The sequence below is a fragment of the Actinoallomurus rhizosphaericola genome (assembly GCF_024055675.1).
In the GTDB taxonomy this organism is placed as follows: domain Bacteria; phylum Actinomycetota; class Actinomycetes; order Streptosporangiales; family Streptosporangiaceae; genus Actinoallomurus; species Actinoallomurus soli.
On sequence record NZ_JAMXMW010000001.1, the window covers coordinates 112,136 to 819,510 of the forward strand.

Below are 707,375 nucleotides of genomic sequence, written 5' to 3' on the forward strand. Positions count from 1 at the left end.
CAGCACCTGCACGGCGGGCTCGGCCTGGACGTCACCTACCCGCTGCACCGGTACTTCGCCTGGGCCAAGCACCAGGCGGAACTGCTGGGCGGCGCCGAGGCGCAGTTGGACGCGATTGGAGCTCTGGTGGCCTGATGTTCATCGACCTGACCGACGAGCAGAAGGCGCTGCGTGCCGAACTGCGCGCGTACTTCGCCTCGTGCCTGACCGACGCGCAGCGGAACGACATCGCCGACGACCCCTTCGGGACCGCGTACATGGCGCACTGCCGCCGGCTGGGCCGCGACGGCATGCTCGGCATCGCGCTGCCGCGGGAGTACGGCGGCGGGGGGTTCGGCCCCGTCGAGCAGCAGATCTTCGCCAACGAGATCGCCCGCGCCGAGGTCCCGTACCCGATCATCACGCTGAACACCGTCGCGCCGACGCTCGTGGAGTTCGGCACCGACGCGCAGAAGAAGCGGTTCCTGCCGGGCATCCTCGCCGGTGAGTGCCACTTCGCGATCGGCTACAGCGAGCCCGGCGCCGGAACGGACCTGGCCGCGCTGCGCACCACGGCCGTACGGGACGGCGACCACTACATCGTCAACGGCCAGAAGATCTTCACCTCGGGCGCGCACTACGCCGACCACATCTGGCTGGCCGCGCGGACCGACCCGGACGCCAAGAAGCACAAGGGCATCTCGATGCTCATCGTCGACACCAAGGACCCGGGCTTCTCCTGGACGCCGATCGTCACCATGGACGGCCGCCACCACACCAACTCCACCTACTACCAGGACGTCCAGGTGCCGGCCGACCTGCTCGTCGGCGAGGAGAACAAGGGCTGGAACCTCATCGTCAACCAGCTCAACCACGAGCGCGTCACGCTCGGCCCGGCCGGCAACATCGGCCACACCTACGATCGGTTCGCCCACTGGGCCCGGACGAGAACGGGCCCCGATGGCCGCCCGCTCATCGACCACCCCGACGTACGGCGCGCGGTCGCGCGGGTCCACGCGTACCTGCGGGTCAACGAGCTGCTCAACTGGCAGGTCGCCGCGAGCATGAATCTGGGCTGGCTCGGGGCGCCGGACGCGTCCGCCACCAAGATCTACGGGTCGGAGCGCATGCAGGACGTCGGCCGCGTGGTCGGCGAGGTCCTCGCCCGGTACGGCGACCCCGGCGACGAGGAGACCCGCGACCTCATCGAACGCCTCGACCACGGCGTGAAGGGCGCGATCGTGCTGACGTTCGGCGGCGGCGTCAACGAGATCCAGCGGGAGCTGATCGCGATGATCGGCCTCGGCCTGCCGAGAGCCCCCCGGTGACCGCCGCGAGCCACCGCGAAGGAGACACCTTGCACGATCGGCTGATGGCCCTCGCGGAGGAGCTGACCGCCCTGGGAGAGCGGCCCGCCGGCCCCTGCCCGGACCCGGTGAACGCCCCGATGATCCGCAACTGGACCCAGGCGCTCGGCGACCGCGACACCCGGTGGACCGGGACGGCGCCGCCCGCGATGATCCAGGTCTGGTCGATGCCCGGGCTGAGCACGGACAAGCCCGGCTCGGTCGCCGACCGGGTCCTGGCCCTGCTGAACGAGTCCGGCTTCACCGGCGTGGTCGCCACCAACTGCGAGCAGACCTACGACCGGTACCTGCGGCACGGCGAGGAGCTGCGCTCGACGATGCGCTTCGGTGGCGTCACGGGGCCCAAGCGCACCGGCCTGGGCGAAGGCTACTTCGTCACCTGGCACCAGACCTGGTACTCCGGGGACGAGCGCGTCGCCGAGATGATGTTCCGGGTGCTGAAGTTCCGTCCCCGCGCGGCGGGCGGCCGGACGGCGAAGGGCCGCCGGCCCCGGCCGGCCGTCGGCCCGGACACCCGGTTCTTCTGGGACGGGGTACGGGACGGGGAGCTGCGCGTCCAGCGCTGCGCCGAGTGCAGGCGGCTGCGCCATCCACCCGGCCCGATGTGCCCGGACTGCCACGCGACCAAGCGCGAGCACGTCACCGTGAGCGGGCGTGGCACGCTCCACAGCTACGTCGTCCACCACCACCCGCCGGTCCCGGGCTTCGACCCGCCGTTCGTGGTCGCGCTCGTCGACCTGGAGGAGGGCGTGCGCATGGTCGGCGATCTCCTCGACTGCCCGCCCGACCGCGTACGGATCGGCATGCCGGTCGAGCTCGTTCTCCAGAAGATCGACGACGACCTCACCCTGCCCCAGTGGCGCCCGTCCGGCTCCACGCCGGAACCGGCCGCGCGGGAGCCGGGCGCAGGGGAGTCGGTCGCGCCGGAGGCGCGCGACGCGGAGGCGGCGGCGGACCCGGCGGCGCTGAGCATCGAGCTGACGCCGACGTTCGTGATCGCCACCGCCCTCGCGACGCGCGACTTCACACCGGTCCACCATGACACCGCGCTGGCACGGGCCCAGGGGTCGAAGGACATCTTCCTGAACATCCTCACGACGATGGGCCTCGTCCAGCGCTACGTCCTCGAACGCCTCCCGGACGCGGTCCTGGAGGGCATCTCCGTACGCCTCGGCGTCCCCGCGTACGCCGGGGACACGCTGACCCTGACCGGCCGCGTCGTCGACGACCGCACCGTGGAGGTGCGCGGCGCCGTGAGCCTCGGCGACCACGCCATCGCCACCGTACGACTCAAGGGGGGATCATGAGCATCTCCGGTACGGCGGCGATCGCCGGGATCGGGGCGACCGAGTTCTCCAAGGAGTCGGGCCGCTCGGAGCTCCAGCTCGCCGCCGAGGCGTGCATCGACGCGGTCAAGGACGCCGGGCTGACGCCGGGCGACGTCGACGGCCTGGTGACCTTCACGGCGGACGTCAACACCGAGATCGCCGTGGCGCGTGAGCTCGGCATCCCGGGCCTGTCCTTCTTCTCCCGCGTGGACTACGGCGGCGGCGCGGCCTGCGGAACGGTCGCGCACGCCGCGATGGCGGTCGCGACCGGCCTGGCGGAGACGGTCGTGTGCTACCGGGCGTTCAACGAGCGCTCGGGGCGCCGCTTCGGCCAGGCGGCGGCCCGCTCCGAGCACGCCGCCGGCGCGGCGGACCTGGAGTTCTCCTGGCACCTGCCGTACGGCTTCGCGACCCCGGCCGCCTGGGTCGCGATGTACGCCCGGCGCTACATGCACGAGTACGGCGCGACCAGCGAGGACTTCGGGCGGGTGGCCGTGGCGATGCGCCGCCACGCGGCGACCAACCCGAAGGCGTGGTTCCACGAGCGGCCGATCACCCTGGAGGAGCACCAGGCCAGCCGGTGGGTCGTCGAGCCGCTGCACCTGCTGGACTGCTGCCAGGAGTCCGACGGCGGCGTCGCGATCGTCGTGACCGGCGCGGAGCGCGCCCGCGACCTGCCCCACCCGCCCGCGGTGATCAGTGCGGCGGCGCAGGGCTCGGGGCCCGGCCAGATGATGATGTTCTCCTACTACGAGGACGACCTGACGACGCTTCCGGCGATGGGCCGCGTGGGGGAGGCGCTCTGGCGGCAGGCGGGCCTGGGGCCCGCCGACGTGCAGGCGGCGATCCTGTACGACCACTTCACGCCGTTCGTCCTGGTGCAGCTGGAGGAGCTCGGCTTCTGCGGTCGCGGCGAGGCGAAGGACTTCGTCGCGGACGGCGGCATCGAGCTCGACGGCCGCCTGCCGGTCAACCCGAACGGCGGCCAGCTCGGCGAGGCGTACATCCACGGCATGAACGGCATCGCCGAGGCCGTCCGCCAGCTCCGCGGCACCTCCGTCAACCAGGTCCCCGGCGTCGAGAACGTCCTCGTGACCGCCGGCACCGGCGTCCCCACCAGCGGCCTCATCCTCACCCGCCCCTGACGCCCTCCGGCGCGCCGATCGGTTCGCCGCGACCCGTGGACGAGGCGCGGGCGGCATCACATGGTGGAGGCATGAACGGCGATCAGGATCGCGGAGCCGGCGCGGCCCCGAAGCGATGGCGCACTCTCCCGCCTCGAGCGGACCTCCGGGACACGGTCGCGGTCCAGGAGACGCCGCCCAAGCCGGCGGTGATCACCACCCCGGAGGACCCCCTTCGCGAGGCCGTCAACGTCGGCGGCTGACCGCGCGGACCCACGAAGCGAAGCGAGCCGCCGCCCCCGGCGTGCGCCGGGCCGCGCGCCGGTGCCGAGGATTTTCGCAGCTCACATCACCTGAATCCCCGGCACTGAGGTGCGGCCGGTGACGCGATCGCGAGCACGCTTCAGGTGTACGGCGCGGACCTCAGCAGCCGCACCGGTGTGCGCCGCACCTACGAGCGGCGGCACGCTCGCCGACGAGACCTGGGGCACGAGCCGTGAAGGATGTCGAGAATGCGGTGCCGGCTCCGTCCTCGGTAAACCAGCGGCCAAGATGGGCCGCGCGACGAAGAGGGAGAACCACCATGACGATCCAGCGGATGGACAACGTCGGCATCGTGGTCGACGACCTCGACGCTGTGATCGCGTTCTTCGTGGAACTCGGCATGGAGCTAGAGGGCAAGGCGCTGATCGAGGGGCGTTGGGCGGCGCGTGTCGTCGGGCTCGACGACCAACGAGTCGAGGTCGCGATGATGCGGTGCCCGGACGGCCACGGGCGGATCGAGCTGGCGAAGTACCGGACGCCGAAGGCGATCAGCGGCGTGCCGGAGGACGCCCCGGCGAACACGCTGGGCATTCGCCGCATCATGTTCGCGGTCGACGACATCGACGACGTCATCGCCCGTCTGCGCACCCACGGTGCCGAGCTCGTCGGCGAGGTGGTGCAGTACGAGGACAGCTACCGGCTCTGCTACATCCGCGGCCCCGAGGGCATCGTCGTCGCACTGGCCGAGAAGCTCGGCTGACCGCCCCTCGCGGCTGACCTGCGAGGACCGGCCCACACCGCGACCCGCGCGCCAGTGCCGAGGATTTTCGCTGCTCACGGCACGTAAATCCTCGGCACTGACGCGCGGTCGCCCGGTACCGGCCAGGTGATGGACGTCGTGGCGCATCAACCGGTCTGCGGTGGTGGCCGCCACGAGGGCCCGGACCCATGGGGGCCACCCGGCGAAATGGTCGCGGGCGGCGGCCGGCTCGTCGTCGAAGGGAGTCCCCTCGGGGTGCCGGAAGTAGCCGTACCAGTAGAGCTCCCGGTCGCTGATCCGGACGGCGCCGAATTCCGTGGCCGGCCCCCGAACCTGGACGAGGCGGCCGTCGAAGTCGGTGTCGGGGATGACCGCCCGCCAGCTCGTGCTGCCGCTGTAGCGGCGGCGGAGGCGGTGGAACAACTGGTCCCGTACGGTGCTGCGCACGCCGTCGGCGGCCACGACCAAACCGGCTTCGCGAGTGCGCTGCCCGGTCATTAGAGCAGCCCGGAGGGTTCGCCGGGCCGCCACCGGACGCCGGCGAACGGGTGCGGTCACCGCACGAGGCACTCGCGCAGGGCGGTGATCAGGCGGGTGGCGCGGGCGTCGCCGTGGCCGACCATGCGGTTGGCGACGTAGGCGAACCCCACGCCGTACTCGTCGTCGCCGAAGGCGAACTGGCCGCCGGCCCCGTCGTTGCCGAAGCTGCGCGGGCCCGGCATCGGCCGGAAGGGCGAGTCGAGCAGGAAGCCCGAGCCCCAGCGCGCCCCGGCGTCGAAGCCCAGCCACCCCTTGCCCGAGGACACCTCCCGGACCGCGTCCGTCACGGTGTCCGGTGTGAGCAGCCGCTCTCGGCCCTCGATCCCGGTGACCGCCGCCGCGTACAGCCCGGCGAGCCCGCTCGCCGACGCGGTGGCGCCCGCGCCGGGCAGTTCCATCCCGAGCAGTGCCGGGTCGTTCCAGCCGTGCGGCTCGTCCAGGCCGGGGAAGACCAGCGCGCCGTTCATCGTCACGATGCGGGTGAGCAGGTGCTCGGGCCCCGGCATCCCAGGGCGCCCTTCGGCCTCGACGAGCCGGGCCCGGCCGTCCATCTCCCGATCCGGCAGGCCGAGCCAGGCGCGCAGCCCCAGCGGTTCGCCCACGGCCTCCCGGAAGTAGGCGCCCGGGGTCAGCCCGGTGACGCGCCGGATCACCTCGCCGAGGAGGAAGCCGAAGACGTGGCCGTGGTACTCGTACGCCGTGCCCGGCTCCCACAGCGGCTTCTGCTCCTCGATGGCGCGGATCACCGGCGTCCAGGCGGCGATCTCCGTGAACGAGAGCACCTCGTCGAGGACGGGGACTCCCGCGCGATGCCCGAGCACCATGCGGGAGGTGATCGCCTCCTTGCCGTTCCGCGCGAACTCGGGCCAGTACCGGCCGACGGGCGCGTCCAGGTCGAGCCGTCCCTCCTGCGCGAGGAGGTGTGCGCACACGCTCACGATGCCCTTGGCGCAGGAGAACACCGGCACCACGGTGCCCTGCTCCCACGGCCGGCCGGTCCGTTCGTCCGCGACCCCGCCCCAGAGGTCGACGACCTTGCGCCCGCCGGCGTACACGGCGACCGCCGCGCCCAGCTCGGGGAAGTCCGCGAAGTTACGCGCGAACGCGTCGGCGACCGCGCCGAAGCGCTCGTCGGCCCATCCGTGATACCGCTCCACTGTCTCCGTCCTTCGCATGGTCGTCCGCCCCGGGAACGCCGGGGCGGGTCTTCGTTCGTCCGCCGCTGCGGGTTCAGTGCGACGGCCAGTTCTCCAGGAGGACGTGGAGCGCGTCGAGCGAGCGCGACCAGGAGTCCTCGACCTCACGCGGGTGCGCGAAACCACCGCTGAGCTCAAGGTGGATGTAGCCGTGGAAGGCGGCGCGCAGCAGGCGACCGGCGTCGGTCAGGTCCGGCTCGGTCAGGCCGTAGGCGCGGAGCATGCCGTAGGTCAGCTCGATGCTCCGGCGCAGGGCGACGGAGTCGGCGACCTCCTCCGGGTCGAACCGCATCTGCGTCGCGGCGTACCGGCCGGGGTGTTCCAGCGCGAACCGCCGGTAGGCGTTGGCGAACGCGACCAGCGCGTCCCTGCCCGCCCGGCCCGCCACCTCGGCGGCGATGCGTTCGGTCATCTCCTCCCCGCCGAGCAGGGCGATCCGGACGCGCAGCTCCCGCAGGTTCTTGACGTGCGAGTAGAGACTGGCGTCCTTCACCCCGAACCGCCGCGCGAGCGCGGAGATGGTGACCTGGTCGAGCCCGACCTCGTCCGCCATCTCCGCGGCGGCCTCCGTCACCTTCGCCGCACTCAGACCGACTCGGGCCATACGTCACCTCTTTCCGCTCCTAGGCCCTCTAGGTAGGAACCTAGCCTCACTAGGCGTTGGAGGCACGTGAATATCGGGGAGTCGTCGAGCGCGCCGGAGGTCGCCTGTCCGCCCCTGCCTGCTCATCGGGGCCGTGTACGGGGCGCCGGCCGGTGGACGGGCTACGGGAGCAGGGCTCTCACCAGCCCCAACGGCGCAATTCGGCGTCTTGTAGGAGCTCTCGCAATTTCTCCTGGCCGGCGCGCCATCCGACCAGATGGTAATAGTCGTCCGCGGTGAAGCCGATGACCGGAACGCCGGGGGCGTGGGCCCGCACCGCCTCCATGATGCGAGAACGTCGGTAGCTCCACCCGCGAACTTCGGTGTGCAGGCTGACCGCCGTTTTCATCCGCGCTTCCGGCAGGTCGCCGTCCAGTTCTCGAAGCTGTTCCCAGACGTGCAGCTCGATATCAGGCCGTGAGAGGATCTGCCTGAGTCGCGCGAAGTGGTCTTCGGGAGAGCCCGCGACGGACGGATTCAACCGTATCCCGACGCATTCGACGGTGCCGCGGAGGAATTCCGTACGCCGGGAGAACAGGATGAGCGCGTTGATCTCATCCCATGGGATTCGTCTTGCCAGGCCATCGGGCTCGGATCCGGGGTGGACGCAGTCGGCGAAGTAAACGCCGTCGGCGTCGATGGCAAAGGCGATCCAGTTCTTGGAACGTCCCCGAGCAAGTCTCATCAGGCCGAAGCCGACCATTCCGATCCCTGCGAGGAGTAGGGCGAGAGCCGGAGGGCCGTCTCCCAGACGCGCACTGTGAGCGGCCAGAACGAGCCAAATGGATGCCGCCACGATCGCGGCCCCGCCGACGGCGACCGACATGGTCGGCCCGAGGCGTCCGAAGCGCTCGATATACGGGGGCGGCGCGGCCCCACGGTGCTCGGCTGTCTCTCCGGCGATCACGATGAGAACCCTCCGGCCCGACCCTGCTCCACGCCACACCCTAACCGACCGGCGCACCGTACGCCGTGCCTCCGAGAGCACGTGTACGGTGCACCGTGAGCCGGCGGAATCACGTGCGCGTCATAACGGTGCACGTGATCCCTCGGCCGGGCTGTCGGCCGGTTCGCGCGGGGGCCCGACTCGCCCGCTATCGGTAATATTCGGCTCCCACCTGAACCAGGGTCTTGGTGCCGATCACGTAAACACCCACGTAGTACTTCGAGTGGGTGTTCGCGTTCCTGCATACGAGGTTCTTCCAGTGGCCATCGCAGCGCATGTTGTGGCTTTTGATCGGCACGGTGGCGCCGTAGATGGTGGCGAACATCGTGTCGCCGCCCCTCCAGTACCAGCATCTGAAGATGATCCCCAAGACCTTGCTGCGGGTCTTGAAGTGATTGGATCGCCACGAGTTGTACCGGCCGCTCGTCCAGGCTGAGGCCGGTCCCCAGAGCTGGTACCACTTCGCGCGAGCCGCGCTCACGGGGAGATCCCCCGGAACGGGAGTCGAATACACGGGCGGATTCGTGGCGGCGCTCGCCGGGAGCGCGGTCGGCGCTGTGGTGCAGACCGTCGCGACTAAGGTCGCGAGCGCGATGAGCACCATTTTGACTTTTCGCACAGGACATTCCCTTCGCGGACGCAGAGGAACTATCCGCGAAATTAGCATGATCACGCTCATATCGGTCGTCCGCAAGCGGTCGCCCGATTTTCCGGGAGTCAGTGTTCTCCACGATGTGCAGATGGACGCTCGCGCCTAGGACGGCCGGTGCCGGCCGTCAGGACATAGGACGGCGCCAGTGTGGCCATCGGCGACTACATGTCGGCAGGCCGACATGTCACCTGTGAGTTCTGGTTCTCTGGTACGGCGGCCGAGAGTGGGCGGAACCGTGTCGGCTCACGGGCCTGCTGGTAGGCCGGCGTCATGGGCCAGAATGGCGGCTTGGACGCGGTTGGTGCAGCCGACTTTGGCGAGTATGCGGCTGATGTGAGCCTTTGCGGTGCCTGTGCTCATGTGGAGTCGCTGGGCGATCTCCGCGTTCGACAGGCCGGCGGTGACCAGGCGGAGTACGTCGCGTTCGGTGTCGGTGAGCTGCTCGATTCGGCGTTTGGCCGGCTCGGCGTCCTGGGAGTCGGAAAGCAGGTGGCGTTCGATCAGCCGGCGGGTGATCTGGGGCGCCAGGATCGACTCGCCGGTGGCGGCTACGCGTACGGCTCGGATCAGTTCGGTGGGGCCGGTGTCCTTGAGCAGGAAACCTACGGCGCCGGCTCGGAGGGCTTGGGCGACGTTGTGGTCGTCGCCGAAGGCGGTGAGCATGGCGATGTTGGTCTTGGGGGATTCGCGGGCGATCACCGGAATGGCCGCTAGGCCGTCGCCGCCCGGCATGTGGACGTCCAGCAGGGCGACGTCGATCTCGTGTTCCCGGCAGACTTGGACGGCGGAGGGGCCGTCGGGCACCTCGGCCACGACCTCGATGTCGTCGGCGTTGTCCAGGATGAGGCGGATACCGGCTCGCATGAGCTTTTCGTCATCGGCGATCAGGGTCCGGATCACCCGCGTCATTGTAGGGCTCGCATGATGATCACCATGGCCGTGCCGGCAGCGACCGGAACGAGTACCAGCAACCCGAGGCATCCGGCACCCAGGGCTCGGGGCAGCGTGAGCACTTCGTCATCGAGTGGCCTGGGCCGTTCGGGTACATCGCGCTGCACCGCGGGGTCGGGGGGCATGGGGACGGGCGGGCGGAGAGGGAGGTCGGCCGTGACCAGGAATCCGCCCTCGGGCGTGGGACCGGCGGTGAAGGCGCCGTGGAGCAGGGCGATCCGTTCGTCCAGGCCGACCAGTCCCTGGCGGGTGCCGGGGAGCCGTTGGGGCGTGCCCGGTACCGGGCCGTTGATCACGCGTACGCGGACACGGCCGGCGTCGTTGGTGACTTCGACCCTGGTACGTGCTGTCCGGGCGTGCTTGTGCACATTGGTCAGGCCTTCGCGGACGACGCGGTGAACGGCGTGGCGCGTCCGCGGGTCCGCGTCGTCGAGGTCTCCGCCGGACCACGCCAGGTCGACGTCGATACCGGCCCGTCGGGACTCGGTCACGAGATCGGCGATATCGGTCCGGGTTCCGCTGCGTTCGCCGGCGGTTTCGGAAGGACCCTCCATGGGGTCACGGAGAACCTGGAGGATCTCGCGCAGTTCCGCAATCGCCGTCCCCGCCGTGGTGCGCAGAAGCTCCGCCTGGCCGCTCACCTGGGGGGCCTCTTGGGCGACGGTGATCTCCAGGGCTCCGGCGTGCAGCGATATCAGGGTGAGCCGGTGTCCGAGCATGTCGTGCATTTCGGCGGCGATGCGTGCGCGTTCCTTCATACGCGCCTTTTCCCCGGTGAGCACCTGCGCCCGCTCCAGGTACTCGTTGCGTTCCCGCAGCAATCGGACCAGCGGACGGCGTCGTCCCATCAGGCTCCCGGCCCACGCCGGTAGGAGGAGGAGAAGTACGGCGCTCAGCGCGTAATCGGCGAGCGTCTCGCCGAGTCCGTACGAGGCGGTCGTCTCCGCCACCACGCTGAGGGTAAGGCCGGCGCCCACGGTCGCCAGCACGATCGACCATCGGCGCCGGACGGGACTGATGCGCCGTGCCGTCGAGTACGCGATCACGGGCAGGACCGCCGACGCCCCGATATCGGTGCCGGCGATCACCGGCACCGTGGCCAGCAGCGCTCCGGCCGGCCAGCGCTTGCGGGCGGGAACCAGCAGCGCCGCCCAGAACGCGCTCGCCGCGGTGGCGATCACGTGGCGCGGCGACGGCGGTGACATCCAGAGCGGCAAGAATCCGATGGCGAGCGCCATCAGGAACATCGCCAGTTCGCCGACCACGACATGAGGCGCCGCAGAGCGTACGGCGGCCCACGCCTGTTCCGCCTCACGGGCGATGGACGTGCGGACGGAGCGAGCCCGTTCGACCAGCGGAGAAATCTGCGGACACCTCACTTTCGGCCGTGCACATGGCTCGTCGAACGCCGATCGGCTCGCTCATCATGGCCGATCGGCCATGGAGTCCGGATGATCGGCAGATGTCCCGGCACAAGGTGCGTTCCTAGGCTCCATCGTAATGATCAGGGAAGGGGACCGCATGATGAACGCATCGAGCACCGCTACCACCGACGCCTCCCGCGAGGTCGTGGAGTCGCTGGCCCGGGCGTATGAGAAGGCCGCCGAGACCGGCCGGACCGTGGGAACCCAGCATCTGCTCTTCGCGCTGCTCAAGGGCGAATCCGCGGCAGCGGAACTGTTGTCTCGCGAGAACGGCGGGCTGAGGGCGGTCATCTCGGCCAAGGACGACAGGGTCTGGCTCTGGCTGAGCGGGGACGATGGCAGGAACGACCCGCCGGCCCCACCCACGGTCACGGCGCTGTTGCATGAGGCCGCGTGGGTGGCTCGCCGGATGGAGAAGCCGCGTGACGAGTCGGCGTCGCCGGAGAACCAGCCCATGGTGCCGAGCGAAGCGCTGGCCGCCGCGCTCGGTCAGATGCTCGTGTGCGCTCACGAACTCGGCGTCACCTGGGCGAACGAGACCCACATGCTCATGGGACTGCTGCACGATCCCGGTAACCGGGCAAGTGAGGCACTGCTCGAACGGCGGCTGGATCGGGACGAACTCATCGCCAGGCTCGCCGTGCATCCGAGCGCGCGCCAGGACGGCGAACCGAACACGCGCAGCGTCGACGGGCTGCGTAACCTGGGCATGCTCGACAAACCCGCGGGCAGAGGGTGGGGAGGCCGCATCGCCAGGCGACTCACCAGCGGCGGCTTCGGGACGCCCGTCGTGCCCACGGTGCGCATGGAAGCCGAGCGCCAGGCCATCCGGCTCGGACATTCCCGCGTGACGACCGCGCATCTGCTCCTCGCCATGCTCGTCGTGGACGACCAGGTCACCACCGCCGGCCACCGGTTCCGCGACGGGGTGGCCCAGGTCAACACGGGTGCTGAGCTGCTGCGTACCCGAGGAGCCACACCATCCGCCGTGTTCGACGCCTTCGCCGACCTGATCCGGACGGGCGACCGGCCGCAGGCAGGTTCACTCGCCTTGGAGAGCAGCGCCGGGAAGGCGTTGACCCGCGCACGCCTGCTCGCCCATGAGCGCAAGAGCCCGTCCACCGGCACCACGCACCTGCTGGCCGCGGTGCTGGCGGACCCCGACGATCCGTGCCACTCGCTACTGTCCGCCGCAGGTGTGGACGTCGAGGAACTCCGCCAGGCACTCGGGTGACCATTCCCGTCCGATGTGGCGTTCCCCGAGCATTCGGTACGGCCGTGGCCGCTCAGGGGCCGAAGCGGGCCCAGACGACCTTGCCGGCGCGCTGGGAGGGGTACCAGCCGAGCCGCCCGCCGGTGAGTTCGTTGATGATGAACAGGCCGCGCCCGGTCTCGGCGGCCTCGTCGGCGGCGATGATCCTGGGGAGGTTGGCGCTGTCCGGGTCCCATACGCCGACCTCGCCGACGCCGTACCGCGGAGTCGCGACCCACGTGTGGATCACCTTGCCCGGGTAGAGCCGGCAGGCGTTCGTCGTGAGTTCGGTCAGGATGAGGCGGCCGAGGTGGCGGACCTCCTGCGACAGGCCCCATGAATCGGCGGCCTGATCGACGAGATTGCGCACCAAGTACACATTCTCGGCGCAGGCGTGCAATTCAAGAGTGAGGCGGGCCAGCGGTACCCATTCGTCCGGACTTGTCATGACCATGCGGCGTCCTTTCGGGAAAACTCCCTGCATTCGCGTGATGACGTGTGGTGACATGGTCTGTGGACAGAGAGGCCGCTGGTGACGACTGTCGTAGTCAGGGGCGAACGTGCCGACTCTCGCGACGTGAGTTGCGACGAGTCGCGAGACCGAAGAGGAGTGGCGAATGGCGATCGGCAGGAAGCGCCCCAAGACGCTCGAACTGTTCGGCTCCGAGGTGAAGCGGTACCGCTCGATGTCGGGGCTCTCGCAGGATCAGCTGGGAGAGAAGGTTCCCGTCTGCGGCTCCCACGTCGGCAAGATCGAGCGCGGCGAAACGCGCTGCGACCGGGCCATCGCCGTCAAACTCGACGAGATCCTCGACACCCGAGGCGCCCTCCCGTCCCTCTGGGACGAGCTCGTCCTCGACGCGGCGTTCCCCGTCTGGTTCGACTGGCCCGAGGTCGAGTCCGACGCCGACTTCCTCGGCACCTACCAGTGCCTGGTCGTGGACGGTCTCCTCCAGACCGAGGACTATGCGTCAGCCCTGCTGGGCGGCGACAAGGCCGCGACGGCTGCTCGAATGAAGCGTCAGGCGGTCCTCTTGCGCGAGGATCCGCCGCCGCCGCGAATATCAGCTCTACTCGCCGAAGGCGTCCTGCGGAACGAGGTGGGTGATCGTGACACCATGCGGGGCCAGCTAGAACACCTGTTGGCCATCACCTCGCCGCGGATATCAGTCCAGATAGTCCCCGGACCTCTTCGGCCGGGTGACACCGCCGGAGCTTTCGTCCTAGCAACTCTGCGGGATCGGTCAGAGCTCGCCTACGTAGAAACCGCCGTGCGCGGCATCACGGTGAGCGAAGCGGATGATATTCGCCTACTCTCGGAGGTATACAACGACATCCGGTCAAGAGCTCTCCCAGTGGGGATGTCGAAGGAGCTCATCGGCCGGATCTTGGAGGAACAGTGGACGTGACCGACAGTATCTGGAGAAAGAGCAGTCGTAGTGCTGGAAATGGCGGTCAATGCGTCGAGGTGACCGTCATCGGCTCCGTGAGGGTGGTCTCTGCGTAGGCCCTGCTGGAGGAACGTTGGACATGACGGCCGACATCTGGCGAAAGAGCAGCCACAGCGGGGGGAACGGTGGTGACTGCGTCGAGGTGACCGTCGTCACCTCATAGGCGACCGGGCTGCGTGATCACGGCTCGGAACGTTTGAGCAGCGTCGGGCGTGGGGTTGATTCGTGCTTCTCCCGGGCTTCCAGCAGGGCGGGGAGGTGGTCGCGGCTCCAGGCGCGGGCGGCGTCGATGAGGGTCAGCAGGCTCCGGCCCAGGTCGGTCAGTTCGTACTCGACGCGTGGTGGGTTCTCGTCGTACGCCGTCCGGGTGACCAGGCCGTCGCGTTCCATGGCGCGCAGGGTCTGGGTGAGGACCTTCGGGGTGATGCCGCGGAGCGGTCCGCGGAGCTCGGTGAACCGGCGCGGGCCGTCTTCGAGGCAGAGCACCACCATCGCGGTCCACTTGTCGCCGATCTGGATCGGCATGGCGCTCGACGGGCAGACGGGGTCGAACATCTCCGGGTCCAGCGGCTCGGCCATGGCTCCGCACTCTATCCCGGTATCGTTGAGGTAACCAGTATCCCGTGGATACCGTCCTCTTCCGGCGGCGAAGTACGCGGCCGGGAAGGGGAGCGGCGCCATGAGCAGGATCGCCATCTTCGGGGCCGGTGGCCGGGCGGGGCGGGCCATCACCGGCGAGGCGCGGAGCCGGGGGCATCAGGTGACGGCGGTCGTACGGGATCCGGGCAGGTACCCCGATCTCGCCGGGGACGGTGTGCGGGTGGTGGCGGGGGACGTCACCGACGCTCGTGCGGTGGCGGCGATCAGCGGAGGTCACGACGCGGTGGTCGAGGCGGTCACCCCGTTCTCCGGCCCTGACCATGGCTTGGACGAACTCGACACCGGCTTCTTCGTCACGGCGGCGGACGCGCTGCTGAGCGGCCTTGCCGAGGCCGGGGTGCCCCGGCTCGTCGCGATCGGCCTGTTCTCCACCCTCGAGACTCCCGGCGGCGGGCTGGTGATGGACGATCCCGAGGCGTACCCGCCCGAGTTTCGCCCGTTCGCGGAGCGGCTCCGGCCGTTCGCGGCCGCGCACGCGGCCGGTCTGGACCGGCTGCGCGAGGCGGACACCACCGTCGACTGGGTGATGCTGACCCCGCCTGCCCGGCTGGAGGCCGACGGTGTCAGGACGGGCGGCTACCGGATCGGCGGTGAGACGGCGCCGCCGCCGGAATCCCGCCTCTCGTACGCCGATCTCGCGGTGGCGGCGATCGACGAGATCGGGACACCGCGCCACCACCGCACCCGCGTCTCGGTCTTCGGTGAGTCCTGAACCACGACGGACGGTCGGCGGCACACGCCCTCACGACCTCGCCGTCTCGGCTCGGTCATCGGCCGACAGCATCCGGGACCAGGTCGTGCGGGCGGCCGCGGCCAGGGCCAGTCGTTCGCGCGGCGGCTCGGGTCCGACCGGACGCCAGACGAGGTCGGGGTCGTCGACCGAGCCGGTCCTCGTCCGCAGCGCGACGAGGTCGTCGTGGCCGAGGAGCGCGTGGCGGAACAGGCTGTGGCCGCCGTGCGTCTCTGGAACGGTCTCCGGTGTCCAGCCGTGCTCGCGGAGGCGAGTGAGGACGGCGGCCGCGTAGCCACGGGCGCGCTCGGCCGGGAACCACAGCAGCCGCTGGCCGGCCAGCTCCGACCAGGTGAGTGCCGGCCGGTCCGCGAGGGGATGGCGGTCGTGCATGACGATGCCGAGCGGCTCGTCATTGATCGTGCGCAGGACCAAGCCCGATTCGTCCATCGGTGTCCGCAGGATGCCGAAGGCCAACGTGCCCGCGCGGAGAAGGTCGCCCTGCCGCTGGGAGTCGGCCTGCTCGTAGGCGATTCGCAGCGGCCCACCGCGCGTCATGAGCCCCTCCGCGCGAGCCAGGACGGGTTGCGGCACTCCCCGGCACACTCCCACGCTCGCCGTGGGCGGGACGGCTCGCGCGGCCGCGACGGACGAGCGCAGTTCGCCGAGCATCCGGTCGACGCCGTCCCGCAGCAACCGTCCCGCTTCGGTCAGCTCCATCCCCTGGGGGACGCGCCGGAACAGCGGGGTGCCGATGCGCCGCTCCAGCAGCCGGATCTGCTGACTGAGGCTCGGCTGGGCGATGCGCAGCCGCCGGGCGGCCTCGGTGACCGTGCCGGCGTCGGCGACCGCCGCGAAGTAGCGCAGGTGCCGCAACTCCACGCCCGGAAGCTCGTCCATGTGCCCGCCCTCGTACCCCCGCCGCGATCAGCGGTTATAGGCGTGAGCCTATAGGGCAGCCACCGGCCGGTCTTGGCGCCGGCGCGGCGCCGTGCCCTTTGCTGAACCCATGTACGTGATCCTGCTGAGATACCACGCCCCGCTGGAGTCGATCGACGCGCTCAAAGAGGCGCACTACGCGAACCCGGACGGCGTCTTCGCCAAGGGGATGGTGCACCTGGCCGGTCCGTTGGAGCCTCGTACGGGCGGTGTGATCATCGCTGACGGCGAGAGGGCGGCGGTCGAGGCGGCGGTCGCCTCCGATCCCTTCGTCACGAGCGGTGCCGCCACCGCCGAGATACTCCGGTTCCATCCCACCTGGCGGGACGAGAACGGCACCTCGCGCCGCGCTCCTCAGTAGACGCGCGCGTCCGGACCGTCGATCACCAGGGCCTGCCCGTCGCGCAGGGCGCGGTGGGCGACGCCCTCGGCCCGGTAGCGCGCGGCGACGGCGGTCAGGACCTCCGTCTCGGGATGGCCGGGGGAGTCGACGTGCGGGACCACGGCGTGGTCGAGGACGCCCAGGCCCTCCCAGGTCAGCGGATCGCCGTAGGCGGCGGGTACCACCTGCGGATCGTCGCACTCCTCCAGGCCGCGCAGGCTCGGCGCGAGGACGCAGGCGCCGGCACTGTAACCGGCATAGACCGTCGCGTCCCGCCGCAGCAGTGCGGTCAGCGCGAGGTCCGCGCCGCTGCGGGCCATGGCGTGGCGCAGCAGGAACACGTTGCCGCCGCGCACCCAGATCATCGGGAAAGGGGCCAGGACCTCGCCGATGACGTCGCCGGGCCGGTCGAAGAAGTCCCGCAGATCCACCTCGGCCGGCCGCAGCCCCAGCCGGGTCAGTTCGTCGGCCTCACGCCGCACTCCGGCCGAGCGCTCCGGCTCGGCCTGGGCGTCCAGGGCGTTGGCGATGACGGCGACGTCGGCATGGGCCGGTCGCTCGCGGAGCAGCGCGAGCAGGCGGTCCGGATGATCTCCCATGCGGAAGGAGGACAGATAGAGACGCACCCGTGGACCTTAGAGCGCCGAGATCTGATCAGGGAGGCCCCATCCCGTGAGTCACGTGCGGCCGACATCATCGCCGTGTGGATCGACCCGAACGGCTGACCCCGCCATGATGCGGCGCGGGATCTCGACCGCCGGAGCCGGCGACTCCCGGCCGGCGGGTTCGCGGTCGCGGTACAGCCCCGGCGGGAGGCCGAACTGCCGCTTGAAAGCGTGCGAGAAGGCGTACGGGGAGCCGTAGCCGACCTGACGGGCGATGGCGTCGAGCGGCATCTCGGACGCGCGGAGGAGCCGGGCCGCGGTGGTCATGCGCCACCAGGTCAGGTACGCCATCGGCGGCTGCCCGGTGAGAGCGGTGAACCGCCGGGCCAGAGTGGCACGGGACAGGCCCACGTGTGCGGCCAGGTCCTCGATCCGCCAGGGCGCGGCCGGGCGTGAGTGGAGCGCCTCCAGCGCGGCGGCGATCTCCGGATCGCGGAGCGCGCGGGGCCACCCGGTCTCGGCGTTCTCTTCTAGCCAGGCGCGCAGCATGTAGACCAGCAGCAGGTCGAGCAGGCCGGTGATGACCGTCTCCCGGCCGGGCCCGTCGCCCCGTACCTCGGCGCCGAGCAGGTCGATGGCGGCGCGCAGCCGGGTGTGCCGGCCGAGGTCGGCGGGGAGGTGGACGACGTCCGGCATGCCGGTCAGCAGCGGGTGCGCCCGAGTCCGGTCGAGCCGGTACTTGCCGCACAGGAACTCCACCGGGCCGTCGGGCTGGGAGACGGCCGTGCCGTCGAACGGCGCCGCGCCCTCCGCGCTCGGCGAGTCCGACAGCACGTGGGCGGCGCCGTGCGGCACCAGGACCGCGTCGCCCACGGTCAGCGGGACCGGCTCGGCCCCCTTCGAGATCAGCCAGCCCGATCCACGCAGCAGCACGTGGAATCCGGCCCCGTCGTACGGGGCGAACCGGTAACGCCACGGCGAGGCGACGCTGAGGCGGCTGGAGGCCGGCCTTCCGGTGCGCATCGTCTCGATCGCGTCGCTGACCACGTCCATGCCGCCATGGTACGTCGCATCGATGAGACGATCACGCATCCGCAAGCTCGTATCGCGCATTGGAAAGCGCATCACGGGTGGTGAGCATGGTGTCATGAGTGATTTCCAGATCGGTGACGTCGAGGTCACCAAGGTGGTGGAGTGGCAGGGCGAGATAGCGCCCGCGCGGTTCATCGTCCCGGACAGTCCGGCCGAGCTCTGGCGGCGCAACGAGTCCTGGCTCGCGCCGGATCACTGGCACCCGGAGACCGACGCCTACCACGGTGCGGCGCAGACCTGGGTCCTGCGCAGCGAGGGCAAGGTCGTGCTGGTCGACACCGGAGTGGGCAACGACCGGGACCGGCCCCAGATCCCGCTGTTCGACCATCTGCGGACCGACTTCCTCGACCGGCTGGCCGCGGCGGGCGCACGACCCGAGGACGTGGACCTCGTGATCAACACGCACATCCACTACGACCACCTCGGCTGGAACACCGAGTTGCGCGACGGGGAGTGGGTGCCGACCTTCCCGAACGCGACGTATCTGATCCCGCGGGTGGACCAGGAGTTCTTCGATCCCCGCAACGAGCACCGCCGCCGCGCGCCCCGCGACGACCACGAGAGACGTCGGCGGGAGGGCGGCCGGCTCGTCTACGCCGACAGCATCGTCCCCGTTCTCGGCCGGGCCGTGCTGTGGAGCGACGGCCACCGCGTCGACGGGAACATCAGCCTGGAGCCGGCACCCGGCCACACGCCGGGCTCGTCGATCGTCCGGGTGGCGTCCGGCACGGACCGCGCCGTGTTCGTCGGCGACATCCTGCACAGCCCGGTGCAGATCCTCGAACCCGACTACAACAGCTGCTTCTGCGAGGACCCCGCGCAGGCGGCGGCGACCCGACGCAGGGTGCTCGAACGCGCGGCCGACACCGGAGAGCTCGTCGTGCCGGCGCACTTCGCCGGAGCCGGCGCGGCCGAGGTCCGTCGCGACGGCGGCCGCTTCGCCGTCAGGCGATGGGCCGTGTCGACCGGATGAGGCCGTACGCGGCAGGACGGAGCCGTACGCGACGGGGCGAGGCCGGGTGAGCCGGCCCTCGTACGGGCGGTGGGGCGTCTCCGTGGCCGATCAGTTCGGCGAGGAGGCCTCCACCGCGGCCGCGGCGGCGGGGAAGTTGATGCCGTCCTCCAGGGACAGCAGGAGCTCCGACAGCACGTCGGAGAACCGCTCGGCCCGTGCGATGCCGCTGCTGAGCAGCTCGAACGCCGTGTGGAACACGCCGTTGACGACGGCCGCGACCACGTGCGGGCGCAGGTCGGTGGCGGGGTCCACGCCCATGCGCTCGGCCACCAGGCGGGTCATCTCCGCGTGCTTCTTCTGGCCGTGTTCGAGGCTGCTGCCGAAGACGGCGGGGCTGGTCTCCATGAGCTGCTGAATGCAGCCGAACCGCTCGGGGTCGAAGCCGAACTCGCCGTCCTCGAAGGCGCGGATGACCGAGACCGCGGCGTGGCGCAGGGCGGTGATCACCGGCTCGTCGGCGGGCCGGGCGGTGTACGCCTCCGTCATCGCGCAGAACTGCTCGTCCTGGAACGTCAGGAGGACGTCCTCCTTGGACGCGAAGTAACGGAAGAACGTCCGGGAGGACACGTCGACCGCGTCGGCGATCTCCTCGACGGTCGTCGCCTCGAAGCCCTTCTCCGCGAACAGCCGGAACGCGCTGTCCACCAAGGCTTCACGGGTGCGCTGCTTCTTACGCTCACGGCGACCGGCCGTGGGGGAGCAGGCCTGAACTGCAGGGGTCGCCTCCATGCCCGCAGGGTAGCGGACGTTGGACGGTTCGGCCAATAGTTCCTTCACGAAGTGACACTCGTCATGTTGAGACTTAAGTCGTTTGACGACAACTGTCACCGTGTGACAGTTTGGAGGCCTCACGAACTCTCGGAGGCAGTTCATGACGTCCCCAGCGACGCTTCCGTCCCGTCCCGGGACGCACGAAAGATCTGGCCGTGCCGGGCACGGCCATCCCTGGCTCACCCTGCTCGCCGTCGCGCTCGGCGTGATGATGGTCGGCCTCGACGCGACCGTCGTGTCGATCGCCAACCCGGCCATCGCCAAGGACCTGCACGCCGACCTTTCCGGTCTGCAGTGGGTCACCAACGGCTACCTGCTCGCGCTGGCCGTCACCCTGATCCCGGCCGGTAAGATCGCCGACCGCTTCGGGCGCAAGCGCACCTTCCTCGCCGGAGTGATCGGCTTCGCCGTCGCCTCCGTCCTCGTCGGCGTGTCCGGCGGCATCGGCATGGTGATCTTCTGGCGGGTCGTGCAGGGCTTCGCCGGCGCGCTGCTCCAGCCCGCCAGCCTGGCCATCCTGCGCAACACCTTCCCCGCGGAACGGCTCAACGCCGCGATCGGCATCTGGGGCGCCACCGTCGGCATCTCGATCGCTGGTGGCCCGATCGTCGGCGGCCTGCTCGTCCAGCACGTGAACTGGGAGTCGGTCTTCTTCCTCAACGCGCCGCTCGGCCTGATCGCCCTCCTGGTCGGCCTGTGGGTGATCCGCGAGTCCCGCGACGAGGGAGCCGTCGGCTCGTTCGACTTCGCCGGCGTCCTCCTGCTCTCCGGCGCACTGTTCGCGCTGGTCTGGGGCCTGATCAAGGCCGGGACGTACGGCTTCGGCGACGTGGTGCCGCTGGTGTCGTTCGCCGCGTTCGCCGTGCTGATCATCGGGTTCGTCATCCGTGAGCTGCGGGCGTCCCACCCGATCCTGCCGATGAGCCTGTTCCGCTCGGCGTCGCTGTCGGCCGCGACCGGACTCATCGTCCTCGGTGCGTTCGCCCTGTTCGGCACGATCTTCTTCATCACCCTCTACATGCAGCAGGTCCACGGGATGTCCCCGGTGCAGGCGGGTGTCCGGATGCTGCCGATGACCGCGATCTTCATCGTCTCCTCGCCGCTGGGCGGCGCGCTGACGCAGCGGTTCGGGCCGCGCGTGCCGCTCGCCATCGGCATGGTGCTCACCGCGGGCGCGCTGTTCGGGCTGTCCCGCATCGGGGTCGACGCCTCGTACAACACCATCTGGCCCTGGTTCATCATGATGGGAATGGCGTTCGGCTTCATTCTCACCGCGGGCACTGAGGCGATCGTCGCGAACGCCCCCGCGCACCTCGCCGGCGTCGCGGGCGGTCTGCAGCAGACCGCGTTCCAGGTCGGCGGCGTGCTCGGCACCTCGGTCCTCGGCACGATCCTGTCCAGCCGCGTCGGGAACGTCCTCGTCGACCGGCTGACCGGCGCGGGGCTGCCGGCACCGGCGGCCCACCAGCTCACCACCGCCAAGGACTACATCGCCCAGGGCGTCGCCCCGGTGCCCCACGGAGCTCCGGGACCGGTCGCCAAAGCCATCACCACCGGCAGCCACCTCGCCTTCATGGACGGGTTCCAGACGTCGATGACCGTCGCTGCGGTGGTCGCCCTCGTCGCCGCGTTCGCCGCCCTCCTCGTACGGCGCGGCGAGTCCCCGGTCGAAGGCGCCATCGCCATCTGAGTCCCACCCGGGTACGGGCGGCCGCCGCCGCCCGTACCCGCGCCCCGAACGGAGTTCGACCATGTCCCACGCGATGGCGTTCCCCGCCACACCGTTGCCCGCGAGCGGCTGGGAGTTGCGCGTCGGCCGCGGCAGCCGCCGGCGTCCCGCCCTCGAGGTGCACACCGGCGACGGCCTCATCGACGTGGCCGTGGCCCGCGGCGTCGACACCATGCTGATCCGCGGCGCGGTACGCGGCCGGGGCTGGTCCGTCGCCTGGGGCGAACTGCCGCCCGGCGGTGAGGTGCTCGTGGAGTTCCACGCAGGGCGGTCCGTGCTGAAGGCCCCCGCGGTGGCGATCGCCGGGGCGTTCTGGGTCGCGGAGGTGCCGGGGAGGTTCCGCTCGGTCGTCGTCACGACCGCGGTCGGCCGGGTCTCCCTCCGCGTCCGGCGATTCCGCCAGGCCCGGCCGTCCTCGCGGTAGAACCCTCATCGACGAGGGGCACGGGCCGCGGGGGCGAGCGGCGGTCTCCCGGGCACCCCGGCGGTGGCCGGAGGGCCCGGGATGAACGGCTACCGTCGGCGGGCGATCACGGGGCGGTAATCACCGGCCGTGCCGACACTCCAGATGCCGCCGCCGGGAATCGGTGCCAGCGCCCAGAGGTCTGCCTCTCCTTCGACCGGGACCGGCTCGTGCTGCCAGCCGCTCGAGGTCCGGCGCAGCGCGTACATCGTGTAGTCGGGCTCGGAGGGCGAGAAGGTGTCGCCGACGGCCAGTGCCTGTCCACGGCTCACCGCCACGTCGTACAGCTCGCCGCGTTCGTCCGGAGCCTTCTCGCTGGTCCATTTGTGGCCGTTCCAGTGCAGGAGCATCGGGCGGCGGATCTCCTCGATGCCGGGGGCGTGTTTGCCCCAGCCGGCGATCCAGACATTGTTCTTGGCCACCGCCCGCACCGACATGAGAAATTTCGTCCATTCGCCGGTCTCCGGGGCGGGGAACCGTTTCCAGGTGCGACCGTTCCAGTGCAGGAGCAGAAGGGGGTCGGGGTGGACGTCGTTGTCCACGTCCACCGTTCCCGCGGCCCACACGTCGTTCGGTCTCCGCGCGTCCATGTTGTCTAGCGCGAAGTTGTCACCGAGTGCGGGCAGTGGTACGTCCCGCCACTTTCGGCCGTCCCACCGCTGGACGAACGCGCGGGTGACCTGCGTCGTGTTGTCGTACGTCGAGCCGGTGAGCCACGCTTCGGTGGGACTGATCGCCTTGATGGCCTCGGTTCCCACCTGCTGTGCGTGGACCGGGGCGATGGGGACGGCCGTCCAGTTTCGGCCGTCCCAGTGCAGCATGCCGCAGTCGGTGGAGGCCCATGCGTCGTTGGGGGTGGAGGCGCTGAGGTGGTTGATGCGGGCGGATGAGGGGACGGGGGTCTGCTGCCAGCTGTGCCCGTCCCAGTGCAGCATGACGGAGGTGAACATGCCCTTCGCGAAGGTGCAGTTATCGTCATCTTCGTCGGAGGCGGCCTTGGCGAGCTGCCGGAAGCCCTGGGAGGGGTCTTTGGCGAGCCGTCGAAGACCGGGAGTCTCGGGAGGATGTGGAGGGTTTTGCGGGTTGAGGAGAAGCCCGCCGGCCCACGCGTCATCTGTTCCCGTCGCGGCGACGCTGAGCAGGCTGACTTTTCCCTGAACGGGCACATCGAACAGCTGCCACTTCGGGGATGCCGCGGCCTTCACAGCCGGCGCGGCCTTCGCGGCCGGTGCCGCATTCGTTCCGGCGATCGCCGCCGTCGCCGGTACGGCCGCCGCCACGGCCGTCAGCGCGAGCCCTCCGGCAGCGGCTCGGATCGTTCTCCTTCTTACTTCACGCACGCGAAAGCCTTTCCTTGGTGAAGGTTCGTGGTTGGGGTGACTTGGCGCCGGTCAGGAGTTGGGGATGGCGCCGATGGTGTTCACCCAGCCCTGGCGTTCGAAGGCCCGATACTCGCTGACGCCGTGCGCCCCTGGCGTGCCGGGGCGGTTGCCGGGCAGGTACTCGACGTCGAGGAGCCGGGCGGTCTTCGGGTCGACCACCAGCCGCTCGATCGCACCGTCGGTGGTTCGGGCGGTGATGGCCACGCCGGACCTGCCCTGCCGGTCCGTGATCCGGCCGGTGACCTTGACGGAGGGGTGGTCGGCGAGGATCCGGTACAGCGCCGCTCGGGTGCCGGGCCTGATCGGCGCGCTGAACAGGCTTCCGGCGCCCTGGAAGACGTACACGCCGAAGTCGGCGGGGGCGACGTAGCCATTCGCGCCGCCCGTACGGTCCTGCTGCCACAGCCTCCGCAGGTAGGTCTCCAGGCTGCTCTTGGTCGTCGGCAGCGTCGGCATGGTCTTCCACTCGATCTCATGCGAGCCGATGGAGGGATTGACCAGATGCGAGACCTTGTACCCGTACGTCTTGTTCGTGGGCTTGTCATACGTGATCGTGGACGGCTTGGAGGCCGTCGTGCCGCCGTTGACGCTGAGCGGCGGCGAGCCCGCCGCCTTCCATGCCGCCTCATCCTTCTTGGTGGGGAAGGTGACCTTGATGTCCAGGGGGCCGCGGTTACGGAACCGCATGCCGGTCCCGCCCGGTGTGGTGCACGTCCAGTCCTCGCTGCTGCTGGCCGTCTGCGCCTGGAACATCTGGCGCTTGCCCTGGGGGATCGGGTTGCCCGGACCGGGCTTGTAGGGCATCAGGTCCTGCCACATGCGAGTCCGGGAGTACCAGCAGGTCCCCACGGTGGTGGGCTCTTTGGCGACCGTGTCCGCGCTGGCCAGCAGGAACGTCCGGGTGTCGATCGCTCCCTTCCGGCCGGAAGCCCCGTTCGACGCGGTGCCGCCGTCGTGACCCCCGGACAGGACGCCCGTCGCCAGCATCGCCGTGGCCGCCACCACCGCGGTTGCGCCGGTGGCGAAGGCCAGCCGCCGGACCGGGCGCCGTCCCGGGACCAGAGCCCGGCTCACGGGGCCGGTGCGCGCACGAATCAGGCTCGCGTCGGGGCGGCGCGCGTACGCCGCGTCGGCGAGTTCGTCGACCATCGCGGGCTTCAGAGCGCTGATCACAGTATCGACGTCGTTCTGCTTCACGGCTTCTCCTGGATTACTCGGGTGCGCGGGGCGCGTGCGGGCGCCTCCGCGCCGAGGTCATGGGATGCACCCAGTGCCCTGGCCAGTCGGCGGCGCCCCCGATGCAGCCGGACGGTGAAGGTGGCGCGGGAGCAGCCGGCGACCCGGGCCGCGTCGGCCGGATCGAGGCCGTGCCAGGCGGTCAGGGTGACCGCTTCGGCCTCCTTGGGGGACAGGGTGCGGAGGGCCGCCAGCGCATGGTCGCGGGCGATGACGTGGTCGGCGGCATCCCAGGCGTGCAGGTCCGCGTCGGTGGTCAGGCCGGCCATCCGGTCGACCAGGCGGCGCGTCTGACCAGCGGCACCATGGGACTGGCGGGCCAGGTTCCTGGCCACGGCCAGCAGCCACGGCAGTGCCCGCTCGGGGATCTCGTCAATCTTGCGCCACGCGACCGTGAACACCTCGTTGGTGACGTCATCGGCCGCCTGGGGCGCGACCCGCAGCACGACGTAGCCGAAGACATTGCGGTAGTACGTCTCATAGAGGCGGGTGAATCGGGCCTCTTGCTCGTCCACGCCACCTCCTCTCTTCTCGGGACACGAACGCCAAGAAGTCGAAGAAGGCGTCAGCGGATTACGCGGCGGATCGAAGATTCTCTGAGAGCCTCGCCCGTACGGACCGTACGAGGCGCCGGCCGGGGCGGGCCGGCCTTCTTCAGGGGGACCTCCTTGACGCCGATGGCGAGGGCGAACGCGGCGGCGCACAGTACCGCGATCACCAGGAAGATCTGCCCGGTGGCGTCGGCGACCCCGTCCGCGTAGGCGGCCCGGGCCGTGGCGGACAGCGTGGCCGGTGTTCCGGAGCCGGTGGCGCCGGGCAGGTGTGCCGGATCACGCGGGTGAACATCGATCCGAACGCCGCGACCGCGAGAGAGCCGCCGAGCGTGCGGAACAACTGGGTCGACGACATGGCGGCGCCCATGTCGCGCATCTCGACGCTGTTCTGCGCGATCGTGGTGGCCATCTGCATCAGGCAGCCGAGTCCGAGGCCGATCAGCAGCATGTAGGAGCAGGTGACAAGGCGGGACGTGCCGGTGTCCATGGTGGCCAGGAGGGCCGCGCCGACGGTCAGCAAGGCGTTCCATCAAAGCACACTCGATTAATAAGTGCAATCGTTAAACATTTTGCCTTGGTCAACTGGAAGAGTAGGATCGGCGGCATGACCGACGCGACGACGGAGCGTGCGCCACTCGGCCGGCGCGAGCGTAAGAAGGCCGCCACCCGCCAGGCCCTGGCGGACGCCGCGCTGCGCCTCTTCCTCGAGCGCGGCTACGACCAGGTCGGCATCCGGGACATCGCCGAGGCCGCCGACGTCTCCACGACCACGCTGTTCAAGCACTTCCCCGGCAAGGAGGCGCTCGTCTTCGACGAGGACGCCGAGCTGGAGGCCGCCCTGATCGCCGCCGTGCGCGAACGCCCCGAGGGAACGTCGATCCCCGCCGCCCTGCGCGACTACGTCCGGCGCTCCCGGCGGGTCAAGGGCGGCGACGCCGGCGTGAGCTTCACCCGGTTCGTCGAACTCGTCGAGAACACCCCCGAGCTGCGCGAGTACGAGCGCCGCATGTGGATGCGCCACGAGACCGCCCTGGCCCGGGCGATCGCCGAGGAGATCGGCGCGCCCGCCGACGACCCGACCTGCCGGGCACTGGCCCACTTCGCCCTGGAGACCCGCTACCTCCCCGGCGGGAGCGCCGACGCCGACACCGCCATCGCCTGTGCCTTCGAGCTGCTCGAACACGGTTGGAGCGCGGTCGCTCAGAACGCCCGAGATTGACTCACGCGACGGGACGGTCGCCTGTCCCCGGGGTAAGACCGGGCTGACGATCGTCCGGATGTCATGGAGCTCTCAGAAACAGCCCCTACGCTTTCCCGCGTGCATTCGTTCCTCAGGCGCTTCCCCCTGCCCATGGTGTTCATCCTGGCGTTCTGCGCCGTCTCGGCCGTGTACGCGTACGGCCTGGGGCCGGCCCAGCAGCGCTCGGTCGTCGCCACGACGGCCACGAACCTGGTCAACCTGAGGACCGACCCCGTCGGCACCATGGTCGCCTCGGCGTTCGTGGCCCAGGCCGTGCCGTGGATGTGGGTGGTCCTGGCGGTGATCGGACTCTTCCCCGTGGCGCACCGCTTCGGCAACGTCCGGACCCTCGTGCTGGTCGGCGCCGCCCAGGTCATCGGAACGCTCATCAGCGAGGGCCTGCTCGCCTGGCGGATCTCGGCCGGCGCCATGCCCGCCTCCCTGCGGTACATCGACGACGTCGGCCCGTCCTACGTCATCGCCTCGGCCCTCGTCGCCACGATGCTGTACGGCGCCGAGCCGCTCGTGCGCACCGCCCGGCACGGCCACCGGCTCTTCGACCGCGTGCCGAGCCGCTGGTGGCGCATCGGTGCCGGGGTGGCCCTGGCCTTCCTCGCTCCGCACCTGTTCAGCGGCCTGGACCGGCTGGGCGTGGCCGCGGTCGGGCACCTCGTCGCCATGCTCGTCGGCGCCGCCCTCGGCCTGATCTTCGTGCGGCGCGAGCGCTCGCGGACGGGCCAGGACGGCCCCGGCACAGCCGCCGGTGTTCCGCGGCGACGCGTCCTCAGCGAGGTCTGACCGGCGATCCGCGGCCCTCCCGGGCCGCGGTGGGCATCATGGCTTACGCCCCACGCCCGCGTAGCCGTCGACCGGCTCGCCGGTCAGGTCGGGGTGCACGGGCCGCCACCGGGTGATCTCGACCAGGCCCGGCTCCACCAGCTCCAGCCCGCGGAAGAACCTGGCGATCTGTGCCACCGACCGGGCCGTCATGGGCGTGGTGCCCTCGACCTGGTTCCACATCCGTATGGCCTGATCGGTGCGCTCGCCGTGCACCACGTTCGTCGTCGCGTACAGCGCCAGGTACGACCCGGCCGGCAGCGCCGCCACCAACCGGTCGACGATGTCGTACGCCTCCCGGTCGTCGGGGAGGAACTCGGTGATGCCCATGAGCATCAGCGCGATCGGCCGCTCGAAGTCCAGGGCCCGAGCGGCCTGGTCCAGGATCGCGTCGGGTTCCCGAAGGTCCGCATGGACGTAGTCGGTGGCCCCCTCCGCGGTCGAGGTCAGCAGCGCCTGGGCGTAGGTCAGGACCAGGGGATCGTTGTCCACGTAGACGACGCGGGTCTCGGGCGCGGAGCGCTGAGCGACCTCGTGGGTGTTGTCGGCCGTGGGCAGCCCGGTGCCGATGTCCATGAACTGCCGGACTCCGGCCTCCTCGACCAGGTAGGAGACGGCGCGGTTGAGGTACTGGCGGGACTCGCGGGCCAGCCGGACCACCTCCGGCAGCACCTGCACGGCCTGGTCGCCGGCCTCTCTGTCGGCCGGGTAGTTGTCCTTGCCTCCGAGGAGGTAGTTCCAGACGCGCGCCGGGTGCGGCACATCCTTGTCGATCTTCGGTTCGTTCACGGTGACCTCGATGGCTGCGAAGACGTTGTCGATCTTCGAACGTACGGGCCGCCGGCAAAGGTCCGGGATGGGGAGGCGCGAGCCGACGGCGACCGGATGTGGTCGCGCAGGACGCGGCCGTGCCGTGGGCGCGGCCGGCCGGCCCAGGTCCGCCCGGCTCCGTACCGCGTCGTTCGGCTCAGCCGCCGGCGGGATCGAAGACCGGCTGACCGCCACCCTGGCCGAGGTCCCCGGCCTCCGGGTCGCGGCGCCGGAGTCTCCTCAGGAGGTCTTCGGCGTCGGGGTCGCGGTCGGGCTTCCGCCGACCGGCACCGGGAGGGGGAGCGCCGACAGGCTCGGTGTGGGTGTGGGTGTGGGCGTCGGCGCTGAGGTGGTCGGCGACGGCGTCGGGGTGCCGGACGGCGTCGGGCTCGCCGGGGAGGCGGGCGGGCGGCTCGCCGTCGGCGTCGGCGAGGACGACGCGCGGGTGGCCGAGGCCGACGGAGACGCGGCGGCGGTCTTCGGCGCGGTCCCCGAACCGCCGACGCGCGAGGACCCGTCGCCCAGCGCCCCGGCGTCGCCGGGCGACGACGGACGGCTCGTGGGCGTGGCGTGCCGCATCAGCCGGCTGTTGTCGCCGACGTGGGAGACCCCCTGGCCCGGACCGGCCGGCCAGACCAGGATCGCGCCGACGACCGCAGCGGCGCAGGCGGCCAGGGTGAGCGTCTCGGTGAGCAGGGCGTTGCGCCGGTGCGGCCGGCGCCGGTGGCGGGCGGCCGCCGCGGTCTCGGGCCGGGCGTGCCTCGGGTGGTGCCCGGTCACCGCGTCGGCCGTGCCGAGCACGCCCTCGATCGAGAGGGGCAGCCCGTCGGCGTCGGACAGCGGCACGCCGGCGGTCGCCCACTCGGCGGCGGCGCAGGCGGCGACCACGTCCTCCCGCAGCGACGCGGGCGGCCCGGGCACCCGGCGGCTCACGAGTGCGGGCAGGCGGCCCTTCGCGAGCGCCGTCAGCAGCTCGTCGTCCGCCTCGGCGCCGGCCTCGAGCACGGTGACGACGGCCTGTTCGAGCCGGCGGCCCGCCATGCGGACCAACAGCTCGGCGGTGTCGTCCGCCACCCCGGTGATCCGCGCGAGCCCCTCGACGTCAAGCGCGTCGGCCAGCGCCAGCGCGTCGCGATGCTCGGGGCGCAGCCGGGCCAGGGCGCGCTCCAGCGGGGGCGCCATCGGGTCCGCCGCGACGGCGCGCGCCAGGGCGCCGCGCCGCAGCACCTCCGCCCGCGCCAGCGCGTGCAGCCAGAGGGGGAGCGCGTCGTCGTCGGACGGGGCTCCGGCGCGGTGGCGGGCGGCTGCGGCGAAGGCGTCCCGCGCGGCGTCGGCGGCCTCGTCACCGACCATGCGGTGGCAGTAGGCGTGGATCCGCGGACCGTGCTCGTCGTAGAGCAGGCCGAAGACCTCCGGCTCGCCGGCGCGCAGCGCCTCCGTCAGGGACACCCTTCGACTCCGTTTCACCGCTGGGCTCATCGTCACTACAAGTAAAGAGCAAGCTACCAGTGCGGCAAAAATCGACGCCAGAGGGTTTTACCCGGCGTTCAGGCGGCGGGGTCCAGCGGGCGGAGCTCGTCGGCGTAGCTGACCGAGACGCGGCGCATGACGCCGCCGTCGTCGATGGAGTACTGCCCCATGCGCCAGAGCGGGGGCGAGTAGGCGTGGATGGACACGCTACGGTCCGCCACCCCGACCAGGCGGTGGATGTGCTCGGGGCCGAAGCAGAACGACGTGCCGGTCTCGACCTCCACCTCGACGTGCTCGCCGCCGATCCGGGGGTTGCACTCCATGAGGACGCCGTCGACGACCGCGACCGCGCCGGAGGAGATGTCGTGGTCGTGCCAGCCCGTGTCGCTCTCCGGGGTCCAGCACAGCAGCCACACGTCGACGTACTCGTCCCGGTGCAGTGACACGTAGTGGCGGTGGCCGTCGGGGAAGTCGACCAGCTCGCGCCACTCCTCGGGGCGGGCGGCCAGGTCGTCGACGAGCCGGCGGAGCTCGTGCCGGTCGAGGCTTCGGTCGGGCAGGGACTCAAGGGCCACGGGGGGTCAGTCCTTTCCAGTGAGGAGCCGGTGCGGGTTGGCCACGCGGATGGCGTGCTCGGCGGCGTCGCCGACGCCGAAGTCGCGGGGGATACGGGCGTACGGGCGGTCGGAGCCGCTCACGATCGTGTCGATGCCGATCGCCCGGACGGTGGCGTCGACGGCGCGCGGTCCGTACGAGGACGTCTCGACGTAGGCGTTGGGGTCGACCAGGCCGCGTCCGCCACCGCGCGCGGCGAACCGCTCGCCGTGCAGGGGCGCGAGCCCGGCCAGCAGCGCGAAACAGACGCGGAGGCCGGGATGGCGCGGCCGGCCGAACGCGCGGAAGGCGTACCAGGCGGCGTGCATCTGGTGGACGTACGGCACGAGTGCGGGCCACCACGCCGGGCCGTCCGCGGCGGGGGCCGGGCCGGGGTGGACGAACAGCGGCAGCCCACGCTCCTCCAGCACGGTGAGGAGGGGCGCGCAGCGCTCGTAGCCGGCCGCGTCGAGCAGCGCGGTCGCGGGCAGCTGCAGGCCGACGAGGCCCTGGTCGAGGAGCCGGGCGAGGGCGGGCGCGTCGTTCTCGGCCAGGCCGGCGGCGGCCCATGCGCGGAACGGCTCGGGCAGCGCGAGCGCGTCCGCGTGGTAGGCGTCGAGGAGGGGAGCGGCCTGGTCGGGCGGCAGTGACTCCACGCCCAGGGGGGCGGACAGCGAGGTCAGCACGAGGCCGACGCCGTCCTGCGCGGCCTCGTCGGCGCGGCGCCGGGGGTCGTGGTCGGCGGGGTCGACGTCGTACGGGGCCTCGCCCGCGAGGAGGAGCGTCCAGCCGTCGAGCCGGGGAGTCGCCGTGCGCCGACGGAGGGCGTCGAGGAAGGCCGGGCCCCAGAGGTGCTGATGCACGTCGATCTGCACGCGACCGCTCCTTACTCCCAGGTCAGGAACCCTGAACCGGTTCACTGAACCGTATCAGTGTAGCGGTTCAGTGGAACGGTTCACACCCGCCCCGGTCACCACACGGACATCTCTCGCTTTATCCAACGAAAGGTGTTTTTCGGATTATTGATGCGGTTCAGTAGGGAAGGACCTTCGATCGTTCGCCCGATCGGAGGTGCCGCGTGAGCCGACTGACCATCGACGAGGTCTACGAACACGTCAACGGCGTCTGTTTCAAGACCGGTCCGCCCGGCCTGGTCGGGATCGAGACCGAGTGGTTCGTGATCGACCGGAACACCCCCTCGCGGAGCGTTCCGGTGTCGCGCGTCCGGGCGGTGATGGAGGCGGCCGGGCCGCCGCCCGCCGGGAGCCGCGTCACGTACGAACCCGGCGGCCAGCTCGAGCTCAGCTCGCCCCCGCGCCGGGGCCCCGCCGCGGCGCACGCCGCCATCGCCCGCGACATCGCGCACGTCACCGCGCACCTGGCCAAAGAGGACCTGTGCCTCGACGGCCGCGGCGCCGACCTGCGGCCGACCGTGTTCCAGGCGACGGCGGAACGCTACCGGCGCATGCGCGAGTACTTCGGCGACCACGGCCTGCGGATGATGTGCGGCACCGCCTCCCTCCAGGTCTGCCTCGACATCGGCGCGGACGGCGCGGACGCCGCCCGGCGCTGGCGGCTCGCCCACGCGCTCGGGCCGGTGCTGGCCGCGGCCTTCGCCAACTCGCCCGGACCGTCCGTACGGTCCCGGCGGCAGGTGGTCTGGGAGACGCTCGACCCAGGGCGTACGGCGGCGGTCGGCGGCGACGACCCCGTCGAGGCCTGGGTCCGATACGCCCTCGACGCGCAGGTCATGCTGATCCGCGACGGCTGGCGGGCGGCGCCGGGACTGACGTTCCGGGAGTGGATGGCGACGGGCCGCCCCGACCTCGGGGACCTCGCCTACCACCTGTCGACGCTGTTCCCGCCCGTCCGGCCGCAGGGCTGGCTCGAACTGCGGATGATCGACGCGCTGCCCCCGCCGTACTGGCCGGTGCCGGTCGCCGTCGCGGCCGCGCTGCTCGATGATCCGGTCGCGGCCGACCTCGCCGCCGAGGCCGCCGAACCCGCGCGGGACCGCTGGCGCCAGGCCGCGCGCGACGCCCTCACCGACCCGGTGCTGGCCCGCGCCGCGCGCCGCTGTTTCGCCGCCGCGCTGGACGCCCTGCCCCGGCTGGGCGGCGACGCGCTCGTCCCCCTGGTCGACGCCTACGCCGGCCGTTTCGTCGAACGCGGACGCTGCCCGGCGGACGAGCGACCGGGCCACGTCCCGATGCCCCCGAGACCCGAGATGTTCACGGCCGTGCCGGACGCGGGATCGCCCGCCACGGCCACCGAGGAGGAACCCACGTGGACCTGAAGGAACGGATCGCGACGGAGCTGATGGCCGCCCGCGACCGGAGCGTCGGCCTCACCCTGGAGGCGCTCGAGGAACCGGACCTGATGGTGCAGGTATCGCCGCTGATGTCGCCCCTGGTCTGGGACCTGGCGCACATCGGCAACTACGAGGAGCTGTGGCTGCTGCGCGCCGCCGCGGGCCAGGAGGCGATGCGCCCGGAGATCGACGACCTGTACGACGCCTTCGAGCACCCACGGGCCGAGCGCCCGAAGCTCCCGCTGCTCACCCCGGCCGAGAGCCGCGCGTACATCGACACCGTACGGGCCAAGGTGCTCGACTCGCTGGAGAAGGTGCCGCTGACCGGGCCGCTCGCGGCGGGCGGCTTCGTGTACGGGATGGTCATCCAGCACGAGCACCAGCACGACGAGACGATGCTCGCCACCCACCAGCTCCGCAGGAGCGGCCCGACGCTGCTCGACCCCTCGCCGGACGACGTTCCCGCCGGCGCCCCGGCCCTGGCCGGGCACGAGGTGCTGGTCGAGGCGGGCCCGTTCGTCATGGGCACCTCCGACGACCCGTGGGCGTACGACAACGAGCGCGGCGCCCACACGGTCGACCTGCCCGCCTTCTTCATCGACGTCACACCGGTGTCGAACGCCGCGTACCTGGCGTTCATGGACGACGGCGGGTACGACGACCCGCGCTGGTGGCACCCCGACGGCTGGGAGTGGCGCACGCGGACGGGCAAGCGGTCGCCCGCCTTCTGGAAGCGCGAGAACGGGCAGTGGCTGCGGCGGCGGTTCGGCCGGGTCGAGCCGGTGCCGTTCGACGAGCCGGTGCAGCACGTCTGCTGGTACGAGGCCGACGCCTACGCCCGCTGGGCGGGCAAACGGCTGCCCACCGAGGCCGAGTGGGAGAAGGCGGCGAGCTGGGACCCGGACGCACGCCGCAAGCGCCGCCTGCCCTGGGGCGACTCCGGCGAGCACGCGAACCTCGGGCAGCGGATGATGCGGCCCGCGCCGGTCGGCTCCTACCCCGAGGGCGCGTCGGCGTACGGCGTCCGGCAGCTGCTCGGCGACGTGTGGGAGTGGACGTCGAGCGACTTCCACGGGTATCCCGGCTTCCGGGCGTTCCCCTACAAGGAGTACTCCGAGGTGTTCTTCGGCACCGACTACAAGGTGCTGCGCGGCGGCTCCTGGGCGACGCACCCGCTGGCGTGCCGTACGACCTTCCGCAACTGGGACTATCCGATCCGCCGGCAGATCTTCGCCGGGTTCCGCTGCGCGAGGGACGCCGCCTGATGTGCCGCCACATCGCCTACCTCGGAACGCCGCGCACCCTGCACGAGCTGCTGTTCGCCCCGGACCACTCCCTGGAACGGCAGTCGTACGCGCCGCGCATGAACGCCAACTGCCTCATCAACGCCGACGGGTTCGGCGCGGGCTGGTACGACCCGTCCCGCGCCCGGCCCGTCCGGTACCGGCGGTCCCAGCCGATCTGGACGGACCTGTCCTTCGCCGACGTCGCCGAGGTCGTCCGCAGCACGTGCGCGGTCGCCGCCGTCCGCTCCGCGACGCCCGGCTTCCCGGTGGACGAGTCGTGCGCCCAGCCGTTCACCGACTTCGAGCGCCTGTTCAGCCACAACGGCGCGGTCGAGGGGTTCCCGGGCGTCGAGGCCAAGCTGCGGGAGCTCGCCGGCGATCTCGCGCCGATCCCGGACGCCCGCGCCCCCGTCGACTCGGCGCTGCTGTTCGCGCTGGCCGCCGGGCGCTGGCGGGCCGGGGGCGACCTCGCGGACGGGCTCGCCTACGCCGTCGGGGCCGTCGCCGCGCTCGCGCCGGGCCGGTACAACCTCCTCGCCGCCGACGGGCGGTCGCTGGCCGCGACGCGATGGGGCGACACGCTGTACGTCCGCCGGGGCGAGGATGTCGTCATCGCCTCCGAGCCGTACGACGAGGCGCCGGACTGGGAGGAGGTCCCCGACCGCTCACTGGTGACGGTCGATCAGCACGGGGTACGGGTGAGCCCACTGTGACGGGCCCGAGCCCACGGAAGCGGAAGACGGAAGAACATCGGGAGGCATACGTGGATCGCTTTCTCACCCCGGACGATCTCGGCAAGGCGCTGCGCCGGGACGTCGCCGACGGCCTGAGCGCGCGGCCGAAGACGCTGCCCGCCAAGTGGTTCTACGACGAGCGCGGCAGCGAGCTGTTCGAGGAGATCACCCGGCTGGAGGAGTACTACCCGACCCGCCGCGAACGCGAGATCCTCGCCGGCCGGGCGGGCGAGATCGCCGAGGCGACCGGCGCCGTCACCCTCGTGGAGCTGGGCGCGGGCTCGGGGGAGAAGACCCGGGTGCTGCTCGACGCGCTGGGCGGCACACTGCGAACCTATGTTCCGGTCGACGTCAGCGGGGACTTCCTCGCGCACGCCGCCGAGCGGATCGCCGCGGACCACCCGGACCTGACGGTGCGGCCGGCCGTGGCCGACTACGAGCGGCACCTGGCCCTGCTGCCCGGCGGTGAGCGCCGCCTGATCGTGTTCCTCGGCGGCACGATCGGCAACATGACCCCGGCCGAGCGGGTGTCGTTCCTCAGCGCGCTGCGCGCCACGATGAACGACGGCGACGCCCTGCTGCTCGGCGCGGACCTGGTGAAGGACGAGGGCCGCCTCGTCCGCGCCTACGACGACGCGCGCGGGGTCACGGCGGAGTTCAACCGGAACGTCCTGAACGTCATCAACCGCGAGCTCGGCGCCGACTTTGTGCCCGAGCGCTTCGAGCACGTGGCCGTCTGGAACGCCGGCGACGAGTGGATCGAGATGCGGCTGCGGTCGACCGAGCCGCAGGTCGTTCACGTTCCGGCCGTGGACCTGAAGGTGGAGTTCGAGGCGGGCGAGGAGATGCGCACGGAGATCTCGGCGAAGTTCCGCCGGGACCGGATCGAGGCCGAGGCCGGGGCCGCGGGACTCACGGTCGACCGGTGGTGGACGGACGAGGATGGTGATTTCTCGCTGAGTCTTGTCAGACCCGCTCTATAGGGTTGGAGCCGTGGCGCAGCAACGGAAGCGAGCGACCATCCGCGAAGTGGCGAAGGCGACGGGGCTGTCGCCCGCCGCCGTCTCGTACGCGCTGCGGGGCATCCAGACGTCGGAGGAGACGCAGCAGCGGGTCCGGCAGGCCGCCGCCGAGCTGGGGTACGAGGCGCATCCCATCGCCCGTGCCCTCGCCAGCGGGCGGACCGGCATGGTCGGCCTGCTGTGCGGCTCCCTCGAGGACCTCTGGCAGCAGTCGCTCGCGGTCGGCATCGGCCGCGCGCTGTTCGCCCGCGACCGCTACGCCATCATCCTCGACGCGGCCGGCGACCCCGAGCGGGAGGCCATGCTCGCGCGGCAGCTGCGCGACCAGCGCGTCGACGGGCTGATCGTGCAGCCGGTGGACCCGGCCGGCGACGTGTGGGCCGAGCTGGGGGAGAGCCTGCCGATCGTGTCGATCGGCGACTCGCTGCGCGGCGGGCACGCCTACGGCGAGGTGGTGTTCGACAACCGCGCCGGCGTCACGCTCGCGCTGGAGCACCTGCACCAGCTCGGGCACCGGCACGTCGCCGTGCTCACCCCCACGCGCGCCAGCACGCCCGACCGCCCCGCCGACGTGCACGTCAACGCCGAGGCCGAGCGGATCGGCATCAGGGTGGACGTGGTGACCTCGCCGCAGGCGCTGCACAGCGCCACCGAGACGGCCCTGGCCGTGCTCGGCCGGCCGGACCCGCCGAGCGCGCTGTTCTGCTTCTCCGACTCGATCGCCTACGGCGTCTACGCCGCCACCCGCGAGCTGGGCCTCAGCGTGCCCGGTGACGTGTCGGTCGCCGGCTTCGACAACCACCCGATGTCCGCGCTGCTCACCCCGCCGCTGACCAGCGTCGACTGGGACATCGAGGACATCGTGCACTCGGCGGTCCGGGTGATCGTCGGCGGCATCGAGGGCAAGCCGCGCCGCCGCCGCATCGTCTGCGAGCCCAGCCTCCTCCCCCGGGAGTCCACCGGCAAATGTCCTTCTCAGTAGGCGCCGTACGCCGCGATCCGGGGGAGCAGGTCCGCGGCGGCGGCGATGTCGGTGTCGAGCGGCCGGTCCTCGACGGCGGGGTCCAGCGCGTCGGCGGCCTGGGCGTACACCTCGCCGAGCCGGGCCGGTGGCGTGCGGCCCTGCATCCGCAGCGCCCGCACCGCCGCGACGAGCTCGCAGGCCAGCGCCGTCCGGTAGGCCGTGACGACATCGGTGGTGGCGCGCGCCGACTGGGTGGCGAAGCCCGCGTGCTCCTCGACGCCCCGCGACAGCACGGCGCTGCCGAGCGCCGCGGGGGAGGCCAGCCGCCGGATGTCGGCGATGGCCGAGTGCGCGACGTACTCCAGGATCATGATCCCCGAGCCGGGCTCTCCCGGCGCCGCCTGGAACGCCTCGAGCCCGGTGAAGGACGGCTCCACCAGCGTGCCGAGCCGGGCCGCCGACAGCGCCGCCGTCTGGAACAGCGCCGCGCGGACGGAGTCGAGCGCCAGGCCCACCGATGCGGTGTGGAAGTTGCCGTTGTGCCAGACCGTACGGTTCACGACGTCGACGAGCGGGTTCTCGGCCGCCGCGTTGATCTCCCGGGTGACGATCCCCTCGGCCTGCTCGGCGACGTCCACGGCCGGCCCGTGCACCTGGGGGAACGCCCGGTAGCCGTACGGGTCCTGGATGCGCGCGGGGGTGACCTCCTCGGGCAGCAGGCCGCGGACCGCCTCGGCGACCCGGCGCTGCCCGGGATGCGGGCACGCCTCGTGCACGGGTGCGGCGAAGGGCTCGGCGGAGCCGCGCACGGCCAGCAGCGACAGCGCGGCCACCGGGATCGAGGCGCGCAGCAGCTCGGTCACGTCCCGGACGGCCAGCGCGGCCTCGCCGAGGGTCGCGGCGTTCGAGCTGATGAAGGCCAGCGCGTCCGTGGGCCGCAGGGAGAAGCGCGGGCCGCCCGCGCCGCCCTGCCAGGGGCGCTCGCCGATCAGGCAGAGCGCGGTCGCGGCGAGCGCGGTCAGGTCGCCGGTGCCGATCGCGCCGTACACCGGGATCGGCGGGATCAGCCAGCGGTTGACCACCTCGGCGAGCGTGCCGAGCACCTCCGGGTCGACGCCGGAGCCCCCGGCGGCGATCTGGTTGAGGCGCACGACGAGCATCGCGCGGACGGTCTCGGAGGCGAGCAGCGGCCCGGCTCCACCGGCGTGGCTGCGCAGAAGACGCAGGCCGTGGGCGTCGTCGTCCTCGATCGTGACGTTGCGGTTGGCGCCGACGCCCGTGGTCCGGCCATAGACGGCCTGACGGTCCGCGACCTCGCGGGCGACCTCCCAGGCCTGCCGGGCCCGCTCCACCGCTTGTGGCGGAACTGTAACAAAGACGCCCTCTCGGGCGACTGCCGCTACGACCTCGCAGGTCAGGCCGCTACCGTGGACGGCTACGGATGTCGGACTCATCGGTGGAACCTTACGGCAAGCAGATAAATCACACTATCTTGACCTTTAATCCCGGATAACCCCAGGGGCTGAGCCACTCTTGATCCAATTCGATGGCGTAACGAAGCGCTACGCCGACGGCACCGTGGCCGTCGACGACCTCACGCTGCAGATTCCCACCGGCCAGATCACCGTGCTCGTCGGGCCCTCCGGCTGCGGCAAGACCACGACATTGCGGATGATAAACCGCCTGATCGAGCCGACCAGCGGCACCATCACCATCGACGGTGAGGACGTCCGCGCCCAGGACCCCGCCCGCCTGCGCCGCGGCATCGGCTACGTCATCCAGCACGCCGGCCTGTTCCCGCACCGGACGATCGTCGACAACATCGCCACCGTCCCGTACCTCCTCGGCTGGGACAAGAAGAAGGCACGGACGACGGCGCTGGAGCTGATGGAGCGCGTCGGCCTCGACACCAAGATGGCCAAGCGCTACCCGTACCAGCTGTCCGGCGGACAGCAGCAGCGCGTCGGCGTCGCCCGCGCGCTCGCCGCCGACCCGCCCGTCATGCTGATGGACGAGCCGTTCAGCGCCGTCGACCCGATCGTGCGCAAGAGCCTGCAGGAGGAGTTCATCCGGCTGCAGGCCGAGCTGCGCAAGACGATCGCGTTCGTCACCCACGACATCGACGAAGCGATCAAGCTCGGGCACACGGTGGCGGTGTTCAAGGTGGGCGGCGTCCTCGCCCAGCACTCCACGCCCGACGAGCTGCTGGCCGAGCCGGCCGACGACTTCGTCCGGGAGTTCCTCGGCGGTGAGAAGGGCCTCAAGCGGCTGCGCTTCAACCGCGACCTCGACCGCCAGGACGAGCCGGGCGCCGAACGGCAGGGCGAGCGGGGCGTCGCCGGGCAGGACCAGCCGGACGCCGAGGCGGCTGAGCGATGACCCTGGCCGCCGCAGGCGGCGGCGAGCCGCTGATCCGCTGGGACTGGATCGGCGACCATACCGGGCAGCTCGCCGACCTGACCGCCCACCATCTCAAGCTGGCGCTGCTGCCGATCCTGTTCGGCCTCATCGTCGCGATCCCGCTCGGCCTGCTGTGCGCGCGGTGGCGCTGGCTCTACCCGCCGACGCTCGGCGTGGCCAACGTCCTGTACGGCCTGCCGTCGCTCGCGCTGTTCATGCTGTTCATCCCCTACTTCGGCATCGGCAGCGGCGGCCGCGCGGACTTCACCATCATCGTGCCGCTGACGCTGTTCTCCCTGTCGGTCCTCGTGCCGAACGTCGTCGACGGGCTCCGGTCGGTTCCCGACCCGGTCCGCCAGGCGGCCACCGCCATGGGATTCGGCACGCTACGGCGGCTCATCCAGGTCGAGCTGCCGATCGCGGTGCCCGTCGTCATCGCCGGGGCGCGGGTCGCGGCCGTCTCCTCGATCAGCCTGGTCAGCGTCGGAACCCTCATCGGCAACGGCGGGCTCGGGCAGCTGTTCGTCGACGGGTACTCCCGTGACTTCACGACGCCGATCATCGTCTCCTGCGTGCTGATCATCGTTCTCGCGCTGGTCAGCGACGGCGTCCTCGTCGCCGCGCAGCGCCTGCTCACGCCCTGGGCCCGGAGGGGGACGCGATGAACCTGGCCGACCAGATCAGGGCCGCCTGCACCTGGCTCACCGCCTCGGCGCACTGGAGCGGCGGCGACGGCATCCCGCACCGCCTGCTCGAACACCTCGGGTACAGCGCGCTGGCCCTGGTGATCGCGGCGCTCATCGCGCTGCCGCTCGGTGCGCTCGTCGGTCACACCGGCCGCGGCGGGTTCGCCGTCGTCACCGTCGCCAACTTCGCGCGGGCCATCCCCACGCTGGGCCTGCTCCTGCTCGTCGTCACCGTGACGTCCATCGGCCTCACGCCCGTGATCATCCCGCTGATCGCGCTGGCGACCCCGCCGATCCTCGTGAACACGTACGAGGGCGTCCGCGGCGTCGACCCCGACATCAAGGACGCCGCCCGCGGGATGGGCATGACGGGGACCGGCATCCTGCTCAAGGCCGAGGTGCCGGTGGCCATGCCGCTCATCCTCCTCGGCCTGCGCACGGCCGCCATCCAGGTCGTCGCCACCGCGACCATCGCCGCGTACGCCGGCATCGGCGGGCTCGGCCGCTACATCGTCGACGGCCTCGCCCGCAAGGACTACCCCTCGGTCGTCGGCGGCTCGGTGCTCGTCGTCCTGCTCGCCGTCATCGTTCAGCTCGCCTTCGTCGGCATCCGCCGAGCGGTCGTCTCCCGCGGCCTGCGCAACTGAGACCTGATGATTCAACGGAAGGAATCAGCATGATCCGCATCGTTCGTGGCGCCGCCCTCGGCGTGACGGTCGCCCTCGCGCTCGCCGCCTGCGGAGGCGGCGGAGGCGACAAGAACGGCGGCAACCCCCTCGACCAGAAGTCCGGCGGCGGCGCGGGAAGCGTCGTCGTCGGCTCGGCCAACTTCACCGAGAGCCAACTGCTCGGTGAGCTGTACGCCCAGGCTCTGGAGGCCAAGGGCGTCAAGGTCACCAAGAAGTTCAACATCGGCAGCCGTGAGGTCTACTACGACCAGGTCAAGTCCGGCGCCATCACCGTCATGCCGGAGTACAACGGCGGGCTGCTGAGCACGTCGGTCGACAAGGCCAGCAAGGCCGTGACGGCCGACCAGGTGAACTCCGAGCTCAAGGCGAAGCTGCCCTCGACGCTGGAGATCCTCGAGCCGTCCAAGGCCGAGGACAAGGACTCGGTCACGGTCAACTCCCAGACCGCCGCCAAGTACCACCTGAAGTCCATCGCCGACCTGAAGGGCGTCGCCGGGCAGTTGACGATCGGCGGACCGTCGGAGTTCAAGACCCGGGAGCAGGGCCTGGTCGGACTGGAGAGCAAGTACGGCCTGAAGTTCAAGAAGTTCCAGCCGTTCGACGCCAACGCGCAGACGACGCTGGTCAAGTTGCTGAAGAACGACACGATCCAGGCCGCCGACCTGTTCACCACCGACCCGTCGATCGCCGCGAACAAGTTCGTCGTGCTGGAGGACCCGCAGAACGTCTTCAGCGCGCAGAACGTCGTGCCCCTGGTCTACAAGTCCGGCCTCAACGCCACGGGCCAGGACGCTCTCAACGCGGTCTCGGCCAAGCTCACCACCGCAGATCTCCAGGCCATGTTGGCCAAGGTCAACGACGAGAAGAAGGACCCGAGCGAGGTGGCCAAGGACTGGCTCAAGCAGGCCGGTCTCGCCTCCTGACCCCGATCAGGCACCGCGGCCCCTCGGCGATCGCCGAGGGGCCGCGTGGCCAGGGAAGAAGGCGTGTGAGGTGAGCGCACGGGAACAGGCTCGGTGGACCAGGACGCGGCTCGGCCGGGACGGGCCCTCGCTCGACCTGCTCACCGCCCGCTTCGACAAGCACGTCTACGCCCCGCACGCCCACGAGGAGCTCACCGTCGGCGTCTGCGTGGGCGGCGTGGAGTCCATCGACTACCGTGGCGGCCGCATCCGTACGGGCCCGGGCTCGATCATCGTCCTCGAGCCCGGCGAGATGCACACCGGCGGCCCCGCCACACCGATCGCCGGCTACGCCTACCTCGCCCTGTACGCCGACCCGGCCCTGCTCACCGACGGCATCCGCGGCGGCCTTCCGCACTTTCGTGAGCCGCTGCTCGACGACCCCGAACTCGCCGCGGCCCTGCGCGCCGCGCACGTCGACCTCGTCCGCCGCCCCGACCCCCTGGAGGCGGAGTGCCGCCTCCCCTGGCTGCTGACCGCGCTCGCCCGCCGGCACTCCACCGCCCGCCCGGCGAGCGACACGGTCCCGGGCGCCGCCCGGATCGCCCGTACCGTCCGCGACCGCCTGGCCGGCGACCTCACCGCGCCGCCCTCGCTCACCGGCCTCGCCGCCGAGCTGGACCTCTCCCGCTACCAACTCCTGCGCGCCTTCCGCACGGCGATGGGGGTCCCGCCGTACGCGTGGCTCGCCCAGTACCGCGTGACCAGGGCCCGCGCGCTCCTGGAGGCCGGGTTGCGGCCCGCCGAGGTGGCCGCACTCGTCGGGTTCGCCGATCAGGCGCACCTGACCCGGTGGTTCCGGCGGGTGCTGGGGGTGACACCGGCGGCGTACCGCACCAGCGTGGCAAGGGCGGCGTAGCCGCAACAGCGTTCAAGACGGCGTCCGGCGGGCGGCCCGATACTCGCCGCATGACTGCACGTGGCTGGTTCCTCTTCTCCCTGATGGGAGTGGTCTGGGGCATCCCCTACCTGATGATCAAGGTGGCGGTGGACGCGGTGTCCCCGTCCACGGTGGTGTTCACGCGCTGCGCGCTCGGCGCCGTCCTGCTGCTGCCCTTCGCGCTGCGGCAGGGCGGCCTGGTCCGCACCGCACGGGCGCACTGGCGGCCCCTGCTGGCCTTCGCGTGCACCGAGATCATCGTCCCCTGGTTCACCCTCAGCGACGCGGAGCGCCATCTGTCCAGCTCCACGGCGGGCCTGCTGATCGCGGGCGTGCCGATCGTCGGAGTCGTCGTGGCCCGCTTCTTCGCTGGCACCGACCGGCTCGGGCCCCGGCGGGCGGCCGGCCTGACGGTGGGCCTCGCGGGTGTCGCGGTCCTCACCGCACCGCACCTGACCGGCGGTGACGCCCGCTCCCTCGCCGAGGTGCTGCTGACCGTGGTGGGGTACGCCACGGCCCCGCTGATCGCCGCCCGCCACCTGAAGGGCGTCTCCTCACTCCAGCTCACGGCCGCCTGCCTGACCCTGTCCACGGTCGTCTACGCGCCCGCGGCCGCCGTCACCGGCCCGTCCGCCATGCCGTCCGCCGAGGTCCTGGCCGCCCTCGCCGGTCTCGGCGTCGTGTGCACCGCGATCGCGTTCGTGGCCTTCCTGGAGCTGATCAAGGAGGCGGGCCCCACGCGCGCCACCGTCATCACGTACGTCAACCCGGCGGTCGCGGTGGCGGCCGGGGCGGTGTTCCTCGGCGAACCGCTGACGCCCGGGGTCGTCACCGCCTTCGCCCTGATCCTGGCCGGATCGGTCCTGGCGACGGCGGGTCCCGCCGCCGCCGGTGAGCCGCGTACGCCTGATGCGGCGCGTACGCCCGAGGCCTTGGCCGGCGCGGTGGACGAGTCCGGCTGACGGCCGTTTCGAACCCCGGGGCGCGTCGTCACATCGCGCGCAGGCGGTCGCGGAGGGCACGCGCGACCCGTCCCATCAGCGCCTCGGCCTCGGGCTGGTGCAGGGCCGGCACCCGCGACTCGGTGAACGCCGCGACCCCGAAGGCCCGGCCGTCGGCGTGCTCGACCACCCCCACCTCGTGGCGGAGGTTGAGGAGCGTCCCGGTCTTGGAGGACCAGCGGGTCGCGTCGGACCGGAAATCGGGCGCGAGGCGCTGCCGCAGCACGTTGTCGCCCATGAGCTCCCGGACCCGCGCGGCGACGTCCGGGTCGATCTTCGACGGCGTCCACAGCGCCTGCAGCAGGTCCAGGTACGCCCGCGGGGAGCCGGAGTTGGCGAGGGTCACGTCGAGCTGCGGGATGCGGTGGCCCCGCCCGGTCGTGCCCGCCTCGATCGCCAGGACATGGGCCAGGTGCGCGTCCTCCGGGGGCAGCAGTTCGGCGAGCGTCCCGGTCAGCTCGCGGATCGTGTGCCGTACCGTGACGCCGCGCACGCCCAGCTCCTGCAGGATCGCGGCGACCTCGGCCGGCGGCGTGAGGGCGAAGAGCGCGTCCGTCGCGGCGTTGTCGCTGACGGCCATGCTGAGGTAGAGCAGGTCGTCGACGGCGATCCGCGTGGCGTGCCGGAACCTGCTCAGCCCGCTCGGCCCGGGTGCCGCGGCGCCCGGCTCGATCGAGATCCGCGCCGAGCCGTCGAGCTCCCCGCGCCGTACGCGATCGAGCGTGGCGATCGCGAGGGGGATCTTCACGAGGGAGGCGACCGGGAACTCCACGTCCGGATCGATGCCCAGCTCGTCGCCGGAGCGCAGGTCCCGGACCAGGAACGACCCGCTCAGCCCGGCGTCGTCCAGGGCCGTGCGCAGGTCACGGAGCAAGCCCTCGACGCCCGTCACCGTACCGCGCCTCCCCCGGTCTCGTCGGCGCCCAGGCAGCGGGCGATCTCCGCGCGCAGCCGGACCCGGACGCGCTCGGCGTCGTCGCCGATGCCCGCGGCGACCTCGAAACCGCGCCCGACGCGGACCTCGCCGATCGGGCGCCAGTGCAGCCCGAGCTCCCCGGCCTGGTGCGGCGAGCACAGGAGGAGATCCCCCGACGCCACCGCCTCCGCCGCCGCGGCGACGAGAGTACCGGCGACGGCGACCTGCGCGGGCAGCAGGCCGACCGCGTCGCGGACCCGGAACAGGCGGTCCCGGACGTGCGGTACGTCGTCCTCGGGCTGGATCCAGATCCGGCGCGGCCGTGCCGCGAGGGCGGTGCGGCCCGGCCGCAGGGTCTCCAGGTAGATGGTCCGGGCGGCGGGAGCGGCGGTGCCGGCCAGCCCGAGGGCCACGGACCAGGTGCCGTCGTCCGGCGGCACCGCCGTCAGGGCGGCGCGGACCTCACGGGACCGGACGAGCTCGGCGCGTTCGGCCGGTGGCGCCGGCTGGAAGTCCAGGTAGACGCCCTTGCGGCGCGCCTCGGCGGTGAGCAGGGCCAGGTCGCGCACGGAGCAGACATCGGGGACGGCGAGCCGGAGCGGGCTGAGCTTGGCGCGTTCGGCCTCGTCCTCCATGGCCTCGGCCAGCCGCACGAGGCGCTTGGCCGACGGCAGCATGTCGCGGCCGAATCGGGTGAGCGTCACCCGGCGCGAGGACCGGTCGAAGAGGCGCTCGCCGAGGTGCTTCTCCAGGGCGGCGATCCGGCGGCTCGCCACCGGCTGGGGGATCCGCGCCGCCGCGGCGCCCTCGGTGAAGCTGCCGTGCTCGCTGACGCTCACGAACGCACGCCACGCCCCGAGCAGATCCACGACCAGAGTCTATGTCGTTTTCGCATTGAATCGCGCGTTCACGTCTTTGACCGCATACGAGGCGCGTCGGAAGACTCCCCGGCATGAGGAACGCACGACAGAAGAAGCAGCTCCTGCGCCTTCGGGCTCCGCTCACCGCGGTCGCCGCCCTCGCGCTCATCCCGCTGAGCGGGTGCGGCGCGGACGGTGACGCCGCGACCGCGTCGGCCACGGTGACCACCGCGAGCGCGTCGGCCACGGTGACCGCCGCGTCGGCGCCCGCGGCGCGGCGGGACGACCAGGCCTTCCAGGCCCTGGAGAAGCAGTACGACGCCCGGCTCGGCGTCTGGGCGCTCGACACGGGCACGGGGAAGGTCGTCGCCTGGCGCGCCGACGAGCGGTTCGCCTACGCGTCCACGTCCAAGGTCCCGCTGACGGGCACCGTCCTGCGCCAGGACCCGATGAAGCGGCTGGACCACGTGGTGAAGTACACGGCGGACGACCTCGTCTCATACTCTCCGGTGACCGAGAAACACGTCGCCACGGGGATGACCATCCGCGAGCTGTGCGACGCGGCGCTCCGGTTCAGCGACAACACGGCCGCGAACCTGCTGTTCCGCGAGGTCGGCGGGCCGAGCGGCCTCGGCGCCGCCCTGCGGCGGATCGGGGACCGCACCACCCATGTCGACCGCACCGAACCGGACCTCAACACCGCGATCCCCGGGGACGTCCGGGATACGAGCACTCCTCGGCAACTGGGCAGCGACCTGCGCGCGTACACGCTCGGCCACGTGCTGCCCACGCCCAAGCGCGACCTGCTCATCGACTGGATGCGGCGCAACACCACGGGCGACAACGTGATCCGCGCCGGCGTCCCGGCGGGCTGGACCGTCGGCGACAAGACCGGGACCGGCGACTACGGCGTGCGGAACGACATCGCCGTGGCGTGGCCCCCGCACCGGGCGCCCATCGTGATCGCGGTCATGTCCAGCCGCTCGACGAAGGACGCCACGCCGAACGACAAGCTCATCGCCGGCGCCGCCGAGATCACCGCCGACCGCCTGACCTGACGCGCCGTCCCGGCACGTCCCGGTCCGGTCCGCCCGTGGGGGTGGGCGGACCGGACCGGGAATCCCGTCAAGCCGTGATCAGGCGTCGGATTCGCACGCCACGTGCCTCTGGCGCCTCGGCCGTGCGGTACGGCCGGTACGCAGGAGTGCGATCAGTGTCGCGACGGCGAACGCCACCACGAACAGCGAGTAGTCCCGCGTGGCGGCGGCCAGGCCACCGCCGTGCACGACGAGGACTCCGGCGACGATGGCCGGCAGGCCCATGCCCAGGTAGCAGATCACGTAGACCGTCGACAGGACGCCCGCCCGCTCGTGCTCGGCGACCAGTGGCACGACGGTGCGCATCCCGCCCTGGAACCCGGCGCCGAAACCGACCCCCGCCACGCAGGTGCAGGCGAAGAAGCCCACGATCGACGAGGACTCGACGGCCACGAGGGTCCCGAGTGAGCCCACCACGAGCAGTCCGATGCCGAGGAACATCACGGTCCTGGGCGGTGTGCGTTCGAGCGCGACGGTGGTGATGGTCGAGACCACGGTGAGGACGAACAGGCCGAGGCCGCCGATCACCATGGACGTCGAGCCCGAGAGCCGGCGGGCGAGCGCGGGGGCGAGTGAGCCGTAGAAGCCGCCGAGCGACCACACCGCGAACAGCACCGGCGCCACCGCGAGCAGGGGACCGCGCAGGTGCCGTGGCACCGCGAGTTCCGGTACGAGGGCGGAGCGCAGCCCGGGCCTGCGGCCGACGGTCTCCGGTAGCAGCGCCACTCCGGCGGCCTGGATGACGAAGATCCCGATGAGCATGACGTAGATGAGCCGCGTGGGTGCCGGCAGGTACTGGACGACCAGGCCGGACAGCAATGCGCCGGCCCCGGACCCCAGTCCCGGGGCGACGGTGTTGGCGCGTGTGCCGCGTTCGCGGTCGATGTCCAGCATCGCGGCGCCGAGTGTGCCCAGCGCGCCGCCGGTGGCGACGCCCTGCAGGATCCGCGCGGCGAGCAGGGCGCCGATGCCGCCGGCCGTGATGAACACGACCATGGCGACGATCTGCAACGCCAGCGCGGCCAGGAGCACCGGCTTGCGACCGAGATACTCCGACGTCCGGCCGAGCACGAGCAGCGCGGCCAGGACGGTGAGGGCGTAGCTGCCGAAGACGATGGTGGTGGTCATCGGGGAGAAATGCCATCGGCCCGCGTAGATGGCGTAGATCGGTGTGGGGGCACTCGAGGAGGCCAGGAACGAGACGATCATCGAGGCCAGCAGCGTAAGGCCGGCGAGGCCAGGCCGCCGGGCGGCCGCGGAGACGTCGTCGTCCTGCTGAGCCGAAGTCTTCATGACGAATCTCAATGCGATGGTGACGAGCTCCCGGGCTCGGGGCCGGCCCCGAGCCCGGGAGCGTCGGTCTATCGGTCTATCGGGCTGCGGTGTCGGGATAGGTGGCGACCGCGCGGATCTCGACCAGGAGACCCGGGCTGGCGAGGCCGCTGACGCCGATGATCGTCCAGGCCGGGTAGGGGGCTTTGATGAGGCGCTGTTTGGCCTCGAGGAAGCCGGACATGTTCTCGCGGATGTCGACGTGGTAGCTGGTGACGTCGACGAGGGCCGTGAGGTCGAGGTTCTCCAGTCGAAGGATCTCCTCGATGCGCCGGATGGCGATCTCGGTCTGTTCCTCGACCGTCTCCGCGATGGTTCCGTCGGCGCGGCGGCCGATCGTTCCGGCGATGAAGAGCTGGCCATGGGAGCGGACCGCGGCGGAATAGCCGAAGCTCGAGAAGGCGCTGGTGGTCTTTCCGAAGACTGCGGAGTCCTCGGGGATCTCGACGGTGTAGGTGGTCATCGGGGTGAATCCTTTTCTTTGTCGACTGAGTAGGGGTCGTGGAGTTCGGGGAGTCAGCCGCCCCATCGGGACGAACGGCAGGCATGCTCCAGCCGGGTCTGGCCGAAGGCCTCGCGTTCGCGGAGGAATTCACCGGGGATCGCGTAGCGAGGCGCGTTCTTCGGGTGCTTCGCGGCTTGTTCGACGATCGCGTCGGTGAGCGAGCGGATCATTTCCAGCCGTGGATAGGCGGCGTGGACGGCGTCGGCCTGCTCGTCGGTGAGGGCTTCGAGGTGGTCGCCGCCGAGCGGGCCGCCGAAGTCGAGGGCGACGCCTTCGCGGACGAGCAGGCACAGGGTGCCGCGGCGTTCCGCGATGCCCGAGGAGGTGTGCAGGGCGATGGCCTGCCAGACCTCATCGGCGTCGGCTGCGGACGTTCCGTGTTCGATGAGGAACTCGGCGGCCCGGTCGGCGCCTTCGACCTCGAACCGCTGACTGTGCGGGCCGTCCGACGCCACGCCGAAATCGTGCATCGCGCACGCCGCGAACAGCAGATCGTCGTTGTAGTCACGGTCGACGACCAGGGCGAGGCGAGCGGCCACCAGCCGGGCGAACAGATAACTGCGGATGCTGTGGTTGAACACCGACTGTGATTCCACAGGTCGGATGAGATCCACGATGGCCTCGGCAAGCGGTGTGCCGGGCAGCGCGAGCAGGTCGGCGGTCGCCGCGCCGGCCTGGTCGGTGGGGATCGGTCCGGTCATGGTCCCCAGGGTGGCCGTCACCGTCCTGACCTGGACAGTGGCAAGTTTGCCGACTTTCGTTAGGATATTGCCATGGCAGTCCATCGAGTCGCTGTGCTGGCGCTGGACGGGGTCACCCCGCTCGACCTGGCCATCCCGGCGCAGATCTTCAACGCCCGGCCGGAGACGCCCTATGAGATGACCGTGTGCGCACTCGACTCGAACGTGAGCACCACCGCGGGTTTCACTCTGGTCGCCGGTGGGGGACTGGAGCAGGTGCGCGCCGCCGACACCGTGATCGTGCCGGGATTCGAGCCGCTCCTCCGGCCGCCGGAGGCCGTGCTCGGCGTACTGGCCGAGGCCCGCGACCGTGGCCGGCGAGTGACGTCGATCTGCACGGGCGCGTTCGCGCTGGCCGCCGCGGGTGTGCTGGACGGGCTGCACGCCACGACCCACTGGCAGCACGTCGAGGACCTCGAGCGGGACTTCCCCGCCGTCAAGGTCGACCGCGACGTGCTCTACGTCGACGAGGGAGAGGTCCTCACCTCGGCCGGAGTGTGCTGCGGCATCGACCTGTGCCTGCACATCGTGCGCCGCGACCTGGGGGCGGTGGTGGCCAACCAGATCGCTCGCGGTCTGGTGGCCGCCCCGCACCGCGACGGGGGGCAGGCCCAGTACGTGCCCGCTCCCGTCGCGGAGGCCGGTGAAGCGTCGCTCTCCGAGACCCGCGAGTGGGCCCTGCACCGGCTCGGCGAGCCGCTCACCCTGCGCGTGCTCGCCCGGCACGCGGGGCTCTCGCAGCGTACGTTCATGCGCCGGTTCACCGAAGAGACGGGCACGACCCCATTGCAGTGGTTGCTGGGCGCCCGTCTCGGCAGGGCGCGGGAACTGCTGGAGACCACGGACTACTCGGTGGACCGGGTGGCGCAGGACTGCGGGCTGGGCACGGCCGCCAACCTACGGCTGCACTTCCGGCGCGCACTGGGCACCACCCCCACCGCCTATCGGCGCACCTTCACCCACTGACGTCGCCCGTTCGCCACGGCGAGCCCGCCGACAGGGGTGCGACGAACCGGATGTCAGCCCGTGGCCAGGAGCCGTCGGATCCAGGCCGATCGGGTCGCGGACGCGGTCTGTGACAGCGAAGCGTGCGGGACCATGGTGTCGAATCCGTGGAAGCCGCCTGGCCAGACGTGGAGCTCGGCCTGAACGCCGGCCTGCAGCAGCCGAGCGGCGTAGTCGACGGCCTCGTCGCGGAAGGTCTCGACGGAGCCGACGTCGACGAATGCGGTGGGCAGGCCGGTCAGGTCGGTCGCTCTCGCCGGCGCCGCGTAGATGCTCACGTCGCCGCCGCCTCTGCGTTCGCCGAGCAACGCCGTCCACCCGGTCGTATTGCTGGTGGCGTCCCAGATGCCCTCGCCGTCGAGTTCCCGGCTGCTCGGCGTGACGAAACGATCGTCGAGCATCGGGCACATGAGCACCTGACCGAACAGCCGCGGACCGCCGCGATCGCGGGCGAGCAGTGCCACGCCGGCCGCGAGCCCTCCGCCTGCGCTCGCGCCGGCGACGATGATCCGGTCCGGGTCGCCGCCGATCTTCGCGGCGTGTTCGTGGGTCCACAACAGGCCCGCGTAGCAGTCCTCGATCGGAGCCGGGTCGGGATGTTCCGGCGCCAGGCGGTACTCCACCGACACCACGACGGCGCCGTTGTCGACGGCCCAGTCGAGCGCGCCGCCGACTCCGGTGCGGTTGTTGCCGATGATCATGCCGCCGCCGTGCATGTAGTAGAAGACGGGCGCCCCGGCCGCCAGGCCCACGGGCCTGAGGACGAGCAGCGAGACCTCGGGAGCGCCCGGCGGGCCCGGTACGGAGATGTCCTGCAGTTCGACGGTCCCGTCGCGCGTCAGGTCCTCGTCCGCGACCGCGAACAAGGGATTGGCCCGCAGTCCCTCGATGTCCCCGGCGGTGATGGACGGTGACAGATGTTGGTGCACGACCGTCAGCACTGCGGCGAGCTCCGGATCGAGCGGTGGGTGGGTCATCGTCGTCCTCACTTCGAGTCGATCGTTGCCAGCGGGTTGCCGGCCGTGGTGAGGGAGTCGCGGGTGGTGGGCCACGCGTTGTCGTCGAGGCCGAGTGCGGTGCGCAGGTATGCCAGGGTGATCTGCTGGACGAGTGCGACGCGTTCGGGGTTTTCGTCGGTGGTCCGTGTGTCGTGGTGGCCCTGGATGCCTCCGAGTCCGTGTTCCGCGCCGAAGAGGGTCAGCAGGTCGGTGGCGCCGGGGCTGAGGTGGTAGCCGTCGGTGAACCAGTCCGCGCCTCGGACCGTCAGGGGGGAGTCGTCGTGGTCTCCGGCGACGATCAGGCTCGGCGTCTTCATCGCCGTGAAGTCGGGGTTCATGAAGGGGAAGTGCTGGGCGGCGAGCGGGCTCAGATCGTCGCCGCCGTTTCCGGGCAGGCAGAGCAGCACCGTGGCCCTGACGCGCGGGTCGGCCATGGTGTCGCCGGGTGTGCCGTCGGTCTGGAGGACCCGTGCTCCGGCGAGGGTGCTGGCGGTCTGCGCGCCCCAGGAGTGCCCGGCGGCTGCGATGCGGTCGTGGTCGAGGCGTCCGGCCAGGCCGGGCACGGCGGCTTCGACGGCGTCGAGCTGGTCGAGGACGCCGGTGAGGTCGTCGGTCCGTATGCGCCAAAGGTGCGGGGTGCGCGGGTCGTCGGGGGGAAGACCGAGGGAGTCGAGGTGGGTGGGCTGGATGACGGCGAATCCGTGGGAGGCCCAGTAGCCGGCCAGTGGCGCGTAGTCGTCCATGGTCAAGGTCATGCCGTGGGAGAAGACGACGACCGGCAGGTCGCGGCCGGTCGTCGGCGCGGTGACCCGTACCAGCAGGTCCTGGCCGCGGTCGGGGGCGGTGAGCCTGATCGGTGCGACCGAGACGACCGGCGCGGTCGGTTCGGCGGCAGGGGGTGATGCGGTGTCACTCATGAGGGGTCCTCGCCAGTAGGAGGGATGATTTGGGGTGAGCTGGCACAATCAGTTCCGGAGCGTCGCTCCGATTTCGAATATACGGAGCAACGCTCCGCTTGGCAAGCCTGGAGGTGTTCGCATGTCATCGGCTGACACGCCGTCGGTCCCGGGTGATCGGCGCAAGCGGTCCGACGCGCGCCGGAACGCCCAGACGCTGCTCGACGCGGCCGCGGCCGTCTTCGCCCGTGCCGGGGTGGACGCTCCGGTGCGGGACATCGCCGCCGAGGCGGGTGTGGGCATGGGCACCGTCTACCGGCATTTCCCCACCCGCCCCGATCTGGTGGTCGCGGTCTTCCGCCACCAGGTCGACGCGCTCGCCGCCACCCCGGCCGGCGCCTCCGGCGAAGGCCCCGAGAACCCTTACGACGCTCTGCGGTCCTGGGTGGCCCGATTCACCGACTTCCTGGTGACCAAGCACGGCCTGCCCGAGGCACTGCACTCGGATCAGGCGGGGCTGGAGAGCCTGCACGCCGAGTTCGTCGACCGCCTGGTCCCGGTGCTCGATCGGCTGCTGCGGACGGCCGCCGACGCCGGCCAGATCCGCGCGGACGTACGCCCCCTGGACCTGATGATCGCCATCGGCAACCTGTGCATCGGCGCCGACACCTTCCCCGGCTACCGCGCCCGCCACATGGTCGACGTACTCCTCGCCGGCCTCCTGCACGGCGCCCCCGCCTCAACCGACGCTGACCGGCCCAGGACGCCTACAGGGCCCTGAGTGACGTCGCCGTGCGGGAGCCGAGGTCAGGGGTGACGGCAGGGGGCGAAAAGCGTGACCGCGTCGGTGATCAGTGCGTCGGCTTGCGCGGCCTGGACCCGGTCGGAGGCGACGAGTGAGGCGATGCCCTGCAGGGTGGCCATGAGAAGCAGGCGCAGGCGCTCGGGGTCCCCAGGGGGAAGCGCGCCCCCTCGCTGCCATCGGCGGACCAGATCGCCGAATTCGGTGAACAGGCGTTCGGACGCCGCGCGCAGCCCGGCGGACCGCGTGGCGGTCTTGGCGCCGAACATCAGATCGAGCAGCGCGCCGTCTGTGGTCGCGAAGCGCACATAGGCGCCGGCCACCGCGCGCAGTTGAGCCCCGCAGTCCTCACCGGCCCCCTCCGTCGCCACGCGCATCTCCTCGCCCATGCGCGCGAAACCACTCTCGGCCAGGGCGTCGAGCAACGCCTGCCGGTCGGCGAAATGGCGGCGCGGCGCGGCGTGGCTCACCCCTGCCTGACGGGCGAGGTCGCGCAGCGACAGGGCCTCGATGCCCTGCTCCCGCAACGTCCGCTCGGCCTCGGTGAGCAGTGCGGTGCGCAGATTGCCGTGATGGTAGGGCCGATCGGACATGCGCCCCACCATAACACCCAATGTATCTGTTGACAGCATTGTTGTTGGTGCCTACATTGTTGCTCGTGACTACTTTTGACGTTACCGACATCCCTGACATGACCGGCACGACGGCGATCGTGACCGGCGCCAACAGCGGCATCGGCCAGGCCACGGCCCACGCCCTGGCCGCGGCCGGCGCACGCGTCGTGCTCGCCGTCCGCAACACCGGCAAGGGCAAGGCCGCCGCGGCCGCCATACCGGGCGACACCGAGGTCCGCGAGCTCGACCTGGCCGACCTGGAGTCCGTGCGGTCGTTCGCCGCGGGCTGGGACGGCCCGATCGACCTGCTGATCAACAACGCGGGCGTCTCGGGACCGACGCTGACCCGCACCGCCGACGGATTCGAGTCCAAGTTCGGCATCAACCACCTGGGGCACTTCGCCCTGACCAACCTGCTGCTCGAGCACATCACCGGCCGCGTCGTCACGGTCGCCTCACAGGCCGAGCGATACGCCAGGCTGGATCTCGACGACCTCAACTGGGAACGCAGGCCCTACCAGCCCTCCCGCGCCTACAACGATTCAAAACTGGCGAACCTGCTGTTCACCGCCGAACTACAGCGTCGCCTGACCGCCGCCGGATCGGCCGTGCGCGCCCACGCCGCCCACCCCGGCCTGGTCGCGACCGACATCTACCACCACGACGGCCCCCGCCGCCCGTCCGACATCCTGTGGTCGATCGCGCTCCGGCTGCTGGCCCAAGACGCCCGGCGCGGCGCGCTGCCGACCCTGTACGCCGCCGTCGCCGACCTCCCCGCCGACAGCTTCACCGGCCCCAACCACCTCGCGCACATGCGCGGCGCCCCAGAACTCATCGGCCGCTCCGGCCCGGCACAGGACACGGACCTCGCACGCCGCCTGTGGAACCTCTCCGAGCAGTTCACCGGAGTCGGATTTCCCCTCTGACCGGCCCCGCGGCCGCTGCCGCGGATGCTCCGACCGAACACGCGAGCACCGCGATGGCGACGGGTGGGCCGCCCACTCCAGCGCGGCAAGGTCCGAGACGTCCGCGCGTACGAGGGTGGGGCGGACCGAACCGGGAATCCCCGTGCGGGCACGATCGATCGGGCGCCCGCCGGCCGGAAGCATGAAGGCGTCGATCCCCACCTGCTCTCGAGGTGACCTTCATGCGCTTCTCCCTCCCGCGGACCTCCCGCCTCGTCGCGCTCGGCACGGCCCTCGCGTGCGCGGGCTCGGTCGCCGCCGCCTCCCCGGCCTCCGCCGGACCCGTCTTCCGGCCGGGTTCCCCCGGCGTCGGCGATCCCTGGTACCCGCTGGAGGGCAACGGCGGGTACGACGTCCGGCACTACTCCCTGGACCTGGCGTACGACCCCTCGACCCGGCGGCTCGACGGCGTCGTCCGTATCCGGGCGCGGGCCACCCAGGACCTGTCCCGCTTCGACCTGGACCTGCGCGGGCTCACGGTCCGGAGCGTCCGGGTGAACGGGGCGGACGCCCGGTTCACCCGCGAGGGACAGGAACTGATCGTCACTCCCCGCCACGGCCTGCCCGAGGGGGCCGCCTTCGTCGTCACCGTCGCGTACGGCGGCGAACCGAGGCCCATCGGCGGTGACACGCCGTACGGTTTCGTCCCGACCGACGACGGGGCGGTCGTGCAGAGCGTCGAGGACGGCGCCTCGACCTGGTTCCCCTGCAACGATCACCCGTCGGACAAGGCGACCTTCGACTTCCGGGTGCGCGTCCCCCAGGGTCTCGGCGTCGTCGCCAACGGCCGGCTCGTGTCGCGACGTACGGACGGCGACCGGACGACGTTCGCCTGGCGCGAGAAGGACCCGATGTCCACCTACCTGGCCACCATCGACATCGGGAGGTGGCAGGTGCGGACCGGGACGACGCCGGGCGGGATCCCGCAGTACACCGCCGTCGATCCGAGGCTGGAGGCGGCCCGGCCGGGCTCGGCGGCGTTCTTCTGGAAGACCACCGCCGAGGTCACCGACCTGTGGACGAAGACGTTCGGCCCCTACCCGTTCGACTCCACCGGCGCCATCGCGCTGAAGGTGAGCTACGACGGCAAGGAGCTGCCGTTCTCGGAGGAGACGCAGACGCGCCCGGTCTACTCCCAGGTCGACTCCGCCGGGACGGTCGCGCACGAACTGGCCCACCAGTGGTTCGGCGACAGCGTCGGCATCCGCGCCTGGAACGACATCTGGCTCAGCGAGGGCTTCGCCACCTTCGCCACCTGGTACTGGGACGAGGTCAAGGGCGGGCGGCCGGCGGCCGAGCAGGCCCGGCAGGTCTACGAGGCGTACCCGGCCGGCTCTCCGATGTGGCAGGTCGTGCTGGCCGATCCGAAGGCCCCCGACGAGAACTCCGGCCCCCGCGTCTACTACGGCGGCGCGATGGCCCTGCAGTTCCTCCGCGAGAAGATCGGCGACGAGAGGTTCTTCGCCCTGCTCCGCGCCTGGACGGCCGAGCACCGCCACGGCACCGCGACCACCCGCGACTTCACCGCCCTGGCGACCCGGATCTCCGGCCAGGACCTCAGCGCCTTCTTCCAGTCGTGGGTCTTCGGCACCGGCCGCCCGCCCCTCCCGGCGACAGCTCGGCCGTGACATCAGCGCCGAGGATTCTCAGGCCTGGGAGGACGAGAATCCTCGGCACTGATGTCTCCGGTCAGCCCTTCACCGTCAGGAGCGGCCGGAGCTCGGCCACCGGATCGGCGACGCCCGCGCGGCTCAGGCTGGAGACGACCGGGCCGATGTCCTTGTAGACCCAGGGCGCCTCCTGCTTGAGGTCGCGGCGCCACGCGGCCATCACGTCCGACCGGTGGGTGACGGCCGGGTCGCGGTGGTCAAGGGGTGTCACGACCCGGAACTCCCGCAGGAAGGCGTCGAGGTCGGCGTCGTTCCCGCGTGCGGCGGCGCCGCGTGGTACGCGCCGGCCCGCGCCGTGGCAGGCGCTCGCGAGCGTCCGCGGGTTCCCGTGCCCGCGCAGGACGTGGCTCGCCGCGCCCATCGAGCCGGGCACGATGACGGGCTCGCCCCACAGGGCGTACGGCCCGCCGGCCGTCTCGGCGTACCCGCCCGCCGGGGTCGCGCCCTTCCGGTGCACCACCTGGTCATCGCCGTCCGGCCAGAGCAGATTGTGCGGAGCGTCGTAGATCACCTGGCCCGACACCTCCCCGCACTCCGCCGCGAGCCCGGCCCGCATCATCAGGGCGAGGAAGAACCGGTTGCCCACCGCGAAGTTCGCCGCGTTCCCGAACGCGTCCAGGTAACGCCGCCGCGCCGGCTCCGATCGCTCGTCCAGCAGCAGCGGCAGGATTCCGTTGTCCGGCATCGGGACGCCGGCCAGCCACATCCGTCTCGCCTGTTCCAGGCCCGTGGCGTTCGCCTGGTGGCCGAGCGACAGGGAGCCGCTGTGCACCATCAGCACCACCTGGCCGGCCGACAGGCCCCAGGCGTACGCGGCCTGCCGATCGTGCACGGCCGCGACGTACTGCAGCTCCGCGAAGTGGTTCCCGCCGCCGACGCTGCCGATGATGCTGTCGTAGCTGGTGCCGCCCGCGCTCTCGATCCAGTCCCGGAACGCGTCCGCGGTCGTGGTCGGATACCGCGCCGCGTGCAGCCGTCCGGGGTCGGCGTCGCCCGGCCGCAGCGCCGACCAGACCCCGTCGGCGGGCGGGCTCCCGGCGTCCAGCAGGCCGGGCAGGCCGTCGCGCAGCAGCGCCTCGCGCTGCACGCCGGACAGGGCGATCCGGCGGCCGCCCTCGAAGAACAGGTGCCGGAGCCGCCGCTCGACGGCGTCCAGGTGCGGGCGTACCCGGTCGACGGTCAGCGAGGTCGTCTCCAGCCGCATTCCGCAGTTGACGTCGTTGCCGACGGCCTGCGGGATCAGCGCGCCGCGGGTCCGCAGCACGGTGCCGATCGGGATGCCCGCCCCTTTGTGCAGGTCGGGGGTGAGCGCGACCCGGTCGACGGCCGCCCCGGGATGCCCGGTCGCCGCCGCGAGCCGCTCCAGGGTGCCGGCGGTCTCCAGCACGGTGAGGATCTCGTCGACCGCGCTGGACTCGATCGGCACCTCCGGGCCCGCGCAGATGTCGACGGAGATGTGCCATGGGTTGGGCAGGGTGAGCCAGTGGTCGTCCACGCGGACGAGCCGCGGGTCGGGGGAGAGTGAGGCGGCACCGCGCCGCTTGACGGTCGTCATGGAAGCCTTCCTGGTGGCCGCTGAGGTGAGGACATGGGTCGATGTCGCCGCCATCGCGAGTCGATGGCGCACGGGACGGTCGCCGGACTCCTCCGGCGACGTGCTCCCCGGGTTCAGCAGCCGCAGGGACCACCCAGGTTAACGATCACGGGTGGCGTGGTCGACCGGATATCCCGCCGTTCAGGCGGGGGCGTGGCCGGACAGGCGGCGGGTGAGTTCGGCGGCGGCCTCACGGACGCGGGCGGCGAGGTCCGGCCACTCCTCCTCGTCGTGGGTCTCGCGGCGGAAGGTCACGGCCATCGCGGCGGCCGGGCGGCCGACGTGGTCGAAGCTGCACGCGGCGATGCTGGCGAAGCCCTCGGTCACGTGGCCGTCCTCGACGGCCCAGCCGCGCCGCGCGTCCTCGGCGAGCGCCCGGCGCAGCTCGCGCAGCGACCGCGGCCCGGCGCCGGTCCGGGTCACGAACTCGCCGGGGAACAGCGCGCGGACCTGCGCGGCCGGAAGGTGCGCCAGCATCGACCGGCCGCTCGCGGTGAGGTACGCCGGGAGCCGTACGCCCACGTCGGTGACGAGCGTGGCATGGTGCCGGGGCTGCTCCTTCAGCAGGTACAGCGTCTCGGCGCCGTGCAGCACGCCGAGCTGGCCGATCTCCCCGAGCCGGTCCACGAGGCGTACGAGGAGGGGGCGGGCGAGCCGTTCGAGCGGGCCCTGCCGCAGGTACGCCGAGCCGATCTCGAACGCCGTCACGCCGAGGCCCCAGAGCCGGTCCTCCGGAAGGTAGGTGACGAAGCCGTCCTCGGCCATGGCGGTGAGCAGGTGGTAGGTGCTCGACCTCGGCAGGGACAGCTCGCGGGCGATCGCGGACGCGGCGAGCGGCCGGGCCGAGGACGCCAGCAGGCGGAGGACGGCCAGCGCGCGCCGCGCCGCGGGCACCTGCTCGGCCGCCATCCTCGCCCCCCTCCTCCCAAGAGTCTCGCATCTCAGACACCACCGTCGCCCCCCGGTCCCCGTCACGCGGACCGGTCGAGTGCAATGGGCGTATGGAAACGACGAGTGATGCGTGTGTCGAGGTCGGAGTGGGTCCGCTCGCCTTCGACCAGGTCGTGGCCGTCGCCCGGTACGGTGCGCGGATCGCGCTGACCGAAGAGGCGCTCAAGGCGATCGCCGCGGCACGGGCGCACGTCGACGAGCTCGCCGCCCGGCCGACGCCCGCGTACGGCATCTCCACCGGGTTCGGCGCGCTGGCCACCCGGCACATCCACGAGGACCTTCGGGCCCGGCTCCAGCTGAACATCGTCCGCTCGCACGCCGCCGGCTCCGGCGCGGAGGTGGAGGCCGAGGTCGTCCGGGCGATGATGCTGCTGCGGCTGAGCACGCTCGCCACCGGCCGTACGGGAGTGCGGCCCGTGACCGCCGAGACCCTCGCCGCGCTCCTCAACGCCCGGATCACGCCCGTCGTGTACGAGTACGGCAGCCTCGGCTGCTCCGGCGACCTCGCCCCGCTCTCGCACGTCGCGCTCGCGCTGATCGGCGAGGGCGAGGTCCGCGACGCCGAGGGACGGCTGCGCCCCGCCGCCGAGGCGCTGGCCGAGGCCGGGATCGAACCGCTGAGCCTCGTCGCCAAGGAGGGCCTCGCCCTGCTGAACGGCACCGACGGCATGCTCGGCATGCTCGTGCTGGCCATCGAGGACCTGCGCCGCGTGTTCAGGGCCGCGGACGTCGCCGCCGCGATGAGCGTCGAGGCGCAGCTCGGCACCGACCGGGTGTTCGCCGCCGACCTGCAGGAGCTGCGGCCGCACCCGGGCCAGGCCGTGAGCGCCGCGAACCTCCGGGCGCTGCTCGCCGACTCGGCGATCATGGAGTCGCACCGGGGCCCGGACTGCACGCGCGTGCAGGACGCGTACTCGCTGCGCTGCTCGCCGCAGGTGCACGGCGCCGCCCGCGACACCCTGGAGTACGCCGCCCTCGTCGCCTCCCGCGAACTGGCTTCGGCGGTCGACAACCCGGTCGTGCTGCCCGACGGGCGGGTCGAGTCGAACGGCAACTTCCATGGCGCGCCCGTCGCGTACGTCCTGGACTTCCTGGCCATCCCGGTCGCCGACGTCGCCTCGATCTCCGAACGCCGTACCGACCGGATGCTCGACCCCGCCCGCTCGCACGGGCTGCCGGCGTTCCTCGCGGACGACCCGGGCGTGGACTCCGGGCACATGATCGCGCAGTACACCCAGGCGGGCATCGTCTCGGAGCTGAAGCGGCTCGCCGTCCCGGCGAGCGCGGACTCGATCCCCAGCTCCGCCATGCAGGAGGACCACGTCTCGATGGGCTGGAGCGGGGCCCGCAAGCTGCGGCGGGCCGTCGACGGCCTGACCCGTGTCGTCGCCATCGAGATCCTCACCGCCGCCCGGGCATTGAACCTGCGGGCGCCGCTGCGCCCCGGCCCCGCCACCGGCGCGGTCGTCGCCGCCCTGCGCACCCGGGTGCCCGCCCCCGGCCCCGACCGCTACCTGGCACCCGAGATCGCCGCCGCCGTGGACCTGGTCCGCGACGGCTCCCTCGTCGCCGCCGCCGAAGCCGTCACCGGCCCGCTGGCCTGAGTAAGGAGAACACCATGGGTCCTCGTCCCGTACGCGCGCCGCGCGGCACGACGCTGAGCGCCAAGGGCTGGCAGCAGGAGGCCGCCCTGCGCATGCTGATGAACAACCTCGACCCGGAGGTCGCCGAGCACCCCGACGAGCTGATCGTCTACGGCGGGTCCGGGCGGGCGGCGCGCTCGTGGGACGCGTTCGACGCGATGGTCCGCTCGCTGCGCTCCCTGGAGGCCGACGAGACGCTGCTCGTCCAGTCCGGCAAGCCGGTCGGCGTCATGCGCACCCACGAGTGGGCGCCGCGCGTGCTCATCGCCAACTCCAACCTCGTCCCGCAGTGGGCGACCTGGGAGGAGTTCCGGCGGCTCGAGGCGCTCGGGCTCACGATGTACGGCCAGATGACCGCCGGGTCGTGGATCTACATCGGCACGCAGGGCATCCTGCAGGGCACGTACGAGACGTTCGCGGCCGTTGCCGCCAAGCGGTTCGGCGGCTCCCTCGCCGGCACGATCACGCTCACCGCCGGGCTCGGCGGCATGGGCGGCGCGCAGCCGCTCGCCGTCACCATGAACGGCGGCGTCGCTATCTGTATCGAGTGCGACCCGTCCCGCATCGACCGCCGTGTCGAGCACCGGTACTGCGACGTGCGCGTCGACGACCTCGACGAGGCGCTGCGCCTGGCCGTCGAGGCCCGCGACGCCCGACGCCCGCTGTCCATCGGCCTGCTCGGCAACGCCGCCGACATCGTGCCGAAGCTGCTGGAGATGGGTGCGCCGATCGACGTCGTCACGGACCAGACCTCGGCGCACGACCCGCTGACGTACCTGCCGCGCGGCGTCGCGTTCGAGGACATGGCCGACGAGCGCGCCAAGGACCCCGAGGGCTTCACCACCCGGGCCCGCGAGTCGATGGCCGCGCACGTCGAGGCGATGGTCGGCTTCCAGGACGCCGGCGCGGAGGTCTTCGACTACGGCAACTCGATCCGCGGCGAGGCCCAGCTCGCCGGGTACACCCGCGCGTTCGACTTCCCCGGCTTCGTCCCCGCCTACATCCGGCCGCTGTTCTGCGAGGGCAAGGGCCCGTTCCGCTGGGCGGCGCTGTCCGGCGACCCGAAGGACATCGCCCGTACCGACAAGGCGATCCTCGACCTGTTCCCGGAGAACGAGCAGCTCGCCCGCTGGATCCGCATGGCGGGGGAGAAGGTCCACTTCCAGGGCCTGCCCGCGCGGATCTGCTGGCTCGGCTACGGCGAGCGCGACCGGGCCGGCCTGGAGTTCAACAAGCTCGTCGAGACCGGCGAGATCAGCGCGCCGATCGTCATCGGCCGCGACCACCTCGACTCCGGCAGCGTCGCCTCGCCGTACCGCGAGACCGAGGGCATGGCCGACGGTTCCGACGCGATCGCCGACTGGCCGCTGCTGAACGCCCTGGTCAACGCCTCCTCCGGCGCGTCCTGGGTGTCCATCCACCACGGCGGCGGCGTCGGCATCGGCCGGTCCATCCACGCCGGGCAGGTGTCGGTGGCCGACGGCACGCCGCTCGCGGCTCAGAAGCTGGAGCGGGTGCTGACCAACGACCCGGGCATGGGCGTCATCCGGCACGTCGACGCCGGTTACGACCGCGCCGCCGAGGTCGCGGCCGAGCGCGGCGTCCGCGTCCCGATGCAGGAGCAGTAGACCGGCGTTCCCGCCGCTCCGCCCGCCCTTCGTGGGCGGAGCGGCGCTCGCGTGAGGAGAGGCGATGGGCTACGAAGAGATGTGGCGGGACCTGCTGCCGATCGGGCGGGTCTCCGGCGGAGGCCACCGGCGGTACTCCTGGACGGCCGCCGACCGGGAGTGCCGCGCCTGGTTCACCGAGGAGGCGGGCCGGCGCGGCCTGACCCTGGAGGAGGACCGCAACGGCAACCTCTTCGCCTGGTTGGACGTTCCCGGTGAGCGACGGGACGCCGTGCTGACCGGCAGCCACCTGGACTCCGTGCCGGACGGCGGCGCGTTCGACGGGCCGCTCGGCGTCGTGTCCGCCCTCGCCGCGATCGACCTCCTGCGCGAGCGCGGCGTGACCCCGGCCCGTCCGCTCGGCGTCGCGGTCTTCGCCGAGGAGGAGGGCGCCCGGTTCGGTGTCGCCTGCCTCGGCTCGCGCCTGCTGACCGGCGCCATCGACCCGGTACGGGCCCGGGGCCTGCGCGACGCCGACGGGGTCACCTGGGCCGACGCGATGGCCGCCGACGGCCGCGACCCGGAGGCGATCGGACCCGACCCCGACCTGCTCACCGGCATCGGCTGCTTCGTCGAACTCCACGTCGAACAGGGCCGGGCCCTGGAGGTTCCCGTCGGGGTGGCGAGCGCGATCTGGCCGCACGGCCGCTGGCGGTTCGACTTCACCGGCCAGGGCAACCACGCCGGCACCACGCTGCTGCGGGACCGGCGGGACCCGATGCTGCCGTTCGCGCACACGATCCTGGCCGCCCGCGACGCCGCCGCCCGGCACGAGGCGGTCGCGACGATGGGCAAGGTCCACGTCACCCCGAACGGCGTCAACGCCATCCCGTCCCTCGTACGGGCCTGGCTCGACACCCGCGCGCCCGACGACGCCGCCGTACGCGCGACGGTCGCCGAGATCCACGCCGCCGCGGAGAAGGCCGCCGGCGAGCACGGCGTCGAGGTCGCGCTGGCCGAGGAGTCCTACACCGAGGTCGTCGACTTCCACACCGGGCTGCGCGACCGGCTCGCCGCGACGCTCGGCGGCGCACCGGTCCTGCCGACCGGCGCGGGGCACGACGCGGGGATCTTGTCCGCGCACGTCCCGACGGCGATGCTGTTCGTGCGCAACCCCACCGGTGTCTCGCACGCCCCCGAGGAACACGCCGAGACCGGCGACTGCCTCGCCGGCGTCGAGGCGCTCGCCACCGTCCTGGAGGACCTGGTCACCCGATGAAACTGCACGCCGAACACGCCTGGCTCGGCGACCGCGTCGCGGCCGACGTCCTCATCGAGATCGCGGGGGAGCGGTTCGCCCGGATCACGCCCGGCGTGCCGGCGCCGCCGGAGGCCGAACGCCTGCCCGGCCTGACCCTGCCCGGCCTGGCCAACGTGCACTCCCACGCCTTCCACCGGGCCTTGCGCGGACGGGTCCAGGCAGGGCGGGGCACCTTCTGGACCTGGCGCACCCACATGTACGAGGTGGCGGCCCGCCTCGACCCGGACTCCTACCTCGCGCTGGCCCGTGCCGTCTACGCCGAGATGGCCCTGGCCGGGATCAGCTGCGTCGGCGAGTTCCACTACGTCCACCACGCCCCCGGCGGCACCCCGTACGCCGACCCGAACGCCTTCGGCGAGGCGCTCCTGCAGGCCGCGCGCGAGGCCGGCATCCGGATCACGCTGCTCGACGCCTGCTACCTGACCGGCGGCATCGGCAAGGACCTGGAGGGCCCGCAGCTGCGGTTCGGCGACGGCACCGCCGACGCCTGGGCCGACCGGGTCTCGGAACTGCGCGCGGACGGCCACGCCCGGATCGGCGCGGCCATCCACTCCGTACGCGCCGTCCCCGGCGACCAGATCCGGACCGTCGCCCAGTGGGCCCGCAAGCGCCGTGCCCCGCTCCACGTGCACCTGTCCGAGCAGCCCGCCGAGAACGAGGCGTGCCTGGAGACGTACGGCCTGACGCCGACGCAGCTGCTGGCCGACAAACGGGCGCTCGGCGGCCGGACCATCGCCGTCCACGCCACCCACCTCACCGCCGAGGACATCGGCCTGCTCGGCGCGAGCCAGAGCGGCGTGTGCATGTGCCCGACCACCGAACGCGACCTGGCCGACGGCATCGGGCCCGCCCGCGACCTGGTCGGCGCCGGATCATCGCTCTCCCTCGGCTCCGACCAGCACGCGATGATCGACCTGTTCGAGGAGGCCCGCGCCGTCGAACTCGACGAGCGGCTCCGCACCCGCAGGCGCGGCCACTGGACCGCCGGGGAGCTCCTGGCCGCGGCGACCTGCAGCGGCCACTCGGCGCTCGGCTGGCCCGAGGCGGGCCGCATCGAACCCGGATCGTACGCCGACCTCGTCACCGTGGACCTGAACTCCGTGCGGCTCGCCGGCGCCGCCCCGGACCACCTCGCCGAGTCCGCCGTCTTCGCCGCCTCACCCGCCGACGTCCGCCACGTCATGGTCTCCGGAAAGCAGATCGTCCGCGACCGCCGCCACCTGCTGATCGACGACGTCCCCGCCGCCCTCTCCCAGGCGATCACGGCCGTGACCGCCTGACGGGTGCCCGGGTCCCCGACGCAGTCGGGGACCCGCTCGGCCACTCGAGTAATTCATTCGCCATTGAGCCGTTCGCTCTCGCCCAAATCTCGTGCAGGGTGTCACCGGCAGGGTTTTTCGGGGGAACCGCCCGGGCAGGTACGAACTTCGATCGCATGATATGAGCGGCACTCCTTTGTCACGAACGGTCCTATGGGCATGCATGCGAAGCCGGCCTTCCGGAAGAAGCCGCGATCGTCCGTTCGCGTACTCGGCGGGGCGGTGACGTTCTCCGTGCTCGGCCTGACGATGATCGATGCCGGATCGTCGCATGCCGTGTCGCGCGGCCCCGGCGCCGCGCAGCGGCCCATTCCGTCGGTGCCCGGGCTTCGTGTTCTGCGGGACCGGCCGGGGACGGCGCCGGGAATGATATTGATAACTCCGCAGAGTCTGCCCCCCGGGCCGAGGGACGGTAGCGAAATCCTCGACGGGCGGGGACGGCCGGTCTGGTTCAGGCGGGTCCCGGCCCGGCATTTCATGACCGACCTGCGCGTTCAGCGCTATCGGGGGCGACCGGTCTTGACCTGGTTTCAGGGCGCCCTCCGGGGCGATCCCCATGTTTTCGATTATCACGGCACCGGATACATCGCCGATGCGCATTATCACGTCATCGCCAGGCTCGAGCATCTCGCCGACCCGCACGAATTGCAGATCACGCCGAGGAACACCGCGCTGGTCATCGACGCCCGGCGTCGGCGAATGGACCTGTCACCGATCGGCGGCGCCCGAAACGACACCGTCCGCGACGGGATCCTCAGGGAGGTCGATCTCACGACCGGCCGGACCCTGTGGCGCTGGAGCGGCGCGGAGCACATACCGGTCACCGAGTACCACCGTCACAGACTCAAGCCGCGAGAGTCCCGTCCCTTCGACTACCTGCACCTCAATTCGGTCGAGGAGGGCCGCGACGGCGACCTGCTCATCTCGGCCATGAATACGTGCACCCTCTACGAGGTCGACCGGCGGACCGGGCGGATCATCTGGCGGCTGGGCGGGCGGCACAGCACGTTCCGGCTCGGACCCGGCGTGCGGTTCTGCGGGCAGCACGACGCACACTGGGCCGGGGAGAACCTGATCCGAGTCTTCGACAACGGAACCCTCGAGAAGCGGCACGCGGCGCGCGTCGCCTGGATCGAACTCGATCCCGTGGCCAGGACGGCGACGCTCGTCAGGCAGATCGTGCAGCCCCGGCACAGGTCCGTCGCCATCCAGGGCAACGCTCAGGAACTACCGAACGGCGACACCGCGGTGGGCTGGGGCTCGGCCGGCCGGATCTCGGAGTTCGCCCCTGACGGGAGCAGTCTGTTCGAGGCCGCGCTCCCCAGGGGCACGATCACCTACCGGATGTACCGGATGCCGTGGAACGGCCGGCCGTCCACACCACCGACCGTGATGACGCGGGGCGGCACCGTGCACGCGGTCTGGAACGGCGCGACGGGCGTCGCCCGCTGGCGCGTCCTCGCCGGTCCGACGCCGAAGGCCGTGAAACCGGTCGCGGAGGCGGCGTGGAACGGCCTGGACACCGCCATCGCGCTGCCCGGCGCCTCGGCCTCGGCGCCGTACCTCCAGGTCCAGGCGCTGGACGCCCGCGGCAGGGTGCTCGGCATCGGTACTCGTGGCAGGCGGTGATGTCTCCCGCGCGGATCACCCGGATCACGTTCACCTCCCCTCCTCTGATCAGGATGAAGGAGTTCGCCGAGTTCTTCGCCGACGACGCCGGCGGCCAGAACGTCGTGGACATGGTCCGCAACGCGGCGATAGAGACCAAGGGGATGGCGGTCAACCCGCTCGCCGACGACCCTCGCGGCTGGGGAACCGCGCGTCGCATGCAGGTCAGCCTGGCGGTGGCCCGCAGCCTCGGGATGGAGGCGGTTCGCCGGGCCCTGGCCGATGACGGCCTGCGACCCGACGACGTCGGTCTCCTGGTCACGGCCACCACCACGACGCACTCCGCCCCGGGCCTGGACGCGCTGATCACCCAGGTGGGGATGCGGCCTGACACCGAGTTCCAATCGCTCGGCCCGATGGGCTGCTACGCCGCGCTCCCCGCGCTGGCCACGACCCGGAACTGGGTCGAGACCCATGGCCGCCCGGCCGTACTCGTCTGTACCGACCTCTTCTCGCCGTACCTGCCGCCACCGCCGTACGACAAAGAGCAGGCCGTCGTCCTCACGATCTTCGGGGACGGTGCCGCCGCGGTCGTGGTGCGCCCGGGAATGGAGCACGTCAGGGGACTGGACATCCTCGACACCGAGACGTTCTATGCGCCCGAGTTCGCCGACGACCTGCAGATCCACGTCGGCGATGGCGGTCTGCGCGTTCGCCTCGCCCCCACCATGCCCGACGTCACCGCGGCGGCCGTCGCCGGCCCGACCGACCGCCTGCTCGGCCGGTACGGCCTCTCCCGCGCGGACGTACGGTGGTGGGCGCTCCACCCCGGAGGACGCCGGATCATCGACCGGGTGGCCGAGGAACTGGCACTGCCGGCGGGCTCGGTGGACGCCTCACGCGCGGTGATGCGGGAGTACGGCAACACCGCCGGGCCGGCCGTCATCTGTGTACTCGGGCGCCTTCAGAGATTGCGCCCGCTCGCACCCGGAGAACACGGCGTCGCGCTGGCGTTCGGGCCGGGAGCGACCATCTGGGCGGTCCTTCTCCGCGGCGCCTGAGACGAACGACCGGACCCTCCTGCGGGAAGGAGCCGCCATGCTGGAGGTCATCGGCGCCGGCTTCGGCCGTACCGGCACGCTCTCCTTGAAGATGGCGCTGGAGCGGCTCGGCTTCGCCCCCTGCCACCACATGCTCGGACTGCTCGAGAAGCCGGACGAGGTCCGGCTGTGGCGGAGGGCGGCCCGTGGCGAGGCCGTGGACTGGGACGAGGTCTACCGCGGATACCGCTCGACCGTGGACTGGCCGGGTGCACGGTTCTGGCGCGAGCTGGCGGAGCGTTATCCGGCGGCGAAGGTCATCCTCACCATCCGTGATCCGGAACGCTGGTACGACAGTGTCCTCGGCACCATTCACCGCGCCGCGATGGACGACTCGCCTCCCGCCTCACCCACTCTGGCCGAGATGCGCCTCATGGTCCGTGAGGTCATATGGGACGGAGTGTTCGAGGGGCGTTTCACGGACCGCGGGCACGCATTGCGGATCTTCGCCGACCATATCGAGGCGGTACGCGGGCGACTGCCCGGTGACCGGCTGCTGATCTTCGAAGTGGCTCAGGGCTGGGAGCCGCTGTGCGAATTCCTCGGCAGGCCGGTGCCGGACGCGCCGTTTCCCCACCGCAACCGCCGGGAGGACTTCGGCTCCCTGCTGCGAGAGCACGGCGGGACCGGCGCGAACGCGTCCGGTGCGGATTAGATCGGCCGCCCGTTCCTGTTCCCGTCGGCGCGATCGGCGGATCGGCGGAGTACTTGACGGAGTTCGTCGGTGTGCTGCCGGGCGAGTTCGGGCCGGCCCCGGTACCGCACCTGGATGTTGTGGAACAACGCGATCCGCCAGACCCCCGACCGCTGCTGGGCGACCAGTGACTGGACGGTGTTGGCGGCCGGATCCAGCACGGTCCGCCCTGGCGGGATCATGCCGGCGATGGCGCGCAGCAGGACCACCTCATCGCTCAGCGGCCGCACCTCACGCACCTTGAACACGTACGACGGAAGGGCGTCGTCCACGAAGACCGGGGTCAGGTGCTCCTCGATCCGGAGGCCGGGAACGTGGCCGCCGTCGTACTCGATCAGCGCGCCGTCGGGGGCGAACAGCGCCGCGTACCCCCGGGCATCGCGTCGGTTCCACGCGGCGAGCAGCTCCTCGTACAGCGTTCGCACGGCGACTTCGGGAGGCTTCACCTGGTCAGTGGTCTCCGCTTCATCGGCACGTGAAACTTTATCCGGTCAATCATTCCGTAATGGCGGGTCATTCTTTGGAAAAGCGTGGTAATCGCCTGGCCCGGGTGATGCCTTTCCGTGTTGTGGCGGGTTTCAGCGGCGGGTTGGCGGGCATTTCGTCCGGAGAAGACGCATCTCGACAGTTTTTGGGTGGAGGGCGTAGATGAACCTCACCATGTCAAGCGATTGTCGGGAGAGGTTTCTCGCGGACCTGCACGTGGGGGTGCTCGGGGTGACCGATCCGCGGGGAACGTCCGCCCCTCTGCTCGTGCCGGTCTGGTACGGCTATGAGCCCGGCGGTGTGGTGACCGTCCTGACGGCCCGGAGCTCGACCAAGGCCGATTTGATCAGGCGGGCCCGGCGGTTCAGTCTCTGCGCGCAGAGCGAGTCCCCTCCTTACCGCTATGTCAGCGTCGAGGGGCCCGTCGTCGCGGTGGAGGACGGCTTGGACAAGGCCGAGTGGGAGGCGGTCGCCCATCGCTATCTCGACCGGGACACCGCCGTCGCCTATCTCGCGGCGAACCGACACCAGCTCGAGGAGTACATGACCTTTCGGATGCGGCCCCAGCGGTGGAGAACGGCCGACTTCACCGCCTTCGCGCGGCAGTTCCAGTCGACCGAGTAATCGGTAGTTGCGCGTCGTGTCAATCATCGGTAAAGGAGTTCGGCATGTCTGTTCAGCGCTGCCGGACCGACTCCGCGCTGACAGAGTGGAACGACACCGCGACCGACTATCCGCGGAACGGCTGCCTGCACGGGTTGTTCGACGCCCGGGCGGTGGAAGAGGCCGGCGCGGTGGCCGCCGTGCACGCAGGCCGCCGGCTGACCTTCGGCGAGTTGCGGGACCGCTCCGGCGCCTTGGCCGCGCGCCTGCGTGGCGCGGGCGTACGGCAGGGGGACCCGGTGGCGGTCTGCGGCGGGCGCTCACTGGACGCTCTGGTCGCCGTCCTGGGGGTGTTGAAGGCCGGCGCCGCCTACGTCCCGCTCGATGACACGATGCCACCCGCGCGGCTGCGCGCCCTGGCCGAGGACGCGGGGGTGCAGACGGCGGTGGTCCTGCCGGGCGCGACGTGCCGGGTGCGCCGGTTGCGCGCCCGGGTCGACCTGTCCGACGACGCGGTCCCCGTGCCGAAGCCGGTCGACGGGCCACCGCCCGTGGAGGCGGCGCCGCTCGACTGCGCCTACGTGATGGCCACCTCGGGCTCGTCCGGTCGGTCCAAGGCGGTGGGAGTGCCGCACCGCGGCGTGGTCCGGCTCGCCTACGCCGACGTCGCGGGGTCACGGCCGCGATCCGGCGACCGAGTGCTCCACGCCTACGAGCTCTCCTCCGACGCGTCCACGATCGAGATCTGGTCGGCCCTGCTCAACGGGGCCTGCCTCGTGCTGGTCGACCGGGAGGATCTGCTGTCCCCCGCCGCGCTTCACCGGCGGCTGCGCTCCGAGCGGGTGACCGTGGCGTACCTGACCACGGGCGTGCTGCACAACGTGGCGCGGACCATGCCCGAGGCGCTGCGGTGTCTGCGCTTCGTCTCGGCGGGGGGCGAGGCGATGGACCCGGCCCTGGCCCGTGCGGTCCAGGCGGCCTGTCCGGACACGACCCTGGTCAACTTCTACGGGCCGACCGAGAACAGCGTCGTGTCCACCGCCCACGTGGTCCGCGACCTGCCGCCCGGAGCCGACGACGTGCCGATCGGCCGCCCGCTGGCCAACTCCACCTGCCACGTGCTGCGGCCGGACGGCACTCCGGCCGCGGTCGGCGAGCCGGGTGAACTCCTCGTCGGCGGAGACGGGCTGGCGCTGGGCTACCTCGGCGACCCGGAGCTGACCGCCGAGCGTTTCATCGACGATCCCCGCACACCCGGCACGCGCCTGTACCGCACGGGCGACCGGGCGTCCTGGCTCCCCGACGGCGCGCTCCGCTATCACGGCCGGATGGACCGGCAGGTCAAGCTGCGCGGTCACCGCATCGAACTGGAGGAGGTCGAGACCAGGCTACGGGCGCACCGCACCGTCGGCGAGGCCGTCGCCGAGGTCGTCCGCGACGCCGCGGACACCGAGCACCTGATCGGCTACGTCACACCGGCCGGCCCCAGGGGAACGGTGTCGCCGGTGCAACTGCGCCGATACCTGGCCGACTGGCTGCCCGCCCCGGCCCTGCCGTCTCGGCTGGTCGTCCTGCAACGCCTTCCCCTCACCTCCGCCGGCAAGGTCGACAGAGGGCGCCTGGCGGCGGAGGCGGCCGAGGACATCAGGGCCGGGCCGGGATCCGCGCCGTGCGCCGTGACCGGCCCGGCCGACGTCCTCGCCGAGATCTGGCAGCACACGCTGCGCGTCCGCCCCACGCCCGTCGACGATTTCTTCGCCCTCGGCGGTGACTCCCTGCTGGCCGCCGAGGTCGTCGCCCGCACACTGGCCGCACTCGGCATGGACGCGCGGCACGGCAGCGAACTGATCCGCCGGCTGTTGCGCGAACCGACCCTCGCCGGTTACGCCGAGGCGGTCGACGAGGTTCGCCGCACCGACGCGGCGGCCCCCGGGACGATGGACTTCGAAGCCGAGGCGGTCCTGGGTTTCGACCTCCCGCCGCGACAGGGCCCCGCGCCACGCTGGGACGAACCTCGGCACACCCTCGTCACCGGGGCCACCGGGTTCGTCGGCGCCTTCCTGGTCGACCGGTTGCTGCGGTCGACCTCGACCACGGTGCACTGCCCGATTCGAGCACGTGACGCGCGACGCGCGACGCAACGGCTGGCGGCCAACCTCGCCCGCTTCGGCCTCGCCCCACCAGGGGCGACCGAACGGGTGGCGTGCTTCCCCGCGGATCTCACCGCGCCCCGGCTCGGGCTGTCCGCCGAGCACGCGGCCGAGCTCGCCGGAGTGCTGGACCTGGTGTTCCACGCCGGGGCCGAGGTCAACTTCCTGTACCCCTACGCGCAACTGCGCGCGGCGAATGTGGACGGGACGCGGTCGGTGATCAGGCTCGCGGCTCCACGCCGGGTCCCGGTGCACTTCCTGTCCACCGTCGCGGTGGTCGCGGGCTTCGGGACGGCCGGGGTGCAGCGCGTCGATGAGGACCTGCCCCTCGCGCACGCGGACCGGCTGACGATGGGATACGCCGAGAGCAAGTGGGTCGCCGAGCGGGTGCTCCGGCAGGCCGCCGCCCTGGGGCTCCCGGTGGCCGTGTACCGCCCCTACGAGATCACCGGCGACCGGCGCAACGGTGCGTGCAACACCGAGACCGCGATCTGCTCGCTGTTCAAGACCATCGCCGAGACCGGCCTCGCGCCGGACGTGCCACTGCCGATGGACTTCGTCCCCGTCGACTACCTGGCCGACGCCGTCGTGCACCTCGCGACCAGCCGTCCCGCCGCCTGGCGGGTCTATCACCTGACGAACCCCCGGCCCGCCCGGCTGGCCGACATGCTCGACCGCATGCGCGCGGCGGGCTGCGACATCACCACACTCCCCTATCCCCGGTGGGTGGCCGAACTGGTGCGGCACATCGCCGAGCACCCGACCAGCCCGACCGCGCCCTTCCTGCCGCTGTGCGTCGACCGCAGCAACAAGACCGACATCTCGGTCAAGGAGATGTACTTCGAGGGCACCTTCCCGTCGCTGGGACGTGACAACGTCGACCGCGACCTCGCCGGCAGCGGCCTGCGCTGCCCGCCGGTCGACCAGGCGCTGCTCGACCGGTACCTCGCGTACTTCCTCTCGACCGGATACATCCCGCGTCTGCGGCAGGGCGCGGGTGACCGCCTGGCGGCCGGAAGGGGGACGAGATGACCGCGAGCGGAACACCGTCCGACCACGCGTCGCCGGCCGGGAGGACGGCGGACCGGGAACGGCCGCCGGTCGTGGACTTCCCGCTCGGACCGCCGGGGACGATGGGGCCGATCGAGGAGTACCGACGGCTGCGGCGGGAATGCCCGGTCGCCCGGGTCCGCACGCCGATGGGCGCCGCCGCCTGGTACGTCACTCGTTACACCGACGTCAGGGCGCTGCTCGCGGATGCCCGGCTGGTCAGGCCGACCATCAACGCCTGGCCCATCCGCCCTGAGGACGTCCCGGAGCCGGGCCCCGGCCTGACGACCATGATGGAGCTGGACGGCCCCCGGCACGCCGCGTTGCGCAGGGCGCTGGCCGACGAGTTCGCCATCCACACCGTGGAGGGTCGTCTGGCGCGAGTCCGGGCGCTGGCCGAGGGGCTGCTCGACGACATCGAGGCCGGTGGCCGACCGGCCGACCTCGCCCCCGACTTCGCCGAACCGTTCCCGCTCCTGGTGATGTGCGACCTGGTGGGCATCCCCTATGAGGACAGGGACTACTTCCTGCCCATGGCCGACGCCGCACTCGGCGCGCTGGTGACCCTCGACGAAGGACGCGAGGTCACTCACATGCTGCGGAGCTACATCGCCGAGCTGATCGCCCGGAAACGGCGCCGGCCGGGGGACGACGTGCTCACCCGGCTGGTGCGCCGATGCGACCAGGGCGAACTCGACCGGGAGGAGGTGATCTGTTTCGGCCTGTCCATGCTCATGGCCGGCTACCGGACCTGCACCATGTTCCTGGCCGACGCGATCCTCGTCCTGCTGACGCGGCCCGGCCAGTTCGCCCGTCTCCGCGACGACCGCGGGATCATGCCGCGGGCGGTGGAGGAACTGCTGCGCTACCTGCCGGTGATGAACGGCGTCGTCGTCCTGCAGGCGGCCCGGGACATCGACCTGCACGGACACACGATCCACGCCGGTGAGGCCGTGCTGCCGGTGCTCGCCGCCGCCAACCGGGACGGTTCCGTCTTCCCCGGCGCCGATCGACTCGACCTGCGGCGGGATCCCAACCCGCACCTGACCTTCGGCCAGGGCGCCCACTACTGCATCGGCGTGCACCTGGCCCGCGCCGAACTCGCGGTGGCGCTCGACTGCCTCCTCGACCGCTTCCCGGGCCTGCGCCTGGCCGTCGACGAGAGCGAGCTGCCGTGGGAGGACGAGTCACCGGCCAAGTCACCGCTGGCCATACCGGTCGAATGGTGAGCTCGATGAGCGGGCTCGACGGGTCGAGCGGATCACTGCGCGTTCTCTGGCGCTATGTGCATGACATGCGGTGGTTCCTCGCCGTGATGATGGTGCTCGAACTGGTGGGGAACGCGGCCGCGCTGTCCCAGCCCTTGATCGCACGCTGGGTCCTGGACGAAGTGAAGGCCGGCGGCAGCCTGTCCCATCCGCTGATGGTCCTCGGTGGGCTCGCCGTCATCGGGATGACGTTGTCGGGCACCTGCACGTTGTTCCTCGGCCGCGGCGCCCTGCGGCTCGTGACGAATCTGCGGTGCGCCCTGGTGCGGCGGGTGCTGGGCGGCAGCGTGGCCACGGTCGAGCGCAGGCCGGTCGGCGACGTCCTCTCCCGCATCGGCACCGACACCACTCTGCTGGGGGACACGGTCGGCGACGCCCTCGTACGCTCCGCCGCCACCCCGGTCGTCGTGCTGGCGGCACTCGTGCTGATGGGCACCATCGACGTGCTCATGCTCGGGGTGGTCGTCGGGGTACTCGTGATCACCGCTCTGGGAGAGATGGTCGCGGGACAGCGGATCAGAGAGGCCACCGAATGTACCCAGGGACGCGTCGCCGCGATGACCTCGTCGATGCAGCGCGCGCTGATCGCGTTCCGTACCGTCAAGGCGTCGGGCACCGAACAGGCGGAGTCGGACCACGCCTGCGCCGAGGCCGAGGCCGCCTTCCGGGCCGGAAGGCGGGCGGTGCGCGTCGAGGCGTTCCTCGGGATGCTCGCCGCGGTCTCCGTCGACGTGACCTTCCTGGTGGTCCTCGCCGTCGGCGGCGCGCGGGTCGTGTCCGGCGGTATCGGCGTCGGCGACCTGGTCGCGTTCCTGCTCTACGTGATGTTCCTCGGAGAGCCGATCGATTCGCTGGCCTTCACCATCCCCCAGATCGCCCAGGGCCTGGCGGCCGTCCGGCGGATCGAGGCACTGCGTTCCCTGCCGGCGGAGGCGGAGGAACTGCCCTCCAGAGGCCGCGGCACCGAGCGGGCCACCCGGACCGCTTCGAACGGCGGCCCGGCTCCCGAGGTGCGGTTCGACGGCGTGTGGTTCGGCTATGACGACCGGCCCGTGCTCCGCGATGTGAGCTTCGCGGCACGCCGCGGCCTCACCGTGCTCGTCGGACCGTCCGGCGCGGGCAAGACGACCCTGCTCGGCCTCATCCTGCGGTTCGCCGATGTGGACCGGGGCCGGGTCCTGCTCGACGCGGTCGACGTGCGTGAACTGGAACGTGACAAGCTGCGGCGGAGGCTCGCGTACGTGCAGCAGGAGGCCGCGCTGCTCGGCGAGACCGTGCGGGAGGCGATGTTGTACGGCGTGCCGAGTCCGGGCTCGGCCGACGTGCGAGGCGCGCTCCGCGCCGTGGCCCTGGACGACTGGGCGAGCTCCCTGCCGAGGGGCCTGGACACGCCGGTGGGGGAACGCGGGGTGGCGATCTCCGGAGGCCAGCGGCAGCGGCTGGCGGTCGCCCGGGCGCTGCTGCGCGGCGCGGACGTGCTGCTCCTGGACGAGGCCACCTCCCAACTGGACGCCGTCAGCGAGCGCACGCTCCTGGACTCGTTGGCGCGGGAGGCGGACAGCCGGGTGGTCCTGGCCGCCACCCACCGGGTGTCGGTCGCCGCGAAGGCGGATCAGATCGTGCTGCTCATCGAGGGCGGCGTACGAGCCGTCGGACCGCATGCGGCCCTGCTGAGATCCGATCCCGTCTACCGTGAGCTGGCCTCTGCTCCGTACTGGGCGTCGGAGGCCGAGACCGATCCATAGATCCGCGCGGGCGAGGCGGCCTAAGCCGGCGCGCGCGGTGACCGCGGGCGGCGGCCCGGCCGTCTCGTATCTCAGACGGTGTCCGCTTCCCGCTCCCTGGGGTTTCGCGGTGGGGGTGCCATGCTGGCGGGGAGAGGGAGGCGGGCGTGAGCATTCTGATCACGAACATCGGGGAGCTGGTCGGGGCCGACGCGGAGCGGTGGGCGATCGAGGACGCCGCCCTGGTCATCGACGGTGACCGGATCGGCTGGGCCGGCCCGGCGGCCGCCGCGCCGGCCGCGGACGAGGTCGTCGACGCCGGCGGGCGGGCGGTGCTGCCCGGGTTCGTCGACTCCCACGCCCATCTGGTGTTCGCGGGGGAGCGGGCGGAGGAGTTCGCCGCGCGGATGAGCGGCCGGCCGTACGCCGCCGGCGGCATCCGCACGACCGTCGCGAAGACCCGGGCCGCCTCCGACGACGAGCTGCGGGCCGGCGTACGGCGGCTGGTGGCGGAGATGGTCCGGCAGGGGACCACCACGATCGAGTGCAAGTCGGGGTACGGGCTGACCGTCGCCGACGAGGAGCGCGCGGTGCGCATCGCCGCCGAACTGGTCGACGAGGTCACCTACCTGGGCGCGCACGTCGTCCCGAACGGGACGGACGCCGGCGACTACGTCCGGCTGGTCGCCGGGGAGATGCTCGAGGCGTGCGCGCCGTACGCGCGGTGGATCGACGTGTTCTGCGAACGAGGGGCGTTCGACGCCGACCAGACCCGGGAGATCCTGGCGGCGGGCCGGGCCGCCGGGCTGATCCCGCGCCTGCACGCCAACCAGCTCGGCCATGGTCCGGGCGTCCGGCTCGCGGTCGAGTACGACGCCGCGTCGGCCGACCACTGCACGTTCCTGTCGGACGAGGACGTGGCCGCGCTGGCGGACTCGGAGACGGTCGCGACCCTGCTGCCCGGCGTGGAGTTCTCCACTCGCCAGCCGTACCCCGACGCCCGCCGTCTCATCGACGCCGGCGCGAAGGTCGCGCTGGCGACCGACTGCAATCCAGGGTCCTGCTACACCTCGAGCATGGCGTTCTGCGTGGCCCTCGCGGTGCGGGAGATGCGCATGACGCCGGAGGAGGCGGTACGGGCGGCCACCGAAGGCGGCGCGCGGGCCCTGCGACGGACCGACGTGGGGCACCTGCGGCCCGGTGCGCGGGCCGACGTGCTCCTGCTCGACGCTCCCTCGCACATCCATCTCGCCTACCGGCCGGGAGTGCCGCAGGTCGCGCGGGTATGGCGGTCCGGACTGCCCGCCTGACAATTCAGAAATGGCTTTCGTCAATTATCCTATTAATTGATCTTGTCGATGTAACCGGTTACTGACGCGGCCCGAGGTGGCCACGCCACGATGCGGGATTGACTGTTAACACGTCGTCATCCACTCTTGAGGGGATCGCCCCCAGCCCCTCGGGAGCCTCCTGATGTACCTGCGTGGCCACCTACTGCCTGAAGTCCGCCTCTCACGGTTAGTCGTCGGTGACCTGATGCACTGAGCCGGCGTACCAAAGGATTTCGCCGGACCCGGGGAATCGTCGGTTCGGTGGAATCGAAATGCCAAGAGGCGGGAATGATACGCGTTCTCATCGTGGAGAATACAAACCTGGTCCGTGGCGGCCTCGTCGCCCTGCTCAACGCACAGCCCGATATGACGGTCGGCGCCGCGTTAGAGTCCGCGGACAAGGCACTGCCCACTGCCCTGGAGACCGACCCCGACGTCGCCCTCATCGGCACCGGGTTAGCGGGGGGCGACCGCTTCGCGGTCGCGCGCGCGTTGCATGACGAACTGCCCTCCTGCGGGATCCTGATCATGGCCGACCGCCGCCGGCCGGGCGACCTGCGGCGTGCGGTGGCCGCCGGGGTGATGGGCTACCTCCTCATCGACACACCCCCGGAGGACCTCGCCGACGCCGTCCGGTGCGTCGCGCAGGGCGAGCGCGTCATCGACGCGGAACTGGCCTTCGCCGCCCTCGAGACCGTTGAAAGCCCCCTCACCGACCGTGAACTGGACGTCCTGCGGCTGGCCGCGCAGGGAGCGTCATCCGCTGAGATCGCGAACCACCTCTTCCTGTCGGTCCGCACCGTCCGGAACCACATGTCGCGCATCATCGGCAAGATAGGGGCGCGCAACCGGGTCGACGCCATCCGTATCGCCGACGACGCGGGCTGGCTCTGAGGAGACGCCGTCCGTCTCGACGGCGACGTGCTCTGGTACGACGCCATCCGCGTCGGCGAGGACGTGGGCCGGCGCCGGGCCGTCCGCCGCCCAGTGTCCGTGCAGGGCGCGGTACGGCTCGCAGCGGGCGAGCAGGTCCTCGTGGCCGCCGAGCCAGGCCCGCGTGCCGTCGAGCATGAGCACGCGGCGCGCGCGCCGCGCCGAGGTCATCCGGTGCGCGATGACGATGAGGGAGCCGGGCCGGGCGGCGAAGGCCGCTTCGGCGCGCTCCTCGGCCGCGGCGTCGAGATGACAGGTGGCCTCGTCCAGCAGGACGAGCCGCGCCGGGGACAGGTAGGCGCGGGTGAGCGCGATGAGCTGGCGTTCCCCGGCGGACAGCGCGGCCGGGTCGACCTCCGCGTCGTATCCGCCGAGGCGTTCGGCCAGGGCGGTCAGGCCGACGGCGTCCGCCGCGGCGTCGAGTTCGTCGTTGCCCGGCGTCTCGGTGTCTCCGCGCAGGTAGCACAGGTTGTCCCGCAGCGTGCCGCCGAAGACGTACGCCTCCTGCGGGATGAGCGTGCGGTATTCCGGGGCGACCTCCGAGGCGGGCGTGCCGCCCAGGAGCACGGTGCCGCGCGCGGGCGTGAGCAGCCCGGCGACGAGCAGGGCCAGCGTCGACTTGCCGATGCCGCTCGGCCCGACGATCGCGAGGTGGTCGCCGTCGGGCACCGACAGGGACAGGTCGTCGATCACGGGCTCGGCGTCCGGTCCGTACGCGAAGGTCACCCCGGAGATCCGCAGGTCGCCGCCGCCTCCGGTCGGGCGCGGCACGGCGGGGACCTCACCGGCCTCGATCAGGCGGGCGAGGGTCACCGCGAGGCGCAGTCCGCTGCCGCCCAGTCCCCGGATGGCGGTGTGCAGCGCCGGGGCGAGGCCCTGCAGGACGTACGTGAGCGCGCCGAGCACCGCGCCCGGCGTCGCGCCGTGCCGCAGCAGCCACGGCGCGGCGGCGACGATCGCCAGGAGCGGCAGGCGCCCGCCGACCGCCAGGGCGATCGTGCGGGCGGCGGCGAGTCGCGCCACCGACCGGGCGGCCGCGGCCTGAGCGTCGATCAGCCGCCCGGCCTCGGCGGCCATGGCGTCCTCGGTGCCGCAGGCGGTGATGTCACGGAGCCCCGCGGCGAGGCCGGTCGCGGACGCGGCGATCCGCTCCTCGGCGAGGATGAGCTCCCGCTGACGGGTCATCGCCCGCGACACGACGCCGAGGAACAGGCCGAGCCCCACCACGACCGGCGGGACCACGAGGAGCAGCGTCACCGGCATCAGGGCCGTCAGCCCGGCCAGCGCGCTCGCGAGGGTGAACACGAATCCGCTGACCAGCAGCAGCACACCCGAGAACGTGTCGCGGACGATCTCGACGTGCTGGGTGAGCCGGGCGACGGCCGCCTCGCCCGGGCGGCCGGTGCGGACGGCCTCGTTGACGGCGCTGCCGACGACCCGGCGGACCAGCGCGTCGCGGAACGGCTCGACGATCCCGGCCAGCGGCCGGTACGTCCCCGCGCTGCCGACCGCCCCGACGGCCGCGGTCACCGCCATCGCGGCGAGCCAGGCCAGCCCGGTCGCCATGCGGTGGGCCAGGAACGCGTCCGTCGCGCCCGCGACGGACCGGCCGAAGAGCAGGACGGGCGCGGCCTCGACCACCGACCACATCCCCAGCAGCGCCGCCTCGCGCGGATGGCGCCGCAGCGTGGTGACCAGCACGCGCGTGCCGGTGAGACGCGTGCGCCGCCGGAAGATCACCGGAACACCTCCCGGTACTCCGGATCGGCCCACAGCTCCCGGTGCGGCGCGCAGGCGCGGATCCGCCCCCCGTCGAGCCAGGCGACCAGGTCCGCGCGGGCCGCGGTCGCGGCCCGGTGCGCGATGATCAGGCGAGTGCGCGGATCGCGGGTGAGGGCCTCGCCGATCTGCACCTCGGTGACGGTGTCGAGGCTGGAGGTCGCGTCGTCGAGGACCAGCAGCCGCCCGGGATGGGCGAACGCGCGGGCCAGGCCGAGCCGTTGCAGCTCACCGCCGGACAGCGGAGCGGAGTCCGGAGGGGTCGCGTAGCCGGCGGGCAGGCGGCGGATGAACCCGTCCGCCCGCGCCGCGCGGGCCGCGGGGACGGCGTCCCCGCCGATGGCCTCGGCGATCGTCGCGCCGAACAGGGCGGGCCGGGCGAACGCGTAGCCGACCGCGCTCCGCAGCGCCGCGTGGCTCAGGTCCCGCAGCGGTACGTCGTCCAGCAGGACCTCGCCGGCGTCCGGCTCGGCGAGGCGGCCGGCCAGCGCGGCCAGCACCGACTTGCCCGATCCGGACCGGCCGACGACGGCGACGGCGCGGCCGCCGGGGACGGTGAGGTCCAGGCGCTCGATCGCCGGGGCGGCCGACACCCCGCGGAACTCCAGGCAGCCGGGCCCCTCGGGAGGCGAGGCGGTGCCGTACGCGGGCGGCTCCCGGTCGAGCACCGGCAGCAGGCGGGCGGCCCCGGCGCGGGCGCGGGCCAGCCGGCCGAGCTGGACGATCACCGGGCCGACGTCCGCGCCGAGCCCGGCGTACTGGGTGGCGGCCAGCAGGCCGCCCGGGGTCAGCCGCCCGGCCGCCAGTTCGTACCCCGCGACGGCCAGGACCGCGAGCTGCAGCAGCGGGACGGCGAGGGTGCCCCTTCCCGCGGTCGCCGCCTGCACCCGCCAGGTCCGGTGCCCGTACTCGGCGAGCTCGGGGAGGGGCTGGAGGATCCGGGCGGTCTCGCGGTCGGCCGTTCCGGCGGCCGCGACCGTCCGGTTGCCGGCCAGGGCCTCGACGAGCCGGCCGGCGATCGCGCCCTGAACGGCCAGGTAGCGGCCGACGACGGCGGAGGTGTCCCGGACGAACGCGTTCAGCACCGCGATGATGAGCGGCAGGCCCACCGCGAACGCCAGCGCGAGCCAGGGGTCGATCAGCAGGAGGGCGATCATCCCGCCGACCGGGGGCAGGACCGCGGTGACCGTGAGGACGAGGGCGGACGGGGCGAGGCCGGTGTCGGTGGTGGCCGTGACGGCCCGGCTGGTCATGTCGCCCGCCGCGAGGCCGGACGGCCCGGCCGACGGGCCGAGGGCCAGCAGACGGCGTACGAAGCGGTGCCGCATCCGCGCGGTCGCGGCCGCCGCGCTGGTCCCGATCGCGAGTTCGGTGAGGACGTCCCCGGTCATGGCCGCGGCCACCAGGGCGGCGTAGACGAGAGGCCAGGTGGACGCCCCGCCGTCGTGCAGAACGCCGTCCACGGCGCGGCCGAGGACGGCCGGCAGGAGCGTCTCCGCTCCCGCCCGCAGCAAAGAGGTGACGGCGAGCAGGCTCGCCCAGACGCCGCCGTCGCGGATCGCCCGAATCACGAGCCCACTCGCCGTCATCGGTCTCCCTGCCCGCATGGCCCGAGCCATGGCTCCCGGTGCCATGCGTTCGTCATCAGAGGCAGAGCGTGATGCTGTTGGAGCTGTGGCACAGCAGGCTCAGGCTGCTGTTGGCCTCGCCGCCGCCACCACCCGGGGTGGACTCCATGCCCTGCATGTCGAGAAGCGTCATCGTGTTTCACCTCCTCACCGTGTCCGTGTCTCCGACACCCGCGAGGGTTCTCGCGGGTAGCTCTGGTGCCGCGAGGAACGGCAGGTGGACCGGCTGGTCGTGCAGTGCCGCGCCGAGCGCGAGCAGGACGCCGGCGGTGCCGGTGCCCAGGTCCATCGAGAGCCGCAGCAGGTTCTCCCCGATGAACGCCAGGCCGTCCTCGTACGAGAGGGCGTGCCACGCCAGGTCGCGGATGTGCGCCGCCACCCGGGGATCGCCCTGGCGGGCGAGGTACAGCACCATCCCCGCGCGGCCGCCGAACAGCCCGGCCTGGGCGTAGTAGACCGACTTGGCGGCGAGCCGGATCCCCTCGCGGGCCGTACGCAACCGCTCGTCCTCGCGGTGCGCGAGGTAGTCGTCGATCACCAGGCCGATTCCGACGCTGCCCCGGCCGAGGTACGGCAGGATCCGCGACCCGTCCTCGACGTGCAGCGCGCCCTCCTTGTCGGTCACGCATCGCCGGAGGTCGAGCCGGATGGCCGCCGCGGCGAGGTCGAGGAGGTTCGGGTCGCCGGTGCGCTCGTAGAACCGGATGAACATCAGGGCGGGGCCCGCCATGCCGCGCAGCAGGCCCGGCCGAGCGGGGGCCTCCGTCGCCGCCAGGACCTGGTCGGCGACGATCTGGGCCGCTTTCGCCGCCGCGTCGCGCAGGGCCGGGGCCTCCAGAGGGCCGGCCAGCCGCTCCAGCGTGAGCGCGACGCCCGGCAGCCCGCCGTACAGGTCGGTGCCGAGACGCTCCCACCGCTCGCCGAGACAGAGATCGACGACCTTGCCCGCCGCCTCCAGGTGACCGAGGTGCGCGAGGGTGAACGCGGCGCCGTACAGGCCGTCGTACAGGCCGAGGCCGCTGCCGGGCTCCGGGTTCGTCGCGTGCCGGATCAGCCAGTCCTCGTGCTCGACCGGGCAGCCGGTGACGTCCAGGGCGTACAGGACGCCCGCCGCGCCGTAGGCCAGCCCGAGCGCGCCGCCGCCGAACTGCTGGATGTCGCCGGGGAAGAGCCGGTCGTCCCGCTCGGGCGTCGCGCTGGCGAGGATCGCCCTGCTCAGCGCCGAGCGCGCGTCCTCCCAGCCGGCCGCGTCGGGCCGCAGGGAGGGGCGGACTCCGACGAGCCGGGTTCCCGTGGCCACGTCGCGGGAGATCTCCTCGACGGCCGACTCCAGGTACCCCTCGGGCAGGGCGAACCACTCGCTGATCACGTCGGCCAGATGAGCGGCCTTCGTACGGTCGACCTGGAGCATCGTGGTCAGCGGCGCGAACAACGCCAGCTTCAGGCACGCCAGGCAGTACCGGTCGACCGCGGCGCCCCGGCGGTCGGGCGGGGCCAGGAAGCCGGGGTTGGCGAGGATCTGCCGGCCCTCGTCGGTGACGGGCGCCGCCGTCTCGAAGTCGATCAGCGCGACCGTGTCGTCCGGCCGCACCATGATGTTGAACATGTGCAGGTCGTTGAAGACGACGCCGCGTGCGTGCACGGCCTCGACGACGCGCTCGGTGCCCTCGTAGATCTTCAGCGCCCAGGCCGTGTACTCGGCGATCCGGTCCGGGTCGGGTTCCGGGTCGAGGAGCGGGTGACGTTCGGCGAAGAAGGTGTTGAGCGGCCGTCCCTCGACGAACTCCTGGACCAGGAACTCGTGGTCGCCGAGGGTGAAGTAGTCGTGGACCGCGGGCACGCCGTCGATTCCGGCGAGCCGCTCCAGCATCTCGTGCTCCCGGCGGAGGCGGGTGACCGCGTCGGCGCCGCCGGCGGCGAGCCCGGCGTGCGGCCGGCCCTCCTTGAGGATGACGCGTTCCCCGGTCCGGGTGTCCTCGGCGGCGTAGACGCCTCCGCCGTTGGAGAAGTGCAGCGCCTCGGTGACGCGGTACGGCAGGCCGGCCATCGTCACGGCGGCGCGGGCGTCGAGGTGCGGTCGCAGGCAGTCCGGCACGGTCACCCAGTCCGGCACCCGGAAGACCGGGTCACGGCGGTCCGGCACGAGCCGGCCGTTCCCGTCCTCGATGGCCGAGACGAGTCGCCCGTCCTCGTCCTTGCAATGGCGTTCCATGAAACCGCCGTAGCGCACGTAGAGGGGGCCGTCGCCGATGCGGAGATCGGTGAGGATGTACGGACCCGGCTCGCCCGCCAGAATCTCGCCGAGGTCGTCAAGAATCCGCTCGAGTTCGGCCTCGTCGCGGGGGTAGATGGTGACGAGTTTCCCGCTTCCGCCGCGCGGCGCGTATTTCGCGTTGCGCATGAAAAGGACGTCGGAACTGCGCAGGTGCTTGAACGAGATCGCCCGGGGAACGCAGTAGTCACGGACCCGGGTCAGTACGCCTTCGGCGTTATCGTGGCACGCGGAGACGTGGATCTTCCAACCCTGCTGGGGAATGTCCTGCGCCGGCGGAACGTAGATGAGCCATTCATTCCGGCGAACTCGCTGCCATCCTTCGGGGAGGGCCTCGTCGGCGATGGTGAAAGCCGGGCGCTCCTGACCGTCCAAGACGTCATAGAAGAGCCTGTCTTTCTGGCAATACAGTTCGTACTGCTTTTCCACCGCTGCGTCCTCTGCTCGGGATGGGCTGGTCGGGTGTTTCCCGGGCGCTACGAGAAGAAAGAATGGCAGGGAGCCCGATGGGCCGCCTAGGGACAAGTGTCACGAATGACCCGTGAACATGTCCTACGGCGACATGGGACTACTAACCGGGGCAAAGTCGTCCCATGCGGTATCCACGCAGATAGACGCCTTTCCGGAGAATGGCTACTGTGCGGTATCCGTGCGCGGCCGAGGCGCCGTCCCGGCCGGGGGACCGACGTGCGGGACGCGGCGCTCTGGCCGGCTCACCGACCCTGGTGGCGCTGTGGCGTACGAGCACGCGCAGAGGGAACACCGGCTGTGTCGAGGCCGCTCGCTGTGGCAGTGGCGGACCGCCGGCCGGCCCTCCGGCCCGGAGACGAGAGGCTGATGGACGCCATGCCCGAGACGCCGGGGGCCGCGACGGGGGAACCGGAGCGGGGGAAGGCATCCGCGGCCGGCCGTTCCCAGAGCCCGTTGGAGCGGGTCACCGTGAATCTGACCCCGCGTTCGGCCGCGGCGCTCGACGAGGTGGTCCGGTTGACCCGGGACACCAAGACCGATGTGATCAACCGGGCGCTCCAGGTCTATGCGTTTCTGGAAAAGGTCATGAATGAGGGCGGCGCCGTCTATATACGGGAAGCCGAATCCACGGACGTCGAGCGCCTGAAATTCTTCTGATGCTCGTCACTCGCTTCGCATCTCTTCGCGTAGAGAACCGGCCCGGGGGAGCGTCAGCGGTAGCGGCGGTTGACGCGGATCAGAGGCGGCCGTCCCGCGTCGACGTAGTCGATCGCGAGGACCTCGGCGATGAAGAGGACATGGTCGCCCGCCGGAACACGCTGCCGGGTCTCGCACTCCAGGGCGGCCGATCCTCCCTCGATCACCAGCGCGCCGGAACCCGCGCCCCGATGGTGGGGCTCACCCGCGATGAGCAGCCGGGCGCTCGGCCGGCCCGCCGCCGCGAACCGGCCCGCGATCACCCGCTGCGCCGCGGACAGCACCGTCACGGCCCAGCGGTCGCACCGCTGCAGGACCTCGCCGAGGTACGAGCCGGTGCCGACGCCGATCAGGACCATCGGCGGGGCGAGGGAGACGGAGCCGAACGCGGTCAGCGTCGTGCCGATGTCGTCGCGCCCGTCCCGTACGGTCACGACCACGACGCCGGTCGCGAACGCGGCCAGCGCCTCGGTGAACTCGGCCGGCGCCACCTCGCCCACGGTCACCGCGTGGCCGGCGCGGACACCCGGCCGGCCACCGTCAGCGCATCCGACATCAGCGGATCTCCCAGGCGCCCGGCAGCATCAGCGGGCCGCCGGAGGGCAGGCCCAGACGGGCGGCGACGCCGGTGAGCGGTCCCCACGCGTCGACGCGTGCGCTCGCGGCCGTACGGTCGTCGCTGGACTCGGCGGGGCGCAGGCGGTCGAGCGTCGAGACGCGCGGGTAGGTCCGGATCGGCGCGTCGGCGGCCAGCCCGGCCTTCTTCCGCGCCAGGTCGACGGCGTGGGCCAGCCCGCCGAGCTCGTCGACCAGGCCGCGCTCGTGGGCGTCGGCGCCGGTCCACACCCGTCCCCGTGCCAGCTCGTGCACGCGTTCGGGGGACAGCGCCCGGCCCTCGGCGACCTTGCCGACGAAGTCGTCGTAGACCCGGTCGAGGAACGTGTTGACCCGCGACCACTCCTCGTCGGTGAAGTCACGCGTCGGCGCGTACATCCGGGCGTGCGCGCCGTGCTCCACGCTGCCGAGCCCGATGCCGAGCCGGTCGAGCAGGTCACCGACGACCGGCTTGCCGATGACGACCCCGATCGAGCCGGTCAGCGTGCCCGGCTGCGCCACGATGACGTCGGCGGGAGCCGCGACGAAGTAGCCGCCCGAGGCGGCGACGTTGCCCATCGACACGATGACGGGCTTGCCGGCCTTGCGGGCGAGGATCACCTCGCGCCAGATCGTGTCCGAGGCGACGTACGAACCGCCGGGGCTGTCGATCCGGAACACGATGGCCTTGACCTTGTCGTCCCCGACCGCCGCGCGGAACGCCGCCGCGATGGTGTCCGAGCCGATCGACGCGCTCTGCCCCGGCAGGAGGCTGCGGCCGCTCCGGCCCAGCCGGATGGGCCCGTGCCCCTGGATCAGCGCGACGACGTCCTGCTGGGGGCGGGGGATGCGCTTGCTCACCCCCTGGGCCCGGTTGTACCGCGCGACGTAGCGCAGCCGGGCCTCCGCGCCGGGACCACCGGCCGCGGCGCGTACGTCGGCGTAGACCTCATCGCGGTAGGCGAGCCGGTCGACCAGCCCCGCCTCGAGGGCCTCGGGGCCCAGGAGCGGCGCCCGGTCGATCAGCTCGCGGACGCGGTCCTCCGGCAGCCCGCGCCCGGCGGCCACACCCGCGATCAGCTGCTCGCCGATGGAGGAGACGATGCGGTCGGACATCTCCCGGTGCTCGGGGGTGTACGAGCGCTCCGTGAAGGTGTTCGCGGCCGTCTTGTACTCGTGCCGTTTGGCGAAGCGCGGCGTGATCCCGGCCTTTTCGAGGGCCTCGTTGAAGAACGGCTCCTCAAGGGCCACGCCGGTCAGCGCGAGGTCCCCGGACGGCTGCAGGTAGATCCGCTCGAACGCGGTCGCCAGGTAGTACGGAACGGTCCCGCGGCCGGTCTCGCCGAAGGACTCGGCCCACGCCACCGTCAGCTTCCCCGCGTCACGGAACGCCTGGACGGCCGCGCGAAGCTCCTGGGCCACGGCGAGGCCGAGCCGGTTGCCGCCGATCCGTACGAGCAGTGCCCTGACGCGGGGGTCCGAACGGCCCTTGCGCAGCCCGTCCAGGACGTCCCGCAGGTGCGCCCGGCGCATCGAGAGCACCGCGGACACCGGGTCGGCGGGCGGCCCCTCGACGAGCCCGTCGGTCAGGTCCAGTTCGAGTATCAGCGGGGCGGTGCGCCGCTCCCGTGCGTCCTTCAGCAGGTCGACCACTGCTCCGGCATCCACCATGGGCCCAACCCTATGCCGCGTACGGGAGGGCCGGGACGAGTCCCGGTGAGCAGCGGCGATGGGCCGGAGCTCCCGGAGAGGCGGCGAAGGGCCGGCGCTCCCGGAGAGAGCGCCGGCCCGTACGGATCAGTGCAGGCCGCTGTCGAGGGCGGTCATCAGGGGACCGGTGTCACCGGACATCTCCCAGATCATCGCGCCGAGCAGGTTCTTGGACTTGATGTAGTCGGTCTTCTTGCCGATCGACCAGGGATCGTCGAAGGACCACCACTGGCCGTTCGCGCCGGTGTAGCAGTACGTCGCCACGGCCTGTTCGTCGTGGTAGACGGTGCAGCCCGGAACGTTGGCCGCGATGTTCTTGTACCCGCGCGTGCCCGCCTCCTCGGGGAAGTCGCCGGGCGCCGCGCCGTTCGCCGTCTGCCACTCGCCGTTCTTGCCGCCGTCGGCCACCTGCTGCCAGCCCCGGCCGTAGAACGGGATCCCGATGGTGAGCTTCCGGGTGCTCACTCCGGCGTCGGTGTAGACCTTCACGGCCGAGTCGACGCTGAAGTGGGTGGAGTACGGGTCGTCCGTGTCGACGTACAGGTTCGCCTGGTGGCCGGTGCGGTTCGGCTCCCAGGAGTTGTCGCTGCCCGAGCCGTGGAAGTCGTAGCCCTGCACGTTGGCGAAATCGAGGTAGTTGAAGATCTTGGACAGGTCCCAGCCCGCGTTCACCTTGACCGGGTCGGCGGGGGTGAAGGCGGTCAGCAGGTATCCGCTGCCGAGGGCGTTCAGCTGGCTGCGGAACTCCGCGAGCAGCGCGGTGAGGTTCGCCTTGTCGCTCGGGTCGTAGTGGTTGCCGGGATGCCCGTCCGGGCTGCCCGGCCACTCCCAGTCGACGTCGATGCCGTCGAACACGCCCGCGCCGGTGCCCGGCCCGCCGGTGCCGTCGGACGACGCGGGCAGGTTGCCCTTGATGAACATGTCGATGCAGGAGCTGACGAGCTTCTTGCGCCCGGCGTCGGTCTTGGCGGCGTCGGAGAAGAACTTGGAGTACGTCCACCCGCCGATCGACACGAGGACCTTCAGGTTCGGGTACTTCGCCTTGAGCTTCTTGATCTGGTTGAAGTTGCCCTTGAGCTTCTGGTCCCAGGTGTCGCCGACGCCGTCGACGCTGTTGGCCGCCGACACCGAGGCCCCGTAGTCGGCGTACGCGTCACCCGCGCCGGTGCCCTGGTCGGGGTCCTCCGGGTTGGACGTCGTGCCCTTCGTGGTCTCGGCGCAGGTCAGGTTGGTCGGGTCGAGGTTCTCGAACGCGTAGTTGAGCACGGTGAGCTTCCCGGCCGCGCCGTCGGTGTCGAGGTTCTTCACCCAGAAGTTGCGGCCGTAGATGCCCCACTGGGGGTAGTAGCCCACCTTCTGGTAGGTGCCCCCGCCACCGCCGCCGGGCTGCGTCGTGCCGGACACGGTGGCGCTCTTGGCGGACTCGTTCCCCGCCGCGTCCCGCGCGGTCACGGAGTAGGTGTGGCTACTGCTCGCGGCGAGGCCACCGATCGTGGCGCTGGTGGAGGTCGTCGTCGCCACCACCGTGGACCCCTCGTACACCCGGTAGCCCGTGACGCCGACGTCGTCGGTGGACGCGGTCCAGGAGAGGCTGATCGAACTCGACGTCGTGCCGGTCACGCGCAGACCGGTGGGCGCCGTCGGCGGCGAGGTGTCGCCGCCTCCGCCTCCTCCTCCGCTGCCGTCGCACGGCTGCCCGTTGAGCTTGCAGTTGATCGGCGTGGCCGACTCGGGAGCGCCGGTCCAGCCGAAGCTCGCAGAGGTGCCCGGCGCGAGCGTTCCGTTGTACTCCCGGTTGGTGAAGGTGTAGTGGGTGCCGCTCTGGGTCATCAGGGCGTCCCAGTACGCGCCGACCGAGCCGCCGGCGGGCACGTCGAACTCGACCTTCCAGCCGGTGAGCGTCGTGGAGCCGCCGTTGGTGATCGTGTACTTGCCCTGGTAGCCGGTGCCCCAGCCGGAGTCCTTGCTGAAGGTGGCGGTGGGGGCGGTGGCCGCGCGGGCGTACGGGGTCGAGTGGGGCAGGGCGAGGAGGGCCGTCGCCGCGAACGCGACGACGAGCCGGAGGATGATCCGTCTCAAGTTGGCTCCTCAGAGACTGGCGGGAGGAGCACGGCGCCGTACTCACTGAAAAGAAACTTTCTTTTCAGTGCTCGGAAGCTAACTCGGTCGGGAGACGCCGTCAATGCCTGAAAAACCAGTGGTCAGCCGGGTGGTAAGGGTGGTTTCCGCCGGCAGCCGTCCCTACCTGCCCGTTACCCTCACTGGTATGGGCGACGGGGACGGCTGGGTGAATTGCGACGCGGGCCACCGGCACTGGGGACGCCACGGCGCGGCCGGCCTGCTCCTGTACCACCTGGCTCCGGAGCCCCATGTGCTCCTCCAGAAACGCGCCCGCCTCTCCATCGGCGGCGGCACCTGGGGCCTCCTCGGCGGCGCGCGGCACAGCCACGAGGACGCGGTCGCCGGCGCGCTCCGCGAGGCCGGGGAGGAGAGCACGCTCGACCCGTCCGTCGTCCGCGTGCACGGCCTCATCGGCGAGCACCACGGCGGCCGGTCGTACGAGACGGTGATCGCGTCCGTCGCCGAGCGGCCCGACGTCCGCCGGGCGTCGTTCGAGACGGCGGCCGTCGCCTGGGTCCACGTCGACCAGGTCCCCGGCAGGAGGCTGTTCCCGGCGTTCGCCGACGGCTGGCCCCGGCTCCGCGCCGCGCTCGTCCGGCCGGTCCTGGTCGTCCACGCCGCCGCCCTCGACGGAGCGGGAACCGACCTCGCCCGGCTCCGTGACCGGCTCGCCGCGCTCGGCCCGGTCCCGAACCTCCCCGGCGCCGTCGCGGACCTTTCCTTCCCCGAGATCGTCCTCGCCGCCGAGGACGCCGTCCCCATCGAGGAGGAGGGCCCCGGCGTACGGATCGTCACCGTCCGGGACGGCGCGGGGGAGCTCGCGCGGCTCGTCGCGCCGCGGGCTCCGGACGAGCACCGGGTCGTCGTCACCGGCGACCCGGCACTGCGACGCCGCGCCGAGGCGGCGGGCGCGACGGCCGCCGACCCGGGCTGGCTACTCGGCCTCCTCTCCTGAGCGCTCCCTCACCAGGGCAGTGGGCCGTTCTCGTCGAAGTAACCGCACGTGGGTCCGTCCTCGCCCAGCAGCGCGAGGTCGATGGCGACCTTGGCGCTCTGGGCGGGCGTCCGCAGTCCCCGGTGTTCGTTCAGGTCGGTGGCGGTGTAACCGGGCTCGCAGGCGTTGACCTTGATCGCGGTGTTCCGCAGCTCCTTGCCGTACTGGACCGTGATCGCGTTCAGCGCCGACTTGGACGATGCGTACGCGAGGTAGGGCGGCATCGCCGAGTCCGGGGCCGCATAGGCGCTGATCGACGCGAGCCCGCTCGACACATTGACGATCCGCCCCGCCGGGGAGCGCCGCAGCAGCGGCAGCAACGCGTTCGTCACGGCCACGACCCCGAACACGTTCGTCTCGTACACGGCCCGCATCGCCGGCACGTCCGTCTCACTCGGCGGCCCGGGAACGGGCCGATCGGTGATTCCGGCGTTGTTCACCAGGATGTCGAGCCGGCCGAAGCGCTCCTCGATCCAGCGCGCCGCTTCGGCGATCGACGACTCGTCCGTGACGTCGACGCGCACGTAATGGAACTCACCGCCGTCGGCGCTCAACTCGGCGACGGCCCGCTCGCCTCGCGCCCGATCACGGGCGGCCACCAGCACGGCGCAGTCGTACCGTGCCAGCCCGCGGGCGATCTCGAATCCGATGCCCTTGTTCGCCCCGGTCACCAGGGCCAGTTTCGATGCCATGCGACGATCGAATCTTTTAGAGCGCGCTCGAAGTCAAACCCCGCTTTGGAACCGGGGCGCTCGGGCATGGGGGCCATATGACGGAGCAGCACCCGGGTGAGGCGCCCCGGAGACCGGTTCTGATCGTCGACGGGGCGAATGTCGTGGGCGCCACGCCCGACGGCTGGTGGCGCGACCGGGCCGGTGCGGCGGCGCGCCTCCGTGACCGGCTCGCCCGCCTCGGCGCGGTGGAGGGACTGCCGGGAGCCGGCTCCGGCACCGTTCAGCCGGAGGTCATCCTGGTCACGGAAGGCGCCGCCCGTGGCGTGCCCGGCGTGGCCGGCGTGCGCGTCGTCGAGGCGCCGGGCAGCGGCGACGACACGATCGCCCGGCTGGCCGCACCCGAGGCGGGGGAGCGGCGCACCGTCGTCACCGCCGACCGAGAGCTGCGACGCCGCGCCGAGGCGGCGGGCGCCTCGGTCGTCGGCCCCACGTGGCTCCTGGACCGCCTGCCCTGACTCCGATCTCGCCGAAGAAGCGGATCGGCGCCGGACGGCCGTGTTATTGTCACAATTGACAATAGGAGGCCCGGTGACGGCACCACGGCGCAGGCGCCGTTCGCCCGACGAGGCGCGCGAGGAGATCCTCGCCGCGGCGGCGGCACTGATCGCCGAGCGCGGCCCGGACGGTGCCGGCCTCCGGCAGGTGGCCGAGGCGGTCGGCGTCACGCACGGCCTGGTGACGCACTACTTCGGCACCTACGGCGCCCTCGTCAGAGAGGTTCTCCGACGCGAGAACTCGCTGCTGCGCGAACGCGTACGCGAGCGGATCCGGGCCGAGGCGGGCGTGCCGACCGCCGCGGGCATGATGAGCGTCCTGTTCGAAGCGCTCGCCGACGAACGGTACGTACGCCTGTTCGCCTGGGCCGAACTGCACGCCGATCTGGGCATGGCGGACCAGGGCCTCCGGGAGCTCGTCGACGCCATGGAACGGGGCATCCGCGCGGCACTGCCCGGACCGGAGGTGCCAGGCCGGGACCGGATCGAGGCGGTCGTGCTGCTCGGCCTGTCCGCCTCCTACGGGTACGCCATCGGCGGCCGGTCCTGGCTCTCCGCGCTCGGCCACGACCCGGCCGACCCGGACAACGAGGCCGCCTTCCGGTCGAGCCTGACGACCGTGCTCGCCGGCTACATGACGGAGGACTCCGGGCTGGTGCCCCGGGACAAGGAGGAGCGGTGAACGGCGTGACGGTCGACGTCGCCCTCGCGGTGGGGATCACCGCGCTCGTCATCGCCCTGCAGTTCACGACGCGGCCGGTGCGGTGGCAGGCCTGGATCTGGGTGCTGCTCTGCGTCGCCCGCGGCCTCGTCCCGCCGGGCCCCGCCCGGGCGACCACCGCGGGCATCGCCCTGCTCGTCGTCTCGCTGATCGCCTCCGCGTTCTTCGGCGCGGTGCGCGGCCGGACGATGCGGATGTGGCGGGGCCCGGACGGCGTCGTCTACCGGCGGGGCGGCGGTGTCACGTTGCTGCTGTGGCTGGCGACGATCGCCACCCGGCTCGTGCTCACCGCGCTGGGGCACGCGGTGTTCGACGAGCCGATCGACCTCGACGCCCTGTGGCTGGGACTCGGCGTGACCCTCGCCGCCCAGCAACTCGTCATGAGCCGCCTCGCCGCCCGCCTCCCGCAGCCGGACCCGCGGCCCGGCCGGGCCGCCCGCGCCCGCTGACCGCGGTCGAGCGGTACCGGCCCGGGGCGCGCATCACGGCGTTCCTCAGACGAGCCGGCCGCCGCCGTCGACGTGCAGCACGGTGCCGGTGACGAACGGGTTGCCGATGGCGAACAGGACGGCCTGGACCAGGTCGTCGGCCGTACCGACGCGCCGGGCCGGGTTGCGCTCCGCCACCCCGCGCAGGAACGCCTCCTTGTCGGCGCCCAGCCCGTCCCACGCGCCGCTGTCGACGATGCCGGGCGAGACGGCGTTCACGCGAACGGGCGCGATCTCCACGGCCAACGCCTGGACCAGGAAGGCCAGGGCCCCGTTGGTCGTGGCCATCACGGTCCGTTCCGGAGAAGGCCGCCAGGCGGCCACCCCGGAGAAGAAGGTGAAGGACCCGCCCTCGTTCACCTGCCCGGCCAGGTGCTTGGCGAGGAACAGTGGGCCGATCACCTTGGCGGCGAAGGCCCGCTGGACCGCGGCGAGGTCCAGGTCGGCCAGAGGACCGTTGGCGGGCACCGCGGCCGTGGACACCAGGTGGTCGAAGCGGCCCGTCTCCTTGGCGAACCCGGCGATCGACCCCTCATCGGTGATGTCCAGGGGGACCACCTGAGCCGAGCCGCCGAGCTCCCCGGCGGTCCATTCGAGCTTGCGGGGGTCGGGACCGGCCAGGACGAGGTCGGTGCCGGCCGCCGAGGCGGCCTGCGCGATCCGGCGCCCGGTGTGGGAACCCGCGCCGATGACGACGAGCCGCTGCCCGGCGAGAGTGGTGGTGGCGTTCGACATGACGAATCCTCCGCGAATCAGTGGACGGCCGCCCCGTTCGGTCCGCGGCGACCACGATCAAGATTCGTCTCGCTGGTTCGATAAGTCCAATGCTTGTTCTTTGACCGACCGATAAGTTTCCTTCATGGCGACGCTCCGGCAGTTCGAGTACCTCGTCACGGTGGTCGACACGGGCTCCTTCACCCGCGCCGCCGAGTCGCTGCACGTCACGCAGCCCGCCCTGTCCCATCAGATCCGGGCGCTCGAGCGCGACGTCGGCGGCCCGCTGCTCGAACGCCTTCCGCGATCGATCCGGCTCACGCCGCTGGGCCGCTCGGTGCTGCCACACGCCCGCGCCGCGCTCGCCGACGCCGAACGCCTCCACTCGGCGGCCCGCCGCACGGCGGGGCTGGAAGGCGGCGAACTCGAAGTCGCCACCGTCTACTCGATCAGCCTCGGCGTGCTTCCGCCCGTACTGCGCAACTGGCGCGAGCGTCATCCGGGAGTACGCGTCCGCCTCCGCGAGTACCCGCACGCCGACGCGTTGCAGGCCGCGATGAGCGCCGGACAGGCGGACCTCGCCGTCGGCCCGACGCCGCCGGACTGGGAAGGCCCCGTACGGGAACTCGGCACCGAGGAGTTCGTCGTGGTCGTGTCGGCCGACGATCCGCTGGCGCGAGAGACGACCGGGAGCGTCGCGCTCGACTCCCTCGCCGACCGGGCCTGGGTCCACTACGCCCCCGGGAACGGCCTCGCGAGCCTCTTCGAACAGGTCTGCGCGCAGGCCGGTTTCCAGGCGCGGGTCGCGATCCGCGCCGAGCAGACCGCCGCCGTCCCCCTCCTGGCCGCCGCCGGCCTCGGCCCCGCCCTGGTGCCCGCGAACATCATCCCTTCGGGCTTCGACGGTCTCCTGCTCCGCCCCGACCCCCCGATCCGTCGCGTCCTCAGCGCCTACAGCCGAATCCGCCCGGACCCCCTCACCGCCGCCTTCGCCGACCTGCTCTCCCGCCAGGTCCGCACGGACGCCGCACTGATCCGGCCCGTACGGAGCTGAACCCCCTTTGCCGATGCTTTGCGTAGTCGTTCAACTACCTATAGTGTTCGGCCCGTGCCCAGTCGTGACCACCAGATGGTGTTGGAGTTGATCCGCGGGAGCGCCCCGCGCTCGCGGCTGACCTGCTGGACTGCGTGTGCAAGGGGCTGGTGCCGTCGACCGCCCACGCGCGCCTCGAGTCCGCTGACCTCAGCGAGCACAAGGGACGTTCTCGGCTGAGGACCTCTGTACGTGAGCGGGCCCCGGGACGGTCGTCCCGGGGCCCGTCTCAGCTGCGGATCAGCGGAACTGGCGGGGTTGCTTGGGCAGCACGACGTGGGTCGGGCCGCGCCACTTCTGCTGGGCGGAGAAGGACGGCGCCGATGACGAACCGCCGATGATCACCGGGAGGGTGATCTGGCTGCCGGCCAGGTCGACGGTCACGGCCGCGCCGGTGGCGTCGTCGTCCTGGGTGTCGGCGTCGGTGCCGATGAGGACCAGGGCGAGCCGGTGCCCGGCCTTGAAGCGGTAGTCCTGCGGCAGGGTGTTCCAGCGGACCGTGTAGGTCTTGCCCGGCGTCAGCGGCGACGGGTGGCTGAGTGACGTGCGGTTCTGCGCGTCGAGGTAGCCGCGTGTCACCACGTTGACGTCGGAGGTCACGGTGTCCGTGACGACCTTGTAGTAGCAGGCGTCGTCGGTGGCCGTGCTCTCACCGTGGCAGTCCTGGGTGTTCAGCGTCTTGACGCCCGATCCGGCGCCCAGGTAGTTCACCCGGGTGTCGGTGCCGTAGTCGACGAGCAGCGCGCCGAGGTTCGCCGTCGGCTTGTCGAGCTTGATCTTCAGGCTCACCCGCGGCGAGCCGGACAGCCGTACGTCGGTCTTCAGCGGCGGGGTCGTGTAGGCCAGCCGGTACGGCTTCGCCGCGGTCGGGTCGGACACGGCGTCGTCCTCGGCCTGCTTGGTGTCGCTGTAGGTGCCGGCGCCGGTCCCGGCCTTGAGGCCGAGGGAGCCGTCCGCCTGGGGGCGCAGGCTGAGCTGCCGGGTGTGCGGCGCGGGCCAGTCGGACTGGGTGGCCCACTGGTCGGGCCCGACCTCGACGTCCGCGCGCGGCTGCTTCATGATGTCGTTCGGCAGCTTCCAGAGCCAGTGGTCGAACCACTGGTGCAGGGTGTCCACCCAGGCGTCGCGGCGGAAGTCGAACGGGTCGACGTGGCCGTACTGCGACAGCCATACCTTGCGGGGCACTCCGCGTTTCGCCAGGGCCGCCCACCAGGTGGAGAACTGGCTGGGCTTGACGTTCAGGTCGTTCAGCCCGTGGACCGCGAAGACGCTGGCGTGCACCCTGCTCGCGTCGGCGACCGGCCCGGTGCGGTAGTTGCGCTCGTTCCAGAAGGCGTTGTAGTCGCCGGTGGCGTCGTCCTGGCCCTGGGTGAGCCGCTGCTGGACGGCGGCGCACTTGGCGGGCGGGTCGGTGTCGACCACCTGCGCGAGGCCGTCCTCCTCGCCCTTGAACCAGATCACGCCGTTCATGCGGCTGTAGTCGTACCAGGAGCTGATCGCGGAGATCGGCACGATGGTGTCCAGGCCCTTGACGCCGGTGGCCGCGACGGCGTTGGCCAGGGTCCCGTCGTACGACTTGCCGATCATGCCGGCGTGGCCGGTGGACCAGGTGGCCTTGACCGGCCTGCCCTGGGCGTCGAAGGCCTTGGCCCGGCCGCCCAGCCAGTCGATGACGGCCTTGCCGCCGAGTACGTCCGAGGCGCCGCCGGAGGTGGGGCAGCCGTCGGACTTGGTGGTGCCGTCCATGTCGACCTGCAGGACGGCGTAGCCGCGCGGCACGAAGTAGTTGTCGTAGAACAGCGGGAACTTGACGGGATTGCCGTTCGCGTCGTACGTCTTGCGCTCGCCCTCGTTGCCGCGGCCGAGGTTGTCGTAGTACGGGCTCTCGTCGATGATCGAGGGCACCTTCAAGCCGGCGTCGGTCTCCTTCGGCCGGATGATGTCGACCCGGATGAGGTCCTTCTTGCCGTCGCCGTCGGAGTCGACGCTCGACTGCACCCGGACGAACTCCCGGATGGCGTTCTGGTACGAGAAGACGGGCTGGGTGACCCCGTCCGCCACCTTGATCGTCGGCTTCTTCGCCGCGTGGGCGGCGGGCGCCCCGGTCGCCGTGAGGGCGGCCGCGACTGCGATTGAGGCGAGAACTCCTCGCCGTGCTGAGATCCGCACGCGCTACCTCCTGGGGTTGCGCGCGAAATCTCTCGTACCACAGGGCCCTGCCACAACATCATTGCCACATGTGGCCCGGTGATCATCGCCACTCGCGCGGCCCCGGCCGCGCCGTTCCGTCGTGGCCGCGCCACCGGCACGGCCACGACGGTCATTCCGCGCGGGAGCGCGTCACTGCGCAGGGGTCTCCGGGGAGAGCCAGAGGGCGCCGAGCGGAGGCACCCGCAGGCAGGCGGAGGCCGGCAGCCCGTGGCTGGGGTCCTCGACCGCCTCGACCGCGCCGAGGTTGCCGACCCCGCTGCCGCCGTACTCGTACGCGTCGGTGTTGACCACCTCGCGCCAGCGGCCCGCGCAGGGCAGACCGAGCCGGTAGTTCTCGTGCGGGAGGCCGGAGAAGTTGACGACGCAGGCGAGCGGCGAGCCGTTCGGCCCGTACCGCAGGAACGAGATGACGTTGCCCGCGACATCGTCGGCGGCGATCCAGCGGAAGCCCGCCGGGTCGGTGTCCATCGTCCACAGCTGGGGCGACGCGGTGTAGGTGTGGTTCAGGTCGCGGACCAGTCGCCGTACGCCGACGTGGAAGTTGTCCTCGGCCTCGTCCAGCAGCCACCAGTCGAGGGAGCGGGACTCGGCCCACTCCGCGCCCTGACCGAACTCCTGGCCCATGAACAGCAGCTGCTTGCCCGGATGCGCCCACATGAACGCCAGCAGCGCCCGCAGGTTGGCGAACCGCTGCCACTCGTCGCCGGGCATCTTGCCCAGGAGGGAGCCCTTGCCGTGCACGACCTCGTCGTGCGACAGCGGCAGCACGTAGTTCTCCGAGTACGCGTAGACCATCGAGAACGTGATCTCGTGGTGGTGGTAGCCCCGGTAGAGCGGGTCCCGCTCGAGGTACGCCAGCGTGTCGTGCATCCAGCCCATGTTCCACTTGAACCCGAACCCGAGCCCGCCGAGGTGGGTGGGGCGGGAGACGCCGGGCCAGGCGGTGGACTCCTCGGCGATCGTCACGATGCCGGGGGAGCGCTTGTACGCGGTGGCGTTCATCTCCTTGAGGAAGTCGATCGCCTCGAGGTTCTCCCGGCCGCCGTAGATGTTCGGCGTCCACTCGCCCTCGGCGCGGGAGTAGTCCAGGTACAGCATCGAGGCGACGGCGTCGACGCGCAGCCCGTCGACGTGGAACTCCTCCAGCCAGTAGTTCGCGTTGGCGACCAGGAAGTTGCGGACCTCGGCGCGGCCGAAGTCGAAGATGAGGGTGCCCCAGTCCTTCTGCTCGCCGCGGCGCGGGTCGGCGTGCTCGTACAGCGGCGTGCCGTCGAAGCGGGCCAGGGCCCACTCGTCCTTCGGGAAGTGGCCCGGCACCCAGTCGATGATCACGCCGATGCCAGCCTGGTGGAGCCGGTCGACGAGGTGGCGGAAGTCGTCGGGGTTCCCGAAGCGGGAGGTGGGGGCGTAGTAGGACGTCACCTGGTAGCCCCAGGAGCCGCCGAACGGGTGCTCGGCCACCGGCAGGAACTCCACGTGCGTGAAGCCCATCTCGGTGACGTAGCCGACCAGCTGGTCGGCGAGTTCGCGGTAGCCCAGGTCGGCGCGCCACGAGCCGAGGTGCACCTCGTACGTGCTCATCGGCGAGTGCAGCGCGTCGTAGGACTTGCGGCGCGTCATCCACTCGGCGTCCTCCCACTCGTAGGAGGAGGTGAAGACCGTGGACGCGGTGGCGGGCGGCCGCTCGGCGTACCGCGCCATCGGGTCGGCCTTGCGCCGCCAGACCCGGTCGGCGCCGAGGAGCTCGAACTTGTAGTTCGTGCCCTCGCCGACGTCCGGGATGAACAGCTCCCAGATGCCCGAGGCGCCGAGCGAGCGCATCGGGTGGGCCCGGCCGTCCCAGTGGTTGAAGTCGCCGATGACCCGTACTCCGCGGGCGTTCGGCGCCCACACCGCGAAGGAGGTGCCCGAGACCGGGCCGAAGACCGAGGCGTACGTGCGGGTGTGCGCGCCCAAGACCTTCCACAGCTCCTCGTGCCGGCCCTCGCCGATCAGGTGCAGGTCGAGCTCGCCGAGGGTGGGCAGGTGCCGGTACGGGTCGTCCTGGATCACCTCGGGCCCGTCGTACGCCACCGCCAGCCGGTAGTCCGGCACCGCCTGGGGCTCGTCCCCGGCCAGGGAGGCGTCGGCCGGCAGCGTGACCGCGAAGACGCCCTCGTGCACGTGGCGCATCGGATGCCGGGCGCCGTCCGGGAGGACCACCTCGACCGTGGTGGCCAGCGGCCGCAACGCGCGAACGGTGATGCCGTCGCGCCCGGGATGGGCGCCGAGCACGCTGTGGGGGTCGTGATGATCTCCGCCGATCAACCGGTCGATCTCGTCGTTGGTGACCCGCGCCATGACGCTCCTCAGATGTTCTCGTATGCCCACGCTCTCCCTAAGCCTGCCCGACGAGCGTCGGCTAATCCTCGCGGGGTCCGGATCTTCGATCGGCGGAGGACACGGGATGAGCGTGCGCGTCAGGAGGCCAGGTAGCCGGACTCCGGGCGGGTGCTGAGGGCGGCGATCGACCCCAGCGGGATCGGCAGCCAGGAGGGCCGGTTGCGGGCCTCGTACAGCACCTCGTAGACGGCCTTGTCGAACTCGAAGGCTCGCAGGATCACCTCGTGCGCGGCCGGGTCGACGCCGCCGGCCTCGGCGTATCCGTGGCAGAAGGCGGCGCGGTTCCGGTCGGCCCACTCCTGGGCGCGGTACTCCAGCTGGTCGCGGTCGCCGCGGAAGGTCTGCCCGTTGACGAGCAGGTGACGGGCCGCGTAGTCGAACGAGCGCAGCATCCCGGCGACGTCGCGGAGCGGGTGGGCGGGCGCCCGGCGCTCCTCCAGGGACTTGACGGGCTCGCCCTCGAAGTCCAGCAGCATCCAGCCCGAGTCGGTCCGCATGACCTGGCCGAGGTGGTAGTCACCGTGGACGCGTTGCACGACGAGGGGCTCGTCGAGCTCGGCCAGCGCGTCGAAGGCGTCGGTGAGCCGTCCGGCGTACGGCCGGAGCTGCGGGACGACCTCACAGGTCTCGCAGAGCCGGTCGTGCATCCGCTCGGCGACCGCGCGGACCTCGGCCGGGGCCATCTCACCGGTGCCGAAGGCGGCGGCCATGTCCCGGTGGACGTCGGCGGTCGCGGCGCCGAGCCGTTCGGACTCGGCGGCGAAGTCGCCGCCGACCTCGTCGGCGCGCAGGTCGGCCTCGGCGTACAGGTCGCGGACGCTGGTGCCGGCGAGCTGCCAGCCGTCGGTGCCGCTGCGCAGGAACTCCGACATCATCGCGAGGGTGGACAGTGTGCCGCCGAGGTCGCTGGAGAACCAGCCGTACAGCTCGGGGACGTGCTTGCTGCCGGCGCGTGCGAGGCCGATGCTGACCTCGAGGTCGGGGTTGATGCCGGGGGTGAGCCGGCGGAAGAGCTTGCAGATGTAGGCGTCGCCGTAGATCAGCGAGGTGTTGCTCTGCTCGGCGGGGCTGGCGAAGCTCGACAGGTCGGTGTCGATGCCGGTGATGGAGCGGAAGGTCAGGGGGCCGACGTCGACGTTGCCGGCCATGTTCTCCAGCCAGACCCGGGTCAACCCTGGGTCGTGGACCGCGTCGTAGACGCATGATCCATTGTCGAGCTGCCCGATCGCGGCGTACTTGAGACGGCCGGGCAGCTCGCTGCGAACTCCGAGGGGCACCTGGTACCGGTCGGTGCCCCCCTCCTGGTGCACGGCGATGATCAGATGGTGCAGCGAGGGATCGCCCTCGACGAGCTCGGTGTCGGAGACGACGGATATCCCGTCGATCCTCCGATCTTTGCCCGCGAACCACCGCTGGCGCGGGAGCCAGTTCACCAACAGATCGTCGAGTCGTTCCAACAGCACTGACTATGTCACCTCGCCTGTGCCTCCTGTTTGCACGTCATGGCGCTTCGCCATCACCCCCGGGGCTCGGGGACAGGAGGAACCAGTAGAAACCATGCCCAGGAAGCGTCAGAAGATACGGGAGCTCCCCAATCGTGGGGAATTGCACTCCTCCCATGCACTCGACGGGGTTGGCCCCCTCGAACCGCCGCAGGTCGAGCTCGACCGGCTGCGGGAAGCGCGAGAGGTTGTTGACGCACAACACGCGATCTTGACCGTATTCCCGCACGAACGCCAACACGCTCGGGTTCGACGCGGTCAGCTCGGTGTAGTCGCCGACGCCGAAGACCGGATGCCGCTTGCGGATCTCGATCATCTTGCGCGTCCAGTGGAGGAACGACCCGGTGTTGTTCTGCTGCGACTCCACGTTGATCGCCTGGTACCCGTAGATCGGGTCCATGATGACCGGGAGGTAGAGCCGGGCCGGGTCACAGCTGGAGAAGCCGGCGTTGCGGTCCGGGGTCCACTGCATGGGCGTGCGGACACCGTCGCGATCGCCCAGCCAGATGTTGTCGCCCATGCCGATCTCGTCACCGTAGTACATGACGGGAGAACCGGGCAGCGACAGCAGCAGGGCCGTGAACAGCTCCAGCTGGTTGCGGTCGTTGTCCAGGAGCGGCGCCAGGCGCCGGCGGATGCCGATGTTGGCCTTCATCCGCGGGTCCTTGGCGTACTCGGAGTACATGTAGTCGCGCTCTTCGTCCGTCACCATCTCGAGCGTCAGCTCGTCGTGGTTGCGGAGGAAGATGCCCCACTGGGCGTTCTCCGGGATCTTCGGCGTCTGCGCCATGATCTCGGAGATGGGGTAGCGCTGCTCCCGCCGGACCGCCATGAAGATGCGCGGCATGACCGGGAAGTGGAACGCCATGTGGCACTCGTCGCCGCCCGTGGCCGGGTCGCCGAAGTACTCCACGACGTCGGCGGGCCACTGGTTCGCCTCGGCCAGCAGCACCCGGTCGGGGTACAGCCGGTCGACCTCGGCCCGGACCCGCTTGAGGTAGTCGTGGGTCTCCTTGAGGTTCTCGCAGTTCGTGCCCTCCCGCTCGTACAGGTAGGGCACGGCGTCCAGGCGGAACCCGTCGATGCCGAGGTCCAGCCAGAACCGCAGGACCTCCAGCATCGCGTCCTGGACCGCGGGGTTGTCGAAGTTCAGGTCCGGCTGGTGGTTGAAGAACCGGTGCCAGTAGTACTGGCCGCGCACCGGGTCGTACGTCCAGTTCGACGTCTCGGTGTCGACGAAGATGATCCGGGCGTCCTTGTACGCCTCGTCCGTGTCGGACCACACGTAGAAGTCCCCGAACGGCCCGTCGGGGTCCTCCTGCGACGCCTTGAACCACGGGTGCTGGTCGCTGGTGTGGTTCATGACCAGGTCGGCGATGACGCGGATGCCGCGCTTGTGCGCCTCCTCGACCAGCTCGACGAAGTCGCCGAGGTCGCCGAACTCCGGAAGGATCTTCATGAAGTCGCTGATGTCGTACCCGCCGTCGCGCAGCGGCGACTCGTAGATCGGCAGCAACCAGATGCAGTCGATGCCGAGCCACTGCAGGTAGTCCAGCTTCTGGGTGAGGCCCCGGATGTCACCGGTACCGTCACCGGTGGAGTCGTAGAAGCCCCTGATCAGAACCTCGTAGAAAACGCAGTTCTTGTACCAGTGAGGCTCGTTGGGCGTCTCACGCGTGAACGTGTCGGGAACCGGCTCGACGGGGCCGACTCCGGGTAGGGGATCCAACTGCGTCAACTCTCGCCTCTCGAGACCGTGAAGATGTGGGCAGGCCGGGTGTGGGGGTCAAGGCGTACGTAGTTCGCCTGCCGCCAGCGATACGACTCGCCGGAGAGCTCGTCGGTGACGACGAACTCGTCCGACCAGTCGAGTCCGAGCGCGGGCAGGTCGAGATGGACCGTCGCCTCGCGAACCTGATGTGGGTTGAGATTCACGACGACCAGCACGACGTCTCCGAGGCGATCGGAGCCGTCCGACACGCGTTTGGAGTAGCAGATCAGCTCGGGCTGGTCGACATGGTGGAATCGTAGGTCACGCAGCCTGTGCAACGCAGGATGCGCCCGCCGCACGGAGTTCAGCGTCTCGATGAACGGCGCCAGGCTGCGTCCCTCACGCTCGGCCGCCTCCCAGTCACGCGGCCGGTACTGGTACTTCTCCGAGTCGCGGTACTCCTCGCTGCCCGGCCGTACGGGGGTGTTCTCGTACAGTTCGTAGCCCGAGTAGACCCCCCACGTCGGCGACAGCGTCGAGGCGAGGACGGCGCGGATCGCGAACGCCGGCGGCCCGCCGTGCTGGAGGTACTCGTGGAGGATGTCCGGCGTGTTGACGAAGAAGTTCGGCCGCATGTAGGCGGCGGCCGCGCCCGACAGCTCCCGGAGGTACTCCTCCAGCTCGTCCTTGCTGTTACGCCAGGTGAAGTAGGTGTACGACTGGTGGAAGCCGATCTTGCCGAGGGTGTGCATCATCGCCGGGCGGGTGAACGCCTCGGCGAGGAACAGCACGTCCGGGTCGGTCGCGGCGATGCTGCCCAGCAGCCGCTCCCAGAACGCCACCGGCTTGGTGTGCGGGTTGTCCACCCGGAAGATCCGCACGCCGTGCGCCATCCAGAGCCGTACGACCCGCTCGACCTCCTCGTAGATCCCCTCGGGGTCGTTGTCGAAGTTCAGCGGATAGATGTCCTGGTACTTCTTCGGCGGGTTCTCCGCGTAGGCGATGGACCCGTCGGCGCGCGTCGTGAACCACTCGGGGTGCTTGCCCACCCAGGGGTGGTCCGGGGAGCACTGCAGGGCCAGGTCGAGCGCGACCTCCATGCCCAGCTCACGAGTACGGGCGACGAAGGCGTCGAAGTCCTCGAACGTTCCAAGCTCGGGATGGATGGCGTCGTGGCCGCCGTCCTCCGAGCCGATCGCCCACGGCGAGCCGGGATCGTGCGGCTCGGCGTGCAGGGTGTTGTTCGGGCCCTTGCGGAACTGCCGGCCGATCGGGTGGACCGGCGGCAGGTAGACGACGTCGAAGCCCATCTCGGCGATCGCCGGGAGCCGCCTCATCGCCGTTCGGAACGTTCCCGACTGCGGTGCCCGGTAGCCCATCGGGTCGTGGGTCGCGCCCTCCGACCGGGGGAAGAACTCGTACCAGGATCCGAACAGCGCCCGCTCCCGGTGCACGATCAGCGGATGCCACTCCGACGTGGTCACGTGGTCGCGCAGCGGGTGTTCGTCGAGGACCTCGCGGATCTCCGGTGCCTCCGCCGCCTCGAACCGCGTCATCGGCGGGATCGTCCGGTCCCGGAGCGTACGGGCCAGCGCGGTCAGCGCGGCCCGCTTCTTCGGCACGCCGACCTTCCCCTTGGGCAGTGCGGCCGTCGCCCGCTCGAACAGCCGGGCGCCCTCCTCGAGCATCAGCTCGGTGTCCTGACCGCGCGGGATCTTGATGCCGGCGTCGTGGTGCCAGTGCGCGATCGGATCGCCCCACGCCTCCACCCGGAAGTGCCAGAGCCCGGTCGTGGCCGGGGCCACCCACGCGGCGTACCGGTCGGTGCCTGGGGCGACCTCGGACATGCGGACGAGCGGCCCGACACGGCCCTCCGGATCCCGCAGGACGACGCCGGCGCCGAGCATCTCGTGGCCCTCGCGGAACACGGTGGCGCCGACCTCGAACTCCTCGTCGGGAACGGCCTTGGCGGGCCAGCGTCCGCAGTCGATCACTGGCTGCACGTCGAGAATGGGAATGCGTCCGATCATCGCAGGGGAGCGTACAGACGCGGATCCGCGATCACCCTGTTCTTCGGAAAGCTCTGATCTTTTCTGAGGCTTGCTGCCGCCGGAGGGGGTGGGGGTGCTCGGCGTGGGTTGGCGCATAACGTCTCCGTTGCCGGTTTCGTGGGTGTGAAACAGAGTTCGTCACGCAGGAGTGGTGACTGTGCTGCTGCGTCCGGTAACGCCCGGGATCGCCGCGTTCGGTGACCGCGCGCGCCGACCTCCGTCCGCGCTCGGATTCTTTCATCGCCGCGGGTGAGGCGCCGGGCGCGACGCGTACCCGGTATGCCTCGGCTCGAAGGGGTCGGGGGCACCCTCGCCGCCTTGTCGCTTCCATCCTCGCACTCAGGGAGCTAGCTCGCATTTCGGACCTAGCCGTACGGGTTTTCGGCGCCAAGTCGCGGCCAAGATGTGGCTCGCCGGGCGGGTTAAGGTCGCGAGCACCGGTCCGGACCGATTAGTGTCGCCGCACGTGAAGGCGATCCGCAGATTCACCGTCCGCTCCGTCCTGCCCGAGCCGCTCCAGCCGCTCGAGGAGCTCGTACTCAACCTGCGCTGGTCATGGCATCCGGAGACACTCGATCTCTTCGAATCGGTCGATCCGGACCTGTGGGAGGCGACCCGGCACGACCCGGTGCGCCTGCTCGGCGAGGTCTCGCCCGAGCGGCTGTCCGCTCTCACCGGTGACCGGCGCTTCCTGCGTGCTCTCGGCGACGCCGTCGACGACCTCCGCGAGTACGTCACCGCCCCGCGCTGGTACCAGACGCTCACCGACGCTCCCACGGCGATCGCCTACTTCTCCCCGGAGTACGGCATCGCCGCGGCGCTGCCGCAGTACTCCGGTGGCCTGGGAATTCTCGCCGGTGACCACCTGAAGACCGCCAGCGATCTCGGCGTGCCGATCGTCGGGGTGGGATTGCTGTACCGCCACGGTTACTTCTCCCAGTCCCTGTCGCCGGACGGCTGGCAGCAGGAGCGCTACCCCCCGATCGACCCGGCCGGGCTTCCGCTCACGCTCCTGCGCGAGGCCGACGGCACGCCGGCGCGGGTCGGCGTCGGCCTCCCCGAGGGCCGCACCCTCCACGCCCAGATCTGGGTCGCGAACGTCGGCCGCGTGCCGCTGCTCCTCCTCGACTCCGACGTCGAGGAGAACGACCCGATCGCCCGCGACGTCACCGACCGCCTCTACGGCGGCGGCACCGACCACCGCCTGCTCCAGGAGATGCTGCTCGGCATCGGCGGCGTCCGCGCCATCCGCGTGTACTCCCGCATCACCGGCCACGCCGCCCCCGAGGTGTTCCACACCAACGAGGGCCACGCGGGCTTCCTCGGCCTCGAGCGCATCCGCGAGTACATCGACGAGCACGGCCTGACCTTCGACGAGGCCCTCGAGGCCACCCGGGCCGGCACGGTCTTCACGACCCACACCCCGGTGCCGGCCGGCATCGACCGGTTCCCGCGCGAGCTGATCGAGCGCTACTTCGGCGGCTCCAACGAAGAGGGCAGCCTGCCCGCCGACCGCATCCTCGCGCTCGGCGCCGAGTCCTACGAAGAGGGCGACCCGGCCGTCTTCAACATGGCGGTCATGGGCATGCGCCTGGCCCAGCGCGTCAACGGCGTCTCCGAGCTGCACGGCCACGTCAGCCGCGAGATGTTCGGCGGCCTGTGGCCCGGGTTCGACACCGACGAGGTCCCGATCGGCTCGATCACCAACGGCGTCCACGGCTCGACGTGGGTCGCGCCCGAGATCATCGACCTGGCGCGCCGCGAGCTGCCCGACATCGTCGAGCTCGGCCGCGGCTGGGAGGGCGTCGAGAAGGTCTCCGCGGCCGAGATCTGGCGCATCCGCCGCACCCTGCGCGCCCGGCTCGTCGAGGACGCCCGCCGGCGGCTCCGGGAGTCCTGGCGCCAGCGCGGCGCCAGCGAGGCCGAGCTCACCTGGATCGACGACGCCCTCGACCCGGACGTCCTGACGATCGGCTTCGCGCGCCGCGTCCCGTCGTACAAGCGGCTCACCCTGATGCTGCGCGACCCGGAGCGGCTCAAGTCGATCCTGCTCGACCCCGAGCGCCCGGTGCAGATCATCATCGCCGGCAAGGCGCACCCGGCCGACGAGGGCGGCAAGCGGCTGATCCAGGACATCGTCCGGTTCAGCGACGACCCCGCCGTGCGGCACCGGATCGTGTTCCTGCCCGACTACGACATGGCGCTCGGCCAGTCGCTCGTCCAGGGCTGCGACGTCTGGATGAACAACCCGCTGCGCCCGCTGGAGGCCTGCGGCACGTCCGGCATGAAGGTCGCCCTCAACGGCGGCCTGAACCTCTCCATCCGCGACGGATGGTGGGACGAGTGGTTCGACGGCAACAACGGCTGGGCGATCCCGTCCGCCGACCGCGCCGACGACCCGGACCGCCGCGACGACATCGAGGCGCAGGCCCTCTACGAGCTGATCGAGGACCACGTCACCACGCTGTTCTACGACCACGCCGGTGAGGGCATGCCGCGCCGCTGGCTGGAGATGGTCAAGCACACGCTGGCCTCCCTCGGCCCGAAGGTGCTCGCCGGGCGCATGCTCCGCGACTACGTCCAGGACCTGTACGCCCCGGCGGCCGCCTCGGCCCGCCGCCTGTCCGCCGACGGCAACGCCGGCGCCAAGGCGCTCGCCACCTGGCGGCACCGGATCGCCAAGGCGTGGCCGTCCGTCTCGGTCGAGCACGTCGAGTCCACCGGCGCGGGCAAGACCCCGCACCTGGGCACGCGCCTGACCGTGCGGGCCACGGTGCAGCTCGGCGAGCTGCGGCCGGACGACGTCGCCGTCGAGGTCGCGTACGGCCGGGTCGACGACAACGACGCCCTGGTCCGGCCGTCGTACCTCGAGCTCGACCAGGCCGAGGACCTCGGCGAGAGCCGGTTCCGTTTCACCGGTGAGGTCCCCCTGGACCGGACCGGACCGTTCGGGTACAGCGTCCGCGTCGTGCCCCGGCACGAGCTGCTGGCCTCCCGCGCGGAGACGGGCCTGATCGCCCTGCCCCCGGCGCCGATCGGCATGACCAACGGCGACCTGCGCTGACCACCGCGAACGTCCCCGAACCCGGCACCGGGTTCGGGGGGCTCGCATGAGACGGCGGTTCTTGCCGATAAAGGGCGGGCCGATAGTGGGCCAGGTACACCCACGAACCGGGGGTCGGCCCCCTGCTTCTCCGCGCCGTCGTTGCGACGCTCGACTCACGAACCCGTGAGAGGAGCGACCATGACGGCGACGGCGGAGCGAACGACCGGGCGGCCGAACCGGGGCGCACGCGGACGGCGGCGTACGTGGCCCCTGGTGGTGCTCGGAGTCCTGTGTGCGGCCACCCTGGTATACGTCCTGCCGCCCTGCCTGCCACAGAATATGCTTGTGAGGAGTTCAGCGATCATCCGAGCGAGGATCGCATCGATCTCCAGGATCTCCATGAGGGGCGCGATGTACTTGGGCTTGGGCACCCGTCGACCTGTCTCCCATGCCGCGACGAGCGATTCCGACGCGTAGATCGCCTTGGCGAGGGCCGCCTGCGTCATTCTCGTCTGTTCGCGAACGCACGCGGAGTCATGTGGCTTCCACATCGAGGGTCGCGTAGAAGTCATCGATCGCACGCTGAAGATCGTTCATCGTCTTCCCGGCGCGATCACGTGGGCGATGTACCGTACGGCGAGGTCGATGCTAGTGGCCGGGCAGATCGGCTCCCCCCAACTCCACCACCACATCAGCTCCTCGTCACCGTCCGGATGGCAATGCACCGTCTCGGCGAGGCGCGAATGGGCACTCGCGCTCACGTGAACCCGCGTCGGGCTGAGAACCGTCGCGTTCAGCCCCACCTTGCCGCATTCCTCGGCCAGTCGTGTCGCGAGTGTGTATACGTCATTCCTGGGCCGCCTGGGGCGGATATGATTCCGATCCGGAGTGAACCCCGCCCACGCAGGAGAGGCGCATTCGTTTCGTGCCGTCTACTGACGCGAGAAATTGTCTCGCCCCAGTAGACGGCATCGAATTCGCGTGGCTGCCAGTGAGTTCGGGTATGGGCTCGTTGTCGAAAATTGGGGTTCTGATCCCTATTTTGGCTGCTCCAGTGTGGGAGGCGCGTCGTCACCCATGGCAGTCATCCCGGATTGCCGGAATCGGTGCCGGTACGAGCGCGAATGCTTGCCCGAGCAGGGCGTAAGAATGCCGCCGCGCATCCGGGTCGGCGATCAGATCTTGGATCATGAGTTCGTCGACGCCGGTGTCCGCCGCGATGCGCTCGAGAAGGTCTCGCAGTCGCTCGGGGGTTCCGGACAAGGTCGGGACGACGAGTACGCCGGAGTAGCCGGTCTCCGTTGGCAGGCCCAGTTCACGGACGGCTGTCTCCGCGGAGGGAACCTTCGGGAGTCGGCGGCCCCGGGCTGCCTCCTGGTAGACGAGTTCGGCGGACGCGCGCAGCCGTCGTGCCTCGGTCTCGGTGTCGGCGCATGCCACGTTGAGGGCCAGCAATGAGTGCGGCTCCGGGGTGCCGGTCGGCCTGCCGCTCGGCCGGAACTGTTCTCGGTAGGCCTGCAGCGCGGGTGCGGCCCCGGGCGGGTTGAGGAAGCCGGCGAAGGCGTAGCGCAGGCCGAACCGCGCGGCGAGGACGGCACTCGACCTGGTCGAGCCGAGAAGCCACGGTTCGGGCCGACCGTCGACCCCGGTCATGAAGGAGACGGCCGAGAAAGGGTGATCCGCTGGGAATCCCTGGTCCAGCCAGGCCAGGACCGCACCGATCTGGTCCTCATGGTCGACGGCTACTCGCGGACGAGTCGGGTGGATCTGCAGGGCCGCGTCGATGACCGGTCCCGCTGTCGCCCGGCCCATCCCCAGATCGATCCGGCCGGGGAACATCGCGTGCAGCTGCCCGAATGTCTCGGCGGTCCGGAACGCGCTCCGGTGATTGAGCAGGACAGCGCCGGACCCCACTCTGATCCGCCGTGTGCCGGCCGCGACGCGGGCGATCGCGACCTCGGGGGTGGAACCGGCTTGCATCGGCGAGCCGTGGAGTTCGGTCACCCAGTAGCGGAGGTAGCCGGCCTCGTCGGCGAGGGAGGCGAGTTCGACGGAGTGCCGAAGAGCCTCGACGGCGGACGAGCCCTCAGGGACGGGGGTCGCGTCGAGGATCGAGAGCCTCATGCCGGGGCCTCCGATCCGGTCGGGTCAGGCTCTCGTGATGCTCTCAGGCTGAACTCGAGGTACTGGTCGATGTCACGCAGCTGCCGGGTGCGGGCCCGGCGGATCTCCTCGACCGCGTCGGCACCGAGCGGCAGGCGGTCTGGCGGGTTTTCGAGGTCGACGAGTTCGGCGATCCCGTCGGCGATGGCCGCCGCGTCACTCGGCGCACCACGTACTCCATCGACGATGGCACGCAGCCCCGCACGCGCGTCGTCGTAGTCCGGGATGGTCGTGTCCGGCCCCAGGCGCCGGGCCCACCTGGCCCGGAATCCAGTCCGGACAGAACCGGGTTCGACGATCGTCACCCGGATGCCCAGCGGGCGCAGCTCGGCGGCCAGGGACAGCGAGAAGCCTTCGAGCGCGTGCTTGCTCGCGACGTAGGCGGCCATGCCAGGCGCGCCGATCTGGCCGGCGAGCGAGCTGATCTGGATGATATGCCCGCTGCGACGTCCCCGTAGGTGGGGCAGCGCGGCCCGCACGACGTTCCACGGCCCGAAGAAGTTGGTCTCGAATTGGGCGTGCAAGGCTGTGTCGGCAAGCTCTTCTGCCATGCCCGGCTGGGCGTAACCGGCGTTGTTGACCACGACGTCGAGCCGTCCGAACCGCGCCAGGGCGTTCTCGACCGCCACTCGCGCCTCGTCCTGGCTGGTCACGTCGAGCGCCACCGGCAGGATCGCGTCGCCGAAGCGCTCGACGAGCTCGGCGAATGCCCGGATGTCGCGGGATGCGGCGACTACGCGCTCGCCTGTGGTCAGCACCCGCTCGAGCAGGGCCATCCCGATGCCTCCGGCGGCGCCGGTGACGAGCCATACCCGGTCTGGTGCCGTCATGCCGCGGCCCCGGCAGACCGGCCATCGCCGATGCTGTCGGCGCCATCGGTGAGGACGCGGCGCTCGACGAACAGCCACCGGTCGCCGATACGGCGGAGATGGTCGGCGTACTCGCCGACCATCACGATGCTGCTCTCGCCTGCCGACCGGGTCGCGACGATCTGGAAGAAGCAGTGGGCGCGCGCCTCGTCACCGTCGACGTCGATGCGGATGTTCGACAGGAAGTGGCGGAGCCGCGGCATCCCCGTCGACTCGAGTTCGCGAGCGTGCGCGGCGAAGCGCTCCTTGTCCTCGACGGCCCGGAACGTGTCGTAGGCCCCGTGGAACACCCCGTCGGGGGTGAAGCATTCGGCCCACCCGTCGATGTCGAGCGCGTCGACGGCGACGTTGTAGGCGAACAGCAGGTCGGTGATGGCGGCGCGGTCGTCGTGGGGGGTCATGCTGTCCTCCGGTCTGCGAACTGAACAACTTTGTTCAGTATGGATGATATGAACAAAGTTGTCCACTTTGCTATGTTTGGGTTCATGGGTGCTCAGGACAACGGAGGTCGCGCGCCACGACGCGATGCGCTGCGGAACACCGCCCGGGTGGTCCAGGCCGCCCGCGAGATGGTCGCCGAGTGCGGCCTCGACGTCGGGTATCACGACGTCGCGGCTCGTGCGGGGGTCAGTGCCGCGACCGTCTACCGGCGCTTCCCCGAACGCGCCGAGCTGCTCGAGGCGGTCCTGCTCGACGTCCTGGACCAGCTCAACGAACTGAGCGACCGCCTGGCCGAGGAGGCCGATGCATGGGGAGCGTTCGAGCAGTTGTTCGTCGCACTGGCGTACGAGAACGCCCGCAACTCGGGGCTGTCGGGGTCACTGAAGGACCACGGCGGCCCCGCCGTCCAGGCCGCCCGGCAGCGCCTCCTGGCCGCGTTCGCCGCCGGCGTGCGGAGGGCGCAGGCGGACGGACGGATGCGGGAAGACGTGACCTGGCAGGACGTCCTCCTGCTTTCGCGGCTGCCGTCCCCGTCGAGCAGCTACATGGACGTGCACCCGCAGGACGACATCCTCGAGAAGGGCTGCGCCGTCGTACTGGCCGGACTCCGGCCCGCACCGGACTAGGGGTGCTGCGTCATTCGGGTTGTTCGAGGTCGGGGAGGGCCTCGTAGGCGGGTTTGAGGACGTCGATGAGGTCCCGGCGGCGGACCTTGACCTTGGGCGGGTCGAGGAGGCGGAGCAGCAGGGCCGGGGGGACCGGGGGAGCGGGCGGGCGGTCGCGGACGACGGCGGGCGCCCAGAAGTCCTCCATCCGCTCGGCCAGGGGCGTCTCCTCGATGGTCAGCGGGTCGACCTCGGCGGGTTCGAGGCGGCGGAGGCCGGCGAGGAGGTCGTCCTTCGTGCGGCCGTGCCAGGCGAGGATGAGGAACGGGTCGTCGTCGAACGCCTCGGCCAGGAGGTAGAGCACCGCGGCGGTGTGCTTGCACGGGTCGCCCCAGTCCGGGCAGCTGCACATCAGGTGCATGTCCGCCGACGACTGCGGGAACAGCGAGACGCCGAAGATGGCGAAGACGTCCTCGATCTCCGGCGGCATCTCCCCGGCCAGCAGCCGCGCCCGGAACACCGCCTGGGAGGCCAGGGCCTGCTCGATCGACTCCCAGACCGTGTCCGGGACCGGGTCGATGCCGATCGACACCTCATACGGCTCGGGGTCGGAGCCCTGGACGAGGGCGGTCACCTCGTACGCGTCGATCCGCAGCTTCATCACCTGGCCCTTGCGGGCGTACGTGCGGCCCCGCGTGAGCCGGCCGCGGTCGGCGAAGGACTCCAGGACGTCGATGAAGCGGCGTGACCACCACTCCTCGCCGATCGAGCCGCGCCCGCTCGACTTCGCCTTCAGGCCGCCCTCGACGGGCCGGGCCTTCCCGTAGATCGGCATCAGTCGCTCACCGCCTCGGGGTCGAGCCGCATGATCTCGCGCAGGTCGGTGACGGACAGCTCGGTGAGCCAGCCCTCGCCGGTGCCGACGATGCGCTCGGCCAGGGACTTCTTGCGTTCGATCATCTCGTCGACCCGCTCCTCGATCGTGCCGACGCAGATGAACTTGCGGACCTGGACGTTCTTGGTCTGCCCGATGCGGAACGCGCGGTCGGTCGCCTGGTCCTCGACGGCGGGGTTCCACCAGCGGTCGACGTGGACGACGTGGTTGGCCGCGGTGAGGTTCAGCCCGGTGCCGGCCGCCTTCAGCGACAGCAGGAAGATCGCCGGGTCGGCGTCCTCCTGGAACCGGCGGATCAGCTCGTCGCGCTGCTTCTTGGCGACGCCACCGTGCAGCCACAGCACCGGGCGGTCGAGCTTGGCCTCCAGGTGCGGCCGCAGCATCGCGCCGAACTCGGCGTACTGGGTGAAGACGAGCGCCTTCTCACCCTGCTCGACGACCTCGGCGCAGATCTCCTCCAGGCGTTCGAGCTTGCCGGAGCGGCCGTGCAGGCGCGAGCCGTCCTTGAGCAGGTGGGCGGGGTGGTTGCAGACCTGCTTGAGCTTGGCCATGGTGGCCAGCACGAGGCCGCGCCGCTCCATGCCCTCGCTGCCGCTGATCTGGTCGAGCATGTCCTCGACGGTCGCCTGGTACAGCGACGCCTGCTCCTGCGTCAGGTTGCACCAGACCTTGATCTCCTGCTTGTCCGGCAGATCCGTGATGATCGTCTTGTCGGTCTTGAGGCGGCGCAGGATGAACGGGCCGGTCGCCCGGTGCAGCGCGGCGGCGGCCTCCTCGTCGCCGTGCGCCTCGATCGGCACCGCGAACCGCTCGCGGAAGTACTGGCGCGGCCCGAGCACGCCGGGGTTGGCGAACTCCATGATCGACCAGAGCTCGGTCAGGTGGTTCTCCACCGGCGTGCCGGTGAGCGCGAGTCTGCTGCGCGCCGGGATGCTCCGGACCGCCCGCGCCTGCCGGGTGCCGCTGTTCTTCAGCGCCTGCGCCTCGTCGCAGACGACGCGGTCCCACTCGATCGCGGCGAGCGCCTCATGGTCCCGCGCGGCGGTCCCGTAGGTGGTCAGTACGAGGTCGGCCTCGGCCGCCGCCTTGACGAGGTCATCCCCGCGGTGCCGCCCACCGCCGTGGTGCACGTAGATCCGCAGCTTCGGCGTGAACCGCGCCGCCTCCCGCTGCCAGTTCCCGATCAGCGACATCGGCCCGATCAACAACGTCGGCCGGGAATTTGTCCGATTCACGAGCAGGGCAAGGGTCTGGGCGGTTTTACCGAGTCCCATATCGTCCGCGAGGATCGCGCCGAGGCCGAGGCGGTCGAGGAAGGCCAGCCAGGCGAGGCCGCGTTCCTGGTAGGGGCGCAGCGTTCCCTCGAAGTCGTCCGGGGTGCCGATCGGCTCCAGGCGGCGGTCGGCCTCGCCGGAGAACAGGTCGCCGAGCGGGCCGTCGGCGTCGACCTGGAGCAGCGGCAGGGCGTCGTCGCCCGCGTGGATGGCGGCGCGGACGGCCTGGGCCGCGGTCATCTCGCCGGTGCGGCGCTGCTGCAGGAAGTCGAGCGCTGAGGCGAGCTGCCGCTCGTCCAGCTCGACCCACTTGCCGCGCAGCCGTACGAGGGGGGCCTTGAGCCGAGCCAGCTCGGCCAGCTCCTCCTCGGTGATGTCCTCGCCCTCGATCGCCAGGTCCCACCGGAAGTCGACCATGCTGTCGAGGCCGAAGCCGGAGGAGGTGGCGGCCCCGGCCCCGTCGGTCGCGGTCTTGGCGCGGGTGGTGAGCTTCATGCCGAGCCGCGCCCGGCCCGCCCACTGCGGGAGCTGGACGCCGAAGCCGGCGGCGGACAGCAGGGGCGCCGACTCCCGCAGGAACCGGAACGCGCCCTCGGCGTCGGTCGTCACGCTGGTGGGCGTCGCGACCCGCAGCGCCTGGGCGAGGTCCGGGTAGAGGCGCAGCGCGCGGCCCAGGCCGGTGAGCAGGGTCTCCTCGGCGTTCGGCACCGAGGTGACCTCGCCCGTCCAGAGGGCGGCGGCCGGGACGTAGAGACTGGGGTCGTCGGTGCCCTGCACGGCGAACTCGACCGTCCACGGCCCCTGGACGGCGACCTCGCCCTCGGGCGCCGGCGGCTCGACGAGGCGGAAGCAGACGCGGAGCGGGCCGTGCGACCGGCGGGCCGCGGCCGCCCAGGCGTCCAGCTCGGCGGCGAGCGCGTCCGGGTCGTCGCCCGGCTCCCGGGACACCGTCGGGTCGGGCCCGGTGAGCGCGGCCGCCCAGCGCTCGGTGAGCGGCAGCCGGTCGGGCACCCGCCCCGCGCGCTCGGGCAGCAGCGGGTGCGGAACGACGCCGCGGACGGCGGCGTCGACCAGGCCGGACAGCGCGTCCAGCAGGACGTCGGACGCGGCGAGGTCCTCGTCGGCGGCGCGGCAGGCGGGCGGCATGGCGGCGGCCAGCTCACGGAACCGCACGGCGTCGTCGCCGGTGATCACCGGCCGCCACCGGGCCGTCAGGTCGCCGTCCTCGCGTACGAGCGCGGGCAGGACCCGGCCCCGGGCGGCGAGGTGGACCGCCTCCTCGGCGACGTGCGCGAAGAACCGCAGATCGGCGCCGCGTACGACGTCCTCGGCATCGGCGGCCGGGTGCAGCAGCGTCATCGCGGCTAGCGGGTCCAGCACGAGCGCCGGAATCTGCCAGGGATGCGGCTCGGGTCGTCCGGACGCGGGCTCGCGCGCCAGCTCGGGGGAGGGGAACGGGCCGATGGCGGAGCCGGGGAGGATCAGGGTCGGCTCGATCCGAGGCGCGCCGTGCGTCACGGCCGCGTACGACGTGCCCTCGAAGTCAGGGGCCGCGAAGGGGTGCGGCTTCGGGGACGTGCGGATCCGCGTGGTCGGCGGGAGGGTGGAGTCCTCGGCCCACAGGCACAGCGCACCGCCATGCCAGGTGGCATGCGCGACGAGCATGATCGCCCTGCCCCCCCGTGACGACGCTCCGGACCAGGTGAAGCTATCAAACCGGTCCGACAGCGTTCGTTACGCTCACGACGCGAGGCAGGCAGTCGATGAGGGAGGTCGTGTTGGGCGAGTTCGTACGCGTGGAGGTCGAGGAGGCCGTCGCCACCATCCGGCTGGACCGGCCGAAGGTGAACGCCCTGAACGCGCAGGTCGTGGCCGAGCTGGCCGAGGCGGCGCGGGCCGTGGACGCCGACCCGGACGTCCGGGCCGTCGTGCTGTACGGCGGTGAGCGGGTGTTCGTGGCCGGCGCGGACATCAAGGAGATGGCCGAGCTGCCGTACGCCCAGGCGACCGGGCACGCCCGGGCCCTGCAGGACGCGCTGAACGCCGTCGCGCGGATCGGCAAGCCGGTCGTCGCCGCGATCACCGGGTACGCGCTGGGCGGGGGCCTGGAGCTCGCGCTCTGCGCCGACTTCCGCGTCGCGGGGGAGTCGGCGAAGGTGGGCCAGCCGGAGATCCAGCTCGGCGTCATCCCCGGCGCCGGCGGCACCCAGCGGCTGCCCCGGCTGATCGGCCCGTCCCGTGCCAAGGACCTGATCTTCACCGGGCGGCACGTCGGCGCCGAGGAGGCTCTGGCGATCGGCCTGGTGGACCGGGTCGTGCCGGACGACCGGGTGTACGCCGCCGCGACCGAGCTGGTCGCGCGGTACGCCACGGGCCCGGCGATCGCGCTGCGCGCCGCCAAGCAGGCGATCGACACCGGCCTGGAGACCGACCTGGCCACCGGGCTGGAGATCGAGCGGCTGCAGTTCGCGGGCCTGTTCGCCACCGAGGACCAGAAGAACGGCATGCGCAGCTTCATGGAGGAAGGACCCGGGAAGGCCCGCTTCACCGGCCGCTGACGGAACCCGGCGGCCCGGTCGTACGTCACACGATCGTGAACGGGTCAGGAGGCGGGGCGCCCGGCGAGCCGCTGCCGCCCGCGGCGCAGGCGAGGCTCGGGCAGGCCCGCGGGTCCGGCACCTGGACCTCCGGCCTGACCGTGAACGAGTTCGCCGGGCTGCGGTCGGTCGGGTTCGAGCCGGTCGGTCAGGTCATGGGCAGCACGGTCCACAACCTGGCCTGGTGGTATCGCGCGTCGATCGACTGCGGCTACCGGCGCGCCTTCCTCGGCCCCGGCTCCGCGACGACGATCACGTCCGGGATGCAGGGCGCGTGGGGCGGTTATGGCGCGTACGTCGACACGCTCTACCGGGCCCGGCACACGGCGATGAGCCGGATGGCCGCCGAGTGCGCGGCGCTGGGCGGGGACGGCGTCGTGGCCGTACGGCTGACCGTCGCGCCGTTCCAGGGCTCGGCGCACCATCTGGAGTTCCAGGCGATGGGCACGGCCGTCCGCGCCGCCGGGGACGTACGCCCGGGCCGGGTGTTCCTGTCCCATGTGAGCGGCCAGGAGTTCGTGAAGCTGATCGAGACCGGCTGGGTGCCCGTGGACCTGGTGATGGGCACCTCCGTCGGCGTCCGCCATGACGACTGGCGGGTCAACTGGTCCACCGGCAGATTCGCGCCCGCGCAGGAGGTGGGCGGCTGGACGGAGCTGGTGTCGGTGACCCGGCACGAGGCCCGCGCGCGCCTGCTGGCCGACGCGGGGCGCACCGGCGCCGACGGGGTCGTCGTCTCCGGGGTCGACCTGCGCGTGAACGAACGTGAGTGCAGGGTGGCCGACAAGCAGCACGACCACGTCGTCGAGACCACGATCCTCGGCACCGCGATCGCCGAGTTCCGCGCTCCGCACCGCCCGATCCGCCCGTTGACGATCATGAGGTTGAGATAGATGACCGATCCCGTCGCTCAGGGAGTTCCCGCCGACGCGATGACCCGGCTCGCCGAGCTGCGCCCGGGGGCGCCCGGTGGGCTGTTCACCAGCGACCTGTCCGTGAACGAGTTCCTGCTCGTCCGGGAGGCCGGGTTCCGTCCGCTGGGGCTGGTGCTGGGCAGCTCGATCTACCACGTCGGCATCCAGGTCGGCCGGTGGAGCAAGAACATGGAGCTGGACCAGCTGTCCGGCGCGATGTACCACGCGCGGGAGCTGGCGATGACCCGCATGGAGGCCGAGGCGGACCAGCTCGGCGCGGACGGCATCGTCGGCGTCCGGCTGCGCGTGGAGTTCCGCGACTTCGGCAGCGACATCGCCGAGTTCATCGCGATCGGCACCGCGGTCAAGGCCGACGACACCTCCCAGACCTGGCGGAACAACAAGAACCAGCCGTTCACCTCCGACCTGAACGGCCAGGACTTCTGGACCCTGATCCAGGCGGGGTACGCGCCGCTGGGCATGGTGATGGGCACCTGCGTGTACCACGTCGCGCACCGCCGGCTCGGCTCGGTCCTCGGCAGCCTCGGGCAGAACGTCGAGATCCCGGAGTTCACCCAGGCGCTGTACGACGCGCGGGAGCTGGCGATGACCCGCATGCAGGCGGAGGCGCAGGCCCTGCACGCCGAGGGGATCGTCGGGGTCTACCTCGACCAGTTCCACCACCAGTGGGGCGGCCACACGATGGAGTTCTTCGCGATCGGGACGGCCGTACGGCCGCTGCGGGCCGATCACGTCATCGCCAAGCCGCAGATGGTGCTCGGGCTGGACCGCTGATTCACTGATGGCCATGGACTTCGACATGGTGGCCGCCGCGCTGCGCCGGGACACCGCCGACCTCGCCACGTACGCCCGCGTGCTCACCGGAACGCTCGCCGACGCGCTGCCGCCCGGCTGCGTGACCGTAGAGCACGAGCGGAGCCTGGGCGACCGGCTGCGGGGCCGTGACGGGCGGCCCCACCGGATCGTCGTCCGGCTCGGCGAGCGCACGCTGTCCCTCACGGCCGCCGCCGGCCGGCCGGTCGGGGAGATCCACCACGAGGTGCGCGGCGTCGTGCTCTCCCGCGACCAGGTGACGCTCGACGTGTGGGTGCGCGCCCTCACCGAGGAGCTCCTGGCCCAGGCCGAGGCGGACGCCCGTGCCGCCGAGGCGCTGCGCCGCCTGGTGGCCGGCGGCTGACCGGCGAAGGTCCACGCTGTACGGTCGAGGCGCCGTCTTCGTGAAGGGAGTCGTCAGTGCGGGTGTTCGTCTCGGTCGACATGGAGGGCGTGTCCGGGCTCACCGACCCGGATGAGATGCGGGCGGGCGGGCGCGGCTACGAGCGCGGCTGCGAGCTGATGACCGCCGACGCGAACGCCGCGGTGGCGGGGGCGTTCGACGCCGGAGCCGACGAGGTGATCGTCACCGACGCGCACGGCAGCACGAAGAACATCCGTGCCGACCTCATCGACGAGCGGTGCTCGCTGATCCGCGGGCCGTACCGCCCGCTGCGGATGGGGCAGGGGCTCGACACCGGCCACGACGCGGCGATGTTCGTCGGCTACCATGCCCGCGCGGGCGTGCCGCACGGCGTGCTCAACCACACGTGGATGGGTTACGAGATCCAGAACCTCTACCTGAACGGCGAGATCTGCGGCGAGATCCGGCTGATCGCCGCGCTGGCCGGGTCGATGGGCGTGCCGGTCGCGCTCGTGGCGGGCGACGAGGCGGCGTGCGCGGAGGCCCGCGAGGTGCTCGGCGACGTCGAGACGGTCGCGGTGAAGAAGGGCATCGACCGTTACTCCGCGCAGCTCCTGCCGCCCGCCCGCGCCCAGGCCCTGATCCGGGAGGGCGCCGCCCGCGCCCTGCGCGACCTGGACCGCCGCCGCCCGTACACGGTGCCGTCCCCGTACACGCTGGGCATCGACTGGGCGTCCACCGCGATGGCGGAGTCCTGCGCGATGATCCCGGGCGTCAAGCGGCTCGGCCCCCGGTCGGTCGAGTTCACCAGCGACGACTACGCCGAGATCATGGCGGTTCTGGGCATCTTGGCCTCGATCGGCGGAGACGTCGGCTGCACCGGCCGGCACTACGGCTGACGCCGGCGGTCCAGGAGACGTCGGTAGGGTGACGTCCCATGTGGGGACTGTCGCTCGAGCCCGCCCTCGACCGTACGGATCTGCTCGCCGCGCCCGTGGCGGAGGCGATCCGCGGGTGGAAGGGCGAGGACGCCTTCCAGGTGGCCGAGATCGACCCGGAACTCGCCGACACCGCCGCGTTCTGCGAGCGGTACGGCACTCCGCTGGACACGTCGGCCAACTGCGTGATCGTCGCCGCGAAGCGGGGCGGCGAGGTGCGGCTCGCGGCCTGCGTCGTGCTCGCGACGACGCGCGCCGACGTCAACGGCGTCGTACGGCGCCGGCTCGACGCGCGGAAGGCGTCGTTCGCGCCGCAGGAGCAGGCCGTGACGGAGACGGGCATGGAGTACGGCGGGATCACGCCGTTCGGCCTGCCCGCCGAGTGGCCGGTCCTGGTGGACCGGGCCGTCGTCGAGACCCCGTACGTCGTCGTCGGCAGCGGGGTGCGGCGGTCCAAGCTGATCGTCCCCGGCGCCTCGCTCGCCGCGCTCGGCTCGGCCGAGGTCATCGAGGGCCTCGCCCGCTGACGGACCCGGCGGGGCCCCTGAGCCCCGCCCGGTTGACACGATCCGGAACCTCCGGAGCGGGTTCGGCGTCAAACCCTGCATGAACGCGACGGGAGTTGCGCCGCTGGGCTCGTACGAGCTGCTGGAACGGGTCGGCGAGGGGGCCACGTCCGTGGTGTACCGCGCCACGGACCGGTTCGGGCGGACGGTCGCGGTGAAGGAGCCGCGGCGCGAGTTCGCGCACGACCCGGGCGTCCGCCGCCGCCTGGCCCGTGAGGCCCGGGCGATGGCGCGGGTGCGCAGCCCGTACGTCGCCGAGGTCTTCGACGCCTGCCTGGACGGCGACCGTCCCCACCTCGTCACCGAGTTCGTCGCGGGCGTGCCGCTGCGCGACCTGGTGACGACGTACGGGCCGTTGTGGGAGGAGGCGCTGTACGGCTTCGCGGAGCGGTTCGCGCGGGGCCTGGCGGCGGTGCACGGGGCCGGAGTGCTGCACCGGGACCTCAAGCCCGGCAACGTCATGGTGCTCGGCGGCGTACCCAAGATCATTGACTTCGGCATCGCGCGGGAGACGGGGACCGAGGAGGTCACCCAGCCGGGCGTGCTGACCGGGACGCCGGGCTACGTCGCGCCCGAGCTGATCGACGGCGGTCGCTGCAGTGAGGCGTCCGACGTCTTCTCGTGGGCCGCGACGGTCGCGTTCGCGGCGACGGGCCGCCCGCCGTTCGGGGCGGGCTCGCTGCACGGCGTCTGCTTCCGGGTGCTGCGCGGGGCCGCCGACCTGGACGGCGTGCCCGAGCCGCTGCTGCCGCTGCTGCGCCGTGCCCTGTCCCGCGACCCGGCCGAGCGCCCGACCGCGGCCTGGCTGGCGGGTCGTCTGACCGAGCGGCGGCCGGTTCCCGCGTGGTGACCGGTTCCGCCGGGAAGGCCGTGAGGTGACACATGCCCAGGTATCGTGACGCATCTATGGAGGGGGTCGAGACGTCCGGCGAGAGCATCGGCCGATACCGCCTGATCGAGAAGATCGGGGAAGGCGGTATGGGGGTCGTGCACCTCGCCACCGACCCCTTCGGCCGCAAGGTCGCCGTGAAGGTCCTGCGGCCCGGCGTCGCGTCCGACCAGACGGCCCTGCGCCGGCTCGCCCGCGAGGTCGACTCCATGCGCCGCGTCCACAGCCCGCACGTCGCGGAGATCGTCGACGCGGACGTGACGGCCGAGCCGCCCTATGTCGTCACCCAGTTCGTCCCCGGCCGGACCCTGGAGCAGGCGGTCCGCGACGACGGCCCGCTGCGCGGCGACGCGCTGCAGCGGCTGGCGACGGGGCTGGCCTCCGCGCTGGCCGCCATCCACGACGCCGGCATCGTGCACCGGGACCTGAAGCCCGGCAACGTCATGTTCCTGGAGAACGGCGAGCCGGTCGTCATCGACTTCGGCATCGCGCAGGGCGTCGACGCGACGCGGCTGACCGCGACCGGCCTCGTGATCGGCACCCCCGGCTACCTCGCCCCGGAGATCATCGAGGGTGAGGACGCCGGCGCGCCCGCGGACGTCCACGCCTGGGCCGGCACGATCGCGTACGCCGCGACGGGGCGGGCGCCGTTCGGCGGCGGCACGTTCGAGTCGATCTTCTACAAGATCATGGAGGGCCGTCCGGACCTGGACGGCGTGCCCGAGGCGCTGCTCCCGGTCGTCCGGGCGGCGATGGCGCGCAACCCGGCCGAGCGGCCGACCGCGCACGCCCTCGTCGAGCTGACCCGGCGCATCGACGTCAACAGCACCCGGCTGGACCCGCCGTCGTCCCAGACCAAACGGCTCACCGCCGTCTCGTCCCCGCCGCCGTCGCCACCGGCACCGGCCCGCCCGCGCGACTTCGTCGGGCAGCTGCCCCCGGCGCCGCCGCCTCCGCCTCCGCAGCAGTACGCGCGTTCCCCGTACGGCGCGCCGGGGCCGCAGCAGGGCTCGCCGGGGTACGTGCCGCGCCCGCCGAAGCCGCCGCGGCCGGACGAACCGAAGCCATACGGCGTCTACCGGTTCCTGAGCCTGCTGCTCCTCGTCGCCGCGATCGGGCTGTCCCTGGTGACGCCCACGCTGGCGCTCGTCGTCGTGCTCGCCGTGCTGCTCGTCCTGCGGACCGCCGACCGCGGCCACAAGGAGCTCACGTCCAAGCGCACCCGGCGCGGACCGCGCTCGGGCGACCTGGTCGCGGTCATCGCCAAGTCGCCGTTCACGGCGGTGCGCGCGGCGCTGGGCATGCTGCTGGTCAGCCCGCTGGCGATCATGGCCGGTGTCATCGTGCTGCTCATCGGGCTGGCCGCCAAGACGGCGCTGACGATCCCGCACGCGGTCGCGCTGGGCACCGCGGCGTTCGTGATCGTGCAGTGCCTGGGGCCTGGCAGCGAGCCCCCACGCCGTCAGCTCGCGCGGTTCTGGGGAGCCGCGCTGCCGAGGCGGAACCAGGCCCTGATCGCGCTGGCGGTCATCGGATTCGTCGTCTTCCTGCTCGTGTCGTTCGCGCTCAGCCAGACGCCGGACCTGCGGCCCTTCGCGACCGGGTCGTCGATGCGCGACCTCGCCCACCTCCGCTCCGGCATCCGGAGCCTGCTCGGCGGCTGACCAGAGGCAACCCCTGACCAGAGCCGACGCCTGACCAGGGGCGGCGCCCGACAGAGGAAGATCGAACGATGCCAGTGGAGGACGTCCCGGTGGACAAGGTCGGCCCCTACCGACTCGTCGCGGCCCTCGGCGAGGGCGGGATGGGCGTGGTCCACCGGGCGGTCGACGACGCCGGCCGCGAGGTGGCCCTCAAGGTCGTGCGGGCCGAGTACGCCGAGGACCTGACCTTCCGGCGGCGGCTGGCCCGCGAGGTCGACACGATGCGGCGGGTGCGCAGCCCGTACGTCGCCGAGGTCCTCGACGCCGACGTCGCCGCCGAACGCCCCTACATCGTCACCCGCTTCATCGACGGCCACCCGCTCGACGGTGTGGTCCGCGCGGCCGGGCCGCTGTCCGGCGGGCCGCTGGCACGCGTGGCGATCGGCCTGGCCGAGGCCGTGGCCGCCATCCACGAGGCGGGCGTCGTCCACCGGGACCTCAAGCCGAACAACGTCATGATGGTCGACGGCGCCCCGGTGGTCATCGACTTCGGCATCGCGCACGCGGCGGACGCGACGCGGCTCACCCGGACCGGCCTGGTCGTCGGCACGCCGGGGTACCTCGGGCCGGAGATCCTCGACGGCAGGCCGCCGGGCCCCGCCGTCGACGTGTACGGCTGGGCGGCGACCGTCGCGTTCGCCGCGACCGGCCGCGCGCCGTTCGGCGGCGGCTCGCTGGAGGCGGTGCTGGCCCGGATCCTGTCCGGCAACCCCGACCTCGACGGCGTGCCGCCGGCCCTCGAACCGCTGCTGCGCGCGACCCTCGCCCGCGAGCCGGAGGCCCGGCCGCCGGCGGCGGAGCTCGCGGGCCTGGTCCGCGCGCTCGACCTGGGCGCCCCACCGCCCATCGCCGCGACGGCCCTCGGCCCGGCCGTCGACGCCGCCGGTCCCGCCGGCGCGCCGCAGGACTCCCGGTCCTCCGGCGGCATCGGCACGCCGGCGGATTCCCGGTCCTCCGGCGGCACCGGCGGGCCGGCGGGCTCGCGGGCTTCCGGTCCCGCCGGGGCGGCGCCGGACTCCCCGGCCTCCGGCCCCGGCGCGGCGGCACGCGTTCCCGAGCCGCAGGCGAGCCCGGCGGCCGGGCCGGTCCCGGCCTCTCCCGGAGGGGCCCCGCCTCGCCAGGCGCCGCGCGTGGCGCTCGGCTGGTACAAGCTGCTCGCCTACCTGGCCATCGTCACGGCCGTGGCGGCCTGTGCCGTGGTCCCCATCGTCGGCCTGCCCGTCGTGGTGGCGGCCGTCTGGTACCTGCGGGCGGGGGACTCGGCCGTCCGGTCCCGCCGGGTGCCGGTACGCGGCGCCCAGGACCTCGTGCTGGCGCCCTTCCGCCTGCCGGGATCGCTGGGCCGGTCCACCGCGGCGCTGGTGCCCGCCCTGCTGTACGCGGCCGTGGCGGCGGCGGTGACCGGCGCGGCGCTGATCGCCTGGACCGCCTGGCACGACGTCGACTGGCCGGACGCCGTCATCCGGTGGAGCGCGGCGGTGTTCGCGGCGGTGACGCTCGCCGGGCCCGGCGTCATGGGGCCGCGCCGCCAGGCGGTCCGGCTGCTGTCGGCGCTGGCCCGGAGCCGGGCGCAGGCCGCGTCGGTGGGCCTGTGCCTCGCCGGGATCACCGCGCTCGCGGTCGCGGCGGGGTGGCTGCTCCGCCCGCGGTGGTGGCCGATCGGTGACCGGGCGGGCGCCATCGTCGATCTCACGGACACGATCGCCGGGCTCCTGCACCGGTGACGCGCGAGGCGTCCCCGCTCGGGGCGGCATGCGCCCTCCGGATGCGCGCGGCGTGTCGGCCGCGTCGCGCGGGATGGACCCCCGCGGCGCGGTAGTGTGGCACCGCCTTCGACGTCCGCCCGATGCGGGACCCCAGCGACTTTTTCCGAGGAGGGAACGGCGTTTCTCGCCGGCCAGGCGGCCGGGATGCGCGCCGCGCGCCGATGACGTGGGATGAGACATCCGGCGTGGTCTCCGACCCGCCTCGGGAGGGCGGGGAGACCGTCGACGCCGTCGTCGAGGGCTGGTCACGACTCCTCACGTACCTCGTCGTCGCCAGCGTGTTCGGGATCGCCGTCATCACGCCGTTCTTCGGGCTCCTGCTGGCGCTGGCGGGCGCGTCGTACCTGCGGGCCGGGCAGTTCCACGCGCGAAAACACCCCGCCACCCCGCTGCGGCTGACGGTCGGCCCGCTGACCGCGCCGCTGGACCTCGTCCGCGGTGTCGTCGGGACGCTGCTGACCGTGCCCTACGCCGCGGTGTTCGCCGTCCTGGTGCCGATGGTGATCATGGCGGCGGCGGCCGCCGACGTCCAGGTCGCCCCGCTGGTCGCGGCCGCCTGGGGGGCCGGGGCCGCGGCGTACGTCCTGCTGGCCGCGCCGGGCGTCCGGGCGCCGCGCCGGCATCTCCAGCAGGTCTTCACCGCGCTCGCGTACGGCCCGCGCCGGATCGCGGTCATCGGAGCGCTCCTGTGCGCGGTGACGCTCGCCGTCCTGGCCGGCGCGATCGTCCTGCGGCCGAGCTTCGCCCCCATGTACGAACTGGAGAACTCCATCGCCCAGGAGCTCTCGCGATTCCAGGACTCCATCCAGCAGCGCGTGTCGTGACCGGGGACCGGCCGGGCCGGGCATTTACGATCTTGCGGTAGCCCGTCGACCGCGGAATCCCCCCCATGACGTCCCTGCGCGAGAGTCTCGGCCCCTACCGGCTCCTGGAGGAGATCGGTGTCGGTGGCATGGGCGAGGTGCATCTCGCGCTGGCGCCGGACGGCAGCACGGTCGCGGTCAAGATCCTGCATCCCGCCGTCGCCCGCGACCCGCTCGCCCGCCGCCGCCTCGAACGCGAGGTCGCGACCATGCGCCGGGTCCGCAGCGCGTACGTCGCCGAGGTGGTCGACGCGGACTTCACCGGACGCCGTCCGTACGTCGTCACGAGGTACGTCCAGGGCCGCTCCCTCGACCTGCGGGTACGCCGCGAGGGCCCGCTCCGCGGCGCGGCGCTGCCGACGATGGCGCGCGGGCTGGCCCGCGCGCTGCACGTGATCCACGCGGCCGGGGTCGTGCACCGCGACCTCAAACCGGCCAACGTGATCATCGTCGACCGCGATCCGGTCGTCATCGACTTCGGTCTCGCGCACGTCCTGGACGCGACCCGGCTGACGCGTACGGGCATGGCGATCGGCACGCCCGGCTACCTGGCGCCGGAGATCCTCGACGGGGAGCGGGCCGGGCCGGCCGCCGACGTCTTCTCCTGGGCCGGGACGGTCGCGTTCGCGGCCACCGGCCGCTCGCCGTACGGGCCGGGGCCCGCGCAGGCGATCTTCTCCCGCGTGCTGCGGGGAAGGCACGACCTCCGCGGCGTCCCGGGCGAGCTGCGGGCGATGCTCGAGGCCGCGCTGGCGATCGACCCGGAGGCGCGCCCGGGCACCGGCGACCTCCTGGAGGCGTTCGCCGCACGGCGCCGACCCCGGCCGGCGGCGGTGTCGCGCGGCCCCCGGCCGGTCGCCGCCCCGGACGCGCGACCGGCGCGGGACCCTCGTGCCGCGCCCGACGTCGTGCCGGCGTGGGACGTCACGCCGGCGCGGGAGGTTCGGGGCGCGGCTGAGGGCACGCCGGCGCGGAGCGTTCGCGGCGCGCCGGACGTCGTGCCGGGGCCGGACGCTCTCGCCGTTCCGCCGGCGGGGGACGCTCCCGCCGCGCTCGACGCCTCGACGGACGCCCCGGAAGCCCCGGCGGCGGGCGGTGCTCCGGGGCCCGACGGTGTTCCGCCGGGGGAGCGGCCCGCCGGGCCGGGTGCCGGGGAGCGGCGCCGCGGCCTGCCGATGCGCCTGCTGCGCGGGGCGGCGGCGCTCGCCGTGCCGGCGGCCTGCTACGCCCTGCCGGTCCTGGCCGTCGGGACGATCCTGTCGGCCTGCGCCGCCGGCTACACGTGGGACGCCGTGGCCCGCGCCCGCCGCCGGACGGCGGCACGGGTCGGCCGGCTTGCCCGTCTCGGCTCGGTGCTCGCCGCGCTCGTCGCGGTCCCGGCGCAGACGGTGGTCCGGCTGGTGGCGCTGGTCGTCGCGATGGTCGTGGGGTACGGCGCTGTGCTGGGAATCACCTGGTGGTCGGTCGTGCCGCGCGAGCGGGCCCTGGCGCTGCCCCTCGGGGTGCTCATGGTGGTGGCGGCGGTCGTGCGCGCACGCTACGGCGGTGAGCGCCGCGTTGCCCGGCTGGTCCTGGCGGTCCTGGCCGCCGGAGCGCTGGCGCTGGCGGTGGTGGGGATCCCGTTTCCGGCGTGGTGGCCGTTCACCGCACCGTGAACGGGGTGGACGGACTTTTGCACAGTCGCTACCCGTGGGTAACATCGGGGGCGACACGAGGGGACGCCCCGGAGCCGAACCACCTTCGGGTGTTTGGCAGGCTTAGGGCGTCCAACGCGTCAGCCCGCGTCGCCCGCAGGGACGGCGCCCGTCGTGCCGGAGGAGCGCGTAGATGAAGTGTGCAGGGAGGGCGGACACCATATGAACATCGTCGTCTGCGTGAAGCAGGTTCCCGACACGGCGACCGAACGCAAGCTGCGGTCCGACGACAAGACCCTCGACCGCGAGGCGGCCGACGGCGTCATCAACGAGCTCGACGAGTACGCCGTCGAGGAGGCCCTGACCCTCAAGGAGGCCCACGGCGGTGAGGTGACCGTCCTCACCATGGGCCCGGAGAAGGCCACGGAGTCGATCCGCAAGGCCCTGGCCATGGGCGCCGACAAGGCCGTCCACGTGTCGGACGAGGCGCTGCACGGCTCGGACGCGCTGTCGACCTCGTACGCGCTCGCGCAGGTGCTCAAGAAGATCGGCTTCGACATCGTCATCCTCGGCGCGGAGTCGACCGACGCCCGTACCGGGCTGCTGGCCTCGATGCTGTCCGAGCGGCTCGGCGTACCCCAGGTGACGCTGGCGAACAAGGTCGAGATCGACGGGTCCTCGCTCAAGGCGCAGCGGCTCACCGACTACGGCTTCGACCGCGTCGAGGCGAGCCTGCCCGCCGTCGTCAGCGTCGTCGAGAAGATCAACGAGCCGCGCTACCCCTCGTTCAAGGGGATCATGGCGGCGAAGAAGAAGCCGGTCGAGAAGCTCGCCGTCGCCGACGCCGAGATCGACGCCGCCAAGGTCGGGCTCGCCGGGGCCTCGACCGAGGTCGTCGACTTCGCCGACGCGCCACCGCGCGAGAAGGGCCAGATCGTCAAGGACGAGGGCGACGGCGGCGTGAAGGTCGCCGAGTTCCTCGCGTCCAAGAAGTTCATCTGAGAGGCGGGGAAATGGCGGAGATTCTCGTCCTCGTCGACCATGTCGACGGAGAGGTCAAGAAGGTCACCTTCGAGCTGCTGACGCTCGCGCGCCGGCACGGCGACGCCGCGGCGGTATGGGTCGGCCCGGGCTACGAGGGCGCCAAGGACAAGCTCGCGGAGTACGGTGCGGCCAAGGTCTACGTCGCCGCCGACGAGGAGCTGACCTCCTACGTCGTCGCGCCGAAGGCCGAGCTGCTGGCTCAGCTCGTCGCCGAGAAGTCCCCGGCCGCGGTCCTCGTCGCCGCGACGGGCGAGGGCAAGGAGATCGCGGGGCGTCTCGCGGTCAAGACCGAGTCCGGCGTGCTCACCGACGTCGTCGACGTCGCGGACGGGTTCGTCGGCGAGCACTCGATCTTCGGTGGCGCGATCGTCTCGCACGCCAAGGTGATCAAGGGCACGCCGATCATCGCGGTCCGCCCGAACTCCACGGCCCCCGAGGCCGCGCCGTCGACGCCCGCCGAGGAGCAGGTGTCGGTGACGCTGTCCGACGCGGCCAAGGCCGCCAAGGTCGTCGAGAAGGTCGTCCAGGAGAAGGGCGAGCGCCCGGAGCTGACCGAGGCCGCGATCGTGGTCTCCGGCGGCCGGGGCGTCGGCGGCGCCGACAACTTCAAGCTCATCGAGGAGCTGGCCGACTCGCTCGGCGCGGCCGTCGGCGCCTCGCGCGCCGCGACCGACGCCGGCTGGTACCCCCACACCTTCCAGGTGGGTCAGACCGGCAAGACGGTGTCGCCCCAGCTGTACATCGCGGTGGGCATCTCCGGTGCCATCCAGCACCGGGCCGGCATGCAGACCTCCAAGACGATCGTCGCGATCAACAAGGACCCGGACGCGCCGATCTTCGAGCTGGTCGACTACGGCATCGTCGGCGACCTGTTCCAGGTCGCCCCGCAACTGACCGAGGAGATCACCAAGCGCAAGTGACCTCGCGCGCGACGACGCCCCGGCGGATCCATCGCCGGGGCGTCGCCGTGTCCGGGGAGCGTCAGTGCGCGGTCGGGGTGGGCACGGGCGCCCCCGGCGACGGCGGGCCCTCGTGCACCTGGCGGGTCGGCCCGACCCACAGCATGACCTGGCCCTGCGCCCACGGGTCGGCGTCGTGCACGAACCATCCCGGCTTCACCTTCGCCGGCGGCACGCCGTACTGGTACGGCCGGTTGTCGCCGTTCGCCGCCACGTACCGGTACTGCGGCACGGTGACGTGCCGCTTCTTCAGCATCGCGAGGACCTCGGCGACCGTGCGGCCGCGGTACGTCAGCCCGTGCATCACCTCGCCCGGCGCGTCGGCCGGGGCGGTGGAGGAGTACTGCTCGCCGGGCCGGGCCGCCCGCCCGAACACCTCCATCGAGTGCGCCTTGTAGTCGAGCGGGATCTTCAAGCCGACCGGGCAGTCGCCGCCGCCCCCGGTGCGGCACCTGCCCCGCGCCGTGATCACCTTGATCGCGTCACCCTCCGACTCCGACATCACCACCGTGCCGACGATCGACGGGGACACCGGGACCAGCCGCAGGTCGATGTTCATGCCGTGCGCGGCGAACTCCTTCCGGTACCGCGCCGGATCGGCGAGCGGGTCCTTGACCTTGACGATCAGGTACCGGCCCTGGGTGGAGAAGGTCAGCGCCGCCAGCTGGACCCTCGGCGCGCCGCTCCGCGTCGTCTGCGGTGTCTGCCTCCGCGGGGCCGGTGAACCGGACAGCACGGACGCGGCGACGACGGACGCGGCGACCGCCGCGCCGGCCAGCGGCAGGCCGATGACCAGGGTCCGGCGGCGCCGTGCCGGTCGTTCCTCCGGCACGGCGGTGGACGTGATCCGGTCGGCCAGGTCGCTTCTCGTCCCGGGGCTCACCATGCGGGCCGCCTCCTCGTCCGTGACGGGCGCGAGCCGCCCGATCAGCTCCTCGTGCTTCATGCGTGCTCCCCCTTCGCGACGCGCGCTCGGTGGTGGTGGGTCTCCGCACGGGATTCCCGGGCCTCCTGGTCCGCGAGCGCGCGGGCGAACCGCTTGCGCGCCCGGTGGAGCCGGATCCGTACGGCGTTGCGCGAGCAGCCGAGCACCGTGGCGATCTCCCCGGCGTCCAGGCCCTCCCAGCCGACCAGCGACAACAGCTCCCGATCGTCCTCGGACAGGCCGCGGAACGCCTCCGCGACGGCGCCGGACCCATCGCGGTCCTCGGCGGGACGGATCACGGGTCCCAGCTCGGCCCGCAGCCGGTCGCCGAGCGCGCTGCGCCGCCGTTCACCCCGGCGGTGGTTGGCGAGGACCCGCCTGGCCACGCCGTAGAGCCAGGGACGCGCCCCGTCTCCGGCGGGAACGTCGTCGAGACGCCGCCAGGCGATCAGGAAGGTCTCGGCGAGGACGTCCGCGGCGTCGTGCCCGTTCTCCGCGCGGCGCATGACGTATCCGAGGACCGGGTCATGACAGGCCGCGTAGATCTCCGCGAATCTTCGCCTTCTCTCGTCGAGAGGTTCCAAGCCCCTCTCCTCTCGGTCGGTGTCCCGCGCGAGGTGCGCTCACCTACAGACCTGTCCGGCCGACCCGTACCATTTCGCGAAATGATCACCTATGTCCGGGCAGCGCGTCGCTCCTGGCGGGAGCCGCGCCGGGATCCGTACTGGCTCGCGGGCGCCTTCCTCCTCGCGTACGCGGTGCTGTCGCTCGCGCGGTACCGGCGCATGGAGACGCTGTCCTGGGACCTGGGGATCTTCGAACAGGCCGTCCGGGGGTACGCGCACCTGCGCGCCCCGATCGCCGACATCAAGGGCCCCGGCACGAACGTCCTCGGCGATCACTTCAGCCCGATCGTCGCGCTGCTGGCGCCGCCGTACCGGATCTTCCCGACGCCGGTCACGCTGCTCGTCGCCCAGGCCGCGCTGTTCGCCTTCGCCATCGTCCCGATCACGCGGGTCGCCGCGCACCTCCTCGGCCGCCGACAGGGCCTGGCGATCGGCGCCGCCTACGGGCTGTCCTGGGGCGTCCAGCGCGCGGTGCAGTTCGACTTCCATGAGATCGCGTTCGCCATGCCGCTGCTCGCCCTCTCGCTGGAGGCGGTGCTGCGCGGGCGGTGGTGGGCGGCGATGGCGTGGGCGCTCCCGCTCGTCCTCGTCAAGGAGGACATGGGGCTCACGGCCGCCGCGATCGGCTGTGCGGTCGCCCTGCGGGCACGGCGGGACCCCGCGCGCGCCCGTGTCATCCCCTGCGCGGTCGCGCTGGTCGCCTTCGGCGTGGCGTCGACCGTCCTCGCCCTCCTGGTGGTGATCCCGGCGTTCAACGGCGGCGGCGACTACGGGTACTGGCAGAAGCTGACCGGCCACGGCGTGCACGGCGCCCGCCATGTGCCGCCCGGCGTCGCGATCCGCACCGTGCTGTGGACCCTGGTGCCCACGAGCGGCCTGTACGCGCTGCGGTCCCCGCTCGTCCTCGTCGCCGTGCCGACGCTGGGCTGGCGCCTCGCCTCACAGGACGAGCACTACTGGGGGATCCACTGGCACTACAGCGCCGTGCTGATGCCGGTGGTGCTCCTCGCGCTCGTGGACGCGGTCGCACGGACCCGTGCCCGTACGGACGGGCCGCGCTGGACACGGGCGTGCGCGGCCCGGCTCCCGGCCGCCGTCGTGGTCGCCGCCCTCGCGCTCACGACGACCCTTCCCCTCGGGGCTCTCCTGCACTGGGGGACGTACCGGGTGGACGCCCGGACCGTCGCCGTGAAGAGACTGCTCCGGAAGATCCCGGACGGCGCGACCGTCGAGTGCGACGTCCCGCCGATCAGCCGGCTGACCCGCCGTACGACCGTCTACTGGATCGGCGACGCCAAGGGCGTGACCCCGGACTACCTCACGTTCTCCCTGCGGTCGCTGCCCAGCGGGGATCCTCTCGGCTTCGCGCGCGCCCTCCACCCCACCGCGAACTACCGCGAGGTCGCCCGGGCCGGGGGCTACGTCGTCCTCGCCCGGGAGCGGGGGAGCGGGGCCACCTGGACGGGATCCTGAGAACGGCGGGCGCCGGCCGGACGCTGATCCACGCATACGGCATCCACCTGAATCAGCACCAAATCTGACGTTTCGGTTGACGCGTGATGACGGATCGGAGCAGGCTTCCCCGAGTCATTTTCGATCTTGGGGGATTCGTCGAATGTTCGACCGACGTCGCGTGATCGGCGCGGGGGCCGTGCTGGCGGCCGCCATCGGCACCGGAGCCGTTCTCGCGCAGCAGCACCGGTCCTCGCCCGCCGTGGGACTCCAGGCGGCCTCCGCGCCGACCCGGCAGGCGGCGTTCGCCGCCGCGGGGAAGCGGTACAAGGTGCCGGTGAGCGTCCTGCTCGGGGTCTCCTACCTGGAGTCGCGATGGGACGCCAACGAGGGCCTGCCCAGCACGAGCGGCGGGTACGGCCCCATGCACCTCACCCAGGTCGCCGCCGCGCCGGGGGTCAGGGCGGAGCAGGGCGACGGCGACGACCCCGCCGCCTCGGCGGCGCCGACGGCGGCCGCGGCCCCGGATGAGCAGACGATCCCGGTGGCCGCCCGGCTGACGGGGATCGACGCGGGCCGGCTCCGCACCGACCCGGCCGCCAACATCCAGGGCGGCGCCGCCCTGCTCGCGAAGTACCAGCGGGACGCGGGCGGGCCGCTCGCCGCCGACCCGGCGCGGTGGTACGCCGCCGTGACCCGCTACGGGGGGAGCGGGTGGTTCGCCGACCAGGTCTTCTCGGTGATCCGCTCCGGCGAGTCCCGGACCACCGACGACGGGCAGCAGGTCACCCTGACGGCCGATCCGAAGGCCGTACCGGCGGGCGCGGCCACGCGGACCGCCGCGAGCGCCGCCGCCGCGACCGACTGCCCGGCGAGCCTGAAGTGCGAGTGGATCCCCGCGCCGTACAAGCAGCTCGACCCGAAGGACCCGTCGAAGTTCGGCAACCACGACGTGGCCGACCGCCCGGCGAAGCAGAAGATCGACTACATCGTCATCCACGACACCGAGTCGTCTTACGCCTCGGCCGTGAAGTCCGTCAAGGACCCGGCCTACCTGGGCTGGCACTTCACGATCCGCTCGAAGGACGGGCACGTCGCGCAGCACGTGCGGGTCAAGGACGTCGGCCGGCACGCCGGGAACTGGTACATCAACTCCAAGTCGATCGGCGTCGAGCACGAGGGCTACGTCGCCAAGGGCACGTGGTACACCGAGGCGATGTACCGCGCCTCGGCGACGCTGGTCCGCCACCTGGCCGCGACCTACGGCGTCCCGCTGGACCGGGGGCACATCCTCGGCCATGACAACGTGCCCGCCCGGGTCATGGACACCGTGTCCCAGATGCACCAGGACCCCGGCCCGTACTGGGACTGGGCGCACTACTTCAGCCTGCTCGGCAAGCCGCTCAAGGGCTCGGCGAGCCTCCACGGCCGGGTGATGATCCTGCCGAGCTACGCCGAGAACAAGGTCACCTACACCGGCTGCGACGCCGCGCACCCGAGCGCCAAGTGCCCGGCGCACGGCGGTGCGTCGATCATGCTGCGCACGAAGCCGAGCTCGACGGCCCCGCTGGTCAAGGACATCGGCGCGCACCCGAGCACGGGCGGAAAGGCGACGACGAGCGTCTACGACCACTCCGCCCGCGCGTCGACCGGCCAGACCTACGCCGTCGCGGAGAAGAAGGGCTCGTGGGTGGCGATCTGGTACCTCGGGCAGAAGGCGTGGTTCTACAACTCCACGAGCAAGCGCCGGGCGGTCGCGGCCCCCGGCCTGGTCGCCACCCCGAAGACGTCGTCGGCCAAGATCTGGGGGATGGCCTACCCGGAGGAGTTCCCCGCCGGGGTCACGCCGCCGTCGGACAAGAAGGCCGCGCCGCTGAAGTACACCTTCGCCAAGGGCCAGAAGTACGCCGTCATCGGCAGCGAGACCGGTGAGTACTTCCACTCGGTGACGTACGACCCCGCCAAGCACATCGTGGTCACCGGCCCGCAGAAGTACTACGAGATCCAGTTCGGCCACCGCGCCTACTTCGTCAAGGCCGAGGACGTGACGGTCTCCACCGTCTCCTAACGGACGGCGAACGCGGCACGCCGTGGCCCCCGGGAGCCACGGCGTGCCGCGCTCACTCAGTGCCGCCGCGCCCTCGCCGCCGGGCTCTCGTGCCAGAGCCGGTCCAGCGCCGTCACGGCGTAGACATGGCTCCTGCCGGGCTCGGCGGTCGGGTCCGTGAAGGACGTTCCGCCGGTCACGGCGATCCGCGAGGCGTCGCCGGCGCCGCACCGGGCGGCGGCCGGGCCGTCGAACCGGTACACCGCGTACCGCGCCGCGCCCGCGACGGGCCGCCAGGTCACGGTGGAGCCCGTCACGGCGGGATGCGGCCGCTGCGGGGCGTGCCCGCCGAGCCTCGGCATCAGCGGGACCAGCGCCGGGCGGGCGTAGTGGTCGGCGACCATCCGGCTCACCCCGCCGATCCGGTCGGCGTCCATGTCCTTGGCGCTGAAGTGGATGTCCCCGGCCACCTGCGGGTAGCCCCGGTCGAACGTCAGGTGCCGGGACAGCTCCGCCGGGTCCTGCCACGGCGCGGCCTGCCCCGCGGCGCCCTCACGGTAGTCGGCTTGGCCGATGTAGAGCTGCACGCCGGTGCCGTCGACCTGGCGGGCCCACCAGGGGACGAGCTTGGCGTAGTCGGCCACGGTGAACCCGATGTACCAGTAGATCTGCGGAGCGATGTAGTCGATCCACCGCTTCTTCACCCAGCCGCGGGTGTCGGCCGAGATCGCGGTGTAGGACTCCAGGCCGTTCGTGTCCGAGCCTTCGGGATCGGAGCTCTTGTTGCGCCAGATGCCGAACGGGCTGACCCCGAACTTCACCCACGGCTTGAGGGCGTGGATCCGGTGGTCCATCTCCCGTACGAGCAGGTCGATGTTGTGCCGCCGCCAGGAGGCCTTGTCCGTGGACCCGGAGCCGTACTCGGCGTACGTCGCGTCGTCGGGGAAGTCGGCGGTGCCGCTCGGATAGGGGTAGAAGTAGTCGTCGAAGTGGACGCCGTCGATGTCGTAGCGGCGTACCGCGTCGAGCATCGCCCGCTCCACGAAGCGGCGGACGGCGGGGATCCCGGGGTCGTAGTAGAGCTTGCCGGCGTAAGGGTGGACCCAGTCCGGGTGTCGCCGGGCCGGATGGTCCGGGGACAGCAGGCTCGGATCGGCCTTCATCGACACCCGGTACGGATTCATCCAGGCGTGGAACTCCAGACCGCGCGCGTGCGCCTCCCGTACGAGGAAGGCGAGCGGGTCGTATCCCGGGTCCTTGCCCTGCGTCCCGGTCAGGTACTGCGACCACGGCTCGTACGGCGAGGGCCAGAACGCGTCGGCGGTCGGCCGCACCTGGACGAACACCGCGTTCAGGTGGCGGGCCACGGCGTTGTCCAGCAGCCGGCGGTACTCCGCCTGCTGCCGGGCGACGGACAGACCGGGCGCGGACGGCCAGTCGATGTTGGTGACGGAGGCGATCCATACGCCCCGCAGCTGCCGGCCGGCGGTGGCCGGGGCGGGGCAGGAGGCGGTGCGGGCGCCGGCGGGAGTGGTGAGCGGCCCGGCGGCGAGTGCGCCGCCGAGCAGCGTGGCGGTGGCGAGAGACAGGACACGGCGAAGGATCATGAAGCTCTCTCCTCAGGCTTTGGAAGAGAACTTACGATCATCGGCTATGCGATGTAAATCATTCACCGCGCCTGTCGTGTCGGCCGTGCGCGTCGTACCGGCCCGCGGCCTGACCGGCGGGCGGTACGACGCTCGGACCACGTGCCGTCAGGCCGCGAGGCGTACGGGCTCGGGCTCCACGTCCGGCTCCGGCTCGGCCGCCAGGATCATCAAGCGGCGTGCCGGGACGAACCGGGCACTGGCCGCGATCAGCAGCGCGAGGACGACCGCGAGGCCGAGTCCGACCCGCAGCGAGGCCGCGTCCGCCAGGAACCCGATCACCACGGGCCCCAGGACGAGGCCGCCGTACCCGATCGCGCTCACCTGGCCCACCGCTGCGGCGGACCGCCCGGGCACGATCGAGCCGGCCACCGAGATCGTCGTCGGCACCACGGTGCAGACCATCAGCCCGGCGAGCCCGAATCCGACCAGCGCGAACGGCGTCGCCGGCGCGAGGACGACGACCGAGACGGCGACCGCCGTGCCCAGTCCCGCGTACGTCAGCAGCCGGCGCGTGCCCAGCCGGGCGCGGACGCGGTCGCCGACGAGCCGGCCGGCGAGCATGGCGGCCTCGAACAGCGGGTAGGCCAGGGCGGCGACCGACTGGGTGGCGCCGAGTTCACGGTTGAGGAACAGCCCGCTCCAGTCCGCGATCGTGCCCTCCATCATGAAGGCGACGAACGCCAGCGCGCCGATGAGGTAGACGACGAGCGGCAGCCGCGCGCGGCCCCGGCCCGCGGAGGCGGGCGCCCTGTCGTCGATGTACGTGCGGCCCACGACGATGATCGGAGCGAGGGCGATGATCGCACCGCCGACGAGCGTCTCACCGAACGACAGCCCGGCCGAGGCGCTGAAGGAGCCGATCAGGCCCCCGGAGATGGCGCCGGCGCACCATCCGGCGTGCATGCCGTTCATGATCGGCCGCCCGTAGGAACGTTCCACGGCGCTGCCCTGGGCGTTCATCCCGATGTCGGTCAGGCCGAACGTCATGCCGAACAGCGCGACCGCGGCGAACAGCAGCGGCCGGGTGGGCGCCAGGCCGATCAGCGCCACGCTGACCGCCGTCAGCGGTGCCGCGATCCGCAGGACGGCCGTGCCGCCGAGCCGCGCCATGACGCCGCGCAGCCCCTGCATCGCGATGATCGCGCCGATCCCCCAGACGAGGATGGCCGTCCCCACGTCGCCCTCGCTCATCCCGAACTTGTCCGCGAGGGCCGGCGTCCGTGACACCCAGACTCCGCAGAGCATGCCGGCCAGGGCGAACGTCAGCACGGTGCCCAGGCGGGCCCGGACGAGGACGCGAGACGTCATGATTTCACCTCTCTCTTTGTGCCGTGGTGCGCACGGAAGGACCGGCGCCCGCGATGGGCGCCGGTGTGGTCGTGGTGGGTCGGCCGGTGCGGTCCGGCCGTGGTGGTCGGCTTGCTAGAGCGTGCCGAGCAGCCGTTCGCGCAGCGTCTCCAGCTGCGCCTCGTCATAGAGGCCGGGGTCGTGCATCACGACCTCCCACAGCCCCTCGGCCGCCAGTCGCGCGATCTGGGCGGCGACCGGATCCGGGTCGTCGGCGGGGTCCCGGTCGTGCCAGCGGTGCATCGCCTCGCGAATCTGGGCGAGCAGGGCCGGGTCGGCCGCCGCCGCGCTGACCGTCGCCCATCGTCGGAGCAGCCGCGACTGGTCGCGGTCCATGACGACGGCGAAGTTCGCCTCGACGAAGGCCCGCGTGTACGACCCGGGGCCGCCCGTCTCGTACGAGGCGATCAGCGCGTCGAACTCCTCGATCAGCCGCTCCACCAGCCCTCTGATCAGGGCCTCCTTGTTCGGGAAGTGGTAGAGCAGCCCGCCCTTGCTGACCTGGGCGCGCTCGGCGACCGCGGACAGCGTGAGCGCCTGGGTGCCCTGCTCGCACAGCAGGGCCTCGGCGGCATCGAGGAGAGCATCGCGTTTCATGACACTCGTACTATACCGTCCGGACGGTACAGTTATTCCCCAATACGGACAGACCGGGCGATGAGTGATGCAACGTCCCGCGCCGCGTCGTCGTCCAGGGGGGCGCTCCGGAACAGCAGGCGGTACCAGAGGACGCCGTACACCACGTCGTGCAGCAGGCCGAGATCCGTGCCGGCGGGAATCTCGCCGCGCGCCACGGCCTGGTTCAGGATCGTGCCCAGGGCGGCCCGGCGGCCGGCGAGGAAGTGATCGCGGAAGGTCTCGGCGAAGCCCGGATCGAGCAGCGACTGGGCCAGCAGGCCCTTCAGTATCGGCCCTTCCGACTCCTGCATCCCGTACGTCCGGCGGAGGAAGGCGGTCAGGTCGGCCTCGAGGCCGCCTTCGTCGGGGATCGGGATGCCCTCCGCCGCCACGGCGAGCAGCGCGTCCAGTGCGACCTCCGCCTTGGAGCGCCACCAGCGGTAGATCGTCTGCTTGCCGACCCCGGCCCGCGCCGCGATCCCCTCCATCGTCAGCTCGCCGTAGCCGCGCTCCAGGAGCTCGTCGTGCGTCGCCTTGAGGATCGCCTGCCGGGCCGCCTCGCTGCGCGGGCGGCCGGGGCGCCGGGTGCCGTCGGCCATGCCCCCACTTTACAAGACGGTGTGTCTCGGATTAGATTACGAGACGAAGCGTCTAGAAATTTGGAGACATGATGCGCGTTGTCGTGCTGGGCGGTACATCGGGTGTCGGACTGGCGATCGCCGAGAGCTGTGCCACGAACGGTGACGAGGTGCTCGTGACCGGGCGTGACCCGGAGAAGCTGAAGGCCGCCGCGGCGAAGGTCGCCGTGGCCGAGGCCGTGGACGGGCGGTCGGCGGAGGACGTCCGGGCGTTCTTCGCGCGGCACGGCCGGTTCGACCACCTGGTGCTCGCGCTGAGCGGGGCGAGCGGCGGAGGCCCGTTGCGGGACCTGAAGATGGACGACCTGCGGGCCGGTTTCGAGGGCAAGGTGTTCCCGCACCTCATCGCCGCGCAGGCGGCCCTCGACACGATCGCCGAGGATGGGTCGATCACCTTCATCACCTCCACCAGCGCCCAGGGCTCCATGCCCGGCACGGCGGGCCTGGCGGCGATCAACGGGGCGCTGGAGCGGGCCGTGCCGCCGCTGGCCGCCGAGCTCGCGCCGATCCGCGTCAACGCGGTCTCGCCCGGTGTGATCGACACGCCGTGGTGGTCCTTCCTGCCCGAGGAGCAGCGGCGCGAGCAGTTCGCGGCCTACGCCGAGCAGACGCCCGTCCGCAGGGTCGGCCGTCCCCAGGACGTCGCCGACGCGGTCCGCTACCTGATGGGCGCCGGCTTCGTCACGGGTCGGGTGCTCACCTGCGACGGCGGCCTGACCCTGTAGCCACGCGGCCCGCCACCGTACGGTGCCAGCCCGCACCCATCCGGCCACCCGCACCGTACGGCCACCCGCGCCGTATGGGCGTCCGGGCCGTGCCGCCCCGAAGCCGTCGGGCCCCGCCGCCGTGGCCCGACGGCGGCGGCGCGGATAGGCTGAGGCCGCCATGGTGTACCTGGATCACGCGGCGACCACGCCGATGCTGCCCGAGGCGATCGAGGCGATGACCGCGGAGCTCGCGCGCATCGGCAACCCCTCCTCGCTGCACGCCTCCGGCCGCCGGGCCCGGCGCGTCGTCGAGGAGTCGCGGGAGGTCATCGCCGAGTCGCTGGGCGCACGGCCGAGCGAGGTCGTCTTCACCAGCGGCGGCACGGAGGCCGACAACCTCGCGCTCAAGGGCATCTTCTGGACCCGCCGGAGCGCCGATCCGGCCCGGACCCGCGTGCTGGTCAGCGCCATTGAGCACCACGCCGTTCTGGACTCGGCCCAGTGGCTCGCCGACCACGAGGGGGCGAGCGTCGAGTACCTGCCCGTCGACGCCGACGGCCGGGTCCGGCCCGACGCCCTGCGCGCCGCCGTCGACCGTGACCCCGCCACGGTCGCGGTCGTCAGCGTGATGTGGGCCAACAACGAGGTCGGCACGGTCCAGCCGATCGCCGAGCTGGCCGCGATCGCCCACGAGCACGGCATCCCGTTCCACAGCGACGCCGTTCAGGCGGTCGCGCAGCTCCCCGTCACCTTCGCCACGGACGCGATGACCGTCACCGGGCACAAGATCGGCGGACCGGTCGGCGCCGGCGCACTGCTGCTCGCCAAGGGCCTCGACCCCGTGCCCGTCCTGCACGGCGGTGGCCAGGAGCGCGACGTGCGGTCCGGCACCCTGGACGCCGCCGCGATCGCCGGGTTCGCCGCCGCGATGCGCGTCGCGGTCTCTCGGCGGGCCGCCGAGGCGGAGCGCCTGGCGAAGCTCCGCGACGACCTCATCGGCCGGGTCCGCGAGGCCGTACCCGACGTCGTGCTCAACGGCGACCCCGAGGACCGGCTCCCCGGCAACGCCCACCTGTCCTTCCCCGGCTGTGAGGGCGACGCCCTGCTGATGCTGCTCGACGCCCGGGAGGTCGAGTGCTCGACCGGGTCGGCGTGTTCCGCGGGCGTCGCCGAACCCAGCCACGTGCTCCTCGCGATGGGCGCCGACCTGCCGCGGGCGCGCGGATCGCTGCGGTTCTCCCTCGGCCACACGAGCACGCAGACCGACGTCGACGCCGTCGCCGAGGCCATCGCCCCCGTCGTCGAGCGCGCCCGCCGCGCCGGCGCCGCCTGACCCGTTCGAGCGGGCCTGCCGCGTGACCCGTTCGAGCGCGCCCCCAGCCTGACCGGTTCGAGCGGCACGCCGCCTGCTCCGTTCGAGCGCCGCCCGCGCGACCCCGCCGGGCGCGTCCGCTCGGGCGACGCGTCCGCCTCAGCCCGCGGGCCAGCCGCACTCCGAGCAGAACTTCGCGTCACCGAGCTGATTACCGCAGTTCGTGCAGTACTTCTTCAGCGCCGTCGGCGCGGCGGCCATGGGAGTGCCGCAGTTCCGGCAGAACTTCCCGCCGCCGGACTCCTGATGACAGTTGTGGCACAGCCCGGTCGCCTGCTGCCGGTACTCGACGCCCTTCGTCCAGTCCTGCGCCGCGATCCTGTCGCGCACCTGGTCGACCTGGGCCGCCGCCTGCATCCCCGCGATCTCCTGGTCGAGTCGCGGCGCGCACGTCGCGCAGAGCCCGCGTTCGGCGTTCCAGCAGATCTGGTCGCAGACCCACTGCCCGCAGCGGTGGCACTGGGTGAAGTGCGGCTTCATCTGCTCGACGGCCTTGGCGAGCGCCTTGTCCCGCGTCGAGCCGCGGGTGCCGCTGCGCAGCCACTGGGCGTCGAAGCCCAGGTTGGCGGCCTTGCCGCCGACCTCACCGCCGAGCAGGTCACCGCCCATCTGCAGCAGCCGCCCGCCGAAGCCGGTCACCGAGTGCTGGAACGGCGAGGTGTAGCCGTTGCCGCAGCGCTTGCAGAAGAACTCGAACTGGTAGCCCTCGTTCGTCGAGCGGTCCTGGTAGTTGTCGGTGAAGAACACCATGTCGGCCATGTGCGCCCCCTTGGCGGCAGGTTCCCCCGGTGGATACCTGACTCAATGGGACGCACCGACCCGCGCTCGCGTCGCCGACGGCGATGGCCGGGTTCGGCCAGAACCTTACGGCTGGTACGGCTCCAGGACCTGCCACGCCGGGTCCGGCTGGGACGAGACCTTGGCCCGGCCCTCCGACCAGCCCGCCGCGAGCTGGTCGAGCTCGGCGACCGCGCCGGAGTCCGGATCGGCGTACAGGTGGAACACCCGCCGCCCGTCGCCGCTCTCGTACGCCGCCAGGACGACCCGCCGGCCCATCGCCTCGATCGCCTTCTCGAAGTCGCGGAGCGCCGACGCCGAGGGCTCGACCGGGAGCCGGTCCGGGTTCGCGTGGGCGTACGGCAGCGCCACCGAGACGTACAGGTCGCACAGCGGGTGGTCCTGCCGGTGCAGCGGGAAGCGCACGGCCACCCGCGCCGCGTGGCCCAGCGGCGTACGGCCCTCACCGGTCAGCCACGCCGGCTCGCGGAAGGGGGCCGCGATCTGCTCGACCACCGCGGACAGCATCGACGGCGGCAGCGCGTCCATCGGCTCCTCGGCGACGGCCACGACGTTGCCGATCCACCGCGCGACGTCGTCCTCGCCCAGCGCCCAGTCCAGCACGCGGTACGTGAGGGTGAGCTGCGTCTCCTCCGGCACGAACAGGAAGTCCGGATGATAGGCGGTGACGTCGACGCGGGCCCGCCGGGTGTCCGCCCGCAGGCCCAGCCGCACGTAGCTCAGGTCGAACTCGTGCTCTTCGAGCTGCAGCTTGCCCTCCAGCATGGCCGGGTCGGCGGCCCGCGCCGGGCGGTACTCCCAGCCGTCGTCCGGGGCCGCCTGATACCAGCGCTCCGCGATCCCGCGCAGCTCGCCGACCCCACCGCCGCTCACGGTCAGGCTCGGCCCGGGGCCGATCTCCCACTCGAGGTCGGGATGCATCGCCTCGATGCGCGTGGCGAGCTGCTGGGCGAGGTCGTCGGGAACGCCGTCGTTCAGCCGTTCCCGCGCCTCCGGCCACCACTCCCAGAACCGGGCGATGGCTGGGTCGGACGAAGGCGTCCCTGGAGAGCGTCGGAAGATTCCCATGGTGCGGCCAATCGTACGGCCGGCAGTGACCTCTCCAGCCTATTCAGGCCCGATTCCCCACCCGGATCTCACGACCCGGACGCCCGGCGAAAATCGCCCACAGTGACCGGCCGTACACGAAGCGACTTGACAGGCGCGCCGCTGTAGGAGAACCTAGTGACCACTAGCCGACCTCATCGGGGTCTGGAAGTGAAGCCGGGAACCCCCGCACAGCCGGGAGCCCGGCTTCGCGCATTTCTCCTGGGATTACGTCACCTCGATCAGACTCGTGTGAGGTGCGTACCACCTCGACCAGTTGTCCTTGCCCTCCACGAGGATCCCATGCGGCGCACCGTAGAGGACTTCAGAACACTCTGTGTGTGGATCGCTACAGATCGCAGTCGGGATGGGTTGTTCCTCCTGGTATGTCGTTGGCCGTGGCTGAGCGGTGGGTGGGTGGGAGCGCGTACCCTCGTGTGGGTCATGACTCTTCGCGTACTCGCCGCCATGTCGGGCGGTGTCGACTCCGCCGTGGCCGCCGCCCGTGCCGCCGAGGCCGGTCACGAGGTGACCGGCGTGCACCTCGCGCTTTCGTCCAACCCGCAGTCGTACCGCACCGGCGCGCGGGGGTGCTGCACGCTGGAGGACGCCCGCGACGCCCGCCGGGCGGCCGACGTGATCGGCATCCCCTTCTACGTGTGGGACATGGCCGAGCGGTTCGATCGCGACGTGGTTCAGGACTTCGTCGCCGAGTACGCCGCGGGCCGGACGCCCAACCCGTGCCTGCGCTGCAACGAGAAGATCAAGTTCCAGGCGCTGCTGGACAAGGCGCTGGCGCTCGGCTTCGACGCGGTCTGCACCGGCCACCACGCCCGGCTGGCCGACGGGGTACTGCGCCGCAGCGTCGACCTCGGCAAGGATCAGTCCTACGTCCTGGCCGTCTGCACGCGCGAGCAGCTCGCGCACGCGATGTTCCCGCTCGGCGACACCACCAAGGCGGAGGTGCGCCGGGAGGCCGAGCGGCGCGGGCTGGCGGTCGCCGACAAGCCGGACAGCCACGACATCTGCTTCATCGCCGACGGTGACACCCAGCGCTTCCTCGCCGACCGGATCGGCGCGGAGAAGGGCCCGATCGTCGACACGTCGGGCGAGGTCCTCGGCGAGCACGACGGGGCGTACGCGTACACGATCGGCCAGCGCAAGGGTCTGCGGCTCGGCCGTCCGGCGCCCGACGGCCGGCCGCGCTACGTCCTCGACATCTCGCCGGTGACCAACACGGTGACGGTCGGCCCGCGCGAGGCCCTCGACGTCCACGAGATCCACGGTGAGCGCCCGGTCTGGCTGGGTGAGCCGCTCGCCGCGCCGCACGACTGCCAGGTGCAGTTGCGGGCGCACGGCGAGGTGTACGACTGCACGGCGACGCCGGACGGGGACGTGCTGCGGATCGTGCTGCGCACCCCGGCGCGCGGGGTGGCCAAGGGCCAGGCGGCCGTGCTGTACGACAACGACCGGGTGCTGGGCTCCGCGACGATCGCGGCGACGTTCGCGGCGAGCGCCGTACGGGCCGGCGCCTAAGACCTCTCAGGGGCGCCGCCGGGCCGTCCGTACGATGCGCTCGAGCGCGGCGGCGTGGGCGGCGAACGCCTCGTGCCCGTGGTCGGTGAGCCGGACGAGCGTCCGGCGCGCGGTGCCGGAGCGTTCCTTGCGGACGGCCACGTAACCGGCGTTCTCCAGGGCCGTGATCTGCTTGGAGAGGGCCGAGTCGCTCGTGCCGATCGTCTCGCGGAGGAACCGGAACTCCACCCACTCGGCCGGGGCGAGCAGGGCCACGATCGACAGCCTCGCCGGCACGTGGAGGAACTCGTCGAAACCTTCCTCCATCATCGCTCCCGGCGGAGCGTCGCCTTCATCGCCCGGTTCAGCCAGGGCGTCATCAGAGCCCACGTCAGTGCCATGGCGACGGCGCCGATGGTCGAGGGGTACGCCCAGTCCGCCAGCGAGGCGACGACGTACAGCCCGATGAAGATGGTGAGCATGGCTCCCATCATCGACAGCACGAGCAGCGCCGACTTGTTCGTGTAGCGGGAGCGGCGCAGCCGCGCCTTGCGCGATCGGTTGGAGATCACGCTCAGGATGAGGAGCAGCGCGAGACCGGCGGCCTGGTAGGGCAGGCTCGGGGAGACGTAGTCGGGGACGGCGCTCACGGCGCACAGCAGGAGGGCCACGCTGACGAGGTACCACCGGGGCACCGGCCCGAGGGCGGCCTCGGTCGTCTGGTCCTCGCGGTTCCGGATCTCGCGCAGGGCGTCTTCTGGAGTCATGCTTCCTCCTGTAAGACTCACTTTCCTCTCAGGAAAGTAGCACGTGCTTTCCTGAGAGGAAAGTAGGTGTGATGATCCGCCTCCGCCGCGCCGACCGCGTTAGGGTCGGCAGAATGAGATTCGGTGTTTCGACCTTCGTGACCGATGAGGGCATCGCGCCGGCCGACCTCGGCCGGGCGCTGGAGGAGCGTGGGTTCGCGTCGCTGTTCGTCGCCGAGCACACCCACATCCCGGTGAGCCGTGAGACGCCGTACCCGGGCGGCGGGGAGCTGCCGCGCATCTACTACCGCACGCTCGACCCGATCGTCGCCCTGACGGCGGCGGCCGTCGTCACCGAGCGGCTCACGCTGGGCACCGGGATCGCGCTGATCCCGCAGCGCGATCCGATCGTGTTCGCCAAGGAGGTCGCCTCGCTCGACTTCATCTCCGGCGGCCGGGCCGTGCTCGGCATCGGCGGCGGCTGGAACCGTGAGGAGATGCGCGACCACGGCACCGAGCCGAAGACCAGGATGGCCCTCATGCGCGAGCGGGTCCTCGCCATGAAGGAGATCTGGGCGAACGACGAGGCGGAGTTCCATGGCGAGTACGTCGACTTCGACCCGATGTTCTCCTGGCCCAAGCCGGTACGGACGCCGCCGGTCCTGGTCGGCGGCTGGGGGCCGAAGACGTTCGACCGGGTCCTGGAGTACGGCGACGGGTGGATGCCGATCGCCGAGGACCCCGCCCGCATCGCCGAGGGCGTCAGGGAGCTCCGCGAGCGCGCCGGACGCCGCATCCCGGTCACGGTGTACGCCGCGCCCGCGAAGAAAGAGGCCGTGGACGCGCTGATCGCCGCCGAGGTCGACGAGATCCTGCTGTACCTGCCGACCAAGCCCGCCGACGAGACCCTGAGCCGCCTCGACAGGATGGCCGAGCTCATCGCCTGACGGTCATCCGATCGCCTGACGGAACCGGTCGCCGAGGCCCGTCAGGCGGTCGACCGGCTCGTTGGCGAAGACCAGCCGCAGGTACCGGCTCCCACTGGGACCCCAGCCGTCCATGGGCGTGGCCGCCACCTTCGCCCGGTCGAACAGGTGCTGAGACAGGTCGGCCGGGCTGAGCCCCAGCGGCTCGGTGTCGATGAGCAGCGACCAGCCGCCATGTGGCCGGACGACCGGGTACGCGGCGAGTTCGCGCAGCACCGTGTCGCAGCGCCGTTTCCACTCGGCGGTGGCGGCGGCCACGTCGGCGTCGGCGTCCGACGCGTCCAGCGCGGCGGCGACGGCGTCCTGGGCGAGGCCGATCTGGCACACGACGTTCGTCAGGCCCACCAGCCGGATGTCGGCGAGGATGTCGGCCGGGCCGACGACCCAGCCGACCCGCCAGCCGATCATCCGCAGCTCCTTGGAGGCCGACCCGACGGTGATGGTCCGTCGCGCCAGCCTCTCGTGGGACGCCGGGTGGCTCGGCGGCCGGCCGTCGAACCGGATACGCTCCATCGCCGCGTTGTAGATCAGCCAGGCGTCGTGGCGCTCGCAGGCGTCCGCGAGCGCCGCCCAGTGGCGGTCGTCGAGTACGAGACCGGTCGGCATGGCCGGGCCCATCATCAGGACCGCCGCCGTACGCGGGCCGACGGCGGCCGCGAGCCGTTCCGGGTCGACGGACCAGCCCTCCGCCGTGGCCTCGGCCGGAACGAAGCGCGTCACCCCGCCCGCGAGGCGGACCCGGTTCACCAATCCGGCGTAGATGGGGTCGCACAGCACGACCTCCTGGCCCGGCTCGACCGTCGCCAGCAGGGTGTTGAGGATGCCGTTCAGTCCGCCGACCACGCTGACGCACTCGGTGGCCGGGTCGTACGCGCGCCCGGCGATCCGGCCCACGTGCGCGGCGGCCGCCGCCCGGAGCGATCGGTGCCCCTGAAACGGCAGGTAGCTGTTGGCCGTGTCGTCGTCGATGGCCGCGCGGGTCACGGCGAGCGCGACGGCGGGCGGCCGCAGGTCGGTGTCGAGGTTCTCCAGCCGCAGGAACTCCGGGTCGGCGATGGCGTCGGCGGCGTCTCCGATGACGTCCACGCCGATCCCGGGAATGTCGCGGAGCCTGGTGACGGTCATGGGCGACCTCTGTTCACTATGTCGGTACGGGCATACCACTATGCTGATACGTATGGACGTTGGGCAAGTGGTCGGCGGCAACCTACGGAGGCTGCGCACTGCGGCGGGCATCTCCCTGGCGGATCTCGCTGCGGCGGGCGGGATCAGCAAGACGACTCTCCACGGCGTCGAGCTGGGCCAGGCCAACCCGACGCTGAGCACGCTGTGGGCGCTGGCCACGGCGCTGAAGGTGCCGCTCGGCGAGCTGCTCGAAGCACCGGCCTCGGCCGTCGAGGTCGTACGGTCGACGGACGGCCGGCCCCGGGTCGAGGGCGACGCCGTCGGCGCCCGACTGCTCCATCGCATCCGGATTCGCGGCACCGTCGAGGTGTACGACATCGAGGTCGCCGGGGCGGAGCAGCGCTCGGACGCCCACCTGCCCGGCGTGGAGGAGTGCCTCGTCGTGACGGAGGGCGGCGTCACGATCGGCCCCGCGGACGCGGCGGCGGAACTCGAGGCGGGCGACTCCATCCGCTTCGACGCGGCCCGGCCGCACGTCTACCAGGGACGCGGCCCGCACAACCGCGCCGTCCTCCTGATGCTGCACCCCGAGCCCTGACCGATGGTCCGAGGCCGGCCACCACGCCTGCCTCCGGCCGGATCCCCCGCGGGGCGGACGCCCTCCCTTTCGCGGGGGAGGCGCGGGCACGGGACCGCTTGCGATCGTGAAGGCGTGACACGCAGACACCTGTCCGCACGAGGGACGCAGATGAGCACAGGCGCCGCCCCCACGTCCGAGGGTCACCCCGCTCGACGCCTCATGGCGGGGCTGCACGGCCGGACGGCGGCGGGCGTTCCCCGATGGGCGGTGCGGGCGGCGTACGCGACGACGCTGACCGTGCTGCCCTCCTGCGTCTGGCGGATCGCGGCGATCACCTTCCACGCCCCGCTGCTCGAACGGAGCACGGAGCCCGCCCCGGGCCACGGACCCGTGGTGTTCGGGGGCGTCTGGTACGTCGTCGCGCTCAGCGTCGTCAGCGAGGCACTGGCCTATCTCGCCTTCGGGCTGGTCGGCGAATGGGGTGAGAGGATCCCGCGCCGGATCCCCGGCCTGGGCGGCCGGCGGGTGCCGATCCTCGCCGCCGTGATCCCGGCGGGCCTCGGCGCCGTCGCGCTGCTGATCTTCCCGTACGCCCTGGTCATGGCGGGGTTCGGCCGGATGATCGACGGCTCTCACCACAGCGGCCTGGTCGTGCACGGATGGCAGTCCGTCGCGTTCGTCATCGCGTACGGCCCGCTCGTGGCCTGGGGGCCGCTGCTCGGCCTGCTGACCGTGCACTACTACCGCCGCCGCCGGAACCGTGAGGCTCATCCAGGCGTCGACTCTCCCGCGCCTCGCCCGGTGCGGTCGGCTGCCCAGGCGTTGAATGAGGGTCAGACTCGTGACCTTCGGAAGAGGGCGGCTGAAGATCTATGACGGCTTGGCGTAAGAGCAGCCACAGCACTGGCGCCGGTGGGACCACCGACTGTGTTGAAGTGACACGGTTCGAGGAATGAGGGTCAGTCGTCGGCCTTGGTGAGGGAGCGGATCGAGGGGCCCAGGATTTCGACGATCTGATCCGGGTCGGCGTCGGCCAGGTGATCCAGTTTGATCAGGTGCCGGCCGATGGCGACGCCGATGAGGACCGCGCTGACCACGGCGGCGCGCAGGTCGGCGTGGTCGTCGGGGATGGCCGCACTGATCCGGCCGAAATGGTCCTGGGACGCGGCTCGTACCTCATGGGCTGCCTCGGGGTGGGTGAGCATCGACCGTAGGACGGCCAACGACTCGACGGGTTCGTCCGCGAGTGAACTGCGGAGAAGATCGAGTAGTTGCTCGGCCACCTGTTCCGGTGTGCCGCCGCGGATCGGGGGAGTCCCGCGCTCGGTGGCCCGCGCGAAGAGTTTCTCCTTGCTGCCGAAGTAGTGCATGACCAGGCCCGGGTCCACTTCGGCGGCCGTCGCCACGGCGCGGATCGTGGTCCGGTCATAGCCGGTCTCGGCGAACAGCCGGCGAGCCTGCGCCAGGATCCGCGCCTCGGTGTTGCGCCGCTGCTCGGCTCTGGTGCTCACGCGGTGATTCTACGGGCGTTGAATCGCAGGCAGTTTCGTTCTACAGTCGTTGAATCAGTCGTTCAACGATTGTTCAATGGAGGTGCGAGGTGGAAGGTCCACTAGAGGTGCTGGAGCGCCGGCGGCGTGCGCTCCTCGACGGAGACATGGGGGCGTTCGCCGGTCTCTTCGCGGAGGACGGCGTGCTGGAGATGCCGTTCGTCGTCGACGGCCTCCCCTCGCGGCTGGAGGGCCGGGAGGCGATCCGGGAGTTCTCGACGCGCGCCGGCGGGATCCCGTTCGAGGTCGTCGAGCTCCGCACCGTCCAGGTCCACCAGACGTCGGACCCCGAGGTGGTGATCCTCGAACTGGTCAGCGTCGCGCGGCTCACCACCACGGGCGAGACGTTCGAGGTGCCCTGCATCCAGGTCTTCCGGATCCGCGACGGCCGGATCGTTCTCTTCCGCGACTACGTGGGCGCGAACGCGCTCCCGGACGTGACCGCCGCCTGAATCCACTCGTGCGATGACCACGAACGTTCGCCGGATCGGATGAGATGCCCGGCGCTGTCATGGGCCGGCGCTGTCGGCCGTACGGACCTCGGGAGCGGGTGGGTTCGTTACGGGCCCTGTCCCCTCAGCAGGGACTTGTTCCTGCTGAGGGGACAGCGTCGGATCGCTTGGGGCCGGCCGCGCGCCACCGGACCCGGCGAACGTCTGCGATCACCGCACTGGCTTGATCAGGAGTCGGGCGGGTCCGCCAGCCGCTTCAGCCGGGTCCAACCGGCCCAGCCACGTTCGCGCATCAGGTCCAGCATCCGCTGCGCCCGCGGGTCGGACTCGAGGGCGAGTGCGTCCAGGAGGTCGAACGACAGATCGTCGTTCGCCATCTCGCCGAGATCGATCTCGCCGGCGGCGTATGCCTGCTCGGCCATGCCGGCCATGATGTCGGCGGCTTCCCGCAGCCGCGGGTCGTCGTCGCCCGCGTCGCTTTCGACGATCTCCGACAGGACCTTGTAGAGCCGTACGACTCGCGGGTCGTCGAGCTGCGCGAGTTTTCCGGGCATGGAATCGTGGACGCGATCGGGCCAGCGAGCCACGACCAGGATCCATCCGTCCCGCTCGGCCTCCACCATCCGCTCTGACACCCCGATCTCCCGGAGCCGGTTCAGGTAGAAGACCACCTCAGAGGGGAGCGCCAGACTGTCTCCGGCGGCGAGCTGCGCGATCTGCTCTCGGCTGGTCTGAAGCCGTTCGATCTCGTCGCGCAGGTGGCTGTCGATCTCCTGGACGGCTTCGGCGAAGGCCGATTCGTCGGCTTCGAGCATCTGACCGATCTGAGACAGTGGCACGCCGGCGTTGGCGAGAGTGCGGATCTTGATGAGCGCCACGACGGCCTTCGCGCCGTACCGCCGGTAACCCGAGGCGTCCCGCTCCGGCTCCGGCAGTAAGCCGATCTGGTGGTAGTGCCGCACCGCTCGCGCCGTGACGCCGGCGTACGCCGCCAGTTGACCGATCGTCAGCATGCCGTGATCCTGCCTCAACTCGCCCGGACCCGGTCGGCGCCGGCTCAGGAGATCCTGCGACGGTAGGAGATGCCGGCGACCACGTATGCGACGACGAGGATGCCGACGCACCAGGCGAGGGCGGTCCAGAGGTCGGCGCCGACCGGATGCCGGCCGAACAGGTCGCGGATCGTGTTCACGATCGACGTGACCGGCTGGTGGTCGGCGAACCAGCGCACCGGGCCGGGCATCGTGTCGGTGGGCACGAACGCGGAACTGACGAACGGCAGGAACATGAGCGGGTAGGAGAACGCACTCGCACCGGACACGGTGTTCGCAGCGAGGCCCGGGATGACGGCGATCCACGTCAGCGCGAGGGTGAACAGGATCAGGATGCCGGCGACCGCGAGCCAGGCTCCCACGCCCGCTCCGGTGCGGAATCCCATGAGGAGGGCGACGCCGACGACGATCGTCAGCGAGATGAGGTTGGCGATCAGCGAGGTCAGCACGTGTGCCCACAGCACGCCGGAGCGGGCGATCGGCATGGAGTGGAAGCGCTCGAAGATACCGGCCTGCATGTCCGTGAAGAGCCGGAACGCGGTGTAGGAGATGCCCGACGCGATCGTGATGAGCAGGATGCCGGGCAGCATGTAGGACACGTAGGTGCCCGATCCGTGCCGGATCGCGCCGCCGAACACGTAGACGAACATCAGCATCATGGCGATCGGGACGATCGCGGTGGTGATGATGGTGTCCACGCTGCGGGTGACGTGCTTGAGGGAACGCCCGGTGAGGACGGCGGTGTCGCCGAAGAAGTGGGTGGTCATCGGTCTTCGCCACCCTCGTCGGCGGCGGCGTGCTCGTCGTCCTTCCCGTCCTCGCCGACCACGGCGAAGAAGACGTCCTCCAGAGTGGGCTGCTTCTCGACGTACTCGACCTCGGCGGGCGGCAGGAGCCTCCTCAGCTCGTCGAGGGTGCCGTTGACGATGATCCGGCCCTTGTGCAGGATCCCGATCCGGTCCGCGAGCTCTTCCGCCTCGTTGAGATATTGGGTCGTCAGCAGCACCGTCGTGCCGTCCTCGGCGAGTTTCTTGACGGTCCGCCACACCTCGACGCGCGCCTGCGGGTCCAGCCCGGTCGTCGGCTCGTCGAGGAAGATCACCGGCGGGTCGCCGATGAGGCTCATCGCGATGTCCAGGCGGCGGCGCATGCCACCCGAGTACGTCGACACCCTCCGCGTGGCCGCGTCGGTCAGCGCGAAACGCCGCAGCAGCGTGTCCGCCACTGCGCCCGGATCCTTGAGATGCCGTAGCTTCGCGACCAGCACGAGGTTCTCCCGCCCGGTGAGGATCTCGTCCACGGCGGTGAACTGCCCGGTGAGATTGAAGGACTCCCGCACCTTCGCCGGCTGTCCGGCGACGTCGAAGCCGTTCACGGTGACCGTGCCCGCGTCCGCCTTCAGCAGCGTGGAGAGGATTCTGATGGCCGTGGTCTTGCCCGCTCCGTTCGAGCCGAGCAGGGCGAAGATGCTGCCACGTTCCACGTCGAAGTCCACGCCGCGCAGCACACGCAGCTCCTTGTACGACTTCTCCAGGCCCTGCACGTGGATCGCGGGTCCCTGGACCTGATCGATTGTCGACTGGACGCTCATGGCAGCGAGCATGAAGGGTTGCCGCAGCGTCAAGGTCAAGACCGCGATGCAGAGTCGATTCTCCAAGACCGGTCAACGGGGAGGCGGCGCACCGGCCGTAGTGTCCGGGCGGTCGGCGGCCGAAGATCCACTGGCCAGCCTCTAGGCTTCTGCTGTGCCTGATCTTCCGTGGACCATCGGGACCGCGACCGGCGTCGGTTCCCATCCGGGTGACGATCCCGCCGAGGCGCTGCGGGTCGTCCTCGGTGAGCTTCCCAACCTGCCGTATCTCCCGGAGCTGCCCGCGCGCGGGCCCGGCGCGGACATGATCGGGCGCACCGCCGGCCTGCTCGTCGAACTGGCCGTCGCGCTGCAACCGTCCGGGTGGAGGTTCGCCGACCGGCCGGGCCGGGACACCACGCGGGCCCGCAGCATGCTCGCCCAGGATCTCGACGCGCTGGAAGAGCAGGCGGGGGAGTACGAGGGGCCGTTCAAGATCCAGGTGACCGGGCCGTGGACCCTCGCCTCCTCGATCGAGCTCAGGCACGGCGACCGGGCGCTCCGCGACCCCGGCGCCGTACGCGACCTGACCGCCTCGCTCGCCGAGGGCGTCGCCGCGCACGTCGCGGAGGTGCGGCGCAGGCTTCCGCGCGCCACGATCCTGCTGCAGTTCGACGAGCCCGGCCTGCCCGGCGTCCTGGCCGGAACCGTGCCCACCGCGAGCGGCTTCTCCCGGCTTCCCGCCGTCGAGGCTCCGGTGGCGGAGGACGGTCTGCGCCGGGTGATCGAGGCGACCGACGCCTTCCCGCTCGTCCACTGCTGCGCGCCGCGCGCCCCGTACGGCCTGCTGCGCGCCGCCGGAGCGAAGGCGATCTCGGTCGACGCCGCGTTGCTGCGCGGGGCGGACGAGGACGCGATCGGCGAGGCCGTCGAGGCGGGTACCGGCTTCCTCCTGGGCATCGTCCCCGGTACGGACAAGCCGCTGCCCACGCCGAAGGCGTCGCTCACCCGGGCCCAGGAGCTGTGGCGGCGGCTCGGCTTCTCGCCGCGCGTCCTCGCCGAGGGCGTCGCCGTCACCCCCGCCTGCGGCCTGGCCGGAGCGAGTCCCGGCTACGTACGCGCCGCGCTGAAGCACTGCCGCGAGGCGGCCCGCGTCCTGCAGGAGACCGCCGAAGACTGACCTCGCCCTTTTTGCTCCTGTATGGGGCTGCTCGCCTGATAGGCCCCCATGGACCGTGAATGATCAATATCGTCTGATCATCTTCGGCGACGAAGGTCCGGCAGGGTCACAGCAGAACAGGGAGGAGCAGCTGCCATGGCGCGGTTGCGAGCGGCGGAGCAGGACGAGGGCGGCTCTGCCGCCAAACGGAGGACGAGCGGTTCCGCCGCCGGACGAGCCAAGAGCAGGCCCGCCGCAGCACGGAAGAAGACCGGTTCGGCGGCCGGGCAGAAGAAGGTCGGTTCGGCGGCCGGGCGAAAGAAGGCCGAGCCCGCGGAGGCGCGAAGGAGAAGAAGGCCGGCCACCGCAGGGAAGAAGAGCCGGCGCGGCGGGGCGGGGTCTCTGCCGCGCATGGCGCTCGCCGCGGCCGGGGTGCTGGGCGCAATCGGAATCCTCGCCCTCGCGGGCTGGCTGGTGACCTTCCCGCTCGACGACTTCCGCTACTCGTCCGGGATGGCCGGGACGCCGGGGACGTTCACGGCCGCCCAGTGTCATGAGACCGGAACCGGCAAGGGCACGCGCGTCTGCACCGGGACGTTCGTGGCGGCGCACGGCGGTTTCGTCGATCCATCCGCTCGGATCCGTGGCGCTCGGATCGACGTCGGCAAGCCCGCGAAGCTGCGCCGCACGTCCGAAGGCGGGTACGTACAGCCCGGACCGAGGAGCGCCGGGATGAACCTGGCGGCCGCCTTCGGGATCGTGAGTCTCGCCGCCTTCCTGCTCGTGGTGCTCTGCGTGTCGCCGAATGGCGTCTCGGCGGGCGGATACAAGCGGCTGCGGAAGAACCCTCCTCCCTGGGGAACCCTTCTGTCCGTCCTCGTCCCGGTGTTCGGGACGGCCCTGGCCCTGACCGCCCTGTGCGCCCTGATCGGCTTCCTGCTCTCGCTGATCTTCTGAGGCGCCGCTCAGCCGGCCGCGGTTCCGACCACTCGGTGCGGAGTGATGCGGATGACGATGCGGACGATCTCCGGGGGCAGTTCCAGGTACTCCTGGCCGGCGCCGGGGCCCTCGTAGTGCTCGGCCAGTTCGATGGCGAGCCGCCTTCCGACGTCCTCGGTGATCTCGGCCGTGCCGCGCACCTCGGCGTACTGCAGCGGGTCGTTCCGGTCGAAGACGGTCAGGCTGGCGCGAGGGTCGCGGAGGAGGTTGCTCTCCTTGCGCCGTCCGGCCGCGCTGGGAATCAGCAGGTCGTCTCCGTCCCGGCCGACCCAGACGACCGAGGTCTGCGGGCTGCCGTCGGGGTTGATCGTCCCCAGGACGGCCGGGTTCACGTCGTCGAGCAGTTCGCGCACGGTCTCGTTGAGCATGGTCATGAAGCCAACGTACGGGCGTCCCGCGCGCAGCGCTCCGTGATTTCTCCCGCCGGGTCCCGGCGACGGCGAGAGAGGCCATGGCGGGTCTCCGGTCAGGGGGCCGGAGCCCTCGGGGGCGTGAGCCTCGTCGATCTCGAAGGCTCACAAGATCCGCGCAAAGAGCCGTGCCGGACATCGAGGCGCAGGTCAAAGTGTCAGTGGCACGCGAGACACTATGAGCAGTGGTAGTCGCTAGGCAGGGAGAGACACGTGGCGACAGGCGCACCCGACGCGGTTCGGCAGCGGCACGCGGAGCTGGCTCAGGAGCTCGACGAGGCCAACTACCGCTACTACGTCCTCGACTCCCCGACCATCAGCGACGCGGAGTACGACCGGTTGATGCGGGAGATCCAGGCGCTGGAGAAGGATCATCCCGAGCTCGTCACGCCGGACTCGCCGACGCAGAAGGTCGGCGCGCCGATCACGACCGACTTCGCGACGGTCGAGCACATCGAGCGGATGCAGAGCCTCGACAACGCGTTCAGCGGCGATGACCTGTCGGCGTGGCTGACGCGGGCCGAGAAGGAGGTCGGCTCCGTGGCGAACTTCCTGTGCGAGCTGAAGATCGACGGTCTGGCGGTGAACCTGACGTACGAGAACGGCCGGCTCGTACGGGGCGCGACGCGCGGCGACGGGCGTACGGGCGAGGACGTCACCAACAACATCCGGACGATCGAGGCGGTGCCGCTCCAGCTGGAGGGCGACGACGTTCCGGAGCTGCTGGAGGTGCGCGGGGAGGTCTACCTCCCGGTCGAGGCGTTCGAGAAGCTCAACGAGGGGCTGGTCGAGGCGGGCAAGGCGCCGTTCGCCAACCCGCGCAACGCGGCCGCCGGGTCGCTGCGGCAGAAGGATCCGCGGGTCACGGCGCACCGCCCGCTGAGCATGATCGTTCACGGGTTCGGTGCGTGGCGCGGCGGGAGGCAGCCGGAAAGCCAGTCGGACTCCTACGAGATCATGCGGTCGTTCGGCCTGCCGGTGAGCGACCGCGTCAAGGTCGTCGACGGCCTCGACGACGTCCGTGCGTTCATCGAGTACTACGGCGAGCACCGGCACGAGCCCGCGTATGAGATCGACGGCGTCGTGGTCAAGGTCGACCAGCTCGCGCTGCAGCGGCGGCTCGGGTCGACGAGCCGGTGGCCGCGCTGGGCGATCGCGTTCAAGTACCCGCCGGAGGAGGTCAACACCAAGCTCCTCGACATCAGGGTCGGAGTGGGGCGCACCGGGCGGGTGACGCCGTACGGCGTGATGGAGCCGATCAAGGTGGCGGGCTCGACGGTCGCGTACGCCACCCTGCACAACGCCGACGAGGTCAAGCGCAAGGGCGTGCAGATCGGCGACACGGTCATCCTGCGCAAGGCGGGCGACGTCATCCCGGAGATCGTGGGGCCGGTGGCGGGCCTGCGCGACGGCACGGAGCGGGAGTTCGTCATGCCGAGCCGGTGCCCCGAGTGCGGCACCGAGCTGCGCGCGCAGAAGGAGGGCGACGTCGACATCCGCTGCCCGAACGCCCGGAAGTGCCCCGCCCAGCTCCGCGAGCGTCTCTACTTCGTGGCCAGCCGCAACGCCCTCGACATCGAGGCGCTCGGCTACGTCGCGGCGACCGCGCTCACCCAGCCGCTGGAGCCGGAGGACCCGCCGGTCAAGAACGAGGGCGACCTGTTCCACCTGACCGTCGAGCAGCTGCTGCCGATCAAGTCGGTGGTCCGCGAGCAGCGCACCGGCCTGCCGAGGATCGACGACAAGACGGGCGAGGAGAAGGTCGTCACCTTCTTCGCGAACAAGTCCGGCGAGCCGAAGAAGACGGTCGAGAAGCTCTTCGAGGAGCTGGAGAAGGCCAAGCAGCAGCCGCTGTGGCGGGTGCTGGTGGCGCTGTCGATCCGGCACGTCGGGCCGACGGCCGCCCAGGCGCTGGCGCGGGAGTTCCGTTCGCTCGACCGCATCGCCGCCGCGTCGGAGGAGGAGCTGACGGCGGTCGAGGACGTCGGGCCGACCATCGCCGCGTCGGTCAAGGAGTGGTTCGGCGTCGGCTGGCACCGCGAGATCGTCGAGAAGTGGCGTGCGGCCGGCGTCCGGATGGAGGACGAGGGCGCGGAGGAGGGCCCCCGGCCGCTGGAGGGCGTCACCGTCGTCATCACCGGGTCGCTGGAGGGTTTCAGCCGCGACTCCGCGACCGAGGCCGTGCAGAACCTCGGCGGCAAGGTGTCCAGCTCGGTGTCGAAGAAGACCGGGTTCGTCGTCTTCGGCGAGAGCCCGGGGTCGAAGTACGACAAGGCGGTCAAGCTCGGTGTCCCGCTGCTCGACGAGGCGGGTTTCCAGGTGCTGCTGGAGAAGGGGCCGGATGCGGCCAAGGAAATCGCGACCGTCGGGGAGGAGTGAAACCTCAAGAATCTGTTCAGGCTGACCTGCGAGGCGATACTGTACGGTATCGATTGATTACCGAGGGGTTGCTCGGCGGTCGGGCGTAGGCGTAACGCAACGTGCGCAATCGGTTCCGCGAAGTTGCTCGGACGTCGTAGTCTCCCCTCAGCACTACTTGTGTCCGTCCAAACACCATCGCCTCCCCCCAAAGCGCAAGGTTTGGGTGTAACCCCCCGAGGACGTGATGAAGGACCCGAATAACACGCGGGACACCGTCCCCCGGCGTGGCTCCCCGCTGTGGAGCTACGTCGTCTGTGTCACGGTGGTCGGCGTCGCGGCCCTTGCCACTTCGTTCGCCGGCCTGAGCGGCGGCGACCTCCGGACGCTGGTCGGCGGCCCGCTCTTCTGGATCCTGGCCTTCCTGATCGTGTGCGGAGAGCTCAAGCCGATCATCACGCCGGGCTCCACCGAGACCACCGGCGCGACGGTCTCCACGACCTTCACCTTCGCCACCCTGATCTACGCCGGCCTGCCGACCGCGCTGCTCCTGCACGCCGTCGCCACGGTGGCGACCGGCACGCTGCGCCGCCGCGCCCTGCACCGCACGGCCTTCAACGTCGGGCAGTACACCCTCAGCTTCGTCGCGGCGGGGCTGGTGCTGCTGACGGCCGGCATCTCGGCGTCGCCGACGCACCCGTGGACGCCGCGCGCCCTCGACCTGCCGACGATGCTGCTGGCCGGGGTGGCGTACTTCGTCGTCAACCTCGTGCTGGTCAACACCGCGATCGCGCTGCACGAGCGCACCTCCGTGTTCAAGACCATGCGCTGGAACCTCGGCCTCCAGCTCCTCGTGCACAGCGCGCTGCTGGGGCTGGCGCCGCTGGTGGTCGTGGCCATGAGCTGGTCGGCGGCGTTCGTCCCGCTGTTCGTCCTGCCGTTCATCGCGGTCTATATCAACGCCTCGGTGTCGGTCAGCCGCGAGTACCAGGCCCTGCACGACGCCCTCACCGGCCTGCCCAACCGCAAGCTCCTCATCGTCCGCACGGAGGAGGCGCTCGCGCAGGCGCGCCACCAGGCCGAGCGCGCCGTGGCCGCCCGGGGCCGGGACCACGAGCCGCCCCGGCGGGTCGGGCTGTTCCTCCTCGACCTCGACCGGTTCAAGGAGGTCAACGACACGCTCGGGCATCCGACCGGCGACCGTCTCCTGCAGCTCGTCGCGCACCGTCTCACCCACAGCGTGCGGCCCGGTGACCTGGTCGCGCGGCTCGGCGGCGACGAGTTCGCGGTGCTGCTGCCCACCGTGCGTGACGCACGCGGGGCCCGCGAGGTCGCGGCGCGGCTCCGGGCGGCGCTGAACGAACCGGTGCGCCTCGACGGGATGTCGTTCGACCTGGAGGCCAGCGTCGGGATCGCCCTGCACCCCGACCACGCGCCCGACTTCGAGCTGCTGATGCAGCGCGCCGACGTCGCGATGTACGTGGCGAAGGAAAACCGCACCGGGGTAGAGATCTATTCACCGGATCGGGACCGCAACTCGCCCGAGCGCCTCGGCCGGCAGGGGCAGCTGCGCCGCGCGATCGACCGCCGCGAGCTGGAGCTGTTCTTCCAGCCCAAGCTGTTCCTCGGCAACGGCCGCCCGGTCGGCATGGAGGCGCTGCTGCGCTGGCGGCACCCGCAGAAGGGCCTGCTCACGCCCGAGCAGTTCCTGCCGATCGCCGAGCAGACCTACCTCATGCGCGGCATCACCGACTTCGTGGTCGACGCCGCGCTCACCCAGGTCGCCCGCTGGTGGAAGGCCGGGCTCCGCGTCCAGGTCGCCATCAACGCCTCCGGCCGTGACCTGCTCGACTCGGCGCTCACCGAGATGATCGCGTCGGGCCTGCTCCGGCACGAGGTGCCGCCGCAGGCCCTGCAGCTGGAGATCACCGAGCGGATCCTGATGAACGAGCCCGCCTACGCGGCCGACACCGTCGAGGCGCTGGCCGCGCTGGGCATCCCGCTCAGCCTGGACGACTTCGGCACCGGCTACTCCTCGCTCGTACGGCTGAAGAGCCTGCCGGTCGAGGAGATAAAGATCGACTCCTCCTTCGTCAGCCGGCTCCGCGAGGCGGGCGACGACGCGATCATCGTCCGGTCGATCATCGATCTGGCCCGCACGCTCGGCCTCCGCTCGGTCGCCGAGGGCGTCGAGAACGCCGAGACCGAGGACCTCCTGCGCAACCTCGGCTGCGACGCCGGCCAGGGCTACCACTTCCAGCCGCCGATGACCGCCGCGGAGGCGACCGACTGGCTGCGCGAGCACGTCACGAAACTCCAGGCCCCCGAGGGCGCGGCACTCTGACCGCGTCTCCCGGCGGGCGCACGGAGGATCGCCGGGCACCCGTGCCCGCCGCCTCCGCCACCGCACGGCCGAGGGCGCCGATGACGCCGCCCTCCGCCGAACCACCTGGTCGGCTCCTGATCCGGCCCGGATGACGGCTCCTTGATCACCGCTGTGTAAACCGCCCGTTAACCGGTCGTGGCCGCTTTCGCCCGCCCTCTAGGATGGCTGGGAACCCATCGATCGCAGAAACGGTTTCGACATGCTTAACGAGCACGCCGCCCATGGCTCCGCCGCCGCGGGCCAGGCCCGCGGCGGCGGAGCCATCACCCGCGATGAGGTCGCGCACCTCGCCCGGCTGTCCCGGCTGGCGCTGCGCGAGGACGAGCTCGACCACCTCGCCACCCAGCTCGATGACATCATCTCCGCGGTCGCGCGCGTCCAGGAGGTCGCCGCCGAGGACATCCCGCCGACCTCGCACGCGCTGCCGCTGACCAACGTCTTCCGCGCCGACGAGGTGCGGCCCTCGCTCACGCCCGACCAGGCGCTGTCCGGCGCGCCCGCCGCCGACGAGCAGCGTTTCAAGGTCCCGCGGATTCTCGACGAGGAGGCGTGAGCATGAGCGAACACGACGCAGCGAGCGGAGTGGCCGGCCGTACTGTGCCCCTTGGCGCGCCTCCGGCACGACGAAGGCCGTCCGCGGAGCGAGTGAGGAGCGCGAGCGACCAATGAGCGCTGACATCATCAAGAAGACCGCGGCCGAGCTGGCCGGGCTGATCTCCTCCGGCGAGGCGTCGGCGGTCGAGGTCGCCCAGGCGCACCTCGACCGGATCGCCGCCGTCGAGGACTCCGTCAAGGCGTTCACGCACGTCGATCCGGAGGCGACCCTCGCACAGGCCCGTACGGTCGACGAGCGCCGCGCGGCGGGGGAGGCGCTCGGCCCGCTGGCCGGCGTACCGATCGCGCACAAGGACGTCTTCACGACGACGGACATGCCGACGACCGCCTCCTCCAAGATCCTGGAGGGCTGGCGCCCGCCCTACGACGCGACCGTCACGCGGCGGCTGCGCGAGGCCGGGCTGGTCATCCTCGGCAAGACCAACATGGACGAGTTCGCGATGGGCTCCTCGACGGAGAACAGCGCGTTCGGCCCCACCCACAACCCGTGGGACCTGAACAAGATCCCCGGCGGGTCGTCCGGCGGGTCCTCGGCGGCCGTCGCCGCGTACGAGGCGCCCCTGGCGACCGGCACCGACACCGGCGGCTCTATCCGCCAGCCCGCCGCGGTCACCGGCCTCGTCGGCATGAAGCCGACCTACGGCGGGTCCTCCCGGTACGGCCTGATCGCGTTCGCGTCCTCGCTGGACACGCCGGGTCCGCTGGCCCGTACGGTCCTGGACGCCGCGCTGCTGCACGAGGCGTTCTCCGGGCACGACCCGATGGACTCCACGTCGATCGACCAGCCGGTGCCCCCCGTCGTCGAGGCGGCGCGCCGCGGCGAGGTCGGCGGCCTGCGGGTCGGCGTCGTCAAGGAGTTCGGCGGCGAGGGCTACCAGCCGGGCGTGCTGGCGCGGTTCCACGAGGCCGTCGAGCTGCTCGAGTCGCTCGGCGCCAAGGTCGTCGAGGTGTCCTGCCCGCACTTCACGTACGCGCTGCCGGCGTACTACCTGATCGCGCCGTCGGAGTGCTCGTCCAACCTGGCCCGGTTCGACGGCATGCGCTACGGCCTGCGCGTCGGCGACGACCAGACCCGCTCGGCCGAGGAGGTCATGGCGCTCACCCGCGCCGAGGGCTTCGGGCCGGAGGTCAAGCGCCGGATCATGCTCGGCACCTACGCCCTGTCCAGCGGCTACTACGACGCCTACTACGGCAAGGCCCAGCAGGTCCGCACACTGATCGCCCGCGACTTCGACGCCGCGTTCGAGCAGGTCGACGTGCTGGTCTCGCCCACGACGCCGACGACCGCGTTCCCGATCGGCGAGCGCGCCGACGACCCGATGGCGATGTACCTCGCCGACCTGTGCACGATCCCGTCCAACCTCGCCGGCAACGCCGCGATCTCGGTGCCGTGCGGCCTGGCGGACGAGGACTCCCTGCCGGTCGGGCTGCAGATCATGGCGCCGGTCCTCGCCGACGACCGCGTCTACCGCGTCGGCGCCGCCGTCGAGCGGGCCCTGCAGGACCGCTGGGGCGGCCCGCTCCTGGCCAAGGCCCCCGAACTCTGATCGGGCCGAAGGGACTGAACTACCGATGAGCACTGAAACGCTCGTGCCGTACGACGAGGCGCTGGCGAGATACGAGCCGGTGCTGGGCCTCGAGACCCACATCGAGCTGGGCACGAAGACGAAGATGTTCTGCGGGTGCGCGACCGAGTTCGGCGCGGAGCCGAACACCCAGGTCTGTCCCGTCTGCCTGGGCCTGCCCGGGTCGCTGCCGGTGACGAACCGCTCGGCGATCGAGGGCATCATCAAGATCGGCCTGGCGCTGAACTGCACGATCGTCGAGTGGTGCCGCTTCGCCCGGAAGAACTACTTCTATCCGGACATGCCGAAGGACTTCCAGATCTCGCAGTACGACGAGCCGCTCTGCGTCGACGGCTACCTCGACGTCGAGGTCGAGGGGGAGACGTACCGCATCGAGATCGAGCGGGTCCACATGGAGGAGGACACCGGCAAGTCGCTGCACGTCGGCGGTGCCACCGGCCGGATCCACGGGGCCGACTACTCCCTCGTCGACTACAACCGGGCCGGCATCCCGCTCGTCGAGATCGTGACCAAGCCGATCGTCGCGACGGGTGACAAGGCGCCGCTGGTCGCGCGGGCGTACGCCACCGAGCTGCGCGAGCTCGTACGCGCGGTCGGCGTCTCGGACGTGCGCATGGAGCAGGGCTCGATGCGCTGCGACGTCAACGTCTCGCTGATGCCCAAGGGCGCGTCCGAGTGGGGCACCCGCACCGAGACCAAGAACGTCAACTCGCTGCGCTCCGTCGAGCGCGCCGTCCGGTTCGAGATCGAGCGGCAGGCCGGCGTGCTGGACGCGGGCGGCAAGGTGATCCAGGAGACGCGGCACTTCCAGGAGGCCACCGGCACGACGACGAGCGGGCGCAGCAAGGAGGAGGCGCAGGACTACCGCTACTTCCCCGAGCCCGACCTGGTGCCGATGGCGCCGTCGCGGGAGTGGGTCGAGCAGCTGCGCGCCTCGCTGCCGGAGCTGCCCGCCGCCCGCCGCCGCCGGGTGCAGGGCGAGTGGGGCGTCGCCGACAAGGAGCTGCAGGACATCGTCAACGCCGGCGCCCTCGACCTGATCGAGGAGACGGTGCGCGCGGGCGCCGATCCGGCCGCGGCCCGCAAGTGGTGGATGAACGAACTGTCCCGGCGGGCCACCGAGCAGGGCGTCGACCTGGCCTCGCTGCCGGTGACCCCGGCCGACGTGGCACGGGTCGGCGCGCTGGTCGCCGAGGGCAGCATCAACGACAAGCTGGCCCGGCAGGTCTTCGACGGTGTGCTCGCCGGCGAGGGCACGCCGGACGAGGTCGTCGAGAAGCGCGGCCTGAAGGTCGTCAGCGACGAGGGCCAGCTCGGTTCGGTCATCGACGAGGTCATCGCCGCCAACCCCGACATCGCGGACAAGATCCGTGGCGGCAAGGTCGCGGCGGCGGGTGCGCTGGTCGGCGCGGTCATGAAGGCCACGCGCGGTCAGGCCGACGCCGGCCGGGCCCGTGAGCTGATCATCGAGAAACTCACGAGCTGACGGCCGAACCGGCCGGCAGGCAGAGCGCGACCCGGCCGGACCGAGGCGAACCGGCCGGACCGAGGCGAACCGGCCGGGACGAGGCGAACCGGCCGGAGGCCGGAGAACGACGGCGGCCCCCCCCCCACCGGGGGGGGGGGCCGCCGCGTTCTAGCGATCTCTACTGTCAGGGAACCCGGACGACGAAGGTCGTCGAGGCCACCCCGTCGTTGGAGTGGACGGTCGCGGTGACGGTCGCCACGCCGGATCCGACGGTGCGGATGACGCGGTCACCCTCGATGCCGACGACCTGCGGGTTGTCGCTGCGGTAGGTCACCCGCATCCCCGCGGGCAGCGGCGTGCTCTGGCCCTTGGTGATGTAGCCGTAGATGCTCTCGTCCTTCATCGACACCGTGAGCTGCGGGTCGATCGTGGTGCCCTTGTCGAAGGTCACCCGCTGGACGATGCCCTGGGCGGCGTCCCCGGCCTGGGCCGGCTTGGCGGTGACGACCGCCGGCGACGGCTTGAGCGTGCCGTCGATCTGGACGTCGGCCTTCGCCGCCACATCCCCGCTGGAGTTGCCGACACGCAGCTCGTACGTGCCCGGGTCGACCACGTAGCGGTTCGCCGACTCGTCGAAGAAGGCGAGCTTGGACGCCGGGAAGGTCAGGCGGACCGTCTTGCTCCGGTGCGGGTCCACGTTGACCTTGTCGAACGCCTCCAGCCGCTGGGCCGGACGCTCCTTGCTCGCGGGCTCGAACGGCGTGCTCGCGTACAGCTGCGGCACCGTGGTGCCCCGCGTGTCACCGTTGTTGGTGACCTTCACGGTCGCGTGGACCGTGCCGTTCGCGTCCACCTTCTTCTCGACGTTCAGGTCCGAGTAGGAGAACCGCGTGTAGCTGAGGCCGTACCCGAACGGGTACGAGACGTCCCCGTTGAAGTACATGTAGGTGCGGCCGTGGGTGGTGGAGGTGGGCCGGATCGTGTAGTCGCCGATCGCGGGGATCTGGCTCTGGTCCTTGTACCACGTGAACGGCAGCCGCCCGCTCGGGTCGGTGTTGCCGAGCAGCACGTTCGCGAGCGCGGCGCCCTGCTCCTCACCGTTGTAGGAGCTCCAGATCATCGCCGGCACCTGCGACTGGAAGCTGTTGGTGTCGACCTGACCGACGGTCTCCATGTACGCGATGGTGCGGGGGTTGCGGGCCGCGACCTGGCTGATCAGCGACGCCTGCGCGCCGGGCAGCGCCAGCGTGGTGCGGTCGACGTCCTCACGGGAGTTGCTGGAGTTCGTGCCCGCGACGATGACGACCGCGTCGTACTTGTCGGCCGCCGCGACGGACGCGTCGTCGACGGTGCTCTGGCCGTTGCCCGTGACACCGGGGTAGTAGTCGACCGTGGCGTCCGGGTTGATCTTCTGGATCGCGGCCTTGATGCCCTGGTAGGGGTTGACCTGCTTGGCCACACCGGACGGGCCCTCATAGGTGGCGTAGCCGCCGAGGAAGAGCGAGGACGGGTTGGCGTAGGCGCCCATGACCGCGATCTTGTAGGAGCCCTTGGCGGGCACCTTCAGCGGCAGCAGGCTGTCCTTGGCGCCGGCGACCGGGTCGTTCTTCAACAGCACGAGGCTCTGCTCGGCGGCCTGCTGCGCGAGCGCGATCCGCTCCGGCGTCTGGGTGATGGCCTTGTTGGCGTCGGAGTTGACCCAGGTGGTCCCACCGAGGCGGGCGCGGGCGTCGCGGACCCACGGCACCTGGTCTTCCTGGTCGAACTCACCGGTCTCGATGCGCGCGGTGAACAGCCGGACGAGGGAGACGTCGACGTCGTTCTCGTTGAAGACGCCGGTCTGGGTGGTGATGTGCTTGGCGACCGCGTCGGGGACGGTGTTCCCGTAGTTGGACGCGTCGTGGTAGCCGCCGTTGCAGTCCAGGTCCTCACCCGCGGTGATGGCGTAGGCCGTCCGGCCGTACTGGTCCAGCGGGGCGGACGCGCCCGGCGGCTGCCAGTGGTGGCCGCCCTGGATCTCGTACACCGCGTCGCAGTCGGAGGTGAAGTACCCGCCGAAGCCCCATGTCTGCCGGGCCAGCGTGTCCATCAACTGGACGCTCGCGGCGGCCGGGACGCCGTTGACCCGGTTGTACGAGCTCATGATCGAGCCCGGGCCGGCGCTCTCGATGATGTCGCGGAACTGGGCGGTGTAGTACTCCCGCAGCGTCCGCTGGTCCATGTCGGACGTGCCGGTGCGGCGGTTGTACTCGCTGTTGTTGGCGGCGAAGTGCTTGAGCGTGGCCACCGCCTTGAGGTAGCCGTTCGCCGACTCCGGCAGCCTGCCGTTCTCGTCCTGGCCCTGCAGGCCGTTGACGTACTGGCCGGCGAGGGCGGCGGTGAGGGTCGGGTCCTCGCTCCACGTCTCGTCGTTGCGGCCCCAGCGCGGGTCGCGGCCGAGGTTGACCGTGGGGGAGTAGAAGTCGAGGTTCTCCTTGTTGTTCGGCATCACCTCGCGCGCCTCGTCACCGATGGCGCTCGCGACCTTGTGGACCAGGTCGGGGTTCCAGGTGCTGCCCATCGCCAGGTCGACCGGGTAGGAGGTCGCGTTCGTGGCGGGCGGCGGGTTCGACGTGCTGCCGGTGATCGCGGCGACGCCGTGCGACGCCTCGTTCCACCAGCCCCACTGCGCGATGCCCAGCCGGGGGAGCGCCGGCGCGATGTTGCTGTTCATCTGCTGGGCCTTCTCGGCCAGCGTCATACGGCCCACCAGGTCCGCCGCGCGCTCGACGGGCGAGTAGTGGGGGTTGAGGTAGATCGGCGTGTTGTCGTCCGCCGATGCGGCGGGCATGCCGGTCGCGACGGCCGCGAACAGGGCCGCCCCTGTCGCGAGCAGCGCGAGTGGTCTTCTTCTCACAGAGATACTCCCAGGACGCACGTGGCGTGTCACGACCGTTCACGCTCTGGTCACTGACACTTGTTGCGGGACTGTAGGAAGGGCAGTTTGTCAGCGTCAAGGACTAAATAACGGCCGAAAACGGCCAACCTTAATCCGGAGCCCGTACGAATCCCGTACGAATCTGTACTCTGACCGCCATGTCGGAAGCTCCAGGCTCACTCACCTCTCTCCGGTCGCGGAACCGCCTGCTCGTCGTGGAGACCGTGCAGCGCCGCGGCCGGATCAGCAGGGTCGGCATCGCCCGGGCCACGGGCCTCTCGCGCACCACGGTCTCGAGCCTCGTCGCGGACCTGCTCGCCGAGGGCGTCCTCACCGAGGCCGACGGCACCGGACGCCGCGCCTCGCCCGGCGGCGGACGCCCCGCCACCCCGCTCACCCTCAATCCGGAGGGCGGCGGCGTCCTCGGCGTCCACCTGCGCCACGCCGGGATCCGGGTGCTGTTCGCCGACCTGTCCGGCGGCGTGCTCGGCGAGCGGTACCACGAGATCGACGTCGATCATCGGCCGGACGACGCGCTCGCCTACGTCGCCGACGCCGCGCTCGATCTCGTTGCGGCCGGGGGTCACGACGCCGGCCGCGTCTTCGGCATGGGGGTCGCGGTCTCCGCCCCGATCCGGTCGCGGTCGCACACGCTGCGGACCTCATCGGTGCTGGCCGACTGGACGGGCGTCGACATCGCCGCGCGCCTGGAGGCGCGCGTCGGGATGCCGGTCCACGTGGGCAACGACGCGAACCTCGGCGCGCTCGCCGAATGGACCTTCGGCGCGGGCCAGGGCGCCGACGACCTGATCTACGTGATGCTGTCCGACGGCGTCGGCGCGGGGCTCATCCTGGGCGGTGAACTGTACGAGGGGGCCACCGGATCGGCCGGCGAACTCGGGCACATCCCCGTGGACGACGGCGGGTACGTCTGCCGCTGCGGCAACCGAGGCTGCCTGGAGACGGTCGTCGGCCTGCGCGCGCTCACCTCCACCTTCGCGCACACGCGCGGACCGGACACCACGATCGCCGACGTGGTGGCGCTGCTCGCGGCCGACGACCCCGGCGCGCAGCGCGTCACCGCCGACGCCGGGCGCATGGTCGGCCGCGCCCTGGTCGGCATCTGCGCCATGCTCGAACCCCGCCGTGTGGTCATCGGCGGCGAGGTCGCGGCGGTCGGCCGGCCCCTGCTGGAGGGCGTTCGCGACATGCTCGCCCGGCAGCTGCCTCCGCCGATCGGCCAGGAGGTCACCGTCACCGCCGGCCGCCTCGGCGACCGCGCCGAGGCGCTGGGCGCGATCGCGCTCGCCACCCAGAGCACGTCGGCGCACCTGCTGACCCGCTGACCCCGGCCCCGAGCGGGACCTCTCCGCTCCGGGCCGGCCCTGCGGGTTCGGGGCCGGAACTCCCGCCGTCGGGTGGGGCGGCCCGGATCCGGCTCCGCCGGAGCGGCCTCTACGATCGGTCTGGGCGTTCAGGGAGGCGGCAGGATGAAAGTCTGGGTTCCGGACAAGGAGATGGCGGAGGCGCTGGCGGGCATCGCCGGAGCGGAGCCCGAGGTCTACCCGGGAGGAGACGATCTTCCCGGCGATCCGGCCGAGGTGGAGTTCTACGTCCCGCCGTTCGTCCCGACGCCGCAGAGCCGCGCGATCCTGGACCGGATGCGCGGCCTGAAGGTCCTCCAGCTGCAGGTGGCGGGCGTGGACGCCTTCCTGCCGCACGTCCCGCCGGGCGCCGTGCTCTGCAACGGCCGGGGAGTGCACGACGCGAGCACCGCGGAGTGGACGGTCGGGGCGATCCTCGCCGCGCAGCACGACTTCCCGCGCTTCGCCGACGCCCAGCGGGAGGGCCGCTGGGACTGGCACATGACCGACGCGCTCGCCGACCGCACCGTGCTGATCGTCGGGTACGGCTCGGTGGGCGCGGCGATCGAGCGGCGCCTGCTCCCGTTCGAGACCGAGGTCGTCCGGGTGGCGCGGTCGGCGCGGGACGGCGTCCACCCGGTGGACGCGCTGCCGGAGTTGCTGCCCCGGGCCGACGTCGTGGTGCTGATCGTGCCGTTCACCGAGGAGACGACCGGCCTGGTCGACGCCGGCTTCCTCGCGCGGATGAAGGACGGCGCCCTGCTGGTGAACGCCGCCCGGGGCGCGGTGGTGGACACCGAGGCGCTGGTCGCGGAGCTGTCCCGGGGGCGGCTGCGCGCCGTGCTGGACGTCACCGACCCGGAGCCTCTGCCCGCCGGTCACCCCCTCTGGTCCGCGCCGGGGGTCTTCATCACCCCGCACGTCGGAGGCTCGACGCCGGCGTCGCGGCGGCGCGCCGTCGACCTCGTCCGCCGACAGCTCGAACGTTACGTACGGTCCGAAACCCTACAAAACGTCATCACCGGGGCCTACTGATTCCGTAAAGGCTGCCCTTCCGGGCTTTTGCCGTTTCGAACCGAGCGCGGACCGGCGCTTTGCCGATTCGGGTGGTCGCGCCGAGAAAGCGGCCTGAAGCGCTCAGTGTCCGATTACGCAACGTCGCGAGTTGTCGCCGGGTGGACGCCCAGCCTCAATCGCTCCGTGACCTACGGACCGTACATTGAGCATCGAGGCTGACCAGAGTGACCGCCGCGCGGGCGCCGCCGGAGACCCCGGCACGTCCGCGTCCGGTGCGACCCACATCGGTGACGTCCCGTTCGCGGGTCATCACCCTTACCGGATGACACGGCATTCGACAGGCAGGTATACGCCGCACCGGAGACGGCCACGAGTCGTCACCCGAAAAGTCATGCGTTCGGCACCCGGCGCACCCGGTGCTCCGGAAGAATCTGATCAAGACTTAGAGAGCGAGTAAGTGATGACCGGCGAGCGGACCGAGCGGCGGCGCTGGGGGATACCGGCGGCCGCGCGGCCGTTCTACCCCATGCTCGCGCTCGCCGTCATCCACGCGGTCGCGTTCCTGTCCGGGCGGGGGATCGACCGGGCCTGGCTCACCGCCTGGGCCGCGGCGACCGCGTCGACCTCTCTGCTGTTCGCCATGCGGCGGACACCGCAGACCCCCGCCGGCAAGGTCGGCCGGGACACCTGGCGCTGGTTCGGCGTCGCCGGAATGGCCTGGTCCGCCGGTGCGGCGGTCCAGGCGATCTCCCGGATCGTCTTCAGCCGGTCCGCGGTGGCGGTCTCCCCGGCCGACCTGTTCTTCCTGATCGCCCTCGGCGCGATGACGGCGGGCTTCGTCATGCCCATCGGCCTGCCGCGCAGCGCCCGTCCCTGGCTGCGCTACCTCGCCGACACGTACGTCTGCGCCTGCGCCCTGTTCGTCGTCGCCTGGGTGGCCGTGTTCGACCACCTGTACCGGCTGTCCGGGGAGGGCTGGGCGGACTTCCTCATCGAGCTGCGGTACCCCCTGCTCGACGCCGTGCTGCTCTGCGGGCTGCTGCCGATGGCGGTCGGCACGGTGCGCGGGTACCGCCGCTCCGCCATCGTCGCCTACTGCGCGCTCGCCGTCCTCACCGCGGCCGACGTCCTGTACGTCGTGGGCCGGCTCAACGGTCGCGGACCGTACGACACCGCCGCCGACCTGGCGCACCTGGCCGGGCTGCTCCTCCTCGGCGCGGCCCCGTGGGTCCTGCGCCGGTGGCACGGCGACGCGACGCGGCGACGGCTGGTCGGGCCCGGCATCGCGCCGACCGCCACGGCCGCCGCCGCGGCGATCTTCGTGGCCGGGCACACGCTGACCGGCGCGCAGGGCCTGCGGCCGGTGGTCCCGATCATCGCCGGCTCCGCCGTCCTCGTCGTCCTGGCCCGCCTCGGCGAGCTCGTCCACGACAACGACCGGCTGCGGCGCGCCGCGCGGACCAGCGAGAAGCACTTCCGCGCGCTGACCGAGAGCATCAACGACGTCGTGGTCATCTGCGACCTCGGCGGCGTCATCGAGTACGTCAGCGCCGGCGCCCAGCCGTCGTACCACTACGCCGCCGATGAGCTGCTCGGCCGCTCGGTGACCGAGCTCATCCACCCCGAGGACCTGCCGAAGGTCATCGGAGCGGTGCGCCGGCTGCTCCGGGAGAAGGGCGACGACGTCGCCCGCCTCGCGTGCCGCGTCCGCGCCCCCGACGGCACCTGGCTGCCCACCGAGAGCACGATCTGCCGGTACGGCTCCTCGGGCGGCGGGGCCGCGGACCGGCTCCTGGTCACCGTACGGGACTTCAGCGAGCAGGCCGCGCTGCAGCGGCAGGTCACCCACCTGACGTTCCACGACGGGCTCACCGGCCTGCCGAACCGCGCCTACTTCGAAGAACGCGCCCGCGAGGTCGTGGAGCGGTCCCACGGCACGGTCGCGGTCATCTTCGTCGACCTCGACGGCTTCACCGCCGTGAACGACTCGATCGGCCACGCCGGCGGTGACCAGGTGCTGGCGCAGGCCGCCCGCCGCCTGCGGGCCGGAGTCCCGGCCGACGACACGGTCGCCCGCTGGGGGAGCGACGAGTTCGCCGTGCTCGTGGAGGACGCCACCGAGGTCCAGGCCGTCGTCGACCTCGGTGAGCGGCTCGTGCGGACGCTGGCGGGCGAGCCGTACCGCGTCGGCGACCGCAGCATCGTGCTGACCGCGAGCGTCGGCGTCGCCTTCACCGAGGACGACATCGGCGGGCTGGAGCTCATCCGCAACGCCGATGTCGCGCTGTCCCGCGCCAAGGACCTCGGCGGAGGACGGGTCGAGGTGTTCGCCGCCAAGATGCACGCCGACGTCGTACGCCGGCTCGAGCTCGGCGGCGAGCTGCAGCGCGCCCTCACCGAGCAGCGGTTCACGGTGGAGTTCCAGCCGGTCGTCGAGCTCTCCACGTCGCGGGTCACGGGCGTCGAGGCGCTGGTGCGCTGGTGGCGGGACGGGGAGTTCGTGCCGCCCGAGGAGTTCATCGGCACCGCCGAGGAGTCGGGCCTGATGATCCCGCTCGGCAACTGGGTGCTGCGCGAGGCGTGCTCCCAGGTGGCCCGCTGGCGGGCGTCCGGCTGGGACATCGGACTGTCGATCAACCTCCGGCCGCGGGAGATCGCCGCGCCGCGGTTCGTCGAGTCGGTGGCGACCGCGCTCGACGACAGCGGCCTGTGCCCCGGGATGCTCACCCTTGAGGTCGAGGAGGAGGTCCTCGTCGACGGCGGCGACGAGCTGATCGCCCGGCTGTCCGCGCTGCGCGACCTCGGCGTGCGGCTCGCCATCGACGACTTCGGCACCGGCTACGCCTCCCTGGCGTTCCTCCGGCAACTGCCGGTCGACGTGATCAAGATCGACCCGTCGTTCGTCGCCGGCCTCGGCCGGGACGAGACCCTGACGCTGCTGACCCGCACGATCGTCCGGGTCGGCCGCGACCTCGGGCTGAGCGTCGTGGCCGAGGGGATCGAGCGGCCCGAGCAACTCGTGCTCCTCAAGGAGATGGGCTGCCCGCGCGGTCAGGGATTCCTGGTCGCCCGCCCGATGGCGGCCCAGGGGGTCGAGGCGCTCGTGCGGACCAACCCGCGCGGCGAGGCGTCCATCCCGCTCCACGGCTCCGCCCTTTCCGCAGGTTGATCGCCGATCACCCCGTGCGCCACCGCGTCGTACCCGCGTTGGTAGAAATCCTTCCTTTTGATCACGGTTCTGGAAAGATCTTGTCTCCGCTCGGGTCCTCTGCGATCGTTACCGCGACTTCACCCCGTAGCGCGGAGGCTGCCGATGAGCCTGCGAGGTCGTACCCTCGTCGCGGCGACCGTGGTCCTGGCCGGTCTTGGCACCGGACAGGCCCACGCCCAGCAACACGCACGTCCTTCCCCCACCACCCGCCAGCAGGTCTACGCCCAGGCGGCACAGGCCTACCACGTCCCCGAGAACCTGCTGCTCGCCGTGTCGTACCTGGAGTCCCGCTGGGACGCCAACCAGGGGCGGCCGAGCATGAGCGGCGGCTTCGGGCCGATGCACCTCGTCGACGGCACGCTCATCCCGGCCGGTGAGCACCTCGCCGGCGGTCAGGAGGACCCTCGCGGCGACACGGCGCGCCCGGCCCTGCACCCCACGGCCCCGGCGACCTCCGCGAAGCAGACCGAGCGGACCGAGCAGACGCTGCAGGACGCGGCCCGCATCACCGGTGACGCGCCGAGCGAGCTGCGCACCGACCCCGCCGCCAACATCCGGGGCGGTGCCGCGCTGCTCGCGCGCTACCAGCAGGACTCGGGCGCGTCGCCGAGCGCCGACCCGGCCGCCTGGTACGCGGCCACCGTCCGGTACGGCGGCGGCGACTGGTTCGCCGGCCAGGTCTACGACCTGATCCGTACGGGCGCCTCGCGGACCACCGACGACGGGCAGCGGGTCACCCTGGCCGCCGACCCGGCCGTACGGAACCCGTCGAAGGCCGCCAACGACCCCGAGACCGAGTGCCCGAAGGACCTCGGCTGCGAGTGGGTCCCCGCGCCGTACCAGCTCCTCGACCCGAACGACCAGACGAACTACGGCAACCACGACCTGGGCGACCGGCCGACGAGCCAGAAGATCGACTACATCGTCATCCACGACACCGAGGGTTCCTACGACACCAGCATCAACCTGGTGAAGGACCCGACCTACCTGGGCTGGAACTACACCATCCGGTCCGCCGACGGGCACGTCGCCCAGCACCTCAAGGCCAAGGACGTCGGCTGGCACGCCGGCAACTGGTACATCAACGCCAAGTCCATCGGCGTCGAGCACGAGGGCTTCCTGGCCCAGGGCGGCACCTGGTACACCGAGGCGATGTACCGCAGCTCGTCGGAGCTGGTGCGCTACCTCGCCCGGAGGTTCCAGATCCCGCTGGACCGGGCGCACATCCTCGGCCACGACAACGTTCCGGGGACCACCCCGGCGGCGTGTCCGGCATGCACGAGGACCCGGGCCCGTACTGGGACTGGGCGCACTACTTCGACCTGCTGCACCGGCCGCTGCACGCCACCGCCGGCAAGAACTCCGGCGAGGTGATGATCCTCCCCGACTACGACGAGAACGTCGTCCCCTACACCGGCTGCGACGACAAGAACCCGTCGGCGCCGTGCCCGCCGCACGGCGGCGGCTCGATCATGCTGCGCACCGAGCACCGTGACGACGCGCCGCTGGTCAAGGACATCGGCAAGCACCCGACGACCGGCGGGACCGCGACGATGAGCGTGTACGACCACAGCGCCCGCGCGGCCACCGGCCAGAAGTTCGCCGTCGCGGACCGGCAGGGCGACTGGACGGCGATCTGGTACCTCGGCCAGAAGGCGTGGTTCCACAACCCGCCGAAGCAGCGGACGGCCGTCGGCGTCCACGGCCTGGTCGCCGTGGCCAAACCGGGCGCGACGTCGGTTCCGGTCTACGGCCGCGCCTACCCGGAGCCGGCGGCCTACCCGGCCGGCGTGCCGGTCCAGAGCCTCACGCCCATGCAGTACACCTTCGCCGCGGGCCAGGCGTACGCCGTCGTCGGCTCCGAGCGCGGGGAGTACTACTACTCCAACACCTACGACCGGGCGGGCTCGACGGTCGTCAGGGGCGAGCTGAAGTACTACGAGATCCAGTTCGGCCACCGGGTCTACTTCGTCAAGGCCGACGACGTGGACCTGAAGCCGGTCCGGTAACGAGCCTCAGATCCGCGCCCACTCCGGGGTCCAGCCCTCTTCGGGCCCGGGGGTGGGCGCGGCCGCGTCCCGCAGGTGGTCGCGCAGCGTTCCCAGCGCGGGGTGGCGATTGACCGAGTGCCACGCGAGCGACCACGGATAGATGGGCGCCGGGCGGCGGATCGGGATCCGCCGCAGCCCGGGCCGCGCGGACCACGCGATGCGCATCCGGGGGCCGATGAAGGTCGTCAGGGTCGCCGAGTCGGTGATCGTGTCGAGCAGGTGCTCCATCCCGAAGTCGGGCCCGGTCGCGTCGATGCGGAGCCGGAAGTCCTCGGCCATCGCCTCGTAGTAGTCGCCCCATTCGGTGCCGACGACGATGCCGGGCACCCACACCCGGTGCGCCGCGAGGTCGACCAGGCGGATCTCGGCGGCGGTGGCGAGCGGGTTCCGGTGCCCCACCAGGAGCTCCAGCGGCTCGTCGTACACGCGCCGATGGGAGATCGTGGCCGGCAGAGCGCGGGGGTCGCGGACACAGCAGAAGGCCGCGTCGATCGTGCCGTCGAGCAGCGCGCCGAAGGCGGCCTGCGCGCCCCCGAGACCGACGAGGTCGATCTCCACCTCCGGGTGCCGCCGGTGGAAGTCCAGCACGATGTCGGCCGAGGCCAGGCGCCGTTCGAGAACGTCGACGCGGAGCGCGCGGCGGCCCGGCCGGACGGACTCCACGGCGCCGCGCACCGCCAGGAGCACCGCCTTGGCGTGCGGCAGGAAGGCCCGGCCGTCCAGGGTCAGCTCCGCTCCGTGTCCGCCCCGCGTGAACAGGGGAACGCCGAGGTACCGCTCCAGCGCGGCGATCCGCTTGGACACGGCCTGCTGGCTGACGCGGAGCTCGGCGGCCGCGTCCTGGAACCGGCCGTACTCGGCGATGAGGACGAACGCCCGGACCGCTTCGAGGTTCACCAGCGGAGCGTACAACCGGCGGTTGTGGGGCCGCCCGCCCGGTTGTTTGTGGCCGGGCCGCCGACGGGTGTTGGATCGCTGACGGTCGACGGGCGGTCTGCGGAGAGGGGAGCGCGGGATGGCACGGGGTGAGGGGCTGGGACGGGACTTCGCGTGGCTGTGGCGCGCCTTCGCGGTCAGCACGCTGGGCACGTGGCTCGCGTTCGACGCCCTCCCGATCCTCGCGGTGCGGGTCGTCCACGCGAGCGCCGCGCAGGTGTCCCTCCTCGCCGCGGCCGGCGCGGTGGCCGCGGCGGCACTCGCCCTCCCGCTCGGCCCGTGGGTGGAGTACCGGCCGAAGCGGCGGCTGATGATCCGCGCCGACCTGCTGCGCTTCCTCGCGATGCTCAGCGTGCCGATCGCGTACGCGACGGGGACGCTGTCCTACCTGCAGTTGATCGTCGTGACCGTGGTCGTCGCCGTGGCCGACATCGTCTTCACCGCGGCCGCCGGCGCGAACCTCAAGTCGCTGGTGGGCCGACCCCACCTGCTGGAGGCCAACCGCCGCTTCGAGACCGTGACCTGGGTCTCGACGGCCATCGGCCCGCCGGCGGGCGGAGCGCTCATCGGGGCGCTCGGGCCCGTCGTGACGATCCTCCTCGACGCGGTCAGCTACCTGCTGTCCGCGCTGGGCATCCGCGCCATCGCGCGGACGGAGCCGGCGCCTCCCGTCCGGTCGGAGAGCGGGTCGCGACTCGCCGAGATCGGCGAGGGCTGGCGGGCGATCGCCGCCGACCGGGAGCTGCGCCTGCTGTTCGCCAACGGCGTGCTGGTCGGGGGGCTGATCATGGCGACGTCCCCGCTGCTGATCTACCTTATGCTGCACGACCTCGGATTCAGCACGCTGCAGTACGGGCTCGCGTTCGGGGTGCCCTGCCTGGGCGGCATCCTGGGCGCGAGACTGTCCGCCCCCCTGACCCGCCGGTACGGGCAGCGGAGGATCCTGCTCGGGTTCGGCGTCGGGCGGGTCCTGTGGCTCGCCGGGCTCGCCTTCACGGGGCGGGGCACGGCCGGCCTCCTCGTCGTGATGGCGACCGAGTTGGGGATCATCACGTGCATGGGGGTCTACAACCCCGTCATGGCCACGCGCCGCCTCGAACGGACCGCCGACGACAAGGTGGCCCGGGTCCTCACCACCTGGAGGGTCGGCTCCCGCACGTCCATCGCCGGGGCGACGGCCCTGTGGGGTGCCCTGGCGGGCCTCACCAGCGCCCGTACCGCCATCGCCGTCGCCGGGGTCCTGCTGATCGCGACGTCGTTCCTCCTGCCGTGGCGTACGGGGGACGACGCGCCCCGCGGCGGGGAGGAGCACGGCCCGGCGGATGTCGCGGACACGGCCCCGGAGGCGGCCGACGTCGGATCCGCCTGACCGGGCCCGCGGCCCTCAGCGGTCCTCGGCGTTCCTCTCGATGATCAGGTCGGCGATCTCCGCCAGCAGGGTGATCTGGCCGGGCGTGAGGTGGTCGAGGAAGAAGCGCCGGACGTCCTCCACATGCCGCGGTGCGGCGGCCGTGATGGCCTCCCGGCCCGCGGCGGTGACCACGACGTACGCCCCGCGCCGGTCGTCCGCGCACTCCTCGCGGGCGACCAGGCCGCGTTTCACCATGCGCGCGAGGTGGTGTGACACGCGGCTCTTCTCCCAGCCCAGGACGCGAGACAGCTCCTGGATGCGCAGCCGGCCGTCGGGCGTCCGGGTCAGCTCGGCCAGCACCGTGTAGTCGGTGGCGGACAGCCCGAACCCGGCCTGCATCGAATGCCCGGCCCGGTTGACCAGCAGATCGCTCATCCTCAACAGGCCGCGCCACGCCCGTTCCTCGGTCGCCGTCAGCCAACGGGTCTCCGCGCTCATGAGACCACCGTACGGGAAAGTTGACGCGTCACGCTTTGATTCCGGGACGAACCGCCACATCGGCCCGCGCGAGAGGTCGGATGACCGGGCCGGGCGGGCCGGAGTCCGGCCGGCCCGGCCATGGGGGTCAGACCTGGACGGCGCCGCCGTCGACGAAGAGCTCGATGCCGGTGATGAAGCTGCTCTCGGACGAGGCGAGGAAGACGGCCGTGGAGGCGACCTCCTCCGGCCGGCCCATGCGGCCCAGCGGCACGGTGCTCGCCAGCTGGTCCCGGAGTTGCGCGGCCTGCTCGTCGCCGCGGGCGAGCCCGTCGACGCCGGGGGTCGCGATCGGTCCAGGCGCGATGGAGTTGACGCGGATGCCCCGGCCCTTGAGCTCGTTGGCCCAGGTGCGGGCGAAGGAGCGGATCGCCGCCTTGGAAGCACCGTAGACGCCGAACGCCTCGTTGCCCTTCGTCCCCGCGATGGAGCCGGTCAGGATGACCGACGCGCCGTCGTTCAGCAGCGGGAGCGCCTTCTGGACGGTGAACAGCACGCCCTTGACGTTGGTGCCGAACGTCGCGTCGAAGTGCTCCTCGGTGACGTCTTCGAGCGTCTTGAACTCACCGCCGCCGGCGTTGGCGAACAGGACGTCGATGCGCAGTCCCTGGTCGGCGAGGGTCGCGTAGAGGCGGTCCAGGTCCGCCAGGTCGGAGCTGTCGGCCTGGACCGCGGTCACCGATCCGCCGATGGCGGCGGCGGCCTCGTCCAGGGCCTCCTTGCGGCGTCCGGTGATCACGACGCGGGCGCCCTCCTGGGCGAACCGCCGGGCCGCGGCCAGTCCGATGCCGCTGGTGCCGCCCGTGACGACGGCGGTTTTTCCGTCGAGCTGTCCCATGGTTCTCTCCTGTTCCGTTGGCAATCCGGAGGGGTTGTTCAAGCTTCAACTAAATTACGATCAATTAGGTGACGTGTCAACCAATTTCCGCTGCGATGAAATGAGCAGTTCACACTGTTCAGGCTGAACTGGACAGTTTGAACTGAAGGTTCTACCGTGGCCGGTATGACAGAGATCGATCCGGCCGTCTCGGAATCGGCCGTCCGCGCGGCGCGCGAGGTCCGCGTGGTGGTCGGCCGCCTGCGCCGGCGGTTCCGGGAGACCTACGACACGGAAGGGCTGACGCCGTCGCAGACGTCCGCGCTGAGCAGGCTGAGCAAGACCGGACCGGCGTCGGCGAGCGACCTGGCCGCCGCCGAACGCGTACGGCCGCAGTCGATGGCCGCCACGCTCGCGGTGCTGGAGGAGCGCGGCCTGATCCAGCGGCGGCGCGACCCCGGCGACGGCCGCCGGCAACTGCTCTCGGTGAGCGAGACCGGGCAGGCGTATCTGGAGGACAAGCGCCGCGCGGGCGAAGAGTGGCTGGCCCGTGCCCTCGAGGACGACTACACCGAGGACGAACGACAGACCATCATCGAGGCGCTGGCCCTGCTGGACCGGCTGACGCGCCGATGACGACCGAGGCCGAACGCTCAGGACGCCCCGGCGCCGGCGACGAGGCGGAGGAGGCCTTCGACCGCAGGCTGCTCGCCCCGATGATCCTCGGGGCGGTGCTCAACCCGATTAACTCGTCGATCGTCGCGGTCGCGCTGGTGCCGATCGGCGCCGCGTTCGGGGCGCCGCCCTCCCAGACGGCCTGGCTGGTCTCCGCCCTGTACCTCGCGACCTCGATCGGTCAGCCGATGGTCGGGCGGTTGATCGACCTGTACGGGCCGCGTCGGCTGTTCCTCGCCGGTACCGCCCTGGTGGGGGTCGCGGGGCTGATCGGCCTCCTCGCCCCGAACCTGGCCGTGCTCGTGGTGGCGCGGGTGATCCTGGGCTTCGGGACGTGCGCGGGCTACCCCGCCGCGATGTACCTCATCCGCAGCGAGGCCGAGCGCACCGGCAGGGGCAGCCCCGCCGGCGTGCTGACGGTCATCGCGGTCAGCACCCAGACCGTCGCCGTCGTCGGCCCCACCCTGGGCGGACTGCTGATCGGAGTGGGCGGCTGGCGGACCACCTTCGCCGTCAACATCCCGCTCGCGGCGGCCGGCCTGGTCGTGGGCATGCTGCGCCTGCCGAGGACACCCCTGCCCGAGCGGACCACCAGGGAGCGGCCGACGGCGCGGCTGGACCTGCCGGGGATGGCCCTGTTCGCCGTGACGCTGGTCGCGCTGCTGCTGTTCCTGATGAAGCCCGGAGCCGGTCACTGGTACCTCCCGGCACTCGCCGTCGTGGCGGCGGCCGGTTTCGCCCTGCGGGAGTCGCGCGCGGCCGAGCCGTTCATCGACCTGGGCGTCCTCGGGGGCAACGTGCCCCTGCTGCTGACCTACGCCCGCGCGCTCCTCGCGTACGTCGTGTCCTACTCCTTCACCTACGGCTACACGCAGTGGCTGGAGGACGGGCGCGGGCTGTCCGCGTCGCAGGCCGGGCTCGCGCAGCTGCCGCTGTTCCTGACCGGCATCCTGGTCTCGACCCTGACCGGGCGGCACAAGGAGATCCGGGGCAAGCTCCTCGTGGGCGCGACCGGGCAGATCGCGGCCTGTGCGATGCTCCTGCTGCTCCACCGGGGAAGCGCGGTGTGGCTGCTCGTCGCCGTGGCCATCGTCTGCGGCGTCCCTCAGGGGCTGAACAGCCTCGCCCTGCAGAACTCGGTGTACCACCAGGCCGACCCGGCGCGGATCGGCTCGTCCGCCGGGCTGCTGCGCACCTTCGCCTACCTCGGCGCGATGGTCTCCTCCGCCGCCTGTGGCGCCTTCTTCTCCCACCGCGCTGACACGGGCGGCCTGCACCACCTTGCCTGGTTCATGCTCGCCGCCGGGGCCGCGTTCCTGGCGGTCACCGTGACCGACCGCTCGCTGCGCCGGATCGGCAAGGACAACGACGACACCTCCCTCCGGCCCGGAACGACCCGGGCCTGATCACCTACCAGGAAATGGAAAAAATGACGGAGAACACCGCCCTGCTCGTCATGGACGTCCAGCAGGGGATCGTGAGCCGCGTCTCGGACCCCGCCTACCTGCCGCGCGTGGTCCGCGCGATCGACGCGGCCCGCGCGGCCGGCATCCCTGTGATGCACGTCGTGATCGGCTTCCGGCTCGGCCACCCTGAGGCGGCTGCGCGGAACAAGAGCTTCGGGGCGCTGCCCGCGGGCGCCTTCACGCCCGAGGACCCCGGCGCGGCCGTCCACCCGGACGTCGCGCCGCGGCCGGAGGACGTCGTGATCACCAAGAAGCGGGTCAGCGCCTTCGCCGGCAGTGATCTCGAGATGGTCCTGCGCGCTCGCGGGATCGAGCATCTGGTCCTGGCCGGCATCGCCACCAGCGGCGTCGTCCTGTCGACGCTCCGCCAGGCCGCCGACCTCGACTACCGGCTCACCGTCCTCGCGGACGGCTGCCTCGATGGCGACCCCGAGGTGCACCGGGTCCTCACCGAGAAGGTCTTCCCCCGTCAGGCGGACGTGGTCTCCGTCGAGGAGTGGGTGTCGGCCCTCTCGTGACGCCGCCGCAGGCCGCCGGTCACGTGCTGGGCGTGACCGGCGGCCGCAGTGCGTGAAGCACGGTGTTGATCTCGTATAGTGAGACATACCGTCCAAGGATTTGACGCGGGCCGGGAAACCCACCATGGTTGACACCATGAACCGCAACCTGATTCTCGTACTTGGTCGGCGCGCAAGCTGACCGAGTAGATCGCTTGCGCGCTCCCCTCGACCGCCATCCGGCGCGAGGGGTTTTTTGTTGGCCATAACCCCGGCCCCGCGCACCGCGTCCCGGACGGCACCGCCCGCCCGGCACGCTCAGGGGCAGAGCCCAGCGCTCAAGACCACAAGGATGAAGCAGATGACCGAACGGATGACCGGATCCCAGGCGCTCATCAGAGCCCTGGAGGAGGTCGGCGTCGACACCGTCTTCGGGATCCCCGGAGGAGCCATCCTCCCCGCGTACGACCCCCTCTTCGACTCGCAGAAGATCCGTCACATCCTTGTACGGCACGAGCAGGGCGCCGGCCACGCCGCCCAGGGGTACGCGCAGGCGACGGGCAGGGTGGGCGTGTGCATGGCGACCAGCGGCCCCGGGGCGACGAACCTCGTGACGCCGATCGCCGACGCGTACATGGACTCGGTGCCGATCGTCGCGATCACCGGCCAGGTCGCGAGCGGCGCGATCGGCACGGACGCCTTCCAGGAGGCGGACATCTCCGGCATCACGATGCCGATCACCAAGCACAACTTCCTGGTCACCGACCCGTCCGAGATCGGCCGTACGATCGCCGAGGCGTTCCACATCGCCTCGACCGGCCGGCCGGGCCCCGTCCTCGTCGACATCTCCAAGGACGCGCTGCAGAACGAGACCGACTTCACCTGGCCGCAGCCGATGCAGCTGCCCGGCTACCGGCCCGTGACGCGGCCGCACGCCAAGCAGGTGCGCGAGGCCGCCCGCCTGCTCGTCGAGGCCAAGCGCCCGGTGCTGTACGTCGGCGGGGGAGTGCTCAAGGCAGGGGCCGCCGACGAGCTGCGCGCCCTCGCCGAGCTGACCGGCGCCCCGGTGGTGACCACGCTGATGGCCAAGGGCGCGCTGCCCGACAGCCACCCGCTGCACATGGGCATGCCCGGCATGCACGGCAGCGTCGGCGCGGTCGGCGCGCTGCAGCGCTCGGACCTGCTGATCGCGCTGGGCGCGCGGTTCGACGACCGGGTCACCGGCCGCCTGGACAGCTTCGCCACCGGCGCGAAGGTCGTGCACGCCGACATCGACCCGGCCGAGATCTCCAAGAACCGCCACGCCGACGTGCCGATCGTCGGCGACGCCCGCGACGTCCTCACCGACCTGGTCAACGCCGTGCGCGCCGAGCACGCGGCGGGCCGCAAGGGCGACTACGAGGACTGGTGGCGCCAGCTGAACGCCTGGCGCGACACCTATCCGCTGGGCTACGACCAGCCGGAGGACGGCAGCCTGGCGCCGCAATACGTCATCGAGCGCATCGGCAAGGTCGTCGGCCCGGACGCGCTGTACGTCGCCGGGGTGGGCCAGCACCAGATGTGGACCGCCCAGTTCATCGGCTACGAGAACCCCGGATCGTTCATCAACTCCGGCGGTCTCGGCACGATGGGCTTCGCCGTGCCGGCCGCGATGGGGGCCAAGCAGGGCCGTCCCGACACCCCGGTCTGGGCGATCGACGGCGACGGCTGCTTCCAGATGACCAACCAGGAGCTGGCCACCTGCGCCATCGAGGGCATCCCGGTCAAGGTCGCCGTCATCAACAACGGCAACCTCGGCATGGTCCGCCAGTGGCAGACCCTGTTCTACGACGGGCGCTACTCCAACACCGACCTGCAGTCCCGCCGGATCCCCGACTTCGTCAAGCTCGCGGAGGCGTACGGCTGCGTCGGGCTGCGCTGCGACAACGCCGCCGACGTGGACGCCACGATCGCCAAGGCCATGGAGATCAACGACGTCCCGGTCGTGATCGACTTCGTGGTCCACCAGGACGCGATGGTCTGGCCGATGGTGGCGGCCGGCACCGGCAACGACGAGATCAAGATCGCCCGGGACATGGCGCCCGACTGGGAGAACGGTGACTGACTGACATGAGCAGGCACACGCTTTCGGTGCTGGTCGAGAACAAGCCCGGCATCCTCGCCCGGGTCGCCTCGCTGTTCTCCCGGCGCGGATTCAACATCGACTCCCTCGCCGTCGGCACGACCGAGCACCCGGACATCTCCCGGATGACGATCGTCGTCAACGTCGAGGAGCTCCCGCTGGAGCAGGTGACCAAGCAGCTGAACAAGCTGGTCAACGTCATTAAGATCGTCGAGCTGGACCCCTCGGCGTCGGTGCAGCGCGAGCTGGTGCTGATCAAGGTTCGCGCCGACTCCGAGACCCGCTCGCAGGTTCTGGAGACCGTCCAGCTCTTCCGCGCGAAGGTCGTCGACGTGGCCACGGACGCGGTCACGGTCGAGGCCACCGGCAGCAGGGACAAACTGGAGGCTCTGATTCGGGTCCTGGAGCCGTTCGGTATCAAGGAACTGGTGCAGTCGGGCATGGTGGCCATCGGCCGTGGCGCCCGCTCCATCACCGACCGCTCGTTGCGCGCCATCGAGCGCAGCGCGTGAGATCTAGAGAGGCAAGATCAAGTGGCTGAGATCTTCTACGACAACGACGCCGACCTGAGCGTCATCCAGGGCCGCCACGTCGCGGTGCTCGGATACGGCAGCCAGGGGCACGCGCACGCGCTCTCGCTCCGCGACTCCGGCGTCGACGTGCGCGTCGGCCTGCCGAAGGACTCCAAGAGCCGGGAGAAGGCCGAGAACGACGGCCTGCGCGTCGTCACGCCCGAGGAGGCCTGTGAGGAGGCCGACCTCACGATGGTGCTGATCCCGGACCACCTGCAGCGGCAGGTGTACGCCGACGCGATCGCGCCGTCCCTCGTCGAGGGCGACGCCCTGTTCTTCGGGCACGGACTCAACATCCGCTACGGCCTCATCGAGCCGCCGGAGGGCGTCGACGTGGCCATGGTCGCGCCGAAGGGCCCGGGCCACCTCGTCCGCCGCCAGTACACCGAGGGCCGCGGCGTGCCGGTGCTCGTCGCCGTCGAGCGCGACGCCAGCGGCAACGCCTGGCCGCTCACCCTCTCGTACGCGAAGGCCATCGGCGGCACCCGTCCGGGCGCGCTGAAGACGACCTTCAAGGAGGAGACCGAGACCGACCTGTTCGGCGAGCAGGCCGTGCTGTGCGGCGGTGTCTCCGAGCTCATCAAGGCGGGCTTCCAGACCCTCGTTGACGCCGGCTACCAGCCCGAGGCCGCCTACTTCGAGTGCCTGCACGAGATGAAGCTCATCGTCGACCTCATGTACGAGGGCGGCCTGTCGAAGATGCGCTGGTCGATCTCTGACACCGCGGAGTTCGGCGACTACACCCGCGGCCCGCGCATCATCACCGACGAGACCCGCGAGGAGATGCGCAAGATCCTCAAGGAGATCCAGGACGGCACCTTCACCAAGGAGCTCGTGGAGGAGTTCGACGCCGGCCGGCCGAACTTCCTCAAGCGCCGCGAGGAGGAGCAGAACTCCCCGATCGAGCAGACCGGCGCCAAGCTCCGCCCGATGATGTCCTGGCTGCAGGACTGATCCACCGGATCGGGTGAACCTCGCCCCGGCGTGTGCGACCGCACCGCCGGGGCGACGTCGTTCGGGGCGCGAAAGTCGGCAACCGCCGGAACCTCGGGCATGGTCAATAGCACTTCGTAAGTCAGTGCTACGAATGCCGGTTCGGGGCGCGCCTCAACCTCATTTCGGCACCGACCGGCGGCGGGAAGGAGGATACTTACGGCGGTAAATGGGCGGTTTCGACGCCGGTGGCCGCGGGTGCCCGGAGCCGTGCCCTGAGGCGCGAGAGCGGGACGGGCTCATGCGTAAGACATCTTTAGGACCCTCGAAGACCGAACACCACGAACGCCGGGCCGAGATCGACCCGACCGACTTCATCCCCCTCCTGGCGACCGACTTCGGCGGCATCTACCAGGTCTACCTCGCCGCCTCCGACGAGCGGCTGAAGATGCTGCGGCTGGCGATGAGCCTGCTCGCCGCGCCGTTCGCCGCGGTGGTCGCGCTGACCAGCGCCAAGGTCCTCGACCCGGCCGCGCTGACGTCCTGGCACCGCATCCCCGCGTACGTCTTCGCCCTCACGGCGATCTTCGGGGCGATGGGCGTCCTGCCGTACCTCCGCCTCATCGAGGCGACGTCCCGGCACCTGCGCACCGCGCGGGCGGTGAACAACTTCCGGCTGCTCTACGTCGAGGAGCTCCGCGACCACTTCAGCCAGGTCGGCTGGGCCCCGAACCTGCCGGTCGACCCCGCCTACCCGGAGGCGTTCGCGCCGACCTCCAGCTCCGGCCTCACCGCCATCGGGCTCGCGATCGTCGACGCGGCGTACATCTCGATCGGGCTGCTCGGGCTGTCGGGCGCGCGGCCGACCATGATCGTCGTGACGGTCTGGATCGCGGTCACCGCCACGCTGCTGTTCCTCATCTACCACGTCCGCCTCGGCGCGGCCCGCCGGCGGCAGGGCCCGGCCAACCCGTACGGCTTCCCGTCGGTGGAGTCCTGAGGTGGAGCGCTGGCACACATGCGGCGAGGCGTGGATCGGCCTGATGCGGCACGTCTGGACGACGGGCGTGGCGGGCCTGGACGACCGGGGCCCGGTCATCGAGGCGCCGCCGCGGCTGTTCGAGATAGCGACGCTCGGCTGGGACGACCCGATCGTCCGCGCGTACGGCGACGCCGAGGCCGTCGCCCGCTACACGGCCAAGTTCACCCGGACGGACGTCGTGCCGCCGTTCAAGTACAGCTACGGGGCGCGGCTGCGCGACCTGCTCGGCGTCGACCAGATCGACTGGGTGATCGAGTTGCTGCGGGTCCGTCCGTGGACCAAGAGCGGGTGGATCTCCCTCACGGTCCCCGGCGAGCGGCAGGACGCCGTGCCGTGCCTCGCCGCCCTGGCGTTCCGCGTACGGTCCTCGCGCCTGTCGATGACCGCGACGTTCCGCTCGCAGAACGCCTTCACGAGCTATCTGAACTACCTGCCGCTGCGCGCGGTGCAGGTGGAGGTCGCCGGGGCGGTCGGCCTCCCCGCCGGGACGATGCGGGTCTTCGTCGACGTGCCGCACGTGTACATCGCCGACACCGGCGCCGTCACCGCCGTCCTGGCCCGGACCGCCATGCGCGGCGCCGCCTGAGCGAGCGCGGTCAGCGGCAGTCGTCCGGCGCGGGATCGCCGTGGAAGCGCGCCCTGATCCAGGCGTTCAGATCCGGCGCCGCCGAGGGCACGACGTTGTGGTAGGCGTGCGGGTAGACCCGGTAGGCGATGACGCCGCCACGGCCGCACATCCGCCCCATGGCGGCCTTCGTCACCCCGGGCGGGATGATCGGGTCGCGTCCGCCCTGCAGGATGAGGACGGGGACGGCACGGGGGAGCGCGCCGACGCTGTCGCCGGCCAGACCGGTGGACCAGGGCGGTGTCGTGCGCGGATCCCGGGTGAAGACCTCGCCCGCGGACAGCTTGGAGTACGCCTCGATCACCTCGTCGTCACATCCCTTCTCCAGGACGCCCAGCCGGGCCCGGCCGGCCGCGGTCGTGATCGACTCCAGCCGTGCCGACGGGTCGGCCGCGCCGTACCCGGCGGCCACCTCGACGAGTCGTCCGGTGCCGTAGTCGAGGTCCGTGACATGGCGTGCCAGCGCCGGCAGGTCGATGGGCGGTGACGCCGCCGCCACGCCGACGAGGCGGAGGCCGGGCGCGTAGGACGAGGCGACCTCACCGGCGAACAGCGCCGCGTGCGCCCCCTGCGAGTGGCCGAAGACCACGACCGACCTGCCCAGGGCGGCGCCCGGCAGGCGGGCGGCGGCCCGGACCGCGTCCAGGACGGAGTGCGCCTCGCTCTTCCCGACCAGGTAGGGATGGGGCCCGGGGGTGCCCAGGCCCTCGTAGTCGGTCGCGACGATCGCGTCGCCCGCCGCCAGCAGCGCGCGACCGTCCTCGATCCCGCCGATCGGGTCCGGGTCGGTGGACGGAGCGCAGGAGTCGCCCAGTCCCGTCGTCCCATGGGCCCACGCGACGACGGGCCGTCCTCCGGGCGGCGGCGCGCCCCCCGGAACGAACACCGAGCCGGACACGGCGACGTCCCGGCCCGCCGTGTCGCGGGAGTGGTAGAGGATGCGCCAGCCGCGCGCTCCCGCCGGCGCGGCGACCGGCTCGCTGCGGATGAGGGTGCCGGGCGCTCGCCGCGGCAAGGGCACCGGTGGGCGGTAGAACGCCCAGGCCGGGCGCGGGTGCGGGCTCGCCTCGCCCGCGTCGGGATCCGTACCGGAACCGGAGCACCCGGTGAGCAGGATCGCTCCGGCGGCCGCGATGGAGATCAACCGTTTCATGCGTGACGACGCTAGGAGCGGCGCGGACGTCTGTCCTCGTGCCGGCGGCCGATCGGCGCCTCATCCGTTCGACGACCCGCCCGACCGGCGGGCGGACCCCGGCCACCCCGGATCCACGCCGCACGGCCGGCCGGCGGTGGGCGGCACGGCGGTGACGGAACACGTACGGCCCGGCCGTCCCGTCGTCGATTGGACGACCTCCGGTTCAGCCCGCCGGGGGAGGACCGCGCTGCCGTGACTCCCTACGGTCGGTGCCATGCAGGTGATCCGATGTGAGGGACTGACGAAGCGGTACGGCGACACCGTCGCGGTCGACCGGCTGGACCTGACGATCGGGGGCGGTCAGGTCTTCGGCTTCCTGGGGCCGAACGGCTCGGGCAAGACGACGACGATGCGCATGCTGCTCGGCCTCATCACGCCGACGGCCGGGCGGGCCTGGGTGAACGACCGGCCGCTCCCGGATCCGGACGGCCTGGCCCGGATCGGCGCGATGATCGAGGAGCCGGCGTTCCATCCGTGGCTGACCGGACGGCGCACCCTCGACGTTCTCGCCCTGCACGGGCCGCCGCCGCGACGCCGTGACGCCGTGGCGGCGGCTCTGGACCGGGTCGGCCTGTCCTCCGTCGCGGACCGGAAGGTCAAGGGGTACTCCCAGGGAATGCGGCAGCGGCTGGGACTGGCGGCGGCGCTGCTGCGCGACCCGGCGCTGCTCGTGCTGGACGAGCCGACGAACGGCATGGACCCGGCCGGCATCCGGGAGTTCCGTGCCCTGCTGCGCGCGCTGGCCGACGACGGCATGACGGTGTTCCTGTCCAGTCACCTGCTCGCCGAGGTGGAGCAGGTCTGCGACCGGGTGGCGGTGATGAACCGGGGACGCCTGGTCGAGGAGGGACCGGTCGCCGAGCTGGCCACGGTACGACGGCGGGTGCGCGTCGTCCTCGACGAGGGCGATCGGGATCGTGCCCGGGAGGTCCTGGCGGGGCGGCCGGCCCGTGTCGACGGCCCGGGGACGCTGCTGGTCGAGGAGGCCGACGGCCGTGAGGTCAACGAGGCGCTCGGCCGCGCCGGCGTGTGGGCCCGGGAGATCCTCGTCGAACGACCCGGCCTGGAAGAGGCGTTCCTGACCCTTACCGCGACCGAGGAGGACGACCGTGCGACCCCTGCGCGCTGAGTTGCTCAAGCTGAACCGGCCACTGCTGTACGGCGTGGCGTTCGCCGTCATGCTGTTCTGCGTCCTGCTGGCGGTGGGCGGCGCGTCCAACGCCGCGAAGAACGCCGCCGACGCCGGACACGTGCCGTCCTCGTGCACCGAGTTGAGGCTGCCGGAGGGACCGGCGTGCGAGGCCACGAAGGTGAGCGTCCGCGCGCGGGCGGCGCTCGACCGCGTTCGGCGGCTGCAAGACGCGAAGCGGACCGCGGCGCAGCTCGACCCGGCCGCCGCCGGCGCGGAGGCGGCCGGGCTCATGGCCTCGCTCCCCGGTGTGCTGGCCGTCGCACTGCTCGCCGGCGGTCATGTCGGAGGGGAGTGGTCCGGACGGACCCTGAAGACCGTGCTCACCCACTGCGGCCGCCGCGAGCGGGTTCTCGCGGCGAAGCTGGTGAGCCTGTGGCTGGCGGCGGCGGGCCTCATCGCGGCGTGCTGGGCGGCGCTCGCCGTGGCCGGCCCGATCCTCGTACGGGCGTACCACCTGCCGTCCCCGCACGCCTCGGCGACCGACGAGCTGCGGCACTCGGCAGGGCAGTTCGGGCGGGCGCTGGCGGTCGTCGCGGTGTTCGCCGTGATCGGGGTGCTCGCCGCCGTCGTCACGCGCGGCTCCATCGGCACGATGGCCGCCACGGCCGGGATCTTCGTGACGGCGCTGGCGCTGGCCGGGCTGCCCGGCACCGCGCGCTGGACGCCCGCCACCTGGGTTCAGGAGTGGATGGGCTTCGCGGCCGGGCTCGGGTCGGTCACCACGCTGCCGGACAACTTCTGGTCGCGGTTCATCCCCGCGACCGGCTCTCCGCCGGGGGCGTCGGCCGGCCTCGCCGGCCTCGTGGCCACCGCCCTCGCCGGCGTGCTCGTGGCCGTCGTGCTGTTCCGCCGGTCCGACGTGAGCTGATGAGATCGTGATGGGACCGGCGAGCGGGGAGAAACCGGCCCTGCCTGCCGGGAACGTGTGGTCGCGCCGGGTGGACTGGGAGGAGCCGGTCATGTCGGCTGGGGACGTGACGCCGCGCCAGGGGTCGGGATGGAAGGGGCCGGCCGTGCCCCGTGGGGTCCTGACGCCGCGCCGGGTCGACGCCGCCGTCGCTGCGGGCCTGTTCGCCTGGGGCGCACCGGACGTCCCGTGGTGGTGGAAGCCGGCCTCACACGTTCCGGCGACGCCCGTGGTGCTCGGCTACCTGGGCCTGGAGCTGGCGGCCTCCGTCCCGTTCCTCTGGCGGCGGCGCGCCCCGGTGCCCGTCCTGCTGGCCACGAGCGGCGTGCTCGCGGTCCGCACGGCCCTGCACCAGCACGCGATCGCGGTCTTCGCCGCGGTGCTGGTCGCCGCGTACGGGGTCGGCGCGTACGGCGGACAGACACGGAGACACGCGCGGTGGCTCGGCTGGCTCGGTCTGATCACCGGAGCGGTCGTCGGCGTCGCGGTCAACCTCCACCGCGTCGCAGGGGTGCCGTTCGCGCTGCTCGGTGCGGCCTTCCTCGTCGGGGACGCGGCGACCGCGCGCCGGGCCGAGGCCGCGCTCGCCGTAGAGGCCGCGCACCTGACCGAGCGCACCCGCATCGCCCGTGAGCTGCACGACGTGCTCGTGCACCAGCTCTCGGCGATCACCGTCCAGGCCGGTGCCGCCCGCCTGACCGGCTCCGCCCCGGCCGAGGCGCTCGGCACGGTCGAGCGGCTCGCCCGCGAGGCGCTGAACGAGCTGAACCACCTGCTCGGCACGCTCCGGCGGGACGACGAGAAGGGCGGCCCCCGGCGTCCGGTTCCCTCTCTGGCCGAGATCGACGCGCTGATCGCGATGGCACGGGACGCCGGTGTCCCCGCGGACCTGGAGGTGACCGGCAGGGCGCGAGAGCTCAGTCCCGGCCTGCAGCTGTCGGCGTACCGCATCGTCCAGGAGTCGCTCACGAACGTCGCCCGGCACGCGCCCGGCGCCGCGACCCGGGTGGCGCTGCGCTATCTCGACGATCACCTCGCCGTCGAGATCACCAACGGGCCGCCGGGCCGGGGACGCCGCGGCGGCCGGTCGGCGTCCGGCGGCCGGGGCCTGCTCGGCATGCGCGAGCGCGCTGAGTCGCTGGGCGGGGATCTGCGCGCCTCGGCCACGGACGGGGGATTCCGGGTGACCGCGGCGCTTCCGTACGGCGCGTGGAAGGGCGGATCATGACGGCGAGCGCGCCGATCAGCGTGCTGATCGCCGACGACCAGGCGCTCGTGCGCGCGGGTCTCGTCGCGCTGGTGGGCGCACAGGCGGATCTCACCGTGGTCGCCGAGGCAGCCGACGGTGCGGAGGCGGTGGCACGCGCCCGCGAGGTCCACCCCGACGTCGTGCTGATGGACATCAGGATGCCCGTGCTGGACGGCCTGGCGGCGACCCGCCGGATCCTCACCGGATCGCCCGGCCCCGCGCCGCGCGTCGTCGTCCTGACCACCTACGACCTGGACGAGTACGTCTACGAGGCGCTGTGCGCGGGGGCCTGCGGGTTCCTGCTGAAGCACGCGCCGCCGGAGGAACTGCTCCTGGGCGTCCGCGCCGCCGCCGGCGGCGGCGCGCTCATCTCCCCGGGGGTGACCGGGCCGCTGATCGAGGCGTTCACCGGAAGGCGGCGTGCCCGGGCCCGGCCGCCGGCGGCCCTGGCCCGGCTCACCGCCCGTGAACGCGAGGTCTTCGACCTGGTGGTGGAGGGGAGGACCAACACGGAGATCGCCCGGACGCTGTCCATCGCCGAGACGACGGTCAAGACGCATCTCGGCCGTGTCCTGGACAAACTCGGCCTGCGGGACCGGGTGCATGCCGTGATGTACGCGTACGAGAACGCGCTCGTCCCGCCCGGCACCCGGCGGTGAGGGCCGATCGGTCAGCGCCGGACGACGTCGGCGTGCGCATGCGCAACGTCCGCGTTCCTGGGATCAGAGGTCAAGCTCGGTAGTGCTGTAGGGCGCGGAACTGGCGGCACCATGTGCGGTTTCGGCCGGGCAGGCCGCTGGGTTCGGGCTTGCACACGTACGGGCAGAACATGCTGTTGAGCACCCAGGGAGTGCTGTTCGGGCCGAAGTCCTTTGGCATCGCTGAGGCCTGGGTGATGCCGTAGGCGGCCACGGCGAGTTTCCCGGTGCTGCGGAAGCGCTCCATCTGGTCGGTCAGGAAGTTCTTGTTGTCCGCGTACCACGTGTTGGAGAGTAGGAAGTCGTTCCACTCCTGCTCGTCGAAGGGGTGCTGGGCGGCGTCCTTGATGACCTGCCACACGGGGGTCCCCTTCGCGATGCCGTGGCTGCGGGCGAAGGCCGGGTTCACCGCGTCGCCCATGTGTCGCTTCCAGAGCTGTACCAGGGAGAACTCGGTGGCGAGGAACTTCTGGTCGCTGCGGAGGAACGGCAGCACGTAGTCGAGGTACTTCTTCGCCGCGGCCGGGCTGGGTACGTGCGGGTGGATGTCCACGCCTGCGATGGACGGGGTGTGGGCGGTGAAGGTCATCCAGCGCCGCGTCTGCGCGGTTTCGGCGCCGGGCCGGTAGAGGGCGGTGAGCGCTCCCATGTAGATCTTGGTCTTGCAGTTCGCTCCGAAGTGCTTCTGCCGGTATTGGGCGGCGTGCAGGGCGAGCGCCTCGTAGAAGGTGTTGATACGGGGAGTTTCGCGGTCCGTCTTGCTCGTCTCGAAGAAGGGCTCGTTGCCGATGGTCAGGATGTCGACCTTGCCCATGGTCGCGGCCAGGACCTTGTCCAGCCGGGCCAGGGCGGTCTTCATGGCCGGGCTGCCGGGTGTGGGGATGGGCTTGTTCTGGTACTGGAACTTCGTGGTCAGCACGGTGCCGTAGCCGTGGGCGGCCGCCTGGAGCAACTTCGCGAATCCGGTCTGGGTCGCGGGGTTCCCCTGGTCGGCGTTGGACATCAGATAGAAGCCGCGTATCCAGGTGCCCGAGACCGCCTGCAGCTCGGCGTAGTCGATCTTCTCCAGGGCCTGGTTGACATTGGCAGCGAGTACGCCGGAGGCAGGCGGCGCGCTCACCGTGCCCGGGCTGGAGGAGGAGCTCGCGGCGGGAGAGGAATCGTTCCCGTCCGGGCCGCAGGCCGCCGTCCCCAGGGCCGCCAGCACGGCACCTCCGGACAAGGCAAGCATCTGCCGCCGGGAGGTCTCCCCGCGCTGCCGTCCCCTATCGAATCCCATATCGCTCCCTCGCATGTGCCAGCCCGCCTCCCGGCTTGCCGGTCCATTCCACCCGCGCGACACCGGGTACGGTGGGGCCGGCGATGCGCGACGGGTCAGCCCAGTAGCCGACCGGCTCATGGGGACGCAGGCACACCGACCGGTTCCTGGGTCCCGGTGACCGTACCGTCGGCGTTTTTGGTAAAGCGGACGACCAGAAAATGCTTGTGATCGACCAGCGCGGTCACCGAGAACGGCTGCCCGTCGTTCAGACCCGGCGCTTTGAAGTCCACCCGGGACCCGAAGGCCGAACCGTACTGCGGGCAGCGCCGGTGCCCGTCCTTGTCGAACGGGTTACGGGCGTGATCGGTGCCACCCCTCACCGCTTCGCTGAATTTCCTGTTGTCAGGTCGGGTCTCGGTCCCGATGTTCGCGGTGTACCACACGTGGAACGGCACGTCTGAGCAAACCGCGATGATGCTGTTCCCTTGAGGATCCGGATCTCCCTTGCTGATCCCGCTGTTGACGTTGTTGATGAAGACGGACGCGGCTAGCAGGGCAAGCCCCCCGAACACACCGACCCCGACGGCGACGGCGACGGCGGCGAAGGCGAACCGGCGCGTGCGAACAAGCGGGAACATGAACCCTCCAGGTGCGTGGCTGAACCTAACCCGCTTTGACGGACTATCGGACACCGCCGAAAGCGAGGAGCACGAACGGGAAGACTATGAAGACCGCGCTGGCCACGAACCCGAGGATGATGCGCTGCCGTCGGTCCGAGCGCCGGTCAATGCGGGCGGTGGTGGAGGGGGAGTCGGGCAGGTAGATCACCGGGACAGCGAGGCCGATCGGCCGGTGCCGGACGCCCGAGCGGGTGGGTTTGCATTCGTGCACATTGCCGTACGCGTCAGCGAAGCTCACCATCGCGAACGTGACCCGGCCGGCGGACTCGCCCGCTCCGGACCATTCCCTCTTGTAGCGGCTCACGGTCCCCTGGACCCGTATGCCCTGCCGTTGCAGCCGGCCCTGCAGCCGCACCTCACGTATCTGGACGACAAGGCACGCCGGCCCCGCCAGGACCGAAAAACCCAGGAGTACCACCGCCGCACCCGCCTTCCGCCCATAGCCGATCAAGGTGTTGCGACGCGAGGGAGAGCGGGACGGTTTGCGGACCTACGCGTGATCGTGATCACGCTCGGCGTCACCGGCAGGATCGGCCGGACATGCCTCCGGCGGGGCTTCTCCGGCTCGGGGATGCCCCCGGCACGCGCCACTGCCGGCCAGGGACCAGGAACCTCGACGAGGTGTTCACCTCGCTGGGCGCGCGGGTGATCCGCGCACCGGTCCGCGCACCAGGAGCGAACGCGATAGCCGAACGCTGGGTCGCCACCGTACGCCGAGAGTGCACCGACCGGATCCTGATCACAGGTGTCGTGACGGCCTCGCCCGGCGCCGGTGTGCGAGAACTCCTCCAGACGGGATCGCACACCGGCGTCGCCTATGAGGATCAGTCGTGCCGGCGGCGGCGCGCTCATCTCCCCGGGGGTGACCGGGCCGCTGATCGAGGCGTTCACCGGCAGGCGGCGTGCCCGGGCCCGGCCGCCGGCGGCCCTGGCCCGGCTCACCGCCCGTGAACGCGAGGTCTTCGACCTGGTGGTGGAGGGGAGGACCAACACGGAGATCGCCCGGACGCTGTCCATCGCCGAGACGACGGTCAAGACGCATCTCGGCCGTGTCCTGGACGAACTCGGCCTGCGGGACCGGGTGCACGCCGTGATGTACGCGTACGAGAACGCGCTCGTCCCGCCCGGCACCCGGCGGTGAGGGCCGATCGGTCAGCGCCGGACGACGTCGGCGTTCATGTCGGCGAGGAACTCCTCGCTCTCGGCGTCGGCGACGTGGGCGAACACCGGGACGTCGCTGGCCGGCAGCTTCTCCATCGTCGCCTGCAGCAGCTCGTTGGCCAGCTGCGGGTCGCCGCCCTCGGAGATCACGACGTGCAGCATGATGCCCTCCACGCCGCTGGGCATCCGGACGTCGGAGATCCACACCCGCTCGACCGCGGGGTAGTCCGAGAGCCGCTCGGCGACGCCTTCCTTCAGGGGCCCGACCAGCTCGTGCTCGCTGGCGCGGAACGCCACCTCGACGTCCTCGTCGACGCCCATGCCCTGGGTGACGAGGAAGCCCTGGACGTCGCTGAACGGGATGAGAGCGGCGTCGTCGCTCTCCGGGTCGATCACCATCGCCTGGACCTCGCCGCTGCGGGCGATCTCCAGCAGCAGGGCCGCGTCGGCGTGCTGGAACTCCTCGCTCGCGGACTTCTCGCTGTACGCCTCCGGGCGTGTAAAGGCGGCCAGCGCGACGGACTCGTCCTCCAGCTGCCCCACGAGGACCGAGCCGTCGGGGTTCGTCACGATGAGGACCCCGCCGTCGACGAGCGCGCGCAGGATCTCCTCAGGTTCACCGCGCTGAGCGAGCACGTCGGCCAGCTTCGGGTTTCCATTAGCCATACGCCCGACACTAGTGCGTGGGCGATGCCCCATGGGCCGATCCTGGCCACCGGACCGGTTATTCGCCTCGTCTCACTGGCATGTTCACCGGCCGTTACTACCATCGTGTAGGGCGAGGTCACGCCGAGGGCGCTCGGGATCGACGCACGCCCCCACGCCGTGCAGCCACACGTAGGGGGTCCTCGTGAGCAGGCCTGTGGTCCTCATCGCCGAAGAGCTCTCACCCGCCGGTCTGGCACTCCTGGAGCCGGACTTCGAGATCCGCCGCGTCGACGGCGCCGACCACGACGCGCTGGTCGCCGCGGCCGCCGGCGCGGACGCCCTGATCGTCCGCAGCGCGAGCACGGTGGACGCGGCGGTGTTCGCGGCCGCGACCCGGCTGCGCGTCGTGGCCCGCGCGGGAGTCGGCCTCGACAACGTCGACGTCGAGGCGGCGACCAGGGCCGGCGTCATGGTCGTGAACGCGCCGACCTCCAACATCGTGACGGCCGCCGAGCACGCGATCGCGCTGTTGCTGGCCACCGCCCGCAACATCCCGCAGGCCCACTCCTCGCTGAAGCGCGGTGAGTGGCGGCGCGCCGCGTACACCGGCGTCGAGCTGCAGGACAAGACGCTCGGCGTGCTCGGGCTGGGCCGCATCGGCGTGCTCGTCGCGCAGCGGCTCGCCGCGTTCGGGATGCGGGTGATCGCCTACGACCCGTACGTCCAGGCGGCCCATGCCGCGCAGCTCGGCGCGCGGCTCGTCCCGCTCGACGAGCTGCTGCGCGACAGCGACTTCATCACGGTCCACCTGCCGAAGACCCCCGAGACGCTCGGCCTGATCGGCGACCGTGAGCTGCGGCTGGTCAAGCCGTCCGTGCGGATCGTCAACGCCGCGCGCGGCGGCATCGTCGACGAGGACGCCCTCGACCTCGCGCTCAAGGAGGGGCGCGTCGCGGGCGCGGGCATCGACGTGTTCCGCACCGAGCCGTGCACGGACAGCCCTCTGTTCCAGCACGACAACGTCGTGGTCACGCCGCACCTCGGGGCGAGCACCCACGAGGCGCAGGAGAAGGCCGGCACCCAGGTGGCGCGTTCGGTACGGCTGGCGCTCGCCGGCGAGTTCGTGCCGGACGCGGTCAACGTACGCGGCGGCGTCGTCGCCGAAGAGGTCAAGCCGGCGCTGCCGCTGGCGGAGAAGCTCGGGCGGATCTTCACCGCGCTCGCCGGCGGCCTGCCCGTGCGCGTCGAGGTCGAGGCGCGCGGGGAGATCGCCGCCCACGACGTGAAGGTCCTGGAGCTGGCCGCGCTGAAGGGCGCGTTCACCGACGTCGTCGAGGAGGCCGTGACGTACGTCAACGCGCCCCTCCTGTCCCGGGCCCGGGGCGTCGAGGTGACGCTGACCGGCGACGAGGAGAGCCCGGACTGGCGCAATCTCCTGACGGTCCGCGGCACGATGCCCGACGGCGCGGTCGTCTCGGTCTCCGGCGCGCTGACCGGGCCGCGCCACGTGGAGCGGATCGTCGAGGTCAACGGCTACGCCATGGAGATCACCCCGGCGGCGCACATGGGCTTCTTCACCTACGCCGACCGGCCCGGGATGGTCGGTGTGGTGGGCCGCCTGCTCGGCGACGCGGGCGTCAACATCGCCGGCATGCAGGTGGGGCGGCACGAGAAGGGCGGCCGGGCGCTGATCGCCCTGACCGTCGACTCCGCGCTGACCCCCGAGCTCGTCGACGCGATCGTCGAGGAGATCGGCGCCGAGCAGGGCCGTCGCGTCGATCTCTGACGGGGAGATCCACCATCAGGGCGGGCGGCGGAGAGTCCGCAGGTGACAGAGGCTCACCCCGGAACGTGTCTTGCGATGTGAGATTCCTGGTCGCGAGGCGAGACACGCCGGGACGCAGCGGGTAGCGTCGAGAAGGTCATGCGGCGCTTCGTGCTCACCCTTCGCCGCCGTGGCGGGGCTTGATCCCGGGCAGGCCGGCGACCCGCCGCGGAGTGTGCCGCCGGCCGTCGGTCCCGACTGATCCGCTCGCCCTGATGACGATCTTCACGGAGACGATTCCCATGGACGCCACTTCCGCTTGGACCCCTGCCGACGACGCCGCCGAAGAGGCGGTCAGAGCCGTGCAGACCGCGCTGGACCGCCGCGACAACGGCGGCGCCGCCGGCCGCTAGTCTCCGACGGCCCCGACGCCGAGGGCCACCGCGCCGATCAGCGCCGCGTCGTCGACGAACCGCGCGGCCTCGACCGGCGGCGGGAAGGGCACGGCCCGGCCGATCGCCGCGCGTACGGCGGGCAGGAACGCCTCGGTCATCCCGCCGCCCACGACGACGCGTTCGGGGTCGAGGAAGGTCGTCAGATTGGCGACCGCCATCCCGACCGCCGCGGCGGCGTCGTCGAGCAGGGCCGCCACCGCCGGCTCGTCCCGGCGCGCGAACAGCGCCTCCGCGGTGACCCGCTCGCCGAGCAGCGCGGAACCGCGGGCGGCCAGCCCGCTTCCGGAGGTGTACTCCTCCAGCGGCGCGCGCCCCTGCGCGTATCCCGGCTCGGCCGGTTCGCGCAGCAGGTACCCGATCTCGCCCGCCGCGCCGTGCGTCCCGGGCACCACCCGGCCGCCGACCACCAGCGCCGCGCCGGTCCCGGTGCCGAAGTTGACGTAGAGGCCCACGTCGGCGTCCTGGAGCCGTCCCCAGCGCAGTTCCGCGGCGGCCGCGGCGTTGACGTCGTTGTCGACGCGTACGGCCGGCACGCCGAGCCCGTCCTGGAGCAGGGCGGGCAGCGGCAGGTCGTCCCAGCCCGGCACGTTCGGCGCGAGGCGCACGCGGCCCTCGCGGATCACCCCGAACGTCGACACGCCGGCCGCGACGAGGCGGCCGGGCGTCTCGGCGATGAGGCCGTGCGCCGCGTCCAGGACCCGGCGCATCACCTCGTCCGCGCCGTCGGCGGCGCGGGTCGGCAGGCGCGTGCCGCGCAGCCGTTCTCCGGTGGCGCTAGCCGTCGCGAGCGCCACCTTGGTCCCCCCGAAGTCGATCCCGAGCACGAACTCGCCGACCGACGTCATGCCCGTCGTCATGCGGCGGCCTGCCCCTGGGGTTCGGCGGGCCCGACGAAGGACTCCCTGATCTCCTTCGGCCCGAACGGCCAGGTCTTCTCAGCGCGGGCCCAGAGCAGGTAGGCGATGACACCGAGGGCCAGCCAGGCGAGGGAGAGCAGGATCGGCTTGGCCCCGGCGGCCTGGTAGATGTAGACCCACCCGGCCAGCGCGACGATGCTCGGCAGCGGGTAGAGCCACATCTTGTACGGCCGGGGCAGGTCCGGCTGCCGCCTGCGCAGCACGGTGAGGGCGACGATCTGCGCGATCGACTGCACGAGCACGAACGCCGTGGTGAGCATGCTGATCACGTCGGTGAGGGTGAACAGCGAGCCGACCGCCGTGATGACGCCCATCGCGTACAGACCGGCGGTGGGGAAGTGCAGGCGCGGGTGCAGCCGCCCGAACCACGGGAGGAACACCTTGTCGCGCGCCGCGTTGTAGGGCACCCGCGAGCCGCCGAGCAGCCCGGCGAAGACGGACGCGAACGCCGTGATGATGATGCCGACCGTGAAGACCTGCGCGACGCCCTTGCCCCAGGCGCGTTCGAGCACGAGCGAGGCGACCGAGCTGGAGTTCTTCGCCTCCTGCCACGGCACGACGCCGAGCACGCCGACCTGGAGCAGGAAGTACAGCGCCATGATGCCGAGGATCGCGTAGACGATCGAGCGCGGGATGACCCGGCCCGGGTCGCGCACCTCCGCGCCGAGGTAGGCGCTGGTGTTGTAGCCGAGGTAGTCGTAGACCGCGATGACCAGGCCGGCGCCCAGCCCGCTGAAGAACTTCGAGCCCGCGTCGTCCGGGAAGCCGAAGGCGACGCTGCCGTGGAAGTGGGTGAACGCCGCGATGATCACGCCGAGCACCGTGACGAGCATGACGACGAAGAAGATCGAGGTGAGCTTGCCGACGTCGTCGATCCGGCGGTAGAGCGCCAGGACCACCAGCACGACGACGCCCACGGCGAAGACGTGCCCGAGTCCCGACAGCCCGTTGCCGTGGACGAGCGCGGGCCACAGGTAGCCGGCGTACTGCACGAGCCCGATCGCGCCGGTCGACATGATCAACGGGATGAACAGCACCGCCGACCACACGAACAGGAACGGCATCAGGCGGCCCGTGCGGTACTGGAACGCCTCGCGCAGGTAGAGGTACGTTCCGCCGGCGCCGGGCATCGACGCGCCGAGCTCCGCCCAGACGAGGCCGTCCGCGACGACGATGATCGCGCCGATCAGCCAGCCGAACATGGCCTGCGGGCCCTGCAGAGCGCTGACCATGGCGGGGATGGTGACGAACGGCCCGATGCCGCACATCTGGGTCATGTTCACGGTGGTGGCCTGGAACAGTCCGAGGCGTCGTTCGAACCCCGGAGCCGTGGGAGACGACATGACTCCCCACTCCCTTTCGTGGCGCGTTACCGCCTTCTCGCTGGTGAGCGACGTTGCAGAGAATGTAAGAGAGGCTCCCTAACAAAGCAAGCCCAGAGGGACGTGCGACACTTCCGTCAGCGACCCACGGGGAGGGGATGGCGGTGCCCAGCGGCGGGGAGACGGCCAACACGACGAGCGTGTTGCGCATCATGAACGAGCGGGCCGTGTACGAGCGGATCCGCCTGCTCGGCCCGGTCTCACGGCCGCAGCTGGCCGAGGCGACCGGGCTGTCCAAGCCGACGATCTCCCTGGCCCTCGCCGACCTGGAGCGGGCCGAACTCGTCCGCCCGGTGGGGCACCGGACCGGCAACGCGGGCCGCGCCGCGCTGCTGTACGAGATCCGCCCCGAGGCCGGCTGGGTGATCGGCCTGGACGTCGGCCGCCAGTGGGTGCGCGCCGCCCTCGCCGACCTCGGCGGGGAGATCGCCGTACGGGAGGACGTCCCCGCGGACTCCGGCGACGCCGGCGCGCTGATCGACCAGCTCGGCGAGATCGTCGACAACCTCGCGGCCGCGGCCGGCGGGCAGATCACGCACATCGTCCTCGGCACGCCCGGCGTGTACGACCCCGACAACGAGCGCCTGCACCTCGCGCCGAACATCCCCGGCTGGAACGAACCCGGCGTCACCGCGAAGCTCGCCGAGCGGCTGCCCGCGCCGTTCGCGATCGAGAACGACATCGCCCTGGCCGCGCTCGGCGAGCAGGGCTACGGCCTGGGCGCCGACCTGCGGCACTTCGTCTACGTGTCGATCGGCACCGGCATCGGCATGGGGATCATCGTCGACGGCCGGCTGTACCGCGGCGCGCGCGGCGCCGCCGGGGAGATCGCCTTCCTGCCGATGGGGGAGACCGACCCGCTCGCGCACGCCGCGGACTCCCGGCGGCACGGGATGCTGGAGTCGGTCGCCTCGGCCCCGGCGGTGGTCGCCACGGCACGGCGGATGGGGATGACCGGCGAGATCACCGCGAAGCGCGTCTTCGACGAGGCGCGCGACGGTGAACCGGCGGCGGTGCGCGCGGTGGCGCGGGAGGCCGACCACGTCGCCCACGCGCTGGCCGGTGTGATCGCGCTGCTCGACCCGGAGCTCATCGTCCTCGGCGGCGGGATCGGCGGGCACGGCGCCGACGTCTTCCTCGGCGAGGTCCGCGACCGGCTGGAGACGATGACCCCGCTCGGCGCGCCGCGCGTCGAGGTGTCGCCGCTGGGCGATGAGGCCGTCGTCCTGGGCACGCTGGCGACCGGGCTGGCGACCGCCCGCGCGCTGGTGTTCGACCGGGCCATCACCGGTGCGGCCGACCTCCCCGGAACGGTCACGAATCGCCCATAGTGTGAGACGAGTTCTCATGAATTGAGACGAGCCGCTAAGGTACGTTCATGGCTTCCCGCAGCATCCGGCTGGCCGTCGTTCCGGGCGACGGCATCGGCCCCGAGGTCGTCGCCGAAGGTCTCAAGGTCCTCGACGCGCTCGGCATGAAGATCGAGCAGACGCCGTACGACCTGGGCGCGGCCCGGTGGCACAAGACCGGTGAGACGCTGCCCGACTCCGTGCTGGAGGAGATCCGGCAGCACGACGCCATCCTGCTCGGCGCCGTCGGCGACCCGAGCGTGCCGAGCGGCGTCCTGGAGCGTGGCCTGCTGCTCCGCCTGCGCTTCGAGCTCGACCACTTCGTCAACCTGCGGCCGGTCCGGCTCTACCCGGGCGTCGAGACGCCCCTCGCCGACACCCGGCCCGAGGACATCGACATGCTGGTCGTCAGGGAGGGCACCGAGGGCCCGTACGCCGGGGCCGGCGGCGTCCTCCGCAAGGGCACGCCGCACGAGGTCGCGACGCAGGAGAGCCTCAACACCGCGTTCGGCGTCGAGCGCGTCGTGCGCTACGCCTTCGAGCAGGCGGCCCGCCGCCCGCGCAAGAAGCTCACCCTCGTGCACAAGAACAACGTTCTGGTCTATGCGGGAGACCTCTGGTCGCGTACGGTCGACGCCGTGGCCGCCGAATTCCCCGACATCGACGTCGACTACTCCCACGTCGACGCCGCCACGATGTTCTTCGTCAGCCAGCCGGAGCGCTTCGACGTGATCGTCACCGACAACCTGTTCGGCGACATCATCACCGACCTGGGCGCGGCGGTGGCGGGCGGCATCGGGCTGGCCGCCAGCGGCAACATCAACCCCACCGGCGCGGCGCCGAGCATGTTCGAGCCCGTGCACGGCAGCGCTCCCGACATCGCCGGGCAGGGCAAGGCGGACCCGACCGCCACGATCCTCTCCGTCGCGCTGCTCCTGGACCACCTCGGGCTGACCGACGAGGCGCGCAAGGTCGAGCAGGCCGTCGCCGACGACCTCATCGAGCGTCAGGGCGCCTGGGCCGCGCGTTCGACCCGTGAAGCGGGCGACGACATCGCCGAGCGAGTAGCCGGCTAGGGCGCGCCTCTCCATAAGGAAACCCTCCGGGCGCGCCCCACGGCGCGCCCGTTTTGGGCTGCCGTGCGGTAAGGAGACTTGAACGCGACAAAAGGCGACAATGGGTACGGAGCGGCGACGAGGCCGTACCGCGAGAGGACCTCAGATGAGCATCGACTTCGACATCCGGCTCTCCGACCACCGCGCGTCGGCGGACGAGCGCGAACGACTCCTTGAGAAGCCCGGCTTCGGCCAGGTCTTCACGGACCACATGATCACGATCCGGTGGGACACGGAGCGCGGCTGGCACGACGCGCGCCTCGAGCCGTACGCGCCGCTGACCCTCGACCCGGCGACCGCGGTGTTCCACTACGCCCAGGAGCTGTTCGAGGGCCTGAAGGCCTACCGCCGGGCCGACGGATCGATCGTCGCCTTCCGCCCGTACGCCAACGCCGCCCGCTTCAACGCCTCCTGCGAGCGGATGGCGATGCCGCCGATCCCCGAGGAGACCTTCGTCCGGTCCCTGGAGCTCCTCGTCGACGCCGACCGCGACTGGGTCCCCACCCATGAGGGCCACAGCCTCTACCTGCGTCCCTTCATCATCGCGACGCAGCGCGGCCTCGGCGTGAACAGCCCGTCCTCGTCGTACCTGTTCATCGTCATCGCCTCGCCCTCGGGTGCCTACTTCACCGGCGGGATCAAGCCCGTCTCGGTGTGGCTGTCGGAGGAGTACACCCGGGCCGCCCCGGGCGGCACCGGCGCCGCCAAGTGCGGCGGCAACTACGCCGCCGCGTTCGTCGCCCAGGCCCAGGCCGTCCAGGAGGGCTGCGACCAGGTCGTGTGGCTCGACGCCAACGAGCACCGCTGGGTGGAGGAGATGGGCGGCATGAACCTCTTCTTCGTGTACGGCTCCGGCGCGGACGCCCGCGTCATGACGCCCTCGCTGACCGGCACGCTGCTGCCCGGCATCACGCGGGACGCGCTCCTCAAGCTCGCCCCCGACCTAGGCATCCCCGCCTCGGAGGGCCGCATCTCCACCGACCAGTGGCGCGAGGGCAACGCCTCCGGGGAACTGACCGAGGTGTTCGCCTGCGGCACCGCCGCCGTGATCACCCCGGTCGGCCGGGTCAAGAGCGCCAAGGACGAGTGGCTCATCGGCTCCGGCGAGCCCGGCCCCGTCACCATGCGGCTCCGCGAGGAACTCGTCGGCATCCAGTACGGCGACCGCCCCGACCCGTACGGCTGGATCCACAAGATCGCCTGACGCGACCCCGCCGAGGGGGCGTCTCCCGACGGGGGACGCGCCCTCGGCCGGGCCGCCGGCCGACGCTCGTCTCCTCCGCGGTGCGCGCTACCGGTCCGAGTCCCAGCGGAGGTCCAGCTCGGACCTGTATCCGGGGTGGTCGCCGGACTCGTCCTGTCCCCAGGCCGGTGAGCCGGTGACATCCGATGCCCGGCGGACTTCGACCGCCCGGAAGGAGTAGCCGTCCTGATCGGCCTCCTCCCAGGTGAACAGGACGGACTCCCGAGGGCACAGCACGCGGTAGCCGCCGGGGTCGGCGAGGCGGATGGCGGAGAAGTGCGCCCACACCTCGCCGGGCACCTCCGGCGAGGTCAGCACCCCCCAACCCGCCTCGGCGTCCCAAGAGACGACCTGTCCCGGTACGGGCCGTCGTTGCCCCGTGCTCACCCGATTCCTCCCGAAGGCCGGTCAGAAGAATTCTGACCGGTCAGCCGGCCGGTGTCGATCACCAGGTCCCAGGGTTCCGGCAGGCGCAGCGGCTCCCCGAGGTTGACGTGCACCTCCTGCGCGTACCCGGCCTCGCCGGGGTGGCTGAGCAACCGGGCCTTCCCGGCGAATGCGTCGATCACCAGATAGAGCGGTACGTTCCCGCGCGCGCAGGTCCGCGGCTTGACCTCGTGGTCGTCGCGGGCGCTGCTCTTCGAGACGACCTCCACGACAAGGTACGTGGCGGTCCCGTAGACGTGATCGTCACCCCACAGGAGCGGATCCTGCGGCACGACCAGTACGTCCGGCCGGTACCGGTCCACCTGTGGGCCGAGGAAGAGCGTGACCTCCGGCCAGATCTGCCAACTGCGCTCAATGACGTACGGCATGAGCTGGAGGAGGAGCCGGAAGACGATGTCGGCGTGCCCGGCGGTCGACAGCTCTCTGACCACTATCCGGCCATCGATGACCTCGACTCTGCGGTCCGGCCAGTGCTCACTCAGCTCCTCGAAGCGGCGCTCGATGTCGGTGCGTGCGTCGGTCTCCAACCTCGGCCCCCTCGTCCGTCCATCCATACGGTCCGTCGCGGCAAGTAACGCATCGTAGCTGCAATGCGCTGGCCCGTGAGGACCAATCAGAGGTGAAGGTAGGGTGAAGGCGCTGGTGGGCGGGTTGCGTCTCGGATGGTGAGACGGATGTGTCCGTCGCGGCGGGGATGTGGCAAACTCGGTGCCATCATGCGCAGCAGCCTGGTCATTATCGGCTGGCGCGCCGGCACCTAGACGAGCACTCCGCCGGCGCGCAGACCTCTCACGTCCCGTGAGGGGTCATTTTGTTTTGCGGCGCCGGCGCACAATCCGGGACTACCAAGGGGATCGACCCATGCGGGATGACGGCTTCCACGTCTACGACACGACGTTGCGCGACGGGGCCCAGCAGGAGGGCCTCAACCTCACCGTGGCGGACAAGCTGATCATCGCTCGCCGCCTCGACGAGCTGGGTGTCGGATTCATCGAGGGCGGCTGGCCCGGGGCCAATCCCAAGGACACCGAGTTCTTCCGGCTCGCCCGGACCGAGCTCGATCTCAAGCACGCGCAGCTCGCCGCGTTCGGCGCGACCCGCCGGGCCGGCGCGAAGGCCGCGGACGACCCTCTGGTGGCCGCGCTGCGCGAGTCCGGCGCGCCGGTCGTGACCCTTGTCGCCAAGAGTCACGACCGGCACGTCGAGCTGGCCCTCCGCACGACGTTGGAGGAGAACCTCGCGATGATCCGCGACACCGTCTCCCACCTGCGTGCGGAGGGCCAGAGGGTCTTCCTCGACGCCGAGCACTTCTTCGACGGCTACCGGTCGAACCCGGCCTACGCCCTGGAGGTCGTGCGGACCGCCGCCGAGGCCGGCGCGGACGTCATCGCCCTGTGCGACACCAACGGCGGGATGCTGCCCGACGAACTGGCCGACGTCGTCGCCGCGGTCGCGGCCGAAGGCGCGCGGCTGGGCATCCACTGCCACGACGACAGCGGCTGCGCGGTGGCCAACACCCTCGCGGCCGTACGCGCCGGGGTCACGCACGTCCAGGGCTGCGCCAACGGGTACGGCGAGCGCAGCGGCAACGCGAACCTCTTCACGGTCGTCGGCAACCTGCAGCTCAAGCGCGGCTACGACCTCGGTGTCGAGCTGCGGGAGATGACGCGGATCGCGCACGCCGTCTCCGAGGTGACCAACGTCGCGCCCAGCTCCCAGCAGCCGTACGTCGGCATGTCGGCGTTCGCCCACAAGGCGGGCCTGCACGCCTCGGCGGTCAAGGTCGACCCGATGCTGTACCAGCACATCGACCCGGAGCTGGTCGGCAACGACATGCGCATGTTGATCTCCAGCATGGCGGGCCGTGCGTCGGTGGAGCTCAAGGGCCGCGAGCTGGGGTACGAGCTGTCCGGCGACAAGGCGCGGCAGGTCGTGGAGCGGGTCAAGGAGCTCGAGTCGGCCGGTTACACCTTCGAGGCGGCGGACGCGTCGTTCGAACTCCTGCTGCGCGAGGAGGTCGACGGGGAGCGCACCCGCTACTTCGAGGTGGAGTCCTGGCGGACGATCGTCGAGCGCCGGCCCGACGGCGTCATGGTCAGCGAGGCGACGGTCAAGCTGCACGCCAAGGGCGAGCGGATCGTCGCGACCGGTGAGGGCAACGGCCCGGTCAACGCCCTGGACCGCGCCCTGCGGCTGGCCCTGGAGCGGATCTACCCGGAGCTGTCCGCCCTGGAGCTCGTCGATTACAAGGTGCGGATCCTGGAGGGTGCGCACGGCACCGACGCGCGCACCCGGGTGCTCATCGAGTCCAGCGACGCCTCCGGCGAGTGGGGCACCGTCGGCGTCGAGGACAACGTCATCGCCGCCTCCTGGGAGGCTCTCGCGGAGTCGGTGACCTACTGCCTCCTGCGCGCCGGATACGGCGCCTCCTGACGTACGGGCCGGGCGGGTCACCCCTCCGGGTGACCCGACTCCTGGCTGTCAGGGCCGGAAGTGATCCTTGAGCCACGCGTCGAACTCGGTGGCCACGACCCGCTCGCCGGTCACCCCGTCCGAGTCCGCGGAGCAGAGCCAGCGAACGGGGTCCTCCATGATCGCCGGGTCCAGCAGGGCGTCACGGACCGCCGCGGGGACGTCGTCGGGGATCATCCCGGTGACCGTCGCGCCACCGGGCAGCAGCATGTTGACGGTGACACCGTGGTCGGCGAGGTCCGCAGCCATGATCGCGGACAGCGACTCGGCGCCGGCGCGGGACGGCCCGTACGGGACGAAGCCCCGGCGCCGCATGGTCTCGTGATTCATCGAGATGTTGATGATCTTGCCGTGGCCCTGCTCGACGAAGCGGGGGGCGACGGCGCGGGCGACGAGGAAGTACCCGGTGAGGTTGGTGTCGACGACGTCCCGGAAGCCGTCCGCGGCGACCTCCCAGAAGGGTTGCGGTTCGCTGAGGAAGCGGGGGTTGACGTGTCTCATCCCCAGGCCCGCGTTGTTCACCAGGACGTCCAGCCCGCTCAGCCTCTGGACCGCCTCCTCGACGCCGCGGCGCACCGACGCCTCGTCGCGCACGTCCATGACGATGCCGTCGATCGAACCGGGGCATCCGGACAGCGTGGACACGGCTCCGCGTACGCGCTCCGCGTCACGGCCCGTGATCAGCACGCGGGCGCCACCGTTGACGAGACCCCGCGCCATCGCCAGGCCGAGACCGCTCGTCCCTCCAGTGATGAGCACCCGAACACCTGCCACATCGGGCATGACGACCTCCTGCAGTGACTGCCGCGGTGGGGGCGGGGACCCTCGCGGGTGCGTCCGGTTCGCGGGACCTTGCCCGACGTACTCTAGGCTCCGTCCTCACGCAGAGTGCTCTGCCCCCCTGGGTGTCCGTCCGGTCCCCGACTCGCCGTCCTCCGGACCGGCCGGCGGGTCACCCCTTGGGCTCGGCCTGCTCGACCACCTCGAATGACCAGAGTTCGGCGCCGCTCGCGGCCGGGCCGCCGTGCCCATGGCCGTGTCCCTCGGCGGGCCCGCGCTCGGACGCGGCCTGGGCGTGTCCCTCCGCGAACGCCCGGCTCTCCGTCCAGCGCTGGAAGTCCTCCTCGCTGCGCCAGCGCGTGTAGACGAGGTAGCGGTCGGTCCCCTCGACCGGGCGCAGCAGTTCGAAGCCCTCGAAGCCGTCGGCCTCCTCGACGAGCCCGGCGCGCCCGGCGAACCGGCGCTCCAGCTCCTCGCGCATGGGCTCGGGCACGGTCAGCACGTTGATCTTCACGATGCTCATGGGGAAATCCTCTCCTGACGCGCCCGCCGCTCCCCGCCAGGGGCACCCCGAAGGCCCGGCGTGTCGTTCGCCGCGTCGCTCCGACGCGCACGTGCCACGAAATAGGAACGTGCCTGTGCACGTGCAAATGAACGGCCGAATAGGGCGTGCATCGGCGGCGGTATGTCGGGATTCCGCCTCTTTGTAAGCCGATATCGTGATCACAATGAGTGGTCGCCGTAGGGTCGGGAACCGTTCGGAATCTAATTCTGTTTAACGCGGATCGCCACAGGTGAGAACCTCATCCTGGCGTCGTCGTCTAGAGGAAGAGACCTTCGGGATACCGAAAAGTCACCCGAGGTTGGAGAATCGGTAGCGGACGAAGGTCATTAAGCGCCAAACTCTCCCCGTACGGCCAGGGTCGTCGTGGCGCAAAAAAGCGACGGCCCCCTGTTGCAGCAGGAGGCCGTCGACTTCGGAAAGTCCGAATCTCAGGAGGTTCGAACGACCATGACTGTACGTGTCTTCGGCCGCAGTGGCCAGAGGAACGACGCGATGGGGCCCGGTGAATCCGCGGCTCCGCGTGGTCCGCACTTCTCGCCGCGGACGGGGCTGATCGCCCTGTACGCCCTCGTCACCGCCGTGCTCGCCGGGGTGCTCACCTTCATCGGTGATCACCGGCCCGCGGCGGCGGTGGCGGCGGGCGGAGTCGCCTTCGTCAGCGCCTTCATGTTCTTCGACAAGATCATCGGCGATTGAGAGGTCGCATGCCTTCCAAGCGACGTACGAACTCGCTGCGGTACGACCGGGACGCCGAGCTCCGGCTGATCGCCGAGGCCGGCCACTGGCTGGCGGACGCCGGCCGCCGGCGGCCTGAGGCCGTCAAGTCGATCACGGCGATGCTGGACCGGCAGCAGCGGCTCGCCGCCTGCCGGGCCTTCGACCGGCCGCTCGAGTCCTCGTAGCCACCACACCGGCGAGCGCCCGCACGAACCCGACCGTGCGGGCGCTCGCGCGTTCTGAACCAACCCGGCCCGCCGATCGTCAGAACCAGAAAGAGAGGGAGGTGGCGCGACGGTGGGTGATCGGGACGGCGAGGAGGTTCTCCCGCACCTGCGGGCGACCGAGGAGATACCGCGCCCCGCGCGGCCCGTACCGGCGACCGACGTGCAGCTGCGGCCGGTCGTCCCGCCGCCCGGCGCGCCGGCGACCGTACAGGAGAGCGTCCCGGCCTCGTACGACGCGTCCATGACCATCGCCGAGGGTGTCCCCACCTCGTACGACGCGCCGATGACCGTGGCCGAGGGTGCCCCCGCCCGGTTCGACGCGCCGCCGACCGTGGAGCAGGGCGTCCCCACCCCGCCGCCGGGCCCGTACGGCACGCCGGCGACCGTGGAGGAGCCGCTGCCGTACGCGGGGGAGCAGGGCGCCCCCCTTCCACCGGGCGCCCCGCGGCGGTCGCCGGACCCGGCCGGGACCGGCGGACGGGTCTCGCGGAGGCTCGCCCTGATCGTCGGGGGCGCGGCCGTGCTGCTGGCCGCGGTCGGGATCCTGGTGGTGGCGCACGGCACGTCGAGCGGCCCGGTGAAGGCGCCCGCCCCCTGCGGGCACGGGCCGTGCCCGTCCTCGCCGACCCACGACGCACTCACCCCGGCCGCGCAGGTCGCGTACCGCACCGTCGAGCGCGACGCGGGCTACTTCGAGGGCACCGTCACGATCGCCAACCACGGGGACCGGCCGATGCGCTCCTGGACGCTGTCCTTCACGTATCCGGGCGCCGACATCCACAACACCTGGGACGCCGTGCTGCAGCGCAGGGGAGCGGAGACGGTCCTCACGGGAAAGCCGACCTCCCCGCCGATCGCGCCCGGCGCGTCCCTGCAGGTGCGGTTCGGGGGCTCCGGCGCGCCGTCGATGCCGACCGGCTGCCGTCTCAACGGCGCACCGTGTGCCTTCGTCGCAGGCTGAGCCGCCGAACCCGGTGACCGGGCCCGGCCGGACCGAGGCCGGGGGCGGGCGCACTGTCGCGGTGTCGATAGCCTCGTATCGTGCGTATCGCGAGGTTCACCAAAGACGGCGGCCTGTCCTTCGGCGTGGTCGAGGACGACGAGACCATCGCCACCATCGCCGCCCACCCGTTCGGTGAGATCCAGCTCACCGGGGAGCGTCAGCCCCTGGCGGACGTGCGGCTGACGGCGCCGATCCTGCCGAGCAAGGTCGTCGCGATCGGCAAGAACTACGCCGAGCACGCCCGTGAGATGGGCGGCGAGCCGCCCGCCGAGCCGGTCATCTTCATGAAGCCGTCCACCGCGGTGATCGGTCACCGCGAGACGATCGCCTATCCGAGCCTGTCCGAGCGGGTCGACTACGAGGGCGAGCTCGCCGTCGTCATCGGCCGCCTCTGCCGCGACGTCCCGGCGTCGCGCGCTGCGGACGTCATCCTCGGCTACACCTGCGCCAACGACGTCACGGCGCGCGACCTTCAGCAGCGCGACGGGCAGTGGACGCGGGCGAAGGGCTTCGACACGTTCTGCCCGCTCGGCCCGTGGATCGAGACGGAGCTCGACCCGTCGGACCTGGCCATCACCACCACGGTGAACGGCGAGACCCGGCAGTCGTCCCGTACCAAGCAGCTCCTGCACGGCGTCCCCGAGCTGATCGAGTACGTCAGCCGGGTCATGACCCTCCTGCCGGGGGACATCATCCTCACCGGCACCCCGGAGGGCGTGGGGCCGCTGCAGGTCGACGACGAGGTGTCCGTGACGATCGAGAAGATCGGCACGCTCAGCAATACAGTGGTGTCCCGTGACTGACCCTTCTTCCCCGGAGCACGCCTCCGGCACCGTCAGAGTCCGGTTCGCGCCGTCGCCGACCGGAATGTTCCACGTCGGGGGAGCGCGTTCGGCGCTGCACAACTGGGTGTTCGCCCGCCAGCACGGCGGCACGCTCGTGCTGCGCATCGAGGACACCGACGCCTCCCGCAACCGCCCGGAGTGGACCGAGGGGATCATCCGCGCCCTCGCGTGGCTGGGCATCGACGAGGACGAGTACGAAGGGCCGTACTTCCAGTCCGCCAACGCCGACGAGCAGCGCAAGGCCGTCGAGCGGCTGCGCGCGGACGGCCGCGCGTACTTCTGCGACTGCACGCGCGACGACGTGATCGCGCGAACCGGCGACTCCTACCGCGGCTACGACGGCCACTGCCGCGACCGCGGCCTGGAGGCGGGCCCCGGGCGCGCCCTGCGCTTCCGCACCCCGGACGAGGGCGTGACGACCGTCGTCGACCTGATCCGCGGCAAGCCGACGTTCGAGAACGCCAACATCGAGGACTTCGTCATCGCGCGCGGCGACGGCTCGGTGCTGTTCATGCTCGCCAACGTCGTCGACGACATGATCCAGGGCATCACGCACGTCATCCGGGCCGAGGAGCACCTGTCCAACACGCCGAAGCAGCAGCTGCTGTGGGAGGCGCTCGGTGCCCAGCCGCCGGTCTGGGCGCACGTTCCGGTCGTCGTGAACGAGAAGCGGCAGAAGCTCTCCAAGCGCCGCGACAAGGTCGCGCTGGAGGACTACCAGGCCGAGGGCTTCCTCGCCGAGGCCATGCGCAACTACCTCATGCTCCTGGGCTGGGCGCCGTCCGGCGACCGCGAGATCGTCCCGTGGAGCGTGATCGAGGAGGAGTTCCGGCTCGAGGACGTCAATCCCTCGCCGGCCTTCTTCGACGTCAAGAAGCTGCGCGCGTTCAACGGCGAGTACATCCGGGCGCTGCCGGTCGAGGACTTCATCGAGCGGTGCGAGCCCTGGCTCCGCGAGCCGTACGCCTCGTGGTCGCCCGAGCGGTACGACCCGGCGGTCTTCGCCCGGCTCGCGCCGCTGGCCCAGACGCGCGTCGCGGTGCTGTCGGAGATCACGGCCATGGTCGACTTCGCGTTCCTCGACGAGCCGGTGATCGACGAGGCCTCTTGGAAGAAGGGCATGAAGGAGCCCGCCGCGGACATCCTCCGGGGCGCCCTGGAGGCCTTCCAGGACGCGGAGTGGACGGCCGAGGAGCTCAAGACGCGGGCCGAGGAGATCGGCGCCCGCCACGGCCTCAAGCTCGGCAAGGCGCAGGCCCCGATCCGCGTGGCCGTCACCGGCCGCACGGTCGGCCTGCCGCTGTTCGAGTCGCTTCAGATCATCGGCCGGGACCGCACCCTCGCCCGCGTACGGGCGGCACTCGACCGGCTCTCGGCGGAATAGCCGGACTCCCGACGGGCATGGACGGTCCCGCCACGACCGTCCACGCCCGAGGGAGCGCCATGAGCGATCGGCCCGAGCTGTCCCTGATCGGCTTCGTCCTGGACGCGCCCGACGCCCGCGAGCTCGCCGGCTTCTACCGGCGGCTGCTGGGCTGGGACACCGTCCACGACGACCCCGCGTGGGTGAAGCTGGCCCCGCCGGGCGGCGGACCGAGCATGTCCTTCCAGACGGCGAAGGAGTACGTCCCGCCGACCTGGCCCGCCGAGGCGGACCACCAGCAGATGATGGCCCACCTGGACATCCGGGTCCACGACCTGAGCGCCGCCGTCGCGTACGCCCTCGAACAGGGCGCCGTCCTCGCCGAGCACCAGCCCCAGGACCGCGCTCTGGTCTGCCTCGACCCCGTCGGCCACCCGTTCTGCCTGGCCCTGCCCGGCGCCTGACCCGTACGCCTTGGTGGAGCATGGCGGCCTAATCTTGATCACCGTCCCCCCTGGGCCGGCGGCCCGGTAAAGGAGTGCGATGAGCGACCGTCCGAGGTTGAAACTGACCGGTGTCGTCCTGGACTCGACCGACGCGCGGGAACTCGCCGGCTTCTACCGGCGGCTGCTGGGCTGGGAGGCCGTGGAGGACGAACCCGAGTGGGTCGTGCTGGCCGCGCCCGACGGCGGCGCCGGCCTGTCCTTCCAGACGGATGAGGGCTACGTACGGCCCGCATGGCCCGGCGATCGGGGCCACCAGCGGATGATGGCCCACCTCGACATCGCGGTCGACGACCTGGACGCCGCGGTCGCGCACGCTCTCGCCCAGGGCGCCGTCCTCGCGGACTACCAGCCCCAGGACCACGTACGCGTCTGCCTCGACCCGGCAGGCCACCCGTTCTGCCTCTATTTGCCGGACGCCTGAGGGGAGGCCGCCGGCGAGGGCGGCGCGCTTGAGCCTCAGCGCCGAGGATTTCCGTCGTTGTAACAGCAAGAATCCTCGGTACTGAGGGGCGGCCCCGGCCCCGGCGCTGAGCCTCGGGGTCACCTGCGGGAGGTGAGCGTGCGGGCCACCAGGGCGACGAGCAGGGCGGGGACGATCAAGTACGCGGTGCGCAGGCTGACCGTGTCGGACAGCCGGGCGAGGAGGAAGGGGGCCCCGCCGATCGCCAGGCCGGAGGCCATCGCCGCCCGCGCCGCCGCCTTGTCCGGAGCGTGCGGCCAGGCGGCGATCGTACGGCTCACGGTGGTGGGGTAGAGCAGCGCGACGCCCAGCCCGGCGACGGCGAGCCCGACGCCCGCCAGCGGCAGCGTCGGGGCGGCCCAGAACAGCGCGAACCCGGCCGCGGCGACCGCCGCGCAACCGAGCAGCAGCGTCCGGTGCCCGCGCACCCGCCGGGTGACCGGGACCGCGAGGGAACGCCCGGTGGCCATGCCGACCAGGAACAGCGCCGCGACGGCGGGAGCCAGGCCCGACGAGGCGTGGTGCCAGTCACCGACCGCTGAGGCCGCCCAGAAGACCATGCAGAACTCCACGCTGACCGAGAGCAGCACCTCAATCCACGGACCGATCAGCGCCGCCCTGGAGCCCGCCGGGGCGTCGTCGGGAACGTCGGCGGCGTTCGGCATTGGCACGTTCCAGGAGAGCAGTGCGACGATCGCCAGCAGCACCAGCGGAGCCACCAGGTAGCCGGCCTGCCAGCCGAGACCGGCGGCGAGCGCCCCGGCCACCGCCAGCGGCGCCAGCACGGACACGGCGCTCGCCAGCCCGTTCGCCTCACCGACCGCCGCCGTCGGAGCATGCGGGTGCAGCGCACCCAGCAGCGCGGGGACCAGCTGAACGAGCAGCGCCCCGCCGATCCCGAGGAGCAGCGCGCCCGCCAGGGTCAGCGACCGCACGGGCGTGGCCAGCAGCAGCCCGCCCGCGATCATGCACACGACCGAGATGCGGAGCGTCACGACCCTGCCGACGCGGCCGACCAGCGGCCCGCCCACCAGGCCGATCAGCAGGAGTCCCGCCGCGAACAGCGTGGGGTAGAAGGCCACCTGCGCCCGGTCCACCCCGAGGTCGTCCTGTAGCGGCGCCAGCACCGCCCCCATCCCGTTGAGCAGGTAGCTCATACAGCTCAGCACGGCGTACAGCACCCAGGTCGCGGTGTCGCGCGTCAGCCCGCCCGTCTGATCCACAAGCGGAGACTATCCGCGCCGGGCGCTCCGGAACATGCCCGGACATCGCCCCCTCGGCGAGATCGCTCGCGGTATCCGCCGGCGCCGGATCGCGTTCGCGAGCACTGCGAAGGTCCGCTAGACTTCCTGAGGCGCTGGAGATCGGAAGATCCGCAGGCCAGTGGGGTATGGTGTAATCGGCAGCACGACTGATTCTGGTTCAGTTAGTCTAGGTTCGAGTCCTGGTACCCCAGCAAGTACCTGAGCAGGGCGGGAGTCTCACAGAGACCCCGCCTTCTTCGTTTTCGGGCGGCGGTGGGACGGCCTGCTCACTGTCGGCTGACGGCTCGGGTGATGCCGGCGACCACGGTCGTGGCCAGGATCCAGCCTGCCGCGATCAGGAGGTAGGCGAGCCACTGGTAGAGGCCGTGGGGGTTGAACGCCTTCTCCTGGCCGAAGTCGATGATCGGCAGGAGCAGGTCGAGCGTGTAGACCAGGGCGTTGAAGTCTGGCGCCTTGCCGGGCTCGACCGGCTGAGGATGGTGGAGGCCGTAGACGATCGTTCCGGTGAGGAGCAGCGCCAGAAGCCAGGTCATGGCGCGTGTCGGTCGATAGCCGTAGCCGACGGTCACGTCTTGAGCGGCACTCCAGAGCTTGGCGTACCAGGACAGCGTTCTGCGGTGGCGGCGTTGCTTGGCCAGTTGCACGGCGCGGGCGCCGGCGTCGTCACCGACACGCCGGTATGCGGCGGAGAGTTGTTCGTAGGAGTGCGGCACGTAGCCGTCCTCATCGCGCTCCAGCAGTTCCAGCCGCTCGTCGGCGGGAAGCTGCGGACTGAGCGAGCTGAAAGTAAGACCGTCGAGTTCGACGCTGGTGGGCCATGCGTCCGGAGTGGCGTGGATCAGATCGAACTGTGAGCGACGCAGCCGTACCGAGCCGTCGATGGGTGCCGCGTCGTGCAGCCAGAGCTCGCCGATCGCGCAACTGCTGGCCCACAATGCCATTCCGCCGGGGTTGGACAGGCGAGACTCGATGAGGTCGAGGTGTCCGGGGATCTTCGCGCCGCGCAGATCGACCGCGCCGCTGGTGCGGAGCCGCGAGGCGCTCAGGTTCGATCCGACCTTCAGATTCTCGGCGTCCAAGGCGGTACGGCCTGGCTCGCTCAGTTCGGCCTCGTCCAGGTTGACGGCCCCGGCGACGGTTGCTCCGGCCAGCCTGACCGTTCCGTGCGCCACAAGGTGTGGTCCCGAGACGTCATCGTTGATGGTGGCGTGGTTGAGCTGCAGGACCGGGTTGCGTTCCAAGTCGTCGGAGCGTGCCCGACCGAGGTGCGCTCTGTCGAGGAAGAAAGCGCCGGAGATGCGCGCGCCACTGAGCCGTACTTCGCCGGGGATGCGTGAGCCGGTGATCCGGAGGACGCCATCGACGCGGATGGTGGCAGCGTCCAGAGCCGGGAGGTAGCACTCGCTGAAGTTGAGCTGGCGGACCGCCATGGCGTACAGGAGCGGAGCGCGTTCGAAGTAGCAGCCCCAAAAGCGAATTGCGTAGGGGACTTCCGCGAACCTGAGATCCAGCCGGCCGGAGATACGTACGCCCGCCAGGCGCAATGCCGCGACCTCCCCGTCAGCGGGACAGCTGGTGAGAAGGAGCTTTCGGAGCACCTCGGCGCGTACCGTCCGATCGGGACCCCAGGAACGGCCCTCCTCGGCCTTGTCGTTTCCGGCGTCAGGAGACTCGACGTCCCGGCCGCGTGGGAACGCATCCCACACTTCGCGCTCGAAGGCTGTCAGATCGGCGATTTTCATCGGCCGGACCTTCTCGCGACGACGGCTGCCATGTCAACGGATACGCGAGTTCGCCAGTCTCGTCACCCGCACCGGCGTCGGCGCGGCGTCCGTACGACCTTGACCGGGTGTGCCGCGGTGCCACCGCCGGGACGAGCGGCCATAGCGCCACCCGAGGCAGCGCGGACTCCGTATCCCGGCCAGGGGACCCACCCGGCGGGGGAGGCCCCCACCGGTCGGGGTCGCCGGCGTCTGGCTGATCCGGTACTGGACGATCAGGTACTCGATCGGCACCCCCAGAGACCGTACGCTCCACCGCGCCATTCCTGCTGCCTGGCGAAGGTGTGAAGCAACATGAGGTCGCTCGCAGCGTCGAAGATCTGCTTGAGACCTACGCAAACTGCCTAGTCGGGCGGGACTGTTCGTAGGCAGATTGCCTACGTCCGTGATTGGAAATCTCCGTACAGCGGAGGAGATCGTGGAGGCGGACGGCGTGCGAAGATGTGCACGCGAACGTTAATGCAGAAGGTCTAGGAAGCACTCCGTGTACCGGCCCTACCGTCGGCGGGCGCCAACTTGCCGTGGGCTCCGAAATCGCGCCTAACAACCCCATCGATGGGAGTCGAGCCGTGAACCTCAAGCGCATCGCCGTCGTCGCATCTGTCGCACTCTCCGGTGTCGGCCTGTTCGTCGCTCCGGCGCGGGCCGACACGGTGATCAGTGTCTGGGCGAACAGCGAGGCCGGCAGGATCGGCTGTACTGCCGTGGCCTCCTTTTTGGAGGCACGGAAAGAGCAGGCCGAAGGATACCCGGGGAATTGGTACTACTGCGCGCATGCACCCGATGGGTCGTGGGTCGTCTACGAACGCTGAGTCGTCCCCGACCAGGCGGCAGAGGGCATGACATGTCGTAGCGCCGACCGCTCGGCAGTCTAAAAGTAGTGCTCAATATGAAGGAGAAATCTCGTGAGAGCTCGTATCAAGGCACTGGTGGGTTTGACCGCGGCGGGGCTGGCCGCGTCTACTCTGGTCGCTCCGGCGGCGCACGCGAGTAACGGATATTTCGAATTCTGCAACAATCACGGAAATATCCCCAGCCCGGTCTCCGAGTATGTGGCGTTCCCGTACCGCGGATGGTCCACGTCGCCGGTCATTACGTCGGGCGTGTCGGAGGCCAAGTGCTGGGTCACCCCGCTCAGCGGTATGGCCAACGATGAGGCTGTGGGCTACCGGCTGGTCAACGGCCAGTGGCTGGCCGTCGCCACGACGTACTTCAACGACGACGGTCCGGAGCCGACCATATTCGAGTTCTGAGGTCTCCTGCCGTGGCCATGGCCCGTCTCGCGATCGCGGACCGGGCCACGGCCCGTCATACGGCGGATCGCGGGCGGTTGTCCGCGATCCAGGCGTCGATCTTCTCCCACCAGTCGAACAGCCACTGCTCCCGGCCGTCCTCGGGGATCTCCTCGCGCGGAACCCACCACCACCGCGCGCGCAGCGGCCGGTCCAGCGGGATACTCCGCCAGATGTCCCCGGCGGTCATGAGGTCGTCGACCCCCGTGTGGGCGACGAAGACGATGTCGGCCTGCGGGGCGGCGTCGATCGCCGCGAGTGAGCCGGCCGGGCGCGGTGGCAGGACGTTGGCCATGTTCCGGGCGCGTTCGGCCGCGTCCCGACGGCCCTGCCGGCGTAGCCGGCGGATCGCGCGCACGCGGCGTCGCGGCGTGAAGTTCCCGCCCTCGGGAAAGATCAGCAGCGCGTCGGCGGGGCCGATGCCGGTCGCCAGCCGGCCGATCTCGTCGACGATCCCCTCGCGCGACGCGGAGCCGTTCGGCGGCACGAAGGCGTTCGGCAGCCGGTTGAGCAGCACGTCGGCCGTGGGGTCGAGCTGCAGGGCGGCCTTCATGACGATCCGGGGCCGCCGCCCGTACACGTTGAGCAGGTAGTGCACGATCAGCAGGGAGTCCCCCGGCCCGCCGTGCCGGCTGAGCACGATCACGGGCCGCCCGGGAACCACGCCGAGCGGTTCCTGGATCTCGACCACGAGCCCCAGCGTCCGGGCCGCGACGGCGTCCACGCGCGCGAGCAACCATCCGCACAACGCGTAGTGCCGCGCCCGTACTGTCTCGGTGGACCCGCCTGCCACCCAGAGGCCCAGGCACGTCGTGAGCACGGCGCACTCCAGAGCCAGCCAGCAGACCGTGAGGACCACGACCCGCAGGAGCCGGTGGCGGTGGCCGGCGGCCACCACGCCGATGAGCAGCAGCAGTGGTGAGGCCGCCACCGCCGCGATCGCGACCGCGAACAGCAACGGGGTCAGGACCAGGCGCCTGACGAACCGCGGGGGCAGCATCGCAGGTCAGCGATCCGACGAATCCGGCAGTTCGGACAGGTACGCGCGGCTCGCCTCGTACGCCCGCTCGATGTTCGTCTCGACCCGCGAGGCGTCACGGTAGCGGAGCTGGGACAGGCCCACGCTCTGGCCGTTCGACCCGGTGGGCAGGACGTGGACCGTGACGTCGTCGGGGAGCTCGCCCATCTCCTCGGCGAACCGGTGCCGCCGGGCGATCTCGAAGGCGACCAGCCCGACCTGCCAGGGTCGGGTCGGCGCGGTGAGGGGCTTCTCGATGCGGCCGACCTGCAGGACGTACACCGTCCGTGCCCCTTCCCGCAGGGCGCGGCCGATGGGGATGCTGTGCACGAGGCCGCCGTCGTAGAAGTGCTCGTCGCCGATGCGGACCGGCGGGAGGACGCCGGGGACCGCGCACGAGGCCAGCACCGCCGGGACGAGCGGGCCGCGCGTGAACCACCGCGCCTCGGCGCGTTCGATGTTGGCGGCCACACAGTGGAACGGCACGGCCAGGTCCTCGATCCGGTCGGCGGGGATCAGTGCGTCCAGCGCGGTCGCCAGGAGCTCGGTCGAGTGCAGATGCGTACCGGAACGGATCAGGGTCGACACGCGGCTGAAGAACGAGCCGGCGAACACCGACCCCGCTCCCTCGCCCTGCCACGCCTGGGTCAGCAGGTCGGCGGCCTTCTCCGGGTCGGATGCCACGAACGCCCCGTTGAAGGCGCCGACCGAGGTCCCGACGATCAGGTCCGGCCGGATCCCCGCCTCGGCGAGCGCCCGCAGCATGCCGACCTCATGGGCGCCCAGCAGCCCGCCGCCACCCAGTACGAACGCGGTCTTGGGATCGTTCACAGCGTCTCCCCGTCGAGAAGGCCACAGCCGGCGTCGAAAGACGACGGCGAGCCCCTCTTACCCCGATCGAGCCGATCGACGACCTTTGGCCGCGATGCCGCAGGCCGGGCGGGATCGGGGCGAGCGCGACGCGTACGGCCGGGCGTCTGCCACGGGCGGGTGACGGTCCCGGCCGGGACGGGCGTCAGCCGGGCAGGGTCCACTTCTGGTTGGCCCCGCCGTTGCAGTCCCACAGTTCGAGCTGGGTGCCGTTGGTGGTGCTGGACGCGGGATCGTCCAGGCAGCGGCCGGACTGGACGCCCTTCAGCGTGCCGTCCGCCTGCGGCGTCCACTGCTGGTTGGTCCCGCCGTTGCACTCCCACAGTTCCACGAGGGCGCCGTTGGAGGTGCCCTGGCCGGTGACGTCCAGGCACTTGCCGTCCGGCCCGCCGAGCCGCAGCATGCCGTTGCCCCACCACCACGTCTGGGCGGCGCCGCCGTTGCAGTCCCAGATCTGGACGCGGGTGCCGTCGGCGGTCGAGCCTCCGTTGTCGTCGAGGCACTTGCCGGCCAGGCCGGACCTGACCGGGCCGAGGTGCTGCTGCCCTACGGTGCCCGGCGTGAGGGCGAAGTTGTCGAACTGGTCGGTCTGGTAGCCGGTGACGCCGAGGCCTGCCTGGCCGGTGGTGTACGAGGCGTCGGTGGCGCTGCCGACGGTCACACCGTCCACGGCGGCGGTCAGGGTGGTGTCCTGCAGTTTCAGCGACAGCCGGTGCCACCGGTTCAGCCCGAGCGCCGAGGTGGTCCCGCTCGCCAGCGTCGTGAAGTGCCACGACGTGTCGCTCTTCACGATCGACCACGCCCCGCTGTCGGCGACCCGGAAGTGATAGGCGTTCAGGCCGTTGTTGTTGGTCCCCTGGAGGTTGACGCGGCCGAGCAGTTCGACGCTGCCGGACTGCTCCAGCATGGCGTCCGCCGCGACCGTGTAGTTGCTCCACGACCCGTCGCCCATGATCGTGTACGGCGCGGTGTACGACTCGCCGGTCCAGCGGATCGGCATGGTCGGGGCCATCTGCCGTACGCAGGATCCGGACCTGCCGCCGCCGCACGCCACCCGCTGGAACGCGCCGTTCATGTCGGAGAAGTACTTCGGCGAGGTGGTGGTGGCCGCGGTCTCGAAGTCGTCGGAGTACGGCAGGGCCATCGCGGCGGCGGCCGGAGGGGTCGCGGTGCCCTTGCCCTGGCCCGTCGTGGTCGTGAGGGTGTAGACGGTCCCGGGCTGGAGCGTCAGGGAGTACGCCCCGCCCGACGGCGTGACGTCCGCGACGTGCGCGAGCTGGTCGGCGGGGCTGGAGGAGTTCACCTTGGTGGACCAGACGTGGACCTGCCCGGTGGACAGGCCGCCCGTCACGGTGAAGGACGCGGTCTGCGCCGCCGTGGCGTCGACCGTCTCGATCACGGTGGTGTAGTCCGTGTTGTTCGTCGACTTGAGCGTCACATAGCTGCCGTTGGCGCGGTCGCCGCCCAGGAAGCCGCTCGCGGAGTCGATGTAGTGCCAGCCGGGCTTGGTGAACTGGGTGGTCTGCGCGGTGACCCAGGTCGTCCTGCCGATGGAGTAGTTGCCCGACCACGGCTGCGCGGCGATCGACATGCCGTCGGTGCTGTAGTGGAGGTTGGGGTACAGGGCGGCGATGACGGGCCAGTTGATGTAGGAGGTCATCCGCCCGTCGATGTAGTCCCGGTTGATGGCGCGTGCGACCGCCGGGGCGCCGCCGTCGGCGTCCTCCGAGCCGTTCTCACTCGCCCACAGCGGCTTGCCGAGGCCCTGGGCGGCAGAGGTGCTCGGGCAGGAGGTGAAGGCGGTCATATAGCCGCAGGGGTAGTGCGTTCCGACGATGTCGACGGCGTTCTTGAACGCCGGATCGGAGGCCATCGCGTCGGCGACGTCCCACCCGCTGTCGGCCGCGACGACCTTGATCGATCCGTAGCCGTTCGCGGCGAGGGCGGACTTGAGGTTCTCGTACCAGCCGGCGTTCCAGTTGCGCTCGTTCCAGCCGCCGAGGTAGTCGATGCTCAGGTTGTGCTGCTTGGCGCAGCCGAGCCAGGACATCAGATAGTCGATCATGTCCTGGGACCAGAAGTTCCCGCCGCCGATCCACCCCGGCGCGCCCCAGGCGAGGCCGTACAGCCTGATGGCGGGGTTGCGGGCCTTGGCCTGCTCGGCCAGCCACCACTCGTACCCCTGGCCGCAGTCGACGGCGCCCCGGGTGTGCTCGTGGCTGGCCTCGGCGCCGTCGGTGGAGTTGGTGTCGCCACCGATCTCGATCTTCAGCGTCTGCAGCGCGGCGCCGTACCCCGGCTTGAACAGGTAGTCCAGCAACTGGCTCCGCTGCGGCTCGGGATAGTCGGCCAGCAGGCGGGAGTTCCCGCCGCCGCCGCTGATCGCGCCGACGCCGTCGAAGACCAGACCGGACTTGGTGCCGTCCAGAGTGATCGACGTGGCGGCCGCGGCGTGCGCGGTACGGGCGGTGGTCACCCCGGCCAGTAAGCCCAGCAGCAGGATCAGGACGGCGAGGAGAGGGATGCGAGGCCGTGCTGCGCGGGTCATGCCGACTCCCTTGGGCACCGTCACCGACGACGACCCCTCGAATCCGACCGTTCGGCACCGACGGCCAGAAGCGGACGCCGGTCATATCGGTTCGAAAGGTCGATCGGCCGGATGTTACGAAAGGGTTCCGGGGCGGTCAACGGCCGGCGGCGAAAGGGTCGCGTTCGCCCTGATGAGAGCCGTGCGGCCCGGCCGGCCGCCGTACGTCCTTTCATCGGCTTTCATGAGCGCCGCCGTGGGGCCGGCCGCCCGCGCCTCCGTACGCGGTGTCCGTGCACCGCATCGTGTCGGCGTGTTCGTCGGATTAAGCACATATCGGCAGCTTTGCCGGGATTTGCCAAACGTTCGACTTCTCGCTCCCTTCCGGCCAACCGCGATCTTTAACGTCCTCTTGCCGAAGATCGAGCTGAGGGAGACGCTCCCCTTGCTGATGATCAAGCTGAGGGAGACGCCATGCACGAAAGCCCCGCGGTCCGGGGTCGCCGAATCAAGAAGTCCTTCGGCGACGTGGTCGCACTCGACGGCGTCGACCTCGACGTGGCGGCCGGTCAGGTCCACGGTCTCGTCGGCCCGAACGGCGCGGGAAAGACGACGCTCCTCGGTCTGCTCCTGGGCCTGGCGGTCGCGGACGGCGGCGAGCTGGAGATCCTGGGCACCCCGGTCGGCCGGACGCTCGCCGTCCCCGACGGCGTCGCGGGCTTCGTGGACGGGCCGGGCCTCTACCCCTCCCTGACCGCGCGGCAGAACCTCTCCGCCCTGGCCTCACTGCGCGGCTACGACGCGGGCCGGGGCGTCGACGACGCGCTCGAGCAGGTCGGCCTCACCGACGTCGCCGACGACCGCATCCGGGGATTCTCCCTCGGGATGCGCCAGCGGCTCGGGCTGGCCGCCGCACTGCTCACCAGACCGCGCCTGCTCGTCCTCGACGAGCCGGCCAACGGTCTGGACCCCGCCGGCAAGCACCACGTGCACCGCGTCATCACCGGGCTCGCCGCGGACGGGGTCGCCGTGGTCCTGTCCAGCCACCGCATGGACGACCTCGCCGCGCTGTGCTCCGAGGTCACCGTCCTCGCCACCGGGCGGGTCGTCTTCTCCGGGCCGGTGACCAAGCTCGCCGCCGAGAGCGGAGAGCTCGACTACCGGCTGCTCACCTCCGACACGGCGGCGGCCCGCCGGGTGGCTCTGGACGCGCCGGGGATCCGCGTCCCCTCCGGCACCGACCGCGCCCAGCGGCCGGACGCCGACGTGCTCGTGGTCCGCGGGGCGGTGCCGGCCATCGAGGAGCTGATGGTGCGGCTGGTACGGGCCGAGGTGGCCGTACGGGAGCTGGCGCCCGTCGTCGCGCCGCTCGAGGCCGCGTTCCTGGCCCTGACCGGAGCCGTACCGACCGATGAGGAGCTCTCATGACCACCACCGCCACGCCGCCCGCCGTCGAGGCGCGGCCGGCGCCGGTGCTGCGCGGCTATCGGTTCGAGCTGGTCAAGCTGCTCTCCCAGTGGCGGATCCGCGTGCTGCTGCTCGCGTGCTGGATCGCCCCCGCGGGCTTCGTCGCGGCGGTCAGCCTGCAGAGCGTGCTGCCCGCCGACACGGTCTTCGGCCGCTGGATGCACGCCACCGGCTGGGCCGGATCGCTCGTCGTGCTGGACTTCTCGCGCAGCTGGGCGCTTCCGCTGCTGACGGCGCTGGTCGCCGGTGACGTCTTCGCGGCCGAGGACCGGCTGGGCACCTGGCGCCACCTCCTCGTGGCGGTCCGCTCGCCGAGACGGATCTTCGTGTCCAAGGGCCTCGCCAGCCTCACCGTGCTCCTGCTGCTGGTGGTGGGGCTGGCCGGATCGAGCATCGCCGGCGGCCTGGCCGCGGTCGGGAACCACCCGCTCGTCGGCCTGGACGGCCATCTGCTCGCCCCGGCGGACGCGGCCGGCACGGTCCTGCTGTCGTGGGCCTGCGTGCTGGCGCCGACGCTGGCGTTCGCCGCGATCGGACTCCTCGGCTCGGTGGCCCTGGGCCGCTCCACGATGGGGCTGCTGATGCCCGCGCTGCTCGCCTTCGCGCTGCAGCTCGCGCAGCTGCTTCCCCTGCCGGTGGCCGTACGGCTGGCCCTGCCGAGCCACGCCTTCCTCGCCTGGCGCGGGCTCTTCACCGGCCCGGCGCAGACCGGCCCCCTCCTCATCGGCCTCGCGGTGAGCCTGGCGTGGGCGGTCGTCGCGACCGTGGCGGCCTACCACCTGTTCCTGCGCCGCGACTTCACCGATCTGACGTACGACGGGTCGGGCCGGCGCGTCCTCGTGGCGGGCGCGCTGCCGCTCGCCGCCCTGGTCCTCCTCACCTTCGCGGTGGTCACCGCGACGACCCCGGCCAAGGGCTCCGGGATCGAGCGGGCCAAGGTCGAGGGCTCGCTCGCCACGGCGTACGCCCACCTCTACCGAATGCAGACGCGGGAGCTCCATCGCCCCGACGTCACCGAGGCCCGGCTGCAGGCCACCGCGTCCTGCGACAAGGGCGGCTCCCGGGTCGCCGACCAGGGACCGGGCAACGACTGGCGGTGCGTCGTGTCCTGGCACCTCCCCGGCGCGACCGCCGTGGGCACCGCCATCTACCAGCTCGACGTCACCGCGGATGGGCGGTACGTCGCCGACGGAGACGGGCCGAAGGAGGTGAACGGCTACTTCCAGGTGCGCACCTCGACCGGGGACGCACCTAACCCCCTGTGGCAGTTCGACGGGAACGTCGACCTGCTCGCGAGCACTTCGAAGGATTGATTCATGCACGTCACCCGCCAGCGCGTCACGAAGAAGGCCCCCAGTGGGCTCTTCGGCCGACGCACCGGCCACCGCATCCGCCTGGTGGCCGCCGGAACCGCAGCTCTCGCCATAGCGAGCGCGAGCATCGCCTACGCCTCCACTGATGTCTTCGGCGGCAACCACGTCGGCTCCACCACCGACGCGGGTCTGCAGCTCGCGAGCGACCAGGCCCTCAACCCGATCGGTGACCGCCTGCTCGTCGACAACGGCAAGCTGCTCGCCTCGACGGTCAGCCCGGACGGCCGGTTCCTCGCGGCGCTCACCAACGACCGCTCGATCGCGCTGACCATCGTCGACCTGAAGAACTACAAGGTGCTGCAGCAGGCCGGGACCGCCTCCACCGCCGGCGTGCGCATCTCCAGCAACAGCGTCGGGCAGGAGGGACCGGCCTACTCACCGGACGGCAAGACCCTCTGGCTGCCGCAGCTCGACGGCTTCAGCCGGTTCCCGGTGAACGACGACGGCACCCTCGGCAAGCCGACCTCCATCCCCATCGCCGCGCAGGGCTCCAAGCACGCGATCCCGGCCCAGGCGGTCTTCTCCGCCGACGGCAAGACCGTGTACGTGGCCGTCAACGGCCAGAACCGCGTCGTGGCGATGGACGCCGCGACTGGAACGATCCAGCAGAACTGGAACGTGGGCATCGCGCCGCGGGGCCTGGCGCTCGTCGGCGGCAAGCTCTACGTCAGCAACGAGGGCGGCCGTCAGGCCAAGCCCGGCGAGACGACGATCAACTCCTACGGCACCGACGTGCCCGCCGACCCGAAGACGGGCGCCACGACCACCGGCACCGTCAGCGTGATCGACGTCGCCGACCCGGCCGCCTCGGTCGGCTCCATCGAGGTCGGTCTGCACCCGACCGCGATGCACGCCGCCCGCGGCGCGCTGTTCGTCACCGACACGTTCGGCGACCAGGTCTCGGTCATCGACACGTCCAAGGACAAGGTCGTCCAGACGATCGCCACGCAGCCGTGGCCGGAGGCCAAGGTCGGCTACGCCCCGGACGGCGTCACCCTGACGAATGACGGGCACCTGCTCGTCACCCTCGGCCGGGCCAACGCGGTCGCCGTCTACCGCTACACCAAGCCGCAGGAGCCGGTCAGCTACGTCGGCCTCCTCCCGACGGACTACTACCCGGAGGAGGTCACCACCGTCGGCGACGACGTGATCGTGACCAACACCCGCGGCATCGGCGAGCGCGGCCCGACGCGCACGATCAGCGAGGGCGCCGGCACCACGCCGGCCACGGGCCACAACACCCACGACTCGACCGGTTCGCTGCTCCGGTTCAAGCTGCCGTCCGACCGGGCGATCACCAAGTCCACGGACACGGTCTTCGCGCTGAACGCCTGGGGCAAGCACGACGTCAAGGAGAGCCAGGGCAAGTCGCGGAAGGCCGTGCCCGTCCCGAAGCGCCTCGGTGACCCGTCGACCATCAAGCACGTCTTCCTGCTGGTCAAGGAGAACCGCTCGTACGACCAGGTGTTCGGCGACGACGCGCGCGGCAACGGCGACCCGACGCTGGCGCAGTTCGGCCAGAAGGTCACCCCGAACCAGCACGCCCTCGCGAAGCAGTTCGGCCTGTACGACAACACCTACGACATCGGCACGAACTCCGCCGAGGGCCACAACTGGCTGATGCAGGCCGACGACCCGGAGTACACCGAGTCCAGCGCCGGCGAGTACGAGCGCAGCTACGACACCGAGGACGACGCGCTCGGCCACCAGCGCTCCGGCTTCATCTGGACCGGCGCCCAGGCCGCCGGCAAGACGGTGCGCAACTTCGGGGAGTTCAACCAATTCGAGACCATCCCGGCGGGCGCGACCTGGCAGAGCTTCTACTGCGACGCCAAGAACATGGACGCGACCGGCCAGGACACGACCCTGAAGACGGACACCGAGTCGCCGATCCCGTCGCTCAACGCCGTCACGGTGCACGACTACCCGAAGTTCGACACCAACATCCCGGACCAGTACCGGTACGAGATCTGGAAGCGCGACTTCGAGAAGAACGGCCCGGCCAACCTCAACATGTTCTGGCTGTCCAGCGACCACACCGGTGGGGCGCCGAACCCGGTCGCCCAGGTCGCCGACAACGACCTGGCCGTCGGCAAGATCGTCGACACCATCTCGCACAGCAAGTACTGGAAGGACTCCGCGATCTTCGTGATCGAGGACGACACCCAGAACGGCGTCGACCACGTCGACGGCGCGCGCGGCCCCGTGCAGATCATCAGCCCCTACGCCCAGCACGGCACCGTGGACAGCCACTACTACACGCAGATCACCATGATCCGCACCATCGAGCAGATCCTCGGGATCCACCCGATGAACCAGAAGGACAGCGCCGCCACCCCGATGGCCGGAGCCTTCACCACCGACCCCGACTACACGCCGTTCACGGCGGTGCCCAACCAGGTCTCCCTCACCGGCGGCCTGGCCACCCCGCCGGCCTGCGGCAACGACGTCCCCGCCGGAACGGCCGCCGCGAAGGCCCGCTCCCTGGCGACGGAGTCGACCGTCCCCACCGACATGCGGCACACCGCCGAGGTCTGGACCGCCTGGGAGCAGAAGCAGCAGCTGACCGGCCCGAACGCGATCCCCGACGTCGCCAACCCCCGGCTCATGAGCCACCTCACCTGGTACCAGGTGCACAACTGGAGCACCCCCTACCCGGGCGAGGACAAGATCTACACCCCGGACCAGGTCCCCGGCGGCTACCTGCCGGGCCCGGACGGGAACTGACCCCTGACAGAACCCCTCTCACGACGGCCCGCCGGAATCCCGGCGGGCCGTCCGCCTACCGGCACCACGGGCCAGGGCTGATCTCTAGAGATCGCCTGATCCAGCAGGAGCTTCGTTCTGACCGGTGCCGCGTCGTGGCGCCGTCAGTGGCATCAGCACTTCGTCCACGATCGCCTGCACCTCTGCCTGGTCGACGGTTCCCTTCTCCAGTGACTCGGCGATGATCAGGCGAGGGCCCACGGACGCCACGCGCGGGGTGACGCACTGGTGGGCCGCCTCGCCGCGGTCGGCGGCCGCCTGCAGAACGGCCAGCAGGATCCGCTGGTGCGGGAGGACGACCAGGCGGCGGACCTCGTCGAAGACCTCGGGATGGCGGGCTCGCTGAGTCAGCAGGGGGCGCAGCGCTCGGCCTCGCGGCTCGTCCAGGACGCGGGCGAAGCGGCCGAGGAGCGCGGTCAGGTCCCCGCGCAGGGAGCCGGTGTCGGGGGCGACCGGGTCGCCGAAGCCGGTGGACGGGTCGGTCAAGGCGGCGATGACCAGCTCCTTGGGAGTGGCCCAGCGGCGGTAGAGGGCCGACTTCCCGGTGCCGGCGAGGGGCGCGATCTTGTCGAAGGAGAGTTCCTCGAAGCTGGTGCACGCCAGTTCCTTCAAGGTGGCCTGGTAGATGGCGCGGGTCAGGGCCTCACCGCGACGCCGGGTGGCGCGGGGAGCGGCGGACCCGGGCGGCCGGGCCGCCGCGGCGGATGCATCGGGAGCGCGCGAGGTGGTGGCCACCTGTTCGTTATAGCCGCCAGGCAAGTGAGCGTCGACCAAGGGGCGGATGTACAGTCACGTTAGTGAACAAATCTGTCCCTTATTTTGGGGGTTCCCTTGACCACGCTCACCAAGACCGTCCTGACCGATGTCCGGGTCTTCGACGGCCACCGGCTCACCGCTCCGCGCACCGTCGTCATCGATGGCGCGGTGATCGGCACCGACCCCACCGGCGCGCGGCAGATCGATGCCTCTGGCGCGGTGCTCCTGCCCGGCCTGATCGACGCCCACGTCCACCTGCACGGTCCGCAGACGCTGGATGCGCTGGCCTCCTGGGGCGTCACCACCGGATTGGACATGGCGTGCTGGCCGCACGAGCTGGTCATGTCCCTGCGCGAGGTCACCGGTTCCGCCGACTTCCGCACGGCGGGCCTGCCGGCGATCGGTCCCGCCGGCAACCACGCCCGCATGCCGGGCATGCCGGCTGAGGCGATCATCCTCACTCCCGAAGACGCCCGCAGGCACGTCGCAGTCCGTGCCGCCGAAGGCGTCGACTACATCAAGGGGGTCGCCGAGGCTCCCGGCGATGGCGGACCCACCCCAGAGGCCCTCCACGCCCTGGTCGCCGCCGCCCACGCGCACGGCCTGAAGGTCGTCGTCCACGCGGTCACCGTCGGCGCCTACACCGTCGCCGTCGACTCGGGCGCGGATTTCATCACCCACGCCCCGCTGACCGGCACCATCCGGCCAGAGGACATCGTCACGATGCGGGCCGGCGACCAGGTCGCCATTCCCACGATCACCATGATGGAAGGCGTCCTGGCAGGCAAGGCCCCTATCTCCGACCTGGTGGGCAAGGCGCCCATCGCCGACCTGCTCACCAGCGTGGCCGACCTGCACCGAGCGGGAATCGAGATCCTGGCCGGCACGGACGCCAACACCCAGCCCGGCTCACCCCACTCCGTCCCGCACGGCGAGAGCCTCCACCACGAACTCGAACTCATGGCCCGTGCCGGGATCGGCCCCGTGGACGTCCTGCGCTCGGCGACCGTCCTGCCGGCCCGCGCCTTCGGCCTGACCGACCGCGGCGCCGTCGAACCGGGCCTGCGCGCCGACCTCGTCCTCGTCGACGGCGACCCGACCACCGACATCACCGCCACCCGCAAGATCCGCGCCATCTGGTGCGCCGGCCACCGGATCACCCCTGCCGCCGGCGCCTGACCACCGGCCTGACCACCGGCCGCGCCACCACGGGCAGGACCGGCCCCACCATGCCGACGACCCGCACACCACAAGGGAAGACATGAGCAGCGACATCACCGAGATCACCCAACTCGTACTCCGCGAGCGGCAGGGCCGTGACCGTGGCTGGTGGGACCAGATGCGGTCCTGTTTCGCCGACGACGCGACCGTCCGCCTGAGCTGGTTCCGCGGCAGCGGCGCCGATTTCGTCGCCGAGTCCGAGAAGATGGCCCGCCGCGGTGACACCACCGTCCACCGGCTCAGCCCTCCCGTCGTCCACCAGCACGGTGACCGCGCCCTGGTCGAACTGCCCGCCCTCATCGAGATGCGCACCGACCTCGACGGCACCGAGGTCGACCTCGCCTCCGCCGCCCGCCTCTACTACCGCGTCGAACGCCGCGACCGCTGGCTGGTGGTCCAGATCGACCCGGTCTACGAACGCGACACCCTCACCGCCGCCCACCCCGGCGTCCAGCTGGCCGTCGGCCCGCAGGACGTCGCGGCCTACCGGCCTGCCTACCGATTCCTGTCCTACGTGTTGTCCCGCCGCGGCTACACCATCGGCGACGACCTCTACGGGGACGACCGCCCCCAAGAGGCCACCCGCTTCTACGACGACGCGCATGCCTGGCTGAACGGCTGACGCTTCTTCGCGGCGGGCCTGAGCCGGGTCATCGAGCGTCGTCGGTTCGTTTCGCGACGATCGCCACCGTGGTGTACGGCATCGTGAAGGCGCCTCCCAGCGCGTCGATGGCGGCCCCGACGCTCTCCAGGACCTCGGCCACCTTGTCCGCCGCGAGCCGGGTCAGCGGGCCCTGGGTGGGCAGCTGGTCCAGCCACTCGTCGCGGGTGTAGGTGTGCTCCCACGCGAACCGCCACTGCTCCGGCTCGCCGAACGCGCCCGCCTCACGGATCCCGTCGCCGACCCTGCCGATGATCGTCTGGTACGCGTCCAGGGCCGATCGCGCCGCCCGCAGGTCGAACGGCGAGTCGGGCGCCACCCGCGCGTACACCGTGGCGAATGCCTCGGCCACCTCGGCCGGGAGGTCGGGTGTGTGCCAGAACGCCGCGAGCAGCCCGCCGGGGCGCAGCGCCTGCGCCGCCTTGGCCGCTCCCGCGACCGGGTCGATCCAGTGCCAGGCGGTCCCGGCGACGACCGCGTCGAAGCGCCGGCCGGCCGGGTCCCACGCCTCCAGGGTCGAGACCTCGGTCTCGACCCCGCTGCGCCGCGCGAACGCGGCCATCCGCGCGTCGGGCTCGACGCCCAGGACCGTGCAGCCGGCGGCCTGGAACTGCCGGGCCGCGATGCCGGTGCCGCAGCCGACGTCGAGCAGGTCGCGCCCGGGCGCGGCGGCCACGATCCGCTCCACCAGGGCGCCGGGATAGGCGGGCCTGGTCCGGTCGTAGCGCTCGGCGTCCACGCCGAACGACTCCGCGTACTCTCGGGCCTCATGGGGCCGGCGCTGAGAGGAAGGCGTCTGTTCCGAAGGTAGAGTGGGCATATGCCCACTATGAGTGGGCGAGTGCCCACTCGTCAACCGGGCAGAGAGAGGCGGGTTGCGCGGTGCCGACAGGAGTGGCCCTCCGCGATGTTCGTGAGCAGCTGTTCGACGCCGCCGAGCGCATCCTGCTGCGCGACGGGCCGAGCGCGCTGACCAGCCGGGCGGTCACCATCGAGGCGGGTTGCGCCAAGGGGGTCCTGCACCGGCACTTCGCCGACTTCGACGCGTTCCTCGCCGAACTCGTGCTGGACCGTGCCGACCGGGTGAGCGGTCAGGCGGCCGCCCTGCGCGACTCCGCCGGTACGGGCACCGTCGTGGGCAACCTCGCCGAGGCGCTGACGGAGCTGTTCGGGTCGGTCGCCGTGGCCATCGTCGCCCTCGTCACCTTCCGCGACGAGGTGCGCGCCCGGCTGCGCGAGCGGTGGCCGGTCGGGGTCCCCGTCCTGACGGAGGCGGGAACGATGATCGCCTCCTATCTCGCCGCCGAGCGTGATCTCGGCCGCATCGCGGCCGACGCCGAGATCGACGTGCTCGCGCCCACCCTGATCGGCGCCGGGCATCTGCTGTTCGCCGACCGGAAGGGCGCGCCCCCGGAGGCCGAAGCCGTCGAGAAGGTCGTGACCACGGTCCTCGCCGGCGCCCTGCGCTGATCGCCGCCGTGTCCATCCGGGTGAGCGCCGGAGACGCGAACGGCCGCACGACCAGGGGTCGTGCGGCCGTCGTGCGGTCCGGCTCGGCCGGTCGGCCACCGGACCGGGTGGTCAGCTCCCGGTGGAGATCAGCCGTCGCCAGGTGGCCGGGCCCACGATCCCGTCGACCGTCAGTGCCACCCGCTCCTGGAAGCGGCGCGTGGCGGTGTCGGTGTCCGGGCCGAAGACCCCGTCGACCTGGGCGGCCGTCTTGAGGTCACCGTGCTTCAGTAGCTCCGTCTGGGCCGCCTTGACGACCTCGCCCTGGTCGCCCTCGCGCACGGTGGAGCCGATCGTCGTTCCGTCGGTCAGCCTCTGCCAGGTCGCCGGGCCGGCGATACCGTCGACGGTCAGCCCCGCGACGCTCTGGAAGCCGCGTACGACGCTGTCCGTGGCCGGCCCGAACTCCCCGTCGGCCGCGAGCGTGCGCCACTGGTCACGAGCGCCGCGCAGCAGGTACTGCAGCGTCGTGACGTTCGGCCCCCTGCCGCCCTGCCGTAGGACCGGCCATGCCGGTTCGGTCATGCGATCCACCTCCCCATGGTGGTTCCCCCGCCGTTCGGCGGGACATAGGGGGAGACGTGCGTCTGACCAGGAGAGTTTCCGGAAGTAAATGGCGAGTCGCCGTTCGGCCAGCGGTTCGTGGCCCTTGCGGAACAGCGGGCCGGTGGCGTCCGGCCGCGAGGGCGCCGTTTTGTCGTTGCCGGATGCCAGGATCGCCGCATGTCGCCGAGAACGCTCAGCTCCGTCCTCCCCGCCGGGGACCCCGCGCCGGTCGATGAGCGGCCGGCTCCGGCCGTCCGGATCGTCCCGGCGGAGGACGCGCTGGCCGGACGGCTCGGCCACACGACCCGTCAGGCGTTGGACCGGATCCGGGAGCAGAGCCACGATTCCCCTCCGACCCTGGATCACTGGGAGCGGCTCGCGGACTCGGCGTACGCCGGGTTCGCGCGGACGGCGATGGAGGCCGCCGCCGCCCGGGCCGCCGCGATCCAGGCGGGGGACATCCCCTACGCCGCGGACAAGGCGTTCACGCCCGAGGAGGTCGCGGCGCTCGGCCGGGCCTGCCGGGTCGCCCTCCTCCGTGACGAGCCCTGGCTGCCGGAGCTGTTCGAGCGGCTCCTGCCGGCGATCGCCGTCGCCCCCACACCGGCCCGTACCCTCCCGTCGCAGGCTCTGCTGTTCGAGCTGGCCCGGTCGGCGCAGGAGTTCCCGACACCCGAGGCGGCCGCCGCGCTGCGCGCCGTCCGCGGCGTCGTCCGCCACGCGGGGGTGCCCAAGCAGCTCGACCGCAACCTGAAACGGATCGACGCCGCGCTGAGCGAACGCCCCGAGGTCGCCTTCCGGCTGCCCGACCTCGGGTTCGGGCCGGACGGCGTACGCCGCGTGCCGTTCGGCGAGTACGAGGCGCGGATCACGGTCGGCGACGACGTGACGCTGACCTGGCATCGCCCGGACGGGCGGGAGTCGCGCGGCGTGCCCGCGGCGATCAGGCGTGACAGGGCCGCCCGGCTGGCGGAGCTGCGCGAGCTGGTCAAACGGACCCGTGCCCATCTCGCCACGCTCACCCGCGCCCTGGAGGCCGCGCTCCTCGGCGAGGCCGGGCAGCCGTACGGCCGGTGGCGCGCGGAGCAGGCGGAGCACCCGATCGGCCGTCCCCTCACCGAACGCCTGCTCTGGGAGGTCGAGGTCGCTCCCGGGCAGTGGCGCGCCGGCCTGCCGGTGGAAGGCGGCCGGCGCTTCATCGACGCCGCTGGGGAGCCGTGGGCCGCCGCGGAGGAAGACGCCGTCATCCGGCTGTGGCACCCGGCCCGCTCCACTCCGGAGGAGATCCGCTCCTGGCGCGACCACCTGACCGAGCGGCAGATCCGGCAACCGTTCGCGCAGGTGTTCCGGGAGATCTACGTGGTCGGCCCGGCGGAGCGGGAGGCCCCGGGCTGTTCCACCCGCTACGCCGCGCGCACCCTGCGTTTCAGGGCGCTCTACGCGCTCATGAAGACCCGCGGCTGGGAGCCGGTCATGCTCGGCCCCTGGGACGGCGGGGACGAAGGGGAGGCGACGCGCGTGATCGCCGGTCGCGGCTGGCGAGGGCGCCTGTTCCTGGAGTACGCCGACCCCGCGCGGCAGGAGGACCTCGCCACGACCGGCCGGGTCAGGTTCGAGCGCCGTACGGAGGACGGGTGGCGTGAGGTGGCGCCGGCGGAGGTGCCCCCCACCGTCTTCAGCGAGCTGATGCGCGACGTGGACCTGTTCGTCGCAGCAGCCTCGACGAACTGATGCCGGTCCGTCTGGTTTGGCGTCGATGTGATCACCCGGTAGAGTTAGGGACGTCGGAAGGCAGGGACGGACCGGTCCGGACCTGACAGCCGACAGGGTCCTCCGGATCACACCGGAAGCGGCCCGCTTCTCATGTAGGGCCCGGGTCCACCGAAACCCGGTTCGTGCAAGAGGAGAACGTCCGCTAAGCTGGGCGTCGCCCGCGAGGGAGACCGAGCGAGCGAGATACGAGGTCCCGTCGTCTAGTGGCCTAGGACGCCGCCCTCTCAAGGCGGTAACGCCGGTTCAAATCCGGTCGGGACTACACAGGTCGAAGACCTGATCACCCAAGGGTGGTCAGGTCTTCGTCGTTTTCCGGCGTTCTCCGAGGACCGCCCGCGCGAACGCACCTGGGGCGCCGCCTGTCTCGGCGGCGAACGAAGCGAACGCCCCTTGAAGTGTCGTCGGTCACAGTGGTGAGCAGGCCGAGTGTGCCTCAGGCCCCGTCGACCTCGGCGGTGAGCTAGCGAACGCCCTCCAGGGTGTCGTCGGTCACAGTGGTGAGCAGGGCGAGTGTGCCTCAGGCCTCGCCGGCCTCGGCGGTGAGCAGGGCGACGACCTGGTCCCGCGACATCGCCGCGCCCCGGGCCCGTGCGGCGGCGAACGCCTCCGCGCCGAGGAGTTCCCGCCCCCGGGCGGTGACCCGGGCGACGTCGGGGTCCCCCGCCAGGGACAGACCGCGCAACGCGGCCGCCGTCCCGAGGAGAAGGGCGGCCCGCTCACCCTCACCCCGGAGTACCGCCGGTCCGGCGAGGGCCTCGGCGGCATGGGCCATGATCCGGGAATCCATCTGGGGGAGACCGGCGGCGAGCGCCCGGCGGAACCACGCCCCGGCCTCGGCGACGTCGCCCGCCGCCTCGGCGACCCGGCCGATCCCGATCAGCGCCATCGCCCGGGAGTGGCGGACGATGAACGCCTCCGCCGTACAGCGGCTCAGCGCGGCCTCGAAGTGACGGCGGGCCTCCGCCAGGTGGCCGCGGAGCCGGGCGACCTCTCCCAGGCCGATCAGCGTCTCCGCGATCTTCTCGACGCCGCCGGACCGGCGGGAGAGGGCGTGGGCGTGCTCGTAGCATTCCCCGGCACTGTCGAGGTCACCGCGGCGGATCAGCATCTCGGCACGGAGCTGCAGGCAGTCCGCCATGTCCTCGGCCGAGTCGAGCCGCCGGACGTGCTCGTACGCCTCGTCGAGCAGGGCGCGCGCCGTGTCCCAGTCGCCGCGCCACACGGCGAGGCGCGCGCGCTCGCCGAGCATCGCCGACAGTCCCCAGCGATCACCGAACGCGCGGAATCCCGCCTCTCCCCGCGCGAACTCGCCTTCGGCCCCGGCGAGGTCGCCGGCGAGGAGATGGCGGTACCCGTAGCCGAAGTGGCGCAGGGCGCGGGACCACGGGTCCCGGCCCATCCGCGCCTCCTGCAACTCGGTGTTGGTCACGGACGGCCCGGCGTTGATCGCCCACAGGAGGGTCGACATCGGCCGCAGCGTCGGCCGGTCCGAGCCGAGCTCCGCCATGAGCGAGTCGATCCGGCGCCGGTAGTACTCCACCGCCGGATCGTCTCCGCCACCGTGGAGCGCGAGCATGACGCACAGCGCGTACTCCTCGGCCGCTCCGGGCGGCGGCTCGTCGCCCATCAGGGAGAGCAACTCGATGGCCGCCGCGGCGCCTTCGCTGCGCAGCCCGCGCAACCACCAGTAGGCCGACATCGCCGCCAGCATCCGCAGCGCCCCTGCGTGGTCGGTGTGCACCAGCAGGCGGAGCGCCGCCAGCAGGTTGCCGCGCTCGGCGTTCAGACGGGCCAGCCATTCCAGCTGGTCGGCCCGGCGCAGGTGGGGTTCGGCCGCCTCCGCCAGTTCGAAGAAGTACGCGGCGTGCGCCGTGCGTACGCGCTCGGCCTCGCCGGCTTCGGCCAGCCGTTCGGCGCAGAACTCACGGATGGTGTCGAGCATGCGGTACCGCCCGCCATCACCCTCGACGAGGGACTTGTCGGCGAGGTCGGTGAGCAGATCGTCGGCCTCCTCCTCGGCGAGGCCGCAGACCCGCGCCACCGCCTCCGGCGTGGCGCCGCCCGCGAACACGGTCAGCCGCCGGGCGACCAGGCGTTCGTCCGCGCCGAGCAGGTCCCAGCTCCACTGCACCACGGCGCGCAGGGTCCGGTGGCGGGGGGCCTTGGTCCGGTCGCCCCGCGACAGCAGCCGGAACCGGTCGTACGGCGCGGCGGGATCGCCCGGCGCCGCCTCGGAGCCCGCGCCGACCCCGGTCGTACCGACCCCGGTCGTGCCGACCGCAGTCGTGTCGATTCCGCTCGAGTCGGCGACCGCCGACGCCGCCGGGCGGCTCGTTCCGAGGCGGGCGGCGACCTCCTCGACGGACAGCGTGCGCAGCCGGGCGGCGGCCAGTTCGATCGCGAGCGGGAGCCCGTCCAGTGCGGCGCAGATGCGCGCCACCGCGGCGACGGTGTCGGCGTCGAGCTCCAGACCGGGCCGTACGGCGGCCGCCCGGTCCGCGAACAGCCGCACGGCCGGATAGGCGAGCGCGTCGGCCGGATCCACCGTGGCGGGCGGTGCGGCGAGCGGCGTCAGCGGGCACAGGGCCTCGCCGGTGATGCCGAGGGCCTCACGGCTGGTCGCCAGCACCCGCAGGCCCGGACAGGCGCCGAGCAGTCGGTGCACGAGCCTGGCCGCCTCGTCGATCACGTGCTCGCAGTTGTCCAGGATCAGCAGGAGATCGCGATCGGCGAGGGCCTCGACGAGCCGCTCCGCCGGATCGGACTGCGCGCCGACGGGGACGGCCATCAGGCCGGCCTCCCGTACGCCCAGCGCGTCGATGACCGCCTGGGCCACCGCGCCGTCCGGGCCCGCGCCGTCCTCCGGGCGGCGCTCGACCGCGGCGAGGTCGACGAACCGGACCTCACCCGGCGCCCGGCCTCCTGCCTCGACCGCCAGGCGGGTCTTGCCGGTTCCGCCGGGGCCGACGAGCGTGACGAGGCGCTCGGCGGCGAGCAGCCCGCCGACGCGGGCCAGCTCGTCCTGACGCCCGACGAAGCTGGTGAGCTGGGCGGCCAGCCCTCCACGGGCGGCGGCCCTCTCGCGGGACGCGGGCGCTTCCCAACCGGCCGCTCCTTCCCGTACGGCCGGTTCCTCGCGATGGATCGCTTCTTCACGGTCGGCCGGTTCCTGACGGTCGGCCGGTTCTTGACCGTCGGCCGGTTCTTGACGGTCGGCCGGCCGGTCGCGATCGACCGCGCCTTCACGGTCGGCCGGGGGCCGTTTCCGGGGCGGATCGGCCGTCAGGGACGGGTCGGCCCGGAGGATGGCGAGGTGAACCTGGATGAGCTCCGGCGAGGGGTCGGCGCCGAGCTGGTCGGCGAGCGCACGCCGCGCGTCCTCGAACACCGCGAGGGCCTCGGCCTGGCGGCCGCCGCCGTACAGGGCGCGCATGAGCAGGGCCCGCAGGCGCTCCCGCAGAGGATGGGCGGCGACCAGCTCCCGGAGCTCGATCACCAGGTCGCGGTGGTCGCCCAGGGCGAGCAGCGCTTCGGCGTAGTCCTCGAACGCCTCCAGCCGCAGATCTTCGAGCCGGGCGGTCTGCGCCTCGGCGAACGGCGCGGCGGCCACGTCGGCCAGGGCGGGTCCGCACCACAGGTCGAGGCCCTCGCGCAGGAGCGCTGCGGCACGGCTCGGGTCACCGGCCGTCAGGGCGCGCCGGCCGTCCCGCGCCAGCCGTTCGAAGCGGAGGGCGTCGACCTGGCCGGGATCGACCGCGAGACGGTACCCGGCGGGGCGGAACTCGACCAGGTCTCCTGACCCGTCGGCGGTGCCGAGGCCGCGCCGCAACCGGGACACCTGGGACTGCAGGGCGTTCGGCGCGCCTGCCGGGGGCTCCGCGCCGTACAGGCCGTCGATCAGGCGTTCGACGGTCACCACGTGGCCCGCGTCGAGGAGGAGCAGGGCCAGCAGGGAGCGTACGCGCGGCCCTCCGACCGAGACCGGGGATCCGTCGGAGGCGCGGATCTCCATCGGGCCTAGGACGCGGAATCGCATGCCCCGATTGTGGCGGATCGCCGCTGATGATCAGGTCGACGGCGGAAGTAACGTTGACGAAAATCAATGTTGACCGGTATCGATGACGCTGGCCAGCATCGGGGTATGCCCTATGACGACCTGGCTCGGCTGTTCGAGGCCGCCCCGTCCCACTTCGCCACTTCGCCGCTCTACGGCCGCCTCGGCGCGGTCGTCGCGGCGGACGAGCGGCTGCTGGCGATCGCGTCGGAGGCCCGCCCCGGGCAGCTTCCCTCCAATCTGCTGTTCGCCGCGGTGCACTATCTGCTGCTCCGCGATCCGTCGCACGAGCTCGCGGCCTGGTATCCCACGGGTGCGGCACGGACGCCGGAGGGCGAGCCGGGTCCGGCGTTCACCGACTTCTGTCTTACCCGGCGCGCGGACATCGTCGAGTTGATGCACGGCCGCCTCGTCCAGACGAACGTCGTGAAGCGGGCGACGGCCCTGCGGCTCGGGCTCGCTCTCGTCGCCCGCCTGACCGGCGAGCCCGTCACGGTGATCGAGGTGGGCTGCAGCGCGGGTCTGTTGCTGCGGTTCGACGAGTACCGCTACGACTTCGGCGGGCGAACGTGGGGGAGACCCGCCTCACCGGTCGAGATCCGTACCCGGTGGGAGGGCGCCGCGCCGGCGCCGGACCTCGGTCCCCTGCCGGCCATCGCCGATCGTGTGGGCGTGGACCTGCACCCGGTGGACGTCACCGACCCGGACGAGCGGCTCTGGCTGCGCGCGCTGATCTGGCCGGAGAACCGTGCCCAGGCCGATCTCCAGGACGCGGCGCTGAGCGTGGTCGCCGCGGATCCGCCGAGGACCGTCGCCGGGGACGCGGTGGAGGTGCTTCCGCGGCTCGTCGCGGAGGTGCCCTCAGGCACGCCGGTGGTCGTGTTCCACGCCGCGACCCGCCTGCACGTGGCGGCGGACCGGCGCGATCGGTTCGACCAGGCGATCGCGGCCGTCGGGCGGACGCACGCGCTGTTCCATCTGTCCCTGGAGGCGGAGCCCGGCCTCCGCGGGGCCGCCTTCGCGCTACGCCTGCGACACGGCGACGGCGCCGAACGGCTCGCCATCGCGGACGGCCACGTCGAGTGGATCGCAGAGCCGCCGGCCCGGTGACCGTGACGGGGAACCGCCGGCCCGGTCACGGTGAAACGGCGGTGGAAGGGGACCGATCAGGCGGCGGTGAGAACGGCGTGGCGGTGAGGGCGGCCGGGATCAGGCGATCGAGAACGCGGCCCAGACGGCCTTGCCGCCGCCCAGCAGGGGAGTCCAGCCCCAGGCCCTGCTGATGGCGTCGATGATGTGCAGGCCTCGGCCGGTCTCGGCGACGAAGTCGGGCTCCCGCATCCTCGGGGCCCGGTCCGCCGGGTCGGTGACCATGCACACCAGGTGGCAGCGGTAGCGGACGAGGACGAGCCGGAGGGCCTCTTCGGCGTCGGCACCGCAGCGCAGGCCGTGGCGGACCGCGTTGGTCACGAGCTCTGACACGACCACGGACGCGTCGTCGTAGAACCGGGCGAGACTCCACTCCGCCAGAGTCGTCTTCGTGACGTGCCGGGCGATCTTCGGTGACTCGGCCTCCGCGGGCAGATTCCGGGTCGCCACCCACGGGCGTTCGGGAACCTGATGCGGGGGGTTGTCGAGACGCGTCAGCCAGTCATCCCAACCTCGGTGGGCGAGGGGGATACCGGTGGTCTCGCGGAGCGGAGACGTGGTCATTGGCGAACCCTGGGGGAAGTCGTGTTCGTCGCGAGGCGCCCGGTGCGCCGCTTCCGCTATCTTGCTCCTCAAGTCGTGCATATGCAAGCACGCTTGCACACTCAAATGCACGTGCATCTGAGCGTGCAACATGGGGGGAGCGGCGCCCGGCCGGCGCCATGAGGCGCGACCGGGCATTCACGACAGAGGCCAGGAGGGGCGAGATGTATCAGGCCTACAACGGAATGTCGGCGTCGCTGCTGAGCGAGGTCAGCTGGCTCAAGAGCCGGGCCAGCAACCCGAGCGGCAACTGCGTCGAGTTGGCGGAGCTGCCCGACGGCGTCATCGCGGTGCGGAACTCCCGCTTCCCGGACGGCCCGGCGCTGCTCTACACCCGCGCCGAGATCGACGCCTTCATCCAGGGAGCCAAGGACGGGGACTTCGACCACATGGTCCTCTGAGGTCACATCGGGCGCGTCGCGTCACACGCACCCCTGGCGGGGCGTGTGTCGCGCTGACCTGAGCACTTTGCAATCAGTGCCGCCGGTGGGACACTGGGCGGATTCCGGTGTCCTGAGGGGAGCGCATGATCGGTTCTGCGCCTGATGGCGAGAAGGCCGTGAGCAGTATGTTCGGTCATCATCGTGGTGGGCCGACGGTGCTGCGTATTGTGCTGGGGGCGCAGTTGCGGCGGTTGCGTGAGGCGCGGGGGATCACGTGTGAGGAGGCCGGTGAGGCGATCCGGGCGTCGCATTCGAAGATCAGCCGGATGGAGTTGGGGCGGGTTCGGTTCCGGTCGCGGGATGTGGCGGATCTGCTGAGTTTGTACGGGGTTGCCGATCAGGAGGAGCGGTCGGCGATGCTGGCGTTGGCGGAGCGGGCGAATGAGGCGGGGTGGTGGCATTCGTACTCCGATATTCTGCCGGGCTGGTTTGAGGTGTACATCGGGTTGGAGGAGGCGGCGTCTCGGATCCGTGCGTATGAGGTGCAGTTCGTTCCTGGGTTGTTGCAGACCGAGGATTATGCGCGTGCGGTGACGTTGCTGGGGCATCCGGATGCGCCGGGGCATGAGGTGGAGCGGCGGGTGGGGTTGCGGATGCGGCGTCAGTCGTTGCTGTCGGGGGAGGATCCGCCGCATTTTTGGGCGGTGGTGGATGAGGCGGCGTTGCGGCGGCCGTTGGGTGGGGTCGCGGTGATGCGGCGGCAGTTGGAGCACCTGATCGAGGTGACGGAGTTGCCGCATGTGACGTTGCAGGTGGTGCCGTTTCATCTGGGGGGTCATGCGGCGGCGGGTGGGCCGTTCAGTATTTTGCGGTTCGCGGAGCCGGATCTGCCTGATGTGGTGTATTTGGAGCAGTTGACCAGCGCGTTGTATTTGGACAAGCGTGAGGATGTGGATAATTATCTGGCGGTGATGGAGCGGTTGTGCATCGACGCCGAGCCCGCCACCCGCATCCGCGACACCCTCGGACGCATCCTCAAGGAGCTCTGACCCCAGGGCTCCGACCTCGAGATTCAGGGCCCACCGTTTCGGATCCCACGGCCGGCGCCGCTCGCGAACGGCCATCCGATACGGGACGAAATGCAGCAAGCCGCCGATCATTAGGGCGTTCGGCTTCGACGTCCCGCGGTTTTTCCGCTCTCCTCGGCACGACGGCGCGCGTCCGCCTCCTCGGCATGACGGCGGGCGTCCGCCTCCTCGGCATGACGGCGGGCGTCCGCCTCCTCGGCATGACGGCGGGCGTCATCGGCGGTCCGCGCGGCGCGGTCGTACTCCCGCTCGGTGACCTGCGCGTGGCGGTCGGCCTCCGCCCGTTCCCCCTCGGCGGCCTTCACCTGTCGCCGCAGCTCTTCGAGGCGCCGCTCCAGCTCTCCGACGTGGCCCTCCAGCTCGTCGAGACGCCGGTCGGCGGCCGCCACGGCCTCCCGTGCGGCGTCCCGCTCGGACCGCCACTGGGCGAGCGAGCGTTCGGCCTCCTCGGCCCGCTCGGCGGCGGCCCGCGCCTCCTCCGCCAACCGGCGCGCCCGGATGCGGGGATCCTCTTCCGGCGCGGCACGCTTCTTGCGCCTCTCCTTCGGCGCGGCGGCTCCGCGGCGCTGCGTCACCGACGGCGCCACGGCCCCCAGCGGGCCGAAGCCCGCGTGACTCAGCGGGTGTTCCAGCCGCCCGGCCCGTACGGCCTCGGCCGCCGACGGATCCGCGATGGCGGCCTGCAGCGTGTCCTCGACCTCACGGCTCTGAGCCTCGTTGAGCGGCCGGTCGGCCTCCTTCGCCAGCTCCCGCGCCCGGCGCACCAGCCCGTCGACCAGCGTGCCCCGCTCGCGCTCCAGCTCGCCGACGTCCCCGCCGGACGACCACGCCTCGCGCATCCGCTCGCCGAGGCCGAGCAGCGGCTCCACGCCGCCGTCCCGGACCAGGTGGTTCACCGCCCACGCCGAGACGGTGGGACGGCGCAGGGCGGTCAGACGCCGGGCGTCCTCGCGCGGCAGCTCGCCGGCCAGCCGCTTGCGCGTGGCGGTGAACTCGGCCGGGGGAACGCCGTAGAGCCGGTCGGCGGCGGTGTCGAAGTCCACCCCTCCATGATTCCCCCTGGAAAAGGGGACACAAGGTGTCCGCTTTCGCTGTCAGCATCCCCGGCGACACGACACGACACGAGAGGGGCGAGGCATGTCGTTGCAGGGAAGGGTCGCGCTGGTCGCCGGGGGCACCCGCGGGGCGGGGCGTGCGATCGCGGTCGAGCTCGGCCGGGTGGGCGCGACGGTGTACGTCACCGGCCGGACGACGCGCGAGCGGCGCTCGGAGATGAACCGTCCCGAGACGATCGAGGAGACCGCCGAACTGGTGACGAAGGCGGGCGGCGAGGGCGTCGCCGTCGCTGTGGACCACCTGGAGATCGACCAGGTGCGGGCCCTGGTCGAGCGCATAGACGGGGAGCATGGACGGCTCGACGTGCTCGTCAACGACGTCTGGGGCGGCGACGCGTACCTCCGGTTCGGCCGCCGGCTCTGGGAGCACTCCCTGGAGGAGGGACTGCGGATGCTCCGCCTCGGCATCGACACGCACGCCATCACGAGCCACTGCGCGCTCCCGCTGCTCATCCGCAGGCCCGGCGGCCTGGTCGTCGAGATGACGGACGGGACGGCGGAGTTCAACGCCGCCTACCGCGCCGACGCCGGTTTCTTCTACGATCTGGTCAAGACGTCCGTGCAGCGGATGGCGCTCGCCCAGGCGGAGGAACTGCGCCCGTACGGCGGCACGGCCGTCGCCGTCACGCCGGGCTGGCTCCGCTCCGAGGCGATGCTGGAGCTGTTCGGCGTCACCGAGGAGACCTGGCGGGACGCCACCGCCGAGGAGCCGCACTTCTGCATCTCCGAGTCACCGGCGTACGTCGGCCGGGCCGTCGCGGCGCTGGCCGCCGACCCCGGCGTGGCCCGCTGGAGCGGCCGGACGCTGTCGAGCGGGGAGCTCGCGAAGGTGTACGGCTTCACGGATGTCGACGGCACCCGGCCGGACGCCTGGCGGTACATCACCGAGGTCCGGGACGCGGGCCTCCCGGCGAACGACAACGGATACCGCTGAGGCGGAGACCCCTGCGGCTCTACGCCGAGGATTCTCGTCGCTGCGGCGACGAGAATCCTCGGCCGAGCCGTGGAGCGCCGGTGCTGCTGGGGATCTTTCGGCTCTGCGCCGAGGGTCTTCGTCGCTACGGCGACGAGGATCCTCGGCGCTGGGGGTCGTAAAGGCGGTGCATCCGCACGGCGGCGTCGCTCAGAAGGGCGCGCAGCTCCGGCGGATCCAGGACCTCCGCCTCCGGGCCCAGGCGCAGGATCTGGGAGTAGGCCACCTCGACGGACTCCACGGGCAGGACGACGGTGACCCGGCCGTGGCCGTCCGGCGCGCTCGCCGAGGCCATCGCGTCCGGCAGCGCGGCCGGATCCGCGACGTGCCGCAGCGTCCGGAGGCCCGCAGGGGTCAGCCGGACGGTGGCCTGCGTCCTGAGCAGCGAGCGCTCGAAATCCTCCGCCCGCGCGTCCCAGAACGCCGCCAGGTCGAAGCCCTCGTCACGGACGAAACGCTCGGTCCCGGTCCGTACGTCCTCGAAACGGTCCACTCGGTACACCAGGAAACGGCCTCCCGCGCCGCCGCCCGTATCGCCGCTCGTACGGGCGACGGCGTACCAGACCCCCGCCTTGAGCACCAGGCCGTACGGTTCGAGGGTGCGGTCGACGACCTGTTCGCCGCGCCGGTAGCGGACGGTCGCGACGCGGTCGCCCCACACGGCCTGGGAGAGCTCGGGGAGCAGCGGTGGCCGGCCGGCGACCCGGAACCACGCGGGGGCGTCCAGGTGGAAGCGCTGTGCGGCGGTGGCGGGGGCGTCGCGTAGTTCCGGCAGCAGCGCGGCCGAGACCTTCAGCCGGGCGGCGAGCGCGGCGTCGCCCAGGCCCATGTCGCGGAGCGGGCCGGGCACCCCCGACAGGAACAGCGCCTCGGCCTCGGCCCGGCCCAGGCCGGTCAGCCGGGTGCGGTACCCCTCCAACAGCCGGTATCCGCCGCCCCTGCCGCGGTCGGCGTACACCGGCACGCCTGCCTCCGCGAGCGCCAGCACGTCGCGGGCGATGGTGCGCTCGGAGACCTCCAGCCGCCGGGCCAGCTCCGCGGCGGTCATCGACTCCCGGTTCTGCAGCAGGAGGACCAGGGAGATGAGTCGTGCCGCCCTCATGCCCCGAGGCTAACGGAGGCGAGACGTCCCACCCGCCTTCCCGTGGTCGGCCGGAGCCGGACCGCCTGCCTTCCGTGGTCAGCCGGAGGCGGAGTGGCGGGTCGAGGCGTCCTCCTGGGCCATGCGGCGCAGGGCGAGCAGGACCCGTTCGTACAGGACGTTGGTCGCGATGGCGGTCTGCACGGCCGTCTCGCGGTCCGTGCCCGCCGACAGGCCGCCGGCCTCGTGGTCCGCGGTGAGCTCGGCGGCCTCGATGTACGGGCGCAGGTCGCGCAGGATGATCGGCAGGCCCAGCCCGCGCAGCGCCACGAACGCCTGCGCGAGCAGGTCGCGGGCCGGCGCGTCGGGCGCCACGCGCCAGCCGAGTTCGGCGACGACCGCGTCGACGTCCTGCCGGGCGGCCCGCCAGCCGGGGTCCTCGGGCCGCGGTTCGGCGCGCGGGCCGAGCGCGTACTGCGCCTCGCCCAGCAGCCGGTGCAGCGCGACGGTGTCGTCGTCCACGGCGGCGACGATCTGCTGGACGGACGCGACGGGCAGGCCGCCGACCTCCCGGAGCGCCTTGATGAGCCGCAGCCGGTGCAGGTGCCGCCCGTCGTACTCCGCCCGGGTCGCCGCGGTGGCCGTGCCCTTCGGGAGAAGGCCCTCCCGGATGTAGTACTTGATCGTCTGAACCGGCAGCCCGCTGCGGTCGCTGAGCTCGGAGATCTTCATTCGCCCCCCTGGCGGGGACACTAGCGCCGTACGACCGCCGGGGGGTCGTGGTCGCGAATCTCGGTATCCGGAGCTCAGCCGCGGCGCATCGTCTCGGAGATCTTCTCGGCGGCGGCCAGCACGGGCGGGGCGTGCATCCGGCCAGGGGCGCGGGACAGACGCTCTATCGGGCCGGACACCGAGATGGCGGCGATCACGCGGCCGCCGGTGCCGCGGATCGGCGCGGAGACCGAGGCGACGCCCTGCTCGCGCTCACCGACGCTCTGCGCCCACCCGCGGCGGCGTACGGACGCGAGGGTCGTGGCGGTGAACTTCGCGCCGCGCAGCCCCCGGTGCAGGCGGTCGGGCTCCTCCCAGGCCAGCAGGATCTGCGCGGCGGATCCGGCCGTCATCGGCAGGGCGCTGCCGACCGGGACGGTGTCGCGCAGGCCGCTCATCCGCTCGGCCGCCGCGACGCACACGCGGACGTCGCCCTGCCGTCGGTACAGCTGGGCGCTCTCGCCGGTCAGGTCGCGCAGCTGGGTCAGGATCGGCTGGGCGATGGCGAGCAGGCGGTCCTCTCCGGCGGCGGCGGCCAGCTCGGCCAGCCGGGGGCCGAGGATGAACCGGCCCTGCGTGTCGCGGTGGACCATGCGGTGGTGCTCCAGCGCGACGGCGAGCCGGTGGGCGGTGGGCCGGGCCAAGCCGGTGGTCTGCACCAGCTGGGCGAGGGAGGCCGGGCCGGCCTCCAGGGCGTTCAGGACGAGAACCGCTTTGTCCAGCACGCCGACTCCGCTAGAGTTGTCCATGCTTCGATACTGCCGTCTCGGAATCTGAGATGCAAGTCGCGGGCAGAGGAGCTACCGAACCGGAAGAGGTGGAGTGATGGGCCGAACACTCGCGGATAAGGTCTACGACGCGCACGTCGTACGGAGCGCCGAGGGCGAACCGGACGTCCTCTACATCGACCTCCACCTCGTTCACGAGGTCACCAGCCCGCAGGCCTTCGACGGCCTGCGGATGGCGAACCGCACGGTCCGGCGCCCGGATCTGACGATCGCCACCGAGGACCACAACGTCCCGACCACCGACATCCTCGCGCCGATCGCCGACCCGGTGTCGCGCACCCAGGTCGAGACGCTGCGCAAGAACTGCGCCGAGTTCGGCGTCCGCCTGCACCCGATGGGCGACGCCGGCCAGGGCATCGTGCACGTGATCGGCCCGCAGCTGGGCCTGACCCAGCCGGGCATGACGATCGTCTGCGGCGACTCGCACACCTCGACGCACGGCGCGTTCGGCGCGCTGGCGTTCGGTATCGGCACCAGCGAGGTCGAGCACGTCCTCGCCACCCAGACGCTGTCGCAGCGCAAGCCGAAGATGATGGCCGTCACGGTCAACGGCGAGCTGCCGTACGGCGTGACCGCCAAGGACCTCATCCTGGCGATCATCGCGAAGATCGGCACGGGCGGCGGCCAGGGCCACATCATCGAGTACCGCGGCGAGGCGATCCGGTCGCTGTCGATGGAGGGCCGCATGACGGTCTGCAACATGTCCATCGAGGCGGGCGCGCGGGCCGGCATGATCGCGCCGGACGAGACGACCTTCGCCTACCTCGAGGGCCGCCCGCACGCCCCGTCCGGGGCCGACTGGGAGGCCGCCAAGGAGTACTGGCGGTCGCTGCGCACCGACGACGACGCGGTGTTCGACAAGGAGGTCGTCATCGACGCCTCCGAGCTGACGCCGTTCGTCACCTGGGGCACCAACCCCGGCCAGGGCGCGCCGCTGGCCGCGAGCGTGCCGGAGCCGTCGTCCTTCACGGACCCGACGCACCGCGCCGCCGCCGAGCGCGCGCTGGAGTACATGGGCCTGACCGCCGGCACCCCGCTGCGGGACGTCACGGTCGACACCGTGTTCGTCGGGTCCTGCACGAACGGCCGGATCGAGGACCTGCGCGCCGCGGCCGAGGTGATCAAGGGCCGCAAGGTCGCCGACGGCGTGCGGATGCTGATCGTGCCCGGCTCGATGAAGGTCAAGGCGCAGGCCGAGGAGGAGGGCCTGAACGAGGTCTTCACCGCCGCGGGCGCCGAGTGGCGCGAGGCGGGATGCTCGATGTGCCTGGGCATGAACCCCGACCAGCTCAAGCCGGGCGAGCGCAGCGCCTCGACCTCCAACCGCAACTTCGAGGGCCGGCAGGGCAAGGGCGGCCGCACCCACCTGGTCTCGCCCGCCGTCGCCGCCGCCACCGCCGTCACCGGGCGTCTGACCGCCCCGGCCGACCTGTAATTCGGGAGCCAGCCATGGAAGCCTTCACCACGCACACGGGCCGCGCCGTGCCGCTGCGGCGCAGCAACGTCGACACCGACCAGATCATCCCGGCGGTCTGGCTCAAGCAGGTCAGCCGCACCGGCTTCGAGAAGGGCCTGTTCGCCGCCTGGCGCGAGGACCCCGAGTTCGTCCTGAACCGCCCGGAGTACCAGGGCGCGTCGATCCTCGTCGCCGGGCCCGACTTCGGCACCGGCTCCTCCCGCGAGCACGCCGTCTGGGCGCTGCAGCAGTACGGCTTCCGCGCCGTCGTCTCGGCGCGGTTCGGCGACATCTTCCGCAACAACGCCACGAAGATGGGCCTCCTGCCGATCCAGCTCCCCGAGGACGTCGTCGAGGGCCTGCAGGACAAGATCGCGGCGAACCCCGCCAAGGAGTTCACCATCGACCTGGAGGCCCGCGAGCTGCGCTGCGACGAGGGCGGCGTGCAGACGTTCGAGATCGACGACTACACCCGCTGGCGGCTGCTGGAGGGCCTGGACGACATCGGCCTGACCCTGCGTCACGCCGACGCCATCGGCGACTACGAGGCCAAGCGGCAGCCCTGGCTCCCCGTGACCGCCTGATCGCACGTCCCCGTACGGTGGAGGGGCCGGCAGCGTACGCGGCCGGCCCCTCCTGCGTTCGCGATCCCACGGCGCGTCCTCGTGGGAAACCAGGTGACGAGGTGTGATGATGGCAACACCGTCCGGCCCCGCGTGGGACGATCCGCGGCTGAACGCCCTGGCCCGGCGGCTGCGCGAGGCGCACACGCGGGTGGCGGGCCTCCCGGGTGCGCTCAAACCCCGTCTGACCAGGCAACTCCTGCTCATAACCGATCTTGCCAAGCGGGATCCGGCGCTCGCCGTCAAGCGGCTCGAATCCTTCATGATCGAGCTTGAAGACGATGAAAACGCATCTTGAATGGCGCTTCTACCTGCGACACAGGCGCAAACACCTGCCATGGGTGATTGTATAGATGCCCTGAGGTCCCCTAGTTTCGAGCGAGCAAGGGGGAAGAGGAGCAAACCCATGAACAAGCGCGAACTCGTCGACGCGATCGCCGATCGAGTCGGCAGCAAGAAAGCGGCGACCGAAGCGGTCGACGCCATCCTGGACACCATTCAGGAGACCGTGGCCAAGGGTGAGAAGGTGGCCATCACCGGTTTTGGATCTTTCGAGAAGGCCGATCGGCCCGCTCGCGAGGCCCGGAACCCGGCGACGGGCGCCACGATCAATGTCCCCGCGACCTCGGTTCCGAAGTTCAAGGCCGGTTCGGATTTCAAGAACCTGGTGGCCGGCGCCAAGAAGGAATAACGGCGTGTCGACGGCGCCCGGCGGAGCCACTCCGCCGGGCGCCGTCGTGGTCTCCGGGGCGCTTCTACGGCAGCGGGAAGGTCGACAGCGTGATCACCGTGATGCGGTCGCCTTCGACCGCGAGGTTGACCCGCTGCCCGAACCGCAGCAGCCGCAGGCCGCCGGCCTCGAACGCCGCCGTGTCGAAGGCCATCTCGCTCCCGTCGTCCAGCAGCACGCTGCCGGTCCGCGTCTCGGCGTCGTACGCCTTCACCGTGCCCTGCATGCCGCACAGACTAGAGCGTCCGCGCGGGCAGGCCGGTACCGAGCCGCCGGCGGGCCGCCTGGCCCATGCCGTCGCGCCGCGACCGGCCCGCACGGCCGCCTGGATCCCGCCCGCGCCGCGACCGGCCCGCGCGAGGTCAGTCCGACGGGGCGGACGGGCAGGGAACCGGCAGCAGAGGCGCCACGGACGCCGTCCGCGGGCCCACCCCCAGAACGAGCGCGGCCCGCAGGTCGTCGATCGTGTCGACGTCCTGACGCACGCTGAGGACCTCCTCCAGCGTGAGCTCCCGGGCACCCAGGGCCCGGTGCCGGGCGCGGGAGTCCGTTCCGAACGCCGGCGCGAACACCGCACCGGGCCGCGCCGTGTACAGCGTGGTGCCGACCCCGGCGAGGTCGGGCAGGAAGGCGTTCGGCGCGTCCTCGGCGGCCGCCAGGACGAGGTCGAGTTCGGCCGGCCGCAGGGCCGGCAGGTCGGCGGACATCGCGCAGACACCGGCCTCGGGTGCCAGCGACCGCGCCCGCTCGACGCCGTGGACCAGCGCGGGGTTCAGCCCGGCGTCCGGTTCGTCCGGCACGATGTGGGCGCCCAGCGCCTCGAGTGCGGGCGCGGCGACCGGGTCGTCGGTGACCACCACGACCCCCCGGACCCGCGGACACCGCAGTGCGGCGGATACGGTGTCGGTCGCGATGGCCAGCGCCAGCCGCTCCCGGTGAGGGCCGACGGCGCCGGACAGCCGTGACTTCGCGCGGGCCAGCGGTTTGACCGGCACGACGAGCATCCACATGAGGCGATGGGTACCAGACATCGTGGGTCGACACTACGCGGAAACACCCGCGACACTTGACGACACCCCCGGCACGGCCGGGATGAAGTGAGGAGGAGGGCATGGGTCATTCGCCCGTCTGGCGCGCGATCGTCGTGGGGATTCTGCGCCCGCTGCTGCACACGCTGTTGAAGCGGGACTGGAAGGGGCAGGACAACATCCCCCGCAAGGGCGGAGTGATCATCGCCGTCAACCACCTGTCGTGGTCCGACCCGCTCGCCATGGCCCACTTCATCTACAAGGCCGGCCGCTTCCCCGTCTACCTCGCCAAGGCCGGGGTGTTCAAGGCGCCGGTGATCGGCCGCATCATCCGCCGGACCGGGCAGATCCCGGTGTACCGCGACCGGTCCGACGCGGCGCTGGCGCTCCGGGACGCCGAGAAGGGCCTGCGCGCAGGGGAGTGCGTGATCTTCTACCCGGAGGGCACCTGCACGCGGGACCCGGACCTGTGGCCGATGACCGGCAAGACCGGCGCCGCACGGATGGCCCTCACCACCGGCGTCCCGGTCATCCCCGTGGCGCACTGGGGCGCGCACATCCTCTGGCCGTACGGCACCAAGAGGTTCCGGCCGTTCCCGCGCAAGACGATGCACGTCATCGCCGGTCCGCCGGTCGACCTGTCGAAGTACGAAGGCCGTCCCCTGGACGCGGAGACGCTGAACGCCGCGACGGCCGACATCATGCGGGCCATCGCCGATCTGCTCGGGGAGCTGCGCGGTGAGCCCGCGCCGGAGAAGCTCTACGACCCCCGTGAGGCGGCACGCGCCAAGCGCGCCGAGAAGCGTGCCGACGCCGACGCCGACGCCACGGGTGCGGCCGACGCCGACGCCACGGCCGGTGCCGAGACGGCGGACGCCGCGGACACCGACGGGACCGACACGGGCAAGGAGGCCAAGGCCTCTTGAAGATCGCGGTGCTCGGGGCAGGGTCATGGGGGACCGTCTTCGCCAAGGTGGTGGCCGACGCGGGCGGCGACGTCACGGTGTGGGGGCGCCGCGCGGAGCTGGTCGAGGCGATCAACGATCGGCATGAGAATCCCGACTATCTGCCGGACCTACGGCTCCCGGACCGGCTGACCGCCACCACCGACCCCGCCGAGGCGCTCGCCGGCGCGACCTACGTCATGCTGGCCGTGCCGGCCCAGACGCTCCGGCCCGGGCTGGCGGAGTGGCGGCCGCTGCTGCCCGCCGACGCGGTGCTGGTGAGCCTCATGAAGGGCATCGAGCTGGGCACGTGCAAGCGGATGAGCGAGGTGATCCGCGAGGTCGCCGACGTGCCCGAGGAGCGCGTCGCGGTGATCACCGGCCCGAACCTCGCCCGTGAGATCGCCGCCGAGCAGCCCTCGGCCGCGGCCGTGGCGTGCGTGGACGAGGCGACCGCGCAGAAGCTCCAGCTCGCCTGCATGACGCCGTACTTCCGCGCCTACACGAACGCCGACGTCATCGGCTGCGAGCTCGGCGGCGCCGTGAAGAACGTCATCGCCCTCGCCGTCGGCATCGGGGTCGGCATGGGCATGGGCGACAACGTACGCGCGCTGCTGATGACGCGCGGCCTGGCGGAGATCGCCCGCCTGGGGGCGGCGCTCGGCGCCGACCAGCACACGTTCGCGGGGCTGGCGGGGATGGGCGACCTCGTCGCCACGTGCAGTTCGCCGCTGTCGCGGAACCGCACGTTCGGCGAGAACCTCGGGCGCGGGATGAGCCTGGAGGAGGTCGTCAGGGCCACCCGGCAGACGGCGGAGGGCGTCAAGTCCTGCGACGCCATCCTCGAACTGGCGCGTCGTCACCACGTCGAGATGCCGATCACCGAGGCCATCGTCGCGGTCATGCACGGCGGGCTCAGCCCGGCCGACGCCGGTCGGCTGCTCATGTCGCGGACTCCGAAGCCCGAACGCTACGGCGTCTGATCCGGGGGCACCTCTTTCCCGTCGAGCGGGGAAGAACATCACGAGGCGAAATGACGTGTAATGTCGGTGCCCGCGACTGTCGGTGCAGGTGAGAAGAGGTGGATCGATGGGCAGGATCCGGGTCGCCGTCGTCTTCGGCGGGCGTAGTTCGGAGCACGCGATCTCCTGTCTCACCGCGGGCAGCGTGATGGCCGCGATCGACCAGGACCGGTACGAGGTCGTTCCCATCGGGATCGCGCGCGACGGCCGGTGGGTCCTCGCGTCCGACCAGCGGCTCGCCATCGAGGACGGCCGGCTGCCGGAGGTCGCCGCGGACGGGCTGCCGCTGGCGCTGCCGTTCGACCCGGACAGCCGTGGCCTGGTCGTCGTGGAGCCGGGGCAGGTGCCGCGCACGCTCGGCGACGTCGACGTGGTCCTTCCGCTGCTGCACGGCCCGTACGGCGAGGACGGCACGATCCAGGGCCTCCTCGAACTGGCGGGCGTGCGCTACGTCGGCGCCGGGGTGCTCGCCAGCGCCGCGAGCATGGACAAGGCGTACATGAAGCTGGTCTGGCAGGGCTGCGGGCTGCCCGTCGGCCCGTACGTCGTCGTCAAGGACCGGCAGTGGCGGCGGGAGCGCAAGCAGGTCGTCGACGAGATCAAGGAGCTGGGCTGGCCGGTGTTCGTCAAGCCGGCGCGGGCGGGCTCGAGCATGGGCATCTCCAAGGTCGAGTCGGAGGACGCGCTGGAGGCCGCGGTCGAGGCCGCGCGCGAGCACGACCCGAAGGTGATCGTCGAGGCGGCCATCCCGGGCCGCGAGATCGAGTGCGGGGTGCTCGAAGGGCTGGACGACGAGCCGGCCGAGGCCAGCCTGCCCGCCGAGGTGCGCGTAGGCTCCGGCCACGACTACTACGACTTCGAGGCCAAGTACCTCGACGACGGCCTCGCGCTCGACATCCCGCCGAAGCTCCCGCCGACGGTGATCGAGGAGGTCCGGCGGCTGTCGGTGCAGGCGTTCGACGCGCTGGGCTGCGAGGGGCTCGCCCGGGTGGACTTCTTCTACACCCCGGACGGCCGGCTGATCCTCAACGAGATCAACACGATGCCCGGCTGCACGCCCGCCTCGGCGTTCCCGAAGATGTGGGCGGCGACGGGCCTGGACTATCCGGCCCTGGTCGACCGCTGGATCCGCACCGCCCTGGCCCGCCCGCTCGGCCTGCGCTAACGGGTCAGCTTCGAGTACCGGGCCCGGCCGTTGACGGGAGGGCCGTGGCGATGCAGTCGAGGACGCGCTCCAGCCCGTACCGGAACTGCTCCTCGCGGCTCAGCCGCGGTCGGCGCGCCTCCATCACGATCTTGGTGAAGATCGGGTACTTCCCACTCTCCGCCACCTGCTGGACGCGCGGGTAGGTCCGCGCCGTCCACTCCGACTCGCTCAGCCCGCTGCGGCGGATCTCCTCGGCCCCGCTGACCTCCTCGCGGGCGGCGCCCTCGACGTAGCCGTTCAGGATGGCCATGAGGCCGAGGTTCTCGTCGATGGAGACGTAGGGGTCGAGCACCCCCATCACCCGGTCGATCAAAAGGAGCTGGTTCGGGCCGAGGCCCGGGAGCGACCGGTTCACGGTGGCGATCCACGGGTGCCGCAGCCACATCGCCCGCAGCCCGTCCGCGTAGCGAGTCAGGTCCGCGCGCCAGTCGCCGGAGGGCATTCCCTCGACGTCGATCTCGCCCATCAGCCGGTCGGCCACGAGCTCGAGGAGGTCGTCGCGGCTCGGGACGTACCGGTAGAGCGACATCGCGCCCGCGCCGATCTCGGCGGCGATCCGCCGCATGGTGGCGGCCTCCAGCCCCTCGGCGTCCGCGATCCGGACCGCGGCCTCGGTGATCTGCGCGCGGCTGTAGGCCGGCTTCGGCCCACGGGCCGGGCGCTCGGGCCGCATCCAGATGTTCACGTACTCGGTAGGGGACACCGTTCGATTCTCCCAGTTGCGTACATCGTACCCAGTGGATTAGATTCGTCGAAATGACTGCGTACGACGTACTCAGTGGAGGAACGGTGACGGATCCGATCGTGATCACCGAGGGCTTGCACAAGTCCTTCGGTGTCACCCACGCGTTGCGAGGCCTGGACCTGTGCGTCCCGAGAGGAACGGTCTGCGGCGTGCTGGGGCCGAACGGTGCGGGCAAGACGACCGCGGTGCGCATCCTGGCGACCCTGTCCGATCCCGATGCCGGGCACGCGCGCATCGCCGGATACGACGTCGTCCGCGAGGCCGGGGAGGTGCGGGCCAGGATCGGGCTCGCGGGCCAGTACGCCGCCGTGGACGAGAAGCTCACCGGCCGGGGCAACCTGCGCATGTTCGGGCGACTCTCCCACCTGTCCCGGCGCGAGGCGCACCGGCGGGCCGACGAGCTGCTCGAACGCTTCGGCCTGGCGGACGCCGCCGATCGTCAGATCGCGGGCTACTCCGGCGGCATGCGGCGCCGCCTCGACCTGATCACCTGCCTCATCCTGCGCCCCGAGGTGCTCTTCCTGGACGAGCCGACCACCGGCCTGGACCCCCGCAGCCGCGGCGAGATCTGGGACAGCGTCCGCGCGCTGGTCGCGGACGGCACGACGGTGCTGCTCACCACGCAGTACCTGGACGAGGCCGACCGGCTGGCCGACGACATCGTCGTGATCGACCACGGGCAGGTCGTCGCCTCGGGCACCCCCGACGAGCTGAAGGCGACGATCGGTGACCGCCTCGACGTCGTCGTCGAAGACCCGGCCGCCGTGCGCCCGGCGGCGACCGTGCTGACCGCCCTGGCCGGGACCGAACCCACGATCACGGACGCCGACCGGCTCAGCGTCGCCCTGCCCGGCGGCGGTCTGCGGCTCGCCGGCATCGTGCGCGAGCTCGACCGCGCCGGGGTCGCCGCGGCGGACGTGCGCCTGCGCCGCCCCACCCTCGACGAGGTGTTCCTGCGCCTCACCGGCCGGAAGGAGCCCGTTCGATGACCGTCCGTACCCTGCCACTCGGCCTGCGCTGGACCTTCACCGACGGACTGACCCTGGTCGGCCGCGAACTGGGACGGCTGCGGCAGGAACCCGGGCAGATCATCGCCGCGCTGATCTTCCCGGTCGTCATGGTGGTGCTGTTCGGGTACGTCTTCGGCAGCGCGATCCGTGTGCCGGGCGGCGGCGACTACCGCGAGTACCTCATGCCGGGGCTGTTCTCGATGGTGACCTTCACGGCGATGCAGGGGGTCATGGGACGGATGGCCGCCGACGCCTCCCGCGGGGTGATGGACCGGTTCCGGTCCATGCCGATGGCGCGGCCGGCGGTGCCGTTCGGGCAGACCGGCGCCGACTCTCTGGTCGGCCTGCCGCTGCTGGCCATGATGGTGGGGACGGGTCTGCTGGTGGGATGGCAGCCGCACCGCGGCCTGATCCCCACCGCCGAGGCGTTCCTGCTGATGCTGCTGCTGCGGTACGCGCTGAGCTGGATGGGCGTCTACGTCGGACTGGTGGCGAAGAGCGAGGAGCTCGTCGTCCAGCTCGCGCCGCTGTTCCTGCCGGTCACGATGCTGTCCAACGCGTTCGTTCCGACCGAGGGCATGCCGGGGTGGCTGCGGTTCGTCGCCGACTGGAATCCGGTGAGCGCGATCACCGCCGCCGCCCGGGAGCTGTTCGGCGATCCGGGTGTACGGTCCGGGCACGTGGCCTGGCCGCTCGCGCATCCGGTGGCCGCCGTCCTGCTCTGGTCGGCCGCGCTGCTGGTGGTGTTCGTCCCGCTGTCGGTCCGTACCTACACGCGCCGGGGACGGTGAAGGCCCGGCGGAACCGATCGTGCGGCCGCTCACGGTGGCCGGAGGCCCTCGACCGGTCGTCCGGCCCCGAGCGGTGCCCGGGACCGTACGACACCGGCTCAGCAGGTGTTGAGCATGCTGGTGAGCGCGGTCTTCTCCGCGCTCTGCAGGGTCAGGCCGTAGTACCACTTGACCTGGATCCAGGCGCGCGCGTAGGTGCACCAGAACGAGGTCAGCGACGGCTTCCAGGTGGTCGGGTCCTGGTCGCCCTTGGCCTGGTTGACGTTGTCGGTGACGGCCCACAGCTGGGGCTCGTTCAGGTCGTTGGCGAACGCCTGGCGCTGCGCGGTCGTCCACGCCCACGCGCCCGACCGCCACGCCTCGGCGAGCGGGACCAGGTGGTCGATGTCCACGTCCGAGGCGGCCGTCCAGGTCGCTCCGTCGTACGGGCTGTACCACGTGCCGGAGGTGGCGGCGCAGCTCGAGTCGGTGACGACGTTCGTGCCGTCCCGTTTGAGCACCTCCTCGCGGGTGTTGCAGGTCCCGCTGATGGTGATCCAGTGCGGGAACAGGGAGCGGTCGTAGGTCGACTGGTGGCTCTCGGCGGCGACGGTGAGCGTGGCCAGCCGTGACGCGGCGGTGCTCGCGGAGGGGATGTTGGGCGGGGTGGCGTCCGCCGTTCCGGCGGTGACGGCCGTCAGCGCGGCGACCAGCGCCAGCGCGCCGGTGACGGCGGCGAAGGCTCGCTTCACGAGCTCTCTCCTTCTGCCGGCTGCTCCGGCCGGGCGGGGGACCGGTCAGATACGGAGCAATCGACATACGGAGAGTCGCCGAACGCGACAGACGCGGAAATATCATCTGTTGCTTGCTAACGCCGCTGAGTTTGGAGCAAATCGCCCATGACGCTGTACGGCCTGGGCGAGGGGCCGCCCGCCTCCTCGTGCGCCGCGGGAACGTTCAGCGCCGGCCCCCGCCGCGTACGGCCCTCTGCCGCCCGTAGGCCATGGGGCGTTCACCTCCCTGGTGGATCACCCCGGTGAAGGGCAGTTGACGGGGGTTTAAGCGCGGTGAAACCAGCCCGAAACAGCACCAAGTGCAGGATTGAGGTGTTCCGAAAGCCGGCGAGAGAAGGGACCGACACATTGCTGTTCACGTCCGCCGCCCCGGTCCCGACCGTGTGGGACACGCCCGGTCACGATCGCTGGCATCCCGATCTCCCGCCCGTCGCCGAACTGGTCGCGGGTGGCTCCGTCCGGATGCGGTGCGAGGGCGGCGAGCCGCTGTGCGGCCCGGTCGGAGTGGTCGGCGCGGAGCCCGGCGACCTCCTCATGGTGGAGGTCCTCGGCATCGGCCGTACGGACGGCCGCTCGACCGCCGGAGCACACCCGGGCATCCTCGGTCTCGCCCCGTCGCACGCGATGCTCCGGGACCCCGCGGGCGATCCGGTCGGCGCGGTCCTCGGCCGCGTCCCGCCGACCACGGCCGGACACGCCCACGTCGCGGCGTACCGCGAACGGGCCTCGTGCCGGGCCCTCACGTCACGGTCGCAGATCCTGCTCCCCGTGCACGTGCCCGGCGCGCGCGTCTCCGTCGGGGACCTGCACTTTCCCGAACGGGGCCGCTGCCGCACCGCCGGCGGCTGGATCGACCTGCGGGTGCATCTGACCAAGCGGGGAGTCGAACGGTTCCGGGTCACCGAACCGGTGCTCATGCCGCTCACGACCAGTTCCCTGGACGCGACCGTCGCCGGCCTGACCGCCGACGTCGCCTGAGGGCTCGCGCGAAAGGCGCGAAAGAGGAGGTGAGTGCCTAGCGGATAGCGTTCGGATACCGTCAGGAGGCACCGACGCCGGGGGGAGCGATTCGTCTCCCGCTCCCCCCGGCGTTTCCTGTACGCGGGGACCGCGTCAGCCGCTCGCCTGGTCGGTGTCCTGGAAGCTCCCCCAGCCGTGCCAGCGGTCGATCTCGATCCAGGCGCTGACCCGGCCGCGGTCCCGCTGCGGATACGGGCGGCCTGTGTACTGCTCGGACAGCCGGTCGATGCCGCTCAGGTCCTCGTCGTCGCGCATCTCGGTCACGCGGCCGATGAGGGACACGTGGGTGTACCAGTCATCGGAGTCGAGCACCGTCAGCGTGACCCGCGAATCGTTCCGGATGTGGTCCAGCCGCTTGCGGCCTTCGTCCATGTTGATCAGCACCCGGCCGTCGTCCCAGAGGTACCAGGTGGCCGTGGAGACCGGCTGCCCGTCGGACCGCACGGTGGCGATGACGGCGGGGTTGGGCTTCTTCAGCATGGCGATCGCGTCCTCGGGAAGCGGCGGCTTCGACATGACGCGTCCTCCTTCCGCGCTGCGCGGCCCACGCCGGCGGGGCCACGTCAGGTGATCGACGGGATGCATCTCCACGGTGCCACACCCGGCGGTGGCCTCCCGCAGCACCCCTCTCAGGACGCCGGCGGCCGGTCGTCGCCGAGAGCGGCGAGGTGGGCGGTGAGGTCGTCGGCGAACCGGCCGAGCAGACGGCCGAAGGCCTGCCGATCCTCGGGGGACCAGCCGGCGAGGGCGCCGGCGAACCAGCCGAGCATGGTCGTCAGGTAGCGGTCGGCGGCCGCCGCCCCCTCGGTGGTCAGCTCGATCAGGCGCGCCCGCTGGTCCTGCGGATCGGTGATCCGGCGGGCCAGCCCGCGTCGCTCCAGCACGTTCATCTGGCGGGTGACGTGCGGCCCCACGACCTGCATGCGTTCGGCGATCTCTCCGACGCGGAGCGGCCGGTCGGCCATGTGCAGGGTCACGAGGATCGTCATCGCCGGCCGGTCGATGGCGATGCCGACACGTTCCATGGTCCGCTCGACCAGGTCGCTGCGCCTCATCACCTGGCCGACCTGCATGAGGCGGGGGAGGACCGCCAGCAGATCGATCTCGACGGCGCCGGAGCCGTCGGCGGGTTGCTCGTCGTCCATGAATCCTTCTTTGGATACCTAAGTTAGATATATAGTCTGGGTGGCGGCGCGGAGATCTGGGGTCCATCGCGCCGTTGAAAAGGATACCTAAGGTAGCTATATAGTCGCGCGTCCCGGCGTGCGGCTGGGAGGAGCGGAGATGAGCAGCTCGACGAGAGGCACGGTCCTGATCTCCGGAGCCAGCATCGCCGGCCCGGCCCTGGCCTTCTGGCTCGGCCGGTACGGCTTCGACGTCACGGTCGTGGAGAAGGCGGCGGCACTCCGCAACGGCGGATACCCCATCGACATCCGGGGCACCGCGCTCGAGGTCGTCCGGCGCATGGGGATACTGTCCCGGCTACGGGCGGCCCATGTCGACACCCGCCGGATCACCTTCCTGAACCCCGACGGCAGTCCGATCACCTCCCTCCGGCCCGCCGCCTTGGCCGGCGGCGACGAGAGCAGCGATCTGGAGGTGCGCCGCGGGGATCTCGCCGACGTCCTGTACGACGCGATCCGCGACGACACCGAGTTCATCTTCGACGACTCCATCGCCGCCCTCGACGATCGCGAGGGGGGAGTGGACGTGACCTTTCGCGGCGGGGGCCGGCGCACCTTCGACCTCGTCATCGGCGCGGACGGCCTGCACTCCAACACCAGGAGCCTCGTCCTCGGCCCGGAGGAGCCGTTCCACCGTTACCTCGGCTACTGCTTCGCGGGATTCACCCTGCCCAACGACCTCGGGCTCTCTCACGAGGGTGTCATCTGGAACGAACCCGGCAGGGCCGCGGCCCTCTACGCCGTCGGCGACGGCGACGAGCTGTTCGGCTTCCTGCCCTTCGCCCGCCCCGAGCCGCCCTTCACCGCCTTCCGCGACCCGGACGCGCAGCGCGACCTCGTCGCGTCGGTCTACGCCGGCGACCGGTGGGAGATCCCGCGCCTGACCACGGCGATGCGCACCGCCGACGACCTCTTCTTCGACGTCGTCAGCCAGATCCACCTGCCCCGCTGGTCCGCCGGACGCGTCGCGCTCGTCGGGGACGCCGCGCACGCGCCGTCGTTCCTCACCGGGCAGGGCACGAGCCTCGCACTGGTCGGCGCGTACATGCTCGCGGGCGCGCTGGCCACCGAACCGGACCACACGGCGGCGTTCGCCGCGTACGAGCGATCCACCCGCACGTTCGCCGAGATGAACCAGGCGCTCGTCACCGAGGGGAACGCTGCGCTCTTCCCGAGCACGCCGGAGGCCCTGGCCGAGCGCAACGCGGCGCTGCGAGGGCTCACCGCCCTCCCCGGCGACACCGAACGCCCCGAGCACTCGGCGCTCACCCTGCCCGACTTCGCCGCCGCGCCCTGACCGGGGAGCGCAAGAGAACGGCCCGGTCCGCTGTTCGCGGACCGGGCCGTTCGTCGTCTTCGTCGGGTCGACCGCGTCACGCGGCCAGGGGCACGTCCATGCGCTGAGCCATCTCCCGCATCCGGCGCAGGGCGGCCAGCTCCATCTGCCGGACCCGCTCGGCGGACACGCCGAGCCGGCTGGCGATCTCCCGGCGGCTGTGCTCGGTGCCGTCCTCCAGGCCGAACCGCGCCCGCAGCACGGTCGCCTCGCGCGGCTCCAGGCGCTCCAGCATGTCGTCGATGATCTCCAGCTGGACGCCGGCCATGGCCTCGTCCTCGGGGGAGGGCGTGGTCTCGTCCGCCAGCAGGTCGCCGAGCGAGGTCTCCTCGTCCTCGCCGACCACCGCGTCCAGGCTCGCCGGGGTACGGTCCCACTGGTCCAGCTCGCCGATGCGCTCGACCGGCAGGTCCAGCTCGGCGGCCAGCTCCTCGTTGGTCGGCTCCGAACCGGTCAGCAGCACGAGCTCGCGGCGGGCCTTGCGCAGCCGGTTGACGTCGGTGTGCACCGCGCCCGGCAGGCGTACGGACCGCGACGAGTTGGCCAGCGCCCGGCCGATGGCCTGCCGGATCCACCACGTCGCGTAGGTGGAGAACTTGAAACCACGCCGCGGGTCGAAGCCCTCGACGGCCCGGATCAGGCCGATCGTGCCCTCCTGGATCAGGTCGAGCAGGCTCAGGCCGTCCGTCGGGTACCGCCGGGCGACGCTGACGACGAGGCGGAGGTTGGCCAGGATGAAGCGGTCCTTGGCCGCGTCGCCGCGGGCGGCGACCTCTTCCAGCTCCTCGCGGGTCGCGCCGTCCGGCATCGTGCCCTCGTCGAGGTGATTGTGGGCCAGCAGCCCGGCCTCCATCGCCAGGGCGAGCTCGATCTCCTCTTCGGCGCTCAGCAGCGGCGTGGCGGCGATCTCGTCCAGATAGGCCCCCAGCAGATCGCCGTCGGCCGCCCGCCCCGGACGCCTGACGCGCCTGCCGTCACTCGTGGTCGCCGCCATGGCCACCTCGCTCTCACATCGAATCCCAAACGGATCAACGCGGATGTGCCCTCTGCTGTTCCGCGATACCCGATTGCGGGCAGCCTCAACATGACAGAGAGCACCCGAGGCGTTGCCACGGGTGCTCTGTGCCATGGTGCGTCATGGCGACCGATGCGAAGGTCTCAGGCGCGGACGGCCTGGATCTCCAGCGTGATGTCGACCTTGTCGCCGAGGAGGGCCTTCTGGCCGCCGGGCAGCGGCACGTTGAACTCGATGCCGTAGTCCTTGCGGTTGATGGAGCCGGTGGCGGTGAAGCCGGCGCGCGTGCCGCCCCACGGGTCCTCGCCGACGCCGTTGAACTCGACCTCAAGGGTGACCGGGTGGGAGATGCCCTTGATCGTGAGCTCGCCGTCGACCAGGTTCGTGTCGCCCTCGACGCGGACGCTCTTGGTCTGGAACGTCATCGCGGGGTGGTTCTCGATGTCGAGGATGTCGGCGGACCGGACGTGGTTGTCACGGTCGGCGTTGCGGGTGTCGATCGACTTGAGCTGGATCTCGGCGGTGGCGGTGGAGGCCGCCACGTCCTCGGCGATCTCGATGGCGCCGGAGAACTCGGTGAAGGAGCCGCGCACCTTGGACATGAGGTGACGGATGCTGAAGGTCACCTCGGAGTGGGTCGGGTCGATGTTCCAGGTCCCCGCGGTGAGGCCCAGCTCGGTGGCGGTAACGCTCATGATGGCTCCTGTGCTTGAATCTTCAACGACTGATGCGGGCCAGTTTAGTTGAAACTTCAACTGAACACAACACCGTTTCAGAGTTTTCAACCCCGCACCGGGCCGACCTCATCCCGCCGCGGCCGACGTCCGTTCAGGACGGTCAGAGCGACACCCCGCGCCGCCGTCCGGCGGCCTCCCCCCAGGATGCCGTACGCGCAAGGGGGCGGTGCCCTGCTCAGTAGGCGGTGAGCCCGCCGTCGACCACGAGTTCCGAGCCGGTGACGAACGAAGAGTCGTCGCAGGCGAGGAAGAGGAAGGCGGGGGCGATCTCGTCGGCGCGACCGGCGCGGCGCATCGGGGTGCGTTGGATGTCCGGCTGCTGATCGCCCTGCTCGTCCAGGATGTCCTGGATCATCGGCGTCGCGATCACCCCGGGATGCACGGAGTTGACCCGCACTCCCTGCCGGGCGTATTCGACCGCGGCGGTCTTGCTCAACAGGCGCACCGCGCCCTTGGACGCCTGGTAGGCCGCGGCGGCGCCGCTTCCCACGAGTCCGAGCACCGACGAGGTATTGATCACCGACGCGTTGCCGCTCGCGCGCAGCAGCGGCATCGCCGCCTTCATGCCGAGCCAGGTGCCCTTCTGGTTCACGTCGATGACACGGTCCCAGGCCTCCTCCCGCGTGTCCTCGATGCCCGGCCAGTCCACGATGCCGGCGAGGTTCACCAGCACGTTCAGCGCGCCGAAGCGGTCGCGTACGACGCCGCTCGCCTTGTCCCACTCCTGTGAAGAGGAGACGTCGAGGCGGACGGCGACGACCTCGGCGCCGCCCGCCTCGATCCGGCGGGCCAGGTCCCGCAGGGGCCCGTCGGCGACATCGGTGATCACCAACCGAGCGCCTTCGCGGGCGAACAGTTCGGCGGTCGCGGCGCCGATGCCGCCGGTCGCGCCGGTGATCAGCGCGACCTTGCCGGCGAGTCGTCGTCCTGTCATGGGAGATCCTCCGGATTCTCGTTCAGCGGCCGTCCGGCCGTGTGCCACCGAGTCTGCGCAGGTCGGCAGGCGGTGACCAGGACGTGTGCTGCCTGGGTGCGGCGCACCCAGGCAGGGCACGGGCGGCACGCACAGCCGCCCCATAGCCTGGGCACATGGACGGCAACCACCTGGGAGGATTCCTGCGCGCACGCCGCGCCGGGCTGCGGCCGGAAGAGGTCGGCATGGCGAGCCACGGAACCCGCAGGGTCGCCGGGCTACGCCGCGAGGAGGTCGCCGTCCTGGCGGGAGTGAACACCGACTACTACACCCGCCTGGAACAAGGGCGCGAGCGCCACCCCTCACCGCAGGTGCTCGACGCCCTCAGCCGCGCGCTGCGCCTGGACGGGGAGGCCCGGGCACACCTGTACCGGCTGGCCGGGGCGGCGCAGGGCGACCGGCCCTGCGCCTACGTCGCCGGCCAGGTCAGCCTGGCGCTGCGCCGGCTGATGGACGGCTACCCCAACACTCCGGCGTACGTCATGAACCGGACCCTGGACATCCTCGCCACCAATGCTCTGGCCGACGCCCTCTACGCCCCGTTCGATCCGGCGGACAACCTGGCCCGCATGACCTTCCTCGACCGCGCGGGCCGATCCTTCTACACGGACTGGGACCGGGCGGCCCAGGCCACCGTCGCCAACCTCCGCCAGGCAGCCGGCTTCGACCCGAACGATCCGCGGCTGGCCGAACTCGTCCGCACCCTCACCGATCAGAGCGCGGACTTCGCCCGCCTCTGGAACGCCCACACCGTCCGAGGCAAGACCCGGGACGCCAAGCGCTTCCTGCACCCCGACGTAGGCCCTCTCACGCTCACCTACCAGGCCTTCGACGTGCGCGACGCCCCCGGCCAGCAGCTCGTGATCTACCACGCCGAACCTGGCGGCACCGACGCCCAGGCACTCGACCTCCTCGGCTCCGTTCACGCCACCCGGCACCGGGCCGAACCCCGCCCCCACCGCTGACCGGCCGACCCCGGGACCAGGGACGGCGTGGGAGGTCGCCCGCGCTGAGCGGCGGATGGACGGCGTTCAGGGCGGGGGGGTGAGCGCGTCCTCCAACGCCGCCCGCGCGCCGCGCAGGGCGAGACGGAGCTGGTCCGGTGTACGGCGGACGTGGGCCAGCAGGAGGCCGCCCTGGATCGCGGCCATGGTGAGATCGGCCAGCTCCGTCACGTCCACGTCCAAGCGCAACTCGCCCGACTCCTGCATCCGGCGCAGTCCTGCGATGAGGGGGGCCTCCCAGCGCTCGAAGGCGTCCACGAACGCCTGTCGGGTGAGGTCGTCCCGGTCGCTGAGCTGACTGGCCAGCGAGCCGATCGCGCAGCCGCCGACCGCGTCCTGCCGTGTGCCGTTGGCCACGATCGCGTCGAACCAGCGGTCGATGCCGGCCATCGAGTCGGCCTCCAGAAGCAGCGGTTCCTGTGTGGCCAAGACCTTGTCAACGGTGCAATGAACTACGGCGCGGACGAGATCGTCGCGGTCGTCGAAGTAGTGGTAGAGCTGGCTGCGGCCGACCCCCGCGGCGCGTTCGACATCGTCCAGCGTGACCGCCGCGACGCCGCGCCGCTGAATGAGGTCTGCCGCGGAATCGAGGATGCGCGCCCGGGTCGCGCGGCCCCGCGCGGTGGTCGGCGTGTGTCCCATGGAACCCTCCTCCGGTTCTGTACCGCAAAGTACAGGCTCTATGTATTTGCTGATACAGTCTGGCAGCAGCTGCTCTGTACTAAGCAATACAGTCTGTCCATGCGGCCGAGAGGAAGACCATGTCCCCCTACCGACCCACCGGGCTGCGGCGGCGCGCTGCCACGCTCGGCCTGACCGCCCTGCTCGCCGCGGCCCCGGCGGCCCCGGCGGCCGTCGCGGCCCCGGCCACCATCCCGGCGCACCCCGCCCACACCTGCCTGGGCGACGTGCGCGTCCTCGCCCACTTCGACCGGGGCGCGGGCCAGGTCGCCGAGAGCATCGCCCCCGAGCCCGGCGGCAGCGTGGTCATCGGCATGATCCTCGCCCGCCAGGTGGTCCGGGTCGCGCGGAACGGGGCCGTCCAGGTACTCGCCACCATGCCGCTGCCCCCGGGCGGCGGCACCACCACCCCGATCGTCGGGGCCCCCAATGTCACCGGGGTCGCCCGGTCGGACAGCGGCGCGGTGTACTTCCTCTACTCCTCCGGGCAGGGCGGCCTGACCGGCATCTGGCAGCTCCGTCCTTCCGGTGAGCCCCGGCTCGTCGTGCCACTGCCTGCCGATACCTTCCCCAATGCACTGGTCATCGACGGTAGGCGGCACCGCTTCCTGGTCACCGACTCCGCCGGCGGGCGCATCTGGCAGGCCCCACTGAGCGGCGGTGAGGCCTCGGTGTGGTCGGCGGACCCGGCCCTGGCGCCCGCCGGCTTCTTCGGCGCCAACGGCATGAAGATCCACGACGGTGCCGTGTGGGCGAGCAACTCCGACCGCGGCACCATCGTCCGCATCCCGGTGACCAAGGACGGCGGCTCCGGCCGCGCCGAGGTCAGGGCCACGGGGCTGGAGGGCATCGACGACTTCGACTTCACCGGTCGGGGCACCGAGATCCTCGCCGCGATCAACGAGGGCAGCAAGCTCGTGCGGGTGAGCGCGGACGGCGCCCAAGAGACCCTGCTGGACGCCAAGAACGGCATGCAGGGGACCACGGCCGTCCGCGTTCGAGGGAATCACGTTTATGTGACCAACGGTGCCAACCTGGCCGGTAACAACCCGAACTTGATGCTCGCGCAGCTGCGGCGGTGCTGACGCGCTCCGCGGGATGGGCCGGCCTGGGCGGTGGTCCATCCCGCAGGGCCGTGAGCACCCTCGCGGCCGGGGCGGTCAGGGAGTGACGGCGACGCGGGCGAGTGCGCCGATCTCGAGCGCCGTCCACAGCGCGCCGTCCGGGCCCAGGGTGATGCCGTGTGGCTCCGAGTTCGCCGTCGGCAGCTCGTACACGTGGATCGTGCCGTCCGGGGTGATGGAGCCGACGCGGTTACGGCCCCACTCGGTGAACCACAGCCGGTCGTCGTCGCCGGGGGCGATGGCGTGCGGGCGGGCGGACCGGTCGGGCAGCGGGAACTCCTTGATCAGGCCGTCGGTTCCGATCCGGCCGATCTGGCCGGCGGCGATCTCCACGAACCACGATCCGCCGTCCCGGCCCGCGGCGATGCCCACCGGCGCGGCGGCCTCGGTCGGCAGCGGGTGGACGGTGATCTGCCCGTCCATGCCGATGCGGCCGATGGCGTTGGCCTGGTTCATCGTGAACCACATCGCGCCGTCGGCGCCGGCGCTGATCGCGGACGGGAACGCGCCGGTGACCGGAAGCGGGAACTCGCTGACCTCGCCGTCGGTGGTGATCCTCCCGACGCGGTCGGCGGCGGTCTCGGTGAACCACAGCGCGCCGTCCGGCCCGGCGGCGATGCCGAACGGCCCGCAGTCCGGGGTGGGCGGCGAGAACTCCGTGACGGTGCCGCCGGTCGTGATCCGTCCGATCCGGTGCACCTGGTACTCGGTGAACCAGAGCGCACCGTCCGGTCCGGTGACGATGATCGTCGGCCCGCACACCGGATCGAGCCGGTGGCTCGTGGGCTCGGCGCCGGGGACCAGCCGCCCGATCCGGCCGCTGTGGACCAGGGTGAACCACAGTGCGCCGTCCGGACCGGTCGTGATCGCGTACGGGCCTGCGCCCTGGTCGGCGACGACCTGTTCCTCGATGGACACGGCTGTCATCGGCTCTCCTCGGATTCGTTGGTGGTCAGACCGAAGAACTCCTCGCCCGCCGGGGCCTGAAGCGCGTCGAAGGCCGCCACGAGTCTCCTCTCCTCCCACTGGAAGTGGGATTCGAGGATGGCGGTCAGCCCGTCGAGCTCCCGCCCCACGTGTTCGGCGTTCTCCGGGGTGAGCGTCGCGAGGAGGTGTTGCAGCCTGCGGAGGATGTCCGCGACCAGCCGATGATCTCGCCGCAGCTCCTCCAGCACCGGATTCAGCTCGGGGAACCGCTCGCCGAGAATCTGGAACGCGGTGGTGTCCTCGCTGGTGTGGTGTCGGGTCAGCGCCTCGCAGAAGGCCGCGCAGTGTGCCTGGAGCGGCACCGGACCGGCGCCGCCGGTGTGGTCGGCGACCTCGTCGCGGAGCCGCGACAGCTCGGCGCGGAGCCATTGATGGACTTCGACCAACTGCCGGCCGAGCGCCCGTGCTCGGTCACCGTACGGCTCGGGGGAGGGAGGGGTCGGCTCAGGGTTCAAGGAGGGCATGCGGCAACTTTCGATCAAGGAGAACAGGCAGAAGGGATCACCGAAACCGGCCGCGCGGCGGGCGGACGGAAATGGTGAATCTGGTGCGGACCGCGGTCGGGGTCGTGAGCCCCGGCGTCGTTCAGTGAGAACGAAGACGTGGACGCATGGCGGTCTCCTTGATCACGGTGCCTCCATGCCGACGCCGTCCACCTGGCGCCGACACGCGGCACGCGAAGTTACCTATCACGGCGCCGGGAGAGGGACAACCCTCCGTCTCGGCGCCGACGCTTCGACCGGGCACCGGCCGACGCGCGGCGAGGCGGCCCGGGCCCCCGCGTCGGGCCGCCTCGCCGGGCGGATCAGGCGAAGACCGTGCCCGTCTCGGTGAAGAGCGACTCCAGGACCCTCAGGGCGCGCCACGCCTTCGTCATGCCGAACCGAGCGGAGAACCGTACGACCGCGCGGGCCTCGTCGGGGGTCGCGCCGGCGGCCAGCGCGCGAGTGACGTGGATACGGAAGCTCTCGTCGAGCGTCTGGTAGAGCACGTCGACCGTCATCGTCGCGAACGCGCGCTCGCGCACGCTGAGCAGGTTCATGCCCGCGCGCATGCGGGACTGCAGGTCCATGTAGCCGGCGAACGGAGCGTCGAGGTTGCGGACGGCCTGGCGGGCCGGTGCGGGGATCGGGCTCTCCCTGCCGTCGGCGTTCACCTCATGGCCGTGGCCGGTGGGGCCGGTCAGGCCCTGCTCCTGCTCGATGCCGTTCAGCCGGGCGAGGGCGGCCAGCGCCGCCGGATAACCGCTGTCGTAAGAGATGAAGCGGAGCAGCTCCCGCAGGTCGTCGGCCGACAGACCGTGCTCCCGCGCCATCGCGACGTGGGTCTCGAAAGGCAGCCCGAGGGTCTGTTCGCAGACGTCGGCGACGAGGGACAGCAGGATCTTCTCCCGCGTCGACAGCTCCGGGAGCTCGTCCCAGAGCATGCGGTCGGTCGCGGCGCTCATCTCCGCGAACACCGGGTCCAGCGCCTTCAGCTGTGAGTCGGATGGGAAGCGCATGACGCTCCTTCGATAAGTGAACGGCTGTAGCGCTACGACTGTAGCCTGACGGGCGTCCTCCTACAATGGCGGATCTATGGACGAGATCTCTTCGACGCGAGGCGAGACGGGGGAGGCCCCGAGCGCGCCCAGGGCGCGCACCCGCGGCCGGAACCCCCGTGGCCAGGGCGAACGCCTCCGGGACGAGATCGTGTCGGCCACTCTCCGGCTACTGGACGAACTCGCCGACGACGAGGCGCTGTCGATGCGGGCGGTGGCACGGGAGGTCGGTGTCGCCGCGACCTCCGTCTACATCCACTTCGAGGACCGGGACGCGCTCGTGTACGCCGCGCTGGAGCGCTGCCACCGCGATCTGATGCGCGGCCTCGACCAGGCCGAGGCCGCCGCCGGCGACCCGGTGGCCCGGCTGCGCGCCCGGCTGCTCTTCCTCAGTACGTGGGTCGGCGAGCACGCCGGTCTCTACAAGGTCCTCCACGAGAGCACCATCAACCAGCGCACGCACCTGACGTTCAAGGACGAGCTGGCCGAGCGCACCACCGCCGCCGTCCAGCGCTGCATCGACGCGGGCCTCGCCCCGGCGGACGACGCCACGGCGGTGGCGTTGGACCTGAGAGCGGCCGTCCACGGCGCCGTCTCGATGCGCGTGAACGAGCCCGACCTTCCCTGGCCGCCCCTGCAGGAGCAGATCGACCGCTTCCTCACCAAGCTCGTCGGCGTCCGCCCGCCGGGCCGTACATAGCCGGTTAAGATCATCCGCTATGACCGGCCCGAAGACGGTGAGCGTCGTGTTCGTCGACGAGGGGACCGGCCGGGAGATCGGTCGCAGCGTGCTGACGGCGGAGGCACTGCCGGACACCTTCGAGGTGGACACGACGCTGCACCTGGGGGACACGGATTGGTCGGTACGACGGGCCGAGCCGCCGACGGCCGCCCAGTTCGTGGCGACCGGTGCCCTCACGCTGACGGTGCGTCGTGTCGAGTCCGCGCCTCCGGACACCGTCCTGTACTCGCTGCCCACCCTCTACGATCCGCTGCCAACGGTCGGCGGCCGGGCCGGCGACGCGGACGCGTTCGAGATCCACGAGGACGGCTGGCGCCAGGTCGAGATGATCTCGGCCGACCTCGGTGACGTGGTGACGACCGAACTGCTCGCGGTGCGCCGGATCCACGACGAGCACGCCCGTCGCGACGAACAGGGCCGGGTCTACGGTTTCGAGGCGATCCACCTTCGCGCCGAGCCCGTACGGCCGCTGCCGCGCTCGGTGCCCCTCCTGCGGCTGATGGGTCTGCTGCCGCCGGCCGACCGGCACTACGCAGGGGTCGGCTACCAGGGAGCCTCAGGTCTCATCGCCGATTCGTTCGCCTTCACCGTCGGGCCGCTCGTCCTGTACGGGATCGCCGAGGGCGACCTGGTCACCACCCTCTGCGTGACCGTCGAACGCCGCGAAGCGCCTGAACGACTCGCGCCTCTGACCCACGCTCTCGCCGAGGCCATGCGGACCCTCGGCGTCGTCCTCGTCGACTGGTGCCGGTGCGCCGCCGTCCCGGCGGACTCGCTCGCCGACTACCTGGCCGCCGTGGCGTCCGAATAGACGACCCCCGCCCTCGGCTCCGGTGATCAAGGACGGGGGACGCTTCGGGGATGCGCGCTACGCGCTTACGTCCATCGTGGCGACTTCGACGCAGTCGCCGCCGTTCTGTCCGCTGCGAGTCGACTTGCGCCAGTCAGCGTTGCTCAGGTCCATCGTTCCTCCGCTATGTTGCGAATGAAATCGATCGACTCGTGTTGGGGCATGGCGTGCGCCCTGATGGTTTCCCATCCCTCGGAGAGAGCCGCCAGGTCGTCCCGGCTGCTCGTGACGATGCCTCTTACGGCGGTCTCCACATAGGCCACGTCGTTGCCGTCCACGGTCGCGATGGTGAACGCTCCCAGGCTTCGGGGGTTCATGCTTGAGCGTACAACTTGAACCGTGAGCCGTGGAGAGACCGCGTCGGCCAACGCCATGAGCTGGTCGTACATGACTTTTGGCCCCCCGCGCTCCTGGTAGAGCACGCCCTCGTCGATGACGAAGTGGAGCGCCGGTGGCGTTTCCCGTTGCCTGATCGCCTGCCGCTCCATTCGCGCCGTGACGGCGGCTTCGTCCTCCTGGAGCAGGGCGCGGACGTAATCCACGGTCTGGAGTAGCCCGGGGATGACCGTCAGGCCGAATGATCGTAGAACCTCGGCTCGCCGTTCCTCCTCGATCCAGGGGCGGAACCAGCCGGGGAGGGACTCGTTGTCGAGTTGGTCGTAGACCGCCATGAGGGCGCCGTGGGGGAGGTTGAGCTTCTCCTCGATCGAGGCGACCTGTTCGCTGCGGGGGCGGAGCTGGCCGGTCTCGAGGTTGCTGAGCCAGCCGTCGGAGTAGCCGAGGCGGTTGGCTAGGTCCTTCTGCAGTATTCCGGACGCATCGCGATAAGTGCGTACGAGTCGTCCGAGAGTGACGAGCGTCGGGCTGGTCTGTCGGCCCATGACATCCCTTTCGCCGGATTTTACGGAGCTCCACGCCTCCCTGGCGCGCCTTGTGCATATCGGCCCCGTCGTTAAGGCAGTTCTCAGCGTAAACGTCATCGGCCATTGTTGGGAGGGAAATCAGGAACGGAGGAACATTCTCATGCGATGTCGAAGAATCGCGGGGGACATCCGAACCTACTCCGCTACATGGCCATGACGTCGCCGGATGAGCTCAAGCGGTCCGTCGATCGGCTCCGGGAGGTCCTTGAAGCGCTCGGCCCTATGGGGACGTCGGTCGCGGTCGATCTCACGCTTCTCGACCGCCTCGTACGGCGTTATCCGGCAGCCGCTCGCAAAAGCCTCGAACTGCACGAAAGAAAGGAAGAATCGCGATGATTTCGGGGTCGGATATCGACCGGGAGGAGAAGTGGCGGCCGTTCGGCGGCCGGGTGGCCGCCAGGCGGCCGGGGATGCTGCGGTGGGAACGCCGTTTCGCCGGAACGCCCGACGAGGTGGGCGCCGCCCGTACGTTCGTGAGCCAGTTGTTCGCCGACGCCCCGTTCGCCGCGAACGCGGCGTGGGTCACCGGGGAGCTGGCCACCAACGCCATCCGCCACTCGGCCTCCGGGCGTCCCGGCGGGACGTTCACGGTCGCGCTGTACCGCCGGCCGACCTTCGGCGAGATCCACGTCATCGACGCCGGCGGGCCGAAGGAACCCCGCCTTCCGCGGCAGGACCCGGTCGGGGCCGCCCTCGCCGACGGGGGCGACCTCCCCGAGAGCGGACTGGGCCTGTACGGCATCGGGGCCCTGGCCGACCGGTACGGCACGTACCGGCACGGAGACGGCAGCCGCGTGGTGTGGGCACGGCTGCGCTGCGACCGATCCGGCTGAAATGGGGGCGCACCGATGTCTCCACCGCCGTACGACCACCGAGGCGATCACGTTCGGCCGCCCTGACGTCGGTGTTGACCCGGCAGATCCGGCGAATCGGGTGTGATCCGTCGGTGGCAGCGGCAAGGCGGCGACATCGGCGGCGGAGTGGCAGCGATAGCGGCCGAGTCGCGTCGCCGATGTCATGGGCCGGCGTCATCGGCCGTTGGGAACGAGTGAGTGGCCGGCCGTGGCCTTCGCAGCCGGGAGTAAGCGGGTTCCTTCTCGACGCCGTCCCCTGAGCAGGGATTTGCTCCTCCTGGGGGTACACCCTCGGGGCAGGCACGCGGCGCCACTGGACCGGCGAACGTATGTGGTCACCGCAGGGAGATCTTCGGCGGACGCGTCGCTCCGCGTGGTCTGTGGCGGGAGGGCCGCGACCCCGCTTCCACCGCGCTCCGGGAGCAACGCCTGAAGTCGCCTGGCCCCACTCCCGCTTCTCCCGAGCTCCGCGTACGGAGCGACCGAAGCCGTGCGTGCCGCCCGCAGGGCACCGGCTACAGCCTGGCAGAGGTGGTCGGTGATGCGGTGAGATCCGGGACGGCAGTACTCACTTACTGCGGAAGGTGAACATACGCCGTGAGGAGAACGGTTGCGGTTCTCCGACGAAACGGTGCATGGCTACCCCGAAATCCCAGGAGGCATCGGACAACCATTGCCGTTCGAAACCCTGCTCCTCGAACCAGGCGCAGATTTGTGGTACCTGATCGGGGGCTGAGCGACGGCGAGTCCAGATGACGCTACCGCCGGTCTTGCACAGCTCGCGGCATCCGCTGATGGTGAGCTGAATGTCCTCATCGAGGATGTTGCCGAAGACGCCACAGACAAGAACGATGTCTGCCGGCATCATGCCTTTGTATTGGTCGAAGAGCCCGGCGTCGGCCGCAACCACCTCGACTTTGTCCAACCCAGCCGACCGGGCCGTATTCTCCGCGACTGCCACATTGCGAGGATCCCGCTCCACCAGACGGGCACTGACATCGTGACGGCGAGGGTGATCGGTCAGTACTCCCAAGATGTCGTGGCCTTGGCCGGCACACATGCTGATGACCTTGAGGGAACCAGGCCCGGCGTTATCGAGGGCCTCAACTATTCGTCCCTGCACGATGGGCAACCGCTGTGCCAGCCGCGAGCCTGGCTGGTCGTAGCCATCATGCCAGGTATACCAATCCACGCCCGTACCCTACCGCGGTCGCTGTGGCAGCTCCTGAACCACACCTCGGGGATCGCCGATCACCGTAAAAGCTCGCACAGACATCGGCGACATTGGCACTGGGTGCTGCTCTGCCCGTGGTTCCCGCCGGTTCTCCCAGTGCGACGACGTCCGACTGCGATGCCGCGGTCGGGACGGTCGGCTCGCCCCGGCACCCATCGGCGGCGAACCGACCCACCTCGTGCTGCCCGACGGCGAGCGAAGTCGCTGCGGCGAATCTTCCGCCGAATCGGTTGTAACCGAACCCGATCTCCATCCCGTCTTCTGGGGCAAGGGAGCGCGCGCCCCGGCTGGAAGGAAGGTGCGAAATGGAAGAGAGGCTGCGGGAGATGTTCCGTCAAGAGATGTCCGCCGAGCAGGAGCCGCCGCTCGGCGGATTGGTCGAGGGCGCCGTACGCGAAGGCCGGCACCGGCGGCGGCAGCGGAGGGCCTGGCTCACGGCAGGTGTGACCGGAGCGGCGGCGGCCCTGGCCGTCACCGCCTTCGCGGTGATGCCCGGCAACGCGGACAGGTCGGCCGGCACCGCGGCGACGGCGACGGCTGGAACCGGTGGGACGAGCGCGAAGCCGATCGAGATGCCGGCTCCGCAGTTGGCGGCCGACTCGACCTCCACCGTCATCAAGCAGCCGCGTGGCTCGAAGCTGCCGGTCACCGACGCCGCGGTGGTGGAGCAGCTCATCAAGCTGCTCCCGAAGGGCCGGACCAGCGGCTACGCCAAGGGACCACAGGAGAAGAATCGGTACGCCTTCGGCCAGGTCTACCTGGACACGGGCAAGGGACCGGGCATGGTCCGGGCCTTCGTCTACAAGGGCGGCCTGAGCGCGCAAGCGTGCAGCACCAAGCCCTCCGCCCGCCGCATCGCCGCGCTGAAGATTCTGCGGGATCGGCTGCTCAAGGCCGCCAAGACCGATGCCGAGCGCACGCAGGCCCAGCAGTGGTTCACGAAGAACTCGACGCAGAAGCTGCCCGGCTGCCGTGACCTGGCCGGCGGCGGCCGGGCCCTCGTCGACATGAACTCCACCGGTGGCGATGTCGTGGTCGACCACGGCAACGGCGTCACCGTGGACATCATGACCACCGACTGGCTGGCCTGGAACGGGAAGGAGAACTCGCCCGGGATCGTCGTGCTGACCCCGGACCAGGCGCTCAAGATCGCCGCGAACCCGGCGTGGGGCGCCAAGATGGACGCCGCGCTCGTCAAGAAGGCCGCCACGGACTACCCGTCCCTACCCACCGTCAACTGACCGACCGCAGGTACGGCGGGCCGCCTCTCGGCGGCCCGCCGTACCGCGTCGCCCGTGAAGGGACCTCGATGCGCGACGACGACGCGTTCTGCGAATTCGCCGAGGCGGCAGGCGAACGGCTGCGGCGGACCGCCTTCCTGCTGAGCCACGACTGGCATCTCGCCCAGGACCTGACCCAGATCGCCCTCGCCCGGCTGTACGTCAAGTGGCGGCGGGTCGACGACCCGCACGCGTACGCGAAGAAGATCATGCTGCGCGCGTTCCTCGACCACAAACGGCGGCGCAGCGCCGACGAGGTCACCACCGCGGAGGTTCCCGAGACGCCCGCCGACGCCGGCCAGGGGGACCTGCGCCTCACCCTCCTCACCGCGCTGGGGCACCTGCCACCGCGCGAGCGGGCGATCGTCGTGCTGCGGTACTGGGAGGACATGAGCGTCCGGGACGTCGCCGACATGCTCCGCATGTCCCAGAGCAACGTAAAGGTTCAGAGCATGCGCGCCCTCTCGAAGCTCCGCACACTGCTGGACGAGGAGACCGAGGCCGACGCGGCGACCGGCCGCTTCTGAGCAAGGCCGCCGTCGAAGTGACCATCCGGCGCCCCGATCTCCGGCGACTCGTGTGCGGCGACACACCGGATGATCGGCTCCTCTCCGTGCCTGCGGAGGGAGGTGGCCTCGCGTTCCGCGGTGTCTACTCAGGGGAGACGAATTCTCCTCTGAGTAGACGGCTTGGGAAGCGAGGTGCCTCCCGGTGGTGTCCGACCCGCTCTGATGGGGCACCCGCGCATCGGATGATCCAATACTTCGCGACCGCCGCGCGCCCCTAGGGTGGGGGAGTGACCAGGACTGATGAACGCTGGGCGTTGGGCGGCGATCTGAGCGTCGCGAGGATCGGGTACGGCACGATGAAGCTGACCGGGTGGCCGCGCGGCGACCGGCCGGACCGGGAGACGGCCCTGGCCGTCCTGCGCCGGGCGGTGGAGCTCGGGGTCAACCACCTCGACACCTCGGATTACTACGCGCGCGACGGCGTGGCGGCCAACGAGCTGATCCGCGAGGCGCTGTACCCCTATCCGGACGATCTGGTGATCGTGACGAAGGTAGGAGCGCTGGTCGAGGGTTCGGACATCGCCCTGCCCGCCGAACGGAAGACCGGTCTCACACCCGACAATCTGCGCCGTGGCGTGGAGGCGAACCTGCGCTCGCTCGGCGTGGACCGCATGGACGTGGTGAACCTGCGGATGGGTGACCTCGACCGCTCCGGGACGTCGCTGGCCGAGCCTCTGGAGACGCTGCTCGCGCTGCGCGAGGAGGGCCTGATCCGCCACCTGGGCGTCTCCAACGTCACGGCGGAGGAGTTCGAGCAGGCCCGCGCGATCGCGCCGATCGCCTGCGTCCAGAACCTCTACAACGTCGCGCAGCGGGACGACGACCCACTCGTCGACGCCTGCGCGGCGGCGGGCATCGCGTACGTGCCCTTCTTCCCGGTCGGCGGGTTCACGCCGGTCACGGCCGGAAGCCTGGAGGCCGTCGCCGCCCGCCACGGGGCGACCGTGCCACAGGTGGCCCTCGCCTGGCTACTGGCCCGGTCCCCGAACATCCTGCTGATCCCGGGAACGAGCTCGCTGGAGCACCTGGAGGAGAACATCGCCGCCGGCACGCTGAAGCTGAGCGCTGAGGACCTCGCCGAGCTCGGCTGAGGGCGCGCTCTCCTCAGGCGTCGTCCCCGGCCCGTACGGGATCGGCCTCGACGACGGACAGTTCGCCCACCGACTCGGACAGGGCGGTACGGGCGTCGTCGCCGATGCCCGCGTCGGTGATCAGGACGTCGGCGTCGCCCAGCCGCGCGATCGTGGACAGGCCGACCGTGCCCCACTTGGTGTGGTCGGCGAGGACCGCGAGGCGGCGTGCCGCGGCCACCATCGCGCGGTCGGTCTCGGCCTCCATGAGGTTCGGCGTGGTGAACCCGGCGCGGGTGCTCATGCCGTGGACGCCGAGCAGCAGCAGGTCCACGTTGAGCGACCGGATGGCGCTGACCGCGACCGGGCCGACGAGCGCGTCCGAGGGCGTGCGGATGCCGCCGGTCAGGACGACCGTCTGGTCCGCGCGGGCGGCGCGGTGGAACACGTCGGCGATGCGCACCGAGTTCGTGACCACCGTGAGGTCGGGCACGTCCGTCAGGTGGTGGGCGAGGGTCCACGTGGTGGTGCCGGCGGACACGGCGATCGCCGTGCCGGGGCGTACGAGCCGGGCGGCGCGGCGGGCGATGGCCTCCTTCTCCTGCCGCTGGCGCACCGACTTGGCCGCGAAGCCGGGCTCCTCGGTGGACGCGGTGCCGATCGTCGTCGCGCCGCCGTGAACCTTCGCGACGAGCCCCCGCTCGGACAGCACCTCGAGATCACGGCGGATCGTCATGTCCGAGACGCCGAACTCCCGGACGAGGTCGGCCACGCGGACGCCGCCGCGCTGCTGGACCCGCTCAAGGATCGCCTGCTGCCGCTGCTGGGCGAGCATCGTCCCTCCTTCGCGTGGGCCGGGTGCCGGAGGCAGCCTCCCGCCGCAACCCGACAGGTGTCAACGCTGTCCGACGGGCCACAGTTTTGGATCTTGTTGGTTCGTGTTGGACGAGGTACCAACGGTCATGCGCACAGTTCGATCTCTGACCTCCGCCGTCACCGCGCTTGCGATGGGGGCCGCCACCGCCGTCGCGCTCGCCCTCTCCTCCGCCCCACCGGCCGCGGCGCTCGACAACGGCCTGGCCCTGATCCCGCAGATGGGATTCAACAACTGGAACGCCACCCACTGCGGGGCGGACTTCAACGAGGACATGGTCAAGGGCATCGCCGACCTGTTCGTGTCCTCGGGCCTGAAGGACGCCGGCTACCAGTACGTCAACCTCGACGACTGCTGGGCCGAGCAGAACCGCGACGCGAACGGCGACCTGGTGCCGAACAAGACGCGGTTCCCCAGTGGGATCCGGGCGCTCGCCGACTACGTGCACTCCAAGGGCCTCAAACTCGGCATCTACAGCAGCGCGGGCACCCTGACCTGTGCGGGCACCATGCCCGGCGCGCTCGGCCACGAGGAGCAGGACGCCAGGACCTGGGCGTCGTGGGGCGTCGACTACCTCAAGTACGACAACTGCAACAACCAGGGCGTGGACGCGATCCAGCGCTACACGAAGATGCGCGACGCGCTGAAGGCCACCGGACGCCCGATCCTGTACTCCATCTGCGAGTGGGGTTCCAACCAGCCCTGGCTGTGGGGCAAGGACGTCGGCAACTCCTGGCGCACCACCGGTGACATCTCCGACAGCTACAGCTCGATGCTGTCGATCGTCCACCAGAACATGGCCCTGACCCAGTACGCCGGGCCCGGGCACTGGAACGACCCCGACATGCTCGAGGTCGGCAACGGCGGCATGACCGGCACCGAGTACCGCTCGCACTTCAGCCTCTGGTCGATCATGGCGGCCCCGCTGCTGATCGGCACCGACCTGCGCAAGGCGTCCGCGGCCACGATGTCCATCCTGGAGAACAAGGAGGTCATCGCCGTCGACCAGGACCGGCTCGGCGTCCAGGGCGCGCCGATCAGCACGGACGGCGGCCGCGACGTCTTCGTCAAGCGGCTGGCCAACGGCGACCGCGCGGTGGCGCTGTTCAACGAGACCGACTCCCCGCAGCGGATCGCCACCTCCGCGAGCGCCGTCGGCCTGCCCGGCGCCGCCGCGTACACGGTGCGCGACCTGTGGGCGCACACCACCCACGAGACGGCCGGCGTCATCGCCGCGACCGTTCCGGCGCACGGCACGGTGATGTACCGCGTCGCGGCGGACCGGTCCTGGGCGGAGTACCCGCCCGCCGTGGACCTCGGCATCGGCCTGCCGGTGGCCTACCCGGGCGCGCTCCCCATCCTCCAGCCCGGCGCGGACGCCACGGTGACCACCACCGTCGCCAACGCGGGCCGGCGGCCCGCGCTGCGCGTGAACGCCACGCTCACCGGCCCCGGAGGCTGGACGGTCGAGGCCACCTCGGCGCGGACCCGCCCGGCCCTGCCGACCGGGAGTTCGCTGACCACGAACTGGACGGTACGGCCTCCGGCCGACACCGCGCCCGGCACGTACACGCTGACCGCCCGGGCCGGGACCGCCGACGAGACCCTGACCGAGGACGTCCAGGTGACGGTGCGGAAGCTGGACGCGCCGCCGTCCGGCACCTCCTACCTCAGCGACCTGACGTGGGTGCGCTCGACGAACGGCTGGGGCCCGGTCGAGAAGGACCGCAGCAACGGCGAGACCGGGGACGCCGACGGCAACCCGATCACCATCAACGGCGTGGTCTACCAGAAGGGCCTGGGGGCCCACGCCCCGAGCACCGTCGAGTACTACCTCGCCAAGCGCTGCACGGCGGTGTCCGCCGACGTCGGCGTGGACGACGAGAAGACCCAGAACGGCTCGGTCACCTTCGAGATCTGGGCCGACGGCACCAAGGTCGCCGACAGCGGCCTGCTCACCACGGCCGACCCGGCGAAGCACCTGACCGCGGACGTCTCCGGCGCGCAGTTCGTCCGGCTGATCGTCACCGACGGCGGCAACGGCGTCGACAGCGACCACGCCGACTGGGCCGACGCGAAGGTCACCTGCGCCTGACGTTCCCTATCACGCGGGGCGGCCCGCGGGCCGCCCCGCCCGCATTCGGGGCGCTTATCCCGATGCGGTGGGGTAGGCATGTGTCATCGGCGATCTCGGGGAGGAGACACATGCTGGGACTGCCGGACGGCGTCACGGCCTGCCTGTTCGACATGGACGGGGTACTGACCCGCACCGCCACGGTGCATGCCGCGGCGTGGAAGGAGATGTTCGACGAGTTCCTGCGGGAACGGGAGGGGCCGTCGTTCCGGCCGTTCGACCAGGTCAGGGAGTACGACGAGTACGTCGACGGCAAGCGCCGGGAGGACGGGACCCGGTCGTTCCTGGAGTCGCGCGGCATCACGCTGCCCGAGGGCTCGCCGGACGACCCGCCGGGCGCCGCGACGATCGAGGGGCTGAGCAAGCGGAAGAACGAGCTCGTGTTGCGAAAGCTCGCCGAGGACGGCGTCGAGGTGTACCCGGGGTCGGTGCGCTACGTACGGGCCGTCCGCGAGGCGGGCCTGTCCACCGCGGTCGTGTCGTCGAGCGCCAACACCGCGCAGGTCCTGGACGCCGCCGGAATCGCGGACCTGTTCGACGCGCGGATCGACGGGCTGACGGCCAAGGAGCGGGGCCTGGCGGGCAAGCCCGCGCCCGACATGTTCCTGGCCGGGGCCGAGGCGCTCGGCGTGCCGCCCTCGCGGGCGGTGGTCTTCGAGGACGCGCTGGCCGGTGTCGAGGCCGGGCGCGCGGGCGGCTTCGGGTGCGTCGTGGGCGTCGACCGGATCGGCCAGGCCGCGGCGCTGAAGGAGCACGGCGCGACCGTCGTCGTGCAGGACCTGTCCGAGCTGCTGGACCGCGACGGCGAGGGGGAGCGCGCATGATCCGGCAGGCCGCGTACACGGTCGAACCCTGGTGCGTCCGCGAGCAGAGCCTGGACCTGGACACCCTGGCACAGAGCGAGTCGGTGTTCGCGCTGTCCAACGGCCACATCGGCCTGCGCGGGAACCTGGAGGAGGGCGAGCCGCACGGCCTGCCCGGCACCTACCTGAACTCGGTGTTCGAGCTGCGGCCGCTGCCCTACGCCGAGGCCGGGTACGGCTACCCCGAGTCCGGGCAGACCGTCATCAACATCACCAACGGCAAGGTGATCCGGCTGCTCGTCGAGGACGAGCCGTTCGACGTCCGGTACGGCGAGCTGCGCTCCCACGAGCGCGTGCTGGACTTCCGCGCGGGCACGCTGACCCGCGAGGTCGAGTGGAAGTCCCCGGCGGGGGACTCGGTGCGGGTCCGCACGGTCCGGCTGGTCTCCCTGGTGCAGCGGGGCGTCGCCGCGATCCACTACGAGGTCGAGGCGGTGGACCGGCCCGTCCGCATCGTCGTGCAGTCCGAGCTGGTCGCCAACGAGTCCCTGCCCGACCTCGGCAAGGACCCGAGAGTGGCCGGGCGGCTGGAGAATCCCCTGGTCGGCGAGGAGTCGGTGGCCGACAAGGACACCGCCGTCCTCGTACACCGCACCCGCCACAGCGGCCTGCGGGTCGCCGCGGCGATGGGCCACGAGATCGACGGCCCCGAGTGCACGATCACCTCCGACAGCTTCGAGGACGTCTGCCGCTACACGATCGCCACCCGCCTCCAGCCGGGGCAGCGGCTGCGTCTGGTCAAGTACCTGGCCTACGGCTGGTCCAGCCAGCGGTCCCGGCCCGCCGTGCACGACCAGGTGATCGCCGCGCTGGCCGCGGCCAAGATGACCGGCTGGGACGGGCTCGTCCGCGAACAGCGCGCGTTCCTCGACGACTTCTGGGCCGGCGCCGACGTCGAGGTGGAGGGCGACGCCGAGGTGCAGCAGGCCGTACGGTTCGGCCTCTTCCACACGCTCCAGGCGGGCGCCCGCGCCGAGCGCCGCCCCATTCCCGCGAAGGGACTGACCGGTCCCGGCTACGACGGCCACACGTTCTGGGACACCGAGACGTTCGTGCTCCCGCTGCTGACCTACACCCGGCCGGAGGCCGCCGCGGACGCCCTCCGCTGGCGGCACGCGACCATCGACCTGGCCAAGGAACGGGCCGAACTGCTCGGGCTGCGGGGCACGGCGTTCCCGTGGCGGACGATCGCCGGGCAGGAGTGCTCCGGCTACTGGCCGGCCGGGACGGCGGCGTTCCACATCAACGCGGACATCGCCGACGCCGTCATCCGCTACACCGACGCCACGGCGGACGAGGACTTCTCCCGCGACGTCGGCCTCGACCTCCTCGTGGAGACCGCGCGCCTGTGGCGCAGCCTCGGTCACCACAACGCGAAGGGGAGGTTCCGCATCGACGGCGTCACCGGCCCCGACGAGTACAGCGCGATCGCCGACAACAACGTCTACACGAACCTCATGGCCCAGCGGAACCTCCGGGCCGCCGCCGACCTCGCCGAGGACTACCCCGAGCAGGCGCGCCGCATGGGCGTCACCGAGGAGGAGACCGCGGACTGGCGGGACGCCGCGAACGCCGTCGTCATCCCCTACGACAAGCGGCTCGAGGTGCATCCGCAGAGCGAGGGCTTCACCCACCACGCGCGCTGGGACTTCGAGAACACCCCGCCCGACCACTATCCGCTGCTGCTGCACTATCCGTACTTCGACATCTACCGCAAGCAGGTCGTCAAGCAGGCCGACCTCGTGCTGGCCCTGCACCTGCGCGGCGACGCGTTCACCGACGACGAGAAGCTCCGCGACTTCGTCTACTACGAGGGCCTGACCGTGCGCGACTCCTCGCTGTCGGCCTGCACCCAGGCGGTCATGGCCGCCGAGACCGGGCACCTGGAACTCGCCCACGACTACATCGGCGAGGCCGCGCTGATGGACCTGCGGGACCTGGAGCACAACACCCGCGACGGCCTGCACATCGCCTCCCTCGCCGGGACGTGGACCGCGCTCGTCGCCGGCCTGGGCGGGATGCGGCAGTACACCGCGCGGCTGACCTTCGCGCCGCGGCTGCCTCCCGGGATCTCGCGGCTCGCGTTCCGGATGCGGTTCCGCGGCCGGCGCCTGAAGGTCACCATCGGCCACGACGAGGTGGTGTACGAGCTGCTGGGCGGCGAACCGCTGGAGATCGACCACTACGGGGAGCCGGTCCGGCTCGACGGCGGCGCCGTACGGGTCGGTGTGCCGCCGCTCCCGTCGCGGCCCAGTCCCGCGCAGCCGCCCGGCCGCGAGCCCGCCCGCCGCGACAAGACCGTCGCCAGGGGACCGCGCGCCGAGTAGGGGCCTCCGCGGGCGGGCGGGGACCCGCCCGTGGCTCCCGATGCGAAGGCGTGCGATCTGTGTGATCATCCCCACAGGTGTCGGAGGGAGGCCGCGTGGACGTACGTCAGATGCGCTACGTCCTCGCCGTCGCCCAGACCGGGAACGTGCGCCGGGCGGCCCAGCTGCTGAGCGTCGCACAGCCGACGCTCTCGCAGCAGCTCGGCATCGTCGAGCGCGAGGTGGGCGCGCCGCTGTTCGAGCGCACCGCGCGCGGCATGCACCTGACGCCGGTCGGCGAGGTCTTCGCCGCCCACGCGGAGGCGGTCCTCGGCGTCTTCGACCAGGCGCTCACGGCCGTCTCCGAGGCGGTGGCGGGCGAGCTCGGCGGATTGCGCCTCGCGGTCGCCGACGGGCTGTCCGACGTCGTGCGGGCGATCCTCGGCACGCTGCGCGGCCTCGCTCCGGGGGCGCGGGTGCGGATGACCCGGATGCGCACCGCCGAGCAGGTGGCGCACATCGTCGGGGAGGACGTGCAGGCGGGGCTGGGCTACCGTCCGGTGCCCGCCGCCGACGGCATCTCCCGCCTGGTCGTCCACCGGGCCCCGGTCCGCGCGCTGCTGCCGCGCGGCCACGCGCTCGCCGCGCGGGAGTCCCTCTCCCTGGCCGACCTCGCCGAAGAACCGCTGATCCTGCCGAGGACCGCCGAGGCGGCGCGCTTCGTCGACCAGTTCGCCGGGCGCGGCCTGCATCCGAGGCTCGGCCCGGCGGCCTTCGGCCACGACCTGGTCCCCCTGCTCGTCGCGGCGGGGGAGGGCTACACCCTGTGCGTACGCGAGGCGGCGCAGGTCCCGGCGGGGCTGGTGTTCCGGCCGATCCTCGAACCCATGCCGCCGATCGAGGTCGTCCTGCTGTGGCGGCGTGACGCCGGAGGCGCCCTCCCCGCGCTGGTCGCGGCCGCACGGCACCTCACCCTGTAGGCGGGGCGTGCCTCACAGGGTCGCGTCGGAGTTGGCGGGGATGGTGGACTTGATCGCCGTGGTCAGTTCGTTCAGCACGTCGCCGGGCGGGGTGTACTTGGGCGGCACGGTCACCTCGACGTACGCGTGCCGGCCGACGGCGGTGAAGGTGACCGGGCGGTCCGGCGGCACCGGCAGCCAGTTGATCCCGTTGATCACGGCCAGCTCGGACGTCTTGTGCAACCCCACCGGGCGGGTGACGCCACAGCGCACCACGATGGCCGGCGACCCCCACGCGGTGACGAGGTCCGAGCGCGGGCTGGTCGACCGGCGCTTCATGCCATGCAGGCGCTGCGGCAGCCGGTCGTGGAAGGCCCGGCACAACGACACCACCGACGCCGGCGGCCGGGGCACCGGCACCTCGACGTCGCTCGCACCGCACCCCGCCGCGACCACCGACAGCATCGCCACGACCGGGAGCGCCCGCCGCAGCCGCGCCGCCACCCGGCCCCCCGCTCTCGGGAGGCACCCGGTGGTGCAGACTTGCGGCAGTGCGGACAACGGGCTCAGATGTGGACGATGGGGCAGGTCAGGGTGCGCGTGATTCCCTCGACCGACTGGATCTGGGCGACGACGAGCTTGCCGAGCTCGTCCACGTTGTTGGCGGTCGCCCGGACGATGACGTCGTACGGTCCGGTGACGTCCTCGGCGAGCGTGACCCCGGTGATCTCGGAGATCGTGCGGGCCACCTCGGCCGCCTTGCCGACCTCGGTCTGGATGAGGATGTAGGCCTGCACCATCACGTCCTCCCTTAAAACGGCCATCAGCCGCAACCGTACCGTGTCTTGATCGGAGGTGGGTCATCAGCATCGGGGAACTCGGCGAGTTCGGGCTGATCGCTCGAATCACCGGACGTCTGGGCCAGGGGCCCGAAGTGGAACTCGGGCCCGGAGACGACGCCGCCGTCGTGCGCGCGCCCGGCGGACGTGTCGTCGCGACGACGGACCTGCTCGTCGAAGGCCGGCACTTCCGCCGCGACTGGTCCCCGCCGTACGACATCGGGCGCAAGGCCGCCGCGCAGAACCTCGCGGACGTCGTGGCGATGGGAGCCCGGCCGACCGCCCTGCTCATCGGGTTCGGGGCTCCGCCGGACACGGCGGTCGACTGGGTCGACGCGCTGTGCGACGGGCTGCGGGACGAGTGCGCGCAGGCCGGCGCGTCCGTCGCCGGAGGCGACGTCGTGCGCGCCGAGACGGTGGTGCTCGGCGTCACCGCGCTCGGCGCCCTGGACGGCCCGGCGATAACCCGGTCCGGCGCCCGGCCCGGCGACGTCGTCGCGGTGGCCGGCCGGCTCGGGTACGCCGCCGCGGGCGTGGAACTGCTGTCGGAGGGACGGCGGGAGCCGGCCGACCTCATCGACGCGCACCGGCGCCCCCGGCCGCCCTACGCCATCGCGCTGGGCGCCCGTGAGCTCGGGGCGACGGCGATGCTCGACGTCAGCGACGGCCTCGTCCAGGACCTCGGGCACATCGCGGAGGCGTCCGGGGTGCGGATCGAGATCGACGCGGCGGCCGTGCCGGTGCCGCCCGTGCCGGACGGGCTGCGGCTGGCCCTCACGGGCGGTGACGACCACGCGTTCGCGGCGACCTTTCCGAAGCGGCTGCCGTTGCCCGCCGAATGGCGCACAATCGGGAGGGTGGTCGAGGGACCCGCCGGGGTCGTCGTGGACGGACGGGCTTACGGTGCCGGGGGATGGGACCATTTCCGCCTGACCTAGCGGTGAGTTGTCGCAGTTCGCATCGGCGGTCTGGTAGGCATGGGTCGTGTGCTTTTGGTATACATCCCGAGACCGGAGAGGGACGGGATGGGACGACACACCAGGAAGCCGGAGGACGGCCCGCGAGCGGTTCCGGAGGTTGACCGCCCAGGCCGGAACCGGAGGCTCGGCAAGGTGCCGCTCCTGCCGACGGTCGCCGGTGTCCTGGCGATCGGTGCGATCGTCTCCGCCGTCAGCACGCAGCAGATTTCACTGAACTTCGCGGGCGGCACGCCGTCGGGCGGCGCGTCGCCGATCGTGACGGTCTCCGGCGGGCCGGAGCACTCCTCCGGCCGGCGCACCGCACGGAACGACGCCTCCCAGAGCGGCCGGGTCAGCCGTGGCGCGGCCCGCTCCGGCGTCGCCGTCACGGTCCGGACCACCTCCGCGTCGGCGCGCGGCTTCCAGGGCGAGGCGAGGATCGTGAACCAGGGCGCCACCGCGGTCCGGGGCTGGACGCTCGTCCTGAGGTACGCCCACGCCCGGATCACCGCCGTCACCGGGGGCACCGCCGTCCGCACCGGGACGGTGCTGATCGTCCGCAATCCCGCCGCTCGGCCCGCGATCGCCGCGGGCCGGTCGGTGACCGTGCGGTTCACCGCCACCGGGACCGGAACGGCGCCGTCCGGCTGCACCCTCAACGGGAGTTCCTGCCGACCGTAGAGTTATCGGCATGACGACACCGCCCCGGGTCCTGACGATCGCCGGCTCCGACTCAGGAGGCGGCGCGGGCATCCAGGCCGACCTGAAGACGATGCTCGCCCTCGGCGTGCACGGAATGAGCGTGATCGCCGCCGTCACCGCGCAGAACTCCCTCGGCGTCCAGGGCTACTGGGAGCTTCCTCCCGAGGCCGTACGCGCCCAGCTCGACTCGGTCCTGTCCGACATCGGGGCGCAGGCGATCAAGACCGGCATGCTCGCCTCCTCCGTGCTCGTGGAGACCGTCGCCGAGGCGCTGGCGGGCGTCGACGTTCCGCTCGTGGTCGACCCGGTGGGGGTCTCCAAGCACGGCGACGCGCTGCTGGCGCCGGACGCGGTCGGCGCGGTCCGCTCCGCGCTGCTCCCGCTGGCGACCGTCGTCACCCCCAACCTCTGGGAGGTCGAGCAGCTCACCGGCGTCACGGTCGAGGACGAGGACGGCATGCGCCGGGCCGCCGAGGCGGTCAAGGAGCTCGGCCCGCAGTGGGTGCTGATCAAGGGCGGTCACCTCCCCGGCGCCCCGGTCGACCTGCTGTTCGACGGCACGGAGGAGCACCGCTTCCCCGGACGGCGGCTCGACAACTTGCACACGCACGGCACCGGATGCACGCTCGCGTCGGCCATCGCCTCCTACCTGGCGCACGGCGAGGACGTCGTGACCGCGGTCGGCCGGGCGAAGGAGTACGTCACCGGCGCCATCGAGCACGGCTTCCCGCTGGGCGGGGGCATCGGGCCGGTCGACCACGGGTGGGAGTTCCACCGCGCCGGGCCGGTCGCGCGCTCCTGACGAATGAGGGGGTTCCGCGTGTCACGCGGAACCCCGGTTCTTCCCGGCCTCGATCTCGGCGAGGTGACGGGTGATCAGCAGCCGCAGCCGAAACCGCTGGGGCCCCACGCAGTGGGATAGCCCCAGCCGCCGGGGTAGCCCCAACCGGTCGGAGGACCCCAGCCGGGGTAGCCCCATCCGCTGGAGAAGCCCCAACCCCATCCGTCGCCACGGATCTGGCCGGCGACGTGGCCGGTGGTGACGTGGTGCGGTGTGGCTGCGACCGTGTGATGCGGTGCTGCGGTCACGGTCTGCGCGCCGGCGGCCGGGGCCGCCCCGAGAGCCAGAGCCGTTGCTCCGGCGAAGGCCGCTCCCGAGATGGCGAGGGCCATCCGCTTCCTGTTCCTCATCAAGGACACCTCTTTGCTTGATCGACGGACAGGGCGGTTGCGCACGCTCTCGGCAATTAACCGATATGTGGCGCTATCCACACTCCAGCCGACCTCGGATCACGCCCCACATCAACCCATAAATGCTCAAAGATTCGGATTTCACCTTCGCTTGGCGAAAGCGCAGCGCGGGCTTGAGCGGCCGCGGTTCCGATGGCCGCCGGACCGGTCCACAGGCCCGTCCCGGCCCGGTGGGGCCAGGAGCTTCGCTCGCTCGCCGCAGTACGTAAAGGCGGTGGAGATCGTGCCCAAAGGGGGCCGCGCAACGCCCCCGATATGGGTCAAATAGCGTCGCGGGGAGCTTCCGCCGGTTGATTCCCACAAGCGAACGTTGTGCAGTTGAACTCAGAGACGACCACATAAAAGCGACAATCGTCTGAGCGCCCGGCCCGGGTCCGCCCGAGCGCCGCCGGACGAAAGGCACGGCGTCACGTTGGGCGAGAGGGGGTGTCCTCGATGCGCGGAGCGAAGAAGCCGGCGGTGGTCCTGGCGGCACTGGCCTTCGCCGGAGCCATGGCGTTCGCCGGCGGCACGGCCGGAGCGCCCTCACCTACGACCGTTTCGCACGATGTCGCCGCCGGCCACGGCGGAGACGGCTGTGACAACTGGGGGGACTGCTGGGACACCTGGGGATCCGGCGGCGCCCTGTGGTGAGCCGCCGCGGCGAACCGCGCCGTGGCCGGCCGTGCCGGCGCCGCCCCGCCCGGGGTACGCGCGCCGGTCCCGGCCTGATCAGGTCACCGGGACGATCCTCGCGTCGAGGAGGCGGCCCTCGTCGATGTCGAGCAGGCCGATCGTGCCGTGCGGCTGACGCCGGCGGTCGGTCGGAGAACCGGGATTGAAGATGCGCAGCCCCTCACCGGACTCGTCCAGCGGAATGTGCGAGTGGCCGAAGACGACGAGCCGCGCCTCCGGGAAGCGACGCCGCATCCGGCGGAGCCGGCCCTTGGCCGGGCCACTGTCGTGGATCATCCCCACCCCAAGCCCGGCCAGTTCCAGCTCCAGGACCTCCGGAGCCCCCCATGCCGCGACGTCCGCGCCGTCGTTGTTGCCGCGCACGGCGCGTACGGGGGCGTAGGCGGCGAGTTCGTCGAGCACGGAGGGCACGCAGACGTCCCCGGCGTGCAGGATGAGGTCGGCGTCCCGGAGGTGCGCGGCCACCGCGGGCGGGCAGCCCCGCCATCGCCGGGGGGCGTGGGTGTCGGCGAGCGCCACGACTCTCATGGGGCGCATGATGCCCGGAAGCGACCGCTGCACACCGCTCTCACCCGCCGGACGCGTCGCGTACGGCGGGAGGCGGAGGTGACCTCCGGGGCCGAGGCGTACGGGAGCGGTGGCGTCAGGGGCCGGAGGCCGCCCGCGACATGCCGACGGCCGGTCCGTGTGTGGAACGGACCGGCCGTCGACGCGTGCCCGGTGAGAGCACGGCTTGTGGGCGCCTATGCGGCGCTCGGAGGGGGTGTCAGCGTGCGACGGGCCGGGTCACCTTACCGGCCTTGATGCACGACGTGCAGACGTTGATCCGCTTGGTGGTGCGGCCGACGACCGCTCGCACCCGCTGGATGTTCGGGTTCCAGCGGCGCGGGGTGCGGCGGTGCGAGTGAGAGACGCGCATGCCGAACCCCGGCCCCTTGCCGCAGATTTCGCAGACAGAAGCCATGGGATGCGCTCCAAAGTGTTTGGAAGGGAAGCCCGGAGTTCGGGCGCTCGTCAAAAGGGTCCCCGACGGGACCCAGAGCTCAAGACTAGCCGACACTCGCCCGCAGACGCGAATCGACCAGCCCGCATACGCGGCCCGTCCTCCCGCGAAGACGCCGAAAGTCTAGAGTTGTCCGTCTGGGAGGTGGCGTGGGCGAGGTTCTCGACGCCGCGGCGGTGCGACGCTGGTGCCGGTTGGCGGCGGACGCGCTGGGCCGTACGCGCGCGGGGATCGACGCGCTCAACGTCTTCCCGGTGCCCGACGGCGACACCGGGACCAACCTCCACCTCACGCTCCTCGCGGCGGCGGAGCGCCTCGACGGCCTGCCCGGGGACGCGGACGCCGCGATCGCCTGGCGGACCCTCGCCGAGGGAGCGCTCGTGGGCGCCCGCGGCAACTCCGGAGTGATCCTCAGCCAGATGCTGCGCGGCATGGCCGACGTTCTGGGCGCGGGCGGCGGCCTGGACGCGGCCCTGCGGAACGCCGCCGACCTCGCGTACCGCGCCGTGGCCCATCCGGTCGAGGGCACGATGCTCAGCGTCCTGCGCGAGGCGGCGGAGGCGGTCTCCCCCTCGGCCCCGCCCGCCACCGGTCGCGGTGGCACCACGTGGGCGGCGGCGGCCCCGCCCTCAGTCGATCCCGATGGCGCTGCTTCGGCGGCGGCCCCGCCCTCGCCCTCGGTCGATCCCGGCACCGATCCCGGTGGTGCCGCGTGGACGGCGGCGCAGCGGGCCCGGGCCGCGCTGCGGCGGACTCCGGACCATCTCGACGTGCTGGCGCGCAACGGCGTGGTCGACGCGGGCGCGGCCGGGCTGTGCGTCGTCCTGGAGACGCTCGCCGCCGTGGTCAGCGGTGACTACCCCGAGACGTACGACGTTCCGCGCCGCAGCCGGCAGCCGCCGGAGGCCGTGCCGCGGACCGCCGAGGGCGGCGCGTACGAGGTGATGTACCTCCTGGAGGCCGGTGACGGCGCGGTGGCGAAGCTGCGCGGGGAACTCGACGCGCTCGGCGACTCCCTCGTCGTGGTCGGCGGCGACGGGCTGTGGAACGTCCACGTGCACACCGACGACGCCGGCGCGGCCGTCGAGGCCGGTCTGCGCGCCGGCCGCCCGTACCGGATCCGGGTGACCTACCTCGACGCGGCGGAGGACCGCCCCGCCCGGCGTACCGGCCGGGGCGTCGTCGCCGTGACCGCCGGGGACGGGCTCGCCGCGCTGCTGGAGGAGCACGGCGCCCGTGCCGTGCGCCGTGCCTCCGGGGGCGTGCCCGGCCTGGCCGAGCTGACCGAGGCGATCGTCGAGGCCGGGAGCGAGGTCGTCGTGCTGCCGGACGACGGCACGGTGCTGGCCGTCGCCGAGGCCGCCGCCCGCCGGGCGCGGGAGGACGGCGTGCACGCGGCGGTCGTTCCGGCGACGGCGTCGGTGCAGAGCCTGGCGGCGCTCGCGGTCCACGACCCGCTGCGCCGCTTCGAGGACGACGTGATCGCCATGACGCGCGCCGCGGGCGCGACGCGGTCCGGCCGGCTGGAGACCGCACGGAGCGAGGCGGTGACGAGCGCCGGGATGTGCCGGCCCGGCGACGTCCTCGGCCTCGTGGACGGTGACGTCGCGCTCATCGGCGCGGACGCCTCCGCCCTGGCGGCGGGCGTCCTCGACCGCATGCTGTCCCCCGGGAGCGAGCTGGTCACGCTGATCGCCGGCGACGGCGCTCCGGGCGATCTCGCCGACCGGGTGCGCGAGCGTCTGCACGCCGTACGGCCCGACGTCGAGGTCGCCGTCTACCACGGCGGGCAGGACCGCCATCTCCTCCTCATCGGCGTCGAGTAGGCGCGGACGGGGACCGCCACCGGGGCGGGTGCGCGCCGCCCTGTCCCGCCGAGCCGGTAGAACAGAGGGAGCCGGGCTGGTAAGAGGAGTGATCCGTGACGACTCTCGACGCGCCGCTGGTGAAAGTGGTGGGTCCCAAGGCGGCCAAGAAGCTGGCCGCGCTGGACCTGCACACGGCCGGCGACCTGCTCCGCCACTATCCGCGCCGCTATGCCCAGCGGGGTGAGCTGACGGACCTGGTCGGCCTGGCCGAGGGCGAGTACGTCACGGTCATGGCGGAGGTCGAGAAGGTCCAGGGCCGCAAGATCACCAGGCGTCCCGGCTACCTCCTCGAGGTGGTCGTGACGGACGGCCGCGGGCGGCTGACCCTCACCTTCTTCGGCACCGGGGCGCGCGTCCCCGAGCGGGAGCTGCCTCCGGGCACGCGCGGCCTGTTCGCCGGAAAGGTCTCCTTCTACCGGAGCGGCAACGGCATCAAGCGGCAGCTCGTCCACCCGGAGTACAAGGCGGTCGACTCCCGTGAGGGCGCCGACGCGGCGCGGGAGTTCGCCGAGGAGCTGATCCCCGTCTACCCGGCCACCAAGGGCCTGACGTCGTGGCAGATCGGCGACTGCGTCCGGATGGCCCTCGACACCGTCGACATGGGTCCCGACTCCCTGCCGGAGGCCGTACGCCGGCGGCACCGGCTGGTCGGGCTCGCCGAGGCCTACCGCGGCATCCACCGGCCCGCGGACATGGCCGAGGCCGGCCGCGCGCGCAGGCGGCTGAAGTGGGACGAGGCGTTCGTCCTGCAGACCGCCCTCGCCCGGCGGCGGCGGGACGCCTCCGCCCTGCGGGCGACGCCGCGGCCGCCGCGACCGGACGGGCTGCTCGCCGAGTTCGACGGGCGGCTGCCGTTCGACCTGACGGAGGGCCAGCGGGCCGTGGGGGAGGAGATCGCCGCCGACCTGGCCCGCGAGCACCCCATGCACCGCCTGCTGCAGGGCGACGTCGGCGCGGGCAAGACGATCGTCGGCCTGCGGGCGATGCTGCAGGTCGTCGACGCCGGCGGGCAGGCCGCGCTGCTCGCGCCCACCGAGGTCCTGGCCCAGCAGCATCACCGGTCGATCGTGACCATGCTCGGCCCGCTCGCCGAGGCGGGCCGGCTCGGCGGGGCCGAGCACGGCACCCGTGTCGCCCTGCTGACCGGCTCCCAGGGGGCGAAGGCGCGGCGTGAGGGCCTGCTCGACGCCGCGTCGGGCGCGGCCGGCATCGTCGTCGGCACCCACGCGCTGCTCCAGGAGCACGTCCAGTTCGCCGACCTGGGGCTCGTCGTGATCGACGAGCAGCACCGGTTCGGCGTCGAACAGCGCGACGCGCTGCGGGAGAAGGCGGCCGGAGGCCGTCCGCACGTCCTCGTCATGACCGCGACGCCGATCCCGCGGACCGTCGCCATGACCGTGTACGGCGACCTGGACACCTCGTCGCTCACCCAGCTGCCCGCCGGGCGGTCCCCGATCGCGACCCATGTCGTCCCCACGGCCAACCGGGCGTACTGGAACCGCGCCTGGGAGCGCATCCGCGAGGAGGCCGCCCAGGGACGGCAGGCGTACGTCGTCTGTCCCCGCATCGGCGAGGCGGAGGGCGACGAGGGCGACGTGATCGCAGGGGAGCAGGGCCAGGATCAGGAGCAGGAGCAGGAGCAGGAGGCCCGCCGGCCGCCCCTGGCCGTGCTCGACGTCGCCCCGAAGCTCTCCGGGGGACCGCTGAAGGACCTGCGGATCGGGGTCCTGCACGGCCGCCTGCACCCGGACGACAAGGACGCCGTCATGCGGCGGTTCGCCGCCGGGGAGGTCGACGTCCTCGTCGCCACGACGGTCATCGAGGTCGGCGTCGACGTGCCCAACTCCACGGTGATGGTGATCCTGGACGCCGACCGGTTCGGCGTCTCGCAGCTGCACCAGCTGCGCGGCCGGGTCGGTCGCGGCAGGCACGCCGGGCTGTGCCTGCTCGTCACGGACGCGGACGAGGGCTCCAAGGCCCGCGAGCGCCTCGACGCGGTCGCCTCCACCCTCGACGGGTTCGAGCTGTCCCGGCTCGACCTCGAGCAGCGCCGGGAGGGCGACGTCCTGGGCTCGAGCCAGTCCGGGCGGCGCTCCAGCCTCCGGCTGCTGACCCTGCTGCGGGACGAAGAGATCATCAAGGCGGCGCGCACCGAGGCCGCGGCCCTCGTCGACCAGGACCCGGAACTGGTGGACCACCCGGCCCTCGCGGCGGAGCTGGCGGCCCTGATCGACGAGGAGCGCGCCGAGTACCTCGAGAAGACCTGAGGCGCGCCGGCTCGCGGGCAGACCCGTGAATTCGCGGGCGGACAATATTCCTACTATCTCGGTTGACAAACTAGGGAGTGCGGTTCAGGCTGGAAGCGTGTACCGGAGAGCTCCGTTGATCGTGCGGCTCCACGTCGACCTGCGGCGACAGGCCAGCGCCCTGTGTCCCCCGAGCTGAGCCCCCATCACCGGGCCGCGCCCGCCGCGGCCGCGCCGCGCGCACGGTAGGCCGTGTCCTCCGACGCGTCCCGGCGCCCGTCAGACGACTCTCCGGAGGATCACATGACCGTCATCGACCTGCCGGTGCACTCGCCCGCGCTGCGCGCGGAGCAACAGGCCGGCAACACCCTCGCCCGTGCGCTCGGCGACCGGGACGCCCGCGTCCGCCGGGCCGCGGCCGGCGCCCTCATCGACGAGCAGGAGGTGCTGGTCGGCGAGGAGGGCGTGCGGGCCCTCGTCCAGGCCGCCGACACCGGCGCCGACTCCTACGTGCGCGCGGTCGCGGCGGAGCTGGTGCGCGCCATGCGGGCCGCCGCCTGGGAGATCTACGCCGGCGCCCTGCGCCGCGAGGACCCCGGCCGCGCCGAGACCATCCGCGGGTTCCTCCTGCTGAGGGCCGCCGCCGAGCTCGCCGAGATCGCCCTGGCCGACCCGTCCTGGCGCATCCGCGAACGCGCGGTCGCCGCCCTCGGGTCACTCGGCCCCCGGGCCGCGATCGGCCCGCTGAGCAGCGTGCTCGAGGACGAGGACGAGGTCGTCGCCGTCCGCCTGGCGGCCGTACGGGCGCTGGCCCCGTGGGCGTCCGACCGCCACTACGCACGGGCGGCCCTGACGGCCGCGCTGAAGGACGCGGACCCGGGCATCCGCGCCGAGGCCCGCTGGGCCCTGGCCGCCCCGCCCTACCGTCCTTGACCGCGCGCACGACGCGCCGTGCGGGTCGTGGCCGCGATCTTCCGTCTGTGGTTACTCTCCCGCAGTGGAGCAGAAGCGCGACTTTCCGGTCCCCGTCGCCGCCGCGCCCGCCTACCTGATCGCCGTCCTGGCCGCAGTCTCGGGCGTCGGCGCCCTCTTCGTGCTCGCCCTCGTGGGATACCTCCTGGTCGCGATGCGACGGATCTCGGAGGAGGCCGCGGCCGGCGCCGTCTTCGTGATCTTTCCGGCCCTCGGGCTGGGCCTGCTCGCCTCCGCGGTCGGGATGGCGTTCCTCGCCCGCGCGGAGTTCCGGCTGCTGCGCACTCCGCCCGTCTTCACGGCCGAGGGCGTACGGCTGCGGGTGTTCGCCCGGCGCGGCTACGACGTGTTCGTCCCCTGGGACCGGGTCACGCGGCTGCGGGTCGCGGAGAAGGGCGCCCGGCCGTACCTCCTGGTGGACGTCGCCGACACGGAGGACCTGACGCACGGAGATCCCGGCCGGGCCGAGCGGCTGCGGCGGACGGCCGAACGCTTCGAGGGCGCGGCGGTCGCGTACGCGCTGCGCGGCGCGCTGATCGGCACCCGGGACCTGGGCGCGGTCGTCGACCGCCTCAGCGGGGGAACCGTCGCCCTCGACCACTGAGCCGCGCCCTCCGGGCGATGGGCAGACTGGGGGAGTGACCCGACTCATCGCAGGAACGGCCGGCGGGCGGCGCATCTCCGTCCCCTCCGGCCGCGACACCCGGCCGACCAGTGACCGCGCCCGCGAGGGGCTGTTCGCCACCGTCCACTCGCTGCTCGGCGACCTCGCCGGGCTGCGGGCGGCCGACCTGTTCGCCGGGTCCGGAGCGGTGGGGCTGGAGGCGCTGTCGCGTGGCGCGGCCCACGTCCTGCTCGTCGAGTCGGCGCCGCGCGCGGCCAAAGTGATCAAGGCGAACATCGCCGCCCTCGGCCTGCCCGGCGCCGAACTGGTGACCGACCGCGTCGAGCGGGTGCTGCGGCAGCCGCCCCCGGAGCCGTACGACCTCGTCTTCGCGGACCCGCCGTACGCCGTGACCGGCGAGGCGGTCACCCGGATGCTGGAGGACCTGCGCGACAACGGCTGGCTGGCCCCGGACGCCCTGGTGGCGGTCGAGCGCGCGACCCGCGACGAGCCGGTGCGCTGGCCGTCCGGGTACGAGGAGAGCAGGGCCCGTCGCTACGGGGAAGGGACGCTTTGGTACGGTCACGCCGCAGGTCACTGACGGCTCCTCAGCGAAGGGTGCTCACCTCGTGCGCCGTGTTGTCTGTCCGGGCTCGTACGACCCCGTCACCAATGGCCACCTCGACATCATCAGCCGGGCGTCGCGGCTGTACGACGAGGTCGTCGTCGCGGTCCTCATCAACATCTCCAAGAAGAGCCTCTTCACCGTCGACGAACGCGTCGAGATGATCGCCGAGGTGACGAAGCAGTACGGCAACGTGGTCGTGGAGAAGTTCCACGGGCTCACCGTCGACTTCTGCCGCGAGCGGGACATCCCCGTCATCGTGCGCGGTCTGCGGGCGGTCAGCGACTTCGACTACGAGCTGCAGATCGCCCAGATGAACCACCAGCTGGCCGGGGTCGAGACGATGTTCATGGCCACCAACCCGCTGTACTCCTTCCTGTCCTCCAGCCTGGTCAAGGAGATCGCGCAGTACGGCGGGGACGTCTCCGGGCTGGTGCCCGAGCCGGTCCAGCAGCGCCTCATCCGGCGGTTCTCCGAGTCCTGAACGCGTGCGGAGCCGCCCGGTCCCCCGGGCCTCCAGGGACCTCCGAGTTGGGAGAACGCCCGCACGTTGGTAACCTTGCCAATCGACCTTGTACGACGGCGGTGATTGCGCCATGCCTCACGGAAGCAGGAAACACCTGACCCGCATCGATCCCCGAGCCCCGTTCGTGATCGACACGACCACGCTGGGCCGCAGACCGGGATCGATGCGCGAGGATTCCAGGACCGTGCCGGCTCCGGCGGATCTCGGCGTCGAGATGGTCGGTGTCCCCGAGGGCGCCGATATCGAGCTGGACTTCCGGCTCGAGGCGGTGATGGAGGGCGTGCTCGTCTCGGGCACGGCGCGGGCACCTCTCACGGGAGAGTGCGCGCGCTGCCTGGAGCCGGTCACCTCGTCGATCGAGGTGGACTTCCAGGAGCTCTACGTCTACTCCGACACTCGCTCCGGCGAGAGCGCGGGGGAGGACGAGCGCCGTCTCGAGGGAGATCTCATCGATCTCGAGCCGGTGGTCCGGGACGCGATGGTGCTCGCACTGCCGCTGTCCCCGCTGTGCCAGGACGACTGTCCCGGCCTGTGCTCGGAGTGCGGGGTGCGGCTGGCCGACGCCGAGCCGGACCACCACCACGAGGCCGTCGACCCCCGGTGGGCGGCATTGCAGGGCATGTTGGATCAACGACAAGAAGACCAGGAGGGCTGACGTGGCCGTACCTAAGCGTAAGAAGTCGCGCAGCAACACGCGGCACCGTCGCTCGCAGTGGAAGACCCAGGCGCCGACGCTCGTGCGCTGCCCGCAGTGCCGCGACGAGAAGCTGCCGCACACCGCGTGCCCGACCTGCGGCACCTACAACCGCCGCCAGGTCGTCGACGTGGCCTGAGTGACGTTCCGCGGGGGCGGCTCAGCCGCCGCCCCCGGCTCGTCTCGCGATGAAGACTCGCCCGAGGCCGTGGCGGACGCCGGAGACATCCGGCGTGCGCCTCGTTCTCGCGGAACCTTCCTCGGAGGAAGCACCGTGAGTTTCCCGCCCGCCATGGTCCTCGTCATGGGGGCCGCAGCATGAAGACCGACAATTCGGCGTCCGACCGAGGCCCGCTGGTGGAGGCCCTGGGCGTGAGCCCGGACCCGGCGCTCCTCGAACGCGCCCTCACGCACCGCTCCTTCGCCTACGAGAACGGCGGCCTGCCGACCAACGAACGGCTGGAGTTCCTCGGCGACTCGGTGCTCGGCCTGATCGTCACCGACACCCTCTTCCGCAACCATCCCGACCTGCCCGAGGGCCAGCTGGCCAAGCTGCGGGCCGCGGTGGTGAACATGCGGGCGCTGGCCGGCGTGGCACGCACGCTCGGCCTGGGCGCCTACATCCGGCTCGGCCGCGGCGAGGAGGGCACCGGGGGCCGCGACAAGTCCTCGATCCTGGCCGACACCCTCGAGGCGCTGATCGGGGCCGTCTACCTCGACTCGGGCCTGAAGGCGGCCGCCGAGCTGGTCCACCGGCTGTTCGACCCGCTCATCACCCGCTCGGCCAGCCTGGGCGCGGGCCTGGACTGGAAGACGTCCCTGCAGGAGCTGACCGCCACGGAGGAGCTCGGGGTGCCCGAGTACCACGTGGAGGAGAGCGGCCCGGACCACCAGAAGACGTTCCGCGCGGCGGTCGTCGTCGGCGGCACGGAGTACGGCCGCGGCGAGGGGCGCAGCAAGAAGGAGGCCGAGCAGCAGGCGGCCGAGGCCGCCTGGCGGGCCATCCGCGAGTCCTCCGGCACGCAGGACTGACGCGTGCCCGAGCTACCCGAGGTCGAGGTCGTACGGCGGGGCGTGGAGCGCTGGGTCGCCGGCCGTACCGTCCGGACGGCCGAGGTCCTGCACCCGCGGTCGGCGCGCCGCCACGCCGAGGGCCCGGCGGACCTGGCCGCGCGGATGACCGGACGGACCATCGCGGCGGCGCGGCGACGCGGCAAGTACCTCTGGCTGCCGGTCGGCGACGACGAGGCGCTGCTGGCCCATCTCGGCATGAGCGGGCAGCTGATCGTCGATGATCCGGACCGGCCGCCGGAGAAGCACCTGCGCGCCCGGTTCACCTTCACCGACGGGGGACCGGATTTGCGCTTCATCGACCAGCGCACCTTCGGCCACCTGATGCTCACGGCCACGAAGGACGGCATCCCCGAGCCGATCACGCACATCGCCCCGGACCCGCTGGAGGACGCCTTCGACGAGGAGGCGTTCCACCGGGCGCTGCGGCGCCGGCGCACGGGGGTGAAGCGCGCGCTCCTCGACCAGACCCTGATCAGCGGCGTCGGCAACATCTACGCCGACGAGGCGTTGTGGCGCGCCAGGCTGCACTGGGCGCGGCCGACCGAGACGCTGACGCGGGCGGAGGTGACGCGCCTGCTGACGGGCGTCCGCGAGGTGATGACCGCCGCGCTGAAGGCGGGCGGCACCTCCTTCGACAGCCTGTACGTCAACGTGAACGGCGAGAGCGGCTACTTCGAGCGGTCGCTCAACGTCTACGGCCGGCGCGACGAGCCCTGTGCGCGGTGCGGCAGCCCCATCCGCCGCGACGCCTTCATGAACCGCTCCTCCTTCACCTGTCCCACCTGCCAGCCACGCCCCCGCCGCGCCCACTACTGACCCCCGCGGCCGGAGCCGTACGTCCTCGGACGCGCTCTACGATCGGGGGATGGACGAGCACGTGCGGCTGACGGCCTGGGTACGCGGACGGGTCCAGGGCGTCGGCTTCCGGTGGTGGGTGCGCTCCCGCGCTCTGGAACTGGGGCTGCTCGGCTCGGCGAGCAACCTGGTCGACGGCCGGGTCGAGGTGATCGCCGAGGGGCCGAGAAAGGCGTGCGAGGACCTTCTGGATCTCCTCCGGGGCGGAACGACACCGGGACGGGTGACCGGTGTGTCCGAGCGCTGGACCGAGTCGCGCGGCGGCCTTCGAGGCTTCGTCGAACGGTGATCGGTCTGGGAGGTCTGCTAAACTTGTACGGACAGGTTGTTACGGGTCTGTGACATCTGTCTTGACCGGCTTCCCTGCCGGTGCGACCCTAGTTGTTACGCGCACCTCAAGAAGATTCTCGTGCGCGACCATTCCTGCTGGTCACTCAGCGTGGAGGACCCTTAATCATGGCGAAGGCTCTACTCGGCCACGTCGGCGGTCCCGACCCCCGCATGGTTGCGGAGATGCGGCGCCTGCAGCAACGTGTCCGTGACCTGGAGGCCGAGCTCGTACGGCTCCAGTCCGAAAACGACGCGCTTGCCGCTGTTGCTGACAACGAAGTCATGGCGCTCGCTACCAAGGACCGCGAACCGGCACTGACCTGAGGTCAGCGCCGAGCGCGTAAAAGGGACGTCGACAGACGTCCCTTTTTGTTGGCCGCGTACCGCGTTTCCGACCGCATTCGACCGGGCCGCGCCCTTACCACGGCACATCCGGCTGCCGGATACCCGGCTTCGGCGAGTGTCGGCCGGTATCGTGCTGATACGGCCGGGGCGCCGGGGGCCTCCGGCGCGGGTGGTCCACCCGTCGGCGGTGGCAGAAAGGATCGGTGGGCGCTTGTACTTGAAGAGCCTCACGTTGCGGGGTTTCAAGTCCTTCGCGTCCTCGACCACACTGCGCCTCGAGCCGGGGATCACCTGTGTCGTCGGGCCGAACGGCTCGGGCAAGTCCAACGTCGTCGACGCGCTCGCCTGGGTGATGGGCGAGCAGGGCGCCAAGTCGCTGCGCGGCGGGAAGATGGAGGACGTGATCTTCGCGGGCACGTCCTCGCGTCCGCCCCTCGGCCGCGCCGAGGTCGTCCTGACGATCGACAACTCCGACGGCGCGCTGCCCATCGACTACTCCGAGGTCACGATCAGCCGGCTGATGTTCCGGTCGGGCCAGAGCGAGTACTCCATCAACGGCGACCCCTGCCGGCTGCTGGACGTCCAGGAGCTGCTGTCCGACTCCGGCATCGGCCGCGAGATGCACGTCATCATCGGGCAGGGCCAGCTCGACCGGGTCCTGCACTCCGGCCCGGAGGGGCGGCGGGCGGTGATCGAGGAGGCCGCGGGCGTCCTGAAGCACCGCAAGCGCAAGGAGAAGGCCCTGCGCAAGCTCAACGCGATGCAGGCCAACCTGACGCGCGTGCAGGACCTCACCACCGAGCTGCGCCGGCAGCTCAAGCCGCTCGGCAGGCAGGCGGAGATCGCCCGGCGGGCGGCGGTCATCCAGTCCGAGCTGCGGGACGCGCGGCTGCGGCTCCTCGCCGACGACCTGGTCACCCTCACGGCCCGGCTCGAGCAGGAGGCGGCCGACGAGGCGACGATCCGCGAGCGCCGCGCGGCCGTCGAGCAGGCGCTGGCCCAGGCGCAGCAGCGGGAGGCCGCCCTGGAGGCCGAGGCCGCCGAGCAGGCGCCGGTCCTCGCCCGGGTGCAGGACACCTGGTACCAGCTGTCGTCGCTGCGCGAGCGCCTGCGCGGCGTCGGCGAGCTCGCCGCCGAGCGGCACCGCAACGCCGTGGAGGCCCAGGCGGAGGAGCGCCGGGGCCGCGACCCGGAGGACATGGAGCGTGAGGCGGCGGAGATCCGGGCGCAGGAGGAGGTCCTCGGCGCCCGGCTCGAGGCGGCACAGGACCTCCTCGCCGAGGCCGTCGACCGGCGCGCCGCCGCCGAGGCCGCGCTGAAGCAGGAGGAGTATCGCCTGCAGGACGCCGCCCGCGCCGCCGCCGACCGCCGCGAGGGGCTGGCCCGGCTGCGCGGCCGGGTCGAGGCGCTGGGCAGCAAGGTGCAGGCCACGGAGGCGGAGATCGGCCGGCTGGCCGAGGCGCTCGCGGACGCGCGGGAACGCGCGGCGGCGGCCCAGGCCGAGTACGAGTCCCAGGACACCGAGACCGCCGAGGACCCGGAGCTGGCCGCCGAGCACGAGCGCGCCCAGGAGGTCCTGGAGCAGGCCAAGGAGGCCGTCGAGCACGCGCGGGAGGCCGTGGAGGAGCCCCGGCGGCTGCTGAAGGATGTGCGGGACCGCGTGGCCGCCGCTCGCGGCGCCGACCAGGCGGCGCAGAAGGAGGTCACCGCGCTGCAGGCGCGCGTGGAGGCCCTGGACCAGACGATGGGCAGCGCGGCGGACGGCGGGGAGGTCCTGCTCGCCGCCGGCCTCGACGGCGTGCTCGGCACGACCGCGTCCCTGCTGTCGGTCGAGCCGGGCGCCGAGATCGCGATCGCGGCGGCGCTGGGCGCGGCCGCCGAGGCCGTCGCCGTCGCCTCGCTCGACACCGCCGAGGCCGCCCTGACCGTCCTGCGCGCCGAGGACGCCGGGCAGGCCGGTGTCGTCGTCGGCGCCGGACCCGACGGTCACCGCGAGCCGCCCGCCCTCCCGGACGGCGCCCGCCCGGCCGCCGACCTGGTCACCGCCCCGGAGACGCTGCGGCCCGCGATCCGCCACCTGCTGGCGGACGTCGTGATCGTCGAGGACCTGCCCGCCGCGGCCGCGCTCGTACGGTCCCGGCCCGAGCTGCGCGCGGTGACCCGCGACGGGGACCTGCTCGGCGCGCACTGGGCGGTCGGCGGTGGCGGCAAGCGGCAGAGCCTGCTGCAGATGCGGTCCGCCCGCGACGAGGCCGCCGAGCGGCTCGCCGCCGCGGAGGCCAGGGCCGAGGGCACCGCCGTCGCCCTGGAGGAGGCCGTCGCGGCCGAGCAACGGGCCCAGGCCGTGCTGGAGGCCGCCCAGGCGGCGGTCGGCGAGGCCCAGAGCGGCGTGAACCGCGCGCAGGCGGGTCTGGACAAGGTGCGGGCCCGGATGCGGGAGGCGGCCGCCGAGGCCGCCCAGGAGGCCAAGCAGGTGGCTCGGCTGCAGGCCGCCGCCCAGGCCGCCCGGCAGGAGGCCGAGCGCCTGGCCCGGTCCCTGACCGCCGCCGAGGAGGCGCGGGACCGCGACCTGGCCGCGGCGGCGGAGCTGCGCGAGCGCCTGGAGATCGCCGAGGCGGAGCCCCTCGACGAGGACGATCAGGACACCGCGCGCCGCGACGAGCTGAACGACCGGTGCCAGGAGCTGCGGTCGGCCGAGATGGAGGCGCGGCTGAACGTCCGTACCGCCGAGGAGCGGGTCTCGGCCATCGCGGGCCGGGCCGACGCGCTGGAGCGGGCCGCCGACCGCGAGCGCCAGGAGCGCGCCCGCGCCGCCGAGCGCCGCCGCCGCCTCGCCCGCGATGCCCGGGTGGCGCAGGCCGTGGGCGTCGGCGTCCAGCGGGCACTGGCCGGCATCGAGGTCTCGATCGCCGCTGCGGTGGCCGAGCGCGAGACCCACGAGCAGGCGCGCACCGCCCGCGAGGAGGAGCTGAAGGCCGTACGGACCAGCGTGCGCGAGCTCACCGGTGAGCACGAGAAGCTCGTCAACGTCGCGCACGGCAGCGAGGTCGCGCGGGCCGAGCAGCGGCTGCGCCTCCAGCAGTTCGAGGAACGGGCGATGGAGGAGTTCGGGCTGGAGGTGGCCGTGCTCGTCGCCGAGTACGGCCCCGAACAGCCGGTGCCCCCGGCCCCGGACGCCCCGGAGGACGCCGCGCCCGAGCCGTACGACCGGGCCAGGCAGGAGCGGCGCGCCAAGCAGGCCGAGCGCCAGCTGGCCCAGCTCGGCAAGGTCAACCCGCTCGCGCTGGAGGAGTTCGCGGCGCTGGAGGAGCGGCACGCGTTCCTGACCTCACAGCTGGAGGACCTGAAGAAGACCCGCCGGGACCTGCTCACCGTCGTCAAGGAGGTCGACGACCGGGTCCAGCAGGTGTTCGCGTCGGCCTACGAGGACGTCGCGCGGGAGTTCGAGGGCGTCTTCTCCCGGCTGTTCCCGGGCGGGGAGGGGCGGCTGTCGCTGACCGACCCGGAGGACCTGCTCACCACCGGGGTCGAGGTGGAGGCGCGGCCGCCGGGCAAGAAGGTCAAGCGCCTGTCGCTGCTGTCCGGCGGCGAGCGCTCGCTCGTGGCCATCGCGTTCCTCGCCTCGATCTTCAAGGCGCGGCCGTCGCCGTTCTACGTGCTCGACGAGGTCGAGGCCGCCCTGGACGACACCAACACTCAGCGGCTGCTCGGCATCTTCGAGGAACTGCGCGAGTCGTCGCAGCTGATCGTGATCACTCACCAGAAGCGCACGATGGAGGGCGCGGACGCCCTGTACGGCGTCAGCATGCGCGGCGACGGTGTGACCCAGGTCGTCAGCCAGCGCCTCCGGGAGCCCGAGCCGGCCTGACCGATCGATGCCTGAACCGTCCGTACGAGGGCGTGGGTCGGCCTGGGGTGGGATTCTCCGGTCTTGTCGTCGTAAGGCCGGTACGGCAAACAATTTGCAGGTTTTGTACCATCTTGTCCCAAATCGCGCTTGGCTTCGCTAGAGTCACGGCCGTCCCACACGGCGCGATCGACACCCTCGGAAAGGTCACTGTGGACCCTCAGCGTCTCAAAGACAACTTCGCCCAGGTCGGCGGCCACGGCATGGACGTGGCCGAGTACTTCTACGCGGACCTGTTCGAGCGCAACCCGCACTACCGCTCACTGTTCCCGGCGTCGATGAGGCGCCAGCAGGAGGTTCTGCTGGGCGCGCTCAGCCAGATCGTGGCCCTGGTGGACGACCCGGAGCGGCTCATCCCGTACCTGGAGGAACTCGGCCGGGCGCACGCCGGGTTCGGCATCCACGCCGAGCACTACCCCGAGGTCGGCGCCAGCCTCGTCGCGACGCTGAAGTACTTCAGCGGCGACGACTGGACCGCCGAGCTGGAGAAGGACTGGGTCGAGGCGTACGGCGTGGTCTCCGACGTCATGATCAAGGCCGCCGGACAGTAGAACGCCGCGGCGACGGCCCGCCCGGCTTCAGGAGAATGTGTGGATGCTCAACGACTGAAGGACAACTTCGCGCAGGTGGCGCAGCACGGTGACGCCGTGGCGCTGTTCTTCTACTCCGATCTCTTCCTGCGCAACCCGCGGCTGCGGGATATGTTCCCCGTCGGCATGAGCCACCAGCGCGACCGGCTGCTGGCCGCGCTCGGACGGATCGTGTCGCAGGTGGACGACCTTCACAACCTGGTTCCGTTCGTGCAGCAGCTCGGCCGGGACCACCGCAAGTACGGAGTGGAGGCCCTGCACTATCCCGAAGTCGGGGCGAGCCTCGTCACCACCCTCCGCTACTTCTCGGGACACTCGTGGACCGAGGAACTGGCGCGGGACTGGACGGACGCGTACAACCTGGTCTCGAAGGTCATGCTCGACGCCGCCCAGGAGGACGCCTCGGTGCACCCTTCCTGGTGGAATGCCCAGATCGTCGCGCACGAACGCCGGCGCTTCGATCTGGCGGTGTTCCGGGTCCTTCCCGACCGGCCGTTCGCGTTCCAGCCCGGCCAGTCGGTCTCGCTCGAGGTTCCGGCCCGGATGCGGATGTGGCGCTACTACTCGATGGCCAACGCCCCCCGGCCCGACAACACCCTGGACTTCCACGTCCAGCTGATCGACGGCGGTCCGGTCAGCCCGGTCCTCGTCCGGGCGGTCCGCGTCGGCGACTGGATCAAACTGGGCCCGCCGGTCGGCACGATGACCTTCAACGAGCGGTCCGGACGCGACGTGCTGCTCATCGGCGGCAGCACGGGCCTGGCGCCGCTCAAGGCGATCCTCGAGCAGATCGCCGCTCTGCCCAACCCGCCGCGCGTCCACCTCTTCTTCGGCGCGCGGTACCTCGACGGGCTCTACGACCTGGACGATCTGCAGAAGCGGGCGGCCGGGGCGCCGTGGCTCACCGTGATCCCGGCGGTCTCCGACCACGACCCCGGCGCGGCGGCAGAGCACGGCACGCTGCCCGACGTCATCGGGCGGTTCGGGATGTGGCAGAACCATGACGCCTATGTGTGCGGCTCGTCCGGGATGATCGACGCGACCGTCGATCGGCTCCTACAGCTCGGGCTGAGCCAAGACCGCATCCGAATCGACAAGTACGCGGACGCTTAAGAGGAGACGAATGACCTCCCCCGAAATGCACGCCGCTCAGCGCATCACGCCGGCTGAGCTGCAGGCGGTCAACTTCCAGCGCGCTCCGCTCGGCCGCCGGGGATTCGACGAAGATCAGGTGAAGGCGTTCCTGGGCCAGGTCGAGCAGGAGCTGGTCCGGGTCCTGAACGAGAAGGCGGACCTGGAGAACGAGGTCGGCCGTCTTCGTGAGCGCCTCGCCGGCGGCGGTGCCGACGCCGGCACGATCCAGCCCGAGGACGCCCACATCCAGGCCGTGCGGATCCTGTCGAACGCGCAGCAGACCGCGGACCAGTACGTCGCGGACGCGCAGCGGTACAGCCGGGAGATCGCCGAGGAGGCCCGGCGCGGCCGGGACGAGATCCTCGCCGACGCCCGGTCCCGCGCCACCCTCGTCCTGGAGGAGGCGCACCGGCAGGCGTCGTACGCCGCGGAGCAGGTCGCCCCGTCGACCGAGCCCATGTCCGGCGACGAGCGCCGCGACCTCGAACGCGAGATCGCCTACCTGCGGACCTTCAGCGACGTCTACCGCACGCACCTGCGCAGCTACCTGGAGGCGCTGCTGCGCAACGTCGAGGAGTGGGAGAAGTCCGAGCGCGACTCCCTCGCCGGCACCCGCGCGGCGCTTCCCCGGATGAGCTGACAACGGGCCTCCCGCCACGCCGTACGGAAGACTCGGAGAATGTTCTCGTCGCCGATGGGAACGTCGGCGGATGCCCCGGTTCGCCGGGGCGCCTCGGGGATGTTCTCCGAGCCTTCCGCTCAGCACACGCGAGGACGACGTGGCCGGGCGGACGGTGACCGGGTAGGGACGGGAGGGGGAGCCCGTACCTTCTGCGAGACTGGGACACGCTATGGAATACGTCATTCTCGCCATCGCCATCGTCGTGCTCGCCGTCGCGACGGGCGTGTTCTTCCTGGTGCGAGGCGCGCGCGGTGCCGCACCGCCGCCGCGCGCACCGGAAGCGCCGAAGGCGCCGGAGGCACCGCGCGGCGGCACGGCCGTCATCGAGGAAGAGGAGGTCGTCGCGCCGCCCACGCGGGCGCCGACCCCCGAGGCGCCGCCCGCGCCGCCCGAGATCGAGATCCCGCCGCCGTCCGCCGGCCGCCTCATCCGCCTGCGGGCACGGCTGTCCCGATCCCAGAACGCCCTCGGTAAGACCCTTCTCACCCTGTTGTCCCGCGACACGCTCGACGACGACGCGTGGGACGACATCGAGGACACCCTCGTGCAGGCCGACGTCGGCGTCGCGCCCGCCCGGCAGATCGTCGACGACCTGCGGACCAAGGTGAAGGTCTACGGCACCCGCACCCCGGATGAGGTGCGCGGGCTGCTGAAGGACGAGCTCCTCGCCCAGATCGGCAAGGACTGGGATCGTTCGCTGCGGACGCAGCCGCACGGCACCCAGCCCGCGGTGATCCTGGTCGTCGGCGTCAACGGCACCGGCAAGACCACCACCTGTGGCAAGCTCGCACGGGTCCTCGTCGGGGACGGGCGCAGCGTCCTCCTCGGCGCGGCCGACACGTTCCGTGCCGCCGCCGCCGACCAGCTGCAGACCTGGGGCTCCCGGGTCGGCGCCGAGGTGGTGCGCCGGGAGGAGGGCGCCGACCCCGCGAGCGTCGCGTTCGAGGCGGTCAAGAAGGGCATCGAGGACCGCGTCGACACCGTCATCGTCGACACCGCCGGCCGGCTGCACACCAAGACCGGGCTGATGGACGAGCTCGGCAAGGTCAAGCGCGTCGTCGAGAAGCAGGCCGAGGTCGACGAGGTGATCCTCGTCCTGGACGCGACGACCGGGCAGAACGGCCTGCGCCAGGCCCGCGTCTTCGCGGAGGTCGTCAACGTCACCGGCATCGCGCTGACCAAGCTCGACGGAACCGCCAAGGGCGGCATCGTCATCGCGGTCCAGCGGGAGCTCGGCGTCCCGGTCAAGCTCGTCGGCCTCGGTGAGGGTCCCGACGATCTCGCGCCCTTCGACCCCGAGGCCTTCGTCGACGCCATCCTGGGCGGCTGACCGGCCCTTCTTTCGCGACCGGCCGCGGCCGGTCGCGCGGGAACCGATCGGTCGGGGATTCCGGCCGGTCCTGTTCGGACCGGCCGGCCGCCACGGGCGGTCGCCGTCGTCAGGGGCGGTCAGCCCTCATCGAGGGCGTCGGCGACGGCGGTGGTCAGGTCCAGCCGGGCGCCGCCACGGAACTCTCTCCCGAAGGCCCGGGACCCCAGCGACTCACGGGCGCGCGTCTCGCACTGCTGGTGCGAGCAGGCGTGGTACGGCAGCTGGGTCGGCGAGAAACCCAGCTCGTGCCAGACCCGGTCCGCCGCGCCGAGCAGGCGGGCCGCGCGCTCCTGGGCCCCTCCGGCACCCGCGGTCCACGCCAGGACCTCCAGGAACTGGGCGAGCCCCCAACGGTCCTCGATGACGGACCAGGGCGCGGCGACCTGCAGCATCATCGTCTCAGCCCGCCGCCAGTCGCCCTGCTTCCACGCCGCGATCCCGATGGCGAACAACGCGTACGCGCGGAACAACGGCGCGTCCCGGGCGTCGCACAGGGCCATGAGCTCCTCGCCCAGGGCCGCCCCGAGATCCGGATCCCTGGCGACGCAGAACATCGACGCGAGGTAGAGGTTGATCCCGACGGCGTTGAGGTCCCCGGAGTCCCAGTGACGGAGCCGGGCCTGTTCCAGCAGGGCGAGCCCGCGCCGGTCGTCCCCGGCCGACAGCGCGGCGATGCCGGAGACCGTCGTGGCGAACGCGGCGGCCGTGGCGTCCCCCGTCTCCTCGGCGAGGGTCTGGCACTCCTCGATCCGGGCGCCCGCGGCGGGAAGGTCACGCTGGTGCAGGGCGAGCAGGGCGTCGGCCCACAGGGCGGTGAGCCGCGCGCGCCCGGGCTCGGGAACGAGCCGCAGTCCTCGTTCGAGCCAGTGCCGTCCCTCGGTGAGGGCTCCGCCGAGCAGCCAGAACCCCCACAGGGCCGAGGCGACCTCCAGCCCGGCCGGTGCCGAGGCCGGCCGGCCGTAACACGCCTCCATCGCCGCACGCAGGTTCGGCAGTTCGGTCTGCAGCGTGTGGAAACGGTCGAGCTGGTCGGAGGTCATCTGATCGATCCGGCAGCGCTCGACCAGCGACCTGTAGTGGGCGCAGCACCGCCCGCGCAACCGCTTCTCCTCGGTGCCGGTCAGATTCTCGCGGCCGTACGCGCGGATGCTGTCCAGCATGCGGTACCGCGTGCCGATCCGAGAGCACTCGGTGGTCAGGACCGACTTGTCCACCAACCCGGCGATCAGATCGAAGATCTCCTCACGCTCGATCTCCCCGCCGGCGCAGGTCTCCTCGGCGGTGTCGAGATCCACTCCGCCCGGGAAGGTCGCCAGGCGCGCCCACAGGTGGCGCTCGGCGGGGGAGCACAGGCTACGGCTCCAGTCCATCGTGGCGCGAAGTGTCTGCTGGCGGGGCGGCGCGTCACGGTCGCCGCCGGTGAGAACGGCGAAGCGGTCGTCGAGTTCGCCCAGGAGCCGGTCGAGCGGGGTGTTCCTCAGGCGGGTGGCGGCGAGTTCGATCGCCAGCGGGATGCCGTCCAGGCGCTGGGAGATGCGGGCGACGGTGACGGCATTGGCGGAGGTGACGCTGAAACCGGGGCACACGGTGACGGCCCGGTCGGTGAAGAGCCGTACCGCCTCGTTCCGGGCGATCGAGCGGGTCGGCGCGTGCTCGTCGGCGACGGGCAGGGAGGCGATCGGCAGCACCTGTTCGCCGAGCACACCGAGCCGGTGACGGCTGGTGGCCATGATCCGCAGACGCGGGGCGGCCCGGAGCAGCCGATCCACGAGACTCGCGCAGGATTCGAGGAGGTGCTCGCAACCGTCCAGCAGGAGCAGCATCCGCTTGTCGGCGAGGCGGCCGAGGAGGAGCGGCATCGCCTGCCGGTCCATCTCCCGTATCCCCACGGCGGCGGCCACGGTCGGCACGAGGAGGCTGCCCTCCTCGAGCGTGGAGAGTTCCACGATCTGTACTCCGTCGGGGAACCAGCCCCGCACGGACCCCGCGGCACGGAGCGCGAGCCGTGTCTTGCCGACACCGCCGGCACCCGTGAGCGTCAGCAGACGTGTCCGGGGGAGGAGCCGTCTCACCTCGGACAACTCACGGCCGCGGCCGACGAAGCTCGAACGGTCAGTACACCGGCGACTCCTGGCCAGTACGTCCTGAGCAGGCATGTCTTCTCGCGGTAGGGAGGTCGGTGATCGACACGATCATCGCGGCCGGTGCCTGGGCTCGTCGATCGCTCGATGCGGGCCCCGGGCCGGATCGAGCGATGGCCTGGGCGGCTCCCGTACTCGAGATCGGGGAGCCTCTTCGTTGAGTTCTGCGGCCCGCGCCGCGATCCGCGCGCGGGAACTGAAGCCGAGTCTACGCAGTGTCGCTCCGCAGGGTCCGTGCCGTGCCCACCGACGACCCGGCGACCCGGCGGCCGTGCGGCCGTGCGGCTAAGGTGGCAGGAAGACGGTAGCGGAGGTTCCGCCGCCGCGACGCGGGGACGGCCGTCTCAAGACGCCGTTCCGACCGGGAGAAGGTGGTGGCTCGCGAGGTCGCGAGCCTGACACGTGGACGTTACCGACGTTCCCCCGAAGGACCGGCTCGGACCCGGGCGGGTCACCCATGCGCTGTGGGGCGCCGCTCCCTACCCCGCGGTGATGGCCGACACCGACGGCCGGGTGGTCAAGCTCAACGAGGCCGCCGCCTGTCTGTTCCCGCGCGCGGAGCCGGGCGCGACGCTCGCCGCGACGACGCCCCGGTGGCTCGCGGAGGCGAACCGTACGGCGGAAGGGCTCGGTACCGAGGGCGAACCGGCGTGGGGCCGGGTGGGGCGGCGCAGCTTCGAGGCGTACCCGAGCCGCACGCCGGACGGGAACGTGGTGTGGTGGCTGGTCGAGGACACCGCCCGGCGGCTGGCGGAGATCCAGTTGTCCACGGAGCGCGGGCGCACCGCGCTGCTGGCGGACGAGTCCAACGCCCTGCTGTCGACGTTCGATGTCGACCGGTGCATGGAGGTCGCGGTACGGCTGGCGGCCGAGCACCTGGCCGACGCGGCCGTGCTCATGCCGCCCGTTCTGGACCGGCGGCTGCCGGCGGCCTTCGCCGTCCGCGGGGGCGGGGTCTACCGGCGCACGGTGCCGGCCGACCCCGCCGACATGCCCGGTCTGAGCGAGGCGCTGCAGGGCTTCCCGCCGATCCCCTCCCGCTGGATCGACCCCGGCCGGTTGCCGTCGTGGGCCGTGCCGGAGGGCTTCGGCGGACCGGTCGGCGCGGTCGTCGTCACACCGCTGCCCGGGCACGGCATCGCGGAGGGGGCGTTGATCCTCTTGCGCCGCGGCGACGGGCCCGGATTCAGCCGGAACGAGGAGGTCTTCGCCCGGCTGTTCGCGGCACGGGCGGGCGCGGCGCTGTCGGCGGCCCGCGCGTACGCCGAGCGGGCGGAGATCAAGACGATCCTCACGCGCGAGCTGCTGCCGCCCCAGCTGCACCGCGTCCACGGCGTGGACATCGCCGGTGGCTACCGCGCGTCGGTGCGCGGCGAACTGGTGGGCGGTGACTTCTACGACGTCCACCCGGGCGAGGACGAGGAGACCGAGTCCCTCGTCGTCCTCGGCGACGTGTGCGGCAAGGGCCTGGAGGCGGCGATCACCACCTTCAAGATCCGCATCACGTTGCGGGCGCTGCTGCCCATGGCGCGCGACCACCTGCGGACGCTGTCGCTGCTCAACGGGGCGCTGCTCACCACGGAATGGGGCCGGTACGCCACCCTGGTGCTCGCGTCGGCGGTGCGCGCCGGTGACCGGGTGCGGCTGCGGCTGACCAGTGCCGGGCATCCGCCGCCGCTGATCGTGCGACGCGGCGGAGTGGTCGAGGAGGCCGCCACGCGCGGCTCCCTGATCGGGGCCGTATCCGATGTCCACGCGACGACCGCAGGGGTAGAGCTCGCGCCGGGGGAGACGTGCGTGCTCTACACCGACGGCATCACCGAGGCCCGCGGCGGGCCGCTGGGCGACATCATGTTCGGCGAGGAGCGACTGAAGGACGCGCTGTCCGAGTGCGCGGGGATGCCCGCCGAGGCCGTCGTGGAGCGCGTGCAGATGCTCGCGGCGGAATGGGCCGGCGACCGCGACCACGATGACATGGCCGTCGTGGCGATCAGCGCACCGCGCACCGCCCCTCCCGCCGCGACCGAGCGCCGATCAAGCGCACCGCGCACCGGTCCTCCCGTCGCGACCGAGTGCCGATCAAGCGCACCGCGCACCGGTCCTCCCGCCGCGGCCGAGTGCCGATCAGTCGACGAGGAGACCCGACGATGACCGCTTCAACGCCGGACCGTATCCGCACGGACGTCCTCTCCACCCGCCTGTGGGACGCCGTTCGTGAAGGCGACGAGTACGCCGCCGCCGACGTCGTGCTGCCGGCGGTGGACGCCGGCCTGAACGCCGAATCCGCGCTGCTCGACGTGATCGCGCCGGTGCAGGAGAAGGTCGGCGTCGAGTGGGCCGCCAACCGGATCAGCGTCGCCCAGGAGCACACCGCGACGGCCATCAACGACCGCGTCGTCGCGGCCCTCGCGTACCGCGCGTCCGCGCGCATCCGGCCGCGCCGGGGCCGGGTCACGGTCGCGTGCGCCGAGGGGGAGTGGCACGCCCTGCCCGCCCGCCTGCTGGCGGAGACTCTGCGGCTGCGCGGCTGGCAGGTCGACTTCCTGGGCGCCCACGTCCCCGTCCCCAACCTGATCGACCATCTGTACCGCAGGCGCCCCGACGTCGTGGCCCTGTCCTCCTCCATTCCCACCCGCCTGCCCGCCGCGCACAACACGATCACGGCGTGCCAGGCCGCGGGCGTCCCGGTCATGGTCGGCGGGGCGGCGTTCGGGCCCGGCGGCCGCTACGCCACCCGGCTGCGCGCCGACGGCTGGGCGCCGGAGGGCCGTACCGCCGCGCTCCGTCTCGGCGAGATCGTCGCCCGGGCCCACGTCCCGCCGGCGGCTCGCGAGCCCCTGGACGACCTGCCGCACCTGGCCGACCAGGAGTACACCCTGGTCGCCCGCAACGCGAACCGCCTGGTCGCCGCGGTCCTCGCCACGCTGCCGGACCGGTTCCCGGCCATGGCCGACTACAGCGACCGGCAACACCGGCACACCGCCGAGGAACTCGCCTACGTCACCGAGTGTCTCGGCGCCGCTCTTTACCTGGACGACTCGGACCTGTTCACCCGCTTGGTCGCCTGGACCGCCGACATCCTCACCGCCCGCGGCGTCCCGGCGCACTCGCTCGACCCGGCCCTGGACCTGCTGACCGAACAGCTCAAGGACTTCCCCCGCGCCGTCGCCCTGCTGCGCGACGGCCGCGACGCACTCCGAGGTGTGCCTTCCGCCCGGCCGTGAGACGCCGCTGAGATCGCCGGCGCCACCGGTTCACGCGACTGGTGCCCGCGGCGCGCCCGGTGCCCATGGCGCGTGCCGGGTCACCGGCGGCCCGGGCGGGCCCCGGGATGGGGGTCGGGAACCTCTTCGTTGAGTTCCGCGACCCACGCGGCGATCTGCGCGCGGGAGGTGAAGCCGAGCTTGCGCAGGATGCGCTCCACATGCCCTTCCGCGGTCCGCTGGGCGACCACGAGCGTGGCGGCGATCTCCTTGTTGCTCATCCCCTTCGCCACGAGCCGGGCCACCTCCGTCTCCCGGCGGGTCAGCGGTGACAGGGCGCGCTCGGCGGGGACGCCCGGCGCGGTCTCGACCTCGGTCTCCCTGAGGGCGTACGCCGCCGTCTCCGTCGCGGAGAAGCCGCAACCCTCCTGGAAGAGCGCGTCGAACCGAGGGCCGGCGAGCCGGTCCCGTACCGCCGTCTCGTATCGCTCGCGGTACACCGCGAGGTACGCGTACGGGGGCCCGCCCAGCGCGCGCCGGATCCCCCGGAGAGCTCCGAGCAGGCGGGCGGCGCGCTCCGGGTCGCCCTCGTCGGCGGCGATCCAGGCGAGGACCTCCACGCACAGCGACATGCCGAGACGATCGTCGAAGGGCTGTTTCAGGCGGATGGCGTGCTGTTCCAGTTCCGTCGCGCGCTTGAGGTCGCCGCGCCGCCAGACCTCGATCCCGTAGACGGACAGCGCGTAGGAGCGGAACCAGTGGTCCTGTCTGGCCTCGCAGAGCCGCAGGCATTCCTCGAACAGGGCGACGGCCTCCTCCGAACGGCCGAGCAGGGAGTACGCCGTGGCGAGGTACATCGCAGAGTTCGCGACGCCCTTCTCGTGCGCCAGTCCGCGATGGCGGGCCAGTGCGTCCTCCAGGATCGCCACGGCCCCGGTCAGATCGGAGCGGATCAGCGCGGCCAGGCCCGTGACGTATTCGCACTGGGCCAGGACGACCGGCTCGTCCCGGGCGAGGGCCCTGCTCTCCCGGAGCATCGGCTCGGCGGCCGCAAAGTCGCTCTGGAGGACGGCCAGCCGGGCGGACACGCACAGGGCGGCGGCGCGGGCGGCCGGAGGGGCGGAGTCGGCTCCGAGCAGCTTCTCGAGCCACCGTCGTCCCTCGTGGAGGAGGTCGGCCGCGATCCAGTAGAACAGCAGGCCGGAGGCCATGTCGAGGCCGGCGCGGGCCTCTCCGGGCGTGACGAGGCAGTGATCGAGGGCGGCGCGGAGGTTGCCGTGTTCGGTCCGGAGCCGGTTGAACCACGACACCTGGTCGGGTCCGAACCAGTCGTGTTCGGCTCGGGTGATCAGGTCGCGGTAGTGGTCGCGGTGGCGTCGTTGGACTCGGGTGGTGGTGCCGGAGGCGTTGAGGCGTTCTTGGCCGTATTGGCGGATGGTCTCCAGGAGGCGGTAGCGGACGGTGCCGGAGTGTTCTTCGCGGAGGAGGATGGATTTGTCGACGAGTCCGATGACGAGTTCGAGGATGTCGTCGCGGTCGATGCCGTCGCCGGCGCAGACGGTTTCGGCGGCTTCGAGGTCAAGGCCGCCGGAGAAGACGGAGGTGCGTTCCCAGAGGAGGCGTTCGGGTTCGGTGCACAGGCCGTAGCTCCAGTCGATGAGGGCGCGCAGGGTCTGGTGGCGGGGCAGGACCGAGCGGGAGCCGCAGGTCAGGAGGCGGAAGCGGTCGTCGAGGCGGGCGAGGAGCTGGTGGACCGACAGGGCGCGCAGGCGTACGGCGGCCAGTTCGATGGCCAGCGGGAGGCCGTCGAGGCGGTGGCAGATGCGTTCGACGGTGGGGAGGTTGTCCTCGGTGAGGGTGAAGCCGGGCACGACCGCTTCGGCGCGTTCGGCGAACAGCCGCACCGCGTCACCGACGACGACGCCGGAGTGGGAGCCGCCGGCGGCGTGACCGGTCACCGGCAGGCTGGGGACCGAGAGGGTCTGTTCGCCGGCGACGCCGAGGGCCTGGCGGCTGGTGGCGAGGATCCGCAGGCGCGGGCAGGCGCGCAGCAACGCCTCGGCCAGGACCGCGCACTCGCCCACCAGGTGCTCGCAGTTGTCCAGGATGAGCAGAGCCTGGGCGTCCTCGAGGTGGTCGACGAGCACCTGCAGCGGCGGCCGGACCGAACGATCGGGAATCCGCAGGGCCTCGCACACCGCCGGGACCAGCAGGCCCGGATCGTTCAGCGCGGCGAGCTCGACCAGCCACACGCCGTCGGGGAAGGCACGGTGGACGAGGGCGCCCACCCGGGTGGCGAGCCGGGTCTTGCCGACGCCGCCGACCCCGGACAGGGTGACGAGCCGTGACACGGACAGGAGACGTTTGACCTCGGCCACCTCGTGCCGACGCCCAACGAAACTCGTCACCTCGGCCGGGACCCCGTGGATCTGTCCGGGCCGGGTGGTGTCGAAAGCCCCCGTCATAACTTCGCCTCGGGACCGGATCCGGCGCGGCATCGTCGCTCCAGAGGGACGGTCCAGGTCACAGCGTATGTGCGCCCTGCCGGTGAGCCGGCATCCGGGCGCGGTCGCGCCGCCGCGCAGCGGTGCCGGTGGTGCCGGAGTGACGGGAATGGCGCGCAGGCCCGGAGCCGCACCAATTTTTGGCCATTTGCAGTGAGGAAACCGAAACACACCTGAAACACCGGCTCGCAGGGTTTCACACCGCCGAAACACTCATGCCCCGTCGGTGAAACCGCGCTGCTCGAAGCTCCAGATCAGTATCGACCAGAGCAGTAACGATCACCTCACCGAAGGGACGACCGCATGCCGCCGGACGTTCTCAAACTGATGAATTCGGGCGACACCGCCTGGCTGCTCGCGAGTGCAGCCCTCGTGCTTCTGATGACCCCCGGCCTCGCGTTCTTCTACGGTGGCATGGTCCGGTCGAAGAGCGTCCTGAACATGCTGATGATGAACTTCGCCACGATCGGCATCGTCAGCGTCCTGTGGGTCTTCTACGGCTACTCCCTCGCGTTCGCCAAGGACGTGGGGAACCACGGGTTCATCGGCGGCCTGGGCAAGGTGGGCCTCAAGGACACCCTGATCTCCGCCTCCGGCACCTCGCCCGAGCTGGCGTTCGTGGCCTTCCAGCTGATGTTCGCGATCATCACGCCGGCTCTGATCAGCGGCGCGGTCGCCGACCGCGTCAAGTTCGGCGGCTGGTGCGTGTTCGTGGCCATCTGGGCGACGGTCGTCTATTTCCCGGTCGCGCACTGGGTGTTCTTCTTCGGTGACACGACGACCACCAAGGACGGCGGTTTCCTCGCCGACCACATCGGCACCCTCGACTTCGCCGGCGGCACCGCGGTCCACATCAACGCCGGTATGGCCGGACTCGCCCTGGCCCTGGTCGTCGGCAAGCGCGTCGGCTGGCCGAAGGAGCCGATGCGGCCGCACAACGTCCCGTTCGTACTGCTCGGCGCCGGGCTGCTGTGGTTCGGCTGGTTCGGGTTCAACGCAGGCTCCGCGCTGGCGGCCAACGCCCAGGCATCCGTGGCGTTCGTCAACACCCAGGTCGCGACCGCGGCGGCGGCGCTCGGCTGGATCATCACCGAGCGGATCCGGTACGGCAAGCCCACCGCGCTCGGCATGGCCTCCGGCGCCGTCGCCGGCCTCGTCGCGATCACTCCCGCCTGTGCCGCGGTCAACCCGGTGGGCGCCGTCATCCTCGGCGTCATCGCCGGCGCGCTCTGCTCGGTCGCCGTGGGCCTCAAGCACAAGCTCGGCTTCGACGACTCGCTCGACGTCGTCGGCGTGCACGCGGTCGGCGGCGCGGCGGGCGCCCTGCTCATCGGCTTCCTCGCCACCCCGACGGTCACCGGCATCCTCACCCCCGCCAAGGGCGACGGCCCGGCCGGTCTGTTCTACGGCGGAGGGCTGTCCCAGCTCGGAAAGCAGGCGATCGGCGTGGTGCTGGTCGCGGTGTACTCCTTCGTCATCACCTGGATCATCGCCAAGATCCTCGACAAGGTGATGGGCCTGCGGGTCAGCGAGGAGGACGAGGTCTCCGGCATCGACCTCGCCGAGCACGCCGAGAGCGCCTACGAGTTCGGCCCGTCTCACGGGTCCGGTGGCGGATCGGGCATCCTGGCCGCGCTCACCGTCGATCGCTCCAAGGCGGCCGGTGACAATGGATCGGGCGGCGGCAAGACGCCCGTGGACCCGGGCGAGAAGAAGGTGGAGGCGGAGGCATGAAACTCGTCACCGCGGTGATCAAGCCGTTCAAACTGGACGACGTCAAGGCGGCGCTGGAGACCTTCGGCGTACACGGCCTTACGGTCAGCGAGGCCAGCGGGTACGGCCGCCAGCGCGGCCACACCGAGGTCTACCGCGGCGCGGAGTACAAGGTCGACCTCGTACCCAAGCTCCGTGTCGAGGTCCTCGTCGACGACGAGGACGCCGACGACATCGTCGACGTGATCGTCAAGGCGGCTCAGACCGGCAAGATCGGTGACGGCAAGGTCTGGTCGGTCCCGGTCGACACCGTCGTCCGCGTCCGTACCGGGGAGACCGGGCCGGAGGCGCTGTAAGCGTGGCGGATGTGATCGGGGGAACGCACGGCCCGGCGGGCGGGGTCGCCCTGCCGGGCCGTGCCCTCTCCAGGCCGCCGGCGACCGCCGAGGCCCGCGCCGCGCTCGGGGCGGCGCGGGCCGACCGCACCCGCGACCTGGACCGCGACCTGGCCCGCCTGCTCGGCGCCGAGGCCGACGTCGCGCTGGTCGCCGTCGGCAGCCACGGGCGCGAGGAGCTGACCCCGGGCGGCGACCTGGACCTGGTCCTCCTGCACCGGGACCGGTCCGACGTGTCCGCGCTGGCCGACCGCCTCTGGTACCCGATCTGGGACTCCGGGCAGCGTCTCGACCACTCGGTGCGCACTCCCGCGGAGGCGCGGGCCGTCGCCCGCGAGGACATGAAGGCCGCGCTGGGCCTGATCTCCGCCCGGCACATCGCCGGCGACCCGGCCCTCACCCGTGGCCTGCGCGAGGTGGTGCTCGCGGACTGGCGGGCGGACGCGCGGCGGCGGCTGCCGGAGCTGCGCGAGATGGCGAGGTCCCGCTGGAGCCGTTACGGAGAACTGGCCTTCCTGCTGGAACCCGACCTGAAGGAGTCCCACGGCGGGCTGCGCGACGTCCACGCGATCCAGGCGGTCGCGGCGGCCTGGGTGGCACCCGGCCCGACGGACGCGGTCAAGGCGGCGTACGGCCTCCTGCTCGACGTCCGGCACGCGCTCCACCAGCACACCGGCCGCGGAGGCGACCGTCTCGTCCTGCAGGAGCAGGACGCCGTGGCGGCCGCCCTGGGCCTGCTGGACGCGCACGCCCTGCTGCGCGCGATCGCCGAGGCCGCCCGCACGATCACGTACGCCGGCGACCAGGTGTGGCGGACGGTCGCCCGCCTCTCCTCCCCGCCGGGCCGTCCCGTCCGCAGGCCGCTCGCCGACGGCGTCGTCGAGCAGGATGGGGAGGTCGTCCTCGCGCTGGGCGCCGACCCGCGCAGGGACCCCGTACTCGGTCTCCGCGCCGCCGCGGCCGCCGCGCAGGCGGGACTGCCGCTCGCCACGGCGACCGTCGAACGCCTGGCGGAGGAGACGGCACCGCTGCCCGATCCCTGGCCGCCGGACGCCCGCGACGCGCTGGTGACCCTCCTCGGCGCCGGACCGCCCGCGGTCGGGGTCTGGGAGGCGCTCGACCAGGCCGGCCTGATCGTCCGGCTCCTGCCCGACTGGGAACGCGTCCGCAACCGGCCCCAGCGCAACCCCGTGCACACCTACACCGTGGACCGGCACCTCGTCGAGACGGCCGCCCGCGCCGCCGCGCACACCCGCGACGTGGCCCGGCCGGACCTCCTGCTGGTCGGCGCCCTGCTGCACGACATCGGCAAGGGCTGGCCCGGCGACCACTCCCGTACGGGCGCGGTCATGGCACGGGACCTCGGCCGGCGCCTCGGCTTCGACGCGGCCGACGTACGGGCGCTGGAGTCGATCGTCCGCCACCATCTCCTGCTGCCGGAGACCGCGACCCGCCGCGACCTCGACGACCCGGTCACGATCGAGACGGTGGCCCAGACCGTCGGGGACCCCGTCGTGCTCGAGACGCTCGCCGCCCTCGCCATCGCGGACGGGCAGGCGACCGGCCCGGCGGCGTGGGGCGCGTGGAAGGCCCGCCTGGTCGCGGAACTGGCCCGCCGCGTCGCCGCCGTGCTCGCCGGAGCGCCGCCGCCCGTCGCACCCGACCCCGCCCCCGAGCAACTGGCCCTCGCCCGCCACGGCGGCGGCGCCGTACGGGTCGCCGGGTCGCGGATCACGGTGGTCGCGCCCGACCGCCCCGGCCTGCTCTGGCAGGCGGCCGGCGTGCTCGCCCTGCACCGCCTCGCCGTCCGCGGGGCCCGTACGGCGTCCTGGGCCACAGCCGCCGGCGCGGAGGCCGCCAGAGCGACCGGCCGCCCGGAGCCCGACGCGGCGAGCGGCCGTGCGGAGGCCGATGGAGCGGGCGGTCGCGGCGAAGCCGGCGGAGTCGACGGTCGTACGGAGGCCGGCGGAGTGGACGGTCGCGGCGAAGCCGGCGGAGTGGACGGTGGTACGGAGGCCGGCGGAGCGCGCGGACCGGCGGGTCGTGCGGAGACCGGCAGGGCGGGCGGCCGCGCGGAGCAGGGGGATACGGCCGTGCTCGAGTTCCTCGCGGTCCCCGAGTACGGCTCCGGCCCCGACCCCGCCGCGCTCGAGGCCGACCTCCGTCGCGTCCTCGCCGGGCGGCTCGACGTCGCGGCCCGGCTGGAGCGCCGCGCCCGGTCGTACCGGCCTCGTAAGGGCGTCCCGGTGCCTCCACCGCGCGTCATCCTCCTCGACGACGCCTCGGACACCGCCACCGTCATGGAGGTGCGCGCCCACGACCGGCCCGGCCTGCTCTGGCGCATCGGGCACGCCCTCGGCTCCTGCGGCGTGCAGGTGCGCGCCGCCCGGGTGGAGACGCTCGGCGCCGAGGCCGTCGACGTCTTCTACGTCGTGGACGACGAGGGGCGTCCGCTCTCCGACCGGGCCCTGCGGGAGACGATCCGCGAGGCCGTCCTCGAGGTGGTCCGTTGAGTCGCTGACCACAGGATGAAGATCCACGGAACTGGCCGTGCGGCCCATTGACGGTGCCCGCGGTCCGGGTGAGGCTCCAGGGGGTCCAAGATCCCCAGGAGGTCTGCGTGCCCAACGCTTCACTCATCCGCGCGGCGGTGCCGGTTCTCACCCTCGCCCTCGCCGGGGCCGCCGTGACACCCGCCGGAGCCGTGACACCCGCCGGGGCCGCGGCGACGCCCGCCGGCACGGCCGGCGCACTCGCCGTCGACCGCGGCCACGACCGCACGATCACCTTCCGTACCCGCCACGACGGCGAGGTGCTCGCCGCCGTCACCGCGGCGGCCCCGGGCGTCTCCTGGGCCGTCAAGGGCCGTGAGTCGGCCGTTCTGTCGCTGTTCGTCGACGGCCGGTACGCCACCGACGACGTGGTTCCCGCAGCCTTCCCGATCACGCGGGAGTTCGCCCTCGGCCGCCTGCGGGCCGGCCGCCACACGCTGCGGCTCCGGCTGGCCGCCGACCGGTCGCCGGGCCGGAGCGTACGGGTGAGCGGCCTGGCGTTCCGTACGGTCGCGGCCGGGTCGCCGGCGTACACCGACCTGGCGCACGCGCCCGTGCTGTACGGCCGCAACGGCACCGGCGGCACCTCGACCGGTCCCTTCCAGAACGCCGCGACCGACACGCCCCTGGTCGCCTGGCACGAGGACGTTCCCGCCGCGACGCCGGGGCACCGCCTGCTCACGTACTCCTACATCTGGAGCAACGAGGACGGCGGCACGTCCACCCCGCAGCTCATGGCGCGCTGGGGCCGGACCACCGACATCGAGTGGATCTACCAGGTCGAGGTGGACGCGCAGGGCAGGCGGGTGCCCGGCACCGCCGTCTTCCAGGCGCCGAACCACGTCACGCAGCAGTTCGCCGGCACCTACGAGGGCGATCACCCGCTGCTGCAGACCTGCACGCTGAACAACAACATCTGCGACAAGGTCGACGACCCGATGCGGTTCTCGCTGTCGACGGCGCAGGTCCTCGACGCGACCACGGAGGCCCGTGAACAGATCATGGACCGCAATCCGTGGACGTACTGGGTGGCGGCGGCGGAGGCGCGCCGCGAGGGGCGGGTGGCGGCGGATCCGCCGACGACCTCCCAGACCCTGATCGCCGACCCGCGCGACTACCTCTACCTCGTCGTCCGCAAGCAGACCCTCGACCCGCCGAACGGCACCGACTGGGTCGGGCTGTCCATCGGCGTACGGCTCAAGGGCGACTCGACCCTGTACCGCTCGGATCACCTGTTCCCCGACCGGTCCATCAACCGGGATCTGCCCGCGGCGACGACGGTGCAGCTCCCGCCCGGGACGACGCCGTCGGACGTGGCCGAGATCGTCGGCATCCGGGTGCCCGCCACGGCGAAGGACACCGGCGCGACGATCAAGGTTCAGGCGATCAACCGGGCGTTCTTCCTCGGCCGGAACGACCTGCCCGGCGCGTCGTTCGTCTCCGGTCCCACGCCCGCGACGCTCACCCCGGACCAGCCGACCGCCGTTCTGTACGACGCCGTGAACTCCGCCCGCTGACGCGCGCCGCCGGGGAGGGCGGGCCGGCCCTCCCCGGCGGCGGTGTCTCAGAAGGGGTCGGTGAGCTCGCCGAGCTTGGAGGTGAGCCGGAGGTTCTCCGAGTAGTCGACCGGAACGGTGATCACCGAGACGGTGTCCTCCTCCAGGGCCTGGCGCAGCGTCGGCAGGAGGGCGTCCGCGGACTCGACGCGGTAGCCGCGCGCCCCGAAGCTCTCGGCGTACTTCACGAAGTCCGGGTTGCCGAACTCGACGTTCGAGTCGTGGCCCATCTCCAGGTCCATCTTCCACTCGATCAGCCCGTACGCCCGGTCCTCCCAGATCAGCACGGTGATCGGGAGCTTCTCGCGGACGGCCGTCTCCAGCTCCTGGGAGTTCATCAGGAACGCCCCGTCGCCGGTGGCGGCAAGGACGTGCCGGTTCGGGTAGGCGAGCTTGGCCGCGAGGGCGCCCGGGACCGCGAAGCCCATCGACGACAGGCCGTTGGAGACGAGCAGCGTGTTGGGCTCGTACGTCGGGTACATCCGCGCCATCCACATCTTCACGGCGCCGGTGTCGGCCAGGACGATGTCCTTGCGGCCCATCGCCTCGCGGATGTCGGTGACGATCCGGCGCGGCGACATCGGGAACCGGTCCTCGTGGCGGCCGCGTTCGAGCTCCTCGTGGAGCATCCGCCGGATCTTCTCGCCGGTGCCGCGGGCGTCGAAGCGGCGGCGTACGGCGTCGGTGAGCGCGCGCAGTGAGTTGCGGATGTCGCCCTGGATGCCGACCGTGACGGGGTAGTGGTCGTCGACCTCGGCCGGGAACCGGTGAATGTGGATGATCTTCTTGTCGGCGTGCGGATTGATCTTGACCGGGTCGAACTCCTGCAGCTCGTACCCGACGCAGATCAGCACGTCGGCCTCGTCGAAACCGAAGTTGACGTAGTCGTGGCGCATGAAGCCGACCGCGCCCAGCGCGTGGTCGTGGTCGTCGGGGAAGACGCCCTTGCCGTTGAAGGTCGTCGCCACCGGGATCCCGAGCCGTTCGGACATGCGGATCAGCTCGTGGCTCGCGCGGTTCCGGGTCGCGCCATGGCCGGCCAGGATGATCGGCTGCCGGGACATCGCGATGACGTCGGCGGCGCGGGCCACCTGGGACGCCGAGGGCTCCTCCGGGCGCACGATGTTGATCGGCAGCGGCTTGAGGGACGGGTCGACCTCGGCCGACTCGACGTCCTCGGGGATCGCCAGGTACACCGCGCCGGGCCGTTCCGTCTGCGCCACCTTGAACGCCTTGCGCACCATCTCCGGCAGGGCCTCCGGCGTCGGCGCCATGTCGGCCCACTTGGTGATCGGCCGGAACAGGGAGACGAGGTCGATGATCTGGTGCGACTCCTTGTAGATGCGGTCCAGGCCGACCTGCGCGGAGATGGCGACGACCGGGGTGCTGTTGGTGGTCGCGTCGGCGACCCCGAGCTGCAGGTTGATCGCGCCCGGTCCGAGGGTCGCGGACGCGACGCCCGGACGGCCGGTCAGCCGCCCGTACATCTCCGCCATGAACGCGGCGCCCTGCTCGTGGCGTACGAGGACGTATCGGATCGAGGATTCGTTCAGAGCGTCGACGAAGTGGATGTTCTCCTCACCCGGAATGCCGAAGACGTACTCGACGCCCTCCGCCTCCAGGCAGCGGACCAGGAGCCGGGCGGCCTCCACCTGCGAGTCCATGCGGACTTCCTCCCCTTTTCACCGGCATGTTCACCTATCTGGGCCAAGTGCGGCGCTCGGATCGGCATTCCGGGATGTGGCCGATCACACTCTCGGACCGGCGGGGAAGGTCCGGCGGGCCGCCGGGGGCCTCTGGCAGGACCGCGAACGTCGTGTCAGAGTGATCGGTGGCGGTCGGCACCCGGGGGCCGCCGAGCGGATAGTGTTGAGGGTCGATCCCCGAAGCACCCTAGGACTGGTCCAGACACGTGTTCGAGACGCTTTCCGACCGGCTGACTACGGTCTTCTCCTCGCTGCGCAGCAAGGGCAAGCTGTCCGAGGCCGACATCAACGCGACCGCGCGCGAGATCCGCGTCGCCCTGCTCGAGGCCGACGTGGCGCTGCCGGTCGTCAAGGACTTCATCGCGCAGATCAAAGAGCGGGCCCGCGGCTCGGAGGTCTCGCAGGCGCTGAACCCGGCCCAGCAGGTCGTCAAGATCGTCAACGAGGAGCTCGTCAACATCCTCGGCGGCGAGACGCGCCGCGTGCGGTTCGCCAAGACCCCGCCGACCGTGATCATGCTGGCGGGTCTGCAGGGCTCCGGTAAGACCACCCTCGCCGGCAAGCTCGCGCGCTGGCTCAAGAGCGAGGGGCACGCGCCCCTGCTCGTCGCCGCCGACCTCCAGCGGCCCAACGCCGTCCAGCAGCTGCAGGTGCTCGGCGAGCGGGCGGGCACCGCGGTGTACGCCCCGGAGCCCGGCAACGGCGTCGGCGACCCGGTCGAGGTCTCACGCCGGTCGATCGAGCACGCCCGCCACGCCCAGCACGACGTGGTCATCATCGACACCGCGGGCCGCCTCGGCATCGACGAGGACATGATGCGCCAGGCGGCCGACATCCGCGACGCGGTCCGCCCCGACGAGATCCTGTTCGTCGTCGACGCGATGATCGGTCAGGACGCCGTGGTCACCGCGCAGGCGTTCCTCGACGGTGTCGGCTTCGACGGCGTGGTGCTGACCAAGCTCGACGGCGACGCCCGTGGTGGCGCGGCCCTCTCGGTCCGGCACATCACCGGCCGGCCGATCATGTTCGCCTCCACCGGTGAGAAGCTCGAGGACTTCGACGTCTTCCACCCGGACCGCATGGCGGGCCGGATCCTCGACATGGGTGACATCCTCACCCTGATCGAGCAGGCCGAGAAGGCGTTCGACGCCGAGCAGGCCGAGAAGATGACCTCGAAGTTCGCTTCGGGGGAGGACTTCAGCCTCGAGGACTTCCTCGAGCAGATGCAGATGATCCGCAAGCTCGGCCCGATCAAGAACCTCCTCGGCATGATGCCGGGCATGGGGCAGATGCGGCAGCAGATCGACCAGATCGACGACCGCGACCTCGACCGGATCGGCGGCATCATCAACTCGATGACGCCCGAGGAGCGGCAGAACCCCAAGATCATCAACGGTTCGCGGCGGGCGCGCATCGCGCGCGGCTCCGGCGTAAGCGTCACCGAGGTCAACAACCTCGTCACCCGGTTCTTCGACGCGCAGAAGATGATGCGCCAGGTGGCCGGCGGCATGGGCATCCCCGGCATGCCGGGCACGCGGCGCAAGCAGGCCAAGGCGGCCGCCAAGAAGGGCAAGGGCAAGCAGCGCAGCGGCGACCCGCGCAAGCGCGCCCAGGAGGCGGCGGGCAAGAAGACGCAGCGCGCCGACGGCGCGCCCCAGGGCCTCCCGCCGGGCCTCGGCGGAGGGCTGCCGGGCCAGCTGCCCCCCGGTTTCCAGATGCCCGACCTGTCGAAGCTCCAGGGCAAGAAGAAGTAATCGCCGCGAGCGTGCGGCCTCCCGGGTCCTCGGAAGGCCGCACGTACGGTGCCCGGTGGATGGTCGTACGCCTGTGACCGGCGGAAGGCTGCGGGTACGGTGCCCGGCGTATGGCCGCACGTGCGTGCCCGGCGGGCAGGTCAGTCGCGGCCGGGTTCGCCGTCGACGCGTCGCCAGATGCCCAGCGGGTTCCCGTCGCGCAGTTCGGCGGGCAGCAGTTCCGCGGGCGCGTCCTGGTAGCTGACGGGGCGCAGGAAGCGTTCGATCGCCAGGGTCCCGACCGATGTGGTGGCCGGCGCGGACGTGGCGGGGAACGGCCCGCCGTGCACGACCGCGTGCCCGACCTCGACGCCCGTCGGCCAGCCGTTGAACACGACCCGCCCGGCGATCAGCTCCAGCAGCGGCAGCAGCTCGGCGGCCTGCCCGTGATCCTCCGGCGTCGCGTGCACGGTCGCGGTGAGCTGGCCCTCGAGAGCCTCGGCGATCTGCAGCAGCTGGGCCTGGTCCCGTACCCGTACGACGATCGACGCGGCGCCGAAGACCTCGTCCTGGAGCGAGCCATCGGCCAGGAAGGCGTCCCCGTCGGTGACGAACAGCGCGGCGCGCCCGCCGCAGGCGATCGTCGCGTCGTCGCCGCCGCGCGCCACCGCGGTCACCGCGTCCGTGCCCTCCAGCCGCCGGACCCCGTCGTCGTACGCCTGCCGGATGCCCGCGTTCAGCATCGGCGCCGCCGCCGTCTCCCCGAGCGCCGCGGCCGCCGACGCGACGAACGCGTCCAGCCCGTCGCCCTCGACCGCGAAGACCAGGCCGGGGCTCGTGCACAGCTGGCCGGCCCCGGTGGTCAGGGAGGCGACGTACGCCGGGCCGAGCTCCCCGGCCTTCTCCCGGAGCGCGCCGGGCAGCAGGAACACCGGGTTCACGCTGGACATCTCCGCGTACACCGGGATCGGCACGGGACGCGCCGCCGCGGCCGCCACCAGCGCCAGGCCGCCCTGCCGGGAGCCGGTGAAGCCGACGGCCCGGATCCGCGGGTCGGTGACCAGCGCCACGCCGAGCTCCCGGCCTCCGTGCAGCAGCGAGAAGGTGCCCTCCGGCAGACCGTGCGCGGCGACCGCCGCCCTGATCGCCCGGCCGACCAGCTCCGAGGTGCCCGGGTGCGCCGGGTGCGCCTTGACGACCACCGGAGCGCCCGCGGCCAGCGCCGACGCCGTGTCACCGCCGGCGACGGAGAAGGCCAGCGGGAAGTTGCTCGCCGCGAACACCGCCACCGGGCCCAGCGGGATCCGCCGCTGCCGCAGGTCCGGCCGGGGCAGCGGGGTCCGGTCCGGAACGGCCGGGTCGACGCGGGCGCCGAGCCAGCCGCCGTCCCGTACGACCCGCCCGAACAGCCGCAGCTGGTTCGTGGTCCGCGCGAGCTCGCCCTTGACCCGGGCCTCCGGGATGCCGGTCTCGGCGGTGACCCGGGCGATCAGCTCCGCGCCGAGCGCGTCGATCCGGTCGGCGATCCCCTCCAGGAACGCGGCACGGGTCTCCTGATCGGTGTTCCGGTACGTGCCGAACGCGTCCCACGCCAGGGCGGCGGCACGGTCGACGTCGGCCGCCACGCCGAAACGGTACGCCGGGCCGAGCCGCTCGCCGGTCCGCGGATCGACCGCGTGGAACTCCTCGCCCGACCCTCGTACGTCCCGCGCGCCGATCAGTTGATCTCCGGTCAGAGCGGACGTCGTGTCATGTACGGTCATCGGCTGAAGCTCACTTTCATCGCAAAAAGGTAGCCAACTCCATCGTTGCGTACCCTTATTCCTGAGCCGCCCACATGGCGGGCCGTGCGCCCGTCATCGGGCGATCGCCGACCGTGACGCGCGGGGGGCTGATCGATTGCCACTTCTCCGTCATCGTCTGGCAGAATGACATGCTGGAAAACCGGACCGTGTGGGGCCCTCTCTCACCTGCGCGCCGGTGTCCACCCGAGCGGCGGTTCCGGTCCCCACCCGGGGCTGATCCACTCATCCATTTCGAATCTGGAGAACACCACACCCGTGGCAGTCAAGATCAAGCTCAAGCGTCTGGGGAAGATCCGGGCTCCGTACTACCGGATCGTCGTCGCCGACTCCCGCACCAAGCGTGACGGGCGTGCGATCGAGGAGGTCGGCAAGTACCACCCGAAGGAGGAGCCCTCGCTCATCGAGGTCGACTCCGAGCGGGTGCAGTACTGGCTGGGCGTGGGCGCCCAGCCGACCGAGCCGGTCCTGTCGATCCTGAAGATCACCGGCGACTGGCAGAAGTTCAAGGGCGAGCCGGGCGCGGAGGGCACGCTGAAGGTCGCCCAGCCCAAGCCCGACAAGCAGGAGGTCTTCCAGGCCGCCGTCAAGGAGACCCTGGACGACGCCGAGGGCAAGGCGACGACGCCCAAGTCCAAGAAGAAGGCCGAGCCGAAGAAGGCCAAGAGCGAGGCGGAGGAGTCGGCGTCGGCCGAGGAGACCTCCGAAGCCAAGAGCGAGGCCTAAGGTGCTCGAGGAGGCGCTCGAGCATCTGGTCCGCGGAATCGTGGAGCACCCGGACGACGTCCGGGTGCGTGCCCGCCGGCTTCGCAACGGCAGGGTTCTCGAGGTGCGCGTGCACCCCGACGACCTTGGCAAGGTCATCGGCCGGAACGGCCGCACGGCCAAGGCCCTGCGCACGGTGATCGGTGCCCTCGCGGGCGGCCGGTACATCCGCGTCGACCTCCTCGACCTCAACGAGGCCCGATAGTGCTCGCGGTCGACATCCTCCGCGAGATCGGCGCGACCGCCGGCGGAGCGGCTTGATGCTGCTCGCCGTCGGCCGTATCGGCCGGGCCCACGGGGTCCGCGGCGAGGTGAGCGTCGACATGAGCACCGATGACCCCGGCACGCGTTTCGCGCCGGGGTCATCGCTCATCACCGACCCGGCGCGCCTCGGGCCGCTGACCATCGAGTCCGTACGCCCGCACGCCGGCCGTCTCCTCGTACGCTTCGCCGGCGTCGAGGACCGGACGGCCGCGGAGACGCTGCGCGGCACTCTTCTGCTGGTCGACTCCGCGGACATCGCGCCCAGCACCGACCCGGACGAGTTCCACGACCAGGAGCTCATCGGTCTCGTCGCGGTGACGCCCGACGGGACCGAGGTGGGCGAGGTCGTGGACGTCGAGCATCTCGGCCAGGATCTCCTGGTCGTCCGGCGGCCCGGCGGTGACGCGCTCATACCCTTCGTGCGCGCCCTCGTTCCCGAGGTCGACGTGCCCGGGGGGCGGATCGTCGTCGACCCCCCGCCCGGCCTGCTCGAATGACGCCCGCCCCGGGCGCTCGCCACTCCGCGTCGCCCGGCGGCCGACGGCCACCCGGCCCGATGCCCACGGGCCGGACGGCGTCCCCCGCCTGGACGGACCGTACGGCCCCGGCGCCATCGACGGTCCGTACGGGCAGACTTGATGAAGGACACACGGAGCGCCCATGAGACTCGACATCGTCACGATCTTCCCCGAGTACTTCGCGCCGCTCGACGTCTCCCTCCTGGGCAAGGCGCGACGGCGCGGCGACGTCGACGTCCACGTACACGATCTTCGCGGCTGGGCGCACGACCGTCACCGGACCGTCGACGACACCCCGTACGGCGGCGGCCCCGGCATGGTGATGAAACCGGAGCCGTGGGGTGAGGCCCTGGACGCCGTCGTACCCCCTCCGTCGAGCGCGCGTCTCGTCGTCCCCACGCCGAGTGGACGCCCCTTCACCCAGGAACTCGCCGTGGAGTACGCCGCGGAGCCCTGGCTCGTCTTCGCGTGCGGGCGCTACGAGGGCATCGACGCCCGCGTCATCGAGGACGCCCGGGAGCGGATGCCGGTCGACGAGGTCAGCATCGGCGACTACGTCCTGGCCGGTGGCGAGGTGGCCGTCCTCGTGATGGTGGAGGCGGTCAGCCGCCTGCTGCCCGGCGTGCTGGGCAACGCCGACTCGGTGACCGACGACTCCTTCGCGCCCGGCCGGATGGAGGCCCTGCTCGAAGGACCCGTGTACACCAAGCCGGCGACCTGGCGCGGGCGCGACGTCCCCGAGGTGCTGATGTCCGGGAACCACGCCGTGATCGCCCGCTGGCGGCGTGATCAGGCGCTGCGGCGCACCGCCGCCAGGCGGCCCGAGCTGATCGGCCGGAACGCGCTGGACGAGGCCGACCGACGGGCCCTCGCGGAGGCCGGTTTTCCGGTTGACGCCGAACGTATGGCACACTGAGACGTCACCCCGGTGTTCGACGCTGGGCGTGTCCAGACTTCCAGAAGATCCCATCGCGCGTCGGCGTCCCTGGCCGCGCGCGTTTCACCACGAGGAACCGCAGTCATGCACACCCTGATCCAGGAGATCGAGAAGGCCGCGATGCGGTCTGACGTACCGGACTTTCGCCCGGGTGACACGCTCAAGGTTCACGTGCGCGTGACCGAGGGCAACCGAAGCCGCATCCAGATCTTCCAGGGTGTGGTGATCCGGCGCCAGGGCGGCGGTGCCCGGGAGACGTTCACCGTCCGCAAGGTGAGCTACGGCGTCGGCGTCGAGCGGACGTTCCCGCTCAACAGCCCGTCCATCGACAAGATCGAGGTCGTCACGCGCGGTGACGTGCGGCGCGCCAAGCTCTACTACCTCCGCGAGCTGCGCGGCAAGGCCGCCCGCATCAAGGAGAAGCGCGACAACTGAGCGGGTTTCGTCCCGCTGCCGGCCCCGGCCCGTCGATCGACGGTCGGGGCCTTCTTGTCGCCACGGCGGAGATTTCCACGGACGCGGCGGGCGACACGCTGACGTTGGCCGCCACCGAGGCTCACGGGCATTAGGCTTCCCCTGATGACTGACGACGAGCAGGGCCTGCGCGAGCCCGCGGCCACCGCCGGTGACACGCGCCACGACGCTTCGCAGAACGGCCGGGAGGGCGCGCGCTCCGACGACCGGGAGGCGGGGGATCCGCGATCGGCGGCCGAGACGGCCGGCGAGCCGGGATCGTCCGAGCCGGCCGGATCGTCCCGCCCGGCGGCGTCATCCGGGCCTGCGGGACCGGACGAGCCCTCGGACGGCGAGGCGTCCGGTGACGGCAAGCGCTCCCGGAAGAAGAAGCAGGGCTCCTTCTGGAAGGAGCTGCCGATCCTGATCGGGGTCGCCCTCGCTCTCGCCATGGTCATCAAGGCGTTCGCGGTCCAGGCGTTCTACATCCCGTCGCAGTCGATGGAGAACACCCTCAAGGTCGGCGACCGGGTCCTGGTCAACAAGATCGTGTACCACACGCGCGACATCAAGCGCGGTGACGTCGTCGTCTTCAACGGCCTGGACTCCTGGGACCCGGAGGTCCGGTATTCCAAGCCGAGCAACCCGGTGACGAAGGTCCTGCACGCCATCGGGAGCGCCTTCGGGGTCGTTCCGGGGGAGAAGGACTACATCAAGCGGGTCATCGGCGTGCCCGGCGACCACGTGGCCTGCTGCGACGCCCAGGGCCGCGTCACCGTCAACGGTCATCCGCTCGAAGAGACGGGCTACCTCTACACCGATCCGGTCACCCACGAGCAGAACAAGCCGTCCGACACCAAGTTCAAGATCACCGTGCCTGCGGGCCGGCTCTGGGTGATGGGCGACCACCGGGAGGTGTCCTACGACTCCCGCGGGCACCTGGGCGACCCCGGCGGCGGCACGATCCCCGAGAATCGCGTCGTCGGACGAGCGTTCATCGTCGTCTGGCCCGTCACCCGCATCAAGCTGCTGTCGATTCCCAAGACGTTCGGCCAGCCGGGGCTGGCGCTCGCCGACGGCGCACTGCCCGCGGTTCCGCTGGCGATGGGTTTCGCCGGTGCGCTGCCGGTGACGCTGCTGCGCAGGCGCCGTCGCCGTGGCGGCTCGCTCCCCGGCGGACGCCGGCGCCTCCGGCGCGCCGGCCCGAGAACGTCCTAGTGAGTGACCGGTCGCGCCGAGCGCCCACCGTGCGCGGAGTTCCGCCCCGGCCGGGCCTTTCCGCGACGTACCCTGCCTGATGTGTACATCGATGTCCGAGCCCACCGCCCTCGTGGTCTCACCCCGCGACGGGACGTCGGCATGTACGCCTACGAGCGAGTGGTGGAACGCTGCGGTCTCGGGCCGGTGGCCGGGGTCGACGAGGCCGGCCGGGGTGCCTGCGCCGGGCCGCTGGTCGTGGCCGCCGTGATCCTCGCGCCGGAGCGTCGCCGCCGCATCGAGGGGCTGGCCGATTCCAAGCTGCTCACCGCCGCGCGCCGGGAGCGTCTGTACGAAGAGATCACGGCCACGGCCGTGGCGTGGCACGCCCTCATCGTGCCGCGTGAGGAGATCGACCGGGTGGGCCTGCACCGGTGCAACGTCGCCGGAATGCGACGGGCGCTCGCGGCGTTGAGCGTCGAGCCCGGTTACGTCCTGACGGACGGGTTCCGCGTGCCGGGCCTCTGCGCCCCCGGGCTTCCGGTGCCCAAGGGCGATCGGGTGGCGGCGTGCGTCGCCGCGGCGTCGATCGTCGCCAAGGTGACCCGGGATCGGATCATGATGGAGTTGCACGAGCGTTATCCGATGTACGGCTTCGGCGTTCACAAGGGCTACGTCACTCGTGCCCACGCCGCGGCGTTGGAGGAGTATGGACCTTGTCCTGAACATCGGCTCTCCTTCGTCAACGTGGCCCGGGTGGCCGTGGCGGAGCCGGGACCGGAAATCGATGCCTCAGACGCTGGGGAGATCGATTGGGAGGCGTCACACTATGAGGACACCGCCGACCAGGCGGACGTCGCCTGAGCCGCGGTTCGGGGAGGGAACGCGAGTATGAGCGCAGAAGACCTCGAGAAGTACGAGACCGAGATGGAGCTCCAGCTCTACCGGGAATACCGCGATGTGGTCGGCCTCTTCACGTACGTCGTCGAGACCGAGCGTCGCTTCTATCTCACCAACACCGTTGATCTGCAGGTGCGCAGCACGGACAACGGCGAGACCTTCTTCGAGGTGACGATGCAGGACGCGTGGGTCTGGGACATGTACCGCCCTGCGCGCTTCGTCAAGAATGTTCGGGTTGTGACCTTCAAGGACGTGAACATCGAGGAGCTTGCCAAGAGCGACCTGGAACTGCCCAACGGCTGACACGGCGCCGCAGGCGGGCGGCACACCTGTGCCGCCCGCCCCGCACGACCACCTCCCGGCCATCGCACGATCACCTATCGCCGGCCCTGGCCGATCAGCGACCGAGGTCGCCCACGACCGCCTATCGCCGGTCCCGTCCGATCCCCGACCGAGGTCGCGCACGATCACCTATCGCCGGTCCCGTCCGATCGGCGACCGCCGTCGAGCACGACCACCTATCCCCGGTCCCGCACCGATCGGCAGTTCCGTACGACCATCAACGCCCGTCTCGGCCGATCACCGACCGCCGTCGAGCACGAGCACCGATCGGCTGTCCCGTGTGATCATCCACCGGTTGTCCCATCTGACCGCCTCCGGCCATCGGTCCGCCGGCATCCGCTCAGCGGTCCGGGGAGCGGCGGCGCAGCCTCCACCCTTTCGCGCATCGCTCGACGAATCCGGCCGCCGACAGAGCGCCCAGACCGGCGAGCGCGGTGTCGAGATCGACGCCGGCCGCCACCGCGATCCGTGCCGTACCCGCCCCGCCGCGCCCGGGGATCGCCTCCAGGACGTCTCTGGTCACCGGGTCGAGCCGGTCTCGATCGAGAACGGGCCCCCGCCGCTCCGGCGCGAGGTCGTCACCGATGAGACCGACCAGGTCGAGGACCTCCGCGGTGTCGGTGACACAGACGGCCTCGCCCCACTCCCGCAACAGGACATGGCATCCGGCGGACGCCGCCGAGGTCACCGGCCCGGGCACCACCATCACGGCGCGACGGAGGTCGCGGGCGTGCCGTGCCGTGCTGATCGCTCCGCTCCGGCGTGCCGCCTCCACCACCACGGTGCCGCGGGTCAGCGCCGCGATCGTCCGGTTGCGCACCAGGAAGCGGCCGCGGGTCGGTGGAGCACCGGGCGGCAGCTCACTGACCAGGAGCCCGTAACGAGCGATCTCCGCGAACAAGCCGGCGTGGGAACTCGGATACGTCACATCGAACCCGCACGCGAACACGGCCACGGTCAGGCCGTCCGCCGCGAGCACCCCCCGATGCGACGCCGCGTCGATGCCGAACGCGCCCCCGGACACGACCGTCCATCCCCGCTCGGCCAGCTCGGCGCCCATCTCGGCGGCGACATTGATCCCATAGGACGTGGCGGACCGGGAGCCCACGATCGCCACCGACCGCAGACAGCCGAACCGCAGATCCTGATCACCGCGCACCCACAGCGCGTACGGTCGGCGGTCACCGAGGTCATCGAGCTGGGACGGCCATTCCGCGTCTCCCGGGCAGATGAGCCGTCCCCCCAGCGCGTCGCATTCGGCGAGGAGACGCTCCGGGTCGGCGTCGGGCAACCGGGCCCGCCAGGCGGCGAACCGCCGGGCCGCACCGTCCTTGCCGGAACCGGCCGAACCGGTGCCCGGCGGCGAGCCCGAGCGGACGACGTCCAGCGCACCGATCGCGCCCTCCTTACCGATGAGACGCCCTAAGAGCTCGTCACCGGGCTCGGCGATGCGGGTCAGGAGCGCGCGGGCGAGCCGTTCCTCCGCTGAGATCATGGTGCCTCCTCTGGGGGCGAATGAGGATGCGTCCCTCTGACGAGGGGGAGCGTGCGACTCCCGGAGGGGCGAGGGGAACGCGTCCGGCGAGGGGATGCGGCGCCCTCTGGGCAGGGGGAGCGCGGCCTTTCGACGGATTCTCTAGACGGCTGTTCAGCGCCCCTGCCACAGCCCGAACGCCTCATCGACCTCCATTTCGGTCGGTGCGTCCTTTCCGGTGAGGTCCGCGAGGGTCCACGCGACCCGCACGACACGGTCGAGGCCGCGCGCGCTGAGCCGCCCATCGGCCAATGGCCCGTCGAGCGCCGCGAGCGCCCGATGCGGTGGTGCGAACCGGCGCCGGAGCTCCCGGCCGGGAACGTCCGCGTTGGTGTGCCAGGGGAGGTCGGCCAGCCGTCTGCGGGCCCGGTCGCGAGCGACCAGCACCCGCTCGGCGACCGTCGCGCTCGACTCGGCCAGCTGCAGGTCGTATCGCAGCTCCGCACGGGTCACCTCTTTCAGCTCTGATTTCAGGTCGATCCGGTCGAGCAGCGGTCCCGACAGCCGGCCGAGGTACCGCTCTCGCATCGTCGGCGGGCACTTGCAGTCGCGCGTCTTGGCGGCCGCGCACGGGCAGCGATTCGCCGCCAGCAGCAGCGTGAACCGAGCCGGGAAACGGGCCGTCGCCCCGGACCGGGCGATGACCACCTCCCCCTCCTCCAGTGGCTGGCGTAAGGCATCCAGCACTCCGGCCGCGAATTCGGGGCTCTCGTCCAGAAAGAGAACACCTCGGTGCGCGAGTGACACCGCCCCCGGTTGGATGAGCCGGTTGCTGCCTCCGCCGACCAGAGCGGCCCGCGACGCCGTGTGGTGCGGGGCACAGAAGGGCGGATGGGTGATCAGAGGCTGGCCCGTCGGAAGACCGCCCGCCACGGAGTGGATCGCGGTCACCTCCAGGGCGGAGTCATGGTCGAGCTCCGGCAGCAGGGTGGGCAGGCGCTCGGCCAGCATGGTCTTCCCGCATCCGGGTGGACCGGTGAGCAGGAGATGGTGGCCACCGGCGGCGCTGACCTCGAGCACCTTGCGTGCGTCGGCCTGACCGCGCACGTCGGCCAGGTCCAGATCACCGCGCCGCGCCCGCGAACGAGCCGCCAGGCCGTTGAATCGCGATGGCGTCGCATTCTCCTCGGCGGGATCGTCCTCCATCTCCTCCGGAAGCGGCTGGTCACGGAGCCGCGCCACCAGGGCCCGCAGTGAACGAACCCCGATGATCCGCACGCCGGGCACGAGTGACGCCTCGGCGAGGTTCGCCTTGGGCACGACGACGGTCTCGGCACCCGCGTCGGCGGCGGCGAGCACCGCGGGCAGCACTCCCGCCACGGGACGAACCCGGCCGTCGAGCCCCAGCTCGCCGACCATCACCGTCCCCGCGCAGGCGTCGGCGGGGAACGCGTCCTCCGCGCCCAGCAGAGCCACCGCGATGGCGAGGTCGAAACCGCTGCCGCGTTTCGGCATGCTCGCGGGAAACAGGCTGACCGTGACGTGCCGGTTGGGCCACTGCTCGCCGCTGTTGAGGATCGCCGCCCGGACACGGCTGCGCGCCTCATTGAGCGCGGTGTCGGGCAGGCCCACGAGGTGCAGACCCGGGACGCCGCTGGTGATCGCGGCCTCGACGTCGACGAGTGCCCCGTCGACGCCCAGCAGGGAGACGGCACGGGTTCGGGCCAGTGCCATCGTCAGCACACCCCCTTCAGATGGTCGACGGTGAAGCGGCCGGGCCCGTCGGCGAGCAGGCCGATGACATCGATGCGGGCGGTGACATGGCCGACGCCGTGGGCGGCCAGCCAGCGGCCCGCCAGGCGCCGTAGTCGCGCGGCCTTGGCGGGCGTCACCGCCTCGACGGGCGTGCCGAAGGCGATGCTGGAGCGGGTCTTGACCTCGCAGACCACCAGCTCGGCGCCGTCGCGGGCCACGATGTCCAGCTCGCCCTCGCCGCAGCGCCAGTTGCGATCGAGGATCCGCCAGCCGAGCCGGGCCAGGCGCTCGGCGGCGGCCTGCTCGCCCTGCCTGCCGAGCGCGTCCTTCGCCTGCATGTGCTCACCTCCGACGTCGACAGTGCCGGAGCGCGCCCCGACCGTGTCGACCGAATCTGGTTCTGTGGATAAGTGGCGCGGCGGTGCGGTCACTTGATTCGCCGTTCCGGGTCGCGCAGGGTGTCCTCCGTACGGTGGGTCGTTGAGTCGGCGCCCGCGTCCGATGCGAGGCCGCTTCGCGACCCCGGCGGCGACGAGTCCCCGAGGGAGCGCCATGGGAGCGAACGAGCAGACCGGCGTGACGCCCGCCGACCGGCCCCGATCGGGCGTCGCCGAGTCGCCCGGTACGGGAAGAGATGGCGAACCGGCCGAGCAGCAGTCCCCGGCCGGCCCCGCCGAGAACCTCCCCGCGGAGGAGTCCCTCGGGGAGATCGACGCCGACGGCGGTGAGGCGGCGAGCGCGGAGAATGGCGAGGCGGTGAGCGCGGAGGACGGCGCGGCGTTCGGGGCGGTGCTCGCCGGGTTCGAGCGCCACCTGCGGGCCGAACGCGGTCTGTCCGGTCATACCGTGCGGGCCTACCTGGGCGATATCGCCGATCTCCTGGCGCATGCCCACCGGATGGGCCTGGGAGACCTCGCGGGCCTCGATGTCCGGATGCTCCGTGCCTGGCTGGCCGCGCAGCATGCCCTGGGCAGGTCGCGGGCGACGCTGGCCCGCCGGACGGCCTCCGCGCGAGTGTTCACGGCCTACGCCCACCGCCGCGGGTTGCTGCCGACCGATCCCGGGGCGTTGCTGGGCATACCGAAGCAGGGAAGGACCCTGCCGAGGGTGCTGCGGCAGGACGAGGCCGCCGCACTGCTCGAACGGGCGCCGGCCCGAAGAGCGGGCGACGCGGACGAGGGCGCTCCCGTCGCGGGCACGGAAGAGGACGCTCCCGTCGCGGGCATGGATGGCGATACCGACGCCGTCGCGCTCCGCGACCAGGCCGTGTTCGAACTGCTGTACGGCTCCGGAATCCGGATCGGGGAGTTGTGCGGTCTGGACGTCGACGACATCGACGCCGCGCGCCGTACGATCCGGGTGATCGGCAAGGGGAACAAGGAGCGGACGGTCCCGATGAGCGCGCCCGCCGCCCGGGCGGTCGAGGCGTGGCTGGTCCGGGGCCGCCCCGCCCTCGTGCACGAGCGCAGCGGCCCGGCGCTGTTCCTCGGTGCCCGTGGGGGCAGGGTGCATCCCACGGTCGTCCGTCGCGCCCTGCATGACCGGCTCGCGGAACTCGGGCTGCCCGACATGGGCCCGCACGGCCTTCGGCACAGCGCGGCCACCCATCTCCTCGAAGGAGGCGCGGACCTGCGCAGTGTCCAGGAGATCCTCGGGCACTCCTCCTTGGCGACGACGCAGATCTACACCCACGTCTCGGCGGAACGGCTGAGGGCCGCCTACCGGCAGGCCCATCCGAGGGCATGACGCCGCCTCCCACTCCCGAGCGACCGCACCGGATCGCTACCCGCTTCTCCCGATGAGCGATGGCTGTACGGATCGCTCGGTGAACGTCCCGGTCACGCCGTGGCTCATGGCTCCTCGATCGGTTCGCAGCCGGGATCACCGGGTCTTCGGCCCGTGCCGGTCTCGGTCGTCCGGCTGCTCTCCGCGCGATCTCCCGCAAGGCGATCGTCGGCGATCTGACCAGGTGGCGGTGCCGTCTCCGTAGTGGCGCTCGCTGATCCGGCCGCAGGCGTCATCACGGTGGCCGCGGGCGCGCGGAGGGTGGCCCGGATGGAGACCCGGCGCGGTCACCGGGACGAGTGGTCGTCTGGGCGCGGGTCCGGTGGTCGTGGCGGCGCGGGCGGGTGGGGATCCGGCTCATCCGGCGGCGGGTGTGGAACCCGAAGAGAGCGAGCCCCGCTGCTGCCGTGATGGCGACGGGGTCGACGATCGCACCGATCCCGGTCGTCGCGCCGACCGGTCGCATCGCCGGGGCCGTGCCGACCCCAGTCCTCGCCGGGGCCGTGCCGACCGGAGCCCTCGACGAGGGTGGGTCGTCCGGCGATGAGGCGGGCGGCCGCGCGATCGGCCGGCGAACCGGATGGCGTTCGGCCTGCTGGGCGGGGCCGGTCGGCGTGCGCGGGCTTCGTCCTTCCCCGCCGGTCACGGTGGCGTTCGGCCAGGAGTGCCACCAGGGGAGAAGACGCACGGGGCCGAGACCGAGGAGCGAGAGCGGGTCGAGGTAGGAGTCCCCCCGCAACAGGCCCCAATGCAGGCAACTCTCCTGCCCACAGTGACCGAGCATCGCCTCCACCACGCCGATCCGGGTGCCCGCGACGACGGTCTGCCCCGTGCGGACGACCGGCCGTACGGGGAGATAGGTCGTGCGCAGAGTGCCGTGGCTGATGGTGATCACACCGCGTCCGGCCAGGTCGCGGGCGAAGGTGACGCGCCCCGCGCCGGCGGCGAAGACCGGTCGGCCGGGAGGCGCGGCGAGGTCGACTCCCCGGTGCCCGGACTCCCACGGATGAGCGGGCGGGTCGAAGCGGCGCAGCACGGGCGTGGGCGGGCGTAACGGCCACTGCCAGCGCGCCTCGCCGGGCCCAGGGGGAACGGCCGGCGTGGCCATCCGGACTGGTGTGGCCGTCGAAGCACCAGTGACTTCTGCGGCCTGCGTGATCCTCACGGCGGCGGGGACATTCGCGGCCAGTGGGACTTCAGCGGCAGTGGGGTTCACCACAGCGATCGCGACCCGCGCGGTGGGTGAGACCGGCGGGGCCTGCGCGGTGTTCGCGGCGTCGGCGGCTCGCACGGCCGTTGTGACCGCGGGAGCCGTCATGACGTGCAAGGTCGTCGCGATCGGCGCGGAGACCGGGAGTGGTGCGGCCATCGCGAACGGTGCCGTGGTGAGCAGGAGCGTTGCGGGCAGGACCATGGGACACAGCATGCTCGCGCCCTTCGCGCCCGGGGCAGGGCCCGGATCGAAGCTGTGGAAAACCCCGGGTTCGAGGCGCGGAGTCCACGGCGGGGTGAGCCGCCGGTACACTTGCCTCAACGGTCGTATGACCGAATTCACGCGTCCGCCGGCCACCGATCCGTTGGTGGGGCGGCCCTCTCGGTCCATGACACGCGTCATGGCTGGGGCGCGCACGGACGCAGAACAACCGGGACGTGGCCCAGAGAACGACTGGGCCGGACAGGAGGACCACGGGCATGGCACCCGTCGTCACCATGAAGCAGCTGCTCGAGAGCGGCGTCCACTTCGGGCACCAGACCCGCCGGTGGAACCCGAAGATGAAGCGTTTCATCTTCACCGAGCGCAACGGCATCTACATCATCGACCTGCAGCAGTCGCTGTCCTACATCGACCGCGCCTTCGACTTCATCAAGGAGACGGTCGCCCACGGCGGCACGATCCTGTTCGTCGGCACGAAGAAGCAGGCGCAGGAGTCGATCGCGGAGCAGGCGCAGCGCGTCGGCATGCCGTTCGTCAACCAGCGCTGGCTGGGCGGCATGCTCACCAACTTCTCCACGGTGCACAAGCGCCTGACGCGTCTGAAGGAGCTCGAGGAGCTCGACTACGACGACGTCGCCGGCTCGGGTCTGACGAAGAAGGAGCTTCTCATGCGCAAGCGTGAGAAGGACAAGCTCGAGCGCACCCTGGGCGGTATCCGCGACATGGCCCGCGTGCCGAGCGCGGTGTGGGTCTGCGACACCAAGAAGGAGCACATCGCCGTCAACGAGGCCCGCAAGCTGGGCATCCCGGTGGTGGCGATCCTCGACACGAACTGCGACCCGGACGAGGTCGACTACCCGATTCCGGGCAACGACGACGCCATCCGCAGCGTCAGCCTGCTGACCCGCGTGGTCGCGGACGCCGTGGCCGACGGCCTGATGGCCCGCGCCGGCGCCGCCCCGTCGGGCGAGGAGAAGCCCGCCGCCGTGGGCGCGGAGGAGCCGCTGCCCGAGTGGGAGCGCGAGCTGCTGGAGAGCAAGGGCGAGTCGGGCGAGGCGGCCGAGGCCGCTCCGCAGGCGCTGGCCGAGGCCCCGCAGGCCGAGGTCCCGCAGGCCGAGGTCGCGCAGGCCGCCGAGGCTCCGGAGGCCGCGCCGGCCGAGCAGCCGGAGACCGGCTCGGAATCCTGACGGCCCACGACCGACGACGAGAGAGACAAGACCACAATGGCGAACTTCACCGCCGCCGACGTCAAGAAGCTCCGGGACCTCACGGGTTCCGGGATGATGGCCTGTAAGAAGGCGCTCGAAGAGGCCGAGGGCGACTTCGACAAGGCGGTCGAGCTGCTGCGTCTCAAGGGTGCGAAGGACGTCGGCAAGCGCGCCGAGCGCACCGCCGCGAACGGCCTGGTCGCCGAGCACTTCAACGGCTCCGGCGACGGCGCGATCCTCGAGCTCAACTGCGAGACCGACTTCGTCGCCAAGAACGAGGGGTTCATCGCCCTGGCCAACCAGATCGTCGAGTTCGCCGCGCAGAGCGACGCGGCCGACCGCGACGCCCTGCTGGCCGCCGAGATCGAGCCGGGCAAGACCGTTCAGCAGCTGATCGACGAGAACAGCGCCAAGATCGGTGAGAAGCTCGAGCTGGGCCGTTTCGCCCACTTCAAGGGCGCTTACGTCGCCAGCTACCTGCACAAGTCCGACCCGTCGCTGCCGCCGGCGACCGGCGTGCTGGTCGAGCTCGACACCGAGGCCCCCGAGGTGGCCAAGGAGATCGCGCAGCAGATCGCGGCGATGTCTCCGAAGTACCTCACCAACGACGACGTCCCGGCCGACGTCGTCGCCAAGGAGCGGGCGCTCGCCGAGCAGATCACCCGCGACGAGGGCAAGCCCGAGCAGGCGATCCCGAAGATCGTCGAGGGCCGGGTGAAGGCCTACTTCAAGGACTTCGTCCTGGTCGAGCAGCCGTTCGTGAAGGACCCGAAGAAGACGGTCGGCAAGGTCCTCCAGGACGCCGGGGTGAACGTCCAGCGCTTCGCCCGGTTCCGGGTCGGTCAGCTCTGACGATCCGCCCCGAGGACCCCAGCCGCTGAGAGACAACGAAGGAGCCGCCGCCGTGCAGGACAGTAAGACCACCGACACGACGGCGGCTCCGTCGTCTCATCATGGCTGGAAGCGGGTGCTGCTGAAGCTCTCCGGCGAGGCCTTCGCCGGTGGCGAGGCGCTCGGCATCGACCCCGCGGTCGTACGCCACATCGCCGAGGCGATCGCGGAGGTCGTACGCGAGGGCGTGCAGGTCGCCGTCGTCTGCGGCGGCGGCAACATGTTCCGCGGCGCGCAGATGTCCGCGCAGGGCATGGACCGCGCCCGCAGCGACTACATGGGCATGCTCGGCACCGTGATCAACTGTCTGGCGCTCCAGGACTTCCTGGAGAACAAGCTCGGCCTGGACACGCGGGTGCAGACGGCGATCACGATGGGCCAGGTCGCGGAGCCGTACATCCCGCGCAGGGCCATCCGTCACCTCGAGAAGGGGCGGGTGGTCATCTTCGGTGCCGGCCTCGGCCAGCCGTTCTTCTCCACCGACACGGCCGCGGCGCAGCGGGCGCTGGAGATCAATGCCGACGCCGTGCTGAAGGGCACCCAGGTCGACGGCGTGTACGACTCCGACCCGAAGAAGAATCCGGACGCCTTCCGGTTCGACCGGCTGGAGTACGGCGAGGTCCTCCAGCGCGGTCTGAAGGTCATGGACGCCACCGCGATCAGCCTCTGCATGGACAACGGCCTGCCCATCGTGGTCTTCGACCTGATGGGCCAGGGCAATATCGTGCGGGCCGTCCGCGGTGAGAAGATCGGCACATTGGTAAGTCCGGCGGAGAGCTGAAACGGGAGCCGAAGGTGATCGACGAGATCCTCCTCGAGGCCGAGGACAAGATGGAGAAGGCCGTCACGGTCGCCAAGGATGACTTCAACGGCATCCGTACCGGTCGCGTGACGCCTGCGATGTTCAACAAGATCACGGCGGATTACTACGGGACGCCGACGCCGATCAACCAGCTGGCGTCCTTCACGCTGCCCGAGGCCCGCATGGTGATCGTGCAGCCGTACGACGCGTCGTCGCTGTCCGCGATCGAGAAGGCCATTCGCGAGAGCGACCTCGGTGTCAACCCGGGCAATGACGGGAAGATCATCCGTGTGGTGTTCCCGGAGCTGTCCGAGGAGCGCCGCAAGGAGTTCATCAAGGTGGCCGGGCACAAGGCGGAGGACGCGCGGGTCTCGATCCGCAACATCCGCCGCCACGCCAAGGACGCCCTCGACAAGCTCGCCAAGGCCGGCGACGCGGGCGAGGACGACGTGCGGCGGGCGGAGAAGGAGCTGGACGACTTCACGCACAAGCACGTCGCCAAGATCGACGAGCTGCTCGAGCACAAGAAAGCCGAGCTTCTCGAGGTCTAGTGGGACTCGAGCAGGCCCCCACGCCCGTCCCGGAGATCCCGGAGGTACAGGCGGAAACGGGCAAGAAGCGTAGACCAGGCCGGAACCTCCCCATCGCGGTCGGGGTCGGCCTGGGCCTCGGCGCCGTCGTCCTGGTGTCGCTGTACACCATCAAGGAGATCTTCCTCGGCGTCGTCGTGGTCTTCCTCGGCGTCGCCGCGTGGGAGCTCATCCGCGCCTTCGGGACGCGGAGCATCCGCATCTCGCCGGTCCCGCTCATGGCGGGCGGGCTGGCGATGCTCGTCTGCACCTACGTCTGGGGGACGACCGCGCTGGTCGCGACGTTCGCCCTCACGGTGCTGGCGATCCTTCTGTGGCGGCTGGCGGGCGGCCAGGAGGGGTACGTACGGGACGCGACGGCGAGCGTGTTCGCCGCCGCGTACGTCCCGTTCCTCGCGGGGTTCGTGGTCCTCATGCTCCACGCGGACGACGGCCCGAACCGCATCATCGTCTTCATCGCGGTCACGATCGCCAGCGACATCGGCGGCTTCTTCGCGGGCTCCTTCCTGGGCTCGCACAAGATGGCCCCCGCGATCAGCCCGAAGAAGACGTGGGAGGGGTTCACCGGCTCCTCGCTGACGTGCATGGTGGTCGGTGGCCTGCTGCTGCCCTGGCTGCTGGACGGCGCCTGGTGGCAGGGCGTCATCGTCGGCGCCGCCGCCGTCTGCTCCGCCACGCTCGGCGACCTCATCGAGTCGATGATCAAGAGGGACCTCGGCATCAAGGACATGGGGACCCTGCTGCCCGAGCACGGCGGCGTCATGGACCGCCTTGACTCGCTGCTCGCCACCGTGCCGGTCGTCTGGCTGCTCTTCCAGGCGTTCGTCCCCGCCTGAGCCCTCTTCTCGAATCCTCCGGCCACCTCCACCGTCGTGGACGGTGGCCGGGGACGGGTGCCGCCCGCCCCGCCGCCGTCGTACCGTTGCCGTCGTCTCGTACGGCCTGGCCGTCGATGTTCCCGCGCGCCCCCGTCGTACGGCCTCCACCGTCTCGGACGGCCCGGTCGTCGAACCCATCCCGCCACCGTCGTACGGTCCGGCCGCCGGCGTCTCGCCCGGGCGGCCGTCGTACGGTCGCGGCGGTCAGTCCTCGCCGACGATCCAGCTGCGGCCCTTTCTGGCCAGCCGTTCGATCAACGCGTCCGGGCCCTCGTCCTTACCGAACTGCCGCTCCGCCTCGGTGATCGGCACCAGCCACAGCCACTGCACCGGGTCGCCGCCGAACGAGAATCCCTTCATGTCCGGGGCGGCCGGGCCCGCCAGCCGGCCCGGGTCGTCGAGCAGCAGCACGCCCTCCCAGTTCGAGCCGAGCGGGAAGGTCTTCGCCTCGTGGTACCACTTCACGTTGTCCCCCGCGGCGAAGGACGTCACCGCGCGCCACGGGTACTGGGCCAGCCAGGGGAAGATGCTGCCCGCCCGCTGACTGGGCAGGGTCGTGGCCACGGCGAGCTCGATACGGGCGTGATCGCCGACGTTGTCCTCGTACAACTCCACGGTGGGCATCCGCTGGCAGCTCATGCCCACGGTGCTCAGCACCCGGTAGGACCGGTCGTCCAGGGCCGGTCGTTCCGACACTCCGACGACGGGGTGCTCGCCACCGCCCGATCCGCTCCCCGGCCGGGCGCGCCACTGCCGGCCGACGTCGTGCCAGTAGTAGCCGCCCGGTCCGAGACGGCCGAGCAGGTGCCCCAGGACCGACTGCTGGAACCCCTCCCAGGCGCCGGCCCCGCTCCGCCACTCCCAGAACGCCTGCGCCTGCAGGATGCGCGGGCCCAGGTCCTCGATCTCATCGTCCAACGCGAACGCGAACGGGCTCTGCCCGAGCGCCTCACGGCTGTAGCCGGGCAGCCCGCGGTCCATGTCCGACCAACCGGGGATCACGCAGAGCGGCTGCCCGTCCTCCAGGACCGCCGCACCGTCGCCCTCCTCGAACCAGACGATCTCCAGCGACCGCGGATCCGGCGCCGGCCGCCCCTTCGGGTGCTTGGTGTGATTCGACGGCATGGCGGGCACCAGGCCCGCGTTCAGCCGCGCGAGATCGGGGTGGGGAGACGCGTCCTGATGGTTGGCGATCCAGGCCGCGGCCACGGTATGCCCGTCGCTGCGGCGGAGGTACGCCGCCGTCGCGATGTGGTCGGACTCGACTTCGAGGACACGGCTTCCGTAGGGGCTGGTGTCACTGATCAGGACACGCGTCTCCTGCGGCGTTCTGCGCAATACCGGCATAGACGGGACTGTAGTGAGTGTGCGGCCCCCGGAGCGGCATTGACAGCGGCATTGACCTTCAAGGTCGTCCGGGGTGGAGGTCGGGCGGCGGCGTACGAAGCGCTGCCCGGCGTCTGCCACACTGGAACGGACATGCCCGCTCAGCTCACCTTCGCCGCTCCGCGCCGGGCGAAGCCACCGCGCCATCTCGCCGATCTGTCCTGGGACGAGCGGCGTGAGGCCGTCGGGGCGCTCGGCGAAAAGCCCTTCCGCGCCGACCAGCTCTCGCGTCACTACTTCGGCCGGCTCGCCGACGATCCGGCCGACATGACCGACCTGCCGGCCCCGGTCCGGGATCGTCTCGTCACCGAGCTGATGCCGCCCCTGCTCACGTCGGTGCGGGATCTGACCTGTGACGACGGCGCCACCCGCAAGACGCTGTGGAAGGCGTTCGACGGCACGTTCGTCGAGTCCGTCCTCATGCGCTACCCCGACCGGGTGACCATGTGCGTCTCCTCCCAGGCCGGCTGCGGGATGAACTGCCCGTTCTGCGCGACCGGTCAGGCCGGTCTCACGCGGAACCTGTCGACCGCCGAGATCGTCGAGCAGGTCGTCGCGGGCGCCCGGGCGCTCGACCGCGGTGAGATCAGCGGTGGCCGGGGCCGGGTGAGCAACATCGTCTTCATGGGCATGGGCGAGCCGCTCGCCAACTTCTCCACCATCGTCCGGGCGATCCACCGGTTCAGCGACCCGAGCCCGCGCGGGCTGGGCATCTCCCAGCGCAACATCACGGTCTCCACGGTCGGACTGGTCCCGAAGATCCACCAGCTCGCCGACCTGGACCTCAAGGTGCGTCTCGCGGTCTCGCTGCACGCGCCGGACGACGAGTTGCGCGACGAGCTCGTGCCGATCAACACCCGCTGGAAGGTCGCGGAGGTCCTCGACGCCGCCTGGACGTACGCGGACCGCACCCGGCGCCGGATCTCGATCGAGTACGCCCTCATCCGGGACATCAACGACCAGGCATGGCGGGCCGACCTGCTCGGGCGGCTCATCAAGAACCACCCGGTGCACGTCAACCTGATCCCGCTCAACCCCACGCCCGGATCGAAGTGGACCGCGTCGCGCCCGTCGGACCAGACGGAGTTCGTCCGTCGGCTGGAGGCCCACGGCGTTCCCGTCACCGTACGCGACACGCGCGGTCAGGAGATCGACGGCGCCTGCGGCCAGCTCGCCGCCAAGACCGTCGAGTAGCCGCCGACCGCCCGGCGGGTCTACGGCGTCGACCGGCGCCGGGCGGAGCGGCTCAGTGCGGCCGCTCGGTGGCGGGTATCGCGGCCAGCAGTCGCCTGGCCTCCGCGGCGAACTCGGCGTCGACCAGCAACTCGTACCGGTCGGCGACCACCGCGCTCGTCGACGCGAACGCCTGGCGGCGCAGCCCGTGCGCGACCCCGGCGAACACCGCACCGAAGATCGCGCCAAGGATGATCGCCGAGACCACCGCGCCGGCGTGCCAGGGGCTGACGATCCAGAACACCAGCCCGATCAGCAGACCGACCCAGGCACCGGAACTCGCGCCGGCCGCCAATGCCTTGCCGACCGTCCAGCGGCCGAGCACCCGCTCTTCCAGCCGTAGCCCGCAGCCGACGATGGTGACGTGCTCCACCGGGAAGTTCCGGTCCGCCAGGATGTCCACGGAGCGCTGTGCCGCCGCGTGGCTCGAGTAGTCGCCGAGCACCACCTTGTTCGGCCCGGCGAGATTTCCAGCCGTCATCTCTAGTCCCCCCGATCCATGTGACGACCTACCTGTCAGATATTCCGCCGACCGCACGTCGCACACCCTTTTTCCGGTTTGCGATGGGTCGTCGATCCGCGTTTCAGGGAGAATGCGGCCATGCCGGACTTCCCGCTCGCTGCCCGCGGCTACCACCGTCATCAAGTGGACGCGTTCGTCGCCCGGATCGAGGGCACCCTCGGCCGTGCGCAGCTGTTCGCGCCGCCGGTCACCGCGGCCGAGGTCGGCGAGGTGCGGTTCGCGATCGTCCTGCGCGGCTACCGGGTCCAGGCGGTCGACAAGAGGCTCGAGGAGTACCTGCGGGAGCTGGAGGTCAGGGAGAACGGCGAGGGGCGGCGGCTGTCCGCGGCCGAGGCGGACCGGCTGATCGGGCTCGTCCGCAACGTACGATTCGTCACCACCCGGCTGAACGAGGGGTACGACGAGCGCGAGGTCGACGACTTCCTGGACCGGCTGATCGCCGACCTGCGCGGGCGCAGGCCCCGGTCGGCCGACGTGCGGGCCGCGCGGTTCACCACGACCCGGCTCCGGCCCGGATACGCCCAGCCCGACGTGGACGGCTTCCTCGACCACCTCGCGGCCGAGATCGACCGGTTGAGCTAGGCCCTGGCTAGCCGTGTACGGGTGACGACTGCTGGGGGAGGCGGCGGACGAAGTCCAGGAGCAGGGCGCAGAAGGCCGCGGGCTGTTCCAGCGGCGCGAGATGTCCGGCGCCGGGGATGATGGCGGTCAGGCCCGCGTCGAGGTCGCGGGCCAGATCCTGGCCGCCTTGGTGGAAGTCGGGCATGTCGTGCTCGCCGACGCCGACCAGGGCGGGGACGGAGAGGGTCCGAAGCGCCGGGCCGGTGCCGAGTGGGTCTGCCGCCTGTGGCGGTTCGCCGTAGGCGAGCCGGGTGGTCAGCTGACGGTGGAGCATGCGGGCGGCCTGGGTGCGTACCTCGTCGGTCGCGTCGGCCGAGGTCCACGCCTCGACACCGGCCTTGACCGCGGCATCCAGGTCGCCGGCGGCCAGCGCCGCCCTTTCGCCGTCCCAGGCGGCCTGCAGATGTGGGGAGGCGGGTTGGTCGTGGGGCCGGTACCCGACCAGTACGAGGCCCTCCACCCGCTCGGGTGCGGTGACGGCGGCCTGAAGCGCCACCAGGGCGCCGAGCGAGTTCCCAGCCAGGACGAAGCGGTCGGCCCCGAGGTGGTCAAGGGTGTCGAGCACGTCCGACCAGGGGGCCACCTCGAGGCCGGCGGGCACGAGCGCGTCACCGTGGCCGGGCAGGTCCAATGCGATGGCCCGGACGCCCGCATCGGCCAGCAGTGGAAGGTGTGCGTTCCACATGGTGCGGTCGGTGGGCCGGGCGTGCAGCAGGACGACAGGCCGTCCCCGGCCTGCCTCAGTGGAGGGAAGCAGCATGACGTGAGGTGCCTTCTTCGGTGAGTGTGTCGATCTCCGCGTCGGTCAGCCGCAAGGTCGCCGCGGCCAGGTTCTCCTCCAGGTGCGTGACCTTGGAGGTGCCGGGGATGGGCAACACGACCGCGGAGCGGGCGAGCAGCCAGGCCAGTGCCACCTGTGACGGACGGGCGCGGTGGGCGGCCGCGATCAGGTCGACCGGGCCTCCAGGGCGGGCGAGGTCCCCCGCGGCCACCGGCGCCCAGGGGAGGAAGCCGATGCCGTGGTGGGTGCAGTAGTCCAGGACGTCGGCGGACCTGCGGTCGGTGAGGTTGTAGCGGTTCTGGACGGTGGCGATCTCGGCGATCGTACGTGCCTGCTCGATCTGGTCGACGGTGACCTGGGACAGGCCGATCGCGACGATCTTGCCTTCGTCCTGGAGCTTCTTCAGCTCACCCACCTGGTCCTCCAGCGGGACCTTCGGGTCGACGCGGTGGAGCTGGAACAGGTCGATGTGGTCCAAGCCGAGCCGGCGCAGGCTCATCAGGGCCTGCTGACGCAGGTACTCCGGGCGGCCGACCGGCGGCCACGCCTTCGGGCCGAGGCGTACCAGCCCCTCGCGGGTCTTGACCGTGTCCGGGCCGTTACGGGTCAGCCCGGCCTTCGTCGCGATGAGCACGTCGTCGCGGTAGGGATGGATCGCCTCCCGGATGATCTCCTCGCTGACGTAGGGACCGTAGGAGTCCGCGGTGTCGATCAACTGCACGCCGAGTTCGACGGCCCGGCGCACCACGCGGACGCACTCCTCGCGGTCGTCGGGTTCGCCCCACACGCCCAGCCCGGTCAGGCGCATGGCACCGAACCCGAGACGGGCGACCTTCTTTCCGGCGACCTCGAATGTGCCGACGGCGTCGCACAGAGATGCGGTCATGACCGGACTTCTCCTTCCTCCGCGGTGTCCTGGCCGGCGGGCGCCGAGTCCCGCTCGGCCAGCCGACGGAGCAGGATCAGGGCGTCGGCGCCGGCGCTGCCGGGTTCGGCGCTGTAGACGGACAGGTGCTGGCCCGGGGCGCTGGTGACGGCCAGCGCCTCGAAGTGCAGCCGTAGCTCACCCACGTGCGGGTGGCGGAAGTGCTTGTCTTCCTGCGTGCGCGGACGCACCTCGTAACGCGCCCACAGGCCGGTGAAGGCGGGACTGCGCACGCTGAGCTCGCCCACGACCCGTTCGATCCGCTCATCGCCCGGGAACTGCGAGGAGGACGCCCGCAGGTTGCCCACCGCGACATGCGCCGCCTTGTCCCAGTCAACGTAGAACTCCCGTGCGAAGGGATCGAGGAAGATCATCCGCAGCAGGTTGTCGTACCGAGCGAAACCGCGATACAGCTCGCGTGCCATCGCGTTGGCCGCCAGCACGTCCTGCGCCACGCCGACCACGAACGCCGGCACGTCGCGCATGCCGTCCATGAGCCGCAGCAGATCCGCAGCGACGGCCGGCTCCGCGGCCGCCGTGGCGAGGGCGGGCAGACCGAGCCGGAACAGGTGGCCGGCCGCGGAACCGTCCAGCCGCAGCGCCCCGGCGATCGCCCGGAGCACCTGCTCGGACGGATGCCGCTCACGGCCCTGCTCCAGGCGAATGTAGTAGTCCGTGCTCACCCCGGCCAGCAGCGCCACCTCGTCACGCCGCAGCCCCGGCACCCGACGCTCCCCGCCGTCAGGCAATCCGACGTCCCACGGCATGACCACCGCGCGGCGAGCACGCAGGTAGTCACCGAGCTCATTCTTGCTTTGCATGCCCGCCACGCTAAACGCTCCCCATGCACCAGGGCGTGGGTGCGGTGCACCCACCCGGGCACGGCTCGTGCCGTTGGCCCTTCGTCGCCAGACGGCGAACGGCCCGGCGACCTTCATGAGGTCGCCGGGCCGCGTCGTCTCCTAGGCGCGCGTACGGCGCAGGCGGGCGTACAGCGCCGTCGCGAGGACCGCCCAGGCGAGCGTGCGCAGCGCGAACCACGGCAGGGCGCCGGTGAACGCGGACCGCCCGCGTCCGGCCGCTCCCATCCACTCGATCATCGGCACGGTGACGACCCGCAGCGGGCCGAGCCCCAAGAGGAGATCGGCCACATAGATCCCGAGCAGCACGAGGATCGACCGGCCGGGGGAGTGGATGATCGCCCGGCTGGCGAGCGCTCCGAGCGCCGTGGCGGCCAGCGCGGACAGGGGCAGCAGGGCCATCGCCGGCAGCAGCTGCGACGTCCGTACGCCGGATCGCGCGGCCTCGACCAGGGGAACGGCACCGGCGATCAGCGCCAGGCACAGGGTGAACGCGAACGCCGCGGCGAACCCGCACGCCATCGCCCGCCACCGGCCGAGGGCGACCACGCCGATGTGCCGCTGGGCGTCCGGCTCGGTGTCCAGGAGCCCGCGGGCCGCCCAGGCGCAGATCGGGAAGTACAGGGCCGCCAGGTCGCCGATCGCGGTCAGCGCCCCGGATCGGGCCTCCGCCGGAGTGCCGCCGAGCGGGCTCGAGAAGACGATGCCCAGCAGCAGCGCGAGGGCGAGCACCGGAGGCAGGGCGCGCGTGGACCGGGCGTACCCGCCGAGCTGGAACCGCATCGCGGCGATCACCGGAGCCGCGCCTCGTAGCCGTCCGCTTTGAGGTGGCCGACCAGGTCCTCCGCCTGCGAGCGGGGCAGGATCACCTCGACCACCGCGTGCTCCTCGGGCAGGTCCCCTTCGTGGACCGTCTGGTCCGCGACCTGCCAGCGCACGACGCCCGGCACGCTTCGCAGGTCGCCCTGGTGGTCGCTGACGATCACGGAGGATCCTTCCGCGGCGAGCTCGGCCAGCAGCGCCGGCAACGCGGCGCGGGTCCGCGCGTCCAGGCCGGCGAACGGCTCGTCCAGCACGAGCAGCCCCGGCGCGGCCAGCAGCGCCTGGATCAGCCCGGCCTTGTGCGCGCTGCCCTTGGACAGGTCCGGCAGCCGGGTGTCCAGGAGGCCGGTGAAGCCCAGCCGTTCGGCCCACTCACCGATGCGCGCGGCCGGAACGCCCCGTACGGCGGCCATGTGCCCGAGGTAGGCCCGCGCGGTGAACGGCTGATCCGCCGGAAAGCGTTCCGGCGCGTACCCGACGGACGGCGGCCGGTCGCCGACGCCTCCCCGGACCGGGGGGACGACCCCGGCGACGAGCCGGAGAAGCGTTGATTTGCCCGCTCCATTGCGGCCGTTCACCTCGATGATCCGGCCACGGGGTACGGTCAGCGTCACGTCGCGCAGAACCCATGGAGCGCGGCGGCGGTACCGGAAGGCCACCTGGTTGAATCGCACGGGCCAGGAGCCTATTGCCGGCCGATAAGACGACCGTAAGCGGAAGAATGCCCACCATGGACTGCCTGTTCTGCGAGATCGTGAAAGGGGAGCGGCCCGCCCACGTGGTCCTCGACGACGGCCCCGTCGTCGCCTTCCTGGACACCCGGCCGCTGTTCAAGGGGCACACGCTCCTCGTGCCCCGCACCCACTACGAGACCCTCGCGGACCTGCCGGCCGACCTCCTCGAGCCGCTGTTCGCCGCCGGGCAGCGGCTGTCGGCCGTCATGGAGACCGCGCTCGGCGCGGCGGGCTCGTTCGTCGCGATGAACAACCGGATCAGCCAGAGCGTGCCCCACCTGCACGTCCACGTCGTTCCCCGGAATCGCAAGGACGGACTGCGCGGGTTCTTCTGGCCGCGGACGAAGTACGACTCCGATGACGAGGCCCGCGCGTACGCGGACCGCATCCGCGGTGCGCTCGGATGATCACGGTGACGCCCGAGACGACCGGCCCGGAGGTGAGCCCGGGGCCTGCCCGGCGCGACGCGGTCGTGGTCGGCGCGCTCGTCGTCGCCGCGGCGGCGGTCTACTCGGTCTTCGCCCTGGTGCGTTATCGCACCTTCCGCACGACGACGTACGACCTGGTGATCTTCGATCAGGCGGTGCGCTCGTACAGCCGGTTCCACCTGCCCACCGCGATCGTCAAGGGCGTTCACAACGGTTTCGGCCCGCACTTCTCCGTGCTCGGCGACCACTTCTCGCCGATCCTTGTCGTCCTGGCGCCGCTGTACTGGATCCACGACGGGCCGCAGACGCTGCTGGTCGCCCAGGCCGTGCTCCTGGCGCTGACGATCGTGCCGCTGTGGATGTTCACGCGGCGGCGGCTCGGGGCGTGGGCGGCGCACTGCGTCGCGGGCGTGTACGCGCTGGCCTGGCCGGTGGCCGAGACGGTCGCCTTCGACTTCCACGAGATGGCGTTCACGCCCCTTCTGTCCATGCTGATGCTCGAACGGCACGACGCGGGCCGCCGGCGGCAGTGCCTGCTGGCCGCCAGCGCGCTGCTGCTCGTCAAGGAGGACATGGGGCTGCTCGTCGCCGGCTTCGGGCTGTACCTGCTGACCCGGCCGGGGGAGCGGCGCCTGGCGGCCGTCTTCGTGGCCGCCGGTCTCGGCTGGACGTGGCTCGCCTCCCGGGTGCTGATCCCGGCGTTCGGCGGCGCGGCGGACTACTACTGGGCCTATGACGCCCTGGGCCGGGACCTGCCGCACGCCGCCGCGCACGCCCTGACGCATCCGTGGACCGCCCTGAAGCTCCTCGTCACCCCCGGCGTCAAGGCGACCACCATGGCATGGCTCATCCTGCCCCTCCTCCTGGTCCCGCTCGCCTCGCCGATCACCATCGCCGTGCTGCCCCTGCTGGTCGAGCGCATGCTCGCGAACCGCTTCGGGAACTGGTGGGAGCCGAGGTTCCACTACAACGTCGCGCTCACGGCCCTGCTCGTCGCGGCGGGCGTCGACGGCGCCTGCCGGCTGTCCCGGCTGCGCCTGCCCGGCCCACGCGCGCGCCGCCTGAACCTGCCGCCCGGCTCACGTGCGCGCCGTCTCCGCCTCGACCTGCTCTGGCCGGTCGCCGCGCTGCTGGCCGCCGTCGTCGTCGTGCCGCGGTTCGCCTTCAAGAACTTCTTCGACCCGGCGTTCTACCGGCGGGACGCGCACGCCCGCGCCGCCGCCGACGCGGTCGCCGCCGTGCCCCGCGGCGCCCTGGTCGAGGCCGCCAACGTCGTGGGACCGCAGCTGTCCGGCCGGGCACGCGTGCTGCTGTGGGACACCCGCGTCCGCTGGGCGCCGTGGGTGGTCGCGGACACGGCCCGCGCGACGTTCCCCTTCCCGGCCCTGGGGGCGCAGCGCGACCGCGTACGGTACCTGCTCCAGCGGGGGTACACGATGGTGCTGCGCGAGGACGGCTGGGTGGTGCTGCACGACCCGGCCGCGACTCCGGACCTGCGCGCGACCCGCTGAGATCGCGCGAGGCTCAGTCGCCGGTCACGCCGTCGAGCATCTCGCGGAGGATGTCGATGTGCCCGTTGTGACGGGCGGTCTCCTCGATCATGTGGCCGAGCACCCAGCGCAGCGTGACCGTGCCCCGGCGGTGCTTCCCCTGGGCCTCGGCGTCGAGGCTCAGCGACGCGGTGATCTCCCTCGCGCGGGCGCACTGCTCCTCGTACTCGGCGAGCAGGCGGGCCAGCGGCACGTCGTCGACCCGGAACTCCCGGTCCGGGTCCTCCGGGGTCCACGGGGCGTCGTCGGGGCGGTCCAGCATGACGCGCTCGAACCAGGCCCGTTCGACCCAGCGAAGATGGCTGACGAGGCCGGCCACGGTCATCAGCGGCGAGGTGGGCAGGAGCGGCCGGTGGGCGAGTTCGTCCGTGAGGCCGTCGCACTTGAGGTGGACGGTGGCGCGCTGCCAGTCGAGCCAGGCGGTGAGCAGGGTCCGCTCGTCGCCGGCGTTCGGTGTCTCGATGCGATCCATGACCGCCGATCGTCCCTGGGCGGGGGACGCTCTGTCCACCGGATAAGGGGCGGGCCCCCGGAAGATGCCGCGCTTCCGGGGGCCCGCGAGCGGGGAGGGGGTGGAAAAGATCAGTAGACGTTCACTCCGTACGCCGAGAGCGCCTCGGTGACCGGCTGGAAGAAGGTCGTGCCGCCGGAGGTGCAGTCGCCGCTGCCGCCGGAGGTCAGGCCCAGCGCCGTGCCGCCGGAGTACAGCGGGCCGCCGCTGTCGCCGCCCTCGGCGCAGACCGTGGTCCTGATCAGCCCGCTGACGGTGCCCTCGGAGTAGTTCACCGTCTGGTTGAGCGCGGTCACGGTGCCGGAGTGGATGCCGGTGGTGCTGCCGCGGCGCGTCACCGACTCGCCGACGTACGCGTTGCCGGCCGAGGTGATGTCCACGCTGCCGACCGTGCCCGGGTGCGAGACGCCGCTGGCGTAGGCGACGATCGCGTAGTCGTTGCCCGGGAAGCTGCTGGCCCGGGTGGTGCCGATCAGCGAGGTGTGGCTGGAGTTGCTGTACCACGTGGAGGCGATGTTGCCGCAGTGCCCGGCGGTCAGGAAGTAGTACGTGCTGCCGCTGACGACGTTGAAGCCCAGGGAGCAGCGGTACTGGCCGCCGTAGATCGCGTCACCGCCGGAGATGTCCGTGTGGAAGACGCCGGGCAGGTACTCCATCCGGACGGCGCTGCCGAGCTGCTGCGCCGCGGAGGTGACCTGGACGAGCTTGGACCCGGTGACCGAGCTGTCGACGGACAGCACGACCTGGTCGGTGGTGGGGTCGACGGCCCAGGCCGTCCCGGGCACCTTGGCCGTACGGTCGAGGACGCCCATGGCCTGCTGGAGCCGGGCGCCGCTGAACGGGACGATCTTCGGTACGGCGCCGGCCTTGCGAACCGCCGAGGCGTCCGACTTGGAGCTGACCGTCACGACGAGCTTCTTCGCGGACCGGTCGAAGTACGCGCCGGCGGAGCGGGAGCCCAGCTTCTGGGCCAGCTTCGTGGCGAGGTGTGACGTATCCGCCTGCGAGACGGCTGCCTGGGCCGACGTCGCGAGCAGGGAGCCGCCGATGAGCGTGGCGGCGGCCGCGACGAGTCCAGCGCGCCGAGGAGCAGTGAATCTCACACGAGCCTCCCTCAGGGGTGGCGGGCGCGCCCCGGTGGCGTGCCCGAGGGACGGCATGGGCAATGGCGCTCGGCTCACGGGCGGAGGGGGAGGCCGCCCGGGCGGGGTCGAGATCCGATTACCTGGCCTGCGCAGATCTTCACAAACCTAGTCAAAAGCCGCAAGGTCAAACGTTAGTCCAGAATCGGTCAGCCGAGAGCATCTGCATACTAGCTGGTATCCGGGCTGCTGAGGAGGTGAAGATCGGCAGCTCGTCATCCGTCGCGTCAAGTCACGGGTCAGGGCCGGGCCCATGGGGGAGGGGCCGCGAAGGTCAAGGGAACCTGAGAGTTGGCTGTGAGTCCCAGGGCCGAGCGTGGTAACGGGCCCGGCATGTGAGAGTCTTGGCTAGCAATGGACCATCCGGAATTCACAGCATTTGTCCTGGTCGCAGGCATGATCCTGGCCGCCGTGGCGCACTGGCGCCGCTGGCGGCCGTCGCTGCCCGTCGCTCTGGCGGTCGGCATCGCGCTGCGGCTGATCCTGCTGATCTCCGCGTCGAGCGACTCCTGGCAGCCCGTCGACTACAACGAGGGCTTCCGGGCGGCCGGCCGAGCGATCCTGCATCATCAGGACCCCGTGCTGGCGAGTCAGGGATCCTGGCACTTCCTGCCGATGATCCCGTACTTCTACGCCCTCGTGCTGGCCACCGGCCTGCCGTGGGAGATCGCCGGCCGGGTCTGCACCATCATCGCGGACGTCGTGCTGATCGTCCTGGTCGGCCGTCTCGCCGGGCGGAAGCACGCCGCGTCGGCGCGGTTCCAGTACGCCTGCAACCCGATCGCCATCATGATCGCCGTCATCCACGGCCAGGTCGAGCCGATCTCCCTGGTCTTCCTCGTCGCCGCGTACATCCTCGCCCAGGCGTCGCGGGCCGGCGCCGAGAAGGGCGGAACCGTCCTGAACGGCGCCTGGGCGGGCGCCCTCTTCGGGTTCGCGCTGTCGGCGAAGAGCTGGCCGATCATCCTGCTCCCGGTGGTCCTGGCGATACTGCCCACCTGGCGGCAGCGCCTGTACGGGCTGGTGGCGGCAGGCGCCGTCCCCGTGTTCTTCCTCGTGACCCTTCCCCTCGTCGTGAGCTCCAGTTGGTCCAACATGTTGGACGTCGCCCGCTACCTCGGCGAGGTACGCCCCATCGTCGGCGAATGGGGCTGGACCGCCTGGATGACGGGCGGCGACTGGACCCTGGCCCCGACGGCCGCCAAGGTCGGCCAGATCATCCTCTACAGCACCATCGCGCTGGTGATGTGGCTGTGGTGGCGGGCCGACCGCATCGACCAGACCTCCGCGATCCTCCTGGCCTTCATGTTGGTCACGCCGCGCATGGGCGCGCAGTACCTGATGTGGTTCGTGCCGTTCCTGTGCGCCCGGCCGACCCGGTGGAGCCGGCCCGCGATGGCCCTGGCCGCCGTGTGGGCGGGCACGGGGTACATCTACCTGACGCAGTTCGATGACACCGGCTGGTGGAACAACCACGAATGGTGGGCCATGAGCTCGGTGGCCGTCATCGCGCTCCTGGCCCTCGCCATGCCCTGGCAACGCCGCCGGCCGCAGCCCGCTGAGGGGATCCTCGTCCCGGAGACCGAGCTCGTCCCCGCGGCGAAGTGACCGCGCCCGGAGAGGCTTGTCGGTTTCCGGCGCACGCCGGGGCCTGGAATCGGACCGGGGTGGGACCGTGAGTCGGAGCGGTGGCCGTTCAGGCGAAGACGGCGGTCACCGTGTGGCCGTGCTCCGGGTCGCCGGTCCATCTGACGCGGGTGGCGAGGTCGGCGACGATCGGCAGCCCGCGGCCGTTCTCGGCCAGGTCGTCGTTGTGTCGTTTCCGGTGGGGGCCGCTGTCCTCCAGTGAGCCGCCCTGGTCGGTGACGGAGACCGCCAGGCAGCCCTCGCCTCGCCGGACCTCGACGACGAACGTGCCGCCGGGGCGGCCGGAACGGGTGTGAATGAGGGCGTTGCCGGCCAGCTCGGCCACGGCCTGGACCGCGTCGTCGGCCTGCCTGCAGTCCTCCAGGAGGAAGGCCACGAACCGGCGGACGAGCCGTGCCTGGTCCGGGCGGCCGGGGAAGGTCCGGCGCCAGCACATCGGAGCGGTGAATGCGGTCGACGTCGTCTCGTGGAGCGTGGCGGTCACGGTGGTGCGCCCTCCCGTCGAATGGGCTGAGTGCAGGGATCACGCCCGATCTCCCCATGGCGTGGGGAGGACGACACGGGACCCGCCGGGCGGGCCAGGGCGGGGCCGGACCTGCCCGAGTCCGGTGGGCTCAAGCCGCCGGCGACGCGGGGACGCGCCAGCGGCTCACCGCCGTGTCCAAGCCGAGCAACTCCCTCGATCACATCGCGTGTTCGGGTTCTTACGCATAGTGCTTCCCTGCTGCGTGTGCACGCAAGTGGTTCGCTGAGAATTCTCACAATCTACTTTGCAGTAACTATCCGAAATCGATTGCTCGCAGTGAGTGACATCGTCACACTGGGTGCGTGCCGGATCCTTCCCCCACGATCCGCGAACGTCGCATCGCGATCGAGCTGCGCCGTCTTCGCGAACAGACCGGATTGACCCTCGACCAGGCGGCCGAGCGGCTGAGCTGGAGCCGCGCCACGCTCGGCCGGATGGAGACCGCCATCCGGCGGATCAAGCCTGCGGAGCTGCAACGGTTACTGAACGTCTACATGGTGGACGGCCGCCACCGCGACGACCTCGTCGAGCTCGCCCGCGGAGCCCACGAGCGCGGCTGGTGGCACCGCTATACCGACACCCTGCCCGCCGCGTACGCCACGTACATCGCCCTGGAGGCCGAGGCGCGGTCACTGCGCTGCTATGACGCCCTGGTCGTCCACGGCCTGCTGCAGACCGAGGACTACGCGCGGGAGGTCATCCGCGCCGGCCTCATGCAGCTCGCCCCCGACTCTGAGGTCGAGCGCCGGGTCGAGGTGCGCCTCAACCGGCAGGCGTTGCTGACCGAGCGAGATCCTCCGCTGGAGTTGTGGTGCGTCATCGACGAGAACACCTTGCGCCGCATGATCGGTGGTGCCGACGTCATGCGAGCCCAGTACACACGGCTCGCCGAGCTGGCCGAGTTCCCCAACGTCACGCTTCAAGTGCTGCCGCACGAAGTGGGTGCCCATCCCGGCGTGGAGGGCACGTTCTCGATCCTGGAGTTTCCAGAGCGCTACATGCCGGACGTCGGCTACATAGAGGCGCTCAACGGTGCGCTGTGGGTCGAGGACGGCGCACAGGTCCATGCCTACTCGCTCGTCTTCAATCATCTCCTTGCCGAAGCCCTGGGGATCGGCGAGTCGGCCGCGTTCATCCGCCGGCTCATGGATGAAGAAACCTAAGGAAAGGTGCATATGGCCGCTAAGCCCATGCCTCCCTGGCGTAAGTCCATCCGTAGCAACGCCTCGAGTGGCTGCGTCGAAGTCACCTGGATCGATGGAGTATGTGCCGACAGCGCCGGATCGGGTAGTCCTTCGGCGAAGTAGAACGATCCGATACAAAGGGGCCGTGAGCATCGCGGTGCCTGGCCTCCGTTTCGCATCGCGTTCGCCGACACGAGCGCGGTGCGAAGCGCGGCCTCTCGCAAGATGCGGGATGAGTCATAGATCATCGAGGTCTCCGACCATGCATGAGACGGCGGGCCAGAAGACAGGCTGCCGTGGTCGTCGACGCGACGGCGACCACTCCGGCCGCACGGTAGGGCACTGATCTGGTCGTTCTCTTGTGCCCGTGCGCCGCGGCCTGGCCGTCCAGTTCGGAGCGAAGTGCCGAGGCGAGGGCCTCATCCAGTACTTCGCGGAATCTGTTCAAGCGGGACCCGACCGAGTTGGCCGTCCACTGCTCTCGTTGGCCGAGCCAGAAGCTCCGCCCTGCGTCGGTATGGAAGAGGTTGTCCGCGGCCATTGATCTAAGGCCTTGGTCCGATACGTCCCGCAGTTCCCACTGCATGTACCAGAACGACACCATCAGATTCAGGAACTGAGTGCGTCGGCTCTCATCGTGGGAGACCCTGTCGGCTTCCGGTCCCCAGCACCGCATGTAGACCGGATCGCTCATGGCGAGCTCTGCAAGCCTCATGTGAATGCTGCGGTTGACCTGTCGCCTGTTCGCCAGGCTCTCCTTCGCCTGGAGGGCGATCGATATGGAGACGGCGACCAGCGCGAAGGCGCTGAGGATCGCCGATATCGCTCCGTATGCCTGACCGACGTTACCCAGCCGAGTCCAGTCGACGCGGCGCCTGTCGGCGATGAATTCGAGGGCCAGCGGTGACAGTGTGATCAGAACGATGATGACCACGCCGACGCAGGCGATCGCGGCAGGCCGTGATGCGCGGCGGATCGGGCCGGTGATGCCGTACGTCCACGGTGAGCGCTGTCCGGCGGGGACGGTGTCCATGGTCACCTCGCATCGGAACGAAGCCTTCGGTCTTTACGACGCACGCGAGCGCTCGACCGCGCCCATCAAGCGTGAGGCCCGTCAGGTCGTGCGGGAAGAGCCTCAACGGCCCTCAGGAGGCGGTCCGGGGGGAGGGCGTGGGCGGTGAGGCCGTCGCGGCCGGTCATGGTCTCGGCGGCGAGCAGGGCGTTCACGATGGCCTCCTCGGTCGCCTCGATCGCGCCATAGAACAGCGGATCGATGTAGGCGTCCGCGAGGGCCTCGACGGTCAGCACGCGGGGCGGGCGCACGCCCAGCGCGTCCGAGGGCAGCCGCCCGCGGTTGGCCGTCGAGAACGCCAGGAAGCCGTCGCCGCTGGTGTTCTCGCCGGCTCCGCCCGTGCGGGCGACCCCGAGCCCGGCGCGCTGGGCGAGCCGGCGGCACTGGTGGGGCAGCAGCGGTGCGTCCGTCGCGACGATCCCGATGATCGACCCGGCGCCCTCGAACTCCGGGGGGACCGGCCGGGGCACGTCGTCGATCAGGACGGGGACGCCGGCGACGGTGAGCCGCTCGCGCCGCCCGTGGTTCGCCTGGACGAGCACGCCGACCGTCCAGCCGCCGTCGACGACCCGTGAGGCGGTGCCGATGCCGCCCTTGAAACCGTGACAGATCATCCCGGTGCCGCCGCCGACGTTGCCCTCGGCCACCGGGCCGGAGGCCGCGGCGTCGTACGCCTCCCGTACGTGGGCGGCGGTGACGTGCTGCCCGTCGATGTCGTTGAGCACGCCGTCCCACGTCTCGCCCACGACCGGAAGTCCCCACGCTCCCCGGCCCCGGCCGCGCACCTCGATCTCGATGAGCGCGTCGCGTACGACTCCGACGCTGTGACTGTTGGTGAGCGCGATCGGCGTGGTCAGCATGCCGCCCTCGCGGACCCACGCCATGCCGGTCAGCTCGCCGTTGCCGTTGAGCCAGTGATGGCCCGCGTACAGCGGCTCGTCGAAGATCGAGCCCGCGTGCGGCAGGATCACGGTGACACCGGTCCGCACCGGCCCCTCGCCGACGCGGAGGGGCCCGTCGCCCCGGACGAGCGTCGTGTGCCCGACGCGTACCCCCGCCACGTCGGTGATCGCGTTCCCGGGCCCCGGCGTGCCGCTGCCGACGATGACGCCGAGATCGCGGGCTCTGGTCATGGGAGTCTCCCGGAGGATGCCTGACGTGTCCGATACGCGATCATGGCACCGGACGTGCGGAACGCGCGCCGGAGGCCGATACGGCAGCCTCAGGCGCGGTCCTTGCGGAGGGCGTCCAGGGCGAGCAGGGCGACGTGCAGGGACGCGCACGACTCGACGTCCTCCAGGTCCGCGCCGAGTACCCGTTCGATGCGCCGCAGCCGCTCGTACAGCGCGGGCCGGGACAGGTGGGCCCGCTGTGCGGCGAGCACCTTGTTGCGCCCGCTGCCGAGGTAGACGCCGAGCACGTGGACGAGGTCGCTGCCGCGCTGCGCGTCGTAGGTCAGCAGCGGGCCGAGCTCGCGTTCGGTGAACGTCTGCAGCCGCGCGTCCTCGCGGAGCAGGTGCAGCAGGCCGCGGAGCCGCAGGTCGGGCAGGCGGTAGAACAACCGGCCGTCGTTGCGTCCGGCGGCGACGTCGGCGACCTGCTCGGCCTCCAGGAACGACCGGCGGACGTCGCGCACGGACTCGACGGTCGACCCCACGGCCATGACGAACTCCTCCGCACCACCGCGCGCCCGCGCGGCGCGGCCGGCCGCCGTACGGTCGCGGCCTGCCGGCGCCGGCCCGCAGTGGTGGGCGCGGAGGCGTTGCGCGACCTCGCACAGGACGTCGTCCTCGACGGCGCGGGAGGGCAGGGAGGCCAGCACGCCGACCCTGGCCTGCGGCGAGCTCTCGTCGAGGGCGCCGACGAGAGCGGACAGGTTCGCCTCGCGGCAGGCCGCGGCCGTCGCCTCGGCCAGGTCGGTGAGCGACGCCGCCGACGCGCCGTTCGCCAGGCCGAGCGCCGGCGGAGGGCCGGACGGGGCCGGCGGCCGGGGGAGCACCACGATGCCGAGCAGGCGACGGCCGGTGAGCGGGACGCCGAGCGCGCGGGCGCGGGCCGCCGCCTCCTGCGGGTCGGCGTACGCGTGCGCGAGGATGCCGCTGATGATCGAACCGTGCGCCTGGCGTTCGAGGCTCTCGGCGTGCCGGTCGAGCAGCCGCCCGAGGGCGAGGGTCGTCGCCGCCCGCTCGATGAGGACGACGTCGCGCGGCGAGGGCGGGTCCATCGAGGTGATGATCAGCCGCCCCCAGTCCTCACCGCGCGCGCCGACGACGGTGACCAGCCACCGGGAGGACTCGTCGTACGCGGTGCGCTCCTCGGGCCGTACGGACCGCGAACGCGTCTCCCAGCCGGTCAGCAGCTCGGCCGGGTCGGAGCCGGCCAGCTCGGCGGCCAGGACCTGGTGGGCGAGGTTCTCCAGCACGACGGGGCGCGCGACGAGGGTGGCCACCTGACGGACCACCTCGGCCGGCGGCGCGCCGTCGACGGACAGCTGCGTGAAGACCTCGTGCAGCTTCTCCGAGGCGCGCAGCTCGGCGAGCTGCGCGTCGATGATCCGGGCGTGCACCGCCTCGGTGACGTCGACGAACGGCGTCTCCCGCGCCCAGGCGATCAGCGGGAGGCCGTGCTCCTCGGCCGCCGCGACCAGCGCGTCGGGCAGCGTGCGCGCGTACTTGCGGCCGAGCTCGACGATCAGGCCGCTGGCGCCGACCTCGGCCAGCTCCGCGACGTACGCGCGCAGGCGCTGCGGGTCGTCCGGCAGCGCGATGCCGGTGGTGAGCACCAGCTCGCCGCCGCGCAGCAGGTGGGCGATGTCGGTGACCTCGGCGGAGTGCACCCAGCGGACGCGGGCGTCGAGGTGGTCCGCGCCGGCGATGATCCGCGGCTCGCCCCGCCGGACCGCGTCGAGCCGCAAGACGTCGGCCAGAGTGGGCAGCACATCTGTGATGCTATGCAAACGCCGACGTGAGGAGGTACCCGATGGAGCGGCTGGACGCCGACGCGATCGACCGCGAGATGGCCACGGTCCCCGGCTGGGAGCTGGCCGAGGACGCGATCGTCAAGACCCTGAAGTTCGCGGACTTCGCGGAGGCGATGGCGTACGTGAACCGTGTCGCGGAGGTCGCCGAGGAGCTGAACCACCATCCGGACATCACGATCCGCTGGAACCGGGTCACCCTGACGCAGAGCACGCACGTCGCGGGCGGCCTGACGGAGTACGACTTCCGGCTCGCCCGCCGCCTCAACGAGCTCTGACCGAGCGAGCGGTCCGGCCGGCAGGCCGACAGATTGCCAGTTGTGGCGTCCCGGTGCTGACACTCTGCTGGCTGGTGCGTTCGGGTGGTCAGCGGGAAGACTCGTTTCATGTCGGACTTGCTTGCACGCCATCGCGCGGTCATGCCGAACTGGATGGCCCTCTACTACGACGAGCCGATCGAGATCGTCAGCGGGAAGGGCAGCCGCGTCACCGACGCGGACGGCCGCTCCTACCTGGACTTCTTCGCCGGCATCGTGACCAACACGCTCGGCTACGACCTCGCCGAGGTACGTGAGGCCGTCGAGCGGCAGCTCCGCACCGGAGTGGTGCACACCTCGACGCTCTACCTGATGCGCGGCCAGGTGGAGCTCGCGGAGAAGATCGCCCGGCTCTCCGGCATCGACGACGCCAAGGTGTTCTTCACCAACTCCGGCACCGAGGCGAACGAGACCGCGCTGCTGCTCGCGACGTACGTCCGCAAGAGCAACCAGATCCTCGCGATGCGGCAGGGCTACCACGGCCGGTCCTTCGGGGCGATCTCGGTCACCAGCAACCGGGCGTGGAAGAACAACGCACTCTCCCCGCTCAGCGTGTACTTCCTGCACGGCGGGGACCGCCACCTCCCGCAGTTCCGCGGCCTGTCGGACGAGGACTACATCAAGGCGTGCGTGGAGGACCTGCGGCACACCCTCGCCACGGTCACGGCCGGCGACGTGGCGGCCGTGATCGCCGAGCCGATCCAGGGCGTCGGCGGCTACACCTGCCCGCCGGACGGGCTCTACGCGGCGTACCAGGAGGTTCTCGCCGAGCAGGGCATCCTGTTCATCGCCGACGAGGTGCAGACCGGCTGGGGCCGGACCGGCCAGAACTTCTGGGGCATCCAGAACCACGGCGTGACGCCGGACATGATGACCTTCGCCAAGGGGCTCGGGAACGGCTTCGCCATCGGCGGCCTCGTCGCGCGCCGCGAGCTGATGGACTCGCTGCACGCGACCGGCCTGTCGACGTTCGGCGGCAACCCGATCTCCACCGCCGCCGCCAACGCGACACTCGACTACATCCTCGACCACGACCTGCAGGCCAACGCGGCGAAGGTCGGCGGGCAGATCATCGACGGCCTGCGCGAGGCGGCCGCCCGGATGCCGTACGTCACCGAGGTGCGCGGCAAGGGGCTGATGTTCGCGATCGAGCTGACCGAGCCGGAGCTCGCCGCGCGGATGCTGGAGGAGACCAAGGCCCGCGGCCTGCTCATCGGCAAGGGCGGGCTGTACGGCAACACGCTGCGCATGGCGCCGCCGCTCACCCTCACCGAGGACGAGGGCAGGGAAGGCCTCGGCATCCTCGTCGACGCGCTGGAGGCGATCGCGTGAAGCAGATCACGCACTGGATCGGCGGCAAGCCCTGGACCGGGACGGCGGAGCGGCACGGCGACGTCTACGACCCGGCGACCGGGCAGGTGAGCGGCCGGGTGGACCTCGCCTCGGCCGAGGACGTGGACGCGGCCGTGGCGGCCGCGCGTGAGGCGTTCCCCACCTGGCGGGACGCGTCGCTCACCAAGCGCGCGGGCGTCCTGTTCGCCTTCCGTGAGCTGGTCGCCCGGCACCGCGACGACCTCGCCGCGCTGATCACCTCCGAACACGGCAAGGTACGGGCGGACGCGGCGGGTGAGGTCGCCCGCGGCCTGGAGGTGGTGGAGTTCGCCTGCGGCATCCCGCACCTGCTGAAGGGCGGCTACTCCGAGAACGTCTCCACGCGCGTGGACTCCTACTCCATCCGCCAGCCGCTGGGCGTGGTCGCCGGCATCACGCCGTTCAACTTCCCGGCGATGGTGCCGATGTGGATGTTCCCGATCGCCATCGCCTGCGGGAACACCTTCGTGCTCAAGCCCTCGGAGAAGGACCCGTCGGCGTCGCTGCTCCTCGCCGAGCTGTGGCAGGAGGCGGGACTGCCCGACGGCGTCTTCAACGTCGTGCACGGGGACAGGACGGCGGTGGACGCGCTGCTCACCCACCCCGACGTGAGCGCGGTGAGCTTCGTCGGCTCGACCCCGATCGCGCGGTACGTCTACGAGACGGGCACCGCGCACGGCAAGCGGGTGCAGGCCCTCGGCGGCGCGAAGAACCACATGCTGGTGCTGCCCGACGCCGACCTGGACCTGGCCGCCGACGCGGCCGTCTCCGCCGGGTTCGGCTCGGCGGGGGAGCGGTGCATGGCGATCTCGGCGGTCGTCGCGGTCGACCCGGTGGGCGACGAGCTCGTCGCCAAGATCAAGGAGCGGGTGGCGAAGCTGACCGTCGGCCCCGGCGACGACGACCGTTCGGAGATGGGGCCGCTGGTCACCGGGCCGCACCGGGACAAGGTCACGTCCTACCTCGACAGCGGGGTCGCGCAGGGCGCCACGCTGGCCGTCGACGGGCGTGAGCACGAGCTGCCGGACGGGTCCGGGTTCTGGCTGGGCCCGACGGTCCTGGACCACGTGACGCCCGAGATGGACTGCTACCGCGACGAGATCTTCGGTCCCGTCCTGTCGATCGTACGGACGGCGTCGTACGAGACCGGCATGGAGCTGATCGCCGCGAACCCGTACGGCAACGGCACCGCCGTCTTCACCAACGACGGGGGCGCGGCCCGGCGCTTCTGCAACGAGGTCGAGGTCGGGATGGTCGGCGTGAACGTCCCGATCCCGGTGCCGATGGCCTACTACTCGTTCGGCGGGTGGAAGGCCTCGCTGTTCGGCGACACGCACATGCACGGCACGGAAGGCGTGCATTTCTACACCCGTGGGAAGGTCGTCACCTCCCGGTGGCTCGATCCCTCGCACGGCGGAGTGAACCTGGGCTTTCCCACCAACGGCTGACCGTCCGGGGACGTGACCGCACCCGCCGAAGCGGGTGCGGTCACGCGTGCCGGTCCACCGTGCACCGGCCGCCGTGCATCTGCCGCCGTCCACCGGCCACCGGCCACCCGCCGTCCACCGGCTGTCGTCCGGCGGTCTCTCCGGCAGCGCAGTCCGGGGCGGGTCGTCCCCACATGACGTTATTGGGCGGAAAAGCGGCGCATGCCCTTTGCCGCACTGAGTGGGAAATTCGGACGAGTGCATCGTGAATTCATTTCGCGTGCCAGGGGAGTTCCGGTCGGCTTTAAAACGGCGTCCTGTCACCTGGAGGTCTAAGCGGGGTGGCGGAGGGTGGCCTCCGGCGGCGGGGTGGGTCACCATGGGCGAGGGGTTCGTGTACGGGGTTACGCAAGATCATCTAAGCGGGGTTCCCGCGTGCCGAACGATCGTGAAAGGTCACGACGCCGACGGTGGGGTATTGGTTCGCACTAACCCGGCTGTTTGACAGGCAAAACTACAAATACTAGCTGGGCCCCTTGACCTGCTCTGTGGCATACGACACACTCGGTCTTGTCGATAGCTGTTGGCGCAAACTTCAGAAGTTCCCCGGTTGCCAGGGAGCACCCCATGTCTGCCGACGACTCGCCCGACCAGACGCCGTTCTCGCTGCTCGCCGTGTTGGCGGCCCGCTACCCCGAGTGGACGATCTGGTTCGGTGAGGCCACCGGCCACTGGTGGGCGCTGCCCCCGCACGACCGGGAGCCGGGTGAGTTCATCGAGGCTCCGACCGTGAAGGAGTTGGTGGAGTCCATAGAGGCGCTCAAAGCGCGCCCACGAGTCCCCTACCAGAGCGGCGGCCCGTCCCCGGGCGCGGCGCGGAGCAGGCTTCCCGCGGCCTCCAGGCCCGGTGGCCCGTTCCGATGACCCGCCGTCCGCGATCCGACGCGGCCGCACCGAAGCCGCGGTCTCAGGCGAGCATTTGCCAGTCACGCCGCCTCCCCCTCCAACACCTCCGTGACAGGCGTGACTTGCAGAGGGGCGCTCTCCTGAGGCCGCAGGGAGTCCGGGCAACCGTGTAGCCCCCGGCACGGTTGCCCGGACCTCCACCTCCTACCTCGTGGGTCCGGTCGGCACCGCCGCACCCGAGTCGTTACGCTCGCCGCAGACGTTCGCGATGAGAACAGGAGCGGCATGAGGCGTTCACGACGGCGCACGGCAGCCGTGTGGGCCACCGTGCTGGCCGCCGTGCTCGGCCTGGCCGGCTGCAGCGGCGGAGGCGGCGGCCACCCGGTGAAACAGGAGGTCGTCCGGGCGGCCGACACCGTGGGACCGGGTGAGGGCTCGGTCGCCCTTCTGACCTGGAGCGGCTACGCCGAGGACGGCTCCAACGACCCGCGCGTCGACTGGATCACGCCGTTCCAGAAGAAGACCCGGTGCCGGGTGGACATCAAGTACGCGGCCGATCCGCAGGAGATGCTGCAGCTGATGTCCAAGCCGAACCTCCACTACGACGGCGTCGTGGCGCCACCGGAGATCGCCGGGCAGCTCGTGGCGGACCGCCAGGTCGTTCCGGTCAACCCCGACCTCATCGACGGGTACAAGGACCTCGAACCCGCTCTCCGCGCGCAGCTGACCAAGGGCGGCAAGCCCTACGGCGTGCCGTTCACCTGGGGAGCGAACCTCCTCATGTACGACCAGCGCGCCGTGCACCCGGCCCCGGACAGCTGGGGCGCGCTGTTCGACCCGGCGGAGGCAAAGAAGTACTCCGGCCGCCTCGTGGTGCGCGACAGCCCGCTGACGCTCGGCAACGTCGCCCTGTATCTCAAGGCGCACGAGCCGAAACTGCACATCAAGGACCCGTACGCGCTGACTCCCAAGCAGCTCGCCGCGGCCGCGTCCGTGATCAGTCGGCAGCACCCGTACGTCAGCACCTACTGGCTCAACCCGTCCGACGCCATCGCCCCGTTCGCCGACGGGCAGGCCGCGCTGGCCCAGGCCTGGCCGTACCAGGTCGACGTGCTCAGCCGGAGCGGTCGCCCGGTCGCCGGAGTGACGCCGCGCGAGGGCGTCACCGGCTGGATGGACGCGTGGATGATCGGCGCCCGGGCGGACCATCCGAACTGCATGTACCAGTGGTTGAACTGGGTGAGCTCTCCCGAGGTGCAGCAGCAGGTGGCCGAGTGGGACGGCGTCGCGCCGGCCAATCCCGAGGCGTGCGGCCACGACCGGTTGCGCCCGCAGTTCTGCAGCGCGTACCACGTCGGCGACCGGGCATACCTCGACAAGGTCGTCTTTTCTCGTACGCCGACGGAGGACTGCGGCGGCGGTGGCGAGAACTGCACGGATTACGCCGCCTGGACCCGCGCCTGGCAGGCCGCCCGTCGGTGAACCCGGGGCCACGCCGGGGCCTCTCCTGAGACGAGGAGACGCGCGTGCCCGAGACGAACGCGCCCTCGAGACGAGCGCCCTCGGGGCGAACGCGCCCCTGAGACGAGGAGACGCGCGCGCGGCCGCCCCCGCCGAGCGCGCGTCTCTCATCGGGCGTCCCGGGCTCCCCCCGGACCCGGGACGCTCCTTTTCCGGTTAAGCCCTGATCTTCGCGCGCCGGCCCCGGGTCTGCTGGACCGGGATCCGCAGCGCCGGGGCGCAGTCGTCGCAGGCGAACACGCGAGAGTCGTCCGGCAGCCGGCCGACGTGGACGCGTGGTCTAGGCCACTTCTTGTGGCAGATCACGCATGCCTCGCCCCAGCACTGCTCGATGGTGAGACCCTTCGGATCGAATGTCGGTGTGGAACGGGCCATGACGTCCCCCCAACTCCTCGGCTCCGTTCGGCCTCCATTTCTATCGGGGTGCTGGTGAGGCGTAAGTGTGGGAAACCACAAGGCGTCGCAAAGCCTCGGCGAATTGCCGGGCGCATACGATTCACCGGGATTAGCGCTGAGTTTTGGTCAGCACTCAACTGTCATGGATGTCGGCCGGAACTCCGATCGGCGTGTCCATCCTCATCCGGGCTGACAACGGAGCGTGATCTGTGCCACTCTGCTGACGGTGCGGAAGTATGTGATCATGGGCGTGCCGGGAAGCGGCAAGAACACTCAGGCCGGCATGCTGGCTCGTGACTTCGACCTGGTGCAGATAAGCGTCGGCGACATCTTCCGATGGCACGTCAAGCAGCACACGAAGATCGGGGCTCAGGTGCGCCGAGTCATGGCGGCCGGGCAACTGGTCGGCGACGACCTTGTCGAGCGGATCGTGCGCGACCGCCTCGAGCAGCACGACTGGAACTACGGCTTCATCATCGACGGGTTCCCGCGCAGCCGTCGCCAGGCGGAGTTCTTCCTGGAGAGCTACGACATCGACGGCGTGATCTACCTCGACCTGCCGGACTCGGAGGTCCGCCGCCGGGTCCTGTCGAGGCGGCTCTGCTCTGTATGCGGCATGGACTACAACCTCATCGAGGACCGTCCGAAACGCGCTGGTCGGTGCGACGTCTGCAACGGCGAGCTGGTCACCCGCGAAGACGACACCCCCGAGGCGCTCGCGGCCCGTCTGCGCGACTACCACGAGAAGACCGACCCCGTCCTGGAACTGTTCCGGCGCAAGGAGTACGTCTTCGTCGTCGACGCCCGCCGCGACCCGGAGACCGTGCAGCGGGAGATCCGCGAGCGTCTCGGTCTCAACGGGCGGCATCCCATCCGGCCCGCCGAGGACGGTCAGAACCGGATCACCGAGACGACCGGTTCCGAGTGACCTCACGGAGATCGCCGCCTCCGATCGACCTGACGGAGTCGGCCGGTTCCGATTGACGCGCGTGCGGCCGAGTGCTGGCCTGGGAGCATGACCGACGCCGAGGACCTCGTCCGCCGCGCCCGCGACGACAACCCGCCCGGAGGCAACCGCTTCCTCGACCTCCTCGAGGCGTCGGCGGTGCCGCACGAGCGGCTGACCTGGCTGGCGGGGGAGCAGTGGCACATCGTGCGCAGCGACCGCCGCAGCTTCGCCCTCTTCGCCGCGCGGTTCCCGGAGCCACCGGCGGGCGACCTGTTCCTGGCGCTCGCGGGCGGCGAGGGCACCGCGCTCGGCCTGCTGACGGGGTTCGCCGCCGCGCTCGGCCGGACGGAGGCGGCCCTCCGGGCGTACGAGCCGCGCCCCCTCGCCCAGGCCTACCCGGCCTACCTCGCGTGGAGCGCGCTGTCCGGCACGCGCAGCGGCCTCGCCCTCGCGATGCTGGCCAACCTCCAGGAGTGGGGGGCGTACTGCGGGCGGGCGGCGAACGCCCTGACGGCGCGTTACGGCCTCGCCGAGGAGGATGTGGCCTTCTTCCGGTACTTCGCCGTTCCGCCGCCCGGCTTCGCCGAGCAGGCCACCGCCGTCATCGAGCAGGGCCTCACGGCGGGTGAGGATCCGCGGGAGGCGTTGCGGGCAGCCCGCCTGCTGCACGCCTACGAGTCGGCGTTCTGGGCCGCGCTCGCCGAAGGGCTGTGACCCGGCGGGAGGGGCGGCGCGAGGCCGAGGGCCGTGGCCAGGTCGGCGAGCTCGGCCTCGAACAGCGCCTCGGCGTCGTCGAGCATGAAGTGCACGTGCCCGAACGCCTCCATCGCGACGAGCCCGTACAGCCGGACCCAGCAGCCGGCGAAGACCCGGACCAGGCCGAGCGGAAGGCCGGCGCGGTCGAGACCGCACGCCGTGGCGAAGTGCTGGAGTTGCGTGCGTAGCCCGGCCGGGATGTCCTCGTCCGCCGGAACGGGGAACCGCACGCGCTGCCAGAGCTCGGCGAACAGCGCGAAGAAGATCTCGCCGAAACCGCCCATCGAGGGAACGCCGCCGTCCGCCCGCGGCTCGTAGCCCGGCGGGGGAGCGCCGAAGACCATCGTGAACTCCGGCCGGTGGTCCAGCGCCCAGCGCCGGAACGCCCGCGCGGCCGCGACGAGGCGACCGCCGAGGTCGTCGGCGGGGACGGCGTCCCGCGCGGCCTCCAGCGCCGCGCCGATCTCCTGCTTGTAGCCCTCGATCATGGCCCTGATCAGGTCGTCCAGGCTCGCGTAGTAGCGGTAGAGGGCGGGGGCCGTCATGCCCATGTCGCGGGCGATGGCCCGCAGGGAGATGCCCGCGGGGCCGTGGGCCCGCAGGTGTTGCCGCGCCGCCTCCTGGATCTCACGCACGGTGGCCTCGCGCAGGCGTTCGCGGCGGGTCGTCACGCTTCTCCTTGACGGTAGTTAACGCCGTATGCTTCAGTAAACACTGTTCGCGTAAACAGTGTTCACTTTACTGACTGCCGTCATCACTTTATCTCGGGGAGCGGACCCATGCTCGAGTCATCCGGCCGCCTGATCCACCATCGACGCAGGTGGGTGCTTGCCGCGGCCGCGGTCTTCGTCGTCATCGCCGCCGTGTGGGGCACGCAGGTCTTCGGCTCGCTCAAGAGCGGCGGGTTCGAGGACCCGCACTCGGAGTCGGCTCGCGCCACCGCCCTCATCGACCAGCGGATCGGCCCGCCCGCCGGGGACCTGGTCGTGCTCTACGAGAGCGCGTCGCGCACCGTCGACGATCCGGCCTTTCGCGACGCCGTGACCGGAACCCTCGCGCGGCTGCCCCGCGATCAGGTCCGGGGCGTCACGAGCTTCTGGAGCACCGGATCGCCGGCGTTCGTCTCGCGGGACCGGCACGCGACGTACGTCGCCGTGCGGCTGAGCGGCGCCGACGTGGCCGCGCGCGTCCAGACGTACGAGAAGGTCCGGGACGCCTTCGCGGCGCCGGGCCTGACCACCCTGCGCGGCGGGACCGTCGCCGTGAACGGCCAGCTCCACGACCAGACCTCCAAGGACCTGGCGCGGGCCGAGATGATCTCGATGCCGATCCTCCTCGTGCTGCTCGTCGTCATCTTCGGCAGCGTCGTGTCCGCGCTGCTCCCGCTCGCCATCGGCGGCGTCGCCATCCTCGGCGCGTTCACCGTCCTGCGCGTGGCCACCATGACCACCGACGTGTCGACGTTCGCCGTCAACATCGTCACCATGCTCGGCCTCGGCCTGGCCATCGACTACTCGCTGTTCATCGTGACGCGCTTCCGCGAGGAGCTCGGCCGCGCGGACTCCGAACGCGAGGCGCTCACGCGGACCATGGCGACGGCCGGCCGCACGGTCGGGTTCTCCGGCATCACGGTCGCGATCGCGTTCGGCGGCCTGCTCCTGTTCCCGCAGATGTTCCTGCGGTCGATGGGGCTCGGCGGCATCGCGGTCGTGCTCGTCGACATGGTGGCCGCCCTCACGGTCCTGCCCGCCCTGCTCGCGGTGCTCGGCCGCCGGGTCGACGCGCTGCGCGTCCTGCCGAAACGGCGCGCGGACCGGGAAGGGCGGGGAGCGTGGTTCCGGCTCGCGCACAGCGTCATGCGCCGGCCCGTCGCCTACGCGGTGGGGGCGACGATCGTGCTGCTCGCGCTCGGCGCGCCGTTCCTCGGCATCCGGTTCGGGAGCGTGGACGTCCGGGCCCTGCCGAGCGGCGCCGAGGGCCGTACGGTCGCGACGGCCCTCGACCGTGACTTCGCGCACGGCGCGCTGTCCCCGATCGACGTCGTGGTCACCGGCGGCGTGCCGCGCCCGCAGATCGACGCCTACCTCGGCCGTCTGCGCGGCGTGCCCGGCGTCACGGGAGCGGAGGTCGCCGACACCGGCCGGGACGCCACCCACCTCGCGGTCCGCACCGGCGCCGACGCGCAGTCCGGGGCGGCCCGCGACCTGGTACGGCAAATCCGGTCCCTGCCCGCACCGGGCACCACGTACGTCGGAGGGGAGACGGCCCAGCTGACGGACATGCTGAGCAGCCTGGGCCACGTCCTGCCATGGGCGGCGCTGTTCGTCGGCGTGGTGACGTTCGCGCTGCTGTTCGCGGCGCTGGGGTCGATCCTCCTGCCGCTCAAGGCGCTGGTCATGAACGCGCTGTCGCTGAGCGCCGCGTTCGGCGTGATGGTGTGGGGCTTCCAGGACGGACACCTGGCGGGCGTGCTCGGCTTCACCTCCACCGGCAACGTCGAGGCGTCACAGCCCGTGCTCATCCTCGCCGTGGCGTTCGGACTGTCGATGGACTACGAGCTGTTCCTGCTCAGCCGGATCCGGGAGGAGTGGCAGCGGACGGAGGACAGCACCGGCGCGGTGGCCGCCGGGCTGCAGAGCACCGGCCGCATCATCACCAACGCCGCCCTCCTGCTGGCCGTCGTGATCGCCGCCTTCACGACCTCGGGCATCTCCTTCATCAAGCTCATCGGCGTCGGGCTGCTCGTCGCCGTGGTGGTCGACGCCACCCTCGTACGGGCGCTGCTCGTGCCCGCGACGATGCGGCTCCTCGGCCGGGCCAACTGGTGGCTGCCCAGCCCGCTCCGGCGCCTGCACGCGCGGGTCGCCCTCCGCGAGTCCGCCTGAGCGACCGCCGCGGGCGGCCCGGGGCGGGGCGGGCGGCGGCGGGTCAGCGGCCGGTGTCGGCCCGCAGCCTCTTCTCGAAGCAGACGCTTCGCAGGGGGTGCGGGCCGAACGGCGCGATGCGGACGTAGCCGCTGTACTCGTACAGGCCCGCGTCGCGCAGGTCGGTGGCCTTGAGGCGCGCGGTCCGGCAGCCGCGCCGCCGGGCGAGGTCCTCGGCCGCTCGCAGCAGCAGCCGGGTCACGCCGAAGCCGCGGTACTCCGGCCGTACGTAGACGTGGCCGACCTCGGCGATCTGATCGGTGGAGCCGCCCCCGGCGCCGACCCAGCGCAACCCGACACAGCCGATCGACGTCGCGCGTTCGCGGGCGACGAGGAAGGTCGTTCCCGGCGCGGCCGGCGAGGGGCGGTCGGTGGCCGCACCGAACCGGGCGGCCAACTCGGCGGCCTGCTCGACGTGCAGGCCGGTCACGATCGGGTCGTCGAAGGACGCCTCGACCAGTTCCATGCGGGGACTGTTGATCATGCCGGGCCAGAGTAGGGAATCCGCCGCTCTCGCGGCGGTGGTTTCGCGTTCACGCTCGCTGGGCCTCCTCGTAGATCCGGTGGACCGCGGCCCCGAAGTAGGGGCCGTACATCGTCGCCGGGTCGTCGGAGTACTTGAAGCTGTTGACCGAGGTGACCACGCCGACACCCGTCCTGGCGTCGAACCGGGTGAGCCACGGCCCCCCGCTGGCGCCCTCGGACATGTCGCAGCGCAACCCCTGATCCTGGGTGAGGCGGTGCGCGTCCGGATGGGTCCGCCCGCTGCAGTAGGCCAGCCGCTCGCCGTCGTAGCGTCCGCCCGTGGGGTACCCGAAGCCGTAGGCGACGGTGCCCCGCGGCTGGTCGAACGCGATGTCCTGGGCGCCGACCACGTCGGTGACGTGGCGCCCGTCGGCGGTGGCCAGCGCGACCATCGCGACGTCGTGGTTCTCGTCGTGCCGTCCCGACCATGCCGTGGGCGCGAACATGCGCCGGGCGGTGAACGCGCCGTACGGGCGGCGTCCCTGGTCGTATCCGGGCACGTAGATCCAGTTACGGGCCCAGACGCCGGCGGCGTTCTGCACGCAGTGGCCGGCGGTGATGACGAGGTCGTGGTTGGCGCCGTCGACCGTGCCCGCCGAGCACACGTAGTCGGCGCCGTCGATGGTGAAGAACACCTTGCCGGTGGTGGCGCGGACCGCGCCGGGCGAGGCCCAGGGCGTGCGCGGCCCCTGGGCGGAGCGCCGGCCCGGGGACAGGGCGCCGCCCACCGCGAGCGGACTCGCCGGGGGCAGTGCGCCGCCCACCGCGAGCGGACTCGCCGGGGGCAGTGCGCCGCCCACCGCGAGGGGAGTCGCCGGGGAAGCCGGGGCAGGGGCGCCGGTCGCCGCGACCGGCGCCTTCGGAGGGAGGGCGCCGGCCACCGTGAGGGAGGTCCGCGGGGGCCGGGCGACCGGCCGCCGCAGCACCCGGTCGGGAGGGGTGAGCGCACGGGTCATGCGCCGGACGGTCCAGTACCGCAGGATCGCCGACCGGCTCATGGCGATCACGTGGTCGGACACGCCCGGCACGCCCGGCACGCCCGGCCCGGACTGGGAGACTCCGGTGCCGAGCGTGCCGAGGAGGGCGCCGGCGGTGGACACGGCGTAGGTGATGCGCGCGGCCTTGGACATGGGTCGAAAGTCTGCATGACCCCTGGTGGCCGCATGATGACTTGGAGTAAAGCCCCGCCCTCGATCAGGTGTTCTGTGCTTTGTCATAGAGGGCCTTGACGGCGGCGCCGAAGTACGGCCCGAACATGACGTTCGGGTCCGCGTTGTACTTGAAGGAGTTGACCGAGTTCTGGGTGCCGGCGCCGGTCCGGGCGTCGAAGCCGAGGAACCAGGGCCCGCCGCTGGACCCGGCCGTCATGTCGCAGGTCAGCCCGATGTCGTGGCTCTTGGTGTCGTCCTTGGCCCGGCCGCTGCAGTAGACGAGCCTGGACCCGTCGTACGGCGCCTGGGCGGGATAGCCGAAGGCGTACATCGGGCGGCGCCGTGGCTGGTTGAACGCGATGCCCTGCCCGCCGACGACGCTCGTCAGCGTCCGGCCCTCCTGCGGATCGACCGTCGCGGCGCCCACGTCGTAGTCGAGGTCCTCGTGGGCCTCCCACTGCGGGGTGGTGAGGGTCCGTGCCGCCGTCCACTTCCCGTACGGCGCCTGACCGTCGTGGTAGCCGGGGACGAACATCCAGTCGGTGTGCCAGGCGCCGTCGAGCCGGACGCAGTGCCCCGCGGTGATCACCGTGCTCTGGTTGCCGCTGGTCACCGCGTCTCCGGAGCAGGACGCCGGGCGTCCGGCGTACAGGAAGAAGACCCGTCCGATGGTCTGGGCGACCCTGCCGCCGGAGGTCCAGGCCGCTCCGGTGGACGGCGTCGACGCGGGCGTCTCGGCGGGGCGCCCGCCGGGGACGAGCCCGCGCGCGGCCGCCAGGGCGACGAGGCCGTCGAGGGGACGGGCCCGGCGCATGCGGGTGGGCGTCCACCACCGCAGGAGCCGCTCGCGGTCCGTACGGGAGTCCGCCATCGGGTGGACGGCCGGTCCGGCCGCGTCCCGGCCCGGGAGGGGTGACAGGCGCGGACGGCCGCCGGGCCGGTCGGCGCGGCCGATGCGGCCGTCGGGCTCGCCGGTGCGGCCGGGAGACCGCTCGCGGAGCCCGGGGCCGGGAACGGCGTCCGACGTGGCGCCGCCGGACACGCCCGGGCCGGGCGGTCCATCGGCGGGGCGCGCGGTGCCCGCCCGGGAGGCGGACGGGGAGACGGACAGGAGCGCGCCGGTCAGCACGGACACGGCCGCGAGGCGGGGGGACTTCGTCATGACCCTGGTGCCCTTCTGCGGCCGTCATGGGGGACGCGGCCGCGATCGTGAGACGGTCGCCGAACCCTAGCGCGAAGCGTGTTCAGTTGACTACGCACAGAAATCACTACATTCCATGGCCCGTCCCGGTTTGCGGGTGGGGGCCGCCGACCGGACGCGGGGAACGGGGGACAATGGGGGGCGTGACGCCCGACGACAGCCCGTCCGCAGCCGCCCGCCGAGACGTCGTGATCCTCGGCTCCACCGGATCGATCGGCACCCAGGCCATCGACGTGATCCGCCGTAACCCCGACCGCTTCCGCGTGGCCGGGCTGGCCGCCGGCGGCGGCCGGGTCGACCTGCTCGCCCGCCAGGTCCTCGACCTGCGGCCGGATGTGGTCGCCGTCGCACGGGGCTCGGTGGCCGAGGACCTGCAGCTGGCGCTCTACGCCGAGGCGCAGAAACGGGGCTACTCCGCGGGGGAGTACCGCCTCCCCAGGCTCCTCGCCGGGCCGGGCACGATCGCCGAGGTCGCCGCCTGGCCGTGCGACGTCGTGCTCAACGGCGTGGAGGGCGCGGCCGGCCTGCGGCCCACCCTCGCGGCGCTCGACGCCGGGCGCACCCTCGCGCTGGCCAACAAGGAGTCGCTGATCATCGGCGGCCCGCTCGTCAAGCGCCGGGCCAAGCCGGGCCAGATCGTGCCGGTCGACTCCGAGCACTCCGCGTTGGCCCAGTGCCTGCGCGGCGGCACGCGCGGCGAGCTGCGCCGCCTGGTGGTCACCGCCAGCGGCGGGCCGTTCCGGGGACGGACACGCGCCGAACTGGCCGACGTGACACCGGAGCAGGCGCTCGCCCACCCGACCTGGGACATGGGGCCGCTGATCACCGTCAACTCCGCGACGCTCGTCAACAAGGGCCTGGAGGTCATCGAGGCCCATCTGCTGTTCGACGTGCCGTTCGACCGGATCGAGGTGGTGGTGCACCCGCAGTCGATCGTGCACTCGATGGTGGAGTTCGTCGACGGGGCGACGCTCGCCAAGGCGAGCCCGCCGGACATGCGCCTGGCGATCGCCCTCGGCCTGGCGTGGCCCGACCGGCTGCCCGACGTGGCGCCCGCCATCGACTGGACGCGGGCGCACACGTGGGAGTTCTTCCCGCTCGACGACGAGGCGTTCCCCGCCGTGCGCCTGGCCCGGGAGGTCGGCTCGGCCGGAGGCACGGCCCCGGCCGTCTACAACGGCGCGAACGAGGAGTGCGTCGCCGCCTTCCTCGCCGGAAGGCTGGCGTTCCCGGCGATTGTCGACACGGTCGCGCGGGTAGTGTCCGAGCACATGACCGCTCCGGGCTCTCTGATCAGGGAGGATTCGGACGGCGGGCTCACCGTGGACGATGTGCTCGCCGCCGATCGGTGGGCGCGGACCCGAGCACGGGAGCTGACGTCTGGTTGACCTATCTGCTCGGAGCGCTGGCCTTCGTCCTCGCGCTGCTCCTCTCGGTGGTGCTGCACGAGGCGGGGCACTTCCTCACGGCCAAGCGCTTCGGCATGAAGGCGACGCAGTTCTTCGTGGGGTTCGGGTCGACCCTGTGGTCGCGCCGACGGGGCGAGACCGAGTACGGCATCAAGGCCATCCCGCTCGGCGGCTTCGTGAAGATCGTCGGGTACACCCCGCTGGAGGAGATCGACCCCGCCGACGAGGCGCGGGCCTTCCACCGCCGGCCGGCGATCCAGCGGGCGATCGTGATCGTGGCCGGCGTCGTGGTCAACCTCCTCCTGGCGTTCGCGCTGATGGTCGTCCTCGCGGCGGTGGTGGGCGTCCCGGACGGGGCGAACGCCACCACCGCCGTACGCCGGGTCTCGCCGTGCGTGCCGGTGAGCGGCTCGGCCTGCACGGACCGCGACCCGGTGTCGCCCGCCTCGGCGGCGGGCCTGCGGCCGCGCGACCGCGTCCTGTCCTTCGCCGGAACGCCGGTCCGCGACTGGAACGGCCTGTCCGGCCTGATCCAGCGGACCGCGCCGGGCACGAGCGTGCCCGTGGTCGTCGAACGCCACGGGGCCCGGCGTACGGTGACGGCCCGGATCGGGCGGCTGGACGGTCACGGCTACCTCGGGATCGAGCCGGTGGCGCGCGTCCGTACGCTGGGCCCGGTCGCGTCGGTGCGGTTCGCGGGCCGGTTCACGGGCCAGATGACGGCGGCGATCGGCGGGATCGTCGTCGACATCCCGAAGGCGATTCCCAAGCTGTTCTCCCACGAGCGCGCCAGCACGCCCGGCGGCCAGGCGGGCAGCGTCGTGGGCGGCGCCGAGGCCTCGGGGCAGGTGTTCGCCTCCGGCGAGACCTGGCGCACGAAGCTGGGCATGTTCCTGCTGCTCGTCTCGTCGCTCAACCTCTTCGTCGGCCTGATGAACCTCGTTCCGCTGCTGCCGCTGGACGGCGGTCACCTGGCGGTGGTCTGCTACGAACGGATCAAGGCGTGGGTCTTCCGCGTACGGGGCCGGCCCGATCCGGGCCCGGTCGACCTCACCAAGCTGATGCCCGTGACGTACGCCTTCGTCGTCCTTCTGGTCGGACTGGGGGTCCTGCTCATCCTCGCCGACCTGATAAATCCTCTCAAACTCCCCCAGTAAGCCCTCGCGTGTGCAGCATCCCCGCGGGTTGCCTAGTCTTGGAACCACTGCCGAGCACCCACTGGAAGGAGGGCGCGGCGCACGGAGCGTGAGCTCCACGCCGCGTGTCCGATGACCGTCGATCTTGGAATTCCGCAGGCCAAACCGAGGCCGCTCGCTCCGCGTCGCAAGTCGCGGCAGATCATGGTCGGCAACGTGCCGGTCGGCGGCGACGCGCCGGTGTCGGTCCAGTCGATGACGACCACCCTGACCGCCGACGTCAACGCGACGCTGCAGCAGATCGCCGAGCTGACCGCGGCCGGCTGCCAGATCGTCCGCGTCGCGGTGCCGTCCCAGGACGACGCCGACGCGCTGCCCGCGATCGCCCGTAAGTCTCAGATCCCGGTCATCGCCGACATCCACTTCCAGCCCAAGTACGTCTTCGCGGCGATCGACGCGGGCTGCGCGGCGGTGCGGGTGAACCCGGGCAACATCAAGAAGTTCGACGACAAGGTCGGTGAGATCGCCCGGGCCGCCAAGGACGCGGGCGTTCCCATCCGCATCGGCGTGAACGCCGGGTCGCTGGACAAGCGCCTGCTGGAGAAGTACGGCAAGGCGACCGCCGAGGCGCTGGTGGAGTCCGCGCTGTGGGAGTGCTCCCTGTTCGAGGAGCACGACTTCCACGACATCAAGATCTCGGTCAAGCACAACGACCCGGTCGTGATGATCAACGCGTACCGTCAGCTGGCGGCCCGCTGCGACTACCCGCTGCACCTCGGGGTCACCGAGGCGGGCCCGGCGTTCCAGGGCACGATCAAGTCGGCGGTGGCGTTCGGCGCGCTGCTGGCCGAGGGCATCGGGGACACCATCCGGGTGTCGCTGTCGGCGCCTCCGGTCGAGGAGGTCAAGGTCGGCATCCAGATCCTGGAGTCGCTGAACCTCCGTGAGCGCGGTCTGGAGATCGTCTCCTGCCCGTCGTGCGGCCGTGCCCAGGTCGACGTCTACACGCTGGCCGATGAGGTCACCGCGGCGCTGAAGGACTTCCCGGTCCCGCTGCGGGTCGCGGTCATGGGCTGCGTCGTGAACGGTCCGGGCGAGGCGCGCGAGGCCGACCTCGGCGTGGCGTCCGGGAACGGCAAGGGCCAGATCTTCGTGAAGGGCGAGGTCGTCAAGACGGTGCCCGAGTCGCAGATCGTCGAGACCCTCATCGAGGAGGCCGTCCGGATCGCCGAGGAGATGGGCGTCGACGTCACCGGCGACGGTCCCGGCGTCGACGTCGCGGTCTCCTGACACGCCTGACTCAGGTCCCTTTACGGCCCTTCCGGAAACGCTCCGGAAGGGCCGTCATCATTTCTGATTCACAATCATTACCTCGTTCATCGCCTAAAGCGGCATTTCTGGAATTTGTCACAATTCGGCATCCTTGATCCCTGACTCTTGATCACCCCACCTGTGACCCGCGCACAATGCCCCGGCATCCACCGAATTGCGGGCTCAGTGAGGAGCCGTGCGGAGGAGGGGACAAGTGAGGAAGCTCGTAGTGGTCACGGCCGCGGTCGGCCTGACCCTCAGTGGCATCGGTACGGCGGGAGCCGCCGGCCGTACGGCCGCGCCGACGCCCGCCCCGGCGGGGGAGTCCGCCGGGGCCGTGGCCGCCGGGATCGCCTGGACGCCCTGCCCGGACAACGACCCGATCGAGGGAACGAGGCTGCAGGGCCTGGAGTGCGGCACCCTGAAGGTCCCGCTCGACTACGCCCATCCGCACGGCCGTCGGATCACGCTGGCGCTGACGCGCGCGAAGGCGACCGACACGCAGCACTACCAGGGCATCGTCCTGCTGAACCGCGGCGGCCCCGGCGGGCACGGGCGCGACCTGCCGACCCGGTTCGCCAAGGGCACGTACGGCCTGCCGACGTCGGTCGGCGCGACGTACGACTGGATCGGCTTCGACCCGCGCGCCGTCGGCGCGAGCTCCATCGACGGCAGCGGCAAGGGCATCATCTGCGACCCGTCCTACCAGGCGCCCGGCAAGGCCCGGCCCGACTACACGCCGGCCTCCAAGGCCGAGGAGCTGGCCTGGCGGGCCAAGGCGAAGAAGTACGCCCAGGACTGCGGCAAGCGGTACGGCTCCGCGCTGAAGTACCTGACCTCCGCGAACTGGGCGCGCGACATGGACGCGATTCGCGCGGCGCTCGGTCAGCACAAGATCAGCTACTACGGCTGGTCCTACGGCACCTACCTCGGGTCGGTCTACGCGTCGCTGTTCCCGACCCACGTGCGCCGGATGGTCCTGGACAGCGTCGTACGGCCCAGCGGCGTCTGGTACGACGACAACCTCGACCAGGACGTGGCGTTCCAGAAGCGCTTCGAGATCTTCCTGACCTGGATCGCGAAGTACGACGCGGTCTACCACCTCGGCGCCACGCACGCCGCGGTCAAGGCGAACTACTACAAGATCCGCGCGGAGCTCGCCAAGGACCCGATCGACGGGCAGCTGGGCCCCGACGAGCTGGATGACACCGCCCAGACCGACGCGTACCGCGACTACACCTGGGTCGACCACGCCCAGGCGCTGTCGGACTACTTCGTCAAGCACGACCCGCAGCCGCTGCTCGACCAGTGGGGCGGCTTCCCCACCGACGACTTCCTCACGCAGAACAACTACGCCGTCTACGAGGCCGTGCAGTGCGTCGACCGGCAGTGGCCGACGAAGTGGGCGACGTGGGATCGCGACAACTGGCGGCTCTACCGGCAGGGCAACAAGTTCCTGACCTGGGGCAACGCCTGGTACAACGCGCCGTGCGCCTACTGGCCGGTGCCCGGCGGCACCCCGGTGAGGATCCAGGGCAAGAAGGGCCTGCCCCCGATCCTCCTCGTCCAGGCCACGAACGACGCGGCCACGCCGTACCCCGGCGCGGTCGAGATGCACAAGCGCTTCCCGAACTCCCGCCTGCTGGTGGAGAACGGCGGCATCAACCACGGCGTGGCCCTGACCGCGAACGGCGACACCTGCGCCAACACCCTCGTCTCCGCCTACCTGGGCTGGGGCGCGCTGCCGCCGAACAGGCCCGGCGCCGACGCCCGTTGCCAGGCCCCGGCACTGCCGGTGCCGGGCGCGGCCCCCGCCAAGGCCACTTCGGCGAAGGCCGACGCGGCGGCGACCCGCGAATAGTGATCACTGAGTAGAGTTCCGAGAGCCCCCGGCCGCCTCGGCCGGGGGCTCTCGCAGTTCGCGGCGGCGCTCGAACCCGGCCGGTCCCGGCCGGTCTTCGCCACGCCCCTCCCGGCCGCGGCCCGGAATCACCACCATCGTGCGTACGCACGACGGGGAGTCCGGCCCCGGACTTCCCGTGTGAAAGGGGTTACGTGAACAAGCTCGCCATCGCGACGGCCGTCGCCGGAGCCGGGGTGGTCACGCTGAGCCTCGCGCCGATCACGGCGCAGGCGCGTCCCGCCGGACCCGCCGCCGGGCCGGCCTGGTCGTCGTGCACCGAGGAGAGCCTCGACGGGCTCGAGTGCGCCACCCTCAGCGTGCCGCTGGACCACGCCGCTCCGAACGGCTCGAAGATCACCCTGGCGCTGTCCCGCGCACGGCACACCGGGACGACCGGCTACCAGGGCGTGCTCCTGGTGAACCCGGGCGGGCCCGGCGGCACCGGCCGCGACTTCGCGCTGCGCGTCGCGAACCACCTCCCCGCCGGCCTGCGGGCCGCCTACGACGTCATCGGGTTCGACCCGCGCGGCGTCGGCGGCAGCAGCCCGTCGCTCAGCTGCGATCCGGGCTACTTCAAGCCCGTACGCCCCGACTACGTGCCGCGTACGCCGTCGCTGGAGTCCGCCTGGCTCAGCCGGTCGGCGGCCTACGCCCAGGCGTGCGGGCGCAAGTACGGCGCGCTGCTGTCGCACCTGACGACCGTCGACGCCGCCCGGGACCTGGACGCCATCCGGGCGGCCCTGGGCGAGAAGCAGATCAACTACTACGGCGCCTCGTACGGCACCTACCTCGGCGCGGTGTACGCCACGCTGTTCCCGGCGCACGTGCGCCGCATGGTCCTGGACAGCAGCGTCCGGCCGAGCGGCGTCTGGTACGCCGACAACCTCGACCAGGACCGGGCGTTCGAGGGCAACATCAACGCCCTCTTCGCCTGGATCGCCAAGTACGACGCGGTCTATCACCTCGGCACGACCGAGCAGGCCGTACGGGACGCCTTCTACACGACCCGCGAGAAGCTGACGGCCGATCCGGCGGGCGGCGTCGTGGGCGCCGACGAGCTCGACGACACGTACCTCGTCGCCGGCTACATCGACCTCGGGGCGTACTGGCCGTACCTCGCGAGCGCGCTCGCCCGCTACCGGGCCGGTGGCACCGCGGCGCTGGTCGACGCCTACAACCGGTTCGGCGCCACCACCGATGACAACGGGTACGCGGTCTACAACGCCGTCCAGTGCACCGACGTGCGGTGGCCGAGGGACTGGGCGCGGTGGCGCCGGGACAATGAAAGGCTCTACGCCGCGGGCGTCCGGTTCGAGACGTGGGCCAACGCCTGGTACAACGCGCCGTGCGCCTTCTGGCCGGCCAGGGCCGGACGGCCGGTCGACGTCGGCCGTACGCGGGGCCTGCCGCCCGTGCTGCTCTTCCAGGCGACCAATGACGCCGCCACGCCGTACGCCGGCGGGGTCGAGATGAGCCGGCGGCTCGCGGGCTCGCGCCTGGTGATCGAGGACGGCGGGCGTACGCACGGCATCGTGCAGCGCGGCAACGCCTGCGTCGACGAGAAGTTCGACGCCTTCCTCGCGACCGGCGCCCTGCCGGCGGACCGGTCGCACTGCGCGCGCCTGCCCGAGCCGGTGCCGCCGTCCGCGGCCGGGATCCGCCCGCTGACCGCGGACCGGTTCCCGCCGGTCCTGCGCCGTCCTTAACGGGTGACGGCGACGGGTCCCCGGCGGCGGCGGTCGCCGGGGACCCGCCGTCCCGGCGGGGATCCCCTTTCGCGGCGCCGTGAACCCGTTTTCGCGGCGGCCGGAACCGGCGCGCCGTCACGATCGAACAACGGTTACAGCAGTCTCTTCCGTCCCTTTTATCGCAACGGTCACAATTCTTCGCATTCCTACCAGTGCGGGGTTCTCATGCGCCCGCACGCAAGGGGGTCATGTGAAGAGACTCGTTGCCATCGCCGCCGCCGCGGGCGTCGGACTGTCCGGCGCGGCGATCACCGTTTCGGCGCAGGCGGAGACGGCCCAGGCGGCCGGCACGATCGCCTGGGCGAAGTGCCCGGCCGACCAGGCGTACCTCGACAAGGCCGAGTGCGGCCAGCTGTCGGTACCGCTGGACTACCGGCACCCGAACGGCAAGAAGATCTCGATCGCGGTGTCGCGGCTCAAGCACACCGACACCAAGCACTACAAGGGCGTGCTGCTCGCCAACCCCGGCGGCCCCGGCGGCAGCGGCCTGTACCTCGCCGGCGGACTCGCGAGCTGGTTCACCGGCGTCGGCCACCCGGAGGTCCCGGCCCAGTACGACATCATCGGGTTCGACCCGCGCGGTGTCGGCCTGAGCCAGCCCGCGCTGACCTGCGACCCGCACTACTCCGACCCGATCCGGCCGGACTACGTGCCGCACTCGGCGAAGGACGAGGAGAAGTGGAAGGCCAGGTCGAAGGCGTACGCCCAGGCCTGCGCCAAGAAGTTCGGCTGGCTGCTGCCGCACCTGCGCACCACCGACGCGGCCCGGGACATCGACTCGATCCGCGCCGCGCTGGGGCAGAGCAAGATCAGCTACTACGGCTTCTCGTACGGCACCTACCTCGGCGCGACGTACGGCACGCTGTTCCCCAAGCGGGTGAAGCGGATGGTGCTCGACGGCAACGTCGACGTTCGCGAGGTCTGGTACGACGCGCAGCTGTCGCAGGACAAGGCGTTCGAGCGCAACATCAAGCTCTTCTTCGGCTGGGTCGCCAAGTACGACTCCCACTACCACCTCGGCAAGAAAGAGGCCGACGTGGAGAAGAAGTACTACAGCATCCGGTCCGCCGCGTTCAGCAAGCCGATCGGCGGCAAGCTCGGCGGTGACGAACTGGACGACACGGTCCTCAACGCCGGGTACAGCGTCGGCTGGTACGAGCCGGTCGCCGACGTTCTCTCGGCATGGGCCGACAAGGGCGACGCGGACCCGCTCGTCAGCCTCTACACGGACTACATCCAGACCCCCGACGACAACGGCTTCGCGGTCTACAACGCCGTCCAGGCGGCGGACGCCAAGTGGCCCCGGTCCTGGAGCACGTGGCACAAGGACGCCGTCAAGCTGTATGACAAGGAGGGCATCCGCTACAACACCTGGCCGAACGTCTGGTTCAACGCGCCGATCGCCTACTGGCCGTTCCAGGGCGGCCCGGCGCTGAAGATCAAGGCCAAGGGCATGTCCACGGCGCTTCTCGTCCAGTCCACGCTGGACGCCGCGACGCCGTACCCCGGCGGCGTGGAGATGCACAAGCTCCTGCCGTCCCGCCTGGTCGCCGAGATCGGCGGCAAGACCCACGCCAACACGCTCAACGGCAACGCCTGCCTCGACGACAAGGTCGCGGCGTACTTGAGCGACGGCACGCTGCCGAAGAACAAGCCGGGCAGCGGACCGGACGCGACCTGCAAGGCGCTCCCGGACCCCGTCCCGGCCGGTGCCGCCGCCATGGCGACCCGGTCGATCGCCCCCAAGGTGCCCGCCCGGCCGCTCATCGGCCGTCCGTGACACGCGAAGACCCGCGGTCCCGCTGACCGCGGCCCGCACGTGAGGACCCCCGGCTCCGGCCGGGGGTCCTTCCCGTTCCACCGGCCGCCGGGGCGAAGTCTGTCGCGGCATGCCGCACCTGATTACCGATCTTGCCGTGTTCCTCCCGTACCCTTACAAGGTGAGTGGAGCGAACGTGTCGACACGCCGGTCCGCCTCCCCACGCTCCGGATCACCCGCCCGGGAGAGAACGTGAGTCCGATGCTGCGCACGTCTCCGGTGCGCCTCCTGGACGACCGCCACCGTGAAGCGGTCCTGGAGATCCTCGATGCCGATCCGGTGTCGAACGTCTTCGTCGGCTCGCGCGTGCACGCCGCCGGCGTCGATTCGGGCCGCCTCGGCGCCGAGCTGTGGGGGTACCACCGCGGCGGCCACCTGACCTCCCTGTGCTACTCCGGCGCGAACCTCGTCCCGGTCGCGGCCGACCGCGAGGCCGCGCGGTCCTTCGCGGACCGGGCACGCTCGCAGGGGCGGCGCTGCTCGTCGATCGTCGGCCCGGTGCCCGCGGTGACCGAGATGTGGAACGCCCTGCGCCCCTTCTGGGGCCCGCCCCGCGCCATCCGGGCCGCTCAGCCGGTCATGTCGACCGTGTCGCCGCCGCCCGTCGAGCCCGACCCGGCCGTCCGCCGCGTCACCATGAACGACTTCGACGTCCTCTACCCGGCGTGCGTGGCGATGTTCACCGAGGAGGTCGGCGTCTCGCCGCAGGCGGGTGACGGGGGAGTGCTGTACCGCGCCCGTGTGGCCGAGCTGATCCGCTCCCGGCGGGCCTTCGCCCGCATCGAGGACGGCCGCGTGGTGTTCAAGGCCGAGATCGGCGCCGTCACCCCGTACGCCTGCCAGGTCCAGGGCGTCTGGGTCAACCCGGAGCTGCGCGGCCGGCGGTACGCCGTGCACGGCATGGCCGCCGTCGTCACCGAGGCCCTGCGCAGCATCGCCCCCGCGGTCACGCTGTACGTCAACGACTTCAACACCCCGGCCCGCGCCACCTACCGCCGCGTCGGCTTCCAGGACGTCGACACCTTCATGTCCGTCATGTTCTAATTCGCTGCGATAATGACCGGCCCGCCGTTCAATCCTTTGTTCGAAATGACATTCACTTAAAGTGATCATGCGATAACTTCACGTGCATGCCATCCCCTCTGCATGACTCGATCAACGAGCTGTTCCGTAAGCGGCCGGAGTTCGCGGTGGAGGTGCTGCGCGACCTGATGGGCGTCCGTGTGCCCGAGGCAGGGTCGGCGGAGGTCGCGAGCAACGACTTCAACGACCGTCCGTCGAAGGACTTCCGACCCGACACCGTGATCACGGTAGGTCCCACCCGGGACCCGCTGCACGGGATCATCGTCGAGGTCCAGCAGGCCAAGTCCGAGTCCAAGCGCCGGCAGTTGCCCCGATATGCCGCCACGCTGTGGCTGCACTTGCAGCGGCCGGTGACGGTGCTGTGCGTGTGCCCGGATCCAGGTGTGGCGGCTTACTACACCGGGCCGATCAAGACCGGGCTGCCCGGCTACACGTTCCAAGCCCTCGTGCTCGGCCCGGACGCCGTACCGGTCATCACCGACCCGAAGGAGGCGGCGGCCCACCCGGAGCTGGCCGCGATATCGGTGATGATGCACGGTGAGCGACGCAGGCCCGTGGTCGAAGTATTCGTCGAGTCGCTCTCTTTGATGGAGCCCGAACACGCTGCGTCATACTATGAGTACACCTACACGATGGCCTCAAAGGCCGTCCAGAAGATCCTGGAGGAGCTCGTGTCCTCAACGGCCTGGCCCGTCTACAGCCCCTTCGCGAAAGAGCACTTCGGTCGAGGCAAGGAGGAAGGTCGCGAAGAAGGGCGCGAAGAAGGGCGCGCGGAAGAAGGGGCGCGCATGCTCCTGCGGATCCTGGCTGCTCGGGGGCTTGATGTCCCGGAGAACATCCGGGACCGGATCCGGACATGCAAGGACGTGCGAGAGATCGAAAGCTGGGCCGACCGGGCCATCGTGGCCACGTCCCTCGACGAGGTCTTCGACTGATCCTCATCCCCACACTGTCCGCCGCCTTTCCCGGAGGGACTCGTGTCACCGAAGACCTGGCCTGTCCATAGCCCGTTCGCGAAGGAGCACTTCGGTCGAGGCAAGGCGGAGGGGCGAGCGGAAGCGGGAGTTCGTGCCGTTCTCGCTGTTTTGTCCGCTCGGGGTATCGAGGTCTCGGATAGCGCCCGTGCTCGTATTGAGACGTGCACGGATGCGTGGCAGTTCGAGAGGTGGCTGGAACGAGCCCTTGTCGCGAAGTCTGTCGACGAGTTGTTCGACTGAGCCATCCCGCCGTCGAGAGATCGTCAGACGTCGGCGAACGCAGTGCCGCGGAGCCAGTGGCGGGCCTGGCGGGCGGTGCGTAGGCGGATCACGGTTACGTCCGGATGGCGGGTTGCTCGGTCGGCGGTCTGGGTTCTTCTCCGGTCGAACTGGGACCAGGCCCAGCGGATCGGGTGGTCTGCCCGGAGCCAGTCGCGGACGCTCTCCTTGTTGCCGTTCCACAAGGGGCGCCGGTCGACGGCGCGGAGGACCGAACGCCGGATCACCCGCCACATCACCGTGCGGCGCGGCAGGTCGAGCCAGATCACCGTGTCGGCGCGGTCCCAGAGCAGGTCGCCGAGGACGCGGTGGTACTGGTCCTCGGTCACCCAGCGATCCTGATCGCTGAACTCCTTCACGTCGGACTCGAACTCCGGCCGCGGGACCCAGCCGGGTCCGTGGTGCAGCGCGTCCAGCTCGTGGTGGGGCAGTCCGTACCGCTCGGAGAGCCTCCGGGCGAGTGTCGTCTTGCCGGCTCCCGAGATGCCCGCGATCAGCACCCTGTCCATCGGATCGATCCCCGCCTCCTCTGTTCCGACCCCTCGGAGAACGCTACCGACCATGCGGCCGCGCGGTGAGGGCGCCTGCGCCGGGGAACCATAGCTGCTGAGTCCCCGGATTCCGGCCGATGGGTGACGACGTGGCGAGGAGGGGGCTTCCCATGAAGATCAGGACGCAGCGGGACGTCGAGGTCGCCGAGGTCACGGTCGGCGACGGGCGGCGCGGCAACGCGCTGGCCAGCGCGGACTGGCGGGAGCTCGAGCAGACCTTCCGGCGCCTCGCCCGCGATGCCGAGCTGCGGGTCGTCGTCGTCCGCGGCCAGGGCGGGATGTTCAGCTCCGGGTCGGACATGCGGGAGTGGGTCGAGGCGGACGTCACGGACGTGGCGGACAGCTTCGCCGCCATGGAGGCGGCGTTGACCGCCATCGAGGATCTGCCCGTCCCGGTCATCGCCCAGGTGGAGGGCGTCGCCGCCGGCGCCGGGTGCCAGCTCGCGCTGGCCTGTGACCTGCAGGTGATGGCGGAGAGCGCGCGGATCGGGATGCCGATCGCGCGGCTCGGCATCCTCGTCAGCCCCGCGTTCGCCGCCCGGCTGGTCGTGCTCGCCGGGCCCGGCGTCGCGCGGGAACTCCTCTACACGGGCCGTCTGGTGTCCGCGGCCGAGGCCGTGAGCCTGGGGCTCGCCACCCGTTGCGTGCCGGACGCGGAGCTGGCCACGGCGACCCGCAGACTGGTGCTGGCCATCACGCGCCACCCGGGCGCCGCCGTACGGGCCGCCAAGCACGCGGTCGGGGCAGTGCTCACGCCCGCGTGGGCGGCGGCGAAGGCACAGGCGGGCGGGCCTCCCGTCGCGTTCGAGGACTTCCAGCGGGGGATCGCGACGTTCCTCCGGGACCCGGGCGCGACCTCTTCCTGACGCGGCTCGGCGGCGGCCGAGGGCCTCGGCGAGGCCCTCTCGGCGGCCGGACATGTCGGGTGGTCTGCGCGTGAGGCGTCTCAGCGGCCGGGCGGTCTGCGCGTGAGGCGTCTCAGCGGCCGGGCGGTCTGCGCGTGAGGCGTCTCAGCGGACGAGGACGTCGAGCAGGCGGTCGAGTTCGGCGGCCGGGTCGGCGGTGAGGCCCGAGTGGACGGGGCCGGGCTGCACGACGGTGCTGCGCGGCGCGGTCAGCCAGCGGAACCGCGAGCCGAGGGACTCGCCGGCGGCCTGGCCCGCCTGCGGTCCGCCGCAGCAGACGCCGTCGACCGCTCCCAGCGCGGCGCGCACCCCGTCGACGTCGAGGTCCGGGGCCAGCGCGCGGAGCCGTACGTCGTCGACGTGGGTGCGGCAGCCGAGGAAGTCCTTGGCCTGGCAGTAGAGGATCACTCCGACGTTCACGGTCTCGCCGCGTTCGACGCGGGGGATCACGCGCAGGATGGCGTACTCGAAGATGTTCATGAGAGCCATTTCGGTCGGGCCGACGGGCGGTGCTCGGTCCGGGGCGTCGCCGGGCGGGCCTCGCCCACCTCGGGCAGCCAGATCTCCGGGGTGGCCGCACGGGTTCGCAGGTGGGCGACGTAGGCGGCCGCGACCTCGGCGGGGGAGCCGAAGCCGGGCTCGTCGGCCAGCCACTCCTCGGGCACGAGGGCCACGACCTCGCGGAGCAGGTCCTCGGTGACCTTCGGGCCGAGGTCGCGGCCGGCGCGGGCGAGGCCGGCGTCGTCGACGAAGGTCGTCAGGACGTGGTCGCTCGCGTCGTACGGCCGGGAGATCAGCTTCTCCGCCGAGGCCCAGGCGTGGTGGAAGTAGAGACTGGCGCCGTGGTCGATCAGCCAGACGTCGCCGTGCCAGACCAGGAGATTGGGGTTGCGCCAGCTGCGGTCGACGTTGCCGATCAGCGCGTCGAACCACAGCACGGACGCGGCGAAGTCGGCCTCGGGGGCCCAGGCCAGCGGGTCGAAGCCGAGGGAGCCCGGCAGGTAGTCGACGCCGAGGTTGCGGCCGGGGCTGGCCTTGAGCAGGTCCTGGATGTCGGGGTCGGGCTCGTGGCGGGCGATCACCGGGTCGATGTCGACGGTGACGAGGTCCGGCACCCGGAGGCCGAGCCGGCGGCCCAGCTCACCGGCGATGATCTCCGCGATGAGGGCCTTGCGGCCCTGCCCGGCGCCGTGGAACTTCACGACGTACGTGCCCAGGTCGTCGGCCTCGACGATTGCGGGCAGGGACCCGCCCTCCCGGAGGGGTGTCACGTAACGCGTGGCGGTGACGTTCGGCAGCACGGGGCAACCGTACCGGGCGTGTGGCGGCATGCGAGCACGACGTGCGCGCATGCCGGCCCCCGCCGCTGACGCGCACACGCTCCGGTGATCGAGGCAATCGTATGAACGTGCGCGCCGCGGAGATGATGCAGATGTCACAGACCGTGTTGACGCGTTGAACAATGCCATATCTAATATATTGCATGCCAGCTGAACGGCTTCGTCCTCTCGACCGGTCCCTCCTGCGCGACCAGGCGTACCGCATGCTCCGCGACGCGATCGTCGAGGGCGACCTCGCGCCCGGCGAGATCATCCGCGACGGCGAGCTGGCCGAGCGGGTCGGGCTGTCGCGCACGCCGGTGCGCGAGGCGCTCGCCCGTCTCGCCGACGAGGGACTCGTCGAGACCAAGCCGCACGCCTACACGCGTGTCACGCCGCTCGTGCTCCGCGACGTACGGGACGCGTACGTCGTCGTCCGGGCCATGCACGAGCTCGCCGTACGCGCGGCGGTGCCGGTGCTGACCGAGCGGCACCTCGAGACGATGCGCGCGGCGAACGCGCGGTTCGCCGCCGCCCTCGACGAGGGGAACGTGCCCGCCGCGCTGGCCGCCGACGACGAGCTGCACGACGTCCCGGTCGCCGCGGCGGGCAACCGCGCGGTGGCCGCGACGATCGAGCGGTACGTGCCGCTGATCCGCAGGCTGGAGCGGCTGCGGTTCGGCTCGCTCCCCGGCCGGCGCTCCATCGCCCTGCACGACCGCCTGATCAACGCCTGCGCCGCGGGCGACACCGAGGCGGCCGTGGCCGCCACCGCCGAGATCTGGGCCACGCTCGGCGACCTTCTGGATGAGGAGATCTCGTGACGACACTGGACGACTTCCCCCGCGAGCGCCTGCTGTTCGGGCCCTCGCCCGTGCACCCGCTGCCCCGCCTGACCGAGCACCTCGGGGGCGGGGTGAGGCTGTGGGCCAAGCGCGAGGACTGCAACTCCGGCCTCGCGTTCGGCGGCAACAAGACGCGCAAGCTGGAGTACCTCGCCGCCGACGCGCTCGCCCAGGGCTGCGACACCCTCGTGTCCATCGGCGGCGTGCAGTCCAACCACACCCGGCAGGTCGCCGCCGTGGCCGCCCGGCTCGGCCTGAAGTGCGTCCTGGTCCAGGAGAGCTGGGTCGACTGGCCCGACGCCGTCTACGACCGGGTCGGCAACATCCTGCTGTCCCGCCTGCTCGGCGCGGACGTACGCCTGGTCGAGGCCGGGTTCGGCATCGAGTTCAAGGAGAGCTGGGAGCAGGCCCTGGAGGACGTCCGCGCCCGCGGCGGCCGGCCGTACGCCATTCCGGCGGGCGCGTCGGACCACCGTCTCGGCGGCCTCGGCTTCGCGAACTGGGCGCGCGAGGTGGAGGAGCAGGAGCGGGAGCTCGGCGTCCACTTCGACACGATCATCGTCTGCTCGGTGACCGGGAGCACGCAGGCCGGGATGGTCGCCGGGTTCGCAGGGAAGGGCCGCCGGATCATCGGCATCGACGGCTCCGCCGAACCGAAGGAGACCTGGGAGCAGGTCGCCCGGATCGCCCGGAACACCGCCGAGCTGATCGGTACGGAGGTCGCCGACGACGAGATCGTCCTCGATGAGCGGTATCACGCCGGGACGTACGGCATCCCGGACGAGCGGACCCTGGAGGCCATGCGGCTGGCCGCGCGGCTGGAGGGGATGATCACCGACCCGGTCTACGAGGGCAAGTCCATGGCCGGAATGGTCGATCTGGTGACGAACGGGGAGATCGAGGCGGGATCCAACGTCCTTTACGCTCATCTCGGAGGGCAACCGGCGCTGAACGGATACAGCGCGCTCTTCCGCTGAGGGGCTGACATGCAGGACGTTCGTGACGATGGGGTCGCGGGTGTGGACCTGGCCGGCGTCGACCTGGCGGTGCTGGAGGAGATCCAGCGCCGGGTGCCCGACATCCTCAGCGACGGCATCCCCGCCATCGGCCCGGGCGGCGACCACGCCCGCATGCCGGGCATGCCGTACAGGATCGCGGGAGAGTCGCCCCAGCGGCGCACGTGATCGGGGCCGAGCCATCCTTCCGGGTCATCGGCGATCGCCGCGCGCAGGGAACGCCCGTCGGGCAGTGAGCCCGGCGTCACCACCGCCGAACCGGCTGGTCGCCGAGCCGACCCAGTCCTCGGGTCGATGGTCGTCGAGTGGAGAACCGCCCCGGAAGCGGCCGATGTTCGTCCCGCCGGGGTAGAAGTGCCGGGCTGGTCCGCGCAGCGGGATGGGTGATGGTCAGACATCGTCCTCGCCGAAGAGGGTGATCGGCTGTGGCGAACCACAGGGTTGCGGTCCAAGGCGCCGGATTAAGACATCGTTGTCAACGACGGGTTCATCGCCGTAATCTTCTTATGACCGGAGGCCTTCCCTGGATGGCCACGCTGGTAGGCGAGAGAATCGGCGCTGACCTGGTGATCTAGGAGCAGGAACTCCCTCGGCGACTCGGCCGTTGACCCTTCGGGTGGACGACCATGCCCAGGGCAGGACTGATAACGATGTCTCAACCTGGCGGGCTATGCTGTCAAGCGGCCGTCAACCCGCCGAAGTTAAGGTGCGACGAACAGGGCTGAGCGATCTCTGGCAGAAGGGCTCTGGTGGACAAGCAGGACAGGCGGCGCAGGCCGACGATCTCAGACGTGGCGGCCGCCGCCGGAGTCAGCCCGAAGACGGTGTCCCGTGTCATCAACAACGAGCCGGGCGTGCGCGCCGAACTGGCCGATCAAGTGCTCGCGGTGATCAGCAAGCTCGGGTTCCGCCGCAACACCATGGCCAGCTCACTGCGCTCCGGCCGGCAGACCGCGACCATCGGGCTGATCATCGAAGACCTGGCCAACCCGTTCTACTCCACGATCGCGGCGGCGGTGGCCAGCGTCGCGCGCACCCACGACACCCAGCTGATCACCGTCAGCTCGGAAGAGGACCCTGAGCTCGAACAACGTCAGTTCCTCCAACTGTGCCAGCGCCGGGTGGACGGCATGATCATCGTGCCCGCCGGCTCGGACCACTCCTACACCCGGTCCGAGGTCGAGATGGGCATGCGGATGGTCTTCCTGGACCGTCCGCCGTCGGGCATCCTGGCCGACAGTGTCGTCATCGACAACGCGGCGGGGGCCCGGGCCGGCATCATGAGCCTGCTCGAGGACGGGCACCGCCGGATCGGGGTCGTCATCGACTCCCCGATCATCTACACCGCGCGCGAACGGCTGGCCGGCGTACGTTCGGCGCTGGCCGAGGCGGGCATCCCCTATGACGACGCCCTGGTCAAGGTCGGCGTCACGAATCCCGATGAGGCCGCCCACGCCATCGCCGCCATGCTCGACGGCGTCGACCCGCCCACCGCGTTCTTCACCGGCAACAACCGGAGCACCATCGGTGCGATCCAGGAGCTGTACCGCCGTGACAGCGACGCGGCGCTGCTGGGCTTCGACGACTTCGAACTGGCCACACTGATGCCGCGCCCGCTGACCGTGATCGCGTACGACGTGCAGGAACTCGGCCGCGCCGCCGCCCTCCGGCTGTTCGAGCGGATCGGCGGGGACACCTCCTGGCCGTCGGAGACCGTGATCCCCACGCATCTGGTTCAGCGGGGCGTCCAGCTTCTGAAGTCCTGACGCCGGCGCGCGGGGCGTGCCGCCGGCGGTCACCCGCGCCCCGGCGAGGGAGCCACCCGCATCGGCGCGGGAGGGAGTACCGCCTCGATGAGCGATGCCCCCTCCGTGATCCGGCGCCCTACCGCGCGAAGCGCAGGTCGAGGAAGCGGGCGCGGTTGTTGTTGACGTTCGCGTACAGGTCGTCGATCTTCTGGCTGTTGACGTTGTAGGAGATCACCAGCTCACCGGGGCGGCTCAGCTCCGGGTGCGCGGCGATGTTGTACGGCGCGTAGATGTCGCCGCCGCCCTCGGGGGCGGTGTAAACGTCGGTGCGGTTCGTGAACGGACCGACGGGGGTCGGCGCGGTCGCCACGTAGATGTCGTGACCGAGGTAGGCGTCGGAGGTGGTGAGGACGTAGGAGCCGTTCACCTCGGTGACGCTGTACGAGGCCCCGACGTTGTCGGTCACGCGCGCCGACGCGGTCGGGTCGTGCGACCAGCCGGTACCGGTGTAGAACTCCCACGAGCGGTCGACGAGGTGGCCGACGCGGGCCCGCGCGACGTGCATGTGGCCCGACTCGGCGCCGTAGATGTAGATGTAGCCGCCGACGCGCGTCAGCTCGACGCCCCACGACACGTTGCCCTCGTCATAGCTGTGGGTCACCTTCGCGCCGCCCAGGTCGCGGGAGAAGGAGGCGATGTCGGTCCTGACCCACGCGAAGTTCCACGGCGGCGGGTCGTCCGTGGGGACCTGGGCGTACTCGAACAGGCGCAGCTTGCCGCCGTCCATGATGCCGTCGCCGTTCCAGTACCAGACGTCGTTCGTTCCCGAGGGATCCCACGGCGGCGTCGCCGGCGTCTCGCCGACGAGCGACTGCGGTGCGTCGTGCGTCCCTCCGGTCAACGTGGTCTCGGGAAGCCCGTCGCGTCCGGCCGTGACGATGGTGTTGTGCACGAAGCCCGCGTCTTTCGGCAGGCTCTCGTCGGCGTTGACCGGGCCGAGGAAGGTGTCGTTGAGGAGCCATGCGACCCGCCCGCCCGGCAGCGTCGCCGAGTACGTGCCGTCCGATGCGGCCCAGCCGCGATGGTTCGTCCAGCCACCACCGCTGTCGCCGAACGCGCGCCAGGCGGCGTTCAGGTGCTCATCAGGGACGACGCTCGTCACCACCGGTGCCTGCCGGGTGCCGGCGCCGTGCCCGGACTGCGTCGGGGTGCTCGCGAGGGCACTCGGCGCGAGGGCGCCGGTACCGAGCACCGCCGCGGCCAGAACGGCCGTCGCCGGCCCGACGCGAGCACGCCGGCGACTGCGCCCGGCGGCTCGGAAGCAATGAGCGGGCCACCTACTGCGCGTCATGGAATCGCCTCCTCATTCCTCTGCTCGCTGACATCGTTGTCATCAGCGCATCCGTGCATGGTCCGCGCGGTCAGTGCTGAGCGAGCAGCTCCACCTCGGACAGTCTCAGCGCCTGGCCGTCCGTGGGCGGGTCGAACTCGAACCGTACGTACTGGTAGCTGCCGGTCGCGTCACTCGGCGTGAAGGCCCGCGTCTGCTGGCGCCAGGTGAACTGCTCGCCGCTTCGGCGGTCCACCTCTGTCCAGTGCGTCCCGTCGGTGGAGACGCTGACCTTCCAGCCCGCCGGATCGCCGCCGGTCTGGGCGGTGCTGGTGAGCGTGTACTGGGCGATGGAGTGCGGCTGGTCGAACCGGTAGGTGACGGATGCCGGTCCGGCGGCGAAGGTGGTCGCGGTGTTCGAGTCGTTGTCGAACAGCGCGGCCGGGTCGGTGCCGTCGTTCGTCGTGGCCGTTCCCTTCCCCGAACCGGTCTGGTCGGCCGGCGGGTCGGCGACCTTGGACCCGGTGGTCAGTGACGGCGGTGCGGCCGAGGGCGCGGTACCCCAGCTCGAGGGGCGCGGGCCCATCTGCAGATCGATGTGCCCACCGCCGGTCAGGTCGGCGTGCTGGAGATAGGTCTTGTCCCAGCTCTTGCCGTTGATCCGCATCGACTGGACGTAGATGTTCCGGTCGGAGTCGTGGTGCGCGGTGATGATCAGCGCACGGCCGCCGGCCGGGCGGATGGTGACCCGCTCGTACAGGGGCGATCCGATGGCGAAGGTGGGCGAGCCCTGCTGCAGCGGGTAGATGCCGAGCGCGTTGTCGATGTAGAACGCCGACATCGAACCGTTGTCCTCGTCACCGGGGTAGCCCTGGCCGATCGTGCTGCCGGTGAACAGCCGGCCGAGGGCGTCCCGTACGTGCGCGGCGGCCTTGGCCGGCTGTCCCACGTAGTCGTACATGTAGGGCACGTGCATTGACGGCTGGTCGTTGAAGGCCCACTGCCCGATCTGGTCGTCCCGGGACTCGAACATTTCGTGGTAGGCACCGCCCCAGCCGCCGCCGTACTGCGCGGTCTCCGGGGTGGCGAAGAACTGGTCGAGCTTGGCGGCGAGGCCGGCCCGGCCGCCGTAGAGGTTGGCCAGGCCGTTGCCGTCCTCGGGAACGAGGAAGGCGTACGTCCATCCGTCGCCCTCGGTGTAGTCGGTGGAGTTCCAGTCCAGCGGGTTGTAGGTGCCCGGCGCGTGCTCCCAGCCGCCGTCGGCGTTGCGCGGCTGGAAGAAGCCGGTGGACTTGTCGAACAGGTCGACGTAGTGCTGGGCCCGGTCGCGGAAGTACCGGTAGTTGTCCTGGTACTCACGCCGGTGCGGGTCGTCGGCCGCACTGGTCTGGTACAGCTTCAGCGACATCTGGGAGATGCCGTAGTCGGCGATGTAGTCCTCCAGCGAGACCGACGCGCTGGACCCGGTCGTCTGCGGGGTGTAGCCGAGGAAGGTTGAATGCGCCATGTCGGGACGGCCGGTCAGCCCGGACGATGGGATGGTGGCGTCCTTGACCGCGGCCTCGTACGCGCTGCGGACGTCGAAGTTCGTCACCCCGCGCAGGTAGGCGTCGGCGATGGCCACGTCCGAGCTGGTGCCGCTGAAGCCGAGGTAGCCGGGCGCCGTCCACTGCCCGATCCAGCCGCCGTCCCGGTACTGCTGCACGAATCCGTCGATCATCTCGCCGGTCAGCTTCGGGTAGAGCAGCGCGTCCAGCGACCAGGCGGTCCGGTAGGTGTCCCAGAAACCCTCGTTGGCGTACGGCTTGCCCGTCACCACCGCCGATCCGGTGGTGGTGGGGGTCGCGTGGCCGGTGCCCGACCGGTACGGGCTGGCGTAGCGGTAGTCGGGGGCGGCCTGGGTGCCGGTGTTCTCGAACAGCTCGTTCGGGTACAGGTTCAGGCGGTAGAGACTGGAGTAGAGGCTGGTGAGCTGGTCCTGGCTCGCGCCGTTCGGCTTGATCACGCCCAGTGCCTCATCCCAGGTCCGCTGCGCCGCGGCGTGCACCTGGTCGAAGCCGGCGTCGCCGACCTCGAGTTCGAGGTTGTGCTTCGCCTGGTCGACGCTGATGAAGGACGTGGCGATCCGCATGGTCAGCCGGTGGTCGGCGCCCAGGTCGAAGCTCGCGTATCCGGAGACGTTCGCCCCCCCGCCGCCGGTCAGCGTGCCGTTACCGGTCATCGGCCGGTCGAAGGTGGCGTAGACGAACATGCGGGGCGCGCCCCAGAACCCCGAGACGTCGGAGTAGCCGCTGACCACCCCGTGCGCGCGGTCGATCGTCAGACCGCCGTTGTTGTTGACGTTGTCGAAGATCAGGCTGTTCTGGCCGGAGGGGAAACCGAACCGCATCACGGCGGCGTGATCGGTCGGCGTGATCTCCCCACGCAGGCCGTTGTCGAAGGTCACGCCGTAGTAGTCGGCGCGAGCCGTCTCATGGTCGTGGCTGAACGCCAGCGCGCGGGCGGCGCGGTCGGCCGTCGCCGGGACGGCGGACGTGGACGGCATCACCTGGAACGTCTGGTGATCGGCGACCCAGATGCTGGGCTCGTGGCTGACGGAGAACGCCTGCAGCTCGGGCTCGTTCGCGGCGTTGTCGCCCTTCTGGTACGCGTAGATGAGCCCGGTGCTGCCCGCGTCGGTGACCGGAGTCCAGAAGTTGAAGCCGTGCGGGAGCGCGGCGGCCGGGATGTTGTTGCCGCGCGAGTAGTCGCCGGTGGAGTTGGTGCCCCGCGTGGTGATGACGCACGTCGACGGGTGGTGGGCGCAGTCGTTCGCCGGGGGCGCCGGTGCGATGTCGATGTCGTCCAGCCAGCCGGCGAAGTGCGCGGGACCGGACGGGTTGTCGTAGCCGACCAGGACGCGGGTGATGGTCTTGCCGGCCGCGACCCGGCCGATGTCGGCGGCCACCGCGTTCCACTGGTCGGTGTGCAGGACCTTCGCCGCTCCCTGCGCCCGCGGGCTCAGGCCCTTGCCGTTCTGGTCGGTGGCGCCGAGTTCGCTGAGGTAGGTGCCGTCGCTGAAGGCCAGGTCGACCGCGACGTACGTACTCGGGTATCCCAGATCCTTGCCCGTGAACTCCGGGAAGACCTTGTAGGACAACCGGGTGTCGCGGCGTACCGGCAAAGAGACCTGGTAGATCTTGTCGTACGCCGTGCCGTGGCCGGTGAGCTGCCAGCCCGCGTAGTGGAGAGCGTGCGTCCCCGTGAAGCCGACGTAGGTCTTGGCCGTGGGGCTCGACGCCGGGCCGTCCCCGATCGCGGTCGTCATCCCGGCGTCACCCGACGGCGCCCCGCCGAGTGCCAGTTCGGCGAGCTGGGTGTGACCGTCACCGTGATTGGCGGAGACCGCCAGCCGGTAGTGGGAGTACGCTCCCGCGTGCCGGACGGTGAAGAGTCTCGTCTGCGAGCGCTGACCGAACCGCTGCCCGCTCTCGGTGTCCACCGTCTGCCAGGTCCGGCCGTCGGCCGAGCCCTCCAGCCGCCAGGACTCGGGGTCACGCTCGGGCCAGTCGGACGCCGAGGTCATGGCGTAGCCGTCGATCCGGGTGGGTGCGGCGAAGGCCACCGTCAGCGAGGGCGTCCGGCTCGCGGCCTGCCAGCTGCTGCCGACGTCGCCGTCGACGGCACGTTTCGCGCCGTGGTCGGGCAGGACCTCGTCGCTCGCGGTGACCTCCGTCACCGCGGACATCGCCGAGCCGGGCAGCCCGGCGCCGGTGTCGGGGTACACGCCCGCCGTTCGGTGGGCGCCGTGGCCGCTGTCCGAGGTGTTCTGCCAGGTAGGGGCGGGGTCGTTCGGCTCGAACGAGGTGGCGAAGGTGCCGCGTTCGGCGGGAGCCGGCGCGGACCCGGCCAACGCGCTCTGCGCCGGGAGCAGGGACAGGACGATGCCGGCCAGTGCCGCCAGCGGTACGGGCGCGGAAGGTCGGGAACAGCGCCTGTGGCAGAGGCGACGAGGGGGTCGGGCCACGACCAGGCTCCTTGGCGGGGGAGACGCTTCGACAGCTCGGGAGTTCGCGAAGAGATTTGACGGCTCGGGGAGCGCGGCCGGCGGTCGACGCTCGGCACGCAGGGGTTATGACAACGTTGACAACAAGGGGACAGTGTCAGCCGCGCCGAATTCGCCTGTCAACCCTCCATCGCTCCATCGACGGACATCGGCACCTCGGATCAGCGTCGGAGTCTTGACGGGCGTGCGGCCTGAGGCCAAAACTGGCGGAACTGTGACAACGATGTCATGCCATCCGACCTACGGTGCCGTGCCTCCGCACCACGAGGTCTCCGCACCACGAGCCAAGGAGCGCCGATGCTCGACGACCACGCCGAGGACACCCGCGAGAGAGCGCGGTTGTCGCGCCGCGACGTCCTGCGCACGGGGGCCACTGTGCTCGCGAGCGTCAGCCTGTTCGGGGCGTTCGAGGACCGGGCCGTCGCGTCGCCTGCCGCCTCGGGCCAGGCGCCCGTCGGCGACCTGGCGCTCTACCGCCCCGTACAGGTCTCCTCGACCGCTTACGCGCCCACTCCCGGTCACTTCGTCGTCGACCGCATGGCGAGCAGCGGGCCTCGCGGCAGCGGATGGCGGGCGGCCGACGCAGAGACCCCGCAGTGGGTGGCCGTCGATCTTCAGGCGGCGTGTCAGGTCACCTCGGTCGTCCTCGTCTTCGAGGCGGCCGAGGGCGACGTCGTGTTCAAGCCCGCCGACGACGTCAACCCTCGCGTGAACACGACGGGCTGGGAAGTCCTGTCCAGCTACGCCACCCGCTTCCGCATCGAGGTCTCGCCCGACGGAAAAGCGTGGAAGACGGTCAAAGAGGGCACCACCAAGGCCGGCGGCACCGTCGAGGTGGTCCTCGACCAGCCCGTCACGACGCGGTGGATCCGCATGGTCGGCACCGCGCTGTCCAACCCGAACCCCCTGGGCCTGAACTCCTTCCAGGTCCTCGGCACCGCACCGGCCAACCGTCCGCGGTCGTCGGGATGGACCGACTGGACGAGCGGCGCCCGGCCGGTCCCCCCACTCAAGGTCGCGGACGACGGCACCGTGCCGATCGAGTCGGGCTGGAACCTTACCCTCGAAGGGTTCGCCGGCACCGGTGACGGATCGCGGCTGTCGTCCCCTGAGGTGGACACCTCGCGCTGGTTGCGGGCCCAGGTGCCGGGCACGGTGCTGGCCTCCCTGGTGGAGGAGGGCCACCTGCCCGACCCCGTGCGGGGCCTCGACAACCTCCACGTCCCCGAGGCGCTCAGCCGCAACTCCTGGTGGTACCGCCGCGTCTTCGACGTCCCGCATGGTTTCGGCGCCCGCGGCCATGACCACGTCTGGCTGGAACTGGACGGCGTCAACCACCAGGCCGAGATCTGGCTCGACGGCACCAAGGTGGGCGAGCTCGCCCACCCGTCCGCGCGCGGCGCCTTCGACGTCACCGCCCGGCTCCAGAACGGCGGGCGGCACGTGCTGGCCGTCCGCATCGACCCCATGCCCTATCCGGGCAATCCCGGTGACAAGGGTCCGGACGGCAGCCCCTACGCCGACGCCGGCTCCGGCATGATGATGCGCAACGGCCCCACCTACCTGGCGGTGTCCGGCTGGGACTGGATGCCCGCGGTACGCGACCGCGTCATGGGCATCTGGAACCATGTGCGGCTGCGCTCCACCGGCCCGGCCGTCATCGGCGATCCACGGGTGGACACCGTGCTGCCCGATCTGCCGGAACGCTCCCGGGCCGACGTCACCATCACCGTGCCGATCCGTAACGCCTCCGCGAACCGGCGCACGGTGACGGTCCAGGCCCGGCTCGGCGACGTCCGCGTCCGCAAGGACATCCCGGTCGACGGCGGGAAGATCGCCGACGCGGTCTTCACCCCGGACGAGTTCTCCGCCCTGCGCCTGTCCGACCCGGCCCTGTGGTGGCCCAACGGCTACGGCGATCCCACCCTGCACGACCTGGAGGTCTCCGCCTCGGTCGGCGCCGTCACGAGCGACCGGCGCACCGTACGGACCGGATTGCGCCACCTGCAGTACGCCTCCGAGAACCCCATCACCTTCCAACCGGGCGCCAACCGCGTCGAGCAGACCGTCGACATCCCGACGCAGCAGGCCCGATACGTCCGTGTTCAAGCGGGCCGTCGCGCCACCGGCTACGGCGTCTCCCTGTGGACGCTGTCCGTCATCGACAGCGCGCAGCCCCAGACCGACCTCGCTCTGCACGGCGACGCCTCCGCCTCTTCCACCGACAATTCCAGCAATCCCGCTTCGGCCGCGGTGGACGGCGACCCCCAGACCCGCTGGTCGTCCGCCTACTCCGACAACCAGTGGATCCAGGTGGACCTGGGCAAGACACGAACCTTCAACCGGATCACCCTGCTCTGGGAGGTCGCGTACGCCCTGACCTTCACCATCCAGGTCTCCGACGACGGCCAAAAGTGGACCGATGTCCAGGACGTCGACAACCGGCCTCACCAGCTGCAGATCAGCGTCAACGGCGTGAAGATCATGTGCCGTGGCGGCAACTGGGGATGGGACGAGCTGCTGCGCCGCATGGGGGGCGGCCGCATGGAGGCCGTGGTCGAGATGCACCGCGACATGAACTTCACGATGATCCGCAACTGGCTCGGCAGCAGCGACCGCGAAGAGTTCTACGCCCGTTGCGACGAGAACGGCCTGCTGGTCTGGAACGACTTCTGGAACGCGTGGTTCCTCGACCCGCCGGACCACGCGCTCTACCTCGACCACGTACGCGACACCGTGCGACGGTACCGATCGCACCCGTGCATCGCGGTGTGGTGCGGCGCCAACGAGGGCACCCCTTCGGGCGAGATCGACGAGGGCGCCAAGACGGCCGTCGCCGAGGAGCATCCCGGCGTGCGTTACGTCAGCAACTCGGCGGCCGGCGTCGTCAGCGGCGGCGGGCCGTACGCCTGGATCGATCCCGCGCAGTACTACTCGCCCCAGACTTACGGTGCCGGCACCTTCGGCTTCCACACCGAGATCGGCATCCCGACCGTGTCGGTCGTCGAGAGCATGCGCAACCTGGTGGGCGACGAGGAGGGCTGGCCCATCGGCACGGTGTGGAACTACCACGACTGGTCCACCCGCGGGAACCAGTACCCGCAGAACTACAAGGCGGCGATCGACGAACGCCTGGGCGAGTCGTCCAGCCTGGAGGAGTTCTGCGCCAAGGCACAGCTGGTCAACTTCGAGTCCATGCGCGCGATGTTCGAGGCGTGGAACGCCAATCTGTGGAAGGACGCCAGCGGCCTGCTGCTGTGGATGTCCAACCCGGCCTGGCACAGCACCGTGTGGCAGACATATGACTACGACCTCGACGTCAACGGCAGCTACTACGGCGCCCGCGCCGGCTGCGAGGCGCACCACGTGCAGGCCGACCCACAGCACTGGAACGTGATCGCGGTCAACCACACCGCCGGCGAACTGCGCGCGGCGGTCGTCGAGGCCGAAGTGCTGGACCTGTCCGGCCGGCGGCTGGCGGCACTTCAACGGCAGACCATCGACATCGCCGCCTCCTCGACGGCGCCCGCCTTCACCGTCGCCCAGCCGGGCGGTGACGTCCCCCTCCACCTGGTCCGGCTGCGCCTCACGGACGCCGACGGGAAGAAGCTGTCGGAGAACACCTACTGGCGCTGCGCCGAGCCCAAGAACCTCCAGGCGCTGACCAAACTGTCCGGAGCCGTCTTGCGCCTCACCGGAGGCCACGTCCGCACCGGACGCGACGGCCGCCTGACCACCACGGTGACCGTGCGCAACACCGGCGACGTCGTCGCCCCGATGGTCCGGCTCTCGCTCCGCGACCACCGGTCGGGAACCCGGGTGCTGCCCGCCCGATACTCCGACAATTACCTGTGGCTGCTGCCGGGAGAGCAGCGGACCGTGACGATCTCCTGCCCACGAGGCGAGCTGTCTCCTGGGCACCTGGAGGTCACGGCGCAGGGCTACGGCACCTCCCGCGTCTCGGATCGCCCAGGACGCTGAGGCACGGCCGAACGACGGATCACTCCGAGTCCCGGCGCGCCGCGTCCTGGCGGGCGGCGTGCCGGGCCGAGCAGTATCGAGGCGGGATCCAACGTCCTTTACGCTCATCTCGGAGGGCAACCCGCGCTGAACGGATACAGCGCGCTCTTCCGCTGAGAGGCTGACATGCAGGACGTTCGTGACAATGGGGTCGCGGGTGTGGACCTGGCCGGCGTCGACCTGAGTGTGCTGGAGGAGATCCAGCGCCGGGTGCTCTGGCTGGCCGTGCGCATCGTCGACGCGGCCAACCGGGAGCGCAGCACCGGCGACGGCGTGAAGGTCGGCGGGCACCAGGCGTCGAGCGCGTCGCTGGTCACCGCGATGACCGCGCTGTGGTTCGCCCACCTGAACGCCGAGGACCGGGTGAGCGTGAAGCCGCACGCCTCCCCGGTGTTCCACGCGATCAAGTACCTCCTCGGCGACCTCGACCGGTCCTACCTGACGACCCTGCGGGCCCGCGGCGGCCTGCAGTCCTACCCGAGCCGTACGAAGGACCCCGACGACGTCGACTTCTCCACCGGCTCGGTCGGCCTGGGCGCGGCGGCGCCGCTGTTCGCCGCCGCGGTCCGCCGCTACGTCGACGCGCACTGGGGCGACGGGTCCGGGCCGGCGGCGCGGTTCGTCGCGCTGCTGGGCGACGCCGAGCTCGACGAGGGCAACGTCTGGGAGGCCATCGCCGACCCGGCGACCCAAGGTCTCGGCAACGTCATGTGGGTCGTCGACTTCAACCGGCAGTCCCTCGACCGGGTCGTGCCGGGCATGCGGATCGCGCAGTGGCGCGGCCAGTTCGAGGCGGCGGGCTGGCACGTCGTCGAGGTCAAGTACGGCCGGCGGCTGCGCGCGGCGCCCGCCGCCGTGCGCTCCTGGATCGACGCGATGCCGAACGAGCACTACCAGGCGCTCTTCGGCCTCACCGGCGCGAAGCTGCGCGAGCTGTTCCTGGACGGGGCGCCGGCCGAGGTCGCCGCGGCCGTCGCCGGCCTGCCCGACGACGAGCTCGCCGTGCTCGTGCAGGACCTGGGCGGCCACGACCTGGTCGCCATGCTGGAGGCGTACGCCCAGTGCGACGCGGTCACCGACCGGCCCAGCGTCGTGTTCGCGTACACGGTGAAGGGCCACGGCCTGCCGATCGCCGGGAACCCGCGCAACCACTCCGCGCTGCTGACCGGCGAGCAGATCGACGCGCTGCGCGCCTCGCTGCGGCTGACCGACGACTGGGAGCGGTTCGACCCGGCGACGCCCGAGGGCATCCTGTGCAACCAGCGGCGCGAGGCCCTTCGCCGGACGCCCGCGCCGCGCTCGCTGGGCGTCAAGGTCCCGGCGGCGACCGGGGTGCGCACCTCCCGGCCCGTCTCGACCCAGGACGCCTTCGGAAAGATCCTCGTCGACCTGTCCCGCGCGGAGGAGGTCGCGCCGTACCTCGTCACGACCGCGCCGGACGTGGCGACGTCGACCAACCTCGCCGGGTTCATCAACCGCAAGGGCGTGTTCGCGCCCGCCGAACAGCGGGCGTGGAGCGTCGACCCGCTGCTGAAGTGGACCGAGGGGCCCACCGGCCAGCACATCGAGCTGGGCATCTCGGAGATGAACCTCTTCCTGCTCCTCGGCCAGCTCGGCCTCGCCGGTGACCTGCACGGGCAGCCGCTGCTGCCGGTCGGCACGGTGTACGACCCGTTCGTCTGCCGGGGGCTGGACGCCTTCATCTACGGCGTCTACTCCGGGGCGCGGTTCGTCGTGGCCGGTACGCCGTCCGGGGTGACGCTCGCGCCGGAGGGCGGGGCGCACCAGTCGACGATCACGGCCTCGATCGGGCTGGAGCTGCCCAACGTCACGTACGTCGAGCCGGCGTACGCCACCGCCCTGGACTGGCTGCTGTGCGACGCGCTCGGCCGGATCGCCGCCGGCCCTGCCGAGACGACCACCGCGGTTCCGGCGGAGGACGGCGCCTACTACTTCCGCCTGACCACCCGGCCGCTGGACCAGGCGCCGTTCGAGGAGGCGCGGGAGCGTCTCGGCGACGCGGTGCTGCGCCGCCAGGTGCTCGCCGGGGCGTACGTGCTGCACCGCTCGCAGATCGACGGTCCGGCCGTGCAGCTGGCCGCCTCGGGCGCGGTCCTGCCCGAGGCCCTCGCGGCGGCCCGCGAGCTGGAGGAGGAGGGCATCGCCGCCCACGTCGTCGACGTGACCTCCCCCGACCGGCTGTACTCCGCGTGGCAGCGGACCCTGCGGCAGGGCGTACGGACGGCGAGCACGCCATCGGAGGCGGGCGCGCTGCGGGCGGCGTTCCCGGTCCGCGCGCCGATCGTCACGGTGCACGACGCGGCCTCGCACGCCCTGGCCTGGCTCGGCTCGGCGTTCGGCGTGCCGTGCGTGCCGCTCGGCGTCGACCAGTTCGGCCAGTCCGGCTCCATCGCGGAGCTGTACGAGCTGCACGACCTGCTCCCGGGCTCGATCGTGAACGCCGCCCTGGCAGCCCTCGCACTCGGCTGACCACATGCGTCCGCCGGCCCGGTCGACGGGCCGGCGGACGGGGTGGTGGTGCTCAGTTGTTCGTCGGGACGTAGATCGGCTGCGGCACGGTGGGCGCGGCGGCCGGCGGCTCGCCGTGCGACACACCGGGCAGCCAGGACAGGGCGCGCGGGAGGTACCAGTTCCGCTCGCCGAGCAGCGTCATCACCGCCGGCAGCAGCACCGCCCGTACGATCGTGGCGTCCAGCAGCACGGCGATGGACAGCCCGACGCCCATCTGCTTGAAATCCTGCATCGACAGGGTGCCGAAGACGGCGAACACCGCCACCATGATCACCGCCGCGCTGGTCACGGCGCCGGCGGTCGCCCGGATGCCCTGCGCCACCGCCGCCGTGGTCGGGACACCGCGGTCGTACGCCTCGCGGATCCGCGACACCACGAACACGTGGTAGTCCATCGACAGCCCGAACAGCACCACGAAGACGAACAGCGGCAGCCACGCCTCGATGGCCCCGACGCCCTGGCTGCCGACGAGGCTCGCGCCCCATCCGTGCTGGAACATCGCGACCATCACCCCGTACGCCGCGCCGACCGACAGCAGGTTGAGCGCGATGGCCGTGGCGGCGATGGGCACGGAGCGGAACGAGATCAGCATCAGCAGGAACGTGACGCCCAGCACGAACAGGAAGACCGGCACGATGCTGTCGCGCAACCGGGCGTTCCAGTCGGTGGAGAAGGCCAGGGGGCCGCCGACGCGCGCCTCCGCGATCCCGCCGAACGCTGCGGGCACCAGGCGCTGCCGCAGGGTCGCCAGCGCGTGCTTCGACGTGGCGTCCGAGCCGTTGCCGGCCAGCGGCACGCTGATCGTGGCGACGTTCGCCGCGGCGTGGACCTGCTCACGGATCGGCTGCCCGAACTCCCCGTTCCGCCGCGCGGCGTTCCGCAGCGACGCGATCGCCTGCCGGACGCGGGGCGCCTGGATGTCGGACGCCTTGACCACGACGAGGGCCGGGTCGTTCCCGCCGGGGAACGCCGCGTTGATGCGCTCGTAGGTCTTGATCAGGGCGGTGTCCTTCGGCACCTGCTGATCGATCCGGAGCTTCTCGGTGTGCATGCCGAGCGCGGGGGCGGCCAGCGCGAGCAGGAACGCCGCGGCCAGCGCGGCGGAGACGCCCGGCCTGGGCAGCACCGGACGCAGGACGGCGCTCCAGAACCGCCCGGTCGACCGCCGGCGGCGCAGGAAGGGGATGCGCCCGAACTCCACCTTGTCGCCCAGCAGCGACAGCAGCGCGGGCAGGACCGTCACCGAGCCGATCACCGCGATGAGGACCACGAGGATGGTCGCGACCGCGAACCCCTCGAAGATCGCCATCCCGGACAGGAACATGCCGGCCATCGCCACCATGACCGTCAGCCCCGACACCAGGACCGAGCGGCCGGACGTCGCGGCGGCGATGCGCAGCGCGGTCTCCCGGTCCCGCCCGGCGGCCCGCTCCTCGCGCTCGCGCCGCAGGTAGAACAGGCAGTAGTCGACGCCGACGGCCAGTCCCATCAGCAGCATCACCGAACTCGCCGAACCGTCCATGTGCATGGCGTGGCTGATCACGGCGAGCAGCCCGTTGGCCGCCAGGAATGCCGTCAGCGCGATGCCCACCGGCACCACGGCGGCCAGCAGCGCGCCGAAGGCGACGAGCAGGATGCCCAGCGCGAGCGGCACCGCGGTCAGCTCCGCCTGGGAGAAGTCCTTGCCCAGCGTCTTGTTGAACCAGCGGTCCCCGGACGCGTCGCCGAACTCCTCCACCCGGGCCTCGGGGTGGGCGGCGCCGGCCCGCGCCACCGCGGCCTGAACGGGCTCCACCCGGTCCGCCGCCGTCTTCGGGTCCCCGGCCATGTCGAACTGCACCAGCGCGTCCCGGTGATCACGGGAGATCAGCGGCTCGCGTACGGTCGCCGCACGCCCGCTGTCCCGGATCGCGCGGGTGACGTCCGGGACCGCCGCGTGGAACCCGTCCGGGGCCGCACTGTGGATCAGCACCATCTCCGTGGCCGGGCTCGTGACGCCGGCCTCCTCGAGGATGCGGACCGCGCGCCCGGAGTCCCCGGTGCCCTGCTCGCCGTTGGTGAGCTGCCGCTGCCCGGCCATCCCGCCGATGAGCACCGCCGCCACGACGAACACCAACCACCCGAATATCGCCGTCTTCCTATGGCGGGCGCTCCAGCCGCCCAACCGAGCGGCCAGGTTCTCCTCCATCGGCGTTCTCCTTCACCGTCTGACGGGTACGTCTCTTCGCTGAAGACGGTAGGAATCCGGGGATCTCAGCCCCAGCCGGTGGGCACCCGGCTTCCCCGTGGGGGTGACCACCCGTGGACGGTGTCGCTGGCTACACCTTGACCCGACTCGCTGTCCCTATTCTTGACTCATGAGCGCGCAGCCCCAGTTCGACCGCGGCCACACGGACGACCTCGCCGACTTCATCGCCGCCAGTCCCTCGCCCTACCACGCGGTCGCCAGTGCCGCCGAGCGCCTGGAGAAGGCCGGGTTCCGCCAAGTGGCGGAGACCGACCCCTGGACTGGGGAAACGGGTGGGCGATACGTCGTACGCGGCGGCGCGATCGTCGCCTGGTACGTCCCGGAGGGGGCGGGCCCGGAGACGCCGTTCCGGATCGTCGGCGCGCACACCGACTCGCCGAACCTGCGGGTCAAGCCGCGACCCGACTTCGCCGCCCATGGCTGGCGTCAGATCGCTGTCGAGATCTACGGCGGGCCGCTCCTCAACAGCTGGCTCGACCGCGACCTCGGCCTGTCCGGCCGGATCGTGCTGCGCGACGCCACCACGCGGCTGATCGCCGTCGACCGCCCGCTCCTGCGGGTGCCGCAGCTGGCCATCCACCTGGACCGGAGCGTCAACGAGAACGGCGTCGTCCTCGACCGGCAGCGGCACGTGCAGCCCATCTGGGGTCTCGGCGACGTCCACGAGGAGACGCTGATCCGGTTCGTCGCCGAAGAGGCCGGGGTGGACGCCGCCGACGTCGTCGGCTGGGACCTGATGACCCACGACGTCCAGCCGCCCGCGTACCTCGGCCGGGACCGGGAACTGCTCGCCGCCGCCCGGCTGGACAACCAGCTGTCGGTGCACGCGGGCACGGCCGCGCTCGCCGCGGCCGCCGGCTCACCCGGCCTGTCCCGCATCCCGGTCCTCGCCGCCTTCGATCACGAGGAGAACGGCAGCCAGTCCGACACCGGCGCGTCGGGCCCGCTGCTCGGCGCCGTCCTCGAACGCTCGGTCTTCGCCCGCGGCGGCTCGTACGACGACAAGGCGCGCGCGTTCGCCGGGACGATCTGCGTCTCCGCCGACACCGGGCACGCCGTCCACCCGAACTACCCCGAACGGCACGACCCGACCCACCACCCGATGCCGAACGGCGGGCCGATCCTCAAGGTCAACGTCAACCAGCGGTACGCCACCGACGGCATCGGCCGCGGCGTCTTCACCGCGGCCTGCGACCGGGCGGGCGTCCCCTGCCAGGAGTTCGTCTCCAACAACGCGATGCCGTGCGGGACCACCATCGGCCCCCTCACCGCCGCCCGCCACGGGATCAGCACCGTCGACATCGGCGTCCCGATCCTGTCGATGCACTCGGCCCGCGAGCTGTGCGGCGCGGACGACCCGCACCTGCTGGCGAGCGCGCTGAAGGCGTTCCTGGAGGGCTGACCGGGCTCAGCCGGTGACCTTGACGGTCACCGTGGCGGTCGCGACGGCCGCCGGCAGGCGCGTCGTGTCGATCTCCAGGTACTCGCCGTCGTCCTGCCGGCCGTCCGGCAGCGTCTTGGTGTGCAGCGCGAACGGCGGTGCGTCGTTCGTGATCCCGTCGATGCCGAAGTCGCTGTCGTTGCTGATCACGAGGGTACGCCCGCCGTCGGTCGTGGCGACGCCCTCGATCTTGTCGTGCCCGAAGAAGCCGCCCGCCGGGTCCAGGCGGGTGAGCAGGCCGCCCAGGTCGAGACCGAGGCTCTTGCGGACCGGCGTCACGCCGACCGAGGCCAGCGCCCCCTGCGCCGTCGCGGTGTCGTCCGCGCCGACGTACGCGTCGATCGTCCGGTGATCGGCGCCGACGAGCAGCCCGCCCTTCGCGGCGTCATAGCCGGCGCCGGGCACCGACGCCCGCGGCCCGACGTCCGTCGCGCCGGACAGGTCGATCGTGAACAGCCTCTTGTACGCGCCCGGCTCGGGGTTCCCGTCCCGCTCGTCGACGAGGAACCTCGTGTTCGACAGCGCGGTGATCTCGCTGACCGCGCCGCTGTTCGTCTTGGGATCGTCGAGGAGGTAGACGTACTCGTGGGTGGCGCGGGTGCGCAGGTCGTACGTCACGATGCGCAGCGTCGTCACGTTCTTCGGCTTGGCCGTCAGGTCGGGCTGCTGCAGCGCCGACTGCATGATCCCGACGAGCGTCCTGCCGTCGGGCGTCAGGGTCAGGCCCTCCATGCCCTTGTTCGGCACCCGGTTCGCGAGCTCGCGGGGCAGCGACCCGTCGAACGGCGACAGCCGCTCGATCGCGCGGCCGTCCCGGTCGAAGTGCGTGATGAACGGCCCGTACTCGTCCGACACCCAGAAGGACCCGTCCCGCATCGCGACCAGGCCCTCGGAGTCGTACCCGTTCGCGCTCGGCGCCAGGGTGTTCCCGTCCAGGTCGGTGAGGGTCTCCCCGGTCGTCGCCTGCGGGTTCACCCGCCCGTTGTAGGGGGTGCCGTCGGCGGCCCGCAGCGGGATCGTCCGCTCCAGGACGGCCTTGCCGTCCTTCAGCCGGAACCGCCCGATGGCCGGCGTGAAGCCGGGCAGCGGCAGGATCTTCGTGCCGTTCGGGCCGTCGACGTTCGGTCCCCGGTCGGTCAGGCCGTAGAACTCGTCCCGGTGACCCGGCACGGGCGCGAGCGCCGACCCGTACGCGCCGCCGGTGACCTTCACACCGCCGATCGTGGCGAGCGGTGGCAGGTGGGTGGCGTAGAGCCGGACCGCGTCGCTGACGGTGTAGCGGAACGTGTCCGTCCCGGTGAACCCGGCGGCCGGCGTGTAGCGGAAGGAGCCGTCGGGGTTCAGGCTCAGCGACCCGTGCGCCGGGGAGGTGTGCGAGACCAGCGTGACGGGCCGCCCGCGATCGTTGCGGAGGACGCCGCTTCCGTGGACGGTGAGCGTCCGCCCGGCCCGTACCCGGTAGGCGTCGTCCCGCGCCCGCAGTGCGGGGGACGTACCGGCGGCGGCGATCCCCGCGCCGGAAAGGGACAGGGCGAGCGTTCCGGCGGCGGTGGCCGCGACGGCTCGACGACTCATGCGAACGTCTCCCACGGAGGTGATACAGATCTGCCAACCGGATTCTGCAGATCACGCATGGCCGTGGGACGTCCCCGAGACGACGCGCCGGTTAACCACCGAGGGTGAGTGCCCACCCGGAAGGCGCCAGCCGGCGTCAGGAGGGCGCGGAGGGACGTCAGGAGGGCGCGGGGGAGGCGTCAGGAGGGCGCGGGGAGGCGTCACATGCCGTAGTCCAGCAGGAGGTTCAGCCAGATCTCGCTCGTGGTCGGGAAGGCCGGAACGGCGTGCCAGAGCCGGTCGAGAGTGACCTCGCCGGTCACCGCGATGGTCGCTCCGTGGAGGAGGTCCACGGTCGCCGGGCCGACGAAGGTGGCGCCGAGAAGCACCCGCCGGTCCTCGTCGACGACCAGTTTCGCCCGGCCGGTGTAGCCCGGGGACTGAAGCCGCGGCCGATCTGGGTCTCCAGCCGATCCAACGAGGGTGTCACGGTACTCCACGAGGAGCTAGGGAGGAGACCATGACGACACCTGTCACGATCCTCGGAGCAGGTCTGGGCGGCCTGACGCTGGCCCGCGTACTGCACGTGCACGGCATCCCGGCCACGGTCTTCGAGGCGGAGCCCGCGCCGAACGCCCGCCGCCAGGGCGGCCTGCTCGACCTGCACCCCCACAGCGGGCAGGCCGCTCTGGACGCGGCCGGACTGACCGAGGAGTTCCGCAAGCTGATCCTGCCGGGCCGCGAGGCGTACCGGGTCATGGATCGGGCGGGGAATGTGCTGCTCGACCTGCCTGACGACGGAACCGGCGAACGCCCGGAGGCACCGCGCGGCGAACTGCGGCAGATGCTCCTCGACTCCCTGCCCGTCGGCACCGTCCGCTGGGGCCACAAGGTCACCGCCGTGCGGGCCCTCGGACGGGGTCGCCACCAGGTGGAATTCGCCGACAACACCACCGTTGTCGCGGACCTGCTCATCGGCGCCGACGGAGCCTGGTCGCGCGTACGACCGCTGCTCTCGAAGACCGCTCCGGAGTACTTCGGCGTCTGCAGCGCGGAGACGTTCCTCTTCGACGCAGAAACCCTTCACCGCGCTTCCGCGGAGGCGGTCGGAGCCGGCTCGCTGTTCGCGCTCGCACCGGGCAGGGGACTGCTGGCCCACCGTGAGGGCGGCGGAACCCTGCACACCTACGCGCAGCTGAAGAAGCCCCAGGACTGGTTCACCGACTTCGACACCACCGATGCCGCAGCCCTCACCGCACGGGTCGCGAGGGAGTTCGACGGGTGGGCTCCCGAGCTCACCGCCCTGATCACCGACAGCGACACGCCGCCGGCCCTGCGCCCCATCTTCACACTGTCGGCCGGGCACCGCTGGGACCGCGTACCGGGGGTGACCCTGCTCGGCGATGCCGCCCACCTCCGGGCCCCGAACGGGGAAGGCGCCAACCTGGCCATGCAGGACGGCGCCGAACTCGGCCGAGCCCTCGCCGCGCACCCCGACGATGCGGAGGCCGCCCTCGACGCGCACGAACAAGCCATGTTCGCCCGCGCCGCCGCCGTGGAAGCAGACGACGACGGCTTCTACACGATCATGATCGACGATTACGCGCCCCACAGTTTGCTCGCCCTGATGACCGGAGCCGAACCAGACGCGTGATTCCCGCCTCCGCGCGCAGCGACAGGCAGCCCGACACAGGTCCCCGCACGGCGACCTGCGGGCCGGGCTGCGCGTCCGGGTCGCGCAGCGGACGCGGGACGTCGGCGGTGAAGCCGTAGCGGCTGAGCAAAGCGGCCGTCGGCAGAGGGGGTGGACCGCGGTCTCCACCCCCCGCCCTCGTATCCCCACCCGGTGACCGGCTCGGAGGCCGATGGCAGGGCCGGGCGCCGCGGTGAGGCTGGGTGCATGACAGCGAACATCGTGATCATGCAGTTGGCGATCCTGGCCGTGGTGCTCGAGTCCGATCTCGGCCGCCGCAAGATCGGCTGGTTCCGGGTGGGACGGCCGGTCATCGGCGTCGCCCTCATCGTGCCGTTCTTCTTCACCTCGTTGCCCACCGGTGGGAACGACCTGCTGCTGCAGGGCGTCAGCGCGCTGGCCGGGGCGGCGCTCGGGCTGTTCTCGGTCTGCCCGCTGCTGGTGTCCGTCGGCTACGACCCGGATTGGCGACGCCGGTGGCCGCGCACCTCGTCCACCCCGGGCAGAGCCGCTGCGGTCAGCCGCTCGGGGGCGGGTTACGCGGCGGTCTGGATCGCCGTGACCGCCGCCCGATTCGGCTTCGCCTACGGAGCCCAGCACATCTTTCCGGTAGGGCTCGGCGTGTTCATGACCACCAACCACCTGAGCGGCACCGGTCTGACGAACGGCTTCATCTTCCTGTCCGTGAGCATGAGCCTGTTCCGTAGCCTGGGGCTGTGGGTACGCGGCCGCCGCGTGCGTCTCGCCCAGGCCGGGCCGGTCGTGGGCGCCGCGCATACGACGGGCGTTGCACGGTGATCCTCGTCCCGCTGCTCACCCTCATCATCCGTACTGTCCGCGCGGTTCGGGCACGCTGTTCAGGCACGCCGTCCCGGGATAATGAGGGTCGATGAGCATCACCAGTAGATTCACCCCGGACGCGGACCATCCCGGGATCGGGCTGAGCAGTATGATCCCCGACCCGCGGGCTCGCGTCGCGGTCATGCTCGTAGGGCTGGGAGTGTCGATCTGGACCAACGTCGTCACGCTTCCCGCCGATCCGGGGATCGTGGCGCCCGTCGCCCTGGCCGTCGCCGCGCTGGCCTGGCTCGCCCTGATCGCCGGCACCCGCGGTGGCCACGTGGCCGCGGTCGCCGCGGTGATGTGCGCGGCCGGGGCGGTGATCGCCGTCACCGATACCAACGGGCTGATCTTCACCGGCGTTGCGGCGAGCATCGCCGCCGTCGCATTCGATCCGGTCGCCGCCCTCGTGCTGGCCACCGCCGGCCCCGTCGCCCACTGTCTCGCAGCGATCACTCACGGGCCGTTTCCCGGGCGCCTGCTGACCACCGCTGCGGTGGCCCTCGCCGGACTGGCGGCCGGTGCGAGCCGACGCGAGACCGAGCAGCGAGCCCGGCGCAGCGCGCTGGTCGCCACGGAACGCCGGCGTGCCGAGCTCGCTCGGGCCGAGGCGGAGCTCGCCGGTGAACGCAACCGTCTCGGCCGCGAACTGCATGACGTGCTCGCCCACACCCTCGGCGCCCTGTCGATCCAGCTCACCGCGATCGACACCCTCGCCCGCAACGACGCGCCGCGCGAGAAGCTCATCACACAGATCGAGCTCGGCCACGAGCTGGTCAGCAGGGGCCTGGACGAGGCACGCCAGGCGGTCCGCGCGCTGCGCGGCGAGAGTGCACCGCCGGCCGCGCAGCTCGAACGGCTCTGCGAACTCCACCAGGCAGAGCTCGAACTGGTCGGCAGCCGGCGGGAACTCGATGCCGACATCATGCTCGCGCTCTACCGGCTCACCCAGGAAGCGTTGACCAACGCCGCCAAACACGCCCCCGGCTCGCGCGTGAGCGTCCGGGTCGACTTCGGTCCGCAGGACGTGACCGTACAGGTCGGCAACACCAGACCCGCCCCGGACGCGCCCGCAGCGCTGCGCGCGAGCGGCGGCGGGTTCGGGCTCCAGGGCATGAGGGAACGCGTCGAACAGGCGGGCGGCGATCTCCAGGCGGGCGCCACGCCCGATGGCGGTTGGAAGGTCGCGGCACGCATCCCCTACCGACAAGGCAACCGCGGCGACGGGAGCAACCGATGAGCCCCACACCGATCTCCGTCATCATCGCCGACGACCATCGGGTCGTGCGCGAGGGCCTGGTCACCATTCTCGGCGCCGTCGACGGGGTGCACGTCGCCGGGGTGGCCGCGGACGGCGCGCAGGCCGTCGATATCGCCGTCGAGCATGAGGCCGACGTGGTCTTGATGGACCTTCACATGCCCGGCACCGACGGCGTCGAGGCCACACGCCGCCTGAGGACCGAGCGGCCGGCCACGGCCGTCGTGGTACTCACCACCTACACCGACGACGACTCCATCCTCGCCGCACTCGAGGCCGGCGCCACCGGCTACCTGACCAAGAACGCCTCCGCCGCGGACATCCACCGCGCCATCGAGGCCGCCGTCTCCGGCCACGCCATGCTCGACCCGCTCGCCGCCGCCCGTCTGATCCACGCGAGCCGCCGCAACGACCCAGGCCACCCCGGGAAGGACGCCCCCCTCCCCGACGGTCTCACCGAACGCGAGGGCCAGGTGCTCGGCCTGATCGCGCAGGGACTGTCCAACGCCGAGATCGCCGCCAGGCTCTACCTGAGCCGCTCGACGGTGAAGACCCACATCAATCAGATCTTTGCCAAGACCGGCAGCCGCGACCGCCCGCAGGCCATCGTGTACGCGCACCGGCATGGGATACACGCCGAGGAGGATCCAGCCCAGCGGAACAGGTGACGGACCCGGCCTGTTGGGGCTTCAAGATCGGCTCAGGGCCCCTTTGACGCTTCACACCGCCGCTCACCCACCGGACCCTGCCCCGCCCCGGTCGCCCGCCATGGCGGCGCGGGACAAGGACGTCTCCCTCACTTCCGGCCAGACCCGGCCTCGGTCGCCGTGATCAGGCGTGGCGAGCGCCGAACGCTCGTGAAACGCCGTCAATCCGGCCTGCGAACGGGACGATCTCGGCAATCGAGACGCCGCCGGTCGTGTTGGTCGAGACTTCTACGCTCGGCGGCATTGAGCCGCCATCAGCGCCGAGGATCGTCGTCGCTCCCGGCACCGAAACCCTCGGCGCTAAGCCGCCGAAGCCTCAGACCGCACGGCCGTCACGATGGTGACCTCGACACAGTTGCCGCCGTTGGAAGAGCTGCGGCTGGCCTTCCGCCACTTCATGACGGCCATACCGGCTACCCCGCAGCCTTGTGGCTGGTCAGGGCGGCGACTTCTACGCAGTCACCGCCGTTCGGAGAGCTGTAGCGGGACTTGCGCCACTCGGTCACGGTCACAACCGCATCCATCGGTCCTGCCTCACCTTCGATATGAGGTCGACGCTCGCTTGGGTGGGAAGTGCGTCCGCGCGAATCGCATCATACCAGTTGAGGATTTCCGTGATCTCTGATGAATTGCTTGCGACGCGCCCCTCGGCGGCGTCATCCAGGTAAATGGCGTCGGGCTCTCCGTCCATCGTTGCGATCACGAATGGGCCGGACAAGCCAGCCGTTCCGGCTCTCTCCTTCGGCACGACCTGGACGGTGACATGGTTGACCGCTGCCGCCTCGATGAGAGCGGCGAGTTGATCCCGCATGATCTCCTCGCTGCCGACCAGTCGCCAGAGGACGCTCTCATCCACGATCGCCCAAAGCAGCGGTGGGTTGTCGACCGCTAGGAGTTGTTGTCGCTCGATCCGTGCCGTGACCTGTTTCTCCAGTTGCTCATCGGTGATTCCGGGCCTGCTCTTGAGGATCGTTCGTGCGTAAGCAGGGGTCTGCAGGAGACCGGGGATCACTAGCGGTTGCCAGGACCTGAGAACCTTCGCTTTTCGCTCGATCGAAATCCAGGGTTTGAACCAGGAAGGCGGTGCCGTCCTTTGGTTGGCAGCGTTTGATCGTTTTCCAGAGGCGGTGGAAGGAGCCGTTCGTTCGGAAGTAGGTGTCGAGGTCCTGGGCGAACGCCTCGGAGGGGGCCTTGTCGGCGAGTTCGACCGCGCCGACCCACTGGCCGGTGCAGCCGAGGGCGTCGGCGAGCTGACGATTCCCAACCTCCGGTCGGCGGTGGAAATCGCTGGAGCGGAGGTGATTTGCGGTTGGTTGTCGTTGGCGGCTGAGCGTAATCGGTCCGCGCGAATCTGTGACCGGATTTCAGCGAATTCGGAAAGCGAGGGTCGCGCGAAATGGAAATACCACCGCAAGCCGCAATGGTCGGGTCGCTCGTGAGGGACCTCGCGCGGACTCTGGCCGCGCGGGGGCTCGCCGCGGAGGTCGTCGGCACGAGCATGGTGTGGGCCGTCAACCGGGCGGTCGACGGCGACGACCCAGTGGGCAGGGCGATGAGCCCGGGCCTGCGGCAGGCGGTCGTGTGCCGGCCGGACGAGGACGGGCGGCTGCTGTGGTGGTGGGTCTGGTCCGGACCCACCCGGGACGCGCCGTCGGAGTACGAACCCCTCGGCCCCGCGGCCGACGTCGAGGCGGCCGCCGACCGGATCGTCTCGGTCCTGCGCCTGGACGGGGTCCGTCCGGAGGCGACGGCGTGACGGCGCGGCCCACGCTCCTCGGCTTCTGGCCGCACGGCGCGCTCTCGGAGATGCAGCTGACGGTGATCCTGCGGCGTCGGCTCCCGGACACCGTGCTCTGGTTCGGTCCCCACACGCGGCACTGGTGGGCGATGCTCCCCGCGCGCGGCCGGTGGTGTCTGGTCGAGGCGGCCGACCCCGACGAACTGACCGGCGCGATCGTCAGAGCGCGGACCTGACCGCGACGGTCCGGTGAGGCCGTTCCGGCCGGAACGGCCTCGGTCAGCAGGGTCCGAACGGTCCGGGCTGCCAGTAAGGCCGAGGATCGTCGTTGCCCGTGCCACCGAAATCGTCGGCGTGACCGGGCGCGGCGGCGGCCGGTGAGTTCGGGCGGCCTGGGCCCGCTATCAACGCCGAGGATCGTCGTTGTCCCTGGCGCCGAAACCCTCGGCGCTGTCCGGCACGAGGTCGGTCAGCAGACTCCGGACGGCCTGGATGGCGGGCGAGGGCCAGCGAGAGCGGGGGCGGAGGAGCCAGAGCCGCTGCTCGGCGAGGTGGGGAGGACGTAGCCGTACGAGACGGCCGTCGGCGAGTTCTTCGGCGACGGTGACGGTCGGCAGCAGGGCCAGGCCGAGACCGGCCGCGACGCACCGCTTCACCGTCTCGACGCCGCCGAACCGGGGCTGGGCCACCGGCGTCCCGGCGGCGGCCATCAGGGCGGCGAGGTCGTCGCTGTACGCGCAGCCCTCCTCCAATAGGAGAACGCCCGCCGCCGCGAGCTCCGCCGGGGTGATCGGGCGGTCGCGGGGGAGGCCGCAGATAGGGGGTGCGACCAGGGACAGCTCGACCCGGCCCAGGCCGACCAGGTCGGCCTGCGGCGTGTCGACCGACGGCTCCAGGAGGAGGGCGAGGTCGGCGCGGCGTTCGGCGATCGCGGCCAGCGCGGTCCGGGTGTCGGCGGGGAACAGCGAGAGGCGGACCTCGGGCAGCCGCTCCCGGAACACGGGCAGGAGCGGCGCCAGGTGGTAGGCGCACACCGACTCGGGGGCGCAGAGCCGTACGGGGCCGGCCGGGCGGGCGGCGTCGGCGGTCAGCTCGGCGAGCATGCGGTCTTCGAGGTCGAGGATCTGCTGAGCGCGTTCGGCGAGCAGCGCGCCCGCGTGGGTGGGGGAGACGCCCCCGGGGTGGCGGTCGAGCAGCGGGGTGCCGGTCAGGCGTTCGAGGGTCTGGACGTGCGTGGTGACCGTCGACTGGACGAACCCCAGCTCGGCGGCGGCCGCCGTGATCCCGCCGGCGCGTACGACCGCGAGGAAGCTGCGGAGCAGGCGTGTATCCATCGGAGTTCTCGATCCCTCTGATCGATATTCATCGTTGGACGCGATGGTATCCCCGCCCGCAGAATCATGGGCATGACGAACACCGCATCGCAGATCCAGCGTCAGGCGGCCCCGGCGGCCGTCCTCCGGTACACCGCCTTCGACCTGAACGGAGCCGGCGGCAATCCGGCCGGGGTCGTGCTCGACGCGCGGGGGATGGACGAGGCGCGGATGCAGGAGATCGCCGCCGAGGTGGGCTACTCGGAGACGGCGTTCCTGATCGAGGAGGGCGAGCGCCGGTACCGGATCCGGTACTTCAGCCCGCTGGCCGAGGTGGCGTTCTGCGGGCACGCGACGATCGCCACGGCCGTGGCGCTGGCCGAGCGCGAGGGTCCCGGAGACGTCGTGTTCCGTACGTCCGCCGGGGAGGTGCCCGTCGAGACCCGCGTCGAGGACGGCCGGACCCTGGCCACTCTGACCAGCGTCGCCCCCGCCGTACGCGCCGTGGACGACGCCGACCTCGCCGCGGCGCTGACCGCACTCCGCTGGGACGCGGCCGAACTCGATCCGGCCCTCCCGCCGCGCATCGCCAACGCGGGCAACGACCACCTGGTCCTCGCCGCCGGCTCACGCGCCCGGCTCGCGGATCTCGACTACGACTTCGAGGCGCTGGGCGACCTGATGGCCCGCCGGGGCTGGACGACCGTGCAGCTCGTGTGGCGGGAGAGCGAGACCGTCTTTCACGCGCGCGACCCGTTCCCGCCGGGCGGGGTCGTCGAGGACGCCGCGACCGGCGCGGCGGCCGCGGCCTTCGGCGCGTACCTCCGCGCTCTGGACCTCGTCGCGCCACCCGCCCGCGTCAGGATCGATCAGGGGGAGGACATGGGCCGCCCGAGCCGCCTCCTCGTCGACGTGCCCGCCGGAGCGACCTCGGGCATCCGGGTGAGCGGTACAGGAGCCCTGATCACGAACTGAGCGGACGGGCCGCCGCGTCCGGCGGCCCCCGTCCGGCCGCTCCGTCCGGCCGCTCCGTCCGGGCGCCCCGGGCAGCCGTCCCATCCGGTCCCTCCGTCCGGGCGCCACTTCCGGGCGCCCTGACCGGCACGGGACTCGGCCGGGCGCCGGCGCCGGGACTCCGGCCGGTCGTGACCGGGAGCGGCCCGATCATCGCCCCCGCCACCGGCGCGGGCTGAGGGATCAGGCCGCGCCGTCCGCGCACCCCTGCGGGCAGAGGAGGTGACCCGGCGCCGTCCCCGGGACCCCGGATGAGCCGCAGCAGGCCACCGTCGTGGAGATGACCGGGCCGGCGGCCGCGAGCGGAGCGGTCAGGACCGCCGCCGCGACGGCCAGACCCAGCAGGGTGCGGGCGGGGCCGAGCGGCCGGGTGCCGGTGATGAGGCGGCGTGCGCGGGCGCCCGTCGCCGTACCGCCCGCGGCCAGCACGGGCGCCGGCGTTCCGGCCGGGACGGCCTCGGACAACGTCAGTAGGCTCTCGGCCACGGTGAGGCGGCCGGTCCGCCTCGCCGCGGCGTCGTCGGCGGCCAGCTCGACCAGGTAGGCGATCTGGGCCTGGGCGGCGGTGAAGGGCGGGAGCGGGCCGAACGCCCGGACCAGCGCACGGCTCGCGGTCAGGGCGAGGTGGTGGCGCTGGCGCAGGTGGGCGCGCTCGTGCGCGAGGACGGCGCTCAGCTGCGCGTCGTCGAGGGCCGCGAGCGCGCCGCTCGTCACGACGATCCGGGAGCGGCGGCCGGGGACGCAGTACACGGTCGCGGTCGCGTGGTCGACGACGGTCACGCCGAGCCGGGCGTCGGCGCGCCCGAGCAGGGTGAGGGCGTCGAGCCGCCGGCCTCTCTCACGGGCGGCGGCGCGGAACTCGGCGAGCAGGCACCACGCGGTACGAGTGGTCAGGGCCAGCGCGGCGACGGCGCCGGCCGCGGCCAGGACGCCCATCTCGGAGAGGGTGTCGGGCGCGCACGGCCAGTGCACGGGACCGTAGCACCGGCCCGGGGCGACGCCGGCCCGGACCGCTGCCGAGGTGGCGGTCAGCCCGGCCAGGACCACCGAGCCGACGATGGACGCCGACATGCCCAGCCAGGCGGCGACGGCGAGGCGGGGAGCGCGCGACGGCCATCCGGCCCGGCGGAGCGCGGCCGTGCCGGCGGTCGCCAGCAGCAGGGCGTGGCCCAGGAGGAGCAGCGTGACGGTCATCGCGGCCGCCGGTCGGCGTCCTTGGCGGCGTCGAGCGCGCGGCGGATCTCGGCCATCTCTCCCGGCTCCATCTTCTCCATGAACCGTACGAGGGCGGCGGCACGGTCCTCCGCGGAGTCGAGCGCCTCGGCCACCAGCTGGGCGGTGTAGTCGTCGCGGCTGCCCGCCGGCCAGTAGCGGAAGGCCCGGCCGTGCTTCTCCCGCGCCAGCCAGCCCTTCCGGTAGAGGATCTCCGTCACCGTGAGCACGGTGTTGTAGGCGGGGGTCGGCTCACGGCCGAGCCGGTCACGGACGTCCCGGACCGTGATCGCCTTGTCGGCCGACCACATCACCTCCATGATCGCCGCCTCGAGCTCCCCGAAGCGCGGCATCGGTCCCTCCCGCTTCCGTTTCACCTAAGCCGGATAGTACATGGCCGTCACTCGCCGGCCGGAAAGTCGTAGTGGGACGGCACCCGGACGCTCGCGTTCGCCGGTCCGTACACCAGTGCGACCTCCCGGTGGGGTGCCAACTCGATCGCGGCGGGGTCGCCGGTCTGCCGCTTGCCGTCGACGTAGGCGGTCAGCGTGCGGGTGCCGTCGGCCTTGAGGTCGCCGAGGCCCGTGGCGTTCAACGGGACGCCCCATTCGGTGAACAGCTGGCCGAGCGTGTACCGCTTGCCGGTCGTGGGCGCCTCGATGTGCAGCACGCCGGTGGTGTCGTGGGTGTGCAGCTCGGACATGGCGTCGCCGGACGCCGCGATGCCCAGGTCGGCCGGAACCGGCACGGCCTTGCCGTCGATCAGGATGTCCAGGTGCGTGTGAAAGTGCACGGCGGTGCCCTCCATAGGGGCCACGGCCAGCCCTTCCTTCCGGGCGCGGTCGGCCGTGTCGTCCGGGCGGGGCCACGGCGGGCGGCCCGCCACCGCGCCGTCCGCCGCGGCGGGGGCGGTCGTACCACCTGTGCTCTTCTTCTCATCGGACGTCGAGGCCCAGACTCCGGCGGCCACCAGGACGGCGGCGACGCCCCCGCCCGCCACCCAGGTCATGATCCGCCGACGCCGCCGCCTGTGCTCCTCGGCGGCCCGCTCGGCCGCGAGCCGCTCCCGCGCGCTCCGGCGGCGCGCCGCCTCCCCGCTGCGCCCGTCCGTCTTCGCCATCCCGCGCCTCCACCCTTATACCTAAGCTGCTTAGGTGAAGAGTAGCGCGCTTCCGCTCCGTGATCGAGGGTCGGGTCGCGCGCCCCGTTCCGGGCGCGTGAACGTCCCCACGGACTCCGGCGCGGTGTCCGGCGAGCGGCGCTTTACATCCGGGCGATGACGTCCTCGGCGAAGCGCTCCATCGTGGCGATCTTGAGAGCCAGGCCGGAGCAGCGCCGCTTCTCCTCCTCGGTGGCGAGCCGCCAGGGGGCGGCCATGGTCCCGTCGACGCCACGGTCCCGCCACTTCCGGTACAGCGACGGGCTCGGCATCGCCGCGATCGGCGCGATGACCCGCAGGTCGCCGAGCTTGCGGCCGTACTCGGCGAGGTGCGCGGACAGGCGTTCGAGCAGCTCGGAAAGCCGGTCCTCCGAGTAGATCCGGTTGCCGATCCACCCGTCGGCGAACCGGGCCGTACGGCGCAGCGCCGCGTCGCTGTCCCCGCCGACGTACACCGGAACCGGCTCGGAGGGGACCGGCGCGATGCTCAGCGGCCCGAAGTCGTACCAGTCGCCGTGGTGCTCGACCGGCCCGCCGCGCCAGAGCGCTCGCAGGGCCGGCAGCATCTCGTCGAGCCGGCGGCCGCGCGTGTGGAAGTCCTGGCCCGTCTGCCGGAATTCGTCCGCGCACCAGCCGACGCCGACGCCGAACCGCACGCGGTTCGCCGACAGCACCGCCGCGGTCGACACCGCCTTCGCCACCGTGAACAGGTCGCGCGCCGGCGCGACGTAGACGTTCGTGGCGAAGTTCAGCCGGGAGGTCACCGCCGCCATCGCGCCGATGGTGACCCACACGTCCGGCCAGTGCGTGGTCACGTCGTACGGCGGCTCACCCGTCCTGGAGTACGGGTAGCGGGACGTGAAGTCCGCGTGGAAGAGGTGGTCCGAGACGGTCAGGGTGTCGTAGCCCAGCCGCTCGGCCGCCTGTGCCAGCCCGACGTACTCCCCGGCGCCGCAGAACCCGCCGAGCCAGAACTCCATGGCCGCTCAGTCCGCGAACTCGGGGATGACCTTGGTGGCGAACAGTTCGAGGTTCCGCTTGACGGTGTCGAGCGGCAGCACGCCCTGCTGGCCCTGCATGTACAGGCCGAACCATTCGAGGTCCGGCATCCGGTCGAGCATCCGCTGGATGCCGCGCTTGACGTCGTCCGGCCCGCCGAGCAGCGCCATCTCGACCTCGTTCATGCGCTTGAAATCGCCCTTCTCCGGGCTGATGGGGACGTGCTTGTCGTCCTCCTTCTTACGCATGACCTCCAGGTACCCGAACGGGCCGAAGAAGGCGGCGAAGTCCTTGGGCATGTTCCGGCCGTACGTCTCGATGGCGTCCTCACGCGTGTCCGCCATGCCGACGATCTTGAGGATGCCGGTGTGCTCGCCGAGCTTGTAGTCCTTGCCGCACTTGGCCGACTCCTCCTGGTACAGGCGGGCCTTGGCGGCGTGGTCGTCCGGGTTCGGCGTGAACAGCCACGGCAGGATGCCCTCCTGGGCCGCCCGGATCACGGACCGGTCGCTGATCGTGAACGGCTGCCACAGCTCCGGGTAGGGGTTCTGGTACGGCCGCGGGCACACGGCGACCGAGCGGATCACACCCTCGTCGTCGATCTCGCCCGGCGCGCCGAACGTCCGCGTCCACTCGGTGGCCGGCCAGCCCTCGATGCCGTCGTACGGGAACGGCACCTCGTAGTCCAGGACGTCGCTCTTGTACTTCACCGTGTCCTGCGTCCACGCCATCTTCATGATCTTCAGGACTTCGCCGAAGACGTCGAAGTTGCGGTTGTCGGACGCCGAGCCGTCGGACCGGGCGGCCGCGGCGTGCCAGCGCTGGCCGAGGACGTTCATCCAGCGGTTCTGGTAGCCGCGGGCGACGCCGAGGCGCAGCCGCCCCTTGGAGAACTGATCGAGCAGCGCGACGTCCTCGGCGGCGCGGATCGGGTCCCAGGCCGGCAGGACGAGGCCGAGCGGCGCCAGCAGGATCCGCTCCGTACGGGCCGCCAGGTCGGTGAGGAACATCAGCGGGTTGACCGAGAACTCCATGCCCTCGGAGTGGAAGTGATGCTCGGTCATCATGAGGGCGTCGAAGCCGACCCGGTCCGCGTGCACCGCGATCTCCCGGACCTCGTGCAGGAGTTTCTGGTACGACTCGGTGTCCCGTCCGATGGGGCGCCTCGCCCTGGCGTTCTCCTCGGCGCTGTAGCCCGACCCCGGAATCTGCGGATTGAGGAAGATGGCGAACTTCACTGCGTAACCCCTTTGATCCATCGGTTCATGACGAGCAGGAATTCCCTGGGGCGTTCCTCGTGGAGGCGGTGCCCCGAGCCGGGCCACGTCACGGTCGTCGAGGCGGGATGCTTGAACAGCGACTCCTCCCAGGAGGCCTGGGCCGGGTCGTAACGGAAGGTGAGCACCGGGCACTCGCGGCGCTTGAGGTAGTCGTCGGAGGCCGGCCGGCTGCCGATCTGGTCCTCGCCGGTGAACAGCCCCGCGAACGCCTCGGCCAGCACGTGCGGCGGCATGGCGAGCAGCCGCCGGGCGTGCCACACCTTGATCATGGGCGGCGTGACCGGCGTGTAGCACCACTCGTCGATCCGCAGCGCGGCTCCGGCGTCCGCCCGCAGCGCCCGTACCTGCGCCGGAGCGGCCTCGGAGATCTCGGGTGGATGGCCGTAGCCCGGGTCCACGCAGACGAGCGCCGTGATCCGGTCGGGATGCTCGACCGCGAGGATGCTGACGATCTGGCCGCCCATCGAGTGACCGACCCCGATGACCCGCGGGATGTCGAGGTGGTCCAGCAGCCGCACGAGGTCGGCGGCCATGTCGCGCGGGTGGAACCCGCTCGGCGGCACCGAGGAGTTGCCGTGGCCGCGCAGGTCGACGGCGATGACGCGGCGGCGCGCCGCCAGGTCCGGCAGGTGCCAGGACCATTCCTGGGAGTCCGAGCCCCAGCCGTGCACGAGGAGGAGCGGCGGGTCGCCGGTCCCGTCGTCGGTGTAGAACAGCCGAACGTCGCCTCCCGGCCGGCCCGGATCCGCGAGGTCCGCGAACGGCATGGCGCCCCTCTCCGTCGTGCTGCCGGCTGTGCCCGAACAAGCGCACGCTACATCAATCTACAATTACCGAGCAATCGCTTGGTCGAATAACCTTCGGAGGGCGTATGAGGCTCGGCGTCACGATGTTCGCCACGGACCGGGCGATGGCCGTCCCCGAACTCGCCGTGGAGGCCGAGAGGCGCGGGTTCGCCTCCCTCTACCTGCCCGAGCACACGCACATCCCGGTGAGCCGCGCCACCCCGCCGCCGACCGGCGACGCGGCCCTGCCGGAGGAGTACGCGCGGACGCTCGATCCGCTCATGGCCCTGGCCGCCGCCGCGTCGGTCACCTCGCGGATCGTCCTGGGCACCGGCGTCTCGCTCATCGCCGAGCGGGAGCCGATCGTCACCGCCAAGGCGGTCGCGACCCTCGACCACCTCAGCGGCGGCCGGGTCGCCCTCGGCGTCGGCTTCGGCTGGAACCGCGAGGAGGCCGCCGACCACGGAGTGCGCTGGGAGACCCGCCGCGCCCGCGCCCGCGAGCACGTCCTCGCCATGCGCGCCCTGTGGGAACGCGAGGAGGCGTCGTACGAGGGGGAGTTCGTGCGCTTCGCCCCGTCATGGGCCTGGCCCAAACCGGCACGGCGCATCCCGGTCCTGCTCGGCGGCGCGCCGGGACCGACGCTGTTCCGCCACATCGCGGAGTACGGCGACGGCTGGCTGCCCATCGGCGGCGCCGGCGTCCGCGAGGCGCTGCCCGCCCTGCGCGACGCCTGCGCCCGAGCCGGCCGCGATCCCGTCCCGGTCATCCCCTTCGGGACCGAGCCGACCCCGGGAAAGCTCGACTACTATGCCTCCCTCGGCATCGCGGAGGTCGTCCTCCGCCTCCCCTCGGGCCCGAGAGAAGAGATCCTCCCGGTCCTCGACGCCTACACCGACGCCTACCTGACGGCGTACGCCGATGAACGCTCTCGCCGTGTCGTCTCGGGAGCCGGGAGAGGCGAAGCGGCGTCTAAGGCGGAGTAACCCGTCGGGCTGTCTCGGGAGGGCTTCGCATGGCACTGGAGGCCGTGGCCGTCGCCGTCGGCAAGGCGCTGGGCCGGCACCTGGCTCAGACCTGGCTGACCGGGCGGTCCGCCGAGCAGGAGCGGGCCCGGGACCTCGTCGACCTGCTGCAGACGCGGTTCCCCGACCGGATCGTGCGCCGTCGGTTCGAGCGGCAGATCGACGACATCGCCGACCAGGTCGCCGAGCGGCTGCTCACGATGTGCGGGCACGAGTACGGCGGGCTGCGTGAGAACGACAAGGCCGCCGCGCTGGCCGAGGTCGCGCAGACCCTCGCCGGCGCCGACCTGTCCGACCGGGCGCTGCTGGCGACCGATCTGGATCCGGCGCGCCTCGCCTCCCACGTACGGGCCGGACTGCCGCGTCGCGGGCTCGACGGGCAGCTCGGGGAGGCCGGGGCGCGGCTGTACGACGTGGTGCTGGACGAGTGCTGCGACTGCTTCGCCCGCATCGTCCAGCAGTTGCCGCAGTTCGGCCCCAGGGCGTCCACCGAGACGCTGGCGCGGCTGACGGCCGTCGCGGACCAGGTGTCGCTGCTGCTGGCGCGTCTCCCGGTCCGCACGCTCGACGCGCCGGAGGGGACGGCGACCGACGAGGCGTTCCGGCGGCGCTACCTCGAACACGTCAGCACGACCCTGGACGTCCTGGAGCTGTTCGGCGTACGGGTCGAGCGCTACCGTCCCCGTACGACGCTGAGCGTCGCGTACATCAGCCTCAGCGTGTCCACGGACGAGGAGCAGGCCGAGCGCTCCCGCCGGTCCGCCGTTCCCGGCATGCTGGACATCGCCGAGTGGCGCAGGGACGAGCCGCCGCCGGGAGAGGCGACACTGCGCGTCGAGACGGCGCTGGGGCGCGCGCCGCTGACGCTGATCCGCGGTGAGGCGGGCTCGGGCAAGAGCACCCTGCTGCGCTGGCTGGCGATCTCCGCCGCGCGAGGTGCCTTCACCGGAGACCTCGCGGACTGGAACGGCTGCGTGCCCTTCCTGATCAAGCTGCGCAGCCACACCGGCGGGACGCTCCCGTCACCCGAGCGCTTCCTCGAAGGCGTCGCCGACCCGATCGCCGGGCTGATGCCGGCCGGCTGGGTGCACCGGGTGCTCGGCAGCGGCCGGGCGCTGCTGATGATCGACGGCGTCGACGAGCTGCCGGGCGCGCGCCGCCGGGCCGTACGGCCGTGGCTGAGCGGACTGCTCGCGGCGTATCCGGGGCTGCGGGTCGTCGTCACCTCCCGGCCCGCGGCGGCGAGCGCCGACTGGCTGGCAGGGGAGGGGTTCGCCACCGCCCTGCTGGAGCGGATGACCCCGGCGGACGTCAAGGAGCTGGTCCGGCACTGGCACGAGGCCGTACGGGACGCGGGCGACCTGCCCTGCGCTCCCGAACAACTGCCCGGCTTCGAGGCGGCGCTGCTGGCGCGGCTGGAGTCGGCGCCGCACCTGCGGGCCCTCGCCGGGAGCCCGCTGCTCGCCGCGATGCTGTGCGCGCTCAACCTCGACCGGGAGAAGCAACTGCCCCGCGACCGGATGGGCCTGTACGCCGCGGCGCTGGAACTGCTGCTCGAACGCCGCGACGTCGAACGGCAGATCGCGGTCGACGACGCCCTCGTCCTCGAACGCGGCCAGAAGATGCTCATCCTGCAGGACCTGGCCTGGCGGCTGTCGATCACCGGGCGGACCGAGCTGCCCAAGGACGCGGTCGTCCGCTGGATCGGCACCAGGCTCGCGACGATGCCGAGCGCGCCGACCGACGCCGAGGCGGTGCTCGACCACCTGCTGGAGCGCAGCGGCGTGCTGCGCGAACCGGTCGCCGGGCGGATCGACTTCGTCCACCGCACCGTGCAGGAGTACCTCACGGCGAAGCAGTTCGCCGAGGACGGCGACCTCGAACCGCTGCTCGCCCAGGCCCACAAGGACCAGTGGCGCGAGACCATCATCATGGCGGCGGGTCACGCCAACGCCCCGCAACGCGCCGAACTGCTCGGCGGCCTGTTCCGCCGGATCGAGGCCGAGCCGCGCCACGCCCGGCGGCTCAAACTGCTCATCGCCGGCTGCCTGGAGACCCTTCCCGCCGTCCCGGCCGAACTCCGCAGCGCCGTCGACGCCTGCCTCGACGACCTCGTCCCGCCTCGGGACCTGGCCTCGGCGCGTTCCCTGGCGAGCGTCGGCGAGACGATCCTCGACCGCCTTCCCGAGACCCTGGACGCCCTGACCCCGGCCGCCGCGCGCGCCGTCGTCCGCACCGCCTGGCTGGTGAACGGCCCACGCGCCCTCGACCTGCTCGCCGGCTACGGCACCGACCCTCGTTCCCGGGTACAGGAAGAGCTGATCAAGGGCTGGGAGTACTTCGACCCGGAGGACTACGCCCGGCGCGTACTGGCCGACGCTCCGCTGAGCCACCATTTCCTGCGCCTCCCCGCACTGCGGCTCTTGACCGCCGTGCGGCATGTCAGGCGGCTGACGCGGCTGAGGATCGCCGATCGGCTGGCCGGCCTCTCGTTTCTGCGCGATCTCGATCAGCCGATCAGCCATCTCATCGTCAATCAGCTGGAGTCGGGTGACCTCGGCCCTCTGACAGCCCACGCCGACAGCCTCGAGTGGGCCAGCATCTCCACGCCGGCCGTCATCCGCGACATGAAGCCGTTGTGCAGCCTGCCGAAGCTCTGGGGCCTTCGGCTGGCGTCGTCGGGCCTGCGGGATTTGAGTTTCATCCGCGACCTCCCAACGCTGCACATGCTGACGCTGGAGAATCTTGAGCACGTCACGGACTTCTCTCCGCTGCGGGCGCAGACCTCGCTCAGGGAACTCACGCTGGAGGATTGTCCGGCGTTGACCGATCTGGACGTTCTTCCATCGCTGGAGAATCTCGAAGAACTGCAGCTCATCGGTTCCTCTCTCGGGTCAGGGCTGGAGGAACTGGTGCGGCGGGCACCGAAGGTCCGCTTGCTGTACGTCAACAACTCGCCGTGGGTGACCGAGCTGCGGCCGCTCGCCGAGCTGGATCTCACAGCGCTCGGTCTCTGGGGTTGTCGTGGCCTCACCGACTTCACTCCGCTCGCGGACCTTCGGAACCTGCACTTCCTCGACCTCGAGGACACGGGCATCGACGACCTCGGTCCGCTGTCCGGGCTCAAGGGTCTGAACACGCTGTGGCTACGTCACTGCGCCGACGTCAGTGATCTCACACCGCTTGGCGACCTGCGCGAGCTGCGGCAGGTCTACCTCAAGGGCGTCGCGCCGGGGATCGATCTGGCGCCGCTCGCCGGGCTGCGCAAGGTCACGGTCTACGTCGAGCCGGGGCAGGACGTGCGGAACGGGCAGCTGCTCGGGCGGCGGCTGCAGGTGGGCTGATCAGTCGAAGACGATGACGGAGCGGGCGACCGCGCCGGAGCGTACGTGGGCGATCGCGTCGTTGATCTTGTCGAGGGGCACGCGTTCGCTGACGAGGCCCTCCAGGTTGAGGCGGCCACGGCGGTGCAGGTCGGCGAGGAGGGGGAGGTCGCGGCGGGGCACGGCGTCGCCGCCCTGGGTGCCCATCAGACGCCGTGAGGCGAACAGCGCCTGCGGAGGGACCGGCAGCGGCCGGCCGGCGGGCGGGCTGCCGACCATCACCGTGGTGCCGCCCGGCTGCGTCGCCGCGAACGTCCGGGCGAGCACGTCGACATTGCCGGTGACATCGAAGGCGTAGTCGGTGCCGCCGCGTACGATCTCGCCGACCTGGGCGGGCAGGTCGTCGGCGAGGAGCGTGTGCGTCGCGCCGAACTCCTCGGCGAGCGCGAGCTTGGCCGGCACGACGTCGGCCGCGATGATCGTCGTCGCGCCCGCGAGGACCGCGCCCTGGATGACGTTGAGGCCGACGCCGCCGCAGCCCACCACCAGCACACTCGATCCCATCTCGACCCGGGCGGTGTTCAGGACGGCGCCGACGCCGGTGACGACGGCGCAGGCGGTCAGGGCGAGCAGGTCGAGCGGCGCCTCGGGGCGTACCTTGACGCAGGCCGCCTCGCCGACCACCGCGTACTCCGCGAACGACCCGATCCCGATCATGGGCCGGGCGGGGACGCCGTCGACCGTCAGCCGGGTGGTGCCGTCGCCCATCAGGCCCGTGATCGCGTTGAGCCGGGCGCGGCCGGAGCACAGGTGGACGCGGCCGCGTGAGCAGTTGCGGCAGCGCCCGCACGGGCCGTTCATCGCGATGACGACGTGGTCGCCCGGCCGTACGCTCGTGACGCCCGGACCCACCTCGGCGACCACGCCCGCGCTCTCGTGGCCGAGCACCAGTGGCGGCTGCCCTGCGACCGGGCTGTGGCCGTCGAGCGCCTTGAGGTCCGAGCCGCAGACCCCCGACGCGGCGATCCGCACGAGGACCTCGCCGCTCTGGGGCGACTGCACCCGTATCTCGGTCAGCTCCATCGAGGTGCCGAACTCCCGGACCACGGCCGCGCGTGCCATCCGTTCTCCCGCCATGGAGGGGACGGTAACACCAAGCATTTGCTTGGTCGAGTGACCGGGGAAGGGCCGCCGGTTAGAATCCAGCTCGGTCGCGAGGCGGGCACCCCGCCGACGAAGGAGGCTGCGTGAGCGAGCGGAGCGAGCGAGTCATGAGCACAGCACCTTCGGTCTCGCCGACGAAGGAGGCCTCATGACCGGGGCGTGGGCGGCCATGCAGCGGGTTTTCGAAGAGCGGGATCGGCAGGACGTCGACGAGGTGCGCATCGCGGGCCTCGCCGAGTTGGCCGCGCGCGTGCGGGAGCTGTCGGAGCTGGTCGTCCTGACCCGCGCCGGCCAGGACGAGGTCGCCGCCGTCGCCGGCGAGGTCGAGGCGCTGACCCGGCGCCTCACCGAGGCGGGCCGGGGTGTTCCGCCGGGAGCCCAGGTGGACGAGGGCGGGGTCGTCCGCCAGATCGGCAGCCCGGTCACCGGCGAGCTGAACGTCCTCGCTCCGCCGATCGAGATCGGAGTGCTGCCCGACGGCACGGCGCGCAGCGAGTTCACCCTCGGCGTGCTGTACGAGGGGCCTCCCGGATTCGTTCACGGCGGCGTGTCGGCGATGGTCCTCGACCACCTGTCCGGCGTGGCCGCGTCCGCCAACGGCACGCCCGGCATGACGGCGGGGCTGGACCTGCGCTACCGGCGGCCCACGCCGCTCTACGTTCCCCTGGTCGCCGAGGCGAAGGCGGTCCGCGTGGACGGTCGCAAGACGTTCGTCGAGAGCCGCATCCTGGGGCCGGACGGGCAGGTCACCGCGGAGGCGACCGCGGTGTTCATCATGCCCACGCGCTGAGCTGGTGCTCAGCGCGGTGGGGTGAACGACGGGCCGCCACCCGGCCGGCCGGGCTCGGTGTACGCCTCGAGCTGGGCGGCCATGCCGGAGAGTTCCAGCCCCTGCCGGCTCAGGTTGTGGCTCAGCGTGTCCATGATCGTCAAAGTGACGTGCAGGAAGACGTCCGGGGCGAGCCGCCGGACCTCGTCGGCGTACACCCGATGGGACTCGGGGTTGCCGGTGAGCGCGGCGAACACCCCGGTGCGGACCCGCTGGCTCATCGACCGCCACACCTGCTCCTGCTCGGGCGTGGCGCCCCTGCGCCAGGGGCCGTCGTAGTCGAGGGTACGGACCAGGTCGCCCGCGGGCTCGCCCGCGCGCAGGTCCCACAGCACCGCCCAGAAGGCGATCAGCCAGTTCATGCCGGTGAGGACCCGCAGCGGGTCGGTGTCCAGCGCGCCGAAGAGCTCCGCCTGCGGCCCGGCGTCCGCGCGGAACGCCAGGCCCTCGAGCCGGACGATGTCGTCCATGGCCAGCAGGTCGGGCGGCGGACGGCGCAGCACCGTCGTGCGCCCGGACACGAGATCGCGCAACTCGACCATGTCGGCCTCGGCTAGGCGCGACCACGTGTACGACCCCGGCACGATCACATCGTAGGACGCGATCACGACGATGGGGATGCCGTCGCCCTCACGTGAACAACTGACCGCCGTTCACGTCGAGGGTCGCGCCGGTGATCGCCCTGGCCCGGTCGCTCGCCAGGAAGATGACGGCATGGGCGACGTCCTCTTCGGTCGCGATCCGCCGGAGCGCCATGCGGCCCACGTCGTGGTCGTGTATCGCCTGGAATGTCGTGCCCTCGTCCCGCGCGCGCGTCTCCATCCACGTCGTCAGCGCGTCGCTCGCGATCCAGCCCGGCGCGACGCAGTTGACCCGGATGCCCAGCGGGCCGAGCTCGTCGGCGAGGCAGTGGGACAGCAGGTGCACGCCCGCCTTCCCGGTGGCGTAGTCGCTGCGGCCGGCGTAGCCGCTCCGGCTCGACAGGGAGGTCACGTTCACGATGGACCCGCCGCCGCCCTCGACCATGTGCGGGGCGAGATACCGGCACGCCAGCAGGGTGCCGTACGTCGCCGTCTCCACCGCCGAGCGCCAGAGCTCGAGATAGGCGGGGTCCATGTCGAGGACGTTCTTGCGGTGTGTGCCGGGAAAGGCCGCGTTGACCAGCACGTCGATCCGGCCGAACCGCTCGGCGGTCGTCCGGGCGAGTCCCCGCACCTGACCGGCGTCCCGTACGTCCGCGGGAACCGCGAGCGCTCCGGTCTCGGCCGCGGTCCGCTCCAGAGCGGCCCGGGACCGGGCGGAGACCACGACCCGCGCGCCCTCCTCGACCATCAGCCCGGCGAGTGTACGGCCCAGGCCCGGGCCGGCCCCGGTGATGACGGCGACCTTTCCGGACAGCACTGGACCTCCCGAGGTGGCGCGACGCCGCATGATACCAAGCGGTCGCTAGCTTGGTGAAGCCGTCGGAACCCGGGAAGAAAGGAGGGCTTCGTGTGGCAGGTCTCCGGGGAAACGCCTTCCGCGCCTTCCATGATTCCCTCCGACGCCGTGTTACCGTCTGGCCTGGGGAAAGGCCTGATCTTCATCGGCGTTGCCGGCGGGAGGCGCTTCGCGGCATTTTCGAATTCCCGGTGATACGACGAAGGCCGCGTTGCAGGAGAATGGTGAGTCAATGCGTAATCCTCGGATGAACGCCGCGGTTCTCCCCTTCCTGAAAACGGTACCGGCGGCGGTCGCCGTCGGATCCCTGGGCGTCATCGTCGCCGCGGCCGTCTCGTCGCTCGCCGCCGTGAGCGCCGCGTCGGCTCGCGGTGCCTCCTCGCTCAGGCCGGACCCCGAGGCGTCGGGTACGGGTGTCCCGGCGGCGGTGCGCGGAGTGCGCCGGGCCGCACCAGGCGCCGTCGCCCCGGCAGGCCCGCGGCCGGGACCGCGGCCCGCCGCCGGCCCTTCCGCGGCTCCGACCGTCTCGCCCACCGCGACGGTCACCGTGACCGTGACCGCCTCACCTGCCGTGACCGCCTCACCTACCGCGACGATCTCGGCGATGGCGACGGCCTCGCACACCGCGACGGCCTCGGCCTCGCCCGCCGTCAGTCCGACGCCGAAGTCCAACGGCATCACGGTCTCGATCGGCGCGACGCCCACGTCATCGGCATCGCCGTCGGCCTCGGCCTCGCCGACGCCGACGGCCTTCCCGAGGCCGCGTCGTCCGTTCCTGCTGCCCCTGCGTGCGCGCTGTGATCCTCGCGTCTTCTTCCGCCTCCGATACACCAAGCCGGTCGACCTCTTCCTGCCGAACTCCTATTTCGTCGACGGCCCCGGTGGCGACATCCAGGTCTGGCTGAGGCGCGCGCACCTGGTCCGGCTCCACGTCGAACTGGAGAAGGAAACGGCCGTCGACACCAACATCCAGAACTTCGTCGCCCGGGTCAGAAAGGATCTGCACCCGGAGGTCGAAGACGAACATTCCATTGAGGCCGGGCATCAGTACACCGTTCACGTCACCAAGGGAATGATCGGGCATGTGCGTTATCGGGTGTTCGGCCTCAAGATCGGTTTCGATGAGTGGAAGATCTACCACAACTGTGGCCGGCTCCTGATCAACTCGGGTGCCGCGGTCTTCCCGACGATCCGGGAGGGCTGGAAGTTCTGGGAGACGAAGACCTGGCCGGCCGCGCTCGGCGGTCGCGGTGGTCGCGGTGCGGGTGCCGGTGGCGGTGGCGGGCGCGGGCAGGGGCGTGTCGGCGGCGTGATAGCGAACCGGACGCTGAGAGGCCGCCGGACGACGAACCTGGAGCGTTTGACCACCTCGGGGCCTCGCGGGCCGCTGCGCCGTCACGGCGAGGAATATCCGAGCCGGACCGCGGGCATCCGGCGCTGACCCGGGGCCGAGTGGCCGGGCCCGGCCACTCTCGTGGCCTTCCCGGCCCTAGAGGCGGCCTCCCCGACCCTCCCAGTGGCCTCGCCGGCCCCACGGCGCGGCCTTCCCCGGGTCCTCGGCGTGGCCTCCTCGGTTCTCCGCGTGGCGTCCTCGGCCGCCCCGGCCACCGTTGACAGCGGCCGGGTCGCTTTCTACGCTTCACCAAGCGGTCGCTAGGTTGGTTGGAGGTCGGGTGACGGCACTGGCCACGGACATCGGCGGCACCTTCACCGACGTGGTCCTCGTCGCGGACGGCCGCGTCCACGTCGCCAAGACGCTCACGACCCCGGACGACCCGACGGAGGGACTGTTGCGCGGCGTCCGCCGGGTGCTCGCCGACGCGGGCGTCGCTCCCGCCTCGGTCGACCGGTTCACGCACGCGACGACGCTCGCCACGAACGTCATCCTCGAACGCCGCGGCGCCGCCGTCGCGTTCGTCACGACGCGGGGCCTCCGGTCGATGCTCGCGCTCGGCCGCCAGGCGCGCGTCGAGGAGGAGCGGTACGACCTGGCGTACTCGCCGGGCGAGCCGCCGGTGCCGACGACCCGCACGTTCGAGGTGCCCGAACGCCTCGCCGCCGACGGCACCGTCCTGACCCCGCTGGACGAGGAGGCCGCCCGGCGGGTCGCCGAGCGCGTCGCGGACCTCGGCGTCGCCGCCGTGGCGATCTGCCTGCTCCACTCCCACGCGAACGACGCGCACGAGAGACGGCTCGCGGCGATTCTCGCCGAGCGGCTCCCCGCCGGCACCCCCGTCGTGATCTCCTCGGAGGTGTGGCCGGAGCTCGGCGAGTACGAACGGGCGACGACCACGCTGATGTCCGCGTACGTCGGTCCGGTCATGGGCGTCTACCTGCGGCGCCTGCGCGACCGCCTGGCCGAGGCGGGGATCACCGCGCCGGTGCACGTGATGGAGTCGGCGGGCGGGGTGCTGCCGGCGGGGCTCGCCGCCTCCCGCGCCGTCTACACGATCGAGTCCGGTCCGGCGGCCGGAGTGGTCGCGGCGGCCCGCGAGGGCGCCCGGCACGGGCTCGCCGACCTCATCTCCTTCGACATGGGCGGCACGACGGCCAAGGCGGGGCTCGTACGGGACGGGCGCCCGGGCGTCACCCACGAGTTCCAGGTCGGCGGGAAGGGCAGCTTCGGCGGACGGCGGCCGGGCACCGGCGTGCCGATCAAGGTCCCGGCGATCGACCTGGCCGAGGTCGGCTCCGGCGGCGGCTCGATCGCCTGGGTGGAGGCCGGCGCGCTGCGGGTCGGTCCGCGGTCCGCCGGGGCCGCACCCGGCCCCGCCTGCTACGGGCGGGGCGGCACCATGCCGACGGTCACCGACGCCGACCTGGTCCTCGGCTACCTCGACCCGGACGGCTTCGGCGACCTCCGCCTCCGTCCCGACCTGGCCGAGGACGCCCTCGCCCGGCACGTCGCCAAGCCGCTCGGCGTCGACGTCGTCGAGGCGGCCGCGGCGGTACACGACATCGCCGGCGCCCAGATGGGGACCGCCGTGCACGTCGTCACGGTGCGGCGCGGCGTCGACCCGCGCGGGTTCACCCTCGTCGCCCTGGGCGGGGCGGCCCCGACGCACGCCGCCGGCCTCGCGGAGCGGTTCGGGATCCGCCGGGTGCTCGTCCCGGCGCGCTGCGGCGTCGGCTCGGCGGCCGGGCTGCTCCACGCCGACCTGGCGATCGAAAGGTCGCGCTCCTTCCTCGCTCCGGCCGCCGCGGCCGACCCGGCGGCGTTGGAGACGGTGCTCGCCGACCTGGAGGCGGCCTGCCGCGCCGATCTCGCCCTCGGCGACGCGCGGGGCCGGGTCACCCGCGCCGTCGGCCTCCGCTTCGCCGGGCAGGCGCACGCGTTCACCGTCGAACTCCGGCCCGGCCCGGTCACCCGCGAGGTCGTCGACGCCGCGGTGGAGGAGTTCTACGCGCGGTACCGCGAGTCGTACGGCATCGACCTGCGCGACCCCGCCGAGCTGACCGTCGCGCGGGTGCGCGTGTCCCTGCCCGCCGGGGCGCCGGACCTCCGTGGGACGGATCCGCCGCGACCGGCGCCGGCCCGGACCCGGCGGGCGTGGTTCGGCGGCGCGTTCCGCGAGGTCCCGGTGCGCGAACGGGCCGCCTGCGTCCCCGGTGAACGGTTCGCCGGCCCGTGCGTCATCACCGAGCCGCAGGCGTCACTGGTCGTGCCGCCCGGCTGGAACGGCGTCCTCGACGACCACGGCGCCGTCTCGCTGGAAAGGGCGGAGGATCCATGAGCGAGCGGATCATGAGCACGGCGTCTCCGGTCACGCCTCCGACGGAGGAGGGCTCGTGAACGCGGACCTGACCGCCGAGATCCTCCGGAACGCGCTCCGCGTCGCCGCCGAGGAGGCGAGCATCGTCGTCGTCCGCTCGGCGTACTCCACGTTCATCGTCGAGGGCGCCGACGCGGCCGCCGCGATCCTCGACGCGGACGGGCGCCTGGTCGCGCACTCGCTGTCCACCGCGATCGTGCAGTGCGCGAGCCTGCGCAGCGCCCTCCCGTACGTCATCGACGCCTACCCGCTCGCCGGCATGCGCCCGGGCGACGTCTTCTGCTCCAACGACGTCTACCAGGGCGGGGTGCACGCCAACGACCTCCTGGTCTTCCGCCCGGTCTTCGCCGGCGGGAGCCCGGCCTACTTCACCGGCACGCTCATCCACGTCGCCGACCTGTCGGGCCTGTCCGCGGGCGGGATGGCCAGCGACGCCACCGACGTGTTCCTCGAGGGACTCCAGCTGCCGCCGGTGCGGATCGCCACCGCCGCCGGGTGGGACGAGGGCCTCGTCCGGGTGCTCGCCGCCAACAGCCGTACGCCGGAGCGGCTGCTCGGCGACCTGCGGGCGCTGGTCGCCGGGGTCAACGTCGCCGCGCGCCGGGTCGAGACGCTCGCCGCCGAGCAGGACCTCGCGGCCGGGATCGACGGTTATCTCGCCCACACCGAGGCGCGGATGCGCGAGGAGCTCGCGCGGCTCCCGAGAGGAACGTACGAGGGGGAGTACGCCGTCGAGGACGGCGACGAGCGGCACCGGGTCCGCGTCGCGGTGACCGTGCGCGGCGAAGGGGTGCTCGTGGACTTCGCGGGCACCGACCCGCAGGTCGCCAGGCCGGTCAACTCGGGGTTCTCCCAGACGCTCGGCGGTGTGATGTACGCGCTGCGCTGTTTCGTCGATCCGGCGCTGCCGATGAACGAGGGCTGCTTCGCGCCGGTCGAGGTGCGGATGCCCGAGGGAAGCCTGGTCAACTGCACGAAGCCGTACCCGGGCGGCGGCCGGTGGGCCACCGTGGCCGCCGCCGAGGAGGCCGTCTTCGCGGCGTTCACGCGGGCGCTGCCCGGCCGTGGCGCGGCCGCCTCCGGCATCCTGCAGGCCTTCAGCATCAGCGGCGCCACACGGCCGTGGCTGCACATGGCGTTCGAGCTGGGCGGCATGGGGGCGCGGTACGGCCGTGACGGGCCGGACGCGACCGGTGCGCTGTTCGGCGGCGGGCGCAACATCATCCCGCAGGTCGAGCCGATCGAGGCGCGGCTGCCGGTGCGGATCGAGGAGGTCGCGCCGATCCCCGACTCCGGCGGGCGGGGGCGCTGGCGGGGCGGGCTCGGCACCCGTACGGTCATCCGGGTCCTGGAGGACGCGCTGGTCGACACGCGTGGCGACCGGCTCCTCGACCCGCCCGCCGGGGCGGAGGGCGGCGGGCCCGGCCGGGCGGGCGGTTACTTCCGCGAGCGCCTCGACGGCGTCCGCGAGCCGCTGCCGCCGAAGGCGACGCGCTCTCCGCTGCGCGCGGGCGAGGCGTTCGTGGTCGAGACGTCCGGCGGCGGTGGCTACGGCGACCCGGCGGAACGTGATCCGGACGCCGTGGCGCGGGACCTGCGCGACGGGAGGGTCACCCGGTGAGATTCGGCGTTCCGCTGGGGCTCGTGCATCCCGGCGTCTGGCGGGACCTGGCGGTCGAGGCCGACCGTCTCGGCTTCGAGTCGGTGTGGATGCCCGAGCACCTGGTCTTCGCCACCGACCTGTCGACCGCCGCCTATCCCGGGACCGGCCGGCCCGGCATCGTGCCGTCCACCCCGCTGTTCGACGCCCCGGCCCACCTGTGCGCGCTCGCCGCCGTGACCGAACGGATCCGGCTCGGCACCGCGGTGTACCTGTTCGCGCTGCGCCATCCGTTCGTGGCGGCGCGGGCGTTCGCGACGCTGGACCACGTCTCCGGCGGGCGCGCCGTCGCGGGCGTCGGAGCCGGGTGGTACGCGGGGGAGTGGCGGGCGGCCGGGGTCGACTTCGCGAGCCGGGGGCGGCGGCTGGACGAGGCCATCGACGTGGCCCGTCGCCTGTGGACCGAGGACGTCGTCGAGCACCACGGGGAGTTCTTCGACTTCGACGAGGTCGCCTTCGAGCCCAAGCCGCGCGGCATCCCGATCCTCGCGGGCGGGGAGTCGGCGGCCGCCCTGTGCCGCGCCGCCACCCGGTGCGACGGCTGGATCGGCATGCCGCACACGCTCGAGTCGGTACGCCCGCTGCTGGACCGGCTGCGCCGCCACCTCGCGGGCCGCGACCGGCCCTTTGAGATCACCGTGCACGCGTACGAGCTGGCCGGGCCGGAGGAGGTCGGCGCGTGGGCCGCGCTGGGCGTGGACCGGCTGATCGTACGGCCCTGGACGCGCACGCGCGAGGCCCTCGACGGGCTGCGGGGTTTCGCCGCGGAGTACGGCATCACCGGTCGTTGAACCGGCGGCGCGGCGGTGTCACCACGTCCGCGCCGGAGGGGAGGGCGGGGTCGGCCTCGCTGCCACTCGAGGCCCCCCCCGCCGCCGTCTCGTCCGACCGGACGCGCTCGGTCGCGCCGAGACGGTCCCCCGGGACCAGCCCGCGATGGCTGCCGCAGGAGCGCCGGTCTCTATGTCTACTATATCGGTCGGGATTGCAAAGTAAACCCCTCGCCAAGTCGTCCGTCTCAGCGGGACGACAGGGCGGCGAGCACCGGCTCGTACATGGCCGTGCGGATCCTGCCGACCGTCGCGCCGTCCTTGGCGGCCAGGGGGGCGGCCATGGCGACCGCCGTCGGGAGGACCTCCGCCTCCGGGACGTGCCGCTGGACGATGGACGCCTCGCACGCGTCGGGCGCGGCGTAACGCCGGCCCGTGAGCATGGCCTCGTGTGCGATGGCCCGTGGCAGGCGAGCCTGGATCAGGGCGGCCATGCCGGGGGTGAAGGAGAGCCCGAGGTCGACCTCGGGCAGGCAGAAGTAGCCGCGATCGCTGCGCATGACGGCCTGGTCGTGGGTCAGGGCGAGCATGGCGCCCGCGGCGAACGCGTGGCCGTTCAGCGCGGCGACCGTGGGCATCGGCAGGGTGAGGAACCGCGCGAACACCGCGTGGACCCGGTCCAGATAGGGCTCGAACCGATCGGGGTTCGCCGTCAGCCACTCCAGGTCGAGACCGTTCGAGAAGAACTTGCCCGTGCCGATCGTCACCAGGGCGCGCGGGCCCTCCGCGGACTCCAGCTCGCCGAGCGCCTTCTCGAGCTGATCGAGGAAGCCGGGGCTGAAGCGGTTCTCGCCCTCGTCCATGCGAAGGATGCGAACGTCCCCGTCCCGCTGTAGCTCGATCATGTCGCCTCTCCTGTGCTACCGGTGAGTAACTGCTGGAGTGAGCATCTCATCTCCGTGCCCGCCGCGGCAGGGCCACCGGGGCGCGAGGGCGCGGCGCCATGGTGTCCCGACCTGGCCGAGACCGGCTCGCGCTCGCCGGTGTTTCGGCCCCGCGGCGGCGGGCGTGCCCGATAGCCTGGAGGCCAGTCGCGTCCGGCGGGAGCGTTCCCCCGAGCACCCGAGCAGAAGAGGGACGACATGAGCCAGGAGTCCGGATCCGTCGAGATCCTGTTCGTCGACGGCGCCGACGTGCCCATCAAGCACAAGCACGCCGACCGCATGGTGGTCATGCGCGACGCCGCCAGGCCCGACGGCGACGCGCTGTACTACACCCCCGCCGAGTGGGAGGCGTTCATCCTCGGGGTCAAGGACGGCGAGTTCGACGACATGGTCGAGGACGCCCCCAATCCCTCGCAGACCTCCTGACGGGCCTGCTCACCGGCCTGCTCGCCGCGGCGGCCGGTCTCGTCCTGCTCTGGCTCGTCCTGCTGGTCTTCCTCGTGGTGGCCCGCCCCGAGGGCGGCGCCCTCGGTGACGCCGTCCGGCTGCTGCCCGACCTGCTCCGGCTCGTCGGCCGGCTGGCGCGCGACGCCACCCTTCCCGGCGGCGTACGCCTCCGGCTGTGGCTGCTGCTCGCCTACCTGGCGATGCCCATCGACCTGATCCCCGACTTCGTCCCGGTCCTCGGCTACGCCGATGACGCGATCCTGGTGGCGTTCGTGCTGCGCTCGGTGATCCGCCGGGCGGGCCCGGAGGCCGTCGCCCGCCACTGGCCGGGCGGCGAGGAGGGGCTGCGGGCCGTCCGCCGTCTCACGCGGACCTGAGCGGCCCGGTCCTCGCCGGGCGGCGTCTAGTCGTCGCGTAGCACCCGCTCGCGCCGGAGCTGGGCGGAGACCCGCCGCGGATCGCCCGGCGGCAGGACCGCCGCCAGCTTCGTGAGCACCTCCAGGTCGTCGTCCGCCGCCTGCGCGTAGCACCACAGCGCGTCGAGGTCGCCCCGGTGCAGCAGCTGCCGGCGCAGCTGCGCGGTCAGCTCGTCCCGCTCCGCCTGCACGGCCGGGGACTCCGAGCGGGGCAGCAACGGCCCTGGATACAGGCGTACGGCCGCCGTGACGTCGCCGGCCGCCAGCAGCCGCCGCACGGTCAGGAAGTCGGCCTCCACCTCGCAGTCGAGGCGGTACGGCTTGGCCCGGACGATGTTCCCGAGCTGGCCCCGCAGCCGATGGATCTCCGCGCGCAGCGTGACCGGATTGCCCTCGTCGCCGTACAGGTACAGCGACGACTGCTCACAGGTCAGGCCGTTCGGGTGCAGGGCCAGCAACGCGAGCAGCTCGGCGTGCCGCAGGGACAGGGGAACACGCCGGCCGTCGAGGAAGGCGCAGGGCTGCTCGTCGCCGAGCAGCCGCAGGGTGAGCGAGCACCGGTCGTCGGAGCCGGCGGCGCGCAGGAGGTACGCCTGACCCAGCGTCTCCGCCACCGCGGTGCGGCCGTCGGGCAGCGCGACCCTGCCGCCCGCCTCCGGAACCACCACCCGCCCGCCGCGCCACCCGTCGGGATCCGCGGCCAGGATCCGCCCGGTCGTCGTCACCAGGGCGCGGGTGTCCCCGCGCACGTGCCGGAGGTACCGGGCGCGCAGGCACTCGTCGCGGTGGTTCATCTCCATCGTCAGCCACGCCTCGGCCAGCCGGGCGGCCGCCTCCACGAGCGCGACCACGGCCGGATGCAGCGCGTCGACCGTCGCGCTGATGTCGACGCACCCGATCACCTCGTCGGTGTCCGGGTCGACGACCGGGGCGCCGGCGCAGGACCACGGCTGGAGGACGCGCACCAGGTGCTCGGTGGCCTGGACGTAGGCCGGGGCACGGGTGCTGAGCGCCGTGCCGATGCCGTTGGTGCCGATGGCCTCCTCCGACCAGCGGAACCCCTCGATCAACCCGACCGCGTCCGCGTGCCGCCGTACGTCGCTCGGACCCTCGCTCCACAGCACCCGCGCGTCGCCGTCGGTGATCACCATGAGCTGGGTGGTGGCGTCGGCGACGCGGCGCAACGTGTCGCGCAACTGCGGAAGGTGACGGTCCAGCGGATGGGCGGCCCGTACGTCCGCGACCCGCGCGGCGTCGATCACCTGCGGCGCCGCGCTCATGTCCGGGTCGACCCCCGCGTCCAGCGAACGACGCCACGACTCACGGATCAGCGGACGGTCGGTGCGGGCCGGCCCGGCGACGGCCGCCTCGTGCAGCACGGCGGTCCGGAGACCGCAATCCGCGGGGTTGTCGCACACGTGGCTGCTTCGCATGGCGCTTCTCCACTGGGGGCGTGTCTGCCCTGAGCATTGGGGCTGCCGACCCCGGCCGCAAGCGATTCGGCCAAACTGGCGACCTGCGACCATCGCCGTAGGTCATCGAATGGTTGCAACGTGTTTGCAACCCTGCCTCGTCTACCGTACGTTCCGCGACCGCAACGGGGCGTCACCTTTCCGCTCCGGGCCGCGGTCGTCCGTGGCGGTCAGCCCGGACCCGTGAGAGGGGACGGATCCGGTGCCTCCGCGCACGCGCCCGCCGCCGTTGGGCACGCCGGGAGAGGAGCGCCCCGGCGGCGGGCGGCCCATCCCCGGCCGCTCCGGCCGGGGGAAGAGCGCCCCGGTGGCGGGTGGCCCATCCCCGGGTCGCCCCGGTCGGGGAGGAGCGCTCCGGCGGGGGGTTCATCCTCGGGTCACTCCGGGCGGGGCCCCGCCGCGCCGTACAGCAGGAGGCGGAGCGCCTCCGCGGTACCGGAGGGATCGCCGGTGGCCAGGCGGCGGACCGCGAGGCCGTAGAGCAGCGCGACCACGGTGGGGGCCTTGGCCTCCGGCTCGGGGATGTCCAGGGCCGTCAGGATCGCGGTCGCCAACTGGTCGTACGCCTGCATCGAGCGGACGGCGGCCTCCCGGACCAGCGGGTCGCGGGAGGCGTGCAGGTGCAGTTCGAGGGTGGCGACCTCTTCGGGGCCGTCCGGCAGGTCGGCGATGGCGCGCTCGGTCTCGACGACGGCCTGGTCCGGGCCGATGCCCTCCAGCCGCGCGGCGATCTCACTGATCCGGTGGATCTCCTCGTCGACGTACCGGCTGAGGGTCTCGCGCAGGAGTTCGGCCTGGCTGGGGAAGTGGTAGGTCAGCGAGCCCAGCGCGACGCCGGCGGCCGTCGCGACGCGCCGGTTGGTGACCGCGCCGACACCATGCTCGCCGATCAGGCGCAACGTGGCGAGCAGGATGCGTTCTCGTGTGTCTTCCATCGCGGGGCAAGTCTGGCGTATCGGGGCCTTCTCCTCGAAGCCCTTCTCGGATTATCGTTCGTTCGAACGAACGAAACCAGTCCCCCGGGGGGATCCTGTGATCGAAGGACTCACCGCAGATGCCGCCCGGCTGGCCGGGGGAGAGGTCTCCGCCCGCGAGCTGGTCGAGTACTCCCTGGACCGCATCCAGCAGGACGCGCTCGGCGCCTTCCGCGTCACCTGCGCCGAGCAGGCTCTGGAGGAGGCGGACCGGGCCGACCGGTGGCGCGGGCGGGAGCGCCCTCCGCTGCTCGGCGTCCCCGTCGCGATCAAGGACGACACCGATCTGGCCGGGCACATCACCCCCTTCGGTTGCCGCGGGAGCCATCGGCCGAAGACCGCCGACAGCGAGGTCGTACGGAAGCTGCGCGCGGCCGGCGCGATCATCGTGGGCAAGACCAACACGAGCGAGCTCGGCCAGTGGCCCACCGGGGAGACCGGCTTCGGGACCGTGCGCAACCCCTGGAACCCCGAGCACACGCCCGGCGGATCGAGCGCCGGTTCGGCGGCGGCGGTCGCGGCCGGCATGGTGTCGGGCGCGGTCGGTTCCGACGGCGCCGGCTCCCTGCGCATCCCCGCCGCGTGGACCGGGCTGGTCGGCCTCAAGCCGCAGCGCGGCCGCGTCTCCATCTGGCCGTACATCGACTCCTTCTACGGCATCGCGGTCGCCGGCCCCCTGACCCGTACGGTGGAGGACGCCGCCCTGCTCCTGGACGTGCTCACCGGCAATCACCCCGATGACATCCACCGCCCGCCTGCCCCGGCCGAGCCGTACCGGCGCGCCGCCGCGCGCGAGCCCGGACGCCTGCGGATCGCGCTGTCATTTCGCACGCCGTTCGGCGTGCCGTCCGCGGTCGACCCGCAGATCAGGGCCGCGGTGCTGCGCGTCGCGGATGTGCTCGCCGACCTGGGCCACGAGGTGTTCCCCGCCGATCCGGACTACGGCCTGATCGGCCTGAACTTCCTGCCGCGCGGGACCGCGGGGGTCGCCGACTGGCTGGAGACGACCCCCGACGCCGAGCCCGAACCCGCGACCATCACCGAGGCGTTCCTCGGCCGGCACTTCGGGCGCCGGCTGGTGCCCCTCGCGCGCCGCACCGAACCCTGGATGGCCCGCCGGATCGGCCGGATCTTCGAGCGCGCCGACGTCGTGCTCACCCCGACCACCGCGCGGCTCCCGCTGCGGATCGGCGCGCTCAGCGGCCGCGGCTGGCTGGCGACCGGCCACCTGGCCGCCGGGGCCTGCCCGTTCTGCTGGGCGTGGAACGTCATCGGCTGGCCCGCCATCGGCGTGCCCGCCGGGCTCAGCGCCGACGGCCTGCCCACCGGCGCCCAGTTCCTGGGCCGCGCGAACGACGAGGCCACGCTCCTGTCGCTGGCCGCCCAGCTCGAGGCCGCCGAACGCTGGTCCGACCGCCGCCCCACCGTCGTGGAGAAGAGCGTCGGCGGCGTGGCGTAGCGACGGGATTCCTTGATCACTGGCGCCTACCGCCCTTCTGGAGGCAGCGGACGCCAGTGATCACCGAGTCGGCTCGCACCGCGCCCCTGCTCGAAGCCGTGCTTTTCGGGTCTGTTCGGCTTGAAGGGGTGTTTAGGCGATCTGTTCCTCCAGCGGGTAATCGCCGGTCGTCCGCCGCGTAGCTTGGCGGATATGGCGACCTTCAGCGGTCGGAGGCGGTCTGGAGAGCGTGCGCGGGCGGTCCTTCGGCCGTCCGCCGGGGCGCTCGCCCTGATACCGAGCGTGGTGCTCATCGGCTGCGGGTCGTCGGGCGTGCGGACGACGGCGTACGGCCGGACGGCGAGTCCCTCGGCGGGCGCGCAGCGCCGGATCACGGTCCCGGGCTCCTTCGACGACTACACGCGGATGACCGGACCGGACGCCGAGCGGGTCATCCAGGCGATCCGCGACGCTCAGGCGAAGCAGAACGCGGCGTACGCCGCGAAGATGAGGATCGGCATCTACGAACGGCGCGGGAACGCCCAGCAGCGGATCGCCTTCCTCGGACTGGCGGCCGGCGACCATCCGGACATCGCGAAGGAGCTCCGGGCCAACCCGCCGTCCTTCGAGGTGGACTCCGCCCTCGCGGCCATGCCGCTGACCGGCCCCAAGGACTACCCGCCGGGTCCGCTCGGCGGCGTGCTGCGCTGTGCGGCGGGGGCGCAGGGCGGCGCCGGCTGCGCGTGGGGCGACGGCTCCACCTTGGGCGTGGTCGCCGGGTCGGCCGCCTCGGCCGACGAGCTGGCGAAGACGGCACTGGCCCTGCGCACGGCCGCCGAGCGCTGAGCACGCGCACGGCCCGGCTCGCTGAGCGCCGAGCGCGCGCACGGCCCGGCCGGCGGGCGCGCCGGGCACACCGAGGCCACCGTCGCCCTGTGCGTGGCGGCGAGGCCACCGCCGGCCGGGGTGTGCTGCGAGGTCATGAACCCTGACGGGACCATCGCGACGGCCGCCGAGCTGGAGGTCGCCGCGCTGCCGGGGCTGCCCCTGCTCGACGTGGACGACCTGAGAAGGCACCTTTGATCCCTGCGAACCGGGCCGAGGAACGGGAGGGAACGCGGGTGATCGAGGTCGACGTGGTGGACGGTGTCGGGGTCGTGCGGCTGGTCCATGGCAAGGTCAACGCCCTGGATCTGGAGCTCTGCCGGGCGATCGAGCGGACGATGCGCGAGCTGGACGACCCGGAGGGATCGGTACGGGCCGTGGTGGTGACCGGAACCGGCCGTGCGTTCTCGGCGGGCGTCGACCTCAAGCGCGTCGTGGACGGTGGCGCCGCGTACGTGAAGGAGTTCCTGCCCGCGCTCGGTGGCGCGTTCCGGTCCGTCTTCGACCTCGGCAGGCCGGTGGTCGCCGCGGTCAACGGGCACGCGATCGCCGGGGGCTGCGTGCTCGCCGCGGCCTGCGACCACCGGGTCATGGCGTCCGGGACCGGCCGGATCGGGGTGCCCGAGCTGCGGGTCGGGGTGCCGTTCCCGTACCCGGCGCTGGAGATCATGCGGTTCGCCCTGGGGCCTGTCCGCGCCCGCCAGGTGATCCTCGACGGCGCCAACCATGAGCCGGATGAGGCCCTGGCACTGGGGCTGGTCGACGAGCTGAGCGATCCGGACGCCCTGGTCGACCGGGCGCTGGCCGTCGCGGACCGGATGGCCACCGACGTCCCGGCCGACACCTTCCGCTACACCAAGGCGCAGTTCCGGCAGGAGGCGAACGAACGGCTCGACCGCGTCGCCGAGCCGGCCACCGTGGAGCTGTGGACGACGGCGGCGGCCGACGGCCGGATCCGCGCCTTCATGGACCGGACGATGGGTTCACGCGGTCAGTAACCGGCGCCGGTGAGCATGCCGCCGTCGATGAGGACCTCGCTGCCGGTGCAGTAGCCGGCCTCGTCCGAGGCGAGGAAGACCACCAGCCCCGGCACCTCCTCCGCCTTGCCCATCCGCTTGAGCGGCAGCGCGTTGAAGAACGCCTCGGCGCTGCTCGCGGTCGCCGCGACGACGTCCGGGTCCATGGCCATCGCGGTGAGGATGGCGCCCGGGTGGATGGAGTTGACCCGGATGCCGTACTGGCCGAGCTCGCGCGCCGCCGCCTTGGTCAGCCCACGGACGCCGAACTTGCTGGCGCTGTACGCGGCCAGCCCGGCGGCGCCGATGAAGCCCTCGGTCGAGGAGACGTTCACGATCGACCCGCCGCCGGCCGCCCGCATCGGCTCGATGACCGACTTGACGCCCAGCCACTGCCCGATGAGGTTGACCTCGATGATCCGGGTGCACTCCTCCAGGCTCATGTCCTCGATCGACCGGTGCTTGATGATCCCGGCGTTGTTCACCAGCACGGTGAGGCCGCCGAAGGCGGTCACGGCGGCCTCGACGGCGCTCCGCCAGTCGTCGGGCCGGGTGACGTCCATCGGCACGAAGCGCGCCGCGTCACCGAGTTCGGCGGCGAGCTTGCCGCCCTCCTCCTCCAGGACGTCGCCGAAGACCACCCGGGCGCCCTCGGCGACGAAGCGCCTCACGTGCGCCCTGCCCATGCCCCGCGCGCCGCCGGTGATCAGCGCGACCTTGCCGTCCAGCCTGCCCATCACACCTCACGCTCCCGTCGCTGGTCGCGGACCTTCGCGGCCGCGACCGCCGTGGCCGCCGCCTCGATGCTCCGATAGGTCGGTACGCCCGCCGAACGGGCGATCGCCCGCAGCTCGTCCTCCACGCCGGGCGGCGCGTACTCGGCGTTGCGCAGCACGAGGGTCACCCTCGTGCGGGTCAGTCCGCGCTGCAGCTCCCCGACCGCGTGCGCGTACGCGAGCAGCGGGTCGGCGCTGTCGCCGAACGTGAAGAAGCTCTGCACGTTCACGTGGGTCAGCACGTCCGGGTACGGCCGCCGCGCGGCCCGCTGGATCGCCGTGACGACCCGCCCGACGAGGTCCGGCCTGCCGCGCGGGCCGACCGGGATCTCCAGGGGGTTGCCGGGGACGGCGCCGACCGGCAGGCCGAGGTCCACGTCAGGCAGCGGGGCGAGCCGCAGCCCGGCGCGGTCGAGGGCGTCGGCGGCGAGCACGCCGGCCCCGCCGCTCGGCCCGACGACGAGGACGTCGGCGGACGCGGGCACGTCCCGCCCGGCGTGCAGGTCGAGCAGGTCGAGCGCGCCGATCAGGTCGTCCTGGGCGGTCACCAGCGGCAGCCCGGTCTGCCGGGCGAGCGCCGTCCAGATCCGGGCGTCGCCGACCATCGCGCCGGTGTGCGACGCGGCGGCCCGGTGGCCCTGCGCCGAACGGCCTCCGACGAGGGCGACGACCGGCTTGGTCACCGCCCGCAGGGCCTCGAACAGCGCCCTGCCGTCCCGTGGGTCCTCCAGGTACAGGCCGATCACCGAGGTCCCGTCGTCGTCGGCGAGGTGACGCAGCAGCTCGGCCGGCCCGACGTCGGCGCTGTTGCCGACCGTGGCCACCTTGGAGAACGCCAGGCCCCGGCGCTCGCCGACCCGGACGACCTCTCCGGCCAGCCCGCCGCTCTGCGAGATCAGCGCGATCCGCCCCGGCGGCCCGGGTCGCCCGCCGATGAACGTCTGGCCGCCCGCCGGGGAGTACACGCCCATGCAGTTGGGACCCAGCAGCCGTACGCCCGCCTCGCGGGCGGCGGCGGCGAGGTCCTCCTCCAGGTCCACCGCACCGGCCTCACGGAAGCCGCCGCTCATCACCTGGACGAACGGGACGCCGCGGGCCTCGCGCACGACGTCCGGGCAGCGTTCGGCGGGGACGGCGACCAGCGCGTAGTCGACGCCGGCCCCCGCCAGGGTGGGCACGCAGGGCACCCCGTCGATCTCGCCGGCGGTCGGATGGACGGCCACGAGCCGGCCGGAGTACCCGGCCGCGCGGTAGAAGGCGAGGAACATGTTGCCGAAGTTCGGCCGCTTGGCGGAGGCGCCCACGACCGCGACGCCGCGCGGCGCGAACAGCCGGGTGAAGTCCTGCGGCCCGTCCTGCAGTCCCCGCCGTCCGGCCCGCTCGGCCGGCGACGGGCTCGGCGGGCGGGCGCCGGCTGTGGGAGGGAACGGGCGCGGCAGGTGGGCGTCGGCCGGGGGAGGGGACGGGCGCAGGAGGCGGGCGTCGACCGCGACCGCGCCCTCGGGCGTGCAGATCACCGGGTTCAGCTCGAACTCCGTGAACCCGTCGCCCAGGCTCTCGACCACGCCGCCGGGGCCGCCGACCGCGAGCAGCACCTTGACGAGGGCGTTCCGGTCGGCCGCCGGAGAGCCGCGGAGGCCGTCGAGCAGGGCCGCGCCGCGCAGCTCCGCGAGCATGTCCCGCGCGTCGTCCTCGGTGATGGGGCACAGCCGCAGGGCGGTGTCGCGGAGCACCTCGGTCCAGACCCCGCCGAGACCGGCCAGGATCACCGGCCCGAACGACGGGTCGCGCACCGCTCCGACGATGACCTCCACGCCCGGCGGCGCCTGCTCCTCGACGAGGTAGCCCTCGATCGCGACGCCCGAGGCGACCAGCGCCGTCCGGATCTCGGCCGCGGCCCGCGCGGCCTCGACCGGTGAGCCGAGTCCCAGCCGCACGGCCCCGGCGTCGCTCTTGTGCACCAGCCCGGGGCCGTACGCCTTGACGACGAGCGGCGGGGTCAGCCCGCTCGCCGCGGCGGCGACGTCCTCCGCCGCCGGGGTGGTCGCGCCGCGCGGCACCGCGACGCCGAACCCGGAGACCAGGTCCTTGACGACGTGCTCGGCGACCACGACGGGCCGTTCGGGGGGCGTCACGGCCGCTCCAGGAGGTCGGCGTAGCGGGTGCGGATCTCTCGGCGGAGCAGCTTGCCCGGGCCGCCGGAGGCGTCCTGGGTGTGCGGCAGCTCGTCCGCCACGACCACGAGGTCGGGGGCCTGGTCGGCGGGCAGCCGGGCGGCGAGCCGGGCCCTCAGGTCCCCGGGGTCGAGTCTCGCCCCGGCCCGGGGGACGACCGCCACCAGGACGCGCTGCTCGACCGCGTCCTCGCCCTCCGGTTGCGCCGGGACTCCCACGACGCCCGCCTCGGCCACGCCGTCGAGTTCGAGGGCCGCGTCCTCCACGCCGCTCGGCTGTGACCACACGCCGCCCTTGAGGATGGCGTCCTCACGGCGGCCGAGCACGGTGAGGAAGCCGTCGTCGTCGACGATGCCGAGGTCTCCGCCGACGTACCAGCCGTCGCGCAGCACCTGCGCGGTCTTCGCCGGGAGCTTGTCGTAGCCCTGCATGAGGTTCGGCCCGGTCAGGTTGATCTCGCCGACCCGGTTCACGAGCCGCTCGCCGTCGGGGCCCGTCACCCGGACCGCGGTGGACGTACGGGCCCGGCCGACGGAGGCGATGTCCTGGCTGCCGTCGTCCTGGCGCCCGATGCAGGTGTACGGCGCCTCGGTCTGCCCGTAGTAGCTGAAGATCGCCGCCCCGGGCAGCCGCTTCATGATCTTCTCGCGGAGGGAGGGGAGCAGTGGCTCGCCGCCGAGAACGATCGCGGTCAGCGACGACAGGTCCACGTCGGCGTGCTCGTCCGAGCCGAGCAGGGCCGAGAAGAAGCTGGGGATCAGGCTGACGTGGGTGACGCGCTCGCGCGGCACGACCGTGAGGAAGTTGGCCGGGCCCCAGTCCTGTTCGAGCACCAGCCGCATGCCCGCGTAGAACGCCGGGCCCACCAGCGCCGGGAAGCCGATGCCCCAGATGATCGCGCCGGTGCCCATCACCGAGTCGGCGCCGTGCGGGATGTCCAGCCAGATCTGCGCGGATGCCAGGCTGGAGGCGTGGGTGTGCCGGACCGCCTTGGGCAGGCCGGTCGTGCCCGACGTGTAGAACAGGGCCATCAGGTCGTCGCCGTGCCCGCCCAGGGGCGGCTCGTCCTCGACCGCCGCGGCGGCCAGCGCGGCCAGGTCGACGGCGTCCCCGGCGGGTCCGCCGACCCGCAGCCACAGCCGGACGCCCGGCAACCTCGGCCGCACGGCCGCGACGAGCCTCTCGACGCTCGCGTCGTACACGAAGGCGGTGCACTCGGAGTGCTCGACGACCCGGGCGAGCGTGTCCTCCGGCCAGTAGGGGTTGAGCGCGCAGACCACCGAGCCCAGCTTCATCTGCGCGAGGTAGACCTCGGCGACGTTGAGCGTCTCGTTCAGCAGGGAGGCGACGCGCTGCCCGGGGCGGACCCCCGCCTCCAGCAGCGCGTGCGCCACCCGGTTGACCGTCCTGTTCAGCGCGTCATAGGTGATGTTCGTCCGGCCGCAGTAGGTCAGCGCCACCTTGCCGGGGGTGCGCAGCGCGCCGGTGGTGAGGATCGCGTGCCCGTAGTTGCCGAATGGTGATCGCGCCACTGGCGTCTCCTGGTGCGGGGAGGGGTCGGGGTCGGGCGGTCAGCGGGGCGCGTAGACGACGAGGGGATTGCCGTCCGGGTCGCGCAGCACGGCGCGCGTCTCGTGCGACCCCTCGTCCGGACCGCCGACGAGGCGGGCGCCGGCCGCGGTGAGCCGCTCCACGGCGGCGGTGACGTCGGGGACCTTGAACGAGGCGGCTGGGCGCCCGCCGGTGACGTCCTCGTCCGGTCCGGCCAGCGCGAACGTCGTGCCGCCCGCGTCCAGCGCGGCGAACCGGCCGCCGTCGGTGAACTTCACGGCGAGCCCGAGCCCGTCGCGGTAGAAGGCGACGGCCCGATCGACGTCGCGCACCGGATACAGGACGTTGCCGATCTTCACGCTGGCCTCCAGTTGGGGATGCGGCCGAATCCGGGGAGGTCGTCGAAGCGGACCCGCACGGGCATGCCGATCCGCACGTCCTCCGGGGAGATGTCGCCGACGACGCCGCCGAACGCCCGGACGCCCTCCTCCAGGTCGATCCAGGCGATGACGTACGGGACCTCGAACCCCGGCAGGAACGCGCGGTGGACGACGCTGAACGTGTGCACGCTGCCGCGCCCGGACACCGTCTCGTACGGCAGGTCCGTGCCGCCGCAGTACGGGCAGGCGGGCTCGGGGAGGTGGACGCGGCGGCCGCAGCCGCGGCAGCGCTGAACGGCGAGTTCGCCGCGCTGGCACGCCTCCCAGTAGGGCGCGGTCAGCGCGCTCGGCCGGGGCAGCGGGCGCGGGTCCATCGACTGCCAAGCTAGCGCACGCTTGGTTATCGGGCAAGAGATGGTGATCTTGCGCATCCGGCCCGCTTTGACGGCGACCACTACGATTGTCCGGCGAGGGAAACGTTAACGCTGGGAAAAACGGGGCCGATGCGTAACAAGAGACTCTGGCTGATCATCGTTGCCGCCGTCGTGGTGGTGGCTCTGGGTGCCGCGGGCGGCGGGGCGTACGTCCTGCTGCGCACCAAGGGAAGTCCACGGCAGACGGCGGAGGAGTTCCTGGCCGGCTGGCGGCACGGGGACCTCGCGGCGATGCGGGCCCGGACCGTCACGCCGCCGGCCGACTTCGACCGGTACTACCAGGGGCTGCGCACCGATCTCGGCGCCACGAAGGTCGACGTGTCACTCGGCGCCGTGACCCACCACGGGAAGCGGGCGACCGCGCCCTTCACCGCGGTGCTCACCCTGCCGGCCGGCGTCTGGAGGTACCAGGGGAGCCTGCGGCTGGTGACCAGCGACCGTAAGTGGAAGGTCGCCTGGGCCCCGGAGTCCGTCCACCCCGACCTGCACGCCGGCCAGCGCTTCACGACCTCGGCCAAGTGGCTCAAGCGCGGCAGCGTCCTCGCGGCCGACGGCACGCCCATCGACGGACCCGACGTGTCCGGCTCGGTCCAGCAGCTGGTCGGGACCACCGCGCCGCTGACCGACAAGCAGGCCAAGAAGCTCGGCACGCCGTACGTCAAGGGGGACGTCGTCGGGCAGTTCGGCATCCAGCAGCGGTACGACAAGCGGCTGGCCGGCACGCCCACCACGACCATCTCGACCGTCGACGCGTCCGGGCACACCGTGAAGGCCGTCGGCGGCTTCACCGGCAAGCCCGGCCAGAACGTCAGGACGAGCCTCGACCTGCACGTGCAGCGGGCGATGTCCAGCGCGCTCCAGGGCCAGGGCAAGCCGACGTCCATGGTGGCGATCCGCCCCGCGACCGGGCAGATCCTCGCGGTCGGCAACATCCCGGGCGGCTTCGACCGCGCGCTGCAGGGCACCTACCCGCCCGGGTCCACCTTCAAGGTCGTCACGGCGTACGCGCTGCTGCAGGCCGGGCTCAGCCCCTCGTCCTCCGTGCAGTGCCCCAAGACCGCCAACGTCGGCGGGCAGGTGATCCACAACTCCGAGGGCGAGGGCGGCACCGCCAAGATGACGTTCAAGGACGCGCTCGCGGAGTCCTGCAACACCGCGTTCGCGCTGCAGACCCAGAAGCTGCTCAGCGTCTCGAAGCTGTCGAGCGCGGCGAACGCGCTCGGCTTCAACCAGAAGATCGATCCCGGCGTCACCGCCACGGCCGGCAGCTTCCCCGCGCCCACCAGCGACGCGGAGAAGGCGGTCGCCGGCTTCGGTCAGGGCCGGGACCTGGCCAACGCCCTCAGCATCGCCGGGGTCGCGGCCGGGGTCGCGGACGGCACCTGGCGGCCGCCGGTGTTCGTCACCGAGCCGCAGGTGCCGCAGAAGGCCAAGCCCAGCCGGCTCGACCCGACGGCGAGGGGTCGGCTGGAGGGGATGATGCGGGCCGTGGTGACCTCCGGCACCGCCAAGCCGGCCGGGCTGCCGTCCGGGACGGCGGGCAAGACCGGCACGGCGGAGTACGGCTCGGCGCAGAACGGCAAGATGCCGCCGACGCACGCCTGGTTCATGGGCTTTCGCGGCGACGTGGCGTTCGCCGTCGTCGTCGAGGGCGGCGGCTTCGGCGCCAAGGCCGCCGCGCCCATCGCGGCCCGCTTCCTCAAGGCCCTGTAGGCGAAGCGACCGGCGCTCGTCGACGGCCGGGACCCGGCCTGCCGAGTCCCGGCCGACCGGGTCCCCAGACGGCCGAGTCCCGGTCGGCCGGGGCTCAGGAGCCCGGTGCTCAGGCGGCGGCGAGCGCGCCGCGCGACAGGCGGTCCGCGCGCCGGGTGCTCTCCGGCAGGCGGTAGCGCGGCGTCAGCCGCAGCGTGACGGCGCACGCGGTGTCCAGGTCGATGCGGTGACCGACGGAGACGAACACCGGCCGGACGCCCGTCTGCGTGCGCAGCGCGCGGCCGACCACCTCGCCGTCCTCCGTGACGGCGCTCCAGGACCCACGGTCGGTGCCGGGCTCGTCGTACGCGCCGACCAGCCGCGTCTTGCCGACGCCGATCGCCGGCAGGCCCGTCAGCACGCCGAGGTGGCAGGCCAGGCCGAACCGTTTCGGGTGCGCGAGCCCATGGCCGTCGCAGATCAGCAGGTCCGGGGTGATGCTGAGCCGCCGCAGCCCCGTGATCAGCGCGGGGAGCTCGCGGAACGCGAACAGCCCCGGCACGTAGGGGAAGGTGGGCCGGTCGAGGACGACGGTCTCCTCGACCACCTCGAGACGGTCCAGGTCGAGGACGACGACGGCCGCGGCCAGCCGGTCCTCGGCGTACGCGACGTCGAGCCCGGCGACGGTCCGTACGGACGGCGGGTCCGCGCAGAGGAGGTCGACGCGGGAGCGCAGCCGGTCCTGTACGGCCTCGGCCTCACGGACGGTGGCCGGCCACGGGGGGAGATCCGGTACATCCACGAGGGATCACGCTACCGGGATCCGGCCGGTCTGCCGATCAGGCTACCCAAGCAAGTGCTCGCTCGCTTATCGTTGCGGCATGCCGATCACCCTCGCCGAGCTCGCCGAGCCGGGGCACGCGGCCGTCCTGGTGATGGAGATGCAGCGGGGCGTCGTCGGCGACCTGACCGGCTTCCCCGCGCTCGCCGACGCCTGCGCCGCCGGCGACGTGATCCGCAACGCCGCGCGGGTCGCGACCGCGGCGCGGGCCGTCGGCGTCCCGGTCGTGCAGTGCACCGCGGCGTTCCGCGCCGACCGGGCCGGCAGCCACACCGACAACGCGCCGTTCGTCCGCAGGCTGCTGCGCGATCCGGCGCACATGCTGGAGGGGACCCCGGCGATCGAGGTCGTGCCGGAGCTCTCCGGCCCCGCGGACCTGGAGTCGCGGCGCTACCACGGCTTCTCGCCGTTCACCGGAACGTCCCTGGACCAGACGCTGCGTTCCCTCGGCGTCCGCACCGTCGTCGCCGTCGGGGTCTCGCTCAACCTGGGCGTGCCGGGCCTGTGCCTGGAGGCCGTGAACCTGGGCTACCGGGTCGTGGCGGTCACCGACGCGATGGCGGGCGTCCCCGCCGACTACGCCGACGCCGTCCTGACCCACACGGTCGCCCTGCTCGCCGCCCGCGCGACCGCCGACGAGCTCGTACGGGCCTGGAAGACCGCATAGGAGGCCGCATGGACGGGCTGTCGCTCGCCGGGCGCACCGCGCTGGTGACCGGAGGCGCCGGCGGGATCGGCGCGGCGATCTGCGCCGACCTCGCGGGGCTGGGCGCCCGCGTCGTCGTCGCCGACCTCGACGAGGAGGCCGCCCGCGCGACCGCCGCCGGCCTCCCGGACGCGGTCGCCGAGCGGGTCGACCTGGCCGACCCGGCGAGCATTGACGACCTGGCGGCCCGCGCCGGCCGGGTCGACGTCCTCGTGAACAACGCCGGGGTCGGCATCGTCGAGCCGTTCGTCGACAGCGACCCGGCGTCCTGGGACCTCATGTGGCGGATCAACCTGCGCGCCCCGATGTACCTCACGCGCCTGCTGCTGCCGGGCATGCGCGGCTGGGGGCGGCTGGTGTTCATCTCCTCCGACGGCGCGCGGGCGGGCTCGGGCGGTGAGGGGGCGTACGCCGCGACGAAGGCGGGGCTGTTCGGGCTGGCCAAGACCCTGGCGCGCGAGGCCGCCCGGCAGGGCGTCACCAGCAACGTGGTGTGCCCCGGCCCGACCGACACCCCGATGCAGCGCGCCGTCGCCGAACGCCACCCCGGCCTGGTGGACAAGCTCGTCCGGGGGATCCCGCTGCGCCGCATCGGACGGCCCGACGACGTGGCGGGCCTGGTGGCGTTCCTCTGCACCGACCGGGCCGGCTACATCACCGGCCAGACCCTGTCCGTCAGCGGCGGCATCACCATGTGCTGACGTGGACCGCTCACAGACTCCCGTACGCCGCCTCGAGCAGGCGGTACGCGCGGACGCCGCCGGAGACCTCGTCGCCCATGCGGTTCGGGATGTAGGCGAGGGTCAGGCCGCTCTCGATGTCGCCGAGGCTGATCGAGCCGCCCAGGCCCGTGTGCCCGAACGCCGAGTCCCAGCCGGCCTTGGGCGTGAGGAACACCAGCGACGGCCGCATGAAGCCCAGGCCGAAGGAGCTGTCGATGTACATGACGCGGTCCGGCCCGGCGACCCGGCGGACGACGGCGTCGCGCAGCGTCGTACGGGAGACGATCCGGCCGGCCAGCAGGTCGCGGTAGAAGCCGGCGAGCGCGCGGGCGGTCGTCACCATGCCGAGCGCGGGCCAGCCGGCCCGCAGCATCTCGGGGTTGTTGTTGCCGCCGGGCAGGCGGTTGATGTCGGGGTTGCCGAACGTCCGGTTCAGCAGGCTGTCCGGGTCGCGGAACCCGGCCATCATCTTGGCGAGCGGGTCGTTCGGGTTCATGGGGCGGGGCACCTCCCCGGTCGCGCTCGGCCCGCCCTTGCGCTCCGAGGCGCCCTTGTCGACCTTACGGCCCGCGCTGAGCCGCGCGGTGCGCGCGATGACGTCGTCGGGCGCGCCGACGTGCAGGTCCAGGTCGAGCGGCCCGGCGATCTCGTCGCGCACGAACGCACCGACCGTGCGGCCCGAGCAGCGGCGGACGATCTCCCCGGCGAGCCAGCCGTACGTCAGCGCGTGGTATCCGTGGGCGGTGCCCGGTTTCCACTCCGGCGCCTGCGCCGCCAGCACCGCCGCCACCGCGGCCGGGTCGTGGGCCTCGGCGACCGGGACGTCGCGAGCCAGCGCGGGCAGTCCCACCTGGTGCGACAGCAGATGCTCGGCGGTCGCGTGCTCCTTCCCGGCGGCACCGAACTCCGGCCACCACGACGTCACCGGGGCTCCCAGGTCGTACAGGCCGCGCTCGGCGAGCAGGAGCGCCGCCGTGCCGGTCACCGCCTTGGTGCAGGAGAAGGCCAGGCACGTCGTGTCGCGCTCCCACGGTCGGCCCGACCTGCGGTCCGCGACGCCGCCCCAGAGGTCCACGACGCACCGGTCGCCCGCGAAGACCGCCACGGCGGCGCCGAACTCCTCACCTCGCTCGAAGCCGTCGGTGAACGCCGTACGTACCGCCTCGAACGCCGGATCGCAGTGACCTTCGATCATGTACCTGACTCCTGGAGGGGACCGGAATTGTGAGCGAGTCTAATTGGGGCCGATGGGGAGCGGACGACGAACGAGGCGCGCTCAACCTCCTCACTCCCGAGGTCGTACGTGCCGCCACGGGCTGCGTCCGCGAGGGCCGGCCGCTGAGCCTGTCGCTGCCGATCCGCGGCGCGACGTCGTCCCCGGCGCCGGCCACCGTCCCGCACCTGCGCGGACGCCCGCTGCCCCAGCACTTCATGTCCGTGGACGCGGGCGACTACGCCGCGGGCGCCCGGCCGATCGGCGCGGGACTGCGGATGGCCGACGACGCCATCGTCGTCTCGCCGCACGGGACCACGACCCACATGGACGCGCTGTGCCACATGTGGACCGGCGACGAGCTGTACAACGGGCACCCCGCCGGGCGGGTGCGCTCGTACGGCGCGACCCGGTGCGGCATCGACAAGGCGGGTCCGGTCGTCGGCCGCGGCGTGCTGTTCGACGTCCCACGGCTCAGAGGCGTCCGTCACCTGGCGGCCGGGGACCGCGTCTCCGCGGAGGACCTGGCGGCGTGCGGGGTGGAGGTCCGTCCCGGCGACATCGCCGTCGTCCGTACGGGCTGGCCGCTGACCTGGCAGGAGTCCCGGGAGGCGTACTGGACCGGGCAGCCGGGCCTGTCGGCGGGCGCCGGGCGCTGGCTGGCGGAGCGGGACGTCGCGATGGTGGCGTGCGACAACGCCGCGATCGGGGGGCTCAACGAGCGCCAGCTCGCCGACGAGGACCTCGGCGACGACCTTCATCTGCTCTTCCTGTGGCGGCACGGGATCCACCTGGCCGAGATGCTGTGGCTGGAGGACCTCGCCGCGACCGGCCGTACGGACTTCCTGTTCGTGGCGGCGCCGCTGGTCATCGAGGGCGGCACCGCCAGCCCGATCAACCCTCTGGCGATCCTGTGACCGTCGAGATCACGCCAGATAGCCGCCGTCGATGTCGAGGACGGCGCCGGTGATGAAAGAGGCGTTCGGGCCGGCCAGGAAGGCGATGCCCGCCGCGATCTCCTCCGGAGTGCCGAAGCGTCCCATCGCGTTGGCGGCACGCTGGACGTCCGCGAAAGGACCGTGCGGCGGGTTCATGTCGGTGGCCACCGAGCCGGGTTGGACGACGTTGACGGTGATACCGCGTGGTCCGAGGTCGCGGGCGGCTCCCTTCGTGTATCCGACGATGGCGGCCTTGGTGGCGACGTAGTCGGCAACGCCCGGGAACCCTGGCCGGGTGGCCTGCATGGAGCCGACGGTGATGATGCGGCCGTCGTCCCGCAGGACGACGGCGGCGGCCCGGATGGCGGCGGTGACGCCGCCCAGGTTGACGACCAGTTGCCGGTCGAGGGCGGCCAGGTCGGCCTCGGCGTCGTCGACTCGGCCGGTGACGAACACCGCGGCGTTGTTGACCAGGATGTCGAGCCGGCCGAAGTCGGCGGCCACGCGGTGCACCAGGTCGGCGACCTCATGTGGGTCGCTCTGGTCGGCGCGGTGGGCGGCGGCGCGCCCGCCCGCGCGTTCGATGGCGGTGACCACGTCGTCGGCCTTGGCGGCGGAGGCGGTGTAGCTGATCGCCACCGCGGCGCCGCCGGCCGCGAGCGCCTGGGCGGTCGCCGCGCCGATGCCGCGCGATCCGCCGGTGACCAGAGCGACCTTGCCGTTCAACGGCCGTTCCGTCGTGTCCATGGGTGATCTGTCTCCTCTTGTGATCGTCGGTGGCGGGCCTCAGCGGTGGGCGGCCGGTCGCTCAGGGGCGGGTGTGGCGGCGGGACGGCGGTCGCGTCGTAGCGAGTAGAGCGCGATGAGCAGGCCCGCGACGGTGAGAGCGGCGGCGACGGGATAGATCGAACGCGGTCCGGGGCCGTCGATGAGCCGTCCGCCGAGCCATCCGGCGAACGCGGCGGCGAGCTGGAAGCCGGAGGCGTTGACGGCGATGGCGAGGGTGGGGGCGGCCTGGGCGGTGGCCAGCACCCGCGTCTGCATGCCCGGGATGATGGCGAACGCCAGGACGCCCAGCACGAACCACAGCACCACGGCGGAGATCTGGTGGCCACTGGCCGGCCGGCCCACCGCGAGCACGCCCGCCAGGGCGGTCAGCAGACCGGCCAGCGAAGGCATGAGCGCCTTGTCGGCCAGCCATCCGCCCAGCACGTTGCCGATGACGGCGCCGGTTCCGTACACCAGCAGCAGCACCGGCACCGCCTCGTCGGAGAACCCGCTGACGTCGGTGGCCAGTGGCGCCAGGAAGCTGAAGACGGTGACGACCCCGAGGTTCCCCGCGGCGGTCAGGGCGATGGCCAGCACGACGTCCCGTCCGGTGAACACGCGCAGCTCGCCCGCCAGTGAGCGGACGGTCGGGGCCGGCTGGTCGGGGACCGACCGCACCACCAGGGCCAGGGCGGCGGCGCTGAACGCGGCCACCGCGGCGAAGGTCGCCCGCCAGCCGAGGTGGTGGCCGATGAAGGTGCCCAGCGGAGTGCCGGCGACGATCCCGAGGTTCATGCCCAGCGTCAACCGCGCCACGGTGGAGGCCTGCCGGCCCGCGGGGGCGGTCGAGACGGCGATGGAGATCGCGACGGCGAAGAAGGTGGCCACCACCAGGCCGGCGACGAAGCGCGCGGCCAGCAGGATCGGGTAGCTCGGCGCGAGGGCCGAGGCGGCGTTACCGGCGATGGAGGTGGCGATGAGCCCGGCGATGAGGGGGCGGCGGGGCAGCCGCGCGGTCAGCGTGGTGATCACCGGCCCTCCGATGATCATGCCGAGGGCGTAGGCGCTGACCAGCAGCCCCGCCGCCGGAACGGACACCGACAACTCGTGCGACACGTCCGGCAGGATGCCCGCGATGACGAACTCCCCGGTGGTCAGGCCGAAGACCACCAGCATGAGAGAGAAGACGAGAAGCGGCATGGCATCGCCCCAAAGTAGTTCGAGCTGTTGTATTTCGAGTCATAACTATCATGACTCGAAACAGTTCGACTAGACTGACGGCATGGCGGAGCGACGTGACGCGGCGGCGGACCCGGTGACGGACGGGCAGATCGACCGGGACGTGTGCAAGCTGATCCACCGGTTCACCCAGAAGCTGGACGTCCACGTGCGCGCCGTCGCCGACGAGCTGGGTCTGACCCCCACCCAGGTGATCGCGCTGCGGGAGCTGTCGGACCCGATCACCGCCCGGGAGCTGGCCAAGCGGATGGTCTGCGAGGCTTCCAACGCGACTTTCGTCCTCGACCGGCTGGAACAGCAGGGTCTGATCGAGCGGCGGCCGCACCCCACCGACCGGCGCGCCAAGCAGATCGTGCTCACCCCCGCGGGCGACCGCTACCGGACCGACGTTCTGGCACGGCTGAACGCCCACTCGCCGCTGGCCGCCCTCAGCCCGACGCAACAGGAATCCCTGCGCGACCTGCTCCAGGCCCTCGTCGCCTGACGACGGCGGCCGGCCTGCTCAAGGGACGGTCAGTGGCCCGGGTAGCCGCCTCCGCCGTACTCGGCGTCGAGCGCGTCGTAGTCCGGCGTGTGGCCCTTCTTCGGGATCGAGGCGGCGAACTCCACGTGCCGCGGCTTCTTGTACGAGGCGATCCGCGACCGTACGTGCTCGACGACCTCTTCTCGCGTCAGCGCCGCGCCGTCCTTCGGCACCACGATCGCCTTGACGTTCTGGCCCCACTCCGGGTCGGGCACGCCGATCACGGCCGCGTCCGCGACGGCCTCGTGGTCCTTGAGTGCGCGCTCGACCTCGGCGGGGTAGATGTTCTCGTTCGCCGACTTGATCATCCGCAGTCTCGGGCCGATGAACGTGAGGGTGCCGTCCGGCTCGCGGCGGCCGAGGTCGCCGGTGTGGTGCCAGCCGCCCGCCGTCTTCGCGGCGTTCGGCTCGGGCCGGTTCCAGTAGCCGCTGAAGACCGTCGCGCCCCGCGCGCAGATCTCGCCGGTCTCGCCCGGCGGTACCTCGTTCCCCGCCGGGTCCAGGATCCGCACGTGGACGAGCGGGGACGGCCGGCCGGCGTACCCCCGCCCGCCGGGCGCCAGGCCGAGGAACGTCAGCATGCCGCCCACCTCGGTCTGGCCGTACCCGCCCATCTTCGACGCGCACCACGGGCTGTCGTCCACCGTGATCATGGCGTCCCACGCGGGGGAGTGGGAGACGAAGCGCAGGGAGGACAGGTCGTACGTGCCGCCGGCGTTCGCCTCGACGAGCTGGTCGATCATCGGCCCGAACAGGAACGCCTGCGTGCAGCGCTCGGCCTCGATGAGCCGGCAGACCTCCTTCGGGTCGTACGCGGGCGTGAAGACGTTGGTGCCGCCGAGCTGGAAGGTCGCCAGGCAGAACATCATCGTCCCGACGTGGAACAGCGGCCCGCAGTTCAGGTAGGTGAAGCCGTCCTCCATCCGCCGGATGTGCAGCAGCGTCATCGCGTGCGCGACCAGTGCCGCGTGGCTCAGCAGCGCCGCCGCGGGCCGCCCGTCGAACGCCGCCGTGTAGAGGGCGAGCACCGGCAGGTCGGGGGTCACCGCGACGGCCGGCTCGTCCGGCGCCCCGGCGGCGGCGTACGCCTCGTACTCCTCGCCCGCGGCGATCCAGCGCGCCGAAGCCGTCGTACGGGCGCGGGCCTCCCCGGCCGCCTCGGACTCCTCGAACACGACGATGGCGGGCCGCAGGTCGTCCAGCACGAACGTCAGCTCGTCGGCGCTCTGCCGCCAGTTGGCCGGGCAGCAGATCGCGCCGAGCCGGGCGGCGGCCAGCAGCAGCTCCAGGATCCGGAAGGAGTTCCGGCCGAGCCACAGGACGCGCTCGCCGGGGCCGACTCCGTCGGCGGCGAGCGCGTTCGCGAGCCGGTTCACCCGCTCGTCGAGCCGCGGATAGGTCAGCCGGACGTCCGCGTCCACCACCGCCAGGCCGAGCGGCCGGCCGCGCCGGTGCTCGCCGAGGACGTCTCCGAGGGTCAACCCGTGTACGGACATCGCGTCTCCTGTCGACGGTGGGACGTGCCGCGGGGAGGCCTGCGGGCCGGGGCACGTCACCGGAAGGCCGGCGGGCACTGCCGCGTGAGGCGTCCTCTCGGCGGAAGGCCGGTCAGCGGAAGGCCGGCATCACCTCGGCGGCGAAGAACCTCAGGACCCTCTTCATCTCCTCGATGGGCACGGGCCGGGTGCTGCCGAAGTCGCACATCAGGTGGGTGAACCCGAAGTCGCCGATCATCTTGATCTGGTTGATCACCCGGTCGGGGTCGCCGATGACCTCCAGCTGCTCCCAGCGGAAGTCGGCGCCGACCTGGCCGCCCTTGAGGTAGCGGTCCTGCCAGTACTCGAACCCCTTGGCGACCTGGCCGGTCCTGGAGTCGATGGGCGCGCTCTGCCGGTTGAAGATGCGCGAGCGGTCGAAGGAGCTCTCGAAGCGCTCCTGGTCGGCGCGTGCCTGCTCGACGGTCGGCGCGACGTACACCGACCGGGTGGCGACCAGCTCGGCCCCCTCGGTCTCCACCCCGTTGGCCCGCGCGGTCGCGTACCAGGTCTCCGCCGCCTTGGCGATCTTCTTGAAGGGTGCGGCGGGGTCGGCGAGGATCGGCAGTCCGCGCGCGGCGTACAGCTCCACCGTCTCGGGGCTGACGGCGGCGACGTGCAGGGGCGGGTGCGGGCGCTGCACCGGCCGCGGGGTGAGGCTCACGTCGTTGCCCGTGCCGTAGTACTTGCCCTGGAAGTGGACGGTGTCCCGGGTCCACAGCGCGATGATCATGTCGAGGGCCTCGTCGAAGCGTTCGCGGGCCTCGCCGAGGTCGACGCCGAAGCTCTCGAACTCCACGCTCTGGTAGCCGCGCCCGACGCCCATCTCCAGGCGGCCGCCGGACAGCAGGTCGACCATCGCGGCCTCCTCCGCGACGTGCACCGGGTCGTGCAGGGGGAGTACGACGATTCCGGTGCCGAGCCGGATGCGCTCGGTGCGCGCGGCGAGGTTGGACAGCAGTGTGAAGATGTTCGGCACGACGCCGTAGTCGCGGAAATGGTGCTCGGCCACCCACAGCCCGTCGAAGCCCAGCTCCTCGCAGACCTCGGCGATCTCGATCTGGTAGTCGTACACCTCCCGGACGGTCTGCCCCTCGAATCGGTGGAAGAGCTGGAACGTGGAGAACTTCATGCGGACGGCACCTCCGTACCAAGCGCTCGCTTGGTAAGCGTATCAGGTTGCTGCGCCCGCGATGGAGTCCCGGCGGAATTCGAGAAGAGGCAATACCTGCGGTGAATTGCCGCATACAGGCGGTGATAGTCACAAAATATGTCAAACGACGTATTTCCCCGTAGTGATCGTTTCCCTAGCATTTGTGTCCACGCATCGTCTGGCTCGGGGGAGCGGCACCCTGATCGGCGCCGGGGAAGGAGGCTGCGATGGGCGGCGTGTCCTGGGCCTGAAGGGCCCCGCGACGGGCGGCCGGGCGCACGGCCCGGCCGCCCTTGCGCTCGTGGTCAGCGCCTGCGCGGAGCCTCGTCGCCGAGGGTGAGGAGCACCTCGCGGAGGAGGTCCGCCAGCGCTCGTCCCGTCTCCTCCGGGACCCCGTCGAACAGCGTCTCGTGGGCGCGGCCGGTCGCGGCGACGATCCGGCCCGTCAGCTCGAGGCCCCCCGGAGTCAGGCACACCCATGAACTGCGCCGGTCGTCCGGATCCGGCTCCCGCCGCACCAGGCCCGCCGCGCCGAGCCGCTGCAGGATGTTGCTCGTTCCGCCGGTCGTCAGCATCGATGACTCCGCCAGCGTGCCGGGCTTGAGCCGGTACGGCCGGCCGGACCGGCGAAGCGTCGCCAGCACGTCGAACTCCGCGTAGGTGACGCCGAACTCCTCCAGGGCCCGCTGAGTGGCCTCCGAGCAGAGCGCGGACAGCCGCCCGACGCGCTTGGTCAGCTCCAGCGTCAGCGTCGCGACCTCGGGGTCCTCCGCGCGCCAGGCCGCGAGCATGGCGTCCACGCGATCCCGCCGTTCCATGGCCGTTGAGCCTAGTCGCTCACCGTGATAGCTTTCCAAAAAGCTTTCTCGAAAGGTTAATCATGTCCCGGATCCTCATTCAGCATGGGCTCGTCGTCGACACCGAGCCCGCACCGCGCGCGATGCCCGCGACCGACCTCCTGATCGAGGACGGCGTGATCGCCGCCGTCGGCCCCGGCCTGCCCGCCGAGGGCGCCGAGGTCATCGACGCGCGGGACCGCGTCGTGCTCCCCGGGTTCGTCGACACCCACCGGCACACCTGGCAGAGCGTGCTCCGGTCCACCGCCCCGTACGCCTCCCTCGGCGAGTACCTCGAGGCGATCGTGTACGGCGCCACGCCGCGCTTCCGGCCGGAGGACGTCTACGCGGGCGACCTCGCCGGCGCGCTCGAATGCCTGAACTCCGGGATCACCACGCTGCTCGACTGGTCCCACATCCAGCGCTCGCCCGACCACACCGACGCGGCCGTCGCCGCCCTGCGCGACTCCGGCATCCGCGCCGTCTTCGGCTACGCCCATCCGGCGCCGGGCGCGCAGCGGCCCGACGAGGTCCGCCGGGCGCTCGGTCTCGTCGGCGGGCGGGTGTCGATGACGCTCGCCGCCTGGGGACCCGGCCTCGCCACCATGGAGGCCGCCGAGGCCGAGTGGCGCCTCGCCCGTGAGCTGGGCCTGCGGATCAGCGTCCACGTCAACGGCCCCGGTCCGATCGCGCGGCTGCGCGACCACGGCCTGCTCGGCGCGGACACCACCTACATCCACCTCAACGGGGTCACCGACGAGGAGTTCGCGCTCATCGCCGACAGCGGCGGCACCGCCTCGGTCTCCCCGGTCCTGGAGGACCAGATGCGCCTCGGCCGCCCCGAGGTCGGCCGCCTGCGCGCCGCCGGGGTCCGTACGACGCTCGGCGCGGACGCCGTGACCAGCGTCGGGGGCGACATGTTCGGCCTGATGCGCGCGGCCTTCGCGGCGGCACGCGCCGACGACCCCACCGTCACGGCGGCCGACGTGCTGCGGATGGCCACCCTCGACGGCGCCGCCGCGCTCGGCCTCGACGACCGCATCGGCTCCCTGCGGCCCGGCAAGCAGGCCGACCTCGTGCTCCTCCGCACCGACACCCCGAACCTGGTGCCGCTGCGCGACCCGATCACCGCCGTGGTGACGGCGGCGGACCTGAGCAACGTGGACACCGTCCTGGTCGGCGGGGAGATCGTCAAGCGGGACGGGCGGCTGGTGCGCGCCGACCTCCGGCGGGCCTTCGACCTGGCCGAACGCTCGGCCGCACACCTCGCGGCGTGAACCGGGTGGCGATCGCCGCCCGCCGGAGGCGTTCTCGTATCGTCGTCGGCGAAGCATCGATCGAGGAGGCGACATGGCCGGATTCCGGCATGTGGTGATGTTCCGCTGGAACGAGAACGCGACGGACGAGCGGAAGCGGGACCTGGAGCAACGGCTGAGCGCGCTGCCCGGCGCCATCCCCGAGATTGAGGCGTACCAGGTGGGCGCCGACGCCGGACTGAACCCCGGCAACTTCGACTTCGCCGTCGTCGCGGACTTCGCCGACCGCGACGCCTACGTCGTGTACCGCGACCACCCGGTGCACCGCGCCGTCATCGACGAGTACGTCACGCCGATCCTCGCCGAACGCGCCGCGGTCCAGTACGAACTCTGACCCGCGGCGCGTCCGCGGGCCCGTCCGGGAGCCCTCCCGTGCGCGCCGAGCGCCGGGAGGGACGTCCGGGAACCGAGACCAACACCAGCCCGCCGAGCAGCAGCACGGACCCCGCCGCGACCGGCACCGACATCCGCTCGCCCAGGAACAGGACCGCCAGCGCGGTCGCGACCAGCGGTTCGGCCAGCGACAGCGTGCCCGCCGTCGCCGCGGTGACCCGGCGCAGCCCGGCCACGAACAACGAGTACGCGAGCGCCGCCGTCACCGGGCCCAGCCAGCCCACCACCAGGAGAGAGCGCGCCGTGCCGAGGGCCGGCAGCCGCGACAGCGTCCACGGCGCCAGGAACGAGCCGCCGATGAGGAGCGTCACCGCGACCGCCGCCGTCATGTCGGCGCGGCCGCCGGTGAGCCGCTTGGCCGCCACCGTGTAGACCCCGTAGCAGCCGCCGGATGCCACGCCGAGCAGCACGCCGTACGTGTCCACGTGAACCGGTCCGTCCGGCGTCATCACCAGGGCGCAGCCGGCGATCGCGGCGCACGTGCCGACCGCCCACCCGCGCGAGAGCCGGGTGCCCAGCGCGAGCCGTTCGACGATGCCGGTGCTGACCGGCACCACGCCGAACGTCACGGCCGTGGCCACCGCTGCGCCGGTACGGGCCACCGAGCTCATGAAGGCCGCCTGGAAGACCCCGGTGGCGCAGGAGGCGGCCAGCAGGGACGGCCACGTGCTCCGCGTCAGCGTACGGAAGGCGTCCCGCCGCGTCGCCAGGACCACCAGCGCCAGCACCAGCCCGCCGGCCAGGATCCGGGCCCCGCCCAGCGCGACCGGCCCGGCCGGCGAGTCCGCGAACACCTGGGCGGGCCCCACCGTCGCCCACAGCACCCCGGCACCCAGCACGAGCCCAACGCCGAGCAGGTCATTTCGTTGCTCCATGCCCGGCAAGCTAGGCGAAAGTACGGAGAATGCGTCGTCCCATCGACGTTCGTTCGGTCCAGCGTCGAGGAGCAGGTGTTCGTTCGGTCAGAGGCATGGCCGGGGCGATTCAGGCGTACGGAGTTCGGCCGTTACGGTCGTCCGCCGCCGGAAGTTCGGACTGCTCGACGGGCTGCACGTAGTCGAAGACCACGGTGGTCCGGACGTCGACGAACTCCTTGCGCCGGGCCAGCCGGTCGAGCACGAAGTCGCGGAGGTACGCCGTACTGGGCACCGCGACGTGGACCAGAACGTCCTCGTTCCCCGTGACCACGAACACGCCCAGCGTCTCGGGCAGCGCCGCCATGGTGTCGCGCACCGACTCGATCGCCTCACGGGACTGCGGCCGGATCCGGATCGAGATCAGCGCCTGCACGCTGCGGCCCAGCGCCGCCGGGTCCACCGCCGCGTGGAAGCCCGTGATGACGCCGCGAGCGCGCAGCGCCCGGGTCCGTTCGAGCGCGGTCGACGGCGCGACCCCGACCGCCTCGGCCAGCTCCCGGTTCGTCTGCCGGCCGTCCCGCTGCAGCCGCCGCAGGATCGCCTGATCCACCGCGTCCATGTGATCCTCCGCACCTCGCCCGCCAAGCCGAACGCCGTACGCACTACGTCGGCCGATCGGCCCTTTGGCCGAAGGATATTCGGAGCGATGGCCCGGAGATGGACGCGGGCCGCGTTTTGACCTCAAGCGCTTGAGGTCTGGTGTGCTGGCCGCATGACGACCTACACCATTCAGGACGTGTCCCGGCGCAGCGGGCTGAGTGAGCCGACACTGCGCTACTACGAGGACGTCGGGTTGATCGGCCCGATTGAGCGCGACGAGAACAACGGGCATCGCCGGTACCACGATGAGGACCTCGTCGTGATCGAGGCGCTCGCCTGTCTGCGCGCGGTCGGCGTGGGCATCGAGGACATGCGCACGTACCTGGCCAACCGCGCGCGCGGACGGGCGGCGGCCGCCGAGCAGCGCGATCTCCTGCTGCGTCACGCGGAGCGCGTCGAGGCCGAGATCGCCGCCCAGCAGGCGCGGCTCGGTTACCTGCGCGTCAAGGCGGCGATGTGGGACGCCCGCGACCGCGGGGACAGCGCCGCGGAGACCGAGGCGACACAGCGCCTCATGGAGGCGGTCGGCCGCCTGGAGGTGGCGCGATGAGCCCGGTTCTGGTCACCGGCGGTTCCGGCTACGTGGGGACGCATCTGATCGCCGCGCTGCTGCGGGCCGGGCGCACGGTGCGCGCCACGGTGCGCTCGACGGCCCGCGAGGCCGAGCTGCGCGCGGCCGTGCGCCGCGGCGGTGCCGACGACACCGGCCTGGAGGTGGTCGCCGCCGACCTGATGACCGACGACGGCTGGCCCGCCGCCATCGCCGGCTGCGCGGAGGTCCACCATGTCGCCTCGCCCATTCCGGTCGCCCGGCCCGAGGACCCCGACGAGCTGATCGTCCCCGCCCGCGAAGGCACGCTGCGGGTGCTGCGTGCCGCGCGTGACGCGGGCGTCCGGCGCGTCGTGCTCACCTCGTCCTTCGCCGCGGTCGGATACACGCCCAAGCCGGGCGCCGAGTTCACCGAGGACGACTGGACCGACCCCGGCACGCCGGGACTGGCGCCCTATCCGCGTTCCAAGGCGATCGCCGAGCGGGCCGCCTGGGACCTGATGGAGCGGGACGGCGGCGACACCGAACTCGTCGTCGTCAACCCGACGGGCATCTTCGGGCCCACGCTCACGACCGACCTGCGCTCCTCGACGCATCTGATCAAGGCGATGCTCGACGGCGCGATGAGCGTCGCGCCCCGGCAGCGCTTCGGCGTCGTCGACGTCCGTGACGTGGCCGACCTGCACATCCGCGCCATGGCCGCACCCGAGGCGGCGGGCAGGCGGTTCCTCGCCGTCGCCGACGGTCCGACGCTGAGCTTCCTGGAGGTGGCCGAGATCCTGCGCCGCCGGCTCGGTCCGCTCGCCGCGCGCGTGCCCGCCCAGGAGGAACCGGGCGATGAGCCGCCGCGGCCGATCATCCACAACGACCGGGCCCGAAAGGAGCTCGGATGGCGCCCGCGCCCCGTCGAGACGACGATCGTGCAGTCGGCCGAGAGCCTGCGCGACCTCGGTCTGCTGGAGCCGGAACGATGACGGCCGCCTGCATGGTCCAGATCACCGTGATCGGGACAACGGGCCGGAGTGAGCCTCGGGGCTCACCCGGCCGGCTTGCGGGCGACGCCGGCGAGCCCGCCCGGGATCTCCGGTCCGTCGGCGCGCCAGCAGGCCATGCTCACCAGGCCCGGGGGCACGAGTTCGAAGCCTGCGAAGAGCGGCTCGATCTGCTCCCGCGTGCGCGGGATGAGCGGGGTCGTGGCGTTCTGGTACGCCGCGGTGACCTTCGCCGTGCTCTCCGGGTCGACTCCGTCGCGGCACGCGATGGACAGCACGAGGTGGCTCCCCGGGGCGAACCGGTCACGGAAGCGCGCAACGATCCCGGCCGGGTCCTCCTCGTCGGTGATGAAGTGCAGCACGTCGATGAACAGGATGCCGACCGGCTCGTCGAAGTCGATGACCTTCTTGTCCTCCAGCGCGGCGAGGACGTCATCGGGCCGCCGGATGTCCGCCTCGATGACCGTGACGGCGTCTCCGTCGGCCCGCAGGGCCCTGCTGTGCGCAGCGACGATCGGGTCGTGGTCGACGTACACGACGCGGGCGTCCGGGTGGACCTCACGGGCGATCTCGTGGACGTTCGGCGAGGTCGGGATGCCCGCGCCCAGGTCGACGAACTGCCGTACGCCCTGCTCGGCGACGAACCGGACCGCCCGCTGCAGGAAACCGCGGTTGGCCACCACCAGTTCGCGCAGCGCGGGGAACGCGGCGAAGATCCGGTCGGCGGTCTCCCGGTCGACCGCGTAGTTGTCCTTCCCGCCGAGCGCGTAGTCGTACATCCGCGCCGAACTCGGCACCGTCACGTCGATGGCGGTTGACACCCGGTCGTCGTCTGCTGTCACGAGGCCAGTATGCCGCTAATCGATCTTCAAACAGACACGTTCGGGTTTTTTACGGTATCTAGTGAGCAAGCGCTCGCTCAGGCATGCTGGCGGGATGCAGGGTTTCTCCGGCAAGGCGGCGATCGCCGGGGTGGGGATGACGGACCTGTCCCGCGCCTCCGGACGGACCGAGCTGCAGCTCGCCGTCGAGGCCGCCCGCCGTGCGATCGACGAGGCCGGGCAGCGGCCGGACGCGGTCCTCAGCTACCACCTCGGCGACTCCGCCCCGGTGATCCACGTCGCCCGGGAGTTGCGGATCGAGCTCGGCTGGCACAACGAGATCCACGGCGGCGGCACCCAGTGCGCCTCGATCCTCGGCGACGCCGCCATGCTCATCGACGCGGGCCTGGCCCGTACGGTCCTGGTCTACCGCGCCCTGAACGGCCGCTCGGGGCGACGGATGAACACCCTCTCCCTGAAACTGGGGGAGGGGGTCGAGGAGCAGTTCACCCACCCGTACGGGTCGGCCGGACCGGTGCAGCAGTTCGCTCTCGCCGCCCAGCGCTACCTGCACGACACCGGCCTCACCGAGGATGACCTGCGCGCGGTCGTCCGCAGCTCACGGGCGCACGCCGCCGCCAATCCCCGCGCGCTGCGCCGCGAGATGGAGGACTACCGGGCGAGCCCGCCGGTGGCCTCGCCCCTGCGCCGCGCCGACTGCTGCCAGGAGACGGACGGCGCCTGCGCGCTCGTCATCACGTCCGCCGACCGGGCGCCGGCCGCGCCGCGCATCCACGCCGTGGTACGGGGCGGCGGCCCGGGCGCCTCGGCCATGGACAAGGCCGACGACGTGACGAGGATCTTCTCCTCCCACGTCGCCGGCCCCCTCTACGCCGCCGCGGGGATGACGCCGGCCGACGTGGACGTGGCCCTCCTCTACGACGCCTACTCCTGGCTGGTCCCGCGCCAGCTGGAGGACTTCGGGCTCTGCGCCCGGGCCGACCTCGCCGAGACGCTCCACAACGGCCTGGCCACCGTGAACCCGCACGGCGGACTGCTGTCGGAGGGGTACGTTCACGGCCTCAACAACGTCGCCGAGGCGGTCCGTCAGCTGCGCGGCGACGGGGTGAACCAGGTCCCCGGAGCCGAGGTCGCGCTCTGCACCGGCTTCGGCGGCTCCTACGGCAGCGCCGCCCTCCTCATCCGCCCAACCACCGCCGGCTGAGTCCAAGAAGCTCCGGCCGCGTGCGGCTCCGTACGGGAGATGAGGGGCTCGTACTCCACGGGGAGTACGGGGGGCGGGAAGTGTCATCGCCGGGCTGACGCGCGCGGGCACGACCGCCCGCGACCCTCGGGACGCCATTGACACGCTCCATGAGGTGATCCCATGTACGACGGACCGCTCGCGCGGCTGGCCCGTTTCTGTTACCGCCGCAGGCGTCTGGTCCTCGCGGCCTGGACGGTCGGCGCCGCGATCGTCATCGCGGTCGGGTTCGGTTTCGCCGCGCCGGCCGACAACGACTTCTCCGGCGGCAAGGCCGAGTCCGCCAAGGCGCAGGACCTGATCGAGCAGCACTTTCCCGGCCGGGGCGGTGACACGCTCACCTTGGCCGTCCGCGCAGACGGCGGGGTCGAGGCCGTGCGTCCCCGGGTGGAGAGGGTGCTCGGCGACCTCGCCCGCGCCCCGCACGTCGTGTCGGTGAGCTCGCCGTACCAGGTGCCCGGGCAGGTGTCGCCGGACCACCGGACGGCGTTCGCCCCGGTCCAGCTCGACGTGAACGCGGACGACGTGCCGGCCGGGGACGTCACCGCGATGATCTCCGAGGTCCGGAGGGCCTCCGGGAGCGGTCTCACCCTCGCGCTCGGCGGCAGCGCCGTCGTCAACGCCGAGACCCCCGGCGGCGGGCCGACCGAGGGGATCGGGCTGCTGGCAGCCGTGATCGTACTGCTCGTCGCGTTCGGGTCGCTGCTGGCGATGGGCCTGCCGATCGTGACGGCGATCTTCGGCATCGGCACGGGCCTGGCCGGGATATCCCTGCTCGGCCACCTGCTGCCCGCGCCGGGCTTCACGCCGATCGTCGCCGGCCTCATCGGGCTCGGCGTCGGCGTCGACTACGCGCTGTTCATCGTCACCCGTTACCGCGAGACCCTGGCCGAGGACGACGCAGACCCGGAGCACGCGACCGTGGTCGCGATCGCCACCGCGGGGCGGTCGGTGCTGTTCGCGGGCACGACCGTGGTGGTCGCGCTGATGGGGCTGTTCGTGATGAACCAGCGGCTGCTGAACGCCGTCGCCGTCGCCGCGTCGCTGACGGTGCTGATGACGATGGTCACCGCCGTGACCCTGCTGCCCGCGCTGCTCGGCTTCACCGGCCGGAACATCGACCGGTTCGGGCTGCGGTCCCTGACCCGTCGGACCGCGCGCCGGCCCCTGTCCGAGCGGTGGGCCGGGGTGATCCAGCGGCGCCCGGTCGCCGCCCTGTCGGTCTCGGCGATTGCGCTGCTCGTCCTGGCCGTGCCGGCGCTGTCGATGCGGCTGAGCTTCACCGACTCCAGCACCCAGCCGCACGACACCAGCGCGTACGCCTCCCACCGGATCCTCGCCGATGGGTTCGGCGCCGGGTACGACGCGCCGCTGGTCGTGGTGGTCCGGCTGCCCGGTGACGTACCGCCGGTGGCCGACGCGGTGCGCCGTACACCCGGAGTCGCCTCGGTGACGCCCGTGCGGACCAGCGGGGACGGCACCACGGCCATGTTCGTCGCGTACCCCCGGACGGGCCTGCAGGACGCCGCGACGCCGAGGCTCGTGCACCGGCTGCGCGACGCCATGACCGGGCGGCACCGCGCCGGCGGCCCGCGGGTCTACGTCGGCGGGCCGAACGCCGGGACGATCGACTTCGCCGACGCGGTCGTCTCCCGGCTGCCGTGGCTCATCGCGGTGGTCGTCGGGCTGTCCCTCATCCTGCTGCTCGTGCTGGTCCGGTCGGTGGCGATCGCGATCAAGGCCGCGCTGATGAACCTGCTGTCGATCGGGGCGGCGTACGGCGTGCTCACCGCGGTGGTCCAGTGGGGATGGCTCGGGCACGCGCTCGGCTTCCCGACCGGGATGCCGGTGACCGCGTGGGTGCCGCTGTTCATGTTCCCGATCCTGTTCGGGCTGTCGATGGACTACGAGGTGTTCCTCATCTCGCGGGTCCGGGAGGAGTACGACGCGGGCCTGCCGACACGGCAGGCCGTCACCCGCGGGCTGGCCCGTACCGCCCGGGTGATCACCGCCGCCGCGGCCATCATGGTGTGCGTGTTCCTGTCGGTGCTGCTCGGCGCGGACATCGCGGTCAAGCAGATGGGCCTGGGCCTGGGCGTGGCCGTGCTCGTCGACGCGACGGTCGTGCGGATGGTGCTCGTTCCCGCCGTCATGGAGCTGCTCGGCGCGGTGAACTGGTGGCTGCCGGGGTGGCTCGCCCGCCTGCTGCCCGTCGCCGAGCCGCCCGCCGCGGCGCCGGCCGTACCCGCTCGGGTCGAGTCGGGCCGATGAGTGCGAGGGAATGGCCGATCGCCGGTGTAGATCGTGCGCGCTGAGGTAGGTCAGGGGCGGGAGGTACCAACGCCATGGCCGAATTCCTGACCGACATCAAGACGCTCCGCGAGCGGGCCAAGAACGAGATCGACAAGGGTCCCGTGACCGACGCGTACGGCGCCGACCTGGAGCGTGTCATCCAGGTCTGCAACGAGGCGCTGGCCACGGAGATCGTCTGCGTACTGCGGTACAAGCGGCACTACTTCACCGCCACCGGCATCCATGCCGAGGCGGTCGCCGGGGAGTTCCTGGAGCACGCCCAGGAGGAGCAGAACCACGCCGACATGCTGGCCGAACGCATCGTCCAGCTCGGCGGCGAGCCCGACTTCAACCCCGACACGCTCGCGACCCGGGCGCACGCCGAGTACGCCGGGAGTCTCGACCTGGTGGAGATGATCAAGGAGGATCTCGTCGCCGAGCGCGTCGCGATCATGTCCTATACCGAGATCATCCAGTGGATCGGGGACAAGGACCCGACGACGAAGCGGGTGTTCGAGACGATCCTCGCCCAGGAGGAGGAGCACGCCGACGACCTGCGTGGCCTGCTCGAACGCCTTCCGGAGGAGCTCAGGAGGCTGAACGAGGGCCCGGGAGAGGTCTGAGGGCACCGGCGGGACCGCGCCGGGCGCCTCGGTGCGATGGCGGCATCGCACCGAGACGCCCGGCGCGATCTCAGCGATGCCGGGAGATGCCGTCGAAGAGGACCTTGATGTAGTGGTCGGCGAGGCCGTCGGCGTCGAGCCGGCCCTCGGGCTGGAACCACCGCACCGTCACCCAGATGGTGTCGCGGATCATGCGGTAGGTGAGCTTCGGGTCGATGTCCTCGCGGAACAGCCCGGTCTCCTGGCCGCGCTCGATCTGGCCGACCCACAACCGCTCGGTCTCGCCCTCGGCCTTGGCGAGGTAGTCGAACCGGTCGAACTGCTTGAGGTAGTTCCAGTCGTTCTGCAGCACCATGATGGCGGCGCGGTGCGGGATCAGCGTGCCGAAGCAGATGCGCACGAGGTCGGACAGGACCTCGCGCGGGTCGCCGCCCTTGGCCAGGGCCGCCTGGTTCGCGGTCGCGAGCTCGTCGAAGAAGGAGGTCAGGATCTCGTCCACGATCGACTCCTTGGAGTCGAAGTGGTGGTACAGGCTCCCGGACAGGATCCCCGCCTCGTCCGCGATGTTGCGGACGGTCGTGGCCTGGTAGCCCTTCTCGGCGAACAGCTCGGCGGCGAGCTTCACGAGGTGCTCGCGGCGCTCGGAGGCGAGCGCCGTAGAGCCCTTCGCGCGACGGCGGGCGCCCCCCGAGGAGCCGGTGCGGGCCTCGGCCCGCGGCCGTCCGTTGTCCTTGCGCGTGGTCGTCACCCCCTCATTATGGCCTGTCCGCCCAACCGCTTGTTCAAATGATGGGGTCACGTCTGGTCACCGGTTGAACGATCGTCGCCGCCGTCCGCCGTCGCGAGGCGGCGCCGGCACGGCATAGGCTCGCATCGCCCCTGGTCACCGCCCCGAGGAGAGGACCGCATGCCCCCTGCGATCATGTTCGACCTGTTCGGTGTCATCGCGCTGCGGCAGACGCCCGAGGCCAAGCGCCGGATCGAAGAGATCGCCGGAGTCGCTTCCGACGCGCTGTGGGACGCCTATTGGGCCCTCCGTAAACCGTACGACGCGGGGCAGCCGAGCGCGGAGTACTGGACGGCGGTCGCCGATCGCCTCGGCGTGCGGTTCGCGCCCGCGACGATCGACGCGCTGATCGGGGCCGACCTGGCGAGCTGGACCAACGCCGACCCGGCCATGGTGTCCCTCATCGGGGAGCTGGCGGGCGAGGGCCGCCGGCTCGGTCTGCTGTCGAACATCATCGCCGACCTGGTCCCGGTGTTCGAGGAGCGGCACGGGGAGTGGCTCGCGCACTTCGACGCGCGGACGTACTCCTGCGCGATCGGCGTGGCCAAGCCCGACCACCGCGCCTTCGAGATCGCGGCCGAGCGGCTCGGGGTCGCGCCGGCGGACTGCCTGTTCATCGACGATGCCGAGGTCAACGTGGTGGCCGCCCGCGAGGTCGGCATGCGCGCCGAGGTCTTCCGCTCCGTCGAGCAGGTGCGGGCCCTCACCGCCGCGTAGCGCCCGCGGCGGAGCGCCGGGAGGCGCGCCGGCCCCACCACCGCGTGGCGTGGCGTCGGCGGCGCAGCGTCAGGGGGTGGGCCGGCTCACCGCCGGATGGCGCCGGCGGCGGGGCGTCAGGATGCGGACCAGCCGGTCCACTTGTGGACGGTCAGTGCGATGACCGGGCCTTCCGGGGGATTGGCGCGGTACTGCCGGTAGCGCTCGCGCAGCAGGCCGATCGGCTCGGCCATGGCCTCCGGGTCCTCGATGATCTGGGCGGTGGCGTCGGCGCGTACCCACCAGAGGCGGGACCACTCGTCCTCGTAGTGGTCGGCCAGCACGGTGACGCGGGGGTCGGCCTGGATGTTCCGCAGCCGTTTGAGATCCCGGGTCGACTTCGGCTTGGCGTCGACGGCGGAGTAGATCCGGTCGCCGTCGACGGCGAACGTCATGACGACCAGATGCGGACGCCCGGTCTCGTCGACGGTCGCCATGCGGACGGCGCGCGCGGCCGCGAAACGCGTGCGCGCGATCTGCTCCGGAAGCCTCATTCTCCGAGGTTGCCACGGGTCGGGCGGGCGAGAGGGCAGGCGGCGTGGGGTGAAGGCGCCGTGTCGCCGCAGGGTAGGAGGACGTGACGTCCGCGTAACGAATGTGTTTCGGGCTATTGACATCCCCTACGCCTCCCGGCTTCCCTTCGTGGGAGCGCTCCCACAGAACACCGCGGGTTCCCGAGGAGCCCGATCAACCCCCGCCTATGGAGACGACCTGAGAGGGGTCCGTCATGAGGGTCAACATGCATCGCGGGCGAGTCGGCGCCCTGGCGATCGTGCTGTCCGCCGCACTCGCGGCGGCGTCGGCGTGCTCCAGCGACGACGGCAAGTCGGACGATTCCAACGGTTCGAGCGCGAAGATCACGCTCAACGTCGACGACTTCGGTAACTTCGGTTACCAGGATCTGTTCAAGCAGTTCGAGGCCCAGCACCCGAACATCAAGATCAACGAGCGGAACGTCCCCAAGCTCGACGACTACACCCCGCGGCTCCAGCAGTGGATCGCGGCGGGCGCGGGCGCCGGCGACGTGGTCGCGCTCGAAGAGGGCATCGTCAACAAGTTCATGGCGCAGCCCGACAAGTTCGTCGACCTGAAGCAGTACGGCGCGTCGTCGCTGCAGACCAACTACCTGCCCTGGAAGTGGCAGGCCGGCATCAGCGCGGACGGCTCGAAGCTCATCGGCCTCGGCACCGACGTCGGCAGCATGGCGCTGTGCTACCGCACCGACCTGTTCAAGAAGGCGGGCCTGCCCACGCAGCGCGACGAGGTCACCAAGCTCTGGCCCACGTGGGACGACTTCATCAACGTCGGCAAGCGGTTCACCTCGCGGGTCGGCGGCGACACGAAGTTCATCGACAGCCCGGAGACGTACTACAACACCATCCTCATGCAGGAGGCCGGTAAGAGCTCCAACCAGACGTACTTCGACCGGGGCAACAAGTTCATCATGGAGTCGAACCCGGCCGTGAAGGCGGCGTTCGACGAGACGGTGAAGATGTCGGACGCCGGGCTCGCCAACGGCGTGCAGTTCCTGTCCGACCCGTGGAGCCAGGCGCTGAAGAAGGACGCCTTCGCCACCGCGCCCTGCCCGGCCTGGATGCTCGGCCTCATCAAGCAGTACGGCGGCGACGGCCAGCAGGGCAAGTGGGACGTCGCGGGCGTGCCGGGCGGCGGCGGCAACTGGGGCGGCTCCTGGCTGGCCGTGCCGCAGCAGAGCAAGCACCCGAAGGAGGCCGCCGAGCTGGCCAAGTTCCTGACCAGCCCGCAGGGCCAGATCGCCGCGTTCAAGTCGGCCAACAACCTGCCGTCCTCCCCGCAGGCGCTCAATGACGCGTCGGTCAAGGCGTTCAACAACCCGTACTTCAACAACGCCCCGGTCGGCCAGATCTACGGGACGACCGCGCTGGGCCTCAAGCCGGTCTACCTCGGGTCCGACAACCAGGAGGTCCGGCAGGCGGTCGAGGCGGACCTGCGCGCGATCGCGCAGAAGAAGCTGTCCTCGTCCTCCGGCTGGAGCAAGGCCGTCTCCGACGCCAAGAAGGCGGCGGGCCTGTAGACCGACGGGTGGCGCCGGCCTTCCCCAGGACGCGTCGGCCGGCGCCGCCCGTCTCCACGCTCGCCCGTCTTCTTCGTGAAAGGACCTGCTAGATGGCTGTCGACCTGCGGCCCGCAACGGCCGCACCTCGCGCCGCGCCTCACGAGCGGCGCGGTTTTCGCGCCCGGCTCGCCCGGATGGACGTGAAGTACTCGCCGTACCTCTACATCTCGCCGTTCTACCTCCTCTTCCTGGTGTTCGGGCTCTTCCCGCTCGGCTACACGTTCTGGGTCTCGCTGAACCGCTGGGAGATCATCGGCGACCACAAGTTCATCGGCCTGCGCAACTACACGCGGCTGATGACCGACGACCAGTTCTGGAACGCCGTCGTCAACACCCTCGGCATGTTCGTCATCGCCACCGTGCCGCAGTTGATCCTGGCGCTGCTGCTGGCGAACGCGCTCAACCGGCGGCTGCGCTTCCAGACGCTGTTCCGGATGGGCGTGCTGCTGCCGCTCGTGACCTCCGTCGCGGCGGTCGCCATCGTCTTCACCCAGCTGTACGGCCGCGACTACGGCATGGTCAACTGGATCCTGCACTTCTTCGGGGTCCACAAGATCGACTGGCAGGCGAACCGCTGGGGCTCCTGGGTCGCCATCTCGACCATGGTCGACTGGCGGTGGACCGGCTACAACTCGCTCATCTTCCTCGCCGGCATGCAGGCGATCCCGCGTGACCTGTACGAGGCCGCGGCGATCGACGGCGCGTCCCGGCGGCAGCAGTTCTGGCGGATCACCGTGCCGATGCTGCGCCCGACGATCATCTTCACCTCGATCATCTCCACCATTGGGGGCCTGCAACTGTTCACCGAGCCGCTGCTGTTCAACTTCGGTTACATGAACGGCGGCTCGCTGCGGCAGTCGCAGACCGTGGCGATGTACATGTTCGAGAACGCCTTCAACCGCTTCCAGTACGGCTACGGCTCCGCGGTCGCCTGGATGCTCTTCCTGCTGATCCTCGTGTTCTCTCTCGTCAATTTCCTGCTGATCCGCCGCTTCGCCGGAGGTGAGGACAAGTGAAGCACGCCGCCGAACGCTCCCGGCGCGCCGTCGTCCGCGGCTCCCGGCAGGCCGTCGCCGGCTCGGCGCGGCTGTGGCAGGCCAGCCCGCTCACGTACATCGTGCTGATCTTCGCGATCGTCCTGTCCGCGTTCCCGCTGTACTGGATGTTCGTCGTGGCCACCCGGACCAACGCGGTCGTCGGCGCCGTGCCGCCGCCGTTCATCGCCGGTCAGCACCTCGGCGACAACCTGCGCCGCGTCTTCGAGAACGAGCAGGCCCACTTCGCCAAGGCCCTGATCAACTCCGCGATCGCCTCGGCCGTCATCGCCCTGTCGACGGTGTTCTTCGCGTCGCTGGCCGGCTTCGCCTTCGCGAAGCTGCGCTTCAAGGGCCGCAACGCGCTCCTGCTCATCGTCGTCGCCACGATGATGGTGCCGGTGCAGATGGGGCTCATCCCGCTGTACATGATCATGGTGCACCTGCACTGGACCGGCAAGCTCCAGGCGGTGATCGTGCCGTTCCTCGTCACGGGCTTCGGCGTGTTCATGATGCGGCAGTACGCCTCGCAGGCCATCCCCGACGCGCTGATCGAGGCGGCCCGCGTCGACGGCGCGTCGACGTTCCGGATCTTCTGGAGCGTCGTGCTGCCCGCGCTGCGTCCCGCGGCCTCCGTGCTGGCGCTGTTCACCTTCATGCAGCAGTGGAACGAGTTCATCTGGCCACGAGCCGTGCTGAACCCGGACAACCCGACCGTGCAGTACTCCCTGGCGCTGCTGAACAGCGCCTACTTCAACGATTACACGCTGATGTTCGCCGGGACCGTCGTGGCGACCATCCCGCTGTTCATCGTCTTCGTCGTATTCGGCCGCCAGATCATCAGCGGAATCATGGAAGGGGCCGTGAAGGCATGACGATCCAGAAATCACGCGCGGAGACGGAGATCAGGTTCCCCACCGACTTCGTCTGGGGCGCGGCCACCGCGGCGTACCAGATCGAGGGCGCGGCGGACGAGGACGGGCGCGGACCGTCGATCTGGGATACCTTCGCCCACACGCCGGGCAAGGTGCTGGGCGGCGACACCGGTGACGTCGCCACCGACCACTACCACCGGTTCCGTGAGGACGTCGCGCTGATGGCCTCCCTCGGCCTGTCGGCGTACCGGTTCTCGATCTCCTGGTCACGCGTGCTGCCGGACGGCCGCGGACCGGTCAACGCCAAGGGCCTGGACTTCTACCGGCGCCTCGTGGACACCCTCCTCGAGGCCGGCGTCCAGCCCTGGCCGACGCTCTACCACTGGGACCTGCCGCAGGCGCTGGAGGACGCCGGAGGCTGGCCGGAGCGCGACACGGCGTACCGCTTCGCCGAATACGCCCAGCTCCTCTGCGACGCGCTCGGCGACCGGATCGTCAACTGGACGACGATCAACGAGCCGTGGTGCGCGGCGTTCCTCGGGTACGCGTCCGGGGACCACGCGCCGGGCCGCCGCGAGCCGGGGGCGTCCATGCGGGCCGCCCACCACCTGCTGCTCGGCCACGGCCTCGCCGCGCAGTCGCTGCGCGGGGAGGGCCGGAACGTCGGCGCGTCGGTCAACCTGTACGCCGTGTCGCCGGCCAGCGACGCCCCGGAGGACCTCGACGCCGCCCGGCGCATCGACGGGCTGCAGAACCGCCTCTTCCTCGACGCCCTGCTGCGCGGCGAGTACCCCCAGGACGTCATCGCCGACCTGGGCGACTACGCGCCGGACGTACGGGACGGCGACATGGGGATCATCGGCGGGTCGGTCGACCAGCTCGGGATCAACTACTACAACCGCTTCTTCGTCACCGGCAAGGAGGGCGCGGCGCGCGCGATCACCTCGCCGTTCGCCGAGGCCTCGCCGTGGCCGGGCAGCGAGCACGTCGGCTTCGTCCAGGTCGGGCGGCCGGTCACCGCGATGGGCTGGGAGATCGACGAGTCCGGGCTCTCCGAGGTGCTGACGCGCGTGGCGGAGGAGTACCCCTCCGTGCCGCTGTACGTCACGGAGAACGGCGCGGCCTTCGACGACGTCGTCGCGGAGGGCGAGAACGGCGACGGGCCGCGGGTCGACGACCCCGACCGCGTCGCCTACATCGAGGCGCACCTGCGCGCCTGCCACACCGCGATCAGCGCGGGCGTGCCCCTGCGCGGCTATTTCTGCTGGTCACTGATGGACAACTTCGAGTGGGGCTGGGGGTACGCCAAGCGGTTCGGGCTCGTCTACGTCGACTTCCTGACCCAGGCCCGGATCCCCAAGACCAGTGCGCAGTGGTACTCCTCGGTGATCGGGCAAGGCGGGCTCGGCAGAATGAGCCTGTGAACACTGTCGACCGACCATCGCGTCGCCCGCCGTCGCGGGCCCTTCCGGTGCACCGGCTCGCTGCGGGCGAGAGAGCGCTCTCGGCGCCCCGGCCGGAGAGCACGTGACGAGCGGGCGGCGACCGACCCTCGAGGCCGTCGCCGCACGGGCCGGCGTGGGCCGCGGCACCGTCTCCCGGGTGATCAACGGCTCGCCGAAGGTCAGCCCGGAGGCCCGCGAGGCCGTGCTGCGGGCCATCGACGAGCTCGGGTACGTCCCGAACCGCGCGGCCCGCGCCCTGGTCACGCGCCGTACGGACACGGTGGCGCTGTTCGTGTCGGAATCGGAGGAACGCGTCTTCGGCGAGCCGTACTTCGCCGGCATCATCCGCGGGATCAGCGCCGGTCTCGCGGACACCGGGCTGCAGCTGCTGCTGGTGATCGCGCAGTCGGAGGAGGAGCACGCGCGGTTCGAGCGCTACCTCACCGGCCAGCACGTCGACGGCGTCCTGCTGATCTCCCTGCACGGCGGCGACCCGCTGCCGCGTCACCTGGAGGAGAACGGCGTGCCGACCGTGCTCGGCGGCAAGCCCGTCGGCGTGGTCCCGGTGAGCTGCGTGGACGCCGACAACCGCGGTGGCGCCCGGCAGGCCGTCGAGCACCTCATCGGCCTGGGGCGCCGCCGGATCGCCACGATCGGCGGCCCGCAGGACATGCAGGTCGGCGTCGACCGCCTCGACGGGTACCACGACGCCCTCGCCGCCGCCGGGCTCACCGGGCCGGTCGTGCACGGGGACTTCAGCGAGGAGTCCGGCGAACGCGGAATGCTCGAGCTCCTCGCCCGCGAGCCGGCGCTGGACGCCGTCTTCGCGGCGTCGGACCCGATGGCGGTCGGCGCCATGCGGGTGCTCAAGGAGCGCGGAGTCCACATCCCCCGGGAGATCGCGGTCGTCGGGTTCGACGACTCCTCGATCGCGCGGCACACCGACCCGCCCCTCACCTCGGTGCACCAGCCGCTGGAGGCGATGGGCCGGGAGATGGCGCGGCTGCTGGTCGCCCGCATCCGCGGCGAGGAGATCGATCGCCCGGTCGTCATCCTGGACACCCACCTGGTGGCCCGCGCCTCCTCCCTCGGCAACGGAAGATCGGGGGCACACTAGAAACCTCGTGCGAAACGCGGGAGTTGGGGAAGACTGAGCCGATGCAGTCGCTTCTGGCCGGCCGGTACCGCCTCCGCGAGCGGATCGGCCGTGGTGGCATGGCAACCGTCTGGCTGGCCCGGGACGAGGTCCTGGTCCGCAACGTCGCGGTCAAGCTCATCGACCCGGAACTGGCACGGGACCCGGAGTTCCGTAGGAGATTCCGGGACGAGGCGCGCGCGGCGGCCGCCCTGTCCCACCCGCACATCGTCACGGTGCACGACTACGGCGAGTCAGGCGACACGCCGTACATCGTGATGGAGCTGCTCACCGGCTCGACGCTCGCCGACCTGCGCCCGGTCCCCGACGTCGAGCGGGTGATCGGCCAGATCGCCTCCGCGCTGGCCGCCGCGCACGCCGCGCGCATCGTCCACCGGGACATCAAGCCCACCAACGTCTTCGTCACGGCGTCCGGGGTGAAGGTCCTCGACTTCGGCATCGCCGGTGATGCGCGGATGGGCACGCCCGACTACCTGCCGCCCGAGAACGACCTGTCGCCCTCCGCTGACGTTTACTCCCTCGGGATCGTGTGGTTCGAGGCGGTGAAGGGCCGCCGTCCCGGGCCGGGGGAGACCCTCGGCGGCCTGCAGGAACGCTGCGTCGCCCCGTCCGCGCCGGACCGGCCGACCGCGGCCGAGATCGCCAAGGCGCTGGGAGCGGACGCCGAGCCCGTCGCGGGCCCCGACGCCGTCACGCCGCGGAGGACCGTGCGCCCGATCACGCGGGTGCTGACCGCCCCGGCCGTCCAGCGGCGCCGGGTGCCGATCGCCGCCGGCGCCGCCGCCGCGGTCACGGCCGCGGTGATCGCCATCGTGCTGGGCTCCGGCGACGACGGTTCCAGGGCCGCGCTGACCGCCCCGTCCGGCCCCGTGGGTTCCACGGCCTCCCCGTCGCCCGCGCCCGTGACCTCGGGACCCGCCACGCCGAGCGCCACGCCCCCCGGATCGACCTCGGCGGCCCCCGCGGTCCCACCGCCGTCGTCGCCGCACTCGCCGCCGCCGACGGCCCGCGAGGTCCGGGCCCGTACCGCGCCGACCCCGGCAGGCACGGTCGAGGCGCTCACCCGGATGCGGCGCACGGTGGACGAGGGCATGGCCGTCCGGGAGGTCCGGTCCGACGTCGCCGTGGACCTCGACAACATCATCACCGCGCTGACGAACGAGGTCGCCGCCGGGCAGCGCGTCGACCTGCGGCAGCGGTTCACGGACCTCCGCCAGAAGATCATCACCCGCCTGGGCGAAGGCGGCCTGACGCAGAGCCGCGCCGACACGCTGCTGCACGAACTGCCCGCCGTCTGAGCCTTACCCCGTGAGCCGCGCGCCACCCGACCGTCATCCGCGGGCCGTGCGCCGTCTGAGCCTCACCCGGTGAGCCGCGCGCCGATCTCCCGGACGATCGAGACCAGCAGCTCGACGTCGGCCTCGGTGGTCCGCCAGTTCACGATCGCCGGCCGGAGCGCGGTCATCCCGCGATAGACGGTCGTACCGGCGAAGACGCGCCCGTCCGCGAGCAGCTCGGCGCCCAGCCGGGCGTTCAGCGCGTCCAGGTCCGCCACGCCGGGCCGCCGGTAGCGGAAGCAGACGACGCACAGTCCGACCGGCGCGAGCAGCTCCAGGTCCGGGGCCTCCTCGACGAGCCGGCCGAGGTGCGCGGCCAGGTCGAGATGGCGCTCCACCATCGCCCGGTGACCCTCGCGCCCGTACGCGCGCAGCGTCGCCCAGATCGGCAGGGCCCGTGCGCGGCGCGAGGAGTCGGGCCCGAGGAACTGGTAGTTGACGTGCTCGTCACCCTCCCCGGGCAGATAGGGCGCGTCCCACGCCCCGAAGGCCCGGCCCAGAAGCGCCGGGTCCCGTACGAACGCGAACCCGCTCTCGTACGGGACGTTCAGCCACTTGTGGCCGTCACTGATGACGGAGTCGGCCCGGTCGATCCCGCCGACCAGATGCCGCGTGCGCGGTGACACCGCGGCGAACAGCCCGAACGCGCCGTCCACGTGGAGCCACGCGCCATGCCGCTCGGCCAGGTCGGCCATCGCGTCGATCGGGTCGAAGTCGCCGGTGTTGACGTCCCCGGCGTTCGCCACGATCACCGCCGGGCCGCCGGCCTCGGCGAGCGCCCGGTCGAGCGCGGTGAGGTCGACGCGGCCGGCGTCGTCCCGGGCGAACCTCCGCACCGTGTCCCGCCCCAGGCCGAGCATCTGCAGGGCCTTGCGCGTGCTCACGTGGACGTACCCGCTGGAGAAGACCGGCATCGGCGGCAATCCCGCCAGCCCGTCGGCGGTGACGTCCACGCCGTGCCGCTCCGCCCACCAGAACCGCGCCGCCGACAGCGCCGTGAAGTTCGCGGAGGTGGCGCTGGTGGTGAGCACCCCGCCGTAGGACTCGGGGAGCCCGAACAGGTCCTTCAGCCAGCCCAGCACCACCGTCTCGGCCTGGGTGCCGAGGGGCGAGGCAGCCCAGTTGCCCGGATTCTGGTCGAGCAGCGAGGCGATCCAGTCACCGGCGAGCGCGGCGGGCGTGCTGCCGCCGACGACGAAGTGGAAGAACCGCGGCCCGGCCGAGTGGGTGGCCGCGGAGGTACCGATCCGCAGCAGGCGCGCGACACTGTCGACCGTGCCGTCGCCCCGTTCGGGCAACGGACCGCCGAGCCCGCCGAGCAACGCCTCGGAGCCCGGCTCGTTCACCGGCCGCGTCGCCAGGGAGTCCAGGTATGGGACGGCCGCCTCCGCGACCAGTTCGAGGGCCTTCCCGGTCACGTGGGCGTCGTCGAGGGGGTGCGTCATACGGTCAGCGGAACACGCCGGTTCGCCGCGTGTCGATGGCCAATCCCGGGCACCGGCCTCACCCGGCGGCCCCTCAGGCCACCGCGCCCTCGGCCGGCCGTCCCGGGTGAGCACTCGCCCGGCCTGCCGTCCCGGTCGGCCTCCGCGCGGACGCCCTTCCCGGGTCAGCGTTCGCCCGTGCCGTCCAGCGTCAGCAGGGTGTAGGCGGCCATGGTGCAACCGTCGACGATCTCGCCCTCGCGGATCATCCGTTCCAGGTCCCGGCGCGCGACCCAGCGCTGCGTCATCTCCTGCTCCTCGGGGTCGCGATCGGCCGCCTCTCCCGCCGTCAGGCCGGTGGCGAGGAAGACGTCACAGCGCTGGCTGGTGAACCCCGGGCCGATGGCGAACGATCCGATCCGCTTCAGCGTCTCGGCGCGCAGGCCCGTCTCCTGGACGAGTTCGGCGCGCGCCAGCTCCTCCGTGCTCGTCTCCCGGTCGTCCGGCCAGGTGCCCTGCGGGAACTCCAGCGACCGGCAGGAGAGCGTGTAGCGGTACTGCTCGACGAGATGGAACCCGTCGTCCTCCATCGGGATGATCAGCGCCGCCGTGGGCTTGTCCACGACGCCGTAGATGCCGGGGGAGCCGTCCGGATGCCGGATGTCGTCCTCGCGGACCGTCATCCACCGGTTCTGATAGACCACGCGACTGGAGACCTGGATCATGCGGTTCAGCGTGCCACAGGGATCCTCACAGGTCGCGGATCAGGTCGATGGTGGCGGTCTCCTCGGGGTCCTCGCGTTCGGTCTCGAGGAACGCCCGGACGCACTCCACGGCGACGTCCGGGGCGAGACGCTTGAGGCTGAGCGCCAGGACGTTCGCGTCGTTCCACAGGCGGGCGTTCCGCGCGATCCACGGCTCCCAGGCGAGCGCGGCGCGTACGCCGGGGACCTTGTTGGCCGCGATCGACGTGCCGGTGCCGGTCCAGCACATGAGCACGCCGTAGTCGGCCTCGCCGCTCGCCACCGCGCGGCCGGCCTCCCGCGAGAAGTCGGGCCACGAGGGGAGGCCGTCGATGACGCGCAGGTCGGCGACCGTACGCAGGTGCTCGATGACCGCACGGGTGCATTCGTTCTCGTCGTCCGCGCCGAAGACCACCTTCATGCCGCCCACCCTGCCACGTCCGCGGGAGCTCCGGGACGGCCCGGCTCCCGTGGGCTGGTAGACATTGGAGCGTGACCGAGGATCCCCCGTGGGCCATGCAACTCGCCCTGCGCATCGAGAAGGCCGCGCCGCCGTCGCACCTGGCGATCTGCGAGGCGGCCGCCATGGCCGTTGTCCGGTTGCTCACCGATCCGCGTTCGGCGCCGGGCGGGGAGTGGCACGACGCGGTGGCGGCCTGGGAGTCGCGGCGGATCCGCAAGGTGGCGCGACGGGCCCGCGGCGCGCGCTGGGAGGCGCTCGCGGCCCTGCCCGGCGTGCTGGTCGACCATGACGGCGCGCTCGCGCGGGCGTTCGTGCCCGGACCGGTCACGGAGGTGCCGCCGGAGATCTCCAAACTGCAGGTCGGCGGCACCGACCTGCCGCGTGACGAGCCGAAGCCTCCGCCCGAGCCGCCGTACGCCCTGGTGACCCTCGACCCCGGCGTCGCGATGACCACCGGGAAGTCCGCCGCGCAGTCCGGCCACGCGGCCCAGCTGCTGCTGCGCGCCCGTGGCGAGTGGCCGGGCCTGCGGGTCCGGGTCGTGGAGGCGGACGACTGGGCCCGCAGCGTCGCCGAGGCCGACGTGGCGGTGCGGGACGGCGGCTTCACCGAGGTCGCCCCCGGCACGATGACCGCCGTCGCGCGCCTCATCTCTTAGTCTCCGGCCGGCTCCGCCGTCTCGCTCGGCGAGCGGAGGAGCACGAACGCGATCAGACCTCCGACGGCCGAGAGCACGGCCAGGACGACCAGCGACAGGCGGAACCCGGCCGTGAGCGCCGCCTCACGGCTCGGCGGATGCGCGTGGCCGAGCAGCGCGGCGGTGTGACTCGCGGCCAGGGAGACGAAGACCGCCACGCCCAGGGCGACGCCCAGTTGGAACGCCGTCTGACGCAGTGCGGCGGCCATCCCCTGCTCACCGCGCGCGACACCGGTCGAGACCGCGACCGTCGTCGCGACCGCGGCCGTGGTGAACGAGAGCCCGATCACCACGAGCCAGGGCAGCAGGGGCGGATAGTACGGCGCGTGGCCGGGGAGCCGGCTCAGTCCGGCGATCGCCACCGCGGAGATCAGAGGCATCCAGGTCAGCACCCAGCGGACGCCCAGCCGGGTGATCAGCGGGCCCGCCAGGCGAACCCCGGCGATGAGGCCGGCGACGCCGGTCGGCACGAATGCCAGGCCCGCGCGGAGCGGGCTGTAGTGGTGCGCCTGCTGAAGGAAGAGGCTGCACAGCAGGACGACCGCGCCGTTGAGCGCGCCGGTGACCGCCGTGGCGAGGTTCGTGCCGATCAGCCACCTGGAGCGCAGCAGCGACAGGCGGATGAGCGGATCGCGCCGTGACCTCTCGATCAGCACGAAGACCCCGAAAAGGGCGATCGAGGCCACCATGACGCCGAGGAAACCGGCTGATGTCCACCCGTGACCGGACCCGTACGTGGGCGCCCACACCAGCAGGGCGGCAGCGGACGTGACGAGGACGGCGCCGAGGACGTCGGGCGCCCGGCGGCCGCCCGCCGGGGCGATGCCGGGGATCGACCGTACGGTCAGCGCGGCGGCGAGGACCGCGATCGGCACGTTGATGAGGAACACGCTGCGCCACCCCACGGTCTGTGCGAGCACCCCGCCGAGGATCTGCCCGGCGACGAAGCCCAGTGACGTGGCGGCGCCGAAGACCCCCAGTGCCCGGTTGCGCGCGGCGCCTTCGGGAAACGTCGTGGTCAGCAGCGCCAGAGCCGAGGGCGCCAGGAGCGCGGCGCTGGCACCCTGTGCGACGCGGGCGACGACCAGGAACGCCGGGGAGATCGCCAGACCGCAGGCCAGGGAGGTCACGCCGAAGGCGAGCAGGCCGGTGACGAAGATCCGGCGGTGGCCGAACAGGTCGCAGAGCCGGCCTCCCAGGATCAGCAGGCCGCCGAAGGCGGTGGCGTACGCGGTGATCACCGCCTCGGCGCCGAGGGCGGTGAAGCCCAGCGAGCTCTGGATGGTCGGCAGCGCCACGTTGATGATCGACGAGTCGAGGATCACCATGAACTGGGCCGTCACCATGAGCGCGAGCGCGAGACCCGGGCTCCCCTCACGGGGAGGGGTGGCCCGCGCTGGAGCGGTGCCTGGAAGGCGCGGCGGGATCTTCTCCTCGTAGGTGCTCACCGTGCGTCCACGTCCCGGGGGTAGTCCGGAGGGGGTGGGAGCGGGCGGCCCTCGCGAAGGGCCTCGACCACCTGCACCGCCTCGGCGGGCCGGTACTCCTCGCCGTACACGGCGCCCGCGCGGCGCGGTGCCTCCATCGGCGCGGCGTCGGCGAGACCGCCGAGGTCCGCGGGCGCGAACCCGGCATCGGTGATCAGGCCGGCGACGACCGTCTTCGCGTCAGGGTCGTCGCCGCAGTGGAAGAGCACGACCCGCTGCCGTGCCGGTCGTCCGGCCTCGGAAGCCTGGAAACCGGCGGTCAACGTGTTGAAGGCCTTGACGAGGCGGGCACCCGGCATGCGCCGCGCGTTGAACTGTGCCGCCGTGAGCCCCCCGGGCAGCGTCTGGATCCCGCCAGGTCCGAAGTGGTTGGTCGTGTCGATGACGATCTTGTCCTGGAGGGGCCCGGCGTGCTCGAGCACGCCGGGAATCGACGTCCACGGCACCGACAGCATCAGGACGTCCCCGAACTCGACGGCGTCGCGTACATCGCCGCTTCGTGCCCGAGGTCCTAAGGCCGCGGCCTTCTCGCGCAGGCGCACCGGGGCACGGCTGAAGGAGAGGAACACGTCATGGCCTGCGGCGGCGAACAGTCTCGCGGCGTTGCCGCCGATCCGGCCGGCGCCGATGACACCGATCTTCATTCGGCCTCCACTTGGGGGAAAGGCTTGGGCCAAAGCTTTCTGGGCGAGCGTACACTATCGCCATGTCAGAACCCCTTCCGGCGACGCACGGCCCGCACGACTCGGTGGACCGGCTGCTGGCGGGCTGGGCGGAGGTGCGACCCGACCTCGATCTCTCGCCCGTGGCGATCGTCGCGCGGCTCGGACGGCTCCGCCAGATCTTCGACACCGAGCTCGCGGCCACCTACTCCGAGTACGGTCTCAACGGCGCGGACTTCTACGCGCTCGTGACGCTGCGCCGCCTCGATCGGCCCGGCGGCGTCTCCCAGCGCCGGTTGATGCGGGAGCTGAACCTCAGCTCCGGCACCGTCAGCGTCCGCGTGGAGCGCCTGGTGGAGCGGGGGCTCGTCACCCGGTCACCGGACACGAGAGACCGGCGTAACAGCCTGGTCAGGCTCACCGATGCGGGCCGGACGCTCTTCGAGCGCGTCACTCCGGCGCACGTCGCCACCGAGAACCGCCTCCTCGCCGCGCTCGGCGAGGACGAGCGGGACGTGCTCGCCGCACTCCTGCGCCGGCTCCTCATCTCCTTCGAGGGCTGGACGACCGACGAGACGTTCCCTCGCCTCGGGCTGACCCTCGCCCCCGCCCATGTCACGGTGAAGATCCGCGGCAGCGTCGGGCTGCCCGAGACCCTCGGGCTCCTCGTGCGCGCGGTCGAGCCGGAGAGCCGCGCCGACCACGCCGGCCTCAGGACCGGGGACGTTCTCGTCCACGCCGACGGCCGGCCGCTGCGGTCGGTCACCACGCTGTACACGGCCGTCAGCCGTGGCCGTGACGCCGGGAAGCTGACGCTCTCGGTCGTACGCGGGGCCGATGCCGAGTTCGAGGCGGTCCTGGATCTGCATCCCGGATCCACCGACGAGCGGCCGCCGGGCCGCGCCATCGGCGGCGAGGCGACCTATCTCGTCTGACCGGCCCTGGACGCGCGGTCCTCAGGCGGCGGCCTTCTCCGGCTCCTCCTGGGCGGACAGCGGGGCCGCGACCTCCTCCAGCGAGCGGCTCGCCGCCTCGACCCCGACGAAGATCTCCACGATGCCCGCGGCGATCATCAGGACCGCGCCCAGCAGGTAGCCGTCGCTCACGGCCGACTCCTTGCCGGTGTCGACCAGCTTCCCGAACAGGGCCGGGCCGATGATGCCGCCCACCGCCGTGCCGACCGCGTAGAACGAGGCGATCGCCATGGCGCGGGTCTCCATCGGGAAGATCTCCGAGCCGGTCAGGTACGCGGAGCTGGCGCCCGCCGAGGCGAAGAAGAACACGATCACCCAGCAGATCGTCAGCGTCGTCGCGGACAGATGCCCGCCGCGGAAGAGCAGCGCCGTGCCGATCAGCAGTACGCCGGAGACGATGTAGGTCCCGGAGATCATGATCTTGCGGCCGAGGCGGTCGAACAGCCGGCTCAGGACGAACGCGCCGAAGAAGTTGCCCAGCCCGATCGGCACGAGGTACCAGCCGGTCCGGTCGTCGGGCACCTTGAAGAACTTCGACAGCACCAGCGCGTACGTGAAGAAGACGGCGTTGTAGAGGAACGCCTGGCCGATGAACAGGGCCAGCCCCAGGACGGTCCGCCGGGGGTACAGCTTCACGGCCGTCCGGACGATCTCCCCGAAGCCCACCGTCCGCCGCTGCCGGATCTCGATGCTCTCGTCGGGCTCGTCGAGCTTCTTGCCACTCTCCTCCGAGACGGTCCGCTCGATGTCGCGGACGATTCTCTCGGCCTCGTCGTCCCGGCCGTGGATGAACAGCCAGCGCGGGCTCTCCGGCACCATCCGCCGTACGAACAGGATGCCCACGCCCAGCAGCGCGCCGATCCCGAACAGCAGCCGCCAGCCCACGTCCTTCGGCAGCACCGAGGCGTTGAGCACGGGCACGGACATGAGCGCGGCGAACGTCGTTCCCAGCCAGAACGAGCCGTTGACCACCACGTCGACGGTGCCGCGCAGCCGCGCGGGGATCAATTCGTCGACGGCCGAATTCACCGCGGCGTACTCTCCGCCGATCCCGGTTCCGGTGATGATCCGGCAGGCGTAGAACCAGATCGGATTGAACGAGAAGGCGGTCGCCACGGTGGCCAGTAGATAGACCCCGAGCGTTATCAGGAACAGTTTCTTGCGCCCGAACCGGTCCGTCAGATAGCCGAAGAACAAGGCGCCGGCGCAGGCCCCCGCGACGTAACAGGCGGCCCCGAGGCCGACCTGGGAGTCGGTAAGCCCGAGGCCGCCGGCCTTGTCCGTCAGCCGCGGCCCGATGACGCCCACCACGTTCACCTCGAGGCCGTCGAGGATCCAAACGGTCCCCAGCCCGAGGAGGATCAGCCAATGCCAGCGTGCCCAGGGAAGTCGATCGAGCCGTGCCGGGATCTTGGTCTCGATCGTTCTGCCGTTTTTCATGCCGGGCTTTCTCCCCTATAGAGCGACTTTATGCATATCTGTGCCGCGACCAGCGCCGATGCGGTTCCGGATTAGGCCGAGCCGGGCCGGGTAGCGCTTTGACATGCGCATCGTGGTTACCGGAGCGACCGGAAATGTCGGGACAAGCGTGGTCGAGGCGCTCGGCCGGGATCCGGGTGTCGACTCGGTCCTGGGGCTGGCCCGGCGCGAACCCGACTGGACGGCTCCGAAGACCGAATGGTCGGCCGCCGACGTCGCGACGGCCGACCTCGTGCCCCTCTTCCGTGGCGCCGACGCGGTCGTCCACCTGGCGTGGGCGTTCCATCCGACCCATGACTCCGCGGCGACCTGGCGGACCAACGTCATCGGGAGCACGCGCGTCTTCGACGCCGTCGCTTCGGCGGGCGTCCCCGCGCTGGTGTACGCATCGTCGGTGGGGGCGTACTCCCCGGGCCCCAAGGACCGCGCCGTCGACGAGTCCTGGCCCACGCACGGCTGGCCCGGCGCCTCCTACACGCGGGAGAAGGCCTACCTCGAGCGCGTGCTGGACGCCTTCGAGGGCGCCCACCCGGACCGCCGGGTCGTACGCCTGCGGCCGGGGTTCATCTTCAAGCGGGAGGCCGCGCAGGAACAGCGCCGGATCTTCGGCGGTCCGCTGGTGCCGAACGTCTCGGCCGGGCTGCTGCCGGTCCTGCCCGACATCCCGGGCCTGCGCTTCCAGACGGTGCACACCACCGACGTCGCCGAGGCGTACCGCCTGGCGGTGCTGGGCGACGCGCGCGGGCCGTTCAACATCGCCGCCGACCCCGTCGTGGGCACCGAGGAGCTGGCCGACCTGCTCGGCGCCCGGCGCGTCCGGGTCCCGGCCACGGTCGTACGCGGAGTGATCTGGGCGGGCTGGCAGCTCAACCTGGTGCCGGCCTCACCCGGCCTGTTCGACGCCGTGATCCGGCTACCGATCATGGACACCGGCCGGGCGCGCCGTGACCTCGGCTGGACGCCGGAGCATTCGTCGCTGGACGCGCTGCGCGAGTTCCTCACGGGTCTGCGCGAGGGCGCGGGCTTCTCGACGCCGCCCCTGACGTCACACCCGCGCGGCGGCCGGCTCCGCGAACTCCTGACCAGCCGCCGCTGACGGCGCCGCCGTCGGGGGGCCGGTGGCGTCACCGCTCCAGTGCTGGCGCGGGCGGCCGCCAGTCAGGCCGGACCTGGTGCCGCCGCCGTGGGCGGGCCGGTGGCGTCACCGCCCCGGTGCGGCCGGGTCGGCGGCGCGGGCGGCGGACAGTTCCTCGATGAGACGGCCGAGCGCGGCCGGGGGAGCGGCCGCGCGGTCCCGGGCGGCCCGCCGGCCCTCCTCGGACAGGCACCAGATCCAGGCCGCGTCGAACTCCCGGGCGCCCGCGCTCGCGGGCAGCACCGGCCACTCCCAGACGCCGGCCTGCGCCGACACCTTGCCGCCGCCGTCGACCGGATCGATGGCGAGCGCCGGCACCCCGGCGCGCAGGGCGAGGACCAGCCCGTGCAGCCGGGTGGTCACCACGACGTCGAGCCGCCGCACCACCGCGACGAACTGGCCCGCGGTGGAGCACAGCCGCCAGTCGCGCGGATCGAGCCGGGTATCGAGGGGGAGGGCCGCGCAGTCGCGCTCGCCGAGCCAGCCGGTCAGCCGCGCGGCGACGTCGTCATGGCGGCGGCGGGCGCCGTACTCTCCCTGCCCCAGCGCCAGGACGACCCCGGCGACCGGCGGGGCGCCCTCCGGTACCCCCGCCAGGTCGCGACCCGGCTCGCCCAGCCCGTCGCGCGCCAGCACGCGGTGGAAGCCGGTGACGGCGGGATCGGCCGGATCGATCACCGACACGCCGACCGCGACCCGGTGGCAGTGCGGAAATCGCTCGTGCAGGTTCCGGACCTGCTCGCCGTGGACCGGCCCGCACACGAAGACGAGGTGCGTGTAACGCGCCGGCTCGGTCTCCTCCAGCGACATCGCGCCGGGCCGGAACACCGGACTCCACGCCTCGTCGTACGGGATGCCGGCCCGCGCCAGCGCGGCGGCCGCGGTGTCCAGGGCCAGGGCGTCCCCGGCCGTCACCTCACCATCGATGAAGCTGAACCAGCCGGTCATCAGTACGCGCATGAGTCACCCCTGCCCCGCCGACCCGGGTTCGGAACCGGCCGTGCGTTCCCGCGCTGTGCGGTGGCCGGCGTGCCGAACACCCGGTGATCGCGAGCGTGGTCCGGCATCGGAAGGCTCAGATCACCGGCCTGCGACGGCTTTCGCCGCGCGATCCGTATTCCGGAGGGCGGAGGAATCGGAGCAATGACAGCTGACTTTCAGTAAGCCGTCGCTATAGTCGCGTATGTGTCGTTCATCTCGCATTTGTACTTCGGTGAGCTCGGAGAATGGTGCGCCGAACGAATGACCGGGACCGGCGAGGTCGCCCAGCGGCTGACGGCGGAGACCAAGGGACAGCCCGCGGTACGGCCGGCCGGGCGGGTCGGGAGACGACACTGGGCCCAGGTGGACCGGGCATTCGCGGTGCGGATGGCCACGCTGGTGCAGTCCGCCCCACCGTATTCGGCGCTGTACGGACTCGTGCGGATCGGCGTCGCGGGCCGGGACTGGGCGCACCGGCAGGCCGGGCGGTATCCGACGCATATTCGCCTCGGCGCGGCCGAACGCCAGAGGGCGCTCGATCTGCGGCCGACGTTCACCGGATGGATGGACGTCGCGGCCGAGCACGGCATTAACGCCTATGTGGCAGCGGACGGATCCGCGCAATACGCGAGATTCGCCTATTCCACGGCCGAGCCCGCGCTCGATGACCTGTTCGACCGGATACGCGCGTACTTCGCGACGCCGTAGGCGGCCTTCCCGCCTATGGCGCGGCCGGTAGGGACATGATCCGCATCGCTCCGGCCGCCGACATCCGCATTCCGGCCGTCAGCCGTTCCGGTCGAACATCGTCTCGTCGGCGTTCGGCTCCGCGTCGTCCGACGGCTCGGCGCCGCGCGGGCGCATGGGCGTGTCGCGTGAGTCGAGGGGCATGTCGCTCCTCGTCAGCCCGCTGTCGTCCGTGCCCCGATTCTCGGCGGCGGACGTCTCGCCATCGGACTCGTTCTCGGCCATCCGGAGGTCCCGCCGGGTGACGTCGCTCGGAATCCGGGTGCCGTCCCGGCGCGTGACGTCGCTCTCCGGAACCTCCGCCTTCGGGACTTGGGTCTTCGGACGGGCGTCGCTCTCCGGGGCCTTCGCCTTGGGGCGGGCGTCGTCCGATTCGCCGGCGTGCTCGCCGTCGGCGCCTGGCCTGCGCACCCTGAGGTCCCGGCGGGTGACGTCGCCGCTCGGTGGCCTCGAGACCGGCTTCGGCGCGGGGGCCACCTCCGCCCGGGTCGCGGAGGGGTCCGCCGCCGGGCGGGCGGCCGGGGGATCCTGCGGCGACACGCGAGTGGCCGGGGCGTCCTGCGGCGGTGCCGGGGTGGCCGGGCGTTCCGGCGGTGACGCGAGGGTCGCCGAGGGGTGCGGCGGCGGCGCGAAGGCGAACGCAGGGTCCTTCGCCGGCGCGACGGTGGCCGAAGGGGCCGGCGGCGCATCCGGGGTCGCGGGGGAGGCCGGCGCCGGGGTCAGGGGCGCGAGCGCGAGGTGCGCGGAGGAGAGCGCCGCGTCCGGGTCGCCCGGAGCGGCGGAGGCGCGCGTGGCCGCGCTCCACCGGTAGGTCACCGCCAGCAGCCCGGCGAAGACCAGCAGGAACGCCCCGTGCTCGACGAGCCGGGACGTGTCACCGGCGACGCCGGCCACGATGGCCAGCGCCAGGGACTCCACCGACCACCCGGCGAGGCCGACCAGCAGCCACACGTCGCGGCGGCGGCTCACGGCCAGGATCGCCGCGACGGTGAGCAGCAGCTCACCGGCGGCGGACGCGCCCAGCAGGGCCGTCACCGTGCCGTCGCCGGCGCCGAGCAGCCGGGCGGCGTCCCGGTGGCGACCGGACCAGTCGAGCAGCGAAGCGATCCGGGTGGCGCCGAAGACGATCAGGAATACGGCCACCGGGTAGTGCAGGCGGTGCCAGCCGGCCTTCTTGGCCGGTGACCGTGATCCCGCGTCGAGTTCCATGTATGCCCCTCTTCCTCTACCGCCGTCTATGACGTGCGCGCGGCCCGTGGAGTTGGCGGCACGGCGGAATATCCCGGCGAAACGTTTCTACTGCGAGCATGCCGGTCGGGATGGGAAACCTGCCACCGGAACGGACCTTCCTCACCCCCTGCAGGTTTACGTTCGGCAAGTTCATGCGTGTTCGGTGCTGCGCATTGCGCGCCGCCGTGCCGCGTGGGAATGCTGACCCTCGGTCGGGACGGATCCGTTCCAGGAGGGGTGATCCCAGCGTGTCGAATGAGACCGCCGCCTTAGCGCGGACACGCATCCAATATCTCGAACGCCTCGGCGACGAGCTCCGCGGGCGGGGCTTCGCCGTACGGCTGACGGTTCCACGGGTCGGACCACCGAGCCTGCATGTGGTGAACCCACAGGTGTCGGTTCTCGCCGAGCACATTCTCGCCGAGAACTCCGACGACGGCTGGTGGTACTGGTGGTCGTGGGCCGAGCGGATCGCACGCGTCGATGATCTCGACGATGCCGTCGAACGCGTACTGCGGGTGCTCGCGACAACGGGCGAGCACGACTGAGGAGTGACGGTGCTGGAGGCGACCCACGGCCTCCAGCGCCGGCCGTTCAGGCTCGGGGCAGGCCGAGGGTGCGCTCGGCGATGATGTTCCGCTGGATCTCGCTGGACCCGGCGTAGATGGTGTCGGCGCGGCTGAAGAGATAGAGCCGCTGCAGGTCCGAGAGCTCGTACGGTCCGGCCTCCGCGATCAGGGCCTCGTCGCCGAGGGCCGTCACGGCCAGCTCGCCGAGCCGCCGGTGCCACTCCGACCAGTACAGCTTGGCGATCGACACCTCCGGGCCGGGTTCGCCGGCCGCGAGGGACGACATGGTGCGCAGCGCGTTGAGCCGCATGATCTCCAGCTCGATCCACGACTGCACGAGCCGGTCGCGGAACACCGGGTCCCGGGCCGCGCCGGTGCGCCGGGCCGCCGCGACGACCTGCTCGAACTCCCGGCGGAAGCCGATCTGCTGGCCGAGCGTCGAGGCGCCGCGCTCGTACCCGAGCGTGGCGAGGGCGATGCGCCAGCCGTCGCCGGGAGCGCCGAGGATGTTGGCCGCGTCCGTGCGGGCGCCGTCGAAGAAGACCTCGTTGAACTCGCTGGTCCCGGTGAGCTGGACGATCGGGCGTACCTCCACACCCGGCCGGCGCATCGGCACGAGCAGGTACGACAGGCCGTGGTGGCGCTTCGAACCCGGCTCCGTACGGCAGAGGACGAAGCACCAGTCCGCCAGGTGCGCGAGGGAGGTCCAGACCTTCTGGCCGGTGATCACCCACTCGCCGCCGCGCAGTTCCGCGCGGGTCTGCACGTTGGCCAGGTCGGAGCCGGCCTCGGGTTCGGAGTAGCCCTGGCACCACAACGCGTCGCCGTACCGGATCGGCGGCAGGAACCGGCGGCGCTGCTCCTCGGTGCCGAACTCGATGATCGTAGGGCCGATCAGTCCCTCGCCGATGTGGCCGACGCGGTGCGGGGCGTTCGCGCGGGCGTACTCCTCGTGGAAGACGACCTGCTGCTCCAGAGTCGCGTCGCGCCCGCCATACGCCCCGGGCCAGCCGAGACAGGTCCAGCCCGCCTCGCCGAGCCGTCGTTCCCAGGCGCGGCGCAGGTCGAAGCCCTCATGCTCGCGGCCGGGCCCGCCGAGCCCGCGGGCGTCGGCGAACTCGCCGGTCAGGTTCGCCTCGAGCCAGCTGCGGACCTCGGTGCGGAAGCCGGTGTCCATCAGCCCTCGAAGCGGCCGTAGGCACCCTTGTAGAAGACGAGCGGATCACCGTCGTGGTGCTTGTCGAGATGGTGCACCTGGGCGACGACGATGACGTGGTCGCCGGCGACGTACTCCGCCTCGACGGAGCACTCCAGCCAGGCGAGCGCGCCGTGGATGACGGGGCTGCCGCCGGGCGATTCGGTCCACTCCAGGCCGGCGAACTTGTCCACGCCCTTCGTGGCCAGCTGCAGGCAGACCTCGCGCTGCGGCGCGGAGAGGATGTTGACACAGTGCCGGTCGGCGTCCCGGAGCCGGGGCCAGGTGGAGCTGGTGTGGGCGACGCAGAAGGAGACGAGCGGCGGGTCCAGCGACACGGAGGTGAACGAGTTGGCGGCCAGGCCGGTGGGCAGGCCGGTCTCGGGGTCGATGGCGGTGATGGCGACCACACCGGTGGCGAACCGGCCGAGGATGGTGCGAAAGCGCATCTTGTCGATGTCGGCGACCTGCTCGGTCGTTGCCGGACGGGCTGCTCCGTTGGCCGGGGCGGGCGCGCGCCGTGGCGTGTTCTGGCCGGAGGATCGTGCGGCCGGACCCCGGGGGATCGGCGTGGCGGCGGTCGCGCCGTCGGGCATGACCGGATCCTTTCTCTTAGCCAAGCGCTTGCTTGGACGATAGGCGGCGGCCTCGCGGAGTGTCAAGTTGACCCGCCACCGCCCCTGCTCCACGTCAATCAGTAAAGCGCCGCCACAACCCCCACATTCCGGGCGGACCCTGAAATCCGCCCAAAGTCCTAGGTCCTCGCCTCCGGAGGGCCGAACCGGGCGTTGCCCCTGGATCGGTCGGTGACCTGCGGATTCATCCCCTGATCATTGACATCCCGGCCGGGTGGCCTCTACCGTCCAAGAGACTTGACCGAGCGCTTGGTGGGTATGGAAGGCGGCGCATGGGGTTGCGGGATCGGGCGGCGATCGCCGGGGTCGGGTACACGCCGTTCAGCAAGGACTCCGGCGTCTCCACGCTCACCCTCGCCATCGACGCGATCCTCGCGGCGCTCGACGACGCCGGGCTGAACGTCGACGACGTCGACGCGCTGGCCACCCACCGCGTCGGCGACTCGACGCCGCCCTGGGTGGTGGCCCCCGCGCTCGGCATCCCCGAGGTGAGCTGGTACCTCGACCAGTTCGGCGGGGGCAGCGTCTCGCACGCGGTGATCGGGCAGGCGGCCATGGCGGTGGCCACGGGCGTCGCCCGCACGGTCGTCTGCTACCGCGCGATCAACGCGCGCTCGGAGTTCCGCATGGGCGGCACCGGGCGCGGCGTCGCACCGGTGTTCGACGCGCAGTACCAGGCGCCGTACGGCTACTTTGCGCCGCCGCAGCAGTTCGCCATGTTCACGCGGGCGCACATGATCAAGTACGGGACGACACACGAGCAGCTCGGCTCCATCGCGGTCGGTCAGCGCGCCAACGCCGCGAAGAACCCGCGGGCCCTCAAGCGCGACCCGATCACGATCGAGGACTACCTGGCCTCGCGGTGGATCGCCGAGCCTCTCCGCCTGCTCGACTGTTGCCTGGAGACGGACGGCGCCTGCGCGGTCGTCGTCACCTCCGCCGAGCGCGCCCGTGACCTCGCCGCCCCGCCGGTCCTGATCTCCGGCGCCGTCTGGGGCGGCGGCGACAGCTTCCTCTCCGGTCAGGGCGGCGACTTCACCGTCTCGGAGGCGGCGCGGATCGCGCCCCGGCTGTACGCCATGGCGGGCGCCGGCCCGGAGGACATCGACGTCGCCGAGCTGTACGACTGCTTCACCTACTCGGTCCTCGTCCAGCTGGAGGACTACGGGTTCTGCGCCAAGGGGGAGGGCGGCCCGTACGCCGCCTCCGGCGCGATCGGGCCGGACGGGGCGCTGCCGGTCAACACCCATGGCGGCTTCCTCTCGGAGGGGTACGTGCACGGCATCAACCACGTCGCCGAGGCCGTCGCGCAGTTGCGCGGCACCGCCGGCGACCGCCAGGTGAGCGGCGCCGAGGTGGCGCTGTCCACGGCCCAGCCCGGTTACGTCCTCGCCGGCACCTCGGCGCTGATCCTGCGGGCCGATCGATGAGCCTGGGCGAGCGGCCGAGGCCGCAGGTCGATCGCGACTCCGCGCCGTGGTGGGAGGCGGTACGCCGGCACGAGCTGCTCGTCCAGGAGTGCGGCGACTGCGGGACGCTCCGCTTCCCGCCCCGGGCGATCTGCGGCCGCTGCCGGTCCCGGCGGAGCGATTGGGCGCCGGTCCGGGGGACGGGCCGCGTCGCGAGCTGGATCGTGAACCACCAGGTCTTCATGCGCGCCTTCGCGGACGAGGTGCCGTACGCCGTGCTGCACGTGCGGCTCGACGAGGCCGACGACCTGTTCATGTACGGCGACCTGGCGGGCGCGGACCCGGCCGACGTGACGCCGGACATGCCGGTCCGGGCGGTCTTCACGGACATCGACGACGATCTGACGCTCGTACGCTGGCGGCCCCGCTGAGGCGTATTCGCCACGCCGACGCGAGGCTTTTCGCCGGGTCAGTGTGTCGCATTGAGGCTGATCCGGTATTTTCGTCAACGGCCTGTGCCACCGCACGCCTCCCAGCTCGCAGGCGTCAGCCGACCGCGATGCGCTTCATATCGCCCCGCTTCCCCGTAGCCCAGGAGGCTGCTTGTTCTTCGGCATCATCCTCGCGTTGATCGCGACGGTCCTGTACAACGCCGGCTTCGTCCTGGAGAAGCGGGCGTTGCGCGACCTGCCTCCGATCAGCGCGCACCGGGTGGGCCACCTCGTCCGTGTCCTGTGCGGCAGCCGGGCCTGGGTGACCGGCTTCCTCGTCATGGGAATGGGGCTGCTCTGCCAGCTCGGTGTGATGTCGCTGGTCCCGCTCAGCGTGGGGCAGCCGATCCAGCTCGCCGGCCTCGCGCTCCTGGTGGTGTTCTCCGCGGTGTTCCTCGGCGAGCGCACCACGCCCCGCGAGTGGACCGGGCTCGGCGTGCTCGCGCTGTCGCTGCTGCTGGTCTGCCTGTCGATGGAGCCCACCCGCCTGGGCCTGCGCGCGGACACGGGCGTGCTGCTCGCCGTCTCGGCCGGTACGGTCGTCGTCGCCATGGGCGCGTTCCTCGCCGCGATGCGCTCGGGACGGCGCACCGGCCGGCCGGTGCCCGGGGTGTTGTACGGCGCCGCAGCCGGCCTGCTGTACGGCGCCGGCGCGCTGCAGACCAAGGGTGTCGCCGGTTTCCTCGCCGACCACGCGGGCGGGATCGTCGGCCGCACGCTCGCCTCGCCCTATCCGTACCTGTACGTCCTGATGTCGGGCGCGGGTCTGGTGCTGTTCCAGACCGGCCTGCAGCGGGGCCGCGCCTCGATCGTGGTGCCCGTCTCCAGCGTCGTCGGCAGCGTGTACACCGTCATGGCCGGCACGGCGGTCTTCGGCGAGCCCCTGCCGGAGGATCCCGTACGCCTCGTGCTGCGGTCGGCCGGGTTCGCGGCCTCGATCGTCGTCGTCGTGCTGATGCCCCGGCACGATGAGGAGCCCGTCGAGGTGCTCGGCGCCCCGGCCCTCGTGACCTCCGACCAGGCGGGCTGAGACCTCAGCGGGTCCGGGCGCGCAGCGCCCGCTTGTCGACCTTGCCGTTGGCGTTCGCGGGCAGGGTGTCGACGAGCGTGACGCGCCGGGGGACCTTGTAGTTCGCCATGTGCTCGCGCGCCCAGGCGACGATCTCGGCAGGTTCCACGGGCGCCGAGGGGACCACGAACGCCCACCCGACCTCGCCCAGCGTCTCGTCGGGCACCGCCACGACCGCGGCCTGGGCGACCGCCGGGTGGTGCAGGAGCAGCGCCTCGATCTCCGCCGGGTACGCGTTGAACCCCCCGACGATGAACATGTCCTTCTTCCGGTCGACGATCGCCAGGTCGCCCCGCGCGTCGAGCGCGCCGACGTCTCCGGTGTGCAGCCACCCGTCGGCGTCCACGGCCTCGGCCGTGCGCACGGGGTCGTCCCAGTACCCGCGCATCACGCCGTACCCGCCGACGAGGATCTCGCCGCGCTCGCCGGCCGGCAGGTCCTTCCCGTCGTCGTCCACGACCCGGACCGTCACGCCCGGCACCGGACGCCCCGTGGTGGCGGCGATCACCTCGACCGGGTCCTCGGCGCGGGTCATCGAGACGACGGTGCCCTCCATCAGCCCGTACGCGTTGATCATCCGGTCCAGTCCGACCCGTTCGATCAGCCGCCGGATCAGCTCCGGCGGCACCGCCGCCGCCCCGCAGATCGCGACCCGCAGCGAGGACACGTCGCGGCCGTCGACCTCCTCCAGGATGCGGTGGAACAGCGTCGGAGGCCCCGCCAGCACGCTGACCCGCTCCCGTTCGATGAGGTCCAGCAGCGCGTCCGGCGCGAACACCGAGATCGGCATCATCGTCGCCCGCTTCAGCACGCAGGCCAGGAGCCCGGCGTTGATCCCGAACCCGTGGGAGAACGGCGCGATGATCGGGTAGCGGTCGCCCGCGCGCAGCGTGACGATCGACGCCCAGTCCCAGTAGCCGCGCAGCAGCTGCGCGTGATGCAGCATGACGCCCTTCGGCCTGCCGGTCGTGCCGGACGTGGCCATGATCTCGCCGAGGTCGTCCGGGCCGACCGCCAGCGCGCGGTCCTCGGCGCCCGTGACGCGCTCACCGCCCGCGAGCAGGTCCTCGTACGCGAGCACGGGCGGGGGCGCGCCGGTCCCGGGGAGCGTGACGACGTGCCGCAGCTCCGGCAGGTCGCCGTACGGCCGCCCGCCGACCGGCCCGCCGCAGATCTCCTCCAGCGCGCCGACGTAGGAGAACCCGAGGAACCCCTCGTCGACGAACAGGACCCGCGCGCCGGTCCGGCGCAGCAGGGCGGCGGCCTCGATCCCGCGGAACCGGGTCGACAGCGGCGTGACGATCGCCCCGGCGTCCCAGACGCCGTACGCGATGACCGCCCAGGCGGCGGAGTTCGGCGCCCACACGGCGACGCGGTCGCCCGGCTCGACGCCGAGGGCGATCAGCCCGCGGGCCACCCGCGCGGCCTCTTCCCGGAGCGTCCGCAGCGTCAGCGTCGTGCCGCCGTCCACGACCACGACGTCGCCGGGATGGCGTGCCGCCTGGTCGCGCAGCATCCGCGGGATCGTTCCCCAGTCCGGCACCGGTTCCATGACACACGCTCCGCTCCTGTGGGGTGGGGAACGGCCTGTCGTCACGCCGTGACGGCCGCCCTGTCCCGGCCCAGGTGGTGTCCGCGCAGATCGGTCACCGTTCCCGGGCGGGACTCCTCCGCGACGTTCTCCTCGACGACGACCTCGATGGCGACCGGCGTGATCGCGACGAGGGCCTGGTGGATGCGCGACCGCCACATCGGGTTCTTCACGAGCGTCGCGCGGTTGAACGTGATGTGCAGCGCGGCGGCGTCGAGCGTGCCCGCGCGGGAGACCCGCAGGTCCCAGCGGGCGATGCCGTCGATCCGGGCCAGGGCCGCGGCCACCCGCGGGATGGAGAGCCACCGCCCCCGCACGAGGAGGTGCTCGCCCACGGTGTGGTCCGGCGCGGGGATCCCCGCGTCCCCGGTCAGGCGCACGACCTGCCCGGTGCGCAGCGTCGCGCCGCCCAGCGTCGAGTGCCAGGCGGGCGTGACCACGATCTCCGCCGTTCCGGCCTCGTACGGCGGTTCGAGCAGCACGTCCTTGCCGACCGGCGCCACGCCCAGCAGCCCGTCGCGGGCCGGCGTGTACACGGCGTCGCGCGCGGAGCGGTGCGCCGTCGGCAGGCCGAAGAACGGGTCGACGTACAGCTCGCCGACCTCGGCCTCGAACTCGGACGCCAGCTGCGTGTACGTGCCCGGCGACGGGATCTCCCCGGCGAGCAGGATCCGGCGCAGGCCGAGGTCGAGCGGGTCGAGGAGGAACTCCAGGTGCAGCCGGGCGAGCAGGTCCATCGCGCCCGTGGGCGTCGCGATCAGCGTGGTCGCCCGTACCGCCTCCAGTGCGTGGTGCAGGCGGAGACGACCGCGCGGCCCGGGCGCGGCGGCGGCCCGGGCGACCTCGGCGCACGCCTGGGCGATCAGGGCGCCGGTCGCCTCGCCGTCGTTGTTCAGCGCGACCACCACCCGGTCGGCCGGGCCGACACCGGCGGCGCGGAGCGTCGTCGTCGCGAGGTCCAGGGCCGCCGCGCGGTCCCCGGCGGTCAGCGGCAGGACCACGTCGGCCTCGGGGGAGATCAGCAGCAAGCCCGTCGCGTCACGGGCGGCCGGGAGGGCGTCGCGGGCGGTCCAGTTCATGTCCCGGGTCACCCCATCACCTCCTCCATGAACAGCCGCATCGACGCGGTCACGTGTTCGCCGGCCAGGCCGCCGACCTGGGCCTGGAGGATCAGGTCGGTGGCTCCGGCGGCCTGGATGCGCTCGACGGCCTTGCGGGAGCCCTCGACGTCGTCCACGACCACCATGTGGTGCTCGCGGAGGGTCTCCATGGCCTCCTCGGGCGGCAGGCCGGCGGCGAGCTGGCCGAGCACCCGGTGGGTGGCGTGCCGGGCGTCGTAGTAGTCGGGGGGAGTGACGAGGTTCACCTGGCGCCGGATGTACCAGAGGATGGCGTCGGCGGCCGTCGAGACGGCCTCGTCCTTCGACGGCGCGACGTGCCAGGGGATCATCAGCGCGATGCGCCGGGTCTCCGGGTCGAATCCGCTGCTCGCCAGGCACCTCTTGTACTCGGCGATGTCCTCGGCGACGTCGTCGAGGCCCTTGAGCATCGTCATGCCGAGCAGGTTGTAGCCCTTGCGGGCCGCGGCGAGGTAGCCGTCCAGGGAGGTCGAGGCGACCCAGACCGGCGGGTGGGGCTCCTGCGCCGGGCGCGGGTAGACCGCGACGTCCGGCACCTCGAAGAACTCGTTCGACCTGGTCACCGGCTCGCCGTCGGCGGTCCAGATGGCCAGCACCGCCTCCAGGGTGTCCTCCCAGATCCGCCGGGACTGCTCGAAGGGCCGCTGGAAGGCCTGGTACTCCAGCGGGGACGCCCCGCGTCCGGTGCCGAACTCCACCCGCCCGCCGCTGAGGACGTCGAGGGTGGCGACCCGCTCGGCGGTGCGCACGGGGTGCTGGAACGGCAGCAGGACGACGCCCAGACCCAGGTGGATCCGCTCGGTCCGCTGTGAGCAGGCCGCCAGGACGAGGTCGGGCGCGGAGGAGTGCGAGAACCCGCGCGTGAAGTGGTGCTCCACGAACCACGCCGTGTCGTAGCCGAGGCGGTCGGCCAGGACGACCTGGTCGATCACGTTCGTGAAGGCCCGCCGCTCGACCTCGCGGGTGCGCCCCCGCACCTCGAGCTCGTAACCCACGCTGACCCGTAGGGACATCACGCCTCCGGCGGTGTGCTCCGAATGACCAAGCGCTCGCTTGGGAAGCGTAGCAGCGAGATCGCACGGCAACAAGGCGTGTGCGGCCGAAGGGACGGGCTCCCAGGACCGGAAGCCCCGGTCCGGGGGCGCTCGGCCGGAGGCCCGGCGGTACGGATCAGGCGGACTCGGCGGAATCGGGCGCCGGGGCGGGGGCCGCCGCGCCGACCGGCATCAGCGCGGCCGGCGGCGACGTCTCCACGTCGCCGAGCGCCCCCCACGCGCGCGTCCGCGGCGGGTCCTCGTCACCGAGCCTGATCGCCAGCCACGCGAGCCAGCCGGCGCCGATGACGCCCCAGAAGGACGCGAGCCGGTAGAGCGCCACGGCCGCCCCCGCCGGGACGGCCTGCGCGCCGAACGCGACCAGCGACGCGGTCAGGCTCGCCTCGATCGCGCCGAGCCCGCCCGGCAGCAGGGGGACGACGCTGCCGGCGGCCTGGGCGGCGTAGTAGGCGAGCGCGACGGCGTACAGCGGCGTGTGCACGCCCACCGCCCGCTCGGCGGCCGCCAGGGAGAGGATGTCGAAGGACCAGTTCAGAACGGCCATCAGGCCGAGGACGCCCCAGTCGGGCGCGCTCAGGCGCAGCGCGCCCCGGCCCTGCCACATCTCGGTGAGCGGGGCCGCGAGCCGGTGCCGCAGCAGCGGGCCGAACACGCGCAGCGCCAGGCGGTTCATCGCGTCCCGCCGCCATCTCCACAGCAGGGCGACCGCGCACAGGCCGCCCGCCAGGGCCGCCAGGCCGGTGATCGCCGTGGACCGGGAGTGCGGCTCGGCCACCAGGGCGGTCAGGCCCACGACGGCGTACCCGAGGTTCATCACCACGCCGCCCACGACGATCACGGCCGTCGCCAGCCGCGGCGTCGCCCCGGCACGGCGGAACCGGCGGAACGTGAACGCCACGCTGACCGCCGGGCCGACCGGGAGGGTGGTCGACAGCGCGTTGCCCGCATAGGTGATCTGCAGCGCCCGGGACAGCGGCAGCCGGACCCCGCCCGCCCGCAGCAGCCACCGCTGCACCCGCGTGAACATCGACATCGACGCCAGCTGCGTGAGGACCATGACGACCAGCCATCCGGGCGCCGCGTCCGTCGCCACGTCCCACAGCGCGCCGGCGTCGGGCAGCTGATCGCGGAACGCCCACACCGAGACGCCGATCGCCCCGAGCATCGCCGCGCGCCCGGCCCGGCGCAGCCATCGACGGCGCGCCGGCGGGCGCGGCCCGGGCGAGGGGTCGCCGGGCCTCGGGGGGATATCGCTCACAGGGGGGCACCTCACGGGGGGATCTATGGAGCCAACGAGCCGCGCGCGGGCCGGCATTCCCCGACGTGGGCTCCGCGGGGGAGCGGAAGTGTCTCAGGTCACCGGCGGGCGGCCCGCGGCATGATCTCGTCGAGGTGCCGGCGCAGCGCGGCCCGCAGACTCTCCGCGTCGAGACGCCCGGGCTGCAGGACGGAGTGCAGCGCGAGCCCGTCGACCAGCGCGTACAGGCGTTCGGTCTCGGTGTCCACGTCGATGCCGTTCCGCAGGACGCCGGTCCGCTCCGCCGCCGCGAGCACCTTGTGGACGAGCTCGCGGGTCTGGTCGTACAGCCGCTCGGCGTACGGCCGCAGTTCCTCGCGGGTGCGGGCGCTCACGGTGAAGGCCAGCCATACCTCGGTCTCCTCGCGCCGCTCCGCGTCGAGGGGCAGCAGCTCGGCGAGCGCCGCCTCGAAGGCGGCGACATGCCGGTCGGCGGAGGCGTCGGGGCCGGGTCTGTCGCGCACATGCTCCAGCAGGCGCGCGCCGACGCGATCCACGAAGTGCCGCATCGCGAAGATCATGATGTCGGTCTGGCCCTCGGAGTAGTGCCGTACCGAGCCGACGGCCAGGCCGGCCTCGGCGGCGACGTTGCGCAGGGACGCGTGCTCCAGCCCGTCCCGGCGGGTGACGCGGAACACGGCCTCGGCCACCTCGTGGCGGCGAGCCTCTGGATCGACCTTCTTCGGCATGACGGCCGTCAGGCCGGGCCGCCTCCGGGCCGGCGGAGCGCGGGTGGCGGCGCCCGCCGCGCGGCGGCCCGCGCCCTCCTGGGATACCTCGAAGACCGTCCGGCGCGGGACGGGAAGGACCGGTGAGCCGGGGCGTGCCGATCCTGTCATCCGGGGGCACCCGGGCCGTCGCGGAGGGAGTCGGAGACCGGGTCCTCCACGAGCTCGCGATGGACTACCTGATCAAAGGCGCGATCGTCATCGTCGCCCTGGTCGTCCTCTGCCTCGTGCTGGTGATCGTCTACCGGAGGGTCGGCAGGTGGTCACAGCGCCAGCGCGGCGGCGAGCCGGGCGCGGTGCGCCTCGGGCGGGCCGAAGAGCCGGGCGGACGCGGTCGCCCGCTTGAGGTGCAGGTGGGCGTCGTGCTCCCAGGTGACGCCGATGCCGCCCAGGATCTGGATCGTCTCGCCCGCCGCGTGCAGGTACGCCTCGGCACAGTACGACCCGGCGAGCGCGGCGTACACCGGAAGGCGCTCCGGCTCCCGGTCGGCGACCCGCGCCGCCTCGTACGCGGCGGACCGGGCCGACTCGACCCGCAGGAGCATGTCCGCGAGCTTGTGCTTGATCGCCTGGAAGGCGCCGATCGGCCGGCCGAACTGGACCCGGGTCCGCGCGTGCTCGACGGCCGTCTCCAGGCAGCGCTGGGCGCCGCCGACCTGCTCGGCGGCGAGCGCGGTCAGTGCGAGGTCGCGCACCCGGCTCAGGTCGCCGTCGATCCGCTCGGCCGGGGTGCCGTCGAACCGCAGGCGCGCCAGCCGCCGCGTCTGGTCGAGCGTGACGTGCGGAGCCCGCGTGACATCGGCGTTTCGCACCGCGTAGGTCCGGCCGGCCACCGCGCAGACGATGACATCGGCGAGGTGCCCGTCGAGGACGTACGGGGCGGTGCCGGTCAGGTGGTCTCCCTCCGCCGTCAGATCCCCGTCCAGGACGACGGCCGCGATCAGGGAGCCGTCGGCGATTCCGGCGAGCAGGCGGCCGTCCCGCACGGCGTACGCGGCGAGCACCGCGGTGGCGAGGTAGGGGGCGGGGGTCAGCGCCCGGCCCAGCTCCTCGCAGACGACGGCGAGCTCGGCGAGCCCGCGGCCTGCTCCGCCGTGCTCCTCGGGGACCGCCAGGCCAGTGAGCCCGAGCTCCCCCGAGAGCCGTCGCCACAGCGCCGCGTCGTGCGCGGCCGGGTCGGTCATGAGCCGCCGTACGGCAGGGGGCGGGCAGGCCTCGCCGAGGAAGGCGCGGACGACCGCCCGCAGGTCATCGAGTTCATCGCTCACGAAGCGATGATAACCAAACGCTTGCTCGGGAATCGTCGGTGATCCCGCTCGCGCCACTCCGCCGTCGCGGGAACCACCCCTCTTCCCTGGCGCCTGCGGCGTCTTCACCGCCAGGGTGGTCACGCCGCCGTCGTCCTTGCCGGGTGGTGACCGGTTCGCCGGTCCTGCCAGGGCAACGCCGACGCCGATGTGGCCGGGTGACCCGGCCGGAGGGCGCCTGGGACGTCGATGTGGCCGGGTGAACGGCGGGGCGCCGATCCAGGCCGGTGCCGGTCAGTAGCCGCGGGTGCGGCGGGCGGCCGGGCGGGCGCCGCGACCGGAGACGCCCAGTCCCACGCGCTGGAACGCGCGCACGAACTCCCCGCCCAGGTTGACGCCCGCCCCCAGGGCCAGCGCCACGGAGATCCCGCCGATCAGGCTCAGCACGCCGTCCTGGGGCAGCCCGAGGTTCAGCTCGATCATCCCGCGGTACAGCGCCGTGCCCGGCAGCAGCGGCGCGATCGCGGGCACGATGTACGGGAGCGCGGGTTCGTGCCGGCGGCGGGCCAGGAGGTTCCCGAGGAGTCCCACGATCACCGCGCCGATCGCCGAGGCGAGCACCGGCGTCACGCCGGCGCCGCGCGCGAGGACGTACACCACCCAGATCAGCGCGCCGCCCAGCGCGGCGGCGGCGAGCGCGCGGCGCGGTACGGCGAGGGACAGCGCGAACGTCAGCGACACGGCCGCCGCGGCGATGACCGTGACCGGCAGCAGGGACGCGGGCGCGGCGGGCAGGTCGCCCACGTCGACCGGGACCCCCAGGCGCACGGCGGCGTACACGACCACGCCGAGACCCGAGACGATCGCCGCGACGATGAAGAAGACCTCGAGCAGCCGGGCGCCCGCGCTGATGAGGTCGCCGGTGATGCCGTCCTGGATGCTGGCGACGAGCGGCCGCCCCGGCAGCAGCGCCAGGACGGCGCCGGTCACGATCGCCGAGGCGTGGGCCGGGGCGCCGACCGCGATCACCAGCGACGCGCTCGCCGCGCCGATGCCGGCGGCCACCGTGAACTGGAAGAACTCCGCGATGCCGCGACGCGCCAGGGCTGCGGCCACACGGTCGCCGAGGATCGTCGCCACGAAGGCCGTGCCCGCCCCGAGCGGCCCGCCGCCGACCATGACGTTGGCGGACGCGGCGATCAGCCCCAGACCCACGATCATCAGCCACGGCGGGTACGGCGGCGGCATCCGCTTGATCTCCGCGAGCCGGCGGTGCGCCTCCTCCACGTCGAGCATGCCCAGGGACGCCTCCTGGATCAGCGCGTGCAGGGCGACCAGCCGCCAGTAGGCGGGGAAGCGGCGCCGGATCGCGCGCCCGCCGGTCACCGGCATCGCTCCGTGGCCGGGGTGGACGTTCACCGTGATCACGGTGAACGTCACCGCGACGTCCGGGCGTGGCAGTTCGTACGCGACCGCGAGGCTCAGCATCGACTCGTTCACGCGCTCGGTGGCCTCACCGCTGGCCAGCAGCAGTTCGCCGACGCGCAGGACGAGGTCGATGGCGCGGGGGGAGACGGAGTCGCCGGGCTCCTCTTCGAGCGGTTCGACGGGAATCTCGCCCATCAGCGTCCGCCACGTCTCTCGCAGTCGATTGCCCGAAACGCCCATGTGTCAGCCCATAATCCCCATTACCGATTGTCCGGAGCAGGTTATCCGCACGCGCGGAAGGGTCCGCACGCGCCGAACGGGCGGTCGGCCCCCTCCCGCCGGCGGAGACCGTCCAGCCCGCCGCGGCAGCCCGGCCTTGCGGACCGGCGTGGCGGCTCGGCGACAGTCCGGCCCTCGTTGTGGGGGCCCGGCCTGGCGGCAGCCCTGCGGCCCGGCGCGGCGGCCGGCCTCCGCGGCTCGGCGAAGCCCGGTGAACCGACCCGGTGACCTGGCCTTGCGGCTCGGCGAGAGACCGGCGCTCGACGCGGTGGCCCGGCCTGGCGGCAGCCCTGCGGCCCGGTGCGGCGGCCGGCCTCGCGGCTCGGCGAAGCCTGGTGACTCGATCCCTTGACCTGGCCTTGCGGCTCGGCTCGCGGTCAGCCCTCGGGCTTGGGAGCCAGGGCGCCGGCCGGGAGACCCGGGAACGCCTCCGGCGGCGGTGCGCCCCGCCAGCGGACCGCGCGCACCGCGGCCTCCTGCATCGCCTGGGCGGCGTAGCGGCGGAGGTTCGCATCGCTCGCGCCCGCGAGCACCGCGTAGCCCGCGATCACGCCGTCCTCCAGCGTCGCGGCGAGCCGCGCGGCACTGCTCGCCGAGGTGACCTTGAACGGCAGCCGGTAGGCGGCGGCCGCGGCCACCGGGCTCGCGCCGGCCGCCTGGATGTAGCCGCGCAGCCGGTCGCGCCGGCTGCGGTGGGCGTTCCAGATCAGCTTGGCGTTCTGCTGCTGCGCCGGCGCGACGTGACCGCCGAGGACGCCGTACCCGAAGACCGCGACGTGCTCGGCGGCCAGTGCCGCCTGCAGCGCGGCGACCGTCTCCTGTGCGGCCATCAGGCGCCTCCGGCGAGGGACTGGGCGTGGCCGGCCTCGCAGGCGCCGATGCAGGCGAGCAGCTGGGCGAGGCCCGGATCGGCCCGTACGGCGTCTCCGGCGCGGGCGCTCGCGGCCTTGCGCTCGGCCGACCGCAGGGCCGCCAGGGCCCGTGACTCGCTCTCCGGCGCCGTCACGGCCGGCCTGGGTGCGGGCGTCGCCGTGCCGGTGTTCGTGCCGGGGACGTAGTGTCGCTGCAGGACCGCCAGGTGCTGAGTGTGGTGATCGTGCAGCGGTTTCAGCCGGTCGGCCAGCGACCGGTGCGCGCGCAGCACCGCCTCGTACAGGGCGATGAGCGCCGCCTCGTTCTGAATCGCGGCGGTGAGCACGGACACATCGGGGCCGGGCGGCGGTGCCTGCGCCTGGCCCACCGTGGTGCATCCGGTGATCGTGGCCAGCACCGCGGCGGAGCCGCCGAGCATCGCCGCGCGTCGCGTGGGAGCCGGGAACCGCAGCGCGTCCACGCGTGCCTCCGTTCGTGATCTCTTGCACTCCGCTGCGCAAGCATTCCACAAGCGTGTACCCGCCTGCTGGCGATGCGGGCACCTGGGCCCCTCGGCTGTGGATAGTCTTGGGTGCGGAGTGGGCGCATCGGGCGGCCACCGTCCCATCAGGCATGAAGGAGGCCCACATGAGCGTGGACGGCCGCCGTGGCAGCGCTCAGGCGGGCCGGCGCGGGTCCGGGCACGAGGCGCGGGCCGCGTTGATGCGACTGCTCGAACCGGTGGTGGCAGCTGCCGGGTTCGACCTCGAGGACGTCATCGTGACCCCCGCCGGAAAGCGCCGGCAGGTGCGGGTCATCGTCGACGCCGACGGCGGGGTCAGCCTCGACGACGTCGCGGACGTCAGCCAGGAGATCTCGCGCAGTCTCGACGACAGCGACGCGATGGGCTCCGCGCCCTACGTCCTGGAGGTGACCTCGCCGGGCGTCGACCGGCCGCTCACCCAGCCACGGCACTGGCGTCGCGCGGCCGGCCGTCTCGTCCGCGCGACGCTCTCCGAGGGCGGAGAGATCACGGGCCGGGTCATGAGCGCCGACGACACGGCCGTCGTACTGGACAGTGACGGCCGCGAGCGCCGGTTGGGCTACGACGAGCTCACGCGCGGACTGGTCCAGGTGGAGTTCAACCGCCGGGGCGACGACGCCGCCGCCGGCGACGAGGACTAGGGGGAGGCCTCGTGGACATCGACATGACCGCCCTGCGGAGTCTCGAGAGTGAAAAGGACATCTCTCTCGACCTCGTGGTCAAGGCGATAGAGGAAGCGCTGCTGATCGCGTACCACCGGACCGAGGGCGCCGCGCCGAAGGCGCGCGTCGAGCTGGACCGGAAGACCGGTCACGTGACCGTCTGGGCTACGGAGACCGACGAGGAGGGCGTGGGCGTCCGGGAGTACGACGACACGCCGACCAATTTCAGCCGGATCGCGGCGACCACCGCGAAGCAGGTCATCCTGCAGCACCTGCGCAACGCCGAGGACGAGCTGACGTTCGGCGAGTACGCCGGGCGCGAGGGCGACATCGTGGCGGGCGTGATCCAGCAGGGCAAGGACCCGCGCAACGTCCTCGTGGATCTCGGCAAGCTCGAGGGCGTGCTGCCGCCGGAGGAGCAGGTCCCCGGTGAGAACTACGACCACGGCGAGCGGATCCGCTCCTACGTCGTGCAGGTCAAGAAGGGTCACCGCGGGCCGCTGGTCAAGCTGTCCCGTACCCACCCGAACCTCGTGAAGAAGCTCTTCGCGCTCGAGGTTCCGGAGATCGCCGACGGCACCGTGGAGATCGCGGCGATCGCACGGGAGGCCGGCCACCGGACGAAGATCGCCGTACGGTCCCGGAAAGCCGGGGTGAACGCCAAGGGCGCCTGCATCGGGCCGATGGGCAGTCGGGTGCGGAACGTCATGCACGAGCTGCACGGCGAAAAGATCGACATCGTCGACTGGTCGGACGATCCCGCCGAGTTCGTCGGGAATGCCCTGTCCCCGGCGCGGGTTAACCATGTCGAGGTCGTTGACGGTGAGGGGCGGGTGGCCCGGGTCGTGGTACCCGACTACCAGTTGTCCCTCGCGATCGGCAAAGAGGGGCAGAACGCCCGTCTCGCCGCGCGGCTCACCGGCTGGCGGATCGACATCCGTCCCGACACCGAGTCGGGATCTTCCACCGAAGGGGAGCATGCGGCAGGTCCCGCCGACGCCTCGACGCGGTAGACTGATTAATCGTGGCCGAACGGCCCCACAGCGCACGTGTGTGGGCTGCCGGGTTCGCACGGCCAAGTCCGACCTGCTGCGCCTGGTCGTGATCGAGGGCTCCATCGTCCTCGATCCGCACGGGCGACTGCCGGGAAGGGGCGCCTCCCTGCACCCCGACCTGGCATGTCTCGAGCTGGCTGAGCGTCGTCGGGCGTTCTCGCGGGCATTCCGCCTGTCGGGGCCGCTCGACATCAGTGCGCTCCGGCAGTGGTTCGAGGCAGAGCAGGACGGTTCGTAAGCGACGTCTAGTCGGAAGCAGGTCGAGATTGCTATGAGCGCTCGATGAGCACGCAGCGATGATTACCGCAAGGTAGCGACGGTCCGAGGACGTTTCCCCGGGCCGAGTAGGGAGTGCAGTGGCAAAGGTCCGGGTGTACGAGCTCGCCAAGGAGTTCGGTGTCGAGAGCAAGGCCGTCATGGCCAAGCTCAACGAGATGGGCGAGTTCGTCCGTTCGGCGTCCTCGACGATCGAGGCGCCGGTAGTACGCAGACTTAAAGAAGCCTTCGGCGGTGGGCCGGCCAAGCCGTCCGCCGACAGGAGAGGATCGGCCCCGGTTCCGAAGCCGGGTCCGAGGAGGCCCGTTCCGGGCCCGAAGCCGGCGGCCGCGCCCCGGCAGGAACAACCGCAGCAACCGCAGCCGCAACCGCAGCAGCAGCCCCGGCCGGATCTGCGGCCCGAGTTCAAGCCCGAGGCGGCGCGCTCCGAGGCGCCGTCCGCGCCCCAGGCTCCGAAGCCGGGTCCCCGTCAGCCCGCGCCGCGTCCCGCGGCGCCCCGTCCCGGCCCCGCCCAGCAGGGCGGCGGCGGTGCCGGTGCCCCCGGGCCCAAGCCCGGTCCCCGTCCGGGGCCCGCGGCGGGCCGTCCCGGCCCCGGGCCGAAGCCGGGCCCGCGTCCCGGCGCCGGTGCCCCCGGTGGTGCGGGCGGTCCCGGTGGGTCGCGTCCGGCCGCTCCGGGCCCGCGTCCCGGTGGCGGGCGTCCGCGTCCGGGTAACAACCCGTTCTCTTCCACCAACACCGGCATGGGCTCGGCCAAGCCGGGTCCGCGTCCGGGTCCTCCCGGTCAGCGCGGCGATCGTCCCGCGGGTCCGCGCGGCGACCGTCCGGGCGGACCGCGTGGTGACCGTCCCGGCGCTCCTCGCGGTGACCGTCCGGCGGGCGCACCGCCGCGTCCGGCGCCGCCCGGCGGCCGTCCCGGCGCTCCGGGTGCCGGTGGTCCCCGTCCGAACCCGGGCAGCATGCCGCCTCGGCCCGGAGGCCCGCGGCCCAGCCCGATGAACATGCCGTCCCGTCCGCAGCGTGACGCCGGTGGCCCCGGCGGTCCGGGTGGTCGCGGTCGTCCCGGTGGTGGCGGCGGTGGCCGTCCCGGCGGTGGCGGCGGTGGCGGTCGTCCCGGTGGCGGCGGTCGTCCCGGTGGTGGCGGCGGCTTCGGCCGTCCGGCCGGTGCCGGCGGCGGTGCCGGTCGTCCCGGTGGTGGCGGAGGCTTCGGCGGCCCGCGCCCCGGTGGCGGCGGCCGTGGCCGTGGTGGCACGCAGGGCGCGTTCGGCCGTCCGGGTGGGCGTCCCGCGCGGGGTCGCAAGTCCAAGAAGCAGCGGCGTCAAGAGTTCGACAACATGCAGGCGCCGGCGATCGGCGGCGTGCGTGTTCCCCGTGGCAACGGCAAGACCATCCGGCTGCCGCAGGGCGCCTCGCTGACCGACTTCGCCGAGAAGATCGGCGCCAACCCGGCGTCGCTCGTCGAGGTGATGCTGCACCTCGGTGAGATGGTGACGGCGACGCAGTCGGTCAACGAGGAGACGCTGCAGGTCCTCGGCACCGAGCTGGACTACGACGTCCAGGTCGTCAGCCCCGAGGACGAGGACCGCGAGCTGCTCGAGTCCTTCGACATCGAGTTCGGCGAGGACGAGGGCGGCGAGGAGCATCTCGTCTCCCGTCCGCCGGTGGTCACCGTCATGGGCCACGTCGACCACGGTAAGACGAAGCTGCTCGACGCGATCCGCAACGCCAACGTGGTGGCCGGCGAGGCCGGCGGCATCACCCAGCACATCGGCGCCTACCAGGTCGCGACCGAGGTCGACGGCCAGGAGCGCAAGATCACCTTCATCGACACCCCGGGTCACGAGGCGTTCACCGCCATGCGTGCCCGTGGTGCCGAGACGACCGACCTGGTCGTCCTGGTGGTCGCCGCCGACGACGGTGTGAAGCCGCAGACCACCGAGGCCATCGACCACGCCAACGCGGCCGGTGTGCCGATCGTCGTCGCGGTCAACAAGGTGGACAAGGAGGGGGCGGACCCGCAGCGGGTGCGCGCCCAGCTCACCGAGTACGGCCTCGTCGCCGAGGAGTTCGGTGGCCAGACGCAGTTCGTCGACATCTCGGCGAAGCAGCGGCTGGGCATCGAGGACCTGCTCGAGGCGATCGTGCTGACCGCCGACGCCGAGCTCGACCTGCGGGCCAACCCGGAGCAGGACGCGCAGGGTGTCGCGATCGAGGCGCACCTCGACAAGGGCCGCGGTTCCGTGGCGACCGTGCTGGTTCAGCGCGGCACGCTCCGGGTCGGCGACTCGATCGTCTGTGGCGAGGCCTTCGGCCGCGTCCGGGCGATGCTCGACGAGAACGGCAACAACGTCGAGGAGGCGCTGCCGTCCCGTCCGGTCCTGGTGCTGGGCCTGTCGGCCACGCCGGGCGCCGGCGACAACTTCATCGTCGTCGACGACGACCGGATGGCCCGGCAGATCGCCGACCGCCGTCAGGCCCGCAAGCGCAACGCCGAGCTGCTCCGCAGCCGCGGCCGTCGCACGCTCGAGGAGCTGTTCAAGGACCTCGAGAAGGGCGAGGTGCAGGAGCTGCTCCTCGTCATCAAGGGCGACGTGTCCGGTTCGGTGGAGGCCCTGGAGGACGCGCTGCTCAAGATCGACGTCGGCGAAGAGGTCGGTCTGCGCGTCATCCGCCGCGGTGTCGGTGCGATCACCCAGGACGACGTGAACCTCGCGCTCACGTCCCAGGGCACGGTCATCATCGGCTTCAACGTCCGTCCCGAGCGCAACGCGCAGGAGCTGGCGGACCGCGAGGGCGTCGACATCCGCTACTACTCGGTCATCTACCAGGCGATCGAAGAGGTCGAGGCGGCCCTCAAGGGCATGCTCAAGCCCGAGTTCGAAGAGGTCCAGCTCGGCACGGCGGAGATCCGCGAGATCTTCAAGGTGCCGCGCATCGGCAACGTCGCGGGCTCGATGGTCCAGTCCGGCACGATCAACCGCAACAGCAAGGCGCGTCTGATCCGCGACGGCGTGGTGGTCGCCGACAACCTCACGGTGTCCTCGCTCCGCCGGTTCAAGGACGACGCGACCGAGGTCCGCGAGGGCTTCGAGTGCGGTATCGGGATCGGCTACGGCGACATCAAGCTCGGCGACATCATCGAGACCTTCGAGATGCGAGAGAAGCCGCGCGTCTGATCTCGATTCGAAGGCCCTGAGACGGCCGACCCGGTGTAGGTGGCGTGGGGGGTGGGCCCCCCCCCCCACCTCGCTGTCGGCCCGTTCCCCTAGAGTGGCTGAATGCGGACGACCGGAACGGATCGCGCGGGGTGACCGTTGTGTATGTGGGATCGCTGACTCTGGACCTGCTGCTCGGCGACGTACGCTCGCTGAAGCAGAAGCGTTCCGTCGTCCGCCCGATCGTCGCCGAGGTGCGACGGCGCTTCCCGGCGGTCGCGGCGGCCGAGACCGGCCACCTCGACCTCCACCGGCGGGCGGAGATCGGTGTCGCGGTCGTGTCCGCCACGGCGGGCAACTGCGTCGAGGTCCTCGAGGCCTGCGAGCGTCTCGTCGCCGGGCGGCCGGAGGTCGAGCTCCTGGCCGCCAGGCAGCGGCTCTTCAACGAAGAAGAGTCCTGACCGGCGTTCGCGAGGCATCGGTGAGCGCACGCCCGGCCGCCTGCGGCGGCCGAACGAACATGGAGGAACTGTGACCGACCCCGCGCGGGCTCGAAAGCTCGCCGATCGCATTCAGCAGATCGTCGCGGAGATGCTGGAGCGGCGGATCAAGGATCCGCGGCTCGGCTTCGTCACCGTGACGGACACCCGGCTGACCAACGACCTGCGGGACGCGACGGTCTACTACACGGTGTACGGCAGCGACGCCGAGCGCGCCGACAGCGCCGCGGCGCTGGAGAGCGCCAAGGGCGTCATCCGCTCGGAGGTGGGCAAGCGCACCGGCGTGCGGCACACGCCCAGCCTGACCTTCGTCCCGGACGCGCTGCCGGAGAACGCCCGGCAGATCGACGATCTGCTCGCCAAGGCGCGCGCCGCCGACGAGCGGGTCGCCAAGGTGGCCGAGAACGCCCGGCCCGCCGGTGACGCGAACCCCTACCGGGAGACGCCGGTTCCGAGGGATGTTGACGAAACCGACGGCGGCGGTGGCGACGACGCGGGATACTCCCGGTCGTGAACTCCGCGCCGGGTAAGGTCCCAGCCATCGCCGCCGACGAGTGGGCGAGGGCGGTCGACGCGATCCAGCGGACCGACGAGGTGTGCCTCGCCTGCCACGTCTCCCCGGACGGCGACGCGCTGGGGTCGATGCTGGCGTTCGCGCAGGCGCTGCGCACGCTGGGCAAGCCGTTTACGGCCTCGTTCGGCGACGCGTTCGTCGTGCCGCGGATCCTGCGGTTCCTGCCCGGCCTCGACCTGCTCACCGACCCGGCGGACTTCCCCGCCGAGCCGGACGTGATGATCACGTTCGACGCGGCCGGCAGCGACCGTCTCGGCACGCTCGCCGCCAACGCCGGCAAGGCCGGGGAGCTGATCGTCGTGGACCACCACGCGTCCAACACCCGGTTCGGCACCACGCACCTGGTCGACCCCGGCGCGGCGGCCACCGCCGTGCTGGCCGAGCGCCTCATCGACCTGCTGGGCGTGCCGCTCACGCACGACATCGCGCTCGGCCTGTACGTCGGGCTGGTCACCGACACCGGCTCGTTCAAGTACCGCTCCACGACGCCGGAGGTCCACGCCCTCGCGCAGCGGCTGCTGGCGACGGGCATCCGGCCCGAGCGGGTCGCCCGTGAGGTGTGGGACCGCGCCCCCTTCGGCTACCTGCCCGTCCTGGCCGCCGCGCTGGGCCGGGCCCGGCTGGAGCCGGACGTCGCGAACGGCCTCGGCATGGTCTGGACGACCGTGACCCGCGCCGACCGCGCCGCCCATGACCTCCCGTACGACCTGCTCGAAGGCGTCATCGACGTCGTCCGCCGGACCGACGAGGCGGAGGTCGCCGTCGTCTTCAAGGAGGACGACGAGGGCGCCTGGCAGGTGTCCACGCGGTCCAAGGGCCGCGTCGACGTCGGACTGGCCTGCGTGGCCCTCGGCGGCGGCGGTCACCCGACGGCCGCCGGATTCACCCTGCACGGCGACGTGGAGCCGGCCGTCGCCCGGCTGCGCGGGCTCCTGACCGAGATCGAGGTAGCCGCACGCCCATGAACGGACTTGTCATCGTCGACAAGCCGGCCGGCTGGACCTCCCACGACGTGGTGGGCAAGCTGCGCCGGCTGGCGGGCACCCGCCGCGTCGGACACGCCGGAACACTCGACCCCATGGCGACCGGCGTCCTGGTGATCGGAGTGGAGAAGGCCACCCGGCTGCTCGGGCACCTGGCGCTGACCGAGAAGACCTACGAGGCGGTCATCCGCCTCGGTCAGTCCACCAACACCGACGACGCCGAGGGCGAGCCCACCGCCGCCGTCTCCGCGGCGGAGGTGACCGAGGACGCCGTACGCAACGCCGTCGTCGACCTGACCGGGCCGATCGAGCAGATCCCCCCGCAGGTCAGCGCCATCAAGGTGAACGGCAAGCGGGCGTACAAGCGGGCGCGGGCCGGCGAGGAGGTCGAGCTCAAGGCGCGACCCGTCACCGTGTACGAGTTCGGGCTCGGCGAGTTCCGCCGCGAGGGCGACCTGCTCGACGTCACCGCGACGATCACCTGCTCCAGCGGCACCTACATCCGGGCGCTCGCCCGCGACCTGGGAACGGCCCTGGGCGTCGGCGGCCACCTGACCGCGCTGCGCCGCACCCGCGTCGGCCCGTACGACCTGTCGATGGCGCACACGGTGGAGCAGCTCACCGAGAAGCTCACCGTGCTGCCGATGGAGGAGGCCGTGGCCGCCGCGTTCCCCCGGATGAACGTCTCGGAGGACGACGCGCGCAAGGTCGCGCACGGCGGCGCGCTGGCAGCCATGGGGCTCGGCCAGGGCCCGATCGGGGTCTTCGCCCCCGACGGCACGCTGCTGGCCCTCGTCGAGGAGCACGGCCCGGTCGCCAAACCGCTCGCCGTCTTCGTCTCCTGAGCGGACGCCCGCCGGCCGAGTTCCTCGGCCGTCCCGTTCCCTGAGCGGGCGTCGGTGCCTTCCGGTCGTCCCGTGCCCTGGGCTCCTCAGGCCCCGGTGCGGCGGCGGGCGCGGTAGGCGGCGACGTTCGTACGGTTGGCGCAGGCGTCGGAGCAGAAGCGCCGCCGTCCGCCCCGCGAGTCGTCGGCGTAGACCCGGTCGCAGTCGGCGGCGGCGCACACGCCGATCCGGTCGAGGCCGTGGTCGCACAGCAGTTCGGCGAGGTTCATCAGCGTCGTCGCGCGGACCCGGTGCGCCAGGTCCACCTCGGGCGGCGCGTAGTGGACGTGCAGCCCCAACGCGTCGTGGTCGGCCAGGTGCGGGTGCATCGGCACGTCGGACAGCAGCCCGTTGAGCAGGGCGACGGCCGCGTCGAGGCTCTCGGCCTCGAAGAAGGAGCGCAGCGTCCGGGCCCACGGCCGCAGCTCCGCCGCGGTCGCCGGGGTGAAGCTCTGCACGAAGAACCCGTGCTCGGCGAGGACCGCCCGCAGCGCCTCGTCGCCGTCGTCCCCGTCGCGGCCGGTGACCGCGTTGACGAGCGCGGCGGCGGCTCCCACGCCATGGCTCTTGTAGCCGGTAATCCGCATTGCCGCATTTTCCCGTATGTGAGAGTCTGTAAGCGTCTTTTCAATCTAAAGGATTACACGACGCGACGCATAGGCGGAATTCCGGTGAGTGACTGCCCCACCTGCGGCTGGCCCGACTCCGATCTCCACGAGGTGCTGTCCCGGCACCTCACCTCCGAAGGCGTGGTGACCTACAGCCGGTGCGTCTGTGGCGAGATCCAGGTGCGCCTGCGCCCCTACGCCGCCGACCGCCCTCTTTAGGAGAGCCGCTTCAGTCGCGGCCACAGGCGGTCCCAGGGCACGCGCTGGCCCCGGCAGATCCAGATCGGCTGTCCCTGCTCCTCGTTGTCGATCCGTACGCCGTCGTCGACCCGCCCGGCGATCTGGACGTCCGACCAGTACCGGGTGAGCTGATCGCGGTCCGCAGGCAGGACGATCACCGGAGCGCCGTCGTCCGCCGGCCGGCCGAGGTACCACAGGCCGTTCTGGCCCCCGTAGGCCTTCGGCAGGCCGTACGCCCCGCCGTACCGGTCGATCGCGCCGGCGACGCCGTAGTCCCCGGCCAGGATCACGTATCCGGGCCGGTACGCCTTCGCCACCGCCGCGGTGAGCGCCGGCCAGCCGACGGTCTCGCGGGCGTCGTAGCTGATCGCGGCCTCCGGCGTCGCGTGCAGGACCCGCAGCGGATAGACCGGCAGCAGCAGGCCGACGGTCGTGAGCGGCACCACGCCGAACATGACCCACCGGAGCCGCCATCGCTCGGCCGCCTGCGCGCCGGCCGCCCACAGCGCCGGATAGGCGCCCATCATGTAGTAGTGCTTCCCGCCGGTGATCAGGAAGACGACCAGGAGGAGGCCGTACGCCCAGACGAACAGCCGCCACGGCCCGCGCCAGAGGCGTGACAGCCCGGCGATCCAGATCGGAGCGGTGAAGATCCCCGTGTCGATCAGCTGCCAGGGCAGGAAGCCGAGCCGGCCGCCGTCGGTGCCCTTGGCCGCGATGACCTGTCCCATCTTCACCTGCGGCCAGCCGTGCCGGGCCTGCCACCACAGTCCCGGCAGTGCGGCGAGCACGGCCACCGCCGCGCCGGCGTAGAGCAGCGGGCGCCGCAGGAGCTCACGGGGACCGGCGAGCAGCACCCCGATCAACAGCGCGGCGAGGAAGGACACGATCAGGAACTTGACCTGCACTGCGATGGCGGCGACGAGGCCGACGCCCAGCAGGAGGCGGTCGTCCCGGACCCGTACCCACCGGGCCACCAGGAACGTCACGGCCGTCCAGGCGACGACGTCGAAGATGGTGGGCTGCATGAGGTGCCCGCCGAGCGCCAGGGCGGGCGTGACCGCCCAGGCCAGCGCGGCGACCGTCTGAGCGCGCGGACCACCGCCCATCTCCCGGGCGGTGAGCGCGGTCAGTACGACGCCCGCCATGAACGCCAGGGCCGAGGGCAGGCGCAGCAGCACCAACGAGTTTCCGGCGACGGCCGCGTACAGCGGGACGAGCGGAGGCTGATCCGGGTACCCCCACGCGGGATGCGCGCCGACGGCGCGGAAGTAGAGTTCGTCGCGGTGATAGCCGTACCGGGCGCTCAGCGCGGTCAGGACGACGCCGGCCGCGACGCTGACGGCCAGTACGGGTCTCCAGGCGAAGGGCATGGCCCGATCATGAGCCGGAACCTCGCCGCTGTCACCGGTGTGGCAGGCTTTAGACGACCGCGAAAGGGGTGGACAGGTGCGACGCTGGCATGGCCTCGACGAGGTTCCCGCCGACTGGGGCAGGTCCGTCGTCACCATCGGGGTGTTCGACGGGGTTCACCGAGGACACCAGCGCATCGTCGCCCGGGCCTCGGAGTTCGCCCGCGAGCTCGAACTACCGACCGTGGTGATCACCTTTGACCCGCACCCGGACGAGGTCGTGCGCCCCGGCACGCACCCGCCGCTGCTGTGCTCGCCGAAGCGGCGCGCCGAGTTGCTGGCGGGCCTCGGGGCCGACGCCGTGATGATCCTGCCGTTCACGCTGGAGCTGTCCCGGATGGGGCCGGACGAGTTCGTCCAGTCGGTCCTCGTCGACCGGCTGCACGCGGCCCGCGTCGTCGTGGGGGAGGACTTCCGGTTCGGCCACAAGGCGCGCGGCGACGTCGCCCTGCTGCGCGAGCTCGGCGACAAGTACGACTTCGAGGCGGAGGGCGTCCCTCTGGTCGCCAACGGCGAGCCGATCTCCTCGACGCGGATCCGCGAGCGGCTCTCCGCCGGGGACGTCGACGGCGCGGCGCAGCTGCTCGGCCGCCCGCACCGGGTGGAGGGCGTCGTCGTCCGCGGCGCGCGGCGCGGCCGTGAGCTCGGCTTCCCGACCGCCAACCTGGAGCTGCCGCCGCACACGGCCATCCCGAGCGACGGCGTGTACGCCGGCCACCTCAACTGCGCCGGTTACGGGCAGGCCCGGGGCGACGACTCGGCCGGGTTCCCGGACGCCTGCTGGCCGGCGGCGATCTCCATCGGCACGAACCCGACGTTCGAGGGGGAGGAGCGCACGGTCGAGGCGTACGCCCTGGACCGCGACGACCTCGACCTGTACGGCGAGCACGTGAGCGTCGACTTCACGGCCCGGCTGCGCGACACGCTGAAGTTCGACTCGATCGAGTCGCTGGTCGAGCAGATGCGCCGCGACGTCGACCGCGCCCGGGAGATCACCGGTTCCTGACCGGACGGGGGGCCGGGGGAACAACCCGGCGTACGGCCGCGTTAGCGTGGGTGACGGGCTGCCCGGCATGACGTGGTACCGTGATTTGCCGCTGGGGAAGTGACCGGTAGTAGTCGGCTGCCCCGCGCAGGGCGAGACGGCTCTTCCCGAGTCGCCGCCCCTCCACCCGGGAGACTGTGGGTACGCATGGTTCCCGGGTGTGTCCCACACGATCGCGTACCCGAACGAGAAGGAGAGCCGTGTCGCTGGACACCGCCACCAAGAAGCAGATCATGGCCGAGTACGCCACCGTCGAGGGTGACACCGGGTCGCCCGAGGTGCAGGTCGCGCTGCTCACCAAGCGGATCAACGAGCTCACCGAGCACCTGAAGACCCACAAGCACGACCACCACAGCCGTCGTGGCCTGCTTCTGATGGTCGGCCGCCGCCGCCGTCTTCTGGGATATCTGCAGAAGAAGGACATCAACCGGTACCGGCAGCTGATCGAGCGTCTCGGCCTCCGCCGATAACGTCCGGGAGGGAGCGGCGCATGCCGCTCCCTCTCTTCGTATAACTCAACAGAACCCGCGGCCGCCCCGTACGGTGCGCCGGGCGCCGGTCCTCGGTAGTGGCCCTCGGATCACGGATCCGACGGCTTCGATCGAAGACCGGCACCTCTTACCAGAGCGCCGCACCTCCGGGTACGCGTGCGGGTTCGCCCAACCCGAGGAGGTTTCACATCGTGGATGGTGTGAAGAGCGCCGAAGCCGTCATCGACAACGGCAAGTTCGGCGAACGCAAGATTCGATTCGAGACGGGCCGGCTCGCCCGTCAGGCGTCCGGTTCGGCCGTCGCCTACCTCGACGACGAGACGATGGTGCTGTCCGCCACGACGGCGTCGAAGAAGCCGAAGGAGAACCTCGACTTCTTCCCGCTCACCGTCGACGTCGAGGAGCGCATGTACGCCGCCGGGCGCATCCCCGGCTCGTTCTTCCGCCGCGAGGGCCGGCCGAGCGAGGACGCGATCCTCACCTGCCGGCTGATCGACCGGCCGCTGCGCCCCTCGTTCAAGAAGGGCCTGCGCAACGAGATCCAGGTCGTCGAGACGATCCTGGCCCTGCACCCGGACCACCTGTACGACGTCGTCGCGATCAACGCCGCGTCCATGTCGACGCAGCTCGCGGGCCTGCCGTTCTCCGGCCCGATCGGCGGCGTGCGCGTCGCGCTGATCGAGGGCCAGTGGGTCGCGTTCCCGACCCACTCGGAGCTGGAGAACGCCACGTTCGACATGGTCGTCGCGGGCCGCGTGCTCGAGGACGGCGACGTCGCGATCATGATGGTCGAGGCCGAGTCGACGCCGGGCACGCTCAAGCTCATCGCCGACGGTGCCGTGGCGCCGACCGAGGAGACGGTCGCGGAGGGCCTGGAGGCCGCCAAGCCGTTCATCAAGGTGCTCTGCCAGGCGCAGAGCCGGCTCGCCGAGGAGGCGGCCAAGGAGACGGCCGAGTACCCGATCTTCCTGGACTACCAGGACGACGTGTACGCCGCCGTGGAGGCCGCCGTCCGCACCGAGCTGGCCCAGGCGCTGACGATCGCCGGCAAGCAGGAGCGCGAGACCGAGCTCGACCGCGTCAAGGCCCTCGCCGCCGAGAAGGTCGGCCCGGACTTCGTCGAGCGCGAGAAGGAGATCGGCGCCGCGTTCCGCGCGCTGACCAAGAAGCTCGTGCGCGAGCGCGTCATCACGGAGAAGGTCCGCATCGACGGCCGCGGCGTCAAGGACATCCGCCAGCTGACCGCCGAGGTCGGCGTCGTGCCGCGCGTGCACGGCTCGGCGCTGTTCGAGCGCGGTGAGACCCAGATCCTGGGCGTGACGACGCTGAACATGCTCCGCATGGAGCAGATGATCGACACGCTCAACCCGGAGCGCACCAAGCGCTACATGCACAACTACAACTTCCCGCCGTACTCCACCGGCGAGACCGGCCGCGTCGGCTCGCCGAAGCGGCGTGAGATCGGGCACGGCGCCCTCGCCGAGCGCGCCCTGATCCCGGTGCTGCCGACCCGCGAGGAGTTCCCGTACGCCATCCGGCAGGTCTCGGAGGCGGTCGGCTCCAACGGCTCCACCTCCATGGGCTCCGTCTGCGCCAGCACGATGTCGCTGCTGTCGGCCGGCGTCCCGCTGAAGCAGATGGTCGCCGGCATCGCGATGGGCCTGATCAACGAGGGCGACGAGTACGTCACGCTGACCGACATCCTCGGTGCCGAGGACGCCTTCGGCGACATGGACTTCAAGGTCGCCGGCACCCGTGACGTGATCACCGCGCTGCAGCTCGACACCAAGCTCGACGGCATCCCGGCGAACGTCCTGGCCGCCGCGCTCAAGCAGGCCAAGGGCGCCCGGCTGGCGATCCTCGACGTCATGCAGGAGGCCATCGAGGCCCCCGGCGAGATGAGCCCGAACGCGCCGCGGATCATCACGATCAAGGTTCCGGTCGACAAGATCGGCGAGGTCATCGGCCCCAAGGGCAAGATGATCAACTCGATCCAGGACGACACCGGCGCCGAGATCACCATCGAGGACGACGGCACGATCTACGTCGGCGCCACCGACGGCCCGTCCGCCGAGGCCGCGCGGCAGGCGATCAACTCGATCGCCAACCCGCACATGCCGGAGGTCGGCGAGCGCTACCTCGGCACCGTGGTGAAGACCACCACGTTCGGCGCCTTCGTGTCGCTGCTGCCCGGCAAGGACGGCCTGCTGCACATCTCACAGATCCGCAAGCTGCACGGCGGCGGCCGGATCGAGAACATCGACGACGTCATCAAGGTCGGCGACAAGATCCAGGTCGAGGTCACCGAGATCGACGCCCGCGGCAAGCTGTCGCTGGCGCCGGTCGAGGTCATCGAGCAGGAGGCCGCGGCCGCCGAGGCGGGCGGCTCCGACGACGAGACGGCCGCCCCCGCGGGGGACGGCGCGCAGGCCGAGCGCCCGGAGCGCCGCGAGAGCCGCGAGAGCCGCGACGGAGGCGAGCGCCCCCGCCGGCGCCGCACCCGCAGCGGTGGCAGCAGCAACCGTGGCGACAGCGACCGCAACTCATGACGCTGCTCGCCAGGGAACAGGAGCCCGGCTCCACCTTCGTCGTTCACCCCGGCGCCGACGGCGCCGGGGTGGTCCGGCGGACCGTCCTTCCGGGCGGGCTGCGCATCGTGACCGAGACCGTCCCCACCGTGCGTTCGGTGGCCTTCGGCATCTGGGCCGGGGTCGGGTCGCGTGACGAGTCGATCGAGGACGCCGGCGCCAGCCACTACCTCGAGCACCTGCTCTTCAAAGGCACGCGCAAGCGCACCGCGCTGGAGATCTCCTCGCTGATGGACGCGGCGGGCGGCGAGATGAACGCCTTCACCGCCAAGGAGTACACCTGCTACTACGCGCGGGTGCTCGACTCCGACATGCCGCTGGCCATCGACGTCGTCTCCGACATGGTGACGGACTCCCTCATCGAGCCGCAGGACGTCGACGCCGAACGCGGGGTGATCCTCGAAGAGATCGCCATGCACGACGACGACCCCACCGACGCCGTGCACGACGAGTTCTCCGCCGCGCTGTTCGGCGACACCCCGCTGGGTCGGCCGATCCTCGGCACGGTCGAGTCGATCAGCGGGATCGGCCGGGACCGCATCGCGCGGTACTACCGGGAGCGCTACGTCCCGCAGAACCTCGTCGTCGCGGCCGCCGGCAACGTCGACCACGACGAGGTCGTGCGCCTGGTGCAGGCGGCGTTCGCGGGCGTCCTCGGCGACGCCTCGCAGCTGCCCAGCGCCCCGCGCATCGGCGGCCCGGGCGCCTCCCCGGCGTCGGGCGTACGCTCGATCGTCCGCCCCACCGAGCAGGCCAACCTCATCCTCGGCTCGGTCGGCATCACCCGCGTCGACGAGCGCCGCTTCGCCCTCGGCGTGCTCAACGCCGCGCTGGGCGGCGGGATGTCCTCCCGCCTGTTCCAGGAGATCCGGGAGAAGCGCGGGCTCGCGTACTCGGTGTACAGCTACAACTCCCAGTACGCCGACACCGGCATCTTCGGGGTGTACGCCGGGTGCCTGCCGGCCAAGGTCGACGAGGTCCTCGAGATCTGCCGCGACGAGGTCGCCAAGGTGGCCGAGCACGGCATCACCGAGGAGGAGCTCGAGCGCGGCAAGGGCCAGCTGCGCGGATCGTTCGTCCTGGGCCTGGAGGACACCGGATCGCGGATGAGCCGCATCGGCAAGAGCGAGCTGGTCTACGACAGCCTGCTCTCGGTCGATGACATCCTGGGCCGCATCGAGGCCGTCACGCTGGACGACGTCCGTACGGTCGGCCGCGAGATCCTGGGCCGCCCGATGACGATGACCGTCATCGGCCCGTTCGAGGGCCGCGACTTCACGCTCTGATCCACGCACGTCTTCGAGGGGGTTCCCGGGGCCTGTGAGGGCCTTGGGAGCCCCCTCGGCCGTTCGCCGGGGGATTGATCTGTCCTGGCGGATGCCGCGCCGCGAACGATCACACGGTCGCCGTGCGGCGGCAGGACGGCGGAACCGTGATGGAAGGAACATCGTGATGCCGCGGAGTGCGAGCTCTGGCTTCCGGTCGGCTTCTTACAGTTCCAAGGTGGAGTTACTGGCCGGCGCGGGGGGTGCCGGTGGTGGCTGGATCTGGAACGCGGTCACCGGACAGATCGTTCGAGCTTTCGCGCGGTCGAGTGCACGCCTCGGCCGAGTGGCCTTCGCGCCGGAAGGCACCGCCGTCGCCGCGACGACGCAGGATGGAGAGCTGCGGATCTGGCGGGAGGACGGAGCCGATCTCGTGATCCCCTCTCTGGGCATGGACGTGACGATGGCCTGGAGCCCTGATGGATCGAGTATCGCGACGGGAGACCCGGAAGGGGTCATCGCGGTATACGACGCGGTCTCCGGGAAGCGCGTCCGAGGGTTCCGGACAGGTCCACCCGGTAGGCCCTTTGATCATGCCGTCCGTGTGATGGCCTGGCGTCCGTGTGGTTCGGCGATCGCGGTGGCGGACGGTTCCGGGTACATCAGGCTATGGAGCCTGGACACGGCTACGTCGGAACAGTTGGCGATGACCCCCTCGCTGGTCTACTCGATGTCGTTCAGCCGGGACGGTCACCACGTGGGAGTCGCCGGGCAACACGGATACGCGGCGATCCTTGAGACCGGTGCCGAGCGGGCCATGGTCACTCTCGTCGGACATGTCGATACGCTCGCAGCCACCGCCTTCTCCCGTGACGGCAGAATCTTCGCGACGGCGGGCAGGGACCGTGCGGTCCGCGTGTGGGATGTGCGGACCGGCAAACTCAAGAATGTCTGCTCTGAGCTCAAGGCGCAGATATTCGCGATCGGCTTCACCTCCGATGACACGCAGCTCGTCGCCGCTGACGGAGACGGCTCGATCGCCAGATGGGATTCGGCCTCGGGCAGGCTGGTGTCGGTCGTCCAAGGATCGGCTCCCGGTCTTGGGGAGGCTCCTGTCCAGCTTTACGAGCCCTCGGCGCCGTGGTGTCGGATGGTCGAGAAGATCCGCTGGAGCGACCTACGCTGCGGCTGCGGCAACAGCGGCGCCCACCTCCCCGCGGCCCTCGCCGGCCTGCTGTCCGCTCGAACCGGCCGGGAGCCGAGCGGCCGAGGTCTCGCCGGTCACATCGAAGAGCAGGGCATGCTGTTCGAGGTCGCGGTCGCCGTCACGCAGGTGCTTCTCATCGCACTAGAAGGAGACCTGCCCGCGGCTTCCCGCCGTACGGTGCTGTCCGTGTTGCTCGACATGGTCTCCGGAGAGTCACACTATTCGGAGGCACGGAGCGGGAGGCCGGACCTCGAATTCGAATGCCAACGCATCGTAAGGGAGCGAGCCGGAGTGTTGTACCGTGAGCTTCGAGAGGAGACCACTCCGGGCGGCTCTGCCTATGCGTCCGAGATTCTGCGGTACGTGCAATAGGGGCGCGAAATGTGAATCGCTTCGGGGGTGGGCGTGTCTATCCTTGGGAGGGGTAAGTATGCCACCGGAGTGATCATGTATGCGGGCGGATTCCCCGGGTCGTTTGCTGACCCTCGCCCCTAATGCGGCCGTACCATCACCGATCAAAGGACGCCGTGCGCCGCAAACAATGCGTCATCTCGTGCCTGCTGGTACTCGGTGCTCTCGGTCCGGTGGCCGCGTGCACCGATGCGCATAAGGGTCCGCCCGCCGATCCGCGGGCTTATGGTGGAAGTGACCGCAACGTAACACTGTCCGCCGCATTGCATACCTGCGGCTTCCGGGTTCCCGCGACCTCGTCCGATCTCAAGTATCTGACGCGGAAAGAGTGGGACGGCCTGGTGTTCCTCGTCCGGTTCACCACGGACAAGGCCGGCTATGGCGACTTCCTCAAGAGTGTCGGCCTGACCGAGGGCGTTCTCGTTCCGGCCGACTCCTCGGCGTTCGACCTCGACGGAACCCGGCTGGGCTGGAGGCTCAAAGCCGGCCGCCGGTACATCACCGGGACAGGCTCGAAGGGTCTCCCGTCCTCTGCGACCTACAACCTGACCGTCGATATCACCGATTCCTCGTCCCCGACGGTCTACGTAGAGTGCATCACCGACTGAAGCATCGTCGCCTGGATAGGCGGCAACGCTGCGTGAGCCGTGGAGAGCGGAGGTCCGGGGCTCGGCGATAGGCTCGGCTGGGCTATCGGACGGGAGGACGTCGTGATCAAAGTCGGGGTGCTGGGGGCGCGCGGGCGCGTCGGGGCGGAGCTGTGCCGGGCGGTCGAGGCTGCGGAGGACCTGGAGCTGGTCGCGGCGGTGGACGCCGGCGACGACCGGGCGCCGCTCGAGGCCGCGGAGGTCGCCATCGACTTCACGCATCCCGACGCGGTCATGGACAACCTGCGCTGGCTGATCGAGCACGGCGTGCACGCCGTCGTGGGCACGACCGGGTTCGACGAGGAGCGCCTGACGACGGTGCGCGGGTGGCTGGGGGAGCGACCGGGCGCGAACGTCCTGATCGCCCCCAACTTCGCCGTCGGCGCGGTGCTGATGATGAGCTTCGCGCAGAAGGCCGCCCCGTTCTTCGACTCGGTGGAGATCGTCGAGCTGCACCACCCGAACAAGGCGGACGCCCCCAGCGGCACCGCCCGGCGCACCGCCGAGCTGATCACGGCCGCGCGGGAGGAGGCCGGGGTCGGGCCCTCGCCCGACGCGACCACGACCGGCCTGGACGGAGCGCGCGGTTCTGACGTGGACGGTGTCCACGTGCACGCCGTCCGGCTCGCCGGGCTGATCGCGCACCAGGAGGTGCTGCTGGGCGGGCACGGCGAGACGCTGACGATCCGGCACGACTCGCTGAGCCGCGAGTCGTTCAGCCCCGGTGTGCTGCTCGCCGTCCGCCGCGTTGCCGAGCTCCCGGGTCTGACGATCGGCATCGAGTCCCTGCTGGGCGTCTGATCCGTCGTCGTCTGAGCCCCGACCCTCCGACCAGGGCCGGGGCTCAGCCGTGCCGATGGGTGCCTTCAGCGGACAACGCCGAGGATCGTGGTGCCGCCGGCGACCACGATCCTCGGCACTGACGGCGGCCCCAGCCACCGTCGCCCAGGTCTCCGCCCAGGTCTCCGCGCATGTCAGACGTTGCCGTCGGCGTTGCCGGATCGAACGCGACGATTCGGACACCTCGCCTCTACATCGGCGGCAACTTGGCGACGGCGGCGGCGAAGTGGCCGCGCCGGCGGTGAGATCGCGGCGGTGGTGAGGTTACGGCGGCGGCGACATGGCAAGAGCGACGGCAAGTCGGCTGCAACGTCGGTGACGGGACGGTGGCCGGCTCGGGCGAGCCGACCGACCACGGCGACGGTGGTCCGGCAGCGGCAGCGGCGGCGAAGCGGCCCCACCTACGGCGAAGCGGCCGCGCGGGCAGCGGCGAAGCGGCCCCACCTGCGGCGAACCGGCCGCGCGGGCGGTGGCGAGCCGGCCGCACCAATGGCGGGCCGGCTACGGCGGCGAACCTGCCTCACCCCGGCGAACCTGCCTCGCCCTGGCGAATCCGCCTCGCCTCGGCGAACCCGCCTCACTCCGGCGGTCTAGGCGTTCAGGCGGGTCAGCACGCTCTCGATCACGCTGTGGACCGACTCGCGGGAGCCTCGGCGGAGGTAGGCGCGGACGCGGCCCAGGACGTCGACGCGGGTTCCGTGGCCCAGGCCCGCGCGCAGGTGGAGCGGGCCGGAGCGGCCCGGCGGGCCGTACCACCAGGCGGCGTCGCGGGCGTGGTGCCGCAGCACCTCGCCCGCGTACGCCCCGGCGAGCACGATCAGATCCCCGTCGCTGAACTTCTCGTCCTCGTCGTCGGCGCGCAGGCCGTGCAGGCGCCGACGCTCCTCCAGGGCGTCGTCCACGAGTGCGAGGGACTCGACGGAGCCGTCGAGCCCGTTCGCGGCGGCGAACGCCGCCGCGTTCGCGCCCTGCAGGGCCCCGAGGTCCGGCGTTCCGTCCAGCAGGTTGGGGTGGCGGGCCGGGCGTCCCTTGGCCGGGCGCGGGCGCGACGGGCTGCCGATCGTCGCGGCGATGTCGCGGTCCCACAGGAACTGCAGCACGCTCTCGGGCGGTTCGCCGGTGCTGTGGACCAGGACGGTGGAGCGGTGTCCCTCGCCGCCGATCCGCTCGGCGTGCGCGAGCGCGCCGGCCACCTTGATCATGAGCTGGACGTACTCCAGGGCCTCGCGGTCGGGCGCCCAGTCGTCCGCCACGAGCCACAGCCCCTGGTCGCCGCCGGGGGGACCTGTCACAAGGTCGACGCTGTCGAGGTCGGCGAGGCCCACAGGATGAACTCCGTACGGGGGAAGTGTTCGCTGCGGCGAACATTGTCGCCCCGTTGGGCATCCGTGTGCACTTCGACCCGCCGCGCGCCCGATACTCGCGTGATCGGGACCGGCGGCCGTGCCGTTTACCGCCGATGCGGCCGGGGTAGGCGTCCCACGAGATGGACAGGCTGGTGGGAGAGGTCCTCTCGCGGGTGCTGGCCCGATCGCATCTGCTCCGGCCGGGGTTCACCGCGGAGATCATCTCCGATGAGGCGCGTCCGCTGGGGGTCCGGGACGCCACGGTCTACCTCGCCGACCTCGAGCAGGAGAACCTGCGGTCGATGCCGCGGGTAGACGGCCGGATCGTGCCGACGCTGGGGATCGACTCGACTCTCGCCGGGCGGAGCTACCGGGCGCTCGAGATCGAGTACGGCCCGCCGGACGAGGACGGCCTGTACCACGTGTGGCTGCCGCTGATGGACGGCAGCGAACGGATGGGCGTGCTGGAACTCGTCGTGGAGGACACCGACGAAGAGACGCTGAACTGGTGCCGGGCGCTCGCCTCGCTGGCGGGCCTCATGATCGTCAGCAAGAGTCACTACAGCGACGTCCACGCCCAGGTCCGGCGGAGCCAGCGGATGGCGTTGCAGGCCGAGATGGTGTGGGCGTTCATGGCGCCGCCGATGTTCGCCACCGACGACTTCGTCGTCGCCTGCGCGCTCAGGCCGATCTACGGGGTGGGCGGCGATGCCTACGACTATTCGCTGCTCGGCGACCATCTACACATCATGATCCTGGACGCGGTCGGGCACGACCTCGCGTCCGGGCTGATCGCCAGCGTCGCGCTGGCCAGTTGCCGCAACACGCGCCGCGCCGGCGGGGATCTCGGCGCCATGGTGGCGTACGCGGACCACGCGATCGCCAGCCAGTTCGGCCGTTCGCGGTTCGCGACGGCGCTGCTGTGCGACCTCGACGTCGAGACCGGCCTGTTCAGCTGGATTCCCTGCGGGCACCCGCCGCCGCTGCTGATCCGGGAGAACGAGGTCGTCAAGGAGCTCTTCCGCCGGCCGCGGCTGCCCCTGGGCCTGGTGAGCGACGGCGAGGGCCCGAGCTTCGACGAGAGCCCGCCCCTCTACACCGAGCAGCTCCAGCCGCGGGACCGCCTGCTGCTCTACACCGACGGGGTCGTCGAGGCGCGGGCCGCCGACGGGAGTCTGTTCGGTGTGCGGCGCCTCAGTGACTTCATCATCCGCCACAGCGCGGCCGGTATTCCGGCCATGGAGACGCTGCGCCGCCTCAACCGTGCCGTCATCGACTTCCAGCACGGCCGGCTGGGCGATGACGCCACCACCGTGCTCGTGCAGTGGCGCCCCGAGGACCTGCGGCCGAAGTTCGAGTTCTGAGCTCCGCGCCCTCAGGGTTCCGGCCCGGACGCTCAGGGGGTCGGGAAGCCGTATTTGCGCAGGATCGCCGTCGCGGTGGGGGAGCGGAGCCAGGCGACGAAGTCCTTGGCGGCCTCCTCGTGGCCGCTCGCGCGCAGCGCGGCGGCGAAGTAGGTCGCGGTGACGTTCTGCTGGGCCGGGATCGGCACGCTGGTCGCCGCGATGCCCGCCGACCGCATGTCGGTGACGTAGACGATGCCCGCGTCGGCAGCGCCCGTACGGACGCGGGTGAGCACGGTGCGGGCGTCGGCCTCCTCCGACCGCGGCCGTACGACGACGCCCGCCTTGGCCAGGACCTGGGCGGCGTACCGTCCCACCGGCACGATCGGGCCGCCGAGGACAACGCGCAGCCGGCGGTCGGCGAGTGAGGCGAGGCCTTGGACGTGCCTGGGGTTGCCGGGGGCGACGGCGATGGTCATGGAGTTGTAGGCGAACGCGCGCCGGCCGGTGACCCTGTCGGCGACGGTGTCCATGGACGCCTGGTCCGCGGTCGCCAGCACGTCGGCGGGCTCCCGCTCCTCGACGTCCATCGCCAGGTCCTGCGAGCCCGCGAACTCGAACCGCACGGTCACGTTCTTGGCGGCCGCGCCGTACGCCGTGCCGAGCTCCTCGAACGCCTCGGTCAGCGACGAGGCGGCCAGGACGTTCAGCGTGATCCGCTCGTCGCCGGAGGCGATGCCGCAGCCGGACAGCGCCAGCGCGACCGCGGCCAGCGCGGCGACACGTGGCATGGGGGGCATGCGGGCTACTTTAGGACGACCCATCCGCCATTACCGGGCACAACGCGCCGTCGGCGCAGATATCGGGGTGTCGCGGTTCAGGCCGGATATGCGTGCGTCTCGGTGGCCTTCACCGCCGCCCAGACGCGGTCGCCCTCGGCGAGGCGGAGTTCGGCGAGTGCGGCGGGCGTCACGTCGGCGGCGGCCGGGACGGGTCCCTCCAGGTGGACCCGGATCTGGTCCGCGTGGGGTTCGATGCCGCCGACGGTCGCCTCCCAGAGGTTGCGCGGGCTGCCGTCGGGGCGCGTACGGAACAGCGCGACCGCCGATGGGGGGAAGGCCAGGAAGACCTCGCCGTGCAGGGCCTCGGCGGTGTTGAAGGTGACGGCGTCGCCGGCCAGGGTGACGGTATGGCCGTCGGCCGTCCCCCGGTACAGGTTGAGGCCGACGAGCCGGGCGACATAGTCGGTCCGCGGGTGCCGGGCGACGTGGGCGGGCGTCCCCTCCTGGACGACGGCGCCGTCCTCGATGACCACGAGCCGGTCGGCCAGCGCCATGGCGTCGAGGGCGTCGTGCGTGACCAGGACGGCCACGCCGTCGAAGGCGGCGAGGTGGCGGCGCAGCCCGGCGCGTACGGTCAGGCGGGTGTGCGCGTCGAGCGCGGACAGCGGCTCGTCGAGCAGCAGCAGCCGGGGCCGTACGGCCAGCGCGCGGGCGAGCGCGACGCGCTGTGCCTGCCCGCCCGACAGCGTGCGGGGGCGGCGGGCCGCCTGGTCGGCGAGGCCCACGCGTTCCAGCCACTCCGCCGCCAGCCGGCGGGCCTCTCTCCGGCCGACGCCCTGGCAGCGCGGGCCGAACGCGACGTTCTCCAGGGCGGACAGGTGCGGGAACAGCAGGTAGTCCTGGAAGACGACGCCGACGGCGCGGCGCTCGGCGGGCCGGTCGTGCCACGGCTCACCGTCGACGTGAAGGTGGCCCTCCGACAGCGGGGTCAGGCCGGCGAGCGCGCGCAGCGCGGTGGTCTTCCCGGCGCCGTTGGGGCCGAGCAGCGCCACGACCTCGCCGGGCGCGGCGGTGAGCGCCAGGTCGAGGGTGAAGGCCGCGCGCCGTACGACCAGCCGAGCGTCGATCACGACACCCATCGCCCCCGCAGTCCGGCCAGCACGACGACCGAGACGGCCAGCAGCACGAGGCTGAGCACGATGGCGGCCTGCGGGTCGTTCTCCAGCGCGAGGTAGACGGCCAGCGGCATCGTCTGGGTACGGCCGGGGAAGTTGCCGGCGAACGTGATCGTGGCGCCGAACTCGCCGAGCGCCCGTGCCCAGCACAGCACCGCTCCGGCGCCGACCCCGGGCGCGATGAGGGGCAGCGTGACGCGCCGGAACGTCGTCCACCGCGAGGCGCCGAGCGTGGCGGCGGCGTCCTCGTAGCGCAGGTCGGCGGCGCGCACCGCGCCCTCCACGCTGATGACGAGGAACGGCAGGGCCACGAATGCCTCCGCCAGCACCACGCCCGCGGTCGTGAACGGCAGCGTCAGGCCGAACCAGCGGTCCAGCCAGCGCCCCACCAGGCCGTTGCGGCCCAGCGCCAGGAGCAGCGCCACCCCGCCGACGACAGGGGGGAGCACCAGGGGCACGGTGACGAGGGCGCGCACCAGCCGCCGGCCGGGGAAGTCGATCCGCGCCAGCACCCAGGCCAGCGGAACTCCGAGGACCAGGCAGAGCAGCGTGGCGAGCGTCGCGGTGAGCAGGGACAGCCGGAGGGCGTCGAGGATCTCGGGCCGGGCCAGGCGTGTGCCGAGCGTCGACCACGGCGCGCGGACCAGCAGGCCCAGGAGCGGCAGGACGAGGAAGCCGAGCCCGATCAGGGCGGGCAGCACCAGCATCCACGGCGCCCGCCGGTTCACGGCCTTTCGAACCCCGCCTGCTGCAGCGTCGCCTGACCCTGGGGGGAGAGCACCGACTGGACGAACTCCCCGGCGAGGCCGGGCTGCGGCGCCTTGGTGAGCGCGGCGATCGGGTAGTCGTTGATCGCCTGGGCGGCCTCGGGGAAGTCGATGCCCTGGACCTGCCCGGCGGCGGCCTTCACGTCCGTGCGGTAGACGAGGGCGGCGTCCGCCTCGTTCAGCCGGACCTTCGTGAGGGCGGCCTTGACGTCCTGCTCCTGGGAGACCGGCTTCACGGTGAGCCCGGCGGCCTTTAGGGCCTTGAGCGCCGCCGCGCCGCAGGGCACCTGTGGGGCGCAGAGCACGACCTTCGTCTTCGGGTTCGCCAGGTCCTGGAGCGACGTGACCGTGCCGGAGGCGCCCTTCGGGACCGCGATCTCCAGGCGGTTGCGCGCGAACACGCGCGGCGCCGAGGCCCCGCCAGCGTCGGTGACCTGCTTCATCGTGGCGGGGCTGGCCGCGGCGAACACGTCCGCGGGGGCGCCCTGGTCGATCTGCTGCGCCAGGGCCGAGCTGCCGCCGAAGTTGAACTTCACCCGGACGCCCGGATGAGAGGCCTCGAACGTCCTGCCGAGGGCGGTGAACGACTCGGTGAGGGAGGCGGCGGCGAAGACCACGACGGTCCGCGTGCCGCTCTTCACCCCCGGGCCGTCCTTGGCGCCGGTGTCGCCGCAGCCGGTTGCGAGGGCGGCCGCCAGCCCGGCGATCGAGGCGATCCGGAGCGTGGTGCGATGGCGTCTCATTGGGGCAGCTCCACGACGACGTTGGTGGACTTGATGACCCCCACGGCGACCACGCCGGGCTCCAGGCCGAGCTCGTCGGCCGCCTCCCGGCTCATGAGGGAGACGACGCGGAACGGCCCGGCCTGGATCTCGACCTGCGCCATGACGCCGTCGCGTACGACCTCGGTGACGATGCCGCGCAGCCGGTTGCGGGCCGAGGACGGCACCGTGCCGCCCCGGTCGGCGGGGGAGCGGACGAAGGCCGCCAGGTCCGCTCCCGAGACGATCCGGTGGCCCTGCTCGTCGCGCCGGGCCGGCAGTCTCTCCGAGTCGATCCACCGCCGCACCGTGTCGGCGCTGACGCCGAGCAGGGACGCGACCTCACTGATCCGGAACGCCGTCACGCGGATCAGTGTAACCCTCGCGGATGCGGGTAACCGCCCCGATATCCGGTGTCGGATGCGAGGGGTTATGGCCGTTATGCCTCGCGGTCGCGGCTCAGACGGTGGTCACCACCTGGTCGTACTCCAGGCGCGGGTTGCGCGGGAACCAGGCGTCCGGGCCGGGCTTGCCGATGTTGACGACCGCGAGCACCTGGTGGCCGCCCTCGGGGAAGAACTCCTTGGCGACCCCTTCGGCGTCGAAGCCCGCCATCGGCCCGGCCGCCAGGCCCGCGGCGCGCACGCCGATGATGAAGTAGCCGACCTGGATCGCGCCGTTGAACGCGGCCATCTTGGCGCGGGCCTCGGGCACGCCGTGCAGGTCGTCCCGGGCCCCGGGACGGTGCGGGAAGACGGTCGGCAGGTGCTCGTGGAAGTCGCTGTCGGCGGCGAGGACCGCCACCAGCGGAGCGGTGGCGGTCTTGGCCTTGTTGCCGTCGGCCATGTGCGCGACGAGGCGCTCGCGGGCCTCGGGAGAGCGGACCAGGACCACCCGCAGCGGCTGGGTGTTCATGGCGGTGGGCGCCCACTTGACGAGGTCGTAGATGGCGCGCACCTGCTCGTCCGACACCGGCTCGTCCGTGAAGGTGTTCGCCGTACGGGCCTGCCGGAACAGGATGTCCTGAGCGGTGGGGTCGATGCTCAGCGGGTCGCTCACGGTCACTCCTCATTCAGTGTGTGGTGGTCGGTCCACCCGACGGAGGGTGTGAACGCTGATTGAAACTTCAATCATCCCGTGGGTGGTGTGATCCGGCTCACGTACGCCCAGAACGCTACAGGGCCAGGCCGAGGGTGAAGAGCGCGCCGAAGATGATCTGCAGCCGGCCGGTCTCGCCGAGTACGGCGATCAGCGCCGGGCCCTTCGCCCCGCGCAGCACCCGCATGCTCGGCGCGATCGCCCACAGCGCCGACAGGAGCGCGATCATCGCCCACGGCCGGGCGAGCGCGACGAGCACCACGCACACGAAGGCCGCCACGAAGCACCCGGTGTACAGCAGACGTGTGCGCCCGTCGCCGAGCAGGACCGCGAGCGTGCGCTTGCCCGCCGCGGCGTCCGTGGGGATGTCCCGCAGGTTGTTGACGACGAGCATCGAGCAGGACAGCAGCCCGACCGGCACCGCCGCCACCCACGCCGCCCACGGCAGGCTCTCCAGCTGCACGTACGCCGTGCCGACCACCGAGACGAGGCCGAAGAACACGAAGACCGACAGCTCGCCCAGCGCGCGATAGCCGTACGGGCGGGAGCCGCCGGTGTAGAACCAGGCGGCCGCGATCGCCACCGCGCCGATCAGCACCAGCCACCAGCTGGTGACCGCCGCGAGGACCAGGCCGGCCACCGCGGCGAGCAGGAAGCAGCCGAGCGCCGCCGCCAGGACCTGCTTCGGCGGCGCGACCTTCGAGCCGACCAGGCGCATCGGACCGACGCGGACCTCGTCCGTACCGCGGATGCCGTCGCTGTAGTCGTTGGCGTAGTTGACGCCGATCTGCAGCAGCAGCGCGACCACCAGCGCCAGCAGCGCGCGCCACCACACGAAGTGGCCGTAGCCGATCGCCACGCCGGTGCCGACGGCGACGGGGACGATGGAGTTGGGGAGGGTTCGGGGCCGCGAGCCGGCGACCCACTGGGAGAGGGTCGCCACTATCGCCCTTCCTCGAAGCCGATGATCATGCAGATGATTCTTCCCGACCGGTGCCGGACCGCAGCCGGAGGGTCAGCAGCAGGCCGACGGCCAGGAGCGCGGCGGTGGCGAAGGCCGCGCGGTCGGTGGCCGCCGCCAGGCTCTCGTCCGCGGCGCGGGACAGCCCGGGGTCCTTCCGGCGCAGGTCATGGGCGAACGTCCCGGCGCTGTCGCGCAGCCGGTCGGCGTACACCGCGCCCTGCCGGGCCGGCAGACCCGCCTCGTGCAGCCGGGTGGTCATCGCGTGGCTCAGCCCGACCGCGAACACCGCGCCGATCAGCGCGATGCCCAGCGCCGACCCGACCTGGCGCGCCGTCGACTGGGTGCCGGAGGCGAGGCCCGTGCTGGCGGGCGGGACGTCGCGCAGCACGATCCGGGTGAGCTGACCGGTGGTGAGGCCGAGGCCGATGCCGTAGACGAGCATCCACGGGGCGAGGCCGAACCCCGTGGTGTCGGCGCGCGTGGTCAGGCCGATCAGCGCCGCCGCGATCACCTCGAGGGCCATCCCGGCCTGCAGCATCCGGGCGGCGCCGAGGCGGCGCGACAGCCGCGCCGACATGCCGCCGGCCAGGAAGGTGCCGACGGCCAGGGGCAGGATCGCGACGCTCACCTGCAGCGGGGAGTTCCCGTGCACGTCCTGGAGGAACAGCGGCAGGACGAACATCAGCCCGAGCTCGCCGACGCTGATCAGGGAGGCCGCCGCGTTGCCGCGCCGGAAGTCGGGAATGCGGAACAGCGACAGGTCGAGGACGACCGGCCGCCCCGCCGCGGCCCGCGCCCGCTCCACCACGACCAGCGCGACCAGCATCACGACTCCGGCGGCCAGCGCCACCGGGATCGGCGACAGGCCGAAGTCCGGCCAGCGGAACGGGCCCGCGGAGAACGGGCGGGTGGCCGACCACCAGCCGTACCGCTGGCCCTCGATCAGGGCGAACACCAGCGCCGCGAGGCCGCCCGCGCTGAGCACCGTTCCCGGCGGGTCGCCCACGCGGCGCACCGCCGGATCACGCGTCTCGGGCACCAGGACCGCCGTGCCCGCGAGGATCAGCGCGCCGAGCGGCAGGTTCACGCCGAACGCCCAGCGCCAGCCGTACGACGTCGCGAGCCAGCCGCCGAGCAGCGGGCCGAGTGCGGCCATGCCGCCGATCAGCGACCCCCAGATCCCGAACGCGATCGCCCGGTCCCGGCCCGTGAAGACGGCCGTCACGGTGGACAGCGCCCCCGGCAGGGTCATCGACGCCCCGATCCCCTGCAGGGCCCGTGCCCCCACCAGTGCGGACCCGCTGCCGGACAGCGCCGCCAGCACGCTCGCCACGACGAACACGACGGTGCCGAGCACGATCATCCTGCGCCTGCCGTACGCGTCGGCCGCACGCCCGAACGGGATCAGCAGCGCCGCGAACACCAGCGAGTAGATCGAGGTGACCCACTCCGCGCCGGTCGTCGTCAGCCGCAGCTCGGCGACGATCCGGGGCAGCATGACATTGACGATCGTGGCGTCGACGATGATCAACGAGACCGCGAGGCTGATCACCACCATCCCCAGCCAGCGCCGCCGTCCGGGCGAGCCGGCCGAGGACGTGGGCAGGGGAGGAGCCGAGCGCAAGGTCATGGAAGGGTTCCAGAGCGGTCTGTTCGATCCTGAATCGTTCGGCGTCAAAACTACCCCCGCCCTCCCGTACCCCCGCCGGGCCCCCTCACGGTGACCTCACGGCTCGGGCCCCCCGCTGGCCCTCCACGCCCTGAGCACGGAGAATGTCTGCCGTGCGAACCTCTGAGGCCGACCTCGAACGCATGTCGCTGTCCCGCCTGCTGGCCGTCGCCGGTCACCTCGTCGCCATGCGCTGGCAACGGCTCATGGGCGGATACGGCCTCACCCCCCACGGCCTGGCCGTCCTCGACTCCCTCGAACAGGGATCGGCGCTCACCCAGCGGGAGCTCGCCCGGCGCTGCGGCGTCGCCCCCTCGACACTCAACCACACCGTCGACCACCTCGAGCGCTCGGGCTGGATCGAACGCCGGCGGGACGTCACCGACCGCCGCCTCGTCAGCCTCGCGCTCACCGAGACGGGGCGCCGCCAGCTCCGGCAGGCCCAGGACGCGGCCGGCAGCGAGATGGACCCGATGCTCGACCACCTCCCCCCGGCCGACGAACGGATCGTGCGCGACTTCCTCCTCGCCACCGTGCTGCGCTTCCAGTCGATGGACGACGCCCTGGCCGACCCGGCCGCCCCCAGGACCGGGCGCCTCTGACCGTCGCGGTCCGTCCAGGCGCGGATGATCGGATGATCGCCCCGCCCGTCCGAGGACGGGAACGGCGGAATCTGTCCGCCCGCGGTGTTAGGTTGCCGCGCATGTCCTTCGACCTGCTGGAGCTCCTTCCCGACGCCTGGCGCGAGCGCGTGGAGCCGCTGCTCGACCCCGACGCCACCCGGCGGCTGAGCGACTTCGTGGCCGCGGAGTACGCCGCGGGCACCGTCTACCCGCCGCAGCCCGACCTGTTCAGCGCCTTCCGCCTGTGCGCGCCCGACGACGCCCGGGTGCTCATCCTCGGCCAGGACCCCTACCACGGCGCGGGCCAGGCGCACGGGCTCAGCTTCAGCGTGCGGCCGGGCGTGCGGATCCCGCCGTCGCTGCGCAACGTCTTCAAGGAGCTCCACGACGACCTCGGCGTTCCGGTGCCCACGACCGGGGACCTGACCCCGTGGGCCGAGCGGGGGGTGCTCCTGCTCAACTCGGTGCTGACCGTGCGCGCGGGTAAGGCGGGCTCCCACGCGGGCAAGGGCTGGGAGGAGTTCACCGACGCCGTGATCCGGGCCCTGGACGCCAAGAGCGAGCGGGTCGTGTTCGTGCTCTGGGGCGCCTACGCCCGCAAGAAGCGCGACCTGGTCACCGGCGCGCAGCACGTGGTGTTCGAGGCCGGGCACCCCAGCCCGATGAACCCTCGGGGCTTCCTGGGCAGCCGGCCGTTCAGCGCGGTCAACAAGGCCCTGGCCGACGCCGGTGAGCCGCAGATCGACTGGACCCTCGACCGCCCGGAGTAGCGCCCCGGCCGCGCGAGCCGGTCCCGCCGACGGGTGCCGCCCGCCCCGTCGGTGCGGCCCCCCGGCCTGCGGGTGAGGGCCCGGCCTGCGCGGTGAGGGGCCAGCCTGCGGGTGGCGTCGCCCGGCCTCGGCCGGGTGACGGCGGTGCCCGATCAGGCGATGTCCATCCGCCGGGCGCACCAGCGCGACCGGCCGGCGCGTGCGGTCAGGCGATGGCGGTGTGCAGGCGCACCATCGCGACCGGCTCGCCCATGTCGACCTTGCTGTGCGCGCCGTCGGGCGCCCAGCCCGCCGAGGCCAGGAAACCCCGGAGCACGTCGTCGGCGGCGAACACCCAGGCGATCGCCGTCGTGCAGCCGTCCTCGCGCAGGTGGTCGACCGTGGCGGCGAGCAGGCGGCTGCCGTGCCCGGCCCGCCCGTGCGCCGGGTCGACCAGCAGGGTGAGCAGCTCGCCGGTCGTCTGCGGGTCCTGGTCGGGGTCGCCGGCCGGGGCGTGCGCGGCGAACCCGGTGATCACGCCCTCGTCCACGGCGACCAGCAGCCGGTGCCGCGGGCTCGGCGGCGCGGCCACGGCGTCCGCCCAGCGCTCACGCCACAGTGCGACCGCCTCCGGGCCGGTCATCTCGGCCAGCGCCGCCTCGGGGATGACACCGCGGTACCCCTCACGCCAGGCCCGTACCTGGATCTCCGCGACGGCGGCCACGTCTCCCGGATACGCCGCCCGTACCCCCACCACGCCCACCGGTGCCTCAACCCCCTGCTCGTGTCACGTCCGTACGCCGACGACCGTACCGCCCACCGGCCGGTCGGCGTGGAGCGGCGTCAGGTGCCGGGGGAGGCGGCGTCGGTCGCCAGGGGAGTCGCGTCAGGTGCCGGGGGAGCGGGGTCAGGTGCCGGGGCGGGGGCGGCGGCGCGGCGGCGGGCGCGGTAGGCGCGGGTCTTCGTCCGGTTCCCGCACATCCGCATCGAGCACCAGCTGCGGGAGCGGTTCTTCGAGGTGTCGAGGAACGCCCACCGGCACGTCGTCTCCCGGCAGACCTTCAGCCGGGTCCAGTCGCCCTCGGCGGCGCTCCGCATGACCGCCGCCGCGATCGCCGCGAGCCCGCCGCGGACCCCTCCTGCGAGGGGGAGCAGCGCGGGGCCGTTCAGGGACACGCGCAGGGGGAGCGCGGCCAGGATCCGGTCCAGGTCGGCGGGCGGACCCGCCGCGCCCGGCGTGTGGTGGCCGAGCATCGCGTGCCGGAGACCCTCGCGGAAGGCGACCGCGAGCGCCAGGTCGGCCTCGTCCGCGCGGGCGCCGGGCGGCGTCAGCCCGCGCTCGGCCAGCCAGCCGCTGAGGTCCCAGGGTGCGCCGAAGTCGTCGATGTCGCAGTCGACGTCGTAGGTGTTGACGAAGTCCCGCAGCAGCAGGGCGGAGGCGCCCTCTTCCATCGGAGGAGCGACCGAAGGCGGTGTGCTCCTGGTGCGCTCGCTCACGCGCCCTCCCATCTCGGCACCAGCGTACTTCCATCACCGGTGACGGGCGGGCGGGTCAGGGTCCTGTTCCAGGGGCCTCGTCGTCCTCCCGCTCGCTACGGACGAGGAGTCCGGGGCGGGCTCGGGGAGGCGGCCGCGGCCAGGGTCCGGGCGAAGCGGGCCGCGCCTTCGGTGAGCTCCGTCTCGCCGGCCGCCGTCCCGTAGCTGAGCCGCACGCGCGGCCTGGGCGGCTCGGCGGGGAAGTAGCGCCGTCCCGGGCTGACCAGGACGCCCCCGCGCAGCGCGGCCTCGGCCAGGGCGACGTCGTCGACGCCCTCGGGCAGACCGACCCACAGGTGCAGGCCCCCACGCGGCCGGACGGCGGGAGACAGCCCGGCCGTCGCCAGCGCGGTGGTGAGCGTGTCCCGCCGCCGGCGCAGCTCCTCGCCGACGGTGCGCAGGTGACGTGGCCAGGCGGAGGAGGTGACGAGCTCCACGGCGGTCTCCTGGAGCGGCCGGGCGACGAAGAACGACTCGACGGCCTGGGCCGAGCGGATGCGTTCGGCGACCGGCCCCCGGGCGATCACGGCGGCGACCCGAAGGCTCGGCGCGGTGGCCTTGGTGAGCGACGCGATGTGCACGACCCGGCCGTCCCGGTCCGCTGCGACGAGCGGCGGTGGAGGCGGGTCGATCGCCAGATGGCGGCTGTAGTCGTCCTCGACGACGAACGCGCCCGCCGCGCGGGCGACGCTCAGGACCTGCTCGCGGCGCGGGCCCGACAGCACCGCGCCGGTCGGATTGTGGAACGTCGGCTGGCAGAACAGCGCGCGTGCCCCCGTCGCCGCGAACGCGTCGGCCAGCAGGTCGGTGCGCAGGCCCTGGTCGTCGATCGGCACGGGCACGGGACGCAGCCCGGCGGCCCGCGCGGAGGCCAGCGCGCCGAGGTAGGTCGGCGACTCGACGAGGAGCGGCGCGCCGGGTGGCAGCAGGGCGCGCAGGATCAGGCTGATCGCGCTCTGGCCCCCGCTGGTGATGGTCACGTCGGCCGCGGTGACGTCGCCGCCGGCCGTACGGGCGAACCACTCGCGCAGGTCGCGCAGGCCCGGCAGCGGCGGGCGCTCCCACGCGTCCGGCCGGCGGGCCGCCCGCGCGGCCGCCGTGGCCAGCGCCCGTACGGGCTGCAGGGCGGGTGCGAGATAACCGCCGCTGAGCGCGATCACGCTCTCGGGCGCCGGGGTGAGCAGGCCCACCACGCCCTCGGCGTCGACGGTGCGGTCGCCGAGGGCCACCGCCTGCCAGTCCAGATCCGCCGGCTCCGCCGGAGCGGGCCGTGGCCGTTCGGCGACGTACGTGCCGCTGCCGGGCCGGGCGACGACGAGGCCCTCGGCGGCGAGCAGCCGGATCGCGCGGGACACGGTGACGGGACTGACCTGGTACCGGCTCATCAGCGACCGGCTGGAGGGCAGCCGGTCGCCGGGGCGCAGTCTCGCCACCTCGGCCCGCAGCTCCTGGGCGAGACCGGCGATACTGCTATCGTTATTCATGAAGAATCAGGATATCGCTACTCTCCGGGTCCCGGTAGCGCTGCCCGCGGGCTTCGGCGCCGCCGCGCTCGGCGTCCTCTCCTTCTCCTTCACCCTCCCGGCCACCGAGTTCGCGCTGCGCGGCTTCGACCCGTACCTGATCGGCGTAGGGCGGGCCGGCGTCGCCGCCCTCCTCGCCGTCGTCGCGCTGCGGCTGATGCGCGCCCGGCGGCCCCGGGGGCGTCAGTGGGCCTCGCTCGGCGTCGTCGCGCTCGGCATCGTGTTCGGATTCCCGGTGCTGTCCACACTCGCCCTCGACCACGGCTCCTCCTCGTCCCACGCCGCCGTGGTGGTCGGCCTGCTCCCCGTCATGACCGCGATCTTCGCCGTCGTACGGGCCGGTGAGCGCCCCTCGGCTCTGTTCTGGGCGGCGAGCGTGGCGGGTGCGGCGGTCATCGTCGTGTTCACCCTGCGAAACGGGGTGGGGCGTTTCTCACTCGCCGATGCACTGCTGTTCGGCGCGCTGGTGACGTGCGGCCTCGGATACGCGGAAGGCGGCCGGCTGGCCCGCGAGATGCCCGGCCCGCAGGTCGTGTCGTGGGCGCTCGTCCTCGTCGCGCCGATCACGGTGCCCGTCACCGTGGGGCTGCTGGCCGCGACGCCCGCGCACTGGAGCGGCGAGGCGGTCGCCGGCCTGGCGTACGTGTCGGGCGTGTCGATGTTCCTCGGGTTCTTCGCCTGGTACGCCGGGCTCGCGAAGGCGGGGGTGGCGCGGGCGAGCCAGGTGCAGCTCGCCCAGCCGCTGCTCACGCTCGTCTGGGCGTGGCTGCTGCTCGGTGAGCACGCGGGCGCCGGAACGGTCGTCGCGGCGGCCGGCGTGCTGGTGTGCGTCCTCCTCGCCCAGCGGGCCCGCGTCGCCCGCACCGCCGCACCGCCCTCCTCCGTGGCCGCCCCCGAGGCGCTGCCGCACGGCGCGCGCGGAGAGGGCTGAACGGCGGAACGCTCGGTAAAGGTCTCGGCGGAAGACCGCAAACCGCGCCGAACCGAGCCGACCGTGCTCTCGTCATGGCCGAAACCGCGCACCGCCCCCGACGCCGCGCGCCATGATGGGGGCCCGCCAACGCGATCATGAGGAGAACGGTGGGCGACGGTTCGTACGAGATGCATCCGATCGGCCGGGTCGAGTCGCCGCTGACCGACCGGGCCACGGCACCCCGGCAGGGCGACGAGGGCGCGCCGGACGCCTGGCTGGTCTTCCGCGAGGACGTCCGGGAGGGGCTGCGCGACCTGACCGTCGGCGCCCAGGTCATCGTGCTGACGTGGTTCGACCGGGCGTCCCGCGACGTCCTGGTCGTCCACCCGCGCGGCGACCTGGCCCGGCCGCCGCAGGGGGTGTTCAGCACGCGTTCGCCGGACCGGCCGAACCCGGTCGGCCTGCACCGCGTGACGGTTCTGGCGATCGACGGCCTGCGCGTCCTGGTCAAGGACCTCGAAGCCCTGGACGGAACGCCCATCGTCGACGTCAAGCCCGTCCTCGACCAGAACGTCGCCGAACGCTGATCGCGCGCTGCGGCGAACCCGCGGGTGGTTCCGGGCGTCCCAACCCCTGATCGAGGAGGGGCATGACGCGGCGACTCGCCCGCGCGGTGGCATGGGTCTGCGCGACCGTGCTCGGCGCACCGATGATCTTCTTCGGCTACGCCTGGTTCCGGTGGCAGCCGGAGCCACCGGTGTACGGCGGCACCGCGAACGCGCTGTGGGCCCGGCACCAGTGGGTGGGGGAGGCGCACGCCGAGAGCGAGTACCGCGCCCTCGCCGGCATCCTCACCCGAGGTCGGATCACCGATGTCTTCTTCCACGTCGGCCCGCTGACCGGCGACGGGAGGATCCCGCCGGCGCGGTACGGCCACGCCGCCGAACTGCTCGGGGCGCTGCGCCGGCTCGCGCCGGGCGTGCGCGCCCAGGCGTACGTCGGGCAGGTCGAGCGTTCCGGTGGCGGCCCGCTGGACCTGCGCGCGGCGGAGACGCGGGCGAACGTCCTGAACACCGACCGCGCCCTGCTGGACCTCGGCTTCGCCGGCATCCACTACGACATCGAGCCGATCTACCCCGACGACCGGGACTTCCTCGATCTGCTGGCGCGCACCCGCGAGCTCACCCGGGCCCGGGGACGGCTGCTGTCGGTCGCGCTGGAGCAGCCGGGGCTCGCCGACTGGACGCAGCCGCTGTTCCGGCTCGTCCTGCCGCGCGGGGCGGCCCACTATCCGCCGCGGCCCACGGCGGCGTACCTGAAGGCGGTCGCGGACAGCGTCGATCAGGTGGCGATCATGACGTACGACTCGGAGGCGCCGACGCGGGCGCTCGCCGGATGGCACTTCGCCCACCACACCGAGCGGGTGCTGTCGCTGATCGGCGATCGCGTGACCGTCTTCATGGGAGTGCCGACCTACCGGTCGCCGACCCCGTGGGCCGAGGACCTGCCCACCGCGCTGCGCGGCGTCCGGCAGGGCGTCGCGCGGCTGCGCCGCCCGCCCCGGCGGCCGTACGGCGTGGCCGTGTACGCCGACTGGACGACGGACGACCGGGACTGGGCGGCGTACCGCGCCGGGTGGCTCGGCGAACCGCGCTGACCCGGTCCCGGAGAGCGCGCCGCCGGCCGCCCGATCACGTCCCGCCGTACGCGTGTGGGCACCGTCCGTCAGCGGGCGCGTGGACGCCGGCGGACAACCAAATCTGACCCTTGCGATACATGCCGCAAAAGCTGATTAAATGACTCGTCTTCGCAGGTGAAGACCTTCCCTGTGGACCTCCTGACCGCTCGCGGCCATGTGGTCGATTCGTCCTCACACGGGGAAGGATTTCCGGCGACCGTGGTGCGGATCGCCGCGGCTGGCGGTGTGGGAGGTTCGGGAGAGATGCACATGGAGGACACTGTCCAGGGGGCGGCCCTTCAGCTGCAGCAGCTGACGGCCGATTACTCCGGTTGGCGGTTCGGACTCGGAGGCTCCGGGCACTGGTGGGCGGTACGCCGCAACGAGTGCCTGCGCGCGCGGAGCAGGGATGAACTCGAGCTGAAGCTGCGTGAGCATCTCGGCGCCCGGCAGGACGCCTGACGGGCTCGTGGGTGTCCGGTGCGATCCACCGGACACCTCCAGGCGCGGATGCGCGCGCCTCGGTGGCCGGTGCGCCGGTCGGGTGGGTGACCGGCGCGGAGAGCCCCAGACCCCTGCCACCGAGGCGCGCATCCTCCGCCGGGAGGAGCTCCGCCAGCCCCGCCAGACCCCGGCGGAACCCCGTCCCAACCACTCCAACGTACGAGAGCCCGTGAAGGTTCTCCGGTAACGCCGGTTTTCTGAATTCCGATGCTGAAGGTGACGTCGTCAGAACGCGTACCCCCGAGCGTGTTCTGGCGGCGTCTTCCTCGTCACGGCCGTCCGAACGGGCCGAAGACCCCGCTGACACGGGCGGTTCCGCGCCCCGGGACGAGGCCGGGCCGAGATCCGGGTCGGACGACACGGAGGTCCCCGCGGCTCCCGGCCACCGCCGATGCCCGGTAAGTTCGGAACATGGCACCCAGCACGAACGCCCTGTCGCAGGGACGTGACGACTCCGCGCCCTTCGGCCGGATGCTGACCGCGATGGTCACCCCCATGGCCGCCGACGGCACCATCGACTACGACGGGGCGGCACGGCTGGCCGCCTACCTGGTGGACGAGCAGCGCAACGACGGCCTCGTCATCAGCGGGACCACGGGAGAGTCGCCCACGACGAGCGACGAGGAGGACGAGCGCCTGCTGCGCACCGTCCTCGAGGCGGTCGGCGACCGCGCGACGATCGTCGCCGGCGTCGGCACGAACCACACCGAGCACACGCTGAGGCTGGCGCGCCAGGCCGAGCAGGCCGGTGCCCACGGCCTCCTGGTCGTCACCCCGTACTACAACAAGCCGCCGCAGGAAGGACTCGCGCGCCACTTCACCACGGTGGCCGACGCGACCGGCCTGCCGGTCATGCTCTATGACATCCCCGGCCGTACCGGCACGCCCATCGCGGCCGAGACGCTGCTGCGGCTCGCCGACCACCCGCGGATCATCGCGGTGAAGGAGGCGAAGGGCGACCTGTTCGGGGCCTCGAAGCTGATGGCGGAGACGGACCTGGTGTTCTACTCCGGCGACGACGCGCTCAACCTGCCCTGGCTGTCGGTCGGCGCGGCCGGGTTCGTGAGCGTGGTCGGCCACGTCGTCGGCGCCGACCTGCGCGAGATGATCGACGCGTTCCTCGGCGGCGACGTCCGGCGCGCCACGGAGATCCACCGCAGGCTCCTGCCCGTCATCACCGCCGTCATGACCCGCACCCAGGGCGTCATCGCCACCAAGGCCGCGCTGTCCCTGCTGGGGCTGCCCGGTGGCACCGTCCGCCCGCCCCTGGTGGACGCGACGCCGGAGTTCACCGCCGCGCTGCGCGAGGACCTCATCGCCGGCGGCGTCAAGATCGTGGAGGGTCCGTGAGCGGACCACAGGTTCCAAGGCATCGCCGGAGAGGCGAGCCGCTGAATAGGTAGGAGGGCGCGTGACCAACGCGCATGACCACGCCCCCGCGCGATCAGGCGAGGGGGCGTGGCGATGAGTCATCCGCATCCCGGTCTCGGTACTCCGCGGCCGCTCGTCCAGGGCGGCCTGCGGATCGTGCCGCTCGGCGGCCTCGGCGAGATCGGCCGCAACATGACGGTGTTCGAGTACGACGGCCGGTTGCTGATCGTCGACTGCGGCGTGCTGTTCCCCGAGACGGAGCAGCCCGGCGTCGACCTGATCCTGCCGGACTTCGACTACATCCGGGACCGCCTCGACGACGTCGCGGCGGTGGTCCTGACCCACGGGCACGAGGATCACATCGGCGCCGTGCCGTACCTCCTGCGCGAGCGGCCGGACATCCCCGTCGTGGGCTCCCGGCTGACCCTCGCGCTGCTGGAGGCCAAGCTCGCCGAGCACCGCATCACGCCGGTCCTGATCCGGGTCGCCGAGGGCGACCGGCAGTCCTTTGGATCGTTCGACTGCGAGTTCCTCGCGGTCAACCACTCGATCCCGGACGCCCTCGCGGTCGGGATCCGCACGCCCGCCGGCCTGGTGCTGGCCACCGGCGACTTCAAGATGGACCAGCTGCCGCTGGACGGCCGGCTCACCGACCTCGGCGGGTTCGCCCGCCTCGGCGCGGAGGGCATCGACCTGCTGCTGTCGGACTCCACCAACGCCGAGGTCCCCGGCTTCGTCACCAGCGAGCGCGACATCGGCGTCGTCCTGAGCGACGTGGTGCGCGTCGCGGAGAAGCGCGTCATCGTCGCGTGCTTCGCCTCACACGTCCACCGCGTCCAGCAGGTCCTGGACGCCGCCCACGCCTGCGGCCGCAAGGTCTGCCTCGTCGGCCGGTCGATGGTGCGCAACATGGGCGTCGCCCGCGACCTGGGGTACCTGCAGGTCCCCGGCGGGATCATGGTCGACCAGAAGGAGATCGACGACCTGCCCGCGGACAAGGTGGTGCTCGTCTGCACCGGCTCGCAGGGCGAGCCGATGTCGGCGCTGTCGCGGATGGCCAACCGGGACCACCAGATCCGGATCGAGGAGGGCGACACGGTGATCCTCGCGTCGTCCCTCATCCCCGGCAACGAGAACGCCGTCAACCGCGTCATCAACGGCCTCACCCGCTGGGGCGCGCGGGTCGTCCACAAGGGCAACGCGCTCGTGCACGTCTCCGGTCACTCCCCGGCCGGCGAGCTGCTGTACGTCCTGAACATGACCCGGCCGAGCAACTTCATGCCGGTGCACGGCGAGTGGCGTCACCTGCGCGCGCATGCCCGGCTGGCCGAGCTCACCGGCGTCCCCCACGAGAACGTCATCCTCGCCGAGGACGGCGTCGTGGTGGACCTGGTCGACGGCAAGGCGGAGATCGTCGGAGCCGTCCGCGCCGGGTACGTCTACGTCGACGGCCTGTCGGTCGGCGAGATCACCGAGACCTCGCTGAAGGACCGCCGCATCCTCGGCGACGAGGGGTTCGTCTCCATCGTCATCGTGGTCGACTCCGAGAGCGGCAAGCCCCTCGGCGGCCCGGAGATCCACGCCCGCGGAGCCGGCATTGACAGCTTCGATCCGGTCATCCCGCGCATCGAGGATGTTCTGGACACCGCCGCCGCCGACGGCATCAACGACATCCATCAGCTCCGGCAGCTCGTTCGCCGCACGGTGGGCCGATGGGTCAACGAGACCTTCGGCCGCCGCCCGATGATCATCCCGGTCATCGTCGAGGTCTGATCTCCCGAAGATTCGGTCCGGTCCCGCGCGGACCGGACCGAATCGGCGCCCGGGCGGGGTCGGACGGTCGGTTCGGTTCGGTTCGGTGCCCGGGCGGGGCCGGACGGTCGGTTCGGTTCCGTTCGGTGCCCGGGCGGGATCGGACGGTCGGTTCGGTTCGGCGACGGCCGATCGACGACACGCCGTAAGGCGAGGTTCAACCGGTGGCGGGCGGCGCGCCGCTAGTCTCGCCATCATGGCCACACGTACGCCCGGGGGTGCGAAGGGCTCCTCCTCAGGTACGCGTGGCGGCACGGCGCGAAGGCCCGCCGCCCGTAAACCGGCGGCCGGAGGCAAGGCACCGGCCGCGAAGAGCCCCGCGCGCGCGTCCGGGGCCCGTAAGCGCGCACCGGCCGCGTCCCGCCCGGCGGCGCGCCCCCGCACCCCGCAGCGGCCCGATCCGATCAGCACCCTGTTCATCGGCTTCTGGCAGTTCGTGGCGCAGGTGTGGCTGCTCCTGGCCCGGCTCGTGGGCGGGTCGGCGCGGGCGTTCGGGCGCGGGGCCCGCGAACTGGACGTGGAGCACCGCCGGGACGGCCAGGGCCTCGCCTTCCTCGGCCTGGCCATCGTCCTGGCCGCGGCGACCTGGTTCGACCCGCAGACCTGGGTGCTGAAGAACCTCGGCCGGCTGATCCGCGACTGCCTGGGGTCGCTGGCCATGGTGCTGCCGCTGATCTGCCTGCTGCCGGCCTGGCGGCTGCTACGCCACCCCGATCGCAACGGCGACGTCGGCCGCATCCTCATCGGCTGCGCGGCGCTGGTCGGCGGCATCGTCGGCATCATCCACATCGCGCACGGCACGCCGTACCCCAGCGCGGGCGAGCACGCCCTGCAGAACAGCGGCGGGCTGATCGGCTGGCTGCTGTCCGCGCCGCTCACCAGCACCGTTACCGCGTTCGTCGCGGTTCCGTTGCAGCTGCTGCTGGTCGGCTTCGGAATCCTCGTCGTGACCGCGACGCCCGTGCACCGGGTGCCGGACCGCCTCGCCGAGCTGCGCGACCGGATGCTGCTGCGCGAGGCGGAGGCGTTGGAGCTCGAGCCGGAGCCGGCGAAAAAGACCGCAAAGAATGGGAAACGGTCCCGCAAGACCGAGGTCGAGGTCGGCGAGCACGCCCAGCCGTACGACACGCCGGTCGTGTCCGAGACCAAGGTCGTCCGCGCCGACGAGATCTTCGAGGAGGACGACCGGCCGAGTCTCGCGGACGAGCTGCTGGAGCCTCCGGAGCCGCCGGCCCTTCCCGCGCCGCCGGACCCGACACCGGCACCGCGGATCACCGAGCAGCTGACCCTGTCGACCTCCTCGCCGGGTGACGGGTCCTACACGCTGCCGGCCCCGGGCGTCCTGAAGGCCGGATCGGTCGTCAAGCCGCGCACCAAGGCGAACGACGTCGTCGTGAACGCCCTGTCCGAGGTGCTCGACCAGTTCAACATCGACGCCCAGGTCACCGGCTTCACCCGCGGTCCGACGATCACCCGGTACGAGATCGAGCTCGGCCCCGCCGTCAAGGTCGAGCGGATCACCGCGCTGGCCAAGAACATCGCCCTCGCCGTCAAGAGCGCCGACGTGCGGATCATCTCCCCGATCCCCGGCAAGTCCGCGATCGGCGTCGAGATCCCCAACACCGACAAGGACATCGTCAGCCTGGGCGACACCCTGCGGTCCCCGGTCGCGACGAACGACCACCACCCGATGCTCGTCGGCCTCGGCAAGGACGTCGAGGGCCGCACGGTCGTCGCCAACCTCGCCAAGATGCCGCACATGCTGATCGCGGGTGCCACCGGCGCCGGTAAGTCGACCTGCATCAACGGCCTGATCACCTCGATCCTCATGCGGGCGACGCCCGACGAGGTCCGCATGGTGCTCGTCGATCCCAAGCGCGTCGAGCTCACCTCGTACGCCGGCATCCCGCACCTGATCACGCCGATCATCACCAACCCCAAGAAGGCCGCCGAGGCGCTGCAGTGGGTGGTCGGCGAGATGGACCGCCGCTACGACGACCTCGCCGCCTCCGGGTACCGCCACATCGACGACTTCAACAAGGCCGTCGTCGCCGGCAAGCTCACCGCGCCGCCGGGCAGTGAGCGCGTCTACCAGCCGTACCCCTACCTCCTCGTGATCGTCGACGAGCTGGCCGACCTCATGATGGTCGCCCCCCGCGACGTCGAGGACTCGGTCGTGCGCATCACCCAGCTGGCCCGCGCGGCGGGCATCCACCTGGTGCTGGCCACGCAGCGGCCCAGCGTCGACGTCGTCACCGGCCTGATCAAGGCGAACGTCCCGTCCCGGCTGGCGTTCGCGACCTCCAGCCTCGCCGACAGCCGCGTCATCCTCGACCAGCCGGGCGCCGAGAAGCTGGTCGGCCAGGGTGACGCGCTGTTCCTGCCGATGGGCGCCAGCAAGCCCATGCGGCTGCAGAACGCCTACGTCTCCGAGAAGGAGATCCACGAGGTCGTCGAGCACTGCAAGAAGCAGGCCGAGCCCGACTACCGCGAGGACGTCGCCGCGGCGGAGACGCGCAAGAAGGAGATCGACGAGGACATCGGCGACGACCTCGACCTGCTGATCCAGGCGGCCGAGCTGATCGTCTCCACGCAGTTCGGCTCGACCTCGATGCTGCAGCGGAAGCTGCGCGTCGGTTTCGCGAAGGCCGGACGCCTCATGGACCTGCTGGAAAGCCGGGACATAGTGGGCCCCAGTGAGGGGTCGAAGGCACGCGACGTCCTGGTCAAACCCGACGATCTGCCCGGTGTGCTGGCAACCCTGCGCGGAGAGTAGCGATCGAGATCGTGGGGTAGCTGACTTAGTGCGCGTTGCAGATCGCTTCTCACGCTCCGCCTTCATAGACTGATCGCGGAGCGGGGAGGCGACCCGGCGGCGTGGACCTGAACACCGCCACGAGGTTCCCAGGAGGCGTGTCGTGACGATCGGTGGCACCCTCGCGAAGGCCCGCCAGGAGGCGGGCCTCAGCGTCCCGCAGGTCGCCGGCCGGACCCGCATCCGTGAGACGGTGCTCCAGGCCATCGAGCGCGACGACTTCAGCATGTGCGGCGGGGACTTCTACGCCCGCGGCCACATCCGCAGCATCGCACGCGCCACCGGGATCGACCCCGAGCCGCTCGTGCAGGAGTACGACGACGCGCACGGGGGCGCGCCGCAGGCGATCTCGGCCCGGCTGGCCTTCGAGGCGAAGACCCCGGTCAAGATCCTGGAACGGCGCTCGCCGAACTGGAGCGCCGCCATGGCCGCCGCCCTGGTCCTCATCGTGGCGTATGGCATCTTCAGGGTCGTCACGGGACCGGACCGGCACAAGACCGCCGAGCGGGCCGCCGCACCGGCCGCGACCCCGTCGGCGACCGTCCGCCCGTCGCACACCGCCGCCGTGGCCCAGGCGCCCCGCAAGGAGGTCACCGTACGCCTGAAGGCCAAGCGGGCGAGCTGGCTCAGCGTCCAGGACGACAAGGGCAAACAGCTGTTCAGCGGCGTCATCCGGCCCGGCCAGACCGAGGAGTGGTCGGCCAAGAAGCACATCAGCCTGGTCATCGGCAACGGCGGCGGAGTCCACCTCACCGTGAACGGCAAGGACATCGGCTCGCCTGGTCAGGACGGCCAGGTCGTCCGGCTCGCCTTCGGCCCGAAAGATCCGCTGAAAGGCTGACGGCCGGCCGCCTTCCGCGGGCCAGTACCGTATGGGGCATGTCCACCTCGCGTACTGAGCCCGCGGTCGCGCCGCGCACGCGCCCCGCGAGAGGGGAGCGCCGCGCGTGACCACCGCCGACCATTCCACCGACTCGGCGGAGCGCCGGACCGTCTCCCTCGTCACCCTCGGCTGCGCACGCAACGAGGTCGACTCCGAGGAGCTCGCGGCACGCCTGGAGAGCGCGGGCTGGACGCTCGACGACTCCGGCGACGCCTCGGTCGTCCTCGTCAACACCTGCGGCTTCATCGACGCCGCGAAGAAGGACTCGATCGACACCCTGCTCGCGGCGTCCGACTCCGGGGCGCGGGTCGTGGCGGCCGGGTGCCTCGCCGAGCGGTACGGCGCGGAGCTGGCCGAGTCGCTGCCCGAGGCCGACGCCGTGCTGAGCTTCGACGACTACGCCGCCATCGGCGAGCGCCTCGACGACGTTCTGGCCGGCCGCCCGCACCGGGCCCACACGCCGCAGGACCGGCGCAAGCTGCTGCCGCTCAGCCCGGTGCAGCGGTCCGCGGCCGACGTTCAGGTCCCGGGCCACGGTGATCCGCCGGCCGCCCTCGACGCGCCGGACCTGCCCGAGGGCGTCGCCCCGGCGAGCGGCCCGCGCGTGCTGCGGCGGCGCCTGGGCGGCGGCCCGGCGGCCCCGCTCAAGCTCGCGTCCGGCTGCGACCGGCGCTGTACGTTCTGCGCCATCCCGGTCTTCCGTGGGGCGTACGTCTCGCGCCGGCCCACCGACGTCCTCGACGAGGCCCACTGGCTGGCCGCTCAGGGCGTCCGCGAGATCGTCCTGGTCAGCGAGAACTCCACCTCGTACGGCAAGGACCTCGGCGACATCCGCCTGCTGGAGACGCTGCTGCCCGAGCTCGCCGCCGTGCCCGGGATCGAGCGGGTCCGGGTCAGCTACCTCCAGCCCGCCGAGCTGCGCCCCGGGCTGATCGAGGCCATCGCCGCCACGCCCGGCGTCGCGCCGTACTTCGACCTGTCGTTCCAGCACGCCAGCGGGCCGCTGCTGCGCCGGATGAAGCGGTTCGGCGACCGCGAGCGGTTCCTCGGACTGCTCGAGCAGATCCGCGCCCTGGCCCCCGAGGCGGGCGTGCGGTCCAACTTCATCGTCGGCTTCCCCGGCGAGACCGAGCACGACGTGGACGAGCTCGCGCAGTTCCTGACCGCCGCGCGCCTCGACGCCGTCGGCGTGTTCGGCTACTCCGACGAGGAGGGCACCGAGGCGGTCGGCTTCGACGGCAAGCTCGACGCCGCCGAGATCGACGCCCGCGTCGCCGACCTGTCCTCGCTCGCCGAGGAGCTCACCGCCCAGCGGGCCGAGGAGCGCATCGGCTCGACGGTGGAGGTGCTGGTCGAGGAGCCCGGCGAGGGCCGGGCCGCGCACCAGGCGCCCGAGATCGACGGGGTGGTGACCCTGAAGGGCGACGCTCCCGTGGGACGGATCGTCCGCGCGCGCGTCGTCGAGGCGATGGGCGTCGACCTCCTCGCCGTCGTGGACGGCGCATGACGACCTCCGCCGGCGACGAACCGCTCTCCCCGCCGGCGGCCCCGCAGGCGGGCGTGCTCAACATCGCCAACCTGCTGACCGTCGTCCGCCTGGTGCTGGTCCCGTTCTTCGTCTGGCTGCTGTTCCTCGACGGCACGTGGTGGCGGCTCGCGGCGCTGGGGATGTTCGCCGTGGCGTCGCTCACCGATCGCTTCGACGGCGAGCTCGCCCGCCGGCGCAACCTCATCACCGACTTCGGCAAGATCGCCGATCCGATCGCCGACAAGGCGCTCGTCGGATCGGCGCTGGTCGGGCTCTCGCTGCTCGGCCGCCTCTGGTGGTGGGTGACCATCGCCATTCTCGTCCGCGAGCTGGGCATCACGCTGCTGCGGTTCGTCGTGATCCGGTACGGCGTGATCGCCGCCAGCCGCGGCGGCAAGCTCAAGACCATGCTGCAGGTGATCGCCATCGGGCTGTACGTCATGCCCGGCCCGATCGACCCGCTGCGCTGGATCGTCATGGGGGCCGCCACGGTGGTGACCGTGGTCACGGGCCTGGACTACCTCGTCAAGGCGTGGAGACTCTGGAAGGACGGGCGTGCGAGTCGAGCTGCTGAACGTCGGTGACGAGCTCCTGCGGGGCGACATCTTCAACGGCAACGCCGGGTGGCTCGGCAGGCGCCTCACGGAGGCGGGCGTGGAGGTCGTCCGGGACGTCGTCGTTCCCGACGACACCGAAACGATCATCACGGCGCTCAGGGAGGCCCTGGAGCGCGCGGACGCCGTCATCGTCACCGGCGGCCTCGGCGGCACCTCCGACGACGTGACGCGGGACGCGCTGGCCCGCGCCGCGGGGGTCGCCCTGCGCCGCGACCCGGACCTGGAGGCCCGGCTGCGCGAACGCGCGGTCACCCGCGGGGTGCCGCTGGCCGAGTCGGCGCTGCGGATGGCCGACGTCCCCGAGGGCGCCCGGCGGCTGCCCAACCCCGCCGGCACCGCGCCGGGCCTGCGCGTGGAGCTCCCCGGCGGCGTGGCGTACGCCGTGCCCGGCGTGCCGGACGAGATGCGCGCCATCGTCGACGAGCACGTGCTGCCCGAACTGACCGGAACCCCCGTCGCGGCGCGCGTGCTGCGCACGGCGACGGTGTGGGAGTCGGTGGTCGCCGCGCGGCTCGCGCCGGTCGAGGCGCTCCCCGGCGTGCGGCTCGCCTACTACCCGGCGCCGGGGGAGGTCCGGGTGCGGATCACGGCCACCGGCGAGGACCGGGTGGCCGAGGCCACGGCGACGGCGCGCGACCTGCTGGGCGGTTCGGTGTACGCCGAGGAGGACCTCGACCTCGACCGCGTCGTCCACCGCCTGCTGGCGGAGCGGAACGCCACCGTCGCGGTGGCCGAGTCGCTCACCGGGGGCCTGCTCGGCGCCGAGCTCACGGGAATGCCGGGGTCGTCCGCGACGTTCTTGGGGGGTGTGGTCGCGTACGCGACCCCCCTCAAACATTCGCTCCTGGGTGTTCCCGCGGATCTGCTCGCCGCGCACGGCGCGGTCCACCCGGATGTCGCCGCAGCCATGGCCACCGGGGTCCGCGAGCGGCTCGGGGCCTCCTACGGCCTCGCCGTGACCGGGGTGGCCGGGCCCGAGCCGCAGGACGGCAAGCCGGTCGGCACGGTGCACATCGGGCTGGCCGAGGCCGGCGGTCCGCCGGTGGTCCGGTCGGTGCGGCTGCCCGTCGCGGGCGACGGCGAACGCTCCCGTGGCCCGATTCGCAGGATGACGGTCGTCCATGCACTTGACCTGTTGCGGCGTCATCTGCTCACACTGGAGTTCAGCGAGAGTTGGTCCGTCACGGCGGGCAACCGGGAAGAACCGGGGTGATTACAGCGTTACGTCGGAAGCGAACATGAAAGTTTCGGTCTGCCACGTGCATCGTGAAGACAGGTACGGTGGAACCGGTAGATGAGTCAGGACACACGGAGGGAGCGAGACATGGTCCTGCTTCGTCAGCTGCTCGGCGACGTACTCCGGCAGCTGCGGCTGCGCCAAGGCCGTACCCTCCGGGAAGTTTCCGCGGCGGCACGCGTGTCGCTGGGTTATCTGTCCGAGGTTGAGCGGGGACAGAAGGAAGCCTCCTCGGAGCTGCTCGCCTCGATCTGCAAAGCCCTCGGCGTGCCGCTCTCGCACGTGCTGCGCGACGTCTCCGATCAGCTGGCGCTCGCCGAGCTCCAGCAGGAGCCGGTGATGGCAGGTGCGCCGCCGGAGCACGAGCGGCTCGACGGCGAGGCGATCTCGGCCGACGCCATTCCCAACACCCCCGAGACGATCGAGACCGCGCTTCGCGCCGACATGGTCGCGGCCTGACGGCCCGTCCGAAACGCACGCAGCGCCCCGGTCGCGGAAGTCCGCGACCGGGGCGTTCGCGTCTCCGGGACGCGGGGGTTCGCGTCCACGGGTTCGGGTCGGATGGCGCCCCGACGCGGGCCGGACCACACGGTTACCCGGCCCCTTCGCGGGAAGGGTCGCCCCTGACAAGGGGATATCGACCTCACTGAGAAGGAGACCCGGCGATGTCGACCGTGAAGAGCCCGCTTCCCGACGACGCGCGGAAGGTCACCGGCGCCGCGCTGCAGGAGTCGCTGGTGGATCTCGTCGATCTGCACCTGCTGGGCAAGCAGGCGCACTGGAATCTCACGGGACGCAACTTCCGCTCGCTCCATCTGCAGCTCGACGAGCTCGTCGACCTGGCCCGTGCGCACGCGGACACGGTGGCCGAGCGGGCGGTGGCGATCGGGGTGAATCCGGACGGCCGGGCGCGTACGGTCGCCGAGACGACCAAGGTCCACCAGCTGGACGCCGGCTATCTGCAGGACGACAAGGTGGTCGCCGCGATCACCGACCTGCTCGCCCAGATGATCCAGCGGTTCCGCGACCGCATCGAGACGACCGACGACTCGGACCTGGTCACCCAGGACCTGCTGATCGCCGTCGCACAGGACCTGGAGAAGCAGCACTGGATGTTCGAGGCCCAGCGCTGAGCGCGCGGTGCGGCCGCGGGCGGGCGGCCGGCGCAAGACCATTTCAGGGCGGCGGAGGATCTCCGCCGCCATGGTCGTTCAGGACGGTGCGGTCCGCCTCGGCTGGCAGGACGGGCACCAGTAGGTGATCCGCTCCTCGGGCCGGTCGCCCTGGTCGGCCCGCCGGATGGGCGTGCCACAGCGTCGGCAGGCCCGCCCGGCGCGCCCGTACACCCAGTGCTGCGCGCCCGGCCGGCGTTCGCCCGTGGTGATCTGGTCAAGGTGGTCCTTGTTGGCGTCGAGCAGCCGCTGGGCGAGCTCGACCAGTCGCTCCAGGTCGGAGACCTCGCCGACGGGACACCACGGGTCCACGCCCCGCAGGAAGAGCACCTCCGCCTTGTAGAGGTTGCCAATGCCGGCGAGCCGCGTCTGGTCGAGCAGCGCCTCGCCGATCGCCCGCTCCGGGCGCTCCCGCAGGCGGCGCACCGCCTCGGCCGGGTCCCAGTCCGGGCCCAGCAGGTCCGGCCCCAGGTGGCCGACGACGCGATCCTCCCGCGAGGTGCGCACGACCTCGACGACGCCGAGGGAGTAGCCCAGCGCCTGCCACTCGGCGTTCGCCAGGATCAGCCGGAGACGGTGGTCGCGCGGGGGCGGCGGGCCGGCCCGCCGGATCCGCCAGGCGCCCTCCATCCGCAGGTGCGTGTGCACGGTGATGTCGCCCTCGACCCGGGTGAGCAGGTGCTTGCCGCGGGAGACCGTGTCGATGACCGAACGGCCGGTGAGATCGGTGGTGGCGTAGCGCGGGACCCGGAAGTCGCTGCGCGTCAGCACGCGGCCGGCGAGCGCCGTATGCAGCCGCTTGGCGGCCGCCCAGACGACGTCTCCCTCCGGCACTCGGAATCTAGCTCCGGAAGGCGGGGGAGTCCCAGGCGGCCGGGTCCTCGGTCAGCTTCTGCACCCCGGGGGGCAGCTCACCGGAGGCCACGTCGGCGAGGGTCACCTGCTCGAGGATGGCCCGCTCGCTGGCGCGCAGGGCGATCCAGACGGTCTGCAGCGCGCGTGCCGGTCCTTCGTACCCCAGGTGCTCCGGCCGCTCCCCGCGCACACCGACGAGCGGGCCGTCGATGGCCCGGATGATGTCGGCCAGCGAGATCTGGTCCGCCGGGCGGGCGAGCCAGTAGCCGCCCTCCGGACCGCGCTGACTGCGGACCAGGCCCGAACGGCGCAGCTGGCTGAGGATGTTCTCCAGGAACTTCGGGGGAATCTGTTGCGCCTCAGCCAGCTGGACGGCCGTCACGGGACGCTCGCCGCCGACGGCGAGTTCGGCGGATGCGCGAAGCGCGTAATCGACCCGGGCGGACAATCGCATGTACCGATTATCCCGCCTCGACGGAACTGATCACGCCAGGCATCCCGGTTTTCCGATCGGCGTTCGGGTTTTTCTGCCCATCGCCCCTCCCATTACGGGCTGCCGCCTACGCCAGAGCGTCACCGGACACCGGCTGGAGCAGGCCGATCGCCTCCGCGACGGCCCGGGCGTTGGCGCGCGTGGCCCCGTACGCCGCGACGTACGCGACCCCCTCCGGCCGCCAGACCGGCAGTCCCATCTCGACGAGCACGGCGTCCGGCCGCGCGGCCAGCAGCGCCGTGACCAGGTCGCGGTGCCCGGCGTACCGGTGGGCGTCCCGGACGACGAGGACGAGCGAGCGCCCGCGGGCACGTTCCACGAGGCCCTGGACGCCGGCGTCGGCGGCGTCGACGGGCACCACGTCCGGCACCCAGGGGCCGAGACCCCAGGGAACCGGCCCGACCGCGATGTTCGACGGCGCCTGGATCTCGACCACGAGGGGGTTCGGGGAGACCGCGGGGGTGCCGGTGACCCGGACGGCCCGGCGGGCGGCCTCCAGGCCGACCGCGCGGTCGACCTCGGCGTTCCCGGCGCCGGCGAGCCAGGACTTCAGCCCGGCGACCCGCGCCGCCGCCTCCTCGAGCCGCTCGCCGGGCAGCCGGCCCTGGCGTACGGCCTCGACGATGTGCTCGCGGATGGCGCGCACGCTGTCCTCGTACTCCTTCGAGCCCAGGCACAGCAGATCCGACCCCGCCAGGAGCGCGCGGACGGACGCCTCGGGGATGCCGATCGCGTCGCTGGCGGCGCGCATGTCCAGGGCGTCGGTGACGACCGCCCCCATGTAGCCGAGGGCGCCGCGCAGCAGCCCGGTCACCGCGGCGTGCGAGAGCGTCGCGGGCGTGTCCCCGGTGAGCGCCGGAACGCGGAGGTGGCCGGTCATGACGGAGGCGACCCCGGCCTCGATCGCGGCGCGGAACGGAACGAGCTCGCGGTGTTCCAGCAGCGACAGGTCGGCGTCCACGGTCGGGATCTCCAGGTGGGAGTCCTGGGAGGTCGCGCCGTGGCCCGGGAAGTGCTTGGCGCACGCGGCGACCCCGGCCTCCTGCAGCCCGGCGACCGCCGCGGCGACGTGCCGTGCGACGGTCTCCGGGTCGGAGCCGAACGCCCGGGTCCCGATGATCGGATTGTCGTCGGCGGTGTTGACGTCCGCGGACGGGGCGAAGTCCAGGTTGACGCCCACCTGCCGCAGTTCGGCGCCGAGCGAGCGATACACGCGCCGGGTCAGGGCGGGGTCGTCCACGGCGCCGAGCGCGGCGCTGCCCGGGTACGGGCTGCCGGTGTCATGTGCGAGCCGGGTGACGTCGCCGCCCTCCTCGTCGATGGAGATCAGCGGGTCGGCGTACCTCCGCAGCTCCCCGGTGAGCCGGGCCAGCTCGGCGGTGCCCGGCACGTTGCCGTTGATGGCGAAGAGGGTCACGCCGCTCATGCCCCGCTCCAGGCCCTCCAGGACCCAGCGCGGCGGAGTGGCGCCGGGGAACGGCGCCAGCAGGGTGGCGTTGACGAGGCGCTCGAGGGACGGATCGCTCATCAACCCTTCACCGCCCCGGCCACCAGACCGGACACCATCCGGCGCTGTACGACGAGGAAGAACGCGATGACGGGCAGGGTGAGCAGCGTGGACGCCGCCATGATCGGGCCCCAATCGTTTCCGGATCGGCCGAAGAAGAACTGCAGCATGATGGGCAAGGTGGCTTTGTCCTGGTCCTTGAGGAACGTGAAGGCGAACAGGAACTCGTTCCAGGCGGTGATGAACGAGAAGACGCTCGTCGCGACGAGGCCGGGCGCGACGAGGGGGAGCAGCACCCGGAAGAAGATCCGCAGGGGGCCGGCGCCGTCGAGCGCCGCGGCCTCCTCCAGCTCCTTGGGCACGGCCGCGACGAAGCCGCGCAGCATCCAGGTGCCGAACGGCAGCGCGAACCCGACGTACACCGCGATCAGGCCGACCAGGCTGTTCAGCATCTCCATCCGTTTGAGATCGATGAACAGCGGGATGACCAGCGCCTCGCACGGGACCATCTGCACGACGAGCAGCAGGATCAGGAACGTCGTGCGGAAGCGGAACCGGAACCGCGCCACGGCCGTCGCCGCCAGGAGCGCGAGCAGCCCGGAGATCACCACGGTCGCGATCGCCACGACCGCGCTGTTGAGGAAGTAGTCCCAGAAGGAGACCCCGGCGACGCTGCCGTCCACGACGAACCGGAAGTGCTTGAGGGTCGGGTGCTCCGGCAGCGGGTGCGGCGTGGAGCTGAAGATCTCCCCGTTCGGCTTGAACGCCGTGGAGACCATCCAGAACACCGGGAAGGCCGACACCAGGAACACGAACACGCCGGCGGTGTTCAGCGCGACGCGGCGCCACAGCGGGGCCCTCATGCCGCACCCTCCTGACGGATGACCATCCGCGCGTACATCGCGGTGACGATCAGGACGATGAGGGTGAGGACCACGGCGATCGCCGAGCCGAGGCCGTACCTGGCGTTGAGCGAGCCGAACGCCTCGGAGTAGCCGTACAGCGACAGGTTGAACGCGTCGCGGTTGGCCAGGCCCGACATGACGAACAGCTGGGTGAACACGCGGAAGTCCCAGATCACCGAGAGCGCCAGCAGGACGCCGAAGATCGGGCGCAGCAGCGGGAAGGTGATCCGCCAGAAGCCGTGCCAGGCGTTGGAACCGTCGACGCGAGCCGCCTCGTACAGCTCGCGCGGCACCGTCCGCAGCCCGGCGAGCACCGAGACCGCGACGAACGGGAACGACATCCACACGACGCAGATCGTCAGGACGGTGTACGTCGGCAGCGGCGTGGCGAACCAGTTGTAGCTCGCCCAGCCGGATCCCACGAGCGCGTCCGGCAGGAGGTCGAGGAACCAGTTGACCAGGCCGCCGGTGGTGCCGAACAGCCAGGAGAAGATGATCGCGGCGGTGATCGGCGGGGTCGCCCACGCGATCAGCACACCGCCCGCGACGAAGGCCGACATCTTCCGGCCGAGCCGGTTGATCAGCAGGCCCACGAGCGTCCCGACGAGCAGGGTCGCGGCGACCGCGACGACCGCGAACAGGACGGTGTGGCGGAACGTCGTCCAGAAGAACCCGTCGCCGAGGATCTGCCGGTAGTTGGCGAGGCCGACGTTCTCGGCCGGCTCACCGCGGAGCTGGCGCACGCCGACCTTCTCGAAGGACATCCGGCTGATCTGGACGACGGGCCAGATCAGCAGCACGCCGATGACCACGAGCGCCGGGAGGATGAGGAGGTACGGCCCGGAGCGCGGGCGGCGACGACGCCGGGCCGGGCGGGCGGTGTCCCGCCCCGGCGTCCGCCGCACCGGCTGAGCGGTGTCGAGCATGGAGACGGTCCCTTACTGGTTGAGCAGCGAGCCGGCCTGCTCGTCGGCCTTCTTCAGCTCGTCGTCGGGGGACTTGCCCTGCATGATGGCCTTGACCGCGTTGGGCAGCACCTTCTTGGCGCCCTCGTAGTCGGCCCAGCCCTTGCTCGTGGGCGTGAACTTCACGCCGCTCGCGGCGGCCTGCGCGAACGGACCCATGATCGGGTCGTTCTTGTACGTCGCGCTCTGCAGGACGTCGGTGAACTGCGGCAGGAACTTCAGCGTCGAGGCGAAGGCCTGCGCGTTCTTCTTGCTGTCCAGGGTGGTCAGGTAGTCGAACGCGACGTCCTTGTACTTGCTGTCCTTCCAGACCGCCAGGTCGGAGCCGCCGGAGAAGACCGGCGCGAGACCGCTGTCCTTGCCCGGGATCGGGAAGACGCCCCAGTTCTTGGCGTCCTTACCGTTGATCTTCTCCAGCTGGGGGAGGGCCCAGCTGCCGTCCATGTACATGCCGACCTTGCCGAGCGCGAAGTCCTGCTGGGGGCCCTGCAGCTCGTTCTTGCCGACGTACTTGTCCGGGGCGACCTTGTCCTTGTTCACGAGGCCGGCGTAGAACTGGACGGCCTCCTTGGCCTGGGGCTGGGCGAGCGTGCCCGTCCACTTGCCGCCCTGCTTGACCGCGACGTCGCCGCCGTTGGCCCAGACGAAGCTGAGGATGCCGTTCGTCCAGTCGCTCGGCGCGGCGATGCCCGGCACGCCCTTCTTGTCCTGAATCTTCTTGGCCGCCTCGACGAGGCCGGCCCACGACGTCGGGGGCTGGATGCCCAGCGACTGGAACCAGTCCTTGTGGTACCAGACGGCCCGGACGCCGCCGTACCAGGGAGCGGCGTACGTCTTGCCGTCCGCCTGGTCGTTGGCGAGGGCGCCCTTGTTGAGGTCCTTGCCCTCGGCCCAGCCCTTCAGCTTGTCGCTGATGTCGGCGAACGCCCCCTGCTCGATCCAGGACTGCACGTCGGTGTTGCCGACCTCGGTCACGTCGGGACCGGAGCCGCCGGCGATCGCGGTCTGGAACTTCTGGGTGGCCTGCGGCCAGGGGATGTACTGCACCTCGACGTCGGTCTTCGGGTGCTTCTGCTGGAACTCGGCCTTGACCCCGTCGAGGAACTTGGTCTGCTCCGGGCTGCCGTCGCCCATCTGCCAGACGACGATCTTCGCCGGGTCCTTCCCTCCGGCCGAGTCGTCCTTCTTGCCGTTGCCGCCACAGCCCGCGACCGCGACCGTGAGGACGGCGGCTGTGGCGGCGGCCTTCGTGAACCGCATAATGGAACTCCCTTCGGTCACGCCACCGGTGCATACGCCACGGGGGTCGATCATGCGGCGGTCGTATGCGCGGGTGGTGGGGCGCTCCTGCGGGCGGTGCCGGAGGAGCTCGTGCCTTAACTTGGGGCGGGTTGCTTGTGCTGTAAACTAACAAGAAACTTTCCTAAGCAATAGGCCGTCATCAAATCGATACGGAAGGGGGCCGGGGAGATGCCGAGTCGCCCGGGGACACCGAGGCTGCTGCGCGAGCTGAACGACCGATCCGCCCTGGATCTCCTCGTGAGCTCGGGCCCGCTCACCCGGGCACAGATCGGGCAGAACACGGGTCTGTCCAAGGTCACCGCCTCCCAGCTGCTCTCCCGGCTGCAGGAACGCGGCCTCGTCGCCGTCGTCGGCGAGCAGGCCGGCGGCCGCGGGCCCAACGCCGCCCTGTACGCCGTCGTGCCCTCCAGCGCGTACGTCGCCGGCCTCGAGGTCGGTCCCAACCGCGTGACGGCCGGCATCGCCGACATCACCGGGAAGACCGTCGCCGAGGTGACCGTCGACCCGAACGGCGCGGACGACCCGGTGTCCGTCATCCACGACGCCGTCGTCAGGGCCTGCCGCTCGGCCCGCATCGCCCTCGGCAGACTGCACGCCCTCGTCGTCGGCACCCCGGGCGTCGTCGACCCGCGCACCGGGGACGTGCAGTTCATCTTCGACATGCCGCACTGGCACGCGGGCATCCTCGAAGCGCTTCGCCGTGACCTGAAGCTCGAGGTCACCATCGAGAACGACGTGAACCTCGCCGCGCTCGCCGAACGGGCCGACGGCGCCGCACGGGACGTCGGCGACTTCGCCCTGCTGTGGGCGGCCCGCGGCATCGGGCTCGCCGTCATGCTCGGCGGCCGGCTGCACCGCGGCGTCTCCGGCGGCGCGGGAGAGATCGGCTACCTCCCCGTGCCGGGCATGCCGCTGCCCGAACAGGACACCGAGTCGGTGACCTGGGGGATGAAGGCCCTCGGCGGCGGCCTGGGCGCGCTCGTCGGCGCCGACGCGATCCGCGAGCTCGCCGGCCGGTACGGCTTCGCCGCCCCGACCGCGACCGAGTGCGTACGGACGGCGGCCGAGGCCGGGGAGGACGGCGACCCGTTCATGCGCGAGCTGGCGGCGCGCCTGGCGTACGGCGTCGCCTCCGTGACGATCGTGCTGGACCCGGGTCTGGTCGTGCTGGCCGGGGACGTCGGACGCGCCGGAGGCGAACGCCTCGCCGGGCTCGTCGAGGAGGCCGTCGGCCGGATCTGCCCGACCCGGCCCCGGGTCGTCCTGACCGAGGTGGAGGGCAACCCCGTCCTGCGCGGAGCCCTGTTCGCCGCCGTCGACCGCGCCCGCGACGACGTCTTCTCCGCCTCCGCCGGCTGACCCCGGAGAGGCTCCTCGACTGATCACTCGGCGTCACCGAGCGTACGTTCTCCGCTGTCGCGTACAGATCGTTCCAGCCGCGTTGATAGGTTCTGCGGCGACTGTGTCGATCTATCGGGAGGCCTGCCGTGCCGAATGTCCAGCCGCTCACGAACGGGGATCCCCGGCGGCTGGGGGCGTACGAGGTCATCGGGCGGCTCGGCGAGGGCGGCCAGGGCATCGTCTACCTCGGCCGCGGCGCCGACGGATCGGTCGCGATCAAGGTTCTGCAGTCTCAGCTGATGGAGGACTCCGGGGCCAAGGCCCGGTTCGTCCGCGAGGTCGAGGTCACCAAGCGGGTCGCCCGGTTCTGCACCGCGCAGGTGCTGGACGTCGGCATGGCCGACGACCGCCCCTACATCGTCAGCGAGTACGTCCCCGGACCCTCGCTGCAGGCCCAGCTCCGGCAGGAGGGACCCCGCCAGGGCGCCACCCTCGACCGGCTCGCGATCAACACGGCCACCGCGCTCGCGGCCATCCACCAGGCCGGCGTCGTCCACCGCGATTTCAAGCCCGGCAACGTCCTCATGGGCCCGGACGGTCCCGTGGTGATCGACTTCGGCATCGCCCGCGCGCTCGACGCGACCGGCACGGCCGCCGCCAGCCAGGTCGTCGGCACACCCGCCTTCATGGCGCCCGAGCAGCTGGCCGACGGGCGCGTCGGCCCGGCGACCGACATCTTCGCCTGGGGCGTCACGATGGTGTGCGCCGCCACGGGCACCCCGCCGTTCGGCAACAAGTCCATCCCGACGGTCATCCACCGCATCCTTCACGAGGAGCCCGACCTCGGCGCCCTCGACGGACGGCTGCGGAGCATCGTCGCCGCCTGCCTCGCCAAGGACCCGGCGCGGCGACCGACCGCCCGGCAGCTCATGGACGCCTTGATGGGCCAGCAGGGCGCCACCGGGCTCCTCGACCTCTCCGGCGCGCCCGGAGCACCCATGCCCGGCGTGGGCGCAGTCCCGCCGGCCGGTGCGACGGGCGGCGCGACCGAGGTGCTGCCGCCGGGCGGCAGACCTGGAGGTGCCACCGAAGTGCTCCCGCCCGCCGGTCCGCAGGGCGCCGGGACCAGGGTGCTGCCCCCGGCCGGCCCGCAGGGCGCCGGCACGATGCGGATGCCCCCCGCCGGCCCGCCCACGGCCTCCACCCGGCGGATGCCCCCGCAGGGACCGGGATCCGCCGGCGGCCATCACCCGTCCGGCGGCACCTACGACATCCCGCCCGTGACCCCGCCTCCGCCCGCGCCCGCGTACGGCCACGAGCCGATGCCGAGGAGACGCGGCGGAGGAGGCCTCATCGCTGCGGTCATCGCCGGCGTCATCCTGTTGGCCGGCGGCGGCGTCGTGTACGCGGCGACGCACTTCGGCGGGGACGGCCAGAACACCGCCGAGCCCAGCCCCAGCACCAAGAAGCACAAGGCCAAGCGGTCGCACACGCCCACCCACCGGCCGACGCGGAAGAAGACGCCGTCGCACACGCCGACCCCGAAGAAGACGGTGCGGGCCAACCCGTACACGCCCGAGCGCCTGTGCGGCCCCGGCTTCCACACGATCGAGAGTCACGGGCTCGGCGGGGCGACCGTCCACCTGCTCTACAACGACGCCAGCGGCGCGAACTGCGTCGTCACCATGGTCCCCAAGTCGAACGGCGACAAGACCCGGATGACCGCGACGCTGGCGGTCAAGGACGGCGGGCAGGGCTCCCGGTCGGCGGCCAACCCGTTCTTCGCCGGCCCGGTCCGCCTGCCCGCCAAGGGCAAGTGCGTCCGCTGGGGCGGCTCCTCACCGACGGGCGCCTGGACCAGCGGCTGGACCCACTGCCACTGACCGCCTCGGGGCCTGCTGACGGGCCGGATGTGGTCACAGCGTCGGACCGCCGGCCTTCCGCGTGCTCGTCCACTCCCGCGCTCGGCGATTCGATGCTCCGGCGTGGCCGAAGAGGGAAGGCGAACCGTCAGCGGCCGGTGCGCCGATGGTCAGCGGCCGCGGACAGAGTGCTGTTCATCGAGACAGACACCTGACGGAGGTTCGATCATGAACGGCACCAGCGTCACCGGAATCCGCGGCGAGTTCCCCATCGACGGCCGCCGTCTGTCCTACCTGGACTTCGGTGGAACCGGCCGGCCGCTGCTCGCCCTGCACGGCCACCTGTACGAGGGCCGGACCTGGGCACCGCTGGCCGAGGCACTGGCGCCGCGGTGGCGGGTCATCGCGCCCGACCAGCGCGGGCACGGCGACTCCGACCGGGCCGCCTCCTACACCCGCGACGACTACGTCGCCGACGCGATCGCCCTCCTGGACCACCTCGGGATCGAGCAGGCCGTGACGCTCGGCCACTCCGGCGGCGGCATCACCGCCTACCAGGTCGCCGCCCGGCACCCCGAGCGCGTGACGGCGATCGTCGACGTCGAGGGCCCGGTCTGCGATCTCGACGACGGCCCGAGCGCACTGTCGTTCGTCCTGTCGATGCCCTACACGGCGCCCGACCGGCCGGCGCTCCTGGCCGCCATCGGCCCGCTGGCCCCGATGCTCGGCGACAAGCTGCGCCCCACCGCCGACGGCGGCTGGCGGCTGCCGTTCCACCCGCAGGACACCATCGCCTCAGAGCAGGGAACGCACGGCGACCACTGGGCCGACTGGACGTCCACCGACTGCCCCGCCCTGTTCGTGCTGGCCCGCAACAGCCAGGTCATCACCCCCGAGGAAGGCCGGGAGATCGTCACCCGCCGCGCCAACACCCGGCTCGCCGAACTCGACGGTGACCACTTCGCCCACACCACCGACCCGGACGGCTTCGGCGCCGCCGTCAAGGACTTCCTGGGCACCCTCGGCTGACCGCTGCGGGGGATCGGCAGGGCCTGACCCGGCCGATCCCGCTCACGCCCCAGCCCGCCCGCCGGTGGTGCCGGGACGGCGGTGTGGCCGGGCGAGGGCCGGAAATAACTCGTCCCTGCTCGCCTCACCCGGTACGGTCGCGAGCGTGTTCTCGCTGCGGGAGTCCATGAGATCCGCGCTTGGCCACCCCGGCAGTTCCCACGCTGAGAGTAGGTTTCGTCAATGGCATGTCGTATCAGTGAACTCGTGCTCAAATGCCGCGATCCCGAGGTGCTGGCGCGGTTCTGGTGCGAGGTCCTGGACTTCATCGTGCTCGATGGCGAGGAGGACTGGATCGAGATAGGGCCCCGCGAAGGGTTCGGCGGTCCGCAGCCGACGATCATCCTCAGCCGCAGCGACGACGATCGGGGGAACGGAAGACCCCGGCTGCACATCGACGTCAACGCCACCGACCGCGATCAGGACGCCGAGCTCGAACGTCTTCTGGAGCTCGGGGCGCGCCCGGCGGATGTCGGCCAGACCGGGGGAGAGCAGTGGCACGTCCTCGCTGATCCGGAAGGTAACGAGTTCTGCCTGCTCAAGGCCCGCCTCGCCCCACTCTGACGGTTGGCGTAGCGGAAGGCGTCCGGGTGCATGAGGGAGAGCCGGCGACTTCCCTCGGAAACACCGCCGCATCGACGCGGTCGGCCTTTCTCCCGCGGATTCGACGGCTCTGGCCGATGCGTCGAGCCGAGTGATGCCTGAGCGATATCGTCCCGCCATGCCAAGTTCCGCAGAACGGATCATCGCAGGGCGTTACCGGCTGCTGGACTCGCTCGGCCGCGGCGGAATGGGGATCGTCTGGCGCGCCCGGGACGAGTACCTCGAGCGCGACGTCGCGATGAAGGAGATTCTGCTCCCCAGCGGTCTGGACGATGCGACCCGTGCGGGCATGCTCGAGCGATTCGTTCGTGAGGCCAAGGCCGCCGCGCACCTCGATCACCCGGCGATCATCAACGTGTACGACGTGGTCACCGAGGACGACCTGCCGTGGATCGTCATGCGGCTCGTACGTGGCAGGTCCCTCGACCAGTTGGTCCGCGACGACGGCCCGCTTCCCCCGGACCGTGTCGCGGCGATCGGCCTGCAGATGCTCGACGCGCTGGGCACCGCCCACGCTGCGGGAATCCTGCACCGGGACGTCACACCGAGGAACGTGCTGATCGGTGATGGCGATCGCATCGTCCTGACCGACTTCGGCATCGCGGCGATGGCGGGTGCGACCGCGCTGACCCAGACCGGGACGCTGATCGGATCGCCGGGATACATCGCCCCGGAACGCCTCCGTGGGCGCCCGGCCGGTCCCGAGTCGGACCTGTGGTCGCTCGGCGCCGTGCTCTACTTCGCCGCCGAGGGCAAGCCTGCCTACAGCGCCGATGAGGCCCCCGCCCTGATCGGCATGGTCCTCACAGAGGAACCCGAGCCGCCGGTCCAGGCCGGCCCTCTCGCGCCGGTCCTGGAGGGCCTCCTGATCAAGGATCCGGCCGAACGGCTGAGCGCCGAGGTCACACGACGGCGACTGCGGGCGGTGACCGAGGCGAGCGAGGTCACAGGCCGGGCGCTGGGGGAGCTCACCACGGTGAACCCCGCGTCCCGGCGACACCCCGAAACGTACGACGTGCCGGAGAAACCTTACGGCCCCGTGCCGGTACAGGCCGCGTACTCCGGCGGTCGTCCTCCCGAGGGTCCCTACGGGGCGGGTTTCGCACCGACCATCGCGGAACCCCCCATCCCCTCTCCGCCCGGGTACGTTCCGGGCACGCGCCCGGTCAGGTCGAACGCTTCGGTGAAGCCGGCGACGATCGCCTTGATCTGCGCACTCGTGGTCTTCGTGGGTGCGGCCGCCGTCGTGGTGAATGTGGCCTGGAACCCGTTCCGCATCATCGGCGAGGGGAGGTTCTCCGCGTTCCCGGCCTGCGGCGGGATCACCTCGGCCGCCCTCGACAAGGCGATCCCGCAGCCACGTCACGCGGTCGTCGACCACTGCGAATGGTGGAGCCTGGCCAATGGGAACCTCGACCTCCAGGTCCTGTCGACCACCCGGTACACCCGGTCCTGGTGGCACTCGGCGGAAGACCGCGCGCACTCCAGGATGAACGAGCTCCGCGCCGCCGACCCGTTGAGGAGCGAACTGGTCGTCGGCGATGAGAAGGCCGTCACCGAGGAATCCGGCGAGGACATGCACGGCAGCGGCTCGGCCGTCATCTGGTTCCGGGTGAGCAACGTCGTGGTGAAGATGATGGTCACCGACCCGAGCGGTTCGGCGGCCGCATACTTCAGGGTGATCGGTGCCGCGCGCGAGATCGTCCGCTCCCTCCCGAACCACCGCTGACCAGCGACCCGGCGCCGAGAGGCACAAGGCCGAGCGGTCACGGGCGGACGGTCAGGCGCGGAGGCGGAGGCCGCGGGGGGTGGGCTGGAAGCCGGCGGCCTCCAGGGCGGCGGCGAGGGGGGAGTCGACGATCGACTCGCCGTCGGCGCGTTCGACGGTCAGTTTGCCGAGCGCGCCCTCGCGTACGGCCAGGGGGAGCGCGTCGACGGTGGGCCATCTCAGCAGGGCATGGTGGTGCACCGGCCGGAGTACGCGGCCGGCGTTGTGCTGCGGCTGCTGCGCACCGGCGAGGACACCTTCGACATCCCTCACGACCCTGAGCAGCCGGACATAACTCCCGTTGGAGACGGCATGGAAGCCGAGGCTGCTCGAGAAGGGCGGCTGGGGGTTGACCGTCCGGTTCCGGGGTGGCCTTCGCCCGCCGCTGCGGCCGGGTTGCCGTCGGTGTTGCCGGGTCGATGCCCGGTTCGCCGGGCCCGGAACGTCACTACCGGCGACTAGGAGGCCGATTCGTCCGGCCGGCGCCCGGCGTGCGGCCGGACCAGATCACCGTCAGGGCCCGGGCTGGACACCACCGCAAGCGTCGTGTACCGGGGCATATCGACCCGGCCGGGGCGGGCATCGCGTTCAGCGGTGTCACGTGAGACGGGAAAAATCCCGTCTCACGAAACGGCCCCGAAAACCAGCACCCCATGCGGGACGGGCCGGGGCATGACGCCAACCTTTTGCAACAGGCTCCTTGGAGTCGCGAACGCCGATGTCGTCATCCGTGGCCTTGGCCACCTCCACGCAATCGCCGTTCGGCTCACTGTGCCGCGACTTGCGCCAGCCTGCATAGTTCTTGGTCATGCGCCTGATTCTGTCTCGTTGGTCAGCCCGTTGGCCACCCGGTCGAGGAAGGCGAGGCTCTCCGTGGAGGACAGCGCTATCTCCCTGAGCCGGTTGTACATCCCGGTATACCGTGCCACTTCGTGGTGCTGGGTGAGGATGAGGTCGGTGGTGACGGTGTCGACCACCGCCGTTGCCGGGTCGGTCGCTTCGGAGAACGTGTAGAGGGAGAACGACGCCTTCGGGAGGAAGCCGCCCGTGATGAGGACATCCGACGGCAGCACCCGCATGGTGATGCGCGGCTCGGCTGAGACGACCTTGATCAGGTGCCGGAGCTGCGCGGCCTTCACTGTGGCCGGTACGGCGAGTCGGCGGATCATGGTCTCGTCGAGTACGGCCTCGTAGGTGGGGCCATCCGGGCTGAGAAGGTGCTGCTGTCGGCGGGTTCGAGCCTCGATCATGCGGGTCGGCGAGTAGTCGAGCGGTCCCTGATGCTCGTCCAGTTCGACCATCGCGTCGATGAACTCGGGGATCTGTAGGACGGCGGGGAAGGCCGTCTGGTTGTAGCTACGGATGGACTCGGCCCCGGATTCGAGGTCGGCATAGAGGCGTTGGCGAGGACCCATGACGTTGCCGTACCTGTCCCACCATCCTTTGATGGATGCGTCACGGGCGAGCCGGAGGGTCTTGTCGTACTGCTTACCAGTGATCTCCAGGGCTTCGAGTATCGTCATGATCTCGCCGACGTCCGGGCGGATCTGGGCGTTCTCCAGCTTCGAGATCTTGGTTCGGGACTGGTAGACGAGCCGGGCCAGCTCGTCGGTGGTGAGGCCGTGGGCCTCGCGGAGCTTGCGCAGCTCGGCGGCGAGGCGGCGGCGTCGAATATAGGGGCTGGTCATCGGCGACCTCCCGGGAAGCTTCGCGATGCGTCGGCGTGGTGACCACGAAGGATTACCTTCCGTTGACTTTCATAACGCTATGCGGTCGCCATTCAAGGCGTGTGGCGCATGGCCTGATCCGGACGCGCGCCGGCGAGAACGAATTTGACGGAGCCGAAAGTCCGGCTCCCGAACGTTCGGCAGCCGGGAAGCACCAATCACCCTTTGGAGCCTTTTCACCCGCGCACTTCGCCCCTTGGCGGCGTCACCCCGTGTGAGCATGTGGCCACCGTGCAGGTGTCCCATCCGCTTCCCGACTTCAGCTCATGGAGTGCGCATGCTCTCGACGCTTCACGCTCACACCGCGTCTGCGGCGCTCTGCTGGCGACGGACGTTCGCCGGCGACGCCACGCAGGCCCGTACCGTCCGCCGGTTCGTCTCCTGCCTGCTGGCCGATCATCCCTGCCTCGACGACGTCGTCCTCACCGTGGACGAGATGGTGGTGAATGCGCTCCGGCACACCAAATCCGGTCAGGACGGCGGGTCGTTCACCGTGGAGGTCCGGTTCGTGAGGGATCTCGTGGCCGTCTCGGTCACCGACCAGGGTGGCCCCGGCGAGCCCGTGGCCCGCGACGCCGCCGTGACCGACGAGTCGGGCCGGGGCCTGCGGACGATCTCTCTCACCGCCGAGTCATGGGGCTGGCACGGCAACGACCGGGGCCGTACGGTCACCGCGGTGTTCGAGGCCGGGGTCATGGCGTGAACCAGGAGCATGCGGCCCTCCACGAATGGGTCAGCCGGAGGGTCCACTCGGCCGTCATCGCCGCCATGCGCGCCGATACGCAGGCCGCCGCCGCGTTCGTCGAGGACCTGTCGGGCCTCGACCCGCACACGCGCGACTTCCTTCGCAGATCAAGGCCGGGCGTCTCAAGGCCGGTGACACCTGACCTGGCACCGGTCTCGCAAGAACAAGACCCACCATGCCACGGTCACCGAACGCGGCTGCATCCGCCTCGCCGACGGCAGGGTCTTCAGCGACCCATCACCGGCGGCCGTCGCTCTGGCCGATCATCAGACCAACGGCTGGAATGCCTGGGAGGCCGACGGCGTCAAGCTGAACGACCTGAAGTTGCGATGAGGGGAGCCGTCACCGTCCCGCTCCGCTCGGGCAAGGTGAAGCCGCAGTCGCTGAACGATGACCAGCCGGAGATGTGGTGCGCGGGCGGGTTCGCAAGCACGGCGCCGATCTGTTCCCGGCGATCGGGCCCAGGCTGAGTCGATGTACCTGCAGGCAGCTCACGCGCTCGGCGAGGAGTTCGCGCCAGGGTCTCGGTCTGCGGTGTCGGGCTTCCCGGCAAGGATCCGGTCGGCTCGGGCGTGCACGCGCCAACGGTCTGGGGGTCTCTGCCGAATCGTCGGCTGAAATTCATCAGCGATCAGCCACACCAGCCAGTCAGCCAAATATGGCTTCCACAGTCGTCGGCGGAAGCTTACGCTCGGAGAAGTAGGAGGGGAGTATCCCTTCGCGGCGGTGTCGTCAGCGCGGCCGGTCTCCACAGACGGCCCGGTGCCGCCGGTCTTCGGTCGTCCACGAGGGCGGGAGAGACCTCCGGTGCTGGTCGCTACCGCCCGGAGGATCGACGATGGCCCACTCGTTGAGCGAGTTTCAGGAAGTGGCGATGCTCCCTGGCATCGGTGCCGGTCTTACCTTCCTGATCGTTCTTCTGCTCGTGGTCGTAGTGGTATTCCCGGCCGTATGGTCGAAGGACGCTGAACGCCGTTCTGCGGCACTTACGGTACTGCGTCTTCTGCTGCATCACTGGGCCCAGCGTAGATCTTCGAGAAAAGGTCGCCGGGCGCGCCTCCGAACGTCGAAAGATTGATCATAAGCGGCCCGACATCCCGAGCCGCCTGACCACCAGGCCAACCAGCGACTCGACATTCCCAGCGGCCGGCGCCGCGCGGTTTCCGGGCCGGGGTTCAGGCACGGAGGCGGAGGCCGCGGGGGGTGGGGTGGAAGCCGGCGGCCTCCAGGGCGGCGGCGAGGGGGGAGTCGACGATCGACTCGCCGTCGGCGCGTTCGACGGTCAGCTTGCCGAGCGCGCCCTCGCGTACGGCCAGGGCGAGCGCGTCGACGGCGGGTTGCGGGTCCTCCTCGCCCCAGGACAGCAGGGTCTTGCCGCCGCGTTCGACGTACAGCGTGAGCCGCCCGTCGACCAGCACGACGAGCGCTCCCGCCTTGCGGCCGGGCTTGTGGCCGCTCGCGACCTCGCCGGACCGCTCCGGCCAGGGGAGCGCCGCGCCGTACGGGTTGGCGGGGTCGGTCGCCGCCAGCACCACCGCGCGCGGCGCGTCGGCGTCGGGCCGCGTGGCCCGCAGCCGGTCCACGGCGCCGGGCAGTGCGAACTGCGCCGCGCCGAGCCCCTCGACGAAGTAGCCGCGCCGGGCCCGGCCGGACTCCTCGAACGCCTTCAGCACCGGGTACACCGCCGCGAAGCCGCCCGGTGTCCGCTCGGCCATGACGGCGCCTCGGATCACGACGCCGTACCGGTCGAGCAGCGTCTCGGCCAGCGCGTGCCCGCGCCGCGTCGTGTCGGTCTCCGGCTCGGGCAGCAGCCACCAGCGGCCCGCGGCGGTCGGCGGCCCGGTGCGCGACGGCAGGGCCGGTCGGCGCCGGGTACGGGACCGGTGCGTCGTACGGGTCGAGCCGAGGCGGGCGCGCAGAGGCGCGAGGGTGTCGTTCGTCAGCCGGCCGGCCCACACCAGGTCCCACAGCGCGGTGACGAGCTCGGTGTCGTTCAGCGACCCGACGCGGTCGGACAGCGTGCGGAAGAACACCGCCCCGCCGTCGGACAGCGACTCCAGCACGCGCTCGTGCAGCGGCGTCAGAGTGATCTCGGCGGCCTCGGGCATCAGCAGCCGCGCCGTGTCGGCGAGGTACAGGGACACCCAGCCGTCACCGCCCGGCAGCCCGCCCTGCCCCACCCACACGACCTCGCCGGAGGCGGTCAGCTCGTCGAGCATCGCGGGGGAGTAGCCGGGCACGCGCGCGGGCAGGACCAGGGACTCCAGGGCGGAGGCGGGCACCGCCGCGCCCTGCAGCTGCTCGATCGCGTGGACGAGCGCGTCGATGCCGCGTAGCGAGCCGCGGGACGCGATGCCGTGCCAGGCGGGCAGGAACCGGGCGAGCGCCTCCGGCGGCGACGGCTCCACCTCGGCCCGCAGCCGGGCGAGGGACCGGCGGCGCAGCATCCGCAGCACGCCCGTGTCGCACCACTCCGTGCCGCGCTCGCCGGGCGTGAAGTCGCCCTCGGCGACCCGGCCCGTCGCGGCCAGCCGGCGCAGCCCGTCGGTGACCACCGCGACGCCCAGCCCGAACCGCGCCGCCACGTCGGCCGCGTGGAACGGCCCGTGCGTACGGGCGTGCCGGCTCAGCAGGTCGGCGAGGGGATCGGCGACCGGCTCCAGGAACGCCTCCGGAATGCCCACGGGCAGCGGGACGCCCAGCGCGTCGCGCAGCCGGGCGGCGTCCTCGATCGCGGCCCAGCGCTCCACGCCGCCGACCCGCACCCGGATCGCCCGGCGGGCCTCCTCCAGCTCGGCGGGCCAGCGCGGGTCGACGCCGCGTTCGGTCAGCTCCTCGGTGCTGAGCGGGCCGAGCTCCCGCAGCAGGTCGGCGGTGCCCTCCCGATCGCGGGGGCGGCGCTCGGGCGTCAGCCGCCGCAGCTCGCGATCGGCCTCCGCGACCACCTCCGGGTCGAGCAGCTCCCGCAGGTCCGCCTGACCCAGCAGCTCCGCCAGCAGCGTCGAGTCCAGCGCCAGGGCCTGCGCGCGGCGCTCCGCGAGAGGGGCGTCGCCCTCGTACATGAACGCCCCGATGTAGGCGAACAGCAGCGACCGGGCGTACGGCGACGGGACCTGCGTCTCGACCTCGACGAGCCGCGCCTTGCGGCTCGCCAGCTCGCGCATCAACGCGACGAGGCCCGGCACGTCGAAGACGTCCTGCAGGCACTCGCGCACCGTCTCCAGCACGATCGGGAACGAGGGATAACGGCTCGCGACCGACAGGAGCTGCGCGGCGCGCTGCCGCTGCTGCCACAGCGGCATGCGGCGGCCCGGATTGCGGCGCGGCAGCAGCAGCGCCCGCGCCGCGCACTCACGGAACCGTGATGCGAACAGCGCGGAGTTGCCCAGCTCGTCGGTGACGATCCGCTCGATCTCCTCGGGGTCGAACACCGCCAGGTCGCCCGCCGGCGGGGCCGCGCCGGTCTCGTCGAACCCGGCACCCGTGTCGGGCACCCGCAGCACGATGCCGTCGTCGGAGTGCGCGGCCTGCGCCTCCACGCCGTACCGCTCTCGCAGCCGCGCGGCCATGGCGAGGGCCCACGGCGCGTGCACCCGCGCCCCGAACGGCGAGTGCACCACCACTCGCCAGTCGCCGAGCTCGTCGCGGAACCGCTCGACCACCAGCGTCCGGTCGTCGGGGACGTATCCGGTGGCCTCCCGCTGCTCGGCGAGGTAGGCCAGGAGGTTCCCGGCCGCCCAGTCGTCCAGGCCGGTCGCGCGCAGCCGCTCCCGCGCCGGGTCCGGCTCCAGCGCCGCCAGCTCGCGGCTGAACGCGCCCAGCGCACGGCCCAGCTCCGCCGGCCGACCCGGCGCGTCGCCGTGCCAGAACGGCAGCTTTCCCGGATGGCCCGGGGCGGGGGAGACCAGGACCCGGTCGGGCGTGATGTCCTCGATCCGCCACGAGCTCGCACCCAGCACGAACACGTCGCCGACCCGCGACTCGTACACCATCTCCTCGTCGAGCTCGCCGACCCGCGAGGACTTCTCGCCGACCAGGAACACGCCGAACAGCCCGCGGTCGGGAATCGTGCCGCCGCTGGTCACCGCCAGCCGCTGCCCGCCCGGCCGGCCGCGCAGCACGCCGGCGACGCGGTCCCACACCAGCCGGGGGCGCAGCTCGCCGAACTCGTCGCTGGGGTAGCGGCCCGCGAGCATGTCCAGGGTCGCCTCCAGCACCGACCGCGGCAGTGTCGCGAACGGCGCCGCCCGGCGTACGAGCGTCTCCAACTCGTCCACCGGCCACTCGTCCATCGCGGTCATCGCCACGATCTGCTGGGCGAGGACGTCGAGGGGGTTGCGGGGATACCGCAGCTCCTCGATCGCGCCGTCGCGCATCCGCTCGGCCACGACCGCCGTCTGCACGAGGTCACCGCGGTACTTCGGGAAGATCACGCCCTTGGAGACGGCCCCGACCTGGTGCCCGGCCCGGCCGATCCGCTGCAGGCCGGCCGCCACGGACGGCGGCGACTCCACCTGCACGACCAGGTCCACCGCGCCCATGTCGATGCCCAGCTCCAGGCTGGAGGTCGCCACGACCGCCGGCAGCCGGCCGGCCTTCAGCGACTCCTCGATGCCGGCCCGCTCCTCCTTGGAGACCGAGCCGTGGTGCGCGCGCACGACGTCGGCGGGCGCGCCGCGCGCCGCCCCCGCCTGCGCCATCATCTCCGCCGGTGAGGAGTCCTGCGGCAGCGCCTCACCGTTCTGTCTCTCCCAGGCGAGCTCGTTCAGCCGTCCGCTCAGCCGCTCGGCCAGGCGCCGGGAGTTGGCGAACACGATCGTCGACCGGTGCTCCTCGATCAGGTTGAGCACGGCGTCCTCGACGTGCGGCCAGAGGTTGCGCCCCCGCAGCGGTGAGTCGTCCTCGGCGCCGGGGTCGGGGGGAAGCTCGGTCATGTCCTCCACCGGCACCGAGATCCGCAGGTCGACCTCCTTCTCGTGCGGCGGCTGCACCACCGTCGCGGGCCGCACCCCGCCGAGGAACGTCGCCACCTCCGTCACCGGGCGCACCGTCGCCGACAGGCCGATCCGCTGCGCGGGCCGCTCCAGCAGCGCGTCCAGCCGTTCGAGGGACAGCGCCAGGTGGGCGCCGCGCTTGGTGCCCGCGACGGCGTGCACCTCGTCGACGATCACCGTCTCCACGCCGCGCAGGGCCTCGCGGGCCTGCGAGGTCAGGATCAGGAACAGCGACTCCGGCGTCGTGATCAGGATGTCGGACGGCTTCGTCGCGAACCGGCGGCGCTCGTCGGCCGGGGTGTCCCCGGAGCGCAGCGAGACGCCGATGTCCGGCTCGTCCAGGCCCAGCCGCCGCGCGGTCTGCCGCAGGCCGGTCAGCGGAGCGCGCAGGTTGCGCTCGATGTCCACTGCGAGGGCCTTCAGCGGCGAGACGTACACCACCCGGCAGCGCCGCTTCGGATCCTCCGGCGGCGGGGCCGAGGCCAGCCGGTCCAGCGACCACAGGAACGCGGCCAGGGTCTTGCCCGACCCGGTCGGCGCCACGACGAGGGTGTTGTCACCCCGGGCGATCGACTCCCAGGCGCCCGTCTGGGCCGCCGTGGGCGCGGCGAAGGCCCCGGTGAACCAGGCCCGGGTGGGGGCCGAGAAACGGTCGACGGGGTTCATGCTGCCAGTGTGCACGGCCCCACCGACCGAATCGGCCGCGGCGGGACCGGAACGGTAGCGTGGGAGCCGTGCGACTCACGGTGTTCTGGGATCGGATGAACCAGCAGTTCGGCGCGGGCTACGCCGAGAGCGTGGCCAAGGACTACGTCCTGTCCGAGCTCGGCGGTCGCACCATCGAGCAGGCGCTGGCCGACGGCGAGGACGCCAAGAGCGTCTGGCGGGCCGTCTGCGCCACGTTCGACGTCCCGCAACGGCTGCGGTGAGCGTCGACCGGCTGCTCGCCGAGGCGCGTGCGCGGCTCGTCCGGCTCAAGCCGCTGGAGGCTGCGGAGGCGGTGCGCGAGGGCGCCCGTCTCGTCGACACGCGTCCGGAGTACCAGAGGCGGGCCGACGGCGACATTCCCGGCGCGATCGTCATCGAGCGCAACCATCTGGAGTGGCGGCTCGATCCGCACGGCGGCTTCCGCATCCCGGAGGCCACCGACCATCACGTGCGATGGATCGTGATCTGTGACGAGGGCTACTCCTCCTCGCTGGCCGCCGCGTCGCTGCGCGCGCTCGGGCTGGTCAACGCCACGGACGTCATCGGCGGGTTCCAGGAATGGCGGGCGGCCGGGCTGCCGGTGAGCCGCGGCGCGGCGCCCGTACGCCCCCGGCTCGCCCCGTACGACGGCCGGTAGCCGTTCCCCGGCCGGCGGCCGTCAGACCGGTGCGCTACGGGCGGTCCGCCTCAGCCCGTACCTGGCGGCGAGTGCCTGTGTCAGCATAGGCGCGCCGGAGGCCGAGGTCATCCTGCATGACCTGCAGGACTTGGCCACCGCGTACCCGGCGTGGCCCTGCGGCGACATCGGCGTCACGCCAGGATCCCCACCGGCATCAGATGGCCTCAGCGCCGGATTTTCGATCGTTGGTCCTGGTGCTCCGCCGCCAGGAGCCGGCCGACTGGCCCTCCCGTCTCGCGAAGGTACGGCTCAGCGCTTGGCCCGTGCGGTACCCGACCTGGGCGGCGATCTCCTGCAGACTCATCTCGGTGTCGCGCAGCAGCGCCTTGGCGCGGAACAATCGCCAGGTCGTGAGGTAGCCCAGCGGTGTGTCGCCGGTCCTGTCCCGGAACAACGCGGCGAACGCCGAGCGAGACATCCCCGCAACGTGGGCGAGCTCGCCGATCGTCCACGGATGCGCCAGATCGGCGTGCATGGCGTTGATCGCCGGAGCCAGCAGCGGATCCCGCAGCGCTGCGAGCCACCCCACCGAGCCCGCCGATCCGGTCGAAAAGGCACGCAGCGCTTGCACGAACAGGATGTCGGACAGTCGCGCGCTGATGAAGCCGGAGCCCACGGCGCCCTCGGCCGTCTCCTGCGCGATGAGATCGAACGTGGCACGCAGCCGGCGGCCCGACCGCTCGTCGACGTCGATTCGGAACAGCGGAGGGAGCAGCGAGAACAGCGCGTCGGCGGCCACCGCGTCGAAGGTGAAGCGGCTGGAGAGGATCTCGGCCGTCTCGTCGTCATCGACGCCTTCCGCCGCACTCTCGAAGTCCTCGCAGTCGATGAGCGCGCGGCCGGGACGGTCCTGGAGCTCGAAGGTCACCCCGGCGCGGACGAGGAAGCAGTCGTTCGTGCGGAGCAGCAGTGGTTCGGCCAAGCCTGCGCCGGTGAGCCAGCACGACCCTCGCGCGACGAGCAGGAGGCGGGCGACGTGACGTGACGGGAAGGCGATCCCCCACGGAACGCGGGGGATCATCCGCTTGAACTGCGACTCCTCGATGTTCATCGTCAGCAACAGGTCATCGACGGCACGCACGACGGGCCTCCTGGACGATCGGATACAAAAATCGGACTCTACGCTACTGCGCGTCCAGGTATACACCCATGAGAATCAGGTCATGGTTCTCAGATCAACAGAAACTAACCGGTATGCGGTAGATGGACGAACGACGCCCTGGACGGCCGTACAGCTGCGGGATCTGCGCCTGGCCAACCGCGTGTGGCTCTCGCCGATGTGCCAGTACTCGGCCGACGAACACGGCGCTCCCACCGATTGGCACCTGGCCCATTACGGGGCCCGAGCTGCCGGCGGAGTCGGGATGGTGATGGTCGAGTGCACCGCTGTCGCGCCGGACATGCGTACCACCGTCGGCGACCTGGGCCTGTGGAGTGAGCGCCAGGTCGCCGCTCACCGACGGCTGGCCGATGTCATCCGCTCCGTCGGTTCCGTGCCGGCGGTCCAGCTGGGCATCGCGGGACGGAAAAGCTCGCACGGAGTCCCGTGGGACAACACAGGAACACGACACCCCTTGTCGCCCGCCGACGGTGGGTGGCAGCCGCTCGCACCCTCACCGCTGCCCTTCTCAGGGCTCGCAAAGCCCCGGCCGATGACCCCAGAGGACATCTGCCGAGTTCTCGGAGACATCGAACATGCCGCCCGCAACGCCCACCGAGCCGGCTACGAGGCCCTCGGGCTGCAAGGGTCGAACGGCTACCTGTTCCATCAGTTCTTCTCTCCGCTGGCCAATGAGCGCACCGACGCATGGGGCGGCGACCTTGAGGGACGGATGCGGTTCCCGCTCGCCGTGGTGTCCGCCATGCGCGCCGGGTGGCCGGAGGAGAAGCCGCTCATCATCCGGACTCCGGTCACCGATCTGCTCAGCGGAGGTGTGACGGTGGACGACGCGGAGGTCCTCGTGGGCCGCATGGCCGAGCTCGGCGTGGACCTGGTCGACATCAACGCCGGCGCCCTCGTCCCCGAAGCGCCCCGCCCCTCACAGCCACTCGAGAACACTCGGTTCGCTCAACGCCTCCGCAGAGCCGGCGTGCTTACTGCCACCTCCGGCTTGGTCACTCAGGCACGTCAACTCCATGAGGCCATCCCGGACTCGGTAGATGCTCTGCTGGTCGGCCGGGCGATGCTTCGCGACCCCTACTGGGCACTCCGCGCTCGCGGTGGTCGGCCGACCGACACGTGGCCCAGGCAGTACCACCGGGCGTTCTGACCTATCCGACAAGGGTCATGGTGCAGGCGGCGTTGGCTTCGAACAGGCCGCCACGGTACGAGCGTGTCCGGATTCACCACAGACCCGCGGCGAGCGCGTACTGGTGACGCATCCGAACGGCAGTCGGCGTCATCTCCTCGCCGCGCGGCCCGCTAGATGACGGCGACGGCGGTGATCAGGCCGATCGTCACCTGCGTCGCGCCGAGGAGCACGGCGGACGGTTCGAGGGCCTCGGCTCGCATGAGCGCCGCCACGTCGACGCGGAACAGCGCCCGGACGATCAAGGCTCCGACCTGCTGGGCCACGATGCCGACGAGGCCCCACACGAGCGTCGCGATCAGACCCTCGCTGAGCCGGCCGCCGGAGGCGTAGATCGAGGAGGCGACGACCAGCCCGACCCCGACGACGCCGCAGACGGCCAGCAGCGCGGCGTTCGTGTTCCGTCCGTGGCGGATGATCGAGGTGAGCCGTCCGGGCGTCGTCACGTCGACCGCGAAGAAGCCGATGAGCAGCAGCACCAGGCCGACGGCCGTGTACGCGGCGATCGCGCCCGCGCCCTTGCCCAGCGCCGTGCCGAAGCCGTCTGAGAACGCCAGGTACATCTGTCTTGTCTCCTTAGCTGTGCGGGAGTCGCGGCTGTGCGGGACCGGCTCCGCCGTCCTCGGGCTCGGCCGGGATGCGGTGCGGGACGAACGACGACGTGTCGTCGGTGATCAGCCCGGACGTCTCGCGGATGCCCAGACCGGCCGCCTCGTCGCCGACGACCCAGGCCCCGAGCACCGGGTGCTCGCCCTCGAAGTCCGGCAGCGGGCAGAACTCCTGGAAGACGTAGCCCTCGGCGCCGTACTCGCCCGGCGTGTCCGCGTGGACGCCGTCCGGCGTGACGATCCGCATGCTCGCGCCCTCCCGCCCCAGCAGCGGCTTCTGGACGTACGAGGTGAGGGAGCCGGGCGTGCCGAGGTAGGCGGGCAGCAGGTTCGGATGGCCGGGGTAGAGCTCCCACAGCAGCACGAGCAGCGCCTTGTTGGACAGGAGCATCTTCCAGATCGGCTCGACCCAGGCGGCCCGCGGCACCTGCCGCCCGAAGGGCTCGCCGACGATCCACTCCCAGGGGTAGAGCTTGCAGAACGCCGCGATGTCGCGGTTCTCCAGGTCGACGAACCGGCTGCGGTCGTGGTGCCAGCCGATGTCCTCCATGGCGATCGCGATCCCCGGGACGCCCGCCTGTTCGGCGGTCTCCTGCAGGTACGCGATCGTCATGACCTCCTCGCCGGTCTCGTCCTCGTTCGTCCAGGCGAAGTGGACGGCCGGACCGCCGGGCAGCCCGGGCGGGCCGGACAGGACCGCCGGGGCGATCTCCTTCCAGCGGTCGACGAGCCGCTCGTGGATGGAGTTCCACTGGTCGTCGTCCGAGTGCGTGTCGCGCACCCAGTACCACTGGATGATCGAGCTCTCCAGCAGGGAGGTCGGGGTGTCGGCGTTGTACTCCAGCAGCTTCGCCGGACCCGAGCCGTCGTACCACAGGTCGAACCGGCCGTACAGGTGCGGGTCGCGGCGCCGCCACGACGCCTCGATCAGCGGCCACACCCACGGCGGGATGCCGAACACCGCGTACCGGCGGGTGCTCACGACGTGCTCCACCGCCGCCAGGCACATCCGGTGCAGCTCCTCGACCGTCTCCTCGAGGGCCAGCACCTCGTCCATCTCGAACGTGTAGTGAACCGACTCGTCCCAGTACGGCCGGGGCAGGTGTCCGGGGTGCGAGGCACGGTGATAGGCCAGCCCCTGCGACTCGACGATCTGATCCCAGCGCTCCCGGGGCACCGAACGCCCGCGCCGCACCGCTCAGCCTCCCCGGGAGCTGCCGCCGTGGTGGCCGAACCCGCCCCGCGAGACGCCGTGGCTGCCGCTGTGGCTGCTGTGGCTGCTGCCACGGGAGATCACGCGGCCGCCGCGCGAGACGATCCGGGGGCCGCGCGGCCGGATGCTCGTGCCGCGGGAGACGTACCCGTTACGGTAGCTGCCGCCGTAGTACCAGTAATAACGCCCGTACGACCCGCCGTTGTCGCAGTAGTAGTCGGGGACGACGCGGTAGGAGCTGTGGACCGGCGCCCAGCTGTCGATGCAGTAGGCGGTCTCGCTACGGTCGGAGCAGCCGACGATGGACAGCGACAGGAGGCTCACCGCGCTCAACTGGACGACACGGGAGCGCATCATCCTGCGCGCGTCCTTTGAGGGCATTTGCGGTCGCGTCTCCGGGGTCGAGAGTGATGACCGGTAAGTCTAGAGCCAAGATCCTTGCGAAAGCACTACCTGATCGGGAAGCTCAGGTACAGATCGGCGGGTTCGGCCACCGACGGCAGATCGCTGACCTGACCGTCGCCGACCTCGACGACCCGCCAGACGCCGTCCTCGCGGCGGGCCAGGTCCGTCGTGATGAACCGGCAGCCCAGCGCGCGTACGCACGGGGCGATCGGGTCCGCCTGCGGGCGCGGGTACCGGTCCGGCGTGTCCGGATGGGGGCCCATCAGCACCGGCTCGCCGTCGACCCACCACACGCGGGCCTCGCCGCCGTCGAACCGCTCGTACTCGCGGACGACGACGCCGCCGGCCAGAGACTCGCCCTGGCGCTCGACGAACCGCGCGACCACGGCGTGCAGCCGCTCCACGTCGGCGAGGTCGGGGATGTAACAGGCCTCGTCCCACTCGTGCTTGCGCGACTTCACGTAGTCCTTCACGATCGCCGGCCCGGACCGCAGCGGGCGTACGAGCTCGGCCAGCTCGTCCGCCGCCGGCGCCGTGCCGGGGGACAGCGGCAGCCACACGCTGGCGGGCGTGACCCCGGCGAACGTGTCGTACCAGCCGGGCAGCTCGTGGGCCTTCTCATAGCCGTCCGGCGGGACGGCGAGGACGACGTCGCGGGCGGCCAGCGCGGCGGCGAGCGCGGCGTACTGCGCCGGCGTGGTCATCCAGCCGCGGTACCACGCGGTCCCCAGGCCGTCGGGCACCCGGCGTACGGCCTCGGCGGCGTCTCCGCGCTGCAGGGCGTCGTGGTCGATGAGCGTGACCGACCCGCCGAGCGCGCGTACGGCCTCGGCCTCCCGGGCGAAGTGCTCGTCGACCCTCCGGGGGTTCAGCGGGTCGGCGCACATGAGGATGGTCACCGGCATGATCCTGTCCCTCAGCGTAGGGCAAGACGCCGTGTCTTTCCCGGGGGAACCGGCGCGTCCGTTCATGATCGAACACGTGTTCGGCTAGAGTGAATGAAGCGACGGCGTTGTCCACAGTGGTGGAGCGGATCCTCGAAAATTGTCGGCGGGTCCCCGTAACGTCGCTTCCGACAACAACAGGCATCGACCCGACAGGGACACCTCACATGGCAGCAAACGATCGCGAGAAGGCCCTCGAAGCGGCGCTCGCGCAGATCGAGAGGCAGTTCGGCAAGGGTTCCGTCATGCGGCTGGGCCAGGAGGGGCGTCCCCCCGTCGAGGTGATCCCGAGCGGTTCGATCGCCCTCGACGTCGCCCTGGGCATCGGCGGCTACCCGCGTGGCCGCGTGGTCGAGATCTACGGTCCGGAGTCCTCCGGTAAGACGTCCCTCGCCCTCCACGCCGTGGCGAGCGCCCAGAAGGCGGGCGGCATCGCGGCGTTCGTGGACGCCGAGCACGCGCTCGACCCGGAGTACGCGAAGAAGATCGGCGTCGACATCGACGCCCTCCTCGTCTCCCAGCCCGACACGGGTGAGCAGGCCCTGGAGATCACCGACATGCTGATCCGCTCCGGCGCGATCGACGTCGTCGTCATCGACTCCGTCGCGGCCCTCGTGCCGCGCGCCGAGATCGAGGGCGAGATGGGCGACAGCCACGTCGGTCTCCAGGCCCGCCTCATGTCCCAGGCCCTCCGCAAGCTCACCGGCGCCATCAACCAGACCAAGACCACAGCGATCTTCATCAACCAGCTGCGGGAAAAGGTCGGCGTCATGTTCGGTTCGCCCGAGACGACCACCGGTGGCAAGGCGCTGAAGTTCTACGCCTCGGTGCGGCTGGACGTGCGGCGGATCGAGACGATGAAGGACGGCACGGACGCGGTCGGAAACCGCACCCGCGTCAAGGTCGTCAAGAACAAGATGGCCCCGCCCTTCAAGGTGGCCGACTTCGACATCCTGTACGGCGTGGGGATCAGCCGCGAGGGCGGCCTGATCGACATGGGCGTCGAGCACGGCTTCGTCCGCAAGTCCGGCGCCTGGTACACCTACGAGAACGACCAGCTCGGCCAGGGCAAGGAGAACGCGCGGCGGTTCCTCAAGGAGAACCCGGACATCGCCGACGAGATCGAGAAGAAGATCAAGGAGAAGCTCGGGGTGGGGCCGCGCCTCGACGCCCCGGCCGAGCCGGCGGGCGCTCCCGCGGCGGCTCCGGCGGCGGCCGTCGCCGCCACGGCGGGCAAGGCGGCACCGGCCAAGCGGGCCGCGAAGACCCCGAAGCCGGGAGACGTGTGATCCCGGGTCGCCCCTCGGCGGGACTGACCGGGGGGCCGGCCCATGAACGCTCCTGAGGGGTGGCGGCGTCCCGCTCCGCGCCGGGCGGACCCCGGCACGGAGATCTTCCCTGGCGACGCCGCCCCCGCTCAGAGGTTCGACCCGACCGACCCGACCAGTCCGGCCGCCTCAACGGCCGCGCAGTCGGGCGAGGGCGCCGCGGAGACGCCGGTCGACGGTGCGGAGGCGTCCGCGGCCGGGAGGTCGGGGCGGCGTGGGCGGAGGCGTGGCCGGGATCGTTCTCCCGAGGGGCCGACGCCGGGCAGTCCGGCGGCGCAGGGACCGCCCGTCGATCCGGAGGCGGTGGCGCGCGAGATCTGCCTGCGGCAACTGTCGTTCTCGCCGAAGACCCGCGCCCAGCTCGCCGACGCGCTGCGCCGCAAGGGCGTGCCCGACGACGTCGCCGAGCGGGTGCTGAGCCGCTACTCCGAGGTCGGGCTGATCGACGACGCGGCGTTCGCCCGCGCCTGGGTCGAGTCCCGCCACGCCGGCCGCGGGCTGGCCCGCCGGGCCCTCGCCGCCGAGCTGCGGCGGCGCGGCGTCGCCGACGAGACGGTCAGCGAGGCCGTGGAGGAGCTGGGCCCCGAGCAGGAGGAGGCGGCGGCCCGCGAGCTGGTCGCCCGAAGGCTGCCCGGCACCCGTGGCCTGGACCCGGTCAAGCGCACCCGGCGGCTCATGGGCATGCTCGCCCGTAAGGGCTACTCCGGTGGCCTCGCCTACCGCGTCGTCCGCGAGGCGCTCGAGGCCGAAGGAGCCGAGGAGCTCCCGGACCTGTCGTTCGACGACTGATCTCGCCTCCGGGCCGTCCGTGGTGCTCCGGCGTTCAGACCGGCGCGTGTATCAAGGCGTGTTCTCGATCGGCTCGAGGTGGACGCGGCCGGTCTCGTCGACCCGCCAGCCGGGGTTGTGGCAGATCTCCCAGACGACGCCGTTCGGGTCGGCGACATGGCCGTGGTAGCCGCCGAACTCCGCGGTCTGCGGGCTCTTGACGAGCGTGCCGCCGGCCTCGACGACGCGCTTCACGGTGGCGTCGACGTCAGCGGGGGTCGCGACGTTCTGAGAGAGGGTGAGGCCGCCGAGTCTCCCGTCGTCCGGCCTGCCTTGCATGTCGGCGACGAACTTCGTCGCCTCGAAGAGGCCGAGGACCAGGCCGGGGGCGATCTGAAAGAAGATGATCTCCCCGGGCACGTCCAGGAGCGGTGTCCAGCCGAGCCCGTCGCGGTAGAAGGCCCGCGCGGCGTCGAGGTCGGGTGTCGACAGGGTGATGAAGTGCGCTTGCTGTTCCATGGTTCCCAGCATGGCGCGGGCGTGGGGAGGCGGTCTTGTACGGATCGGACACGGCCCCTCGGGCGGATCGGGTTCCGGCGGAGAGCACGGTACGGGTGAGCGGGCCCTGTCTGTGCTGACCTTGGGACGTCTGATCTGGGGTGATGGGCGAGTGTCTGTTCGGCGAGGGGTGAACCGCCGGTCGCTTCCGGCCGTTCACCCCTCGCCGATACGCCGGTGGGCTGGTGCCGCGTCGAACGGAACCTCGTTCGTGTAATCGGCCACTCACCACCGCTACGAGAACCCGCACTAGACGGCCTGGGCGGTGGGCAGGATGGTGATCTCGGTGAGGTTGACGTGCCGGGGCACGGCGGCCATGAACGCCACCGTCTCAGCGATGTCGCCGGGCTGCAGGACCTCGATCTGGTCGATGAGATCGGCCATGAGCTTGCTCGCGTCGGGGTCGGTGACGTGGTCGGGTAGTTCGGTGTCGACCATGCCGGGTTCGATGGTGGCCACCCGGATGTTCTTGCGGCCGAGCTCGACGCGCAGCAGCCGGGTCAGCTGGCTGATGTAGGCCTTGGTGCCGGAGTAGACGGAGAACTTCTCGAGGATCCGGGTGGCGGCGATCGAGGAAGTGGTGATCAGGTCGGCCGGTCTTCCTGCCTCGGCGGCGGCGCTCAGGTGGGGCAGGAAGGCACCGATGACGTTCATCACGGCGGTGACGTTGAGATCGATCTGGCGCTGCCAGTCGTCGAACTTCAGCTCGTCGATGGCGGAGATCAGCTGGACGCCGGCGTTGTTGAAGACCAGGTCCGCCTGGCCGAGCTGCTCGGCGACCTGGTCGGCTACGGCGTGCACGGCGTCGCGATCGGTGACGTCGATGGGCAGCGCCACTGCTGTGCCTCCGGCGGCCTGGATGCCCTCGACGACGGCCTCCAGCTTGTCCTTGCGCCGGGCCAGCACGGCGACCTTCGCGCCGAGCTCGGCCAGGCGGTCGGCGGTGGCGGCGCCGATACCGCTGGATGCGCCGGAGACGACCGCCACGCGGCCCGCCAGTGGGGTACCGGTGAGCAGCAGTGCGGACATGACGAGTACCTCCTCATGGGAAGAAAATGGCTTGGGCGGTGCGCGATTCGATTCGGCGGGATGCCGGTTCCCCGCCGGCTCTGGCGACGGGCGGACCCGGTCGGTCAGGCCGCGACGTCCTCGTGGGCGGTGGCGGCGGACTTGTCCCGCCACGGCGCCAGGTCCTGCTCGATCCGGCGCAGCTTCACCTCGAGCCGCTCGAGGGTGTCGGCACCGAGGTAGAGGTGGCCGGGAAGCTTGTCCTGGCAGGTGACCTCGTAGATCAGCGCGGCGCCCTTGACCGGGTCGCCGAGCTGGGTGTGGTTGGCGGTGCCGGCCCAGTCCAGGGTGACGTGCGCGGGAGTGCCGTCGTATGCGTCGATGCGCTGAGCGGCGGTGGACAGGGAACTGGTGTCGAGGAAGTCGGTGCGGAAGACGCCGGGCTCGACGACCATGCACTGGACGCCGAACGGCTCCAGTTCCGCGGAGAGCGCTTCGCTGATGCCGGCCACGGCGAACTTGGAGGCGGAGTACATGCTCACCCCCGGTTCGCCCTCGAACCCGGAGCGGGACCCGATGTTGACGATCTTGCCGTGGCCCGCAGCACGCATTCCCGGCAGGACGGCGCGCGTGACGTTGATCAGTCCGAAGACGTTGAGGTCGAACAGGGAACGCGCCTCGGCGTCGGTGATCTCCTCCAGCGCCCCCAGCAGACCCCGGCCCGCGTTGTTGACCAGGACATCGATCGCACCGAAGCGCGCGATGGCCGCGTCGACGGCTCGGGTGACCTGCTCGCCACGGGTGACGTCGAGGGGGACACCGAGCACCCGGCCGGACTGCTTGAGGTCGTCCGGCAGGCCGTCCGGATTACGGGCGGCCGCCACCACGGCGTCACCGCCCGCCACGGCGGCGCGAGCGATCTGCAGGCCGAGTCCCCGGGAAGCGCCGGTGATGAACCACGTGGACATGGAACGACTCCTTCATGTGGATGACGAAAGACCGGACCTGATCGCGAAAAGCACGTCCCGCATCCGGCCCTACTTCCACTGAACCAGCCTCAAGGGGCGAGAACAGGCGTCAAAAGGGCCCTGGCGATCGGGGGAATGACTGGGCCACCCTCACGGGTTATCGCTCCGCGAAAATGGACAAGACTTGATTGCCATGGACCGTGACCACGCCAGCGCATCCCTGGCGGATTTCCTGCGCTCGGCCCGCTCCCGCCTCAGCCCGCACGAGGCCGGACTCGACGAGCCGGTCCTCGGCCGACGCCGCGTGTCCGGACTGCGACGCGAGGAGTTGGCCCAGCTGGCCGGGGTGAGCGTGGACTACTACACACGCCTGGAACAAGGCCGCAGCCGCAGCGCCTCCCCCGAGGTCATCGACGCACTCGCCACCGCGCTGCACCTCACCGACGCCGAGCGCGACCACCTGCTCACCCTCGCGCGTCCGATGCCCGCCCGGCGGAGACGCCGCCCGCGCCCGCAACGCGTCGATCCCGCCACCTGGCGACTGCTGGACACGCTGGAGACGGCGTACCGGCCCGCCTTCATCCTCGGCCGTCGCCTCGACGTCCTCGCCCACAACCGGCTCGCCGGACGTCTGATCACCGACTTCCGGGCCCTGCCCGCGGCCGAGCGCAACCAGGCGCGTTTCGTGTTCCTGGACCCCCACGCCCGCGAGCTGTACAAGGACTGGGCCACCGTCGCCGCCGACACGGCCGCCATGCTCCGCCTCGACGCGGGCCGCCACCCCGACGACCCCGCCCTGAGCGCCCTCGTCGGCGACCTGTCCATCCGCAGCGAGGAATTCCGCCGCTATTGGGCCGACTACAAAGTCCACCGGCGCACGACCGGCACCAAGGACTACCGCCATCCTCTCGTCGGCGACCTCACCATCACCTATCAGGCCCTCACACCCGCCAACGACCCCGATCAGATCTTGTTCATCTACGACACCGACCCCGGCAGCCCATCCGAGACATCACTCCATCTGCTCGCCCAGTGGAACGAGCGGGCGGCCGACCAGCACATTTCCCGAGACAGGTCCGGACGGGCCGAAACGGCAGACTGAACTTCGTGGCGTGGTGGTACCCGGTGGCGCCGAACGCGGCCAAGCCGCCGGGCGAGGAGACGTCCACGATGCGGCCGCTGCGCCGGGTCCTCGATCGTCGAGGCCGGGCCTCGACGGGATGATGAGGCGTGCTCGCTCTTCCATGCCCCCCGGCATGGCGCGGGTATGGGGAGGCGGTCTTGAACGGATCGGACACGGCGTCCTTGGGGCGATCGGGCACGGCATCTTCGGGCGGATCGGGCACGGCGTCGCTCTACCGTGAGCTCGCCCCCGCGGAGCCGCACGCGTTCGTGCGGTGTTGGTGGGAGCAGAGCGTCGACGAGCGGGTGGACGGCTACGTGCAGCGGGTGCTGCCGGACGCCTGTGCGGACGTGATCGTCTCCGCGGACGGCAACGCGATCGTCGTGGGGCCCGCGACGGAGCACGTCCTGCCGCGGCTGCGCGGTGGGGAGTGCCTGCGGGGCCTGCGCATCCGTACGGCCGCGATCGGCACGGTGCTCGGCCTGCCGGCGCAGGAACTGCGCGACCTCCAGGTGCCGCTCGGCGAGGTGTTCCCGGCCGCCGAGGCCGGGCGGATCACGGACGCCGTATGGCGCGGTCGGCCCTGGCCGGCCGCCGTAGACCGGCCGGTGGACCGGCGGGCCGAGTACGCCGTCGATCGTCTCCTGCGGATCGGAGCGCGGGTGGCCGACGTCGCGGGGGAGGCCGGCCTCTCCGAGCGCCAGTTGCGCCGGTTGATCCTGGCCCGGACCGGCCTGGAACCCCGCACGCTACGGCGCGTGGCGCGCCTCCAGCGCTTCCTGACGCTGTCCGACCGGGTTCCAATGCCGCCCAGCCCGGTTCATGCGCCGGCCGACCTGGTCCGTACGCCGCCGGGCCAGGTTCATGCGCCGACCGGCCAGGTTCGCGCGCCGGCCGGCCCGGTCCGCGCGCCGGCCGACCGGCTTCGTGCGCGGACTGACCCGGTCCGGCCCCGGCCCGGCGAGGCCGGGCCGGGGTGGTCGCTGGCCGGGCTGGCGGTCGCCGCCGGATACGCCGATCAGGCGCACCTGAGCCGGGAAGTACGCGCCCTGGCGGGGCTGACGCCGTCAGCGCTGCTGGCCGAGCGCGGTCGCATCACTGCTCGCTGCCCGGAAGGGCGCGATCACCACCAGTCCAGCAGGTATTCGCCGTTGGAGACCTGAGGGCAGGAGAACCCGTGCAGCCCGCCCATCTGAGCGTAGAAGTTCCCGGCGTATACGCAGTCGGTGTACGTCGGATACGTCAAGCCGTGCCGGGGGGTGATGTCCGCGGACGCGGCTCCCGCGCCCGAGAGGGAGAGCACCGTCGCCGCGGCGGCCACGCCGGCGGCGATGCCCAGTTTCCCAAGAACACTTCGTTGCATCGGCATGTGCCCGTCGCTACGCCCTTCTCGTCCGCCGACACCCGCCGCACGCCGCCCTCCGGAGGCGGGGGAGGCACCGGCTCGGTGACACGGGCATGACTGCCGGCGTTGACCGGGGGTGCTCCTCTCCTCACAGTCGACGACGGCGGTGACCCGCTCACCCTCCGGCCCGGCCCTGACATGGACCGTTACAAGGAAGATCTAGCGAATCGTCCGGATCGTGGGGTCTTTTCTTGCCCATTACCTCTTGGCCGCTTACGGTTACGGCAGTGAGGTGTTACTCCGCGCAGTGCGGATTTCCATAGGACTGACCGCGTTCGACCAGCTGAAAGGTGTTGTGCCCGGCTCTCGCGGCCGGTGGTTCGCATAGCAGGGTTCTGGAGCACTCCGGAGCCCGTCTGACCGTGCGCGTCCGGCGGCTGCCGGGGGTGCTGGTCGCGGCCGTCCCGGGACCGTACGGCGTGCCCGTAACGCCTCGCGTCGCCGACATCAGGGCCTCCTGGTGCCGCAGCGTCGAGGAGAGGGGTCAGTGCCGTGATCTACGTCGTGACAGGTGCGGCACTGGTGGTCATCCTGGCGCTGGTCGTCCTGGTCCTCGTCGTGCTCCGCCGCCTCGACACCGCCGCGCGCAGGGTCGCGGCCGACGAGGAGCAGGCGGAGGCACAGCGGGGCGCCGACGAGATCGTCGCCAAGGCCCGGGCCGATGCCCAGGAGATCCTCGGCGAGGCCGAGGTGAGGGCCCGTGAGGTGTCCGCGGCGGCGCGGTCCGAGGTCGAGGACGAGATCAGGTCGCTGAAGGAGGACCTGCGGGCGCTGCGCGAGGACCTCGAACGCCGCGAGGCCCGGCTCGCCGAGCGCGAGCACCGGCTGGACGACGAGGTGCGCCGCCTGGAGGAGCGGGCCCGCGAGCTGGCCGACGCCAAGCAGGCGCTGAAGGAGCGGCGGGCCGCCCTGGACCGGCTCGACGACGAGCGCAAGAGCGTGCTGGAGCAGGCCGCCGGTCTCACCGCCGACCAGGCCAAGACCGAACTCGTCTCCCTGATCGAGAACCAGGCCAAGCGCGAGGCCGCGCTGATCACGCGGGAGATCGAGAACGAGGCGCGTGACGAGGGTGAGAAGCGCGCCCGCAAGATCGTGACCCTGGCGATCCAGCGGGTCGCGAGCGAGCAGACCGCCGAGTCGGTCGTGTCGGTGCTGCACCTGCCCAGCGACGAGATGAAGGGCCGGATCATCGGCCGCGAGGGCCGGAACATCCGTTCCTTCGAGACGACGACCGGCGTGAACCTCATCATCGACGACACGCCGGAGGCCGTGCTGCTCAGCTGCTTCGATCCCGTACGCCGGGAGGTCGGCCGGCTGACGCTGGAGAAGCTGGTCCTCGACGGCCGCATCCACCCGCAGCGGATCGAGGAGATCTACGAGCACAGCAAGGCCGAGGTCGAGCAGCGCTGCGTGCGCGCCGGCGAGGACGCCCTGATGGAGCTGGGGCTCACCGACATGCACCCCGAGCTGATCACGTTGCTGGGCCGCCTGCGGTACCGGACGTCGTACGGGCAGAACGTACTGGCGCACCTGATCGAGTCGGCGCATCTGGCCGGGATCATGGCGGCCGAGCTGAAGCTGCCGGTTCCGCTGCTGAAGCGGTGCACGCTGCTGCACGACATCGGCAAGGCGCTGACGCACGAGGTCGAGGGCAGCCACGCGCTGATCGGCGCGGAGATCGCCCGGCGGTACGGCGAGGACGAGGACGTCGTGCACGCCATCGAGGCGCACCACAACGAGGTCGAGGTGCGCACCGTCGAGGCGGTGCTCACCCAGGCGGCGGACGCGATCAGCGGCGGCCGCCCGGGCGCGCGGCGCGAGTCGCTGGAGGCGTACGTCAAGCGGCTCGAACGGCTCGAGGAGATCGCGGCCACCCGCGAGGGCGTCGAGAAGGTCTTCGCCATGCAGGCCGGCCGGGAGATCCGGGTGATGGTGCGGCCCGACTCGGTCGATGACCTGCAGGCGCAGGTCATCGCGCACGACATCGCCAAGCAGGTCGAGGAGGAGCTGACCTACCCGGGTCAGATCCGGATCACCGTGGTCCGCGAGTCGCGGGCCACGGAGTTCGCCCGCTGAGCGACCGCCGGTCCGTCACGACGCCGTCTCCGCCTCCTCCGGAGCGGCGGCCGGCTCCTCGGCCGAGCCGGCCGGCGAACCGACGGTGAGCTCGATCGGCGCGACGTCCTTCGGCTCGAACCCGAGCGTCTGCCCGTAGAAGGCGAGCTCGGCCTCCAGGCAGGCGATGACGGTGTCCGCCCGCCGGAACCCGTGCGACTCTCCCTCGAACGTCAGGTACGCGTACGGCGTCCGCTTGCTCGCCATCGCCTCGGCGAACCGCTCGGACTGCGGTGGGGAGACGATCGGGTCGTCCAGTCCCTGCAGGAGCAGCACCGGGCAGGCGACCTCCGACGCCCGGGCGATGGGGGAGCGCTCCTCGTACGTGCGCTCGAAACCGGGGATCGGCCCGATCAGCCCGTACAGGTACGTCGATTCGAAATCGTGGGTCTCCTTGAGCCAGTTCTGCGGGTCGGAGATGCCGAAGTAGGAGGTGCCCGCCTTGAACAGGTCCGTGTGGGTGACCGCGCACAGCGTCGTCCAGCCGCCGGCGCTGCCGCCGCGGATGGCCAGCCGTGCGGGGTCGGCGGCGCCGCCGCGGACCAGTGCCTCGGCGGCGGCGATGCTGTCCTCGACGTCCACGATCCCCCACTGGCGGCGCAGCCGTTCGCGGTAGACGCGGCCGTAGCCGCTGGATCCGCCGTAGTTCACGTCGACGACGCCGACGCCCCGGCTGGTGAAGTAGGCGATCTCCAGGTCCAGCACGCTCGTGCCATGATCGGTCGGGCCGCCGTGCACGAACACGACGTACGGCGGCAGCTCGCCCTCGGGGGCCTGGAACGCCGGGTTGGACGGCGGGTACACGTAGGCGTGCACGGGGCGCCCGAACGGCCCCTCGAGCTCCTGGGCGCGCGGCAGCGGCAGGTAGGCCGCCTCGGGCGGGGAGTCCAGTTCGCTGCGGAGCACCTTGGCCTCGCCGCTGTCGGCGTCGATCACGACCACCGACCAGGGGATGTCGGGCGCGCCGGCGACGCCCACGATGCTCGTCCCGTCGGCGGACAGCTGGGGCTTCCAGTCGGTGTAGGGCAGGTCGAAGTCGACGAGGTCGGCCGTCTCGGGGTCGTACAGACCGAGCCGCTGGTCGCCCTGGCCGTGCAGCACGGCGATGCGACCGTCGTCCAGGACGGCGTACGGGCGGCCGCCCAGCTGCCACAGCGGCCCGGCGAACTCCTCCTCGGCCGGGTACAGCGCCTGGGGCGACTCCCCGTGCAGGCCGACCTCGTACAGGTTCCACCAGCCCGGCCAGTCGGACACGACGTACAGCCGGGACTCGCTCAGCCACGTGGGCGCGAGCGCCGACTCGCTCAGGCCGCCCTTGACCGGCCGCGGAGCGTCCAGCGCGCCCGTCTCGTCGAACGCGGCGACCCGCACCTCGGTGCCGTCCCACGGCATCCGCGGGTGGCTCCACTGCATCCAGGCGAGGTGGCCGCCCTCCGGGGACGGGGTGGGGAAGGCGTAGAAGTCGGCGCCGCTGACGAGCTCGCGGATCGCCGCGGCGTCCTCGGCGGCGCTGCCGTCGACGGGGACCGCGACGATCGCCCGGCGTACGCCCGCGGTGGTGTGGCCCTCGCAGACGCACCAGACGTGCCGGCCGTCGGGGGACAGCGCGAAGTCGGCGTAGCGCAGGCCGGCGGGCTGCGCCGGTTCGGGGGTCAGCGGGCGGGGCAGCTCGCCGGGGGTGAGGCGGTAGAGCCGCTGGTCCTCGTAGTTGGCGAAGACCACGTCGCCGTCGGGGAGGGGGAGGTAGGACCGCCCGCCGTACTCGTGCACACGGGTACGGGCGTCCCACGGCGCGGGCAGCAGATCCACTCCGGACCGCACGATCGTGGTCCGGCCGCCCTTCTCCGGGCGGGTCTCCTGCCACCACACTCGATCACCGTGGACGGTGGGGTAACTGAGTCGCAGGCGCGCGCGGGCCACGTCGGCGGCGGAGATCGGAGAGGACCAGGATCCATAGGGGGCGGTAGCGCGAGCGGTCATATCGGAATCGTCTCGCAAACAGGACGCCGATGGGACCTCGACCCGAGACTTGACCCCGCCGGACATCGCGCCGTGTGGCCGGGAGGACACGAAACGGGCCGGTGGAATTCCACCGGCCCGTTCGGGTGCTCGCGCGGTCGGGTCAAGGACGTCCCGGACGCGTCGCCGACCAGGCCGAGAACGTCCTCGACAACCTCGCCGGCCGGGCCCAGGATCGTCCCGGAGACTTCGGCGGTCAGGCCGAGGACATCCCCGAGACCTCGCCGGTCAGGCCCGCCCCGGGGACCGTGCTCGCGTCGATCGGCTTGGCGGAGCTCTTGCGGCTGCGCCGGCTGCGCTTCTCCAGCCACGTGGCCAGGTAGCTGAGCGCGAGGTTCATCGCGATGTAGATCAGCGCGATGACGATCGCGGCCGGGATGAGGTTGCCGTACTGGGTGGGGATCTGCCGGTACCCCGTGTTCAGCAGGTCCTCGTACGAGATGATCCAGCCCAGCGCCGAGTCCTTCAGCAGGACGACCAGCTGACTGACGATCGCGGGCATCATCGCGGTGGTCGCCTGCGGGATGAGGATCAGCCGCATCACGCCGCTCTTGCGCAGGCCGATCGCGTAGGCCGCCTCCGACTGCCCGCGGGGCACCGCGTTGATGCCGGCGCGGAAGATCTCCGCCAGCACCGAGCCGTTGTAGAGCATCAGCGAGACGACCAGCGCGGTGAACGCGGTCACCTGGGGGAACTCGCGGTTCAGCGCGTTCGCGATCGTCGGTGGGCCGCTGAAGACGAAGAAGATGAGGATCAGCAGCGGGATGGCGCGGAAGAACTCCACGACCGCTCCGGCCGGGATTCTGATCCACCGGTGGTCGGACATCCGGCCGAGCCCGAACACCACTCCGAAGAGCAGCGCCAGGACGGCTCCGGCCAGCGCCGCCTTCAGCGTGCCGCCGATGCCGGGGAAGATGTAGTCCGACCAGGTCGATCCCTTGATGAACGGCTTCCAGAGCCTGCCCTGGAGCTGGCCCTCCTTGTCGAGCCTGGCGATGACGACGTAGATGATCGCGAGGATGACGATCGCCGAGATCAGCGTCAGGATGTTGTGCCGCATCCGCGCCTTGGGACCCGGCGCGTCGAACAGGACGGACGACTGCCGCTTCCTGGCGCGCGGGGGCGCCGGCTCGGTCTCCGTCACGGTGCTCATCGCCTCGCTCACCGGACCACCGCCATCCGCTTGGCCAGCCAGTTGAAGAAGAACCCGGTCGGCAGGGTGAGGCACATGAAGCCGACCGCGAAGCCGATGAAGATCGGCAGGGTCGCGCCGTACTGCTCGAACATGTCCTTCATCAGCGACGCCGCCTCGTAGTAGCTGGCGACCAGGACCACCGTGGTGTTCTTGATCATCGCGATCATGACACTGCCGAGCGGCGCGATGACCGAGCGGAACGCCTGCGGCATGATCACCATGCGCAGCGACTGGGTGAAGGTGAGCCCGATCGCCCGCGCCGCCTCCGCCTGCCCCATCGGCACCGTGTTGATGCCGGCCCGCAGGGACTCGGCCACGAAGGCCGCCGTGTAGACCGACATGCCGAAGACCGCCAGCCAGAAGAAGTTGATGCTCGGCGTGCCCGAGATCCTGAACTTCAGCGTGTCGCTGAGCCCCAGGCTGCAGAACAGCAGCACCAGCGTCAGCGGGGTGTTCCGCAGCGTGTTGACGTAGAACGCGCCGGCGACCCGCAGCACCCGGATGGGCGAGACCCGCATCGCGGTGATCAGCGTGCCGATCACCAGGGACAGGATCCCCACCGTCACGGAGATCCGGATGGTCGCCCAGAACGCCGAGAGCAGCTTGTCACTGTTGTCCGCCAACGGACTGAAGTCGAGGAGTACGTTCCAGTTCATTCCGCTCCTACGCTCTTACGAACGGCGCCGGCGAGCCTGCGGCCCACCGGCGCCGGTCCCGTACCTGCGGGCTCAGCTGCAGCCTTGCGGCGTGGGGACGTTCGCGTCGAAGGGGAGGTTCGCCTTGGCGAACCACTTCTCCCACACCTGCTTGGCGGTGCCGTCGGAGTACATCGACTTGATGGCGTCGTTGACGGCGTTGCAGGTCTTGGTGTCGCCCTTCTTCAGGCCGACGCCGTACTTCTCGTCGGTGAACGGCGCGTTGACGACCTTGACCGCCGAGCCCTCACGGACGGCGAAGCCGCCCAGGATGGTCGCGTCGGTGGAGACCGCGTCGACCGAGCCGCCCTTGAGCTTGGTGATGCACTCCTCGTAGCCCTGGGCCGGGACGGTGACCGCGGCGATCTTCTGGTTCAGCTTGTTGGTGCCCTCGGTGATGTTCTTCCAGGAGTTCGACCCGGACACCGCGCACAGCTTCTTGCCCTTGAGCGACTGCAGGCTCGTGATCGAGTTGTCGTTCGCCCGGACCATGAGGTCCTGGTGGGTGACGACGTACGGGCCGCCGAAGGTGACCTTCGGCAGGCGCTCCGGGGTGATCGAGTAGCTGGCGATCACCATGTCGACGGTGCCGTTCTGCAGGAAGGTCTCCCGGTTGGCGGACCGGGCCTCCTTGAACTCGATGTCGCTGTCCTTCTTGACGCCGAGCTTCTTGGCGATGTACTTGGCGACGTCGATGTCGAAGCCCTCGACCCCGTTCGGGGTCTTCATGCCGATGGCGGGCTGGTCGTACTTGACGCCGATGACGATCTTCTTGCCGTCCTTGGCCTTGTCGACGACCGTGGTGTTCTTCTTCGCGGCACACCCGGAGATGCCCATCCCGGCCACCGCGAGCGCGGCGGCGACGACCCCGAAGTGACGTACTCGCATCGTGTATTTCCCCTGTGTCGTGGAGGACCGCGCGGCGCGGTTCCTCGCGTCGGCTGAGCCCAGATCCACCGGACCGGTCCGGGTCAGTGCGTCAGGATCTTGGACAGGAAGTCCTTGGCGCGGTCGCTCCGCGCGTTGGTGAAGAACTCTCCGGGGGTGTTCTCCTCGACGATCTGGCCGTCGGCCATGAACACCACCTTGTTGGCCGATGCGCGGGCGAACCCCATCTCGTGGGTCACGACGATCATCGTCATGCCCTCGGCGGCAAGGTTGATCATGACGTCGAGGACCTCTTTGACCATCTCCGGGTCGAGGGCCGAGGTCGGCTCGTCGAACAGCATGACCTTGGGCCGCATCGCGAGCGCCCGGGCGATCGCGGCGCGCTGCTGCTGCCCGCCGGACAGCTGTGCGGGGTACTTCTCGGCCTGGGAGGCGATGCCCACCCGCTCGAGGAGCTCCATCGCGCGCTGCTCCGCCTCGGTCTTGTCCATCTTGCGGACCTTGATCGGGCCGAGCGTGACGTTCTGCAGGATCGTCTTGTGCGCGAACAGGTTGAACGACTGGAAGACCATGCCCACGTCGGCGCGCAGCTGAGCCAGCGCCTTGCCCTCCTCGGGCAGCGGCTTGCCGTCGATCCGGATGGTGCCGCCGTCGATGGGCTCCAGCCGGTTGATCGTGCGGCACAGCGTCGACTTGCCGCCGCCCGACGGGCCGATCACGACCACGACCTCGCCCCGATGGATGGTGAGGTCGATGTCCCTGAGGACATGGTGCTCGCCGTAGAACTTGTTCACGTTCTCGAGCACGACGAGAGGTCCGCCGCCATTCACCCCGGCCTCCCGGGACTCCTTGCCGCTGTCCGTCATGTGCGCAAAGCGTACGTCAAGACTTTGGCAAGAAAGCCGAGCTGAGGTACCGATCCGGTCACGTTGCACGGGGCATTTGCCGTCCGCCGGGGCGGCGCCGGCGCCGCTGAAGTCGATCTTGCGGCCGCTGACATGCGCGCGCTGATGGTCGCGCTCGCTTCCTCGCTCGCCAGCTCGCCGCTCTGCTCGGCGCGGAGTCTCCGTCCACGGCCCGGCGCGCGTACTCTTTCCTATGAGATGAGCGCGCCCACGACATTCGACGACCGGCCCCGCACGTACGAGATCCGCACGTACGGGTGCCAGATGAACGTGCACGACTCCGAGCGGCTCGCCGGGCTGCTGGAGAACGCCGGCTACGCCCGCGCGGACGACGGCGCGACGCCCGACGTCGTCGTGTTCAACACGTGCGCCGTACGGGAGAACGCCGACAACCGCCTGTACGGCAACCTCGGTCACCTGCGGCCGGTGAAGGAGAGCCACGCCGGCATGCAGATCGCGGTCGGCGGCTGCCTCGCGCAGAAGGACCGCGACACGATCGTCCGGCGCGCGCCGTGGGTGGACGTCGTCTTCGGCACCCACAACATCGGCTCACTGCCGGTCCTGCTCGAGCGCGCCCGCGTCCAGGAAGAGGCGCAGGTCGAGATCAAGGAGTCGCTCGAGACGTTCCCGAGCACGCTCCCGACCCGCCGCGAGTCCCCGTACGCCGCGTGGGTGTCCATCTCGGTCGGGTGCAACAACACCTGCACGTTCTGCATCGTGCCGTCGCTGCGCGGCAAGGAGAAGGACCGCCGCCCCGGCGAGATCCTCGCCGAGGTCGAGGCCCTGGTCGCCGAGGGCGTCTGCGAGATCACCCTCCTCGGGCAGAACGTCAACTCCTACGGCGCCGAGTTCGGCGACCGGGGCGCGTTCGCCAAGCTGCTGCGCTCCTGCGGGGAGATCGAGGGGCTGGAGCGGGTCCGCTTCACCTCGCCGCACCCGCGTGACTTCACCGACGACGTCATCGCCGCGATGGCCGAGACGCCGAACGTCATGCCGTCGCTGCACATGCCACTGCAGTCCGGGTCCGACCGGGTGCTGAAGGCCATGCGGCGCTCCTACCGCCAGGAGCGCTACCTCGGCATCATCGAGCGGGTCCGCGCCGCGATCCCGGACGCCGCGATCACCACGGACATCATCGTCGGCTTCCCGGGCGAGACCGAGGAGGACTTCGAGCAGACGCTGCACGTGGTCCGCGAGGCGAGGTTCTCCGGGGCGTTCACCTTCCAGTACTCCAAGCGGCCCGGCACGCCGGCGGCGGAGATGGCCGACCAGGTGCCCAAGGAGGTCGTGCAGGAGCGGTACGAGCGGCTGATCGCCCTGCAGGAGGAGATCTCCTGGGCGGAGAACAAGAAGCAGCTCGGCCGCACCCTCGAGGTGCTCGTCGCCGAGGGCGAGGGCCGCAAGGACCAGCGCACGCACCGCCTGTCCGGGCGGGCGCCCGACAACCGGCTCGTCCACTTCGGACTCGGCGAGGACGACACCGAGGTGCCCCGGCCGGGCGATGTGGTCACCGTCGAGGTCACCTACGCCGCACCGCACCACCTGGTCGCGGACGGGCCGGTCCGCGCCGTCCGGCGCACCCGGGCGGGCGACGCCTGGGAGCGGCGCACGGCCGCGCCCGCGCCGAAGGGCGTCTCGCTGGGCATGCCTGGCATCGGCCGGCCCGCGGCGCCCCCGGTCTCCTCCTGCCCGTGATCGCGCCGTCCGAGACGGCCGCGTGCTGACCTCCGCAGCAGTGTGCCCGCATCCGCCGCTGCTCATACCCCAGGTCGCGGGCGGCGCGGCTCCCGAACTCGACGGGCTGCGGGCGGCGTGCGACGCGGCGGTGCGCCGGCTCGGCCCCGCCGACCTGCTGATCGTCGTCGGCTCCGGGCCGAGCACCCGTGACTTCGGCTCCGACGCGGCGGGCGGCCTGCGCCCGTACGGCGTCGACCTCACGTTCGGGCCCGGGGAGCCCGTGCTGCCGCTGTCACTGACGATCGGACGATGGCTGATCGGCGACCGGCCGGCCCTGTTCCAGAGCGTCGCGGAGGACGCATCGCCGGGCGCCTGCCTCCGGCTGGGCGCGGACCTGGCGGAGCTGGCCCCGGCGGTCGCGCTGCTCGTGATGGGCGACGGGTCGGCGTGCCGCGACGCGGCCGCCCCCGGCTACCTCGACCCGCGGGCCACCGGGTTCGACGCGGCGGTGGCCGCGGCGCTGGCCGGCGCGGACCGCGCCGCGCTCGCGGGGCTGGACGCCGGCCTCGCCGCCGAGCTGCGGGCGCCCGGACGGGCGCCGTGGCAGGTCCTGGCCGGGGCGGCGGGAGACGCGGTCTACGACCCGGAGCTGCTGGCCGACACGGCACCGTACGGCGTCGGCTATCTGGTCGCGAGCTGGAACCGCCGCGCTATGACGCCTTGAATCCGCCGCGCGCTTTGGCGGCCTGGAGTCGCCGCGCGCTATGACGGCCGGCCGCCCATGGGGTCGGCGCCTCCTTCACGCTCCTCGGGCCCGCGCTCTCCACCGGCGCGTTCCGCGTACTTCCGTGCCTGCTCCTGTGCCATGTCGACCTGGTGCTCGTACTTCCCGCCGGTCTTGCGGTCGACCATGTCGCCGGCCTTCTCGATGGCCTCGTCGACCTTGTCGCCGTGCTGGCCGAGCAGATCCTTGACCTTGTCCTTGAAGGACATCCGGGCCTCCTCGTACGGGGGCGCCGTCCCTCGGCGCCCTCTACCGGCCCTCTGCCCCATATCGGGCGGGAGAACCCGCCGCGGTGCGTCCCATGGCGCGCCCGGCTCTGGGAAGACCGGCGCCGGGCGCGTCACCCTCGCGCGTCGGCGGAACCCCCGCAGGACGCCGGGCGAGTGGCGAAGGCACCTCGGGGGAACGGCAGAATTGAGCCGGTGGGGGAGAACAAGGTGATCGCCGTCGTGGGCCCGACCGCCGCGGGCAAGTCCGACCTCGCGGTGGAGCTCGCCCTGCGGCTCGGTGGCGAGATCGTCAACGCCGACTCGATGCAGCTCTACCGGGGCATGGACATCGGCACGGCCAAGCTCACCGAGCCGGAGTGGCGCGGCGTGCCGCACCACCTGCTCGACGTCTGGGACGTCACCCGCACGGCCAGCGTTGCCGAGTACCAGGACGCGGCCCGCCGGACCGTCGCGCAGATCCGCGGCCGCGGGCGCGTGCCGCTGCTGGTCGGCGGGTCCGGCCTGTACGTCCGCGCGGTCCTGGACGACCTGGAGTTCCCCGGCACGGATCCGGAGCTTCGGGCGCGGCTGGAGGGCGAGCTCGCCGAGCACGGGTCCGCCGCGCTGCACGCCCGGCTGGCCGGCCTCGACCCCGCCGCCGCCGCCTCGATCCTGCCGAGCAACGGCCGCCGGATCGTCCGTGCCCTCGAGGTGATCGAGATCACCGGTCGGCCCTTCACCGCCTCCATGCCGTCCTACGCCGACACCGGCGACGCGGTGCAGCTCGGGCTGACCGTTCCCCGTCCCGAACTCGACGAGCGCATCGCCGTCCGCGTCGAGCGGATGTGGAAGGCCGGGTTCGTCGACGAGGTCCGCGCCCTGGAGCCGCACGGTCTGCGCGACGGGCTCACGGCGAGCCGCGCGCTCGGCTACGCGCAGGTGCTCCGCTTCCTGACGGGGGAGTGGACCGAGGAGGAGGCGAAGCAGGAGACGATCCGGGCCACCCGGAGGTTCGCCCGCCGCCAGGAGTCCTGGTTCCGCCGCGACCCCCGGGTCCGCTGGATCCCCTATGACGCGCCCGTCGAGACCGCGCTGGATACGATCGGCCCATGCGCTTCGTGAAGGGACACGGCACCGAGAACGACTTCGTGATCGTGCCGGACCCCGATGGCTCACTCGACCTGACACCGTCCCTCGTGGCAGCCCTCTGCGACCGGCGCGCCGGGATCGGCGCCGACGGCGTGCTGCGCGTCGTACGCGCCAAGGCGCTGGGCCACGACGACCTCGGCGCCGAGTGGTTCATGGACTACCGCAACGCCGACGGCAGCGTCGCGGAGATGTGCGGCAACGGCGTACGGGTCTTCGCGCGGTACCTCGTCGACGCCGGCCTGGCCGCCCCCGGCGACCTCGCGGTCGGGACCAGGGCGGGCGTTCGCGCGGTGAGCCTGGGCGCGACCGGCGACGTGACGGTGGACATGGGCGCCCCGCGCGTGCTCGGAGAGGGCGGGGCGGTGCTGGCCGGCCGGTCGTATGCCGGCCTGCGCGTCTCCATGGGCAACCCGCACCTGGCCTGCCTGATCGACGAGCCCGTCGCCGGCCTCGACCTGGAGCGTGCACCCGACGTCGACGCGGCGGTGTTCCCCGACGGGGTCAACGTCGAGCTGTTCCGGCCGGTCGCCGACGGCCGGGTGGAGATGCGGGTCCACGAGCGGGGAGTGGGCGAGACGCGTTCCTGCGGTACGGGCACGGTCGCGACCGCCGTCGCCGCCGCCCACGCCGAGGGCCGCACGACCGGCACCTGGGAGGTCGCCGTGCCGGGCGGCCTCCTCACCGTGATCCTGGACGGCACGACCAGCTTCCTGCGCGGCCCGGCCGTCCTCCTCGCCGAAGGCGAAGTCCACCTCGACCGTCTCGTCGCGCGCTGACCGTTCCGCCGATCCCCGGGCTCGGGCCCGTCTCAGAGCCCTTGCCCGCCGCGGAGGCGGACGACGGGGTTCTGAGACAGGCCCTCATGGCGGCGCGATCAGCCGCCGTGGTGGATCGGAATCCCGGGGCGATGCCAGCCGCCTCCCGGGCCGACCGGCCGGTGGTACACCGGCGGGCTGTGCCAGCCGGGACGATGCCAGCCCGGCCGGTCCCACACGGGACGCTGGATGATCATGCCCGGGCGGTACCACGGTCCGGGACGGAAGACCCGAACCGGCGGGCGGCTCCATGATCCCCGGTACGGAGCGGCGACCTGGAGGACCTCGGCCACCGGTGTGCCGTTCGGCACGCACTGCACGACCATGGTGCCGGCCTGCGCGCTGTTGACGGTGACCTCGATACCGCCGACGCGCAGGAGGTGCGTCCCGGCCACGGCCGGCGCCCAGTCGCCGGCCAGGTCGCCGGTGAGCGCCCCCTGCGCCGGGACCGCGCCCCCGGAGCCGGTCACCTGGAAGGTCGTGTTCTCGGTGCCGCTGACGTCGACCCAGGCGGTGCCGTTCCAGGAGTCGATCGGGAAGGGCGCCTGCAGGTTCAGGCTCGAGATGTGCAGCCAGAAGCGTGACGGCGCGTCGTAGGTGTTCCCGGGCGGGGTCAGCCAGCCGTCGAGGACGGCGGCCGTCTGCCCGAGGTCGCCGAGGTTGCAGGTGAGGTCGGCGGACAGCGCGGCGGCCCGTTGGTTCGTCTGCGCCCGCGCGGACGTCTGCCCCGCGGCGCCGAGGCCACTGACCGCGAGAACCGCCGTCGTGACCGCGGCGGCGCCCCGGCCGGTCAATTTGATCATCTGAGCTCCTTGTGGGTCTGTCTCAGAGATCGACGTCATCACATCCACGCCGCCCCGCGGCCGCGCCTGACGGCCCTTGCCGGAACCGTTGACGATCCGCCACCCGCTCATGGCCGAGCGGCGCTCGGGGACGCGATCGGACCTGGGGATCCGCGGCCTCATGACTCAGGGAGTCGGTCCGGGATCGGCGTGGCCGCGTTCGTCAGGGGTGAGCAGCAGCACCTCCAGCGCCCGGACACAGGCTCGGGCCCTGCCGAGAAGCCAGGGGATGCGGGCGTCCGTGATGATGTCGGGGGTCGAGCGTACGGCGAGCGCGAAGCGGATGTATCCGGTCCGGTCGAGCAGCGGAACGGCGACCGTGCGCACGCCTTCGGCGGATTCCCCGTCGTTGAGGGCGTAACCGCGGGCGCGTACCCGGTCGATCTCGGCGCGCAACCTGGCGGGATCGACGATGGTGCGGTCGGTCAGCGGGCGGAGCGGGCCGACCTCGGACAGGTCGTCGTCACCGGGGCGCGCCCAGGCCAGGAGCACCTTGCCCAGCGCGGTCGAGTGCAACGGACGGCGTAGCCCGAGGCCGGCGGTGTTGCGCCGTACGGTGCCTCCGGCGACCAGGACGGCGTGCCGGCCGCTGTGCATGGCCAGGTCGACGGTGGCTCCGGTGACCTCCGACAGATGGTCGAGCTCCGGCAGGACGTGATGGAGCCCGCGCTGATGGTAGGAGAGCAGGCCGAGTTCGAGGACCGACGGTCCCAGCCGGTATCGGGCGGTGAGCATGTCCCGCTCCAGGAAACCGGCCTCGGTCAGGGCCTGCGCGAGACGGTGCGCGGTGGAGGAACTGAGGCCGAGCCGGCGGGCGATGTCGGAGGCGCCGATCGCCTGGGCGTTGTCGCGGAAGCACTCGAGCACGTTCAGGGCGCGTCGTACCGCCTGAGCCCCTGTTGATCCATTGGTCACCGGCATCGGCGTTCAGCCCACATGGCAGCAATCATCCCCTTGTGTCCGTGCGCCATCGTGCGCGTATGTCCGAGACCTCCCAAGAGACCTTCCCATATCGTGGGATCTATATTGAATCGGTAGGAAAACTCGTAAATGCTCGCCGTCATGGTCACCGCTCCTCCCGCCACGCTCTGGTTCACCCGTTGTCCCGTGCCCACGGCCACCGGAATCGCCGCGGACCGCGGATGGCTCGCCGCGGAGTTCGCCCCGGACGGCGTCACCGTTCGCTCTCTGCAGGAGGCCGACGCCGAGGGCGTACGAGGCGAGCATTTCAGGCATCGCCTCGCCACGCTGATCCGGGAGGGCGGCAACGTGCCCGCGCTCTGGGCTCGTTCCAACGGCGCGCCGACCCGGCTCATCGGCCTGACCTGGATCGAGGAACGGCAGGTCATCGTGGCGCGGCCCGGTTCAGGGATCGAGGCGCCGGCCGATCTCGAGGGACGCCGGCTGGCCATTCCCCGCCGCGACATCGAGATCGACTTCTGGCGGGCGATGGCGTTGCGCGGCTTCGACGGTGCCCTCGGGCAGGCCGGGCTGGGCCTGGACGACTGCGAGCCGGTCGAGGTCACGGGCGACCTGCCCGGACAGTGGGAGATCGAGCTGGCCGCGCTGCGCGACGGACGGGTGGACGCCGTGTACACCAAGGGTGCCGTGGCCGTGGAGACGGCCGCCCGGTACGGCGCCGAGGTGGCCATCGACCTGGACGCCATCCCGGACCGCCGGTCGCGGATCAACAACGGCACCCCGCGTCCGATCACCGTCGACCAGCGGCTGCTGGACGACCATCCCGACCTGGTCACCCGGTTCCTCGCCGTCCTGCTGGGGGCCGCCGACTGGGCCGCGGACCACGCGGCGGAGGTCGGGCGGATCCTGCAGGCGGAGACCGGGTCGGGACCGGCCGGAGTCGCCGCGGCCTACCGCGGCGACTACCACCGTCACCTGCACGCAACCCTCGACGAGGACCGCCTCACCCTGCTGGCCGAGCAGGAGGAGTTCCTGCGCCGGCACGGGTTCCACGACGCCCCGGTGGACGTGACCGCCTGGGCCGACCCCGCACCCCTGGCCGAGGCCCGCGCGCTCGCAGCCCGACTTCCCTTCGTCACCGAGGAAAAGGTATGACACGCCTGTTCACCGTCCCACTGGCCGGGGCCTTTGCTCTCCTGCTCGCCGCGGCCGGGTGCGGCGGCTCGTCGACGCACGACTCGACGGGCGACGCGAGCGTCACCATCAGGATCCCCGACCCCGGGAACGAAGGGCTGCTGGCACTGGGCAAGAAGGACGGCAGCCTGGCCAAGGCACTGGCCGTCGTTCACGCGAAGGTCGCGTGGACCGGCAGCTCGGGGCCGTTCGCCCCCGCGGCGCAGGAACTCGGCGCCGACAAACTCGACGTCGCACAGGGCTCGATCACCTCGGCGATCGCCGCTCTCGCCCAGCACCCCGGTTTCAAGCTGTTCGCGCAGATCGCCCCGAACAAGACGGGCGAGGGCATCCTGGTCCGCAAAGGCTCGCCGATCGCCTCGGTGCGCGACCTCGCCGGAAGGAAGGTCGCGGTCAACAAGGGCGGCACTGCCGAGTACCTGCTGCTCAAGGCGCTGGCCTCGGCAGGGGTTCCGGCCGGCCGGGTGACCCGCGTCTATCTGAACCCGGCGCAGACGGCGCCAGTGTTCAACTCCGGTCAGGTCGATGCGTGGGCCGTCTGGTCCACGTACTCCATCCCCGAAATCGCCTCGACCGGCGCGCGCTTCGTGGCCACCGGCGGGCAGATCGGCTCGCAGAACTACTCGGTGTGGGCCGTGCGCAATGGCTTCGCCGACGCCCATCCCGCCGTCGTCCAGGCGTTCTCCCGTTACCTGCACGACGCCGGAGTACGGCAGGCCCAGAACCCGGCCTCGTACGTCAACGTCTTCACCGACGCGGGGCCCCAGGCGGTCAGCGGCACCGCGCGGCGGCTCACGATCCAGGATCTCGCCCAGACCGCCGCGCCGGACGGGATCCGCCCGTCGAACGTGACCGACTTCGACGCGGTGGCCCGCTTCTTCGCCGAGCAGAAGATCACCCCGACGGCGGTGAACGTACGGCCCTACGTGCTGTCCCTCACCGGGAGCGGGTCATGACCACCGCCTATCCCGGACTGGTCGCGCCGCGTCCGCGGCTGTCCCGGCCGCGGCGGCGCGGCGTGACGCTGAGCCTGCGGGTCACCGGGCCGCTGGCGCTCATCGCGGTGTGGTGGGTCGCCTCGGCCACCGGGGTGCTGAGCGCAGATGTGCTCGCCTCCCCGGCGACCGTCGCCAAGGCGGCCGGGGAGTTGTGGACGAGCGGCCAGCTCACCGACGCGCTCGGGGTCTCGCTCACCCGGGCCGTGCTCGGCCTGGCCTGCGGACTCACCGCCGGACTCGTCCTGGGAGTGGTCACCGGCTTCTCCCGGTTGGGGGAGGAACTGCTCGACTCGCCGTTGCAACTCCTGCGGGCGCTGCCGTTCCTGTCGCTGGTGCCGCTGTTCATGGTCTGGTTCGGCATCGGCGAGACGGCCCGGGTGATCCTCATCGCGGTCGCCACCACGTTCCCGATGTACGTGTCCACGGCGAGCGGTGTCCGGTCCGTCGACCGTCGGCTGATCGAGGCCATGGACTCGTTCGGACTCGGCCGCTGGGCGATGGTGCGGGAGGTCGTGCTGCCCGGGGCGCTGCCGTCGCTGCTGGCCGGCTTCCGGCTGTCGATGACGCTCAGCGTGATCGCCCTCATCGCCGCCGAGGAGATCAACTCGACCTCCGGGCTCGGTTACCTGATGACCCAGGCGCAGAGCTTCTCGCGCACGGACATCCTGTCCGTCTGCGTCCTGATCTACGGGCTGCTCGGACTGGTCGCCGACCTGATCGCACGCGGCGCCGAACGGGTGCTGATGCCCTGGCGCCCGCGGAGGGAGGGGCGATGAGCGTCGCGGTGCACGTCGAGGGGCTGCGCCGGACCTTCGGCACCCGCTCGGTGCTGGACGGCCTGGACCTCGATATCCGGCGTGGAGAGTTCGTGGCGCTGCTGGGCGCGAGCGGAACCGGCAAGACGACGCTGCTCAGGATCCTCGGCGCGCTCGAGCGCCCGGACGCCGGGACCGTGCTGGTGCCGCAGGTCCGGACCATCGTCTTCCAGGAGCCCCGGCTGATCCCGTCCAAGCGCGTGCTCGGGAACGTGCTCGTCGGCCTCAAGCGCACACCGGAGGCCAGGGAACGGGGGCTGCGGGCACTGGCCGAGGTCGGCCTGGCGGATCACGCGCGGGCGTGGCCGCACACCCTGTCCGGCGGGGAGGCCCAGCGTGTGGCGCTGGCGCGAGCCCTGGTCAGGGAGCCGGAGCTGCTGCTGCTCGACGAGCCGTTCGCCGCCCTGGACGCGCTGACCCGGCTGCGGATGCAGGACCTCGTCGGCGAACTGGTCCGCACCCACAGCCCCGCGGTCCTGCTGGTGACCCACGACGTGGAAGAGGCGGTCCGGCTCGCCGACCGGGTCGCCGTGCTCAAGGACGGGAGGCTCGTCACGGACGAGACGGTCGCCGGGGAACGCCCCCGCGATGTCACCGACCCGTCCTTCACGGCGCTGCGCCGCCGGCTGCTCGCCGATCTGGGAGTACGCGAGGCGGCGGCTGAGGACCGGGAAGCACCGCCCGGGGAGGACGGGGAGGCACCGCCCGGGCGACCCGCCGGATCGGACCGCCGGGCCGCACGGCCGGTGCCGGCCGCATCGGAAGGAGTAGTGAGTTGACCCGCTTTCACGTGGTGGTCCCGACCCGCCGCCGCGACCCGGTGGTGCTGCCCGAGTTCGTCACCGACCTGCGCCCACCCGGCCATCAGGCCGAGCACCACCTCGTGGGCCGGGGCGCGGAGCTGGCCGGATGGGACGGCGCGCTCGTGCCGTTCGATCCCGGCGGTCGTGACTCACTGATCGTCGCGGCCGAGCTGCTGCGCGACTCGCGGCACATCGAGGTCATCACCGAGTTCCACCCGGCGATCGCCACCCCGGTCTACGCGGCGAAGCTGTCGGCCTCGCTGCAGAGGTACACCGGCGCACGGCTCGGCTGGCGCCTCCTCGTCGATCTCGACCCGGCGGTGGCCCGCGCCCACGGCGACTTCCTGGAGGGACCGGCCCGCTACGCACGCGCCGACGAGTTCCTCACCGTCGCGAAGGGTGTCTGGGACCAGCGTGGTCACACCTTCGAGGGCGAGTACTTCCAGGTGCTCGACGGCGGCCTGCCTCCGTCGCGGACGCCGCGGCCGTTCCCCCGCGTGTACCTGTCCGGCACGTCCGCGCCGGCTCTGGAGCTGTCGGCCCGCCACGCGGACGTCCACCTCCTCGACCCCGAGGACGATCCGGCGCTGGTCCCGGAGGGTGTGGCCGCCGGCGTACACCTCACCGTCCCCGCCCCGCTCGCCGCCGGTGACCGGGCCGAACGCGAGTTCGCCGACGAGATCCGGCGCCACCGCGAACGCGGCTTCACCGAGTTCGTCCTCGACCTCGCCGCGCCCGTCGAGGACGTCCACCGGCTGGGCCAGCGCGTGCTGCCGCTGCTGAGCAAGGAGATCGAGCATGCCGGTTGACATCTACTGGCGGATCGCCATGGAGGGCGACGCCCCGGCCCTGCGGCTGGGCGACATCACCCGGGGCGGCTTCGGGCCGTACCTGCCGGGGAGCCTCGGCCCCGGGAGGCGCGCGGGCGAGCCGGACGGATACGGGCCGCTGGACTACATGTCCGAGGTCGCGTGGGCGACCGAGCAGTCCGGGTTCGTCGGCGGCCTCATGCCGTCGTTCCCGGAGACGGACGATCCGTGGGCCGCCGCGGCGGCGCTGGCCCGGGAGACCCGCTCGTACCGTTTCATGATCGCCTTCCAGCCCGGGTTCCTGCACCCGGTGCAGGCCGCCCGGATGTCGGCGAGCCTGCAGGCCGCCACCGGCGGCCGGGTGGTCTACAACATCATCTCGGGCGGTGGCGGGCCGCAGCAGCTCTGGTGGGGCGACAAGGTCGAGCACGACGACCGCTACGCCCGGACCTCGGAGTTCCTGGACGTCCTCAAGGGCGTGTGGAACGGTCCGTACGACCACGACGGCCGCTTCTACCGGGTGGAGGGTGCGGCGCTGCCCGAGGAACTGCGCGGCCAGCCGTTCCCGGAGATCTACTTCTCCGGTTCCTCACCCGCCGCCATCGCCGCGGCCGGACGCCACGCCGACCACTACCTGTCCTGGCTGGAGCCGTTCGACGCCCTGTCCGAGAAGTTCGACGTCGTCCGCAGGCACGCCGACACGCCGCCCAAGTTCGCCGTACGGGTCGACGTCCTGGCCCGGGAGACCGAGGAGGAGGCGTGGGAGGAGATCCGCCGCGGGTGGGAGCGGATCGGTGAGACCGCGCGGACGCCGCAGGCGAGCGAGTCGGTCGGCTGGCGGCGCAGCCAGGGCTTCACCGCCGGGGCCGGTGGCTCCTTCCGTGACCTGGAGGTCCAGCCGAACGTTTGGGGTGGTTTCAACCGGCTCCGGCCCGGCCCGCTGTTCGGACTCGTCGGCGACTACCACCAGGTCGCCGAGCGTCTGGACGAGCTGATCGACCTCGGCGTGGACGCCTTCATCCTCGCCGGTGTGCCCCATCTGGAGGAGGCCCGCCGTGTGGGCCGCCACGTACTGCCCCTGATGAAAGGACGAACGTCATGACCCTGCGCGTCGGTTTCTTCCCCCAGAACAACTCGCTGTGGGTGCTGCGGCACCGCGGCATCCTCGAACGATCCATCCCCGACGTGCAGTGGGTCGACCTGCGGTCCCTGCCCGCCGGGGAGCGGCCGGCGCCCACCGAGGGACTGCCGTCGGCCCACGGCGACCACCTGTTCGACGGCGGGTACGACTTCATCGGCACCGGATCGACACCGCCCGTCACCGCCCAGGCCAAGGGGCATGACGTGGTCTATGTCGCCGTCTCGGGGCCCCGCATCGAGAACGGCCGGATCGTCGTGCCGGCGGACTCCCCGATCACCACTCCGCGCGACCTCAAGGGCCGCCGGGTCGCGCTCGGCCACGGGTCCTGGCAGACGACGCTGCTGTTGTTCGCCCTGGAACAGGCCGGGCTGACGTGGGGCGACATCGAGCCGGTCGACGCCTACGGCAACGCCGCGGAACTCTTCCTGAGCCGGAAGGTGGACGCCTGGGTCGGCTCCTACCCGTACCTCACCGAGGTCGAGCAGCGGGAACCGGTCCGTACGGTCATCGAGACCGACGGGCTGTTCAGCCACCGGTCGCTCTGGTTCACCAGCCGGTCCTTCGCCACCGAGCGGCGGGACGAACTGGCCGCGATCATCGGCGCGCTCCAGGAGGCCGACGCCTGGACCAGGGAGAATCCGCGTGCGGCGGCCGAACTGTTCGCCGCCGACGACGGCGGGGACCTGGACGCCTGGGAGCACGCACTGCGCACCCGGCCATGGGGGCTGAACCCCGTCGACGACGGCTTCATCGCCGAGCAGCAACGCGCCGCCGACCTGTTCTACGCCAACGGGCTGATCGAACGGACGATCCAGGTCTCCGACGCCGTCCTTCCAGAGGTCAACGCCCTGGTCGAGGCCACCGCCTGACCGTCATCCGGGAAAGACCTCGTCCCCCGGCCCTCGCGCCGCCCTCCGGGCATTCCTCCACGCCCGCATCGCCCGCCCGCCCGAGCTGACCGCGCCGCTGACGGCCGTCGGGCCGGGTCAGTGGAGGCCCTGGTAGACCCAGTTCGGGAGGATCTCGACGAGGTGGAGCCACTCGCCGGGGGCGATGGCGGGCCCGGCGCGTCCCCTGTCGCCGCGTCCGTTGCGCGCGGCGACGACGCCGCCCGTGATCGCGCAGGTGGTGTCGACGTCGCCGAGGCCCTCGGCGGTCGCCCAGAGCGCGTCGGTGAGGCTGCCGAGATGGTGGGCCGCGCACCACAGCGCGAACGGCACCGTGTCGTCGGCGCGGATCCGCCGCCCGCTGCCGAGGATCTCGGCGGCCCTCCAGGCGGGGGTGTCGCCCGGCAGGTCGGCGGCGCGCAGGATCCCGTCGCGGGTCGGTCCGGCGGGCGTATGCGCCGCGACCGCGTGAAGCAGGCCGGCGCCCTGGAGCACGCCCTCACGCGCGGCGGGGGTCTCCGGCGGCGCGCCCGGGCTCTGCCGCCACCGGGCCTCGTGGTTCGACCGGCCGGCCACGGCGAGGGCCGCCGCGACGGCCACCGCGACGGCGCCCGCGATGCCTTCAGGGTGGGCGTGGGTGACGTGCGCCGACCGCCTCGCCTGCTCGACGGTGACCTCGAGGTCCGGGCCGAACCACGCGCCCAGGGGAGCGGCCCTCATCGCCGCGCCGTTGCCGAGGCTGCCCTGTCCGTCGAACAGCGCTCGCGCCGCCGTGCGCCACGCACCCGGGTCCGCTCCGAGCAGCGGCAGCAGGTCGTGCATGCCCGCGCCGTACCCCCGGCCCGGATCGGCGGCGTAGGCGTCGGCGAACGCGCGGGCCAGTTCCTCCTCGACGATCTCCCCGTGCCGTAGGAGCACGTGGAGGATGCCGAGGGCCATCGCGGTGTCGTCGGTCCAGCGCCATATCTGGCCGGGTCCGAAGCCCGGGCCGTGGTCCGGCACGTCGGGGAGGCGGCGCGCGGCGATCTCGCGGCGGGCCTCGGCGGCGGACCGGGAGAACCACCGCCGGCCGAATGCGTCCCCCAGCGACAGACCCATGATGCTGTCGAGGACGGCGTCCCGATCGATGATCATGACGGCAGTCTGCCATGCGCCTCTGATCAGGGGATCCGGAGGCGTGACCGAAATGTCGATTACCGAATCGGTTTCGGTTACGATGGCCGTCATGACCCCCGTGAAGCGCCAGGCGCGGGCCGAGCGCACCCGCGCCGCGCTGCTGACCGCCGCTCGGGAGGTGTTCGAGGAGCGCGGGTTCCTCGACGCCAAGATCAGTGAGATCTGCGAGCGGGCCGGCGTCGCGTACGGCAGCTTCTACACCCACTTCGCCGACAAGGACGCGATCTTCGCCGAGCTGATCGACGAGATGCTGGCCGGCCTGCTCGCCGTGATGCGGGCCGAGCCCCTGAACGGAGACGGCCCGACGGCGCGCATCGCCGGTGCCAACCGCGCCTACCTGCGCGCGTACCGGAAGAACGCCCGGCTGATGGCGGTCTTCGAGCAGGTCGCGACGTTCTCGCCCGCGATGCGCGAGACCTACCTGCGGGCCTGGGGGGTCTTCTATGACCGTCAGGAGCGCGCCATCCGGGAGTGGCAGAAGGCCGGGCTCGTCCCCGGTGACGTCGAGCCGCGTACGGCGGCGGTCGCGCTCGCGACGATGATCGGCCGGACGGCGTACACCTGGTACGTCCTCGGCCGCCCCCACGACGACGGCGACGTCGAACAGCTCACCCGGCTCTACTGCCGGGCGATCGGCATGTAGGAGGCAGCGTGGACTTTCGCGACACACCCGAGGAGGCCGCGTTCCGCGCGGAGCTCCGCTCGTGGCTCCAGGAGAACGCGCCGGAACGCGCGGTCGAGGCGGGCCGCGGCGACTTCGACGCGCTGCGCGCGTGGGGCGGGCGGCTCTACGACGCCGGCTACGTCGGGATCACCTGGCCGGAGGAGTACGGCGGGCGGGGGCTGTCCCCGACCTACCAGGCGATCTATCTGGAGGAGGCGTCCCGCGCCGACGCACCCAATCACCCGGGGGTCATCGGCCTGAACATGGCCGGTCCGACGATCATCGCCTGGGGCACCGACGAGCAGAAGCAGCGGTACCTCAAGCCGCTGCTGTCCGGCGAGGAGATCTGGTGCCAGGGGTTCTCCGAGCCCGGCTCGGGCTCGGACCTGGCCGCCGGCCGTACGAGCGCCGTCCTCGACGGCGACCACTGGGTGGTGAACGGGCAGAAGGTCTGGTCGTCCTACGCGCACAAGGCCGACTGGTGCATCCTCGTCGTCCGCACCGACCCGGACGCGCCCAAGCACGCCGGCCTGTCCTACCTCATCGTCGACATGCACGCGCCCGGCGTCACCGTACGCCCGCTGCACCAGATCACCGGCGACCCGGAGTTCAACGAGATCTTCTTCGACGACGTGCGGGTGCCGCGCGAGTCGATCCTCGGGCAGCCGGGTGACGGCTGGAAGGTCGCGATGACCACCCTGCTGCACGAGCGCGGCACGCTGGGCTTCGCGCTGTCCGCCGAGCTCGAGCGCATGGTGAACCACCTGGTCGACCTCGTACGGGAGGAGGGACCGGACGGCCGGCGGCCCGCCGACGACCCGCTGCTCCGCGACGCCGTCGCCCGCGAGTGGATCGAGATGCAGTCGCTGCGCTTCACCAACTACCGGGCCCTGACCACGCTGCTGGAGACCGGCATCCCCGGCCCGGAGGGCTCGGGCGTCAAGCTCGCCTGGAGCGAGGCCAACCAGCGCCTCACCTCGCTCGCCCAGTCGGTGTTCGGGCTGCACGCCCAGGTCACCGGCGAGGACGCACCGTGGAACGGCTTCTGGCAGTACTGGCAGCTGCGGTCCCGGGGCAACACGATCGAGGCGGGCACCTCGGAGATCCTCCGCAACATCATCGCCGAGCGGGTCCTCGGCCTGCCGAAGGGACGTTGATCATGGACTTCGCGTTCTCCGAAGAGCAGGAGCAGCTGCGGGGCTTCACCCGGGAGTTCCTCGCCGACCGCTACGACGACGTCCGCCTCGCGCAGCTCGCCGACTCCGAGACCGGCGTCGACGCCGAGGTCTGGCCGAAGCTCGCCGAGATGGGCTGGCTCGACGCCGAGCTGACCTTCCTCGACCAGGCCGTGCTCCTGGAGGAGACCGGCTACCGGCCGCTCGCCGCGCCGTACTTCTCCACGACCGTCCTGGCGGCTCCCGCGCTGGACGACGAGACGGCCAAGCAGGTGGCGGACGGCCGGCTGACGGCCACGCTCGCCTGGGCGGAGCCGGGCATGCGCCAGGGCCTGCTGCACCCGGCCGGCACGTCGGTCTCCGACGGGCGGCTCACGGGCCAGAAGGTGCTCGTCCCGGACGGCGCGGCGGTCGACCTGTTCGTCGTGACGGCCGCCGACGGGCTGTACGCCGTGAACGCCTCCGACGCCGTCGTCACGCCGCACGGCGGGCTGGACGGCACGCGGCGCCTGGCGAGCGTCCGGTTCGAGGGGGCGCCGGCGCGCCCGCTGGTGACCGGGGAGGCGGCCGCCGCCCTGCTCGGCCGGATCCGGGACCGGGCGTACGCCGCGGTGGCCCTGGAGGCGGTCGGCGTGGCGCAGCGCGCGCTGGACCTGCTCGTCGCCTACGCCAAGGAGCGCAAGCAGTTCGGCAAGCCGATCGGCGTCTACCAGGCGGTGTCGCACAAGGCGTCCGACGTCTACGTACGGCTCCAGGAGGCGCGTTCGCTGGCCTACTGGGCCGCGTGGTGCGTCGCCGAGGACGACCCGATGGCGCGCCAGGCCTGCCTCGCCGCCAAGGCCCACGCGGGCGAGGCGGCGGTCTTCGCCTGCGAGAACGCCATCCAGGGGCACGGCGGCATCGGCTTCACCTGGGAGCACGTCCTGCACCGCTACTACAAGCGCGCCCAGTGGCTCGCGGCGTTCGACGGCCCGGCCCGCGACCAGCGCGCCGAGGTCGCCGCCTTCCTCCTCGACTGAGGCGGGGAATCCATGATGAGCGGCCGGGGAATGTCCACCGCAGGGCACTCCCCGGCCGTGTTCCTTTCCTACGGGGCCCTTCGCGGCGTGTCGCATCAAGTCGGGATATTCCACGACTAGGTCGCGTATGACTTTCTTCGGGGCTTACTCGAGGAGCAGGCACTCGCACCATACGATTTTTCCACCTGAGTGTAATGATTCATATCCCCAGTCCTTCGCGAGGGCTTGGACGAGGAGCAGTCCGCGGCCGTTCTCGTCGTCGTCCGAAGCGGTTCGCCGGTGCGGCGGATCGTCACTCGTGTCCCACACTTCGATCAGCAGGCTCTCGGCGAATGTCGAAAGACAGAGATAGATCGACGGCTCCCCGTCCCGCCGGTCGGAGCGAATGGGGCAGGTCACGGTGCCCGTCGCCTTCACGGCGTTCGTCACCAGCTCGCTGACCAGCAGCTCGGCCGTCTCGATCGTCTGGTCGAGCCGCCAGCTGCGAAGGGCCCAACGCGTATAGGCGCGGGCCCGGCCGGCGGCGGTCGGAAGGGCGGCGATCAGCATGCAGCTCGAACGCGGTGTGGTTTTCATCTCTTACGGCTTCCTGACGGTGCGTGATTCACCTCCCACGTCTACCTGGAAAGACGTACTCTCGAAGCGAAGACCCCGTTACCGTGAGCGTGAGCGCCCGGTTTGTGAAGCGGTTGTGAGGGAACTGTGAGGTTCAATGACGGCCGTACCTGGCTGGAGTACTTCGCCGCTGAGTTAAGGTCCTGGCGTGAGTATCGGAAGATGAGTCAGCTGCAGTTGGCCAAGGCGATCAATTATTCGGAGTCCGCCGTCGGGATGGTCGAGACGGCGCGACGCAAACCGAAGGTTGATTTCGTCAAACGGTGCGACGACGCCCTCGGCACCGGCGGAGCGCTCCGGCGGCTGCTGAAGGAGCTCGTCGAGCGCGAGCTGATCCCGGACTGGCTCGATCGGTGGCGGATCATCGAAGAGCAGGCCACGGCCCTGAACTGGTTCGAAGCCCTCCTCATCCCGGGCCTGCTGCAGACGCCGGACTACGCGCGCGCGGTCTTCGAGAAGAGCGGGCAGCCCGCCTCGCAGGACATCGAGGCGCAGGTGCGGACCCGGGTCGAGCGGCAGCAGATCCTCGAACGCGACGAGGCGCCGATGTTCGTCGCGGTGGTCGACGAGGGGGTCCTCCACCGGGCCGTCGGCGGACCGCGGGTCATGCGCGAGCAGCTCCTGTACCTCGTCCAGCTGTGCGAGGCGCGTTCGGACATCGTCGTGCAGGTGATTCCGGGGGACACCGGCGCGTACGCCGGCCTGGCCGGGCCCTTCGTCATCGCGACCATGGACGGCGACGAGTTCGTCTACCTGGACACCGCCCTGTACGGCCAGGTGGCGGAGAGCGCGGATGACCTGGCGATCGTGAAACGGATGTGGGAGTCGCTTCGCGCCGAGGCGCTCCCGCGTCAGGCATCACTCAACCTGATCAAGAAAGTGGCCGAACGATGGAAATGAACTGGCGCAAATCGACACGGAGCAGCGGCAACGGCGGGGCGTGCGTCGAGGTCGCGACCTGGCGCACGCCCGCCCGCGGCAGCGCGAACGCGGGCGGCCGCGCCGAGGTCGCCTGCCCGACCCCGCCACACGACGGGGACCGTAGGAGCTGAGGCGGCGGCGGGGCGGGTGACCGCCCCGCCGCTCCAGGTCAGAGGCCGACGTACTCGACATCCCGAACATCTCCCCGATCCTCTGCGCGAGGCGTGAGCAGTCGGTAACTTCACGTGGTCGGCTCAATCGGGCACGCGTGGAGGAGGTGTGCGTGGCGGGCGTCCTCCTGCGCAGGTCGGCCGGGCAGGCAGTGCTCCTCGCCGTCGCGGTCAGCCTCGCCTACCTCCTCGCGGCGGCCGCCCTCGACCCGCGCGCGGAGCTGGAGGCGCGTAATCCACGGCCGTCGCGCGCCGTCGTCGAGGCATGGCTCGCCCGGTTGAACGCCGACGACCGGACACCCCTGGTCGTGCGCTACCTCACCTGGGCGTCCGGTGCCGTACGCGGCGACCTCGGCCGTACCCTGGACGACACTCCGGCGGCGGAGGAGATGGGCCGGCGGGCCGGCGTGAGCCTCCGCCTGCTCCTGGCCGGAGTGCTGCTCGGCAACGCCCTCGGCGCGGTGCTCGGGCTCGTCGGCGCGATGGGCCGGTCCCCGGTCCTCGAGCGCCTCGTCGCGGCCGGTGGCCTCACCGTCCTGGCCGTTCCCGTGGTCGTCCTGGCCACCGTGGGCGAGATCGCGGCGCAGTGGGCGGACGCACGGACCGGGACGAGGATCTTCGCCTGGACGGGGGAGTACACCCCCGGCCGGCCGGGCGGATCCCTGCGCGCGATCGCCGAGCGCGGCCGGCACCTCGTCCTCCCGACGCTCACGATCGCCCTCGGCCGGGCGGCGGTCCTCGCCCACTACCTTCGCGGCACCCTGCGGGACACCGTCGACGCCGCGTTCGTACGCGCCGCGGTCGCCAAGGGACTGACCCGCCGCCGGGCGCTGACCCGGCACGCGCTGCGCGTCGCGGTGATCCCGGTGGTCCCGCTGTCCGCGTACGGCTGCGCGACGCTCCTCGCCGGCGCGGCGTGCACCGAGAAGGTGTTCGCCTGGCACGGCATGGGGGAGTGGCTGATCGACTCCATCCACCGCGGCGACGTGAACGCGGTCGCCGCGTACTGCTGCTTCGCCGCCATCGTCGTCACCGGGACGGGTCTGCTGTCCGACCTCGCCGTCGCGGCCTTGGACCCCCGGACCCGCACGTGAGGCACGGACGGCGCGTGGCGGGTCTGGTGCTGCTCACCCTGCTCGTCGCGGTCGCGTACGCCGGCCCGTTCGTCACCCGATGGGGCTGGGCGGGCGTCGACGTCACGGCGTTCGGCGATCCCCCCTCGGCGGTGCACTGGCTCGGCACGACCCCGACCGGCCGTGACATGTACGCGGTCACGGTGCGGGCCCTGCGCCGCTCCCTCGTGATCGGCCTGCTGGTGGCGTCCGGGTCGACGGGCCTGGCCGCCGTCACCGGCACGGCGGCGGGACACCTCGGCGGATGGGCGGATCGCCTCCTGCGGTGGGTCACCGACCTGATCCTGGTCCTCCCGCCGTTCCTGGTCGCCGCCGTGGCGTCACGGGCGATCGGCGGCACGGGCGGAACCGCCCTCCTGCTCACCTGCCTCCTGTGGCCGATCACGGCACGGGCGGTCCGGGCCGCCACGCGCTCGCTGCGCGATGAGGGGTACGTCCTGGCGGCCCGCCAGCTCGGCGCACCCACCCGGACGATCGTCCGGCGGCACGTCCTGCCGAGCCTGACGCCGCTGCTGCTCGCCGACGCCACCCTGAACACCGGCGCGGCCATCGTCGCGGAGTCCGGCCTGTCCTACTTCGGATTCGGCGTCCGCCCGCCCGACGTCTCCCTCGGCACGCTCATCGCCGACGGCGCTCCCTCCGCGACGGTGTTCCCCTGGCTGTTCCTGCCGCCGGTGGTCGCGCTCGTCCTCGTCCTGCTCGCCGTCGACCTGGCCGGCGCCGGCCTGCCGGGTCTCTTCTCACCCCGGGAACGCGGATGACCCCCGTAAGGCTCGTACTGAGCGCGTTGATCCTGATCACGTCCGCCGGCTGCGGCGGCACCCGTCCCGGCGAGCCGTCCGCGCTCGCCCCGTACGACATCGGCCCGGCTCCGCGCGACGCCGTACGGGACGGCGGCACCCTGCGGCTCGCGGCCGGGGAGTTCCGCGCCCAGTGGAACTACTGGCACCTCGGCGGGCCGAACCTCGACGCGGTCACGGTCCTGCGCACCACGCTGCCCTGGCTGTTCCGCGCCGACGCGACCGGCGCGGTGCACCCGAACCCCGACTACCTCGCCCGCGTCCGGGTCACCCGTACGAGGCCGCGCCAGGTCGTCGTCTACGACCTGAACCCGAAGGCCCGCTGGTCCGACGGCACGCCGATCGGCTACCGCGACTTCCGGGCCCTCTGGCGGGCGACCCGCGGCCGGAACCCCGAGTACGCGATCGCCACGTCCACCGGGTACGACCGCGTCCGCAGCGTCGAGCGCGGCGCCGGCGACCGGCAGGTCGTCGTCACGTTCGCCCGGCCCTTCGGCGAGTGGCCCGAGCTGTTCAGCCCGCTGTACCCGGCCAAGACCATCGGCACGCCGGACCGCTGGGACCACGCCTGGCTGAACCGGCTCCCCGTCACCGCGGGCCCGTTCCGGCCGGAACGCATCGACCGGACGGCGCAGACCATCTCGGTCGTCCGGGACCCCGCCTGGTGGGGGACCCGCGCGAAGCTCGACCGGATCGTCTTCCGGTACCTCGCCCGCGACGCCATGCCCGGCGCGCTGCTCGGCGGTGAGATCGACGGCTTCGACGCCGGGCCGGACGCCGCCGCGTACGCCCGTCTCGAAGGGACCGCCGGGGTTTCGGTACGCCAGGCGGCCGGGCCGGACTTCACCCAGCTCACCTTCAACGGCGCCGGCCCGATCCTGTCGGATCCGGACGTGCGCCGGGCGATCGCGATGGCCATCGACCGCCCGGCCGTCGCCCAGTCGGCTCTGCACGGCCTCCCGGGACGGCCCGAGGTCATGAACGACCACGTGTACGTCGACACCCAGCGCGGCTACCAGGACAACACCGGAGGGGCGGGAACGTACGACCCGGCCCGGGCCGGACGGCTCCTGGACCGGGCGGGCTGGGCGCGGGCCGGGGGAGTCCGCCGGAAGGACGGCCGGACGCTGACCCTGCGCTTCGTCCATCCGGAGAGTGCGACGACGAGCCGGCAGAGCGGAGAGCTGATCCAGGCGATGTTGCGCCGGGTGGGCGTGCGGCTGCTGCTCCACCCGGTACCCGACGGCGACTTCTTCGACCGGTACCTCCTGCCGGGCGCCTTCGACCTCGCCCCGTTCACCTGGCACGGCACGCCGTACCCGATCTCGAACCTGGAGTCGGTGTACGCCCGGCCGCGCGGCGGCGCCGTGCTGCAGAACCTCGCCCGCGTCGGCTCCGCGCGCCTCGACCGGACACTCGCCCAGGCCGTCGGCGAACTCGACCCGACCCGGGCCCGGCGCGCGGCGAACGAGGCCGACCGGATGATCTGGCGGGAGATGCACTCACTGCCGCTGTACCAGCGCCCCCAGATCGTGCCCGTCCGCTCGACCCTCGCCAACTGGGGCGCCTTCGGCCTGAGCGACCCGATCTGGACCGACATCGGCTTCCACAAGTAGCCGGCCCGCGGCATGATCCCTTGCGGATGCTGCGTTCTAGCAGCGGCATCCGTCAGTGATCACGGCGGCGTGATCTCGCCCGCCAGCATGGCGCGCATCTCATCGATCGAGACGGAGCCTTCCGCACCAGCCGACTCGGCTTCGTCGGCCAGCGCATTGAGCCAGGCGTCCTCGGCGGGTGAATCGGTCATCCTGTACTCCCCGTGCTTCGTGGGAGGAACGTCGTCAGCCATCATCCCGCGTCGGCTCGCGAACGATCCGTTGTTCGCTGAGGGAGTCGGGTGGGGCGGTGGGCGCGGGCCCGGCGCGGGGAGTCGCCGGGCCCGCGGGTCCGTCAGCCGCAGCGGTAGAGGGAGGAGCCGCTGGTCTCGGTGGAGCCGTTGCTCTGGGTGGATCCGCCGTACTCGGAGGACTTCACGGCGGTGCAGTTCTTGGTGACCCAGGAGGTCACGTCGGAGTTGCCGCCGCCGTCGGGGCCGCCGCGTCCGCCGAAGCCGCCGCCGGTCATCACGTAGTGGAGCTTCCCGGCCTTGACCAGCTCCTGGAGCTTTTGCGCCGTCATGGCCCTGTCACTGCCGCCGAAGCCGAACATGGAGATCACCGGCTTGCCGGTCTGCAGGATGAGCGACGCCGCGCTCTGGGAGTTGCTGACCGCGACGAGCCAGGTCGCGTCGCCCTGGTTCTTCTCCAGGTAGGAGATCATCTGCGAGTTCGGCTCCCCGCCCATGCCGGGACCGCCGCCCGGGCCGCCCAGGCGGCCCGCCGCCCGGCCGCCGGACGCGCTACCGCCGGGGGCGCCGCCGGGCGCTTCGCCGCCGCCCGGGAAGCCGCCGCGGAAGCCGCCGTTCTCCTCGATGCGCTGCCGGATGGCGGCGGGCAGCTGACCGCCGCCCGGCATCCCGCCGCGCATGCCGGGGAAGCCCATGCCGCCGGAGTTCGGGCCGGCGGTGGGGTTGCTGCCGTTCGCGTGACCGCCGGCGGCCGAGACGGCGAAGGCCGCCGGCCCGGCGAGCCCGGCCACGAGGCCGGCGACGGCCGCCAGGACGCCGAAGCGGGCGAGGGCGCCCGGGCCGAGGCGGGTGGCCAGCAGGCCGATCACCGCGACCACGGTCAGCCCCGCGATCACCCAGGCCAGCCACGGGTTCCAGTCCGGGGTCCGGCCCAGGAGGACGAAGGCCCAGGCACCGGTCACCGCGACACCGACGGGCAGGACCCAGGGCCAGGCGCCGCCGCGCCGGCGGGCGCGGGTGAGCTCGACGGCGCCGATGCCGGTCAGGGCGGCGATTCCCGGGGCCATGGCCGTCGTGTAGTAGGGGTGCATGATGCCGCTCGCGAAGCTGAACACCACGAAGTGCAGGGCCAGCCAGCCGCCCCACATCACCAGCGCCGCCCGCGCCAGGTCGGTGCGCGGCCGCCTCCAGTAGAGGACGAGCCCGGCCACCAGCGCGATCGCGGCGAGCGGCAGCAGCCAGGAGATCTGACCGCCGAGGACGTCGTTGAACATCCGCCCGATGCCGGACTGGCCGGAGAAGCCCCCTCCGCCTCCGGGCCCGCCACGGCCGCCGCCTGGCCCGCCGCCGCCCGGTCCGCCGCTCTCGTTGCCGGTGATCCGGCCGATGCCGTTGTAGCCGATGACGAGGTTCCAGGCGGTGCCGTCCGTGCTGCCGCCGATGTAGGGCCGCCTGCTCGCGGGGATCAGATCGACGATCACCATCCACCAGAAGCTCGACACCGCCAGGACGACCCCGGCGGCCAGCAGGTGCCCGATCCGGCGGAGCAGGCCACCGTGGGCGAAGAGCAGGTAGGCGAGGGCGAGTGCCGGCAGCAGGATGTAGGCCTGCAGCATCTTGGTGTTGAACCCGCAGCCGAGGAAGAACGCCGAGGCGAGCAGCCAGCGCAGCCGTCCGGACTCCAGCGCCCGCTGGCAGGCCCACGCGGCCAGGGCCAGCAGCAGCACGAGCAGCGTGTCGGGGTTGTTGTCCCGGTTGATCGCCACGGTGATCGGCGTGAGCGTCATGACGAGCGCGGCGATGACGCCCGCGACCGGTCCGAAGGCCCGCCGGACCGTCGCGTACACGACGGCGATCGCCGCGACGCCCGTGATCACCTCGGGCAGCAGCAGGCTCCAGGTGCCGAAGCCCATGATCCGGGCGAAGATCTCCTGGACCCACAGGGCCATCGGCGGCTTGTCCACCGTGATGAAGGACCCGGCGTCAAGGGAGCCGAAGAAGAACGCCTTCCAGCTCTGGGCGCCGCTCTTGACGGCGGCGGAGTAGAAGTCGTTCGCGTAGCCGCCCCCGGACAGGCCCCAGGCGTACAGCGCGGTGGCCAGCGCGAGGACGGCCCACAGCGCGGGACGGGTCCAGCGGGGGTCTTCGGCGGAGCCGAGCGCGAGGCGTCTCAGCCGGCCATCGGGCGGCGCCTGCCGGGCGCCGACGGGTTCGGACAGCTGCGTGGTCAACGGGACTGCTCCTGAAGGACGGGCTCCGATCCCTCCGCGGCGCGGCGCGGGTGGAACACCCAGGCGCGCAGCAGGACGAAGCGTACGACGGCGGCGAACAGGTTGAGGGCGAACAGCGCGCCCACCTCGACGAGACGGGACGCGTCCGGGGAGGCGGTGTTCAGCGCGGCCAGCCCGGCGGTGCTGATGGCGAGGCCGACGAGGAAGGCGACGCCGCCCTCCAGCTGGTGCCGTACGGCTCGCCGGCGGCCGCGGACGCCGAAGGTGAACCGGCGGTTCGCCGCGGTGTTGGCGATCGCGGCGAGGAAGTAGGACACGACGTTCGCGGCGACGACCGGCATGAGGAAGCGCAGCAGCGCGTACAGGACGAGCTGGGCGACGGTGCTGATGACGCCGATGACGGCGAAGCTCGGCAGCTGCCGCTTCATCCCGGTCGGCAGCCGGGCCTCTCGCGTGCGGGTGGGGACCGGCACGTGGAAGGCGCCGGACAGGACGCGCCGGGCCACCCGCGCCATGCCGCGCAGGTCGTCCGCTGCCGTACGGACGACGTCGACGCGGCTGTCCGGGTCGTCGACCCAGTCCACCGGCACCTCGTGGATGCGCAGGCCGTTCCGCTCGGCGAGCAGCAGCAGTTCGGTGTCGAAGAACCAGGCTTCGTCCTCGACGGCGGGCAGCAGGGCCCGCACGATCTCGGTGCGGCCGGCCTTGAACCCGCACTGGGCGTCGGAGAAGCGCGCGGCGAGCGCCGTCCGCAGCATCAGGTTGTAGGTACGGGAGATGAACTCCCGCTTCGGACCCCGTACGACGGCGGAGCCGCGGGACAGGCGCGTGCCGATCGCCAGGTCGCTGTGGCCGGACACCAGCGGCGCGATCAGCGGGAGGAACGCGTGCAGGTCGGTGGACAGGTCCACGTCCATGTAGGCGACCACGTCGGCGACGCTGGTGCTCCACACGTGCCGGAGCGCCCGCCCGCGTCCCTTGCGGTCCAGGTGCACGGCGTCCACCTCGGGGATCTCCAGCGCGAGCCGCTGCGCGACCTCCCAGGTGCCGTCGGTGCTCGCGTTGTCCGCGATCGTGATCACGAAGCGGTACGGGAAGGTCGCGCGGAGGTACGCGTGCAGCCGGCGCACGCTGGCCGCCAGGACGTGCTGTTCGTTGTAGACGGGGATGGCGACCTCGACGAGCGGGTCGCGGGGGTCTTCCTCGGTCGTTGCCGGGGGACGCCCCAGGAGGCTGAGCCGGGAACGCACGGCTGAACCGTGCGCCGGCCCGGACCCCGGGGGCGCCACGGAGGTCGTCAGCTCGGTCATGGGGACCAAGCTCGCGACTCATCGTGGGAGCCGCCTGAGCCGTCTGTGAAGCGGGGATGAGAAACCGGCTCTCATCGGTCTCTCATCGTCCACAAACGGCGGGCTGAGCTTCCGCGGGCACGCTGGAGTCAGGAGAGAAAGGGGGCGGCCATGAGGCTGAACCCGGGGGACGCGGACATGACGCCCGACTCGGGCATCGAGGTTCCCGCATTCACGGTGCTGGTGATCGGTCCGGGGATCGACGCCGTACGGCTCGCCGCGCTGACGCCCGAGCCGATCGAGGTCTCGGCGGGCGTCGCCGACCCGGACTGCGTCGTCCTCGGGCGCCCGGACGGCGAGCGGGTACGCCGCGTGGTGGCCGACCACCCCCGCGCGCTGGTGCTGGTGGTCGCGCCGCTAGCCCCGGCCACCGGCGTCTTCGCCGCCGGCGCGGCCGCCTGCGTCGGCGACGCCGACCCGCGGCTCGTCGCGGCCCAGCTCCGCGCCCTGTGGCGGCGTCGCGGACCCCGGCAGGCGGAGCCACGCCAGCGTGCCGCCGCCCTCGGCGGGGCCCAGCCGGACCTCGCCTCCCGCGTCCGCGACGGCGCGGGCGACGATCGCCAGCCCCAGCCCTGACCCGGGCAGGCCGCGGGCGGACGGGGAGCGCCAGAAGCGGTCGAAGACGTACGGCAGGTCCTCGGACGGGATGCCCGGCCCCTGGTCACATACGGTCAGCTCGCCGCCGGCCAGCCGCACGGCGACCGTGCCGTCCGGCGGGCTGAACTTCACGGCGTTGTCGAGGAGGTTCACCACCGCCCGTTCGAGGGAGGCCGCGTCACCGCGGACGTACCACGGCGAGACGTCCTCCTCGATGCGCAGGCCGGGGCCGCGCAGCCGCGCACGGCGCAGAGCGTTGGCGACGGCCTCGTGCACCGCGACGTCCTCCTCGACGCGGGTGCCCGCGGCGGGCTGGGGCCGGGACAGGTCGAGCAGGTCGCCGACGAGGTGGGTGAGCTCGACCAGTTGTTCCTTGACGTTGCCGAGGAGCTTCTGCTTCTGCGCGGCGGGCAGCGGCCGGCCGGTCGTCTCGCTGCGCAGCATGAGGTCGATGTTCGTGCGCAGGCTGGTCAGCGGTGTGCGGAGTTCGTGTCCCGCGTCGACGATCAGCTGCTGCTGGCGTTCGCGCGCGCTGGCCAGGGCGCGGGTCATGCTGTTGAACGACCGGCTCAGCCGCGTGATCTCGTCGTGGCCGTCGGCCGGGATCGTGGTGGCCAGGTCCTCGGTACGGGCGATGTGCTCGACGGCGGCGGTGAGCCGGTCGACGGGGCGCAGCCCGGCGCGGGCGACGAGCAGGCCGGCGGTGGCCGCGCCGAGGACCCCGACGGCGGAGACGACGACCAGCAGCACGGCGAGGCTGTCGAGCTTCTCGTTGATCGGGTCGAGGGGCTTGGCGATGGACACCGCGACGCCGCTGTTCGGGTCGCGGTGGGTGAAGATCCGCATCGGGGTGCCGCTCCGGGTGCGGCCGTCGCGGCGGACGAGGTCGAGCAGGCCCTCGGCGACCTGCACGTCGCTCTTCGCCGGCACGAGCGGGTCGGTGGTGTCCGGCGGGCTGCACGTGGTGCCGTCCGCCCGTACGACCTGCATGGTGGGGAGGAAGTCGCGGAACCGGTCGTTGCCGCCGCGGGGCGGCTGCGTGCAGATGTCGGCCACGGGGTTGGTGTCCCGTCGCAGCGGGCCGCCCTGGCCGCCGCCCGGCGGCCCGCCGCCGAAGCCGGCCTTGGGGCTCGACAGCGACTGGTCGAGCTGCTCGACGAGCTGGCGGCGGACGATGAACCAGCAGCCGATGGCGCAGGCGGCGACCGCCACGGCCACGGCCAGGCTGGTCAGCACGGCCAGCCGGGTCCGCAGCGACATCCGGGTGATCATGCTTCGCGCAGGACGTACCCGACACCGCGGACGGTGTGGATGAGCCGCGGCTCGCCCATCTTGCGCCGCAGGTACATCACGTAGACGTCGAGAGAGTTCGAGGCGGGTTCGAAGTCGAAGCCCCACACCGTCTCGAGGATCTGCTCGCGGGTGAGCACCTGACGCGGGTGCGACAGGAACATCTCCAGCAGCGTGTACTCCGTACGGGTCAGGCCGAGCGCGCGGTCGTCCCGGGTGACCTCCCGCGTCAGCGTGTTCATCCGCACGCCGGCGTACTCCAGGACGTCTCCGGGCTCCTCGGCCGGCCGGGAGGCGAGCGCGCTGCGCCGCAGCAGCGCGCGGACCCGGGCCAGCAGTTCGTCCAGCTCGAACGGCTTGACGAGGTAGTCGTCGGCGCCGGAGTCCAGGCCGGTGACCCGGTCGCCGATGGTGTCGCGCGCGGTGAGCATGAGGACCGGCACGGTCTCCCCACGGGCGCGCAGCCGGCGGCAGGTGGTCAGGCCGTCGAGGCGGGGCATGAGGATGTCGAGCAGAAGCAGGTCGGGCTTGACGGCGTCCAGCTTCTCCAGGGCGTCCAGCCCGTCCACCGCGGTCTCCACCTCGTAGTCCTCGAAGGCGAGGCTGGTGGCGAGTGACTCTCGGACGGCGGGTTCGTCGTCCACGACCAGGATGCGCACGCTCCGACGTTACCGGCGGTTCGACCTGGGGAAACCGGAGTGAACGGTCACGGGGCGCTTTCTCATGTAACTCTCAGAGGGCCGCGCTCGACGGCTCAGGGGAACTCGACCTTGACGGCCTGCCGGCTGGCGACGAAGCGCGGGTTCCACACGTACAGCCCGAGGTCGTCCTGCTTCGTGCCCTTGTCCACGCCCATGTCGGTGGCGACCCGGACGAGGTAGCTGGCGCCGGCCGGGATGAACTGGTCGCCGTCCTGGGACCGGGGCGCCGGGAACCCGAGGGTGTCGATGACCTGGGTCGTGTCCGGCAGCGTGCACATGTCCGACGGAGCGCCGGGCTGGGGCATGCACCGGCCCGTGCCCGCGACGCTCGCCGGCAGGACGGAGCGCTTGACGAACAGGTCGGCCGGGAAGTCGAGCAGGGCGGGCCGGGTGCCGGTGTTGGTGATGACGTAGTCGATGTAGGCGAGGGTCGCGCCGTCCGGTGGCGGTGTCCTGTTCCCGGAGAGCGGCTTGTCGGCGGTGCCGGACTCCACCGCGGCGACCGAGTAGATGTAGCCGTCCGGGGTGGTGAGGTCGAGCTTGGGGCCCGGCTTGAGCTGGGCGAGGGTCCGCCCGTGGGAGGTCCCGGCCGCGGCGGCGTCCGTCTTGGCGGCCGCGACGGTGCCCGGATCGCGCGGGGAGTGGGTCTCGTGGGCCCGTACGGCGAAGATCAACCCGGCGACGGCGGCCACTCCGACGACGCCGGTGACGGCGCCCGCGATGCCGAGGCGGGCGGCGTTCCCGGCTTTCTTCCGCCGATGTGAGCGGTGGCTCGCTGGCATTGATCATCCCGGTTCGATGGCTGCGTGCGGGCGGGGCGGAGCCTCGCATCGATCGTTTGGAGGGGACAAAAGATAGCAAAGCAGGTCGGAACCGGGAATTACCGCAGAGATGACCGTTCGTCAGGGCACCATCCACGACAGAATGGCGTTCGCCTGCAAAAGGACCAGCACGCACATGCCGGCCAGAAAGACGAGACTCCAAATGATCACTCGGCGGAGGATGTCGCCCTCCCGGCCGTCCAGTCCGACCGCCGCCGCGGCGATCGCCAGGTTCTGCGGAGAGACCATTTTGCCGAGCACGCCGCCGGAACTGTTGGCGGCCGCCAGGAGCACCGGTGACAGGTCGGCCCTGCCCGCGGCGGCCACCTGCAGGGCGCCGAACAGGGAGTTCGAGGACGTGTCGGAGCCGGTCACCGCGGTGCCGAGCCAGCCGAGGATGGGGGAGAGGAACGCGAAGAATGCCCCCGCGCCCGCCATCCAGGTGCCCAAGGTGATCGTTTGTCCCGACGCGTTCATCACGAACCCCAGCGCCAGGACGAGCATGACGGTGAGGATCGCCCACCGCAGCCGCACCAGCGTGTCGCGATAGGCGCGCAGCGCGCCGCGGACCGATATCCGCAAAATGATCATGGTGAGCAGCCCGGCGGCCAGCATCTGGGTGCCCGGAGACGTCAGCAGGTTCAGCGTGAAGGTCGGCAGGGAAAGCGGTTTGCCTGCCGCGCTCTCCAGGTGCAGGCCCGGCCATTGCACCGTCAGCGTCGCCCTGCCCAGAGCGTTCTTGACGGCCGTTATCTGGCAGACGACGAACACCACGATGATCGTCGCGTACGGCAGGTACGCCCGCAGGACCTCCCGGCGATCGTCGGACCGGGCCACCCGCTCGGCGAACTCCGGCGTCGGCTCGTCCGCCGCGCCGCCCGCCATCACCGCCTGCCCGCCCGGCCGGGGCCGCGCCCGTACCATCGCCACCGCCGCCGCGACGGACACCAGCGCGGCCACCACGTCCGCCAGCGGAACCGACACGAAGTTCGACGTCGCGTACTGCGCGACCGCGAAGGCCACCCCGCAGCCGAGCGCGGTCGGCCAGGTCTCCCGCAGGCCGCGGCGCCCGTCGACGATGCCGACCAGCACCAGCGGCACGAACAGCGCGAGGATCGGCGTCTGCCGCCCCACCATCGCCCCGAGCGTGTCGCTGGACTGCGACGTCACCTTCCCGAGCGTGAGGACCGGGGTGGCCATCGCCCCGAAGGCCACCGGCGCGGTGTTCGCGGTCAGCGCCAGCACCGCGGCCTTCAGCGGCCGGAACCCCAGCGCGATGAGCATGACCGAGGTGACCGCCACAGGCGTGCCGAACCCCGCGAGGGCCTCCAGCAGCGCGCCGAAGGAGAACGCGATGATGATCGCCTGAATCCGCTGGTCGTCGCTGACCCGCGCGAACGACCTGCGGAGCACGTCGAAGTGCCCGGTCTCCACGGTCATCGTGTAGACCCAGATCGCGTTGATCACGATCCACAGGATCGGGAAGAACCCGAACGCCGCGCCCTCCGTCCCCGCCAGGGCCGCCTGCCCGGCCGGCATGCCGTACGCCCAGACCGCGACGGCCAGCGCGACGGCGAGGGCGACCAGCGAGGCGATCCACGCGCGCATCCGCAGGCCGCCGAGCAGCACGAACAGCGTCAGCAGCGGCAGCGCGGCGACCAGCGAGCTCCACGCGAGGGAATGGGCGACGGGATCGAGCACCTGACGGAACACGCTCACCTCCGGGAGAGAAACGACTCCTTGCCGATCCCCCGAATGGACGCGTCCAGGACCTCCGCCGTGTGGGCCACCGGCAGTTCCCGTCCACGGCGGCGCAGGGCGGTGGTGATCTGCAGGGTGCAGCCGGGGTTCGCGGCGACGAGCAGGTCCGCGCCGGTCGCCGCGACGTTCGCCGCCTTGCGGTCACCGAGCTCGCCCGCCGCCTCCGGCTGCAGCAGGTTGTAGACCCCGGCGGACCCGCAGCAGAGCTCCGGCTCGGCGACCTCCCTGACCCGCAGGCCGGCGATGTCGCCGAGCAGCCGCCGGGGCTGCGCGCGCACTCCCTGAGCGTGCGCGAGGTGGCACGCGTCGTGGTACGCCACGGTCAGGTCCAGGGGGTGCCGGGTGGCGCGCGGCCCCAGCTCGGCCAGGAACTCCGCCAGGTCGCGGGTCCGGGCCGACAGCGCGGCCGCCCGCCCGGCCCACTCCGGGTCGCCGGCCAGCACCGCGCCATAGTCCTTCATCGCCGACCCGCACCCGGCCGCGTTGACCACGACGACGTCCACGTCCGCGAACGCCTCGATCACCCCGCGCGCGAACGCCTTCGCCTCCTCCGCCCGGCCGCTGTGCAGCGACAGCGCCCCGCAGCAGCCCTGACCCTTCGGGATGACGACGTCGCAGCCCTCCATGGCCAGGACACGAGCGGTCGCGGCGTTCACGCCGGGGAAGAACTCCCGCTGCACGCACCCGGTCAGCATCCCCACGACGGCCCGGCGCTCGCCGCGGGCGGCGACGCGCTCCGGCAGCCGTACGTGCCGGGCCGCGGGCGGCGCAAGGCGCTCCATCGCCGCCAGGGTCGGGGAGATCCGCTCCAGGAGCGGGCCGAGGTCCAGGGGCAGCCGCCGGTACGCGCGCAGCGGCCCGCGCAGCGCCCGCAGCCGCCGCGGATACGGGAACACCGCGAAGATCATTTCGCGCAGCAGCCGCTCGCCGCGCGACCGCGGATGGTCGTCCTCGACCCGGGCCCGCGTCAGCTCGATGAGCCGGTCGTACCGGACCCCGGACGGGCAGGCGGTCACGCACGCCATGCAGCCGAGGCAGCGGTCGACGTGCTCGACGGTCGAGTCGGTCAGCGGCCCGCCGCGCTCCAGCTGGTCCATGAGGTGGATGCGACCGCGCGGCGAGTCCATCTCCTCGCCCCACAGCACGTACGTCGGGCAGGTCGGCAGGCAGAACCCGCAGTGCACGCAGTCGTCGAGCAGCTCCCGGAACTCCTTCTCCATCAGAATACTCGGAGGCGGCCGTCGGCTTCAGACAACGGAAGAATGTCGTCTCTGACCGATTTGCTCTTTGGTTTCACCATCGAATTTCCTTCTCCGCCAGCTATGAATAGGTGATGCTGTTATAACTGGTCGTATGGCCTGCCGGACACATACGCCCTCCGATGTGGCGTACGTAGGGCTGTGCTCGGAGTACCGCCGTCCGTTCGTTGGAAGGCGAGCGACGACCCGCTCTGGGAGTTTGATCCGCGCCAGAGCCGGCAAGTATGGGGTGGTCGGCGCCATCTGGGCTCAGACATTGCGGCATGACCCCGAGGCCCAGGATCAGCGCCCCTCTCAGGAGGGTCGCCGTGCGTAGGTCGTTCAAGTTCTTGTTGCGCCCGACCCGGCACCAGCAGACCGTGCTCGTCGCATGCTTGGAAGATCACCGACAACTTTATAACGCTGCTCTCGAACATCGCCGCACCGCCTATCAAAGGGCAGGGGTGACCGTTCGGTACGGTGACCAGTCGAGGGAGTTGAGACACCTCCGTGTCGATGACCCTGGTGGGCAGGGACGGTGGTCGTTCTCCTCTCAGCAGGCCACGTTGCGACGGTTGGAAAAGGCGTTCGCCGCGTTTTTCCGTCGGCTTAAGGCCGGGCAGACGCCGGGTTTTCCCCGGTTCAAAGGGCGGGGCTGGTTCGACACCGTTGAGTGGCCCAAAGATGGTGACGGCTGCCGGTGGAATTCTCAACCGGAGCATCCGAGGGCGACGTATGTGCGTTTGCAGGGCATCGGGCATGTCCGCGTGCACCAGCATCGGGCGGTACGTGGCCGGGTTAAGACGATCGCGGTCAAACGCGAAGGCGACCGCTGGTACGTGGTGCTGTCGTGCGATGACGTCCCCGCCCGGCCGCTGCCTTCGACCGGCGTTAAGGCCGGGATCGACATGGGGGTGGCCTCGCTGGTCACTACCAGCGACGGTGAGCACGTTGCTAACCCACGCCACTTGGAGGTGGCCGCCGAACGTCTGGCAAGCGCACAACGAGACCTGGCCCGAAAGAAACGGGGGTCCAAGCGCCGCCGCAAAACGGTCGCACGGGTGGCGGCCTTGCACGCCAAGGTCCGCCGCCAACGCATCGACGGCGCGCACAAGGCCGCCCTGGCGCTTGTCCGTTCCTATGACGTGATCGTGCATGAGGATCTGCGGATCGCCAACATGACCCGCTCGGCGTCCGGCACGATCGATGCCCCTGGCCGAAACGTCGCGCAAAAGTCCGGCCTGAACAGGTCGATCCTGGACGCGGGTTGGGGGGTGTTCTTGACGGTCCTCGCGCACAAGGCTGAAAGCGCCGGTCGCGAAGTGATCGCAGTGAACCCCGCCAACACCTCCCGCAGCTGCTCCCGGTGCGGGCACTGCGCCACCGACAACCGTCTCACCCAGGCCAAGTTCGCCTGTACGGCCTGCGGGCACGCCGCGCATGCCGACGTGAACGCGGCGATCAACATCCTGAGGGCAGGGCTTGCCCTTCGCGACGACGCGCAAGCGGCCTAGCGAGAAGCCGCTCCCTCCACGGAGCGGAAGAGTCACCAGATCCCTCCCACGAAGCGGCCGGGCGCCAGGCGGTGCTCGGGATCGAACTGGTCCTTGACCCGGCGCATCAGCGGCAGCGCCGGGACCGGCCCCCACCGGCCGAGCCGTACGCCCGCCGGCGCCGCGAGCACGACCGCCGAGCCGTGGCGGCGCAGCCGTTCGAGGACGTCGTCCGCGCCGTCGGCGGGTAGGGCCGCATGCCACACGCCGCGCCCGGCCGACCCCCGGATCCGCGCCGCGCCGCCGAGCTCGCCGAACAGGTCCGCGAGGGCGGTGGGCAGGGCCCGAACCTCGGCCAGCACCTCGCCCTCGGGGAGCCGGCCCCACCAGACGGGCGGCTCCTCGCCCGCCCGGCCGCCGATGAGCGCGCACGCCGCCTCCGCGCGGGGCGGAACCCCGTCGGGCACGCCCTCGAACAGCGCGGCGACGGTGATCGGACCGGGCCCGTCCACCTCGATCGCGGCCGGCACCAGCGCCGAGCGCAGCAGGGCCTGCACCATGGCGAGGGCCTGCCCGGCGTCGGCGGCGGTGGCCGAGACGTACGCAATGGCGCGCGGCAGCGGGTGCAGCCGGAACGCCGCCTCGACGATCAGGCCCAGCGTCCCGTACGAGCCGGTGAACAGCTTGCCGAGGTCGTACCCGGCGACGTTCTTGACGACCTTGCCGCCCGCGTGCGCGACGACCCCGTCCGCGCGGACGACCGTGACGCCGATCAGCAGGTCGCGCGCCGAGCCGTACAGCAGCCGGCGCGGCCCGGCGGTCCCCGTCGCGAGGACCCCGCCCACGGTTCCGCCCGGCGGCAGCGGGTCGAGGGCGAGCTGCTGCCGCGACCCCGCGAGCGCCTCACGCAGGTCGTCCAGGGCCAGTCCGGCCTCGGTCTTGACGACGAGGTCCCCGGCGGCGTGCTCGACGATCCGGTGCAGGCGGCGCGTGTCGACGAGCAGGTCGCAGCCGTCCGGCGGCGCGCCCCAGTGCATCTTCGTTCCCGCGCCGCGCGGTACGACCGTGAGCCCGTGTTCGGCGGCGGCCCGCATCAGCTCGGCGGCCTCCGCGACCGTCCCGGGCTCGGCCACGTACGACGGCGTGACCCCCTGCACGGCGTCGCCGTCCTCTCCGGGGCGGACCTCGCACGCCTTGGCCAGAGCGTCGAGCGCGCTCATCGAGGCACCACCGGCCGTGGGCCCGCCGTCAGGAGCAGCAGCGTCCGCCATCAGAACAGGTCCGCCTTTCCGCTCTCGACCAGCGGATGCACGCCCCTGCGCCGACCCGGCGCCTCGCCGCACAGCCGGGGCGTGGGGTAGATCTTGCCCGGGTTGCACAGCCCGGCCGGATCGAACGCGCACCGCACCATCTGCATCGTGTCCAGGTCCTCGCCGGTGAACATCCGCGGCATGTGCTTGGCCTTGTCGATCCCCACGCCGTGCTCGCCGGTGATCGACCCGCCGTGCTCGATGCACAGGTCGATGATCCGCCCGGAGACCTCCTCGGCGCGCTCGCCCGCGCCCGCCTCCGAGCCGTCGAACAGCACGAGCGGGTGGAGGTTGCCGTCCCCGGCGTGGAAGACGTTCGCCACGCGCACGCCGCGCTCCCGGGAGATCGCGTCGATGCGGGCGAGGACCTGCGGGAGCATGGTCCGGGGGATGACGCCGTCCTGCACGATGTAGTCGGGGCTGATCCGCCCGACCGCGGCGAACGCCGACTTGCGGCCCCGCCAGATCAGCCCGCGCTCGACGTCGTCGGCGGCGACCCGCAGCTCGAACGCCTCCGCGCACAGCTCCTTCACCCGCGCGAACTGCGCGTCGACCTCCGAGGCGGGACCGTCCAGCTCGACGATGAGCACCGCGCCCGCACCCGGCGGGTACCCGCAGCTCACCGCGGCCTCGGCCGCCTCGATGGACAGGGCGTCCATCATCTCGATCGCGGCGGGCACCACGCCGTCGGCGATGATGGCCGACACGGCCGCGCCGGCCCGTTCCATCGAGTCGAACCCCGCCAGCAGCGTGCGCACGCTCTCCGGCAGGCGCGTCAGCCGTACGGTGACCTTCGTCGTGATGCCGAGCGTGCCCTCCGAGCCGACGAACGCGCCCAGCAGGTCGTACCCGGGCCCCTCGGTCAGCTCCACGATCTCCCCGTCGGGCGTGACGACCTCGCAGGCCAGGACGTGGTTCACGGTGAAGCCGTACTTCAGGCAGTGCGCGCCGCCGGAGTTCTCCGCGACGTTCCCGCCGATCGAGCAGACCTGCTGGCTCGACGGGTCCGGCGCGAAGTAGTAGCCGTACGGCCGCGCCGCCCGGGTCACGTCGAGGTTGATGACGCCCGGCTCGACGACCGCGCGCTGGTTGGCGGCGTCGACCTCCAGGACGCGGCGCATCCTGGAGGTCACGATCAGCACGCCGTCCGTACGGGGGAGGGCGCCGCCGGACAGGCCCGTCCCCGAGCCGCGCGCGACGTACGGCACGCCGGCGTCCGCGCAGGCCCGGACGATCGCCGCGATCTGCTCGGCGGTGTCCGGCAGCACGACGACGCCGGGCGTGGCGCGGTGGTAGGTCAGCCCGTCGCAGTCGTACGTGGCCAGCTCCGCGGGATCGCTGATGACACTCTCGGCGCCGACGATCTCCCTGAGCCGTGCCGCGAGCGCGTCCAGCAGTGCCATACCAGTTATCCTCACCCTTTTTTCACTGATCGGCGAGGGTCAGGGCATCCGCTCGTACGCCGGGAGGGTGAGGAAGTCGGCGTAGTCGTCGGCGAGTGCCACCTCCTTGAACAGCGACACCGCGTCGGCGAACCGTCGCTCGTCGAACGCGTCGCCGTACGACTCGCGGATCTTCCCGAGCTCCTCGTCGATGATCCGCTCCACGAGCTCCGCCGTGACCTTCGGGCCGTCGGCGAGGTCCACGTCGTTGTGCAGCCACTGCCAGATCTGGGAACGGGAGATCTCGGCGGTCGCGGCGTCCTCCATCAGGTTGAAGATGGCGACCGCGCCGTTGCCGCCGAGCCAGGTGGCGATGTACTGCAGGCCGACGCTGATGTTGTTGCGCAGCCCCGCCTCCGTGATCTCGCCGGGCGTCTTGTCCACGGCCAGCAGGTCCGACGCGGCGACGGAGACCTCCTCGCGGAGCCGGTCGAGCTGGTTCGGCCGGTCGCCGAGCACGCCGTCGAAGACCTCGCGGCAGAGCGGCACCAGGTCGGGGTGGGCGACCCAGGAGCCGTCGAAGCCGTCGTTGCTCTCGCGGGTCTTGTCCGCCCGCACCTTCTCGAAGGCGGCCTTGTTGACCTCCTCGTCACGGCGCGACGGGATGAACGCGGCCATGCCGCCGATCGCGTGCGCGCCGCGCTTGTGGCACGTGCGGACGAGCAGCTCGGTGTACGCGCGCATGAACGGCGCCGTCATCGTGATCGCGTTGCGCTCCGGCAGCAGGAACTGCCGGCCACGGGCGCGGAACTTCTTGATGACGGAGAACAGGTAGTCCCAGCGGCCGGCGTTCAGCCCCGCGGAGTGGTCGCGCAGCTCGTACAGGATCTCCTCCATCTCGAACGCCGCCGGGATGGTCTCGATCAGGACCGTGGCCCGGATCGTGCCACGCGGGATCTCCAGGAGGTCCTGGGCGAGGTTGAAGACGTCGTTCCAGAGGCGCGCCTCCAGGTGGCTCTCCATCTTCGGCAGGTAGTAGTACGGCCCCTTGCCCTTGTCGAGCTGCCGCCGCGCGCAGTGGAAGAAGTACAGGCCGAAGTCGAACAGCGAGCCCGACATCCGCTCGCCGTCGACGAGCACGTGCTTCTCGTCCAGGTGCCAGCCGCGCGGGCGGACGACGATCGTCGCCAGCTCCTCGTCCGGCTTGAGCCGGTAGGACTTGCCGCCCGTCTCGAAGTCGATCGTGCGGTCGAGGGCGTCGCGGAGGTTGAGCTGGCCGCCGACCATGTTCTCCCACAGCGGCGTGTTGGCGTCCTCGAAGTCGGCGAGCCACACCTTGGCGCCGGAGTTCAGGGCGTTGATGGTCATCTTCCGGTCGGTCGGACCGGTGATCTCGACGCGGCGGTCCTCCAGGCCCGGGGCGGGCTTGGCGACCCGCCAGGACCCGTCGTGGCGGACGGCCGCCGTGTCCGGGAGGAAGTCCAGCGTGCCGCCCCGGGCCAGCTCCTCCTGCCGCTCGGCGCGCTTGTTCAGCAGCTCCTTCCGGCGGGCGCCGAACTCGCGCTGCAGGGAGGCGAGGAAGCCGAGCGCCTCGGGCGTGAGGATCTCGTCGTACCGCTCGTGGACCGGGCCGGTCAGCTCCACCCCTTGAGGTTCGGACATCAGTGCCACCCTCTTTCGCACAGTGAAATTATTCTTCTGCTTAACGGAAACGATATTAAGATCGTCGCAGCTCGGTCAACGGGGGCGGGGTATCCCTTCCCCTCGGGAAGGCCCGCACGCGGGACGGTCGCCGGCCCGTCCGGAATAAGCAGGTGTGATCCTGGCGCGGGCATGGGAACATCTGGGAAGATCCGGCGACGTTCCGGCGTTGACATGGGGGAACATGACGAATTTTCCTTACGAAGAGCCAGAGCACACCCCGCTGACCGGCGAGCTCGATCTGGAGGACCGGCAGGCGCTGCGGCGCGTGGCCGGGCTGTCCACGGAGCTCAGCGACGTCACCGAGGTCGAATACCGCGCGCTGCGCCTCGAGCGCGTCGTCCTCATCGGCGTCTGGACCGACGGAGACGAGGCGCAGGCCGAGAACTCCCTGCGTGAGCTCGCGCTCCTCGCCGAGACCGCCGGATCCGACGTCCTCGAGGGGATGATCCAGCGGCGTTCCAAGCCCGACCCGGCGACCTACATCGGGTCCGGTAAGGCGGCCGAGCTCCGCGACGTCGTCATCTCGACGGGCGCCGACACCGTGATCTGCGACGGCGAGCTGACCCCGAGCCAGCTCCGCCAGCTGGAGGAGATCGTCCAGGTCAAGGTGATCGACCGGACGGCCCTCATCCTCGACATTTTCGCCCAGCACGCCAGCAGCCGTGAGGGCAAGGCGCAGGTCGAGCTGGCCCAGCTCGAGTACCTCCTGCCGCGCCTCCGCGGCTGGGGTGGCAACCTGTCCCGGCAGGTCGGCGGCCGCGCCGCCGGCGGCGTCGGCATCGGTGGCCGCGGCCCCGGTGAGACGAAGATCGAGCTGGACCGCCGCCGGATCCGGTCCCGCATGGCCCGTCTGCGCCGCCAGATCGAGGCGATGGGCAAGGCGCGCGACACCAAGCGGTCCCGGCGGCGCAACCGCCAGGTCCCCTCGGTCGCGATCGCCGGATACACCAACGCCGGCAAGTCCAGTCTGCTCAACCGCGTGACCGGCGCCGGCGTCCTGGTCGAGGACGCGCTGTTCGCCACCCTGGACCCCACGGTCCGGCGGGCGAGCACGCCGAACGGCCGTGCGTTCACGATCGCCGACACCGTCGGGTTCGTGCGCCACCTGCCGCACCAGCTCGTCGAGGCGTTCCGCTCGACGCTGGAGGAGGTCGCCGACGCGGACCTGATCCTCCACGTCGTCGACGGCTCCGACGCCGACCCGGAGGCGCAGATCGCCGCGGTCCGTGAGGTCCTGCGCGAGCTCGGCGCGGACGGCGTGCCCGAGCTCGTCGTGATCAACAAGGCCGACGTGGCCGACGACCTCTCCCTGGCCCGGCTCCGCCGCCACGAGCCGCACAGCGTCGTCGTCTCGGCGCGCACCGGCGAGGGCGTGACCGGGCTGCTGGCGGCGATCGAGGAGAGTCTTCCGCGCGGCGACCGCGAGGTCCACGTCCTGGTTCCCTACGAGCGCGGCGACCTGGTCGCCCGGGTGCACGACCTCGGCGAGGTCCTCTCCCAGGAGCACACCGCCGACGGCACGGCCCTGCACGCCCGCGTGCCGGCGCGCGTCGCGGGCGAGCTCGAGCCGTACGTCACCGCGCACGCCTGACCACCGGACAACCGGTCGTACGGCGGGATCCCTCACCCGGATTCCGCCGTACGACCGCGACATGTCCACCATTGAGCCGAGACCGGGGCATTCCGCCTTTCGGTACGGAGTGAGGTTCCGGGTGCGGTATCGTCAAGGCACCTGTAGCAGTCGGCCGCCGGGGCGGTTTAGGAGCGGTTTGTCGCGTGAGGCTGTACAGCGTGGCCTTGCGTGCACTACGGTGACGAAACCGATATTCCCGGGCTCGTTGCTCCAGGTGGTCGGCTGATCACCCCTAATTCCGACTTGGGTCCGTCGGCAATGCCGCCGGCGTATATCGAGCGAGAGCAGGTGACCCGCTGCATGGCGTCCGGACACCCTTCACCGGCGCGCGACCGCAGAACGGGGCGGTGACGCGATGACCGTGCGTCTGCTGACGAACATCGGCCGGCTGTGGACCGGCACCGACGTGTGCAGCAACGCCGCCGTTCTCGTGCACGACGACCGGATCGTGTGGGCCGGTCCCGCTTCGGACCTTCCGCAGAGCGTCCCCGGTGTCATCGACGACATCGTCGATGTCGACCACGTCGAGAACCTCGGTGGCGGCCTCGTCACCCCGGGCCTCATCGACGCGCACTCGCATCCGGTGTACGCCGGAAACCGCTGGGCCGAGCTGGCCATGCGCACGAGCGGGTCGACCAACAACGAGATCGTCGCCGCGGGCGGCGGCGTGGCCTCCACGGTCACCGTGACGCGCGGCACCGACCCCTGGACCCTGTGCAACAACGTCCGCGAGCGCCTCCGGCAGTGGATCTGCGCCGGCACGACCACCGTCGAGGCGAAGACCGGATACCACCTCACCCGCGACGGCGAGCTGGCCGACGTCCGGATGCTGCGCTCGCTCGAGGAAGAGCCCTCGATGCCGCGCATCCACGCGACGTTCCTCGCCGCGCACATGCTTCCGCCGGAGTACTTCGGCCGCCGCCGCGACTACATCGAGGCGGTCCGCCTATGGGCCGGTGACGCGGCGGCCGCGGGCGCCGACAGCATCGACGTCTACTGCGACGAGGGCCACTTCACGCCCGACGAGGCCCGTGTCCTGCTCATGACCGGCCAGCGCGTCGGGCTGAAGGCGCGCCTGCACGCCTGCGCCAACGAGCGGGTCGGCGCCGCCCAGGTCGCGGCCGAGGTCGGCTGCGCCTCCGCCGACCTCCTCACCGAGGCCAACGACGACGACATCAAGGCGCTGCACCACGGCGGCGTCGCCGCGACGGTCTGCCCCGGCAGCGCCCTGCACAACGGCCGCACCCCGCCGGTCCGGGCCATGCTCGACCGCGGCGTCACCCTCGCGCTCGGCACCGACCACAACCCCGGCCAGTGCGGCATCACCTCGATGCCGCTGGTGATCGGCCTGTCGGTCGCGATGTTCGGCCTCAGCGTGAACGAGGCGCTCCGCGCCGCCACGCTCGGCGGCGCGGCCGCCCTGCGCGTCTCCGACCGCGGCGCGCTCGTCCCCCGGCATGTACGCCGACATGGTCCTGTGGGACGCCGACCACGAGGGCGCGTTCGCCTGGGCGTTCGGCCTCCGCGCACTCCGCGTCTGGCGCGGCGGCGTCCCCGTCCAGGCCTAGCCACCCGGCTCCCCGCACCGTCCTCCTGGCGCGGCGGCGTCCCCGTCCGTGCGTAAGGCCGGCCGGCTCTCCGCGTCGTCTCCTGCCGGGCGGCACGGTAGGCCGGGGGCGGTTCGCCCGAGCGCTCCGTCCACCTGAGGTGGCGGTGCCACCGCGCGGCCGACGGCGGACCGCCTGGACTTCCGCGCGCCGGGACGTACCAAGGGCTCGGCGACCGCAGTGCCGAAGGCGGGCGAACGCCGCGTACCTGCCGGTTCGGTTCCGAAGTCGACCGAGCATCCTGTACGGCCGACTTTGCGTACGATGCGGCTCCATCACCTTGATCATTGGGAGTCGTCTGTCGTGTCCGAGCGTGTCAACGAAACCGATGAGGCGGCGGCGATCGCCCCAGGCAGGCTGGCGGCGTTCAGCGATGGAGTGATCGCGATAGCGGCGACGCTGCTCATCCTCGAGGTGAAGGCTCCGCCCGCCGGAGAGAAGGTCTGGCCCGCGCTCCGCCACGAGTGGCCGGCCCTCGCGGCGTACGCCGTGAGCTTCCTGGTGATCGGCATCGCGTGGATCCACCACCACAACCTGTTCCACCAGGTGCGACAGGTCGATCGCGGCCTCCTCCTGTTGAACCTGGGCATGCTGGCGACCCTGTCCTACCTGCCCCTCCCGACCGCCACGCTCGGCAATCACCTCACCGGAGACGACGCCGTTCCGGCCGCCGTCTTCTACTCGGCGTCGGTCCTGGTGGCGGCCGTCTGGTTCACGCTGCTGTGGAACCACCTGTACGCGCGGCCACACCTGCTGCATCCGGGCGGCCGGGAGGTGGCGCGTGAGGCACGCCGCCGGTCGCTGGTGGGTCCGGCGAGCTACCTCTTGTCCGGACTGCTCGCGTTCGTCAGTCCGGTCGGCTCGCTCATGCTCAACGCCGCCATCATCGTCTACTTCATCGCCGGTCGTCGGTCTCCGGCCTCCCGGGTACGGCGGGCCGCCCTCACGCCCGCCGCAGACTCCGGAGACCACGGCCCTGCGGAGAGGACCGAGGGAGCATCCGACGGAGCCGAGGACGGAGAGCCGTCCACCGCGCCTTGACCTTCCGCATCGCTCCCGCCTCCGGCGCTGTCCGGTTCTGGGAGCCGGCCGCGAAGACCCTTTCCGAGAGGTGCGATCCGCCGTCGCAGCGGCCGTGGCGGGGAGGCGACGCGCTGAGTTCGGGTTGCGCGGCTGATGCGACATGGCGACCTAAACTCCCGGTATGACAGCACCCGTCGCGGTCGTCACTGATTCCACTGCCTACCTGCCGGACGAACTCGTCGCGGCACACGGCGTCACGGTGGTGCCGCTGCAGGTCGGGGTCGGCGGGGAGACGTTCGAGGAGGGCGGAAGGCACACCGCCGGTGAAGCAGGACAGGGTTTCCGCGACTGGCGTCCTGTCACGACGTCCCGGCCGTCACCGGGAAGCTTCGCCGCCGCGTACCGGCAGGCGGCCGAAACAGGGGCCACCGGGGCGGTGTCCGTCCACCTGTCCGCCGAGATGTCGGGAACCGTCGAATCGGCCAGGCTGGCGGCGAGAGAGGCGCCGATTCCGGTCCGCGTGGTGGACAGTCGTTCTCTCGGCATGGGGCTCGGCTTCTCGGTGCTGGCCGCCGCGCGGGCGGCGGTGGGCGGCGGCGATCTCGACGCCGTCGCCGATGCCGCGGTTCGGCGGATTCGCGCGACCCGTTCGCTGTTCTACGTCGACACGCTGGAACACCTGCGCAGAGGCGGCCGGATCGGTGCGGCGGCGACATTGCTGGGATCGGCTCTGATGATCAAGCCGTTGCTGCGCATCGTCGACGGCCGTATCGCGCCGCTGGAGAAGGTCCGCACGACCTCCCGCGCGCTGGCCCGGCTGGAGGAACTGGCCGTCGAACTGGCCGACGACCGGCCCGTGGACATCGCCGTTCAGCACCTGGCCGCGCCCGTACGGGCCGCCGCGCTCGCCGGTCACCTGCGCGAACGGGTTCCGGAGCTGCACGACCTGTACGTCGGAGAGGTAGGGCCGGTCATCGGTGCGCACGTCGGCCCCGGGATGCTCGGCGTCGTCGTCTCCCGACGGGAGCCATAGTTATCCACAATCGGTACGGGTGTCACCGCGGAGAGCGATGGTCCCGTTAGCGTCGGCGGCATGTCCAGCTTCGACCCCACCGCCTTCGACCGGCTCCGCGACGTCTTCCGGCCACCACAGTCGTTCGGGTCCGACGATGACGTGAGTCCTCAGCCGCCGGGAGCGGCATTACGGTCCTCACCCCGCGACCCGGGCCGGCAGGTACGGCTCGATCCCCATGCTCCCGGCCTCCGCGTGCTGGCGGCGGTCGGTCTGTTGGCGGCACTGGTCGCGGGTGCCTATCTGTGGTGGTCACGCCCGGAGGCGCAGCCCGTGCCCGCGGCGGTCGTAAGTCCCGCGGCGCACCGGGCCGCTCCCGCGGGCGCGTCCTCGCCCGCGCCCGGCCTGTCCACCGCTTCGGCACCGCCCGCCGTGTCCGGGTCGCCGGTGCTGGTCGACGTCGGAGGGAAGGTGCGACGCCCGGGCGTGGTGAGCCTGCCGGCCGGGGCGCGGGTCATCGACGCGATCAAGGCGGCCGGGGGAGTCCGGCCCGGAGCCCGAACCGGCACACTGAACCTCGCCCGCCGGGTCGTGGACGGTGAGCAGATCCTCGTGGGAGTCGACGCGACGCCCGCGCCCGCCATCGCCCCGGGCGCGCCGTCAGGCGCCGCGTCACCCGGCGGCGTACCCCTCGATCTGAACACCGCCAGCGCCGCCCAGCTCGATCAACTGCCGGGCGTCGGCCCGGTGCTGGCCCAGCGAATCGTCGACTACCGCACCCAGCACGGTGCCTTCCGATCCGTCGAAGAGCTGCGGCAGGTGTCCGGCATCGGGACCGCCAAGTTCGGTGACCTCAAAGGTCTGGTGACCGTGTGAGCGCGATGGCGGCGGTGGTCGGCCGCCACCCGGACGTGCGTCTTCGGGTGGCCTGTCCGAATGGGGCCCGAGTGTGACGATTGGCGACGGGGCACCAGAGGATGAGGTTTCCACGCCTGGCCCACCGGCCGACGAGATTCCTGCCGCCGGCGTGGGAGGTGGGGTCTCCGCACTCGGCGCGCATGGTGACGGCGAGGTCTGTGACGCCGCCGTGGGCGATGGGCTTCCTGCCGGCGGCGTGTGTGGTGAACCCGACGGGCCGTCGGCTGGCGAGTCCTCCGCCGCTACGGCGTCGGGCGGGGTCTTCTCGGGCGGGCAGTGCGGTGACCGGCCCGGGGACGGGCCTTCGATGGCCGGCGGGTTCGACCTGCGGTTGGGGCCACCGGCGGTGGGCGCTTGGCTGTCCGCTCTGGTACTCCTCGGCCTGAGTCCGATGGTGGCCTACGTGACCGCCCTCGTGTCGGCCACCGGGGCTGTGTTCCTGGCGGCCTGCGCGGCCCGGCGGCGGATGCCGGTGGTGCGGCGTGTCCTGGCGGTGCCGGTTCCGGTGGCGGGGCGGGTGGTGGTGGGCGCGCTGGTGTGCGTCGCGGCCTCGGCGGTGGGCGTCGGGTTCCGGCTAACGGCGGTCGGGTCCGGGCCGGTGCGAGCGCTCGCGGTCCGGGGCGCCACGGCGGAATTGGGCGCGGTGGTCACCGGGGACCCGGCGGTGCTGAAGGCCGGACCGTCGTCGCGCCGGCACGACACCCTCCTCGTACCGGTAAGGGTGGAGGAGGTGGAGTTCGCGCCCGGGACGACGGGGCGGTTGCGGGTGCGCGTGCCGGTGCTCCTGCTCGCTGACGATCCGACGTGGAGACGGCTGGTGCCGAGCCAGCGCGTTCACCTCACCGCACGACTCACCACGCCACGCCATGGGGACCTGCTCGCGGCGGTCGGCCTGGTCCGCGGGCCGCCCGCGCTGGTCGGCCGGCCTTCGCCGCCACAGCGGTGGGCGAGTACCGTCCGGTCCCGCCTGCGTGCGGCGGCGTCCCGGCTGCCGTCCGACCAGCGCGGCGTCCTGCCCGGCCTGGTGGACGGCGACACGTCCCTGCTCGACCCGGAGCTCGCCGACGCGTTCGAGACGGCAGGGCTGACGCATCTGATGGCGGTCAGCGGCGAGAACCTCTCCCTGCTCATCGGCGCGGTCCTGATGGCCGGCCGCTTCACCGGCCTCGGCCGTCGCGCGGTGCCCGTACTCGCGGGGCTGACGGTGTTCGGCTTCGTGCTGGTGGCGCGTCCGTCGCCGAGTGTCCTGCGCGCCGCCGTCATGGGTTCCGTCGCGCTGCTCGCGGTCGTCACCGGCCGGGAACGCCGCGGGGTGCCCGCGCTGTTCGCGGCCGTCCTCGTGCTGGTCCTCCTCGATCCGGAGCTCGCCCGCTCGTACGGCTTCGCGCTGTCGGCGCTCGCGACCGCGGGCATCCTCGTGCTCGGGCCGCCCTGGCGGCGGTGCCTGACACGGTGGCTGCCCCAGAGCGTGCCCGGACGGCTGCCCCGCCGTCTGGCCGGTGCGCTCGCCGAGCCACTGGCGGTGGCAGCGGCGGCCCACGTCGCGTGCGCTCCGATCCTCGTCCTCCTCGACGGCGAGGTGAGCCTCGTGGCCGTGCCCGCGAACCTCCTCGCCGCTCCCGCGGTGGGGCCCGCGACACTCCTCGGGGTGCTGGCCGCGGCCGTCGCGCCGTTGTCCCTGCCGTCGGCCCGGGTGATCGTCGTACCGGCCGGGCTGGCGGTAGGCTGGATCACCGAAGTCGCACGGCTGTGCGCCCGCGTGCCGTACGCGGCGGTCGGCTGGCCGGCGGGCGCGGCCGGAGCGGCGCTGCTGACGGTGATGTTCGTCGTCGGCGCGCTGGTCCTGCGCCGGCCGGGGGCGCGCCGTGCCGCCGCGGCCGCCGTCGCCGGTACGGCCCTGATGGTGATCGGCGTCCACGCCTGCGCGCCGGGGTGGCCGCCGCACGGCTGGCAGTTCGTGACCTGTGACGTCGGCCAGGGCGATGGGCTCGCGCTCGCCGCCGGGCCCGGCCGCGCCGTGGTCGTCGACACCGGTCCCGATCCGCGCTTCATCGACCGCTGCCTGCGCGCGCTGCGGGTCCGGGCCGTGCCGCTGCTCGTGCTGACCCACCCCCACGCCGACCACGTCGGCGGGGTGCCCGGCGTGCTACGCGGCCGCACCGTCGGGACCGTCCTGATCAGTCCCGACAGTGAGGGGGAGGAGCGGCGCCTGCTCACCGGTAGACGGGTCCTCGCCGCGGGGATCGGCGACGTATGGTCCGTCGGGCCGCTGACGTTGCGCGTGCTCGGTCCGCTCAGCAGCCTTCCCGTGTCCACCCGCGATCCCGGAACCGAGGTGAACAACGCCAGCGTGGTGCTGTTCGCGCGGTGGCCGGGGCTGACGGCGCTCCTCGGCGGAGACGTCGAGACGGAGGCCCAGCGGACGCTGCTCGCCGCCGGGCTGCCGCGCGCCGACGTCCTCAAGGTCCCGCACCACGGCTCGTCGCACCAGGACCCGGACTTCCTGGCCGCCGTCCACGCGCGGATCGCGGTGACGTCGGTCGGCGTGGACAACGACTACGGGCATCCGGCGCCGTCGACGATGGCCCTGCTGGCGCGGCTGCACTTGCGCGGCTACCGGACCGACCACGACGGTGACATCGCCATCGTCCGCTCCCGCGAGGGCCCGGCCGTGGTCACCCGGCGCTGAGAGCCCGCGCCGGCCGGCGCACCGGTCGCGCAGCACGGCGAACGTTCTCGACCGCACGGTCGCATGGTGGGCTGCCACCCGAACTGCGACGGTGACGTGCGCGGGGCGTTGTCCACGGCGCGGTCGTGCGGTGGCCTGTCACCCGAATCGCGACGGTGACCCGCGCGAGGAATGTTCTCGACGGCACGGTCGCATGAGGGCTGCCACCCGAATCGCGACGGTGACGTGCGCGGGGCGTTGTCCACGGCGCGGTCGCACCGTGGCCTGTGACCCGCACTGCGACGGTGAGGGGCGCTGCCAAGGCGTACCGGATGCTCGGTAAGGGCGGTCCGAGAAGGGGTGGAGGCTCGCATATCGCCACCGGGGCGAGGCTTCTCCCGAGCATCCGGTGCGACCCCGCGCGACCATGCCAAGGAGATATCGGGCGATCTCCCGAGATCGCGGACCCGGGCCGCCTATTGCTCCCACCGGCGTCTTACCGCCGAGGGTTCTGGTGGCTCACACCACCAGAACCCTCGGCAGAAGACGAGGGCGACCAGCAGCCCCCGACGGGCGAGGCATCAGCCGGTCTCCCGCTCGGCCGATGTCACGCCTGGCCACGGTGCGCGGCGGTCGGCGGTCCGGCCGGTCAGTCGGCGCGCAGGATCTCCTTGACCAGTTCGTACGAGCGCAGGCGGGCGGCGGGATCGCCGACGTTCGTGGAGATCATCAGCTCGTCGGGCTGCGTCCGGTCGATCAGGTCGAGGAGCCCCTTGCGCACGGTCTCCGGACCGCCGATCACGTGCGACTCGGTGATGGTGCCGATGGCCTCGCGCTCTTGAGGCGTGTACGGATACGCCTGCGCCTCCTCCGGCGTCGGCAGTGGCCCGGGCTTCCCGGTCCGCAGCCGCAACATCGACAGGCCCATGGGCGCGGCGAGCCGTTCGGCCTCCTCGTCCGTGTCGGCGCATACGACGGCGGCGGTCACCATGGCGTGCGGCCGGGACAGGGTCTCCGACGGCTGGAAGGTCGAGCGGTACAGCTCCAGGGCGGGCTCGGTGAACCGCGCGCTGAAATGGTGGGCGAACGCGAACGGCAGACCCAGCGCGCCCGCCAGTTGCGCGCTGTAGCCGCTGGAGCCCAGCAGCCAGACCTCCGGCGGGTTCTCGCCCGTGGGAACGGCCCTGATCCCGAGCGACGAACCGCTGAGGAACGCCCTCAACTCGGCGAGGTGGCGCGGGAAGTCCTCGACGTTCAGATCCGCGCTCCGCCGCAGCGCGTACGCGGTGGCCTGGTCGGTTCCAGGGGCCCGGCCGATGCCGAGGTCGATCCGCCCGGGGTGCAGGGCCTCCAGCATGCCGAACTGCTCGGCGACCACCAAGGGGGCGTGGTTGGGCAGCATCACCCCTCCGGAGCCGACTCTCAGGGTCGACGTCGCCTCCGCCAGATGCGCGATCAGTACGGGAGGCGAGGAACTGGCGATACCGGGCATGTTGTGGTGCTCGGCGACCCACAGCCGGTGATAGCCGAGGCGTTCGACGGCCTTGGCCAGGTCGATGCTGGCTCGCAGCGCTGCCCCGGGCGTCGTATCCGAGCTCACGGGGACGAGGTCGAGTACGGACAGCGGCAGTTCATGAAGTTCGGACACTTTCGAACAACCCAGAGCGGAAAGCGGGGATTCCCGGTGCGGGCCGGATCACACGAGGGCGGATCCGCCCTCGTCGGCGAGGCCGTCCGGTGTGCGGGGCTCCGCTGTTCACCGGCATCATTGGACAATGCCCCGAGGAATCTCCAGTGCCCCCCGACCGCACGGGTTCCTGCGCCGTGTGGTCCGCGCTCCCCTTTGGATCTATCACCGGGACCTCGGCTTCCTGCTCGGCAAACGTTTCCTCTACCTGGCCCATCAGGGGCGGCTCAGCGGCCTGCGCCGGGAGACCGTCCTGGAGGTGGTGAAGCTCGACCAGCAGGCCGGCGAGGTCATCGTGTTCTCGGGCTGGGGGAACCGCGCCGACTGGGTGAAGAACCTCCGGGCGGGGCGGGCACTGGAGGTCCGGATCGGCCATCTCCGGTTGCTGGAACCGGAGCATCGCTTCCTGCCGGATGAGGAGCGCCGCGCCGTGCTCGTCGCGTGCAAGGAGGCCCATCCGCTGGCCTGGCTGACCCTCGCGCGGTTGATGGGTCTGCCAAGAGACCCCAAGAATGACGACATAGGTGATATGCGCGCCGTCGCCTTCCGCCCGCGCTGACCCCGTCCATTCGCCTGCGCCGGCGCCGACCGGGCCCCGGGGTGCCTCTGCCCGCGTTGACTGCGTCGATTCGCTTGTGCCGGTACCGGCGCCGACTGGGCCCCGGTCGTCTCTGCCCGGCCTGACTGCGCGTTCGCCGCTGGCGCTCACGCTGACCGCGTCCCGGGTCGCTTGCGCCGATGTTGATCGCGTCCCGGGCCGCTGGTGCCGGCGCTGACCGCGTCCGCGTCACCTTTGCCCGCGTAGGTCTCCTCCGCGTCGGCCTTGACCGGGCGGCCTCGCGCGGGGGCACGCAGGAGCCGGGAGCGGCCGGATCGAGACCGCCGGTCGATGATCCTTCGGGGTGACGGCGGCGGGTGGGCGATGCCGGGTCTCGGGGCGTGGCATGCTGCATGCGTGTCTTCCGAACGTCTCACCCTCGTCGTCGGCGACGAAGAGCTGCTCGTCGACCGGGCGGTCGGCGACGTCGTCGCGGCGGCCCGCGCCCGTGAGGACGATGTCGAGGTCCATGAGCTGACCCCCGCCTCTCTTGCGCCGGGCGCACTGGCGGAGCTGACCTCGCCGTCGCTGTTCGGCGGCGGGCGCGTGGTCGTCCTGCGTTCGGCCCAGGACTTCGGCAAGGACCTGGCCGCCGAGATCGGCCGGTACGCCGCGAACCCCGCCGACGACATCGACTTCGTCGTCGTACACGCCGGTGGCGCCAAGGGCAAGGCGCTGCTCGACGCGCTGACCAAGGCGGGCGCCCGCAAGGTCACCTGCCAGAAGATCACAAAGCCGGGTGAGCGTGTCGCCTTCGTGCGCGCGGAGATTCGCCGGGCGGGCGGGAGCATCGGGGAGGACGCGGCGCGTACCCTCCTCGACGCGGTCGGCACCGATCTGCGGGAGCTGGCCAGCGCGTGCAGTCAGCTCGTCGCCGACACCGGCGGGAAGATCTCCGACGAGGCGGTCGCGCGGTACCACCGCGGACGCGCGGAGGTCAGCGGGTTCACCGTCGCCGACCGGGCGGTCGAGGGCAAGCTCGCCGAGGCGTTGGAACAGCTCCGCTGGGCGCTGGCGACGGGCGTCGCGCCGGTCCTCATCACGAGTGCGCTGGCTCAGGGCGTACGGTCGCTCGCCAAGGTCGGTGGCGCGCCACGCGGTCTGCGCGGCGCCGGGCTGGCCAAGGAGCTCGGAATGCCGCCCTGGAAGATCGATCGGGTACGCGCGCAGCTGCGCGGCTGGGAGCCGGCGGGGGTCGCGCGGGCGCTACAGGTCGTGGCCGAGACCGACGCCCAGGTCAAGGGCGGCGGTGCCGATCCGGCGTACGCGCTGGAGAAGGCGATCGCTCAGATCGTCGCCGCGCGTTCCGGCCGCTGACACCCACCGCCGGCCTGTTCTCCAGGAGTGGGATAAATCGGTTTGATCCCATTCGCCGATGTCCCACGCTTGCTCCATGGACAAGATCAAGGAACCGCGCCTCGGCGTCGACTTCGGTCGGGTGATCCAGGGGGGCGCGACGGAGGCGGGGGAGGAGGACACCACCTTCCTCGGCGGCGGGCTGGAACAGGCGATGCGCACGCCGGCCACACCGGGGACCTTCGAGGTGCTGCCCCGGCTCGTCGCCCGCTTCGGCGGACGGGCATGGGTGATCTCGAAGTGCGGTCCGGGCGTCCAGCAGCGGACACTGGAGTGGCTCGGTCATCACGACTTCTACCGGCGCACCGGCATCCCACCCGGGAACGTCCGCTTCTGCCGTCGGCGCGCGGACAAGGCCGGGCACTGCGCCGAACTCGGCATCACGCACATGATCGACGATCGGCTGGACGTGCACGCCGCGCTCCGCGACCTCGTGCCGCATCTCTTCCTCTTCGGCCCTCAGAAGACCGAACCGCCCGGCTGGGTACGGCACGCCGCGACCTGGGCGGACGCGGAGGCGATGATCGACCCGATCGGCTGATCCCCGTGGGTCACCGCGCCGGGGCGGGCCCGTCGCCGAGCGGCCAGTCCTCGGGCAGGAGGAAGAAGTCGGTGACGAAACACGCCACGTCGCCGTCGCGCGTACGGCCGATCCAGGTCGGGTACACGCCGTCACCTTCGCCGGTGGTGAAGCCGACCAGGATCGGCTCGCCGTCCGGCCCGTCCGCGGTCGGAGAGGTCGGGCGGTCCGATACGTCCATCCGGAAATCCTCCCACCACTCGCCGTCCGCCTCCTCGTGGAGGGTCTGGACGCCGTCGGCGTCGGCGAACGATCCCTGGCCACCGTCGACCGGGTAGCCGAAGTATTCGCGCGGACCGAGGGCGGCGACATCCTGGCCCGGCCACAAGGCGAGTTCCCAGGCGTCGACCGGCTCGTCGCGGATCACCAGCCGTGCGGCGGCCACGCGTTCGTCGACCACGTCACCGTCGGCGGATCGCCGGTACTCGACGACGGCGAGCACGATCGGGTACCGGCCCGGAGGCACCGTCTGGGTGAACGCCTCGGTGGGGAATCCCGGCTCGGATGCCGCGACGCGGCCACTGGGCAGGGACAACCGGCCATGATCGAGTTGGACCGTGCAGTGCCAACCGCAATCGCCGTCATGGAAGGTCGCGCCGGACACGAACAACCGGTCGTAGTCACGGGGTCGTAACACGGTGGGGTGGCTCCCTGCGCTGGGTGAGGACTGCAACAAGGTCACGCCGGACCGGGCGCGCCGACCGGGCAGGGCCGCTTCACGGTGCGGCGGACACGGCCGAGCGCCGCCGGTCCAGATAAGGCAAGCACGACGACGCCGCGCCCGGCGAGCGGGCACGGCGTCGCTGACGCGTCGGTCGGCCTTACTTGGCCTGCAGGGCGGCGGCGCGCTTGGCGATCGCCGACTTGCGGTTGGCCGCCTGGTTCTTGTGAATGACGCCCTTGCTCACGGCCTTGTCGAGCTTGCGCGAAGCGTGACGCAGCTGGACGAGGGTGGCCTCGGCGTCGCCGGACTCGGCGGCCTCACGGAACTTGCGAATGGCGGTCTTGAGCTCGGACTTGACCGCCTTGTTGCGCAGACGAGCCTTCTCGTTCTGCTTGTTCCGCTTGATCTGGGACTTGATGTTCGCCACGAAGAAAGCCTCAGGTCTTAAGTCGATGGATTTGGGGGCGCGGGACCTGTCGCGCCCACACGCAGTGGAACAGACTACCAAGCTTTCTCGGACAGCCCCAACCCGACGGCCCGTCGACCGCCGGCGCCGAGCCCCGCACCGTACGGCGAGGGCGACGGCCGCGCCTGCGGTGAGGGCGAGCGTCGCACCGTACGGCAAGGTCGCGCGTCTCACCCGCGGGTGAGCGCCGCACCCGAGTGCGAGGGCCGCGCCTGAGGGTGAGCGCCGCACCGTACGGCGAGAGCATGGCACGAGGCATGGGACGATGGAAGACGCTAGATCCGTCACTCTTTGAGGAACCCGGTGCCGCCCGTACCGAACCAGACCGATCCCGCGGTGATCCGCAACTTCTGCATCATCGCGCATATCGACCACGGCAAGTCGACCCTCGCCGACCGCATGCTGCAGCTCACCGGCGTGGTCGAGGAGCGTCAGATGCGCGCCCAGTATCTCGACCGGATGGACATCGAGCGCGAGCGCGGCATCACCATCAAGAGCCAGGCCGTGCGCCTGCCGTGGAAGGACCACGTCCTCAACCTGATCGACACCCCCGGGCACGTCGACTTCTCCTACGAGGTGTCGCGGTCGCTGGCGGCGTGCGAGGGGGCCGTGCTGCTCGTCGACGCCGCGCAGGGCATCGAGGCGCAGACGCTGGCCAACCTCTACCTCGCGCTCGAGGCGGACCTGCACATCATCCCGGTCCTCAACAAGATCGACCTGCCCGCCGCGCAGCCGGACAAGTACGCCGAGGAGCTGGCCGGCATCATCGGCTGCGACGCCTCCGAGGTGCTGCGGGTGTCCGGCAAGACCGGTGAGGGCGTCGCCGCGCTGCTCGACAACATCGTCGAGACCGTTCCGGCACCTGTGGGCGACCCGGACGCCCCGGCCCGCGCGATGATCTTCGACTCGGTGTACGACACCTACCGCGGTGTCGTCACGTACGTCCGGGTGGTCGACGGGCACCTGTCGCGGCGCGAGAAGAGCCTGATGATGTCCACGAAGGCGGCGCACGACACCCTCGAGGTGGGCGTGATCTCGCCGGAGCCCAAGCCGGTCACCGGCCTGGGCGTCGGGGAGGTCGGCTACCTGATCACCGGCGTGAAGGACGTCCGCCAGGCCCGCGTCGGCGACACCGTGACGATCGCGTCCCAGCCGGCGGTCGAGCCGCTCGGCGGCTACCAGGACCCGAAGCCGATGGTGTTCTCCGGCCTGTACCCGGTGGACGGCGACGACTACCCCGAGCTGCGCGACGCCCTCGACAAGCTGCGCCTCAACGACGCCGCGCTGATCTACGAGCCGGAGACGTCGCTCGCGCTGGGCTTCGGGTTCCGCTGCGGCTTCCTCGGCCTGCTGCACATGGAGATCGTGCGAGAGCGGCTGGAGCGGGAGTTCGACCTGTCGCTCATCTCCACCGCGCCGAACGTCGTCTACCGCGTGGTCATGGAGAACGGCGACGAGCACCGGGTCACCAATCCGAGCGAGTTCCCCGAGGGCAAGATCGGCGAGGTGTACGAGCCGATCGTCAAGGCGACGATCCTGTCGCCGAGCGACCACATCGGCGCGATCATGGAGCTGTGCCAGGGGCGGCGCGGCGTGCTGCTCGGCATGGACTACCTGTCCGAGGACCGCGTCGAGATCCGCTACACCCTGCCGCTCGCCGAGATCATCTTCGACTTCTTCGACCAGCTGAAGTCGCGGACGCGCGGGTACGCCTCGCTCGACTACGAGCCGAGCGGCGAGCAGGAGTCGGACCTGGTCAAGGTCGACATCCTGCTGCAGGGCGAGTCGGTGGACGCCTTCAGCCAGATCGTGCACAAGGACAAGGCCCGCGAGTACGGCCTGATGATGACGGCCAAGCTGAAGGAGCTCATCCCGCGCCAGCAGTTCGAGGTGCCGATCCAGGCGGCGATCGGCTCGCGTGTCATCGCCCGCGAGAACATCCGGGCCATCCGCAAGGACGTCCTGGCCAAGTGCTACGGCGGTGACATCTCCCGTAAGCGCAAGCTGCTGGAGAAGCAGAAGGAGGGCAAGAAGCGGATGAAGACGATCGGCCGGGTCGACGTCCCGCAGGAGGCCTTCGTCGCGGCCCTGTCGACGACCGGCGCGGCCGCGGACAAGAAGAAGTGACCGCGTCTCGGATCGTCCATCCTGGGGCAGGCTGACCTGAGTCAGCCGAGACCTTTGGAGGCAATGATGGTGGACGTCGGCCGGGTGGGAGTCTGGAGCATCGGACTCCGGAACGACGATCCGAGCGCCGCGAACGAGATCCGCGAGGCGGCGGCCGAGCTGGAGGAGCTCGGGTACGGCGCGATCTGGCTGGGCGGCAGCCCCGATGTGCGGCATGCGGTGCCACTGCTGGAGGCGACCTCCCGGATCGTCGTGGCGACCGGGATCCTCAACATCTGGGAGCACGACGCGGCCGACGTCGCGGACCGGCAGAAGGCCGTGTCCTCCGCGCACCCGGGCCGGTTCCTGCTCGGGCTGGGCGCGAGCCATGCCACGGCGGTCAAGGACTACGCCAAGCCGTACTCGGCCATGGCGCGGTACCTCGACGGCCTCGACGCCGCCGGCGCGCCGCCCTCGGAGCGGGTCCTGGCGGCGCTCGGCCCGCGCATGCTGGAGCTGGCCCGCGACCGTACGGCGGGCGCCCACCCGTACCTCGTGACCCCGGAGCACACGGAGCGGGCGCGGCAGATCCTCGGCCCGGATCGCCTCCTCGCCCCGGAGGTCAAGGTGGTGCTCGACACCGACCCCGGGCGGGCACGCGCCACGGCCCGCGCCCACCTGGGCTTCTACATGCAGCTGCCCAACTACACCAACAACCTGCTGCGGCTCGGCTTCACCGAGGACGACGTCGCCGACGGCGGCAGTGACCGGCTCGTCGACGCGGTCGTCGCGTGGGGCGACGTCGAGGCGGTACGGCGGCGCGTCGCCGCGCACCGGGACGCGGGCGCGGACCACGCCACCCTCCAGGTCCTCACCGGCGACCGGAACGGGCTGCCGCGGGCGGAGTGGCGGGAACTCGCCGCAGGACTCGACCTGCGCTGACCCGTCAGATTCGGGCGGACTCGCCGGGACGGAGCAGGACGAGCCGGTCGGTCAGGCCGGCGCGGTCGAACGCGCCGGTCAGTGCCTCGGCGTTCTCGGTGAAGTGTCCCCAGCTGTTGAAGTGGACGGGCACGACCCGGCGCGCCCGCAGCAGCCGCGCGGCGGTGGCGGTCTGCTCGCTGTCCAGGGTGAGCAGCGCGCCGTCGAGCACTCCCGGGCGGGCGGCGCCGGCGAACAGCACCGCCACCTCCACCGGAGCGAACCGCCCGGCGATCCGCTCGACCAGGTCCAGTGAGGCGTTGTCGCCGCTCACGTAGACGGTCGGCAGGTCCGGGGCCGTCAGCACGAAGCCGGTGACCTCTCCGGTGACCGGCTCGCACCCCTCTGGGCCGTGCCGCGCCGGAACCGCGGTCACGGTCAGGTCGCCGGCGCCGGGCCGCCGCACCGTGGTGGACGTCCAGGGCGCGAGGCCGGTGGCGGTCCCGCCCAGGCGGGCGGCGCCGCTCGGAGTGGTGTACACGAGCGGCGCCGTCCGCAGGAACGCGCGTCCGGAGTGATCCAGGTTGTCCGGGTGCTGGTCGTGCGACAGCAGGACGAGGTCGACCTCGCCGACGGCCGAGGCGCTGATCGCCGCGGGCGCGGTCTTGGTGAGCAGCGCGCCCGACGGACTGCGGTACTCCCCGGGGGCGTCGAAGGTCGGATCGGTGACCACGCGCAGTCCGCCGATCTCCAGGACGGCCGTCGGGCCGCCCACGGCCGTGACCGCGAGACGGGGGCGCGGGTCGGCCGGAGTGCCGGCCTGGAGCGATCGCGAGTCCGTCATCAGTCCTCCTCATGGCAGAAGTTTCGTTTTGCCGTGAGATGGGAGCTTAGCGCCTCTCATGGAGAATTTGAACGGATACCATGAGACGTATGAGTGATGGTGGGATTCCCGGTGAGCGGCGCTTCCCTGCGCTCGCGCTCGTCAACACCCGTGTTCAGCGGTCCGGCGTGTCCGAGGACCTCCTGGCGGACCCGACCGTGATCCGCGACTGGCTCGCCGATCGGGGACTGATCTCCGCCGACGCCCGCGTGGACGAGACGGAAGCGGCCGCGGTGCGGGCGTTCCGGGAGTCCCTGCGCGCGCTGCTGACCGCGCGGGAGAGTCGTCGCGTGCCGCCGCCCGCGGACCTGACGGCGTTGAACGCCGCGCTCACCGCCCCGGCGCTGGTGTGGGACGGCGGTGGGCCGAGACGTGTACGGCGGCCGGTTCCCGATGAGGTCCAGGGCGCGCTGGCCGACCTGGCCGCGAACGCCGTCGATCTGCTCAGCGGGGAGGAGGCGGCGTCGCTGGCCTCCTGCAGTGCCCATGGGTGCATCCGCTTCTTCCTCCGGACCCACGCCGCGCGCCAGTGGTGCTCGAACCGGTGCGGCGACCGCGTCCGAGCCGCGCGTCACTACGCCCGCCGCCGATCGGCCGCCGGTTCCTGACCCGCCTGCGGCCGCCGCGCCCCTCGAGGCCGCGCGGTGACCGCGTGCGGTCGGCGCGTGAGCGAACTCACGGGGGAGCGGGCCGGGCGTACGCCGGGCCGTGGTGGTCATGCATTCCGGGCCGCCCGGAGTGGCTGTCCGGAACCCCCGGCTTGTGCCCCTCCGGGTTGCGACATCCGATTAAGGGGAATGGGTCGTGTCCGTGATGATCTAAGGAGGATCAGTGGACGCGGCCATGGCAGGGCCGGAGACGAGCGACGCCGACCCGCGGGGGCCCGGCCGCGGCGGACCGGCGGAGATGACCATCATCGGAGTGATCACCCTTCCGGGTACGGAACGTTCGGTGGCCGACGGGCGCCGGTTCGTCGGCGAGACGCTCGGCCGACGGCACCCGGCGGCCGACGCGGTCAGGCTCAGCGTCAGCGAACTCGCCACCAACGCGGTGAAGCACACGCCGAGCGGCACGGGCGGCCGGATCACCATCAGGCTCGCCGCCGCCGAGAACGCCGTCCGCGCCGAGGTGATCAACGACGGCGCCACCGGCTCGGAGCCGCGGCTCCAGAGCCGGCCGGAGGCGGACGCCGAGCACGGCAGGGGCCTGGTCCTCATCGACACGGTCGCGGACCGGTGGGGCGTGACCCGGGGCGCCCACCGGACGACGGTCTGGGCCGAGTTCTCGTACTGACGACCGCCGCGCCCGTACGGCGGCTCCGGGACGGCACGAGGCTCCGCCGTGCCGCACCCTACGGGGGCGGCACGCGTCGTGGCGGGGACGCACGCCGCCGAAGCACTCCCGCGCTGACGGCAGACTTGAGACGTGCCCTCGACCCTGCCCGACGGAGATCCGGTCCCGAACGACGGCGCGTTGCCCGCCAGTGCCCTCGACGGCCTCGGCGACCGCCCGTTCGGCTTCTACGTCCACGTCCCCTTCTGCGTGACCCGCTGCGGCTACTGCGACTTCAACACCTACACCGCGACCGAGTTGCGCGGCGCGTCCCGCGAGGCGTACGCCGACACGGCCATCGCGGAGATCCGGCTGGCCCGCCGCGTGCTCGGCGACGTCGACCTGCCCGTCCAGACGGTGTTCGTAGGAGGGGGAACGCCCACCCTGCTGCCCGCCGACGACCTCGGGCGGATCCTCGACGCGATCGACAAGGAGTTCGGCCTGGCGGCGACCGCCGAGGTGACGACCGAGGCCAACCCCGAGACGGTCGACCCCGGCTACCTCGCACGCCTCCGCGAGGCCGGCTTCACGCGGATGTCGTTCGGGATGCAGAGCGCGCGCGAGCACGTGCTGGCCGTCCTCGACCGTACGCACACGCCCGGCAGGCCCCAGCAGTGCGTCCGGTGGGCGCGGGAGGCCGGCTTCGAGCACGTCAACCTCGACCTCATCTACGGCGCGCCGGGGGAGAGCGACACGGACTGGCAGGCCAGCCTGGAGGCCGCCCTGGAGGCGGGTCCCGACCACGTCTCGGCCTACGCGCTCATCGTCGAGGAGGGCACCCGGCTGGCCGCGCAGGTCCGCCGCGGGCAGGTCGCCGCGCCGGACGACGACGCCATGGCGGACCGCTACCTCGCCACGGAACGGACACTGAGCGCGGGCGGCCTGCGCTGGTACGAGATCTCCAACTGGGCGGCGGACGAGGACGCCCGGTGCCGCCACAATCTCCTGTACTGGACCGGCGGCGACTGGTGGGGGGTCGGCCCGGGCGCGCACAGCCACGTCGGCGGCACCCGCTGGTGGAACGTCAAGCACCCCGCCGCGTACGCCGCCCGCCTCGCGGACGGCGCCACGCCCGCGCACGCCCGCGAGGTCCTGGAGGACGCCGACCGCCGCTTCGAACGCGTCATGCTCGAACTGCGGCTGGCCGAGGGCTGCCCGCTGGACCTGCTCGAGGACGCCGCCGTCCGCCGCGCGGTCACCGACGGACTCCTCGTCCCGGAGGCGTACGACGCGGGCCGCGCGGTGCTCACCCTGCGCGGGCGGCTGCTGGCCGACGCGGTCGTCCGCGACCTGACGCCCTGAGCGGGACCGTCACCTGACGATGGGCCAGCAGAGCCACTTCGGGATGGTGTACAGCTCGCCCTTGTTCGCCCGGAGCGCGGCGACGATGAGGTAGACCACGTGCGCGACGCCGTACGCCAGCATCGCCGGAATGGCGACGAGCGCGCCGATCCCGAGCGTGGCCAGCGAGACGACGACGCACGCGATCGTCAGCACGAGGCTGGTCACCGCGAGGTTCAGCGCCTGCGCGCCGTGGAAGCGCAGGTACGGCGACCGGTCCTTGTGCGCCAGGTAGACGATGAGCGGCGCGATGAGGCCGATCGCGAACTGCCCGAGGTAGGCGAGCAGCGCCCACGTCTTCTCGTCGGTCGCCGCGAACCCCTGGCGCGGGGGCCCGTATCCGTACGGGACGGGCGGCCCGGCGTGCGGCGACCCGGACGGGTTCGGCGGCGGTCCGTAGGGCGGTGGTCCGGGCGGCCCGCCGTAGGCGTGGGGATAGGGGCCCGGCTGCGGCGGCCCGGCGTGGAAGCCGGGCGGCGGCGATCCGGCGGGCCCACCGTACGGGCCGGTCTGCGCCCCGGTCGGCCCACCGTACGGGCCGGGGTGGGGACCGGTCCGCGGTCCGGAACCAGGGCCGGGCTGCGGCGGCCCGAACCGAGGGCCGCCGGGCGGCGGACCGGCCGGTCCGCTCATCAGCGGATCCGGCGGCTCGAAGGAAGGTCGCGAGTCGCGCCGCTCGGACGGACGCGGGTCCTGCGGCTCGGAGGACGGTCGCGAGTCCCGGGGCTCAGGCTGCGGGGAGTCCCGCGGCTCGGTCACGGGGGTCCTCAGCGGAAGATCGGCCAGGCGGCGACCGGCGGGAGGCGGTACCACTCGCAGCGGTTGGCGCCGATCGCGGCCTTGACGATGCAGAAGTACTCGATGGCCACGACCGCCAGCGCGATCAGCAGCCCCGGCATGCCCATGAAGTACATCGCCGCGAACGCGAGGAGGTTGCACACGATCATCGCGATCGACAGGTTGAGCGCCTGCACCGCGTGGAACCGCGCGAACCGCGAGGAGCGCCCCTTCGCCAGGTAGACGATGGCCGGGGCGACGAACCCGCCGACGAACATCCCGACGTAGGCGGGAACGGCCCAGCGTTCGTCCTCGTCGGTCACCGGCCCGCCGGGGACCATCGGCTCCCGGCGCCGCTTCGCGGGCGCCGGTGGGGCGTACCCGGCGGCCGGTCCGGGGTGCTGCCCGGGCGGCGCGCCGTACGGCTGCTGCTGGGGGTATCCCCCCTGGTGGCCGCCCTGGCCGTACCCTCCCTGGCCGTAGCCCGGCTGCGGGTACCCCGGCTGCGGGTAGGGCGCGTGCCCGTGGCCCCCGTGCCCTGGGCCGTACGCCTGGGCTCCCGGACCGGCGTACGGGCCCGTCCCTCCGGAGCCCGGACGTCCGTGGCCCGGCTGCCGACCATAGGTCATGTCCCTGATGCCCCTTCCGGCGAAGCGCGAGACGTGTCGATGCGAACGCGCAGTTTATGAGACGCGCGGCGGCGCCGGATGGTTCTGAGGACCTCAGTCCGTCTGCGGGACGGTGACGAAGTCGATGAGCTCCTCCACCCGCCCGAGCAGCGCGGGCTCGAGGTCGGTGTAGGTGCGGACCCGGCCGAGGATCGCCTGCCACACCTCTCCCGGCTCGCCCCTCCACCCGAGCGCGGCGATGACGCCCTCCTTCCAGGAGATCCCGCGGGGTACCCGCGGCCAGGCGGGGATGCCGAGGGCCGCGGGCTTGACGGCCTCCCAGATGTCGATGAAGGGATGCCCGGTGACCAGGACGTACGGGGAGGAGACCTGGTCGGCGATCCGGCTCTCCTTGGACCCGGCCACGAGGTGGTCGACGAGCACGCCCAGCCGGCGTTCCGGCCCCGGGCCGAACTCCGCGACGATGTCCGGGAGGTGGTCGACGCCCTCCAGGTACTCCACGACGACGCCCTCGACCCGCAGGTCGTGCCCCCAGATCTTCTCGACGAGCTCCGCGTCGTGGCGGCCCTCGACGTAGATCCGGCTCTCCCGGGCGACCCGCGCCCGGAGGTTCGGCACGGCGACCGAACCCGACGCCGACCGGGCCGGACCCGCCGCCCGTACGGGACGGACCAGCGTCACGGGCTTGCCGTCGATGAGGAACCCGGCCTTCGCCAGCGGGAAGACCCGGCGCTTGCCGAAGCGGTCCTCCAGGGTCACGGCGTCCTTCTCGCAGGCGACGACCGCGCCGCAGAACCCGCTCGCCGGGTCCTCGGCGACCAGGCCCGGCTCCGCGGCGACCTCCGGGATCTGTCCCTTACGCGGACGGCGCCAGTCACCGGACAGGACGTCGCGTCCATAGTCTTTGCTCCGCACGCGTCGCACCGTACCGGTCCGGAGGCGGGCTGGTCAGCCGGGCGGCCGCCCGGGGCCGGATCGCCGGCCCAGGTGGTCGTGGCCGCGCCGGACCGCCTCCCGCAGCGTCTCGGCGGGGTACGGCCAGCCGCCCGCGGCCAGGGCCTCCTCGACGTCCAGCCCCTCCGCGTGCGTCTCGCGCACCCGGCGGGCGACCAGGTCGATCTCCGCGTGCTGCCGGGCCGCGAACTCCCGGTCCACCGGCGCGCCGTGGCCGGGCACGAGAACGCCGTCGACGGTCCGCAGCAGCGCCGCCAGAGTCGCCGGCCACTCCAGCGGGAACGAGTCGGCCCCGTACGACGGCGGGCCGGACTGCTCGACCAGGTCACCGGTGAAGGCGCACCGCGCGTCGGGCGCCCAGACGACCAGGTCGCCGTCGGTGTGCCCCGGGCCGAAGTGCCGCAGCTCGACGACGCGGTCGCCGAGGTCCACCTCGGCGCGGTCGGTGACGAGCCGGTCCGGCGCGAGCAGGAGATCGGTCTCGACCTTCTCCGCCCAGCCGGGGAACTCGCGCGCCAGCATGGGCCGCGCGGTCTCGGCCAGGTAGCGGGGCAGCGACGCGTGGCCCCAGCGGGCCCCGGAGGTGAACGCCGCGTTGCCGAAGCAGTGGTCGAAGTGACCGTGGGTGTTCACGATGACGGGGTCGTCCACCCCGAGCGCGCGAAGGTCGTCGCGCAGGCGGACGCCCTGTGCGACACTCGCGCGGGTGTCCACGACGACGGCGCCGGCGGACCCGACGACGACCCCCACGGTCACGTCGAAGTCGGAATAACGACGCTGGAAACAGCGTTCGGCAATCTCGTGCCAGGTCACACGAGTGACTCTGCCATGTTCGAGGCGAGAACGTGATCCACCGGCGTCTCCTTCTGCGTGCCACCGGGCCGTACACTTGGCACTCAGAGGAGAAGAGTGCCAAATTGAAGGGCTGTGGACACGGGAGGTGAGTGCGTGCTCGACGACCGGAAGCTGGCGGTGCTGCGGGCCATCGTCGAAGATTACGTGTCCACCCATGAGCCGGTGGGTTCGAAGGCGCTGGTCGATCGGCACAACCTCGGCGTCTCGCCGGCCACGATCCGCAACGACATGGCCGTGCTGGAGGAGCAGGGGTACATCGCCCAGCCTCACACGAGCGCGGGGCGCGTGCCGACCGACAAGGGATACCGGCTGTTCGTCGACCGGCTGTCGACGATCAAGCCGCTGTCCGTGGCGGAGCGGCGCGCGATCGAGACGTTCCTCGCCAACACCTATGACCTGGACGACGTCGTCAGCCGCACCGTCCGGCTGCTCGCGCAGCTGACCCGGCAGGTCGCGGTCGTGCAGTACCCTTCGCTCACGCGGTCGTCGGTACGGCACGTCGAGCTGGTTCCGATCGCCTCCGAGCGGCTGCTGCTCGTCGTGATCACCAACACCGGCCGGGTCGAGCAGCGGGCGATCGAGACGCATCATCCCGTCTCCGACGAGGCGATCGCGCACCTGCGGGCCCTGCTCAACGCGCGCCTGGACGGGTGCTGGCTCACCGACGTCCCCGACGCGCTGGCAGACCTGCCCGAGCAGGTGTCCGTGGACGAGCGGGCGCTGGCGACGACGGTGCTGTCGGTTCTCCTCGAAAGCCTCGTGGAGAAGCACGAAGAAAAGATAATCATCGGCGGCGCGGCGAACCTCGCCCGCGCCGACTTGTCCCAGAGCCTCCGCGACGTGCTGGAGGCGCTGGAAGAACAGGTCGTCCTGATGCGGCTGCTCGGCGAGGCGGGGGATCCCTCCAGCCTCACCGTGCGGATCGGCACCGAGAACCCGCACGAGGGCCTGCGCACGACCTCGGTGGTCGCCACCGGCTACGGCGCCGGCGACCAGGCCGTGGCCCGGCTCGGCGTGCTCGGTCCGACGCGGATGGACTACCCCGGGACGATGGGAGCAGTACGCGCAGTGGCACGTTACGTCGGTCAGATTCTGGCGGGGTCGTAAGTGGCGAACGACTACTACGCGACCCTCGGGGTGCGCCGTGACGCCAGCGCGGACGAGATCAAGAAGGCCTACCGCAGGCTCGCGCGGGAGCTGCATCCGGACGTGAACCCGGACCCGGCCACCCAGGAGAAGTTCAAGGAGATCACCCAGGCGTACGAGGTGCTCTCCGACCCGAAGAAGCGCGAGATGTACGACCTGGGCGCCGACCCGTTCGCCAGTGGCGCCGGGGCGGGGGCCGGCGGCTTCGGCGCCGGGTTCCCCTTCAGCGACATCATGGACGCGTTCTTCGGCACCGCGACCCAGCGCGGGCCGCGCAGCCGGGCCCGGCGCGGCCGCAACGGCACCGTCCGCGTGGAGCTCGACCTGTCCGAGACGGCGTTCGGCACCACCCGTGAGCTCACGGTGGACACGGCGGTCGTCTGCGACACCTGCTCGGGTGCGGGCACGGCCCCCGGCACGCACCCCGAGACGTGCGACATGTGCCATGGCCGCGGCGAGGTCCAGCAGGTCACCCGGTCGTTCCTCGGCCAGGTGATGACCTCGCGCGCCTGCCCGCAGTGCGGCGGCTACGGCACCATGATCCGCACGCCGTGCACGGAGTGCTCCGGCGACGGGCGGGTCCGCACCCGCCGCACGATCAAGGTCCGCATCCCCGCCGGCGTCGAGAACGGCACCCACATCCAGCTCGCCGGCGAGGGCGAGGTCGGCCCGGGCGGCGGCCCGGCCGGCGACCTGTTCCTCGAGATCGTGGAGCGTCCGCACGCGATCTTCGAGCGGCAGGGCGACGACCTGCACTGCACCGTCCAGGTCCCGATGACGGCGGCCGCGCTCGGCACCTCGCTGATCGTCGAGACCCTGGACGGCCCGGAGGAGATCGACATCCGACCCGGCACGCAGTCCGGCCAGGTCATTCCGATGTACGGCCGGGGCGTCAAGCATCTCAACGAGAGCGGCCGCGGCGACCTGATGATCCACGTGAACATCGAGACGCCGACCAAGCTCGACGAGGAGCAGGAGGAGCTGCTGCGCAAGCTGGCGAGCCTGCGCGGCGAGGAGCGACCGCCCGGCAAGTTCGCGCCGGGCCAGCAGGGCTTCTTCTCCCGCCTCCGCGACGCCTTCAACGGCCGCTGAGCCCCACGCCGAGGCCCCCGCTCCCCGGACGGAGAGCGGGGGCCTTCGTCACGCGGACGGAGCGGGGGAGGCTTCGTGCACGCGTGCGTCCACCGGTCCGGCCCGCGGGCCCGTTCGACCCCGCCGTACGCCTACGATCGGTCCCATGAGCCCGCCCCTCTTCCTCAGCGAGCCCTCCCGCCTCGAGTCCGACCGGATCGTCCTCGACGGCCCCGAGGGACGCCACGCGGCGGCCGTACGCCGGCTGCGGCCAGGGGAGCGGGTCGACCTGAGCGACGGGGAGGGCCGGCTCGTCGAGTGCGTCGTCACCGCCGCCGAGCGCGACAGTCTCCACCTGGAGGCACGGGAACGCCGGCACGTCCCCCGCCCGGACCCCCGGATCGTGGTGGTGCAGGCACTGCCCAAGGGCGACCGGGGCGAGCTGGCGGTCGAGACGATGACCGAGGTGGGCGTCGACGTCATCGTTCCCTGGACGGCCGCCCGCTGCGTCACCCAGTGGCGGGGCGAACGCCGGGCCAAGGCGCTCGCGCGCTGGCGCGCCACCGCGCGGGAGGCGGCCAAGCAGAGCCGGCGCGCCTGGCTGCCCGAGGTCACCGAGCCGGCCGACACCGCCACGGCGGCCGAGCGGGTCGGCGGCGCCGCGCTCGCCGTCATCCTGCACGAGGAGGCCGAGCGGCCCCTCAGCCGCGTCGATGTCCCGGACACCGGCGACATCGTCGTCGTCGTGGGCCCGGAGGGCGGGCTCACCGATGAGGAGGTCGCCGCGTTCGAGGCCGCCGGAGGCGGCACGGTGCTCCTCGGCCCCACCGTCCTGCGCACCTCAACCGCAGGAGTGGCCGCGGCCGCCGTGCTCCTCAGCCGCGCCGGCCGCTGGTAGCCCTCAGCCCACGCGGACGAACGGCCCGGCGCCCACGAAGACGACCGGGCCGATGGCGAACGGAATCGGCCCGGTCGTGACGTCCACCACCGGGCCCACGGCGAACGGAGCGGGTCGGCGGTGATGCGGACGGCCGGGCCCACGGGTGACGAAGCCGGGTCGGCTCAGAGACGGGAGGCCGGTCCGTCGGCGGACGGAACCGGCCTCGCGGTCACGGAGACGACTGGGCCGATGGCTGCTGCGCGCCGCTGGTCGGCGCCTCGCTCGTCGGCGCCTGCGTCGGCGTCGTGGCGGGTGGCGGAGACTCCGGCTGGGTCGGCGGCGCCGAGGTCGCCGTGTCCGGACCGCAGGTCACCTGGGGCCGAGGAGCCGGACTCGCCGTCTGGTCGGCGGTCGAACCGGCCGGCGGCGTGATCGGGTTCTCACCCGGCGGGCACTTGCGACCCGGGATGACGTGGGTGCCGGACGGGACGGTCCTGGACGGCGACGCGTGCGGCGCCGCGCTGCCCGCCGTACGAGGCGGGTTGACCGGCGGAGAGGCGGTGTACACCTGCTGGCCGCCGTTCACGGGCCCGCCGCCGCTCTGCCCGTTGTCGGGGCTGAAGCGCCCCGTCTGGACGAACGTCTTGAGCGCCGGTGTCGCCGACACCGCGATTCCCGCGATCACGATCGCGGCCGCCACCGCCGCCAGGGGGCGCAGCCACGGGATCGTGAACCACGCGCCGAAGCGCCGCTCCTGCTTCTCGGCTATCTTGCCGCGGATCTGCGAAAGCCCCTCTGGAGAGGGCGTGACCGCTTCCGCTTCCGCGTGCAAGACACGGCGCAGACGCTCGCCGTACTCGTCGAAGGGTTCGGTCATTAAAGCTGCTCCAGAACGCTGCGTAGCGCGGCCATCCCGCGCGCGGTGTGGCTCTTGACGGCTCCCCGGCTGATCCCCATGGTGTGGGCGATCTCCGCCTCTGACAGATCACCGTAGTAGCGCAGCACCAGTGCCTCGCGCTGCCGGGTCGGCAGCCCGTTCAGGGCCTTGATCACGGCCGAACGCTCGAGCTCGACGATCGCGCCGTTCTCCGCGCTCGGCGCGTCCGGCAGCCCCTTGGGAGCATACTTCTCGACGACCGCACGGTGCCGCAGTACCGATCGTGACCGGTTGACCACCGACTGCCGGAGGTAGGACAGGGCCTTCTCCGGATCGCGCAGCCGCCGCCAGGCCCCGTGCATGGCGACGAACGCGTCCTGCACCACTTCCTCCGCCGTCGCCGAGTCACGCACCAGCAGGGCGCTGAGGCGTACCAGGGAACGGTAATGAGCGCTGTAAAGCGCGGTAACCGCCTGGTCAGCATCCCAGGCCACGGTCACAGCGCCCGTCGTTGCTCTGGCCACGAGGGTCTCGGTCACATCAGTAGGACGCGTGCCCTCGCCGTCAGGTTTACGAAAGGGCATTCCTCGTCTCGCCTTATCCGCCCGTCAGTGCCGTCATCGGCTGTCGTCTTGTTTGGACGAACGCCTTGACCCAGCAGGTTCGTGCGAACGTCACCCGGCCTCGGATTTGCCGAAGGATCCGGCGCTGGGGGTTCGCGTGAAGGTAACGATAACCAGACAAGGGAGTGTCTTGCCCACACTTACACGCCGGTCGCCGTAACGATTCGCAGACATCCGTGACGCCCCGTGGCGCGATAACATGCGCAGATCCCTGGGAAGGAGACCGCATTGACGGAACAGGACTGTTTGTTCTGCAAGATCGTGTCCGGGGAAGTGCCCGCGGACGTCGTTCGTGAGACGGACCGGACGATCGCGTTCCGGGACATCAATCCGCAGGCGCCGACGCACGTGCTCGTCATCCCGCGTGACCACCACCCGACCGCGGCGGCGCTGGCCGCCCGGGACGGCGACCTCCTCGCGGAGATCGTCCGCGAGGCCCGTCAGGTCGCGGCGGCCGAAGGCATCGAGGAGACCGGGTACCGCGTCGTGTTCAACACCGGCCCGGGGGCCGGGCAGACCGTCTTCCACGTGCACGCGCACGTGCTCGGTGGCCGTGGGCTGGGCTGGCCGCCGGGATGAGCCGCCGTCTCCGCGCGGCCGGAAATTGAGTGGTCCGGGCCGGTACCATGGTTGATACGCAGCCGAAGACCCGACGTGACCGGAAGGCAGGGGCGAAAAGGCCGCAAGGCCGCGCTATGGCCGAATCAACTCATACCGGGGCTGCGCCCGACGGCGCGCCCACGCAGATCAAGATCGTGATCCCCGACGACCACTCGATGGTCGCCCTGCTCGGCTCCCGCGACGAACTCCTCGAGGTCGTGGAGCGAGCCTTCGACAGCGACGTCCACGTCCGCGGCAACGAGATCACGATCACCGGGCGGGCGGAGGAGACCGACCTCGCCGCCAAGCTGTTCGAGGAGCTGCTCGACCTGCTGAAGAGCGGCACGCCCATCACGCCCGACGCGATCGAGCGCAGCATCGCCATGCTGCGCGCCGAGACGTCCGAGCGGCCGGCGGAGGTCCTCACCCTCGACATCCTGTCGTCGCGGGGCCGCACCATCCGCCCCAAGACGCTCAACCAGAAGCACTACGTCGACGCGATCGACAAGCACACGATCGTGTTCGGCATCGGACCGGCGGGCACCGGCAAGACGTACCTGGCCATGGCCAAGGCCGTGAAGGCCCTGCAGGCCAAGCAGGTCAACCGCATCATCCTGACCCGCCCGGCCGTCGAGGCCGGCGAGCGGCTGGGCTTCCTGCCGGGCACCCTGTACGAGAAGATCGACCCGTACCTGCGGCCGCTCTACGACGCGCTGCACGACATGGTCGACCCCGACTCGATCCCCCGCCTCATGGCCGCCGGCACCATCGAGGTCGCCCCGCTGGCATATATGCGGGGACGTGCGCAGCCGACCTTTATGCCGGTTTTGACGCCTGATGGCTGGCGCCCCATCGGCGACCTGAAGGTGGGCGACCTCGTCGTCGGATCGAACGGCGAGCCGACCCCGGTCCTCGGCGTCTACCCGCAGGGCGAGAAGGACATCTACCGTGTCACCGCCCAGGACGGTGCCTGGACGCTGTGCTGCGGGGAGCACCTGTGGACGGTCCGTACGGCGTCCGACAAGCGCCGAGGCAAGCCGTGGCGGGTCCTGGAGACCCGGGAGATGATCGGCAACCTGCGCGCGGCACACGCCCGTCGCTACGAGCTGCCGCTGCTCACCGCCCCGGTGCAGTACCCGGAGCGGGAGGTCCCCCTGGACCCGTACGCCCTGGGTCTGCTGCTCGGCGACGGTTGCCTGACCGGTTCCACGACGCCGTCCTTCGCCACGAACGACCCTGAGCTCGCCGTCGCGCTGGAGGAGCTTCTGCCCGGCGTCGAGGTCCGCCACAAGGGCGGCGTCGACTACGTGCTGAACCGTGTCGCCGGGCCCGGTCAGGTCATCACCATCGCGAACCCGGTGACCGCGGCAGCACGTGAACTCGGGCTCTGCGGCACCCAGTCGGCGACGAAGTTCGTTCCAGAGGCGTACCTCTACAACAGCGCCGAGGTCAGGCTCGCCCTGCTGCAGGGGCTGCTGGACAGCGACGGCGGACCCGTCACCCAGGCCGGCCGTACCTGCCGCATCCAGTTCACGACGACGTCGATCCTGCTCCGCGACGACATCATCGCGCTCGTCCAGTCGCTGGGCGGGGTGGCCTACACGCGGCGGCGCCTGGCCGAGGGCCGCAGGCCCGGCCGGGCGAACGGCCGTGACGTCGGTTACCGGAGTGACGCACACGTCGTCGACATCCGCCTCCCCGAGGGCATCGAGCCCTTCCGCCTCGCCCGCAAGGCCGAGAAGTACCACGCGGCCGGGGGCGGCGGACGGCCGATGCGCTTCATCGACGAGATCGAGCCGGCGGGCCGCGAGGAATGCGTATGCATCCAGGTGGCGGCCGAGGACTCGTTGTACGTCACTCAGGACCACCTGCTGACGCACAACACCCTTAATGACTCCTTCATCATCCTCGACGAGGCGCAGAACACCTCGCCGGAGCAGATGAAGATGTTCCTGACCCGGCTCGGGTTCGGGTCGAAGGTCGTCATCACCGGTGACGTCACCCAGGTGGACCTGCCGTCCGGGCAGCTGAGCGGCCTCCGGGTCGTCCAGGACATCCTCGACGGGCTCGACGACATCAGCTTCTGCACGCTGACCAGCAAGGACGTCGTGCGGCACAAGCTCGTGAGCGCGATCGTCGACGCGTACAGCCGGTACGACGCGCAGTCCGACCACATCAAGCAGGGCGCGTCCGGCCGTGGCCCGCGCAAGCCACGGGGGCGTTAGACCTGTAATGAGCAGGAGTGAGCCCGCCGCAGCGAGCGGAGTGAAGGGGCGAGGGACGAGTCCCTTCGCGGAGCGAGCGAGAAGGGCGAGCGGCCAATGAGCATCGAGGTTCTGAACGAGTCCGGCGCGGAGGTCGACGAGACCGCGCTGTCGGCCCTGGCGGCGCACGTGCTGGAGAAGCTGCGCGTCCATCCGCTGGCCGAGCTGTCGATCGTCCTCGTCGACGAGGACGCGATGAGCGAGCTGCACGAGAAGTGGATGGGCGAGCCGGGCCCGACCGACGTGTTGTCCTTCCCGATGGACGAGCTGCGGCCGGGCCACGTGTCCGGGGGCACCGAGGACGCGCCGCCGGACCCGGCGCTGCTGGGCGACGTCGTGCTGTGCCCGTCCGTCGCGGTGCGGCAGGCCAAGAAGGCCGGTCACAGCGCCGAGGACGAGCTGCACCTGCTGTGCACCCACGGCATCCTGCACCTGCTCGGCTATGACCACGCCGAGCCCGAAGAGCACAAGGAGATGTTCGGCCTGCAGGCCGAGCTGCTCGCCTCATGGCGGGCGGCGCGTGCCCGGCCCTCCTCATGACCGCTGTTCAGGGTTGGTTGATCGTCGGTGCCGCCGTGCTGGTGGCGGTGGCCGGTCTGTTCGCGGGCGCCGAGACGGCGCTCGCCCGGATCTCCCGGATCCGGGTCGAAGAGCTGGGACGCGAGGAGCGGCGGGGGAGCCGGCAGCTCGCCGAGGTCGTCGCCGACCCGCCGCGCTACCTCAACCTGCTGCTCCTGCTGCGGGTCAGCTGTGAGCTGGGCGCGACGGTCCTCGTCGCGGACCTGTGCATCACCTGGCTCGGGGCGAACTGGCGCGCGTACCTCACCGCCGCGGCCGTGATGATCGTGATCAGCTACATCGCGATCGGCGTCACGCCGCGGACGCTCGGCCGTCAGCACGTCGACCGGATCGCGCTGATCGGCGCGGCGCTGATCCATCCGCTGGCGCGCGTGCTGGGGCCGCTGCCACGGCTGCTGATCCTGCTGGGCAACGCCCTCACGCCGGGCCGGGGCTTCCGCGAGGGGCCGTTCGCGTCAGAGGCCGAGCTGCGGGACCTCGTCGACCTCGCCGAGCAGCGGCAGCTCATCGAGCCGGACGAGCGGCAGATGATCCACTCGGTGTTCGAGCTGGGTGACACGCTGGTGCGCGAGGTGATGGTGCCGCGGACCGACATCGTCTTCATCGAGCGCGACAAGACGCTGCGGCAGGCGCTGTCGCTGGCGCTGCGCAGCGGGTTCTCCCGGATCCCGGTGGTGGGGGAGAACGAGGACGACGTGGTCGGCATCGCCTACCTGAAGGACATCGTCCGCCGCAGCCACGAGTTCCGCGAGGGCGAGTCGGTGGAGAAGGTCGAGTCGATCATGCGGCCGGCGACGTACGTCCCGGACAGCAAGCCGATCGACGAGCTGCTGCGCGAGATGCAGGCCCGGCAGATCCACTGCGCGATCGTCATCGACGAGTACGGCGGGACGGCCGGGCTGGTCACGATCGAGGACATCCTCGAGGAGATCGTCGGGGAGATAACCGACGAGTACGACCAGGAGCTGCCCCGGGTCGAGGAGCTGCCGGACGACTCCGCGCGGGTGACCGCGCGGCTTCCGGTGGAGGACCTCGCGGAGCTGTTCGGCGTGGAGATCGAGGTGGACGAGGTCGAGACGGTCGGCGGGCTGCTGGCGCACGCGCTGGGCCGGGTGCCGATCGCCGGGTCGCAGGCGACGGTGGCGGGGCTGCGGCTGACCGCCGAGAGCCTGGCGGGCCGCCGGAACCGCATCGGCACGGTCCTGGTCGAACGAATCCCGGCCGAGGAACCCGCGGCCGAGGAGGAGCGGGAGAACGCCGACGCCTGATCACGGTCCGCCCACGGCGGGAAGTACGCTGGGGCGCGTGAGCGAGCTCGATCCGGAAGACGCGAAGATCATCACCTTGGCCCGGTCCACGCGGGCCCGTGCGGGCTCGGCGGAGGGCGCCGCCGTCCGGGACGAGACCGGCCGCACATACGCCGCCGCGACGGTGGAGCTGCCGTCGCTGAGGCTGACGGCGCTGCAGGTGGCCGTGGCGATGGCCGTGTCGAGCGGGGCGGAGAGCCTGGAGGCGGCCGCGGTCGTCACCGAGGACGGCACCCCTGACATCGCGGCGGTCCGTGACCTCGCCGCCAAGGCGCCGGTCCTCGTGGCGGGCCTCAACGGCGCCGTACGGACCGTGCTGACGGACTGATCGTCTGCGCCCCTGTCGGAGTCTCGCGCGGAATACGGGACAATCGACGGTGTGAACTCGCCCCAGACGCCGACCGGCACGCGCTTCAGATCAGGGTTCGCCTGTTTCATCGGGCGTCCCAACGTGGGCAAGTCCACGCTGATGAACGCCCTCGTCGGGACGAAAGTGGCGATCACCAGCAGCAAGCCGCAGACGACGCGCCGGGCGATCCGCGGCATCGTGCACCGCCCGGACGCCCAGCTCGTCATCGTCGACACGCCGGGGCTGCACAAGCCCCGTACGCTGCTCGGTGAGCGGCTGGACAGCCTGGTCCGGTCCACGCTGAGCGAGGTCGACGTCATCGGGTTCTGCGTTCCCGCGAACGAACCGGTCGGGCCGGGCGACCGGTTCATCGCCGCGGAGCTGGCCCAGGTGAAGAAGACCCCGGTCGTCGCGATCGTGACCAAGACCGACCTCGCCGACCGGAGTCAGGTCGCGGAGCAGCTGCTGAAGGTCTCCGGGCTCGGTGAGTGGGCGGACGTCGTGCCGTGTTCGGCCGAGTCGAACTACCAGCTCGACGTGGTCAGCGACCTGCTCGCGGCCCGGCTGCCCGAGGGCATGCCGCTGTACCCCGAGGGGGAGCTGACCGACGAGCCCGAGCAGATCCTGGTGGCGGAGCTGATCCGCGAGGCCGCGCTGGAGGGCGTACGCGAGGAGCTTCCGCACTCGATCGCCGTCGTGGTGGACGAGATGAGCCCGCGGGCGGGCCGCGACGACCTGGTCGACGTGCACGCGTGGCTCTTCGTCGAACGCCCCAGCCAGAAGGGCATCGTCATCGGGCCGAAGGGCGTCCGGCTCAGGGAGGTCGGCACCCGCGCCCGCAAGCAGATCGAGGCGCTCCTGGGCACGAGGGTCTACCTCGACCTGCGGATCAAGGTGGCGAAGGACTGGCAGCGGGACCCGAAGCAGCTACGCCGCCTGGGCTTCTACGACTGATCCGGCGCCCCTTCTCCGCCGCCACGACCCGGTCGGCCGACGCGCGCCCGAGCGGGCCGGCGTTACGGCTGGGCGGGCCGGTGTTACGGCTGGGTCGGACGGTGTCCGCGTGCCAGCGCGGCCAGGCCGAGGGCCAGCACCGCCACCGAGGCGAGGACGGCGACCCAGAATCCCCAGGTGAGCGACTCGGTCACGCCCGCGTCGCCGAGGGTCATGCCGCGATGGAAGACGGCCAGCAGGCTCAGGGCGCCGGGGATCGCGGCGTACGGGATGAACCGTTCCTGCACCGTCCGGCCCGCGAGGGCGAGGGCGAGGGCCGCCATGCCGGCCAGCAGGAGGACCTGCCCGTGCGGCTCGGACAGCCCGTACGACACCTGTCCTCGGGTCGCCGGCACGTCCATGAAGATGCTGCGCCCGAAGTCGGGAGTGCGCCACGTCGTCCACGGCAGGAAGATCGACAGGAGCAGCAGCGAGGCCGCGCCGATCAGCAGCACACCGAGGTACTCACCGAGGCTCTTGTGCGGCGCGGGCTCCGGAGGCTCGGGCGCGGGCGGGACCTGAGGCGGCGTGAACCACGCCTGGGGCGGCCTCGGCGACGTCGTGCCGTCCGGCGCCGAAGCGGGGTCCGGGGCGGTCGCGCGCACCCTCTCGGTACCGGCTCGCGGCGGCGGGACGGCGTCGGCGTCGGGCAGGGGATCGTCGCCAGGCGGGGTGGTCATGCCGCGGCAGCGTAACGTCCGATGCCCGGGAGGGCCGGTGATTCGGGGAAGTTCGCCCTTCGCAGGCAGGGAACTGCAGCCCCCGCCGCTCTGCCGGACCGGACGACCGGCTGGATATTCTCCGATATCAGGTTGATACAGGAGGAGGCCGCCCGTGTTGCTGATCTTCGGGTTCGCCGTTTTCTTCCGGACGGTGGGCCACGGTGACTTTCACTGTCCGCACTGCGGGGGCGACCGGCGCTATCGGCACCGGGTGGCCCGCCGGTGGTTCACGTTGTTCTTCCTGCCGGTGATCCCGCTGACGAAGGCGGGCGAGGTCGTGGAGTGCGTCACCTGCCGGAACCGCTTCGGCCTGGGCGCCCTCCGCCTGCCGACGGCCCGGGAGATGGAGGCCGCGCTCCCGCTGGCCATGCGCGCCGCGGCGGTGCTGGTCCTGACCGCGGGTGACCCTGACGACACGGCGGCGCGGAGCCGCGCGGTCGATGCGGTCCGCGGATACGGCGCGGCCGACTTCGACGACGACGCGCTCCAGGCGGCCATCGACGAGCGGCCCCACGACGCGGACGAGGTGATCGCGACCGCGGGAGCCCAGCTCACCACCGAGGCCAGGGAGTGGTTCCTGGCGCAGGCGGTCCGCATCGCGCTGGCCGACGGGGCGCTCAGCGACGTCGAGCGCGGGGCGCTCCGCCTGGTCGCGGACCGGCTGGGCCTCACGCCGGCGCACGCGTTCGGCGTGATCGCGACCACCGAGGCGGCGGCACGCGAGTGAGCAGGGTGCGACCGCCGGCATCGAGAGGCCGCGTACGAGCGACCGTGTAGTAGAGGCCGCGTAGCAGAGGCCGCGACAGTGCGGTGACGCAGAGGGCGCTCCCGGAGTGGGAGTGCCGTGACATGGCAGGAGCCGTCCGTGGAATCCGAGAAGCGCACCGCCCTGGTGCGGCGACCGAGCCCGCGCCTGGCCGACGGCCTGGTGACCCATATCGACCGGACCCCGGTGGACGCCGAGCTGGCGGCGCGCCAGCACGAGGCGTACGTCGCCGCCCTGAGGGCGGCGGGCTGGGGGGTGCGTGAGCTCCCGGCGGCCGACGATCTCCCGGACGCCGTGTTCGTCGAGGACACCGTGGTCGTCTGCGGCGGCCTGGCCGTGCTCGCCCGGCCGGGGGCGCCGGAGCGCCGTGCGGAGGTGGCGTCCGTCGAGCGGGCGGTCACCGAGCTGGGTCTCGAGGTCGCCCGGTTCGAGGGGGAGGCCACGCTGGACGGCGGTGACGTGCTGCAGGTCGGCACCACCGTCTACGTCGGCCGGTCCGGCCGTACGAATGAGGACGCCATCTGCGCGGCGGCCCGGATCCTCGGTGCCCGGGGCCGGCACGTCGTTCCGGTCCAGGTGCGGGGCTGCCTGCATCTGAAGACGGCGATGACGGCCCTGCCGGACGGCACGCTCATCGGCAACCCCGACTGGGTGGACACCTCGGTCCTGCCGGGTCTGCGGGTGGCGCCGGAGCCGTCCGGCGCGCACGTGGTCGTCCTCGGGGAGAAGCAGGTCCTCATCGCCGCGTCCGCGCCCCGTACGGCCGAGCGGCTCCGGGACGAGGGCTACGACGTGTCCGTGGTGGACATCAGCGAGTTCGAGAAGATGGAAGGCTGCGTGACCTGCCTGTCCGTCCTCGTGCCCTGATCGGCGAGGACCGCGGCCGTTGCATCGCTCGGGGCGGGTCCGTCGCCATGACCTGCCGGAAAGACGGTGCGACGTCTCCGTCTCATCAGATGGGACCGATTGGGACGGTGCGGATGCGATCTGTTAGCTTGTACAACGTGCTGCGCGAGCTGCTCCTCCTTAGCGGCCGCGGCGGGGGCCTGTAACAGGCCGGCTCCCTCGCCGCGGGGCTTCGGCGTGACCGTCGGCCGTGGGCACCTGTCTCGGGAGCATCCCTTTCTCATGAATCCTCGTATCACGCAACAGCCCAGCCCCATGCCCTTCGGCCGGTACGCGCCGTTCACGCCGGTGGATCTGCCGGACCGCACGTGGCCGAGCAAGACGATCACCCAGGCCCCGCGGTGGCTGTCCACCGACCTGCGCGACGGCAACCAGGCGCTGATCGACCCGATGAGCCCCGCGCGCAAGCTGGCCATGTTCGAGCTGCTGGTCCGCATGGGCTACAAGGAGATCGAGGTCGGGTTCCCCTCGGCCAGCCAGACCGACTTCGACTTCGTCCGCCAGCTGATCGAAGAGGACCGGATCCCCGCCGACGTGCAGATCTCCGTCCTCACCCAGGCGCGTGAGGAGCTGATCGAGCGCACGGCCCAGGCGCTGACCGGGGCGCCGCGCGCGACGATCCACCTGTACAACGCCACCGCGCCGCTGTTCCGGCGCGTGGTCTTCGGGATCGACCGGGACGACTGCAAGGCCCTGGCCGTGCAGGGCACCCAGCACGTCATGAAGTACGCCGAGAAGTACCTCGGCGACTGCGACTTCGGCTACGAGTACAGCCCGGAGATCTTCATCGACACCGAGCTGGAGTTCGCGCTCGAGGTCTGCGAAGCGGTCATGGACACCTGGGAGCCGGGCCCGGACCGCGAGATCATCCTGAACCTGCCGTCCACGATCGAGCGGTCCACGCCGAACGTCTACGCCGACCAGATCGAGTGGATGAGCCGCAACCTGTCCCGTCGTGAGCACATCGCGCTGTCGGTGCACCCGCACAACGACCGCGGCACCGGCGTGGCCTCGGCCGAGCTGGCGATGCTGGCGGGGGCCGACCGCGTCGAGGGCTGCCTGTTCGGCAACGGCGAGCGTACGGGCAACGTCTGCCTGGTGACGCTGGGGATGAACCTCTTCTCCCAGGGCATCGACCCGCAGATCGACTTCTCCGACATCGACGAGATCCGCCGTACCGTCGAGTACTGCAACCAGATCCCGGTACACGAGCGCCACCCGTACGCCGGCGACCTCGTCTACACCTCCTTCTCCGGCTCCCACCAGGACGCCATCAAGAAGGGCTTCGACGCGCTGGAGCGCGACGCGGCGGCCGCCGGCGTGCCGGTGGAGGAGTTCCGCTGGGCGCTGCCGTACCTCCCGATCGACCCCAAGGACGTCGGCCGGTCGTACGAAGCGGTCATCAGGGTCAACAGCCAGTCCGGCAAGGGCGGCGTGGCCTACATCATGAAGACCGAGCACTCCCTGGAGCTGCCGCGCAAGCTGCAGATCGACTTCTCCCGCGTCGTCCAGGAGCACACCGACGGCGAGGGCGGCGAGGTGACGCCCGAGCAGATGTGGGAGATCTTCGAGCGGGAGTTCCTGACGAACGGCCCGCGGGTCGGCCTGCTGGCCCACCGGGCCAGCTCCCGCGTCGACGAGAAGGACGTCCTCAACGTCGACCTGCGCATCAACGGGGAGATCCGCGAGATCGAGGGCATCGGCAACGGCCCGATCTCGGCGTTCACCGACGCGCTCGCGTCGGTCGGCATCCAGGCGCGGGTCCTCGACTACGCCGAGCACGCCCTGTCGGCCGGAAGCGACGCGAAGGCCGCGGCGTACGTCGAGTGCCAGGTCGGCGACCAGGTGCTGTGGGGCGTCGGCATCGACGGCAACACGGTGACCGCCTCGCTCAAGGCGGTCCTGTCGGCCGTCAACCGCGTGGGGCGCTGACCGCCCCGGAGAAGAAAGACGTGCCGTACGGCCCTCGCCATCCCGTGGGCCGGGCGGCCCGGCTGAAGTGAGCCCTCACAAAGGGCGATCAACGGCCGTGGGTCAGGACATAGTCGACGAGCTCCCGGAGCGGGCCGCACAGGTCCGTCTCCGCGACGGGTACGCAGTGGTCGTCCACCTCGACCTCGTACAGGAACCGGTCGGCGGCCGGCGTGGGTGCCGGCACGTCACTGAGGTCGATCTCGTCGACGAGCCTGGCCACCGTCGGGTGGTCCGCCGAGTCGATCTCGGCGCGGCGGACCATCCCGGCGAATCCTCCGCTGCGAGTGACGGTCACCTTCACGCGGCCTCCACGCCGACGGTCGTCCACGCCTGGCGCACGGCGTCGCGCTCGGCGCTCTTCGCGCCGAAGAGAGTGCCCGCGCACTCCGCCGTCATGCGGGCGAACGTCGCGAAGTCCGCGTCCTTCGGCAGATGCCCGCCGGTGAGCGTCTCGTACCAGATCCGCCCGGCCTTCTCCCATGCGTGCCCGCCGATCGCGGCCGCGGCGAGGTAGAACGCGCGGTTGGGGATCCCGGAGTTGATGTGCACGCCGCCGTTGTCCCGCGACGTCGTGACCAAGTGGGACATGTCCGCGGGCTGCGGGTCCTTGCCGAGGTTCGGATCGTCGTACGCGGTGCCGGGCGCCTTCATCGAGCGCAGCGCGACGCCCCGCACGCCGGCGGCGAACATGCCCTGGCCGATCAGCCAGTCGGCCTGGTCGGCGGTCTGGCCGAGGTGGTACTGCTTCACGAGCGAGCCGAAGACGTCGGAGATGGACTCGTTGAGGGCCCCGCTCTGGCCCGTGTAGTCCAGCCCGCCGGAGTACTGCGTGACGCCGTGGGTGAGCTCGTGCCCGGTGACGTCGAGCGGTCCGGTGAAGGTCGTGAAGACGTGCTGGTCACCATCGCCGTAGACCATCTGAGAGCCGTCCCAGAAGGCGTTGTCGTAGTCGACGGCGTAGTGGACGCTCGCGACGAGCGGTAGGCCGGCGCCGTCGATCGAGTCGCGGCCGTAGGCGCTGCGGTAGAAGTCGAACGTGACGCCGAGCCAGTCGTAGATCTCGTCGGCGGCCCGGTCGCCGGTCGGCGGGGCGCCCTCGGAGCGGACCGACTTCCCGGGCAGCCGGTTGAGGTGCCCGGCGTCGTGGATGTTCCGCTTCGCGGCCGCGGGCCCGGTCGTCGGCTCGGCGGAGGCGATCAGCTGCGCGGCCGCGCGCGCGTCACGCTGTCCGGTGTCGATGACGAGGGTCTGCCGGGCGGACTCGCGCAGCCGCTCGTCGTGGTGGTGTTCGGCGAGGTGGTCCAGGACGTGTGGGGGGACGATCGCGCATCTCATGGGGCCACGCTCCCACGCGCGTGTCGCCCCCACCACGCTTTACCGGGGCCGCATCCGGTCACGGACCGTCAAAGAACGCCTCCGCTACGCAACGGGCGGTGTTTTCCTCACCACTCGTTTCCGTAGTCACTGTCGTACTCGACGACGTCATCGTCGACGATGACGTCCTCGTGGACGACATGCTCGATGACCTCGACGTGCTCATGGTCGTCGTCCAGCAGCTCGTTGACGACCATGCCGCCGACGAATCCCGCCGCGCCCGCGGCGGCGACGCTGCCCAGACCGTACTGCCGCCCGTGGTGATGGTGGTCGTGTTCGTACTCCACCGGGTAGCCGTAGCCCGGCTGCGGATAAGCCTGCTGGTAACCCGGCTGCGGGTACCCGTGCTGGTAACCCGGCTGCGGGTAGCCGCTCTGCGCCTGGAGGTACTCCATCCAGCGCTGCGCGCACGCCGCGCAGCAGCGTACGGGGCGGGGCGCCCCCCACTGCGGCGTCCAGGTGATCTCCTGGGTGGCCGGACCGTGTGAAGCGTCGAAGAAGCAGGTCAACGTTCTCTCCTGAGACGTCGGCTCGTACGAGCCTGATGATCGAATCGTCAAGTCAACGAACCTTGGACCGTGGCGGGTTCCTGCCGGTTCCACCCGGCGTCTGCGGGACAATGGACGGGTGAGTCTCTATCGTGACGAAGGCGTCGTCCTCCGCACCCAGAAACTGGGCGAGGCGGACCGCATCGTGACGATCCTTACCCGTCGCAGCGGACGGGTACGCGCCGCGGCCAAGGGCGTCCGCAAGACCAAGTCGCGGTTCGGCGCCCGGCTGGAGCCGTTCACGCACGTGGACCTGCAGTTGTACGAGCGCCGCTCCCTCGACCTGATCACGCAGGCCGAGACGCTGCGCCCGTACGGTGAGCGCCTCGTCTTCGACTACCCGCGCTACACGGCCGGCACGGCGATGCTGGAGACCGCCGAGAAGCTGACCCCGATCGAGAAGGAACCGGCGCTGCGGCAGTTCCTCCTCGTCATCGGAGGGCTGCGGACCCTCGTGGAGGGCGGGCACGATCCCTGCCTCGTCCTCGACGCCTACTTCCTGCGCTCGCTGGCGATCGCCGGCTACGCGCCGTCGCTGGAGGAGTGCGCGCGCTGCGGCGAGCGCACCGGACGGGCGTTCGCGATCGCGGCCGGCGGTATGGTGTGCGGATCATGCCGTCCCCCCGGGTCCGCCAGCCCCGCCGAGGCGACGGTCGGCCTGATGATCGCTCTGCTCCGCGGCGACTGGGCGCGCGCGGACAGCAGCGAGCCGAGGCACCGGCTGGAGTGCAGCGGCCTCGTCGCCGCCTACCTCCAGTGGCACCTGGAACACGGCATCCGCTCCCTCAAGCACGTGGAGCGGGAGGCGCCGAGCGAGCGGAGTGGTCGGCCGAGGGACGAGGTCGGCCGCGAAGTGAGTGAGAAGCCGAGTGCGACCGTTGAGCGCGGGCGGGAGGCGCCGAGCGAGCGGAGTGGTCGGCCGAGGGACGAGGTCGGCCGCGAAGTGAGTGAGAAGCCGAGTGCGACCGCTGGGTTCGGGCGCGAGGCGGGCCGGCCGAGGGACGAGGCGGCGGAGTCCTTTCACGGCATGACGCTGAACACGACCATCGAGTGAGGAGAACACCGGACGATGAGGGGCGTACAGCCGCCGGACCCGCACGAGAGCGGCGCACGGCCGCCCGCGATCCCCAAGGATCTCGTTCCCCGGCATGTCGCCGTCGTCATGGACGGCAACGGGCGGTGGGCGAAGGAACGCGGCCTGCCGCGTACCGAAGGTCACAAGATGGGGGAGTACTCCCTCTTCGACGTGATCATGGGGGCGATCGAGCTCGGCGTGCCGTACCTGTCGGCGTACGCGTTCTCGACGGAGAACTGGCGGCGGTCGCCCGACGAGGTGCGGTTCCTCATGGGCTTCAACCGCGACGTGATCCGCCGCCGCCGTGACCAGCTGAACGCCATGGGCGTCCGCGTGCGCTGGGCCGGCCGCAGGCCGAAGCTGTGGCGCAGCGTCATCAAGGAGCTCGAGGACGCCGAGCGTATGACGAAGGACAACAAGGTGCTGACCTTGCAGTTCTGCGTCAACTACGGTGGCCGGGCCGAGATCGCGGACGCGGCTGCGGCCATCGCCCGCGACGTGCAGGCGGGCCGCCTCCGCCCGGACAAGATCAACGAGAAGGTCTTCGCGCGGTACCTCTACCAGCCGGACATCCCGGAGGTCGACCTCTTCCTGCGTCCGTCCGGGGAGCAGCGCAGCTCGAACTTCCTGGTGTGGCAGTCGGCGTACGCCGAGTTCGTGTACCAGGACGTTCTGTGGCCGGACTTCGACCGGCGCCACTTCTGGCGCGCCTGCGAGCAGTACGCCCGCCGCGACCGCCGCTTCGGCGGTGCTCAGCCGAACGAGGTCACCGCCGCCGAGATCGGCGCCGACGACGAGGAGCCCGCTTCCATCCGCTGAGCCACTCCTGCGGCCCGATGCCAGGCCCCCGGGCCTTGGCCGGCGCGAAGGCCCCGTGGAACCGGCCCGTACGAGCGTGTTCGCACGAAGTGCTCGCCGCCAGGACCCACGAGAACGGCCGAGCATCGCGGCACCCCCGGATTCCGCACCATCGGGCCGCTCATGGATCTGGCGGCGAGCCCTCTACGCCGAGGATTTCGGTGGTGTGAGCGACCAGAATCCTCGGCGCTGATCGGTGACGGTCGGCGCACTCTCGGCGATGGCGGCTCTCCTCTCTTCAGGAGGAGCGCCCTGCCTCGCAACATCGGGCGGGCCGGCGGTGTCGGCTCCCACGACACCGCCGCCGCCCAGCGCGGCATCGAATCGGCGTATCGCCCGCACCGGCACGTCACGCGAGACCGCGGGCATGGTCGAGCGGCCTGGGACGTTCCGGTCACTTCTCGGTGGGGCGGTACCAGAACGCCACGACGAGCGCGGAGGCCAGGACGGTGAGCGCGATCACGCGGTAGCCCGCCGCCATCGCGTGGGTGAAGGCCGACACGACTCCGGCGTGCGTCTCCGGAGCGGAGCCCGCGAGCGCCTGGCCGATCGTGCGCGCGTGCACCCCGGCGGGGAGCCCCGCCGTGAAGCGCGTGCTGAGGATCGTTCCCAGCACGGCCACGCCGAGGGCGCTGCCGACCTCCCGCGCCGCGCCGTTGAGGCCGGATCCGAGACCGGTCCGTCCCGACGGCAGGGCGCCGATGACGAGGGTGGACAGGGCCGGGGTGCTCAGTCCCATGCCGACCGACATCAGCACGAGGAAGACGGCGTACAGGGCGTACGGGGTGTGGGCCCCGGCGGTCGACAGCAGGCCGAGTCCGGCGGCGATCGCCAGCATCCCGGTCACCACGATCCGCCGCTCGCCGAACCGGGCCGCCAGCGCGACGCTGCGCCGCGAGACGAGCATCATGCCGATCGCGAGCGGGCCGATGGCCACGCCGGTCAGCAGCGGTGAGAAGCCCTTCACGTACTGCAGGTACTGGGCGTTGACGAAGAACAGCGCGAACAGCCCGAAGAACGTGACCGTGATGCCGGAGACGCCGGCGCGGAGCCGGGCGATCGTGAGGATCCGCGGGTCGATGAGCGGGTGCGCGGCGCGCAGCGCGTACGCGGTGAAGACGCCGAACACCACGACGGAGACGGCGAAGGAGCCGAGCACCGGCCCGGACGACCACCCGTGTTCCGGACCTTCGATGATGCCGTACAGCAGGGCGACGAACGCCAGGATCACCAGGGTGCAGCCGATGACGTCCAGGTCGGCGGGGTGCCGTTCGGACCGGGGCGCGATCCGCGCGCACAGCGCCAGCAGGACGAGCATGATCGGGGCGACCGCCCAGAACAGGCCCTGCCACGGCAGATACTCCAGAACGAGGCCGCCGCCGATGTTGCCGATGATTCCGGCGATCCCGGTCGCCGCCGTCCAGGAGGCGATCGCCTGCCCCCGCAGCCGCGCCGGGAAGGCCTGAACGGTCAGCGACAACGAGGCGGGCATGACGAGGGCGGCGCCGAGCCCGGTGACGGCCCGCCCGGCGATCAGCGCGCCGACGTCCGGGACGAGGGCGGAGGCCACGCAGCCGGCCGCGAAGACGGCCAGGCCGCCGAGCAGCGCTCCCCGGCGGCCGTACCGGTCGCCGAACGCCCCGGCCGGGATCAGCAGGCAGGCGAACACGATCACGTACGCGTCGACGATCCAGAGCAGCTGCGCCGACGAGGGGTGCAGGGAGCTCGCGGACAGCTTGGGAACGGCCAGGTTGATCGCGGCGACGAGCGCGACGGTCATGGTCGCGCAGGCGGCCATCAGGGCGAGGATGAGGGTACGGCGGGGGTGGCCCTCGTCCGGCGGCGCGGCCAGAGGGGTCTGAACGGTCATGTGACGAACCTCGGGTCGAAGGAGACGGGAGGTTCGAGGCCTCGAACGGGGACCACGCTAAGCTGCCGTGCCACTTGTCCTCAAATGCAACTTCTGCAGGTGATTAGTGCAGCCGACGCATTCCAAGCTGGACCTGAACCTCCTTGTGGCTCTGGACGCCCTGCTGGAGGAGGGGAGCGTCGCGGGCGCCGCGCTGCGCCTGCACCTGTCCGCGCCGGCGATGAGCCGCACGCTCGCGCGCATCCGCAGGGCCCTCGGCGATCCGGTGCTGGTGCGCTCGGGCCAGGCGATGGTTCCCACGCCCCGCGCGCTGGCCGTCCGCGCCGAGGTCCACGAACTGGTCGAGCGTGCGGCGGCGCTCTTCTCCCCGCCCGAGCTCGACCTGGAGGCGCTGGAGCGGACGTTCACCCTGCAGGCCGACGATTCGATCATCACGGTCGTGGGGGCCGCGCTGCTCGACCGGATCCGCCGGGAGGCGCCCGCGGCGGCCCTGCGGTTCCTGGCCGAGGGCCCGGAGGACTCCGGCGTCCTGCGCGGCGGGCGGATCGACCTGGAGATCGGCGTCATCGACGGCGCGCCGCCGGAGGTGCGGGTGGAGCCGCTGTTCGAGGACGACCCCGTCGGCGTCGTACGGGCCGGGCATCCGTTCCTCGACGGCGAGCCGACCGCCGAGCGGTTCGCCGCGGCCGAGCACCTGACGGTGTCGCGGCGGGGCAGGTTCGAGGGGCCGATCGACGCGCGGCTCGCCGAGCTGGGGCTGCGCCGCCGCGTCGTGGCCTCGGCACCGACGTTCTCCTCGGCGCTGTTCATGCTGACCGTCACCGATCTCGTCGGGCGGGCCGGCCGGCGGTCGCACGCGCGGGCCGTCGAGCGGTTCGGGCTGGTGGCGTTCGACCTGCCCGTCGAGGTGCCGTCCTCGCGGATCGCCATGGCCTGGCACCGCCGGTACGAGGCGGACGCCGCGCACGCGTGGCTGCGCCGTCTCGTCCGTGAGGTCGTCACCGAGGTCGTCGACCGCCCCTGACAAGGCCCGGGACGGGCGCCGAAGCCACCGGCGCGCAGGTCAGTGCTCGGAGCGGATACCCGAGAGCACCCGACGCCCGGGCCGGCGCTCGGACCGGGTGGCGAGAGCAGCCGGCGCGGGGCGGTACTCAGGCCGGGTGCCGGCGGCAGCCGGCGCGCGGGTCAGTGCTCGGCGCAGGTGCCGAAGACCTCGACCGTGTGGGTGACGTTACGGAAACCGTGCTCGGCGCCGACCGCCTCGGCCCACTTCTCCACCGCCGGGCCCTCGACCTCGACCGTACGGCCGCAGACCCGGCAGACCAGGTGATGGTGGTGCTCGTCGGTCCGGCAGGCGCGGTAGATCGCCTCGCCCTCGTCGGTGCGCAGCACGTCGACCTCGCCGGCCTCGCTGAGCGACTGCAGGGCGCGGTAGACGGTGGTCAGCCCGATCCGGGAACCGGCGGCCCGCAGGTCGGCGTAGATGTCCTGGGCGCTGCGGAAGCTCTCACAGCCGGACAGCGCCCGGCGCACGTCCTCCCGTCGCCCGCTCACGTCACGTCCGTTCGCCGCATACGCACCAGTCTCCCCGTTCCGACGGCGGCCAGGAAGACGGCCATCGCCAGCAGAACGATCGTCGGGCCGGGGGCGAAGTCGGCGTCGACCGAGACCCACAGCCCGCCGACCGAGGAGACCACCCCGACGACGACGGCCAGCCCGATCGTCGCCAGGAACCCGCGGGTGAGCTGCTGCGCCGCCGCGACCGGTACCACCATCAGCGCGCTGACCAGCAGCAGGCCGACCGCGCGCATCGCCACGACCACGGTCAGCGCCGCGGTCACCGCGATGAGCAGCGACAGGAACCGCACGGGCAGGCCGCTCGCGCGGGCCACCTCCTCGTCCTGGCACAGGACGAACAGCTCCCGGCCGAACACGGCCAGGATCACGATGACCGCGACGGCGAGACCGGCGACGATGTACAGGTCGGTGGTGCCGACGCTGCTGATCGACCCGAACAGGTAGCTGGAGAGGTTCGCGCTGCCACCGGACAGGTTGGCGAACAGCACGCCGCCGGCCAGCCCGCCGTAGAACAGCAGGGCGAGGGCGACGTCGCCGCCCGTGCGGGTCCGGACCCGCAGCAGCTCGATCGCGACGGCGCCCAGCGCGGACACCACGAGCGCGAGGATCGTGGGCGAGCTGCGGGTGAGCAGGCCCAGGCCGACGCCGGTGAGCGCGATGTGCCCGATGCCGTCGCCGAGCAGGGCCAGCCGCCGCTGCACGATGAACGTGCCGACCGCCGGAGCCGCGATGCCCACGAGGACGGCGGCGATCAGCGCACGGCGGAGGAAGTCGTAGGACAGGAGTTCGATCATGACAGCAGGTGTGGCTCCTCGGCCGGGGCGTGCGGGTGGACGTGGTCGTGGCCGGGCCGGGCGCACTCGCCCTTCGGCCTCGGCGGAGCGCCCTCGTGCGTGATGAGGCCGTTCTCCAGGACCACGGAACGGGTGATCAGGGGCTCCATCGGTCCGAGCTCGTGGGCGACCAGCACGACCGTACGGCCCTCGGCGACCTGGTCGCGGAGCGTACGGGCGAGGGTCTCCTGGCTGGCCGCGTCGACGCCCGCGGTCGGCTCGTCCATGACGAAGACGTCCGGCTCACCGGCGAGGGCGCGGGCGATGAGCACGCGCTGCTGCTGGCCGCCGGACAGCTCCTGGGCGGAGTCGCGCGCGCGATGGGCCATGCCGACGGCCTCCAGGGCCCGGTCCACCGCGCGCCGGTCGGCGGCCGAGAACGGGCGGAACCGCGACTGCCGGGCGATCCGCCCCGACGACACGACCTCGCGTACGGTGGCGGGCACGCCGCCGCCGACCGACAGCCGCTGCGGGACGTACCCGACGCGCTTCCAGTCCTTGAACCGGGCCGGCGGCACGCCGTACAGCTCGACCCGCCCGGCCGACAGCGGGATCAGGCCCAGCAGCGAGCGGATCAGGGTGGACTTTCCGGAGCCGTTCGGCCCCATCACGGCGAGGACCTCGCCGGGCTCGACGGTCAGGTCGACGCCGCGCAGCACCGGGCGGCGGTCCAGCCGCACCTCGCCGCCTGTCATGCGGAACGGAACGGTCATCGGCATCCTAGAGCGGGTCGCAGTATCGAGAGGTCACGGCGCATGATCGAGAAGTAGTCGTCGGACGAGCCCCGTTTCACGCCCTCGACCGGGTCGAGGACCTCGGTGCGCACACCCGCCTCGTTCGCGAGGGTCGCGGCGGTCTTCGGGCTGGCGAGCGTCTCGGTGAAGACGGTGGTGGCGTGCGTACGCCGGACGAGGTCGATGAGACTCGCCAGGCGGCCGGGTGAGGGCTCGGCCTCGGGGTCCAGGCCGGTCACGCCGACCTGCGTGAGACCGTACCGCTGGGCCAGGTACCCGAACGCCGAGTGGCTCGTGACGATCTCCTTGCGGGCGCAGTCGCGCAGGCCCGTACGGAACTCCCCGTCCAGGGCGGTCAGCTTCGTGACCACCTGAGCGGCGCGCGAACGGTACCCCGCCGCATGCGCCGGATCGATCGCGGCGAGGCGCTCGCCGAGGGCGGTGGCCACGGTCGCGAACCTGTTCGGGTCCAGCCACAGGTGGGGGTCCTCTGCGGCGTGGCCGGTCTCGTCCTGTGGCGCGGGCAGCGTCTTGACCAGCGACGATGCGTCGATGGAGTGCTTCTTGGCGTGTTCGCGCACGGCCTTGTCGACGGCCGGCTGCACGCCCTTGATGTAGAAGGCCAGCTTCGACTCGCCCACGTCGATCACCTGGCGCGGGGTCAGCTCCAGGTCGTGGGGCTCGGCGCCGGGCTTGGTGAGGTTCTGCACGGAGCCGTTGGGGCCGGCGACCTGCTCGGCGAGCCACGCCAGCGGGTAAAAGGCCGCGACGATCTTGGGGTCACCGTGGCCGCCGGTCCGCGCTCCGCAGGCGGTCGCCAGCAGCGCGGCGCCGAGCGCGAAGGGCAGGAGTCGTCGGTATCGCACGCTCTGAGTATGGATGAATATGAAAATGATTGTCAAAATCGCCCATGTCCGGGTTGTCGGGTCAGCTCACCAGCTTCCCGACCGCGAACGCCAGGATGACCGCGGGGACCACGATCCTCACCAGGCGATGGGACGCGCTCCGCGCCGGCGCGGCCAGGAACGCGAACCACAGCAGGAACGCCAGCACCGCCAGCAGCACGCCGCCGGCCACACCCGGCGCCGCCAGGCCCGCGATCATCAGCGCGGGCAGGACCACCAGCGGGACCCACCGGGGAAGCTGCTGGAGATAGAGGAAGAAGACGGCGCTGCGCTGCCGAAGTTTCGAAGCCACGCCTCCATCGTCCCGCATCGGCGTCCCGCGCGGGGAGATCGCCTCGCCTACCGGCATGATGGACGGGTGCTGGCCATCACCCGCTACCGCGTCCCCGAGACCGAGACCGAGACGTTCGTCAAGACGGCGCACGAGGTCCTCCGCTCCCTCGCCGGCAGCCCCGGCCATCGTTCCGGCGGCCTCGCCCGGTCCGTCGACGAGCCGGACCTGTGGGCGATGGTGACCTACTGGGACGGCGCGGGCTACTACCGCCGGGCGCTCGGCGCGTACGACGTACGGCTGGCGCTCATCCCGCTCTCGGCGCTCGCCATCGACGAGGCCGGGGCGTACGAGATCGTCGACCCTGAGTAAAGAGCGGGCTTCCCGCCGTCGAAGACCTTCTCAGCCCCCCGCGCGCCCCGCCGCGGTCCCGCCCGCCGCTCCGATCATCGTCGTCGTACGGACGACGATCGTGGGGGGACGCCATGCGCCGTGCCATGCTGCTCGCCGGAATCCTCGGAACACTGCTCCCGGGCGCACCGCCCGCCCAGGCGGACACCGACGTCCACTACCAGGGCCTCCGCATCCCGGTGCCCGCCGGATGGGAGGTCCACCGCCTCGGCGCCCGTTCCACGGACTGCGTCCGCTTCGACCGGCACGCCGTCTACCTCGGCCCCGCCGGCGAGAACCAGGACTGCCCCGCCCACGCCGTCGGCCGTACGACGGCGATCCACGTCGAACCGCTCACCGCCCAGACCAACGCCCTGGTGACCGGCCTGCTGGCAGGCCGACACCCCGAGAGCGGACGGCCGCCGGGCCTGCGGGTGCACGACCCGGCCGCCCACGAGATCCTGCTCGCGGTCCCGCAGGCCGGAGCGTTCATCACCGGCTCGTACGGCGCGAACGCCCAGGACCTGGAGCGCGCCCTGGCCCGCATCACCGTGGACCCGCCCCCGGCCGAGGGTGCGGCCGAGCGCCACACCGGTGCCGCCCACCGCCGCTGGGTGCGGGGCGACGGATTCGACACCTGCCACGCGCCCTCCCTCGACGCGATGCAGGCGTGGCGCAAGGACTTCGTCGCCGCCAACGTCTACATCGGCGGTGTCTCCCGCGCCTGCCCGGACGGCAGGCTGTCCCACGACTGGGTCGCCGCCGTACGGGCCATGGGCTGGCGGCTGATCCCGACGTACGTCGGCCCGCAGGCGCCGTGCGGCCCGCACCGCGTCAACTTCACCCCGGACAGCGCCGTCGACGACGCGAGGGCCTCGGCCGAAGACGCCGCCGACCGCGCCCGCCTCCTCGGACTGCGCCGGCACACGCCCATCTACTACGACATGGAGGCGTACAGCCGGCACGATCCCGTCTGCCGGGAGGCGGTCCTCGACTTCATCGACGCGTGGACCAGGAGACTGCGCCGCCTCGGCTACGTGCCGGGTGTCTACAGCAGCGTCGCCTCGGGCATCCACGACCTGGCGGAGGCCAAAGGGATCAAGAAACCCGCCGCCGTCTGGTTCGCCCACTGGGACAAGAAGTCCGACCCCTGGGGCGACCGGTACATGGCGCACGACTGGTGGCCCGGCCACCGCCGCATCAAGCAGTACCGAGGCGACCACCGCGAAACCCACGGCGGCTACACCCTGAACATCGACAACGACGCCCTCGACGGCTACGTCCGCTGACCGAAACGTCCATATCTATAGTCCGGAATAGAGCTCAGGCTACGACCGCATGCGGCCACCGACTGGCCATCTGCGGATCTGCAACACCAGTCTGAACGGATGCCGACGTTTCGGTCTTGTTGCTCTCGACATGACAGCCGGCCCTTCTGTAGCTTGACAGACCTCGCTGGGCACAGGGTGCACAAGTCAAGTCGACCTGGCGCAACGTGCCGTCGGCCGACTGACCCGCGGTTTCACCATGGCCGTCGGCATCGCACTCAGCCAGGTATCGGCCCGGCGGACGAAGGCGCCGGTAGCAGGGGCGGCAGGGGAAGGTGGCATGCCGACATCCAGACGCCCCCGACAGGCGCTGCTCATCCTTCCTATCGTTGGCCCTCCAGTCCCGGGCAATTGGGAATGCGGCAGAATCCTAAGGAGTCTTTTGCGGTCTAGGAGTCCTGATCGCATAACTGCGGTGATGTGGGGAAGCTTCGCAGTGATCGGTCTTTGTGCAACGCCCTTGATCTGGCTAAGTGAACCAACCCTTACGAAGGGTATGCTGCTCGGTGGCCCGGTTTCTGCCGCTGTTATGGTGCTCGGTGCTGCCTTGGCGCTCGTATGTGTTCCGGTACTTACCAGCTCTAAAGTGCCTCCGACTCGGCGTCGGAATCTGCGATTCGTTGCGAGCCTCGCAGCAGCCGTGATCGGCGCGGTTAGTCTTGATAGTGCCTCGGTGTCATGGGGTGGACCATGGGTCCTGTCCCTATTTGGGGCTTTCGCCATTTACATGGTGGCTCGGTCGCGGGCTGGCGGGTTGGATTGAGTGCAGGGCGGGTGCGGTCGGTATCGATGACTGGCGCAATCGGGCCTACTAGAAGTGAAAAGTTGGCGTACTAGGTCCGTTGATCGAGCGGCGATAGACCGAATCGAGCTTCGCCAAACTGTCGCAGGCCGTCGCGTCGCGTTGATATGTAAAGATGGAAGCTTGGTCAAGCTTCCTATCCCTTGGCCTGCGGACCCCAACTGGTCGAAGATGGTGCAAGCTATCAAAGACTGGCAACTGCATTAGTGCAATAGCGTCCGTTCCTGTGTGCCAGGCATCGTTTCGCCGGTTTCGTTTGCGGTGCGTGTCATCTCGGGATATCGGGGCGTAGAGGTGGAGGCCTTCGTCCGCCGATGCGACGTGGCGGGCCCACCGGCTGTTCGGGGAACCGGCCGGCAGAGCGGAAGCATGCCGAGAACTCTGACGTCGCTGGCTGCTCGCCGAGCACCTCGCGCAACGTCCTCCCGCAGAGGTGGGGAGGTGGGTGAGGGGCCACGGCGTCAGCCCCTGTCCGGCGCTCTCCGGAAGAGGGGCTGGCGTCGGCGCGGCGCGGCGTGGCGGCGTATTGGAGCGCGGGGCTCTCGATCCTGTCGCTAAGCTGATATCCGGGCGCCGTGGCCAGGCTCGCAGGTCGGCCGCAGGCGCCGTACCTCATCTAAGCGGGGAAACCGCCGACCGCCAGCCGGATGGAGATCACTCATGGCCCGTCGTTCCGAATTGATGGAGACCATCGTCAACCTCAGCAAGCGCCGAGGCCTGGTCTTCCCATCGAGCGAGATCTACGGCGGTCTCCGCGCGTCCTGGGACTACGGCCCGCTCGGCGTCGAGCTGAAGAACAACGTCAAGCGCCAGTGGTGGAAGTCCATGGTGCAGGGCCGCGACGACGTCGTCGGCCTCGACTCCTGCGTGATCCTCGCCCGTGAGGTCTGGGAGGCGAGCGGCCACGTCAAGGAGTTCGTCGACCCGCTGACCGAGTGCCAGTCCTGCCACAAGCGGTACCGCGCCGACCACCTCATCGAGGCGTACGAGGAGAAGCACGGCAAGGCGCCGGAGCACGGCTTGGCCGACCTGGTCTGCCCCAACTGCGGCACGCGCGGCGCGTTCACCGAGCCGCGGATGTTCAACGGCCTGCTCAAGACCTACCTCGGCCCGGTCGAGGACGAGTCCGGCCTGGCGTACCTCCGGCCGGAGACCGCGCAGGGCATCTTCATCAACTACGCCGCCGTGCAGCAGGCGGCCCGGCGCAAGCCGCCGTTCGGCATCGGCCAGATCGGCAAGTCGTTCCGGAATGAGATCACGCCGGGCAACTTCATCTTCCGTACGCGCGAGTTCGAGCAGATGGAGATGGAGTTCTTCGTCGAGCCCGGCACGGACGAGGAGTGGCACCAGTACTGGATCGACACCCGTCTCCAGTGGTACGTCGACCTCGGCATCTCCAAGGAGAACCTCCGGCTCTACGAGCACCCGAAGGAGAAGCTGTCCCACTACTCGAAACGGACCGTGGACGTCGAGTACCGCTTCAACTTCCAGGGCAGCGAGTGGGGTGAGCTCGAGGGCATCGCGAACCGCACGAACTTCGACCTGTCCACGCACGCCAAGCACTCTGGTCAGGACCTGTCGTACTACGACCAGGAGAAGGAGCAGCGGTACGTCCCGTTCGTCATCGAGCCGGCGGCCGGTGTCGACCGGTGCGTGCTGACGTTCATGATGGACGCCTACAGCGAGGACGAGGCGCCGAACGCCAAGGGCAAGATGGAGAAGCGCGTGGTCATGCGCCTCGACCACCGGCTCGCACCGGTCAAGGTCGCGGTGCTGCCGCTGTCGCGGAACGCCGACCTGTCGCCGAAGGCCAAGGACCTCGCCGCGCAGCTGCGCCGCAACTGGAACGTCGAGTTCGACGACGCCGGCGCGATCGGCCGCCGCTACCGTCGCCAGGACGAGATCGGCACCCCGTACTGCGTGACCGTCGACTTCGACACCCTCGAGGACAACGCGGTGACCATCCGGGAGCGCGACTCGATGGCCCAGGAGCGCATCGGCCTCGACCAGGTCGAGGCCTTCCTCGCCACCCGCCTCCTCGGCTGCTGACGCCAGCACCCGCCCAGTACGAGAGGGCCCCTGTCCGTGATCGGACAGGGGCTCTTCCCTACCTACTGAAGATCGATGTGAGGGTCACCCGGTCCTGCGGCGGCCGGTGGGAGCGAACTGTACGGCGACCTCGACGCGGTCGCCGCCCGTGTCGCCGCTGCGGCTGCTCTTGCGCCAGGCGTCATCCGGCCCAGCGGTCGCCCGGCGCGGACAGCACGGCGATTTCGACGCACTCGCCGCCGCTTCCGCCGCTGCGACTGCTCTTGCGCCATTGCGCCGCCGACAAGTCGGGGGTGTTCATAGGCTCTCCCTGATCGACTTGATCAACATCCGGGATTCCGCCACTGGAAGGGCATGTCCCCTGATCAAGTCGTACCTTACGTGGAAGTCCGCGACCCCGGACGGGTCTTCCACGACCTGTCCTCGACCGGCCGCTTCGGTGTACGCGGTGTCGGGTCTGCCGTCGAAGCTCAGCAAGGTGAAGCTGCCTTCCAGCCCGGCGTAGGCGCCCGCGCTGATCGGCACGACCTGGAGCATGATGTTGGGGCGTTCGGATGCCTCCAGCAGATGTTCGAGTTGACCGCGCATGGTCTCCGGGCCGCCGACCGTGCAACGCAGAACTCTCTCGTCGAAGGTCGCCCACAGGCGTGGTGGCTTGTCGCGGGCGAGGATCGCTTGACGCTCCATGCGCGAGGCGAGGAACCGGTCGACGACGTCCGGCTGCTGCACGGTCAGCAGGATCTCGCGCGCGTACGCCTCGGTCTGGAGTAGGCCCGTGACCAGCAGGAGCCCGAAGACCCGGATCGCGTCCGCCTGGGCCTCCCGCTCGACGAATTCGGGGAATCCCGGCGGCAGGGCGGCGAGGTGGCGAGTGTCGTTGACCAGCTTCCATAGCCGGACGAATACGCCGTTGGTCTTGAAGAACGTGTCCGTGTCCTCGGCGAATCTCTTCGATGGGATGTTCTTGGCGGCTTCGAGCTGACCGATCAGCTGCGGGGTGTACCCGAGCGTCTCGGCGAACTCGACCTTGGACAGTCGGGCGTCGGTACGCCACGTCTCCAATTCTGCGGCGAACGCTCGGATCGTGGGGGACTCGTACGGGTCACGCTGTGCCACCATGGCCGGCCTCCGGGGGTGAGCCGTGTGCGGTTTCGTCGATCGGCTGCTGGGTCACACCGCGGTCTGACGCGGTTTGTAGCTAAGCGTAATCGCACGGATGAGACTAGTCATGTGGTTCAGGGAGGCCGAGTGTCGTTGGAACCGCCGTGCGCTCGAGTCACCAGGAGAAGAATCAAGGAGAGTGCGCCGTGTCAATCGTTACAAGCGCCGGCGAGAAGGCGGCGCAGCAGTCGGAGCATCGCGTGTACTGGCTCCCACTCCCGCCGCATCCGGTGGCCGTCGACCAAGTGTCTCTGCTCGTGGAGATGGCGCTCACCGCCTGGAGGACTCTGGGAAGGGGCGACAGCGTGCGGCTGGTAGCAGTGGAACTCGTCGAGAACGCGATGCAGGTCAGTGACGCCGTGGACATCACCCTGTCGCGTCAAGACGACGGCGCAGTACTGGTCGAGGTGTGGGACACCAGCGAGACTTCCCCGGATCATCAGGCCGCTCGGACGGACGGGCCGAGCCTGCCGCTCGTCAAGACGCGGTCGGACGACTGGGGGTGGAGGCTGCACGACGACGGCGGCCGGACGGTATGGGCGATCGTCGGCGACCGGGGCGTATCCACCCCGGTGAGCGCGCAGAACGCTCGGCGAAGGAAAAGGTAGGAGCGTACTTCGTCGAAGTACGCTCCTAACATCTGGGAGCAGGGCTGATCGCCAAGCCTGACCATCTGCTCGGTATGGGCCGCCACTTCGTGATCGGAGCGTCTCAAGGGTCGGCGAGGATTGCCGTCGCGCTTGCCGTTTTGCCGTCACCGTTGACTCGTGGCCGTCGGTGTCGCACGTCCTGAGTCCGGATAGCCGGATTTCGCCGGTCACGGCGGCGGCAACGTCCTGTGTCGCGTGGGCTGGTGAGCGCGGGACCCCAGATGGGCGTGCAAAACGCTCGGGGAGCGTGGCGTGCTCAGGCGCGGATACCGATAAAGGCGGGCAAGTCGGGCGGTGGTGGAAGGCTTTCCGAGCCTTGGGGTGCCATGAGTTCCGGGACTGGGAGAAGACGGCGGCAGTGCGCGGGACGAAGCGGACCTGACGGTCGATCCGATCGTCAGCGTTGTTCCGGTCGGGGCGGGCGGAATCGGATGTCGCGGGAGCGGGCATCGGTTACGGTGGGCTCGGGAAGATCATCGGTGGCGGAGGGGCGGGCGTGAGCGAACGCATGACCCGCGGGCTCCGAGTACTGGTCCTTTTCCTCGCCATCCTCGGGTTCGCCGTCGACCCCGCGATCGCGGCGCACGCGTCCGCGGCCATCCCGGCGGCGACCGCCTCAGCCTCGGCAGCCGATGCCGGTATTTCCACCGCGATGGCCGATCTCCGATCGGCGGCCGGCCTCCGTCCGGCAGCCGACGCTCGATCGGCGTCCTCTCCCCGGTCGGCGGCGGACTGGCGGTCGGCGCCATCTCCCCGGCGGGTGGCGGATGGGCGGTCGGCGGCCTCTTCCCGGTCGGCGGCGGATGCGCGGCCGGTGGGCTCTTCCCGGTCGGCGGTCGATGTGCGATCGGCCGGGATCTTCGGGGTTCGCGCGGGGGCCGGGGTCTCCGGGTCTGGTTCCGTCACGGTCGCGGCCGTGTCCGGGTCGGCGTATGCCACGGCGGCGACCGTCTCCCGTGGCGTCGTGCGCGCCGACCAGAACCGTACGCCCCGGGTCCGGGCCGCGGCGAGTGTCTCGTTGCCGCTCCACACGACGCCGGCCGGCCCGGCGGTCCTTACCGGGCAGGTGGCGGTCAGGAGCGACCGGCGCCTGATCGGGGCGGTCGTCGATGCCGTGCGGGCGCCGGGCGGTACGGCGCCGCTCACTCCGCGTGGGCGCGGGCCGCCTTCCATCACGGGTTCCTGATCCTCGTCCCGCCACCGCCCGACAGGCGTGGCGGGTCCCACCCGTGGCCCGGTTCAGCCGGGCCGGCCCGTATGGAGGCTTCCCATTTCTCGTGCCACGGCGGTGCGAGCGCTCTTGGCGTTCGCCGTCATCGCCGCCTCAGTTCTCATTGCCCTCACCACGTCTCCGCGTCTCGGACTCGACCTGCGCGGGGGCACTCAGATCGTCTTGCAGACCCACGACTCCCCGTACGCGAAGGCCGATCGGGGATCCACCGACCGCGCCGTGGAGGTGCTGCGCAAGCGGATCGACGCGCTCGGGTTGTCCGAGCCGACGCTGACCCGTTCCGGCGACCAGCGCATCATCGTCGAACTGCCCGGCATGCAGGACGCCCGGCAGGCCACGGCGGTGATCGGGCGTACCGCGCAGTTGTCCTTCCGCCCCGCCGTGGCCGACGGCGGGCGTGCCACGGTGGACGAGAAAGGCGGGCCGCTGCGGGTCGGGCCCGTCGCGCTGACCGGGGAGGACGTCGGCAGGGCGCAGGCCGGGTTCGACCCACAGGACCTGCGCGGCTGGTTCGTATCGGTCGGCTTCCGTCATGACGCGGCGTGGCAGCGGCTGACCGCGAAGGCGGCCTGCGCCGCGCCGGGTGATCCGGCGCGCAGGGTCGCCATCCTCCTCGACGACAAGGTCATCTCGTCGCCGCAGGTCGACCCGAGCGTACGCTGCGGGACCGGCATCACCGGCGGATCGACGCAGATCACCGGGCGGTTCGGCGAGAAGGAGGCCAAGGACCTCGCGGCGCTGATCCAGGGCGGGGCGCTGCCGGTGCCGGTCGGCGTCGTCGAGCAGCGGACGGTCGGGCCGACCCTCGGGGCGGCGGCGATCGACGCGAGCGCCCAGGCCGCGGTGATCGGGGTCCTGCTCACGGCGCTGTTCGTGATCTGGGTGTACCGCCTGATGGGCGTGATCGCCACGGTGGCGCTCGCGTCGTACGCGCTGATCTCGTACGCGGTGCTCAGCGCGATGGGTGCGACGCTCACGCTGCCGGGGCTGGCCGGGTTCGTGCTGGCCATCGGCATGGCGGTCGACGCCAACGTGCTGGTCTTCGAGCGAGCGCGGGAGGAGTACGCCGCGCTGCCGCGCAGGGGAGTGCGGTCGGCGCTGGGCCGGGGTTTCCACAACGCCTGGTCGGCCATCGCGGATTCGAACATGACGACACTGCTCGCCGCCGGCCTGCTGTTCTATCTCGCCTCGGGGGAGGTCCGGGGGTTCGGCATCACGCTGTCGATCGGCGTGCTGGCCTCGTTCGTGTCGGCGCTGCTGGTCACGCGGGTGCTCGCCGAGTGGGCGGCCGGCCGGCGGCCCGTCGCCGCGCGGCCGTCGCTGACGGGGCTGGCCGGCGCCGGGCGGGTGCGGCGGGGGATCGAGCGGCGGAGCCCGGACCTGATGGGGCGCCGCCGGCTCTGGCTGTCCGTGTCGGCGGTCGCGGTGCTGCTGGCGATCACCGGGATCACCGTACGCGGGCTGAACCTCGGGGTGGAGTTCACCGGGGGCCGGCTCGTCGAGTACTCCACGAGCCGGGCGGTCGACGTGGACACCGCACGTCGGGCCGTGTCGGACGCGGGGTTCCCGCACGCCGTCGTCCAGGCGTCCGGCGGGGACGGCGTGTCCGTTCGTACGCAGAACCTCAGCGACCAGCAGGAGCACCGCATCCAGGAGGCGCTCCGACACGAGGGCGGGACGGTGACCAAGCAGCGTGACGAGAGGGTCGGGCCGAGCATGGGCAGTGAGCTGCGGAACAAGGCGGTGATCGCGCTGGGCGCCGCGCTCGGTGGGCAGCTCGTCTACCTGGCGATCCGGTTCCGGTGGACGTTCGGGGCGGGGGCGGTGCTGGCGATGCTGCACGACGTCGTGATCGTCACCGGGCTGTTCGCCTGGACGGGCCGGCCCGTCGACGGGATCTTCCTCGCGTCGCTGCTCACGATCATCGGCTACTCGGTCAACGACTCGGTGGTGGTCTTCGACCGGATCCGGGAGCTGCGGGCGGCGGAGCCGGAGGCGCCGTTCGCCCGGGTGGCGAACCGCGCGGCGCTGCAGACCGTGCCGCGTACGGTCAACACCGGCATGGGCGCGCTGTTCATCCTGGCGGCGCTGGCGCTGTTCGGGGGCGACTCGCTGACCGACTTCGCGGTGGCGCTGCTGGCCGGGATCCTCGTCGGGACCTGGTCGAGCGTGTTCACGGCGACGCCGGTCGCGCTCGTGCTGGAGCGGGCGGACTGATTCCGGCGACCCGGTGCCGGGAGGGGGGAACCGGCACCGGGTTCGCGCTGGGGCCTGGCGGGGCCGTTACTGAACGGTAGGGTTCACCGTCGTATCGGTCAATGCCCGCTTATGGCCGCAACTCGGACCTTTCTCAGTATTTGCTGTATCTGTTACCTTTTATGATTTGGCTTTTCGCGGATCGTCAGATGCGAGGCACCTCGCGCAGCTCCTCCTCCGCGCGGATCACGTGCATCACCGCGTTGATCAGGGCCAGGTGGGTGAACGCCTGCGGGAAGTTGCCCAGGTGCCGTCCGCTGTGCGCGTCGATCTCCTCGGCGTACAGCTGAAGCGGGCTGGCGTACGACAGCAGCTTCTCGCACAGGGTCTTGGCACGCTCCAACTCGCCGATCAGGACCAGTGAGGACACCAGCCAGAACGAGCAGATCGTGAAGGTCCCCTCCTCGGAGTCGAACCCGTCGTCCGTGTCCGTCGTCCGGTAGCGCAGGACGAGGTCGTCCTGGGTCAGCTCGTCGGCGATCGCGAACACCGTCTCGCGGACCCGCTTGTCGTCCGCCGGCAGGAAGCCGAGCATGGGGATGAGCAGCACGGACGCGTCGAGCGCCTTGCTGCCGTAGTGCTGGACGAAGACCCCGCGCTCGTCGACGGCGTTCGCGAGGATGTCGGCGTGCATCTCGTCCGCGGCGTCCCGCCAGCGCTTCGCCCGCTCCTCGTCGCCGCGGATCCGTGCGAGCTGGGAACCCCGATGGGCGGCGAGCCAGCAGAACAGCTTGGACGAGGTGAAGTGCTGCGGCTCGCCGCGTACCTCCCACATGCCCCGGTCGGGCTTGCGCCAGTGCTGGAGAGCGGCCTCGACCTGCTTGACGATGATCCCCCACAGCCGGTCGTCGAGCCGGTCGCGCTTGCGGACGTACAGGTAGATCGAGCCGATGATCGCGCCCCAGACGTCGTGCTGCGCCTGGGTGTAGGCCCCGTTGCCGATGCGCACGGGGCGCGCCCCGTCGTAGCCGTGGAGGTGGTCGAGCGTGGACTCCTCCAGCTCGGCGCGGCCGTCCACGCCGTACATGATCTGCAGGTGCCCGTTGGCCGCCTCGGCCACGTCGGTGATGAAGTGGAAGAAGTCGTTGGCCTCCCAGTCGAAGCCCAGCGTGTAGAAGGCCCACAGGGCCATGGTCGAGTCGCGGATCCAGGTGTAGCGGTAGTCCCAGTTGCGGTCGCCGCCGGGCGTCTCCGGCAGCGAGGTGGTGGCCGCCGCCGCGACCGCGCCCGTCGGCGCGTACGTCAGGCCCTTGAGCGTCAGCGCGCTGCGCTGCAGGTGCGCCCGCCAGGGGTGGTCGGGGAACCGGCCGCGGTCGAGCCAGTGCTGCCAGTGGTGGACGGTCCAGGTGAGCCGCTCCTGGGCCTCCTCGCACGACTGCGGCGGCCGGTGCTCGCTCCACGACAGCGCGACGAAGCGGCTCTCGCCCTCCTTGATGAGCGTACGGGCCGTGGCGAGCGACCCCTCGAACCCGATGTTCAGGTCACTGGTGAGCCGCAGCTCGATGCCGTTCCCCCGGGCCACGGCCTCGTGGTAGCCGACGCCGGAGTGCTCCCACTTGGCGCTCTCCCGGCCGTAATCGAAGATCGGCATACAGTCGAGGCGGACCTGCGCCTGGCCGTTCTCACAGCGGATCACGCGCAGCAGCACGTGGTCGGAGTCGTAGTCGGTCGGGGCGCGGCGGTGGGTGTGGGACCGCTGGTCCTCATGGTGCCAGGGCCCCATGAGCAGGGCGTCGAGCACCACGAGCCAGCCGCCCGGCGTCCACCAGGTCGTCTCCAGCACCATCGTGCCGGGGATGTAGCGGCGGGCGGCGGGCACCTCGATACCCGCGGGTCCGACGCGGAAGTACCCGGCGTCGCGGTCGAGCAACGAGCCGAAGACGCTCGGGGAGTCCATGCGCGGCAGGCACATCCACTCGATGTTGCCGCTCGGGGCCACCAGCGCGGTGGTCTCGGTGTCGGACAGGAACCCGTAATCGGCGATCGGCGCGAACGCCTCACCAGCCCCGGGATTGGTCACAGGCCTCATCGGCACATCATCGCGCAGCAGTGGCATGTTACGCACACGCCGCGCTGCCCGGCGAGGGCTATTGGGGTCGAATGGGGGGAATGTCGGTATTGGAATAGACCACTACACCGGTGCTGACCTGCGCAAAGATCGGCGAGCGCTGACAGTGACGATCGCTTCACCGAGAGCTGGGTAGAGTCGCCGCATTCAGCGTGGACCGGAGGGAAAAGAGTCTCCCATGCCGAAGTACGTGTACGACTTCACCGAGGGCAACAAGGACCTGAAAGATCTGCTGGGGGGCAAAGGCGCGAACCTGGCCGAGATGACGAATCTCGGCCTTCCCGTTCCGCCGGGATTCACGATCACGGCCGAAGCCTGCCGGCACTACCTCGAGCACGGAAGCGTTCCGGACGGCCTGGACCAGGAGATCGACCGCTACCTCGACGCGCTCGAGAAGCAGATGGGCAAGCGCCTGGGCCAGGCCGACGACCCGCTGCTCGTCAGCGTGCGCTCCGGCGCCAAGTTCTCGATGCCGGGAATGATGGAGACCGTCCTCAACGTCGGCCTCAACGACGAGTCCGTGCACGGGCTCGCCGAGCACGCCGGGGACGAACGGTTCGCCTGGGACTCCTACCGGCGGCTCATTCAGATGTTCGGCAAGACGGTCCTGGACATCGACGGCGAGCACTTCGAAGAGGCCCTCGAGAACGCCAAACGCGCGAAGGGCGTCGACAACGACCTCGACCTGGACGCCGCCGACTTCAAGGGCCTCGTCCAGACCTTCAAGGGCATCGTCCGCGAGCACGCGGGCCGTGACTTCCCCACCGATCCACGCGAGCAGATGGACCTGGCCGTCAAGGCGGTGTTCGAGTCCTGGAACGCCCCGCGCGCCATCCTCTACCGCCGTCAGGAGCGCATCCCCGCCGACCTGGGCACCGCGGTCAACATCGTCGCGATGGTCTTCGGCAACCTGGGCATGGACTCCGGCACCGGCGTCGCCTTCACCCGCGACCCCGCGAGCGGCCACCAGGGCATCTACGGCGACTACCTGCAGAACGCCCAGGGCGAGGACGTCGTCGCCGGCATCCGCAACACCGTGCCGCTGGCGGAGCTGGAGCGGATCGACAAGCGCTCCTACGACGAGCTCCTGCAGATCATGGAGACGCTGGAGAACCACTACCGCGACCTGTGCGACATCGAGTTCACCATCGAGCGCGGCAAGCTGTGGATGCTGCAGACCCGCGTGGGCAAGCGGACCGCCGCCGCGGCGTTCCGCATCGCCTGCCAGCTCGTCGAGCAGGGCCTCATCGACGAGGACGAGGCCGTCGGCCGGGTCACCGGCGACCAGCTCGTCCAGCTGATGTTCCCCCGCTTCGCCGACGACGCGAAGGCCAAGAAGATCGCCCAGGGCATGAACGCCTCGCCCGGCGCGGCGGTCGGCAAGGCCGTCTTCTCCTCCGCCCGCGCCGTCGAACTGGCCGAGCGGGGAGAGGACGTCATCCTCATCCGCCGCGAGACCAACCCCGACGACCTCGACGGCATGATCGCCTCCCGCGGCATCCTCACCTCCCGCGGCGGCAAGACCTCGCACGCCGCCGTTGTCGCCCGCGGCATGGGCAAGACCTGCGTCTGCGGCGCCGAGGAGCTCGAGGTCGACGTACGAGCGGGGAAGGTCACCGCGCCCGGCGGCGTGACGATCTCCGAGGGCGACGTCATCTCGATCGACGGGTCCTCCGGCGCGGTCTACCTCGGCGAGGTCCCGGTCGTCGACTCACCGGTGGTGCAGTACTTCGAGGGGACGCTGTCGGTGGAGGACGGCGACGAGCTGGTCGGGTCCGTGCACCGGATCATGACGCACGCGGACGCGCGCCGCCGCCTCGACGTACGCGCCAACGCCGACACGGCCGCCGACGCCGCGCGGGCCCGGAGGTTCGGCGCGAAGGGGATCGGCCTGTGCCGCACCGAGCACATGTTCCTCGGCGACCGGCGGCAGCTCGTGGAGGACCTCATCCTCGCCGAGACGGAGGAGGCGCGGCAGGCCGCCCTCGACGCGCTCAAACCCCTGCAGAAGCAGGACTTCGCCGAGATCTTCGAGGCGATGGACGGCAGCCCGGTGACGATCCGCCTGATCGACCCTCCGCTGCACGAGTTCCTGCCCGACCTCACCGAGCTGTCGGTCAAGGTGGCCACCGGGGAGGCCTCCGACGACGAGCGCAGGCTCCTCGACGCCGTACGCCGGCTGCACGAGGAGAATCCGATGCTCGGCCTGCGCGGCGTACGGCTCGGCGTCGTCATCCCCGGCCTGTTCGCCATGCAGGTCAGCGCGATCGCCGAGGCGGCGGCGGAGCAGAAGGCCGCGGGCCGCGACCCGCGCCCGGAGATCATGATCCCGCTGGTCGTCGCCGTCCAGGAGCTCGAGCTCATCCGGGACCAGGCCGAGGAGGTGCTGCGGAAGGTCGGCGTCGAGGCGCCGATCGGCACCATGATCGAGCTGCCGCGCGCCGCGCTCACGGCCGGCCAGATCGCCGAGGCGGCGGAGTTCTTCTCCTTCGGCACCAACGACCTCACCCAGACGACGTGGGGATTCTCCCGCGACGACGTGGAGGCGGCGTTCTTCAGCCGCTACCTGGAGCTGGGCATCTTCGGCGTGTCCCCGTTCGAGACCCTCGACGTCGACGGCGTCGGACGGCTCGTACGGGTGGCCGCCGAGAAGGGCCGCGAGACCCGCCCGGACCTCAAGCTCGGCATCTGCGGCGAGCACGGCGGCGACCCCGACTCGGTCCACTTCTTCCACGAGGTCGGCCTGGACTACGTGTCCTGCTCGCCGTTCCGGGTCCCGGTCGCGCGGCTGGAGGCCGGCCGGGCGGCTATACAGTCGTCAGGGAGCGACAGTCGCTGAACCACCGACCCGGTCGACCGCGTCTAACGGGTCGTGCGAGACGGAGGAGCGATCACCGAGCAGCCTGACCGCGGCGAGCCGACGGTCGAGTTCGGCCGGGACGCCACGCGCGTCCCGGCCGAACCGGCACGGACCCGGAGCGACCTGCCGCAGTGGCGGCCGGATACGACGCGGCAGGATCTGCCCGGCCGGCGCCGCGACGGCGAGGGTTCCCGCGACGACGGGACGAGCGTCCTCGGCGAACGCGAGGGGGAGGCGTCCCGGGACGAGGGGACGAGCGTCCTCGGCGAGCGTGAGGGCGAGGTGCCCCGGGACGGAGAGACCAGCGTCCTCGAACGGCCCCGCGAGCGCGCCGACCGGGGCGCCGGCGAGGGTCCTGCGGGCGGCGGGGGCCGGCCGCGCCGGCGCTCCCGCTGGCGGTGGGTGCGGCGGGTCGTCTACCTGCTGCTCGTCCTGATCATCGGGACGCCGCTGTTCGCCGGGTTCCGCGTGTGGTACGTCGCGCGCCAAGACGACCACCGGCGCTCCGACGCGATCATCGTGCTCGGCGCGGCGCAGTACAACGGCAAGCCCTCGGCCGTGCTCGAGTGGCGGCTGACGCACGCCCTGAAGCTCTACCGCGAGGGCGTGGCCCCGCACATCGTCACCGTCGGCGGCAACCGGCCGGGGGACAACTACACCGAGGCCGGCACCGGCAAGGCGTGGCTGAACGAGCACGGGGTGCCCAACGACCGGATCGTCGCGGTGCGCAGCGGCAGCGACACCCTGCAGAGCATGATCGACGTGGGGAAGGAGTACAAGCGGCAGGGCTGGCACACCGCCGTCATCGTCACCGACCCCTGGCACGCGCTCCGTTCCCGGACGATGGCCGACGACAACGGGATCAAGGCGGTCACCTCGCCGACCCGCAGCGGGCCCACCGTCGGCAGCCGGGACACCCAGTTCCACTACATCGTCCGCGAGACGGGCGGCTACCTCTGGTACGTCTTCATCGGCCGCTGGCACGGTGACTCCTGAGGTCTCCGAGATTTGATCTCAAGCGCGGTCGAGGTTCTAGCCTCGGAGCATGATCTTCACTGACAGGGAACGCGCGTATCTGGCCGGGCAGAGCCTCGGCCGCCTGGCCACCGTCGCCGCCGACGGGACCGTCCAGGTGCGGCCGGTCGGCTTCCGCCTGAACGAGGACGACACGATCGACATCGGCGGGCCGAACCTGAGCGGTAGCCAGAAGTACCGGAACGTCCAGGCCAATCCGGTGGTGGCGTTCGTCGTGGACGACATGACGCCCGACGAGCCGGGCGCCGTCAAGCCCGGCTGGGGTCGCGGCGTCGAGATCCGGGGGAACGCCGAGACCCTCGCCGTCGAGGAGCCGCCCCTGGCACCGGGGTTCTTCAGCAACGAGGTCATCCGCATCCACCCCGGCCGGGTCAACAGCTGGCACATCGATCCGGACCACCCGGACCTCAACGCCCGGGACATCGGCTGAGACGGCGGATTCCGGGCCGTCCGATTCGTCCTTTCGGTCGAATCGGACGTCGCCTGGTCTAGGCGCTGACGAGCGGTCCGCCGGGGGCGGGATTTATCAATTAGGAAACCTTCCTAAAGGTATTGACGGCTCCCGTTCACATCGGGCTTACTCGGATCGACTGCCGCTTCAGGTACGGCGCAGGCGCAAGCCTCCGGGGGCTCGCCCGAACGACAGCGACAGGGTTCTGATCGCCGGACGCGACCCCGCCCGCGCCTGTGCGCGGGCGCCCGCAAGGAGGACCCGTGCGTGTTCGCCCGCGTGCCCTGACCATCCTCGCCGCCTGTCTCCTCGTGCTCGGCGTCCTGACCACCGGGCGCGCCCACGCCGCCGGATCGCTTACGGCCGCGTTCGCCAAGACGTCGGACTGGGGGAGCGGCTATCAGGGCCAGTTCACGGTCACGAACAACGGCTCGTCGGCGATCAACGGCTGGACGGTGGCGTTCGATCTGCCGTCGGGTTCGTCGGTGGGCACGTACTGGGATGCGTTGTTGACCCAGTCGGGGTCGCATTACACGTTCAAGAACCGGGACTACAACGCCTCGGTCCCGGCGGGCGGGTCGGTGTCGTTCGGGTTCGTCGCGTCGGGCAGTGGCACGCCGTCGGGTTGCACGCTGAACGGCGCGGCCTGTGACGGCGGCGGAGGAGGTGGTGGCGGCTCGGATACGCAGCCGCCGAGTGCGCCGGCCGGGTTGACGGTGACGGGGCACACCTCCTCCAGCGTGTCGTTGTCCTGGACGGCTTCGACGGACAACGTCGGGGTCACCGGCTATGAGGTCTACCAGGGCTCGTCTCTGGCGGTGACGGTCTCGGGGACGAGTGCGACGGTGTCGGGGCTGGCCGCCTCGACGTCGTACTCCTTCAAGGTCCGGGCCAAAGACGCCGCCGGGAACTTCTCCGCGTACAGCGCCACGGTCGGCGCCACCACCGATGGCGGCGGCACCCCGCCGCCTCCGTCCGGGGGCCTGCGGGCGGCCCCGTACTTCATGCCCCTCGACAACGACCCGCAGCCGATCTCCGCGATCGTCTCCGGCAGCGGCGTGAAGTCGCTGGTCCTCGCCTTCGTCCTCGCCCCCAACGGCGGAGGCTGCACCCCGACCTGGGACGGCGACGCCGGCCTCACGGTCTCCTCGGACACCGCCGTCAAGGCCCAGGTCGACGCCGTACGCGCGGCGGGCGGCGACGTCGCGGTCTCCTTCGGCGGCTACAACGGGCTCGAACTCGGTGCCGCCTGCTCCGACGCCGCATCGCTGGCCCAGGCGTACCAGCAGGTGATCGACAAGTACTCCCTCACCCACGTCGACTTCGACATCGAGGGCGACGACCTCGGCGACGTCGCCGGCGAGACACGGCGCTTCCAGGCCATCAAGATCCTCAAGCAGAACGCGGCCGCGGCCGGACGCGCGCTCGAGGTCTCCCTCACCATGCCGGTGACGACCGTCGGCCTCAGTGACCTGGACAAGGCCGAGATCCAGCGCGCCAAGGACAACGGAGCCGACATCGACATGTACGCCGTCATGGCGTTCGACTACGGAGGCCCGGCGGCGTCCATGGCCGCCGACGTGCAGAACGTGATGGAGGCCGCGCACACCCAGCTCGCCGCGCTGCGTCCCGACCTGTCCGACGCGAGCCTCTACGCCCGTACCGGCCTCATCCTGATGAACGGCCACACCGACCAGCCCAGCGAGCTGTTCACCCAGGACACCTTCCGTACGCTGCTCGGCTACGCGCAGCAGCACCACCTCGGCCGGCTGTCGTTCTGGTCGCTGAACCGGGACCGGCAGTGCACCGGCACCACCGGCTGGGCGGACGGCAAGTGCAGCGGCGTCACGCAGCAGCCGTACGACTTCGCCAAGATCATCGGTCAGTTCGCCGGTTGAGCTCCGGCTCCGGTCGTTCCTCCCGCCGGCGCGGCCGGGAGCCGGTCTCCATCCGAAGCCGGCCCACGAGAGAGGTTCCCCGCCTTGAAGAGATCCAGGATCGCGTCCCTGGTCGTCGGAATGCTGCTCCTGCCCCTCGCCGTCGTGCTGACCGCCGTTTCGGCGTACGCGGCGGCGAACACGGCGACGTTCGCCAAGACGTCGGACTGGGGGAGCGGTTACCAGGCACAGTTCACGGTCACGAACAACGGCTCGTCGGCGATCAACGGCTGGACGGTGGCGTTCGATCTGCCGTCGGGTTCGTCGGTCGGTACGTACTGGGATGCGTTGTTGACCCAGTCGGGGTCGCATTACACGTTCAAGAACCGGGACTACAACGCGTCGATCGCCGCCGGTGCGTCGGTGTCGTTCGGGTTCGTGGCCTCGGGGAGCGGTACGCCGACCGGCTGCACGCTGAACGGGGCGGCCTGTGACGGCGGGGGAGGTGGTGGCGGTGGTTCGGACACGCAGCCGCCGAGCGCGCCGGCCGGTCTGACGGTGACCGGGCACACGTCTTCCAGTGTGTCGTTGTCCTGGACGGCTTCGACGGACAACGTCGGGGTGACCGGCTATGAGGTCTACCAGGGCTCATCTCTGGCGGTGACGGTCTCGGGGACGAGTGCGACGGTGTCGGGGCTGGCCGCCTCGACGTCGTACTCCTTCAAGGTCCGGGCCAAGGACGCCGCCGGGAACTTCTCCGCCTACAGCGCCACGGTCAGCGCCACCACCGACGCCGCCGGCGGCGGGGGAGGCGGCGGCACCGGCAGCGGCCGGTTCTCGCCGTACGTCGACATCACGATGGCCAGCCCGACGCTGAAGGACGTGGCGACGGCGACCGGACAGAAGCACTTCACCCTCGCGTTCGCGCTCGCCGACAGCACCGGATGCAACCCGTCATGGGGCGGCACGATCCCGCTGAACGACTCACGCGTCATCGGCGAGGTCAACGACCTCAAGAGCGTCGGCGGTGACGTCACGGTCGCGACCGGCGGCGCGGTCGGGCCGTACCTGGAGAACACCTGCGGCAGTTCCTCCGCGCTGCTCGCCGCCTACGAGAAGGCGCTCGACGCCGTCGGCAGCAACCGCCTCGACGTCGACGTCGAGGCGTCCATCCCGGTCGCGCAGGTCAACACCGCCCTGAAGCAGCTGCAGGATGCACGCGGCACCGCCGTCACGTACACGCTGCGCGTGCAGTCCTCGGACTACGGCGTGGACCCGTTCTCGGTGCAGATCCTGCAGGACGCCGCCTCCCGCGGCCTGAACGTCACCGTCAACCCGATGCTCATGGACTTCGGGTACTCCGGATCGTGGGGCGACGCCCTGGTCGCCGCGGCCGACTCCACGCTCGGGCAGATGAAGCAGGTCTGGCCCGGTAAGAGCGACGCCCAGCTCAAGGGCATGCTCGGCCTCACTCCGATGATCGGTAAGAACGACACCCGCCCGACCACCACGCAGGACATCGCCCGCCAGTTGCTGAGCTACGCCCAGACCAACCACGTCGCGTCCATCGGCTTCTGGTCCGTCGGCCGCGACAACGGCGGCTGCCCGAACGGCTCCGTCTCGCCGACCTGCAGCGGCATCAGCCAGAGCACGTACGAGTTCACCAACATCTTCAAGGGCTTCACGGGCTGACGTCCGGGACGTCCTGGAGGGGGCCTGTGCGCCGTTCCCGTCCTCCCACCGGACGGGGACGGCCGCCAGGGCAGAGCCGGGGTTCGTCCGCCGGGTGACCGCGCTCACCCGGCCTTCGGCGCGGTTCTTTGACGGCGGGGCTCAGCGGGCGAAGCGTCCGATGAGGATGGCCAGGCGTTTCTCGTGGCCCTCGCGACGCATGCGGCCGTTGCGCATGAGCGTCATGAGGCCGTGCAGGCCGCTCCAGAAGGTCTCGGTGAGCGTCCCCAGATCGTCGTCTCCGGCGAGGGGCCGGACCGTCTCGCGTAGTTCGCCGAAGGCCTCCTGCAGGGCGGGCGGCGCCTCGGGGGTGGCGAACGGCAGGTCGACGGCGTGCGTGAACATGGCGTCGTACAGCGCGGGGCGCCGGTCGGCGAACACGCAGTACGCCGCTGCGACCGCGGCGAGGGCCTCCCGCGGGTCGGCGGCCGAGGTACGGGCCGCGCGGAGCTCGGCGGCCAGGTCGGCGCAGCCTTCGACGGCGACCGCGGCCATGATGGCGTCCTTGCCCTTGAAGTGGCTGTAGAGGACCGGCTGGCTGTACTCGATCTCGGCGGCGAGCCGGCGCGTGGTCACCGCGTCCCAGCCCTCGGCCTCGGCCAGCTCCCGTGCCGCCGCGACGATCAACCGTTCCCGCTCCGCCCGCTCGCGCTCCCGGCGTTCCTTGACTGACATGGCAGCGATTCTAGCAGTGCTAGCGCATCTACCACCGCTCTGCTAGTGTCGTTCTTGTTCCTAGCGCTGCTAGAAATCGGAGATGCTCATGCTCACGCCCATCGCCTACGGCCTCGCCATCGTCCTCGTCGTCCTGGTGCTGATCATCGGACTGCGGTTCCTGCTGGCGCCGCGCGCCGCCGCCGCAGGCTACGGTGTGCCGGCCAAAGAGCACGGAGACTCCGCGTACCTGACGATCAAGGGGCTGCGCGACTTCACCTACGGCGTCCTCGGCGCGGCCCTGCTCGCGTTCGCGAGCGCGCACGCCGTCGGCTGGTACATGCTGGTCGTCGCGATCGCCCCGCTGGGCGACACGCTCATCGTCCTGCGCCACGGCGGCACCAAGGCGACGGCGTTCGGCATCCACTTCGCCACCGCCGTGATGGTGCTCATCAGCGCCGCGCTGCTGTTCGCCGTCTGAGCATCCACGTGCCCACGAACAACGCCGCCGAGGATCTTCGTGGCTCTTGCCGCGGAGATCCTCGGCGCTCAGCGAAGCGGACCCGAGCCGGGCACGGGGCCCGGGCCCATTCCTCCGGGTGGCGGGGGCACGGCGCCTGGACCCGGGATCGCGCCGGCCGGGGCCGCGCCGGCCGGGGCCGCGCCGGCGGGGGGCGGCTCGGGAGCCGGGGCGGCCGCCGGGGTGATGCCCACGCGGAGCAGGCCCTCGTACAGGGCGTTGACCTGACCGGGGTCGTCGACCGCCCGCCGTACGAGGTCGGTCAGGTCGACCTCGACGCCATCGGCGTCGCGCAGGCGGGCGATGTCGGACCAGGAGAAGACGTAACGGGCGCGGCCCGCCTGGATGAGCAGGCCCTCGAAGGCACGGGCGACGACCCGCGCCACCAGGGCGGGGGTGTCATCGCCCTGCCAGCCCGCCATCCGGAGGCGGGTGCCGAGGTCGCCGGCGCCGCCTCCGGCGAGAATCCGCAGGACCGTGTCGACCGTCGGCTGCGGCGTGTTCGCCGCCTGCGCGGCGGCGGTGAAGACGTCCTTCATCGCCTCGGCGTTCGCTCCGGTGTACAGGCCGCGCTCGACGATCTGCGGCCAGTCCAGCACGGGCAGGCGCAGCGCCTCTTCGGTGAGCATCGACGCCTGCGTCGCCAGCGCGGCGCGCTGCGGGTCGGCGAGCAGCGCCAGCGCCGGGCGGGAGTCGGGACGGACGGCCGGCTCCGGCAGCGTCGCGATCGCGGCGAGGCGCTCGGCCAGACTCGGATGCGAGTCGTACGGCGAGCGTTCCTCGGGCGAGTTCACGACCTTGGCGAGCTCCTCCTGCCGGCTCGGCTCCCGCAGCAGCGTGTAGAACCCGGCGAACAGGTCCGCGGGGCGGGCCTGGGCCGGCTCGATCAGCGAGCAGTACGAGGCGAGGTAGAAGTTCCAGGCCGCGGCGCTCGCCCGTACCTTCCGCAGGGCGTCGCCCATCGGCCGCCGCCCGGAGACGGCGACGGCCGCGGCGTCGGCCTCCAGCTCCTGCCGCCGGGACACCGCCTGCGACACGCGCAGGTACAACGTGGCGTACAGCAGGAAGATCGTGCGGATGACGGCATGGTTGCGCAGCCGTTCGATCGTCCTGATCAGCGACGTACGGCCCCGGTAGGTGATGCCGCCGAGGCGGGTGTGCGAACCGCTGTAGTGCCCGAGCTCGTGGCAGAGCACCGCGCGCATCTCGTCGGCGGTGAGGCTGAGCATGAGCGGGATGCCGATGTACATGGAGCGCCGCCCCGGGACGAGACCGAGGAGCCGGGTGTTCTCGCTGACGGCGGCGTTCACGTCGGGGACGAGGCGGATCTCGTCGGGCACCCGGGTCCGCACCCGGTGGGCGAGCTCGGCGACCGTGCGCCACAACTCCGGCTCGTCGCGGGGCGACACCGCGACGCCGGGCTCCTCCTCGTGCCTGCGGCGGCCGACGACGAAGACGCCGCGCAGCATCGCCAGGACGCCGAACGTGGCCAGCGCCGCGACCTTGAAACCACCCGCGTGGCCGTACTTCACCGCGTAGAAGTCGAAGAAGACCGTGCCGACGGTGATGACGGCGACGAGCACGTAGAAGCCCGCCAGCAGGACGACGGCGACCGCGGCGCGGAACGTGGTGAGCATGGTGCCTCGAGACGTACGGATGGGGTGAACAGGACCCTAACCCGCGGTGGCCGATCTCCGGAACGGCCGGTTCAGTGGTGCCAGGGCAGCAGGACGGGCTCGGCCGGGCGGCGGCCGGCGAGGAGGTCCCGCAGCAACGGCACGAGCCCGAAGGGGTAGACGGCCTCCGTGGTGGCGGCCAGCTCGTCCACGGTCCACCACCGGTGCCCGGTGAGCTGCTTCACCTCGTACGGCTGGAGCCCGCCCGTGTCGACCTCGTGCGCGGTGACCCGGTAAAGGAAGAAGTCGTCGCGGAACAGGCCCTTCGCCCAGCTGAACTCCGCGTACCCGGAGGTCGTCGCCACCGGCGTTCCGAGGTCCTCCGGGGCGACGATGAGGCCGATCTCCTCCTGTAGCTCCCGGGCCGCCGCCTCGTGGAGGGCCTCGCCGTCGTCGACGCCTCCTCCGGGCGTGAGCCAGTAGTGACCGCGCTTGGGGCGGCGGTGGTCATGGAGGAGGCGGAGCAGTAGGACGCGGTCGGCGTCGTCGAGCAGGAGCACGCGGGCGCTTCTGCGCCGGTACGGTCCGTCGGGCATGACCCGCACTCTAAGGGCCCCCGGTGACGAACAAGATCCGCCGGGTACCTCGGTGCGGGATACGCTCGGACTCCGATGACCGGTTACACCGAGCACGACACGGCGCGCTGGGCACCCGAGCCGCCGAAGCGGCGCGGCCGCACGCCGTTCGAACGGGACCGGGCCCGGGTGCTGCACAGCGCGGCGCTGCGCCGGCTGGCGGCGAAGACGCAGGTGGTCGAGCCCGCGGCGGGGGACCAGCGCGGCCAGCACAGCCCGCGGACGCGGCTCACCCACTCCCTGGAGTGCGCGCAGATCGGCCGTGAGCTCGGGAAGGCGTTCGGCTGCGACCCCGACCTGGTCGAGGTCGCGTGCCTGTCCCACGACCTCGGCCATCCGCCGTTCGGTCACAACGGCGAGGCGGTGCTCGACGAGGTCGCCGCCGCGTGCGGCGGGTTCGAGGGCAACGCGCAGAGCCTGCGCCTGCTGACCCGGCTGGAGGCCAAGTCGTTCGCGCCCGAGGGGCGCAGCGTCGGCCTGAACCTCACCCGCGCGGCGCTCGACGCGGCGATGAAGTACCCCTGGCCGCGGAGCGCGCCGGTCGGCGACGGCGCCAAGTACGGCGTCTACGCGGAGGACGAGCAGGTCTTCGCCTGGCTGCGGGCCGGGGCCGGGAGCGAACCCGACGCAGCGAGTGGAGTGGGTGCCGAGGGACGAGGTGGCCGCGGAGCGAGTGAGGAGGGCGAGCGACCCGTCAGCGGGAGCGAACCCGACGCAGCGAGTGGAGTGGGTGCCGAGGGACGAGGTGGCCGCGGAGCGAGTGAGGAGGGCGAGCGACCCGTCAGCGGGAGCGAACCCGACGCAGCGAGTGGAGTGGGTGCCGAG

Annotated in this window: 662 protein-coding genes, 2 tRNA genes and 8 pseudogenes (1 of these 672 cut by a window edge); 385 read left to right on the top strand and 287 right to left on the bottom strand. The window is 71.8% G+C overall.

Translation table 11 applies throughout. The annotated features are described in order from the left end of the window. From NE234_RS00570 to NE234_RS00600, 6 genes are all read left to right on the top strand, one after another. On the top strand, window positions 1–135 hold the 3' end of the coding sequence (locus NE234_RS00570) for an acyl-CoA dehydrogenase family protein (protein WP_252775761.1). The gene continues 1,080 nt to the left of window position 1, outside the view; only the last 135 of its 1,215 coding nucleotides appear in the window; its start codon lies off the left edge, out of view; it ends in the stop codon at window positions 133–135. Continuing rightward, window positions 135–1,307 carry an acyl-CoA dehydrogenase family protein gene (locus tag NE234_RS00575; protein WP_252775763.1) on the top strand — a complete coding sequence of 391 codons (1,173 nt, stop codon included), beginning with the start codon at window positions 135–137 and terminating at the stop codon, window positions 1,305–1,307. Before NE234_RS00570 ends, NE234_RS00575 begins: the two co-directional genes overlap by 1 nt. 29 nt (window positions 1,308–1,336) lie before the next feature. Next, window positions 1,337–2,653, top strand: coding sequence for an OB-fold domain-containing protein (locus NE234_RS44990; protein WP_305886652.1), 1,317 nt, complete (start codon window positions 1,337–1,339; stop codon window positions 2,651–2,653). Continuing rightward, on the top strand, window positions 2,650–3,819 hold the full coding sequence (locus NE234_RS00590; protein WP_252775765.1) for a lipid-transfer protein: 1,170 nt from the start codon (window positions 2,650–2,652) through the stop codon (window positions 3,817–3,819). Before NE234_RS44990 ends, NE234_RS00590 begins: the two co-directional genes overlap by 4 nt. 71 nt (window positions 3,820–3,890) lie before the next feature. Then, a complete protein-coding gene (locus NE234_RS00595) occupies window positions 3,891–4,061 on the top strand; it encodes a hypothetical protein (protein WP_252775766.1) in 171 nt (56 codons plus the stop codon). A gap of 335 nt (window positions 4,062–4,396) precedes the next feature. Next, a complete protein-coding gene (locus tag NE234_RS00600; RefSeq protein ID WP_252777397.1) occupies window positions 4,397–4,822 on the top strand; it encodes a VOC family protein in 426 nt (141 codons plus the stop codon). A gap of 554 nt (window positions 4,823–5,376) precedes the next feature. Here the strand turns inward: NE234_RS00600 and NE234_RS00605 are convergent. The 6 genes from NE234_RS00605 to NE234_RS45135 all read right to left on the bottom strand — a co-directional run bounded on the left by NE234_RS00605 (window position 5,377) and on the right by NE234_RS45135 (window position 11,015). After that, entirely contained in the window at window positions 5,377–6,519 is a 1,143-nt protein-coding gene (locus tag NE234_RS00605) for a serine hydrolase domain-containing protein (protein WP_252775768.1), read from the bottom strand. Window positions 6,520–6,592: 73 nt separating this feature from the next. Further along, on the bottom strand, window positions 6,593–7,162 hold the full coding sequence (locus tag NE234_RS00610; RefSeq protein WP_252775769.1) for a TetR/AcrR family transcriptional regulator: 570 nt from the start codon (window positions 7,160–7,162) through the stop codon (window positions 6,593–6,595). A gap of 178 nt (window positions 7,163–7,340) precedes the next feature. Then, entirely contained in the window at window positions 7,341–8,108 is a 768-nt protein-coding gene (locus tag NE234_RS00615; RefSeq protein WP_252775771.1) for a hypothetical protein, read from the bottom strand. Between the two features lie 187 nt (window positions 8,109–8,295). Continuing rightward, window positions 8,296–8,751 (bottom strand): hypothetical protein, encoded by a 456-nt coding sequence (locus NE234_RS00620; RefSeq protein WP_252775773.1) that lies wholly within the window; start codon window positions 8,749–8,751, stop codon window positions 8,296–8,298. A 291-nt stretch (window positions 8,752–9,042) separates the two neighbouring features. Continuing rightward, on the bottom strand, window positions 9,043–9,699 hold the full coding sequence (locus NE234_RS00625; protein ID WP_252775774.1) for a response regulator: 657 nt from the start codon (window positions 9,697–9,699) through the stop codon (window positions 9,043–9,045). 5 nt (window positions 9,700–9,704) lie between these two features. After that, window positions 9,705–11,015, bottom strand: a complete 1,311-nt coding sequence (locus NE234_RS45135) for a sensor histidine kinase (protein ID WP_252775775.1) — start codon at window positions 11,013–11,015, stop codon at window positions 9,705–9,707. Window positions 11,016–11,271: 256 nt separating this feature from the next. On the opposite strand from NE234_RS45135, the gene NE234_RS00635 reads away from it, so the two are divergent. Next, a complete protein-coding gene (locus tag NE234_RS00635) occupies window positions 11,272–12,408 on the top strand; it encodes a Clp protease N-terminal domain-containing protein (RefSeq protein ID WP_252775777.1) in 1,137 nt (378 codons plus the stop codon). 52 nt (window positions 12,409–12,460) lie between these two features. Here the strand turns inward: NE234_RS00635 and NE234_RS00640 are convergent, their stop codons facing one another. Then, entirely contained in the window at window positions 12,461–12,880 is a 420-nt protein-coding gene (locus NE234_RS00640) for an ATP-binding protein (protein ID WP_252775778.1), read from the bottom strand. Between the two features lie 163 nt (window positions 12,881–13,043). Between NE234_RS00640 and NE234_RS00645 the strand changes: the two genes are divergently transcribed. From NE234_RS00645 to NE234_RS45760, 3 genes are read left to right on the top strand one after another with little or no spacing between them, the layout of a single operon-like run. After that, window positions 13,044–13,835, top strand: a complete 792-nt coding sequence (locus NE234_RS00645; RefSeq protein WP_252775780.1) for a helix-turn-helix domain-containing protein — start codon at window positions 13,044–13,046, stop codon at window positions 13,833–13,835. Beyond that, a complete protein-coding gene (locus NE234_RS45755; RefSeq protein ID WP_406566915.1) occupies window positions 13,832–13,933 on the top strand; it encodes a DUF397 domain-containing protein in 102 nt (33 codons plus the stop codon). The genes NE234_RS00645 and NE234_RS45755 overlap by 4 nt, the downstream gene beginning before the upstream one ends. Before the next feature lie 23 nt (window positions 13,934–13,956). Then, window positions 13,957–14,040, top strand: a complete 84-nt coding sequence (locus NE234_RS45760) for a DUF397 domain-containing protein (RefSeq protein ID WP_406566929.1) — start codon at window positions 13,957–13,959, stop codon at window positions 14,038–14,040. Window positions 14,041–14,057: 17 nt separating this feature from the next. Here NE234_RS45760 and NE234_RS00650 read toward each other — a convergent pair whose 3' ends face one another. Continuing rightward, a complete protein-coding gene (locus NE234_RS00650) occupies window positions 14,058–14,456 on the bottom strand; it encodes a winged helix-turn-helix transcriptional regulator (RefSeq protein WP_252775782.1) in 399 nt (132 codons plus the stop codon). A gap of 100 nt (window positions 14,457–14,556) precedes the next feature. On the opposite strand from NE234_RS00650, the gene NE234_RS00655 reads away from it, so the two are divergent. After that, window positions 14,557–15,249 (top strand): NAD(P)-dependent oxidoreductase, encoded by a 693-nt coding sequence (locus NE234_RS00655; RefSeq protein WP_252775784.1) that lies wholly within the window; start codon window positions 14,557–14,559, stop codon window positions 15,247–15,249. Window positions 15,250–15,279: 30 nt separating this feature from the next. Here the strand turns inward: NE234_RS00655 and NE234_RS00660 are convergent, their stop codons facing one another. Continuing rightward, a complete protein-coding gene (locus tag NE234_RS00660; RefSeq protein WP_252775786.1) occupies window positions 15,280–16,167 on the bottom strand; it encodes a LysR family transcriptional regulator in 888 nt (295 codons plus the stop codon). A gap of 109 nt (window positions 16,168–16,276) precedes the next feature. Between NE234_RS00660 and NE234_RS00665 the strand changes: the two genes are divergently transcribed. Continuing rightward, window positions 16,277–16,567, top strand: coding sequence for a YciI family protein (locus tag NE234_RS00665; RefSeq protein ID WP_252775788.1), 291 nt, complete (start codon window positions 16,277–16,279; stop codon window positions 16,565–16,567). Here the strand turns inward: NE234_RS00665 and NE234_RS00670 are convergent. Both NE234_RS00670 and NE234_RS00675 read right to left on the bottom strand, forming a co-directional pair. Then, window positions 16,561–17,214, bottom strand: a complete 654-nt coding sequence (locus tag NE234_RS00670) for a Type 1 glutamine amidotransferase-like domain-containing protein (protein WP_252775790.1) — start codon at window positions 17,212–17,214, stop codon at window positions 16,561–16,563. The two genes, NE234_RS00665 and NE234_RS00670, sit on opposite strands and share 7 nt — an antisense overlap. Before the next feature lie 51 nt (window positions 17,215–17,265). After that, window positions 17,266–18,246, bottom strand: coding sequence for an AraC family transcriptional regulator (locus tag NE234_RS00675; protein WP_252775792.1), 981 nt, complete (start codon window positions 18,244–18,246; stop codon window positions 17,266–17,268). Between the two features lie 94 nt (window positions 18,247–18,340). On the opposite strand from NE234_RS00675, the gene NE234_RS00680 reads away from it, so the two are divergent. Further along, window positions 18,341–19,258 carry an MBL fold metallo-hydrolase gene (locus NE234_RS00680; protein WP_252775793.1) on the top strand — a complete coding sequence of 306 codons (918 nt, stop codon included), beginning with the start codon at window positions 18,341–18,343 and terminating at the stop codon, window positions 19,256–19,258. Window positions 19,259–19,348: 90 nt separating this feature from the next. Here NE234_RS00680 and NE234_RS00685 read toward each other — a convergent pair whose 3' ends face one another. Beyond that, on the bottom strand, window positions 19,349–20,077 hold the full coding sequence (locus tag NE234_RS00685; protein ID WP_252775795.1) for a TetR family transcriptional regulator: 729 nt from the start codon (window positions 20,075–20,077) through the stop codon (window positions 19,349–19,351). Window positions 20,078–20,171: 94 nt separating this feature from the next. On the opposite strand from NE234_RS00685, the pseudogene NE234_RS00690 reads away from it, so the two are divergent. Together NE234_RS00690 and NE234_RS00695 are read left to right on the top strand one after the other, a co-directional pair. Continuing rightward, window positions 20,172–21,786, top strand: a pseudogene (locus NE234_RS00690) (MFS transporter); the annotation flags it as partial. A gap of 36 nt (window positions 21,787–21,822) precedes the next feature. Then, a complete protein-coding gene (locus NE234_RS00695) occupies window positions 21,823–22,224 on the top strand; it encodes a hypothetical protein (RefSeq protein WP_252775799.1) in 402 nt (133 codons plus the stop codon). 89 nt (window positions 22,225–22,313) lie between these two features. Here the strand turns inward: NE234_RS00695 and NE234_RS00700 are convergent, their stop codons facing one another. The 4 genes from NE234_RS00700 to NE234_RS00715 all read right to left on the bottom strand — a co-directional run bounded on the left by NE234_RS00700 (window position 22,314) and on the right by NE234_RS00715 (window position 25,955). Then, entirely contained in the window at window positions 22,314–23,603 is a 1,290-nt protein-coding gene (locus NE234_RS00700) for a hypothetical protein (protein WP_252775800.1), read from the bottom strand. Window positions 23,604–23,654: 51 nt separating this feature from the next. Beyond that, complete coding sequence (locus NE234_RS00705; protein ID WP_252775802.1) at window positions 23,655–24,842, bottom strand: CU044_5270 family protein; 1,188 nt, start codon at window positions 24,840–24,842, stop codon at window positions 23,655–23,657. Beyond that, entirely contained in the window at window positions 24,839–25,396 is a 558-nt protein-coding gene (locus NE234_RS00710) for an RNA polymerase sigma factor (protein ID WP_252775804.1), read from the bottom strand. The genes NE234_RS00705 and NE234_RS00710 overlap by 4 nt, the downstream gene beginning before the upstream one ends. Window positions 25,397–25,595: 199 nt before the next feature. Then, window positions 25,596–25,955, bottom strand: a complete 360-nt coding sequence (locus NE234_RS00715) for an MFS transporter (RefSeq protein WP_252775805.1) — start codon at window positions 25,953–25,955, stop codon at window positions 25,596–25,598. 84 nt (window positions 25,956–26,039) lie between these two features. On the opposite strand from NE234_RS00715, the gene NE234_RS00720 reads away from it, so the two are divergent. Beyond that, complete coding sequence (locus NE234_RS00720) at window positions 26,040–26,654, top strand: TetR/AcrR family transcriptional regulator (RefSeq protein WP_252775807.1); 615 nt, start codon at window positions 26,040–26,042, stop codon at window positions 26,652–26,654. Between the two features lie 99 nt (window positions 26,655–26,753). Then, entirely contained in the window at window positions 26,754–27,473 is a 720-nt protein-coding gene (locus tag NE234_RS00725; protein ID WP_252775809.1) for a rhomboid-like protein, read from the top strand. 36 nt (window positions 27,474–27,509) lie between these two features. On the opposite strand, the gene NE234_RS00730 is transcribed toward NE234_RS00725, so the two are convergent. The 4 genes from NE234_RS00730 to NE234_RS00745 all read right to left on the bottom strand — a co-directional run bounded on the left by NE234_RS00730 (window position 27,510) and on the right by NE234_RS00745 (window position 31,261). Then, the gene (locus tag NE234_RS00730) at window positions 27,510–28,301 is read right to left on the bottom strand and encodes an SAM-dependent methyltransferase (protein ID WP_252775811.1); all 792 of its coding nucleotides are present in this window, start codon (window positions 28,299–28,301) and stop codon (window positions 27,510–27,512) included. A 261-nt stretch (window positions 28,302–28,562) separates the two neighbouring features. Beyond that, window positions 28,563–29,771, bottom strand: a complete 1,209-nt coding sequence (locus NE234_RS00735; RefSeq protein WP_252775812.1) for a sigma factor — start codon at window positions 29,769–29,771, stop codon at window positions 28,563–28,565. Between the two features lie 98 nt (window positions 29,772–29,869). Further along, window positions 29,870–30,367, bottom strand: coding sequence for a cysteine dioxygenase (locus NE234_RS00740; protein ID WP_252775814.1), 498 nt, complete (start codon window positions 30,365–30,367; stop codon window positions 29,870–29,872). A 6-nt stretch (window positions 30,368–30,373) separates the two neighbouring features. Continuing rightward, complete coding sequence (locus NE234_RS00745; RefSeq protein WP_252775816.1) at window positions 30,374–31,261, bottom strand: amidohydrolase family protein; 888 nt, start codon at window positions 31,259–31,261, stop codon at window positions 30,374–30,376. 203 nt (window positions 31,262–31,464) lie between these two features. On the opposite strand from NE234_RS00745, the gene NE234_RS00750 reads away from it, so the two are divergent. The 5 genes from NE234_RS00750 to NE234_RS00770 are packed head-to-tail and all read left to right on the top strand — an operon-like array spanning window position 31,465 to window position 36,721. Continuing rightward, complete coding sequence (locus NE234_RS00750) at window positions 31,465–32,682, top strand: glutamate-cysteine ligase family protein (protein ID WP_252775817.1); 1,218 nt, start codon at window positions 31,465–31,467, stop codon at window positions 32,680–32,682. A gap of 23 nt (window positions 32,683–32,705) precedes the next feature. Then, the gene (gene egtB, locus NE234_RS00755; protein WP_252777398.1) at window positions 32,706–33,962 is read left to right on the top strand and encodes an ergothioneine biosynthesis protein EgtB; all 1,257 of its coding nucleotides are present in this window, start codon (window positions 32,706–32,708) and stop codon (window positions 33,960–33,962) included. Next, the gene (egtC, locus tag NE234_RS00760; protein ID WP_252775819.1) at window positions 33,962–34,696 is read left to right on the top strand and encodes an ergothioneine biosynthesis protein EgtC; all 735 of its coding nucleotides are present in this window, start codon (window positions 33,962–33,964) and stop codon (window positions 34,694–34,696) included. The genes egtB and egtC overlap by 1 nt, the downstream gene beginning before the upstream one ends. A 50-nt stretch (window positions 34,697–34,746) precedes the next feature. Then, the gene (gene egtD, locus NE234_RS00765; RefSeq protein ID WP_252775821.1) at window positions 34,747–35,700 is read left to right on the top strand and encodes an L-histidine N(alpha)-methyltransferase; all 954 of its coding nucleotides are present in this window, start codon (window positions 34,747–34,749) and stop codon (window positions 35,698–35,700) included. Between the two features lie 10 nt (window positions 35,701–35,710). Then, window positions 35,711–36,721 (top strand): LacI family DNA-binding transcriptional regulator, encoded by a 1,011-nt coding sequence (locus NE234_RS00770; protein WP_252775823.1) that lies wholly within the window; start codon window positions 35,711–35,713, stop codon window positions 36,719–36,721. Here NE234_RS00770 and NE234_RS00775 read toward each other — a convergent pair. Continuing rightward, window positions 36,715–38,157, bottom strand: a complete 1,443-nt coding sequence (locus NE234_RS00775; RefSeq protein WP_252775825.1) for an aromatic amino acid ammonia-lyase — start codon at window positions 38,155–38,157, stop codon at window positions 36,715–36,717. The two genes, NE234_RS00770 and NE234_RS00775, sit on opposite strands and share 7 nt — an antisense overlap. Window positions 38,158–38,236: 79 nt before the next feature. On the opposite strand from NE234_RS00775, the pseudogene NE234_RS00780 reads away from it, so the two are divergent. The 6 genes and pseudogenes from NE234_RS00780 to NE234_RS00805 all read left to right on the top strand — a co-directional run. Beyond that, a pseudogene (locus NE234_RS00780) lies at window positions 38,237–38,980 on the top strand (ABC transporter ATP-binding protein); the annotation flags it as partial. A gap of 98 nt (window positions 38,981–39,078) precedes the next feature. After that, window positions 39,079–39,768, top strand: a complete 690-nt coding sequence (locus NE234_RS00785; RefSeq protein ID WP_252775826.1) for an ABC transporter permease — start codon at window positions 39,079–39,081, stop codon at window positions 39,766–39,768. Further along, window positions 39,765–40,436 (top strand): ABC transporter permease, encoded by a 672-nt coding sequence (locus NE234_RS00790; protein ID WP_252775828.1) that lies wholly within the window; start codon window positions 39,765–39,767, stop codon window positions 40,434–40,436. Before NE234_RS00785 ends, NE234_RS00790 begins: the two co-directional genes overlap by 4 nt. Before the next feature lie 29 nt (window positions 40,437–40,465). Further along, window positions 40,466–41,401, top strand: a complete 936-nt coding sequence (locus tag NE234_RS00795; RefSeq protein WP_252775831.1) for an ABC transporter substrate-binding protein — start codon at window positions 40,466–40,468, stop codon at window positions 41,399–41,401. A gap of 70 nt (window positions 41,402–41,471) precedes the next feature. Next, the gene (locus tag NE234_RS00800) at window positions 41,472–42,299 is read left to right on the top strand and encodes an AraC family transcriptional regulator (RefSeq protein ID WP_252775832.1); all 828 of its coding nucleotides are present in this window, start codon (window positions 41,472–41,474) and stop codon (window positions 42,297–42,299) included. A 50-nt stretch (window positions 42,300–42,349) separates the two neighbouring features. After that, window positions 42,350–43,282: a DMT family transporter gene (locus NE234_RS00805; protein WP_252775835.1), complete on the top strand. Its 933-nt coding sequence runs from the start codon at window positions 42,350–42,352 to the stop codon at window positions 43,280–43,282. Between the two features lie 28 nt (window positions 43,283–43,310). Here the strand turns inward: NE234_RS00805 and NE234_RS00810 are convergent, their stop codons facing one another. Together NE234_RS00810 and NE234_RS00815 are read right to left on the bottom strand one after the other, a co-directional pair. Further along, a complete protein-coding gene (locus NE234_RS00810; RefSeq protein WP_252775837.1) occupies window positions 43,311–44,213 on the bottom strand; it encodes a serine hydrolase in 903 nt (300 codons plus the stop codon). Beyond that, window positions 44,210–45,106 (bottom strand): LysR family transcriptional regulator, encoded by an 897-nt coding sequence (locus NE234_RS00815; RefSeq protein WP_252775839.1) that lies wholly within the window; start codon window positions 45,104–45,106, stop codon window positions 44,210–44,212. The genes NE234_RS00810 and NE234_RS00815 overlap by 4 nt, the downstream gene beginning before the upstream one ends. 113 nt (window positions 45,107–45,219) lie before the next feature. Here NE234_RS00815 and bla point away from each other — a divergent pair, with 113 nt between their 5' ends. Beyond that, window positions 45,220–46,155: a class A beta-lactamase gene (gene bla, locus NE234_RS00820; RefSeq protein ID WP_406566930.1), complete on the top strand. Its 936-nt coding sequence runs from the start codon at window positions 45,220–45,222 to the stop codon at window positions 46,153–46,155. Between the two features lie 78 nt (window positions 46,156–46,233). Here the strand turns inward: bla and NE234_RS00825 are convergent, their stop codons facing one another. From NE234_RS00825 to NE234_RS00835, 3 genes are all read right to left on the bottom strand, one after another. After that, window positions 46,234–47,487 carry an MFS transporter gene (locus tag NE234_RS00825; protein WP_252775843.1) on the bottom strand — a complete coding sequence of 418 codons (1,254 nt, stop codon included), beginning with the start codon at window positions 47,485–47,487 and terminating at the stop codon, window positions 46,234–46,236. 76 nt (window positions 47,488–47,563) lie between these two features. Beyond that, window positions 47,564–47,989, bottom strand: coding sequence for a Rid family hydrolase (locus tag NE234_RS00830; protein WP_252775845.1), 426 nt, complete (start codon window positions 47,987–47,989; stop codon window positions 47,564–47,566). A 53-nt stretch (window positions 47,990–48,042) separates the two neighbouring features. Next, window positions 48,043–48,816 (bottom strand): HD domain-containing protein, encoded by a 774-nt coding sequence (locus tag NE234_RS00835; RefSeq protein ID WP_252775847.1) that lies wholly within the window; start codon window positions 48,814–48,816, stop codon window positions 48,043–48,045. On the opposite strand from NE234_RS00835, the gene NE234_RS00840 reads away from it, so the two are divergent. Then, window positions 48,805–49,737: a GlxA family transcriptional regulator gene (locus tag NE234_RS00840; RefSeq protein WP_252775849.1), complete on the top strand. Its 933-nt coding sequence runs from the start codon at window positions 48,805–48,807 to the stop codon at window positions 49,735–49,737. The two genes, NE234_RS00835 and NE234_RS00840, sit on opposite strands and share 12 nt — an antisense overlap. 53 nt (window positions 49,738–49,790) lie before the next feature. On the opposite strand, the gene NE234_RS00845 is transcribed toward NE234_RS00840, so the two are convergent. Both NE234_RS00845 and NE234_RS00850 read right to left on the bottom strand, forming a co-directional pair. Beyond that, a complete protein-coding gene (locus NE234_RS00845; RefSeq protein ID WP_252775850.1) occupies window positions 49,791–50,753 on the bottom strand; it encodes an alpha/beta hydrolase in 963 nt (320 codons plus the stop codon). 8 nt (window positions 50,754–50,761) lie between these two features. After that, window positions 50,762–51,691 carry an alpha/beta hydrolase family protein gene (locus NE234_RS00850; protein WP_252775852.1) on the bottom strand — a complete coding sequence of 310 codons (930 nt, stop codon included), beginning with the start codon at window positions 51,689–51,691 and terminating at the stop codon, window positions 50,762–50,764. 121 nt (window positions 51,692–51,812) lie between these two features. Between NE234_RS00850 and NE234_RS00855 the strand changes: the two genes are divergently transcribed. Further along, window positions 51,813–52,451, top strand: a complete 639-nt coding sequence (locus NE234_RS00855) for a TetR/AcrR family transcriptional regulator (protein WP_252775854.1) — start codon at window positions 51,813–51,815, stop codon at window positions 52,449–52,451. A gap of 26 nt (window positions 52,452–52,477) precedes the next feature. On the opposite strand, the gene NE234_RS00860 is transcribed toward NE234_RS00855, so the two are convergent. Then, complete coding sequence (locus NE234_RS00860; RefSeq protein WP_252775856.1) at window positions 52,478–53,065, bottom strand: TetR/AcrR family transcriptional regulator; 588 nt, start codon at window positions 53,063–53,065, stop codon at window positions 52,478–52,480. A 65-nt stretch (window positions 53,066–53,130) separates the two neighbouring features. Here NE234_RS00860 and NE234_RS00865 point away from each other — a divergent pair, with 65 nt between their 5' ends. Beyond that, a complete protein-coding gene (locus NE234_RS00865; protein ID WP_308206818.1) occupies window positions 53,131–54,012 on the top strand; it encodes an oxidoreductase in 882 nt (293 codons plus the stop codon). 221 nt (window positions 54,013–54,233) lie between these two features. After that, the gene (locus NE234_RS00870) at window positions 54,234–55,679 is read left to right on the top strand and encodes a M1 family metallopeptidase (RefSeq protein WP_252775859.1); all 1,446 of its coding nucleotides are present in this window, start codon (window positions 54,234–54,236) and stop codon (window positions 55,677–55,679) included. A 61-nt stretch (window positions 55,680–55,740) separates the two neighbouring features. Here NE234_RS00870 and NE234_RS00875 read toward each other — a convergent pair whose 3' ends face one another. Both NE234_RS00875 and NE234_RS00880 read right to left on the bottom strand, forming a co-directional pair. Then, window positions 55,741–57,276, bottom strand: a complete 1,536-nt coding sequence (locus tag NE234_RS00875) for an RtcB family protein (RefSeq protein ID WP_252775861.1) — start codon at window positions 57,274–57,276, stop codon at window positions 55,741–55,743. 180 nt (window positions 57,277–57,456) lie between these two features. Continuing rightward, entirely contained in the window at window positions 57,457–58,224 is a 768-nt protein-coding gene (locus NE234_RS00880) for an IclR family transcriptional regulator (RefSeq protein ID WP_252775863.1), read from the bottom strand. Window positions 58,225–58,316: 92 nt separating this feature from the next. On the opposite strand from NE234_RS00880, the gene hutH reads away from it, so the two are divergent. The 7 genes from hutH (at window position 58,317) to NE234_RS00915 (ending at window position 67,519) form a co-directional block, all read left to right on the top strand. Then, a complete protein-coding gene (gene hutH / locus NE234_RS00885; protein WP_252775865.1) occupies window positions 58,317–59,870 on the top strand; it encodes a histidine ammonia-lyase in 1,554 nt (517 codons plus the stop codon). A gap of 14 nt (window positions 59,871–59,884) precedes the next feature. Then, a complete protein-coding gene (gene hutU / locus NE234_RS00890) occupies window positions 59,885–61,537 on the top strand; it encodes a urocanate hydratase (RefSeq protein WP_252775866.1) in 1,653 nt (550 codons plus the stop codon). Window positions 61,538–61,601: 64 nt separating this feature from the next. Next, window positions 61,602–62,795: an allantoate amidohydrolase gene (locus tag NE234_RS00895; RefSeq protein WP_252775868.1), complete on the top strand. Its 1,194-nt coding sequence runs from the start codon at window positions 61,602–61,604 to the stop codon at window positions 62,793–62,795. Beyond that, entirely contained in the window at window positions 62,792–64,117 is a 1,326-nt protein-coding gene (locus tag NE234_RS00900; RefSeq protein ID WP_252775870.1) for a formimidoylglutamate deiminase, read from the top strand. The genes NE234_RS00895 and NE234_RS00900 overlap by 4 nt, the downstream gene beginning before the upstream one ends. A 558-nt stretch (window positions 64,118–64,675) precedes the next feature. After that, window positions 64,676–65,785, top strand: a complete 1,110-nt coding sequence (locus NE234_RS00905) for an arylsulfotransferase family protein (protein ID WP_252775872.1) — start codon at window positions 64,676–64,678, stop codon at window positions 65,783–65,785. Window positions 65,786–65,838: 53 nt separating this feature from the next. After that, on the top strand, window positions 65,839–66,825 hold the full coding sequence (locus NE234_RS00910; protein ID WP_252775874.1) for a type III polyketide synthase: 987 nt from the start codon (window positions 65,839–65,841) through the stop codon (window positions 66,823–66,825). Window positions 66,826–66,862: 37 nt separating this feature from the next. Beyond that, a complete protein-coding gene (locus NE234_RS00915; RefSeq protein ID WP_252775876.1) occupies window positions 66,863–67,519 on the top strand; it encodes a sulfotransferase family protein in 657 nt (218 codons plus the stop codon). Here the strand turns inward: NE234_RS00915 and NE234_RS00920 are convergent. Further along, window positions 67,516–68,004 (bottom strand): SgcJ/EcaC family oxidoreductase, encoded by a 489-nt coding sequence (locus NE234_RS00920; RefSeq protein ID WP_252775877.1) that lies wholly within the window; start codon window positions 68,002–68,004, stop codon window positions 67,516–67,518. The genes NE234_RS00915 and NE234_RS00920 overlap by 4 nt on opposite strands. Before the next feature lie 214 nt (window positions 68,005–68,218). Between NE234_RS00920 and NE234_RS00925 the strand changes: the two genes are divergently transcribed. From NE234_RS00925 to NE234_RS00950, 6 genes are all read left to right on the top strand, one after another. Then, window positions 68,219–68,668, top strand: a complete 450-nt coding sequence (locus NE234_RS00925; RefSeq protein ID WP_256528162.1) for a pyridoxamine 5'-phosphate oxidase family protein — start codon at window positions 68,219–68,221, stop codon at window positions 68,666–68,668. 44 nt (window positions 68,669–68,712) lie between these two features. Further along, on the top strand, window positions 68,713–71,829 hold the full coding sequence (locus NE234_RS00930) for an amino acid adenylation domain-containing protein (RefSeq protein ID WP_252775881.1): 3,117 nt from the start codon (window positions 68,713–68,715) through the stop codon (window positions 71,827–71,829). After that, window positions 71,826–73,076 (top strand): cytochrome P450, encoded by a 1,251-nt coding sequence (locus NE234_RS00935; protein ID WP_252775883.1) that lies wholly within the window; start codon window positions 71,826–71,828, stop codon window positions 73,074–73,076. The genes NE234_RS00930 and NE234_RS00935 overlap by 4 nt, the downstream gene beginning before the upstream one ends. A gap of 5 nt (window positions 73,077–73,081) precedes the next feature. Further along, window positions 73,082–74,860 (top strand): ABC transporter ATP-binding protein, encoded by a 1,779-nt coding sequence (locus NE234_RS00940; protein ID WP_252775886.1) that lies wholly within the window; start codon window positions 73,082–73,084, stop codon window positions 74,858–74,860. Between the two features lie 146 nt (window positions 74,861–75,006). After that, on the top strand, window positions 75,007–76,149 hold the full coding sequence (gene hutI / locus NE234_RS00945; protein ID WP_252775888.1) for an imidazolonepropionase: 1,143 nt from the start codon (window positions 75,007–75,009) through the stop codon (window positions 76,147–76,149). A 327-nt stretch (window positions 76,150–76,476) separates the two neighbouring features. Further along, on the top strand, window positions 76,477–77,064 hold the full coding sequence (locus tag NE234_RS00950) for a response regulator transcription factor (RefSeq protein ID WP_308206819.1): 588 nt from the start codon (window positions 76,477–76,479) through the stop codon (window positions 77,062–77,064). 306 nt (window positions 77,065–77,370) lie between these two features. On the opposite strand, the pseudogene NE234_RS45140 reads toward NE234_RS00950, so the two are convergent. The 4 genes and pseudogenes from NE234_RS45140 to lanKC all read right to left on the bottom strand — a co-directional run. Then, window positions 77,371–78,753 (bottom strand): annotated as a pseudogene (locus NE234_RS45140) (ATP-binding cassette domain-containing protein); the annotation flags it as partial. Between the two features lie 86 nt (window positions 78,754–78,839). Next, window positions 78,840–80,471, bottom strand: coding sequence for an ATP-binding cassette domain-containing protein (locus NE234_RS00960; RefSeq protein WP_252775891.1), 1,632 nt, complete (start codon window positions 80,469–80,471; stop codon window positions 78,840–78,842). A 55-nt stretch (window positions 80,472–80,526) separates the two neighbouring features. After that, complete coding sequence (locus tag NE234_RS00965) at window positions 80,527–80,643, bottom strand: SapB/AmfS family lanthipeptide (RefSeq protein ID WP_252775893.1); 117 nt, start codon at window positions 80,641–80,643, stop codon at window positions 80,527–80,529. Between the two features lie 6 nt (window positions 80,644–80,649). After that, window positions 80,650–83,211 (bottom strand): class III lanthionine synthetase LanKC, encoded by a 2,562-nt coding sequence (gene lanKC, locus NE234_RS00970; protein ID WP_252775895.1) that lies wholly within the window; start codon window positions 83,209–83,211, stop codon window positions 80,650–80,652. A 408-nt stretch (window positions 83,212–83,619) separates the two neighbouring features. On the opposite strand from lanKC, the gene NE234_RS00975 reads away from it, so the two are divergent. Next, window positions 83,620–83,910, top strand: coding sequence for a ribbon-helix-helix domain-containing protein (locus NE234_RS00975; protein WP_252775897.1), 291 nt, complete (start codon window positions 83,620–83,622; stop codon window positions 83,908–83,910). A 53-nt stretch (window positions 83,911–83,963) separates the two neighbouring features. Here the strand turns inward: NE234_RS00975 and NE234_RS00980 are convergent, their stop codons facing one another. The 3 genes from NE234_RS00980 to NE234_RS00990 all read right to left on the bottom strand — a co-directional run bounded on the left by NE234_RS00980 (window position 83,964) and on the right by NE234_RS00990 (window position 88,332). After that, entirely contained in the window at window positions 83,964–84,449 is a 486-nt protein-coding gene (locus tag NE234_RS00980; protein ID WP_252775898.1) for a flavin reductase family protein, read from the bottom strand. A 55-nt stretch (window positions 84,450–84,504) separates the two neighbouring features. After that, complete coding sequence (sppA, locus tag NE234_RS00985; RefSeq protein ID WP_252775900.1) at window positions 84,505–86,214, bottom strand: signal peptide peptidase SppA; 1,710 nt, start codon at window positions 86,212–86,214, stop codon at window positions 84,505–84,507. A 126-nt stretch (window positions 86,215–86,340) separates the two neighbouring features. Next, a complete protein-coding gene (locus NE234_RS00990) occupies window positions 86,341–88,332 on the bottom strand; it encodes a glycosyl hydrolase family 18 protein (protein ID WP_252775903.1) in 1,992 nt (663 codons plus the stop codon). A gap of 187 nt (window positions 88,333–88,519) precedes the next feature. Here NE234_RS00990 and NE234_RS00995 point away from each other — a divergent pair, with 187 nt between their 5' ends. Further along, window positions 88,520–89,329, top strand: coding sequence for an NUDIX domain-containing protein (locus NE234_RS00995; protein WP_252775905.1), 810 nt, complete (start codon window positions 88,520–88,522; stop codon window positions 89,327–89,329). A gap of 8 nt (window positions 89,330–89,337) precedes the next feature. Here NE234_RS00995 and NE234_RS01000 read toward each other — a convergent pair whose 3' ends face one another. Continuing rightward, entirely contained in the window at window positions 89,338–90,060 is a 723-nt protein-coding gene (locus NE234_RS01000) for an SDR family oxidoreductase (RefSeq protein ID WP_252775907.1), read from the bottom strand. 77 nt (window positions 90,061–90,137) lie between these two features. On the opposite strand from NE234_RS01000, the gene NE234_RS01005 reads away from it, so the two are divergent. The 3 genes from NE234_RS01005 to NE234_RS01015 all read left to right on the top strand — a co-directional run bounded on the left by NE234_RS01005 (window position 90,138) and on the right by NE234_RS01015 (window position 91,766). After that, entirely contained in the window at window positions 90,138–90,557 is a 420-nt protein-coding gene (locus NE234_RS01005) for a PIN domain-containing protein (protein ID WP_252775909.1), read from the top strand. Window positions 90,558–90,630: 73 nt separating this feature from the next. After that, window positions 90,631–91,278 carry a TetR/AcrR family transcriptional regulator gene (locus NE234_RS01010; protein WP_252775912.1) on the top strand — a complete coding sequence of 216 codons (648 nt, stop codon included), beginning with the start codon at window positions 90,631–90,633 and terminating at the stop codon, window positions 91,276–91,278. Beyond that, window positions 91,275–91,766 (top strand): hypothetical protein, encoded by a 492-nt coding sequence (locus tag NE234_RS01015; RefSeq protein WP_252775914.1) that lies wholly within the window; start codon window positions 91,275–91,277, stop codon window positions 91,764–91,766. Before NE234_RS01010 ends, NE234_RS01015 begins: the two co-directional genes overlap by 4 nt. A gap of 45 nt (window positions 91,767–91,811) precedes the next feature. On the opposite strand, the gene NE234_RS01020 is transcribed toward NE234_RS01015, so the two are convergent. Next, the gene (locus NE234_RS01020) at window positions 91,812–92,540 is read right to left on the bottom strand and encodes an SDR family oxidoreductase (RefSeq protein WP_252775916.1); all 729 of its coding nucleotides are present in this window, start codon (window positions 92,538–92,540) and stop codon (window positions 91,812–91,814) included. Between the two features lie 124 nt (window positions 92,541–92,664). Between NE234_RS01020 and NE234_RS01025 the strand changes: the two genes are divergently transcribed. After that, on the top strand, window positions 92,665–93,573 hold the full coding sequence (locus NE234_RS01025) for a LysR family transcriptional regulator (protein ID WP_252775919.1): 909 nt from the start codon (window positions 92,665–92,667) through the stop codon (window positions 93,571–93,573). A 279-nt stretch (window positions 93,574–93,852) separates the two neighbouring features. Here the strand turns inward: NE234_RS01025 and NE234_RS01030 are convergent, their stop codons facing one another. From NE234_RS01030 to NE234_RS01050, 5 genes are all read right to left on the bottom strand, one after another. Next, window positions 93,853–95,781, bottom strand: coding sequence for a Xaa-Pro dipeptidyl-peptidase (locus tag NE234_RS01030; RefSeq protein ID WP_252775920.1), 1,929 nt, complete (start codon window positions 95,779–95,781; stop codon window positions 93,853–93,855). 171 nt (window positions 95,782–95,952) lie between these two features. Next, window positions 95,953–98,163, bottom strand: coding sequence for a 1,4-alpha-glucan branching protein GlgB (gene glgB, locus NE234_RS01035; protein WP_252775922.1), 2,211 nt, complete (start codon window positions 98,161–98,163; stop codon window positions 95,953–95,955). Between the two features lie 119 nt (window positions 98,164–98,282). Continuing rightward, window positions 98,283–99,668 carry a maltokinase N-terminal cap-like domain-containing protein gene (locus tag NE234_RS01040; protein WP_308206820.1) on the bottom strand — a complete coding sequence of 462 codons (1,386 nt, stop codon included), beginning with the start codon at window positions 99,666–99,668 and terminating at the stop codon, window positions 98,283–98,285. Between the two features lie 37 nt (window positions 99,669–99,705). Then, window positions 99,706–101,445, bottom strand: coding sequence for a maltose alpha-D-glucosyltransferase (gene treS, locus NE234_RS01045; protein WP_406566917.1), 1,740 nt, complete (start codon window positions 101,443–101,445; stop codon window positions 99,706–99,708). Next, window positions 101,442–103,448, bottom strand: coding sequence for an alpha-1,4-glucan--maltose-1-phosphate maltosyltransferase (locus tag NE234_RS01050; protein WP_252775926.1), 2,007 nt, complete (start codon window positions 103,446–103,448; stop codon window positions 101,442–101,444). The genes treS and NE234_RS01050 overlap by 4 nt, the downstream gene beginning before the upstream one ends. A gap of 487 nt (window positions 103,449–103,935) precedes the next feature. Between NE234_RS01050 and glgP the strand changes: the two genes are divergently transcribed. After that, window positions 103,936–106,533, top strand: a complete 2,598-nt coding sequence (gene glgP, locus NE234_RS01055) for an alpha-glucan family phosphorylase (protein ID WP_252775929.1) — start codon at window positions 103,936–103,938, stop codon at window positions 106,531–106,533. Window positions 106,534–106,688: 155 nt separating this feature from the next. Here the strand turns inward: glgP and NE234_RS01060 are convergent, their stop codons facing one another. The 4 genes from NE234_RS01060 to NE234_RS01075 form a co-directional block, all read right to left on the bottom strand. Then, window positions 106,689–107,087: a helix-turn-helix domain-containing protein gene (locus NE234_RS01060; protein ID WP_406566918.1), complete on the bottom strand. Its 399-nt coding sequence runs from the start codon at window positions 107,085–107,087 to the stop codon at window positions 106,689–106,691. Window positions 107,088–107,586: 499 nt separating this feature from the next. Further along, entirely contained in the window at window positions 107,587–108,639 is a 1,053-nt protein-coding gene (locus NE234_RS01065; protein WP_252775934.1) for an MsnO8 family LLM class oxidoreductase, read from the bottom strand. Continuing rightward, the gene (locus NE234_RS01070) at window positions 108,636–109,508 is read right to left on the bottom strand and encodes an SDR family oxidoreductase (RefSeq protein ID WP_252775935.1); all 873 of its coding nucleotides are present in this window, start codon (window positions 109,506–109,508) and stop codon (window positions 108,636–108,638) included. The genes NE234_RS01065 and NE234_RS01070 overlap by 4 nt, the downstream gene beginning before the upstream one ends. Then, entirely contained in the window at window positions 109,505–109,948 is a 444-nt protein-coding gene (locus NE234_RS01075; RefSeq protein WP_252775937.1) for a nuclear transport factor 2 family protein, read from the bottom strand. Before NE234_RS01075 ends, NE234_RS01070 begins: the two co-directional genes overlap by 4 nt. An 84-nt stretch (window positions 109,949–110,032) precedes the next feature. On the opposite strand from NE234_RS01075, the gene NE234_RS01080 reads away from it, so the two are divergent. Then, window positions 110,033–110,614: a TetR/AcrR family transcriptional regulator gene (locus NE234_RS01080; RefSeq protein WP_252775940.1), complete on the top strand. Its 582-nt coding sequence runs from the start codon at window positions 110,033–110,035 to the stop codon at window positions 110,612–110,614. Window positions 110,615–110,624: 10 nt separating this feature from the next. On the opposite strand, the gene NE234_RS01085 is transcribed toward NE234_RS01080, so the two are convergent. Next, window positions 110,625–111,428: an SWIM zinc finger family protein gene (locus NE234_RS01085; protein ID WP_252775941.1), complete on the bottom strand. Its 804-nt coding sequence runs from the start codon at window positions 111,426–111,428 to the stop codon at window positions 110,625–110,627. Next, complete coding sequence (locus NE234_RS01090; RefSeq protein WP_252775943.1) at window positions 111,428–114,427, bottom strand: DEAD/DEAH box helicase; 3,000 nt, start codon at window positions 114,425–114,427, stop codon at window positions 111,428–111,430. Before NE234_RS01090 ends, NE234_RS01085 begins: the two co-directional genes overlap by 1 nt. Before the next feature lie 113 nt (window positions 114,428–114,540). Here NE234_RS01090 and NE234_RS01095 point away from each other — a divergent pair, with 113 nt between their 5' ends. The 13 genes from NE234_RS01095 to NE234_RS01160 all read left to right on the top strand — a co-directional run bounded on the left by NE234_RS01095 (window position 114,541) and on the right by NE234_RS01160 (window position 127,794). Next, complete coding sequence (locus NE234_RS01095) at window positions 114,541–115,320, top strand: enoyl-CoA hydratase/isomerase family protein (protein WP_252775945.1); 780 nt, start codon at window positions 114,541–114,543, stop codon at window positions 115,318–115,320. A 35-nt stretch (window positions 115,321–115,355) separates the two neighbouring features. Further along, window positions 115,356–116,252 carry a heavy metal-binding domain-containing protein gene (locus NE234_RS01100; RefSeq protein ID WP_252775947.1) on the top strand — a complete coding sequence of 299 codons (897 nt, stop codon included), beginning with the start codon at window positions 115,356–115,358 and terminating at the stop codon, window positions 116,250–116,252. After that, a complete protein-coding gene (locus NE234_RS01105; RefSeq protein WP_252775949.1) occupies window positions 116,253–117,068 on the top strand; it encodes a heavy metal-binding domain-containing protein in 816 nt (271 codons plus the stop codon). Between the two features lie 13 nt (window positions 117,069–117,081). Next, entirely contained in the window at window positions 117,082–117,471 is a 390-nt protein-coding gene (locus NE234_RS01110) for a hypothetical protein (RefSeq protein ID WP_252775951.1), read from the top strand. Between the two features lie 56 nt (window positions 117,472–117,527). Further along, on the top strand, window positions 117,528–118,370 hold the full coding sequence (locus NE234_RS01115) for a M55 family metallopeptidase (protein ID WP_252775952.1): 843 nt from the start codon (window positions 117,528–117,530) through the stop codon (window positions 118,368–118,370). 38 nt (window positions 118,371–118,408) lie between these two features. Next, complete coding sequence (locus tag NE234_RS01120) at window positions 118,409–118,936, top strand: YbaK/EbsC family protein (protein WP_252775955.1); 528 nt, start codon at window positions 118,409–118,411, stop codon at window positions 118,934–118,936. Between the two features lie 79 nt (window positions 118,937–119,015). Beyond that, window positions 119,016–119,825 (top strand): serine/threonine-protein kinase, encoded by an 810-nt coding sequence (locus tag NE234_RS01125; RefSeq protein ID WP_252775958.1) that lies wholly within the window; start codon window positions 119,016–119,018, stop codon window positions 119,823–119,825. A gap of 56 nt (window positions 119,826–119,881) precedes the next feature. Continuing rightward, the gene (locus NE234_RS01130; protein WP_252775960.1) at window positions 119,882–121,528 is read left to right on the top strand and encodes a serine/threonine-protein kinase; all 1,647 of its coding nucleotides are present in this window, start codon (window positions 119,882–119,884) and stop codon (window positions 121,526–121,528) included. A 68-nt stretch (window positions 121,529–121,596) separates the two neighbouring features. Further along, entirely contained in the window at window positions 121,597–123,291 is a 1,695-nt protein-coding gene (locus NE234_RS01135; protein ID WP_252775964.1) for a serine/threonine-protein kinase, read from the top strand. A 227-nt stretch (window positions 123,292–123,518) separates the two neighbouring features. Further along, a complete protein-coding gene (locus tag NE234_RS01140; protein ID WP_252775966.1) occupies window positions 123,519–124,157 on the top strand; it encodes a hypothetical protein in 639 nt (212 codons plus the stop codon). Between the two features lie 65 nt (window positions 124,158–124,222). Then, on the top strand, window positions 124,223–125,851 hold the full coding sequence (locus tag NE234_RS44995) for a serine/threonine-protein kinase (protein WP_305886655.1): 1,629 nt from the start codon (window positions 124,223–124,225) through the stop codon (window positions 125,849–125,851). A 201-nt stretch (window positions 125,852–126,052) separates the two neighbouring features. Next, entirely contained in the window at window positions 126,053–126,832 is a 780-nt protein-coding gene (locus NE234_RS01155; protein ID WP_252775968.1) for an electron transfer flavoprotein subunit beta/FixA family protein, read from the top strand. 11 nt (window positions 126,833–126,843) lie between these two features. Further along, window positions 126,844–127,794 carry an electron transfer flavoprotein subunit alpha/FixB family protein gene (locus NE234_RS01160; protein WP_252775970.1) on the top strand — a complete coding sequence of 317 codons (951 nt, stop codon included), beginning with the start codon at window positions 126,844–126,846 and terminating at the stop codon, window positions 127,792–127,794. A 61-nt stretch (window positions 127,795–127,855) separates the two neighbouring features. Here NE234_RS01160 and NE234_RS01165 read toward each other — a convergent pair whose 3' ends face one another. Then, window positions 127,856–128,779 (bottom strand): hypothetical protein, encoded by a 924-nt coding sequence (locus NE234_RS01165; protein ID WP_252775973.1) that lies wholly within the window; start codon window positions 128,777–128,779, stop codon window positions 127,856–127,858. Next, complete coding sequence (locus NE234_RS01170; RefSeq protein WP_252775976.1) at window positions 128,776–129,342, bottom strand: RNA polymerase sigma factor; 567 nt, start codon at window positions 129,340–129,342, stop codon at window positions 128,776–128,778. The genes NE234_RS01165 and NE234_RS01170 overlap by 4 nt, the downstream gene beginning before the upstream one ends. Before the next feature lie 81 nt (window positions 129,343–129,423). Here NE234_RS01170 and NE234_RS01175 point away from each other — a divergent pair, with 81 nt between their 5' ends. After that, window positions 129,424–130,857 (top strand): DUF2079 domain-containing protein, encoded by a 1,434-nt coding sequence (locus tag NE234_RS01175; protein WP_252775978.1) that lies wholly within the window; start codon window positions 129,424–129,426, stop codon window positions 130,855–130,857. 142 nt (window positions 130,858–130,999) lie between these two features. Next, window positions 131,000–132,904, top strand: coding sequence for an N-acetylmuramoyl-L-alanine amidase (locus NE234_RS01180; protein ID WP_252775980.1), 1,905 nt, complete (start codon window positions 131,000–131,002; stop codon window positions 132,902–132,904). Between the two features lie 56 nt (window positions 132,905–132,960). Here NE234_RS01180 and NE234_RS01185 read toward each other — a convergent pair whose 3' ends face one another. From NE234_RS01185 to NE234_RS01200, 4 genes are all read right to left on the bottom strand, one after another. Beyond that, window positions 132,961–134,490 (bottom strand): glycoside hydrolase family 10 protein, encoded by a 1,530-nt coding sequence (locus tag NE234_RS01185; protein ID WP_252775982.1) that lies wholly within the window; start codon window positions 134,488–134,490, stop codon window positions 132,961–132,963. A gap of 147 nt (window positions 134,491–134,637) precedes the next feature. After that, window positions 134,638–135,840, bottom strand: coding sequence for an MFS transporter (locus NE234_RS01190; RefSeq protein ID WP_252775984.1), 1,203 nt, complete (start codon window positions 135,838–135,840; stop codon window positions 134,638–134,640). Window positions 135,841–135,954: 114 nt separating this feature from the next. Further along, a complete protein-coding gene (locus NE234_RS01195; protein ID WP_252775986.1) occupies window positions 135,955–136,476 on the bottom strand; it encodes a TetR/AcrR family transcriptional regulator in 522 nt (173 codons plus the stop codon). 32 nt (window positions 136,477–136,508) lie between these two features. After that, complete coding sequence (locus NE234_RS01200) at window positions 136,509–137,096, bottom strand: TetR/AcrR family transcriptional regulator (protein WP_252775987.1); 588 nt, start codon at window positions 137,094–137,096, stop codon at window positions 136,509–136,511. Window positions 137,097–137,164: 68 nt separating this feature from the next. Between NE234_RS01200 and NE234_RS01205 the strand changes: the two genes are divergently transcribed. After that, window positions 137,165–137,860: an SDR family oxidoreductase gene (locus NE234_RS01205; protein ID WP_252775989.1), complete on the top strand. Its 696-nt coding sequence runs from the start codon at window positions 137,165–137,167 to the stop codon at window positions 137,858–137,860. Window positions 137,861–138,020: 160 nt separating this feature from the next. Further along, window positions 138,021–139,175, top strand: a complete 1,155-nt coding sequence (locus NE234_RS01210; protein ID WP_252775991.1) for a cysteine desulfurase family protein — start codon at window positions 138,021–138,023, stop codon at window positions 139,173–139,175. Window positions 139,176–139,313: 138 nt separating this feature from the next. Here the strand turns inward: NE234_RS01210 and NE234_RS01215 are convergent, their stop codons facing one another. Further along, the gene (locus NE234_RS01215) at window positions 139,314–139,973 is read right to left on the bottom strand and encodes a hypothetical protein (RefSeq protein ID WP_252775993.1); all 660 of its coding nucleotides are present in this window, start codon (window positions 139,971–139,973) and stop codon (window positions 139,314–139,316) included. Window positions 139,974–140,078: 105 nt separating this feature from the next. Further along, window positions 140,079–141,080, bottom strand: coding sequence for a DUF695 domain-containing protein (locus NE234_RS01220; protein ID WP_252775995.1), 1,002 nt, complete (start codon window positions 141,078–141,080; stop codon window positions 140,079–140,081). A gap of 462 nt (window positions 141,081–141,542) precedes the next feature. Between NE234_RS01220 and mnmA the strand changes: the two genes are divergently transcribed. Then, on the top strand, window positions 141,543–142,634 hold the full coding sequence (mnmA, locus tag NE234_RS01225; protein WP_252775998.1) for a tRNA 2-thiouridine(34) synthase MnmA: 1,092 nt from the start codon (window positions 141,543–141,545) through the stop codon (window positions 142,632–142,634). Window positions 142,635–142,640: 6 nt separating this feature from the next. Here mnmA and NE234_RS01230 read toward each other — a convergent pair whose 3' ends face one another. After that, window positions 142,641–142,940: a transcriptional regulator gene (locus tag NE234_RS01230; protein ID WP_252776000.1), complete on the bottom strand. Its 300-nt coding sequence runs from the start codon at window positions 142,938–142,940 to the stop codon at window positions 142,641–142,643. Next, window positions 142,940–143,380: a hypothetical protein gene (locus NE234_RS01235; protein WP_252776002.1), complete on the bottom strand. Its 441-nt coding sequence runs from the start codon at window positions 143,378–143,380 to the stop codon at window positions 142,940–142,942. Before NE234_RS01235 ends, NE234_RS01230 begins: the two co-directional genes overlap by 1 nt. A gap of 113 nt (window positions 143,381–143,493) precedes the next feature. On the opposite strand from NE234_RS01235, the gene NE234_RS01240 reads away from it, so the two are divergent. Continuing rightward, a complete protein-coding gene (locus NE234_RS01240) occupies window positions 143,494–144,306 on the top strand; it encodes an LLM class F420-dependent oxidoreductase (protein WP_252776004.1) in 813 nt (270 codons plus the stop codon). Between the two features lie 3 nt (window positions 144,307–144,309). On the opposite strand, the gene NE234_RS01245 is transcribed toward NE234_RS01240, so the two are convergent. Then, window positions 144,310–145,470, bottom strand: a complete 1,161-nt coding sequence (locus tag NE234_RS01245) for a pyridoxal phosphate-dependent aminotransferase (RefSeq protein WP_252776006.1) — start codon at window positions 145,468–145,470, stop codon at window positions 144,310–144,312. A gap of 52 nt (window positions 145,471–145,522) precedes the next feature. On the opposite strand from NE234_RS01245, the gene NE234_RS01250 reads away from it, so the two are divergent. From NE234_RS01250 to NE234_RS45765, 3 genes are all read left to right on the top strand, one after another. Beyond that, a complete protein-coding gene (locus NE234_RS01250; protein WP_252776007.1) occupies window positions 145,523–146,068 on the top strand; it encodes a helix-turn-helix domain-containing protein in 546 nt (181 codons plus the stop codon). A 114-nt stretch (window positions 146,069–146,182) separates the two neighbouring features. Continuing rightward, on the top strand, window positions 146,183–146,926 hold the full coding sequence (locus NE234_RS01255) for a hypothetical protein (protein WP_252776009.1): 744 nt from the start codon (window positions 146,183–146,185) through the stop codon (window positions 146,924–146,926). Beyond that, on the top strand, window positions 146,923–147,006 hold the full coding sequence (locus NE234_RS45765; protein ID WP_406566931.1) for a DUF397 domain-containing protein: 84 nt from the start codon (window positions 146,923–146,925) through the stop codon (window positions 147,004–147,006). Before NE234_RS01255 ends, NE234_RS45765 begins: the two co-directional genes overlap by 4 nt. Window positions 147,007–147,009: 3 nt before the next feature. Here the strand turns inward: NE234_RS45765 and NE234_RS01260 are convergent, their stop codons facing one another. Further along, window positions 147,010–147,561, bottom strand: coding sequence for a TetR/AcrR family transcriptional regulator (locus NE234_RS01260; protein ID WP_252776011.1), 552 nt, complete (start codon window positions 147,559–147,561; stop codon window positions 147,010–147,012). An 89-nt stretch (window positions 147,562–147,650) separates the two neighbouring features. Between NE234_RS01260 and NE234_RS01265 the strand changes: the two genes are divergently transcribed. Continuing rightward, window positions 147,651–148,052: a nuclear transport factor 2 family protein gene (locus tag NE234_RS01265; protein WP_252776015.1), complete on the top strand. Its 402-nt coding sequence runs from the start codon at window positions 147,651–147,653 to the stop codon at window positions 148,050–148,052. A 227-nt stretch (window positions 148,053–148,279) separates the two neighbouring features. Here the strand turns inward: NE234_RS01265 and NE234_RS01270 are convergent, their stop codons facing one another. From NE234_RS01270 to NE234_RS01280, 3 genes are read right to left on the bottom strand one after another with little or no spacing between them, the layout of a single operon-like run. Then, complete coding sequence (locus NE234_RS01270; RefSeq protein ID WP_252776018.1) at window positions 148,280–149,065, bottom strand: helix-turn-helix domain-containing protein; 786 nt, start codon at window positions 149,063–149,065, stop codon at window positions 148,280–148,282. 44 nt (window positions 149,066–149,109) lie between these two features. After that, window positions 149,110–149,871, bottom strand: a complete 762-nt coding sequence (locus NE234_RS01275; protein WP_252776019.1) for an ABC transporter permease — start codon at window positions 149,869–149,871, stop codon at window positions 149,110–149,112. Beyond that, window positions 149,868–150,695, bottom strand: coding sequence for an ABC transporter ATP-binding protein (locus tag NE234_RS01280; protein ID WP_252776021.1), 828 nt, complete (start codon window positions 150,693–150,695; stop codon window positions 149,868–149,870). The genes NE234_RS01275 and NE234_RS01280 overlap by 4 nt, the downstream gene beginning before the upstream one ends. A gap of 154 nt (window positions 150,696–150,849) precedes the next feature. Here NE234_RS01280 and NE234_RS01285 point away from each other — a divergent pair, with 154 nt between their 5' ends. Then, window positions 150,850–151,854 carry a methionine synthase gene (locus tag NE234_RS01285; protein WP_252776022.1) on the top strand — a complete coding sequence of 335 codons (1,005 nt, stop codon included), beginning with the start codon at window positions 150,850–150,852 and terminating at the stop codon, window positions 151,852–151,854. Between the two features lie 135 nt (window positions 151,855–151,989). Further along, entirely contained in the window at window positions 151,990–152,790 is an 801-nt protein-coding gene (locus tag NE234_RS01290; protein ID WP_252776025.1) for a hypothetical protein, read from the top strand. Between the two features lie 8 nt (window positions 152,791–152,798). On the opposite strand, the gene NE234_RS01295 is transcribed toward NE234_RS01290, so the two are convergent. Beyond that, the gene (locus NE234_RS01295) at window positions 152,799–153,206 is read right to left on the bottom strand and encodes a PPOX class F420-dependent oxidoreductase (protein ID WP_252776027.1); all 408 of its coding nucleotides are present in this window, start codon (window positions 153,204–153,206) and stop codon (window positions 152,799–152,801) included. Between the two features lie 249 nt (window positions 153,207–153,455). Between NE234_RS01295 and ligA the strand changes: the two genes are divergently transcribed. From ligA to gatB, 5 genes are all read left to right on the top strand, one after another. Next, a complete protein-coding gene (gene ligA, locus NE234_RS01300) occupies window positions 153,456–155,621 on the top strand; it encodes an NAD-dependent DNA ligase LigA (protein WP_252776029.1) in 2,166 nt (721 codons plus the stop codon). Window positions 155,622–155,847: 226 nt separating this feature from the next. Beyond that, entirely contained in the window at window positions 155,848–157,944 is a 2,097-nt protein-coding gene (locus NE234_RS01305) for a putative bifunctional diguanylate cyclase/phosphodiesterase (RefSeq protein ID WP_252776030.1), read from the top strand. A 241-nt stretch (window positions 157,945–158,185) separates the two neighbouring features. Next, entirely contained in the window at window positions 158,186–158,539 is a 354-nt protein-coding gene (gene gatC / locus NE234_RS01310) for an Asp-tRNA(Asn)/Glu-tRNA(Gln) amidotransferase subunit GatC (protein WP_252776033.1), read from the top strand. A 112-nt stretch (window positions 158,540–158,651) separates the two neighbouring features. Then, complete coding sequence (gene gatA / locus NE234_RS01315) at window positions 158,652–160,148, top strand: Asp-tRNA(Asn)/Glu-tRNA(Gln) amidotransferase subunit GatA (RefSeq protein WP_252776035.1); 1,497 nt, start codon at window positions 158,652–158,654, stop codon at window positions 160,146–160,148. A gap of 25 nt (window positions 160,149–160,173) precedes the next feature. After that, window positions 160,174–161,673 (top strand): Asp-tRNA(Asn)/Glu-tRNA(Gln) amidotransferase subunit GatB, encoded by a 1,500-nt coding sequence (gatB, locus tag NE234_RS01320; protein WP_252776037.1) that lies wholly within the window; start codon window positions 160,174–160,176, stop codon window positions 161,671–161,673. Window positions 161,674–161,839: 166 nt separating this feature from the next. Here gatB and NE234_RS01325 read toward each other — a convergent pair whose 3' ends face one another. Next, window positions 161,840–164,551, bottom strand: a complete 2,712-nt coding sequence (locus NE234_RS01325; protein ID WP_252776039.1) for a glycoside hydrolase family 3 C-terminal domain-containing protein — start codon at window positions 164,549–164,551, stop codon at window positions 161,840–161,842. Window positions 164,552–164,730: 179 nt separating this feature from the next. On the opposite strand from NE234_RS01325, the gene NE234_RS01330 reads away from it, so the two are divergent. From NE234_RS01330 to NE234_RS01350, 5 genes are all read left to right on the top strand, one after another. After that, on the top strand, window positions 164,731–165,918 hold the full coding sequence (locus NE234_RS01330; protein ID WP_252776041.1) for an ROK family transcriptional regulator: 1,188 nt from the start codon (window positions 164,731–164,733) through the stop codon (window positions 165,916–165,918). Window positions 165,919–166,062: 144 nt separating this feature from the next. Next, window positions 166,063–166,971: a 2-hydroxyacid dehydrogenase gene (locus tag NE234_RS01335; RefSeq protein ID WP_252776044.1), complete on the top strand. Its 909-nt coding sequence runs from the start codon at window positions 166,063–166,065 to the stop codon at window positions 166,969–166,971. A 442-nt stretch (window positions 166,972–167,413) separates the two neighbouring features. Next, window positions 167,414–170,122 carry a putative bifunctional diguanylate cyclase/phosphodiesterase gene (locus NE234_RS01340; protein WP_252776046.1) on the top strand — a complete coding sequence of 903 codons (2,709 nt, stop codon included), beginning with the start codon at window positions 167,414–167,416 and terminating at the stop codon, window positions 170,120–170,122. Between the two features lie 144 nt (window positions 170,123–170,266). Continuing rightward, entirely contained in the window at window positions 170,267–171,538 is a 1,272-nt protein-coding gene (locus tag NE234_RS01345; protein WP_252776048.1) for an N-acetylmuramoyl-L-alanine amidase, read from the top strand. After that, window positions 171,439–172,173, top strand: a complete 735-nt coding sequence (locus tag NE234_RS01350) for a hypothetical protein (protein ID WP_252776050.1) — start codon at window positions 171,439–171,441, stop codon at window positions 172,171–172,173. The genes NE234_RS01345 and NE234_RS01350 overlap by 100 nt, the downstream gene beginning before the upstream one ends. Window positions 172,174–172,179: 6 nt before the next feature. Here NE234_RS01350 and NE234_RS01355 read toward each other — a convergent pair whose 3' ends face one another. Then, window positions 172,180–173,112 (bottom strand): LysR family transcriptional regulator, encoded by a 933-nt coding sequence (locus tag NE234_RS01355; RefSeq protein WP_252776051.1) that lies wholly within the window; start codon window positions 173,110–173,112, stop codon window positions 172,180–172,182. 118 nt (window positions 173,113–173,230) lie between these two features. Here NE234_RS01355 and NE234_RS01360 point away from each other — a divergent pair, with 118 nt between their 5' ends. Beyond that, complete coding sequence (locus NE234_RS01360) at window positions 173,231–174,520, top strand: MFS transporter (protein ID WP_252776054.1); 1,290 nt, start codon at window positions 173,231–173,233, stop codon at window positions 174,518–174,520. A gap of 15 nt (window positions 174,521–174,535) precedes the next feature. Here NE234_RS01360 and NE234_RS01365 read toward each other — a convergent pair whose 3' ends face one another. Together NE234_RS01365 and NE234_RS01370 are read right to left on the bottom strand one after the other, a co-directional pair. Beyond that, window positions 174,536–175,000, bottom strand: a complete 465-nt coding sequence (locus NE234_RS01365) for a MarR family winged helix-turn-helix transcriptional regulator (RefSeq protein ID WP_252776055.1) — start codon at window positions 174,998–175,000, stop codon at window positions 174,536–174,538. A gap of 127 nt (window positions 175,001–175,127) precedes the next feature. Then, the gene (locus tag NE234_RS01370; RefSeq protein ID WP_252776058.1) at window positions 175,128–175,877 is read right to left on the bottom strand and encodes a glucose 1-dehydrogenase; all 750 of its coding nucleotides are present in this window, start codon (window positions 175,875–175,877) and stop codon (window positions 175,128–175,130) included. A 165-nt stretch (window positions 175,878–176,042) separates the two neighbouring features. On the opposite strand from NE234_RS01370, the gene NE234_RS01375 reads away from it, so the two are divergent. From NE234_RS01375 to NE234_RS01410, 8 genes are all read left to right on the top strand, one after another. Then, window positions 176,043–176,492 carry a MarR family winged helix-turn-helix transcriptional regulator gene (locus NE234_RS01375; protein WP_252776061.1) on the top strand — a complete coding sequence of 150 codons (450 nt, stop codon included), beginning with the start codon at window positions 176,043–176,045 and terminating at the stop codon, window positions 176,490–176,492. After that, window positions 176,489–177,937, top strand: coding sequence for an MFS transporter (locus NE234_RS01380; protein WP_252776062.1), 1,449 nt, complete (start codon window positions 176,489–176,491; stop codon window positions 177,935–177,937). Before NE234_RS01375 ends, NE234_RS01380 begins: the two co-directional genes overlap by 4 nt. Before the next feature lie 23 nt (window positions 177,938–177,960). Further along, window positions 177,961–178,515, top strand: a complete 555-nt coding sequence (locus tag NE234_RS01385) for a cysteine hydrolase family protein (protein ID WP_252776065.1) — start codon at window positions 177,961–177,963, stop codon at window positions 178,513–178,515. A gap of 238 nt (window positions 178,516–178,753) precedes the next feature. After that, window positions 178,754–180,598: an acetolactate synthase large subunit gene (locus NE234_RS01390; protein WP_256528165.1), complete on the top strand. Its 1,845-nt coding sequence runs from the start codon at window positions 178,754–178,756 to the stop codon at window positions 180,596–180,598. A gap of 5 nt (window positions 180,599–180,603) precedes the next feature. After that, window positions 180,604–181,128 carry an acetolactate synthase small subunit gene (gene ilvN, locus NE234_RS01395; RefSeq protein ID WP_252776070.1) on the top strand — a complete coding sequence of 175 codons (525 nt, stop codon included), beginning with the start codon at window positions 180,604–180,606 and terminating at the stop codon, window positions 181,126–181,128. Between the two features lie 30 nt (window positions 181,129–181,158). Then, entirely contained in the window at window positions 181,159–182,142 is a 984-nt protein-coding gene (gene ilvC / locus NE234_RS01400; RefSeq protein ID WP_252777402.1) for a ketol-acid reductoisomerase, read from the top strand. Between the two features lie 280 nt (window positions 182,143–182,422). Next, complete coding sequence (locus NE234_RS01405) at window positions 182,423–183,121, top strand: hypothetical protein (protein WP_252776071.1); 699 nt, start codon at window positions 182,423–182,425, stop codon at window positions 183,119–183,121. 1 nt (window position 183,122) lies between these two features. Continuing rightward, complete coding sequence (locus NE234_RS01410; RefSeq protein ID WP_252776073.1) at window positions 183,123–183,749, top strand: thymidylate synthase; 627 nt, start codon at window positions 183,123–183,125, stop codon at window positions 183,747–183,749. Window positions 183,750–183,759: 10 nt separating this feature from the next. On the opposite strand, the gene NE234_RS01415 is transcribed toward NE234_RS01410, so the two are convergent. Further along, on the bottom strand, window positions 183,760–184,941 hold the full coding sequence (locus tag NE234_RS01415; protein WP_252776075.1) for a lipase family protein: 1,182 nt from the start codon (window positions 184,939–184,941) through the stop codon (window positions 183,760–183,762). Between the two features lie 256 nt (window positions 184,942–185,197). Here NE234_RS01415 and NE234_RS01420 point away from each other — a divergent pair, with 256 nt between their 5' ends. The 4 genes from NE234_RS01420 to NE234_RS01435 all read left to right on the top strand — a co-directional run bounded on the left by NE234_RS01420 (window position 185,198) and on the right by NE234_RS01435 (window position 188,990). After that, the gene (locus NE234_RS01420) at window positions 185,198–186,112 is read left to right on the top strand and encodes an ABC transporter ATP-binding protein (RefSeq protein ID WP_252776076.1); all 915 of its coding nucleotides are present in this window, start codon (window positions 185,198–185,200) and stop codon (window positions 186,110–186,112) included. Continuing rightward, entirely contained in the window at window positions 186,093–187,043 is a 951-nt protein-coding gene (locus NE234_RS01425; RefSeq protein ID WP_252776079.1) for an ABC transporter permease subunit, read from the top strand. The genes NE234_RS01420 and NE234_RS01425 overlap by 20 nt, the downstream gene beginning before the upstream one ends. A gap of 91 nt (window positions 187,044–187,134) precedes the next feature. Next, on the top strand, window positions 187,135–188,310 hold the full coding sequence (locus NE234_RS01430; protein ID WP_252776082.1) for a sensor histidine kinase: 1,176 nt from the start codon (window positions 187,135–187,137) through the stop codon (window positions 188,308–188,310). Beyond that, window positions 188,307–188,990, top strand: coding sequence for a response regulator (locus NE234_RS01435; protein WP_252776083.1), 684 nt, complete (start codon window positions 188,307–188,309; stop codon window positions 188,988–188,990). The genes NE234_RS01430 and NE234_RS01435 overlap by 4 nt, the downstream gene beginning before the upstream one ends. A 70-nt stretch (window positions 188,991–189,060) precedes the next feature. On the opposite strand, the gene NE234_RS01440 is transcribed toward NE234_RS01435, so the two are convergent. The 3 genes from NE234_RS01440 to NE234_RS01450 form a co-directional block, all read right to left on the bottom strand. Beyond that, the gene (locus NE234_RS01440; protein WP_252776085.1) at window positions 189,061–190,308 is read right to left on the bottom strand and encodes a hypothetical protein; all 1,248 of its coding nucleotides are present in this window, start codon (window positions 190,306–190,308) and stop codon (window positions 189,061–189,063) included. A 116-nt stretch (window positions 190,309–190,424) separates the two neighbouring features. Further along, window positions 190,425–190,928, bottom strand: a complete 504-nt coding sequence (locus NE234_RS01445) for a hypothetical protein (RefSeq protein ID WP_252776087.1) — start codon at window positions 190,926–190,928, stop codon at window positions 190,425–190,427. A 43-nt stretch (window positions 190,929–190,971) separates the two neighbouring features. Continuing rightward, on the bottom strand, window positions 190,972–191,421 hold the full coding sequence (locus NE234_RS01450) for a DUF3592 domain-containing protein (protein WP_252776090.1): 450 nt from the start codon (window positions 191,419–191,421) through the stop codon (window positions 190,972–190,974). 366 nt (window positions 191,422–191,787) lie between these two features. Between NE234_RS01450 and NE234_RS01455 the strand changes: the two genes are divergently transcribed. Continuing rightward, on the top strand, window positions 191,788–192,111 hold the full coding sequence (locus NE234_RS01455) for a response regulator transcription factor (RefSeq protein ID WP_252776093.1): 324 nt from the start codon (window positions 191,788–191,790) through the stop codon (window positions 192,109–192,111). 11 nt (window positions 192,112–192,122) lie between these two features. Here the strand turns inward: NE234_RS01455 and NE234_RS01460 are convergent, their stop codons facing one another. Continuing rightward, entirely contained in the window at window positions 192,123–192,797 is a 675-nt protein-coding gene (locus NE234_RS01460) for an SseB family protein (RefSeq protein WP_252776095.1), read from the bottom strand. Between the two features lie 184 nt (window positions 192,798–192,981). Between NE234_RS01460 and serA the strand changes: the two genes are divergently transcribed. Together serA and NE234_RS01470 are read left to right on the top strand one after the other, a co-directional pair. Further along, entirely contained in the window at window positions 192,982–194,565 is a 1,584-nt protein-coding gene (gene serA / locus NE234_RS01465) for a phosphoglycerate dehydrogenase (protein ID WP_252776097.1), read from the top strand. 254 nt (window positions 194,566–194,819) lie between these two features. Further along, window positions 194,820–194,957, top strand: coding sequence for a hypothetical protein (locus NE234_RS01470; protein WP_252776099.1), 138 nt, complete (start codon window positions 194,820–194,822; stop codon window positions 194,955–194,957). Here NE234_RS01470 and NE234_RS01475 read toward each other — a convergent pair. Continuing rightward, complete coding sequence (locus tag NE234_RS01475) at window positions 194,954–195,856, bottom strand: ROK family protein (protein ID WP_252776101.1); 903 nt, start codon at window positions 195,854–195,856, stop codon at window positions 194,954–194,956. The two genes, NE234_RS01470 and NE234_RS01475, sit on opposite strands and share 4 nt — an antisense overlap. Continuing rightward, window positions 195,853–197,259, bottom strand: coding sequence for an APC family permease (locus tag NE234_RS01480; RefSeq protein WP_252776103.1), 1,407 nt, complete (start codon window positions 197,257–197,259; stop codon window positions 195,853–195,855). The genes NE234_RS01475 and NE234_RS01480 overlap by 4 nt, the downstream gene beginning before the upstream one ends. A gap of 137 nt (window positions 197,260–197,396) precedes the next feature. Here NE234_RS01480 and NE234_RS01485 point away from each other — a divergent pair, with 137 nt between their 5' ends. The 3 genes from NE234_RS01485 to NE234_RS01495 all read left to right on the top strand — a co-directional run bounded on the left by NE234_RS01485 (window position 197,397) and on the right by NE234_RS01495 (window position 200,966). Further along, window positions 197,397–198,629 carry an ROK family transcriptional regulator gene (locus NE234_RS01485; RefSeq protein WP_252776104.1) on the top strand — a complete coding sequence of 411 codons (1,233 nt, stop codon included), beginning with the start codon at window positions 197,397–197,399 and terminating at the stop codon, window positions 198,627–198,629. A gap of 47 nt (window positions 198,630–198,676) precedes the next feature. Next, on the top strand, window positions 198,677–199,723 hold the full coding sequence (locus NE234_RS01490) for a 3-isopropylmalate dehydrogenase (protein ID WP_252776106.1): 1,047 nt from the start codon (window positions 198,677–198,679) through the stop codon (window positions 199,721–199,723). A gap of 145 nt (window positions 199,724–199,868) precedes the next feature. Next, entirely contained in the window at window positions 199,869–200,966 is a 1,098-nt protein-coding gene (locus NE234_RS01495; protein ID WP_252776107.1) for a branched-chain amino acid aminotransferase, read from the top strand. An 87-nt stretch (window positions 200,967–201,053) separates the two neighbouring features. On the opposite strand, the gene NE234_RS01500 is transcribed toward NE234_RS01495, so the two are convergent. Both NE234_RS01500 and NE234_RS01505 read right to left on the bottom strand, forming a co-directional pair. Then, entirely contained in the window at window positions 201,054–201,392 is a 339-nt protein-coding gene (locus NE234_RS01500) for a hypothetical protein (protein WP_252776109.1), read from the bottom strand. After that, on the bottom strand, window positions 201,389–201,979 hold the full coding sequence (locus NE234_RS01505; RefSeq protein WP_252776111.1) for a Uma2 family endonuclease: 591 nt from the start codon (window positions 201,977–201,979) through the stop codon (window positions 201,389–201,391). Before NE234_RS01505 ends, NE234_RS01500 begins: the two co-directional genes overlap by 4 nt. Window positions 201,980–202,313: 334 nt before the next feature. Here NE234_RS01505 and cimA point away from each other — a divergent pair, with 334 nt between their 5' ends. Further along, window positions 202,314–203,885 carry a citramalate synthase gene (gene cimA / locus NE234_RS01510; protein ID WP_252776112.1) on the top strand — a complete coding sequence of 524 codons (1,572 nt, stop codon included), beginning with the start codon at window positions 202,314–202,316 and terminating at the stop codon, window positions 203,883–203,885. Window positions 203,886–203,933: 48 nt separating this feature from the next. Here cimA and NE234_RS01515 read toward each other — a convergent pair whose 3' ends face one another. Both NE234_RS01515 and NE234_RS01520 read right to left on the bottom strand, forming a co-directional pair. Continuing rightward, window positions 203,934–204,707, bottom strand: a complete 774-nt coding sequence (locus tag NE234_RS01515; RefSeq protein ID WP_252776115.1) for an SDR family NAD(P)-dependent oxidoreductase — start codon at window positions 204,705–204,707, stop codon at window positions 203,934–203,936. Window positions 204,708–204,876: 169 nt separating this feature from the next. Next, window positions 204,877–205,227, bottom strand: a complete 351-nt coding sequence (locus tag NE234_RS01520) for an antibiotic biosynthesis monooxygenase family protein (RefSeq protein ID WP_252776117.1) — start codon at window positions 205,225–205,227, stop codon at window positions 204,877–204,879. A gap of 489 nt (window positions 205,228–205,716) precedes the next feature. On the opposite strand from NE234_RS01520, the gene NE234_RS01525 reads away from it, so the two are divergent. The 7 genes from NE234_RS01525 (at window position 205,717) to NE234_RS01555 (ending at window position 210,351) form a co-directional block, all read left to right on the top strand. Further along, entirely contained in the window at window positions 205,717–205,965 is a 249-nt protein-coding gene (locus NE234_RS01525) for a hypothetical protein (protein ID WP_252776118.1), read from the top strand. Window positions 205,966–205,973: 8 nt separating this feature from the next. After that, window positions 205,974–206,171 carry a hypothetical protein gene (locus NE234_RS01530; protein ID WP_252776121.1) on the top strand — a complete coding sequence of 66 codons (198 nt, stop codon included), beginning with the start codon at window positions 205,974–205,976 and terminating at the stop codon, window positions 206,169–206,171. A 112-nt stretch (window positions 206,172–206,283) separates the two neighbouring features. Continuing rightward, a complete protein-coding gene (locus tag NE234_RS01535) occupies window positions 206,284–207,174 on the top strand; it encodes a cellulose binding domain-containing protein (protein WP_252776124.1) in 891 nt (296 codons plus the stop codon). A gap of 80 nt (window positions 207,175–207,254) precedes the next feature. Continuing rightward, on the top strand, window positions 207,255–208,019 hold the full coding sequence (locus NE234_RS01540) for a fumarylacetoacetate hydrolase family protein (RefSeq protein WP_252776125.1): 765 nt from the start codon (window positions 207,255–207,257) through the stop codon (window positions 208,017–208,019). After that, window positions 208,012–209,445 (top strand): glutamate--tRNA ligase, encoded by a 1,434-nt coding sequence (gene gltX, locus NE234_RS01545; RefSeq protein ID WP_308206821.1) that lies wholly within the window; start codon window positions 208,012–208,014, stop codon window positions 209,443–209,445. The genes NE234_RS01540 and gltX overlap by 8 nt, the downstream gene beginning before the upstream one ends. Window positions 209,446–209,504: 59 nt before the next feature. Beyond that, window positions 209,505–209,888 carry a VOC family protein gene (locus NE234_RS01550; RefSeq protein WP_252776127.1) on the top strand — a complete coding sequence of 128 codons (384 nt, stop codon included), beginning with the start codon at window positions 209,505–209,507 and terminating at the stop codon, window positions 209,886–209,888. A gap of 79 nt (window positions 209,889–209,967) precedes the next feature. Further along, window positions 209,968–210,351 (top strand): VOC family protein, encoded by a 384-nt coding sequence (locus tag NE234_RS01555; RefSeq protein WP_252776129.1) that lies wholly within the window; start codon window positions 209,968–209,970, stop codon window positions 210,349–210,351. Window positions 210,352–210,470: 119 nt separating this feature from the next. On the opposite strand, the gene NE234_RS01560 is transcribed toward NE234_RS01555, so the two are convergent. Then, window positions 210,471–211,613: an MFS transporter gene (locus tag NE234_RS01560; protein ID WP_252776131.1), complete on the bottom strand. Its 1,143-nt coding sequence runs from the start codon at window positions 211,611–211,613 to the stop codon at window positions 210,471–210,473. Window positions 211,614–211,774: 161 nt separating this feature from the next. On the opposite strand from NE234_RS01560, the gene NE234_RS01565 reads away from it, so the two are divergent. Continuing rightward, window positions 211,775–211,846, top strand: a tRNA-Gln gene (locus NE234_RS01565). Window positions 211,847–211,921: 75 nt separating this feature from the next. Here NE234_RS01565 and NE234_RS01570 read toward each other — a convergent pair. Then, a complete protein-coding gene (locus tag NE234_RS01570) occupies window positions 211,922–213,397 on the bottom strand; it encodes a hypothetical protein (protein ID WP_252776132.1) in 1,476 nt (491 codons plus the stop codon). A 608-nt stretch (window positions 213,398–214,005) separates the two neighbouring features. Between NE234_RS01570 and NE234_RS01575 the strand changes: the two genes are divergently transcribed. Next, window positions 214,006–214,248, top strand: coding sequence for a hypothetical protein (locus tag NE234_RS01575; protein ID WP_252776135.1), 243 nt, complete (start codon window positions 214,006–214,008; stop codon window positions 214,246–214,248). A gap of 93 nt (window positions 214,249–214,341) precedes the next feature. After that, window positions 214,342–214,689, top strand: coding sequence for a hypothetical protein (locus NE234_RS01580; protein WP_252776138.1), 348 nt, complete (start codon window positions 214,342–214,344; stop codon window positions 214,687–214,689). A 55-nt stretch (window positions 214,690–214,744) separates the two neighbouring features. Here NE234_RS01580 and NE234_RS01585 read toward each other — a convergent pair whose 3' ends face one another. The 3 genes from NE234_RS01585 to NE234_RS01595 form a co-directional block, all read right to left on the bottom strand. Next, the gene (locus tag NE234_RS01585) at window positions 214,745–215,728 is read right to left on the bottom strand and encodes a 1-acyl-sn-glycerol-3-phosphate acyltransferase (protein WP_252776140.1); all 984 of its coding nucleotides are present in this window, start codon (window positions 215,726–215,728) and stop codon (window positions 214,745–214,747) included. A gap of 6 nt (window positions 215,729–215,734) precedes the next feature. Further along, window positions 215,735–216,577, bottom strand: coding sequence for a patatin-like phospholipase family protein (locus NE234_RS01590; RefSeq protein WP_252776141.1), 843 nt, complete (start codon window positions 216,575–216,577; stop codon window positions 215,735–215,737). Between the two features lie 184 nt (window positions 216,578–216,761). Beyond that, window positions 216,762–219,164: a ricin-type beta-trefoil lectin domain protein gene (locus tag NE234_RS01595; RefSeq protein WP_252776143.1), complete on the bottom strand. Its 2,403-nt coding sequence runs from the start codon at window positions 219,162–219,164 to the stop codon at window positions 216,762–216,764. Between the two features lie 453 nt (window positions 219,165–219,617). Here NE234_RS01595 and NE234_RS01600 point away from each other — a divergent pair, with 453 nt between their 5' ends. From NE234_RS01600 to NE234_RS01610, 3 genes are read left to right on the top strand one after another with little or no spacing between them, the layout of a single operon-like run. Further along, window positions 219,618–220,571 carry an ABC transporter ATP-binding protein gene (locus tag NE234_RS01600; protein ID WP_252776144.1) on the top strand — a complete coding sequence of 318 codons (954 nt, stop codon included), beginning with the start codon at window positions 219,618–219,620 and terminating at the stop codon, window positions 220,569–220,571. After that, window positions 220,568–221,923: a hypothetical protein gene (locus NE234_RS01605; protein ID WP_252776146.1), complete on the top strand. Its 1,356-nt coding sequence runs from the start codon at window positions 220,568–220,570 to the stop codon at window positions 221,921–221,923. Before NE234_RS01600 ends, NE234_RS01605 begins: the two co-directional genes overlap by 4 nt. Before the next feature lie 3 nt (window positions 221,924–221,926). Next, window positions 221,927–224,710 carry a hypothetical protein gene (locus NE234_RS01610; RefSeq protein ID WP_252776148.1) on the top strand — a complete coding sequence of 928 codons (2,784 nt, stop codon included), beginning with the start codon at window positions 221,927–221,929 and terminating at the stop codon, window positions 224,708–224,710. Window positions 224,711–224,794: 84 nt separating this feature from the next. Here NE234_RS01610 and NE234_RS01615 read toward each other — a convergent pair whose 3' ends face one another. Next, window positions 224,795–225,484, bottom strand: a complete 690-nt coding sequence (locus tag NE234_RS01615; protein WP_252776150.1) for a TetR/AcrR family transcriptional regulator — start codon at window positions 225,482–225,484, stop codon at window positions 224,795–224,797. Between the two features lie 96 nt (window positions 225,485–225,580). Between NE234_RS01615 and NE234_RS01620 the strand changes: the two genes are divergently transcribed. Together NE234_RS01620 and NE234_RS01625 are read left to right on the top strand one after the other, a co-directional pair. Beyond that, window positions 225,581–226,684, top strand: a complete 1,104-nt coding sequence (locus NE234_RS01620) for an amidohydrolase family protein (RefSeq protein WP_252776153.1) — start codon at window positions 225,581–225,583, stop codon at window positions 226,682–226,684. A gap of 82 nt (window positions 226,685–226,766) precedes the next feature. Beyond that, window positions 226,767–227,348: a nuclear transport factor 2 family protein gene (locus tag NE234_RS01625; RefSeq protein ID WP_252776155.1), complete on the top strand. Its 582-nt coding sequence runs from the start codon at window positions 226,767–226,769 to the stop codon at window positions 227,346–227,348. A gap of 28 nt (window positions 227,349–227,376) precedes the next feature. On the opposite strand, the gene NE234_RS01630 is transcribed toward NE234_RS01625, so the two are convergent. Continuing rightward, complete coding sequence (locus NE234_RS01630) at window positions 227,377–228,207, bottom strand: class I SAM-dependent methyltransferase (protein ID WP_252776157.1); 831 nt, start codon at window positions 228,205–228,207, stop codon at window positions 227,377–227,379. A gap of 62 nt (window positions 228,208–228,269) precedes the next feature. On the opposite strand from NE234_RS01630, the gene NE234_RS01635 reads away from it, so the two are divergent. Continuing rightward, window positions 228,270–228,857, top strand: coding sequence for a TetR/AcrR family transcriptional regulator (locus tag NE234_RS01635; RefSeq protein WP_252776158.1), 588 nt, complete (start codon window positions 228,270–228,272; stop codon window positions 228,855–228,857). 111 nt (window positions 228,858–228,968) lie between these two features. On the opposite strand, the gene NE234_RS01640 is transcribed toward NE234_RS01635, so the two are convergent. Continuing rightward, window positions 228,969–229,421 (bottom strand): peptidoglycan-binding domain-containing protein, encoded by a 453-nt coding sequence (locus tag NE234_RS01640; RefSeq protein ID WP_252776160.1) that lies wholly within the window; start codon window positions 229,419–229,421, stop codon window positions 228,969–228,971. 198 nt (window positions 229,422–229,619) lie between these two features. Between NE234_RS01640 and NE234_RS01645 the strand changes: the two genes are divergently transcribed. Together NE234_RS01645 and NE234_RS01650 are read left to right on the top strand one after the other, a co-directional pair. After that, window positions 229,620–231,173, top strand: a complete 1,554-nt coding sequence (locus NE234_RS01645; protein WP_252776162.1) for a DUF4132 domain-containing protein — start codon at window positions 229,620–229,622, stop codon at window positions 231,171–231,173. Between the two features lie 231 nt (window positions 231,174–231,404). Beyond that, window positions 231,405–231,477 (top strand) — tRNA-Glu (locus NE234_RS01650). 255 nt (window positions 231,478–231,732) lie between these two features. Here the strand turns inward: NE234_RS01650 and NE234_RS01655 are convergent. Continuing rightward, complete coding sequence (locus tag NE234_RS01655; protein WP_252776165.1) at window positions 231,733–235,251, bottom strand: AfsR/SARP family transcriptional regulator; 3,519 nt, start codon at window positions 235,249–235,251, stop codon at window positions 231,733–231,735. A gap of 105 nt (window positions 235,252–235,356) precedes the next feature. Here NE234_RS01655 and NE234_RS01660 point away from each other — a divergent pair, with 105 nt between their 5' ends. Further along, window positions 235,357–236,379, top strand: coding sequence for a DUF2332 domain-containing protein (locus NE234_RS01660; RefSeq protein WP_252776167.1), 1,023 nt, complete (start codon window positions 235,357–235,359; stop codon window positions 236,377–236,379). 99 nt (window positions 236,380–236,478) lie between these two features. Here NE234_RS01660 and NE234_RS01665 read toward each other — a convergent pair whose 3' ends face one another. Then, window positions 236,479–236,982 carry an ATP-binding protein gene (locus tag NE234_RS01665; RefSeq protein ID WP_252776171.1) on the bottom strand — a complete coding sequence of 168 codons (504 nt, stop codon included), beginning with the start codon at window positions 236,980–236,982 and terminating at the stop codon, window positions 236,479–236,481. A 203-nt stretch (window positions 236,983–237,185) separates the two neighbouring features. Here NE234_RS01665 and NE234_RS01670 point away from each other — a divergent pair, with 203 nt between their 5' ends. Both NE234_RS01670 and NE234_RS01675 read left to right on the top strand, forming a co-directional pair. Next, entirely contained in the window at window positions 237,186–237,422 is a 237-nt protein-coding gene (locus tag NE234_RS01670) for a DUF397 domain-containing protein (protein WP_252776172.1), read from the top strand. Window positions 237,423–237,547: 125 nt separating this feature from the next. Next, window positions 237,548–238,453, top strand: coding sequence for a helix-turn-helix domain-containing protein (locus tag NE234_RS01675; RefSeq protein WP_252776174.1), 906 nt, complete (start codon window positions 237,548–237,550; stop codon window positions 238,451–238,453). A 110-nt stretch (window positions 238,454–238,563) separates the two neighbouring features. Here the strand turns inward: NE234_RS01675 and NE234_RS01680 are convergent, their stop codons facing one another. Then, window positions 238,564–239,535, bottom strand: coding sequence for a hypothetical protein (locus NE234_RS01680; protein WP_252776176.1), 972 nt, complete (start codon window positions 239,533–239,535; stop codon window positions 238,564–238,566). 94 nt (window positions 239,536–239,629) lie between these two features. On the opposite strand from NE234_RS01680, the gene NE234_RS01685 reads away from it, so the two are divergent. Then, window positions 239,630–240,541, top strand: a complete 912-nt coding sequence (locus NE234_RS01685; protein ID WP_252776177.1) for an SDR family oxidoreductase — start codon at window positions 239,630–239,632, stop codon at window positions 240,539–240,541. Between the two features lie 124 nt (window positions 240,542–240,665). On the opposite strand, the gene NE234_RS01690 is transcribed toward NE234_RS01685, so the two are convergent. The 3 genes from NE234_RS01690 to NE234_RS01700 all read right to left on the bottom strand — a co-directional run bounded on the left by NE234_RS01690 (window position 240,666) and on the right by NE234_RS01700 (window position 243,181). Then, window positions 240,666–241,682, bottom strand: coding sequence for a helix-turn-helix transcriptional regulator (locus NE234_RS01690; protein WP_252776179.1), 1,017 nt, complete (start codon window positions 241,680–241,682; stop codon window positions 240,666–240,668). Window positions 241,683–241,760: 78 nt separating this feature from the next. Further along, window positions 241,761–242,393, bottom strand: a complete 633-nt coding sequence (locus NE234_RS01695) for a MerR family transcriptional regulator (RefSeq protein WP_252776181.1) — start codon at window positions 242,391–242,393, stop codon at window positions 241,761–241,763. A gap of 74 nt (window positions 242,394–242,467) precedes the next feature. Next, window positions 242,468–243,181, bottom strand: coding sequence for an IclR family transcriptional regulator (locus NE234_RS01700; RefSeq protein WP_252776182.1), 714 nt, complete (start codon window positions 243,179–243,181; stop codon window positions 242,468–242,470). A 76-nt stretch (window positions 243,182–243,257) separates the two neighbouring features. Here NE234_RS01700 and leuC point away from each other — a divergent pair, with 76 nt between their 5' ends. From leuC to NE234_RS01720, 4 genes are all read left to right on the top strand, one after another. Further along, window positions 243,258–244,655, top strand: coding sequence for a 3-isopropylmalate dehydratase large subunit (gene leuC / locus NE234_RS01705; protein ID WP_252776184.1), 1,398 nt, complete (start codon window positions 243,258–243,260; stop codon window positions 244,653–244,655). A gap of 14 nt (window positions 244,656–244,669) precedes the next feature. Continuing rightward, entirely contained in the window at window positions 244,670–245,260 is a 591-nt protein-coding gene (leuD, locus tag NE234_RS01710; RefSeq protein WP_252776186.1) for a 3-isopropylmalate dehydratase small subunit, read from the top strand. 109 nt (window positions 245,261–245,369) lie between these two features. After that, window positions 245,370–245,597: an SCO5555 family protein gene (locus tag NE234_RS01715; RefSeq protein WP_252776188.1), complete on the top strand. Its 228-nt coding sequence runs from the start codon at window positions 245,370–245,372 to the stop codon at window positions 245,595–245,597. A gap of 108 nt (window positions 245,598–245,705) precedes the next feature. Next, a complete protein-coding gene (locus NE234_RS01720) occupies window positions 245,706–245,990 on the top strand; it encodes an HU family DNA-binding protein (protein WP_252776189.1) in 285 nt (94 codons plus the stop codon). Window positions 245,991–246,054: 64 nt separating this feature from the next. Here the strand turns inward: NE234_RS01720 and NE234_RS01725 are convergent, their stop codons facing one another. Both NE234_RS01725 and cofC read right to left on the bottom strand, forming a co-directional pair. After that, window positions 246,055–246,255 (bottom strand): hypothetical protein, encoded by a 201-nt coding sequence (locus NE234_RS01725; RefSeq protein ID WP_252776191.1) that lies wholly within the window; start codon window positions 246,253–246,255, stop codon window positions 246,055–246,057. A 136-nt stretch (window positions 246,256–246,391) separates the two neighbouring features. Continuing rightward, on the bottom strand, window positions 246,392–247,060 hold the full coding sequence (cofC, locus tag NE234_RS01730) for a 2-phospho-L-lactate guanylyltransferase (protein ID WP_252776193.1): 669 nt from the start codon (window positions 247,058–247,060) through the stop codon (window positions 246,392–246,394). 80 nt (window positions 247,061–247,140) lie between these two features. Here cofC and NE234_RS01735 point away from each other — a divergent pair, with 80 nt between their 5' ends. The 3 genes from NE234_RS01735 to NE234_RS01745 all read left to right on the top strand — a co-directional run bounded on the left by NE234_RS01735 (window position 247,141) and on the right by NE234_RS01745 (window position 250,188). Further along, complete coding sequence (locus NE234_RS01735) at window positions 247,141–247,983, top strand: lysophospholipid acyltransferase family protein (RefSeq protein WP_252776195.1); 843 nt, start codon at window positions 247,141–247,143, stop codon at window positions 247,981–247,983. Further along, on the top strand, window positions 247,980–248,984 hold the full coding sequence (locus tag NE234_RS01740) for an NAD(P)H-dependent glycerol-3-phosphate dehydrogenase (protein ID WP_252776197.1): 1,005 nt from the start codon (window positions 247,980–247,982) through the stop codon (window positions 248,982–248,984). The genes NE234_RS01735 and NE234_RS01740 overlap by 4 nt, the downstream gene beginning before the upstream one ends. Before the next feature lie 106 nt (window positions 248,985–249,090). Continuing rightward, the gene (locus NE234_RS01745) at window positions 249,091–250,188 is read left to right on the top strand and encodes a D-alanine--D-alanine ligase family protein (RefSeq protein ID WP_252776199.1); all 1,098 of its coding nucleotides are present in this window, start codon (window positions 249,091–249,093) and stop codon (window positions 250,186–250,188) included. Between the two features lie 4 nt (window positions 250,189–250,192). Here the strand turns inward: NE234_RS01745 and NE234_RS01750 are convergent, their stop codons facing one another. After that, window positions 250,193–250,933, bottom strand: coding sequence for a TetR/AcrR family transcriptional regulator (locus tag NE234_RS01750; RefSeq protein ID WP_252776201.1), 741 nt, complete (start codon window positions 250,931–250,933; stop codon window positions 250,193–250,195). Between the two features lie 86 nt (window positions 250,934–251,019). On the opposite strand from NE234_RS01750, the gene NE234_RS01755 reads away from it, so the two are divergent. Together NE234_RS01755 and NE234_RS01760 are read left to right on the top strand one after the other, a co-directional pair. Continuing rightward, on the top strand, window positions 251,020–251,964 hold the full coding sequence (locus NE234_RS01755; RefSeq protein WP_252776203.1) for an ATP-binding cassette domain-containing protein: 945 nt from the start codon (window positions 251,020–251,022) through the stop codon (window positions 251,962–251,964). Beyond that, entirely contained in the window at window positions 251,961–252,776 is an 816-nt protein-coding gene (locus NE234_RS01760) for an ABC transporter permease (protein ID WP_252776204.1), read from the top strand. Before NE234_RS01755 ends, NE234_RS01760 begins: the two co-directional genes overlap by 4 nt. A gap of 98 nt (window positions 252,777–252,874) precedes the next feature. Here the strand turns inward: NE234_RS01760 and NE234_RS01765 are convergent, their stop codons facing one another. Continuing rightward, window positions 252,875–253,507, bottom strand: coding sequence for an HNH endonuclease family protein (locus NE234_RS01765; RefSeq protein ID WP_252776206.1), 633 nt, complete (start codon window positions 253,505–253,507; stop codon window positions 252,875–252,877). A 390-nt stretch (window positions 253,508–253,897) separates the two neighbouring features. Here NE234_RS01765 and NE234_RS01770 point away from each other — a divergent pair, with 390 nt between their 5' ends. After that, entirely contained in the window at window positions 253,898–254,527 is a 630-nt protein-coding gene (locus NE234_RS01770; protein ID WP_252776208.1) for an acetamidase/formamidase family protein, read from the top strand. A gap of 135 nt (window positions 254,528–254,662) precedes the next feature. On the opposite strand, the gene NE234_RS01775 is transcribed toward NE234_RS01770, so the two are convergent. Both NE234_RS01775 and NE234_RS01780 read right to left on the bottom strand, forming a co-directional pair. Further along, the gene (locus tag NE234_RS01775) at window positions 254,663–255,085 is read right to left on the bottom strand and encodes a PPOX class F420-dependent oxidoreductase (protein ID WP_252776211.1); all 423 of its coding nucleotides are present in this window, start codon (window positions 255,083–255,085) and stop codon (window positions 254,663–254,665) included. Between the two features lie 113 nt (window positions 255,086–255,198). Beyond that, on the bottom strand, window positions 255,199–255,714 hold the full coding sequence (locus tag NE234_RS01780; protein ID WP_252776213.1) for a MarR family winged helix-turn-helix transcriptional regulator: 516 nt from the start codon (window positions 255,712–255,714) through the stop codon (window positions 255,199–255,201). A 139-nt stretch (window positions 255,715–255,853) separates the two neighbouring features. Between NE234_RS01780 and NE234_RS01785 the strand changes: the two genes are divergently transcribed. Beyond that, entirely contained in the window at window positions 255,854–257,050 is a 1,197-nt protein-coding gene (locus NE234_RS01785; RefSeq protein WP_252776215.1) for an FAD-dependent monooxygenase, read from the top strand. A 76-nt stretch (window positions 257,051–257,126) separates the two neighbouring features. On the opposite strand, the gene NE234_RS01790 is transcribed toward NE234_RS01785, so the two are convergent. The 3 genes from NE234_RS01790 to NE234_RS01800 form a co-directional block, all read right to left on the bottom strand. Next, window positions 257,127–258,083: a sigma-70 family RNA polymerase sigma factor gene (locus tag NE234_RS01790; RefSeq protein WP_252776217.1), complete on the bottom strand. Its 957-nt coding sequence runs from the start codon at window positions 258,081–258,083 to the stop codon at window positions 257,127–257,129. A 164-nt stretch (window positions 258,084–258,247) separates the two neighbouring features. After that, the gene (locus tag NE234_RS01795; protein WP_252776219.1) at window positions 258,248–258,799 is read right to left on the bottom strand and encodes a YceI family protein; all 552 of its coding nucleotides are present in this window, start codon (window positions 258,797–258,799) and stop codon (window positions 258,248–258,250) included. Between the two features lie 217 nt (window positions 258,800–259,016). Continuing rightward, window positions 259,017–259,775 carry an SDR family NAD(P)-dependent oxidoreductase gene (locus NE234_RS01800; RefSeq protein WP_252776221.1) on the bottom strand — a complete coding sequence of 253 codons (759 nt, stop codon included), beginning with the start codon at window positions 259,773–259,775 and terminating at the stop codon, window positions 259,017–259,019. A 155-nt stretch (window positions 259,776–259,930) separates the two neighbouring features. Here NE234_RS01800 and NE234_RS01805 point away from each other — a divergent pair, with 155 nt between their 5' ends. Then, window positions 259,931–260,779: a helix-turn-helix transcriptional regulator gene (locus NE234_RS01805; protein WP_252776222.1), complete on the top strand. Its 849-nt coding sequence runs from the start codon at window positions 259,931–259,933 to the stop codon at window positions 260,777–260,779. Between the two features lie 66 nt (window positions 260,780–260,845). Here the strand turns inward: NE234_RS01805 and NE234_RS01810 are convergent, their stop codons facing one another. Beyond that, window positions 260,846–261,460 (bottom strand): TetR/AcrR family transcriptional regulator, encoded by a 615-nt coding sequence (locus NE234_RS01810; protein ID WP_252776224.1) that lies wholly within the window; start codon window positions 261,458–261,460, stop codon window positions 260,846–260,848. Window positions 261,461–261,579: 119 nt separating this feature from the next. Here NE234_RS01810 and NE234_RS01815 point away from each other — a divergent pair, with 119 nt between their 5' ends. Next, a complete protein-coding gene (locus NE234_RS01815) occupies window positions 261,580–262,584 on the top strand; it encodes a hypothetical protein (protein ID WP_252776227.1) in 1,005 nt (334 codons plus the stop codon). Between the two features lie 75 nt (window positions 262,585–262,659). Here the strand turns inward: NE234_RS01815 and NE234_RS01820 are convergent, their stop codons facing one another. The 3 genes from NE234_RS01820 to NE234_RS01830 form a co-directional block, all read right to left on the bottom strand. Then, a complete protein-coding gene (locus NE234_RS01820; RefSeq protein WP_252776228.1) occupies window positions 262,660–263,550 on the bottom strand; it encodes a Vgb family protein in 891 nt (296 codons plus the stop codon). Beyond that, window positions 263,547–264,074, bottom strand: a complete 528-nt coding sequence (locus tag NE234_RS01825; RefSeq protein WP_252776230.1) for a hemerythrin domain-containing protein — start codon at window positions 264,072–264,074, stop codon at window positions 263,547–263,549. The genes NE234_RS01820 and NE234_RS01825 overlap by 4 nt, the downstream gene beginning before the upstream one ends. 341 nt (window positions 264,075–264,415) lie before the next feature. Next, entirely contained in the window at window positions 264,416–265,111 is a 696-nt protein-coding gene (locus NE234_RS01830; RefSeq protein ID WP_252776231.1) for a carboxymuconolactone decarboxylase family protein, read from the bottom strand. Window positions 265,112–265,187: 76 nt separating this feature from the next. On the opposite strand from NE234_RS01830, the gene NE234_RS01835 reads away from it, so the two are divergent. Together NE234_RS01835 and NE234_RS01840 are read left to right on the top strand one after the other, a co-directional pair. Then, a complete protein-coding gene (locus NE234_RS01835) occupies window positions 265,188–265,850 on the top strand; it encodes a TetR/AcrR family transcriptional regulator (protein WP_252776234.1) in 663 nt (220 codons plus the stop codon). A 19-nt stretch (window positions 265,851–265,869) separates the two neighbouring features. Further along, the gene (locus tag NE234_RS01840; RefSeq protein ID WP_252776236.1) at window positions 265,870–266,703 is read left to right on the top strand and encodes a hypothetical protein; all 834 of its coding nucleotides are present in this window, start codon (window positions 265,870–265,872) and stop codon (window positions 266,701–266,703) included. 57 nt (window positions 266,704–266,760) lie between these two features. Here the strand turns inward: NE234_RS01840 and NE234_RS45770 are convergent, their stop codons facing one another. Further along, a complete protein-coding gene (locus NE234_RS45770; protein WP_406566919.1) occupies window positions 266,761–266,856 on the bottom strand; it encodes a DUF397 domain-containing protein in 96 nt (31 codons plus the stop codon). Further along, a complete protein-coding gene (locus NE234_RS01845) occupies window positions 266,847–267,722 on the bottom strand; it encodes a helix-turn-helix domain-containing protein (protein WP_252776238.1) in 876 nt (291 codons plus the stop codon). The genes NE234_RS45770 and NE234_RS01845 overlap by 10 nt, the downstream gene beginning before the upstream one ends. A gap of 48 nt (window positions 267,723–267,770) precedes the next feature. Between NE234_RS01845 and NE234_RS01850 the strand changes: the two genes are divergently transcribed. Then, on the top strand, window positions 267,771–268,001 hold the full coding sequence (locus tag NE234_RS01850) for a hypothetical protein (RefSeq protein ID WP_252776240.1): 231 nt from the start codon (window positions 267,771–267,773) through the stop codon (window positions 267,999–268,001). Continuing rightward, window positions 267,998–268,498, top strand: a complete 501-nt coding sequence (locus NE234_RS01855; protein WP_252776242.1) for an ATP-binding protein — start codon at window positions 267,998–268,000, stop codon at window positions 268,496–268,498. The genes NE234_RS01850 and NE234_RS01855 overlap by 4 nt, the downstream gene beginning before the upstream one ends. A gap of 589 nt (window positions 268,499–269,087) precedes the next feature. On the opposite strand, the gene NE234_RS01860 is transcribed toward NE234_RS01855, so the two are convergent. Beyond that, window positions 269,088–269,711 carry a class I SAM-dependent methyltransferase gene (locus NE234_RS01860; RefSeq protein WP_252776244.1) on the bottom strand — a complete coding sequence of 208 codons (624 nt, stop codon included), beginning with the start codon at window positions 269,709–269,711 and terminating at the stop codon, window positions 269,088–269,090. 347 nt (window positions 269,712–270,058) lie between these two features. Here NE234_RS01860 and NE234_RS01865 point away from each other — a divergent pair, with 347 nt between their 5' ends. The 3 genes from NE234_RS01865 (at window position 270,059) to NE234_RS01875 (ending at window position 272,693) form a co-directional block, all read left to right on the top strand. Continuing rightward, window positions 270,059–270,994 carry a hypothetical protein gene (locus NE234_RS01865; protein ID WP_252776246.1) on the top strand — a complete coding sequence of 312 codons (936 nt, stop codon included), beginning with the start codon at window positions 270,059–270,061 and terminating at the stop codon, window positions 270,992–270,994. Window positions 270,995–271,062: 68 nt separating this feature from the next. Continuing rightward, window positions 271,063–271,560, top strand: a complete 498-nt coding sequence (locus NE234_RS01870) for a SigE family RNA polymerase sigma factor (protein ID WP_252776248.1) — start codon at window positions 271,063–271,065, stop codon at window positions 271,558–271,560. Between the two features lie 269 nt (window positions 271,561–271,829). Further along, a complete protein-coding gene (locus NE234_RS01875; RefSeq protein WP_308206822.1) occupies window positions 271,830–272,693 on the top strand; it encodes an oxidoreductase in 864 nt (287 codons plus the stop codon). A 13-nt stretch (window positions 272,694–272,706) separates the two neighbouring features. On the opposite strand, the gene NE234_RS01880 is transcribed toward NE234_RS01875, so the two are convergent. Then, window positions 272,707–273,507, bottom strand: a complete 801-nt coding sequence (locus NE234_RS01880) for a DeoR/GlpR family DNA-binding transcription regulator (protein ID WP_252776251.1) — start codon at window positions 273,505–273,507, stop codon at window positions 272,707–272,709. Between the two features lie 127 nt (window positions 273,508–273,634). On the opposite strand from NE234_RS01880, the gene NE234_RS01885 reads away from it, so the two are divergent. The 4 genes from NE234_RS01885 to NE234_RS01900 all read left to right on the top strand — a co-directional run bounded on the left by NE234_RS01885 (window position 273,635) and on the right by NE234_RS01900 (window position 279,829). Beyond that, window positions 273,635–275,641, top strand: a complete 2,007-nt coding sequence (locus tag NE234_RS01885) for an NPCBM/NEW2 domain-containing protein (RefSeq protein WP_252776252.1) — start codon at window positions 273,635–273,637, stop codon at window positions 275,639–275,641. A gap of 110 nt (window positions 275,642–275,751) precedes the next feature. Continuing rightward, complete coding sequence (locus tag NE234_RS01890) at window positions 275,752–276,504, top strand: beta-phosphoglucomutase family hydrolase (protein ID WP_252776254.1); 753 nt, start codon at window positions 275,752–275,754, stop codon at window positions 276,502–276,504. Then, window positions 276,501–278,870 carry a glycoside hydrolase family 65 protein gene (locus NE234_RS01895; protein WP_252776256.1) on the top strand — a complete coding sequence of 790 codons (2,370 nt, stop codon included), beginning with the start codon at window positions 276,501–276,503 and terminating at the stop codon, window positions 278,868–278,870. Before NE234_RS01890 ends, NE234_RS01895 begins: the two co-directional genes overlap by 4 nt. A 95-nt stretch (window positions 278,871–278,965) precedes the next feature. Continuing rightward, on the top strand, window positions 278,966–279,829 hold the full coding sequence (locus NE234_RS01900) for a LysR family transcriptional regulator (RefSeq protein WP_252776258.1): 864 nt from the start codon (window positions 278,966–278,968) through the stop codon (window positions 279,827–279,829). Between the two features lie 12 nt (window positions 279,830–279,841). Here the strand turns inward: NE234_RS01900 and NE234_RS01905 are convergent, their stop codons facing one another. Together NE234_RS01905 and NE234_RS01910 are read right to left on the bottom strand one after the other, a co-directional pair. Continuing rightward, complete coding sequence (locus NE234_RS01905) at window positions 279,842–280,312, bottom strand: DUF3515 domain-containing protein (protein ID WP_252776260.1); 471 nt, start codon at window positions 280,310–280,312, stop codon at window positions 279,842–279,844. A 62-nt stretch (window positions 280,313–280,374) separates the two neighbouring features. Next, window positions 280,375–280,608 carry an Lrp/AsnC ligand binding domain-containing protein gene (locus NE234_RS01910; protein ID WP_252777405.1) on the bottom strand — a complete coding sequence of 78 codons (234 nt, stop codon included), beginning with the start codon at window positions 280,606–280,608 and terminating at the stop codon, window positions 280,375–280,377. A gap of 62 nt (window positions 280,609–280,670) precedes the next feature. Between NE234_RS01910 and NE234_RS01915 the strand changes: the two genes are divergently transcribed. The 3 genes from NE234_RS01915 to thiD all read left to right on the top strand — a co-directional run bounded on the left by NE234_RS01915 (window position 280,671) and on the right by thiD (window position 283,110). Continuing rightward, window positions 280,671–281,585, top strand: a complete 915-nt coding sequence (locus NE234_RS01915; protein ID WP_308206834.1) for a thiamine-phosphate kinase — start codon at window positions 280,671–280,673, stop codon at window positions 281,583–281,585. A gap of 174 nt (window positions 281,586–281,759) precedes the next feature. Continuing rightward, window positions 281,760–282,287, top strand: a complete 528-nt coding sequence (locus NE234_RS01920) for a cellulose binding domain-containing protein (RefSeq protein WP_252776262.1) — start codon at window positions 281,760–281,762, stop codon at window positions 282,285–282,287. 10 nt (window positions 282,288–282,297) lie between these two features. Next, window positions 282,298–283,110, top strand: coding sequence for a bifunctional hydroxymethylpyrimidine kinase/phosphomethylpyrimidine kinase (thiD, locus tag NE234_RS01925; protein WP_252776264.1), 813 nt, complete (start codon window positions 282,298–282,300; stop codon window positions 283,108–283,110). A 74-nt stretch (window positions 283,111–283,184) separates the two neighbouring features. On the opposite strand, the gene NE234_RS01930 is transcribed toward thiD, so the two are convergent. After that, window positions 283,185–283,499 carry a hypothetical protein gene (locus NE234_RS01930; protein WP_252776266.1) on the bottom strand — a complete coding sequence of 105 codons (315 nt, stop codon included), beginning with the start codon at window positions 283,497–283,499 and terminating at the stop codon, window positions 283,185–283,187. 495 nt (window positions 283,500–283,994) lie between these two features. On the opposite strand from NE234_RS01930, the gene NE234_RS01935 reads away from it, so the two are divergent. Then, a complete protein-coding gene (locus tag NE234_RS01935) occupies window positions 283,995–284,192 on the top strand; it encodes a hypothetical protein (protein WP_252776267.1) in 198 nt (65 codons plus the stop codon). Window positions 284,193–284,270: 78 nt separating this feature from the next. Here the strand turns inward: NE234_RS01935 and NE234_RS01940 are convergent, their stop codons facing one another. Beyond that, window positions 284,271–284,762 carry a metallophosphoesterase family protein gene (locus tag NE234_RS01940; RefSeq protein WP_252776268.1) on the bottom strand — a complete coding sequence of 164 codons (492 nt, stop codon included), beginning with the start codon at window positions 284,760–284,762 and terminating at the stop codon, window positions 284,271–284,273. 238 nt (window positions 284,763–285,000) lie between these two features. Beyond that, window positions 285,001–285,198 (bottom strand): 50S ribosomal protein L28, encoded by a 198-nt coding sequence (gene rpmB, locus NE234_RS01945; protein WP_252776270.1) that lies wholly within the window; start codon window positions 285,196–285,198, stop codon window positions 285,001–285,003. 188 nt (window positions 285,199–285,386) lie between these two features. Between rpmB and NE234_RS01950 the strand changes: the two genes are divergently transcribed. The 17 genes from NE234_RS01950 to ftsY all read left to right on the top strand — a co-directional run bounded on the left by NE234_RS01950 (window position 285,387) and on the right by ftsY (window position 303,019). Further along, on the top strand, window positions 285,387–287,063 hold the full coding sequence (locus NE234_RS01950) for a DAK2 domain-containing protein (protein WP_252776272.1): 1,677 nt from the start codon (window positions 285,387–285,389) through the stop codon (window positions 287,061–287,063). 95 nt (window positions 287,064–287,158) lie between these two features. Further along, entirely contained in the window at window positions 287,159–289,372 is a 2,214-nt protein-coding gene (recG, locus tag NE234_RS01955) for an ATP-dependent DNA helicase RecG (protein ID WP_252776274.1), read from the top strand. Between the two features lie 282 nt (window positions 289,373–289,654). Further along, window positions 289,655–290,284, top strand: coding sequence for a HEAT repeat domain-containing protein (locus NE234_RS01960; protein ID WP_252776276.1), 630 nt, complete (start codon window positions 289,655–289,657; stop codon window positions 290,282–290,284). Window positions 290,285–290,348: 64 nt separating this feature from the next. Then, entirely contained in the window at window positions 290,349–290,927 is a 579-nt protein-coding gene (locus NE234_RS01965; protein ID WP_252776278.1) for a hypothetical protein, read from the top strand. Between the two features lie 34 nt (window positions 290,928–290,961). After that, on the top strand, window positions 290,962–291,528 hold the full coding sequence (gene rsmD / locus NE234_RS01970) for a 16S rRNA (guanine(966)-N(2))-methyltransferase RsmD (RefSeq protein ID WP_252776279.1): 567 nt from the start codon (window positions 290,962–290,964) through the stop codon (window positions 291,526–291,528). Window positions 291,529–291,556: 28 nt separating this feature from the next. Continuing rightward, window positions 291,557–292,036: a pantetheine-phosphate adenylyltransferase gene (gene coaD, locus NE234_RS01975; RefSeq protein WP_252776281.1), complete on the top strand. Its 480-nt coding sequence runs from the start codon at window positions 291,557–291,559 to the stop codon at window positions 292,034–292,036. A 112-nt stretch (window positions 292,037–292,148) separates the two neighbouring features. Beyond that, complete coding sequence (locus NE234_RS01980; protein WP_252776283.1) at window positions 292,149–292,733, top strand: YceD family protein; 585 nt, start codon at window positions 292,149–292,151, stop codon at window positions 292,731–292,733. Between the two features lies 1 nt (window position 292,734). Continuing rightward, window positions 292,735–292,911, top strand: coding sequence for a 50S ribosomal protein L32 (rpmF, locus tag NE234_RS01985; protein WP_252776286.1), 177 nt, complete (start codon window positions 292,735–292,737; stop codon window positions 292,909–292,911). Window positions 292,912–293,090: 179 nt separating this feature from the next. Next, window positions 293,091–293,804 carry a ribonuclease III gene (rnc, locus tag NE234_RS01990; RefSeq protein ID WP_252776288.1) on the top strand — a complete coding sequence of 238 codons (714 nt, stop codon included), beginning with the start codon at window positions 293,091–293,093 and terminating at the stop codon, window positions 293,802–293,804. Window positions 293,805–293,807: 3 nt separating this feature from the next. Further along, window positions 293,808–294,662 (top strand): bifunctional DNA-formamidopyrimidine glycosylase/DNA-(apurinic or apyrimidinic site) lyase, encoded by an 855-nt coding sequence (gene mutM, locus NE234_RS01995; RefSeq protein WP_252776290.1) that lies wholly within the window; start codon window positions 293,808–293,810, stop codon window positions 294,660–294,662. 49 nt (window positions 294,663–294,711) lie between these two features. Beyond that, the gene (locus tag NE234_RS02000) at window positions 294,712–294,990 is read left to right on the top strand and encodes an acylphosphatase (protein WP_252776292.1); all 279 of its coding nucleotides are present in this window, start codon (window positions 294,712–294,714) and stop codon (window positions 294,988–294,990) included. Window positions 294,991–295,157: 167 nt separating this feature from the next. Next, complete coding sequence (locus tag NE234_RS02005; RefSeq protein ID WP_252776295.1) at window positions 295,158–295,355, top strand: hypothetical protein; 198 nt, start codon at window positions 295,158–295,160, stop codon at window positions 295,353–295,355. Window positions 295,356–295,587: 232 nt separating this feature from the next. Continuing rightward, entirely contained in the window at window positions 295,588–299,244 is a 3,657-nt protein-coding gene (gene smc, locus NE234_RS02010; protein WP_252776297.1) for a chromosome segregation protein SMC, read from the top strand. 191 nt (window positions 299,245–299,435) lie between these two features. After that, a complete protein-coding gene (locus NE234_RS02015) occupies window positions 299,436–299,834 on the top strand; it encodes a globin domain-containing protein (protein ID WP_252776298.1) in 399 nt (132 codons plus the stop codon). Window positions 299,835–299,873: 39 nt separating this feature from the next. Next, window positions 299,874–300,986, top strand: a complete 1,113-nt coding sequence (locus NE234_RS02020) for a globin domain-containing protein (protein WP_252776300.1) — start codon at window positions 299,874–299,876, stop codon at window positions 300,984–300,986. 10 nt (window positions 300,987–300,996) lie between these two features. Beyond that, on the top strand, window positions 300,997–301,647 hold the full coding sequence (locus NE234_RS02025; protein WP_252776302.1) for a DivIVA domain-containing protein: 651 nt from the start codon (window positions 300,997–300,999) through the stop codon (window positions 301,645–301,647). A gap of 211 nt (window positions 301,648–301,858) precedes the next feature. After that, a complete protein-coding gene (ftsY, locus tag NE234_RS02030; protein ID WP_252776304.1) occupies window positions 301,859–303,019 on the top strand; it encodes a signal recognition particle-docking protein FtsY in 1,161 nt (386 codons plus the stop codon). 119 nt (window positions 303,020–303,138) lie between these two features. On the opposite strand, the gene NE234_RS02035 is transcribed toward ftsY, so the two are convergent. Beyond that, window positions 303,139–305,007 (bottom strand): ATP-binding protein, encoded by a 1,869-nt coding sequence (locus tag NE234_RS02035; RefSeq protein WP_252776306.1) that lies wholly within the window; start codon window positions 305,005–305,007, stop codon window positions 303,139–303,141. 597 nt (window positions 305,008–305,604) lie between these two features. Between NE234_RS02035 and NE234_RS02040 the strand changes: the two genes are divergently transcribed. Both NE234_RS02040 and NE234_RS02045 read left to right on the top strand, forming a co-directional pair. Beyond that, a complete protein-coding gene (locus NE234_RS02040; protein ID WP_252776308.1) occupies window positions 305,605–307,353 on the top strand; it encodes a PP2C family protein-serine/threonine phosphatase in 1,749 nt (582 codons plus the stop codon). Beyond that, window positions 307,350–308,426, top strand: a complete 1,077-nt coding sequence (locus NE234_RS02045) for a cobalamin B12-binding domain-containing protein (protein ID WP_252776310.1) — start codon at window positions 307,350–307,352, stop codon at window positions 308,424–308,426. The genes NE234_RS02040 and NE234_RS02045 overlap by 4 nt, the downstream gene beginning before the upstream one ends. Window positions 308,427–308,506: 80 nt before the next feature. On the opposite strand, the gene NE234_RS02050 is transcribed toward NE234_RS02045, so the two are convergent. Continuing rightward, window positions 308,507–310,870, bottom strand: a complete 2,364-nt coding sequence (locus NE234_RS02050) for an ATP-binding protein (RefSeq protein ID WP_252776312.1) — start codon at window positions 310,868–310,870, stop codon at window positions 308,507–308,509. Window positions 310,871–311,212: 342 nt separating this feature from the next. On the opposite strand from NE234_RS02050, the gene NE234_RS02055 reads away from it, so the two are divergent. The 4 genes from NE234_RS02055 to NE234_RS02070 all read left to right on the top strand — a co-directional run bounded on the left by NE234_RS02055 (window position 311,213) and on the right by NE234_RS02070 (window position 317,086). Next, a complete protein-coding gene (locus NE234_RS02055) occupies window positions 311,213–312,643 on the top strand; it encodes an ammonium transporter (protein WP_252776314.1) in 1,431 nt (476 codons plus the stop codon). Continuing rightward, the gene (locus NE234_RS02060; RefSeq protein WP_252776317.1) at window positions 312,640–312,978 is read left to right on the top strand and encodes a P-II family nitrogen regulator; all 339 of its coding nucleotides are present in this window, start codon (window positions 312,640–312,642) and stop codon (window positions 312,976–312,978) included. The genes NE234_RS02055 and NE234_RS02060 overlap by 4 nt, the downstream gene beginning before the upstream one ends. A 2-nt stretch (window positions 312,979–312,980) precedes the next feature. Next, window positions 312,981–315,530, top strand: coding sequence for a [protein-PII] uridylyltransferase (locus tag NE234_RS02065; protein WP_252776319.1), 2,550 nt, complete (start codon window positions 312,981–312,983; stop codon window positions 315,528–315,530). Between the two features lie 107 nt (window positions 315,531–315,637). Next, complete coding sequence (locus NE234_RS02070; protein WP_252776322.1) at window positions 315,638–317,086, top strand: hypothetical protein; 1,449 nt, start codon at window positions 315,638–315,640, stop codon at window positions 317,084–317,086. A gap of 47 nt (window positions 317,087–317,133) precedes the next feature. On the opposite strand, the gene NE234_RS02075 is transcribed toward NE234_RS02070, so the two are convergent. Beyond that, on the bottom strand, window positions 317,134–318,789 hold the full coding sequence (locus NE234_RS02075) for an acetolactate synthase large subunit (RefSeq protein ID WP_252776324.1): 1,656 nt from the start codon (window positions 318,787–318,789) through the stop codon (window positions 317,134–317,136). 248 nt (window positions 318,790–319,037) lie between these two features. Here NE234_RS02075 and ffh point away from each other — a divergent pair, with 248 nt between their 5' ends. After that, window positions 319,038–320,585 carry a signal recognition particle protein gene (gene ffh, locus NE234_RS02080; protein WP_252776325.1) on the top strand — a complete coding sequence of 516 codons (1,548 nt, stop codon included), beginning with the start codon at window positions 319,038–319,040 and terminating at the stop codon, window positions 320,583–320,585. A 140-nt stretch (window positions 320,586–320,725) separates the two neighbouring features. On the opposite strand, the gene NE234_RS02085 is transcribed toward ffh, so the two are convergent. Further along, the gene (locus NE234_RS02085) at window positions 320,726–322,327 is read right to left on the bottom strand and encodes an aldehyde dehydrogenase (NADP(+)) (protein WP_252776328.1); all 1,602 of its coding nucleotides are present in this window, start codon (window positions 322,325–322,327) and stop codon (window positions 320,726–320,728) included. A gap of 297 nt (window positions 322,328–322,624) precedes the next feature. Here NE234_RS02085 and rpsP point away from each other — a divergent pair, with 297 nt between their 5' ends. The 8 genes from rpsP to NE234_RS02125 all read left to right on the top strand — a co-directional run bounded on the left by rpsP (window position 322,625) and on the right by NE234_RS02125 (window position 327,703). Continuing rightward, complete coding sequence (gene rpsP / locus NE234_RS02090; protein WP_252776330.1) at window positions 322,625–323,092, top strand: 30S ribosomal protein S16; 468 nt, start codon at window positions 322,625–322,627, stop codon at window positions 323,090–323,092. Window position 323,093: 1 nt separating this feature from the next. Beyond that, the gene (locus tag NE234_RS02095) at window positions 323,094–323,336 is read left to right on the top strand and encodes an RNA-binding protein (protein WP_252776333.1); all 243 of its coding nucleotides are present in this window, start codon (window positions 323,094–323,096) and stop codon (window positions 323,334–323,336) included. A 55-nt stretch (window positions 323,337–323,391) separates the two neighbouring features. Beyond that, on the top strand, window positions 323,392–323,892 hold the full coding sequence (gene rimM / locus NE234_RS02100; RefSeq protein WP_252776335.1) for a ribosome maturation factor RimM: 501 nt from the start codon (window positions 323,392–323,394) through the stop codon (window positions 323,890–323,892). A gap of 163 nt (window positions 323,893–324,055) precedes the next feature. Continuing rightward, a complete protein-coding gene (trmD, locus tag NE234_RS02105; protein ID WP_252776337.1) occupies window positions 324,056–324,829 on the top strand; it encodes a tRNA (guanosine(37)-N1)-methyltransferase TrmD in 774 nt (257 codons plus the stop codon). A 105-nt stretch (window positions 324,830–324,934) separates the two neighbouring features. Then, a complete protein-coding gene (gene rplS / locus NE234_RS02110) occupies window positions 324,935–325,285 on the top strand; it encodes a 50S ribosomal protein L19 (protein ID WP_252776340.1) in 351 nt (116 codons plus the stop codon). A 144-nt stretch (window positions 325,286–325,429) separates the two neighbouring features. After that, complete coding sequence (lepB, locus tag NE234_RS02115; RefSeq protein ID WP_308206823.1) at window positions 325,430–326,521, top strand: signal peptidase I; 1,092 nt, start codon at window positions 325,430–325,432, stop codon at window positions 326,519–326,521. Between the two features lie 81 nt (window positions 326,522–326,602). Next, window positions 326,603–327,364, top strand: a complete 762-nt coding sequence (locus tag NE234_RS02120) for a ribonuclease HII (RefSeq protein WP_406566920.1) — start codon at window positions 326,603–326,605, stop codon at window positions 327,362–327,364. A 27-nt stretch (window positions 327,365–327,391) separates the two neighbouring features. Further along, on the top strand, window positions 327,392–327,703 hold the full coding sequence (locus NE234_RS02125; protein ID WP_252776343.1) for a DUF2469 domain-containing protein: 312 nt from the start codon (window positions 327,392–327,394) through the stop codon (window positions 327,701–327,703). 379 nt (window positions 327,704–328,082) lie between these two features. Here the strand turns inward: NE234_RS02125 and dprA are convergent, their stop codons facing one another. From dprA to NE234_RS02140, 3 genes are all read right to left on the bottom strand, one after another. After that, complete coding sequence (dprA, locus tag NE234_RS02130; protein WP_252776345.1) at window positions 328,083–329,237, bottom strand: DNA-processing protein DprA; 1,155 nt, start codon at window positions 329,235–329,237, stop codon at window positions 328,083–328,085. A 153-nt stretch (window positions 329,238–329,390) separates the two neighbouring features. Continuing rightward, window positions 329,391–330,950 (bottom strand): YifB family Mg chelatase-like AAA ATPase, encoded by a 1,560-nt coding sequence (locus NE234_RS02135; RefSeq protein WP_252776347.1) that lies wholly within the window; start codon window positions 330,948–330,950, stop codon window positions 329,391–329,393. Window positions 330,951–330,952: 2 nt separating this feature from the next. Continuing rightward, window positions 330,953–331,309 (bottom strand): YraN family protein, encoded by a 357-nt coding sequence (locus tag NE234_RS02140; RefSeq protein ID WP_252776350.1) that lies wholly within the window; start codon window positions 331,307–331,309, stop codon window positions 330,953–330,955. A gap of 214 nt (window positions 331,310–331,523) precedes the next feature. On the opposite strand from NE234_RS02140, the gene NE234_RS02145 reads away from it, so the two are divergent. After that, entirely contained in the window at window positions 331,524–332,717 is a 1,194-nt protein-coding gene (locus NE234_RS02145; RefSeq protein ID WP_252776352.1) for a tyrosine recombinase XerC, read from the top strand. A gap of 274 nt (window positions 332,718–332,991) precedes the next feature. Here NE234_RS02145 and NE234_RS02150 read toward each other — a convergent pair whose 3' ends face one another. Further along, window positions 332,992–333,864: a M23 family metallopeptidase gene (locus NE234_RS02150; RefSeq protein ID WP_252776354.1), complete on the bottom strand. Its 873-nt coding sequence runs from the start codon at window positions 333,862–333,864 to the stop codon at window positions 332,992–332,994. A 584-nt stretch (window positions 333,865–334,448) separates the two neighbouring features. Between NE234_RS02150 and rpsB the strand changes: the two genes are divergently transcribed. Genes rpsB through NE234_RS02175 form a run of 5 tightly spaced genes read left to right on the top strand, consistent with a single transcriptional unit; the run spans window position 334,449 to window position 338,518 of the window. Then, window positions 334,449–335,378, top strand: coding sequence for a 30S ribosomal protein S2 (rpsB, locus tag NE234_RS02155; RefSeq protein WP_252776356.1), 930 nt, complete (start codon window positions 334,449–334,451; stop codon window positions 335,376–335,378). Window positions 335,379–335,414: 36 nt separating this feature from the next. Beyond that, window positions 335,415–336,251: a translation elongation factor Ts gene (gene tsf / locus NE234_RS02160; RefSeq protein WP_252776358.1), complete on the top strand. Its 837-nt coding sequence runs from the start codon at window positions 335,415–335,417 to the stop codon at window positions 336,249–336,251. Window positions 336,252–336,303: 52 nt separating this feature from the next. Continuing rightward, the gene (gene pyrH, locus NE234_RS02165) at window positions 336,304–337,071 is read left to right on the top strand and encodes a UMP kinase (protein ID WP_252776364.1); all 768 of its coding nucleotides are present in this window, start codon (window positions 336,304–336,306) and stop codon (window positions 337,069–337,071) included. A gap of 14 nt (window positions 337,072–337,085) precedes the next feature. Continuing rightward, on the top strand, window positions 337,086–337,643 hold the full coding sequence (gene frr, locus NE234_RS02170; RefSeq protein ID WP_252776366.1) for a ribosome recycling factor: 558 nt from the start codon (window positions 337,086–337,088) through the stop codon (window positions 337,641–337,643). Further along, window positions 337,643–338,518, top strand: coding sequence for a phosphatidate cytidylyltransferase (locus tag NE234_RS02175; RefSeq protein ID WP_252776367.1), 876 nt, complete (start codon window positions 337,643–337,645; stop codon window positions 338,516–338,518). Before frr ends, NE234_RS02175 begins: the two co-directional genes overlap by 1 nt. Before the next feature lie 246 nt (window positions 338,519–338,764). Here the strand turns inward: NE234_RS02175 and NE234_RS02180 are convergent, their stop codons facing one another. Beyond that, window positions 338,765–339,907, bottom strand: a complete 1,143-nt coding sequence (locus NE234_RS02180) for a suppressor of fused domain protein (RefSeq protein WP_252776369.1) — start codon at window positions 339,905–339,907, stop codon at window positions 338,765–338,767. A gap of 132 nt (window positions 339,908–340,039) precedes the next feature. On the opposite strand from NE234_RS02180, the gene rlmN reads away from it, so the two are divergent. Continuing rightward, window positions 340,040–341,140, top strand: coding sequence for a 23S rRNA (adenine(2503)-C(2))-methyltransferase RlmN (rlmN, locus tag NE234_RS02185; protein ID WP_252777408.1), 1,101 nt, complete (start codon window positions 340,040–340,042; stop codon window positions 341,138–341,140). A 52-nt stretch (window positions 341,141–341,192) separates the two neighbouring features. On the opposite strand, the gene NE234_RS02190 is transcribed toward rlmN, so the two are convergent. Continuing rightward, a complete protein-coding gene (locus tag NE234_RS02190; protein ID WP_252776370.1) occupies window positions 341,193–341,660 on the bottom strand; it encodes a general stress protein in 468 nt (155 codons plus the stop codon). Window positions 341,661–341,780: 120 nt separating this feature from the next. On the opposite strand from NE234_RS02190, the gene NE234_RS02195 reads away from it, so the two are divergent. Beyond that, entirely contained in the window at window positions 341,781–342,284 is a 504-nt protein-coding gene (locus NE234_RS02195) for a DivIVA domain-containing protein (protein ID WP_252776372.1), read from the top strand. Between the two features lie 7 nt (window positions 342,285–342,291). Here the strand turns inward: NE234_RS02195 and NE234_RS02200 are convergent, their stop codons facing one another. The 5 genes from NE234_RS02200 to NE234_RS02220 all read right to left on the bottom strand — a co-directional run bounded on the left by NE234_RS02200 (window position 342,292) and on the right by NE234_RS02220 (window position 346,385). Then, window positions 342,292–343,083, bottom strand: a complete 792-nt coding sequence (locus NE234_RS02200; RefSeq protein ID WP_252776375.1) for an alpha/beta fold hydrolase — start codon at window positions 343,081–343,083, stop codon at window positions 342,292–342,294. Continuing rightward, window positions 343,064–343,990 carry an aldo/keto reductase gene (locus tag NE234_RS02205; RefSeq protein WP_252776377.1) on the bottom strand — a complete coding sequence of 309 codons (927 nt, stop codon included), beginning with the start codon at window positions 343,988–343,990 and terminating at the stop codon, window positions 343,064–343,066. Before NE234_RS02205 ends, NE234_RS02200 begins: the two co-directional genes overlap by 20 nt. Further along, window positions 343,987–344,850: a helix-turn-helix domain-containing protein gene (locus tag NE234_RS02210; protein ID WP_252776379.1), complete on the bottom strand. Its 864-nt coding sequence runs from the start codon at window positions 344,848–344,850 to the stop codon at window positions 343,987–343,989. Before NE234_RS02210 ends, NE234_RS02205 begins: the two co-directional genes overlap by 4 nt. Window positions 344,851–344,991: 141 nt before the next feature. Beyond that, window positions 344,992–345,684, bottom strand: coding sequence for a hypothetical protein (locus NE234_RS02215; protein ID WP_252776380.1), 693 nt, complete (start codon window positions 345,682–345,684; stop codon window positions 344,992–344,994). Continuing rightward, window positions 345,681–346,385, bottom strand: coding sequence for an ATP-binding cassette domain-containing protein (locus NE234_RS02220; protein ID WP_252776382.1), 705 nt, complete (start codon window positions 346,383–346,385; stop codon window positions 345,681–345,683). The genes NE234_RS02215 and NE234_RS02220 overlap by 4 nt, the downstream gene beginning before the upstream one ends. A gap of 56 nt (window positions 346,386–346,441) precedes the next feature. Between NE234_RS02220 and NE234_RS02225 the strand changes: the two genes are divergently transcribed. Both NE234_RS02225 and NE234_RS02230 read left to right on the top strand, forming a co-directional pair. Beyond that, on the top strand, window positions 346,442–346,852 hold the full coding sequence (locus tag NE234_RS02225; RefSeq protein ID WP_308206824.1) for an HIT family protein: 411 nt from the start codon (window positions 346,442–346,444) through the stop codon (window positions 346,850–346,852). After that, on the top strand, window positions 346,849–348,384 hold the full coding sequence (locus NE234_RS02230; RefSeq protein ID WP_252776386.1) for a DUF2079 domain-containing protein: 1,536 nt from the start codon (window positions 346,849–346,851) through the stop codon (window positions 348,382–348,384). Before NE234_RS02225 ends, NE234_RS02230 begins: the two co-directional genes overlap by 4 nt. Window positions 348,385–348,397: 13 nt before the next feature. On the opposite strand, the gene NE234_RS02235 is transcribed toward NE234_RS02230, so the two are convergent. Together NE234_RS02235 and NE234_RS02240 are read right to left on the bottom strand one after the other, a co-directional pair. Then, window positions 348,398–348,895: a DinB family protein gene (locus NE234_RS02235; RefSeq protein WP_252776388.1), complete on the bottom strand. Its 498-nt coding sequence runs from the start codon at window positions 348,893–348,895 to the stop codon at window positions 348,398–348,400. A gap of 110 nt (window positions 348,896–349,005) precedes the next feature. Beyond that, on the bottom strand, window positions 349,006–350,037 hold the full coding sequence (locus tag NE234_RS02240) for a S1 family peptidase (RefSeq protein WP_252776390.1): 1,032 nt from the start codon (window positions 350,035–350,037) through the stop codon (window positions 349,006–349,008). Window positions 350,038–350,472: 435 nt separating this feature from the next. Between NE234_RS02240 and NE234_RS02245 the strand changes: the two genes are divergently transcribed. Beyond that, entirely contained in the window at window positions 350,473–351,684 is a 1,212-nt protein-coding gene (locus NE234_RS02245; RefSeq protein WP_252776391.1) for a glycosyltransferase 87 family protein, read from the top strand. An 88-nt stretch (window positions 351,685–351,772) separates the two neighbouring features. Here NE234_RS02245 and NE234_RS02250 read toward each other — a convergent pair whose 3' ends face one another. After that, complete coding sequence (locus NE234_RS02250; protein ID WP_252776393.1) at window positions 351,773–352,207, bottom strand: ATP-binding protein; 435 nt, start codon at window positions 352,205–352,207, stop codon at window positions 351,773–351,775. 344 nt (window positions 352,208–352,551) lie between these two features. On the opposite strand from NE234_RS02250, the gene NE234_RS02255 reads away from it, so the two are divergent. Then, window positions 352,552–353,412, top strand: coding sequence for a helix-turn-helix domain-containing protein (locus NE234_RS02255; protein WP_252776394.1), 861 nt, complete (start codon window positions 352,552–352,554; stop codon window positions 353,410–353,412). Window positions 353,413–353,677: 265 nt separating this feature from the next. Here NE234_RS02255 and NE234_RS02260 read toward each other — a convergent pair whose 3' ends face one another. The 3 genes from NE234_RS02260 to NE234_RS02270 form a co-directional block, all read right to left on the bottom strand. Next, entirely contained in the window at window positions 353,678–354,466 is a 789-nt protein-coding gene (locus tag NE234_RS02260; RefSeq protein WP_252776396.1) for a DUF6082 family protein, read from the bottom strand. Window positions 354,467–354,531: 65 nt separating this feature from the next. Continuing rightward, the gene (locus NE234_RS02265; RefSeq protein WP_252776398.1) at window positions 354,532–355,638 is read right to left on the bottom strand and encodes a DmpA family aminopeptidase; all 1,107 of its coding nucleotides are present in this window, start codon (window positions 355,636–355,638) and stop codon (window positions 354,532–354,534) included. Window positions 355,639–355,727: 89 nt separating this feature from the next. Beyond that, the gene (locus tag NE234_RS02270; RefSeq protein ID WP_252776400.1) at window positions 355,728–357,443 is read right to left on the bottom strand and encodes a PucR family transcriptional regulator; all 1,716 of its coding nucleotides are present in this window, start codon (window positions 357,441–357,443) and stop codon (window positions 355,728–355,730) included. Window positions 357,444–357,484: 41 nt separating this feature from the next. Here NE234_RS02270 and NE234_RS02275 point away from each other — a divergent pair, with 41 nt between their 5' ends. The 7 genes from NE234_RS02275 (at window position 357,485) to NE234_RS02310 (ending at window position 365,083) form a co-directional block, all read left to right on the top strand. Continuing rightward, entirely contained in the window at window positions 357,485–357,760 is a 276-nt protein-coding gene (locus NE234_RS02275; RefSeq protein ID WP_252776402.1) for a 4a-hydroxytetrahydrobiopterin dehydratase, read from the top strand. A 108-nt stretch (window positions 357,761–357,868) separates the two neighbouring features. Next, a complete protein-coding gene (locus tag NE234_RS02280) occupies window positions 357,869–359,131 on the top strand; it encodes an aspartate aminotransferase family protein (RefSeq protein ID WP_252776404.1) in 1,263 nt (420 codons plus the stop codon). Further along, entirely contained in the window at window positions 359,128–360,618 is a 1,491-nt protein-coding gene (locus tag NE234_RS02285) for a CoA-acylating methylmalonate-semialdehyde dehydrogenase (RefSeq protein ID WP_252776405.1), read from the top strand. The genes NE234_RS02280 and NE234_RS02285 overlap by 4 nt, the downstream gene beginning before the upstream one ends. 606 nt (window positions 360,619–361,224) lie before the next feature. Beyond that, window positions 361,225–361,521, top strand: a complete 297-nt coding sequence (locus NE234_RS02290) for a hypothetical protein (RefSeq protein ID WP_252776407.1) — start codon at window positions 361,225–361,227, stop codon at window positions 361,519–361,521. A 267-nt stretch (window positions 361,522–361,788) separates the two neighbouring features. Continuing rightward, window positions 361,789–362,985 (top strand): extracellular solute-binding protein, encoded by a 1,197-nt coding sequence (locus tag NE234_RS02295; protein WP_252776409.1) that lies wholly within the window; start codon window positions 361,789–361,791, stop codon window positions 362,983–362,985. 661 nt (window positions 362,986–363,646) lie between these two features. Then, complete coding sequence (locus NE234_RS02305) at window positions 363,647–364,348, top strand: adenylate kinase family protein (RefSeq protein ID WP_252776413.1); 702 nt, start codon at window positions 363,647–363,649, stop codon at window positions 364,346–364,348. A gap of 87 nt (window positions 364,349–364,435) precedes the next feature. Then, window positions 364,436–365,083: a thiaminase II/PqqC family protein gene (locus NE234_RS02310; protein ID WP_252776415.1), complete on the top strand. Its 648-nt coding sequence runs from the start codon at window positions 364,436–364,438 to the stop codon at window positions 365,081–365,083. On the opposite strand, the gene NE234_RS02315 is transcribed toward NE234_RS02310, so the two are convergent. Then, on the bottom strand, window positions 365,041–365,796 hold the full coding sequence (locus NE234_RS02315) for a TetR/AcrR family transcriptional regulator (RefSeq protein WP_252776417.1): 756 nt from the start codon (window positions 365,794–365,796) through the stop codon (window positions 365,041–365,043). The two genes, NE234_RS02310 and NE234_RS02315, sit on opposite strands and share 43 nt — an antisense overlap. 108 nt (window positions 365,797–365,904) lie before the next feature. On the opposite strand from NE234_RS02315, the gene NE234_RS02320 reads away from it, so the two are divergent. Then, window positions 365,905–368,010: an MMPL family transporter gene (locus NE234_RS02320; protein WP_252776419.1), complete on the top strand. Its 2,106-nt coding sequence runs from the start codon at window positions 365,905–365,907 to the stop codon at window positions 368,008–368,010. Window positions 368,011–368,053: 43 nt separating this feature from the next. Here NE234_RS02320 and NE234_RS02325 read toward each other — a convergent pair whose 3' ends face one another. The 3 genes from NE234_RS02325 to NE234_RS02335 form a co-directional block, all read right to left on the bottom strand. Then, on the bottom strand, window positions 368,054–368,533 hold the full coding sequence (locus NE234_RS02325) for a GNAT family N-acetyltransferase (RefSeq protein ID WP_252776420.1): 480 nt from the start codon (window positions 368,531–368,533) through the stop codon (window positions 368,054–368,056). Window positions 368,534–368,582: 49 nt separating this feature from the next. Next, on the bottom strand, window positions 368,583–369,704 hold the full coding sequence (locus NE234_RS02330) for a trypsin-like serine peptidase (protein ID WP_252776423.1): 1,122 nt from the start codon (window positions 369,702–369,704) through the stop codon (window positions 368,583–368,585). A 64-nt stretch (window positions 369,705–369,768) separates the two neighbouring features. Next, on the bottom strand, window positions 369,769–370,887 hold the full coding sequence (locus NE234_RS02335; protein ID WP_252776425.1) for a trypsin-like serine peptidase: 1,119 nt from the start codon (window positions 370,885–370,887) through the stop codon (window positions 369,769–369,771). Window positions 370,888–371,060: 173 nt separating this feature from the next. On the opposite strand from NE234_RS02335, the gene dxr reads away from it, so the two are divergent. The 8 genes from dxr (at window position 371,061) to NE234_RS02375 (ending at window position 382,270) form a co-directional block, all read left to right on the top strand. Continuing rightward, complete coding sequence (dxr, locus tag NE234_RS02340; RefSeq protein ID WP_252776427.1) at window positions 371,061–372,314, top strand: 1-deoxy-D-xylulose-5-phosphate reductoisomerase; 1,254 nt, start codon at window positions 371,061–371,063, stop codon at window positions 372,312–372,314. Then, a complete protein-coding gene (locus tag NE234_RS02345) occupies window positions 372,311–373,492 on the top strand; it encodes a M50 family metallopeptidase (RefSeq protein ID WP_252776430.1) in 1,182 nt (393 codons plus the stop codon). The genes dxr and NE234_RS02345 overlap by 4 nt, the downstream gene beginning before the upstream one ends. 111 nt (window positions 373,493–373,603) lie before the next feature. Then, entirely contained in the window at window positions 373,604–374,761 is a 1,158-nt protein-coding gene (gene ispG / locus NE234_RS02350) for a flavodoxin-dependent (E)-4-hydroxy-3-methylbut-2-enyl-diphosphate synthase (RefSeq protein WP_252776432.1), read from the top strand. A gap of 235 nt (window positions 374,762–374,996) precedes the next feature. Next, window positions 374,997–376,643, top strand: coding sequence for an alpha/beta hydrolase (locus NE234_RS02355; RefSeq protein ID WP_252776434.1), 1,647 nt, complete (start codon window positions 374,997–374,999; stop codon window positions 376,641–376,643). Window positions 376,644–376,837: 194 nt separating this feature from the next. After that, entirely contained in the window at window positions 376,838–378,391 is a 1,554-nt protein-coding gene (locus tag NE234_RS02360) for an alpha/beta hydrolase (RefSeq protein ID WP_252776436.1), read from the top strand. Between the two features lie 232 nt (window positions 378,392–378,623). Continuing rightward, a complete protein-coding gene (locus tag NE234_RS02365; protein ID WP_252776437.1) occupies window positions 378,624–380,213 on the top strand; it encodes an alpha/beta hydrolase in 1,590 nt (529 codons plus the stop codon). A 240-nt stretch (window positions 380,214–380,453) separates the two neighbouring features. Further along, window positions 380,454–381,296, top strand: a complete 843-nt coding sequence (locus tag NE234_RS02370) for a GNAT family N-acetyltransferase (protein ID WP_252776439.1) — start codon at window positions 380,454–380,456, stop codon at window positions 381,294–381,296. Between the two features lie 86 nt (window positions 381,297–381,382). Continuing rightward, window positions 381,383–382,270 (top strand): hypothetical protein, encoded by an 888-nt coding sequence (locus NE234_RS02375; RefSeq protein WP_252776441.1) that lies wholly within the window; start codon window positions 381,383–381,385, stop codon window positions 382,268–382,270. Between the two features lie 305 nt (window positions 382,271–382,575). Here NE234_RS02375 and NE234_RS02380 read toward each other — a convergent pair whose 3' ends face one another. After that, window positions 382,576–383,100, bottom strand: a complete 525-nt coding sequence (locus tag NE234_RS02380) for a P-loop NTPase family protein (protein WP_252776443.1) — start codon at window positions 383,098–383,100, stop codon at window positions 382,576–382,578. 152 nt (window positions 383,101–383,252) lie between these two features. On the opposite strand from NE234_RS02380, the gene NE234_RS02385 reads away from it, so the two are divergent. Beyond that, window positions 383,253–384,008, top strand: a complete 756-nt coding sequence (locus NE234_RS02385) for an enoyl-CoA hydratase/isomerase family protein (RefSeq protein WP_252776446.1) — start codon at window positions 383,253–383,255, stop codon at window positions 384,006–384,008. A 144-nt stretch (window positions 384,009–384,152) separates the two neighbouring features. Here NE234_RS02385 and NE234_RS02390 read toward each other — a convergent pair whose 3' ends face one another. Both NE234_RS02390 and NE234_RS02395 read right to left on the bottom strand, forming a co-directional pair. After that, entirely contained in the window at window positions 384,153–384,527 is a 375-nt protein-coding gene (locus NE234_RS02390; protein WP_252776448.1) for a DUF3037 domain-containing protein, read from the bottom strand. Then, on the bottom strand, window positions 384,524–385,348 hold the full coding sequence (locus tag NE234_RS02395) for a HipA family kinase (protein WP_252776449.1): 825 nt from the start codon (window positions 385,346–385,348) through the stop codon (window positions 384,524–384,526). The genes NE234_RS02390 and NE234_RS02395 overlap by 4 nt, the downstream gene beginning before the upstream one ends. A gap of 182 nt (window positions 385,349–385,530) precedes the next feature. On the opposite strand from NE234_RS02395, the gene NE234_RS02400 reads away from it, so the two are divergent. From NE234_RS02400 to NE234_RS02415, 4 genes are all read left to right on the top strand, one after another. Beyond that, a complete protein-coding gene (locus tag NE234_RS02400) occupies window positions 385,531–386,190 on the top strand; it encodes a GntR family transcriptional regulator (RefSeq protein ID WP_252776451.1) in 660 nt (219 codons plus the stop codon). Further along, the gene (locus NE234_RS02405; protein WP_252776452.1) at window positions 386,187–387,188 is read left to right on the top strand and encodes a 1-aminocyclopropane-1-carboxylate deaminase; all 1,002 of its coding nucleotides are present in this window, start codon (window positions 386,187–386,189) and stop codon (window positions 387,186–387,188) included. Before NE234_RS02400 ends, NE234_RS02405 begins: the two co-directional genes overlap by 4 nt. Window positions 387,189–387,197: 9 nt before the next feature. Then, window positions 387,198–387,395 carry a hypothetical protein gene (locus NE234_RS02410; protein ID WP_252776454.1) on the top strand — a complete coding sequence of 66 codons (198 nt, stop codon included), beginning with the start codon at window positions 387,198–387,200 and terminating at the stop codon, window positions 387,393–387,395. 581 nt (window positions 387,396–387,976) lie between these two features. Continuing rightward, window positions 387,977–388,993: a LacI family DNA-binding transcriptional regulator gene (locus NE234_RS02415; RefSeq protein WP_252776455.1), complete on the top strand. Its 1,017-nt coding sequence runs from the start codon at window positions 387,977–387,979 to the stop codon at window positions 388,991–388,993. Between the two features lie 118 nt (window positions 388,994–389,111). On the opposite strand, the gene NE234_RS02420 is transcribed toward NE234_RS02415, so the two are convergent. Together NE234_RS02420 and NE234_RS02425 are read right to left on the bottom strand one after the other, a co-directional pair. Then, the gene (locus tag NE234_RS02420) at window positions 389,112–390,326 is read right to left on the bottom strand and encodes a DUF5005 domain-containing protein (protein WP_252776457.1); all 1,215 of its coding nucleotides are present in this window, start codon (window positions 390,324–390,326) and stop codon (window positions 389,112–389,114) included. Window positions 390,327–390,396: 70 nt separating this feature from the next. Beyond that, a complete protein-coding gene (locus NE234_RS02425; RefSeq protein ID WP_252776459.1) occupies window positions 390,397–394,311 on the bottom strand; it encodes a GH92 family glycosyl hydrolase in 3,915 nt (1,304 codons plus the stop codon). 336 nt (window positions 394,312–394,647) lie between these two features. On the opposite strand from NE234_RS02425, the gene NE234_RS02430 reads away from it, so the two are divergent. Both NE234_RS02430 and NE234_RS02435 read left to right on the top strand, forming a co-directional pair. Continuing rightward, window positions 394,648–398,331 carry a discoidin domain-containing protein gene (locus NE234_RS02430; protein WP_252776461.1) on the top strand — a complete coding sequence of 1,228 codons (3,684 nt, stop codon included), beginning with the start codon at window positions 394,648–394,650 and terminating at the stop codon, window positions 398,329–398,331. A 165-nt stretch (window positions 398,332–398,496) separates the two neighbouring features. Then, on the top strand, window positions 398,497–400,860 hold the full coding sequence (locus NE234_RS02435) for a transketolase-like TK C-terminal-containing protein (RefSeq protein WP_252776463.1): 2,364 nt from the start codon (window positions 398,497–398,499) through the stop codon (window positions 400,858–400,860). Window positions 400,861–400,912: 52 nt separating this feature from the next. Here the strand turns inward: NE234_RS02435 and NE234_RS02440 are convergent, their stop codons facing one another. Beyond that, window positions 400,913–403,090, bottom strand: coding sequence for an MMPL family transporter (locus tag NE234_RS02440; protein WP_252776465.1), 2,178 nt, complete (start codon window positions 403,088–403,090; stop codon window positions 400,913–400,915). 169 nt (window positions 403,091–403,259) lie between these two features. Between NE234_RS02440 and NE234_RS02445 the strand changes: the two genes are divergently transcribed. Further along, window positions 403,260–404,552, top strand: coding sequence for a M18 family aminopeptidase (locus NE234_RS02445; RefSeq protein ID WP_252776468.1), 1,293 nt, complete (start codon window positions 403,260–403,262; stop codon window positions 404,550–404,552). 6 nt (window positions 404,553–404,558) lie between these two features. Here NE234_RS02445 and NE234_RS02450 read toward each other — a convergent pair whose 3' ends face one another. Both NE234_RS02450 and NE234_RS02455 read right to left on the bottom strand, forming a co-directional pair. Beyond that, window positions 404,559–406,166, bottom strand: a complete 1,608-nt coding sequence (locus NE234_RS02450) for an esterase-like activity of phytase family protein (protein WP_252776480.1) — start codon at window positions 406,164–406,166, stop codon at window positions 404,559–404,561. Window positions 406,167–406,366: 200 nt separating this feature from the next. Beyond that, window positions 406,367–406,645: a hypothetical protein gene (locus NE234_RS02455; protein ID WP_308206825.1), complete on the bottom strand. Its 279-nt coding sequence runs from the start codon at window positions 406,643–406,645 to the stop codon at window positions 406,367–406,369. A gap of 20 nt (window positions 406,646–406,665) precedes the next feature. Here NE234_RS02455 and NE234_RS02460 point away from each other — a divergent pair, with 20 nt between their 5' ends. The 4 genes from NE234_RS02460 (at window position 406,666) to NE234_RS02475 (ending at window position 410,604) form a co-directional block, all read left to right on the top strand. After that, a complete protein-coding gene (locus NE234_RS02460) occupies window positions 406,666–407,799 on the top strand; it encodes an FAD-dependent oxidoreductase (RefSeq protein ID WP_252776483.1) in 1,134 nt (377 codons plus the stop codon). A 246-nt stretch (window positions 407,800–408,045) separates the two neighbouring features. Next, entirely contained in the window at window positions 408,046–408,636 is a 591-nt protein-coding gene (locus NE234_RS02465; RefSeq protein ID WP_252776486.1) for a hypothetical protein, read from the top strand. Window positions 408,637–408,727: 91 nt separating this feature from the next. Further along, window positions 408,728–409,918: a sensor histidine kinase gene (locus NE234_RS02470; RefSeq protein WP_252776487.1), complete on the top strand. Its 1,191-nt coding sequence runs from the start codon at window positions 408,728–408,730 to the stop codon at window positions 409,916–409,918. Then, entirely contained in the window at window positions 409,915–410,604 is a 690-nt protein-coding gene (locus tag NE234_RS02475; RefSeq protein WP_252776488.1) for a response regulator, read from the top strand. The genes NE234_RS02470 and NE234_RS02475 overlap by 4 nt, the downstream gene beginning before the upstream one ends. 339 nt (window positions 410,605–410,943) lie before the next feature. On the opposite strand, the gene NE234_RS45775 is transcribed toward NE234_RS02475, so the two are convergent. The 3 genes from NE234_RS45775 to NE234_RS02480 are packed head-to-tail and all read right to left on the bottom strand — an operon-like array spanning window position 410,944 to window position 411,703. Next, window positions 410,944–411,051 (bottom strand): DUF397 domain-containing protein, encoded by a 108-nt coding sequence (locus NE234_RS45775; RefSeq protein ID WP_406566923.1) that lies wholly within the window; start codon window positions 411,049–411,051, stop codon window positions 410,944–410,946. Between the two features lie 5 nt (window positions 411,052–411,056). After that, window positions 411,057–411,167 carry a DUF397 domain-containing protein gene (locus NE234_RS45780; RefSeq protein ID WP_406566924.1) on the bottom strand — a complete coding sequence of 37 codons (111 nt, stop codon included), beginning with the start codon at window positions 411,165–411,167 and terminating at the stop codon, window positions 411,057–411,059. Next, window positions 411,152–411,703, bottom strand: coding sequence for a DUF5753 domain-containing protein (locus NE234_RS02480; RefSeq protein WP_308206835.1), 552 nt, complete (start codon window positions 411,701–411,703; stop codon window positions 411,152–411,154). Before NE234_RS02480 ends, NE234_RS45780 begins: the two co-directional genes overlap by 16 nt. 7 nt (window positions 411,704–411,710) lie before the next feature. On the opposite strand from NE234_RS02480, the gene NE234_RS02485 reads away from it, so the two are divergent. From NE234_RS02485 to NE234_RS02495, 3 genes are read left to right on the top strand one after another with little or no spacing between them, the layout of a single operon-like run. Beyond that, a complete protein-coding gene (locus NE234_RS02485) occupies window positions 411,711–412,082 on the top strand; it encodes a hypothetical protein (protein ID WP_252776493.1) in 372 nt (123 codons plus the stop codon). Continuing rightward, window positions 412,079–412,399 (top strand): hypothetical protein, encoded by a 321-nt coding sequence (locus tag NE234_RS02490; protein ID WP_252776495.1) that lies wholly within the window; start codon window positions 412,079–412,081, stop codon window positions 412,397–412,399. The genes NE234_RS02485 and NE234_RS02490 overlap by 4 nt, the downstream gene beginning before the upstream one ends. Continuing rightward, entirely contained in the window at window positions 412,396–412,617 is a 222-nt protein-coding gene (locus NE234_RS02495) for a hypothetical protein (RefSeq protein WP_252776496.1), read from the top strand. The genes NE234_RS02490 and NE234_RS02495 overlap by 4 nt, the downstream gene beginning before the upstream one ends. A 168-nt stretch (window positions 412,618–412,785) precedes the next feature. Here NE234_RS02495 and NE234_RS02500 read toward each other — a convergent pair whose 3' ends face one another. Then, window positions 412,786–413,715: a LysR family transcriptional regulator gene (locus NE234_RS02500; RefSeq protein WP_252776499.1), complete on the bottom strand. Its 930-nt coding sequence runs from the start codon at window positions 413,713–413,715 to the stop codon at window positions 412,786–412,788. Window positions 413,716–413,787: 72 nt separating this feature from the next. Here NE234_RS02500 and NE234_RS02505 point away from each other — a divergent pair, with 72 nt between their 5' ends. Continuing rightward, the gene (locus NE234_RS02505) at window positions 413,788–414,669 is read left to right on the top strand and encodes a PhzF family phenazine biosynthesis protein (RefSeq protein ID WP_252776500.1); all 882 of its coding nucleotides are present in this window, start codon (window positions 413,788–413,790) and stop codon (window positions 414,667–414,669) included. A gap of 222 nt (window positions 414,670–414,891) precedes the next feature. On the opposite strand, the gene NE234_RS02510 is transcribed toward NE234_RS02505, so the two are convergent. The 6 genes from NE234_RS02510 to NE234_RS02535 form a co-directional block, all read right to left on the bottom strand. After that, on the bottom strand, window positions 414,892–415,902 hold the full coding sequence (locus NE234_RS02510; protein WP_252776502.1) for a M56 family metallopeptidase: 1,011 nt from the start codon (window positions 415,900–415,902) through the stop codon (window positions 414,892–414,894). Then, entirely contained in the window at window positions 415,899–416,297 is a 399-nt protein-coding gene (locus NE234_RS02515; protein ID WP_252776503.1) for a BlaI/MecI/CopY family transcriptional regulator, read from the bottom strand. Before NE234_RS02515 ends, NE234_RS02510 begins: the two co-directional genes overlap by 4 nt. A gap of 23 nt (window positions 416,298–416,320) precedes the next feature. Continuing rightward, window positions 416,321–417,040 (bottom strand): hypothetical protein, encoded by a 720-nt coding sequence (locus NE234_RS02520; RefSeq protein ID WP_252776505.1) that lies wholly within the window; start codon window positions 417,038–417,040, stop codon window positions 416,321–416,323. Between the two features lie 143 nt (window positions 417,041–417,183). Further along, entirely contained in the window at window positions 417,184–418,059 is an 876-nt protein-coding gene (locus NE234_RS02525; protein ID WP_252776507.1) for a TIGR03619 family F420-dependent LLM class oxidoreductase, read from the bottom strand. A gap of 6 nt (window positions 418,060–418,065) precedes the next feature. Then, on the bottom strand, window positions 418,066–419,316 hold the full coding sequence (locus NE234_RS02530) for an LLM class flavin-dependent oxidoreductase (protein ID WP_252776509.1): 1,251 nt from the start codon (window positions 419,314–419,316) through the stop codon (window positions 418,066–418,068). Next, entirely contained in the window at window positions 419,313–420,125 is an 813-nt protein-coding gene (locus tag NE234_RS02535) for an alpha/beta fold hydrolase (RefSeq protein ID WP_252776511.1), read from the bottom strand. The genes NE234_RS02530 and NE234_RS02535 overlap by 4 nt, the downstream gene beginning before the upstream one ends. A gap of 104 nt (window positions 420,126–420,229) precedes the next feature. Between NE234_RS02535 and NE234_RS02540 the strand changes: the two genes are divergently transcribed. Then, on the top strand, window positions 420,230–421,129 hold the full coding sequence (locus NE234_RS02540) for an LLM class F420-dependent oxidoreductase (RefSeq protein WP_252776513.1): 900 nt from the start codon (window positions 420,230–420,232) through the stop codon (window positions 421,127–421,129). 29 nt (window positions 421,130–421,158) lie between these two features. Beyond that, a complete protein-coding gene (locus NE234_RS02545) occupies window positions 421,159–424,512 on the top strand; it encodes an NACHT domain-containing protein (protein ID WP_252776515.1) in 3,354 nt (1,117 codons plus the stop codon). Here the strand turns inward: NE234_RS02545 and NE234_RS02550 are convergent, their stop codons facing one another. Further along, window positions 424,513–425,628 carry an alcohol dehydrogenase catalytic domain-containing protein gene (locus tag NE234_RS02550; protein WP_252776517.1) on the bottom strand — a complete coding sequence of 372 codons (1,116 nt, stop codon included), beginning with the start codon at window positions 425,626–425,628 and terminating at the stop codon, window positions 424,513–424,515. It abuts the gene before it with no gap. A gap of 175 nt (window positions 425,629–425,803) precedes the next feature. On the opposite strand from NE234_RS02550, the gene NE234_RS02555 reads away from it, so the two are divergent. Then, a complete protein-coding gene (locus NE234_RS02555) occupies window positions 425,804–426,445 on the top strand; it encodes a PaaI family thioesterase (RefSeq protein ID WP_252776518.1) in 642 nt (213 codons plus the stop codon). 8 nt (window positions 426,446–426,453) lie between these two features. Here the strand turns inward: NE234_RS02555 and NE234_RS02560 are convergent, their stop codons facing one another. Together NE234_RS02560 and NE234_RS02565 are read right to left on the bottom strand one after the other, a co-directional pair. Continuing rightward, window positions 426,454–427,068 (bottom strand): hypothetical protein, encoded by a 615-nt coding sequence (locus tag NE234_RS02560; protein ID WP_252776521.1) that lies wholly within the window; start codon window positions 427,066–427,068, stop codon window positions 426,454–426,456. A gap of 46 nt (window positions 427,069–427,114) precedes the next feature. Continuing rightward, entirely contained in the window at window positions 427,115–427,885 is a 771-nt protein-coding gene (locus tag NE234_RS02565) for an SDR family oxidoreductase (RefSeq protein WP_252776523.1), read from the bottom strand. Window positions 427,886–428,528: 643 nt separating this feature from the next. Here NE234_RS02565 and NE234_RS02570 point away from each other — a divergent pair. From NE234_RS02570 to NE234_RS02585, 4 genes are all read left to right on the top strand, one after another. Further along, window positions 428,529–429,365 (top strand): hypothetical protein, encoded by an 837-nt coding sequence (locus NE234_RS02570; protein WP_252776525.1) that lies wholly within the window; start codon window positions 428,529–428,531, stop codon window positions 429,363–429,365. Window positions 429,366–429,597: 232 nt separating this feature from the next. Continuing rightward, window positions 429,598–431,658: a hydantoinase/oxoprolinase family protein gene (locus NE234_RS02575; RefSeq protein ID WP_252776528.1), complete on the top strand. Its 2,061-nt coding sequence runs from the start codon at window positions 429,598–429,600 to the stop codon at window positions 431,656–431,658. A gap of 55 nt (window positions 431,659–431,713) precedes the next feature. After that, a complete protein-coding gene (locus NE234_RS02580) occupies window positions 431,714–433,318 on the top strand; it encodes a hydantoinase B/oxoprolinase family protein (protein WP_252776530.1) in 1,605 nt (534 codons plus the stop codon). Next, a complete protein-coding gene (locus tag NE234_RS02585; protein ID WP_252776532.1) occupies window positions 433,315–434,148 on the top strand; it encodes a TIGR03619 family F420-dependent LLM class oxidoreductase in 834 nt (277 codons plus the stop codon). The genes NE234_RS02580 and NE234_RS02585 overlap by 4 nt, the downstream gene beginning before the upstream one ends. A gap of 227 nt (window positions 434,149–434,375) precedes the next feature. On the opposite strand, the gene NE234_RS02590 is transcribed toward NE234_RS02585, so the two are convergent. Then, window positions 434,376–435,032, bottom strand: coding sequence for an enoyl-CoA hydratase/isomerase family protein (locus NE234_RS02590; RefSeq protein WP_252776533.1), 657 nt, complete (start codon window positions 435,030–435,032; stop codon window positions 434,376–434,378). 237 nt (window positions 435,033–435,269) lie between these two features. Here NE234_RS02590 and NE234_RS02595 point away from each other — a divergent pair, with 237 nt between their 5' ends. Continuing rightward, a complete protein-coding gene (locus NE234_RS02595) occupies window positions 435,270–435,497 on the top strand; it encodes a DUF397 domain-containing protein (protein WP_252776537.1) in 228 nt (75 codons plus the stop codon). 74 nt (window positions 435,498–435,571) lie between these two features. Continuing rightward, on the top strand, window positions 435,572–435,895 hold the full coding sequence (locus NE234_RS02600; RefSeq protein WP_252776539.1) for a YkvA family protein: 324 nt from the start codon (window positions 435,572–435,574) through the stop codon (window positions 435,893–435,895). A gap of 26 nt (window positions 435,896–435,921) precedes the next feature. Here NE234_RS02600 and NE234_RS02605 read toward each other — a convergent pair whose 3' ends face one another. Beyond that, a complete protein-coding gene (locus NE234_RS02605; protein ID WP_252776540.1) occupies window positions 435,922–437,367 on the bottom strand; it encodes a GAF domain-containing protein in 1,446 nt (481 codons plus the stop codon). A 416-nt stretch (window positions 437,368–437,783) separates the two neighbouring features. Continuing rightward, window positions 437,784–438,341: a TetR/AcrR family transcriptional regulator gene (locus NE234_RS02610; RefSeq protein ID WP_252776542.1), complete on the bottom strand. Its 558-nt coding sequence runs from the start codon at window positions 438,339–438,341 to the stop codon at window positions 437,784–437,786. Between the two features lie 97 nt (window positions 438,342–438,438). Here NE234_RS02610 and NE234_RS02615 point away from each other — a divergent pair, with 97 nt between their 5' ends. The 4 genes from NE234_RS02615 to NE234_RS02630 all read left to right on the top strand — a co-directional run bounded on the left by NE234_RS02615 (window position 438,439) and on the right by NE234_RS02630 (window position 441,701). Next, on the top strand, window positions 438,439–439,839 hold the full coding sequence (locus tag NE234_RS02615) for an amidase (protein WP_252776544.1): 1,401 nt from the start codon (window positions 438,439–438,441) through the stop codon (window positions 439,837–439,839). Between the two features lie 282 nt (window positions 439,840–440,121). After that, window positions 440,122–440,664: a hypothetical protein gene (locus NE234_RS02620; RefSeq protein ID WP_252776546.1), complete on the top strand. Its 543-nt coding sequence runs from the start codon at window positions 440,122–440,124 to the stop codon at window positions 440,662–440,664. A gap of 21 nt (window positions 440,665–440,685) precedes the next feature. After that, a complete protein-coding gene (locus tag NE234_RS02625; RefSeq protein ID WP_252777409.1) occupies window positions 440,686–440,901 on the top strand; it encodes a 3,4-dihydroxy-2-butanone-4-phosphate synthase in 216 nt (71 codons plus the stop codon). After that, complete coding sequence (locus tag NE234_RS02630) at window positions 440,898–441,701, top strand: enoyl-CoA hydratase/isomerase family protein (RefSeq protein WP_252776547.1); 804 nt, start codon at window positions 440,898–440,900, stop codon at window positions 441,699–441,701. The genes NE234_RS02625 and NE234_RS02630 overlap by 4 nt, the downstream gene beginning before the upstream one ends. On the opposite strand, the gene NE234_RS02635 is transcribed toward NE234_RS02630, so the two are convergent. The 5 genes from NE234_RS02635 to NE234_RS02655 are packed head-to-tail and all read right to left on the bottom strand — an operon-like array spanning window position 441,695 to window position 446,974. Continuing rightward, the gene (locus tag NE234_RS02635; protein ID WP_252776549.1) at window positions 441,695–442,456 is read right to left on the bottom strand and encodes a glucose 1-dehydrogenase; all 762 of its coding nucleotides are present in this window, start codon (window positions 442,454–442,456) and stop codon (window positions 441,695–441,697) included. The two genes, NE234_RS02630 and NE234_RS02635, sit on opposite strands and share 7 nt — an antisense overlap. After that, complete coding sequence (locus NE234_RS02640; RefSeq protein WP_252776551.1) at window positions 442,456–444,630, bottom strand: acetate--CoA ligase family protein; 2,175 nt, start codon at window positions 444,628–444,630, stop codon at window positions 442,456–442,458. The genes NE234_RS02635 and NE234_RS02640 overlap by 1 nt, the downstream gene beginning before the upstream one ends. Then, a complete protein-coding gene (locus tag NE234_RS02645; protein ID WP_252776553.1) occupies window positions 444,627–446,201 on the bottom strand; it encodes a class I adenylate-forming enzyme family protein in 1,575 nt (524 codons plus the stop codon). Before NE234_RS02645 ends, NE234_RS02640 begins: the two co-directional genes overlap by 4 nt. Before the next feature lie 39 nt (window positions 446,202–446,240). Next, window positions 446,241–446,579, bottom strand: coding sequence for a VOC family protein (locus NE234_RS02650; RefSeq protein ID WP_308206826.1), 339 nt, complete (start codon window positions 446,577–446,579; stop codon window positions 446,241–446,243). Continuing rightward, window positions 446,576–446,974, bottom strand: a complete 399-nt coding sequence (locus NE234_RS02655) for a Zn-ribbon domain-containing OB-fold protein (RefSeq protein ID WP_252776554.1) — start codon at window positions 446,972–446,974, stop codon at window positions 446,576–446,578. The genes NE234_RS02650 and NE234_RS02655 overlap by 4 nt, the downstream gene beginning before the upstream one ends. Before the next feature lie 129 nt (window positions 446,975–447,103). On the opposite strand from NE234_RS02655, the gene NE234_RS02660 reads away from it, so the two are divergent. Beyond that, complete coding sequence (locus NE234_RS02660; RefSeq protein ID WP_252776556.1) at window positions 447,104–448,747, top strand: penicillin-binding transpeptidase domain-containing protein; 1,644 nt, start codon at window positions 447,104–447,106, stop codon at window positions 448,745–448,747. Window positions 448,748–448,856: 109 nt separating this feature from the next. Here NE234_RS02660 and nfi read toward each other — a convergent pair whose 3' ends face one another. After that, complete coding sequence (nfi, locus tag NE234_RS02665; protein WP_252776558.1) at window positions 448,857–449,528, bottom strand: deoxyribonuclease V; 672 nt, start codon at window positions 449,526–449,528, stop codon at window positions 448,857–448,859. Window positions 449,529–449,607: 79 nt separating this feature from the next. Here nfi and NE234_RS02670 point away from each other — a divergent pair, with 79 nt between their 5' ends. Both NE234_RS02670 and NE234_RS02675 read left to right on the top strand, forming a co-directional pair. Beyond that, a complete protein-coding gene (locus tag NE234_RS02670) occupies window positions 449,608–450,234 on the top strand; it encodes an isochorismatase family protein (RefSeq protein WP_252776559.1) in 627 nt (208 codons plus the stop codon). Between the two features lie 8 nt (window positions 450,235–450,242). Beyond that, a complete protein-coding gene (locus tag NE234_RS02675; protein ID WP_252776561.1) occupies window positions 450,243–450,974 on the top strand; it encodes an SDR family NAD(P)-dependent oxidoreductase in 732 nt (243 codons plus the stop codon). Between the two features lie 10 nt (window positions 450,975–450,984). Here NE234_RS02675 and NE234_RS02680 read toward each other — a convergent pair whose 3' ends face one another. Beyond that, entirely contained in the window at window positions 450,985–452,190 is a 1,206-nt protein-coding gene (locus NE234_RS02680) for a serine hydrolase domain-containing protein (protein WP_252776563.1), read from the bottom strand. Window positions 452,191–452,216: 26 nt separating this feature from the next. Here NE234_RS02680 and NE234_RS02685 point away from each other — a divergent pair, with 26 nt between their 5' ends. Continuing rightward, entirely contained in the window at window positions 452,217–453,125 is a 909-nt protein-coding gene (locus NE234_RS02685) for a cyclase family protein (protein ID WP_252777411.1), read from the top strand. Between the two features lie 9 nt (window positions 453,126–453,134). Here NE234_RS02685 and NE234_RS02690 read toward each other — a convergent pair whose 3' ends face one another. Both NE234_RS02690 and NE234_RS02695 read right to left on the bottom strand, forming a co-directional pair. Beyond that, a complete protein-coding gene (locus NE234_RS02690; RefSeq protein ID WP_252776564.1) occupies window positions 453,135–453,893 on the bottom strand; it encodes an SDR family NAD(P)-dependent oxidoreductase in 759 nt (252 codons plus the stop codon). Between the two features lie 39 nt (window positions 453,894–453,932). After that, window positions 453,933–455,114, bottom strand: coding sequence for an MFS transporter (locus NE234_RS02695; protein ID WP_252776566.1), 1,182 nt, complete (start codon window positions 455,112–455,114; stop codon window positions 453,933–453,935). Between the two features lie 82 nt (window positions 455,115–455,196). On the opposite strand from NE234_RS02695, the gene NE234_RS02700 reads away from it, so the two are divergent. Further along, a complete protein-coding gene (locus tag NE234_RS02700; protein WP_252776568.1) occupies window positions 455,197–455,637 on the top strand; it encodes a MarR family winged helix-turn-helix transcriptional regulator in 441 nt (146 codons plus the stop codon). 29 nt (window positions 455,638–455,666) lie between these two features. Here NE234_RS02700 and NE234_RS02705 read toward each other — a convergent pair whose 3' ends face one another. The 3 genes from NE234_RS02705 to NE234_RS02715 all read right to left on the bottom strand — a co-directional run bounded on the left by NE234_RS02705 (window position 455,667) and on the right by NE234_RS02715 (window position 459,182). After that, complete coding sequence (locus tag NE234_RS02705) at window positions 455,667–457,172, bottom strand: AMP-binding protein (protein ID WP_252776569.1); 1,506 nt, start codon at window positions 457,170–457,172, stop codon at window positions 455,667–455,669. A gap of 112 nt (window positions 457,173–457,284) precedes the next feature. After that, on the bottom strand, window positions 457,285–458,343 hold the full coding sequence (locus NE234_RS02710; RefSeq protein ID WP_252776572.1) for an LLM class flavin-dependent oxidoreductase: 1,059 nt from the start codon (window positions 458,341–458,343) through the stop codon (window positions 457,285–457,287). 326 nt (window positions 458,344–458,669) lie between these two features. Then, the gene (locus tag NE234_RS02715; RefSeq protein WP_252776574.1) at window positions 458,670–459,182 is read right to left on the bottom strand and encodes a MarR family winged helix-turn-helix transcriptional regulator; all 513 of its coding nucleotides are present in this window, start codon (window positions 459,180–459,182) and stop codon (window positions 458,670–458,672) included. Window positions 459,183–459,244: 62 nt separating this feature from the next. Here NE234_RS02715 and NE234_RS02720 point away from each other — a divergent pair, with 62 nt between their 5' ends. Then, window positions 459,245–460,477 carry an amidohydrolase family protein gene (locus NE234_RS02720; protein WP_252776577.1) on the top strand — a complete coding sequence of 411 codons (1,233 nt, stop codon included), beginning with the start codon at window positions 459,245–459,247 and terminating at the stop codon, window positions 460,475–460,477. Between the two features lie 73 nt (window positions 460,478–460,550). Beyond that, window positions 460,551–460,850, top strand: coding sequence for a Dabb family protein (locus NE234_RS02725; RefSeq protein ID WP_252776578.1), 300 nt, complete (start codon window positions 460,551–460,553; stop codon window positions 460,848–460,850). Here NE234_RS02725 and NE234_RS02730 read toward each other — a convergent pair. Continuing rightward, window positions 460,804–461,784, bottom strand: coding sequence for a DMT family transporter (locus NE234_RS02730; RefSeq protein ID WP_252776580.1), 981 nt, complete (start codon window positions 461,782–461,784; stop codon window positions 460,804–460,806). The genes NE234_RS02725 and NE234_RS02730 overlap by 47 nt on opposite strands. 109 nt (window positions 461,785–461,893) lie before the next feature. Then, a complete protein-coding gene (locus NE234_RS02735; RefSeq protein WP_252776582.1) occupies window positions 461,894–462,385 on the bottom strand; it encodes an Lrp/AsnC family transcriptional regulator in 492 nt (163 codons plus the stop codon). Between the two features lie 153 nt (window positions 462,386–462,538). Between NE234_RS02735 and NE234_RS02740 the strand changes: the two genes are divergently transcribed. Both NE234_RS02740 and NE234_RS02745 read left to right on the top strand, forming a co-directional pair. Beyond that, window positions 462,539–462,976: a MerR family transcriptional regulator gene (locus tag NE234_RS02740; RefSeq protein WP_252776584.1), complete on the top strand. Its 438-nt coding sequence runs from the start codon at window positions 462,539–462,541 to the stop codon at window positions 462,974–462,976. Beyond that, window positions 462,973–463,950, top strand: coding sequence for an SDR family oxidoreductase (locus NE234_RS02745; protein WP_252776586.1), 978 nt, complete (start codon window positions 462,973–462,975; stop codon window positions 463,948–463,950). The genes NE234_RS02740 and NE234_RS02745 overlap by 4 nt, the downstream gene beginning before the upstream one ends. Before the next feature lie 62 nt (window positions 463,951–464,012). Here NE234_RS02745 and NE234_RS02750 read toward each other — a convergent pair whose 3' ends face one another. Next, on the bottom strand, window positions 464,013–464,810 hold the full coding sequence (locus tag NE234_RS02750; protein ID WP_252776588.1) for an SAM-dependent methyltransferase: 798 nt from the start codon (window positions 464,808–464,810) through the stop codon (window positions 464,013–464,015). Between the two features lie 94 nt (window positions 464,811–464,904). On the opposite strand from NE234_RS02750, the gene NE234_RS02755 reads away from it, so the two are divergent. From NE234_RS02755 to NE234_RS02765, 3 genes are all read left to right on the top strand, one after another. Next, window positions 464,905–466,014 (top strand): thiolase C-terminal domain-containing protein, encoded by a 1,110-nt coding sequence (locus tag NE234_RS02755; RefSeq protein ID WP_252776590.1) that lies wholly within the window; start codon window positions 464,905–464,907, stop codon window positions 466,012–466,014. A 162-nt stretch (window positions 466,015–466,176) separates the two neighbouring features. Then, the gene (locus NE234_RS02760; protein ID WP_252776591.1) at window positions 466,177–468,324 is read left to right on the top strand and encodes an MMPL family transporter; all 2,148 of its coding nucleotides are present in this window, start codon (window positions 466,177–466,179) and stop codon (window positions 468,322–468,324) included. Between the two features lie 74 nt (window positions 468,325–468,398). Beyond that, window positions 468,399–468,968: a ferritin-like domain-containing protein gene (locus NE234_RS02765; protein ID WP_252776593.1), complete on the top strand. Its 570-nt coding sequence runs from the start codon at window positions 468,399–468,401 to the stop codon at window positions 468,966–468,968. Between the two features lie 70 nt (window positions 468,969–469,038). Here the strand turns inward: NE234_RS02765 and NE234_RS02770 are convergent, their stop codons facing one another. Beyond that, window positions 469,039–469,716: a TetR/AcrR family transcriptional regulator gene (locus NE234_RS02770; RefSeq protein ID WP_252776596.1), complete on the bottom strand. Its 678-nt coding sequence runs from the start codon at window positions 469,714–469,716 to the stop codon at window positions 469,039–469,041. A gap of 159 nt (window positions 469,717–469,875) precedes the next feature. On the opposite strand from NE234_RS02770, the gene NE234_RS02775 reads away from it, so the two are divergent. After that, window positions 469,876–470,472, top strand: coding sequence for an HAD family hydrolase (locus NE234_RS02775; RefSeq protein WP_252776599.1), 597 nt, complete (start codon window positions 469,876–469,878; stop codon window positions 470,470–470,472). 116 nt (window positions 470,473–470,588) lie between these two features. On the opposite strand, the gene NE234_RS02780 is transcribed toward NE234_RS02775, so the two are convergent. Then, entirely contained in the window at window positions 470,589–471,005 is a 417-nt protein-coding gene (locus NE234_RS02780) for a TIGR03668 family PPOX class F420-dependent oxidoreductase (RefSeq protein ID WP_252776601.1), read from the bottom strand. Between the two features lie 245 nt (window positions 471,006–471,250). Between NE234_RS02780 and NE234_RS02785 the strand changes: the two genes are divergently transcribed. The 6 genes from NE234_RS02785 (at window position 471,251) to NE234_RS02810 (ending at window position 478,414) form a co-directional block, all read left to right on the top strand. Continuing rightward, window positions 471,251–472,564 carry an ABC transporter substrate-binding protein gene (locus NE234_RS02785; RefSeq protein WP_252776605.1) on the top strand — a complete coding sequence of 438 codons (1,314 nt, stop codon included), beginning with the start codon at window positions 471,251–471,253 and terminating at the stop codon, window positions 472,562–472,564. Between the two features lie 92 nt (window positions 472,565–472,656). Next, entirely contained in the window at window positions 472,657–473,622 is a 966-nt protein-coding gene (locus tag NE234_RS02790; RefSeq protein WP_252776607.1) for a carbohydrate ABC transporter permease, read from the top strand. After that, on the top strand, window positions 473,619–474,515 hold the full coding sequence (locus NE234_RS02795; protein ID WP_252776610.1) for a carbohydrate ABC transporter permease: 897 nt from the start codon (window positions 473,619–473,621) through the stop codon (window positions 474,513–474,515). The genes NE234_RS02790 and NE234_RS02795 overlap by 4 nt, the downstream gene beginning before the upstream one ends. Next, window positions 474,512–475,939, top strand: coding sequence for a GH1 family beta-glucosidase (locus NE234_RS02800; protein WP_252776612.1), 1,428 nt, complete (start codon window positions 474,512–474,514; stop codon window positions 475,937–475,939). Before NE234_RS02795 ends, NE234_RS02800 begins: the two co-directional genes overlap by 4 nt. Window positions 475,940–476,042: 103 nt before the next feature. Next, window positions 476,043–477,077 carry a LacI family DNA-binding transcriptional regulator gene (locus NE234_RS02805; protein WP_252776614.1) on the top strand — a complete coding sequence of 345 codons (1,035 nt, stop codon included), beginning with the start codon at window positions 476,043–476,045 and terminating at the stop codon, window positions 477,075–477,077. Window positions 477,078–477,118: 41 nt separating this feature from the next. Continuing rightward, window positions 477,119–478,414, top strand: coding sequence for a serine/threonine-protein kinase (locus NE234_RS02810; protein ID WP_252776616.1), 1,296 nt, complete (start codon window positions 477,119–477,121; stop codon window positions 478,412–478,414). 62 nt (window positions 478,415–478,476) lie between these two features. Here the strand turns inward: NE234_RS02810 and NE234_RS02815 are convergent, their stop codons facing one another. From NE234_RS02815 to NE234_RS02825, 3 genes are all read right to left on the bottom strand, one after another. Continuing rightward, a complete protein-coding gene (locus tag NE234_RS02815) occupies window positions 478,477–479,898 on the bottom strand; it encodes a pyridoxal phosphate-dependent decarboxylase family protein (RefSeq protein WP_252776618.1) in 1,422 nt (473 codons plus the stop codon). A gap of 164 nt (window positions 479,899–480,062) precedes the next feature. Beyond that, window positions 480,063–480,602, bottom strand: a complete 540-nt coding sequence (locus NE234_RS02820) for an NUDIX domain-containing protein (RefSeq protein ID WP_252776619.1) — start codon at window positions 480,600–480,602, stop codon at window positions 480,063–480,065. Window positions 480,603–480,627: 25 nt separating this feature from the next. Continuing rightward, complete coding sequence (locus tag NE234_RS02825) at window positions 480,628–481,041, bottom strand: RpiB/LacA/LacB family sugar-phosphate isomerase (protein WP_252776621.1); 414 nt, start codon at window positions 481,039–481,041, stop codon at window positions 480,628–480,630. Window positions 481,042–481,112: 71 nt separating this feature from the next. On the opposite strand from NE234_RS02825, the gene NE234_RS02830 reads away from it, so the two are divergent. Then, on the top strand, window positions 481,113–481,739 hold the full coding sequence (locus tag NE234_RS02830; protein WP_252776622.1) for a hypothetical protein: 627 nt from the start codon (window positions 481,113–481,115) through the stop codon (window positions 481,737–481,739). Here NE234_RS02830 and NE234_RS02835 read toward each other — a convergent pair. Both NE234_RS02835 and NE234_RS02840 read right to left on the bottom strand, forming a co-directional pair. Next, window positions 481,736–483,226 carry an MFS transporter gene (locus tag NE234_RS02835; protein ID WP_252776623.1) on the bottom strand — a complete coding sequence of 497 codons (1,491 nt, stop codon included), beginning with the start codon at window positions 483,224–483,226 and terminating at the stop codon, window positions 481,736–481,738. The two genes, NE234_RS02830 and NE234_RS02835, sit on opposite strands and share 4 nt — an antisense overlap. Next, window positions 483,223–483,909 carry an NADPH-dependent F420 reductase gene (locus NE234_RS02840; RefSeq protein WP_252776625.1) on the bottom strand — a complete coding sequence of 229 codons (687 nt, stop codon included), beginning with the start codon at window positions 483,907–483,909 and terminating at the stop codon, window positions 483,223–483,225. Before NE234_RS02840 ends, NE234_RS02835 begins: the two co-directional genes overlap by 4 nt. A 62-nt stretch (window positions 483,910–483,971) precedes the next feature. Here NE234_RS02840 and NE234_RS02845 point away from each other — a divergent pair, with 62 nt between their 5' ends. Then, complete coding sequence (locus NE234_RS02845; RefSeq protein ID WP_252776627.1) at window positions 483,972–484,862, top strand: MarR family transcriptional regulator; 891 nt, start codon at window positions 483,972–483,974, stop codon at window positions 484,860–484,862. A gap of 21 nt (window positions 484,863–484,883) precedes the next feature. Here the strand turns inward: NE234_RS02845 and NE234_RS02850 are convergent, their stop codons facing one another. Then, entirely contained in the window at window positions 484,884–486,341 is a 1,458-nt protein-coding gene (locus tag NE234_RS02850; protein ID WP_252776628.1) for an MFS transporter, read from the bottom strand. 103 nt (window positions 486,342–486,444) lie between these two features. On the opposite strand from NE234_RS02850, the gene NE234_RS02855 reads away from it, so the two are divergent. After that, complete coding sequence (locus tag NE234_RS02855) at window positions 486,445–487,476, top strand: SDR family oxidoreductase (protein ID WP_252776630.1); 1,032 nt, start codon at window positions 486,445–486,447, stop codon at window positions 487,474–487,476. 105 nt (window positions 487,477–487,581) lie between these two features. On the opposite strand, the gene NE234_RS02860 is transcribed toward NE234_RS02855, so the two are convergent. Beyond that, on the bottom strand, window positions 487,582–488,475 hold the full coding sequence (locus NE234_RS02860; RefSeq protein ID WP_252776631.1) for a polysaccharide pyruvyl transferase family protein: 894 nt from the start codon (window positions 488,473–488,475) through the stop codon (window positions 487,582–487,584). 225 nt (window positions 488,476–488,700) lie between these two features. Here NE234_RS02860 and NE234_RS02865 point away from each other — a divergent pair, with 225 nt between their 5' ends. Next, window positions 488,701–489,204: a hypothetical protein gene (locus NE234_RS02865; RefSeq protein ID WP_252776634.1), complete on the top strand. Its 504-nt coding sequence runs from the start codon at window positions 488,701–488,703 to the stop codon at window positions 489,202–489,204. A 78-nt stretch (window positions 489,205–489,282) separates the two neighbouring features. Here NE234_RS02865 and NE234_RS02870 read toward each other — a convergent pair whose 3' ends face one another. Then, the gene (locus NE234_RS02870; RefSeq protein WP_252776636.1) at window positions 489,283–490,452 is read right to left on the bottom strand and encodes a hypothetical protein; all 1,170 of its coding nucleotides are present in this window, start codon (window positions 490,450–490,452) and stop codon (window positions 489,283–489,285) included. Between the two features lie 269 nt (window positions 490,453–490,721). Here NE234_RS02870 and NE234_RS02875 point away from each other — a divergent pair, with 269 nt between their 5' ends. After that, a complete protein-coding gene (locus NE234_RS02875; protein WP_252776638.1) occupies window positions 490,722–491,021 on the top strand; it encodes a hypothetical protein in 300 nt (99 codons plus the stop codon). Between the two features lie 46 nt (window positions 491,022–491,067). On the opposite strand, the gene NE234_RS02880 is transcribed toward NE234_RS02875, so the two are convergent. Together NE234_RS02880 and NE234_RS02885 are read right to left on the bottom strand one after the other, a co-directional pair. Beyond that, window positions 491,068–492,219, bottom strand: a complete 1,152-nt coding sequence (locus tag NE234_RS02880) for an acyl-CoA dehydrogenase family protein (protein WP_252776641.1) — start codon at window positions 492,217–492,219, stop codon at window positions 491,068–491,070. Further along, window positions 492,219–492,833, bottom strand: coding sequence for a flavin reductase family protein (locus NE234_RS02885; protein WP_406566925.1), 615 nt, complete (start codon window positions 492,831–492,833; stop codon window positions 492,219–492,221). The genes NE234_RS02880 and NE234_RS02885 overlap by 1 nt, the downstream gene beginning before the upstream one ends. A 311-nt stretch (window positions 492,834–493,144) precedes the next feature. Between NE234_RS02885 and NE234_RS02890 the strand changes: the two genes are divergently transcribed. From NE234_RS02890 to NE234_RS02900, 3 genes are all read left to right on the top strand, one after another. Next, window positions 493,145–494,302 carry a thiolase C-terminal domain-containing protein gene (locus tag NE234_RS02890; protein WP_252776643.1) on the top strand — a complete coding sequence of 386 codons (1,158 nt, stop codon included), beginning with the start codon at window positions 493,145–493,147 and terminating at the stop codon, window positions 494,300–494,302. Next, on the top strand, window positions 494,299–494,712 hold the full coding sequence (locus NE234_RS02895) for a Zn-ribbon domain-containing OB-fold protein (protein WP_252776645.1): 414 nt from the start codon (window positions 494,299–494,301) through the stop codon (window positions 494,710–494,712). Before NE234_RS02890 ends, NE234_RS02895 begins: the two co-directional genes overlap by 4 nt. Before the next feature lie 172 nt (window positions 494,713–494,884). Beyond that, a complete protein-coding gene (locus NE234_RS02900) occupies window positions 494,885–495,802 on the top strand; it encodes a DMT family protein (RefSeq protein ID WP_252776647.1) in 918 nt (305 codons plus the stop codon). A 4-nt stretch (window positions 495,803–495,806) separates the two neighbouring features. On the opposite strand, the gene NE234_RS02905 is transcribed toward NE234_RS02900, so the two are convergent. The 9 genes from NE234_RS02905 to NE234_RS02945 all read right to left on the bottom strand — a co-directional run bounded on the left by NE234_RS02905 (window position 495,807) and on the right by NE234_RS02945 (window position 505,938). Then, a complete protein-coding gene (locus NE234_RS02905) occupies window positions 495,807–497,393 on the bottom strand; it encodes an AMP-binding protein (protein ID WP_252776649.1) in 1,587 nt (528 codons plus the stop codon). Window positions 497,394–497,434: 41 nt separating this feature from the next. Further along, window positions 497,435–498,523 carry a phenylacetate--CoA ligase family protein gene (locus tag NE234_RS02910; RefSeq protein WP_252776652.1) on the bottom strand — a complete coding sequence of 363 codons (1,089 nt, stop codon included), beginning with the start codon at window positions 498,521–498,523 and terminating at the stop codon, window positions 497,435–497,437. Further along, window positions 498,520–499,587: an LLM class flavin-dependent oxidoreductase gene (locus tag NE234_RS02915; RefSeq protein ID WP_252776655.1), complete on the bottom strand. Its 1,068-nt coding sequence runs from the start codon at window positions 499,585–499,587 to the stop codon at window positions 498,520–498,522. The genes NE234_RS02910 and NE234_RS02915 overlap by 4 nt, the downstream gene beginning before the upstream one ends. A 154-nt stretch (window positions 499,588–499,741) precedes the next feature. Then, window positions 499,742–500,884 carry a lysylphosphatidylglycerol synthase transmembrane domain-containing protein gene (locus tag NE234_RS02920; RefSeq protein ID WP_252776657.1) on the bottom strand — a complete coding sequence of 381 codons (1,143 nt, stop codon included), beginning with the start codon at window positions 500,882–500,884 and terminating at the stop codon, window positions 499,742–499,744. A 98-nt stretch (window positions 500,885–500,982) separates the two neighbouring features. Further along, complete coding sequence (locus tag NE234_RS02925) at window positions 500,983–501,762, bottom strand: TetR/AcrR family transcriptional regulator (RefSeq protein ID WP_252776659.1); 780 nt, start codon at window positions 501,760–501,762, stop codon at window positions 500,983–500,985. A 152-nt stretch (window positions 501,763–501,914) separates the two neighbouring features. Beyond that, the gene (locus tag NE234_RS02930) at window positions 501,915–502,919 is read right to left on the bottom strand and encodes an acyl-CoA dehydrogenase family protein (RefSeq protein WP_252776662.1); all 1,005 of its coding nucleotides are present in this window, start codon (window positions 502,917–502,919) and stop codon (window positions 501,915–501,917) included. Window positions 502,920–503,192: 273 nt separating this feature from the next. Beyond that, complete coding sequence (locus tag NE234_RS02935) at window positions 503,193–504,521, bottom strand: threonine/serine exporter family protein (protein ID WP_252776663.1); 1,329 nt, start codon at window positions 504,519–504,521, stop codon at window positions 503,193–503,195. Window positions 504,522–504,982: 461 nt separating this feature from the next. Beyond that, window positions 504,983–505,435: a ferritin-like domain-containing protein gene (locus NE234_RS02940; RefSeq protein WP_252776665.1), complete on the bottom strand. Its 453-nt coding sequence runs from the start codon at window positions 505,433–505,435 to the stop codon at window positions 504,983–504,985. Further along, complete coding sequence (locus tag NE234_RS02945) at window positions 505,435–505,938, bottom strand: hypothetical protein (RefSeq protein ID WP_252776667.1); 504 nt, start codon at window positions 505,936–505,938, stop codon at window positions 505,435–505,437. Before NE234_RS02945 ends, NE234_RS02940 begins: the two co-directional genes overlap by 1 nt. Window positions 505,939–506,105: 167 nt before the next feature. Between NE234_RS02945 and rimP the strand changes: the two genes are divergently transcribed. From rimP to truB, 8 genes are all read left to right on the top strand, one after another. After that, on the top strand, window positions 506,106–506,642 hold the full coding sequence (gene rimP, locus NE234_RS02950; protein ID WP_256528172.1) for a ribosome maturation factor RimP: 537 nt from the start codon (window positions 506,106–506,108) through the stop codon (window positions 506,640–506,642). An 11-nt stretch (window positions 506,643–506,653) separates the two neighbouring features. Beyond that, window positions 506,654–507,676, top strand: coding sequence for a transcription termination factor NusA (gene nusA, locus NE234_RS02955; RefSeq protein WP_252776669.1), 1,023 nt, complete (start codon window positions 506,654–506,656; stop codon window positions 507,674–507,676). Window positions 507,677–507,716: 40 nt separating this feature from the next. Then, a complete protein-coding gene (locus NE234_RS02960) occupies window positions 507,717–507,956 on the top strand; it encodes a YlxR family protein (RefSeq protein WP_252776671.1) in 240 nt (79 codons plus the stop codon). A 118-nt stretch (window positions 507,957–508,074) separates the two neighbouring features. Further along, window positions 508,075–511,167 carry a translation initiation factor IF-2 gene (gene infB / locus NE234_RS02965; RefSeq protein ID WP_252776673.1) on the top strand — a complete coding sequence of 1,031 codons (3,093 nt, stop codon included), beginning with the start codon at window positions 508,075–508,077 and terminating at the stop codon, window positions 511,165–511,167. Window positions 511,168–511,307: 140 nt separating this feature from the next. Beyond that, window positions 511,308–511,607, top strand: coding sequence for a DUF503 domain-containing protein (locus NE234_RS02970; protein ID WP_252777414.1), 300 nt, complete (start codon window positions 511,308–511,310; stop codon window positions 511,605–511,607). Window positions 511,608–511,677: 70 nt separating this feature from the next. Continuing rightward, window positions 511,678–512,160 (top strand): 30S ribosome-binding factor RbfA, encoded by a 483-nt coding sequence (rbfA, locus tag NE234_RS02975; protein WP_252776675.1) that lies wholly within the window; start codon window positions 511,678–511,680, stop codon window positions 512,158–512,160. Next, window positions 512,157–513,185, top strand: a complete 1,029-nt coding sequence (locus NE234_RS02980) for a DHH family phosphoesterase (protein WP_252776677.1) — start codon at window positions 512,157–512,159, stop codon at window positions 513,183–513,185. The genes rbfA and NE234_RS02980 overlap by 4 nt, the downstream gene beginning before the upstream one ends. After that, the gene (gene truB / locus NE234_RS02985; protein ID WP_252776678.1) at window positions 513,182–514,048 is read left to right on the top strand and encodes a tRNA pseudouridine(55) synthase TruB; all 867 of its coding nucleotides are present in this window, start codon (window positions 513,182–513,184) and stop codon (window positions 514,046–514,048) included. Before NE234_RS02980 ends, truB begins: the two co-directional genes overlap by 4 nt. Before the next feature lie 86 nt (window positions 514,049–514,134). Here the strand turns inward: truB and NE234_RS02990 are convergent, their stop codons facing one another. Next, window positions 514,135–514,674 carry a CGNR zinc finger domain-containing protein gene (locus NE234_RS02990; protein ID WP_252776680.1) on the bottom strand — a complete coding sequence of 180 codons (540 nt, stop codon included), beginning with the start codon at window positions 514,672–514,674 and terminating at the stop codon, window positions 514,135–514,137. Between the two features lie 84 nt (window positions 514,675–514,758). Here NE234_RS02990 and NE234_RS02995 point away from each other — a divergent pair, with 84 nt between their 5' ends. Continuing rightward, entirely contained in the window at window positions 514,759–514,914 is a 156-nt protein-coding gene (locus tag NE234_RS02995) for a hypothetical protein (protein ID WP_252776681.1), read from the top strand. On the opposite strand, the gene NE234_RS03000 is transcribed toward NE234_RS02995, so the two are convergent. Further along, window positions 514,911–516,308, bottom strand: coding sequence for a glycosyltransferase family 39 protein (locus tag NE234_RS03000; RefSeq protein ID WP_252776683.1), 1,398 nt, complete (start codon window positions 516,306–516,308; stop codon window positions 514,911–514,913). The two genes, NE234_RS02995 and NE234_RS03000, sit on opposite strands and share 4 nt — an antisense overlap. Before the next feature lie 76 nt (window positions 516,309–516,384). Here NE234_RS03000 and NE234_RS03005 point away from each other — a divergent pair, with 76 nt between their 5' ends. The 7 genes from NE234_RS03005 (at window position 516,385) to dapB (ending at window position 524,802) form a co-directional block, all read left to right on the top strand. Next, complete coding sequence (locus NE234_RS03005; RefSeq protein WP_252776686.1) at window positions 516,385–517,353, top strand: bifunctional riboflavin kinase/FAD synthetase; 969 nt, start codon at window positions 516,385–516,387, stop codon at window positions 517,351–517,353. Window positions 517,354–517,592: 239 nt separating this feature from the next. Further along, window positions 517,593–517,862 (top strand): 30S ribosomal protein S15, encoded by a 270-nt coding sequence (gene rpsO / locus NE234_RS03010; RefSeq protein ID WP_252776688.1) that lies wholly within the window; start codon window positions 517,593–517,595, stop codon window positions 517,860–517,862. A gap of 212 nt (window positions 517,863–518,074) precedes the next feature. After that, on the top strand, window positions 518,075–520,432 hold the full coding sequence (locus NE234_RS03015; RefSeq protein WP_252776690.1) for a polyribonucleotide nucleotidyltransferase: 2,358 nt from the start codon (window positions 518,075–518,077) through the stop codon (window positions 520,430–520,432). Further along, window positions 520,429–521,757 carry a M16 family metallopeptidase gene (locus NE234_RS03020; RefSeq protein ID WP_252776692.1) on the top strand — a complete coding sequence of 443 codons (1,329 nt, stop codon included), beginning with the start codon at window positions 520,429–520,431 and terminating at the stop codon, window positions 521,755–521,757. The genes NE234_RS03015 and NE234_RS03020 overlap by 4 nt, the downstream gene beginning before the upstream one ends. Before the next feature lie 217 nt (window positions 521,758–521,974). Continuing rightward, entirely contained in the window at window positions 521,975–523,315 is a 1,341-nt protein-coding gene (locus NE234_RS03025) for a WD40 repeat domain-containing protein (protein ID WP_252776694.1), read from the top strand. A gap of 155 nt (window positions 523,316–523,470) precedes the next feature. Beyond that, window positions 523,471–523,962 carry a hypothetical protein gene (locus NE234_RS03030; protein ID WP_252776695.1) on the top strand — a complete coding sequence of 164 codons (492 nt, stop codon included), beginning with the start codon at window positions 523,471–523,473 and terminating at the stop codon, window positions 523,960–523,962. Between the two features lie 102 nt (window positions 523,963–524,064). Beyond that, window positions 524,065–524,802: a 4-hydroxy-tetrahydrodipicolinate reductase gene (dapB, locus tag NE234_RS03035; protein ID WP_252776697.1), complete on the top strand. Its 738-nt coding sequence runs from the start codon at window positions 524,065–524,067 to the stop codon at window positions 524,800–524,802. Window positions 524,803–525,431: 629 nt separating this feature from the next. On the opposite strand, the gene NE234_RS03040 is transcribed toward dapB, so the two are convergent. Continuing rightward, on the bottom strand, window positions 525,432–526,166 hold the full coding sequence (locus NE234_RS03040) for a hypothetical protein (protein WP_252776699.1): 735 nt from the start codon (window positions 526,164–526,166) through the stop codon (window positions 525,432–525,434). A 161-nt stretch (window positions 526,167–526,327) separates the two neighbouring features. On the opposite strand from NE234_RS03040, the gene NE234_RS03045 reads away from it, so the two are divergent. Beyond that, window positions 526,328–527,551, top strand: coding sequence for a PP2C family protein-serine/threonine phosphatase (locus tag NE234_RS03045; protein ID WP_252776700.1), 1,224 nt, complete (start codon window positions 526,328–526,330; stop codon window positions 527,549–527,551). Window positions 527,552–527,583: 32 nt separating this feature from the next. Here NE234_RS03045 and modA (NE234_RS03050) read toward each other — a convergent pair whose 3' ends face one another. From modA (NE234_RS03050) to NE234_RS03085, 8 genes are all read right to left on the bottom strand, one after another. Next, entirely contained in the window at window positions 527,584–528,330 is a 747-nt protein-coding gene (modA, locus tag NE234_RS03050) for a molybdate ABC transporter substrate-binding protein (protein WP_252776702.1), read from the bottom strand. A 77-nt stretch (window positions 528,331–528,407) separates the two neighbouring features. Next, window positions 528,408–529,451 (bottom strand): ABC transporter ATP-binding protein, encoded by a 1,044-nt coding sequence (locus NE234_RS03055; protein ID WP_252776704.1) that lies wholly within the window; start codon window positions 529,449–529,451, stop codon window positions 528,408–528,410. Next, complete coding sequence (gene modB, locus NE234_RS03060) at window positions 529,439–530,194, bottom strand: molybdate ABC transporter permease subunit (RefSeq protein WP_252777415.1); 756 nt, start codon at window positions 530,192–530,194, stop codon at window positions 529,439–529,441. The genes NE234_RS03055 and modB overlap by 13 nt, the downstream gene beginning before the upstream one ends. 17 nt (window positions 530,195–530,211) lie before the next feature. Further along, complete coding sequence (modA, locus tag NE234_RS03065; RefSeq protein WP_252776707.1) at window positions 530,212–530,997, bottom strand: molybdate ABC transporter substrate-binding protein; 786 nt, start codon at window positions 530,995–530,997, stop codon at window positions 530,212–530,214. Further along, the gene (locus NE234_RS03070) at window positions 530,994–531,380 is read right to left on the bottom strand and encodes a TOBE domain-containing protein (RefSeq protein ID WP_252776710.1); all 387 of its coding nucleotides are present in this window, start codon (window positions 531,378–531,380) and stop codon (window positions 530,994–530,996) included. The genes modA (NE234_RS03065) and NE234_RS03070 overlap by 4 nt, the downstream gene beginning before the upstream one ends. 94 nt (window positions 531,381–531,474) lie before the next feature. After that, complete coding sequence (locus NE234_RS03075; protein ID WP_252776713.1) at window positions 531,475–532,074, bottom strand: malonic semialdehyde reductase; 600 nt, start codon at window positions 532,072–532,074, stop codon at window positions 531,475–531,477. Window positions 532,075–532,189: 115 nt separating this feature from the next. Then, window positions 532,190–533,056, bottom strand: a complete 867-nt coding sequence (locus tag NE234_RS03080) for a 1,4-dihydroxy-2-naphthoate polyprenyltransferase (protein WP_252776715.1) — start codon at window positions 533,054–533,056, stop codon at window positions 532,190–532,192. A 25-nt stretch (window positions 533,057–533,081) separates the two neighbouring features. Beyond that, window positions 533,082–534,707 carry an MFS transporter gene (locus tag NE234_RS03085; protein ID WP_252776716.1) on the bottom strand — a complete coding sequence of 542 codons (1,626 nt, stop codon included), beginning with the start codon at window positions 534,705–534,707 and terminating at the stop codon, window positions 533,082–533,084. A gap of 152 nt (window positions 534,708–534,859) precedes the next feature. Here NE234_RS03085 and NE234_RS03090 point away from each other — a divergent pair, with 152 nt between their 5' ends. Then, entirely contained in the window at window positions 534,860–535,348 is a 489-nt protein-coding gene (locus tag NE234_RS03090; protein ID WP_252776718.1) for a MarR family winged helix-turn-helix transcriptional regulator, read from the top strand. A 101-nt stretch (window positions 535,349–535,449) separates the two neighbouring features. Further along, entirely contained in the window at window positions 535,450–536,139 is a 690-nt protein-coding gene (gene ung, locus NE234_RS03095; RefSeq protein WP_252776720.1) for a uracil-DNA glycosylase, read from the top strand. Window positions 536,140–536,344: 205 nt separating this feature from the next. Here the strand turns inward: ung and NE234_RS03100 are convergent, their stop codons facing one another. The 3 genes from NE234_RS03100 to NE234_RS03110 all read right to left on the bottom strand — a co-directional run bounded on the left by NE234_RS03100 (window position 536,345) and on the right by NE234_RS03110 (window position 539,138). After that, complete coding sequence (locus NE234_RS03100; RefSeq protein ID WP_252776722.1) at window positions 536,345–536,881, bottom strand: GNAT family N-acetyltransferase; 537 nt, start codon at window positions 536,879–536,881, stop codon at window positions 536,345–536,347. A gap of 80 nt (window positions 536,882–536,961) precedes the next feature. Continuing rightward, complete coding sequence (locus NE234_RS03105) at window positions 536,962–537,615, bottom strand: CGNR zinc finger domain-containing protein (protein ID WP_252776723.1); 654 nt, start codon at window positions 537,613–537,615, stop codon at window positions 536,962–536,964. A gap of 95 nt (window positions 537,616–537,710) precedes the next feature. Next, window positions 537,711–539,138, bottom strand: a complete 1,428-nt coding sequence (locus NE234_RS03110; RefSeq protein WP_252776725.1) for an aminotransferase-like domain-containing protein — start codon at window positions 539,136–539,138, stop codon at window positions 537,711–537,713. Between NE234_RS03110 and NE234_RS03115 the strand changes: the two genes are divergently transcribed. The 13 genes from NE234_RS03115 to NE234_RS03175 all read left to right on the top strand — a co-directional run bounded on the left by NE234_RS03115 (window position 539,137) and on the right by NE234_RS03175 (window position 553,668). Beyond that, window positions 539,137–540,108 (top strand): DMT family transporter, encoded by a 972-nt coding sequence (locus NE234_RS03115; protein WP_252776727.1) that lies wholly within the window; start codon window positions 539,137–539,139, stop codon window positions 540,106–540,108. The genes NE234_RS03110 and NE234_RS03115 overlap by 2 nt on opposite strands. A gap of 149 nt (window positions 540,109–540,257) precedes the next feature. Next, window positions 540,258–540,677: a tRNA (N6-threonylcarbamoyladenosine(37)-N6)-methyltransferase TrmO gene (gene tsaA / locus NE234_RS03120; RefSeq protein WP_252776729.1), complete on the top strand. Its 420-nt coding sequence runs from the start codon at window positions 540,258–540,260 to the stop codon at window positions 540,675–540,677. Between the two features lie 62 nt (window positions 540,678–540,739). Next, a complete protein-coding gene (locus NE234_RS03125) occupies window positions 540,740–541,747 on the top strand; it encodes a glycoside hydrolase family 18 protein (protein ID WP_252776731.1) in 1,008 nt (335 codons plus the stop codon). Window positions 541,748–542,038: 291 nt separating this feature from the next. Beyond that, window positions 542,039–542,230 (top strand): hypothetical protein, encoded by a 192-nt coding sequence (locus NE234_RS03130; RefSeq protein ID WP_252776761.1) that lies wholly within the window; start codon window positions 542,039–542,041, stop codon window positions 542,228–542,230. A gap of 453 nt (window positions 542,231–542,683) precedes the next feature. After that, window positions 542,684–543,622, top strand: a complete 939-nt coding sequence (dapA, locus tag NE234_RS03135; RefSeq protein ID WP_252776763.1) for a 4-hydroxy-tetrahydrodipicolinate synthase — start codon at window positions 542,684–542,686, stop codon at window positions 543,620–543,622. A 114-nt stretch (window positions 543,623–543,736) separates the two neighbouring features. Continuing rightward, window positions 543,737–545,416 carry a ribonuclease J gene (locus NE234_RS03140; RefSeq protein WP_252776765.1) on the top strand — a complete coding sequence of 560 codons (1,680 nt, stop codon included), beginning with the start codon at window positions 543,737–543,739 and terminating at the stop codon, window positions 545,414–545,416. 235 nt (window positions 545,417–545,651) lie between these two features. Continuing rightward, the gene (locus tag NE234_RS03145) at window positions 545,652–548,231 is read left to right on the top strand and encodes an FtsK/SpoIIIE family DNA translocase (protein WP_252776768.1); all 2,580 of its coding nucleotides are present in this window, start codon (window positions 545,652–545,654) and stop codon (window positions 548,229–548,231) included. Window positions 548,232–548,373: 142 nt separating this feature from the next. Further along, a complete protein-coding gene (locus NE234_RS45145) occupies window positions 548,374–549,111 on the top strand; it encodes a helix-turn-helix domain-containing protein (protein ID WP_252776771.1) in 738 nt (245 codons plus the stop codon). Between the two features lie 106 nt (window positions 549,112–549,217). Continuing rightward, window positions 549,218–550,660: a 30S ribosomal protein S12 methylthiotransferase RimO gene (gene rimO / locus NE234_RS03155; RefSeq protein WP_252776773.1), complete on the top strand. Its 1,443-nt coding sequence runs from the start codon at window positions 549,218–549,220 to the stop codon at window positions 550,658–550,660. Further along, window positions 550,657–551,265, top strand: coding sequence for a CDP-diacylglycerol--glycerol-3-phosphate 3-phosphatidyltransferase (pgsA, locus tag NE234_RS03160; protein ID WP_252776782.1), 609 nt, complete (start codon window positions 550,657–550,659; stop codon window positions 551,263–551,265). The genes rimO and pgsA overlap by 4 nt, the downstream gene beginning before the upstream one ends. After that, window positions 551,237–552,511, top strand: a complete 1,275-nt coding sequence (locus tag NE234_RS03165) for a CinA family nicotinamide mononucleotide deamidase-related protein (protein WP_252776784.1) — start codon at window positions 551,237–551,239, stop codon at window positions 552,509–552,511. Before pgsA ends, NE234_RS03165 begins: the two co-directional genes overlap by 29 nt. A gap of 111 nt (window positions 552,512–552,622) precedes the next feature. Continuing rightward, on the top strand, window positions 552,623–552,994 hold the full coding sequence (locus tag NE234_RS03170; protein WP_252776786.1) for a helix-turn-helix domain-containing protein: 372 nt from the start codon (window positions 552,623–552,625) through the stop codon (window positions 552,992–552,994). A 206-nt stretch (window positions 552,995–553,200) separates the two neighbouring features. Then, on the top strand, window positions 553,201–553,668 hold the full coding sequence (locus NE234_RS03175; protein WP_252776788.1) for a Dps family protein: 468 nt from the start codon (window positions 553,201–553,203) through the stop codon (window positions 553,666–553,668). 78 nt (window positions 553,669–553,746) lie between these two features. On the opposite strand, the gene NE234_RS03180 is transcribed toward NE234_RS03175, so the two are convergent. The 6 genes from NE234_RS03180 to NE234_RS03205 all read right to left on the bottom strand — a co-directional run bounded on the left by NE234_RS03180 (window position 553,747) and on the right by NE234_RS03205 (window position 559,692). Continuing rightward, window positions 553,747–554,541, bottom strand: coding sequence for a DNA-formamidopyrimidine glycosylase family protein (locus tag NE234_RS03180; protein WP_252776791.1), 795 nt, complete (start codon window positions 554,539–554,541; stop codon window positions 553,747–553,749). A 7-nt stretch (window positions 554,542–554,548) separates the two neighbouring features. After that, a complete protein-coding gene (locus NE234_RS03185; RefSeq protein WP_252776796.1) occupies window positions 554,549–555,016 on the bottom strand; it encodes an RrF2 family transcriptional regulator in 468 nt (155 codons plus the stop codon). A gap of 106 nt (window positions 555,017–555,122) precedes the next feature. Beyond that, on the bottom strand, window positions 555,123–556,583 hold the full coding sequence (locus NE234_RS03190; protein ID WP_406566928.1) for a glycoside hydrolase family 3 protein: 1,461 nt from the start codon (window positions 556,581–556,583) through the stop codon (window positions 555,123–555,125). Then, window positions 556,583–557,425, bottom strand: coding sequence for a carbohydrate ABC transporter permease (locus NE234_RS03195; protein WP_252776806.1), 843 nt, complete (start codon window positions 557,423–557,425; stop codon window positions 556,583–556,585). Before NE234_RS03195 ends, NE234_RS03190 begins: the two co-directional genes overlap by 1 nt. Continuing rightward, window positions 557,422–558,393: a carbohydrate ABC transporter permease gene (locus NE234_RS03200; RefSeq protein WP_252776809.1), complete on the bottom strand. Its 972-nt coding sequence runs from the start codon at window positions 558,391–558,393 to the stop codon at window positions 557,422–557,424. The genes NE234_RS03195 and NE234_RS03200 overlap by 4 nt, the downstream gene beginning before the upstream one ends. A 12-nt stretch (window positions 558,394–558,405) precedes the next feature. Continuing rightward, window positions 558,406–559,692 carry an extracellular solute-binding protein gene (locus NE234_RS03205; protein WP_252776811.1) on the bottom strand — a complete coding sequence of 429 codons (1,287 nt, stop codon included), beginning with the start codon at window positions 559,690–559,692 and terminating at the stop codon, window positions 558,406–558,408. Window positions 559,693–559,902: 210 nt separating this feature from the next. Between NE234_RS03205 and NE234_RS03210 the strand changes: the two genes are divergently transcribed. The 5 genes from NE234_RS03210 (at window position 559,903) to NE234_RS03230 (ending at window position 566,337) form a co-directional block, all read left to right on the top strand. Then, window positions 559,903–561,093 carry an ROK family transcriptional regulator gene (locus tag NE234_RS03210; protein WP_252776812.1) on the top strand — a complete coding sequence of 397 codons (1,191 nt, stop codon included), beginning with the start codon at window positions 559,903–559,905 and terminating at the stop codon, window positions 561,091–561,093. A 128-nt stretch (window positions 561,094–561,221) separates the two neighbouring features. After that, complete coding sequence (locus tag NE234_RS03215; RefSeq protein ID WP_252776815.1) at window positions 561,222–562,958, top strand: serine/threonine protein kinase; 1,737 nt, start codon at window positions 561,222–561,224, stop codon at window positions 562,956–562,958. Window positions 562,959–563,165: 207 nt separating this feature from the next. Then, window positions 563,166–563,966 (top strand): alpha/beta fold hydrolase, encoded by an 801-nt coding sequence (locus NE234_RS03220; protein ID WP_252776817.1) that lies wholly within the window; start codon window positions 563,166–563,168, stop codon window positions 563,964–563,966. 222 nt (window positions 563,967–564,188) lie between these two features. Further along, window positions 564,189–564,569 carry a VOC family protein gene (locus NE234_RS03225; protein ID WP_252776827.1) on the top strand — a complete coding sequence of 127 codons (381 nt, stop codon included), beginning with the start codon at window positions 564,189–564,191 and terminating at the stop codon, window positions 564,567–564,569. A 157-nt stretch (window positions 564,570–564,726) separates the two neighbouring features. After that, window positions 564,727–566,337 (top strand): serine/threonine-protein kinase, encoded by a 1,611-nt coding sequence (locus NE234_RS03230; RefSeq protein WP_252776829.1) that lies wholly within the window; start codon window positions 564,727–564,729, stop codon window positions 566,335–566,337. Window positions 566,338–566,388: 51 nt separating this feature from the next. Here NE234_RS03230 and NE234_RS03235 read toward each other — a convergent pair whose 3' ends face one another. From NE234_RS03235 to NE234_RS03245, 3 genes are all read right to left on the bottom strand, one after another. Next, window positions 566,389–566,649, bottom strand: coding sequence for a hypothetical protein (locus NE234_RS03235; protein ID WP_252776830.1), 261 nt, complete (start codon window positions 566,647–566,649; stop codon window positions 566,389–566,391). 324 nt (window positions 566,650–566,973) lie between these two features. Beyond that, window positions 566,974–567,186, bottom strand: a complete 213-nt coding sequence (locus NE234_RS03240; RefSeq protein ID WP_252776832.1) for a DUF397 domain-containing protein — start codon at window positions 567,184–567,186, stop codon at window positions 566,974–566,976. After that, a complete protein-coding gene (locus tag NE234_RS03245; protein WP_252776834.1) occupies window positions 567,183–568,064 on the bottom strand; it encodes a helix-turn-helix domain-containing protein in 882 nt (293 codons plus the stop codon). Before NE234_RS03245 ends, NE234_RS03240 begins: the two co-directional genes overlap by 4 nt. 316 nt (window positions 568,065–568,380) lie before the next feature. On the opposite strand from NE234_RS03245, the gene NE234_RS03250 reads away from it, so the two are divergent. Together NE234_RS03250 and NE234_RS45785 are read left to right on the top strand one after the other, a co-directional pair. After that, window positions 568,381–568,806 (top strand): ATP-binding protein, encoded by a 426-nt coding sequence (locus NE234_RS03250; RefSeq protein WP_252776835.1) that lies wholly within the window; start codon window positions 568,381–568,383, stop codon window positions 568,804–568,806. A 180-nt stretch (window positions 568,807–568,986) separates the two neighbouring features. Next, window positions 568,987–569,181, top strand: coding sequence for a restriction system modified-DNA reader domain-containing protein (locus NE234_RS45785; protein WP_406566932.1), 195 nt, complete (start codon window positions 568,987–568,989; stop codon window positions 569,179–569,181). A gap of 484 nt (window positions 569,182–569,665) precedes the next feature. Here NE234_RS45785 and NE234_RS03255 read toward each other — a convergent pair whose 3' ends face one another. Beyond that, a complete protein-coding gene (locus NE234_RS03255) occupies window positions 569,666–569,863 on the bottom strand; it encodes a hypothetical protein (RefSeq protein WP_252776837.1) in 198 nt (65 codons plus the stop codon). A 160-nt stretch (window positions 569,864–570,023) separates the two neighbouring features. Beyond that, complete coding sequence (locus tag NE234_RS03260; protein WP_252776852.1) at window positions 570,024–574,508, bottom strand: ATP-dependent helicase; 4,485 nt, start codon at window positions 574,506–574,508, stop codon at window positions 570,024–570,026. Window positions 574,509–574,576: 68 nt separating this feature from the next. Between NE234_RS03260 and NE234_RS03265 the strand changes: the two genes are divergently transcribed. Both NE234_RS03265 and NE234_RS03270 read left to right on the top strand, forming a co-directional pair. Further along, window positions 574,577–574,771 carry a DUF3046 domain-containing protein gene (locus NE234_RS03265; RefSeq protein ID WP_252776861.1) on the top strand — a complete coding sequence of 65 codons (195 nt, stop codon included), beginning with the start codon at window positions 574,577–574,579 and terminating at the stop codon, window positions 574,769–574,771. Next, complete coding sequence (locus NE234_RS03270) at window positions 574,768–575,187, top strand: rhodanese-like domain-containing protein (protein ID WP_252776863.1); 420 nt, start codon at window positions 574,768–574,770, stop codon at window positions 575,185–575,187. The genes NE234_RS03265 and NE234_RS03270 overlap by 4 nt, the downstream gene beginning before the upstream one ends. A 196-nt stretch (window positions 575,188–575,383) precedes the next feature. Here the strand turns inward: NE234_RS03270 and NE234_RS03275 are convergent, their stop codons facing one another. Then, complete coding sequence (locus NE234_RS03275) at window positions 575,384–576,310, bottom strand: AraC family transcriptional regulator (protein ID WP_252776866.1); 927 nt, start codon at window positions 576,308–576,310, stop codon at window positions 575,384–575,386. A gap of 82 nt (window positions 576,311–576,392) precedes the next feature. On the opposite strand from NE234_RS03275, the gene NE234_RS03280 reads away from it, so the two are divergent. Then, window positions 576,393–577,499 (top strand): oxidoreductase, encoded by a 1,107-nt coding sequence (locus NE234_RS03280; RefSeq protein WP_252776867.1) that lies wholly within the window; start codon window positions 576,393–576,395, stop codon window positions 577,497–577,499. A gap of 152 nt (window positions 577,500–577,651) precedes the next feature. On the opposite strand, the gene NE234_RS03285 is transcribed toward NE234_RS03280, so the two are convergent. From NE234_RS03285 to NE234_RS03300, 4 genes are all read right to left on the bottom strand, one after another. Next, entirely contained in the window at window positions 577,652–578,101 is a 450-nt protein-coding gene (locus tag NE234_RS03285) for a DUF350 domain-containing protein (protein ID WP_252776870.1), read from the bottom strand. Between the two features lie 13 nt (window positions 578,102–578,114). Then, window positions 578,115–579,341, bottom strand: coding sequence for a glutathionylspermidine synthase family protein (locus NE234_RS03290; RefSeq protein WP_252776872.1), 1,227 nt, complete (start codon window positions 579,339–579,341; stop codon window positions 578,115–578,117). A gap of 3 nt (window positions 579,342–579,344) precedes the next feature. Next, window positions 579,345–579,716 (bottom strand): hypothetical protein, encoded by a 372-nt coding sequence (locus NE234_RS03295; RefSeq protein WP_252776874.1) that lies wholly within the window; start codon window positions 579,714–579,716, stop codon window positions 579,345–579,347. A gap of 92 nt (window positions 579,717–579,808) precedes the next feature. Then, window positions 579,809–580,669, bottom strand: coding sequence for an ATP-grasp domain-containing protein (locus tag NE234_RS03300; protein ID WP_252776876.1), 861 nt, complete (start codon window positions 580,667–580,669; stop codon window positions 579,809–579,811). A 206-nt stretch (window positions 580,670–580,875) separates the two neighbouring features. Between NE234_RS03300 and recA the strand changes: the two genes are divergently transcribed. Continuing rightward, entirely contained in the window at window positions 580,876–581,997 is a 1,122-nt protein-coding gene (recA, locus tag NE234_RS03305; RefSeq protein ID WP_252776891.1) for a recombinase RecA, read from the top strand. Between the two features lie 42 nt (window positions 581,998–582,039). Then, complete coding sequence (gene recX / locus NE234_RS03310) at window positions 582,040–582,825, top strand: recombination regulator RecX (RefSeq protein WP_252776899.1); 786 nt, start codon at window positions 582,040–582,042, stop codon at window positions 582,823–582,825. Between the two features lie 51 nt (window positions 582,826–582,876). Here recX and NE234_RS03315 read toward each other — a convergent pair whose 3' ends face one another. From NE234_RS03315 to NE234_RS03325, 3 genes are all read right to left on the bottom strand, one after another. Beyond that, entirely contained in the window at window positions 582,877–583,323 is a 447-nt protein-coding gene (locus NE234_RS03315; RefSeq protein WP_252776901.1) for a VOC family protein, read from the bottom strand. Window positions 583,324–583,611: 288 nt separating this feature from the next. Continuing rightward, window positions 583,612–584,391, bottom strand: coding sequence for an SDR family oxidoreductase (locus NE234_RS03320; RefSeq protein WP_252776903.1), 780 nt, complete (start codon window positions 584,389–584,391; stop codon window positions 583,612–583,614). A gap of 104 nt (window positions 584,392–584,495) precedes the next feature. Beyond that, window positions 584,496–585,338, bottom strand: coding sequence for an SDR family NAD(P)-dependent oxidoreductase (locus NE234_RS03325; RefSeq protein WP_252776913.1), 843 nt, complete (start codon window positions 585,336–585,338; stop codon window positions 584,496–584,498). 193 nt (window positions 585,339–585,531) lie between these two features. Here NE234_RS03325 and NE234_RS03330 point away from each other — a divergent pair, with 193 nt between their 5' ends. Continuing rightward, window positions 585,532–586,440, top strand: coding sequence for a helix-turn-helix transcriptional regulator (locus NE234_RS03330; protein ID WP_252776916.1), 909 nt, complete (start codon window positions 585,532–585,534; stop codon window positions 586,438–586,440). A 179-nt stretch (window positions 586,441–586,619) separates the two neighbouring features. Then, window positions 586,620–587,624 (top strand): DUF6597 domain-containing transcriptional factor, encoded by a 1,005-nt coding sequence (locus NE234_RS03335; RefSeq protein WP_252776918.1) that lies wholly within the window; start codon window positions 586,620–586,622, stop codon window positions 587,622–587,624. On the opposite strand, the gene NE234_RS03340 is transcribed toward NE234_RS03335, so the two are convergent. Next, complete coding sequence (locus NE234_RS03340) at window positions 587,585–587,830, bottom strand: hypothetical protein (RefSeq protein ID WP_252776921.1); 246 nt, start codon at window positions 587,828–587,830, stop codon at window positions 587,585–587,587. The genes NE234_RS03335 and NE234_RS03340 overlap by 40 nt on opposite strands. Window positions 587,831–588,370: 540 nt before the next feature. Here NE234_RS03340 and rny point away from each other — a divergent pair. After that, window positions 588,371–589,942, top strand: a complete 1,572-nt coding sequence (gene rny / locus NE234_RS03345; RefSeq protein WP_406566933.1) for a ribonuclease Y — start codon at window positions 588,371–588,373, stop codon at window positions 589,940–589,942. Between the two features lie 15 nt (window positions 589,943–589,957). Here rny and NE234_RS03350 read toward each other — a convergent pair whose 3' ends face one another. The 5 genes from NE234_RS03350 to NE234_RS03370 all read right to left on the bottom strand — a co-directional run bounded on the left by NE234_RS03350 (window position 589,958) and on the right by NE234_RS03370 (window position 595,644). After that, complete coding sequence (locus NE234_RS03350) at window positions 589,958–591,961, bottom strand: S9 family peptidase (protein WP_252776933.1); 2,004 nt, start codon at window positions 591,959–591,961, stop codon at window positions 589,958–589,960. Window positions 591,962–592,196: 235 nt separating this feature from the next. Continuing rightward, a complete protein-coding gene (locus tag NE234_RS03355; protein ID WP_252776935.1) occupies window positions 592,197–593,153 on the bottom strand; it encodes an amino acid ABC transporter permease in 957 nt (318 codons plus the stop codon). Window positions 593,154–593,161: 8 nt separating this feature from the next. Continuing rightward, a complete protein-coding gene (locus tag NE234_RS03360; protein WP_252776936.1) occupies window positions 593,162–593,851 on the bottom strand; it encodes an amino acid ABC transporter permease in 690 nt (229 codons plus the stop codon). Window positions 593,852–593,923: 72 nt separating this feature from the next. After that, window positions 593,924–594,778 carry a glutamate ABC transporter substrate-binding protein gene (locus NE234_RS03365; protein ID WP_252776938.1) on the bottom strand — a complete coding sequence of 285 codons (855 nt, stop codon included), beginning with the start codon at window positions 594,776–594,778 and terminating at the stop codon, window positions 593,924–593,926. 83 nt (window positions 594,779–594,861) lie between these two features. Further along, window positions 594,862–595,644: an amino acid ABC transporter ATP-binding protein gene (locus NE234_RS03370; protein WP_252776947.1), complete on the bottom strand. Its 783-nt coding sequence runs from the start codon at window positions 595,642–595,644 to the stop codon at window positions 594,862–594,864. Window positions 595,645–595,881: 237 nt separating this feature from the next. On the opposite strand from NE234_RS03370, the gene miaB reads away from it, so the two are divergent. After that, a complete protein-coding gene (gene miaB / locus NE234_RS03375) occupies window positions 595,882–597,378 on the top strand; it encodes a tRNA (N6-isopentenyl adenosine(37)-C2)-methylthiotransferase MiaB (protein ID WP_256528173.1) in 1,497 nt (498 codons plus the stop codon). A 22-nt stretch (window positions 597,379–597,400) separates the two neighbouring features. Further along, window positions 597,401–598,084, top strand: a complete 684-nt coding sequence (locus NE234_RS03380; RefSeq protein ID WP_252776949.1) for a class III extradiol ring-cleavage dioxygenase family protein — start codon at window positions 597,401–597,403, stop codon at window positions 598,082–598,084. A 38-nt stretch (window positions 598,085–598,122) separates the two neighbouring features. On the opposite strand, the gene NE234_RS03385 is transcribed toward NE234_RS03380, so the two are convergent. Then, complete coding sequence (locus tag NE234_RS03385) at window positions 598,123–598,353, bottom strand: antitoxin (RefSeq protein WP_252776951.1); 231 nt, start codon at window positions 598,351–598,353, stop codon at window positions 598,123–598,125. A gap of 213 nt (window positions 598,354–598,566) precedes the next feature. Between NE234_RS03385 and miaA the strand changes: the two genes are divergently transcribed. Together miaA and dapF are read left to right on the top strand one after the other, a co-directional pair. Beyond that, complete coding sequence (gene miaA / locus NE234_RS03390; protein ID WP_252776953.1) at window positions 598,567–599,475, top strand: tRNA (adenosine(37)-N6)-dimethylallyltransferase MiaA; 909 nt, start codon at window positions 598,567–598,569, stop codon at window positions 599,473–599,475. After that, entirely contained in the window at window positions 599,463–600,278 is an 816-nt protein-coding gene (gene dapF, locus NE234_RS03395; RefSeq protein WP_252776975.1) for a diaminopimelate epimerase, read from the top strand. The genes miaA and dapF overlap by 13 nt, the downstream gene beginning before the upstream one ends. A 98-nt stretch (window positions 600,279–600,376) precedes the next feature. On the opposite strand, the gene NE234_RS03400 is transcribed toward dapF, so the two are convergent. After that, entirely contained in the window at window positions 600,377–601,120 is a 744-nt protein-coding gene (locus tag NE234_RS03400; RefSeq protein ID WP_252776980.1) for a hypothetical protein, read from the bottom strand. 165 nt (window positions 601,121–601,285) lie between these two features. Then, complete coding sequence (locus tag NE234_RS03405) at window positions 601,286–602,074, bottom strand: IclR family transcriptional regulator (protein WP_252776982.1); 789 nt, start codon at window positions 602,072–602,074, stop codon at window positions 601,286–601,288. A 147-nt stretch (window positions 602,075–602,221) separates the two neighbouring features. Between NE234_RS03405 and NE234_RS03410 the strand changes: the two genes are divergently transcribed. The 7 genes from NE234_RS03410 to NE234_RS03440 are packed head-to-tail and all read left to right on the top strand — an operon-like array spanning window position 602,222 to window position 608,709. Then, window positions 602,222–603,235, top strand: coding sequence for an ABC transporter substrate-binding protein (locus NE234_RS03410; RefSeq protein ID WP_252776986.1), 1,014 nt, complete (start codon window positions 602,222–602,224; stop codon window positions 603,233–603,235). Next, window positions 603,232–604,230 (top strand): NrtA/SsuA/CpmA family ABC transporter substrate-binding protein, encoded by a 999-nt coding sequence (locus NE234_RS03415; protein WP_252776992.1) that lies wholly within the window; start codon window positions 603,232–603,234, stop codon window positions 604,228–604,230. Before NE234_RS03410 ends, NE234_RS03415 begins: the two co-directional genes overlap by 4 nt. Beyond that, complete coding sequence (locus NE234_RS03420; protein WP_252776995.1) at window positions 604,227–605,048, top strand: ABC transporter permease; 822 nt, start codon at window positions 604,227–604,229, stop codon at window positions 605,046–605,048. The genes NE234_RS03415 and NE234_RS03420 overlap by 4 nt, the downstream gene beginning before the upstream one ends. Then, window positions 605,045–605,866, top strand: a complete 822-nt coding sequence (locus NE234_RS03425) for an ABC transporter ATP-binding protein (RefSeq protein ID WP_252776997.1) — start codon at window positions 605,045–605,047, stop codon at window positions 605,864–605,866. The genes NE234_RS03420 and NE234_RS03425 overlap by 4 nt, the downstream gene beginning before the upstream one ends. Beyond that, the gene (locus NE234_RS03430; RefSeq protein ID WP_252776999.1) at window positions 605,863–606,699 is read left to right on the top strand and encodes an LLM class flavin-dependent oxidoreductase; all 837 of its coding nucleotides are present in this window, start codon (window positions 605,863–605,865) and stop codon (window positions 606,697–606,699) included. The genes NE234_RS03425 and NE234_RS03430 overlap by 4 nt, the downstream gene beginning before the upstream one ends. Continuing rightward, a complete protein-coding gene (locus tag NE234_RS03435; RefSeq protein WP_252777004.1) occupies window positions 606,689–607,801 on the top strand; it encodes an LLM class flavin-dependent oxidoreductase in 1,113 nt (370 codons plus the stop codon). Before NE234_RS03430 ends, NE234_RS03435 begins: the two co-directional genes overlap by 11 nt. After that, on the top strand, window positions 607,798–608,709 hold the full coding sequence (locus tag NE234_RS03440) for an ABC transporter substrate-binding protein (protein WP_252777006.1): 912 nt from the start codon (window positions 607,798–607,800) through the stop codon (window positions 608,707–608,709). Before NE234_RS03435 ends, NE234_RS03440 begins: the two co-directional genes overlap by 4 nt. A 117-nt stretch (window positions 608,710–608,826) precedes the next feature. On the opposite strand, the gene NE234_RS03445 is transcribed toward NE234_RS03440, so the two are convergent. Continuing rightward, window positions 608,827–609,861: an ADP-ribosylglycohydrolase family protein gene (locus NE234_RS03445; protein ID WP_252777009.1), complete on the bottom strand. Its 1,035-nt coding sequence runs from the start codon at window positions 609,859–609,861 to the stop codon at window positions 608,827–608,829. A 91-nt stretch (window positions 609,862–609,952) separates the two neighbouring features. Between NE234_RS03445 and NE234_RS03450 the strand changes: the two genes are divergently transcribed. Genes NE234_RS03450 through NE234_RS03460 form a run of 3 tightly spaced genes read left to right on the top strand, consistent with a single transcriptional unit; the run spans window position 609,953 to window position 612,761 of the window. After that, window positions 609,953–610,546, top strand: coding sequence for a TetR/AcrR family transcriptional regulator (locus NE234_RS03450; protein WP_252777011.1), 594 nt, complete (start codon window positions 609,953–609,955; stop codon window positions 610,544–610,546). Between the two features lie 8 nt (window positions 610,547–610,554). After that, window positions 610,555–611,724 (top strand): acyl-CoA dehydrogenase family protein, encoded by a 1,170-nt coding sequence (locus NE234_RS03455; RefSeq protein ID WP_252777013.1) that lies wholly within the window; start codon window positions 610,555–610,557, stop codon window positions 611,722–611,724. 2 nt (window positions 611,725–611,726) lie between these two features. After that, the gene (locus NE234_RS03460; RefSeq protein WP_252777023.1) at window positions 611,727–612,761 is read left to right on the top strand and encodes an acyl-CoA dehydrogenase family protein; all 1,035 of its coding nucleotides are present in this window, start codon (window positions 611,727–611,729) and stop codon (window positions 612,759–612,761) included. 144 nt (window positions 612,762–612,905) lie between these two features. Here NE234_RS03460 and NE234_RS03465 read toward each other — a convergent pair whose 3' ends face one another. Beyond that, window positions 612,906–613,310, bottom strand: a complete 405-nt coding sequence (locus NE234_RS03465) for an ATP-binding protein (protein WP_252777032.1) — start codon at window positions 613,308–613,310, stop codon at window positions 612,906–612,908. A gap of 153 nt (window positions 613,311–613,463) precedes the next feature. Between NE234_RS03465 and NE234_RS03470 the strand changes: the two genes are divergently transcribed. From NE234_RS03470 to NE234_RS03490, 5 genes are all read left to right on the top strand, one after another. Continuing rightward, window positions 613,464–614,276: a helix-turn-helix domain-containing protein gene (locus NE234_RS03470; RefSeq protein WP_308206827.1), complete on the top strand. Its 813-nt coding sequence runs from the start codon at window positions 613,464–613,466 to the stop codon at window positions 614,274–614,276. Beyond that, window positions 614,273–614,428, top strand: coding sequence for a DUF397 domain-containing protein (locus tag NE234_RS03475; protein ID WP_252777049.1), 156 nt, complete (start codon window positions 614,273–614,275; stop codon window positions 614,426–614,428). Before NE234_RS03470 ends, NE234_RS03475 begins: the two co-directional genes overlap by 4 nt. Before the next feature lie 152 nt (window positions 614,429–614,580). Continuing rightward, entirely contained in the window at window positions 614,581–615,561 is a 981-nt protein-coding gene (locus NE234_RS03480) for an ABC transporter permease (RefSeq protein ID WP_252777057.1), read from the top strand. Window positions 615,562–615,575: 14 nt separating this feature from the next. Continuing rightward, window positions 615,576–616,361 (top strand): ABC transporter permease, encoded by a 786-nt coding sequence (locus NE234_RS03485; RefSeq protein ID WP_252777059.1) that lies wholly within the window; start codon window positions 615,576–615,578, stop codon window positions 616,359–616,361. Next, window positions 616,358–618,016, top strand: coding sequence for an ABC transporter family substrate-binding protein (locus NE234_RS03490; protein ID WP_252777068.1), 1,659 nt, complete (start codon window positions 616,358–616,360; stop codon window positions 618,014–618,016). The genes NE234_RS03485 and NE234_RS03490 overlap by 4 nt, the downstream gene beginning before the upstream one ends. 59 nt (window positions 618,017–618,075) lie before the next feature. Here NE234_RS03490 and NE234_RS44085 read toward each other — a convergent pair whose 3' ends face one another. From NE234_RS44085 to glcF, 9 genes are all read right to left on the bottom strand, one after another. Next, window positions 618,076–618,207, bottom strand: a complete 132-nt coding sequence (locus NE234_RS44085; RefSeq protein WP_256528175.1) for a hypothetical protein — start codon at window positions 618,205–618,207, stop codon at window positions 618,076–618,078. Window positions 618,208–618,350: 143 nt separating this feature from the next. Next, window positions 618,351–620,477 (bottom strand): glycosyltransferase family 39 protein, encoded by a 2,127-nt coding sequence (locus NE234_RS03495; RefSeq protein WP_252777071.1) that lies wholly within the window; start codon window positions 620,475–620,477, stop codon window positions 618,351–618,353. After that, window positions 620,474–621,727, bottom strand: coding sequence for a glycosyltransferase (locus NE234_RS03500; protein ID WP_252777074.1), 1,254 nt, complete (start codon window positions 621,725–621,727; stop codon window positions 620,474–620,476). The genes NE234_RS03495 and NE234_RS03500 overlap by 4 nt, the downstream gene beginning before the upstream one ends. Before the next feature lie 188 nt (window positions 621,728–621,915). Continuing rightward, window positions 621,916–622,197, bottom strand: coding sequence for a hypothetical protein (locus NE234_RS03505; RefSeq protein ID WP_252777076.1), 282 nt, complete (start codon window positions 622,195–622,197; stop codon window positions 621,916–621,918). Beyond that, the gene (locus NE234_RS03510) at window positions 622,184–623,683 is read right to left on the bottom strand and encodes a HAMP domain-containing sensor histidine kinase (protein ID WP_252777078.1); all 1,500 of its coding nucleotides are present in this window, start codon (window positions 623,681–623,683) and stop codon (window positions 622,184–622,186) included. The genes NE234_RS03505 and NE234_RS03510 overlap by 14 nt, the downstream gene beginning before the upstream one ends. Window positions 623,684–623,691: 8 nt before the next feature. Beyond that, entirely contained in the window at window positions 623,692–624,366 is a 675-nt protein-coding gene (locus NE234_RS03515) for a response regulator (RefSeq protein WP_252777417.1), read from the bottom strand. A gap of 101 nt (window positions 624,367–624,467) precedes the next feature. Next, complete coding sequence (locus tag NE234_RS03520; protein WP_252777081.1) at window positions 624,468–625,196, bottom strand: hypothetical protein; 729 nt, start codon at window positions 625,194–625,196, stop codon at window positions 624,468–624,470. Window positions 625,197–625,316: 120 nt separating this feature from the next. Further along, window positions 625,317–626,954, bottom strand: coding sequence for an L-lactate permease (locus tag NE234_RS03525; RefSeq protein WP_252777090.1), 1,638 nt, complete (start codon window positions 626,952–626,954; stop codon window positions 625,317–625,319). Next, entirely contained in the window at window positions 626,951–628,216 is a 1,266-nt protein-coding gene (gene glcF, locus NE234_RS03530; RefSeq protein WP_252777093.1) for a glycolate oxidase subunit GlcF, read from the bottom strand. The genes NE234_RS03525 and glcF overlap by 4 nt, the downstream gene beginning before the upstream one ends. A gap of 302 nt (window positions 628,217–628,518) precedes the next feature. On the opposite strand from glcF, the gene NE234_RS03535 reads away from it, so the two are divergent. Then, a complete protein-coding gene (locus NE234_RS03535; protein WP_252777095.1) occupies window positions 628,519–629,748 on the top strand; it encodes an RNA-guided endonuclease InsQ/TnpB family protein in 1,230 nt (409 codons plus the stop codon). A 32-nt stretch (window positions 629,749–629,780) separates the two neighbouring features. Here NE234_RS03535 and NE234_RS03540 read toward each other — a convergent pair whose 3' ends face one another. From NE234_RS03540 to aceB, 3 genes are read right to left on the bottom strand one after another with little or no spacing between them, the layout of a single operon-like run. Continuing rightward, a complete protein-coding gene (locus tag NE234_RS03540; protein WP_252777097.1) occupies window positions 629,781–630,947 on the bottom strand; it encodes an FAD-binding oxidoreductase in 1,167 nt (388 codons plus the stop codon). A 50-nt stretch (window positions 630,948–630,997) separates the two neighbouring features. Further along, window positions 630,998–632,440, bottom strand: coding sequence for an FAD-linked oxidase C-terminal domain-containing protein (locus tag NE234_RS03545; RefSeq protein WP_252777121.1), 1,443 nt, complete (start codon window positions 632,438–632,440; stop codon window positions 630,998–631,000). 39 nt (window positions 632,441–632,479) lie between these two features. Continuing rightward, window positions 632,480–634,081, bottom strand: coding sequence for a malate synthase A (gene aceB / locus NE234_RS03550; RefSeq protein WP_252777131.1), 1,602 nt, complete (start codon window positions 634,079–634,081; stop codon window positions 632,480–632,482). Window positions 634,082–634,304: 223 nt separating this feature from the next. On the opposite strand from aceB, the gene hflX reads away from it, so the two are divergent. The 6 genes and pseudogenes from hflX to NE234_RS03580 all read left to right on the top strand — a co-directional run bounded on the left by hflX (window position 634,305) and on the right by NE234_RS03580 (window position 643,005). Then, window positions 634,305–635,714 (top strand): GTPase HflX, encoded by a 1,410-nt coding sequence (gene hflX / locus NE234_RS03555; RefSeq protein ID WP_252777156.1) that lies wholly within the window; start codon window positions 634,305–634,307, stop codon window positions 635,712–635,714. A 397-nt stretch (window positions 635,715–636,111) separates the two neighbouring features. Beyond that, a pseudogene (gene hutI / locus NE234_RS03560) lies at window positions 636,112–637,324 on the top strand (imidazolonepropionase). Between the two features lie 342 nt (window positions 637,325–637,666). After that, on the top strand, window positions 637,667–638,404 hold the full coding sequence (locus NE234_RS03565; protein WP_252777158.1) for a TMEM175 family protein: 738 nt from the start codon (window positions 637,667–637,669) through the stop codon (window positions 638,402–638,404). Window positions 638,405–638,567: 163 nt separating this feature from the next. Further along, the gene (locus NE234_RS03570; protein WP_252777160.1) at window positions 638,568–639,419 is read left to right on the top strand and encodes a DegV family protein; all 852 of its coding nucleotides are present in this window, start codon (window positions 638,568–638,570) and stop codon (window positions 639,417–639,419) included. A gap of 60 nt (window positions 639,420–639,479) precedes the next feature. Further along, window positions 639,480–640,274, top strand: a complete 795-nt coding sequence (locus NE234_RS03575) for a ComEA family DNA-binding protein (protein WP_252777161.1) — start codon at window positions 639,480–639,482, stop codon at window positions 640,272–640,274. Between the two features lie 445 nt (window positions 640,275–640,719). Continuing rightward, entirely contained in the window at window positions 640,720–643,005 is a 2,286-nt protein-coding gene (locus NE234_RS03580; RefSeq protein WP_252777173.1) for a ComEC/Rec2 family competence protein, read from the top strand. Between the two features lie 628 nt (window positions 643,006–643,633). Here NE234_RS03580 and NE234_RS03585 read toward each other — a convergent pair. Then, window positions 643,634–644,632, bottom strand: coding sequence for an LLM class flavin-dependent oxidoreductase (locus tag NE234_RS03585; protein WP_252777175.1), 999 nt, complete (start codon window positions 644,630–644,632; stop codon window positions 643,634–643,636). Window positions 644,633–644,759: 127 nt separating this feature from the next. Between NE234_RS03585 and NE234_RS03590 the strand changes: the two genes are divergently transcribed. The 3 genes from NE234_RS03590 (at window position 644,760) to NE234_RS03600 (ending at window position 647,166) form a co-directional block, all read left to right on the top strand. Then, window positions 644,760–645,230: a nitroreductase family deazaflavin-dependent oxidoreductase gene (locus NE234_RS03590; RefSeq protein WP_252777177.1), complete on the top strand. Its 471-nt coding sequence runs from the start codon at window positions 644,760–644,762 to the stop codon at window positions 645,228–645,230. Between the two features lie 363 nt (window positions 645,231–645,593). Further along, window positions 645,594–646,586 (top strand): DNA polymerase III subunit delta, encoded by a 993-nt coding sequence (holA, locus tag NE234_RS03595; protein ID WP_252777418.1) that lies wholly within the window; start codon window positions 645,594–645,596, stop codon window positions 646,584–646,586. Window positions 646,587–646,662: 76 nt separating this feature from the next. Continuing rightward, on the top strand, window positions 646,663–647,166 hold the full coding sequence (locus NE234_RS03600; RefSeq protein WP_252777191.1) for a hypothetical protein: 504 nt from the start codon (window positions 646,663–646,665) through the stop codon (window positions 647,164–647,166). A gap of 10 nt (window positions 647,167–647,176) precedes the next feature. Here NE234_RS03600 and NE234_RS03605 read toward each other — a convergent pair whose 3' ends face one another. Then, a complete protein-coding gene (locus NE234_RS03605; protein ID WP_252777200.1) occupies window positions 647,177–647,740 on the bottom strand; it encodes a DUF4241 domain-containing protein in 564 nt (187 codons plus the stop codon). Window positions 647,741–648,026: 286 nt separating this feature from the next. Continuing rightward, the gene (gene rpsT / locus NE234_RS03610; protein WP_252777202.1) at window positions 648,027–648,296 is read right to left on the bottom strand and encodes a 30S ribosomal protein S20; all 270 of its coding nucleotides are present in this window, start codon (window positions 648,294–648,296) and stop codon (window positions 648,027–648,029) included. A 342-nt stretch (window positions 648,297–648,638) separates the two neighbouring features. Here rpsT and lepA point away from each other — a divergent pair, with 342 nt between their 5' ends. Then, window positions 648,639–650,462: a translation elongation factor 4 gene (lepA, locus tag NE234_RS03615; RefSeq protein ID WP_252777212.1), complete on the top strand. Its 1,824-nt coding sequence runs from the start codon at window positions 648,639–648,641 to the stop codon at window positions 650,460–650,462. 66 nt (window positions 650,463–650,528) lie between these two features. Further along, window positions 650,529–651,383, top strand: coding sequence for an LLM class F420-dependent oxidoreductase (locus tag NE234_RS03620; protein WP_252777214.1), 855 nt, complete (start codon window positions 650,529–650,531; stop codon window positions 651,381–651,383). Window positions 651,384–651,387: 4 nt separating this feature from the next. Here the strand turns inward: NE234_RS03620 and NE234_RS03625 are convergent, their stop codons facing one another. After that, window positions 651,388–652,206: an MBL fold metallo-hydrolase gene (locus tag NE234_RS03625; RefSeq protein WP_252777216.1), complete on the bottom strand. Its 819-nt coding sequence runs from the start codon at window positions 652,204–652,206 to the stop codon at window positions 651,388–651,390. Window positions 652,207–652,295: 89 nt separating this feature from the next. Between NE234_RS03625 and NE234_RS03630 the strand changes: the two genes are divergently transcribed. From NE234_RS03630 to hemW, 3 genes are all read left to right on the top strand, one after another. Beyond that, window positions 652,296–652,853, top strand: a complete 558-nt coding sequence (locus NE234_RS03630) for a CGNR zinc finger domain-containing protein (protein ID WP_252777218.1) — start codon at window positions 652,296–652,298, stop codon at window positions 652,851–652,853. 223 nt (window positions 652,854–653,076) lie between these two features. Next, on the top strand, window positions 653,077–653,538 hold the full coding sequence (locus tag NE234_RS03635; protein ID WP_252777227.1) for an ATP-binding protein: 462 nt from the start codon (window positions 653,077–653,079) through the stop codon (window positions 653,536–653,538). A gap of 132 nt (window positions 653,539–653,670) precedes the next feature. Further along, complete coding sequence (hemW, locus tag NE234_RS03640; protein ID WP_252777229.1) at window positions 653,671–654,879, top strand: radical SAM family heme chaperone HemW; 1,209 nt, start codon at window positions 653,671–653,673, stop codon at window positions 654,877–654,879. Between the two features lie 9 nt (window positions 654,880–654,888). Here the strand turns inward: hemW and NE234_RS45000 are convergent, their stop codons facing one another. From NE234_RS45000 to NE234_RS03660, 4 genes are all read right to left on the bottom strand, one after another. Then, a complete protein-coding gene (locus tag NE234_RS45000; protein ID WP_305886656.1) occupies window positions 654,889–655,551 on the bottom strand; it encodes a DUF4870 domain-containing protein in 663 nt (220 codons plus the stop codon). Window positions 655,552–655,685: 134 nt separating this feature from the next. After that, window positions 655,686–656,324, bottom strand: a complete 639-nt coding sequence (locus NE234_RS03650) for a DUF4870 domain-containing protein (protein ID WP_252777230.1) — start codon at window positions 656,322–656,324, stop codon at window positions 655,686–655,688. A gap of 93 nt (window positions 656,325–656,417) precedes the next feature. Further along, window positions 656,418–657,239, bottom strand: coding sequence for a DUF3097 domain-containing protein (locus tag NE234_RS03655; RefSeq protein ID WP_252777232.1), 822 nt, complete (start codon window positions 657,237–657,239; stop codon window positions 656,418–656,420). Window positions 657,240–657,272: 33 nt separating this feature from the next. Next, window positions 657,273–658,091, bottom strand: coding sequence for an MBL fold metallo-hydrolase (locus NE234_RS03660; RefSeq protein ID WP_252777234.1), 819 nt, complete (start codon window positions 658,089–658,091; stop codon window positions 657,273–657,275). Between the two features lie 135 nt (window positions 658,092–658,226). On the opposite strand from NE234_RS03660, the gene hrcA reads away from it, so the two are divergent. From hrcA to NE234_RS03675, 3 genes are all read left to right on the top strand, one after another. Then, window positions 658,227–659,240 (top strand): heat-inducible transcriptional repressor HrcA, encoded by a 1,014-nt coding sequence (gene hrcA / locus NE234_RS03665; protein ID WP_252777240.1) that lies wholly within the window; start codon window positions 658,227–658,229, stop codon window positions 659,238–659,240. Next, window positions 659,241–660,371: a molecular chaperone DnaJ gene (gene dnaJ / locus NE234_RS03670; RefSeq protein WP_252777242.1), complete on the top strand. Its 1,131-nt coding sequence runs from the start codon at window positions 659,241–659,243 to the stop codon at window positions 660,369–660,371. 145 nt (window positions 660,372–660,516) lie between these two features. Next, a complete protein-coding gene (locus NE234_RS03675) occupies window positions 660,517–661,248 on the top strand; it encodes a 16S rRNA (uracil(1498)-N(3))-methyltransferase (RefSeq protein WP_252777243.1) in 732 nt (243 codons plus the stop codon). A gap of 211 nt (window positions 661,249–661,459) precedes the next feature. On the opposite strand, the gene NE234_RS03680 is transcribed toward NE234_RS03675, so the two are convergent. Both NE234_RS03680 and NE234_RS03685 read right to left on the bottom strand, forming a co-directional pair. Next, window positions 661,460–662,107 (bottom strand): hypothetical protein, encoded by a 648-nt coding sequence (locus NE234_RS03680; protein ID WP_252777256.1) that lies wholly within the window; start codon window positions 662,105–662,107, stop codon window positions 661,460–661,462. Continuing rightward, window positions 662,107–662,646, bottom strand: coding sequence for a SigE family RNA polymerase sigma factor (locus NE234_RS03685; RefSeq protein ID WP_252777264.1), 540 nt, complete (start codon window positions 662,644–662,646; stop codon window positions 662,107–662,109). Before NE234_RS03685 ends, NE234_RS03680 begins: the two co-directional genes overlap by 1 nt. A gap of 312 nt (window positions 662,647–662,958) precedes the next feature. Here NE234_RS03685 and NE234_RS03690 point away from each other — a divergent pair, with 312 nt between their 5' ends. From NE234_RS03690 to era, 8 genes and pseudogenes are all read left to right on the top strand, one after another. Then, complete coding sequence (locus NE234_RS03690; protein ID WP_252777266.1) at window positions 662,959–663,309, top strand: histidine triad nucleotide-binding protein; 351 nt, start codon at window positions 662,959–662,961, stop codon at window positions 663,307–663,309. A 116-nt stretch (window positions 663,310–663,425) separates the two neighbouring features. Next, window positions 663,426–664,133 (top strand): annotated as a pseudogene (locus NE234_RS45150) (PhoH family protein); the annotation flags it as partial. 261 nt (window positions 664,134–664,394) lie between these two features. Then, window positions 664,395–664,946 (top strand): annotated as a pseudogene (locus NE234_RS45155) (LAGLIDADG family homing endonuclease); the annotation flags it as partial. Between the two features lie 156 nt (window positions 664,947–665,102). Beyond that, a complete protein-coding gene (locus tag NE234_RS03700) occupies window positions 665,103–665,555 on the top strand; it encodes a PhoH family protein (protein ID WP_406566935.1) in 453 nt (150 codons plus the stop codon). Window positions 665,556–665,651: 96 nt separating this feature from the next. Then, window positions 665,652–666,134: an rRNA maturation RNase YbeY gene (gene ybeY, locus NE234_RS03705; protein ID WP_252777295.1), complete on the top strand. Its 483-nt coding sequence runs from the start codon at window positions 665,652–665,654 to the stop codon at window positions 666,132–666,134. Then, window positions 666,131–667,441, top strand: a complete 1,311-nt coding sequence (locus NE234_RS03710; RefSeq protein ID WP_252777303.1) for a hemolysin family protein — start codon at window positions 666,131–666,133, stop codon at window positions 667,439–667,441. Before ybeY ends, NE234_RS03710 begins: the two co-directional genes overlap by 4 nt. Before the next feature lie 37 nt (window positions 667,442–667,478). Further along, window positions 667,479–667,808 (top strand): cytidine deaminase, encoded by a 330-nt coding sequence (locus tag NE234_RS03715; RefSeq protein WP_308206829.1) that lies wholly within the window; start codon window positions 667,479–667,481, stop codon window positions 667,806–667,808. Between the two features lie 51 nt (window positions 667,809–667,859). Then, window positions 667,860–668,783, top strand: a complete 924-nt coding sequence (gene era / locus NE234_RS03720) for a GTPase Era (RefSeq protein ID WP_252777305.1) — start codon at window positions 667,860–667,862, stop codon at window positions 668,781–668,783. Window positions 668,784–668,866: 83 nt separating this feature from the next. Here the strand turns inward: era and NE234_RS03725 are convergent, their stop codons facing one another. Then, window positions 668,867–669,502 (bottom strand): hypothetical protein, encoded by a 636-nt coding sequence (locus NE234_RS03725; RefSeq protein ID WP_252777306.1) that lies wholly within the window; start codon window positions 669,500–669,502, stop codon window positions 668,867–668,869. Window positions 669,503–669,656: 154 nt separating this feature from the next. Between NE234_RS03725 and NE234_RS03730 the strand changes: the two genes are divergently transcribed. The 3 genes from NE234_RS03730 (at window position 669,657) to leuA (ending at window position 673,148) form a co-directional block, all read left to right on the top strand. After that, a complete protein-coding gene (locus NE234_RS03730) occupies window positions 669,657–670,271 on the top strand; it encodes a zinc-ribbon domain-containing protein (protein ID WP_252777315.1) in 615 nt (204 codons plus the stop codon). 138 nt (window positions 670,272–670,409) lie between these two features. Beyond that, a complete protein-coding gene (gene ddaH / locus NE234_RS03735; RefSeq protein WP_252777318.1) occupies window positions 670,410–671,177 on the top strand; it encodes a dimethylargininase in 768 nt (255 codons plus the stop codon). Between the two features lie 261 nt (window positions 671,178–671,438). Continuing rightward, on the top strand, window positions 671,439–673,148 hold the full coding sequence (leuA, locus tag NE234_RS03740) for a 2-isopropylmalate synthase (protein WP_252777320.1): 1,710 nt from the start codon (window positions 671,439–671,441) through the stop codon (window positions 673,146–673,148). Window positions 673,149–673,236: 88 nt separating this feature from the next. Here the strand turns inward: leuA and NE234_RS03745 are convergent, their stop codons facing one another. The 3 genes from NE234_RS03745 to NE234_RS03755 all read right to left on the bottom strand — a co-directional run bounded on the left by NE234_RS03745 (window position 673,237) and on the right by NE234_RS03755 (window position 675,073). Beyond that, window positions 673,237–673,491 carry a protealysin inhibitor emfourin gene (locus tag NE234_RS03745; RefSeq protein WP_252777322.1) on the bottom strand — a complete coding sequence of 85 codons (255 nt, stop codon included), beginning with the start codon at window positions 673,489–673,491 and terminating at the stop codon, window positions 673,237–673,239. Next, window positions 673,488–674,525, bottom strand: a complete 1,038-nt coding sequence (locus NE234_RS03750; RefSeq protein ID WP_252777330.1) for a M4 family metallopeptidase — start codon at window positions 674,523–674,525, stop codon at window positions 673,488–673,490. The genes NE234_RS03745 and NE234_RS03750 overlap by 4 nt, the downstream gene beginning before the upstream one ends. A gap of 107 nt (window positions 674,526–674,632) precedes the next feature. Beyond that, the gene (locus NE234_RS03755; RefSeq protein ID WP_252777331.1) at window positions 674,633–675,073 is read right to left on the bottom strand and encodes a hypothetical protein; all 441 of its coding nucleotides are present in this window, start codon (window positions 675,071–675,073) and stop codon (window positions 674,633–674,635) included. 118 nt (window positions 675,074–675,191) lie between these two features. Here NE234_RS03755 and recO point away from each other — a divergent pair. Further along, a pseudogene (gene recO, locus NE234_RS03760) lies at window positions 675,192–675,914 on the top strand (DNA repair protein RecO); the annotation flags it as partial. 267 nt (window positions 675,915–676,181) lie between these two features. Beyond that, window positions 676,182–677,006 carry an isoprenyl transferase gene (locus tag NE234_RS03765; protein WP_252777333.1) on the top strand — a complete coding sequence of 275 codons (825 nt, stop codon included), beginning with the start codon at window positions 676,182–676,184 and terminating at the stop codon, window positions 677,004–677,006. 433 nt (window positions 677,007–677,439) lie between these two features. Here the strand turns inward: NE234_RS03765 and NE234_RS03770 are convergent, their stop codons facing one another. Continuing rightward, on the bottom strand, window positions 677,440–678,915 hold the full coding sequence (locus NE234_RS03770; protein ID WP_252777336.1) for an MFS transporter: 1,476 nt from the start codon (window positions 678,913–678,915) through the stop codon (window positions 677,440–677,442). Between the two features lie 106 nt (window positions 678,916–679,021). Between NE234_RS03770 and NE234_RS45005 the strand changes: the two genes are divergently transcribed. Continuing rightward, window positions 679,022–679,939 carry a LysR family transcriptional regulator gene (locus NE234_RS45005; protein ID WP_308206830.1) on the top strand — a complete coding sequence of 306 codons (918 nt, stop codon included), beginning with the start codon at window positions 679,022–679,024 and terminating at the stop codon, window positions 679,937–679,939. Between the two features lie 161 nt (window positions 679,940–680,100). On the opposite strand, the gene NE234_RS03785 is transcribed toward NE234_RS45005, so the two are convergent. From NE234_RS03785 to NE234_RS45160, 5 genes are all read right to left on the bottom strand, one after another. Further along, on the bottom strand, window positions 680,101–680,469 hold the full coding sequence (locus NE234_RS03785) for a Fur family transcriptional regulator (protein WP_252777338.1): 369 nt from the start codon (window positions 680,467–680,469) through the stop codon (window positions 680,101–680,103). Further along, a complete protein-coding gene (locus tag NE234_RS03790) occupies window positions 680,466–681,287 on the bottom strand; it encodes a metal ABC transporter permease (RefSeq protein ID WP_252777340.1) in 822 nt (273 codons plus the stop codon). Before NE234_RS03790 ends, NE234_RS03785 begins: the two co-directional genes overlap by 4 nt. Then, window positions 681,284–682,039 (bottom strand): metal ABC transporter ATP-binding protein, encoded by a 756-nt coding sequence (locus tag NE234_RS03795; RefSeq protein WP_252777343.1) that lies wholly within the window; start codon window positions 682,037–682,039, stop codon window positions 681,284–681,286. Before NE234_RS03795 ends, NE234_RS03790 begins: the two co-directional genes overlap by 4 nt. Next, window positions 682,036–682,926, bottom strand: coding sequence for a metal ABC transporter substrate-binding protein (locus NE234_RS03800; RefSeq protein WP_252777344.1), 891 nt, complete (start codon window positions 682,924–682,926; stop codon window positions 682,036–682,038). The genes NE234_RS03795 and NE234_RS03800 overlap by 4 nt, the downstream gene beginning before the upstream one ends. Before the next feature lie 61 nt (window positions 682,927–682,987). Continuing rightward, window positions 682,988–683,425 carry a DUF6703 family protein gene (locus tag NE234_RS45160; protein ID WP_308206831.1) on the bottom strand — a complete coding sequence of 146 codons (438 nt, stop codon included), beginning with the start codon at window positions 683,423–683,425 and terminating at the stop codon, window positions 682,988–682,990. Here NE234_RS45160 and NE234_RS03810 point away from each other — a divergent pair. From NE234_RS03810 to NE234_RS03820, 3 genes are all read left to right on the top strand, one after another. Further along, entirely contained in the window at window positions 683,324–683,608 is a 285-nt protein-coding gene (locus tag NE234_RS03810; protein ID WP_252777348.1) for an antibiotic biosynthesis monooxygenase family protein, read from the top strand. The two genes, NE234_RS45160 and NE234_RS03810, sit on opposite strands and share 102 nt — an antisense overlap. Window positions 683,609–683,721: 113 nt before the next feature. Continuing rightward, window positions 683,722–684,915, top strand: coding sequence for a DUF1906 domain-containing protein (locus NE234_RS03815; RefSeq protein ID WP_252777351.1), 1,194 nt, complete (start codon window positions 683,722–683,724; stop codon window positions 684,913–684,915). Between the two features lie 1,501 nt (window positions 684,916–686,416). Next, window positions 686,417–687,805 (top strand): glycine--tRNA ligase, encoded by a 1,389-nt coding sequence (locus NE234_RS03820; protein ID WP_252777353.1) that lies wholly within the window; start codon window positions 686,417–686,419, stop codon window positions 687,803–687,805. Between the two features lie 84 nt (window positions 687,806–687,889). On the opposite strand, the pseudogene NE234_RS45790 reads toward NE234_RS03820, so the two are convergent. The 3 genes and pseudogenes from NE234_RS45790 to NE234_RS03830 form a co-directional block, all read right to left on the bottom strand. Then, window positions 687,890–687,985, bottom strand: a pseudogene (locus NE234_RS45790) (DUF397 domain-containing protein); the annotation flags it as partial. Window position 687,986: 1 nt separating this feature from the next. Beyond that, entirely contained in the window at window positions 687,987–688,106 is a 120-nt protein-coding gene (locus NE234_RS03825; protein WP_252777354.1) for a DUF397 domain-containing protein, read from the bottom strand. After that, window positions 688,103–688,924 (bottom strand): DUF5753 domain-containing protein, encoded by an 822-nt coding sequence (locus tag NE234_RS03830; RefSeq protein ID WP_252777355.1) that lies wholly within the window; start codon window positions 688,922–688,924, stop codon window positions 688,103–688,105. The genes NE234_RS03825 and NE234_RS03830 overlap by 4 nt, the downstream gene beginning before the upstream one ends. Window positions 688,925–689,112: 188 nt before the next feature. On the opposite strand from NE234_RS03830, the gene NE234_RS03835 reads away from it, so the two are divergent. Then, complete coding sequence (locus NE234_RS03835) at window positions 689,113–689,574, top strand: ATP-binding protein (RefSeq protein WP_252777356.1); 462 nt, start codon at window positions 689,113–689,115, stop codon at window positions 689,572–689,574. Between the two features lie 1,330 nt (window positions 689,575–690,904). Next, window positions 690,905–693,064, top strand: coding sequence for a protein translocase subunit SecD (gene secD / locus NE234_RS03840; protein ID WP_252777357.1), 2,160 nt, complete (start codon window positions 690,905–690,907; stop codon window positions 693,062–693,064). Window positions 693,065–693,248: 184 nt separating this feature from the next. On the opposite strand, the gene NE234_RS03845 is transcribed toward secD, so the two are convergent. Next, a complete protein-coding gene (locus NE234_RS03845; RefSeq protein WP_252777358.1) occupies window positions 693,249–695,132 on the bottom strand; it encodes a glycoside hydrolase family 15 protein in 1,884 nt (627 codons plus the stop codon). Window positions 695,133–695,349: 217 nt separating this feature from the next. On the opposite strand from NE234_RS03845, the gene ppdK reads away from it, so the two are divergent. The 5 genes from ppdK to NE234_RS03870 all read left to right on the top strand — a co-directional run bounded on the left by ppdK (window position 695,350) and on the right by NE234_RS03870 (window position 703,086). After that, window positions 695,350–698,010 carry a pyruvate, phosphate dikinase gene (gene ppdK, locus NE234_RS03850; protein WP_252777360.1) on the top strand — a complete coding sequence of 887 codons (2,661 nt, stop codon included), beginning with the start codon at window positions 695,350–695,352 and terminating at the stop codon, window positions 698,008–698,010. 33 nt (window positions 698,011–698,043) lie between these two features. Then, window positions 698,044–699,027 (top strand): YdcF family protein, encoded by a 984-nt coding sequence (locus NE234_RS45165; RefSeq protein WP_252777368.1) that lies wholly within the window; start codon window positions 698,044–698,046, stop codon window positions 699,025–699,027. Between the two features lie 49 nt (window positions 699,028–699,076). Then, window positions 699,077–699,496 (top strand): PPOX class F420-dependent oxidoreductase, encoded by a 420-nt coding sequence (locus NE234_RS03860; protein ID WP_252777378.1) that lies wholly within the window; start codon window positions 699,077–699,079, stop codon window positions 699,494–699,496. 284 nt (window positions 699,497–699,780) lie between these two features. Next, window positions 699,781–701,415 (top strand): cellulose binding domain-containing protein, encoded by a 1,635-nt coding sequence (locus NE234_RS03865; protein WP_252777381.1) that lies wholly within the window; start codon window positions 699,781–699,783, stop codon window positions 701,413–701,415. A gap of 84 nt (window positions 701,416–701,499) precedes the next feature. Beyond that, window positions 701,500–703,086, top strand: a complete 1,587-nt coding sequence (locus tag NE234_RS03870; RefSeq protein ID WP_252777382.1) for a cellulose binding domain-containing protein — start codon at window positions 701,500–701,502, stop codon at window positions 703,084–703,086. A 141-nt stretch (window positions 703,087–703,227) separates the two neighbouring features. Here NE234_RS03870 and NE234_RS03875 read toward each other — a convergent pair whose 3' ends face one another. Beyond that, on the bottom strand, window positions 703,228–703,800 hold the full coding sequence (locus NE234_RS03875; RefSeq protein ID WP_252777383.1) for a TetR/AcrR family transcriptional regulator: 573 nt from the start codon (window positions 703,798–703,800) through the stop codon (window positions 703,228–703,230). Between the two features lie 82 nt (window positions 703,801–703,882). Here NE234_RS03875 and NE234_RS03880 point away from each other — a divergent pair, with 82 nt between their 5' ends. Next, window positions 703,883–704,260, top strand: a complete 378-nt coding sequence (locus NE234_RS03880; RefSeq protein WP_252777384.1) for a DUF4267 domain-containing protein — start codon at window positions 703,883–703,885, stop codon at window positions 704,258–704,260. Between the two features lie 68 nt (window positions 704,261–704,328). Here NE234_RS03880 and NE234_RS03885 read toward each other — a convergent pair whose 3' ends face one another. Continuing rightward, window positions 704,329–705,936 carry a M48 family metallopeptidase gene (locus NE234_RS03885; RefSeq protein WP_252777385.1) on the bottom strand — a complete coding sequence of 536 codons (1,608 nt, stop codon included), beginning with the start codon at window positions 705,934–705,936 and terminating at the stop codon, window positions 704,329–704,331. A 71-nt stretch (window positions 705,937–706,007) separates the two neighbouring features. Next, window positions 706,008–706,511, bottom strand: coding sequence for an NUDIX hydrolase (locus tag NE234_RS03890; protein WP_252777386.1), 504 nt, complete (start codon window positions 706,509–706,511; stop codon window positions 706,008–706,010). A 75-nt stretch (window positions 706,512–706,586) separates the two neighbouring features. On the opposite strand from NE234_RS03890, the gene dgt reads away from it, so the two are divergent. Then, on the top strand, window positions 706,587–707,375 hold a 789-nt coding region (dgt, locus tag NE234_RS03895), incomplete at its 3' end, for a dGTP triphosphohydrolase (RefSeq protein WP_252777387.1).

What these genes read in the sequence shown, in the direction of transcription:
- NE234_RS00575 (WP_252775763.1), top strand. Translation starts at nt 135, where the DNA reads ATGTTCATCGACCTGACCGACGAGCAGAAGGCGCTGCGTGCCGAACTG.
- NE234_RS00590 (WP_252775765.1), top strand. Translation starts at nt 2,650, where the DNA reads ATGAGCATCTCCGGTACGGCGGCGATCGCCGGGATCGGGGCGACCGAG.
- NE234_RS00595 (WP_252775766.1), top strand. Translation starts at nt 3,891, where the DNA reads ATGAACGGCGATCAGGATCGCGGAGCCGGCGCGGCCCCGAAGCGATGG.
- NE234_RS00600 (WP_252777397.1), top strand. Translation starts at nt 4,397, where the DNA reads ATGGACAACGTCGGCATCGTGGTCGACGACCTCGACGCTGTGATCGCG.
- NE234_RS00610 (WP_252775769.1), bottom strand. Translation starts at nt 7,162, where the DNA reads ATGGCCCGAGTCGGTCTGAGTGCGGCGAAGGTGACGGAGGCCGCCGCG.
- NE234_RS00620 (WP_252775773.1), bottom strand. Translation starts at nt 8,751, where the DNA reads ATGGTGCTCATCGCGCTCGCGACCTTAGTCGCGACGGTCTGCACCACA.
- NE234_RS00635 (WP_252775777.1), top strand. Translation starts at nt 11,272, where the DNA reads ATGATGAACGCATCGAGCACCGCTACCACCGACGCCTCCCGCGAGGTC.
- NE234_RS00640 (WP_252775778.1), bottom strand. Translation starts at nt 12,880, where the DNA reads ATGGTCATGACAAGTCCGGACGAATGGGTACCGCTGGCCCGCCTCACT.
- NE234_RS00645 (WP_252775780.1), top strand. Translation starts at nt 13,044, where the DNA reads ATGGCGATCGGCAGGAAGCGCCCCAAGACGCTCGAACTGTTCGGCTCC.
- NE234_RS45760 (WP_406566929.1), top strand. Translation starts at nt 13,957, where the DNA reads ATGACGGCCGACATCTGGCGAAAGAGCAGCCACAGCGGGGGGAACGGT.
- NE234_RS00650 (WP_252775782.1), bottom strand. Translation starts at nt 14,456, where the DNA reads ATGGCCGAGCCGCTGGACCCGGAGATGTTCGACCCCGTCTGCCCGTCG.
- NE234_RS00655 (WP_252775784.1), top strand. Translation starts at nt 14,557, where the DNA reads ATGAGCAGGATCGCCATCTTCGGGGCCGGTGGCCGGGCGGGGCGGGCC.
- NE234_RS00660 (WP_252775786.1), bottom strand. Translation starts at nt 16,167, where the DNA reads ATGGACGAGCTTCCGGGCGTGGAGTTGCGGCACCTGCGCTACTTCGCG.
- NE234_RS00665 (WP_252775788.1), top strand. Translation starts at nt 16,277, where the DNA reads ATGTACGTGATCCTGCTGAGATACCACGCCCCGCTGGAGTCGATCGAC.
- NE234_RS00675 (WP_252775792.1), bottom strand. Translation starts at nt 18,246, where the DNA reads ATGGACGTGGTCAGCGACGCGATCGAGACGATGCGCACCGGAAGGCCG.
- NE234_RS00680 (WP_252775793.1), top strand. Translation starts at nt 18,341, where the DNA reads ATGAGTGATTTCCAGATCGGTGACGTCGAGGTCACCAAGGTGGTGGAG.
- NE234_RS00695 (WP_252775799.1), top strand. Translation starts at nt 21,823, where the DNA reads ATGTCCCACGCGATGGCGTTCCCCGCCACACCGTTGCCCGCGAGCGGC.
- NE234_RS00720 (WP_252775807.1), top strand. Translation starts at nt 26,040, where the DNA reads ATGACCGACGCGACGACGGAGCGTGCGCCACTCGGCCGGCGCGAGCGT.
- egtB (WP_252777398.1), top strand. Translation starts at nt 32,706, where the DNA reads ATGGCCGCCCGCGACCGGAGCGTCGGCCTCACCCTGGAGGCGCTCGAG.
- egtC (WP_252775819.1), top strand. Translation starts at nt 33,962, where the DNA reads ATGTGCCGCCACATCGCCTACCTCGGAACGCCGCGCACCCTGCACGAG.
- NE234_RS00775 (WP_252775825.1), bottom strand. Translation starts at nt 38,157, where the DNA reads ATGAGTCCGACATCCGTAGCCGTCCACGGTAGCGGCCTGACCTGCGAG.
- NE234_RS00785 (WP_252775826.1), top strand. Translation starts at nt 39,079, where the DNA reads ATGACCCTGGCCGCCGCAGGCGGCGGCGAGCCGCTGATCCGCTGGGAC.
- NE234_RS00790 (WP_252775828.1), top strand. Translation starts at nt 39,765, where the DNA reads ATGAACCTGGCCGACCAGATCAGGGCCGCCTGCACCTGGCTCACCGCC.
- NE234_RS00795 (WP_252775831.1), top strand. Translation starts at nt 40,466, where the DNA reads ATGATCCGCATCGTTCGTGGCGCCGCCCTCGGCGTGACGGTCGCCCTC.
- NE234_RS00805 (WP_252775835.1), top strand. Translation starts at nt 42,350, where the DNA reads ATGACTGCACGTGGCTGGTTCCTCTTCTCCCTGATGGGAGTGGTCTGG.
- NE234_RS00825 (WP_252775843.1), bottom strand. Translation starts at nt 47,487, where the DNA reads ATGAAGACTTCGGCTCAGCAGGACGACGACGTCTCCGCGGCCGCCCGG.
- NE234_RS00830 (WP_252775845.1), bottom strand. Translation starts at nt 47,989, where the DNA reads ATGACCACCTACACCGTCGAGATCCCCGAGGACTCCGCAGTCTTCGGA.
- NE234_RS00840 (WP_252775849.1), top strand. Translation starts at nt 48,805, where the DNA reads ATGGCAGTCCATCGAGTCGCTGTGCTGGCGCTGGACGGGGTCACCCCG.
- NE234_RS00835 (WP_252775847.1), bottom strand. Translation starts at nt 48,816, where the DNA reads ATGGACTGCCATGGCAATATCCTAACGAAAGTCGGCAAACTTGCCACT.
- NE234_RS00845 (WP_252775850.1), bottom strand. Translation starts at nt 50,753, where the DNA reads ATGACCCACCCACCGCTCGATCCGGAGCTCGCCGCAGTGCTGACGGTC.
- NE234_RS00850 (WP_252775852.1), bottom strand. Translation starts at nt 51,691, where the DNA reads ATGAGTGACACCGCATCACCCCCTGCCGCCGAACCGACCGCGCCGGTC.
- NE234_RS00855 (WP_252775854.1), top strand. Translation starts at nt 51,813, where the DNA reads ATGTCATCGGCTGACACGCCGTCGGTCCCGGGTGATCGGCGCAAGCGG.
- NE234_RS00860 (WP_252775856.1), bottom strand. Translation starts at nt 53,065, where the DNA reads ATGTCCGATCGGCCCTACCATCACGGCAATCTGCGCACCGCACTGCTC.
- NE234_RS00870 (WP_252775859.1), top strand. Translation starts at nt 54,234, where the DNA reads ATGCGCTTCTCCCTCCCGCGGACCTCCCGCCTCGTCGCGCTCGGCACG.
- NE234_RS00875 (WP_252775861.1), bottom strand. Translation starts at nt 57,276, where the DNA reads ATGACGACCGTCAAGCGGCGCGGTGCCGCCTCACTCTCCCCCGACCCG.
- NE234_RS00880 (WP_252775863.1), bottom strand. Translation starts at nt 58,224, where the DNA reads ATGGCGGCCGAGCAGGTGCCCGCGGCGCGGCGCGCGCTGGCCGTCCTC.
- hutH (WP_252775865.1), top strand. Translation starts at nt 58,317, where the DNA reads ATGGAAACGACGAGTGATGCGTGTGTCGAGGTCGGAGTGGGTCCGCTC.
- hutU (WP_252775866.1), top strand. Translation starts at nt 59,885, where the DNA reads ATGGGTCCTCGTCCCGTACGCGCGCCGCGCGGCACGACGCTGAGCGCC.
- NE234_RS00895 (WP_252775868.1), top strand. Translation starts at nt 61,602, where the DNA reads ATGGGCTACGAAGAGATGTGGCGGGACCTGCTGCCGATCGGGCGGGTC.
- NE234_RS00900 (WP_252775870.1), top strand. Translation starts at nt 62,792, where the DNA reads ATGAAACTGCACGCCGAACACGCCTGGCTCGGCGACCGCGTCGCGGCC.
- NE234_RS00910 (WP_252775874.1), top strand. Translation starts at nt 65,839, where the DNA reads ATGAAGGAGTTCGCCGAGTTCTTCGCCGACGACGCCGGCGGCCAGAAC.
- NE234_RS00915 (WP_252775876.1), top strand. Translation starts at nt 66,863, where the DNA reads ATGCTGGAGGTCATCGGCGCCGGCTTCGGCCGTACCGGCACGCTCTCC.
- NE234_RS00925 (WP_256528162.1), top strand. Translation starts at nt 68,219, where the DNA reads ATGTCAAGCGATTGTCGGGAGAGGTTTCTCGCGGACCTGCACGTGGGG.
- NE234_RS00930 (WP_252775881.1), top strand. Translation starts at nt 68,713, where the DNA reads ATGTCTGTTCAGCGCTGCCGGACCGACTCCGCGCTGACAGAGTGGAAC.
- NE234_RS00935 (WP_252775883.1), top strand. Translation starts at nt 71,826, where the DNA reads ATGACCGCGAGCGGAACACCGTCCGACCACGCGTCGCCGGCCGGGAGG.
- NE234_RS00940 (WP_252775886.1), top strand. Translation starts at nt 73,082, where the DNA reads ATGAGCGGGCTCGACGGGTCGAGCGGATCACTGCGCGTTCTCTGGCGC.
- NE234_RS00960 (WP_252775891.1), bottom strand. Translation starts at nt 80,471, where the DNA reads ATGACGGCGAGTGGGCTCGTGATTCGGGCGATCCGCGACGGCGGCGTC.
- NE234_RS00965 (WP_252775893.1), bottom strand. Translation starts at nt 80,643, where the DNA reads ATGACGCTTCTCGACATGCAGGGCATGGAGTCCACCCCGGGTGGTGGC.
- NE234_RS00975 (WP_252775897.1), top strand. Translation starts at nt 83,620, where the DNA reads ATGGACGCCATGCCCGAGACGCCGGGGGCCGCGACGGGGGAACCGGAG.
- sppA (WP_252775900.1), bottom strand. Translation starts at nt 86,214, where the DNA reads ATGGTGGATGCCGGAGCAGTGGTCGACCTGCTGAAGGACGCACGGGAG.
- NE234_RS00995 (WP_252775905.1), top strand. Translation starts at nt 88,520, where the DNA reads ATGGGCGACGGGGACGGCTGGGTGAATTGCGACGCGGGCCACCGGCAC.
- NE234_RS01000 (WP_252775907.1), bottom strand. Translation starts at nt 90,060, where the DNA reads ATGGCATCGAAACTGGCCCTGGTGACCGGGGCGAACAAGGGCATCGGA.
- NE234_RS01005 (WP_252775909.1), top strand. Translation starts at nt 90,138, where the DNA reads ATGACGGAGCAGCACCCGGGTGAGGCGCCCCGGAGACCGGTTCTGATC.
- NE234_RS01020 (WP_252775916.1), bottom strand. Translation starts at nt 92,540, where the DNA reads ATGTCGAACGCCACCACCACTCTCGCCGGGCAGCGGCTCGTCGTCATC.
- NE234_RS01025 (WP_252775919.1), top strand. Translation starts at nt 92,665, where the DNA reads ATGGCGACGCTCCGGCAGTTCGAGTACCTCGTCACGGTGGTCGACACG.
- glgB (WP_252775922.1), bottom strand. Translation starts at nt 98,163, where the DNA reads ATGGCGCGGGTCACCAACGACGAGATCGACCGGTTGATCGGCGGAGAT.
- NE234_RS01050 (WP_252775926.1), bottom strand. Translation starts at nt 103,448, where the DNA reads ATGATCGGACGCATTCCCATTCTCGACGTGCAGCCAGTGATCGACTGC.
- NE234_RS01060 (WP_406566918.1), bottom strand. Translation starts at nt 107,087, where the DNA reads ATGACTTCTACGCGACCCTCGATGTGGAAGCCACATGACTCCGCGTGC.
- NE234_RS01065 (WP_252775934.1), bottom strand. Translation starts at nt 108,639, where the DNA reads ATGAGGCTCTCGATCCTCGACGCGACCCCCGTCCCTGAGGGCTCGTCC.
- NE234_RS01070 (WP_252775935.1), bottom strand. Translation starts at nt 109,508, where the DNA reads ATGACGGCACCAGACCGGGTATGGCTCGTCACCGGCGCCGCCGGAGGC.
- NE234_RS01075 (WP_252775937.1), bottom strand. Translation starts at nt 109,948, where the DNA reads ATGACCCCCCACGACGACCGCGCCGCCATCACCGACCTGCTGTTCGCC.
- NE234_RS01080 (WP_252775940.1), top strand. Translation starts at nt 110,033, where the DNA reads ATGGGTGCTCAGGACAACGGAGGTCGCGCGCCACGACGCGATGCGCTG.
- NE234_RS01085 (WP_252775941.1), bottom strand. Translation starts at nt 111,428, where the DNA reads ATGCCGATCTACGGGAAGGCCCGGCCCGTCGAGGGCGGCCTGAAGGCG.
- NE234_RS01090 (WP_252775943.1), bottom strand. Translation starts at nt 114,427, where the DNA reads ATGCTCGTCGCGCATGCCACCTGGCATGGCGGTGCGCTGTGCCTGTGG.
- NE234_RS01105 (WP_252775949.1), top strand. Translation starts at nt 116,253, where the DNA reads ATGACCGATCCCGTCGCTCAGGGAGTTCCCGCCGACGCGATGACCCGG.
- NE234_RS01110 (WP_252775951.1), top strand. Translation starts at nt 117,082, where the DNA reads ATGGACTTCGACATGGTGGCCGCCGCGCTGCGCCGGGACACCGCCGAC.
- NE234_RS01120 (WP_252775955.1), top strand. Translation starts at nt 118,409, where the DNA reads ATGTGGGGACTGTCGCTCGAGCCCGCCCTCGACCGTACGGATCTGCTC.
- NE234_RS01125 (WP_252775958.1), top strand. Translation starts at nt 119,016, where the DNA reads ATGAACGCGACGGGAGTTGCGCCGCTGGGCTCGTACGAGCTGCTGGAA.
- NE234_RS01130 (WP_252775960.1), top strand. Translation starts at nt 119,882, where the DNA reads ATGGAGGGGGTCGAGACGTCCGGCGAGAGCATCGGCCGATACCGCCTG.
- NE234_RS01135 (WP_252775964.1), top strand. Translation starts at nt 121,597, where the DNA reads ATGCCAGTGGAGGACGTCCCGGTGGACAAGGTCGGCCCCTACCGACTC.
- NE234_RS44995 (WP_305886655.1), top strand. Translation starts at nt 124,223, where the DNA reads ATGACGTCCCTGCGCGAGAGTCTCGGCCCCTACCGGCTCCTGGAGGAG.
- NE234_RS01155 (WP_252775968.1), top strand. Translation starts at nt 126,053, where the DNA reads ATGAACATCGTCGTCTGCGTGAAGCAGGTTCCCGACACGGCGACCGAA.
- NE234_RS01160 (WP_252775970.1), top strand. Translation starts at nt 126,844, where the DNA reads ATGGCGGAGATTCTCGTCCTCGTCGACCATGTCGACGGAGAGGTCAAG.
- NE234_RS01165 (WP_252775973.1), bottom strand. Translation starts at nt 128,779, where the DNA reads ATGAAGCACGAGGAGCTGATCGGGCGGCTCGCGCCCGTCACGGACGAG.
- NE234_RS01175 (WP_252775978.1), top strand. Translation starts at nt 129,424, where the DNA reads ATGATCACCTATGTCCGGGCAGCGCGTCGCTCCTGGCGGGAGCCGCGC.
- NE234_RS01180 (WP_252775980.1), top strand. Translation starts at nt 131,000, where the DNA reads ATGTTCGACCGACGTCGCGTGATCGGCGCGGGGGCCGTGCTGGCGGCC.
- NE234_RS01185 (WP_252775982.1), bottom strand. Translation starts at nt 134,490, where the DNA reads ATGATCCTTCGCCGTGTCCTGTCTCTCGCCACCGCCACGCTGCTCGGC.
- NE234_RS01190 (WP_252775984.1), bottom strand. Translation starts at nt 135,840, where the DNA reads ATGACGTCTCGCGTCCTCGTCCGGGCCCGCCTGGGCACCGTGCTGACG.
- NE234_RS01195 (WP_252775986.1), bottom strand. Translation starts at nt 136,476, where the DNA reads ATGAAACGCGATGCTCTCCTCGATGCCGCCGAGGCCCTGCTGTGCGAG.
- NE234_RS01200 (WP_252775987.1), bottom strand. Translation starts at nt 137,096, where the DNA reads ATGGCCGACGGCACCCGGCGCCCCGGCCGCCCGCGCAGCGAGGCGGCC.
- NE234_RS01205 (WP_252775989.1), top strand. Translation starts at nt 137,165, where the DNA reads ATGATGCGCGTTGTCGTGCTGGGCGGTACATCGGGTGTCGGACTGGCG.
- NE234_RS01210 (WP_252775991.1), top strand. Translation starts at nt 138,021, where the DNA reads ATGGTGTACCTGGATCACGCGGCGACCACGCCGATGCTGCCCGAGGCG.
- NE234_RS01215 (WP_252775993.1), bottom strand. Translation starts at nt 139,973, where the DNA reads ATGGCCGACATGGTGTTCTTCACCGACAACTACCAGGACCGCTCGACG.
- NE234_RS01220 (WP_252775995.1), bottom strand. Translation starts at nt 141,080, where the DNA reads ATGGGAATCTTCCGACGCTCTCCAGGGACGCCTTCGTCCGACCCAGCC.
- mnmA (WP_252775998.1), top strand. Translation starts at nt 141,543, where the DNA reads ATGACTCTTCGCGTACTCGCCGCCATGTCGGGCGGTGTCGACTCCGCC.
- NE234_RS01230 (WP_252776000.1), bottom strand. Translation starts at nt 142,940, where the DNA reads ATGGAGGAAGGTTTCGACGAGTTCCTCCACGTGCCGGCGAGGCTGTCG.
- NE234_RS01235 (WP_252776002.1), bottom strand. Translation starts at nt 143,380, where the DNA reads ATGACTCCAGAAGACGCCCTGCGCGAGATCCGGAACCGCGAGGACCAG.
- NE234_RS01240 (WP_252776004.1), top strand. Translation starts at nt 143,494, where the DNA reads ATGAGATTCGGTGTTTCGACCTTCGTGACCGATGAGGGCATCGCGCCG.
- NE234_RS01245 (WP_252776006.1), bottom strand. Translation starts at nt 145,470, where the DNA reads ATGACCGTCACCAGGCTCCGCGACATTCCCGGGATCGGCGTGGACGTC.
- NE234_RS01250 (WP_252776007.1), top strand. Translation starts at nt 145,523, where the DNA reads ATGGACGTTGGGCAAGTGGTCGGCGGCAACCTACGGAGGCTGCGCACT.
- NE234_RS45765 (WP_406566931.1), top strand. Translation starts at nt 146,923, where the DNA reads ATGACGGCTTGGCGTAAGAGCAGCCACAGCACTGGCGCCGGTGGGACC.
- NE234_RS01270 (WP_252776018.1), bottom strand. Translation starts at nt 149,065, where the DNA reads ATGCTGACGATCGGTCAACTGGCGGCGTACGCCGGCGTCACGGCGCGA.
- NE234_RS01275 (WP_252776019.1), bottom strand. Translation starts at nt 149,871, where the DNA reads ATGACCACCCACTTCTTCGGCGACACCGCCGTCCTCACCGGGCGTTCC.
- NE234_RS01280 (WP_252776021.1), bottom strand. Translation starts at nt 150,695, where the DNA reads ATGAGCGTCCAGTCGACAATCGATCAGGTCCAGGGACCCGCGATCCAC.
- NE234_RS01290 (WP_252776025.1), top strand. Translation starts at nt 151,990, where the DNA reads ATGGCGCGGTTGCGAGCGGCGGAGCAGGACGAGGGCGGCTCTGCCGCC.
- NE234_RS01295 (WP_252776027.1), bottom strand. Translation starts at nt 153,206, where the DNA reads ATGACCATGCTCAACGAGACCGTGCGCGAACTGCTCGACGACGTGAAC.
- NE234_RS01305 (WP_252776030.1), top strand. Translation starts at nt 155,848, where the DNA reads ATGAAGGACCCGAATAACACGCGGGACACCGTCCCCCGGCGTGGCTCC.
- gatC (WP_252776033.1), top strand. Translation starts at nt 158,186, where the DNA reads ATGCTTAACGAGCACGCCGCCCATGGCTCCGCCGCCGCGGGCCAGGCC.
- gatA (WP_252776035.1), top strand. Translation starts at nt 158,652, where the DNA reads ATGAGCGCTGACATCATCAAGAAGACCGCGGCCGAGCTGGCCGGGCTG.
- gatB (WP_252776037.1), top strand. Translation starts at nt 160,174, where the DNA reads ATGAGCACTGAAACGCTCGTGCCGTACGACGAGGCGCTGGCGAGATAC.
- NE234_RS01330 (WP_252776041.1), top strand. Translation starts at nt 164,731, where the DNA reads ATGTCGGAAGCTCCAGGCTCACTCACCTCTCTCCGGTCGCGGAACCGC.
- NE234_RS01335 (WP_252776044.1), top strand. Translation starts at nt 166,063, where the DNA reads ATGAAAGTCTGGGTTCCGGACAAGGAGATGGCGGAGGCGCTGGCGGGC.
- NE234_RS01340 (WP_252776046.1), top strand. Translation starts at nt 167,414, where the DNA reads ATGACCGGCGAGCGGACCGAGCGGCGGCGCTGGGGGATACCGGCGGCC.
- NE234_RS01345 (WP_252776048.1), top strand. Translation starts at nt 170,267, where the DNA reads ATGAGCCTGCGAGGTCGTACCCTCGTCGCGGCGACCGTGGTCCTGGCC.
- NE234_RS01350 (WP_252776050.1), top strand. Translation starts at nt 171,439, where the DNA reads ATGCACGAGGACCCGGGCCCGTACTGGGACTGGGCGCACTACTTCGAC.
- NE234_RS01360 (WP_252776054.1), top strand. Translation starts at nt 173,231, where the DNA reads ATGGCACGGGGTGAGGGGCTGGGACGGGACTTCGCGTGGCTGTGGCGC.
- NE234_RS01365 (WP_252776055.1), bottom strand. Translation starts at nt 175,000, where the DNA reads ATGAGCGCGGAGACCCGTTGGCTGACGGCGACCGAGGAACGGGCGTGG.
- NE234_RS01370 (WP_252776058.1), bottom strand. Translation starts at nt 175,877, where the DNA reads ATGGGACAGCTCGACGGAAAAACCGCCGTCGTCACGGGCGGCACCAGC.
- NE234_RS01375 (WP_252776061.1), top strand. Translation starts at nt 176,043, where the DNA reads ATGACAGAGATCGATCCGGCCGTCTCGGAATCGGCCGTCCGCGCGGCG.
- NE234_RS01380 (WP_252776062.1), top strand. Translation starts at nt 176,489, where the DNA reads ATGACGACCGAGGCCGAACGCTCAGGACGCCCCGGCGCCGGCGACGAG.
- NE234_RS01385 (WP_252776065.1), top strand. Translation starts at nt 177,961, where the DNA reads ATGACGGAGAACACCGCCCTGCTCGTCATGGACGTCCAGCAGGGGATC.
- ilvN (WP_252776070.1), top strand. Translation starts at nt 180,604, where the DNA reads ATGAGCAGGCACACGCTTTCGGTGCTGGTCGAGAACAAGCCCGGCATC.
- NE234_RS01405 (WP_252776071.1), top strand. Translation starts at nt 182,423, where the DNA reads ATGCGTAAGACATCTTTAGGACCCTCGAAGACCGAACACCACGAACGC.
- NE234_RS01415 (WP_252776075.1), bottom strand. Translation starts at nt 184,941, where the DNA reads ATGAAACGGTTGATCTCCATCGCGGCCGCCGGAGCGATCCTGCTCACC.
- NE234_RS01420 (WP_252776076.1), top strand. Translation starts at nt 185,198, where the DNA reads ATGCAGGTGATCCGATGTGAGGGACTGACGAAGCGGTACGGCGACACC.
- NE234_RS01430 (WP_252776082.1), top strand. Translation starts at nt 187,135, where the DNA reads ATGTCGGCTGGGGACGTGACGCCGCGCCAGGGGTCGGGATGGAAGGGG.
- NE234_RS01435 (WP_252776083.1), top strand. Translation starts at nt 188,307, where the DNA reads ATGACGGCGAGCGCGCCGATCAGCGTGCTGATCGCCGACGACCAGGCG.
- NE234_RS01440 (WP_252776085.1), bottom strand. Translation starts at nt 190,308, where the DNA reads ATGGGATTCGATAGGGGACGGCAGCGCGGGGAGACCTCCCGGCGGCAG.
- NE234_RS01445 (WP_252776087.1), bottom strand. Translation starts at nt 190,928, where the DNA reads ATGTTCCCGCTTGTTCGCACGCGCCGGTTCGCCTTCGCCGCCGTCGCC.
- NE234_RS01455 (WP_252776093.1), top strand. Translation starts at nt 191,788, where the DNA reads ATGAGGATCAGTCGTGCCGGCGGCGGCGCGCTCATCTCCCCGGGGGTG.
- NE234_RS01460 (WP_252776095.1), bottom strand. Translation starts at nt 192,797, where the DNA reads ATGGCTAATGGAAACCCGAAGCTGGCCGACGTGCTCGCTCAGCGCGGT.
- NE234_RS01470 (WP_252776099.1), top strand. Translation starts at nt 194,820, where the DNA reads ATGACGATCTTCACGGAGACGATTCCCATGGACGCCACTTCCGCTTGG.
- NE234_RS01475 (WP_252776101.1), bottom strand. Translation starts at nt 195,856, where the DNA reads ATGACGACGGGCATGACGTCGGTCGGCGAGTTCGTGCTCGGGATCGAC.
- NE234_RS01480 (WP_252776103.1), bottom strand. Translation starts at nt 197,259, where the DNA reads ATGTCGTCTCCCACGGCTCCGGGGTTCGAACGACGCCTCGGACTGTTC.
- NE234_RS01485 (WP_252776104.1), top strand. Translation starts at nt 197,397, where the DNA reads ATGGCGGTGCCCAGCGGCGGGGAGACGGCCAACACGACGAGCGTGTTG.
- NE234_RS01490 (WP_252776106.1), top strand. Translation starts at nt 198,677, where the DNA reads ATGGCTTCCCGCAGCATCCGGCTGGCCGTCGTTCCGGGCGACGGCATC.
- NE234_RS01495 (WP_252776107.1), top strand. Translation starts at nt 199,869, where the DNA reads ATGAGCATCGACTTCGACATCCGGCTCTCCGACCACCGCGCGTCGGCG.
- cimA (WP_252776112.1), top strand. Translation starts at nt 202,314, where the DNA reads ATGCGGGATGACGGCTTCCACGTCTACGACACGACGTTGCGCGACGGG.
- NE234_RS01515 (WP_252776115.1), bottom strand. Translation starts at nt 204,707, where the DNA reads ATGCCCGATGTGGCAGGTGTTCGGGTGCTCATCACTGGAGGGACGAGC.
- NE234_RS01520 (WP_252776117.1), bottom strand. Translation starts at nt 205,227, where the DNA reads ATGAGCATCGTGAAGATCAACGTGCTGACCGTGCCCGAGCCCATGCGC.
- NE234_RS01525 (WP_252776118.1), top strand. Translation starts at nt 205,717, where the DNA reads ATGACTGTACGTGTCTTCGGCCGCAGTGGCCAGAGGAACGACGCGATG.
- NE234_RS01530 (WP_252776121.1), top strand. Translation starts at nt 205,974, where the DNA reads ATGCCTTCCAAGCGACGTACGAACTCGCTGCGGTACGACCGGGACGCC.
- NE234_RS01550 (WP_252776127.1), top strand. Translation starts at nt 209,505, where the DNA reads ATGAGCGATCGGCCCGAGCTGTCCCTGATCGGCTTCGTCCTGGACGCG.
- NE234_RS01555 (WP_252776129.1), top strand. Translation starts at nt 209,968, where the DNA reads ATGAGCGACCGTCCGAGGTTGAAACTGACCGGTGTCGTCCTGGACTCG.
- NE234_RS01570 (WP_252776132.1), bottom strand. Translation starts at nt 213,397, where the DNA reads ATGAAAATCGCCGATCTGACAGCCTTCGAGCGCGAAGTGTGGGATGCG.
- NE234_RS01585 (WP_252776140.1), bottom strand. Translation starts at nt 215,728, where the DNA reads ATGCTGCCCCCGCGGTTCGTCAGGCGCCTGGTCCTGACCCCGTTGCTG.
- NE234_RS01595 (WP_252776143.1), bottom strand. Translation starts at nt 219,164, where the DNA reads ATGACCCGCGCAGCACGGCCTCGCATCCCTCTCCTCGCCGTCCTGATC.
- NE234_RS01600 (WP_252776144.1), top strand. Translation starts at nt 219,618, where the DNA reads ATGCACGAAAGCCCCGCGGTCCGGGGTCGCCGAATCAAGAAGTCCTTC.
- NE234_RS01605 (WP_252776146.1), top strand. Translation starts at nt 220,568, where the DNA reads ATGACCACCACCGCCACGCCGCCCGCCGTCGAGGCGCGGCCGGCGCCG.
- NE234_RS01610 (WP_252776148.1), top strand. Translation starts at nt 221,927, where the DNA reads ATGCACGTCACCCGCCAGCGCGTCACGAAGAAGGCCCCCAGTGGGCTC.
- NE234_RS01625 (WP_252776155.1), top strand. Translation starts at nt 226,767, where the DNA reads ATGAGCAGCGACATCACCGAGATCACCCAACTCGTACTCCGCGAGCGG.
- NE234_RS01630 (WP_252776157.1), bottom strand. Translation starts at nt 228,207, where the DNA reads ATGCCCACTCTACCTTCGGAACAGACGCCTTCCTCTCAGCGCCGGCCC.
- NE234_RS01640 (WP_252776160.1), bottom strand. Translation starts at nt 229,421, where the DNA reads ATGACCGAACCGGCATGGCCGGTCCTACGGCAGGGCGGCAGGGGGCCG.
- NE234_RS01645 (WP_252776162.1), top strand. Translation starts at nt 229,620, where the DNA reads ATGTCGCCGAGAACGCTCAGCTCCGTCCTCCCCGCCGGGGACCCCGCG.
- NE234_RS01655 (WP_252776165.1), bottom strand. Translation starts at nt 235,251, where the DNA reads ATGCGATTCCGCGTCCTAGGCCCGATGGAGATCCGCGCCTCCGACGGA.
- NE234_RS01660 (WP_252776167.1), top strand. Translation starts at nt 235,357, where the DNA reads ATGCCCTATGACGACCTGGCTCGGCTGTTCGAGGCCGCCCCGTCCCAC.
- NE234_RS01665 (WP_252776171.1), bottom strand. Translation starts at nt 236,982, where the DNA reads ATGACCACGTCTCCGCTCCGCGAGACCACCGGTATCCCCCTCGCCCAC.
- NE234_RS01670 (WP_252776172.1), top strand. Translation starts at nt 237,186, where the DNA reads ATGTATCAGGCCTACAACGGAATGTCGGCGTCGCTGCTGAGCGAGGTC.
- NE234_RS01675 (WP_252776174.1), top strand. Translation starts at nt 237,548, where the DNA reads ATGATCGGTTCTGCGCCTGATGGCGAGAAGGCCGTGAGCAGTATGTTC.
- NE234_RS01685 (WP_252776177.1), top strand. Translation starts at nt 239,630, where the DNA reads ATGTCGTTGCAGGGAAGGGTCGCGCTGGTCGCCGGGGGCACCCGCGGG.
- NE234_RS01690 (WP_252776179.1), bottom strand. Translation starts at nt 241,682, where the DNA reads ATGAGGGCGGCACGACTCATCTCCCTGGTCCTCCTGCTGCAGAACCGG.
- NE234_RS01695 (WP_252776181.1), bottom strand. Translation starts at nt 242,393, where the DNA reads ATGAAGATCTCCGAGCTCAGCGACCGCAGCGGGCTGCCGGTTCAGACG.
- NE234_RS01700 (WP_252776182.1), bottom strand. Translation starts at nt 243,181, where the DNA reads ATGGACAACTCTAGCGGAGTCGGCGTGCTGGACAAAGCGGTTCTCGTC.
- leuC (WP_252776184.1), top strand. Translation starts at nt 243,258, where the DNA reads ATGGGCCGAACACTCGCGGATAAGGTCTACGACGCGCACGTCGTACGG.
- leuD (WP_252776186.1), top strand. Translation starts at nt 244,670, where the DNA reads ATGGAAGCCTTCACCACGCACACGGGCCGCGCCGTGCCGCTGCGGCGC.
- NE234_RS01715 (WP_252776188.1), top strand. Translation starts at nt 245,370, where the DNA reads ATGGCAACACCGTCCGGCCCCGCGTGGGACGATCCGCGGCTGAACGCC.
- NE234_RS01720 (WP_252776189.1), top strand. Translation starts at nt 245,706, where the DNA reads ATGAACAAGCGCGAACTCGTCGACGCGATCGCCGATCGAGTCGGCAGC.
- NE234_RS01725 (WP_252776191.1), bottom strand. Translation starts at nt 246,255, where the DNA reads ATGCAGGGCACGGTGAAGGCGTACGACGCCGAGACGCGGACCGGCAGC.
- cofC (WP_252776193.1), bottom strand. Translation starts at nt 247,060, where the DNA reads ATGTCTGGTACCCATCGCCTCATGTGGATGCTCGTCGTGCCGGTCAAA.
- NE234_RS01735 (WP_252776195.1), top strand. Translation starts at nt 247,141, where the DNA reads ATGGGTCATTCGCCCGTCTGGCGCGCGATCGTCGTGGGGATTCTGCGC.
- NE234_RS01745 (WP_252776199.1), top strand. Translation starts at nt 249,091, where the DNA reads ATGGGCAGGATCCGGGTCGCCGTCGTCTTCGGCGGGCGTAGTTCGGAG.
- NE234_RS01760 (WP_252776204.1), top strand. Translation starts at nt 251,961, where the DNA reads ATGACCGTCCGTACCCTGCCACTCGGCCTGCGCTGGACCTTCACCGAC.
- NE234_RS01775 (WP_252776211.1), bottom strand. Translation starts at nt 255,085, where the DNA reads ATGTCGAAGCCGCCGCTTCCCGAGGACGCGATCGCCATGCTGAAGAAG.
- NE234_RS01780 (WP_252776213.1), bottom strand. Translation starts at nt 255,714, where the DNA reads ATGGACGACGAGCAACCCGCCGACGGCTCCGGCGCCGTCGAGATCGAT.
- NE234_RS01785 (WP_252776215.1), top strand. Translation starts at nt 255,854, where the DNA reads ATGAGCAGCTCGACGAGAGGCACGGTCCTGATCTCCGGAGCCAGCATC.
- NE234_RS01790 (WP_252776217.1), bottom strand. Translation starts at nt 258,083, where the DNA reads ATGGCGGCGACCACGAGTGACGGCAGGCGCGTCAGGCGTCCGGGGCGG.
- NE234_RS01795 (WP_252776219.1), bottom strand. Translation starts at nt 258,799, where the DNA reads ATGAGCGTTACCGCCACCGAGCTGGGCCTCACCGCGGGGACCTGGAAC.
- NE234_RS01800 (WP_252776221.1), bottom strand. Translation starts at nt 259,775, where the DNA reads ATGACAGGACGACGACTCGCCGGCAAGGTCGCGCTGATCACCGGCGCG.
- NE234_RS01805 (WP_252776222.1), top strand. Translation starts at nt 259,931, where the DNA reads ATGGACGGCAACCACCTGGGAGGATTCCTGCGCGCACGCCGCGCCGGG.
- NE234_RS01810 (WP_252776224.1), bottom strand. Translation starts at nt 261,460, where the DNA reads ATGGGACACACGCCGACCACCGCGCGGGGCCGCGCGACCCGGGCGCGC.
- NE234_RS01815 (WP_252776227.1), top strand. Translation starts at nt 261,580, where the DNA reads ATGTCCCCCTACCGACCCACCGGGCTGCGGCGGCGCGCTGCCACGCTC.
- NE234_RS01820 (WP_252776228.1), bottom strand. Translation starts at nt 263,550, where the DNA reads ATGACAGCCGTGTCCATCGAGGAACAGGTCGTCGCCGACCAGGGCGCA.
- NE234_RS01825 (WP_252776230.1), bottom strand. Translation starts at nt 264,074, where the DNA reads ATGCCCTCCTTGAACCCTGAGCCGACCCCTCCCTCCCCCGAGCCGTAC.
- NE234_RS01830 (WP_252776231.1), bottom strand. Translation starts at nt 265,111, where the DNA reads ATGCGCTTCCCATCCGACTCACAGCTGAAGGCGCTGGACCCGGTGTTC.
- NE234_RS01835 (WP_252776234.1), top strand. Translation starts at nt 265,188, where the DNA reads ATGGACGAGATCTCTTCGACGCGAGGCGAGACGGGGGAGGCCCCGAGC.
- NE234_RS01840 (WP_252776236.1), top strand. Translation starts at nt 265,870, where the DNA reads ATGACCGGCCCGAAGACGGTGAGCGTCGTGTTCGTCGACGAGGGGACC.
- NE234_RS45770 (WP_406566919.1), bottom strand. Translation starts at nt 266,856, where the DNA reads ATGGACCTGAGCAACGCTGACTGGCGCAAGTCGACTCGCAGCGGACAG.
- NE234_RS01845 (WP_252776238.1), bottom strand. Translation starts at nt 267,722, where the DNA reads ATGACGTTTACGCTGAGAACTGCCTTAACGACGGGGCCGATATGCACA.
- NE234_RS01850 (WP_252776240.1), top strand. Translation starts at nt 267,771, where the DNA reads ATGTCGAAGAATCGCGGGGGACATCCGAACCTACTCCGCTACATGGCC.
- NE234_RS01855 (WP_252776242.1), top strand. Translation starts at nt 267,998, where the DNA reads ATGATTTCGGGGTCGGATATCGACCGGGAGGAGAAGTGGCGGCCGTTC.
- NE234_RS01865 (WP_252776246.1), top strand. Translation starts at nt 270,059, where the DNA reads ATGGAAGAGAGGCTGCGGGAGATGTTCCGTCAAGAGATGTCCGCCGAG.
- NE234_RS01870 (WP_252776248.1), top strand. Translation starts at nt 271,063, where the DNA reads ATGCGCGACGACGACGCGTTCTGCGAATTCGCCGAGGCGGCAGGCGAA.
- NE234_RS01880 (WP_252776251.1), bottom strand. Translation starts at nt 273,507, where the DNA reads ATGCTCGCCCAGCAGCGGCAGCAGGCGATCCTTGAGCGGGTCCAGCAG.
- NE234_RS01885 (WP_252776252.1), top strand. Translation starts at nt 273,635, where the DNA reads ATGCGCACAGTTCGATCTCTGACCTCCGCCGTCACCGCGCTTGCGATG.
- NE234_RS01890 (WP_252776254.1), top strand. Translation starts at nt 275,752, where the DNA reads ATGCTGGGACTGCCGGACGGCGTCACGGCCTGCCTGTTCGACATGGAC.
- NE234_RS01895 (WP_252776256.1), top strand. Translation starts at nt 276,501, where the DNA reads ATGATCCGGCAGGCCGCGTACACGGTCGAACCCTGGTGCGTCCGCGAG.
- NE234_RS01910 (WP_252777405.1), bottom strand. Translation starts at nt 280,608, where the DNA reads ATGGTGCAGGCCTACATCCTCATCCAGACCGAGGTCGGCAAGGCGGCC.
- thiD (WP_252776264.1), top strand. Translation starts at nt 282,298, where the DNA reads ATGACGACACCGCCCCGGGTCCTGACGATCGCCGGCTCCGACTCAGGA.
- NE234_RS01930 (WP_252776266.1), bottom strand. Translation starts at nt 283,499, where the DNA reads ATGAGGAACAGGAAGCGGATGGCCCTCGCCATCTCGGGAGCGGCCTTC.
- NE234_RS01935 (WP_252776267.1), top strand. Translation starts at nt 283,995, where the DNA reads ATGCGCGGAGCGAAGAAGCCGGCGGTGGTCCTGGCGGCACTGGCCTTC.
- NE234_RS01940 (WP_252776268.1), bottom strand. Translation starts at nt 284,762, where the DNA reads ATGAGAGTCGTGGCGCTCGCCGACACCCACGCCCCCCGGCGATGGCGG.
- rpmB (WP_252776270.1), bottom strand. Translation starts at nt 285,198, where the DNA reads ATGGCTTCTGTCTGCGAAATCTGCGGCAAGGGGCCGGGGTTCGGCATG.
- NE234_RS01960 (WP_252776276.1), top strand. Translation starts at nt 289,655, where the DNA reads ATGACCGTCATCGACCTGCCGGTGCACTCGCCCGCGCTGCGCGCGGAG.
- NE234_RS01980 (WP_252776283.1), top strand. Translation starts at nt 292,149, where the DNA reads ATGCCTCACGGAAGCAGGAAACACCTGACCCGCATCGATCCCCGAGCC.
- rnc (WP_252776288.1), top strand. Translation starts at nt 293,091, where the DNA reads ATGAAGACCGACAATTCGGCGTCCGACCGAGGCCCGCTGGTGGAGGCC.
- NE234_RS02000 (WP_252776292.1), top strand. Translation starts at nt 294,712, where the DNA reads ATGGACGAGCACGTGCGGCTGACGGCCTGGGTACGCGGACGGGTCCAG.
- NE234_RS02005 (WP_252776295.1), top strand. Translation starts at nt 295,158, where the DNA reads ATGGCGAAGGCTCTACTCGGCCACGTCGGCGGTCCCGACCCCCGCATG.
- NE234_RS02025 (WP_252776302.1), top strand. Translation starts at nt 300,997, where the DNA reads ATGACCTCCCCCGAAATGCACGCCGCTCAGCGCATCACGCCGGCTGAG.
- ftsY (WP_252776304.1), top strand. Translation starts at nt 301,859, where the DNA reads ATGGAATACGTCATTCTCGCCATCGCCATCGTCGTGCTCGCCGTCGCG.
- NE234_RS02045 (WP_252776310.1), top strand. Translation starts at nt 307,350, where the DNA reads ATGACCGCTTCAACGCCGGACCGTATCCGCACGGACGTCCTCTCCACC.
- NE234_RS02050 (WP_252776312.1), bottom strand. Translation starts at nt 310,870, where the DNA reads ATGACGGGGGCTTTCGACACCACCCGGCCCGGACAGATCCACGGGGTC.
- NE234_RS02055 (WP_252776314.1), top strand. Translation starts at nt 311,213, where the DNA reads ATGCCGCCGGACGTTCTCAAACTGATGAATTCGGGCGACACCGCCTGG.
- NE234_RS02060 (WP_252776317.1), top strand. Translation starts at nt 312,640, where the DNA reads ATGAAACTCGTCACCGCGGTGATCAAGCCGTTCAAACTGGACGACGTC.
- NE234_RS02075 (WP_252776324.1), bottom strand. Translation starts at nt 318,789, where the DNA reads ATGGACTCGCAGGTGGAGGCCGCCCGGCTCCTGGTCCGCTGCCTGGAG.
- NE234_RS02085 (WP_252776328.1), bottom strand. Translation starts at nt 322,327, where the DNA reads ATGACCGTACATGACACGACGTCCGCTCTGACCGGAGATCAACTGATC.
- rimM (WP_252776335.1), top strand. Translation starts at nt 323,392, where the DNA reads ATGCTGCTCGCCGTCGGCCGTATCGGCCGGGCCCACGGGGTCCGCGGC.
- trmD (WP_252776337.1), top strand. Translation starts at nt 324,056, where the DNA reads ATGAGACTCGACATCGTCACGATCTTCCCCGAGTACTTCGCGCCGCTC.
- rplS (WP_252776340.1), top strand. Translation starts at nt 324,935, where the DNA reads ATGCACACCCTGATCCAGGAGATCGAGAAGGCCGCGATGCGGTCTGAC.
- lepB (WP_308206823.1), top strand. Translation starts at nt 325,430, where the DNA reads ATGACTGACGACGAGCAGGGCCTGCGCGAGCCCGCGGCCACCGCCGGT.
- NE234_RS02125 (WP_252776343.1), top strand. Translation starts at nt 327,392, where the DNA reads ATGAGCGCAGAAGACCTCGAGAAGTACGAGACCGAGATGGAGCTCCAG.
- dprA (WP_252776345.1), bottom strand. Translation starts at nt 329,237, where the DNA reads ATGATCTCAGCGGAGGAACGGCTCGCCCGCGCGCTCCTGACCCGCATC.
- NE234_RS02135 (WP_252776347.1), bottom strand. Translation starts at nt 330,950, where the DNA reads ATGGCACTGGCCCGAACCCGTGCCGTCTCCCTGCTGGGCGTCGACGGG.
- NE234_RS02140 (WP_252776350.1), bottom strand. Translation starts at nt 331,309, where the DNA reads ATGCAGGCGAAGGACGCGCTCGGCAGGCAGGGCGAGCAGGCCGCCGCC.
- NE234_RS02145 (WP_252776352.1), top strand. Translation starts at nt 331,524, where the DNA reads ATGGGAGCGAACGAGCAGACCGGCGTGACGCCCGCCGACCGGCCCCGA.
- NE234_RS02150 (WP_252776354.1), bottom strand. Translation starts at nt 333,864, where the DNA reads ATGGCCACGCCGGCCGTTCCCCCTGGGCCCGGCGAGGCGCGCTGGCAG.
- rpsB (WP_252776356.1), top strand. Translation starts at nt 334,449, where the DNA reads ATGGCACCCGTCGTCACCATGAAGCAGCTGCTCGAGAGCGGCGTCCAC.
- tsf (WP_252776358.1), top strand. Translation starts at nt 335,415, where the DNA reads ATGGCGAACTTCACCGCCGCCGACGTCAAGAAGCTCCGGGACCTCACG.
- NE234_RS02180 (WP_252776369.1), bottom strand. Translation starts at nt 339,907, where the DNA reads ATGCCGGTATTGCGCAGAACGCCGCAGGAGACGCGTGTCCTGATCAGT.
- rlmN (WP_252777408.1), top strand. Translation starts at nt 340,040, where the DNA reads ATGCCCGCTCAGCTCACCTTCGCCGCTCCGCGCCGGGCGAAGCCACCG.
- NE234_RS02190 (WP_252776370.1), bottom strand. Translation starts at nt 341,660, where the DNA reads ATGACGGCTGGAAATCTCGCCGGGCCGAACAAGGTGGTGCTCGGCGAC.
- NE234_RS02195 (WP_252776372.1), top strand. Translation starts at nt 341,781, where the DNA reads ATGCCGGACTTCCCGCTCGCTGCCCGCGGCTACCACCGTCATCAAGTG.
- NE234_RS02200 (WP_252776375.1), bottom strand. Translation starts at nt 343,083, where the DNA reads ATGCTGCTTCCCTCCACTGAGGCAGGCCGGGGACGGCCTGTCGTCCTG.
- NE234_RS02205 (WP_252776377.1), bottom strand. Translation starts at nt 343,990, where the DNA reads ATGACCGCATCTCTGTGCGACGCCGTCGGCACATTCGAGGTCGCCGGA.
- NE234_RS02210 (WP_252776379.1), bottom strand. Translation starts at nt 344,850, where the DNA reads ATGCAAAGCAAGAATGAGCTCGGTGACTACCTGCGTGCTCGCCGCGCG.
- NE234_RS02225 (WP_308206824.1), top strand. Translation starts at nt 346,442, where the DNA reads ATGGACTGCCTGTTCTGCGAGATCGTGAAAGGGGAGCGGCCCGCCCAC.
- NE234_RS02230 (WP_252776386.1), top strand. Translation starts at nt 346,849, where the DNA reads ATGATCACGGTGACGCCCGAGACGACCGGCCCGGAGGTGAGCCCGGGG.
- NE234_RS02235 (WP_252776388.1), bottom strand. Translation starts at nt 348,895, where the DNA reads ATGGATCGCATCGAGACACCGAACGCCGGCGACGAGCGGACCCTGCTC.
- NE234_RS02245 (WP_252776391.1), top strand. Translation starts at nt 350,473, where the DNA reads ATGATCCTGGCCGCCGTGGCGCACTGGCGCCGCTGGCGGCCGTCGCTG.
- NE234_RS02260 (WP_252776396.1), bottom strand. Translation starts at nt 354,466, where the DNA reads ATGGACACCGTCCCCGCCGGACAGCGCTCACCGTGGACGTACGGCATC.
- NE234_RS02265 (WP_252776398.1), bottom strand. Translation starts at nt 355,638, where the DNA reads ATGACCAGAGCCCGCGATCTCGGCGTCATCGTCGGCAGCGGCACGCCG.
- NE234_RS02275 (WP_252776402.1), top strand. Translation starts at nt 357,485, where the DNA reads ATGGAGCGGCTGGACGCCGACGCGATCGACCGCGAGATGGCCACGGTC.
- NE234_RS02280 (WP_252776404.1), top strand. Translation starts at nt 357,869, where the DNA reads ATGTCGGACTTGCTTGCACGCCATCGCGCGGTCATGCCGAACTGGATG.
- NE234_RS02290 (WP_252776407.1), top strand. Translation starts at nt 361,225, where the DNA reads ATGTCTGCCGACGACTCGCCCGACCAGACGCCGTTCTCGCTGCTCGCC.
- NE234_RS02295 (WP_252776409.1), top strand. Translation starts at nt 361,789, where the DNA reads ATGAGGCGTTCACGACGGCGCACGGCAGCCGTGTGGGCCACCGTGCTG.
- NE234_RS02310 (WP_252776415.1), top strand. Translation starts at nt 364,436, where the DNA reads ATGACCGACGCCGAGGACCTCGTCCGCCGCGCCCGCGACGACAACCCG.
- NE234_RS02320 (WP_252776419.1), top strand. Translation starts at nt 365,905, where the DNA reads ATGCTCGAGTCATCCGGCCGCCTGATCCACCATCGACGCAGGTGGGTG.
- NE234_RS02325 (WP_252776420.1), bottom strand. Translation starts at nt 368,533, where the DNA reads ATGATCAACAGTCCCCGCATGGAACTGGTCGAGGCGTCCTTCGACGAC.
- NE234_RS02330 (WP_252776423.1), bottom strand. Translation starts at nt 369,704, where the DNA reads ATGTCCAAGGCCGCGCGCATCACCTACGCCGTGTCCACCGCCGGCGCC.
- NE234_RS02335 (WP_252776425.1), bottom strand. Translation starts at nt 370,887, where the DNA reads ATGACGAAGTCCCCCCGCCTCGCGGCCGTGTCCGTGCTGACCGGCGCG.
- dxr (WP_252776427.1), top strand. Translation starts at nt 371,061, where the DNA reads ATGGGGGGCGTGACGCCCGACGACAGCCCGTCCGCAGCCGCCCGCCGA.
- ispG (WP_252776432.1), top strand. Translation starts at nt 373,604, where the DNA reads ATGACCGTCGATCTTGGAATTCCGCAGGCCAAACCGAGGCCGCTCGCT.
- NE234_RS02370 (WP_252776439.1), top strand. Translation starts at nt 380,454, where the DNA reads ATGCTGCGCACGTCTCCGGTGCGCCTCCTGGACGACCGCCACCGTGAA.
- NE234_RS02375 (WP_252776441.1), top strand. Translation starts at nt 381,383, where the DNA reads ATGCCATCCCCTCTGCATGACTCGATCAACGAGCTGTTCCGTAAGCGG.
- NE234_RS02380 (WP_252776443.1), bottom strand. Translation starts at nt 383,100, where the DNA reads ATGGACAGGGTGCTGATCGCGGGCATCTCGGGAGCCGGCAAGACGACA.
- NE234_RS02385 (WP_252776446.1), top strand. Translation starts at nt 383,253, where the DNA reads ATGAAGATCAGGACGCAGCGGGACGTCGAGGTCGCCGAGGTCACGGTC.
- NE234_RS02390 (WP_252776448.1), bottom strand. Translation starts at nt 384,527, where the DNA reads ATGAACATCTTCGAGTACGCCATCCTGCGCGTGATCCCCCGCGTCGAA.
- NE234_RS02400 (WP_252776451.1), top strand. Translation starts at nt 385,531, where the DNA reads ATGCCAGCTGAACGGCTTCGTCCTCTCGACCGGTCCCTCCTGCGCGAC.
- NE234_RS02410 (WP_252776454.1), top strand. Translation starts at nt 387,198, where the DNA reads ATGCAGGACGTTCGTGACGATGGGGTCGCGGGTGTGGACCTGGCCGGC.
- NE234_RS02420 (WP_252776457.1), bottom strand. Translation starts at nt 390,326, where the DNA reads ATGACGCGCAGTAGGTGGCCCGCTCATTGCTTCCGAGCCGCCGGGCGC.
- NE234_RS02430 (WP_252776461.1), top strand. Translation starts at nt 394,648, where the DNA reads ATGCTCGACGACCACGCCGAGGACACCCGCGAGAGAGCGCGGTTGTCG.
- NE234_RS02435 (WP_252776463.1), top strand. Translation starts at nt 398,497, where the DNA reads ATGCAGGACGTTCGTGACAATGGGGTCGCGGGTGTGGACCTGGCCGGC.
- NE234_RS02440 (WP_252776465.1), bottom strand. Translation starts at nt 403,090, where the DNA reads ATGGAGGAGAACCTGGCCGCTCGGTTGGGCGGCTGGAGCGCCCGCCAT.
- NE234_RS02445 (WP_252776468.1), top strand. Translation starts at nt 403,260, where the DNA reads ATGAGCGCGCAGCCCCAGTTCGACCGCGGCCACACGGACGACCTCGCC.
- NE234_RS02450 (WP_252776480.1), bottom strand. Translation starts at nt 406,166, where the DNA reads ATGAGTCGTCGAGCCGTCGCGGCCACCGCCGCCGGAACGCTCGCCCTG.
- NE234_RS02460 (WP_252776483.1), top strand. Translation starts at nt 406,666, where the DNA reads ATGACGACACCTGTCACGATCCTCGGAGCAGGTCTGGGCGGCCTGACG.
- NE234_RS02465 (WP_252776486.1), top strand. Translation starts at nt 408,046, where the DNA reads ATGACAGCGAACATCGTGATCATGCAGTTGGCGATCCTGGCCGTGGTG.
- NE234_RS02470 (WP_252776487.1), top strand. Translation starts at nt 408,728, where the DNA reads ATGAGCATCACCAGTAGATTCACCCCGGACGCGGACCATCCCGGGATC.
- NE234_RS02475 (WP_252776488.1), top strand. Translation starts at nt 409,915, where the DNA reads ATGAGCCCCACACCGATCTCCGTCATCATCGCCGACGACCATCGGGTC.
- NE234_RS45775 (WP_406566923.1), bottom strand. Translation starts at nt 411,051, where the DNA reads ATGGCCGTCATGAAGTGGCGGAAGGCCAGCCGCAGCTCTTCCAACGGC.
- NE234_RS45780 (WP_406566924.1), bottom strand. Translation starts at nt 411,167, where the DNA reads ATGGATGCGGTTGTGACCGTGACCGAGTGGCGCAAGTCCCGCTACAGC.
- NE234_RS02500 (WP_252776499.1), bottom strand. Translation starts at nt 413,715, where the DNA reads ATGGATACACGCCTGCTCCGCAGCTTCCTCGCGGTCGTACGCGCCGGC.
- NE234_RS02505 (WP_252776500.1), top strand. Translation starts at nt 413,788, where the DNA reads ATGACGAACACCGCATCGCAGATCCAGCGTCAGGCGGCCCCGGCGGCC.
- NE234_RS02510 (WP_252776502.1), bottom strand. Translation starts at nt 415,902, where the DNA reads ATGACCGTCACGCTGCTCCTCCTGGGCCACGCCCTGCTGCTGGCGACC.
- NE234_RS02520 (WP_252776505.1), bottom strand. Translation starts at nt 417,040, where the DNA reads ATGGCGAAGACGGACGGGCGCAGCGGGGAGGCGGCGCGCCGCCGGAGC.
- NE234_RS02525 (WP_252776507.1), bottom strand. Translation starts at nt 418,059, where the DNA reads ATGGAGTTCTGGCTCGGCGGGTTCTGCGGCGCCGGGGAGTACGTCGGG.
- NE234_RS02535 (WP_252776511.1), bottom strand. Translation starts at nt 420,125, where the DNA reads ATGCCGTTCGCGGACCTCGCGGATCCGGGCCGGCCGGGAGGCGACGTT.
- NE234_RS02540 (WP_252776513.1), top strand. Translation starts at nt 420,230, where the DNA reads ATGAGGCTCGGCGTCACGATGTTCGCCACGGACCGGGCGATGGCCGTC.
- NE234_RS02545 (WP_252776515.1), top strand. Translation starts at nt 421,159, where the DNA reads ATGGCACTGGAGGCCGTGGCCGTCGCCGTCGGCAAGGCGCTGGGCCGG.
- NE234_RS02550 (WP_252776517.1), bottom strand. Translation starts at nt 425,628, where the DNA reads ATGGCGGGAGAACGGATGGCACGCGCGGCCGTGGTCCGGGAGTTCGGC.
- NE234_RS02555 (WP_252776518.1), top strand. Translation starts at nt 425,804, where the DNA reads ATGACCGGGGCGTGGGCGGCCATGCAGCGGGTTTTCGAAGAGCGGGAT.
- NE234_RS02570 (WP_252776525.1), top strand. Translation starts at nt 428,529, where the DNA reads ATGGCGACGGCCTCGCACACCGCGACGGCCTCGGCCTCGCCCGCCGTC.
- NE234_RS02590 (WP_252776533.1), bottom strand. Translation starts at nt 435,032, where the DNA reads ATGATCGAGCTACAGCGGGACGGGGACGTTCGCATCCTTCGCATGGAC.
- NE234_RS02595 (WP_252776537.1), top strand. Translation starts at nt 435,270, where the DNA reads ATGAGCCAGGAGTCCGGATCCGTCGAGATCCTGTTCGTCGACGGCGCC.
- NE234_RS02605 (WP_252776540.1), bottom strand. Translation starts at nt 437,367, where the DNA reads ATGCGAAGCAGCCACGTGTGCGACAACCCCGCGGATTGCGGTCTCCGG.
- NE234_RS02610 (WP_252776542.1), bottom strand. Translation starts at nt 438,341, where the DNA reads ATGGAAGACACACGAGAACGCATCCTGCTCGCCACGTTGCGCCTGATC.
- NE234_RS02635 (WP_252776549.1), bottom strand. Translation starts at nt 442,456, where the DNA reads ATGGGCAGGCTGGACGGCAAGGTCGCGCTGATCACCGGCGGCGCGCGG.
- NE234_RS02655 (WP_252776554.1), bottom strand. Translation starts at nt 446,974, where the DNA reads ATGGACCCGCGCCCGCTGCCCCGGCCGAGCGCGCTGACCGCGCCCTAC.
- NE234_RS02660 (WP_252776556.1), top strand. Translation starts at nt 447,104, where the DNA reads ATGCGTAACAAGAGACTCTGGCTGATCATCGTTGCCGCCGTCGTGGTG.
- NE234_RS02670 (WP_252776559.1), top strand. Translation starts at nt 449,608, where the DNA reads ATGCCGATCACCCTCGCCGAGCTCGCCGAGCCGGGGCACGCGGCCGTC.
- NE234_RS02675 (WP_252776561.1), top strand. Translation starts at nt 450,243, where the DNA reads ATGGACGGGCTGTCGCTCGCCGGGCGCACCGCGCTGGTGACCGGAGGC.
- NE234_RS02680 (WP_252776563.1), bottom strand. Translation starts at nt 452,190, where the DNA reads ATGATCGAAGGTCACTGCGATCCGGCGTTCGAGGCGGTACGTACGGCG.
- NE234_RS02690 (WP_252776564.1), bottom strand. Translation starts at nt 453,893, where the DNA reads ATGGACACGACGGAACGGCCGTTGAACGGCAAGGTCGCTCTGGTCACC.
- NE234_RS02695 (WP_252776566.1), bottom strand. Translation starts at nt 455,114, where the DNA reads ATGCCGCTTCTCGTCTTCTCTCTCATGCTGGTGGTCTTCGGCCTGACC.
- NE234_RS02700 (WP_252776568.1), top strand. Translation starts at nt 455,197, where the DNA reads ATGGCGGAGCGACGTGACGCGGCGGCGGACCCGGTGACGGACGGGCAG.
- NE234_RS02705 (WP_252776569.1), bottom strand. Translation starts at nt 457,172, where the DNA reads ATGTCCGTACACGGGTTGACCCTCGGAGACGTCCTCGGCGAGCACCGG.
- NE234_RS02710 (WP_252776572.1), bottom strand. Translation starts at nt 458,343, where the DNA reads ATGAAGTTCTCCACGTTCCAGCTCTTCCACCGATTCGAGGGGCAGACC.
- NE234_RS02715 (WP_252776574.1), bottom strand. Translation starts at nt 459,182, where the DNA reads ATGGAACGGCGGGATCGCGTGGACGCCATGCTCGCGGCCTGGCGCGCG.
- NE234_RS02720 (WP_252776577.1), top strand. Translation starts at nt 459,245, where the DNA reads ATGTCCCGGATCCTCATTCAGCATGGGCTCGTCGTCGACACCGAGCCC.
- NE234_RS02725 (WP_252776578.1), top strand. Translation starts at nt 460,551, where the DNA reads ATGGCCGGATTCCGGCATGTGGTGATGTTCCGCTGGAACGAGAACGCG.
- NE234_RS02730 (WP_252776580.1), bottom strand. Translation starts at nt 461,784, where the DNA reads ATGGAGCAACGAAATGACCTGCTCGGCGTTGGGCTCGTGCTGGGTGCC.
- NE234_RS02735 (WP_252776582.1), bottom strand. Translation starts at nt 462,385, where the DNA reads ATGGACGCGGTGGATCAGGCGATCCTGCGGCGGCTGCAGCGGGACGGC.
- NE234_RS02740 (WP_252776584.1), top strand. Translation starts at nt 462,539, where the DNA reads ATGACGACCTACACCATTCAGGACGTGTCCCGGCGCAGCGGGCTGAGT.
- NE234_RS02745 (WP_252776586.1), top strand. Translation starts at nt 462,973, where the DNA reads ATGAGCCCGGTTCTGGTCACCGGCGGTTCCGGCTACGTGGGGACGCAT.
- NE234_RS02755 (WP_252776590.1), top strand. Translation starts at nt 464,905, where the DNA reads ATGCAGGGTTTCTCCGGCAAGGCGGCGATCGCCGGGGTGGGGATGACG.
- NE234_RS02760 (WP_252776591.1), top strand. Translation starts at nt 466,177, where the DNA reads ATGTACGACGGACCGCTCGCGCGGCTGGCCCGTTTCTGTTACCGCCGC.
- NE234_RS02765 (WP_252776593.1), top strand. Translation starts at nt 468,399, where the DNA reads ATGGCCGAATTCCTGACCGACATCAAGACGCTCCGCGAGCGGGCCAAG.
- NE234_RS02775 (WP_252776599.1), top strand. Translation starts at nt 469,876, where the DNA reads ATGCCCCCTGCGATCATGTTCGACCTGTTCGGTGTCATCGCGCTGCGG.
- NE234_RS02780 (WP_252776601.1), bottom strand. Translation starts at nt 471,005, where the DNA reads ATGAGGCTTCCGGAGCAGATCGCGCGCACGCGTTTCGCGGCCGCGCGC.
- NE234_RS02785 (WP_252776605.1), top strand. Translation starts at nt 471,251, where the DNA reads ATGCATCGCGGGCGAGTCGGCGCCCTGGCGATCGTGCTGTCCGCCGCA.
- NE234_RS02790 (WP_252776607.1), top strand. Translation starts at nt 472,657, where the DNA reads ATGGCTGTCGACCTGCGGCCCGCAACGGCCGCACCTCGCGCCGCGCCT.
- NE234_RS02800 (WP_252776612.1), top strand. Translation starts at nt 474,512, where the DNA reads ATGACGATCCAGAAATCACGCGCGGAGACGGAGATCAGGTTCCCCACC.
- NE234_RS02810 (WP_252776616.1), top strand. Translation starts at nt 477,119, where the DNA reads ATGCAGTCGCTTCTGGCCGGCCGGTACCGCCTCCGCGAGCGGATCGGC.
- NE234_RS02815 (WP_252776618.1), bottom strand. Translation starts at nt 479,898, where the DNA reads ATGACGCACCCCCTCGACGACGCCCACGTGACCGGGAAGGCCCTCGAA.
- NE234_RS02820 (WP_252776619.1), bottom strand. Translation starts at nt 480,602, where the DNA reads ATGATCCAGGTCTCCAGTCGCGTGGTCTATCAGAACCGGTGGATGACG.
- NE234_RS02825 (WP_252776621.1), bottom strand. Translation starts at nt 481,041, where the DNA reads ATGAAGGTGGTCTTCGGCGCGGACGACGAGAACGAATGCACCCGTGCG.
- NE234_RS02840 (WP_252776625.1), bottom strand. Translation starts at nt 483,909, where the DNA reads ATGAAGATCGGTGTCATCGGCGCCGGCCGGATCGGCGGCAACGCCGCG.
- NE234_RS02845 (WP_252776627.1), top strand. Translation starts at nt 483,972, where the DNA reads ATGTCAGAACCCCTTCCGGCGACGCACGGCCCGCACGACTCGGTGGAC.
- NE234_RS02850 (WP_252776628.1), bottom strand. Translation starts at nt 486,341, where the DNA reads ATGAAAAACGGCAGAACGATCGAGACCAAGATCCCGGCACGGCTCGAT.
- NE234_RS02855 (WP_252776630.1), top strand. Translation starts at nt 486,445, where the DNA reads ATGCGCATCGTGGTTACCGGAGCGACCGGAAATGTCGGGACAAGCGTG.
- NE234_RS02860 (WP_252776631.1), bottom strand. Translation starts at nt 488,475, where the DNA reads ATGCGCGTACTGATGACCGGCTGGTTCAGCTTCATCGATGGTGAGGTG.
- NE234_RS02870 (WP_252776636.1), bottom strand. Translation starts at nt 490,452, where the DNA reads ATGGAACTCGACGCGGGATCACGGTCACCGGCCAAGAAGGCCGGCTGG.
- NE234_RS02880 (WP_252776641.1), bottom strand. Translation starts at nt 492,219, where the DNA reads ATGGACACCGGCTTCCGCACCGAGGTCCGCAGCTGGCTCGAGGCGAAC.
- NE234_RS02885 (WP_406566925.1), bottom strand. Translation starts at nt 492,833, where the DNA reads ATGCCCGACGGCGCGACCGCCGCCACGCCGATCCCCCGGGGTCCGGCC.
- NE234_RS02890 (WP_252776643.1), top strand. Translation starts at nt 493,145, where the DNA reads ATGGGGTTGCGGGATCGGGCGGCGATCGCCGGGGTCGGGTACACGCCG.
- NE234_RS02895 (WP_252776645.1), top strand. Translation starts at nt 494,299, where the DNA reads ATGAGCCTGGGCGAGCGGCCGAGGCCGCAGGTCGATCGCGACTCCGCG.
- NE234_RS02905 (WP_252776649.1), bottom strand. Translation starts at nt 497,393, where the DNA reads ATGGAACCGGTGCCGGACTGGGGAACGATCCCGCGGATGCTGCGCGAC.
- NE234_RS02925 (WP_252776659.1), bottom strand. Translation starts at nt 501,762, where the DNA reads ATGACAGGATCGGCACGCCCCGGCTCACCGGTCCTTCCCGTCCCGCGC.
- NE234_RS02935 (WP_252776663.1), bottom strand. Translation starts at nt 504,521, where the DNA reads ATGGGCGAGATTCCCGTCGAACCGCTCGAAGAGGAGCCCGGCGACTCC.
- NE234_RS02940 (WP_252776665.1), bottom strand. Translation starts at nt 505,435, where the DNA reads ATGGCCGCACAGGAGACGGTCGCCGCGCTGCAGGCGGCACTGGCCGCC.
- rimP (WP_256528172.1), top strand. Translation starts at nt 506,106, where the DNA reads ATGAGCGTGGACGGCCGCCGTGGCAGCGCTCAGGCGGGCCGGCGCGGG.
- truB (WP_252776678.1), top strand. Translation starts at nt 513,182, where the DNA reads ATGAACGGACTTGTCATCGTCGACAAGCCGGCCGGCTGGACCTCCCAC.
- NE234_RS02990 (WP_252776680.1), bottom strand. Translation starts at nt 514,674, where the DNA reads ATGCGGATTACCGGCTACAAGAGCCATGGCGTGGGAGCCGCCGCCGCG.
- NE234_RS03000 (WP_252776683.1), bottom strand. Translation starts at nt 516,308, where the DNA reads ATGCCCTTCGCCTGGAGACCCGTACTGGCCGTCAGCGTCGCGGCCGGC.
- NE234_RS03020 (WP_252776692.1), top strand. Translation starts at nt 520,429, where the DNA reads ATGACGCTGCTCGCCAGGGAACAGGAGCCCGGCTCCACCTTCGTCGTT.
- NE234_RS03045 (WP_252776700.1), top strand. Translation starts at nt 526,328, where the DNA reads ATGGACAGGCTGGTGGGAGAGGTCCTCTCGCGGGTGCTGGCCCGATCG.
- modA (WP_252776702.1), bottom strand. Translation starts at nt 528,330, where the DNA reads ATGCCCCCCATGCCACGTGTCGCCGCGCTGGCCGCGGTCGCGCTGGCG.
- NE234_RS03055 (WP_252776704.1), bottom strand. Translation starts at nt 529,451, where the DNA reads ATGGGTGTCGTGATCGACGCTCGGCTGGTCGTACGGCGCGCGGCCTTC.
- modB (WP_252777415.1), bottom strand. Translation starts at nt 530,194, where the DNA reads ATGCTGGTGCTGCCCGCCCTGATCGGGCTCGGCTTCCTCGTCCTGCCG.
- modA (WP_252776707.1), bottom strand. Translation starts at nt 530,997, where the DNA reads ATGAGACGCCATCGCACCACGCTCCGGATCGCCTCGATCGCCGGGCTG.
- NE234_RS03085 (WP_252776716.1), bottom strand. Translation starts at nt 534,707, where the DNA reads ATGACCTTGCGCTCGGCTCCTCCCCTGCCCACGTCCTCGGCCGGCTCG.
- ung (WP_252776720.1), top strand. Translation starts at nt 535,450, where the DNA reads ATGTCCTTCGACCTGCTGGAGCTCCTTCCCGACGCCTGGCGCGAGCGC.
- NE234_RS03115 (WP_252776727.1), top strand. Translation starts at nt 539,137, where the DNA reads ATGAAGAATCAGGATATCGCTACTCTCCGGGTCCCGGTAGCGCTGCCC.
- NE234_RS03110 (WP_252776725.1), bottom strand. Translation starts at nt 539,138, where the DNA reads ATGAATAACGATAGCAGTATCGCCGGTCTCGCCCAGGAGCTGCGGGCC.
- NE234_RS03125 (WP_252776731.1), top strand. Translation starts at nt 540,740, where the DNA reads ATGACGCGGCGACTCGCCCGCGCGGTGGCATGGGTCTGCGCGACCGTG.
- NE234_RS03130 (WP_252776761.1), top strand. Translation starts at nt 542,039, where the DNA reads ATGGAGGACACTGTCCAGGGGGCGGCCCTTCAGCTGCAGCAGCTGACG.
- dapA (WP_252776763.1), top strand. Translation starts at nt 542,684, where the DNA reads ATGGCACCCAGCACGAACGCCCTGTCGCAGGGACGTGACGACTCCGCG.
- NE234_RS03140 (WP_252776765.1), top strand. Translation starts at nt 543,737, where the DNA reads ATGAGTCATCCGCATCCCGGTCTCGGTACTCCGCGGCCGCTCGTCCAG.
- NE234_RS03145 (WP_252776768.1), top strand. Translation starts at nt 545,652, where the DNA reads ATGGCCACACGTACGCCCGGGGGTGCGAAGGGCTCCTCCTCAGGTACG.
- pgsA (WP_252776782.1), top strand. Translation starts at nt 550,657, where the DNA reads ATGACGACCTCCGCCGGCGACGAACCGCTCTCCCCGCCGGCGGCCCCG.
- NE234_RS03170 (WP_252776786.1), top strand. Translation starts at nt 552,623, where the DNA reads ATGGTCCTGCTTCGTCAGCTGCTCGGCGACGTACTCCGGCAGCTGCGG.
- NE234_RS03175 (WP_252776788.1), top strand. Translation starts at nt 553,201, where the DNA reads ATGTCGACCGTGAAGAGCCCGCTTCCCGACGACGCGCGGAAGGTCACC.
- NE234_RS03185 (WP_252776796.1), bottom strand. Translation starts at nt 555,016, where the DNA reads ATGCGATTGTCCGCCCGGGTCGATTACGCGCTTCGCGCATCCGCCGAA.
- NE234_RS03190 (WP_406566928.1), bottom strand. Translation starts at nt 556,583, where the DNA reads ATGAGCGATCCGTCCCTCGAGCGCCTCGTCAACGCCACCCTGCTGGCG.
- NE234_RS03195 (WP_252776806.1), bottom strand. Translation starts at nt 557,425, where the DNA reads ATGAGGGCCCCGCTGTGGCGCCGCGTCGCGCTGAACACCGCCGGCGTG.
- NE234_RS03200 (WP_252776809.1), bottom strand. Translation starts at nt 558,393, where the DNA reads ATGCTCGACACCGCTCAGCCGGTGCGGCGGACGCCGGGGCGGGACACC.
- NE234_RS03205 (WP_252776811.1), bottom strand. Translation starts at nt 559,692, where the DNA reads ATGCGGTTCACGAAGGCCGCCGCCACAGCCGCCGTCCTCACGGTCGCG.
- NE234_RS03210 (WP_252776812.1), top strand. Translation starts at nt 559,903, where the DNA reads ATGCCGAGTCGCCCGGGGACACCGAGGCTGCTGCGCGAGCTGAACGAC.
- NE234_RS03220 (WP_252776817.1), top strand. Translation starts at nt 563,166, where the DNA reads ATGAACGGCACCAGCGTCACCGGAATCCGCGGCGAGTTCCCCATCGAC.
- NE234_RS03225 (WP_252776827.1), top strand. Translation starts at nt 564,189, where the DNA reads ATGGCATGTCGTATCAGTGAACTCGTGCTCAAATGCCGCGATCCCGAG.
- NE234_RS03230 (WP_252776829.1), top strand. Translation starts at nt 564,727, where the DNA reads ATGCCAAGTTCCGCAGAACGGATCATCGCAGGGCGTTACCGGCTGCTG.
- NE234_RS03240 (WP_252776832.1), bottom strand. Translation starts at nt 567,186, where the DNA reads ATGACCAAGAACTATGCAGGCTGGCGCAAGTCGCGGCACAGTGAGCCG.
- NE234_RS03245 (WP_252776834.1), bottom strand. Translation starts at nt 568,064, where the DNA reads ATGACCAGCCCCTATATTCGACGCCGCCGCCTCGCCGCCGAGCTGCGC.
- NE234_RS03250 (WP_252776835.1), top strand. Translation starts at nt 568,381, where the DNA reads ATGCTCTCGACGCTTCACGCTCACACCGCGTCTGCGGCGCTCTGCTGG.
- NE234_RS03260 (WP_252776852.1), bottom strand. Translation starts at nt 574,508, where the DNA reads ATGAACCCCGTCGACCGTTTCTCGGCCCCCACCCGGGCCTGGTTCACC.
- NE234_RS03280 (WP_252776867.1), top strand. Translation starts at nt 576,393, where the DNA reads ATGGTTCTCAGATCAACAGAAACTAACCGGTATGCGGTAGATGGACGA.
- NE234_RS03285 (WP_252776870.1), bottom strand. Translation starts at nt 578,101, where the DNA reads ATGTACCTGGCGTTCTCAGACGGCTTCGGCACGGCGCTGGGCAAGGGC.
- NE234_RS03295 (WP_252776874.1), bottom strand. Translation starts at nt 579,716, where the DNA reads ATGATGCGCTCCCGTGTCGTCCAGTTGAGCGCGGTGAGCCTCCTGTCG.
- NE234_RS03300 (WP_252776876.1), bottom strand. Translation starts at nt 580,669, where the DNA reads ATGCCGGTGACCATCCTCATGTGCGCCGACCCGCTGAACCCCCGGAGG.
- recA (WP_252776891.1), top strand. Translation starts at nt 580,876, where the DNA reads ATGGCAGCAAACGATCGCGAGAAGGCCCTCGAAGCGGCGCTCGCGCAG.
- recX (WP_252776899.1), top strand. Translation starts at nt 582,040, where the DNA reads ATGAACGCTCCTGAGGGGTGGCGGCGTCCCGCTCCGCGCCGGGCGGAC.
- NE234_RS03315 (WP_252776901.1), bottom strand. Translation starts at nt 583,323, where the DNA reads ATGGAACAGCAAGCGCACTTCATCACCCTGTCGACACCCGACCTCGAC.
- NE234_RS03320 (WP_252776903.1), bottom strand. Translation starts at nt 584,391, where the DNA reads ATGTCCGCACTGCTGCTCACCGGTACCCCACTGGCGGGCCGCGTGGCG.
- NE234_RS03325 (WP_252776913.1), bottom strand. Translation starts at nt 585,338, where the DNA reads ATGTCCACGTGGTTCATCACCGGCGCTTCCCGGGGACTCGGCCTGCAG.
- NE234_RS03330 (WP_252776916.1), top strand. Translation starts at nt 585,532, where the DNA reads ATGGACCGTGACCACGCCAGCGCATCCCTGGCGGATTTCCTGCGCTCG.
- NE234_RS03340 (WP_252776921.1), bottom strand. Translation starts at nt 587,830, where the DNA reads ATGCCGATGCAACGAAGTGTTCTTGGGAAACTGGGCATCGCCGCCGGC.
- NE234_RS03350 (WP_252776933.1), bottom strand. Translation starts at nt 591,961, where the DNA reads ATGACCGCTCGCGCTACCGCCCCCTATGGATCCTGGTCCTCTCCGATC.
- NE234_RS03355 (WP_252776935.1), bottom strand. Translation starts at nt 593,153, where the DNA reads ATGAGCACCGTGACGGAGACCGAGCCGGCGCCCCCGCGCGCCAGGAAG.
- NE234_RS03360 (WP_252776936.1), bottom strand. Translation starts at nt 593,851, where the DNA reads ATGAACTGGAACGTACTCCTCGACTTCAGTCCGTTGGCGGACAACAGT.
- NE234_RS03365 (WP_252776938.1), bottom strand. Translation starts at nt 594,778, where the DNA reads ATGCGAGTACGTCACTTCGGGGTCGTCGCCGCCGCGCTCGCGGTGGCC.
- NE234_RS03370 (WP_252776947.1), bottom strand. Translation starts at nt 595,644, where the DNA reads ATGACGGACAGCGGCAAGGAGTCCCGGGAGGCCGGGGTGAATGGCGGC.
- miaB (WP_256528173.1), top strand. Translation starts at nt 595,882, where the DNA reads ATGAGCGCGCCCACGACATTCGACGACCGGCCCCGCACGTACGAGATC.
- NE234_RS03385 (WP_252776951.1), bottom strand. Translation starts at nt 598,353, where the DNA reads ATGTCCTTCAAGGACAAGGTCAAGGATCTGCTCGGCCAGCACGGCGAC.
- dapF (WP_252776975.1), top strand. Translation starts at nt 599,463, where the DNA reads ATGCGCTTCGTGAAGGGACACGGCACCGAGAACGACTTCGTGATCGTG.
- NE234_RS03400 (WP_252776980.1), bottom strand. Translation starts at nt 601,120, where the DNA reads ATGATCAAATTGACCGGCCGGGGCGCCGCCGCGGTCACGACGGCGGTT.
- NE234_RS03410 (WP_252776986.1), top strand. Translation starts at nt 602,222, where the DNA reads ATGGTCACCGCTCCTCCCGCCACGCTCTGGTTCACCCGTTGTCCCGTG.
- NE234_RS03415 (WP_252776992.1), top strand. Translation starts at nt 603,232, where the DNA reads ATGACACGCCTGTTCACCGTCCCACTGGCCGGGGCCTTTGCTCTCCTG.
- NE234_RS03420 (WP_252776995.1), top strand. Translation starts at nt 604,227, where the DNA reads ATGACCACCGCCTATCCCGGACTGGTCGCGCCGCGTCCGCGGCTGTCC.
- NE234_RS03425 (WP_252776997.1), top strand. Translation starts at nt 605,045, where the DNA reads ATGAGCGTCGCGGTGCACGTCGAGGGGCTGCGCCGGACCTTCGGCACC.
- NE234_RS03435 (WP_252777004.1), top strand. Translation starts at nt 606,689, where the DNA reads ATGCCGGTTGACATCTACTGGCGGATCGCCATGGAGGGCGACGCCCCG.
- NE234_RS03440 (WP_252777006.1), top strand. Translation starts at nt 607,798, where the DNA reads ATGACCCTGCGCGTCGGTTTCTTCCCCCAGAACAACTCGCTGTGGGTG.
- NE234_RS03445 (WP_252777009.1), bottom strand. Translation starts at nt 609,861, where the DNA reads ATGATCATCGATCGGGACGCCGTCCTCGACAGCATCATGGGTCTGTCG.
- NE234_RS03450 (WP_252777011.1), top strand. Translation starts at nt 609,953, where the DNA reads ATGACCCCCGTGAAGCGCCAGGCGCGGGCCGAGCGCACCCGCGCCGCG.
- NE234_RS03460 (WP_252777023.1), top strand. Translation starts at nt 611,727, where the DNA reads ATGGACTTCGCGTTCTCCGAAGAGCAGGAGCAGCTGCGGGGCTTCACC.
- NE234_RS03465 (WP_252777032.1), bottom strand. Translation starts at nt 613,310, where the DNA reads ATGCTGATCGCCGCCCTTCCGACCGCCGCCGGCCGGGCCCGCGCCTAT.
- NE234_RS03475 (WP_252777049.1), top strand. Translation starts at nt 614,273, where the DNA reads ATGAACTGGCGCAAATCGACACGGAGCAGCGGCAACGGCGGGGCGTGC.
- NE234_RS03490 (WP_252777068.1), top strand. Translation starts at nt 616,358, where the DNA reads ATGACCCCCGTAAGGCTCGTACTGAGCGCGTTGATCCTGATCACGTCC.
- NE234_RS44085 (WP_256528175.1), bottom strand. Translation starts at nt 618,207, where the DNA reads ATGACCGATTCACCCGCCGAGGACGCCTGGCTCAATGCGCTGGCCGAC.
- NE234_RS03510 (WP_252777078.1), bottom strand. Translation starts at nt 623,683, where the DNA reads ATGTCGCTGCGGACCCGGCTGGCCGTGCTGACCAGCCTGGCCGTGGCC.
- NE234_RS03520 (WP_252777081.1), bottom strand. Translation starts at nt 625,196, where the DNA reads ATGCCAGCGAGCCACCGCTCACATCGGCGGAAGAAAGCCGGGAACGCC.
- glcF (WP_252777093.1), bottom strand. Translation starts at nt 628,216, where the DNA reads ATGGAGAAGGAGTTCCGGGAGCTGCTCGACGACTGCGTGCACTGCGGG.
- NE234_RS03535 (WP_252777095.1), top strand. Translation starts at nt 628,519, where the DNA reads ATGACCCCGAGGCCCAGGATCAGCGCCCCTCTCAGGAGGGTCGCCGTG.
- NE234_RS03540 (WP_252777097.1), bottom strand. Translation starts at nt 630,947, where the DNA reads ATGAGCGCGCTCGACGCTCTGGCCAAGGCGTGCGAGGTCCGCCCCGGA.
- NE234_RS03545 (WP_252777121.1), bottom strand. Translation starts at nt 632,440, where the DNA reads ATGGCACTGCTGGACGCGCTCGCGGCACGGCTCAGGGAGATCGTCGGC.
- aceB (WP_252777131.1), bottom strand. Translation starts at nt 634,081, where the DNA reads ATGTCCGAACCTCAAGGGGTGGAGCTGACCGGCCCGGTCCACGAGCGG.
- hflX (WP_252777156.1), top strand. Translation starts at nt 634,305, where the DNA reads ATGACGAATTTTCCTTACGAAGAGCCAGAGCACACCCCGCTGACCGGC.
- NE234_RS03570 (WP_252777160.1), top strand. Translation starts at nt 638,568, where the DNA reads ATGACAGCACCCGTCGCGGTCGTCACTGATTCCACTGCCTACCTGCCG.
- NE234_RS03575 (WP_252777161.1), top strand. Translation starts at nt 639,480, where the DNA reads ATGTCCAGCTTCGACCCCACCGCCTTCGACCGGCTCCGCGACGTCTTC.
- NE234_RS03590 (WP_252777177.1), top strand. Translation starts at nt 644,760, where the DNA reads ATGCCCCGAGGAATCTCCAGTGCCCCCCGACCGCACGGGTTCCTGCGC.
- holA (WP_252777418.1), top strand. Translation starts at nt 645,594, where the DNA reads ATGCCGGGTCTCGGGGCGTGGCATGCTGCATGCGTGTCTTCCGAACGT.
- NE234_RS03600 (WP_252777191.1), top strand. Translation starts at nt 646,663, where the DNA reads ATGGACAAGATCAAGGAACCGCGCCTCGGCGTCGACTTCGGTCGGGTG.
- NE234_RS03620 (WP_252777214.1), top strand. Translation starts at nt 650,529, where the DNA reads ATGGTGGACGTCGGCCGGGTGGGAGTCTGGAGCATCGGACTCCGGAAC.
- NE234_RS03625 (WP_252777216.1), bottom strand. Translation starts at nt 652,206, where the DNA reads ATGACGGACTCGCGATCGCTCCAGGCCGGCACTCCGGCCGACCCGCGC.
- NE234_RS03630 (WP_252777218.1), top strand. Translation starts at nt 652,296, where the DNA reads ATGAGTGATGGTGGGATTCCCGGTGAGCGGCGCTTCCCTGCGCTCGCG.
- NE234_RS45000 (WP_305886656.1), bottom strand. Translation starts at nt 655,551, where the DNA reads ATGAGCGGACCGGCCGGTCCGCCGCCCGGCGGCCCTCGGTTCGGGCCG.
- NE234_RS03650 (WP_252777230.1), bottom strand. Translation starts at nt 656,324, where the DNA reads ATGACCTATGGTCGGCAGCCGGGCCACGGACGTCCGGGCTCCGGAGGG.
- NE234_RS03675 (WP_252777243.1), top strand. Translation starts at nt 660,517, where the DNA reads ATGAGCCCGCCCCTCTTCCTCAGCGAGCCCTCCCGCCTCGAGTCCGAC.
- NE234_RS03680 (WP_252777256.1), bottom strand. Translation starts at nt 662,107, where the DNA reads ATGACCGAACCCTTCGACGAGTACGGCGAGCGTCTGCGCCGTGTCTTG.
- NE234_RS03700 (WP_406566935.1), top strand. Translation starts at nt 665,103, where the DNA reads ATGCGCTTCATCGACGAGATCGAGCCGGCGGGCCGCGAGGAATGCGTA.
- ybeY (WP_252777295.1), top strand. Translation starts at nt 665,652, where the DNA reads ATGAGCATCGAGGTTCTGAACGAGTCCGGCGCGGAGGTCGACGAGACC.
- NE234_RS03710 (WP_252777303.1), top strand. Translation starts at nt 666,131, where the DNA reads ATGACCGCTGTTCAGGGTTGGTTGATCGTCGGTGCCGCCGTGCTGGTG.
- NE234_RS03725 (WP_252777306.1), bottom strand. Translation starts at nt 669,502, where the DNA reads ATGACCACCCCGCCTGGCGACGATCCCCTGCCCGACGCCGACGCCGTC.
- leuA (WP_252777320.1), top strand. Translation starts at nt 671,439, where the DNA reads ATGAATCCTCGTATCACGCAACAGCCCAGCCCCATGCCCTTCGGCCGG.
- NE234_RS03750 (WP_252777330.1), bottom strand. Translation starts at nt 674,525, where the DNA reads ATGAGATGCGCGATCGTCCCCCCACACGTCCTGGACCACCTCGCCGAA.
- NE234_RS03765 (WP_252777333.1), top strand. Translation starts at nt 676,182, where the DNA reads ATGAGGGGCGTACAGCCGCCGGACCCGCACGAGAGCGGCGCACGGCCG.
- NE234_RS03770 (WP_252777336.1), bottom strand. Translation starts at nt 678,915, where the DNA reads ATGACCGTTCAGACCCCTCTGGCCGCGCCGCCGGACGAGGGCCACCCC.
- NE234_RS03790 (WP_252777340.1), bottom strand. Translation starts at nt 681,287, where the DNA reads ATGATCGAACTCCTGTCCTACGACTTCCTCCGCCGTGCGCTGATCGCC.
- NE234_RS03795 (WP_252777343.1), bottom strand. Translation starts at nt 682,039, where the DNA reads ATGACCGTTCCGTTCCGCATGACAGGCGGCGAGGTGCGGCTGGACCGC.
- NE234_RS45160 (WP_308206831.1), bottom strand. Translation starts at nt 683,425, where the DNA reads ATGGCCGGGGCTGCCGGCGAGGGAGCGGAGGACCTCGTGCGCCGTCTT.
- NE234_RS03815 (WP_252777351.1), top strand. Translation starts at nt 683,722, where the DNA reads ATGCGCCGTGCCATGCTGCTCGCCGGAATCCTCGGAACACTGCTCCCG.
- NE234_RS03820 (WP_252777353.1), top strand. Translation starts at nt 686,417, where the DNA reads ATGGCCCGTCGTTCCGAATTGATGGAGACCATCGTCAACCTCAGCAAG.
- NE234_RS03825 (WP_252777354.1), bottom strand. Translation starts at nt 688,106, where the DNA reads ATGAACACCCCCGACTTGTCGGCGGCGCAATGGCGCAAGAGCAGTCGC.
- NE234_RS03830 (WP_252777355.1), bottom strand. Translation starts at nt 688,924, where the DNA reads ATGGTGGCACAGCGTGACCCGTACGAGTCCCCCACGATCCGAGCGTTC.
- NE234_RS03845 (WP_252777358.1), bottom strand. Translation starts at nt 695,132, where the DNA reads ATGAGGCCTGTGACCAATCCCGGGGCTGGTGAGGCGTTCGCGCCGATC.
- ppdK (WP_252777360.1), top strand. Translation starts at nt 695,350, where the DNA reads ATGCCGAAGTACGTGTACGACTTCACCGAGGGCAACAAGGACCTGAAA.
- NE234_RS03860 (WP_252777378.1), top strand. Translation starts at nt 699,077, where the DNA reads ATGATCTTCACTGACAGGGAACGCGCGTATCTGGCCGGGCAGAGCCTC.
- NE234_RS03875 (WP_252777383.1), bottom strand. Translation starts at nt 703,800, where the DNA reads ATGTCAGTCAAGGAACGCCGGGAGCGCGAGCGGGCGGAGCGGGAACGG.
- NE234_RS03880 (WP_252777384.1), top strand. Translation starts at nt 703,883, where the DNA reads ATGCTCATGCTCACGCCCATCGCCTACGGCCTCGCCATCGTCCTCGTC.
- NE234_RS03885 (WP_252777385.1), bottom strand. Translation starts at nt 705,936, where the DNA reads ATGCTCACCACGTTCCGCGCCGCGGTCGCCGTCGTCCTGCTGGCGGGC.
- NE234_RS03890 (WP_252777386.1), bottom strand. Translation starts at nt 706,511, where the DNA reads ATGCCCGACGGACCGTACCGGCGCAGAAGCGCCCGCGTGCTCCTGCTC.